The sequence below is a fragment of the Desulfosporomusa polytropa genome (assembly GCF_055380075.1).
This window is the reverse complement of sequence record NZ_AP042400.1, coordinates 1,099,302-1,825,000: the sequence shown is the minus strand read 5'-3', so window position 1 is coordinate 1,825,000 and position 725,699 is coordinate 1,099,302. Positions and strand designations below refer to the sequence as shown.

General features: G+C 43.3%; 666 protein-coding genes, 14 tRNA genes, 2 rRNA genes, 3 other RNA genes, 1 pseudogene, 19 riboswitches and 6 other annotated features (2 of these 711 cut by a window edge). Of the genes and pseudogenes, 201 read left to right on the top strand and 485 right to left on the bottom strand.

All coding sequences use genetic code 11. The features are described from left to right. The 5 genes from rrf to ACZ449_RS10385 form a co-directional block, all read left to right on the top strand. Nucleotides 1-60, top strand: a 5S ribosomal RNA gene (gene rrf / locus ACZ449_RS10405); it begins 57 nt to the left of the window's first position. Nucleotides 61-450: 390 nt separating this feature from the next. After that, nucleotides 451-780, top strand: an RNA gene (gene rnpB, locus ACZ449_RS10400) — RNase P RNA component class B. Between the two features lie 27 nt (nucleotides 781-807). Next, nucleotides 808-884, top strand: a tRNA-Arg gene (locus ACZ449_RS10395). Between the two features lie 356 nt (nucleotides 885-1,240). Then, the gene (locus ACZ449_RS10390; protein ID WP_464260953.1) at nucleotides 1,241-1,408 is read left to right on the top strand and encodes a hypothetical protein; all 168 of its coding nucleotides are present in this window, start codon (nucleotides 1,241-1,243) and stop codon (nucleotides 1,406-1,408) included. A gap of 57 nt (nucleotides 1,409-1,465) precedes the next feature. Next, nucleotides 1,466-1,993: a ClbS/DfsB family four-helix bundle protein gene (locus tag ACZ449_RS10385; RefSeq protein ID WP_464260952.1), complete on the top strand. Its 528-nt coding sequence runs from the start codon at nucleotides 1,466-1,468 to the stop codon at nucleotides 1,991-1,993. Nucleotides 1,994-2,535: 542 nt separating this feature from the next. Here the strand turns inward: ACZ449_RS10385 and ACZ449_RS10380 are convergent. From ACZ449_RS10380 to ACZ449_RS10360, 5 genes are all read right to left on the bottom strand, one after another. Next, on the bottom strand, nucleotides 2,536-2,712 hold the full coding sequence (locus ACZ449_RS10380) for a hypothetical protein (protein WP_464260951.1): 177 nt from the start codon (nucleotides 2,710-2,712) through the stop codon (nucleotides 2,536-2,538). 234 nt (nucleotides 2,713-2,946) lie between these two features. After that, nucleotides 2,947-6,039 carry an efflux RND transporter permease subunit gene (locus ACZ449_RS10375; RefSeq protein WP_464260950.1) on the bottom strand — a complete coding sequence of 1,031 codons (3,093 nt, stop codon included), beginning with the start codon at nucleotides 6,037-6,039 and terminating at the stop codon, nucleotides 2,947-2,949. Further along, a complete protein-coding gene (locus ACZ449_RS10370) occupies nucleotides 6,036-7,163 on the bottom strand; it encodes an efflux RND transporter periplasmic adaptor subunit (protein WP_464260949.1) in 1,128 nt (375 codons plus the stop codon). The genes ACZ449_RS10375 and ACZ449_RS10370 overlap by 4 nt, the downstream gene beginning before the upstream one ends. A 4-nt stretch (nucleotides 7,164-7,167) precedes the next feature. Next, nucleotides 7,168-7,389, bottom strand: coding sequence for a hypothetical protein (locus ACZ449_RS10365; protein WP_464260948.1), 222 nt, complete (start codon nucleotides 7,387-7,389; stop codon nucleotides 7,168-7,170). Nucleotides 7,390-7,568: 179 nt separating this feature from the next. After that, complete coding sequence (locus ACZ449_RS10360) at nucleotides 7,569-8,132, bottom strand: TetR/AcrR family transcriptional regulator (RefSeq protein WP_464260947.1); 564 nt, start codon at nucleotides 8,130-8,132, stop codon at nucleotides 7,569-7,571. A gap of 868 nt (nucleotides 8,133-9,000) precedes the next feature. On the opposite strand from ACZ449_RS10360, the gene ACZ449_RS10355 reads away from it, so the two are divergent. The 4 genes from ACZ449_RS10355 (at nucleotide 9,001) to ACZ449_RS10340 (ending at nucleotide 12,256) form a co-directional block, all read left to right on the top strand. Continuing rightward, the gene (locus ACZ449_RS10355; RefSeq protein ID WP_464261854.1) at nucleotides 9,001-9,075 is read left to right on the top strand and encodes a putative holin-like toxin; all 75 of its coding nucleotides are present in this window, start codon (nucleotides 9,001-9,003) and stop codon (nucleotides 9,073-9,075) included. A gap of 662 nt (nucleotides 9,076-9,737) precedes the next feature. Beyond that, a complete protein-coding gene (locus tag ACZ449_RS10350; RefSeq protein WP_464260946.1) occupies nucleotides 9,738-10,055 on the top strand; it encodes a hypothetical protein in 318 nt (105 codons plus the stop codon). Between the two features lie 1,098 nt (nucleotides 10,056-11,153). Further along, the gene (locus ACZ449_RS10345; protein WP_464260945.1) at nucleotides 11,154-11,471 is read left to right on the top strand and encodes a hypothetical protein; all 318 of its coding nucleotides are present in this window, start codon (nucleotides 11,154-11,156) and stop codon (nucleotides 11,469-11,471) included. A gap of 365 nt (nucleotides 11,472-11,836) precedes the next feature. Further along, nucleotides 11,837-12,256, top strand: coding sequence for a hypothetical protein (locus ACZ449_RS10340; protein WP_464260944.1), 420 nt, complete (start codon nucleotides 11,837-11,839; stop codon nucleotides 12,254-12,256). Nucleotides 12,257-12,416: 160 nt separating this feature from the next. Here the strand turns inward: ACZ449_RS10340 and ACZ449_RS10335 are convergent, their stop codons facing one another. The 6 genes from ACZ449_RS10335 to ACZ449_RS10310 form a co-directional block, all read right to left on the bottom strand. Further along, entirely contained in the window at nucleotides 12,417-13,733 is a 1,317-nt protein-coding gene (locus ACZ449_RS10335) for a lipase family protein (protein WP_464260943.1), read from the bottom strand. Between the two features lie 55 nt (nucleotides 13,734-13,788). Further along, on the bottom strand, nucleotides 13,789-14,271 hold the full coding sequence (locus ACZ449_RS10330; RefSeq protein WP_464260942.1) for an LptA/OstA family protein: 483 nt from the start codon (nucleotides 14,269-14,271) through the stop codon (nucleotides 13,789-13,791). Next, nucleotides 14,268-17,366 carry an efflux RND transporter permease subunit gene (locus ACZ449_RS10325; RefSeq protein ID WP_464260941.1) on the bottom strand — a complete coding sequence of 1,033 codons (3,099 nt, stop codon included), beginning with the start codon at nucleotides 17,364-17,366 and terminating at the stop codon, nucleotides 14,268-14,270. The genes ACZ449_RS10330 and ACZ449_RS10325 overlap by 4 nt, the downstream gene beginning before the upstream one ends. After that, nucleotides 17,363-18,496, bottom strand: a complete 1,134-nt coding sequence (locus ACZ449_RS10320; RefSeq protein ID WP_464260940.1) for an efflux RND transporter periplasmic adaptor subunit — start codon at nucleotides 18,494-18,496, stop codon at nucleotides 17,363-17,365. The genes ACZ449_RS10325 and ACZ449_RS10320 overlap by 4 nt, the downstream gene beginning before the upstream one ends. Nucleotides 18,497-18,655: 159 nt before the next feature. Further along, nucleotides 18,656-19,276 carry a TetR/AcrR family transcriptional regulator gene (locus tag ACZ449_RS10315; protein WP_464260939.1) on the bottom strand — a complete coding sequence of 207 codons (621 nt, stop codon included), beginning with the start codon at nucleotides 19,274-19,276 and terminating at the stop codon, nucleotides 18,656-18,658. Nucleotides 19,277-19,349: 73 nt separating this feature from the next. After that, nucleotides 19,350-20,180 carry a MerR family transcriptional regulator gene (locus ACZ449_RS10310; protein WP_464260938.1) on the bottom strand — a complete coding sequence of 277 codons (831 nt, stop codon included), beginning with the start codon at nucleotides 20,178-20,180 and terminating at the stop codon, nucleotides 19,350-19,352. A 165-nt stretch (nucleotides 20,181-20,345) separates the two neighbouring features. Between ACZ449_RS10310 and ACZ449_RS10305 the strand changes: the two genes are divergently transcribed. After that, nucleotides 20,346-21,506 (top strand): efflux RND transporter periplasmic adaptor subunit, encoded by a 1,161-nt coding sequence (locus ACZ449_RS10305; RefSeq protein WP_464260937.1) that lies wholly within the window; start codon nucleotides 20,346-20,348, stop codon nucleotides 21,504-21,506. 15 nt (nucleotides 21,507-21,521) lie between these two features. Then, nucleotides 21,522-24,665, top strand: a complete 3,144-nt coding sequence (locus tag ACZ449_RS10300) for an efflux RND transporter permease subunit (protein WP_464260936.1) — start codon at nucleotides 21,522-21,524, stop codon at nucleotides 24,663-24,665. Nucleotides 24,666-24,718: 53 nt separating this feature from the next. On the opposite strand, the gene ACZ449_RS10295 is transcribed toward ACZ449_RS10300, so the two are convergent. The 4 genes from ACZ449_RS10295 to ACZ449_RS10280 form a co-directional block, all read right to left on the bottom strand. Then, nucleotides 24,719-25,366, bottom strand: coding sequence for a flavin reductase family protein (locus ACZ449_RS10295; RefSeq protein WP_464260935.1), 648 nt, complete (start codon nucleotides 25,364-25,366; stop codon nucleotides 24,719-24,721). A 73-nt stretch (nucleotides 25,367-25,439) separates the two neighbouring features. After that, the gene (locus tag ACZ449_RS10290; protein ID WP_464260934.1) at nucleotides 25,440-26,279 is read right to left on the bottom strand and encodes a DUF6597 domain-containing transcriptional factor; all 840 of its coding nucleotides are present in this window, start codon (nucleotides 26,277-26,279) and stop codon (nucleotides 25,440-25,442) included. 120 nt (nucleotides 26,280-26,399) lie between these two features. Further along, on the bottom strand, nucleotides 26,400-26,585 hold the full coding sequence (locus ACZ449_RS10285; protein ID WP_464260933.1) for a capping complex subunit for YIEGIA: 186 nt from the start codon (nucleotides 26,583-26,585) through the stop codon (nucleotides 26,400-26,402). Between the two features lie 6 nt (nucleotides 26,586-26,591). Next, nucleotides 26,592-27,509 (bottom strand): YIEGIA domain-containing protein, encoded by a 918-nt coding sequence (locus tag ACZ449_RS10280; RefSeq protein ID WP_464260932.1) that lies wholly within the window; start codon nucleotides 27,507-27,509, stop codon nucleotides 26,592-26,594. A 396-nt stretch (nucleotides 27,510-27,905) separates the two neighbouring features. Between ACZ449_RS10280 and ACZ449_RS10275 the strand changes: the two genes are divergently transcribed. Together ACZ449_RS10275 and ACZ449_RS10270 are read left to right on the top strand one after the other, a co-directional pair. Continuing rightward, nucleotides 27,906-27,982: transfer RNA gene (locus ACZ449_RS10275), tRNA-Pro, on the top strand. Between the two features lie 77 nt (nucleotides 27,983-28,059). Continuing rightward, nucleotides 28,060-29,127, top strand: a complete 1,068-nt coding sequence (locus tag ACZ449_RS10270) for an SIR2 family protein (protein ID WP_464260931.1) — start codon at nucleotides 28,060-28,062, stop codon at nucleotides 29,125-29,127. Nucleotides 29,128-29,188: 61 nt separating this feature from the next. Here the strand turns inward: ACZ449_RS10270 and ACZ449_RS10265 are convergent, their stop codons facing one another. The 5 genes from ACZ449_RS10265 to ACZ449_RS10245 form a co-directional block, all read right to left on the bottom strand. Next, a complete protein-coding gene (locus ACZ449_RS10265) occupies nucleotides 29,189-29,317 on the bottom strand; it encodes a hypothetical protein (protein ID WP_464260930.1) in 129 nt (42 codons plus the stop codon). A 70-nt stretch (nucleotides 29,318-29,387) separates the two neighbouring features. Next, nucleotides 29,388-30,317 (bottom strand): class II fructose-1,6-bisphosphate aldolase, encoded by a 930-nt coding sequence (gene fba, locus ACZ449_RS10260; RefSeq protein ID WP_464260929.1) that lies wholly within the window; start codon nucleotides 30,315-30,317, stop codon nucleotides 29,388-29,390. A 73-nt stretch (nucleotides 30,318-30,390) separates the two neighbouring features. Beyond that, nucleotides 30,391-31,263 carry an RluA family pseudouridine synthase gene (locus ACZ449_RS10255; protein WP_464260928.1) on the bottom strand — a complete coding sequence of 291 codons (873 nt, stop codon included), beginning with the start codon at nucleotides 31,261-31,263 and terminating at the stop codon, nucleotides 30,391-30,393. 105 nt (nucleotides 31,264-31,368) lie between these two features. Continuing rightward, nucleotides 31,369-31,839, bottom strand: coding sequence for a hypothetical protein (locus ACZ449_RS10250; protein ID WP_464260927.1), 471 nt, complete (start codon nucleotides 31,837-31,839; stop codon nucleotides 31,369-31,371). A 34-nt stretch (nucleotides 31,840-31,873) separates the two neighbouring features. Then, nucleotides 31,874-32,218, bottom strand: a complete 345-nt coding sequence (locus ACZ449_RS10245; RefSeq protein ID WP_464260926.1) for a hypothetical protein — start codon at nucleotides 32,216-32,218, stop codon at nucleotides 31,874-31,876. Between the two features lie 223 nt (nucleotides 32,219-32,441). Here ACZ449_RS10245 and ACZ449_RS10240 point away from each other — a divergent pair, with 223 nt between their 5' ends. The 8 genes from ACZ449_RS10240 (at nucleotide 32,442) to ACZ449_RS10205 (ending at nucleotide 39,389) form a co-directional block, all read left to right on the top strand. Then, entirely contained in the window at nucleotides 32,442-32,693 is a 252-nt protein-coding gene (locus ACZ449_RS10240; RefSeq protein WP_464260925.1) for a hypothetical protein, read from the top strand. A 12-nt stretch (nucleotides 32,694-32,705) separates the two neighbouring features. After that, nucleotides 32,706-33,824: a hypothetical protein gene (locus ACZ449_RS10235; protein ID WP_464260924.1), complete on the top strand. Its 1,119-nt coding sequence runs from the start codon at nucleotides 32,706-32,708 to the stop codon at nucleotides 33,822-33,824. Between the two features lie 119 nt (nucleotides 33,825-33,943). Next, a complete protein-coding gene (locus ACZ449_RS10230; protein ID WP_464260923.1) occupies nucleotides 33,944-34,336 on the top strand; it encodes a class II SORL domain-containing protein in 393 nt (130 codons plus the stop codon). A gap of 213 nt (nucleotides 34,337-34,549) precedes the next feature. Then, entirely contained in the window at nucleotides 34,550-34,990 is a 441-nt protein-coding gene (locus ACZ449_RS10225; protein WP_464260922.1) for a hypothetical protein, read from the top strand. 101 nt (nucleotides 34,991-35,091) lie between these two features. Then, nucleotides 35,092-36,312: an aspartate kinase gene (locus tag ACZ449_RS10220; RefSeq protein WP_464260921.1), complete on the top strand. Its 1,221-nt coding sequence runs from the start codon at nucleotides 35,092-35,094 to the stop codon at nucleotides 36,310-36,312. 189 nt (nucleotides 36,313-36,501) lie between these two features. Then, nucleotides 36,502-37,794, top strand: a complete 1,293-nt coding sequence (gene asnS, locus ACZ449_RS10215) for an asparagine--tRNA ligase (protein ID WP_464260920.1) — start codon at nucleotides 36,502-36,504, stop codon at nucleotides 37,792-37,794. 28 nt (nucleotides 37,795-37,822) lie between these two features. Then, the gene (locus ACZ449_RS10210; RefSeq protein WP_464260919.1) at nucleotides 37,823-39,073 is read left to right on the top strand and encodes a pyridoxal phosphate-dependent aminotransferase; all 1,251 of its coding nucleotides are present in this window, start codon (nucleotides 37,823-37,825) and stop codon (nucleotides 39,071-39,073) included. A 139-nt stretch (nucleotides 39,074-39,212) separates the two neighbouring features. Continuing rightward, entirely contained in the window at nucleotides 39,213-39,389 is a 177-nt protein-coding gene (locus tag ACZ449_RS10205; RefSeq protein WP_464260918.1) for a hypothetical protein, read from the top strand. A gap of 86 nt (nucleotides 39,390-39,475) precedes the next feature. On the opposite strand, the gene ACZ449_RS10200 is transcribed toward ACZ449_RS10205, so the two are convergent. After that, on the bottom strand, nucleotides 39,476-40,411 hold the full coding sequence (locus ACZ449_RS10200; protein WP_464260917.1) for a substrate-binding domain-containing protein: 936 nt from the start codon (nucleotides 40,409-40,411) through the stop codon (nucleotides 39,476-39,478). Nucleotides 40,412-40,566: 155 nt separating this feature from the next. Here ACZ449_RS10200 and modA point away from each other — a divergent pair, with 155 nt between their 5' ends. The 4 genes from modA to ACZ449_RS10180 all read left to right on the top strand — a co-directional run bounded on the left by modA (nucleotide 40,567) and on the right by ACZ449_RS10180 (nucleotide 44,620). Next, nucleotides 40,567-41,379 (top strand): molybdate ABC transporter substrate-binding protein, encoded by an 813-nt coding sequence (modA, locus tag ACZ449_RS10195; protein WP_464260916.1) that lies wholly within the window; start codon nucleotides 40,567-40,569, stop codon nucleotides 41,377-41,379. A 31-nt stretch (nucleotides 41,380-41,410) separates the two neighbouring features. Continuing rightward, the gene (modB, locus tag ACZ449_RS10190; RefSeq protein WP_464261853.1) at nucleotides 41,411-42,094 is read left to right on the top strand and encodes a molybdate ABC transporter permease subunit; all 684 of its coding nucleotides are present in this window, start codon (nucleotides 41,411-41,413) and stop codon (nucleotides 42,092-42,094) included. Then, the gene (locus ACZ449_RS10185; RefSeq protein ID WP_464260915.1) at nucleotides 42,095-42,784 is read left to right on the top strand and encodes an ATP-binding cassette domain-containing protein; all 690 of its coding nucleotides are present in this window, start codon (nucleotides 42,095-42,097) and stop codon (nucleotides 42,782-42,784) included. Between the two features lie 174 nt (nucleotides 42,785-42,958). Further along, nucleotides 42,959-44,620 (top strand): uridine kinase family protein, encoded by a 1,662-nt coding sequence (locus ACZ449_RS10180; protein WP_464260914.1) that lies wholly within the window; start codon nucleotides 42,959-42,961, stop codon nucleotides 44,618-44,620. A 63-nt stretch (nucleotides 44,621-44,683) separates the two neighbouring features. Here ACZ449_RS10180 and ACZ449_RS10175 read toward each other — a convergent pair whose 3' ends face one another. Both ACZ449_RS10175 and ACZ449_RS10170 read right to left on the bottom strand, forming a co-directional pair. Then, entirely contained in the window at nucleotides 44,684-46,033 is a 1,350-nt protein-coding gene (locus ACZ449_RS10175; RefSeq protein WP_464260913.1) for a pyruvate carboxylase subunit B, read from the bottom strand. Nucleotides 46,034-46,168: 135 nt separating this feature from the next. After that, nucleotides 46,169-47,563, bottom strand: coding sequence for a [Fe-Fe] hydrogenase large subunit C-terminal domain-containing protein (locus ACZ449_RS10170; RefSeq protein ID WP_464260912.1), 1,395 nt, complete (start codon nucleotides 47,561-47,563; stop codon nucleotides 46,169-46,171). Between the two features lie 151 nt (nucleotides 47,564-47,714). On the opposite strand from ACZ449_RS10170, the gene ACZ449_RS10165 reads away from it, so the two are divergent. Both ACZ449_RS10165 and ACZ449_RS10160 read left to right on the top strand, forming a co-directional pair. Then, nucleotides 47,715-47,948: a hypothetical protein gene (locus ACZ449_RS10165; RefSeq protein ID WP_464260911.1), complete on the top strand. Its 234-nt coding sequence runs from the start codon at nucleotides 47,715-47,717 to the stop codon at nucleotides 47,946-47,948. A 57-nt stretch (nucleotides 47,949-48,005) separates the two neighbouring features. After that, nucleotides 48,006-48,392 carry a DUF1540 domain-containing protein gene (locus ACZ449_RS10160; protein WP_464260910.1) on the top strand — a complete coding sequence of 129 codons (387 nt, stop codon included), beginning with the start codon at nucleotides 48,006-48,008 and terminating at the stop codon, nucleotides 48,390-48,392. Nucleotides 48,393-48,437: 45 nt separating this feature from the next. Here ACZ449_RS10160 and ACZ449_RS10155 read toward each other — a convergent pair whose 3' ends face one another. Beyond that, nucleotides 48,438-48,647 (bottom strand): DUF896 domain-containing protein, encoded by a 210-nt coding sequence (locus ACZ449_RS10155; protein WP_464260909.1) that lies wholly within the window; start codon nucleotides 48,645-48,647, stop codon nucleotides 48,438-48,440. A 133-nt stretch (nucleotides 48,648-48,780) separates the two neighbouring features. Here ACZ449_RS10155 and ACZ449_RS10150 point away from each other — a divergent pair, with 133 nt between their 5' ends. From ACZ449_RS10150 to ACZ449_RS10135, 4 genes are all read left to right on the top strand, one after another. Then, nucleotides 48,781-49,539 (top strand): flavin reductase, encoded by a 759-nt coding sequence (locus ACZ449_RS10150; protein ID WP_464260908.1) that lies wholly within the window; start codon nucleotides 48,781-48,783, stop codon nucleotides 49,537-49,539. 57 nt (nucleotides 49,540-49,596) lie between these two features. Then, complete coding sequence (locus ACZ449_RS10145; RefSeq protein ID WP_464260907.1) at nucleotides 49,597-50,517, top strand: NAD(P)/FAD-dependent oxidoreductase; 921 nt, start codon at nucleotides 49,597-49,599, stop codon at nucleotides 50,515-50,517. Between the two features lie 146 nt (nucleotides 50,518-50,663). Then, nucleotides 50,664-50,933: an ACT domain-containing protein gene (locus tag ACZ449_RS10140; protein ID WP_021170211.1), complete on the top strand. Its 270-nt coding sequence runs from the start codon at nucleotides 50,664-50,666 to the stop codon at nucleotides 50,931-50,933. A gap of 37 nt (nucleotides 50,934-50,970) precedes the next feature. Then, nucleotides 50,971-52,329, top strand: a complete 1,359-nt coding sequence (locus ACZ449_RS10135; RefSeq protein ID WP_464260906.1) for a DUF711 family protein — start codon at nucleotides 50,971-50,973, stop codon at nucleotides 52,327-52,329. A gap of 129 nt (nucleotides 52,330-52,458) precedes the next feature. On the opposite strand, the gene ACZ449_RS10130 is transcribed toward ACZ449_RS10135, so the two are convergent. Further along, nucleotides 52,459-52,773 (bottom strand): hypothetical protein, encoded by a 315-nt coding sequence (locus ACZ449_RS10130; RefSeq protein WP_464260905.1) that lies wholly within the window; start codon nucleotides 52,771-52,773, stop codon nucleotides 52,459-52,461. Nucleotides 52,774-52,897: 124 nt separating this feature from the next. Between ACZ449_RS10130 and ACZ449_RS10125 the strand changes: the two genes are divergently transcribed. From ACZ449_RS10125 to ACZ449_RS10115, 3 genes are all read left to right on the top strand, one after another. Next, nucleotides 52,898-54,076, top strand: coding sequence for a DEAD/DEAH box helicase (locus ACZ449_RS10125; protein WP_464260904.1), 1,179 nt, complete (start codon nucleotides 52,898-52,900; stop codon nucleotides 54,074-54,076). A gap of 130 nt (nucleotides 54,077-54,206) precedes the next feature. After that, entirely contained in the window at nucleotides 54,207-54,590 is a 384-nt protein-coding gene (locus ACZ449_RS10120; protein ID WP_464261852.1) for a rhodanese-like domain-containing protein, read from the top strand. Further along, the gene (locus ACZ449_RS10115) at nucleotides 54,587-56,599 is read left to right on the top strand and encodes a DNA topoisomerase III (RefSeq protein WP_464260903.1); all 2,013 of its coding nucleotides are present in this window, start codon (nucleotides 54,587-54,589) and stop codon (nucleotides 56,597-56,599) included. The genes ACZ449_RS10120 and ACZ449_RS10115 overlap by 4 nt, the downstream gene beginning before the upstream one ends. Here ACZ449_RS10115 and ACZ449_RS10110 read toward each other — a convergent pair whose 3' ends face one another. Then, a complete protein-coding gene (locus tag ACZ449_RS10110) occupies nucleotides 56,600-57,916 on the bottom strand; it encodes a DEAD/DEAH box helicase (protein WP_464261851.1) in 1,317 nt (438 codons plus the stop codon). It lies immediately after the preceding gene. 183 nt (nucleotides 57,917-58,099) lie between these two features. Between ACZ449_RS10110 and ACZ449_RS10105 the strand changes: the two genes are divergently transcribed. The 7 genes from ACZ449_RS10105 to ACZ449_RS10075 are packed head-to-tail and all read left to right on the top strand — an operon-like array spanning nucleotide 58,100 to nucleotide 64,941. Further along, nucleotides 58,100-60,004, top strand: coding sequence for an ABC-F family ATP-binding cassette domain-containing protein (locus ACZ449_RS10105; protein WP_464260902.1), 1,905 nt, complete (start codon nucleotides 58,100-58,102; stop codon nucleotides 60,002-60,004). Nucleotides 60,005-60,030: 26 nt separating this feature from the next. Further along, on the top strand, nucleotides 60,031-60,366 hold the full coding sequence (locus ACZ449_RS10100) for an arsenate reductase family protein (RefSeq protein ID WP_464260901.1): 336 nt from the start codon (nucleotides 60,031-60,033) through the stop codon (nucleotides 60,364-60,366). 33 nt (nucleotides 60,367-60,399) lie between these two features. Next, entirely contained in the window at nucleotides 60,400-62,565 is a 2,166-nt protein-coding gene (gene recQ / locus ACZ449_RS10095; protein ID WP_464260900.1) for a DNA helicase RecQ, read from the top strand. A gap of 49 nt (nucleotides 62,566-62,614) precedes the next feature. Further along, nucleotides 62,615-63,910 carry a DUF2157 domain-containing protein gene (locus tag ACZ449_RS10090; RefSeq protein ID WP_464260899.1) on the top strand — a complete coding sequence of 432 codons (1,296 nt, stop codon included), beginning with the start codon at nucleotides 62,615-62,617 and terminating at the stop codon, nucleotides 63,908-63,910. After that, nucleotides 63,900-64,469, top strand: a complete 570-nt coding sequence (locus ACZ449_RS10085; protein ID WP_464260898.1) for a GDYXXLXY domain-containing protein — start codon at nucleotides 63,900-63,902, stop codon at nucleotides 64,467-64,469. Before ACZ449_RS10090 ends, ACZ449_RS10085 begins: the two co-directional genes overlap by 11 nt. Nucleotides 64,470-64,475: 6 nt before the next feature. After that, nucleotides 64,476-64,733 (top strand): GIY-YIG nuclease family protein, encoded by a 258-nt coding sequence (locus ACZ449_RS10080; RefSeq protein ID WP_464260897.1) that lies wholly within the window; start codon nucleotides 64,476-64,478, stop codon nucleotides 64,731-64,733. Between the two features lie 13 nt (nucleotides 64,734-64,746). Then, complete coding sequence (locus ACZ449_RS10075) at nucleotides 64,747-64,941, top strand: YwbE family protein (protein WP_464260896.1); 195 nt, start codon at nucleotides 64,747-64,749, stop codon at nucleotides 64,939-64,941. 77 nt (nucleotides 64,942-65,018) lie between these two features. On the opposite strand, the gene aroF (ACZ449_RS10070) is transcribed toward ACZ449_RS10075, so the two are convergent. Then, complete coding sequence (aroF, locus tag ACZ449_RS10070) at nucleotides 65,019-66,032, bottom strand: 3-deoxy-7-phosphoheptulonate synthase (protein ID WP_464260895.1); 1,014 nt, start codon at nucleotides 66,030-66,032, stop codon at nucleotides 65,019-65,021. A gap of 583 nt (nucleotides 66,033-66,615) precedes the next feature. Here aroF (ACZ449_RS10070) and nth point away from each other — a divergent pair. Both nth and ACZ449_RS10060 read left to right on the top strand, forming a co-directional pair. Further along, nucleotides 66,616-67,254, top strand: coding sequence for an endonuclease III (nth, locus tag ACZ449_RS10065; protein ID WP_464260894.1), 639 nt, complete (start codon nucleotides 66,616-66,618; stop codon nucleotides 67,252-67,254). 60 nt (nucleotides 67,255-67,314) lie between these two features. Then, on the top strand, nucleotides 67,315-67,770 hold the full coding sequence (locus tag ACZ449_RS10060; protein WP_464260893.1) for an N-acetyltransferase: 456 nt from the start codon (nucleotides 67,315-67,317) through the stop codon (nucleotides 67,768-67,770). 144 nt (nucleotides 67,771-67,914) lie between these two features. On the opposite strand, the gene ACZ449_RS10055 is transcribed toward ACZ449_RS10060, so the two are convergent. Next, on the bottom strand, nucleotides 67,915-68,580 hold the full coding sequence (locus ACZ449_RS10055) for a metal-dependent hydrolase (protein ID WP_464260892.1): 666 nt from the start codon (nucleotides 68,578-68,580) through the stop codon (nucleotides 67,915-67,917). A 150-nt stretch (nucleotides 68,581-68,730) separates the two neighbouring features. On the opposite strand from ACZ449_RS10055, the gene moaA reads away from it, so the two are divergent. The 6 genes from moaA (at nucleotide 68,731) to ACZ449_RS10025 (ending at nucleotide 73,575) form a co-directional block, all read left to right on the top strand. Continuing rightward, nucleotides 68,731-69,711 carry a GTP 3',8-cyclase MoaA gene (gene moaA / locus ACZ449_RS10050; protein ID WP_464260891.1) on the top strand — a complete coding sequence of 327 codons (981 nt, stop codon included), beginning with the start codon at nucleotides 68,731-68,733 and terminating at the stop codon, nucleotides 69,709-69,711. A gap of 265 nt (nucleotides 69,712-69,976) precedes the next feature. Continuing rightward, nucleotides 69,977-70,387 carry a hypothetical protein gene (locus ACZ449_RS10045; RefSeq protein WP_464260890.1) on the top strand — a complete coding sequence of 137 codons (411 nt, stop codon included), beginning with the start codon at nucleotides 69,977-69,979 and terminating at the stop codon, nucleotides 70,385-70,387. 438 nt (nucleotides 70,388-70,825) lie between these two features. Continuing rightward, a complete protein-coding gene (locus tag ACZ449_RS10040; RefSeq protein WP_464260889.1) occupies nucleotides 70,826-71,986 on the top strand; it encodes an iron-containing alcohol dehydrogenase in 1,161 nt (386 codons plus the stop codon). A gap of 187 nt (nucleotides 71,987-72,173) precedes the next feature. Then, nucleotides 72,174-72,653, top strand: coding sequence for a cyclic pyranopterin monophosphate synthase MoaC (moaC, locus tag ACZ449_RS10035; RefSeq protein ID WP_464260888.1), 480 nt, complete (start codon nucleotides 72,174-72,176; stop codon nucleotides 72,651-72,653). 3 nt (nucleotides 72,654-72,656) lie between these two features. Then, nucleotides 72,657-73,097, top strand: coding sequence for an MOSC domain-containing protein (locus ACZ449_RS10030; protein WP_464260887.1), 441 nt, complete (start codon nucleotides 72,657-72,659; stop codon nucleotides 73,095-73,097). Next, a complete protein-coding gene (locus ACZ449_RS10025) occupies nucleotides 73,090-73,575 on the top strand; it encodes a MogA/MoaB family molybdenum cofactor biosynthesis protein (protein WP_464260886.1) in 486 nt (161 codons plus the stop codon). The genes ACZ449_RS10030 and ACZ449_RS10025 overlap by 8 nt, the downstream gene beginning before the upstream one ends. Before the next feature lie 26 nt (nucleotides 73,576-73,601). Here the strand turns inward: ACZ449_RS10025 and uvsE are convergent, their stop codons facing one another. Beyond that, complete coding sequence (uvsE, locus tag ACZ449_RS10020) at nucleotides 73,602-74,555, bottom strand: UV DNA damage repair endonuclease UvsE (protein ID WP_464260885.1); 954 nt, start codon at nucleotides 74,553-74,555, stop codon at nucleotides 73,602-73,604. A 152-nt stretch (nucleotides 74,556-74,707) separates the two neighbouring features. On the opposite strand from uvsE, the gene ACZ449_RS10015 reads away from it, so the two are divergent. The 4 genes from ACZ449_RS10015 (at nucleotide 74,708) to ACZ449_RS10000 (ending at nucleotide 78,983) form a co-directional block, all read left to right on the top strand. Beyond that, on the top strand, nucleotides 74,708-76,384 hold the full coding sequence (locus ACZ449_RS10015; RefSeq protein WP_464260884.1) for a putative manganese-dependent inorganic diphosphatase: 1,677 nt from the start codon (nucleotides 74,708-74,710) through the stop codon (nucleotides 76,382-76,384). Nucleotides 76,385-76,460: 76 nt separating this feature from the next. Further along, nucleotides 76,461-76,745 (top strand): TIGR03905 family TSCPD domain-containing protein, encoded by a 285-nt coding sequence (locus ACZ449_RS10010; protein WP_464260883.1) that lies wholly within the window; start codon nucleotides 76,461-76,463, stop codon nucleotides 76,743-76,745. A 23-nt stretch (nucleotides 76,746-76,768) separates the two neighbouring features. Then, nucleotides 76,769-77,013: a binding site (T-box leader), on the top strand. Nucleotides 77,014-77,061: 48 nt separating this feature from the next. After that, a complete protein-coding gene (gene aroF / locus ACZ449_RS10005; RefSeq protein WP_464260882.1) occupies nucleotides 77,062-78,078 on the top strand; it encodes a 3-deoxy-7-phosphoheptulonate synthase in 1,017 nt (338 codons plus the stop codon). Continuing rightward, nucleotides 78,075-78,983, top strand: a complete 909-nt coding sequence (locus ACZ449_RS10000; protein WP_464260881.1) for a prephenate dehydrogenase — start codon at nucleotides 78,075-78,077, stop codon at nucleotides 78,981-78,983. The genes aroF (ACZ449_RS10005) and ACZ449_RS10000 overlap by 4 nt, the downstream gene beginning before the upstream one ends. On the opposite strand, the gene ACZ449_RS09995 is transcribed toward ACZ449_RS10000, so the two are convergent. Then, entirely contained in the window at nucleotides 78,952-80,568 is a 1,617-nt protein-coding gene (locus ACZ449_RS09995) for an SGNH/GDSL hydrolase family protein (protein ID WP_464260880.1), read from the bottom strand. The genes ACZ449_RS10000 and ACZ449_RS09995 overlap by 32 nt on opposite strands. A 124-nt stretch (nucleotides 80,569-80,692) precedes the next feature. On the opposite strand from ACZ449_RS09995, the gene ACZ449_RS09990 reads away from it, so the two are divergent. Next, nucleotides 80,693-81,331 (top strand): DedA family protein, encoded by a 639-nt coding sequence (locus tag ACZ449_RS09990; RefSeq protein ID WP_464260879.1) that lies wholly within the window; start codon nucleotides 80,693-80,695, stop codon nucleotides 81,329-81,331. 49 nt (nucleotides 81,332-81,380) lie between these two features. Further along, nucleotides 81,381-83,024 (top strand): putative polysaccharide biosynthesis protein, encoded by a 1,644-nt coding sequence (locus ACZ449_RS09985; protein ID WP_464260878.1) that lies wholly within the window; start codon nucleotides 81,381-81,383, stop codon nucleotides 83,022-83,024. A gap of 167 nt (nucleotides 83,025-83,191) precedes the next feature. On the opposite strand, the gene ACZ449_RS09980 is transcribed toward ACZ449_RS09985, so the two are convergent. After that, nucleotides 83,192-84,289 carry a PRK06851 family protein gene (locus ACZ449_RS09980; RefSeq protein WP_464260877.1) on the bottom strand — a complete coding sequence of 366 codons (1,098 nt, stop codon included), beginning with the start codon at nucleotides 84,287-84,289 and terminating at the stop codon, nucleotides 83,192-83,194. A 158-nt stretch (nucleotides 84,290-84,447) separates the two neighbouring features. Here ACZ449_RS09980 and ACZ449_RS09975 point away from each other — a divergent pair, with 158 nt between their 5' ends. The 10 genes from ACZ449_RS09975 (at nucleotide 84,448) to ACZ449_RS09930 (ending at nucleotide 93,736) form a co-directional block, all read left to right on the top strand. Beyond that, nucleotides 84,448-85,362 (top strand): DMT family transporter, encoded by a 915-nt coding sequence (locus tag ACZ449_RS09975; RefSeq protein ID WP_464260876.1) that lies wholly within the window; start codon nucleotides 84,448-84,450, stop codon nucleotides 85,360-85,362. A 14-nt stretch (nucleotides 85,363-85,376) separates the two neighbouring features. Next, the gene (trmL, locus tag ACZ449_RS09970; protein ID WP_464260875.1) at nucleotides 85,377-85,835 is read left to right on the top strand and encodes a tRNA (uridine(34)/cytosine(34)/5-carboxymethylaminomethyluridine(34)-2'-O)-methyltransferase TrmL; all 459 of its coding nucleotides are present in this window, start codon (nucleotides 85,377-85,379) and stop codon (nucleotides 85,833-85,835) included. A 114-nt stretch (nucleotides 85,836-85,949) separates the two neighbouring features. Beyond that, nucleotides 85,950-86,813 (top strand): TIM barrel protein, encoded by an 864-nt coding sequence (locus ACZ449_RS09965; RefSeq protein ID WP_464260874.1) that lies wholly within the window; start codon nucleotides 85,950-85,952, stop codon nucleotides 86,811-86,813. 54 nt (nucleotides 86,814-86,867) lie between these two features. Continuing rightward, nucleotides 86,868-87,218 carry a YlbF/YmcA family competence regulator gene (locus tag ACZ449_RS09960; RefSeq protein ID WP_464260873.1) on the top strand — a complete coding sequence of 117 codons (351 nt, stop codon included), beginning with the start codon at nucleotides 86,868-86,870 and terminating at the stop codon, nucleotides 87,216-87,218. 1 nt (nucleotide 87,219) lies between these two features. Continuing rightward, nucleotides 87,220-88,143, top strand: coding sequence for a UDP-N-acetylmuramate dehydrogenase (gene murB, locus ACZ449_RS09955; RefSeq protein ID WP_464261850.1), 924 nt, complete (start codon nucleotides 87,220-87,222; stop codon nucleotides 88,141-88,143). Between the two features lie 155 nt (nucleotides 88,144-88,298). After that, the gene (locus ACZ449_RS09950; RefSeq protein WP_464260872.1) at nucleotides 88,299-89,912 is read left to right on the top strand and encodes an MBL fold metallo-hydrolase RNA specificity domain-containing protein; all 1,614 of its coding nucleotides are present in this window, start codon (nucleotides 88,299-88,301) and stop codon (nucleotides 89,910-89,912) included. A 391-nt stretch (nucleotides 89,913-90,303) separates the two neighbouring features. Continuing rightward, a complete protein-coding gene (locus tag ACZ449_RS09945) occupies nucleotides 90,304-90,990 on the top strand; it encodes a GTP-binding protein (protein WP_464260871.1) in 687 nt (228 codons plus the stop codon). A 4-nt stretch (nucleotides 90,991-90,994) separates the two neighbouring features. Next, nucleotides 90,995-92,020 carry an ATP-binding cassette domain-containing protein gene (locus ACZ449_RS09940; RefSeq protein ID WP_464260870.1) on the top strand — a complete coding sequence of 342 codons (1,026 nt, stop codon included), beginning with the start codon at nucleotides 90,995-90,997 and terminating at the stop codon, nucleotides 92,018-92,020. 64 nt (nucleotides 92,021-92,084) lie between these two features. Continuing rightward, entirely contained in the window at nucleotides 92,085-92,837 is a 753-nt protein-coding gene (locus tag ACZ449_RS09935) for a Rossmann-like domain-containing protein (RefSeq protein WP_464260869.1), read from the top strand. Between the two features lie 140 nt (nucleotides 92,838-92,977). Beyond that, the gene (locus ACZ449_RS09930) at nucleotides 92,978-93,736 is read left to right on the top strand and encodes a Rossmann-like domain-containing protein (RefSeq protein ID WP_464260868.1); all 759 of its coding nucleotides are present in this window, start codon (nucleotides 92,978-92,980) and stop codon (nucleotides 93,734-93,736) included. Between the two features lie 663 nt (nucleotides 93,737-94,399). Here ACZ449_RS09930 and ACZ449_RS09925 read toward each other — a convergent pair. Then, the gene (locus ACZ449_RS09925) at nucleotides 94,400-94,522 is read right to left on the bottom strand and encodes a hypothetical protein (protein WP_464260867.1); all 123 of its coding nucleotides are present in this window, start codon (nucleotides 94,520-94,522) and stop codon (nucleotides 94,400-94,402) included. A 241-nt stretch (nucleotides 94,523-94,763) separates the two neighbouring features. On the opposite strand from ACZ449_RS09925, the gene typA reads away from it, so the two are divergent. From typA to ACZ449_RS09910, 3 genes are all read left to right on the top strand, one after another. Next, nucleotides 94,764-96,569 carry a translational GTPase TypA gene (gene typA, locus ACZ449_RS09920; RefSeq protein ID WP_464260866.1) on the top strand — a complete coding sequence of 602 codons (1,806 nt, stop codon included), beginning with the start codon at nucleotides 94,764-94,766 and terminating at the stop codon, nucleotides 96,567-96,569. Between the two features lie 322 nt (nucleotides 96,570-96,891). Next, entirely contained in the window at nucleotides 96,892-97,347 is a 456-nt protein-coding gene (locus tag ACZ449_RS09915) for a cell division protein SepF (RefSeq protein ID WP_464260865.1), read from the top strand. Nucleotides 97,348-97,517: 170 nt separating this feature from the next. Then, the gene (locus tag ACZ449_RS09910) at nucleotides 97,518-97,802 is read left to right on the top strand and encodes a hypothetical protein (RefSeq protein ID WP_464260864.1); all 285 of its coding nucleotides are present in this window, start codon (nucleotides 97,518-97,520) and stop codon (nucleotides 97,800-97,802) included. A gap of 55 nt (nucleotides 97,803-97,857) precedes the next feature. On the opposite strand, the gene ACZ449_RS09905 is transcribed toward ACZ449_RS09910, so the two are convergent. The 3 genes from ACZ449_RS09905 to ACZ449_RS09895 are packed head-to-tail and all read right to left on the bottom strand — an operon-like array spanning nucleotide 97,858 to nucleotide 102,046. Continuing rightward, the gene (locus tag ACZ449_RS09905; RefSeq protein ID WP_464260863.1) at nucleotides 97,858-99,162 is read right to left on the bottom strand and encodes an aspartate aminotransferase family protein; all 1,305 of its coding nucleotides are present in this window, start codon (nucleotides 99,160-99,162) and stop codon (nucleotides 97,858-97,860) included. A gap of 23 nt (nucleotides 99,163-99,185) precedes the next feature. Beyond that, nucleotides 99,186-101,150: a peptidase U32 family protein gene (locus ACZ449_RS09900; RefSeq protein ID WP_464260862.1), complete on the bottom strand. Its 1,965-nt coding sequence runs from the start codon at nucleotides 101,148-101,150 to the stop codon at nucleotides 99,186-99,188. Between the two features lie 26 nt (nucleotides 101,151-101,176). Next, nucleotides 101,177-102,046, bottom strand: coding sequence for an ABC transporter substrate-binding protein (locus ACZ449_RS09895; protein ID WP_464260861.1), 870 nt, complete (start codon nucleotides 102,044-102,046; stop codon nucleotides 101,177-101,179). 268 nt (nucleotides 102,047-102,314) lie between these two features. On the opposite strand from ACZ449_RS09895, the gene ACZ449_RS09890 reads away from it, so the two are divergent. Further along, complete coding sequence (locus ACZ449_RS09890) at nucleotides 102,315-102,908, top strand: DUF1638 domain-containing protein (protein ID WP_464260860.1); 594 nt, start codon at nucleotides 102,315-102,317, stop codon at nucleotides 102,906-102,908. Between the two features lie 40 nt (nucleotides 102,909-102,948). Next, complete coding sequence (locus ACZ449_RS09885; protein WP_464260859.1) at nucleotides 102,949-106,374, top strand: DNA polymerase III subunit alpha; 3,426 nt, start codon at nucleotides 102,949-102,951, stop codon at nucleotides 106,372-106,374. Here the strand turns inward: ACZ449_RS09885 and ACZ449_RS09880 are convergent. Beyond that, nucleotides 106,364-106,948 carry a YdcF family protein gene (locus ACZ449_RS09880; protein ID WP_464260858.1) on the bottom strand — a complete coding sequence of 195 codons (585 nt, stop codon included), beginning with the start codon at nucleotides 106,946-106,948 and terminating at the stop codon, nucleotides 106,364-106,366. The genes ACZ449_RS09885 and ACZ449_RS09880 overlap by 11 nt on opposite strands. Before the next feature lie 166 nt (nucleotides 106,949-107,114). On the opposite strand from ACZ449_RS09880, the gene ACZ449_RS09875 reads away from it, so the two are divergent. The 3 genes from ACZ449_RS09875 to ACZ449_RS09865 all read left to right on the top strand — a co-directional run bounded on the left by ACZ449_RS09875 (nucleotide 107,115) and on the right by ACZ449_RS09865 (nucleotide 110,616). Further along, nucleotides 107,115-107,900, top strand: a complete 786-nt coding sequence (locus ACZ449_RS09875; RefSeq protein ID WP_464260857.1) for an electron transfer flavoprotein subunit beta/FixA family protein — start codon at nucleotides 107,115-107,117, stop codon at nucleotides 107,898-107,900. Between the two features lie 19 nt (nucleotides 107,901-107,919). After that, nucleotides 107,920-109,119, top strand: coding sequence for an FAD-binding protein (locus ACZ449_RS09870; protein WP_464260856.1), 1,200 nt, complete (start codon nucleotides 107,920-107,922; stop codon nucleotides 109,117-109,119). A gap of 237 nt (nucleotides 109,120-109,356) precedes the next feature. Beyond that, nucleotides 109,357-110,616, top strand: a complete 1,260-nt coding sequence (locus ACZ449_RS09865; protein WP_464260855.1) for a glutamate carboxypeptidase — start codon at nucleotides 109,357-109,359, stop codon at nucleotides 110,614-110,616. 64 nt (nucleotides 110,617-110,680) lie between these two features. Here the strand turns inward: ACZ449_RS09865 and ACZ449_RS09860 are convergent, their stop codons facing one another. After that, nucleotides 110,681-111,574, bottom strand: coding sequence for a DMT family transporter (locus ACZ449_RS09860; RefSeq protein WP_464260854.1), 894 nt, complete (start codon nucleotides 111,572-111,574; stop codon nucleotides 110,681-110,683). Nucleotides 111,575-111,703: 129 nt separating this feature from the next. After that, nucleotides 111,704-111,964: a binding site (T-box leader), on the top strand. A gap of 124 nt (nucleotides 111,965-112,088) precedes the next feature. On the opposite strand from ACZ449_RS09860, the gene trpD reads away from it, so the two are divergent. The 25 genes from trpD (at nucleotide 112,089) to ACZ449_RS09735 (ending at nucleotide 136,079) form a co-directional block, all read left to right on the top strand. Continuing rightward, complete coding sequence (gene trpD / locus ACZ449_RS09855) at nucleotides 112,089-113,129, top strand: anthranilate phosphoribosyltransferase (protein ID WP_464260853.1); 1,041 nt, start codon at nucleotides 112,089-112,091, stop codon at nucleotides 113,127-113,129. Between the two features lie 20 nt (nucleotides 113,130-113,149). After that, a complete protein-coding gene (locus tag ACZ449_RS09850) occupies nucleotides 113,150-113,743 on the top strand; it encodes a phosphoribosylanthranilate isomerase (RefSeq protein WP_464260852.1) in 594 nt (197 codons plus the stop codon). Continuing rightward, complete coding sequence (gene trpC / locus ACZ449_RS09845) at nucleotides 113,733-114,503, top strand: indole-3-glycerol phosphate synthase TrpC (RefSeq protein WP_464260851.1); 771 nt, start codon at nucleotides 113,733-113,735, stop codon at nucleotides 114,501-114,503. Before ACZ449_RS09850 ends, trpC begins: the two co-directional genes overlap by 11 nt. Nucleotides 114,504-114,519: 16 nt before the next feature. Continuing rightward, nucleotides 114,520-115,701: a tryptophan synthase subunit beta gene (gene trpB, locus ACZ449_RS09840; RefSeq protein WP_464260850.1), complete on the top strand. Its 1,182-nt coding sequence runs from the start codon at nucleotides 114,520-114,522 to the stop codon at nucleotides 115,699-115,701. Further along, entirely contained in the window at nucleotides 115,698-116,489 is a 792-nt protein-coding gene (trpA, locus tag ACZ449_RS09835) for a tryptophan synthase subunit alpha (protein ID WP_464260849.1), read from the top strand. The genes trpB and trpA overlap by 4 nt, the downstream gene beginning before the upstream one ends. Continuing rightward, a complete protein-coding gene (trpE, locus tag ACZ449_RS09830) occupies nucleotides 116,486-117,982 on the top strand; it encodes an anthranilate synthase component I (RefSeq protein ID WP_464260848.1) in 1,497 nt (498 codons plus the stop codon). Before trpA ends, trpE begins: the two co-directional genes overlap by 4 nt. Before the next feature lies 1 nt (nucleotide 117,983). Further along, nucleotides 117,984-118,553 (top strand): anthranilate synthase component II, encoded by a 570-nt coding sequence (locus ACZ449_RS09825; protein WP_464260847.1) that lies wholly within the window; start codon nucleotides 117,984-117,986, stop codon nucleotides 118,551-118,553. A 54-nt stretch (nucleotides 118,554-118,607) separates the two neighbouring features. Continuing rightward, nucleotides 118,608-118,876 (top strand) — a binding site (T-box leader). A 33-nt stretch (nucleotides 118,877-118,909) separates the two neighbouring features. Next, nucleotides 118,910-119,746: a prephenate dehydratase gene (gene pheA / locus ACZ449_RS09820; RefSeq protein WP_464260846.1), complete on the top strand. Its 837-nt coding sequence runs from the start codon at nucleotides 118,910-118,912 to the stop codon at nucleotides 119,744-119,746. 55 nt (nucleotides 119,747-119,801) lie between these two features. Beyond that, the gene (locus tag ACZ449_RS09815; protein WP_464260845.1) at nucleotides 119,802-120,038 is read left to right on the top strand and encodes a YkuS family protein; all 237 of its coding nucleotides are present in this window, start codon (nucleotides 119,802-119,804) and stop codon (nucleotides 120,036-120,038) included. Between the two features lie 385 nt (nucleotides 120,039-120,423). Further along, on the top strand, nucleotides 120,424-120,864 hold the full coding sequence (locus ACZ449_RS09810; protein ID WP_464260844.1) for a MarR family winged helix-turn-helix transcriptional regulator: 441 nt from the start codon (nucleotides 120,424-120,426) through the stop codon (nucleotides 120,862-120,864). Between the two features lie 225 nt (nucleotides 120,865-121,089). Further along, nucleotides 121,090-121,701: a DUF1638 domain-containing protein gene (locus tag ACZ449_RS09805; RefSeq protein WP_464260843.1), complete on the top strand. Its 612-nt coding sequence runs from the start codon at nucleotides 121,090-121,092 to the stop codon at nucleotides 121,699-121,701. Beyond that, entirely contained in the window at nucleotides 121,698-122,174 is a 477-nt protein-coding gene (locus tag ACZ449_RS09800) for a DUF2115 family protein (RefSeq protein WP_464260842.1), read from the top strand. Before ACZ449_RS09805 ends, ACZ449_RS09800 begins: the two co-directional genes overlap by 4 nt. Next, entirely contained in the window at nucleotides 122,171-122,824 is a 654-nt protein-coding gene (locus ACZ449_RS09795; protein ID WP_464260841.1) for a DUF1638 domain-containing protein, read from the top strand. Before ACZ449_RS09800 ends, ACZ449_RS09795 begins: the two co-directional genes overlap by 4 nt. Nucleotides 122,825-122,869: 45 nt before the next feature. Then, on the top strand, nucleotides 122,870-123,496 hold the full coding sequence (locus tag ACZ449_RS09790; protein WP_464260840.1) for a DUF3786 domain-containing protein: 627 nt from the start codon (nucleotides 122,870-122,872) through the stop codon (nucleotides 123,494-123,496). A gap of 278 nt (nucleotides 123,497-123,774) precedes the next feature. Further along, nucleotides 123,775-124,857: an NADH:flavin oxidoreductase gene (locus ACZ449_RS09785; protein WP_464260839.1), complete on the top strand. Its 1,083-nt coding sequence runs from the start codon at nucleotides 123,775-123,777 to the stop codon at nucleotides 124,855-124,857. Between the two features lie 228 nt (nucleotides 124,858-125,085). Beyond that, complete coding sequence (locus ACZ449_RS09780) at nucleotides 125,086-126,123, top strand: epoxyqueuosine reductase (RefSeq protein ID WP_464260838.1); 1,038 nt, start codon at nucleotides 125,086-125,088, stop codon at nucleotides 126,121-126,123. A 345-nt stretch (nucleotides 126,124-126,468) separates the two neighbouring features. Further along, nucleotides 126,469-127,440, top strand: a complete 972-nt coding sequence (locus tag ACZ449_RS09775; protein ID WP_464260837.1) for a 2-hydroxyacid dehydrogenase — start codon at nucleotides 126,469-126,471, stop codon at nucleotides 127,438-127,440. 275 nt (nucleotides 127,441-127,715) lie between these two features. Further along, entirely contained in the window at nucleotides 127,716-129,071 is a 1,356-nt protein-coding gene (locus ACZ449_RS09770) for an MATE family efflux transporter (RefSeq protein WP_464260836.1), read from the top strand. A gap of 82 nt (nucleotides 129,072-129,153) precedes the next feature. Continuing rightward, nucleotides 129,154-129,345: a hypothetical protein gene (locus tag ACZ449_RS09765; protein ID WP_464260835.1), complete on the top strand. Its 192-nt coding sequence runs from the start codon at nucleotides 129,154-129,156 to the stop codon at nucleotides 129,343-129,345. Nucleotides 129,346-129,546: 201 nt separating this feature from the next. Further along, on the top strand, nucleotides 129,547-130,719 hold the full coding sequence (locus ACZ449_RS09760) for a M20 metallopeptidase family protein (protein ID WP_464260834.1): 1,173 nt from the start codon (nucleotides 129,547-129,549) through the stop codon (nucleotides 130,717-130,719). 25 nt (nucleotides 130,720-130,744) lie between these two features. Beyond that, nucleotides 130,745-130,945: a DUF3311 domain-containing protein gene (locus ACZ449_RS09755; protein WP_464260833.1), complete on the top strand. Its 201-nt coding sequence runs from the start codon at nucleotides 130,745-130,747 to the stop codon at nucleotides 130,943-130,945. 27 nt (nucleotides 130,946-130,972) lie between these two features. After that, nucleotides 130,973-132,448 carry a sodium:solute symporter family protein gene (locus tag ACZ449_RS09750; RefSeq protein WP_464260832.1) on the top strand — a complete coding sequence of 492 codons (1,476 nt, stop codon included), beginning with the start codon at nucleotides 130,973-130,975 and terminating at the stop codon, nucleotides 132,446-132,448. A 265-nt stretch (nucleotides 132,449-132,713) separates the two neighbouring features. Beyond that, nucleotides 132,714-132,914, top strand: a complete 201-nt coding sequence (locus ACZ449_RS09745; RefSeq protein WP_464260831.1) for a putative signal transducing protein — start codon at nucleotides 132,714-132,716, stop codon at nucleotides 132,912-132,914. Between the two features lie 28 nt (nucleotides 132,915-132,942). Then, complete coding sequence (pyk, locus tag ACZ449_RS09740; protein ID WP_464260830.1) at nucleotides 132,943-134,697, top strand: pyruvate kinase; 1,755 nt, start codon at nucleotides 132,943-132,945, stop codon at nucleotides 134,695-134,697. 11 nt (nucleotides 134,698-134,708) lie between these two features. Then, nucleotides 134,709-136,079, top strand: a complete 1,371-nt coding sequence (locus tag ACZ449_RS09735; protein ID WP_464260829.1) for a hypothetical protein — start codon at nucleotides 134,709-134,711, stop codon at nucleotides 136,077-136,079. 144 nt (nucleotides 136,080-136,223) lie between these two features. On the opposite strand, the gene ACZ449_RS09730 is transcribed toward ACZ449_RS09735, so the two are convergent. Next, on the bottom strand, nucleotides 136,224-137,363 hold the full coding sequence (locus tag ACZ449_RS09730) for an acyltransferase (RefSeq protein ID WP_464260828.1): 1,140 nt from the start codon (nucleotides 137,361-137,363) through the stop codon (nucleotides 136,224-136,226). A 340-nt stretch (nucleotides 137,364-137,703) separates the two neighbouring features. On the opposite strand from ACZ449_RS09730, the gene ACZ449_RS09725 reads away from it, so the two are divergent. After that, on the top strand, nucleotides 137,704-138,042 hold the full coding sequence (locus tag ACZ449_RS09725; protein WP_464260827.1) for a CC/Se motif family (seleno)protein: 339 nt from the start codon (nucleotides 137,704-137,706) through the stop codon (nucleotides 138,040-138,042). A 48-nt stretch (nucleotides 138,043-138,090) separates the two neighbouring features. Here the strand turns inward: ACZ449_RS09725 and ACZ449_RS09720 are convergent, their stop codons facing one another. The 4 genes from ACZ449_RS09720 to ACZ449_RS09705 form a co-directional block, all read right to left on the bottom strand. After that, a complete protein-coding gene (locus ACZ449_RS09720; RefSeq protein ID WP_464260826.1) occupies nucleotides 138,091-138,351 on the bottom strand; it encodes a hypothetical protein in 261 nt (86 codons plus the stop codon). A 30-nt stretch (nucleotides 138,352-138,381) separates the two neighbouring features. Beyond that, entirely contained in the window at nucleotides 138,382-139,731 is a 1,350-nt protein-coding gene (locus tag ACZ449_RS09715) for a vWA domain-containing protein (protein WP_464260825.1), read from the bottom strand. A gap of 6 nt (nucleotides 139,732-139,737) precedes the next feature. Beyond that, a complete protein-coding gene (locus ACZ449_RS09710; RefSeq protein ID WP_464260824.1) occupies nucleotides 139,738-140,691 on the bottom strand; it encodes an AAA family ATPase in 954 nt (317 codons plus the stop codon). A 148-nt stretch (nucleotides 140,692-140,839) separates the two neighbouring features. Then, nucleotides 140,840-141,196 carry a hypothetical protein gene (locus tag ACZ449_RS09705; protein ID WP_464260823.1) on the bottom strand — a complete coding sequence of 119 codons (357 nt, stop codon included), beginning with the start codon at nucleotides 141,194-141,196 and terminating at the stop codon, nucleotides 140,840-140,842. Between the two features lie 224 nt (nucleotides 141,197-141,420). Between ACZ449_RS09705 and ACZ449_RS09700 the strand changes: the two genes are divergently transcribed. The 4 genes from ACZ449_RS09700 to ACZ449_RS09685 all read left to right on the top strand — a co-directional run bounded on the left by ACZ449_RS09700 (nucleotide 141,421) and on the right by ACZ449_RS09685 (nucleotide 144,122). Then, entirely contained in the window at nucleotides 141,421-141,726 is a 306-nt protein-coding gene (locus ACZ449_RS09700; protein WP_464260822.1) for a hypothetical protein, read from the top strand. A gap of 11 nt (nucleotides 141,727-141,737) precedes the next feature. Next, on the top strand, nucleotides 141,738-142,238 hold the full coding sequence (locus ACZ449_RS09695) for a hypothetical protein (RefSeq protein WP_464260821.1): 501 nt from the start codon (nucleotides 141,738-141,740) through the stop codon (nucleotides 142,236-142,238). Nucleotides 142,239-142,395: 157 nt separating this feature from the next. Beyond that, nucleotides 142,396-143,634, top strand: a complete 1,239-nt coding sequence (locus tag ACZ449_RS09690) for a sensor histidine kinase (protein ID WP_464260820.1) — start codon at nucleotides 142,396-142,398, stop codon at nucleotides 143,632-143,634. A 26-nt stretch (nucleotides 143,635-143,660) separates the two neighbouring features. Beyond that, a complete protein-coding gene (locus tag ACZ449_RS09685; RefSeq protein ID WP_464260819.1) occupies nucleotides 143,661-144,122 on the top strand; it encodes a C-GCAxxG-C-C family (seleno)protein in 462 nt (153 codons plus the stop codon). On the opposite strand, the gene ACZ449_RS09680 is transcribed toward ACZ449_RS09685, so the two are convergent. Next, nucleotides 144,114-144,845, bottom strand: coding sequence for a M48 family metallopeptidase (locus tag ACZ449_RS09680; protein ID WP_464260818.1), 732 nt, complete (start codon nucleotides 144,843-144,845; stop codon nucleotides 144,114-144,116). The genes ACZ449_RS09685 and ACZ449_RS09680 overlap by 9 nt on opposite strands. A 205-nt stretch (nucleotides 144,846-145,050) precedes the next feature. Here ACZ449_RS09680 and ACZ449_RS09675 point away from each other — a divergent pair. Together ACZ449_RS09675 and ACZ449_RS09670 are read left to right on the top strand one after the other, a co-directional pair. Next, a tRNA-Leu gene (locus ACZ449_RS09675) sits at nucleotides 145,051-145,136 on the top strand. Nucleotides 145,137-145,299: 163 nt separating this feature from the next. Further along, entirely contained in the window at nucleotides 145,300-145,890 is a 591-nt protein-coding gene (locus ACZ449_RS09670) for a MerR family transcriptional regulator (protein ID WP_464260817.1), read from the top strand. A 558-nt stretch (nucleotides 145,891-146,448) separates the two neighbouring features. Here the strand turns inward: ACZ449_RS09670 and ACZ449_RS09665 are convergent. Then, nucleotides 146,449-147,123 (bottom strand): TetR/AcrR family transcriptional regulator, encoded by a 675-nt coding sequence (locus ACZ449_RS09665; protein ID WP_464260816.1) that lies wholly within the window; start codon nucleotides 147,121-147,123, stop codon nucleotides 146,449-146,451. Nucleotides 147,124-147,270: 147 nt separating this feature from the next. On the opposite strand from ACZ449_RS09665, the gene ACZ449_RS09660 reads away from it, so the two are divergent. The 20 genes from ACZ449_RS09660 to ACZ449_RS09565 all read left to right on the top strand — a co-directional run bounded on the left by ACZ449_RS09660 (nucleotide 147,271) and on the right by ACZ449_RS09565 (nucleotide 172,753). After that, a complete protein-coding gene (locus tag ACZ449_RS09660) occupies nucleotides 147,271-147,498 on the top strand; it encodes a hypothetical protein (RefSeq protein WP_093796931.1) in 228 nt (75 codons plus the stop codon). A 135-nt stretch (nucleotides 147,499-147,633) separates the two neighbouring features. Next, entirely contained in the window at nucleotides 147,634-148,212 is a 579-nt protein-coding gene (locus tag ACZ449_RS09655; RefSeq protein ID WP_464260815.1) for a TetR/AcrR family transcriptional regulator, read from the top strand. A 759-nt stretch (nucleotides 148,213-148,971) separates the two neighbouring features. Next, a complete protein-coding gene (locus ACZ449_RS09650) occupies nucleotides 148,972-150,168 on the top strand; it encodes an efflux RND transporter periplasmic adaptor subunit (RefSeq protein WP_464260814.1) in 1,197 nt (398 codons plus the stop codon). Further along, nucleotides 150,165-153,242 carry an efflux RND transporter permease subunit gene (locus ACZ449_RS09645; protein ID WP_464260813.1) on the top strand — a complete coding sequence of 1,026 codons (3,078 nt, stop codon included), beginning with the start codon at nucleotides 150,165-150,167 and terminating at the stop codon, nucleotides 153,240-153,242. Before ACZ449_RS09650 ends, ACZ449_RS09645 begins: the two co-directional genes overlap by 4 nt. A gap of 604 nt (nucleotides 153,243-153,846) precedes the next feature. Continuing rightward, a complete protein-coding gene (locus tag ACZ449_RS09640; RefSeq protein ID WP_464260812.1) occupies nucleotides 153,847-154,989 on the top strand; it encodes a two-component system sensor histidine kinase NtrB in 1,143 nt (380 codons plus the stop codon). A 107-nt stretch (nucleotides 154,990-155,096) separates the two neighbouring features. Continuing rightward, nucleotides 155,097-156,308 carry a L,D-transpeptidase family protein gene (locus ACZ449_RS09635; RefSeq protein WP_464260811.1) on the top strand — a complete coding sequence of 404 codons (1,212 nt, stop codon included), beginning with the start codon at nucleotides 155,097-155,099 and terminating at the stop codon, nucleotides 156,306-156,308. Nucleotides 156,309-156,482: 174 nt separating this feature from the next. Continuing rightward, on the top strand, nucleotides 156,483-159,125 hold the full coding sequence (gene polA / locus ACZ449_RS09630; protein WP_464260810.1) for a DNA polymerase I: 2,643 nt from the start codon (nucleotides 156,483-156,485) through the stop codon (nucleotides 159,123-159,125). A gap of 18 nt (nucleotides 159,126-159,143) precedes the next feature. After that, the gene (gene mutM, locus ACZ449_RS09625; RefSeq protein WP_464260809.1) at nucleotides 159,144-159,968 is read left to right on the top strand and encodes a DNA-formamidopyrimidine glycosylase; all 825 of its coding nucleotides are present in this window, start codon (nucleotides 159,144-159,146) and stop codon (nucleotides 159,966-159,968) included. A gap of 16 nt (nucleotides 159,969-159,984) precedes the next feature. Next, nucleotides 159,985-160,584: a dephospho-CoA kinase gene (coaE, locus tag ACZ449_RS09620; RefSeq protein ID WP_464260808.1), complete on the top strand. Its 600-nt coding sequence runs from the start codon at nucleotides 159,985-159,987 to the stop codon at nucleotides 160,582-160,584. 72 nt (nucleotides 160,585-160,656) lie between these two features. Further along, nucleotides 160,657-161,226: a lytic transglycosylase domain-containing protein gene (locus ACZ449_RS09615; RefSeq protein ID WP_464260807.1), complete on the top strand. Its 570-nt coding sequence runs from the start codon at nucleotides 160,657-160,659 to the stop codon at nucleotides 161,224-161,226. A gap of 36 nt (nucleotides 161,227-161,262) precedes the next feature. After that, nucleotides 161,263-162,897, top strand: coding sequence for a peptide ABC transporter substrate-binding protein (locus ACZ449_RS09610; protein ID WP_464260806.1), 1,635 nt, complete (start codon nucleotides 161,263-161,265; stop codon nucleotides 162,895-162,897). A gap of 133 nt (nucleotides 162,898-163,030) precedes the next feature. Then, nucleotides 163,031-164,002, top strand: a complete 972-nt coding sequence (gene spoVK, locus ACZ449_RS09605; RefSeq protein ID WP_464260805.1) for a stage V sporulation protein K — start codon at nucleotides 163,031-163,033, stop codon at nucleotides 164,000-164,002. Then, nucleotides 163,987-164,589: a GTPase gene (locus ACZ449_RS09600; RefSeq protein ID WP_464260804.1), complete on the top strand. Its 603-nt coding sequence runs from the start codon at nucleotides 163,987-163,989 to the stop codon at nucleotides 164,587-164,589. The genes spoVK and ACZ449_RS09600 overlap by 16 nt, the downstream gene beginning before the upstream one ends. Continuing rightward, nucleotides 164,570-165,157 (top strand): hypothetical protein, encoded by a 588-nt coding sequence (locus tag ACZ449_RS09595; protein WP_464260803.1) that lies wholly within the window; start codon nucleotides 164,570-164,572, stop codon nucleotides 165,155-165,157. Before ACZ449_RS09600 ends, ACZ449_RS09595 begins: the two co-directional genes overlap by 20 nt. After that, nucleotides 165,154-165,375 (top strand): hypothetical protein, encoded by a 222-nt coding sequence (locus tag ACZ449_RS09590; protein WP_464260802.1) that lies wholly within the window; start codon nucleotides 165,154-165,156, stop codon nucleotides 165,373-165,375. Before ACZ449_RS09595 ends, ACZ449_RS09590 begins: the two co-directional genes overlap by 4 nt. Before the next feature lie 52 nt (nucleotides 165,376-165,427). Beyond that, nucleotides 165,428-167,221 carry a GTPase HflX gene (hflX, locus tag ACZ449_RS09585; protein WP_464260801.1) on the top strand — a complete coding sequence of 598 codons (1,794 nt, stop codon included), beginning with the start codon at nucleotides 165,428-165,430 and terminating at the stop codon, nucleotides 167,219-167,221. Nucleotides 167,222-167,224: 3 nt separating this feature from the next. After that, a complete protein-coding gene (locus ACZ449_RS09580) occupies nucleotides 167,225-168,466 on the top strand; it encodes a methionine gamma-lyase family protein (RefSeq protein ID WP_464260800.1) in 1,242 nt (413 codons plus the stop codon). A 116-nt stretch (nucleotides 168,467-168,582) separates the two neighbouring features. Further along, nucleotides 168,583-170,340 (top strand): tetratricopeptide repeat protein, encoded by a 1,758-nt coding sequence (locus ACZ449_RS09575; RefSeq protein WP_464260799.1) that lies wholly within the window; start codon nucleotides 168,583-168,585, stop codon nucleotides 170,338-170,340. 25 nt (nucleotides 170,341-170,365) lie between these two features. Continuing rightward, nucleotides 170,366-171,190: a PRC-barrel domain-containing protein gene (locus tag ACZ449_RS09570; protein WP_464260798.1), complete on the top strand. Its 825-nt coding sequence runs from the start codon at nucleotides 170,366-170,368 to the stop codon at nucleotides 171,188-171,190. 183 nt (nucleotides 171,191-171,373) lie between these two features. Next, complete coding sequence (locus ACZ449_RS09565) at nucleotides 171,374-172,753, top strand: VanW family protein (RefSeq protein ID WP_464260797.1); 1,380 nt, start codon at nucleotides 171,374-171,376, stop codon at nucleotides 172,751-172,753. Between the two features lie 657 nt (nucleotides 172,754-173,410). Here the strand turns inward: ACZ449_RS09565 and ACZ449_RS09560 are convergent. The 19 genes from ACZ449_RS09560 to ACZ449_RS09470 form a co-directional block, all read right to left on the bottom strand. After that, nucleotides 173,411-174,424, bottom strand: a complete 1,014-nt coding sequence (locus tag ACZ449_RS09560) for a chymotrypsin family serine protease (protein ID WP_464260796.1) — start codon at nucleotides 174,422-174,424, stop codon at nucleotides 173,411-173,413. A 57-nt stretch (nucleotides 174,425-174,481) separates the two neighbouring features. Next, complete coding sequence (locus ACZ449_RS09555) at nucleotides 174,482-175,399, bottom strand: patatin-like phospholipase family protein (RefSeq protein WP_464260795.1); 918 nt, start codon at nucleotides 175,397-175,399, stop codon at nucleotides 174,482-174,484. Between the two features lie 108 nt (nucleotides 175,400-175,507). After that, nucleotides 175,508-176,224 carry an SAM-dependent methyltransferase gene (locus ACZ449_RS09550; protein ID WP_464260794.1) on the bottom strand — a complete coding sequence of 239 codons (717 nt, stop codon included), beginning with the start codon at nucleotides 176,222-176,224 and terminating at the stop codon, nucleotides 175,508-175,510. A 388-nt stretch (nucleotides 176,225-176,612) separates the two neighbouring features. Further along, entirely contained in the window at nucleotides 176,613-177,185 is a 573-nt protein-coding gene (gene pduL, locus ACZ449_RS09545) for a phosphate propanoyltransferase (RefSeq protein ID WP_464260793.1), read from the bottom strand. A 39-nt stretch (nucleotides 177,186-177,224) separates the two neighbouring features. Next, nucleotides 177,225-177,572, bottom strand: coding sequence for an ASCH domain-containing protein (locus tag ACZ449_RS09540; protein ID WP_464260792.1), 348 nt, complete (start codon nucleotides 177,570-177,572; stop codon nucleotides 177,225-177,227). A gap of 19 nt (nucleotides 177,573-177,591) precedes the next feature. Further along, the gene (locus ACZ449_RS09535) at nucleotides 177,592-178,755 is read right to left on the bottom strand and encodes an aminotransferase class I/II-fold pyridoxal phosphate-dependent enzyme (protein ID WP_464260791.1); all 1,164 of its coding nucleotides are present in this window, start codon (nucleotides 178,753-178,755) and stop codon (nucleotides 177,592-177,594) included. Between the two features lie 111 nt (nucleotides 178,756-178,866). Further along, on the bottom strand, nucleotides 178,867-180,156 hold the full coding sequence (locus ACZ449_RS09530; protein WP_464260790.1) for an amidohydrolase: 1,290 nt from the start codon (nucleotides 180,154-180,156) through the stop codon (nucleotides 178,867-178,869). A gap of 31 nt (nucleotides 180,157-180,187) precedes the next feature. Then, nucleotides 180,188-181,429, bottom strand: coding sequence for an adenosylhomocysteinase (locus ACZ449_RS09525; RefSeq protein ID WP_464260789.1), 1,242 nt, complete (start codon nucleotides 181,427-181,429; stop codon nucleotides 180,188-180,190). Between the two features lie 17 nt (nucleotides 181,430-181,446). Next, nucleotides 181,447-182,490 carry an S-methyl-5-thioribose-1-phosphate isomerase gene (gene mtnA / locus ACZ449_RS09520; RefSeq protein WP_464260788.1) on the bottom strand — a complete coding sequence of 348 codons (1,044 nt, stop codon included), beginning with the start codon at nucleotides 182,488-182,490 and terminating at the stop codon, nucleotides 181,447-181,449. 15 nt (nucleotides 182,491-182,505) lie between these two features. Beyond that, entirely contained in the window at nucleotides 182,506-183,297 is a 792-nt protein-coding gene (mtnP, locus tag ACZ449_RS09515) for an S-methyl-5'-thioadenosine phosphorylase (protein ID WP_464260787.1), read from the bottom strand. Nucleotides 183,298-183,449: 152 nt separating this feature from the next. Beyond that, nucleotides 183,450-183,866: a TIGR04086 family membrane protein gene (locus ACZ449_RS09510; protein ID WP_464260786.1), complete on the bottom strand. Its 417-nt coding sequence runs from the start codon at nucleotides 183,864-183,866 to the stop codon at nucleotides 183,450-183,452. Nucleotides 183,867-183,940: 74 nt separating this feature from the next. Then, complete coding sequence (gene surE / locus ACZ449_RS09505) at nucleotides 183,941-184,699, bottom strand: 5'/3'-nucleotidase SurE (RefSeq protein ID WP_464260785.1); 759 nt, start codon at nucleotides 184,697-184,699, stop codon at nucleotides 183,941-183,943. 18 nt (nucleotides 184,700-184,717) lie between these two features. Further along, complete coding sequence (locus ACZ449_RS09500; RefSeq protein ID WP_464260784.1) at nucleotides 184,718-185,443, bottom strand: 7-carboxy-7-deazaguanine synthase QueE; 726 nt, start codon at nucleotides 185,441-185,443, stop codon at nucleotides 184,718-184,720. Nucleotides 185,444-185,446: 3 nt separating this feature from the next. Continuing rightward, nucleotides 185,447-185,824, bottom strand: coding sequence for a 6-carboxytetrahydropterin synthase QueD (queD, locus tag ACZ449_RS09495; RefSeq protein ID WP_464260783.1), 378 nt, complete (start codon nucleotides 185,822-185,824; stop codon nucleotides 185,447-185,449). A 183-nt stretch (nucleotides 185,825-186,007) separates the two neighbouring features. Beyond that, nucleotides 186,008-187,291 (bottom strand): glycosyltransferase family 2 protein, encoded by a 1,284-nt coding sequence (locus tag ACZ449_RS09490; protein ID WP_464260782.1) that lies wholly within the window; start codon nucleotides 187,289-187,291, stop codon nucleotides 186,008-186,010. Nucleotides 187,292-187,451: 160 nt separating this feature from the next. Further along, a complete protein-coding gene (gene pssA / locus ACZ449_RS09485; RefSeq protein ID WP_464260781.1) occupies nucleotides 187,452-188,120 on the bottom strand; it encodes a CDP-diacylglycerol--serine O-phosphatidyltransferase in 669 nt (222 codons plus the stop codon). Next, nucleotides 188,117-188,758, bottom strand: coding sequence for a phosphatidylserine decarboxylase family protein (locus ACZ449_RS09480; protein ID WP_464260780.1), 642 nt, complete (start codon nucleotides 188,756-188,758; stop codon nucleotides 188,117-188,119). The genes pssA and ACZ449_RS09480 overlap by 4 nt, the downstream gene beginning before the upstream one ends. Before the next feature lie 90 nt (nucleotides 188,759-188,848). Continuing rightward, on the bottom strand, nucleotides 188,849-189,529 hold the full coding sequence (locus ACZ449_RS09475; RefSeq protein ID WP_464261849.1) for a WecB/TagA/CpsF family glycosyltransferase: 681 nt from the start codon (nucleotides 189,527-189,529) through the stop codon (nucleotides 188,849-188,851). A 106-nt stretch (nucleotides 189,530-189,635) separates the two neighbouring features. Then, nucleotides 189,636-191,606, bottom strand: a complete 1,971-nt coding sequence (locus ACZ449_RS09470; RefSeq protein ID WP_464260779.1) for a transglycosylase domain-containing protein — start codon at nucleotides 191,604-191,606, stop codon at nucleotides 189,636-189,638. A 125-nt stretch (nucleotides 191,607-191,731) separates the two neighbouring features. Between ACZ449_RS09470 and ACZ449_RS09465 the strand changes: the two genes are divergently transcribed. After that, nucleotides 191,732-192,667 (top strand): polysaccharide deacetylase family protein, encoded by a 936-nt coding sequence (locus ACZ449_RS09465; protein ID WP_464260778.1) that lies wholly within the window; start codon nucleotides 191,732-191,734, stop codon nucleotides 192,665-192,667. A 146-nt stretch (nucleotides 192,668-192,813) separates the two neighbouring features. On the opposite strand, the gene guaB is transcribed toward ACZ449_RS09465, so the two are convergent. Both guaB and ACZ449_RS09455 read right to left on the bottom strand, forming a co-directional pair. Continuing rightward, entirely contained in the window at nucleotides 192,814-194,268 is a 1,455-nt protein-coding gene (guaB, locus tag ACZ449_RS09460) for an IMP dehydrogenase (protein ID WP_464260777.1), read from the bottom strand. Nucleotides 194,269-194,410: 142 nt separating this feature from the next. After that, entirely contained in the window at nucleotides 194,411-195,049 is a 639-nt protein-coding gene (locus tag ACZ449_RS09455) for a 3D domain-containing protein (RefSeq protein ID WP_464260776.1), read from the bottom strand. A gap of 4 nt (nucleotides 195,050-195,053) precedes the next feature. After that, nucleotides 195,054-195,190, bottom strand: a riboswitch (cyclic di-AMP (ydaO/yuaA leader). 150 nt (nucleotides 195,191-195,340) lie between these two features. Here ACZ449_RS09455 and ACZ449_RS09450 point away from each other — a divergent pair. Both ACZ449_RS09450 and ACZ449_RS09445 read left to right on the top strand, forming a co-directional pair. Next, on the top strand, nucleotides 195,341-196,720 hold the full coding sequence (locus tag ACZ449_RS09450; protein ID WP_464260775.1) for an FAD-dependent oxidoreductase: 1,380 nt from the start codon (nucleotides 195,341-195,343) through the stop codon (nucleotides 196,718-196,720). After that, nucleotides 196,720-197,004, top strand: a complete 285-nt coding sequence (locus tag ACZ449_RS09445) for a ferredoxin family protein (protein WP_464260774.1) — start codon at nucleotides 196,720-196,722, stop codon at nucleotides 197,002-197,004. The genes ACZ449_RS09450 and ACZ449_RS09445 overlap by 1 nt, the downstream gene beginning before the upstream one ends. On the opposite strand, the gene ACZ449_RS09440 is transcribed toward ACZ449_RS09445, so the two are convergent. Together ACZ449_RS09440 and ACZ449_RS09435 are read right to left on the bottom strand one after the other, a co-directional pair. After that, nucleotides 197,001-197,489: a hypothetical protein gene (locus ACZ449_RS09440; RefSeq protein WP_464260773.1), complete on the bottom strand. Its 489-nt coding sequence runs from the start codon at nucleotides 197,487-197,489 to the stop codon at nucleotides 197,001-197,003. The genes ACZ449_RS09445 and ACZ449_RS09440 overlap by 4 nt on opposite strands. Before the next feature lie 59 nt (nucleotides 197,490-197,548). After that, a complete protein-coding gene (locus ACZ449_RS09435; protein WP_464260772.1) occupies nucleotides 197,549-197,734 on the bottom strand; it encodes a 2-hydroxymuconate tautomerase in 186 nt (61 codons plus the stop codon). A 188-nt stretch (nucleotides 197,735-197,922) separates the two neighbouring features. On the opposite strand from ACZ449_RS09435, the gene ACZ449_RS09430 reads away from it, so the two are divergent. Both ACZ449_RS09430 and ACZ449_RS09425 read left to right on the top strand, forming a co-directional pair. After that, nucleotides 197,923-198,510: a hypothetical protein gene (locus ACZ449_RS09430; RefSeq protein WP_464260771.1), complete on the top strand. Its 588-nt coding sequence runs from the start codon at nucleotides 197,923-197,925 to the stop codon at nucleotides 198,508-198,510. A gap of 123 nt (nucleotides 198,511-198,633) precedes the next feature. After that, complete coding sequence (locus ACZ449_RS09425) at nucleotides 198,634-199,488, top strand: HipA family kinase (RefSeq protein WP_464260770.1); 855 nt, start codon at nucleotides 198,634-198,636, stop codon at nucleotides 199,486-199,488. Here ACZ449_RS09425 and ACZ449_RS09420 read toward each other — a convergent pair. The 4 genes from ACZ449_RS09420 to ACZ449_RS09405 form a co-directional block, all read right to left on the bottom strand. Beyond that, the gene (locus ACZ449_RS09420) at nucleotides 199,420-200,079 is read right to left on the bottom strand and encodes a TVP38/TMEM64 family protein (RefSeq protein ID WP_464260769.1); all 660 of its coding nucleotides are present in this window, start codon (nucleotides 200,077-200,079) and stop codon (nucleotides 199,420-199,422) included. The genes ACZ449_RS09425 and ACZ449_RS09420 overlap by 69 nt on opposite strands. Before the next feature lie 64 nt (nucleotides 200,080-200,143). Continuing rightward, complete coding sequence (locus ACZ449_RS09415; protein ID WP_464260768.1) at nucleotides 200,144-200,344, bottom strand: hypothetical protein; 201 nt, start codon at nucleotides 200,342-200,344, stop codon at nucleotides 200,144-200,146. Nucleotides 200,345-200,624: 280 nt separating this feature from the next. Next, entirely contained in the window at nucleotides 200,625-202,688 is a 2,064-nt protein-coding gene (gene recG / locus ACZ449_RS09410) for an ATP-dependent DNA helicase RecG (protein WP_464261848.1), read from the bottom strand. A gap of 18 nt (nucleotides 202,689-202,706) precedes the next feature. Further along, nucleotides 202,707-202,907: a DUF1858 domain-containing protein gene (locus ACZ449_RS09405; protein WP_464260767.1), complete on the bottom strand. Its 201-nt coding sequence runs from the start codon at nucleotides 202,905-202,907 to the stop codon at nucleotides 202,707-202,709. Nucleotides 202,908-203,101: 194 nt separating this feature from the next. Here ACZ449_RS09405 and rpmB point away from each other — a divergent pair, with 194 nt between their 5' ends. Next, nucleotides 203,102-203,293 carry a 50S ribosomal protein L28 gene (gene rpmB / locus ACZ449_RS09400; protein WP_464260766.1) on the top strand — a complete coding sequence of 64 codons (192 nt, stop codon included), beginning with the start codon at nucleotides 203,102-203,104 and terminating at the stop codon, nucleotides 203,291-203,293. A 91-nt stretch (nucleotides 203,294-203,384) separates the two neighbouring features. On the opposite strand, the gene hslO is transcribed toward rpmB, so the two are convergent. The 31 genes from hslO to ACZ449_RS09245 all read right to left on the bottom strand — a co-directional run bounded on the left by hslO (nucleotide 203,385) and on the right by ACZ449_RS09245 (nucleotide 234,037). Further along, nucleotides 203,385-204,263, bottom strand: coding sequence for an Hsp33 family molecular chaperone HslO (hslO, locus tag ACZ449_RS09395; RefSeq protein WP_464260765.1), 879 nt, complete (start codon nucleotides 204,261-204,263; stop codon nucleotides 203,385-203,387). A gap of 22 nt (nucleotides 204,264-204,285) precedes the next feature. Then, the gene (gene yfcE, locus ACZ449_RS09390) at nucleotides 204,286-204,843 is read right to left on the bottom strand and encodes a phosphodiesterase (protein WP_464260764.1); all 558 of its coding nucleotides are present in this window, start codon (nucleotides 204,841-204,843) and stop codon (nucleotides 204,286-204,288) included. Nucleotides 204,844-204,860: 17 nt separating this feature from the next. Further along, the gene (ribH, locus tag ACZ449_RS09385) at nucleotides 204,861-205,331 is read right to left on the bottom strand and encodes a 6,7-dimethyl-8-ribityllumazine synthase (RefSeq protein WP_464260763.1); all 471 of its coding nucleotides are present in this window, start codon (nucleotides 205,329-205,331) and stop codon (nucleotides 204,861-204,863) included. Then, nucleotides 205,331-206,545: a bifunctional 3,4-dihydroxy-2-butanone-4-phosphate synthase/GTP cyclohydrolase II gene (locus tag ACZ449_RS09380; RefSeq protein WP_464260762.1), complete on the bottom strand. Its 1,215-nt coding sequence runs from the start codon at nucleotides 206,543-206,545 to the stop codon at nucleotides 205,331-205,333. Before ACZ449_RS09380 ends, ribH begins: the two co-directional genes overlap by 1 nt. A 45-nt stretch (nucleotides 206,546-206,590) precedes the next feature. Next, complete coding sequence (gene ribE / locus ACZ449_RS09375; RefSeq protein ID WP_464260761.1) at nucleotides 206,591-207,244, bottom strand: riboflavin synthase; 654 nt, start codon at nucleotides 207,242-207,244, stop codon at nucleotides 206,591-206,593. Beyond that, nucleotides 207,213-208,343 (bottom strand): bifunctional diaminohydroxyphosphoribosylaminopyrimidine deaminase/5-amino-6-(5-phosphoribosylamino)uracil reductase RibD, encoded by a 1,131-nt coding sequence (ribD, locus tag ACZ449_RS09370; RefSeq protein WP_464260760.1) that lies wholly within the window; start codon nucleotides 208,341-208,343, stop codon nucleotides 207,213-207,215. The genes ribE and ribD overlap by 32 nt, the downstream gene beginning before the upstream one ends. A gap of 276 nt (nucleotides 208,344-208,619) precedes the next feature. Continuing rightward, a riboswitch (FMN riboswitch) is annotated at nucleotides 208,620-208,755 on the bottom strand. A gap of 60 nt (nucleotides 208,756-208,815) precedes the next feature. Then, nucleotides 208,816-209,466, bottom strand: coding sequence for a ribulose-phosphate 3-epimerase (gene rpe, locus ACZ449_RS09365; protein WP_464261847.1), 651 nt, complete (start codon nucleotides 209,464-209,466; stop codon nucleotides 208,816-208,818). A gap of 9 nt (nucleotides 209,467-209,475) precedes the next feature. Beyond that, entirely contained in the window at nucleotides 209,476-210,366 is an 891-nt protein-coding gene (rsgA, locus tag ACZ449_RS09360) for a ribosome small subunit-dependent GTPase A (RefSeq protein ID WP_464260759.1), read from the bottom strand. A gap of 135 nt (nucleotides 210,367-210,501) precedes the next feature. Continuing rightward, nucleotides 210,502-212,397 (bottom strand): Stk1 family PASTA domain-containing Ser/Thr kinase, encoded by a 1,896-nt coding sequence (pknB, locus tag ACZ449_RS09355; protein ID WP_464260758.1) that lies wholly within the window; start codon nucleotides 212,395-212,397, stop codon nucleotides 210,502-210,504. A 12-nt stretch (nucleotides 212,398-212,409) separates the two neighbouring features. After that, nucleotides 212,410-213,831 (bottom strand): peptidoglycan D,D-transpeptidase FtsI family protein, encoded by a 1,422-nt coding sequence (locus tag ACZ449_RS09350; protein ID WP_464260757.1) that lies wholly within the window; start codon nucleotides 213,829-213,831, stop codon nucleotides 212,410-212,412. After that, the gene (locus ACZ449_RS09345; RefSeq protein ID WP_464260756.1) at nucleotides 213,828-215,087 is read right to left on the bottom strand and encodes an FtsW/RodA/SpoVE family cell cycle protein; all 1,260 of its coding nucleotides are present in this window, start codon (nucleotides 215,085-215,087) and stop codon (nucleotides 213,828-213,830) included. Before ACZ449_RS09345 ends, ACZ449_RS09350 begins: the two co-directional genes overlap by 4 nt. Before the next feature lie 2 nt (nucleotides 215,088-215,089). Next, nucleotides 215,090-215,803, bottom strand: a complete 714-nt coding sequence (locus ACZ449_RS09340; RefSeq protein ID WP_464260755.1) for a Stp1/IreP family PP2C-type Ser/Thr phosphatase — start codon at nucleotides 215,801-215,803, stop codon at nucleotides 215,090-215,092. A gap of 5 nt (nucleotides 215,804-215,808) precedes the next feature. Beyond that, nucleotides 215,809-216,264 (bottom strand): FHA domain-containing protein, encoded by a 456-nt coding sequence (locus tag ACZ449_RS09335; RefSeq protein ID WP_464260754.1) that lies wholly within the window; start codon nucleotides 216,262-216,264, stop codon nucleotides 215,809-215,811. A 29-nt stretch (nucleotides 216,265-216,293) separates the two neighbouring features. Beyond that, the gene (locus ACZ449_RS09330) at nucleotides 216,294-217,061 is read right to left on the bottom strand and encodes an FhaA domain-containing protein (protein ID WP_464260753.1); all 768 of its coding nucleotides are present in this window, start codon (nucleotides 217,059-217,061) and stop codon (nucleotides 216,294-216,296) included. 90 nt (nucleotides 217,062-217,151) lie between these two features. Then, nucleotides 217,152-218,210 carry a dual-specificity RNA methyltransferase RlmN gene (rlmN, locus tag ACZ449_RS09325; RefSeq protein ID WP_464260752.1) on the bottom strand — a complete coding sequence of 353 codons (1,059 nt, stop codon included), beginning with the start codon at nucleotides 218,208-218,210 and terminating at the stop codon, nucleotides 217,152-217,154. A 13-nt stretch (nucleotides 218,211-218,223) separates the two neighbouring features. Beyond that, nucleotides 218,224-219,579, bottom strand: a complete 1,356-nt coding sequence (gene rsmB, locus ACZ449_RS09320) for a 16S rRNA (cytosine(967)-C(5))-methyltransferase RsmB (RefSeq protein WP_464260751.1) — start codon at nucleotides 219,577-219,579, stop codon at nucleotides 218,224-218,226. Beyond that, nucleotides 219,576-220,376 carry a DUF116 domain-containing protein gene (locus ACZ449_RS09315; protein WP_464260750.1) on the bottom strand — a complete coding sequence of 267 codons (801 nt, stop codon included), beginning with the start codon at nucleotides 220,374-220,376 and terminating at the stop codon, nucleotides 219,576-219,578. The genes rsmB and ACZ449_RS09315 overlap by 4 nt, the downstream gene beginning before the upstream one ends. A 13-nt stretch (nucleotides 220,377-220,389) precedes the next feature. After that, nucleotides 220,390-221,331: a methionyl-tRNA formyltransferase gene (gene fmt / locus ACZ449_RS09310; protein ID WP_464260749.1), complete on the bottom strand. Its 942-nt coding sequence runs from the start codon at nucleotides 221,329-221,331 to the stop codon at nucleotides 220,390-220,392. Nucleotides 221,332-221,336: 5 nt separating this feature from the next. Then, complete coding sequence (def, locus tag ACZ449_RS09305) at nucleotides 221,337-221,789, bottom strand: peptide deformylase (RefSeq protein ID WP_464260748.1); 453 nt, start codon at nucleotides 221,787-221,789, stop codon at nucleotides 221,337-221,339. A gap of 78 nt (nucleotides 221,790-221,867) precedes the next feature. Continuing rightward, a complete protein-coding gene (gene priA, locus ACZ449_RS09300; protein WP_464260747.1) occupies nucleotides 221,868-224,288 on the bottom strand; it encodes a primosomal protein N' in 2,421 nt (806 codons plus the stop codon). A 93-nt stretch (nucleotides 224,289-224,381) separates the two neighbouring features. Further along, nucleotides 224,382-224,510, bottom strand: a complete 129-nt coding sequence (locus tag ACZ449_RS09295; RefSeq protein ID WP_464260746.1) for a hypothetical protein — start codon at nucleotides 224,508-224,510, stop codon at nucleotides 224,382-224,384. 14 nt (nucleotides 224,511-224,524) lie between these two features. Then, nucleotides 224,525-224,752: a heavy-metal-associated domain-containing protein gene (locus tag ACZ449_RS09290; RefSeq protein WP_464260745.1), complete on the bottom strand. Its 228-nt coding sequence runs from the start codon at nucleotides 224,750-224,752 to the stop codon at nucleotides 224,525-224,527. Nucleotides 224,753-224,824: 72 nt separating this feature from the next. Further along, on the bottom strand, nucleotides 224,825-226,015 hold the full coding sequence (gene metK, locus ACZ449_RS09285) for a methionine adenosyltransferase (protein ID WP_464260744.1): 1,191 nt from the start codon (nucleotides 226,013-226,015) through the stop codon (nucleotides 224,825-224,827). Nucleotides 226,016-226,081: 66 nt separating this feature from the next. Then, nucleotides 226,082-226,190: riboswitch (SAM riboswitch) on the bottom strand. Nucleotides 226,191-226,243: 53 nt separating this feature from the next. Continuing rightward, complete coding sequence (coaBC, locus tag ACZ449_RS09280; protein ID WP_464261846.1) at nucleotides 226,244-227,446, bottom strand: bifunctional phosphopantothenoylcysteine decarboxylase/phosphopantothenate--cysteine ligase CoaBC; 1,203 nt, start codon at nucleotides 227,444-227,446, stop codon at nucleotides 226,244-226,246. 9 nt (nucleotides 227,447-227,455) lie between these two features. Beyond that, entirely contained in the window at nucleotides 227,456-227,662 is a 207-nt protein-coding gene (gene rpoZ / locus ACZ449_RS09275) for a DNA-directed RNA polymerase subunit omega (RefSeq protein ID WP_464260743.1), read from the bottom strand. A 24-nt stretch (nucleotides 227,663-227,686) separates the two neighbouring features. Further along, the gene (gene gmk / locus ACZ449_RS09270; protein WP_464260742.1) at nucleotides 227,687-228,325 is read right to left on the bottom strand and encodes a guanylate kinase; all 639 of its coding nucleotides are present in this window, start codon (nucleotides 228,323-228,325) and stop codon (nucleotides 227,687-227,689) included. Between the two features lie 20 nt (nucleotides 228,326-228,345). Beyond that, a complete protein-coding gene (gene remA / locus ACZ449_RS09265) occupies nucleotides 228,346-228,612 on the bottom strand; it encodes an extracellular matrix/biofilm regulator RemA (RefSeq protein WP_464260741.1) in 267 nt (88 codons plus the stop codon). A gap of 53 nt (nucleotides 228,613-228,665) precedes the next feature. After that, nucleotides 228,666-229,550: a YicC/YloC family endoribonuclease gene (locus ACZ449_RS09260; RefSeq protein ID WP_464260740.1), complete on the bottom strand. Its 885-nt coding sequence runs from the start codon at nucleotides 229,548-229,550 to the stop codon at nucleotides 228,666-228,668. A gap of 145 nt (nucleotides 229,551-229,695) precedes the next feature. After that, nucleotides 229,696-230,298, bottom strand: a complete 603-nt coding sequence (locus ACZ449_RS09255) for a hypothetical protein (RefSeq protein WP_464260739.1) — start codon at nucleotides 230,296-230,298, stop codon at nucleotides 229,696-229,698. A 123-nt stretch (nucleotides 230,299-230,421) separates the two neighbouring features. Further along, nucleotides 230,422-231,255, bottom strand: a complete 834-nt coding sequence (dapF, locus tag ACZ449_RS09250) for a diaminopimelate epimerase (RefSeq protein ID WP_464260738.1) — start codon at nucleotides 231,253-231,255, stop codon at nucleotides 230,422-230,424. Between the two features lie 25 nt (nucleotides 231,256-231,280). After that, entirely contained in the window at nucleotides 231,281-234,037 is a 2,757-nt protein-coding gene (locus ACZ449_RS09245; protein ID WP_464260737.1) for a calcium-translocating P-type ATPase, SERCA-type, read from the bottom strand. Nucleotides 234,038-234,182: 145 nt separating this feature from the next. On the opposite strand from ACZ449_RS09245, the gene ACZ449_RS09240 reads away from it, so the two are divergent. Beyond that, nucleotides 234,183-235,937: an Rqc2 family fibronectin-binding protein gene (locus tag ACZ449_RS09240; RefSeq protein WP_464260736.1), complete on the top strand. Its 1,755-nt coding sequence runs from the start codon at nucleotides 234,183-234,185 to the stop codon at nucleotides 235,935-235,937. Here the strand turns inward: ACZ449_RS09240 and pyrR are convergent. From pyrR to ACZ449_RS09075, 33 genes are all read right to left on the bottom strand, one after another. Beyond that, nucleotides 235,924-236,487 carry a bifunctional pyr operon transcriptional regulator/uracil phosphoribosyltransferase PyrR gene (pyrR, locus tag ACZ449_RS09235; RefSeq protein ID WP_464260735.1) on the bottom strand — a complete coding sequence of 188 codons (564 nt, stop codon included), beginning with the start codon at nucleotides 236,485-236,487 and terminating at the stop codon, nucleotides 235,924-235,926. The genes ACZ449_RS09240 and pyrR overlap by 14 nt on opposite strands. Nucleotides 236,488-236,491: 4 nt before the next feature. Beyond that, nucleotides 236,492-237,415 (bottom strand): RluA family pseudouridine synthase, encoded by a 924-nt coding sequence (locus tag ACZ449_RS09230; protein WP_464261845.1) that lies wholly within the window; start codon nucleotides 237,413-237,415, stop codon nucleotides 236,492-236,494. A gap of 36 nt (nucleotides 237,416-237,451) precedes the next feature. After that, a complete protein-coding gene (lspA, locus tag ACZ449_RS09225) occupies nucleotides 237,452-237,922 on the bottom strand; it encodes a signal peptidase II (RefSeq protein ID WP_464260734.1) in 471 nt (156 codons plus the stop codon). 103 nt (nucleotides 237,923-238,025) lie between these two features. Further along, nucleotides 238,026-238,730, bottom strand: coding sequence for a TVP38/TMEM64 family protein (locus tag ACZ449_RS09220; RefSeq protein ID WP_464260733.1), 705 nt, complete (start codon nucleotides 238,728-238,730; stop codon nucleotides 238,026-238,028). Nucleotides 238,731-239,344: 614 nt separating this feature from the next. Beyond that, the gene (locus ACZ449_RS09215) at nucleotides 239,345-240,019 is read right to left on the bottom strand and encodes a TraR/DksA C4-type zinc finger protein (RefSeq protein ID WP_464260732.1); all 675 of its coding nucleotides are present in this window, start codon (nucleotides 240,017-240,019) and stop codon (nucleotides 239,345-239,347) included. Nucleotides 240,020-240,037: 18 nt separating this feature from the next. Then, complete coding sequence (locus ACZ449_RS09210; RefSeq protein ID WP_464260731.1) at nucleotides 240,038-240,565, bottom strand: nitroreductase family protein; 528 nt, start codon at nucleotides 240,563-240,565, stop codon at nucleotides 240,038-240,040. A gap of 23 nt (nucleotides 240,566-240,588) precedes the next feature. Continuing rightward, a complete protein-coding gene (locus ACZ449_RS09205; RefSeq protein ID WP_464260730.1) occupies nucleotides 240,589-240,915 on the bottom strand; it encodes a DUF5665 domain-containing protein in 327 nt (108 codons plus the stop codon). Nucleotides 240,916-240,991: 76 nt separating this feature from the next. After that, a complete protein-coding gene (gene ileS, locus ACZ449_RS09200) occupies nucleotides 240,992-243,787 on the bottom strand; it encodes an isoleucine--tRNA ligase (protein ID WP_464260729.1) in 2,796 nt (931 codons plus the stop codon). A gap of 132 nt (nucleotides 243,788-243,919) precedes the next feature. After that, nucleotides 243,920-244,135 (bottom strand) — a binding site (T-box leader). 45 nt (nucleotides 244,136-244,180) lie between these two features. Continuing rightward, nucleotides 244,181-244,486 carry a DUF167 domain-containing protein gene (locus tag ACZ449_RS09195; protein WP_464260728.1) on the bottom strand — a complete coding sequence of 102 codons (306 nt, stop codon included), beginning with the start codon at nucleotides 244,484-244,486 and terminating at the stop codon, nucleotides 244,181-244,183. Between the two features lie 2 nt (nucleotides 244,487-244,488). Continuing rightward, nucleotides 244,489-244,941, bottom strand: coding sequence for a DivIVA domain-containing protein (locus tag ACZ449_RS09190; RefSeq protein WP_464260727.1), 453 nt, complete (start codon nucleotides 244,939-244,941; stop codon nucleotides 244,489-244,491). Between the two features lie 21 nt (nucleotides 244,942-244,962). Further along, the gene (locus tag ACZ449_RS09185) at nucleotides 244,963-245,757 is read right to left on the bottom strand and encodes a YlmH family RNA-binding protein (RefSeq protein WP_464260726.1); all 795 of its coding nucleotides are present in this window, start codon (nucleotides 245,755-245,757) and stop codon (nucleotides 244,963-244,965) included. Next, nucleotides 245,757-246,569, bottom strand: a complete 813-nt coding sequence (gene proC, locus ACZ449_RS09180) for a pyrroline-5-carboxylate reductase (protein ID WP_464260725.1) — start codon at nucleotides 246,567-246,569, stop codon at nucleotides 245,757-245,759. Before proC ends, ACZ449_RS09185 begins: the two co-directional genes overlap by 1 nt. Before the next feature lie 23 nt (nucleotides 246,570-246,592). Further along, entirely contained in the window at nucleotides 246,593-247,048 is a 456-nt protein-coding gene (locus ACZ449_RS09175) for a cell division protein SepF (protein WP_464260724.1), read from the bottom strand. A gap of 20 nt (nucleotides 247,049-247,068) precedes the next feature. Next, on the bottom strand, nucleotides 247,069-247,737 hold the full coding sequence (locus tag ACZ449_RS09170; protein WP_464260723.1) for a YggS family pyridoxal phosphate-dependent enzyme: 669 nt from the start codon (nucleotides 247,735-247,737) through the stop codon (nucleotides 247,069-247,071). A 229-nt stretch (nucleotides 247,738-247,966) separates the two neighbouring features. Then, nucleotides 247,967-249,133, bottom strand: a complete 1,167-nt coding sequence (locus ACZ449_RS09165; RefSeq protein WP_464260722.1) for an ABC transporter substrate-binding protein — start codon at nucleotides 249,131-249,133, stop codon at nucleotides 247,967-247,969. Nucleotides 249,134-249,406: 273 nt separating this feature from the next. Then, nucleotides 249,407-250,555 carry an NAD(P)/FAD-dependent oxidoreductase gene (locus ACZ449_RS09160; RefSeq protein WP_464260721.1) on the bottom strand — a complete coding sequence of 383 codons (1,149 nt, stop codon included), beginning with the start codon at nucleotides 250,553-250,555 and terminating at the stop codon, nucleotides 249,407-249,409. Next, nucleotides 250,548-250,823: a (2Fe-2S)-binding protein gene (locus ACZ449_RS09155; RefSeq protein ID WP_464260720.1), complete on the bottom strand. Its 276-nt coding sequence runs from the start codon at nucleotides 250,821-250,823 to the stop codon at nucleotides 250,548-250,550. The genes ACZ449_RS09160 and ACZ449_RS09155 overlap by 8 nt, the downstream gene beginning before the upstream one ends. After that, nucleotides 250,792-251,316, bottom strand: a complete 525-nt coding sequence (locus ACZ449_RS09150; protein ID WP_464260719.1) for an NADH-quinone oxidoreductase subunit I — start codon at nucleotides 251,314-251,316, stop codon at nucleotides 250,792-250,794. The genes ACZ449_RS09155 and ACZ449_RS09150 overlap by 32 nt, the downstream gene beginning before the upstream one ends. Nucleotide 251,317: 1 nt before the next feature. After that, the gene (locus ACZ449_RS09145) at nucleotides 251,318-252,427 is read right to left on the bottom strand and encodes an NAD(P)/FAD-dependent oxidoreductase (RefSeq protein ID WP_464260718.1); all 1,110 of its coding nucleotides are present in this window, start codon (nucleotides 252,425-252,427) and stop codon (nucleotides 251,318-251,320) included. Continuing rightward, entirely contained in the window at nucleotides 252,424-252,729 is a 306-nt protein-coding gene (locus ACZ449_RS09140) for a (2Fe-2S)-binding protein (RefSeq protein ID WP_464260717.1), read from the bottom strand. The genes ACZ449_RS09145 and ACZ449_RS09140 overlap by 4 nt, the downstream gene beginning before the upstream one ends. A 214-nt stretch (nucleotides 252,730-252,943) precedes the next feature. Beyond that, complete coding sequence (locus ACZ449_RS09135; RefSeq protein ID WP_464260716.1) at nucleotides 252,944-254,698, bottom strand: sigma-54 interaction domain-containing protein; 1,755 nt, start codon at nucleotides 254,696-254,698, stop codon at nucleotides 252,944-252,946. Between the two features lie 168 nt (nucleotides 254,699-254,866). Next, nucleotides 254,867-255,679 carry a peptidoglycan editing factor PgeF gene (gene pgeF / locus ACZ449_RS09130; protein WP_464260715.1) on the bottom strand — a complete coding sequence of 271 codons (813 nt, stop codon included), beginning with the start codon at nucleotides 255,677-255,679 and terminating at the stop codon, nucleotides 254,867-254,869. Between the two features lie 28 nt (nucleotides 255,680-255,707). Then, the gene (locus tag ACZ449_RS09125; protein WP_464260714.1) at nucleotides 255,708-256,646 is read right to left on the bottom strand and encodes a DUF1848 domain-containing protein; all 939 of its coding nucleotides are present in this window, start codon (nucleotides 256,644-256,646) and stop codon (nucleotides 255,708-255,710) included. Nucleotides 256,647-256,703: 57 nt separating this feature from the next. Continuing rightward, nucleotides 256,704-257,321: a glucosaminidase domain-containing protein gene (locus ACZ449_RS09120; protein WP_464260713.1), complete on the bottom strand. Its 618-nt coding sequence runs from the start codon at nucleotides 257,319-257,321 to the stop codon at nucleotides 256,704-256,706. Between the two features lie 288 nt (nucleotides 257,322-257,609). After that, nucleotides 257,610-257,861 (bottom strand): hypothetical protein, encoded by a 252-nt coding sequence (locus ACZ449_RS09115; protein ID WP_464260712.1) that lies wholly within the window; start codon nucleotides 257,859-257,861, stop codon nucleotides 257,610-257,612. A gap of 91 nt (nucleotides 257,862-257,952) precedes the next feature. After that, nucleotides 257,953-258,246 (bottom strand): hypothetical protein, encoded by a 294-nt coding sequence (locus ACZ449_RS09110; RefSeq protein ID WP_464260711.1) that lies wholly within the window; start codon nucleotides 258,244-258,246, stop codon nucleotides 257,953-257,955. Next, on the bottom strand, nucleotides 258,240-258,593 hold the full coding sequence (locus ACZ449_RS09105; protein WP_464260710.1) for an arsenate reductase family protein: 354 nt from the start codon (nucleotides 258,591-258,593) through the stop codon (nucleotides 258,240-258,242). The genes ACZ449_RS09110 and ACZ449_RS09105 overlap by 7 nt, the downstream gene beginning before the upstream one ends. Nucleotides 258,594-258,626: 33 nt before the next feature. Then, nucleotides 258,627-259,280: a M23 family metallopeptidase gene (locus tag ACZ449_RS09100; RefSeq protein WP_464260709.1), complete on the bottom strand. Its 654-nt coding sequence runs from the start codon at nucleotides 259,278-259,280 to the stop codon at nucleotides 258,627-258,629. 575 nt (nucleotides 259,281-259,855) lie between these two features. Beyond that, nucleotides 259,856-260,299 carry an OmpH/Skp family outer membrane protein gene (locus ACZ449_RS09095; RefSeq protein WP_464260708.1) on the bottom strand — a complete coding sequence of 148 codons (444 nt, stop codon included), beginning with the start codon at nucleotides 260,297-260,299 and terminating at the stop codon, nucleotides 259,856-259,858. A gap of 35 nt (nucleotides 260,300-260,334) precedes the next feature. Beyond that, nucleotides 260,335-260,631: a hypothetical protein gene (locus ACZ449_RS09090; protein ID WP_464260707.1), complete on the bottom strand. Its 297-nt coding sequence runs from the start codon at nucleotides 260,629-260,631 to the stop codon at nucleotides 260,335-260,337. Continuing rightward, nucleotides 260,628-264,713, bottom strand: a complete 4,086-nt coding sequence (locus tag ACZ449_RS09085) for a two-partner secretion domain-containing protein (RefSeq protein ID WP_464260706.1) — start codon at nucleotides 264,711-264,713, stop codon at nucleotides 260,628-260,630. Before ACZ449_RS09085 ends, ACZ449_RS09090 begins: the two co-directional genes overlap by 4 nt. A 21-nt stretch (nucleotides 264,714-264,734) precedes the next feature. Further along, nucleotides 264,735-266,444, bottom strand: a complete 1,710-nt coding sequence (locus ACZ449_RS09080) for a ShlB/FhaC/HecB family hemolysin secretion/activation protein (protein WP_464260705.1) — start codon at nucleotides 266,442-266,444, stop codon at nucleotides 264,735-264,737. Between the two features lie 293 nt (nucleotides 266,445-266,737). Beyond that, nucleotides 266,738-268,768, bottom strand: coding sequence for a sensor histidine kinase (locus ACZ449_RS09075; protein ID WP_464260704.1), 2,031 nt, complete (start codon nucleotides 268,766-268,768; stop codon nucleotides 266,738-266,740). Between the two features lie 325 nt (nucleotides 268,769-269,093). On the opposite strand from ACZ449_RS09075, the gene ACZ449_RS09070 reads away from it, so the two are divergent. The 9 genes from ACZ449_RS09070 (at nucleotide 269,094) to ACZ449_RS09030 (ending at nucleotide 278,426) form a co-directional block, all read left to right on the top strand. Then, nucleotides 269,094-269,789, top strand: a complete 696-nt coding sequence (locus ACZ449_RS09070; protein ID WP_464260703.1) for a response regulator transcription factor — start codon at nucleotides 269,094-269,096, stop codon at nucleotides 269,787-269,789. Nucleotides 269,790-269,862: 73 nt separating this feature from the next. Next, on the top strand, nucleotides 269,863-270,525 hold the full coding sequence (locus ACZ449_RS09065; protein WP_464260702.1) for a hypothetical protein: 663 nt from the start codon (nucleotides 269,863-269,865) through the stop codon (nucleotides 270,523-270,525). 915 nt (nucleotides 270,526-271,440) lie between these two features. Then, nucleotides 271,441-271,899 (top strand): MarR family winged helix-turn-helix transcriptional regulator, encoded by a 459-nt coding sequence (locus ACZ449_RS09060; RefSeq protein ID WP_464260701.1) that lies wholly within the window; start codon nucleotides 271,441-271,443, stop codon nucleotides 271,897-271,899. A gap of 589 nt (nucleotides 271,900-272,488) precedes the next feature. Next, complete coding sequence (locus ACZ449_RS09055; protein WP_464260700.1) at nucleotides 272,489-272,920, top strand: TetR family transcriptional regulator; 432 nt, start codon at nucleotides 272,489-272,491, stop codon at nucleotides 272,918-272,920. 153 nt (nucleotides 272,921-273,073) lie between these two features. After that, the gene (locus ACZ449_RS09050) at nucleotides 273,074-274,192 is read left to right on the top strand and encodes an efflux RND transporter periplasmic adaptor subunit (protein WP_464260699.1); all 1,119 of its coding nucleotides are present in this window, start codon (nucleotides 273,074-273,076) and stop codon (nucleotides 274,190-274,192) included. Continuing rightward, nucleotides 274,189-277,308 (top strand): efflux RND transporter permease subunit, encoded by a 3,120-nt coding sequence (locus ACZ449_RS09045; RefSeq protein WP_464260698.1) that lies wholly within the window; start codon nucleotides 274,189-274,191, stop codon nucleotides 277,306-277,308. Before ACZ449_RS09050 ends, ACZ449_RS09045 begins: the two co-directional genes overlap by 4 nt. Nucleotides 277,309-277,396: 88 nt before the next feature. After that, on the top strand, nucleotides 277,397-277,612 hold the full coding sequence (locus ACZ449_RS09040; RefSeq protein ID WP_464260697.1) for a universal stress protein: 216 nt from the start codon (nucleotides 277,397-277,399) through the stop codon (nucleotides 277,610-277,612). Nucleotides 277,613-277,616: 4 nt separating this feature from the next. Continuing rightward, a complete protein-coding gene (locus ACZ449_RS09035; protein WP_464261844.1) occupies nucleotides 277,617-277,841 on the top strand; it encodes a universal stress protein in 225 nt (74 codons plus the stop codon). A gap of 285 nt (nucleotides 277,842-278,126) precedes the next feature. Further along, nucleotides 278,127-278,426: a hypothetical protein gene (locus ACZ449_RS09030; protein WP_464260696.1), complete on the top strand. Its 300-nt coding sequence runs from the start codon at nucleotides 278,127-278,129 to the stop codon at nucleotides 278,424-278,426. Nucleotides 278,427-278,807: 381 nt separating this feature from the next. Here ACZ449_RS09030 and ACZ449_RS09025 read toward each other — a convergent pair whose 3' ends face one another. The 7 genes from ACZ449_RS09025 to ACZ449_RS08995 form a co-directional block, all read right to left on the bottom strand. After that, the gene (locus ACZ449_RS09025; RefSeq protein WP_464260695.1) at nucleotides 278,808-278,978 is read right to left on the bottom strand and encodes a hypothetical protein; all 171 of its coding nucleotides are present in this window, start codon (nucleotides 278,976-278,978) and stop codon (nucleotides 278,808-278,810) included. 252 nt (nucleotides 278,979-279,230) lie between these two features. After that, nucleotides 279,231-279,307: transfer RNA gene (locus ACZ449_RS09020), tRNA-Arg, on the bottom strand. A 310-nt stretch (nucleotides 279,308-279,617) separates the two neighbouring features. Then, nucleotides 279,618-281,303: a carbon starvation CstA family protein gene (locus ACZ449_RS09015; protein WP_464260694.1), complete on the bottom strand. Its 1,686-nt coding sequence runs from the start codon at nucleotides 281,301-281,303 to the stop codon at nucleotides 279,618-279,620. A 488-nt stretch (nucleotides 281,304-281,791) separates the two neighbouring features. Further along, nucleotides 281,792-283,873: an elongation factor G gene (fusA, locus tag ACZ449_RS09010; RefSeq protein WP_464260693.1), complete on the bottom strand. Its 2,082-nt coding sequence runs from the start codon at nucleotides 283,871-283,873 to the stop codon at nucleotides 281,792-281,794. Between the two features lie 441 nt (nucleotides 283,874-284,314). Then, nucleotides 284,315-284,833: a cob(I)yrinic acid a,c-diamide adenosyltransferase gene (locus tag ACZ449_RS09005; RefSeq protein ID WP_464260692.1), complete on the bottom strand. Its 519-nt coding sequence runs from the start codon at nucleotides 284,831-284,833 to the stop codon at nucleotides 284,315-284,317. After that, complete coding sequence (gene ndk / locus ACZ449_RS09000) at nucleotides 284,826-285,278, bottom strand: nucleoside-diphosphate kinase (RefSeq protein ID WP_464260691.1); 453 nt, start codon at nucleotides 285,276-285,278, stop codon at nucleotides 284,826-284,828. The genes ACZ449_RS09005 and ndk overlap by 8 nt, the downstream gene beginning before the upstream one ends. A gap of 24 nt (nucleotides 285,279-285,302) precedes the next feature. Further along, entirely contained in the window at nucleotides 285,303-286,067 is a 765-nt protein-coding gene (locus ACZ449_RS08995; protein ID WP_464260690.1) for a fumarylacetoacetate hydrolase family protein, read from the bottom strand. 230 nt (nucleotides 286,068-286,297) lie between these two features. Between ACZ449_RS08995 and ACZ449_RS08990 the strand changes: the two genes are divergently transcribed. Continuing rightward, entirely contained in the window at nucleotides 286,298-287,008 is a 711-nt protein-coding gene (locus ACZ449_RS08990; RefSeq protein WP_464260689.1) for an FHA domain-containing protein, read from the top strand. A gap of 136 nt (nucleotides 287,009-287,144) precedes the next feature. Further along, nucleotides 287,145-287,945 (top strand): penicillin-binding transpeptidase domain-containing protein, encoded by an 801-nt coding sequence (locus ACZ449_RS08985; protein WP_464260688.1) that lies wholly within the window; start codon nucleotides 287,145-287,147, stop codon nucleotides 287,943-287,945. An 80-nt stretch (nucleotides 287,946-288,025) separates the two neighbouring features. Here ACZ449_RS08985 and htpX read toward each other — a convergent pair whose 3' ends face one another. The 3 genes from htpX to ACZ449_RS08970 all read right to left on the bottom strand — a co-directional run bounded on the left by htpX (nucleotide 288,026) and on the right by ACZ449_RS08970 (nucleotide 290,780). Then, entirely contained in the window at nucleotides 288,026-288,895 is an 870-nt protein-coding gene (htpX, locus tag ACZ449_RS08980; RefSeq protein WP_464260687.1) for a zinc metalloprotease HtpX, read from the bottom strand. A 147-nt stretch (nucleotides 288,896-289,042) separates the two neighbouring features. Next, nucleotides 289,043-289,483: a type II toxin-antitoxin system RatA family toxin gene (locus tag ACZ449_RS08975; RefSeq protein WP_464260686.1), complete on the bottom strand. Its 441-nt coding sequence runs from the start codon at nucleotides 289,481-289,483 to the stop codon at nucleotides 289,043-289,045. Between the two features lie 40 nt (nucleotides 289,484-289,523). Continuing rightward, the gene (locus tag ACZ449_RS08970; RefSeq protein WP_464260685.1) at nucleotides 289,524-290,780 is read right to left on the bottom strand and encodes an acetylornithine/succinylornithine family transaminase; all 1,257 of its coding nucleotides are present in this window, start codon (nucleotides 290,778-290,780) and stop codon (nucleotides 289,524-289,526) included. Between the two features lie 193 nt (nucleotides 290,781-290,973). Between ACZ449_RS08970 and ACZ449_RS08965 the strand changes: the two genes are divergently transcribed. From ACZ449_RS08965 to ACZ449_RS08890, 16 genes are all read left to right on the top strand, one after another. Continuing rightward, nucleotides 290,974-292,242 carry a DNA recombination protein RmuC gene (locus ACZ449_RS08965; protein ID WP_464260684.1) on the top strand — a complete coding sequence of 423 codons (1,269 nt, stop codon included), beginning with the start codon at nucleotides 290,974-290,976 and terminating at the stop codon, nucleotides 292,240-292,242. A 214-nt stretch (nucleotides 292,243-292,456) separates the two neighbouring features. Next, entirely contained in the window at nucleotides 292,457-294,337 is a 1,881-nt protein-coding gene (locus tag ACZ449_RS08960) for a spore germination protein (protein ID WP_464260683.1), read from the top strand. Further along, complete coding sequence (locus ACZ449_RS08955) at nucleotides 294,334-295,443, top strand: GerAB/ArcD/ProY family transporter (RefSeq protein ID WP_464260682.1); 1,110 nt, start codon at nucleotides 294,334-294,336, stop codon at nucleotides 295,441-295,443. The genes ACZ449_RS08960 and ACZ449_RS08955 overlap by 4 nt, the downstream gene beginning before the upstream one ends. After that, complete coding sequence (locus tag ACZ449_RS08950; protein WP_464260681.1) at nucleotides 295,428-296,681, top strand: Ger(x)C family spore germination protein; 1,254 nt, start codon at nucleotides 295,428-295,430, stop codon at nucleotides 296,679-296,681. The genes ACZ449_RS08955 and ACZ449_RS08950 overlap by 16 nt, the downstream gene beginning before the upstream one ends. After that, the gene (locus ACZ449_RS08945; RefSeq protein ID WP_464260680.1) at nucleotides 296,681-296,845 is read left to right on the top strand and encodes a hypothetical protein; all 165 of its coding nucleotides are present in this window, start codon (nucleotides 296,681-296,683) and stop codon (nucleotides 296,843-296,845) included. Before ACZ449_RS08950 ends, ACZ449_RS08945 begins: the two co-directional genes overlap by 1 nt. Nucleotides 296,846-297,046: 201 nt before the next feature. Beyond that, on the top strand, nucleotides 297,047-299,005 hold the full coding sequence (gene htpG, locus ACZ449_RS08940) for a molecular chaperone HtpG (RefSeq protein WP_464260679.1): 1,959 nt from the start codon (nucleotides 297,047-297,049) through the stop codon (nucleotides 299,003-299,005). Between the two features lie 518 nt (nucleotides 299,006-299,523). Then, nucleotides 299,524-300,384 carry a hypothetical protein gene (locus ACZ449_RS08935; RefSeq protein ID WP_464260678.1) on the top strand — a complete coding sequence of 287 codons (861 nt, stop codon included), beginning with the start codon at nucleotides 299,524-299,526 and terminating at the stop codon, nucleotides 300,382-300,384. A 162-nt stretch (nucleotides 300,385-300,546) separates the two neighbouring features. Continuing rightward, on the top strand, nucleotides 300,547-300,669 hold the full coding sequence (locus tag ACZ449_RS08930; RefSeq protein WP_464260677.1) for a hypothetical protein: 123 nt from the start codon (nucleotides 300,547-300,549) through the stop codon (nucleotides 300,667-300,669). Nucleotides 300,670-300,822: 153 nt separating this feature from the next. After that, on the top strand, nucleotides 300,823-301,245 hold the full coding sequence (locus tag ACZ449_RS08925) for a DUF6917 domain-containing protein (RefSeq protein WP_464260676.1): 423 nt from the start codon (nucleotides 300,823-300,825) through the stop codon (nucleotides 301,243-301,245). Between the two features lie 15 nt (nucleotides 301,246-301,260). After that, on the top strand, nucleotides 301,261-301,722 hold the full coding sequence (locus ACZ449_RS08920) for a RidA family protein (RefSeq protein ID WP_464260675.1): 462 nt from the start codon (nucleotides 301,261-301,263) through the stop codon (nucleotides 301,720-301,722). 75 nt (nucleotides 301,723-301,797) lie between these two features. Further along, the gene (locus ACZ449_RS08915) at nucleotides 301,798-303,258 is read left to right on the top strand and encodes a hypothetical protein (protein ID WP_464260674.1); all 1,461 of its coding nucleotides are present in this window, start codon (nucleotides 301,798-301,800) and stop codon (nucleotides 303,256-303,258) included. Nucleotides 303,259-303,342: 84 nt separating this feature from the next. Continuing rightward, complete coding sequence (locus ACZ449_RS08910; RefSeq protein WP_464260673.1) at nucleotides 303,343-304,644, top strand: FAD-dependent oxidoreductase; 1,302 nt, start codon at nucleotides 303,343-303,345, stop codon at nucleotides 304,642-304,644. Nucleotides 304,645-304,737: 93 nt separating this feature from the next. Continuing rightward, entirely contained in the window at nucleotides 304,738-305,844 is a 1,107-nt protein-coding gene (locus ACZ449_RS08905) for a KamB family protein (protein WP_464261843.1), read from the top strand. Nucleotides 305,845-305,860: 16 nt separating this feature from the next. Next, nucleotides 305,861-306,109, top strand: coding sequence for a hypothetical protein (locus ACZ449_RS08900; protein WP_464260672.1), 249 nt, complete (start codon nucleotides 305,861-305,863; stop codon nucleotides 306,107-306,109). Continuing rightward, nucleotides 306,106-307,926, top strand: coding sequence for a cobalamin B12-binding domain-containing protein (locus ACZ449_RS08895; RefSeq protein ID WP_464260671.1), 1,821 nt, complete (start codon nucleotides 306,106-306,108; stop codon nucleotides 307,924-307,926). Before ACZ449_RS08900 ends, ACZ449_RS08895 begins: the two co-directional genes overlap by 4 nt. Before the next feature lie 99 nt (nucleotides 307,927-308,025). Further along, entirely contained in the window at nucleotides 308,026-309,405 is a 1,380-nt protein-coding gene (locus tag ACZ449_RS08890; protein ID WP_464260670.1) for a hypothetical protein, read from the top strand. A 116-nt stretch (nucleotides 309,406-309,521) separates the two neighbouring features. Here the strand turns inward: ACZ449_RS08890 and ACZ449_RS08885 are convergent, their stop codons facing one another. Continuing rightward, nucleotides 309,522-309,854: a hypothetical protein gene (locus ACZ449_RS08885; protein WP_464260669.1), complete on the bottom strand. Its 333-nt coding sequence runs from the start codon at nucleotides 309,852-309,854 to the stop codon at nucleotides 309,522-309,524. Between the two features lie 224 nt (nucleotides 309,855-310,078). On the opposite strand from ACZ449_RS08885, the gene ACZ449_RS08880 reads away from it, so the two are divergent. After that, nucleotides 310,079-311,008, top strand: a complete 930-nt coding sequence (locus tag ACZ449_RS08880) for a LysR family transcriptional regulator (protein ID WP_464260668.1) — start codon at nucleotides 310,079-310,081, stop codon at nucleotides 311,006-311,008. A 113-nt stretch (nucleotides 311,009-311,121) separates the two neighbouring features. Here the strand turns inward: ACZ449_RS08880 and ACZ449_RS08875 are convergent, their stop codons facing one another. The 6 genes from ACZ449_RS08875 to ACZ449_RS08850 form a co-directional block, all read right to left on the bottom strand. Beyond that, nucleotides 311,122-311,637, bottom strand: a complete 516-nt coding sequence (locus ACZ449_RS08875; protein WP_464260667.1) for a hypothetical protein — start codon at nucleotides 311,635-311,637, stop codon at nucleotides 311,122-311,124. A 339-nt stretch (nucleotides 311,638-311,976) separates the two neighbouring features. After that, nucleotides 311,977-313,284, bottom strand: coding sequence for an MFS transporter (locus ACZ449_RS08870; protein WP_464260666.1), 1,308 nt, complete (start codon nucleotides 313,282-313,284; stop codon nucleotides 311,977-311,979). Between the two features lie 31 nt (nucleotides 313,285-313,315). Continuing rightward, entirely contained in the window at nucleotides 313,316-314,617 is a 1,302-nt protein-coding gene (locus ACZ449_RS08865) for a dihydroorotase (protein ID WP_464260665.1), read from the bottom strand. Nucleotides 314,618-314,658: 41 nt separating this feature from the next. Beyond that, nucleotides 314,659-315,384 carry an orotidine-5'-phosphate decarboxylase gene (gene pyrF, locus ACZ449_RS08860; protein WP_464260664.1) on the bottom strand — a complete coding sequence of 242 codons (726 nt, stop codon included), beginning with the start codon at nucleotides 315,382-315,384 and terminating at the stop codon, nucleotides 314,659-314,661. Nucleotides 315,385-315,597: 213 nt separating this feature from the next. Then, entirely contained in the window at nucleotides 315,598-315,804 is a 207-nt protein-coding gene (locus tag ACZ449_RS08855) for a CooT family nickel-binding protein (RefSeq protein WP_464260663.1), read from the bottom strand. Between the two features lie 5 nt (nucleotides 315,805-315,809). Next, nucleotides 315,810-316,235: a DUF3842 family protein gene (locus ACZ449_RS08850; RefSeq protein ID WP_464260662.1), complete on the bottom strand. Its 426-nt coding sequence runs from the start codon at nucleotides 316,233-316,235 to the stop codon at nucleotides 315,810-315,812. Between the two features lie 511 nt (nucleotides 316,236-316,746). On the opposite strand from ACZ449_RS08850, the gene ACZ449_RS08845 reads away from it, so the two are divergent. The 8 genes from ACZ449_RS08845 (at nucleotide 316,747) to ACZ449_RS08810 (ending at nucleotide 324,707) form a co-directional block, all read left to right on the top strand. Beyond that, a complete protein-coding gene (locus ACZ449_RS08845) occupies nucleotides 316,747-317,355 on the top strand; it encodes an FmdE family protein (protein WP_464260661.1) in 609 nt (202 codons plus the stop codon). Between the two features lie 2 nt (nucleotides 317,356-317,357). After that, the gene (locus ACZ449_RS08840; RefSeq protein WP_464260660.1) at nucleotides 317,358-318,953 is read left to right on the top strand and encodes an ABC transporter substrate-binding protein; all 1,596 of its coding nucleotides are present in this window, start codon (nucleotides 317,358-317,360) and stop codon (nucleotides 318,951-318,953) included. Nucleotides 318,954-318,963: 10 nt separating this feature from the next. Then, nucleotides 318,964-319,971, top strand: coding sequence for an ABC transporter permease (locus ACZ449_RS08835; protein WP_464260659.1), 1,008 nt, complete (start codon nucleotides 318,964-318,966; stop codon nucleotides 319,969-319,971). Then, nucleotides 319,955-320,797 carry an ABC transporter permease gene (locus ACZ449_RS08830; RefSeq protein WP_464260658.1) on the top strand — a complete coding sequence of 281 codons (843 nt, stop codon included), beginning with the start codon at nucleotides 319,955-319,957 and terminating at the stop codon, nucleotides 320,795-320,797. The genes ACZ449_RS08835 and ACZ449_RS08830 overlap by 17 nt, the downstream gene beginning before the upstream one ends. A gap of 2 nt (nucleotides 320,798-320,799) precedes the next feature. After that, entirely contained in the window at nucleotides 320,800-322,476 is a 1,677-nt protein-coding gene (locus ACZ449_RS08825) for an ABC transporter ATP-binding protein (protein ID WP_464260657.1), read from the top strand. A gap of 90 nt (nucleotides 322,477-322,566) precedes the next feature. After that, nucleotides 322,567-323,499, top strand: a complete 933-nt coding sequence (locus tag ACZ449_RS08820; protein WP_464260656.1) for a permease — start codon at nucleotides 322,567-322,569, stop codon at nucleotides 323,497-323,499. Further along, on the top strand, nucleotides 323,489-324,244 hold the full coding sequence (locus ACZ449_RS08815; RefSeq protein ID WP_464260655.1) for a TIGR03943 family putative permease subunit: 756 nt from the start codon (nucleotides 323,489-323,491) through the stop codon (nucleotides 324,242-324,244). Before ACZ449_RS08820 ends, ACZ449_RS08815 begins: the two co-directional genes overlap by 11 nt. Before the next feature lie 112 nt (nucleotides 324,245-324,356). Further along, nucleotides 324,357-324,707, top strand: coding sequence for an SDR family NAD(P)-dependent oxidoreductase (locus ACZ449_RS08810; RefSeq protein ID WP_464260654.1), 351 nt, complete (start codon nucleotides 324,357-324,359; stop codon nucleotides 324,705-324,707). 315 nt (nucleotides 324,708-325,022) lie between these two features. On the opposite strand, the gene ACZ449_RS08805 is transcribed toward ACZ449_RS08810, so the two are convergent. The 25 genes from ACZ449_RS08805 to fabD form a co-directional block, all read right to left on the bottom strand. Continuing rightward, a complete protein-coding gene (locus tag ACZ449_RS08805; RefSeq protein ID WP_464260653.1) occupies nucleotides 325,023-325,541 on the bottom strand; it encodes a GNAT family N-acetyltransferase in 519 nt (172 codons plus the stop codon). Between the two features lie 103 nt (nucleotides 325,542-325,644). Beyond that, nucleotides 325,645-326,340, bottom strand: coding sequence for a class I SAM-dependent methyltransferase (locus ACZ449_RS08800; RefSeq protein WP_464260652.1), 696 nt, complete (start codon nucleotides 326,338-326,340; stop codon nucleotides 325,645-325,647). 279 nt (nucleotides 326,341-326,619) lie between these two features. Beyond that, nucleotides 326,620-327,552 (bottom strand): ABC transporter ATP-binding protein, encoded by a 933-nt coding sequence (locus ACZ449_RS08795; protein WP_464260651.1) that lies wholly within the window; start codon nucleotides 327,550-327,552, stop codon nucleotides 326,620-326,622. Beyond that, on the bottom strand, nucleotides 327,553-328,335 hold the full coding sequence (locus ACZ449_RS08790; protein WP_464260650.1) for an ABC transporter ATP-binding protein: 783 nt from the start codon (nucleotides 328,333-328,335) through the stop codon (nucleotides 327,553-327,555). It abuts the gene before it with no gap. Between the two features lie 33 nt (nucleotides 328,336-328,368). Continuing rightward, nucleotides 328,369-329,931 (bottom strand): ABC transporter substrate-binding protein, encoded by a 1,563-nt coding sequence (locus ACZ449_RS08785; protein ID WP_464260649.1) that lies wholly within the window; start codon nucleotides 329,929-329,931, stop codon nucleotides 328,369-328,371. A 20-nt stretch (nucleotides 329,932-329,951) separates the two neighbouring features. After that, a complete protein-coding gene (nikC, locus tag ACZ449_RS08780) occupies nucleotides 329,952-330,818 on the bottom strand; it encodes a nickel transporter permease (protein ID WP_464260648.1) in 867 nt (288 codons plus the stop codon). Next, nucleotides 330,815-331,759 carry an ABC transporter permease gene (locus ACZ449_RS08775; protein WP_464260647.1) on the bottom strand — a complete coding sequence of 315 codons (945 nt, stop codon included), beginning with the start codon at nucleotides 331,757-331,759 and terminating at the stop codon, nucleotides 330,815-330,817. Before ACZ449_RS08775 ends, nikC (ACZ449_RS08780) begins: the two co-directional genes overlap by 4 nt. A gap of 34 nt (nucleotides 331,760-331,793) precedes the next feature. Then, nucleotides 331,794-332,336: a GNAT family N-acetyltransferase gene (locus ACZ449_RS08770; protein ID WP_464260646.1), complete on the bottom strand. Its 543-nt coding sequence runs from the start codon at nucleotides 332,334-332,336 to the stop codon at nucleotides 331,794-331,796. Nucleotides 332,337-333,113: 777 nt separating this feature from the next. Then, the gene (locus ACZ449_RS08765; RefSeq protein WP_464260645.1) at nucleotides 333,114-333,944 is read right to left on the bottom strand and encodes a DMT family transporter; all 831 of its coding nucleotides are present in this window, start codon (nucleotides 333,942-333,944) and stop codon (nucleotides 333,114-333,116) included. Between the two features lie 58 nt (nucleotides 333,945-334,002). After that, nucleotides 334,003-334,545 carry a methyltransferase family protein gene (locus tag ACZ449_RS08760; RefSeq protein WP_464260644.1) on the bottom strand — a complete coding sequence of 181 codons (543 nt, stop codon included), beginning with the start codon at nucleotides 334,543-334,545 and terminating at the stop codon, nucleotides 334,003-334,005. 60 nt (nucleotides 334,546-334,605) lie between these two features. Then, nucleotides 334,606-336,525, bottom strand: coding sequence for a TonB-dependent receptor plug domain-containing protein (locus ACZ449_RS08755; RefSeq protein WP_464260643.1), 1,920 nt, complete (start codon nucleotides 336,523-336,525; stop codon nucleotides 334,606-334,608). Nucleotides 336,526-336,529: 4 nt separating this feature from the next. Beyond that, nucleotides 336,530-337,303: an ABC transporter ATP-binding protein gene (locus tag ACZ449_RS08750; RefSeq protein ID WP_464260642.1), complete on the bottom strand. Its 774-nt coding sequence runs from the start codon at nucleotides 337,301-337,303 to the stop codon at nucleotides 336,530-336,532. Nucleotides 337,304-337,313: 10 nt separating this feature from the next. Continuing rightward, complete coding sequence (locus ACZ449_RS08745) at nucleotides 337,314-338,246, bottom strand: ABC transporter ATP-binding protein (protein ID WP_464260641.1); 933 nt, start codon at nucleotides 338,244-338,246, stop codon at nucleotides 337,314-337,316. Continuing rightward, nucleotides 338,236-339,783: an ABC transporter substrate-binding protein gene (locus ACZ449_RS08740; RefSeq protein ID WP_464260640.1), complete on the bottom strand. Its 1,548-nt coding sequence runs from the start codon at nucleotides 339,781-339,783 to the stop codon at nucleotides 338,236-338,238. Before ACZ449_RS08740 ends, ACZ449_RS08745 begins: the two co-directional genes overlap by 11 nt. Nucleotides 339,784-339,803: 20 nt before the next feature. After that, a complete protein-coding gene (nikC, locus tag ACZ449_RS08735; RefSeq protein ID WP_464260639.1) occupies nucleotides 339,804-340,658 on the bottom strand; it encodes a nickel transporter permease in 855 nt (284 codons plus the stop codon). Further along, nucleotides 340,655-341,599: a nickel ABC transporter permease gene (gene nikB, locus ACZ449_RS08730; protein WP_464260638.1), complete on the bottom strand. Its 945-nt coding sequence runs from the start codon at nucleotides 341,597-341,599 to the stop codon at nucleotides 340,655-340,657. Before nikB ends, nikC (ACZ449_RS08735) begins: the two co-directional genes overlap by 4 nt. A 77-nt stretch (nucleotides 341,600-341,676) precedes the next feature. Beyond that, nucleotides 341,677-342,231, bottom strand: a complete 555-nt coding sequence (locus ACZ449_RS08725; RefSeq protein WP_464260637.1) for a methyltransferase family protein — start codon at nucleotides 342,229-342,231, stop codon at nucleotides 341,677-341,679. A gap of 37 nt (nucleotides 342,232-342,268) precedes the next feature. Next, nucleotides 342,269-342,811 carry a methyltransferase family protein gene (locus ACZ449_RS08720; protein ID WP_464260636.1) on the bottom strand — a complete coding sequence of 181 codons (543 nt, stop codon included), beginning with the start codon at nucleotides 342,809-342,811 and terminating at the stop codon, nucleotides 342,269-342,271. A gap of 47 nt (nucleotides 342,812-342,858) precedes the next feature. Beyond that, nucleotides 342,859-344,787, bottom strand: a complete 1,929-nt coding sequence (locus tag ACZ449_RS08715; protein WP_464260635.1) for a TonB-dependent receptor plug domain-containing protein — start codon at nucleotides 344,785-344,787, stop codon at nucleotides 342,859-342,861. A 44-nt stretch (nucleotides 344,788-344,831) separates the two neighbouring features. Continuing rightward, nucleotides 344,832-345,881 carry an adenine nucleotide alpha hydrolase family protein gene (locus ACZ449_RS08710; RefSeq protein WP_464260634.1) on the bottom strand — a complete coding sequence of 350 codons (1,050 nt, stop codon included), beginning with the start codon at nucleotides 345,879-345,881 and terminating at the stop codon, nucleotides 344,832-344,834. Beyond that, nucleotides 345,851-346,633 (bottom strand): thioesterase II family protein, encoded by a 783-nt coding sequence (locus ACZ449_RS08705; RefSeq protein WP_464260633.1) that lies wholly within the window; start codon nucleotides 346,631-346,633, stop codon nucleotides 345,851-345,853. The genes ACZ449_RS08710 and ACZ449_RS08705 overlap by 31 nt, the downstream gene beginning before the upstream one ends. Further along, the gene (locus ACZ449_RS08700; protein WP_464260632.1) at nucleotides 346,599-356,387 is read right to left on the bottom strand and encodes an amino acid adenylation domain-containing protein; all 9,789 of its coding nucleotides are present in this window, start codon (nucleotides 356,385-356,387) and stop codon (nucleotides 346,599-346,601) included. The genes ACZ449_RS08705 and ACZ449_RS08700 overlap by 35 nt, the downstream gene beginning before the upstream one ends. Before the next feature lie 53 nt (nucleotides 356,388-356,440). After that, the gene (gene epsC / locus ACZ449_RS08695) at nucleotides 356,441-357,055 is read right to left on the bottom strand and encodes a serine O-acetyltransferase EpsC (protein ID WP_464260631.1); all 615 of its coding nucleotides are present in this window, start codon (nucleotides 357,053-357,055) and stop codon (nucleotides 356,441-356,443) included. A gap of 124 nt (nucleotides 357,056-357,179) precedes the next feature. Then, a complete protein-coding gene (locus ACZ449_RS08690) occupies nucleotides 357,180-357,938 on the bottom strand; it encodes a 4'-phosphopantetheinyl transferase family protein (protein ID WP_464261842.1) in 759 nt (252 codons plus the stop codon). A 45-nt stretch (nucleotides 357,939-357,983) separates the two neighbouring features. Beyond that, nucleotides 357,984-358,844 carry an ACP S-malonyltransferase gene (gene fabD / locus ACZ449_RS08685; protein ID WP_464260630.1) on the bottom strand — a complete coding sequence of 287 codons (861 nt, stop codon included), beginning with the start codon at nucleotides 358,842-358,844 and terminating at the stop codon, nucleotides 357,984-357,986. A gap of 750 nt (nucleotides 358,845-359,594) precedes the next feature. Between fabD and ACZ449_RS08680 the strand changes: the two genes are divergently transcribed. Beyond that, nucleotides 359,595-360,605, top strand: a complete 1,011-nt coding sequence (locus tag ACZ449_RS08680) for a helix-turn-helix transcriptional regulator (RefSeq protein ID WP_464260629.1) — start codon at nucleotides 359,595-359,597, stop codon at nucleotides 360,603-360,605. 167 nt (nucleotides 360,606-360,772) lie between these two features. On the opposite strand, the gene ACZ449_RS08675 is transcribed toward ACZ449_RS08680, so the two are convergent. The 4 genes from ACZ449_RS08675 to ACZ449_RS08660 form a co-directional block, all read right to left on the bottom strand. Next, nucleotides 360,773-361,558: a TonB-dependent receptor domain-containing protein gene (locus tag ACZ449_RS08675; protein WP_464260628.1), complete on the bottom strand. Its 786-nt coding sequence runs from the start codon at nucleotides 361,556-361,558 to the stop codon at nucleotides 360,773-360,775. A 37-nt stretch (nucleotides 361,559-361,595) separates the two neighbouring features. Next, nucleotides 361,596-362,213 (bottom strand): flavin reductase family protein, encoded by a 618-nt coding sequence (locus tag ACZ449_RS08670; protein ID WP_464260627.1) that lies wholly within the window; start codon nucleotides 362,211-362,213, stop codon nucleotides 361,596-361,598. 101 nt (nucleotides 362,214-362,314) lie between these two features. Beyond that, complete coding sequence (locus tag ACZ449_RS08665) at nucleotides 362,315-362,476, bottom strand: hypothetical protein (protein WP_464260626.1); 162 nt, start codon at nucleotides 362,474-362,476, stop codon at nucleotides 362,315-362,317. A gap of 136 nt (nucleotides 362,477-362,612) precedes the next feature. Continuing rightward, complete coding sequence (locus ACZ449_RS08660) at nucleotides 362,613-363,431, bottom strand: TrmB family transcriptional regulator (protein ID WP_464260625.1); 819 nt, start codon at nucleotides 363,429-363,431, stop codon at nucleotides 362,613-362,615. A 543-nt stretch (nucleotides 363,432-363,974) separates the two neighbouring features. Between ACZ449_RS08660 and ACZ449_RS08655 the strand changes: the two genes are divergently transcribed. The 11 genes from ACZ449_RS08655 (at nucleotide 363,975) to ACZ449_RS08605 (ending at nucleotide 376,893) form a co-directional block, all read left to right on the top strand. Beyond that, entirely contained in the window at nucleotides 363,975-364,949 is a 975-nt protein-coding gene (locus tag ACZ449_RS08655; RefSeq protein WP_464260624.1) for an ABC transporter permease, read from the top strand. Between the two features lie 18 nt (nucleotides 364,950-364,967). Further along, on the top strand, nucleotides 364,968-365,816 hold the full coding sequence (locus ACZ449_RS08650) for an ABC transporter permease (protein ID WP_464260623.1): 849 nt from the start codon (nucleotides 364,968-364,970) through the stop codon (nucleotides 365,814-365,816). After that, on the top strand, nucleotides 365,806-366,747 hold the full coding sequence (locus ACZ449_RS08645) for an ABC transporter ATP-binding protein (protein ID WP_464260622.1): 942 nt from the start codon (nucleotides 365,806-365,808) through the stop codon (nucleotides 366,745-366,747). Before ACZ449_RS08650 ends, ACZ449_RS08645 begins: the two co-directional genes overlap by 11 nt. After that, nucleotides 366,740-367,516, top strand: a complete 777-nt coding sequence (locus ACZ449_RS08640; RefSeq protein ID WP_464260621.1) for an ABC transporter ATP-binding protein — start codon at nucleotides 366,740-366,742, stop codon at nucleotides 367,514-367,516. Before ACZ449_RS08645 ends, ACZ449_RS08640 begins: the two co-directional genes overlap by 8 nt. Continuing rightward, nucleotides 367,516-369,117 carry an ABC transporter substrate-binding protein gene (locus ACZ449_RS08635; RefSeq protein ID WP_464260620.1) on the top strand — a complete coding sequence of 534 codons (1,602 nt, stop codon included), beginning with the start codon at nucleotides 367,516-367,518 and terminating at the stop codon, nucleotides 369,115-369,117. Before ACZ449_RS08640 ends, ACZ449_RS08635 begins: the two co-directional genes overlap by 1 nt. A 21-nt stretch (nucleotides 369,118-369,138) precedes the next feature. Beyond that, nucleotides 369,139-371,058, top strand: a complete 1,920-nt coding sequence (locus ACZ449_RS08630) for a TonB-dependent receptor (RefSeq protein WP_464260619.1) — start codon at nucleotides 369,139-369,141, stop codon at nucleotides 371,056-371,058. Between the two features lie 336 nt (nucleotides 371,059-371,394). Next, complete coding sequence (locus ACZ449_RS08625) at nucleotides 371,395-372,414, top strand: ABC transporter permease (RefSeq protein ID WP_464260618.1); 1,020 nt, start codon at nucleotides 371,395-371,397, stop codon at nucleotides 372,412-372,414. Further along, complete coding sequence (locus tag ACZ449_RS08620) at nucleotides 372,381-373,286, top strand: ABC transporter permease (RefSeq protein ID WP_464260617.1); 906 nt, start codon at nucleotides 372,381-372,383, stop codon at nucleotides 373,284-373,286. The genes ACZ449_RS08625 and ACZ449_RS08620 overlap by 34 nt, the downstream gene beginning before the upstream one ends. Before the next feature lie 16 nt (nucleotides 373,287-373,302). Further along, entirely contained in the window at nucleotides 373,303-374,892 is a 1,590-nt protein-coding gene (locus tag ACZ449_RS08615; protein WP_464260616.1) for an ABC transporter substrate-binding protein, read from the top strand. A 100-nt stretch (nucleotides 374,893-374,992) separates the two neighbouring features. Further along, complete coding sequence (locus ACZ449_RS08610) at nucleotides 374,993-376,009, top strand: ABC transporter ATP-binding protein (RefSeq protein WP_464260615.1); 1,017 nt, start codon at nucleotides 374,993-374,995, stop codon at nucleotides 376,007-376,009. Then, nucleotides 376,006-376,893: an ATP-binding cassette domain-containing protein gene (locus ACZ449_RS08605; RefSeq protein ID WP_464260614.1), complete on the top strand. Its 888-nt coding sequence runs from the start codon at nucleotides 376,006-376,008 to the stop codon at nucleotides 376,891-376,893. Before ACZ449_RS08610 ends, ACZ449_RS08605 begins: the two co-directional genes overlap by 4 nt. 51 nt (nucleotides 376,894-376,944) lie before the next feature. On the opposite strand, the gene ACZ449_RS08600 is transcribed toward ACZ449_RS08605, so the two are convergent. Further along, nucleotides 376,945-377,610 carry an HD-GYP domain-containing protein gene (locus ACZ449_RS08600; protein ID WP_464260613.1) on the bottom strand — a complete coding sequence of 222 codons (666 nt, stop codon included), beginning with the start codon at nucleotides 377,608-377,610 and terminating at the stop codon, nucleotides 376,945-376,947. Between the two features lie 204 nt (nucleotides 377,611-377,814). Beyond that, complete coding sequence (locus ACZ449_RS08595) at nucleotides 377,815-377,952, bottom strand: hypothetical protein (RefSeq protein WP_464260612.1); 138 nt, start codon at nucleotides 377,950-377,952, stop codon at nucleotides 377,815-377,817. A gap of 472 nt (nucleotides 377,953-378,424) precedes the next feature. On the opposite strand from ACZ449_RS08595, the gene ACZ449_RS08590 reads away from it, so the two are divergent. Continuing rightward, nucleotides 378,425-380,173 (top strand): IS1634 family transposase, encoded by a 1,749-nt coding sequence (locus tag ACZ449_RS08590; RefSeq protein ID WP_464258205.1) that lies wholly within the window; start codon nucleotides 378,425-378,427, stop codon nucleotides 380,171-380,173. Nucleotides 380,174-380,311: 138 nt separating this feature from the next. Here ACZ449_RS08590 and ACZ449_RS08585 read toward each other — a convergent pair whose 3' ends face one another. The 21 genes and pseudogenes from ACZ449_RS08585 to ACZ449_RS08485 form a co-directional block, all read right to left on the bottom strand. Beyond that, on the bottom strand, nucleotides 380,312-380,926 hold the full coding sequence (locus tag ACZ449_RS08585; protein ID WP_464260611.1) for a tetratricopeptide repeat protein: 615 nt from the start codon (nucleotides 380,924-380,926) through the stop codon (nucleotides 380,312-380,314). 127 nt (nucleotides 380,927-381,053) lie between these two features. Next, nucleotides 381,054-383,081, bottom strand: coding sequence for a TonB-dependent receptor plug domain-containing protein (locus ACZ449_RS08580; protein WP_464260610.1), 2,028 nt, complete (start codon nucleotides 383,079-383,081; stop codon nucleotides 381,054-381,056). 49 nt (nucleotides 383,082-383,130) lie between these two features. Continuing rightward, entirely contained in the window at nucleotides 383,131-384,207 is a 1,077-nt protein-coding gene (locus ACZ449_RS08575) for an ATP-binding protein (RefSeq protein WP_464260609.1), read from the bottom strand. Nucleotides 384,208-384,238: 31 nt separating this feature from the next. Next, complete coding sequence (locus ACZ449_RS08570; RefSeq protein WP_464260608.1) at nucleotides 384,239-386,224, bottom strand: putative cobaltochelatase; 1,986 nt, start codon at nucleotides 386,222-386,224, stop codon at nucleotides 384,239-384,241. Nucleotides 386,225-386,275: 51 nt separating this feature from the next. Further along, a pseudogene (gene cobN / locus ACZ449_RS08565) lies at nucleotides 386,276-390,076 on the bottom strand (cobaltochelatase subunit CobN). 130 nt (nucleotides 390,077-390,206) lie between these two features. Further along, nucleotides 390,207-391,070 (bottom strand): energy-coupling factor transporter transmembrane component T family protein, encoded by an 864-nt coding sequence (locus ACZ449_RS08560; protein ID WP_464260607.1) that lies wholly within the window; start codon nucleotides 391,068-391,070, stop codon nucleotides 390,207-390,209. Beyond that, nucleotides 391,064-392,722 carry an ABC transporter ATP-binding protein gene (locus ACZ449_RS08555; protein ID WP_464260606.1) on the bottom strand — a complete coding sequence of 553 codons (1,659 nt, stop codon included), beginning with the start codon at nucleotides 392,720-392,722 and terminating at the stop codon, nucleotides 391,064-391,066. The genes ACZ449_RS08560 and ACZ449_RS08555 overlap by 7 nt, the downstream gene beginning before the upstream one ends. Before the next feature lie 11 nt (nucleotides 392,723-392,733). Next, entirely contained in the window at nucleotides 392,734-394,608 is a 1,875-nt protein-coding gene (locus tag ACZ449_RS08550; RefSeq protein ID WP_464260605.1) for a hypothetical protein, read from the bottom strand. A 20-nt stretch (nucleotides 394,609-394,628) separates the two neighbouring features. Further along, nucleotides 394,629-396,323, bottom strand: coding sequence for a WD40 repeat domain-containing protein (locus ACZ449_RS08545; protein ID WP_464260604.1), 1,695 nt, complete (start codon nucleotides 396,321-396,323; stop codon nucleotides 394,629-394,631). 342 nt (nucleotides 396,324-396,665) lie between these two features. Next, nucleotides 396,666-397,805, bottom strand: coding sequence for an ISAs1 family transposase (locus ACZ449_RS08540; protein ID WP_464260603.1), 1,140 nt, complete (start codon nucleotides 397,803-397,805; stop codon nucleotides 396,666-396,668). Nucleotides 397,806-397,931: 126 nt separating this feature from the next. Next, on the bottom strand, nucleotides 397,932-398,594 hold the full coding sequence (locus ACZ449_RS08535) for a redox-sensing transcriptional repressor Rex (protein WP_464260602.1): 663 nt from the start codon (nucleotides 398,592-398,594) through the stop codon (nucleotides 397,932-397,934). Nucleotides 398,595-398,705: 111 nt separating this feature from the next. Further along, nucleotides 398,706-399,299, bottom strand: a complete 594-nt coding sequence (locus ACZ449_RS08530; RefSeq protein ID WP_464260601.1) for a methyltransferase domain-containing protein — start codon at nucleotides 399,297-399,299, stop codon at nucleotides 398,706-398,708. Then, complete coding sequence (locus ACZ449_RS08525; protein ID WP_464260600.1) at nucleotides 399,292-399,825, bottom strand: ECF transporter S component; 534 nt, start codon at nucleotides 399,823-399,825, stop codon at nucleotides 399,292-399,294. The genes ACZ449_RS08530 and ACZ449_RS08525 overlap by 8 nt, the downstream gene beginning before the upstream one ends. Nucleotides 399,826-399,855: 30 nt before the next feature. Further along, complete coding sequence (locus tag ACZ449_RS08520) at nucleotides 399,856-401,889, bottom strand: TonB-dependent receptor (RefSeq protein ID WP_464260599.1); 2,034 nt, start codon at nucleotides 401,887-401,889, stop codon at nucleotides 399,856-399,858. A 124-nt stretch (nucleotides 401,890-402,013) separates the two neighbouring features. After that, nucleotides 402,014-402,709 carry an energy transducer TonB gene (locus ACZ449_RS08515; protein WP_464260598.1) on the bottom strand — a complete coding sequence of 232 codons (696 nt, stop codon included), beginning with the start codon at nucleotides 402,707-402,709 and terminating at the stop codon, nucleotides 402,014-402,016. Nucleotides 402,710-402,713: 4 nt separating this feature from the next. Continuing rightward, nucleotides 402,714-403,127, bottom strand: a complete 414-nt coding sequence (locus ACZ449_RS08510) for an ExbD/TolR family protein (RefSeq protein ID WP_464260597.1) — start codon at nucleotides 403,125-403,127, stop codon at nucleotides 402,714-402,716. Next, nucleotides 403,114-403,749, bottom strand: a complete 636-nt coding sequence (locus ACZ449_RS08505; RefSeq protein WP_464260596.1) for a MotA/TolQ/ExbB proton channel family protein — start codon at nucleotides 403,747-403,749, stop codon at nucleotides 403,114-403,116. Before ACZ449_RS08505 ends, ACZ449_RS08510 begins: the two co-directional genes overlap by 14 nt. Nucleotides 403,750-404,024: 275 nt before the next feature. Further along, the gene (locus ACZ449_RS08500; protein ID WP_464260595.1) at nucleotides 404,025-405,758 is read right to left on the bottom strand and encodes a methyl-accepting chemotaxis protein; all 1,734 of its coding nucleotides are present in this window, start codon (nucleotides 405,756-405,758) and stop codon (nucleotides 404,025-404,027) included. Nucleotides 405,759-405,797: 39 nt separating this feature from the next. After that, nucleotides 405,798-406,859: a SpoIIE family protein phosphatase gene (locus ACZ449_RS08495; protein ID WP_464260594.1), complete on the bottom strand. Its 1,062-nt coding sequence runs from the start codon at nucleotides 406,857-406,859 to the stop codon at nucleotides 405,798-405,800. A 25-nt stretch (nucleotides 406,860-406,884) separates the two neighbouring features. After that, nucleotides 406,885-407,187 carry an STAS domain-containing protein gene (locus ACZ449_RS08490; protein ID WP_464260593.1) on the bottom strand — a complete coding sequence of 101 codons (303 nt, stop codon included), beginning with the start codon at nucleotides 407,185-407,187 and terminating at the stop codon, nucleotides 406,885-406,887. After that, a complete protein-coding gene (locus ACZ449_RS08485) occupies nucleotides 407,159-407,605 on the bottom strand; it encodes an ATP-binding protein (protein WP_464260592.1) in 447 nt (148 codons plus the stop codon). The genes ACZ449_RS08490 and ACZ449_RS08485 overlap by 29 nt, the downstream gene beginning before the upstream one ends. A 296-nt stretch (nucleotides 407,606-407,901) precedes the next feature. On the opposite strand from ACZ449_RS08485, the gene ACZ449_RS08480 reads away from it, so the two are divergent. After that, the gene (locus ACZ449_RS08480) at nucleotides 407,902-409,584 is read left to right on the top strand and encodes an ABC transporter ATP-binding protein/permease (protein WP_464261841.1); all 1,683 of its coding nucleotides are present in this window, start codon (nucleotides 407,902-407,904) and stop codon (nucleotides 409,582-409,584) included. A gap of 5 nt (nucleotides 409,585-409,589) precedes the next feature. Here ACZ449_RS08480 and cobO read toward each other — a convergent pair whose 3' ends face one another. The 15 genes from cobO to ACZ449_RS08405 form a co-directional block, all read right to left on the bottom strand. Then, a complete protein-coding gene (gene cobO / locus ACZ449_RS08475; RefSeq protein WP_464260591.1) occupies nucleotides 409,590-410,123 on the bottom strand; it encodes a cob(I)yrinic acid a,c-diamide adenosyltransferase in 534 nt (177 codons plus the stop codon). Between the two features lie 56 nt (nucleotides 410,124-410,179). Beyond that, nucleotides 410,180-410,362 carry a hypothetical protein gene (locus ACZ449_RS08470; RefSeq protein WP_464260590.1) on the bottom strand — a complete coding sequence of 61 codons (183 nt, stop codon included), beginning with the start codon at nucleotides 410,360-410,362 and terminating at the stop codon, nucleotides 410,180-410,182. Nucleotides 410,363-410,401: 39 nt separating this feature from the next. Next, on the bottom strand, nucleotides 410,402-411,655 hold the full coding sequence (locus tag ACZ449_RS08465; protein WP_464260589.1) for an ABC transporter ATP-binding protein: 1,254 nt from the start codon (nucleotides 411,653-411,655) through the stop codon (nucleotides 410,402-410,404). After that, nucleotides 411,652-412,695, bottom strand: coding sequence for a FecCD family ABC transporter permease (locus tag ACZ449_RS08460; protein ID WP_464260588.1), 1,044 nt, complete (start codon nucleotides 412,693-412,695; stop codon nucleotides 411,652-411,654). The genes ACZ449_RS08465 and ACZ449_RS08460 overlap by 4 nt, the downstream gene beginning before the upstream one ends. Nucleotides 412,696-412,731: 36 nt before the next feature. Further along, nucleotides 412,732-413,547 carry a nucleotide-binding protein gene (locus ACZ449_RS08455; RefSeq protein WP_464260587.1) on the bottom strand — a complete coding sequence of 272 codons (816 nt, stop codon included), beginning with the start codon at nucleotides 413,545-413,547 and terminating at the stop codon, nucleotides 412,732-412,734. Between the two features lie 58 nt (nucleotides 413,548-413,605). After that, complete coding sequence (locus tag ACZ449_RS08450) at nucleotides 413,606-414,220, bottom strand: tetratricopeptide repeat protein (RefSeq protein WP_464260586.1); 615 nt, start codon at nucleotides 414,218-414,220, stop codon at nucleotides 413,606-413,608. Between the two features lie 332 nt (nucleotides 414,221-414,552). Continuing rightward, nucleotides 414,553-414,735: riboswitch (cobalamin riboswitch) on the bottom strand. Between the two features lie 60 nt (nucleotides 414,736-414,795). Then, entirely contained in the window at nucleotides 414,796-416,745 is a 1,950-nt protein-coding gene (locus tag ACZ449_RS08445) for a TonB-dependent receptor plug domain-containing protein (protein WP_464260585.1), read from the bottom strand. 57 nt (nucleotides 416,746-416,802) lie between these two features. Then, the gene (locus ACZ449_RS08440) at nucleotides 416,803-417,834 is read right to left on the bottom strand and encodes a FecCD family ABC transporter permease (RefSeq protein WP_464260584.1); all 1,032 of its coding nucleotides are present in this window, start codon (nucleotides 417,832-417,834) and stop codon (nucleotides 416,803-416,805) included. A gap of 21 nt (nucleotides 417,835-417,855) precedes the next feature. Next, entirely contained in the window at nucleotides 417,856-418,839 is a 984-nt protein-coding gene (locus tag ACZ449_RS08435; protein WP_464260583.1) for an ABC transporter substrate-binding protein, read from the bottom strand. Nucleotides 418,840-419,114: 275 nt separating this feature from the next. Then, nucleotides 419,115-419,296: riboswitch (cobalamin riboswitch) on the bottom strand. 181 nt (nucleotides 419,297-419,477) lie between these two features. After that, nucleotides 419,478-421,358: a TonB-dependent receptor plug domain-containing protein gene (locus ACZ449_RS08430; protein WP_464260582.1), complete on the bottom strand. Its 1,881-nt coding sequence runs from the start codon at nucleotides 421,356-421,358 to the stop codon at nucleotides 419,478-419,480. 176 nt (nucleotides 421,359-421,534) lie between these two features. Then, nucleotides 421,535-421,714: riboswitch (cobalamin riboswitch) on the bottom strand. Between the two features lie 109 nt (nucleotides 421,715-421,823). After that, complete coding sequence (locus ACZ449_RS08425) at nucleotides 421,824-423,110, bottom strand: nitrogenase component 1 (RefSeq protein WP_464260581.1); 1,287 nt, start codon at nucleotides 423,108-423,110, stop codon at nucleotides 421,824-421,826. Continuing rightward, nucleotides 423,100-424,383 carry a nitrogenase component 1 gene (locus ACZ449_RS08420; protein ID WP_464260580.1) on the bottom strand — a complete coding sequence of 428 codons (1,284 nt, stop codon included), beginning with the start codon at nucleotides 424,381-424,383 and terminating at the stop codon, nucleotides 423,100-423,102. Before ACZ449_RS08420 ends, ACZ449_RS08425 begins: the two co-directional genes overlap by 11 nt. Nucleotides 424,384-424,407: 24 nt before the next feature. Then, nucleotides 424,408-425,394 carry an ABC transporter substrate-binding protein gene (locus ACZ449_RS08415; protein WP_464260579.1) on the bottom strand — a complete coding sequence of 329 codons (987 nt, stop codon included), beginning with the start codon at nucleotides 425,392-425,394 and terminating at the stop codon, nucleotides 424,408-424,410. 26 nt (nucleotides 425,395-425,420) lie between these two features. After that, complete coding sequence (gene cobN / locus ACZ449_RS08410) at nucleotides 425,421-429,140, bottom strand: cobaltochelatase subunit CobN (RefSeq protein ID WP_464260578.1); 3,720 nt, start codon at nucleotides 429,138-429,140, stop codon at nucleotides 425,421-425,423. A 166-nt stretch (nucleotides 429,141-429,306) separates the two neighbouring features. Then, nucleotides 429,307-429,636, bottom strand: a complete 330-nt coding sequence (locus ACZ449_RS08405) for a hypothetical protein (RefSeq protein WP_464260577.1) — start codon at nucleotides 429,634-429,636, stop codon at nucleotides 429,307-429,309. Between the two features lie 168 nt (nucleotides 429,637-429,804). Here ACZ449_RS08405 and ACZ449_RS08400 point away from each other — a divergent pair, with 168 nt between their 5' ends. Genes ACZ449_RS08400 through ACZ449_RS08390 form a run of 3 tightly spaced genes read left to right on the top strand, consistent with a single transcriptional unit; the run spans nucleotide 429,805 to nucleotide 431,718 of the window. Next, the gene (locus ACZ449_RS08400; protein WP_464260576.1) at nucleotides 429,805-430,641 is read left to right on the top strand and encodes a MerR family transcriptional regulator; all 837 of its coding nucleotides are present in this window, start codon (nucleotides 429,805-429,807) and stop codon (nucleotides 430,639-430,641) included. Between the two features lie 47 nt (nucleotides 430,642-430,688). Further along, nucleotides 430,689-431,273: a flavodoxin family protein gene (locus ACZ449_RS08395; RefSeq protein WP_464260575.1), complete on the top strand. Its 585-nt coding sequence runs from the start codon at nucleotides 430,689-430,691 to the stop codon at nucleotides 431,271-431,273. Nucleotides 431,274-431,316: 43 nt separating this feature from the next. Continuing rightward, entirely contained in the window at nucleotides 431,317-431,718 is a 402-nt protein-coding gene (locus ACZ449_RS08390) for a GNAT family N-acetyltransferase (RefSeq protein WP_464260574.1), read from the top strand. Between the two features lie 48 nt (nucleotides 431,719-431,766). Here ACZ449_RS08390 and ACZ449_RS08385 read toward each other — a convergent pair whose 3' ends face one another. The 15 genes from ACZ449_RS08385 to ACZ449_RS08315 form a co-directional block, all read right to left on the bottom strand. Next, a complete protein-coding gene (locus tag ACZ449_RS08385) occupies nucleotides 431,767-432,768 on the bottom strand; it encodes an ABC transporter substrate-binding protein (protein ID WP_464260573.1) in 1,002 nt (333 codons plus the stop codon). A gap of 130 nt (nucleotides 432,769-432,898) precedes the next feature. Further along, nucleotides 432,899-436,615, bottom strand: coding sequence for a cobaltochelatase subunit CobN (gene cobN / locus ACZ449_RS08380; protein WP_464260572.1), 3,717 nt, complete (start codon nucleotides 436,613-436,615; stop codon nucleotides 432,899-432,901). Between the two features lie 18 nt (nucleotides 436,616-436,633). Continuing rightward, nucleotides 436,634-439,753 carry an efflux RND transporter permease subunit gene (locus tag ACZ449_RS08375; RefSeq protein ID WP_464260571.1) on the bottom strand — a complete coding sequence of 1,040 codons (3,120 nt, stop codon included), beginning with the start codon at nucleotides 439,751-439,753 and terminating at the stop codon, nucleotides 436,634-436,636. After that, nucleotides 439,750-441,003 (bottom strand): efflux RND transporter periplasmic adaptor subunit, encoded by a 1,254-nt coding sequence (locus tag ACZ449_RS08370; protein ID WP_464261840.1) that lies wholly within the window; start codon nucleotides 441,001-441,003, stop codon nucleotides 439,750-439,752. Before ACZ449_RS08370 ends, ACZ449_RS08375 begins: the two co-directional genes overlap by 4 nt. Nucleotides 441,004-441,079: 76 nt before the next feature. After that, the gene (locus tag ACZ449_RS08365; protein ID WP_464260570.1) at nucleotides 441,080-441,370 is read right to left on the bottom strand and encodes a 4Fe-4S dicluster domain-containing protein; all 291 of its coding nucleotides are present in this window, start codon (nucleotides 441,368-441,370) and stop codon (nucleotides 441,080-441,082) included. A 79-nt stretch (nucleotides 441,371-441,449) separates the two neighbouring features. After that, a complete protein-coding gene (locus ACZ449_RS08360; protein ID WP_464260569.1) occupies nucleotides 441,450-443,339 on the bottom strand; it encodes a TonB-dependent receptor plug domain-containing protein in 1,890 nt (629 codons plus the stop codon). Nucleotides 443,340-443,502: 163 nt separating this feature from the next. Then, nucleotides 443,503-443,684, bottom strand: a riboswitch (cobalamin riboswitch). A gap of 20 nt (nucleotides 443,685-443,704) precedes the next feature. Next, on the bottom strand, nucleotides 443,705-444,625 hold the full coding sequence (locus tag ACZ449_RS08355; protein WP_464260568.1) for a sirohydrochlorin cobaltochelatase: 921 nt from the start codon (nucleotides 444,623-444,625) through the stop codon (nucleotides 443,705-443,707). 166 nt (nucleotides 444,626-444,791) lie between these two features. Next, nucleotides 444,792-444,973: riboswitch (cobalamin riboswitch) on the bottom strand. A 122-nt stretch (nucleotides 444,974-445,095) separates the two neighbouring features. Next, a complete protein-coding gene (locus ACZ449_RS08350) occupies nucleotides 445,096-445,866 on the bottom strand; it encodes an acyl-CoA dehydratase activase (RefSeq protein WP_464260567.1) in 771 nt (256 codons plus the stop codon). Between the two features lie 12 nt (nucleotides 445,867-445,878). Then, nucleotides 445,879-447,123 (bottom strand): 2-hydroxyacyl-CoA dehydratase subunit D, encoded by a 1,245-nt coding sequence (locus ACZ449_RS08345; RefSeq protein ID WP_464260566.1) that lies wholly within the window; start codon nucleotides 447,121-447,123, stop codon nucleotides 445,879-445,881. Then, nucleotides 447,116-448,063, bottom strand: a complete 948-nt coding sequence (locus ACZ449_RS08340) for a 4Fe-4S binding protein (protein WP_464260565.1) — start codon at nucleotides 448,061-448,063, stop codon at nucleotides 447,116-447,118. Before ACZ449_RS08340 ends, ACZ449_RS08345 begins: the two co-directional genes overlap by 8 nt. Beyond that, complete coding sequence (locus ACZ449_RS08335) at nucleotides 448,053-448,934, bottom strand: hypothetical protein (RefSeq protein WP_464260564.1); 882 nt, start codon at nucleotides 448,932-448,934, stop codon at nucleotides 448,053-448,055. The genes ACZ449_RS08340 and ACZ449_RS08335 overlap by 11 nt, the downstream gene beginning before the upstream one ends. Before the next feature lie 354 nt (nucleotides 448,935-449,288). Then, nucleotides 449,289-450,815, bottom strand: coding sequence for an adenosylcobinamide amidohydrolase (locus ACZ449_RS08330; protein WP_464260563.1), 1,527 nt, complete (start codon nucleotides 450,813-450,815; stop codon nucleotides 449,289-449,291). A gap of 165 nt (nucleotides 450,816-450,980) precedes the next feature. Then, nucleotides 450,981-451,166, bottom strand: a riboswitch (cobalamin riboswitch). A 112-nt stretch (nucleotides 451,167-451,278) separates the two neighbouring features. Beyond that, complete coding sequence (locus ACZ449_RS08325; RefSeq protein ID WP_464260562.1) at nucleotides 451,279-452,304, bottom strand: ATP-binding cassette domain-containing protein; 1,026 nt, start codon at nucleotides 452,302-452,304, stop codon at nucleotides 451,279-451,281. Between the two features lie 29 nt (nucleotides 452,305-452,333). Next, nucleotides 452,334-453,023 (bottom strand): GTP-binding protein, encoded by a 690-nt coding sequence (locus ACZ449_RS08320; RefSeq protein WP_464260561.1) that lies wholly within the window; start codon nucleotides 453,021-453,023, stop codon nucleotides 452,334-452,336. Continuing rightward, nucleotides 453,014-454,246: an ABC transporter substrate-binding protein gene (locus tag ACZ449_RS08315; RefSeq protein WP_464260560.1), complete on the bottom strand. Its 1,233-nt coding sequence runs from the start codon at nucleotides 454,244-454,246 to the stop codon at nucleotides 453,014-453,016. The genes ACZ449_RS08320 and ACZ449_RS08315 overlap by 10 nt, the downstream gene beginning before the upstream one ends. Before the next feature lie 378 nt (nucleotides 454,247-454,624). Between ACZ449_RS08315 and ACZ449_RS08310 the strand changes: the two genes are divergently transcribed. Together ACZ449_RS08310 and ACZ449_RS08305 are read left to right on the top strand one after the other, a co-directional pair. Beyond that, nucleotides 454,625-455,629, top strand: coding sequence for a hypothetical protein (locus ACZ449_RS08310; protein WP_464260559.1), 1,005 nt, complete (start codon nucleotides 454,625-454,627; stop codon nucleotides 455,627-455,629). Nucleotides 455,630-455,859: 230 nt separating this feature from the next. After that, entirely contained in the window at nucleotides 455,860-456,696 is an 837-nt protein-coding gene (locus ACZ449_RS08305) for a MerR family transcriptional regulator (protein ID WP_464260558.1), read from the top strand. Between the two features lie 116 nt (nucleotides 456,697-456,812). Here the strand turns inward: ACZ449_RS08305 and ACZ449_RS08300 are convergent, their stop codons facing one another. From ACZ449_RS08300 to ACZ449_RS07945, 72 genes are all read right to left on the bottom strand, one after another. After that, nucleotides 456,813-457,784 (bottom strand): hypothetical protein, encoded by a 972-nt coding sequence (locus tag ACZ449_RS08300; RefSeq protein WP_464260557.1) that lies wholly within the window; start codon nucleotides 457,782-457,784, stop codon nucleotides 456,813-456,815. A 69-nt stretch (nucleotides 457,785-457,853) separates the two neighbouring features. Next, the gene (locus tag ACZ449_RS08295; RefSeq protein ID WP_464260556.1) at nucleotides 457,854-458,249 is read right to left on the bottom strand and encodes a sirohydrochlorin cobaltochelatase; all 396 of its coding nucleotides are present in this window, start codon (nucleotides 458,247-458,249) and stop codon (nucleotides 457,854-457,856) included. Between the two features lie 461 nt (nucleotides 458,250-458,710). Then, nucleotides 458,711-458,892: riboswitch (cobalamin riboswitch) on the bottom strand. 651 nt (nucleotides 458,893-459,543) lie between these two features. After that, the gene (locus ACZ449_RS08290) at nucleotides 459,544-459,846 is read right to left on the bottom strand and encodes a hypothetical protein (protein ID WP_464260555.1); all 303 of its coding nucleotides are present in this window, start codon (nucleotides 459,844-459,846) and stop codon (nucleotides 459,544-459,546) included. A 166-nt stretch (nucleotides 459,847-460,012) separates the two neighbouring features. After that, the gene (locus ACZ449_RS08285; RefSeq protein ID WP_464260554.1) at nucleotides 460,013-461,383 is read right to left on the bottom strand and encodes an MATE family efflux transporter; all 1,371 of its coding nucleotides are present in this window, start codon (nucleotides 461,381-461,383) and stop codon (nucleotides 460,013-460,015) included. An 86-nt stretch (nucleotides 461,384-461,469) separates the two neighbouring features. Beyond that, a complete protein-coding gene (locus ACZ449_RS08280; protein ID WP_464260553.1) occupies nucleotides 461,470-462,399 on the bottom strand; it encodes an aminoglycoside phosphotransferase family protein in 930 nt (309 codons plus the stop codon). A 210-nt stretch (nucleotides 462,400-462,609) separates the two neighbouring features. Continuing rightward, on the bottom strand, nucleotides 462,610-463,647 hold the full coding sequence (locus ACZ449_RS08275) for an ABC transporter substrate-binding protein (RefSeq protein WP_464260552.1): 1,038 nt from the start codon (nucleotides 463,645-463,647) through the stop codon (nucleotides 462,610-462,612). Beyond that, nucleotides 463,637-467,350 carry a cobaltochelatase subunit CobN gene (gene cobN, locus ACZ449_RS08270; protein WP_464260551.1) on the bottom strand — a complete coding sequence of 1,238 codons (3,714 nt, stop codon included), beginning with the start codon at nucleotides 467,348-467,350 and terminating at the stop codon, nucleotides 463,637-463,639. The genes ACZ449_RS08275 and cobN (ACZ449_RS08270) overlap by 11 nt, the downstream gene beginning before the upstream one ends. Nucleotides 467,351-467,385: 35 nt before the next feature. After that, nucleotides 467,386-468,480 (bottom strand): adenosylcobinamide amidohydrolase, encoded by a 1,095-nt coding sequence (locus ACZ449_RS08265; protein WP_464260550.1) that lies wholly within the window; start codon nucleotides 468,478-468,480, stop codon nucleotides 467,386-467,388. Between the two features lie 89 nt (nucleotides 468,481-468,569). Further along, nucleotides 468,570-469,340, bottom strand: coding sequence for a carbon-nitrogen hydrolase family protein (locus tag ACZ449_RS08260; protein WP_464260549.1), 771 nt, complete (start codon nucleotides 469,338-469,340; stop codon nucleotides 468,570-468,572). 40 nt (nucleotides 469,341-469,380) lie between these two features. Continuing rightward, the gene (locus ACZ449_RS08255; RefSeq protein ID WP_464260548.1) at nucleotides 469,381-471,330 is read right to left on the bottom strand and encodes a TonB-dependent receptor plug domain-containing protein; all 1,950 of its coding nucleotides are present in this window, start codon (nucleotides 471,328-471,330) and stop codon (nucleotides 469,381-469,383) included. An 81-nt stretch (nucleotides 471,331-471,411) separates the two neighbouring features. Beyond that, a complete protein-coding gene (locus ACZ449_RS08250) occupies nucleotides 471,412-472,710 on the bottom strand; it encodes a nitrogenase component 1 (protein WP_464260547.1) in 1,299 nt (432 codons plus the stop codon). Next, nucleotides 472,703-473,998, bottom strand: a complete 1,296-nt coding sequence (locus ACZ449_RS08245) for a nitrogenase component 1 (protein ID WP_464260546.1) — start codon at nucleotides 473,996-473,998, stop codon at nucleotides 472,703-472,705. The genes ACZ449_RS08250 and ACZ449_RS08245 overlap by 8 nt, the downstream gene beginning before the upstream one ends. Then, complete coding sequence (gene cobN / locus ACZ449_RS08240) at nucleotides 473,985-477,710, bottom strand: cobaltochelatase subunit CobN (RefSeq protein ID WP_464260545.1); 3,726 nt, start codon at nucleotides 477,708-477,710, stop codon at nucleotides 473,985-473,987. Before cobN (ACZ449_RS08240) ends, ACZ449_RS08245 begins: the two co-directional genes overlap by 14 nt. A 171-nt stretch (nucleotides 477,711-477,881) precedes the next feature. Further along, nucleotides 477,882-478,065: riboswitch (cobalamin riboswitch) on the bottom strand. A 64-nt stretch (nucleotides 478,066-478,129) separates the two neighbouring features. Continuing rightward, complete coding sequence (locus ACZ449_RS08235; protein ID WP_464260544.1) at nucleotides 478,130-480,145, bottom strand: TonB-dependent receptor plug domain-containing protein; 2,016 nt, start codon at nucleotides 480,143-480,145, stop codon at nucleotides 478,130-478,132. Nucleotides 480,146-480,304: 159 nt separating this feature from the next. Next, nucleotides 480,305-481,045 carry an ABC transporter permease gene (locus ACZ449_RS08230; RefSeq protein WP_464260543.1) on the bottom strand — a complete coding sequence of 247 codons (741 nt, stop codon included), beginning with the start codon at nucleotides 481,043-481,045 and terminating at the stop codon, nucleotides 480,305-480,307. After that, nucleotides 481,045-481,884 carry an ABC transporter ATP-binding protein gene (locus tag ACZ449_RS08225; RefSeq protein WP_464260542.1) on the bottom strand — a complete coding sequence of 280 codons (840 nt, stop codon included), beginning with the start codon at nucleotides 481,882-481,884 and terminating at the stop codon, nucleotides 481,045-481,047. Before ACZ449_RS08225 ends, ACZ449_RS08230 begins: the two co-directional genes overlap by 1 nt. Before the next feature lie 104 nt (nucleotides 481,885-481,988). Next, nucleotides 481,989-483,944, bottom strand: a complete 1,956-nt coding sequence (locus tag ACZ449_RS08220) for a TonB-dependent receptor plug domain-containing protein (RefSeq protein ID WP_464260541.1) — start codon at nucleotides 483,942-483,944, stop codon at nucleotides 481,989-481,991. Between the two features lie 137 nt (nucleotides 483,945-484,081). Beyond that, nucleotides 484,082-484,825 (bottom strand): energy transducer TonB, encoded by a 744-nt coding sequence (locus tag ACZ449_RS08215; RefSeq protein ID WP_464260540.1) that lies wholly within the window; start codon nucleotides 484,823-484,825, stop codon nucleotides 484,082-484,084. Continuing rightward, complete coding sequence (locus tag ACZ449_RS08210) at nucleotides 484,825-485,235, bottom strand: ExbD/TolR family protein (protein ID WP_464260539.1); 411 nt, start codon at nucleotides 485,233-485,235, stop codon at nucleotides 484,825-484,827. The genes ACZ449_RS08215 and ACZ449_RS08210 overlap by 1 nt, the downstream gene beginning before the upstream one ends. Next, on the bottom strand, nucleotides 485,222-485,857 hold the full coding sequence (locus tag ACZ449_RS08205; RefSeq protein WP_464260538.1) for a MotA/TolQ/ExbB proton channel family protein: 636 nt from the start codon (nucleotides 485,855-485,857) through the stop codon (nucleotides 485,222-485,224). The genes ACZ449_RS08210 and ACZ449_RS08205 overlap by 14 nt, the downstream gene beginning before the upstream one ends. Before the next feature lie 33 nt (nucleotides 485,858-485,890). Then, nucleotides 485,891-487,777 (bottom strand): VWA domain-containing protein, encoded by a 1,887-nt coding sequence (locus ACZ449_RS08200; protein ID WP_464260537.1) that lies wholly within the window; start codon nucleotides 487,775-487,777, stop codon nucleotides 485,891-485,893. A gap of 22 nt (nucleotides 487,778-487,799) precedes the next feature. Next, nucleotides 487,800-488,828, bottom strand: a complete 1,029-nt coding sequence (locus ACZ449_RS08195) for an ATP-binding protein (protein WP_464260536.1) — start codon at nucleotides 488,826-488,828, stop codon at nucleotides 487,800-487,802. Nucleotides 488,829-488,986: 158 nt separating this feature from the next. Next, a riboswitch (cobalamin riboswitch) is annotated at nucleotides 488,987-489,170 on the bottom strand. A gap of 177 nt (nucleotides 489,171-489,347) precedes the next feature. After that, nucleotides 489,348-489,529: riboswitch (cobalamin riboswitch) on the bottom strand. Between the two features lie 162 nt (nucleotides 489,530-489,691). Then, complete coding sequence (locus tag ACZ449_RS08190; RefSeq protein ID WP_464260535.1) at nucleotides 489,692-490,825, bottom strand: FmdE family protein; 1,134 nt, start codon at nucleotides 490,823-490,825, stop codon at nucleotides 489,692-489,694. 27 nt (nucleotides 490,826-490,852) lie between these two features. Further along, entirely contained in the window at nucleotides 490,853-492,895 is a 2,043-nt protein-coding gene (locus ACZ449_RS08185; RefSeq protein ID WP_464260534.1) for a TonB-dependent receptor, read from the bottom strand. A gap of 51 nt (nucleotides 492,896-492,946) precedes the next feature. Continuing rightward, nucleotides 492,947-493,777 (bottom strand): methyltransferase domain-containing protein, encoded by an 831-nt coding sequence (locus ACZ449_RS08180; RefSeq protein WP_464260533.1) that lies wholly within the window; start codon nucleotides 493,775-493,777, stop codon nucleotides 492,947-492,949. A 3-nt stretch (nucleotides 493,778-493,780) separates the two neighbouring features. Next, nucleotides 493,781-494,305: an FmdE family protein gene (locus tag ACZ449_RS08175; protein ID WP_464260532.1), complete on the bottom strand. Its 525-nt coding sequence runs from the start codon at nucleotides 494,303-494,305 to the stop codon at nucleotides 493,781-493,783. A 455-nt stretch (nucleotides 494,306-494,760) separates the two neighbouring features. Beyond that, the gene (locus ACZ449_RS08170) at nucleotides 494,761-495,525 is read right to left on the bottom strand and encodes an ABC transporter ATP-binding protein (protein WP_464260531.1); all 765 of its coding nucleotides are present in this window, start codon (nucleotides 495,523-495,525) and stop codon (nucleotides 494,761-494,763) included. After that, nucleotides 495,518-496,456 (bottom strand): ABC transporter ATP-binding protein, encoded by a 939-nt coding sequence (locus ACZ449_RS08165; protein WP_464260530.1) that lies wholly within the window; start codon nucleotides 496,454-496,456, stop codon nucleotides 495,518-495,520. The genes ACZ449_RS08170 and ACZ449_RS08165 overlap by 8 nt, the downstream gene beginning before the upstream one ends. Nucleotides 496,457-496,471: 15 nt before the next feature. Beyond that, nucleotides 496,472-497,308: an ABC transporter permease gene (locus ACZ449_RS08160; protein ID WP_464260529.1), complete on the bottom strand. Its 837-nt coding sequence runs from the start codon at nucleotides 497,306-497,308 to the stop codon at nucleotides 496,472-496,474. Next, nucleotides 497,308-498,267 (bottom strand): ABC transporter permease, encoded by a 960-nt coding sequence (locus tag ACZ449_RS08155; RefSeq protein WP_464260528.1) that lies wholly within the window; start codon nucleotides 498,265-498,267, stop codon nucleotides 497,308-497,310. Before ACZ449_RS08155 ends, ACZ449_RS08160 begins: the two co-directional genes overlap by 1 nt. Continuing rightward, complete coding sequence (locus ACZ449_RS08150) at nucleotides 498,255-499,844, bottom strand: ABC transporter substrate-binding protein (RefSeq protein ID WP_464260527.1); 1,590 nt, start codon at nucleotides 499,842-499,844, stop codon at nucleotides 498,255-498,257. The genes ACZ449_RS08155 and ACZ449_RS08150 overlap by 13 nt, the downstream gene beginning before the upstream one ends. A gap of 12 nt (nucleotides 499,845-499,856) precedes the next feature. Next, on the bottom strand, nucleotides 499,857-502,073 hold the full coding sequence (locus tag ACZ449_RS08145; protein ID WP_464260526.1) for a TonB-dependent receptor: 2,217 nt from the start codon (nucleotides 502,071-502,073) through the stop codon (nucleotides 499,857-499,859). Nucleotides 502,074-502,341: 268 nt separating this feature from the next. Beyond that, a riboswitch (cobalamin riboswitch) is annotated at nucleotides 502,342-502,524 on the bottom strand. A gap of 417 nt (nucleotides 502,525-502,941) precedes the next feature. After that, the gene (locus ACZ449_RS08140; RefSeq protein ID WP_464260525.1) at nucleotides 502,942-503,754 is read right to left on the bottom strand and encodes a hypothetical protein; all 813 of its coding nucleotides are present in this window, start codon (nucleotides 503,752-503,754) and stop codon (nucleotides 502,942-502,944) included. A gap of 104 nt (nucleotides 503,755-503,858) precedes the next feature. Next, nucleotides 503,859-504,959: an adenosylcobinamide amidohydrolase gene (locus ACZ449_RS08135; protein ID WP_464260524.1), complete on the bottom strand. Its 1,101-nt coding sequence runs from the start codon at nucleotides 504,957-504,959 to the stop codon at nucleotides 503,859-503,861. 46 nt (nucleotides 504,960-505,005) lie between these two features. After that, complete coding sequence (locus ACZ449_RS08130; protein ID WP_464260523.1) at nucleotides 505,006-505,779, bottom strand: carbon-nitrogen hydrolase family protein; 774 nt, start codon at nucleotides 505,777-505,779, stop codon at nucleotides 505,006-505,008. Further along, a complete protein-coding gene (locus ACZ449_RS08125) occupies nucleotides 505,748-506,827 on the bottom strand; it encodes a radical SAM protein (protein WP_464260522.1) in 1,080 nt (359 codons plus the stop codon). Before ACZ449_RS08125 ends, ACZ449_RS08130 begins: the two co-directional genes overlap by 32 nt. Before the next feature lie 5 nt (nucleotides 506,828-506,832). Further along, complete coding sequence (gene cobN / locus ACZ449_RS08120; protein WP_464260521.1) at nucleotides 506,833-510,549, bottom strand: cobaltochelatase subunit CobN; 3,717 nt, start codon at nucleotides 510,547-510,549, stop codon at nucleotides 506,833-506,835. Nucleotides 510,550-510,625: 76 nt separating this feature from the next. Then, entirely contained in the window at nucleotides 510,626-511,624 is a 999-nt protein-coding gene (locus ACZ449_RS08115) for a sugar phosphate isomerase/epimerase family protein (protein WP_464260520.1), read from the bottom strand. Between the two features lie 88 nt (nucleotides 511,625-511,712). Next, complete coding sequence (locus ACZ449_RS08110; protein WP_464260519.1) at nucleotides 511,713-513,146, bottom strand: hypothetical protein; 1,434 nt, start codon at nucleotides 513,144-513,146, stop codon at nucleotides 511,713-511,715. Next, a complete protein-coding gene (locus ACZ449_RS08105) occupies nucleotides 513,143-514,030 on the bottom strand; it encodes an energy-coupling factor transporter transmembrane component T family protein (protein ID WP_464260518.1) in 888 nt (295 codons plus the stop codon). Before ACZ449_RS08105 ends, ACZ449_RS08110 begins: the two co-directional genes overlap by 4 nt. Next, nucleotides 513,978-515,687: an ABC transporter ATP-binding protein gene (locus ACZ449_RS08100; protein ID WP_464260517.1), complete on the bottom strand. Its 1,710-nt coding sequence runs from the start codon at nucleotides 515,685-515,687 to the stop codon at nucleotides 513,978-513,980. Before ACZ449_RS08100 ends, ACZ449_RS08105 begins: the two co-directional genes overlap by 53 nt. Before the next feature lie 4 nt (nucleotides 515,688-515,691). Then, a complete protein-coding gene (locus ACZ449_RS08095; protein ID WP_464260516.1) occupies nucleotides 515,692-517,335 on the bottom strand; it encodes a hypothetical protein in 1,644 nt (547 codons plus the stop codon). Between the two features lie 161 nt (nucleotides 517,336-517,496). Continuing rightward, nucleotides 517,497-517,796: riboswitch (cobalamin riboswitch) on the bottom strand. Nucleotides 517,797-517,992: 196 nt separating this feature from the next. After that, nucleotides 517,993-518,943 (bottom strand): sirohydrochlorin cobaltochelatase, encoded by a 951-nt coding sequence (locus tag ACZ449_RS08090; RefSeq protein ID WP_464260515.1) that lies wholly within the window; start codon nucleotides 518,941-518,943, stop codon nucleotides 517,993-517,995. A gap of 468 nt (nucleotides 518,944-519,411) precedes the next feature. Next, nucleotides 519,412-519,592: riboswitch (cobalamin riboswitch) on the bottom strand. A 604-nt stretch (nucleotides 519,593-520,196) separates the two neighbouring features. Continuing rightward, nucleotides 520,197-520,377: riboswitch (cobalamin riboswitch) on the bottom strand. A 41-nt stretch (nucleotides 520,378-520,418) separates the two neighbouring features. Further along, a complete protein-coding gene (locus tag ACZ449_RS08085) occupies nucleotides 520,419-522,392 on the bottom strand; it encodes a diguanylate cyclase (RefSeq protein ID WP_464260514.1) in 1,974 nt (657 codons plus the stop codon). Nucleotides 522,393-522,606: 214 nt separating this feature from the next. Beyond that, a riboswitch (cobalamin riboswitch) is annotated at nucleotides 522,607-522,789 on the bottom strand. A 543-nt stretch (nucleotides 522,790-523,332) separates the two neighbouring features. Next, nucleotides 523,333-523,409, bottom strand: a tRNA-Pro gene (locus ACZ449_RS08080). Nucleotides 523,410-523,583: 174 nt separating this feature from the next. Further along, nucleotides 523,584-524,492: a homoserine kinase gene (thrB, locus tag ACZ449_RS08075; protein WP_464260513.1), complete on the bottom strand. Its 909-nt coding sequence runs from the start codon at nucleotides 524,490-524,492 to the stop codon at nucleotides 523,584-523,586. A gap of 20 nt (nucleotides 524,493-524,512) precedes the next feature. Continuing rightward, nucleotides 524,513-525,805, bottom strand: a complete 1,293-nt coding sequence (locus ACZ449_RS08070) for a homoserine dehydrogenase (RefSeq protein ID WP_464260512.1) — start codon at nucleotides 525,803-525,805, stop codon at nucleotides 524,513-524,515. A gap of 10 nt (nucleotides 525,806-525,815) precedes the next feature. Then, on the bottom strand, nucleotides 525,816-526,265 hold the full coding sequence (locus ACZ449_RS08065; RefSeq protein ID WP_464260511.1) for an ACT domain-containing protein: 450 nt from the start codon (nucleotides 526,263-526,265) through the stop codon (nucleotides 525,816-525,818). Nucleotides 526,266-526,417: 152 nt separating this feature from the next. Next, nucleotides 526,418-527,896, bottom strand: a complete 1,479-nt coding sequence (gene spoIVA / locus ACZ449_RS08060) for a stage IV sporulation protein A (RefSeq protein ID WP_464260510.1) — start codon at nucleotides 527,894-527,896, stop codon at nucleotides 526,418-526,420. A gap of 146 nt (nucleotides 527,897-528,042) precedes the next feature. Next, a complete protein-coding gene (locus ACZ449_RS08055) occupies nucleotides 528,043-529,146 on the bottom strand; it encodes an NAD(P)H-dependent glycerol-3-phosphate dehydrogenase (protein ID WP_464260509.1) in 1,104 nt (367 codons plus the stop codon). After that, on the bottom strand, nucleotides 529,082-529,702 hold the full coding sequence (plsY, locus tag ACZ449_RS08050; protein ID WP_464260508.1) for a glycerol-3-phosphate 1-O-acyltransferase PlsY: 621 nt from the start codon (nucleotides 529,700-529,702) through the stop codon (nucleotides 529,082-529,084). Before plsY ends, ACZ449_RS08055 begins: the two co-directional genes overlap by 65 nt. A 21-nt stretch (nucleotides 529,703-529,723) precedes the next feature. Then, a complete protein-coding gene (gene der / locus ACZ449_RS08045) occupies nucleotides 529,724-531,049 on the bottom strand; it encodes a ribosome biogenesis GTPase Der (RefSeq protein ID WP_464260507.1) in 1,326 nt (441 codons plus the stop codon). Nucleotides 531,050-531,151: 102 nt separating this feature from the next. After that, nucleotides 531,152-532,459, bottom strand: coding sequence for a DUF512 domain-containing protein (locus ACZ449_RS08040; RefSeq protein ID WP_464260506.1), 1,308 nt, complete (start codon nucleotides 532,457-532,459; stop codon nucleotides 531,152-531,154). Between the two features lie 134 nt (nucleotides 532,460-532,593). After that, nucleotides 532,594-533,805 carry a stage II sporulation protein P gene (gene spoIIP / locus ACZ449_RS08035; protein WP_464260505.1) on the bottom strand — a complete coding sequence of 404 codons (1,212 nt, stop codon included), beginning with the start codon at nucleotides 533,803-533,805 and terminating at the stop codon, nucleotides 532,594-532,596. Continuing rightward, complete coding sequence (locus tag ACZ449_RS08030) at nucleotides 533,795-534,559, bottom strand: DUF1614 domain-containing protein (protein WP_464260504.1); 765 nt, start codon at nucleotides 534,557-534,559, stop codon at nucleotides 533,795-533,797. The genes spoIIP and ACZ449_RS08030 overlap by 11 nt, the downstream gene beginning before the upstream one ends. A gap of 104 nt (nucleotides 534,560-534,663) precedes the next feature. Continuing rightward, nucleotides 534,664-535,725 (bottom strand): type 2 isopentenyl-diphosphate Delta-isomerase, encoded by a 1,062-nt coding sequence (fni, locus tag ACZ449_RS08025; RefSeq protein ID WP_464260503.1) that lies wholly within the window; start codon nucleotides 535,723-535,725, stop codon nucleotides 534,664-534,666. A gap of 8 nt (nucleotides 535,726-535,733) precedes the next feature. After that, entirely contained in the window at nucleotides 535,734-537,695 is a 1,962-nt protein-coding gene (locus ACZ449_RS08020) for a bifunctional 4-hydroxy-3-methylbut-2-enyl diphosphate reductase/30S ribosomal protein S1 (RefSeq protein WP_464260502.1), read from the bottom strand. 140 nt (nucleotides 537,696-537,835) lie between these two features. Beyond that, on the bottom strand, nucleotides 537,836-539,695 hold the full coding sequence (locus ACZ449_RS08015; RefSeq protein WP_464260501.1) for a carbon starvation CstA family protein: 1,860 nt from the start codon (nucleotides 539,693-539,695) through the stop codon (nucleotides 537,836-537,838). A 217-nt stretch (nucleotides 539,696-539,912) separates the two neighbouring features. After that, a complete protein-coding gene (locus ACZ449_RS08010; protein WP_464260500.1) occupies nucleotides 539,913-540,680 on the bottom strand; it encodes a LytR/AlgR family response regulator transcription factor in 768 nt (255 codons plus the stop codon). Continuing rightward, complete coding sequence (locus tag ACZ449_RS08005; RefSeq protein ID WP_464260499.1) at nucleotides 540,673-542,397, bottom strand: LytS/YhcK type 5TM receptor domain-containing protein; 1,725 nt, start codon at nucleotides 542,395-542,397, stop codon at nucleotides 540,673-540,675. Before ACZ449_RS08005 ends, ACZ449_RS08010 begins: the two co-directional genes overlap by 8 nt. Before the next feature lie 19 nt (nucleotides 542,398-542,416). Next, nucleotides 542,417-543,010, bottom strand: a complete 594-nt coding sequence (locus ACZ449_RS08000) for a lysophospholipid acyltransferase family protein (protein ID WP_464260498.1) — start codon at nucleotides 543,008-543,010, stop codon at nucleotides 542,417-542,419. After that, complete coding sequence (gene cmk / locus ACZ449_RS07995) at nucleotides 543,003-543,677, bottom strand: (d)CMP kinase (protein ID WP_464260497.1); 675 nt, start codon at nucleotides 543,675-543,677, stop codon at nucleotides 543,003-543,005. Before cmk ends, ACZ449_RS08000 begins: the two co-directional genes overlap by 8 nt. A 14-nt stretch (nucleotides 543,678-543,691) precedes the next feature. Then, a complete protein-coding gene (gene aroA / locus ACZ449_RS07990) occupies nucleotides 543,692-544,990 on the bottom strand; it encodes a 3-phosphoshikimate 1-carboxyvinyltransferase (protein ID WP_464260496.1) in 1,299 nt (432 codons plus the stop codon). Between the two features lie 21 nt (nucleotides 544,991-545,011). Then, nucleotides 545,012-546,037 carry a 3-deoxy-7-phosphoheptulonate synthase gene (gene aroF / locus ACZ449_RS07985; protein WP_464260495.1) on the bottom strand — a complete coding sequence of 342 codons (1,026 nt, stop codon included), beginning with the start codon at nucleotides 546,035-546,037 and terminating at the stop codon, nucleotides 545,012-545,014. Nucleotides 546,038-546,161: 124 nt separating this feature from the next. Next, entirely contained in the window at nucleotides 546,162-546,719 is a 558-nt protein-coding gene (locus ACZ449_RS07980) for a hypothetical protein (protein ID WP_464260494.1), read from the bottom strand. A 27-nt stretch (nucleotides 546,720-546,746) separates the two neighbouring features. Then, nucleotides 546,747-547,991: a BaiN/RdsA family NAD(P)/FAD-dependent oxidoreductase gene (locus tag ACZ449_RS07975; RefSeq protein ID WP_464260493.1), complete on the bottom strand. Its 1,245-nt coding sequence runs from the start codon at nucleotides 547,989-547,991 to the stop codon at nucleotides 546,747-546,749. A gap of 79 nt (nucleotides 547,992-548,070) precedes the next feature. Continuing rightward, nucleotides 548,071-548,805: a pseudouridine synthase gene (locus tag ACZ449_RS07970; protein WP_464260492.1), complete on the bottom strand. Its 735-nt coding sequence runs from the start codon at nucleotides 548,803-548,805 to the stop codon at nucleotides 548,071-548,073. Nucleotides 548,806-548,835: 30 nt separating this feature from the next. Next, the gene (locus tag ACZ449_RS07965) at nucleotides 548,836-549,819 is read right to left on the bottom strand and encodes a hypothetical protein (RefSeq protein WP_464260491.1); all 984 of its coding nucleotides are present in this window, start codon (nucleotides 549,817-549,819) and stop codon (nucleotides 548,836-548,838) included. Between the two features lie 15 nt (nucleotides 549,820-549,834). Beyond that, the gene (locus tag ACZ449_RS07960) at nucleotides 549,835-551,115 is read right to left on the bottom strand and encodes an FAD-dependent oxidoreductase (protein ID WP_464260490.1); all 1,281 of its coding nucleotides are present in this window, start codon (nucleotides 551,113-551,115) and stop codon (nucleotides 549,835-549,837) included. Nucleotides 551,116-551,224: 109 nt separating this feature from the next. Next, nucleotides 551,225-551,764 (bottom strand): spore maturation protein, encoded by a 540-nt coding sequence (locus ACZ449_RS07955; protein WP_464260489.1) that lies wholly within the window; start codon nucleotides 551,762-551,764, stop codon nucleotides 551,225-551,227. A gap of 19 nt (nucleotides 551,765-551,783) precedes the next feature. Continuing rightward, nucleotides 551,784-552,365, bottom strand: coding sequence for a nucleoside recognition domain-containing protein (locus tag ACZ449_RS07950; protein WP_464260488.1), 582 nt, complete (start codon nucleotides 552,363-552,365; stop codon nucleotides 551,784-551,786). A 75-nt stretch (nucleotides 552,366-552,440) separates the two neighbouring features. Beyond that, nucleotides 552,441-553,589: a D-alanyl-D-alanine carboxypeptidase family protein gene (locus tag ACZ449_RS07945; RefSeq protein ID WP_464260487.1), complete on the bottom strand. Its 1,149-nt coding sequence runs from the start codon at nucleotides 553,587-553,589 to the stop codon at nucleotides 552,441-552,443. A gap of 227 nt (nucleotides 553,590-553,816) precedes the next feature. On the opposite strand from ACZ449_RS07945, the gene ACZ449_RS07940 reads away from it, so the two are divergent. After that, nucleotides 553,817-554,005 carry a rubrerythrin family protein gene (locus ACZ449_RS07940; protein ID WP_464260486.1) on the top strand — a complete coding sequence of 63 codons (189 nt, stop codon included), beginning with the start codon at nucleotides 553,817-553,819 and terminating at the stop codon, nucleotides 554,003-554,005. A gap of 64 nt (nucleotides 554,006-554,069) precedes the next feature. Here the strand turns inward: ACZ449_RS07940 and ytfJ are convergent, their stop codons facing one another. From ytfJ to ACZ449_RS07910, 6 genes are all read right to left on the bottom strand, one after another. Continuing rightward, entirely contained in the window at nucleotides 554,070-554,519 is a 450-nt protein-coding gene (gene ytfJ, locus ACZ449_RS07935; protein WP_464260485.1) for a GerW family sporulation protein, read from the bottom strand. Beyond that, complete coding sequence (locus ACZ449_RS07930) at nucleotides 554,512-555,192, bottom strand: DUF2953 domain-containing protein (protein WP_464260484.1); 681 nt, start codon at nucleotides 555,190-555,192, stop codon at nucleotides 554,512-554,514. Before ACZ449_RS07930 ends, ytfJ begins: the two co-directional genes overlap by 8 nt. A gap of 452 nt (nucleotides 555,193-555,644) precedes the next feature. Next, complete coding sequence (scpB, locus tag ACZ449_RS07925) at nucleotides 555,645-556,175, bottom strand: SMC-Scp complex subunit ScpB (RefSeq protein ID WP_464260483.1); 531 nt, start codon at nucleotides 556,173-556,175, stop codon at nucleotides 555,645-555,647. A gap of 9 nt (nucleotides 556,176-556,184) precedes the next feature. Then, a complete protein-coding gene (locus tag ACZ449_RS07920; RefSeq protein ID WP_464261839.1) occupies nucleotides 556,185-556,838 on the bottom strand; it encodes a segregation and condensation protein A in 654 nt (217 codons plus the stop codon). A gap of 63 nt (nucleotides 556,839-556,901) precedes the next feature. Next, entirely contained in the window at nucleotides 556,902-557,879 is a 978-nt protein-coding gene (gene trpS, locus ACZ449_RS07915) for a tryptophan--tRNA ligase (RefSeq protein ID WP_464260482.1), read from the bottom strand. A gap of 15 nt (nucleotides 557,880-557,894) precedes the next feature. Further along, nucleotides 557,895-558,515, bottom strand: a complete 621-nt coding sequence (locus ACZ449_RS07910) for a site-2 protease family protein (protein ID WP_464260481.1) — start codon at nucleotides 558,513-558,515, stop codon at nucleotides 557,895-557,897. 178 nt (nucleotides 558,516-558,693) lie between these two features. On the opposite strand from ACZ449_RS07910, the gene ACZ449_RS07905 reads away from it, so the two are divergent. Continuing rightward, a complete protein-coding gene (locus ACZ449_RS07905; protein WP_464260480.1) occupies nucleotides 558,694-559,452 on the top strand; it encodes a hypothetical protein in 759 nt (252 codons plus the stop codon). 43 nt (nucleotides 559,453-559,495) lie between these two features. On the opposite strand, the gene ACZ449_RS07900 is transcribed toward ACZ449_RS07905, so the two are convergent. From ACZ449_RS07900 to ACZ449_RS07810, 19 genes are all read right to left on the bottom strand, one after another. Beyond that, nucleotides 559,496-561,016: a spore germination protein gene (locus tag ACZ449_RS07900; protein ID WP_464260479.1), complete on the bottom strand. Its 1,521-nt coding sequence runs from the start codon at nucleotides 561,014-561,016 to the stop codon at nucleotides 559,496-559,498. Then, entirely contained in the window at nucleotides 561,009-561,614 is a 606-nt protein-coding gene (gene spoVAEA / locus ACZ449_RS07895; protein ID WP_464260478.1) for a stage V sporulation protein SpoVABEA, read from the bottom strand. Before spoVAEA ends, ACZ449_RS07900 begins: the two co-directional genes overlap by 8 nt. Before the next feature lie 9 nt (nucleotides 561,615-561,623). Further along, complete coding sequence (locus ACZ449_RS07890) at nucleotides 561,624-562,304, bottom strand: hypothetical protein (protein WP_464260477.1); 681 nt, start codon at nucleotides 562,302-562,304, stop codon at nucleotides 561,624-561,626. 18 nt (nucleotides 562,305-562,322) lie between these two features. Then, on the bottom strand, nucleotides 562,323-562,679 hold the full coding sequence (gene spoVAE / locus ACZ449_RS07885) for a stage V sporulation protein AE (RefSeq protein ID WP_464260476.1): 357 nt from the start codon (nucleotides 562,677-562,679) through the stop codon (nucleotides 562,323-562,325). An 18-nt stretch (nucleotides 562,680-562,697) separates the two neighbouring features. Then, entirely contained in the window at nucleotides 562,698-563,702 is a 1,005-nt protein-coding gene (gene spoVAD, locus ACZ449_RS07880) for a stage V sporulation protein AD (RefSeq protein ID WP_464260475.1), read from the bottom strand. Between the two features lie 19 nt (nucleotides 563,703-563,721). Next, nucleotides 563,722-564,177, bottom strand: coding sequence for a stage V sporulation protein AC (gene spoVAC / locus ACZ449_RS07875; RefSeq protein ID WP_464260474.1), 456 nt, complete (start codon nucleotides 564,175-564,177; stop codon nucleotides 563,722-563,724). Between the two features lie 80 nt (nucleotides 564,178-564,257). Beyond that, entirely contained in the window at nucleotides 564,258-564,458 is a 201-nt protein-coding gene (locus ACZ449_RS07870; protein ID WP_464260473.1) for a dodecin family protein, read from the bottom strand. 20 nt (nucleotides 564,459-564,478) lie between these two features. After that, nucleotides 564,479-564,679: a hypothetical protein gene (locus tag ACZ449_RS07865; RefSeq protein ID WP_464260472.1), complete on the bottom strand. Its 201-nt coding sequence runs from the start codon at nucleotides 564,677-564,679 to the stop codon at nucleotides 564,479-564,481. 65 nt (nucleotides 564,680-564,744) lie between these two features. Beyond that, on the bottom strand, nucleotides 564,745-565,494 hold the full coding sequence (locus ACZ449_RS07860) for a SigF/SigG family RNA polymerase sporulation sigma factor (protein WP_464260471.1): 750 nt from the start codon (nucleotides 565,492-565,494) through the stop codon (nucleotides 564,745-564,747). Nucleotides 565,495-565,503: 9 nt separating this feature from the next. Beyond that, nucleotides 565,504-565,950 (bottom strand): anti-sigma F factor, encoded by a 447-nt coding sequence (gene spoIIAB / locus ACZ449_RS07855; protein WP_464260470.1) that lies wholly within the window; start codon nucleotides 565,948-565,950, stop codon nucleotides 565,504-565,506. Between the two features lie 13 nt (nucleotides 565,951-565,963). After that, entirely contained in the window at nucleotides 565,964-566,299 is a 336-nt protein-coding gene (gene spoIIAA / locus ACZ449_RS07850; RefSeq protein WP_464260469.1) for an anti-sigma F factor antagonist, read from the bottom strand. A 124-nt stretch (nucleotides 566,300-566,423) separates the two neighbouring features. Further along, complete coding sequence (locus ACZ449_RS07845) at nucleotides 566,424-567,590, bottom strand: D-alanyl-D-alanine carboxypeptidase family protein (RefSeq protein ID WP_464260468.1); 1,167 nt, start codon at nucleotides 567,588-567,590, stop codon at nucleotides 566,424-566,426. A 93-nt stretch (nucleotides 567,591-567,683) separates the two neighbouring features. After that, the gene (locus tag ACZ449_RS07840) at nucleotides 567,684-569,006 is read right to left on the bottom strand and encodes a pyrimidine-nucleoside phosphorylase (RefSeq protein WP_464260467.1); all 1,323 of its coding nucleotides are present in this window, start codon (nucleotides 569,004-569,006) and stop codon (nucleotides 567,684-567,686) included. Further along, nucleotides 569,006-570,193 carry a phosphopentomutase gene (locus tag ACZ449_RS07835; protein ID WP_464260466.1) on the bottom strand — a complete coding sequence of 396 codons (1,188 nt, stop codon included), beginning with the start codon at nucleotides 570,191-570,193 and terminating at the stop codon, nucleotides 569,006-569,008. Before ACZ449_RS07835 ends, ACZ449_RS07840 begins: the two co-directional genes overlap by 1 nt. 36 nt (nucleotides 570,194-570,229) lie before the next feature. Continuing rightward, nucleotides 570,230-571,117 (bottom strand): site-specific tyrosine recombinase XerD, encoded by an 888-nt coding sequence (gene xerD / locus ACZ449_RS07830; RefSeq protein ID WP_464260465.1) that lies wholly within the window; start codon nucleotides 571,115-571,117, stop codon nucleotides 570,230-570,232. A 153-nt stretch (nucleotides 571,118-571,270) separates the two neighbouring features. Next, entirely contained in the window at nucleotides 571,271-571,492 is a 222-nt protein-coding gene (locus ACZ449_RS07825; RefSeq protein ID WP_464260464.1) for a hypothetical protein, read from the bottom strand. Nucleotides 571,493-571,657: 165 nt separating this feature from the next. Then, nucleotides 571,658-572,296: a stage II sporulation protein M gene (gene spoIIM / locus ACZ449_RS07820; protein ID WP_464260463.1), complete on the bottom strand. Its 639-nt coding sequence runs from the start codon at nucleotides 572,294-572,296 to the stop codon at nucleotides 571,658-571,660. A gap of 136 nt (nucleotides 572,297-572,432) precedes the next feature. Further along, nucleotides 572,433-573,617 (bottom strand): endonuclease Q family protein, encoded by a 1,185-nt coding sequence (locus tag ACZ449_RS07815; protein ID WP_464260462.1) that lies wholly within the window; start codon nucleotides 573,615-573,617, stop codon nucleotides 572,433-572,435. Between the two features lie 2 nt (nucleotides 573,618-573,619). Then, on the bottom strand, nucleotides 573,620-574,156 hold the full coding sequence (locus tag ACZ449_RS07810; protein ID WP_464260461.1) for an NUDIX domain-containing protein: 537 nt from the start codon (nucleotides 574,154-574,156) through the stop codon (nucleotides 573,620-573,622). Between the two features lie 73 nt (nucleotides 574,157-574,229). Here ACZ449_RS07810 and ACZ449_RS07805 point away from each other — a divergent pair, with 73 nt between their 5' ends. Continuing rightward, nucleotides 574,230-574,355 (top strand): hypothetical protein, encoded by a 126-nt coding sequence (locus ACZ449_RS07805; RefSeq protein ID WP_464260460.1) that lies wholly within the window; start codon nucleotides 574,230-574,232, stop codon nucleotides 574,353-574,355. A 41-nt stretch (nucleotides 574,356-574,396) separates the two neighbouring features. On the opposite strand, the gene buk is transcribed toward ACZ449_RS07805, so the two are convergent. From buk to ACZ449_RS07570, 47 genes are all read right to left on the bottom strand, one after another. Further along, nucleotides 574,397-575,467, bottom strand: a complete 1,071-nt coding sequence (gene buk, locus ACZ449_RS07800) for a butyrate kinase (RefSeq protein WP_464260459.1) — start codon at nucleotides 575,465-575,467, stop codon at nucleotides 574,397-574,399. Nucleotides 575,468-575,590: 123 nt separating this feature from the next. Continuing rightward, the gene (gene spo0A / locus ACZ449_RS07795; RefSeq protein WP_464260458.1) at nucleotides 575,591-576,376 is read right to left on the bottom strand and encodes a sporulation transcription factor Spo0A; all 786 of its coding nucleotides are present in this window, start codon (nucleotides 576,374-576,376) and stop codon (nucleotides 575,591-575,593) included. Between the two features lie 184 nt (nucleotides 576,377-576,560). Beyond that, nucleotides 576,561-577,916 carry a SpoIVB peptidase gene (gene spoIVB, locus ACZ449_RS07790; RefSeq protein WP_464260457.1) on the bottom strand — a complete coding sequence of 452 codons (1,356 nt, stop codon included), beginning with the start codon at nucleotides 577,914-577,916 and terminating at the stop codon, nucleotides 576,561-576,563. Between the two features lie 192 nt (nucleotides 577,917-578,108). Beyond that, the gene (gene recN / locus ACZ449_RS07785) at nucleotides 578,109-579,824 is read right to left on the bottom strand and encodes a DNA repair protein RecN (protein WP_464260456.1); all 1,716 of its coding nucleotides are present in this window, start codon (nucleotides 579,822-579,824) and stop codon (nucleotides 578,109-578,111) included. Between the two features lie 21 nt (nucleotides 579,825-579,845). After that, the gene (argR, locus tag ACZ449_RS07780) at nucleotides 579,846-580,307 is read right to left on the bottom strand and encodes an arginine repressor (RefSeq protein WP_464260455.1); all 462 of its coding nucleotides are present in this window, start codon (nucleotides 580,305-580,307) and stop codon (nucleotides 579,846-579,848) included. Then, a complete protein-coding gene (gene mnmM / locus ACZ449_RS07775; RefSeq protein WP_464260454.1) occupies nucleotides 580,279-580,878 on the bottom strand; it encodes a tRNA 5-(aminomethyl)-2-thiouridylate-methyltransferase MnmM in 600 nt (199 codons plus the stop codon). Before mnmM ends, argR begins: the two co-directional genes overlap by 29 nt. Next, a complete protein-coding gene (locus ACZ449_RS07770; RefSeq protein WP_464260453.1) occupies nucleotides 580,865-581,734 on the bottom strand; it encodes an NAD(+)/NADH kinase in 870 nt (289 codons plus the stop codon). The genes mnmM and ACZ449_RS07770 overlap by 14 nt, the downstream gene beginning before the upstream one ends. Before the next feature lie 15 nt (nucleotides 581,735-581,749). Beyond that, nucleotides 581,750-582,568, bottom strand: coding sequence for a TlyA family RNA methyltransferase (locus ACZ449_RS07765; RefSeq protein WP_464260452.1), 819 nt, complete (start codon nucleotides 582,566-582,568; stop codon nucleotides 581,750-581,752). Continuing rightward, nucleotides 582,565-584,457 (bottom strand): 1-deoxy-D-xylulose-5-phosphate synthase, encoded by a 1,893-nt coding sequence (dxs, locus tag ACZ449_RS07760; protein ID WP_464260451.1) that lies wholly within the window; start codon nucleotides 584,455-584,457, stop codon nucleotides 582,565-582,567. The genes ACZ449_RS07765 and dxs overlap by 4 nt, the downstream gene beginning before the upstream one ends. A 111-nt stretch (nucleotides 584,458-584,568) precedes the next feature. Next, a complete protein-coding gene (locus tag ACZ449_RS07755) occupies nucleotides 584,569-585,027 on the bottom strand; it encodes a divergent PAP2 family protein (protein WP_464260450.1) in 459 nt (152 codons plus the stop codon). A 10-nt stretch (nucleotides 585,028-585,037) separates the two neighbouring features. Further along, nucleotides 585,038-585,925, bottom strand: a complete 888-nt coding sequence (locus ACZ449_RS07750) for a polyprenyl synthetase family protein (protein WP_464260449.1) — start codon at nucleotides 585,923-585,925, stop codon at nucleotides 585,038-585,040. A gap of 2 nt (nucleotides 585,926-585,927) precedes the next feature. Then, nucleotides 585,928-586,185, bottom strand: coding sequence for an exodeoxyribonuclease VII small subunit (xseB, locus tag ACZ449_RS07745; protein ID WP_464260448.1), 258 nt, complete (start codon nucleotides 586,183-586,185; stop codon nucleotides 585,928-585,930). Continuing rightward, on the bottom strand, nucleotides 586,178-587,389 hold the full coding sequence (gene xseA, locus ACZ449_RS07740) for an exodeoxyribonuclease VII large subunit (RefSeq protein WP_464260447.1): 1,212 nt from the start codon (nucleotides 587,387-587,389) through the stop codon (nucleotides 586,178-586,180). The genes xseB and xseA overlap by 8 nt, the downstream gene beginning before the upstream one ends. A gap of 334 nt (nucleotides 587,390-587,723) precedes the next feature. After that, complete coding sequence (locus tag ACZ449_RS07735) at nucleotides 587,724-588,692, bottom strand: Kae1-like domain-containing protein (RefSeq protein WP_464260446.1); 969 nt, start codon at nucleotides 588,690-588,692, stop codon at nucleotides 587,724-587,726. Then, a complete protein-coding gene (gene nusB, locus ACZ449_RS07730; RefSeq protein WP_464260445.1) occupies nucleotides 588,689-589,102 on the bottom strand; it encodes a transcription antitermination factor NusB in 414 nt (137 codons plus the stop codon). The genes ACZ449_RS07735 and nusB overlap by 4 nt, the downstream gene beginning before the upstream one ends. Before the next feature lie 22 nt (nucleotides 589,103-589,124). After that, nucleotides 589,125-589,361, bottom strand: coding sequence for a DUF2273 domain-containing protein (locus ACZ449_RS07725; protein WP_464260444.1), 237 nt, complete (start codon nucleotides 589,359-589,361; stop codon nucleotides 589,125-589,127). Nucleotides 589,362-589,363: 2 nt separating this feature from the next. Further along, on the bottom strand, nucleotides 589,364-589,903 hold the full coding sequence (amaP, locus tag ACZ449_RS07720; RefSeq protein WP_464260443.1) for an alkaline shock response membrane anchor protein AmaP: 540 nt from the start codon (nucleotides 589,901-589,903) through the stop codon (nucleotides 589,364-589,366). 31 nt (nucleotides 589,904-589,934) lie between these two features. Beyond that, nucleotides 589,935-590,336 carry an Asp23/Gls24 family envelope stress response protein gene (locus ACZ449_RS07715; protein ID WP_464260442.1) on the bottom strand — a complete coding sequence of 134 codons (402 nt, stop codon included), beginning with the start codon at nucleotides 590,334-590,336 and terminating at the stop codon, nucleotides 589,935-589,937. 104 nt (nucleotides 590,337-590,440) lie between these two features. Then, nucleotides 590,441-590,983: a SpoIIIAH-like family protein gene (locus tag ACZ449_RS07710; protein WP_464260441.1), complete on the bottom strand. Its 543-nt coding sequence runs from the start codon at nucleotides 590,981-590,983 to the stop codon at nucleotides 590,441-590,443. Between the two features lie 11 nt (nucleotides 590,984-590,994). Continuing rightward, on the bottom strand, nucleotides 590,995-591,603 hold the full coding sequence (locus ACZ449_RS07705) for a hypothetical protein (RefSeq protein WP_464260440.1): 609 nt from the start codon (nucleotides 591,601-591,603) through the stop codon (nucleotides 590,995-590,997). A gap of 14 nt (nucleotides 591,604-591,617) precedes the next feature. Continuing rightward, entirely contained in the window at nucleotides 591,618-592,238 is a 621-nt protein-coding gene (gene spoIIIAF / locus ACZ449_RS07700; protein ID WP_464260439.1) for a stage III sporulation protein AF, read from the bottom strand. Nucleotides 592,239-592,256: 18 nt separating this feature from the next. Continuing rightward, a complete protein-coding gene (gene spoIIIAE, locus ACZ449_RS07695) occupies nucleotides 592,257-593,417 on the bottom strand; it encodes a stage III sporulation protein AE (protein ID WP_464260438.1) in 1,161 nt (386 codons plus the stop codon). A gap of 12 nt (nucleotides 593,418-593,429) precedes the next feature. After that, nucleotides 593,430-593,816: a stage III sporulation protein AD gene (gene spoIIIAD, locus ACZ449_RS07690; protein ID WP_464260437.1), complete on the bottom strand. Its 387-nt coding sequence runs from the start codon at nucleotides 593,814-593,816 to the stop codon at nucleotides 593,430-593,432. A gap of 14 nt (nucleotides 593,817-593,830) precedes the next feature. Beyond that, a complete protein-coding gene (gene spoIIIAC, locus ACZ449_RS07685; RefSeq protein WP_464260436.1) occupies nucleotides 593,831-594,028 on the bottom strand; it encodes a stage III sporulation protein AC in 198 nt (65 codons plus the stop codon). A 111-nt stretch (nucleotides 594,029-594,139) separates the two neighbouring features. Further along, nucleotides 594,140-594,658: a stage III sporulation protein SpoIIIAB gene (gene spoIIIAB / locus ACZ449_RS07680; RefSeq protein ID WP_464260435.1), complete on the bottom strand. Its 519-nt coding sequence runs from the start codon at nucleotides 594,656-594,658 to the stop codon at nucleotides 594,140-594,142. Beyond that, nucleotides 594,649-595,653, bottom strand: a complete 1,005-nt coding sequence (gene spoIIIAA, locus ACZ449_RS07675) for a stage III sporulation protein AA (protein ID WP_464260434.1) — start codon at nucleotides 595,651-595,653, stop codon at nucleotides 594,649-594,651. Before spoIIIAA ends, spoIIIAB begins: the two co-directional genes overlap by 10 nt. A 165-nt stretch (nucleotides 595,654-595,818) precedes the next feature. Continuing rightward, on the bottom strand, nucleotides 595,819-596,295 hold the full coding sequence (locus ACZ449_RS07670) for a CD1247 N-terminal domain-containing protein (RefSeq protein WP_464260433.1): 477 nt from the start codon (nucleotides 596,293-596,295) through the stop codon (nucleotides 595,819-595,821). A gap of 239 nt (nucleotides 596,296-596,534) precedes the next feature. Next, nucleotides 596,535-597,092, bottom strand: a complete 558-nt coding sequence (efp, locus tag ACZ449_RS07665; protein ID WP_464260432.1) for an elongation factor P — start codon at nucleotides 597,090-597,092, stop codon at nucleotides 596,535-596,537. A gap of 28 nt (nucleotides 597,093-597,120) precedes the next feature. Continuing rightward, nucleotides 597,121-598,188, bottom strand: a complete 1,068-nt coding sequence (locus ACZ449_RS07660; protein ID WP_464260431.1) for a M24 family metallopeptidase — start codon at nucleotides 598,186-598,188, stop codon at nucleotides 597,121-597,123. Then, on the bottom strand, nucleotides 598,185-598,643 hold the full coding sequence (gene aroQ / locus ACZ449_RS07655) for a type II 3-dehydroquinate dehydratase (protein WP_464260430.1): 459 nt from the start codon (nucleotides 598,641-598,643) through the stop codon (nucleotides 598,185-598,187). The genes ACZ449_RS07660 and aroQ overlap by 4 nt, the downstream gene beginning before the upstream one ends. A gap of 148 nt (nucleotides 598,644-598,791) precedes the next feature. Further along, complete coding sequence (locus ACZ449_RS07650; RefSeq protein ID WP_464260429.1) at nucleotides 598,792-600,462, bottom strand: peptidoglycan D,D-transpeptidase FtsI family protein; 1,671 nt, start codon at nucleotides 600,460-600,462, stop codon at nucleotides 598,792-598,794. Between the two features lie 59 nt (nucleotides 600,463-600,521). Beyond that, nucleotides 600,522-600,740 (bottom strand): DUF4911 domain-containing protein, encoded by a 219-nt coding sequence (locus ACZ449_RS07645; RefSeq protein ID WP_464260428.1) that lies wholly within the window; start codon nucleotides 600,738-600,740, stop codon nucleotides 600,522-600,524. Beyond that, entirely contained in the window at nucleotides 600,721-601,974 is a 1,254-nt protein-coding gene (locus tag ACZ449_RS07640) for a peptidase U32 family protein (protein ID WP_464260427.1), read from the bottom strand. Before ACZ449_RS07640 ends, ACZ449_RS07645 begins: the two co-directional genes overlap by 20 nt. Next, nucleotides 601,971-602,588 carry an O-methyltransferase gene (locus ACZ449_RS07635; RefSeq protein ID WP_464260426.1) on the bottom strand — a complete coding sequence of 206 codons (618 nt, stop codon included), beginning with the start codon at nucleotides 602,586-602,588 and terminating at the stop codon, nucleotides 601,971-601,973. Before ACZ449_RS07635 ends, ACZ449_RS07640 begins: the two co-directional genes overlap by 4 nt. After that, nucleotides 602,585-603,598 (bottom strand): endolytic transglycosylase MltG, encoded by a 1,014-nt coding sequence (gene mltG / locus ACZ449_RS07630; RefSeq protein WP_464260425.1) that lies wholly within the window; start codon nucleotides 603,596-603,598, stop codon nucleotides 602,585-602,587. The genes ACZ449_RS07635 and mltG overlap by 4 nt, the downstream gene beginning before the upstream one ends. 307 nt (nucleotides 603,599-603,905) lie before the next feature. Continuing rightward, nucleotides 603,906-604,259, bottom strand: coding sequence for a DUF1292 domain-containing protein (locus ACZ449_RS07625; RefSeq protein WP_464260424.1), 354 nt, complete (start codon nucleotides 604,257-604,259; stop codon nucleotides 603,906-603,908). Nucleotides 604,260-604,341: 82 nt separating this feature from the next. After that, a complete protein-coding gene (gene ruvX, locus ACZ449_RS07620) occupies nucleotides 604,342-604,761 on the bottom strand; it encodes a Holliday junction resolvase RuvX (RefSeq protein WP_464260423.1) in 420 nt (139 codons plus the stop codon). Between the two features lie 247 nt (nucleotides 604,762-605,008). Further along, on the bottom strand, nucleotides 605,009-605,266 hold the full coding sequence (locus ACZ449_RS07615) for an IreB family regulatory phosphoprotein (RefSeq protein ID WP_464260422.1): 258 nt from the start codon (nucleotides 605,264-605,266) through the stop codon (nucleotides 605,009-605,011). Between the two features lie 125 nt (nucleotides 605,267-605,391). Continuing rightward, the gene (gene alaS, locus ACZ449_RS07610; protein WP_464260421.1) at nucleotides 605,392-608,010 is read right to left on the bottom strand and encodes an alanine--tRNA ligase; all 2,619 of its coding nucleotides are present in this window, start codon (nucleotides 608,008-608,010) and stop codon (nucleotides 605,392-605,394) included. Nucleotides 608,011-608,105: 95 nt separating this feature from the next. Continuing rightward, entirely contained in the window at nucleotides 608,106-609,131 is a 1,026-nt protein-coding gene (locus ACZ449_RS07605) for an AI-2E family transporter (protein ID WP_464260420.1), read from the bottom strand. A gap of 56 nt (nucleotides 609,132-609,187) precedes the next feature. Then, nucleotides 609,188-609,388: a hypothetical protein gene (locus ACZ449_RS07600; protein ID WP_464260419.1), complete on the bottom strand. Its 201-nt coding sequence runs from the start codon at nucleotides 609,386-609,388 to the stop codon at nucleotides 609,188-609,190. 1 nt (nucleotide 609,389) lies between these two features. Then, nucleotides 609,390-609,587 carry a hypothetical protein gene (locus ACZ449_RS07595; RefSeq protein WP_464260418.1) on the bottom strand — a complete coding sequence of 66 codons (198 nt, stop codon included), beginning with the start codon at nucleotides 609,585-609,587 and terminating at the stop codon, nucleotides 609,390-609,392. 10 nt (nucleotides 609,588-609,597) lie between these two features. Then, the gene (locus ACZ449_RS07590) at nucleotides 609,598-610,110 is read right to left on the bottom strand and encodes a PRC-barrel domain-containing protein (protein ID WP_464260417.1); all 513 of its coding nucleotides are present in this window, start codon (nucleotides 610,108-610,110) and stop codon (nucleotides 609,598-609,600) included. 93 nt (nucleotides 610,111-610,203) lie between these two features. Beyond that, nucleotides 610,204-611,301 carry a tRNA 2-thiouridine(34) synthase MnmA gene (gene mnmA / locus ACZ449_RS07585; RefSeq protein WP_464261838.1) on the bottom strand — a complete coding sequence of 366 codons (1,098 nt, stop codon included), beginning with the start codon at nucleotides 611,299-611,301 and terminating at the stop codon, nucleotides 610,204-610,206. A gap of 7 nt (nucleotides 611,302-611,308) precedes the next feature. Continuing rightward, nucleotides 611,309-611,680, bottom strand: coding sequence for a Fe-S cluster assembly scaffold protein NifU (gene nifU / locus ACZ449_RS07580; RefSeq protein WP_464260416.1), 372 nt, complete (start codon nucleotides 611,678-611,680; stop codon nucleotides 611,309-611,311). Between the two features lie 24 nt (nucleotides 611,681-611,704). Beyond that, nucleotides 611,705-612,913, bottom strand: coding sequence for a cysteine desulfurase NifS (gene nifS / locus ACZ449_RS07575; RefSeq protein ID WP_464260415.1), 1,209 nt, complete (start codon nucleotides 612,911-612,913; stop codon nucleotides 611,705-611,707). Between the two features lies 1 nt (nucleotide 612,914). After that, a complete protein-coding gene (locus tag ACZ449_RS07570; protein WP_464260414.1) occupies nucleotides 612,915-613,355 on the bottom strand; it encodes an RrF2 family transcriptional regulator in 441 nt (146 codons plus the stop codon). A gap of 240 nt (nucleotides 613,356-613,595) precedes the next feature. On the opposite strand from ACZ449_RS07570, the gene ACZ449_RS07565 reads away from it, so the two are divergent. Continuing rightward, nucleotides 613,596-614,213 carry an acetate uptake transporter gene (locus tag ACZ449_RS07565; RefSeq protein WP_464260413.1) on the top strand — a complete coding sequence of 206 codons (618 nt, stop codon included), beginning with the start codon at nucleotides 613,596-613,598 and terminating at the stop codon, nucleotides 614,211-614,213. Between the two features lie 118 nt (nucleotides 614,214-614,331). Here ACZ449_RS07565 and ACZ449_RS07560 read toward each other — a convergent pair whose 3' ends face one another. From ACZ449_RS07560 to yunB, 46 genes are all read right to left on the bottom strand, one after another. Continuing rightward, nucleotides 614,332-615,201: an IS3 family transposase gene (locus tag ACZ449_RS07560; RefSeq protein WP_464260351.1), complete on the bottom strand. Its 870-nt coding sequence runs from the start codon at nucleotides 615,199-615,201 to the stop codon at nucleotides 614,332-614,334. Next, nucleotides 615,198-615,917: a transposase gene (locus ACZ449_RS07555; protein WP_464260350.1), complete on the bottom strand. Its 720-nt coding sequence runs from the start codon at nucleotides 615,915-615,917 to the stop codon at nucleotides 615,198-615,200. The genes ACZ449_RS07560 and ACZ449_RS07555 overlap by 4 nt, the downstream gene beginning before the upstream one ends. 80 nt (nucleotides 615,918-615,997) lie before the next feature. Then, a complete protein-coding gene (locus ACZ449_RS07550; protein ID WP_464260412.1) occupies nucleotides 615,998-617,329 on the bottom strand; it encodes a replication-associated recombination protein A in 1,332 nt (443 codons plus the stop codon). A 156-nt stretch (nucleotides 617,330-617,485) separates the two neighbouring features. After that, nucleotides 617,486-617,663, bottom strand: a non-coding RNA gene (gene ssrS, locus ACZ449_RS07545) — 6S RNA. 72 nt (nucleotides 617,664-617,735) lie between these two features. After that, nucleotides 617,736-619,544: an aspartate--tRNA ligase gene (gene aspS / locus ACZ449_RS07540; RefSeq protein WP_464261837.1), complete on the bottom strand. Its 1,809-nt coding sequence runs from the start codon at nucleotides 619,542-619,544 to the stop codon at nucleotides 617,736-617,738. A gap of 41 nt (nucleotides 619,545-619,585) precedes the next feature. Continuing rightward, nucleotides 619,586-620,851 carry a histidine--tRNA ligase gene (gene hisS, locus ACZ449_RS07535; RefSeq protein ID WP_464260411.1) on the bottom strand — a complete coding sequence of 422 codons (1,266 nt, stop codon included), beginning with the start codon at nucleotides 620,849-620,851 and terminating at the stop codon, nucleotides 619,586-619,588. Further along, on the bottom strand, nucleotides 620,845-622,443 hold the full coding sequence (gene hemZ / locus ACZ449_RS07530) for a coproporphyrinogen dehydrogenase HemZ (protein ID WP_464260410.1): 1,599 nt from the start codon (nucleotides 622,441-622,443) through the stop codon (nucleotides 620,845-620,847). Before hemZ ends, hisS begins: the two co-directional genes overlap by 7 nt. Beyond that, entirely contained in the window at nucleotides 622,433-622,882 is a 450-nt protein-coding gene (locus ACZ449_RS07525; RefSeq protein WP_464260409.1) for a Fur family transcriptional regulator, read from the bottom strand. The genes hemZ and ACZ449_RS07525 overlap by 11 nt, the downstream gene beginning before the upstream one ends. 5 nt (nucleotides 622,883-622,887) lie before the next feature. After that, entirely contained in the window at nucleotides 622,888-623,940 is a 1,053-nt protein-coding gene (locus ACZ449_RS07520) for an AI-2E family transporter (RefSeq protein WP_464260408.1), read from the bottom strand. A gap of 13 nt (nucleotides 623,941-623,953) precedes the next feature. Then, entirely contained in the window at nucleotides 623,954-624,574 is a 621-nt protein-coding gene (locus ACZ449_RS07515; protein WP_464260407.1) for an MBL fold metallo-hydrolase, read from the bottom strand. A 15-nt stretch (nucleotides 624,575-624,589) separates the two neighbouring features. Next, on the bottom strand, nucleotides 624,590-625,039 hold the full coding sequence (gene dtd, locus ACZ449_RS07510; RefSeq protein WP_464260406.1) for a D-aminoacyl-tRNA deacylase: 450 nt from the start codon (nucleotides 625,037-625,039) through the stop codon (nucleotides 624,590-624,592). Continuing rightward, entirely contained in the window at nucleotides 625,039-627,267 is a 2,229-nt protein-coding gene (locus ACZ449_RS07505; protein WP_464260405.1) for a RelA/SpoT family protein, read from the bottom strand. The genes dtd and ACZ449_RS07505 overlap by 1 nt, the downstream gene beginning before the upstream one ends. Before the next feature lie 60 nt (nucleotides 627,268-627,327). Continuing rightward, entirely contained in the window at nucleotides 627,328-627,840 is a 513-nt protein-coding gene (locus tag ACZ449_RS07500; protein ID WP_464260404.1) for an adenine phosphoribosyltransferase, read from the bottom strand. Between the two features lie 15 nt (nucleotides 627,841-627,855). Then, on the bottom strand, nucleotides 627,856-629,907 hold the full coding sequence (recJ, locus tag ACZ449_RS07495; RefSeq protein WP_464260403.1) for a single-stranded-DNA-specific exonuclease RecJ: 2,052 nt from the start codon (nucleotides 629,905-629,907) through the stop codon (nucleotides 627,856-627,858). An 83-nt stretch (nucleotides 629,908-629,990) separates the two neighbouring features. After that, entirely contained in the window at nucleotides 629,991-630,287 is a 297-nt protein-coding gene (locus ACZ449_RS07490; RefSeq protein WP_464260402.1) for a LapA family protein, read from the bottom strand. Nucleotides 630,288-630,430: 143 nt separating this feature from the next. Continuing rightward, on the bottom strand, nucleotides 630,431-630,898 hold the full coding sequence (locus ACZ449_RS07485; protein WP_464260401.1) for a hypothetical protein: 468 nt from the start codon (nucleotides 630,896-630,898) through the stop codon (nucleotides 630,431-630,433). 42 nt (nucleotides 630,899-630,940) lie between these two features. Further along, a complete protein-coding gene (locus ACZ449_RS07480; RefSeq protein WP_464260400.1) occupies nucleotides 630,941-631,966 on the bottom strand; it encodes a hypothetical protein in 1,026 nt (341 codons plus the stop codon). A 90-nt stretch (nucleotides 631,967-632,056) separates the two neighbouring features. Next, nucleotides 632,057-632,965 carry a protein translocase subunit SecF gene (gene secF, locus ACZ449_RS07475; protein WP_464260399.1) on the bottom strand — a complete coding sequence of 303 codons (909 nt, stop codon included), beginning with the start codon at nucleotides 632,963-632,965 and terminating at the stop codon, nucleotides 632,057-632,059. A 14-nt stretch (nucleotides 632,966-632,979) separates the two neighbouring features. Beyond that, nucleotides 632,980-634,185, bottom strand: a complete 1,206-nt coding sequence (secD, locus tag ACZ449_RS07470; protein ID WP_464260398.1) for a protein translocase subunit SecD — start codon at nucleotides 634,183-634,185, stop codon at nucleotides 632,980-632,982. A gap of 49 nt (nucleotides 634,186-634,234) precedes the next feature. Beyond that, entirely contained in the window at nucleotides 634,235-634,918 is a 684-nt protein-coding gene (locus ACZ449_RS07465) for an HD domain-containing protein (RefSeq protein ID WP_464260397.1), read from the bottom strand. A gap of 102 nt (nucleotides 634,919-635,020) precedes the next feature. After that, entirely contained in the window at nucleotides 635,021-635,602 is a 582-nt protein-coding gene (locus ACZ449_RS07460; RefSeq protein WP_464260396.1) for a 5-formyltetrahydrofolate cyclo-ligase, read from the bottom strand. 123 nt (nucleotides 635,603-635,725) lie between these two features. After that, nucleotides 635,726-636,022, bottom strand: coding sequence for a preprotein translocase subunit YajC (gene yajC, locus ACZ449_RS07455; protein ID WP_464260395.1), 297 nt, complete (start codon nucleotides 636,020-636,022; stop codon nucleotides 635,726-635,728). A 61-nt stretch (nucleotides 636,023-636,083) separates the two neighbouring features. Then, nucleotides 636,084-637,193, bottom strand: a complete 1,110-nt coding sequence (gene tgt / locus ACZ449_RS07450) for a tRNA guanosine(34) transglycosylase Tgt (RefSeq protein ID WP_464260394.1) — start codon at nucleotides 637,191-637,193, stop codon at nucleotides 636,084-636,086. Nucleotides 637,194-637,223: 30 nt separating this feature from the next. Then, nucleotides 637,224-638,243 (bottom strand): tRNA preQ1(34) S-adenosylmethionine ribosyltransferase-isomerase QueA, encoded by a 1,020-nt coding sequence (gene queA, locus ACZ449_RS07445; protein ID WP_464260393.1) that lies wholly within the window; start codon nucleotides 638,241-638,243, stop codon nucleotides 637,224-637,226. A gap of 22 nt (nucleotides 638,244-638,265) precedes the next feature. Continuing rightward, nucleotides 638,266-639,585: a SpoIID/LytB domain-containing protein gene (locus tag ACZ449_RS07440; protein WP_464260392.1), complete on the bottom strand. Its 1,320-nt coding sequence runs from the start codon at nucleotides 639,583-639,585 to the stop codon at nucleotides 638,266-638,268. Nucleotides 639,586-639,613: 28 nt separating this feature from the next. Continuing rightward, nucleotides 639,614-639,805 (bottom strand): DUF2905 domain-containing protein, encoded by a 192-nt coding sequence (locus ACZ449_RS07435; protein WP_464261836.1) that lies wholly within the window; start codon nucleotides 639,803-639,805, stop codon nucleotides 639,614-639,616. A 35-nt stretch (nucleotides 639,806-639,840) separates the two neighbouring features. Continuing rightward, a complete protein-coding gene (locus ACZ449_RS07430) occupies nucleotides 639,841-640,395 on the bottom strand; it encodes an epoxyqueuosine reductase QueH (protein WP_464260391.1) in 555 nt (184 codons plus the stop codon). 12 nt (nucleotides 640,396-640,407) lie between these two features. After that, nucleotides 640,408-641,430 carry a Holliday junction branch migration DNA helicase RuvB gene (ruvB, locus tag ACZ449_RS07425; RefSeq protein ID WP_464260390.1) on the bottom strand — a complete coding sequence of 341 codons (1,023 nt, stop codon included), beginning with the start codon at nucleotides 641,428-641,430 and terminating at the stop codon, nucleotides 640,408-640,410. Between the two features lie 18 nt (nucleotides 641,431-641,448). Next, nucleotides 641,449-642,069: a Holliday junction branch migration protein RuvA gene (ruvA, locus tag ACZ449_RS07420; RefSeq protein WP_464260389.1), complete on the bottom strand. Its 621-nt coding sequence runs from the start codon at nucleotides 642,067-642,069 to the stop codon at nucleotides 641,449-641,451. After that, complete coding sequence (gene ruvC / locus ACZ449_RS07415; RefSeq protein ID WP_464260388.1) at nucleotides 642,053-642,559, bottom strand: crossover junction endodeoxyribonuclease RuvC; 507 nt, start codon at nucleotides 642,557-642,559, stop codon at nucleotides 642,053-642,055. The genes ruvA and ruvC overlap by 17 nt, the downstream gene beginning before the upstream one ends. 88 nt (nucleotides 642,560-642,647) lie before the next feature. Continuing rightward, entirely contained in the window at nucleotides 642,648-643,262 is a 615-nt protein-coding gene (locus tag ACZ449_RS07410) for a BofC C-terminal domain-containing protein (RefSeq protein WP_464260387.1), read from the bottom strand. A 69-nt stretch (nucleotides 643,263-643,331) separates the two neighbouring features. Continuing rightward, complete coding sequence (locus tag ACZ449_RS07405) at nucleotides 643,332-643,484, bottom strand: hypothetical protein (protein WP_464260386.1); 153 nt, start codon at nucleotides 643,482-643,484, stop codon at nucleotides 643,332-643,334. Continuing rightward, nucleotides 643,471-644,601 (bottom strand): GerAB/ArcD/ProY family transporter, encoded by a 1,131-nt coding sequence (locus ACZ449_RS07400; RefSeq protein ID WP_464260385.1) that lies wholly within the window; start codon nucleotides 644,599-644,601, stop codon nucleotides 643,471-643,473. Before ACZ449_RS07400 ends, ACZ449_RS07405 begins: the two co-directional genes overlap by 14 nt. Nucleotides 644,602-644,628: 27 nt before the next feature. Further along, the gene (locus tag ACZ449_RS07395) at nucleotides 644,629-644,841 is read right to left on the bottom strand and encodes a hypothetical protein (RefSeq protein WP_464260384.1); all 213 of its coding nucleotides are present in this window, start codon (nucleotides 644,839-644,841) and stop codon (nucleotides 644,629-644,631) included. Between the two features lie 3 nt (nucleotides 644,842-644,844). Then, nucleotides 644,845-646,089: a Ger(x)C family spore germination protein gene (locus ACZ449_RS07390; RefSeq protein WP_464260383.1), complete on the bottom strand. Its 1,245-nt coding sequence runs from the start codon at nucleotides 646,087-646,089 to the stop codon at nucleotides 644,845-644,847. A 10-nt stretch (nucleotides 646,090-646,099) separates the two neighbouring features. Next, nucleotides 646,100-647,806: a spore germination protein gene (locus ACZ449_RS07385; protein ID WP_464260382.1), complete on the bottom strand. Its 1,707-nt coding sequence runs from the start codon at nucleotides 647,804-647,806 to the stop codon at nucleotides 646,100-646,102. A gap of 169 nt (nucleotides 647,807-647,975) precedes the next feature. Continuing rightward, complete coding sequence (locus ACZ449_RS07380) at nucleotides 647,976-648,716, bottom strand: YebC/PmpR family DNA-binding transcriptional regulator (RefSeq protein ID WP_464260381.1); 741 nt, start codon at nucleotides 648,714-648,716, stop codon at nucleotides 647,976-647,978. A gap of 74 nt (nucleotides 648,717-648,790) precedes the next feature. Beyond that, nucleotides 648,791-649,942 (bottom strand): SpoIIE family protein phosphatase, encoded by a 1,152-nt coding sequence (locus ACZ449_RS07375; protein WP_464260380.1) that lies wholly within the window; start codon nucleotides 649,940-649,942, stop codon nucleotides 648,791-648,793. Next, complete coding sequence (locus ACZ449_RS07370; protein ID WP_464261835.1) at nucleotides 649,942-651,654, bottom strand: [Fe-Fe] hydrogenase large subunit C-terminal domain-containing protein; 1,713 nt, start codon at nucleotides 651,652-651,654, stop codon at nucleotides 649,942-649,944. Before ACZ449_RS07370 ends, ACZ449_RS07375 begins: the two co-directional genes overlap by 1 nt. 7 nt (nucleotides 651,655-651,661) lie before the next feature. Beyond that, a complete protein-coding gene (locus ACZ449_RS07365; protein ID WP_464260379.1) occupies nucleotides 651,662-651,913 on the bottom strand; it encodes a (2Fe-2S) ferredoxin domain-containing protein in 252 nt (83 codons plus the stop codon). Between the two features lie 323 nt (nucleotides 651,914-652,236). After that, a complete protein-coding gene (locus ACZ449_RS07360; protein WP_464260378.1) occupies nucleotides 652,237-652,728 on the bottom strand; it encodes an N-acetyltransferase family protein in 492 nt (163 codons plus the stop codon). A 58-nt stretch (nucleotides 652,729-652,786) separates the two neighbouring features. Beyond that, nucleotides 652,787-652,981 carry a hypothetical protein gene (locus ACZ449_RS07355; RefSeq protein WP_464260377.1) on the bottom strand — a complete coding sequence of 65 codons (195 nt, stop codon included), beginning with the start codon at nucleotides 652,979-652,981 and terminating at the stop codon, nucleotides 652,787-652,789. Between the two features lie 755 nt (nucleotides 652,982-653,736). Next, on the bottom strand, nucleotides 653,737-654,279 hold the full coding sequence (locus ACZ449_RS07350) for a hypothetical protein (protein WP_464260376.1): 543 nt from the start codon (nucleotides 654,277-654,279) through the stop codon (nucleotides 653,737-653,739). A gap of 272 nt (nucleotides 654,280-654,551) precedes the next feature. Then, nucleotides 654,552-654,627, bottom strand: a tRNA-Ala gene (locus ACZ449_RS07345). 165 nt (nucleotides 654,628-654,792) lie between these two features. Continuing rightward, nucleotides 654,793-656,348 (bottom strand): 16S ribosomal RNA (locus tag ACZ449_RS07340). Between the two features lie 374 nt (nucleotides 656,349-656,722). Further along, nucleotides 656,723-657,424: a sporulation protein YunB gene (gene yunB / locus ACZ449_RS07335; RefSeq protein ID WP_464260375.1), complete on the bottom strand. Its 702-nt coding sequence runs from the start codon at nucleotides 657,422-657,424 to the stop codon at nucleotides 656,723-656,725. A 139-nt stretch (nucleotides 657,425-657,563) separates the two neighbouring features. Here yunB and ACZ449_RS07330 point away from each other — a divergent pair, with 139 nt between their 5' ends. Continuing rightward, entirely contained in the window at nucleotides 657,564-657,893 is a 330-nt protein-coding gene (locus ACZ449_RS07330) for a small, acid-soluble spore protein, alpha/beta type (protein ID WP_464260374.1), read from the top strand. Between the two features lie 35 nt (nucleotides 657,894-657,928). On the opposite strand, the gene tyrS is transcribed toward ACZ449_RS07330, so the two are convergent. Further along, nucleotides 657,929-659,146 (bottom strand): tyrosine--tRNA ligase, encoded by a 1,218-nt coding sequence (gene tyrS, locus ACZ449_RS07325; RefSeq protein WP_464260373.1) that lies wholly within the window; start codon nucleotides 659,144-659,146, stop codon nucleotides 657,929-657,931. A gap of 385 nt (nucleotides 659,147-659,531) precedes the next feature. On the opposite strand from tyrS, the gene ACZ449_RS07320 reads away from it, so the two are divergent. Further along, complete coding sequence (locus ACZ449_RS07320; RefSeq protein WP_464260372.1) at nucleotides 659,532-661,703, top strand: transglycosylase domain-containing protein; 2,172 nt, start codon at nucleotides 659,532-659,534, stop codon at nucleotides 661,701-661,703. 576 nt (nucleotides 661,704-662,279) lie between these two features. On the opposite strand, the gene ACZ449_RS07315 is transcribed toward ACZ449_RS07320, so the two are convergent. Further along, nucleotides 662,280-662,693, bottom strand: coding sequence for a hypothetical protein (locus ACZ449_RS07315; RefSeq protein WP_464260371.1), 414 nt, complete (start codon nucleotides 662,691-662,693; stop codon nucleotides 662,280-662,282). Nucleotides 662,694-662,816: 123 nt separating this feature from the next. On the opposite strand from ACZ449_RS07315, the gene ACZ449_RS07310 reads away from it, so the two are divergent. Together ACZ449_RS07310 and ACZ449_RS07305 are read left to right on the top strand one after the other, a co-directional pair. After that, entirely contained in the window at nucleotides 662,817-663,137 is a 321-nt protein-coding gene (locus ACZ449_RS07310) for a YbaB/EbfC family nucleoid-associated protein (protein ID WP_464260370.1), read from the top strand. A 12-nt stretch (nucleotides 663,138-663,149) separates the two neighbouring features. Then, nucleotides 663,150-663,740, top strand: coding sequence for a hypothetical protein (locus ACZ449_RS07305; RefSeq protein ID WP_464260369.1), 591 nt, complete (start codon nucleotides 663,150-663,152; stop codon nucleotides 663,738-663,740). 89 nt (nucleotides 663,741-663,829) lie between these two features. On the opposite strand, the gene ACZ449_RS07300 is transcribed toward ACZ449_RS07305, so the two are convergent. The 18 genes from ACZ449_RS07300 to ACZ449_RS07215 all read right to left on the bottom strand — a co-directional run bounded on the left by ACZ449_RS07300 (nucleotide 663,830) and on the right by ACZ449_RS07215 (nucleotide 685,457). Then, entirely contained in the window at nucleotides 663,830-666,190 is a 2,361-nt protein-coding gene (locus tag ACZ449_RS07300; protein WP_464260368.1) for an endonuclease MutS2, read from the bottom strand. A 20-nt stretch (nucleotides 666,191-666,210) separates the two neighbouring features. Then, entirely contained in the window at nucleotides 666,211-668,709 is a 2,499-nt protein-coding gene (locus ACZ449_RS07295; protein WP_464260367.1) for a U32 family peptidase, read from the bottom strand. Further along, nucleotides 668,702-669,619, bottom strand: a complete 918-nt coding sequence (locus ACZ449_RS07290) for a metalloenzyme (protein WP_464260366.1) — start codon at nucleotides 669,617-669,619, stop codon at nucleotides 668,702-668,704. The genes ACZ449_RS07295 and ACZ449_RS07290 overlap by 8 nt, the downstream gene beginning before the upstream one ends. A 60-nt stretch (nucleotides 669,620-669,679) precedes the next feature. Continuing rightward, nucleotides 669,680-670,351: a DUF421 domain-containing protein gene (locus ACZ449_RS07285; RefSeq protein WP_464260365.1), complete on the bottom strand. Its 672-nt coding sequence runs from the start codon at nucleotides 670,349-670,351 to the stop codon at nucleotides 669,680-669,682. A 73-nt stretch (nucleotides 670,352-670,424) separates the two neighbouring features. Beyond that, the gene (locus tag ACZ449_RS07280) at nucleotides 670,425-670,679 is read right to left on the bottom strand and encodes a cell division protein ZapA (RefSeq protein WP_464260364.1); all 255 of its coding nucleotides are present in this window, start codon (nucleotides 670,677-670,679) and stop codon (nucleotides 670,425-670,427) included. A gap of 130 nt (nucleotides 670,680-670,809) precedes the next feature. Next, the gene (gene pheT, locus ACZ449_RS07275) at nucleotides 670,810-673,239 is read right to left on the bottom strand and encodes a phenylalanine--tRNA ligase subunit beta (RefSeq protein ID WP_464260363.1); all 2,430 of its coding nucleotides are present in this window, start codon (nucleotides 673,237-673,239) and stop codon (nucleotides 670,810-670,812) included. Between the two features lie 21 nt (nucleotides 673,240-673,260). Next, nucleotides 673,261-674,283, bottom strand: coding sequence for a phenylalanine--tRNA ligase subunit alpha (gene pheS / locus ACZ449_RS07270; protein WP_464260362.1), 1,023 nt, complete (start codon nucleotides 674,281-674,283; stop codon nucleotides 673,261-673,263). A 448-nt stretch (nucleotides 674,284-674,731) separates the two neighbouring features. Next, nucleotides 674,732-675,544, bottom strand: coding sequence for a TrmH family RNA methyltransferase (locus ACZ449_RS07265; protein ID WP_464260361.1), 813 nt, complete (start codon nucleotides 675,542-675,544; stop codon nucleotides 674,732-674,734). Beyond that, a complete protein-coding gene (locus tag ACZ449_RS07260) occupies nucleotides 675,541-676,209 on the bottom strand; it encodes a potassium channel family protein (RefSeq protein ID WP_464260360.1) in 669 nt (222 codons plus the stop codon). Before ACZ449_RS07260 ends, ACZ449_RS07265 begins: the two co-directional genes overlap by 4 nt. Nucleotides 676,210-676,222: 13 nt before the next feature. Further along, nucleotides 676,223-677,590 (bottom strand): TrkH family potassium uptake protein, encoded by a 1,368-nt coding sequence (locus ACZ449_RS07255; RefSeq protein ID WP_464260359.1) that lies wholly within the window; start codon nucleotides 677,588-677,590, stop codon nucleotides 676,223-676,225. 147 nt (nucleotides 677,591-677,737) lie between these two features. Further along, complete coding sequence (locus ACZ449_RS07250) at nucleotides 677,738-678,577, bottom strand: class II fructose-bisphosphate aldolase (protein WP_464261834.1); 840 nt, start codon at nucleotides 678,575-678,577, stop codon at nucleotides 677,738-677,740. 294 nt (nucleotides 678,578-678,871) lie between these two features. After that, nucleotides 678,872-679,228, bottom strand: coding sequence for a 50S ribosomal protein L20 (rplT, locus tag ACZ449_RS07245; RefSeq protein ID WP_464260358.1), 357 nt, complete (start codon nucleotides 679,226-679,228; stop codon nucleotides 678,872-678,874). Between the two features lie 41 nt (nucleotides 679,229-679,269). Beyond that, nucleotides 679,270-679,467, bottom strand: a complete 198-nt coding sequence (gene rpmI / locus ACZ449_RS07240) for a 50S ribosomal protein L35 (protein ID WP_464260357.1) — start codon at nucleotides 679,465-679,467, stop codon at nucleotides 679,270-679,272. 21 nt (nucleotides 679,468-679,488) lie between these two features. After that, the gene (gene infC, locus ACZ449_RS07235) at nucleotides 679,489-680,022 is read right to left on the bottom strand and encodes a translation initiation factor IF-3 (protein ID WP_464261833.1); all 534 of its coding nucleotides are present in this window, start codon (nucleotides 680,020-680,022) and stop codon (nucleotides 679,489-679,491) included. Nucleotides 680,023-680,052: 30 nt separating this feature from the next. Then, nucleotides 680,053-680,181: a sequence feature (ribosomal protein L20 leader region), on the bottom strand. A gap of 67 nt (nucleotides 680,182-680,248) precedes the next feature. Beyond that, entirely contained in the window at nucleotides 680,249-682,159 is a 1,911-nt protein-coding gene (gene thrS, locus ACZ449_RS07230) for a threonine--tRNA ligase (protein ID WP_464260356.1), read from the bottom strand. A gap of 43 nt (nucleotides 682,160-682,202) precedes the next feature. Then, nucleotides 682,203-682,430 (bottom strand) — a binding site (T-box leader). A 102-nt stretch (nucleotides 682,431-682,532) separates the two neighbouring features. Beyond that, nucleotides 682,533-683,435, bottom strand: coding sequence for a sporulation protein YtxC (gene ytxC / locus ACZ449_RS07225; protein WP_464260355.1), 903 nt, complete (start codon nucleotides 683,433-683,435; stop codon nucleotides 682,533-682,535). Between the two features lie 77 nt (nucleotides 683,436-683,512). After that, nucleotides 683,513-683,839 (bottom strand): PH domain-containing protein, encoded by a 327-nt coding sequence (locus tag ACZ449_RS07220; protein WP_464260354.1) that lies wholly within the window; start codon nucleotides 683,837-683,839, stop codon nucleotides 683,513-683,515. A gap of 13 nt (nucleotides 683,840-683,852) precedes the next feature. Further along, nucleotides 683,853-685,457: a peptide chain release factor 3 gene (locus ACZ449_RS07215; protein WP_464260353.1), complete on the bottom strand. Its 1,605-nt coding sequence runs from the start codon at nucleotides 685,455-685,457 to the stop codon at nucleotides 683,853-683,855. Between the two features lie 354 nt (nucleotides 685,458-685,811). Between ACZ449_RS07215 and ACZ449_RS07210 the strand changes: the two genes are divergently transcribed. The 3 genes from ACZ449_RS07210 (at nucleotide 685,812) to ACZ449_RS07200 (ending at nucleotide 686,051) form a co-directional block, all read left to right on the top strand. Beyond that, nucleotides 685,812-685,887: transfer RNA gene (locus ACZ449_RS07210), tRNA-Met, on the top strand. A 2-nt stretch (nucleotides 685,888-685,889) separates the two neighbouring features. After that, a tRNA-Thr gene (locus ACZ449_RS07205) sits at nucleotides 685,890-685,965 on the top strand. Nucleotides 685,966-685,974: 9 nt separating this feature from the next. Further along, nucleotides 685,975-686,051, top strand: a tRNA-Met gene (locus tag ACZ449_RS07200). A gap of 64 nt (nucleotides 686,052-686,115) precedes the next feature. Here ACZ449_RS07200 and ACZ449_RS07195 read toward each other — a convergent pair. The 15 genes from ACZ449_RS07195 to ACZ449_RS07125 all read right to left on the bottom strand — a co-directional run bounded on the left by ACZ449_RS07195 (nucleotide 686,116) and on the right by ACZ449_RS07125 (nucleotide 701,749). Beyond that, nucleotides 686,116-686,967, bottom strand: a complete 852-nt coding sequence (locus ACZ449_RS07195) for a DUF2971 domain-containing protein (RefSeq protein WP_464260352.1) — start codon at nucleotides 686,965-686,967, stop codon at nucleotides 686,116-686,118. A 253-nt stretch (nucleotides 686,968-687,220) separates the two neighbouring features. Next, complete coding sequence (locus tag ACZ449_RS07190; protein ID WP_464260351.1) at nucleotides 687,221-688,090, bottom strand: IS3 family transposase; 870 nt, start codon at nucleotides 688,088-688,090, stop codon at nucleotides 687,221-687,223. Next, nucleotides 688,087-688,806, bottom strand: coding sequence for a transposase (locus tag ACZ449_RS07185; RefSeq protein ID WP_464260350.1), 720 nt, complete (start codon nucleotides 688,804-688,806; stop codon nucleotides 688,087-688,089). The genes ACZ449_RS07190 and ACZ449_RS07185 overlap by 4 nt, the downstream gene beginning before the upstream one ends. 65 nt (nucleotides 688,807-688,871) lie before the next feature. Next, a complete protein-coding gene (locus tag ACZ449_RS07180) occupies nucleotides 688,872-689,450 on the bottom strand; it encodes a hypothetical protein (RefSeq protein WP_464260349.1) in 579 nt (192 codons plus the stop codon). A 398-nt stretch (nucleotides 689,451-689,848) separates the two neighbouring features. Next, nucleotides 689,849-690,862, bottom strand: a complete 1,014-nt coding sequence (locus tag ACZ449_RS07175) for a reverse transcriptase domain-containing protein (RefSeq protein WP_464260348.1) — start codon at nucleotides 690,860-690,862, stop codon at nucleotides 689,849-689,851. 1,126 nt (nucleotides 690,863-691,988) lie between these two features. Next, nucleotides 691,989-692,065: transfer RNA gene (locus tag ACZ449_RS07170), tRNA-Val, on the bottom strand. A 58-nt stretch (nucleotides 692,066-692,123) separates the two neighbouring features. Then, nucleotides 692,124-693,257 carry an acyl-CoA dehydrogenase family protein gene (locus ACZ449_RS07165; RefSeq protein ID WP_464260347.1) on the bottom strand — a complete coding sequence of 378 codons (1,134 nt, stop codon included), beginning with the start codon at nucleotides 693,255-693,257 and terminating at the stop codon, nucleotides 692,124-692,126. Between the two features lie 106 nt (nucleotides 693,258-693,363). Beyond that, nucleotides 693,364-693,816: a DMT family transporter gene (locus tag ACZ449_RS07160; protein ID WP_464260346.1), complete on the bottom strand. Its 453-nt coding sequence runs from the start codon at nucleotides 693,814-693,816 to the stop codon at nucleotides 693,364-693,366. A gap of 130 nt (nucleotides 693,817-693,946) precedes the next feature. After that, complete coding sequence (locus tag ACZ449_RS07155; protein WP_464260345.1) at nucleotides 693,947-694,552, bottom strand: peptidoglycan-binding protein; 606 nt, start codon at nucleotides 694,550-694,552, stop codon at nucleotides 693,947-693,949. A 62-nt stretch (nucleotides 694,553-694,614) separates the two neighbouring features. Further along, nucleotides 694,615-694,758, bottom strand: a riboswitch (cyclic di-AMP (ydaO/yuaA leader). A gap of 443 nt (nucleotides 694,759-695,201) precedes the next feature. Next, complete coding sequence (locus ACZ449_RS07150) at nucleotides 695,202-695,921, bottom strand: L,D-transpeptidase family protein (RefSeq protein WP_464260344.1); 720 nt, start codon at nucleotides 695,919-695,921, stop codon at nucleotides 695,202-695,204. Between the two features lie 96 nt (nucleotides 695,922-696,017). Next, entirely contained in the window at nucleotides 696,018-696,806 is a 789-nt protein-coding gene (locus ACZ449_RS07145; protein WP_464260343.1) for a 3D domain-containing protein, read from the bottom strand. A gap of 145 nt (nucleotides 696,807-696,951) precedes the next feature. Next, nucleotides 696,952-698,220: an allantoate amidohydrolase gene (locus tag ACZ449_RS07140; protein WP_464260342.1), complete on the bottom strand. Its 1,269-nt coding sequence runs from the start codon at nucleotides 698,218-698,220 to the stop codon at nucleotides 696,952-696,954. Between the two features lie 114 nt (nucleotides 698,221-698,334). Then, nucleotides 698,335-699,009 carry an NAD(P)/FAD-dependent oxidoreductase gene (locus tag ACZ449_RS07135; protein WP_464260341.1) on the bottom strand — a complete coding sequence of 225 codons (675 nt, stop codon included), beginning with the start codon at nucleotides 699,007-699,009 and terminating at the stop codon, nucleotides 698,335-698,337. A gap of 148 nt (nucleotides 699,010-699,157) precedes the next feature. After that, nucleotides 699,158-699,670, bottom strand: coding sequence for a ferritin family protein (locus ACZ449_RS07130; protein WP_464260340.1), 513 nt, complete (start codon nucleotides 699,668-699,670; stop codon nucleotides 699,158-699,160). A 165-nt stretch (nucleotides 699,671-699,835) separates the two neighbouring features. After that, nucleotides 699,836-701,749: a glutamine synthetase gene (locus tag ACZ449_RS07125; RefSeq protein WP_464260339.1), complete on the bottom strand. Its 1,914-nt coding sequence runs from the start codon at nucleotides 701,747-701,749 to the stop codon at nucleotides 699,836-699,838. A gap of 283 nt (nucleotides 701,750-702,032) precedes the next feature. Between ACZ449_RS07125 and ACZ449_RS07120 the strand changes: the two genes are divergently transcribed. After that, nucleotides 702,033-702,545: an N-acetyltransferase family protein gene (locus ACZ449_RS07120; protein ID WP_464260338.1), complete on the top strand. Its 513-nt coding sequence runs from the start codon at nucleotides 702,033-702,035 to the stop codon at nucleotides 702,543-702,545. 114 nt (nucleotides 702,546-702,659) lie between these two features. On the opposite strand, the gene ACZ449_RS07115 is transcribed toward ACZ449_RS07120, so the two are convergent. The 11 genes from ACZ449_RS07115 to ACZ449_RS07065 form a co-directional block, all read right to left on the bottom strand. Beyond that, a complete protein-coding gene (locus tag ACZ449_RS07115; protein ID WP_464260337.1) occupies nucleotides 702,660-704,753 on the bottom strand; it encodes a glutamine synthetase III family protein in 2,094 nt (697 codons plus the stop codon). 424 nt (nucleotides 704,754-705,177) lie between these two features. Then, nucleotides 705,178-705,532: RNase P RNA component class A (gene rnpB / locus ACZ449_RS07110), an RNA gene on the bottom strand. A 48-nt stretch (nucleotides 705,533-705,580) separates the two neighbouring features. Next, complete coding sequence (locus ACZ449_RS07105; protein ID WP_464260336.1) at nucleotides 705,581-706,699, bottom strand: Nif3-like dinuclear metal center hexameric protein; 1,119 nt, start codon at nucleotides 706,697-706,699, stop codon at nucleotides 705,581-705,583. Then, a complete protein-coding gene (locus tag ACZ449_RS07100; RefSeq protein ID WP_464260335.1) occupies nucleotides 706,690-707,379 on the bottom strand; it encodes a tRNA (adenine(22)-N(1))-methyltransferase in 690 nt (229 codons plus the stop codon). Before ACZ449_RS07100 ends, ACZ449_RS07105 begins: the two co-directional genes overlap by 10 nt. Nucleotides 707,380-707,491: 112 nt before the next feature. Then, nucleotides 707,492-707,567: transfer RNA gene (locus tag ACZ449_RS07095), tRNA-Val, on the bottom strand. A 79-nt stretch (nucleotides 707,568-707,646) separates the two neighbouring features. After that, nucleotides 707,647-707,721, bottom strand: a tRNA-Glu gene (locus ACZ449_RS07090). 93 nt (nucleotides 707,722-707,814) lie between these two features. After that, nucleotides 707,815-707,889: transfer RNA gene (locus ACZ449_RS07085), tRNA-Ile, on the bottom strand. A gap of 135 nt (nucleotides 707,890-708,024) precedes the next feature. After that, a tRNA-Asn gene (locus ACZ449_RS07080) sits at nucleotides 708,025-708,100 on the bottom strand. A 63-nt stretch (nucleotides 708,101-708,163) separates the two neighbouring features. Beyond that, nucleotides 708,164-709,261, bottom strand: a complete 1,098-nt coding sequence (rpoD, locus tag ACZ449_RS07075; protein ID WP_464260334.1) for an RNA polymerase sigma factor RpoD — start codon at nucleotides 709,259-709,261, stop codon at nucleotides 708,164-708,166. 56 nt (nucleotides 709,262-709,317) lie between these two features. Further along, nucleotides 709,318-711,129, bottom strand: a complete 1,812-nt coding sequence (dnaG, locus tag ACZ449_RS07070) for a DNA primase (RefSeq protein WP_464260333.1) — start codon at nucleotides 711,127-711,129, stop codon at nucleotides 709,318-709,320. A 272-nt stretch (nucleotides 711,130-711,401) separates the two neighbouring features. Next, nucleotides 711,402-712,403: a deoxyguanosinetriphosphate triphosphohydrolase gene (locus ACZ449_RS07065; protein WP_464260332.1), complete on the bottom strand. Its 1,002-nt coding sequence runs from the start codon at nucleotides 712,401-712,403 to the stop codon at nucleotides 711,402-711,404. Nucleotides 712,404-712,534: 131 nt separating this feature from the next. On the opposite strand from ACZ449_RS07065, the gene ACZ449_RS07060 reads away from it, so the two are divergent. Beyond that, on the top strand, nucleotides 712,535-713,014 hold the full coding sequence (locus tag ACZ449_RS07060) for an LptA/OstA family protein (protein WP_464260331.1): 480 nt from the start codon (nucleotides 712,535-712,537) through the stop codon (nucleotides 713,012-713,014). 53 nt (nucleotides 713,015-713,067) lie between these two features. Here the strand turns inward: ACZ449_RS07060 and ACZ449_RS07055 are convergent, their stop codons facing one another. The 5 genes from ACZ449_RS07055 to ACZ449_RS07035 all read right to left on the bottom strand — a co-directional run bounded on the left by ACZ449_RS07055 (nucleotide 713,068) and on the right by ACZ449_RS07035 (nucleotide 718,181). Next, nucleotides 713,068-713,889, bottom strand: coding sequence for a pyruvate, water dikinase regulatory protein (locus ACZ449_RS07055; RefSeq protein ID WP_464261832.1), 822 nt, complete (start codon nucleotides 713,887-713,889; stop codon nucleotides 713,068-713,070). Then, nucleotides 713,886-714,536, bottom strand: a complete 651-nt coding sequence (locus tag ACZ449_RS07050) for a helix-turn-helix transcriptional regulator (RefSeq protein ID WP_464260330.1) — start codon at nucleotides 714,534-714,536, stop codon at nucleotides 713,886-713,888. The genes ACZ449_RS07055 and ACZ449_RS07050 overlap by 4 nt, the downstream gene beginning before the upstream one ends. Before the next feature lie 32 nt (nucleotides 714,537-714,568). After that, entirely contained in the window at nucleotides 714,569-716,632 is a 2,064-nt protein-coding gene (gene glyS, locus ACZ449_RS07045; RefSeq protein WP_464260329.1) for a glycine--tRNA ligase subunit beta, read from the bottom strand. A gap of 2 nt (nucleotides 716,633-716,634) precedes the next feature. Next, nucleotides 716,635-717,510 carry a glycine--tRNA ligase subunit alpha gene (glyQ, locus tag ACZ449_RS07040; protein ID WP_464260328.1) on the bottom strand — a complete coding sequence of 292 codons (876 nt, stop codon included), beginning with the start codon at nucleotides 717,508-717,510 and terminating at the stop codon, nucleotides 716,635-716,637. A 518-nt stretch (nucleotides 717,511-718,028) separates the two neighbouring features. Beyond that, nucleotides 718,029-718,181: a hypothetical protein gene (locus ACZ449_RS07035; RefSeq protein ID WP_464260327.1), complete on the bottom strand. Its 153-nt coding sequence runs from the start codon at nucleotides 718,179-718,181 to the stop codon at nucleotides 718,029-718,031. 172 nt (nucleotides 718,182-718,353) lie between these two features. On the opposite strand from ACZ449_RS07035, the gene ACZ449_RS07030 reads away from it, so the two are divergent. Next, a complete protein-coding gene (locus ACZ449_RS07030) occupies nucleotides 718,354-718,539 on the top strand; it encodes a hypothetical protein (protein ID WP_464260326.1) in 186 nt (61 codons plus the stop codon). Between the two features lie 313 nt (nucleotides 718,540-718,852). Here the strand turns inward: ACZ449_RS07030 and ACZ449_RS07025 are convergent, their stop codons facing one another. From ACZ449_RS07025 to ACZ449_RS06980, 10 genes are all read right to left on the bottom strand, one after another. Further along, nucleotides 718,853-719,284 carry a DUF4342 domain-containing protein gene (locus ACZ449_RS07025; protein WP_464260325.1) on the bottom strand — a complete coding sequence of 144 codons (432 nt, stop codon included), beginning with the start codon at nucleotides 719,282-719,284 and terminating at the stop codon, nucleotides 718,853-718,855. Nucleotides 719,285-719,343: 59 nt separating this feature from the next. Beyond that, on the bottom strand, nucleotides 719,344-720,084 hold the full coding sequence (gene recO, locus ACZ449_RS07020; protein WP_464260324.1) for a DNA repair protein RecO: 741 nt from the start codon (nucleotides 720,082-720,084) through the stop codon (nucleotides 719,344-719,346). After that, nucleotides 720,075-720,260 (bottom strand): YqzL family protein, encoded by a 186-nt coding sequence (locus ACZ449_RS07015; protein WP_464260323.1) that lies wholly within the window; start codon nucleotides 720,258-720,260, stop codon nucleotides 720,075-720,077. The genes recO and ACZ449_RS07015 overlap by 10 nt, the downstream gene beginning before the upstream one ends. A 60-nt stretch (nucleotides 720,261-720,320) precedes the next feature. Beyond that, a complete protein-coding gene (locus ACZ449_RS07010; RefSeq protein ID WP_464260322.1) occupies nucleotides 720,321-721,691 on the bottom strand; it encodes a hemolysin family protein in 1,371 nt (456 codons plus the stop codon). Next, nucleotides 721,675-722,259 (bottom strand): DUF502 domain-containing protein, encoded by a 585-nt coding sequence (locus ACZ449_RS07005; RefSeq protein WP_464260321.1) that lies wholly within the window; start codon nucleotides 722,257-722,259, stop codon nucleotides 721,675-721,677. Before ACZ449_RS07005 ends, ACZ449_RS07010 begins: the two co-directional genes overlap by 17 nt. 100 nt (nucleotides 722,260-722,359) lie before the next feature. Further along, the gene (gene era / locus ACZ449_RS07000) at nucleotides 722,360-723,253 is read right to left on the bottom strand and encodes a GTPase Era (protein WP_464260320.1); all 894 of its coding nucleotides are present in this window, start codon (nucleotides 723,251-723,253) and stop codon (nucleotides 722,360-722,362) included. Beyond that, nucleotides 723,246-723,653 (bottom strand): cytidine deaminase, encoded by a 408-nt coding sequence (locus ACZ449_RS06995; RefSeq protein WP_464261831.1) that lies wholly within the window; start codon nucleotides 723,651-723,653, stop codon nucleotides 723,246-723,248. Before ACZ449_RS06995 ends, era begins: the two co-directional genes overlap by 8 nt. A 12-nt stretch (nucleotides 723,654-723,665) precedes the next feature. Next, the gene (locus tag ACZ449_RS06990; protein WP_464260319.1) at nucleotides 723,666-724,013 is read right to left on the bottom strand and encodes a diacylglycerol kinase family protein; all 348 of its coding nucleotides are present in this window, start codon (nucleotides 724,011-724,013) and stop codon (nucleotides 723,666-723,668) included. 8 nt (nucleotides 724,014-724,021) lie between these two features. Next, complete coding sequence (gene ybeY, locus ACZ449_RS06985; RefSeq protein ID WP_464261830.1) at nucleotides 724,022-724,477, bottom strand: rRNA maturation RNase YbeY; 456 nt, start codon at nucleotides 724,475-724,477, stop codon at nucleotides 724,022-724,024. Next, a protein-coding gene (locus tag ACZ449_RS06980) for an HD family phosphohydrolase (RefSeq protein ID WP_464260318.1) crosses the window boundary here: on the bottom strand, nucleotides 724,428-725,699 show its 3' portion. 909 nt of this gene lie beyond the right edge of the window; the window shows 1,272 of its 2,181 coding nt (coding positions 910-2,181); its start codon lies beyond the right edge, outside the window; it ends in the stop codon at nucleotides 724,428-724,430. Before ACZ449_RS06980 ends, ybeY begins: the two co-directional genes overlap by 50 nt.

Here is a 725,699-nt window from a genome sequence, read left to right as displayed (position 1 = left end):
CCCACAAACGCCGAAGGTACTTGGTTGGAAACGGCCTGGAAGATTAGGAAGTTGCTGGTTGATAAAACACTTACCATAGCGTAGGTGTTTTTTATTGCCTTAAAGTTTAGAACGTTCAGAGTGCCCCAGGTGCAAGGCGGAGCGAGGACGTCGCCGTAGTCGTACTGGGAAGTACGTCGGAGGGGACGCCCGCAGTGACAACGAAGCAGATGGGGTGCTCTGGACGTTCGTAGTAGCCGAAGGTACTCGGTTGGATTGGCCTGGGAGATTAGGAAGTTGCTGGTTGATCAAAACACCTACTATATGCGTAGGTGTCTTTTATTTGAGATAGGGAACCTGGAAAATGGCAAAATATTATATTGACAGGTTGTTCGACATATGATAATATATATAAATGTCGCCACTAGTTGCGATTTGAGATGCTGCTCTAAAAAAATTCCAGCCTTTTTTAAAAACGGGAAATTGCGGTACTGCATATTGCAGTATTGAGGAAAGTCCAGACTGCCACGACCTGAGATGGTCGTAATGATCGTGCCCATCGCAAGGTGGGGCAGAGCAAATGCTCTGACGACGGCAAAATCGACTCATGTAGCCGAAACTAGCCATAAAGTGCACAGAGAATGAGTAGGCTGGCGACAGTCTAGTGAAAAGTGGTAAACTCCACGAGGCAGAAACCCGAATTTTGGTAGGGGAACTTCCTGTAGGGAATCAAACCGAAGGGGAGAACGCAGTTCATGCGTTAGATAAATAATTTCCTAAAACAGAAACTGGCTTACGGTTTTTAAATGAAGGCTGTAATAATAAAAAGACTCCGTAGCTCAGCTGGATAGAGCGTTTGACTACGAATCAAAAGGTCGCAGGTTCGAATCCTGCCGGGGTCGCCATTGATATTTCAAGGGTTTTACGAGGTTTTCGTAAAGCTCTTTTTTTCGTTTTCATAACAGTTTTACAACAACGCGGCGGAAACTGCATTTCCTAAACGGTCAGTTAAGTGGTGTTTCATAATTGATCGGTGCGACAGGAAAGGCAGAATTGAGCCATGAGACGATTTTTTCCCGGCCGCCGGATATCCTGTGGGTGTAGACATTGAGAAGCATTTGCATGGTACTGTTGCCTGCAAGGCGATGGCCGGCCGACCAGGATTTGTTCGACGACGTGGCTCAGGCTTAATGGTGTAAATATTGTTGTAGCCAGTTATTTTACAGCCATTGGCAGCCCGAAGAAAGCGGTATTTATTGCATTGAGCAAAGGTATTGTATGGATCGCGGCCGGCATTGCCGTGTTGCCGGTTTTGCTTGGTATTCAGGGAATCTGGCTGACGGTTCCGATCGCAGAATTTGTTACGGTTGTATTGTCTGGGTTCTTACTGTATCGGCACCTTAAACATCAAATTCGTTTATGTCAATGAAGTAGAACAGACTTAGATTGATTGCGTAAATAATTGACGATGAGAAGAGGGTTTGTGATGCAAGAATACGATAGTAAAGAAGCGTTGATTGCTGCCGTTCAAAAAACGTACCTGCTTTTTGATAGAGAGTTTGACGATGTTTCGGAACAAAAAATAAATATGCGTATCAAAGAAGTGGAAAAAACGCCACACGAAATGATTGCCTACCAGCTTGGGTGGCTGCATCTTATTATGGGATGGGAGAAGGATGAATTGGCCGGTAAAAAGGTTGTCACACCTTCTTCTGACTATAAGTGGAACCAGTTGGGGGCGCTTTATCAACATTTTTACGATGAATATAGCGGATACTCGTTAAAAGAATTACGTACATTGTTTAAAGGAAGTGTTGGAAAATGGTGCAACTGGATTAATCAATTAAGTGATGAGGATCTTTTTATACCGAATGCACGCAAATGGACAGTAACAAATGCAAATTGGCCGATGTGGAAGTGGTTACATATCAATTCGGTTGCTCCATTTAAGAGTTTTAGAACTAAGATTAGAAAATGGAAAAAGCACGTATGTAGCATTGATTCGGAAGCTTGAAACCAAAAGCCCGGCCCGCTCCGCATCCCTGCGGGCGGCGCTGCAGCCGCTAACGCGTCTTTCGCCTGTGTCAGCTCTGCGTAATTCGGCTAGCGAAAAAGAAAAACCGCTTTTTCGAGCCTCATTGATCGGGCTGCTCCGCTCAGTGCCAAATACGACGGATACCGCTCTAGCCGGCCGTCCTTTCCTTGCGGCGTTTCGCTGTCGCTGCACTCTCCTCATCCGCTCCCGTCCGGCCACCTCTGCATATCCTGCCAGGCGGCTGTTCATAGTCTGGGCAGGGGATGCAGACCGGAGCACTCCCTGTCGCTCGCGCCCGGACTGCCAAGGGAACGAGGGTATGTCGGCCCAACTCGCGCTGCCGCGTCCTGTGCGAGCAGGCCTACAGGCAGCAAGGGAGCCGCGAACTGCGCGGCGGGGAAAAATAAAAAAACCGCCTCATTTGAAGGCGGCACGGTATCGGAGTAAGGCAGGGAACAAGAAAAATTCTTTTTTCCCTGGAAGAATATGCCATACTATGCGTACAGGCTGCTCGGGGACGGTTAGCCCACCCATTTTGGAAAGGGGGTGGTGCCATCGGAGACAATGGCCCACCGGCAGCCAGCTGCATTGGCTGGTTCCTGCCAGTCTGCCTGAGTATCAGCTGTGACATGGTCTGGGAATGCCTGTTGGTATTCATCCTGCAATGCTTCCTGCATGTATAAAAAGTCTTCTGTCAAACCAGCAGGAAGGTTACTGACGAGCGGGGTCGGTTGTAAGCCATAATACGGTTATTAAGCTTTCAAGGCAAATGTATAGTAGCCATGAGTCATATAACAAGGTATACATGGTTCATCCCATCCTTATGGCATCTCTCTTTCTATTGGTTGCTTTTTTATCCTAAATATCCAGCAAGCAATAATCTTATAGCAAGGAACTTTTAGCCGCTATTTTTAAATAGAAGTGACAGGCGGTTAGGTTAACGGAGTGCCGGAGTGTTCGTTCGCTACCGCCGGAGTATGCGGCCGATGGCTGGGCTGGGCTTTATACCAAGAGGCATACATAACCGGCAATACGATCAGCGTCAATATCGTAGCACCAAACAGGCCGCTGGCAATGGCTACGGCCATTGGTCCCCAAAAGACGCTGGACACAAGCGGAAGCATTCCTAAAATTGCTGCTGCTGCCGTCAGCATGATCGGGCGGAACCGGATAATGGCGGAGTCAATGATGGCATCCCATAAAGGCTCGCCGGCCACTTGATGCTGATCAATCTGGTCCATCAGGATAACCGAGTTACGCATAATGATGCCGGATAACGCCAGCACGCCTAACTGCGCAACAAAGCCCATCGGGCTGCCGGTAAAAAAGAGTCCTAGTGATACGCCAATAATGCCAAGCGGCGCGGTCAGCATAGTCATGATCATTTTAACGATATTCTGCAACTGGATCATCAACAGAATCATAATGGCAATCACCATGGCCGGTACAGTTTGAATGATAAAGCCAGAACTTTCGACACTGCTTTCTTTCGGACCGTCGTATTCTATACTGTAGCCAAACGGCAGACTGGCTCGCAGATCGGCAATGTTGCTGTAAACTTGTTCGGTTACACTATCCCCCTTGAAGCCGGGCTTGGTTTCGGCCTGTACGAATATCATGGGTTTTAGGTCACGACGGTAAATCAAGCCGTCTTCTGTTTCGAACCTGATGTTAGCAATTTGGTCCAGCGGAACATACTTACCATTGCCGATATGAATATTGAGGTCTTTCATACGGGAAGGGTCATTCCGGTCCTGGGCATCAAAGCGGAAGACCATACTGACGGTTTTATCGTTTTCCCGGAATTCGGCAATGTTGGAACCGGACAGCTGAGTCTGGAGCGAGGTCGCTAGGGCCTGGGAGGTAATGCCTAATTTGCGGGCTTTGTCCTGGTCAATTTCTAAATGCATGCTTTTACTTTTCTCCGACCAGTTTAGATTAACACCTTCCGTCCCGGGATGGGCTTCCATGACTGCCGCGACTTTATGGGCTATTTCCCGTACCTGATCATGATCATAGCCTTTTACGCGCAGCATCACCGGATAATCGGACGAAGGACCCAGGTTGATAAGTTTGGCATGTATCTGAACATTGGGAAATTCTTTATTTGCCAAATCATTGACTGTGGTACGCAATTCATTCCGAGCCTGCGAATCTTTGGCGACAATAACGAATTCAGCAAAGTTTGATTTATTAAATGTAGGATTAAAACTTAAAACAAAACGGGGCGCTCCCTCGCCTACATGGTAAGTATAATAGGCAATGCGTGGGTCGTCCTGTATTTTAGCGGCGAACTGCTGTGCCACTTCTTCCGTGTTTTTTAGGGAAGCGCCTTCCTGCAATTCAAGCTGGACGATAAGTTCCGGGCGGGTGGAAGCGGGGAAGAATTCTTGTTTTACATAGCCTAATAAGCCAATGGCGCCGACAAAGGAAGCCACGGTAGCGATTAATACAACTTTACGATGCAGCAGGCACCAGGTTAATATTCTTCTAAACCAGCGATAAAACTTCGTATCATGGACATTGTGTGCTGCTTTGCTTTGTACTTTTATAAACTGGTAGCCCATCAAAGGCGTGGCTGTGGCGGCAACAAGCCAGGAGAGCAACAGGGAGATGGCAATTACCCAGAAAAGGGAAACAACATATTCCGATGCGCTGCCCGGGGCAAAGCCAACCGGAATAAAGCCTGCGCAAGTAATCAACGTGCCGGTCAGCATGGGAAGAGCAGTAACTTGAAAGGCATAACAAGCTGCTTTCGTTCGATCAAAGCCTTGCTCTAATTTTAAAACCATCATTTCTGTGACAATGATGGCGTCATCCACCAGCAGTCCCAGAGAAATGATGAGCGCACCGAGGGAAACTCTATGCAAGGGAATATTCAGTAAATACATGAAGGTAAATGTTGCCGCGATAACGAGCGGAATACAAACCGCAGCTACGGCACCCGGACGAACCCCCAAACTGACAAAACTGACGATTAATACAATTATGATTGCCTCCAACAGCGATTCGCTGAATTCATCAATCGAAGTCGTTACTATTTGTGGTTGATTGACGGTCTGATGGATTTCCAGCCCGGCCGGCAATTCCTTTTTGATCTGTTCTATCGTTTTCGCCAGGCTTTCACCCAGGGTGAGGATATTGCCGCCAGATTCCATGGCCAGTGCAATCCCAAGTGCGGGCTCACCATTATAATAAAATTGGGGGTCAGTCGGTTCGGTATAGGTACGGGTGACTTTGGCAATATCTCCTAAACGGAAAGTGCGTCCACCAGCCTGAATGGGGATGTTTCGGATATCATCCAGGTTTTCGAACATACCGGTAACCCGTAAATATACATTGTCAGACGAGGTTTCCAGCATACCGGATGCCGTCATGGCATTTTGCGCCTGCAGGGTGGAAGTGATGAGACTGGGGTCAATGCCCAGTTGCGCCAGTTTGTTATTTTCTACTTCAATATAGATTTTTTCGGTTTGCACACCGAGTAACTGCACCTTTTTGATGCTGGGAACACCAAGCAGGTGCCGGCGGACTTTTTCGGCCTTTTCTCGCATTTCTTCATACGTATAGCCATCGCCGGTCAGGGCGTAGACGATACCGTATACCTCGTCAAACCGGTCATTAAAGGTTGGGTCCGTTACCCCGGAGGGCAGCGTGCTTTTCATGTCATTGACCATATTGCGGGTTTCCAGCCAGCGGGTGCGAATATCTTTTTGCGGTACGGTATCGTTTAAGTTAACGAAAATGACGGTATGTCCCGGCGTGGAATAACTCTTCAGAAACTTAAGCCCTGGCAGATCCTGCAATTTTTTTTCTATCTTGTCAGTAACCTGTTCTTCCATTTGGCGGGCAGTGGCCCCCGGCCAAGCGGCAGTGACCACCATTTGTTTTATGGTAAAGTTCGGGTCTTCCATGCGTCCTAAGTTTTTATACGAAAAGACGCCGGCAACAAAAAAGAGAAAAAGGAAAAAATAAATAAATTGTTTGTGATTAAGCGACCATTCGGCCAGGTTGAAATTTTTCACAACGAATCACCGCCCAAGTTTATTTTTTGGCCTTCTTTCAGTTTATGGACGCCGGCGGTGACAATGCGGTCGCCCGGTTGCAGGCCGCTAAGCACTGCAATGGTTCCGTTGCCAAAGCTGCCGACGGTAACCGGCCGCAGCGTTAACGTATCGTCTTTGACCACCCAAACAGCGGGGGTATTGCCGGATTCCTGGTAAACCGCCGCCAGGGGAATATTGACGGCTTGCTGTACACTGCTGTCAACGACGGTCACGGCGGCGGTCATGCCTAATTTAATTTCCGGCGGAAGGTTTAATAGGGTAATACGGACTTTGAAAGTCCGGGTAGTTGCATCGGCCATGGGAGCGATTTCTCTTGCCTTACCGTCCACTGTCAAATTGGGCAAGGCCCAAAAAGTTACTGTAAGCTTAGCGGCATGACGCAGTTCTTCAATGCGATTTTCCGGCACACTTATTTCGACTTCCCGTTCGCCGTCCTGCACTATGGTTACAATGGGTTGCCCAGCAGTGACCACTTGGCCCGTTTCTGCCGAGATGCTGGATATCACTCCCGGTTTATCGGCTTTCAGTAGGGTATAATCCAACTGATTAGATCCTTGCGTATACTGGGCCTGAGCCTGCCGTACCCCGGCAACGGCTACGCTGTAAGCGTTAGCATACTGATCGTATTGCGACTGGCTGATGGCGCCGGCATTTAATAATTCCCGGTAGCGTTTAAGATTGCTTTCCGCCAATTGCAACTGGGATTCAGATGAATCCACCTGCGCGGAATAACTATTTACCGTTTGGGCCACATCTTTGGCATCGATTTGCAGGAGCACATCACCGGCGCTCACGGTGCTGCCTAGCTCTACATTTCGTTTTATTATTTTTCCATTGACCTGAAAGGCCAGCTGGCTTTCATAGCGGCCGCGTACTTCGCCGGCGTAGGTATAACTTTGCGCGTTGGCTGCTGTACCGATTACTGTAGTACGTACGATAGGAATAGCTTCAACTACCGCCTGCGGGTGGCTGCTATATTTCCAAATGACACCGCCTATGATACAGATTCCGATAATGCCCGCTGTTAATGCATAATACAATTTATTTTTGGGTAACCGGGCTAGCGAATTTGTTAATTTCATTGTCTCACTCCTCGTTAATGCAGTTTTTCCAGGGAATTACCTTGGTGGATGGTTTCTCATACGTGACGATATGAATCCGCTTTCTATCATAAATTATCTCGATTCTTCCAAGAGTTCTACCTTCCCAGGCCCAGGATTGGATTAGATCCATGGCAATTTTGTTAGTGTCTTCCGGTGAGAGGGCCGGATCGGCATGAACGGGTATACCCTGGATGATAGTATGCATATATGTACCTTCTTTCTGTACAGTAGATAAAATTCGCTACCGAGTGGTTTTTGCCAACCACTCATGAGTATAATCTTAGGGAAGTACCGAAAATACTTTTTTGGTACTTTAAGCCTGAGGGGGCATTTTAAAATCGCGCATATACGCGATTTTAAAATGCCCGAACCGATGGAATAGGCTTATGATTTTTTAGAAAGTAATCCATTGACGATAATATCTGTCATGGCCGCCAAGGCATCCGGGAATGTCATGTTGCTTTTAGAGAGAAAACGGTAAGAAAATAGATTATTTATAGTACTGGATAAAAGATGGTGGAGTACTTTCATATTGACAGGCCGGATCTCGTTACGTTCGATACCTTGAGCAATGAGGGATAACAAGCGTTGTAAATGTTCCTCCCTGAATTTCTCAAATATCAGGTATTCTTCAGGATAGTGGTTCTGAAGCTCATCAGGCAGTCGATCATTATTGATAGGCCCTAATGCAGTTGGCTCTACTTTAAGTAAGGCGGGGACTTTTTCTGCAAAGGATAATTCAGAATTGTTGTAGATGGCTTCTCTCTGGCTTTGAATATCTTGAAACATTGCAACTAAAATGTTATGAAGCAGTTCGTTTTTTGAGGAAAAGTGTCCATATAATGATGTTTTACTGACACTAAGACGTTTTGCCAGGTCACTCATTGTAAATTTGATGCCCCGTATATTCATTTCCTCGAGTGCCGCCATCATAATGCGGTTGCGCAAAAATTAGTCACCTCAATTTCCTGAGTACCAATTAGACGAAACAGGTACTCTTATTCTGATGCTATATTATCCCATTTTTTTCAGTATGTCAATGATAAATTACTACAGATAGTGGGGGCCCGCTCCGCATCTCTGAGGGTGGCGATACAGCCGCTGACGCTTAGGCTGTATCCTGCCGGGCGGCTGTTTATAGTCTGGGCAGGGGACGCAGACCGGAGCACTCCCTGTCGCTCGCGCCCGGACTGCCGGGAGAAACCAGGGAACGTCGGCTGGCCCCGCACGCTGCACGGGACCCCGTAGGAGACTCCGGCCGGCCCGGCCCACCTAATTGGTTTTGCCTCCAAGCGTTGGGCCGCGATTGAAATTCGGGGGGAAGGGAGGACTTCGGTGCCCTATCGGGAAGGACTCCCCAAACCCCCCGCTAAGGAACGGCCAAACAATTTTGGGGGTACGCGGGCGCGGCAGGGCCCTTCACTTACTGGGAGGCAATCAGACGGCCCGGTTACGCTCACCCCCTGACCCCCTCCCGGCGAATAAACGGGAGGGGGAAGCGGCAGCCCGGTGTCTACAGCCTATAAGACGGCTTACGATGAGCAGCCACGAAACCCCATGTGTCTGCACATCGTAAGCCTGTTTTGTATGCAATAGTAAGCCGGGCAGGGAAGCGCACCGGCCACGGCGGCCAAACCCGCGGCGGCAGGAGAAAATAAAATAAAAATGCCGCCCTCATTTGAAGGCGGCACGGCGTTGACCAAAGCCAGGAACAAGAATTTTCTTCTTTTCAGTCTGGCAAAATATGCTATAATAATAATCGTACAGGCTGTCGAGGAGCGGTTAGCCACTTCCTTTTTAGGAAGGAGGTGGTAGGATGACAATGTTTGAGGCAATGTATCTCATGATTGCATTTGCAACACTCGTTGTTTTGATTATAAAGCAGAAATAACCGCCTCCTAGCCAAGGTTTGCGGTTATTTCTAATAACTCAACTAAGGCTAACCGTTTCCGGTTAGACAGCCTGTGGGGCTGGCGTGTTAGTGCACGTCAGTCCTTTTCTTATATTATACCCATTGGAATAAAAATATGCAACCGGTCGAGAAAAAATCCTGCCTGCGCGGCTTTAGTTTACTTGCAATTCATTTAAAATGAGCTATAATTAGGATTAGGTGGAAATTAAAAGGTCGCCGCGACCCGAAAGTGGTGGAACACTTCCAGGCCCGCGCAGGTAAACACACTACCTACACGTAGCAGCTAAGCTGCCCGCGACGACATTTCTATTATACAATGCTCTCTGCTTGAACACAAGCGAGGCGCAGGTATAACGGGAGTGTCGGTCAGGTGCGCAGGCTGTGCGACTTCATGCAGCAGATGATTGAGCCTATCCCAAACCATCAACGGAAAGGCAAGCCTTCGCTTACATATTTTATGACCGCTTTTCTGTTGAAGCCGGCTATGTTCCGGTTTATTGGTATTGGGATTTAGCAAACGACGAAGCAAAGCGCATGTGTAGGGTTAAAAACCTCGCATGCGCTTTTTAATTTCCCCCTATAAAAAAAGCTGGCGGCAGCGCTGAAGTGTATGCCGCAGCCTAAGTATAGGGGGCTTTGTTGTGTTTAACAGTATTTTAAACCAAGCGTTTGAGCAGTACGTCTTTGACAGAGTGGATAATATTCTTATTACAGCCGGTGTTACTGATGCAAAATACAGGAAAGTAGTGAAAGAGGCCGATTCTGTACTAACACAGCTTATGGAAAGTGCCCGCGAACTGGAAGCACAGCACCCGGAATTGCGTCGGCTGGTTATGGAGTATGAGGCCGCCACTGCCATTGAATCCGGCCTAGCGGCTGAAATTGTTTATCGGGAAGGTATTCGGGATAGTTGTAGCATACGTCAAGAATTTACCACTTTTATGCAGAAGCAAATTTAAGGTTATCATTATTCCTGCACTTACTAAGCTCTATCTTACTCGTTGTCTACATTTTCACACACCTCTTACTAGGAATAGAAAAATCAAATTATTTTGGGCCACCAAACCGCGCCCCAGGGTCACCTGCCGCCACTCGCCTAGCCGGGTGTTCATAACCGTTCGTTCTTTGCCCTGGCCGTGGCCGGGAAAATAAAAAGCCGCCCCATTCAGTGAAGGCGACACAGTTTTACAACAAAGCAAGGACTAAGAATTTTCTTTTTTACCTTTGGGAAAATATGCTATACTAAATGTACAGGCTGCTCGGGGGACGGTTAGCCCCTTCCTTTTTAGGAAGGGGGTGGTAGGATGACTATTTACGAAGCATTGACATTTGCGGTTGCATTTGCCACGCTCATGGTATTGGTCACGACCAAAAAGAAATAACCGCCCCTGTGCTCAAATAGCGGCGGTTATTTCAATAACTTACGATTTGGTCTAACCGTTTTCCGGTTAGACAGCCTGTGGGGCTGGCGTGCTTGCTACACGTCAGTCCTTTTCTTATATTATACCCATTGGAATAAAAATATGCAACCGGTCGAGAAAAAATCCTGCCTGCGCGGCTTTGGTTTACTTGCAATTCATTTAAAATGAGCTATAATTAGGATTAGGTGGAAATTAAAAAGTCGCCGTGACCCGGAAGTGTTACGAGCACTCCCAGGCACGCGCAGGTAAATACACTACCTACACGTAACAGTCAAGCTGTCCACGACGACATTTCTATTATACAATGCCGCCCGCTTGAACACAAGCGAGGCGCAGAGTGTAACGGAGATGCCGGCAGAGTAGAAGCAGACTGTGCGACTTCATGCAGCAGAAGACTAAGCCTATTCCCGATATACTGTCAACGGAAGGGCAAGCATTCGCTTACATATTTTATTAACCGCTTTTCTGTTGAGACTAGGCGTGACCTGGCTTGTTAGTATTGGGATTTAGCAAACGACGAAGCAAAGCGCATGTGTAGGGTTAAAAACCTCGCATGCGCTTTTTAATTTCCCTTATAAAAAAAGCTGACGGCAACGCTAACGTGTATGCCGCAGCCTAAGTATAGGGGGCTTTGTTGTGTTTAACAGTATTTTAAACCAAGCGTTTGAGCAGTACGTCTTTGACAGAGTGGATAATATCCTTAGTATAGCCGGTGTTACTGATGCAAAATACAGGAAAGTAGTGAAAGAGGCCGATTCTGTACTAACACAGCTTATGAAAATTGCCCGCGAACTGGAAGCACAGCACCCGGAATTGCGTCGGCTGGTTATGGAGTATGAGGCTGCCACTATCCTTGAATCCGGACTAGCGGCTGAAATTGTTTATCGGGAAGGTATTCGGGATAGTTGTAGCATACGTCAAGAATTTGCCGCTTTTATGCAGAAGCAAATTTAAGGTTATTATTATTCCTCCTTCACTAGCCGCTAACAAACAAGGCGATACCGCGAAGATAGGGAGAGATGTGTTTTGTAACCACTATATCCTTTTATAAGATTGCCGGGTTATCCATTAAAAGATAATCCGGCTGTTGTTTCACATTTTATTGATACTTCTTACCTTCTAATTACCTAGTTGTTTTCTTTATTGAGACCGAAGGTATTGGTCACGACCAAAAAGAAATAGCCGCCCCCTGCTCAAGTGTGCGGCTATTTCAATAAGCTAAAACATTGGGCTAACCGTTTTCCGGTTAGACAGCCTGTGGGCTGACGTGTTAGCGCACGTCAGTCCTTTTCTTATATTATACCCATAGATTGTAAAATATGCAATCGGCCAGAAAAAATCCTGTTGGGGTGTTTCGAACCTACTATATAAATCTATGTTGGGCCGAATACCTGGATTATATTACCTGCGAGCGTGAAAGCATACATCTGGTGATTATTGGCAAGAAAGACCCGCTTACCGAGTTCCACCGAATTGCCATTGCAGCATTTGATGAGCTGATGGACAAAATTGATACTGAAATTAGTAGGGCGTTTATTACTGCTGTGCTTGGTAAAGATGGGATTGATATGGTGAAATCCGGGCTTAAGAGCCCTTCATCTACTTGGACCTATCTTATAAACGACAGTCCAAATCAGTTTAGTAGAATGCCTGGCTTGCTCAAAACCGCTTCTGTGATGATAAATAGACCATTTTTTTCAATACAGGCGCTTTATAAAAGGCTTTTTGATAAAGCGTGAGACTAGTTTTTCTCAATATACGTATTAAAGAATCGATTCCAACTGTTAGAGGTAACAGGTGGAATCGATTCACAATAAGTATCTGCTGCTCGCGAAGCTCTATAGCGGAATATTTCCGCTGTAGAGCTTTTTTGCAAGTATGCACAACAGCTAATAAAGATCATTTTGTTTTTGCAAACTGATCGACCAAATGAGCCTTCATACCTTTAAATGTATGAATGAAGGCTTCCAGGGGAGTCAGGTTATAGGTTGCAGTCGAAAAAGTGGCAGTGGTGGCGACGGTACCGGTTGTGACATCATAGACAGTTTGCGTTAGTGTAATGCGGTAGGTGTTCTCTTCTTGTTTTATCCGCATGGCACTTACATCGGAGACAATGGCCCACCGGCAGCCAGCGGCACTGGCTGGCTCCTGCCAGTCTGCCTGAGTATCAGCTGTGACATGGTCTGGGAATGCCTGCTGGTATTCATCCTGCAATGCTTCCTGCATGTATAAAAAGTCTTCTGTCAAGCAAGCAGGAAGGTTACTGACGAGTGGGGCGATATAGACGCGTCCGGGATTTATTTGTTTGTCAGCGGGCGGGATAGGCAGCTGTATTCCGGCTGCAATAGCCAGGCGGCGTTTGTCATAATAGTTTTTTATTGCAGAATCTATGTAGCCGATCAATTGATGACCATCTCCCACTGTATCGGGCGGGGACCATTTAATTTCCCGGCCAAACTGCTGATAGTCGCCGACCATGGTTTGCAAGACTCCGGGTACCACGTCGCCGGAATTCACGATTCGTACCAGATGGAGGTTTGGGTCGAACTTAGCGGCAAACGCAGCATTGCCTACAGCAGGTGCACCGAAGGTAATGACTTTCAATTGCTCCGGGTTGACGCCTGCGCTAAGCAGTCTGGCCCCAGCCAAAGTGGCGGCTGCGCCGCCGAGACTGTGACCGGTTAAGTACAATTTGTGGGTTGGTTCAGATAAGAGTAAGTCCGGAAGCGAGAGACTAACCTGCCGGGGATTGCGTAAGACAGCTGATAGGCCGGCTTGTACAAATTGATTAAATCCTTTGTGAACCTTAGGTTCGGTGCCGGGTACATCTTTCTTAGAGGCATTGACAGCGCATTCTTCCTCATTGCTGCCGGCAAAATATACTTTATCAAACTTGAGATCGGTTTTAATATCCCTATCGTTTTCCGTGCCGACAATGGCTGCAAGATAGTAGGGGACACCTTCTTTTTGAGCAATCAGGTAGCGGGCGCCGGTATGGCCCTGGGACTGAATGTAATGATCAATTTGCCAGCCGTCCTGTTCCAGATAGCGATTGACCAGCTCGCCAATCCGGCCGCTATAGGCCGCCGCGCTGGCAGCGGCGGTAAGGTAGAGCGTATAGGCTTCTTCATAATCTTCTTTCGCCCCAGCCGAGGCTGTGATCGGAAGGTATGCCAGCAGGCACGTAATAAGGCCTAGCAGTAAGAAACGTTTCAATTCTTATCACCCCTCGCAGTTCCCGTTTGTCTTTAGGCGGATAGCCCTAATAGGACTACTCCAGCGTTCCGGTTTTAGTATTGTAGGTTACAGAATTCGCGGACCATGTGTTAGTTCCTTGAGTGACCTGCACATTGCCGGTAAATGTTCCAAGTTTGGTGCGCCAGTTGTAGTCTGCTGTATCAGCGGTGATGGTGATATCGGGCTGCGATAAGGTCACGTCGCCGCTAAGTACCGCTTTGTGCTGGGTACCGTAGGCGTAAACGCTGTCGGCGGTAAGATAAATGGTATCCTGGGTAAGGGTGATGCCGTCTGAGCCCCAGACCTCCATCGAACTGAGGCTGACTTTGGCCTGACCGGCTGTTATTACGCGGTTGCCAACTTCAACGCGTACATTGCCCTTTAATAGATAGAGCCCGGTATTTATATCGTAATGGGTGGTATCGGCAGTGATGATAGGTTTGGCAGCAACTGGGCCTGTTGAGCAGGCTAAAAAAAAGGAAAATAAAATAAAGAGTGTTAGCGCGTTACGTTTCATAGTGTATGACCTCCAGATTGATGAGTGATAGCGGGATGAGTTTCGTACGATGGTCTGGCCTTATACCAGGCCGCATACATGGTCGGTAAAATGATGAGTGTCAAAATGGTAGCGACAAAGAGCCCGCCGGCGATAGCAACAGCCATCGGTCCCCAGAAAATGCTGGAAACCAAAGGCAGCATGCCTAGAATTGCTGCAGCGGCCGTGAGCATGATGGGGCGAAAACGGCTGACAGTCGCATTGATTATCGCATCCCATAATGGTTCACCAGCGTTGATATGCCGGTCAATTTGATCAATAAGTATAACCGAATTTCTGATGATAATTCCGGCGAGCGCCAGAATGCCCAATTGTACGACAAAACCCAGAGGACGTCCGGTCATCAGCAATGCTGTGCTGACGCCGATCATTCCCAGTGGCGCCGTTAGCAGTGTTATGAGCATCTTGGGGATATTGTGCAGTTGAAACATGAGCAGGGTTATAATGATGATCATCATTGCCGGTACGGGCTGGAGCAGCCAGAGTATCGATTTCTCACTTGACTCTGTGGAACCGCCGATTTTAATACTGTAGCCTAATGGCAGCGAGGCACGGAGTTCTTTTATGTTTTCATAGGCGTTATTAGTTGCATCGTCCCCCAATACGCCTTCCGCAGTATTGGCTTGGACCGTAATCGTTGGTGTTAAATCACGTCGCCAGATTATACCTTCTTCAGCATTATAACAGATTTTAGCGATTTGATCCAAAGGAACAAACCGGCCGCCGCCAATGTGAATGGTAAGATCTTTAAGGTGGGAAAGATCCTGGCGGCTGTTTGAATCGACACGGAAAACAATGCCGACAGTTTTATCCTTTTCACGAAATTCCCCAACCTCTGTTCCTGATAACAAAGCCTGGAGGCTGGCTGCCAATGTCTGGCTGTCAACGCCCAGCGCACGGGCTTTGGCCTGATCAATGTCCAGCCGCAGGACTTTGTTTTTTTCATTCCAGTCCAGGCTGATATCGGTAAGATGAGGATCGGCGGCCATGATGTCCTGCACTTGTCCGGCGATGTCCCGGACTTTATCGTGATCAGCACCGCTGATTCTGAGCATAACCGGATACGGGTCGGATGTGCCGGTTTGGATGATTTTGGTGTGGCCACGTACGTTGGTAAATTCAGTGGCAAACAGCTGTTGGACTTTTTTCTGCAGTTCGATGCGGGATGGTAAATCTTTCGCTACAAAAATAAACTGGGCAAAATTCGAATCCTCTATCGGCGGGTCTGCGGTAAGAACAAAGCGTGGCGCTCCTCCTCCCAGATAATACGTATAGTTGATAATCGTATCATCCGCTGCAAACTGATTTGCGAATTTCGCGGCTTCCCGTTCGGTTGCCTGCCGGGAGGCTCCTTCCGGCAGTTGCATTTCCACGATGAGTTCGGGACGGGTCGAGGCTGGGAAGAATTCTTGCTTGAGCAGTCCCAGGAGGAGAAGTGAGCCGGCAAAACAGAGTACGGTACCTGCCAACACCTGACGGCGATGGGACAGGCACCAGGTCAACAGGCGCTTAAACAGGCGATAAAATGGTTTATTGTATGCATCATGCTCTGCCATATTGTCGACGGGAGTGACTTTCAGCAAATGATACCCGAACAGGGGGGCTGCCATAACGGAGATCACCCAGGAAATCAGGAGGGCAATGGTGATTACCGAGAAAATGCTGCCGACAAATTCGGAAGCGCTTCCTTTGGAAAAACCGACCGGAATGAAACCAGCGCAGGTGATGAGTGTGCCGGTCAGCATAGGAAAGGCAGTAGCGGTATAGGCGTGGCAGGCGGCGTCAAAACGGCTCCAGCCCTGCTCAAGTTTTACGATCATCATTTCAATGGCAATAATGGCGTCGTCCACTAAGAGTCCCAAAGCAATGATAAGAGCTCCCAAGGAAACTTTATGCAAGGCAATTCCCAGCATGTGCATGGTAATGAATACACCGGCAATTACCAGCGGAATGCAGAGCGCCACAATGACACCCGAGCGAAGGCCCAGACTGGTAAAACTGACTAAGAGAACAATGCCTACCGCTTCTGCCAGCGTTTTGACGAATTCATTAATGGATTCTTTGACCACGGTGGGCTGATTGGTAACTGTATGGAGCTCCAGCCCGAGGGGTAGTTCCTGTTTGATCTGGGCCACCGTTTGTTCCAGAGATTTGCCCAAGGCAAGAATATTACCGCCTTTTTCCATTGCTAGCGCCAGTCCGATTGCCGGCTGACCGTTATAAACCATTTTCGGCTCCGGGGGGTCGATATAACTGCGTTTAATTTTGGCGATATCACCAAGGTGGAAGGTACGGCCACCAGAGCGTATCGAGAGATTTTTCAGGTCATTGATATTTTCAAACATGCCGGATACGCGCAGATAGATATTATCTGAAGCTGTTTCGATCATGCCGGACGCCGTCATGGCATTTTGTGCCTGTACGGCATCGGTAATGTCTGATGGAGCAAGACCCAGCTGCGCCAGTTTGGCAGCTTCGATTTCAATATAAATTTTCTCCGCCTGTACGCCAACCAAATCGACTTTCTTAACGCTGGGCACAGCCAGCAGCAGGCGGCGGATAGTTTCCGCCCGTTCCCGCAAATCTTCATAGCTGTAGCCATCACCGGTTAAGGCGTAAATGCAGCCAAATACATCGTCAAACCGGTCATTGAAATAAGGACCGTCAACACCTTGCGGCAAGGTGGCTTTGATGTCATTGACCATATTGCGTACTTCCACCCAGGTTGGATGCACCTTGTCGGCAACAACAACGTCTTCTTTCAATGACACGTAAATTACGGATTGTCCAGGCACAGAATAGCTTTTCAGATAATCCAGTCCCGGCGTATCCTGTAATTTTTTTTCGATTTTATCGGTTACCTGTTCTTCTACCTGGCGGGCGGTCGCGCCAGGCCAGTTTACCGATACGATCATTTGGCGGATAGTAAAGTCAGGGTCTTCCATCCGGCCGAGATTCTGATAGGAAATAATTCCGCCCAGGAAAATGACGGTAATGAAGTAGTAGATTAGCTGTTTGTGTTTGAGGCTCCACCTTGTTAAATTAAATGTTTTCACAGCCTGTCACCATCCGATACTCGAACCTTCTGCCCTTCGCGGAGTTTGTGTACGCCTGATGTGATGATAGTTTCACCCGGAAGGAGGCCGGTTACCTGCACCTGGTTATTGCCGAGGCCACCGATTTGGACAGTACGCAAATGGGCGGCGTGATCGTTTACCACCCAAACGCCAGGCAGGTCATTGGTCTGATAGATGGCCGATAACGGAATGGAAATAAGGTTGACTTTTTGATCGCCGGCACTGGTCAAAGATACGGCAGCCGTCATGCCGAGCTTGATTTCCGGCGGTGGATTCAGTAAACTGATGCGCACTTGGTAGGTGCGGGTGGTCGAAGCGGCCATCGGGGCGATTTCCCGCACTTTGCCGTTGACTTTTAGGTCAGGGAGAGCCCAAAAAGATATAGTGAGTTGCGAAGCTGTGCGTAATTCCTCGATGCGGTTTTCCGGCACACTGATTTCCACTTCGCGTTCGCCGTTTTGGACAATGGTTACTACCGTTTGACCGGCGCTGACTACTTGTCCGGCCTCTGCATTGATGCTGGAAATGACACCAGATGTATCTGCATAGAGCCGACTGTAATCCAACTGATTGGAACTTTGCCCATATTGGGCAGCTGCTTGCTGTACGGCCGCCTGGGCCACTTCATACGCATTTTCATACTGGTCCAGCTGGGCCTGACTGATGGCGTTTTGTGAGTATAATTGCCGGTAGCGCTGCAGGTTGCTTTCTGTCAGCTTTAGCTGTGATTCGGCGGAGCGGACCTGAGCCGAACTGCTGTTAACTGTCTGCTTAAGATCTTTGGGATCAATTTCCAGCAATACATCACCGGCATTGACGACACTGCCGAGCTGCACATTACGTTTGATGATTTTACCGGCCACCTGAAAGGCAAGCTGGCTTTCGTAGCGGCCGCGCACTTCCCCGGCATATGTATAGCTTTTTAATTCCCCGGCGGCGTCAACTACGGCAGTGCGTACCAGGGGGATCGTTTCAACTGTGGCGGCGGGCTGGCTCTGCGCTTTCCAGAAAAAAATACCGGCAATGCATAAGGCGGCTGCCGCCAAAACATAAGATAATTTCTGTTTTGATATTGTTTTTAAGTAACTAACTAGCTTTGCTGATTGCATGAGTGATGTGCTCCTTTACTGTTAAATTTACGCTGTTGATTAGTTGAGCATTGATCTAAAACAGAAAGTTAATTGAACATCGTTCAATTAACTTTCTAAAAAAAACGCTCATCCCAATATTGGGTATGGCGGAATTTTTCCCTTGATTACTGTTTTGATTTATCTGGTTAGCATGATATGAATTGTTTTTTCCTGTGCGCCTAATGCTTTTTCAATAAGAGCTTCTGCCATTGTTAAACGAAAAGTCAAAATCTCGTCAGAAGTTTTTTGATAGAGTGCTTCACTTAAAAAATCTACAATAACCAAAATATAATCTACGGCGGTCGGAGGGTAAGACACAAAAAAATCCTGATTGGCTATTCCTGCTTCTATGATTTTTAACAACCAGGGAGAGAGCGCCAGTTCTAATTGGTGAAACAATTCCTCTTTAAGTTGCAAATTCTGAGCATCATATAGCATATTGAGAAGCAATCCGTCTTTATAATTGGCTCTATGTAATGCGGCAGATACTAGTAAGGCTATTTTTTCGGAAGGAGTGGTGGTAAGAGAATATATATTTTTGATTTCTGAGATCAGGGAAGCAGCGTGTCGATCCAGAAGCGTTTCCAATATTTCTTCTTTTGATTTAAAATAATAATAAAGCATTCCTTGTGCAACCCCCATTTTTTTGGTGATGTCGCTGATGGTGGTTGCATGGTAGCCTTTTGTGAAAAATAGCTGATCGGCAGCATCTAAGATTTCATTGATGCGAATTTGAGGATCTTGCGGTGGTCTGGCCATAGTACACCTCGATAATTTGAATTATGTTCAAATTATAAACATAGTTGAAAATAATGTCAAGGATAAATATGAGTTATTTCAATAAAATTGAAATTTTAGCTTCGCAATAGTAGGGATCTTCAACGACTGCCATAGTATCATCCAGGATACTTTCCAGATAGGCATGTCCAATGAATGTAAGGTTGTGATTATTTGCATAGTCCGTAAGTTGTTGAAAGGTTGGGTCCACCTCCGTCCAAGGCCCTCTGTAATAACCAACAAGGTACCGACCAGCAGGCTTATACGTCCAATTCATAGCTTCGCTGTTTTTCTCATCAATATGGTAAAAGCAATTGGTCAATTGGCTGAAATTTCCCTGTTGCACTTTTTCTGCATCCATCATATAGCCAAGAGGGTATCCACTATAGGTCCGGGTATGATAGCAGTCATGCATAAATTTCAGTATAACTTTCATTGATTGTTCCAAGGATACGTCGGAAGTCGGTTCACTGACTACTATTGTTTGCGCATTTGATTCAATAATTTCGATTTTAGAACAATCGATTTCCAAGTTTGCTTCCATGTTTCGAATCTTATTCTGTACAATCTTTTGCAGCCACATGAGCTCGGCAATTTCTTGCTCCAACATTTGACTTTGGTTATCCAGCAATGTTCGTGTCTTTTGTGGAGTGCAATGTGTCAAATGTTTTTTGATCTCTTCCAATGGAAGCCGGAGTTTGCGAAGCAGTTGAATTACGTCGAAAAAACAGCTTTGTCCATAGGTATAATAGCGATATCCGTTTTTTTTCACGATAGCCGGTTTAAATAAATCAATACTGTCATAATACATTAAGGTGCGTTTGTTAATGCCGTATAGAGCGGCAAATTGCCCAGTAGTAAACTCTTTTTGTAAAAAATTATACATGATATAAAATCTCCTCTTGACTATACAGTTACTGTATAGTCTATTATAGTTTAATAGCTCCAAAATTGTCAATTTTAGGAGTCCATTAACCAGCGGGGCCGATATACTATATTGCACAGTAAAGCAATGTGCAATATCAGTAACAAATAGGGAGGTTGGGAAATTGTGAGTTTAGCAAAATTCAGGAAAAGTTACTGTGTAGGATTGAGTGCTATATTGATTTGTTTGATCATTACAGGATGTGGTGGCACGAAGACGACGATGCAGGAAAGAGCAGTGCCAGTTAAAGCCGTAAAGGTTATCCAGCAGGATGTAACGAGAGTCAGTGAATATGCAGGACAGGTACAGGGAAAAAATGAAGTAAAAATTCAGGCTCGTGTGTCAGGCAATATTGTCGAAAAAATGGTTTCCGGCGGTGATATCGTTAAAAAGGGGCAACCATTATTTCGCATCGACAGCATTCAATATGAAAGCACATTGCTTTCTGTTCAAGCGCAACTGGTACAAGCTGAGGCTACTTGGGAAAATTCACGGATTGATACAGAACGATATCAAGACCTGCTGAATGCGGCAGCCATTCCGGAACAGCGTCTGACTACTCAGAAAGCAACCGAACGCCAGAATGAAGCTATTGTGGCTTCTTACCAGGCACTAGTAAAAAAGGCTCAGGATGATGTAAACAGTACCTTGGTTGTTTCGCCAGTAGACGGACGCATTGATGTAAATGATGTCGGCGTGGGAACTTATGTGCAGGCAGGAAGTACCACGTTAGTCACGTTAGGCGCTCTTGATCCGGTGTTTGTACAATTTAGTATGAGCGAAAATGAATACCTTAGCTTGCGGCAGGTTTCGCAAAATAATCTTGCCAACAGTGGCTGGGGCGAAGATGTCATGATTACATTAAGTAATGGTGAAGTGTATCCGTTAAAGGGAAAAGTAACGCAGGCGGACAGAAGCTTGGCTAATAATAGCGGAACCCTGACGTTAAAAGCTTCTTTTGCCAATCCGAATGAGATTTTAATCCCGGGCATGTTCGCTAGAGTTAAAATCGCCGGCGTGCCAATAAAGGATGCGTTGTTGGTTCCACAGCGGGCTGTACAGCAGGTTTTGGATAAATCCCTTGTCATGATTGTCAATGCCGAAAATCAAGCGGAGCCCCGTCCGGTGAATTTAGGGGAAAAGGTGGGCAGTTATTACCTTGTAAAAGAAGGGCTGACAGTAAATGACACAGTGATTGTAGAAGGACTGACAAAGGTTCAAGAAGGAGTGGCGCTTGATGTGACAATCGTTACTCCGAAAGAGTTGGAGTTATCGATTAACTCATAGGAGGTGTGAACAATTGTGGCAAGATTTTTTATAGAGCGTCCAATTTTTGCAATTGTTATTGCTATTATGATTGTAATAGCGGGAACGATTGCCGGACTGAGTCTTCCCATTGCCCAGTATCCGCAGATCCAGCCGCCAACGGTATCAGTATCGGCAACCTATACTGGGGCGAACGCCGAAGTGGTCAATCAGACGGTAGCCCAGGTTTTGGAAGAGCAGATTAACGGTGTACAGGGTATGAACTATATGAGCTCAAATTCCGATGATTCGGGTACTTACAGTTTGGAAGTTGTCTTTGATCTCGGAGTCGATGGTGATATCGCTTCCGTTAAGGTACAGAACAGTGTCGCGCAGGCTAATGCTACTTTGCCAGCAGAAGTAATCGCAGCCGGTATTACCACTAAAAAAGCATCGTCTGACATGGCTACAATGCTGAGCTTCTTTTCACCCAAAGGTACCTATGATAATACATTTTTAACTAATTACTTCAATGTGTATTTAAAGGATGCTATTAAACGGGTCAATGGCGTTGGCGATGTCATGGTCTTTGGGTCGGAGTTTTCCCGGCGCATCTGGATCAATCCGGATCGCATGGCGGAACTGGGATTAACGGTTGCTGACGTAATTGAGGCCGTCAAGGAACAGAATGTTCAGGCGCCGGCCGGTACAATCGGCGCTATGCCTGTACCCCAAAAACAGGAATTTCAATATACTGCTAAAGTGCGTGGTCGTTTAACGAGTATCGCCGACTTTGAAAATATCATCGTGAAGGCCCAGCCAAATGGCTCCTTTATTTATATGAAAGATATTGCACGAATCGAGAATGCCGGGAAAGAATTGAATTATATAACAAAACAGAATGGAGCCAATGCGGTTGCGGTTGGTATTCAACTGACCAGCGATGCCAACGCAATGAATACCATCCAAGGTGTAAAACAGGCCGTGGCAGCGGCGGCAGTGAATTTTCCACCGGATATGAAATACATATCTGTTTTTGATAATACGGATTATATTTCAGAATCTGTTACAGAGGTAGTTAAAACCTTCCTTGAAGCTATGGCTCTTGTTATGATTATTGTATTTATTTTTCTGCAAAGCTGGCGGGCGACTCTGATCCCGATGCTGGCCGTTCCCGTATCGTTAATTGGTACGTTTGGTGCCTTTATTGTTCTTGGTTTTTCAATCAACACATTAACGCTGTTTGCAATGGTGTTGGCAATCGGCTTGGTTGTCGATGATGCTATCGTCGTTATTGAAGCGGTCGAACATCACATTCGCTATAGTAAATTGACACCTGTAGAGGCCACGAAACGAGCAATGGACGAAGTATCGGGGCCGGTTATTGCCATTGCTTTTGTATTGGCCGCCGTATTTATTCCGGTTGCTTTCATCGGTGGCATGGTGGGCGTTCTCTACCGCCAGTTTGCCTTGACGATTGCGGTGTCGATGGCTTTATCTGCTGTAGTCGCCTTGTCGCTGACACCGGCACTGTGTGCCTTGTTATTAGAACCACATAAAGAACAGGTAAAGAGCAGTGTTTTAGGTCGGCTCTTTGGCAATTTTAATGACTGGTTTGACCGAACCACCAGCGCTTATAGTGAAACAGTGAAAACATTAATCTCCAAAGCAAAATATTGTTGTATTTTCTTATTAATCATCTTAGTGGGAACAGTGTACTTATACAAAGTTGTCCCGACGACGTTTGTACCAGATGAAGATCAAGGGTTCTTCGCGACGGTTGTTAATCTGCCGGAAGGTGCAAGTATGAACAGAACACAGGCAGTGACCGGACGGCTGTTAGAAGAAATCAAAGTACTGCCAGGTGTCAATCAGGTTATTTCAGTTGATGGTTATGATATGTTATCAAATGGTGTCAAACCCAACGCTTCAGTCTTCTTTGTTGGACTCGAACCGTGGAGTAAGCGAAAGGATCCCGCTACCCAGATTGATTCCCTCATTACTCAGGTTTATAGCAAAGCAGGCCTGTTTCCGGAAGCATCTATTATGGCCTTTAACATTCCGTCTTTGCCAGGTCTGGGCATGGTCGGCGGTTTTACTATGGTGTTGCAGGATATGTCCGGCCATAGCAAGGAAGAACTGGATGCGATTACGAAGAAATTTGTGCGTGCTGCCAATCAACTTCCAGAAGTGACTGCGGTATACTCTACGTATAAAAGTGATTCTCCCGGCTATGAGTTTGAAGTTGACCGGGAAAAGGTAAAAAATCTTGGTATTGCGTTAAACGATGTATTCACGGCGCTGCAAGTCAATTTCGGCGGTTCCCAGGTGAATGATTTCAACATGTTTAACCGTACTTATAAAGTGGTTATGCAAGCAGATACAATGTTTCGCAATGAAGCTGATATGACGCGTTTTATCTATGTCCGCTCCTCAAATGGCTCTATGATTCCGTTAGATACCTTGTTAAAACCGAAGCTAACCACAGGGCCGTCCATTATTTCTCGATTCAATGCGGCGCGCAGCATTCAGATCAACGGCTCTGTAGGGGCAGGCTATAGTTCCGGGCAGGCTCTCGCTGCTATGGAAAAATTGGCTAAAGAAACTCTGCCTTCCGGTTTTAGCGTGGAATGGTCAGGGCAAAGCCGGGAGGAAAAAAAGGCAGGCAGTACTACCATGCAGATTTTGGCAATGGCCTTGGTATTTGTCTTTTTATGTCTGGCGGCGCTGTATGAGAGTTGGAGCGTTCCTTATGCTGTCTTGCTTTCCGTACCAACCGGCATTTTCGGGGCATTATTGTCTCAATTCGCTATGAATCTGCAAAACAGTGTTTATATGCAGATTGGAGTGATTATGCTAATTGGTTTAGCCGCAAAAAATGCAATCTTAATCGTCGAATTTGCTAAAGTAAGGGTAGATAAGGGGATGGACCCGGTTAAAGCTGCTATCGAAGCTGCGGCATTACGTCTTCGCCCGATTCTGATGACTTCTTTCGCCTTTATTATCGGGTGCCTGCCGCTGGCGATGGCCAGCGGTGCTGGTGCTGGCGCGAGGAAGGCGATGGGTACTGCGGTTGTAGGCGGTATGACGATCGCTACGGCCTTGGGCATTTTTCTCATCCCGGTATTATTTGTAGTTGTGGAATGGGTTGTGGCTAAATTACATTGGAAGAAAAAGAAAAAAGAAGTCGGTTCAGAATAATAAAAGCAGGTAAAACTCATATTCACACTGAGTTTTACCTGCTTTTGCAAGTTTTAATATTTCTTTATTACATCAATAACTCCTATTCCCGATAGGTTCCCTTCTGCATTTAACGGGTTTTTCGGCTGGTGTATATTGAACATAAAGCCGTCCGATCCATAGCGTTTATATACATTTTCGGCAAATCCTCCATCAAGCGCTATGGCCTGTACCTTCCCGATGATCAGAGCGGACATCCCTTTTTGCGATAAATCTTTCTCCATTTCCAGGCTGCATTCCAAGGATAAAAAGCTCTCTTTTATACGCGGAGCATTAATGGTTTTGGCTGTTTCAAGCGTAAAACCGCCTGCTGAAAATTCATCGGTTTCAGCTTCGTTGTTACTAATGGTTTTTTGACACATCTCAAGATAATCAGAACTAAGGAAATTGACACAAAATACTTTAGTTCGCAAGATGTTTTGATAGGTATGTGACCGTTGTAATATGCCAGGCATTACAGCATAAAATCCATCACCATCGCCGGAAAATGAACTCCAGGAATGTAAGCAGGCATTTGGCTGACCATTGTCTTTATAAGTTGAAAGCATAAATAACGGGTGGGGAATACCGCACACAAATTCAAACCAATGAAATACATCGTAGTGTCCAGGCCATTCCTCTTGAAAGGAATCTGGCTTTTGTGTAAGAACTTCAAGTTTCATGGGCGACCTCCTTTGTTTATTTTTTCTACTTTACCATAGGGGACTATTCGATGTATTGCAAAAAAACGACAAGTTAACTTTTGGCATAACGCAAAGCTTCCAAAGGGGTTCGGCCTGCATACTTTTTAAAACTGTTGATAAAATGAGATTGGTGGGTGAATTGGTAGTGATACGCAAGATCACAGAAATTTCGTCTGTGGGAATAATACATGTCTTGCCAGAGCATTTGAAACCTTACTATATCAGAAATTTTTTTCGGCGAAGCACCTATAGAGTCTGCAAATAGGCGTTCAAGGTGCCTTTGACTGATATTTATGTTTGTGCATAAGGCTGGTATTGGGATTAGACCTTTTGTTTTTAAAATAAAATACAAAGCATTCAAGATAGTAGGATCTAGGGGACGCGATACCTGAAGGCGCTTTAACAAATATTTTTCTGTCGCAGCTATCAGGTCAATAATGGATGTCCTTTCTAATAGAACATCTTGCAGATCTTTTCTAAAATCATAAAAGTAATTATCGACAGTTACAAATGCATTTAAAGCTTCTCTCATGTTGGTATCAGCAAAAAGAGGAACAGCCCAAAAATAAAAGCGGATGCCAAAAGTAGAACTAATTGTTGTTTTATTAGTAATTGTAGCATGAAAAGGGGTATCATTAATGCCACAAAAAGAGGCGCTTATTTTGTTGGAGCTATGATTGATGTCAACGACAATATCCATACAGGCGTCAGGGATAATGATTGTAGAATGGGATTGATGCTCATCCTTACCGGATGTTAGAATTGGGTGTAATGATCCCCAGAAGCATCTGATATAAGGCTTAAGCAAATTGCTTGGCGGAATTTCAACATAGTGCGGCGTGTTTTTTGGTTTTGCAATGATGGGGTTGAATAGGTTGGACAGAGTATGCATTGGCCACCTCCTGCGCTGAGGTCCTGTTTATTTCATCCTTATCAGTATATCACTGAAAATGGTGAAGCGGGCTTCAAGTTTTACAAGAAGCCCGCTTCACCATTCTGCCAGCTATTACAACTATCCTATCAGGATAAAGATGCCATTACTTAATTTAACCACATCTGCTTTAAGTGCTTTGGCAATATCTTGCATAAGTGTATATTGTTCTTCCTCGTTACTGGCTTCAATTATAAAGGCTTCGCCCGAGTGTGGTACTTTATGATGGGAAAGGGTGATGGCAGCTATGATAGAGTTTTGCTTCATTTTATCTCAATCTCCTAGGATATTTGATTTCATTACCGAATGACTCTTCTTTACCGACTCTAGTAATGGCGTATGGCGTACGATATTTATCAGTTTCTCTGCATCTTGTAGCAGTGGTACAAGAACAATGATTGTTTTACCGCTTTCGTAATCTTTCCGGGTGTAGTGATACCTTTTTACGCCTACACTACGAGTAGCTTCAAATAACATAGCTTTGCGCTGGCCGAAGTTATCTAATGTCACTCTGTAGTTATCTTTCAATGGTTCAATTACTACAGCTAAACCCTCTGCTTGTACCATCTTTTGTGCGTTCTTTGTACCGATGGTATTGCTGACAAAAACTCCGTCAACATACAATTCGGAGTCTCTAACTTCGATTACCCCAGGTTTAACTGAAGCAATGTCACCTACTGTTTTACCTTGAGAAAAGCGGCTTATGCCAATAAATACCACATAGCCGACAATAATGCCAATGGCAGTTTGAAAGGGGAGCGCTAGGCCCAAATACCGTACCAACTCTATAGTTGCTGCTGTACTTAGAGCCACAATAAGTGAAAAATAGTTTCTCGATTCAAAGGTCTTGGCAATGCCGTCAATATAAGCTTCGCCGCGGGGGGTGAATTCGGTGCACTCGAGGTCTTTCAGGCTTTCACGTTCTGTTTTCCGGACGTCGCGGAAATGTTGGATGGCAATTGCTAAAAAGGTTACCGCTGTATAATTATTACTTTTTATTGCCGGTATGGCTACAGCGCCGATTGCAGCGGCGATAAAGGCAATCACTAGGTGAATGAGGGAACCGTTGGGATGAGTGGGGTATTGTCGGTAGTCAATTTTTAGAGTAAGATAACGTGCTAATGTTCCCATCGCCGTTGCCAATAGAATTAACATAAGATCATCAGGAGATATAGCGTTTTTACTCTCCATGTTTTCCTCCGTTTTATATTATTTACATTGGATTCTGGGGCGATTTTTCTTCAAGTCGTTAGAAGTGTCGGTGAACTATGATGTTGATTCACTGGATACATAAATTTATATGTAAGGCTAATTGGTATTGCTTATATAGTAGCCTATACCTTATTTTTTATGTAATGAGGGTAGTGTACAATCGTGTTATATATGGAAAGCAAAGCAGTTTTTCGTTTTATATTAGATAAAAAGACACTATGTTTTTGATGGTAACCAGTATTTTTTTGTTTTTAGACAAAAGGTATTGCAAAACAAGACGTGACAGGTTATAATAATTTTCGCGGTAAGATACCATTTTGTGATTGAAATGCTATTTTAAGCATTCATGACGTTTTGGATTACCCATTACAAAATCGGGGCGTGGCTCAGTTTGGTAGAGTACCTGGCTTGGGACCAGGGGGCCGCAGGTTCGAATCCTGCCGCTCCGACCATTATAAAAAGAATCGCATGCTGTGCGATTCTTTTTTTTTGCATACTTCGATGCAGAACGGACAGAATAAAATTTTGTATGAGAAAGACGGCGATTTTTTTAGGCGGCGGTGCTTCAGCAGCGGAGGGAGCACCAGTACAAAGTATGATTTTTAAGAAATATTTTAAAGCACTCCGTGCAGAAAACAACTATAGCGACCGTACACTGGTACGTGAACTGCAGGCGTACTTTAAACAAATGTTTTATATTGATGTGTTACAGGATGATTTAGATAAGATTAGTTTTCCTACATTTGAGGAGGCAATTGGTCTTTTAGATTTGGCAGTACGCAAGCGCCAGTCTTTTAAAGCTTTTGATCTGGAGAGCCTTGCCCCAAATTCTAATCGAATAGGTTATATTAGGCAGTATCTGGTACTATTAATGGCTGAAGTACTTGAAGATAAAACTGCAGTTGTCCGAGGATTTCACTGTGATTTGGTTGATCACTTGATTGAATTTGGGTGTCTAACAGACACGATTTTTATATCAACTAATTATGACCTCCTGATTGACCGGGCGTTATCTTGTAGAGACGGTATTGCAATAGACTATGGGATTGAATTTACTAAGGGTATGCCTGATGACGGATTGTTACCAAACGCAAAAGGTATGTCACTTGTAACACTTTATAAAGTGCATGGCTCACTGAACTGGTCTTATTGTCCTACTTGCAATACATTACTAGTAATTGATGATCAACAGGGTATTCTTACGTTGTTAACAGATCCTTCTCAGGCACGATGCGCCAAGTGTCAATCGGTGCGAGCTCCCGTGATTGTGCCGCCAACATTTTTTAAGGATATGTCGAATAGTTTTATAAATACCGTTTGGCACAAAACTGAAAAAAGCCTAAACGATGTTGGTCATCTCATATTTTGTGGTTATTCGTTTCCTGATGCTGATATGCACATTAAGTATCTAATAAAGCGAATTCAGACTAACAGGAGTGATAAGTTAAAGATAACGGTGATTAATAACTATCCTGGCAAAAATCCAGAAAAGATGGACGAAGAAAAGGAACGGTATCAGCGTTTTCTAGGGACAGATATCTGTTTTACAAATAATACTTTCGAAGATTTCTGTAATCAAACGGAAAATTTTTTATGAAAAATAAGCCACCAAATTTTTTGGTGGCTTATTTTAGTCAGCTATGCTGAAACCAGTTCATTTATTTTTGATTGAATGCTAGCAGTAAAATATTATTACCATATTTAGTGGCAAATTCTTTTTCAAACTTTTTAATGGTATCAAGTTCATCAGTAGATAATGTGGCAAAATTAATATTGTCAGCTTGCATGAGAACCCCCCTTTTCTATAATCGGCGTACTATTACTTTTTCCGATTATAGAAATTCTATGCAGGGATTTTTACAGGCGGCCGCTGCAGTTTAAGACATTATGGATTTTGTGTTGAACCATACCTTTGATGGCTGCGCGGGCTGGTTTGAGGTATTGACGCGGGTCAAAGTCGGAGGGGTTCTTCGCAAAATGTTCTCTGATGGAAGCGGTCATAGCTAAACGGAGGTCGGTATCAATGTTGATTTTGCACACTCCCAGTTTTCCGGCTCTGAGCAGCATATCCTCAGGTACACCTTGCGCACCTTTAATTTGTCCACCGAAGTCATTGCATTTTCCGACAAATTCAGGCAGTACAGTAGACGCGCCATGCAGTACCAGCGGGAAGTCGGGCAGAAGTTTAGAAATGGTTTCAAGGCGGTCAAAGTCAAGGTTGCACTCGCCTTTGAATTTATAAGCGCCGTGACTTGTACCAATAGCAATGGCTAATGAGTCGACCCCGGTGCGTTTGACAAACTCTACGGCCTGAGCAGGATCGGTATATGTAGCATCTTTGGTGTTGACGTTAATCGCATCTTCGACACCAGCCAGGCGGCCAAGTTCTGCTTCGACGACAACACCGCGTTCATGGGCGTAGTCTACTACTTTTTTAGTAAGTGCAATATTTTCTTCAAACGGCAGTTTAGAGCCATCAATCATTACTGAAGAAAATCCGCCGTCAATGCAGGATTTGCAAATTTCAAAGTCTTCACCATGATCCAGATGTAAGCAAATGGGTAAGCCGGTGTCTTCTAAGGCAGCTTCCACCAATTTTACAAGGTAGATATGCTTGGCGTATTTACGAGCGCCAGCCGAAACCTGGAGAATGAGCGGAGCTTGTTCTTCCTTGGCGGCGTCAACAATGCCCTGGATAATTTCCATATTGTTGACGTTAAACGCACCTACAGCATATTGACCCTCGTAGGCTTTTTTAAACATCTCTTTCGAAGTGACTAATGGCATTGAAATCCCTCCTCTATTTTTTGAAAACCATATAGTATAGCATATTTCGTATACATTATAGCACATTTATAAATTACCCGCCAAGCTGGGTTAGCAAATTTGTGAGATCGGCAGGCAAGGGACTTACAATAGTAAGTTGTTGTTTGGTGACCGGATGTGGCAAACTGAGTTTTGCTGCATGTAGAGCTTGACGGTCAAGCTGGTTGATAGGACCGCCATATAAATCATCGCCTAATAAGGGACAGCCAATATAACTTAAATGGACCCTTATTTGATGAGTACGTCCGGTTTCTAATGTGATATTGAGTAAACAAGCAGTGCTGAAGGTGGTAAGGATGGAATAATGGGTAATTGCCTGCTGCCCGTCAGCGCGAACCTCACGTTCAATAATACTTCCTGGTTTCCGACCGATAGGGGCGTCAATTATACCCTGGTGCAGGTTAGGGATTGCTGATGTTATAGCCAGGTACTGCTTCGTTATATGTTGAAAGTTCTGATTCAGCATATGCTGGATATCCGGGCGTTTGGCGATCAATACCAGACCGGAAGTATTGCGGTCTAGACGATTGACGGGGTGAAAGCCGTACAGGTAGTTTTGTGTGCTGTAATAATGCAGGACAGCATTGCCAAGTGTGCCTGAATGCTGTCCTGATGTTGGGTGAACAAGCATACCAGCAGGTTTGTCGAGGGCCAACAGCCACTCATCTTCATATAAAATAGTAAGCGGCAGATTTTCCGGAGTAAGGGAGGAGTTATTCGGCCAGGAAACCGTAATGATGTCTCCAGGATAGATTAGGTCGTTAACAGCTGCCAGGCGGGCATTAATGAGAATGCTGCCGCTATTCTTAATTTTTCGCAATAGGGTTAACGATAACCCCGCCTGTCGGCGCAAAAAGTCTTTTACTGGCAGGACAGGGCAGGATGAAGGTACTTTGAAATCAGGCATAGTGACTCCTTGCTAACTGGTTATATTCTAGTATTCGTATTGCCAAAATAAAAATCCTTTAAAAAAATACAGGAGGCAAACTGCCTCCGTGTAGATGGGGGATTATTACATCATGTTTTGTACCATACCAATCATTGCTGCTGTATGTTCACGTTCCATAGCTACAGATTCTTTGATATAGTCGCCCATGGGGTTTGCCCGTAAGCTGTAGAAGTAGGAAAAACGACGGTGTCGGCGGATAAGCCCTACAAGAAGTGCTAGAATCAGTAAGCGGTTGGCATAGAATTGTCGCTGCTCGGTGTCGGCAGATTCATTGTCATGTACTTCAAAGCCGTGTTTTTTCATGACGGCAGCAAAACTTTCATCATGTAGGCAAACCATGTGAAGGATATCCAAATAGGCTTCCCAGTGGTTTTCGGCCATACGGGTAAGGGTATCACGCATAATGTCACTAGCGTGCTCTGACGCATCTACGGCTGTACGCATAAGCTCAAGCTGTTCAATGGCTTCTTGATGCAGAGTAATCATGTGCGCAGGGTCAACGGTTAATGGTCGGCGGCTAAATATTTTTTTCATGGTATATCATCTCCCATTGCAAGGCTTGCGAATATTACCGACGACCCTTAAACGGAGCGATAAAACGAATCATTTTAATAGGTACATGTAGTGAAATGCAACGATGACAATGGGTACTATTAACAATAATGTAGTCGCAGCCGACATAACAGACAGTACCGCAAAATGTGGAACCTTTGCGGTCAATCATAGCGTCAGTACCAAGGAGGACTTCGTCGCCTAAAAAACAAAGCAGGCGGTCTTTAAAGTTATCACGCTGCATTTTGTAAGACATGGATTCTTCCATCAATTGGTCATCGCAGCACATCATTTCTTTGTCGGGATAGTCGCAGCACATTGTATCTTCCGGTCCATACCAATGAGGATATTTAGTTTCCATAAATATTAATGACCTCCTTTATTTACTTTAAGAGAAGTTATAATTCTTTTATACCTGTTTCTACTTCAATATATGAAGTTCAAAAACATAATGTTACAACCGTTAACAATTTCAACGATGAATTCAACTAAAATAAAGGGAAATAGTTGTTAAGCAGGGAAAAAGTAATATGCAACGAATTATAAAAACTAATATTGAAATTAGGTAGGTGAACCTTTAGGCAATGGAGTTTATGAAAAACAGTAATATAATTCTCATAGGCTTTTTAGTGTGGTTAATTATTGCGCCACGCGTAAATAGTCCGCGTTATGGGGAACTATTTTTGGCCTATATGACGGCGCTTTTATTCAGCCTTATTGCTAGCTCAGAAATTATGATGATAAAGCCAGTCGCTTTCTTTTTTACATTAGGTGGGGTACTGGCTTTTTGTTACGTTATAATGCGCAAAACTATTAGGATTACAATTCGTAAATAAGGAGGCCACCCGATGTTGGCACGTTCTGATGAGACAACTTCCACGCGAGAAAAGGATAAAAATAAGAATAATGAACGCTCCGAAGTTCGGTATTTTAAAGGCGAGGAGCAATTTGAGCGATGGCGTAAGGAATTTATTCAGCATCAAGACAATGAGCTTAAATTGGCTGCTGTCAGCAAATTGAGTTACGAGCCGGCAAACTATGACTCGCTGCTTGTGCAAGAACCGTTTCCAGAGCTCGTTTTAACAGACCATAGTTATCTTATTGGCAAAGCGGTGACTAAAGCACAAGATAGCTATAATTATCCCATTGGAGCCAGAATTGCAATAATCGTTTCGTTAGTGGTCATATTAGTTATTTTCTTCAGCCCGATTGTTCTTTTGATTTCGGCAGCACTGGCAGTGGCGGCAGCTGTATCACTGTACTTTACCAAAAAAGACAGAGAGAATGCCATCATTGGGGCTGAGCAGGAAGCCAGGGAAGAAATGGCGCGGCGTAACGAGCAGGAACAGTTGGTTTATCAAGAAAAGAAACGCCAGCATGAAGTAAAAGAAACCTCGCGGATAGCACTTATTCAACAATTGCTGACAGGAGAACCGGGGGCAGTCAGGGCTAGACTCGACGAAGCCTTAAGTCATTTAAAACTTCCGGTAGTTGTTGAAGTTGATATTGATTTTTATGCAGATATTCCCTTTATTAAAGTGTGGTTGCCAACCAAAGCGGTTATTCCCAAACAAACTTGCGAAATGCTGCCCTCCGGTCGTCTCCAATTCCAAGATAAAGATACCCGGGTGTTTAATAAACAGTATTTTGAGCTATGTGGAGCGGTTATTTTGCAGATAGTGTCCATTGTTCTGGCTAATATACCGGCTTTTCAGGACGCTTATGCGGCTGGCATTATAAAAAATGAGCTAACTGACGATTGTATTTTATCTGTAAAGGTTCCCAAAGAAGAAGTGGCTAGTATTAATCGGGCTAGCAGTGCTATTGCTGCATTACAGACATTTTCAGGCATATACGAGTGTGATACCGCCTTGACACTTTATCCGGTAGAAATGTTGTATCCGCCTGAGTGGGAAGATGTAGATAAGCAACAAGTAAGAAGTTTGAAGTTGCGAATATTTAAATAAAGTCTGGATAATAATAAAATTTTGTAAAGCAAGAGGAATTTCAATTTTCATAGAGAATTATTGTCCTTAGAAATGAATAGTTGGTAATGAATACTAAAAAATTCAAGGGGGAATATTCAATGAAACTGGCTGATTTAGTACAAAGTGCTGATTGGAAAGCAGAGAAGCATGTACCGGTAATAGAGGCACCAGATAAAGTAAAAGCCGGGGAAAAGGTTAGTGTTGAGATTTGTGTCGGTAAAGAAATTGCTCATCCGAATACAACAGAGCACCATATTCGCTGGATAAAACTCTATTTTAAGCCTGATAATGCAAAATTTCCCTATGAGGTTGCTAACTTTGAATTTGCAGCTCACGGTGAATCCACCGAAGGTGCTAATAAAGGGCCGGTCTATACCGAACCAGTTGGCAAAGCAGTAATTAAACTTAGTAGTGCAGGTACATTAGTTGCTGAAGCGTATTGCAATATTCATGGTTTGTGGGAAGGTTCTAAAGCTATTTCTGTAGAATAATTACATAAGATGCTCTTGCGGCCAGGAAACTATATCTTGGCCGTTTTTTGTATTCAAGCCACTAAGGCAAGAATGACGCGATAGGTGGATAAAAATAAGGCTGTGGAATTAACGAATTGACAAATGTCTGATTGTTCAATTAATTAAGCAATGGTATAATATAGATGAGAACATCAGGAGAACTGCATTATAATATGCCGGGAGGTTGATTGTATGCAGAAACTACTATTAGTTGTGGCTTGCTGTTCAATTGTTTGGAATTATGACATTCCCCAGCGTTACAGTCGTTATGAAAAAGGCCAGGTGCTATGCGGACGTCGCTTAATTAGACTGGCTTTATTAAAGGTGGCAAGACGTGTTGGTTCTAATGTTGCTAGACGATTAACACTTATGCTGCTATTTTTGACCTGGATGATCCTCTCGTGTTATTTTATTGCTATCAGTGCTGCTTTTCCAACAATTGGCCTTAAGGTGGTGGCAGTACTTGCTGCTATTTTGGGAACCATTACTTTATGGCAGGATATGGCAGGTGCTTATCGTAATTTTACCGAATGGTGTTACAATCAGGAAGATAGTATTATTTTGGTTACTAAAGGCTGTTGGGAAATTATCCTTGCAGGCTTAATTTTTATCAATGTGTATGTAGGAAAGTAAAAAAATTCATAATTTGTCCACTTGTAGAAGGATATTGTATTCATATGGAGAATATAAACTGCCATGCTAAATTATATGCTGCATAATAAAGGGGGATAGGCATGGCACTAATTGTAAAAAAATTTGGCGGAAGCTCAGTAGCTACACCAGAAAAAATTATGGCGGTTGCCAGGCGGGTTTTACAGGAAAAAAAATCGGATGATCAAATTGTCGTTGTAGTTTCAGCAATGGGTGATACTACCGATGATTTAATAAGTTTGGCGAAAGCGATTACAGACCAGACTTCTGGACGAGAGATGGACATGCTTTTGGCAACTGGCGAACAAGTGTCGATTGCACTGTTGGCGATGGCGTTTGCCAAACTAGGGCATGAGGCCGTGTCGATGACTGGTTTTCAAGCTGGTTTTACCACCAATGAGATGTTTAATAAAGCAAAGATAACTGGTATTAATGCGGGCCGAGTCCGGCAAGAGCTTAATGCAGGTAAGATTGTTGTGGTCGCAGGTTTTCAGGGATTGACGAAAAAAGGTGATATCACTACATTAGGACGAGGCGGTTCTGATACTACGGCAGTGGCAGTAGCAGCTGGCCTTAAGGCTGACCATTGCGAAATTTACACTGATGTGGATGGAATCTATTCTTCAGATCCTAGAATTGTGCCAACAGCAAGGCGTATGAAAGAAATTACGTATAATGAAATGCTTGAAATGGCGCGGCTCGGTGCCGGCGTAATGCATCCACGTTCTGTAGAACTAGGAATGCATTATGATATGCCCATTCATGTCCGATCCACGTTTACACAGGAGACAGGTACTTTTATCAGGGAGGAATATACGATGGAAGAAAAAGAGTTTGTCATTCGTGGTGTAACACATGATACTAATGTTGCTAAAATAGCCGTGCTGGGAGTAGCAGATCAGCCTGGGATTGCGTATAAGATATTTTCTACCCTGGCGGAGGCCAATATTGATGTAGACATGATTGTTCAGAGTGTTCGCGCTATGGATAAGCATATTATTGACATGGTATTTACTATCGCACAAGGCGATGTTCCCCAGGCCAAGAAAATTTTGGAGAGCTTAAAAATGCAAATGGATTTTAGTGGTTTGATGATTGAGGAGAGTGTAGCCAAAGTCTCGGTGGTTGGTGCCGGTATGTTAGGAAACCCTGGTATTGCTGCAGCCACCTTTGGTGCGCTGGCTGATGCCAATATTAATATCGCGGTTATTAGTACCTCTGAAATCAGTATTTCATGCCTGATTGAATCAGATAAAGTCAAAGAAGCCGTAAACGTTATTCATGCTCGCTTTTTTCCCAATTAAAGCTACTTAATCAAGCAAGACAGTCCTGACAAAGCGGGACTGCCTTTTTTATTGAGAACTAGTTTTTTACAATTTTCAAAAGGGAAAATAATGATATATACAGAATAAGTACATAATAGCCATATCACTCTATCAATTTCTAGCACATAAACTATAGCTACACTAGCGTATTAGAAAGGAGGACTTTGGGTGGAAATAGCACTTATAAAAAACTTATCTTGCCATGTTGGCAAGCAAGTGACGATACAAGGCTGGATTTATAATCAGCGCTCTTCCGGAAAAATAACTTTTCTCATTATCCGGGATGGCTCAGGGTTGATGCAAGGGGTAGTGGTTAAACAAGAAGTAGGCGAAGCCTTATTTGCTGAGGCCAAGAAGCTAACTCAGGAAAGTGCTGTTAAAGTAACAGGCTTGGTGCGTGAGGAGCCACGATCAGTTGGTGGCTGCGAAATGCAAATTACAGCATTAGAGGTTGTTAGTGTTGCTGAAGATTATCCCATCACCCATAAAGAGCATGGTGTTGATTTTCTGGCTGAACGCCGTCATCTCTGGATTCGCACGCCGCGCCAGGCGGCTGTGCTGCGCATCCGTTCTGAGATTGAACATGCGCTTAGAAACTTTTTTTATGAGCGTGATTTTGTTTTAGCCGATGCACCAATTATTACACCAGCAGCTTGTGAGGGTACAACCAACTTATTTGAGCTTGACTATCATGGTGAAAAGGGATATTTATCCCAAAGTGGCCAGTTATATAACGAAGCTAATGCTATGGCTTTAGGACGCATATACTGTTTTGGTCCTACCTTCCGGGCCGAGAAATCTAAGACCCGTAGGCACTTGCTGGAATTTTGGATGATTGAAGCCGAAATGGCCTATTTTGCTCTTGATGATACTATGAAGCTTCAAGAGGAAATGATAAGCTACGTTATTCAGCGTGTTCTGGAGAAATGCCCCAATGATCTTAAAACGCTGGAACGGGATGTTGAAAAGCTGAAAGCTATTAAGCTGCCGTTTCCGCGTATTAGCTATACAGAGGCTGTTGAAATATTGAAACAAGCAGGTGAAGACTTTGCATGGGGCGATGATTTTGGCGCGCCCCATGAAACTATTATTTCCAGCCACTTTAATGCACCGGTATTTGTTCACCGTTATCCAACTGCAATCAAAGCTTTTTATATGAAACCTGATCCAGATAATCCCAAGGTAGTCTTAGGTGCCGATCTGCTGGCTCCTGAAGGCTATGGCGAGATTATCGGTGGTGGCCAGCGTATTGATGACTTGGCATTGTTACAGCAGCGACTTGCTGAGCATAAGTTACCACAAGAAGCTTTTGAGTGGTATATTGATTTAAGACGGTTTGGTACAGTACCGCATTCCGGTTTTGGCTTGGGCCTTGAACGGACTGTTGCCTGGTTATGCGGTCTTGAGCACATACGCGAAACTATTCCATTTCCACGTATGCTGCATAAAATGTATCCTTGAATTTAAGCGAAACAGGGGGAGATTAAGTATGACATTAAGTCTTGCAGCAACACACGCAAAGGGTAAATTTGCTACTGACAAAATCTTTGGAGCGGCAGGTGCAGCCAATAAGGATGCTGCCCAATTTGGAAAAGATAAGGTTGTCAACGCTACTATTGGCGCAATTTTGGATGACAAGGAAACGCTTGTATGCTTGCCTACTGTTGAAAAGGTGTATCGCAACCTACCGATTAATGAAGTCATTAACTACGCACCTATTTCTGGTTTACCAGAGTTCTTGGAAGCTGCTACAGCGTTATCTTTTGGTGATAACCGGCCTGAAGCTTACACTAGTGCAATCGCTACTTCTGGCGGTTCAGGGGTAATCCATCATACGATCGCGAATTATACTGAGATTGGTGATACACTGCTAACCTCTGACTGGTACTGGGGACCATATAAGGTGTTGTGCCAAGACGCCCTTCGCAAGTTGGATACCTATACTTTATTTGATGAAAAACAGAACTTCAATATTAAATCATTTGAAAGCAAGGTCAATGAACTTTTAACTAAACAAAATAATTTGGTAACTATAATTAATACTCCGGCCCATAATCCTACCGGTTATAGCTTAAGCGACAGCGACTGGGACAAAGTGCTGGAGGTTCTTAAAACTGCAGCTAAAGACCAATCTAAACGAGTGATTCTGCTGGTAGACATTGCATACATTGATTATGCAGGCGAGAAGAATGCTTGTCGCAGCTTTATGAAGAAATTTGGTAATCTTCCGGAGAATGTACTTATCATCCTGGGCTTCAGTATGTCCAAAGGCCATACCATGTATGGACAGCGTACTGGTGCTATGATTGGTATTTCCCAAAGCAAAGATGTTGTACAGGAATTTGCCGACATTAACCAGTTTACCAGTCGGGCTACCTGGTCTAATATCAACCGTGCTTGTATGCGGCTTTTAGCGACCATCTATAACGATAAAAACATACTGGCACAAGTGGAAAAAGAACGTAATGAATACTACAACCTTATCCGTGACCGTGCGAACATCTTTGTTAGTGAGGCCAAAGCGGCTAATCTTCAAATGTTGCCATACATTGCAGGGTTCTTCCTATCCGTCCCGGCTAAAGATCCTGATGCTGTGTGCAATATGCTGCATGAAGACCATATCTTTGCTGTACCACTTGCTAAAGGTATTCGTATTGCTGTATGTGCGGTGCCGTCATTTAAAATTAAGGGTATGGCTGCTAAGATGGCTCAGGCCATGGCTGTTGTGGATAAAAAGTAATTTTAATCAAGTAAGAAAGCGAGATGGCTCCATCTCGCTTTTCATTTTCTGTCATTTCGAATACTTCATAAAATTAAATTTTACCATTGTTTGATCACTAAGGTGCGGGAAATACTATTTTAAAAGGAGGTCGATGCTCATGAATTACTTTCACCGCAACTTATTTGATGACACTACACTTGAATTTCCTCGCATTGGTTTTTGGCTTGTGCATGTTTTGGGAGGAATGTTCCTTATTTTAATCGGCATGCGGATGGCGGTAAGAAGAGCGCCAATCCCGTTAATTGCTTACCGACTATTCAAGATGTTACGGTAAGAATATAAAGTGGATATAAAACTGGAGAAAATTTTATGCGGGCATCTTTTCCCGGTATGAAGGGGAGAAAGATGCCCGCAATTTTTCTAGCTATTTCCCATAAGTTGACCAGTCTTGGATAGATCATAACCGCCCATGCCGCCCACTTCATTACGAAATATATCAGAACGAATAACATTTAACAAAGCTTCGAAATGTGGCTTTTCGGCATCTTCCTTGCGGAAAACAATGTCATAACGCTCTTTTTTTTGAAAAATAAAATCAATATCACTTACTTGCAGGGCGGCTTTCTCAATGCCGATACCTACATCGGCTTCGCCTCTGGCAACACAACTTGCGACTGCCAAATGGCTCATTTCTTCGCGGGAGTAGCCCTTGATCTGACGATAATCAGTGTCAAGAACGTGAAGCATTTCGTCGAGTAACACCCTTGCACCAGAGCCTCGTTCCCGGTTGATAAGTGTTATGTCAGGCCGGGTTAAGTCCTGCCAAGTGCTAATATTTTTGGGATTGCCTTTAGCAACATAGAAACCAGTGTTACGATAGGCAAGGTTGTAGACCAGCGTTCGATGGCCTGGTAAAAACCGGCGTATATAAGGAGTATTGTATGTGTCGGTATCGCTATCCCATAAATGGGCAGTAGCGACATTAGCAGTCCCGCGGTAAAGAGCTAACAAGCCATCAATGCTGCCTGCGTAATTACGCAAACAGCGGATGTTGGGAAGAATTTTTTCAAGGTGCCGTGTCAGAATATCAAGCATAATATCTTGCCCGCAGATGATTAAACTGTCTGGTTCAGCAGCGGGGACATCTATTGATGGTTGTGCAGAGGTTTGCTTGGTAAGGTTATTTTTCTTTGATCTTTGGATATAGACTTCTAAATCTGGTGCTTCAACGCGGACTTTGCGGCCAATGTGATAGGCTGCAAGATCACCGCGCTTAATCATTTCGTAAACAGTGAAGCGGGATATTTTCAGGATTTTGGCGACCTCGGTGGGGGTGTAGGACGTTGTGTCATTCATAGTATGCACCTCTATAAAAAAGTTGTAATAAATTATTGGCAAGCTCTTGCCAATATCATACAACAAATATTATAATAACACCATAGAGATTATGTTTGTTTTTGTTAGTTTATATTTGCTTGGTTAAGCTTATATTAAAAAAGGGGGAAGAAAATATGAAAAAGATGAACACCAGAGTATTTGTTATTTTGGCCCTGTTAGTAGCTGCTGTTTTTAGTTTGGTTGGTTGCAGTGGCGAAAAGAAAGCTCCGCCAGCGGCGCAGCAAGCGCAGACGGTAGAAATTAATGTCTCGGCTGCGGTGAGTCTAAAGGATGCACTTGCAGAAATTCAAAAGGATTATCAGGCGAAAAACCCCAATATTAAACTTGTCTATAATCTTGGGGCTTCTGGCGCTTTGCAGAAACAAATCGAGCAGGGTGCACCTGCAGATATTTTTATTTCGGCCGCTCCTAAGCAGATGAACGAACTGGAAGCTAAAAACCTAATAAACAAAGGTACCCGTAAAAACTTGGTCGAGAATAAGTTAGTTGTAGTTGTACCCAAGGAAACAAAACTGAACATAACCAAATATGAAGACTTAACTCAGGATTCTGTGCAAAAAATTGCGCTTGGCGAGACCGCCACGGTGCCTGCCGGGCAATATGCGGAGCAGGTGTTACAGAAACTCGGACTTTGGGATAAACTAAAAGAGCGAGCCGTATATGCCAAAGATGTACGCACTGTGTTGGCATATACAGAAACAGGTAATGTCGAGGCTGGGATTGTGTATAAAACCGATGCTATTTCCAGTGACAAAGTAAAAATTGCTGCTGTTGCTCCAGAAGGCAGTCATCAGCCTATCGTTTATCCAATTGCCTTGACCACCGGTACCAAACAGCAAAAAGCTGCCGAAGCTTTTGTTGAGTATCTCTTTAGTGCCGACAGCAAAGCTATATTTGAAAAACATGGCTTTGTCATGGGGAAATAGGTGTTAAACCAATAAAGCAGGTGATATCGTGATGGAATGGCAGCCAGTCTTACTATCGCTCAAGGTTGCACTTATCTCACTAATTTTTGTATTTATCTTTGGCGTTGCTGCCGCTTATAGCATGCGAAGCTTTGAATTTCCTGGCAAGAGTGCTCTGGAGGCGTTATTTGCATTACCATTAGTATTACCGCCTGTCGTAACTGGTTTTGTATTGCTGGTTTTAATTGGAAAGCAAGGGCCGATAGGGCAGTTTTTGTCGGAAAATTTACATACTCAAATTATTTTTACGCCTTATGCGGCGGTGCTCGCTGCTACGGTAGTTGCATTTCCGTTAATGTATCATAGTGCCAAAGCAGCTTTCGAAGGGGTAGACAGTAACCTTGAGGATGCCGCTAGAACGCTAGGATCTGGCTCTTGGCGAGTTTTTTGGACAATAACCATGCCGTTATCCTGGTCAGGTTTGGTAGCAGGTTTGGTATTGTCCTTTGCCCGGGCACTAGGGGAGTTTGGCGCCACTATTATGGTGGCCGGTAATATCCCTGGTAAGACACAAACGATTCCACTAGCTATCTATTTCGCGGCAGAAGCGAATGATTTAACATTGGCTGGTGCTTATGTCCTAATGATCAGTGGCATAACCTTTTTCCTCATTTTTGGGCTTAATATTTGGTCTAAAAAACGCTGCGGGAAATCATCAGTAAAAGGAGTGTTCTAGATGCTGCAAGTAATGATGAAGAAAAAATTAGCAGATTTTACGATAGACATTCAGTTTACTGTTGAAAATAATATTTTGGTTTTGTTGGGCCCTTCGGGGGCAGGTAAGACAACTATTTTGCGTGCAATTGCTGGTCTTTTACGGCCAGATACAGGAACCATTATTCATAATGAACGCGTTTTGTTTTCTTCCACAGCAAGAACATTTGTGCCACCGCAATTTCGGCATGTGGGATATATGTTTCAGGAATTTGCCTTGTTCCCCCATATGGATGTAAGAAAAAACATATGGTATGGTGTTAAACAAAATGATAATAAGGCAAAAGAGCTCTATGAGAGATTGCTGGGGCTATTGCATATTGAACATCTGACAACGCGGTTTATTAATAGGTTATCAGGAGGCGAGAAGCAGCGTGTGGCTCTTGCGCGCGCATTGATGGCAGAGCCGGCTATTTTATTGCTGGATGAGCCTTTATCGGCTCTTGATAGTGATACCCGGCTGGAATTGCAGGCAGAATTAAAGAAGATTCAAGGAATCTGGAAGATTCCATTTGTTCTTGTAACCCATGATATTGCAGAAGCAAAAGCGTTAGGCGATCAATTCCTTTTTTTAGAGAAAGGCAGACAAGTAGCCAGACCTGCTTTTCGTCCAAGTGAGTTTTGTCAGTGCCAAAGTATTGAGTTAGCATGAACTTTATGAAATCATGAACTAGGCGTATATTCGAATCCTTATCCGCAAGGATTCGAATATACGCCTTTGTTATCGTTCACCGTAGAAAGAATGTATATAGCAGGAAATTAGGGGAATATCGTTGAAGTAATTAATATAGTGGTAAAGAAAGTACACTGATGGGGGGCCTTTTGGGTGTCAGAGCAAATTTGCATTACATTTTCTAATGGCCGTACTGGTGAGTATGCCAAAGGCGTCACGCTGCTGGAACTTAGTCGGGATGCTGCACACAGGTACACAACACCGGTCGTGGCTGCTAAAGTGAACAATGAAATTAAAGATTTGCAAATTGTGTTAGAACAGGATAGTATGATAGACTTTATCGATCTTCGTACCAGTACCGGGATGAAGGTTTATCAGCGTAGTATGACGCTGGTTATGATTGCTGCTGCGCAGGAATTGTTTCCAGGTTGTGAGGTAACAGTCGAACATTCTTTGAGCAAAGGCTTATACTGTGAGCTGCATCATGGACGGGATGTAACACCTGAGGATATTGCTCAACTTGAAAAGCAGATGAGGCAAATTATTGTTGAAGATCGTCCGATTGTCCGTAAAACACTGCTTAAAACTGAGGCAATAGAACTATTTAAGGCAGCTGGACGCAAAGAGAAGGTCAGTCTGCTAGAACAGCTTGATAGAGAAAAGGTGAATATTTACTATTGTGGACAAATTTATGACTATTTATATGGGACAATGACGCCATCTACCGGCTATTTGAAGGTGTTTGAGCTCAAAAATTATCCTCCGGGAATTATTTTGCGGCTACCCGAGAAAGAAAATCCTGATAAATTGTCCCCGTTTAATGAGAATCCCAAATTATTTAAGGTATTCAAAGAAGCTGCGGAGTGGGGCAATATTTTGCGATGCGGATATGTCGCTACCCTTAATGAGTGCACGAAAACGGGGAAGATTCATGATATTATCCGGGTAGCTGAAGCATTGCATGAGAAAAAACTTGCCCAGATGGCCGATTTTGTAGCTTCCCATCGTAATGAGGTGCGAGTAATATTAGTGGCAGGACCGTCCTCCTCTGGCAAAACAACCTTTGCTCAACGGCTTAATATTCAGTTGCGGGTTAACGGTGTGTGGCCTGTACCTATTTCCTTGGATGATTATTTTGTCGATCGAGAGAAGACGCCGCTTGATGAAAACGGGGATTTTGATTTTGAGGCTATTGAAGCTATTGACTTGGAATTATTTAACTCCCATTTGGCCCGGATTTTAGCCGGCGAAGAAGTGGAGATGCCGACCTTCAACTTTAAGACCGGTAAGCGGGAGTACCGGGGACACCAGATTAAAGTGGATAAAGGTCAGCCGCTAATTATCGAAGGTATTCATGGCTTAAATGAACGCTTAACAAGCGCTGTTCCCCGCCACTGTAAAATAAAGATATATATCAGTGCGTTAACGCAATTATCCATTGACAGTCATAACCGTATCCCGACAACCGATGCCCGTCTTATTCGTAGAATTGTTCGTGACAGTGAATTTCGCTCACATGACGCGCTGATGACGCTTAATATGTGGAATTCGGTGCGCCGTGGTGAGGAACGTAATATTTTTCCTTTTCAGGAACAAGCTGATCTTATGTTTAATTCAGCTCTTATTTATGAGCTGGCGGTACTTAAAAAATATGCTGAGCCTCTGTTGCAAAAGATTACCAGCCAAGAACCGGAGTATTCTGAAGCCCGGAGGTTGCTGAATTTTCTGGAGTACTTTGATTCGGTGGAAGATGATGAAATTCCACATAATTCTATACTGCGCGAGTTTATCGGTAAATCTTGTTTTGAAAAATAGTAAAATGGAAAAGACCCTGTCCGTACATTTTTTGAACGGCAGGGTCTTTTTCTATGAGCATTATTATCTGTTGGTTTCAAAGAATTTAAGTGCTACATCAGGGAAAACGGCATAAGACAGTACATCTTCGGTGGAAGCATTCGGGTAGCCTTTTTCAGCTAATTCCTGGCGAAGAGCAGTCATTTGCGGCTGAATGTCATCGGCCGGGCGGTGGGTAATAAGCTCATCATCACCAATAAGCGAGCGTAAAAATTCAGGATCAATGGGGGCCGGGGTGCGGCCATATTTGCCACGGGCCAGGTCTTTGACTTCTCGCGGCACAACCTTATAGCGACCTAGCATAACGTTAAAAGCGGCCATCGAACCAACAATTTGGCTTGTCGGCGTAACCAGCGGTGGATACCCTAACTCGGCCCGTACTTTAGGCATTTCTTCGATGAGTTCAGGGAATTTATCAGCCATGCCTTGTTCTTTCATCTGGTTCAAGAGATTAGACAGCATGCCGCCGGGGATTTGGAAGGATAACACCTTGGTGTCAATTTCAATATTTGTGTTAAGATGGAAGGTTTCAGCAAGTTGTTTTTTTATACCTCTAAAATGGTCAGCAATCGGGTAAAGCTTTTCTTTGCTTAGACCGGTATCGCGCTCATTGCCCTCTAATGTGGCAATCATGGCTTCAGTAGCCGGTTGGGAGGAGGCAAGGGCAAATGGTGACAGTGCACAGTCAATAATGTCAACACCGGCCTCAATAGCTTTTAAATATGTCATGGAAGCCATGCCACTGGTATAGTGAGTGTGAAGTTGAATTGGCACATTAATTTCTGCTTTAAGAGTCTTGATGAGCTCATACGCTTTGTAGGGAGCGAGTAAACCGGCCATATCCTTGATACAGATAGAATCAGTGCCTATGCTAACAAGGTCTTTAGCTACCTTGAGGAAAGACTCATTATTATGATAAGGGCTGATAGTGTAGACAAGAGCGCCTTGTACGTGCGCACCAGCTGCTTTGGCAGCTCGCATAGAAACTTCCATATTGCGGACATCATTAAGTGCATCAAAAATGCGAATTACGCCTACACCATTGGCAACAGCACGATTAACAAACTCGCGCACAACATCGTCGGCATAGTGATTATAGCCAAGCACATTTTGGCCGCGTAAAAGCATTTGAATGGGGGTTTTTTTCAAATACTTTTTAAGCGTACGTAGACGCTCCCATGGATCTTCATTTAAGAAGCGGAGACAGCTGTCAAAGGTAGCGCCGCCCCAAGCCTCAATCGAGAAATAGCCAATTTCGTCAAGCTGCTCCAAAACAGGCAGCATGTCTGAAGTGCGCATCCGTGTAGCCGTCAATGACTGATGCCCGTCGCGCAGGACAGTTTCTGTTATTTTTACAGGATTACTTGTAGTCATGCAAATCCCCCTTATTTTATTAAAATACATGGTAATGAATGCGTGAATACTTAAATTTTAGTCGGTTATTAACATTTTTACCAGTGTTATTTCAAAAAAAATATTGTATACATGACACAAAAGTCACAAAATGACTTATTTTTGGGGGTTAGAGCCGAGTTTTCGGGCAAGAATGGAGGACATTTTACCGGTGCCAGTCATTGTAGGCATACCATTATAATGACCAAGCTTGGTCAGAATAGAGTATATCTGGGGATTTTCGACTGGGGTATGGGCAGGTGCCGCATTGCCATAGTCATTTACATGTTTGGTTCCTTCTTCAGGGGGAAGAAGCCGTCCTGGTCCGCCTACGCAACCACCTTTACAAGCCATACCTTCAATAAAGTTGAATTCTCGTTTACCTGCTCTGATTTCTTCCAATAGTTTTGTGCAGTCAGGAATACCGTCCACCTTAATTGGTTTAAACATTTCGGCCCGGCGGGGAATTAATTTCTCCAGCGTAGTGTCTACCGCGGCGCTGACGCCGCCTGTACGGGCATAGATTCGACCACCCCAGGAGGCTAATGGATTTTCTTCATCTGGCTCTTCTTCCAGATTGATAGCTGCTGCTTCAAAGATGGTTTTAAGCTCCTGAAAGGTCAAAACAAAGTCGATAGCGCCTTTGAGCTCAGGTAATTGTGCCTCAGACTTTTTAGCAACACAAGGTCCAATGAAAACTACTTTAGCATCAGGCTCAAGCTCTTTAATTACCCGTCCTGAAGCGACCATTGGCGATACCGAGGGTGATATGTTGCCCATTAAATCAGGAAATTTATTTTCGATTAGTTTAATCCAGATAGGGCAGCAGCAACTGGTAATCAAAAAGTCATGTTCGTCTTTGACGTGTTCATCATACTCAAAGGCTTCTTTTATGGTAATAAGGTCAGCATATAATGCTGTTTCTACCATCTCATGAAAGCCTAATTTTAATAAAGCACTGCGCAGTTTACCTGCGGTTACTTCAGCACCAAACTGACCGGCAAAAGCGGGAGCCACTGAGGCATACACTTTATGCGTGTTTTGACGAAGTAGATTAATGAGTGGGACAAATTGGGATTTGTCGGCCAAGGCGCCAAATTCACAAGCACTAATACAATAACCGTCATTCGCACATTTGGTTCTGTCAATAGAGGGTCGTCCCAGTTCGTCGCGGGTAATAGCGCCAAGCGGGCAGGCTTTTTCACAGGTGGAACCTTGACAATTTTCGCAAGCTTCTGGATTAGCAATAACCACAGGCTCGCTGCCCATACCCATGAGCGCCTCTTCATCATATTCATTGATGACTTCTTCAGAATTAGTAGGCTCCAATCCCATTGCAATACGAATCTGATTGGCAACAAGGCGGCGGGTAGCTTTATCTTCAAATTCTCGCTGTAATAAATGGCATATTTCTTCTTTACGTTCGAACAATTCTCCTTCCCAGGCAGCTTTGGCAACTTGGTATAGAATTCTTGGACGAATATTAAGGTCAGGAGGGTTATTGGGGGACATATGTATCACCTATCCAATATAATTATTTTTTGTTGCTATATATTTTGACGTTATATATTAATAGTGTGTGTAATTCTTTACAGGTAGTATTCATAAATCATAATCGGCAGGCACAAACTAACCAAGATTTTAATGCAATGAGGTGGAACAGATGGAAAAAGTTTGTCCGCTGTGTAATGTCTTGCAGCTAATTACAGAAAAGTGTCCCCAATGTGGTGCCTCGCTGGTTGATGTTGGTGCTGTCAGCGCATATATAGGACCTTACAGTCCGTATATGGATACGCAAGATTTACCTTTTCAATCAGAAAACTATTGTTTACACCTACTATACTGTCCGGTGTGTCAATATGATACTAGGTCAGCCGTAGCATTTGTGACAATGTAATGAGCATAAAAGATGAAAAACAGATTAATACTATAAAAAAATAAAGGAGTGAACTATATGTCAAATCCTATGGTTAAATGTAGTGTTGATCAATGTACCCACTATATGCCTGGCGAGCAGTGTATGGCCGCAAAAATTAGTGTCTATAATGATGAAGGCAAAGGAGTTTCAGGTAAGCCACAGGATACCTTGTGCAAGGCTTTTCATCACCGGAAAACAATGGGTGACATGGTTGGAGCTTTCCATAATGCCAATATTGGTGGTACTATGTCTGCCGCCTTTATGGAAGGTACACAAATCACGCCAGCTGTAGAATGTTTTGTTAATAACTGTAAGTTCTGGGATAATGGCAATTATTGCAACGCCGAACACATTCATGTAGCCGGCCCTAATGCTTCCAAAACAGCAGATACGGACTGTGAAACTTTTCAAGATATAAAATAATATTTTAATAGATAACGCCGGAGGCAATAGCTCCGGCGTTATCTATTAATGCTGTTTATGACAGCCACAATTACAGTTTTCATCATGATCGACAATTTCGATACAGTCAAGCTGCGCTTTTACCTGTGTTCTTATATTGTCAAGATAACGGCGGCGAAGCTCAGCTTGTTCAGAGCGTTCGTTGTCAGTAAGACCTGTTTCACGGCTTTTTTTGGCCAAAGCATTTATTCTGGCGAGTAGCTCAGGCGTTATCATAGTTTATTTCCCCACTTTCTTGAATTGCTTTAAAAAAATACTAACAAATTATTGACAAATACGCAAGATGGAATGAAAATAACAAGCAAAGGATAATTATTTTCGCAATTTTTAGATAGGGGTGGAAAAACCAATGAATAAATGGCGTTGTAATGTGTGCGGATACATACATGAGGGGAAAGAGCCGCCAACTGAATGCCCGGTATGTGGCGTTGGTCAGATGGAATTTACTATCTACACAGACAAGGCTGAGTCAAAGCAGACAGGTAAGCGCTGGAAATGTACAGTATGTGATTATATTCATACCGGAGATACACCGCCTGATAAGTGTCCCCTCTGCGGCGTTGGCGCTGAACAATTTGTTTTATTGCTAGATGAAGTTATAGAACTGACAGCAGAGGCTGTGCAGACGGCAGGACTTGATACGACTAACGCGGCTGTAGATAAAATAAGCTACGGCCTATATGTTGTTACTTCTATTAAAAATAATAATAGTAATGGGCAATGCTGTAATACTCTGTTTCAATTAACAAGCAGTCCTTTGCGTGTATCAATATGTCTTAATAAAAATAATCTCACGCATGAGTATCTTATGGATAGCGGTGTATTTGCAGTATCGATACTAGCCACCAGTCAAGTGGAAGCCGTCCGGAGGTTTGGCTATCAATCGGGACGTACTACAGATAAATTTGCGGGTGTGGAGTATGTTTCCGGGAAAAATGGCTGTGCTATTTTAAAAAATTGTCTTGCATATATTGAAGCAAGTATATTGCCGGACAAAACGCTGGATGTTGGTACTCATACGCTGTTTGTCGCCGATGTCACTGCCGGGAGAATGGTAGCAAACCAGGAAGCTCTCACATATAATTTTTATAGGAACAATAAACGGTGACTATACATTATATAGTCCTCACTAATACAGTTAAATACTAGTGTGAGGGTGATAGCTTTGTATGATTTGATTATTATTGGTGGAGGCCCCGCTGGCATGACAGCAGCCGTGTACACGGCGCGTAAAAGATTGAAGGCAATCATGCTGACTAAAGAATTTGGCGGTCAGCCGATGTGGACTATGGACATTGAGAATTATATGGGTTATCAATTTATTTCCGGGCCCGAGCTTATGGAAAAATTTGATGAGCAGGTAAGACAGTTTCCTATCGAAATAAAATATGAGGAGGTTACTAGTTTAGCTCATAATACAGATGGAACCTTTAGCGTAATAAGTGATGGCGGCGAGTATCAGGCTCAAGCCGTTATTATTGCTTCAGGCAAACGGCCACGTTGCTTGGAAGTGCCAGGGGAGGCGGAATTTACCGGCAGAGGCGTCAGTTATTGTGCTACCTGTGATGGGCCGCTGTTTGCGGATAAAAATGTAGCTATTATTGGCGGCGGCAATTCGGCCTTACAAGCGGCTATCGAAGTCAGTGGTGTGGCTGCCAAGGTTTATCTTATATCCTTAACTGACTATACTGCCGAGCCTATTGTTATTGAAAAGCTCAAAGAACTTGCGCAGCCGGTTATTGAATTCATCGGTTATACGACAACTGAAGTCAAGGGAGCGCAGGCAGTAGAAACGCTGATTATCATCAACAATGAAACAAAAGAACAAACTGAGTTAGCTGTACAAGGGGTTTTTGTCGAAATTGGTTTATTGCCTAACTCGGAATTCTGTAAGGGAATACTTACTTTTAATAAATACCGGGAAGTGGTTACCGACTGTCGTACCCGTACCCATATTCCGGGTTTGTTTGCTGCTGGTGATGTGACCAACGGTCCTGATAAGCAGATTGTCATCGCAGCCGGCGACGGCGCTAAGGCCGCGATGGTAGCATACGAATATTTGCTACACAAACGCGGTGCTAGATGAAAATTTTATAAGTAAAGTACGAACAATTTGATACCTGTCATGGGCGACAGGTGTTTTTTCTGTACATATACTTGGCTTTTTCCTAAAAATGAGTATAATATTATCATACCATTAAGTAGATAATACAAAATTTGGAGTGTGATACTATGAAAACTGTCATAACAATTGTTGGACAAGATAGGGTCGGTATTATTGCCATGATCAGTAACATTTTAGCAGAGAATAATATTAATATTCTTAATATTAACCAGAATATCCTGGAAGGCTTCTTTAACATGGTCATGCTGGTTAATATGTCGCAAGCTATTATCAGTCTGAAGGATTTAGGCCAACTGCTAGGCGAAAAGGGCACTGCCATGGGCCTTGATATTAAAGTGCAGCATGAGGATATATTCAATGTAATGCACCGCGTATAACCACGCTACTCAGTCTTAAGCTTGGAGGAATATACACATGTTCACAATGAAGGACGTCAATGAAACCAACCGTATGATTGAAGAAAATAAGCTTGATATCCGGACAATCACTATGGGGATCAGTCTGCGTGATTGCGGGCACCCGGATACTAAAATATTTTGTCAGAATATCTATGACAAGATTACCCGTACTGCTGAGAAATTAGTTAAAACAGGGGAAGATATCGAAGCTGAATACGGCATACCGATTATTAACAAACGTATTTCGGTAACGCCGATTGCGATTGCTGCCGAAAGCTGCCATACAGATAGCTATGTTGCAGTGGCACAGGCACTGGATGCTGCGGCCAAGGAAGTGGGAGTAAACTTTATTGGCGGTTTCACGGCGCTTGTTCAAAAAGGCTATACCAACGGGGACCGCATACTGATTAGCTCTATTCCCGAGGCGTTGGCGGTAACAGAACGGGTATGTTCATCAGTCAATTTGGCCTCAACCAAAGCTGGTATTAATATGGACTGTGTCCGGGAAATGGGCGAGATTATCAAGCTTACCGCTGAACGGACCAAAGACCGGGATGCACTCGGTTGTGCTAAACTGGTGGTATTTGCTAACGTGCCTGAGGACAACCCCTTTATGGCTGGCGCTTTCCACGGAGTTGGTGAGCCTGAGGTTACTATCCATGTAGGCGTAAGTGGCCCTGGTGTTGTTAAACGGGCACTGGAAGATGTACGCGGACGGGATTTTAGCACTGTGGCCGAAACGATAAAACGCACGGCATTTAAAATTACCCGTGTTGGTCAATTGGTGGCCCAGGAAGCCTCACGGCGGCTTGGTTATCCTTTTGGCATTATCGATTTATCGCTGGCGCCGACACCGGCGGTTGGGGACAGCGTAGCGCATATCCTGGAAGAAATGGGCCTGGAAAGTTGTGGTGCCCCAGGTACAACGGCAGCCCTAGCACTTTTAAATGATGCTGTTAAAAAAGGCGGCCTGATGGCTTCTTCCCATGTAGGTGGTCTTAGCGGAGCCTTTATCCCAGTCAGCGAAGACGCTGGCATGATTGCCGCTATCGAGTGTGGCAGCTTGTCTTTGGAGAAATTAGAGGCGATGACCTGTGTATGCTCTGTTGGTCTTGATATGATTGCTATTCCTGGAGATACTTCGGCAGCGACCATATCAGCCATTATTGCCGACGAGGCGGCCATTGGCATGATTAATAACAAGACAACGGCTGTACGGATTATTCCCGTACCAGGCAAAGCTGTCGGAGATACTGTTGAATTCGGTGGATTGTTGGGCTACAGCCCGATTTTGCCTGTCAGCAAGTTTAAATCAGACGATTTTATTGCCCGGGGCGGAAGAATCCCAGCTCCTGTACGCAGCCTGACTAATTAGCGTTAGCGGGAACAATAAGAGGCGAGATTGCCGCGCTGTCGCTCGCAATGACTGGGAACAGGAAGCGCCTGTTGGTCATTACGGACATCGTGAAGCAATCTCGCCTTTTTGGGCCTATTTTATCGTTTACTAAAACCTTTGATTTGTCTCTCGATGATTAATGATGGCTGTCAGTTTAGTTTCAGGAGTTGCTGACTCTGACCAAAGCTTTTCAAACACAGTGGAATTTTTGAAGCTGGCGCTCCAGAGATAGGAATCTTCTGGAGTATAGTAGGCAAAGATGACTTCCTGGTTTGGGTTTTTCGGCATAAGGCCTTCCGCGTCGGTGAGTAAGGCGTAAGCCCCCTCTGGTGTAAGCTCAATACCGAGTACCATTTGTCCATCTTCAAATTCGATTTCTTCAAAGCCTAGTGATTGGTAAAATTTTAAAAGATTGTCACTCATACATGCTCATCTCCTCTGGATTCTTTAATGGTTGTAATCGTTAGAAAAGGGATTACACTAGTTGGTGTTGAATTAGGGCATGATACTAACAGATTTAAGTAGCGGGAGGTCGAATACATACTATATGAAGAAAGATTTTGCACAATTAGGTCTGATAGCACCGCTGGCGCAAGGGCTTACTAAGGCGGGTATCACTGAACCTACAACAATACAGGCTGAAGTTATACCGCCAGCATTGGCCGGCAAAGATATTATCGGCCAATCGCCAACAGGCACAGGGAAAACACTGGCCTATCTTCTACCCATTTTTCAAAAGATTGACACAGCCAAACGTGAGACACAAGCGTTTATTTTGGCACCAACCCATGAATTGGCCATACAGATTCAGCGGCAGATTGAATTGTTGGCAAATAACACAGGTTTGCCGATAACGGCTGCCCCCATCATCGGTGATGTGAATATTATGCGGCAAATTGATAAATTAAAGGAAAAGCCTCATATCATTACTGGTTCGAGTGGGCGTATTCTCGAATTGGTACAGAAAAAAAAGATAAACACCCAGACTGTCAAGACCATTGTGCTTGATGAGGTCGATAGACTGCTTGATGATAACAATACCGACAGTGTTAAAGCTGTCATCAAGACTACGCAAAAGGACAGGCAGCTTTTGGCATTTTCAGCGACTGTTCCACAGGTCGCGCTTGAGCGTGTGCAAGAACTTATGAATAACCCTATTGCAATATTGGCGGCGCAAGATCAGATTGATAATAAGCCAGATATTGAACATATCTATTTTGTAGTTGAGCGGCGGGATAAGTTCGAGCTACTACGCAAAATTGTGCGGGCTATTCCCATCGACAGAGCGCTGGTCTTTATTAATCGCAGTGATGATGTTGAACTAACGGTGGACAAGCTCAATTATAATGGCTTAACTGCAGCTGGTATTCATGGCCGTTTTCTTAAAGAAGATCGCAAAAGAGCAATGGAGGCGTTTCGCAGCGGCAAACTACAATTGTTGATAGCTTCTGATTTGGCAGCCCGGGGGCTTGATATCCCAGGAGTAGATTTTGTAATTAATTTAGACTTACCGGAAGATCCGGCCATCTATTTGCATCGGACGGGACGTACCGGAAGGGCAGGAAAAAGTGGTATTGCTATTTCCATAGTATCACCACGGGAGGCTGCATTAATTGCTCACTACGAAAAACAGCTAAAGATAGAAATGTTGCCAAAACAATTAGACCATGGTAAAATTTTGGCTAAAAAAGCAGGCAATAAGCTAAGCATTAAGGTGAAGCGGTAAAACCTCATCTGAAGCTAAGACTTACTTTATCTGATATTCTACATTTTTCGTACTATTCCTCTTGCACTTATTGGTGGCAGAGTTGCCAATAGCTATGTTAAAATGTCACGAGGAGAAAACAGTGAAAAAGATGAATAAACTAATGTTGATAGTATTGCTGATAGTAATTATGACTATCAGTGCTGGCTGCAATCATGTCAATGCCAGTCAAGGAGGAGTTAGTATGAGTGCTGAGGAAGCACTTTCCTTATGGCAGGCCCAAGAAGCTGTCATTATTGACGTGCGTACTCTAAAGGAATATCAGGAAGGTCACATTCCTGATGCGCCTCTTATCCCGCTCGACCAACTGGAAAGCCGTTTAGATGAAATACCTAAAGAGCAGAAGGTGCTACTTATTTGCCGTAGTGGCAGAAGAAGTGCTCAGGGAACAAGCCTGCTGCGGAGCAAGGGATTTGAACAGGTACTAAATATTGAGGGTGGCATGCTCGCCTGGCGCGGACCGGTGATTAAGTGAAGTTATATATTGCCGAAAAACCCAGCATGGCAGCGGAAATTGCCAAATATTTGCCAGGTCCGGTAAGTCGTAAAGATGGTTATATTACTACTGGCGATGGTGTAATTACTTGGGGTTATGGCCACATTCTGCGTCAGGCCGAACCGGACGAATATGATCCTAAGTACGGAAAATGGCGGGTAGAGGATTTGCCGATTATTCCGCAAAGCTGGAAGCTGTTGGTGGCCGATTCCTGCAAAAAGCAATTTGAAATTGTTAAAAGCTTGATCGACCAGGCAACAGAAATTGTTCACGCCGGTGACCCTGACCGGGAAGGACAGTTACTGATTGATGAAGTATTGGACTATGTTAATAATCAAAAGCCGGTACGCCGGATTTTGTTAAATGCACTTGACGAGCATAGTATAAAAAAAGCCATTGTTAGCCTGCGTGATAACCAGGATTTTCATGACCTGAAGCAGTCAGCTTTAGCCAGATCCCGTGCTGACTGGCTGATTGGAATGAATCTGTCCCGAGCGTACACGCTAGCAGCTCAGCAGGCAGGGCATCGGACAACCTTGCCTGTAGGGCGGGTTAAGACCCCAACTTTGGCCCTTGTTGTTCGTCGAGAGCGAGAAATAGAAGGCTTCAACCAAGTGGAATATTTTACTGTTAAAGCTGATTTCGAGCATGATACCACGGTTTTTACCGCCTATTGGAAACCGCATGAGGAACAACCAGGTCTTGATACGGAAGGCCGGCTGGCTGATAAAACTATTGCCAAAGACTTGCTGGCAAGTCTGAAGTCGGCTAAGGAGCCAGCGACGGTAATTTCCTGCGAAACAACGGAAAAAAAGGAGCAGCAGCGCCTGCCGCTAGCACTTTCAACTCTGCAGGTTATGGCTGGTAAAAAGTTTGGTTATGATCCGCAGGTGGTATTAGATACGGCCCAAAAGCTATATGAGCGCAAGCTGACTACCTACCCGCGTTCTGACTGCGAATTTTTGCCTGAGTCTCAGCACGAAGATGCTGGTGCAATTATTGGCAATTTAGGCCGGATTGCCAATAGCGAACTGGCAGGCTGGGCGGCGAAAGCCGATATCACTATTAACAGTCGTGCCTGGAATGACAAGAAAATCACCGCTCACCATGCCATCATACCTACTGTGGAACGATGCAATTTTGCCAGTTTGAACGAAACCGAAAGAAATATTTACTTCCTTATTGCTCAGACCTATATTGCGCAATTTTATCCGGTGCATGTTTATGACCAGACGCGGGCTGAACTGGAACATGCCGGTGAAACCTTCATTGCCAATGGACGCATTGTTAAGGAATTGGGCTGGAAAGAAATTTATAGCGCCGATACCGAAGAAAAAAAAGAGGATGACAGTACAATGCTGCCATCCATGACAAAAGGCGACCAGCCTTTATTTATTCGGGCTTCAGCTGAGAAAAAATCAACAAAACCACCAGGTCGGTTTACGGCAGCTACGCTGTTGGCTGCCATGAAAGAAATACATAAATATGTAAAAAATCCTGACTTGAAAAAGCAGCTCAAAGATGTGGCCGGCATTGGCACCGAGGCTACCCGCGCTACTATTATTAAAGAACTGATTGACCGCGGCTTTTTGCAGGAAGAAACGAAAAGAAAATATCTTAAACCCACAGAACCGGCGTATTTGCTTGTTGATATCCTGCCGGAAGAAATTACCTACCCTGACTTTACTGCTTTATGGGAGGATATTTTGCATCAAATGGCTGAAGGCAATGCCAGCCTGGATACTTTTCTGCTGCAGCAAACGCGATTTACGGCCAGCCTTTGTACAAAGGCCAAGGGGGCCAATATTCCACTCAAGGGCGAACACCATTGTCCGCGCTGCCGCAAGGGCGTGCTTCAACTCAAAAATGGCAAGCATGGCAAGTTTTGGGGCTGTTCCCGCTATCCGGCCTGCCGGGCTTCATATAATGACAAAGATGATAAACCGGATATGCCGGTACCGCCAGCAAAAAAACAAGGGCAAGGCTAATTACGCCTTGCCCTTGGATATTTTTCGTTTGGCACCATAGGTTTTTGTGCTGGCAACTTTCGGTTTGCGGCGGCTTCTTAAATTATTGCCGCCATGACTGTCTGCTTTTTTATCAGCAGTCTTTTTATCAGTTGCAGGTTTGTCTGCAAATTTTCTAGGCGCAGAAGGGCTTGTTTTTTTAGTGGCCTGTTTAATTACTTTTTGCCCATTGGCCTTATATTTCTCAATCGTTGAACCAATACCTTGTTCAATTAAACGCAAATACATATGTTCACCAGGTACAATGAAGGTGATGGCTGTTCCGGTTTCACCAGCCCGGCCGGTTCGGCCAATGCGGTGGATATAACTTTCCGTGTCATGTGGTATATCATAACTGAATATGTGAGTAACACCTTCAATATCCAGGCCGCGGGCGGCAATATCAGTGGCAACCAAGAGTTGAAGCTTGGCCTCACTAAAGCGTTTCATAACCTGAGCGCGTTTGGCTTGGGACAAGTCGCCATGCAGTTCGTCTACTTTGTAACCACGTTGAATAAGAGCGACATTGAGGGCTTTGGCCCGTTCCTTGGTATGGCAGAAGATAATGGCCAGATAGGGCTGGTATTCGTCAATCATGCTGCAGAGCTTGTCAAGCTTACCGGCTTCAGGTAATTCAATCATAACTTGCTTGATTTCATCTAAGGTTATATTCTGAGTCTGGATGCGGATATCAGCCGGTTTGGTCATATACCGCGCCGCTAACGAACGCACTTTTGGCGGCATGGTGGCCGAAAACAGCAGGGTTTGCCGTTTCGCTGAAGTCAACTGAACAACCTCTTCAACTTCATCTAAAAATCCCATATGGAGCATTTGATCAGCTTCATCTAGTACCAGTTTGGAGACTCCTGAAAGCACTAGCGTCTTGCGGCGTACATGGTCGAGCAAGCGGCCGGGAGTACCGATAACAAGATGTGGTTGGCCACGTAATTTGCGTATTTGTTCATCTACATCTTGACCGCCATATACGGCTAACACGTTAATATTTAGCACATTTGCCAGTTTTACGGCTTCATCCCTGATTTGCATTGTTAATTCCCTAGTAGGGGTGACAATTAAGGCTTGTACATGCGGGGCCGAGTTTCTTATTTTTTCTAAAATAGGCAGTAAAAACGCCAGCGTCTTGCCGGTGCCTGTCTGCGACTGAGCAATGACATCTTTGCCTGCCAGTACCGCCGGAATGGTCTGTATCTGAACCGGGGTAGGCTGGGTAATGCCAGATTGTTTTAAAAATTGAGTCAGCTCAGGGCGAATACCTAAAGCTGAGAAATTAGTTGCCATCATTAAAACACCTTTCTTTTTCTATGAATATCTGTAAATTCAGTTTGCGCAAGCTAAACTAAGGGTATACGGTATGGATAAAAATCTAATATACTACTATTTTCCATGAAAGTAAAGAGTATTTCTTCAATAAATCGGATATTTGTGTTAAAATGAAGAAAAATGGATGAAAAGGACTAGAACATGAACTTACTATCTCTAGAAAATGTAACAAAAAGTTACGGCGAGAAAATCTTATTTAGGCAGGTTACCTTTGGCGTTGACGAAAGCGATAAAATTGGTTTGATTGGCGTCAATGGCACAGGTAAATCAACCTTTTTGAAGGTTATTGCCGGCGTGGATACAGCCGATTCTGGTAAAATAACGACAGGTAATAGCGTACAAATCGAATATTTACCGCAAAATCCCGAATTTGATGCTAACGCTACTGTGCTGGAACAGGTTTTCAAAGGCCATTCGCCAGTGATGCAGGTGTTAAGAGAATACGAACAGGTTTTACTGCAAGCACAGCAGCATCCAACGGATGAGGCGTGTCAAAAGCGGCTCATTATATTGACCCAACAAATGGACGCACAAAATGCCTGGCAATTGGAAAGTGATGCTAAAATAATTCTTACTAAACTTGGAATTGTTGATTTTTTGGCGATTATCAGCACCTTATCCGGTGGACAACGCAAACGAATCGCGTTAGCAAGTGCGCTTATTAACCCTGCTGACCTCTTAATCCTTGATGAACCTACTAACCATATTGATAATCAGACGGTAGCGTGGTTGGAACAATACCTGGCAAAACGCAAGGGTGCACTGCTGATGATTACTCATGACAGATACTTTCTGGACAGAGTGACAAACCGTATCATCGAACTGGATAAAGGTAACCTGTATACTTATATTGGGAATTACAGCCAGTTTCTAGAGTCCAAGGCTGAACGGGAAGAGCAACAGGAAGCCAGTGAATGTAAACGCCAGAATATCCTAAGAAATGAGCTGGCCTGGATACGGCGAGGTGCACAAGCCCGCAGTACCAAGCAAAAAGCTAGAATTGAGCGGTTTGAGGAGCTCAGTGCTCAGACACCTGAAGCAGCAAGCGGCCAATTGGATATTGCTGTGGGTGCCAGTCGGCTGGGCCGAAAAATTATTGAACTAGAGCATGTTACCCGAGCGTTTGATGGAAAAATGCTAATTCAGGATTTTAATTATATTGTACTCAAAAATGACCGAGTAGGCATTATCGGTCCAAATGGCAGCGGAAAATCGACTTTGCTCAACTTGATTACCGGGAAGCTGACTGCTGACAGCGGACAGGTTGCGGTTGGTCAGACTGTGAAAATCGGTTATTTTTCTCAGGAAAGCAGTGAAATGAACCAAGATTTGCGGGTTATTGAATATATTAAAGAAGAAGCTCATTTTTTACCGACTGCTGATGGCGGTACGATTAGTGCCGGACAGCTTTTAGAACGCTTTCTTTTTCCGCCTAGCTTGCAATGGACACCGATTGCCAAGCTGTCAGGCGGGGAAAAGCGCCGTTTGTTTTTGCTCAGGATTCTCATGAGTGCTCCCAATGTTCTCTTATTAGACGAACCCACCAATGATTTGGATGTACAGACCTTAGGCATTTTGGAAGACTACCTTGAAGACTTCCCCGGTGCAGTCATTGTAGTGTCGCATGACAGGTATTTTCTTGACAGGCTTGTTGAAAAACTATTTGTTTTTGAGGGAGACGGCAAAATTACGCAATATCCTGGCAATTACTCTGATTATCAGAACAAAGTCAGTGTGCAGGAAACAGAAACTGTTGACAAAAGTAAAGGTGTAGCAGATAAGAAACCAACAGTGCAGGATAAGCCAAAAGAACGGCCTCGTAAGCTGTCTTTTAAAGAGCAGCGGGAATATGACCAGATTGAAGAGGTAATCGCTAGCGTTGAACAGGAGCTTGCCCAGGTTGCGGCAGCCATTAATACTGCAGGCAGCGACTTTACCCTGCTGCAAGAACTTACTAATAGGCAGCAGCAGTTGGAAAGTAGGCTTGATGAATTGCTTGACCGCTGGACCTATCTTAATGAATTGGTGGCAGAATTTAGTAATTAAGGATCAAAGGAGCTAGTCTATAGGCTATGAACATACAGATAGTGGGTACGAAAAAATGCCAGGATACAAAAAAAGCCGAAAGATATTTTAAAGAACGCAAGATAGCGTTTCAGTTTATTGATTTAACGATCCGGGGCTTAAGCAAGGGCGAACTGGATAAAGTTCGGGCGGCAGTTGGCGGGCTGGAAAATCTGATTGATAAAACAGGTAAGGAATATGCTAAACGCAATTTAAAATACCTGGTCCATAACGTGGAAGAGGTACTGCTAGAGCATCCGCTGCTATTGCGGACGCCGATAGTACGCAATGGCGCCAAGTCCACAGTGGGGTATTGTCCAGAAGTATGGGGTAGTTGGAGTTAAGAGCTAGCAATTTAGAAATTGGAGATAGATATAATGTTGACAAAGGCGCGGGAAATATTAAAAAAATATTATGGTTATGACGAATTCCGGCCAGGACAGGCTAAGGTCATTGGTAGTCTGCTTGGCGGCAAGGATACAGTAGCCATTATGCCGACAGGGGCAGGTAAATCGTTGTGTTTTCAGATTCCGGCGATGCTGTTGCCTGGTGTTACCATCGTGGTTTCACCGCTTATTTCGCTCATGAAGGATCAGGTGGACGCGCTAGCTGGGCAGGGGATACCGGCTACTTTTATTAATAGTTCCCTTACAGGCCAAGAAGCTGGTCGGCGGCTGCAACATATGCGCGCCGGTCATTACAAACTAGTCTATGTGGCACCTGAACGCCTGATAGCCGATTGGTTTCAGGCGGTGGTGGGCGAACTTAAAATAAGCATGTTGGCTGTTGATGAAGCCCATTGTGTTTCGCAATGGGGTCATGATTTTCGTCCAAGCTATCGAAATGTGGGTACGTTTATTGCTAGTTTGCCTGAACGGCCAGTTATTGGCGCGTTTACTGCCACTGCTACTCCTGAGGTTAAGAATGATATTGAGAACCTGCTTGCATTGCAGTGGCCGCAAGTCCATATAACTGGCTTTGATCGTCCTAATCTCTCATTTTCTGTCCTACGCGGCGAAAACAAGCAGCAGTTTGTTTTAAAATATATTAAGACAAATGCTAATCAAGCCGGTATTATTTATGCGGCTACCCGCAAAGAAGTGGACAGTCTTTATGAATTACTTAGAAAAAAGGGATGTGCTGCCGGGCGGTATCATGCCGGGTTAAGTGATCAAGAACGTATGTCCCAGCAGGAACAATTCCTGTATGATGACATTCGGGTTATGGTGGCTACCAACGCCTTCGGCATGGGGATTGATAAATCCAATGTGCGGTATGTGGTGCATTATAATATGCCCAAGAATATGGAGTCTTACTATCAAGAGGCGGGCCGCAGCGGCCGGGATGGTGCACCAGGAGAATGTATCTTGTTGTTTGGGCCACAAGATCCCCTGTTGCAGCGTTTTTTGATTGATAAATCTGTTGAGCATCCGGAGCGCAAACAGCATGAACTTAAGAAATTGCAGGAGATGGTGGATTATTGTCACACTCCTGACTGCTTGCGGCAATATATATTAAATTATTTTGGTGAACCGGCAACAAACTCAGGTTGTGGCAATTGTGGTAACTGCATGGCTGATGGCGAACAGGTGGATATCACGATAGATGCACAGAAGGTTTTTTCCTGCATCTATCGTATGAAGGAGCGGTTCGGTATTACAGTTATTGCTGATGTGCTAAAAGGCTCAAAAAATAAAAAAGTCCAGCAACTGGGCTTTGACCAGTTGCCGACCTATGGTTTGATGGCGCAGCGTACTGTGCAGGATATTAAAACCATGGTGCAGCGATTGCTTGCCACCGGATATTTGCGCTTGACTGAGAGTGAATATCCAGTAGTAAAATTAGCACCAGAAGCATTTTCTGTGCTACGCAGTGAGGCTAGAGTCTGGCAAAAAGTATTTACTGAACGACAGCCTGTTCAGGATGATTCTCTGTTTGAACTGCTGCGCCAGTGTCGTAAACGCATTTCTGAGCGGGAAAATATACCGCCCTTTGTTGTGTTTGCTGACACGACTTTGCGGGAGATGAGCCAGCAGCGACCAACCGAACTTACTGTTATGCGCCAAATCAAGGGGGTCGGCGAGCTTAAGCTGCAAAAATATGGCGGCGAGTTTCTGGAGGTTATCACTACCTATTTAGCAGAAAACCCAGCTGCAGCAAGCAGCACAGATATGGCTGCCGTTCCAGCACCGACTAAAAAGACGGCAGGTAAAAAGAGCAGCAGCAAAGCCGATTCTGAGCCTAGTCATGTACTAACCTTAACTATGTACCGGCAAGGCATTACCCTGGAAGATATTGCTGCGACACGTGAATTAACGGTTAACACGGTGCAAAATCATCTGGTACGTTGTGCGCAGGAGGGGCATGCTATTGATTGGGACCGGCTTATCCCCAGCCAGTATGAAGAGCTTATTATTACAACGATAAAACAAATTGGCGCAGGCCAATTACGGCCACTCAAAGAGGCCTTGCCTGATGCTGTAAGCTATGCCGCTATTAAGGCAGTATTATGTAAGCATTTTGGCGAGACAGGCAAAGCGTAGAAGTACCCTATCGCGAAAGCTTTAATTCTATTAATTAGGAGAACTGCCGATGAACAAAAAAGCAGTAATATGGCTATACCAGCAATTGCCGGAACTTGTTGCTAAAGGCGTTATTCCGCCAGAAAGCGCGGATAAATTAAAAGAACATTATGGGGCTGCAACTGACAACACCGGTACCAGAACCGTTCTATTGATCTTTGGCGTAATTGGTGCTCTCTTGATAGGTCTTGGGATTGTTCTGATTTTAGCCCATAATTGGGCGCAACTAACTAGGCTGCACCGTCTTATGATCGCGGTCGGGCTACTTGTAACTGCGCAAATTATTGCAGGCAGTGTGCTGTGGTTTAGACAAAGCAGTTTGGTATGGCGCGAGGCGGCGGCAACTTTGCTTATGTTGATGGTCGGCGCCTCTCTGACATTGGTGGGGCAGACCTACCACCTAGTGGAAGATACGGATGCTTTTCTGCTCAGCTGGATGTTATTATCATTGCCTTTGCTGTATCTGATGAATTCCGCAGCAGTAGCAGTACTGTATTTTGTAGGAATAACTGTTTGGAGTGGCGGCCATTATGGTCTAAGCAAGCAATTTATTTGGGTATTATTCGGTTTGGCATTGCCCTATTATCGAGACCTGCTTGCGAATAGCCGTCAAACCAATACTACAGGCATTTTATCCTGGGTTATAACTATCTGTTTTTATTTTGCTTTTGGAACAGCATTCTCGAATTATCTGGACCGACTAGGGCTGCTCATATATAGTGCGCTATTTGCCATAACCTATCTGATTGGTGTATTATGGTTTAATCAGGAAGAATCGAGCTGGCGCCTGCCGTTTAAAACGGTAGGCCTAACAGGGAGTATCGGATTAACCTTTATCCTAACCTTTAAGGATGTCTGGAGCCATTTGGCGTCAGGCTGGCGCGCCGAACCTCTGCTGGCTTATGGGCTGACAGCTGTGCTATTGAGCTTGGTGATTGTTGGTAATATGTTGTTACGCAACCGAAGCGCGCAGGGTATCAGGCCTTTTTTGCTGATACCTGGTGTAATCAGTGCCTCCTATTTAGTTCTGTTTTATGATATCAGTGGTACTGGCGCAACTATTATTTTAAATGGTTACATGCTATGGCTAAGTGTTAGTATTATAACCAACGGAGTGCGTAACCAACGCATTGGCGTTGTAAATCTGGGTATGATGACGATTGTAGCGCTAATTGTTGCCCGTTTTTTTGATATTGATGTAAGCTTTGTCGTGCGCGGCATAGTATTTGTCTTAGTAGGTCTAGGTTTTCTTGCGGCTAATATCGTTTTACTGCGCCGCAAAGCGGGGTGGCAGAATGAAAAATAAAAAATGGCTGTTTGGCTTATTTATTACTGTCGCTGTGCTTCAGGTAGCTATGCCGCTCTATATGGCCTGGCGCTGGGAGGACGTATTGCAGACCGGTCGTCAGTTTTACTGGCAAACGGCTCCGGTCGATCCTTATGATGCCTTTAAGGGCCGGTATGTTGAACTGCGGTTTAAGGAAAATAGCGCTCCGATTAACGATAATACCGACTTGAATGCAGGACAGATGGTATATGCTAGTATTGATGAGAATATGGAGGGTAAAGCCTATATCAGCGGAGTGAGTACAACTTGTCCGGAAACAGGTTACTATGTGAAAGCTAAAGCTTATGGCAATGGGCAAAATATGGTACATGTCAGCTTGCCATTTACGCGTTATTATTTACCTGAAGAACTGGCACCTGCGGCTGAAGCTGCTTATCGCGAAAGTGCAGGTAAACAAACAAGCGTAGCAGTTGTTCGTATTAAGGACGGTTATGGAGTTATTGAGCAGTTGTATATCGGTGATAAGACATTACTAGAATTTTTGCAGCAATCGCCGCAGGGGTTAGTGGGAAGGTAGTTATGCATGCCATATACATATATTGTTCAATGTGCTGACAGTACGTATTACACCGGTTGGACGACCAATCTGGAAACAAGGCTGGCAGCTCATAATAGTGGCAGCGGTGCCCGCTATACCCGCGGCCGTCTGCCTGTTGCGCTGGTATACTATGAGTACTACGCTACAGAGAGCTTGGCCCGTAAACGCGAATATGCGATAAAACGCCTTAGCCGCCAAAACAAGGAAGAAATGGTAAAAGCCTTTACTAATAAACAAGAATGAGGAGAATACAGTAATGGACGGAACACAACGGAAAAATATTACCCCAGGTGCGAAAGTGAAAATTGTGCAAAAACCGCACCAGCGGACAGGACAGTTAACTGAAGGGATAGTCAAAGATATTTTGACAAGCAGCGCTGTACATCATCGGGGCATCAAAGTTCGGTTAACCGATGGCACGGTTGGACGGGTTCAAGAAGTTATTAAATAGTGACTTATAGGTCACTAACTTTACGGCATATACAAAAAACGAGCTAAGTCCTATAGGGTGGGACTTAGCTCGTTTTTCTAAACAGTGCGATTATCAATGCGGGCAATTTCCCGCAGGGAGTTCATAAGTGCGGCAAACCGCTCTGGTTTTATAGACTGCTGGCCGTCGCATTTGGCATTGCTTGGATCTTGGTGAACTTCGATGATGACCCCATCAGCGCCTACAGCTACAGCGGCCTTGGACAAAGCTTCCACCATCCACCACAGTCCAGCTGCGTGGCTGGGGTCAACAATGACTGGCAAGTGACTGAGTTTTTTGATGGCCAGTACTGCGCTGAGGTCAAGAGTATTACGGGTATAGGTTTCAAAGGTTCGGATGCCGCGTTCGCATAAGATTACATTTTCGTTACCACCAGCCATAATATACTCGGCAGACATTAAAAGTTCTTCGATGGTGGCGCTTAGTCCTCGTTTGAGCAGGATGGGTTTAGTAAGCTGCCCAGCTGCTTTCAAAAGATCAAAATTTTGCATATTACGTGCACCGATTTGAATTACATCAATATCTTCGTGATATTGTTCTAATTGAGTTATCGACATAATTTCGGTGACAATTGGTAGACCAGTCGCTTGCTTGGCCTGTTTTAACAGCTCAAGTCCTTCTTCCTGCATACCCTGAAAGCTATACGGTGAAGAACGGGGTTTGAAAGCACCGCCGCGCAGAAAGCCAGCTCCAGCAGCTTTAACATCATGTGCGATACCGACAATCTGTTCGCGACTTTCAACAGAGCAGGGGCCGGCAATAATGGCTAGTTGGTTGCCGCCAATTGTTTGCGAACCAACGTTAATCACGGTATTTTCGGGATGAAAGGTACGATTGGCCTTTTTGTAAGGCTCTTGAACAGAAAGTACTTTTTCAACATACGGTTTACTTAGCAAATAGTCGCGGTCAAGCTTACCCGTATCGCCTACAATACCCAAAATCGTCTGGAATTGGCCATAAGTAGGCCAAACACTGCAACCGTAATTTTCTAACTCCTGCTTTAGCTTTTCGATTTGCTCGGCTGCAGCCGAAGCGTTTAGTACAATAATCATAAATAGCGCCTCCTGTAATTTTGTAGTTTATAAGAAAAGACTTGGCTTGTGCCAAGTCCGTTAGGACGCTGGCAGAAGTCTTAGTCGTTCAATCCAGGGAAAGGTTAACCTCTCCCTCTGGAAAATAAAAAAACCTAAGACTCAATGAGCCTTAGGTTTTGCTTTCGCAGCTTTAGATTGTTGTTAAGGACTCATAGGCAAATTGCCGTATTAAGTTGTTCCATCGAAAAAGGCCTGCGCCAAAGAAGTTGGCCCAAGCAAAAAAGAAAAAGTATTGTTTTGTATATAAATTAATATTGTTTTTCATAATAAAATCACCTAATATCTAATTTTTTTAAATTATGTATTCATTATAGCAGATGATAAAGCGATGTCAAGTTGTTTTGCAATATGAAGAGAAATTAATGTTGTTGTAATTAGTATAGTATAAAAACGATACAAGTGCGTACTGGTAATGAACTCGACAAGAAAGCTAGCGCCTTTCAGTGTTGGGTAAGGTGATACCGGAAACAAATTGACGCAGCTGTTATTTACTTATATACTTTACATTAACGCAATAATTTTTCAGAATTGAGGTGTAGCTGTGCGTATTACTAAGGCCATTAAGCAGCAAATGCTAGAATTATTGGAACAACATTATAAAAATGCTACCACCGCACTGCAATATTCAACGCCATTCGAACTTTTGATTGCTGTAATTCTATCCGCACAATGCACTGATACTAGAGTGAACATCATAACCGCGCGAATGTTTCCCCATCACAATACGCCAGAAAAAATTCTGGAACTTGGCCAGACCAACTTGGAGAAAGAAATTCGGGATTGTGGTCTTTTTCGCAGTAAAGCGAAAAATATTCTAGCTACTTGTGAAGTTTTGTGCCGGGAATATGATGGACAAATTCCGGATACGTTTGATGAACTAATTAAATTACCAGGGGTTGGCCGCAAAACGGCTAATGTCGTAGTAAGTCAATTATTTGGCGTTCCGGCAATTGCTGTCGATACCCATGTATTTCGCGTGGCCAATCGTCTGAAACTGGCAATTGGTGAGACGCCGCTTGCGGTAGAACAGGGACTAATGCGGACGATACCCAAGGAAAATTGGAGCGATGCCCATCATTGGTTAATCTGGCATGGTCGCAAGGTTTGTAAAGCAACTAACCCGACCTGTAGTGTTTGTCCACTTAGTCATCTATGCCCGAGTAGTAAAATTTTAATCTAATATAATATTGTATAAATATTATATTAGATGTATAATAATACAGATGTTGGGGGAATGAATATGATTTTTCGAAAAGCTAAATTTAGTGATGTGGAAGATATTCTTAAATTAATTAATGACTATGCCGAACAGGGACTTATGCTGGCACGGGCGCGCAATACTTTGTATGAAGGTCTGCGGGAATTTATTTTGGCTGTAGAAGACGACGGACAAATTGTTGGTATTGCCGCATTGCATTTGGTATGGGATGAACTGGGCGAGATTCGGGCATTGGCTGTTCATCCTAGTAAGATAAAGACCGGTGTGGGGAGTAAAATTGTAGAGATATTGACAGACGAAGCAAGAGAACTTGGTGTCCAAACCTTGTTTGCGTTAACCTACCAGCCCGGTTTTTTTGCCAAATTGGATTTCGAAGAAGTACCAAAAGAGAGCGTACCCCATAAGATGTGGAAAGAATGTATTAATTGTCCTAAGTTTCCTAATTGTGATGAGATTGCCATGGTTAAAAAATTATAAAGAAAACACGGCTTGCGCCGAGCCTTTGGCGAAAGCGGAAGCCGATGTTGCCCTTATCCTGTTCTTAAGAAAGTTATACTTTCTGTTAGGGTAAAATAAAAGCGTCCTTGTCAGGGAATTTTTTTTTTGACAAGGACGCTTTTTTCACAATGTAATACTTTGCCCGGGGTTCATAATGTGTACAGGTATATGAAGTGCCTCCACTTTTTTCTTGAAAGCTTCTGGGGATTGGGCGATAAGCGGCCAGGTGTTATAGTGCATTGGGATTACCGCTGCCGGGTTGAGCATTTTTACTGCTTCAACGGCATCCTCTGGCCCCATGGTGTAATTATCACCAATTGGCAAAAGGGCATAGTCGATTTTTTCCAGACGGCCTAAGAGCGCCATATCGCCAAAGAGAGCGGTATCACCGGCAAAGTAGATATTCTTACCAAAAAAGTTAACAATAAATCCAGCTGCATGCCCTCCCGGAATGCCAGCGCCATGAAAAGCAGGAGTGACTCGGACATAGCCAAAATCAAAGCTGCGTTTACCGCCTAAATGCATGCTTATATTGACACAGTCCTGCTGGCCAACTAGTGCAGCAATCTCGGATGTGGTAATTACAGTGGCACTGCTATGTTTGGCGATTGCAATTGTGTCGCCCAAATGGTCGCTATGCCCATGACTGACAAGTATGTAGTTACAGCGAATTTCCGACGCTTTAGCTGGATTAACGGGATTACCAGTGAAATAGGGGTCAAACAGTAATATTATATTTTTATGGGTTAAACTAAAACAAGAATGGCCATAAAATGTTAGCGTATTCACAACACACCTCCCTAATATAGTATTTTTCCATTTTAACTATAAAAAACCTGCTGTTACAAGAAAAATTTGAAAATATTGATTTCAGCGGAAGGTTAATTGAGTATAATGAAGAATTTTGTTAGATAAGTAACTAGTAAAGGCGTGATTGCTATGAATGATAGTTATAACCGACAAATCCAATATTTGCGGGTTTCTGTGACTGATCGTTGTAATTTTCGCTGCGTTTATTGTATGCCGACACAGGGCGTAAAACACCTTAGCCATAACGAAATTTTATCATATGAAGAATTTCTACGAATTATAAAAATTCTTAGCAAGCATGGAGTTAATAAAATCCGTTTGACTGGTGGCGAACCGCTTGTTCGCAAAGGTATTGTCCAATTTATCCGTGACATTACCGCATTACAATCTATCACCGATTTGTCAATGACGACGAACGGCAGTCTGTTGGCAGCTATGGCTGAGCAGTTAAAAGCTGCTGGTTTGACCCGCGTCAATATTAGCCTTGATACTATTAATCCAAAACGATTTCGCCAAATTACTCGCAGAGGTGAGCTTGCCCAGACACTACAAGGGATTGACGCCGCTTTGGCGGTGGGGCTGACGCCGGTAAAGCTGAATATCGTACTTACTAATATGATTACCGAACAGGATATTGCTTATTTTGTTGATTTTGTGCACCATAAACCGGTATCTATCAGATTTATCGAGTACATGCCAATAGGCGAAAGCCAAACTACCCCAGGGCCTAGTATTGAAGAGATTAAGACCATGATTAATGGTTTCGGACGAGGAATATTAACGCCAACTTTGGATATTTTCGGCAATGGTCCAGCAAAATACTATGATTTGCCACAGGCCAAAGGAACATTTGGGTTCATTACCCCAATCTCTGACCATTTTTGTGGTGTATGCAACCGGATCCGCTTAACGGCTGACGGAAAGTTTAAGCCGTGTCTATTGTCTAATCAGGAGATTGATGTTAAGACTGCTCTGCGTAATGGTGCCAGTGATGATGAAATTTCCAAGCTGTTTTATCATACGATTGCCAAAAAGCCACAAAGTCACACCCTGACAAACACCGATGAACCTACTGAGTTTTTTCGAAGAATGTCACAAATTGGTGGATGAATTTAAAAATGGTTATACCAATAAGAAAAGACTTGGCTTGTGCCAAGTCCCTCAGGACGCGGGAAGAAGCCTTAGTCGTTCTTATGTCACCAGAATTTAATTATAAATTCTGGTAGACTAAAAAAATGGTGATAAAATAGCTCAGCAAAGGCTTAACTTCTCCGAAAATAAGAAGTTAAGTCTTTGCTATTTTGATTTTAGTAATTTTTTCTGATATTATGATAGTCGACTGCTACAATTATTAATAAATAGAGGTGCAAATGTTTTGAAAGAATCCGTTTCCCGTATCCCTACGCTGCATACTTTTGAAAATCCAATTCGTTCTGTTGCCTGGGCTAACCATTGTATCTGGGTAGAACAAGTAAACAAGAAGTTGGAAGATGATTTTGAATGTGCGATGTATTATGAGCCATATTCAAATCTTGTATATCCAGACACGGTTGACGCCATTTTTGTGGAAATTAGTGTCAACCAAAAAAAATATCATGTTTCAGGATTTGCAGTAGTTCCCGATGAAGAACGTGAAGAAATTAAAATTAATGAAGGGTATACAGAGTATAATACTGCTAAACAGGTGGCAGTTCATTGGTTGCTGGAAGCCCGTAAGTTTATTAATTCACAATATAAGCATACAAAGTTGTCATATTTGTGTAATGAGCATGTAACGCCAAGATGACATCTTTGTTACACATTGTATTCTCATCTAGTCTGTATTGTCGTTGCGATTATGCGGACTAGATTTTTTTTTGCATGGAAAAAGGTCCCAAAACAAGCCATTATCAGTATTGTTATAATTTTCTCATAAAAAAGGACTAAACTTGGAATGAAAGTTGCAATACAATAGTTCGTGATTGGTTATAGGAATAAATTTTGCGTTTTACCACTGGTTGCCGTTCACTTCAACACGGTTTAGCATGGACCGGGAACTTGCCGGAAAATTCGTAGTAGAAGGAGCGTAGCGATCTTGGAGCAAAAGGAAAACCTAGCACAATATAGCTGAATATTTAAAAAACAGGGGGTGGATTTGCTAGTATACTCTTGAATGTTCATGATGGCCCCGGTTTCGTGAATTAATTTTACAAAAATAAATTAATGAACAAGGAGGCAATTTATTATGACAAAAAAATCTTATGGGTATTTTATGCCACCAGTAACTATTATGGGTGTTGAGTGTCTTGAGGACATAGCTGATTATATAAAACCTATGGGCTTTAAAAAGGCACTGATAGTTAGTGATAAGGTTCTTGTACAAATCAAACTTATCAAAAAACTAACTGATGTACTTGATAAAATTAACGTAGGGTATGCTATTTTTGATGGTGCTCAGCCTAACCCAACCGTTGGTAATGTCAATGATGGCTTGAAAATTCTTAAAGAGAATCAATGTGATTTCGTGGTATCTTTCGGTGGTGGTTCGCCACATGACTGCGCGAAAGGAATTGCTCTTGTTGCCGCTAACGGTGGCAAGATTGAAGACTACGAGGGTCTAAATAAATCTGCTAAACCTCAATTGCCGCTAATTGCTGTTAATACGACTTCAGGCACTGCTAGCCAAATGACCCGGTTCTGCATTATTACTGATGAAACCCGCCACGTTAAAATGGCGATTGTTGACTGGCACACCACTGCTGTTATCGCAGTTGATGATGCTGATCTGATGGTTGCTATGCCACCTTCGCTTACTGCCGCTACCGGTATGGACGCATTGACTCATGCGGTAGAAGCTTATGTTTCCACAATTGCTACCCCTGTTACCGACTGTGCTGCTCTCAAAGCGATTGAATTGGTAGCTGGTTACTTAAAGAAAGCTGTTGACAACGGTAATGACATGGAAGCCAGAGAGATGATGACCTATGCCGAGTATCTTGCCGGCATTGCCTTTAATAATGCCAGCCTAGGCTATGTACATGCAATGGCTCATCAACTTGGTGGATTCTATGATTTGCCTCATGGTGTTTGTAATGCTGTCCTCCTGCCCTGTGTTTCAGATTATAATGCGAAAGTTGTTCCTGAAAGATTTGCTGAAATCGCCAAAGTCATGGGTAAAGATGTTGCTGGGTTATCTGCCGAAAAAGCAGCAGCAGTGGCAATTGCCGCTATTCGGGAACTTTCTGCCAGCATCGGAATTCCTGCTGGTCTAAAAGAACTTAGGGGATTTAAAGAAAGTGATATCCCGACTCTTGCTACCAATGCGCTGAAAGATGTTTGCGGCCTTAGTAATCCGAAACAAGCCAGCCAAGAAGAAATTGAAGGTATCTATAAAGCAGCTATTTAATAAAATAATACTAAGTAATAGAAGAGGTACTAAAGCACTTTTAGTACCTCTTCTTTATGTGTTCGCAGCAGACTAACTCTTTTGAGTTCACTAAAATTCAAACAAGTTATCATAAGTATTGCAGGAAATAGTAAAGAATGGACAGAATATAGAAATAATATATACTATTTGAATGGTGGAGGCAGTCATGGAGGAATTAACGCATTTTAATCACGCTGGGAAGGCACGCATGGTTGATGTAACTGTCAAAGATGAGACTAAACGGGAAGCGGTGGCTGAAGGCCGGATTACTATGAAACCAGCTACTCTTGCACTGGTCAAACAAGGTGCTATGGGTAAAGGTGATGTTTTAGGAGTAGCTCAAGTAGCTGGGATAATGGGTGCAAAGCAGACTTGGAATTTAATTCCCATGTGTCACCCGCTGTTACTTACAGGTGTTAACCTTGAATTTACCATTGAAGACGCAGTGAATGCTATCGATATCAAGGCAGTAGTTAAAACTACCGGTAAGACCGGCGTGGAAATGGAAGCATTGACTGCCGTGTCAGTTGCAGCCTTGACCATCTATGATATGTGCAAAGCGGTAGATAAGGCGATGACTATAGAATATGTCCAACTACGATCCAAGTCAGGCGGTAAAAGCGGTAATTTTGTCAGGGAGGGTTAACTAATGCAAGGGAAAATTATAGCTGTTTGTACTAGTAAAAACAAAGGCGAGCGCAAAAAAAATGTTGGTGAGGCCAACCTTTTAGTAGGACTTGGTTTGGAAGGCGATGGCCATGCTGGGTTTAAACATCGTCAGGTCAGTCTATTAGCATTAGAGAGCATTGAAAAGATGCGCCAGAAAGGTCTTGATGTTCATCCTGGGGACTTTGCTGAAAACTTAACTACTGAGGGACTTAATCTGCCTTCTTTGCCTATTGGCACGAAATTAAAGATTGGTGAGGTACTAATGGAAGTCAGTCAAATCGGTAAAGAATGTCATAAACCCTGCAGTATCTATTATCAGGCTGGTGACTGCGTTATGCCTAAGGAAGGCATATTTGCTATCGTAGTCACTGGTGGACGGGTGGCTAATGGCGATACCCTTGAGGTGATCGAAAATGTATAGTATTGGTATTATCACAGCCAGTGATAAGGGCTCACGCGGTGAACGCGAGGATTTGAGCGGCAAGGCTATTGCGGAGATGCTGGCAGAACTCGGCGAGGTCAAGCATTATGTAATTGTTCCGGATGAGCGTGAGGCGCTCAGTCAAGCTATGCTTAACATGGCTGACAATTTAAAGATAGATATCATACTCACAACCGGCGGCACCGGGCTCGGTCCACGGGATGTAACACCGGAAGCTACCTTAGCGGTAATTGACAGACAAGTTCCTGGTATTCCGGAAGTTATGCGGGCTAAATCGTTGGAAAAAACTTCACGGGCCATGTTGTCGCGGGCAGTAGCAGGGTTACGTGGCAAAACACTCATTATCAATCTTCCCGGCAGTCCTAAAGGCGTGCGTGAGTGCTTGGAAGCTATTTTGCCAGCTTTGGACCACGGCTTAGCCATTATGAAGGGGGAAGCTGGCGAATGTGCCAGATAACAATAGTAATAGATAGCTTACATGAATCATAGTTCAATTACTGCTTGTTCTATTCGCTTAATGCCAGGTATCTTTTCGAGATCATTCATGAGCTTGAAGAGTGCCTGGTCTTTATTTTTTGCTTCGATCATGACATCAAAGTCTTGTCGTTGCTCTTTGGCCGCGGTGAGAAAAGGAAGAAAGTCAGGCAGCGCGATAATATCGGCATGACTGCGAAACTCTGTGACACTTTTGGGACTGGACAAATGAATCTTCGGAACAGAGTTTTTCCATGTCTTGATAATAGCGGGCCATAAGTCAGCTAAGTTTTCGCCAGTATTGTTACAAGCGTGATGGTGAACATCAAGCACCATGGGGCAGCCAACTGTTTGGCATAGCTTGAGAACATCGACAGCAGTGTAGATTTTATCGTCGTTTTCCAGCATAAGTCTAAAGCGTATACGTTCAGGCAATTGGTTAAATTGGGTGATAAATCGAGCGATTGCGGTTGGTTTTTCCTTATATAGTCCGCCGACATGGATAACTAGTTGTGGTTCAGCAGGCAAAGTCATAGCTTCCAGCATAGTAACATGGTAATTAAGGTCATGGATGGCGGCTGTCAGCACTTCGGTTTTGGGACTGTTTAGCAAGGTATAGTGGTCAGGATGCGCACTTACTCGCAGCTTGTAGTTTTTAATGTAGCGGCCAATTTCCTGCCATTCAGCCGCGAATTCATCAGGATAGCTCCAACCAGCAGCAATAGGATGGGTAGCCAGTGGTACTAGTTTTGAGGTGAAACGATAAAGGTAAATATCATGAGCAACATTATAACGGAGAATGCGCAGGGTAGTAGTGATGTTTTGGTGAGTTAAGCGGCGTAATCGGTTAATGCGTTCTTGGGGAGCGGCGATTTTCTCCAGGTTTTTTACTGTAACGGTTTTATTAGGTGAACCTTCGGCAAGGTTCAGGGCAATGGCAACATAACCAAACCTTACGCGCATGATGATTACCTCTTTTTATAAAATTTGTATATAGAAACACAAAGTTCATAATTATATTATAATGCAAATGGTTATAGGTTACTCGAAAAAAGGGGTACAGATAGTTAGCTGTTTAAAGCAGGGGTTAATAAATAGGTTAGCGAATAAACTATATGAAAAAAATTCAAAAGATTATAGGGCGAGGAGTTGAGATAAGTTTGTCCAAACCTATTTACATAATTGGGCATCGTAATCCTGATACGGATTCCATTTGCTCAGCTATTGCCTATGCACATTTAAAAACGGCCTTGGGTGCGCATGTAGTTCCGGCGCGTGCGGGGAAGATCAATGCAGAAACAAAATATGTGTTAGACGTTTTTGACGTGCAAGCGCCACAACTTATTCTAGATGTATATCCCCGGGCTAAAGATGTAATGCATGAAAGTATCATTACTATTCATCCCTGGAATACCTTGAGGAAGCTTGGTCAGCTTATTCAAGTTCATAATGTGAAGTCCATTCCTGTTGTAGAGAATGATGGCACGTTAGTAGGAATAGTCACCGTTAGTGATTTAGCCGAACGCTATGTCAGTGAATTGGGTATGCAGGATTTACGGGAAACGGGTGTTAACTATGCGGGAATTTTACGCTGCCTTAATGGCACACTTGTATGTGGTGGGGAATTATCGCGCAGAATTGAAGGCAGTGTAAAAATTGCCGCTTCCCGTACCGAGACAATGGCTAAAGTTATTAAACCTGGTGATATCGTTTTAGTAGGCAATCGTACCAAGATTCAACTGGCATGCATTGAGGTTGGTGTTTCCTGTCTGATAGTCACAGGTGATTTCGAGGTGGCGCCTGAGGTGGAAACTGCAGCCCAGGTGGCAGGCACCTACATCATCAGAGCACCGCAGGATACCTATACCTGTGGACGATTAATCAACCAGAGCATTCCGGTGTGGAATGTCATGAAAACTGATGTTGCTTCCTTTAAACCTGATGATATGGTATCAGATATAAAAAATAGTATTATTCGTACAGGTTATCGTAATTACCCCGTTGTCCAGGCAGGCAAGCTAGTTGGGCTTATTAACAGGGACAGACTGATTATGCCTGAGCGTGATCAGATTATTTTGGTTGACCATAATGAACGATCACAAGCAGTAAATGGCATAGAAGAAGCTAAAATTGTTGAAATCGTTGATCATCACCGGCTGGGCGGATTAGAGACCAGTGAACCGATCTTTATTAGGCATGAGCCAGTTGGTTCGACAGCCACTATTGTGGCCAATATGTACTGGCATCGTAATGTAGCAATACCTAAGCCGATTGCCGGCCTATTGCTAGCTGCCATTATCTCTGATACTGTTCTCTTTAAATCACCTACAGCAACCGAAAAAGACTGTGATACGGCCAATAAACTAGCCCAAATGGTGGGAATTACTATTCAAGATTTTGGTATGTCTATGCTAAAAGCTGGTTCAGTTATTGATAAGCTGACACCAGGTGATATTGTTGCTACCGATCTAAAGGAATTTCAGATCGGCGAATATTATGTTGCTATTAGTCAAATCTCTGTCATGGACCCGAAAGGTGTGCTATTGCAACAAAATCAACTAGAAACGGCTTTACAGGCTATTTGCAATAAAGAGCAATATAATATGGCAATATTGCTAATTACAGGCATAGTAGATGAGGCAACATACCTATTGCACTACGGGCAGCCAGCAGGACTGATAGCTGCTGCATTTGGTAAAGGCCAGCCAGATGGTACCTGGTATTTGCCAGGAGTTATGTCACGTAAAAAACAAGTTGTACCACCATTGATTGACGCTGTTCGCCGGTTGTAAAAATAGTACTGTCACGCCAACTGTTGTATGTTATAATGTTTCCATAATACATATACAGGAAGGAATGTGGCTCAATATGACTACTTATGTGCCTAGCGGTGTGTGTGCAACCAAGATTGAGTTTTTGGTCGAAGACAATATCGTCAAGAAAATCCAGTTTCAATCAGGCTGCTCTGGGAACCTGCAGGGCGTAAGCCGATTGGCAGAAGGAATGAAGGTTGAAGAGGTTATTAGTAAATTAAAAGGGATAAAATGTGGTGATAAAGCGACCTCTTGTCCTGACCAATTAGCTCAAGCATTAACGCAGTTACCGAAAAATCAATTATATAATGAGGCTGTTGACAGAGTTTTTGTTGTGTGATATAGTCATTCTCAACAGCATATATAAATGCAATGAACAGGATAAGTAAATTGGCAACGCTATTATCAGAGAGCCGGGGGTTGGTGTGACCCGGTAGGCGTGCTTATTGAAATACACCTGTGAGCAGCAGGTCGAACGGATTCCAAGTAGACCTTGCCGGATGCCACCGTTATCAGAGGCTAGGGTATCGGAATGATCCTGTACCTAAAAAAAGTGGCTTGCTATATAGCAAGCAGGGTGGTACCGCGAGTAAAGTCTCGTCCCTGTCAGGGGATGAGGCTTTTTTATTTTTCGAAAATTTTAGGAGGCGATAGCTATGATTATTGTAATGAGTCCAACAGCTACTCAAAAAGAGATTGACAATGTGATTGCCCGGGTAACGGGTGCGGGACTAAGAGTTCATTTGTCAGAAGGAAAACTACGCACAATTATTGGTTTGATTGGTGAGAAAAAACTTATGGCCCAGCTGCCCTTAGAGGCTATGTCTGGTGTGGAGAAAGCGATATCTGTTACTGCTGGTTATAAGCTGGTTAGCCGGGAAGTTAAGAGCGAAGATACGGTGATAGACATTGGCGGTGTACTAGTTGGCGGTACTAATCTGGTAGTGATGGCAGGTCCTTGTGCAGTGGAGAGTAGAGAGCAACTGTTGGAATCAGCTAAGATTGTCAAAGAAGCTGGCGCTCAGTTTTTACGTGGGGGCGCCTATAAGCCACGGACGTCACCTTATTCTTTTCAGGGGCTTGAAGAAAAAGGGTTGGAAATGCTGGCAGAGGCCCGGGATGTGACTGGACTAAAGATAGTTACAGAGGTTGTTGATATCCAATCTGTATCAGTGGTAAGTGCTTATGCCGATGTATTGCAAATCGGGGCACGCAATATGCAAAACTTTCAACTGCTAAAGGCGGTAGGGAAAAGCGGCATGCCAGTACTGTTAAAGCGTGGTATGTCGGCAACCATCAATGAATGGTTACATGCGGCCGAGTATATATTGAGCGAAGGCAATTTTAATGTTATGTTTTGCGAACGCGGTATCCGGACTTTTGAGAATTATACCCGTAACACATTGGATTTGAGTGCGGTAGCAGCACTTAAAGAGTTAAGCCATTTGCCGGTGATTGTTGATCCCAGTCATGGTACTGGCGTGTGGAAATTGGTTAAACCCATGGCAAAGGCCGCGGTGGCGGGCGGAGCTGACGGTTTGATGATTGAGGTTCATCCTAACCCGGCAGAAGCATTGTCTGATGGCAGTCAGTCGCTGACTCCTGCTAACTTCCAGACCCTGATGAGTGAAGTGGGCGCCATTGCTGCAGCTGTTGGCAGGAAGATGGCATGAAGCCAGCTATCAAGCGGATTGCCATCGTCGGTATGGGTTTAATTGGTGGTTCGCTCGGTTTAGCGATCAAAGCATCCCAAGGCTCCAGCGTTGAGGTTACTGGTATTGACACAAACGAGCTCTCACTATTGAAAGCCAAACAACGCGGCGCTGCTGACCTTATTACTGGTGATTATCAAAGCGGTCTAGGTAATGCTGATATGGTTTTTTTGTGTACGCCAGTGTTACAAATAGCAGCACTAATAAAAAAAATAGCACCCCATTTAAAACAAGGCGCTATTTTGACAGACACAGGTAGTACTAAAACCTATCTTATGGAACAAATAATGGCAGTATTACCGCATGGTGTTTATTATGTTCCCGGTCACCCTATGGCAGGACGTGAACAAAGCGGCATCGAAGCCGCTGCGGATACACTTTTTTTTGATAAGTGGTATATACTTATTCCTGGCAGGGAGGCGGATTCCCCAGCGGTGGAAGCAGTACGTCAAGTAATTAACTGGACCGGGGCCAGAGTCACTGAAATGAAGGCTGACGAGCATGATTGGTGTACGGCCTTAATCAGTCACGTACCGCATATTGGCGCAGCCGCGCTAGTAAACCTACTCACATATTCGCAAGACCAGGAAAATAGTATAAAGCTGGCAGGTGGTGGGTTTCGGGATACAACGAGAATTGCCTCTTCCAATGCTGATATGTGGGCTGATATTTGTATGACAAATGCTGGACCGATTGCCGACAGTTTGGATAAATTCAGTCAAATTATCAGCCAAGTAGCTGATGCGGTTCGCCAAGGAGACAGAGGCAGTATTCATGCATTCTTTACTAGTGCCAAACAGCGGCGGGATGAGTTATTACTGTTGGAACAGGCTGCTAGCGAACAACCCTTGTCCAATGAGCATTGATAATTTGTGCGATAAGTTTCTTGCCCTCAATATCAGGGTGTAAGCCATCTATAGCCAAATGATCCGGAAGCTCCCGGGTACTGCCAAGCAGGTGAGGTTCAAGGTCAATAAAGTAACGCTGTTGACGGATGAATTGGTTGACTGTATCAAACTCTTCCCGCCAATTGTCTACTGTTTCTTCATTAAAAACATCATTAATTGCGTCTGGGTTCACTGGTGGTAAAGTTAAAAAAATGGGACGGATGCCTTTTGTCAGACATTTGTCGCGAATACCAGTAAGTTCAGTTATGACTTGGGTGGCAGGAACACCGCCGCGCAAACTGTTGGTACCGCCCAGAATAAGTAGATATTTTGGCTTGAACGGCAACACATCTTGATCAAATCTAGCTAACATAGTTGCCGTAGTATCACCACTTTTGCCAAGATTGACGACTGGAAAATTAAGATAGGTCTGATAATTGTAATCAAAATCAGCAGGAGAGTAGGAGATTCCGCCGCCACCATGGGTAATACTATCACCAAAGGTGGCGGCGTAGTTGCCACGGCTCAAGTCAACACTAAACTCAACGGCGTCCGAATAGCCACCGACTGGATTGCCGATAGCGTCAATGCCGCGTACCCGCCAATAGTATTTTCCGGGAGTAATACGAGGCTCCTCGTCATAACAGTCATTTAAGCCTGTTATTATTTTGCTCCAAATACGGTAACTGGAGGGTTCAACACCACCCGGGTTCTCTGGTGGTTGACTGGTAAGCTCGATCTCATGGCTTGAAGCGCCGAGTACTGGTATCCAAGCATAAGCTGGGTAAAGCGGTGTTGGCAAGTTAGTAGGTTTATGATCATTAGTCAGCGGTTTGGTTACGGGAATAATATCGCGATCAATCCAGACCTCTGTGGCATCAGAAAAAACGCCTAAGGGGTTACCACGGTTATTTAGTGCGCGGACCCGCCAGAAGATGTGATTGCTTTCATACCAGGATAGATCAACATTATAGCCATTGGTAAACACTTCGCGGGTTAAGCGCACCTGCTTGTCAGACGAAAAAATATCGTTAGGGTTTTCAGGTTGTTCTGTTAATAATTCAAGCTCATAGTATACCGCGCCTGGTACTACTGTCCAGGTGAGCATTGGCCGGATAGATGCGGGAGCGCTGGTTGGGTAGAAAGAGGTAGGTTCCGGCTTAACCTTGCCAAAATCAGCGACCGTTCCACTAATGGTTTGTGTTAAGTTGATATAATCAGAGTATTTACCCAAGGGTTGATGAAATATAGTTTGGGCAGATACCCGCCAGTAGGTGCGAAACGGGAAATTTTCATCAATAGGCAGTTGATTTTTCCAAGTGCGATAACTAGCAATCCGCTCTGTATCAGTCGCTCGCTTAGCGTCGTCGGCAGGAGGAATACTCAAAGCTTCTACCTCATAATAAGCAAGATAAGGTACACGTTGCCATTGTAAAATATACTCGTTGGACATATGGTTAATCTCTAACTGTGGTTTGAAACTAGTGAGACCGACAGCTTCAGAGACCTCTAAGACATAAAGCATGGAAATCGTTAGGAACATAATAATAAATATTCTTTTCAAGTTTACACCTGCCGAATCCTAGTAAAATCATATTTATATATTACCACATTTTATTAGTAATACAAACTTTGCGTAAAGCCGCTATTTTTTTTGAATAGCGGCTTTTGCAGTTTGCTAGTAAAGCATGGTAGAATATGAAGCGAAGGAGGCGATTGTCGCGGAACAATTTTTTCAAATTGTAGTAGATTATATTGCACTTTGGGGTTATACCGGGATTGCTATCGGTATGGCGCTAGAAAGTGCGTGCATACCTGTACCTAGTGAACTCATTTTTGGTTTTGCAGGATATCTGGTCTATCTTGGCAGGCTGGATTTTACCATGAGTGTTGTTGCTGGGGTGACAGGCGGACTGATAGGCTCGATTGCTGCCTATCTGGTAGGGTTTTATGGTGGACAACCTTTTGTTACAAAGTATGGGAAATACCTGTTCTTATCTAAAAAACATGTTGACACTGCTCAAAAGTGGTTTGACCGCTATGGACTGAAGGCAACTTTTTTTAGCCGACTGTTACCTGTTGTCCGTACGTTTATTTCGCTCCCTGCTGGGTTTGCCAAAGTGAATTTGGGTAAATTTATACTCTACACCTTGTTAGGTTCCATTCCTTGGACAGTAACTTTAATTTATGCGGGCCAAGTGCTGGGCGAAAATTGGCGAAAGTTGAATTCTATGGGCCATGAGGCTAGTCTGGTAGTTGTTGCTATGCTTGTAGCTGCTGCGGGATATTACTTCTGGAAGAACCGGACACAGTCTGACCAAAATTAGCATAATAGGCTGAATGCTGATTTTGAGGAAGGGATGAATAGCTCAGGATATGAAGCAACAAGACGAAACGAAACGTAAACCTAACCGTCTTCTTCAAGGTACGCTTGTGTTGACAGTTGCAGGCATTGTTGTGAAAGTTATTGGTTCGCTCAACTGGATTATTCTGTCACGCGTGTTGGGTGGGGAGGGAATCGGCCTCTATCAAATGGCCTTTCCTATCTATTTGTTAGCTCTTAGTCTGTCAACTGCCGGTATTCCGGTGGCAATTTCTATTATTACTGCCGAAAAGATAGCTTATCAAGATTATCGGGGAGCTAACCGGGTTTTTTACCTATCTTTGGCTATGCTCACAGTGACCGGAATTGCTCTAAGCACGCTAGTTTACTTTGGTGCCGGTTGGCTGATTGAATATCGGGTTATTCGTGATCCCAGAGCATATTATGCATTACTGGCATTATCACCGGCTATTTTTTTAGTTACGTTACTCTCTAGTTTTCGTGGTTATCTTCAGGGATGGCAAAATATGACTCCCACTGCTGTGTCCCAAATTGTGGAACAGTTATTTCGCGTGGGAACCATGTTACTATTTGCAATTTGGCTGCTACCCCGAGGTATTGAATATGCTGCCGGTGGTGCAAGTATGGGCGCGGGTGCCGGAGCGGCAGCTGGACTCTGTGTGTTACTTTATTACTACTGGCGGTTGCGGATTAAATGCAAGCAAGGATGCCAGTCAGAACCAATAAAGCAGAAACCGGAAGCTCCAGGCAGTATTGTGCGGCGGATTGCAGTGTTGGCATTGCCAGTCTCATTAGCTAGTATTATGCTGCCGCTGGTGGCTAATTTAGATCTTTTGATTGTGCCTGTCCGGCTGGAAGCAGCCGGGTATACTGTTGAGCGTGCTACCGAGTTATTTGGTTATTTGACAGGTATGGGGGTGCCGTTAGTTAATCTTGCTACAATTATTACAGCGGCGTTGGCAACCAGCATTGTACCTGCTGTGTCTGAAGCTAAGGCGCTGGGAAATATGGGGCAAATTCGTGAACGAGCGGCCTCAGCTATGCGACTTACCAATATTGTGACAATTCCCGCTGTTGCCGGACTGTGGGTACTGGGAACACCGATTGCTGCCTTTATATATCATGCACCCCAGGCTGGGGAGGTAGTGAAGGTACTTTCTTTTGGTGTGTACCTGTTAGGTATTCATCAGGTAACAACCGGGGTTTTACAGGGAATGGGTTATACCGTTTTGCCGGTAATCAACATGGGCATTGCGGCTGCAGTTAAAGTCTTGTTAAATTGGAATCTAACGGCTATACCGAGTCTAGGGATACAGGGGGCTGGTTGGGCGACTAATGCCGATATTGGTGTTGCAGCGTTGCTAAATTTATATTTTGTAATTAAATACACAGGCTTTTGCATGGATTGGCAGGGGCTGTGGAAAAGTGTCTTTGCTGCCATTATTATGGGAGCAAGTATTGATGTTATCTATCAATTTACGGTCAAAGGCGGGGTTAGTGATGCTGTCGCAACATTTGGGGTTATGTGCTTAGCGGCTATTATTTATGGTGCTGTTTTGCTTTTGCTTGGTGGAGTTACCGAGCGCGATATCAGCAGAATGCCGTTTTTTGGATCCTGGTTATCCCGCCTTTTAACGCGGTTAGGACTGCTAAGAGATTCCAGTGTGATAAGATAAGACTTGTCTTGTGCCAAGTCCTTTAGGACGGCCGAATTGCTGTGCCATCCATGGCGCAATCGGCACTAGCGCCATCCGGGCGCGTCGCTGGCAGAAGCCTTAGTCGTTCAATCCAGGGAAAGTTATACTTTCCATCTGGATAAAATAGCCACGAGATTTTAAGCAGTTTATTGTTTTGACGTATAGCCGACTATTCGTGCCAAAGTTCTTACTCTGAGCGTATCGACACCGGCAAAATTAATATTGGGTATATAGTACGTCTCAAGTTCATCATGGAGTTTCTTAGCTTCATGGATATAAGCACCTGCTTTACCAAAAAGTTCCCAGAACGTGCTGCGATCATAATTGGTTACAGGCTCTAGTCGGAAGACAATGTCTGTATCAAGACAATCATTCATATCAATAACCGCCGTAGCGTTGTTAAAGCTTTGGTTGTGCGGCGGAGTTGAAGTTATGATGGCTGTGTCCAAGGCAGGAATAAGGATATGTTCTAGTTTAAGCGGGTCAAGAGGGCAATAAAAGGTTTCAATATCTAGCCCCTTGGCTATGGCTGTATCAGCAACCTTGGCTAGCAAGGTTGCTTTGCCTGTACCCGGTAAACCTGTTATAATATAATGTTTGGCGAGACCAGCACTAAGAGAGTCAATATAATTTACCGGGCCAAGCGGTGTAATGGCAGAGGCAAACAGTTTCCGGTTTTTTCCGTACCCGACAGTGGTTATGCCACTAAAAATTGATTCTATAATACTTGCGGCTTTTTGGTTGGCTAGGTTGTAATTCATGGCTTCACAACTGGCGGCTTCCCAATCGTCATAGATGGCTTTGGCAGCTTTGAGCATCCGATAAGCGCGTTGAAAGCGCGTACTGATTTCTTTGGTATAGGCTACTATTTCGGTTTTCTTATGGACCATCTTGGCCTCGTTCCAATATTCGCCAAGATTGAGGATTTCATCAACACAGCCAGGGTGTTTAGGGTCGACAATATGGGGAGAGGTGCCGTCAATCAAGGCAACCCCGAGCACAGGTATGACCAATCCGTCTAGGGAATGTGGGTCACTTGAGCAATGGTGGTGTTCGACGTCATAACCATGTTCGATAAGAGTTTGCCCAATTTTTTTCATGAAAGTGGATTTGCCGACACCCGGGCCACCTTTTAGCAAGAAAATTCTTGTTGCATCAAGGGGTATTACATAATCATAATAAGAGAAAAAGCCTTGGGGGGTATTGCCGCCAGGGAACATGTGTCTGATTTTTCCTTCAGCCATTTTTTATCCTCCCTTTTGTTTGTAGTGTTACCATTGGCATTCCTCTACAATGTATGAGTTGCGCTGCGTGAGTATATCAAAAATTAGCAGCCAGGGGTAGGACTTTTGCTTTTGGTGTAGAATAAATTTTACTTTGAACTTTTTACCAAGGAGCTGTCATGCGCACAGAAGTATATGGATATGTTGCCGTTATTGCCGCGGCCTGTATGTGGGGAATTGGTGGCTCGGCGGCAAAAGCACTGTTTAACCAAAATATTACCCCCTTTCTACTGGTAAAGATTCGTTTGACTTTGGCATTTTTATTAATGCTAATAGGACTCTTCTGCTACAATAGACGTCTGCTTGTTATCCCTCGCCGGGAGATTGCTTATTTCGCTCTGCTGGGTACCGGAGGTATGGCACTGCTGCAATTTTTATATTTTTATACTATTAGCCTTACGAATGTAGCTACCGCTGTTTTTTTGCAGTATTTAGCGCCTGTATTTATGGCTCTCTATTCCGTTATTTTCGAAAAAGAACGATTAGGTGTCAGGCGTGGTGTGGCCATTGCTTTGGCAACGTTAGGCGGGCTATTAATTATGCTTAATGCTGGCGGCGAGGTTTCGATTAGTGCGTTAGGGCTTACGAGCGGATTATTAGCGGCGGTGGCTATGGCATTTAACACAATATACAGCCGGCGGGCGGTACGCAAGTACCATCCACTGACTGCTATAACCTATTCTTTTGGTTTTGCTGGCTTATTTTGGTGGCTGGTATCTCCGGAAACCTGGGTACAGGGGACAATTAATGCTGAAAACTGGTGGCTTTTTGCTTATATTGCCATATGTTCGACGGTGCTTCCTTTTCTGTTATATTTTTATGGCATACGCTTCTTATCGCCGACCAATGTAGGAATTACCGCTTGTTTGGAACCAGTAATTGCTGCTATTACTGCTTATTTGGTTTTGGATGAAGTCATGGGCTTGCTGCAAATGCTGGGAGGGTTGCTTGTGGTTCTGGCTGTTATTGTGCTGCAAACTAGTAACGAGCAAGAAACCCGGCCGGTAACTGCGAAAGAGGCAGATATTGTATAATTGGAGTGATTTTGATGCATATTGTACTGGTAGAACCGGAGATTCCCGGCAATACAGGTAACATTGCAAGACTATGTGCAGCCACTGGCTGTGAACTACATTTGGTAAAACCATTAGGATTTTCCATTGAAGACCGCTATTTAAAACGTGCCGGGCTTGACTATTGGCATTTAGTCAAAGTGCATGTGCACGAAAATTTTGCTGAAGTAGTGCGGCTATATCAAGGTCACAATTTTTATTTTAACACTACCAAGGCTAGTAAACGCCATAGTGATATCACCTATCAACATGATGATATGCTGGTATTTGGCAAAGAAACTGCAGGGTTACCACAGGAACTGCTTACTGCCAATCCGGACAACTGTATTCGCATCCCCATGATTGAAGATGCCAGATCACTTAATCTGTCAAATGCAGTAGCTGTCGTAGTGTATGAAGCATTTAGGCAACAGGAGTTTCCAGGACTGAGATAAGATAAGACTAGCTTGTGCCAAGTCCCTTAGGACGACGGCAGAAGCCTTAGTCGTTCAATCCAGGGAAAGTTATACTTTCCATCTGGATAGCAAAATCTTTAGGATGGTGATACAGTGTTTGCACAATTTGGACCGGCAGGAAATCCAGATGCATTTTATGAAACAGGCCGCAAGGCTTCGGCTGACATGCCAGAATGGTTAGCAGGACAAGAACTTAGGGCCTATGAGTATCAATGCAGCCGCGGGGTTACGATTAAGCAGCCGACAGCTGAATTGATAGGACAGAAGGCCGCTCAATTTGACATTAAGCTTAGTATCCATGCGCCATATTATATTAGTCTGGCTACCGAAGATGAGACCACTGCCGCGAACACCGAGCGGCACTTTTTACGATCCCTGGAAGTAGCCAAATGGATGGGGGCTGACCGAATTGTGTTTCATATTGGCGGTCCTGGCAAAGGTGTTGACCGGCAACAGGCTATGGAGCGGGCTAAGCACCTATTTGCCAAGGTTCTAGAACAAGCCGAAGGGCAGGGCTTGACAGGACCGCAGCTTCTGGCAGAAACTATGGGTAAACGAAATCAGCTGGGATCGCTTGACGAGGTGCTAGAACTATGTAAGTTGTCTGAGCGAGTCCGGCCAGCAGTTGATTTTGGTCATATGCATGCTGTGACAGGCGGCATGTATACGACAAGTGCAGAATTTGCCGCTGTATTTGATAAAATAGGTGAAGCACTTGGGGCAGAGGCAGCAAAAAATCTGCATATTCATTTTAGCCCTATTGAGTTTACTAAGGCAGGCGAGAAACGGCATTGGAGTTTTGGTGATCCTTTTGGGCCGCCGCATGAGCCGTTGTTAGCTGTCATCGCCGATCGGGGGTATACCCCGCGAATTATCTGCGAGTCAGCAGGTACCCAGGCTAAAGATGCCAAAACGATGCAGGATTATTATCTTGGAATGGTGAAAAAGGATTTTTAGCGTATACATACTAATTATAATGCATAAATTAGATGGTGAAATGGAGGAAGTTTCATGACTGTACATGATAAAGCCCATGACTTAGGGCGAACGCTGAGAAATTCTGAGGAATATCAGTTTTTTTTAGTTGCCAAACAAAATCTTGATAGTGATACAACAAGTAAAACTCTGGTGAACGATTTTCTAAAGAAAAAGCTGGCAGCCGAATATGATCTGATGACTGGAAAGCCGGAAGATAAAGATAAGATGCAGGAGCTCCAGAAAATGTATGACCTTATTATTCTAAATCCTAAAGCCCGAGACTTTATCAACGCCCATATGCGTTTTCAGCAGCTTGCTGCTGATATCTATAAAATAATTGGCGATGCGGTCGCTGAAGGAATGGATTTATTTGGCAAAAAATGAGATGCTAGTTACAACAACTGTGGATTTTGCTGCCGAATTAAAAAAAGCTATTCCCCCGGAAAGACTGCTAGTTAATGAAGCTATGTCCAAACATACTACCTTTCGAATCGGTGGTCCGGCTGATTATCTTGCATTGCCTGCTTCGGTTCAGGAGGTAGCCGCTATTTTACATATTTCTAAACAGTTTGCCATACCGGTTACTGTGTTGGGTAATGGCTCGAATGTATTGGTATTAGACCGGGGAATCCGTGGTTTGGTATTGAAATTTGGTCCCGAGATGGGCGGTATTCGCCACAACGGTTATACTGTCGTTGCTGGTGCCGGTGCGCTTTTAGCTGAGGTTTCCAAGTATGCTGCCCAACATGATTTGACAGGGTTTGAATTTGCTATTGGCATTCCTGGCAGTATTGGCGGTGCTGTTTTTATGAATGCCGGTGCCTATGAAGGTGAGATGAGCCAAGTGGTGCAAGCTGTAACGGCGGTATGCGAGGGCGGCGCATTAAAGCGGTTTGTACGCGAAGAGCTAGAGTTTGGTTACCGTCATAGCGTATTTCAGGAGAATGGCTGTCTTGTCTGTGAAGTAGAACTGGCGCTCGCGGATGGCGTGAATAGTTCGATCCGCGTACGACTTGACGACTACACGAATAAGCGTCAAACCAAACAACCAATTGAGATGCCGAGTGCTGGCAGTACCTTTAAGCGCCCTAATGGTCATTTTGCCGGTACGTTGATTGAACAGGCCGGCCTAAAGGGTACAAGTGTCGGCGGTGCACAAGTATCTAGCAAACATGCAGGTTTCATTATTAATGCTGGTGGTGCGACAGCCCAGGATGTGCTGGCTTTAATCAGCAAAGTACAGGATAGTGTATATAAGCAGTTTGGTGTTTCTCTTCATCCCGAAGTACGGATAGTGGGTGAAGCGTAACAACTATATAGTCAATACCAAGAAGCCGGGAGCAATTATGCCCCGGTTTTTATTAATTGCAGCAGGGAAAAGCGACATAATGTAGAATTTAGAAAATTAAGAGGGTTTTGCCAATATGTAGTTAGTATAATAATTGAAAAAAAGGAGTCAATCCAATGCATTTAACATTTTTGGGGGCCGCTGGCATGGTAACTGGGTCCTCTTACTTACTCGAAATTGGTCAAAAAAAGTTTTTAGTTGATTGTGGTATGTTTCAGGGATCAAAGGCCATTGTTGCTCTTAACAGACGGCCATTTCTCTATAATCCTGCAGATATTGAGGCTGTGTTTTTAACCCATGCGCATATCGATCATAGCGGTTTGTTGCCTCGCCTATGCAAGTCGGGCTTTAAAGGAACCATCTATGCTACCAAAGCAACTGCCGAATTATCCAGTATTATGCTGCCTGATAGCGGGCATATTCAAGAGTTTGAGGCCGAGCTTGCTAACCGGAAGGGGCAGCGGGCTGGACGTAAGCCTATTGAGCCGCTGTATACGGTAGATGAGGCATATACCTGCTTGCAACAGTTTTCACCTATGGCTTATGATACAGCGATAAAAATAACCGAAGAGGTAACTCTTACTTTTAGGGAAGCTGGCCATATATTGGGTTCGTCCATGGTAGAGATAGTAGGAACAGAAAATGGTGAAACAGCAAAAATTTTATTTTCTGGTGATTTAGGTCAACCTGACCAACCGATTATTCGTAATCCGGCTGTTATTGAGCAGGCCGACTATCTCATTCTTGAATCAACCTATGGGGATCGGATTCATGATCCGAGTGACCCGATAGAAAAATTAGCGCAATATATTAATGAAACTGTAGAGCAAGGCGGTAACGTCATAATCCCATCGTTTGCTGTCGGGCGTACGCAAACCCTTCTCTACAACTTGCATGCTTTGTTTAAAGGTGGTCTGATTCCCAAAATTCCAGTAATTATCGACAGTCCGCTGGCTATTTCGGCTACAGAGATATTCTTAAAGAACTCACAGGAATATGATCGCGAAGCCTATGATCTGCTGTATAAAGACCAGGACCATCCTTTACAATTTCCGCAATTGTCTGTTGCCAAAACAGCCGAGGAATCCAAAGCCATTAATAATTTAGACCATCCTGCCATTATTATCTCAGCAAGCGGCATGGCCGATGCAGGGCGTATCCTTCATCACCTGAAGCATAACTTGTGGCGGCCGGAGAGCACTGTACTGTTTGTTGGCTACCAGGCCCAAGGCAGCTTGGGGCGGCGATTGTTAGAAGGTATTAAAAAAGTCAGGATTATGGGTGAAGAAATCAGTGTCAGGGCCAGAATTGCTAACCTGGAAGGCTTTTCTGCCCATGCTGACAAAGATCAGCTGACAGACTGGCTTAGTAACTTTACGAGCAAACCGGCTAATATCTTTATTGTTCATGGTGAACAAGAAATGTCTGAGCCATTTGCTGCTCTTATTGCTGACAAATTTAATATACCAACATATATTCCCAAGTACGGCGATGCTGTTAGGTTGACTGGACGCAACTGGCAGGTTGAGCCTTCAGCTATTATCGAGTTTGAGCCGGCTGTTCAGCAGCTTAGAGAGGTTCTTGACGAAATGGAAAAGGAACAGGATCAATTCCGGAGCAAAATGGAAGATTTGGTTCTTATCAACGGTAACAAGCTGCAAGATGTGCTTAAACGTGTTGAAAAAATTCAAAAATTCATTAAAAAAACACTTAGTGATTTATGGACTTAAAGGTAAAGGAAGCTACATGATATGCTCCCCTTAAAGGAGACAGTTGAAATAATAAAAACTGTCACTTTAGGGGGCGTTTTTATTATGCCACAAAGAAACAAATATTCTGTAGAGAAGAAGCTGAAAATTCCAGAAGAATACCAATAGGAGGAATTTTTGAATTTATGAATTTTTTTACCAAAGCCTAAAATAAAAACAATCATAACCAATCGTAAGTAAACATAAACAAATTAAAACTATCACATATATTGATTTATATCAGTTTTAATAGTATCATATCTCGTAAGGAAGAAATTCCCTTGTTGCGTCTAAATCACGATATGAAAATATTCAGGATCTTGCATGGTCTTGATTTAGAAAGCTGCCAGTAACCGATTTTGGGAGGATATTTATGAAACTTATTACGGTATCGGGGGCGCCTTCGTCCGGTAAGACTTCAGTAATTCTCAGATTGATTGATTGTCTTAGAGACAACAATCAAGAGGTTGGGGTTATTAAATTCGACTGTCTGACTTCCTTTGACCAAGAGCGCTATAAAGAGTATGGCGTAAAAGTTCAAGTGGGATTTTCAGGAAAATTTTGCCCTGATCATTTCTTTATCAGCAATATTGAAGATGCAGTTGAATGGGGGAATCGCGCTGGTTTTGATATACTGATCAGCGAAAGTGCCGGTCTATGCAATCGTTGTTCTCCGCATATTCAGGGAGTTCTTGCTATTTGTGTTATTGATAATCTATCTGGAGTTAATACTCCGCGAAAAATAGGTCCCATGCTGAAACTGGCCGATATTGTTTTGATTACCAAAGGAGATATTGTTTCGCAGGCTGAACGGGAAGTGTTTATGTTTAATGTACGGCAAGTCAATCCTGGTGCCAGAATACTGTTTGTTAACGGCATTACTGGTCAAGGGGCATTCATGTTGAGCAAACATGTCATGAATGCTGCCGATATCACTACGCTTAGAAGTCGCCGTTTGCGCTTTTCAATGCCTGCTTCTGTATGCGCCTACTGCACCGGGGAAATGCGAATCGGTGAAACCTACCAAATGGGAATGCTGAAAAAGATGGAATTCAGGTGAAAATATGACGCAAAATGCAGGAATAAGAGAGAGCGTTACAACTAAGACAATTGCAGAAATCATCAGCGATTATCCGATCGTACAGGATTTTTTCAGTAATTATAATTTGCAGGATCTGCAGAAAAATCTCACAGTGGCCTGTGCGTTGGAAAAAATATTGCCGGAGCAACTAAATGAGTTCGGACTCGATGTATTCAGCCTAACTGAAGAATTGATAAAATTCATGGCGACATTGGAGAATAACCGGGAAGAACGGGAAAGGGTACAAACTATTACAATCATAGGCGGTAGAAATAAACAGGGGGAACCGGAGAACGTGACCCTTACGATGACGGTCGGTGAGGTCATTAGTATTGTAGGTCCTACGGGTTCGGGGAAAAGTCGTTTACTGGGTGATATCGAGTGTTTAGCTCAGTGCGATACACCGACCAGACGCCAAATATTGATTAATGATCACTCGTTAAGTGACGAAGAACGGTTTGATATCGGCAATAAAATGGTAGCACAGTTGTCGCAAAATATGAATTTTGTTATGGACCTGAATGTCGCAGACTTTTTGGCAATGCATGCTAAAAGTCGTCTTTGTGAGAATGCTGAACAAGTGATCAACCAATGTTTTACCTGCGCCAATGAGCTCGCTGGTGAAAAATTCACTATGGATACAAAAGTGACTCAGCTCTCGGGAGGGCAATCTCGTGCATTGATGATTGCCGATACAGTATATATGTGTCCTTCACCGGTTGTTTTGATTGACGAAATTGAAAACGCGGGGATTGACCGAAAGCAAGCTATCAGCTTATTAACAGAAAATGAAAAAATTGTATTGATTTCTACTCATGATCCATTGCTTGCTTTGAGTGCCGATAAACGTATTGTAATAAAAAACGGCGGCATCCATAAAATCCTGGAAACTTCGGATGAAGAAATAAAAAGCTTGAATGACATTGAAAAACTGGATGCGATCATGCAAGGAATTCGACAGCAGTTGAGGTATGGCGAAAGAGTTCATCCATTGAAGGTTGTTTTATAGTGATTGAGTGTATGGTGAATATAAGAGGTTGAATTCCCTTAATATGGGATAAGGAGAAGAATATATGTGGGAATTATATGACGCCTTAATCGAAGGAATACCAGAGGAGTGCCTTGTCGATGAATTTATTTGCGGCACTTATGCGGTACTCATACGAAGTGGCAATGGATGCGGTTTTAGCCATATTTTGCCGGGAGATAGCCTGCCGGAAATGATGAAAAAGTCACTCAATATGCCACTAAAAAAATTGGCGGAATGCATTAAATCCTGGAATTTTATCGAAGCTTCCGTTGGTATGGCGGCGATAAACGCCTGGTATAATTCACCGGAAATAGCGAGTAGCAACGGAATTGCTCTTGCAAACAGTCTGTATAGTGAGGATCGCCTGAATGATCCGTTTATTGCCTATCAAAATGTGATAAAAAACAAGAAAGTTGCCGTTTTGGGGCATTTTCCTTATATTGAGCAACTGTTTCAACCGGTATGTGATCTTGCTATCATTGAACGTGAACCGTTGGAAGGCGATTATCCGGAAGCAGCTGCTGAATATATTCTGCCGGAAAGTGATTTTGTTATTCTCAGTTGTGTTAGTTTGATTAATAAAACACTACCACGTATGCTGCAACTGGCCCAAAATGCATATGTAATAATTGTCGGACCGTTTACCCCGTTGGCGCCAAAATTATTTTCCTTTGGTGTCAATGATTTATCAAGTTTTGTTGTAAAAGATAATGTTGGTGCGTCGCGTATCGTGTCAGGATTAGAAAGAAAGAAAATATATAAAACCGGACAAAAAGTGTCTATTAAATTAGGATAATCCTTTAGCGAAATGGTCGGAAACCTTTGATTCAACAGAATTAGCTGATAATAACATATGGTTCTGTACTGTCCAGAACCATATGTTATTATCAACCTTAATCCCTATTCTATTAACATAAAGGAGGAAATAATATAGTAATGACCATACAAAAACATCTGATCAATTTCTTGCTGCCCCATACGGAGCATATAGCAATTAGCGATGTACGTATCGGACTGGGGTACACTGCCGTAAAAATTGAAAGTGGCCATGGAGGAGTGGCCGGGACTCCGGATTTGTCGGCGCCCAGTTGTACTTATTTCGCAAGCGCAGGGTCCCTCGTCGGACGTCCTGCAAAAGAGTTACTAATCATGCTCGGTGACGAGGTGTCTGTCTTGGCGCGGGCGCTTGGTCTAGCGACGGCAAATGCTTTACTTGCCTCTCTGCCAAATTTCCCGACACTGAAGGAAGAAGTCATCTCATCGCTTCATATTACTCATAATGACAGAGTAGCTATGGTTGGATATTTCGGCCCGATTGTGGCCCAATTGCGCAAAACAGGATGTCAACTCGACATCCTGGAATTGAATGATAAGCACAGCGACACACTTCCACCTGAAAAAGCTGGCGACGTACTGAGCGCTTGTACAGTAGCTATCATTACTGGCACGTCGCTTATCAATGGGACATTTGACGAATTGAATGCCGGACTGGGGGAGCCTCGCGCAGCGGTACTGTTAGGGCCATCTTCACCCTTGTGTGGTGGCGTCTTCAAGGATACAAAAATCACTCACGTCGCCGGATCGCGGGTACGTGATACGGACGCTGTGCTACGCGTCGTTTCGGAAGGTGGCGGTACTATGCTCATGAAAAAATATCTGGATTTTGAGACAGTATTGACTGGACGGAACGTATAAGATATAAAACACCACCGCCTGTCTGGAGTCCGGGGTCAGGTCCACATCAATGGCGTCCACTCTCACCGGATCCGCGTGGGTTGCCTCCAACAAGTCATAATGGAATGGGCTTGGCTTTTGGCTAGTTCTTTGGATTTGCACACATCAGATATTTAGTCAATCGAATACAAGGTGAGGGGCTTTTACTTTTGGCATTGCCCCAAAAGTAACAAAAGGTCTAGGCCCCAAGCCTCCAAAAGCTGAAAAGCCGGACGATATTCCTAAAATCCGTAAACTCGCTACGCTCAGACAGTACGGATTTCTTAACGGAATACCGCCCGGCTTTTCTCCTGCGGAACGCTTTTTCCGGCAAAGGCCGAGGGGTTACGGGAGTTACGAGGGTTACTGGCCGCAAACAGTACAGCCACCTGTGCCGAGTTTCGTATTTGACACACCTTGTTTTATAAGACCTCCACGACTCTCAAAAACTTATACTTTCTTATCTTATAAGATAAGACTTGGCTTGTGCCAAGTCCCTCAGAACGGCCGATTGCTATGCCATCTATGGCGCAATCGGCACTAGCACCATCCGGGTGCGTCGCCGGCAGAAGCCTTAGTCATTCTTATGTCAACAGAATTTAGTTATAAATTCTGTTAGACAAAAAAGAGCAGCCGATGCTGCCCTCATGTATTGGGATGGTTGGTATTTTTGGTACCGAAATAGCTGTCATTTTTCTTATTGCTGTATCCTTTGGCCTTTTTTAGCTTATGAGCATCATTAGCCTTGTTTACTTTCTTCTGGCCCAAGAAATATCACCTCCCAACATTATTGTTTGCGGAAGCAATGGTTTAAATTCGAAAAGGAGGATCTAGGAATGAGTGTAATTGATCGGATTAAGCAGGGAGAAGTTAACCGTGATTGCATTCGAAAATAAATTTAATTTGACATATGATAGCTGGTATAATATAGTGAAGAGTGCATGACACTACAAAAGGGTGCAAAATACGAGCATCCTTTTGCTCATTATAGGGGAGGCTATCATTTTATATGGAACGCAATGACTTACGTAATATCGCTATTATTGCCCACGTTGACCATGGCAAGACTACTTTAGTTGATGCTATGCTCAAACAAAGCGGTGTTTTCCGCGCAAATGAACATGTTGCTGAACGCGTTATGGATTCAAACGACCTGGAACGGGAACGCGGCATTACCATCTTATCTAAAAATACGGCGGTAATGTATCATAATATCAAAATTAACATTGTTGATACCCCGGGTCACGCCGATTTTGGCGGTGAGGTTGAACGGGTGCTTAATATGGTTGACGGTGTATTACTCTTGGTGGATGCGTTCGAAGGACCTATGCCTCAGACCAAGTATGTACTGCGCAAAGCCTTAGAGCAAAAAATCAAACCAATTGTTGTTATCAACAAAATTGACCGCCCAGATCAGCGGGTAGAAGATGTGCTTGACGAGGTATTGGAACTATTTATCGAGCTTGATGCCAACGATGAACAGCTTGATTTTCCAGTAGTATATGCAACAGCACGCGCCGGTATTGCCAAAATGGCCATGGATGATGACAGCGACAATTTGAAACCGTTGTTTGAGTGTATTGAAAAAACCATACCTGCACCGCGGGGTGATATTGACGGACCGCTGCAGGTTATGATTACTACGCTAGATTATGACGATTATGTTGGCCGGATTGCGATTGGCCGGGTTGTACGGGGACGCATTAAAAATGGCCAAAATGTTACACTGTTGAATGGTGAGGCCGAAAGCAAGGGCAAAATCGGCAAATTATACATATATGAGGGGTTAAAGCGTACTGAAGTCCAAGAGGCTGCGCTAGGCGACATTGTTGCTATGATTGGTCTTGAATCAATCAATATTGGCGATACTGTAGCCGATACCGAGAATCCGGAAGCTTTGCCTGCTATCCGGATTGATGAGCCAACACTTGCCATGACCTTTTCGGTAAACACCAGCCCATTTGCTGGCCGGGAGGGCCAGTATGTTACGTCCCGTCATATTCGTGACCGCTTGTTTAGGGAAGCAGAAACCAATGTTAGTTTGCGGGTAACTGAAACCGACAGTCCGGATTCTTTCGTGGTGGCAGGCCGGGGTGAACTGCATTTGTCGATTCTTATTGAGACAATGCGACGTGAAGGCTATGAGCTGCAGATTGGCAAGCCGCAGGTAATCTATAAAGAAATTAACGGCAAGCGCTGCGAGCCGATGGAATTTTTGACAATTGATGTACCACAGGAATTTATGGGACCAGTTATGGAAGGCTTAGGTACCCGTCGCGCCGAGCTTGTCAATATGATTGAACTGGCTGGCTACTTACGGATGGAATTCATTGTTCCGGCTCGTGGTTTGATTGGTTTTAGATCAGGCTTTTTGACCAATACCAAGGGCAATGGCATTATGCACCATGTTTTCCATGGTTATGTGCCATATAAAGGCGATATTCCTGGCCGTACCCGAGGCGCATTGGTAGCGTTTGAACAAGGCGAAACTACTGGTTATGGTATTAATAGTATTCAAGACAGGGGTATTATGTTTGTTGTTCCCGTACAACCTGTATATGAAGGTATGATTATCGGAGAAAATGCGCGGGATATGGACATGGATGTTAATCCCTGCAAGAAAAAGCATGTTACTAATATGCGTGCCAGTGGTACTGATGATGGTATTCGCCTGACTCCACCACGGATTTTAAGCCTGGAGCAGGCGCTTGAATATATTAATGATGACGAGGCTGTGGAGGTTACACCACAAAGTATTCGTTTGCGCAAGACTACGTTAGATCGACATATTCGTGGTCGTGAACGCAAACAATAATTACAGTGACTGTTAAATAAGAAAAGGTATTGAAAACGGGATTGCTACATCATGCTTTCTTGTAATGACTGAATAATTTGGTCATTACGAACGGCTAAGTGGCAATCTCGTTTTTACAATTTTGAACAGGCTACTGCTTACTCCCGGTACTGGTTGTCAAAAATGTCAGTTATAGTGCTAAAGTCCTAAATTACTAGGAAATCTTTCCTTGTTTTGCTAGTAATGTGAAAATTCATTGTTGTAAGGCAGGAATTGCCATAAATGGTGTCGAAAATATCAAATAATATAATACTGTAGGAATTTTTTGAGGAGGCGTTTGCCAGTGGCGCTTGGATTAATGGATAAAATAGCAAATTTTTTAATACCGATGGAAGAAGATATGTCAGCGCCAGAAAAAGCGGATATGCCTGTTGCCAAAGAAGCAGCTGTACAAGAAACTGTACAGGAGCTTGAGCGTCGTCCCAAATTAAAGGTACACAGTCAGCAAGCAGGGAAGTTCAAACTAGTGGTTGATTTGCCAACCTCTTTTGACGATGTACAAAATTATGCTGATTATCTCAAAAGCAATGTTGCTGTTATTGTTAATTACCAGCAGGTAGATACCGATACCCAGCAGCGGATGTGCGACTTTTTAAATGGTGTATGTTATGTTTTGGGCGGCAGCGTTCAACGGGTTTCGGAAAAGGTAATGCTGTATGCTTATGCCAGTATTGAAGTGGATAAAAAGATATTTGCTTACTCAGTGCCTACTTATGTGCGGGTAAAGAATGAAATGTAAGTGATTAGGTCTGGTGTTAGTAAAGAATAAACGCTATTTACCTGGAGCAGGTAAGTAGCGTTTTTCTTATTCCCCCCAAAAGCCATGAGTTTGGATATTGCAATTTTAATTAATAAACCCAATTTCAGTGTCATATACTTCATTAAGCCTTAAAGAAGGGATGGGGTTTGATGAGAGGATTTAAGAATCGAACCAGCAAGTTTGGTTCGCTGGTCAGTTTACTTGCGCTTAGTACAATGCTAGTAATTTTTGCTGGTAATTTTCCAGTATTTATGAAATCTGTTTCCGGACAGGTTTTTGCTGGTATTTGGGCCAGTTTTTCAGTTCTTATGATTGTGACCCATGCTATTCGCTTAACGACTGAGCGCCAGCGGGCGGCAGTAATACTGTTACCAGGAAAAAAAGATGCCCGCACCCAGAAAAATATTCGCAGGGTGCAGACTATGCGTGGTTAACAGCAACAATTGAATCACAAGCTTTTAAGAACGTTGTATAGTAGTATTTTGTTTGTTAAGCTATATGGGCTAACACATCTGCCAGATTGTTTAGCAGGTTATTCAAATCCTCGCGGGTAATTACCAGTGGCGGTTGGAAAGCCATAACATTGCGGTCAGGGCCATTTTTACCAAATAAGAAGCCACGGTCTTTCATTTGTTCCAAAATCGTATCAAGCTGCTGGGCGGCCGGAGATTTATCAGGGTTAACCAACTCAGCACCTAGCATTAGACCATGACCGCGAATATCGCCGATGAGAGAGTGCTTTTTTTGTAGCTCGGTCAGACCGTTCCGTAGATATTCTCCAAGCTCGGCAGCACGGGTCGGTAAGTTGTTTTTAGCGATTACGTTTAGGGTAGCCAATGCGGCAGCCGAGGTTACCGGGTTTCCGCCTAGTGTTGAAGCTCCTGGACGAGTATAGGTATTGGCGATTTCGGGCCGGGCGGTAAAAGCGCCGACCGGGACGCCGTTACCGAGTGCCTTAGCCATGGTCATAATGTCAGGTTCAACGCCATAGTGCTCAATGGCGAACATTTTACCAGTACGGCCAAAGCCTGTCTGAACTTCATCAATAATGAGCAAAATATTGTATTTGTCAAGAATTTCTTTCACACGTTTGAAATAACCGAGTGGTGGGGTAATAATACCGCCATTACCCTGAATAGGCTCAGCAATGAAGGCAGCTACCTGGCCAGAGGTGGCTGTTTTTATTATTGCTTCAATTTCGTTAGCGCAGGCTAAATCACATTCGGGATGACGCTTGCCATAGGGGCAGCGGTAACAGTAGGCATTAGGGGCGAAACTGATGCCGCCGACCGGACTGGTATCTGTACGCCACAGCGACAGGCCTGTCAAACTCATTGTCAGCTTTGTACGTCCGTGAAGCCCCTGACGCAAGCTGATAAATTCCTGTTTTCCAGTATAGATCGAGGCTAACAGGGCTGCTCCTTCGTTAGCTTCTGTGCCGCTGGAACAAAAAAAGGTCTTTTGTAGACGACCTGGTGTGATTTGCGCCAGACGTTCAGCCAGGTTGACGATGTTTTCGGTAAGATAGATGGTACAGGTATGCTGCAGCGTTTGGACTTGGTCACAGATTGCTTTGGTAATCTCCGGATTGCAGTGCCCGCAGTTGACAACCGACACACCGGCAAAACAGTCAAGATACTGTTTGCCGTTATGGTCATATAGGTACTGCATTTCTCCTTTAACTAACTGCATGGGCTCATTATAAAAATGATACACGCAGGGGATGATATAGTCTTGTTTTTTTTGAAGGATTTCTTTAGGGCCAATATATTGGCTGGTGTTTATGTCACTCATAATTTCACCTCTAAAATTGCAAATTACCGTGATATCCGGTAGCGGAAGGTACCGATGCCCAGCGCGCGCGGACTGATGGCAGTCAGTTTATCAATGCAGGTCTTGTCAAATGTATAGTTACCGCCGGCAGCCAGTTTGTCAAGCTCTGTTCGGTATAGTGCTGTGATTAAGCCGACAAGTTCTGGTGGATAATGTTGGCCTTCAATCCGGTAATGATTGATGCCGGCACTCATAAGTGCCGGCAGATGGGGGAGCAGGCACAAATCTTTAGCAAACAGAATATGGTTGCGACAGTATTGATCAATTTTAAGGTCATGCCGTTCGCCAGCGCTGTCTAAGAGGGAGTAGTGCTGTTCTGTGCACAAATCGCGGCAGAAATGAACGGCTGTGCCTTCTAGAACTGCGGAAGGCACGCAATGGTCAAGCACCATTGCCTCAATAGCACCATGGACAATCATTTCCAGCGGCAAGGGACTATTTTGGGCCAACTCGGCGATTTGTTCATAGGTGGCTTCCAGAGAAATGGTAGCTTTACTGGCGCCATTGGCTTTTAACCAGGCAGCGGTAAGGTGGTTAAATAGGTTAATAGAGAAGTCAGCCTGAATTGGCAGGTCCGCAGTTTGTTGGGCTAAGCGCAGCATACCGCTATTAGAAACCATCAGGCCATGCGGTTTTATAGTTTCCAGGCTCTTGAATAATTGTTCATATTCACTGATTTCACGTTCCATAGTAATGCGTGGGGTAGTAACGATGACCTGAGCCTTATAGTTGGCAGCCTCGCTGATGGCAGCTTCTACGTCTTTTAACGTCCAGGGCTTATTCGGTTTAAAGGCCTCACCGCCAATATAGACAACAGTCGCGCCGTTTTGCAAAGCACTGGACAATGAGTCAAGACAGGCTACCCGGACGGCCAACTGTGGCCGAGGACGGTTGACTGAAGCAGCGAACTCTTTGGGGATGACTGTTGGCAGGAACGTATTGGCCGTAACGTCGGCTTCTTTGACGGCCTGACTGAAAAAGCGCGGTTCGCGTTCGCCGGTGTAGCCGATAGAGCTGGCGCCAGGATTGCCAAGCGCATAGCAAGTGGAGAAGTCTCGGGTGCGATAGTCGGAGAGCTCTTGCCAGTCAGCCATATCCAAGGTATAACCTGCAGGATCAGCAATATAGCGGTCAATGGCCTGGCGATAAACTTTTACAACTCGGCTGACAAAATCAGCAGTACGCATACGACCTTCAATTTTAAAAGAGCAGACACCTGCTTGAATTAGCTGAGGTAAAGCAGTGTACAGGCACATATCCTTCATAGCTAATTTATAAAGGCCTGGATCATTGGCGGACACTGTTTTTCCAGTAGCGGTGTCAACCAATTGATACGGCCAGCGGCAAGGCTTTAAACAACGGCCACGGTTAGAACTCTGCCCGAAAACGATTCCGGAATGATAACATTGGCCACTATGAGCCACACACATATCGCCATGGACAAAGTATTCCAGCTCAATGCCGGTGCGTTCTTTAAGCAGTGTAAGTTGAGTCAGGGTTAACTCACGATTGGCGACTATCCGGGTAATTCCATAATCCATCAGGGTTTTAATAGAATGTTCATTATGGGTATTCATCATAACCGAGGCATGCAGTGGAACGGTAATATTCATGTCCCGGGCCAGTTGTAAAATAGCTAAGTCCTGTACAATTAATGAATCTGGCTGAATTTGATTTAACAGTTTGAGATATTCGCGCATACCGGGGATTTCTCGTTCGCTAATCAGGTTATTAACAGTGACATAAAGGCGGACATTATGGGCATGGGCATATTTTACCGCTCGGGCCAATTTTTCATCATCAAAATTGGTATCAGTACGGTGAAGTCGCATATTAAAGCGTTTACCGCCAAGGTATACAGCATCAGCACCGGCGGTAACGGCAGCTTCAAGCACGTCCCATGTGCCGACAGGGGCTAAAAGTTCAACAGATTGAGGGGTTAACAGCATGTATTTCACTCCATATTTCTAGATTGTTACTCAAAAACAGCTGTAGCCTTTGTCAGTAATGCTTGTGGCAGTTTAATGCCTAAATTGTCAGCGACAAACGCATTAAGCTGAATTTCAGGACTATCCACAATGCCGACAGGTATACTACCAGGCTGAGTACCGGCAAGAATTTGAGACGCTTTCACGGCACAGGCAATTCCAAGTTCATAGTGGTTGGCTACCAGCGCACCTAACGCACCTGACGGAACATTGGGTGCATGAGAAGTAATAATCGGCAGGTTAGCTGCTTCGGCGTAATAGGCTACACTGGCAAAGTTCTCCTCAACAACTCGGCCAATAGGCAGAAACAGAGCATCAAGAGCGGGAGGGAGCCTATCAGGTAAGGTAGACAAATCTTCAGGCATAACTATTGGCAGGTCAATGAGTGTAAAGGTAGAGCTAGCTGCCTGTTTAAAATTTCTTACCTCCAGCAGGGCATTACTGTCTCCACTATGATATAAAATACCAATACTGTGGGCGGCAGGTAAAAGCTCACGGATAAAAGCTGCTTTAGCCGCAGCTGGAACCATGCCAGCCACGCCTGTAGCTTTCCCACCAGGCCTATCCATGCTTTGCGTTAAACCAACGCCTACCGGATCAAACACAGGTGTAAATACTACCGGGATAGTGCCTGCTAACTGGACAGCCGCTTGTGCGGCAGGAGTAGAACAGGCAAAAATGAGATCTACCTTTTGCTCAGCCAGTTTTTCGGCAAGCTTCGGCAAATCGCTTAGAGTGCCATCTGCATTCAAATAATGAAATTCAGCAATCAAACCCGCGTCAGTCAGTCCGGCTTTAAAGCCGCGTACTGCATCATCCAAATTCTGTGTTAGTTGTAATATACCGATATGATGCAATTGTACAACACCTCTAGCTTTATTTTTTATTACAGTTTCCACATGGGGTGGATTAATACCTGCCATAATACTGCAAAATTCTTTACTAGTTCCTATATTGACGCAGTCATGGTAAACTAAAAAGAGATTAGTTAGGTGGGCTTGTCTTGAAAAAACAGTCATACTGTAGACGAAAGCTTGTCAGATGTATGCTGGCGGCAGGCAAGCCAATAGGCAGGAGGTTAGTGTTTAAATGAAAATATGTTTTCTTGGCTGTGGAATTTTTCAATTGGAACTGGAAAAGATCATCGCGGAATTTGAGCAGGAAAAGCTCTTTGATTGTGAGTTTTCCGTGGTGTATCTTCCGCTGCGTGTGCATGTGGACTTGAAAAAATTACAGGAAAAGGTAGTGCAGGCCTTGGACACAGTGCAGGCAGATAGAGTGATTTTTATGTTTGGCGAGAAATGTCATTCACTGTTTGATGAATTTTTGCGCGGTTATGATTTGATTCGTTTGAAGGGCTCAAGTTGTTGGGAAATTTTTCTGGGAGAGTTGTTGCCGGATGGGCAGAAGCGCGATCCCAAAACTTTCTATATGACACCCAGCTGGCTAAAGAAGTGGCGTGAATTTTTTGATCCGGGCTGGGGTGTGGATGAAGTGGGTATGAGACAGGCTTTTGCATTTTATGATAATATTGTGCTTGTTGATACCGGCATTTGCGAATATACGGATGAGGACATACTGGAGTTTTTTGAACATACGCAGGTACCGATTGAAATTGAAACAGGAGATTTGACGTTTTTTAAAAATAGTATGATTGAAGCGGTGCGGGAGGCCTTGGCAACTGAAACAAAATTTGTAGGAAAAAGACCAGCTGATTAAATAACATATAATGAATATATAGGAAGGATAATCAGTCCTTATGAATACTGAAAAATATGCTGACAACAATGTAGGATTTGTCCATTTACATAACCACACTGAATATAGTCTATTAGACGGAGCCGGGCGAATAAAAGACCTGGTATCCCGGGCCAAGGAACTGGGAATGCCTGCTGTTGCGGTGACTGACCATGGCACGATGTATGGTATCATCGATTTTTATAAACAAGCTAAAAAACAGGGAATTAAGCCCATTATTGGTTGTGAGGTATATGTTGCGCCCCGTTCGCGGTTTGATAAAGTAGCTGTCGAAGGGGAGTCCTATTACCACTTGGTTTTACTTGCTGCTAATGACCAGGGATATCGTAATCTGATCGAGCTGGTATCACGCGGTTATAGTGAAGGGTTTTACTATAAACCCCGTATTGACAGGGAGATACTGCGCAGCTATAGTGAAGGCCTTATTGGATTAAGCGCCTGTATTGCCGGTGAAATCCCTGCAGCCATCCTGCGGGGGAATATTGACGGAGCTGAGGCGCTGGCTAGCGAATACAAGGAGATTTTTGGGGAAGATAACTTCTTTATTGAGCTTCAGGATCATGGAATGCCTGAGGAAAAACAAGCCAATCAGCAGCTGGTCAAAATAGCACGGAAGTTAGGACTAGGTCTTGTTGCCACCAATGATGCTCATTACATTCATAAACAGGACGCCGAATGCCATGATGTATTGCTTTGCATTCAAACAGGAAAAACGGTGGATGAGCCAGGCAGGATGAGGTTTCCCAGTGATGATTTTTACTTGAAAACCCCAGCTGAAATGGCTGAATTATTTGCTGAATATCCGGAAGCGCTGGCTAATACTGGCAAAATTGCTGAACGATGTGAGGTTACCTTTAATTTTGATATACTCTATCTGCCTGATTTCCCGACACCGGATGGAACAAGTGATGTTGAATACCTAACCCAGCTATGCCACCAGGCCATCCCCTGGAGATATTCGGAGGCAACACCTGAGGTAACAGACAGGCTTGACTATGAGCTTGGTGTAATAAAGAAAATGGGGTATCCCAGCTACTTTCTGATCGTTTGGGATTTTGTCAACTATGCCCGGACAAAGTCTATTCCGGTAGGTCCGGGAAGGGGTTCGGCGGCAGGCAGTATTGTTGCTTATTTATTAGGCATTACTAGTATTGATCCTCTTAAATACGGCTTGCTATTTGAACGGTTCTTAAATCCGGAACGGGTGTCAATGCCTGATATTGATATTGATTTTTGCTATGAACGCCGTAGCGAAATTATTGAATATGTTGTAACCCGTTATGGAAGCGACCGCGTGGCGCAAATTATCACCTTTGGTACTATGGCGGCGCGAGCGGCGATTCGTGATGTCGGCCGGGCGCTAAATATGCCGTATGGTGATGTTGACCGTATTGCCAAACTGGTGCCAGCTGAACTGGGAATTACTTTGACAAAAGCCTTATCGGCTAATCAGGAATTAAAAGGCTTGTATGATGCGGAAGATACAGTAAAAAAACTGGTTGACCTGGCCATGGCGGTGGAGGGGTTGCCACGCCATGCCTCAACGCATGCTGCCGGCGTGGTTATTGCTAAAGAGCCATTAACGCATTTTGCGCCATTGCAGCTGTCAAGTGAGGGTTTTCTCGTCACTCAATATGATAAAGACAAGATTGAGGAAATTGGTCTGTTAAAGATGGACCTTTTGGGACTTAGAACGCTGACTGTCATCGGCGATGCCATTGCACTCATTAAGGATAACCGGGGCGAAGAACTGAACATAGAGCAAATTCCGCTTGAGGATACTAAAACATGTGTTATGCTGTCTAGCGGCGATACTTCAGGTGTATTTCAGATGGAGTCCAGCGGTATGACCAATCTGGTGAAAGAACTAAAACCTGAACGGTTTGATGATTTGATTCCATTGGTGGCACTGTATCGGCCAGGGCCGTTGGGCAGTGGCATGGTGTCAGACTTTATTGATGGCCGTCATGAGAAAAAACCAGTTACCTATTTGCACCCACTGCTTGAGCCAATATTGAAAGATACCTTTGGGGTTATTTTGTATCAGGAACAGGTTATGCAGATTGCTTCGGCATTGGCTGGCTTTACACTGGGACAGGCTGACCTTTTGCGCCGGGCTATGGGGAAAAAGAAACATGAGGTATTGGCGGCGCAGCGCGAGAATTTCCTTAAAGGAGCATCTGAGCGGGGGATTGATGCCAAACTAGCCCATGAGGTGTTTGATCTCATGACCCATTTTGCTGACTATGGTTTTAATAAATCCCATAGTGCCGCCTATGCGTTAGTCGCATACCAAACGGCATATCTCAAGGCCCATTATCCCCAGGAATTTTACGCAGCTTTGTTGACAAGTGTAATGGGGACAAATGATAAGATCGGCTATTATATTGAAGAATGCCGCCGCCGGGGTATCGCTGTTTTGCCCCCAGATATTAACGCGAGCGGTCGGGCTTTTTCTGTGGATCATGCCGCCATCCGGTTTGGGTTGGCCGGAGTTAAAAATGCGGGCGACAATGCGCTGGAAAGCATTATTGCAGCCCGGAAAAAGGGAGGTAATTTTACTTCGCTTGTTGATTTTTGCTCCCGCGTGGATATGCGGCTGGTTAACAAGCGCGTAATTGAGAGTTTGATCAAATGCGGGGCGTTTGACTCGCTCAAGGCTCGTCGCGCTCAGTTTTTGGAGGTATTGGAACAAGCAGTGGAGGTGGCTGCCTGTCGGCAAAAGGATGCGGCAAGTGGTCAATTAGGGCTGTTTGGTGAGGATACTTTAGAATGTGTGAATGATGTTGTTTTACCTAATATACCTGAATTGCCTCAAGAACAACTGTTGGCGCTAGAAAAAGAAATAACCGGTTTTTATATAACCGGTCATCCATTAGATAAATATCGGGCTAAGCTTGAGACCTTGCCGTCACTGGGAAGTTTGACAGAAGGCCAGTATACTGATGGGCAGCTCATCCGGGTGGGCGGACTGATTGCCAGTGCTAAACGCATTAATACCAAAAATGGCAGTATGATGTGTTTTGTTGCTCTCGAAGATTTCACCGGACAGGTAGAGGTTATTGTATTTCCCCGGGTTTTTGAAAAAACAGGTCGTTTGCTGGCGCCTGATCTGTCAGTTATGGTTTACGGACGGCTTAATATCCACGAAGAAGGAGCCAAGATTATGGCTGATGACATTCTTCCCCTGGGCAGTGCTGGCGCAGAGGTTAGAATCACCTTACGAAAAGACCAGGAAACGCCTGATACTTTAGCAGGGCTGAAACAGCTGCTCAATAAATATACTGGTTCGTCTGCCGTTTATCTGCATCTTATTGATAGCCGCCGCGTAATCAAAACAGAACGGGATTTTTGGATTGAGCCGTCACCAGCGGCACTTGCCGCCATTGAAAGCCTTTTGGGAAAAGGGACAATTACTACTTGTTAAACACCAACAGCGACAACATCGCCGCTCCTTCGCGGGCATATTGTTTAGTTGTTAGGTAGGCATTATCTGCCATAGGGGCTGGCGAACCGCTGGCCTCAATGTCTAGTTGCTGTGCAAGTACTAAAGAACGTCTGATATGGGAAGCATTGGAAACGATGATGGCGTGACGAAATCCTTGCGTACGCATGATAGTTTTAGAGTTAAGCAGGTTTTGGTGCGTATTGTAGGATTTTTCTTCTAGATAAATTTTTTCAGATGGAATACCATGAGCGACAAGATACTGGTGCATGATGCTGGCTTCGCTGGCTATTTCATCCAGGCCTTGGGCGCCACTGACGATAATGGTTGGTGCAAAGCCCTGGTTATACAACTGGATGGCTTCGTCGAGACGTAACCTGAGCATGGTACTAGGCTGGTTGCCAATAAGTTTGGCCCCCAACACAATGATAGTATCACTGGGAACCGGTTTGGTTAAATGGCCAACCGCAATAATGGGAATTTCAACAACGGCTACAGTAATTATGATCAGCAATAATAGATAATGCCGTAGTCTTTGATGTAAGAGTAGCTTCATACTTTGTCGCCTCCGGGATGTTACGAAGTTTTACTTTATTATAGCACTACGAATTATTTTATGTTATAACAACAAAATAAGTTGCAGTTTGCCAGTAAATAATATTAGAATAAGAGATGGTATAATTTGTTACTCTTATTCTATTTTTACAACAGGAGGATATTACATGGAAATAATAGTCTGTGTCAAGCAGGTGCCTGACACCACTGAAGTTAAAATTGATCCGCAGACAAATACACTGATTCGCCAGGGCGTACCAAGCATTGTAAATCCTTTTGACAAAAATGCGGTAGAAGAAGCTTTGCAGCTTAAAGCAAAGCATGGTGGAAAAGTCACTGTAATCTCGATGGGGCCGCCGCAGGCCAAAGATGCATTGAAAGAGTGTATTGCCCTTGGGGCTGATGAAGCCATTTTATTAAGTGACCGCGCTTTTGGTGGAGCTGATACGCTGGCTACCAGCCGTACGTTAGCTGCTGGAATTAAAAAAATCGGTAACTTTGACGTAATTATCTGTGGCAAGCAGGCCATTGACGGTGATACTGCCCAGGTAGGGCCAGAGATTGCCGAGCATTTGGATATTTCCCAAATTACCTATGTTTCCAAACTGGAAATTACGGATGGTGTTGTTCGCGCTGAACGTGAACATGAAGAAGGCTATGAAGTTATTGAGACTACGTTGCCTGTGCTCTTAAGTGTGGTGAAATCGATCAATGAACCACGCTATCCCAGTATCAAAGGCACCATGAAAGCCAACCGTAAAGAGATTCCTGTCTGGACTGCTGCTGATGTTGACGTAAATCCTGAGCATATTGGACTTAAAGGCTCGCCAACCCAAGTGCGCCGTATCTTTACCCCTGAGCAGCGGGTACAAGGTGAGATTATTCAGGAAGAGAACGCTCGTACTGCTGTAAATCGCCTGTTAACGAAACTAAACCAGGCGAAAATTATCTGATAACAGGGGGTATTTAAAAATGGCTGTAATTTTAGACAAAGAGCAGTGCATTGGCTGCAGTGCCTGCGTCAATGCCTGTCCGTTCGGCGCTATTGTTATGGAAGATGATAAAGCCGTAGTTACCGATGCTTGTACAGTATGTGGCGCTTGTGTTGATGTGTGTGCTGTAACGGCCATCACTCGTCCTGCTGCTGCAGAATCGACAGTAGATACTAGTGCATATAAAGGTGTTTGGGTATATATCGAGCAGTTTCAAGGCAAAGCCCGGAATGTCGGGCTTGAACTCTTAGGCCAAGGTCGCAAGTTGGCTGACGCTATGCAGCAGGAATTGGCCGCCGTTCTTATCGGTGATGGTGTGGAACCATTAGCAAAGGATTTGTTTGCTAGCGGAGCTGATAAAGTATATTTACTAGAAGGAACAGAATATAAGCACTATAGCACAGATGGTTATACCATTGCTATTACGGATTTGGTTCATACCTACAAGCCTGCGGTTATTCTCATGGGGGCAACCAATGACGGGCGCGATCTTGGTCCTCGGGTAGCTTGTCGGGTAGGGACTGGTCTAACAGCTGATTGTACTAATCTGGGCATCGATGAAGAAACAGGGCTTGTTGCCTGGACTCGTCCAGCCTTTGGCGGCAATATTATGGCCACCATTCTCTGTCCTAACCATCGTCCGCAGATGGGAACCGTCAGGCCCAATGTCTTCAAACGCCCAGAACTGGATATGTCCCGTACCGGTGAGCTAGTTCAAGTTGCCAGCAAAGTTACGTCTACTGACATTCGCACCAAGCTGATTGAAATTCTGTCACTTGCGGATACGGCTTCCTGCAATCTGGAAGAGGCTGAGTTTATTGTTGCCGGTGGCCGGGGTATGGGAAAACCTGAGAATTTTACACTTATTGAAGAATTGGCTGCTGTATTAGGTGGTGCTGTCGGAGCCTCGCGTGCAGCGGTTGACGCTGGTTGGAAACCGGCCATTCACCAGGTTGGACAAACCGGCAAAACAGTAGCCCCCAAAGTCTACATTGCCTGCGGAATCAGCGGTGCTATCCAGCACTTGGCAGGTATGTCGACTTCAGACATCATTATTGCCATCAACAAAGACGACGCTGCGCCCATATTTAAATCTGCCGATTTTGGTATTGTTGGTGATGTTTTGGAAGTATTGCCTATATTGATTGAGGAGATTAAGAAGCTTAAACAGGCTTGTTAGTAATAATGTAATAAAGTCCCGCATGCTGGAAATACTGGCATGCGGGACTTATTAGTTTATGACATGAAAACGTTGTTATCTGAAGCTTTAGAATATTAAAAGGATTTAAAATACCAATAGCGAATAACATATTAGGCATTTAATGGAAACAAGGATGTGGGGTGATAGGTATATAAATAAGTTGCATCAAATAGTTTAAACCGTTCCTGCATGATACTAATAGGGGGTATGCTAAAAATGAGTAGGCTACTAAAAAAGGTTATTCCCGCAGTCATAATTGGTTTAATAGTCCTTTTTTCAGTTTCGACTGTTGCAATGGCGGCAGTAAAAGATGAGATCGTGTATCAAAAATGTGAGGAGCATAAAACGACACTACTTGCCGATCTTGAAAACTACGTTAACATTGATAGTGGCAGTACCTATGAGCCGGGTCTTAAAAAATATCAGGGGTTGCTTATTGATCGACTTAAGGAATTGGGTGCCGAAGTTACTTATACTGAAGTAAACAAACCGCAGGCAGGCTACAATATCCAAGCGGTATTTCGTGGAACAGGTAAAGGAACGGCGCTAATTTTGGCCCATGCTGATACGGTCTATGTAGCCGGTACTGCGGAAAAACGTCCATTTACCACTGATGGGATAAAGGCTTATGGACCAGGCGTTTCCGATGAAAAAGGCGGATTAACACTGGCCTTGCATGCGCTGGCCATTTTAAAAGAAACTGGATTTCAAGATTACGATCGTATCACATTTTTGATTAATCCTGATGAAGAAAAAAGTTCGCTTGAATCCCGGGAAGTGATTATGCAAGCCGCAAAAGAACATAAGTATGCACTTTGCGTGGAGCCAGGAATTCCTGGCGATTATGTAATGAATTGGCGCAAAGGTATTGGCCGTTTAACAATGCAGGTAGCAGGACGTAACGCCCATGCGGGCATTGAACCAGAAAAAGGACGTAATGCTACTGTGGAATTAGCTCACCAAATCGTTCAACTTTCTAAACTGAGCGATCCAGCCAAAATGACAACCGTAAACTGGACATTGTTGGATAAGACGAAGACACCTGTTAACGTAATACCTGATGCCGCTTGGGCACAGGCTGATGTGCGCGTATTATATCCAGAAGAATATGACAGGATAGTGAATGATGCAAAGAGAATTTCACAGAAACAGTTAGTGCCTGACACAAAAGTGACATTCGACCTATTCCGTGGTCGACCGCCTTTTGCGAAAAATGATAAAACCGAGAAGTTGGTGACACATCTTCAAAATATCTATAGCAAAGAACTTGGTATTACTTTGGGTGTTCAAGGCTCTGGCGGTGGTTCAGATGCGAATTATGCCGCGATTGTCGGCGCTATAGCCGTAGATGGACTAGGAATTGTTGGCGGTAACGACCATACACCAGAAGAATTTATTGAGGTTTCGAGTATTACACCACGCCTATATCTGTTAACACGTACTCTGATGGATATTGGCAGCGGTGCTGTAGAGTAGTACTGAATTAAAATGTCCCGTATTCCAATTTAAAATGGAATGCGGGACTTATTCTATAACTGAGTCACCTGGATTTTTCTGTTGTAGTTTTCGAATTATTACCTTTAGAAACATACAAGCCAACCAAGATGATAACGGCTCCAGTGAATTGCAACCAACCAAAGGTTTCGCCGAGGAAAAAGTAGCCGCCGCCAACGGCGAAAACAGGTGCTAGGTTGTTATACAGGGAGGCTGTGGTACTACCTGCCTTGGCTGTTGCCCATATCCAAAGACAGTTGGCTAAACAAAGCGGAAAGATTCCTGAGTAAAGAATACTGGCCCAACCTGGCCAGGGCACGGTCTGCCAGTCTACGGCTAGGACGGACGGCAAAGATATAACCGTAAATAGTCCAGTGGAAATCAGCAAAATATAAGCGGTAACTTGGTAGGCTGAGTAAGTGACTGACAATGGCCGAGAAAAAACCGTGTAGTAACCATAACTCAATTGGGCAAATAAAAGTAGTATGGCACCGATACTATGATCTCCGGCGAGACTAAGTTCTTTGCCTGTACCTGCTACCATTAGAGATACACCAACCAGAGAGAGTATGATACCCTTGATGACTTGTGACTTAATGGTTTCAATTCGGTGAAAGTGGTTGATAATAGCAATACTGACAGGCAGACAGCCCAAAATAAGTGATGCATTGCCAGCTGTAGTTAACTGTACCCCAAATGTAAAAAAGAGTTGAAAAAAGAAAAAACCGATACTTGATATGGTGAGGGCTTTCCAATCTTCGTGTCTCAGGGGTATCCAGATACACATACGCCGTAAGACAAGCCAACCAATAGCTAAGGCCGCAAACAAGCGGACTGCATTGTACGGCATGGGCGGAATATGGATAAGTCCAATCTTCATGATCGGCGCATTTATTCCCCAGAGAAAAGCAACAAGGACTAAGAGTAAATGTACACGCATCTCAACACCTCAATAGTACTATACAATGCAGTATAGAAATAAAGCAACCATAAATTTAACGACTCTTTTGAAAAATACTATTGACAAGATGATAATTGTACTTTATACTGACGATAATCTTACATATTGTAAATAGCTGTGAGCAGGACGAGTACATGTGTACACTTTAGTTCAGCGAGCTGGTGACCGGATTTTCCGGAGGTGTGATGACCAGCCTTGAGAACATATGGAATGGACCTGTGAGCTGCCCACCAAACGCAAATGCAAGTAGGCTGGGCCGGATGCCACCGTTAGCAGGCTAGGGTATCGGATGTATTATTCCCGTATCTGAACAAGGGAAAGTGTTAGGCTTTTCAAATAGGGTGGTATCGCGACCATTTCGCCCCTGGGGTGAAATGGTCTTTTTATTTTCCGCCTGCCTATACATTTTCCAATTTAGGGTGGTACCGCGAACCATTTCGCCCCTTTCGGCGAAATGGTTCTTTTTATTTTCTATCTAAAGGAGGCAACAGTTATGTTGAAACACTATCTTTCTCAAACAATTGCTGGCCAAGACCTCTCACGCGAGGAAGCCAAAGCTGCTATGCAAGTAATCATGTCAGGACAGGCAAGTGATGCGCAAATCGGCGCTTTTTTGACAGCTATGCGGATGAAAGGGGAAACCAGTTTGGAGGTTGCTGGTTTTGCTGAAACCATGCGTAATCAGGCAGTTAGGGTAGAATGCAGTTCAAAAAAACTAATTGATACCTGCGGGACTGGTGGCGATCAGCGGGGGACTTTCAATATTTCAACAGCAGCAGCCTTTGTTTTGGCTGGCGCCGGGCTTAATGTGGCTAAACATGGTAATAGGGGCGTGTCCAGCACCTGCGGCAGTGCTGATGTCCTGAACGCATTAGGGATAAAGCTGGAATTGCCGTCTGGGGTCGTGTCAGAGGCCATTGACACGATTGGCGTTGGTTTTATCTTTGCTCCTAGTTTTCATCAGGCCATGAAGTATGCCGTTAAACCACGCAAAGAACTTGGTTTTCGCACTGTATTTAATCTGCTTGGTCCGCTGACTAATCCTGCAGGAGCACAGTGCCAGCTTATTGGCGTATATGATCCAGCGCTGACTATCAAGGTAGCTCATGCGCTTGCTGAACTGGGCGTAACTAGTGCGATGGTTGTGCACAGCTTAGATGGGCTTGATGAAATATCAACAGCTTCGCCAACCCAAGTTGCCGAAGTACGCGGTGAGGAAATTCGTTCTTATGTAATTGAACCAGAAGTCTACGGCTTTATGCGGTGCACTTTGGCTGATTATCAAGGTGGCACTATCGAAGAAAATGCGCAGATTATCATCAGGCTGCTTAAGGGTGAGCAGGGCTTCAAACGGGACATTGTACTGCTGAATGCCGCCGCCGCGCTGGTCATAGCTGATGCAGCAGGCGATATTGAGGAAGGGATTGCGCTAGCAGCCAAAAGTATTGATAGTGGTAGTGCATATACCAAACTAGAAGCGCTAAAAACCTTCACACAAAACTACCAGGATAGGGGGGGATTGCCATTATCATAAAAATTTGTGGCATCAGCACAGTGGAAGCGGCGCTGGCCGCCAAAGAGTTTGGTGCTGATTTACTGGGTTTTGTGTTTGCTAGCAGCAAACGGCAGATTACGCTAGCGCAGGCACAGAAAATTTCCCGTCAGGTGTCAGGCATTGCTAAGGCAGGGGTATTTGTCAATGCGCCATTACATGAGGTGCAGGCGGTAGCGCGGGAGTGCCGGCTGGACTATGTTCAACTCCATGGCGACGAGTCACCGGAATATTGCTCACAGGTTGGTTACCCGGTTATAAAAGCTTTCCGCATCGGCCCTGAATTTAGGGTAACGGCTTTTGCTGGTTATCAGTCGGCCTGGACGCTGTTTGACAGCTTTAGCGTCGGACAGCAGGGCGGAACAGGGATGGCTTTTGACTGGCAGCAAGCCCAGGTACTTGTGCAGCAAGCGCCGAAACCGCTAATGGCAGCTGGCGGTTTAACACCAGACAATGTGGCCGAAGCCATTCAGGTTCTTAAGCCGGACGGGGTTGATATATCTGGCGGTGTTGAAACCAATGGGGTTAAAGATATAGAAAAAATAGAGCGGTTCATTGCCGCTGTCAGACGAACCGAGGTGCAGCATGTTAGATAAAATTATAATGCAGACAAGACTGGCGGTTGCGGCAGCCAAAATGGATGAACCGCTTGCCGTAATAGATAGTCAGGTAGTATCAGGCAGCTTTGCTTTTAGCGGGGCAATCAAAGAAGCTGAATGGTCATTAATTGCCGAGTGCAAGCTGGCTTCGCCAGCCAAAGGAACATTATGCAATAAGTACACAGTGCTTGAATTGGCGCAGATTTATGCTGGTAATGGAGCTACCGCCTTATCGGTGCATACCAATGCTGCATTTCGCGGCAATATCGACGATATTGTCAAAGTAAAAGCAGCAGTGAAGCTGCCGGTACTCTGCAAGGAATTTATCATTGACGAATATCAGTTGTATGCAGCCAGAGCAGCCGGAGCCGACGCTGTACTGCTAATTGCCGCAATATTATCAGATGCTGAGTTGGTGCGCTTTTTGCAAATTGCCAGGGATTTAGGAATGGATTGTTTGGTGGAAGTGCATACCTTGGCAGAACTTATCCGGGTGCAGCAAACGGAGGCTAAATTGATAGGCATCAACAACAGGGATTTGCAGACTTTTACAACTACTATTGCCCAGACCTTCACGTTGTTGAATCATTGTGAGCCAGACCGCGTGATTATCAGTGAAAGCGGTATTAAAAACGGGGAAGATGCCCAAAAGTTAAAAACGGCCGGTGTAAAGGGTATTCTGGTTGGTGAAAGTTTGGTTATAGCCAGTGATGTGGCGGCGATGACACGTGAACTGGCGTTAAGCGGTTCAAAATAAGAGAGGAGAGGTTACAATGCCTAATGAAAAGGGAAGGTTTGGACAATATGGAGGTCAGTTTGTTCCGGAAACAGTTATGCCGGCGCTGATTGAGCTTGATGATAATTACCGCAGATTAAAAGACGATCCTGGATTTAAAGCTGAGGTAGATTTTTATTTTAAGGAATATGCCGGCAGACCGACCAAACTCTATTTTGCCGATAATTTAACCAAGCATTATGGGAAGGGGAAAATTTATTTAAAACGGGAAGATTTGCTGCACACTGGTGCTCACAAGATTAATAATGCGATCGGTCAGGCGCTGTTGGCGCGGCGCATGGGGAAAAAACGCATTGTGGCTGAGACCGGAGCCGGGCAGCATGGGGTGGCTTGTGCTACGGTGGCCGCACTGTTTGGAATGGAATGCTGCGTGTTCATGGGCGAGGAAGACATGGAACGGCAGGCTCTGAATGTTTTTCGGATGAGGCTGCTCGGAACCAAGGTTATACCTGTCACCAGCGGTACCGGTACTTTAAAGGACGCAACCACGGAAGCTATCAGATACTGGGTTACTAATATTCGGGATACGCATTATATTATTGGTACTGTAGCCGGGCCACATCCGTATCCGATGATTGTCAGGGATTTTCAGGCGATCATCGGTCAGGAACTGGCAGCGCAGATTGCTGAAAAAGGGGAAAATCTAAAATATATAGTAGCCTGCGTTGGCGGCGGCAGTAATGCCATGGGAATCTTTTATCAGTTCCGGGATACTGCCTCAGTCACCAAAATTGGTGTCGAAGCTGCCGGCAAAGGGTTAACTACCAACGAACACGCGGCATCGCTGACTCATGGCAAACCAGGAGTACTTCACGGCGCTTTAAGCTATTTGCGCCAAGATAGTGATGGTCAGGTAATTCCAGCTTATTCGATCTCAGCTGGCCTGGATTACCCTGGTGTCGGGCCGGAACATTCTTTCTTCAAGGATGCCGGTAAGGTACAATATACGGCAGTTACAGACAAAGAAGCGTTAGCCGCCTTTCAACGGCTGTCACAGGTGGAAGGCATTATTCCGGCAATGGAAAGCTCCCATGCGCTCGCTTATTTAGAGCACTTGATGCCCAAGACCGAAATAACCGATGCGGTTGTTGTCTGTTTGTCTGGACGCGGGGATAAAGATGTACAGATGGTATCAAATGTATTGGGGGGATTAGCATGAAGCTAGCAGAAAAAATGCAGGATTGCAAGTCATCTGGCCGCAAGGGGCTGATTATCTATATAACAGCCGGCTATCCTGACTATAATGCGACATTACAAGCCGTCAAGGCAGTAGAAGCAGCCGGTGCCGATTTGGTGGAGATAGGGTTACCATTTTCTGACCCAATGGCTGACGGTCCCATCATCCAGAAGGCGGCTGCGCAGGCATTAGCCGCCGGGGCTACTGTTGATAAAACGCTCAAGCTGGTAGAACAGCTTACTAAGGAAACGAAAATTCCCCTGGCGATTATGACCTACTATAATATCGTATTACAGTATGGGATTGACAAATTTGCCGCCGACTTTGCCAAGGCTGGTATCAGCGGCCTGATTCTTCCTGATTTGCCAATAGAAGAATCTGCTGTTGTTGAACCTGCGTGTCAGCAGTCGGGAATTGATCTAATCAGATTTATTGCGCCGACTACGACACCAGAACGGTTAAAACCCATTTGCAGTCAGGCGTCTGGCTTTATATATTGCATATCAAATACGGGTGTTACCGGTGTGCGCCAGATTGACTATAGTCAGCTTGCGCCGCTGTTGGCTGATGTTCGCAAGGAAACCACAGTACCGCTGGCGATTGGGTTTGGTATCGGCACTCCGGAAGCTGCGTGTCAGGCAGCCAACTATGCAGATGCGGTTATTGTTGGCAGCGCGGTTGTGGATCGTTTGGCAAAACAAGGTGTTGCAGCTGTGCAGGAGTTTACCAGTACGCTTAGGCAGGCACTTGATAAGGGGGTACAAGGATGAAAGCATTTCCCGAAAAAGAGGAATTTTGCCAGTTAGCGGGAACCTACTCCGTGATGCCGGTAAGTGTTGAGTTACCAACCGATATGGAAACTCCGGTTTCTCTGTATTATAAACTGGTAGGCGATGAGCCAGGGTTTATCTTAGAAAGTGCCCAGACTGGCAAAAACTTTGGCCGCTATTCCTTCATTGGAACAAGGCCGTTGGCTACATTTACTGCCTATAATAACAAGGCCGAACTCAGTTTTGGTGACTGTATTTTTAAAGAGCAAGGGCAACCGCACCTATTGCTTGCTGATTTTTTGAAGCAGTTTTCCATGCCGGAAATGCCGGAATTGCCGTCATTTGCCGGTGGTGCGGTGGGCTATGCCGCTTATGAATCAGTGGCTTCCTGGGAACGGGTATGTGGCCTAACAATTCCAGATGATTTGCCACTTATTGAATTATTGGTTTGTAAATATATTATTGTTATGGATCATCTTACTCATTGCACGCAACTGATCAATTTGGTACACCTTACCCCCGAGGTTCAGGATGCGGCGGCGGAATATGAGCAGGCACTGCTGGAACTGGAAGAACTTGTTGCTAAACTCAGTCAGCCTGTCATTTTGCCTGACGATCAGTCCACTCAGGACAGCCAATCCAATGCAAATAACCCGATTGAACTAACCGGTGAGGAGGACGAAACTCTCCGTAAGCAGCAGTATATCAACATGGTAGAGCAGGCTAAAGAATATATCGCAGCCGGCGATATATTTCAGGTTGTGTTATCGCGTCCCTTCCATTACAAGTTGACCCAGCATCCATTTGCGCTATATCGCCGGTTACGACAGGCTAATCCGTCGCCGTATATGTTTTATATTAATTTTGGCGATAAGCAGCTTGTTGGCGCATCCCCGGAACGGCTAGTCAAGCTGGAAGATGGTAAGGTGCTAACTTGTCCGATTGCCGGTACACGCCGCCGGGGCGAGACTCCGGCAGAGGATGAAGCATTGGCTGCTGAATTATTAGCTGATACTAAGGAATGTGCAGAACATGCGATGTTGGTAGACTTGGGTCGCAATGATATTGGCAGGGTCAGCCTGCCAGGAACTGTTACGATTGACCGGATGATGGAAGTGGAAAAGTACTCCCATGTCATGCATATTGTATCAGAGGTATCAGGTCAGGTTGATCCTAAGTTTTCTGCGGTTGATGTGCTGACCGCCTGCTTTCCGGCAGGTACGGTAAGCGGCGCACCAAAGGTACGGGCAATGGAAATCATTTATGAGTTGGAAGGCGACAGCCGCGGCCCTTATGCCGGTGCGGTAGGATATTTTGACTTTCGGGGCAATATGGATACCTGCATTACTATCCGCACATTAATTATTGATGGTCAGCAGGTTACTGTACGAACAGGGGCCGGGATTGTTGCCGATTCTGTGCCAGAGATGGAATATAAGGAAATCATGCAGAAAGGCAGAGTTTTAATGCAACTCATTGAGGAGGCTGAGTGACATGATTTTGCTAATTGATAATTACGATTCATTTACCTATAATGTGTACCAGTATGTAGCCAATCTGGGCTATCCAGTGTCTGTCATCCGCAATGACAGGATAACGCCTGAGGAAATAGAGCGTACAGATTATAGCGGGATCATCATCTCGCCAGGACCGGGAACACCCGCTAAGGCCGGGATATGCAAAGCAGTTATTGCCCGGTTTGCAGGTAAAATTCCGATACTGGGAATCTGCCTTGGTCATCAGGCTATTGGTGAGGTGTTTGGCGGCAGGGTTATTCGCGCGCCACAGCCGGTACATGGCAAGGCTGAGTATATTATTCACCGGGGAAAGGGAATTTACAAGGATTTGCCCAAACCTTTTACGGCTGGTAGATATCATTCGCTCATTGTTGAGAAAACCGGATTGCCTGACTGCCTGGAAATTACGGCTACTTCACAGGATGGTTTAATTATGGGGCTTAGACACAGAGAATTCGAGGTAGAAGGGGTACAGTTTCATCCTGAGTCAATTCTCACACCCCAGGGTAGTAAAATATTGGAGAACTTTCTTGTGAAGACAAGATAAAGTAGATTGTACTTGAATAAATACCAATAGCATGCTATAGTAGAAAAAATAGCAGTAAAGACTAAGAAGAGGAAAAGTAGGTATACTGATTTCTTCACAGAGAGCCGGGAGGCTGAGAACCGGCATGGATTGGTCTACTGAAGTTCGCCTTGGAGTTGCTTGCTGAAATCTGGTCTGACAGGAGTCGCAGATGGTAGGTGTAGCCGGAGACCTTCCCCGTTATCAATGAAGGAGAGTATCGGCGTTAGCCCGTACTTTACAAGGTGATTCGTCGCAAGGCGGATAACAAAGGTGGTATCGCGAGAGTTGCTCTCGTCCTTTTCAGGGACGGGAGTTTTTTATTTGGAGGGATGATTATGGCGAGGACAGTTGGTTATCTTGGCCCACAGGGAACATATTGTGAAGAAGCCGTTTTACACTTATATGGTATAAACGATGTTTGTCTAAAACCGTTTACTGGGATTGATGACGCCATTCGGGCAGTTGGATCAGGTGAAGTAGATGAAAGTATTGTACCTGTGGAAAACTCACTAGAGGGTTCTGTCAATATTACATTAGACACTATGGCTCATGACGTTAATCTATATATTACAAAAGAGATTGTTTTGCCTGTTAAACATAATTTGTTAACGAAAAAAGGCAGTGATGAAATTGCCGTCATTGTGTCTCATCCCCAGGCCCTGGCTCAATGCCGCAAAACACTGGGAAAACTGTATCCGAAAGCCAAACTGAAACCAGTTGAAAGCACTGCCGCCGCGGCCAGAATAGTGGCAATAAGTGATGGGTTATGTGCGGCTGTAGGTAGTTTACGGGCCGGTGAATTTAATGGATTAACAGTTGCTGCAAGCAATATCCAGGATATTGCTTCTAATTCCACCCGCTTCATCGGTTTGCAGCGGCAGCCGATTGTCTTTGCACCGGGAAACTGTAAAACGACACTAGTCTGTCAAATTCATGGCGAGCAGCCAGGCAGCTTGTATAATCTACTGGGGGAATTTGCCCAAAGACAGGTGAATCTAATGCGGATTGAGTCCCGCCCTGCCCGTACTGGACTGGGAATGTACATCTTCTTTCTCGATATCGAAGGCAGTGCAATAGAAAGCAATATTGCAGCCGCAGTTAGTGCGATTGAGGAAAAATGCTTGTGGTATAAAAACCTTGGTTCCTATCCGGTCTATCATGTTGAGAAATGATAACGTAATGGAAGACTTATATTTGGGCAATAATAAGCTCGAAGGAGGTGTTCTTGTGGCAAAAAAGGTAGCTGTAGAAAATAATTTATCAACAATTAAGCAAGCACTAGAAAAGAGTGGTTACACGGTTGTAAGTCCTACAAGCAAAGATGGTGGTATAATGGCGTGCGTAGTAATGGGTATGGATAACAACCTAATGAATATTCAAAATACTATCACTAAAGCCCCTGTTATTGATGCGACAGGTATGACGCCTGAGCAGGTAATTTCCCGCATTGAATCGCTTCAATAGTAAAGAAAACACGGCTTGCGCTGAGCCTTTGGCGAAAGCGGAAGCCGATGTTGCCCTTATCCTGCTTTTAAGAAAGTTTTATACTTTCTGTTAGGGTAAGTAAGGCCCTGTCGCTCATGCGATAGGGTTTTTTATTAGCAATTTGCCAAGCAACATCTCCTGGTTTTACGTAGACCGTCGCACATGGAGTGGTATTAGAAAACGCAAGTGAAATAGCCAAATGGGTAGGGTAATAGCTAAAAAAACAAGAACTAAAGATAATATTCAATACTGTGTTTTATACATAATTTTGTTTTAGTATTGACAAGCGTTGTTATAGACTATATTATATTTTATAACAACATGAGTGTATATACACACTAGTAAATAATATAGGAGTGCAATAGTGAAACATGCCGATGGATACTACCCCAAAGCCCCTAGTCTATGCTTGTGTCTTAACATACGTAGGGCTTCACGGGCAGTAACTGAATTTTATGAGAAGATTTTGGAGCCAAGCGGGCTTAAAGTTACACAATATTCATTATTGCGTCATCTTGAGCAGGTAGAGCCGGTCAAAATTACCGAACTTGCCAAAATCATGCGCATTGATCGTACTACTTTGAACCGGAATATGAAACCGCTTACTGAAGCTGGCCTGATTGAGGTTAATTCGGGTCAAGATCCCCGTTCGAGGGAAGTTACTCTTACCAAGGCAGGCAAGATGGCGTTGACAAATGCAACAGTATTATGGGATCAAGCGCAGGCCTCGCTACAGGAATATTTGGGAGACGACAGCAGGCACTTTCATCATTTAATTTCTAAACTGGAAGCGCTGGTGCCGTAACTTTTTCGTCCTGAAAGAAGATATAACGTTAGTTTTGATAAGGACAACATCGGCTTGCGATTTCTCCTAATGCTCGGCGCGAGCCGTATTTTCTTTTTTTAAAAATAGTGCATATACACGCAAAAAAACTATATAAGGGGTGCTATATGTGTTTCAACTGCTTGAAAAGCTGTCCCATTGGATTATCTTAGTGGATAATCCAATGGGACAGGAGGCCATCCTCTCATGAAAATATGTCTTCTGGGTTGCGGGATTTACCAGCCGGAACTGGAACAGGTTTTAGCTCAGATTAAAGCGGAAAAGCTGTTTGATTGTGAATTTACGGTAACCTATCTGCCGATCAATCTGCATATCGATTTAAAAAAACTGAAAACGGCTGTCCTGGAGGCCTTGGATGCTGCAGACGCAGACCGAATTATTCTGCTCTATGGTTCGAAATGTCATCCTGAGTTTGATTTGTTCCTGCAGGATTATCCAATCGTTAGGTTTGACCAGTCCAACTGTGTTGAACTGGTTATGGGCGAAGGCCTGCCGGAGAGTGGGATGGATTCCCGGACTTTTTACCTGACTTCCGGGTGGATGCTTAAATGGCGGGAGCTTTTTGATCCGGGCTGGGGTGTGGATGAGGTTGCCATAAGACAGAGTTTTGCCTGTTATGACCGAATATTGTTTACCGATACCGGTATCGGTGAGATCAGTGATGAACAGCTACTGGAATTTTTTGAATACACCAGGGTGCCTATTGAAGTTCAGCAGGGAAGCTTGGACGAATTTAAGAAAAATATTGTGGCAGCAATCCGACAGGCTATAGCAGCGGCAGAGCAGAGACCAGCATGACAAATCAGGAGTTGCTCCATGTGTTAAAAAAAGAAGCTGGTACTTTGGTTATGGCAGAAGTTGCCCCGGGAGTTTCGGACAACGGACCAGCGTCGCAACCTGACAAACGGCACCGGTATCTTGCCAACCAGGTGGCTGAGTACAATCGGCAGACACTGCAGGAGATTAAGAGCAGAGACAGTGTCGATGTGATAGCCGACATTGATCTGGAAGTCTTTAATGAGTTTACGTTGCTGCTTACCCAATACCTGGCAGACAATGCCCCCGGTCAGGAAAATTTACAGAGATATGTCCGGCTTACTGCCACCTATCTTACCTTTATCGCCCGGAAGCCTTTGCACCCGCCGGGCCTGCTTTTTGCAGACGGGCAACGATTGACTGCCCATGGCAATACGTTTTACTGTCCGGTCAAAAACAAGCAATTGCCTGGCGTGCCATCGTTGTGTCAGTACTGTGGCGCGGAGGCTATATGACAATTAAAATAATTGCCTGTGAGGTCATGCGGGAAGAACTTCTTACTGTAAAAACAAAGCAAGATATCGAAATTGAAGTCGTTCCGATGGGGCTTCATTCGCATCCTAAGAAACTGCATTGTGAGTTGCAAAGGCTGCTTAATGATTCGGTGGGATACGAAAAAATCATTCTGACGTTTGGTCTCTGCGGCGGGGCTGCCAAGGGTTTACAAGCAGGGGCTAGTCCATTAATTATACCGCGGGTTCACGATTGTATATCCCTATTTCTAGGATCGCGAGAGCGATATGAATGCCTACGCAAGGAAGAGCCAGGCACTTTATATTTTACTTGTGGCTGGATGACTGCCGGGGATGATATCCTTTCAGAGCATCAGCGGACTGTAGAAAAATATGGTGAGAAAAAAGCGCTGCGCATTCTTTCTAGAATATACAACGGTTACCGGCGTATTTTTTTTGTTCATACAGGCTGTCAAGAAGAGGAAAGTAGTCTGAGAAAGTCGTACGAGAAAGCCGAATTATTGAACTTACGGCATGAGATAATACCTGGTGATCTTTCGTATATTTGCAAATTAGTCAATGGTCCTTGGTGCCAGGACCTATTTATTCACATTGCGCCGTATGAAACGGTTCGGGAAGAAGAATTTTTCTAGTTATTGTTGGTGTATATACACTAACAATTAATGAAAGGAGAGCTTATGAGTAGTGGTTACGAGCAAATTTATGAAAACCTTATACCAAAACTGAGCAAATGCGATTTTTCAGAGGTTGCCGAACGGCTTGGTCTATCACTTCAGCCAAACGGTGCTTTATCTGTCAATTTTCTTGGCCGGGAATATGAGGTTAGCTCGTGCGGTGTTAATCCGACGGACGGTAAACCGGTTAATGTTAACAACAGCAGTGTGCTGGCTTACTATACCTTATCCAAAGGCGCGGGTGAACCTGAATGTTCATATGTGCCGATTTCTTATCATGCCGGCCCGGGAATAATATTTACAAATACAAACTGGATGACTGATCCGCTAGGTAAAGCCTTCAATGGAAATTATGAATCATTCAGCGAAACCATGTACAGATTAGGTGGGATTTTTAATGGCAAGCTGAAATCGGAGGCCTATTCATGGTCGCTGCAAATATTGCCGAAAATCCCCCTGCAAATTATTTATCATGATGGTGATGATGAATTTCCCTGTGAAGTTCGGATTTTGTTTGATAAAAATGCTTCGCTCTTTTTGGAGTTTGAATGTCTGGCTTTTTTAGAGGGATGCCTTGTAAGATCTATGATTATGACTGCTCAAACGGGAGACACGACCGGATGGGTATAATACGGTTGCATATATAATGTTAACAAAACAGAATCGTCTAATGATACAATAACACTTATCAATTCTCGCGGCTAATTAGTGTATATACACGTAAAATAGACGCTATTGATGACTGCCGAGTGCTGGGGGAGGTGAAAATCACGTTTACCGTAAAAAAGCTATTTTGCTGAGCCTACTATAAACCCAGATATGGCTGTGGCAACTGTCAAACCACAGTGTTTTGCCAAGACAAGAATCATAAGGTGTATAACGAGTTTAAAAGAGGAGCGTGTAGTTAAATGAAATCATTATTTGACCAAACCCAATTGGCGGGGATGAAACTGAAAAACAGGTTTGTCCGTTCAGCAACTTATGATGGATTAGCGGACGAACGCGGCCACATGACAGAAGCGTTATTTCAGGTTTATGAGAATCTGGCGAAAGGCGGGGTTGGCACCATCATCACCGGACTTGCGTGCGTTAGTGCTGTGGAAGAACCAATTCCGCAACAGATGGGCATCTATGACGATTCTTTTATAGAAGAATATAAAAAGCTCACAGAGATGAGTCATCACTATGATGCAAAGATTATTCTGCAAATCGCTTCCCCTAGCGCGCAAACCGCTCCCAGTAACAGCGGCAAGGTCATGTGGGGGCCAAGCGCGGTTGAGGATTTGAGTTACAAAACGACCCCGGCGGAAATGACTATACAAGATATTCATCTTGTACAAGGAGCGTTTGCCAATGCAGCCCTCCGGGCAAAAATGTCGGGGTTTGACGGCGTTCAGATGCATGTAGCGCACGGATATCTGTTAAGTAAATTCCTGACCCCTTATTATAACCGCAGAAACGATGGCTATGGCGGCAACATTGAAAATAGGATAAGAATGGTTCTCGAAACATATAAGGCAATCAGGGACAAGGTTGGTCCGGATTATCCGGTTCTTATCAAAATCAACTGTGAAGATTTTATGGATCAGGGGATGACTTTTGCGGAATGCAAATATGTTTGCGAAAAGTTGGCCGAACTCGGGATAAATGCGGTTGAAGTCAGCGGGGGTATCCCCTCATCGCGGCCTAAGGAGGGGACAATAAGAGTAATATCGACAGAGCAGGAGTCCTACTTCAAGCCGTATGCCGAGGAGCTGGCTCGGGACATCAACGTGCCGGTCATTTTAGTGGGCGGCAATCGACAGGTTGCCCCGCTGACGGAAATTTTGAATCAGACTTCGATTGAATATATTGCGCTTTGTCGTCCACTGATCCGTGAAAGTGATCTAATTAACCGCTGGCAGGCTGGTGAACTAAGTTCTGCAAAATGCGTTTCGTGTAACAAGTGTTTCCGTCTTGGAGGAACGCGGTGCGTTTTTGATCAACAATAATTTCGGTCAAAATCGCAGGGCTTTTAGAAAACGGCATCTGAAGTTATTATTTATTTAGCGCCATCTATCCTAATTTGACTTTAAGAAGGGATATAAAAAATGGAACAATGTTGTTGTTGGACAAGAGCGGTTGATGCTCTGAATAAGTCCAATTTCAGCGTACGTTACTTTAGTAATCGGCAGGAAGCGCTAGACTATATTCCTAAATACATTGCATAAGGATGATTGATGATGGATAAAAAGGAACTGACAAAGAAAATCAAAATGAAAGCTTTGGAGCTAGGATTTTCCAAAATTGGCACCACTACCGCAAATGATTTTATTGAGTACGAACAGGAACTGAACTCCCGCCCCGACTACACTCCCTGGATTAACACTCCGGGAACAGGCTATTTGATTGATGGATGTCGCCCCAGAGCATTCTATCCAGAAGGGAAATCTATCATTTGCACTGTCTACGGTTTTAGCGATATCCTATTCCCCGACGAACTGACGCCCTATGTGGGTCGGGCCTATTTAAGCCGCTCCTATCGAGCTCTAGAGAAGTCCTCCTGTGGTATGCGCGTCAATGCGTTTAAGGATTTTATCAAGTCTTTGGGCATCTCCATGTATGAGGGGGGGATCACTGTTCCTGAACGCATGGCATGTGCGAGAGCCGGAGTTATTACCTATGGTAAGAACAACTTCGCTTACACCGAGGAAGATGGCTCTTTCATCATTTTGTATACATTCGTAGTCGATACGGAATTGGAATACGACGAACCTACAATAATCTGCAAATGTCCGTCAGATTGCCAGCAATGTATAAAGGCCTGTCCTACTCACGCAATAGCGCAGGCAAGAAGACTGCTTCCGTTGAATTGCGTAATGTTGAATAATCTAAGTAACATGGTTATCCCCTATGAGTTACGTGAAGGCCTTGGTACAAAGATCCATGGCTGCGATGCTTGCCAGCTCGCTTGCCCTCGAAATAAGAAGGTATTGGCAAATGCATCGAGAAAAGATTTATTCCTGGAAGAACTGAAAAAAGACTTTGATTTAGAGCGAATTTTGCTCCTAGATGAAAAGTATTATCAGGATGTGGTCTATCCCATCATGTATAACTACATCCGGGATATGGATCTGTTCCGACGAAACGCAGCTATCGCCCTTGGTAATACGGGTGATCCGGCGCATATCCCAGCACTAAAAAAGGCACTGGAGAATGCAAACCCCCTAGTTCGGGACGCTGCTCAATGGGCGATTGGTAAACTGAGTGTGAAATGAACTTTCAACCAATTTAATTCCTCATTTCTGACCGAGGGTGATTCCAACCACATAACACCTTTTTAGGCAGGGGCTGTCGCACTAAGAAATTAGTGTGGCGGCCCTTTTGCGCAAAAAAAAATCTCCGGACTTCGAAAAGTCTGGGGAAAGGTGTAAAATTTATTTATGCTCGTAAACAAATTGGCACAAAAGAAGGATACAACTTTCGGAAACGTAATAAGTACATAAGCAATCCCGTGTGTATAATCAGAATTGATGCGAAGTTTGTGAGCAGGAGGAAGAGAAACAACGGCGAAGTAAATGAGATGGCAAATAACATTCTATGAAATAAGGGCGGTGGACTTTATGACCAAATATAAAGTTGTAATTACCGGAAAAATATTACCTTCAGCACTAGCGGCCATTGGGGATCAGTGTGAGGTTCGCCAATGGCAGAAGTCAACGCCTCCGCGCGTTGAAGAATTAGCAAAGTGGCTGGAGGATGCGGAAGGATTGTTTGTTACTGGCAATATTACAGTAAATGAAACATTATTAACGGCTGCGCCCAAAGTAAGAGTAATTGCGCAATCGTCAGTAGGTTATGATAATATTGATATTAAGGCCTGTACCAGCCGCAAGATTCCTTTTGGCAATACGCCAGGTGTGCTTGTTGAGGCAACGGCAGATTTGGCTTTCGGACTACTTTTGACAGCAGCCCGGCGTATTCATGAAGGCTGGGATTGGGTACGGGCCGGGAAATGGCAAGCGGGACAACTGCCACTAGGCGTAGATTTGTATAATAAGACAGTTGGTATTGTCGGTATGGGGGCGATTGGTTCAGCTGTTGCCAGACGGGCTCAGGCCAGTGGAATGAAAGTCATTTATAATAATCGCCATCCCCGTCCTGACCAGGAGCAGCTCAAAGCCGAGTATCGTACCTTCTCTGAGCTTTTAACAGCAGCAGATTTTATTGTTGTGCTTACCCCACTGACTCCTGAAAGCCGGGGAATGTTCGGGGCAAAAGAGTTTGCACAAATGAAACCAACAGCCTATTTCATTAATGCGGCTAGAGGCGGGGTTGTAGATACGCAAGCTTTATACAAGGCGCTATCTGACAAACAGATTGCCTATGCGGCGCTGGATGTCACTGATCCTGAACCGCTGCCGGCAGATCATCCCTTATTAAAACTGCCGAATATCCTTGTTGTTCCTCATATTGGCAGTGCCACAACCGAAACCCGTAACCAGATGGCCTTATTAGCAGCCGAAAATCTTTTACTTGGTTTGGCAGGTAAACCTCTGGTAACTTGCGTAAATTCGGAAGTAAATTATCGCTGATAATGGTGCTTTGTTTTGCACTGTATGGAAGGGATAGCCGCAAATTCAAGAGCAAATCAAAAAGCGAGAGTGCTTCGCCATACCTTTTGGCAACGATGAGTCAAACTCATTGCCAAAAGGCAGCGCGGCAATCTCGCTTTTGCTTCCTACTCACCTACAATTTATATAGTTGTAGGTTTAATATAATGCTAACTGATTGTAAAAGCTATTGCTATGTATTTGAAAGGGCATTATTATATTATAATGGATATAGATTCTATTTAACGGAGGAAAATATGGAACAATCCGAAGCCTTAGGGCAGGAAAAAATAAGTAAGTTATTATGGCAGTTTTCGTTGCCAGCTATTATCGGGATGGTAGTGAATGCGCTATATAATATTGTTGACAGTATCTTTGTTGGTAACTGGGTTGGTGATATTGGCCTTACCGCTGTAACGATCGCATTTCCCATTATGATTATTTTAATGGCAATTGGAATGTTGATTGGCATCGGTGCTTCGACGCTGGTGTCAATTCGTTTAGGGGAACAAAACCGTCAGGAAGCCGAGATTATTCTTGGCAATGCGTTTAGCTTGATGGTAGTGGCTGTTGTAGTGACAACAGTGGTTGCGCTTACCTTTTTAGACGAGATTTTGGTGCTGTTAGGCGCCGAACCGCATGTATTGCCATATGCCCGCGAATTTACCCGCATCATTCTTTTAGGCAGTGTCTTTATGCATATTGGTTTTGGCCTCAATAATATTATCAGAGCAGAAGGCAATCCGCGGATGGCAATGTCAACCATGTTAATCGCATCTATACTGAATGTTATATTAAATCCATTGTTCATTTTTGTTTTCAAGTGGGGTATAGCGGGCTCAGCCCTAGCTACAGTAGTTGCACAAGCAGTTGCCGCAGTATGGGTACTTCGGTATCTTATCAGTGATCAAGGTGTTCTTAAGCTGCGCTGGTCTAATTTGCGGCTTGATAAAAATATTGTTTTCGACATTTGCAAAATCGGTTTATCGCCGTTTTTAATGCAGATTGCTGCTAGTATGGTAACCATATTATCTAATTACAGCCTGCTCAGTTATGGAGGAGAGCTGGCTGTAGCGGCATATGGGGTGATTAACAGAGTGGCAATGTTAATACTAATGCCTATATTTGGCATCAGCCAGGGTGTTCAGCCAATTCTTGGATATAACTATGGTGCTAAAAATTATGCGCGTGTAATTGAAGTCGTGAAGCTTGGCACATATGCGGCTACTTTGGTATCAGTAATTGGTTTTGCGGTAACACAACTTTTTTCCATCCAGATTATCCGATTATTTAATGACAATCCAGAGCTCATTGCATTAGGCGCAAAGGGAATTGAAATTTCTTTGATAATGTTGCCGATCATCGGGTTTCAAATCATCGGAGCTAGTTATTTCCAAGCAGCCGGCAAGGCCGGATATGCCATTTTCCTTAGTATGTCACGGCAGGTGATTATCTTAATACCGGCACTTATTATTTTACCTCGTTTTTGGGGTTTAGAGGGAATATGGTTGGCAATGCCGGTAGCGGATGTCGTTTCATCACTCTTTACTGGGAGTTTTTTATGGTTGGAACTTCGCAGATTAGCTCCTAAACTATTGGGAAATAATTCTTAAATAAGAACAGCAATTAGCTGCAGGAACTGACCTATAGGGAACGAATACTACCAATAGCAGTAATAAAGAAAGGCTGGTAGAAATGAAAAGCAGGCTACTTGTTGCCGTACTTTCCATGGCTGTTTTAATTATGGCGGCTGCGCCGGTTGAGGCGGTCAAACAGAGTGACCAGGAGACAAACCTAACCCAAATGAAAGCAGATGCTACGAGGGTGGAAAAGCTTCGTCACGGCTATATTACATACGATAAAAACAAAATGTATTATTATTGGTAACGCAGAGTAGTAGAAGGCTGGACCGTAAAGGTCTTAGCCTTTTGTTTTTTTTACTCGACAGTGTTAGTAGGGCTAGCTAGCTAGTATACAAAATATATTAACAAATTGAACTGGAATAGGCAGGATTTTTAGTGGCGTTTGTGTAAAAAAGAATATGGATTAATTTTACAAACAAAAATTAAAAAGGAAAGGGCGACACTTATGAACAAATCTATCCATGAGTTAGTAATTGATGGCAGCGACTATGTCGTTAAGCTGCGACGGCATTTTCGGGCCTTTCCAGAGCTTGGTGGCGAAGAGTATGAAACCCAAAAAAAAATTATCGCCGAACTTACAGCAATGGGGTTACAGCCTCGCTTAGCTGCTGGTACAGGGGTTATTGCTGAGATTAAAGGAGGCCAGCAGGGAAAAACGGTTGCCATACGCGCTGATATTGATGCTTTGCCTATTCAAGATGAAATTGAGCAGCCTTACCATTCACAGCATGTCGGACGTTGCCATGCTTGCGGCCATGACGGCCATACAGCTATGCTGTTGGGGATTGCGAAGGTATTTAATACAATTAAGGAAGAGTTGCCAGGTACTATCAGGCTGCTGTTTCAGCCAAGTGAGGAAAAATTTCCAGGTGGCGCCTTGGCGATGATTGCTGATGGCGCTGTAGAAGGTGTGGATGCTGTAATTGGAGCGCATTTGTGGCAACCGCTCGCAATCGGAACTATGGGGCTGACTTATGGGCCGATGATGGCTTCTCCTGATGAATTTACTATTACGATAAAGGGCTCTGGTGGCCATGGTTCTATGCCGCATCAGACAATAGACCCTTTGTATGTTGGTGCGCAGATTGTATTGGCATTAAAGACGATTACTGGTAATAATGTGAGTACTAATGAACTTGCAGTATTATCACTAGGGGTATTTAAATCTGGTGACGCTTTTAATATTATACCTGACTCGGCTACTCTCAAGGGAACAGTACGGACATTTTCGCAAAGCACAAGGGAGACAATCTTTGCCGCTATTGATAGAATTTGCAGCGGTATTTGTGCGGCAGCAGGGGCTACCTATAACTTAGACAGTTGTTATGGCTTTCCTCCTGTCGTTAATAATCCTGAAGTGGCTAAGGTTGTTGCCCTAGCCGGTGAAACCGTATTGGGTAAGGTGGCTGTAATTGAAATGAGCCCAGCAATGGTGGGTGAAGATTTTTCGTATTATCAGCAACAGGTGCCAAGCTGTTTTATGTGTATTGGTGTCGGTAATAAAGACAAAGGGATTGTCTATCCTCATCACCACCCTAAGTTTGACATGGATGAAAGGGCCTTAAGCAATGGGGTGGAGATTATGGTAGTTTCCGCCTTGAATTTGTTAAAGGCGTAATATTACAAAAAAGGAGGTGTTCACATTGAGTCTGGTTAAAATCATTTTAACGCTTATCCCGTTTATTTGGACAATTGGCATGATTCCCTTTGTCAACCGTGTTAAACCTTTTGTGTTGGGGCTGCCGTTCTTGGCATTTTGGCTAGTTGCTGGAATTATTGTAGCTTTTTTGTGCATCAAAGCTCTTTATACTATTGATTCAAAAAATAATAAAGAGGCGGATTAGCGCCATTAATGAAAGAGGGTACGTAAAATGAGTAACGAGGTAATGGCGCTTATCATTATCTTTGTCTTTGTTGTTGGCGCTACTGTTGTTGGTATGATTCCTGGTATGAAACAAAAAATGAGCTTAGAAGAGTGGGCCGTTGGCGGCCGAAGCTTTGGTCGGTGGTTAAACTGGTTTATTATGGCTGGTGAAATCTATACGGCCTTTGCCTTCCTCGGAGCAAGTGGCTGGGCGTATGCCCGCGGTGGCCCAACCTTTTACATTCTGGGTTATGGTGCATTAGCGTATCTGATAGGGTATTATCTTTTGCCGGGCATTGCAACTGTCGGCAGAAAACATAATCTCTTAACACAACCGGATTTGATTGAAAAGCTGTATGGCAGCAAAGCACTAGGAATATTTACAGCGTGTATTGGTATTGCCTTCTTACTACCTTATCTGCAACTGCAGCTAACTGGTCTAGGTCTTATTATTGAAACTTGTTCTTATGGGCAAATTACTAGAGTACCAGCTATGCTGATTGCTTTTACTATGGTTGCCTTATTCGTATATATTAGTGGTTTAAAGGGAGTTGCAACCACCGCTGCTATCAAAGATGTGATTATGATGGTTGCAGTCGTGTTTTTTGGCTTATATCTGCCGTTTCATTTTTTTGGAAGCCTAGGTGGGATGTTTGAAGCGTTAGAGGCAGCCAAGCCTGGTTTTCTGGCACTGCCTGGCGGTACGAAAAACCTTGATGTAAGTTGGGTTATGTCTACTTTAGTGGTAACAAGTTTGGGTTTTTACATGTGGCCACATTTTTCGGCCAACAGCTTTAGTGCTAAAAATAATGATGTATTGCGTCATAATGCCGTATATTTGCCTTTATATCAATTTACTTTGATTTTTCCGATGTTCATTGGTTTTACGGCATTGCTTATACTGGTCCCTGCGTTGAAGACACCTGATATGGCATTTATGATTGTTGTGCAACAGGTTTTCCCTGGATGGGCGCTTGGCTTAGTCGGCGGCGCAGGTGCATTGGCGTGTATGATTCCGGCAGCAGACTTACTATTATCGACTTCAATGTTATTTTCCCGTAATGTTTATGGACGTACTATCGGACAAAATACCAGTCCGGAAACGATGGGACAAATAGCCAGAGTTGTTGTGCTTGTTCTTACTGCCATAGCATTGGCGTTGGCGATATTCTTACCTAATATGCTTGTTAACCTGCTCTTAACCGGTTACTCGGGTGTTACTCAGTTCTTCCCCATGCTCGTGCTTGGTCTGTGGTGGAAGAAAGCCAGTAAGCTGGGTGCTTTTGCAGGCCTGATAGTAGGTGAGTTGCTTGTTTTCGGTTTGATTCTGGGTAAAATGGACCCAATGCCTTTTGCTGGTTTAAACCTGAATGCCGGCTTTGTGGCATTGCTGGCTAATACGGTTGTCTTTGTGGTCGTGAGTATGTTGACTTGCAATGCGAAAGCCGATCAGTCCAGTTCTGCTGTTATTAAGAATTCTTAATTGGGAACAACTGATAGTAGCCCGTCCTTGTGTACGGGCTGCTATTTTTTTAATAAAACAGGCTAGTTAGAGGAAAAATGACAAAGATGGTGAATATACTTTGCAAGCATTTGAACAAGAGGAACGATAAAAACAGTTTATCAGAAAAACCATTTTTTTTAGCAGGAATACAGCCAGCTTTGGAGAACAAAGTTTAATGATTAGCTTTGTAGTATTTCCAGTTCAAGTGTTTTATTATTAAAAAGAAGCTAATAGGAGGATACTTATGTGGACTGTAGTATACATAGCTTCTAATCGGGCACAGGCCGAAAAATTTAAAAACGTACTGTGTAATGAAGGGGTGCTCGCCGATATACGCCCGGCGGGACTTGTTTCTGCCTTAGGCGATGGCTTGTATGAAATTTTGGTTTTAGAATCAGAAGCCGATGAAGCACATGCTATTTTATGTCAACACGTAATTCGCTAAGCAATAATCGATTGAAGGAGTGATAGTTTTGTTGAAAAAAACCAAGATTGTTTGTACGGTAGGTCCGAGCACTGATAAACCAGGTGTTTTAGAGTCAATGATGGAAACAGGTATGAATGTTGCACGCTTTAATTTTTCTCACGGTTCACATGAAGATCATGCCAAGCGAATTGCCAGAGTAAGAGAAGCTGCTAACAACGTCAATAAACCAATTGCTTTGATGCTTGATACCAAGGGTCCAGAAATGCGGTTAGGTTTGTTTGCAGAAGGCAAAGTGTATTTAGATAAAGGGCAAAAGTTTGTGTTGACAGGCCGTGAGGTGGTCGGTACCAAAGAAAAGGCCTCTGTTAATCATAAGTATCTCCCACAGGAGGTTGCGGCAGGGCAGACCATCCTTATCTCTGATGGTCTGGTAAGTCTGCATATCGATGCCGTTGAAGGCGATGACATTATTACTACTGTCAATAACAGTGGCCCAATTAGTGATCGTAAGCGGGTTGCTGCACCAGGAGTTGCTGTTAATTTACCGCCTCTGTCTGGGCAGGATGTGGCAGATATTCAGTTTGGGATTGCAAATCAAATGGATTTTATTGCGGCTTCCTTCATCCAGCGGGCAGCCGATGTATTAGCTATTCGCAAGATATTGGAAGATGGCAATTATTCGATGGATATTATACCGAAGATTGAAAATGCTGAGGGTGTCAAAAATATTGATGAAATTATCAAAGTAGCAGATGGACTTATGGTGGCCCGAGGGGATCTCGGAGTGGAAATTCCGGCTGAGGAAGTGCCACTTGTCCAGAAAATGCTGATACAAAAATGTAATAAGGCAGGCAAGCCTGTTATTACCGCGACGCAAATGCTGGAGTCGATGATGTCCAATCCTCGTCCTACCAGGGCGGAAGCCAGCGATATTGCTAATGCCATTTTTGATGGCTCTGATGCGATTATGCTTAGCGGTGAAACAGCTTCAGGTCAATACCCGCTGGAAGCCGTGCAAACTATGGCTCGTATTGCTGTTCGTACGGAAACTTCCCTGCAGCTTAGCGAGATTTTAATCGGCAAAGGGATTCAACTGCAGCGGACTACGACAGATGCGATCAGCCATGCTACAGCGCAAATATCACATGAACTGGGCGCGGCGGCGATTTTGACTTCAACCCAGTCGGGCTATACGGCACGAATGGTATCCAAATATCGTCCGCAGTCTACGATTGTAGCTGTTACACCCAGCGCTAAAACAGTACGAAGAATGTTGCTGTTATGGGGCGTTTACCCCATTCTGGGACCTAGCTTCAATAATACAGATGAAATGGTGCAAAGCGCAGTATCAACTTCACTACAAGCTGGGGTTGTTAAAGATGGCGATTTAGTTGTCGTTACGGCTGGTGTGCCTGCCGGACTGTCAGGCACAACCAATATGATCAGGGTTCATATTGTTGGTAATATTCTGATGCGTGGTACCGGAATTGGTCAACGAGCAGTTACTGGTCAAATCGTTGTGGTTACCTCAATTAAAGACATTACAACTAAGTTTAAAGCAGGAGATATCTTAGTTGTAAATAGTGTTGATGAAGAAATTGCCCCTTATGCTGCCAAAGCGGCCGCTATCATTGCAGAAGAGGGTGGTTTGACGTCGCACGCTGCTATCGTTGGAGTAAGCTTTGGTATGCCGGTGCTTGTCGGTGTGGACGGTGCTACTGAGTGTTTGCAGGATGGTGCAATAGTTACTGTGGACGCTTCCCGCGGTATTGTATATCAGGGAGAAATTAATGCTAGATAGGGGAACCCTTTATGGCAGTATGGTTGATAGTGCTTACCGGGATACTATGCGCAGTCGCTTGGTGGTTGTACACTAGGCGGCTTGTTCGGCAATTTACGCATATTGAATCGCAATTGAGTAAACTTACGCAACAGCAGCAAATTGATAGAGTGACTGGCAAAGCCGTTATGCGCCAACTTTATAAAATTTTGCATACCAGTTTGACTGACGGTCAAGCAGCTGACACTTATCGGGCGCTGGACTTATTAAAGTTAGCATTAGGTCATGGTCTAGGCAGGGATGGAGAACCAGCACGACTGACTTCGGTTGTTTATTTAGCCCTGCGCACAAACAGGCTTGATGCGGCTGGTCATTGCATTGATGCATTTCGGCCATTACTAAAAAGCATGACAGAAATGGAGCTGCCGACTGCTATTGAACAGCTGGCCCTGATTGCAGTTATGAGCCTGAAACAACGCCAGAACTTTTTGGCAGCGAGGGCAGTGGAACTTATTTTTTTCGGCATTGGGATTTCTGATGATGCCGTTCGCACGGCTGTTAGCAGGGCTATACGGCTAGCAGGGTTAACTGCTTTACGCCGGCAAGACACCGGCCTTGTTCGTGAAATGCAGGCAAAGATAGTCAGTTGGCTGGCAGCTGAACCAATAGACAGTCCCATACACGAGCAAGTAGCCTGGGTATTAACCGCGTGGCTTCACCAGGTAGTTAAAGCCGGTAATATTCCTATGTTTGAGCTAGTAACGCAATATATTGACCAACTGGCTGAAAAGAAAATTTTGTCAGAGAAAGCATTGGCAAGTATTATTGTTGAATGTGCTCATTTATCAGGGATGGATAGTCTCAATCCCTGTAGTCAATTAAGTGGGCAGATAGCCATGTTCAGCCTAGAATTAGCAGTGGAGATTCGAAGTATTAGCATTTGGCGGCAATCACTTGACGGGGTAATGCAAGCAGCCAGGTTGACTGTAAACCAGCGGAGTTTGACGGAAAGTTTTACTGTTATTTATCCGCTTTTCGAGATAGGACGCCGATTGTTAGCGGCTGAACTCACTGCTGCTCCTAGACAGGATTTATTTCGTCAAAAGGCGCTCTATATACTGATACGTGAATGCCTGCAATTGGTAGAATTTGTGGCAAGACAAAATTTTACTACAACCATAGCAGATATTATTGAGCAGATATATCAGGAATGGATTAAGCGCCAAGCCTATGCAGGTCAACACAAATCCATAAAGCGGTTTTGCCAACTGTTATTTCTCTATTGCACACGGATTAAACGCCGTCAAAAGGGTATAATAGCTGAAGCAGGAGGCTTTAATGATAAGAGTGTCATTAGCGCAGTTAATCACGAGCATTTGAAACAACTCGGTTATTTATACTAAACTCAAAAGGGCTGTGAAAACGTAGTGCTACGTTTTTCACAGCCCTTTAAACAATAGGTGCAATAAAATATATACAACGTGTTAAAAGCTTTTGCATCACCTACCTGCGCCTGCAAACCTCTTTACCACGGAATATATAGTAAATTATATCTTCGCACGCAATCTCTTCTTATTGGGAAATGAACCAGTAAGTAATAACCCGAGCAAGGGGATGTGGCTGCCTAATTTAGTGATGCTCCAAGCTAAAGCAGTACTAAAAACAAGTGTTATTAAATAAAAAGCGACAGTAATCAGCGGCGTTAATGCTTGGGATAGGTGATTCAATTCAGTAATTAAATAGTACATTACCAGTGGATGGACAAGATAAATCAGATAAGAATATGTACCTAGCTGCTGTAACCCAGCGCTAAGCCATTTAGGTAATGGGTTAGTAAAGGCTTTAAACCAGAATAAAGTTGCACTAACAGTATAGAGCACACCTAGTGGGCTGAGCTGGTGAACGATATTAACTGCCTCTTCCAGTGTGTAGTGATTATGATAGACAAGGTAGTAATACTGGGACAGCATTCCGGCTAAGGTAAGGATAAAACCGGCAGTAATTCGTCTGGTGTTTTGTTCAAGGATTGTGAGAAACTGTGAATAGCGTTCAGCACAAATGCCACCAAGTAGGAAGATAAATAGATAATGTAAGACCCAATAGCTCATGCGATGCTGAATGGCTACGTTAAGATAGTGATTAGCATAGGTTGCGGTAAGTAGATAACTGGAATAATAATTAAAAGCAATTTGCCCTAATAACAGGCTGAGCAGTCCAACCATCGGGGCTTTAAGAAGCCAGCGAACAAGCTGGCGCCATAAGGGCATAAGCGCATAAAACCAAATTAAAATTACTAAAAAATATAACTGGTACGAAGCCAACCCAAAGAAAAAGTATTTATATATAAGTGGACTGTTCCAGAGGTCAGTGTTGCCGCTTATCCAGGTATAATGAAGCATATACAGGAGAGACCAAGCTAAATAGGGCAACAATACAGCTCTAATGCGTCTGTATATAAAGGTTGGGTAGCTGAAATCTTTTTGGAGCGGCTGGCTGATAAATAAGCCAAAAGCCGATACAAAGAAAAATATTGGTACACTAAATCGGGTAACTATTTCATAGAAAGCAAATAAATGCGGATTTACAGCCGGGTATGTCAGCGAAAAAGCACCTGTATGAATGCCCAGTACGCCGAGCATAGATATACCGCGGATATAATCCAAAGCAATGATGTGTTGGTTGGCCATAGTAGTTTCTTGCTCCTTTGCTGCATATAAATAATAAGAACCATCATTAATTATAGGATGATTCTAGTCTGGCTGCAATAATCTTTTAGATAAAAGGTTTGAACACAAATAAAGCTGGTCTTACTAAAAAAGAATAAAAAAATTTAAAGCAGCAGGAAATCGGTAAATATTGCATAATTTGTATAAATAATAGTCTAACTATAATAATAGTTTATAAGGGAGATTTTTGTATAGTAGACAAAGAGTGTCAGCGGAAATAAATTAGTCCGCATTAAAATGCAGAGGCGCAGGCGGTTGTGTTAGCTGCAAAGTTTTCGTTATGAATAAAAGGGGGAAAAACATGAACTTGACAGTTACAGAGAGAGCGCAGAAATATATTGCCCTAGAAGGCGGCGTAATCTCGGTTAGGGTTGCCAAACAGCTAATACCTAGCTGCACCGCGCTGAAGACAGCCGACCTCCCGACCGTACAACTAGGAAAACCCGAGGATTTTGAAAAAGCGGATTATGAAACAGTTACAATTGATGGTGTCGAAGTCTATGCCCATAGTTCGATTATCAATTATAATGACCAAATTCCCTTACATGTAGATACCGAAACCACGTTGTTTGGCAAACGGCTGGCCATGTATGGTATGCCGCTTCCTACCCAAAGCTGTGGTGACTGCTCGTCATGTTAATTAAAAAAGCTGCTGGAGGCCAAAGGCTTCCAGCAGCTTTTTTCTACTTTACTTTAAATTAGTTGCACAGCTTGAACAACCACCGTCTTTTTCTTGCATTGCCTCTTCCAGCCGTCCGTTGTTAAACAAAATCATTTCGGCTATGGCCATCGGCATAACCTCAGTTAAGAGCACTTCCATTGCGTTGTGCATGGCTTGCTTTTGATCTCTGTGACTTAGCGCGGTGGTGAGCTTTTCTTCAATTGGCTCACGATAGGTAGTTAGCCAGCGTTGGTAGTGGGCAAGCAATGAAGGTCCATCAAAGTACATAAGAACACATCCTTTGTTTTTATAAATTGATTAGGATTGACGAGTTAGATTGAGCGATAATATTTTGGTCAGGTGTGCCAGCGAATAGCATTCAAACATGGCACAATATTTGGCAAACAGCGGTAACGCACTGTTTTGAGGCCAGCGTTCTTTAGGTTGGGTATTGAGCCACAAAACACGTTTCACCTTTTTGCTGATTATAGATAATTGACTTGCCGTTTCTAGCGGTGCTAAGGTGTTAGCATCACTAATAATAAACAGTAGTGTCGAAGGAGTAAGTAATTGCTTATGCTTTTCCTCTAGGCTTGACAAGGCAACAAATAAATTGGTGCCTTGTCCCATTTGCGAAGAATTGGCTATCAATTTTTCGGTAACCTGAGCAAAGTCAGCACCATAGCGAAAATAGTCGGTTACCTTCTCCAGATCAGTGGCAAAGATAAAGCTTTCAATATTTTTTACAACACTAGATAAACCAAACAGCAGCGGGAGGGTAAACCGAACATATTTTGTCATCGAAGCTGATACATCGCAAACAACAACAATATTAGGTTTATGAATTTTTTTTGTTTTATACTTTAAGGAAATCATTATGCCGCCATAACGCATATTACGGCGGATGCTTTTGCGAATGTCAATAAGCTTGCGCCGACCGGTCATACGAAAGCGACGGGAGATACGGGTTGTTAATCGGCTGGCCAACCGTTTGATTAGAGCTGTAACTTGCGGGATTTCGTGTTCGGCAATATCCTGCATGTTTTTATAGAGAAGTGGGTTACCGCCGGTACCGCCAAGCCCTGCCGCTGAGTCTACGACATGGTCAAGCTCATCATGTCCTAGCAATTGACGGCGGGCAGCAGCTAGCTGAGCTAAATCTTCTGGCGATAACTGCCGTTGCCAGAAGGAAAGTGAACTCTTAAGCAGGTTTTCGACCACTGGCTGGAAGGATTCTTTGACATTATTCCCTGTCGATGTTTTTTCTAAGAAATCCTGCAGCCGCTGCTTTTCTTGTTCAGGCAATTGCTTATAGACATCTTTAAGGTCATCAGGGATTTCCAGAGGACGTCCCTGGAAAACAAGTTCTTCTTCGGCCTGTTTGGTTTGTTCCAGGTCAAGCTGCTGTTTGGAATCCCAGGCAGTTTGCTGCTCTTGTTTGGCTTCAGGCGGCACAAAGAACAGGTTGAAAGCCTGATTAAAGGCGGTTTGGTCTTCTGCATGTTTTACTAGAGTGCTTTTTAAGGCTGCTCGGAATTCATCTTGATCAAAATTATCAATGATTGTTAGGCTATCGACAGCATCAATGGTTTCAGCAGTGCTGATTCGGACTCCTAGCTGGCGCAAGATTTGAATAAACCCGACAATGTTATCAGCAAGCGAATTCAAGATAAATCAGCCCTCACAGCTTGCCGTGCTATGGCAAAGACAAGCTTGGTTTTTAGTGGCGGTTGCTTGCTTGACTGCCGCGCAGAGTCCGTCTACGCCCAAATCTTTTTGAAATGCCAGCATATCATCGCGGTTTTTTAATAGCAAGCCCATCGTTTGTTTTACTAATGTAGAGTCCAGATAATCAGCATGCATAGCAATAAGTGATCTTGTCCAATCCAGCGTTTCGGCAATAGAGGGCTGCTTATTGAGTGTCAGACTATGCCTTAGGTGATTGACAGCAGTTGCAATTTGCAAGGCCAGCTTTTCTGTCGCTTCAGGGATTTTAGTGCGAATAATATTGATTTCTTTGTCAATTGAGGGATAATCAATATAAAGATAAACACAACGACGGCGTAAGCCTTCGGAAAGCTCACGATCATGATTACTTGTCAATATTACGATAGGAATATGTTTAGCTTTGACGGTACCGAGCTCAGGAATGGATATTTGAAAGTCTGATAGAATTTCAAAAAGAAAGGCTTCAAACTCTTCGTCGGTTTTATCAATTTCATCAATGAGCAATACTGCGCGTTTTTCAGCCCGAATGGCTTTAAGCAGGGGACGTTCCAATAGGTATTCTGGAGAAAAAACATCATGTTCAGAAATATCTTGGGAAACGGTATCGCGGCTCATTTGAATTTTAATTAATTGGCGCTGATAATTCCATTCATATAAGGCTTTGTTTTCATCCAAGCCTTCATAGCATTGCAGCCGGATGAGCTCAGTGTTAAATGCGTTACTTAGGACTTTGGCTATTTCAGTTTTACCAACACCAGGCGCTCCTTCAATTAATAGTGGTTTTTCCAGTTTTAGGGCTAGATAAATAGTGGTTAATAGTTCTTTATCGCTGATATACCCTTGCGCTTCAAAAGCAATTTTTAATTCTGCAGTGGTAAGCGTTTTCAATTGATCGTCCATAAGGTATTCTCCTATCTTATTAAAAGCTATTGCTTTAATTTTACAGCATGTTGATAATAATTGACAAGAGAAAACAGTTCTTTTTTAAAAAACAAAAGTTACTCAGTGGGAGTAACTTTTGTTTACGTCTGATAATAAAATATAGAAGTTATAAGGGTATGCCAATAAAAGAGCCACTTCTGAACGGCGTATTTTCAACTAACTGGCTTGGTAAGATATCAAAATGCTTAAAAAACTTCTTTGCACCGATGTAGGCGCCTTTGGATGCATAACGTACGGGAAAGGTATTAGGCTTTAAGTCTTCTGTTGGCAAGATGCCGAGTGCCCGATTTTCCGCATCATAGCCCAGCATGCAAAAGTTGTTGTTTTCTAAGAGCTGGGTGGCATTTTTGTTAAAAACAATGCGGCCATTAGGACGCACTTCCACGGCAGGGTGGTCATTTTTAGGCAAGCGGGTGCGATGCGGTTCAAACAAAGTAAAAGAACAATCTTTTTCTTCACTCATGATGCTCACTCCTTAGAAAGTTAGTATTTAATAAAAAGTATGCTCAAATTAACAAAACTATAAACATTATTTTGAAAAAAAATATACTGTTTTTAATAAATTTTATTGTTAATCAGAGGAAAGCAGGAATTTTATAAACTTGGGCATAATTTATGTTAGTGAGGCTTTAGTTAATGGTAGTCAGGTACTATTACCGAAAGTCGAGAAAGCAGAGGAGGATTATAATGAATCAAACATGGTTTAAGATACTAGCAGTTATGATTGCTGGCAGTATGTTTAAGTATGTTGTTTTCAGTACGTTAGCCTGGGTGGTTATTGATTTGGCCGTGCTAGGAGTGTCTTATTTGTTCTTACGGCGCGATCCTTTTACAGATATGAAATATTCTATGCTATTTCTTGGCGGGTTAACGGTCGTCAATGTATTGGTTGACTTAGGGATAATTGGTGGTATGATAGGCAATCTTGTTCTGTTGGCACTATTAGCCTATATGATGTTTGGACGTGGCTACAATCACCGTCGGCGTAGATAATAGAAAAAGTCATGTCAAATAATCGGATGATTACAAGAGCGGCACTATTGTTGGCGCTTACCTTGCTTTTTCAGTCACTACGACTACTCATTCCTTTACCACCATTTTTATCTACCTTTATTATTGGAAGCTTGGTAAACGCTTCTTTGCTTATTACTGCGGAAAAGGCAGGATTATGGCCAGCACTTATTATTGCCGCAGTTGCACCCGTGGTAGCCTATTTTCAATTATTGCTGCCATTACCGGTGTTTATTATTCCTGTTGCCTTAGGCAATGCCGCTTATATTTGTTTGTTTTTGGTTGCGAGTAAGTGGGGGCATACTTCGGGTACTGTTTTAGCAACGCTGGGTAAAACGGGATTTTTGTATGTAGGCTTTAGCTGGCTGCTGAGCTTTATTGCCATTCCTCCCAAATTGGCTGCAGGGATAATGCTTGCTATGAGTTGGCCGCAATTAATCACTGGTGTTCTGGGCGGTTTGTTGGCCTCACTGATAGTTAAACGCATTCGCTAAGCACTCCATCGTCGGAGTGCTCTTTTTTCTTAAAAAGATTGTTTTGTTTTAAGCAGGATTTTTATGCTAAGATGGCAAAACATTTATAACTGAAGGACAATATTTTATATATTGCTATTTTTCCAAATTCAAGGCCTGTTGCAAGGGAGGATTTCGTATGCCTGTTTATCATGGCTTAACCTTGGCCGACATTGTTAATGTTAAAGTCTTGCAGGAAATTCAGGACAAATTTTCTGACGCTACTGGTCTGGCGGCTGTAATTGTGGATAGTGCCGGGCAGCCAGTTACGACCCCAAGCAATTTTACCAGGCTTTGTGATTTAATTCGCTCAACGCCGCAGGGACTGTCCCGGTGTATGGGCTCTGATGATTGCGGGGGGAGAATGGCAGCTAGTCAGTTATGCCCATCGGTGTATCGATGTCATGCTGGGCTTATCGATTTAGGGGCACCTATTAGTATCAATCAGCAACACTTAGGGGGGTTCTTGGCAGGCCAAGTGATATTGCCTGAAGATGGTGGAAATATCGCGAATGAAGTGTTAAACGGAGTAGCTGATTTAAACCTTGATCAAGTAGCGATACTGGACATGTTGGCAGAGATCCGGGTGGTTCCCGAAGAAAGGGCTAAAGCAGCAGCTGATTTGCTCTATATCATGACAAATTACATTGTGGAAATTGCGATGGCTAATATTGCACAAAAGCAGCTAATGGATGAATTGAAGGCAAAGGCTGATCTGGAAAAGGTGTTGCGGGAAACGGAATTAAAGGCCTTACAGTCGCAAGTCAATCCGCATTTTTTGTTTAATACCTTAAATACCATTGCCCGCCTTGCCTTATTGGAGGAAGCGCCTCGTACGCAAGAAGTGGTCTATGCCTTGTCAGATTTATTACGTAACAACCTGCGCAATATTGACGAAATGGTAACTGTTGACGAAGAAGTTCAATATATAAAAAACTACTTGCTTATTCAAAAAATGCGCTTCGGTGATCGAATTCAAGCCACAATTAAGATTCCAGAGCTGTTGCTGGAACAGAAAATCCCAGTTATGACCTTACAGCCTTTAGTAGAAAATGCTATCATTCATGGCCTAGAACCTAAACGGGGCGGTGGCAATATTCATATTTCAGGCGGTATCCATGGAAATCAATATGAACTAAGCATAACCGATACAGGCGTTGGTGTTACCAATAGCCAAATTGAGCGGATTTTCCGTAATGAAAAGCGGGTTGTAGGTAAGGGGCAAACTACCGGTTTGGGAATTATTAATGTTCACAAACGTATTCAACACTATTTTGGATCACAATGTGGACTTGCTATTAGTGGGGAACAAGACCGGGGAACGACCGTGAAAATTGCCCTACCTTATGAATTTATCACCCAAGAAACTAGAATCTAAAAAACAGTAACTATATGGAGGATTATATGAGCGAACACAATCAAGTACAGGGTACTGCTAATGATTTGGCAGCACAACATTTTAAAGCAGGCTATAATTGTGCCGAATCGGTTGTTAGAGCTTTTCGGGACTTCTATAACTTAGATATTTCTGATGAAGCACTAAAAATGGCATCAGGCTTTGGTGGCGGTCTAGGGCATGCTGGTTGCATGTGTGGAGCACTTTCAGGAGCCACGATGGTACTAGGAATGCTGCAAGGACGGGCTAATAAAGAACAGAGCCGCGGACCTATTTATGGTAGTGCTCAGGAGTTTCATGACATTTTTACTAAGCAATTTGGCGCTACCTGTTGCCGGGTACTTAACCCTCATGAATTTGGCAGTCAAGAACAGCGGCGTACTTGTTTTAAACTAACTAGTACTACTGCTGAGATATTGCTAAAATATCTTCAGGACAAACAATTGGTACCAGCAAATAGACTAAAATAGCCGAGACAGTAGCTTGCCATTATCTGTTAACCATTTACGGCACTCGCGGTAGTTAGGAGAAAACCGGCTGACTTGTCCCCAAAATTTGGCAGAGTGATTAGGAACAAGCATATGGCATAGTTCATGAATTACCAGGTAATCAGCGACCCAGAGGGGAGCCATAATAATCCGCCAGTTATAATTGATATTGCCAAGGCTTGAGCAACTACCCCAACGGGTTTTTTGGTCTCTAATGGTTATCTTGGCAGGACGGACACCAATAACCGTGGCCCAATGATTAGTTTTATCAAGAAATAGGGTACCAGCCTGGTCAACAAGCCAGGCTTTTACTATTTTTTCTATGATAATTGCACTCTGTTGGTAGTCAGCGTATTTTGGCGGAATTTTTACCTGTAGTTCATCAGAGGTCAAGATTACTTCGACGTTGTTACTTCCAGGTAAAATTGTCAGAGTATGGGGCGCTCCTTTATATAGCAGCTGCGACCCGGATACCAACCGTTGATTAACGGGATTTTCCGCCAGTGAAGATAATTGCTCCAAGCGTTTTCTAAGCCATTTGTTTTTGGCGGTAAAAATATGCTCAAGCTCAGCCGGAGTCAGTTTCCCTGGGGTAACAACCTCCACGACAGCAGTGGGGAGTAGCTGCAGCTGAATAGTCTTTCGACGCTTATCCAGGCGGAGGGTATAAGTAATGTTTTGTCCATTAACTGTAATTATCGGCATAAGTTCAATCCTTTCTGGTTAGTGCGGGCGTAGTAGTCAGTTACATTTCTTCTGAGTTATCATGTTTCAGCCAAGATATATATTTTGTCAGCAAGCTGTATTCTCCTTTTTTCATAAATAAAAAAACTATGTAAAATCTACTTGACAATAATAAACCTAAATGGTATCATAACAAATGTCCGATGCAGGATGTAATAAAATAAATGCGGGTGTGGCGGAATGGCAGACGCGGCAGACTCAAAATCTGCTCTGGGTAACTAGGTGGGGGTTCAAGTCCCTTCACCCGCACCATTTACAATTAAGTTCTAAGTTTACTTAGAACTTAATTGTTTTTTAGTTTGTCAAACGGGAATGAAATTTTGTAAATATTTTACAAAATTTCATAAAAATAGCAGGAATATCACCTTGTGTTAGCGAATACAATCGCAACAATAAAATCGTAGAGGTGATTTATATGACAGAATTACTAAGTATTAAAGAGATATCGCAAGAATTGGGTATTCCTCAAAGCACTTTGCGGTATTATCGTGATTTATTTATGGATTATTTGCCAGCAGTCGGTGAAGGGAAAAAGAAACGGTTTTACCCTGAAGCGGTTGAGGTGTTTCAAGCTATCGCCCAAGGGATGCATAAAAACAAGAGTAATGAAGATATTACCAGTGACCTCGATCAGCGGTTTACCCGTTTTATTGATGTTAATGAAGGCGATGACCAAGCGCAGGATAGCAGCGCAACATATTCGCAAAAGGCTGAAATCAGTCAAGTACAAGCATTATCGCCACTAACCCAGCTTGACGGTTCGGCGATAATGGCTGTTGTTGCTTCGCAAAACCAAGCCTTACAGCAAATTGCAGCAACTATTAGTATTGTCAATGAGCAGCAGGGAGAACTGCATAATTTGAAGCAAGAGGTAACCAAATTAGAGGAACGACTGGAAACAGAATTGACTGATCATTTCCAGTTGGTAGATACTCAGTTGCGCCAGGTTATAGAGCAACGAGAAACTAAAAAAAATAAGTCATTTTGGCAGCGGTTATTTGCTTGAATTAAAACGTGCAATTAGTGATAAAAAGGCAAATTTCGCACGCTAAGAAAGTTTCAGATGAAATAGAGTCGTTTTCCCATACGCTAAGGGAAAACGACTCTATTATTGCTTCGCTAATCTACTGGAACTTTTTGTAATGTAGCGGTATTTTTGACTTTCCAAATGGTATTTATGGATTTAAAAAGTTAAATTTTATACATAAGCAAAGTGATGGACGGTAGAATACCATAGAGTACAAAATAGCTGATAAGGATAAAATTATTCAGGGTATGTTCATGAAAAAAGCTTAGGATTAAAAACAACAGTTCGCTGTTGCACTTGGGCAGATTATATTCTTTTCATGTACTTTTTTCTTGCCAATTTCGCATAAAGCCCTACTCATCACGTGCAAGGCGGGTACCCCCAACAAGTATTCGCTTCGTTTAAAACGTTTATTAGAACATAAAAACTGTGCAATTATATCACGGGTCTACTTTTTTCCACCGGAACACATTAGTACACTCAAAACCAGTCAAAAGTCCTTCTTTTAACACTAAGTCAACTACAAATTATATTTTTCTATTCACCGTCTGGAGTTTTTTGACTTTTCCGGGATGCCGCTATGACCCCGTCAATCAGCAACTCTATTGATTTATCCTGCATTGCTCCTTTTATAGGAATTAAATGCGGCGGAATAACAGCCTGATTGACAATTAGGCTAGCGATCCCCTGTGTGTGTGCCCAAATGCTGAAAGCAAGCAAATCAGGCTCGCAATTTGTTATCCCCTGATCTTTCATAACCGATGTAACAAGCTGAACCACCGTATTCCAGCACTCTATACCTGCCTCGTAGAGTTCCGGATATTCCCTGTAATCGGGTGCTGAAGGGCCAAAAATCAGGCGAAACAGTTCAACTTCCCGTTGAGCAAAACCCACATAGGTTCTCACTAACCGAATCAGTTGTTCTTTGGAGTTCTGGTGAATTTTGACTACGTCAAGCAATTCTTTTGACAAGATACGGAATCCTTCTGCCGCAACCGAGGCAACGAGGGCGGTCTTATCTTTAAAATGATGGGCAGGCGCGGCATGAGATACGCCTGCTGCCTTGGCTACTTTTCTCAGGGTCAAACCGACAACTCCGTCAACAGCAAGAATTTGCAAAGCGGTTTGAATGAGTGCCTCCCGCAAATTCCCATGATGATAATGTGACTGGTCTCTTGGTGTCACCCTAATTCCTGGATGCTTACTGTCCATTGTATCTCCTTTCAATATTTCAGGCAACGACCATCTTGACACTGTCAAGATGGTCGTTGTATTATATAGGCATATATTGTATTGTATCACGCTTAGTTAAAACTAGGAAAAAAGCTACAAAAAAATCACTATGTGGGAGGTGGAAAAATGCTTACTACTATTATTCAAGGAATCCCAGTCGCGACAGATCCATCGCTGCTACCGGAACAAATTAATCTAATTATAGCAGAGCTGAAGCAGGACTGGGCTTGGGAAGGCCGGCAGGTCGGAAGAGTAGAGGTCGTTTGTTCTGGACAAATGATTCATATTGTGTCATACGAAAAACCGGTTTTTCAGTGCATACCTTTAGACTTTTACGAAACAAAAGGAGCATGATTGACGTTTCAGCTTTAGGTTAGCCAAGGTCGCCTCTCTTTGTTAGGCATAACCGTCTTTATGATGCGAATACAAAATAATACTTTTCCTATCGTTCTCGATATATTACAATTACTATTAGCGGGAGGGAAAGTAATGGGACGAAGCAAAGAATTTGAGGAAAGTATAGTTCTCCAGAAAGCTATGGAATTATTTTGGAAACAAGGCTATGTAAATACATCTTTGAGCGACCTAGTAGAGCATATGGGAATCCATCGTAGGAGTTTATATGATACCTTCGGTGATAAGCATACATTGTTTCTAAAAGCAATAGATTGTTTCGGCGAATTTATAAAAGCCAGACTAAAATCTAAAATTTCACGCGCAGAAACGGCAAAACAAGCTATACAGTGCATCTTTGATTTTATGATTGAAGAAAGCGGGGATAGAGCATTGGGTTGCCTATTTGTAAACTCAGCAACTGAGATGGCACCCAGAGATAAAGAGGTAGAAGAAAAGGCGAAAGAAGCATTTATGCAATTAGAGCATCTTCTTGCGGATCTTATTCGCAAAGGACAGCAAAAAGGCGAATTCCCCTGTGAATATGATGCTGAAGTTTTAGCAGAAAACTTGCATAATACTTTGATTGGGATTCGGGTACTTGCAAGAACCTCAGCTAGTAAAGAAAAATTACGTCGTATAGCGGAGTTTTCCTTAGCAATTTTGAACGAATGAATTTTTTTATTCAAATTAGAATGAACGTTCTCAAAAGCATGCTTACACTCTTTGAAAATCTTGTTGCACAATAAGCAAGCCACATTCTAGTAACGGGAGGACATCTAGGATTGGATTCGAGCTTGCTACTCAGCTCCCTCAGCTTGGGAACATGATAATTATTACTGGGCGGGATCAATCCAAACTGGCCGCAGCCAAAAAGAAACTGCCGAATGCTCACACGTTTTAAAGATGGTATAAGCGACTGCCTCACTCATAACTATCGTGAGCTGATAGGCGGATTCTCAGACTGGGTTGAAAATATCGTCGACAGTAAGAACTCTATCGAATACCGGTCCAGAATAAGCGATACTGAAACCGTTTCACTGTGGCAGAGCTTGGCGTACGGACCATGCTACAAATTAGTGTAGTGTATAGCAGTCTGCCCGGCGGGCGACGAAGTGATCCCGCAGTATCTTTGCGCTTACGCCGGAGAACATTCTGGAAATAGGGGAAGTATTTTACCGGGAGAAGATTCATCCGAAGCATTTATTTATATCCAGATAAACTTGGAAATGGAAAGTTAATGCATTGAATTTTATGCACATTACTATCAGGAGAAGTATAAGCCTTATATTTTGGCTGCTTGTGAGAGTGAAAATGAGAAGATCCGTGCGCTGGGTGCAATTGATTGCGCCAATTACTAATAATCCGGTTGATGATGTGATTTACTCAATTGCGCACATATATATGGAATTTTGATTTGGGAGAGGATAAGGAATGAGTAATGATTCTAGTGTAGGTTTTAGACAATGGAAGCGATTTAGTCCAGTACGTCTGGGCTGCTGCCCAAATGAAACCGGCCGCCGCTTTGCTTTGTTTGCCGTTATTGGTCTGTTGTCGTTTATATTGACTGCATGCAGCGGGACGGTACAGACGGATCCGCGTACACAGGCACCGTTGGTCAGGGTCGCAACTGTTCAAAACGCCGTATCGGCGCCCCGGTCTTTTACAGGAATTGTCGCTGCCCGGGTGCAGAGCGACTTGGGTTTTCGCGTCTCGGGCAAAGTGTTAGAGCGTCTTGTTGATACAGGTCAGACGGTCAGGCGCGGGCAACCGCTTATGCGAATCGATCCGACTGATCTGGGGCTGGCGGTGCAGGCGCAGGAAGAGGGGGCCGCGGCCATACGGGCGCGGGCGCGGCAGACGGCCGAAGATGAAGTCCGGTATCGCGCTTTACTGGCAACCGGAGCGGTGCCGGCCTCGACCTACGATCAGATGAAAGCGGCGGCGGATGAGGCTAAGGCGCAGCTCAGTGCTGCCACGGCTCAGGCTGAGTTAGCAAGAAACGCATCCGGCTACGCTATATTGTCCGCCGATGCGGATGGCGTCGTGGTGGAAACACTGGCCGAGCCCGGTCAAGTGGTGAGTGCCGGCCAGGTGGTGGTGCGCGTGGCGCATGCTGGACAAAGGGAAGCCGTCATTCGGCTGCCGGAAACACTGCGTCCCGCAGTGGGCTCCGTAGGCCGTGCAGTGCTCTATGGTAAGGAAGAACTGATTGTCCCGGTAAGACTCAGGCAGCTTTCGAACGCGGCGGATCAACTGACCCGTACGTTCGAGGCGCGGTATGTTCTGGAAGACGCGCTGGCTGATGCTCCTCTTGGCGCGACTGTTACCATTCAAATTGCTCAAGATCATGCGTTGCCACAAACCGACCTGCAGGTGCCAGCGGGCGCGCTGTTTGATCCGGGCGAAGGCCCGGGTGTCTGGGTGCTTGACGGCGATCCTGCCCGCGTCAACTGGCGCCCGGTGAAGATTCGGAGTTTAGATAATGAGGCCGTGCGTGTTACGGGTGATCTCAATGCTGGTGATCGCGTCGTCGCACTCGGTGCTCATCTCCTGCGTGAAGGCGACTTGGTGCGGGTGGCGGACGAAAAGGGGACTAATCCGGCTCCCAGAAGTGGGGGTCAGCTATGAGCGGCTTGAATTTGTCGGCGCTTGCCGTCCGTGAACGCTCGGTGACGCTGTTTTTGATCATCCTCATTTCCCTGGCCGGTATTATTGCTTTTTTCGAGCTGGGGCGTGCAGAAGATCCTGCCTTTACGATCAAGTCGATGACCGTTATCACAGCTTGGCCGGGAGCTACTGCCCAGGAAATGCAGGATCAGGTGGCGGAAAAACTGGAAAAACGTATGCAGGAACTGCGTTGGTACAATCGGACCGAGACCTATACCCGGCCCGGACTGGCGTTCACTACGGTGCACCTGCTTGACAGCACGCCGCCTTCCGAGGTACAGGAAGAGTTTTACCAGGCGCGCAAAAAGATAAGCGATGAGGTAAGCAATCTTCCTGCCGGCATCATTGGTCCTCTGGTGAATGACGAGTACTCGGACGTGACCTTCGCGCTGTTCGCCCTGAAGGCTAAAGGGGAACCCCAGCGTCTGCTCGTGCGGGAAGCCGAAACGTTGCGTCAGCGTCTGCTGCACGTAGCGGGAGTAAAGAAAGTGAATATCGTTGGCGAGCAGAACGAACGCATCTTTGTGTCATTTTCCCATGAGCGGCTGGCGACATTGGGGATTTCTCCGCAAGATATCTTTACCGCCCTCAACAATCAGAACGCCATCACGCCCGCCGGCTCCATTGAGACGGCCGGGTCGCAGGTTTTTATCCGCCTCGACGGGGCCTTCGACGAATTGCAGAAGATCCGCGATACGCCGGTGGTGGCTCAGGACCGGACTATAAAGCTGTCAGATATCGCCTCGGTCGAACGCGGCTACGAGGACCCGGCGACCTTCCTTATCCGCAGCAACGGCGAGCCGGCACTATTGCTGGGCATCGTGATGCGCGAGGGCTGGAACGGTCTTGACCTGGGCAAGTCACTGGATGAGGAGGTTGCGTCGGTCAATACCGGGCTGCCGCTGGGGATGAGCCTGACCAAGGTGACGGATCAGGCCGTCAACATTCGTTCGGCAGTTGACGAATTCATGATCAAGTTCTTTGTCGCTCTCGGTGTTGTGATGCTGGTGTGTTTTTTGAGCATGGGCTGGCGTGTGGGCATTGTGGTCGCAGCGGCAGTGCCGCTGACGCTGGCCACTGTATTCATCGTCATGGCTGCCACCGGCAAAAATTTCGACCGCATCACGCTCGGATCGCTAATTTTGGCACTGGGGCTTTTGGTGGATGATGCCATCATTGCCATTGAGATGATGGTGGTGAAGATGGAGCAAGGCTATGACCGCATCACCGCATCTGCCTATGCCTGGAGCCATACCGCTGCCCCCATGCTGTCCGGTACCCTGGTGACCGCAATCGGTTTCATGCCGAATGGCTTTGCCCGGTCTACAGCTGGTGAATACACTAGCAACATGTTTTGGATTGTGGGCACTGCGCTGATCGCGTCCTGGGTTGTTGCCGTCGCGTTCACCCCTTACCTGGGCGTCAAGCTGCTGCCGAAGATTAAGAAGATTGAAGGCGGCCATGCCGCCATCTACGACACTCCAAAATACAACCGTTTCCGCCGCCTGCTGGGGAGTGTCATCCGGCGCAAGTGGCTTGTTGCCGGGGCCGTGGTTGTTGCCTTTGTGTTCGCTATACTTGGCATGGGTCCAGTGAAGAAGCAATTCTTCCCGACCTCCGACCGTCCCGAGGTTCTGGTTGAGGTGCAGATGCCCTATGGCAGTTCCATTGAACGGACCAGCACCGCTGCGGCCAAAATTGAAGCCTGGCTGGCCCAGCAAGCTGAGGCGAAGATCGTGACTGCTTACGTGGGTCAGGGAGCGCCGCGTTTCTACCTGGCCATGGCGCCCGAGATGCCCGACCCCTCCTTTGCCAAAATCGTGGTGCGTACGGATAACCAGGATGAGCGCGAGGCACTGAAATTCAGGCTGCGCCAGGCCGTCGCTGACGGGTTGGCGCCGGAGGCGCGCGTCCGTGTTACCCAACTCGTTTTTGGTCCGTACTCGCCCTTCCCGGTAGCCTTTCGCGTTATGGGGCCGGACGCGGATACGCTGCGCGCCATTGCAGCCGAGATGCGGCAGGTGATGGATGCCAGCCCGCTGATGCGTACAGTCAACACCGACTGGGGATCGCGCACGCCTGTCCTGCACTTTACGCTTCAGCAGGACAGGCTGCAGGGTGTCGGCCTGACATCGAGCGGGGTCGCCCAGCAGCTCCAGTTCCTAATCAGCGGCGTACAGGTTACTCCAGTGCGTGAGGACATTCGCACGGTGCAGGTCGTTGCCCGCGCGGCGGGCGATATACGATTTGATCCGGAAAAAATCGCTGGCTTCACGCTGGCCGGGGCCGGCGGGCAGCGCATTTCGCTGCAGCAGGTGGGGAGCAGCGACGTGCGTATGGAAGATCCGATCCTACGCCGACGTGACCGCACACCGACGATTACCGTGAGCGGTGATGTTGCTGAGGGGCTGCAGCCACCAGATGTATCTACCGCCGTAATGAAGGATTTGCAACCGATCATCGAGAATCTGCCGCCCGGCTACCGGATTGAGCAGGCGGGCTCCATCGAAGAGTCGGGCAAAGCCACCAAGGCGATGTTCCCGCTGTTCCCGATTATGATGATGTTGACGCTGCTGACTATTATCCTGCAGGTGCGCTCTATATCGGCCATGATCATGGTATTTGCGACTAGTCCGCTGGGACTGATCGGCGTGGTGCCGACCCTGCTGCTGTTTCAGCAGCCGTTTGGCATCAATGCTCTGGTGGGACTGATTGCGTTGTCGGGAATCCTAATGCGCAACACGCTGATCCTGATCGGACAGATCCACACGAACGAAAAGGAAGGACTGGAGCTTTTCGAAGCCGTGGTCGAGGCGACGGTGCAGCGTTCCCGTCCGGTAATCCTGACGGCCCTGGCCGCGATTCTGGCCTTCATTCCGCTCACCCATTCGGTATTCTGGGGGACACTGGCCTACACTCTGATTGGCGGAACCTTTGCCGGCACGGTGCTGACGTTGATCTTCCTGCCTGCGATGTACGCCATCTGGTTTAGGATCAAGCCGAACATTGCAACGGATTCCAGAAAATTTCACTAGACAAACGATTGTCCTGTCAATGGGACTCAAAAAAAGGAGGAAAAAGCAATAGGTGCAACCTTTATAATTATCAATAAATTACATGATTAAAATCAGAAATAATAATTAAAAACGTTAAAATCTAAGAAATAGGATAATAATAGAGCCGTTACCCCTTAGCGTATGGGGAAACGGCTTTCCTCCTATAAAAAATTGCTTAGCATACGACTTCCGCGTTTTACTGGCGAGACTCCTAATATAAAGTATAACATTCCTGAATAGAACGACTTAGGGTGTTCTTATTGTATTGAATTTTTAATGGTATAAAATGGAAATAAAGCAAGTGATATTACAAATAATGGAAATTGATAAAACATATTACCTAACTGTGTTACGAATATCGTAGACAGTAATCGGGAAAAGAAGCAACATGTCGAATTAGGTAACTGAGAAAAGAGTAGGCAACCAAAGGGCTGGCTAGTGGTCTATGGGTAATTCGACAATTAATATTTGAAAAGTGTCGGTTTTTTACGAAAAGTAATTCGGTTAATTTGGCAGGAATTACAAAAATTTACAAGAATGTTTACCAGCATAAAGGAGTATGGTCAGTAGGAGGCGGTCAACAATGTCTGCAGCAGAAGCGCTCAACCGTAAAGTAGTGTATTTGCACGGAGAAGATGACGATCAAGATTCCATGGATACTACGACGGGGATTATTTTCCTTGATAACGAGCTTAGGGTAAAAAATTTAAACCATGAAGCTGAAAAGATTTGTGGAGTAGAGCGATCTCGGTCAATCGGCAGACGAGCAGATGATGTTTTTAAGCAACATGGCGATAAATTTTTACAAGCATTTCATTTAGAAGAGCAGGAAGATTTAAATACGATTCATTTAAAACTCAAAGTACAGGAGCAGTTTATCTATGCCCATATAGATACGCTCAAACTTCGGGGCGCTGCCGGACAAGCAAATGGCTTGATTGTTATTATCCAGGATTTATCAGCAGTCCGGGCGGCTATAAAACAAATACAAGTAACGCAAATGCTAATGTCGCTAGGAGAATTAGCGGCAGGGGTGGCGCATCATGTCAGGACACCACTTACTACCATCGGTGGTTATTTACAGGTAATGCTGGGCCGTTTGGAAGATGATCGTTATACAGTAGGACGTGATGTGCTAGAAATGATGCTAGACGAAGTATCTTCTATTAACAGCGTAGTAACAGAACTAATTTTGTTTGCCAAGCCGCCGATTAACAAAGAGGATAATGTTGATATAAACCGAATAATAGAAGAAGCATTGCTGTTGACCTTTAAACAGCTGGGTGGTGAAAAAATCGAAATAGATAAACAACTAGCTCCTAACTTGCCAGTGCTCAATGTGGATAGTAATTTAATTAAACAAGCCGTTGTGAATGTAATGGAAAACGCGATGGAAGCAATGCCAGACGAAGGTGTGTTGTCAGTAAAGTCTTGGATCAATTCTGAGCTTAATATGGTGGTTATTGCTATCGCCGATAGCGGCCCGGGGGTAAATCCCGAAATTCTGCCCCGGGTATTTGAACCATTTTATACTACAAAACTTGAGCATATGGGACTTGGGTTGCCTGTCGCTCATCGGATTATTGGCGAGCACGGTGGATTTATCAATATCAGCCCCGTTAATCTAATGAACACAGGTGCTTGTATCCATATGTATCTTCCCATAATTGATGAGCGCCATCGGCATTTACGGGTGGTACAGCAGCAGATACTTAATCTACAGTAAGGAGCATGAGACAATTATTATAAATATTACAAATAGGTGTAATACTGGGCCCCATATTCTTCATATTATGTTATTGCTACAAAAAATAATGTGAAGAAGGGATGCACGTGTTACTTCGGTTTCGTTCTTGGTTTACTATAGTTTTTTTCTTAGCGATCTTTAGTAGTTATTCCACAACAATAGCGCTGGCAGGACCAAGCATTACCGTGAATTTACCTAGCCGAACACTGGAACTATTGGTGGATGATACAGTAATAAAGGAATTCCCGATAGCCATTGGCAAGGCGTCGACCCCGACTCCTCTTGGTACGTTTTCTATTGTCTATAAGGATATAAATCCTGCATGGTATCCTCCAGATCAGCCAGGGAAGATAGTACCATCAGGACCAGATAACCCCTTGGGTTATCGCTGGCTGGGTATCTGGAATAATTATGGAATCCACGGTACCAATGCGCCTGATTCTATTGGCTATGCAGTCTCTAATGGCTGTATTCGCATGCAGGAAGCGGATGTGGAAGAACTTTTTGATTTAGTTAATTATGGCACACCGGTAAAAATAACCTATGACAGGATTAAGATTCGAACAAATGCCAAGGGTCAGGTATTGTTGGCTGTTTATCCTGATATTTATGGGTATAGCAGTATTGCAGTGCAGGATGTCAGAACGAAACTGAATCCGTACCGCCTAAACACATTGGTTACTGACAATTTATTACGAACAATGATTACTGATCCAAGTGATAATCAAGTAGTTATTGCTAATCAGTTTAAGCTCCAAGTTGGCGGCATATTACTTAAAGAGCATGGGTTAGCGGTGCAGAATGAGCAGTATGTTCCCATCTATGCGATTGCCGGAATGCTCAACAGACAAATAAACTGGGATGAGAAAAATAACGTTGTTCAATATGGATCAAATACTGTACCAGGTATTGTATTTGATGATGTGGTCTATGTATCTACAGGCAATCTAACAGTCTTATTTTCTTATAAGCCAACCTGGAAACTCGAAGAAAATACCTTGGTTTTTGCGAAACCGGGAGTTTTCTTAAATGATAAACCAATAAACCTTGAAGTACATAAGCTGCAGGGAATGGCAGCAGTACCAGTATTGCCGTTAGCCGAAGCCATCGGACGTAAAGTTAACTGGAATAAAGAGAAACAAATTGTAACGATAACAGATAGAGGGAACAGTGTAATCGTGCCGATTATTATGCTTGATAATGTGCCTTTCATCAAAATCACAAATATTAATCATTATTTTGCTGCCTATGTGTATTGGAATCAAAATGCTGATACAATAGAATTGAACTATCCTTAAAGAGAAAGTTAGTTAGAACCGAAATTGCCTTGTTGTGTAAGGAGGCAATTTCGGTTTTTCTACTTATAAATACATAAGACTGTACTATATTTAAGAAAATAGAGAAGGGATTTTAGACTTAATAGCCAATAAAAATAGATTGGACACAAAACTGGTGCATAAGGTGGTGGGCATATGTCTCAAAAATTCATTATCATTGACGGGAGCAGTTTGGTGCACCGTGCATTTCATGCTTTACCCATGCTGCGTACGGCCGACGGGCTGTATACCAATGCGGTGTATGGATTTACTACGATGCTTGTCAAATTGTTGACAGAGTATAAACCGGATTTAGTCGCTGTGGCATTAGATAAAAGCCGGGTTACCTTTCGGACAGAGGCCTACCAACAATATAAGGGTCACAGGCAAGCCACCCCTAGCGAGTTATCTGAACAGTTTCCACTGGTACGTGAACTACTTCAGGCACTGGGCATAGCTACTCTGGAGGAACAAGGCTACGAGGCTGACGATATTATCGGGACCTTATCGGAAAAGGCAGCCAAGCTGGGGTATGAGGTTCTGATTGTGACAGGTGACCGTGATGCGTTGCAATTGATAGGACCAGCAACCAAGGTGTTGCTTACTAAAAAGGGCATATCAGACACGGAAACCGTCGATGTGCCAGCGCTTAAAGAAAAATACGGTTTAACTCCGAGTCAGATGATTGATATGAAAGGCTTAATGGGAGATACTTCTGACAATATACCAGGCGTTCCAGGCATTGGTGAAAAAACGGCGCTCAAGCTATTGGGCGAATTCGGTTCAATGGAAAATGTCCTGGCTAATATTGATAATATCTCTGGGAAAAAGCTACAGGAGAATCTCCGGCAATATACCGAACAAGCCGTTTTATCCAAACAGTTGGCAACCATTGTTCGCGATATGAATATCAACTTTATTCCCGAAACCTTTGGCGTTACTCCAGCAAAACAAATTGTCAAAGAATTGTTTATCAAATTTGAATTTAAAAGCCTAATTAACAAAGTGGACACACTGTTTCCGGGAAACCAAGCACAAGATATTGCAACCGAGCCTTTGAACACGATTGCTTTTTTGTCGCCGGTTGTGCTTACTAGCCGCGTTGAGGTAAAGGAGCTGTATGCAAAAGCAAAAGAGCTGGAGAGAATCAGCTGCTATCCGCTCTCAGCAGGGAATTCGCCTTTAGCAGGACTGCTCGGTCTGGCGGTTACTTGTGCTGACAAAACAGTATTTATTCCCGCTGATTCCGAGGGCTGGGAGGTTGTTTTTGACCTGTTAGCTGATAGCAGTTTAATAATAGCTACCTATGACGTGAAGAAGATGTATCATATCTGCCAGTTACGAGGAGCTGTACTACAGGCGCAGATATTTGATGTTTTGATTGCTGCCTACCTGCTTGAGCCTACAGCCGCAACTTACCCGCTTGATGTTTTAGCGGAGAGATATCTAGGACAGCCTACTGCTTTGCCTACAGGGGATAAGCAGATGACGCAACGACCGGAATTTGCCAACTGGGCCAGCAAGGTTGTGGGGCAATTGCAGGCAAGTCTCGCCGTGGCACTGGCTGATAATGGTCTGGACAAGTTGTTCGAACAAGTTGAATTGCCACTTGTTGAGACATTATCAGCCATGGAGGTTACGGGAATCCGGGTTGATAGAGACTACTTGCGAGAGATGGCAGCAAGCATCGCCGCTAAAATTGAGCTGCTTATTAGTGAAATCTATCTGCTTGCTGGTGAGAATTTCAATATAAATTCTACGAAGCAATTGGGTGTGATTCTTTTTGAAAAATTGCAGCTTCCCATTATTAAAAAGACGAAAACTGGTTACTCTACTGACGCAGAGGTATTGGAAAAACTTGCAGGACGGCATCCACTTATTGACAAGCTGTTGGAATACCGAATGCTGACAAAACTTAAATCAACATATCTTGATGGCTTAGAGGTATTAATTCAGCCGGATACAGACAGAATCCACACTAGCTTTAACCAGATGGTTACGGCTACTGGCAGGCTGAGCAGCTCTGAACCTAACCTGCAGAATATTCCGGTTCGCTCTGATATGGGCCGTAAAATCAGGGAGTTGTTCATTCCTGGTGAAGGCTATCAATATATTATGTCTGCTGACTATTCACAGATTGAACTGCGTATCCTGGCCCACATGGCTGGAGATGCCAGTTTGTTGGAGGCATTCCGTTATAATCAGGATATCCATACTCGAACGGCATCCGAAGTTTTTGGTGTAGCGATGTCTGAGGTTACGCCAGAGCTACGTTCAAGAGCGAAAGCCGTCAATTTTGGTATTGTGTATGGTATCAGTGATTATGGTTTGTCGCGGGATATCGGTGTTAGCCGGAAAGAAGCTGCTCAGTATATTGACAGCTATTTTGCCAAATACCAGGGAGTAAAACGCTATATTGACGAAAGCGTTGCCAGTGCTCACCGGGATGGCCATGTAACTACGCTGTTTGGGCGTCGCCGTCAGCTGCCTGATATCAATAGCAGTAACTTTAATCAGCGCTCCTTTGCTGAACGTACAGCAATGAACACTCCTATCCAGGGGGCAGCGGCTGATATCATTAAAATAGCTATGAATAAGGTTTACTTTGCTCTTAATGCCGCAAAGCTGAAGAGTCGGCTGTTATTACAGGTACATGACGAATTATTATTGGAAGTACCGGCAAAGGAACTCGATCAGGTTGCTTCACTTGTAAAACAAGCTATGGAGCAAGCGGTAGAACTGACGGTACCGCTGGTGGCCGATGTTAAAACCGGCCGTAATTGGGCCGAAGCTAAGTAAAAAAAGGGGGGATGCACTATGCCGGAAATGCCGGAAGTCGAAACAATCCGCCGGACGCTTGCGGACAAGGTCGAGGGGCGCAAGATTATTCGCGTGGATATTGGGTTGCCCCGCCTGGTAAAATGGCCGACAGCACCTGAATTTCAGGCTGTCCTTACAGATAGAACTATTCGGAATTTGGCGCGACGCGGCAAGTACCTACTTTTTTATCTTGATAACAATTTTGTGCTTGTTGTTCATTTACGGATGACTGGACGTTTATGTTATATAACACCAGAAACCAAACAGGATAAGTTTACTCATATCTTATTTAACCTTGATAATGGGGATACTTTGCTATATGCGGATACACGTACGCTAGGAACTCTCTATCTGATGCCAGAAGAGGAACTGTGGCGCATTGCCGGTCTGTCCTCAATGGGGCCTGAGCCATTGTCAGCCGAATTCACAGTGGAATATTTTACGGATATGCTAAGTAAACGCCAGGCTAAAATAAAGTCGGTGCTGCTTAATCAGAAGCTAGTTGGCGGCCTTGGCAATATTTATGTGGATGAAGCCTTAGCAATTGCCTGCATTGATCCGGAACGGATAGCCAGCAGTCTTACCACGCAAGAGGCACGCTACCTTCACCAGGCAGTTAACCAGGTTATTGCTGACGCCATAGCACATGGCGGCACTACCTTTCGTGACTATCGTGATGGAGTCGGCCAGAGTGGCAGCCATCAGCGGTATCTGCAGGTTTATGGACGAACCAACGAGCCTTGTCAGCGCTGCGGCGGGCTTATTGCCCGTAAGGAAGTAGCTGGGCGCGGTACACACTACTGTCCTAACTGCCAGAAGTAGCTGAAAGGATAAAGCTATGTATTTAATTGGATTAACTGGCGGGATTGCCAGTGGTAAAAGTACAGTAAGTCAAATGCTTAGAGAGTCAGGGGCGTTTATTGTTGATGCAGATAAGCTTTCCCGGGATATTACACAGCCTGGAAAACCAGCCTGGCGGGAAATTATAGAAAAATTTGGCCAAGATCTTGTTCAGGATAATGGCCAAATTGACCGCAAACGACTGGGACAATTAGTATTTGCCAACAAACAGGCCCGGGCTGAATTGGAACAAATTACGCATCCGCGTATTGAAGCAGCAGCAATCGCTGCTGTCAATGCCGCCACTGCGGGCGGTTTTGATGTGATTGTGCTTGATGCCCCCCTTTTGATTGAAGCAGGGTGGCATACTAAGGTCGACGCTGTATGGATAGTTTATGTTGATGAACAGACGCAGCTCACTCGCTTAATGTCGCGTGACAATAGCAGTGAGCAGGCTGCGCTCGCTCGCATAAATGCCCAACTGGCGCTTACGGAAAAGCTGAAATACGCCGATGTTGTTATTGATAACAATAACACTATCGAAACTACCAAAAAAAATGTGCTAAAATTTTGGAATGAGATGACGAGAAAGCAGTAAGATAAGTGGTATTTTTTTTAGATAGTACATATAGTTGTATACAGTGATTATTCTTATTACGGAGTGATTTTATTGCGTATCTGGACTTGGCTGAAAGTCCTGATGATTGGTCTGTTATTAACTGCCACAGGAATATATGCTGTATTCACCAGTGATTGGTTTCAGAAGAAGTATATGTATCCGTTATTATATCAGGAAGCCGTCTATACCTATGCACTGGAACGAGATATTGATCCCTTTCTAATCGCCGGTGTTATTCGAACAGAAAGCAAATTTAGTAGTCAAGCCCGTTCGCCCAAAGGGGCCTTAGGATTGATGCAGATTATGCCGGAAACCGGCCGGTGGATTGCCGAACAGCTTGGTGAACAGGAGTACAGGACCGCTGATTTAACAGATCCGGATATAAACATTCGGTTTGGCAGCTGGTATTTGTCTTCTTTAAAAAAAGAGTTTGGTGGCAATGAGGTATTGGTTCTTGCCGCTTATAATGGCGGTCGCGGGAATGTAAAACAATGGATTGTACGCTATGGCTGGAACGAGGATTTTGACGATATTCAGCAAATTCCTTTTAAAGAGACTAGAGAGTATGTAGAAAAAGTACTGTACAGTAAGAAAAAATATATAGAATTGTACAGTAGATAAATTTTGGGGAAATTGAACGAGGAGAATTTATCATAAATGCGTAAGCTAATGATCCTAGCGTTGGCACTATTCATTGTTGTAAGTGCAGGATGTAGTTCCAAGGAAAATGTTTTGACTCCAGAAAAGAAAAAGACTGCTATCCAGCAGGGCGGTCAGCTCAAGTATGGTAGTTTGAATGAACCTAACACGCTTAACCCACTGATTTCTGATCTTTTGGCTACAGCCGAAGTAGGTAAACTGGTATTTAGCGGTTTGGTGGTTGCTGGGGAAAATGGAGAGTGGATTCCTGATTTAGCGGCTGATGTGCCAACAACTGCCAATGGGGGCATTACTGCTGATGGTCGTATAGTAACGTATCACCTGCGACAAGGGGTAACCTGGCATGACGGCGTAGCTTTTACTGCCGAAGATGTTAAGTTTACCTGGCAGCTTATTATGAATCAAAAAGCAAATATTGTGTCAAGAGAAGGTTACGATCGGATTAGTTCGATTGAGACTCCAGACAAATATACTGTTGTAGTTAAGTTTCGAGAGTACTACGCACCCTACATGATGTTGTTTGGTACAATATTACCAAAACATAAGTTGGAAAATGCCGGCGACCTCAACAAAGCACCTTTTAACAGGGCACCGATCGGTACAGGTCCGTTTAAATTTAAGGAATGGCAGGTAGCAGAGGCTCTTATTTTTGATGCCAACCCTAATTATTACCGTGGCAAACCCGTTCTAGACAGTATTGTTTATAAAATTGTTCCCGAACAAAGCCTCTTGCTTACGCAACTGAAAAATGGGGAATTGGATATTGCCAGTAATATTGCTTTTTCTAATTTGGAGCAAGTCCAGTCCATAGAGGGGATGCGGGCAGTTATCAGGCCAACTAATGTTTGGGAGCATATGGATTTTAATCTTGATAATGTCTTATTCCAAGATCCGCTGGTGCGAAAAGCCATTGCGACTGCTATTGACCGCCAAGCTATTGTTAATGATGTACTTAAAGGGGTTGCTGCTCCAGCCTATGGTGACCAGTCGCCCTTATCCTGGGCATACAAGCCGCTGCAGCAGCCATCGAATCGAGATGTGAATGCCGCCCGTGAATTATTGGCGCAAGCTGGCTGGACTCCCGGGCCTGATGGGATTATGGTCAAAGCTACGAAAAAACTGGCATTCACTCTTGCTGCGCCTAATGGTAACAGACAACGAGAACAAACGGCGCAAAAAATTGCTGAACAACTTAAAGAAGTTGGAATTGCCGTTACAGTGCAACCGATAGATACACAACTGTTTTTTAGTGACGTGTTAAAGAACCGCCGTTTTGAAACAGCCATTTATGCCTGGGTTGCCAGTAGTGATCCAGACAACCTCAACCTCTGGCACTCGCGAAAAATCCCCAGTCGTGCGAATGGGGCTGAAGGCCAGAACTATCCTGGTTGGCGTAATCCGGAAATCGATAAGTTGACAGAACTTGGGATAAAAACAGTAGATATGAATGCCAGAAAAGAAATTTATTTTCGTATCCAGGATATCCTTAGGGAAGACTGTCCTGTTGTGCCGCTATATTTTAGAGGCAATATTGATGCAGCAAAAGTATCAGTAGCTAACTATCAACCAAACCCTACCCCGGCAGGTAATTTTGGGAATGTATGGCAGTGGGGGTTTGCTACTGCCAAGTGAATAAATTGAAGCTAAGCAGCAGGTGGGAATATTCCCACCTGCTGCTTAGTTAGTAACAGCACAAGAGTAATCACCAATTATGCACTGTTGGCGTATACTATATATCACAAAGCCTGCTGTGGGGGTGATAACTATGACTTATCAGTGGCCAGATGATATAATAACTGCTGTTGAATCCGGGCAAATATCTCCGCTCGACGCGTTTAAGAAATTACGTGAATTAGATAGTACTGCTTTTGCTAGCGATTATGCTAAAGATATTCAGTTTAATGTTGAGCAGCGTATTGAAAACATATTGCGCGAACTAGACAGCTTAATTGGCCTTAGTGAAGTAAAAAAGTTAGTACGCGAAATATATGCTTTTATCGAAATACAAAAACGTCGAGAAAAAGAACGATTAAATACTGAGCCGATGGTATTGCACATGATTTTTAAAGGTAATCCTGGTACTGGAAAAACCACGGTAGCCAGAATTATGGGCAAAGTATTTCGTGAAATGGGAGTATTGTCGCGGGGCCATCTTATCGAGGTAGAGCGGGCAGATTTAGTAGGTGAGTATATAGGTCACACAGCACAAAAGATGCGTGACCAATTAAAAAAAGCATATGGAGGCATATTGTTTATCGATGAAGCTTATTCATTGGCCAGAGGCGGTGAAAAAGATTTCGGTAAAGAGGCCATTGATTGTATGGTGAAATCCATGGAAGATCATAAAAATGAGTTTATCTTAATTTTGGCTGGATACCAAAAGGAAATGGAAATTTTTTTACAAACAAATCCCGGTTTGCATTCACGCTTTCCTATACATATTAACTTCCCGGATTATAATAAACAGGAATTACTACAAATTGCTGAGCAACTGTGTGTAAAGCGTCAATATCAGCTTACTAGCCAAGCCAAATTTGCATTGCTGAATTTGCTTAACCCCCCAGAAACTAATAGTGACGATAAATTTGGCAACGCCCGTACTGTACGGAATATTATTGAGAAAGCGATTCGGAGGCAAGCTGTTCGATTAATAAGCAAACCTTCTACCACCAGGGAAGAATTGATGGTTATTGAACCATGTGATTTAATGGGGGTGGGTATATGCGGGAATGTATGATAATCGGTCGGCCTAATTCAGGAAAAACCTTGTTTGCTCTTAATTTTGCTGGATATCTCGGAATAAGAAATATTGATGTAACTTTCCGAACTTATGAGGGGTTACTCAATTGTCGCCATTTTTCTCTTGACGAAGCCAAACGAGAATTATGTGGAAACTCGTTACATAAAACTCGGTCGTTGCAGTCCATGGTCTTAAACATGAAAGTTGGAAAAGCAACAGTGAATTTTAAGCTTACAGATACCTGTGGTGTCAGCGAACAAATTCACACTGATGAAAAAATCCGCAAAGGTATGGCTCAGACTATTGGTATGCTGCGTTCGGTTGACCTTATTTTACATGTAGTAGACTTAACGCTTATCCCTAACGATTTTAGTAGTCAATCCTCGATTGACTATGAATTTTATAACTATGGTATGATTTGCAAAGCCTATATCCTGCTTGGAAATAAATATGATTTAAGTTCTGCTAAAAGTAATCTCCCTCATCTAACAGCTGCTTTTCCTAAAACAAGCATAGTACCTATTTCGGCTTTATATAGTCAGGGATTTCGGGAGGTGAAAGCTTGTGTGGCCAGAAATATTTGATTTTTTTTCTACCACAATAGCAGTTGCCTGTTGTTCAGCTGCTATAAAACTAGCCGATGACTACCTAGATAAGGATTATGATGCTATCGCAGGGAAAGCTAATTGGGCTGATATTTTTGACAAAGGGACTATGCTTTATGCTATGTTTTTATTAGCCTTGTCGGCAGGCATCAACGCGTCCTTGGCATTGTCTTTGTTTTTGGGCAGTTATATTGTAGGAATGTTTAGTACTATGCATGATAAGTTTCCCAGTCGCTTAAATGGATTTCAAGAATCACTTGTTGCTTTTACTGTTGGCATAGTATTATTGGGTTGGAGCAAAATGCTATTTGCACTTAGCTTTGTATGTGCTATACAATTATTTGATGATTACATTGATGCCCACAGTGACTGTTTATCTGGACAACGTAATCTAGTGAATCGCTATGGTAAAATGGAATGTTTACTTGTAGGGTCAGTTTGTACGCTGGTAGCTTTTGGGCAGAATGAGCAGTTGTTTATTCCAACACTAGTCGGAACAGCTATCGTTTATTTATTGTCACTTGGCCTCAACAAGGTGCGACTATGATACTATATATCATAGTCGGCATATTAACTGCTTTTTTATTAGGGTACATTGTGGGGAAACATTATGGATGGGAAAAAGGTTATATTGAAGCAGAAGCCATAGTGCCATTAGAACTACGCCAACAGTCTTTAGAGAAAGGGAAATGCCTTATTTGTGCTGGAAGCTGGGGAAAAGAAAGAAATTATGAAAATTTTAGCAGGGATTTGGATACTTTATAACAAAAGTACAATAGTAAGTAAAATTAAGGCTACGGTTAGGAGTGTTTTATAATTGCCTGAAGTATATGGAGAAAAAAACGGTTTAAAAAAAGTAATCATCGAAAATTTAGAACAGTTATATGAATACACAGTTCCATTCGGTCAGACAATTACAAATGAATTAGCACAAGCTATGGCCGCTATTGCCGAACAATTAAACAAGGAAATTGCTGTATATATTAATAGACGGGGAAACGTTGTGCAAGTAGCTGTTGGTGATACTAAAACAGTACCCCTGCCAGAAACAGATGGAAGGCGTGCTTTAAATCGGCTAAGCGGTATTCGCTGTATCCATACTCATCCGGGAGGAGATAGTCAATTAAGCAGTGTCGATTTGGCCTCACTTAAAAAAATGCGATTTGATATAATGACCGCATTAGCTATTAGAGAAGGTATTCTTGAATTTAGTCTTGGCTTCATTTCAGGACATAGTCCTGATAGTTATGAGGTACAGACAGTGGGGCCCTTGTCGTTACCAGAGTTTGTACAGATCGATTTAAACTATCTCACTAACCAAATTGAACATTTGTTGTTGAGTAAAGATGTTAGCTCAACAATAGTGCAAACAGAAAAGGCCCTATTAGTGGGGATTGAGCGGCAAGGCGAATGGGATGTTAGTGATTCGCTTAATGAGCTTGCACAATTGGCTCAGACGGCAGGTGCTGAAGTTGCAGGTTCAGTTTGGCAGAAGCGTAGTCGTGCTGATGCTGCTTTATATATTGGCCGCGGCAAGGTGCAGGAGATCAGCCTTATCCGCCAAGAGCTGGGTGTCAATATTATTATTTTTGACGATGAACTTTCACCAGCCCAACAACGTAATTTAGAACAAATACTTGGTGTTAAAGTGATTGACCGATCAGCCTTAATATTAGATATATTTGCTCAGCGTGCACGATCTCATGAAGGTAAATTACAGGTTGAACTGGCTCAATTAAAATATAATCTACCACGTCTAGGCGGCCAAGGGTTGGTACTCTCACGCTTAGGTGGTGGTATTGGTACCAGAGGACCGGGAGAAACGAAACTTGAAGTTGATCGGCGACGGATAAGAGCAAGAATTAGTGATATTGAAAGAGAAATTGAAAACCTGAAAACCCATCGATCTTTGCATCGTGAGCGACGTCAGGCTTCTAAGATTCCAACAATAGCATTGGTGGGCTATACCAATGCCGGAAAATCAAGCTTACTTAATAAACTTACCGATTCCGAAGTGTTAGCAGAGGACAAGCTGTTTGCTACATTAGATCCAACAACAAGGCGCGCTAAATTACCAAGTGGGCAAGAGATATTGCTGACAGATACTGTCGGATTCATTCAAAAACTACCCCATCAATTGATAGCAGCATTTCGTGGTACGCTTGAAGAGGTAGTTCAAGCTGATTTGCTGCTTCATGTTATTGATGCTAGTCATCCGCAGTTTGAAAAACAAAGTATTGCTGTATACCAAGTGCTTAAAGAACTTGGAGCTGATAGTAAACCGGTAATCACTGTCTTTAATAAAATAGATAAAATCGACAGTGAATATGTAACTGAACGTATGCTCAGGCAAGCCGACAGTATAGCTATATCGGCTATTGCGGGAACCCATGTTGATAAGTTGCTTGCTATGGTCGAAGGCAGTATTAAGGCAACTAGTGTTGACGTAAACTTAATTATACCCTACGATGATAGTGGTTTTATGGCGAAATTATATGCCGTTGCGACTGTAAATTCAGTGCAATACCAGGCAAAAGGCATTTATGTTTCTGCTTCTTTGTCACCAGAGTATTTGGAACGGTATAAGAAATATGTAGTAGGAGATGCGTAACGAATGAATTTATTTTCAGATCAAATTATGGCGTTAAAAGCAAAAGCAATGGAACAGGCACAGCCGTTATTTGCGCAAATTGATGAGATATCAGAAACTAACACGGCCAAGGTACTTGCGGCTTTTCGCAACCATCAAATTTCTGAGTATCTTTTTCGTACAACAACCGGCTATGGCTATGGTGATAATGGACGTGATCGTCTTGAAGCTGTATGGGCAGAATTATGCGGCGCTGAAAAGGCTTTGGTGCGTACTCAATTTGTATCAGGGACACATGCATTAGCCTGTGTCTTATTTGGCCTGTTGCGTCCTGGGGACGAGTTATTGTCCATTACAGGTGCGCCGTATGACACTATGCAGACAGTCATCGGACAGGCCGTTCATACCCCCGGCTCACTGATTGAGTGTGGCATTAGCTATCAAGAACTGCCGATGAATCAGGCGGGAATAGATCTTGAGGCAATTGCTGGACATCTTAAAAATAATACTAAAATGGTGCTGATACAACGTTCACGCGGTTATAGTTTGCGAAAACCATTATCCACTAGTGAAATTAGTGCCGCTTGTGCTGAAATAAAGCGCCATAAGCCAGACTGCATCTGCTTTGTGGATAACTGTTATGGTGAATTTGTAGATACCATTGAACCAACTGCGGTAGGTGCTGATATAATGGCAGGCTCTCTAATTAAAAACCCTGGTGGTGGATTAGCACCATCAGGAGGGTATATTGCAGGCAAAGCAGAATTAGTAGATATGGCTTCCTATCGTTTAACAGCACCCGGCTTGGGTGGACATTTAGGGGCTAGCCTTGCCGACAGCCGATTACTATATCAAGGTTTGTTTTTAGCACCCCATGTTGTGGCTCAGTCGTTAAAAGGAGCGATATTTGCTGCCATATTGTTTGATTTGTTAGGCTATAGAACATTACCTCGCTTTAATGAACTACGAAGTGATATTATCCAAGCTATAGAACTTGGGTCACCAGAGAAGATGATTGCATTTTGCCAAGGACTACAACAATATTCTCCTGTGGATGCGCATGTACGGCCGATACCCGGAGATATGCCAGGATATGCGGATCAGGTAATTATGGCCGGGGGGACGTTTATTCAAGGTTCATCAATTGAACTTAGTGCAGACGGCCCGCTGCGTCCACCTTATATCATTTATCTCCAAGGCGGATTGACCTTTGAACATGCTGCACTTGGTATCTTAGGCGCAGCAAATGCTATTATCAATATATAATTTAGACATTTCTTAAATAGAACGAATTCTGTAACAGGAAAAAGGAGAGAAGCGTCGAATAGAGCAAAAGTGTGACTTATTATGGCTTGAAAAATATATTTTTTTGGTGGTTTAACGTGGAATATATAATTGCTAGTTTGGTTGCTATTTTTATTGCAACATTGATTGTATACAAGGTAGCAAACAACCTATTTGGGCTTGGCTTACGATTAAAGCCGCTCTTGTTATGTGCAGTATGCGCCATGTTTATCAGCCTGGTTTTACCAAAAATTGTTGTGGGATTTGCCGGATTACCTGGCACTTTAGCTGTATTGGCAATTTTTGCAGTTGTATTTGCGTATTTTGTTGCTAGATGTGATGATGAACCTTTTCAGCAGCAAAAAACTGACGGTGAAGCAGAAAGTGCGTGTTGTCTTACTGCGGAGCCGGTAATCCAACCTGAGATGTCAGAACAGATGACGACGACTCAAGAAAATGAACCTATTCATTCTTTGGAAACGCCAGTAGTTGAAACAGTACTAACTGAAGAAGTTACTGTTGCTAAACCTGAATTCGAACAATCTGTTCAACTAGAGGATTCTAGTGTTGTAGAAGAACTATCTGCTGATATGAAGGAGTTAGAAGAATTCAGTCAAATACCTGCTGAAGTATCGCAACAAATGCCTGATGAGACAGATGGTGAAGATGTACTAATGCAGGAACCGTTAGAGCAGTCCTTTGTCCAGGAGGCTGATGAGTCAGATGCTCTTGCTGTTTCGCCGGTCTTCGAAGCTGAATTTTTAGAGGAAATAATTACTTCTTCTGAAGAACCTATATTAGAACAACAACTCACAGATAGTCAAAATGACGTCGACGATAATCAAGTGTCAACAGAGGAATTTATAGAAAATGCTGTTGCTGAACCTGAATTCGAACAGTCTGCCCAACCAGAGGATACTAGTGTTGTAGAAGAATTATCTGGTGAAATGAAGGAGTTAGAAGAATTCAATCAAATATCTGCCGAAGTATCGCAACAACTACCTGATGAGACAGATGGTGAAAATGTACTAATGCAGGAACCGTCAGAGCAATCCTTCGTGCAGGAAGCTGATGAGTCAGATGCTCTTGTTGTTTCGCCAGTTATCGACGCTGGTTTAAAGGAAATAATTACTTCTTCTGAAGACTCTTTACAAGAGCACCAACTCGCAAATAGTCAAATAACAACAGAGGAATTTACAGAAAGTGCTGTTGCTGAACCTGAATTCGAACAGTCTGTCAAACTAGAGGATGTTAGTGTTATAGAAGAATTATCTGGTGAAATGAAGGAGTTCGAAGAATTCAGTCAAACACCTGCCGAAGTATCGCAGCAAATGCCTGATGAGACAGATGGTGAAGATGTACTAATGCAGGAACCGTCAGAGCAGTCCTTTGCGCAGGAGGCTGATGATTTAATTATGGAAGGCACTAAATCAACCGTAGAACGTGTGCAGTTTGTATCTGAGCAATTAGATGATTTGATAGATTTTGCTTTCCTGAGTAAAGAAAGTCAAGACTATGACACTGCACTTAATGCTTTTAAAAAAGCATTAACATTGTATCCGGCTAGCGAGGCAGCTCCATTTATGATGGTTGAAATTGGTAACATTTTAAAAAATAAAGGCAACTATGATGAAGCCATCAAAGTATTTTCTGAAGGTCGTAACTTATCCCAAACCAAGCAAGACGAAATGATGGAACAGGAATTTATTAGCACGATTGCCTATTTGCGTATTACCAAAAATATGTTACTACAAAATCGTCTTGGAAGCATTCCGTTTTCAGCAATTCCGCCGCAAGTAATAGAACAAATCAATGAAGAATTTCGCGAGTGGCGTAGTGTAGGTAAATCTAATTAATAAAGAGATATATGGAGGTCATAATATGAAAAAAAGTGTGGAAATTATTGGATTACCAATAATTAGTATTACCGAAGGCAAGGAGCTAGGTAATGTTAAAGAGCTTCTTATTAATTATTCTAATGGCACAATAGCTGCCTTGGTTATTGATGATGGTAAATGGTATTTAGGTGCTAAGCTGTTACCATTTGCTACAATATCTGGTCTTGGCGAGTCTGCAGTAACTATCAATAATAGTAGTGATATTACAACTATTACTAACCAACCTGAATTCGAGAAACTACTTGAAGCTGATATTAAAATTATTGGTACTAAAGTTCTTACTAAAGGTGGTAAAATTCAGGGCAAGATTAATGAATTTAGCATTGATATCTCAGGTAAAATCACTACTTGTGAAATGGAAAAAGCAGATGGTGAAGTTATCGAACTCCCGTCACAAAATATTGTTACATTTGGTAAAGCGGTATTAATTGTCGCTGATAGTGATGAAGTAAGTACTATTTCAACAACCAACAGTCCTGAGGTTATTGAACCTGCTCCTATTCAGCCTGAACCAGTAGTTGAACCTATTATTACTGTTGAAGTAGATATTCCGGCTCTACAGACAGAAACTGCCGCCCCAATAACTGTCGAAATTCCCGCAGAAAAAGAGCAACCGCCAGTTGATGATTCAGCAAAGAAATTTGATGACAAACATCGTAAGTTCTTACTTGGAAAAAAAGCTGCTAGACGTATTGAGACTGATAATGGCATGTTAATTGTTGACCAAGGTGACGAAATTACCGAAGAAGTTTTACAAAAAGCAAAACTTGCCGGCAAATTTGTTGAACTGTCAATGAACATTCAATAATATCAATATCTAAAATATCTAAAATTCCCCCGCATTTTAGCGGGGGTTTGTTAGTCTACCAGAATTTATAACGCAATTCTGTTGACATAAGAACGACTAAGGCTTCTGCCGGCGTCCTGAGGGACTTGGCACAAGCCAAGTCTTTTCTTAACATATGAACAAGGAAAGGATTGATTGTGCTTTGTGCAGAAAGTAACATCTAAACATACAAACATACTATTGTTTTTAATTATTATAATGCTATTTAGTTCAATAAGTATGATTGCAGCTAATACAGCTTTTTTAGTCAAAAATGAAATTTACCATGGAGTCACTGTTGGCAATATTCATGTTGGTGGCTTATCAATACTACAAGCGCAGCAAAAGATTGCGACTACATTTAAAGAACAAACTGCAAAAGCACCAGTGATTACAGTAGTATATCAAGGCCAAAAATGGACAATTTCTGCACAAGACATTGATCTGAGTATTCAAACAAATCAATTGGCCCAACAAGCATACGATGTTGGACGAACTGGAAATATTATTTATCGTTTAAAGGAAAGATATCTAGCGGTAAACCAAGGACATAGATTGCCATTAACTGTCCAATATAATCAAGATAAAATTCATGGTATTTTATCTAATATTGCGGATAGCATTGACCAAGAACCCCAGAATGCCAGATTGAAATTTATCAAAAATTTTAAGGTTGAGATAGTTCCTGAGATAATAGGGCATAAGGTTGATTTACCAAAAGCATTGGCAATTACTTTTGATAATCTTAATACTACTATTCCTTTTACGTTTACTATACCTGTCAATGACTTTACACCATCAATATCAGCTCATGATCTTACAAGCATTGATGGTGTAATTGCGTCCTATATTACGTATTTTGATCCTGAAGACCAAAACCGCGTGCAAAATGTGATAGTAGCAGCTAGAAGTGTTAATGGTATACTTGTTAGAACAGGCGAAATTTTTTCTTTTAATAATGTTGTAGGCTTACGTCTACCCCAATTCGGCTATAAAAAAGCGCCTGGCTACATTGATGGAGTTTTAGTTCCTGATTGGGGTGGGGGAGTATGCCAGGTTAGCAGTACCCTGTATAATGCCGTTTTATTAGCAGACTTGAGCATTGAGGAACGAACAGCTCATTTTTATCCACCTGGCTATGTACCTTTAGGACAGGATGCGACAGTTGCTGATAATCAGCTGGATTTTAAGTTTAAAAACACGCTGCCCCATAATATTTATATTACTAGTGAAGTATTTGGCAATCGCTTGATTGTAAATATTTGGGGTACTCAAGTAGGAAATCTGCCCGAAATTTATGTAACCTCTGCAGATAAAAGGGTACTAGCACCTAACACCATCATCAAGCAAGATCAACAGCTAGAGTTAGGAAAAGAAATTGTAGAAGATGAAGGGCAAATAGGTTTTCAGGTATCTACCTATCGTATTAAAAAAATTGACGGGAAGATTATTCAAGAGGAATTATTATCATCTGATGAGTTTAAACCAGTTGACCGATTAATACGCGTTGGAACTAAGATTCCAACACAGCAATCTAAGAAATAGCACTAATTATTAATTGAAATTTAATATTTATAGCAGATAATAAAAAAGCGGCTCACGTAAGCTGCTTTTTATTATCTGCTTATTTTCTTATTGAAGCTGACGAAATACCCCTTAAAATTGGGTAGAACGCAATTTCAGAAAAAGCTTGACTTAATATAAAATGAATACTAAATGACGCATTATCATCCCAGCTTAAACAATAGATATCGCACAACATGAATATTCAATTATAAAGTCCAGGTTAGAGAATATTTTGGTTTTCGTGAACCGGTATCAGAAGACATGAATAGTTCGTTCTTTGTTATTAAATTTTATGTCCGATAATATCTATTATGTTAAGTTAACGAGAGGGGCCACAAAAATCGTGTGTATTTGAAGACGCAAACGCTACAGAAACTTGTCATTAACTTTTATTTTTAATTATCATTTACCGATACCGAATTTTTTAGCCAATATAATATATACTTAAACCTAAGCCAACAAAAATAATTATTAAATTAAGTATAAGAATTAATCCTATTGGCTTACCTAGTGTAGTCCAGCCAACAAGCATATAAATTAAGTAATTGTATGTCAAACGTAAAAAAACTGTCATGATAATTGCAAATTACAAAACACAATCATCACGCCAGTTAATCCTTCTCTCTTTATTCGGCCTTAAAAGCTAACATCAAGTTTATCCAAAACATAGTCGATTTTATTGAATATAGTAGCTTGTTCTGAGCCGGCAAATAATAGCCCGACAGCATAGTTATCATTGGTTAGAACCAATGAACCGCTGTCGCCCGGCATACTCATAGGACCGGCTAATATTTGGTCAGTAAATATACCATAATTTTGACTATGCATACTAATTTTGATGGTTATATTTGTTGCCAATACTTGGTTAGAGGTAATCCCTGTGGTCCGTCCGCTTTTTTTTATCGGCAAGCCTAATGCTGCTTCTTTTACGCCAGCTACTACGCCAATTTCTAATATTTCAGCACTAATATCTTCTGGATTTACTGGCTTTGCTACTGCACAGTCTACAAGATTAAACTTTTCGCTTTCCCGCAATACCTGTACTTGATATTTGGGCTGAAAAATGCGAATGCACTTGTTAAGCAACATTTCAAAGGTCTGGGCAATTTTACATCGTGAAGAACCCCTTTCACTATAAAGTGGCACAAATCTCACTAGATGAGCAAGTGTACTATTCTCTAAGTTCCCTCCATCATATAGCCCTGGTTGAATAATAGGATCGCCAATCTGGGCACGAGCGTCATTTCCATTAGTTATATTTGCTAATACGTGATTGTTAGATAATAGCAAGAGTTCTCCGGTGCTTTTATCTTTAACAACTGCGCCAAAGGTTCCCGCTGAAATCTTATAATGTCCAAGACTCATTCCCGGTTGAGCCGGGCGATTAAAGGTCACTCTGTCCTGTAGCAGTGTAATCTCTCCTACTTCGATTATATCGGTTGCGATACTGTCCATTGTTTTAGGCACTATCGTGTTACGTTGTAGGTCTGATATACAATATTTTTTTTTGACAAGTATTGTTAACACTTTTTTGCCAGTATTTTCACCGCGAACATATTTGTGACCTTGACCTACCCCCACTATATTATTGTTAAGGTTATCTATTTTTAATAGCTCACGAAAAATACTTGGTATATCCACTTTACTCATGGACCTTCTCTCCTCCCTTATGCTGTTTAGGACAAATGAACAGGATAAATAAGCACCTTATAGTAATTGTTTAATTTCACTAATTTTTTCAACGGCGGCTTGATAACCGCGGCTTATAAATTCATTGGCCTGTTGAAAATCTTTATGATTTAAATCAGCTACTTGCGGTCTAATGATGATATCTGCGTACTGTTCGGATTTCATTAAAGTGACTTCTCTGCCCATAATCTCTATACATTGCATCAGTATTTCACCAACAGAGTCAATTTCATAGTTGGGTTGACCAGTATAACCTAAGTCAACTGCGATAATTTTTTCAGCACCCATATGTTTTAAAATGTCGGTAGGCAAATTATTTTTGACTGCACCATCCACTAATGTCATTCCACGATACTTTTTCGGGAAAAACACTCCGGGTATAGAGATACTGGCTCTAACAGCCTCATAAAGCAGAGCATTATGGTAATAGCGGGCGTTAAGGATACTACGCGTGCGAGGCACCGGCGATGTGAAAAATACAGTATCTGCCGAATTTAAGTCAACAGCAGTTATCGCTACTGGAATTTTAGTATCGCGAACAGTTCGTTGTTGCCATAATTTTACCAGGACAGCCTCAATCTTTTCCCCTTTAAGTAGTCCTGTTGGGATTACTGACCAAAAGCGAAATTTACCACTTAGCATCCATTTAAATCCATGTTTAAATAAATCTGAAGTAGTTACCTTTAAGTCTATTAAATCCGGAATATGGATACTTTGAATGATAGCTTGCATTTGCTGTGGTGAATAACCGCAAGCATACATGGTTGCTACTATTGCTCCGGCGCTAGTTCCTGAGATATAGTCAATTGGTATATTATGATCAGTGAAGGCTTTGAGCACGCCAATATGTGATGTTCCCTTTAGGCCGCCACCACTTAAGGCAATTCCTAGTTTAGGATGAGAGCCACGCGAACGATTGTTAATGGTAACAAGCATTATCATTCACCTCGCCATTCCTCTTTCGTATTATGTTATGAAAGAACAGCGAGCTATGATATAATTTAGCACAAAAAAAATCAGAGGCTTGGCAAGTCTCTGATTGAATTAGTTATTTTTTTTTGCGAGAATGATCATACGCGGAGTTTCAGAACTATATAGTCGTCCATCAAAACCACCATATGTTGCTATAATAGAAAGACCGCTGTTACTAAATATGTTAGACATTTCCGGGAGTGAGTAGGCTCTTAAAACAAATTCATACTGAGTTTTAATGCCGGTAACCTGATTAATTAATTGACGTTTCATGGTAGCAATACCATTTTCGAGCTCCACTTTATAGGAAAGTACGCATTCACCGCTAGGATGCCGCCAATAGCGGTTTAAGTTGTTACGAACCATCCAATCTCTATTTAATAAATCAATGAGAAATAGACCATTTGGTTGTAAGGCTTTAGCAACTAATTTTATTATGTTAGCGTTTTCATCATCAGTAAAATAACCAAATGCCGCAAACATATTAATAACGGCAGCAAATTGTTCGCTATAATCAAGTTCCCGCATATCTTTTTTTGTAAAGGTAATACTGACATTTGCTTTTTGAGCCTTTTGAACGGCGATATCTAAAAAATCCTGGGTTCCATCTACGCCAGTTATATTAAATCCCTGTTTAGCAAGTTCTATCGCATGTCGACCATAACCACAATATAAATCTAAGATAGCTTCTCCGGGGCTTAGGTTTAAAACTTGGGTAATAAACCGCACCTCCTGGTCTGTGCCAGCCAAGGAGTACGTTTTGTAATCACCTACTGTTTCATGAGTCACGTTTGACACCACCAGTACATACTTTTCATTTATAAATATTGCTGTTTTATTTAAACATAAGAGTTAGTAATTCTGCTGTATAAACACCTACTGTTTCCAGTGGAGCATATGATGCAGCAATAGCCTTCCTTATTCGTTCCGTAATTATGTGGGCTTTCGCTTTGTAGTTCCTGGAATATAACGTGGTTCAAGATTTATATCAGGAATATAGACAAGCTTTCGCTGTAATGCAGCATAACCGATAATTAATAAAATTCGCGATTTGTGGCCAAAATCCTTCCCAACTTTCTAGACTGAAAAATATTGTATCCAGCAGCAACACACTATATAAAAAAATCCCCCCCCATATCGTATCACAAGACACGACATGGGGGGGGATTCCATTTTTCTATTTTAGAAGTTCTACTGTATTGCCAGTACTAACTTTTGCTGCATTACCTTCATCGGTGTCAAGGTGGCACTCAAGTTTATAACTATCGCTTACTCTAGCTAAAACATTGTCAAATATGAGACCCCGTTCACCACCAAAGGCAACTTTTACGATATCTTTATCTTTTAAGCCTAGTTCGGCAGCATCAGCAATAGTCATATGAATATGACGACATGCTGCAACAACGCCTTCTTCTATTTTTACTTCACCTTTAGGACCAACAATGGTAAGTCCAGGTGTACCTTTTAAGTCGCCGGAATCACGAACAGGAGGCTTAATACCAAGTTTTAAAGAATCAGTAAGGGAAATCTCTACTTGCGTTTGTTTGCGCTCAGGTCCAAGAATACGAACTTTTTTGAAAGAACCTTTTTCGGTAACCAAATCAACCTGTTCTTCACAAGCAAATTGACCCGGCTGTGACAAATCTTTTTTTACAGTAAGCTGATATCCTTTACCAAACAGGATCTCAAGATGTTCACGGGTTACATGCACGTGACGAGCTGAAATACCTACGGGAATTGCTTTAGACATAAAAAAATGCACTCCTTTTAATAATATATATTCTTCCTGCTATTCGATGATTTCAGAAAAATACACTACAGTAACAAGATCACTGCAGGTTAAGGTCTTATCGTAAATAGATTGCAAAAAGACCATTAAATCATCGATGCTGGTAAGATCCGAATTTTCACCTTGTAAATCATCTATGGTTAATTGCGCTATAGGCTTAACTAAAACACGGTCAATAGCCGCTGTAAATATTCTTTTCTTTTGGGAAAAGCGCTTGCCAACAGTTACCCATACAATATCGCCTTCCGTATACTTATTAGTTTTGTCACCAAGCCGTATAGTGCAAATTTTACGGCGACAAACCAATTGACTGTGATAATTAGATGAATAAAAATTCAATGCTTTCATCCCAAAATCCTCCTATTCGCTACAAACTTAGCCATTTATTTATTCGAACTACAGCTTCTTTTAGGCGACTCTCAGACTGAACCAATGCTATGCGTACATAACCTTCGCCGCAGGTTCCAAAGGCACTGCCCGGGATAACCGCAACTCCCGTATGTTGTAGTAATGATACGGTAAACTCAAACGATGATTGCTTAGTCGGTACAGGAGCCCAAACATACATCGAAGCTTTGGGACGATCTACCTTCCAACCAAGTTCATTAAAACCGTCAACAATAATATCGCGACGTTTTTGATAGGTAGCAGCTGTTTTTATAACGCAATCCTGCGGACCAGTAAGCGCGGCTATGGCGGCCTGCTGAATTGGATAGAAAATTCCGTAGTCAAAATTGGATTTCAGACGACCTAAGAGTGAGATTACGTTGGCATTACCTACAACATAGCCAATCCTACATCCTGCCATATTATAGGTCTTTGACAGAGAATTAAACTCTATACCGATATCTTTAGCCCCAGGGATTGATAGAAAACTATCAGGTTGGTAGCCGTCAAATACCAAATCACTGTAAGCAAAATCGTAGCAAACCAGAATGTTATAGCGCTTAGCAAAAGCAACAACTTCTTCTAAAAAGCTACGTGGCGCTGTAGCAGCTAGCGGATTATTAGGATAATTTAAAATCATAATTTTTGCTCGTTTTAGAACAGCTTCATCTATTGCTGTCAAGTCAGGCAAATAGTTATTGGCAGCGGTAAGCGGCATATGGTAGAGTTCAGCACCAGCGACAAGCGGTCCAGCGCTAAATATAGGATAGCCGGGATCAGGTATAAGCACAATATCTCCAGGATTAACAAGACACAAAGCGATATGCGCTAATCCTTCCTGTGATCCAATGAGCGAATGAATTTCAGTTTCCGGATCTAGTTCAACGCCAAATTTACTATACCAATTGGAAATGGCGTCTAAGAGCTCGGGAACTCCTTTCGATAATGTGTAACCGTAATTAAAACAGCAATCGGTAGAATTCTTTAATGCTTCCACAATATGTGGTGCAGGTGCCATATCCGGACTACCGATACTTAAAGTAATAACATCTTTGCCTGCAGCAACTTCGGCTTTACGCAGATCATCTACTTGCGTAAAAATAGCAGAAGTTAGCGCTTGCATGCGGTTAGCTTGCTCAAACATGGTTGCCGCCCCTCCATTTAGCTACAGATAATAGGTGTAATCTAATACTAGTATTGTATTAATTCAATATTAGAAAAGCAAATCCTGTTGAGTAACAGAAAAAAACAAATTTTATTTAGTTATTGATGGATTAACTAAACGCATACCGCGGCGATCCACCTCAGCTATCAGACGTTCCTGGTCGATAGTGGTAAGTTGGCGATTATCAAGCAATATTTTACCGTCAACAATTACAGTGTGAACATCGCGGGCGCTCGCGGCATAAGTCAAAAGCGAAAGGCGATCATGGCGCGGATGCCAATGAGGTTCCTGCATATCAAAGATCGTTATATCTGCTTTGTGAGCACCTTGAATTTTTCCAGTAATATTGCCTAATCCTAGTGCCTCAGCCCCTTTGGCAGTTACCATGTCTACGGCTGTTTTGGCAGGGATAGCCACTGGGTCTAACCGATGAACTTTATGGAGCATTGCTGCCAGACGCAATTCTTCAACCATATCAAGATTGTTATTACTGGCTGCACCATCAGTTCCTAAGCCGACACAAATTCCAGCTTGGAGCATATCAGGAACAGGTGCCACCCCACTGGCTAATTTCATATTGCTGCCTGGATTGTGGGCCACTCTTACGTTTTTATTCTTCATAATGGCAATATCCTCAGGCGATACATGCACACAGTGAGCAGCTAATACTCCATGGTCAAAAACACCTAACTCCTGCATAAGAGCAATCGGCGATTTACCATATTGCTTTTGGCAATCAACCACTTCTCCAGCTGTTTCTGATAGATGGATATGGATTTGAGCTCCCAGTTTAGCCGCCAAATCGGTTACTTTGTTCAAGTATTCGGGCGGGCAAGTGTACGGTGCATGTGGCCCCAGCATAACGGTAATGCGACCGTCAGCCGCATTATGCCATTCTTTATAGAAGTTTTCACTTTCAGCCAATGCTTGATTGGCTGTAGGGGCCACTCCGGCCATCCCTCTGGCTAATACTGCACGAATACCGCTTTCGGTTACTGCCTTGGCGACATCAGGCATAAAAAAGTACATATCTGCAAAGCAAGTAGTACCAGATTTAATCATTTCAGCTATGGCTAACATTGTTCCCCAATAGACATCATCTGCTGTTAGGTTTTCTTCAGCTGGCCAAATCTTTGTTTGAAGCCAGTCCATGAGCATCATATCGTCAGCATAGCTTCTAAACAAAGTCATTGCTGCATGAGTATGGGTATTAACAAAACCAGGAACGATTAATTTGTTTTGGCAGTTAATTATTCTGTCAGCTTGAGGAGTGACAGAGCCAATTTGAGTAATAAGCGAACCGCTGATGGCAATATCCAATTGGCGTACTTGCCCATCCGGGCAGAGGACGTCACCGTCTTTAAGCAGTAAACTCGTCATTTGTATGCCCCCCTATACATGTCGGTCGGAATTAGGCTTTATGCAAATAGTCTTCCTGTTCAGAGCTAAGCCGATCAATGCTAAAGCCCATCGCCTTCAATTTAAGTGCGGCAACACGATTATCCATTTCTGTTGTCACTGTGTATACCTTATTATCTAATTTTGCATGATTTTCGGCAATATGCAGCACAGCTAGTGTCTGCATAGCAAAAGATAAATCCATAATTTCTGTCGGATGACCATCGCCAGCAGCCAGATTGACTAGACGACCCTCAGCCAAAAGATATAGTTTCCGTCCATCTGCCATAGCAAATTCTTCAATATTTTTACGTACTGTTTTACGGCTTTGGGCTAAGTCCATCAAGTGCTCTTTATTAATTTCAACATCAAAGTGACCAGCATTCGCCATAATCGCACCTGGTTTCATGACTTCCATATGCTCACGACGAATAACATCCTTGCAGCCTGTTAGGGTAACAAAGATATCGCCCTGTGAGGCAGCTTCCTGCATAGGCAGCACTCTAAAACCGTCAAATACAGCTTCAATAGCTTTAATCGGATTAATTTCGGTAATAATAACGTTGGCCCCCAGACCTTTCGCCCGCATAGCCACGCCTTTACCACACCAGCCATAGCCAGCAACAACTACAGTCTTGCCTGTCACAGTAAGGTTTGTTGTGCGCATGATACCATCCCACGTGGATTGACCGGTACCATAGCGGTTGTCAAATAAGTATTTGCAATAGGCGTCATTTACCGCAATCATCGGGAATTTTAGGCGGCCTGTATCAGCTAATGCCCGCAATCTGAGTACACCAGTTGTTGTCTCCTCAGAACCTCCTAAAATATTTCCCAGCATATCACTACGTTCGCCATGAAGTAATGACACCAAATCACCGCCATCATCAACAATGATATCAGGTTTAGTATCAAGGGCTTTATGTAAAAATGTTTCATATTCTGCGGCTGTAGTATTATACCAAGCAAAAACCTTGACACCTTGTGAAGCCAAAGCTGCTGCGACATCGTCTTGCGTAGAAAGCGGGTTACTGCCAGTTACAACCACATTAGCCCCAGCATTTTTGAGTACAAGTGCCAGATAGGCTGTTTTAGCTTCCAGGTGCATAGTAATTACTAAATTTTTGCCAGCTAGTGGCTTTGTCTGAGATAGTTCGTCATTTAGGACATTAAGAACAGGCATAAATTCTTTAACCCAATTAATTTTATCCATACCTTGCGGGGCTAATTTAATATCTCGAATCATTGATTCCATAATGAAATCTCCTTCCGTTACTTGCATTTTTGGACTAATTGACTAATGGCTTGGTTATAGGGCGCACGTAGTATACCATATTCAGTAATAATGGCCGTTATTAGGCTATTGGGGGTTACATCAAAGGCTGGATTAAATACGTTTACGCCCTGTGGTGCTACACAATTGCCACCTAAAGAAGTAATCTCTGTTGAACACCGCTCTTCTATGGGAATGTCAGCACCAGAATGTATAGTAAAGTCAAACGTAGATGACGGTGCAGCGACATAAAATGGAATACCATGCTCTTTAGCCAGTACTGCTACACTGTAGGTGCCAATCTTATTGGCAACATCACCATTTAAAGCAATCCGATCAGCTCCGACGATAACAGCCTGAACCATATTGTTTTTCATAACCCAGCCAGCCATATTGTCAGTAATCAAAGTTACTGGAATACCATTTTGCATTAGTTCCCAGGCGGTGAGCCTAGCCCCCTGTAATAGTGGTCGGGTTTCATCGGCAAAAACCTTGGTAATATTGCCTTGTTCCCATGCCTTACAGATAACACCCAGGGCTGTTCCAATAGCTACTGTAGCCAAGGCACCGGCGTTACAATGAGTTAGTACGGCTGTGGGCTTAGTAAACAAGCTTGCGCCATGAACTGCCATTTTTCCGTTTACTGCTTCGTCTTGTTCAGCAATTGCGATGGCTGCTTGTTCCAATGTCGTGACAGCTGTTATGGTATCCGTATTTCCAGGCAGTTGATCAAAAACAGCAAGCATGCGGTCAATCGCCCAAAACAAGTTTACTGCTGTTGGTCTGGTTTGGCGCAACGCACTCGCCGTTTGCATTAATTTTTCCTTGAACTCAGGCATAGTAAGTGCAGTAAGCTCGCGAGCCCCCAGAACCAAAGCAAAAGCGGCGGCGGCTCCAATCGCCGGAGCACCACGCACCTCTAGCCGTCTTATGGCTTCTGCTACCCGCTGCCAATCATGACACTCAATATATTCAAGCCTGTTCGGCAAGAGGGTCTGATTTAATAACGTAAGACAGTTATTTGACCAAGCAATAGAACGCATGGGTAAGTATCCCCCTTATAGTTTAAAACCTCCGTATTCGGCTAACGCGTGCTTACAGGTACACTCTGTTTCCGGATTCAGACGTTCTATAGTAGCTAGAATCAATTGCTTAATATTTTCGGTATTAGCCTGCATAGTTTCCAAGACTTCATGATGGGTTAACGGCTGTGGCGAAATGCCAGCGGCAAAGTTGGTAACCATCGAAACAGTGGCATAGCACATTTCAGCCTCTCTGGCTAAAACTACTTCCGGTACATTGGTCATACCAACAACATCACCGCCGAATTTAGCAAACATTTTAATTTCAGCCGGTGTCTCAAAGCGAGGGCCATCAGTGCAAACATACGTCCCCTGCTGATGAAAGGGAATGTTAAGCTTTTGGGCAGCTTCAAATAATACCTTGCGAATTGACGGGCAATATGGTGTTGTTACATCAACATGAACGACACCACGTTCCCCACCTTCATAAAAGGTGGTTGTTCGATTTTTTACAAAATCAAGAAATTGATCAATAACTACAAAATCGCCTGGTTTCATGTCCATATTAAGTGAGCCTACAGCCGTTGTCGCAATGATATTTTGTACACCTAATTTTTTTATGGCCCAGATATTTGCCCGGTAATTAATTAAGTGTGGCGGAATAGAATGATTACTGCCATGACGGGGAATGAATGCAACTTCTTTACCGGCATATTCACCACTTTTAAAGTGTACAACACCGTAAGGAGTCGGAACCCACTGTTCACGAACATTATTTAAAATTTTCGGATCATATACACCTGTTCCACCAATGATGGCAATTTCCATAGTTTATCACCCTGCCTATTTATTTTATGGAGAACTAATCAGCTTGTCCACTGTGTAGTAATGCTAAAATAATGTTTGATTTATAAAGCAAGCAATATTGCATACTATTCAAGATTTTTTCAAAAAATTCCTGCTTGCCCAGTAAATGCAAATTACAAATTTACGCCAATAAAGCCGCCTAATGCTCCGGCTAAGCTACCCGCAGCAAGCTTATTACCCAGCATAAGCCAAGATACTTGCTCATGACCTAGTTCAATGCCTACTCCTATTGAGAAGAGTACATATACGAGACCAACAGCACAACCTACAAGTAGGCCCTTCGCGGCTGTTTGTTTTGTTGCATATACACTGCCAGCGAAAATGCTGACCATAGTTACTGCTACCATTATGTATTCAAGATGGTTATCGATAAATCCGCTATCAGATAGTAAACTAACTATTGACAAACCTACAGCGAGAATGAGCGAAATAGCAATACTAACAGCCACTCCTTTAAATATTGCCATAGTAATATTGATGTTTTGTGGAGCTTGGGGGTGTTTTTTTGTCCGATGGGAAGCTTTGGCCATAATACTCCCTCCTGTAAATCTTTTACTGTAAATTTATGCAAATAACGGCCAAATATACCGGACCCCTGATAAGTTTATAACCCCCATGTCCCTAATGCATTCATTATTCCATAGTTGGTTAAATCAAAGTGAATCGGTGTAATTGAAATTTTGCCATTCTGGACGGCAATTATGTCGCTGTCTGGAGCGTTTTCAGTATCTGAAATATGACCGCTCATCCAATAGTAGGTACGACCACGGGGATCTTGACGACGTTCAAACGTATTTTCATAGTTGCGAACGCCGAGCTTGGTAATGGCAATGCCCTTTAATTGGTTTTCCGGTAATGCCGGAACATTAATATTAAGCAGGGTATTGGGTGGTAAACTCCTGCTAATCATAGCGTCAATCACTTTTCTTGCCGTTTTGGCAGCTGGTTCGAAATCAAATGATTCCCAACTGTCTAACGACATCGCGATTGCCGGCAAACCATGCAGTGCTCCTTCAATAGCGGCGCTGACAGTTCCTGAATATAAGACATCAGTGCCTAGATTTGAGCCTTGATTAATTCCAGAAACAATAATGTCTGGTAAATCATTTGCCAGCAGAGATTCTAATGCGACTTTAACACAATCAGTAGGTGTACCGCCGACCCGCCAAGCGCAAATATCATCGACGCCTATAGGATACTCGTCTACCCAGATGGGATTATGTACGGTAATTGCCTGACTTGAGGCACTTTTTTCACTATCTGGCGCTACTACAGTAATCCTGGCGAGTTGAGATAATTCTTGCCATAATGCTTTAATTCCAGGTGCAAGTATGCCATCGTCATTTGTCAATAATATATGCACAACCACAACCCCCCGACATTATAATTGGCCCATATATTTATGGGTTTGCGGAATTACTCGGACATCGTTAAGTAAGGTTAACGCAGTTTCTTGATAAGATAACATGGCGTCAGGCGAGACGGGTTCACAACCATTTAAAGGAGTAACTGGTTGAAGAATTACTGGAATATTGGTATCTACAGATGCTACTAAGTCAAACGCCTGCTGCAGCTCAGCGTGGTTGCTCTGCCCTGTGATCACAATTTTTACAAAAACCTCTTTGCTTGCTGCTAGGCGCAAGAATTCTCTGTGTTCGCGCCAACAAGTCTTACCCGTAGTACTTGGTAATTTTATATCCATGCTGATAATATCAATATGGGGTAATACCAGCGCTAACTGCTCAACCAAAGTGCCGTTTGTTTCAAGATATATCGGTGCATTAAGCTGCGGTGCTAATTCGGCAATCATCGTGGCCTGACATAGTGGTTCACCACCTGTGAGACTGATCGAGTGATGTCGAATTGTCAATAATGAATTGATAATTTTTGCAAGGTTATTAATAGGCAAGGGATTAGCTAGTTGGGAAAAATCTCGTTTTCCAGGAGTTCGTTCTACCAAAGCATTTTTGCAGAAGTCACGGGATCCAGGAGTGTCACAGTAAGCACAACTCAAATTACAGCCTGCCAGGCGAACAAATACCTGTCTTGTGCCGACATACAAGCCTTCTCCTTGAACCGAAGAAAATAGTTCAATAATATCTATCATTCTCTACCCCTGCGGACAATATTTGACAGCTGAGCGAGGAGATTCCCACACCTGGACCCAGCGAATTTTAATAGCTTGCTGAAAGGTAGAATGTTCAGCAAGTGAGTCATATATGTATTTTGCTATATTTTCTGCAGTCGGATTAATCGTCTTAAATGCTGGCAAATCGTTTAGATAATAATGATCAAGTTTGTCAATTATGCTACCAACCTCGGCCTTAAGGTCTTTAAAATCCATGACCATCCCTAAATGATTAAGTTCATGACCAGTAACCGTAACTTCTACTTTCCAATTGTGCCCGTGTAGACGACAACATTTACCTGGATAGTCAGGCAATTGATGAGCAGCCTCAAATTCGGCAACAATGGTTAAATCATACATAGTAAAGCCTCCTCGAACAATAAATTTTATTAGGATATAAGAATATACTTTGGAACAATTTATCAAAGTGTTCAAGTGTATATAGAAAACACGGCTTGCACCGAGCCCTTGGCGACAGTGGAAGCCGATGTTGCACTTATCCTGCTCTGTTAGGATAAAAAAAGATGAGTGTTAACTCACCTTTTATTTGATAGCTTGCTTGCTTACAAGAGTTTCCTTGGAAAACTCAGTCGAATTACTTAAAAGAACATCACGATAACTAAGACTGCGGGTGTGTTCTGTGTGACTCCAGTTGCGCTCATGACGATGTAAATAACCGACGAAGGTTATTGGTATCCAACTGTATATGAAAAGTGGATAGAAAATAGAATAAACCCATGTTTTCCAGTTAGCTCGAATTTTGAACAGAATAATTGCGGGGAAAATGTATTGGCCAACACCAATAATTGTCCACACTTCAATAGGCAAAACCATATAGAGAATATTGGTATAAAATGGAGTAATATAACCAATATAACTTAACAAGACAAATAGCGTTGATAAGATTAAGAAATACGGTTGAACTAAATGAAGTATACCATCCAAAATTCTAATATCGCGCCGTTTTATTCCTTCTGCTAAAAGTTTGGGGATGAAACGTCCAGCAACATCAAAGTGGCCTTGAGCCCAACGTTTGCGTTGCTTCCAGGATTGCTTAAACGTGAGCGGTTTTTCATCATAAACTATAGCATCATGCGCCCATGTGGTACGAATACCAATCAGAAGGACTTTCATCGTAAATTCCATATCTTCGGTAAGACAGGTGGCACCCCAACCAAATTTTTTGAGGATATCTGTTGAAATACACATGCCAGTGCCGCCTAAAACACTTGATAAACCTACGTTATATTTAGCCAAGTGCCAAATGTGGTTTACCACCCAGAAAGAAATGGCAAAGGTAGCAGAAATCCAAGTATCATTAGGATTTTTGGCATCAAGATATCCTTGAATAACCTTTTCGCCTTTACATAGGCGATTATTCATTTCCAGAAGAAAATTCGTATCTACTAGATTATCAGCATCAAATACCACTACCGCATCATATTGCTTCTTCTGTGCAAATAGTTTTTCAAACATCCACTCCATAGCATAGCCTTTGCCCTTTTGCTCAAGACTAAACCGTTCATTCACGATAGCACCAGCATTTTTTGCAATCTGGGCTGTTTTATCTTTGCAATTATCAGCTATTACATAAATATCATACAGATCGCGGGGATAATTAAGCACATGCAAATTTTCTACTAATTGGCCAATAACCTGTTCTTCATTATGGGCAGCCACTATAATGGCAAATGTATTTTTTGGAGTAGTAATTTTTTCTTCATGTTTTTTCACAATCCCAAAAAATGCAAGGAAAAAGTAGTACAACGTAAAAAATACGATAATGAGTTGCATGGGAATCATTATGTAATCAAAAATATAATTCATGGATTATTCTCCTTACAAAATCCTGTGTTAATGAATACCCTGGTAAACAGGATTTATAAACGGTTTTCCTAAAACTTTTAATAATAAATCATATGCTTTTTTTTGAGGTAAATGATTTATTTTTGCTGATGGTAACGCTGACAAACTCGTCTTACATGACCTAACGATGGTCAAATAAGCCAAAAGTTGTATTTAAGATACCAAACAGCGCATAAACAAAAAACGGAACAAATAAAATAGACTTGAATGTCAAAAACAATATATATGCACCTATAGCGACAGTAATAATTGCTGGAATCGTGCGAATCGGTTCGCCATCTTTACCTTTAAAATCAGGATACCGAATGGTACTGACCATTAAGTAGGCAAATATAGCTACCATTAACGGGAAAATCCATCCCGATGGTTTTACATCAAGCATGACAAAGGTCGCTATAACACACCCAGCGGCCGGTATTGGCAGGCCCATAAAGTAGCCCTTAACGGTACTGGCATTAACATTAAATCTTGCTAATCGTAAAGCACCACAGGTCGCAAATGCAGCAGCTATGAATGCGCCGCCAGAAAAATCTTTGAGCATATAAGCATATGCCATAACGGCTGGAGCTACTCCAAAAGATACTAAGTCACATAAAGAATCAAGTTCTTTGCCGAAATCACTGCTTACACCAAAATATCGGGCTACCCGCCCGTCCAGACCATCTGCCACCATAGCAGACACAACAAACAACGCTGCATAAGTAAATTCGCCTTGAAGTGTAAATACAATAGCAAACATACCCAAAACCAAATTAACTGCCGTTACTATATTAGGAATAGCATTTTTCACTCTTCCATTACCCTCCCTATAACTGTTTTTCCTCCTTTTACTCGATCCCCCTTTTTTACTAAAATTTCTACAGTTGGTGGTACAATAATTTCAGTACAAGAGCCAAATTTGATAAGTCCGTAGCGTTCGCCCTGTTTCAGGACAGTTCCTAACGTGACCCAAGATACTATGCGCCGAGCTAAAATTCCGGCAATTTGTGTAACTAATACACGCATTTTATCATTTTCTAATCCGATAGCATGACGTTCATTTTCACAAGATGCTGATTCTTTATAGGCAGGCTTAAATCTACCGCAAGTATATTGTTGAAATTTAATTTCACCTCGGACAGGACTACGATTAACATGAACGTCAAATACTGACAAAAAAATAGTAACCTTTATACCTTTATCGTTTAAAAACTGGTCATCATATACTTCTGTAATGCCCATGACTTTACCGTCTGCAGGTGATAATATCAAATTATCATTATCAGGCACATTACGTGTAGGATTACGAAAAAAGAAGGTAACAAAAGCTGTCATTACTCCAGGAATAATAGCCCAAGGGATACCTAGGTTTGTAGCAGCAATAATTGTAATCAGTCCAAGTATAATGATATATATATAGCCTTCTTTAACTATAGGAGTTCTTACCATTGATCCACCTCCCTGCAAAAAACCTCCTCGTAGTATCCAAACTAAAAAGCAAGTTCAGTATATCAGTATAATATACTTAGTTTACTTTGTCTAATCTTTTTTCCCTAACATGACTTTAAGAGCAAACCTTGGTAAAGCCAGCATCCTGATGGCGCGTTTAGGCTGACATAGCAAACGGAACAGCCACTCCAAGCTAGTACGCTGCATCCATAGCGGTGCACGCTTAACAGCACCGGCCATCACATCAAAGGTGCCGCCTACCCCCATACTCACTGGGACGTTGAGTTTTGTCAAATTCCTAGCCAGCCACTTTTCCTGTCTGGGAACCCCTAAAGCTGCCAATAAAATGTCAGGTTTTGTAGCCGTAATGGCTTGAATAATAGCAGGTTCATCCTGTGTAGTAAAAAATCCATGTCTTGTCCCGACTATACATAATCCGGGATAACGCGCCAACGCTACAGTTTTGGCTTTAGCAACAATATCCGGTTGGCTGCCGAACATAAATACACGATACCCTTTTTTTGAAGCTTCTAATAACAGGTTTTGCGCCAAATCATAGCCAGCTACCCGCTCTACCTTAGTATATCCTTGATGTCTGGCCGCCCATACTACACCAGCGCCATCTGGTACTACCAAGTGAGACTTAGCAAGGATAGCGGCCAATTCGTTGTCTTCTTGTGCCAGCATAACCATTTCGGCATTGGCAGTGGCCACTAAATGTGGCGTTTTTTCTGAAATAAACTGCTCAAGCTGGGCGGTTGCTTCCGCCATGGTTATGGCATCAATCAAAACGTCTAAAACGGTTACTTTTATACCCACTGAAAAATATTTTCTCCTTACAGTTTGTTTTACTACCTTAGCACATTGTACCACAAGTTTAAAATGACGGCAATCTCGACCAAGGCCATTTCCAGAAAGGCTGTTTTTTTTGTTCCTGGTGTTCAGGCGACTGCGGCTGAATTTCATTAATACGGTTGTTTACACGCGGAGCTATCGGCTGGGTACCTTGGATAAAGGCACTATACTCCGTCTCTTTACAACCACTATCGGCTAGCTTGCCTGTGCTTGTACAAATAGGGATACCAACAACTACATTGGGAGGAATGGTAAAATCAGTAGGCGGTGTATTGGCTACTATTTTAGAAAGCATTCCCCCCCATAATGCTGACACTTCAGTACCAGAAATTCCAACAGGTTTGCGGTTGTCATTCCCAACATAAATGCCAACTACAATGTCTGGAGTATAGCCGATAAACCAGGCAGTCTCATAATTATCTGTAGTGCCTGTTTTGCCGGCAGCCGGACGGCCAAGATTAGCCGGAGTGGCAGTACCATCTTGCAGTACGCCGCTGAGCATATCTGTTAAAATGTAGGCTGTTTCTGGCTTAAGTACTGACTGCTGCTCGATTCTGTTTTCCTCAAGAACCTGATTATTTTCATCAAGTACCTTTACTATTGCTAGAGGTTTAGATAATACACCGCTATTGGCAAAGGCAGTATATGCGGTTGTTAATTCCCATAAATTAGTTCCTTGGGTTAAACCGCCTAACGCTGCGGCCAGATTATTATCTTCAGGTGTCAAGGTGGTAATGCCCATAGTTTTCGCAAGGTTTAGCACCTGATCCATGCCGACCTGCTGCCCAAGCTTAACGGCAGCTATATTGACTGACCAGCGCAGTGCTTTTTTCATAGTTATCGGCCCGCGATTTTTTTTATCATAGTTAAGCGGCGAATAGCCGTTTATATTAATAGGTTGATCGATGATAATAGCGTTGGCAGTAAGTCCTTGATTAAGCGCAGCTGCATATAAAAATGGTTTAAAAGCCGAGCCCGGCTGCCGAACTTCAGCAAATACCCGATTAATCTGACTTTCTTCATAGTTGCGCCCGCCGACCATAGCTTTAACATAGCCTGTTTTGGGGTCAAGCGCCAGTACAGCTCCCTGCCTTTGTCCTAATACAGCTTCAGCTGCTTGTTGCTGCATAATGTCGAGCGTTGTATAAACTTTGAGTCCACCTTTATATACCCGGTTTTCACCATAGCGGTCACCTAATTCCTTAGCTACGTAGTCAAGAAAGTAAGATGCTTGTACTACCCGCTTTTTTTTACCGGCAAGCTTAATAGGCTCAACTTTGGCGCGCTCGGCTTCTTGTTTCGTAATATAACCTTCTTTAGCCATACTACCCAGTACTACTGCCCGACGTTCTATAGCAGCCTTCATATCATTATAGGGCGAATAGATATTTGGCCCGCGCGGTAGTCCTGCTAGTATAGCACTTTCGGCTAAAGTCAACTCGTTAGCATGTTTGCCAAAATACATTTGAGCAGCAGCCTCTACACCATAAGTGCCTTCGCCAAAATATACCTGATTTAAGTATGCCTGCAAAATCTCTTGCTTAGAAAACTTATAATCAAGAATCAAAGCCAGTACCGCTTCTTTCACTTTCCGCATAAATGTTCGTTCTTGTGTAAGAAACATGTTTTTTGCTAATTGCTGAGTTATAGTACTACCACCCTCCACCAAACCGCCCTGGCGGATATTGACCACGATAGCACGAATAATCCCAATAGGATCTATACCGAAATGATTGTAGAAGCGAGTGTCTTCATTGGCTATAATGGCTTGCTGAACATAAGGTGACATGCTATTAATATTTACTACTATTCGGTTTTCCTCAAATAATTTAGAAATTAGCTGACCATTGATATCAAATACCTGAGTGGCAGATACTAGATTTAAGTCATTCAAACTATCAGTTCCCGGCAATCCTAAAAAAGCAAAACATGTATTAACTGACATTGCAAATAAGAGAGTCAAAACGGTAACTCTAATGCTGTTTTTTTTCATAGGTATACACTCCTCTTAGCAATAGTATCTCCAAGCTTCCTTACTTTACATGCAGGAATAGTTTGTCTAATAGAGAATAAACAAAGTTAGATATTGTTATTAAACTATTTAATCAGGAGTGCCAAATGAAGCCTACATCGAGATTCTTTCAAACAGTGTGCGCTTTGAGTATCGTATGTCTTACAATATTAGTATCATCACCATTAGTTTTGCTTGCTTTTTCTGATTCTACCTCATCTGTATCTGTGCCAGCAGCTGATTCACCAATATATCAGGAAGAGCCATTACCTGAAAGTAAGTATACCATACCCAGCAATGCGCTAGATGCCTATTATATGAATGAAAATCCAGATAATCCCCCACTCCCGGCAAAACCGGTTTATGATGTGTTTACCGTGGGAGAACGCCAGTCACAGGGATTGGTGTTGGAAGTTCCTAAAACCAAGCCGTATTATGGAGAAAAAGTAGTTTATCTTACTTTCGATGATGGTCCTGAACCAGAAAATACGCCGGCTGTCCTTGCTATTTTAAAAAGTCATGGCATAAAGGCAACCTTTTTTGTAGTAGGTAATCAGATTGAAAAGCATCCTGATATTTTACGCCAGATTTATCAGGAAGGTCATGCTATTGGCAATCATTCTTATAACCATGTTTACCGTGAGCTGTATCAATCACCTAACACTTACTTTTCCCAACTTCGTCGTACTGATGAAATTATTAAAAATATACTTGGAGTACGACCGCGCATATCCCGTGCACCTGGTGGTTCAGCTGGTAGCTTTACTAAAGAATACTGGGATAACTTAAAAAAGCTGGGCTACACGGAGGTTGGTTGGAATATAAGTTCTGGCGATGCCTCCAGCGCAAAGGCCGGCCAACTAGTAGATAATATAGCTGCACAAATGGACAACAAGAATTTATGGAGCCATGCCACTTTGCTTATGCATGATGGCCGGGGCCATGCCGAAACAGTAAAAGCCCTGCCAGCTATTATTAAATTTTATAAAGACCGCCAATTTGAATTTAGAGTTGTTAATTTCGAAACACCGTCACCTTGGTAAAGAAAACACGGCTTACGCCGAGCCTTAGGCGAAAGTGTAAGCCGCTGTTGCCCTTATCCTGTTCTTAAGAAAGTTTTACTTTCTGTTGGGGTAAATAAAAATGCTTTGGACAAAATGTCCAAAGCATTTTTTATTTACTTTTTTTATCAGCCACTATAGTTTGGTGCTTCTTTGGTTATGCTGATATCATGCGGATGGCTTTCGCGCAAACCAGCACCGGTAATCCGAATAAATTGCGTTTTGCTGATAAGTTCTTGGATGTTACGTACGCCACAATACCCCATACCGGCGCGAAGACCGCCAATTAGCTGGAATACTGTATCGGCTACTGAACCCTTATATGGAACTCTTCCTTCAATTCCTTCGGGTACCAGCTTGTCCATGTTTTCCTGGAAGTAACGATCCTTACTACCTTCGGCCATAGCTCCCAGCGAGCCCATACCCCGGTATACTTTATAGCTACGTCCTTGATAAATAATGGTTTCTCCTGGACTTTCTTCTGTGCCGGCAAGTAGGTTGCCAACCATTACAATCTGAGCACCAGCGGCAATGGCCTTAGCTACATCACCTGAGTATTTTATCCCACCATCGGCAATAATCGGCACATTGTACTCGCGTGCGGCTTTAGCGCAATTATAGATTGCCGTAATCTGAGGTACACCAATACCGGCAATTACCCTGGTTGTACAAATCGAACCTGGTCCAATGCCAACTTTAACAGCATCTGCACCTGATTCGATTAAAGCACGAGTAGCCTCGGCTGTGGCAACATTACCAGCAATAAGCTCCACATGCGGAAAAGCATTTTTAATTTTCCGTACAGAATCAAGCACACCTGTTGAATGACCATGCGCAGTATCAACGACAATAACGTCAACCTTCGCGCCAACAACGGCCTCAACACGCTCCATCATATCTGCGCCTACACCAATAGCGGCAGCTACCAACAAACGTCCCTTCGCATCTTTGGCAGAGTTGGGATATTTCTGTGCTTTTTCGATATCTTTAATGGTAATAAGCCCTTTTAAGTTACCATCATTATCAAGTAATGGCAATTTCTCAATTCTGTGTTCACGCAAAATTTCCTTAGCTTCTGTTAGTGATGTGCCAACAGGTGCAGTAATAAGGTGCTCTCTCGTCATACAGTCAACTATTCTGCGACTCAAATCAGTTTCAAAACGGAGGTCACGATTAGTTAAGATACCTACTAATTTACCATTATCTGTTACCGGTACACCTGATATATGGTATTTCTCCATAAGATCATGGGCATCTTGAAGTAAGTTGGTAGGCGATAAAAATATGGGATCCACAATGATACCATGTTCCGAACGCTTGACTTTATCAATCTCGTTAGCCTGGGCAGCAATCGGCATGTTTTTATGGATTACTCCTACCCCTCCCTCACGCGCCATGGCGATTGCCATTCGAGCCTCGGTAACCGTGTCCATACCGGAGCTAATGATAGGAATGTTAAGCTTAATGTTTTTTGTTAAATAGGTAGATACTTCAACTTCTCTGGGCAAAACGTCTGATTTGGCAGGTACAAGTAATACATCGTCAAAAGTTAAGCCTTCTGGGCCAAATTTGTTGTCAAACATTAACAGAACTCCTTTCGTACAACATGATCATAAATAGGTATTTCTCAATATAATAACATAAATAAACTTGCCAAATCTACCACTTTATATGTAATTATAAAAAAAATAATACAATGCCTGACGAAAATGCCAGGCATTGTTACTAGTTGAGGACATATAATTTTACATTTTGAACACCAAAGTCATACGCTTTGTCGACAGAATGCATAGCAATATCGATGCGATTTCCTTTAATTGCGCCACCTGTATCTTCGGCAACCGCATACATGCTATTGCCATCAGCAAACTCAATATATACCCTTGAACCAAGCGGAATAACACGGGGATCAACGGCAATTACACCTGGTCGTACCTGGGTTCCCATATAGGTTAAACTGCCCCATTGGGCATTATCGTGCGGACCGGCAGCGTAGGCGGTAGCTTTTATGTCCAGGACGGTCTTATAACGTCCTGGTGCAGTGCCGCGCGATGCTTCCGGCATACGACCACCGTATAGGCTTTGTAAGGTTTCTTGACCGACAACACCATCGGCGGTAAGATTTTTTGCCTGTTGAAAGTTAATTACCGCCTGTTCGGTCGTTTCACCAAAAACACCGTCAACCGTAAGATTGCTATCACCCCAATCACTAAGCTTAGTTTGCAGTTCAATTACATCTTGGCCTGTCATACCTATGCTAAGTGTCTGGTCGCCAAGCGCAGCAAAAGCCATCGGTGTCCAGATGGCAGCTGCTAAAACTGCCATCGCAATGGTACTTGTAACGATTTTTTTGATGTTTTTCATATAAAACACCCCTTTCTAAATGCCTACGAGGTTAGCTGACGGGTTCGGGACAAAGGGAAATCCCTACCGCAATCGCGGATTCACCCCAAAAATGGTTCCCCCATTTTCCTTTTTCATTAGGAAATTCGGCATGCTGTTATGATACAGGATAGTTTGGAATGATGCAATTCTTGTTTCGATAAATTATCTGAGAATATTGATTATTAACAGCTATTCTCTCTATAATGCTTTGGTATGCGTGCCCCTAAATATAAATTTATGATTACGCGTAAACTAAAACTGGGTGAGTATATGTTAAAACATTGGTATGAGGCTAAAAGATCGCACAAAATACCAGATAAAATCAGTAGTTTAAAAGCAGAAAATCAGGATAGTACCATCGCTGAAAAAAAATATGATGTTATTGTAGCCGGAGCCGGTCCAGCCGGATTAACAGCGGCCTATTTTCTGGCTCGCGACAGCCTTAACGTGCTTGTCCTAGAACGCGGCCCTTATGCCGGGGCCAAAACCTGCGGCGGCGCCAGTATTATGGCTGAGCATACCCATAAACTTTTCCCTAACTTTTGGGAAGAGTGTCATTGCGAACGAATTATCACTGATCAATCCTATTGGTTGATGACTGAGGATTCTGTTCTTTCTTCAAGGTTTCAGAGCGACCGACTTGCCGCCGCACCTTACAACAGATTTTCTGTTAAGCGTGTTAATCTCTATAAGTGGCTGGCCGACAAAGCAACGGAAGCTGGCGCGCAAGTACTCTTCAACCATACGGTAAAGCAAGTCATATTTAACGAGGATGGTCTGGCTGCAGGTGTACTAACGCAAAATGATGGTAAGTTTTTGGCCGATATCATTATTCTGGCAGATGGCGCTAATTCTCTATTGGCTGAACGTTCAGGACTGGCGCCCCGGGTAACACCGGAAAACATGTCTCTATATGTAAAAGAGACTATTGCCCTGCCTGCAAGTCTGATTGAAGAAAGATTTAATTTGCTGCCAGGTCAAGGTACAATAATCGGGTTGCTTGGTTATCCTACTGCTGGATTTAACGGCACTGGTTCCATACATACCTTTAGAGACAGTATAAATATCAGTGTAGGTATGGCGGTAGCCAGTTTTGCCCAAGCAGGCTTCTACCCCAATGACCTCTTAGAACGAGTAAAAAAACACCCCCACATCAAACGATTGATTGCTGGGGGCCAGACTATTGAATATGGCGGCTCATTAATTCCCGAGGGGGGTTATAACGCTATTCCTCCATTGGTACATCCCGGCCTGGTGATTATTGGTGACGCTGGTTCGTTGGTCAATGGTACGCATGGCATAAACCTTGCGATGTGGTCTGGTTTTTATGCGGCCAAAGCCGTCTATGCGGCAAAGATTAGCCGGGATTATTCGGTCGGTAAGCTGTCTTTATATACAAAGCTCTTACAAGAAAGCTTCATTATACAAGATTTACAAGCTAACGCCGGTGCTGCCGCGCTAATGCGCAATATCCCTTATGCGTTTGATCTTTATTCCCACATGGCAAATGAAGCGGCTTATCAGGTTTCGCGGGTATATACAATGCCCAAACGGGCCAAGCGGCTTATGGTGTACAAAAAAATAACAAGCATGCAGCCAGTCTTGAAGATATTGTCCGATATTTGGAAAACGTGGAAGGTGATTCGTTAATGCAACTACAGGATAAAATTATGCTCATACATTTTAATCCAGATAACAGCATTCAGCATGTTGCTGTACAAAATCAGGAACACTGCAGTACCTGTGAAGAGAAGCAATGCCTAACCATCTGTCCTACCGGCGTATTTAAATGGGACTGCCAATCAGGCAGTCCCATACTAGTACATTATAAGCAATGCGTTGAATGCGGTGCCTGCCGGCTAATTTGCCGGTTTGACAACATTCTGTTTGATTATCCGCCAGGAGGCATGGGGGTGGCTTACTGGGAAGGTTAATTCTTTCCCAGTACAAACGGTGCAAACCCGATCTCACCCCAATAGTGGTTATAGTATATCTGGATAATACCATCCAGTCTTCTGCACAAAATCTTCTTTACATGGCTAAGGGAACTAAAGAACAGTCGAGTCTGCGGTTGGGCGCTGTTCGCAGCTGCCTGTTGGTAAAATTGGACTGTCTTATCGGTTGCCATGTAGATAGGCCACAGGGTTGTAAATACCTGCAAACTGGCGTTAGTGGCATCAGTATGTAAAGTAAGTTGCTGCCAGGAGGTATCTGGACCAAGTAATTGGTCCTCTGTCACCAGCGGATACGAAGCGATGTCGATATTTACTGTGTTGGCTGCTGATAACAGCTCCAAAAAATTCATTTGGCAGTTATGGATAAGCGTGATTAGCGGTACAATATCAGCTGGAGCAGCGGGCTTTATTAACTGACTGCTTATCGCTGTTTCAAGTTCAATCGCAAAATGTATCGGCAACATACTGGGACACCACCTTTTTTAGAGAGTAAGCCAATTGATTTACGAAATGGCTTACTCTCTTATCTGTCAGATGCTAATACACCTGCTTTACCAATATGTTGGGCAGGAGCTTCGCGAAGCACAATAGTTACAGCTTCCGGTGGACATTTGGCGGTATCAACAATGGCTTCAGTTACTTTCTTAACCATCTCCCGCTTTTGTTCTAAGGAACGGCCTTCAATCAAATCGATTTGTACGATTGGCATATAATTAACCTCCTCATGATGATTTACTTAACAAATAGTATTTTCTTTATTGAAAGTAAAAATCCCTGCAATAGTAAACTTTTTATTCACTAGCCTGACATAAAACCATTCGCGAGTAACACTTTGCTGCTACTGCTCATACAGTATAGTAACATACCTGTTTATTAGATATTGAAGGGGGTCTACTTATGAGCATATTTAGAGAGCTCCGCAACGAGTGCTTAATTAAGGAACTCGAACATGAGTTAAACACTGACGTATTATTGTTTGGTTTTGACGGTATAGTTTATTTTGGCAATCTGCAAAAAATTGATGACTGCCGTGTAGCCTTTTTATCGCCAGCCATTGAAGCGGATTCGAACGTAGAGATTCTTTCTCCTGGCGGCGAGGTTGTGGATGTAAGATTCCTTAATCTTGATCTATGGCAAATCGTTGCCAAAGCTACGGGAGTAAAAACAAGTCCATTTGACAATGGCCCTGGACTGGGCGACTCGGCTGAAGAAAAACAAAGAACCGAAGCCAGTGAGCGTCAAGAGAGCCGCGAATTGATCTGCCTTCTAAGGCGCATGATCGGTGATCTTGTAGTAATTACAACCCTTGGTGGTTTCGTATTTCAAGGAACACTGGGTAATGTCGATGATGAACTGGCATTTATATCGGTTGATGAGATATTTGGTCCGGCAACCTCATCAGGAATCTCTGACGATGTGGTAAGTACAGCCGTAATTAATCTTGAAGCGATAACATCAGTATCCCGCTCAGCGGAATGCTGTTAACTTCTGCAACATCGGTATGATGTAAAGCTTGGCAAATTTAATGCTGCTATTAGGGTAAAAGACTCGGTGAAATTTTTACCGGGTCCTTCTTTCTTATAACTATATTGTGGGAGGCTGAGCAGTATGCTCGTGGCGATAGAGTATTTGGGCAAAGTAGGCGTTGGGGTCACTTTGCCTCAGTTTTTTCGCGCTCATGATGGAAATATCTATGTAGTAAAATTCCAAAATAACCGGCTTGGCTCCCGGGTATTAGTAAGCGAATTATTGGCAGCTAAGATTGGTGCACTCATGGGTTTGTGCTTTCCGCCCAGCGATATTATTGAAATTAGTGAACAGCTATTACAGGAAAATCCTGCTTTGCTTGATATCGGCTTAGAACCAGGACGGGATTTCGCCTCTCTCTATCTTACTCACGCGGAATATGTTGGGAAAAATCGATTATGTAAAGCAATTAATGTATCAGAAATGGCTGGAGTTATATTATTTGACCATATGTTTCATAATGCAGATCGCGCTAAAAATCAAAAAAACTTGTTACTTAGACTTGAAAATGAGCAATATAGAATCTATGCGATAGATAATTCACATTTGTTTAGATCCAGTCGCTGGACTATTGAATCCTTTCAAAAGTTGGGAACAAAAATAAAGACATATTATTATCAGCATTATCGAAATTTACTTAAAGACCTTCTTACTCCACAAGATTTTGTTCCCTACATTGAGTTAGTAACAAAGATTAGTAATGAACAGATTGACTGCATCGTGGAAGAAATTCCTCATGAATGGCTGCCTGATGAAACAGAGCGTCTGGCTTTGGCCGAGTATACCAAGATGCGACGGGATATGGCCGGTGAAATCTGGGAAAAACTCTGCCGGTTTATTCCTCGCAGCCGTGGTGGCCGAAGATGGTTATTTTCTTCTTTTCCGCCACCAAAGGATGGCGTAAACAATAACAACAATGGCAATAATGAATATTAGCCTTCCCATGTTTTCGCCTGCAAAAACAATATCATGACCAAGCAGAACTTTAATAATAACTGGCGGCAATTTTCCTATTACAGTCGCCCACCAAAAATCTTTAAACGACATTCGGCTAATGGCCGCTATGGCAGTAATAATCCCTGAGGGAGCCAGTGGTAATAGCCTGGCAAATAATAGGGCCTTAAACCCATTTTCAGCACTATAATCGTCCACCTGTTTTAAATAGCGGCTTTTAGTAATCCAACCTTCAACCGTATGCCTAAAGAAATACCGAGCAAATACAAACATAACTAACGCACCGATGACTTCACCAGCCCAGGAAATGATTGTGCCCCAGAAAAGGCCAAAGACAATACCGGCTGCTCCTGATAAAATCATAAACGGAAAAACAATAGTAAAAGTCATAACTACAAATAAAATAATTGTGATAAGAACAGAGCTAGCGCCAAAAGAGCGAAGATATTCGGCTAAAGCTGCAATGTCACCTTTCTCAATAATTCCATATGCATGGTGAAAAAATTCTGGCTGCCACATGTAGGTTAATCCAATCATTGCTGCAATAGCCAGCCAACCCAATAGTTTATTCATTAATACCATCCTGTTCTCTAAAAACAGCGCTGTATGCAGCGCTGTATGCAGCGCTGTTTAAGGTCTATTTCCACTGAGAGATTTCTTTCTGGAAGATCGCGCAAGAGCCGTCTAGCCAATTGGTGCAGTCAGTACAGCGCCGGTTATAATCTTCAGGTGAGACGTTAAGAAGCGAATATCCATATCCCATAGCATTAATAATATGTTCAAACTCCTGACATTCTTCGGCAATACTGCTAAGCTGGTTTTGTGTATACTTTTCCATTTTGTCACCACTCCTCACTATCATTTATAGTAGTGTGTGCGAGGTGGTAAAAAAAATAAGAAATTATTTTTTAAAAATTTAATTTATATATGTATAAACCTTGCCTAAAATGTCAATATTATGAATGTAAATTTTCTCCTCTCCCATAATTGACGGCCTTCGGGCCGTCCCTTTTTTTGTCCTAACAGAAAGTATACAACTTTCTAAAAAGCAGGATAAGGGCAACAGCGGCTTCCGCTTTCACCAAAGGCTTGGCGCAAGCCGTGTTTTCTTTATTTCCTTATCTGCAAAATATCATATCGAATTTTTCTCCGAACCATTCTTGTAATGTTTTCCATACACTCTCTAAATACTCAGATGAGCAAACCGTCTGTTGTGCAGCGCGTCTGGCTTCCAGTAAAATAGCGGTATCTCTCACGATATCAGCAATCTTTAAATCAGGTAAGCCATGTTGATTAGTGCCAAAAAACTGACCAGGCCCTCTTAACAAGAGATCTTTTTCAGCAAGCACAAATCCATCATGTACCTGGGTCATAATTTTGATTCGCTCCACCGTCTCTGCATTAGTGCTGTCAGATAACAAAATACAATAGGATTTATGCTGCCCCCGGCCAACGCGACCGCGCAACTGGTGCAGTTGTGCCAGACCAAAACGTTCCGCGCCTTCGATAATCATGACAGTTGCATTAGGCACATTAACACCTACTTCAATCACTGTTGTAGCAATTAATGCTTTAATCTCGCCACAGGAAAAGGATGCCATCACAGCATCCTTTTCCTGTGGTTTCATTTTACCATGCAAGAGGGCGCAGGCAATGTTTTTGAAAAAAGTAGCTGAAAGTTCTTCATGTATTTTTACAGCCGATTGGGCTTCCACTTTATCTGATTCATCAACTAGCGGGCATACGATATATACCTGTCGTCCAGCCTTGATTTGTTCGACAGCAAACAGGTACACTTTATTCCGCTGGCTTTTGCTGCGGGAATACGTAGCAATTGGCTGCCGTCCGGGCGGAAGTTCACGAATAACAGATACATCAAGGTCCCCATAGACAGTAAGCGCCATTGTTCGGGGAATAGGCGTTGCCGTCATGATAAGCACGTCTGGTTGATTGCCTTTAGCTTCCAGGCATGCACGCTGACACACACCAAATCGATGCTGCTCATCAGTGATTACCAGGCCAAGCTGCGCAAATTCAACATCCTCCTGAATAAGCGCGTGAGTACCGACAACTACATCAATTACCCCTTCCTTGAAGTGGCGTAAAATTTCATCTCTAGCCCGTCTAGTCAATTTGCCTGTTAGTACTGCCAATCTGATACCTTGCGGAGCTAATAATTGAGTAAGTGTATGATAATGCTGTTCAGCTAATATCTCAGTTGGCGCCATCATTGCGCCTTGATAGCCGCTTTCCACTGTTTTAGTAAGGGCGATAGCAGCAATAACTGTTTTGCCTGAACCTACATCACCTTGAACTAACCGTTGCATGGGAGTAATATCTTCCATATCAGCTTTAATTTCATGTAACGTTTTTAATTGGTCGGTAGTTAGGGTAAATGGTAGATTTTTTTCCACTTTAGACACTAACACTCCGTCAGAAGCGTGCTTAACACCTTGCGAATTATATTTATTTTTTTGTTTTAAATATGCCAAACCACATTGTAATAAATATAATTCTTCAAATACTAAGCGCCGCCGTGCTTCAACTAATATCTCCATATTCGACGGAAAGTGGATACTAGCTAATGCCTGTTGACGATTCATAAGATTGTGCTTAACAAGTATATTCTCAGGTAGCGATTCAATCTCCATAGGAGTAACTGAATTTTTCAAAAGTTCCAATGTTTGAAGTGTAAGCGCGCGCAAGCGCCATTGAGGCAGATCTTCTGTAGTTGGATAGACAGGAATAATATGCCCGGAGCTAGCATTAAATTCAGAGGCTAGTTCAATATCCGGTTTATTTACCTCAATGATAGTCAGGCGCCGCTGAATTTTACCTGATATAATAAGTTCCATACCAGGTTTGTATTTATTTCTGATATAGGCCTGGTTAAACCAGGTAAGCTGAGCTATACCTGTTCGATCCCGGACAGTAATTTTGATTATTTTAAGGCCACGATACGATTTAAGTTCACTAACGTTAATGACTACTGCCCGAAAGCTTTCATACAATCCATCAGTCAATTCGGCAATTAGTTTAAGTGTACTTCGGTCTTCATACCGGCGTGGATAATGTTGCAGAAGTTGGCCAATGGTATAAATCCCCAGCCTGCTGAATTTAGCCGCATTGGCTGGACCTATACCTTTTAAAAATTGGATTTTAGTAGATAAAAAGTTTTGAATAAGAATCACCTTGCGATTTTATTGGTTCTGCACCAGCAGGTTATTTAATTCTGTAAGTAGAGCTTCAATATCAATATCATGCATGTTGGCACCATTTTCGATGGTTTCCGTCATTGATCCCATACAGCCGATGCAGCCCATACCGTGTTTACTGAAAATTTCGCGAGCCTGAGGATGTGAGCGTAATGCATCAATTATCGGAGTGCTTTTGGTAATCATAGGTAAGCCCCCCTTCATTTACTTATTTCTAATTTCAATATAATACGCATAATTCCTGCTGATGCACACTAAATGCGAGATATTTATGAAAATATCGGATGAAAATTTTATTTACCCTTGCATAGTATAAGTAAATTGTGCTAAAATAGTCACGTTGAGTACATGAGGATAGATCCTACAGGAGGTGTAAATAGATGGCAAATTTATGTGAAATTTGCGGTAAGGGTGAACGTTCCGGCTTCAATGTCAGCCATTCTCACCTTAAAACCAAGCGCACTTGGAAACCTAATATTCAAAGAGTTAAAGCATTAGTTAAGGGTGAAATTAAACGGGTTAATATCTGCACTCGTTGCCTGCGTTCTGGCAAAATCCAACGCGCAGTATAATCTCTATATGATACTAGAGGACTTGAGTAACCAAGTCCTTTTTTATTATGCCAAAAAACCAGCGGTATTTACACCGCTGGTTTTCGTTTGCTTATTTTTCGTGATTTGACTCAATTTCTTGCAAAACATCAGCAAGTTCCTGGGCGGAAAATAAATACTTTTCACTGCAAAAATGACAGCATACCTCAGCTTGGCCTTCAATAATCATTTCGTTGATTTCATTCGCCCCAAGGCTAATGAGCATGTTCTCTACTCTTTCCCGGGAACATTGACAGTTAAACGTAAGTTCCAGGGAGTCATAAAAGGTGATTGGTAGTCCTGCAAATAGCATTTCTAAGATCCCTTTAGCATCTTTTCCACTACTAATCATTTGGGAAATTGGCGGCAACTGCCGGAGATTGTCTTCAAGTTGAGTGAGTGCATCTTCCTGTGCACCTGGTAATGCTTGAACAAAGAATCCTCCTGCCGCAGCTACTGTTGTATCAGGTGCAATTAAAACACCTAACGCAACGCTTGACGGCGTCTGTTCTGATACGGCAAGATACTGGGTTATATCTTCCGCTATTTCGCCTGAGACTAGTTCTGAACTGCCTGTAAAGGGTTGTTTGAGACCAACAAAGCGAGTGACATATATATGCCCCTTCCCTACTGCCTGTCCGACATCCCATTTACCATTCTTAAGTGGTAAATCGACAAACGGATTTCTGACATAACCGCGTACTGAACCATCAGGATAGGCATCAGCCACGATCTCTTTCAGCGGCCCATCACCAGATATTCTTACAGTTATACTTTCGGCTGTTTTTAAATTAGCAGCCAATAATAATGCCCCTGTCATGGTACGCCCAAGCGCAGCTGTAGCTAGCGGAAAGCAATTATGCCGCTCGCGCGCTTCTTCCACTAGATTAGTGGTAACAGCCGCAAAGGCACGAATTCCGGGCGCTGTCGCCCGGATAAGATGATCGTGCATAGTTTTTTTAAACCTCCGAATACTAGGCCAAAACCTCGGAAATAAGAGGTTGACCTGTTGCTATCTCTAGTATTTCAACCTTGCTGTCATTTATCCAGGCAATAGTACCACGACCATCCGGTCGTTTGGTCATGCCAGGTGAGCCTGGATTCAAATAAATAATTCCATCAAGCTTTTCCATTGTGGCAATATGGGTATGACCAGTAATGAAGATATTGGCCTTCAGGCGCTTTGCCAATTCCCGTTTAGCTTCATCAGTAAGATTGTGGCCATGAGTGACAACAATTCGTAAGCCATTTAGCAGTAGATAAGAATAGGGTGATTGAATAGGCAGTTTAAGCACCATACTGTCAACTTCGGCATCACAGTTACCACAGGCTGTTACAATCGGAACCGGGCAGTTGTTAAGAACCTCAGCCAGCTGCTTTGGATTATATTCAGCAGGAATAGCATTACGAGGACCGTGATAAAGGACATCACCGGCATGGATGATTAGGTCGGCATCCTGAAAATATGCGTCAAATACTTTTTCCCAGGTTTCCAGGCAACCGTGAGTATCGCTGATTATGCCTATTTTCATAGTTACCTTCCCTCCAATTATAATCCTTTAAGCAGATTTGCCATTTCAATGGCTGAAACAGCGGCGTCAAAACCTTTATTGCCTGCTTTGGTACCAGCGCGTTCAATGGCTTGCTCAATGGTATCGGTGGTAAGTACGCCAAAGAGTGTGGGAACGCCACTCTCTAAACCGACGTGGGCTACGCCTTTGGAAACTTCAGCGCATACATAGTCATAATGACTGGTGCTGCCTCTAATAACTGTACCTAAACAAATAACGGCATCATATTTTTTACTTAAGGCCATTTTTTTGGCGGCAAGGGGAATTTCAAAAGCACCTGGTACCCAGGCAATCTCCACATTGTCTGTGCTAGCGCCATGACGTTTTAGTGCATCTAAGGTGCCACCCAGCAATTTACTGGTAATAAACTCATTAAATCTGGCAATAACAATGCCAAATTTTAATCCCTCGGCAACTAAGTTTCCCTCATAGGTTTTAATTGTGTCCATTATTTTTGTGCCCCCTCGTACTGTTTTAATAGATGACCAAGTTTGGATTTTTTTGCAGACAAATACCGATTATTAAATTTGTTAGCAAGGATTTCAAGCGGCACTCGTTCGCTGATAGTTAAGCCGTAGCCCTCAAGACCTACCCGCTTACGAGGATTATTCGTTAGCAGTCTAATACTGGTTAAACCTAAGTCTGCCAATATTTGTGCACCAATACCATAATCTCTAAGATCTGGGGCAAAGCCTAATAATTCATTAGCTTCAACAGTGTCTTTACCTTTGTCCTGGAGCGCATAAGCCCTGATTTTATTTGCGAGTCCAATTCCCCTGCCTTCCTGACGCATATAGAGCAATACGCCACAGCCTTCTTTTTCAATGCACTTTAAGGCATGGGCCAACTGATCACCACAATCGCAGCGTAGTGAGCCTAAAACGTCGCCTGTCAGGCATTCTGAATGAACCCTGACCAACACATTCTGTTTGTTAGTTATATCGCCTTTAATCAGTGCAATATGGCATTGGTTATCCAACTGGCTTTCATAAGCAATCAATTTGAATTCACCATATTTTGTTGGCAGCTTCGTTTCGGCCGCTCTGGTGATAAATTTTTCGTGCTTTTTGCGATATTTTATCAGGTCGGCAATGGTGATAATTTTTAAATTATGTTTTTGTACAAACTCCATTAACTCTGGTGTCCGGGCCATAGTGCCATTTTCATTCATGATTTCGCAAATTACACCTGCCGGATATAAATCGGCTAGCTTAGCTAAATCGACGGCAGCTTCGGTATGTCCAGTACGCCGCAATACACCGCCTTCACAGTATCTGAGCGGAAAAATATGGCCAGGTCGTCTAAGATCACTGGCAATTGTTTTTTTGTCTAACACGGCCTGTACTGTCATTGAACGTTCGTAAGCTGATATGCCTGTAGTTGTGTCTTTTGCATCAATAGATACTGTGAATGCCGTGCAATGATTATCTGTATTTACTGTCACCATCTGACCTATATCAAGTTCATCTAGTCTGCTGCCAATGACTGGCATGCAAATAAGACCGCGTGCATGTGTTGCCATAAAATTGATGACTTCAGGTGTTGCTTTTTCAGCCGCCACTAGTAGATCGCCTTCATTTTCCCTGTCTTCATCATCAATTACGACAACCATTTTACCATTTTTCACATCTTCAATAGCTTCTTCAATCGTATTGAATTTCATGTAAACTCCTCCGTTTCGTATGCTAATCACGCTATGGTTAAAGACTTATAAAGTAAATCCATGCTGCTCAAGAAACCCCATCGTTATCTTTTCGACTGGTTTAGTGGTTTGTTGTAATCCTAGCAGCTTCTCCACATACTTGCCAATCATATCTGCTTCCAGATTAACTGGCTCACCTACTATCTTCAGACCTACTGTGGTCCTAGCAGCTGTATGGGGAATGAGCGACACGGTAAACCAGTCGGCGCCAAAGTCAATAATGGTAAGACTTGTCCCATCAATAGCAACTGAACCTTTTGTAATAATGTAGCGCATAACTTCTGGACCAGCTCCAATCCGGACAATTATCGCGTTATCATTTTGTTCTTTGGTCAAAATTGTTCCTATTCCATCAATATGACCGCTGACAATGTGACCACCTAGTCGATCTCCTACTCGGAGAGTACGTTCGAGATTAACAGTGTCACCTGCTTTGAGAGCAGCTAGCGCCGTACGGTCAACTGTCTCTGGCATAACATCAGCAGTAAACCAATCGCGGCTAAAATCAACAACTGTTAGACAGGTACCATTTACGGCAATGCTGTCCCCCAGTTTAACGCCATCTACTATTTTACTGCCAAAAACCGAAAGCCGAACAGATTTAGTGCCGCGTACAATCTGTTTGACTTTACCTAATTCTTCCACAAGTCCGGTAAACATCTCGCCCCTCCCGTCCGGTTACGTAACCATTTACTAAGATATCGGTACCGATGGTTTGTGTGGTAATATCTTCAAGCAGTATGGCTTGATCTACCCGTTCTACTCCTGTACCACCAACCGGGCTTAACGCTGTTTGTCCACCAATGATTTTGGGTGCTATGAAACAATATACCTTATCAATTAGATTAGCAGCTAAGAGTGATGCGTTGATGGTTGCTCCGCCTTCAACAAAGATGCTGGTAATATGGCGTTCGCCTAAAATTTTAAATAGTTGGCGAAGGTTGAGGCCCTGTGGTGTTTGCTCAAGCACCAGTACCTCTACACCGTGGCCGCGCAGTGCAGCTACTTTCTCCAGTGGCGCCGCCTGGCTTACCGCGATGAGGGTTGGAGCCTGTTTGTCTGTAATTACGTTAGCAGTCAATGGTGTTCTGGCCATACTGTCTACAATAATTCGGACCGGATTTTGGCCACCTTCCGGCAAACGAGAGGTTAACAAGGGGTCATCCGCAAGTACGGTACCACTGCCTACAAGTATGCCATCATATATATCGCGTAGTTTATGTACATACGCTCTGGCGGAAGAGCCTGTTATCCATTGGGAATGGCCGGTATAGGCGGCTATTTTGCCGTCCAACGACATCGCTGTTTTAAGAACGCCAAATGGCGTACCAGTAGTGATCCACTTTATAAATACTTCATTGAGCTTGGCAGCTTCAGCTGCTAGTATTCCCTCTACTACTTCAATACCAGCTGACCGGAGTCGGGTCAGGCCATTGCCAGACACCTCAGGATTGGGATCAGTCATGGCTACAACTGCTTTTTTTATACCTGCCTCAATCAGAGCATCCGTACAAGGTCCGGTTCGACCATAATGAGAACATGGTTCAAGGGTGACATATATGGTTGCTCCTTTAGCGAGCTCGCCAGCTTGGGCCAAAGCATGAATTTCCGCATGGGGCGTACCGGCCTGACGATGCCAACCTTGCCCTACTATGTGTCCATCTTTTACAATAACGGCACCCACCAGCGGATTAGGGCTAGTACGTCCTGTTGCATACTGCGCAATGCCAAGTGCCTGACGCATATAATAATTGTCCATAGAAGTCCTCCAGTGCAAAACGTAGTAAGAAAGTTTTACCCTTCTGTTAAGGCAAGTGAACTCGCTAACCTTTGAGTACTTTGGAAACTTTGCGTACTTTGCGGTAACAATTCTTAAAACAGGCTTGGTTTGGGCTATGCGGTTAGGTTTGTTAAACCACAAAGGACACAAAGAGCGCAAAGGAATACGAAGGGCAAACAAAAAACTGTTGAATAGCTTTGGGGCTATCAACAGTTTAATAGGCAATGTGGTTGGGAAATGCCAATATGGCAGAACTTACGCCTTTTACCATCCAGACTATACTGTCGGCTCTGGAATTGAACCAGATCAACCGTAAAAACGGCTCGCGGGCTATACCGCCGGTCAGGAATTAAAAGATTTTACTCTTTTTCACCTTGCCCCAAAGGCTATAATATGTAATTTTCATCCATAATGTAACTATCTACTACATATGTTACCACTAAGAAGCAATTTAATCAAGCCCTCGGATATTTTTAATTGCTTGCGTCATATCTGGCGCTCCATATACTGCTGATCCAGCTACTAATATCGTTGCACCAGCGGCGATTACTTGACGCGCAGTACTGGCATTAATGCCCCCGTCAACTTCAATATCAACACTAAGCTTTCGTTGGTCAAGTTTTGTCTTCAAGCGAGTAATCTTTTCAATTGCCCCTGGAATAAACTTTTGGCCGCCATAACCAGGATTTACACTCATGATAAGAATCATATCGAGATCGTCAAGTACTTCTTCAACTACAGCCAGTGGAGTTGATGGATTCAATGATACTCCCGCCTTCAAACCATACTCTTTGATGGTTTGAAGCAAACGGTGCAGATGGGGGGCGGTTTCGGCATGAACCGTAATAATATCGGCACCAGCTTTTGCGAAGGGTTCGATTAAATCTTGGGGATTAGTTACCATTAAATGAACATCAAAAGGTAGTTTGGTTACTTTGCGAATAGCAGCTACAACCGGTGGACCAAATGTAAGGTTAGGGACAAAATGACCATCCATAACATCAATATGAACCCAATCAGCGCCTGCTTTTTCTATCTTATTTATTTCATTAGCTAGCTGGGAAAAATCGGCAGATAAGATAGATGGAGCAACTTTAATCATAGTACTCATCTAGTATCCTTTCTTGTTCTCTCTAATTTCGGTCAATATTTCAAGATAAGATTGATATCTTTCAGCATGAATAAGCCCTTCAGCTACCGCCTGTTTAACCGCACACTGTGGCTCTTTATAATGAATACAAGTACTGAATTTGCATTTAGGAGCTATTGGGGAAATTTCAGGGAAGTAGTCCATTAGATGGGCTTCTTCCATATCATTGAATTCAGTAAAGCTGAAACCCGGCGTATCGACGACAAAGCCACCGCCCTCAAATGGCAAAAGTTCGGCAAATCGAGTCGTATGTTTACCGCGGCCAATTTTATGACTAACTTCGCCAGTAGTAAGTTCAAGACCGGGTTGGATTGCATTAAGGATGGTAGACTTTCCCGCACCTGATGGACCAGCAAAAACCGTAATTTTATCATGAAGCTGTGTGTGCAATTGCTCTATACCTGTACCTAACTTAGCAGCTATAGTGAGTACCTTATACCCAATTTGCTTATAGCGTTCAACTAATTTAGCTAACACCTCCGTGTCCGCTAAATCGATTTTATTAATACATAGTATTATCTCCAGTTCTGAAAACTCAGCAATTACTAAAAATCTGTCAACCAGAGATGGGTTAATATCAGGATTAACAGCGGCAAAAGTCACAACAACCTGGTCTATATTGGCAACCATTGGACGCTTTAACATGCTGCGTCTCGGCAGTATTTCTTCAATGATACCTTTTTCCGGGCCAGTTAGAGTATAAGTCACTTCATCACCTACAATAAGAGAAAAGCGTCCTTTCTTAAATCGGCCGCGCAAATTGCAAGTGACAATTTTGCTGCCTGACTGTATATAGTAGTAACTATTATAGGCTTTTACTACAATACCATTTAGCACACATGACCTCCTCATTGAATAAATTTCGCAGTAAAGAAGTTCGCAGGTGCAGGTAGGTGCTACATTGACAACGCTTCACCACTAGCGTTGTCAATGTGACTTTTGTCACTGCACCACCTACCTGCAAAATCTTTAACACGTTTTATATAGCTAAATTGTTTGTTCTTGAAGCAATTTTTCATTGATATACACTTGAATTCGTACTTGTCCAGTGCCCTCGACTGTTTTTTCAATATGTTCACCCGGTTTATGTGAACCTTCATAAATAACCCGGCGGCCATTGGTATCGGTAACTACTATTTGCAAGGCTTGCGGAGTTTGGCGAGCTGATCCGTCTGGTACGGTTACTTGAACAACGGCCCGTTTGACAGCTCCAGGCACACCTTTGGCAATAGAGAAGTCAATCGTCGTGCCTTCTGTTACTTCAGTAGCTGGTGGTGGATTTTGACTAATAATGGTGCCTGGTGGATATTTATCATTAGGTGCTTCTGTTATTTTTCCTTGCTTAAGCTTCAAGCTATCAAGCTGAGTTGCCACCGTAGTTAAGAGCGATCCTTGAAAATCCGGTAATGAAACTTTCTTCGGACTAGTACCTTTGCTGATAACAATATCAATGGCCGTCCCTTTGGTTACTTGCGCTGGTGGACGGGGATTTTGATTAATGACTGTATCTGCTGGTGCTGCATCAGTAAATTGTTCGTCAACCCGACCTAGTTTCAGACCAGAGTTTTTAATCTGCAGTTCGGCATCCCGGCGGCTAAGACCGCGCAAATCCGGAACAACAGTAACTTCACCGCCTTTGCTGACAATGATCGTTATTGTCCGCTGTTCTTTGACAGTTGTTCCTGCTTCTGGTTGCTGGGATATAACCTGACCTGCCGGAACTTTGTCGCTAAAAGCATCAGAGACAGACACTCTAAGATTATTACTAATAATAATGTTACGTGCTGTATCTACCTGCTTGCCCACAACATCTGGCACGGCAATTTCATTAAGACTCCAAAACTTACCAAATCCCAGAAAGGCCGCCAATGCTGAGCCCAGCAACACAAACAATAATATCCCCCACAGCCAAGGTTTAGAAAGTTTAGCTTCGTTTAACAAAGAAGCAGGAGTATTAGATGGTACTGTATGTCTTGCATTATTCTGTTCCGCTGGCGGTGTAACTGTTGGTAATACTTGTGTAGGAAAATCCGTATGAGATAGTCGCCTAGTATGATCATCCCTTAAATAATTTTGGGCTAATTTAAAATCAGCAATCATTTCACCAATATCAGTGAATCTAGCAACTGGATCTTTATGCATAGCCTTTACTACAATAGCTTCAATCAGCGGCGGTATGGAAGCGTTTAGTTCTCGCGGTAACCTTGGTTCTTCCTGTATGTGCTTAAGGGCAATACTAATTGGTGATTCACCAGTAAATGGCACATGACCTGTAAGCATTTCGTAAAGAACAACACCAAGAGAATAGATGTCAGATTTAGCACCAACCGAAACACCTTTAGCCTGTTCAGGTGAAAAATAATGTACCGAACCAATAATTGTGCCCGAATTAGTCATTGTTGATGAAGTAACAGCTCGGGCAATACCAAAATCAGTTACTTTAACTCGTCCTGAACGAGTAATAAGAATATTATGTGGCTTGATATCGCAATGAACTAAATTATTTTGGTGAGCATGTTCGAGCGCTTCTGCTATTTCCATAGCAATTCGCACTGCAGTTTCGACAGGTAACGGGGCTTCACGGTCAATTTTATCTTTAAGCGTTTCGCCTGAAATGTATTCCATAATTATATAGTATGCTTGTTCATCAAAACCAACATCGTAGATATTAACAATGTTAGGATGCGAAAGCTTAGCCGCCGCCTGGGCTTCCTGCCGGAAACGACCAATAAACTCTTCATCATCAGTGAACTGGGAACGCAGTACCTTAACAGCTACTGAACGGTCTAATAGTTTATCATGTGCGCGGTATACATCGGCCATGCCTCCGCCGCCAATTCGTTCCAATATTGTATAACGATCATCAAGTGTGCGATTAAGCATTAATTCACCCCCTTATCGTAATGCTTGCAATAAAATCTGTCGGGCGAGTGGTGCGGCTACCGTACCACCAGAACCCGCATTTTCAACAATTACCGCTACTGCAACTTGTGGATTGTCTGCTGGTGCAAAGCCGATAAACCAAGAATGCGAAGCACCATGCGGATTTTCTGCAGTACCTGTTTTGCCAGCAACCTGTATATCGCGCAGTGCGGCCGCGCTGCCAGTACCTTCTTTTACTACACTTACCATCATATCGGCTACCTGACTGGCCAATTTGCTATCTGCAGGTGATAGCCAGGCAACTGGACTGGTTTGATTCAATATAGTACCATCAGGGGTCATAATTTTTTGTACTAAATAAGGCTTCATCATAATTCCTTTATTAGCGAATGTTGATGCTAGCATAGCCATTCGGAGCGGTGTAACCAGAAGGCTTCCCTGTCCAATGCCGGTTTGTGCCAAATCGCCGTCATTTAGCTTTGCAAAATCAGGGAGCTGATTAGCACTTTCCTGAATATCGCTGCTAATCAGCTGGGTAAAACCATAGCGTTCAAAGTACTTGGCCATTCTTGTGCGGCCGAGATCAAGTGCTAGCTGACCAAAAGTAACGTTACAAGACACGGCTAACGCTTCTCGCAGATTCAATTTGCCATGAGCTATATTATTAGATTCTGTCAATGTATAATCAGAACCAATTTTGAGAGATCCGCTGCAGGTAAATTGGTGGTTTTTATCAGCCAATTGTTCGGCTAATGCGGCTTCAGCTATCATAACTTTAATGATGGAACCTGGTGGATATAATCCTTGTGCAGCCCGGTTAAGGAGCGGACTACTTGCAGCTTGTGAGATACTATTCCAAGTTGTGTCAAGCGTGTTTGGATCAAAGCTTGGGCGGCTAACCATAGCCAATATCGCACCTGTTTTAGGTGACATGACAACAATTGCGCCACGATGATTGCCAAGAGCCTGATAAGCAGCTTGCTGAAGCTGTGCATCAACGGTAAGTACAACCGTATTGCCAGCACCGTTTGCAAATAATTGACTAATTGCACCCAGGCGTTTTTCAGGATTTATTTGTCCTGATAAATAGCCATCATAAATGCCTTCAATGCCTGTTTTTCCATACTTAGGACTATCATAACCAACAACATGGGAAAATACGGTATCATAAGGATATTCTCGCTGATATTCTTGTTGTGAGAGCTTACTTAGAGCCAGAACTTTTCCATGAATGTCAGTAATTTGACCTCGTTCCACTTTGCGTGACGCTTCTGCTGTTCGGCGGTTAAGCGGATGAAAAGCCAGAGTATTACTTTCAATAACTTGAATATATACTACATAACTGAGCAGTAACACCAACAGTGCAATAGAAAATAGCGCTGCTTTATGGATACTCCTGCGTATGGCCTTATGGGGAATGTCATGTATGTTCATGGGGTGGCTGTCGCCTCCGATATAGCAAATAACATACCCAGCAGGATAAAGCTTGCGACCATAGAGCTACCACCATAACTTATCAGCGGCAGCGTTATACCTGTTAGTGGCAAAAATTTGGTAACACCGCCGATAATAATAAAAACCTGCAATGCAGTAAGTACTCCTAAGCCGCCAGCTAGTAGCATGGTAAACGGTATTTGCGAAGCAAGTGCTGCACGAAATGCGCGGTAGACAATAAGGATATAGGCAATGATTACTGCAGCAGTACCTGCTAGTCCTAATTCTTCGCCAATAGCAGCAAAAATGAAGTCGGTATGTACTTCCGGGATAATGCTTGGATAACCGAAAGTTAAGCCGCTGCCTAACAGTCCGCCTGAACCTAAAGCAAATAGTGACTGGACAATCTGGTACGAACGTCCAGTCGGATCCGCCCAAGGATTTAACCAGATATCAATTCTAACTTGAACGTGAGGAAATATAAGATAACATATGGCGGAGCCTGTAAAAAACATACAAAGCGCTAAAGCTACATAACTCCATCTACCACTTGCCATATAAGCCATTGTTACGGTTGTGCCAAAATACAGTAAAGCAGAACCTAAATCGCGCTGGACGATGAGCATAGCCATAGTTAACGCCCACAGCACCATAAGCGGTGCAATAAAGCGCGGATGCGGCAAAGTTAGCGGGCCATAATGTCTGGTAGCGTAAGTTAGTAATTGACGCCGCTCGCTCAAATAAGCAGCCAAAAAAATTATAATTAACAGTTTGGCGAACTCTGCAGGTTGAAACCTTACCGGACCTAGGATAATCCAGTTTTTATTACCGCCGATATCAACGCCAAATGCAATTGTAAACACCAATAATATAATGCCTGTTATGCCGCAAAGGTATTTGTATTGGGAAATAGCTTCCGGCTGGCGAAAAATAATGACTGTAATAATAAAAGCAATCAGTCCTGCCGATAACCACATAGCCTGTGGAATAAATAAATCAGGACGCAGCCTTAGAATAAGTGTTAACCCAATGGAAGCTAAAAATACAGCCAAAGGCAACAGTAACGGGTCTGCTGAGGAAAAGTAGCGGCGAATTGTCAGTGAAATAAGTGTCCAGAAAACAAATAAAGCACTAATAATACTAAGACCCTGATAGGAAAACTGATGATTAGCCAGTGTTACTGCAAGGTAGCCATTTAGTAAAACGAGACCGGAAATGAGTAGCAGGCTAAGCTCAGTTCTTTTTTCATGTTTCATGGTCAATTCCTATTTTGCAGAAAAATAGAGGTAATATTATCATACCCACCTGCTTGCCTAGCTTGGTCGACAAGAGTATTACAAATTGTTTGTGAACTGATAGGCTGGATGCAAATATTGAGTATGGTTTCTTCACTGAGCATATTGGTTAAACCATCAGTACATAATAACAAATTATCGCCTGGTTGCCATAAAAACTTACCTGAGTCTACACAAAGCGTTTCACTAGTCCCTACAGCTCTTGTTAATATGTTGCGATGGGGATGAACTTGCGCTTCCTCGCTAGTGATACTACCATTTTGCATTAGTTCCCAAACCAGCGAATGATCATTAGTTATCTGGTGTAGCTTATTTTCTCTGATTAGGTAAAGTCTGCTGTCACCTACATGGCTCCAATAGATTTGCGCATTATCAATATATACAGCGGTAACTGTAGTTCCCATCCCCTGGCACTCACTTTTATCTTGAGACATTTGATAGATGCTGGTATTCGCTTGAACAATTGCTTCTTCTAAAGACTGGTCCCACTCTGCTGGGATTGGGATTTTTTCTATGTATTCCCGAATGGTATTGGCTCCAAGGTTGCTGGCGATTTCTCCGGCAACATGCCCACCCATGCCATCAGCAACTACAAACAAGTGTGGTGGCAAAAAAACATAACTATCTTCATTGGTTTTACGTACCATACCAATGTCTGACTGTGCAAATGCCCGCATGGAAGTCACCTCTCAAACTTAAGCGTAACTGCCCCAATTTGAATTATATCACCATCTACGAGGGCAGTTTCTCCTTCTAACTGTTGACCATTAACAATTATACCATTTGTACTGTTTAAATCAGCCAGCATATAATTGTGTTTCAGCCTGGATATACAAGCATGTTCATGTGAAACAAAACTATTATCAATAACTACATTATTGTGTTGACTGCGTCCAATGGTTAAGCTGTCGACTATCGTATAAAGCGTCTGTGATAGCAGTTCCTGACGATCATCAATTACAACTAATCTAGCAGGCGAAGAAAAACCAGCGGCGTTTTCCCCTTTGTCCCAAACAACCCCTTCTGTTAGATCAGCAATGGCCAAACTAGCCAAGTCGCGGGCTGCTAACTTTACTACGCGGTACAAAAAGTAATAGAGCAGTACTACCAGGCTATACTGCAAAGCTATTACAACCATATTAAAAACCTGCAATTTACCGGGCAATTTTACTTCACCTCATATAAAATAACGGTGTTACCTACTTTTATTCTATCACCGTTTTTTAGATGCTTATGAGTAATACGGTTTCCATCGACATAAGTCCCGTTAAGGCTTTTAGCATCATGAATGACATGGCTATTGTCTTCACAAACAATATATGCGTGCAAGCGTGAAGTGTTCATGTCTGTAAGTGGCAGTTCGTTTGTGTTGCGACGGCCAATGTTTATTCTGTTGGTCGTGCAACTCACTTTTAAACCGGCATCTAACCCTTCAATCACTGTTACGAAACCATGAAAATGTTGCTGCACAGGACATAGCAAGTGCATAGGTTCTAGTTTATCAAATACTTTGGTGTCACTGGCTGTTGACGTGTTTTCAGACCTGTTGACACTTTCATCGCAGGAAGTGTCAATAAAACTTGACGTAATCCTAAACGCTTGCTTAACTAACTTTTCATCAGCAAAAAGTTCAATTTGAGGTCCGCCTGCCATAGTATAGCCTTTGCGTCGGCTCTCCTCAATCAAGTAAGCTGCCAATTCACTGCATACAGATTCAGCATATGATTCTAGCTTTCCATAGTCTTCATGATTTACATATATCGCATAGTGATTAGGCACATAGACGTGGGAAACACCAACTGTACGCTCGTCTTCCATCTCCCTTGCTAATTGTTTGGCAATTTCAATAGGCTGCAAACTACTAGAAAACTGTTTGTTAAAAAAACCTTCAATATATCTTTCAAAAAAGTTTTCAATATTGCGGACAAACTTCACTTAAAACACTCCCGCTAAACTGCATAATAAATTCAGAGCTAAGAAATCAATTCTTTTTTATTATACGCGATATTGGTAGTCTAGTCAAAATCAACCATCATTGCGACATACTTTATGTCGTAGTTGTCCACAAGCAGCAGAAATATCAGTACCCATCTCTCGCCTGACAGTGACATTAAGGCGTCCTCTTTGCAATAGTTGTTCAAATTGAATAATATCACTTACTGAAGGACGTAGCAAGCCGCGTTCAGGTACCGGATTTATGGGAATTAGATTGATGTTTGCCAGTCGTCCTCTAAGAAGTGTTATTAGTTCTTTGGCATGTGACGGTTGATCATTAATGCCAGCAATTAAGGTATATTCATAGGTAACCCGTCTGCCGGTTGCAGCGGCGTAACGATCGCTAGCTGCCAAAACCTGTTCTAGAGGATAACGTTTATTAACAGGCATAAGACTGCTTCTAAGTGAATTATTAGGTGCATGTAATGAGATTGATAAGGTGATCGGTAATTTCTCACCAGTAAGCTTGTCAATTTCAGAGACAAGTCCGCAAGTCGATAGAGTAATATTACGATAACTCAAGTTTAGACAATAATCTTCATGAATAAGCCGGATAAAGCGCAAAACGTTGTCAAAGTTGGCGAACGGTTCCCCTGAACCCATAAGAACAATCGAGTCTACTTTTTGTTCTTGCTGTTGTAATAACTCAGTAATATACAATATTTGCGCCAGTATTTCACCACCGGTAAGGTTCCGCACCAAACCATTAAGTGTCGAAGCACAGAAAGTACAACCCATCGCGCAACCTACCTGGGTAGATACGCAAACACTATTACCGTAGGTGTGACGCATAAGAACAGTCTCTACGGCCATATCATCAGAAAAAGACAGTAAAAATTTGCTTGTTTTCCCATCAGCCGAATGCTGTTCTGCCTTGAGGCTAACTTGCGTAATAGTAAAACTATTATCCAAGCTAGCGCGTTGGTCTTTGGCTATGTTGGTCATAGACGCAAACTGACGTATATTATGCTTATATAACCATTCGGCAATCTGTTTGCCCCGGTAGGATTGTAACCCTAACGGTTTTATTAGTTCAGCAATCTCAGAAGCAAATAAACCGAATAAGTCTGTTTTTACGTTGGTTGTCATAGTTGTTACCGCCTTATTTTTGCCGTATCATACGGGCAATGAAGAACCCGTCTACCCCGTCGGTGTGTGGCCACAGTTGAATCATAGGTTCAGACCTTTTAGCTACAGGCAGATATTGGCCGGTAGTTTCCAGTATGAATGCAGGATTGGCCTGCAAAAAGGCATTAACAATATCCTGGTTTTCTGCAGGTTCAGTTGTGCAGGTGCTATAAACTAATACCCCACCAGGTTTTACACACTGAGCAGCACTTGCTAAGATAGCTGCCTGTAAGGTAGGCAGATCTCGCAAAATGTCCTCAGATTTGCGCCAACGGGCATCTGGTTTGCGCCGTAGTACTCCAAGACCTGAACACGGGGCATCTACAAGTACTCTATCAGCCTTGTGTGGATATATAGTACCTAGATTAACAGCATCTAGAGCCTTAGTTTCAATGTTTGTTAATGCCAAGCGCTCAGCGTTTGCGCGGGTAAGTGCTAATTTATGTTCGTAAATATCAGTAGACAAAACCTGACCGGTATTATTCATCAAGGCCGCGATATGGGTAGTTTTGCCACCGGGAGCACCACAGGCATCAATTATGAATTCGCCTGGTTGAGGATCAAGAATGTGTGCTACCAACATAGAACTTTCATCTTGTACCTGAAATAATCCTTCTTGCAGAGACTTAAGCGTACCAAGACTTGGATGTTCATGACAGACAATACCTTCCGGCGTCCAGTTTGACACTTGGCATTGTACGCCCTCTCCTGCCAAACGTTGCAGGAGTGCATCACGGTTTATTCTGATGGTATTAGTGCGAATTGAGAGCGGCGGCACTGTATTATTGGTTTGACACAATTCTTCACAAGCCGACACACCTAAACGTTTAACCCAGCGCTCGATAAGCCACTCAGGATGAAAGTATGTGAGGGCAAGATATGTAACAGGGTGTTTGTCCTTGTTTGGATAAACGATTTTTTCCGGACTGCGGGCAGCATTACGCAAAACGCCATTAACAAATTTAACTGTACCAGCATGACCATATTTTTTTGCCAATTCAACAGCCTGATTGCAGGCTGCCGATGCGGGTACTTTTTCAAGATAAAAGAGCTGGTACATTCCTAGCCGTAAAATATTTTTAATAATAGGCGCTACTTTGGCAAGTGAACGGCTCAAATAGCAACTGAGCATCCAATCCAAAGTAGCGCCAGTTTTAACAGTACCATATACGAGCTCAGTAATAAACCGCCGGTCCTGATCGGTAAGTCCTCCATTAATTGCTCGACGGTTTATCTCTTGTGCCAAGGCGATATTAGCATAGGCACCATTATTTTCGACATCATTAAGTATTTTTAGAGCAATTTCTCGAGCATTTACTTTATTAGTCATGTTAATACACCATCTTTATTTTTTCTCGAAATATCTTTGGGTAAAAAGTTTTGGATAGCTTCTTCCACTTTAGCAAGATTAACACGCGTGTTGCAACAAGGACCAAATGGCCGTTGATTGAGAACGCCAATTACCGGTAACGGAAAAACGTCCTGAATACCACTCGTAAGATCGCGTTCACAGGCAATCGCCAGCACAGCTTGTGGACGGATGGTCTTTATTACCTTGCGGGCTAGAGTACCGCCAGTTACTACTGCCAAATGAACACCATAGCTTTCGGCAAGTGTCACTAAATCACCAATCTGGCATTTGCCACAGTGGTGACAATTCGATACATTACGCGTAATTTTATACGGGCAGCTTTCCTGTTGCAAGCAGTGTGGAGTCATAATCAGCAGTTTGTCTGGTTGTACCATTATCCCTTTTTGCTTGATTAAATGGTTGCTTACTTCAATAAAGGAACGTTCAATCCGTTCCTTGCCCACATCAAACAACTTGCCAATAGAGATCGCCACTGGAAACAGCAGATTGATGGCCGACCATGCTAGACCTTGGAAAATTCCTAATGTCCTAAATCCTAAAATAGCCAGTATAATACCAATAACACCACAGGCGATCGCTAAAATAACGGTTGCTAAAAGCGTACCTAGTATCATCGGTAAATAGGTGCTGATATTACTTAAGCCTGGCATACTAACGACCCATATACCGTAACTCGAAACAGTCGCCAAGACTAAACTAATAAGAATTAGTGTTAAAAACAAACGTTTACGAGGTCTATTCATTATTTCAATCATAACTGTTACCTTCTCATTCAAACATATTGCCTGTTGTAAGGGAGTAACCACAAACAAAGTTGCTTGCCTGCATACGCCGTTTCGATTCAGGCTGTACTTCTAGCAACTCAATTGTTCCTTTGCCAGTTTCAACAACCAGCCCTTCTTGGGTTAACTGGACAACTTGTCCCGGTTGAGAGCAGGATGCTACTTCATTATATATTCTAGTCTGCCATATCTTTAGTGATTTATTTTGGTATTTGCAGTAGGCTCCCGGCCAGGGATTGAGTCCGCGTATTAAGTTATGAATAGCCACTGCCGGTTGGTGCCAGTCAATGCGTTCGGTATTGCGGCAAAGCAATTGAGCGTAAGTTGCCTCAGCGTCATTTTGCGGCTCACGCGGTGCAGTGCCATCTGCTATTTGTTGCAAGGTGCCTGCCAGTACCTCGGCACCCAGGTTTTGTAATTTATCATGAAGGCTGCCGGTGGTATCAGCTGGCAGGATTGGTATTTCGGCTTTTATGATCATATCACCTGTATCCATACCGACATCCATATACATGGTAGTAATGCCACTCATTAGTTCTCCGTTGATTATAGCCCAGTGAATGGGGGCTGAGCCGCGATATTTAGGTAAAAGTGAAGCATGCACGTTAATACAGCCATAACGTGGCAAATCTAAGAGCCTTTTGGGCAAAAACTGACCAAAAGCGATAACAATTATAACATCAGGTGTAAGGGCCGCAATCTGGTTATAAAAATCATCATTTTTAATATTGTCAGGCTGTATTATAGAAAGATTATAGTTTAAAGCCGCAACTTTAACAGGGGAATACGTCAGTTTCTGTCCGCGTCCCTTAGGTCGGTCAGGTTGAGTGATAACTGCGTCTATGGGATAACCCTCCCTAACCAACATATCTAAACAAGGTACAGCAAAATCAGGTGTTCCCATAAATACCGTACGTAATTTTTTCATGTAACCTACCCCTTGTGTATGGTTTTCGCCAGTTCAATAAACAAAATACCCTTAAGATGGTCTATTTCATGCTGAAATGCCCGTGCTAACAGACCTGAACCGTTAATCCGAATGGTTTTACCAGCTCTGTTTAGTGCTTCCACTGTTACCGTGGCATATCGTTCCACTTCACCATACATGCCAGGAACACTTAAACAGCCTTCAGTCCCCTCTTCACTGCCTTCGCAGGCAATAATTTCAGGATTAATAAGCTCGATAATACCTTCGCCAACATCAATGACGACTAGCCTTAAAGAAACACCAACCTGCGGTGCAGCTAGCCCTACGCCATCGGCAGAGTACATGGTTTCAGCCATATCATCAAGTAAGTGTTTTATTTTTCGGTCAATCTTTTCTACAGGTGCAGCAATTTCTTTCAAAACCCTGTCGCCTGCTTTTCTTATTTCCATTACTGGCATTGCGTACCTCCTTACCTTATCAGACTATCAAAAAAATTTTACCATAGATTAGCGCAGCACGAAAGTAGTTCTTCTAAACTAAAGAACATTAACAGGGTCAATATCAACAATAATATTTTTTTGGTTAGCTATGCTCATCGTGCCAATTTGTTTAGTTATTGTGGGTAAATCTTGGGTTTTAATAAGAATATTTATTCGAAAAATATCTTTAACCTTATTTACCGCAGCTGGAAACGGCCCAATAATGGAAGCATCCAGCTTTGCCAATGCCTGCGTGAGTTCGGCGGCTAACTGGTTAGCATGACGATGGACGATGGTTTCGTCACTAGCTTGTACTGTTATTTTTATCAGATTCGCAAATGGCGGGTAACCTAATTGCTGGCGAAAGACCAGCTCTTGTTGATAAAATCCCAGATAATTATGCTCTGCGCCGGCAGTAATCGCATAATGTTCTGGATTATAAGTTTGCATAACTACTCTTCCAGCTTTGCTACCACGTCCGGCTCTCCCTGCTGCTTGGGTTAACAGAGCAAAGGTTTTTTCAGCTGCCCGAAAGTCTGGTAAGTTGAGCGCTGTATCTGCTGAAATAATACCAACTGCCGTTACATTGGGGATATCATGGCCTTTAGCCACCATTTGCGTACCTAGCAGAATGTCATAGCTACCTGCAGCAAACGCAGAGAGAATCTTGTCATGAGCCAGTTTGCGACTGGTAGTATCTTGATCCATCCGGACAATTTTAGCTAAGGGGAATAACTCGTTCAGAGCCTCTTCCACCTTCTGGGTGCCAGTACCAAAATAACGGATATATCGGCTGCCGCATTCAGGACAAACATCTGGTACTTCATGCCGTTCTTGACAATAATGGCAGCGTAAAATACGGGTAGGCGCATGGTAAACAAGCGAAATATCACAATGGTTGCATTTAAGAACATAACCGCACTCACGACATAGAACAAATGTGGAATAGCCGCGACGGTTAAGCAGAATGATAGCCTGTTCCTTTTTCGCTAGGATTTCAGTCAACATGACCTGTAAAGGCAGCGAGATGACACTGCGGCGCCCCTGTGCTAGCTCTTGGCGCATATCAACAAGAGTAACTGGCGGCATTGGCGTATCATCCACCCGTTTGTTCATCGGCAGTAAGCTATGTTTTCCCTGTAATGCATCGTAATAGGTTTCAATAGCCGGTGTAGCACTACCAAGGATAACAGTAGCTCCAGCAAACCTAGCTCTAGCTGCCGCCACCTCCCGGGCATGGTAACGGGGTGTTTCCTCCTGCTTATAGGTAAACTCATGTTCTTCATCAATAATAATCAGGCCTAAATGACTAACTGGTGCAAATAATGCTGAGCGAGCGCCAATTACAATTCCGGCTTGCCCGGCCTGTAGTCGTCGCCAGGCATCATACCGCTCGCCTACCGAAAGTTTACTATGCATAACTACTACATCATCACCAAACGCCGCCTTGAAACGAGCGACAATCTGGCTTGTTAAAGCTATTTCAGGTACCAAGACGATAGCTTGACGGTCGAGACGCCGTGCTTCGGCTACTGCTTTGATATAGACCTGGGTTTTACCACTGCCGGTAACACCGTGAATCAAAAAAGATGTATAAACACCGGCATTTATAGCTGGAATAATTTGCTGTAAAGCCAGTAACTGCTCTTGGGTTAATTTCAATTCCTTAGCTGTTTGGTGACTTCCAGCATAGCTATTACGAAATATGGGCACATTGCGGGTAGTAACAAGACCTTGCTCAGCAAGTTTTTTCACAGTGGCCTGGGTAATAGAAAGACTGCGTAACTGAACTGAAGTAAGTTCTTGCGTAGCTAATAACGCCTTGAGTAAGCGGTGTTGGGCAGTTTTGCTTTTGGGCAGCGTTTCTTCCATTTGAGCAGCAAGCTCCCTGCTTACGGCCAACTTAATAATCATTGTTGAAGTGGCCCTACCACGCTTGCTGACAGTATCAGCAGCTACAATTAGCTTATGCTGTAAAAAGAATTTTATCATATCATCTATACAGGTGAATCGTCTAGTAAGGTCGTTCAGCGTGACCGGACCATGTTCATAGATATAAGTGAGCATCAAGTGGTATTCTTTTGGTTTATTGCATAGTAAAGCTGCGGGATACTCCCCATCAAGCACAAGCGGTGCCTGATAAGCTTTTTGAGTTTTAATGCCTGATTGACCAGGAATAAACAGCCGCATTGCTTCAGCTAAAGAGCATAGGTAATAGTTACTTAGCCATTTGGCAGTTTCTAACATATTATTATCAAACCATGGATAATCATCTAGAACATCAAGAATGGACTTTAAGTCTGGGATATTTTCCTCCTCTAAGCCGACAATAAAGCCCTCTATCTTCCTATTACCAAATGGCACAAGCACACGCCAGCCTATAGCCACAAATGATAAATGGGCGGGAATAAGATAAGAAAAGGGTTTATTAATGCTGCGGGTGGGAATATTTACAATTATTTGAGCGGTATTTGACATTTTTTCACCTAAAGTTCATTTCTTATTTAGATAAAGAGAAGAGGACTTGTTCAGTCCCCTTTTTAACTAAAAGTATATATTCGCTTTTAACTATCAAATACCTGCTACCGGTTTTTCCTGGTAATGAGCGGCCATTTCCCAATCAAGCCCGGTGTCCATCGGCAAACGTTTAAAAAAACGTTTAATCCGGCGTCTTCTTAGCGGAGAAAAATGAAGTTTCATTTGGTTACTTACTCCTATTCTTGAACTGAATAGCCAAGTGATTGTAATGTCTCTTCAATATATCCGCTAGAATTTACAGTTTCATCGTGGCTAACCACAACTTGCTGGGAAGCCATGTCCACCTTAACTGAGGAAACACCATAAAGGTGGGATAACGTATGTTCAATACGATCCCGGCAGTGGTCACCTTTAAGACCGCCAACGTGGTAAACAGATTCTGTAATATTTTTTTGAGCAGCCAATGAAATACCTCCTTTAAACTGAATTGAATGTCCAGCAATATTAGTATTACCATTGACCATTAATTAATAAGTTTAGATATTGGCCTCTTTGCGAAGAAGTTCGGCTTTATCAATGTGTTCCCAAGGCAAATCTACATCAGTACGACCAAAGTGGCCATAGGCAGCAGTCTGACGATAAAGAGGACGTCTAAGATCAAGCGACTTAATTATACCCGCAGGTCGTAAGTCAAAATGCTTGTTGATAAGTGCAACAATTTTATCTTCTGGAATTTTACCAGTCCCAAAAGTTTCCACCATAACAGATACTGGACGAGCGATGCCAATGGCATAGGCCAATTGAATTTCGCATTTGTCGGCTAGTCCTGCAGCAACTACATTTTTAGCAACATAGCGGGCCGCATAAGCACCAGACCGGTCAACTTTTGTGGGATCTTTACCGGAAAAAGCACCGCCGCCATGCCGAGCCATACCGCCATAGGTATCAACTATTATTTTACGTCCGGTTAAGCCTGAATCGCCTTGCGGGCCACCCACGACAAATCGACCGGTTGGGTTAATATAGTATTTGGTTTTGGCATCTAATAGCTCTTGGGGAACTATGGGATTTATTACGTTAGCTATAAGGTCTTTTTCAATAGTTTCCCGATCAACGTCAGGACTATGCTGAGTTGAAATTACGATGGTATCAACCCGTACCGGTTTGCCATCTTCATATTCAACAGTGACCTGAGTTTTACCATCTGGGCGCAGATAACTCAGATCGCCATTTTTACGAACTTCGGACAATCGACGTGCCATTTTATGTGCTAAGGCGATTGGCAACGGCATAAATTCCGGGGTTTCGTTAGTAGCGTAACCGAACATCATGCCTTGGTCACCGGCGCCAATAGCATCAATGGCATCCATGTCACCCTGCTTGGCTTCAAGCGCCTTGTCTACACCCAAAGCAATATCAACCGATTGTTCGTCAATAGATAGTAAGACACCGCAGGTTTCGCCATCAAAACCATACTTGGCACGCGTGTAACCAATACTTTTAATAGTTTCACGCACAATTTTGGGAATGTCAACATAGCACTTAGTGCTGATCTCACCTACTACATGTACAATACCAGTAGTAACTAATGTTTCACAGGCTACTCGGGCCTCAGGATCTTGAGCTATAATAGCGTCAAGCACACTGTCGGAAATTTGGTCAGCAATCTTATCCGGATGGCCTTCAGTTACAGACTCTGATGTAAACAGCACACGTTTTGTTGCCATAAATATAATCCCTCCTAACTAGTTACTAAAAAAAGAAACTCCCACAAAGGGAGGTGTGATTTTTCACTCCCATCTCGCGGTTTACCGCCGGAATTGGCACCGTTTTTAGCATAAATATGCTAAATGGTTGCCGCGGTTTCATCGGGCCAGTCCCTCCACCAACTCTTGATGAGTATAGTATATGCAATTGTCACATCAAAGAAATTTTAAACTAAATATAAAAAAAAATCAAGTAGATTTTGTCAGCATTTTGTCAATTTTGTCTATAAGAATTTCTGCTATTTGCTGTTTGCTAAGCTGCGGTAGTTCTTCTATATCACCGTTTTTATGTATAATTTTTACAATGTTGGTATCAATATTGAAACCAGCTCCAGGGAGGGTCACATCATTAGCAACAATCATGTCAAGATTTTTCTTGGTTAATTTCTCCTGGGCGTGAGTCATAAGGTCTTCGGTTTCAGCAGCAAAGCCAATTAATAATTGCTGTTTTTTCTTTTGCCCCAACTCAAATAAAATATCTGGATTTCTAACGAGATTAATGGTTAAGGTATCCCCTGTCTTCTTGATTTTTTGTTCAGCTACCATTTCAGGTCGGTAATCTGCAACAGCTGCAGCTTTGATTACAATATCGACAGTATCAAATTCGTCAAGAACAGCAGCCTGCATTTGAGCCGCTGTTTCTACTCGTTTAATAGTTACCCCCAGTGGAGTTGGTAGGCTTGATGGACCAGAAACAAGTATGACTTCAGCGCCCCGTCTAGCTGCTACCCCGGCAAGAGCGTATCCCATCTTACCGCTCGAACGGTTACCAATATATCTGACAGGGTCAATGGCCTCACGCGTACCGGCCGCTGTAATCAATATACGTTTGCCTTGCAAATCTCGGCAGTTTTGCAACAAAGCAATAACTTTATCGACGATTACTAACGGTTCTGGTAAACGGCCTGGTCCCTCAACACCACATGCCAATAAGCCGACAGCAGGTTCTATAATATGATAACCTAACCCTGCCAATTTGGTTAAGTTCTGCTGAGTAACCGGGTTGAGATACATATTGGTATTCATAGCCGGTGCTACTATTATTGGGGCTTTTGTAGCCATAATGGTAGTGGTAAGCATATCATCAGCAATACCATTGGCTATTTTCCCAATAATATTGGCGGTAGCAGGTACAACAAGAAACACATCCGCCCAGTTAGCTAAGGCAATGTGCTGCACGTTCCAAGTTTTGGGCTCTTCCCACATATCAGTTACTACCGGATTACCGCTAAGTTCACGAAAAGTTAACGGTGTGACAAACTCTGTGGCCGCTTTGGTCATGATAACGTTGACGTTACAACCCGCTCTTTTCAAACGGCTGACAACCTCAACTGCCTTGTAGGCTGCGATTCCACCACTAACTCCCATAACAATGTTTTGACCTAAAGACATCATTGACTCCTATTTAATACCAGTTTTAGTGCGTTCATAGGTGATTTTCCCTCGAGCAACTTCTTCTAGCGCAATTGTCACTGGTTTGTTGGATTTGCATTCAATAAGCGGCTGCTGTCCATCCATAATTTCACGCGCCCGTTTAGCGGCTAATACTACCAATGTGTATTTACTGTCAACCTTTTTTACCAAAGAATCTAGCGACGGATTTATCATAGCGTTTCCCCTAACTTATTATTATTATAGTGTTGAGACCTCATTGCCAACACAACCAGCACTATAGAGATTATCAATTAATGCGGTGTTGCGTTCTGCCCTTAGTTTTTCAGCGGCAATAATGATCTCCACTTTTTGGACAGCTGCCGCTACTTGATCATTCATTACAATATAGTGATAGTTCTGTGCCAAAGAGAGCTCACCACTAGCACATTGTAGGCGTTTTTTGATGACATCAATGCTATCAGTACCACGTTTGTAAATCCTGTTAGCAAGTTCATCCAGTGAAGGTGGAATAATATATATATATACACCTTCCGGAAATTTTTCTTTTACTTTCATGGCACCTTGTGTATCTATTTCTAATACAACATCATATCCCTTATGTAACTGCTCAAGAACATAGTGACGTGGTGTCCCATAAAAATTACCGTAGACTTCGGCCCATTCCAAGAGGTCATCATTGTCAATCATATTTTTAAACTGATCTTTGGCAACAAATAGATAATTTATTCCATCCACTTCTCCTGCTCGGGGCGACCGGGTTGTAGCTGATATAGAATATTTCAAATGAGAATTGCTACGCAGCAGTTCGCGACAAACTGTGCCTTTACCAGTGCCAGAAGGGCCGGAAACAACTATTAATATTCCTTGTTGAGGCATAGGCTGTCTCCTTTCCGATCTTATTCAGCAGGTTCATCAGTAGTATCTTTGCTAGTCAAGCGATGAGCTACTGTTTCAGGTTGTACTGCTGATAAAATAACATGATCACTGTCGGTAATAATTACAGCGCGGGTGCGGCGGCCATATGTAGCATCAATAAGCATACCCCGATCACGTGCTTCCTGAATAATTCGTTTTATGGGGGCTGATTCCGGGCTGACAATAGAGATAATCCGATTAGCCGAAACAATATTGCCAAAGCCAATATTTATTAATTTTATATCCATTATAACTCCTCCTATAATTTTATAGGCTATTTTTTGATGTAATGGTTTTTATATTACTCTATGTTTTGGATTTGCTCTCTGACCTTCTCTATTTCACTTTTAATTTCAACAACAACATTAGCAATGTTAGAATCGTTGGCTTTGGAAGCAATGGTATTCGTCTCCCGGTTTATTTCTTGTACAATAAAATCAAGTTTGCGCCCCACCGCCTCAGAAGATTTAACTGTTGTGTGAAATTGTGCCAAATGGCTTTTAAGCCGAACAATTTCTTCGGTAAAATTAGTCCTGTCAGCAAATATGGCTGTTTCCTGGAGTAATCTGGTCTCATCAGGCTCAGCCCCTACAGCGCCTAGTAATTCTCGCATGCGGGATAATAATTTTTCCCGATATTCGACAAGAATTTGCGGTGCCCTTTCTTCTACTGTTGCAACATATGTCTGGAGCTTATCAACCCGTGCTAATAGATCCTGCTCAATATTGGTGCCTTCAGCTTCGCGCATTTTCATAAGATTGCCAAGTGCACTTTCAATAGCTGCAAGAAGTTTGGGCCATAAACACTCTACATCTTCTGTAACTTCCTCCAGTTTAAGGACCTCGGGATATTTTGATAAATGGTATATATTATCAGCAACCGTCATTTCTAATATGCCCGCTAATTCTCTCATTGCATTATGGTAAGCCATTGCCAATTCTTTGTCAACCCTTACTGCCTTTTTCTTCTCTCCATATTCGTCGACTGTAATAAAAGCGTCTACTCGGCCACGTAAAATGGTATTGGCAATAGTGCGGCGAATCCTATCCTCTAAACTGCCTAAAGTTTTGGGCATGCGAATAACAATTTCATTGTAACGATGATTTACGGCTTTAATTTCAACCACAATACGGTAATTGGAATCAATATATTCTCCCCGGCCAAAGCCGGTCATACTTTTGAGCACGAACTTGCACCTTCCTTTGCGTATGTTATTATTCACGGATAACACGATTTTAACCGTAGTTTTTTACATTTACTTCGCTTTGCTCGTTATAAATCCCTTTTTCACAAAAAAATATAAATGGAGATCATCTCCATTTATTAAAAAATTATTTAAATTTAGGTAACTCAAAATAAAAACGATGTTCCTGCTTGTCTTGGGTAGTCACCATCAGAGTAATGGGTTTGCCCAAAACTACCTCTCGCTCATGGAAGTAAAAATAGGAATGAGCAGTAAATTGTGGTCCATTAGAGGACCAAGGGTTTTTTACTGGGGGGTTGGTTACGGCATGATAGGGGTTAATTATTTTTTTATCTTGCTTAATAGTAACTTGAAGATTATCACTAAAGTTTTCAGTATTGCCATTGACAATTATACTGAAAACAAGACACCCGGCATAGTCAGCTAGAATCTGTTCACTGTTGGCAAGCTCAACAGGTTGCTTGCTTCTTGCTTTATCACGGGCGTCGTAAGCTAAAAGCAAAAATGGTGTATATAGATAAGATCTTTCCGTTGTTTCATTAATAATGGTGGCTTGTTCTTCATAAGCAAGCCAGGGATGAAGAAACTCCGTAAGAGGCAGTTGGTTGCGTTTTACGCCATACTCTTGTGCTTCTAAGATAATATCTTTGTTTACCAAAGCGATTGCACTAGCAGACAGCGAAACAGACAGTAAGATGATCAAGCTGAGAATACCAGTAACAAACTTCACCTCAACACCTCCGCTGACAAATGTCTTGTTGTATAACTGTTTATTATACTTCAAGGCAAAAAAAACCTTTTTTTCTGAATTTTTAAATTAAGAAAACCAGTCGACTCTGTATGAGGCAGTTAGTTATAAGAGATAGTTACCCTGGAATACCTCTACGGCCGGACCTGATTTATAGATATGATTGTTTTCAGCCCACTCAAGAAAAAGATCACCACCATCTAATTTGACTGTAACTTGCCGCTCAGTATAGCCATTTAAAACAGCGGCAACCAGAGCAGCACTGGCACCTGTACCGCAGGCCTTGGTTATGCCGGCACCACGTTCCCAAACACGCATTCTTATTGTTTTCCTGTCAATAATCTGCAGAAACTCAACATTGGTTTTTTTGGGGAATAGAGTATGTGTTTCGATTTTGGGCCCAATGAGTGCCAGATCAACTTTGGTGACATCGTTGACAAAGATTAGGCAATGGGGATTACCCATAGAGACACAGGTGATATGATAAGTTTCTCCATCTATTGCAAGCGGCATGTTTATTACTTGTTCTTCAGCATCACCAATAATAGGGATTTCGTTTCGTTTGAGTCTGGGGAGTCCCATATCAACCTTAACAGTCGCTAGGGTGCCATTTTTAAAGATAAGTTCAGGCGTAATAATTCCCGCCAAGGTGTCTAGCGTAATAACTGTTTTAGCAGTCAATTTGTTTTCGTAGAGATAGCGTGCGACGCAGCGAGTAGCATTACCGCACATATCAGCTTCGCTGCCGTCTGAATTAAAGATTCGCATTTTAAAATCAGCAATATCTGATGGTAGCAGCACAACAAGTCCGTCGGCTCCAATACCAAAGTTTCGGTCACAGACGGCAATCGCTTGTTGCTGGTAATCAGCAATATGTTCTTCCCTGCCATTGACAATTACAAAATCATTACCTAATCCATGCCATTTAGTAAACTGCATGCTATTTCCTCCTATGATAGTATCGCTATCGACTTTGTGGTATAGTGGCTCGGCGTGCGGGACGACGTTTGAATATATGTTTGCAGGCATTTACTAGTAGTGTCCAGCCTGATACAATCAAGACAAGCACCCAATGGCCCACAGATAAAGGTACCGTCGAAAAGATGGCGCTTAAGAAAGGTATGTACATTACAGAAAGTTGCATGATACTCGAAAAGGCAACGGCTGCCAGCAAGTATCTGTTGGTCATGAACTTAAGTTCGAAGATAGTAACCATTTCCGACCGGCAATCAAATACATGAAACATCTGACAATATACTAATGTAGCAAATGCCGCTGTACGAGCTACAGCTAAATCATTCTGCATATAGTATATCACACTAAAGACAAAAAGTGTGCTTAAACCAATTTGGATGCCACGACCAATTATTTTCCGACTTAATCCACGGGAAAAAACGCTTTCTCCTGGATGTCGTGGTGGCCGCTGCATAACGTTGGGGCTGCTGGGGTCAACTCCTAGTGCCATGGCAGGCAACCCATCAGTGACAAGGTTGACCCAAAGTATTTGTACAGGTAAAAGTGGCATAGGCAACCCAAAAAGTGCAGCTAAAAACATAGTAAGGACTTCGCCGATATTACAAGCTAGCAGGTAACGAATGAATTTTCGGATATTCTCATAGATACCGCGGCCTTCTTTCACGGCTGCCACAATTGTTGCAAAGTTATCATCAGCTAAAACCATAGCTGATGCTTCTTTAGTTACATCGGTGCCGGTAATTCCCATGGCAACACCGATATCAGCTTCTTTAATGGCTGGAGCGTCGTTAATGCCGTCACCAGTCATGGCCACAATATGACCTTGCCGTTTAAGCGCCCGAACGATTCTTAATTTATGGGCTGGTGAAACACGGGCATAAACGGTAACACGATTGACAATTGCATCAAGTTCAGGCTCGGACAATACATCAAGTTCTTTACCAGTCAGTGTCTTATGCTGGTTTTCTTTATAAATATTAAGCTCTTGGGCAATAGCAATCGCTGTATTCTTATGATCGCCAGTAATCATGACTGTTTTTATACCAGCTTCACGACACAAGGCAATAGAGGTTTTAACCTCTTCCCGCGGGGGATCAATCATACCGATAATGCCGGCAAATACCAAATCACTTTCGATGGATTCGTCAGGATTTTGGGCTTGTGCAGGGGTTAGGCGGCGGTAAGCGACAGCCAACACTCTAAGGGCTTCTGATGTCATTTGCTCGTTAATGCTATTAATCTGGGCAATATGCTCCTTGGTTATAGAAGTAGGCCCTGCATCTGTGTGATAATACCGGCATAATTCCAAAATGACATCAGGGGCACCTTTAACGTAGAGAATATTGTTGCTGTTGTTATCACGGTACACAACCGACATCCGGCGACGTTCAGATTCAAAAGGAATTTCAGTGACCCGTTTCTGGATTTTCTCAATTTCGCTCTGCCAAATATCTGCTTTGGCGGCTGCTACAATGATAGCCCCTTCTGTTGGGTCACCTTCTATAGACCAGCCAGTTTCAGTTTTATTACGCCATACACCAGTAATAGCAATCGTATTCTGTTTTAAGATGCTGTTGTTACAAAGCACGCCGATTGTTAGGCATTGTTGTAAAGCTTTATTTTTATTTATATCAAGGGGTTGCTGGTTGAGTAGTATGTTACCTTTAATATCATACCCCGAACCGGTAACTTCATAATGATTCCCATCAGTAAATATTTGGCGTACCGTCATGGCATTTTGTGTTAGTGTACCAGTTTTATCTGAACATATAACTGTTGTACAACCTAATGTTTCAACTGCTGGTAATTTTCGAATAATGGCATGTTGTTTAATCATTCGTTGAACACCAAGTGCCAAAGCGACTGTAACAATAGCGGGCAGCCCCTCCGGAATAGCAGCAACTGCTAGGCTAATACCAGCCATACACATAAGAAATACCGATTCGCCTCTAGTTACCCCGGTAATAACAACAATTAAACAAATAGCCAGACAGGCCCAAACTAACCATTTACCCAAATGTTCAAGGCGTCGTTCCAGCGGAGTAGTTTCTTCTGTTGTAGCCTGGATCATATCTGCTATATGACCGACTTCGGTAGCCATTCCAGTTGCACAAACAACTGCTTTACCACGTCCCCTGACTACATTAGTACCGGAGAAAACCATGTTTTTTCTGTCGCCTAAGGGGACATCCTCGCCAAATTTACGATCAGCTGTTTTACGGACAGACATAGATTCACCGGTTAACGCCGCTTCCTCTACCTCCATATTATGTACATCAATGAGTCGGCCATCGGCCGAAAGCTTGTCACCAGCTTCAAGTACTAAGATATCACCAGGCACAAGTTCTCTGGCTGGAACTTGTTGGACCATACTGTTTCTCACTACTCTAGCAGTAAGCGAAGCCAATTTCTTTAATGCAGCCAGCGACTGTTCAGCTCGATATTCCTGAATAAAACCTAATACAGCATTCATCAGGACAATGACTAAAATGGTAATGGCATCAGCATATTCACCTAAAAATGCTGATATCAGTGTAGCTCCTAACAAAACTAAAACCATAAAGTCTTGAAATTGTGCTAAAAACCGTTTCCACCAAGCTGGTTTTTCCTTTTCAGCCAGTTCGTTGCAACCGAATTTTTCAAGTCTTCGCTTAACTTCTTGAGAGGATAATCCCTCAGTAAAACTAGTCTGCCAGAACTGAACGACTTCCTCTGCCGTACGCATATACCATTTTTCCCTATCCATGCAGCCACCTCGCTACCATGTGTATGTTTTTGCTATATTAACGATTTTATTCTGTAGGCGGCAGAATTAGACCGGGTTTGACCGCTAAATAGCGTGAGTGTTATACTATTGGAATATTGTCTTATGTTTTTGCGGAGGTTATGTTATGAATATTGATGGATTCTCGCTTGCACCGCTTGTAGGTGAGCTTAATGCAGCGCTCACTGGCGGACGTGTTGATAAAGTGTTTCAACCAGACCCTTACTCACTCTTACTATGGGTGCGTCAGCCAGGAGAAAACCTGCGTTGCTTCCTATCGGCAAACCCCGAGCGCCCAAAGTTACTGATTACAACAGCTGTGCCAGAAAATCCGGCTGTGGCTCCTACTTTTTGTATGTTACTCAGAAAACACCTGGAAGATGGGCGCATTGCAAGTATCGAACAGCATAGTCTTGACCGTATTGTCAATATCAATATTGATGTACGTGGCGAAGGCGGACGAATTTTCACCAAATGTTTAGTCGTTGAAATTATGGGGAAATATAGCAATATTATTTTACTGCAAGACAATATTATTATTGATGCCATAAAAAGAGTTAGTTCTCATGTAAGTCGCCATCGTCAGGTTTTGCCTGGAAAAGAGTATATTTACCCGCCCGGCCAAGATCGACTGAACATCCTAGATATTGATTCTGCTCAATTCATCCGGCAGGTATTGGCTGCGCCTGCCACTTCACTAAGTAAAGCTATTATTGCTACAGGCATTGGTCTTGGTCCGCTTACAGCAAGAGAAATTGCCTGGCGTGGTGGTTTTTCCCCAGACATTCACATGAACGAACTTGATCCTGCCGATGAAAATGCACTAAGTGAAGCAGTCGAAAGTATTGCCAGCCCGGTCAAGAATGGTTTAGTAACACCGACGGTTGTAGTTGAGGGACAGAACAAGCCGCTGGCTATTGCCGCATTTGTTCCCGAACATCTTCGTCAGTATAACCTGCATGATTTTTCTACGATGAGTGCGGCTGTCGATTTTTTTGATAAATTCAAAGGGCGTCCAGCCTTACCTGCAAAAGAAGTATTGACTAAGCTGATAACGTCAGAAATAGCAAAGTTAAATCGTAAACAAACTGTTTTAGCAGAAGAATTGTCTCAGGCTGAAAACGCTGATGAGCTCAGAAAGTGCGGAGATATTCTTATGGCCAATCTGTATATTGTCATTCCCGGAGCTAACCAACAGGCTTTATTAGATATATATAGCGAGACAAGCGAAACACAGGAGATCATTATTAACCTCAATCCGACGCTGTCAGCCATCGAAAATGCGCAGCAATATTACACTAAGTATAATAAAGCTAAACGATCTGAAGAGCATTTGATCGGGCAGCTTCGAGAATGTCAGGCAGATATTACCTATCTAGAGAGCATTGCCGTAGCCCTTTCCCATGCCGATGCTAGTATCGAGATAAGTGAAATCCGTCAGGAATTAGTCAATGCCGGCTACATAAAAGCAGCTGACAAACGACGTTTGTCAGCTGCTTTATCATCACCGCTTTCTGCGATAACTACCGATGGTTTTACTCTTATTATTGGTAAAAATAATCGTCAAAATGATTTAGTGACCTTCAAACAGGCTCGTCCAGATGACATCTGGCTGCACACAAAAGATATTCCAGGTTCACATGTTATTATTCGCAGTGAAAACCGAGAAGTCTCACAACAAGCAATCAATGAGGCCGCACAATTAGCCGCTTATTACAGCAAAAGCCGTCAGTCGGCCAGTGTTCCTGTCGATTATACAAAACGCCGTTATGTACGCAAACCTTCAGGTGCAAAACCAGGATTTGTTATTTATGACCATCAAAACACTACTTATGTAACTCCAGAGGAGACGCTTATTTGTAAATTACTTAATCCTCAATGATTTCTTTAATAACAACCTGCTCACTGCTATCTATTGAAGTCAGCTGCACGCTGACTATTTCTTTGCTTGAGGTTGGCACATTTTTACCAACGTAATCAGCTCTAATTGGAAGTTCACGATGGCCGCGGTCAATTAGTACAGCCAATTGAATAGCAGATGGCCGACCAATGTCCATAATGGCATCAAGTGCTGCCCGTACTGTTCGTCCAGTAAATAAAACATCGTCAATAAGTACAACTTTTTTATCATTAATGGAAAACGGAATTAGCGTCTCGTGAACGATGGGCTGATAAGCCAATGTGGATAAGTCGTCTCGATATAAGGTAATGTCCAGTACCCCAACAGGTAGGTCAACTCCTTCGATTCGTTTGATTTCTTCAGCTATTCGCTGGGCTATTGGAACACCACGTGTTCTAATACCAACTAGTGTTACATCACTAACTCCTTTATTGTGTTCGACAATCTCATGGGCAACCCGGGTCAAGGCTCGCTTGATAGCTTGGGAATCCATGATGATGGCTTTATCTAGCATAATAACCTGCTTTGCCATATTATTATGTCTCCTCTCTTTTATCTTGTAATTGTTTAAGTATAATAGCCATATCTGGCGGCAGCGGCGTAGTAAATAGCATGTCCTCCCCGGAAACGGGATGTTTTAGTGACAGTTCCGCCGAATGCAACGCCTGGCCCTCTATCGCAAATCGTTTTTTATCAGGACCATATTTGGGATCGCCCACAACAGGGTGACCGATATACTGCATATGCACTCTAATTTGGTGAGTGCGTCCTGTCTGTAATTTGCATTCAACTAATGTAAAGTTAACAAACCTTTCAATAACGCGAAAACGCGTTATTGCTTCTTTGCTGTTACTAAATGTGACGGCCATTTTTTTTCGGTCAGAAGAATGTCGTCCAAGAGGAGCATTGATAATCCCCTGTTCTTCGGCAATGTTCCCATGAACAATAGCCAAATATTTGCGGCTGGCCGTGCGGTTTTTAATTTGTTCAGCAAGAGCAAGATGGGCGCGATCATTCTTAGCAGCTACCATAACACCAGAAGTGTCTTTGTCTAAACGATGCACGATACCTGGACGGATTTCACCATTGATACCTGATAAGTCCTGACAGTGATCAAGCAATGCATTAACTAAAGTACCTTGGTAATTTCCGACTGCCGGATGAACAACCATACCGCGAGATTTGTTGACAACAATAATATCGGCATCCTCGTAAATGATGTCAAGCGGAATCTTTTCCGCGACAATCTCCACTGGTTTAGCTTCAGGAAAACTAACACTTATGGTATCATCCGCCTGCGCTTTATAGTTAGCTTTCGATGTTTTACCATTCACCATTACCAAACCATCAGAAATAAGTTTTTGCAAATGCGAACGGGACAGTTCCCCAAAACGGTCTGCTAATAGAACATCTAGGCGAACTCCCTGTTCTTCGGCTGTAGCTTTAAAGTTAGACGTAATGTTGCTAGCTTTTTCATTTTGTTCCACAATATCATCCTATCTTGAGTTTTCATGGTTTTCTGTTGGAAAAGGCATAAACACAAGGGCATAAATAACACAACCAACGCCTGTTACAATGGCAATATCGGCCAAATTAAAAACCGGCCAAATACGGAAATCAAAAAAATCTACCACATACCCGGTTTGCACTCGGTCAATAACATTGCCAATAGCCCCACCTGAGAGCAGACTTAGACCTAGACGCATAAGCCGGAAGGGTTCCGGAATATGTTTTAAGAAATAAACGGTAAGTCCCAGCATTACGAGTGCAATCGCAATAAAAAGCATTCTTTGATTTTCTAAAATACCAAAAGCCGCACCAGGATTTAATACATAGGTAATATGAAATATACCATCCACCACAGGTATAGACATTCCTGGCAGCATCTGGCCCTGAATATACTGCTTTGAGCACTGGTCAATAAGTATTATTGTTGTTGCAATGGCTGCTACTAGTGATATTGGCACCAATCTTCTCTCCTATTCTTACACCAATTGTATAAACTATGATAACATGATACCTGAAAATTTCCAAACATAAAAAGCACAGCAATAATTGCCGCGCTGTGGTTTACCTATCTTTTGGGAAAGTGAAATAACGCTCAATAGTACTACGGTAGTAGTAGACTAGTAGGCCTGCCACTATTAAAAATGAGGTAATAGCGGCTACTGCTTTAATATTATGGGAAAGGTTTTGTCCAAGTATTGAATAAAGCACAATGGCTGGTGTTTGACCGATAGCTGTCGCGGTAGCGAACTCACCTAATGTAAGTCTACTAAGGCCGGATCCATAACTAATAACTTTAAAAGGTACTATTGGAACTAGTCTGGTGATAAATACAGCTATGATACCATGGCGTTTAAAAAAGGTATCTGTAAAATTTATGTACTTATGGCTGACAAATCGTTCGATTACCGGACGTCCATACCAGCGGGCAATTCCAAAGTCAAGGACTGCTCCGAAGAGTGCTCCTGTCCAGGAATACAGGGCGCCGTATTGCCATCCGAATATCCAGGCATTGGTGATAGTAATGATAATTCCAGGAACTAGTGGAACCATTGACTGAAGCGTCATTAGCATAATACTAGTTGCAGGGGCCCATATACCGTAGGATAAAATAAACTGGCGTAAGCCTTCAAAATTACGGCATCTTAGATAGGAAATGCCTTCAGCAGCAAATTCACGTATTCCGGGAAAGAAAAAATAAGCAGCTATAGCAAGTCCTAAAATACCAATTTTGGTCATCATTATGCATTTGGATTCAGGACTAGTCATTTAGCAACCTCCTAGGTGTTAGGCTTTTGCTATACCTACTATTCGTTTGCGCAGCTCAGAAGGTGAATAAGATATCAACCCAAATAGTATACCCTATTGCATAGTTTATAATTATACACACGCAACCAAAATCCTGCATTCATAAGAAAAACCGCTAACGCGGCCTTTTAATCTTCAGCTATAGTCCACGATACCGTTATTTTTTTGCGTACTTTGAGTACTTTGCGGTAACAATCCTTAAAATGGGATGGGCTTGGCTTTTGGCTAGTTCTTTAGATTTGCACATATCAGATAGTTTGTTAATCGAATACAAGGTGAGGTCCTTTTACTTTTGGCATTGCCCCAAAAGTAACAAAAGGTCTAGGCCCCAAGCCTCCAAAAGCTGAAAAGCCGGACGATATTCCTAAAATCCGTAAACTCGCTACGCTCAGACAGTACGGATTTCTTAACGGAATACCGCCCGGCTTTTCTCCTGCGGAACGCTTTTTCCGGCAAAGGCCAAGGGGTTACGGAATTACGAGGGTTCCTGGACGCAAACACAGTACAGCCACCTGTTCCGGGTTTCGTATTTGGAAAGTTACTTTCTATCCGGACAAGTAAAGAAACCGAGCTGGTCATTGCCCGGTTTCTTTTTCTTCTATCCGTCGTTTTTTAGCGTGTTGACTATTACTTCCAGGTTCATTAGGGATAGCATCAGTTAATTCAACAATACCTTGGTGTTCATTACTATTGGCAAATAGAGATTTATAATTATATGAGCCGGGGATGTCCTGCGGTGTATCGGAACTACCATAGCGTGCGACATCCTGCCAAGCGTCCTCCCCATCATAGCCGACAGAATCAACGCTGTCAGAGTCAAGAAAACTACGATGAAATGGTGGCGCAAGTGACTCTTCTTCCAGCGGGCGGGGTGTAACGTCCGTCTGTTCTGCATCCTCTTGGCATTTCCTGCACTGAGTGGCCCAAGGAAGCGCTTCAAGCCGCTCTGTTGCTATTTCAGCGCCGCAATTGTCACAACGTCCGTAAGTTCCTTGATGAATTTTATCTAGAGTTCGCTCGACACTGCGTAAGAGCACGCGCTCATTGTCTCTTAGTCCCAAATCCTTACCACGCTCAAAGGTTTCACTACCTAAGTCAGCCGGGTGATTATCATAAGCCGACAATTCACCAGTTGTATTAGATAATGCAGCACGCAGGCCATTATCTTCTAACTGCAAAATGGTATGAACTAAATCTCGTCTTTTTGCTTCCAGCTGTAGTTTGAATTTTGTTACTTGTTCAGGGCGCAAGATAAAAAGGCCCCCTTATCAATGAATAAACTTAACGACTTCATTCAATCGCAGCCGTTCTTTATATTCTTTTGGTTGTTCACCACTATAACCTAAACAGACCATAGCTACAGCTCGAAGGCGAGGCGGAGCTTCTACGGCCTCTTGGACTGTTCTTTCATCAAAAGCACCGACCCAACAGGCAGCAATACCCAAACCTTCCGCTGCTAGGAGAAGGTTTTGTGTAGCAGCCGCTGAATCTTGTAGACAATTTAACTGGGCACCACGTTCGCCATATCTTTCGTTGGAACGGGCGGGGTCAGCTAAAATGACAACAACGGTGGGTGCGTCGCTAATTTGTTCTTGATCAAAGGACGCCGTAGCCAGTTTTTCTTTTACCGAAGAGTCTTGTACTACATAAAAATACCAGGGCTGTAGGTTACCGGCACTAGGTGCCATATTACCTGCTTCTAAAATTCTTGTTAGTGTTGGCTCAGGAATTTGTTCAGACTTGAAATTTCGAACACTGTGACTTTCACGGATGCAGTCAAAAATGTCTTTTGTCACGCGCCATCCTCCTTGGATTGGAATTAGAATGTTCCGTTTTTAGTTTCAACAAACCGGAGAATATCGGCAATGAAACCACCGATACCCGGTATATTGAGCATAATCAGCTGCTTGAGAAAAGCAAGTAATAAGGCAAACACCAAGCTGGCTCCAATGGCAATACCTAAGCCACGGGCAATACCGGCCACAAAATTAGTGAAAATCAGCTTAGCCGGACGTTCCAGCATCTCCATATAAGCAGCAATTCTCATAGCCTCTAACCGATTGACCAGCCGTTCTAGCTGTTTGGCCATAAATTCGGGCTGATCTTTAGCAGTCTTCGTAGTATTTACCGGATGTTTATTGTCCATTCAATAGTCCCCCACCTATATTATTATTACCCGGTGAACAAAAAAAAACCGGGATTAGGCTCCCGGTTTATCCTGCTTACATGTTTTTTACTACAGCAGCGCACCGATGACAAAGAGAAGGATGCTCTTTGTCCTGGTTCACTGTCGGGCTATAAATCCAACAACGTTCGCATTTGACGCCTTGGGCCGGAGCCACAGCAACTGCAAGTTGCATGTCGGCGACCCGGTAGGCTTCACCCGGAGCTTGTTCAAGTTTATCAGATAAAGTTACTTCAGACACAATGAGGAGCGTAGCTAAATCATTCTTGATGGCTGAAAGTGCAGTCAATTCCTCATCTTTAGCGTAAAGATTGACGGCTGCATCCAAGGAGTGCCCAATAACCTTGTTACGGCGGGCTGTTTCAAGTGCCTTGGTAATTTCACCACGTATTTCAAGTATTTTTTCCCATTTAGTTGCGAGCGCAGTATCCAGATATTCAGGGTGAGCTGCAGGCCAACTAGTTAACTGCACACTTTCCGCGCGGTTTGCTTCTTTGGGCATGTATTGCCACACTTCTTCAGCAGTAAAGGTTAATACTGGAGCTACCACAGCAACCAGGGTGTTAAGAATTTCATACATAGCCGTTTGCGCAGCGCGGCGTTCAATTGAAGTCGGTAGCGCAGTATACACACGGTCTTTTAAAATATCAAGATAAAAAGCGCTTAGGTCTACCGTACAGAAGTTATGAACCGTGTGATATAGTAGATGGAATTCGTAATCTTCATAGGCTTGAGTGACTTTAGTCCGAACTTGTTCTAAACGCATCAACGCCCAACGGTCAATCTCCAGTAACTGATTATAGGAGACTTTGTCAGTATCAGGGTTAAAGTCATGTAAGCTACCTAGAATATAGCGGAAAGTATTACGAATTTTACGGTATACTTCAGACAATTGCTTAAGGATTTCGTTTGAAATCCGGATATCGGCTGTATAATCGGCTGATGCTACCCAAAGGCGCAGAACGTCAGCACCATATTTTTTGATAACTTCCTGCGGGTAAATAACATTGCCAATCGATTTAGACATTTTACGGCCATCACCATCAACCACAAAACCATGGGTTAACACTGCTTTGTAGGGTGCTTTTCCCTGGGTGGCTACTGCGGTTAAAAGAGAAGATTGGAACCAGCCGCGATGCTGGTCACTGCCTTCCAGATATAAATCGGCCGGCCACTGAAGCTCTTCGCGTTGTTTAAGTACAGCAGCATGACTGGAACCACTGTCAAACCACACATCCATAATGTCAGTTTCTTTCCGGAATTCGCCATGCCCACAATGCGGACAGGTAAAGCCTTGCGGTAAAATTTCCTCGGCTTTTTTGGCCCACCAGGCATCAGAACCTTCGCGACGGAAAAGTTCTTTGACTGCATCAATTGTTTCATCATTAATTATATGTTCGTTACACTTGGTACAGTAGAAGATCGGAATAGGAACGCCCCATACCCGCTGACGTGAAATGCACCAGTCATGCCGGTCTGCTACCATATTGTGGATACGATCTTTTCCCCAACTAGGAATCCACTTAACTTCCTCATCAATGATTTTAAGCGTTTGGTTCCTAAATCCATCAATCGAAGCAAACCATTGCTCAGTAGCGCGATAAATAATCGGGTTCTTGCAACGCCAGCAATGAGCATATTGATGTCTAATGGAACCTTTGCCTAATAATAAGCCGCGCCCAGCTAGTTCTTTTATTACAGGTACATTCGCATCAAACACATCCATACCGGCAAATTGACCTGCTTCAGCAGTGAACTTACCAGTAGCATCAACAGGACTGATGATTGGCAGTCCGTATTTCATACCTACTTCAAAGTCTTCTTGGCCATGGCCAGGAGCAGTATGCACACAGCCAGTACCTGTTTCCAGGGTAACATGCTCCCCTACAATAATAGGCGCCTCACGTTCTAAGAAAGGGTGGTTGAATCTCATACCTTCAATGGTAGCACCTTTCATGGTAGACAGGATAGTGTATTCCCCTAAATTATTATTCTTAACAACTGTTTCTACCAACTCAGTGGCTAAAAGATAAATTTCATTATTAATTTCTACCCAGGCATATTCAATCTCCGGATGAATACAAATAGCAACATTTGCAGGAATTGTCCAAGGGGTTGTTGTCCAGATAACAGCATACACGTTTTCGCGGTCAACACCAACAGGCAAATTGCCTTTGTCATCAATAAGCGGAAATTTAACATAAAGAGAGTGTGATTTTTTCTCGGCATATTCAATTTCAGCTTCTGCCAATGCCGTTTCACATGAGGTGCACCAGTAAACAGTCTTTAGTCCTTTGTAAATATGACCTTTTTTTGCCATCTCACCAAAAACTTCAATTTGTTTGGCTTCATATTCAGGATAGAGTGTTATATATGGATTTTCCCAGTCACCGGCAACCCCTAGACGTTTAAAATCTTCCCGCTGCATATCAAGACATTCGAGCAAGGCATAGTCCTTACATTCGCGGCGCAAATCAAGTGGATCAAGTTCATGCCGGTTTAAACCGAGAATTTTGATTGCGGCATGTTCAATGGGCAATCCATGTGTGTCCCAGCCAGGAACATAGGGAGCATCAAATCCCTGTAGTGATTTATATTTGATAATAATATCTTTTAGAATTTTGTTTAAAGCAGTACCGATATGAATATTACCATTAGCATATGGCGGGCCGTCATGCAAGATAAATTTAGTTTTACCTTTGCTTTGAGCCAATTTTTTTTCATAAATCTGTTTCTCATACCAGTATTCCAACATTTTTGGTTCCCGTTCGGGAAGATTAGCGCGCATTGGAAAATCTGTTTGTGGCAAGTTAAGTGATTTGCTATAATCCAAAATTAGCACCTCCATAAAAATAAGAAAAGACTTGGCTTGTGCCAAGTCCGTTAGGACGCCGACAGAAGCTTTAGTCGTTCAATCCAGGAAAAAGTTAACCTTTCCCTCTGGATAAAAAAACTCTCATCCCTGAAAAGGGACGAGAGATAAGTTCCCGTGGTACCACCCTACTGGCTAATATAGCCACTTTACAACGCAATAACGGGCGTTAGACGGCGGAGCCTACTTGAAAATTTTCAGTCCGCAGTTCGAGAGCGATGTTAAGCTATGATCTTGATTACCAGGCTTGCACCATGCCCCGGTTCGCTGTAAATCGCCATCAAAGCGTGTCTCTGTCATTACTGATAAAATATTATTATGTACGCATATATTATACATGATTGACGAGCAAAGTCAAATATGTAGCAAGATGATAGCAAAAAAATCGGTCTTGGTAACGCCTGTCACCTTAATTACTTTGGAACGGTTACTTTGTCCATTCGTAATCGCGACCGCACTTTTTGCTACATCCAGGAGACTAGCAATAAAGGTAATACAAGCAGTATTGGCTTCGCCATCAACTGGTGGTGCAGTTAGATTAATTTTAAGACAATTCCCCATAATACCAGCAATCTTATTTTTACTTGATCGCGGCTGTACGCGGACTCTAAAAGCAATACCATCTGGCAGCTCTTTAATATCAAGTGGACTATCAGACAAGGCTAGTTTTCATCCTCATCAACATTATTAAGCATTTCCATTTGGGCTTGTAACAGGGTACGCAGACGAGTTCGGAAGACCTGCGATTGTTTTTGCAATTCTTCATATTCCCCAGTCATTCTGCGAACTTTAGACAAGGCCTCATCCACCAGTTTTTGTGCACTAATTTCGGCTTCCTTAATTATGAGTTCTGTTTCTTTTTTGGCATTAAGTTTGACTTCTTCGGCTGTTTCTTGCGCAATAACCAGCGTGCTATGGAGTGTGTTTTCCATATGTTGGTAATGCTCAAGTTTGCTATTAAGGCGCTCAATGGTTTCTTTCAGTTCAATATTTTCGCGATATAGAGTTTCATAATCTTTAATAACCCCATCAAGAAATTCATCAACTTCTTCTTCATTGTAACCGCGAAAACTGCGCTTAAATTCTTTATTATGGATGTCTAATGGTGTTAGCATAACTCCCCACCCCTATTCTAATTACATAAATCGTCTAAGTAAAAGGCTGTATCTGCCCTTTTTCGTTTGCCCAGGAACTTCAATAATTTCTACCCGTCCACGGCCACGCATAGAGATAATATCCCCCACCTTTACAACTTGTGACGAGCTTTTGGCTTCTTGCCAGTTGACTTTCAGTTTGGCTGCTACGATATCTTCTGCCATCCGGGTGCGTGAGGTTCCAAAACCAGCGGCGGCTACCGCGTCTAACCGCAAAGAAGCCACAGTCGCCCGAATTTCCTTGACTTTTTCCTCTTTAACCGGAATATCATCAAGTGATACTGGTGAAACAGAAACCACAGCTTGTCCTACTTCAGTTAAGTTTTTTTCAATAAAGGCGGCCATAGTTGCATCAGCTAAGACATAGCATTGGTCCCCAGCCACAATAATATCACCCAGGATTTCACGTTTAATGCCTAGACCCATAAGTGCTCCAAGCACGTCCCGATGTGACAGATGATAGTACCGACTATCCCAGTTTACCAAAATGGCTTTTAACCCAAAATCAAATGAATCAGCATATTCAAGAAAATCAGTGTCAACAAAGGCAACTTTAACCCGTTCTGCGCTAGAATAGCCACCATTTGTCTCCAGTGATAGCCTATCATAATGGGCAACAATAGTTTCAGCAATGCTTAAACCATAAGGATCGAGAAATTCGCTGACCTTGTATTTGCGGCTTTTGAGCGCAATCTCTGCCAAATCCAAAAGTTTCGCTGCTAGCTCTGCATCGCCTGAAGCTCGGTAGTACCGTAAAATCTTGTCCCGTTCACTCATTACCGTTTTCCCATCTCACGGGATCTTTTGGTGGCAGCAACAACAGCATCAATAAGTGCAGCCCTCACACCCTTTTGTTCCAATATATGGACACCAGCAATAGCCGTACCGCCTGGTGATGTTACCATATCTCTCAGCTTGGCAGGATGTTCATTTGTTTCGAGTATCATTTTAGCAGCTCCCATTAATGTTTGGGCTGCCAACAATATTGATGTCTGTCGAGATAAGCCAACTCTGACGCCAGCATCAGCAAGTGCATCAATTACGACAAACGCATAAGCTGGACCGCTGCCAGATAGGCCGGTAACGGCATCCATAGAATCTTCACTAACAGTAACAACTTGACCAACAGAAGCAAATACTTCGGCTATAGGGTCACTAACTGCTTTTGTTGCATACTTTCCTAATGCCATAGCGGACATACCTTCACCAACAGCAACCGGTGTATTAGGCATAACGCGGATGATTGGTACCCCAGACATTTTACTTTGCAACATATCAATTGGTACTCCTGCTGCCACTGATACCACTATAGTAGTTTTCGTTACAATGGGTGCAATTGTATCAATAACACCAGAAATAACCTGTGGCTTTACTGTTAGAAATAAAATATCAGATTGTTTGACAATTTCCTGACTGTCAAGTGTTGTTGCGATTGCAAAAGAACTGCTCAAGTGCGCCAGACGTTCACTAGAAATATCATTAACCATAATTTGGGACGGCATTACCAGTTCAGCACTTAAAATGCCGCGAATAATTGATTCGGCCATAGCGCCACCGCCGATAAAACCGATCTGTTTATTTATTAACATAACTCCTCCATTTGGCATTCAAACTATTTATTAGCCCAAGGCAAAAATGTCTTATCACTAACATCTTCCCGCGGACTATACGCAACATCAACATTATTGGGGGCACATAGAAAAATATTATTCCCAACTTTTTGAATTTGACCATTTAACGCATAGGTCGTACCACTAATAAAATCAATCATACGTTTGGCAATCTCGGGGTCAGAGCTTTCAAGGTTGACAACTACTGGTTTACGGCTTTTTAGATAATCAGCAATATGTTGAGCGTCATCAAATGAAAAAGGTTCAACAACCATAACCTTAATTTGTTTAGATTGCTGCTGGTTATTATTGCTGCTTTGGGCCATGGGTAGTGAGACCACATTACTGTTTTTGGGTTTGTTTTTTGTTTCGGTCTCCTCTAGTTTCGAACGATCTTCCTCTTGTTCTGATGATTCAAACAGACCAAGACTGCCCCAAACTTTCTCCATAAACTTCATAACTTTCTTTCTCCTCCTTACTATTGACGCGAACCAAATATTCCAGTACCAATGCGAACCAAGTTTGCTCCCTCTTCGATCGCTACCATATAATCATTTGTCATTCCCATAGATAACCATCTAATATCAGTATGTGCCAGATTCAATCCTTTTAATTCGGAATACAACTGATAAAGCTCCTTAAATACCGGACGTACTGTTTCCGGGTTTTCACTATAAGGTGCAATCGTCATAAGACCGCATAACCTGACATGTTCGAGCTGGCTAATACATTTAGCTAATGGTAAGGCTTGACCAATTTCAGTGCCAAACTTGCTTTCTTCATCGGCGATATTAACTTGAATAAGTACATCCTGGCATTTGCCTAGTTTAGCAGCAACCTTATCAATCTCAACAGCTAGATGTTCACTATCGATAGAATGAATGAGATCTGCTAGCGGTACTGCCTGACGAACTTTATTTGTCTGTAGGTGACCAATAAGATGCCACTCAGTTGTTAGACCAGCAGCTTGTATATCAGGATGCTTAGACAGCATTTCCTGAACCCGGTTTTCTCCCACAGCTGTTATTCCAGCAGCAATAGCTTCTATCATAGACGAAACGCTGTTATTTTTGGTAACGGCTACCAGTTTTACTTTGCTTGTATCTATTTTAGTTGCTATTTCCGCAATATTTTGCGCTATAGACATGGCAAACCCTCCATTCAAATAGTTTATTCGCCCACAAACAAAATTTTCCTCTATCAATCACATTATTATTCTATCTTTTTGACGTAAAATATTTTAATAGATATCTAACTGTGTGGGTGAAGCCACTATCGGTGATGGAAAAAAGATCGCCACCTGACTTGAACTAGTCAGATGGTGATCTTTTTTTGCCTTAACAGAAATTATAACGCTCTTAATAGCAGAGTATCTGTTATGGTTTTACAGTCTCTTTATACATTTGCTTGCCATCTTTCAATTCAATAATGACTGCGCTTCTAATTGCGTCGTGAGTCGAAGTCAAACTCATATCACCGCTTACGCTTTTGAAACTTTGAGTTGCTGCTAGAGCTTCCCTAATTTTGGCTGGTTCGGCGCTGTTAGCCCGTTTAATGGCATCTACCAGTAAGTAAGCTGCATCGTAACCCATAGCAGCCATAGAATCAGGAACTTGACCATATTCTTTCTTAAAAGCATCGACAAATGCCTTGGAGGATGGATTAGTATCTTCTATTGAATAGAAGTTAGTGAAATGAGTATTATTTAAAGGTTGGGCACCACCAATTTCTAGCAACTTGGGAGAATCCCAGGCATCACCGCCCAAAAACGGTACAGTAATCCCCATTTCGCGGGCTTGCTTAATAATTTTACCTACCTCTTCGTAGTAGCCCGGAAGATATATAAGTTCTGGATTGAGGGCCTTAATTTTAGTCAGAATAGCCTTAAAGTCTTGATCTTTTTGCAGGTACGCTTCCTCAGCGACAATCTGGCCACCGTTTTTAGTGTAGGAGTCCTTGAAAAACTGAGATAACCCTTTACTGTAATCGCTGGAGTTATCAATCAAGACAACGGCTGTTTTCACTTTAAGACTGTTGATGGCGAAGTTTGCTGCTACTGTACCTTGAAACGGATCTATGAAACAAGCGCGAAATACATAGTCTTTTGCTTTGCCTGATTTTTCGTCAAGGGTAACTTTCGGATTAGTAGTTGCTGCGGCTACAAGCGGGATTTTGTTTACTTCAGCAACTGTTGAACCGGCAATGCCGCAGGAACTAACAGTAAAGCCGGTTATAGCTACTACTTTATCCTGATTAATGACCTTTGTTACAGCATTGGTAGATTCGGCCGGTTCACCCTTATTATCGGCAATTATCGGTTGGATTTGTTTACCGAGAACACCGCCTTTTGCATTGATTTCTTTAAATGCCAATTTTGCACCGTTAGCTGCCGCAGTACCGAATGACGCAGTATTGCCGGTAAGTTCGTACACTACACCGATTTTGAGATCTTTGCTAGCGGTATCGCTGCAACCAGAGACCAAGCCGACCAGCATTACCAGCATGGTTAACAAACAGGACATTTTTAAGCCTAATTTTCTCATAGCTATTTCGTTCCTCCCCTATTATCCCAAATTTCTAAGGATACCATATATCTACCTATATCACCTCCGCAGCGATTATTTATAAAATGGTAGTTGATATAAAAAAAGCTTTTTAGGGAGAAGGAATAAGTATCTCCCCAAAAAGCGCCTTTGCTTATCTTGTATCTAATTTTACTTGGACTTTTGTACATTGTCAATATACATTAAATTATGTTTAGTTGTATATTTGTATATAACAACCTCCCCCATTTTGTAATTAATATTTCGATTTGGTTAGACGACAGAGGGCTCAACAAAAAGTTGGCCACGGGTAAATCTATCGGCGCTGAACATATTTATGGGAATTAATAGTGGCTGCCCCATAACCATCTGGGCCATGAGTTGACCAACAACCGGGGAAATCATAAAGCCGTGGCCGCTGAACCCGGCGGCAGTATAAAAACCTTTGACTGCTGGGTCCTGACCTAGAATTGGTGTGCGATCAGGGCACATGTCATACAGTCCCGCCCACTGACGAATGACGTTAAGGTTAGCCAGCGGCGGCAGTATTTTGGTAATACGAGCAGCCATTTCACTTAAAAACTGCCAACTGGATTTAATATTAAAGGTTTCAGGTTCATCAGGATGCCCAATACCCATAATAAAGCTGCCGTGTGGTGTTTGTTGGCAATATAAGTTGTGGTAAAAACACATTACCATCGGTGTTTGCATAGGCTCAACCGGCTCGGTGACAAGTATTTCGTGCCGTTCGGGGAAGATGGGTAGTTCAACTCCAGCCATACAACCTACTGCCTTAGCGTAGCCACCTGCGGCGTTAATGATAGTGTTTGTTGCAATATCACCTTGTGATGTATGAACTGCAGCTACCTTTCCGGCTTTAACACTGAGGCCAGTTGCTTCGGTATAGGTGTAAAACTTGACTCCCAGTTTGGCGGCCGCTTTAGCATATAGGCTAGTTACTTTGAAAGGGTTAGCGTGGCCGTCTTTAGGGCAGAATGTGGCTCCAAGCAAGCCATCGGTATTTAAATGCGGCACAATTTCTTTGGCTTGGTCGGGTGTCACCCACTGGGCTGGGATGCTGAGCGAATTTTGTAAGATTAGATTCTGTTTAAACTGTGCGACCATTTTCTCAGAATAGGCCAGCAGCAAATATCCGCCTTGTTTAAACTCAATGTCGCCGTCAACTTCCAGAACCTCTGGCAAGTTTTCCAATAGTCGAACGCTTTCCCGGGAAAGCAGACAGTTTGTTTCTGTACCCCACTGCATCCGGACGCCAGCACCGCATCTGCCTGTCGCGCCACTGGCAAGGTAACCGCGCTCAATGACAACAACCTGCCCTGCTCCGGCCTTAGCTAGGTTATAGGCAATAGAACAACCGACTACGCCGCCACCGATTATGACAACATCAGCTTGTTTAATCATGGCTACTTCCTCTGGCTAAAGCCCCGAGGGAGATGGGTGCAGTCGGCGGGCGGAATGACGGCAAGATCACTTCACCAGTCGGTTTGGATAGTGATTTGGCTAATTCTTGCGCGATAAGAGGCATACATGTTCTGCCTTGGCAGGGGCCCATGCCACACCGACACTCGCGTTTTAGTTCTTCTAGCGAATGGTTACCCTGTTCGATACGTTCTTGAATATCAGCAAGCGTGACATCTTCACAGCGACAGATAATTACTGGTTCTGTCATAGTGTTTTCCCTCCTTTGGTGTGGCAATTCCCCGTATGTCCATGGCAAGGTTTTTGGGGACAACAAGCCACAGTACTGTTGTTTTGTTTTTATTTTGCTGCACTCGTTTAACTTGGGCGGTAGCTATTGCTTGGCCTTTTCGGTTTAGTGCGCTGACTTGTTGACCTGGCAGCGGCAAAGGCAAATATTCGTAAGGCAGCTTAAGCAGTGCTTCGTTAGGACTATAGGAATAGTCCACAACAAATATTGAAAGACCCGGACAATGTGCCAGACATATGCCGCAGCCGTTGCATTTGCCTTCGTCAAGTACCGGACGGTTATTAATATCGTCGCCAATGCTTATTGCGCCCTGGGGGCAGGCATCCACGCACGGATTGCAAGGGATATTTTGAAAGCACTCAAATATTGCTGCTGGCCCTTGCTCCAAACGTTCTGGCGAAGGTAGTGTTTCCTTGATCTCATCAGGCGAAGGAATTCCTGTTTGTATCAGCATGTTATATCACCTCAAGCAAGGGGGCCGACTGTTGGCTTAGTGTTACCTTAGCCAGTCCGGCTCGAATTTTGGCGCTGACGCTGCCAGCGCGTAAGGCAGAAAGTTGGTTGTGAGCGTCGGCATATTCTTGGTCAAGCTTGGCATGAGTCAGTCCCAGACTAGCAGCCGCTGCGAGTCCGGCTAACTTGCCTTCCACCATGGCCGCCGAGGCCTCTTCAACCCCAGCCACATCTCCTGCAATATAAATGCTAGGATTAGTGGTGAGTTGATTGGCATCACGCAAAGGGACATAGCCTCCTAATTCAGGTATATAAGACATATTACAGCCGGCTTGCCACAATAATTCAGCGAGTGGTGTCAAGCCAACGGCTAGACAAAGACCGTCTGCCACAATATCAAATTCAGTACCCGGTATTTGCTGCCAGTTTGTATCAAGCTGGCAGACGGTTGCACCGGCCAAAGTCGGTGATCCGTAGGCTTTTTTGATGGTATGTGAGATATAGACAGGAATGCCTGCCCGGCGGATTTTGGCGGCATGTACCAGGTAACCGCCAATTGTTGAAGCAGCTTCCACAATGCCAGCTACTTCAACCCCAGCTTGCAATAATTGATAAGCGACGATGAGACCAATATTACCAGCGCCAACTATTAGTAAACGTTTTCCCGGCATGACCCCGTGCACGTTCATTAGTGTCTGGACAGCACCAGCGCCAAAAATACCTGGTAGATCGTTTCCTGAAAATGCGAGTGTTTTTTCAGATGCGCCAGTTGCAATGATAATTTTCTCGGCTTTTATAGTGATAAATTCATTATGATGCTTGACGGTTAATACGCCGTCTTCCTGGTAGTAGCCAAGCACTGTCGCGTTGTTCCAGGTTGTGACGTTAGGATTAGCTTGAGCTTGTTTTACCAGCATTTCTGCGATATCTACGCCCCGTTCGCCGGCATATTCACTCTTGGAACCGAAAAATTTGTGAGTTTGTTTGACAAGTTGGCCACCCAAGTAGTTGGCTCGTTCCAGGACTAAAACTTTGCCACCTGCCTGACCGGACTTGATGGCCGCCATAAGCCCCGCTGGTCCGGCTCCTACAATAGCAATGTCTATGTTCATGGCAACTTCCCTCTTCCTATTTGAGTTTCGACTATCATACCGTCCTGAAGCGGTTCCACACACACCCTTACATTAGGCATGCCATCAACAACCATCAGGCAGGATGAACAGTTGCCGATTGCGCAAAATAGCCCGCGTGGTCGGTTGAGTTCGTGACTGTGCCTGAGCACGGTGATACCAGCGGCATGCAATGCGGCAGCGATAGGTTCGCCGGCATAGCCTTCAAGCTGCTGGCCGTTAAAGTTAAACTGCACCATTTTTTTTTCGGTAAAGTTTAGGATTGGATGACTAGTAATACGCATAGTAGCACCTCCTTGCCCGTATATATTGCAAGGAACGTGCCAACAACAATTGACGTGAAAGAAATAAGATTGCCACTCGGACGCTAGCTTCAGTTTGTGAAGGTAGAAGGGCTCTATCTTCAACTAACAAGCGCGTGTGTGGCAATCTCGGCTTTAAGTTTGTGTGGAGGTATGGTGGGAATTGTCTAGTGAAACACTGTCAGTTATCTGACAATCATGTCAAATGGTTGACACGAATTCTGCCAACTTCAAGATTAAGTTGACGCATTTTATAGTAGAGTGTACTACGGGGAATGCCTAGCTTTTTAGCTGCAATTACTTTGTTAAAGTTAGCATCCTGAAGGGCTTGTTCTATGAGCGCCCGCTCCAGAGTAGTCAGTTCAGAAATTGTTGTTACCCCGGTAATATCATTTGGTAATATAGCAACTTTTTCTGGGCAGCCTTTTTTAAAGTTGGCTGGTAGATTGGCAATAGTTAAAATATCACTATCGGCAAGAATAACTAGTCGTTCTAAAGCATTGTTAAGTTCGCGAACATTTCCTGGCCAATCGTATTCTAACAATGTCGCCATTAGAGACGGTTCTACTTTGCTTAGGGTTGTGCCTGGATTGTGAATTGACCTATAATGCTTTAGTCCTCGATATACAAGTTCTGGAATATCTTCTCGTCTGGTCCGTAAAGGAGGCAAATGCAGCGTGACTACATTGAGTCGATAGTACAAGTCATCCCGGAAACTGCCACCGGCAATCATGTCTTCTAGGTCGCGGTGTGTAGCTGAAATGATGCGGACATCTACCTGTATTGGTTTATCACCGCCTACCCGGTAGAACGTTTTCTCTTGCAGTACTCTAAGCAGTTTTACTTGCATTTCCTTGGGCATTTCTCCAATTTCATCAAGGAACAGTGTACCGCCGTCGGCGAGTTCTAACAATCCGGCTTTTCCCTTTCTATCGGCGCCGGTGAAGGCTCCTGAGTGGTAGCCGAATAATTCGCTTTCAAATAGGTTGCTTGGAATGGCACCGCAATTAATCTCAATAAACCTGCCTTTGCGGCCACTGGCAGTATGTACAGCGCGAGCGAATACTTCTTTGCCTGTACCGCTTTCGCCTCGAAGTAGTAGCGACGCATTTGTTGCAGCAACTCGTCTGGCCATACTGATGGCCGCCACTATTCCGGGACTATGACCGCAAATACTGCTGAAGGCGTCGGCAACTGCACTGATTTTATCAATTTGGTTCTCTAGGGACTGCACTTTACGGCTAGTGCGCGTGAGTTCTTCGTTAAGGTTTACGACCTCAGTGATGTCGCGCTCGGCAGACACGCCGCCAACCACTTTACCGCCCACCAAAATGGGAGCGGCATTAATAAGTACATGTGTATCTGAACAGGGTCTATGATACTGGTTTTTAACAGTAATTTGTTCAGCAACAGTTTTCTTTACCAGCAAATTTGTAAAAAAATCATCTATGTGATTGCCCAAAATTTCACCCGCGATAATACTATATAGCTTTTCCGCACGTTTGTTCCAGACCACGACTTTGCCAATTTTGTCAATCACACACACTGATTCACCGACAGTATCTAGGACAGCCGCCATTTGTGCCTGTTGCAGATACTGATTTGTAATCATCGAGCTAAAAAGGATTTCAGGAGTGCTGAGTGCCACGATTTTTCCGTCCGATTCAAACAACGTGTCATTTCTGACCAGGTCAATAGGTAAACTCTCAATACAGGCTGATAAATGTACTGCTGGCATTATAACGGCATCAAATACGGCAATGTCTTTGACATGTTTTCCTGAATTATCCAGTTGTTTAGCAGTAATATAGCCCCATTTATCATCTACTTGCACGAGGCCAGCAACACGATTGTTATCACTGAGATCGGCAGCAATATCGACAACTAATGCTAAAGGGTCGAGAAAAGTTAGTTTGTTGGCCACGATATCCTTTACGCGTAAAAACTGCATAGGGTATAACCTCCTGATAGGCAAAAAAGCGCCCTGTCTCCTAAAAAAGAGGAAACAGTAGCGCCTTTGCTGTGTCAAATATTTGACGTTTATTCTAGTATAACTGGCTATTGCAATATTTACAAGAACAAAGATGTTTTTAAAAAGATAAATAGTTACAAACCTGCATTATAAAGCTATAATGGCGCCAATACGTCCTGTTCGTCCGGCTTCAGCACGATGAGAAAAGAAAATTTCAGTGTTACAGGCAGTACATACGTCGCATACAGTGATATTATTGTCTGGTACCCCGATTTCTCTAAGTTGGTGGCGGTTGGCTTCCCATAAATTTAGTCGCCAATGGTTACTGCGCGGCTCCACAAGTTCTTCCCAGTTAGCAAAGTTAACTTTTAGCTTATTAATCACGACTTCATCTACTTCATAACAACAGGGGCCAATGGATGGTCCAATTCCTACAAGGCAGTCTGAAGGGTTAGTGGTATACTGCTGTTGCATAGCTAATAAGGTTTTTTGCGCGATTTTAGCAACCGTGCCTTTCCAGCCAGCATGGCTAATGCCAATTGCCTTGGCTACCGGGTCAACAATTAGCACCGGTACACAGTCAGCGAAAAATAACATAAGTGGCAGCCCTGGCACATTAGTGATAAGCGCATCTGTACCTTTGATAGCTTCACGATAGTGTTGAGCACCGCGACCGGCATCTGCTATAGTAACTTGTTGCACTACATCACCATGTATCTGTTCCGCAGTGACCACTTTGTCTGGTGGTAGACCTACCGCTTGACAAAAGAGCTGTCTGTTATGCCATACCACTTCAGCGTTATCGCCAGTATGTAATCCTAGATTTAGACTATTAAAAGGCGCAATGCTGTGACCGCCTAGCCGTGTAGATACACCATGCCTAATGCCTACTGCAGCAAAGCTGGTGAATATTCCATACCAAACTTTATTAACACTTTGTTTCAACATGAATTCACCCATATGGTAACCCTCCGTAAAATAATTTTATTTAAAATAGTATTATTTGTGAATTCTTCAAGGTTTTGGACGCTCGTTCTGTAATGTTATCGGTTATACAGGGTCTGCCAATAAGCAGGGGTGAGTTGATATCGTGCCGATTCTTATTTGCAAGCACCGCCTTTTCGCTGGAGGTTGCATAACAATAAACACAACCATGCAAACAGCAGTCGTAGGCACCAATGTCGATGCTATCAATGCACTGGCAAAGTTCGCGCTGTCCTTTTACCTTTTTCACATCAATAGCATTGCCAATAATCGTTTCAATGGTGTACTTATTAATGCAGGCGGAATGCCCTATACCAAATTGACCAAGTTCAATTTGCTCGGAGCAGGTTTCAAGGGCGATGTTGTTTAGTTTTGCAATCTTAGCAAATTCTTCGGCGATTTTGAGCATAGTCTGAGTATCACATTCTCTGTCAACAATACTCTTTGTACGTTTTTTGATTTTATCGTACACATCAACATAACTAAAAATACACTTGTTGGTATACCCTTTGAGCAAATGGCACATCTTTGTAAAGGCATCAACATGATACTCTACCGGAAACTGTTGACTGACAATAATAGGGTCATAGCGCCATACAACCCTATTATTACCTATTTTATCACTGAGTGCTTTAAAGCTATCAACAACCTTTGCTTTATCAGGCAGATTGTATTCGATACTTTTGCCGTATGGAGTCATCGTCCATTGAAAATAATACAGATAGCCCATCGCATCTATACTATCCAACTTATCCATCATAGGTGCTGCATTTTTTGTCCAAAATACAATACAATCTACTGTCTCATTGCCAAGGAGTATCTTACTGATTTGTCTAGAATTCATCGGATTTCTTACATATACATAACCGGCTTTCAATCGATTCACAAACCATTTCGAATAGAAGGCCGGTATATCGGTTCTTCTGCTCGCGCTGATTATCATTTTTTAAGACTCCTACCTCTATAAACGCACTAATTCAGTTATGAATATCTTGAATCGTCAACCAGTCTTTTCTCGCATAATATTCTCATGGATTTTCAGAATCTTTTGCCCATAGGTCGTACCCGGAACAGCCCATTTACCGTTGAGTTCAGTCCACGTTTTCGCTACACCAAAGTTCTTGCTGTTTTTTAGAAGATTGTATCGGGGATCGACAATTTCTTTCTTAGGCAGTTCTGTCGACGTATAGCCTAATAGATGTTGTATCTGAGCTCTAACACCGATTTGCGCTGAAAAAAACCATGCACCCCGTCCCCCATTGCCAATTGTCCCTAATCCACAATAATTGTTCTGCAATGGCACCACATCACCACCATATTTAAAATAGCCCGTTTCATGCAATGCCTGGGCAAATGCAACATCAGGCCGGATGCCTTCGTCCATAGCCTCAGTATAAAAATAGTTGACTAATTCTTCTGCAGAAACGGTAAGCGCCGGAAATGGGTTCTTGCTAAACAGGTGCTGCAGACATTGCTGCTTGGTTGCCAATGGTGGCCCCATGATTGATAAATCAAACACCGTGTCACTGTTAAGTTCGTCTCCCATTAGCAATGGCCCTGCAAGCGCCACTGGCATAAAAACAACTATAAAGATAACAACTAGCGCCATAATGCGCATTTCAATTCCTCCATAGCTCAAGCTCTCGTTTGAATACTTTTTCACATAAACATGCTTTCTCTAAAGAAAGCATGTTTTCCTCTAGTCTGTCCCGCCATCTTAAATAAAAAATTCGCCTAAACCAAAGTCTAGACGAATGCAAAGCGAACCATACTTGCTTTATTTTAATACATACTGAGCCAAAACATTTTATATTTTAATTCCGTCCTGATAAGCAGCGAGCTCCCATGATAAACTTAGCAAGTATTTTCATAGGGCTGAGTTGGCATGTCTATTACTTGCTGCTCCTCACGGATCAATTTGTATGCTGCCATTCAAATTCGCAATATTATTCGATACCAAGAGAATATTGGTCAAATTAGTGATCGGATCTAACGCAAGTTGTTTAAGAATCTCTTCTAATAATAGCATTGAAAAAACGACAACAGAGTTGCCGGTAGATACAGTCTCATTAGTCGAAGTTGCTATTCTTCTCGCTTTTCTTTCTAACTCTTCTAGGCACAAAACGTTAGAAGGATCTAGAACGTTGTGGGATTTCATGAAAGTACCCCTCCTTGATTTAGTATATTCACTAAATCTTCAATTGTCCCGTCACCTTAGCCAGTCTAGATTAGCGCGAAAAACTGTTTTGTTATCGGCGGTTTTTGCGATAAGAAATTTTCTCTTTGTCGCTAATTTTGCCGCCATTAAATAATTGTCGCAGGACATACAGCGTTTCCGCAGAATTCATCTCAGCTTCATAGCCTAATTGCGCAAATTCATACCAAACGCTCTCTTGTACATTTGGCGAAAGATCTGATAGCTTACCAAATTCGGAAAAAATATTTTTAATCTCAGCACTATCCATCAAATCCATGATTTTTCTACCTTTTTCCAAACCAATCATAAAAAGAAAAACCGCTACTTTTTGTAGTGGATTTAACATTTAATTATCTCCCATTCAACTTCCTTAAACCCTACAAAAACCCTGTCGCCTGTAATCAAAATAGGCCGTTTAACGAGCATCCCATCAGTTGCAAGCAGGGCCAGTTGCTCCAAATCAGACATGGTTGACAGCTTATCTTTAATCCCCTGAGACTTGTACAAAATCCCGCTTGTATTGAAGAATTTTCTAAGAGGAAGCCCGCTTCTTATTTGCCATTCTTCTAGCTCAGCTGCTGTCGGGTTTTGTTCCTTAATATGTCGCTGGTCATAAACAATACCATTATCGTCCAACCATTTTTTTGCCTTTTGGCAAGTAGTACATTTGGGGTAGCATACAAAAGTAGTCATATCCACGTCTCCTTCTGATTATTGATCTCATTACTATAAAACCAAAAAGCGAATAGGATCAATAGCAGTGCCATTTACTCTGACTTCATAATGAACATGTGGGCCTGTGCTTCTCCCAGTGCTCCCCATATAGGAAATTACTTGACCCTTTTTCACACTTTGACCAACGTTTACTACTATGCGGGAATTGTGTCCATAAATAGTTTCTATACCATTACCATGTTCAATTTGAACGATATTACCATAGCCGCCAGACCAACCACTTTGTACAACCACACCATCAGCAGTAGCAAAAATGGGTGTACCCATACTGTTGGCAATATCAATTCCCGGATGTAATTCACTACTACCACCCCAAGGCGAATTACGCCAGCCAAAACCAGAGGTAACCTCTCCGTTAGTCGGCCAAATGGAAGGGGTAATTGCCAGTTTATCAATCTTCTTCGCCATTTTTCCAATGTCTTGAACCGGTTGGTTTTCGCTATACTGAATAGGTCGCAATTCAATAGATTCCGGCTCAGTTGTTGGAATACTGCTCGCACTAATTGTCTGGTGATAATTTGCAAAAACCACTACTGAAAATATGATAATTAAGCACATTATTGACATCATCCATTTGACAGAAATAGCTGTCAAATACCTGCTGCCTACCTTTTGCTCACTATGTTCTTCGTTTGGTATATGCATTACGGTATCTCCTTTAAGTAAAATATTGTAGACACGACATTTCGCCAAAGTTGGGCAGTAAATATTACGCCCAACCACCAAGGGAACAACCTGTCCTTCTACATTATAACGGAATTTACTCCTTTTTACCATTTGCAAATTACATAAACATTATCGATCAAAAGACTATAATAAAGGAAACACCTATAACTTTTTAATAAGTCATAGGTGTTTCCTTGCTGCCGGCAAGCCCTGTATCGGCACTGAGCGGAGCAACCTGATCAATGAGGCTCGAAAAAGCGGTTTTTCTTTTTCGCTAGCCGAATTATGCAGAGCTGACGGGTGCGCAGTTCTTGGCACTTTAGGCCATTAGAACTGCGGCCTGCCCCTTGCGGGTACAGGCGAAAAACGCGCTAGCCGGCTGCAGCGCCGCCCGCAGGGATGCTGTGCGGGCCCTGCTTCTCCCCGCACAGTAATAAAAAGCAGGCTGCCTGCTCGACAACCTGCCGTCCTAAAAGTCCATTTTCTCAATCCCTGTGCATCCGCCGCGCTGCCGGGGTTCCACGCTTTGGCAGTATCCTGGCTGGTATTTCTCTTTACTTCCCGTTAATCTTCTTCAGCACATCCTCGGTGATATCCACGCCGCCGCAGACGACCTCCCGCTTGCCGATCACAATCGACAGCCCTTTTTCTTTGGCCACTTCATTGGCGGCCGCTACAACCTGATCGGAAATCGGTTTCAATAGCGCCAGGCGTTTCTGCTCGACCCGCTGACAAAGCTGCTGGTCGAGCTCCTGCTTTTCTTTGTCGCCCAGACCAGCGGACTTTTCGGCGAATTCTTTCTTCGCCGCTTCCTGCTCTGCTTTCAGGGCCTCGTTAGCCTTCGCCGTATCCGGGTGATGATCGACCAGGTAAATGAATTCGACATAGCTAACCGGCGAGGCGGCCGGCGCCGCCTGGGACGGCGACGCGCCGACCGCCAGGGTGATCAAGAATGCTATAAGTATGGCTGCAAAATAATTTCTTTTTGGTTTGAACACAACCATTCCCGCTTTCCCGCCGCTTGGGCGAAATATCATTCTTGTCCGGATTCTTTGTCCACCCGTTTCTCCGTCAGACTGACGACACCTGCCGGTTCCGGCGGGTTTTGTTTCAATACCCCGGCGTCAATAAGCTGCCTGACGATATCCTCTTGTACCGAGAGCGACTGGACGAAGCCCTCCAGCGGCATAATAATGCGTTTACTGATGTCATACACCGGCTGGCCGTTGTCGCTTTTCAAGTGGGGCTGCACGGTCATTAAATCAATTCTTACCACATTCCCGGTGACATGGACGGCGCTAATGCCGTCGGCAAAAATTTCCTGGTTCATTGGTTAAACACTCCTTTTGCTGGTTCATTATGAATTGGGCCGGAACTGCCTAACACGGTCCAGGGTACATAGCCGTCGGTGTTGATACCGAGTATGGTCAACGGTACATAGCTGCCGGCTGCGCCGGACATATAGCCGCTGACTGGGCTCCAGTAGGCGGAAAGAAGGCCTGGCCGGCCTATCTCGCCGGTGGGTTGCTGAACATAAACGATGGCTGCGTTATAAGCGGCATTCACGACCGGTCCGGTAACGCCGGGGGGAACGGTGGGTGTACTTGGTATGGTAGGTGTAGTAGGCGTGATAGGCGTGGTAGGCGTACTTGGCATGGTAGGCGTACTTGGCGTGGTGGGCGTACTTGGCTGGGCCGTAATGGCGAAAGTAACCGGAGTCGTGCTGTAGCTGATCGCGTAGTTGGAATTGTTGGCGGTGATCAGGGTGCCCTGTTCGATAAGGTAGTTGCCAACGCTGCTACCGGCTGCCCGGGTCAGGCTGCCGTTTAGGGTATCGCCGCTGACAATGGCGCTGCCGCTGGTGCCGGGGCCGCCGGCGGCGGTATAGGTCAGTGCAGCGGAGTCGGCTACGCCATACACCTTGCTCTGGCCGACATCCGGGGTGATGGTGATGGGCCGGGGGGTGATGACGCCGCCGGTATTGGTATTGACCGCCGTCACGTTATAGTTGTTGCCGCCGTTGCCGCCGTTGATGCTGTAGCTTGTCACCGTCAGCGTCTTGCCGGTTCCGGCGTTTTTGTCACTGTACTGCTGCATGCCGCTTAGCGTGTCGCCCGCTGCCAGCCAGCTTGCTGTCGGTGTCAGGCTGGACGCCGCAGTACCGTCGTAGGTCTTGGTATCAGCCACCGCGCTTACGGTAATATTCGCCTTATTAATCGTCAGAGTGCCTGGTGTATAGCTGATATCGTAGCCCTGCTGGCTGGAATAGAAGCCGGTGCCGGAAACGGTGTAGCTGCCGGCGTTTTTCGGAGCGGCTGCCGAACCGTTGTAGGTCTTGGACAGCGTCCCTTTAAGCAAAGTACAGTCAGGTATCCCCGGATAGCTGCTGGTTGCGCCGGTGTAGGCGCTGCCGTTATAGGTCATGCTGCCGCCGGTAATGGTGACGGTCAGCGGCATCAGAAAGCTCCTTAGCAGTGGATAGCTGTAGCCGTCGTACATGCGCCAAACTGAACTGCTGCCACCTGTCGCGCTGATGTCCCAACCGCTGTAGCTGGCGGCCTGCTTCATTTGCGCCGTGGTCAGTCCCGTTGCGCCAGTGGCGTTTCCGTATCCTACCCCTGCTGTTTGATTAGAAGTAGCTACATCCCAGTAGCTGTTCGTGATACCGCCGTTGTTGTTGAACCCCACCAGCCCGCCAAAATATTGGCTACCGGTCACCGTGCCCGTGCTGTAGCTATTCTGGATTGCGCCAAGGTTCTGCCCCACCAGTCCGCCGGTACAGTCGTTGCCACTGCCAGTCACCGCGCCCATGCTGTAACTGTTCGTGATTGTGCCGCTGTTGTCTCCTGCCAGCCCACCGACGTTGCCACTGCTGGTCACCGCGCCTGTGCTGTAGCTGTTCGTGATTGTACCGTTGTTGCCCCCTACCAGCCCGCCGCCGCTGCGATTGCTGGTCACTGCGCCTGTACTGTAGCTGTTCGTGATTGTGCTTTGGTTATGACCCACCAGCCCGCCGACAGTGTCACCGCCGGTCACTACACCCGTGCTGTAGCTGTTTGTAATTGTGCTTTGGTTATGACCCACCAGCCCGCCGACAGTGTCACCGCCGGTCACTACCCCCGTGCTGTAGCTGTTCTCGATACTGCTGCCAAAGGTGTTCCAACCCACCAGACCGCCGACATAGTAGCTGCTGCCGGTCACCGCGCCCGTGCTGTAGCTGTTCGTGATTGTGCCGCCAGCGTAATTGGCCCCCACTAGCCCGCCGACAGTGTCACTGCTGCCGCTTACCGCTCCCGTGCTGTAGCTGTTCGTGATTGTGCCGGCGTTCGCCCCGGACAGCCCGCCAACAACTCCGCTGCCGGTGACGCTGCCGCCTATCAAGCCCACATTGCTGATGGTACCGGTGGAATAGCCGAACAATCCTACATTATATGTAGACGGCCGGTAGATGGTCAAACCGCTGATGGTGTGGCCGCTGCCATCAAAGCTGCCGCTGAAGGTTCCGCCGGCGGCGCTACCGATGGGCACGAAACCGAGGTAAGCGCTAGTCCCGTTGTCGTAGTTCCAGTACTGGGTGCCACTGGCATCAATGTTATTGGCCAGCGTATAGTATTTGCCCATCATGCCGCTCGAGCCGACGCCCTGCAGGCCGTAGACGTCGGCGATTTGATAGGGACTGGCGCTGGTGCCGCTGCCGCCTTTGGCACGGATAAAGGTGCTGCCGGTCAGACGGAAATCTTTAGCATAGAAACCCGACAGGCTGGAGTTGACTTCCTGCCAGGTGCCGCTCTGCAGGGAAAATGTGCCGACGCTGATGCTGCTGGCGGAAGCTGGTTTAATAATGCCGGTCGTTGTGCCGGAGGTGTTGGCGGCCAGGGTCAGGCCGCCACTTGTAGCAGTGATGGAGGCGTTGAGGAAGATGCTGTTATAGGCCGACAGGGTCAGGGTGCTGCCGGAAGCCCATGTTAGCGCATCATCGACAGTTATATTGCCTTGGCCTGATCCTGTTGCGCCGTAGCACACGTCGCCATGGTTATCACTTATACTGCTGGCGCTCAATGTAGTTTTAATTGTCACATCAGAGGTACCCAGTAATACTTGTAACGTATATCCGTCGATATCGCCGGCTGCGCCAATCGTAAAATCATCCGGGTCTAACAGCCAGTTGCCTCTTTTGCCGTTGACGGCTGTAGTGATTACTTTGGCGCTGTCGGATACCTTCAGTGTCTTTTTGCCTGACGTCTCGACACTGCCGCCGTCTCCGCTTTGACTGCCGCCTCTCGCACTAATCGTTCCGGCGAACTGGGTAGTATCTTTGGCCCAGACGACGACTTGGCCGCCGTTGCCGCTAGCGATCGCGTCGGCAGTGATGACCGTTCCTTGTTCTACCGTCGTATTCGCAGCCTGGTATTCGCTGCCACTTCCCTGGTAGTTGCCGCCGATGAGGGCGGTGCCGCCGCCGGCGTCGCCGGATACGTCAATGCTTGAGCCGACTTTAACCGTGACAGTATCACCCAGCAGCTTGACGGTGCCGCCGGTCTGGCCGCGGGCTTTGCCGGAGGCGTCGAGGGTGCCGGAACTCACCACGGTATTGCCCTCCAGACGGATGACGCCGCCTGCATTATTGACGTTCTGTGCCCGGATGACGCCGCTGTTGTTGATGACAGTGCCCAGCAGGGCGTCCTTGGTGCCGGCGCTCATGACCACCAGACCGCCGGCAGCGGTGATCGTGCCGCAATTCGTGGCGCTGCCGTTCAGCGCACCGGTGTCGACGGCGACGTTGAGGAGACTGTCGCCGCTAAAGTCCAGACTTACTTTGTTGCCTGCCGCCAGACCCGTCACTTTAGCGGCAATGACGCCTTCATTGGCCACCTTGGGACCGATGAGCACCGCCTCATTCGCGGCGGTAATATGGCCCTGATTGACAACACTGCCGGCGCTGCCATCCTTTTGAAAAATATATTTGCAGCTTACGAAATCGCTGTCACTGATGTTCAAAGTCGAGGCCACCAGCCCGCCGACGTTGACCTGGGCGCCGGAACTGAATAGTATACCATTGGGGTTGATGAGGTAAACTTTGCCGTTGGCGTTCAGGCTGCCGTAGATGGCCGAGGCGTCGCTGCCGATGACGCGGTTTAAGGCCACCGAGCTGGCGCCTGGCTGGACGAAGTTCACCGTCTCGCCTTTACCAATGGAAAAGCTCTGCCAGTTAATGACGGCTTTATTGGTCGTTTGGTTGATGGTCGTAGTCGAGCCGCTGCTGGTGATGGCCGCACTGCCGCTGATGACCGTGCCACCGGCCGGGTTGGCCAATACCGGGCTATAGGCGGCCAAGAACAATAAACTTGCTGTAACCGGCGGCAGAATGGCTTTTGCCAGGCGCTGCCAGTGTCGTTTCCATTTGCGTTGCATATTGATTCCTCCTTGGATTGATTAGAAATATTTCACGCCCTGCAGCCAGAAACGACCGCTTTTATCGCTATCGGCTGTGGCCTGCTCGTTGCCGATTTTCCAGGCATAGTCCATACGGATGGCAAAATCTCGGTCCCTTGTCCATAAGAGTCCCAGACCTGCCGCCATCAAACTGCGCCGATTGTCGTCCGTGCTGTAGGGATGCTTGTTCACCATGACGTTGCCGTAATCGCAAAAGGTGTTCAGGTAGAGGTTATTCGGGCCGCTGGACAGACCCGGCAGCCGCCATCTGAGTTCTCCTGTCAGCTTATAGCCCTGATCGCCAGAGCCTTCTCCCTGCGGATAAGATCTCACGCCGTCAGCCCCGCCGAGATAGAGTTTTTCCGAAGAGTCGAGGTTTTTATCGGCCAGTTGGCCGGTGAAACTAAAATTGAAATTGAGGTTTTGGGCCACATATTGCTGGCGCTGGTAGGTGAGTATGGTTTTGTTGAAGTTGCCGCTCGTCTGGGCAGTGGAGGCATCGTTTGTCTGCGCCGAAGCGTCGTTGATGTCGAGTTTGCCCCGGTAGTGGATGAGGTCGAAGGCGTTATTGCCGCCTCCCAGCCAGGTGTCGGCGAAACTGCCGGACAGGCCCAAGTTCCACAGGCCGCTGCGGCGCGGCGCGTAGCTGCCGTAGCCGGCGATGTCGTCTTTCAGGTGTTTGACGTCGTAGCCGACGGTGCCGTAGAGATTAAAAGAACGGCTGCGGATGAAGGGGTAGCTTACGGAGTAGCTGGTGACGGCCGCCCGGCCGGTAGCCCCGAGGTCGGCGTATTCTTCGCCCAGTGTATAGCCGACATGGGAGTATTTGACTTCCGCTTTGGCGCCGTCATAGCCGAGGGGAGCGCTGTAGCCGAAGTTGTAGTTGTTGATGCCGTTGCTGGTCGTGAGGCCGCCGATAGTTAGCGCGTCGCCGTAATGATCGCTGAAGTTGTTGACGGTGATTTGGGTACCGTAACGGGTCCGGCCGGTGTAGCGATTGCCCCAGTTATCGGCATAAACTGCGCCGCTGGTTTTATCTGTGTCGGCGGTTTCGAGGATGAGATCGGCGGTGCCTGCTTCTTGGCCTGGCGATAGCGTAGCCTTGACAATAACGCCGGATAAATCATTGATTAAGAGCAGGGCCCGCTCTAGCGGAGCGCGGGTGATAAGCATGCCGGGCTTGGTACAAAACAGCATAGCTTTCAACCGCTCCTGGTCGATATGGCCGTCACCGCTAATTTTCACCTGACCGTATTTGCCGGGAACAACGGCGATTTCGACAATGCCGTCTTTTACGTCCTGAGCCGGTATGTAGGCGAAGGCGACCATGTAGCCTTGCTGACGAAGATACTTAGTTATGTGGGCGGCGAGTTTATCAAGGTCACTTAAGGTTATTGCCTTGTCGGCTTTATTTTTGATGAGGTTTAAGAGTTCGCCTTCCGGCAGCGGGGACTCGCCGCTAAAGCGAAAACCCTTGACCGGAATTTTCTGTTGGCCGTCAGCACTGACTACTGGCTCGCGCTCTTCGACGGTGATGCTAGGCGCCTTTTGTACCGGCGCTTGAACTGTCGGCGGCTTGACGCCTTCTAAGGCAGTACCGCTATTGGGCGTATTGGACGGTGCAGCCAAAGCGGGAAAGGTGGTCAAGAGACCCGCTGCTGTTAAGAGGGAAATGATCTGTTTGTTAGGCCGGTGAATGAGGTTCTTCATGGTTTCATCCTTTCATCCGATGTCTCATTGCACTATTAAGCAAATCGTTTTAACTTAACGTATAAATTCTCATATTGACATATAAAAATTATAGCAACAATATGGACCGGAAAAGTTAAACAAAGTTTAAACTTTTTTTTAGCCGGACAGTGAGCTGCGTTGGGAACCGTTCAGTTGCCGGGCACACACAAAAAAGGACCAGCCTCTGTGCCAAGTCCGCCAACGCAGCGGTAAAGATACCAGCAGCAAACAGAAAGGGAAGACCTCTTTATCCGAGGTCTTCCCTTTCTGTTTCACTCTATAGCCGGCAAAACAAAGTGGATGGTGCAGCCTTGCTCTACCGTGGTGTCCACCCAGATCCGGCCGCCATGGGCGAGGATAATTTCTTTGGCTATGGCCAGACCGAGGCCGCTGTGTTCGGAGGGGTTGTCCCTGGCGGCTTCATTACCGCGGCAAAACCGTTCAAAGATACGCGAAGCCTGCTCCGGCTCAATACCAATGCCGTTATCGGCCACCGTGAAGCAAATATGCTTAACACGGCCGGTGACAGTCCAATCATCAGGCAACTTGTCGGCCAGCCGGCAGCCGATGGCAATGCGGCCGCCCGGCGAGGTGTAGCGCAAGGAATTGCTGATGAGGTTGGCGAACACCTGGTCTAGCCGGTCTTCATCAGCCATTAGCCTGACAACAGGCGAAATGCTGCTATGGTTTTCAAAGGCAATTCCAGCATTTTGGACATCGTAGAGATATTTTTGATAGATATTTTCAACCAGGACCGCCGCCGCAACCGGCGCCAGGCGGAAGCGTTCCTGCTGGGATTCAATCTTGGCCAGTTCAAACAGGTCTTGAATCAGGCGGTTGAAGCCGAGCATTTTGTCATGAATCCGTTTGATGTACGCCCGCTGCTGGTCGGGCGATTCGACGACATCCTCTAAGAGAAGCTCGGCGTGGCCCAGCACCGAGCTGACCGGTGTTCTGAGGTCATGGGAAATGTTGGCCAGTAAGCGGCGGCGCGATTCTTCCATGACTTTGAGCTGCCTGGTCCTGATATCAACCAGTTTTTCCAGGCCGGCGGAGTATTCTTTCACTTTGTCCTGCAACCGGAAATACCGGTTGGACATCACCATGGTACTGATCAACACCAGGGACATCACACCCCACATGACGAAATTGCCGGGAAGATAGAGCTTGCCCCCGATACTTTGCATTAGGCCGCTGCCAAAGGCCACGCTGAACATAAACACCAGCAGTTTGTTGTCCTGCGGAACGACAGTGAACTGATAGAGCGAGTACAGGCAGGCGATACCGCATAAGAACAGGCGAAGATAGCCATTAATATATTCATTAAAATAATACCAAACGGCTGCGTTATCATAGACTAGCAGCAAAAAGTTCGCCACTCCGGCATACAGAAGCATGCCCCGGGTGCAATAATCAAACAGCGTGTCGGCAGCGGCTTTTTCTTTTTGGTGCAGGTCTTTTAAATACAGATAGGTAAAACGGGCAAAGGCCGGTGCGGTGATAACCCCGGCCGCATAGTAGAGGCGCGTGTCATAGACCGTTTCCAGACCCAAGTAATACCGCCACTGGGAGTTGTAAAAGGTATAGATACCCAGACTGACCACACCGAGGCCGAAATATAGGAGTCCTGGTTGTTGCCGCCGTTTGGCAAAAAAATATAATAAGGCCACGCCCAGCAGGAGAAATACACTGCTGAACACGAGTCTGGCGCTTTCGGCGCGGATGAGCTGATTGATCAGGTGGCTGTATTCGTCGATGGCAGCCGGTTCGCTGTACAGTCCGCCCAGGTTAGTGTAATAGCGGTTGACCCGAATTGCCACCAGATTGTGACCGTCTGCCGCCAAAACAGCAGCCGGTATCGGGTATATGCGGATTTTGAGATTGTCCAGCCCATATGGCTGGACCGAACCGCTGCTGCCGACGAGATAGCCATTCACATAGGTTTCATCGGCGGAGGCGATTTTCCCCAGCCGGATGCCCAAATCATACAACGGTGTGCCGGGCGGCAGGTCCACCCACTGCCGATACCAAAGATACCCGGACTGACTAGGAAATGATTCCTGAACATTGGCCGGCACACGGATGGTCTGCCAGGCAGCATCGTTATACAGCGGGCTGCTAAACTCTGGGCTGTCGGCCTGCTTGATTTTCCAGGAGCTGTCCAGGATAACAGGCGGATAGCCGCCCGCCCCCGTCGCCGGTTGGCAGTACCCGGTGGACGACCAAGCGGCATTCCCCAGGAAAAAAAGTATCGCCAGCAGGCTGGCTATTATCTGCCGATGTTTATCATCTTTGCTTATCATATGCACACACCTCCCCACAGCCGGCCAAATTGAGCCTGTTTTTTATACTACCATTATTTTCTCTATAACCGCTCTATTCTCCTGTTTGGCCGGACCCATCACCAGGAGGGCCGGATGCTGCGGTTTCGCTCTGACAGGAGACAGGCACGCCTCGCCGGGAAAAGTTAAACAAAGTTTAAACTTTTTGTTCGGCGGTTTTGTCCAAACAGGCGTCAGGCCAGTCAGCATGCGGTTTTTGTCTATAGCCGACCCGGATGCGACCGCGCTGCCGGGCGGCAGGAGTAAGCATCGTAGGCGCGAACATATAGAAGCGAGGTGGCTTGTGATGACAGAGCAAAAAATTCTCATTATTGAAGATGATAAAGATATCAGTGAAATCATAGCAGTGTATTTAAGCAAAAACGGCTTTGACTGCCAACAGGCGTTTGACGGCAATGAAGCGCTCCGTATGGCGCGGGAGGTGGAGCCGTCCCTTTTGATTCTGGATGTGCAGTTGCCGGGGCGGGACGGCGTCGACATCTGTCAGGTGCTGCGCCAGGAAACTGATATCCCGATTTTGTTTCTCAGTTGCCTGGGCGAAGAGCAGGACAAAATCCGCGGCCTGGACGCCGGCGGCGACGACTATATTACCAAACCGTTCAGCCTGGCCGAAATGTTGGCCCGCGTGAAAGCAGCGCTCAGGCGCAGCGGCCTGCCGGATACGTCCGTAACCCGCAAGCAAGTGTTGGAGTTCCCTGGACTGCGAATTGACCTGGCAGAGTCGCTGACCTTTCTCGACGGCAGGGTGCTGGACCTTACCCAACTGGAATTTCAGGTGCTGGTGCGCCTGGCCCGCAATCCCGGCTGGCCATTTACCAGTGAGCAGCTGTTTTCACTGGTCTGGGGCGAAAAATCCATCGATACCCGGACGGTGGCCGTGCATATCAACCGCCTGCGCAAAAAGCTGGAGCAAACGGAGGGCAAGCGGGAATATATCCTCACCGTTTGGGGCAAGGGATATAAATTTAATAATCAGTTGTAAGCCTGCTTCCCTGTAAACCTTAAAAGAGAGCTGCTGCTGCCGCTCCCCAGCCAGGCACTGCAGAGATAAACCAATGGAAGCACACCTTGCCGGCGTGCTTCCATTGGTTTATCCTGCAGCTAAGTCTACTTTATCCGATAGGCAGTTTGCGGACGGTAATCACCAGTCCGAGAAGATCGCGGACCAGTTGCAAGCGTTCCCTGTGCTCCTTTTGTCCATATCCTCCGGCAGAGCGAGCCGCCAGTACCGCATCCAGGGTGGTCAGCAGGACAGCCGGCGTCATGCGCACGCGCCTCCTTGCCCGGGTTGGCGTTTTTTCGTCGACGGTGCCGTTGCCGCCGGTACAGCCTCCTCGCGCACCAGCGCGCTGTCGGCCTCCTCTTCCGCCGCCTCAATCCGTTCGCTATCGGCCGGCGGCGGACCGCGTCTGGCCGGACTTACCTTTTCGGTGCTGCGCATTGCCTTAAACAAAGCCTTTAACGAGGAAATCCTGCACCGACTGTCCTTCAAAACCGTGTCTCTGCCCAAAAAGCGCCGCAATGAATTTACGCCGCTTAGCAGTGTGGAATGGGAGCGCCTCTTTACTACAGCCGAGACCGACGCCGAAATGTATACCGCCCTGTCGCTCGAATGGGGCACCGGCATCAGCCGCTCCGAATTGTTGGGATTGAAGTGGATAGACTTCAATTTCACCACACGGGTTTCGTGGCTGCTCATGGTAAGCCGTCTGACCTGACTGTCAGCAATACCGGTACAAGCTCTTTCTGCAATACTCACATTTTTTACTGCGGGTAATGATTTTTGCCTGATCGGTTGCATATTTTACATTCTATGGGTATAATATAAGAAAAGGACTGACGTGCTCGACACACGTCAGCCCCACAGGCTGTCTAACCGGAAAACGGTTAGCCCAAATTCGTGTTATTTAAGAAATAACCGCCGTCTTGAGCAGGGGCGGTTATTTCTTTTTGGTCGTGATCAATACCATGAGAGTGGCAAATGCAATCGCAAATGTCAATGCCTCGTAGATACTCATCCTACCACCCCCTTCCTGAAAAGGAAGGGGCTAACCGTCCCCCGAGCAGCCTGTACACTTAGTATAGCATATTCTACCAGAGCAAAAAAGAATTTTTATTGTCCCTAACCTTGCTCCGATACAGTGCCGCCTTCCAACCGTGGGCGGCTTTTTTCATTTCTCCCACCGCGCAGTTCGCGGCTCCCTTGCTGCCGGCAGGCCCGTTTGCACGGGGCGCGGCGGCGCGGGTTTGGCCGCCGTGGCCAGTGCGCTTCCCTGCCCAGGCAGACTATGGCAAACAAAGCAGGCTTACGATGTGCGGCCACGCGGGTTCCGTGGCTGCTCATGGTAAGCCGTTTATTGGGCTGTAGGCACCGGACTGCCGCTTCCCCCTCCCGTTTATTCGTCGGGAGGGGGAAGCAGCCTCTACTATTACATATTCACTGCAGTTATGATGGTACCAACTATGTACAGTCCCAAATCATAATCCCTCGTTACTTTTCCATTTCCCCCTCCACCTTCTCGTCGGTCCTTTACATTCTTTGTAGAAGCATCGCTTGACAAATTGTTAACCTAGTGTACAATATGATCGTAGAGGATCAAACATGATTTTACTAACGACATGAGGTTAAAACAATGACGGAACAAAGAAAAAAAATGCTGGAATCTTTTTTCAGATTGTCAAGGAAATTTTTTGAGGCAATGAAACAACCAAATAAGTTTGGCACAGACAGACTCTTATACTCATCAGAAATTCATACCCTTGAAATGATTGGCAAACATCCAGGCACAACCGTGACCGAACTGGCAGACCGACAGGGTATTTCCAAAAGCGCCCTGCCAAAGCTTATCCATAAACTCATCGAAAAAGATCTGGTCTACCGTTATCAGGAAACCGGCAATAAAAAAAATATTCTTTTGGAATTGACGGACAAAGGCCGGCTTGCCGTTCAACATCACTTCAAATTTCACGAAACCTTTGACAGCGGCATTATGAAAAAAATCAACTCATTAACGCCGGAAGAATATTTGTTTCTCAGCGATATCCTGCAAGAGCTGGAGCAGTATATTGACCACATGGAGCAGCAGGAATAAAAAATTCGCTTTATAGTTTACCCTGTTAGCCATATTAAACTAACGAGATGTTTAGCAACAAATGCCGGCGAAATAAGCCTTCTCCACCGGCATTCTTATTATTCCACATTATCGTTCACCTGGTTAACCTTTTTTAGAAAAATTAACTGTTTCGCATTAAAAGCCCTTCCTATCCGACTTCCCCAACGACTTATTATCGAAGCCAAGCATTCACTTCACTTTTTTCATTGCCTGTAGTAAAATCAATCGTTCACCTGGTGTACATTATGGTCACAAATAATCTACCCTTACATTTTATTAAGAATACGAAACTATCCATCGAGGTAACTTCCCTATAATAGCTAAAAATGTGATACTTCAGCAACAAGGATATCCTTTGCGAAAGTAGGCGATCGACATCCTTATCTTTTAAGTTATCATTCACCTGGTTAATCTTTTTTATAAATGCCTGCTGCTTCACCCAGGCTTCTCTGCCAATGATTTATCTTTATTTTGTTGCAGATCAATTGAGGATGTAAAGTAGCTTTCTGCTATTCTTGGCCTGCAATCAATCTTATTCTACTTACTTTACTAAAGGAGGAAGCTTCCTGTGCCACAGCATGAACCCATGCGTCAGCAAATCTTAACGATAGCCCTGACGGCTTTTAATCAGTATGGAAATACCCTGACGATGGACCAGTTGGCGGTTCGCCTGTCTGTCCCGCCCAGCAGCCTGTCCTCCCATTTCAGCAGTAAGGCGGAGTTAGTCAGACAGCTGGTCAGTTTCATACTGACCAGAATCAGGCAACCGCCTCTCTCATCCTCTTATCGTTCACTTACCGGCGATCTCCAGGATTTACTGGCTACATACCATGAATTATTCACCATTTTCAGCCAGAACGCTCTGTTTGATTTAAAACGGCATTACCCGGAGGAATGGGGCAGCATCATGGAGCTGCGCGAGAGTCAGTGGCAGAGAATTGCACCGCCATTAATTCGGGCATCGCCAGCGGCCAGCTGCGCCCTGTCGATACCAAGCTAGTGCAAATCATGGCTGACGGAATGCTTCTCGACCCCTTTCGTCAGGCTCCCCCCTCTCTAGCTGAGTTATTGGACATGCTGTTGTTTGCATCGCCCGGCGCGCACCGTAAATCTCTTCCGGAAAAACAGATTGTATACAATAAGGAGTGTTTCTATGTTCAACATGCGACTGAAGCTCAGCCGAAAAAAACGCTACTATGCCCTGGCCGCCTTAGCGGTAGGCTGCCTACTGGCCGGGGTCATGGCAAAAACACATTTCGCAAAAGCACCAATAAAACCAGAAAGCCTCCCCGTGGTCCGCACCCAGCTCATTCAGGCAGCTAATACCGGACAGGGTTACACCTATGCGGGGGAAGTGCGCGGCCGCTATGAAAGCCAGTTGGCTTTCCAGGTCACCGGCAAAATCATCAAACGCAATGTGCAGCTAGGCAGTATAGTCAATGCCGGTGATGTTCTGATGCAGATGGATGCGAAAGACATTCAACAGACGGTAAGCAGTAATTCTGCCCAGGCATATTCCGCCCAATCACAACTTAGACTGGCGGAAAGCAATTTGAGCCGCTACCGGCAATTACTGGACAGCGGCGCGATCAGCCATGCTCAGTATGACCAGTACGTCAATGCCTATGATGCCGCGGCGGCAGCGGTGCAGCAGGCGGCAGCCCAATATACTCAGGGCGCCAATCAGCTGGATTACACTTTATTGACAGCCGATCAGTCAGGAGTTGTGTCGGCGATCACCGCTGAGGCCGGTCAGGTTGTCAGCGCCGGTCAGGCAGTTATCACCGTTGTCCAGGACGGAGAGCGGGAAATTGAAATCAATATCCCCGAAAACCGGCTGGAAGAACTAAAAGCCACCGGCCAGCTCCACATTACCTTCTGGGCCTTGCCTAACATGACATTGGACGGCAAGGTGCGGGAAATCGCGCCCATGGCTGACCCGGCAACCCGTACCTTCAAAGTGCGCGTCAGCCTGCTCAATCCGCCGCCATCTGTCAAACTGGGTATGACGGCCACCGTGGCCTTAGCCGGCGGTGCTGCCCCACCTGCATTTTCCATTCCACTGTCTGCACTCTATCAGACTGGCGATACACCCGCCGTCTGGGTTGTGAACGACAATATCCTGACACTGCGCCCCATCCAAACCGGATCCTTCGGTAATGGCACTATCCAGGTGCTGGCCGGACTGCGGCCAGGCGACCAGATTGTCAGCGCCGGCGTTCATAAATTGAAAGAAGGACAGAGGGTAAAAACAACCGGTGATGCCCTGTGAGCCATTTTAACCTTACCGCCTGGTCATTAAACCACAAACAATTCATTTACTTCTTTGTCTTCCTCTTTTTTGTGGCCGGCCTCTTCTCCTATAAGAATGTGGGACGCATGGAAGACCCGGATTTCGCCATTAAACAAATGATTGTCAGCGTTGCCTGGTCAGGGGCCACCGCCAGCCAGATGGAAGAACAGGTTACGGATAAAATCGAAAAGAAACTGCAGGACCTGCCTGGGCTTGACTATCTGAAAAGTTACTCTACACCGGGACATACGGTGATTTACGTCAATCTCAAAGATCAGGTGCCCGCCAAGGAGCTTCGGGCCAGATGGGTGGAAGCCCGCAATATGGTGAATGATATCAAAGGAACCTTCCCGGAAGGCGTTTCACAACCCAGCTTCAATGACCGGTTCGATGAAGTATATGGCGTAATCTATACGCTGACCGGTGATGGGTTTACCTACGAGGAAATGCGGGAAAAAGCCGAAAAAATCCGCCGCATTCTCTTAAGCGTTCCCAGCGTGAGCAAAGTCCAGCTTCTGGGGGTGCAAACCGAAAAAATCTACATTGAAATCGAAAATAGCAAACTGGCCCGCTTAGGTCTTGATCCGTCCGTAATTACAGCCGCCTTAAAGGAGCAAAATGCCATGGCCGCCGCCGGCATGCTGGAAACGGTATCCGACAATGCTTACTTACGAATTACCGGGATGTTTGAAAATCTGAAAGACATCCGCACTACGCCCATTCAGGCGGGTGGCCGCACCTTCCGTCTGGGAGACATAGCCAAGGTGACTCGCGCCTATGCCGAACCATCGGACCCGAAAATGTTCTATAACGGTCAGCCGGCCGTCGGCATTTCGCTGGCGATGGAACCCGGCGGCAACATTCTGACACTGGGTAAAAATCTTGATAATACTCTCTCCCAAATAAAACAAGAACTGCCGGCCGGGCTGGAAATCAATCAAACTGTCAATCAGCCGAAAGTTGTGGAATCCTCCATCGACGAATTTGTTGAATCCCTGGTCGAAGCGATCGTCATCGTCTTAATCGTAAGCTTTGCCAGTCTGGGTATGCGGTCCGGCGTGGTCGTGGCCCTAACCATTCCTTTGGTCATTGCCATTACCTTTACCTTAATGTACCTGACAGGCATCGCCCTGCAGAGCATCTCGCTGGGGGCTCTCATCATTGCGCTAGGTTTGTTGGTCGATGATGCCATCATCGCCACTGAAATGACGAGTGTCAAGCTGGAGCAAGGCTGGAGCCGCTTCGACGCTGCTTGTTTTTCCTATACCTCTACCGCCTATCCCCGTTTGACCGGCGCGTTAATAACCTGCGCGGGCTTTATTCCCATCGGTTTCTCCAAAGGGCTTGCCGCCGAGTTTTGCGTCGATCTCTTTTGGGTTATATTCTTCGCCCTCATTGCTTCCTGGCTGGTTGCCGGAGCAGTCACGCCTTTGCTCGGTTACCAGTTTATTAAAATAAAACCGGCCCAGCAAACAACCAGTGAAAGCAATGCGCACCATGACCTTTATGACACCCCGTTTTATCGGCTATTTAAACGCTTGTTACTGTGGTGCATGCGTCACCGCAAAACCGTCCTAACAGCTACTGCCGCCGCATTTATCGGCTCTATCTTTCTCCTGGGATTGGTCAAACAGGAATTCTTTCCTGCTTCCAGCCGTCCGGAGCTCATCATCCAGCTCAAATTACAGGAAGGAGCTTCCCTAAACAACACCGCGGAAGTGGCCCGCCAGTTTGCTAAAGAATTGGACGGCGACCCGAATATTTCCTATTACACCTATCATGTAGGTGAAGGAGCTCCCCGCTTTGTGCTCAGTTTTGAACCAACCTTCAATAAATCGAATTTCGCTGAATTCATTGTAGTGGCCAAGGATGTTCAGGCCCGTAATACACTGGCCCAAAAAGCCGAGCAATTATTAAACACCGAATTTACAGGTGTTCGGGGACATATAAAGTTACTATTCACCGGAACGGGACCCGATTATCCGGTGATGCTGCGGGTAAAAGGCCCTGACCATGAAAAAGTGCGTGAAATCGCTGAACAAGTTCGCGCCGTCATGGCCGCCCATCCGGCTACACAAAACGTAAACCTCAACTGGAATGAGAAAAGCAAAGTAATGCACTTGGAGATTGACCAGGCAAAAGCAAAAGCCCTCGGACTCAGTTCCCATGAATTGGCCGCATCGCTCCAAACCCAGTTGTCTGGAGCACCTATTACCGAATTTCGTGAACATGATAAAACCGTCAGCATGGTTCTCCGGTTTGCAGAAGCGGATCGTAATAACCCGGAACGAATAAAAGACCTCAACATCCATATCGGCAACGGCAAATATGTCCCGCTTGACCAAATCGCCACCATCCGTTATGACGCCGAAGAAGGCTTAATTTACCGGCGCGACCTGCTACCCATGATTATGGTACAGGCGGAACTGAATCCCACGTCTAAACTTACCGGCTCGGACGTAACCAAGCAAGTTTACGGCAGCCTTCAGGAACTCAGAAATGATCTGCCAGCCGGCTATTTCATTGAATTTGACGGTGCAACGGAACGCAGCATTAAAAGCAGCAAGTTCCTGGCGGAACCCATCCCAGCCATGATGCTTATCATTATGATTCTGCTCATGATGCAGCTGCAAAGTATACCGAAAATGCTGTTAACCCTCTTAACAGCGCCGCTGGGTATTATCGGTGTATCCATCAGTCTCCTGCTCACCGGAAGTCCTATGGGATTTGTGGTCCAATTGGGAATTCTGGCCTTGTTCGGTATTATTATGCGCAATACCGTTATATTGATGGACCAGATTGAACAACATCTGGTGGCCGGCGACTCGCTATGGGACGCTATTGTGGCAGCGACAATCAGCCGCTTCCGCCCTATTATGCTAACAGCCGCAGCCGCTATCCTAGGCATGATTCCGCTGGTACCCAGTACTTTGTGGGGCTCCATGGCAATTGCCATCGCCGGCGGTTTACTGGGAGCAACTATACTGACTTTACTGGTGCTGCCGGTTATGTATGCTACCTGGTATAAGGCACAGCCAGCTGACGGTACCAAAAACAATTCTTTAAATGATGCCGAAAAATCATTGTCTCAGTAGCATGAAGCAAATTGCGCAATTGCTGGAAGCCAGCGAACTTCTTTAGTTTGTTAGATCACCGATACATTTTTATAAGGAGTTGCTTATCATGGAGGTTTTGTATAAAAAAATTTTAGTCCCCGTAGACGGTTCTGTCCATTCCCGCAAGGCATTGTCTCATGCAGTAGCGTTAGCCCGTTCCTTTGCTGCCGAAATCGGGATTCTTTACGTATCAGTTTTATCGCAGCAAGTCCCTTTATATGACCAAGTTAAGGGAGCTAAAATCCCGCCAAACGCATCTACAGATCCCGTAAAACTTTGCTAAAGCAATTCTGGCAGAAGCGATCAAACAAGTTCCGGAAGGCATACTCGTTCAAACACACAGCGAAGTTGGCGAACCGCGCCTTCTGATTACCGATTTTGCCGCACAACATGGCTATGATGTCATCGTCATTGGCAGCCGGGGATTAGGAACGATTTCCGGTTTGCTTCTGGGAAGTGTCAGCACATACGTCGTCCAGCATTCCTCATGTCCTGTTTTGATTATCAAATAATCTTTATCTCACTAAAACCGCGGCAGTCTTTTCCCCATATATTTATTGATCAGCTGACAGCGGCAATGCAGCGTAATGACAAATATTTGCTCAAAATCTTGTTACAAGTTTCAAATGTTTCCCGGCATCTTTGCCGTCTTATCCATAATGAACGCGTTACCCTATCAAGAAAATTATCATTTTGCCACGTTCTCTATCCCCGTCCACCCCCGTTTTAGTCTCAGCATCGGAAAATGTTTGTAATTAAAGTAAGTTGCCTCAATACATCAAAGGAGTTGAAATATAATGAAAAAAACCTTATTTGCGTTCCTAATGGCGACCATGATAGCAGGTTTAAGTTCTGGCATGTGCTTCGCCAAGGATGGCGACGGGCCTCGGGCCTATCCCGAAAAACAAGTTCCTGTCACCTATGACCGGGAATATCCAGAGTGGGGATTCCGCGCACACTCTTGGATTACCGGCACCGGAAAAGAAACGATTGCTCATACCCAACTAATTGATATAACCCATGGTATAGTAATCAAAGAAGTAAGCCACCGCTGCAGCTATACCGACCCGGTCTATAATCAATTCAGCACTAAGTAACGTAGCTTAGATTCGTTTCCGGGATCATTCCAAGTCAAACAGCGCGCCTGCAAGCGTGCTGTTTGACTTTAAACGCCGCATTGCCCTGTCACCGTGCTGCTTATCTAAAGATCGCGGGCAAAACAATATAAACTTAAAATAATCCAATCGAAAGGAGAAACCGTGAAATCACCATCTATTCTCGTTAATACATTCGTTGTGACGGCTACCGCTTTCGTTATATTTTGCCAAACCGCCCTGGCAGCGCCGCTGGAGCTCACTTGATGAGAGTATTGCTCTGACGTATAAGAATAATCCGGCATTGCAAATTGTAGAAGCACGCCAAGAACAGTCAGTTTGGGCACTGAAAGAGGCTCAGACCAATAAAAACGTATCCCTAGATTATACCCATACGGATATGCGTTCCAATTCCCCGCCCACCACGCCAGCCGCCTTTCGGCCAACGGCGTCAGTATCAAGGATGCCCAGTACCGCCTGGGCCACAGTACCACGCAAATGCTGCTCAATGTCTACACCCACAGGATATCCGGCGGCCAGGAAAAATTGCCTCATGGCTGAATTCTTCCTTTCCGGTCGCAACGATCACTCATGAGACACCACTACAGTAACCGTACAACAATGCAGTTTCTGCCGCATTGTTGTACGGTTGTTGTAAAACTGCTATGAAAACGAAAAAAGGCTTTACGAAAACCTCGTAAAACCCTTGAAATATTATAGGATGTTCCGCTCTATCGCTTGGAACTAAGCGATTCGCACCAATCAGTCTTCGCCTCTCGGCTCGCTTTCTTGGGCTCTCTGCTTATATGGCGACCCCGGCAGGATTCGAACCTGCGACCTTTTGATTCGTAGTCAAACGCTCTATCCAGCTGAGCTACGGAGTCACTAATTAGATTGATATATGATCATAAGATATATTCTCTGAAAATATCACAGAAGAAAGACTGCCAATTGATCGGCTTTACAGAGCTAAAACATACATTATTCGTGCCAATTACTTTTGACGTTTATAGCAACTTTTATATGTTATCATGTCTACTCAGTTATGTCAATTCTAATATTGAGTACCCTACTCACTCAATCTCATCAACAAAAAAGAAGCCATTCTTACGGCCCCTTTTATATTCTTGCTAATCACTATAATACTATCTAACTACCATAACAATAACCCAAAATTTATTTTTTCTTTTCGTCTTACCGAACAGATAGGTTGTTAGAAGAAGAATCAACTAATTTTCTAAAACTGTTAGATGCAATCAGAAGTGCCAATGTAATCAACGCAATGGCCACGATTAACTGCAGACCATCAGTCAGGAAAGAAAAACCGCCAGTATAGATAATTTTATGGACGATACCGTAAATTGACATAACCAATGAAATCAGCGTAACGACAAACATAAAGCACATTGGAATGTACAGCATTTTCCCTTGACGTCCAGTGACTTTCATAAATACAGCCAGCGCAATCAGTACCAACGCAGCACACAGTTGATTTGCTGCGCCGAATAATGGCCAAACATTCATATATCCGCCCAGGCAAAGCAAATAACCAAAAAATAGAGTGATAATGGTAGCAACATATTTATTGGTCATCACACGCTGCATTAGCGACATCTTTATTGGATCAGTCGTATCATCTGTGAATAATTCCTGGAAACACATCCGTCCGATACGCCCGACGGAATCTAACGTAGTCAGAGCTAATGCAGATACACACATCGTAACAACACAAGTTGCTACAAAGCTGGACAGACCGAACATGGACAGAAAATTGCCAACAGAAGCAGAGAATATCTGGAACGGTGTACCTTTAGGCATCACACCACCGGTGGCGGCCGCGCCAACAACGATCAAAGCAACGACAGCCAGAATGGTCTCAATCATCATGGAACCGTAACCGACAAACAGCATATCTTTTTCATTGGAAATTGTTTTGGAAGAAGTACCGGAAGAAACTAAGCTATGAAAGCCAGAAACGGCACCACATGCAATTGTAATAAAAAGAAGCGGAAACATCGGCTTGCCATTTACTTCAAAACCAACAAAGGCCGGCAATTCAATAACAGGATTGGTAAAAATAACACCAACAACACCGCTCGCAATCATACCGAGCAACAGGAATGAACTCAAATAGTCGCGCGGCTCCATCAGTAGCCACATCGGCATAACAGCAGCCATAAACATATAAGCAAAAACGACATAAATCCATGTTGTCTTATCCAAATAAAGCGGATAAGCAATACCGGCTGCCAGCATACCAAGAATCAAAAGAATACCGAGTGCCAGTTTTGGTTTTTCTGACAATGGATATTTTTTCAAAAAAAGTCCGAATAAAATAGCAACAATGATATACAACATCGAAATGGAGGCGGCAGCAGCATTTGGGGTAGCCAGTGCACCATTAGTGCCAAAACCATTGAAAGTGCTGGCAACAATATCTGCAAAGGCTGCTGTTACTAACAAAGTAAAAAGCCAGGAAAAGAGCAGGAACATTTGTTTTCCGGTTTTACCAATGTATTTTTCAATCAGCATCCCCATAGACTTGCCTTCATTTTTGACGGAAGCGTATAAAGCTGTAAAATCCTGAACAGCACCAAAGAAAATCCCGCCGATCATCAACCAGAGCATCACTGGCACCCAGCCAAACATCGCCGCGATAATCGGCCCGGTAACTGGACCTGCGCCTGTAATAGAAGAAAATTGATGAGCAAATACCGTGAATTTTGAAGAAGGAACATAGTCATTGCCGTCTTCAAAACGATAAGCCGGCGTTTTAGCACAAGGATCAATGCCCCAGATCTTTGTCAACCAGCGGCCATAGATGAAATAACCACTTGCACAGACAATTAATGCAATACCTAATAAAGTTAAACCAGTCATAATGTAATACAAGTCCTTTCCGTTTATGTGCATCTGCAATCCCATGTCGCGATCAGGCATCATGTCGACTGCAGGCTGGTAATTTTTTCAGAATATCCGGCAGTTCCTTTTGAAAAAATTGAAATGACATTCCGGATGCTTTTATCCAGTCTCAAAAATCGAATAAAAAATCCTTCGTCCCCAATACGTATTACCGTATCAAAGGCGAAAGATACCTGACGGCTCTTTGCAGAAATGACTTTCCATTTCAGGGTTCTGCTCATTACTTTTTGGATATTCTGTTGGGGTATAATATATCACTAAGCCCTTTTATTGTCAACAAGTTATTGCATCTTTTCATAAACAACGTGTGTTTGCAGAAAAAAAGCAATGGGCCATGGCGAAACATTATTTTCGCCATGGCCCATTGCTGCCAGTATTTTAGTACTACAAATTCAAAAGCCTTGGCAGCGTTTACTCATCTGCCAAGGCTTTCATCGTTTATTTTGTTAAGCTTCTTCTATTTTATCTTTCTTCGCATTTGCAATAATCGTTTCAGCAATACGTGCCGGGACATCTTCATAGTGGGAGAAATTCATATCAAATGAACCCCGCCCTTGAGTAATAGAACGCAAATCAATGCTGTAGCGAAACATTTCTGCCAATGGTACTTGGGCCTTGACCCGGCCCAAACCGTCCCCGATGGGCTCCATGCCTTGAATTCGCCCCCGTTTAGTATTAAGATCGCCAATAACATCACCCATATAAGATTCAGGCACAATAACCTCTATAGAATAAATTGGCTCAAGTAAAACAGGCTTGGCTTGTAGCACTCCTTTGCGCAATGCTATGGTACTGGCAATTTTGAAGGCCATCTCTGATGAATCAACCGTATGATACGAACCATCAGTTAAGGTTACCTTGACATCAACCATAGGATAACCAGCGAGTAGTCCGCCAGATAATGCCTCTCTTACCCCTTTTTCAACAGCGGGAATATACTGGCGAGGTACAGCTCCACCAAAAATAGAGTCAACAAACTCAAATTCAGCACCTGGAGCTAACGGGTCAAGCTGCAACCAGACATGACCATACTGACCGTGGCCACCACTTTGTTTTTTATGTTTGCCTTCCACTTTGGCTGAACCACGAATGGTTTCACGGTAAGGAATTTTTGGGGTAGCAAGCAGTGTTTCAACTCCGAATTTTCGTTTCATACGCTCAGACATAATATCCAAGTGCAGTTCGCCCATACCGGAAATGAGTAACTGATGGGTTTCCACGTTCTTACGTACTTTGAAAGTAGGATCCTCATCCATAAGGCGGGCCAACGCCTGACCAATCTTATCCTCGTCGCCTTTATTCTTGGCCTCAATAGTTCTGGTAAACATGGGTTTAGGATAAGCAATTGGTTCAAATAAAATAGGTTTATCTTTATCGCAGAGCGAATCACCAGTAGCGGTTTCCTGTAATTTCGCCACCACAACAATATCGCCAGCATGCATGGTGGTGACTGGTTCTTGATGCTTGCCACGCAAGGTAAAGATTGTACCTATACGCTCAGATTTTTCTTTGGTGGCATTATACAGCGTACTATCTGACTTCATACTTCCTGAGAACAGGCGAATATAGCTTAGGCGACCGACAAACGGGTCGGCAGTGGTTTTAAATACCATTGCGGAAAATGGATCGGCAGCGCTTCTTTCAATAAGATCTTTGCTTACCGGATGATAGCCGAGAATCGGCGTGGCATCTGGAGCTGGCAGACAGCTGATAATAGTGTCCAACGCTTGTCGCACACCAATATTTTTAAGAGCCGAACCGCAAAGTACTGGAAATACTTTGGCTTGAGCAATGCCAGCCAATAAACCGATTTTTACTTCTTCATTACTCAACTCTTCCCCTTCAAGGTATTTTGTTAAAAGTTCATCATTTCCTTCGGCAGCAACTTCAATAAGTGCTGCTCTTGCTTCCTGGGCTTGCTCCAGCATATCTGCCGGGATATCTGTCTCGGTACATTCCTTACTATTTTTCGCTGCTAAATAAGCCTTCATGGTAAGCACATTAACAACGCCGTTAAAACTATCCTGGGCACCAATAGGCAATTGAACCGGGATAACGCCATTGCCGAATTTCTCTTTCATCCTTTCGACAACACTATAAAAGTCAGCGTTTTCCCGGTCCATTTTGTTTATAAAGCCTATACGTGGCAAGGATAATTCAGTGGCATAATTCCATACTTTTTCGGTTTCCACTTCGACGCCGGCAGCGGCACACAGCACAATGAGCGCACTATCGACAGCACGTAGTGCGCCCTTAACTTCAGCTACAAAATCAGCATAGCCAGGAGTATCAACAAAATTTATCTTATGATCGCGCCACTCACAAGGCGCCAAAGCCGTACTAATTGTTACTTTACGTTTAACTTCTTCTGGTTCAAAGTCAGTTGTCGCCGAACCATCATCAACACGTCCCAAACGGTTAACCGCGCCAGAATTAAATAGCATGGCTTCTGTTAAGGATGTCTTACCGGCTCCACCGTGGGCTACAATTCCAACATTTCTCAACTTGTCGCTCTTGTACTCTTTCATGGCTAGTCCCCTCCTGTTGTGGTCTGCTTAAATTCATTACTGACATTATACTCAAACTAATTCTCTGTTTACTATAAATATTCCTTCTTTTCTGTCTATTTAGTTTGCATTAAAATAAAGAATTTATCTATTCTTTATTCCATATTTATAAATTTTTCCCAATAAATATGACAATTAGTATACCCGACAAAATTTGCAAAAAATACAAAAGAGCTACTGCAGTACAATAGCTCTTTTTGTATATATGGAATTGTTCTATCCTTTCAAGAACATACGCATCAATTTACGTAGCGGTCCTGGAAGTGACATTACATAAAAATGAAAATTCACAGTGCTCGCCCCCTTATATTAGCTATTAACTATAGCTCCTGCATCCTTATGCTATCGATATAGTTTATGCGGTTCAAGCAAAGTTGTGCTATATCTGTCAGGTTAGAAAAGTTATTTCGTACTTTCGGCCTCAAAACGCGATAATACAAAACAAAAATCTGACAACCGATTTAGGCTGATAAGTAAATGCTCTGTCACATTAGCGTCAGTCTCTTCTTCCTTAAACCGTAAGGTCTGGCGCTCGGCCCGCCTAGTTACAGTTCGTGCCAAATCCAGAGCCGCGGCTCCCGGAGTATCACCAGGAATAATAAAGCTTTTTAGCGGTGGTAGCTTGGCATCAAACGCATCAATCATTTGTTCAAGTGTGGTAACATGGTCGTTTGTTACATATTGCTCTTTAGCGTTGCCACTGGCTAAATCGGCCATAATTAACATCAACAGTTTTTGTAGTTTTAATACGGCTTCTTTGACTTCTGGGTTGGTGCAATTGGCGCGGGCCAAACCTAATGCTGAGTTGATTTCATCGACAGTACCATAGGATTCTACTCTGGCACTGGTTTTCTTGACTCGCTCACCGGTTAAAAGACCAGTTGTGCCTTTATCGCCGGTTTTAGTATAAACTTTACTCATGACAATCCTCCAAATGATACTGAACAAGCTCCTGTTCAGTAAAATAAATAGCTATTTCTCGTGCTGCGCTAATGGCGCTATCAGAACCATGTACAATGTTGTGCGACATAACCATAGCATAGTCACCGCGAATGGTTCCTGGCAGGGCCTCAGCAGGATTGGTCGGTCCCATCATGGTTCTGACAATTTTGATGGCATTGGGTCCGGTCAATACTAGGGCTACTACAGGACCGGAAGTAATAAAATCGACAAGAGCTGGGTAAAATGATTTACCTACATGCTCGGCATAATGACTAGCAGCCAATTCAGGCGTTAATTGAAGCAGTTTTAGAGCAGCAAGCAACAATCCTTTTCGTTCAAATCGATGGATAATTTCACCACAAAGTTTTCTTTGTACCGCATCAGGTTTTAAAAGCACCAAAGTTCTTTCGGCGGCATTATTCATACTTATAAATAATCACTCCTTTTCTCAGCCGGACACAATACTATTATTCAGACGACCAATACCATCAATCTCAACGGTAACGGTGTCTCCGACCTGCATCGGGCCTACGCCGGAAGGTGTACCGGTCAGGATGACATCACCGGGATACAGGGTCATGACCTGACTGATGAAAGCCACCATTTCAGGAACCTTAAATATCAGGTTGGCTGTAGTAGATGACTGTTTAATCTCCCCATTGAGCAAAAGTCTAATAGCAGCATTATGCGGGTCAAACTCGGTCTCAATGCAGGGACCTAACGGCAAAAAAGTATCAAATGACTTACCACGCGTCCATTGACTGTCCTTCATCTGAATATCGCGGGCAGTTACATCATTGGCACAAGTATAACCAAATACATACTCAAAGGCTGTTTCGACAGGAACTTTACGCGCTTCTTTCTTAATCACAATGGCTAGTTCACCTTCATAATGAAGGTTCTTAGATATGGCTGGATACTCGATAGTGCCGCCAGGATGATTTAATGCTGAGGATGGCTTGAGAAATAGTAATGGCTCTTCCGGCAGTGTAAGATTCATTTCCCGCGCATGATCATGATAATTAAGACCAATGCACACGGCTTTGCTGGGTACACAGGGTGCCAGCAATGTAACGTTGTCTAGAGATAGTCTTTTACCAGTTTCAGTGAAGGTATTGTTGAATACATCGCCACTTAGCACATGAATCTGGTTTTCTGCTGCTAAAACTCCGTAGCTAATCGTATTATCAATTTCAAATCGTACTATTTTCATTGGCCAACCTCCTTGTATTAAAAACTAGTATATTTTTCCCTACCTATTAGCCTATATCCTGCAAAAGGATTTGCTAACTACAAAATTTAACAGTTTTTTTTGAGTACTCCTCCCGAACTTGCTATTAGCCGCTACAATACAAGACATTCTAACAAAACAAATACTAATTGCATTCATGATTTATTGGGTATAACATTAAAGTACTATTGCAGTTTTAAGAAGGTGATCTTATGCTAGTACAAAGCAAATCCTCTTTGGCCCGATTAATAGTGGAAATTGGTGCCCCGCATGGAAAAGGGATGTACTTTTCATTGCCGCAAAGCGAAGTAATCTTAGGACGAGCCACCAGCTTGTTCAAACCTGATATATCATTTGGCAGTTTACTTATATCCCGTAAACATTGTTGCATTTCACAACTTAATGGGATATGGTCAATCTCTGAATTAGGCAGTAAACATGGCACATCGCTAAATGGTAAACAATTAGAACCTTACCTTCCGTATACCTTACATAATGGGGACAAAATCATTCTTGCTTCTGGTATTGTTTTGATTCGGTTTACAATCTCGCCGGAATTTGAAAAAACACTTGACTTTGATACTACGCAGTCACTGCAGACTGTGGGCAAATCCCAATCAATCTTACCTGTCGTTATCGACACAACGCGCAAAGCGCTTTATATTAACAACGTAGAAGTACCTTTGTCTGTCAAGGAATGGCGCTTATTGGATTTATTTAATAAAAACCGCAATAATCTTGTTAGCTATTCAGACATACGGATAGCCGTATGGACTGAACGTACTCATCTCGACGATGGCGTTCCTGATGTGGGAGTCGATGAGATAAACATTTTGCTTTACCGTCTTCGCCAAAAGCTCGGCCATTATCGCCGTATTGTAAAAACTCGCAGAGGCCAAGGTTGTATTTTGGAAATCGACTAAGATGCTGACATTAGGACTGTATCAGTTTGGTGCTAGCATCTTTTCTTGTAATGATTTTGTAAGCGTATCGTAATTTTTTTTTACACTGTTTAGAGTATACTTGATTATTGAAGGAACTATTAGGAGGAATGATTAAGTGAAAAAAATCCTTGTGCTCGTACTGTGCGTGGTGGCTCTCAACCTTACACTAAGTGGTGCGAGTGCGGCCGAAGTCACCGTAAGGAATGATTTTGAGAAATACTTTACCGGCTTTACCGGTACCTTCGTTATGTATGACCCGGCAAACGATCACTATGTGATTTACAACGAATTGCAAAGCAAAAAAAGGCTCTCCCCTTGTTCAACCTTTAAAATTTACAATTCCCTCATTGGACTAGAAACAGGTGTATTAGATCAGGAGGATGTATTCACCCTGTTTAAATGGAACGGAACAAAGTACGATTTCCCCTACTGGAACCATGACCACACGCTGGCATCTGCCACTCAAGAGTCAGTCGTTTGGTACTTCCAGGAGCTTGCATCGCGTATAGGGCAAGAACGCATGCAGGAGTACCTAAATAAAATTGATTACGGCAATCGAGATATGTCTGGCGGATTGACCACGTTCTGGCTACGATCCTCCTTACAAATCTCAGCTATAGAACAAGTAAACCTACTTAATAAACTATATTCCAAGCAATTGCCGTTTTCAGAAAGCACACTGGCAGTAGTAAAAAAGAACATCACGCTCTCAGACAGTAATGGCATCAAATTTATGGGCAAAACTGGCTCAGGGTTTGCGGATGGAAAGTGGATTTCAGGCTGGTTTGTCGGTTGTATAGAAAAACATGGCCAGCGATACATTGTCGCAACCAATATTGAAGCATTAGACGGAGCAACCGGCGGCAAAGCCAGAGAAATAACCAAGATGATTGCCAAAGAACTTAACCTCTTGTAATCCTGTCATTGCCGCCGATTTTTATAATGAAAAAAAACAATCCCCAGGCTTTGAAAAGTCTGGGGATTGTTTTACTCTATTTACCTTGTTTTCTTTGCCTGTTCTTCCAATTTAGCCACTCTATCAGCTGTTGCCGGGTGGGTGCTAAATAGACTAACCATCATGCCGCCAGCACCGCTAAACGGGTTAATAATAAAGAGATGCGAGGTAGCCGGAGTAGCTTCAGCCATTACACGGTGCTGGGCAAAGTATTCAATCTTCTTAAGGGCACTGGCTAGCGCTAATGGATTGCCCGATACAGTACCGCCTGTTTGATCAGCCAGATATTCGCGTGAACGAGAAACACCAAGCTGGATAAGCGTAGCAGCAAGCGGCGCCAGCACAACCAGGAAGACAAACTCAATAATGCCGCCGATACCGCCCCCCTCTTCATCATCGCCACGACCCAAACCGAAGATAGCCGTCCATTGTGCAATATTAGCAATCATGGTGATAACACCAGCGAGACTAGCAACAATGGTACTAATCAAAGTGTCGCGATTTTTGATATGAGACAATTCGTGAGCGACAACGCCTTCCAGTTCTTCGTAATTGAGTGCGCGCATAATACCTGTTGTCACAGCTACAGCAGCATGTTCAGGATCACGACCGGTGGCAAAGGCGTTAGGAACATCTGTATTGATAATATAAACCTTCGGCATCGGCAGTTTGGCCTTTTGCGCCAAATTACTCACCATGCGGATTAAATCTGGTGCATCTTGGGGCGTAACCGCTTGTGCACCATACATATTAAGTACAATTTTATCACTAAACCAGTAGCTGGCAAAGTTCATCAAAATCGAAATAACAAACATGAACGTCATGCCCTTAGTGCCACCAAAAAAGGCACCAACTGCAATTAGCAACCCCGTTAATGCAGCAAGTAAAACAGTAGTCTTAAGCGTGTTCATTAAGACACCTCCATAGCGTATTTTATTCTATAGTAAACTTTACCGTCTTAACTATTCCACGCTAGCTAAAGATGACATCGCTCCTCCATTCTTTTTCTGAATCTATTATTAATTATAAGTGATTAACTTATAATTAACAACAAGCGTTTAAGCTCGATTTTCCATGCGTTCCTTGATGGCGGTCAACATATTCATACTGTTGTCCCGTACCTTTCTCTTAAGAATCGGATTAAGCAATCCCGCAATCATCGGAATACCAAATTCAAAATCAACGGTTAGTTTGATCTCGGTGCCGCCCTCAATTGGTGTTAATATCCATTCGCCTTGAAACTTTTTTAAATCGCCTTCGGTTTGTTTATAGCTAATATGCATGTTAGTATCATCAAAATTATCAAGTTCAGTCCATTTGATAATTCGACCATCCACATTGGATACCCATTTAGTTATGGTTGTATCGTCTTTTCGTTCAATTACCTCAACGCTAACCAAATCAGCCATAAACTCGGGGTATTTTTCCATATCTTTCAAAATGGGATAAATTTGGCTGCGATCAGCATTAACAGGCAAAGTCACTTCTACATATGGCATATTTCATTTCCTCCTGTCCAATTATGCTATTCATGCAAAACTATAGGTCTTCCAGCATATCCTGAGCCTTTGCCAATGCGCTTGACAAAGCTGTAATGACGTAGTCAATCTGCTCTTGCTCAATAATCAGCGGCGGTTCGATTCGCATGACTTTAGGATTGTTAAGAGTGTACGCAATGAGAACACCTTTGTCAATCATTTCAGACATGATTAACCCACCAATACCTTCTTTAGTCAATTCTATGCCAATCATCAGACCCTTACCGCGTACTTGGGCTATTACCTCAGGGTACGCCTTGGCTAGCTCTGTTAGCTTACCCATAAAATAGTAACCGCTTTGTTCAGCTCGACTGAGTAGGCCCTCTTCCCGAATAACGCTGACAGCGGCGATAGCAGCGGCACAGGCCAGGGGGTTGCCGCCGAAGGTTGAGGTATGCAAAAATGGACTGGTGATGTACTTATCCCAGACTTTTGGGCGCGCTGTAAACGCACCAATCGGCATAACGCCGCCACCTAAGGCTTTAGCGGTAGTTATAATGTCAGGCACCACACCATAGTGCTCAACTGCAAACATTTTGCCAGTACGGCCTAACCCAGTTTGTACTTCATCACAAATTAACAGCGCTCCCGTTTTGTCACAAATCTCGCGTACTGCAGGCAGATAGGCATCAGGCGGGACAATGATTCCCCCTTCGCCCTGAATGGGTTCAATAATGACAGCTGCTGTCTCATTATCCACAACTTGGGCTAAAGCATCAATATCACCAAATGGCACATGACTAAAGCCGGCAAGCAGCGGTTGAAACGGGTCCCGGAACATCTCTCGTCCAGTAGCACTCAAGGAACCTAGTGTTTTGCCATGAAACGAATTGGTGGTAGCAACAAACTTACTCCGTCCGGTATGTACCCGCGCTAGCTTGAGGCTGCCTTCTACTGCTTCCGTTCCACTATTGACAATGAAACTATATTGAAGGTCACCAGGCGTTATTTCAGCCAGAAGTTCTGCTAAATCAGCCATTGGCTTATCAAATAACACCTTACTCGATAGCGGCATGAAATCGAGTTGGCGCTTAACAGCCTCAACCACTTTGGGGTGACGGTGCCCCAGACTAAATACCCCATAGCCGCCCAGACAATCAACATATTCTTTACCGTCAATGTCCTTGATAATAGTACCTTCGGCCTCCCATTCAATGGTAGACAGCCCCATAAATCGGAACAGTTTGGCCATGGCCGGGTTAATATATTGCTCATATTTGTTAATTGTTTGGTTTATCATTTGTTCTTTATTAGACATATAAACCCTCCTTGTAAAGTCAATGCCACTATTTGAAAAAATCTACTCATGGCATTATTTTCTATTAATATCAAAAGAACTCCTGCTTTATTCAAAAAATGCAACCAAAAGTAAAATTTCTATTGGCTAACAGGATTTACCCCCACTAGTCTTGAATAAGAAAAAGCTGACTATTCAAGGGATGGTGTAACTAATGAATGACATATTTTCTGCAATCACGCTGCTTTTACTCATCGGTAATGGCGGGTTACTCTTACTGCTGCTAGTAAAGGTTACTAAGTCTGGGAGTCCAGACTTAACGCCGTTCAAACAACTTGCCTATAATCAGGAACGCCTTGAGACAATGCTCCGCGATGAGCTGGGAAAAAATCGCCAAGAACTGACTTTCACTATAAAGATCCTGCGTGAAGAACTGGCAGGTCAACTGCATGAATTTACTAACAGTAATGACCAGAGATTTTCTCGTCTTGTTCAGCTTAATGAGCAAAAACTTGACAAGCTGCGTGAGACAATTGAGGGTAAACTCATGGATATTCAAACTGATAACAGCAAAAAACTCGAAGATATGCGAGCAACGGTGGATGAAAAGCTGCACGCAACTCTAGAAAAACGGTTGGGTGAGTCTTTTCAACTTGTGAGCGAGCGTCTGGAACAAGTGCACAAAGGGCTGGGTGAAATGCAGCAACTGGCGTCCGGGGTTGGCGATCTCAAGAAAGTCTTGTCCAATGTTAAAACCCGCGGCATCTGGGGTGAAATGCAGCTGGCCTCGCTATTAGAACAAGTGCTAACCCCTGAGCAGTATTCTGTCAATGTGGCAACAAAGCGTGGCAGCCAGGACCGGGTAGAATTTGCCGTACGTCTGCCAGGCAAAGATAGTAATGATACCCCTGTTTGGCTGCCCATTGATGCCAAGTTTCCCCAAGAAGATTATCAACGGCTTGTAGAAGCCCAGGATATGGCTAATGCCGAACTGGCCGCCGCTGCTGCAGCCAGTTTAGAAACCAGGATTCGCCAAGAAGCTAAGACCATCAGAGAAAAATATGTTGATCCTCCTAATACTACTGACTTTGCTATTATGTTTCTGCCTATTGAAGGATTATATGCCGAAGTATTACGACGTCCTGGGCTGTGTGACAGCCTACAGCGTCAATATCGTATTAGTATTACGGGTCCAACTACGTTGGCGGCATTATTGAATAGTCTGCAAATGGGATTTCGGACCTTGGCGATTGAAAAACGCTCAAGTGAAGTCTGGGGCCTTCTGGGCGCTGTAAAAACAGAGTTTGGCAAATTCGGAGATGTTCTCATCAAGACTAAGGAAAAACTAGATCAGGCCAGCAAACAAATTGACGCCGCCGCCGTACGCACCCGATCCATTGAACGCAAACTCAAAGACGTCGAACAACTGCCTGCAGCAGATGCTGTTCGTATCTTGGGACAATATGATAGTGACCATGAGTAAAGCAAAAACACATCCAAACATGTTTGGATGTGTTTTTGCTTTACTCCAGAACTACTCACATAATAATTAAACTGCTTTTTGGTAATAATAACCATAAGATAAGACTTGGCTTGTGCCAAGTCCTTTAGGACGCCAGTAGAAGCCTTAGTCGTTCAATCCAGGGAAAGTTAACCTTTCCATCTGGACAAATTACAACGAGAGGAGGAACACTGCTGTGGAAACTATCTTTTCTAAGACCTACAATTATTTGAAAAACATCCTTGTCTATAAGCCACCGCATACTCCTGCTCCCTTTGTATTAGATGATAAGTCAGATAAAACACAAGCCAAGAGCAGTATGCGCTTAGAGAACGGACTTGTGGGGCAGGCAGAGGAACTTCAGATCCTTTTGCGCCAAGCCAAACAGCTAAAAGAAGTCTTAGAAATGGCAGCTAAAAATCTTAAAGCAGGTCAGTTTACTCATCTAGCACAGATGAAAACGGTTGTTAAGAAACTGGCAGCGATTAAGGCCGAGCGCTCCCCGGTTAGACTAGCCTATGACGCCGTAAGTCAGCCGGATGACAGACAGGTTAGTGCTGTGCTGGCCGAAAATCGTGCACTGCTAGAAAAACTATACAAGCTGCCGCACAACAAGGATATTATTATTCGTAATCTTATTTTGCCTTTTGCCCCGCCAATTAAAGCTATACTGGTATTTTTAGATGGTATGGTTGATAGTAAAACACTCAATCTGGCAGTTTTACAGCCATTAATGTATTTTTCTCCTGATCATGTGCGAGATGGCGGTACCACCGGCAGTCTTACTGCCCAGATTATTGAGGAATGTTTACCTGCCAACCAGATCAACAAAGCCGTAGATTACCAATCTGTCCAGCATGGTATCAACAGTGGGGATACAGCACTCTTTATTGATGGTGTTCCTGAAGCTATCTTAATCAACACTAGAGGTATGGTGCAGCGCGGCGTAAATAAACCTACAACAGAGCAAACCGTGCGCGGATCACAGGCATCTTTTAGTGAAGGGTTGCGTATTAATACCGCCTTGATTCGCGGTACATTAAAGAGCAGCGAGCTTGTTACCGAGATCCTGTCTATCGGCAAAAAAACCAATACTAGCTGTGCCATTATGTATTTAGAGTCTGTGGCTAATCCCTTGCTCGTAGCTGAACTGAAGCGTCGGATCGAGGGAATTTCAACCGACTATATGGGCGATATCGGGGCGCTCCAGCAGTTCATTGAGGATCATCCTGGCAATCTGTTTCCCCAGGCACTTTCGACTGAACGGCCTGACCGGGTGTGTGTGCATCTGGCTGAAGGCCGGGTAGCCTTTATACTAGATGGTGTGCCACTTGCCCATATTGTTCCTGTCAGCTTTTTTACATTCTTTCATTCAGCAGAAGATTTCTCATTTAAAGCTATTGCCAGTACTGGACTACGCATATTACGTATTATCGCTGCCTTTATTACGCTATTGCTACCTTCTCTATATTTGGCAATTAATTACTTTCATCAGGAGGCACTCCCTACCGAGATTGCTCTGGCGATTGCTGGCGCCCGCGAGAGGGTTCCATTTCCGGCACTCATTGAGATTGTCCTCATGGAATTTTCATTTGAACTGATTCGGGAGGGTGGATTACGCATTCCCGGAGTGCTGGGTTCAACAATCGGAATTGTCGGTGCTCTTATTCTGGGACAAGCGGCGGTTAGTGCCAATATTGTCAGTCCAATTGTAGTTATTATTATTGCCTTGGCAGGTCTGGCTTCCTTCGCTATTCCTGATTTTCAGATGGCAATGGCTTTCCGCGTTATACGCTTTCTCATGCTTATGCTGGCAGCGACACTAGGTCTGGTCGGTGTTGCTTCCGGGTTACTACTGCTTACACTCCTATTGTGTAGTATGAAATCCTTTGGTTTGCCGTATATGCTGCCAATAGCTCCCCGGGTGGAAGGCAACCTGGATGTAGTAGTGCGAGGGCCAGTATTTCATCAAGAACAACGTCCAGACGGTTTGAATACCAAAGATAGCGACAGACAGCCAACTATAAGCCGTCAATGGCGGGAAGAAAAGCCACTGGGAGGACAAGATAAATTATGAGTTATCAACTTGGCCGCATGGGTATAGCCGAGGGAATGGCGTTAGTATTTATACTACTATTACCTCGTATTTTTCTGACAGCACCTGCCACTAACGCCGCGGCTGTCGCTACAGCCGGCTGGTGGATGATCATTGTATCTGGTTTTCCAGCGATCTTGAGCATTATCGCCTGGGTTTATATTTTGCAACAGACTCCTGGTGACTTTTTTAGTATTTCCGAAGAACTGTTAGGACGTGTTGGCGCATGGCTAGTAACAATCCTATTCATTATTGTTTCTTTTTTAAACGCGGCGCTTTTACTGCGTCAATTTGCCGAGAATACCTTACTGACAGCCTTACCGCAAATGGAGTTTAGTTTCATTGTCGGTTGGTATGTCTTTGTCGCTGCGCTAGGTGCACTCTTAGGCCTGGAAGCACTGGCGCGCGGAACCTATCTGTTATTACCATTAAGTGTTTTTAGTCTGCTGCTAGTCCTACTTCTATTAGCTCCCAATTATGACACCTATAATCTAGCTCCCTGGCAGGGTTACGGGCTTATACCTTCACTTAAATATGGAATGCAGACAGCTGGTATCAATATTGGCGCGCTGATTCTTGTAATGGTTGCACCGGCTATGCAAAATGTCAGGACTTTCAAATGGGCCAGTATTTTCGGAATAATGGGCAGTGTCCTTATCAAAGCAATATCTGTTATGGTATTCACTATGGTATTTGGAGTTGCCACAGCAAGTGAAAAAACACTACCTTTTTTTGATATGGCTCGCTTGGTATATTTGAGCCGCTACCTGCAACGGATTGAAGCGTTATTTATCATCCTTTGGGTTATTGTGGGATTACTTGGAATTGCTATCAGCCTTTATATAGGAACCTATTTAATTACCCGTTTATTGAAGTTGCCAGCTCTTGAACCACTCATTCCGCTCTCAGCTTATATCATTGCTCAATTAGCTATGATACCGCCTGACATTGCCACCGTTATTCGCCTAGATGGGCTTGTAATAACTAACTTCTTTACTGTGGGTCTAGTCGCTACCCCACTATTACTGCTAGTTGCGTCTATAGTGAAGGCTATAAAAAAGGGGGACGCGTCATGTCCTTCCGATTGATTATTATATCTTTAGGCTTAGCAATATGCCTTATAGTATCAGGTTGTTCAGGTGCTAAGGAAACTGACGAGGTAGCCTATGTTTTAGCCGTCGGTGTTGATTCATTGCCAAACAAACAGCTGAATATTACTTATATGATTGCTATTCCCAGGGCACTAGGCACTAGTGGCGGTAGCAGCGGTGACAGCAGTGACAAGAGCGTCGCTGTTGTTACCATCAAAGCCCCTTCCTTAGCAGAAGCCCGGTCTTTGCTTAGCGCCTCAGTTGGCAGATCCCCTGATTTATCCCATATTAAGGTCTGGATTATCAGTGAAGAACTAGCACGGCGAGGGGTGGGAGATTTAGTAGGACCATTCCTCCGGTTTCGTGAATTTCGTGGATCTATGTTTATGATGGTGGTTCGTGGTACGGCACAGGATTTTATCAAAGAAACTAGACCATCAATTGAAGTACTGCCTTCACGCTGGATTGAAGGCATCTTGTTATCGGGGACTGAAACCGGCTATTTATTGCCTACCCATGTTCATGAGTTTTATAATCGACTAAAGGATGCAAGCGGCGCTCCCTATACCGTGTTGGCAGGAATTAGTCCCCTATCGGGAACAGACAGGCCTAGTGCTAAACCAACTCCACCAGAACGAACTAATGAATATCTTCCTGGCGATATAGCGCGTGAAGGCGGAAACCCGGCTTCGGTTCTTGGTACGGCTGTGTTTAAGGGGGACAAATTGGCAGGAATGTTGACTAACGAAGAAACGCGCATGGTTGCAATCCTTATGGGAAAATTTCCAAAAGGATTTTTAACTATAGCTGATCCCAAAATGTCTGAGAAGAATGTGCATCTTCTTTTGCGGTTAGGCAAAAATCCACAAATTAACGTTGATTTCGTAAATAACCGCCCTGTCATATTTATTGATGTGCTGTTAGAGGGTGAAATCACCAGCATTGCCAGCGGTATCAACTATGAATCCGAGGACAGCAGGAAAAGTTTAGAAACCCAGGTGTCGGAAGCCATCAAACTACAAATGGAAGATATGCTTAAACATACACAAGAATTAGAAACTGATGTTGTTAATTTCGGCCGCTACTTCAGACCTAAGTTCAAAACCTATGATGAAGTTGTCAGTTTTAACTGGAATGACCGTTATTCTGAGGCTGAAATTCATGTCCAAATCAATACTAAAATCCGTCGTACCGGGCTAATGTTTAAGAGCATGCCGATAAGGGGTAATGACTAATGGATTATATATATCTCGGCATAGGTGCTGTTATTGGCTTTCATGCCTTAACATATGCCAGGTGGCTAAAAAATAATGGCAATATAGCGGGAGCAATCGGAATCTTTATCTTGACTATAACTAGTCTGGCCCTGCCAGTGCTGCGTATAATTAAGGGAAATTAGAACGCGTTTTGAGAAAAAACATGCTATATCACAAAAGCAGGAGATATTTTGCATATTTGGTAGGAATACGCCGGTATCTGTCATTTTTATGTTATCGGATATTTGATTTTATGAATTATTTTCGTTATTATTTAAATAGTGTTAGCACTCAACACCCAAGAGTGCTAACAAAAGAATTTTTGATGATATTGGAGGTTCGTAATGTCTCAAGAAACAATCAACAAACAAACAAAAGAATTCCAGGCTGAAACTAAGCAGCTACTGGATCTAATGATTCACTCAATTTATACTAACCGGGAGATCTTTTTACGGGAACTTATCTCTAACGCCTCAGATGCTATTGATAAAATCCGGTTTGAATCATTAACTAATCCTAACTTGCTTGAGAACAACGCTGATTTTGAAATTTTTATCCTTCCTGATGAAGCAACCAACACTCTCACCATTTCTGACAATGGCATGGGTATGACCTATGACGAAGTTGTGGAAAATATCGGCACAATTGCTAAATCTGGCACGAAAGCCTTCCTTGATAAGATACAAACTAGTGGTTCAGCGGCTGACACTGAACTAATTGGCCAATTTGGTGTTGGTTTCTATTCGGCCTTCATGGTGGCTGAAAAAGTCACCTTACTTACTCGTGCTCCCGGTCAGTCTATCGGGATTCGCTGGGAATCAAACGGTGATGGCACCTATACAATTGAAGAATGTGCCAAAGACACCCGCGGTACAACCATCATCTTGACCCTTAAGGAAGAGTATCGCTCTGCTGAGCATTCTGAGGAAAACTTCCTCAACAACTACCTCCTGCAAAATTTAATCAAGAAATATTCGGACTATATCCGTTATCCTATTAAAATGAATTTTGTTAATGAGGAAAAACCGCTTGATGCGGACGGCAAAGTAATAGAAGATGCCCAGCCCACTAAGACCGTAGAAGTTCGTACGCTTAACTCTATGGCCCCCCTCTGGACCAAAAATAAAAACGATATCACTCCAGAGGAGTATCATCAGCTGTACAAAAATCTATTCCATGATTGGGAAGACCCCCTGGAAATTATCCACTCCAAAGTCGAAGGTGCTGTAGAATATACCAGTCTGCTATTTCTTCCTTCCCATGCACCTTTTGACTTCTACCAGCGCGAGTCTACGACAGGCATCCGTTTATACTCAAAAAATGTTTTTATCATGGATGATTGTCAAGACCTGTTGCCTGATTACTTACGTTTTGTTCGCGGTTTAGTTGACTCCCCCGACTTTTCCCTCAATATATCTCGTGAACTTCTCCAACAGAGTCAACAATTAAAACGGGTTGGCAAAAATTTGGAAAAAAGCGTACTAAAAACACTGGAAACCATGCTAACAAAAGACCGCCCCAAATACGAAAAGTTTTGGCAAGAGTACGGCAAAGCCATCAAAACTGGCATCTATTCTGAGTTCCAGAGCCGGGACAAGCTAAAGAATCTCCTGCTCTTTGCCACCTCGCACGCAACCGATGAGCTGACTACGCTGGAAGACTACACCAAACGCATGCCGGAAAACCAAAAGGTTATCTACTATGCAACAGGCAAAGACCGCTCCGCCGTGGAGCGCTTACCCCAAATGGAATTACTGCGCGAAAAGAACATTGAAGTACTCTATCTTTTTGATCGGGTAGATGAATTTGCTATTGATGCCTTACAAGAATATGAAGAGAAAAAGTTTCAGTCAGTCAGCCGCGGCAACCTAGAACTGGACGACGTTGACTCCCCTGAAACTAAAAAAGATGTTGAGGCATTAGCAAAAGAAAATGAGCCGCTGATTAAAGCCATTAAGGAACGTCTAACTGGCAAAGTAGCTGACGTTAAAATCAGTAATCGCCTAAAAACCAGTGCCGTATGCCTGGTTAGCGATGATAGCGGCATTAGCCTATCTATGGAACAAATTTTATCGGAAATGAACAAAACTATGTATAAAGCTAACCGGATTCTTGAAATTAATCCTGAACACGAGCTATTTGGGATACTGAAGAATCTGTATCAGACGGCCCCTGACTCTGACCCATTTAAAGATTATTGTGATTTACTGTATGGACAAGCATTACTCATGGAAGGGATTACCCCGGATGATCCCATCAGTTTTGCTAATAAAGTGGCCCATCTAATGGCCCATCGCGCATAATAGCACCAAGCGCCTACCAGACTTATTCTGGGCGGCGCTTTTCTTCTGCTCTATATAAAAAACAATACTGCCTATTCCGTTTTTGCAAGCGGATGGTCGCATACTTTATTAAACGTATGTTCGTAATTATTACGAACATACGTTTTTTTATATGATAATAACTTTATTTTTACTAAGTAGTATGCAACCTGTTTGTTAGTATACATAATTAATAACGCAAAAGATTATTCCATTAATTACACAGGCTTTTTTATAAAAAGATAGAAGGTTTTATGTTAACTTTATAGAACTATCCTAGCATAAAGAAAAATTACTTATTACATGCTGAACCAGCAAAATAGAGCGCTGGGGAACGCTCTTATGAGCAGTTCAGTAATGTTATAGGATAACCTGTACCCTACCTAAGTCTACTAAGAGGAAACATGGAAACTCTTACGAACACTGCCGGATAGAATATGGGTTATTAGTTACAAATCATTTGAAATTCCCCCCCGAAAAAAATTTTAGGAGGAACAATTATGAAAAAGAAATTATTAACTGCTGCCGTACTAACTGCCCTAACTCTATCCGCTACTTCAGTTTTCGCTTCCCCTATTACGTTTTCCGGTGATGGCTATATTCAATACAATAATACCACCCAAGCTCCCAGTGCCTTTAACTGGGATAACTGGAACGGAATCGACACCCGCTTTCGTCTGAATGTTGATGGCCAGATTACGGATAACCTTCGTGCACATGTTCGGTTTGTACAAGAACAAGACGTCTCAACCGAATATGCATCAAATCAGGCCAGAATGGATATGGCCTATATCGCAGGAAAGTTTGATAATTTTGATATCCAGGTCGGTAAAGATGATCTTTTCACAGGTAAAGGGCTTTTAATTGATGACCATCAATTTACCGGTGTCAAAGCGAGCACCACTCTGGATGTATTAGAATTAAGCGGTTTCTACGGCAAAGATAATGACCGTACAAGGACTGGCACTTTGGATTTAAAAACCTCATTAAATGGCGTAAACCTTGGCGCTAACTATGTTTTATTTGATACTACCCATTACTATGGCGTAAATGCCGATACTAAAATTGGTGATGCCGTGCTGAATGCCGAATATGTTAAAAATTCCGAGACTTCTGCTGATGGCTATATGGCCGGCATAACTCAAGGTGCCTACACTGTTTCTTACCGTGATATCGAAGATGGTGCAGTACCAACTTTCCACACTACTAATCTTAACTATGATAATTCCAAAGGCTTCAAAGTAAGTGCCAAATACGATGTAACTAAGAATTCCAGCATTACCCTTTACCAAGATTTTGCAAAAGATCAGGCTGGGGATAGCAAACATCGTACAAACGTTGAATATGATTTCAATTTCTAACGTAAAGTAACCACTGCCGGCAGTCTTTAACAGACTGCCGTTTTTCTTATTCTTAGGCTAAAAATTAATTTTCATCGACAACAAAACATCTCTGCATACTTCAGGAAAATTTGTGAGACTCTATATTCAGTCACTCAAAAAATATATAAAGAGGTGTTATACATGGAATCTGAAAAAAATGAAGATAAAGGGAAAAATACTAAACCCGATAATCGCCCCGCACAACAGCAACAAGAACCAACACAAGCAGTAGAAATCCAAAATATAATCAGTAGCTTACCATAATTTAAAGAGGGGCAGTAGAATAAAAAATTTAGCAAAAAGTTATTCTCTGCCCCTCTTTGATTTAGCTTTGCTTAGTTTCTATTTTTTCGAAAAATAAATACATAATTAGCAAAAAACCGCGCAAAACTATGTGCTAAAGAAGGAGGGAAATTAATGAGTGATCCCTATTCCCGCAATATGTTTGGGCAATTTAATCCCTATTTTGCCAAACGACAGACAACAGGGACTTTGGCAGTAGTGCTTGACGGCATTTTTGATGATCGTGGTCTAGAGCTAATCTCTCCCTCGTCACGCGCTGTTAAAACATCCGAAATCCATGAGCTTATTCTCTCTGATGAAGATATCGGACCAGGGAAAAGGGTAAATCGCATTGCTTATGTCGGTTTTGTCGAAATAAACCGTGGCGGAGTTATTATCGTAGGAGATTCGGTGCGTGCAGACGAGACCGTCATCGGTACAGTTGCCGGTTTTGACGAAACACATATGCCAAACCATCTAAATATAGTTTTGGCTGGCAATAGAAAAACCGGTCGGGAACTACAACTTTCTGTGGAAAACGCTATCACGATAGGATAAAAAGGAGGAATTATTTTGAGTTTTGAGGCCAAAGTAAAAGAGATGGGCTTAACCGTTCCAGAAGTAGCGAAACCTGTAGCAGCATATGTTCCTTCGATTAAGGTTGGGGATTATGTATACACTTCTGGTCAAATTCCTTTTGTTGAAGGTAAGCTGGCGTATGCTGGTAAAATAGGCAAAGACCTTTCGTTAGAACAAGGCTATGAAGCAGCCAAAGTTTGCGCTTTAAACTGCCTGGCTGCAGCAAAAAGTGTAATTGGCAGCTTAGATAATATTGAGCAGATAGTAAAAGTCGTAGGTTTTGTAAACAGCGCACCCGGCTTTGTCGATCAACCAAAAGTAATAAACGGCGCATCCGAATTAATCGGAACTGTTTTTGGCAAACAGGGCGAACACACTCGTTCAGCCGTTGGTGTACCGGAACTGCCGATTAACGCTGCTGTTGAAGTGGAAATGATTATCAAGGTAAAGTCATAATATAACAACTATGCACATTATTTGGGTAGCTAAAAAGCGATAAAATAGAAATTGGCATAATGGAGGAATTTCAGCATGGCTTTTAAATATAAATTCCAAATGTACAAACACCTTCAGGCAAATATCGCAAACATTTATGCAGATGCCCGCAAGGCGGCTGAAGAACTAAATATTCCTGCAGATATCCGTGGTAAATTTGGGATGACAGGTGGTATTTCAGGTTGTCCGGCACCACTTCGTGACGATATCATGCACGCCGGAGAAGAAGCAGGTAAAAAAGTAATTCCCTTAGCTGGCATGGTTGACCAAATTCGCGAATTGGTTAAAGATATTTACGGCGACGAATACGACGCTGCTCCGACTAGCACCTGCGAAGCCGGTCTGTGGGTAGCCTTTGATTCCTTGTTCACCCCTCCCAATTTAGGTCGCGGTGACAACTATCGCGCTCGCTATTTTGCTCCGCTTGAGAAACATTTTCATCATCAAGGCGGCTACGGTCGGCCGTTTCCCGGACGATATAAAGATATTATTGCTGACCGCGGAACCACTCCTGGTGAACTTGGTTTCTATGGTAAGCGTCAAAACAATTTAGATACCGTTATTATTCCATTGGCTGGTGCCAATTATGATGTTCATGGTATCAAATATCATCCTTGTCCTTTGTTAACTACAGTTGACTCTAAGCAAGTGTATGAGGATATGAAAAAATTCGCTCAGATTCATGCCAGCATGTTTACCGGTATCACATCGCTAGGTTATGAGACCCCAGGCTACGGCTACGGCGAAAAAGACGCAGATGGCACTCCGATACTGCAAAAAATGTATGCTAAACTGGCTAATGAATATGGGGTTCCTTATGTTATTGATAATGCTTGGGGGGTACCAGGCATTGGCCACAATATTCGCAAATCTGGTGCTGATGTCGTCATCTACAGCATGGATAAAGCTAGTGGTGCTGCTACAAGCGGCCTGATTATCGGTAAAGAAGATATTATGGTTCCCATTCGTCGTGCGATGGGTCTACATGGGGATAGATGGGGTACTGGTTCATCCTACGGTAAAGCTGCATACGTAACATTTGATCCCGGCAAAGAAGCTCTCGCAACGCAAATTCAAGCCTTAAAAGTTCTTCGCGATAACCCCGAAGTATATACCAAATCAGTGGATGATCTCTATGATGTAGTCGTCGAAGAATTTGCTAATATCCATCCCAAACTAAAGGCGGGCATCATCATTAGCAAGTCGTACAATTCCCGCGCAGTTGAGGTTAACTACGAAGGAACTTGGGGTAAAGGCGAAATGGGTCTCCCCATCTTCTCCATTGAAGATATGTATTCCGGTACTAACCTGCTACAATCTGGGATGGCTCAAATGGGTGTAATTCCGACAGTTGCTTATGATGGAAATATCTATATTTCCCCTGACCTTGCTACTACCGACAGTAAAGGAAATCTTTTGAAAGATGTCATGCGGTATGGTGTTAAGGCCCAAGTTATGTTAATGGAAATAATCGCCAAATATGCAGAGATCCTCTAAGCACTAGCTGCAAAGTAAAAGACGGAGGCATTGGGGACAATCCTTGATGCCTTCTTTCTGTAAAAAACTCACAAGGAGGATATCATGGCTAAAAAAGTAGTAATTGTCGGTGGCGGATGGGCAGGTACTGCTGCCGCGTTAGCAGCAAAAAAAGCTGGTTGTGAAGTAGAACTGTTTGAGCGGACAGACATGCTATTGGGTACTGGTTTGGTTGGCGGCATCATGCGTAATAACGGGCGATTCACGGTTACAGAAGAAATGATTGCCATGGGCGGCGGTGACCTGTTTGAAATTACCGATGCCAATTCTCGTCATAAGAATATTGAGTTTCCAGGACACAAGCATGCTAATTTATATGATGTGTCAACAATTGAACCTGCTGTTCGTAAAGCACTTTTAGATGCAAACATAAGAATCAATCTTAAATCCCGGGTTAAAGACATTGTTATGGAAAATGGAAAAATAGTCCGCGTAATCGCTGATGTATTCCATGAAGATCAAAGCATTGAAGCTGCCGGTGATGCATTTGTCGATGTTTCCGGTACAGCCGGACCTCAATCTAACTGCAGCAAGTATGGTAATGGTTGTGCAATGTGTATTTACCGCTGTCCTACCTTCGGACCGCGCTTCAGTATTGCCGCAAAAGCCGGTATAAAAGAGATGATTGGTGAAAAAGCGGACGGAACTTTGGGAGCAATGAGCGGTTCCTGTAAATTACACAAAGATTCTTTAGCACCCGACATTAGAAAAACCTTAGACCGCACTGGCGTCTGCGTAATACCCATCCCCTCTCATCTGCAAAAAAGTATTTCCTCTCTTGGACAAAAAGCTTGCCAACAATATGCACTTAAAGAATTTGCGGAAAATATCGTTCTATTAGACACTGGACATGCTAAATTAATGACTGCCTATTATCCGCTTGACGTACTCCGGCAAATTCCCGGTTGTGAAAATGCACGATTCGAAGATCCTTATGCAGGTGGTATAGGCAACTCTATGCGTTATTTTGGAATGTTACCCCGTGACAATGCTTTGAAAGTAGAGGCACTAGAAAATGTCTTCTGTGGCGGCGAAAAGGCTGGTTTGTTAGTAGGACATACCGAGGCAATTATAACGGGAACGTTAGCTGGCCACAATGCGGCCAGACACGCACTGGGTCTGGAGAGCATTGAGATCCCCAAAACCTTAGCCTGCGGCGAAGGTATCGCTCATGTAAAGGAACAGATGCATACAAAAGAAGGTTTAACGAAAAAGTATACCTTCTCAGGGTCGGTATTGTTTGAGCATATAAAAAGCAAAAATCTCTACATTACCGACATTGAGAAAATTAAAGAAAATGTCCAGCAGGCTGATATGACTGGCATCTTCGCTCAATCGTTAACGTAATACTCGTCAAATTAGTACTACCGCCTTTTGCTGTTTCTATTTAATCAAAATAGTATTTCCCTTGAGGCAGGGAGATGATGAGTTTTGCTTGAGGTGGTTATTGGTATTGCCGGCACGGCAAAAAATACGGGAAAAACGACGACAAGCGCAGCCATTCTTGATGAACTAAGGTATCGCGACATTCCTATTTTTTTAACCAGTATTGGTTATGATGGTGAAAACCTAGACAATATTACCGGACTACCCAAACCAAAATTAAAAGTAATGACAAAAGACATCATTGCTACTGCAGAAAAATGTGTAGCAACCAGCACCGCTCAATTAAAGATACTTGATATAACAAATATCCATACACCACTAGGAAAAGTAGTAATCACACAAGTACTTTCGCCAGGACTTATAGTTACAGCCGGTCCCAACAAAAGCACTGAAGTACGCTTACTCCGGGATTTGCTACACCAAATCGGCCCAGGAGTAACTATTTTTGATGGTGCACTCAACCGTATTGCACCAATGGCCGAGACAGATGGTATCATCCTGACTACAGGTGCAGCCCGTACAACTAATATTCCAGTTCTATCACTAGAAACGGAAATGTTGTGGCGATTGTCCAATCTACCGTATGCTGAGCAGATATCCAAACTAACTGAAAAAAAGGTAACTTGTGTCACTTTACTTAATTCAAATCTACAAGAAATAACCAGTAGTCAGCACCCTTCCCTCTTGACTGTGCAAGAAACAGCGCGATTGTTTCAAGGCTTTGACGATAGCGAGGGCCACCTGATTATTCCAGGAGTCACCACCGAAAAAGTACTGCAAACTCTTTATGAGTTTTTTATCAATAGTGAACAGCGACTGTTCTTAACTTTTGCCGATCCGATTAAGCTCCTTACTGCTGACAATCTGGTAACCTTTTACCAAAAACTAGACAAGCTCTATGAAGCTGGCGTTTTTGCTGTCGTACTGCGTCGAGTACCCTTGTTCGCCGTTACGGTAAATCCCTTTTACCCTGAATATCGTTTCGAATCAAAAACTTATGTCCCCAACCATATTGATTTTCACACTCTAGAAGTATCGGTAAGACGTAAAATTGCAATTCCTGTATACAATGTCGCACGGCATGGAGCCAAACACCTTGTAGATATCATCCTGACCCATGCCCACCGTTGGGAAGCTCCCGAAACGGTATATTTTGACTAACGAGGTGAAATGGCATATGACCAATCCGCAACATCAGATTATGGATGCACTCGATGTAGAAACCTTCTTTGTGTGTGATACTGAGCAACAGGGCCGCAATCTTATGCTAAGTATGTTAAAAAACTGGGGCTTTACTGATGTAGACATCGTATTTGCCCAACATATCGGTCCTGGAACGCGAATCCGGGGGCGTGCCTATGCGTACCGCCCATCAGATAAATATACCTGGCTGCTAAGAGAAGCTGCAAAGGGGGAACAGGCTTGAAAAAAGTAGTGATTTTAGCACCCCTTGATCCTGTACACGATATTGGGTTAAAAATGATTGGACGAGGTTTAAATCAAGCTGGTCATGAAATTTTTTTGCTACCACCGGATCTCACTCCAGATGAAATTGTTGAAATGATTTTCAGCAAAGGAAAAGTCGACATTCTCTTAGTAAGCCGTACCCTTGGCTATGGCGTAGGTGAAATTTTAGCACGTTTCATCGATTTGGCCGATGCCGCCGGTCTCCGTACCAACACCAAGATTGGTATCGGCGGTATGGCGATTCGTCCCGAACTAGCTGCAGAGCTGGGCTTCGATGCCGGATTTGGTCCAGGAACGACAGTCGAAGAAGTAGTTTGTTTCGTCGAGGGACGCGAATACCACCCTGACCCCTTCCGCAGCAAAAAAGGCAAGACAGATATGACGGCAAATTATGATTACCAGTACCGCCATAGTGCTATTGGAGAAAAACTTGGCCGTATTTCGGAAATGATTGTAGATTGGGTAAAAAACAAGACCTCGCCTGCCGTAAAACGAGCCAAGCTCAGAGATGAACTGTGGGATGTAGAACGCTGGCGTAAGCGCCAAGGTAATGGTGATTTATATAACCATTATCCCCAGTTATGCAGTGAAATCCCCCAAAAATACTATACTACCGGCGAGCTGCACCCCAAAACCCGCCGGTTTACTATTGAAGAAGTACGAGGTCTTGAAAAATATTTAGAAGAAACCAAAGCACGTATGTCAGTATTAAAGTTACAACATACGCGCAAAAAACCACTGGTCTTCAACCAATATGGCACAGGCTGTCCGTTTATGGATGTCGGTCATATTCTCGCCAGCGAAGCTTGGGGCGCAGATGGCGTAGTACATTTTGACCCTTCCTGGGGTGCACGTACCGAAGGCTTTTTGGATGGTTTCCTGACCCACCAAGAGGATGGAACGGTGATAACACCGGCTAATCTGAATCGCATTCATGGCTCGTTAGAAAAATCCACGTTGTGGCAAGTACGTGCCCATCGAGGACTCAATACACCGGAAACGGTAGTGCTATCCGGAAAAATCGGGGCTGATTTAACCAAAATTAATATTTGCTATGGAGCGTTAGGCGCGGGGACTGACCCGGAACGTATGACAGTCGACGGCTATCACTCCATCTTGTTTGCCAAGAAATACAACATGCCATTTGATGTAGTGACCAATGAAGAATTAGCGGGTGTACCTGCCTACAAGGCCTTCGCTGGTATGCTCATCGTAAGTGATTTGGCTGTTCGTTTAGGTGCACGTCCCATTTTGCAACCACTCTTTGCCTATTCACCCGAAGTAATGATTCATGAATATATGGAAGATAACTATATTGATTTCAATGCTGGTAAAATTTTTGCACTGCGCAATATCATCAATGCTCCTATTTGGCCAGGCGCCCCCATTGGCTTTCTAACCCATACGGAAGATCGTGTCCAATCCGCTACAACTACTGCCCTACATGCTTGTCTGGCTATGACACTCGAAGTAGACGCTATTTCTATTGCTTCCACAGACGAAGCCTACTCGGGTGGCCCTATTTCGGTTCCAGCCAAAATCGACACCCTCCGAGCTGTACAAGACAGTTTTCGTTTCTTTGGCAAAGCGGGTATCCAACCTACTCATCAGGCAGATAAATATGCAGAACAGATCACCATAGGCATTGAAAAAGTTCTCGACGACGTCTTAGCTACTGGTGATTTTGTCACCGCTATTCACAAAGGTGTGCTAGGCAGTCGCGAGGAAGGTGCCTATCCTGGCCGGACTGGCAAGGATACGGTTACGACTATATAATCGTCCATAATTACCTGCTTACTACTAGCAAAATATCAAATAAAAATATGTCTTGTCCCATTTCACATAAAAATAACATGAATAGAAGGGGGATTAACATTGGTAGCATTGACTTCAGCTCATTGGTTGTTTTTATTTTGGGTATTTGTTGTAATTGTTGTTATGGCACTACGTAAAGATCCTCTTATTCCCTGCATTCTCGGGCTGTTAACGGTGGGATGGGTAGTCAAGCAATCTGTGGTGGGTGCTGTTTCTACGATTTTCAACGCCCTTATTGTCGCTGGCAATGAGTTTTGGGGTATTATCGTAGTAATTTCACTGATTGTTGCTTTATCAAAACTGCTAAGCGACACCGGGGCTGATTATCTTGTTATGAGTCCTGCTGCAAAATTAATGGTCAACCCTGATATTGCATTCTGGGTCTTGGGCTTATCTATGTTGCTTGCCTCCTGGTTTTTTTGGCCGTCACCGGCAGTTGCATTAATTGGCGCGACTATGGTACCTGTTGCGGTTAGAGCAGGACTCCCAGTAATGGGCGCAGCTATAGCCATGAATTTATTCGGTCATGGAATTGCTTTATCAACCGATTATGTAATTCAAGGCGCGCCTACAATTACTGCCAAAGCAGCCGGATTCACCGACCCCGGGCCAATCATATCGGCTAGTATACCTTTGGCTATTACGATGGGTTTGGTGACAACGGTTACAGCCTATTTTCTGATAAAAAAAGATATGAGAAAGAATCCCGAGGCTTTAAAAAATGAACAAACTGCGTTTCTTGCCAAGGAAGTACGAAAAGATGTCACCACGATTTCCTACATTCTTGCGTGGGCTACGCCATTGGCTTTTCTTGCTGATGTAGCTGCAATGTGGATTCTAAAATTGAAAGGTGGCGACGCCACGGCCCTCCTAGGGGCTACAGCATTGATAATCTTAGCCGTTGGTACTATGTTAAAAGATGGCTGGGAAGGATTAGAGAAAATTACTGACTACATTAGGGATGGGTTTATGTTTGGTATTAAGGTTTTCGCGCCAGTACTCATCATTGGAGGCTTCTTTTTTCTCGGAAAGGGTGATTTAGCTAAATCTATATTAGGTGTAAACACAGCCACAGGATTTCTAGAGGACTTTGGTATTGTTCTGTCGCAAGTAATTCCCTTGAATAAATTCTTTGTAGCGATTGTCAGTTTAGCTACAGGTATTATCGTCGGACTAGACGGATCAGGGTTTTCTCCGCTGCCTCTCGTTGGGAGTGTTGCAGCTACCTTCGGTTCAGCAATGGATGTAGACAAAGCTACGTTGGCGGCATTGGGACAAATTGCCGGGGTATGGACAGGCGGGGGGACAATTATCCCCTGGGGACTTATTCCGGTGGCTGCTATAACAGGTGTGAACCCCATTGAATTAGCTAGGAGGAATTTTGTACCAGTTGTTTTAGGATTCATTGCGACAACTATTGTGGCTATTTTTTTACTGTAGCACCCCATAGCGATAGTACATGCTGATCCTAGTAACATAACAAGAGTAACTCCAAGGTTTTAATAAAACTCTGGAGTTACTCTTGTTACTATCTGCATGTATAAAACATTATGTATTTATATGCATTGGGCGGCATTTACCATCACTATAACCTCATTAAGCTTACTGGGAAATAACGGCACCCTTGTTGCTTGGCCGCAATGGTTTAGTATCATTGACAGATCCTTACCTCCACGCAAAAACCGATTAGCTATAAGAATAACGCTACCTTTCTCAGCAGTGAGGCACTGGGCAGCCTCATAATTAACCAGATGTTTAGAACGTTTAACCTTAAATCCGTTTTTCTCAAGGATACTCTGACATTCATCCAATTCTATATTAATGGAGTCGCGGATGTCGATGTTTTTTTCTGCATAAAGGAAATCTAATATATTTTTCATAATAGACATAAAAATCACTCCTATTTTACGTAGCCACAGACCAAACCTAGGTCTTTCATCAGCTCTTTCTGATATCATTATAGCCTTAGGCAAACTATTAGTAAAATAGATACTAATGATAAGTACTATACACAAAATAGATAGTAAAATATACTTGTTTAATTTTTGTAAGACAAACGATATGGCATACCATACTCACTTGTATCGAAGTTATTTATATAGGGAGATTTATCATGGAAATAATCCATCTTCAATATTTTATAGCAGTCGCTCGCTATAAAAGCTTCAGCAAAGCAGCCGCTGCATCTCACGTCTCCCAGTCAGTCATAAGTAAATTGGTAAAAAATCTAGAACAGGAACTAGGCATCACGTTGCTAAATCGCAATTCTAAGAAAGTAGCATTAACCGACGCGGGTGCAATCTTCCTTGCTGATGCTGAAAATGTCGTTACTCTTTTCAGAAATCTTATCAGCGACTTTGAAAAAAAATGTAAACTTCCTAAAGGAAAAGTCAGCATTGGTTTGCCACTAATGACTGAAGCAGTATCATTTGCTCAACTATTGGGGGAATTTCGAAAAAACTACCCGGAAATTGAAACAGACTTATATGAATACGGATCAAAAAAAATTGAGCTTGCTATCCATGATGAGCTTCTCGATGTCGGTATTATATGCTGCCTGCCAAGCAATCCAGAAAAATATGCTTCATTCTCATTCTCACACGCCCCACTTAACGTAGTGGTCCACCCCCAGCATATCTTAGCAAAATTAAAAGAGGTTAGTCTTTCAGATTTAGCACAAGAGTCGTTTATTCTCTCGAATAGTGATTTTACCTTACATGATGAGATCATCAAAAAGTGCAACCAAGCTGGATTTCATCCGAAAGTTGTCTTAGAGACATCACAGCGGGAGCTTATGGTGCAAACAGTTGCTGTCAACCTTGGCATAGCCCTTATGCCCAAAAATATTTGCGAAAAACTTAACAACGAGCTTGTCCAGACAATTCCTCTAGTAAACCCTGTAATTGTTCATAGCATGTCAGTCATTTGGAAGAAAAGTCATCCTCTATCCTATCCAGCTAAACTATTTCTAGAGTTCACCCAAACATATTTGCATAACGACAACCTTGAGACAATGAAGATAGATCACATAAAGTGCAACTAAAATCAATTGTCTTGATATTCTGTTGTGAACATCCGGAACTTGTTGACAACTACAAAAGCAGTTATTTACAGAGAAACGCTAACAATTATTTCCTGGAAATAATTGTAATCAGCTTAGCGAAAATCACGTGGCAGCTTAATTGAACCATGCGGCAATTTTATTTGCCCTACTTCATTGGCCGGACAACGTATCGGTTTACCCTCTTTATACCTACCATTTCCAATCATAAATTTTTGTTTAAAATGGTCGCAATAGTTTGCGGCTTTAAAGCGGCAAACCGGACAATCCGCAGTAGGAGCAACACTTCCTTTCTGCGCTTTACTTATGAACTGTTGAGCGTTTACGAGTTCATTTAAATAATCGTTAATAAGTCTCGTTATCCATTCGGTCCGCAAGTCATTCAATTTTTGCAGGGTCTTGATTGCTTTGTTAAGTTCAATCTCATATGGCAAAGCATCAGGTATTTGATCAAGCAGGTTCAGATCATCTGTAAGCGTTTTAAGTTTTGCTTTTGCTTGCAAGGGATTTGAACCAAGATAAGTAGATGTATTTTTAGGCAGCTTGGTTTCTGGATTGTAGACACTATCTTTCAGATAAAACGTCCCGTTTTTGCGTATTTCAATGTTCATTTTTTAGTCGCCTTTCAAAGCCAAGAGTTATATACTCACAATTAATTCGTGAGTATATAATCTAAGAACAATCAATATACTCACAAATATGACATGAGTATATTGTAGCATATAACAAATAAACTCACAAGTTCGTTATGAGTTTATTTGTTATAGAAAAAACCGCAGTACACGCTATCATAGAAAGCGTTATCCCTCGAACGAGTTTATATAACCAGGCCGCAGTAGTTGTCCCCAGATCAATGTTCAACTTAAGTTATAAGATAATTCTACAAGCGAAAAAAGTAAGAGGCCCTACCTTGCCTCGGCAAGGTAGGGCCTCTTACTTTAAACATTATTCTAATCCAAGGTAACATCCTTTGTTTCTGGTACCAGGAAAAACACATTTATTGCAGCTATCAGATACATAAAGGCAAGTATTACCAGGGCACCGTTGAGGGTGTACTTGGCTGCCAGCATCCCGATAATAACTGGAGCAAAACCACCGACAGCCCGACCTGAATTGAAGATAAAGTTTTGCGCTGTAGAGCGGGCATCTGTAGTATAATGCTCTGATAACAGCGCGCCGTAACCGGCCATCATTCCATTGCAGAAGAAGCCGAGAATAGCGCCGCCGATGAGTAAGAAAATCGGATCATTTAAAATCGAATATATCCAAACAGCAGCTGCTGAGCAAATATAAAAGGTAATATAGGCTGGTCTTCTCCCCACCCGGTCAGCGAATTGTCCGAAAAGATAAATACCAATAACCATTCCAATTACCGTAACAACCATCCAGGTTGTCGTCTTATTAAGCGAAAGATTATGTTTTTGCATCAAGATAGTTGGCAGCCAAATCATAATACCATAATAACCGAAATTTTGCACACTGGTCATTACTGTGAGCGCAAAAGTGGTTATGGATTTTCTTTTGCCGGCAAAAAGATGAGCAAGCGGGAACTTATTAGCATTATTCCAAAATTCTTTTTCAGTATCAGAAAGTTCTTCCCCGTTAGATAACTTTTTAGCGACCGTTTCTTTCAGTATCTTACGATTGACCCAAATATCAGGCTCTGGAAGGCCACGTCGTGCCCAAGCAGCAAATAAGGCTGGCAATACTCCAATGGCAAAAAGACCTCTCCAGCCAAAATGCGGTACTACCATAGCCGCGAGAACAGCAGCCAATACGGCGCCTAATTGCCAGCCAATAGCTACACCAGCAGTCGCCCGTGCCCGTTTCGCAGCAGGCCAGGTTTCTGCAACAAGAGTCATACCGATACCGAATTCTCCTCCAAGACCTAACCCGGATAGAAAACGGTAAATATTCAGTTCGGTAAGGGAACTGGCTACTGCGCACAGTCCCGTAAAAATTGAAAAAAGAATAATAGTTAGTGCGAATACTTTTACCCGGCCTACGTAATCGGCCATAATGCCAAAAATATAACCGCCTAGGACTGCCCCTATCAAAGTATATGTGGCGATTAAACCGGCATCCACAAAAGACAATCCGAATTCCTTTATAATGGCAGTCATAACGAAGGACAGGATCAGCATATCCAATCCATCCATGGCATATCCCGCTATCGAGGCATACATAACCTTCCAGCGGCGTTTCCAGGTAGCTTCATCCTCACCTGAAAACAGATTTTGTTTGTTTTGCAATTCCACTTGTTCTCCTCCTCGTTTCATAATGATAATCTTATTTAACAAAATGGTAATCCTCAGCAGGTTGCCTGCCATCAAAGATTACATTTCCGTTAACTAAAGTAAGCCATACACAGCCTTTTACGCTGGTTCCGTGGTAAGGTGTATTCCGGCTCTTTGAAAAAAAGTTGTTTTTATCGATTGTCCATTCCCGAAGCGGATCAATAACACAGACATCTGCAACTGACCCCGTGGCCAACGTTCCCCCGGGAAGTCCAAAAACTTGCGCCGGATTACTACTCATGCGCTTAATCAGCCAAGCTGGTGCTATTCCTTGCTCATGCACAAGTTTAGTGAGCAAAGTTGGCAGTGCTGTTTCAAAGCCAATGATACCATTGGCTGCCAAGTCAAAAGTCACATTCTTGTCGTCTATAGCATGTGGTGCGTGATCGGTAGCAATCATATCCACCGTCCCATCATCCAAGCCGCGGATTAATTCAGCAATATCTTCGTGAGTGCGTACTGGCGGAGCCATTTTGGCATTGGTTCCTTGACGAGCAACATCAGCCAAAGAAAGAGTTAAGTGATGCGGACATACTTCTGCCGTCACGGCAAGTCCTTCTTTTTTTGCCCGACGAATTAACTCAATACTGTTTGCTGTACTCAAATGCTGAAAGTGTACTTGTCCGCCGGTAACACGCAAAATCTCGAGATCGCGCGCAATGGCGGCAATCTCATTAACCGGCTCATAGGCAGTAGGCCAATAAGACTTTAATGTTGCATCTTCTTCATGCAGTGAAATTATTACATTTAATTTCTTTGCTAGTTTTAAAGCTTGGTATAATACCGAAGCGCGATCAATATACAGACCATCGTCGGAGAATATCCGAACTCCTGCTGCTGTCAAAGTGGCCATATCACAAAGATCACGACCTTTTAAATCTTTGGTGACACTGGCTGCCTGCAGAACATGCACGACTGCTTTCTCTGCAATTAGTTGCTGAATTTTGTTATAAACACTTAGCTTATCTGGTACCGGATTGAGATTAGCCATGGCTACAATTGTTGTAAAGCCACCGTGAGCTGCAGCTTTTGTACCTGTTTCAATTGTTTCTTTATGTTCAAAACCCGGTTCACGTAAGTGGCAATGAACATCAATCAAGCCTGGCACCACCCATTTACCACTGCAATCAAATACACTAGCTCCTTCACAAGATAAATCAGGGGCCAGAGCAGCTATCTTACCTGAGGTAATTAAAACATCTACAGGACCATCGATGTCGTGAGCAGGATCAATGACCCGGCCATTTTTCAGGAGTATCGACTGCGTCGATGTTGCGATTTTTTCCCCTTCCATATGACACCACCTTATAACCGTGATTTTTACTAACTAGTGTCCTACTGCTCTTTAAAATTCATATCATTTATGATACCTGCGGCAACTTCACGGGGATTATCTGCTGCTAAGATTGGCCGGCCCACAACCAAATAGTTAGCACCCACCTTCAGCGCCTGAGCTGGCGTGGCAGTTCTCATTTGATCACCATGTTCCTCAGGGAGAAGACGTATGCCTGGTGTAACAATCAAGAAGTCCGGTCCGCATAATGCCCGAATAGCGCCAGCCTCGCGGGGAGAGGCAACAACACCGTCCAAGCCTTCTTCCTTACACATAACTGACATCCGCAGTACTGACTCACGTATAGGACTTTGGTAGCCGATCTCAACCCAATCACGTTCACCAATACTTGTCAAAACAGTGATGGCCAAAAGTTTAGGACGCGGTTGATTCGTTTTGCCAGCCCATTCATCGGCTGCTTCAATAGCTGCCTTAATCATCTTAGAACCGCCAGCTGCATGTAACGTGAGAAACGCTGGCGAAAACTGACAAAGTGTCGTTACCGTCCTGGCCACAGTAGTGGGTATGTCGTGCAGCTTAAGATCGAGAAATGTTTTCTTGCCCCGCCCGGCGATTTGTGCCAATACAGCATGGCCCATTCCATAGAATGCTTCCATCCCAACCTTGTAATATTGCACAAGCTCGCCCAAGGAATCGACCATACTAATGGCTTGTTCTGTTGTCGGAACATCAAGTGCCACAATCAGTCGATCTGTATTATTTTCCATAATATCCTTTCACTCCTTATGTATTTGAGTTTGTATTATTTTCACTCCATCCTTGGTAGTCAGCTATCTTGCCAAATCAAAAAAGACACTATATGGCCTAATTAACTAATAAAGCAAGGTAACAACATAATACCAGAGAAGCCTAGTATTGTACAGGTTGTACAATACTAGGCTTCAGTCTAATACCAAAATTTTTAAGAAGCGATTACGACTTCAATCTACTTTTTCTTCCTCAATCATCTCCAGAATAATACGATGATCAACCAAGTTCAGTTCTTTAATTCTAGCAGCAATAGTTTTTCTCTGTCCCCAAATACTTTCCAAATAGATTTCACCACTCTGAGGCACTACTCTGTCAACACGTTCCATCAACAGTTCTTCTTGGTCGTTCCTGAAAAGATACGCATTAGCCTCGCACATATGACTTATTCCCTCCCTCTGCATTGTATGTATTGTTTCATTTGTATAACCAACTCCTCCACCATGTGAGGTAATGGCTCTGTACGCATACCAACTAGATCGATATTATTTCGATGTATTGGCAGCAGAATTTTTCTTGCCTTGCTGGCAACCACTCGTTTAGCCATTTTGGCTGTTAGTTCACCCTTCATTGCATTAGGTAAAATTATACTGAGTGGGCCAAGTATTAAATCCACCTCATCAATGTTACAAATAACTGCATTCTCGCCAGTTGCACCTTCATTTGCCCCAGCCCGTAACATAACAGAAGTAGCCAAAGAATTTGTCCCAATAGCCAAAATTTCAACGCTATTACGAAATTCGTTTCGAATTCTATCAATTATGACCCTGCCAATTCCGCCTCCCTGACCATCTATAACAGCAATGTACACAAAATCCCTCCAAGTATTACAAAATCATATGTTATACGATCACCCGCTATCGCGCTGCACCTATTTTATATCAGCATTATTGTACATTACTATCTTATCCCTTTCCACAGTAGCCAAAAACGTGAGCAGAAGCACATAAAAATGAAAAAAACCATAAAAATATCGCTTCACACGAAACCTTCATGGTTATATCTTCAATATAAGAGTTATTCCAAGTCGTTCAAAAAAACCAACCGTACTTCATACGGCATTTGGCAGCTTCAGCTACCTTCATTACTCTGATTGTACCAAAATTCACTTTTAAATGTCAATACATTGTATGAATTATCTACAATAACATCTTTACTCAGAAATATTCATTGACAAGTTTGCTACAATTACGAGATAATATGTTTATAAAATTACACATATTTTGAAATTAAGGTATGAAGCCTTGTTGGAGACGCAGTCCCCTTCAATTTTTCATACCTTTTTTTAATTTGTAAAACAAAAAGTTATTGGAGGTATTATCATGAACAATTGTTCTGCTGACTATCAAAAGGCTATTGATTTTCACGGACACTGCTGTCCGGGGCTGACTATTGGCTACCTTGCTGCCAAAGCTGCCTTGGCCCACCTCAAAGTAGAACGCGCCGCCGATGAAGAACTTGTCACTATTGTTGAGTCTGACGGCTGCGGCATTGATGCTGTGCAAGTGCTATTAGGGTGCACCATTGGTAAAGGCAATCTGATCTACAAAGACTATGGCAAACAAGCCTATACCATTGGCAACCGTAGCACAGGCCAAGCCGTGCGAATTGTTATGACTGGTGATATAGTGCCGCTGACACCAGAACAGGAAACCATCAAGACGGCCGTATTTAGCGGACAAGCCACGGCGGAACAAGAAGAAGCCTGGCATAAGCTTCAGTCTGAACGCACTGCCCGTCTGCTAGCTACTCCGTTTGAAGAAATATTCAAAATTCAGGATGTTGAACTTAAACTTCCCTCAGAAGCCAAAATCTTTAACTCGGTCGTCTGTGAGTACTGCGGCGAAAAAGTCATGGAAGCCCGTGCCCGTTTGAAAAACGGCAAAATTGCCTGCCTGGCCTGTACCGAAGAATATAGCCGGGGATGGTAAACTTGGCCAGACATAAACATATTCTGACGACTATGCTGGCTGTGTTCCTTACTCTGCTGGTGCTCGGCTGCGGTGGATCGCCAGCAGGGCCGAACTCCCTAGCCCCAGATCAAGTCTATACCATTGCTGATGCCACCGGCGATTACGGCTTTCCCTCACCTTTTGCTCATTATTCCCGCGGCCCCGGCTATATCCGCATGAGTATGATTTTTGATACTTTAGTATGGAAAGACGCTGACGGCTATGTTCCGGCATTGGCAGCTAAGTGGGAATATCTCGCAAACGAAAACGCTTACCTTTTCCATCTGAACAATACAGCTACTTGGCATGATGGCAAAAAAGTGACTGTAGATGATGTCTTATTTACGTTTGATTATCTAAAAAAATATCCCTATCAAACAACCAATATTAGTATGATTAACACCGTTGAAGCCATCGACAGCGCTACTGTGAAAATTACATTATCCCGCCCGCACGCGCCATTTTTAGAGCAAGTTGCTGGCACCATCCCGATTCTGCCCAAACATATCTGGCAAAATATTACCAATCCTACTCAATTCCAACAACCGGAGGCACTCATTGGCTCCGGTCCGTTTAAACTTGTTGACTATAACAAAGAACAGGGTTCATACTTATATGAGGCCTATGAAGGCTATTATCAGGGAAACCCCAAATTTAAGCAACTCAAATTTATAAAAATGAGTGTTGAAATGTCAACAGCTGCTTTGAAGCAGCACCAGATTGACATCGCCCAGATTCCGCCGGAGTTAGTCAAGCCTCTCGAACAGACAGGTCTTACAATTTTAGCCATGCCACACGACTGGATTGCCAAACTAGTTATCAACCACCAAAAAGAACCGTTTAATAACACCGAATTTCGGCAGGCGTTAGCGTACGCGATTGACCGCCAAGCACTAATTGACACCACACTGCGAGGTCAGGCACTTCCTGGTAACCCTGGCCTTATACCACCTGACAGCCGGTGGTATAACCCTACAGTAGCGGCAGCTTACTGCTATAGTCCTGACAATGCCGCCAAACTGCTTACTCAACTTGGCTATAACAAAACTGGCAGCTACTGGGAACAAAATGGACAACCACTGGAAGTGGAACTCCTTGTTAGTGCAAGCGCCGGTTCTCCCGGTTCCCCTGGTGAACGTCAAGGTGAATTTATTAAAACTCAACTGGAACAGTTTGGTATCAGGGTAAAACTGAAAGCCTTGGAAGGTAAAACACTGGACAGCCTCATTAATGATGGAAAGTTTGAATTGGCCTTAAATGGAAACGGTGGTTTGGGAGCTGACCCGGATTACTTAACAAACATGATTGCAGGCAAAAGTTTTAATAGCGCTCGTTACCACAAAAATGACACTCTCAACACCTTACTTGCCCAGCAAACTACACTGATGGATACCCCGGCCCGCAAACAAATTTTTGCCGAAATCCAGACTGCCTTGGCCGCCGATGTACCCACATTGGCCTTATATTACCCTAATTGGTACTATGCTTACAATAATCGCGCCAACCTGTACTTTACTACGCAAGGCGTCGGTTCCGGCGTTCCTATACCACTTAATAAAATGTCATTTGTCAAATAGAGGTTACTATATGCCTACCACCAAAACAGCCGTTGACTACGCTATCGCGTTAACAGCTATTCTCGTTCTTAACTTCATATTACCCCGACTGCTGCCAGGCGACCCGCTACAAGCCATTTATGGCGATGAAGCATTAATGGTCATGACACCGGCAATGCAAGCCGAGCTTATTCATCGTTTTGCCCTTGACCAGACCTGGTCAGAACAATTTGTTGCCTACATACAGGCACTCTTACGCGCCGACTTAGGGTATTCTTACTTTTACCACACTTCTGTCGTCAGTGTAATTGCCGGGGTACTGCCCTGGACACTACTGTTGACTGGTTTAGCTTTTGTCCTTTCCACCCTGTTTGGCAGCTTGCTGGGAATAGAATCTGGCTACCAGCGGGGTAGTAAGCAAGATGGTCATTTGCTGGGAATCATGATGTTTATCAGCGGTTTTCCCGACTTTTTTGCCGGAATAGTGCTGCTGCTGATTTTTGGTGTCTGGCTGGCCTGGCTGCCTTTGTCTGGTGCGCTTACTCCTTATAGCGGGTTCACAAGTTTAAAGCTAGTTGCTGATATTGCGCAGCATCTAACGCTGCCATTGGCGGCACTAGTGCTTGTCCGGATGACTGCCGCCTACTTATTTTCCCGTGGAGCTATGGTTGGCGTTATGGGAGAATCTTTTATCCGGACAGCACGCGCTAAGGGCTGTCCGGACATAGCCATTCGCTATCGTCATGCGGCGCACTCAGCGCTGCTGCCAATGGTTACCGCCGCCGGTCTCAGCTTCACTCATGTGGTAAGCAACGTTTTATTTATCGAGACCGTATTTGCCTACCCTGGACTTGGCTCTTTACTTTATAAGGCTGTCCTTACCCGCGACTACCCGCTATTACAAGGAATTTTGCTGCTGGCCGCTGTACTGGTGCTGGTCGTTAACTTTGTCACAGACCTGCTCTGCGCCCGACTTGACCCTCGCTTATCAGCACCATCGCCAAAAGTAAGGAGAGATAATCGTGCATATCCGGTATGATATTGAGCTGACAGACAGTAACTTTGGCCGTTTAGGTTTGTCACTGCTGTTTACGGCGTTCTTCGCCGCCCTGCTAGCCCCGGTTCTTACCAACTCTAGTCCTACCGCTTATACAGGCGATATTTTTCACCCGCCCTGTATCAAATACTGGCTGGGAACCAATGAGGTCGGACAGGATATCTGGACTCAACTCATTTATGGTGCCCGTACCTCACTTACTATTGCCGGAGGTACGGCATTTGTGGCGGTCGCCTTAAGCTTGCTGGCTGGCGGCCTGGCTGCTCTCTACGGTGGTCTTTGTGACCGAACCATTATGCGCATTGTTGATATATGGCTAGTTATTCCACCTATTATTGTCATTATTTTGTTTGCCGCTTATCTACACCCAAGCCTAGTTTTACTAATAACGCTATTAGCTGCCTTTATGTGGCCTGACGGAACTCGGATTGTGCGGGCTCAAACACTGGCCCTAAAGACCAAAGCCAGTTATGCTGCCGCCACTACTTTTGGCGCTACTAAGCAATATCTGCTCAGAAAACACGTACTCCCCGATCTTGGGCCTACGCTCATAGCACTGTTTATTCATTATGCTCGCCGCGCCATCTTTATGGAAGCCGGGTTGTCTTTCCTGGGTATCAGTGATCCCAGTCTTATCAGTTGGGGCAAAATGATGCAGCAGGCCCTGGCATTCACCTACCTGGACGTGTGGCAGTGGTGGCTGATACCACCTGGTTTGGCAGTATCACTCACCATTGCCGGGCTGGCTTTTACCGGTCTGGCACTTGAAACCGCCCTTGATCCCCGGCTGCGTCCAGAAAAGAGGTAATCATGGAACAAGCACAGACCATACTTGACATTCAAAGTCTCCATGTCAGCTATGACGGCACAGACATACTCAAAGATATTAATCTAACTCTGAAGACCAACCAAACACTGGCTATCATTGGTGAATCCGGTGCTGGCAAAAGTTCACTGGCACTTGCCATTTCCGGACTTTGCGCTGGTAACACCACAGGCACAGTGCTGTTTCAAAATAAGAACTTGCTCGCAGCCTCAGAGGCTGAGTTGCGTCACATAAGAGGTAAAGACATTTCCCTGGTTTTCCAAAATACCGACAATGCCTTACACCCTTTATACACGGCAGCCGAACAAATAACAGAAGCCATTATTCTGCACAGGGATATCGCAAAACCGTCCGCCTACCAGTTAGCCTTACAAGCTCTGGCCGAAATCGGACTGACCGGCAAGCTGGCCACTGCGTATCCACATGAATTAAGCGGTGGGCAGCAGCAGCGAGCACTTATTGCGATGGCTCTTGTCAACAACCCTGAGCTATTGCTGCTGGATGAACCTACGGCGTCCCTTGACCCGCTTACCAAACAAGAGATTACCACTCTCCTACAACAGTCAGCCACCGGACGCGCAGTAATCCTTATTACCCATGACATTGCCACCGCCGCTGAACTGGCTGATACTGTTGCCGTGCTGTATGGCGGACGGATTATTGAACTAGGCCCGGCCAGAACAATATTGGAAAATCCCCGCCACCCATATACACGCGGTCTTCTCCGAGCCTACCCCAACATGACGACAGTCAAAGACTTCCAGGGCATTCCCGGCACCATGCAACATAATCTCCCTGGTTGCCCTTTCCAACCGCGCTGTACCCAACGGCTGAATAGCTGTAACGACAGCATGCCAGAACTAGCGGTGACTGACGGGCGCAGGCTCGCCTGTCACCGTGGCGGCATTGTACCTGTGCTTCAGGTAACAGACCTCACCAAAACATGGGATGAACACCAGGCTGTACAAGATCTAACACTTACTTTGTATGAGGGTGAAACACTGGCCATTGTCGGCGAAAGCGGTTCAGGAAAAACTACACTGGCGAAAACCATTATGGGACTTACACCCCCGACTGCAGGTGATATCCATCTCAACGGAGTCAAAATCACGGAACGCAACCCAGATTTTTATAAACAAATCCAACTGGTCTTCCAGAATCCCAAAGAGGCGCTCAGTCACCGCCTGACTGTCTGCCAGCTAATCAAAGAACCTCTTGACATTCAAAAAATCGGTTCTGAAACAGACAGACAAACTGCTGTCAAAAAATTGCTTACTGAAGTTGAACTGCCAACAAATGATGCCTTTCTCCATAAATACCCGCACCAGCTAAGTGGCGGGGAAGCGCAACGGGTAGTCATTGCCCGTGCCCTAGCCTTAAACCCGAAAATACTTATTGCTGATGAACCGACCTCAGCACTGGATGCCAGCATTCAAGCCAAAGTAATCAAGTTATTGCTCAATCTCCAGGAAAACCGCGGCCTGGCCATGCTGTTTATTACCCACGACATTGCGCTGGCCAGAAAAATCAGTGACCGTATCGCTGTTATGAAAAATGGCAAAATCGTCGAAGAAGGATTGACCCATCTACTAATTGCCGCCCCGACGCATCAATATACCCAAAAACTGCTGGCTGTGGCGGCCCGCATCAACTGGCGGTAAGACTATGAACTTTGAATATATTTAAGAATATTCTTGTTTACCGGCCATATACTATTACCAATTGATTACCAATGCACAGGAGGGTCCGGCATGCAGGATTTTAATACAATTTTCCTTAGTATTATTATTGAAGCACTCCCGCTGGTACTTGTGGGAGTGTTTGTTTCTGCCTTTATTCACTTGTTTGTTCCGGCAGAATGGATTCAACGGATATTACCCCGCAAACGCCTAACAGGCATTATCGCCGCCTGTTTTCTTGGTTTATTCTTACCGCTCTGCGAATGCGGAATGGTACCTATCATACGCCGGTTAATTCACAAAGGGATACCGCCTTATATCGCCATAGCCTTTATGCTATCTGCCCCCATCATCAACCCGCTTGTCGCCTGGTCTACTTACCTGGCTTTTTCTGCATTTCCGTCTATGGTCCTCTATCGGCTAATTGGAGCTTTTATCGCTGTTGTTATTATTGCATTCATCATTAGCACCAGCCGTGACCGCCTGGTGCTTTCCAGCGGCGAAGCGGCAGCTACCTCCGACTGCTGCGGGCATCATACTCACCGGCCTCCCGACTCAAATTCCAGCTTTCAAAGTACCCTACGTGCTATGCTCTATCATGCCTGTGACGATTTTTTTGACATGGGCCGGTTTCTGCTCATAGGTTCTTTTCTAGCTGCTTTAATTCAGACAACTGTACCGCGCCTGACTCTCTTGTCGTTTGGTCAAGATCCTGTTTATTCGGTCGGCGGCATGATGCTTTTTGCCTTTTTAATCTCAGTATGTTCCCAAGCCGATGCTTTTATTGTTGCCCCCTTCCTGGAGCATTTTAGTACCGGATCACTGGCAGCCTTTCTGATCTTCGGGCCAATGCTTGATATCAAAAACACCGCTATGTTGCTTACTATTTTCAAGCCGCTATTTACCCTTAAGCTTGTCTTGCTCATTACAGCAACTGTATTTGGCATAAGCTTAACTATGGTTTACTTTCCTCAACTATGGGAGGTGATTTGTTTTGTTCATTAAACTATCAGGACAAAATCTGTTAAAGCTCCTTGTACTCATGGGGTTTAGCCTGCTATTTTACAATACGCTAACAACACCGGGCTTATCGCAAGTAATCCATCCGCAATTCATCTGGAATGCTAAACTAGGATTTACGTTGCTTTTGGTACTAACAATAATTCAGATGTTTAAAACACTCGACCGGCGTCATAACATCGCCTGCGGTTGTCACCATAAAACCGGTCAGCTTTCTTATATTGTATTTATTGGTACACTGATTCTAGGCCTAATTGTTCCCATCAGCCCACTTGGCTCAGCAACCGCCTCACAAAAAGGTGTAAAGTTCATGCAGGCTGGCACCATCGTACCGGTGAGCTTCCCCGTATTACCAACAGATGAGCAGCCTGAATTGGTAATAACTGCTGAAAATCATGTCAAATATGTAACTGCTTTCTATGAAAACAACGCGGCATTTATTGGGAAAAACATCAGCCTAAAAGGCTTTGTTTACCGGCCAGACCAATTACCAGCCCGGCATTTTTTCGTCGCTCGGTTTGAAATATCCTGCTGCGCCGCCGATGCTGTTCCCAGTGGATTTTTTATTGAATGGGATGACAGTCAGACCATAAAAAACGACAGTTGGGTAGAGATCCATGGTAAGTTAGCTACCTTTGATTATCTGGGAAATAAACTACCAGTAGTTAAAGCCACACAAGTTATCCCTATCAAACCATTGGCAACTCCCTATGTGTATGTCAACAACTAATTTTTAGATGCCAATTTGATACGGTGAACTATACAAGTAGCATGAAAAGTAAATCATAAACCAGAAATATTCTCTCTAGCCTAAACAATATTTTTAGATAGGAGCTCATATCATGCAGTATGACCTACTCAACAAAGTGGCCGTTATTACCAGTGGAACCTCTGGTATTGGTTTATCTACTGCCAACCTTTTTTTAGCTAATGGTGCAAAGGTTGTTATCGTCGGTCGTGATTCTACAAAGGGTCATGCAGCAAAGCAATCTCTTGTGTACCGCCTACTGTGCTTCCAAAGGAGCGGTCATTGCACTTACCAAAGCGTTAGCGCCCCTTATAACATCCGCGCCAATTGTGTATGCCCTGGCGATGTGGCTACACCGTTGCTGGACCGTCAACTTACCGCTCCCAATAACATCTGTACTCTATCAGAAAACGCTAGTCTCTTAAAAAATAATAAACCACGATAAGCTCAGCCATTTTTAGCTGTACTAACCGTGGTTTCAAACCAACAAATAACAGTTTTTAATTTTTATAATGTAAAAATTACGTACAGCATTCATTGCTGTATTGTTCATATTATAACGTACTTTTTTTAGTTTACAATACGAGTTTTGTTAGAATTTTATTTAGTTATGTATTTTACCTGTTTACACCTCGCCGTCAAATAAGGCAACGATTTCATCCGACAGTTCTCAGTTTTCTGGGTATTGTCATTTGCCTGAGAATTTTCAAAACATAAATTTCACACCATATCGCTCGATATCTCAAACAAATTAAATAAATTACTTTAAAATTGTCTTTTTAAGTTCTATACAACCATAGTTTTCCTCAGAAAAATCTCCTTCTATATCAACTATAGTCAAATGATTGAATCCACATTTATGCCAAAATCTTATACCATTCCAATTTTTTAATGATACGGAAATTCTAATACTCTCAAATTTATTCTTTTTAAAATATGCAGAAATCACATCAATAATTTTTTTGCCATGTCCTTTATAACGGCTTTTATTGGATATATAAATAAAACAAATATATATTTCTTTTTCAAAAGGAAATCCTATGTACATAGTTATAAATCCAATTAGATTGTCTCTTTCATATATTGATAAAATCTCATAGTTGTCTTTTGTCCCATTGGGTGGCAAGTCTCCTTTTGTTAAACAATCCTTTGGTTTTGTTATTGTATGATTTTTATCAAAACTAAAATAGTCACATGCTTCACTATGGATATTATTTAGTCTTTCCAATTCATTGAAAATAGATGATTTTAATGTTATATTTCCATTAACAATTTTCATTAATGACTCTCCAAAGTTATGTCTTGTTTTCCTGGCAAGCCATTTCCTTTCGCACATTTTCATTGATACTGTCAGCCCGCTTATTCCTCTGGCAAATTCATATTTATTTTTTCTCCACCAGAACAAACCGGAATATATACGCCTGTTCATAAGTAGCCTTCATTATGTCGTCGATGCACAAAAAACCGTTTTCTTCACGGGACAGGTCAATAAAACCCATGCGGCGGCGGCGCTGGATCTCGACCTTAAACCCCTCAGCCGCAAAAGTTTCGGCAATGAAATCCAACGTATGGGCATTGGACTCCACCAGACTGTTCTGGTTAATCCATGCGGTATAATGCGCCAGACTGGGATTGTCGTTCATGTCGGTATATGTGGCATAATACACTCCGCCCGGTTTTAGCAGCTGTTTTACTTTCCAGGCGTGGGTTTTCAGGTCTTTAATCAAATATATGACGGCCTGGCTGATGACCAGATCAAACCGGTTGGCAAACTGCTCCGGAGTAGTTGTCGCCACATAAGTAAGCGGCAAATTGCCTTTGCGAGAATTGGCCACCTCAATCGATTGCTGAGCCAGATCAATGCCAAAGCCTTCTTTAAACGGCTTGGTTTGATGCAAATGCCGTAAAAAACCGCCTTGATTGCAGCCAAAATCAAGGACAGACATGTTGGAGAGATCCTGTTCCTGGATTAGCTGGATAACCTCCTGCCATCCCCTTTTATGACATTCTTCCATTTGCTGCTCGCCTTCCACTTTGTTTTGCCACCAAACGTCATAAAGCTTGTCTTCTTGTTTCATAAACTCTCCTCCAGTTAATTATATTACACTACTGAGATTGGAACTCACCTTTCAACATGTGAGTCTCTGTCAGATGAGTTACTTGCCATTTTAAATCATAAAGACAATCCATGAATTGCTTTTAATCTCCTCCACCCGTATACACAATCCCTTTTATCTGCAGTTCCTGTACCCGATCCTGTCTATGAAAGGAATAAGAAGCTTTTAGAGTATGATGCAAAAAGTGCAAAAACAGACCCGAAAGTAATTAATCCTTCATGAGCCTGTTTTATACAGACCCTAAGTATGTAAATGACAAGCTACTCCGCTTCCATCCCTTTGAATCAGTTCCGGCTTTATACTTTTGCACATATCCTTACGGACGGGACATGACATATAAAATTTGCAGCCGTTATTATGATATTCAAGATCCTCCTGCAGATTTGACACATTGTCCTCTACTTCTAATGAATCGGTTAAATGACACGATAACAACATTTTCGTATAGGGATGCCTAGGTGCATTTATAACTTTCGCTATTTTTCCGATTTCCATAATACTGCCTTTATACATAACGATCACTCGGTCGCAAAAAAGCTGGACAAGCGCTAAATTATGGCAAATAAACAAGTATGACATACCATGTTCTTTTTGGAGTGTCTGCAAAAGAGTTATAATTTGCGCCTGAACAGTTACATCAAGCGAGCTTGTGGCTTCATCACAGATTAGAAGCTTGGGTTGTATGGCAAGCGCGCGGGCTATTGCCGCTCTTTGGCATTGACCGCCGCTGACCTCGTGCGGATATCGCTTGGCATAATCTGCCGGCAGACCGTATTGCGTAAGCAGCGTTTCCACTCTTGCTTCTGTTTCCTTACGAGATAGCCCCCTGTTGCGCAGACTCTCGCCAATGCCATCCCCCAACGTACGGCGCGGATCAAAAGAGCCGGTGGGAGATTGGAATACCATTTGAAGATCGCGATAAGCGTCCCGCAGTTCTCGCCCCTTTATACGGGTAATATCTTTGCCATTGAGATAAATTTGCCCACTGGTAGCGTCAAGCAGTCTGCTAATCATTGCCACCGTTGTGGTTTTACCTGAGCCGGACTCCCCAACAATTCCCAGGGTTTCTCCTGCATACAAGCTAAAACTGATTTTGTCAACCGCAGTGAAATTGGTCTGATCCTGTCGACAAAATATCTTTGTAATATCTCTTACTTCTAATAACGTTCCCATTCAATTCCTCCGCAATTTTGGTACGGCGGCCAGCAACGCCTTGGTATATTCGTTCTGAGATTCATTCAGTACTTGCCGGGCTGTTCCGTATTCCAGGATGTGACCATTTTTCAACACAATAACGGAATCTGCCATAGCCGAAATCACTTCAATATTATGTGTCACCAGAATAATTGCAGTGTTGTACAGCTTGCGCAAAAACCGCATTTCCTGTACAACCTGTTTTTGCACAGATACATCGAGCGCACTGGTTGGTTCATCTGCCAAGAGGACCGCCGGGTTTAAGAGCATTGCCATTGCAATTCCGACCCGTTGGTTCATACCGCCTGACAGTTCAAAGGAATAGGAATTTAATATTCGTTGGCCGTCCTTGAAGTTGAGTTTATGGAATAACTCTAACGCTCTTTCGTTTGCTTCTTGCCTGGTTAGCCGCATATGAGCGTTCATGCTTTCGTAAATTTGGCTGCCGATTGTACGCACAGGGCACAAGGAAGCACCGGCATCCTGAAAAATCATGCCTATCTTTGAACCGCATATTTCCCGCATTTCCTTCGTTCCCAAATCCGGCAGATTCTTTCCTTGAAACCAAATATCGCCTCTTGTCACCATGCCGCTTTGTCCCAAAAGCCCCATAGCGGCTTTTATGATCGTGCTTTTGCCGCTTCCCGACTCGCCAACTATGCCTAAAATCTCACCTGGTTGCAAAGTAAAGCTGACACTCTGCACAACGGGTTTCTCATTATAGCAAATATCCACTGAATTATACGTCAAAAGTGCGTCCATGCTTATCTCCTTTGCAACAGGCGAGAAATTGTTTTAGTTGATTTCCAAGTCTGCTGTAATTTCATAAAAATCGCAGGGATGTGCGACAAGTCCGGTAACTTTCGATTTTGCAATCATGCTCATGCGCAAATGAGAAGCGAATACATAGGCATTGTCGTCCAAAATGGTTTGCTGCATTTCAATCGCAAGCTGTTGGCGTTTTTCTTTGTCAAAGGTTTGTGCCATTTCTTGCGCGAGCTGCTCAAGCTTATCGCTATGGTATTTTCCGTTATTAGTTGGAGATTTGTCAAGGCTGCAGTAGGCAAAGAAATACTCCGGGTCACCGGTAGGCGCTGTGACCATAGCGCTTGCATAAACATCCCAGGCCGCCGGGTTGACTTTTATGCTGTTTACGTCTGCCGTACTATTGATTTCCACAGACATTCCGATTTTTTTCAGCGTTGCCTGTACAGATTCGGCAAGCAGCGGCAGCTCCTGACGGCTGGGGTAGGTGAGCCAACGAATCACCAGTTTCTTCCCGTCTTTTTCACGGATGCCATCACCGTCTGTATCAATCCAGCCGGCATCCTCCAGAATCTTTTTGGCACCCTCAAGATCATAGGTTTCGGTATGGACAGCTTCATTACCGAAGGTAAAGCTGCTTGGAAAAACGCCTGCTGCCGGATAACCATTTCCATTTAACAGAGTATCAACAAAGCCTTTTTTGTCAATGCCCATGGCAATGGCTTTACGAACAGCCGGGTCTTTTGTAATTTCGCTTGTAAAATTCATCCAAGCAAAGAACGCTCTACTTGTTGCCGTGCTGGTAAATACGTACTTGTCGTTTTGGAAAATAGGATAGCTTGCGTACGGCATGCCATAAGCAGCATCAATCTCACCTGACTGGAGCGCCATGGTCAACGTATCGCCATCTGAGATAGTCCTTACGGTAATTTCATCAATTTTCGGCGTACCGTTCCAATATTTTTCATTTTTAACCAAGTTGACACGTTGGCCGGTTACGAGAGATACGGCCTTGTAGGGGCCTGTAGCAGCTACGATGCCCTCTTTAGTGACGCCGGCTTGAATGTCATAAATACAGCCGTAAGGGTCGGCGAGATAGTTGATCAGTGCCGGAACCGGAACGCTGGTAACGATGGTTATGGTCTGACCATCAGCCGTAATTTTATCAATATTCAGGTTTCCGGCCGCACGCTTATGCACCTTAACCAAATTCTCCAAGCATTCCTTTACTGCCGCGCCGTCCATATGACGTCCGCTTGTAAAATACACATTATCCTGCAGCGTAATCTTCCAGGTAAGCTTATCAACAAGCTCATAGCTTTTTGCGAGCCAAGGCTCAACTTCCATAGAATCGGAATAGCGAAACAGCGTTTCACCTACTCCGTATCGGAGGCAGGCCCAACCGCCGCAGTCGTTGTGGGGATTCACATCCGACTCGCTATTTTCCGGATTGAACGTTGTGTCGCCAAATACAAAAGTCTTTTTTGCCTGTGCCCCGGAAGCCTTTCCTTTGTCCGGGCTATTGCTGCAGCCTGCTATTATACTGGCTACCATACACAGCGCTAGTAAAATGGGAATAAATTTGTTCTTCATAACATAAATCTCCTCTTATTTTATTTTATACGGCTGTTGCGGGGATCTACATAGTCCCTGATAGTGTCTCCCAAGAGATTGAACAGCACAACAGAAACAAAAATGGCAACCCCGGGGGATAATACCACCCAAGGATAGGTTTGCAGCATGCTCCTGCCGCCGCTCATCATGCTGCCCCATTCGGCTATCGGCGGCTTGGCGCCCAGCCCCAAAAAGGAAAGCGCCGCTATTTCCATCAGCATGGTTCCTATATCAAGCATTGCGGTTACTAATATCGGCCCGACAATATTGGGTAAAATATGCTTTGTGATTATTTTAAATGAAGTGCTGCCTGCTAGCCGGGCAGCAGCAATAAAATTTGTGTGTTTTACTGCCAACGTCTGGCTTCTGGCAATTCTCGAATACTTAGGCCAGCTGATAACTGCCAAGGCAATAACTGCATTTTGAACGCCGCCATTTAGCACCGCCGCAATGGCCAAGGCAAACACCAAGCCGGGAAAAGCCAGACAAATATCTGATATCCGCATTACAATGGAATCAAGCGCCCCGCTAAAATAGCCGCAATTCACGCCAACAACCGTCCCGACAATTGAGATTATCGCTACCAGTGACAACGTTGAAAAAATGCTTGTTTGTGAGCCGATAATCACCCTGGACAACATATCCCGCCCGTAGCGATCGGTTCCAAACGGATGTTCCACGCTTGGGGGATTGAGCGCAATGCTGTTGTCTTGCATATCGGGATCATAGGGACAGATAACATCTGCAAATATTGTCATCATCAGCAAGGCCATCACCAGCGAAAAAAAAACCAGCAGCTTGACTTTTGTGTAATCTTTCTTAAGTCTCTGACTGCGAACAGTAACACATGCCACGTTGGCACTCATATCTCATCCCCCCCCAAACGAATGCGGGGATCAAGAATGCGATAAGAAAGGTCTGCCAGCAAGTTCACACAGACGTAGATAATCGACATCCAGACAACATAGGCTTGAATCATTGGATAATCCCGCATATTGATGGCATCGACCGCAAGCTTGCCAACACCATCCCACATAAATATGGACTCGACAATCGCCGTACCGCCGAGAAGACTTCCGATTGAAAGCGCCAAGAGAGTAATAATCGTAACAAGCGCTGATCGTAAGACACTCTTCCAAAGCGTTATCGAAAAACGAATTCCGCGCGATTTTGCTCCGGCTATGTATTCCTTACTCAGCTCATCCAACACAGTAGCCCGTACTTGCCGGAGATATTTTGCCGACATGGCTATAGTCAATGTAAACGCAGGCAGTGCAACACTTTTCAGACTAATGCCGGTAGTGATGACAGGGAAGATTCCAAGCTTAATAGCAAGTAAATACATAAGTACCAGAGCGACAAAAAAATTAGGCATACTATTGCCCACAAAGCTAAGACTCCGAATCATATAATCGGTGAATTTGTTTTGCTTAACAGCGGCCAAGACTCCTAAAGGAATCGCAATCACAACTGTGAGCAAAATTGAGGTCGCCGTCAAAAGTAAGGTCGCCGGCAGCTTTGAAATAAAGGTAGAGAATACATCTGCACCGGATACATGACTAATTCCCATATTTCCTGCCAACAAACCGCCGAGCCAGGTAAAATACTGTGTCAAAAAGGGCTTGTCCAAGCCTAAGCGTATTCTTTCGGCATCAATTACATCCTGTGAAACCGCTATTCCCGAGTTATCAAATTTTTGAATAACGGCATCGCTTCCCGCAATCCTCATCATAGCAAATGAGAGTAATGTAATTCCCAACAATATAGGAATCAAATAAAGCAATCGTTTTGCTACATAGCTTTTCATTTTTCCCCACCTTTTCAAAACAGGTCTATGAGACTCAACCAGAGCAAAGCATCCTCTGCTCATTTATTACCAGACTCTTATCCATATAGATAGTCTCATCCCTGTCATTGCCAAGTACCCGGACAGCAAACTCTCTACTCAGCCAGAAAGGATACCCTCCCGGCAAAAAACGGTGGGTATGCAGGCAGATGTCACTATAGCCCACACTCCGGCAATAATCCTCCATGACAGCCAATAATTTTCCGGCAATGCCTTGTCGCCGTAGCGAGCTGTCAACATAACAGCGGGATAACTCTGCCGTCTTAGTGACATCATAGTAGCCTTTTACTTTATCAAGCCTGTCATCATATGGGCGTATGGCAATAGTGGCCACTACTTTGCCGGCTTGGTCAAAAGCGGCAAACATGGCGGTTTTAGGGTCGACAGTATATGTTTCTTCCATATTGGCGAGATCCCAGCGTACCACTACATCAGACATGTTGGGGTAAATTTCACGCAGCATGGGAATGATGAAATCAAGCGCAGGCTTAGTATCACTTGCGGTAATTTTACGGATAGTCCATTCTTTATACTCCATGTCCAGCCTCTCCTTACTTAAAATATACAGCAAAAAATGACTTCTTTCGACAAATAAAAAAGCATGAAAACCAGAGAAGACTTTACGTCCTCTTGAGGCTTCATGCCTATTCATAACTATTGGAGTTGTCTATTATGTATCGTGGTTTACGTTGTACTTACTTTCGAAAGAGTCTTCATTACTCTTATTTCAAAGTAATTCTACAATATTTTCGTCTTTTTGTAAATAGTGAAAAAATTATTTTTCTCTAAAAGGGTCGCATTTCTCCTGGATTTTCTTGATTAGCACTTTGCCCTTTGCCATTATTTTTCTAATGACATCCGACTTAATCTTTAAGTTAGCTACTCGTTTCCCACACTTTACAAGCTGAATTTGAGACAACAGTATTTGCAGTGACTATATATAACGAGTGTAGTGATTAGGTTTTAAAGGCGATAAAAATGTTTATTCGAGTAATCAAACGCGAGCTTAAAACAGATACAGCATAGGATTTCGAGTTATTGGAATCGTACCGTTTAGAAGGACTATCTCCAAAGCACCGATTCATAAAAGGCTGGACGATAAAGAAATCGGATATTTGGAGCATGGGAGATATCTTCTTGGATGATGTCGAATTTGACCTTGACTTAGCTGGAATTGATCGTAAAGAAATAAAGAAAATCATCGCATCGATTCGAAAAGAGTTGAGAAAATAGTCGACCCATAGCCAAAACAACGCTCTCTGTCCACTCAAAGCAATTAAATTCTATTTTGAGTTGAGGCCAGCAATCTTATATCTTATTTTTTCCATGACATTGCTACGCAGGCAACAATAATTAACGTGCCACCTAATACAGTAGACGCGTCAGGTACTTCTACCCAGAATATGAATCCCCACAGTGCATTAAAGACAATGCCGATATAACGAACAAATTCTACCACAATAGCATTTTCGTAGGTATAGGCTTTTGTCTGAAATACTTGTCCGAATAGTGCAACAACTCCAATACAGACCAGATAAACTAGTTCTATTGTTGTTGGAGTAACAAAGTTATACCACATAAATGGTATGGATACTAGTGTTGTCGCAGCCAAAAGATAGAAAATAATTTCGAAGGCATGGTGTTTCTTGCTCAAATAACGAATGGAAATGGCAGCACCAGCTGCAAATACGGCACTTAATACCCCAACTAACGCGTCTACTGAATATACTGAATAGTTGAAAGGTTTTATTGTAAGAATTGCGCCTACAAACACAATTGGCAATATATAAAACGTTTTTCGAGAAAACTTCTCCTTCAAAAATACGGCGGCAAGAAGTATAACAAAGACAGGTGATAGATTTGTCAAGATAATTACATCAACTAATGATATTTTTGATATTGTGTAAAAATAAGTAATAATACATAATGCGCCAAGTACTCCCCGTAAGATGAGGATATGAATTTCATCCGTAGAAAAAGCAACTTTATTTTTCAACATCAAAAAATAGATTCCACCTGTTCCTATAATACTAGTAAAAAAAACAACTTCGGCTACTGGCATTGACAAGCTAACTGCTTTTACTAATGCATTCATTACGCTAAATACAAACGCAGATATCATCGCAAGAATTACACCGTTTTTCATCTCTCCCCATCTCGCCTTCCCTTATATGATTAAGTTTGTTCATCCTAAAAATTACTTCCTAGAAATACCGTGGCACTTTAGCCAAATAATTTTGATAGTCTTTCCCGTATTTTTGCAGACAGTACCCTTCCTCTTCCAATATTAAGAAATGGCAGATAATCACTTTAATCGTATTGATGATAATCAGCAGCCATGAGCCAAGAGCCAGTCCTACACCGTACCAGGTAAGAGTATAGGCAATATAAATTGGATTTCTGCTACACCGGTATAATCCTTTGATAACCGGCTGATCAAAAGGAGTTGTAATATAATTCCATAGTGCTATGACATTTAAAGTCATACCCACAAAATACATAAAAATCCCACTATAAAAAATAGCACTGTCGAATTTAACAGACGCAAAAACAGGAAAAATAATTGTAATGACCCAAAGAAGACAATTTACCTTTTTCCAAAAATAATTTTGCGAATTAGCGGCTGTAAGCAAACGCTTGACTGAACCTTTCTTCGAAAGTGGAATGCCTTGATTAACAATAAAATAAATTAATGAAAACCCCCAACCATTCCAAAAATCAATAGAAAATTCCGGTATCAAACTCATTATTTTCCCTCCTTACACTTTGACACCAGACATACCAATGGAACTAGTGCCTAACCGATTCTAAATACGCTGTTCCAAACCAAAGGTAAAACGACGCGCCGCCATGGGAAATGATCCTGCATAACCCTCCAATCCATTTAATTCATAGGCTCTGTTGGTGAGATTATATCCCTTAAAATATGCATGGAGATTAGAACTGACTTTATAGTCGGCCGCCACATCAACTACCCAGTATGAACTAGACGTAAAGGCTGCCAGACTGCGTCCGGTCGCGCCACGCACTGCAATTTGTCCATTCCATTTATCCTGACTGTATTCCAAATTCAAACGATACCCGTTGGGCTGGTTATTGGTAGGATAATTACGATAGCTATCAGCCCCCTGACCTTTCTCCCTAACCTGAACATAAGCATAGCCAGCTGAAACATTCCATGCCGGTGACAATTGGTGATTTAAATGAATATCAAAGCCATGCCGTTTTTGTTTGCTGACATTTTTGTAAGTTTGCAAAAATCCGTCAGAATATCGTACAATGGCGTCATCAATACGGCTGCTAAAAACACTTGTCTGTATTTTGGTCTTGTCATTCAATTTGGTATTCATACCGAGCGTAACCGTATCCCCTGTTTCTGGACGTAAATTGGGATTGCCCTGCGGTACACTTAGACTATAAAGTTCTTGGATAATTGGCGCACGGAAAAATTGCCCCCAGGAAGCAAAAAGGTTGGTATCTTTATTGATTTTATGGTTCACAGCCAGACGGGCAGTATTTTTACTGCCAAACGAATTATACTGGTCACAGCGCATTCCCGCATTCAAGTTCCAAGCATCGGATAATCGCCAGTGATTTTCAAAAAATATGGCTTTATCTGTCATTTCTTTGTTATAAATACCGGTACAGGGAATATCCATATTTACTTTTCGCCAACTGGCCCCGCCAACTACATCGTAATTATCTGTGATTTTCCAATTGTTCTGCCATTCCATACCGTTAGTCCGGCTGGTCATTGAATACTTATCGACTTCATAAGGTGTATTTTCATAATAGTGATAATCGTCACGCAGGTCAGCACTATGATATACTTTGAAGAAACCATCTGTTCCCGTTTTATTTTTCCAGCGATATGTCAGGTCAACATCATTACTTTGGTTAATTTCATAGGCAGTTGGAAAGTGCCACTTATAACCCGGTGGTGTCAAAAAGTAACCGATATTGCTATTCATGTAGTTCCAATAGAGTGTAAGCGAACGCCCTTCACTTAAGTCCTTATCCAATTTTACACTAACCGCGTTCTGTTCAACTTTACTATTAGGCATATGCTTGACTGTACCCGTCTTTGGGTCTTTGTATTCAAAATAATCCTGCCGTTTGCGCTCAGCAGTAATAAAATACCCAAAACCGTTTTCACGGCCTTCTGTAGTGAGCGTTTGATTAAATATTCCCCAACTGCCGCCCTGCACTAAATAGCTTGTTTCTTGTTTGGCCGCTTTGCGGGTAATGATATTGATAACGCCGCCGGCAGCATCACTGCCATACAGCGAGGAAGCCGGCCCGCGTACAATTTCAATTCGCTCAATGTTTTTTACGCTTGGCAAAAAGTTTAAATTAAATTTTGTCTTGCCGCCCCCGACGTCATTCTCTTTGTTAATCTTACGTCCATCGATCATGATCAACACGCGGTCATCACCATTAATAAATACGGCACTATCAAAATAACCGGCTGAACCGCAATCGAGAATACTTACGTTAGCCTTATCCAATATTTCAAGGACACGGGTATACCCGCCCTTCTCAATGTCAGCGCGGGTAATCACAGTTACACTGGCCGCCGTATCTGCTTTTTTTACCGGAATACGGTTGGCAGTTACCACATAGTCATCCAAATTATACTCCTGCTCTGCCGCAGCTGCCGCCATTGTACCCAGCGTTAATGTACAACCAACAAGAGCACTTACTAGCTTTTGGGACCGTTTAGTCATGCTACTATCCCCTTTCAGTCAATCTGGCAGCTTCCACAAGATCTTTAGCCACATAATGTTTGACTTGACGCAGCCGTTTTGTTGCCACATTTTCAACAACCCGCCCGTCATGCATGAATACGATGCGCTCGGCAACTTGTTTGATAGCACCTAAATCATGCGATATCATCAAAAAAGATATCCCGCTTTCCTGGTGCAGCTTTCGCAGCAATTGTAAAATTTGATACTGTATCACTACGTCAAGACTGGACGTAGGTTCATCCAGAATAATTAATTTTGGCTTCAGAATTATTGCCCTGGCCAGACATATCCGTTGAGCCTGACCGCCGCTAAGCGTTCCCGGTTTTGCAGCAAGAAGGCTGGCCGGCAGCGAAACGGCGGCCATGATCTCCCGAATTTGTTTCTGGCGCTTTTCCAGCGACATATCTGTTAGATAGCGGAGCGGTTCTTCTACTATTTGCTCCAGCCGCCAACGCGGATTTAACGCTTCTGTGGCATGTTGAAACATTATTTGTATGTTGCGGTAAAATTCCCGTTTATCCCGATAATCCGCATAGCTGCGGCCTGCCAAATACATGTTACCGCTTTCCGCTCGTTCCAACCTGAGCGCCAGCCGGGCTAATGTCGTTTTTCCACAGCCGCTTTCCCCCACCAGGCCAACAAACTCTTTTTCACCTACCTGCAATGATACATCGGATAAAACCGTATGGCGCAGACTGTTAAACATCCCTGCTCGGGAACTGTATGATTTATCTACGTTTTCCGCTCGCCAAATCAAAAGTTTCACCTCATTTTAGGATACAAGCCCAGCCGGCTTGCTCATCTCCCTGCCAAGCCGGTTTTTCATAACGACATCTTGGCTGAGCATATATACAACGCGGTTGAAATGCGCAACCTGTTTGATTTTTCAGTTCTTCATCAAAAAAACTACTATCTTTGTCAAATCCTAATAATAACCGGGTATACGGATGCCGCGGCTGTGAAAGCACGACATGAGCTTCGCCGGCTTCGACAATACTGCCCCCATACATGACAACCAGCCGGTCTGCATATCGCGCTACCAGTGGCAAGTCATGAGCAATCAAAAGAACTGCCATGGCTCTGTCCTTTTGCTGACGTTTGATTTCATCCAGTAACGCCATACGCATTCCGGCATCCACCGCCGTAGTCGGCTCATCGGCTACCAGCAAGGATGGCTCCAAGGCAATCGCCATCCCCAGCAAAACACGCTGGCACATGCCGCCGCTTAACTCATGCGGATAAGCATGTAAAACGCGATCAGTATCATCCAATCCCACTTTTGGGAGAATTTTAACGCTCATTTTACGCGCCTGCTGAAAATTAAATCCTAAACGTAACCGGAAAATTTCTCCCAACTGGGACGCGATAGACCGGACAGGGTTTAACGCCGCAATAGGCTGTTGGGGCATAAAACCGATATGCCTTCCATACAAAGTTGTCATAGCAGCATCATCTAACTCTTCCAGCCGCTGCCCCTGAAACCGAATGCTGCCACTTGTTTGTAGGCCATTTGCCGGCAGCAACCGTAAAATCGCCCTGGCAAAACTACTCTTGCCGCTGCCGCTTTCGCCGATTACCCCCACAAACTCACCTGCACGAACCGTAAGATTTACCCGGTTTACAGCAATTACATTTCTGGTAGCCGTATGATAACAGACGCTCAGATCATTAATATTGAGCAAGTCAACTTTACTGGACATAAGCTTTCTCTAGCCCCCGGTACACTTGCCATGTGCCTACTGAATTCTCATAGTCCATAATGTTTTTCTTCATGGCCACGATACTGTACCGGTGAAATAATACAACTACAGGCACTTGTTCGCTAATCAAGCCTTGTATTTTGTGATGAAGAGCCACTCGTTCCTTGTTATCGGCAGTAATAACCAACTGATCAATTGCTTTCGTTAGTTCCGGCGTTGTTAATAACCCATACATAGCCTGGGGATGATAATGACCGCTCAGATAATGCGGCGACGGCTCGTTATGAGGAATATAAAATTGTCCAAACATCAGCAGATCATAACTTTTATTCTTCAGTGCATCCATCAAAGCAGCATCTTCCAGTGGTACAAGCTCGGCAACAATCCCCACTTCTTTGAGACTGTTCTGTATCGCACCGGCCAAGAGGCTATCCTCGGCATTTTTCGCGCCAAACGTGATGCGCAGCCTAAGAAATACTCCGTCCTGCCTCCGAATTCCGTCCGGGCCAACTTGCCATTTTGCTGCTGTCAGATATTCTTGGGCTTGATTTAAATCATAGGGAAGTACCACATCCTTGGGCATGACATATTCGCCAAAAGCAGGAGAAAAGAAAGCATGTCCGGGATCTGCACTATCCCCCAGCAGCCCCGGTATCATTTCTTTTATATTCAGACTGTGCGCTACCGCTTTTCTTACCTGCAAATCCTTCAAGATTGGATTGTTTATGTTAAAATATAACATTTCAGACGTTTGCCCCAGGCGTTTTTCAAGCTTTAACTTGTTATTTTGAGATAAACGGTTTGCGGCAGTCAAAGACTGCCGCAAACTGATAAAATCGACCATACCCGCTTCCAGAGCCATCGCTCTGGCATCCGGGTCGGAAATAACTTTAAATATCAGTTTTTCATTTTTTGGTGCCTGACCCCAATAGTTTTCATTCCGTTTCAGCACAAAATCCTGGTCTTTTTGCCAAGATTCCAATCCATAAGGGCCTGTCCCAATCGCCTTTACTACTTTTCCGTTTACATCCAACGCATTGGGGCTAACAATTGCATAACTTGGAACCGTTAAGTCTGACGCGAAGATAAAGGACGGACTTTTTAAATGGAAAACGACGGTTACGTCATCTGTAGCCTGTACATCGGCAATGTCTGGCAGAAAAGATTTCCACAACCCGTTTCGCAGCCTGTCCATATTCTGTTTTACAATTTGTGCGTTAAGAGGCGTACCGTCATGAAAGGTAACTCCTTTGCGCAGATAAAATGTCCATGTCTTACCGTCAGGTGTCATTTCCCATCGCTCAGCTAAGGCCGGCTTCAATTTAAAATCAGCATCCAATTCGACTAAAGTGTTATAAATGAGTGCACGGATATAATACGACATGTCTGTTTCAGGGTCATAGCCGCCCAAATCGGTACTTTCTCCGACTACAATCTGCTGAACCGCTTGTGGTTTGGCACTGCCACATCCCGTAAAAACTATACTCACAAGCAACAAAACTAAACTTAGAAAAAAGCAGATCCATTTTTTCATCATCTGTTGACTCCTTTCTTGCTTTAGCCGCCCTGCTTGACCTGCTGGCGCAGCATCTCACCAAATACCTGCAGATTTAATACAATGCCCATTATGGCGAGTCCAGGCCATAGCATTAAATCGGGGGCAGCCTGCATATAAGCTTTGCCGTCGCTGAGCATGGCTCCCCATTCCGGCACAGGCGGTTGGGCGCCTAAGCCCAGAAAAGACAGTCCGGCTATACTTAGGATAATCCGGCCAAAGTCGAGTAATGCTAAAACTGCAAGTGTTGGCATTACCGCTGGCAAAATATGCCGCCGCAAAATAGCCCCCTGCTTTGCTCCCGCCGTATGTGCCGCTGCAATATATGTACGTTCACGCAGACTAAAGGTCATATTCCGGACAATACGGGCATAACCTACCCAGTGCACTAGTGCTAAGGCAATTACTGCATTTTTCAAACCAGGACCAAGCAAACCCGTTATTACCAATGCCAGTATCAATCCGGGGAAAGCCATAACCCCATCCATTATTCGCTGAACGATGCGATCATGCCAGCCTCCGGCAAAACCGGCCAGCAACCCAATGAAAGTACCGGCAGCAACAGTACAGGCCAAAACACCTCCTGCCGCAGCCAGCGTATTTCCTGTTCCAAATAACAGCCGCGACAGCAGACAGCGTCCTAACTGGTCGGTTCCTAACAGATATTCACTTGAAGGTGGCTGCAATCTCAACCTAATATCAACATGCAGCGGGTCATGCGGAGCAATATAAGGAGCAAACAGGGCAACCAGCAAATATAAAGCCAGCAACACCAGATTGAGTGACAGAATAAGATGATGTTTCCGGTTTCCGGTATTTTTCAAAACTGTTACTATTCCGTTCGTCTGACATCTCATGTCCGTAGTTCACTTCCTAAACGCATCCGGGGATCAAGCCACATGCAAAGCAAATCAATGCCTACATTCACAAAGGTATATGCCACCGCCATCACCAGGATATACCCTTGAATAACAGGATAATCCCGATAGAAAATAGCATCCATAATCATTTTGCCAAGCCCGGGCCAGGCAAAAACACTCTCGATAATGACCGTACCGCCCAGCATATACCCAAACGTTGTTCCCAATGAAGTCACTACCGGCACCAAACTAGGCAAAACAGCATGATACAGCAGCGTTTGCCATGGCGTTAAGCCTTTGGCTCTGGCATAAACCATAAAGTCCTGCGACAATACTTCCAGCAGACTGTTGCGCAACAGGCGGGCATGAATAGCTGCTGTTGAAAAGCCCAACGTTACCGTCGGCATAATGAGATTCAAAAAACCGCCTCGGCCAACGGCAGGAAATATTTGCAGTTGTACCGCAAAAAAATAGATGAATAGCAGCCCCAGCCAATAGGAAGGTACCGAAATAGCCAGTAATGCGTAAATTCTGCTAAAATAATCCGGTAATCTGTTTTCATATTTAGCCGATAAAATGCCCAGGCCAAAGGCAACAGTCAACGAGAACACCATGGCCGCAATCGTTAATTCCAGGGTTGCCGGCATACGCTGCAGAATCTCTGTTGTTACCGGCTGCCGGGTATAGAAAGAGACCCCCAGGTCCCCCTGACATATCTGCCACAGCCACAGAAAGTATCTTTCCACAAAGGGTCTGTCCAGGCGAAGCTCATCCCTGATGGCTGAAACTGCTTCCTGTGTAGGATCAATGCCCCGCTGCTGCAGCAACAGTACCGCCGGATCACCGGGAGTTAGTTGAATAATAGCAAAACAAGCAAAGGTAACAAAAATAGCCGTTGGAATAAGTCCGGCCAACCGAGCGAAGATATATCGGCTCATGCTGCTTTCACACACTGCATAAAGTAATCAATCAAATCTTTCATACTCCACCTTCTTACATTTAAATTTACGAAAGCTTAAAAATAGCGAGGCACTTTTGCCATATATTCTTGATAATCGGTTCCATATTTGTGTAAACAATATTGCTCTTCCTCTACTGTTAATATATGGCAAGTAATTACTTCAATCGTGTGGATGATCATCAACAACCAAGAACCAAGCGCCAACCCCACGCCATACCAAGTTATGATGTATGCAGCATAAATCGGATTGCGGCTAAACCGGTATAGCCCCTTGACAATCGGCTGCTCAAGAGGGGTAGTTATATAATTCAGCAATGCTGTAATGTTTAAAGCCATGCCAACCAAAAACATAAAGATTCCGGCATAAAAATATCCTGTACCTGTTTTGACACTCGCAAAAACAGGAAAAATAACCGACCCGATCCAGGAAAACCAGGAAATATAATAATTAACTGCCTCCCAAAATTTTTCATGAGATTTAGGAGACTTAAATAAACGTTTAAAAGCATCTTTTTTGACAGATGGAATGCCCAGATTAACAATAAGATAAATTAATGAAAACCACCAGCCACTCCACAAACCAATTGTAAAATCCGGCATAAATTCCATAAAAAATTCCCCCTCCACAGTTAACTAAAACAATCTTCTAGTAATAGCGCGGCACTTTATTTATGTAGTCTTGAAAGTCTTTCCCGTACTTTTGCAGGCAGTAATTTTCTTCTTCAAGTATTCCAAAATGACATGTAATCACTTTAAGCGTATTAATGATAATCAGGAACCATGAACCAAGAGACAGCCCTACACCGTACCACGTTAAGCTATAGGCAACATAAATTGGATTTCTGCTCCACCGGTATAATCCTTTGTTAACCAGCTTATCAAAAGGCGTTGTAACATAATTCCATAGTGCTATAACATTTAAAATCATGCCAATAGAATACATAAGCAATCCGCTATAAGAAGCAACACTGCCGGATTTAATGGGCACAAAAACAGGAATAATAACTGTAATGATCCAGAGAAGAATATTTACAGTTTTCCAAAAATATTTATCCGAATTGGCGGCTGTAAGTAAGCGCTTGGCTGAACCTTTTTTTGAAAGGGGAATGCCTTGATTAACAATAAAATAAATTAATGAAAACCACCACCCGTTCCAAAAGCTACTAGAGAATTCCGGTAGTAAACTCATTATTTCCCCTCCTTGCACTTTGCCCTCGGACATTCCGTACCTAATATTTAGATGCGTTGTTCCAAACCAAAGACGAAATGACGCGCCGCCATGGGGAATTCTCCTGCATACCCCGTATCCCCTTTCATCTCATACGCTCGGTTATTGAGATTATAGGCTTTAAGGTATGTCTTAAGATTGGCATTGATTTTATAGTTAGCTACTAAATCAACTACCCAATAAGCACTGGATGTATAGGATGCCAAATCACGCCCAGTCGCACCACGCAACATAAGTTGTCCATCCCATTTATCATAAGCATAGCCAACACCCAGACGATAACCATTAGGCTGAGTATTGTTAGGGTCATTACTGTAATCGGCAGCACCCTGTATTTTGGACCTGACCTGCGCATAGGCATAGCCTGCCGAAATATTCCACATCGGCGACAATTGGTGTGTCAAACTAATATCCATCCCCTGCCGTTTTTGTTTACTAACATTTTTATACTTAAGTATGACGCCATCCGAGTATTGTTCGATAGCATCATCAATACGGCTGCTAAAAATACTGGCCTGCAAATTGGTATTACGATTTAGTTTCGTATTCATGCCAATTGTTACCGCCTCTCCATTTTCCGGCTGTAAGTCCGGGTTACCTCGCGGGTTATTCTGGTTATATAATTCACCGATAATTGGTGCCCGGAAAAATTGTCCCCAGGAAGCAAAGATATTCGTGTCTTTATTAATTTTCCGGTTCACAGCTAAACGAACCGTATTTTTATTGCCAAACGAATTATACTGATCATGACGCATGCCGGCAGTCAAGTTCCAATCATCGGATAACCGCCAGCGATTTTCCAGAAATATGGCTTTATTCGTCAATTCTTTGTTATAAACGCTGCCGGCGGGAATATCCACATTTACCTTTCGCCAACTTGCGCCGCCAACCAAATCATATTTGTCAGTTATTCGCCAATTATCCTGCCATTCCGCACCGATAGTCCGGCTAGTTACTTGATAGTTATCCACTTCATAAGGCGTTCCTTGCATGTAATGATGATATTCAAGACGGTTATCGCTGCGGTAAACCTTAAATGAACCATCTGTCCCTGCTTTGTTTTTCCAAAGATATGTCAAGTCAACATCATTCTTGCGATCATTCTCATAGGCAGTTGGATGATGCCACTTATAACCTGGCGGCGTCAAAAAATAGCCTTTATCGCTGTCCACGTATCTCCAGTTCAGCGTAAGCGACCGACCATCGCCTAATTCTTTATCCAATCTCATAGTAAACGCATCCTGATCAAGCGCACTATTGGGCATACGCTTGACTGAACCTGTTTTGGAATCTTTGTATTCAAAATAGTCCTGCTGCTTACGTTCAGCAGTAATCAAATAGCCAAAACCTTTATCACGTCCTTCTGTCGTAAGCGTATAATCACGCATTCCCCCACTGCCGCCTTCTACCAGATAGCTTGTTTCTTGTTTGGCCGCTTTGCGGGTGATGATATTAATAACACCGCCGGCGGCATCGCTGCCATACAGCGAAGATGCCGGACCACGCACAATCTCGATCCGCTCGATATTTTTCAAGCTTGGCAGTAGATTTAGATTGAGTTTCATCTTACCTCCTGCTACCATCATATCTTCTCCGTTAATCTTGCGTCCATCAACCATTACCAGTACGCGGTCATCGCCATTAATAAAAACAGAACTTATGCTATAACCTGAACCGGAATCAAAAATACCGACATTCGCCTTTTCTAATACATCCAGAATACGGGTATACCTGCCCTTTTCAATGTCATCATGCGTAATCACGGTTACACTTGCCGCTGTTTCCACCTGTTTTACCGGAACACGGTTGGCAGTTACAACATAATCATCCAGGTTATACTCCTGTTCTGCTGCTGCCGCTTCGCTTGTGCCTAACATTAATGCGCAACTGATAATCAGACCTAATGTTCTTTTTTGTCGCTTATTCATTCTTATCATTGTAAAATTTCTCCTCGCATTTAAAGTTATCTACGGAATACGGATTAGCGTATTGACTCAATACCACCAGTAATATTCAGTTCCCGCAGCAAGATGTCAATCTCTTCTGTCGAATTCATTGCTTCTTTGTAATATTTTTCCACCAGTTCTTTACTAATCACCCCATTTCTGATTTGATGACTTAACTCAAAATCCATATAATTAGAAGTTTTATTGAGATAGGTCAGATGCATCCACAGTTTGGCAAGACGGCAGCCGGAGGCAATATATGTTTTTGAAAACTTATCTATGGGCTGCCAACCTAATTCTTTTTTAATGATTTCCATCATTGCCACAGGCTCATAGGGAAAGTGCTGATACATAAATAAACCGGTAACATCTTCCGGATATAATTCATTCGGAAATAGCGGCAATAAATGGGTTTTATTCTTGAGCCGCAATTGCGTCCGTGCTTTGTCCATTGCCTCTTTGGTCATATTGATGGTTAACATCTTGCGCATTTTTCGTTTTTCATCAATCTCATAGCTTTCACCCATGCCAAATACTTGCTCCGGGTTATGACCGGAAAAAACAAGCGGAATTCCCTTGGCACGGGCATATTCACCCGCCGCCCGGATCATAAGCCGCCCGCAATAAAGACAAATATGCCCGTGTCCTCTATCACTCAGTTCTTTTTCCGTAAACAAAAAATTAAAAAACTCTGTCATCATATCCTGAGGCAATACATTTTTCACAAGAGGAATACCAAGCGCCGTACAGATTTTTTGGGCATTATCAAAGGTTTCCTGATACTCAAAGTGAATATCATTAATTAGCCCTAATACCTTAAGCTTGTATTTACGGGTCAGAGTATATGCCAGATAAGCACTGTCTTTTCCGCCACTCATCATGATAAGACCGTCATAAGAACCCTTACCACGGTACCTCTCAACCGTATTTTCAAATATTTCCCGTAACTCTTCCCATCCCATCCGCACCTCTTCAGCCTCCTGGGCGCAGATATTGCATATCATTTTTTCGTCTAAGCGAATATCATGATATGGGTCTTCTTGCAAAAGACATTTTACACAACATCTTGATGTAAATTTTTCCATTCTGATCTCCCTGCTCTATCCTGCTTATTATTTAACTGCCCTTCAATAAATTGGTTTACCGCTTCGGCCAGCGTCTGAGGATATGATTTAATAAGGGTATGCCCACCGTGAAGCGTGGCATACTTAACCGGCGTAAGATACTGGCTCCACCGCTTAATATTTTGAGCCATTTCCACATCCTCTTCTTGTTCTCCCAATAAAACTAATGTATTTATTTTTAATATACCGTTAGGGAATGCATAAGTTCGCATGGCCCGTGTATCATTCCTAAGCAGAGCAAAATAATTTTGCTTTTCCGCAGAGGTTAGTAAGCCGAGATTAAATTTGTAACAATTAACCGTATACGAATGCAGTTCATCATTACTGGCGCTAAGTATATAATCCATATCTTTCGTAATACCCGGCGGGGGGGAACCGACCAATATAAGGCCGGCAACCCCTTTGCTACCCAGGATTTTGCGTACAAGATCAAAGGCAATAAAACCACCGAATGAATATCCCAGAACAAACACGGGTTTTTGTTGTGCCTCAGTTAACCGAACAAATGGTGCTGCAAATTGTTCAATAGAAGCTGGTATCTCACCGCCGCCACCATGACCCGGCATCACTGCCCCCAGGACATCAATATCGCTATTAAGCGCCTGCGAAAAATGGTAAAACATAGATACATTACCACAGGCGTAAGGAAAACAAATAAGCGTTCCCCTGCTTGCAGGATTAGATTTTAAGGAGATCAGCGAGTGATTTTGCATTTTGCACCTCCTTTCTAAATACTATGCTTAATAATCTATCGGCTACAGCTTGCGTATGCGGCTCTAGAAATTCATGCTCAGCTTCCGGTATAACTATATAGTTAACCTGTTGAGCATATTTTTGCCAATTTGGCAGGTATTGTGTAGATTCGGTAAATTGATCCAATTCACCCTGAAACAAATACAGAGGAGTACATATCTTATATTGGGGATATCGATATGCCATCATCGCCTTAAGGTCATTACGCACAATTTCACAATTTAAAGTTATTTCGTCATCAGACATATTTTCAAACATCGTAACCACTTTGGGACCACCCCGCTTCAAATTTTCCACCATTTCCGCCTGGGATAATTCAGGAAAATAATATTTACCAGAAGCATCAGGCGTCTCTGGCGAAAGCAAGACTAACCCATCAATTACGCAATTACGAGCTTCGAGTTCCCTAACAAGTTCAAACGCCGGTAAACTTCCGAAACAATATCCCAAAATATATAAAGGTTTATCACTTTTTGGGGCAATAAATTCAATAAATTGCGCTACCACTTCCTGAATCGTTGCTAAAAGAGGCTTTTGGTTTCCGTGTCCTGGAATAGTAGCTGCCATTACCTCTACAAACTCAGGCAGAGAAGAACCTAATGGTGCAAATATTTCTCCGGTAGAATAGAGCGAAGCATTGGGAAAACAAAACAGTCGTAAACTTGGGTTATCCGGAGTTTTTAAAAAAGAAATATTCTCCTGCGGTGAATGTTTACCCTTATTGCTTTCAGTGGCTTCCATCGCTAAATACTTACTTATTTTCTCGATAGTTGGTTCTTTTAACAAAAATTGCAGTGATAACTCTAGTCCATTAAATTCTTTCTTTATTTCTGTCAGCAATTGAATAACTTTCAGCGAATTACCACCAATGTTAAAGAAATTATCTTTAATCCCAATATCAGCTATATCTAATACACTCTGCCATACTTTTACAAGCCGTTCTTCCATTTCATTTGTAGGTGCTGCATAATCGGTACTGTCAGTATTGTTCAAATCCGGCTCCGGCAGACGCTGCCTGTCCACTTTTCCATTGGCGGTCAGCGGCAGATCTTTCAATAGCACATAAGATCCCGGAATCATATAGTCAGGCAGTTTTGTACGCAAGTACGCATTGATGCCGACATAATAGGCTTCTTTGTCATTCACTGCCTGGTCATAATCACACGCCACGATATACCCGACCAGTCTTTTTGGCGTTTTGTCACCTAACGCCGCCACAACTACTGTTTTTACCGTTTCATGCTTTTCCAGTGCCGCTTCAATTTCCCCCAACTCAATCCGGTACCCGTTGATTTTTACCTGGAAGTCTTCACGGCCAAGAAACTCAATCGTACCGTCAGCCAGATAACGGCCAAGGTCGCCGGTCCGGTATAACCGTTCTCCTGTCACCGGATGGGTAATAAAGCTTGCCTTGGTCTTTTCTTCATCTTTCCAGTAGCCTTTGGCTAGGCCTATCCCGCCGATATGCAATTGTCCGGGTACCCATACCGGTACCGGTTCCATTTTTTCATTGTAAATCTGAAAACTTTGGTTTTTTAGCGGCGTTCCGTAAGGAATACTTGTCCATTCAGCATTGACCTTCTTAATCGGATAATGAATCGACCAGATAGAAGCCTCTGTTGCTCCGCCCAGGCTGTATAGAGCGGCTTCCGGCAGCAGCTGCCATATTTGTTCCGGTAGGCTCACCGAGATCCAGTCCCCGCTCATCATAATCAGCCGCAATGCCGCCGGTATTTTCTTGCCGCTGCCTGCAGCATATTCCACCAGCATCTGAACAATGGCCGGGACTGAGTTCCACAAAGTAATACGGTTTGCTGCCAGCAGTTCCAGCCAGCGAGCCGGGTCTTTAGCGTCTGCTGCCGCCGGCAGGACAATACTGCCACCGGCTCCGTGCAAGCCGAAGATATCATAGACCGACAGGTCAAAGTTAAGATTGGAAATCGCCAAAGCACAGTCGTCACCGGTAACGCCAAAGTGCTCATTGATGTCCAGTATGGTATTGACTGCGCCGCGGTGGTCAATAACGACGCCCTTGGGATTGCCGGTAGAACCTGAAGTAAAAATAACATAGGCAATATCTGACGGTGTCTGCAGACTGTCCAGCGGTGAATCATCCAGTGAGTCCAACTGGGTGTCGGTTACAATGACCTTTTGAATGCCAGCAGGCCAATCCAGCGTAGCCGCATATTTATCTTGAGTTATCGCTATCTTGCACTCACCTGTAGTCAAAAGATACTGCAGTCTTTCGGGTGGAACATCAGCATCTATTGGCAAATAGGCTGCCCCGGCAAAAAGAATGCCATAGACTGCAACGATCTGCTCCCAGCCTTTTTCCATGACGACCGCGACCAATGTGTTAGGGCTGGCCCCCAGTTCCCTCAGGTATCTGGCAAGTTGATTGCTGCGTTTAAAGAGTTGGGCATAACTGAGTTTATAATTGGCCGTAATTACTGCATCCTTATCAGGAACTAATTTTACCTGTTCAGCCAGAAAATCCTGTAGCAGTTTCTCACTTACAGGCCCGGCGGTCGCATTCACCTGATGGCGCTGCGCCAGTTGTGCCGGGGGAGCCGGGTGAATTTCCTGATTCCAGTCAAATTCAGGTTCTGCCAGGTTCGCAAGCAGTTCACAGTAACATTGGAACATATCATCAATCATCCCGTCCGGAAACAATTCATCCACAACATCCCAATTGAAGACAAGTTCACTTTTAATTTCAAATACCTGCTGATCGAGCCAGACCTGTGAAGTTTCCGATAAGCTGCTAAACTCTCCCTTTTGTCTTGCGAACAAATCAGGAAATTCATTGTTTAGTCCTAAGCCGCTCGTAAAAACTACCGGCATAATAGCTTCTCTCATGCCACCCCGTCGCGTCACAAGTTCGCGGATTACTTCAACGCCACTAAAGTAGGGATAGTCAAGCGTCTCCAGCATTGCTTTCTGGACGTGCTGCGCCCAGGAGAGAAATTTTTCCGGTCGGGAATAGTCCAGTTCCACAAGCGCTACCGATGTAAAGTCGCCTATAATCTCATCAATTTGGGGATGTAAAGGCAGACGGTTAGCCAAGGTAAGATTGAGTGTAAACCGGCTTTCTTTACTCCAGGCGGCAATAATCGCCGCATAGGCAGCAAATAAAATGCCTGAGGGGGTAATCCCCTGCTGCTTGGCCCGTTCTTTTAATGTATTCCATTGGCCTGGTGAAAGTGTGGATGATTTACGTCTAAACCGTGGGTTTGCTATAGTCTGAGGATTAGTTTTTAACGGCAATTCCGGTGCCGGAGCCAGGCTATCTATTTTAGACAACCAATAGTCTCTTGACTTCTGGTACAGAGTGGTATCCTTTATCTTTCTTTCCGTTAAAACATAATCACGGTAATGTATATCGATATCATTCAAAGATACGTTCGGTTTTTGATAAAGCATCATCCATTCATTGAAGAAGGTCATAACACTGGTAAAATCCATAATCAACATATCCAAGTGGACATGCAGCCTGGTTGTATCTTCAGTCACCACACTTGCCCTGATATCAAAAAGCGGCCATTTGCCGGCAGGCAACATTTCATGCGCCATACACTCATGTATTTCCCGAAGCTTGGCTTCTCTAGTTTTCTTGTCCAAATTACGGAAGTGATATACTTCAATGACATAAGGCTCAACCGTTTCCAAAATCTTTTGTTCGCTGCTGTTAACGATAACCGCCCGCAACATATCATGTCTGGCAATAAGGGTATGTAATGCCGCATTGAGCTTTTGTATATTGACATTTTTCATTTCGAATTCCTGATAAATATGTGTCGCTACATTGCCAAGCTCAAAAAATGTATTGCGCCCTAACAGATATGCCTGCTGCAGGTCGGTCAGCGGAAATACCTGATACCAGTTATCAGGATCGTCTATAATCGCCGGAAGTTCTGCCATCATCGAGTTGTTGCTGCCTTGCTGCAGAATTGCCTCTATTACAAGTGCAAGCGCTGCTATTGTCTGTGTTTCAAAAAGCGTTGCCAGGAATAGGTCAACAGAAAATTCTTGACAAATACGGTTATTAATGCGGACACCTGTCAGGGAGTCACCGCCGATACCGAAGAAATTGTCATGAATCCCGATCTCCGGCAATTTCAATTCTGCTTTCCAAATGTCAGCAATTTTCTTTTCCAGTTCTGTACGAGGTTCTATTTGCATGTCAACCACATTATCTGCCAATAAATCCGGTTCCGGCAGGCGCTGTCTGTCCACTTTGCCGTTGGTGGTCAGCGGCAGTTCCGGCAATAGCACATAAGCTCCCGGAATCATATAGTCAGGCAGTTTTGTGCGCAAGTACGCATTGATGACGGCATAATAGGCTTCTTTGTCATGCACTGCCTGGTCATAATCACACGGAACGATATACCCGACCAGCCTTTTTTGCGTTCTGTCACCTAACGCTGCCACAACTGCCGTTTTTACCGTTTCATGCTTTTCCAGTGCTGCTTCAATTTCCCCTAACTCAATCCGATACCCGTTTATTTTTACCTGGAAGTCTTCACGGCCAAGAAACTCAATCGTACCATCGGCCAAATAGCGGCCAAGGTCGCCAGTCCGGTATAACCGCTCCCCGGTCACCGGGTGGGTAATAAAACTAGTATTGGTCTTTTCTTCATCTTTCCAGTAACCTTTGGCTAATCCTATCCCGCCAATATACAACTGCCCGGGTACCCCTACCGGTACCGGTTCCATTTTCTCATTGTAAATTTCAAAGCTCTGGTTCTTAAGCGGCGTTCCGTAAGGAATGCTTGTCCATTCAGCGTTGACCTGTTTAATAGGATAGTGAATCGACCAAATAGATGCCTCTGTTGCTCCACCCAGACTGTATAAAGTGGCCTCGGGCAACTGCTGCCATATTTGTTCTGGTAAATTTAACGGTATCCAGTCCCCGCTCATCATAATCAGTCGCAATGCCGCCGGTATTTGCTTGCCGCTGCCTGCGGCATATTCCACCAGCATCTGGACAATGGCCGGGACTGAGTTCCACAGGGTAATTCGGTTTGCTGCCAACAGGTTCAGCCAACGAGCCGGATCTTTGGCGTCCGCTGCCGCCGGCAGGACAATACTGCCACCGACTCCGTGCAAGCCGAAGATATCATAGACCGACAAGTCAAAGTTAAGATTGGAAATCGCCAAAGCACAGTCGTTACCGGTAACGCCAAAGCGCTGATTGATGTCCAGTATGGTATTGACTGCGCCGCGGTGGTCGATTACGACACCCTTGGGATTGCCGGTAGAGCCTGAGGTAAAAATAACATAGGCAATATCTGTTGGTGCTTGCAGGTTATCTAGCGGGGAATCATCCAGCAAATCCAACTGATTGTCGGTTAAGCTGACCGTTTGAATTTCTTCAGGCCAGTCCATTGTAGCCTTATATTTGTCCTGCGTTACCGCTATCTTGCACTCACCTGTAGTTAAAAGATAATGCAATCTTTCGGGTGGAATATCAGCATCAACAGGCAAATAGGCTGCTCCGGCAAAAAGAATGCCGTAGACTGCAACAATCTGCTCCCAGCCTTTTTCCATGACAACCGCGACCAGGGTGTTGGGGCTGGCCCCCAGTTTTCTTAGGTGTCTGGCAAGCTGGGTGCTGCGTTTAAAAAGTTGGGCATAACTGAGTTTATCGTTAGGCGTAATGACAGCATCTTTGTCAGGAACAATTTTTACCTGTTCCGCCAGAAAATCCTGAAGCAGCTTTCCACTTACAGGCCCGGCGGTTGCATTCACCTGCCGACGTTGTGCCAATTGTGCCTGAGGAACCGGATAAATTTCCCGATTCCAGTCAAATTCAGGCTCTGCCAGGTTCTTAAGTATTTCACAGTAGCACTGGAACATATCATCAATCATACCGTCCGGAAACAATTCATCCACAACATCCCAATTGAAGACAAGCTCACCTTTAATTTCAAATACCTGCTGGTCGAGCCAGACCTGCGAGGTCTGACTGACTCCATAGCTGTTTTGTGAAAAAGAATCCAGGATATTGGCGACATCCTGTGGTAGCTCAGCAGCATTCAATCCGCCGCACAAATCAAGCCCCAAACCACTGGTGAAAACCACCGGCATTAAGATGCGATGTTTCCCCTTCTGTCTCGCCGCCAATTCTCGCAAAAATTCAATGCCGCTAAAATAGGTATTATCTAAATTCTGATACATTTTTCTCTGTACTTGTTTTGCATAACCCATAAATGTACAGCGACTACTATAATCCATCTCCATTAATACCACGGACGTAAAGTCACCGACTATTTCATTCACCTGTGGATGCAGTGGCAGTCTGCGGAAAAGAGTCATATCAATTGTGAACCGGGGATTTTTTACCCAGGATGCAATTACTAAGGCATATGCTGTTAACAAAACCACAGAAGGAGTAAGGCCGTTCTTTTTCGCAGTTGATTTAACGGTTTCCCATTGCGTGTTCGCTAATGTTGCCTGTCTCCTGCGGAAAAAAGCTTTTTGAATAGAACTTAATGGTTTTACATAAGGTATTTCAGGCCCGGCCGGCAACGTGTCAATTTGTTCCAGCCAAAAGTCTTTGGCTCTTTTGTAAGATTCCGTTTCCACAAGCTGCTTTTCGGCCAATACATAATCCCGGAAAGAAAGCTCCAACGGCGGCAGCTGCAACTCCGGCTTGCTATAATAAAGGATTAATTCTCTTATTAACACACTCATACTAAACAGATCAACAATAAGCATATCCAGACTGATGTGAAGTCTGACTACATCATCATTAAAGATCGTGGCGCGCACCTCAAACAATGGCCACTTATGGGCAGGTAACACCTGATGGGACATTTCATCCCGGATTTCCTGCAATTTTTGTCTGGTTATTTCTTCCGTCTTTCCTCTCAAATCGATTATTTGCAGTTCATAAATCGGAACCTCTGGCAATATTATTTGTTCACCGGATCCGAGAATAATTGCCCTAAGCATTTCATGTCTCTGAATTAATTTATTGATCGCATTTTGCAAACGTACAAGATCAAGATTTTTACTTTCAAATTCCTCATAAACATGGGTAGCGATACTTCCCAGTTCAAAAGCATTCGTTCTCCCAACCCAGTATGCTTGTTGCACATCATTTAGCGGAAAAGGCAGAAAACGGCTATCAGGATTATTTACTATCTCAGGCAATGCCTGGAATACCGACTGCGTTAGCTGGGATTGTAATACTGCAGCAATTGACATTAAATCACTATTTTCAGCAAACGTTTGTATTGAAAAATCCGTTTTTAACTCCGCGTTAATTTTATTTCTCAATTCCAGCATCAATATTGAATCAAAACCAAGTTCTGCAATCGGACTGTTATCATTTATAGCTGATTCATCAATTTTTAACAAACCGGCAATTTGTTTTTTAAAAAATTGTAATAACTCACTGCCTGTAGTAATAAATGAAACAGGTTCTAGCCTATTTCCCATTTCTGCCCGGATTTCTTTAACCGGCTCTGTAACAGCATGTGCTTCCATATCCTTCATCCCAATATCAACATTCCCTTGCCCATCGTCTGTTACTCTTTGCGGTAACCAGTAATCTTCTCCACCAAATGGATATGCCGGCATCGGAATACGGTAGTATTTACCTCTTTTAAATAAGTTTTCCCAATTCAGGTTGTAGCCTTTAACATATAAAGCTGCTAACTGTAATAGTTTTTCTTTATATATCTCTCCGGTTAAATCCCGAACTTCCTGTAATTCTTCAATGAGTCCTTCACCCTGTTTCGTCAATTCTTGTATTAGGGTTTCTTTGGAAAAAAAATCATGTTTTTCACTTCTGAAATAATCCCCCGTTGTTTCTCGCTCACTAATTTCTATTATTTTGTTTTTAAGTTCATCCATATTTTTAGCAATTAAAACACACCGAACCGAAAAATGACTTCTCCCGGTCAATAATGTATAGGACATATCTTCAATCGAATAGTTTTCTGCTTCTTTTTCTATCCATTTACCCATATCAGCAATTTTTTTGTTTAATGCCGTTTCTGTCTTTGCGGAAAATGGAAAGAAATAATACGGATTAATTTGATTATTGGCCTTACTCTTTTGAACCGGCGGTTCTTCAATAATTAAATGACAATTTGTACCACTAAACCCGAACGCGCTTACCCCGGCTCTTAAAGGCCCTCCATCGTTGCTTTTCCATGCTTGAAGTGTTGTGTTTACATAGAATGGGCTATCATTAAAATTTATATGTTCATTTACTTCTTTTAAGCTGATTGTTGGCGGAATCATCCTGTATTTCAACGCCATTAAAATTTTAAAAACACCCGCTATTCCAGCCGCCATAATGGTATGTCCGAAATTGGGTTTTTGTGACCCGATAGCGCAAAATTGCTTTTTATCAGTAAACATACGAAATGCTTCTGTTAAAGCCTTAACTTCAATTGGATCACCTAATTTAGTTCCAGTGCCGTGCGCTTCCACATAGCTGACTGTTTCCGGATGAACAGCGGCATTTTTATATGTTTCGTATAGTAACTCTTTCTGTGAAAGCATATTAGGTGCGGTAATGCCTTTTGTTCTACCGTCCTGATTCATTACAGAACCTTTAATTACACCATAAATATGGTTGCCATCCTCTATTGCCGCTGTCAATGGTTTTAACACCATAGCCCCGACACCTTCACCAATCACAATCCCGTTTGCTGAATTATCAAAGGTTTTACATCTGCCATCAGGTGATAACATATTCGTTTTTGATGCCATAACATAATATTCCGGTGAACTAAGCACAAAAACAGAACCCGCCAAAGCAATTTTCGATTCTCCCCGCCGAATACTATCACAAGCTAAGTGGATTGCTACTAAAGAAGATGAACAAGCAGTATTCACCGTAAGACTCGGTCCCTTTAAATTTAAATAATAGGCAATTCTAGCAGCTAATATGGCCATATCATTGCCTAGAAATGTTTGTGAATTAATATCCTCTGCTAATAAATTTTTTTCCTTATATTCTCCTGTCCGCCCCCCCACAAAAACTCCTACCTTTTTTCCTGATAATTGCTCAGCAGAATATCCTCCATCCTCAAAAGCTTTAAACGCTTCTTCCAGAAACAACCTTTGTTGAGGATCCATTCTTTCCGCTTCACGGGGCGAAATATTAAAAAATAAAGCATCAAATCTAGCATTATTTTTTAATAATCCCCCCCACTTACTGATAGATTTGTTTGCCACATTAGGATCAGGATCATAATATTTTCTTTCTTCCCAGCCTTTACGGTTGATTTCCTCTATACAACAATCCCCCATTTGTAGATGTTCCCAAAACTCTTGAATGGTATCTGACCCGGCAAATTTACCTGAAATACCTATGATTGCTATATCTGCGTCTTTTCCTGTCATCACAGCCTGATGGCAATTATTACTTCCTTCATTATTACAAGTAATTTGTTTTTCTTGGCCAAAATCATGTGTATTCAGTAATGGCCGTTCTTCCCCATACTGCTCCAATATATATTCGGCTAACTCCTTAATTCCTCTATAAATAAAGATTACTTCAATTCCCAATGCAATTCCTAATTTTCGATTAACCTCTCGCACAAAATCTGTAGCAAATACTGAGTCAATGCCTAACTCTGAAAAACTTGCATCCATATCAAAGGAATTAGCTGTATCTTTAAGCAAGTCAGCAACTACTTTCTTAACTTTGGTTTCAATCTCCGCTAAACGAGTTTGGAAATGTTCATTCATACTCTATCCCTCCCATTTCGGTAGTTAATTTATCTCCAACAGCCAACCGTTTTCTATCCCACGACTTCTTCATGCATATTAAAATTCTCCTTTTTCTCCCGCTCCTGATCCAACTGCCTATAATGAGACACAGGCAAAGGCAAATTCACTTTCCCGCCATTAAGTTTAACAATTCTTGGCGGTGAGCCAACTACTGTGCAATTTCCCGGGATATCCCGATTCACAATCACGGTTTGAGCACCGATTTTACTGTTGCTGCCGACAGTCACAGGTCCAATGATTGTTGCACCATGCCCGATAAATACATCATCTCCAATAGTAGGATGCCGCTTTCTTTGTTGTTTCCCTGTGCCGCCCAGTGTAACGGCATGAAACATAGTACAGTTCCGGCCAATCTCTGTAGTTTCTCCGATTACCACTCCGCAACCGTGATCGCAAAAAAATCCTGGTCCGATTTTAGCTCCCGGATGAATTTCAATTCCAGTAAGAACTCGCATCAACTGAGAAAATAACCGAGGTAAAAATGGTACTCCCAGACGATAAAGAGGGTGAATAACATACCGGTGGACGATGATAACATGCAGGGAAGGATAGAGAAAAACCTCTATATTCCTGCAGGCAGGATCTTGTCTGTAAATAGCCTGAATGTCCTCTAACATTGCTATCATATGTGTCTATTGCCATCTCCTTTCTTTACACAATTTTTGTCCAACCGAAACATCCTTTTGTACAATAGTTTAAGGAACATTTAGTTTAGAGTCACACTGGCGACTTTGTTTCGAATTTTTTGTTTTAAATTGTCGCATAACCTATATCTTTATAGTGATTTTTTAAAGACTGAATATCTATACCTAGATCCGTTTTTAAAGGATGCACAATTGAACACATGTAATTACCAATGCTAAACGAAATAGCTTTATATTGAGGAAAATTTTTATAATAACATATGATAAAATTTTCACAAAACTTGATCTTTGCTACCTCAAAAAGTTCAAACGGAGTCATCAAGCCGGTTTTCAGCACCTTTGACAGTGCTTCTTTGGCCGTCCATAAAAGAGCTAACCCGACATCATATTGAATTACCGCTGGAACAATTAATGTGTTTTCAAATGCGGTGATTTGCCCAGCTAAAACATCTCTTTTTAAGGGGTCAATCTTTTCCAGGTCAATTCCCATGGGATGAACTTCCGGAAAAGCAATTGCCATTCCATAATCCTCACAGTGAGTAATACTTACTTGAGTATTACGTTTTTCACATACAACAATCGGTTGAGAAAAAACTCCTGATTCAATAAAAATACTTGTTAACTTTTTTTCGCCATTTAAAGCGGCAACAGCTTGTTTAGCAGCAAGGCGCCCCACAAGAAAGCTCCTGATACGCTTGTTAAACTTTAACGCATTGTAGTCCTTACGTTCTCGACTATGCAAATGCTGAATTAACTCATCATAATTGGTTGTACAAACAAGATAATAATGGCATAAAGTCGCTCTAAAAGTATTTTCCGGCCTAACTAGGCTTAGTTCATCAATATAGACAATCCCGCTTTTCATTAGCAACACCAATATTCTCCAAAAATTAATCACACACCATTTAAGTTACACCGCCCCAGTTTCTCTTTTGATCCGCTGGACTAGCCCGGTTAAAACCTTGCCAGGTCCAACTTCTTCAAATTCCATTTCTCCAATTCCCATTAAGTATTGAATACTTTCCGCCCACTTGACAGGATTCGTAATTTGTTCAACTAGGTTCTGCTTTATATTGGCTTGATTATATGGTCTGGCATGCACATTAGAGATTACAGGGATAGCTAATGATGAAAATGTAAAGGCCTCCAAAAACATTTCAAATTCTTTTTTTGCATCTGTCATATACCGGGAATGAAAAGCACCGCTTGTTTTCAATGGGATAAACATAGTAACTCCCTTGACTTCCTCAAAAATCGCTTTTGCATAATTAATCTCGGTTTTCAGACCAGAAATTACAATTTGTGTTGGCGAGTTATAATTAGCCATATCTATGTTTTTTAAATTATTTTTTTGTAGAATATCGGTTATTTGTTCTTTGTTCAGCCCAATAACTGCAGCCATACCACCTCCAGCAGCGTAACTCATCAATTCCCCTCTTTTTTTTACCAATTGTAAACCTGTCGCAAAATCAAAGGCTCCTGCCGCAAATAAAGCATCATATTCTCCCAGACTGTGACCAGCAACGAAATCGGGTTTGTTACCGGTCTCTTTGATTTTCTTTAGATAACTTAGTGCATTCACTATGTATAAAGCAGGCTGGGTATATTGGGTCTGGCTTAAGGTTGCGTCTGGGTCTTGCATACAGAGTCTCTCAATTGAATATCCTAGAATATCATCTGCCTGCGTCGTTTCATCCTTAAACTCAGCAAAAAATGCGCCACCCATCCCCTTATTCTGCGAACCTTGACCAGGAAAAATATACGTAAGCATTTTTTTCATCTCCCTTACACTATATTTACTAATAATCCAGTACTCAAAAAAGGTCATTAATTTTTAATTTGTCATTTGAAAAACAAATTAAAAATTAATGACCTTCAAGTCACATGTCCAAATTAGTTTGCCTTGCACTGTCAACTTACGTCAATTGATCTTCTGATCAATATTTTCATAGTATCCAAAAAATACACAGATATCAATCAAAACTTACGTGCCTTGTGTTGATTATAATAACGGGAAAAAAATTAATCAATACATGCTATCTCAATAATACCTTATAAATAAAAAATGCTACTTCCTTGCGAAAAAATTAGATATTATTTGTATTTTTTACATCTACTTACATTATTCAAGATACAGTAAATGCGGAATTTATAATTTTTCATAATGACATTTGACAAAAAAATCCGGTATTAGTTAAGAACATTGCTTTAACAGTCTCAAAAAACATTTATTTACAAAATTATTAAATTAATGTAAAATACAAATAAATAGAGTTATGAAAACTCATTGCTAAGTTATTCGAAAAATGTAAATACTGATATACAGAACTCAAGGTATGAAGCCGATAGAGGATATATAATAAATTCTCTGTTTGTCCATACCTCTTTTTATTTGTATTTGCATGGCATAAATTTTTGATAAGTGATTTAAAAAACAACAAAAATTACAAGATATGAAGCCTTGCAATTATAAATAGTTTTAGTTTTCCAAAGTTTACTTTATTGAAATGGAGACACGAAAATGAATAATATGTTACACATTTCTTGTCCGGATGATTACTATACACAAATGGAAAAAATCGGTTTTATAAGTCAAAGTTCCAATGCTATTTGCGAATTTGAAATTCTAAAAGAACATGGCACCGGCCAGATCACACGATTTTCTTATGAAAGCGGACTTGATGTTTCCTGGGCGACATTATATCTAAAAGAAGAATTTACTTTTGCGGTTCAAATAGAAAAAAAGCTTTTTTTTGAAATAACCTATATCACATCTGGTTATATTGAAATTTATGATTCTTATAAAAATAAGTCTTACCAAGTTAAGGAAGGAGAATATTATATTAATTTAGCAGAAGAATGCAGAAATCACTCAATATATCCCGATAATGTTAATATAAGTTATATTAACATTATTGTTTCCGAAGCATTTCTTCGTTCACAAGCCGAAAAAACTCTCATTTCTGAAATAAACAGCTTAGGCATATTTTATCGTACTTTTATTTGTCCAGTAGAAACAGACACAGACATTAAAGCTATTATGAAAAAGGCTATTAATTGCTATTATGCTGATGGACTTGCCCGTAGATTATTTTTCCAGGCAATTGCACTTGAGATTATATCCGAATGGATGACACACGTATATTTTATTCAATCTGCGCAAAAATTATCAACCATTAATTTAACCAGTGATGATATTGGGTTACTATACCGGGCTAGACAAGAACTTTTTGAAAAAATGTCTCAACCTCCTTCCATTGAAATACTTGCCAAAAATCTATGTTTAAACACATATAAGCTAAAATTAGGGTTTAAAGCTCTGTTTGCAAACACACCTTATGGATATTTGCGAGATATACGACTGGAAAAAGCAAGACTATTGCTGAAAAATACTGATTGCAGCATCGGCAATGTGGCATCCCAAATTGGGTATAATATTAGCAGTTTTGTAACGGTATTTAAGAAAGAACATGGAATTACGCCTAAGCAATACCGCAAACAGTCCAAAACAGTGTTATTGTCACCACCATAACTTTAACTGAATAATACGGTCGACAATGATTAAACACCATTTGTTCAGGGTTAACTATGCAGCTATAAAAAAAGTCATGATGACAATGCTAATATTTAAATTCGCGTTGCCATCATAGCTTTTTACCATAGTTATACTGTTACCATTTCCTTTACATCTGAATCTAATTAAAATTGATGTTTACAGGAAATACCATACGTTCTTCCTTCCATCGGATAGCCGAACATTTCACTATATCCCTTATTAAAAATGTTATCAATAAAAAGACTAACCTCCGTATTTTTATTTAGCATCCGGCTGGAACTAACGTTAACTGTTGTATATTCAGGTAATGATACCAATTTGTTGGCTACACTGCCATTTTTCGAGTAACGGTAAATAGTCTGTTGTTCTCCTACATAGCGGGCACTCATTGCAATTTGCGTATTATCCGGCATTGTATAACGGAAACCAACATTTACCTTATCGCGGGGATGATAATCCAATTCATCGCTTAAATGAAAAATATCATAGCTGTCACCCTGCTTTTTGGTTTTTTGGTAAGTATAATTGGCAAAAACACTTAAATTATCCTGCAGTTTATGCTCCCCAGCCGCTTCAAACCCCCAGATTTTAGCTTTGTCAATATTATATACCATGTATTGGTTGGTACTGCTGGAGCTTTGGAAATTGTTGTAAATGTAATCTCCAATTTCGCTATAATAGCCAGAAATTCGGTAATTGGTCTTGTTACTGATTTTTTTCTTAAGACCAATTTCGTAAAATCTGCCGTCTTCAGCTTTTAGTTTTATATCAGGATAGTTTTTCAAATATCCCTCTGACCACCAATAAAATTCAGGCAAAGTTGGCACACGGTATCCTCTGTTCACAGATAGGTAGCCCACTGTTTTGGGATTGAACTGATAACTAGCCTCAAACTTCGGACTGAAGGCACTGCCGTCAATGGGTCTCATTTTGACGTTGGGGTCTCTGTCTGACCGGCCTTCATATTTATTTTGTAGCCGCAGCTACTCCTTTACCTGTAAACATCTCGCGATATTCTGCATACCTTCCGCCAAAAACAGGCCGGGTAAACCACATACCCTTGTCTCCCAGCATGGTAGATAAGGGCTGGGCCTTCTCGTAATCCATTTCACCGGCTTCATTGAAATATTGCTGATCAACTGCCAAATTAACAACTTTGCCAATAACCAGAGAGTATTTTTCTCTTTTTATTTCCTCTACCAACGTACATTCCAGCCAAGCAAGGCAACCTTCTACACCCGGAACTTGAATTTTTTGTGACGAATGTGGCTGTAAATGGGCTTCAGCAAATTCATTCACCTCCGGTGGATAATCTTTTGAACAAATCATAACCTGATCTGTCATACTGACTGGTGGAATATTGACGACAAACTCACCTATATCCCTGATATTGTTAAGTGTATCCCGCTTGATCCAGGATGCCAGGATAATTTCATCCAACGGACGTAGGATAGGCGTAATATTGGACCAAGGCGCTACGTTAAGAACTCCGTCTTTCCCTTGGGTAGAAATCAAAACAACCGGTAAAGGGAAAACCCGTTCCCGTTTATTCGGTTCCAGGCATCTGACAGTGTTACTCATCATAATTTTTCACCCTTTACAATTTATTTTTCCATAACCCCAATTTTTCCCATGGATTTATCAACGGCCCCATATAATCGCGAGGGGCACTCCCCTGATCCATATCAAACTCTATAACTACGGTTAAACTCAGCTTTATCCACCAATACAGCTAACTTTTGGGCCATGTTACTTTCTGTATTTAGCTGGCTGGCCATAGTAACCTGCGTTGAAACAAAGAGCAATGACATACTAAAAATGATCAGCAAAATAGCTCTTATTATCATTTTTCCACCTCCTTCCTTGCCTAATTCTAAAGAAAAAAGGTCACTTTCTTTTGGCTTATTGTTTCAACAATAAACCAAAAGAATAATGACCTTTTGTTGCTTCAGCAACAAATCCGGATTTGCCGATTTTCAAATCTTATAAATCTAACAGTCCTTCTAAATCTCTGCCGTATTTTCTTAATACCGGTTCTTTTAAATCTGAAATCAATTTATTAATGTATATATCATGTCGTATATAAGTATCGAGTATTCTAATAACACCTTGGTTAGAAGTATTATAGCCCTCAATTTTTTGATCCTGATTCTTAAAAGCAAACATTCCATATAAATCGTCAACTACCATGATAAACTCGGAAGAATGCAGGTTTTCTACTATTTGTGACGGGTCATGTGTAAATACATGTCCTAGCGGTATTATTCTTTCACTCATTTGATTGCTTATTATTTTAACATCACGTTTGATTGCATCTTCCAATTGTTTCTGGACATGAACACCATCGTCGTACCAGAAACTAATCATAATAGTTTTTTCCGCTTCTTTTATTAATTCTCTGGCCTTGTCCATAAGGTTATCATGACCTTGAATCTGCCAGAGCCAATTAGGATATTTATTTTGACTTATGGAGTCTTTATGATCAAGTAGATAATTACTGATTTTTTTATACTTTTTCACATTATTACTTACGAAATCTTCCAGCGGTAATGGTTGATACCGAACAGGATTATCCCCGGAAGGATATATCAGTCCTTTATCAATTAATGCGCTTAGTGTTTCATATACTTTAGGACCGGGAACACCCGAAAGTTTCTGAATCTCACTGCCATAACTAAGGTTATTGCGCAGTACTGCTAAATAAACTTTTCCCTCATATTTTGGCAATCCTAGTTCATTAAAACAATTAATTACTTCATCGTCCGAAAAAAAACTCTGTTTTTTTATTATAACCGCCCTCACTATCTATTACTACCAAAGTAGTAAGCCTGTATATGTATAATATACTACTTTTTTCATTTATGCAATATGTTACTTTAATTTCTTCACATTTTACCTGCTGTATATAAAAACCACCAGGTAACACTAAGCTATGGAGGTGGATTAAATGCGTTTCCGAAGCCATGACCAATGAACACACACACCGTGAAGCATTTCGAAGAGTTTCTTAAAGATATGGCAGAATGATTAAAATCCAGTGCCTTTGGGTATAATTTTACTAGAGTGCGCAACTCCTTGGGCCGAAATGTCTGCATGAAGCAGCGTTCCGGCTTTTAAGATTACTTTCGCCTTCCAACAAGCGCTGTTCCCCTTGTTGAAACAAAAAAAATACAAAATGTACTTATTTTTGAGATATTTTTCACTTATAATATTGACATTGTTTTACAAAAAATAGTATGATTAACACGAATATAAGAATCATGAAGATTCTAAAATCGAGGTATGAAGCCTGGGGAAATTTCCCGTTGGTTTCATACCTTTTTTTATTTCTGATGGCGGTGTAGCATGTATAGTAACTTATTATTGGGTAAAGTTGTCCGTCTACTAATTACGCTATTTATTATTCTAACTATCAATTTTGCCCTGCCCCGGCTAATGCCTGGCGATCCGGCGGTCATGTTGCTGGGACAGGATGCGGCAGTGATAACAGGCTCTGATTTTACTGAGTTAAAAAATAAATATGGTCTTAACAAGACTCTCGGACAGCAATATCTGAATTATTGGCAAGCTTTAGCCCAGGGTGATCTTGGCTACTCCTATCATTACCGTCAGGCTGTTACACAAACACTTAAACAGCACTTAGGATGGACACTGGCCTTGCTCATTCCCGTGGTAGTGCTTTCGTCATTATTGGCAATTGTTTTCGGTACAATCGCTGGCTGGAAAGCCGGTTCCAGACTTGACAGCACCATAACCTGCAGTTCGCTGCTCATGTATTCACTACCCCAATTTCTCATTGCCATGCTGCTGCTCAAGGTTTTCGCCTTTGAACTGCGGCTCTTTCCGCTGGGCGGCCTGGCCTCAGGCAACACTGATTCAGCCGTATCTTATTTCCTGGATACTGCGTGGCATTTAGTACTACCGGTACTGGCCTTGACAGTGTCAGCTACCGCGTCCAAGCTGTTGGTTCTGCGGAGCAGTACCGTCAAAGAGCGACATCAAGACTATATTACTTACGCAACAGCCAAAGGACTATCCACCTGCCGCATACTTGCTGTACATTTACTGCGTAACGCCTGTCTGCCCTTACTGAGTCTGATTGCCTTAAACATCGGCTTTATTGTATCTGGAGCGTTAGTGGTTGAACTTGTGTTTTCTATCAGCGGCATGGGCACGCTGATTTACGAAGCCGCTATTTATCGCGATTATCCCTTACTGCAAGGCTGTTTTTTGATTCTGACGGTGTTCGTAGTTTTGACCAACACACTGGCCGACTTAGTCTATGGCATTGTTGACCCGCGCATTTCCCTTTCACACTAACCTCATGGAGGCTTTACTATGTCCTCATTCCGTCTGTCGGCTCCGGCATACTGTGGCCTGTTCCTGCTGCTGACACTGCTACTGATCGCGCTATTGGCCCCAGTTTTAGTCCCTTATTCACAGTCTGAGCGTTTTACGCCTTTCGCTCTACCCTCATCTGCCCATCTTTTGGGCTGTGATGATATCGGTCATGATATTTTAACTCAACTAATCCTTGCCAGTCGTGTCTCTCTGCTTGTTGGGATCACAGCTGCAATAGCTTCGGCCGGCTTAGGTGCGACTATCGGTATTCTGGCTGGTTACTGTCGGGGATATACTGCGCACTTTTTAAACAGTTTGATTGATATTGTCCTGCTTATTCCGATGCTGCCGCTCATGATTACCTTAGCGGCTTATCTTGGGCCAAGCCTTGGCAATATCATTGCAATTATCGGCCTGCTCAGTTGGTGTTCGACAGCTAGAGTGGTTAAGGCCCGAGTATTGCAGCTTCGATACCTTCCTTTTGTGGAAGCCCTGCAGGGTCTGGGCATCCCTGAATATCAAATAATCCTAAAACATATTGTTCCCAACGTGGCTGAGGTCATTGCCGCCAAATTTATTCTCTCTGTGGCACACGCTATGCTGAGTGAGTCGGCACTTAGTTTTCTCGGGCTTGGTGACCCTTTGACGATAAGCTGGGGGAATATACTTTATTACGCCTTTCATCGCGGCGGCTTTGTCAATGACCTTTGGCACTGGTATCTGCCGCCCGGCCTGTGTATTGCAACTGCCACACTGGGCTTTACACTACTCGGCTTTTATCTGGAGCAACTATCCAGAGACAACAAGTTGCAGACATTGACGGAGGATTCAGCCCATGTTGCTTAGCATTGAGCATTTGCGCATCTCTTTTACGGTTGGCACATCAGTCCTGCAAGCGGTAAATGAAGTCAGTCTTGCTCTTGAAGAAAAAACCACAACAGCTATTATCGGTGAAACAGGCTGCGGCAAATCCGTATTAGCGGCAGCTATCACTGGTATCTTACCAGATAATGCCCAGATGAGCGGAGTTATCACCTGGAAAAACGCACTTCTATCTGAGCAATTATTAAAAACCATTCGCGGCAAAGAGTTATCCCTTATTCCGCAAAATCCGCTGGGCAGTCTCAATCCGGTACTAACAGCCGGCTTCCAGGTGAGCGAAGCCCTGGCAAGAGTCAGTTCTACTTTAGGGAAACGCGCTATTTACAATACTACTCTTGAACTGTTTCATGCTGCCGGACTTGTCCAGCCTGAGACAGTCTACCATTCCTATCCCCATCAGTTGTCTGGCGGTATGGCGCAACGGGTGCTGCTGGCTGCCGCCATGGCTGGCACGCCCAAACTGGTTATTGCTGACGAACCCACAAAAGGACTTGACCTTGACACCCGCAATCAAAATGTCCTGCTCATGCACCAAGTATTTGAGAACAGTGCTCTTCTCATCATTACTCATGACATTGAAGTGGCAGCCACTTGCCAGTATCTCATCGTCATGTATGCCGGTGAGATTGTGGAAACAGGCCAGGCCGAAGATGTATTAACTAAACCATTGCATCCTTATACCTGCCAATTATTATCCGCCCACCCGTCACAAGGCCTTGTCCCTATTCCCGGCCTGCCGCCCACTATGACCAGTCTGCCTGCTGGCTGCCGTTTCGCCAAGCGGTGCACTTTTTACGATAAGCAGAGCACCCCCAAGAGGCAGCTTTGCCTTGCTGGTCACCCCGCCCTGATACAATGTGGAACAACAGCTGCAGTGAGGTGCTGGCATGCTTGAAGTTATCCAGCTAACCAAACATTTTACCCAAGGCTTACTAAAAAAGAAAACCACTTATGCCGTACAAGATGTTTCCTTCCAGGTGCCTCCAGGAAAAACCTTGGGAATTATGGGGACAAGCGGCAGCGGTAAATCCACAGTGGCCCGACTAATTGCCGGTCTCATTCGGCCTACGGCTGGCGAGATTCTATACCAGGAAACTTCCCTAACCAACCTGTCAACTGCACAACGACAGCCCTTTCGCCGTAAATTGCAAATGGTTTTTCAACACCCTAGCCTGGCTCTTGACCCCCGGCAAACAATTGCCGCTGCGCTGCTTGAACCACTCTATGTCCATAAGTTAATCCACTCCCGCCACCAATCCTTGAGCAAGCTGGAGCGTCTTTTACATATCACCCAGCTATCGCCTGATGTGCTCCAAAAATACCCCTGGCAAATATCCGGCGGGCAAGCACAGCGCATTGTAATCGCCAGAGCATTAGGACTTGAGCCTGAAGTGCTCATCGCCGATGAGCCCACTGCCATGTTGGATATATCTGTACAAGCCCAAATCCTCACCCTGCTTAAAACGATTCAGCAGCAAACAGGCCTCAGCCTGATCTTAATTTCTCATGACCCTGACGTTATCAAAGCCTGTGCAGACCACATGGTATGCATGGTGAACGGTAAAATTACTGCAGCCGGTGTCCCTTCAGAGATTCTTCCCCAATCAGGCAGTCTATTTTCCTTGAGCCAGTCATTGCTAAACCAACGTAATGGAGGAATTTAATGAGGCGTTTTACTACTCTCGGACTCCTACTAATCCTGATTTTTACTTACTTACTCGTAGGCTGCGGCAATAATAAGCAAGCCGCTGCCGACAGTTCTCAGACAATACCTTCCCTGACAATTGGCACAACCATGAAGATGGAAGGCATCAATATTGAGGACTACTACTTTGGAATACTGCGCGCCATTTTTACCCACAAAGGACTTGTCAAGCTAGATGAGAACGGTAATTTTGCCGGTGATTTGGCTAAATCCTGGAGTACCACTGACGGCCAAACCTGGACATTTCTCCTGCAGGACGGCGTCACTTGGCATGACGGTGCCAAGGTCACAGCTGCTGATGTGAAATTTACTATCGAATACAACCTCAAGCACAGTATCGAATATAAAAGTCACTTTGCCTTGGTAGAGTCAATTGCAACCCCTGATGATACGACAGTCATTATCACTCTTACCAAACCTAATCCCCGTTTTCTTGTTAATTTGCTGGTACTTAGAACCCTGCCGCAGCATATTTTTGCTTTAGTGGACAACCCTGCTGTTTATAATGACCCTAAAGCAGCCATTGGCTGCGGGCCCTATAAATTCGAAAAATTAGATACCCATGCTGGTATTGTCACCTTTAAAGCCAACAGTACCTACTATCGCGGCACACCGCCAATTCCTGAAATAAAAGTGCGGCTGTTTAAAAATTCGGATGCCCTTTACATGGCCTTGCAAAATGGTGAGGTGGATTTGCCCTATACCTATTCGGCAGGAACTGACCCCATCTATGCCACTAATCTGGCTAAGAACTCCCGGATAAAACTTATGAATATTCCCAATCTCGGTGTCGGCAAAGCGCTGATATTCAATGTCACTAAGCCCTTCGTCAATGACCCCCAGGTTCGTACCGCGTTATCCTATGCCATTGATTATAACGAGCTTGTCCGTTTGTTTGCCGCCAATAATGGCGTTGTACCCACTGCTGGTTTTGCGCCTCGTGGCACACCCGGATTTATTGAGACCCGCCCACTGGAATTTAGTCCTGACAAAGCCAGACTGTTGTTGGACCAAGCAGGCTATCACCTTACCGGAAGCGATAGCCGGGCAAAGGATGGCCAAGCACTTACCTTTGAACTGCTCCTTAGAAACGACATCCCCGAAAATATCAGGCTGGCCGAACTTCTCCAGAAATACTTTGCCAACATTGGCGTCAAACTTACCCTGAAAACAGTAGATGCCACACTCTACCGGACAATCTGCGACAAGGATAAATCCCATACCAGCCTTTTATCCCGCACCACTCCCTGGGGCATGATGATGTGGGCCGGAATGGGGACAGGCTATATGGATATCCGCAATATTGGCTGGGCCATGGTAAGCGACACCAAATTTAAAGACCTTGTAGACAATATGAACAGCACCCTTGATCCTGAGCTGTACAAAAAACACAGTTCTGCATTGCAGCAATATTATGCAGAAAACCTCCCCGCCATCCCCCTCTACTGGGATAGTTTCATCCAGCCGTATAACGCTGCTTTGACAGGCTGGAAGGTAAATCCCATGTACGGCATTCTTAATGAAGAAACATGGTACAACCTCAAAAAAATCGTACCATAATGAGAGGAGATAACATACATTATGAAAAGAAAACGTCACAAATTAGCTCTTATGTCAGCTTTGGCAGGTGTATTGCTGACAGCTTCACCAATCTATGCCGCAACACCGGAAGACAACAGTCAACAGTTTGATTTAGACACCATTGTTGTCACCGCCACCAAAACCGCCAAAAACATTAAGGATGTTCCTGCCAGCATATCAGTCATTACTGCCGACGATTTAGCCAAAGCCAATATTAAAACCCTTGATCAGGCACTACAGTACGTACCAGGTATGTATGTAAAAGAATCACAAGGCATGATGGGAACTAAAATTTCGCTCCGTGGCATGACGCAAAGCCAGGTATTGGTACTGATGGATGGCATTCCCTTAAATAACGGCTATGCAGGCGGTGCTAATTGGGGCAATATTCCAATAGCAATGATTGAGCGCGTTGAAGTTCTCAAGGGTTCATTTTCCTCCCTATATGGGTCAAATGCCATGGGAGGTGTCATTAATATTATTACGAAAACAGACGCAAAACCACAGACAATTGTCACAGGCGGGTTTGGTGAGAACGGTACAACCACTAGTTCCTTCTTCACCAGCGGTCAAAGCGATAATAAAAAATTTCAGTATGTAATAAGTTATGATAAACGGGATGTTGATGGTTATGTAAATCAGCCGGAACAACTGCCAGGCGGAAACCGTTACGGCAAATTTGCTACCAAGAATGAAAATACCGGTATAAAATTAATGTATGATTTCAGCGAAGGCGAGCGCCTGTCCATATTGCGGACAGAAAGCAATTATACCTATGGCTATTACGACGGCGGCAAAGATAAAGGTCAGCGCAAATTGGAACTCACCGGCATTAATTATGAAAAAAAGCTGAATGATACCACAGAACTCAAAGTACATCTGGGCGAACAAAACTATAAAAAATACTGGCAAATTACCAATGGCAGTGCTTTCTCTTCCACTCCGGTCAAAACCAAAGAAGCAGATATTAGTTTAAACTGGGCCGTTGATAAGAAGAACCTGCTTACCTTTGGCGTTGCCACCAGAGAAGACGAGGGTTCCCAGTACAGTAAAGCCGGCAAACTGACAGCAACAGCTACCGCCAAAACCAATGCCGTCTATCTGCAGGACGAAATCACCATGAATCCGAAAAGCACCCTCTACTTGGGCGCGCGGTATGATGAATGGAAAACCAGCGACACGATAAAAAACGGCAAGACTCTTGCCGATAGAAACATCAGCAATGTATCGCCCAAAGCTTCCTTTCATTACAAAGCCGATGACAAAGTAACCCTGTATGCTTCTGCTGGCAAAGCTTTTAACAGCCCGACAATCAATAAAGTGGTATTTGATTATAATGATATCCAGGCTAACTCAGACTTAGAGCCAGAAGAAATGACATCCTATGAAATTGGTGTCTCTTGGTCTGCCAGCCCCAAAACTACCACTAAACTTGCATTATTTAGAAATGATGTAAATTTAATTTATCAGGGTACTAACCGCTGGCAGCAGGGAGATGCCGAAATAAAAGGTTTTGAAGTGGAAGTCAATCACAAGTTTAGCCCTGAATTGACTGGCTTTATCAATTACTCTTATAATGATGCCAAATTCACCGATAACCCCAATGGCTATACCGGCAATCGTGTTCCCACAGTCCCTAAGAATACTGTGGCCTTTGGTTGTACCTATGCCAAAGATAAATGGACAACGAATTTACTTGGTCGCTATATCGGCACCGCTTATGAAGATGAAGAAAATACCTATGGGTTCATGAGTCATTTTGTCGCTGATGCCAAATTTAACTATGCCATGTCGAAAAACACCAGTTTAGCCTTATCGATTGATAATATTTTTGACAGAAACTATTATCAACGTGTTGGTACTTTGGATATTTATGCACCAGGACGTGTTGTCTCTATTGAACTAACGCAAAAATTCTAAGGCCTTTATTAGACTTCCTCGTATAATAGTAGTTAGATTATTTGAAGGGTACTTCTTGACAACACTTGCGTGTTATAGTAACATTTATTGCAACGGGGTTATGAAAACCTCAGATAATTACTGGAAATGTGATTTGATATACATATATGTAAAGTACAATAAATTATATTAATTAAACCACGAAGGTTTAGTTCGTTGACGAACTGGCTTTCGTGGTTTTTTATGTTTACAAGAAGGGTGATGCAGTAAATTGAATTAACCTGTTAATAATCTTCCTATTATATTGTCCCTAATTGCCATTTGCAAGCTAATGTTAATGAAGGCGAGGGTTGTTGTTTGGTCAAAAAATCGATAGTTGTTGAAAAGATAATAAGAAGAACAATATGGTTTGTTCTTTTGATGCTTATTTTATCCCTGGGAGTTTTCTATTTATCGCGACTTGCGCCCGGCGATCCGCTGCAATCATTTTATGGTGATGCAATTGAATCAATGTCCACACAGGAGCTTGATGCGGCCAGAGAACGACTGGGTCTGGGCAGCCCAATATATGTTCAATACTCTAGATGGATCATTAACGCATTTCAGGGTGATTTTGGACTATCACTAAAATACAAGATGCCCGCAATGGAGGTTATTGCTCCCGTGATTGGCAACACTTTGATTTTAGGAGGCGTAGCGTATATCCTTGTTTTCGTTTTGGCCACCCTGCTTGCTTTGTTTTGTGCGATGTATGAAGATACCCTGATTGACCGAATCATCTGCAAAGTAGGAACGGCTGCCTATTATATACCGCCGTTTTGGCTAGGCGTTGTTTTGGTATTAATTTTCAGTGTTAACCTCAACCTGCTACCAAGCAGCGGTGCCTATAGCATAGGTAAATCGGGTGATATTCTGGATCGGATTTTGCATATGATTTTGCCACTGACAGTCATGATCCTCAGCCATTTATGGTATTACGCTTATATGATAAGGAACAAGCTTCTGGACGAAGTGCGAAAGGACTATGTTCTTTTGGCCAAATCCAAGGGTTGTACTAAAGCCGAAATTGTACTAAAACATTGTTTTCGCAATGTAGCACCAACTATCGTAAATATTATGGCGATTTCTATTCCTCATGTTTTGAGCGGAACCTATATTGCCGAGGCGGTATTTAATTATCCTGGTATTGGTGCCCTTTCCGTCCAAAGCGCAAAATATCATGATTACAATTTGTTGATGCTTACTGTGCTTATTACCGGCGTGTTGGTTATTTCCAGCAGCATCATTGCTCAATCGATAAATGAAGTAATTGATCCAAGAATGAAATTGACGGAGGCGTCCGAATGGTGGGAGAAAACAGAAAACAGTTCAACATAGTTGGTGCTAATTACAAAATACACACCCCCCAGAGGAAAAAACCGTCTTTTAGGCAGCAGTTGCAGAATAAGCCAATTATTTCGATTGCCATCCTTGCCATAATCCTACTGGGATGCATTTTGACTGAGTATGTACGCAATAATGACCCAAATAATTTCTACCTTGCTAATCTGAATCAAGCACCTGATGCGGCTTTCTATTTTGGAACAGATTCGTTAGGGCGCGATATTTTCTCTATGATATGGTATGGCGGCAGAGTTTCCATTATTATCGGGCTACTGAGCACGGCGATTATTACCGTGATAGGTGTCGTATATGGTTGTATCAGCGGCAATGCCAGTTCAAAAATTGACGCAGTCATGATGCGTATCCCGGAGCTTATAAACAGTATTCCCATATTGTTGCTGATACTATTGCTTACTTCGCTCATGGGAACACCGAATATTATTACAATCTCCTTTATTATCGGGATAACCGGTTGGTGCGCCCTGGCAAGGATTGTCCGGAGTGAAGTACGGCAAATGCGCAGCAGTGAATACGTGCTTGCTTCACAATGTATGGGGGGAAGTTTCTTCCATGTGATGACGAAACATTTAATACCCAATTTTTTTTCAACAATTATGTTTGTTGTTGTATCAAGTATAAGTTTAAGCATGTCCATGGAATCTACGCTGAGCTTTCTCGGTCTGGGACTACCTGTAAATGTAATTTCCTGGGGCAGCATGCTATCGCTTGCTAACAAAGCGCTGCTTTTAAAGACCTGGTGGGTTATCATATTCCCGGGTGTATTTTTGGTAATAACCATGATGTGTATCACTAACATCGCCTATTACTTTAGGAGAGAAACAAACAAACGTGAAAACATTTTATAATACGAGGAGGATTAACATGAATTTCAGGGGGAAAATCATCCAGCTATTAACAACAGTAGTATGTATTATAGCCGTCAGTTTGAGTATTATCGGGTGTAGTTCAAACAGCAAAACCCCAGTGACAAAAACATCCAATTTGGCAAATACGTTAGTATACGCTGGTGAGAATACAGATACCATTAACCCGATACTTAATGATCATGACGAGTTAGCCAGCATTGTTTTTTCCGGCTTGATGAAGTATGATGCTACCGGCAAGCCTGTTGTGGATCTGGCAGAGAGCTATACATATGACGATAGTTCCCTGACTTATACCTTTAAGTTAAGAAAGGGCATCTTATGGCATGACAATAAACCCTTTACCGCCGAGGACGTTGTTTTCACTTATAAAAAACTGACAACAGATAAAACCTTATCTGCAAGTATTCTTAGTCAATATTTGGATATCGCCAATGTTCAGGCTCAGGATGAAAACACGGTTATAATTACACTTTCTCAATACAATGCTGCCATGCTTGATTATTTTACTGTTGGTATTCTGCCAAAGCATCTGCTTGAAGGTCAGGACATCACCACCACCGCCTTTAACCAAAAGCCTGTAGGCACTGGTCGCTATAAATTTGTTGAGTGGGACAAAGCCGGGGGAACCATAACACTGATAAGAAACGACAAATACTATGATAAAGTTCCTAATATTGAAAAATTAGTTTACAAGACTGTTTCTGTGGAAAGCACCAAGGCTCTGATGCTCGAATCAGGTGAGGCAGACCTGGCATGGCTTAATGCAAACTATGCAAAAAAATTCCGTGGTAATAATAGCTACAAAAACTTCGACTTTAAAACCGCTGACTACCGTGCAGTTTCGCCGAATTTCAAATCTGCGTTCTGGGCTAACAACAAAGATTCACTAGGCATCCTTAACTATGCAATTGATAAAGATGTGGTTGTAAAAAGCGTGCTTAACAGTCAGGGAAATACTGCATATAGTCCTATCCAGTTGAACGCTTTGGGCGGCAATAAAGCTGCCGACATTTACAACTATGATCTGAACAAATTCGCGGCAGAAATGCAAAGGCTCGGCTGGGTTAAAGGCAGCGACGGCATCTACGAGCGCAACGGAACCAAATTCCATTTTACAATCCAGGTTCGTGATTATGAAGAAGAACGAATAGATATCGCAAAAATTGTTTCAAAACAACTGAAAGATGTAGGCGTTGACATGGAAATTGTTCTGGTTACCAAGTTTGACTGGAAAGCTGGTTATGACGGTTTCTTGTCCGGCTATGCTGCTGAGTTTGACCCGGATGCTACCTATCAGCAGTTTCTTTCCAGCGGTAGTGCAAATAACATGAAATACGCCAATCCGGTAGTGGACGATATCATTACCAAGGCACGACATACAAAAAATCTTAACGAAAGAAAAGCCTTGTATAGCGAGTTTGAAGTTGCCTTTGCCAAAGAACCAGCTTCTTTACTGATCGCCTATCTTGACGGTAATTATGTCGGCATAAGCAGCCTTACTGGTCTTGATACAACAAGAGTTCTCGGACACCATGCAGTTGGTGTTATGTGGAATATAGAAAACTGGACGCTTTCCAAAAAGTGATATTACCAATAAGTATCTAATTATAGTAACGTCTAACATACTGGGTGTTCTTTGAACACCCAGCATTCACTTCTAATGAACTATGGAGGCACTACAAACTATGAAATCCGTTTTGCAACTTAAAAACTTGTCCGTTAGCTTCGATACTCCAAGCGGTGAGGTCGAAGCTGTCAGAAATGTTAGTCTGGCGCTCAACAAAGGCGAAATTCTGGCGCTTGTAGGAGAATCCGGCTGCGGAAAAACCGTTATGAGTCAATCAATTATGAAGCTATTGCCAAAAACCTCAAGAATTAAGCAGGGACGTATTATTTTTGATGGCAATGATATAACAGAATATAAAGAAAAACAAATGTGTTCCTTGCGCGGCAGCGGTTTATCCATGGTATTTCAGGATCCTATGACCACACTGAACCCGACCATTCCGATTGGTAAGCAAATTACTGAATCCATCTTGAAACATAATAAGGTCTCGAAGGAGCAGGCAAAAAAAAGAGCATTCGAAATGCTGGACTTGGTTGGCATACCTAATCCTGAACAGATGTATTCACTGCAGCCACACTTTTTTTCCGGGGGAATGCGCCAACGATGCGTATTAGCAATAGCTCTGGCCTCCAATCCTAAAGTATTATTTGCAGATGAACCCACTACCGCACTTGACGTAACCGTACAAGCTAAAATACTTAATCTTCTTTTGGATATTCGCGACAAGACAGGCATCTCCATTGTCTTTATTTCTCATGACCTGGGTGTAGTTGCCCGCATTGCAGACCGCATCGCCGTCATGTACGCCGGAAAAATCGTAGAAATTGGCACAGCAGAAGAAATTTTTTATGACCCCCGCCACCCTTATGTATGGGGCTTGATGTCAGCTTTACCATCACTGGCTAAGGATGGAGAAAACCTTACTAGCATTCCCGGCATGCCGCCAGTTATGCTAGATCCCCCGAAGGGTGACGCATTTGCGGTACGTAATCAATTCGCCCTGGCAATTGATTACGAAAAAATGCCGCCAATGTTCGAAATTTCTCCGACACATAGCGCCGCTACATGGTTGCTTGATAAAAGAGCTCCGAAAATTGAACCTCCATTTTCGCTGAAAAGAAAGACTGTATCATGAACGCAAGAGAAATTTTAAGTGTCTGTAATTTAAAACAATATTTTCATATAAACAAAAGCTTAACCATCAAGGCTATTGATGGTATTACTTTTGAGATTAACAAGGGAGAGGTTTTTGGGCTTGTTGGTGAAACCGGCTCAGGAAAATCAACTGTTGCGCGTACAATTATGGGAATATATCCACCTACAGACGGCGAAGTGTTTTTTAAGGGCAATATGATATCCAAAAAAGAGATTTATGCGCAGAATAAAAAGGATATTCATAAAAACATGCAGATTATATTTCAAGATTCAGCTGCTGCGCTAAATCCAAGAATGACGATCGAGCAGATAATTGCCGAGCCTTTGACGGTTAACCGCATTATGAGGAAGAAAAATGAACTACGCGACAAATTAGCATCCTTACTACAGGAAGTAGGCCTTGATAATACATATAAAACTAAATATCCTGCCGAAATTTCAGGTGGTCAGCGGCAACGAGTTGCCATTGCAAGATGCGTAAGTACAAGTCCTGATTTGATTATTGCCGATGAGCCAATTGCATCCCTGGATGTTTCAATTCAGGCACAGATCATTAACCTGTTTCAACGGTTGCAGCGCGAGCATGGGTTTTCATTTCTCTTTATTGCCCATGATCTTGCTATCATAAAATTTATCTGTGACAAAGTTGCGGTAATGCTTAATGGTAAGATTATGGAAATTGCCGCCACAAAAGAATTGTTTAATAATCCGCTCCACCCGTATACACAATCCCTTTTATCAGCAGTTCCGGTACCTGACCCTGTCTATGAAAGGAATAAGAAACTTTTGGATTATGATGCAAACAGTGCAAAAACAGACGGTATAATGGTTGAAGTAACACCTGGACATTATGTTATGCAATAGTCATAAGCAAAGCCCCGCGGACTTATCCGTGGGGCTTTGCTTATCAGGAGTTTATCTGAAACTGCCTGTTGCTGTATGATATACAGGTAAGCTGCCGCTCGCAAGAAGTGAGGACTCCAGATTAATAAAAGCATCCACCAGTGTCCGGTCAAATTGACTACCCGCGAAGCGCTTCAATTCATCAAAAGCCTCTTCTGGACTCTTTAGACTTTGGTAATTCTGGATGGTCGTCATTACATCAAATGCTTCCGCAATGTGAATAATTCTGGCAACCAGCGGTATTTCTTGCCCACGCAACTGTTCAGGGTAGCCAGTCCCGTCCCAACGTTCATGGTGAGACAATACTGGTAGGGCAAGTTCAGATAGCTGTTTTGAACACAACAGCATTTGACTTCCATACACCGAATGGCGCTCCACTGTAGCTCGTTCAGCCTGATTGTAAATGCCCTGCTTATACAAAATAGTACTAGGAACATTCATCTTACCTATATCATGCAGCAAAGCCACCGCTCCAATTTTGGCAACATCCCTACTGTTACATCCGACATAATCGCCCAGCATAACAGCATAATAGGCAACACGTCGCGAGTGATGGAATTCAAAAGCAAATTGGCGTGACATAAGCGCTATATAGAAATTAAAATCTTCCTGACGGTCCCACAAACGCAAGATGCTATTGAGTATCTTTTCATAGCTTTTTTCATTAGTAAAACTCATTGCCACCACTTCCCCTATCTATAAGCTATTATCTTAGCTATAACCTCGACAATAAAAAAAGGTATGAGCAAACAAGGACTTCACGTCCTCTGTCGGCTTCATACCATAGCTTTAGCGAAATATACTTATTTGTAGCAGGAATTCTTTTGTCATCCATCCGCCTAGCGAATAAACAGCAAAAGAATTTTGCTTTATCTGTTTGAATTAATCACGCCGCTGGTTAAACAATTTCCATATTGCATCAGTAAAGCACCACGCCCGCAATAGGGATAAACTAACAAATAAAAAGGCTATTAGAACCATACCGAGAAATCCACCACTTGAACTTGCATGTTCAAGCAAAGTTATCACCTCCTTTCTTTTAAAGTGATTTTTTTCACTTGTTGTACATAAAACACCCCCTTTATTAGAGCAACATTCCAACTTTTCGAGTAAAATAAAAAGGCATGAAGCTAAAAAGAACGCTTAGTCCCTTTTAAGGCTTCATGCCTTACTCACAATCAATATTAACATGATATAATTTTCTAAATTATATTTCTTTCTTTATTATAGTACACTCGCTGCTATAAATCAATATGAAATAATTTATTGTTTTTGTAAAAAATCTTAATGCTCCGCATTGAGATTTTTTAGGAGTTTTTTCGCCAGATCAATTGAATTTTTCTCGGTTTTGGGCACGGGAGTTTGACACTTGTATAAACAAAAAATGCCCTTGAAGCCTTGAAATAGGCTTATTTTTTTGTCAAATTTTTCTTTTGATTATCGAGTAATATCTAATAATGTGTTATAATATAGGTGACAGGAGGTATTCGTTATGCATTTGAGTATTGTTCAGTCCAAAAATTCTAAATCTCTATATGTCATTCGTTCTACTTATAAAAACGGTCGCAATTCTTCTGAACGAGTGGAAAAGCTCGGCACCTATACTGAATTATTAGAAAAACTAAACGGCCAAGATCCTATCGCGTGGGCCAAAACCTATATTGATGAGCTCAACAAAAAGGAAAAAGCCGGCAAACGCGAAGTAAGTATCTCATTTTCTCCAGCAAAACACATCGGGAAAAATCAGCAAGTCCTTTTTAACGGCGGATATCTTTTTTTGCAAGTTATCTACTATGCTTTAGGTCTTGATTCGATCTCGAAAGCCATTTCGAAAAAACATAAATTTGCCTTTGATCTTAATTCCATTCTTTCTAATTTGCTATATGCCCGAATTCTTTTTCCCGCCTCCAAACTTGCCACCATGCAAATTGCACAAAAATTCCTTGAACCTCCTTCCTTTGAAATTCAACATATTTATAGGGCTCTTGGCATTATTTCCGAAGAAAGCGATTTCATTCAATCCCAACTATATAAAAATAGCCGCCGCACCCTCGATAGAAATACTCACATCCTCTACTATGATTGCACAAATTATTTCTTTGAAATCGAACAGGAGTCCGGTCTTAGACAATATGGTATGTCTAAAGAACACCGACCGAACCCGATTGTTCAAATGGGCCTCTTTATGGATGGTGACGGCATCCCGCTGGCATTCAATATTTCCAAAGGCAACACCAATGAACAAGTGACTCTGACTCCGTTAGAGCAAAAACTTCTGAAAGACTTTGAACTATCTAAGCTTGTTGTTTGCACCGATGCCGGTCTTGCTTCCAACGCAAACAGAAGATTTAACGATAAAAAAAATCGAGCCTTCATTACCACTCAGTCGATAAAAAAGTTAAAGAAACCTTTACTGCAGTGGGCTCTTGCAAAATCAGGATGGTTTATTCCAGGCACTGACGGTACTTTTGATCTCACAAAACTCGATACAGACGATACCCTTTATAAGGCCTATAAAAATACCACTTTTTTCAAAGAACGCTGGATAAAAGAAAATGACTTAGAACAACGCCTGATTGTTACTTTTTCTTTGAAATACAGGGATTATCAAAGAAAAATACGCAGCTCCCAGTTAGAACGTGCCATGAAGCTTGTTCAAAAAAATCCGCAGAAAATCGGTAAATGCCATTCAAATGACTTCAAACGCTTTATCGCGAAAAAAAGTATCACTCCCGATGGTGAAATCGCTGCAAAAAACTTGTATAGCATCGACGCAGAACTCATCCTAAAAGAAGAAATGTTTGATGGATATTATGGTATCTGTACTAATCTGGAAGATGATGCACAATCCATCATACATACAAATCATCAACGTTGGGAAATTGAAGAAAGCTTTCGCATTATGAAAACAGAATTTCAGGCACGCCCCGTTTATTTGAGCCGCGATGACCGCATTCACGCTCATTTTACAACATGCTTTTTAGCACTGACTCTGTATCGCCTTTTAGAGAAGATCCTCGACGAACGCTTCTCTTGCCACAGAATTATAGATGGCCTGCGCAATTTCAATTTTTATAAAGTCGCTTCCGAAGGCTATATGCCTACCTATGTCAGCGATGACTTTACAGATCTACTTCATGAAAAATTTCAATTCCATACAGACCGACAAATTATTCCAACTCAAGAAATGAAAAAAATTTTTAAAGCCACTAAAAACGAAAAAACATTACTCAAAAAGTAAGAAAATACGAAGTGCCTAGAACCCTTTATTTTCAAGGGTTCTAGGCACTTTTTTCTCTTGCAAGTGTCAAACTCGGGATTATAGTACACTCGCTGCTATAAATCAATATGAAATAATTTATTGTTTTTGTAAAAAATCTTAATGCTCCGCATTGAGATTTTTTAGGAGTTTTTTCGCCAGATCAATTGAATTTTTCTCGGTTTTGGGCACATTGCTCAGCAAGCTTTTGTAGGTTGCAATCGCTTCTTGACGACGATTCAGCTTTTGATAACATACCCCCTTGACCAAGTATACGCCTGCATGCTTGGGCGCCAATTCAATAGCCTTGTTTAACTCCCCGATTGCTGTCTCATATTCTCCCTTGTAGTAATAGCACACCCCCCGCCGGAAGTACGCCTCTTCATATTGAGAATCAAGGACAAGGATACTGGTATAGTCAGCCAGTGCAGCATCATACTGCTTGCCATCCAGATAAAGTAACCCTCGCTGCGCATAGGCTTCCACATATTTTGGATCAAGTTCTATGACCCGTCCGTAATCGGCTATGGCTAAGTCACTCTCACCGCTCGCCTGATAGGCATTGCCCCGATTAAAATAGGCCACTGTGTGCTTGGGATTATCAGTAAGCACGCGCGTACAATCCTGGATAATCTGCTGGTTGATTTCAGGCGCTGTTTTTTCTTCAGCGGCAAAGCCAACACCCATCCCTGTCAAGGTAAGAATTAAAATCAGGAAAAAAAGACATCTTTTCAAACTACACACCTCTCTCATGATTGCTTTGTATAGCCTCAAGGATAAATTATAATTCCCGCTGCATCAATATTAAAAAATCTTCTTTCTATATTCATAAAACTCTAAAAAAGGTGTGAGCGGAGTTATTTTAAAACTTATGCGTCAATTCCAAATAAGTTGTCCGTGAGGGTGCTAAATAATAGCTATAGTATTCTCTATCCAATAAGTTGTCTACACTAAGAGAAATCATTGTATCTTTCGTCATTTTATAAGATACTTTAGTATCGACCGTAAAATAAGATCCATAGTACCCGTATCCACTTTTACCTAGGTCAGAAGGATTATTGGCCTCGCTCACATAATTTCCAGTTAGACTGCCCTGCCACCGGTCTTTTGCATAATCAACACCAACTTTAAATAACTGTTTCGGAACACCGTCCACTTGTTTTCCTTCATTTTCAGGTGCTATATCACTACTTACTACTTTCGCATCAGTATACGTGTAATTAACGAAACTACTCCATGTATTGCTCAAACGCTTAGTCAAGCCAATCTCCACGCCATTAACTCTTACCTTGTCCGAATTAATGTATTGCTTCACCAATCCAGTCGTTTTCATATCAATTGCATTGGTAACATTGGTGTGAAAAATATTGACTTTCGCTAACAAGGTTTTATCCGCCTGATAATCAAAGCCTATTTCATAGTTAGTAGATTCTTCCGGTTGCAAATCAGGATTGCCTTTATAAATATATTTAGAAGACGTGCTTTCCCAATCTTTGGCCAATTCATACACATTGGGCGCCCGGAATGCCTTGCCGATAGAAGACCGCAGGGTCAGCTTGTCATTCATCTTATGAACTACCCCGGCTTTAGGATTAAAACTATTTGCCTTGCTTTCTGGCGTACTAGTAGTTACATAACTACCATTTTTATATCCGTAAGTATACCCGTCATCAAAGTGCCAATCATCATACCTCCCACCTAAATACAGCGTAGTTTTCTCGCTCAACTTGTGTTCATCCTGGAGATAGAATGAGTTGGTTTCCGTTTTTCCCCCAATATCAGAATTAGCAGTAGACGTAGTCGAAATAGACGCTCGATTCCACGCATTAGTTAGTGTTTTACTAAAAGAATTTGCTTGCTCAGTTCTGCGTGAATAGCCAACAGTAAATGAATCCTTATCCCCCAATTTGAAATTATACTGCAATTCTGCCTGTGTAGATTTAGACGGAGTAACTGTATATGTTTTGCCAGATACATACCAACTATCTAGCTTCGTTTCTCCATAACTTACTTTTAAAAAACTGGTACTATTTAGTTGATTCTCATAGTTTAACTTCCAGCTATCTTCATCTGTCTCCCCGCGATCAGCAACGAGATCATAGAAATATTTATAATTGTTACTTCCTCCAGACAGACTCAGCTTACTAGTATCATCCAAATGATACACCAATTTACCATCATACAGTTCTCTCTTCATTCCACTATTGCCTTGCCTAGTTTTACTACTATCTGTTTTATATTGATCATTGGATTCATAGCCATCGACAGAGGTTCTTTGAGCTGTAATAAAATAGTCAATTTTACCGGTACTGCCACTAGTGTAAACAGATTGGCTATTCGTCCCCTGTCCTCCGATACCGCTGCGAATTATAGTTTCTTGTTTGGTTTTATCTTTTGTAATGATATTAATAACACCACCCATAGCGTTAGAACCATATAGCGCAGATGCCGGACCTTTGATTACTTCAATTCTGTCAATATTTTCTGTAGGAATATTAGCTAATTTAAACCCACCACTATAGCCGTCATTAATAGGCTGACCATCTATCATGACAAGCACTTGTTTTTGCTTGCCAAATCCTCGCATGGTAATCATATCCGTAGTACCCATGATACCTTTGTTTTGCCGGACATAGACACCTGTAATACTTTTCAGTGCATCGTCTACTCTTTTAATATTTTTCTTATCCATGTCCTCTTTGGTAATGACTTCTACCGCTACTGGTACTTCCTTAAGCTTCTTTTCCGTTTTAGTAGCCGTAACTACCACTTGATCCAAATCAAAAACCTGTTCCTCATCTGCTGCCACAGAAGCAAAATTCAGTGAAGATAGTGCCAGTCCTACAGTTAGGGCCAAGGCTACGTTTTTTTGTTTCCATTTTTTCTTCATTGTGGTTCCCTCCATGCATTTTCAATGTTCTATTTTAACTGGCCCCGGACTATTGATGATTATGCTCATGCTTGTGTGGATGTTGGTGAAACTGTGAGTGGGACATAACTTCCTCTAGTTTTTTCTGGCCTGAACCTATTTCCTGGAAAGGTTTTTTCCGCATGCGGTGCATAAGAGCCAGCTCAACAACCTCTGCTACATCTGCTTGCTCAACTTTATCCCGGCCATTAAGCGCCGCCAGCGCCTTAGCTGCTTTCAACATAACTAAGTCAGCCCGGTGACCATCGACCCCCATTTGAATGGCAATGTCGGCAATGTTATATAATACTTCATCATCATAGCTAACCTTCGGTAAAACTTGCTGCGCTGCTACCATTTTTTCCCTCAGCTTGCCTTGCTCGCTTTCCCACGTTACGGCAAACTCCTCCTGATTATCTTCAAAAGCAGTGCGGCGTTTGATAACAGCTACCCGTTTTTCGGGGTCAGCAATCCCTTCAATGGTGACACATAAACCGAACCGATCTAAAAGCTGCGGCCTAAGCTCGCCTTCTTCCGGATTCATGGTCCCGACAAGAATAAACTGAGCCGGATGGGAGAACGATACGCCTTCCCGCTCTACAGTATTAATCCCCATGGCGGCAGCATCTAAAAGCACATCAACAATATGGTCATCCAACAGATTAACTTCATCGACATACAGAATACTGCGATTGGCCTCAGCCAAAACTCCTGGCTCAAACCTCTTTTCGCCAAATTTGATGGCATGTTCAATATCTAGCGTACCAACAACCCGGTCTTCGGTTGCCGATACTGGCAAATTAACCACCTTCATCGGCCGTTTGGCCCGCGGCAGCGTTTCCCCATTTTCATAGCGTTCATGGCATTGTGGACAATGTAACATCGGTTGGTCTGGATCACAGTGATAAGGGCAATCGGCAACTACCTCAATATCAGGTAAGAGTTCGGCTAACGCCCGGACAGCCGTTGATTTTGCTGTGCCTTTTTCACCACGGATAAGTATCCCGGATAGGCGAGGATTGATAACATTGAGCATCAGCCCTTTTTTCATACTTTCCTGACCCACAATGGCTGAAAATGGGTAATTTCTTGGTTTGTGATTATGCATATTCTTTGTCTCCTCTACCTAATAATCCATTCTAAGCTAAAGCTCCGCGAACGATATCTACTAGGCTATCCACCTTCAATTGTTCGATGGTATAGCACTCACCACCTAGATGGACGGCAAGCTCTTGTGCTTTACCGAAAGATAACAGCCCTTTTTGCTCGGTGTCTACGACTATATATTTAATATTGAACTCTTCCCTCATGTTGTCTGCTACTCGATGAGCTTCGGCCATGGGTTTGTCGTCTGCCATTGCCACATTGGCTTTGCCGTCTGACATTATCACAACAATAGGACGCATATGCGGACTGCGCTTCAATTGTTGTCTAACCACTTCCTGGGCTTTGCTCAACCCGGAAGCAAGCGGTGTTTTACCACCTACCGGCATTTCTATCAAACACTTTTGCGCCAATTCTACACTATTTGTTGGTGGTAATAATACTTCAGCATGGTCACCCTTAAAAGCCACCATGCCTACCTTATCTCGTTTTTGATACGCGTCTTGCAGCAAAGACAAAATAGCCCCTTTGGTTTCAATCATCCGCTGCTTAGCCCCCATAGAACCGCTGGCATCGACAACAAACAACATAAAGTTGCCAATACGTTTTTCCCGGACTTTCTCGCGAATATCACTTGTTTCAATAACAAGGGCCATACCATTCTTCTTACGGCTCTGTTGAAACGGGGCCGCGGCGCGAATGGTAGCGTCAATAGCCAGATCGTCCCTGTCCCGGTGGCTGGTACTCTTTACATAACGTCCTACACTGGAATCAGTCTTGGTGCGCGAGCGGCGGCCTGAGCCCCGGCGTGCCTGTCGATCCTTATCCATCGTGATGCGCTTGATGGCAAAGGGTTTGCCGATTGCAAAAACAACCTCAGTGGATGGATTCACATTGCTGTTATTATCTTTGTCCTCTTCCTTATCCTCTTGCTGCTCAGGTGGCGGCACCTGTTTATCCTGCTCATCTGACGGTTCGTCATTTTGCTCATCTGGTGGATCAGGTTGCTCTTGTTCTTGCTGCTGTGGTGTTTCGGATTCTTCCGGCGGTTCACGGCGGCGGTGTGCCAACACCATGGACGCAATATCCAGCACGTCCTCTTCGGTTACCTCCTGATGGCCACGCCAGGCAGCCAGAGTAACCGAAGCCCGTACCAGCATGATATCAGCTCGATGGCCAGCAGCATAGGCCTCAGCACATAGCTGGCTGATCTGTTCGTACCGCGCATCAGATAAAACAACATCTGGCAAAAATCGTCTGGCAGCAGCTACCTTCTTCCGCAACCTAGCTTGCTCCTCTTGCCAGATTGAGCGAAAAACAGCAGGATCTGTTTCAAAAGCTTCCCGGCGTTTAATAATCTCCACCCGCGCCTCACGGTCTGTCAAGCCGGCAACCTCTACACATAAGGCAAAACGATCCAATAGCTGCGGCCTAAGGTCGCCTTCTTCAGGATTCATGGTACCCACCAGGATAAATTCAGCGGGATGGGTGATACTAATGCCTTCGCGTTCCACAATGTTGATACCGCTGCCAGCTGCGTCTAGCAGTACGTCAACAATATGATCATCAAGCAGATTGATCTCATCAATATAGATAATGCCCCGGTTGGCTTCTCCCATCAATCCTGGCATAAAAGCCCTGTGACCGGCCTTAATGGCTTGTTCAAAATCCAGGCTGCCGACAACCCTGTCTTCGGTGGCCGATACCGGAATATCAATAACAGGCACAGTCATGGTAACCGTCCGGGTTTCGTCCTCCCGATTGCGGCAGTCATCACAAACCTTACTGGGCTCCTGAGGATCGCAATGATAGGGGCAGCCTGCCACAGCTTCCATATCAGGCAGCATTTCTACCAAACCCCTTACAGCTGTCGACTTGGCAGTACCTTTTTCGCCTCGAATAAGTATCCCCCCCATTCGGGGGTTTACCGCATGGAGCAAAAGTCCCAGCTGGAGATCTTCCTGTCCGGCTAAGGCCGCAAACGGATATATTATCCGGCGTTGTTTGCTTACTTTTTTCATATTTTCGCCTCAACTTTACCATCGGCACATCGGCGTACCAGTATTTTTAACTTATTTATACAACCTGGTCTTCCAGGCCGGCACATCCTCAGCCGTAATGATATCAATGGTGCCGCCCTGATATTCGCCCTCTACATCACCCATGCGCTCTTCCATCCAGCCCTCAATCTCCATATATGTCTCTTTCAAATTATCAAGCACTTCCGGGTCGGCTTCCCACAACCCCCGTTCGGCGGCCTCCAATAAGCGCCGGTTGATTTCTTCCATAGCCCAGGGGTTATTCTCTTCAAACCATTCCCGCATTTCCTGATCTAGCACATATGTTTTGGCCAAGTCATCAAATACCCAGTCAGCAACCTCGCCGGTGGTGGCCTCCCAGCCATACACATGGGTAACGCGTTTAGCCATATCGCCAGCGCCTTTATAGCCGTGGCGCTTCATACCGTTAATCCAATCCGGATTCAGTATCTTTGTCCGGATAATGCCGTTAATTTCCTCTGATAAAGTCGTAACCGCTGGCCTCTCCGGGTCACGGGTATCGCCAAAGTAGGTCTTCACCTCACCGCCACTCTGGGTCCGGGCGGCAGCTGTTAAACCGCCATAGTAGGAAAAGTGACAGCAGCAGCCAAAGATGTCATACTCGTCGGTAGCTGCCTTGTTGTAGGTTAAATCCACTGTTGTGAGCTGACGTTTGAATTGTTCTGCCACCTCCTGCCCACCGCGGTTTTTGCCATAGGCGTAACCACTCCAGGCAATAAAGATATCAGCTAAGTCCTTTTCGGTTTTCCAAGCTGAGGCATGGATCGCCAGACTTACTCCCGCACCATAGGTGTTGGGCCTGCTGCCAAAAATACGGGCTGTGGCCTGTTCCCAGGCTTCAGGAGTATTTTCCGCCTGTTGCTCTAGCGCATGCTTACGTACGAAGTTTTGCTCAGAGGGTTCGTCGAGTTCAGCCACCGCCCTGATAGCTTCATCCAAGTACTCAATAATGCCGGGGAAACAGTCTCTGGTAACGCCGCCGATACGTAAGGTCACATCAATCCGTGGCCTCCCCAGTTCATCGAGCGGAATAACCCGGAAACCTTTTACCCGCCCACCGGCAATCCACTGGGGTTCCACCCCTAGCAGTGACAATATTTGCGCCACCTGTTCGCCATCTGTCCACATGCAGTCGGTGGCAAACAGCACCATGCCGCAGTTTTCCGGTACCCGCCCGGTATCTTGTTCATGCAGGACAATCAGCGCGTCAGCCAGCTTCTGCCCTATCTTCCAGGCCGCTTTGGTCGGAATACGCGCAGGGTCGGCACTATAAAAGTTCCGGCCTGTCGGCAAAATGTCGGCCCGCCCCCTGGTAATCAGTCCTGACGGTCCGGCAGGAATATAACCGCCGTCAAAACCATGTAGCAAACTATCAATTTCCTTTGAAGCTGTTAGATTAGCATCTATATTTTTCACCTTGTCCCGCCAGTAGCCTAACTCCTCGACTTTTGGCAGATTGACCAAATGTGTTCCCATTACTTCTTGGGCTAACGCCAGTAACTTAATGTCTAAACCACTTATCGCCATATTGTCACCTCTCTCCAATATCAATCAACAGATCATCATTTTCCGGACAAACTCTTTTACATAGCTATTAGCATTGTCCAACAATCCGCCATAATTCTGACCAAAGCCTTCATGCCACTCATGAGGATTATCTCTTACCTGATCATAATCAAGCCCCATGAGTTCTATCACTAAGCGGGTCAAAGTACCATAATCGCCAGTATCATGTTTGAGTACAGCCTGGATGAAGTTAACCCGGCGTTCACCCTCAGGAATATCACCAAAAATGTGCATGCCATCCTGATGCATCCGATTTTTTAAGCTGGTTATCAGTCCATGTAACGTTTCTACAACACCATCAAAATCATCATGATTTTGACCAATATCGTCCATTAGCTTAGCTTCTATTGCTTTATCCATGATCAAATGTTCCAATTCATGACTGCGGGACGGGTCGGTATGTTTGGCTTGTATGTATTGATCCAAAAAAGTCTCCAGTTCTTCGAGGTGACCATATGTTGAGGCTTCCACCATCACAGTCTGCATATGACCGATAAGTGTCGCATAACTCCGCCGTTTGGCAATGGTTCCTTCCGGCGGATTATCGGTATTATAAATATATAGATGAGGCATTGTCCCTAACGTCAGTTCAGAGAAACAATCCTCAGAAAGCCCGACTGATTTGCCTGGTAAAAATTCCAGATTACCATGGGTACCGACATGTACCAAGACATCAGCGCCCCACAGCTCTTCCAAATAACGATAGGTGGCCACATATTGATGGGTAGGCGGACATTCGGGGTCATGCAACAGCTTGCAGACTTGACCGTCACAGCGCGGCCCGGCGCAACCTCGTTTGGGCTGGCAGCAGATAACCACATTGCCGTACTCAACACCAGTAATCAATATCTGCCCTTGATAAACCATGGCTGCAGGCACGCCGTCTTTTTCTTCCCCTGGCGGCTTGCCCCAGGTTTCGACCATCGCTGCTTGTGCTTTGGCGGGAAAACTGTCAAACCAGCGCCGGTATTCGACCTCACTTAGGTATTTGAGTACACCGCCCTTATTTACAATTTCTTCGATGGGCGTCCAGCGGAAATCGGATATGGCCTTTGTTTCCATGATGCGATCGATAATTTCCGTGCCTGACTCTGGCAAATTTTCTATGGAATAACCTGCCTGCCGCATGGCTGACATAATTCGGGCCACACTTTCCAGTGAATCTAAGTTGGCAGCACCGCCTACGGCTAATTCCACTCCATGACAGGGACTGTTATGCAAAATAATGGCTACCTTACGCTCTGATGGCAATTTCGCCTTAAGTTCCAGCCATTTTTTTACCCGGCGGCACAAATAGGTAATCCGCGCCGGGATAGGCAGATAAAAATCCAGGGTTCCGCCAATACTTTGCTCCTCAACCCGACTCAAGCTTCCGATTACGATAGGTTCAATGACGCCGTTACACTCTGGCATGGCTACCGACATCACCATGGTTGGACCGGAAATTCCATAAGGATCAGCTCGCCATTCCTCTTCTGTTTTGCTGTAGGTCAACAGGCCTTTGATAATTGGTACATCCAAATATCGGAGCAAATCATCACCGGCAGGCCTGGCTGTTCGCTCTGTTTCTCCTTGTTTGACCAGCAAAAAGGACTGAAGATTAATTAAACAATCAATAACCGGCTTGTGATTAATCATAAAATAGTTATTTATTGCAAAAATATTATCTTCCGAACCTGTCTCAATATCTTGTCGACCGGTGCTGAATGCAGGCAGCGAGTTGTAGCCTCTTTCATCAAATTCCCGCACAAGCGCTTCAATAACTTCGGTGTTATGATTAACCCACAAATGCCGATAAAAAAGGATTCCCACTATCGGCCTGCCTGGACGATAGGCCGGACAGTTCTTCATAAAATCTACTGCATCTTCATATAACCGATCACTGCCAGGGTAAAAAATCCCCTGCCAGGCAATTTCTTCTGGCGCTAAAACAGCAACATTAGCACCTAGTACTTCTTTCATAATATACAAAAGCGCATTTTTGGCATTTTCCACTCCGCCTAAGGTTAGATAGTACTGTACGGTTAAAGCCACATTGGCCCCCACTGTGTTATAAGCAAGGAGGCCTGGGTCATAGCCAAAGGCGATTGTCGGCTTTTGTTTTGTTATATCACCAACTTCCTTAGATATTTCCTCCCACACACCACTAGTAGCGGGAAAAAGAAAAAATGCCTCTGCTTCCAAGCGCAGATATTTAAAAAATTCTTGCCGATAACTAAGGTCTTCTAGCTCACGAATACTGCACATTCGTAGTTCAAGACCGGGAATGTCTCTCACTGCCGCCGCTAATGCCGGCATGTAACTTGTCCACATAATAGCTCCGATTTTCACTACACCATCTCCCCCTAAATTCAGCATTTATCCTGTGTATGGCTGTCTATAAATATGACCGAGCAATTTCATACACTGGTCGCAAACCTGAAGCGTAATATAATCCATATTGATAGCAAATATAACTAGTTTTACTAAGAGCAACTGCTGCTGCGCCTACGCTATAGCTGGCAAGAAACAGTTTTTCGCCAAGGGTAAAGCGCAGTTCTTCCAAGTAGGTACGTCGATCTTGCGAACGAAAAGCTCTGCTTTCCACTGCAACTGCCAGCGTTCCTGCCCGTCTGAGAGAGTTAGCCAGGATAGGTGACAGCAGTTGAATACTAAACTGACTGCCGCCGCGCATTTTGGACGCGGTGATAACCTGCATGGTTTCCTGCATCAATACCGGAATAAACCGTACAGCCGTCACAGCCATAAATGCCAGACTATATGGCAGACGCATCCGCACCAATCCTAAAAGCAATAAGCGGGTATCTGTCGTCCAACACACTAACAAACCAAGGGTTGTCATGGCTGCCATCCTCAGGCCTTGCCTGAGACCGTAGATAACCCCCTCCTGGTATACATACAAGCCTTTCGTCATTGCTCCCAAAACCGGTAAATCAGCGGGAATCAATGTGAAGATTGTTGTTCGCGGTACTTGTTCATAAAATAGCGCCTGACTAAATACAGCTCCCCATAAACCGAGCACCACAACTACAGCAGCGACTTTTAGCTTCATGAGAGCCAGCCTGGCAGTTATCATCCCCACCACGCCAAACGCCAGCAAGGCAGCCAGCAATACCGGATTATCCAAAAAGATAATAACAAAGCCGGTAATCATCAGCATGGCTATTTTCACCCGGGGGTCAAGACGGTGAATGATGGTTGTTTCTGCCCCACTCTGCGTAAGCTCCTGCCAATTCAACATATCCACCTTCCCTCCAGTTCAAGCGGCGTAAACACATCAGCAATACCTAAGTCCTGGCCTACCAGCCAGGACTGGGTAGGGCGAAGGCCGCTGCTCTTCAGCAAAGGCGCATTGGCAAACACCTTGCGCGGGGCATCGTCAGCAGCAACCTGTCCCTCATCAATAACAATAACCCTGGTCGCATACCGGATAACGGTCTCAACATCATGAGTACAAAACACCAATGTTTTCACTTGTTTCATTAAGGCTGACATCATGCTTTCAATATTTCGTTTGTCCTGTCCAGTTGTCGGCTCATCTAAGAATACAATTTCTGGCTGCATTGCCACAATGGCCGCTATCGCTGTTCTGAGACGCTGTCCCCGGCTTAACGCCAGTGGCGGGTCGTCCTGTAAATCAGTCAAAGCCAGCCCTTGGATTGCTTGGTTATAGCGTTCGGACAGTACGGCTGACACCATTTTCAGGTTGCGCAGGCCAAATTCCACCTCTTGGCGGACGCTACTGTGAAACAACATCAAATCAGGGTTCTGCATAACCATGCCAACAGTTCCGAGGGGCAGCTTTTGTTTGCCGGTTATCAGACATCCTGTCACCTTGACTGATCCCTGCTGGGGAGTTGTCAAGGCTGCCATATGAGCCATTAGCGTCGACTTACCTGCACCATTACGGCCCATTATCGCCACCTTTTCTCCTTGGAAAATAGTTACATTAATACCATTTAAGACCATTTTGTCATTTTTGGTATACTGGTAAAATAAATCATTAATTTCTAGAATCGGCACTCCGTCCGCAGCTAGTTGACAACAAGCTGCCGGTAACTCAAGCTTTCTTATACTGCCAGGTTTCAACATGTCGACAGTTTCCCTGACCGTCATGGCGATGCGGCCGTTTTTCAACCGCCGGCTTATTTCTACTGTTTCTGGCAAGCGTAAGCCCATCGCAACAAACAATTCCGCTTTGCACATCGCCTGGCGCGCTGGCGCATCAAACGCCACTTGCCCGTCCTTCATCACAATAATACGGTCAACATACTGCGCCACTTCATGGATACGATGCTCCACCATAACTACCGTAACCCCATATTCCCGGTTGAGCTTTTGGATTACTGCCATGACCTCGCTGGCTCCCTGGGGGTCAAGCTGGCTGATTGGTTCATCGAGTGCCAGTATCCTGGGTTCCAGCGCCAACATGGCGGCAATAGCCAACCGCTGTTTCTGACCACCTGATAAAGCGGACGTGCTCCGCAGCCGGTAACCGTCTAAATCTACCGCCTTAAGTGCCCATTCCAGCCTTTCTTCTATTTTTGCTGGTGGCATGCAAAGATTTTCCGGTCCAAAAGCCACCTCATCCTGAATCACAGTCGCAAAAATCTGATCATCCGGGTTTTGTTGCACCAATCCAACCGCAGCTGACAGTTCTGCCATGGTCATTGTTCGGGTGTCCTGTCCATTAATAGTAACTTTCCCCTGTGACTTGCCACCAGACAAATGGGGAATAATACCGTTAAAACATTTTAACAGGGTGCTTTTGCCACAACCGGTAGGCCCGGTTAAGAGAACAAACTCACCAGCGGCAATTGTCAGGCTTACTTGTTGTAGACTTGCTGCCTCCCGGCCCGGATACCAAAAACTAAAATCACTAACTTCAATCATGCTCTGCACCTCTAATCCATTGATGTTCGCCGTAATGTACTACCCAGCCGGCAGCCAATAAGCGCCCCACTGGCAGTATAGACAAAACCGGCTATAATAGCGGCATTAATATACCAATCGGCATAAAACAACCGGTATAAGGTCATATAAGCCATAAAATTCATATAGGTTGTAGCCACATCAACAAGGCCGCAGGCCAAGGCAATCACAACTGCCCTGCCGATAGTACAAGTACCAGCTTGTTTACGGGTAGCACCGGATGCATAGAGAGCTCCTTCCAGACATACAGCCAAAGCCGCATAGCTCATAACCTGTAAAGGCGTGAAGTGACCAAAAATAAACCCATTTAGAATAAACCGTACAATGATCATCAAGGTGATGGCTCCTGGCCGTGGTAACACCATCACCAGCGCCGTAATCAAGGCAAATAACATGGTTTGACTAAAAAATCCGGTAACCAAAAAACTAAACGGTCCAAAAATAACATGAGCAATATCCCACAAAACAGTCTGCGGCAGATTTACTGTTACAAAGGTAACTGTCCCAAACAACGAAATAACCACTAATTCTTTGGTTGTAAACCGTGCTAAGGCAGCCTCCTGGCGCCATAGCAGCCAGCCGATACTCAGCACGGCGATCAGCGACATGCCTAAGGTGATGATAACCGGACAGTCATTACGGGTAATGAGCTGTACCGGGGTTTCGGAACTGGCAATTACCTGTTTAGCCCCAAAAACTGAAGCCTCTGTTCGTAGCAGATAGCTGCCGGCGACTGCGCTATTTTCGTTTAAGTACACAGGCAATACCACCTGGCTGCTGGAATGCGGTGGTATGGCGGCAACACCATAGCTGTAGCCCAGCCCGGAATTTTTATGAGGCGGTGACGTAAACGCTGGCGCCAACACGTCACTTGCCGGCTCGATGATCTTACCAGATACCAGCGTCAATACCTGCTCGTCGCCATCATTACTAACCATAATACTGGCATAAGCAAACGGCTCGTCATCAAGCCGCCTGTTATCAGATTCCCCGCCTGCCAGCGCAGCCAGCCTGCTGGGCGGCGCATAAACAAGGCTGCCAGAACTGGCTTTCTGATCAAACCGCCCGGTGAAATCTACTGGCAGCTCTACTGTCTGGATGCGAATTCTACTGCTGATATCAGCCACTGAGGCCACTAGCACCGCCGCCTGTCCAGTCAGTTGCCACTGTTCGCGCCCACTATCCAGTTTCACCGTTACCTGCAGCACCGGTTTAGCGCCAGCCTGAATCGCTTTCAGTTGCACTTGTTCATTCCAATACTCATTTTTTGCTGCTATCCGGCGCTGCCCAATGATGTGCCAAGTACTGCCAACTTGCTCAATATGCATTCCCTGCGGTGTTTTTTGTACTTCTACACCAAGAGGAATTTCTATATCTAATAATGCATCGACAGGCTGTTTTGTATGGTTTGTCAGCAAAATATTGGCAATAAATGAACTATCTGCTGGCACCACTCCAATACTTCCTGCATGATTCAAGCCATAAGGAGCCTGAATCATGCAGGATACTTTTTCCAGGCCGACTGCCGGACTTTGCGCCGTCAGTACAGCACTGCGTCCACCCGAAAGTGTCAGATCAAACAAATATTTTTTATCAGGTTCCCACTTGATAAAGATGGGTAGCTTTTGTCTTTCCCCTGGCCCGATTGTAGCAACTGACAAAAGCTGGCCAGCCTCATTTTTCACAGTTACCTTAGTAACCGCTTGGGGAAGATCGAATGAAATATCTACACCCTGCCTAGTAAAGGCAACCTGTCCTGCTACCACCTGTTCCGGGGTAAAAAAAATATATCCACTTACAATAACTACGGCTATAACTGCCAGCAGCATCCATCTAATTCTCGTCATTGCCTGTCTCCGTTCATAGCCTATCGCAAGATATGTAGGCGGTGTTTACCAACCGCTCTGTCATCAAGCTGGCGAATCGGCGCTTCTACGCCGCTTATTACACTGCCGTCAGCTGCAATTCCGGCAGCTACAGACACGCCCTCCACGGGATAAAACCATACCAACGGCTCTCCACTTGTCTGGGATAAATCCAGGCAATATATGCCAGATTTATCCTTTTCGTTTGTCACATAATTATGGTAGATAGGGATGAGTACATACCGTCTGTCCTGGGAAAACTTAAGTTTGCTAATGCCGCCCTCAGACTGCCATTTCCATACAAGTTCACCGCCAGTACTGTAGGAAAACAAGGTAGTCGCGTCCGGGTGCATAAAAGGCGGCGCTCCTGCTGTGGTTGTTTTGTCAGCCAGAAAGGTGGCACCAGTCATAAAAAAAGCTTTTCCCTCATCAGTGACTTGCGCTGTATTACCATAAGCATATAGTGGCACACCGCCAATCTGTTGAATCTGGCTGATTTGCCTAAGCCATAGCAGGCGAAATTCCTGACTTGCCCCAGCCTCGGACGCCATACTTGTAATACCGCTGATATCAAACAGCATACCGCGATTGTCAGCAGTGACCACGGTAAGATACTTACCGTTAGGGGAAATGCTGATCCCGTCAAAAATCCCCACATAGTTAAATTGCTTATCCTTGGGAGTTAATTGCTGCAACCCCATCAACTTGCCTGTTGTACCTTCGAGAATACGAATACTGCCATCAAGATAGGTTTGCCCCTTGCTCCAGGAGTGATTGGCAAATACAAGCTTACTACCATCAGCCGCATAGGCCAGACGTGACACGCCGGTATCCATGACCCCAGCTTCCGGATAACGCCATAGGGACTGGCCGGTAGTACTGTCAAACGTCCTGACAACACAGCTGGTAACATACCTCACATTGGCTTTTTCACCGGCTTGTTCAGCGACTCGCTCTGTATATTCAGCACTTGCCGTAACCTTATCACCGATAACAACTATGTTGGTAATTTTAGGCCGGTTGTTCCATCTTTGCATATTACCATTACCAATATCAGCAGCCATGCTGTACTGCCACAGAATCTTACCGCTAGCGCTGTCGAAGGCGTATAGATTACCATCCATGCTGGATTCACCGACATATAGCTTAGAACCATCAGCAGCAAACGCTACCGCCATACCTACACCGCCTGGTATCCGGTACTCCCAGATTTTTTGGCCGGTATTATCATACAAATATATATTGTGATCAAACGACGCCACCCCAATATATTTGCCGTCAGCCGACACAGCAACATCCTCATAAACCGCTGGCGACCAGTCCTTGATCGACGGGGTCTGTTCCAGCGCACCAAGCTCGCCGCTATATACTAGTAATGGCGTAGGGTTCATTGGAGCCCCACCACTCCAGGTTTTACCATCTATCTGCACCTCGTAGTTCGCCCCAGGCTGCCAGGCTTCCGGAATAAGCAGGCTGCCATTGCCAATTATCTGCCAATCGGCCGCTTTGCTTTGATTATTACTAGTAATAGTAACATCTTGCGGAGTGCTACCTGCTGCCACAGCATTCACAATTACCAAACCATCCTTTGTAAATACTCCCTGCAAAGCGGTTGCGGTATTACTTTTATAATCTAAACCAACAGCACTGGCAATTAGTAATATAACTACAACTGTGCTTTTAAATAATTTCATCATTTATCAGCCTTGCGGCAAACGCCTCCTTGACACAAAAATAGCCATGAGAAATAAACATACATGCCCGCTTGCTGCGAACGCTGTTCACCTTCATGGCTAATAATTCAATTATTGATCTTTAGTACTACAGCACATACGAAAAGACCATGAAAAATTACAGTCTTATTTTAAGACTATAACCTTCATGGTCAAATCACTCTAAATTAACAGCATTGCCGCTGTTATCACCAAAATGGCATATGCCATCTCTAACCTAATAGCAGCTTCAGCTACTAACTATGTTATATTTTACACTTACTCATTTTTTATGTCAATGAAAACTTTGTCAATTCCAGGGCATGTTCATGAAAAAAGCTGAGGATTAAAAACAACGGATTCCATAAAATTCATATCCAAAGAACAACGATATCGTTTTCTTTGAATAGACATCTTGGATTCTGTTTCCATTTTTAATAAATTGGCAGACAACCTTCGAAGTTGTGACAAGTTTGCTGCCTCAATCTGTAGTCGTGTCAGCCATTGATCTTCGCGAAAACCAACGTCTAACACCCAGTGCAAGTTGTTTTCGATTCCCCAGTGAGACCTGGAAGCTTGGGCAATTTCTTCTACTCCACCTTGTGCACTCGTGATATAGAGACGAATTTCTGACTGTGCTTCAGTAGCGGTTTTGATATCGGTACGACGACTCTCCGTCAGTAGCAGCCCTGACAACCCAGTCCATTGCTTCTTATCTTTAAACCAGTCTAAGTCACGAAACAAATAGTAACGGCGTTCTTCTATCCTGCCATGTCCCTTTTCAATGGTGCGGTACATTTCATATTGATCTTTTTCATGTGGGTCTTGAATCATGGATTGCGCATATTCAAGAAACTCTCGGTACATGGTCCCTTGATTGCCTTTGAGCCCGATGAGATAGTCAGCCTTCTTTTCTTTAACAATCTTTTTTACCAGTTCTTTCTGGCATCCCATTGCATCCATTGTAACGATAGCACCTTTTAGGTCCAACAGATCTAGTAATTCTGGGATGGCGGTAATTTCATTGCTTTTGGCCTGCGTGTTTATCTGAGCCAAAGAAATTTTGTTTTCACTACACCACGCACCAACCATATAGATTAATCCTTTTCTACCTTCATTGTGGTAGGTGCTGGCAAGGGCCTTTCCATCTAGAGCAACCACACGTCTTTTACTAATCACTTCGACATTAGCCATGATTTGGGAAAACAGAACGGCAAAGGCTTTGGGTTGGATGATTTGTAAAACCCTAGCAAAGGTCAGACGGCTTGGGATACCATTCTCCATCGTGAGAATGGTTTGCAGCCATTGTTTCCTTGATACAGCAAAATCATGAATTTCCGAAGCACTGTTGGCGTTGCAGGTTACTGCAAGTAGACAAATGAACAAAATGTCCGATATTTTATGCTTGATTTTCCAGGATTGCCTAGGATCTGGCATCTTTTCCAATATAGCAATAAGATTTTCCATCTTCTTCACCTCATTGCTATAATTTTCTTTTTCTTCCTTTTTTCCTTCTTTTTATTTTCATGAACATGCCCTGTGTCAATTCAAATAAAGCTTGCACAACTGCATTATCTAAATTATGCTTTGTGCCTAACAAAGATACTCTTCCGATAATCCGCCGCTATTCAAATTATACGACAATTGACTAAGGCAAGAAGTCATATTCATCTGGCTAAGCGAAACATCACTCGGAACACATACAGGTACAGCTGAAAGATTCGCCACTCCTTTTATCCCGGCCTTAACCATCATATTAACCACTTTTTGCGCATGTTTTGGCAGCACATTAATCAGTCCGATGGATATCCCCTGCTCTTTTATTACGCTTGCCAAATTCCCCATTGGCTGAACTATCAAGTTAAGTCCGGGAATTTTATAACCATGGTTATTTTTATCCAAATCAGCAACAGCAGTAATTGTAAAGCCAGGCGGCAGCAAGCCGTTATAGTTGCCAACCCCTGTCAGCGGACTGCCAATACCGGCAAGCAGCACCTTCCATTCTGTATTGTAACCAAGAATTTCACCAATCCAAGATAAGAGAAAGCTCACTTCATAGCCGACTCCTTTTGTACCAAATCCGCCAAAACAGGCCAAATCCCGGCGAATAACCGACGAAGAAATACCTGTACGCTGGCCCAATTGGTTAGATGCACAAACCACTTCCCCCTCTTCCTGCATTTTCTTTAAGGTGTTATAGTACACCGCCATTCTTGCAATAGTGAGCTTAGATACGTCTTCTCGTGCTTTAATCACTCTCGTCATCTCCTTAGTAGATTTTTAAATTTCTTTAAAAGAAAAAGGCATGAAGCTACGGCAAATTACCGTTGGCTTCATACCTACGTTTGTACACATATGAGTTTCTAACTAGTTCTTTACAGCTTTAATAAAATAGCGATCCTCGGCATCAATTATCTGGGTCACTTGATATCCGGCAGTTGTCAGCCACTCGCTTACTGTTTCTCCAGGCGCCAGGCGGTCATTCTTGACAACCTCACTGTCCTGATGGATGGCATTGACTTGTTGCCTGGAAATGTCATGCATAATGACCAGCAATCCCCCTTCACGCAGCAGACTTCGCATGTGGGTCATAAACCCTTGTTTGTCCTTAATATGCGGAAAAAAATTAAAACATAACACGGCATCAAATACACCTTCTTCAGGTACAAACTTCATAATATCGGCAACAGTAAATGAAATACCACCAAGACTGCCGTATTTCTCCTCAGCCTTAGCCAGCATATTGGCTGAAAAATCTACTGCCGTAATTTTGCCTGCTGAATCAACTGCTTTTTTAATGAAAGGCAGCAACACGCCTGTGCCACTGCCAGCATCCAGCACTTTAAAGCCAGGATCTAAACCAACCAGTTCTACAAGCTCGGCTATTTTTTCTGCATCAAGCGAACGAGTACTATCCCATTGACCGGCAATTTTGTCAAAAAATTCGCGTCCATTATCCATGTGCTTTCACCTGCTTACATATCCCGCTAACAGCCTCAAGTTTTTTCACAAGCAGCGGAATAAATAGTAATTGTATAACAATCCCTGGCAAACCTATAGAAATAGCACCAATAATATATGTCAGTGGCTCCAACTTGACTGCCAACAGCATAACCATACCGGCCACTACCAGTGTAGCGGCCAAACGACCTGCCAGCATGGCACCGATCAGTGACCAAACTAGTGGGAGCTTACATTGCCGATATAAATATCCGGTCATGATCCCATATACCCCCAATTCCACTGCCATAATCGGCAGCATAGGCATTATTGGCGGCATTCCGGTTGTTAAACTGCTGACAATTGGTGTCAGCATACCTGTCGCCAAACCACCTTTTATTCCAAGCATCAGGCCAGCCATAAGTACCGGAATGTGCATCGGTAAAAAAACAGAACCAACCCCACCAAGCAGATGGAAGGCTATTGGCAATAGCACCCCCAGTGCAGTAAACATGGCTACATGAATTAGTTTCCGAGTATAACTCATAAACACACCTTCTAACCTATAAAATCGCGGTTATATTTTTTGTGTAAAATTGACATAATAGGAGCGTCCAGGCATCGGGTACCCAATTTGTTCAACATACTGTTTATCAAAAATATTATCTACATAGAGACTGATGCTTTTCGTCTTGTCAAGTTCTCTTACTATACCCAAATTATGTATGGTATAACTGCCAATGTTGTTAACCGTATTGTTATATAGCGCTTTTTGGTCACCAATGAAATTAATGCTATACCGCACCTGCCAGGGCTTAGCATCATACTGATAGGCAAGCGATGCTTTATGTAACGGACGATAATCAAGTGCATCTGTCATCCCTGCGTCAGTACGGGTTGCCCCCACTTTCTTAGTATGTTGATTGGTATAGTTAAGGATTAGGCTATTCGATTCGTTCATTTTAAAGACGTTTTCCCACTCAGCGCCCCATACCTTGACTTTATCAACATTGTAGCAGAAGAATGGGAATTCATGTTGGAAATTAATATAATCAGAAATATCCTGGTAGAACAACGTAACTTTGGTGTTATATTTATCACTGATCTTTTGCTCAAACCCGGTCTCATAGCTATATCCTTTTTCCGGTTTTACCTGCTGCTGATAGCCAGGGTTCGTGGAGCCGGCCTTCATTTTTGAATTATAATTTTGTGACCACCAATAGTACTCAGCCATAGACGGCGCGCGCCACAACCGGTTTACCGAAACAAATGTGTTAGTTGTTGCATTATTGCGGAAAGATAAGCTCAATTTCGGCGACAAGGAATCTGTGTCATAGTCCCGCATCGTTGTAGCCCTGCTATCATCGCGTGTAGCCGAAAAATGATCATACCGTAAGCCTAGATAAGCAGACCATCTCTCTGCCAGTTTCCAGCTGTCGTCAACATAGGTTCCCCATAAATCGATCTTTTGCGAAGGATATATCTGGTCAGTACCGCCAGCCGGTCGAATATCGTAATACCCATATCCGTAACGCAGCCGCTTATATTCACCACCATACCCAATTGTATGACCATTAATTTTCGACTGACCTGATATGCCAATATTATCCGATTTATCACTTACTATGGTACGATCAAGTTCAACTGCCGTGCCTGCGGCGTTATAGTTGACTTCGCGGCGTTTTTCGTCATTCTTCCAGTAATCTACCTGCCAAAAACCGCTCTCTGTCTTATGTCTGTAGGCAAAATCATAGTACGTGTTGGTTTTTTCCCAATAGGCACCTGGATTTAGGGCAGAACTGACAGAGGGTGCTGGCGACAGACTCTCACCATCACTGATTGGATAGCTGGAATCATAATTTGCTCCCGGCTTATTTGCAATAATGTAGCCCCGTTTGGTTTCGGTGCGGTTGACTCCGGCAGAAACAGTGTCCTCATCAGTTATGTCATAGTTTAGCCGCAAACCGTATTGTTTCGCTTCATAGTCATTGTTGCGCAGATAGGCGTCTGTTTCGGTCTTGTTAGCAATAACATTAAAATCCAGCTTACCTGCTGAGCCACTATAGTTAAATAAATAATCATGCCGGCCATTACTACCTGATAGAATATTAATTTCCCCGCCATTTACACCTTTGTCACGGGTAATAATGTTAATAACCCCGCCCAGGGTATTGCCATGAGCAGCTGATTTTCCCCCTTTGATAATTTGAATTTTTTCCACTGTATTAAGCGGGATAGTTGTCCAATCCACGTACTGTCCGCCCATAACCCCGGCAGAATTAATTTGGCGGCCATTTAAGAGCACAGTATAACGCCGCGCATCAAAACCCCGCAGCTTAACTGTGCCGTCCTGGTTGTCACCGGCACTGGCCCGTTGCTGAATATCAATACCGGCACAACTGCGTAAAAGTTCGGGAATGGTAGATGCCTTACCAGGGCTTACTGTTTTTACATTAACTGTGGTATCTGCGTTGCTCTTGGTGACACCCTCGGCCTGAATCACAATTTCCTCAAGATTGTAGCTAGGAACATCTTCAGCCATAACCGGCATTCCGGCCAGTAGTATTCCGGCCGCAACTGCAGTAGCAAGTGTTCTTTTATTTAATTTCATTCTTCTTGCCTCCATCAATTACAATAAAAGGCACGCAAACCAACAGGAACTTCACGTTCCCGCAAGGCTTCCTGCCTTAGTCAACTATTTTCAATTACTACTTGTGCCAGTACTTTGCAAACATTTAGGTTAAATCAAATACAACTGCCAGTGTAGTAAAACACCGGATAGCCTGTCCATCTTCCTCAGCCGGTACAAACCGCCATCGGCGGACAGCCTGCAGAGCCGCTTCATCAAGCGAACTCCGACCAGAAGAGCGTACAATCCGCACTTCGCCAGTGCGACCATTTTCTAATACTTCAATTTTTACACCCACCGTACCAGCAATCCCATCTTGCCTGGCATCTTCCGGGTAATCAGGCTCAACCTTACTTAAAATACGCGGCGCCGATACGCTTTTACGTGCGGCTGGCGGCGCGGCTGATTCTCCCCCAGCTGTGCCACCTATTGCTGCAGCAGGCGGCGCAGCATCAGTTGCACCACTGCCAGATGATGATGCTGGTTCGGCTGGCTGACTAAAACGATCGGCTACTGCAGCGCTTGCTTGCGCATTTACGATTGGGTTTGGATTAGAGGGAGTTGGGGTAACAGGCGGTGTCATAGGTTGCGCGATTGAACTGGCAGCCTGTGGCATGGTTATCGGTACTGCTGCAACCTGTTCTGGTAGAGCTACACTGCTGATAAGCTCCATCTCGATGGTTTCCGGTTCGGCTGCTTTACTAAATATACCGCCACCTAACCAGCCTGCGCCGACAAATAGCAGACAATGAATACAGCACGAAACTATTGTAGCGCACCGCCAATAGGATTGTTTAGACATGACCTCACCTCTGCGCTTGTTGTTCAGTAGCTACAGCTACCTTTTTTACACCGACTGCTTTAAGCTCATCCAATATCATGACAACCCTGCCATATTCAGCCTGCTTGTCTGCCCGCAGGATAAACGCAGTATCAGTCTGGCGGGCAAGCTGGGCCTGAATGCGGGCTTTAAATAGTTCGGCGGGAATCTGTTCCTGATCAACATATATAGCACCGTCCTTAGCTACCGTAATAGCTACATTCTTAGCCATATCTGATTGGGCGGCGCTGGCCTGCGGCAAATTAACCGGCAATGTGCGTTGTTCCACCATGTACAAGGTACTCATCATGAAAAATACCAGCAAAAAAAAGATAATATCAATCATGGGAATAATCATAATCTTAGGCTGGCTCTCTACCCGTAAACTACGCAGTTTCACGTCTGTCACTCCGTCTCTTGGCTTCCGCTAATAATGCGCCGGACTCTTCCATTCCAGTAATAATCGTATCAAGCCAATGGCTATAATAGGTATGGACAATAAGTGCAGTAACCGCTACACAAAGTCCGGTAGCTGTTGCCACAAGTGCCTCGCCTACCCCCCCGGTAATAGCCTGGGGCTGTCCTGTCTTAATACTCATAACGCTAAACGATGAAATCATGCCAACAACTGTGCCCAATAGTCCCAGCAGCGGCGACAAGGTGACAATGGTATCAAGATAACCGAGCTTCTCCCGTAGTTTCGCGGCTGACTGTGCTGCGGCGTTAGACATAGCACTTTCCAGATCACAGGCATCAAACTGAATATTAGCTAATCCCCGCGACAACATCATACCCTCAGCACCACCAGTACTGTCACACACCCGCTGTGCCCCGGCCCAATCACAATTATTAAACCGAGTAATCAATTCAGGCAATAGTTTAGTATGATCAGTAGCGGCTTTACGATAATGCAAATACCGTTCAACGGCAATCGTTATTACCATAAATGAGCATAAGAGCAACGGATACATCACCAGACCGCCTTTTCTAAACAGTTCAACACTGCTACCAATAAGCTCCATTTAATTTCTCCCCCATATCTTATCAGGCTATATTTTTAAACGAATTAACATGCCACCTCCAAAAATAAAAAACCACAAAGATCTACGGTCATTCTTAACCGTAATACCTTCGTGGTTGTTTGCTCATAGTATATAATTATCTTTTACTACTATACCGAACAGCCTTCTTGACTGTATTTGTTAAAATAATAACATAATTATAGTAGGTTTGGCAATAGGAGATTTTTCAGTCGATAAATAACTTCTATTGGTTTTTCATTTAGCAAGGTTCTTCTTTAAACCAAGAATTTTTCCACCGATTTTTCTAATTCATTTGCCATTGCACTTGTTTCTTCTGCACTAGCGGCCACTGTCTGCAATGCTGCGGATTGCTGCTCATCAGAAGCCATTACCTCTTCACTGTGTGCGGCCACTGTTTCAATAACACTAGAAAGATCGTTGATTAGTTTCACAATTTGGTCTGAGTTAGCAACCTGTTCAGAGGTAATATTCCCAATTTCCCTGGTTTCTCCAGCCATGAGTGTTACCGCCTGCAAGATTGTATCAAGTGCCAAACCTGCCGCATTTACAGTAGTAACACCGCCTTCTACTTCTATAACATTTTGTGTCATGGCTGATACAGCTAGTTGTGTTTTTTCGGTAACCTTCTGAACCAAGGAAGTAATCTCTTGTGCTCCTTGATTAGACTGTTCAGCCAACCGCCGGACTTCTTCCGCCACCACCGCAAATCCGCGTCCGTGTTCTCCGGCCCGGGCAGCTTCAATAGCGGCATTAAGTGCCAGCAGATTAGTCTGTTTGGCAATTGCAGTAATGGTGTCAGTGATCTGCGAAATTTGCTGAGAGTAATCATTTAATTCACCGATAATCTGGCTGGAGCGTTTGGTCTGCTCCGTAATGTTATCCATCTTACTAACCGATTCAGTAACTTTAGCCCGCCCGTTTTCAGCTGCTGCCAAAGTCTCTGTTGAATTTTTGCCAGTATCATTGGCTTTTTTCTTAGCAATTTGAATAAGACTGGACAACTCTACTAAGGCCTGTGACGCTTCTAGCATAGACCGATTACCGCTATCTGCCTCATTAGACAAATGTTCCATACTTTTTGTAACTGTTTCACTTGTGGCTGTAACCTCTTCAATAGATGCCGCCGTTTGCTCTGATGCGGCAGCCAGCTGTTCTGAAGCTGAACGGATATTGGCAATCATACTAATAAAATGATTATGCATAATGCTTAGGGAGTGTCCCAATTCACCGATTTCATCAGTGGAATTTAGCTCCACAACATCACGCAAATCTCCTGCAGCATATTGCTTAGTAATAGTAGTTAGAGCAAGTATGGGTTTTCTGATCATATTCGTTAACACCACAGCAATAACTATCCCCAATACTAGCACAATCAGACTGATTACAATAGAAAACAGGTTAACCTTGTCAGCCCGAGCCTTACTATCATCAATCAATGTTTTCGCAAGATGTACATTATTTTCAGCAATACCATCAGCCTTAGCTGCTATCGCTTGAGACAAGGGTGCCAGCCGCTTAGTAATTCCGCTCAGCTTTATCTCGCACTCTCGTTCTAAAGCAGCATTGCCTGCCACCTTGGCAGCATGATAGGCCTTGGCCAATGGCATATAATCCTTTACAATAATCTCTCGATACTGAGTTGTTTCATCAATTAGTGTCTGAACCTCCTGGTGTTTGTCCGCTCTAGCTATAGCCAACAGTTCTTTTTCCGATGTCAGCAGTTTCTCAAAACCACTATCGGTTTGCCCCAGGTATACGGTTTCACCATAAGCGGCATACCCGCGAATAGCGGCTATGGTGTTCTTATACTGCACAGCAATCTGATCGGCTAACGCCATCCGCTCATTGGCCTCATCAATTTTCACTAATTCCACTTTCGCACTTTGCAAGTTGGTAAAAGAAATAATTGTCATACTAATCATCAGTAGTAAGATGATGCCAAAACTTACTGCAAATTTGAAACTTAATTTTGTTTTCAACAATATCACTCCCCTAATTCACTAAACCACCTGCCATTATTATATAAATTAACGTATAAATATCCCGATGCCTGAAGCATCATCCTTAATTGTTTTGTTAAACGGCAGGGTTTTGCAAAGTTCATACAGCGACCAAAAATTATGTGAATTATCGATAGGTTGCTGCAGCATTTCAAAAAGACCGTCTGTCAAAAAGAAAAAACTATCGCCTGACTGAAAGGTCAGTACACCCTCATCATAGGCTTCATTTTCATTAATGCCTAAAAACAGGCCCGGACTCTTTATCACTGTTGCTCCCTTGCTATTTAAACAAACAAAATGGCTTATCCCGGCAGAAGAATATGTCAATGTCTTATTGTTAAAATCAATTGCAAACAGCAAAGCCGCAGCAAAACCACCGCAACTAAAAAACGGCATAACTTCGTTATTAATCCATACTAGTTTGTCACTGACAGCTATATGTTTCTCAACCGCCTGTCGAAAGAGATAGCGCAAAATCCCTCCCTGACTAGTTGCAGCAATCCCATGCCCCATCACATCCAGAATAGTTCCAAACAGAATTTGATTATCATTATTATACTGAACATCATACAAATCACCGCTCAAGCCGTGTAACGGCTGATAAACAGTTCTCATACAAAATAATTCGTTTTCTAACTCTGCCGGCAATAGTAATCGCTGGATCTTGCCGGCAATTTCCACTTCCTGCCGCATTTTTCCGTCAGCAGTTACATCCCTTACTAAAGCTGCAATAACAGACTTGCCATGCATAATCAAGCAGCGAGCACTAATCTCCACCTTAAATTGTGTCCCGTCTTTCTTTACATGATTTGCTGTAAAAATATAGCCTCGTTTTGCTTGGTCAATCACCCTATCCATTTTTTCACATACGGTTTCCCTCGACTCATGACTTAAATCCACAATTGACAGACTGTCAAATTCCTGTTGCTCATACCGATACATATTCAATGCCTTTTGGTTCATAAATAAAACAGCATTGGTTTTGGAATCCACCAAAAGCACGGCGTCATTGATCATATCCAATAAATCAAACCGTTGGCAATACTCGCACATCTCCGGTCTAATTCCATTTTTCATAATAACACTCAATTCTTACATCCCCTTGCTGGTTCAGTTACTGCATGTCAAATACCTTGTTCAAGCGAGTTAATTCAAATAATTCTTTTACAAAGCCAGTTGCACCGCTAATAACCAAGCTGCCACTACATTGTCGTGTCCGCTTGTGGATAGAAACCAAGACACCTAGACCAGAACTGTCGATATAGTCAACCTTATTCATTTTTATGAGAAAATGTTTTTGTCCTTCTTCCATGTGTTTAATGAGTTTTTCCCTCAGAACCTCTGCTCCTTCAACATACAACCCACCAGACAAATCAACGATAACTTGGTTATTGACAATATTGGTATTGATTTGCATTTAATAACTTCCCCCTTTTTACAACTTTATGTTCAGATGCAATTGACGAAATGTCTACTTTTTTCACCAACACTATTTCGCTAGGTTCTGATGTAAAATAATACTGATCCACGCAATGTCTGATAATTTCCATGCCTCGTCCACTTTCACGTAAACCGTCTTCCTTATTTACTTTAGCTGGCACAAAACCTTGTCCTTCATCACGGATAATGACTCTAACTTCCCCATGCAAGTTTTTTATGGTTAACTGTACTTTTTTGGTCTGATCTTGCCCATTGCCATGAAAAATAGCATTATTCACAGCCTCGTTGATCGCGACAAAGAAGAGTTCAATTCCTGTAACCCGCATTTCGGTCAATTGTTCGCGCACCGCTTCACGCAATTTTGAAAATTCTTCCACTGTGGAAAAGCAATACATACCACTCACCTCTTACATGCTATTTTCATGAAGCATATAAAAATAGCATGAATCAACAAAAGAACTTCTCTTGTAGCCTCATGCCACCGTTATACATAACTATAACCTCGAATATTGTCAAAATGTCTTCCTTTAACTACTAATTATTAGTATATCTTTGTTAACAGAACACTGTCAAGCACATAAAACCTTAAAATGTGTTTTTGTATATCTCTCATAATAGTCGCATATACATACCCTACCTGCCTTTTATGGAATGGTAACTTATGACGAGAGGAGCAACTATATTGATAAGAATGGCCCTTACCTATTGGTTATCAGCAGCGGGTGGAAAGGCATGGATAGTGACACTTTTTCTAATTGCTTGTACAGTACTCATCGTGCTGCTCAACATGCAGATCAACAACTGGCAAGTAGAATTTTACAGTCACTTACAGCGGCACAGCTTGTCCGGTTTTTATGATGCTTTAGTCCAATTTGTCCTGCTGTCTGCAATAACAGCAGGCACTTCAGGTTGGCAAACTCACTTTAAATTGCTGCTTCAAATACGCTGGCGCCAATGGCTAACGGATAAATATATTACACTATGGCTAAACAATCAAACTTATTTTCGTATGAATTTCATCGCAAATGCTGTAGACAATCCCGACCAGCGAATCAGCGAGGATATCAATCTATTTGTCACTCATTCTTTGGACTTGGCTACCGGATTGTTGCGCCATATAGTAACCCTTATCGTGTTTTCTAGCGTTCTTTGGCAACTATCAGGGGAACTACATTTCTCTTTGTTTGATACCAGTGTTGTTTTACACGGATATTTAGTTTTGTCTGCCCTGTTCTATTCGGCTTTGGGAACTTGGTTAACACTGGGAGTAGGGCGTCCACTCATGTTTCAAAATAATATTCAACAAAGTAACGAAGCAGATTTCCGGTACTCTTTAGTACGGTTAAAAGAGCATGGGGAATCTGTTGCGTTATATAAAGGTGACAAACAGGAAAAGGTAAATTTACTACTGCGTTTTGCCACAATCGTTACTACTTATCTTTCCATAATAAGAACGACCCGAGCCATTACCTGGCTAACTTCCGCTTACTCGCAATTTTCAATTGTCTTTGCATTTTTGATTGCAGCTCCCCGATATTTTAATGAAGAATTGCAGCTTGGCCAATTATTCGAAATATCGGGGGCTTATTGGTATGTACATTCGGCTCTATCTTATATCATTGAGAGTTTTGGAAAAATTGCTCAGTGGCAGGCTGTAACAGACCGATTAAATGAATTTTATAACCAACTCATCAAAACAGTCTCATATTCTAAGAAAAAACCAGTACCGCAAGCATTCTGCAAGCACAATGCTTTGATTATTAAAAATCTTTCAATATTCACTCCTGGCGGTCACATTCTCCTTAACAAGCTTACACTAGAAATTTATGCTGGCAACAGTCTGCTCATTACCGGTCCATCGGGCTGCGGCAAAACGACAATACTCCGAACGTTATCAGGCCTCTGGCCTTATTTCGACGGACTAATATCTTTCCCGCAAAACCATGCCATGCTGTTTCTTCCGCAAAAGCCCTATCTTCCAGTCGGTTCATTGCGCAGTGCTATTTTATACCCGCATATGCTTGACACCTCTGATGCAGTGCTCAACGAATGCCTAACATTATGCCAACTAAGTGAATGTGTTCCTCATTTAGATATCCAAGCAGACTGGTCAAAAGTTCTTTCATTGGGTGAGCTCCAGCGCCTTTCCTTGGTCCGAGCGATCTTGCATCAACCTGAATGGCTTTTCCTGGATGAAACCACCTCGTGCATTGATAGTCAAATGGAACAAGTTATGTATCAGGTACTGAAAGAAAAACTGCCTGCTTCAACAATTATTAGCATTGGGCACAGGGATACACTAAAAGCGTATCACCGACAAATCGTCGAGCTAAATGGCACCGGCATCTGGCATTCTACGCACAGCAACCTGTAATTACTTTAGAATTCTATCCCCTTTTGCGCCGTTATACCCTTTTTATAAGGATGCTTAATTTCTTTTATTTCGCTGACCAAATCTGCCCTGTCAATGATTTCCCGCCGCGCTTCGCGCCCGGTAAGCACCAAGTGCAAGGACTGTGGCTTGTTTTCCAGCAACTGAATTACTTCGCCCACAGGAACCAGTCCGAACATAATGGCATAGTTGATTTCATCCAGGATAATCATGTCCCATTTACCGGACATGCTTTCCGTTCTCGCTGCATGGAACGCTTGAGCGGCAGCTTCTTGGTGATTAGCTTCGGCATCACTGGTAGTATTTCTCACAAAACCTTCACCTAGTTGCCTGATAACAAAATCTTCCCCCATTCTCTCAGCAGCCTGTAATTCACCATATTTCCAGTTGCCTTTGATAAATTGTAATATTAATACCTTAAGTCCCTGCCCCCAGGCTCTCATTCCCAGCCCCAGTGCTGCTGTTGTTTTCCCCTTGCCATTCCCTGTGTTTACAATAATTAAACCTTTGGTTTCTGACATAATAATAGTCCTTCTTTACTTATTTTTTTTGCAATCACTGATTGCAGGAACTGAATTCATATCCAGCATTTTTCCTGGAGATAAGCCATCTGCCTGGCCTTAAAACACCCCTCCAAATACTGTGGAGCAGTTACCTGTAAGGCATTCTTTTTCAGGTAACTTATCTTAGCAGATTTATTTACTTGCTCTGAATGGTCAGTGTCATCTACCGGCCAATTCTTGGGAATATATTGACGCATATCATTTTGCCCTCCTGCTAATTATTGTCCACGCATCTGCTAAAATTCTCCGTCAGCTATCTGTGCGGCAAACTGCATAGAGTTTAGAACAGTCACCTGCGGCAATGTAAGCAAATCACGGTACAATTTGGTTGCTTTACCACCGGTAAAATCGCGTTCTTCGATAGCTGTATCTTCAATAATAATAAGTTTTGGGGCAGCAAATGCCGCCTCAAGATTAGCTAAATTTTGTTGACCATAATACAGATTGCTTAGCACTGTAAAATCAGCAGCAAGCATTTTTTCTCTGTTTTCTCTTCCTTGTATTTTATCAATAACGCAAAAAGGCTGGCCGACTATTGCCTGTATGCCAAAAGCCAAAGCTACATCAGTATCAGTATCGCCTTGTTGAAAAACGCCGCCGCTTAAGGTATATGCTTTTTCATGCAGCAACCGCATAATAGTCCCGGCAGAACCGCCGCCACCAATCACGTGGACAGACGGTTGCCGTGTAGTAGTTCCGGCAGCTTCATAGGTATGAATATCTAGATTGCCTGTTACTTTATTAACAAAAACAGCTGAATGCAAGCCATAAGCTTTTTCCAGGTTCTCGGTAGTGATGACTTCTTCCGGTTTACCGTCAGCAAGTATAGTACCACCAGCCAATAAAATTAGACGCGTACAAAACTTAGCAGCCAGTTTGATATCATGGGCAATAATAAACACCATTTTGCCCTCTTGGCACATAAGCTGACAATAGCGGAAGATTTCTTCCTGATACACCAAATCCAAACTGGCAGTCGGTTCATCCAGGAAGATTAGCGGTGTCTCCTGCGCCAATACTTTTGCTAGCAGAATCCGTTGTCTTTCTCCACCAGATACTTGTCGCACCGATTTATCAGCTAAATTCTCGACGCCGGTAAACGCCATATACTTTTTAGCAATTTCATAATCCTCATTTTCCTCATTCTGCCACCACTTCAAATAAGGGTAACGTCCTGCCAATACGATTTCTAGCGCAGTAAATCCAAAACCAATATTTACTTCCTGCTGCATATAGGCAATAGTACGTGCCAGTTGTTTATCGCCCATAGTATGTATTGACTGTCCAAAAACCTGGACAGTTCCGGCGCTAATGGCTCCCAGGCCACGTAATCCACGGAGCAACGTACTTTTCCCCGCACCATTAGGACCGATAATAGCAACAAATTCGCCAGGCTTAACTGCCAAAGAAATATCCCGCAAAATAACATTATCACCAATAGTAACACCTACGTTAGCGGCTGCTAACGCTGGTTGACTACTTGCATTCATGACAGTCCCCCTCCTTTCTGGGCTTTGCGTAGCAAATACAAAAAGTAGGGCGCACCTAGTAGTGCGGTCATAATACCAACCCGAACCTCAGATGGTGGAATCACCAGTCGCCCCAGTGTATCACAGGCCACCAGAAATAGCCCGCCCGCCAAGGCACAGGCAGGTAATAGCGTCCGATGCTCTGGCCCAAGCAAAAGACGCATAATATGGGGAACCACTAAGCCCACAAAGCCGATTGTACCACTAACACATACAGCTGTTGCGGTTGTCAATGCTGAGATAACTAAGAGTATTAACCGAAAAACTGCTACCGGAACCCCTACAGAACGTGCTTCTTGGTCCCCTAAAACCATAATGTTGAGATGTCTGGCCAATAAAAACAAAATAAGAATACCGATAATAATTGGACCAGCGGCCAGATAAACATGTTCCCAGCGGCGGTAATCCAAGCCCCCTACTACCCAGAATAAAAACTCCCGTAGCCGATTCTCGTTCATGAAGGTAAGTATGCCTGAAGTCAGAGCTCCCATTAGCATGCTTACGGCAACACCAGCCAATAGGAGCACCATCACCGGTATTTTGCCATCCCGCATGGCTAACGCAACTGTCAACCCGACTGCTAGTAATGCACCTGTCAAGGCAAATACGGGCATGTAAAAAATTCCATTAGCTGTCACCCCTAAAGCAATCGCAATAACAGCCCCAAGCGCCGCGCCGCTTGATACCCCGATAATTCCCGGGTCAGCCAGCGAGTTACCAAATACTCCTTGCATTACGGCTCCTGCTACCGCTAGGGCTGCTCCTACCAGTAGTCCTACCAAGGTACGCGGCATACGAATATGCCAAATAACGGAAGTCTGTTCAGGAGTAACACCAGTCCCGTCTAGGCCTGGCAAGTGTAATTGCTTCCCGATAACTGTCATTGCCGCATCAATCGGTACACTAACCTGACCCCAGGCCAGCGAAAACAAAATGACTATCAGTAATAGTACAGTCATCCCTGCAAAAAACGCAGCTTTATTTTTAACCCTGCCTGTCATAATGCAGATCCCCGCTTGCTGACTGTTGTCGCCTGTTTAGTCATCACCATAAGCAAGCACCAACTCCTCTAATTCGGTAAAGGCCATCGGGGTTGGCACACTTAGCGCTGTATTCTCACAAATGAAATCGGCTAATTGCCGATAAATAGCCGCCTGCGGCGAAGCTGCCGCGAATTCTATTACTGTCTTACGATGAATCTCGGCTTTATTAACCGTGCGTTCCCTGGGAATATAGGCTACTAGGCTAGTATTTAACCTTTTCGCAAATTCCTGAAGTAATGCTTGTTCATTAACAATACCCCGGCTGTTGCCAATAATACCACCAAGCCGCACTGGCCCCCGGGAGGCATAACGAGCTACCCCTTTGGCAATATTATTGGCCGCATACAGCGACATAAGTTCACCAGAAGAAACAATATAGATATCGGTTGCATAGCCTTCCCGTATGGGTACAGCAAAGCCGCCGCACACCACATCGCCCAGTACATCATAGAGAATAATGGCATCCTCAGGTAAAGCTTGCAAGTCTTTCAGCTTTTCCAATGCCACGATGATACCGCGTCCGGCACAACCTACCCCCGGTTCAGGCCCGCCTGCTTCCACACAATGTACGCCGCCAAAACCAGTATGCACAAGTTGTTCCTTCTTTACCTCTTCTCCGTATTTCTTAACCATATCGAGGACAGTCTGAGAACAGACCCGCCCTAATAAGAGCCGTGTCGAATCATTTTTGGGATCACAACCAATTTGGCAGACCTTGTACCCACGTTCAGCCCAAGCCGCAGATACATTGGCCGCTGTCGTAGATTTCCCAATACCACCTTTACCATAAAAAGCAATTTTTTTCTGCATATTCTTTACCCTCTCCTATCATACTACTATTGAAATTAGCATCTATTTCCTGTTAGCATTATGGCTCTACCCCAAGCGTTTTTAGCATTTTTTTTGCTACCGCAATGGCTTCTTGCGTTTGTTTATCTGCCGGCACATTGGCCAGTAAACTTTTATAGGCTGCAATAGCCTCGACATTTCGTTCCAACTTTTGATAACAGACTCCTTTAATCAAATAGGCTCCTGCATGCTGAGGTTGAACGGCAAGAACTTGCTCTACGTCGCCGATACCAAGCTCATACTGGCCTGTATAGTAATAACATATCCCGCGCCGGAAGTGAGCCTCAATATCATAGGGAGATATGTCAATAATACTGCTATAATCAGCCAGTGCTGCTTCATACTGCTTGGCTTCAGAATAGCTCAGTCCCCGTGCTGCATAGGCCTGCACATTTTTCGGATCTAGTTTGAGCGCCTGCGTATAATCAGCTATTGCTAGCGTAAGCTGATTATTACTCGTATAGGCTTTTCCCCGTTTCACATAGGCTGCCACATCATTCGGATTAGCCGTAATAGCCTTGGTGCAAGTGGCAATTTGCTTGGCATCAGCATCTTTTTGTTTATCGGCAGCAAAACCAAGCGATACATTGGTCATAATGAAAGCAAAAACAAGCAATAGAATAATTTTTTTCAACAAAAACACCTCTTTCAGAAATTTGTATACAAGGGGGTTAATTTTTTACAAAAACCTTTAATCCCGAATATATAGTAACGCTGCTCAGCGCTCTAAGAAAAAAAACTGCGGGTCATAATAGACCCGCAAACATGAAGGAGTTTAGAAGAATGGAACTAATAAGAAACTCCCGGCTACCGTGGGCAGCCGGGAGGATTTCTACAGCATAAAACCAAATAAAAACTCCTGGTCTATGACCAGGAGTAAATTCAGCAAGGCAACATAACTTACTTGGAATAACTCCAAGATAAGCAGATGCAACTGTAATCTCCTCCCCATCACTCGTGGGTAAAACGGCGATCTTTAGACAGGCAGTTCTCCTGGCTCTGGATCATAGCTCGTCCAAACCTTCCCAAGACTCTCGTCCCAGTGGTATATTCTTGGATTCACTCCCCATTACAGTGGCGGGACCGCGCCGGTGTTACACCGGTCTTCCCTATTAAGCCCCTAAGGGCACCTGACTCAACTATATTCATTTATTTCTAATTTTAGCACTCTTTGGCAGGTATTGTCAAATACATTCTTACAGGACTTGTTTAGAAGGTATACTTGTAGCTTACTGTCCAGTTAAACGGCAAATCCAAATTCTCATATTTATTTACAGAATTATCACGGTCAAGTATATTATATAAATTCAAAATAACTGATTGGTTATGTTCCGGCTGATAGTTAATTGTGGCATTTAGCTGGATGCGATCTGGAACATCACTAATGTCTCCATTGATTCTGTAGTAACTTTCTTCACGATCACCTAAGAATAAGAAATTAAGATTAGTCAGCCATTTGTCTTTATTGTAAGTTACGCCGGCGGTTGTTTGTATTCTGCTGTTACTTTGTTCCCAAGAGCCACTTTCATTATTTTCCGGGTTAGAATAACTAAACCCGATATTATATTTCCAGTTATCATTAAGAATTTTTACATATTCTGCTTCAATACCGGTGTTACGAAAATCTCCCGCGTTAGTCATATAGTCAGTATTGTCTTCATTCTTTTTCCAAACAAACTGATCTTTTATATCCATATGATAGACTGCTAATTTCAAAGACTGATTTTTATCAATTATCTTTTTTAGCCCCATTTCATAATTCCAACCTTGTTGGGGTTTTAAGCTGTTGAAATCAGCATCTTGTTTTGAAAAATATTGGTTTAGCGCTGGCATTTGAAAGGACTTGCCGATATTAGTATACCAGGAAGTATTGTCATTTATTTTATAAAGTGTCTGGATTTGTGGCAAAAAGACATTTTCGGTTGTCGCATAATCATCAATAAAATGCCCCCGCAAGCCTAGTGTTGTACTAAACTTAGGATTAACAGCATAGGTATAGGACCCATATACAGCGAGACTATTGCGTAAAGCATTTTTACGAATAGCCGCAGCGTCAGTAGAAGGGTCATTATAATGCTCTTGCGCTAACGTAACTCCGGCAATCAAAGTGTCAAGGTCATTTCTCAACTGCCATGTTTTTTGAGTATCCCAATTTAGACCATACATGTTATATCGTTCACTAATAGCCCACTTTCCGGTTGAATAGGTATATTTATCACCAAATGAATATCTTTTGTTAAAAGATAGAACAGACTTAACATTATTGTTTTTATTATCATAGATTAGATTTAGATTATTACGTATATCATCATATTTATACAACATGTAGCTCGAACCGTTCACATTGAACCGCGGACGATTGGTTTGCAGATTGGTATAAGACCAGTTAAAGGTCAAGTCATCATTTAGCTGGGTTGTATAATAAAAACTGTCCTTAGTGCCTTTATATAAGCCATAAGGCTGAATTGCAGCATTAGTTGATTTATTAGTGATATTATCTCTTGAAGTCCTGTCAACCGCAGCAATATATTCTCGTTTGAGATAAATAGCGCTGTTACCAAGTTCTGAGCTTACAGACCAGTTTTTATTATAGTTGCCACCTGAGATACCCACAGTACTTTGCTGCTTGCTCCCCGGTTTTTTGGTGATAATGTTTACTACACCGGCTAACGCTTCCGATCCATATAGTGTAGAACCTGCGCCCTTAATAATTTCAATTTTCTCGACCGCTTCCAGTGGAATTCCACCAGACCCGTTATAATTCAATAAATTGATCGGGGCACCGTTGACCAAAACCAATGTTCCCTTATCAAGACCACGGACCATCGTTCTGCTGGGAGACATACCATAGTCAGTACCTGTCGGTCCATAGGACATGCTGTTAAAGCCAATGGTATGTTCTAACGCGTCAAAAACATTTACAGCGCCAGTTTCTTTTAGTTCTTGAGCAGTAATTACTGTTACTGACGCTGGTGTATCCAGATCTCTGGTTTCACTGCGTTGGGCCGTAACAACCACCGAATCTAATGTAAATTTATCTGTATCATCGGTTGTTGCCGCCCAAACACTACTTGCAGGAAAGTATACGCTGTTAGCAAGTAACATTCCTAAGCAAACCTTTTTCCATAAATTTGACTTGGCAAGATTTTTTTTCTTCAATGGAAAAACTCCTCTCAAAAATTTAATAAATTACCCTTTATCACTAACCTAACTTAACTATTGGTTGTGCATTCTTCGTAACAAATACAAAAAGTATGGAACTCCTAAAATTGCCGTCATAATGCCTACGCGTATTTCGGATGGACACAGCAATATCCGTCCCAGTGTATCGCAAATCAGTAAAAACATGCCGCCGGCCAATGCGCTAAAGGGTAACAGGATACGGTGATCCGGCCCCACAAGCATGCGAGCGATATGTGGAATTACCAAGCCAACAAACCCGATATTGCCACTGACACATACCGCCGTAGCCGTGGTCATGGAAGCAACTAGCAATAAAAGTACTCTAATGGGAACAATCGCCATCCCAACAGCTCTAGCCTCTGTTTCACCAAGGACGAGAGTGTTAAGCTGGCGTGCTAACAATAACAGCACGCTAATACCTATGCTAATAGGCCAAAAAGCTAGGTAAACATGCTCCCAACGCCTAAAGTCAAGACCACCAACCATCCAGAATAGATATTGCTGCATTTTTTGTTCGTTGATATAGGTTAAGATACCAGAATTTATTGCTCCTAAAATCATACTTACGGCAACGCCTGCCAACAAAAGTGCCATCACCGGAATCTTTCCTTGCCGTATTACCAGAAACACAGTAATACTGACAGCCACTATCGCACCGATAAAAGCGCAAAGCGGCATGTAAAAAAGATTCAAAAAGCCACTTCCTGAAGCAATGGCAATCATAGCACCGGTAGCCGCGCCACTTGATACACCGATAATACCCGGATCTGCTAAATAGTTTCCAAAAACACCTTGCATGACTGCACCAGAAACAGCCAGCGCCGCACCTACCAGGAGACCCACCAACGTTCGTGGCATACGTATTTGCCAAAGAATAGCTTGTTGCTCTAATGTAAAATCGTCCGCGCTGAATCCAGGCAGATACAGTTGGTAACCTACTACAGCAATAGTTCCAGTTAAGGAAATATCCACCTGTCCAAGAGTAAGAGATAAAATTATTACAAGAAAAAAGTATACCAACAATACAATAATTTTTCTCTGATTCCGTCTATATAGATTCCGCATGATGACCTTCTTTATGTAAAATTAAAAAAGCTCCGGATAGGCTGTTTTGGCAAACACCTCAATACTTTCAACAACATGCTGTGAGGCTACATAGCGATACCGGTCAGAAACAAGTTTTACTTGATTATTGCGGACTGCGGCAACATTCTCCAAAGCCGGGTCAGTAATAATTTGCTGCCGGTAGGTATCAACATCACTTCGTCTGTCATAATTCCATGTTGGTAACATAAATATATCAGGATTTACGGCAATAATTTGCTCTTTGGAAAGACGATTTTCTCCTTGATCTATCCCTTCCTGGAGAGCACCGTTACGCAAATGGGCATATCTAAATATATCTGCTAACAGATTATTTTTACTGCCGATAACACCGATAAAGTCAAAGGCCATACAACATTTGTTTTTATCTGGTGTAACTGGGGCTAGTTTTTTTTCAAGCTGTCGCAAGCGTTCCTCCATTTGGTCAATGATAATTTGACCTTTGGTCTCTTCGCCCACCACTTGAGCAATATTCCTTACTTTTTGTTTTACTTCTGCCACAGTTTTGGGGCTTTTGGAAATATATACAGGAATTCCAACTTCGCGCAGTGTTTGTACCGCTTCCGGGCGCAGGTTGGAGGCCGCTGCTATAATCAGATCTGGTTTGAGTGCAATGAGCGCTTCGGCATAGGGTACGGCCCTTTGGGTCACTTTGGCAGCTTGTTCAGAGGTAATAAAAGTTATTCCCGGGTCATCGGCCCAGCGGCTAAAAGCAAGGATTCTTTCCATTGTAACAAGCTCCACCAACATCTCATCTGAACTATACGCAAGCGACACGATACGTTTTGGCTTGTCTGCCAGCAGCATGGTATATCCACTATCATCTGTTACAACATAACCACCTTGGTAGTTTAACGGTTTGTCGCTAGCCTGTCTGACCGGGCAACCGGAAAGTAATAAACACAGCACACTAATACTGAACAAACACACTAACTTCTTCCTGCTTAGGCTGCTTGTTAGCCTCATTTATTCACCTAACACCTCCTTTCAGTAAATGATCTGTCTAAGTAAAAGACGCCGATCATAATCGACTCACAACTATTAAGGTGTTTATAAGAATGTTACTAAATAAGAAACTCCCGGCTACCATGGCAGCCGGGAGAATTTCTACAGCATAAAACCAAATAAAAGCTCCTGGTCTATGACCAGGAGTAAATTCAGCAAAGCAACATAGCTTACTTGGATTAACTCCAAGCAAAGCAGACGCAACTGTAATCTCCTCCCCATCACGCGTGGGTAAAACGGCGATCTTTAGACAGGCAGTTCTCCTGGCTCTGGATCATAGCTCGCCCAAACCTTCCCAAGATTTTCATCCCAGTGGTATTCCTCGGGTTTACTCCCCATTACAGTGGCGGGACCGCGCCGGTGTTACACCGGTCTTCCCTATTAAGCCCCTAAGGGCACCTGACTCAACTATATTCATCTGCAGCTAATTTTATCACTTTTTGCCAGGTAGTGTCAAATAACTTGTTGTAGGACTCACTTCCATTACAGCGGCTGAACTACGCCACCTTTCATAATCTGGTGCAACTTTCGCTGCTCAGAGCCCACTTCTTGAAATAGTTATTATGTAATTTTGGATAAAATTCCTTATTTCCCAGTATTTAGAAGAAATATTCCATACCGATGCGAATATTTCTTCCTGGGGAACTCCACCATTGTTCATTTGGGGTCGTACTCCAATTGTACCGAGCATTAGAATGCTCCGCATAGAATTTATCAAAGATATTATTCACTTTCACAAATGCTTTAATATCTTTGTTTACTTGATAATTCAAACCAATATCCCATAACCAGTAGGTAGTTGCCGGAAAGAAATTATCCACAGCATCAGCCGTTTGGGGGCCAAGTCTATCTATTATGCCTTTTCCTACAAGAGAAACATCCCATTTACCGGCAGTGTAATCAGCGCCAATATTCCATGCACCTTTCGGAACATATCCATCCACATTTGCCGCTCTTTGTGCTGTTGCATCTACATTTGTATGCACATACCCAACATAAGCACTCAGTGCCTTGGAAAATTGCTTCCGCAATTGAATATCCCAGCCATCTGACTTTTCGTCTCCAACATTTGTATACTTAGGCGCAACATAGCCGATCCTATCTTTAGAGTCCCGTTTAAAAACATGCGCTGAAGCAACAAAAGTATCATCAATTCTATGGTTAATACCAATTTCAGAAGTATGTCCGGTTTCCGGCTTAATATTAGGATTACCATATTTTACACTATATAAATTGGTTGGGGAAGGCGGAATAAAATACTCGCTATACCCTACATACATATTGGTTTTATTGTTAAATTTATATCCTAAGTTAACACTTGGAGTAGTGTGATTACCAAAGCCGGAGTTATCATCATAACGTACGCCGCCAGTTAATTTCCATTGATTGGTAATATTCCATTGATCTTGCAGATAAAGTGCGCGATTCGTTAATTTTTTGTCATTAAAAGAAATTACTTTGTCTTCAGTGAATTCAAATCCAGTTGTTAAGACATGAATATTTTTAAAGCTTTTTGTAAACTGATCAGAAATTCTTGTTGTTTTAACTTTTGTTGCATATAGGCTACCACTATCTTGCTGATATAAATCATCATACATATTAGTGCTAATTGAAAATTGATTGGTGGTACTGTCGTCAAAGCGAGTATTATAAATCAATTTTCCATTATAATTATCTGTTCTACCAGATTTAAATCGTTTATCCCACAAAGACATAAATTTATAATCAGCTTTATAAGTATCATATGTTAAGGTCAAATCTGATTTATCGCCAAACTCTTTTGTAAGTTTAAAGCTTGTCGTATCGGCATTCAAAGCTGTCGGTGTCGTAACTCCTTTGCCATCTTTAAAGTCGCCCAGCAAATTCTTTTGTGCAAAAACCCGCCAGGACCAGTCATCTTGACGGCCTTCATTCATAAATGAATAAGTTTCGGCACTGTAGCTTCCACCTTCCACCTTTAATTTAGATTTGTTTCCATCTACTTTTTTGGTAATAATATTGATAACCCCGCCTTTGGCGTCAGATCCGTACAAGGTAGAAGCAGAACCTTTCAACACTTCAATTCGTTCAATATTATCTAAGTTGTTAAACATGGTTGCAGAGAACTTTGCACCTGCGGAATTAACTTTTACACCATCAACTAAAACAACAACTTCTTCCGCACCATTAATTCTTAGTCCATTACTGCTATTATACCCAGCCAAACTGTAGTTGCTAATACTAACACCTGGCACTTCTCTCAATGCATCTGATAAATTTGTATAATGCTTTTTTTCTATGTCTTTACTTGTAATAACAGTAATATTGGCATTCGCATCAAATTCTTTTACTGGTGTTTTCGTTGCTGTTACGACCACTTCATCAAAAAAGTATTCTTTTGATTCTTCCGCGTGCACTGTACCACTCCAAACGAAACTTGCAGAAAGTGTAATTGCAGAAACCATTGCCAATGTCGCTTTTTTCTTTGAAATTTTTTTCATCAACATAACTCCCTTATTTTTATTTTCACTCTTTGCATTAATAAATATTAAAAAGCCTTTCTCAACGCTCGAGAAAGGCTTTTTAGTATTACCAATATGTTAAACTTGCCACTGATTCCATGACAAAATAAACATTGTTAATGTCCTAAATTACCATCCCATCGCTCGTAGGATTTTTGGCAAATGAAAAATAGGCAGTTCTCCTGGCTCTGGATCATTGCTCGTCCACGCCTTCCCAAGATATCTCTCAGTGACATTTTGTGGATTTGCTTCCCCATTACAGTGGCGGGACCGCATCGGCACTTCACCGATTTCCCTATTAAGCCCTTTCGGGCACCTATTTTCTCTTAAATATTCAATTAAAACATATAATCATTCAGAATAAAAATTTCACTTTACTTAATAAGATAAACTATATACTGCTCATACAGTCAAGCCTTTTTATAAAATAGACTTTATTCCTGTTTATCTGGAGACTGGGTTTAAATAGACCATTGTCTGAAAGTTTTCTATGATCTCTGCCAACAAATACTTCCAGCCTAAGATTCCGGCATAAGGTCTTTCATATACAGTGACCCCCTGCATTGGTAATAATAAGTTCTTAAAAATAACTTGCTGGTAATGTCCTATTTCAAGTCTGCTCTGGACATTACCAAAAACCAAATCAATACTTTGCTCATCATCAATCTCTAATTTATCAAAATGCAACCATTTTTTTACTCCTTCAATCTTTGGATAACTCTGCTCCGCCGGTCCTTGTATGCGCAAAAAAATTTGTGCTAAGTCGGGAAACTCTTTTTGCAACGCTTTTGCTATTCCATAGGCATGGCCATAAGTAAGTTCCATGTAGACATTTCCAAAAGTTATGTTTTTATTATTTCCCTTCATTTGAAAAATTGCCTCATCAATTTTTTCTTGATTAATTGCAACTTCTGCTTCTAATTGTTGCAAATCAACATTTATCCCCAATTTTGATGCGATTCCCTTCAGCCATGCAAGTGAACATTGCATGCCATAGGGAATTGGCGCAATAAAAAATTCCTGTCCAAGTTGTTCCTGCAATAATTCTGCTAAAGAAACTCCTAATTCCGGATGTAAAACCAGATTAAAGGCTGCTAACGGTATTTTTTTTATTTCCTCTATTGGCACTCCGTCAGCGCCTAAGCAAACTCCTACCTCAATGCCTGCAATGCGGAGCATTCTTTTCACTTCTTCCAAATCACCTTTCCAATTTGGATAACTAGTACACCAGCCAATAATATTAACCAGATTTGTTTGACAATATTCTGTCCTAGTAAGTTTGAATTCTCCTAATAATTTCTTTGCCGCTTCTTGATAGCCTGTCCAAAACTCCCCATGTAACCCCCCAGCATCCATAAAAATTACCGGACAATTCATTTTTGCTCGTTTGCAAATCCCCCCAATATCATCACCAATCAAACTAACCGAACAGCTATTTAAGACTGTAATCACTTCAGGCTGGCATTCATTCTTCACCTCATCAAGCGCATTCAACATTGCATCATCTGCACCATACAAAAGATCAAACTCTTTTACTTCCGAACAAAACATTTGTTTTTCATATTTTTTCTCAACACTGGCCATTTCACGTTCTGCAATCATCGCACACCAGCGAGGCCCATTAATTAAAACTGCACTATTTTCTATACTGAGAAAAAACGCGGCTGCACCTGCTAGCTCACAACGGCTTTGACAAGGAAGCCATTTCTCCATACTTTGCTCAGTACTCATACAGTATTCTCCTTCCTTTATCTGCTACTGTTGCAATTACTTTTTTATATAAATTTTCTACGCCCCAAGTCCCCACTTGTTGCACTGCAAGGCATAATTGATGTGGAATATCAATTAAAGTAGTCGTCGTAAGCGTAAAATCAACTTTGTTTATCCATTCTTTTAAATTATTTTCCTCAAAACAAGGCACATCTGTAAATTCCGCCAAACGTTTTCTATGGTCTTCTTTTTCTTTACTTGTTAAATCGTTATGAAAAACGACTGCTTCTAACTTAACGCCAGCGACAGCTAACGTTTTAATATGCTGCTCGGCATCAAAATACCGCCGAGGATGTCCAATGACAAATATATATTTTTTCTTTACTAATAAATGACCTTTTTCTTCTAGAAAATCAGCTATTTTTCTCTTTTCTTTTTCCCAGGCAGTTTGGGCTGTCTTTTCGCACTGCAACAGTTTCCCTAATGCTAATAGCCACTGCTTTGTGCCTTCGATTCCGCTAGGATAATTATTAGGATAGAACTTTGCATCATAGCGTATCGCCAAACCTTGCGCATAATTTTGCAATTTTTCAAAATGATCTCTCGAAATACCAACAGGAATAATTAATTCCACTTCCGTTATAAGAGAAAACTCTGCTTTCGTCGTTGCATTAGGCGGAAACAATATTTTTTGAAAGCCAAAATAACCCAGCAATCGTTTAACTTCTTGAATATTATGTTCATTTCCCGTTGCTGCATTTTCTCCAATAATCATGGCAATTTTCGCTGGCGTTTTTTCCTGTTTTGGTATGGCAAACCGTTCCAGCAGATATTCTAGCATTCTAATATTGTTATCAATATAATGTTTACTCATAAAGCCAGCTCCAGGAACAACAATCACCGGAATATTGGAAATTTCTTCAATTTCTTTTCCTATGGCAATAACATCATCGCCAATAACCCCGGCCGTACACCCTGGAACAACAATGACATACTCAACATCCGGCATTTTTATAACATCACGTAAACATTGACGCAAAATTTCTTCACCGCCAAAAATGGCTTCTTTATCCGATATTCCCGTTACAAACAAATTGTTTTTTTTAGGTACTAGCATCCCCGGATCTCTCAAAAATTCTCTCCGTTTAATATTCCAGTAACTTCCCAAAGCTAAATGCGAACATGCTTTGGGTGTATGAAAAATGACAACCGCCCCTGGGTTACAGGCAACAGCTAAATACGCACTGCCTAAATTACAGTACACCGGGCTTTTTCGTTCAGACTGTCTAATCATAATAATCGCTTCACTCTCATTTCACTATTCTCCTGATATCGAAATATGACAATCAGCTGGTTGAGAAAAATCATTTCCATATGCAGCAAACGCAATTTCCTGTATTCCATAAACAACATCTTGTGAACAGTTATAAATATAACCTTCTCTCGGCATATAAAGTCTTTTTTCTTTGATTGCAGTTAATGTTTGCAACGCTGGATCATCTAAAAATTCTTTGCGAAAAGCCTCCACATCAAAAGTTCCATGATCATTATATACAGGCAAGATCAGAATATCTGGATTTATTTTTACTAACAATTCCTTACCCACAATCTGTCCATTTTTAATACCTGCTGCTGACACTCCATTTACAACACCTGCATAGTTACACATATCATCAAAAATACAGCCTGTTCCGCCATAAGAAGGCATCAAAGAAATTAAAATAATCGTTTTCCTTTTTTCCGTTGGGATTTTATCAACTTTATTCTTAATTTCTTTTAATTTTTCATCCATTTTAGCAATTAATTGAATTCCCTTGCTTTCTTCACCAATTGCCTTCGCTAACAGCATTGTTGTTTCACGAACATCTTCAACACTCTGCGGTCCTTTACACACAACAACATTCAAGCCAACATCTCGCAAGCCATCAACAATTTCCGCATTTCCCCAGTGAGGGACAATCACTAAGTCTGGTTGAAGGCTAATAATTTGTTCTAAAGATGGATTTTTTATCTTATTTCGTATTTTTTGAGCTTTTTTTACAATGCTAGAGCTTACGGGATCATCCAGAAGTGCATTAATCGCTACTACATTTTCCGTTAGCAGCATACCCAAAATAATTTCATCCGTACTTGCCGAGAGCGTTACAATACGTTTGGGCTTGGCGGGCATCGCTACAACAGTTCCCCTGATATCAACCACCTGGTAAGCAGATTCCCCAACAGAAGTGGTTTTATCATTAGTTATGCCGCACCCTAAAAGCATGAATAAAATCATTAGCATAAAAATAGCAAGAATTTTTTTCATTCAATTCCTCCATGGCACAGTCGTTTTTAAGAATTTGCATCACTATTCTCTTCTAATTCACCTTCTAATGACAGATATAATTTCTGCAATTCCTGTTTTGTCTCTAGTTTTGCATTCCATAATCCCCGTTGTTCTGCTTCCAATAAAACTTCGGTCAGACGTTGCAATGCCCATGGATTCACGTCTTTCATCCATGCTTGAATTTCAGGATCAAATGCATACTTTTCTGCATACTTTTCGTACATCCAATCCTCAAGTACCGCGCTGGTTGCATCCCATTGATAACTGTGTGCCACCAAGTTTGCCAAGTCTTGTGCACCCTTATATCCATGTTCTTTCATGCCTTGAATAAATTTAGGATTGATGGCCTCACCGCGAAACAATCGCTTTACTTCTTCCTGCAAACTACGCATCTGCACCTTTTGGCGATCACTGCTGTCACCGCAATAAGAACGCGGGGCTTTACCACTCAAAGAACGTACTGTGGCAATCATTCCACCATGATAGGCGTTAAAATCGTCTGAGCTTAACATATGACATTCCCGGTTGTCTTCATTTTTGATGGTTATTTCCAAACCAGCCATTCTTTTCTTAAATAACTCCGGCTGATACGCTCCTTTTCCTTTTGCGCCATAAGCATGTCCAGAAAATCGAATATAAACATTTGCCAAATCATCAATTGTTTCCCAATTTTTAGATTCCAGCATATTACCGACTCCTGCACCATATGCACCCGGAGGATCACCAAAAATACGGTAAGCCGCCTGCTCCCATGCTGTTTCTTTATCTACGCCTGTTGCTTCTAATTCTGCTGCATCTGCTAAAACATGTTTGCGGATATAGTTCATATCTAAGCTTTCATCCAAGCCAGCTACCATGTCTACTGCTTTATCCAACCAAGTAATTGCTCCCGGCAAACTATCACGAAACATGCCACTAATCCGGCCTGTTACATCAATTCTCGGACGTTTCAATTCATCAATAGGAATAACTTCCACATCAATCACTCGCATGCTGCCTCGCTGCCAAACCGGTCTTAAACCCATCAGATATAAAAATTCAGCAACACATTGTCCGTGGCTGCGCATATTAGCGCCTGCCCATAATACAATCCCCACACATTCAGGGTAATGCCCCTCTTCGGCAATATAACGGGAGATTACTTCATCACCCATTTTAACCCCAATTTCCCATGCAGCAGGAGTCGGTAAGACCCTGGGATCAATTCCATAAAAATTACGTCCTGTCGGAAGCAAGTCAGCTCCGCCGCTGGTAGGCGCGCCAGCGGCGCTTGGCTCTACATACTCTCCTTGTAAGGCTGCCATTAAATTCGTAATTTCCTGTGTTGTATTCAATAAATTCGGCACAATCTTATTACAAATATATTCTGCTACAATACGTACTTTGTCTAAATGTTCCTGCGATAAATTGCGAACCCAAGATAATTGATCAATTTTATGCACTGACTCTGCCTTAAACTGCTCTTTAGCCAAAATCAAAATAATTTCTTTACTTTTTTCTTGTATTTCATCAATAAAAGCACCATACGTTTTTGTACCATCGTTCATCATTTTACTGCTGTTTTCAAGCAACTCATAATATTCAAATCCATCTATAGCTGCTAAAGTTTGTCTTAACGAAGGAATTTCTCCATTTTCTAAACGTGTCAATGCTAACAAATACTCAATCATCGCCTCATCTTGCGGCGGGCATCCCAAGATATGAAGTCCGGTCCGAATTTGCATGTTCTTAATATCAGTAACATAGGCATGTACTTTTCCGACATATTCGTCAAAGCTTTCTTCCTGATTCTCTGGAATGTCCTCTGCCAAGTTAGCAGCCGCTACTTTCTCTCTGATCAATTCTTGTACTGTTGCGATATTGTCTGGCTGAGTTGTTTTAAAATGACAATATTCATCCACTATCTTTTCTAATTCTTCTAGTTCATCATAGGTTCCCGATTGGCTCATGGGTGGCGTCAAGTAGCTGATTAAGCAAGCGGCGCTGCGCCGTTTTGCCTGAACACCTTCCCCGACAATTGTAATCCAATAAGGATAAATATTCGGCATATCATCAATAGAAATATCTGGATAGCATTTTCTAGACATTCCCGCACCTTTTCCTGGCAGCCATTCTAAAGATCCATGTGTACCTACATGAATCAGAACATCAGCCTGCCATATATCCCGCAGCCAATGATAAAATCCAATATAATGATGTGTTGGTGCACAATCCGGAGAATGCAGCAGTTTAGATGGATCTTCTCCAAAGCCTCTTGGTGGTTGGACGGTAATAAAAACATTTCCTTTTAATGTTCCTGGTATCAATAACTGCCCATCATAGTTGAATACATCACCAGGTGCCTTTCCCCAGTCACGTTCCAGTTGTTCCTTTGTCGTTTCTGCCAGCGGTTTGAAAAAATTCAAATATTGCTCAGTGGTTAACTGTCCTTCGGCTTCTCTAATCTGCTTTTCTGTAATAAACCGGCGATCATTTGTAGCATGGGAGATTAACTCTTCCATAAAACTTTTACTGTCTTGGGGGATATGATCGATAACATAGCCCTGCCTTGCCATTTCCGCCAATAAAAGGCGCACACTTTCCGGCGAATCCAAGCCAGCGGCAGAACCAATATTCGAGTTTACGGCTGGATAATTGTGAAATACAATTCCCACCTTTTTTTCCGCACTGGGTTTCGAGCGTAATCGCGCCCATTTTTCTGCCTTTCGTATCAAAAGCGAAATTCTTTCGGGAATCGGTACATAAGAAATAAGTCCCCGCTCATTTTCTTCTTTTGTTGCAATGGGTATAGAATGAATAATTCCGTCAAATTCTGGCAAACTTACGCTTACAGAAATCTCCATTGGCGTCATACCTACCGTACTTTGCTCCCATTCCTGATAAGAACTCCTCAAAGTATAGGCCTGTAACAGCGGTACATTTAATTCTTGAATAGCCGATAATTCTAATGCTCTTGTTGTTATTAAAGAAAATTTCATACAATTTAGTAATACATCAATAGCAACCTGTCCATCTTCATAAAAATATTTTTCGAAAGCCGCTTGGATACCCGGTGCATTAACGTCCGGATTAGGCTGCCCATTCGTAAACACAATGACTGCATTCATATTTCTTTTTTCTATTTCACGAATAATGGCAGTTTGATAACCTAAATCACCTAAAATCCACTCATCCCGATAAAAAACCAAGCCAATTGTAGATTGCCCCTCTTGATAAAAATCACGTTTGTATTGCTTCAAATCTTGATAGATTGTTTCAGCATCCGGATGATATATACCATTCCAGGGCAACAGATGGGGTTCTTTAAAATCACACTTTTCTCCACAAAATTCACAACTCAGCCATAAAATACAATTATAAAAATTATCAATTCCTCCATAAGTAAAATACTGTCGAATTAAAATTTCTTGTTTCCGCTGAACGTCATACTGCACTAAATCGTCGCCAACATCTTCCACCAAAAAAAGATGACGAATTTTATTTTGCTGCATAAACTTTGAAGCATTTCGCAAAAATCGACAATCCAATCCTGTTCCCATCCAGCGAAAAATAATTATATCTGCAGAAGCTAGTTTTCCTTTCCATTCTTCCCCCCAAGGTGTCGATTCCTGAATCATTTTACTGCTGCATACGGTCTCTAATTTTTGTTTTTCTATCATTTCACTTGCTTGGTTCCATAAATAAAATTGACGCTCAATATTTGTAAAAAACAGGATCTTTCCCACTTTTTCACTCCCATTCCTAAATTTTAGAGTTTGTGTTTCTATACGATATTCTTCAATATTAATAGAAAAAGCCACCCGTTACGGGTGGTTTTTCAAGCCCTATACAAAGAATATACCTGCTTCAAGAACCTAGCCGTACACGTTCTCCGTTAAGCTTGCTATACTATCATTTTGAATGATGACCATGTCCTTCGGTATTTCCAGAGGTAATAGTATGGAATATTTTATGCGCTTCTTCCGGAGTTTTACCGTTTTCTATTGCTTTTTGGGCATGAATTACTGCATAACGATATTTTTTGTGGGCCTCATCTTGCGGAATTTTTTCTGTATTTCTAGGGTCAAAATTCATTACTTTATGAAAAATCTCATGAATCTCTTCCGAAGATTTTCCTGCTTCTTTAGCAAATTGAACATGTTTCATTGCACTTTCATGACGATGCTTCGCATGTGGATCATTGGGAAGTTCATATTCAGGATGTTTTTTTTCAGTAATCATTTTTCCACCTCATTAAAATTTATCTTTTTGTTTATTCTACGCTATATAGTAGTCATACAGTCAATAGCAATCTGCTCTTAAATATAATATAATCTAATCATCTCAGATATTATGCTTGTCAACTTATCCATGTATGCCTAATACATATATATAGGAGAAATATGACATATGGCGAATGAAAAAGAAAACTACATTACTGCGGGAGAACTGGCTTCTCTCTATGGTATTCCCAAGCAAACATTACTTTACTATGACAAAAACGAATTATTGATCCCTGCATTTGTAAATGAACACGGCTATCGCTTTTATTCTGTTTCTCAATATCTCGTACTGGAAATTATTCTCAATATGCGAAAATTAAATATTTCCATTCAAGATATAAAAAATTATCTCCATAATCGCAGTCTTGAAAATTTTGAGCAGATTCTCCAAGAAAAAGAAAGAGAATGCAATAAAATTATCGAAGAAACAATAAAACTTAAAACTAGTTTGCAATCCTCGTTAAAAATGATAGAAAAAATCCGCAAAACCCGCTTAAATCAAATTCAATTAAATTTTCAGCAAGAAAAAATTTTATTTGTCAGTGAATTTTTGACTGAAGACACATCACTAAGAGAGCGAATCAAGATTCTATCCAGACATAATCAAACAGCATTTTCAAAAAATCATTTTAAAGAATTTACTACTGGTTGGATTGTCGGTAAAGATGATTTTTTTGCAGAAAAATTTAATAAAACACTGCAATATTTCACACCGGTTTCTCATCCTTTTTCCAAGAAGTACTGCTTCGTTCGGCCCGAAGGATTGTACTTAACAATCCGCTTTGAAGGAACTTATTATCAAAAAGCAACATCTATATATAAAGAAATTCTGGACTTTATTCAGCGCAATCGTCTAATAATTATCAGTAATGTCTATGTTTTGCCGCTAAAAAACCATTGGATCACTGAGGACACAAAAACATATATCAACCAAATTTCTTTTCAAGTTGAATACGCTTCCTAATACATATATCTTCTCCCTTTTAACTAATACTTTATGACAAGGAGTATATGATGAAAACACTAGTTATTAATGGTTCGCCAAGAAAAAACGGACATGCAATGACTTTAGTGAACGAAATGATAAAATATCTTAACGGAGAAGTAAGGATTATTCATACTTATCACGATAATATAAGTCCCTGCATGGATTGTAGATATTGCTGGAATCACGCTGAGTGTTGTACAGATGATGGTATGCAGGAGGTGTATAAGCTTCTGCATGAAGTTGACAATATAATATTAGCATCGCCGATATATTTCTCTGAACTTACAGGTCAACTTCTAAACTTTGCCAGCAGATTACAGCTATTTTACGTTTCAAGATGTATACGTAAAAACAAAGAATTTAAACTCAAAGAGAAAAAAGGTGTGTTAGTACTTTCAGCAGGTGGCGATACAAAAAATTTAGAACGTGCAACAGAAAGTGCAAACATTATTTTTAGACATACAAATACAAAGTTAATTGGTAGTACGTACACTCTTCGCACAAATGATATATCTGCAGAGGAAGATGCTTTGGCTTTAAGTAAAGCTCATAAATTAGCATTGAAATTAAATGACTTACACGGATACAACTTGCTCATTAATCCTTAGCGTACGAAATCTAAATTTTTGGGCGGCATTTAGAGGTGAATTTATGATTCGAAAGATGAAAAAAGAAGATTTATTGTCTACAAAAATTTTAATGCAATCAATACTTAATTTTTGGCATGAAAGTTGGACCGAAGATACAATAGAAAAAGCGCTTACTGCTTCAGCAGGACTTTCTTTTGTATATGAGTTAAACTCGCAAATTGTCGGAGTTATCTTTGCATTTGATTTTGGATTTAGAGCATATATTGCAGAACTTGCCGTGTCTGAGCAGTCGCGAAATTTAGGAATTGCTAGGAATCTTATCGAGCATGTTGAATTTATATTGAAAAAAAGGAAATGTGAGTTAGTTATTGCGGATGTATGGAAAACCGCAGAACCTTTTTACAAAAAGCTAGGATGGGAACATCCTAATGCTATTCTTGTACGAAAAAGTTTAATTGACTAACAAGCGTAATGGCAAATCTAAACTTGTAGAAACACTCGCAGCAAATAATTATAAATACCCCTTAATGAGTCCTTCATTTTTCATATCAAATAAATCTCCGTAAGCTGCATTAGCAATTCCTTTAATTGCCCAAACACAATTTTGATTTGATACATAAATATATCTGTCCGGAATATACATAATACTGTCATTCTGAAAAGCTTTTAGATGTTGTAATGCCAAATCATTCAAAAATTCTTTCCGATATTCTTTTGCATTATCACTCAACATCTCACGGTTTCCGGAAAGAATAAAAAAATCCGGATTTGATTTTACCATCAACTCCTTGCTAATGAGCTGGCCATTGGGAATACCCATATCGGCAATCGCATTGATTATGTCGGCATGGGTACAAATATCATCAAACATACAGCCTTTACCGCCATAAGTATTCATTTGTGAAACAAGAAAACCTCGTTTCTTTTCTTGTTTCAGCTTCGATAAGATAGTTTCGATTTCTAGCAAATCCGCATCAATCTGTTGTACAATACGTTCTCCGGCTTTCTGTTCGCCAACAACTAAGGATAACGACACCATTCTCTTCTTCATCTCCTCTATGCTTAACGGCATTTTAGAAATAAATACTTTAATTCCTAAATCCCGGTATCCCTGAAGTCGTTCTTCACTGGTACCATCACGGGTAATGATTAAATCCGGTTTGAGCATGATTATTGCTTCAAGGGATGGATTATCTATTTTATACGTAATCTTTTCTGCTTCTTCAACCATATAGGAAATTCCAGGATCTGAAGCAAGCGGGGTAATAGCAACCAATCGTTCCGGCGGGACGAGTCCAAGCAGCATTGTATCCAAGTGAAAGTGTGTTGTTAAAATACGTTGCGGCTTAGCCTGCATTTGAATGATGTTACCAGCATCATCAACTACTTCATAGGCGGTTGATACAGCAGCAGACCGGGACGCAGGCTTTTCCTGCTGCAACATACATCCGCAAGAAATCACACAGAATACAAGAATAACTAAATTGATGAACCATTTAATCTTATAGGGCATATCCCTCTTCTCCTTAATATAATTTAATATTTTTCTGCAATGTATGTTTTTTTACATATTAAATTAGGCATGGCAATAGCCCATGCCTAAAAATATTTACTCAAAATTAGAACTCTCACAATAAAATTGCTTAACCGTCGCTGCGTTCTTCAAGCTCTCCTTCAATAGAAAGATAAATATTCTGTAGCTCCTTGACCATTTCAGCTGTCGTGTTCCACATACCGCGTTGCTGTGCTTCCAGCAATGATTCGGCAATTCTTTGCAGCGCCCACGGATTAACATCTCGCATCCATTCCTGCATGTTCGGATCAAGCGCATATTTTTTGGCATATTGATCATACATCCAGTCTTCCATGACTTCACTGGTCGCATCCCACTGATAACTATGGGCTACATAGTTCGCCAAATCTGATGCACCCTTATAGCCATGCTTCTTCATGCCTTCGGTAAACTTCGGATTCATCGCTTCACCACGGAAAATCCGTTTAATTTCATCCTGCAAACTGCGCATCACGACATGACTCTTATCTGTACTGTCGCCACAATAGGAACGCGGCGCTTTTCCCCGGAGACTGCGTACCGAAGCAATCATGCCCCCATGATACGAGTTGAAGTCATCCGAATTCAGTATGCTGATCTCCCGGTTATCTTCATTATGAATTGTCGCATCAATTGTGCTTAGCCGCCGTTTGAACAACTCCGGCAGATATTCACCGTTTTCCTTTTCTCCATAAACATGCGCACCCCAGCGTACATAGACCTTCGCCAGATCATCAACCGTTTCCCAGTTTTTCTCTTCTAATACATTGGCGACACCGGCACCATAACCCCCTGGCGGGCAGCCGAACAAGCGGTACTCTGCCTGCTTCCTGGCCTCTGCGGCGCTAAGCCCCTGTTCCTCAAGATAGAGAGAATCCTCTATTACATGCTTACGCACATAGTTCATCTCCGGGTTTTCCTCAAGCTCTGCCGCCATCTGTGCCGCTTTATCCATCCATGCAACCGCGCAAGGCATACTGTCTCTAAGCAGACCACTTAGCCGCCCGGTAACGTCAATTCTTGGCCGTTGAAGCTCATCAATCGACATTACCTCCAAGCCAATAACCCTGCCACTGCCTCTCTGCCAGATGGGACGGATACCCATCAAATACAAGAATTGTCCGATACATTCGCCATGGGTACGCATATTAGCGCCAGCCCAGAGGATAATTCCAATCGACTCAGGATAGTGGCCTTCTGCCGAAATATAATCGTGGATCACCGCATCGGCCATCTTTTTACCTGTTTCCCAAGCAAGCTTCGTCGGCAGCAGACGAGGATCAATCCCGTAAAAATTTCGTCCTGTCGGCAAAACATCCGCCCTGCCGCTCGTCGGCGCACCAGCCGGTGCAGGCTCGATAAACTCACCGTCCAGCGCCCGCAGCGTATTCGTCATTTCCTGTACTGTCTTACCCAGATTCGGCGCAATATCAGTGCAGACATACCGGCAGACAGCACGCAGATCTTCCTGCAAAGCTGTCACCATTTGTCCGTAATCACGCAGCTTAAACAAATCTTCTACTGCCTCTTCCTCAAAATCCCGCTCCATTAACGCTTCCATAATTTCTGCACTTGCCTCACGAATACGGTCTGCCATACAGCCGTAGGTGATACTTTTGCCTGCCACCATTTGCGCACTGTTTTCTAAAAGCTCGTAATAATCATAGCCGTCTTTTTTTGCCAGCGTCTGTGCCAGTGAAGGCACCTGCCCATTCTCGATTTTCGTTAATGCCAACAGATATTCCCGCAAAACCTCGCCCTGCGGCGGATTGCCAAGAATATGCAGACCAACGCGTATCTGCATATTCTTGATATCAGTCACATACTCATGAATTCTGCCGACATACGCGTCGAAATCTTCCTCCGCACCCTGGGCAATATCCTGTTCCAAATGCGCTTCCACGATTTTTTCCCGAATCAATGGAATCGCGCTTTCGGCTTTTTCCGGCTGATTGATTTGGAAATGGCAATAATCATCAACCAGCTTTTCTAATTCCTCTAGCTCATCATAGGTACCGGCATTGCTCATCGGTGGCGTCAGATAGTCAATCAGACAGGCCGCACCACGACGTTTTGCCTGTACCCCTTCGCCTACAATTGTGACAATATACGGATAAATATCCGGCAGGTCGCCAATTGAAATATCTGGGTAACAATCATAGGATAAGCCTGTCCCTTTACCTGGCAACCATTCCAAAGAACCATGTGTCCCCACATGAACAACTGCATCAGCCTGCCAAATATTCCGCAGCCAATAATAATAGGCCAAATAATGATGGGTCGGCGATGAATCAGGCGAATGATAAATTTTGCCTGGGTCTTCACCAAAACCACGCGGTGGCTGGACAGTAATCAGAATATTGCCGTTTTTTATCCCTGGAATCAGCAAATGATCATCATAATTGAATACCTTGCCGATTGGCTCACCCCAGCAATCAATCATCTGTGTTTTTACCTTAGCCGAAAATGTATCAAAAAGCAGTTGATATTCGTCCTTACTTACTTTGCCAATCGCTTGTTGAACCTGTTCATCAGTCATAAACCGGCGATCATTTGTCGCACAGCGAATAACTTCTTCCATAAAGCTTTTGCTATCCTCTGGAATATGGTCAATCGTATATCCCTGCTCCTGCATAGCTGCCAACAGCAGGCGTACGCTTTCCGGCGAATCCATGCCAAATGCTGTACCAATATTCGAATTTTTCGGCGGATAATTATGAAAAATAATCGCAATTTTTTTCTTGGCATTCGGTTTATGCCGCAAAGCCGCCCACTTACCCGCCCGTCGCACCAGGAGATTAATCCGTTCCGAAATCGGCACATAGCTGACCATACCATCGTCATCCTTATGCTTACCAGAAATAGGAATGGCATGAATCATCCCATCGAATTCCGGCAGGGTAATGCTGATGGAAACCTCCATTGCCGACAGGCCTTCGATGCTTTCCCGCCATTCCTCGGTCGGACTCAAGAGTGTATATGCCTGTAGCTGCGGAATGTTCAATTCTTCTAATACAGAATAAGCAAGCGCGCCGGAAGCCGTCAAGGAGAACTTCATCGTATTAATCATGACATCAATCCATGTCTTGCCATCTTTCATAAAATAATTACGGATTGCTTCTTCCAAGCCTGGCGCACCCAGCTCAGGCTTAGCAACACCATGACTAAACACAGCAACAACATTAAAGCCCTGCCGCTCACATTCCTCAATTACCGCACTTTGATAAGCAAGATTATCCATCAACCACTCATTGCGATAAAATAAAAGTCCGATTGTTGGACGACCCGACTGACAGAAATCCTGCTCATATTCCGCCAAATCAGTATATACCTTTTGCGCCCGCAGATGATAAATCCCGTTCCAAAGCAGCGGCCTTGGCGGCTCAACCTGACAAGAAGCCTGCGCAAAACGTTGGAACAGCCACAGCCATAAATTTTTGTAATTTTCTATGCCGCCATAGGTTTCATATGCTTCGATCAGTTGATGATCCTCAGCAGTAAACCCAACCGAATCCTTTTCCTCAGACTCATCACCGGCTGTGATTTTATAGAGTATGTTATGCTGCCGAAAAAAGCGGCGAGCACCCTTGAAAAACGGCACATCGATTCCCAGCCCCATCCAGTTCATAATGACAACTGTTGCGCCAGTCAGCTTCTGCTCCCATTCCGCGTCCCAGACAGCCTCCTTCTCAACAATATAAATTTCCCCTTCGCCCGGAAAACGGCCTTCATTTTCAGCCATTATTTTCCCTCTGGCAAACAAAGTATACCGAATATCTGAATTAACGACAAAAATCATTTTCCCCATCACATTCACTCCCCTTCTTCATTTAGAACTTGTCCAGCTTTTCACACAGCTACACGCACCTGAAAACCAAGTCTGTATAGGATAACGATCATAAAACAGGAAAACAATCGGAATAATAAACAAAGTAAATACCGTAGATGACAGCAATCCCCCAATGATTACCCAGGCCATACTTACCCGCGTCTCGGCCCCTTCACTTAAGGACAAGGCAGTGGGCAGCATCCCAACCACCATGGTAATGGTGGTCATAAAGATAGGTCTCAGGCGGGTCTTACCGGCTTCCAGCAATGCCTCATAAGCACTCATCTCCCGCCCCATTAGTGTCAGCGTATAATCAAGCAGCAACGTGCCGTTTTTAGCCACCAGTCCATCCATGACTAAAAAACCAATAAGCGAATAGACATTAATAGTATTATTGGTAAATAGGAGCAATAGCAAGCTTCCTATTAAGCCTAACGGTAATGATAACATCCGGATCATGGGGGTGAAGGCCGATTCATACAGTACAGCCAGCAGCATATATACCAACAGCAGGGATAAGAGTAATGCCTGGATAATTTCACCATAGCTGCTCCCCATATTAGCCGCCTGACCACCCAAACGGTAGGTCACGCCCTCAGGCAACCCTTCTTGCTTAATTAAACTTTCCAATTCTTGCACCACTTCATTTAACGGACGATCAGTTACATTGGCTTGTACAATAACAGTGCGCTGCTTATTAATTCGGGTAACACCTGTAGGTCCAACGCTTTCTTCAATATGGGCTATATCCCCCAAAAATACCGTTTTATTATCAGCCTTAACTGGAATGGTTATCAGGTCAGAGGGTCTAAAATTATCACTGCCCTTGAGCCGAACAACAATATCTGTATCCCGCCCGTTATTTTGGCTGTCATTTGGCAGTACGCCAGCCTTTTTCCCACTAATAGCGCCAGAAAATGCTTCCTTAACATCCTGCACCGAGGTATTGAAAAATTTCATCCGGTCTCTGTCCACTGTTAGTTTGAATTCAGGAACCCCTACCCGGTAGTTACTCCGGATATCTTTAGTGCCTGTAACCTTAGTCAGTATTTTTTGCATTTTATAGGAATATTTAACCAAACTATCCATATCTGACCCCAGCAAATAAATCAATAGCGAGGAATGCTCTTCGCCGCCACCTGTCGAAATACCAGCCACCGATGACTTTGCTTCAGAAATTCGTACCGCTGCTTGAGGAAGATTATTTTTGGCAAAACTTCGGGTTGCATCAGTAATTTGCCAAACGCTGCGACTGCGTTCTCTTTTACCAACAAGCTGCACAGTCAGCTTGGCTTTGTTGCTGCTGACCAAACCTATATCACTTAAACAATAAGTCACTTCCGGGATTGTCAGTATATACTGTTCCAACTCATTCACTACCGCATCTGTCATCTCTAGATTTTGACCTATTGGTAATTCAACAGAGATCTGGAAGCTGCTTTCATCTGTCAGTGGCATATACTCGGCGCCAATAATCCCTGTTGGCAGCAACAAAATAGTAGCAATAAACAAAACAAGGACAGCAGCAACTACCCGCTTACCATGATCTAGGCTCCAACACAACAGCTTCTCGTAGTTTTTAACTGCTGCTGTTTCTAGCCTGTCCATAAACGCCCATATTTTTCCTGAAGTCAGCGCAGGCGCAGCCCCGGCGACAAATAAACGTGAGGCCAGCATAGGCGTCAGCGTAAATGATATGAACAACGAAAACAACGTGGCAAATACAATCGTTAAACCAAATTGGCGAAAATACTGACCAGTCATATCGGTCATAAAGGCAATCGGCAAAAATACGACCACATCGCACAAGGTCATCGCAATCGCGGCCATACCAATTTCATTGCGTCCTTCTTCAGCAGCTACTGCCGGCATTTTTCCCATCTGCCGATGCCGGTGAATATTTTCCAGCACAACAATCGCATCATCAACTAATATCCCAATACATAACGCCATACCCATTAAAGACATCATATTAAAGGTAAATCCTACCGCATACATAACCAAAAAAGTTGAGATTAACGAAGTAGGTATCGCAATCATGACCGCAACTGTTGAACGCCAGCCGCGCAGGAACAAAAACAGTACTAAACCAGTAGTAATTATGCCCTCGACCAACGCAGTCAGTGTATTTTTCAAGGATTTATCAATATAAGTAGCGTCATTAGCCACCACTATAAACTGATATTCTGGATATTCGCTGCGCAGCGCTGCCAGTTGCACTTGTACAGCCTTCACAGTATTGACAATATTGGCCTCACTGTTTTTATACACCTTCAAAGAAACCGTATCATCCCCGTTTACCCTGGCATAACGGCTTACACGACTGTCTTGCTCAATTACCTCCGCGATCTCAGTTAACGGCACAGCTGCACCGTTCGCATTAGGAAGATATACTCGCTTAATTTCATCTGGTGAATTGTAACGGGCGACCAAACGCACATCACTTTCCATCATATCTGTGTGTACCGAACCAGCAGGCAGCAACAGATTATTTTCTTCAATGCGGTTTGCAATCTGATCTAGCGACAAATTGTACAATGCTAATTTATCGCGGTCAACTAAAACGGCCACTTCCCGGTCACGGCCGCCGCCAACTGTAATATCAGAAACACCATCAGCCCGCTGCAACCGTTCTTTAAAAATCTGATCAGCCTTGCCATAGATATCAGACAACGTATATTTGGCTTTTACCGCAATTTCCATAATTGGCTCAGCGTTGGCGTCCCGCCTGATTATCACAGGCTCATCGACCTCATCTGGCAGATTTTTGCGTACCCGGTTGATCGCCTTAGACGCATCAATGGACGCAATATCGGCATTGGCCGTATAGTCAAATTCTAATACAATCGTAGCTTTTTCCGGCTTAGCTATTGCAAGAATTTTCTGTAGATGAGTCAGTGAAGCCAGTTCCTTCTCCAAAGGTTTAATAACACTTTCTTCAACTTCCTCCACACTGGCGCCGGGATATTCAACTGATATGGAGAAATAGGGATTATTTAGTGCCGGCAATAACTCAACCCCGATGTGAAAGAAGCTATATAAACCAAGCACCACAAATAACATAACAATCATTGTTATGCCCACAGGACGTTGAATGGAAAAGCGAGTAATATTCATAAGGATTTTCCTCGTTCTTCCGTTTCAACCACCGTATCCTGTTTAAGGCGGGCTATATTACTGACCGCCACGCGCTCCCCATCGTTAATGCCTGTAAGAATCTCCACAGAATCATCATTGCGTTGTCCGGTTGTCACCAGGCGTTGTTCAGCTTGATTATTATCATTAATTACAAACACATATTTCTTGCCGTTTTTTTCTAAAATAGCCGTTTTGGCAACAAATAAAGTCTGCGGTCTAAGTAATCCTGTAATATCAGCATGAGCAAACATACCGCTTCTAATCGCCGATTCTCCCTGCGTAAGCGCCAGCCTGACAGTAAAAGCCTGCGTCTTGGCATCACTTGCCGGACTCACATAAATAATCGTGCCAGGATAGTCCTGCCCCAACGAATCAATAGTCACCTTCACCTGCATACCTGTACGGATTTGGGCGGCATTCTGTTCAGAGACCTGACATTCAATGTAGTTACTGCCATTATCGACAACAGTCAGTAGTTTTTGACCTGCCTTGACAAAGGCCCCCGCTTCTGCCTGCCGGTAACCGATAATACCGTCCCGTGGTGCGCGCAATATCCGATCTTCATACTGTTTTTCTAAAGCTTCCAGATTGTATCTGACCTTAGCCAGTGCAGCCTGCTTACTTGCCAATACGGCGGGAATCCCGCTGTCCATCGCCTGTTCCTGCAAAGCCGCCAAAACAGCCTTGGTATTAATCATTTGTTGTTTCGCGATATCAAGTGCCTCACGGGAAACAGCGCCACTATTATGTAAGGATTCATAACGCTGATAATTAGCAAAATTTCGCTCATAATTAGCCTCAGCTTTTTGATAGTCAGCTTCATAAGCGGCTTTTGTTTCAATGGTTTCGGCACTAGCCTGCTGGATAGCTGCTGTTGTCTGCGCAATAGATAGTTCGATATCCAGAGTATCCTGCACAACCAGCACTTGCCCGGCAGTTACTAACTGCCCCAACTCAACGGCAACCTTTGTAATATATCCCTTATACTTGGGCGCAATATCGATCTGTGCTGCCGCTACTGTCTGGCCGCTTAATACAATCCTTGACAACATATCCTGCCGCAAAACAGTCTCTACTGTAACCAATGGTTTTACTGCACTAGTCTTAGCCATATTCCCTGCACCAGTATTATGGGTTTTCCAAAACAGCATAGCTCCGAAACAAACTACAGCAACCACCACAACTCCGAACATCAGCCAGCGTTTTCTGCTGTTAAGAATTTTTCTCATTTTCAAAGTTGTTCACTCCATTCATTCAAACTGCCAGCTATGACGGTAGTCAGCTTGGAAAACTGTTAAATCCGGCTCAGAGAAGATAATGGACAAAATGCTCAAAGTCTGCTCTTTTAGGAAAAGAAATTGCCTGCTGCGGACATTTTGGCAGACAACCGCTGCATAATACAACACACTCGTAAGGATTGACAACCACTGCCTTTTGCTTTGCTTCGTCAAATTCGTATACCTTTTTAGGACAAAAATCAAAACAAATTTTGCATCCCTGGCAGCGTGACTCGTCAACCGTCGGATACCAGTCAATCAGTTCCCTGGCAGTTGTAAGCTCCCGCTTTTTGTGGAGTTTTATTTCCTTGTTATTCATACATATATCCCTTTCATCGCAAATTACCAATAACCGCCAACTAATATGCCTAATTAACGATTTTGGCAAAGTTTGTCCATTAAAATACAGCTTTTACCCCTAGTACATAATTACGCCCACCACGCGGATAACTGGCATAACCGTCATAATACTTATCAAAAATATTATTAATAGTAAGAAAGGTCGTATATTCCTTACTTAATTTCCAATTGACATCAGCATCCCATACCCAATAACTTTTCTCGATATAATTGTAGTATTTAGGGTCTGTTCTATCAAATGCCGCTGTGCCTTTAACATCAACACTTACTTTTTCATCCGCGTAGGATACACCAATATTCCAGGTCTTTTTAGGAATATTGGTGTCTTGAGTATAGGCCGCGCTGCCGCTTTTATTTTGGGCATCCACATAGTTAAATCCGATAAATCCTTTTAGTACAGGAGTCAACTGTTTACTTACCTGAAGTTCAATGCCATCGGCTTTTTGTTTATCGACATTTGACGGTATCCAATGTTGGTTGTTTACATTTGTGCCAATATCCTTCCAGGTAATGGCATCTGACAATTTACGTTTAAAATATGCGATCTTCCCTTCGGTAGTATCATCAAATTTGTGGTTCATACCTACTTCCATACTCCAGCCGGTTTCCGGCTTTAAATCAGGATTGCCATCATAGGTATAGGTCTTCGAACCATAGGTGCTTACCTGATGCGGCCAGTACAAATCATCAAACCGCGGAGCGTGAAATACCTCTCCCCATGATGCGTAATAAGTAGTTCTCTCACTGGCTTTATAATTTGCCGCAACATGTGGAGTCGAACTCTTGCCATATACACCATTATCATCGTAACGAAAGCCCGGAGTTACACTAAATTTTTCAGCTATATCCCATCTATCTTGAAGGTAAAGCCCCTTTACGGTATTATCCTTATTGCCATAAGATGAACTTTGGATTTCATCCTTACGCCAGTCAATTCCTGAGGACAACGTATGCTTATCACCAAGTTTTGAATTAATTTGGTAATTAAATCCTTTAATTCTTACATCATTATCAGAGCTTTCACTAAACCGGTGAGAAGCATTCTGGTAGACCTTTACTTGGTAATCGGTAGTGGCTGAGGTGCTTTCTCTGTAAGTAATATCCCAATTGTGCTGCCTGATCTTGTCATACTCATCCGCAGCTTCACTTTCATTTTCGTCATTAAAATATTCATAGGATACTGTCAAATCACCGTTGCCCACCTTGTTATCCAGCCTCAGGGTATACGCATTTTGATCAACACCTGTATAATCGACAGTCTTACCACTGCCATCGGTATAATTGCCTAAATGTTTTTTATCAGCACTAAAATACCAACTAAAGTCACCATCTTTTCCCTGATTTGTCATTGAAAAATTGCGACTATCCCAATTACCGCCAGAAACCTTGACAGTGGTCTGGTTTTTTTCACCCTTTTTGGTAATGATATTAATTACGCCGCCAACAGCATCCGCACCATATAAGGCTGATCTCCCACCTTTTACAATTTCAATACGTTCAATATTTTCAGTACCTACAAGACCTGTCAAGTTAGTAGTTGCCGAGCCAAAGCCGCCAATGCCATTCGGCATGTTCATTCGCCGGCCATCAATCAAAACAATAACCTGTTCACTGCCATTGATAAAAGGAGCGCTAATACTGCCTGGATTACCATATGACCCGATATTCACCCCGGGAGTATGCTTTAATATATCTCCTAAATTGTGATAATTTCCTTTCTCAATTTCTTCACTGGTGATTACTGTCACATTCGCTGCCGTTTCCGATATTTTTGTTGGCACGCGATTAGCCGTAATCACCACCTGATCAAAAGAAAACTGGTCTTGCTCCTCAGCCTGAGCACCCCCCGGAAGCTGGCATAACAACGCGCTTGTCACCATAGCATACAGCAAAGCATTGCTTTTTTTAGTCGTTTTCATTTTTTTCATCAATTCTTTCTCTCCTTAATATAATTATCCTTAGATAGCTGTCAAACATAAAAAAATACACTTCCAGGACTGACCCAGAAATGTATCGGCGGTACTTTTGATAGCTTGTTAATAGAATAACAAACTATCGCTAAAAATCCCCTTCCCATCACTCGCGGGTTAATCGGTGATTGTCAGACAGGCAGTTCTCCTGGCTCTGGATCGTAGTTCACCCAAACCTTCCCAAGACTATCATCTCAGTGGCATACCTTGGGTTTGCTCCCCATTACAGTGGCGGGACCGCGCCGGTTTTTCACCGATCTTCCCTATTAAGCCTTTTCAGGCACCTGTCTCATCAGTATTCAATTTTTCGATTCAACTAACTATTAGTAGCTATGTCCATGATCCTTGCTATGACCAGCATTGCCATGACTATGGCAATGTCCCTTGCCGCATCTATGAGCATGTCCGTGCGGTTGGTGGACAATAGCTGACCGGAGATGGGATATATAGATATCTTGAATGTCGACATTTCCACCCAACCCGTGGAAATATATATCCACTTCAAAACCGGCTGCTGCTAACTGTGACTTAGCAGAGTCCTCTTCATCACCAGCCATGTCATTAGTGGCATGATCACCAGTTACCAACATAAACGGCATCAGCGTAACTTTTTTCACCTGGTTCTGTTTTAGTTTGTCGATAATCCGGCTCAACGAAGGGAAGCCATCTACTGTATAGACAAAGACATTAGTAAGGCCAGCATCTTCGAGCTTTAACTGTAGAGCTGCATAAGCCGCATTAGCCGGGTGCATTCCACCATGGCCCATAAGCACAACGGCTCTGTCTGGCTCAGAGTTAGGCAGTTGAGTCGCCAGGGCTTTAATGGCAATTGCATAGTCATCTGGATGATTGTCCTGTCCCATATAATAAAGGAGCGGACGACCTAATCGGATTTTTTCAAAAGCCTTTTCCTTGGCATGAGCGTAATGGCTAACAAGTCCCTTTACTTTGTCATATTCAGCACCAGGCACAATATGCAGCGGTTGAATATATACTTCCTGAAACCCTTCGGCCTGAAGACGTTCTAAGGCTTGTCGCTCATTATCAATCTGAACTCCGTCCCGCTCGGCTATCCGTTTAATGACAGTACGAGAAGTAAATGCCCGACGCACCTCATAGTCAGGAAAAGTTTTACTGAATAGATTCTCAATGCATTCAATATTCAGCTTTAAGGTTTCCGGATAGGAAGTGCCAAAACTAACAACCACGATGGCCTTGTTTTTTGCAGTTTGTTCTTGATTCATAGGTTATTTCCCCCTCATTTTCGCATAATAATAAGTAAGCCCCTCCCTGATATTCAGGAAGGGGCTGTAAGTAAAAAGCGTACGTTCATATTCTATTCCGGCCTTGATAATAACCGTAAAAGATTGCGCTCTCCATAATCCCCTCCTCATCGCTCGTGAGTAAAAAACGGTGATTGACAGACAGGCAGTTCTCCTGGCTTTGGATCATAGTTTACCCAAACCTTCCCAAGACAATAGTCTCAGTGGCATACCTTGAGTTAACTCCCCATTACAGTGGCGGGACCGCGCCGGCATTTAACCGGTCTTCCCTATTAAGCCCCGTAGGGCACCTGGCTCAACAGTATTCAGTTGTTATTAGTTATATTATATCTAATAATATAACTTCTTGGTAGCTATTGTCAATCATCTTTAGCATTGAGTATTGCTATACCATCTGTCAGTATAAAATTCATTACAAAAGATTACGCCAATTATCTTTTTAGTAAACATGCCGCTCCATAGGCAACTGTGAACTGCGGATAGTCTAGAACATTAACATCTCGGAAAATTTCATCTTCAATTGCCGCAGCAAGTCCGCCGTTATTGGCAGAGCCGCCATCAAGATACAGATCATCTTCAATGTCTTGGTTTCCCAGCATCCCATTTATGCGCCTGGCAATGGATTCATGCAAACCCTTAATGATATTTTCTTTTTTTGTTCCCTTGGCTAACAGAGATACGATCTCGCTTTCCGCAAAAACCGCACAGGTACTGTTGAGGTTGACAGAAGCGTCAGCCTTGTCTGCTAAGGCCGCAAAATCATAGATGGGAGTGTCCAAAATACGCCCTGCCATTTCAAAAAATCTCCCCGTTCCAGCCGCACATTTATCATTCATTTTAAATTCACTAAGTTTTCCGGCAGCGGAAATGCGGATAATTTTTATATCCTGGCCGCCAATATTAATTACCGTGCGTGCCTTTTTATCGCTTAATAAGTACACCCCCCATGCGTTAGCGGAAACCTCATCGACAACCGTATGTGCCTGGGTCATCAAATTTTTGCCATAACCAGTGACAGAAATACCGACAATATCTTGTCTTCTTATCGAACTATCAGCAAGACCTTCGGCAATTAATTGGAGTGCCAATGCTTCCTGTCCTGGTGCTGTGGGGACCGTTTTTTTCCAAATAAGTTCTGGCTCTTTAACAATCACCGCCTTTATGGCGGTGCTGCCAAGATCAATACCAATTTTGAATTCCATAGCTATCTCCTTTTAGGCTAACGTTTGTGCAAAAGCTTCCAGACGGGTCAGGATGTTCTGACTGTCTTCTTTCACATAATCAGTTTCAATCTTGAGAAACTTACGTCCGCTTGCTCTTAATTTAGCTTCTATAGTAAGACTCTCAATATCATAAGGATGACATCCTTTTAAGACATGAAAGATAACGCCTGTTATATTGTTGCTTTCCGTCATCCGTAAAATAGTATTAATACGTCGCTCGTTATCCGCAAAGGTTGGGCAGATACAAGCCTGATGATATCTTTCGGCAAGCGCTTTTAACAGGCCATGTTCTGAAGGCTCATCATAAACAGTTGCTCCGGGAAATATTCTTTCCGACGAACAAAGATCATCAGCACAAACTGTCATGCCTGCCTGTTCAATAAGCTGTAGCAGTTTAAGATTAGGAAAGATGATAGGCGAACCGGCAAGAAATATCTTCCGAGGATTTGCTGCCGGTTGTTTCGACTGCAATTTTTCCACTACAAGTTCAATTTTTTTTGCCCAGCTAGTAATATCATCAAGCATAAAGGTATTGGCAATGACTGTAACCCAGACCCCGGAAATTATATTTTTTCTTTTTAATTCAATCAGTTTCTGGAAGATTTTCCAGCCTCGCATAAATGTATTCATAGAATTCATGAGATCCTGGCGTTTTAGTTTAGTGCCTGTTGTTTGCTCTAAAAACAGTTTTAATGCATAAATTTCTTCCAGCCAGCGCCTTACTCCCTTTTCGTTCTGTTTCACATGAGGAAGTTCGAGATAATGTAAGTTTGTAATTGTTTCTTTTGCTATTTCTGGCATTTTTACAACCCAATCGCAGGTTGTAGGTACAATTGTGGCATCATAACACGTTGAGGTTGACGCTGCAAATTCACTACTGCCAATATACGATTTAAGCATGGGACACATAAGTGCTGGCAGGTAAGCTGCAGAAAGTCGCTGCGCTGCATAGGAACCGCTGCACAGTTTTACCGGGTGAACCCCCAAAGCATGAAACAACTCCAATGGCGCTTGAATGCAAAATAGCCCGATTAGTGGACGGCCGACTTTTTCCTTTAATTTAGCAGGGTGCATAAGCAGTGTTAATAAATCCAGGAAATAATCAAATTCTGAGATATAGTCAGTTCTTGCTTGCAATACACTAATTTCATAAGAATATTCTTCACAAGTTTTTTCATACGCTTTTGCTCTCTGTCGTAGGCGGCGTTCTTCATCCTTTTGTACAATTTTATTCATTTAATGATTTCCCCTGTTGATAGTTTTCTGCAACATATTTTCTTGAAGAAGAAAATAGCTTGTATTTAAGAAAATTTACAGTTACTGTATTGTCTTCCGGGCAAGCCTCAATACATCTCATACAAAGCATACAGTCTTCACTCATTACGTCTTTTTCCGTCTTTTCAAGATGCACGTCCTTGATATCCACAGGACACATTCTTTGGCAATTGCCACAGCCGGAACAGGTGTGAACCGATTTTTCAAACCGGATAAAGCTGATTTTTTTAGACATTTGAATCAAGGGCAGCATCGGGCAAAACATGCAAAAAAATCGGTCTTTAAAAAAGCTTCCTAGCAGGGTACCTGCTGCAATAATTATGGATAATACGGAGAAAGTCAGGGTGATCGTGTTCGTAAAATCCAGCGCGAAATTTCGGGTTTGCCCAGCAAATAACGGCATGATCGGTTTGCCCGGGCAAATCTGACAGAAGAACAGGTAAAAGTCCCGGTGCAATCCGCCAAAGGTAATCAACAACGGCGTAATAATCAGCAGCGCCAGCAATATATATTTAACTGGTTTCAATCGTTCCCGGGTTTTCCAAGAAAATTCTGTTTCCCTAATGCCCAACTTCTTTCTAAGTTTAGCCAACCATTCCTGCAAGGTTCCAAATGGGCATATCCAGCCACACCATAGTTTTGACAGTAGCATGGTTAACAAAACAAAGATCAAAAAATACAACACTACCTTAAATCCTTTGTAGGAAAGCAATTCTGGAAAATAAAATGCAAATCCCCATTGCCCCTGCAATGTCATGAGATAACAATGGCCTGCGCAGCCGGGAACATAAGGGCAGGAAAAACAAGGTATTGAATAGCCAAAGTTAAGTCCGATCCGGCCGCCATAGGTCCATAAAACAAACATAAAATTTTGAATCAGTAAACGTAAATTATCTACCATTATACCTAAAGCTCCTTCTACGAAATAATACAATGGCGATACTAACGGCCATAACAGAAAAAAAGAGCAGCACTCCCTGGGCAAGGTTGTTGTGGGCGGTCAATGAACGGCGCATGAGAAGGTTCATTGAGGTTTTATAGATTTCATTACCGATGACTTCTTCTGCATAAACGATGATCTCCTTATATTCGTTATAGCCGCCATTATCCAGGCGTTTATCATGGGACGGGGTAAAAGAAAATCCACCGGCAGCATCCGGCAAAATTATTGCCGAAGTCTTATTTCGCAAATCCATGATTTGCATTTCCCGTACAGCCTGACCAGACTTATACCGTAATTGAATCATCTGGCCTGTTGTCAGCGTCCTGTACGGATTGCCGGCTAAGTTCAATTCAATGGCCGGGAGATCTTTGGGATTTTCCAGCAGGTCTTGGTCCCTCTTCCTGTCGATTCCATCCGCATATAGGGGAAAGATTGTTTGCGCCACAAAATGTTCTCCCTGACAGCTGCCTGTGACAAACACGTGATACAGAAACTGGGAAGCAGCATTGACCCGCAGGAAATAACGGCCATCACGCTGTTCTATAGGAATCCGGTAATATTGTTTTTCACCAGTTTGCCGCCCGTCACAATAATAGGCGGATAAATCTTTCATTTCCGCAAGGTTGATTACAGCTGCAGTAGTTGTAATATATATGGTTTGTGTTATCGATCCATCGGTCTCATCTTTTTTCGTGCCATACTCCAGCCAAAGAAAAGCCCTATCCTCCGGACTGCAGCATTCTGCGCTGGCCTGGAAAAACAGCAGGATTAGTAAAGTAACACATGCTAGAGTAAGCCCGGATATGCAATATTTTTTGTAAAATAACAAGTTTTACCCCTCTCCCCTCCAAGGGGTAAAACTTATCCCCTAGGATACATACAGATAAAGTGAGACTTAGCTTCAGGTGGGTTTTTAACCCCATCTGAAGTTTAGTCGAACTAATCCAGGGACTTAGTTGCTCTTAACTCCCGCTTGTAGAAGCGGGAGTCTTAGAGCAACTTGGTCATCGGATAAAATAAAAATCTCCTAAACAGAGTTCAGGAGACAGGGAATAACCAAATGTAACACCCATGGATATAAAAAATCCCCTTCCCATCGCTCGCGGATTATATAATCTGTTACACTCCGTCTATCCACCTCAAATTTTGCTTATACAGAAACCGTCCTTTTGCTTTCCTGCTTTCACATCGGAGAATCCAGCCAAAAACCTACAACCAAAAGTCTAGCATCCTCTTCCGTCAAAACGGTGCGCACGGTAATAGCAGATGCTTCTTTCACAAACTTCACTTTGTAAGTAAAAATGGTGAACGGTTCTCTAGTTTCGGTAGTAACCAGCTCTTTAGAAACATAATTGCCAAGTTTTTGTTTAACCGACTGGCTAAGCAGCCGGAACTGAGATTCCGGCAAACTACTTTTCATTTTCTGATCGAAGTTTGCCGAAAAGCTTGTGTAATCACTCTCGTTAATGCCAGTAAGCATGGATTCGGTGAATTGATCGGCTGAACGTTGTATATCCTGCGGTGAAACAACGGGCGGCAACGCTTCACCGCTACGCACCTGTCCGATCCGGTCCGCCACAATCTTCACAACCAGCGCCGACCATGCCCGGACATCAGCCGTCATTTCGCCGGTAGCTACTGCGGGGGATAAAACCTGATACTTTCCCGCGGTTAGTAAGAGCAGATCATTGCCGGCCCTAGCCAGTTCATCTGTACTCAGCAATTGCCACTGATTTTGATCCAGCAGGTGAACATATAGCGACGTACCGGTCACCAGAGCCGGCTCTTTTTCCAGTTGGCGCAGGGATGCTAAGAAACGCTGTTTGTCAATTGTCCCGTACTCTTCCTGATACTGTTGGTACAGGCTGTTCTCGGTTACGCCGAAGCGGTTCATGCGCCGCAGCATACTATGCTGTTTTTGCGGGGATAAACCGCTCTGCCGCAGCAAGGCGTCCTTGACAGCTTGTTTGACAGTGCGGCCGATTAGTTCACCCAGTTTGGCATGTTTGCCTGCGTCTTCCAGATAGAGAGGCGAACCGGGGTTAGTAATCACCATAGTCTGATCCGTCCCTGAGCCGGTGGCCAATCCGGTCGAAAACCGGCTGCCGGCTACCAGTTCCTGCAAGGCAGCTGTTTTAGCCTCGGTGCAAGTCACGAGCGCTCTGGCCATAGTACCGGCGGGAAGGTCGGCGTCAATGACCAACATAATATTAATAGTCCCTGGTTTATATGCTGCCGGCTTTTTGCCAGGAGTAAAATACGCGGCCGGGTCGCCTACCCGCCCGCCGTTACCTTCCACACCGCCTGTAGCAATGGCGGTTACGGTAAGCGATTGATAGTTTTCAGACTGTATAGCAACATTCTCCATAGAAGCAGCCGTGCCCATGCTGGTCACCCTGCCGGGATTCAATCCCAGCTGCCCGGCCACTTGCTGCATATATTGGGGGTAGTTTGCGCCCGTTACACCAATAGCACTTTTCATGTCATGGTTAAACACTGCCTTAAGATCATGCCGGAAACCGCCATTTACCTGTGAAGTGCTCAATACATCCCGTGGAGCGCTGAAAGCCACAATAAGACTGGTACCCTGCCTATACACCTTATCCCCGGTTGATAAGGTAGAAACAGGTATCTGTTCACTGCCAAAACAGGGAATAGCACCACTCCAAAAAATAATAACCACCAACAGCCCTTGTAACCATTTTTTCATTGTCTTCCTCCCCTCACAAACAATAGTAGCAAAACCTAATAAAGCCCTTTCCGGCATACGGAAAGGGCTTTGAATCTAAATAGAGCTATCGATGCCAGTAACCAGCTTACTATAGCGGCCAAAAGCGTTCTCTATAATCCCCTCCTCATCGCTCGTGAGTAAATAACGGTGATTGACAGACAGGCAGTTCTCCTGGCTCTGGATCGTAGTTCACCCAAACCTTCCCAAGACACCTTTGCATCTCAGTGGTATACCTTGGGTTTACTCCCCATTACAGTGGCGGGACCGCGCCGGCATTCAACCGGTCTTCCCTATTAAGCCCCTCAGGGCACCTGGCTCAACAGTATGTAGTTATTATATCAGTATAATAATATAACTTCGTGTCAAGTATTGTCAAGAATATTTCATAAATGTTGGTAACAATTAGGGCGACCTTCCTATAGGGTACGCATATCCTTTTTAATCACTTTCTCTCCCCAAGACCGATAAGAGTCTCGGGCAGCCTATCAATACTTTCACCGTAACGGAGTGCATTTCTGACATTGGTTAACTGTTGGTCAAGTTTTTCTAAAATTGTAAGATTGCGCCGTTCGCTCTCCGTAGTAGTTAGTATCTTACTAATTTTGCCGTTATTGATAACCAAGCGCCTATTACCCATCAGCGCTAAAATGGGATCATGAGTAGCCATGAGAACAATTTTTTGCTTGTCCACTAAAAGTTTTAGTGCGCTTTGACGATCAATACCAGCGTTTTCGATCTCATCAATTAGTACAACCGGTGAAGCACTTAAATAGGCAGTATCGGCGATCATTAGTGCTCGTGATTGTCCGCCGCTCAAGGAGGTAACTGGAGTATCTGTGGAAAATTGCTCTCCCGCAAAACGATTCGCATGGTTGATTACATTGGAGATAACGGTGTCAATATCCTGCACCATTCTACTTTCGGCATGCATCTGCAAAAACTCACTCACTGTAAGATCCATAACAAAATTCATATTTTGTGAGAGTTGAGCAACCAATTTATGTTGCGTGGAATAACGCCACTCCGCATCCGGTATACGGTCATTTACTAAAATATTGCGACCTGTCGGTGTATCCCGCTGTGCTAACCATTCTATATCAGCAAGCAACCTGCTTTTCCCCGACCCGGTAGGACCAACAATACAAATAATTTCACCTGCACGTATCGTTAGGCAGACATCTTCCGCATTACCACACTTATCCTGCCCGCCGATAATTGTAATCGACCTAATTGGATCAACGACCTTTTTTACTTGTTCCATTTGCCGCATAAACTCGTTAAAGCGTTTGATCAAATCTTCTGGACCCTGACCTAAATCCTGTAACACCTCGTCCTCTATTCCCAATAAAAACTCAGTCACAGTAACTTTCGGATTTGGTGTGACCGGTAAAACTGAAAAAAAATCTTCGGCATAGGGATATAGTTTTAGAATTTGACCTACCCTCATTTCTCCAAATTGCTCCTTCATAACAAATCCCTTCCAACTACAGTCTTTAATTAAGTCAAATCCATCTTTTTTACATTACCCATTTGAAAATCTACACCAATTCGTGTTTGCCCCAAACAGTAAGAACAGGTGGCGGCCGGCATAGTAAATCTAAGAGAACAGCCTTGTAGACTATCGAATGTTGCAGCTTCCCGAAATAAACGACTCGCTTCCAACGCACCTTGACCAGTAATGCCGTTGACATGGGTAATCACTGCTCCCGTATTAGCTTGACGCACCTTAAAAGCAAACACCTCCCGTTCTGCCTGTGAAACGATATCACTTTTTGTGATTATAACCACATCGGCGAATTTCAGCATAGGCCCGATCTTCTGGGGAGTGTGTATGCCGCTTAGATTATCTATAATACAAACGGCCAGCGCCCCCTTGATATGAGGTGAGCAACGATTACACAAACCGGCACTCTCGGTTATTAACATATCAAGTTCCCTGTTGATTCCCCATGTAAGGCAATCCTCTACATTACTGATGAAAAAATGATCCGGACATAAGTTACCAGATAATCCAACTCGCGTAAGAATCCCTTTATTTTGGTATAACTCCTGATCCCTGGTAGAAAGACAGTCAAATTTAACTACACCCAAATGTAGTTTGTCTTGTTTTTGCAACGTCTCGGCTATTCTGAGTAAAACAGATGTCTTTCCGGCTGAAGGTGGTCCGGCAACAGTAACTAACTGCATGCTGAAGACCCTCCACGCCACGCGTCCAGAAAACGATCATTTAACTCTTGCTGTAGCCTTTCAATTCCACAGTTTCTGATATAATCCCAACCTACCCATTTAAAACTAGCGCTTTCCGCCAAACTTCTACCGCCTTGCAAATGAGATGAAGGAAAGAATGCCTCGTCGAAAACGCGGGCCGCTTGCGCTCCAGTCAGATAGTCAACCAACTTTTTCAGTTCTACTGCTTTACTAGCTTTGACTAAAAGTGATACTGGATAAACAAGCGCTCCATCTGACGGCCAGATAATTTCAATATCCTTGTGTCCGTTAAGTGTTTCAGCAAAAAAACGCGGCATAATATATATCGGTGGCAATCCATTGCGGGAACCGTTTAGTTCTTTCACCATCTGGGCTGGGTGTAACCCATAGCGTACCGCTCGTGCCAGTCCTGTAATACCATCATTGCCATAGTCCTTGTAATAATAAAGCTGCAAAGCATCGCAGAAAATATCCCCATGACCACGCATCACAACTTGATTTTCAAATACAGGATTAAGTAAATCACTCCAAGTGCGCGGAACCGGTAAACTGCCCAACCGTTTTTTTTCGACGACCATTACCAATGCATTCACTGCTAATACAAAGAAATGGCCTTGTGGGTCAAGCAACTGAGCCGAAGTAAAGCGCGAATTGACCTGTTGCCCGGTTGCCTGTAGAAAAATCCCATTCTTAACAAATCGCTCAACAAACTTTTCATGCAAAAATTCATAACCTGTTGTTAAAATAATATCCGGAACTTCATCTGGATCTTCAAAATAAGGAATGTACTCTTCATAGTGAACATATTTGTTGGCCGAAGTATCAATAGTATAATGTAGGTCTAAGCTTTTCTCGATCCGCATTTGATTCAGCACTAGTTGAAGTTCACCCTGCAAAGGAACCTTCAGCGGACAAGGCAAAAGCGCAAGTAAATCAAGGCATTTCCCTTTAGTTACTACAGATGACGACAGTTTAGAATATTGCCTGACTTCATGAATTTTCCCTTCAAGTAGTTTTATGAATGCATCAACATTTAGATTTTTGCTTTTTAGTGCAGTTTTCAATTTCAGTACCGTTCCCAAATCCCTCTGAATTTCCTTATCAGCAAACTGAGGAAATCCGTTCGTGATAAAAACTTCGCGAGTTTCGGGATACATCTCAAGAATTTGAGAAATTGTCAAGTCTAGCTCAATCAACATCATCACTCACCCTTCAGACTGTTATTAAATACTTGCCAGCTAACAAATAAAAAAAATCAACTGAAAAAAGCATTTGCTTTCACCAGTTGATACTGCGTTGTACCAGCGTATTTTTTTTTTGAAATTCACCTATGGAATATCCTTGCATTCATCTTACAACCAAACCGAAGTCACGTCAATGCCAACATCATTTTACCTTTTTGTTTGCTTTTATTTGTTTATGTTTGTATTATCTATTGATGATAGTAACTTATTAATATATAATTATTACCATAGACAAATATAGTTTGGTTTTGTTAGTTTTAGCTTGGTGTCACAATGAAGTGCCGGCCGGATGGGTTATACCTCCGCGCCGGCACTTCTATTAGGAGGCGATTATTCATGACGATCAGTGGTTCGGCAATATCATTATTTAATTACAAAAAAGCAGAAAGTGGGTTTCAAGTTCTTTTGGTCGATGCTTGTTCGCAGTCACATTTAGTTCAAAAAAACAACATAGCTAACCTACAGACAAATACTTTAAATGACAAAAGAACGGTGACTTTAAACAGAGAAGTACGTTCTTTCCCTGCCAAACCCAAACACGAACTTACAGATATGCACCACCAACTAATTAATATTTGCCTTCGTAATCCAAATTTAAATGACTTTCATCTTCATGACAAACTTCGTAAACTTATCCCCACTATGACAATGGATACTTTGTGTCGGCTAAAACAAGAGTGTGGTTTTACTAATCGTGAAGTGATCTGCAATATTTTGTTAAATCGGCTATTTTTAAGTTGTAATTCCGAACTAAATGCTACCCAACTAAAATTCATCTATAAGATGCACCCTGAATTACATGATCGTGCCGTGCGCCCGAACCGGCCTGGTGAACTTATTGTTTATAAATGCCTTTTCGGAAAAAGGTTGGAGAAAAAAGGAAGCTTATATGTCCATGTATTTATAGACATGTTTAATGGATGGAGCTTTGCCAGAATTAACTCAGACCGTTCATTAAAAGAAGGAATAAGGATACTTCAAAAACATATCGAGCCAATATATAAAAAAAATGGTTTTCACATTATAAGGGTTCTTCAAACATTGCCAGATAATCGTAACAAACAAAATATCACGAGGTTGCTGGCAGACCAAAATGCTATAACCTCTAAAACTCAATGGGAAATATGCACTCGTCAATTCGGATTAATCAAACATTTTCAGCGTCAACTTATAACGAGCAATTTTTTTGAAAATTATAGGGAAGAACTATCTTCTTTTCGTATGCTCGCTGCTTTTTCAGACTTAATCAAACGATATAACGCAGAATTTAATTTTCACCAACAACGTCCTATATTGCGATCTACTACAATAAAACCATGTAGTTTTACCGCTTACCGATAAAATCACCCCTTGGATCAGATGGATTGTACTATTAAGTGTGACGCCAAAAAAGAATGACTCATGATTGATTTGTTTCGTTGCGTCCTGCTCTGCCTTGAGGGCGACATTGGCCTGCGCCGTTTATAGATTTATTCCTTATTTATTCATACCGCATCATAAGCTTGACACCTTCCTATAGGAAGGTAATAATAAACTATATGCTTGTAGTAGAGTCAAGGAGAATTTTTATCATGTCTGATAAATCTAAATCATATTTTACAATTGGAGAATTTGCGCAGCTATTCGGAATATCCAAGCAAACCTTGTTCTATTATGAAAAAAACAAGATATTTTCTCCTTCTTCTATTGAAGATAATGGTTATCGTTATTATTCTCTTGATCAATATTTTATATTTGAAATCATCATTACCTTACGCAAACTGGGAGTATCTTTAAAAGAAATAAGCAATTATGTCAATAATCGCAATATCGACTCTCTCCAAAGGCTCTTTTCCAACAAAGCATTGGAATACGAGTTACAGATTGAATTGTTGCAACGCAACCAGCACAATCTTCGTGTTAATGTGGAACGCTTAAAACAAGCAAAAGAAATCAGAAGCAACCGTATTACCTTAGAAAATTGTGAAGAAGAATATTTTGTGGCAGACAATTTTTCCGCATTGAAGGGCTCAATGAAAGATCAGATTAAGCTTATTGCTGAGCACAATCTTCCCTTCGCAAAAAATGAAATTTTTAACGAATACTTTATGGGCTATATCTTGACACCAGAAGATTTGCTGGCAGAAAACTATCTAGCAATAACACAGATCTTCACTCGGGTCTCACATCCTGACGAATACGCAAAGGCTTTAATCAAACCGAAAGGACTCTATGCTAAAATTGCCACTCCTGACGGTTACCACGTCAACTACAAAAGTGCAATCAAAAAGTTGCTTGACTTTATTAAGTTGAATAATCTGAAAATTATTGGCAATGCCTACATTATCCAGCTAAGTAACTATTGGTCTACCGCTAACCCCAAAGAATATGTCACACAAATTGCTATCCAAGTTGACTATAAAAATTAAAAAGTCGAAATACATTTTTAAGGGGCTGTCACATGACAGCCCCTTACTTATTTTATCTTAGTACGCGAGTCAAGACTCTCCGCCTGAATCCCCAATGTTTTAGCTATAGGATTTTGTCAATTACATTCCCTGTCACGTTCATACAGATCACGAATCACTGTACGCCTCAGCTTTGTGAAAAATTTATTGGTTGCATCAATATTCCGCAAATAATCTACAGAAACCGATAACCAGCATATCTGGTGATACAGCTTATAAAATAGCAGCTTATTTCGGTCATATCTTTTAGGCTTACTGGTAGATAAAAAATTATACAACATATCCAGGAGAGCATATTCAAATTCAATGTCGAAATATTTGATGCCTTCGATGTCAATAAACCCAATTGTGCCGTCAGTCAATAACCAGACATGCGGCGGTGTTGGTTCTCCATGTATAAGTGCATAACTGATCGGCTTTAATTGACCGACAAAGATAGTCATGTAGCTGTCCAACTGCTGCAAAACCGAATGCTTCATTCTTTTTACAGTGCTGTCAAAACTACACGCTATTTCCAGTTCCTCAACAGCATGTTCATAACATAAACGCTGACAAGATTTAGCATATCTGTTGGTGAGTACAGGAGATCCAAAGTAATCCCGGCTGCAGGTATAAAATCTATTAAGTTCTGCATTCAACGTATCACTAATTTCTGCAATATTGCCGTGCTGCAGATACTCCTGTAAACTAACCCCGTCAAAGCACTCCACATAGGCATAATCAAAGGCCTCTTCTGCGGAAAAATGCCCTGTTTTTATTATCCGGGGAACTCTGATGCCCAGATCAGTCAACAACCTGGTGTTATGGCAAAAATATTCAAAGCCTTCTGCATACAAATAATGTAAACCGTCAGTATGCGCTTCTGTTAGTCCTAGAACAGGTTTTTTCCAGATATAAAGGATGGTTTTGTGGTTATTGCCATCGGTCACTAAGTACACTTTTTTTGAAATACCATTGACAATTCCAACCAGGGTGAATTGACTTAGATTCAGATCAGCTTGAATAATATGGTATGGTAGTTCACACAAATTCATCAACTTCGTTATCACTTTAAGCACCTCAGCTCTAGGAGATATATCCGGAAACTAGCTGGTTAGCCGTATATAATTTGCTGATGATCAGTGAATAGCAAATCTTATCGGTTTGGCCCAGACGGTCACACACGGAAGGGTCACAATCTTGTCAAACTCGTTCCGCTCGGCATAGTCCTGAACAACATCTCTGACTTTTTCGTACTCTTCCCCTGCAGCGATCTGAAAGGGCTGCACGACAATCTCGGTAAACCCTTCTTCTTGTAGGCGCTCTAATGCCTGTCTCTCATCATCGGCCTGAATACCGTCGCGTTTCGCCAGTTTTTCTATCAGGGTATGAGATGCAAAGGCCCGGCGCACTTCATATTGTGGGAAATCTGCCCAAAGTTTGATATCAATACTTTCGCTGGCCAATTGGCGGGCCTCCGGATAGGCAGTGCCTAAACCCACCATTAAAAAGGCTTTTTTCTCTATTTTCTTCAAAGTTACTCAACTCCTATCAACCAATGTCAATATCCGTACACATGGTTTCTTTCCGCAAGGTTAACGCAAACCGACTCAGGTCATCCCGGTTGTCTTGGAAATTAGCAGCAGTTATAGTTAACTGCACCCAACGGCATAACGGGTTAAGCGGATTCGCTCAACTGATACTGTAACTCCTATGGGGAGAAATGTTACGGAATGTGTATCCATTATGTTTAACCCCCTTTGCACAATATGACCAAGAAAAAGATAAAAAACATAAAAAGTAATAAAAAGAAGGACATATTAGAAAACTCCCGGCTGCCATCGCAACCGGGAGATATTCTACAGCACACTAAATAGAAACTCCTGATTAATAATAACCAGGAGTGAATTCAGTAATACCACACGACTTACTTAGAACAGTTCTAAGTAAGCAGATGAACAACTGTAATCCCCTCCCCATCGCTCGTGGGTGAAAAACGGTGATTGACAGATAGGCAGTTCTCCTGGCTCTAGATCATCGCTCATCCAAACCTTCCCAAGACTTCTCGTCTCAGTGGCATATCTTGGATTCGCTCCCTATTACAGTGGCGGGACCGCGCCGGCATAAACCGGACTTCCCTATTAAGCCCCTTAGGGCACCTACCTCAATACTATTTAATTGTCAGTCAAAATACACTATTATACATTTAATATTAATTATATCATCTTTTATCGTGAAATGTCAATCACTTCTTGGCTAAATTATCCAGTCTGACCAAATAGTCCATCCCTCCTCACTGATGGTTTCAGACAGGGCTTGCGGCAGTTTCCCCGGCCCGGATGGTACATCAGAGCGGGGTACTCTTCCGTCAGGTGTCGCAGGATGGTAACTAAGCCCTACCAGCAGGATTTTTTTCTGACCAGTTACATATTATTATACCAATGTGGGTATAAAGAAATTTTTTCCGTTGGCTCTGTTGCGATACCATGCCGCCTTTTTTATGGGTTCCTATCCCGGTTTATAAACTAAAATATGGGAAGGATACTGACAGTTTTGGTTGAAAATGATACTATAATAAAGTATATACCTATAGTAGAGTTTAGGGGAATGCTACCATGGCTGCATGTTGTTTCTATCAAAGTCGGGAGACATTTTTAAGCGGTCTCATTAAACAAATGAGACCGCTTATGGTATTTTATTCGTGTTTATCCGATGACCAAGCCGCTCTAAGACGCTCGTCTTCTATAAGCGGGAGTTAAGAGCGACTAAGTCCCTGGATAATTCCGACTAGGATTCAGAGGGTGTAAAAACACCCTCTGAATCAAGTCTTCATTTATGGCAATGGCCTTCGCCTTTTGACTCTAACACCTGTTGGAAAATCTTATGTGCCTCTTCCGATGTTTTGCCGTTTTCAAGTGCTTTTTTTGCATGTTCAACAGCCATACGATATTTTTTGTGGGCTTCGTCATTAGTCATATTATTAATATCGTAATTCATAATTTTGTTAAAGATTTCATGGATTTCTTCAGAAGATTTCCCAGCAGCTTTCGCAGCTTCAACATGTTTCATCGCCATTTTATAACGATATTCCGCATGAGGAGTTTTGGGCAATTCATACTTTGGATGTGTCATGTAAATCACCTCGTTATATATTTAGGTTAAAGCTTTTAACCTGCCTTAATAATAAGGTATCTTCCCAGGATAGAGTCAATAAAAATATTATTTTATTTGCGCAAATTAGTGGAGTCTAACCAAATATTACAATAATAGTATATTTTTTCAATCCTAACGACAAGTATCAGATAATGCTAATATCTTTCCATTTACCGCCAAGAAATCGATTCGTTACTAAAATCGCCATAATTATGCTATATCCCGTCAGTGCAATCCACAGCCAAATCATGGAAAGCTCTGCCCAAACGCAGAGCATATATGGCAGAACCACATAAAATAGAAACGGAACAACTACATAGATTACCATCATAAACTTAGTATCGCCCACTGATTGCAATACACTGCCAATCGTTAAATAAATCGTATCAAACACAAGCCATATTGATGTAAGTCTCACCAATGGAATAGTCGCATTGTTTAGGTACCGAATTTTTTCTTGTTGCTGTTCATTGGTGAAAATCGAAATCAAAAGGTCAGGACATAAATTATATAAACCAATAATTAAGAAATTAAAACAAATCCCGATTACCATTCCTTTTTTGATCACCACTGTAATGTTATTCAGCCTATTGGCCCCCCTCTCCTGACCGGCAATAATACCTGCCGCAGTGGTAATACCGATAATTGGCAATATAGAAATTGCTTCAATTGAAAAAGCGATATTCGCACATGTCAAGGCAAACTCACCTGTTTTTCCGATAATAAGCAGGAGAAAACTGAAATACCCTGTTTCAACAAAAGCCTGTATTCCGGCAAACAACCCGAATTTTAACAATTTATAAAGCAAAATTCTATTAAAACTGTACGTGCTTAATGTTCTGTACTTATGTTTAAACGTTTTCTTGTTTAAGAGAAAAATATACAGGATAAGGCCAATTATGCAGCTTATAATCGTTGCCACTCCCGCCCCGGCCATTCCCATCGCAGGTAAGCCACATTTTCCGAATATTAACAGCCAGTCCAACACAATGTTTACCAAGTTTGTGGCAATACTTACATACATAATGATTTTGGTATCGCCAACACCACGATAAAAACTGGAAAACGCAGTAGAAAAAAGTTGGATACAATTAGCCAATATAATAAGATAAAAATATTCGACTTCGTACTTTAATAATTCACCGCCATGCCCCATTATCTGAAACAAATTGACTGAAACCAAGGATAGTAGGATTAGCAGCACACACAAAAACATACCCAGATATACGCCTTGCCACATGGCTGCTGAACAATCGTCATATCTGTCGGCACCGTAGTATTGTGCTGCAAGTACTGAAACATAACCTATAATTCCCGTAAAAATACAGGCTATTGCCGTAGCAAAAAAACTAGCCGGCATCATGGCTGCGAATTGAGTAAGATCATAATGTGCTACAAAGGTTCGATCGGCAAAAATCATTATATTCATCGAAAGCATGGACAGTACAACTGGATATGTAATTTTAAGAATATACCTAAATGAAACCACAGGTATCTCTTTAACTACTTCGTCCACTATATCCCCCCACTTTCGCCGTAACCAACTGCCGGATCTCTCCGATGAATACCTCATTTGAAGCAAGTATGCTTTTTGTAATAATACTACCCTTGTTTGCGAACAATCGTACCGTAAGGCAAATACCAATTAGGAACCACTGTTTGAAATTGATCATACCATTCCAATACATCGCGCGCCTGATTACACATGATGTCAACCTGTTCTTGCCCAAACGGAATAGCCCAAGGAACTGAAGATAAAAGATTTGATGCAATATAAAGTCCCATTAATCTAAAAAATATTTCCGGCACATTATTCTCAAAGTATCCATTTATACGTCCTGTCGCAAATGCGCTGCTTACATTGGCACACCAGAAAATACGATTAAACTCTTCCCAAGGATCACCATAGTCCAGTCTGTCAAAATCTATAATACCTAATTCGCCATCTTTAGTGATTATCATATTTCCAATATGGTAATCACCGTGCTGAAATGTTTGCGGACGATTATCCAAAAGATATCTGTTTTTCTCAATATACTCCATGATTTTGTCAGCACCAGTAATCTTAATGCCACAGGCTTGATACTTATTAATATTCCGGTCAATTTTCCGGTTAAAGCGATTTGCCCATAGAATGTGATTTTCCGGTGCAGGAATTGAATGTAGCTTTCTAAGTGCTTCACCTGCTTTCACTCCAAGGTTGTACTGTTCTTTATTGCTCAATGAATAAAGAACTTCTTCAAGATCTACACCTTCAATCCAAGTGAGCAAAATGTAGACATTTTTTCCGTTATTGCAAACGCCAAAATCAATCGGTCTTGAGATTAATACGTCCACTTCATCAAGCTGTTTCAATGTCTCATAATCTTTGTTTCTAATTTTATATTTGGAGATATCAGAAACACGCAATAGCAATTGTTTTCCTTCATCAGTTACTATATGATATTTTTTATCATCCGACCAGCCTTTATTAATGAGTTCAACTGTTTTCCATCTGCAGGCGCCGGATATGTCATGAAACATTTCTTTCATTGTCGAACCCCTCTCCAACCTTCTTCACCCATCTGTCAATAATTAGTGGCCCCCCATTCTTGTGTCCCAGCACCAAAAGCAACTATATGCTTATCTTAAAACCAAGAACTAATTTATTAAGAATTACTCTTTCAAAAATTCCTTGCTTTCAATAAAAAACCTGCTAAACTGTTAACATTTAGCAAGTTTTTCTTATTGGAAAATTATATATCAGTTCCCTGACTCCTGATAGGCTGCATTCAAGATATCTCGAATAGCCTGTACAATATCCTGCGAAGCGCAGTACAAATACATGTCAGGCAGCTGCACCAGGCGCTTGTTGCGAATGGCTTTTACTGACTGCAGCGCCGGATCATTTTCCAGGTCTGCCTTGATTTTATTAGCATCCAGTTTACCGTTACCCCAGGTTGGCACCAGTATGAAATCCGGATTAATACTGATAATGCCTTCCTTGGTCAAAACATCATTTTTCCCCAAGCCGGCAGCGGCTGCGCCGTTAATGACCCCTGCGTAACCGCACATATCGTCAAACAAACTACCTTTGCCGCCATAGGCAGCCATATGAGAAATCAGCACCAGCGTCTGGCGGCGTTCCGGCGGTATGTTCTTGACTTTAGCCGCAATATCAGCCAGTTCCGTGTCCACACGGCTTAGCATGGCAGCACCGGCCTCTTCTTCACCAATTGCCTGCGCAATTTCACGGATGGCTTGCTTGACTTCCACGACACTGGACGGTCCCTTGCTGACAAACACCGGCATGCCCATGTCGCGCAGGGTTTGAATAAGATCAGCCCGATTCCATTCCGGCGCGATGATTAGGTCAGGCTTCAGTTCCAGAATCTGTTCGGCATTGTAGTCCTTCATCCGTTCCTTTATCTTGCCGGCTTTATCGGCAATCGTCGATATGCCGGGGTCATCTGCCAGATAGTGCAAAGCGACTACCCGCTCCGGCTGCACCATGGCTAAAACCATTTCATCACTGGATAAAGCTAAGGTCACAATCCGCTGCGGTTTTTGCGGCAGCGTGAGTACATTTCCCTGCGTGTCGGTTACCTGATAACCTGTTGCTCCGATAGCACTGACAGTGCTTGCTGTCGTCTGCCCACCAGCACAGCCTGCTGCCAATAGCATACTCAAAACACTGAAAAGCACAACTGCCATTGCAGTTATTCCGCCATACTGCCGCATTCCCCCGGCTTCTCTTGTTGTTGCTACTCCAAACAGGAAGCCTTTGCGGCTACGCATCATTGCGCTCCTCTAACTCGCCCTCAATTGACAAGTACAACTGTTCCAATTCGCGTTTGGTCTCTTCCTTGGCATTCCACAAACCGCGCTGCGCCGCTTCGAGCAAGGTTTCCGCAATCTGCTGCAGCGCCCAGGGATTAACTTCTTTCATCCATTCCTGCATCTCGGCATCAAAGGCATATTTTTCTGCATACTTCTCGTACATCCAATCTTCCATAATATCACTGGTCGCGTCCCACTGGTAACTGTGAGCTACGTAATTGGATAGATCAGCAGCGCCTTTATAGCCGTGTTTTTTCATGCCTTCGATGAATTTAGGATTAATCGCTTCGCCCCGGAACATACGTTTGAGTTCTTCCTGCACACTGCGCATCATAACCTTCTTTCGGTCTGAACTGTCACCGCAATACGAACGGGGCGCTTCGCCCTTGATGCTGCGAACAGCAGCAATCATGCCACCGTGGTACGCATTATAGTCATCCGAATTGAGCATGCTGATTTCGCGGTTATCCTGGTTTTGAATCGTAACATCCAGACTACCCATGCGGCGGCTGAACAATTCCGGTACATAAGCACCTTTTCCGTTGCCACTGTAGGCGTGTCCGCCCCAACGGACATAGACTTTTGCCAACTCATCAATAGTTTCCCAATTTTTTGCTTCCAACACAGCGCCGACACCGGCCCCATAGGTTCCGGGCGGATCACCGAAAATCCGCCAACTTGCCTGCTCCCAGGCTTCCGCACTGTCCATCCCCTGTTCTTCCATGACTTTGGCATCTTCTGTTACGTGTTTTTTTACATAGTTCAAGTCTGGTCCTTCCTCTAGCTGCAAGACCAGTTCCACTGCTTTATCCAGCCACGCCGATGCCATCGGCATACTATCGCGGAACAAACCGCTGATCCGACCGATCACGTCAATACGCGGACGTTTCAGTTCCTCTATGGGGATAACTTCCAGGTCTATTACCCGCATACTGCCTTTTTGCCATACCGGCTTGACGCCCATCAAATATAAAAATTGCGCAATGCACTGTCCATGACTACGCATGTTGCTTGTCGCCCACAGGACAATACCGACATTTTCAGGGTACCGCCCTTCTTCAGCGATATAACGCTCAATCACATCATCCCCCATGGTCTTGCCAATCTCCCAGGCCGCAGGCGTAGGCAATGTACGAGGGTCTACACCGTAGAAGTTCCGGCCTGTCGGTAGAATATCGGCTCCACCGCTAGTTGGCGCCCCGCCCGGCCCTGGCTCCACATAACAACCATCCATCGCCGCCATCAGGTTGGTGATTTCCTGCGTCGTTTTCGCCAAACTAGGAGCTATCGTCCGACAAACATAAGAAACTGCCGCTAATAGCCGCTCCCGCAAATCGACAGAAAGCGCAGCCGCCCAGGAAAATTGCAGGACCTCTACCGCCTGATCCGGATCAAATTCATGCTCAGCCAACATAACCAGGATATCGCGGCAGCGTTCCCGGACATTATCAGCCAAAACACCATACGTCTTGCTCCCGTCTGGCAGCAACTTGGCGCTTTCCTCTAAAAGCTGGTAATAGTCATAACCATATACAGCAGCAATGGTCTGTGTAAGCGACGGAATATCGCCATTATCCACCTTCGTAAGTGCCAGCAGGTACTCGATCAAGGTTTCCCCGGCCGGCGGACAGCCCAAGGTATGCAACCCTGTCCGGATCTGCATGTTTTTGATATCGGTAACATACGCATGCAGGCGTCCGACAAAATCATCAAAAGGTTGCTCGGGATCTTCCGGTACGTCTTCCTGCAAATTGGCTTCCGCTGCTTTGGTGCGAATGAGTTCCATAACAGTATCCAGTTGCTCTGGCTGGGTCTGCTTAAAATGACAGTACTCATCCAAGATTTTATCCAGTTCTTCCAATTCATCGTAAGTGCCGGCATGACTCATGGGCGGCGTCAGATAACTAATCAGGCAGGCTGCGCCGCGTCGTTTGGCCTGGACGCCTTCGCCAACAACCGTAATCCAGTACGGATATATATTAGGCAAATCGTCAATAGACAGGTCAGGATAGCATTCCCGCGACAGTCCCGCACCCTTGCCTGGCAGCCATTCCAGCGAGCCATGAGTGCCGACATGCACAACAGCATCAGCCTGCCAGATATCGCGCAGCCAGTAATAATAACCGAGATAATGATGGGTCGGAGCACAATCAGGCGAATGATAGATTTTTGACGGATCTTCGCCAAAACCGCGCGGCGGCTGCACAGTAATAAAGATATTGCCATTTAACATACCGGGAACTAAAACTTTTCCGTCATAATGGAACACATCCCCCGGCGGTTCACCCCAGTCTTTTACTAATTGTTCCTGAGTCGCTTGCTCTACTCCATCAAACCAAGCCTGGTACTGCACTTTGGTCAATTGTCCGTCTGTTTCCGCTATCTGCTTTTCCGTCAAACACCGCCGGTCATTCGTAGCATGGGCAATGAGTTCATTCATGAAAGACTGGCTATCTTCAGGAATACTGTCAAGCTTATACCCCAGTTCACGCATCTTCGCCAGCAAAAGACGAACGCTTTCCGGCGAGTCCATTCCGGCGGCACTACCAATATTCGAGTTGGTTGGCGGATAGTTGTGAAAAATAATGCCGATTTTCTTTTCGCTGTTTGGCTTATAGCGTAAAGCGGCCCACTTCCGGGCTTTTCGCACCATCGAATTGATGCGCTCGGTCAACGGCAAATAAATGGCGTTGCCGTCATCCTGATATTCCCGCCCGGCTACCGGCACACCATGCAGTGCCCCGTCAAACTCAGGCATGGCAATGCTGACTGCCATCTCCATCGCGGTCATGCCTTCGATGGATTGTTTCCATTCGTCGCGAGATTGATATAGCGTATAGGCCTGCAGGATAGGCACACCCAAATGATTCAACGCTTCCTGGTCAATGGCTTTCATCGATGTCATCGAAAATTTAAATGTATTTAACAAAACATCAATGCCTGCTTTTTCCTCCCGGCAGAAATAGTCAGCCATTGTTTCCTTAAGTCCCGGCGTACCCAGTTCCGGATTACCGACATACTGGCAAAACACCGCCAACGCATTCATGTCCTGCCGTTCAATCTCCTCCACCAGCGCCGCCTGATAGGTCAAATCACCCCAGACCCATTCATCACGGTAGAACAAAAGGCCGATTGTCGGCCTGTCAGCTTGGCAAAAGACTGCGCGGTATTCTGCCAAATCGGTGAACGGGCGCTCTGCCCGCGGATGGTAAATGCCCTGCCACAGTAATGTTTCCGGTTCTTTTACAGCAATAGCTTCCTGACAATACGTTTTGGCCAGCCAACACCAAAATTGGCGAAAGTTTTCCAGGCCACCATATGACAGGTATTTTTGCATTTGTTCCTTTTCTTCAGCAGAAATGCCATATGACAGCTCGCCTGCGCTCGGGTCGGAGATTAACATGGCATAAGTAATCTTATGTTTACGCAGAAATTCTGCTGATTTTTTTAGGAAGGCAGTATCAAGTCCACTGCCCATCCATGTAAAAATAACAATATCGCTGGCCTTGAAGGTCTGCTGCCATTCTGCGCCCCAGGGAACAGCCTCAGTTAAGAGTACCGTCCTGTCCTCTGCTTTCAGCCCTTCTTGAACAAGACTCTCCCGGGCTCTTTCCAGCATAAGACATTGTCGTTCCATATTGGTCAAAAAAATAATGCGTCCCATAGTATGCCCTCACTTTCTAAAAACTGCCTGGCGTTTCATCTTACCACACAAGCCAACATCATCTGCTCCCAGGTTTTTATCAACATCGATATTTCGGCTTGCTGAATTACCGGAGCGTTAACGCCAAATTTTTTTCCGGCACTCTGCAAAAGCTCATTGCTGCATTCACAAACTTCTTCAGCCGCTAATAAATTCCATTGCAGCTGATCGATCAGATGAACATACAAGGAGGTATAGGTAACAGCCTGCGGCTCTCGTTCCCACTGCCGCAGTGACTGGAGGAATACTTCCTTTTCTTTTGGCTGTACCATAATTAACAGATACTTCTGCCATAACGTTTCCTCAGTTACGCCAAAGCGTTTCAGCCGACGCAGCACACTATGCTGCTTTGCCGGCGTTAATCCGTTCTGCTTTAGCAAAGCTTCTGTCACAGCTTGTTTTACAGCAAGTCCAATCAACTCGCCAAGCTTGTTGTGTTTACCTGCTCCTTCAAAATAAAGCGGCGATTGTGGGTTAGCTACCGCAATACTCTGGTCTGTGCCGGAGCCGGTTGCCAAGCCAGTTGAATAGAGACTCCCCACCATCAGTTCCTGCAAAGCCACCGTCTTGGCTTCTGTGCAGGTTACCAACGCCCGTGCCAACGTGCCAGGCGGCATATCGGCGTCTATAATCAACATAACATTAATTGTTCCCGGCTTATGAACCGCTGTTTTTTCGACAGGTGCATAATGCTGAGCCGGATCACCAACCCGTCCGCCATTGCCTTCAACCCCTGCGGTTGCAATTGCTGTCACAACAAGTTCCTGATATGATCTGACAACGATAGCCACATTTTCCATTCGCGCCGCCGTTCCCATGCCTGTTGTCCGATCAGGGTCAAGACCGGCATCAACAGCCAGTATGCGCATGTGTTCCTGATAAGTGGCCGCCCGCAATTTGGCATGACTGCCGTCATCTGGTCCACAGTTATGATTGAATACCCCTGTTAGGTCTTCTCGATAACCCCCGTTTAGCAATGAGGTGCTCAGCACTTTTCGCGGCGCTGTAAAGGCAACAGAAATGCTGCAGTTTTCCGGCTTCCAAATGACTTCATCCCCCATAGATAACGTATGCAGTAAAATAGCTTCCATAATATATCCGCCCCCATTTATCCGACGACCAAGCCGCTCTAAGACTCACATTTTCTACAAATGCGAGTTAAGAGCGGCTAAGTCTCACTTTATAACTCAAGCACTTTAAATTCTGTAGACAACAGCTGCTGCCTTTCTTCGTCCCAGTCAAATAAAAGTGCCGCCTGCTGCAGACCGTGATAGGCAATTTGCAGTTTCCCGTTAACCACGACGGCGCTTTCCGCCTTGCTCAAATCCATTCTCTCCTGATTGCCGGTCTGATTGCAAATCCAAACCGGCAGACCGCTCTCCCGCGAACACCGCTCCCAGGCATTGACCGGCGGCCCGCCGCAGCCTCCCGGCGGCCAGGCTGCAGGTACAATGATGACTTGCGCCTGCTTGGCTTTTAGTGCCTGTGCGTTTTCTTCAAAATAGGAATCGGCGCAGACCAGCACGCCGGCGGTCATCTCCTTACAAGCAAAGGGATCCCGGCATGTTCCTTTACTTGCCCAGCCTTCCGCGCCTGTACCATGTGAGCGCATTTTCCGGTGGCGGCCGATGATCTCGCCGTCATTACCAATAACCAGACAGCTATTATAGTACAGGCCACTTGTTTCATCCTGTTCGGCACAGCATAAAAACAGGGTCAGGCCATAGGCGCCTGCCAGCTGTCTGATGGGCTGCAATTCCGGCGCAGGCTGTACCGGTATGGAATAGGGGCGGTCTTTCTGGGTAAAAAAATAACCCTGCAGTGCAGTCTCCGGCGTGACTATCCAATTGGCCCCCTCTTTGGCGGCAAGAGTTATCGCCTTTTCCAGCAACGCCTGATTCCGCTTTTCCGGCCCGCCACTTAGCTCAAGATGCAATAAAGCAATGCGCATACTCATTCTCCTCAATTCAATCCTATAAAAATTGTACCAATTAGAAACTATACTCTATGCCCATTTGAACATTGCGTCCGGGTGACGAATACCAATACGTTTTGCTGGGATTACCGTCTGAACCCTGCTCCGCATAGAATTTATCAAAAATATTGTTCACTTTTGCATACACTTTCGTAGTAGCTGAAGCCTTGTAATTAACAGCTAAGTCCCACACCCAGAAGTTTTTAAATTCATCGACTGTATTTTTGCCATATCCCCCTTCTCGGTCAACAATCCCCCGCCCATTAAGAACGGTATTGAACTTGTCCTTGTCATAATCAAACCCAATATTCCAGGTACCGCGAGGCAAGAAACCGTTTCGATTCGGATTGGATGTTGCCGATGTCGGATCTACATAAATATAGGTATAACCAATATTGGCTCTGAAGTTTTTGTTAAAGTCTTTTGTCAACCGTACTCCCCAGCCACGAGAGTCTTCTTTTCCTGTATTGTAATATTGATACCATGGAGCACTGGTCAAGTATTTATAGCCAATCATATTCTCAGCCTTCTGCTTATAAATATTGAAGCTGCCAACAAAACTATCGTCAAATTTGTGATTCACACCGAATTCGACGGTTTTTCCTTCCTCCGGTTTTAAATCTTTGCTGCCAATTTTCGAAAATACTTGGTATTGGTTAGGAGCGACAAAAAATTCCTTGTAGCTGACATAATAATTTGTTTTATCATCCTGCTTATACCCCACTACAACACTTGGCGTAGTGTGGTTACCGTATTCAGAGTGATGATCAAACCGAATCCCTGAGGTAAGATTCCAGTTTTTATCAATGTTCCATTCGTCTTGTATAAATAATGCCTGGTTAGAAAGTTCTTTATCTTGGTAGGTTTCTGCATTAAGCATCGATCCGGCATAGTATGCCGAATAGTAATTCTTTACTTTGTCCTTATAATAATCAAACCCGCCAATCAAGGTATGCTGCTTACTTGCTTTATAAGTGAGCTGATCGGTAAAGCCTGCAGTTTCTAAATCCATGTACCATATATCCGCTCTATCATATTTGTCCTTTAAAACATTTTGGTTTCTAAATAGCGAAAACTTATTTGTCAATTGTTCAGAAATTTTTCTATCATAGACAAGACTAAATTTATTATTGTCCTTTTTACCATAATCTCTAGTAGTATCAAATGAACCTACATCAGGTCTTTGATAATCGGATTTATAGGTTTGATAATTTAAGGTAAGACTGGAATTTTCATCAAAATCTTTGCCGATTTTAAAATTTAACGCCGTAGAGTTAATATCGTTAATGACAGAGTTGCCGTTTCCATCTTTAAAATCACCCATAAGCCGCTTTTGAGCGTCAATACTCCAGAACAGCCCATTCTTGCTGCCGCTATGCGTAAAATTATACTGTTCTTTATCATAGCTGCCATATTCAATCCCAAGTTTAGATTCCGATTCACCATTTTTCAGCTTCCGGGTAATAATATTAATGACACCGCCCTGTGCGTCAGAACCGTACAAAGTGGAAGCAGAGCCTTTTAGCACCTCTATGCGCTCAATCATATTCATATTGACAAATTCTCCTATCGGAGCTTTGCTGTATATACTGCCATTCGTATTGGCCCGCATGCCATCAACCAAAAAGACTACATTAGCAGACCCATTGATATATAAGCCATTCGAACTAAAGTTTTCGCCGCCGGCACTATAATTCATAATTGTGACACCTTGCACATGCCGTAAAGCATCACTAACATCCGCATAATGATTTTTTTCAATTTCTTCCCTGCTAACCACACTAATATTGGCATTTGCCTCAAATTCCTTAACCGGTGTCTTTGTAGCGGTTACTACCACCTGATCAAACGCGTAGTCATCTCGTTCCTCCGCATAGGAAATCCCCGTCATGCCCAGCACCAGCGCACTGCTCACCATAGCGCACAGCAAGGCTTTTCTTTTGTTTGTCAATTTTGACTGTTTCATTAATGTTTCTCCCCCTCAAATTATAAATTTTTTTCATCGGATAAAATCAGGGCAATATTCCGGCATGGTTTTTTTCCCCTTTCACCTCTTCCACTGACAAAAGTGCATATATTGATTCCAAAGCCGCTCAACCATATGGACTGAGCCGCGGAAACCCATAAATGGCCTGTCGTGCAAAATGATCTCATCGTACACTGGCAGGGAGATATTCTGGCACACCACCTCTGTCACTGCCTGTTGCTGCAATATAGCTTTTTCCTGGCCGCTTGCCAGTAGCAATCCTGCTGAAATGTTTGCCAAATGACTTTCGATCACCTGACTGTCACTCTGTCCGTCGAGGATGGTATCAATGCAATTAGGCACCGTATATGAAGGAACGCCGTCATGCAATATAACGGTTAATGTTCCGGTAGACATCCACTCCGAACGCAGCACCTGTGCCATCGAGAGAGCAACCGAAGAAGGTGCCGCAACAAGTGTATGTTCAAACCATGGTTCACCCCACAACCGCTGCAGTTCCCGCGTGGCTGTACGCAGCCGGCGATTTAGACTGTCAGCTTCCTGCTGCACAGCCTGCAGATTTTGAGCGTCTCCTGGCATGGCCTGCGCTATTGCTTTCAGCCAGCTTAGCGAACCTTCCAGACCGTAAGGCGGCAGCAGCGACAGATAAGGCATGCCGTATTCCTTCTGCAGATACTGCGCTAGATTAAGTCCCAGTTCGGCATGAATGACTAGGTTTAATTCTGCCTGAGTCATTGCTGCCATTTCTTCAGTACTGCTGCCTGCGCCCGGATAGGCCCATACTTTGTATCCGGCCAGTGACAGCATGCGTTTCAACTCTTGCAAATCGTTTTCCGCATTGTAATAGCCGACCGAGCAGCCCAACAAGTTCACCGTACGAGGCTGTACCAGAGTACGCCGCTGCAGCGGCATAACAGAAAAATAGGCTGCTGCTGCTGCCTGGTAGCCTTCCCAAAAGCCGCCTGTCAAACCGCCGCTGTCAATACATACCACCGGACAGGGCATATCAGCCTGCGCGGCAATTCCGGCAATATCATCGCCAATCAGACTGACAGAACAGCTATTTTCTATTAAGAGAACCGATGGACGGGACGACTGCCGAATGGAGTGTAATAATTCCAGCAGGCATTCTTCTGTACCATAAACAACGGCATTATTATCCGGCTGTGTGCCAAAGAAACGCTTGCCCATAGTAGGACATTGTTTGTCAAAGAACTTAAGCGCATAAAAATAACACCAGAGCGGTCCATTTGCCACAATAGCGGCATCAGGAATACCGGCAAAAAAAGCTGCCGCGCCGGTTAAAGCACAAGTATTCACCTGGGTGCAAACATTACCCCACTGCAGCTTATCAACCATACAGCACCCCTCCCCGCCGCCCAGTCTGCCTTGCCAGCCGCGCTAATTTATTCAACAAGTCAATTAAGCCGCCAACGCCTAACGGCGGTAGGATCGGCAGAAAAAACTGCCGATTTTCTTCATCCTCCAGTTCGTGGGTTGTAATCAGAAGGTCTGCAGCTTTTATCATGGCTTCTCCCTCTTTTTCGTCCAAAATAGACGCTACCGTATATTTTTTTAGTTCTTGCCGCATGGCCTCTTTCTGCTCCCCGGTAAGTCCGTTAAACAAAACAATTCCCTCAGGCTTTACTCCAGCCAAGGTAAGTAATTCAATCACCATATCTGGCTGAAAATGGATGAGTGGCCGGCCAATGCCCACTACTACCCTTATTGTCTGCATGGCAGTACGGCACTGGGATAGCGGCAATTCCAGCCTTTTTTCCTGCACTGTTTCTGCCTGCAAGGTTTCTCGTTCCCGGTCCAAAATTCTGCCCAGTTGCCTGATCCAGGTTTTCGTTCCCTGCCAGCCTACCGGATATTCATGATCAAGAAAGGGAATCCCAAACTTTTCTTGTAAATCAACAGCAAGTCGGCGCATCCAGGTATAGGATTGCGGTCTTCCCCCCAACGGAATACAAAGCGCCGAAGCTGGAACACGTTTCAGCTCTTCCAGCGTAGCATATCCCGGAAAACGGCATTGTACCTGCAGACCAAAAAAACTAAGCAGTTCACCGATTTCTTTTGCGTCGGTTCCGTTCGGGCCGCCGCGGTCGCCCAGCAAGGTTACTGTATTAACGTTTTTAGGCTGCGGCTCCATAAACCGGTCTGTCAGAATTTTAGCTGTATAATAAAACCCGGCATGATACTCCCCGTCTAAAAAACCGCAGCAGGGCACGGTCATAATCGGTATACCCCACTCTGTCTCAGCCTCCCGGGCAATTGCCTGGGTATCATCGCCGATGACACCGGCGACACACGAATTAGCAACCATAATATACTGGGGGTTGTACCGCTTTACGACATAGTCAATACATTGTCGCAATTGATCGGCACCGCCAAAAATGGAGTGCTCTTCCTGCAAATTACTTGTTACTAACGGTGCCGTATATTGCTTCGGCACAAATGTCTGGCGGGCTACTGCATGATAGTGACCGCCCAAGTCCATATCACGAGTTACATGTCCGCAGGCCTTGGGACTGTGATAAATCACGACAGCCCCTTCGTTATGCGCCACGGCACGCCACACACCTGGCATACTGCAACTGCAGCTTCGTTTCATTGTTACCATATGCCGTTTATTCATTGTCATCGCTGCGTCCTTCCAATTCTCCCTCAATCTCCATATACAGCTTCTGCAGTTCTTCTTTGGTTTCCGGCTTGGCCTCCCATAAACCGCGTTGTTCTGCCTCTAGCAACACCTCGGTAATGCGGTGCAAGGCCCAGGGATTCACGTTTTTCATCCATTCCTGTACATCCGGGTCAAACGCATATTTTTCGGCAAATTTTTCATACATCCAGTCTTCCAGAACTGCGCTGGTCGCATCCCATTGATAACTGACCGCCACATAGCTGGACATATCTGCCGCGCCTTTATAACCATGTTCTTTCATCCCATTGATATACTTCGGATTCATGGCCTCACCCCGAAACCAGCGTTTCAGTTCTTCACTCAGACTGCGGATCTGCACCTTGCTACGATCCGAACTGTCACCCACATAATTGCGCGGCATTTCCCCTTTTATGCTGCGAACTGCGGCCACCATGCCACCACGATATGAATTATAATCATCGCCGCTCAGCATAGAAGACTCCCGGTGATCGACATTTTGTACCGTAATATCAAGGCTGCCCATACGCTTGCTGAATACGTCAGGCATGTATGTGCCATTGGAACCGACTCCATAAGCATGCCCGCCCCAGCGTACATACACCTTGGCAATATCATCAATGTTTTCCCAGTTTTTTGCCTCCAGCAAGCCCCCCACCCCTGCGCCATGAGCGCCCGGTGGGTCACCAAAGATGCGATACGAGGCCTGCCGCCAGGCTGTAGCCGGGTCAACACCCTGCTCTGTTAATTCCTGCGACTCCTGTAAAACATGTTTGCGGATATAGTTTTCTTCGATGCTTTCATCTAAAGACGCCACCATATCCACCGCTTTATCCATCCATGTAACCGAACTTGGCATACTATCCCGGAATAAGCCGCTGATACGTCCGGTGACATCTACTCTGGGACGCTTAAGCTCTGATAAAGGAATAACTTCAATATCACTAACGCGCAAACTGCCTTTTTGCCAAACCGGCCTTAGACCCATCAAATATAAAAACTCAGCTACACATTGCCCGTGATTGCGCAGATTGCTTGTCGCCCACAAAATAATGCCAACGCTTTCCGGATAGTGCCCTTCCTCCGTAACATACCGAGCGATAATGTCTTCTGCCATTTGTTTGCCGATTTCCCAGGCAACCGGTGTTGGCAGTGTCCGTGGATCAACACTGTAAAAATTGCGTCCTGTCGGCAATAAGTCTGCGCCGCCGCTGGTTGGCGCTCCTGAGGGACTTGGTTCAACATATTCCCCCTCCATTGCCGCCAGGAGATTCGTGATCTCCTGCGTTGTCTTCAACAGGCTTGGAGCAATGTGCGTACAAATATAACGGCTTACACACAGAAACTGTTCCCGCAATCCAGCCTCTAACTGACTTGTCCAGGGTAAAGCAAGCACAGCCTCCGCTTTTTCGACAGCAAAGTCATTTTCTGTTAAGACCAGAATGGCTTCCCGGCTTTTTTCCCGGATCTCATCAATCAACATGCCATAGGTCTTGCTGCCGTCAGCCAGCATTTTGCCGCTGTTTTCCAACAGCTCGTAAAAATCAAAACCAAACATCCCTGCCAGTGTTTGAATGAGTGAAGGAATATCACCATTATTCACACGCGTTAACGCCAATAAATATTCGGTGAGATGTTCACCTGTTGGCGGACATCCCAAGGTATGCAGTCCTATTTTCATTTGCATGTTTTTTATATCGGTTATAAACACATGCAAATGGCCCACATATTCGTCGAAATCAGTTGCTTCGGCTTCCGGCACATCTTCGTTTAGGTTAGCCTCTTTTACTTTATCCCTGATCATTTCCTTAATCGGTTCCATATCGGTATTGGCCGTATCTTGTTTGAAATGACAATATTCTTCTAGCAATGTTTCCAGTTCGGCCAATTCTTCATAGGTACCGGAGACGCTCATCGGTGCCGACAAATAGCTAATCAGACAGGCTGCGCTGCGCCGCTTGGCTTGGATTCCTTCCCCCACGCAAGTGATCCAATAGGGATAAATATTCGGCATATCATCAATCGCAATGTCCGGATAGCAGGCGTCGGACATGGCTGTCCCTTTGCCTGGCAGCCATTCCAGTGAGCCGTGTGTTCCAACATGAATCAATACATCAGCCTGCCATACATTACGCAGCCAATAATAAAAACCAAGATAATGATGGGTTGGCGCACAGTCTGGCGAATGATAAATTTTACCAGGGTCTTCCCCGAATCCTCGCGGCGGCTGAACAGTAATAAACACATTGCCGTTCAGCATACCGGGGACTAATAAAAAATCGTCATACTTAAACACTTGCCCTGGTGCTTCGCCCCAGTCGCTAAGTAGCTGTTCCTGGGTTTTTTCCTCCAAACCGGCAAAAAACCGGCCATATTGCTCAGCCGTCAATTTGCCGTCAGCTTCGCTGATTTGTTTATCGGTAATAAACCGCCGGTCATTTGTTGCGTGGGCAATTAACTCCTCCATAAACACCTGGCTATTTTCCGGTAGATGATCGACATTATAGCCGCGCTCCATCATTTCAGCCAACAACAGTCGGATACTCTCAGGAGAATCAATGCAGGAAGCGCTGCCAATATTGGAATTAGTTGGAGGGTAATTATGAAAAACAATGCCCACTTTCTTTTCCCGGTTAGGTTTATGCCGCAATCTTGCCCACTTGCCGGCTTTACGCACCAACATAGCAATCCGTTCAATGATGGGTTTCTTTTCATGTGTGCCATCAGGCAATTCTTCTCTTGTTGACACAGGCACTGAATGGATAATACCGTCAAACTCAGGCATAGCAATCGCATACGATATTTCTGAAGGACTCATGCCTGCAAAGCTCTCGTTCCACCACGCATATGAATTGTACAAATTATAAGCCTGCAATACCGGCACGCCTAAGTCTTGAATTACTTTTAACTCCAGGAACCGAGTCACCGTAAGCGAAAAAACAAAGTTATTAATTAGAACATCAATGATTACCTTACCCTGATCATAAAAGTAGGTTTCAAACGTTTTAGCCAAATCAGGCGAGCCCTCTGCCGTGTTCGCCATGTTATTCGTAAACACAACTAACGCATTATATCCTTGCCGTTCTATTTCACGGATCATTTCGGTTTGATAGCTTACATTGCCCCAAACCCATTCTTCGCGGGAAAAAATCATGGCAATGGTTGGGCGGTCTGGTAAACAAAACTGCTGACGGTAGAGCCTTACATCAGTAAATGCTTCCTCGGCACCAGGATGATAAATACCGTTCCACGGCAGTTGCTCTGGATCAGCATAGTTACAATCTGCCTGACTAAACTGACAACTCATCCATAACCACAAATTGCGATAATTTATTAGTCCGCTAAAGGATATATATCGCTGAATCAACCCTTTCTCTACCAGAGTAATTCCATATTCCAATACATCATTGCCAGGGTCAGCAATCAAATAAAGATGTTTAATTTTATGTTTCTGCAAAAATTCGAACGACTTCTTCAGAAACTTTGTATTTAAGCCGGTTCCCATCCAGGTAAACAGAATCATATCACTGGATAAAAACTCCTTCTCCCATCTATCGCTCCACTTTTCCGCATCTGTTAAAAGCGCAGAACTGGCAGACACCTGAAGCAGCCCTTCTTCACAAAGGGTCTTTTTCGCTTGGCTCATCATGGTATGCTGTTGTTCCATATTAGTTAGAAACATTATTTTTCCCATTAGCCTATCACCTCACTTATTACATAAATCAAAAAAGCTCTCCCAACAAAGTTGGGAGAGTTCAAAACACCTATTATATCCGATAAAAATCCCGGCATTAAAAACGCCGGGATGAGATAACGGTACAACAGTCTGACTGTAAATCCCCTCCCCATCACTCGTGGGTAAAAAACGGTGATTGACAGATAGGCAGTTCTCCTGGCTCTAGATCATCGCTTGTCCAAACCTTCCCAAGACTTTTTCATCTCAGTGGCATACCTTAGACTAACTCCCTATTACAGTGGCGGGACCGCGCCGGCATTACACCGGACTTCCCTATTAAGTCCTTACGGACACCTATCTCAATAATATGAAATTATAAAGCTACTATACAATCGCTAACAGATTCTTTTCCCTTGTAGGTAAATAATAAATTCAGCCTAGAAGCTTCTTTTATAACCTAACTGGAAGGTTCTTCCCAAGGTATAGTACTCTGACGTGGAATGGGAAGTAATATCCTTGCGATCAAACAGATTGTCTACTGTTAAAAAGATCTCGCTATCAGCTGCCGCTTTATAGCTGATATTGGCACCTGTCAGTAACATCGGCTTAATGCTGCCGCCGTCATCGGTATCGCGTTCACGGTCCGCTAAATAGGTAGCCGTAAGTGCTGCCTTCCATTTTTCATTGGTATAGTTTATTCCTCCGTTTAGCTGCAGCTTACCATAGTAGCGGTGCCAGCCTTCGCTATCGCCATTTTTGTCTGTTTCATATTTTTGCGGATTACTATAAGAAATGCCCCAGTTGGTATGCCAGCCACCGCCATTATTAATCGTGCAGGATAATTCAATTCCGGTATTTTTAATGTCTTCGTTGGTAGTGTTAAAGGTATCTGTACTTTCGACATACGTAGTTGAAATACTGTCATCTATCGCATAGTTAAACAGAGCTAACCGCCAAGCATGGGTATCAGTGTTCCGTTTTAATCCAATTTCATAATGTTCGCCTTGTTGTGGCTTTACACTGGGATTGCCTTTTACCCTGCCAGCTGAACCGTATATTTGGGTAAAGGTAGGCATCATGAAGGACATCCCGGCATTAGCATATAAGCTGGTATTATCGTTTAGTTTCTTCAGATATTGCAACTGGGGTGTAAACTTATTATAGTTTCTATCATCTACAGCACCCTCTGTCCAAGTTTCGCGGGCACTCAGGATGATATTGGACGAAGGATTCAGCCGATGATCATATTGCCCGTAAATAGAATATACGTTACGGTCAAAGGAACGGCTATCCCAGTCACCACTATCCACTTTTTCTTTCGCATCATAACTTTCTCTTTGGGCGTTAATACCAATAAGTAAAGTATCATCTTTTAATTTCCAGCTGTTTTGCACATCCAACCCAATTGTTCGATCTTTGTCAGTACCCTTGGTTACACTCGGCGTAGCCAGTTGTTGATATTTTTTACTTACCGTAGCCCAATACTCGTTTTTATGGCTATCCATTTCCTTTTGATTGAAATACAAAGTACCTTTTACATTATCTTTTTTATAGTTTAATTGCATTCGATTATAGGTTGTATCAAAATTACTGCTTGAGCTCAGGCTGCCAACAGTCGCTTTATTCGCCGCTTCATCATGGCGATAGAAATAGGTCGAATCACTTGTACCATAGGAATGGCTGAAATCCCAATTGTCATCAAATGTATAGCGCCAGGATAAATTTTTTCGGTCATTGCCGGAAAAATCATAATAACGTTTAGGCACATAGCTGGCACTAGTGGACGCAGTTGTACTTCTGGTATAACCACCAGATATGTGGTCAATTTCATCTGTTTTATTAATAGAATAATTCATCCCAAATTTACCAGCCTGAAAACTGACATTATTATTTTTTGTGCCATTATTGCCAGCAGAAGCTGAGATACTATTGCTTTTTTTACTCTTGGAAATAATATTGATAACCCCGCCAGTTGCTTCACTACCATATAATACCGAACCGCCGCCACGAATTACTTCGATCTTTTCAATATCATCTAGCGGAATGTCTTCTAAATTATAGCGTCCATGCAGGTTTAATGGTACACCATCGATTAATACTAATGTCCCTTTTTCTACACCGCGGATAATAATTTTACTGGTCATTGTACCCTGGGCATTTCCCATCGGCCCCTGGGCATGATAAATAATGCCTTCACTATACTTTAGTGCCTCAATTACACTGGTGGCCCCGGTGGCCTTTAACTCTTCCTGAGTATATACACTGATTGCCGCCGGTGTATCCAGGTCTTTAGTGGCATACCGCTGCGCCGTTACTACAATAGGATCTAAATTAAAGGCTTCTGCCTCTTCTGTCGCACTTACAGTTCCTGCTGACAGCATAACTGTGGCTGGTACTAACATGCCAATTGCGATTTTCCGTGCTAATTTTCCTCTAGCTTCTAAGCTTGCCATAATCTACACTCCTTGTATCTTTTATAAACATCCTTGTTTATTTTGGTACTTTGTTTCCACTTTAGAACTACTCTTCTTTTCGATCTTATCGCGTGTTTGATAGCATATATAACATAGCGTTAATGAATGATTTTCCAACATATTTCTCATCACTTCCTCTTACTCGCGCACTTTCTCCATTGTCCAGACGCTAATGCCTAGCAGTACCACAATATATACCAGCATAATTAGCCAAGACAGACCTGCCGCCTCGCCACCACTACCGATAGCCCTGAGTGCATGGCTGGCATGAGTCAGCGGCAAGAACTCCAGTACCCACCGGACAATGGCTGGTAATTTGTCAATGCTGAAAAAGGTAGCACATAAAAATGACATTGGCAGCAACACATATGTGCTAAAATTCCCCATTTCCTCATGGGACGGAATGAGCATAGCCGCCACAAAGCCTAAGCTTGAAAAGACGAGACAATTTAAGATAATAACAAGCCAAAATAATAGCGTCATCTGAAATTTGGCACCAAATACATAGGCCAACAGAATAATAATTACTGATGAAATTATGCCGCGTAAAGTTCCAGCTAATACCTTGCCAATGATAAACGATAACGAACTAATCGGAGCAACCAAATATTCTTCCAGTGTTTTGTGGTATAACCGGCTCATATTAAGCGGCGATGCTACTGAGTTAAAGCTAATATTCATAGAGTTAAGAGCAAGAATGCCTGGCACAATATAATCCAGATAATTGCCCTGACTCACCTGTACACTCCGCCCCACGCCCCAGCCAAAAGCCACCAAGTACAAAATTGGCGTAATCATCCGCGAAAGAATAAAGGTTCCCAGCCGTCTGTGAAGTACAACCCAATCCCGCCAAAATACAGTTGCAATATCTGTTAGCATTAGTCCACCACCTTTCTACCTGTTAGCTCAACAAAAACATCTTCCAAATTGGAGCGCCTGGTGGTGGTTGTCATGGTCAATGTCCCGGCAAACGCAGCCGCTTCTTCCCGGCTGTGAAAGAACTTAGTCTGACGGCCTTCATCCACATTCCACTCCACAACATACACGCCTAGGCGCTGACACAATTCTGCAGGACTATTCAGGGCAATCAATTTGCCCTTTTCCAAAATGGCTACCCGCCCGCACAAAAACTCGGCCTCTTCAATGTAATGGGTTGTCAGCATAACTGTCAGCTTATCAGTTGCCATGTGTCTGATTAAATCCCACAGACGCCGCCGTACCTGAGGGTCAAGGCCGACTGTCGGTTCATCCAGAAATAAAACCTGCGGTTCATGCAAGAGCGCTCTGGCAATCATCAACCGCCGTTTCATGCCGCCGGAAAGGTTCTGCACCTTATCATCGGCGCGTTCGGAAAGTTCGACATATTCCAGGAGTTCCAGAATACGCTTAGTACGTTTCTCACCAGGAATATGCTGCAGCCTGCCGTGCAACTCCAGATTTTCCTGGGCTGTCAAGTCTGCGTCCAGATTAAAATGCTGAGGTACAATGCCCAGTATTTGCTTGACTTTTTGTTCATCCTGCGGCAGCTGCCAGCCATTAATGCTTAGCATACCAGCTGTGGGCCGGGTTAGCATGGTCAACATTCTGATCATTGTCGTTTTACCTGCTCCGTTCGGCCCCAGCAAACCGAAAATCTCTCCTTGTTTTATATTCAACGAGATTCCGTCAACAGCAGTACGATCACCAAATTTTTTATCCAAATTTGCTATCTGAATCATGTTTGTAAACCTCTTTACCCAATAATATGTGCTCTGGTTTTGGCCCAGATTGAATATCCCCGGCGCATCAGCAGCAGAGAGGATTTAGCCTTGCCGGAATTTTGTTAGAAACGGGCAGTAACTCCCAGTTTATATGAACGCGGCAATGTATAGTAAGCCGATGTTGAGCTGTTATTGCTGACATCTTTGCGATCCAGTAGATTTTCAACGTCAAATGTCAATGTATACATTTTGCTCAAATCATGTGTAACATGCAAAGACACTGGGAAAAACGGCTTGATATCTTGCCCTTCATCACTGCGGTCAGCAAAATAGGTAGCACTTAAAGCAGCAGCTGTCGGACCGCATTTATAATTTAAAGCTCCGGTCAGTTGTACGCGCCCTAATGTTTTTTCCCAGGTATCGCTGCCACTGCTTTTGGATTCAGGATTTCCGTAGCTGCCGCCAACAGTATAGGAAAATTTGTCACTCAGCTTATTGTTGTAACTGGCTTCTATACCTGAATTACGGAACCCGGACAGGTTTTGGGCTTGTCTGGTAACACCGTCAGACAACGTTTTCCATTCGATCTTGTCATCAATATCTAATTTGAATAAGGCAACCTTCCAGCTATTGTTTCCTTGTTCCGCTTTATAGCCGATTTCGTAGTTCATACCTTTTTCCGGCTTCAAATCCGGATTGCCGACAAATGACCCCGAAGTGTAGTACAGTGATGTAAAGTTCGGCATATTAAACGATTTACCAATGTTGGTATACCAAGAACTATGCTCGTCAATCTTTGTTATTGTCTGAAACTGGGGACAAAATGCGGTGAACCGCTCATCGTCAGTATCTACGACATCTTCACGGGCACTAAGGATCATCCGTGTCTTATCATTCAGCGGCATGTCCCATTGACTATACACGGCATAATGATCCCGGTTAATTGATCCGGTTGCTTTAACTGCCGCCAATTTCCGGCTTGACGCGGAACCGGTAAAGGCCTGCTGGGTTTGCTCAAAACCCTCATCCTGATAAGTAAATCCGGCTAATAATTTTCCTTTACCTACTTCCCAGGCTTTTTGTGTATCCAAACCCAATACTGTATTTTCGGCTTTTGTCCAGGCCCGAATAGACGGACGAGCGGTTTCCAAGGTAGTATAGTCCAAATTTTGCTTATTGAAATATAGTTTACTGGTCAAACCGTCTTTTTTGTACTCCAATTGTGCCATATGCTTGTCATTTTCATAATGTGAATCCTGTAGGATGTTATTGGTACTATTTTGCCGGTACAGGATATGGTAATCATCAGCTCCATACATATAACTAAAATTCAAATTATCATTAAACTTATAATTCCAGATGAAGCTATTCCGGTTACTGTCACCAAAAGCAATTTTATAGTATACGGGCTTTTTTGTTGTCCCCAGTGTTGTGCTAGACTTGGTGTCAGTCACCGTACCGCCTTCTGTAGTCTTGCCATAATTATAGTTAAAACTTGCCTTTCCCGCCTGGAAGGATAATGCATGATTCTGTTGGTTGGTGCCACCTGATACAGTTACCGTGTTGTCTACTTTTGTTTTGGTAATAATATTGATCACTCCGCCAAAGGCCTCACTGCCATATAGCACCGAGCCGCCGCCTTTAACAATCTCCACCCGGTCCACTGAATCTACGGGAATCTGCTCTAAATTATATTTGCCATTCAAATTGGCGGGAACGCCATTGATCATTACCAACGTACCGTTGTCCACGCCGCGAATGATTATCTGGCTGGTCATATTACCCCAGGACTGCCCTTGTGATCCCATAGAGTGATAGATAATGCCTTCCTTATATTTTAAGGCTTCAACTATATTAGCTGCCCCGGTAGCTTTCAGTTGCTCATTGGTGTATACAGCGACATCTGCCGGCGTATCCAAATCTTTCGTTGCATAGCGCATGGCAGTGACAGTTACTTCATCAAACGAATACTCCGGATTAGCTGCTTCGGCCCCCGCCTGTAACGGCCACGCCAAACAACATAAAGCTACAGGTACTACTAATTTTTTCTGCCATTTTCTTTTCCTGCTTTTTTTCATGGTTTCTTCTCCTCATACTTTCCTTCATCCGCCAAGAAGCGTTCTACTAATGCACATCCCCAATTGTCTGCCGATTTTCCTGGATTGCCATCACTAACGAAATAATTCCGGGTCGCGGTATTAATATAATTAGAAAATCATGCTCGTAGTTTAAACACTACCGGCATGGTAGTTTGACAGGCAATCCTTTGCCCTGTTCCTCTCACCTTAGCCGGAACAAAACGCCAGCGCTGAACGGCGTCCACAGCAGCAGCGTCTAAAAGCTCAGAGCCGCTGGACTCAGCAATACTCACCTCACCGGCATGACCATTCTCCAAAATTTCAATTCTGAGCACTACTGTGCCCTCAACACCTCCCTGACGTGCTTGTTCCGGATAGGCCGGTTCCCGGCGTGACAATATACCAGGCGGAGTGACCTCGCGTGAGTTGCCTGCACTGCCACCTGAATTTCCTCCTGCACTTTGCCCTTCGCCTGGCCCAACTGCCGCTGCTGACTCGCCGCCGCCACTGGCTGCACCGGCACTTACTGGGGCAATAGCACTAGTGTCAACAGACTCGACAGCCATGGAACTAACCGCTACTACCGGCTCTGCTATCACTGGTTCTGCTACCGATTCTGCCACAGCTGCTGGCTGATGAACGGGCGGTTGTGGCAAATTACGCACTGGCTCAGCACTGGCTGGACGCTGTTCAGGTATAGCAGTTGCTACCTGCGGACTGTCCGGTTCATTGGTTAACTCCAGCTCAATCAAGGTTTCCGGTAGTTTCTCAGGCAGTAAAGCCTTACCCGCCATCCAGCCTACACTGGTTAATACAAGACTGTGAAACAGGAATGAAATAACCAAGGCTTTTCGCCAGCGTGAGCTTGCCGCCCAATCCATTATTTATCCTTCCTTTCTGTCGCGATAGCCACCCGGTGGACTCCCGCCAGTTTCATTTCGTCAAGAACCGCTACCACTCTACCATATTCTGCCTGTTTATCAGAACGAAGTACGAACACGATATCACTTTGCTTATTCATTTCCAGTTGCACTCGTTTTTTTATTAATTCTAGGGGAATATCTTCCTGATCAAATAAAACCCGTCCATCTTGGGTAACATTAACTGCTACACTATGTGGTTTATCATTTTGTGCCGAGGCCGCCTGCGGCAAATTAACAGGAATAATCTGCTGATCAACCATGTAGAGGGTGCTCATAATAAAAAACACCAACAAAAAGAAGATAATATCAATCATCGGAATAATCATCAGCTTGGGCTGATGCTCTGAACGCAGATTACGCAACTTCATGATGTTTCTCCTGTTTGATGTGCCCGAGCAAGAGCAGGCAAGTTTGCTCAATATTGGTGATCAGCTGATCTAAACGATGGTTAAAATAACTGTATATAATCATGGCCAAGGTGGCTACACACAAGCCGGAGGCGGTAGCAATGAGCGCTTCCCCGACACCGCCGGTAATGGCCTGCGGTTGACCAGCTTTGATATTCATGACACTGAAAGAGCCAATCATGCCAACAACGGTTCCCAAGAGCCCAAGTAGCGGTGCAATGGTTACAATGGTATCCAGATGACTTAGATTAGTCCGTAGACTGGCAACAGCCAAAGCCGCTTCCCCCTCAAGCACACTTTCCATATTCAGGCAACCTACCTGCATATAGCGCATTCCTTTGGCTGCCACTATAGCAGCAATACCTTGGGTTTGCTGACATAATTCACCAGCTGCTGCCCAGTCAGCACGCTCCAGTAATGGAGTAAGCTGACTGATAAACTTATGCATATCGGTGTTCATTTTTCGGTAATACAAAAAACGCTCCACACCAATCGTTGCCACTAGTATGGAACAGGCCAAAATCATATACATAACCGGGCCACCTTTATGGAATATACTAAAGCATTCAGCTATAAAGCTCATTTTTACTCCTCCGTTTTGCTTGCTGCACCTTGTTTACGATAAGTTCTTAACAATGTGCATAATATTGTTTTCTGACAAATCGCGCAGGCTATAATAGGTAGATCCCATCTCCCTGGCAACCGCCCGGGCCAGACCCAGCTTAACAAAATCATTCTCGGTATCAATAACCACACTATGTACGCCTGCCAGATTTATCTTGCCGGCCATTTTCAGGGCATCAGCCATACCGTCACCGCCTGCGGCGGCGGTATTGGCCCGCCCATCGGTAACAAGTACCAGCACCGACTTCATTTCCTGTTCTTTTTGCTGGCGGGATGCCAGCAAATTCAATGCTGCTCTCAGTCCTTCTGCCAGTGGCGTTTTACCACCTGTCGGCAAATGGCGCAAACATTTTTGCGCCAAATCTACGCTGCGGGTAATGGGTAAAAGCACCTCGGCAGTCTGCCGCCGAAAGGCAATCAATCCCACTTGATCCCGCTTTTGATACGCATCCTGCAGCATAGCACATACCGCCCCTTTGACAGCCCGCATCCGTTCCCGCGCCCCCATGGAGCCACTGGCATCCACTACGAATAAGAAGGTGCTGCCAATACGCTTTTCCCGAATTTTTTGCCGCAAATCTTCGCGTTCAATGGCAATGGCGCATTTGTTTCTGGCACGGAACTTTTGATAAGGTGCCGCCGCCCGTAAGGTCGCATCAAAGGCCAAATCTGTCACCGGCCCATTCGGGATGCCAGAACGGACATAGCGTCCCTGCTTAGTATCGGTGCGCGTCAAACTGCGTTTGCCACTGCCACGACGTTCCTGCCGATCCTGGGGCAAAGATAGTTCCATATGGACAAAAGGAAAAGTTGTATCAATATCTGCCACTTTTTCCTGGTCGTTGCCTTCGCTTTCTGGCTGTTCAGACGGCGGGTCTGTCTGTTCTTCCGTTTCCTGCTGCTCTGAGAGCGAATCTGACGGAGGCGGCGGTGGCTGATTTTCCGGTTGGTCATCAGAAGTTTCATCAGGCGGCTGATCCTGATCCTGGTCTTGGTCTTGCTCAGGTGGTTCGGGCGGCAGCGGTTGTTCTTCCTGACGCATACGCTGCGGCAGGACATAACAAGCAGCTTCGTCCAGATCACCAGGCAGTAGATAAGTACGCCCGGCAATCGCCGCAATTGCTCGAGCGGCTTCTAATAAGAATAGTTCAGCCCGATGGCCTGCCGAATGTGCCTTGGTACACATCTGCGCAGCAAGCAGCATCATGGGTTCCGCAATAGTAATAGTAAGGAGCAGGCTTTTAGCAGCAGCCACCTGCTGTTTGATTGCTGCGGTTTCAGTCGCATAATGCTGACAAAATTCTGCCGGCTGGGCTTCATACGCCAAAATCCGTCGTACGATTTCAGCCCGTTCCACCTCATTTTGTTCCCGGCTGACGGCAGCATATAGCCCAAACCGGTCGAGAATCTGGGGGGATAAGGTTCCCTCCTCCGGATTCATGGTACCTATAAGAGTACAAACGGCTTCATGCACGCAGGAAATCCCTTCGCGTTCCACTCGGTGCACTCCAGTCGTAGCTGCATCTAAAAGACTGCCCAAAAAGTCATGGCGCAACAAATTAACTTCATCAATATAAAGAATATGGTTATGGGCTCTGGCCAGTATGCCAGGCAAAAAGCGACGTTCACCACATTCTACAGCGTATTGCATATCCAGACCACCAAACACCATATCCTCAGTGGCATTAAGTGGTAGTTCAATCAATTTGGTTTCGCCAATAACTTCTGCTATAGAACGTACCAGTGTCGACTTGGCTGTACCCTTTTCCCCTGCCACCAAAACTCCGCCGGCCTTGGGGTTGACAATTGCAATCAATAGCGCTCGCTTGACAGCTTCCTGCCCGACAATGGCCGCCAAAGGAAATATCATGCGCTGCATTATATCATTCCTCCCGCTTGGCTTATTGCTGCGCAAACACAGCTTCTACTTTATCCCAGTCCAACGTGCCATCCTCAAAGGGCCGCCGCCGCATTCGGTGAGGCAGTGCCAGACGGGCGGCTTTTTTTACGTCCTCCGCCTCTACTTCCGTCCGTCCGTCAAAAGCAGTCAGCGTCATGGCGGCCTTAATAACGGTAATATCGGCCCTGTGACCATCAACATCAAGAGCAATGGCCAGCTTGGCGACAAGCATGAGCAGCTCATCCTTAATAGTTACCCGGGACAGCAAACGTTGGGCCTGTATAATGCTTTTGGCCAGATTTTCCTGTTCTTCCTGGTATTGTTGGGCAAAGCTGTCTGTATCCTGTTCATAGGCCAAACGCCGTTTAATAACCTCCACCCGCCACTCGGGTTGGTTTTCCCCGATCACAACCACTGACAACCCGAAGCGGTCTAATAACTGTGGCCGGATATCACCTTCTTCCGGGTTCATCGTGCCGACCAGCACAAATCGGGCCGGGTGGGAATAAGATACACCCTCACGTTCCACAGTATTAACTCCCATGGCGGCGGCATCTAACAGCACATCAACAACATGATCATCTAAAAGATTAATTTCATCCACATACAAAATATTGCGATTGGCCTGAGCTAAAATACCGGGATCAAATTTCTTTTCGCCATGTTTGATAGCATGTTCAATGTCTAGTGTGCCAACAACCCGATCCTCAGTCGCACTAACAGGCAGTTCGACCACCCGCATTTTGACTGACTGAACAGCTATACCCTGTTCCTGTCCCTCTTTTTCCCGGCAGACATCACACAAATGACTGTTATCTTTCGGGTCACAGTGGAACGGGCAGCTTTTACTAACCTCCATGGCAGGCAATAAATCGGCCAGCGCTCTGACAGCAGTGGATTTGGCTGTGCCTTTTTCCCCTTTGATCAAGACCCCGCCCAGCAGCGGATTAATTACGTTTAAGATAAGTGCCAGTTTCATGTCCGTTTGGCCAACAATAGCGGTAAATGGATATACAGCAGTATGTTGCACTATCAATTCATCTCCTTGTTAATTCTCTAATTTTATTTCTTATAGTCGCTTTGGCCTGAATAAAAAAAGAAACCTCCCTTATATAAGTAAGGAGGTTTCTTTAAAATTTGGTAAATACCAGCCTGAATATAATCCCCTCCCCATACCTCGTGGGTAAAACGGTGACTGTTCATCAGGCAGTTCTCCTGGCTCTGGATCATGGCTTGCTTAAACCTTCCCAAGATGGTTTCATCCCAGTGGCATATCTTAAGCTTACTCCCCATTACAGTGGCGGGACCGCGCCGGCGTTTCACCGGTCTTCCCTATTAAGCCCTTACGGGCACCTGACTCTGTCAATATTCTGTTAGCACGACAGTTAATGTATGATTTTACTTTTCTTGAAAGGAATTTTCTACAGTAGCGAATAAAAAACTCCTGGTTTTTATACCAGGAGTGAATTCAGCCAAATCGCAAACTTCTTGAGAATATCCCCAAAGAATTGCTTAACTGTAATCCCCTCCCCATACCCGTGGGTGATAAACGGTGATTGTCAGCTAGGCAGTTCTCCTGGCTCCGGATCATGGCTTGCCTAAACCTTCCCAAGACGATTGTCCCAGTGGCATATCTTAAGCTTGCTCCCCGTTACAGTGGCGGGACCGCGCCGGTTTTTAACCGGACTTCCCTATTAAGCCCTAATTGGCACCTAACTCGATACTATTCAATTACCAGTACTTGCATATAATACTACAGAGATTCAACTATTTTGTCAATACTTTAACTTGTTTCTTTACATATTGTGCTAAATCACAGCATCAGGTAAATCCCCAGCAACCGGGCTGCATACAGACATGCATATTATGCATGTCTGCCCTTTATAAAAACTACTAAGGTTGTTTTACTAAACCAAACTGCACTAACGGATTAACGCCTGGCTGAACATAGCTCATCGGAGTTTCTCCTTCTTTCAATTCAAAGCGTTTGAGTACCGTAATAAACAGCTCCGGCTTGTCCAGGTTATCCAGCTCCCACAGCACTGTTTTTACTTTTTTCTCCCAATCGAATAGATTTGGTTGTTTATCTAAACCGCTCAAAACAGCCCCTTTCGCAAAATCAAAAGTTAAAACCATCGCCTCACTCTTTTTGGTCTTTCTGTCGGTGCGAAAGTAAATCCCCGCCAGGTTCTTGGCTTCCGGCAGCAATTTTTCTTTTGACTTTTCATCCATTGGCAAAATCGCCATACCGGATTTACCTGGTGTGGTATTCAGCACGGTTTGCAACGCATCTTCTTTGCACCAAACAGGAGCCGAAATGATGAAATAAGAATCACTGGCCGAGCGCAGCGGCATTTCCCTTTCTAAAAAGTTTGCCAGCAAATAGCCGCTGGTAACTCCCGGGCAAAAATGGTCATGGTAAAGAATGCCTTTCATAAAATCGACCGGGGCGCCTTTGGCGGCGGCATTGACAATAGTTACTATTCTAAATTCATTGCCGTCAAATACTTTTTCTTTTGTTTTATTATCCCAATCCTGCGCATGGGCAAACAAATAGTTGGCTTTGATATTTTCACAGACTATTTTGCTAAACAAATCCTGGGAAGATACGCCTTTCAGGTCTGTTACCCCTTTATCCAGTAATTCTATCGCTTTTTCTTTATTGACAACACAATACACAGCTTTACCGGATTCTTTATCATATAAAACAAACCATAAAGGGTTAGTACGGGCGGCATGAACTTCTAACAAGGTTCCTTTGCCTACTGTGCAGCCTGTTTCTTTGCTCAAGCCGTCTAAAGCTGCTTGGGGGGAATATTGTCCAAATTTTACATAACTTCCATTTGTCAGTGCAATCATATTGTCAGGCTTAGTCCCCATCAGCTTCCAGGCTTCTTGACTCATTTTTTTGGATACGGCGTTCCAGAAAAGATAGCCTTTGTCTGCAGGCTGACTGGCCCAGGCTGCATTGGCAGACAACAAGAGACACGACAGTACCAGGAGTACACTGAAAAACTTCTTGCACATGGTAACAACTCCTTTTATATATTTTTTTTAGAAGCCAATTTGGTATGACAAGCTGTAGTTTCTGCCTATCATCGGGATATCTGCTGTTTGCTCATAGTCAGTATCAAACAGGTTGTTGACTGCCAGCGCAATAGTCTGATCATTCTTGGTGGTATATGACATCCCTACATTAAATAAGGTATAACCTGCTGTGGTTGCTGCATCTACTGTTTTGATTCGCTGCCCATCCAGGGAAGCACGGAAACCCTGATGATTATTATAACGCAACCCCAGATTAATGGTTTCTCTCGGTATTGTGGTAACTTCTGTACCAGTAGTATCTAACGGATCACCACTTTTGCTGGAATGTTGATTCGTGTAGTTGAGCACCATTCCCAGCGTTTTGGAAAATTGATAGTCGGTCGCTACCTCTAACCCTTTAATTTTAGCATTGTCGATATTGTAGGTCGGAGGACCCGAATTAATGCCGGAACCCATGTAAGTAATTACATAATTGTCAATATCATTGAAGAATCCGGTTATCTTAGCACCAAATTTATCATTGAATTGTTTTTTCCAGCCTAATTCATAGGCCATACCATTTTCGGTATCTAATTGCCCGATTGTCTTTTGCCAATCGGCCAGTGTCCAGTTCAAGCTATTATAGGTTATATACTTCGTGTAGTTTGAATTGCTTATTTTACTAGGAGTGTAATTACTTTGCCACCGTACATAGTCGGACACCGTTGGCGGTCTAAATACCCTGCTGGCACTGGCATATACGGCTTCCTGAGGAGTAAGCTGATAGGTCACGTTTAGTTTAGGGCTTACTTGCGATTTATCCGAATATTCTTTGGAAGTCAACAGATTATTTGATTGATACTGGTCATAACGCAAGCCCAAGCCAAGCAGTGTTTTTTTGTTTAGCTGCCAGTTGTCCTGAACGAAGTAACCGTTCATTTCTGCTTCCAAAGAACTTGGGCTGCTAGTGTTTACCTTAAATTTCAATTTACGATAGTCAAAACCGGTGGTCAGCATGTGATTGCCCAACTGCCTGGTTTGCTGCCAGTTGTAGCCGCTGTTATCGGTTTTCAATTCAACATTTTCGCTTGATTTTAAATATCGCAGCCAATCATTCCGGTCTTGCTTATTCTTGTATAAACCTAACTTCCAATTGTCATCTGTGTAGTTCAAGGAATAATTTTTGGTATTAAACTCACGATAGCTGCCATCCAAATATTGACTGTTTGCGGTAGTATTTGGCTGAGGCAAAATAATCGGATAACCGGAATCCCAACCATTCTCATTATTGGCATTTTGATTATTACCGACAATAATCCCTTCTTTGCGGTAACTGTCGGTAATAGCGACAGACAGCTTCTGCTTATCAGAAAACTTATACGTTAAATTTAGATTGGTATCATGGCTGTCTTTAAAGTTATTACGATAAAAGCCGTCACTCTCTTTTTTATCGGCGCTAACCGACCAGGAAATTTTTCCATCATTAGTAGTTCCCTGGTTGCTTATGCTGTTCTTGCGGTCGCCATAACTACCAAAGCTGGATTTAAGATAGGTCTTAACTTCTCCCGGGGTATCTGTTGTCACAATATTAATAACCCCGCCCCAGGTTCCGCCGTATTGTGCCGAACTGGCTCCACGGATGATCTCGATTTTCTTGACATTACTTACAGGCAGCGAATCCCATTCCAATGCACGTCCCCGATATAGCCCTCCTTGGTTTTCAATGATATTGCCGTTAATCGCCACCACCAGGCGTTCATTGGTCATACCGCGCATAGTAACCGTTGTCCCTGCTTGTGGATCTGTAGAAACAACTATACCTGAAACATCTTTTAATAAATCGGTAACACTATTGATCTGTCCGGCATCAATTTTATCTTTGACATTAAGTGAGGTAACTTTGGTTGTCTCACCTTCACCTACAATTTTACTGTCTGTAACCACAATAGTTTCCAAAGCAAAATCAGGAATGGTTTCATCGGCGTAAACCATTGGAGAAACTTGCAACAATACCGCCAATGTTAGCAACAGCGACTTCTTTTTTTTAATTGTCTTTATTTTTTTTATCATTCTCTCATCCTCATAATAATTGATTTACCATAAGTCCTTCTTTAACAAAACTTATACCTTCCAGCATAACCAGGCAACCTTGGACTGCACTTTTTCGGATACAGTGCCCTCAACCGCTACGCTGCCCAGGTAACCGGCAATCTTTTCATCAATAGTCCCGGTTACTTGGTTTATTTTTGTCATGCGCTTTAATTGATGGCTGTACAATTCGATAGCCTTATCCAACGGCCAGACATGATCAAATTCATTGTCATAATATGTAATTTCCGGATAGTAGCCTGACAACCACAGTAAATTAATAGCATAGTAAATGTTCTTTCCCCAACGGTGATCGGGCTCTTTGCCATATACCTCTTGATGCAGCTTGTCCCGCAAGTTATCTTTCCGCTCTACAAAGCCACTGAGAAAACAAGCGCCTTTGCTGGCCCGGCACATTTTTAACAGGCTGTCGCTGCTGCTAATCCCAGGGCACATGGAAGCAAATACCAGGTCATATTTTTTCTGCCAGCCGCACTCCTCCAGACTGAGTGTTTCCCATGGTGACAATTCAAACAATACATTATCCAGCTTGTGCTGCCAGGCATTCTCACGAGCATATTCAAGCATTTTAGGTGAAATATCAATTCCTGTTACCCGTTTGGCTCTTTGGGCAAATTCAACAGAATACCTGCCCGGGCCACAGCCAATATCAAGAATTTCTGCGTCAACAGGCAGCATGTCCCGGCTTGTTAAGAATTCGATAACCTGCTGCCGCCGTTTTTCACCCTGTTTATTGCCATGCTGGTTATTAAATTCATCGGCTCGCATATTCCAGAATTGTTGTGTTTCTTCTAATTCAGACAGATCTTTTTTCCATGCTTCTGTGAAATAATCAATGTTCATACGTCACCAGCCCCGGCTATATTCTTCAAAACAATCCTGACAAACTTTTTTGCCGTCCTGAAGCCTGATTTTGTGTTCAGGAGAGCCTTCGCCGCATTTTTCACAAAAGATAGTGGAAAATAAACGTGCTTCTTCCGGGACAGCATACTTTGGTTTTTTAAATTCAAAAATTTCGCTAGCAGGTGTATTCAGTAAATACTCCTGACGCTCTTTCCTGTCCAGTTCGCCTTTAAACGGCTTGAGCACTAACCGGATACTGTCGCCGGTAGTTCTGTTAAAGAAACTATACGCCTGTTTACCGGTGCTCCTGTATAAGAGGTTGCCCTTACCCATACTGCAACCAGTGATTACCTGAATCGCATCTACCCCGCAAGCATCGTTTTCGGTAACACATACTACTTCTTCATCTTCAGAAAATTTTATCCCCAGTTTTTCAATGGCCGCTTCACAGGCTTTAAAACCAATAGCCAGTCCCGGACACTCATGTCCATGAAATTCCACACACTTGTCCCATTGTTGTTTATCCATAGTAACCTCCCCAAAAATTAGTTTGCTAACAGTCTATTGGACAACAAAAAAGTATGAAACCACGGGAGCAGTCTTTTGCCCCCCATGGTTTCATACCACATTTTTATCATCTATGCTGTTATGCTTTTCGTTTAAAACGCTAATATGACATCGGTCACATCTGCGAATTTTCAAAATTCGCTTTCCTATGTTAAATCTTAGCATTTTCAGGGTGTTTTGTAAATATAATTACTTGTTTCACTCAAGTTAAATTCAGGCGCAAATTCAGCTTTAAGTTTTTCAATAATGACTTGGGCTGCCGCATCAGCGTTAGCTGATTTTGCCATGGCTTTTGCTATGCAGTATTCCATACGCTGATTGCATTAATGACAATATTTAATGCGCTGGCTCGCTGCAATTGATCTTGCAACGACCGCTCCCGCAGTTCTCTCATAATCAAAACAGAAACAGGCTCTTCAAAAATTCACAAAGGCATCCAAAAGTTTTTTTGTGTATTCTTCTCTGGGCCGTCGATATAAATCCTCAGTGGGCTGCTGTTCAATAATTCTGCCTTGATACATTATGGCAATCTCATCGCTGCAAGCCTTAATTAAATCAAGATCATGCGATATGAACAAATACGCTATCCCAGCTTTTTTTTGCGCCTGCCTCAGCACCTCAATGATCTGCGCCTGCACCGACACATCCAGCATGGAGGTAGGTTCGTCCAGCACCAGGAATTTAGGCTGTAACGATAACGCGCGGGCGATGCAAACCCGCTGCAGTTGACCGCCGCTTAACTGATGCGGTCGCCGGGCCAATAGCTCTGTGCTTAACCCGACAAATTGAAACCACAGATCGATCTGTTCCGCTATGTCCTTTTGCCTGCGCTGTCCATGCAGCCGATAAGGTTCCGCCATGCTTTCAGCAATGGTAAACCGGGGATTTAGCGAAGTTTCCGGATTCTGAAACAGGATCTGCATCTCTGTACGCAGTCTTTTCATCTGCCGTGCCGTAAAATTGCTTATATCTCTGCCATCAAACACAATTCTGCCTGTATCGCAGGGTATAAGCTTCAAAGCAAGGCGTCCCAAGGTTGATTTGCCTGATCCGCTCATCCCGATCAAACCCAGCGTTTTTCCGGATTTCACCGAGAAGGAAGCGTTATCCACCGCCAGTGTCCGGGTCTGCCGCCACAAGCCGGTTCCGAAAGTCTTTGTTATGTTGAAAACTTCAATCATACTGCCAACACCTCACCTGCCGTCCATGGACATTCCGCAAAGCCGGTTCCTGTGAGCAAAGCTTTGTTCGCTGCCGGCAGCGGGGCCGGAATTTACAGCCCGCCGGCAGGTCAATCAGGCTGGGGGGCATACCCGGCAGTGGCGTTAACGCCTTGTGCGGCTGCGCGTTGATCAAGCCTTGGGTATAAGGATGCAAAGGCCCGGCGAACATTTCCCCCGCCGGCCCCTGTTCCACCACCGTGCCCGCGTACAGGACGAATACGGTATCACACAAGCGCTCCGCCAGCCGCAAGTCATGGGTAATCAGGAGAATACCGAGGTTTGAGGTCTCCCTCAACGCCTGGAACAGTTGAAACACCTGCCGTCGCAGCACGGCGTCCAGCCCTTTGGTCGGTTCATCGGCAATCAACCACTCCGGCGCCAGCGCGCTGCCCATAGCGCAAAGCAGGCGCTGACGCTGCCCGCCGCTTAATTGAAAGGAATAGCGGTCAAAAACGGTTTGTGGCTCGGGTAAAGCATAGCGGCGTAATTGTTCGATGGCTCGCAGGCGGGCCTCAACTGGGTTTGCCTTGCCATGACAGGTGAACATTTCGCTAAGCTGTTCGCCAACCGTCATGACCGGATTTAAAGCTGTATCCGGGTTTTGCGGCACAAACGCGATCGTTTTTCCGCGCAGAGCATTCATTTCCGGCTCCGGCAACTGCAATAAATCCCGGTTTTTATATAGAATACTGCCCGACACAACGCGATTCTCCGGCAACAGTCCTAAAACAGACAGACCCAGGACAGATTTGCCGCTGCCGGTTTCGCCGACGATCCCGCTGATTTGTCCGCCAGGGAAAATCGCGTCAATCTGGTTCGCCGCCTTTACTGTCCCGGCCTTTGTAGTAAAAGAAACCGTAAGTTGTCTTAAAGCGATATGGTTATCCACTCTGGCCCGTCCTTTCTACCAGTCTTGTTTCTGGGTGCTCTGCCGGATACTGAACCGGTCGCGCAGCGCATCGCCGACCAGTTGGATACTGCCGCATAACGCCAATATACATAGCCCGGGAGCGATCAAAAGCTGGGGATAGCTGCGGAAATAGACTTTGGCATCCTGAATCATCACGCCCCAGTCTGCTTGCGGCGGCTGCATGCCGAGCCCCAGGAAGCTCAGCGAAGCCACAGACAACACTACTGTGCCGACCCGGATGGTAAACAGAATGATTAAGGAGTTAAATAAATTAGGCAGGATATACCGCCGCAAAATATACGCGTCACTGCCACCCAGGCTGCGGATTCCTTCAATATAGCTTTCTTCCTTGAGTTTCAAAACTTCGCCACGCACAATCCGGGAAAAACCGGCCCATGAGGTCAGCGTAACCGCTAGCAGCAGACTGGCGCTGCCCGGTCCCAGGCTACCGGCAATTGCGATCATCAGGCTCATGCCCGGCAGTCCCTGAAAGATATTAACCAACAGTTGCAGCAGCAGGTCGGTGACTCCGCCAAAATAACCGCCGATAATGCCAAGCGAAACACCCAGCAAAGTCGTGCACAAGGCTGCCAGCACAGCAAAGCCGATCGAAACCTGCGCTCCATACAAGAGGCGGCTAAGCACATCCCGTCCCAATGCGTCCGTACCCAGCCAATGCCTGATCGAGCAGAGCTGCAGCGTCTCGTCCGGCATAACCCGGTTCGGATCATACGGCGCGATGACCGGCGCCAACACGGCTGAGGCCACCAGCAGCAGCAAAATAACTGCCGCTAACCTATATACAATAGAAGCTTTATTTATGGCAGCCACTATTTTCCTCCCAGCCGGATTCGCGGATTCAGTCCCAGATAAACCAGGTCTACCAACAGATTAAACACGACAAAAACGCAGCCGGTAAATAAAACATAACCCTGGATGACCGGATAATCCCGCCCCCGGATTGCTTCCAGCACATAACTGCCCAAGCCCGGCAACGAATAAATGGACTCAATGACGGCAGAACCGCCAAGAACGCCCCCGAAATAATTTCCCAGCAAGGTGACAACCGGGATCAGCGCGTTTGGCAACCCGTGCCGCCAGATGATCCGGGAACCCGGTAAGCCCTTTGCTTTTGCGGCAAAGATAAAATTCTGCTCCAGTACTTCCAGCAGGGTGGCCCGCTGCAAACGCATCAGAGCGCCGGTCGTTCCCGCCGCCAGGGTAATGGCCGGCAGGATAAGCTGGGAAACGCTGCCATAGCCGCTGGTGGGCAGCAACTGCAGGGTTTCCGCAAAAAGCCAGATCATCAAGATCGACAGCCAAAAAGACGGCAGCGAGGTCCCTGCTAAAGCCGCCGCCCGCAGTACGAAATCGCTGCCGGTATTTTTTCCCCACGCCATAAGAACCCCCAGCGGGATGCCTACAAGCATGACCAGCAGCAGTGAAATTCCAGCCAGCGTGACGGTTACCGGCAAACGCAGCAGTAATTCATCCAGAACCGGCTGCTGCGTTATATAGGATATCCCCAGGTTTCCCTGCAGCACTTGCCCCAGCCAGGCCAAATACTGCAAGATATACGGACGGTCCAGGCCCAGTTCATGGCGTTTGGCGGCGATTTCCTGCGCGCCAGGAGTGGAAATGCCGTCCATACTGAGCAGCAGGACGGCAGGATCGCTGGGCGAAATAACCCCCAGCAGAAACGCCGCCGCCGATATTCCCAGCCAGACCGGAATCACCAGGGCCAGCTTCTTCACAATATAAAACCAAATACCGCTTTTTATTGTCTCCACCCCACTTTATCCAGCGTCACGCCATATAGGAGTGGCTGATAGTTTTCCAGCTTCTTATTGTATACGGCCAGATTCAGATCATCAAACAGCGGAATGCAGGGCGGATCTTTTCTGGCTATAGCCTGCAGACGATCATAAATTTTTTCCCGCTCCTCCGTCCCGGTTGCCGTGTCCAGTTCAGCGAGCAGCCGGTCGGCCTCCTCGTTTTTATACCCAAGCCTGTATTGAACATTCGCACTGCCTGTGCTTTTCATATAATTTTGAAACAGGCTGGCGGGTTCAAGGTTAGGTAGTCCCTGCGTGCCAAGAATAATATCAAACCTGCCGTTCGCTCGTGCATCCTGGATTGCCGCCCAATCCATAACGACGATACGGGCATTGAGTCCGAGTTCTTTCAGTTCGGCCTGGATAAATTCGGCGATCTCTTTATAGGGGTACCGGTCAATTCCATATTGCGGCACCAAAAAAATAATATCGGCGGTTTTATCCTGCAAAACCGTCCTTGCCACTTCTTTCGCCTTTACCGTATTCCGTCCCGGTATTCCCACATTGCTGAACGGCGAAGCTCCATTAATAAAATTATTAGTGGGTATGGCGTATCCATGAAAGAAATTCTTAACCAGCACCTCCCGGTTTACCATAAGACTGATCGCCTGCCGCAAACGCGGATCATTTAACGGTGCTTTTTCACCATTGCAGAACAAGTAATGCGTAATGGAGGATCGTTTCGTCGCCACGGCAAACTGCTGATCTTTCAGCAGTTCGCTGGTCAACGCCGGCGTCAGTGAGCCAATATCTAAAACCCCCATAATTTCTCCTGCCTTTAAGGCCGAATAGCGGGTTTCAGCGACCGGTATATTCCTGACTCGAATTGTTTTTGCTTTGGCTTTGCTGCCGTAATACGTCTCATTGCGCTCCAGCAGGGTATATTGTTTGTTAAAATGTCCGATCATCTTAAACGGGCCGGTACCGGCAACCGCGGTAACGAAGTCGCCGGTACGAGCGTCGAAGCAGGCCGGACTGAACATAGCGCTGCCAAAATTCGTCATACTGTATAATAAGGTCGGAAACGGTCGGTCAAAGGTCAGTTGGACGGTATATTCGCCCGTCGCTTCCGCCCGCCGTAAATGAGGATAAATTTTGTGGATATCAAACAAGTAGAAGCTGGACGTCCGGGGCGATATCACGCGGTAGCGTTCGAAATTTTGTACTACGGCCGCCGCGTTAAACGGTGTGCCGTCATGAAACGTTACGCCTTCCGTCAGCTTAAACGTCCACTCTTTATAATCGTCGGAATGCTCCCATCGCCTTGCCAGCTTGGGAGCGGGCTGACCGTCCTCGCCAACTCCCACCAGCGGTTCCCATACCTCCAGGATGAGACTGGTATAATAAGGATCTTTACTGCCCGGTGTCAGATCTCTGGCCGCTGCCAGCACAATTTCCCGGTCAGGGCCGGGTGGTTGTGCTGGCTGGTCGGAATACCTGAAAAATAAACCCAGTCCGAATAATGCCAGAAGACAGGCCGCCTTTACAAGGAGGCGGCCTTTTTCCATATAGCTTTCCCTGCTTCTCGCCATTCCGCTTACCCCTTACAGGTCGAACTGCGCCGACAAGACAAGGGTGCGGGGTGTTGATACGTACAACTGGTCACCGCGCGCCACCTGCCAATAATCTTTATCGGTCAGATTGTAGCACATCAAACTGAACACAGTTGGTACGCTGTCAATTTTCGTTTTGTATTTCAGACCAAAATCAAAGGTCGTATAGCCGGGAACCGCAAGCTTTTGATAATTAATTGTCGATTCGCCGGTATACCGGACCCGTCCGATAAGGCTAAGCCGGCTGTCGGCCTGATATTCCAAAGCGGCGACTGCGTTCCATTTGGCCCGGCCGCTGACGTCATAACCATCATACTGGCCGCCTTTGGTTTTTTCCTGGGTGGCAATCAGCCGCGTAATGCCTCCCATTAGCGTCCATTTGTCGCCCAAGCTGCCGCTGGCCGCCAACTCTATGCCCTTATGCCGTTCACGGCCGTCCTGGATCAAATAGTATTTAGAGCTGCTTGTACCAGCAACTTCAATATTATTGGCCTGTTCAATATCAAAGAAACTGAGTGTCGTAAGAATACCGGCCTGTTCATATTTGACCCCTATTTCATCCTGCTTGCTCTTAGCAGGCGCTAAAATATCGCCGGCATTTAAATAGCTGCTGCCTACGACAGTGCCTTTATTAAAGTTTTCCGAGTGGCTGGCATACAAGGAAATATTGGTTGCCGGTTTATATACAATTCCATAGGTCGGACAAAAGGCATCGCTGTCAACACTGGCCGTTTTTGTTCCGGTTTTCGCCGTATAAGAATCCACTGTGGCAAAATGCTTGTGCACCCCCAGCAGGAACTCCCATTTCTGATATTCGATATTGTCGACCAACGACCAGCCCCAGAAACGCTGCTTTTCTGTCAACCCTGTCGAGTAACCGGTGTTCGGCAGAAGCGTCTGCGTTATGCCGCTATAAAGCTTGCCTGTGCCGATGAGGTCATTTACCGTAACTTTGGCGGATTCGCGGTTACGCCAGGATTTGTCGACAGCCAGCGTCACATTGTGCGTGACCGCGCCACCGTCAATTTTCCCCTGAGTCCCCAGTTGGGCATAATAGGTATTCATCGGCGTGCCGCCGTTGGTAACGTACAGATCATAATCGCCTGCGTTGTTCTTAACCGTAAAAGCGCTGTTGGTGGCGCTCACATTTTTCGTCAGGGTATTGCGGTTGAGACCGCCGTTAAAGAACACTTTCCAGTCTTTACTGACCTTCTGTTCGTGGTTCAGCGCGAAAATCCAGCCACGGGACGCTTTGACCATGCCGTCAAAGCCGTAATCACCGCTGGCATCGGGCACACTCGGCAGACTGGTAACAGCACTGCCAAATTTGAACCAGCGCTGTCCGCCTTGAATCTCAAGCTCCCGGTAGCCGGTCAATATATTAGTCGTACTGTTGGCATCCCGGTGGTCAATATTGGCGAAAATTCCCCGCGCCTTCATCTTTTCTCCATGGATTGAGGTTTCGCCGTTTACCATTTCAGTGTTAATACGTACGCCCCAGGCGTTATTCCGGCCAAACCGGCGGGCGATGTCCATATATTCACCGAACGAGCCATAACCGGAAAAAGTTTGCGTATAGCGCGTCAGCGGCTGTTCCGGTGCTTTTTTGGATACAAAATTGACCAGCCCGCCGGCGGTATCTGATTCATATTGTGCCCCCGTGCCGCTTATTCCGCTGTTCGGTCCGGAAATTAAATCAATATGGTCGATCATAAAGGTAGGAGCACTGAATTGCGTAAACATACCCGGTATGCCGTTCACATAGGAACTCGTTCCGTTGGCGCGAAATCCCCGGAAAGTAAAATCATTGTGCAGCGCACTGCCCGACGCCTGAATCGAGGGACTGTTGGACAGGATGCTATCCAGCGGCTGGCTGGCCGCGCCGAAGGTTTCGATGGTTTTACTGGTCAGCGTAGTTTGCGTAAACGGCGTATCCATAACATTTTTCTCGCCTAAAAAACCCACGCTGCCATTTGGGTCGACAAAGCCGGTATCGGAATCCTCTTTCTTATCTTTCTTGCCTTCAACGACAACTTTCTCCAGTTTGTATGCGGAAGAATCTGATTTTGCCGCCGGTGCTGAAGTTTCCGCCGCATCCGCCTCTTCTTCCGCATATGCGTAGGTGGAATTAAAGCCCAAGGCGACCGCACACGCGATTGCTGCCGCCAGCAAATGTCTTTTGTTTTTTCTGGTAAATTTTCTCTCCATAGTGCCACCTCAACATAGTAATAAATTTATCATTGCTCATGACCGATAAAAAGCTCCGGAAAAACCATTCATATCTTTCCAGTTCAGCCCAGCCTTCCCTCCCACCCTGTTAATTTGGTAAATAGCAAAACAAAATCTCCCGTCCGGCGGACAGGAGATTTTGAAAGCGGTAAAGTTATTCTTATCAAAAATCCGGCACTATCTACGCCGGGAAAAACAAGACACAACTCAGGTGCGCAAATCTCCTCCCCATCGCTCGTGGGTAAAAACGGTGATTGATAGACAGGCAGTTCTCCTGGCTCTAGTTCATTGCTCATCCAAGCCTTCCCAAGAATACATATCTCAGTGGCATACCTCGGATTCGCTCCCTATTACAGTGGCGGGACCGCGCCGGCATCACACCGGTCTTCCCTATTAAGCCCTTGCGGGCACCCATCTCAACAAGATTCAATTGTTTTCAGTTGATTTTTTAATAATATCATTTTTGCCATAACATGTCAATTTTTGCCCGGATGTTTTAAAACTAGCATTCATTTAACTTTTTTCCCAAGTGTATTTCAAGCAGGAAAAAACTAAGGGTAAGGTGCGTTAATTACAAATCACGTTAGTTTCTGTTAAATATTTTGCAGAATAGGGGTAATACCAGCGTCGCTGTCATCAAGTGCCACATCTGAAGATTATTAGATCGGGAATTTGTTAATAGCCTCGGTATAGGCCCAGTACCAGCAAAGATGCTGTTTGTTGGCGATACCCCCTAGAACACGGCATCCTCCAGGTTTTAAAACGGGACTGGGGGACAGGTTCCTGTTCCTTGTCCCCCAGTCCATACAAACTCAAGAGCAGCACTCCCCAGCTTCTCCTCAGTTATTTAGTGCATACCCTGTTCAAAATTAACCTTTATCTTAGCTACCCCTATTTCATTAAACTCAACAGCTGATCCTGCAGAAAAACCTTTGTGCGTTCCATCTTCAGCTAACAGCACTACATCTTCTTTTATTGTTCCGTAAGTCAGTTCTCCTTTTTCATTGAACGTAACGGTTTTTCCCTTACTAAATTTAATAAATCCTGCAGAATTATCTCCTTTGAGAAGCTTTTGCCAGCCAACTGGGCGCAAATATGTATCCTCATCCAAAGTACCGGATATAACCGCACCCGAGTTGAAAAACATCAGAATTGTATCACTCTTGAAAGTCACAAAACCATATTTTTCGTCTACCAAACGAACCGTAGCCTTATTCGCTATTGTCCCAGAAATAACATCCCCCTGTTCACTAAAAATCACCTCTGTTCCACCTTTATAAAGCAAGTGTCCGTAACCCGGAATGCTCACAGCATAATCGTTGTTGAAAAACGGATGGTAATAAAAATGGTGGTAATAAGGTCCAAAATCGGTATGGACAGTTGTATAGTAATAATCATTAATCACCCGATTCCAGCCACGCGGCGACAGCAAAGTGTCCTTGTCAATTGTCCCAGAAACAACTTCCTCTTGTTCATTCAAACTGATGCTAGTATTTTTTTTGAATTGAATAGAATCACCAACACCCCATCCCTGCGGATGAAGTTTAGTATCTTTCGATAAAATTCTGGTTTCAGCACAAACATCAGGCATTGTCACAGCAAGAGATACCACACACACAATTATGCATACTAATAAACGAGCAACAAAGTGAACAATCATAGCTCATCATCCCCCTTGTAATCCTTTCCTTTATTATAGCAAATTGTTAGCTAAATCAATGCTTTTAAACGAATTAAAACAATAATATATACAAGGTTTTAACATCACCTTATTAATTCTCTGCACTTTCTCTTAATAATTGCCAGCAGCGCAGACTGCCAGGCTTTTAAGCAAGAATCAATACAAGTCCCAATAACCACCGGCGCTTCCACACCGTATTTGGTGACGGCTGCCGTAAGCAGTTCATTAGCAGCCTGCCGCACTTCGATGCCCGACAATAGTCCCCACTGGAGTTCATCCAAAAGGTGCACATATAAAGCAGCATAGGTCACTAGGTAATTATCATCGTCTACTTGGTAGAGTGCATCCATAAATTTAGGTTTAATCACAACCTTGTCGGAATTGCCTGCATAAGCCTGCCACAGTGTCTCTTCCTTGATTCCATACCGTTTGAATCGGCGCAGCATACTATGCTGCTGCTGTGGCGACAGCCCTGTCTGCTTACATAAAGCCTCTTTAACTGCTGGCAATACCGCCCTGCCAATTAACTCTCCCAGCTTAGAATGCTTGCCAGCGCTTTCCAAATATAGTGGCGAAATGGGATTAGCTATGACAATGGTCTGATCGGTGCCTGAACCGGTAGCCAACCCTGCCGAGTAATTACTGCCTGCCATAAGCTCTTGCAAAGCAGCCGTTTTGGCCTCAGTACAAGTGACCATAGCCCGATTCAGAATACCTGGTGGCAAATCAGCGTCAATAACCAGGATAATATTGATGGTACCTGGTTTTTCCATTGTACTTTTATCAATAGGTTTAAAATAAGTAGCCGGATCGCCCACACGACCGCCATTAACCTCAATCCCGCCAGTGACAATGGCTGTTACTGTCAGGTTTTGATAACACTCCGTATGTATTGCCACATTCTCCATCGAAGCCGCCGTCCCCATCCCAGCGGTTGTCGCCGGGTCAAGGCCGATTTCCTCGGCAATGATCCGCATGTGCTCCTGATAGGTGGGTGCCCGCATGGTGCACGCCATCCCCGCCCCAGGATTGCAGTCATTATTAAACACGGCTGTCAGGTCTTCCCGGTAGCCGCCATTGACAATAGCGGTACTACTCACTTTGCGCGGCTGCTCAAACGGGATAACAATGCTTTTATAATACCTATAGACAGAATCACCGGTAGCTAAAACGCAAAGTTTCAAAGCCTGTTCCCTCCCATGTATCCAAAAGCTCATATTTCCACCCTCTTTACAGTGTTAAGACCGCAAATTCATTTACCCAGGCGCATTGTTTATTAAAATCCCATTCAAATAAGAGTACGGCAGGATCACCACTATATTCCAGTTGCATTTCGCCGTCGACAACGACAGCGCTCTGGGCGTGAGTAAAGTCCAACCGTTCCTGTTTTCCTGTCTGATTGCACACCCACAATGCCCGTTTGCTGACAGCTGAAGCCTTTTTCCAGGCGTTTTCCGGCGGACCGCCGCAGCTATTGGGCGGCCAGGCAGCAGGCACGACAATGATATCGGCACCTTTGTCGGCCAGCGCAACGGCATTCTCTTCATACCAGGAATCAGCACAGATTAAGATGCCTGCCTTTCTGTCACCGCACATAATTGGCTCCAGCTGCTCGCCTTTATCTGCCCAGCCTTCTGATACACCACCATGAGCCTGTTTTTTCCGGTGACGACCCAATACTTTGCCGTCAGGACCGATAACCAGGCAACTATTATAATACTTACTACTTTTTTCGTCCTGCTCGGCGCAACCGAGAAATACAGTTACCTGTTTCTCGGTTGCCAGCTTTAGAATCGGTTCCACCGCTATTGATGGCTGAATAGGTATCTCAATAGGTTTGGTCTCTCGTTCACATGCAAAGAAATATCCTTGCACAGCTGTCTCTGGCGTAACAATCCACCTGGCGCCCACTCCCGCCGCTAACTGGATGCCCTGACCTAATATTTCCAGGTTGCGGCTCTCCGGTCCGCCGCTAACATCTACATGTAGTAACGCAACTTTCATGCTCTATTCTCTCCTGTCCCTGATGTTCTAAATACCATTCTATCGCTACCTGTTTTAACGCACATTCAGCGGCATACCCCTGCTTGCCGCAATTGGCTCCATACCAGCGGGCAAAGCATGCACCACCGCACAAAGAAAATGAGGGGCATGTTTTGCAAAAACTCATGCCATCTCGAATCAAAGCTGCCACTTTGCGCTGTTTGACTGTATCCAGTCCTGTTGTCACATGCCCCAAATAGAAATCCGGATTGCCTGCCAGCGAAGCGCAGGCATATAAGCTACCCTGAGCATCAACAAAGGCCGCTTCGCCGTTCATGGCATGACAATGAGCAAAGCCCTGTATTTGGCTATTAGCCAGTGTAGCTACTCGCTCAACCTGGGAAAATAGCATAGATTTTCCTGTCTGCTTAGCCAATTGTTCAGCCGTCTGAAATGCTTCCTTTATCCCCTGCCACACGGCCTCCGACGAAGGCGCCGCTATCTCGCCACCTCGCCCTTGGGCGCGTAACAGGTCAAAACCAATCCGCCGGACATTGCCCAAGTAATAGGCCATTTCAACAACGCCACTCAGCTTGGTTACATTTTCATTAGTGACAACAGCGGTTATTCCGGTAGCAATTCTTTGCGTAGCTAACTGTCCAGCACCGTTTAATATCTGACGACAAGTCCCCTGACCATCAGGCAAAAGGCGCTGCCTGTCATTAATGTCTGGTCGCCCGTCAAGACTAATCCCAATTCCCACCTGACCAGCTTTCAGAACAGCCGCTCTTTCTTGGGTCATGAGTGAGGCATTAGTCTGCAGTTGCATAATTGCCGGCAGCCCCTGCTCGCGTACATAACAGATAACCTCCTGCATTACAGGAAAGTTTAGCAGCGGTTCGCCACCGCTAAACTGCAGTACAAAGGCCTGCCCATCTACTGCCGCCATTTCTACAGCAGCAATGGCCGTAGCAGTGTCCATGATTTCTGCCGGATGCTCATGGGCATAACAATATTTACAAGCAAAATTACATTGTCCGGTCAGACTCAATATCAACATTTTTATCATAACGCTTACCCATCACTCCTTTCTTCCAGCTCACCGTCAATATCCAGATAGATTTGTTGTAATTCTTGTTTGGTCTTGTCATCAGCCTGCCACAAGCCGCGTTGTTCGGCCTCTAAGAGCTTTTCGGCAATCCGCTGCAAAGCCCAGGGATTAATATCCTGCATCCACTCCCGCATGTCCTGATCAATGGCATATTTTTCTGCCAAGCCCTGGTACATCCAGTCTTCCATCACAGCACTGGTGGCATCCCATTCATAGCAATGTGCCACCACCCCAGCCAAGTCGGACGCGCCTTTGTAGCCATGTTGTTTCATCCCTTCAATATATTTAGGATTCATGGCTTCACCCCGGAACAGCCGTTTAAATTCTTCATCCAAGCTCCGTACTTTGACTTGCTGGCGATTGGAGCTGTCACCACAGTAGGAGCGTGGTGCCTCGCCTTTCAGACTGCGGACAGCCGCAATCATGCCGCCATGGTAGGAGTTAAAATCATCTGAGTTAAGCATATGTACTTCCCGATTATCTTCATTTTTTACAGTAACATCTAGACTTGCCAGGCGGCGGCTAAACAGCTCTGGCACAAAAGTGCCGCTACTCTTAGCGCCATAGGCATGAGCACCCCAGCGTACATATACTTTGGCCAAGTCGTCGATGGTCTCCCAATTCTTTTCTTCCAGCAGATGGCTAACACCAGCACCATAGCTGCCTGGAGGACAGCCAAACACTCGGTAACAAGCCTGTTCCCAGGCAGCCGGCTTCTCTATGCCCTCTTCTGTTAACAGTTCTGAGTCTGCCAGTACATGCTTGCGAATATAGTTAACTTCACTGCTTTCTTCCAGATTAGCCACAAGATTGACAGCTTTATCCAACCATTTCACCGGCATTGGCATGGTGTCACGAAACAAGCCGCCAATCCGGGCAGTTACGTCAATCCGTGGTCGTTTGAGTTCTGACAGGGGAATTACCTCTAAATCAACCACCCGCTGACTGCCACGTTGCCATACCGGACGCACGCCTAAAAAATACAGAAATTCAGCAATACATTGCCCATGACTGCGCATATTGGAGCCACTCCAAAAAATCATGCCAATATTTTCTGGATAATGTCCCTCGTCGGCAATATAGCGCTCAATCACACTATCCCCCAAGGTCTGACCCAGTTTCCAGGCAGCCGGAGTTGGTAAAGTCCGGGGATCAATGCTATAGAAATTACGGCCTGTTGGTAAAATATCAGCCCTGCCGCTGGTGGGCGCACCTGCCGGACCGGGTTCAACAAACCGGTCTTCTAAGGCGGCCAGTAGATTGGTAATTTCCTGTTCGGTTTTAAGTAAATTAGGTAGTAGTGTCTGACAGATATATCGCGCCGTTTGCCGAAGCTGCTCTTTAAGCTCAGGGCTGGCCCCTGATGCCCAGGGCAGCTCGGCCACCAACTCAGCCTCTGCCAGTGCAAAGTCATGATCATACAGCCAGGCAACTGCTTCCCGGCATTGCTGGTTAATTTCGTCAATCAAGGCCCCGCCGGTTTTGCTGCCATCAGGCAAGAGTTTACCACTCTGCGCCAACAGTTCATAGTAATCATAGCCCTGTATATCGGCAACTGTTTCGGTGAGGGACGGTGCTCCCTCGTTAGCCAGCCTGGTGAAGGCCAACAGGTATTCAACCAAAATATCGCCTGTTGGCATACAGCCAAGAACATGCAGACCTACCCGGATTTGCATATTTTTGATATCGGTAATATAGCCGTGCAGCCGCTGAATATAATTGGCAAAGGCTTCGCCCTCTGCCTGACCCATATCATCTTGCAGCTTGGCTTCCACAACCTTTTCTTTAATCAGGTTAGCCACTACTTCTATATTCTCCGGTTGATTTTGGGCAAAATGACAGTATTCGTCAAGCAACTTTTCCAACTCTGATAATTCATCATACGTTCCGGCTTGACTCATGGGCGGTGGTAAATGCCCAATCATACAAGCTGCACCGCGCCGTTTGGCCTGGGTTCCCTCACCGACTATTGTAATAAGATAAGGATATATATTGGGTAAATCACCAATCGCCAAATCCGGATAGCAGATGTTTGATAGTCCGGCACCTTTGCCTGGCAGCCATTCCAAGCTGCCATGGGTGCCAACATGGACAACCGCATCAGCCTGCCAGATATCGCGAATCCAGTGATAATAGGCCAGATAATGATGGGTAGGTGCGCAGTCAGGGGAGTGATAGATCTTGCCAGGGTCCTCGCCAAAGCCGCGTGGCGGTTGCACGGTAATAAAAATATTTCCATTTAACATACCAGGAATTAATAATTTACCATCATAGTTAAATACATCCCCAGGCGGTTCGCCCCAGTCCTTACTGAGCTGCGCTTGCGTCTTCGTCTCAAGTAAATCAAACCATTGACAATACTGCGCAGTTGTCACCTTACCTACGGCTTGTTCTACGATCGTTTCTGACAAAAAGCGGCGGTCGTTAGTGGCAGTAGCCAGCAAACTGTCCATAAGTTCACGGCTATCAGCTGGAATGGTAGCCACTTGATAGCCCCGCTCTACCATGCGTTCCAATAGCAAGCGAATACTGGCTGGTGAATCCATGCCCTGAGCACTGCCAATATGTGAGTTCGTAGGCGGATAATTATGAAAAATAATAGCAATCTTCTTCTCACTATTGGCTTTTCGCCGCAAGTTGGCCCATTTGGCAGCTTTAGCAACCACACGGTTGATTCGCTCAGGCATTGTCTGGTATTTTGTTGTACCGTCAGGCATTTGCTCTTTCCCGGCTATGGGTACCGCGTGAATCGCCCCGTCAAATTCGGGCATCGCCACACTACAGGAAATTTCGACTGGCGTTAATCCTTCGATGCTCTCCTGCCACGCTTCTCGTGACCGGAGCAGTACATATGCCTGTAGTACTGGTACACCCAGTTTATGCAGAAATTTAGGATCAACCGGCCGGCCTACCGTAAGGGAAAACTTAAAAGTATTAATTAAGACATCAATGGCCGGAATATCTTGATTATAAAAAAAGTTAGTTACTGCAACATCAACGCCGGGAGCATTAAGCTCGGTATTACGTGCCCAATGACTAAAGACGGCAATGACGTTAAGCCCCTGGGCTTCGATGGCTGCAACAAGCTCGCGCTGATAGGTCAAATCTGACCATACCCATTCATCCCGGGGAAAAATGATACCAATAGTAGCCTGCTCCGGTTTACAAAATTGCTGCCGATATTCTTTTGCATCTGTAAAAATTTTGTCAGAGCGTGGATGAAAAATACCATTCCACGCAAGCTCACGCGGTGGTTGGTAGTCACAGTCTTGCTGACAATAGCGGTTAGCGAGATATAGCCACAAATTGCGGTAGTTGTCCAGTCCACTGTAGGATAAATACCTGCGGATTGTACTGCGTTCCTCTACTGTTACCCCGCTAAGCGCATCCTCTGGTTGTATTTCAGTTGCCAGCATCGCATGTGTAATCTTACTTTTTCTTAAAAAAGCAACCGCTTCTTTAAGAAAGTGAGTATCTCTGCCCATTCCCATCCACGAAAACAACACCAAGTCACTATCAGCAAACTTTTTTTGCCACTCTGGTCCCCATACCAGGTTGTCATTCAGAAAAAAAGCACTACCCGTAGCTGGAAGATACTGCTCTGCGATTAATTGCTGTCTGGCTTGTTCCAGCATGACAAATTGACGGTCAATATTGGACATAAACAATATGCGTCCCATGCTTGTCACTCCTCCCGATTTTTTCACCCTCAAGTCGCTCGCTTTATAACCTTACGCACAACAGCTACAGGCAAGTTTACTTATGTCCAATGCTGATTCCCAGCCGCCGCCGCTCCGCCGGACTGAGCAATGCCTCCTGCTGGCGCCGGATTTTCCGCTCCCAATCACTAATCGGCTCCATCCGGAAGTGATGCACCAAGACTTCTGGTCTCACGGCATAAACAATACTCTTGACTGCCGGCACCCGGAATGGCCGCTGTTCGTCAATACGTAGTCGATGCGCCAGTCGTTCTGCCGCTCCATTAATGATCCCGGCTCCCTGTTTTTGCTTGTGCTGTACATATTCCCCTGATAACGAACAACTTACGTGCAAGCCTCTGATATACCTCTGGTAGTGCCCCAGTTTTTTCAATACCGCCAGGATATATTCCACGCCCTCGACCTCATTCTTTAATTGCTGATTGGTATTCATTAGATGTCCTGTGTCCAACATAAATCCAATATTAGGATGTTTTACCCCATGAATCAGTTTGGCCACTTTTTTTTTATCCAGTAACCTCAAACCCGGCCACCAGTGATTTACAAACAACAGTGCTATATTGTCCGGAATAGTAGGTGCCAGTTCATTGATGACTTCAATAGCAGCACTGAGGACTTCGTCGTCAGTGCTGCTAAACTGCCAGGTGTAAATTTCCCAGGGCTTAACCTCGCTGATAGGAAAGACGACATAGTTGGCTCCTGCTGCCCGGGCCGTGTCGATCTGCTGCCGACAGCGTTCCAGCCATTCGTCCCGTGTTAAACCGCCATAGGAAGCTTTGATTTCCGCTTCACTACCGAACTGGGCCAGTAATGCTTGCCGATCCTGTCGCCAAAAATCCAGCCAGGAATCTCCCCAAGAGAGATAAGCGCCTTGAACCCATTGTGATGGCAATACCTTGGAACCATAAGGACTGTTAATGTACATTTCTATGCCAGCGAGATGGCGACGCACAAGTAAGGGTTCCAACCAGTCCAAATCCCCATGGCCGAATTCCTGGCCGCTAGTGCAGTCAGACAGGCTAATTAATTGTCGCATAGGATTCTTCTCCTTTCGCCATACTTGTCAGACAGTATTATGTGCTGATTCATGTGGCTCCCTCAATCTAAATTTACTGAGCACGAATTTACCTTTTCGTTTTTGCCAACAAGGTTAACTTATATTCCCCGATAACCTGACCATCATCAAGTTGCAGCGGCGCTTCAATCCCAGCTACATACTGTCCATCAGCGCTGATCGCAGCAGCAATACATGGACCACCGCTAGTAGCGGCCAAATCAACCAAGTTTGTTTCCGGAACTGTGATAATATATATGCCATGCACTGACGGGTCTTTAGAGCGAACATTTCGGCCTACCGCTAGTGCTGCCAGCTTACTGTTGACAGCCATTTCCTCAATCGTGCCGCCAAATTTATAGCTATTCACCAACTTGCCTTGTAAGTCAAACACAAACAAACTATTGGAATTAGGATTTTCCACCGGGGTTGGCAGTTGCCAATTGGCCCGATTATAGGTATTGCCTGTTGTAAACACGGCATATTCACCCATAGTTCGGGCGGTACTACCAGTAGCATTTATTGAGACACCACCAATTTTTTGCGGTTGACTAATATAGCGCTTCCATAATTCTTTTCCCTGGCCGACATCTAATAAAAAGCAGCGCCCGTCGCTGGCCATACAGGCAGCATACCTCCCGTCTGGAGTAACATCAGGGCTTGTGCGCATCGTAACATTCTGATAAGGCGGCACTATATCTATATAATTACTCCATAATATGGTCTTTAGCTTGCCGTCCAGACAATAGACATTGCGGTCATATTGGTATTTCGCCACATCATAATTAGCGGTACAGAAGGCAACCTTTTCACTAGTTGCATCTACACTAAGCCAGCTGATATTGGCGTCCATATTGTGGTCGCTAGGAAACATTCCCACCCTTTCTCCTGCAGGCGTAAATTTATAAATACGAGTAATGTACTCGTTACGACCATCAGAATGTCTGATATACCGCTGACCAACAGTATAAATCATACCAGACGGATCTGTCCGAATGACGACCATACCAGGATAGGTTTTTTCCTTAATATTGACACCAAGTTCATTGACAGTGGTTTGCCGCCATAGCTCACTACCATCCTTAACACTCAGACTAAATAACCAGCCCTGTTGGCTGGTTTCGCCAACAAGTACCGACTGCCCATCTTGCGAAAATTCCAGCGCCGCCAGCTTGCCTAAACCCATGTTTTTACGCCAGACAAGACTTCCCTTGGTAGTATAGAGCAGTACTTCTCCGGTTTCCGAACCAACTGCCAAAAAGTTGCTGTCAGGCGAAAAACGAACAAAGCCTTTATTAAAACCCATCCGCTGGTAGTTATAGACCTCAATTTGACCTAAAACAGTTTCCAATACTTTGCTATAAGCGCCAGTCTGCGTACCATTAGCTTTGTTGGAAAAGTTGAGTTGGCTGTTAATGCCAAAAATATGGGTAGCTAATAATCCCAGAGTACAAATAAATAAGAGGGTAATCCCAGTTTTAATCAGCTTTTGCATATCTTTCACAGCCACACTTTCATCAAATCATATAAACCCCGCCAGGACGGCACATATAACAGACCGTTAAACTGCAGCGCATCCATGCCTTTTAAAAGTACAAGAGCACATAAGACCAGCAGCATACCATGGCAGAAAAAACGTTCATAATGTGACCATACCGGTAGTGCCACCTGGGGTGTTTCCCGGCCAAATCCTCGGCTTTCGACAGACGAAGCTAAGGTTGCTGCCCGGCGCAGGGTCCGTGCCAAAATAGGAAACAGAGTTTGAAAAGCTGTTTGAATAAGCCGCCAGGGTGATAGTGATCTAAAGGGATTAAATCCTCTGAGGCGTTGAGCTGTTAGCACAACCCCGGTCTCTTGAAAGATGACTGGTAAAAACCTGAGCCCGGTTATCAGCATAAAGCACAATTCACAAGGCAGCTTCCAGGACAGCAAACTCCGCAGCAATTGCCGCGGATCAGAAGTCCAGTTAATCAGCAAACCCAAACTTAGCATCGTGCCTGAACGCAGCGCCTGCACAGCGCCGTATTCCAACCCTTCGCGGTATATGTATACCCCACCAGTCACTGCGCCAATACCTGGTATAGTCGGCGCAAGCAGGCAAGCAATAACAGTTCGTGGCTCTCTGGTATAAAATAGCGCCTGACTTGTCATCGAGCCCCAAATACCAAGCAAGATAAAAACCATAAGTATACGCCATCTGCCAGCAGATGACTGGGCAATAACATGCAGGCTCAGAGCCAAACAAAATAGCAGAAATAGCGAACGTGGGCTGTCGACAATCAGCACCACCGCTGCCAACAGGATTAATAATACCATTTTAGTACGGACATCAATCTTATGAAGCAGGGTTTTCCCCGGTGTAGCTTCCCATACCTGTCTGTCGTACATACCCTACCACCTCCTCTACGGTAAGTGCTGTGCCACCATATAAGGCCTGGGCGGTAAGCAGCACTGCCGGCGGTTTGAGTCCGCTGGTGTCAAGCATAATCTGGTCCTGAAAAACAGCAGCAGGCACATCATCTGCCACGATTTTTCCCTGCCGCATAACAACAATGCGATCAGCAAACCGAGCGGCCACCTCAGTATCATGGGTACAAAAAACAATACTGCCACCTTGTCTTGTATATTCTTTGAGCAATAAAACAATATCTTCAATATGACCAATATCCTGGCCGGTTGTCGGTTCATCCAACAGCAGCACCGCCGGCTTACAGGATAGTACAGCGGCAATAGCTACGCGAAGCCGCTGGCCCCGGCTTAAAGACAACGGAAACTCCTCTAGCAAATCACTTAGTCCCAACGTATCGACCAATAATTGGCAATACCCTGTCCAGTCACTGCCTTCCCCTTGGTGCTGTTGCAGACTAAACACAATTTCCTCCCGGACGGTGCTGTTAAACAGCATAAAATCCGGGTTTTGTAAAACCATGCCAACTTCTGGAGAAATGTTGGTAAGTTCTTGACCCATTATTGTTATTGCCCCTGTGACCGGTCTGATTAAACCGCCCATTAAGTGCAACAAGGTTGATTTACCAGCGCCATTACTTCCCATAAGTGCAATAAATTGTCCAGAAAACACAGTAAAATCGACATCTCGAATCACTAATTTCGCGGGATTATCATAATAAAAGGATAACCCCTTGGCCGTAACAGCTGGCAACTTTGGCAGTAGCTCCTTGGGTCTGACTGGAGCTACCAGCTCATAGTGAGGAACAGCATAGCTTTGGCGAATGGCTGCCACAGCATCACTGACCTTAGCGGAACACGCCGCAAGTCCTAGCTGATGACAGATAGTAACAGGCTGCGGCAACCGAAGTCCATAGGCTGCGAACAGTTCCTGACGGCCATAGGCTTCCTTACAGTCGCCCTGCCAAATAAGCTCGCCGGCATCCATAATGGCTACCTTGTGACATAAGGGCAATACCTCATGCAGCCGGTGCTCGACCAGGATAATGGTAATTCCCAGCCTAGCATTCAGTTCTTTTAAAACTGACAATAATTCCACCGCTCCCTGCGGATCAAGCTGGCTAATGGGTTCATCAAGCGCCAGTACCTGTGGTCTAGCGGCCAATACAGCCGCTACAGCCAAGCGTTGTTTTTGTCCGCCTGACAGAGCATGGACGCTAGCTTCAGCCTTAGCTAACAGGCCTACCAACTGCAGCGTCTCTTTGACCTGAGGCTCAATTTGGGCTGCAGTCATTCCCATATTTTCCAGTACAAAAGCTACTTCATCAAAGACTGTTGTTGAAAAAATCTGATCATCCGGATTTTGAAATACCATACCCACCGTGCGGCTCATCTCGGCTACCGCAAAGTCACGCGTAGACTGGCGATTGACAAAGATTTCGCCGACAATTTTACCGCCACTTTCATGGGGAATCAAACCATTGAGCATCTTCAACAACGTACTTTTACCACAGCCGGTTGCGCCTGTCAGCAATAAGAATTCTCCTGGCGAAACCTGGAGGCTAACATTTTTTACACTGGGAATACTGCGATGCCGATAGGTAAAAGAAACATTGCAAAACTGTACCATACTGTCCATCCTGTCAATCCCCCCCTACTCTGGCTAATCGTTTGCCTAAGGCTGTACCGCAGACAGCGCCAATCGCTGTATAGATAAATCCGTTAAAAATCAAAACTAAAGCAATATACCAGGCAGCATAATACATGCGATACAAAAACGCCATAGCCTGTAACCCTACATAAGTTGAAATCGTATCAGCCACACCGCAGCTAATGGCAAAAAGCGCGATCTTGCTACAGGGTATACTTTCATCTTCCCGTTTTTGTAGCCAGCCATATATTCCGCTACCATAAATCAATAGCTCCAGCAATAGAGCATGCATCCCATAGGTCAACAAACTAATTGGTGAAATTTGTCCAAAAGCCAGCATCCCTAAGAGCATGCGGACAACAGTCATAAGTGCTACTACCCCCGGCCGGGGAATTAATATGACCAACGCCACCACCATCATATAAAGAAATACACCACTAAAGAGACCTGTAACCAAAAATCCGAACGGCCCTAGCAAAATATGGAAAAAGTCATTTAATAAGGTAGACGGTACATTAACTACCGCAAAAGCCGCTGCACCAAATAAGGCGATCGTTACCAGCCAGCGTGTTTTTAACACCTTCAGTACCTGTCGCAAACGTCTAAGGGCTACAACTATACCTGCTACTACCATCAGTGTTGCTATACTGACCACTACCAGTGCCTTATTATCTTTTTTTACAACAGTAAGCGGCACTTCACACACCAGCGGCGGCTTAACTCCATCCTTTAGTTCTGCCTGGAGAATATAATTACCGCCAGTCAAATCACGCTCATCCGCATATACCGGTATCTGCATTCGTTGCCAAGCATCCCCGTTTAGAGCTGTAAAAGCTTCTAAATATTTTTTTTGTCCATCCATTGCACCGCCATTTACATCTTCATTGGTCGAACCTGGAGTAAACAAACCGTTTATCGGTTGATGACTGGCAGCATCTAACAACTGGACAGTAACAACAACCAGCTTCTGTACCCCAGACGGATTTGCAATATCCACTCCCAAATGGGTCACCGGATGAATAGCTTCCACTTCCTGATTAGAAGCGCCTTTACCGATCAATAGATTTTTGTAATAGTCCCATTGCCTGTCACGCAGCACTAAAACATTGCGGCCCATACGGTCATCGTTTTTGCCGTCCTTATCTAAAGGTAGCACAATGCCTGCTATAGTTACTGCCGCAGTAGTATCATTTGTTCCCGCGCCTACGCTAATTGGTATCTGCTGCGCAACTTCTCCTGCTGTAACAGTAGCTGTATAGCTGCCAAGCGGCAATTCTGTTGCCACCTGAAAAGATAACAAGTCATACCACTGACTGTAACCGCCTGCCAGCAAAGCTTGTCTTGTTAGAACATAATGATTTGCTTCCTCTTTTATCTCCCAATTTTCCTGATAACCAACAGGCCTAAACCCTGGCGGCAGGCTAATTGTCAGTTCTACCGCCTTATCGGCTAAGTCACGGTTTTCGATAGTAAACAGCGCTGCTGTTTGGGTACCAGGAGTCACAGAGTCTCTGGCTTTTCCGAGATAATATGGAAATTGGCAGGAAAAAGACAGGCCATCTTGGGCCTGACCGGTAATTGTTAACAATACAAACAGCACCGCCACCAACCCGGTTAGTGCTTTTTTGATAGTCAAATTCTTTCCTCCTTTCCAACGACAAAAATGCATCCCCTGTGTTTACCAGGGAATGCATTTTTATCGTTGCTATATAGTGCCCCCAAAAACCTTGCCAAACGGCCATGATTTTTTGGCATATAACATCATACAATAATCCCTCCCCATACCTCGTGGGTTAAACGGTGACTGTCAGCTAGGCAGTTCTCCTGACTTTGGTTCATCGCTCATCCAAACCTTCCCAGGACTTTTCATCCAGACGGAAAGTCTAACTTTCCCTGGATTGAACGCCTACCTATACCCCCTAAAGGAGTACTGGCGGCTCCTGCCGGCGTCCTAAAGGACTTGGCACAAGCCAAGTCTTATCTTATCCCAGTGGTCTACTCTTGGATTTGCTCCCCATTACAGTGGCGGGACCGTGCCGGTTTTTCACCAGACTTCCCTATTAAGCCCCGTAGGGCACCTAACTCTTTCGTTATTTAGTTTTTACTTATATTCTAGTGCTTTTTGCCTTTAGGATTGTCAAAAAGAAGTATTTGAGAAAATGCCTTAAACTATTAAAACTCCCAACCGTTTAAAGTTGGGAGTTTTAAACAGTAAATGAACCGTTCTTCCCTATTAAGCCCTTACGTCACCTATCTCAAATATATTTAATTTTCTTCTATAAAAAAATTGTGTCTAATTAATAACCGGAATGGCCGGACGCTCTTTGCTTCTTTCGATATAAGCCCCTGCAATAGCATCTTTTACATGTTGTACATAGATATCTTGAATGCCAACATTTTCACCGAGTCCATGAATATAAGTTTCTACCTTGAATCCAGCGGCGATCAACTGCGATTTAAAGGATTCCTTATCGTCACCAGCCATATCGTTGTTTGCATGATCACCTGCAACCAACATAATTGGCATTAAAGTAACTTTTTTAATTTTATTGTCTTTTAATTCCTTAATCACATTTTCAATGGTAGGATAACCCTCTACTGTAAATACAAAAACATTTTTTAAACCCGCATCCTGAATTTTCATTTGAAGGGCTGCATAGGCTGTATTAGAGGGATTTACGCCACCATGACCCATCAGGGCAATTGCTTCACCTTTTCCTAATTTAGGAAATTGAGTTTGCATTGCTTTAATGGCAATCAAATAATCATCCGGTTTTTCCCCCTCTTGTCCCGTATAGTACAGGACCGGGCGACCAACGGAAATTTTATCAAAGGATTTCTTATAATTGTCAACTACATGCATGAGCTTTGCATATTCATCCCCTGCTTCCATATGCAGCGGTTGAATAATAATTTCTTTATAGCCATCAGCTTTCAATTTATCAAGTGCCTGTTTTTCTGTATCGAAGTGCAATCCATCACGATCAGCTAATCGTTTAATAATAATACGAGAGGTAAAAGCGTGGCGAACTTCATAATCGGGGAAAGCAGCTTTAATTTTATCTTCAACCGCTTCTGTTGTAATTTTACGTGTATCTGCAAAAGTAGTGCCAAAACTTACAACCAAAATTGCTTTTTTCCCTGCTGCGGCTTCGGCAGCATAGGTTGTTTGTCCAATAGTAAGGACACCAAAACATACTGTCATCAAGAATAAAGTCATCATAAACCAAATGCTTCTTTTCAAAATTCTTCACTCCTTATTTAGTACAAGTTATTTAGTAGAAATTTACAGAGAACTTAATTCACCTCCCTATTTTCGTGAAATAATAAGTGAACTCGTTTCAGCAGAGCTGAAACATCGGGGGTTCAGGTGGAGAGTCTACTCCATCTGAACTGACGCCGCCTGTAGAGGCGGGAGTCTTGACTCAGCGATTAAGATAAACCTAACTCTTTCGTTATTTGATTTTATTTATATCATAATAGAATTGTAAAAAGTAAGGGCCAAAAATGACCCGCGCAAAAAAGCGCAATGTTCAAAAGGAATGTGGTTAAGAAAAATGGCATTAAATATTAAAACTCTCAACCGGTAAAAGTTGAGAGTTTTAAGCAGTAGAGTAAATACAAAACTCCTGGTGTACAAACCAGGAGTGAATTAGCTCAGAACGCCAAAAGCGCCTACTGTAATCCCCTCCCCATACCTCGTGGGTAACAAACGGTGATTGTCAAATAGGCAGTTCTCCTGACTCCGGATCTTTGCTTGCTTAAACCTTCCCAAGACTATCATCCCAGTGGTATATCTTAAGCTTGCTCCCCGTTACAGTGGCGGGACCGCGCCGGCATTTAACCGGTCTTCCCTATTAAGCCCTTAAGGCACCTATCTCGTACATATTCAGTTTTCTTCGATAAAATTAGCATAACACCGTAGGAAGCGATTGTCAATCCATAATATGCTTTCAATTTGAAACATTAGCAATATGTAAAACCATGGTACACATCCCCCTATTTTTACTTTTACCTGGGTCTGCAATCATTTAGGTCATAATAGAATTAAAAAAATAAGGGCCAAAAATGGCCCGCGCCAACGGCGCAATGTTCGAAAAGAGCGTTTGAGAAAAATGGCATTAAATATTAAAACTCTCAACCAGTAAAAGTTGGAAGTAATAACCAATACGTAGAAGCTAATAGTAACTAAGTCCCTGGATAAGTTCGGCTAAACTTCAGATAGGGTTACCCCCTACCTGAAGCTAAGACTCACTTTATATCATAATAGAATTGTAAAAAGAAAGGGTCAAACTGACCCGCGCCAACGGCGCAATGTTCAAAAGGAGCGTTTGAGAAAAATGGTACTAAATATTAAAACTCTCAACCGGTAAAAGTTGAGAGTAATAAACAGTAAAGCAAATAGAAAACTCCTGGCGTATAAACCAGGAGAAAATTAATCAGCTACGCTTTAAAAGCATTTACTGTAATCCCCTCCCCATACCTCGTGGGTAACAAACGGTGATTGTCAAATAGGCAGTTCTCCTGACTTCGGATCTTGGCTTGCTTAAACCTTCCCAGGAAATACATCCCAGTGGTATATCTTAAGCTCGCTCCCCGTTACAGTGGCGGGACCGCGCCGGCTTTTAACCGGACTTCCCTATTAAGCCTTTAAGGCACCTATCTCATCGATATTTAATTTTTATTACATATATAGAATACCATTTTTAGTAACAGTTGTCAACTCTCAACCAGCTTATAATAAATTCTCTTATTTTCATACATTCGCTTATCGGCCTCCTTAAGTAGGCACTCTGCATCTATCTCACCACTATCTGCAGCACCAACACTAACACTCAGCACTAAATTTGCATACGTTGATTTAGGTTTCCACCACTTGGCATTACGTTGTATCCGCTTGATAATGCTGTGCGCTTGTCCTAAAGTCATGTCTGGCATAACTACGACGATTTCGTCACCACCATAACGAAAAGCCCTGTCAGCGGTACGAATGCTATTTTTTACAACCTGAGCTGCCGCACTGATTAACATATCGCCTGCCACATGCCCATACTGGTCATTGACTGGTTTCAATCCATCAATATCAATCATTACTACTGTAAATGGTATTAGCTGTATTTTGTTTCTTTGACAATAATCAGCAAAAAACCTGTCGAAAGAGTGGCGATTTAAGAGTCCTGTCAATTTGTCATGCTCTGCTAAATAAGTAACTTCTTCATACAACCTGGCGTTCCGGATAGCGATAGCCGTCTGGCTAGCCAGCGTTTCCAACAGTTCCACCCGTTCTAGGGAATCCTCGCCTTGGCTAATCCGTTCCACATATAAAATTCCAAGTAACTCGGTTCGGTAGATAATGGGAACATACCATTTTGTCAGATTATTTTTTTCGTCATCAACCATTACTGTCTGCAGTGTATTACGTAATTTTTCGGCTGCGTTGTGACAGTCTTGTCCGAATATAGACGCATTGCTTTTACTATTTTTTTCATATCCACCCGAGGTATCCTTGTCTTTTTCATGGAGCAAATATATAGTTGCCTGATTCACTACTATGCTCCTTTTTATTATTCTTAAAATGCCCTCTAGCACTTCATCAATACTGAGAGCAGATGTAATTATCTGGGCTGCTTGATACAAAGCAGCCTGCCTTTCCAGAGCCGCACTTAAACTACGGGAAACTACTTCCCGTTCAGTGACATCAATAGTAACCAACACTGTGCCCACGAAATTACCCTGCTCATCAATGACCCGTGAGTACCTATTTTCGATAAATTTACTGCCACGCCCCATAAGGCGATACCACTCATTTTTTTCACCCGTCCGCAGTTGAGTCAGCTTGCCCTCTAAAATTTTGTGCCGATGCCGCGGATAGCAATCCAAAAAATTCTTACCTAACAGTGACCCTACTGGTAATTGGCGCATCTCTTCTGCATAAGAATTACAAAAAACCACTGTATTATATTTATCCAAACAGATAATCCCTAAATTCGCTATATTCTGCATATAACACATAATACCATTGGTGGATAACACCGGCTGCCGCTCTTCTTGGCTAGTTGTCACTGTTATTTCCGTCTTAATTTCAGCAATAATCTCAGTCTTCGCACCAATAAAGGCTTTTACCAATGTTTCATCAAACTGACTACCTGCCAGATGCTCTAATTCAGCCAACGCTTGCTCTCCCTTTTTTAGTTGCTGATAATTTTGAATTGTTGTCATAACATCAAATGCCTCAGCAATATGAATGATTCGCGCTGCTAACGGTATCTCCAGCTTTTGTAATCCTTTTGGGTAGCCGCTACCATCGTAGCGCTCATGATGGCAAAGCACGATCGTAGCAAGTTCGCGTAAATCTTTTGAGCGCAGCAACATTTGGTAGCCGTATACAGAATGACGTTCCATTTCAGCTCTGTCATTCTCGGTGTAAACCCCTTGCTTATATAACACTTTGATTGGTACATTGATTTTACCGATATCATGCAACATTGCCGCCGCCCCAATAGTGGATATTTCATCAGCACTACACCCAATCGCTTTTGCCAGCAAAACAGCATAGTGAGCCACTCTCTCTGAGTGTTGAAATATATGATTGAATTGATGGGATAAAATAGCCAGATAAAGGGTACAGTCCTCTCGCTTTGTCCATGGTGACAAAACCGTTTGTAAATTTTTTTTAGCTTGCGATAGAGTCACAACAAGACACCTCTCCTCATTTACTCAGTTAGGGATACTAGTACTTTCTTGCCGTTAAACAAAAACTCCCAACCTTTGCTAGATCGGGAGCAAGAATACAGTATGGCACATAAAAACTCCTGGCATCAATATACCAGGAGTGAATCACAAAGCCGACGCAGGAATAACCCCAAAACGCCTACTGTAATCCCCTCCCCATACCGCGTGGGTAAAAACGGTGATTGTCAGCTAGGCAGTTCTCCTGGCTTCGGATCATAGCTTGCTTAACCCTTCCCAGAACTAATCGTTCCAGTGGCACATCTTAAGCTTGCTCCCCGTTACAGTGGCGGGACCGCGCCGGCATTTAACCGGACTTCCCTATTAAGCCCCGTAGGGCACCTAACTCATATATATTAAATTTTATAAAATCAGTATAAACTCTTTGAGTCTTGTTTGTCAATCGATGGCAATTTGTATAACTATAAAGACTCGATTTCTTTTAGTCCCCCGAACCTCGCTTCAGATATAAGAAAACCGCTAGCGCGGCCTTTTAATTTAGATAGTTGGTCAATCGAATACAAGGTGAGGGCCTTTTACTTTTGGCATTGCCCCAAAAGTAACAAAAGGTCTAGGCCCCAAGCCTCCAAAAGCTGAAAAGCCAGGCGGTATTCCTAAAATCCGTAAACTCGTTACGCTCAGACAGTACGGATTTTTTTACGGAATACCGCCCGGCTTTTCTCCTGCGGAACGCTTTTTCCGGCAAAGGCCGGGGAGTTGCGGGAGTAAGCGCTAGCGGCAAAACGTCGTATGACGACCACCTGTACCGGGTTTTGTACTTAGCACCCCTTGTTTTATAATGCCTCCGCCACTCCCAAAAATTATAAATTTTGATACATAAAAAAAGATTCGCATAATTTGCGAACCCCCTGATTTTGTTGGGATTATTCGATATATTATATATTGGTCGGAGCGACAGGATTTGAACCTGCGACCCTTAGTCCCCCAGACTAATGCGCTACCAAACTGCGCTACGCCCCGATATTTTATCTGTCAGCCATAGGCAGTTGATACCGTATGTCTGACTGACAAAATTTATTGTACCCAATTTAGCGGGATATGTCAACCCTGAATGCTGCTTTTTTTGGGGAAACCCTGCTTACGCCATTACGGAGCAGGGTTTCCTGGAACTTTTATCCCTAATTCATATGACAACTATATAACGACAGCACCTTGTTGGTCAATTTGCAAGAGGTGATATCTTGCTTGCACTTTGTAGTTACTAAAAGCTTTAACCATAGCCTTCCCGATCATCTCAGTGTTGCCTGCTTCAGTAAAGGCTAACAGGCAGGGACCAGCACCGCTTAGAGCCGCCCCGAGCGCCCCTGTTTGGCGGGCAGCTGCCAAGACTTGCGTCATCCCCGGGATAAGTTTCTCCCGGTATGGTTGGTGCAGTCGATCTTCCAGCGCATGAGACAGTAGCTTTAATTCGCCGGTACACAGTGCACCAATTAAGAGTGCTGTACGGCTGACATTAAATACCGCATCAGCAAACGGCACTGTTTCCGGCAAAACCTTGCGGGCAGCTTTCGTAGATAGGTTAAATTCGGGAATTACTGCGATCATCGAAAATGCTGCTGGTGGTAAAAACCGAAGATATTTAACGCTGGCATTATCCATAATACTAACCGTAATCCCACCAAAAATGGCCGGAGCAACATTATCAGGATGGCCTTCAATGGTTGTCGCCATAGTTAAAAGATCTTCTTTGGTAAAGTGTCTGCCTGTAAGTTCATTGGCACCAACAAGGCCACCAACAATAGCAGCAGCACTGCTGCCGAGACCGCGGGCCAGGGGAATATTATTAAGCATAGTAAGCTTTATACCTTGCTCTTGATGGCCGGTTTTGTTTAGAATCATTCTAATGGCCTTAACAACAACGTTAGACTCGTCAGCGGGAATGAACCCGGCCCCTTCGCCAGTTACCGCCAAAGATATACCGCCCTCGTCATGTAAGGTAAGCTCAAGATCGTTGTATATTGTACATGCAATGCCGACCGCATCAAATCCTGGACCACAATTTGCGGTTGTTCCCGGCACGCGGATTTTTACAGTGTTTACCATAGTATCGCCACCCTTTGACCTTATGAAATTTGTTCAGCTTCTACACGAATAACACTACCTACTTTACTTACTACTGACATACCCAGCAAGGTGTTCATGGCTAGCCGAATATATTCATCAGATACCCGATAGGTAATAAGGACAAGTTCGGTAGAACCTTCAACTTTTCGTTTTTGAATGACAGAATGTAAGCTGACCTGCTGCGCGCCAAATGCTCCGGCAATGGCAGCTAGTACGCCCGGTTTGTCTTCAACAAGCAGCCTAATGTAATAAGGGGATTCTGTCTTGCTGACCGGGTAAATAGGTTTTTGGCTAAAGCAGGTACATAAAATCCGACTGCTGACATTATGTCGAATGTCGCGCGCGGCATCAATTATATCAGCAACAATGGCACTAGCTGTTGGTAATTCACCGGCGCCACGTCCGTAAAACATGGTTTCGCCGACAGCATCGCCTTTGACAAATATGGCATTAAATACATCGTTTACTGCAGCTAACGGGTGACTAACTGGTAAAAATGCCGGATGCACACGGACAGTAATACCATGTTCATCTTGTTTGGCAATGGCTAGTAGCTTGATAATAAAACCGAGTTCTTTCGCATATTCAATATCTTGAATCGAAATGTTGGTGATGCCTTCGATCGAAACATCATCAAGTGTAACACGAGAATTGAAAGCAATTGATGCTAAAATAGCAATCTTGCGGGCAGCGTCAAAGCCGCCGACATCGGCTGTTGGATCAGCTTCAGCATAGCCTTTGGCCTGTGCTTCAGCAAGTACGTCGGCATAATCCATTTTCTCATTTGACATTTTTGTAAGCATATAGTTTGTCGTTCCATTAACTATGCCCATAATTTCAGTAATCTGATTGGCAGCTAAACATTGTTTCAGAGGGCGGATAATGGGAATGCCACCGCCCACACTGGCCTCAAATAGAAAATCAACCTGGCCAGCTTCCGCTGCTTCAAAAAGTTCACGACCATATTGGGCGACAACATCTTTGTTAGCAGTGACAACATGTTTGCCGGCTTTAAGTGCAGCCAACATATATTCTTTAGCTGGACTTTCTCCACCCATCACCTCAACGACAATCGAAATATCCGGATCGTTTAGGATTTCTGCAAAATCAGTTATGAGTTTAGCGGCTGGTATTACATTTCTAACTTTGTTAGGTTCCCTAACCAGTATTTTCTTAATTACAACTGGTTTCCCTACCTTTTGGGCAATATCCTGGGCATTATTTGTTAAAATTTTAACAACGCCGGTACCTACAGTTCCCATTCCCAGCAAAGCAATTGTAATTGCACTCATAGTCTGCCTCCTAAGCTTGACCTAAAACTTCTAGTCTTTTTACTCCATCGACCATTCTCAACTTGTCAAGCAGGGCCTCTAAGTCGATAACTAACTCAGCCGTTTCAATAGAGATTGTTGCATTGGCCACTCCTTGCAGTGGAATACCTTGATTAATAGTTAGCACGCTGCCATGATCGTTGGCAACGGTGTTTAAAACCCGTGACAGAACGCCTGATTTGTGTTCTAGCAGTAAAGCGATTGTTACAATCTTTTCTTTGCTTGCTTCGTAGAACGGAAATACATAATCCTTATATTTATAGTAGGCGCTGCGGCTTAACTCCATTTTTTCCACTGCTTCGTTGATTGTTCGGGCTTCGCCGCGTTTTAACAGCTCTTTTACTTTAATTGTTTTTTTAATGGCTTCGGGTAAAATTTCCTCCCGAACTAGATAGAAAATAGCTTTTTGTCCTGTAACCATAGTTCTCCTCCTTGGTACTGCTGTTGCGGATGGTTATCTTTATATGGTAGACATTATATCATCAAAATAACAGATTATACAAGCAAAAATACAAAAAAATTAGTCAGTCCGTTACAGACTGACCGGTAATTCAAGATAAAGTATTAGTTTATTTAAAATATGATACATATTAATCCACCACTACCGTCATTAACAATTTTCTGAAGCGTATCTTTTAGTTTCATTTGTGCATTTTCCGGCATACTTGTTAATTTATTTTGAATGCCTTCGCGCACTAGCTCATTTAACGATTTACCAAACAGGTTAGTACGCCAGATTTTTTCCGGCTCACCTTCAAATTCACGCATGAGGTACTGAATAAGTTCTTCGCTTTGTTTTTCGGTGCCAATAATAGGTGATATTTCAGCTTGCACATCAGTGCGGATAATATGTAAAGAAGGTGCTGAAGCTTTGAGCTTTACACCAAAGCGATTGCCTGTACGAATAATCTCTGGTTCTTCCAGGACCATTTCATCAAGTTGCGGTGGCACGATACCATACCCGGTTTGCTCAACATCTTCAAGCGCAGCTGATATTTTATCATACTGCCGTTTGGCAATTGACAGGTCTTTCATAAGCCGCAGCAAGTGATGTTCTCCTGTTATGGTAAAGCCGGTGAGTTCTTCAAGCACATTATAGAACAGGTCGGCACGCGCGGTCATTTCGATAACTGCAATGCCATTGCCAAGATCCATATCATGCAGAATTACATCGGCAACAAAATCGCAGCCTGACAAATCGTCAATTGCCCGGTCAATATCACGGAGGCGGCGAATATATTGAACTACATTACTAACAGCACCTTCAAATTTCAGGCGCAGCCAGTGGTCTTTATCAAGTTCTTCGACCCACTTGGGCAGGGTAATATTGACTTCTCTAACCGGAAACTCATAGAGTACCTCTTGCAAAATACCATAGATATCATCATGAGATAATTGAGCGCAATCGACCGGAATTACCGGTACATCATAAGCGCCTTCTAATTTTGCTACAAGTTCCCGTGTTTCTTTGGAATTGGGCTTACCAGTGTTTAGAATTACCAAGAAAGGTTTTTGTAGTTCTTTAAGTTCACTAATGACCCGCTCTTCCGCCGAGATATATTTATCTCGTGGCAGATCGGTAACAGTCCCATCAGTAGTAACCACTAAACCAATTGTAGAGTGTTCAGTAATTACTTTGCGAGTCCCTACTTCGGCTGCTTCCTGGAAGGGAATTTCGTTCTCGAACCAGGGCGTGAGCACCATACGAGGCCCGTCTGCTTCTTCATAACCTAACGCACCTTCAACCGTGTAGCCAACACAATCGACCACCCGCACTCTGACATTCACATTATCTTTCACATTAATTTCTACTGCCTCATTAGGAATAAACTTAGGTTCAGTTGTCATGATAGTTTTACCGCCGGCACTTTGCGGCAACTCATCTTTAGCACGTTCTTTATCATAGGGATTAGTGATATTAGGCAGTACCATAGTCTCCATAAAGCGCTTGATAAAGGTTGATTTACCCGTGCGGACCGGGCCGACTACACCAATATAAATATCTCCACCAGTGCGTTCGGCGATATCTCTAAACAGGTCGAATTTTTCCATCTGGCATATCCCTCCCTGATTACGGTAATTGTCATTATAAATATATGACAGGCCCCTTAAAATATTACAAAATAAAAAAAGTATGGTAACTAAAAAGTAACTTACCATACTTTATTAGCCACCATACTTTTTTATGCCAAGTTTATTTAATTCCAGTTTAAATTCGCAAGAGCAACTTCTTCGACCTCATGGGTACGGCCACGGGTCATTAACTCGAGAACGGCGTCTTTAGGAGACTTATTTTGATAGAGTACTTGGTAGAGTTGATCTGATATCGGCATCGCAACTTCATAGCGTATTGCTAGTTGGTAAGCGGCTTTAGCAGCTCTGACTCCCTCGACCACCATTGCTGTTTCGGCTTGGATTTCATCTATAGTTTTACCTGCTGCCAACATAAGTCCGGCGCGCCGATTGCGGCTGTGTACGCTGGTGCAGGTAGCAATGAGGTCACCAATACCTGCGAGTCCCGCAAAGGTCAGAGGATTTGCCCCCATGGCTATACCCAGCCGAGCAATTTCCGCCAGACCACGGGTCATAAGCGCAGATTTAGCATTATCGCCAAAGCCTAAGCCGTCAGAAAGGCCAGCCCCTAGTGCGATAACATTTTTTAGGGCGCCAGCTAACTCGACGCCAATTATATCAGGATTGGTATAAACACGGAAATAAGGCAGCATAAAAGCATCTTGAATATACTCAGCAACTTTGCGCGATTTAGCTGCAACCACAGTGGCGGCAGGATAGCGCAAAGCCACTTCTTCCGCATGGTTAGGGCCTGACAAGACAGCGATTTGTTCGGAAATCACCGGCAATTCTTCCGCAATAATCGCCGATAGCCGCTTCATGCTGGTTAACTCTAGACCTTTAGCTGCCGTAACAAGCATAGTCTCAGTTTTGATATAAGGAGCCAACTTTACCGCTGTTTGCCGAATCGCATGCGATGGGGTCACCAGTACAATCAGCGAAGCTCCTGTGGCGGCTTCTTCAAGTTTATGGGTAATAGTAACAGACTGAGGTAGTTTACAGCCAGGCAGGTATGTTGCATTTTCGCGGGTTACCTGGATCTGCTCAGATAGCTCAGGAGATCGTACCCATAGTCGAACAGCTGCATGCTTTTGCCCTAAGACTGAGGCCAAAGCTGTGCCCCAGCTGCCTGCACCAATAACGGCTATGTGCATTTTGGTATTGTCACTTCTCTTTCGCAGCGCCGGATTCAGTTTTACGACCGGCTTTAATTTTCGATTCTGTTCCATTTAATAATCGCTCAATGTTCGGTCGATGTCTGATAATGACAAATAAGGCAGCCACTATGCCAAAGTAAAAAAATTCCTGTCTAGCATTCAATAGCCACATGGTAACTGGAACTAAGGCAGCTGCGATAATAGATGCTAGAGAAACATAACGAGTAAGATATACAATAATTGCCCAGATAGTAAAGACAACCAGCGTAACCTTCGGCGAGAGCATGGCAATTACGCCCAGACCGGTAGCTACACCGCGTCCGCCTTTAAATCCGAGGAGTACTGACCAATTATGGCCAGCGATGGCCCCTATTCCACCAGCCAGCTCAGCTGCCGCCGTTCCCCCAATATAGTGGCCGAGAAGGACGCCAGCTATTCCCTTTACTGCATCTGTGAAAAATACCCAGAAGGCTGGCCAGGGACCCAGTGTTCGATAGGCGTTAGTTGCGCCAATATTTTTACTGCCAAACTGCCTTAGATCAACGTTATAGAACTTTTGGCCGATAATCAACCCATTGGGGATTGAACCAATCAAATAGCTGGCGACAATAACCAGCAAATATTCCATTTCTCCACTCCTTCAATTTGTTTACTCATCTTTCTCTTTACGTCCGCGAACAACCAGTTTGAGTGGAGTTCCTTCAAATCCAAAGGCTTCCCGCAATTTGTTTTCTAAAAAACGCAAATAGGAAAAATGCATGATCTCCGGGTCATTAACAAAGAAAATAAACGTAGGTGGCTTAACTTGCGGCTGGGTAGTAAAATAGATTTTTAGCCGTCGTCCATGCTCAGATGGCGGTGGATTGATGGCGGTTGCATCCTCAATTACTTGGTTAAGGACACTTGTTGCCACCCGCATCGCATGTTGATCAGCTACAAATTTAACAAGTTCGGTTACCCGCTGCACCCGTTGCCTGGTAAGGGCTGAAGTAAATAACACGGGTGAATACTGCATAAAACCGAATTCTTCACGAACAGTTTCGGTAAATTTCATTGAAGTCTTACTGTCTTTTTCAACGAGATCCCATTTATTGACGACAATAATACTAGCTTTACCTGCTTCATGAGCATAGCCAGCGATTTTTTTATCTTGCTCTGTTATACCCTCTTCGGCGTTAATAACCATGAGAACTACATCACAGCGGTCCACTGCCCGCAGCGAACGAATCACACTATAGCGCTCAACCGGCATATCAACCTTGGCTTTACGGCGCATTCCGGCGGTATCAATCATTACATAGGACTGCCCATCTTTAGTGAAATGAGTATCAATGGCATCTCTGGTTGTTCCGGGAATATCGCTGACAATAACTCGATCTTCGCCAATGATCGCATTAACTAAAGAAGATTTACCGACATTAGGACGGCCGATTACCGCCACCTTGATCTGATCTTTTTCTTCAGGTTCAATATGTTCTTCAGGCATGTTTTCAATCAGTTGGTCCAGCATGTCACCAAAATTAAGGGCATTAGTGGCTGATAGAGCAATCGGATCGCCTAATCCTAGATTGTAGAATTCATAAATGTCAGTCTCATTCTTCATATTGTCAACTTTGTTAACTACTAGTAAAACTGGTTTTCTAGTGTTGCGTAAAAGCACTGCCACTTCATTATCGGCAGTAGTCATACCTACCTTTCCGTCCACAACAAACATGATAACGTCAGCCTCGTCAATGGCCAGTTTAGCTTGATTGCGTATAGCGTTAAGCATTTTGTCACTAGTCTCAAATTCAATACCACCAGTATCAATCATGGTAAAATTACGACCCAGCCATTCAGAATCCATGTAAATGCGGTCACGGGTAACGCCCGGGGTATCTTCGACAATAGATAACCGGTTTCTACCGATATAATTAAATATAGTTGATTTGCCGACATTTGGTCGGCCAACGATTGCAACAATTGGTTTACTCATCAAATATCACCTTGTATCTTTCTAATAATCAACGATTGCTGTGCACAACAATCAAGGTCCGGTTAGCAATAGTTTTTCCGATACCTGTTGCGCTATACTGTATTACCGCCAGGCGGCAAGCAGTTGTTTTAAATCCTGAGCAAAGTAGGCCGCACGTACCGGAACATTTAATTTGGCAGCAATATGATCAAGTGTCATGTTATCCAGAAAAACAGATTCGCCTTTTCTAAGCGCCACTCCGGGAATAATAACAGCACTGCGAGGACCAGGAATTTTTTGTAAGGTTTCAAGAATATCGCCGCCTGTCAAAAGTCCAGTGACCGTTACGTTCCTGCCAAAAAACGTATTTTCTACGGGAATTATTCTGATTGTTAGGTTTGGAATACGAAACTCAGCCAAAAGCGGTGAGAAAATTTTCTCTGCAGAAACGCCACAAACAATATCAATATAGTGGGGTTCACAATACCCTGCCAGCGATACCGCTTCCTGCTCCCAATCAGCCAGGAAACTACGGACAAGACCAATTCCATTTTCAAGCTGTGGAAAGCCATCATACAATTCATAACTGGGAATTTCTTGACCAGCTGCGAGATAAAACTCATCAGCCAAATATACAAAGGATAGCTGGCTTTCTTGCCGGCATTTTTGCTGCCACTTATGTACTAGCTTAATTACGTCGACTGCGGCTGCAGGCGAAAATGGAGTCAATGGGTGACAGTTGTCACGATACCGAGTAAGGCCGACAGGCACAATGGCCAGTGACACCACCGCCGGGTGCATCGCATATAAATCACTGATGGTTTTCTCTAGTTCGCTGCCGTCATTAAACCCTGGGCACAAAACGACCTGAGTATGAAGCTCGATATCTTTTTTTACAAGCTCATTCAGCTGTTCCATAATGTTGCCAGCCTGCTTACTGCCAAGCATTTGCTTTCTAAGTTCACCATTTGTGGTATGTACTGAGACATACAGTGGTGACAAGTGAAGTTGGGAGATTCGCCGCAGGTCACGCGCAATCAGATTTGTCAAGGTAATAAAATTCCCATACAAAAAAGACAGTCGGTAATCATCATCTTTGATATAGAGACTATCACGCAGGCCTGCAGGCATTTGGTCAACAAAACAAAAAATACAATGGTTTGCACAGTGGCGTACATTGTCGAATACGGCACTTTCGAACTCTAGGCCTAGATCCTCATCATATTCTTTTTCAAAGACAATGAGTTCCTGTTCGCCTGAAGATCGTTCAATCAACAATTTAATTTCTTCCTCTGCCAGTGCAAAGCTAAGATCAATAATATCTTGAACAGCCTCTCCATTGACCTCAAGCAGACGATCTCCAGGCACAAGGCCGATTTCAGCACCGATACTATCTGGTATAACATTTGAGATAATGCCTTTATATGTCAAAGTATTCCCCCCTTCCTTTAATATTCCGTTAGTAGCTATAATTTCCTGCAACCTGTTTATTAAACGGAAAAATAAAGTGAGACTTCGCTTCAGTTAAATAAGAAAAGGCAGGACCTAAGCCTGCCGAGAAAGAGCTATTTTTTCGTATCGTCCTGTTGTTGTTTCGTCTCCTCTGACTTTGTGGGATTGTTACCCCGCTTGCCTTTCTTGGTTCCGATAAAGTTAGCAAACTCGGTGGAAGTGAAATTTTTAAGTTTGGCACCAGCTTCTTTTAGACTACCTGTGCTTAGCAGCAAAAAGACTGCGCCGCCGACAAGTAATAATCCTAAAATCCATCCCATCGATTTAGTCGCACCTGAAGCGCCACCAGCTGCCGAACCTAAACCGGTATTACCCGTTGCGCCAGTCGTCCCGGCAGCATTAGGTCCTGTGGGAGTGCTGGATTTCCCTAGCACAGTAGGCACAACATCAGAAAACAAAGCAATCCCTTTTTCGGCTGATTCACGATCATTAGTGTGAGCACCTACTTCCAGCAGCATAGAGCGCGGGTGCAGATCCTGATTGTAATCACCGCCTTTGGCAAAGAATATTCCTTTTACCAAGCCGGGATGTTGTTTGTCAGACGCTGCCTTTATCTGGAGTGCATAGTCTTCAATTTGTTTTCCTGTAGGTCCGTATTTACCGACAACAAGTTGGACTTTACTCACTTCTTGTCCATCAATGTTGCCTTTATATACCTGCGGTGGTACTGCATCACGATGAATATCAAAAACAGCATCAGGCTGTTCTTTTTTTATCAAATCCAGTGCTGTACGACGAGAACGCTCATAAGCCATATCGTCATGCGGATCATGCTTTGCCTGTGAGTGGACGACAGTAACTCCTTTTTTCTCTAATGATGCGGTAAAGGCATCGCCAACTTTGTAAATGCCGCCAGCTCCCAAGATGCTTTCTTCACCATCTGTAGGCACATAGGATTCGTCAGAGTGGGTGTGGTAAACAGCAACTTTACCGCCACCTTCTGCTTCGGCAATGGCCGGCTTAAGATAGGCTTTTAAGCGACCAAGTATACTTGTATCTTCATTATAGTAGGCAGATAAGTTAACATCCCCGAGAAATTTAGCATAGGCAATGTTTCCCTCAACGCGAATAACTTCATAGCGCCGGTTATTTTCAGTAAGTACCTGATCGCCAGCTTGCATTTTCCAACCGGTCATATACACAGAATTACCAGCTTCATCAACAACTGTCGAATAATTTCCATTGCTGCTTTCAGTAGCGTAGCATAAAGCACTTGTTGTAATAAATAACAGCGCCAGTAATGTAGTAAGAAACTTATTTATCACAGTTGTTTCCCTCCTTGTCAGAGGTATCGCTGTCTTCCATCTTCTTAGTCACTTCGTGATCCGCTATTTGTTTTTCTTTGGGATGTAATTCTTTACTAAATTCATATAATCCTTCAGGCCGGTTGGGGCCGAGTACTGGACCGCCTTGGATCTTTTCCCGGGTTTCGCCCACAAGTTCGGCAATCATTACTGCGACAATACCAGCGATAATGGTAACATCAAATGCTCCGGCCCCGCCAAGTGAAGTAGTGCCAGGAATGCCCAGACCTGAAAGTGTAATAATGTGGACAATATCACTGAGCACGACGCCTAGAACACCGCCGACAAAAGCGCTGCGACGAGAACGACCAGCTATATAGGCGATAAGGCCAGCTGCTAATCCATAGATTAGTTTGGGATCAAGAAACATGTTTTCCGGCTCATATGGCAGATAGCGCGAGCCTAATGATATGGTCGCAGCAACAAGCACTGCGGCTACAATTGCCCGTACTCTTTCGGCTGTTTCATCTGCTTTGGTAATTAAGTAGATGCTCAGTATAATGGGTAGCACTGCCCCGCCGACATTGATCGTAATCTCCATCGGAGAACGCATAATGGGAATGTCAATGAAACTGCCGACAACAATACCGGCAATAAATAGTAATGCTTGTTTATCCGTCATGCGCATGCGATCTAAGATTCGTTGAGCTAATCCAAAGTAAACCAGCACACTGACAACTAACAGTAAAATCATCCCAAGCGGCATATTCATCATGTTATCTCACCTCATAGCCCTGTAATGTTGATTTATCAAGGCTAGTTTGTGCTGTTACCGCTTAATTAATGCAAAAAGCATGGCTTTAAGCCATGCTTTTTTGCCTATTTTTTTCGCTCCGCAAATTGCGCTGTAGTAATTCCTCTGGCTGATAGCCATTCTCGACTGAAACCGGTAATTACCATCGGGACTGACCGTAGATCAGTGATAGTATGAGCACCGATCAAGAGCATGAAGCGTTTTATATCAATAATGAAATTTTCATACCAGCTGATAGCCGCTTCTAGTCCCTGGCAAGTAATTACTTTTAATACAGGACCGGCAATGCCTACTGCCATACCGCCAAGAGCAAGAGCTTTTACGACGTCAAGTGGTGTCCGCACGCCGCCTGATACAACCACATTCACGTCTGGTGTGACTGCCGACATTACTTCGACGGCTGCAATAGCAGTGGGAATCCCCCAGGACATCAGCTCAGCATCTAGAGTTAGCTGTCCGCGGGCAGCTTCAATGGCGAGAAAGTTGGTGCCGCCACTGCCGCCTACATCTATGACCTTAACGCCAATATCGGCAAGTGCTTGCGCTTGTTCACGGGCAATACCGCAGCCCACTTCTTTAACAATAACAGGCACGTTCACTTTTTTGACAATAGCTTCAATATGAGATAGATAGCCGCTAAAATTGCGGTCGCCTTCACTCATAATGATTTCTTGGCCGGCATTAAGATGAATCTGGATAGCCTGTGCACCAATCATGTCAACAGCACAAAGAGCAGCCTCAGGGGAAGCATGGGCGCCCAGATTAGCAAATATCACGCCATTTGGATTAAGCTTTCTTACCACTTTATAGGACTCAGCCGCCGCCGGGTCTTCAATAGCGGAATATTGTGATCCTACCGCCATCGCCACTCCTGTCAACCGGGCAAACTCGGCTAACTCACAGTTAATAGGCATGACATCGGCTGCGCCGCCGGTAATTGCATTAATAATAATGGGTTGTGACAAAGGGATGTCAGCAATAGCTGTATTGATAGTAATATCCTGCCACGCCAAATCAGGAAGGCAGTTATGCACCAAATGAAAATCAGTAAATCCGGCAGCCGCCGGGCCATCATCTAAGAGCAGAGAATACTTCAAGTGTTCCAATTTGCGTGACTGCCGTATCATGTGTTTTTTTAGTCCTCCCGCTTGAATAAATGACCAAACTTATCGCCAAGTGTAACTCCCGTTGAAGGAGCTTGAGTTGAAAGATAATCGCTGAATTCGGCTCGCTCTTTATCTTGTTCGGCTTGGGCGATACTAAGAGCAATCCGCTTGTTTTCTTTGTCGATAGCAAGGATCTTAACCGCTACTTGTTGACCGACGCTGACTATTTCTTCCGGACTTGTTACCCGGCGCTCAGCCATCTCGGAGATATGTACAAGTCCTTCAACCCCTTTTTGCAGCTCAACAAATGCACCAAACTTAGCCAATTTGCTAACTGTGCCAGTCAGGACAGTGCCTATTGCCAAAGTTTCAACTGTGGCATACCAGGGATCGCGTTCTAAATCTTTTAAGCTGAGTGAAAGTTTTTTTGCTTCAGGATCAACTTTAAGAACAACAACAGTTACTTCATCGCCAACATTGACAACCTCTTGCGGGGTTTTTACCCGCTGCCAGGACAAATCGGAAATATGGATAAGACCATCAATACCACCGACATCGACAAAAGCGCCAAAGTTAGCCAAGCGGCTGACTTTACCAGTAATGTTTTGCCCGACTGTCAATTTGGCAAACAATTCTTTTTCTTTTGCCGCTCGTTCTTGCGCTAACAACTGTTTTCGAGACAAAACTGCTTTTTGTTTTTCTCGATCAATCTCAATAGGAATTACTTGGACTGTCTGTCCGACAAATGGTTGCAGCTCTTCAACAAATCTAAGGTCAACCTGGGAAGCGGGAATAAAGCCGCGGATACCGAAAATACTTGAAACCAACCCGCCTTTAACAACTTCAGTAATAATAGTCTCCAGCGGTAGTTGAGCAGTAAAGGCTTGCTCTAATTTATCCCAGGCAGTAATTCGATCGGCCTGGACCTTAGACAGCTTGACTTGACCATCAGCACTGTCGGCGTCAAGCACCAATACCTCAATGACCTGCCCTACGCTTACAATATCAGCCGCCGTTTGCGGTGATGGATAGGCTAGTTCTGATAAGGGTATAACTCCTTCGGCCTTATAGCCAATGTCAACAAATACCTCATCATGCCGAACACCAACCACAGTGCCTTCTATAATACTACCATTCTCTACTTTAATAATATCAGTCATATGTAGTGATTCCATTTTTTCATATACCTCCTTAATTACCCAATCGGGCGTTGACGCTCCAGCTGTAATCCCGGCAGTTTGTACACCTGTAAACCACTCAGGCTGTAGTTCGTTAGCTGATTCGATGTGATAAGCAGCTGTGCAGATATCCTGGCAGACGTTGGCCAAACGAGCTGTATTGGCACTATTTTTGCCTCCTACAACAATCATAATGTCTACTTTTTTTGCCAAATTGATGGCTGACTGCTGCCTTAGATCGGTTGCCGTACAAATGGTTCGTTCAATCTTGAGTTCTTGGCATTTAGCTTGTAAAATCGTGACAATAGCTTGAAATTTATCGACCGCAAATGTAGTTTGGGCTACTACCCCCAGTTGGGAATAATATGGTAACGCTTCGGCCTCGGTAGGTGTTTCTACTACTGAAGCGGCTTGGTTTGTCCAGGCAAGAATGCTTTGAACTTCGGGATGGTGAGGTTCGCCAACAATAACTACCTTGTAGCCTGCTAGTAAGAGATCATGGGCCGCTTGTTGAGCCTTCTTTACATGCGGACAGGTGGCATCTACTACCTGCAATTGCTTGATTTCAGCCTGGTCGTATATGTCTGGGCCAACGCCGTGTGACCGGATAATGACTTTGCCTGCTGTTATTTCCTCCAGTTTATCAACCGTACTAATGCCTAATTCTTTGAGGTGGCTTATCATCTGCGGATTATGGATAATAGGTCCTAATGTATGTACCGGACAGTTTACTTCAAGCGAGCTTATGGCCATCTCGACAGCCCGTTTGACGCCGTAACAAAAACCTCGGTGTTCGGCCAATAAAATTTTCACGTTAGCCTCCTGCATGGTAGTCTTTGGTATAATCAAATCATCTTATTATTATAACCCCTTTATCCCTGTGTTTCAAATAAAAACCGCCACTATTCAGCCAAAGCTAAAATAGTGGCGGTTTTATTTCCCTAATCTAATTATTAGCTTGGAATGTTGGGCGGAGGATTGGGATTAACAGGACAAGACTGAAATGTGATCTCGGTGTTCATACCAACCGGCTTATTAGTTTTTAAGAGTTTTAACCACAGTCTGATCGAGTCAGCCAAGGTAATAACTGTGAGAATAATAAGGATAACACTAACAGTACCATTTGTAGTACCAAGAGTATCGCCACGCTTAAAGAACATTTGAACGTTCATTATGCCAGCGAGAATAACAGTTACTGATAAGAAGGCAAGCGGTGCAAAAGTTACCAAAGCATACCATTTCTTAGGGGCAATTTTAAGAATAATGGTTGTACCAAGAGCCAAAGCAATAACTGCCAAAAGTTGGTTGGCAACACCAAATAGTGGCCAGATAGTGGCTACGTCGCCGCTATAAAGCAAATAGCCCCAGCAGAAGGTTACGATACCACTAGTAAAGAGAATACCTGGCCACCAACTGCTTTCTTTAAGTGGAGAATACACGTAGGTACCGAGAATGTCTTGGAGAATATAACGGGCTACACGAGTACCAGCATCAATGGTAGTTAAAATGAAGAGCGCCTCGAACATTATGGCGAATTGATACCAGTAGCTCATTAGGTGCTTCATACCGCCGATATTGGAGAAGATATGAGCCATACCAACTGCCAGTGATACTGCACCACCAGGACGATGGGCAACGTCCATTTCTACCAAACGAGATAACTCTTTAATTTCAACAGTAGGAATCCCCAGTTTAGCAAATACAGCAGCCGGGCTGTTAATTGCAAAATAATCACCAGGCATAAGTACAACTGCCGAAATAATAGCCATTACAGCAACAAAACCTTCAGTGATCATGCCACCATAGGCAATCATGCGGGCTTGCGATTCAAGTTCAATCATCTTACAAGTAGTACCTGAACTAATCAGGGCGTGGAAACCGGAAATAGCCCCACAGGCAATAGTAATAAACAGGTACGGCCACCATGGTCCAGGAATAATCGGTCCGCCGCCATCCATAAATCTAGTGGTAAACGGCATATTGATCGCAGGCTGTACAATGAGAATGCCAAGGGCCAGAGCCAATATTGTACCAATTTTCATATACGAGCTTAAATAATCGCGGGGAGCTAACAAGAGCCATACCGGCAAAACAGCCGCAAAGAAGCCATAAAGCGGCAATGCGACTGATAACTGTGGTTTGGTAAGATTAAAGATATCGGCAATACCAGCCCAAGGCTGACCAGGGCTCAGCCAGTGACCGGTAAATACTGCAGCCAGTACTAAGAAGAAACCTACAATTGAACCAGAACGAATGGCGCCTGGGCGAATTTTAAACATATAAAGGCCAACAAGGATAGCAATCGGGATGGTCATCGATAACGTGTATAAGCCCCAAGGATTTTTAAAGAGAGCGTTTACAACAACGATAGCCAAACCGGCAAGAGCAACAATAATAATGAAAAGAATAGCAAGGGACGTTGTTACACCACTTACCGGACCAACCTCACGCCGGGCAATAACGGCCAGCGATTGACCATTATGGCGTATTGAGGCAAATAGAATAATGAAATCGTGAACTGCACCAGCAAATACAGAACCTAGCAAAATCCACATAAAACCAGGGCCCCAGCCATACTGGGCAGCCAGTACCGGACCAACAAGCGGACCCGCACCAGCGATGGCAGCAAAGTGATGACCAAATAATACCCATTTGTTAGTGGGAACAAATTCACGGCCATCATTGCAGCGATAGGCAGGAGTTACGTTAGCATCATTTAATACAAGAACTTTTGCGGAAATAAAAGCTGAATAATACCTATATGCCAGAACATAAACACAGACAGCAATTACTAATAGACTAACAGAATTCATTAAATAAGTCCTCCTTTCAAAATAAGAAATAGAACACAAAGAAGAGCCTACATAGTAGCCACTAGCCTCCTTTCGTTAAAATTTTCTTTATATTTCAAATAATACAGCATATCGTAGCTGCAAGCAATATGTATGTGGTGAAATGACAAAAAACCAGGATGAAATACATTATCATCCTGGTTAATTGCAGAATTTTTTTACATAGTTACATGACAAATTATAAGCCAAACATTTTTTTAAGTTTTGAAACTTGTTGGCGGCTTACGGGGACTTCTTCAGCTAATCCCTCTAATATTAGATTATAAGTACCATTAAACCATGGAATTATCTCTCGGATTTTTTCAATATTAACCAGATAAGCACGATGTGTGCGGAAAAACAAATGTTCATCAAGGCGAGACTGCAAATCTTGGAGAGGCATATTAGAGTAGTAGCATTTATGAGAAGTATGAATGGATAATTGGCCCTCCGCACAACATACAGCGATAATGTCTTTTGTGTCAATTACGGAAGCTTTACCATTGTGCTCTATCGCCAGTTTTTGTAGGCTATAGGGTACAAACAAGTCATTGTCTTGCTTCTTGGAATTTGCTGGCACAGATTCAGAGAGTAATGTACGAACTTTTTCAATACATTTAGCCAGCCTTTTTTCAGAGAAAGGCTTTAGTAAATAATCGACGGCATTAAGCTCAAAAGCCTTTACGGCAAATTCTTCATGAGCAGTCGCAAATACAACCAGTGGTACTACGTTAGCAATACTTAATTTTTCAGTAGTCTGCAGGCCGTTTAAACCTGCCATTTCAATATCCATGAAAACTAAATGTGGATTGAGTGATGCTGCGGCATTAATCGCTGCTTCACCGCTTGAAAACTCGCCAACAATAGTAACTTCCTTGAATTGTTCTAATAGATATTTTAACTCACTACGTGCTGGTTCTTCATCATCAATAATCATAACCCTAATTGTCTGTAATTGATTAGCCATTAACAACCACCTCGACATCAATAGGAATATGAAGTAATACGGTTGTCCCCTGTCCTTCTACACTGTGAATGGTGAGAGCATGTTTGATTCCATAGATGGCTTTAAGGCGTTCGTTCACATTGGTCAGTCCCACTCCTGCCCCTTTGCCAAAGCCAGCTTCCAACACTTGTTCCTGGATATCGGGGGGAATGCCTTGGCCATTGTCAGTTATGGAAATTTCAACTTGCCGTCCGATTGTTTTAGCTTCAATATGAATGGTACCACCATTAGCTTTAGCTAAAAGGCCATGTTTGACAGCGTTTTCCACCAAGGGCTGAAGTGTGAAAGTAGGAATTAATATATCCATGGTATCTGGTGAAACAACTTGTTCAATAATTAGCCGATCCCCAAACCGAGCCTGTTCCAGGGTTAGATATGAGTCTACATGCTCCAATTCTTCTTTGAGGGTTACAAAATCACGGGCCGATTTTAGACTGCGGCGGAAGAATTCGCTCAATTCTATTAAAAGTTTACGTGCTTTATCTGGATTGGTACGACAGAAAGAAACAATAGTATTTAACGAATTAAATAAAAAATGCGGATTAATCTGGGCTCTGAGCGCTTTGAGCTCAGCCTTTGCTGCTAATTCGGCCTTATGCTGGAGAGCTGATAATTCAAGCTGTGTGCCAAATACCTGCCCAAGACCTTGGGCAAATTCAATATCAAGTGCTGTAGGCTCCTCTTCATGGGCATAATACATTTTCAACGTGCCGACTATCTCGTCCCGACAATATAGCGGTACTACTATGGCTGACTTTAAGGGACAAGCGGGTACATTACAGCCAATGTCTTTCTGGGTATGTGCAACAGTAATCTGTTCTTGAGCCAGACAGGCTTTGGTTAGCTTAGTAACTATCTGCATTCCTTTGGCATGGTGATCACTGCCTAACCCAATATGGGCTAAGACCCGTTCCAAATCAGTAATTGCTACTGCTGCAGCTGATGTCATGCTTAATATGTTAGCAGCTACTTTTTCTGCCGATAACGAATTTAATCCCTGCCGAAAATGGGGTAAGGTAACATTGGCTATCCGAAGTGCTCTGTGTGTTTGCAGAGCAGCAATTTTGGTCTGATGTTCTCGAGCATTATGAATAATAATCATAAAGATGGCAATTCCAAGCGAGTTGGCCATTGCCATAGGAATAGTAATTTGTTTAACCAGCGATAAGGCTGTTTCATAAGGTTTAGCAAATAATATAATTAACCCCATGCTGAGTAAAATAACGCAAATACCAGTAATTATACCAGTAATCCATTCGGGAGCTTTAGGTTTTGTGCGCATGTGAATGTAACCTGCAAGGATACCGCCAAGCAAAGTAGCAATGCTGCATTGCAGAGCCGTGTAGCCCCCCAAACAAAGGCGCTGAATACCGCTAATGAGGCCGACTGCGGTGCCTACTACCGGTCCGGCTAGGAGGCCCGCAACAATGGTTCCCGTATCTCGGACATTAGCAAGTGCTCCTTCAATCGGAATACCAAAATAGGTACCGGCAATGGAGATTAGTGAAAAGATAAAGATTAATACTAGTTTCTCACGGATAGTAGTATTTTCTTTGAAAATTAGGCGAAATGCTTGTGTATGCGATAAAACATAGGCGAAAACAGCGATTATGGCAATCCGCTGCACTAAGATTATGGATAAGTTTGTATCCAATACTTCAATTGTAGTGTTCTCCATGCTTATACCTGCTTACTTACTAATTATCTGCTTTTTGTAAGAGCTGACTAATTTCAGCCATAACCTGGGTACTCATTATTTCCATACTCTCTTTGCCGGCAATATCGCGGTTAAGCAGAATCGGTTTGCCAAAAATTACTCGAAACTTAGGCAGCACTTGGTTATCACGAAATATTTTATTTGTGCCAATAATTGCAGCCGGTACAATCGGAACGCCGGACTTAAGCGCCAACAGAGCCAATCCTGCTTCTGGAGATCCTAATTTTCCATCTTTACTACGGGTTCCTTCCGGAAATATTGCAAGAATAGACCCATTTTCAAGGAGTCTCAACGCAGTGCGAATGGCAGTTCTGTCGGCTGCACCGCGCTTTACGGGAAAAGCTCCTAATTTGCTTATGATCCAGCCAAATACAGGATTTGCAAACAACTCTTCCTTAGCCATAAAGTGAACCTTACGCGGTAGGGCAGTGCCAATTACCGGTGGATCCCAAAGACTTATATGATTGGCGGCAATGATAACGCCGCCTGCAGGAACATTCTCAATCCCGGAAGTTCTCCAGCGAAATAAGGATGAAAAAAGAATGGTAAAGAAAAATCGCAATAACTCATACACCAGTCAATTTCTCCCTGCACAATTCTACTATTTTTGTGACCGCAGCATCAATAGATAATTCGGTAGTATCAATGGTGACAGCATCAGCTGCGGCAATTAAAGGTGCGAGTTCCCGCTCTCGGTCTTCCTTATCCCTAGAAGCAATCTCAGCTTCCAGTTCAGTTAGCTTAATAGTATACCCTTTCTGCGTTAACTCCTGCCAGCGACGTTTCGCCCGTTCGGCAATAGAGGCTGTCAAAAAAACTTTTATATCAGCATGTGGTAAAACATGAGTACCAATATCCCGACCGTCCATAATAACGCCACCCAGCCGGGCCATGTCTTGCTGTAATTTCAACATAACCGCTCTAAGTTCGGCTACTTGGGCTGCTTTGGGTACAAGCCGACTAACTTCTGGGGTGCGGATCGCTTCAGTAATGTCTTGGCCAGCAATAGTTACATTGGTTTTACCATTTATATATTCCAGCTTCAAATCTAGGTTACGCGCTAATTCAGCAATTGCTTGATTCGTAGGTTCGCCGCCTTGTTGGAGTGCCTGCCAGGCAACGGCCCGATACATAGCTCCGGTATCTATATAGTTATAGTCCATTTTTTGGGCAGTAAGCTTAGCTACAGTACTTTTCCCTGCACCAGCCGGCCCATCAATGGCAATAATTAAGCGCTTCATGAGTTGCCTCCCTGTTAGTCCTGTCTTAATTTCGATAAAACTTCAAAAAAGTCAGGATAAGAAATTTTCACACAATCAGATTCTTTAATTTCAACACCTTGCGCAGCTAACCCAGCAACCGCCAGTGCCATGGCCATACGATGATCATGGTGGGAATCGCAGCTGGCAGAGTTTAATATTTGCGGTCCGTCGATAACAAGGCCATCTGGATTTTCAGTAATTCTAGCTCCCATTTTCCCCAGTTCTAAAGCAACTGCCCGTAAACGATCAGTTTCTTTTACACGGAGTTCTTCTGCCCCTTTGACAACCGTTTGCCCTTGGGCGAATAAAGCAGCTACGGCAAGTATGGGAATTTCATCAATAAGACGTGGGATAATCTCTGCTTCAATTGTCACGCCTTTGAGAGTTGCTGTACGAACAACAATATCAGCTACCGGTTCCCGACCACTCCACCGCTCATTGGTAATGGTTATATCTGCGCCCATTTGCTGTAAAATATCAAGAATACCAGTACGTGTCGGATTGATACCCACATTGATTAATACCAATTGACTATTAGGAATTATCGAAGCAGCTATCAGCCAGAAAGCCGCTGAGCTGATATCACCAGGAACATCAAGCTGCTTGGGAGCTGCAATTTTTTGTACTGGTTCAAGGATAATGGCTTTACCTGTCCGTTTGACAGGTATCCCAAATGTTTCAAACATGCGCTCAGTATGATCGCGTGAGGGCATGGGTTCAGTAAGGGTGGTGGGCGTATTGGCGTAAAGTGCTGCCAGTAATATAGCTGATTTTACCTGGGCGCTGGCAACAGGCATATCGTATTCAATCCCCTGCACTTGTTCAGCCTTGCTGATGGCCAGTGGTGCATAGCGTGATTGACCACGTCCTGCTATTTTTAAGCCCATTTGGGCTAACGGTGTGATTACTCGAGCCATCGGACGTTTTCTAAGCGAAGCATCACCTGTCATTACACTAAAAAACGACTGCGCACCCAATAAGCCAGTTAACAGCCGCATGGTAGTTCCCGAATTACCAGCATCAAGTACATCATTAGGCTCACTCAGTCCATAGAAACCATTACCTTTGACAGTAAGTACACCGTCCTCATCTTGTTCAACAATTACCCCCAAGGCTCGCATACAGTGGATTGTTGACCAGCAGTCAGCTGCATGCAAAAAGTTTGTTATTGTCACAGGTGTATCAGCAAGCCCAGCCAGCATGATGCTGCGATGCGATATTGACTTATCTCCGGGAATAGTGATTGATCCGGTTAAACCAACGGTTTTTTGTATTTTCATGGTTTCACCCATAATCGTAATCGACCCTCTTTGCTATTTAATTTTGTTAGTTAATGTTCGACCGAGTACGGCAGTTAAACTACTCAATTCAACCATAAGCTGAGTAAAATTTCCAGGAGTTAGTGACTGTGGTCCATCAGACAAGGCTTCCTCCGGGTTTTGATGCATTTCGATTAGCAGTCCATCAGCCCCAGCAGCGATAGCAGCCTTAGACATGGGACTAACCCAGCGCCAACTGCCTGTACCATGGCTGGGATCAACAATAATAGGCAAGTGGCTTAGATGTTTAATTACCGGTATAGCGGTCAAATCCAAGGTATTTCGTGTATAGGTTTCATACGTACGAATACCCCGTTCACACAGTACTATTTGATTATTGCCACTTGACAGGATGTATTCAGCAGCCATTAGCCATTCTTCCATGGTTGCCGCCAGACCTCGTTTAAGCAAAATCGGCTTTTGGCTCAAGGCTACTTCCTTGAGTAATACGAAGTTTTGCATATTACGTGTACCAATTTGCAGCATATCTACATGTTCTGCCATTAGCTCTACACTACGCGGATCAGTTATTTCCGAGATAACCGGCAAAGCTAGTTCACGTCCTACCGATTTGATTATTTCGAGTCCCTTTTTTTCAAGTCCTTGAAAACTATAAGGTGAAGTACGTGGTTTATAAGCGCCACCGCGCAGCATAGCTGCCCCAGCTGCCTTGGCACTTACGCCTGCTTGATAAAGCTGTTCATAACTTTCAATCGCACATGGTCCAGCAATAATTGGGATCGATTTCCCACCAAAACTAACCTTGTCAACTGTAACAACCGTATTTTTTTGTTGAAATTCTCTGCTGGCCAATTTGTAAGGGGTTTCGACAATCAGAACTTTATCGACACCCGGCATTCTTTCGTATAACTCGGGGTTACAGGCAGATAGGTCACCGTTGGCTGTAATAATTTTATTATTCAAGCCCGTTATCAAGTGACCATCTAATCCTAATTGACGAAGCTTATCTAATACCCGGTTTACTTGCTCGGTAGTAGCTGCATTCATCAGAATAATCATAATAGGCCTCCACAAATATACAAAAATGTATTATTTATAATTCCCTGCCTAATAAAAATATCCTCTAATCTTTAGCAGTTGTTGGCAAATTTCCGTAAACTCATCCTGGGAAAGACAAAGTACGCTAATGTTTATAAACAACCTTGCCAACAACAACAATAGCACTCTGGCTTTCGAGCAACGTCCCATCTATCGGCAATATCATGTCACTTTTATGGGTATCAATAATAAACTGAGCAGGCTTCGTCAGCTTGGCAGTGTCAATTTCAATATAATCACCATCATATACAGTAACTTCGACTTCTCCCCTGGAGAAATTACCGACCGCTTGACCATTTACTGTAAGCATAGCATCTCCCCTATTAGCCAACGGAGTAATCATGCGGATGGTAATACCTTGACCAAAACGTAAGGAACGTATGGATTTAGCGATAACTTGATCAATTGTGGTCAGTTTCATAGAAGCAACCCGGGAAATATCAGCAGCATACATAGTCGTAGGCGCCGTTATCTGTTCACCCTCCAGATTATCTACTAGGGATAAGTATTTCCGGGTTTCAGCGTGTAAGAGGAGAGCCTGCACAACGAATAACAGGATAACAGCAGTTGCTGCCAGTCTGATAAGCAGGCGATCAATAGCAGCAAAGTATTTACGGCGAAACCTGTTATTCCGGTGTTCCATAAGACTTCCCCCTAGCGAAGTTTGATGTTAGTATTCAGTTGCAGCATACTTGCCAGCCACATAACCGGTAGAAAAGGCTGCTTGCAAATTAAAACCACCGGTGTAACCGTCTACGTCGATGACCTCTCCTGCAAAAAAAAGTTCTTTGACCAGTTTAGACTCCATAGTACGGGCATCTATTTCTTTGGTGCTGACACCACCTGCGGTTACGATAGCTTCCGCGACCGGCCTGGTTTGGGAAATTGTAAATGTTAGATGCTGTAAAATTTCCAATAAACGAGCGCGTTCTTCTTTAGTAATCTGATGGACAAATTTATCTTGGTCAATAAATGACAAATCAATAACGACAGGAATTAGTTTAGATGGCAACAATTCATGCAAGGAATTTTTAAGTTGTTTTTTGGCAAATTTAGTAAAATCTCGCTGCAACCGCTTGTCCAAAATCTCAGTGCTAAGTGCAGGTTTAAGATTAATTTCTATTGTTACTTCTTTTTCAGGAGCAGAAATAAATAGTTCTGCGACCTTTTTGCTCAAGGACAAAATTATTGGTCCAGACAAGCCGTAGTGGGTAAATAACAACTCGCCAAATTCATCAGCTGCCTTTTTTTCGTTACATATAACAGTTGCCGTAACATTTTTAAGTGATAGTCCCTGCAGATCGGTTATCCATTCTTCCGCGACTTCCAATGGTACCAAGGATGGTTTGAGCGGTACAATGCTATGCCCGATAGCCTGAGCCAAGCGATAGCCATCACCAGAAGAACCTGTGCCTGGATAGGACGCGCCGCCTGTTGTGACAATTACAGCATCAGCGCGATATTCTGCATCACACGTAACAGCGCCAACAGCTTGGTCACTCTCTATAATTAGTTTTTTCACAGGCTGCCCTACTTTAACCACAACATTGAGCTTGGCCAATTCCTGAGCAAATATTCTAATGACATCTTTGGCTTGATCACTGACTGGGAAAACACGCCCGCCGCGTTCGACCTTTGTGGGCAAGCCGGCCTGATTGAAAAACTCAATACTATCAAGATTACTAAAGGCATGAAAGGCACTGTACAAAAAAGAACCATTTCCTGGCATATTTTTTACTAGATCAGAAACATCACAGTTATTTGTAATATTACAGCGACCTTTTCCCGTAATGAGTATTTTTCGACCAATATCTTTCATTTTTTCCAATATGGTTACCTTGGCACCGTGTTGCGCAGCACTGACTGCGGCCATAAGGCCAGCGGCACCGCCGCCGATGATAAGAACATGCTTCATATTTTCACACTCACTTTAAAATTAGTATTGTACTGCATTTAGCAAAAAACCCTTATTCTCCAAAATAAGGGTTGAAAAATTAGTCGTTTTGCTTCTTACCCAGTTTCTTTAATTCCTCCACCTCCGCAGAGAGCAGTTGGCGGTACTGCCCCCTGCGAAGTCCTTCTAATGTTAAGAAGGCAATTTTGATCCGTTTGAGATTTTTCACCGGATAACCGATGGCTTCACACATGCGGCGTATTTCCCGGTTTTTCCCTTCATGGATAACTAACTCCAGTGTAGTCAACTCTTTTTCCCGGTCTATAGCAATAACATTAATTTTAGCCGGGGCAGTCATGCCATCTTCTAGTTTAATACCTACCCGCAGCTTATCAAGCTTCTCCTCAGGCGGATACCCCTGAACCTTGGCTAGATACGTTTTCTCAATTTCATGACTTGGATGGGTTAACGTATTTGTCAAATCACCGTCATTGGTCATAATAAGTAATCCTTCAGTGTTATAATCTAGTCTCCCCACCGGATAAATTCTCTCCGGGATATCGGCAACAAGATCGGCCACTGTTTTGCGTCCTTGAGGATCTTCTAAGGCGGTTATTATACCTTTGGGTTTGTTAAGTAAAATATAGAGATACTTTTCGGCTTTTATCGGCTTATTATCAACGGCGATCCGAGCCTGTTTAGGCTCAACCTTGGTGCCAAGTTCAGTAACTACTTTGCCATTAACTGTTACTCGTCCTGCTTTAATGAGTTCTTCGGCATCCCGTCGTGAAGCAACTCCAGCTTGAGCAATTACTTTCTGCAAACGTTCTAACATGTACTTTCGACTCCCACTTTCAAAATATATTTACTCTTGAATGAATTGGTTAAAATCAATTTGGACTTTACAGGTACGCACACGTTTATTGTCCTTGATTACGCGTTGACAACTACCACAAATACCTTCGCCGCAACACATCGTAGTATTATTAGTCGCTGCCATCGGCAAATTAACCCCGGCTGCGTGCAGCGCAGCTATAATTCCATAATGTTGGTCATCAGGACCAGCGCTCACGATTAGTTCAGGACATTTTTGACTATCGATCAAATACTCGGATAAAGTGCGCATTCCCAGCTGACGCATAGAGGCTACTTCCTGAACATTAATACCAAGCTCGGTAAGTTCACCGGAAATAAATACTGTACCCATTTTTCCTGGAGCTACAATAGCCTGAATACTATTGTTCTTTTTTACCAGCTGCCGGGCTACTGCTATAGCTGGCGACTGTCCTATACCTCCAACTATTAATAATATTTTACCAGCCTCTATATTGTCAATCCATGGCTGACCAAAAATACCATTATAATATGGTCCACGCACTAACACTTGGTTATTGTCATTCTCTAGCAGACGTGCAGACTTGGGACCAATCGTTTCGATAACTACTTGAATAGTGTTCCCTATTACCTTCATTACACCTACAGGAAAGTGATAAAATTGTGGATCTATTGGCCGGCGCAAAAAAACAAAAGAGCCACATTTGTCAAGTGACTGGGCAAGTTCAGGAGTGACTTTAATTGTTAATAAGTACGTATGCTCAGAAATTTTTTGTTTTACGCCAAACTCAGTATCGGCTTCCAAACGCACTGGAGCGTCAGTGTCACTGGCCCATTTATTTTTTTTCAATTGCCACTGTTTTTCATATAGTATGCACATTCCACTCCAGTTGCAATCACATACCTCTTCCCCTTTCAAATGACTACAAAAGGTGCAATGATTAGTTTCCGATAGCAGGCAGGGACAATAGGGTGTGTTGATATCAATACATCTTCCAGCCAATTTTTTTAGCATATTGTTCCCTCCTTGTTATACCAAACAGGTATTATAAATATCTGCAAGGCCGGCCCTACTTATGCGTTCAATAATTTCGCCGCGTTGTGCTGAATAAAGCCCCAAATTTTTCATGCGTTCGAAATATATTGAACCAGAGAAGGTATATCTTAGTCTAATCCCCTCCTCTGTGGTCATTTGTTCATGAATAAACCGAATAAAATCACCGGAGGCCAATTCGGGCGGTAATTCAAGATACTGCATATCCAAACAACAGCGTACAGCATTATGACCACATAATAGACCAGTTACCACCGCTTCAGTGTGACCAACTAATATGCCGGATTTTTCTCCTGCACAAAATAAATTATCTATTCCGTCCACCTTTAGTGAATTATTACAGGGGGCAATCCCCAGATAACGAATAGAGTTGCCTACTCCACCAGAGTACGGATCTTCATAGCGAGCACGTTCAAGTCCGGGTATTGTTCGCAGCAAGTCGAGCGGAAAGAAAGGGGTCATAAGTTTAGCATGACCAGTATCAATAAGTACAACATTTTCGGCATAATCAGCGATGGCATATTGTGAGCAAGCCTTTTTACCCAACATACCTGACTTTTTAAGGTTTTCAGGCAAGGGGATTACGACCATCCCTTCTTTTTCCAACTGATTTTTGAGTTCAGAACTAAGCGAATCTTTATTAATCTTACAGGAACCGCTCATTGCACCATAGGTTCCATCTGCCCTTTTACCCATTACTTCTTTAACTTCAGCTTTGGCAGTTAGGCTTACTCGTGGCCCAAAAGTTGGGCAACGGAGAATACACATGGCACAACCGTTCCCATACTTTAAGCAATTTCCCATTGGTCCGGTAGTTCCTGTAGTATCAACAAAGGCATCCCCGTTAATAATCTCTTCGTTGTCATCGGTGAGGTATTGGATTTTCTTGCCATGTTTAACAACCCCAGATACTCTGGCGCGTGTTTTAATATCAATTCCATAGTTTTGGAGAATCTTTTTTACTAGCGGTTCCATGGTAGTTACATCATAAAATGATGCATGGCTGTGTCCAGGAAAATGTATGCCCCGGTGTCTAGAATTAGCATCCATAGCTACAAATAAATCTCCACCGCCCATAGCCATAGCTTCTTCAGCTGCCGTGAATCTGCCATTATTCCGAAATATACCGCCAACTAAACCAGTTCCCAGCAATAAGTCAGTGCGCTCAAGCAAAACTACCTGAGCACCCGCTTTCGACGCTGCTAACGCTGCGGCACAACCAGCCCAGCCACCGCCGACCACGATTACTTTAATCATGGACTTCCCCTCCATTTTACGCTTTGAAATCACACTACAGTGTATTCCTTGCGTGTTGAAGTGCCACAAGTACAGGTATAGAAAAAACTGGCAACAAAATTGTTACCAGTTAGGTACTGAATAGATATTGGCATATGTAAACCGAAGCCAGGAAACTGGCAATATCACCAGATAATCCAACTAACGGTGCATAGCGAGGATTATTGATAGCGACTGCACCAAAATATACTGTCAATACATAAAAGGTTGTGTCAGTACTGGCTAATACGGTTGAGGCAATTCGTCCGACCAAGGAATCCGGACCATAGGTATTGAGGAGTTCTGTCGCTATTCCCAGCGAGCCGCTTCCTGACAGTGGCCGCATGATTGCCAGCGGCACTAAGTCAGGTGGTACACCAAACATATTTAACATCGGAGCCATAAATAGTATACAAGCGTCCAGGGCACCTGATGCTCGAAAGATACTGATAGCTACGAGCATCGCCACTAGACATGGCAGGATGCGAATGGCTGTCTGAAATCCCTCAGCAGCACCTTCCACAAAGGCTTCATATACTTTTACTTTTTTCAAATACCCAATTACCGGAACCAGGAACAGTACGGCAGGAATTACCCAGACTGATAACTGCTCACACAGTTCAATCACCACAAGGCCAGCCCTCCCTTGCTTACCGTTTAAATATCACTTGACACAGCCGATCAATAATCAGTACAAAAATAGTAGCAAACAAACTAACAATAAGCGTTGACCCTACTATCTCAGTAGGATTGACTGAACCTGCTGCTGAACGCAAAGCAATAATAGTGGCTGGAACTAGTGTAAATCCAGTAGTACAGAGAGCTAATAAGGTGCACATAGCGGCAGTAGCCGTATCTTTTTTGGGATTAAGGGTTTGTAACTCTTGCATAGCCTTAATCCCTAGTGGGGTTACGGCATTACCCAACCCTAACATGTTAGCACTGAGTGTCATAATGATGGCACCCATGGCTGGATGATTTTTAGGTACACTCGGAAACAGTAAACCTATAATAGGCTGCAAAAGATAAGAAATAACCTTGACTAGGCCTGATACCTCAGCAATTCTCATAATCCCCAACCATAAACACATGATTCCAATTAAATTTATTGATAATTCTACGGCTCCTTTGGCCGCACTGATTGCACTTGCTGTAACAACTTCAATACGTCCATGTATACCAGCATAAAGTATGCCGCTGGCTATAAGTACCAGCCAAATTAAATTAATCATAGTCATATCACCCATTATGATGGTATGACGAATGCTAGCAAGCTAGAACATAAGAAGGACGCTCACCGGCGTCCTTTAAGCAAAGTTATGAAATACGAAGGTCACGAAGCCAACTACTGAACCCCAAAGTTTTCCGAAAAACGATTTTCTTTCTACCGGCTGGTCTGCAATTAAATCTGTTTTTGCTACCTCTACGTTATTGTAAATAACTTTAGCAGTACCAATCTTCTGACCAACTGCAAGAGGGGCGTTGATTTTGTCGGGAGCATCGATAACCGTAGTAAATTTGTCGAGTTCATTGTCAGCCATAGGTACGATGATGTCATTGGCTGCTAGTAACTTAACATTGCTTGTTGTGCCTGCTTTAATTTTAACAGTTTTTAAGATATCACCTTTATGAATTACCGGTACTTGTTTAAGCTGGGCAAGACCATAATCCAAAAGCTTGATAGAATCATCCCACATGCGTTCACTATCAAGTACGACCACAATTATTTGTATACCATTGCGATTGGCAGCTGAAACTAGACAACGTCCAGCGGCGTCAGTATAGCCGGTTTTGACCCCATTTGCCCCATCATATAACCATAACATTCTATTTTCGTTGTATAAATCTCGATCATGGTCTTTGCCAGGCCAAGGAATAATTTTATTCTTGGTAGAAACAATTTGAGAAAATAGCGGATTCTTATAACCATATGCCGTAATTTTAGCTAAATCATAGGCAGTGGTATAATGTCTTTCATCAGGTAGCCCGCTGGTATTTACAAAGTTGCTGTTGACTGCACCAATCGCATGCGCTTTTTCAGTCATTAGTTTTGCGAAGCCTGTGACCGATCCGGAAATGTGTTCAGCTACAGCTACGGTAGCATCGTTACCAGAAACAAGCATTATACCATATAACATGTCACGTAGTTTAAGTTGTTCTCCAGGTGAAAGCCACAGTGACGAACCTTCGGTGGTAGCGGCATTGGGGCTGGCAATTACATTATCATCAAGATTACCATACTCCAGCGCGGTAATTAATGTAATAATCTTGGTAGTACTGGCCGGATAACGTCGTTCGTTGGCATTTCTACTATATAGCACTTTTCCTGTTGACGCTTCCATGACGATAGCTGCTTTAGCCGTAAGTTCTGGTACAAAATCTCCTGCGAACACTGTCGTTGGCAAAAACACCAGGCATATGACTAACAGCATTCCAAGATTAGCTAGTTTTCGCATGAGTCCAATCCCTTCGTTTAAGATAAAGTGAGCCTTAGCTTCAGGTGGGATTTTAACCTCACCTGAAATTTATTCGAATAAACCAAATCTTATTATATAATGTATTTGGCTCAAGGTCAAAATTAACTTGTTGCCGGGTTTGTCTAATTTTGGTATGTAATAATATCCGGGGATTATTTACAGTGTAGACGGAGATAATAGTAACAAATTCAAGGAGGTGAATCAATATGGAAATGCTTGACCTCAAAACAGCTTTACGTACCACACTTACGCAAAAACAGGAACTTGTGCGTGATTATCAATCTTTCGCGGATCGTATTGGCGACCAAGAAGCCGCTAAAATGTTCAAACATTTTGCTGAAGCAGAGGCTTTGCATGCTACTCAAATTAAAGACAAACTTGATAACTTAACTTAATAGTCAATTGATTGTATGTAAAAACCCACACAATTATGTGTGGGTTTACATATAAATCATCAAGTTATTGATGCACTGAATGCTGGTGGGAAGATTCAGTTTCGGCATTGTGAGCAAACTGTTCAGACTCAGCCTCATCATCGTTATTACTTTTTAGCATACTTTCAATTTTATTTATTACTTGTGGCACCATGTCGATAAGCCTGTCATAAAAAAGATTATTTTCTACCGACATAAATCGTACACCGCTAACCGGAGAGCATACTAAAAATCCTACTGGCTTAACGCTAATACCAGCGCCGCTAGCGCCACCAAAAGGGTGGTCGGTTTTTATTTCCTCCGCTTCATAGTCACCACCGCCAGCTGCAAATCCAAATGCTACCCGCGAAATAGGAACAATTACTGTGCCATCAGCAGTTTCCACTGCATCGCCAACAATGGTATTGACATCTATCATGCCTTTGATGCTTTCCATAGCTGTTTTCATTAGACCCTGTATTGGATGTTCAGCCACTGCGAGCCGCCTCCTTGCGCAATGAATTTCTTAAAATCGCCATAGTTGCAGTAATAACATTACCCAATCGTATTCGGAATATACACTTGAGCTCAATCTCCAACTGTTTTTTTCCATAAATTGGCATTACTTTGATATCCGGCTTGACATCTACTACCAGCCGATTATGCATAGATGTCAGCATAATTTCAACTATTGAACCCACTACACCCATCATAATGCCAGTAAAAGCGGCATCTTCAAAACCATATATGGTTGTTAACTCAAGCTTTTCACAATGAATTCCTTTAGATAGTCGGCTTACATAGCGACGATAGCCACGAATAAATTGTTTGACTGCTCTGATCAGCTGCAGGAACCGTTCAGGATTATGGAATAATAGTTTGATACTTTTTCTTACAAAGCGTTGTTCACGACCTACCTGTGTATTTGCTGCTTCTCCAAAAGGAGATTCTATTTCAGAAGCAATCCATGGTAAATCGTCATATTGAATAAGCTTAATTGCTGGGATTTTTATAGTATACAAAAATATTTTCTGTAAGGCATGTACAGTAACAGCAAGATAATCATCATCTTTACGGCGACAAAAGTGTACATCAATATATAAATTGACACGAAAAAGCAATCCTAGCAAAATGGCTACTGCCATCACAACTACTAGCCAACTGTTCATGTATAGTACCTCTTTATCTTTGCTATATTAAATGTTTTACACAACTGTCAAAAACTATGCACCTGCAAACAAGGCTCCTGCTGGATAAGAAAACCGCTAGCGCGGTCCTTTGGCTTAAGTTGAGTCAATAGAATACAAGGAGGGGGTTTTACTTTTGGCATTGCCCCAAAAGTAACAAAAGGTCTAGGCCCTAAGCCTCCAAAAGCTGAAAAGCCGGGCGATATTCCTAAAATCCGTAAACTCGCTACGCTCAGACAGTACGGATTTTTTTACGGAATACCGCCCGGCTTTTCTCCTGTGGAACGCTTTTTCCGGCAAAGGCCGAGGAGTTACGGGGGTACGCCCGCCTCCGCCACTCCTAAAACTTTGATACATTAAAACAGACTTGGCTTATGCCAAGTCTGTTAGGACACAAATCAGGACTCTTAGTCGTTCAATCCAACTTATACTTTTTATCCAGCAGGGCTGATAGGCAATAAACTGGCAATAGTCGGCAAATCATCGAGGCTTTTTAACCCGAAACATTGCAAGAATTCATTAGTAGTACCATATAAAATCGGGCGTCCTACTGCTTCTTTGCGTCCCATTTCCTTAATCAATAGACGATCAAGCAAGGTTGCAATTACTCTGTCGGCATTAACGCCACGAATGCTTTCAATCTCCTGTCTGGTTACAGGTTGCTTAAAGGCCACAATGGCCAGTGTTTCCAAAGCCGCTGTCGACAACCGGTTGTCTTGTATCTCAGCCAATTTACTAACAATGGGAAACAGCAGCGGTTTAGTGCAAAGTTGATACCCACCAGCTACCTCAACAATTGTTAGTCCCCGTTTTTCATCAGCCATTGAGGTTATCATATCGTTAATCATCGTCTGGACATGATCATTATGAATGTTGAGTATCCCGGCAATTCTTTCTGGTAAAAGCGGTTGCCCGCTAGCAAACAACAGAGCCTCAATGGCTCCACACAAATGCCGGTTAAACATACTCTCCTGTCACTCCTTTAACATAAGGCTAATAGGTGCAAACGGCTTATCCTGGGAAATTACTATCTGTTTTAATCTGATTAGTTCCAGTAGCGCTAAAAAGGCAGCAATAAATTCCGAGCGGGAGCCTGTCCGGATAATAGTCCTGCTAAAATCCAGACTCCCATTGTTATTTCTTAAGAGGGTAATAATATCGTACATTTTATCTTTAACACTAATTTGTTCAGGGGTAATAACGGCAAATTCCGGAATAGAACTTTCCCATAGTGCGGCAAACGCCTTCAGCAGATCGTCAAGACAAAGCCCTTCTGGCAGCGGGAACTGCTTGGCAAATTCCTGAGGAAAGCGGGTAACAAAATGCTCCCGCTCCTGGCTTAATGTATTGAGCATCAGGGAAATTTCTTTGAATTTACGGTATTCAAGCAATCGTTCTACTAGTTCTTGACGGGGATCAATACCTTCTTCTATCTCTTCCAAAACAACTGGCCGTGGCAATAACATACGTGATTTTATTTGTAGCAGAGTAGCTGCCATAACTAAAAATTCGCTGGCCACATCCATGTTAAATTGTTCCATAGTCGTAAGATAATCCAAGTATTGCTCAGTTATTGCGGCTATGGGAATATTATAAATATCAACCTGATTTTTTTCTATCAGATGCATCAAGAGGGCTAAGGGCCCCTCAAAGGCTTCTAGTTTAATAGTATAACCGGCACTAGACATAAATTAGCCTAAATTCATAACTGACCGGACTTCTTCCATGGTTACTGCTGCTATTTTGCGGGCGCGTTCGGCACCATAGGCTAGTATTTCTTTTATCTTGTCAGGTTTTCCAGCTAGTTCTTTACGACGGCCGTGAACATCGGCAAGCGTAGTGATCATTTTTTGGGCTAGCCGTTTTTTGCAGTCTACACAGCCAATGCCAGCGTTGCGACAATGTCCGGCAATCTCACTATGTTCTGGACTGAAAATTTTATGAAACGTATAGACTGTACAAATATCCGGATCACCAGGATCGGTTTTCTTGACACGTTGTGGATCGGTAATCATGAGTCTTACCCGGGCCTGTAGCTCATCCGGTTCAGCGGCATAAGGAATTTCGTTGCCATAGGACTTGCTCATCTTGCGTCCATCAATACCTGGCAGCAGCGGACTTAAGATCGCCTGAGGTTCAGGGAATATAGGCTTGTACAAATGAGCGAAACGGCGAATAATCTCTCTTGTCAGTTCAAGGTGCGGTATTTGATCTTCAGCTACTGGCACAGCCGCAGCTTTATAGAGGATGATATCGGCAGTCATTAGCTCAGGATAGCCTAGAAATCCGTATGTATTGATTTCTTTACCCATTTCACCTAATTGCTGTAATTTATCTTTATAAGTGGGAACCCGTTCTAGCCAGGATAAGGGGGTCATCATCGATAATAACAAATGCAATTCGGCATGCTCTTTTACATGTGACTGAATAAAGATAATGTTTTTTTCTGGATCAAGACCAGCACTTAACCAGTCAAGGGCCATATTTTCAATACGTTCAGGCAGTTTGCTGGTATCTTCATAGGAAGACGTAAGCGCATGCCAGTCGACTATCGCATATAAGCAATCATATTCTTCTTGCATTTTAATCCAATTGGCAAGCACCTGATAGTTCCCCATATGAAAGTTTCCTGACGGCTGCATACCACTAAAAATGCGTTTTTTAGTCAAGTGTATCTCCTCCTATTACAAAATTGTCATAACTATTGCATTAATTACATAAGCCAAGCCTCTTTCAAGTGGATAAGTAATCATGCCAATAACACCGATATAGACAAGCCCCATTAATATAAATGGCCCATACTGTTCCAATTGATCAAAGATACGTCCCTGTTGACCTGGAAGTATGCTTGCCAGTACCTTGGCGCCGTCTAACGGTGGAATCGGCACTAAATTAAAAATAGCCAAGATGATGTTATAAGTATAGGTCATCCACAACACCTTAACCCAGCCTCCACTCAAAAGCTGCATTTTAGCCAAAATGCCAATAAGGAAAGCGGTTAAAAGCGCAAGTACCATATTTGACACCGGACCAGCTAAGGAAACAACTAACATATCTTGGCGATAATTCTTAAAGTAGCTGGGGTTGATGGGTACCGGCTTAGCCCAGCCAAATTTGAACAGCCATAACATTATCAACCCGATCGGATCAAGGTGTGCGACTGGATTCAGCGTTAACCGCCCCATAAGCCTTGGTGTCGGATCACCTAAAATCACAGCAGCCCTCGCATGCGCGTATTCGTGTACAGTCAGTGCAATTAATAGCGCCGGAATCCGAAATATCATATCGGCATCAAAACCAAACAATAGACAGCCTCCTTATTACCTTCGCTTAACGTACTACTAAATTATACTAAAAAAGCAGTAAAAAGCAAAATGAAATAGCCGATTATTTCTATACTAAAATCAGTAATAACTGTTCAGACTAAGTCTATGTGGCACAATTGCTGACTTTTGTCCGAAAATGAAGGAGGTATTTACTTTTATGCGGCTATCATTTCCCGTAAAAATCAGTATAATTTCGGTACTGTTTATGCTCATATTGCTAACAGGCTGTGGTTTTTTATCTGGATTACTGTCTGAACCTGCTCCTAAACCTGAAATAGGTCCGGCAGGCAAACCAGCAGAGTCAAAAGCAAACCCACCTTTTATGGAACGTTTTTTTTCAGCACCTGCAGAATTGTATGACCTAGAAGCAACAGCTGGAGTTGTATTCGAAGGAATTAACAAAGAAAACTGGTCACAGGCTCAGGCAGGCCTTACTAATCTACAGACTTTGTGGCAGCAGGTCAAAGCCGCAGTCGGCGATAAAAAAGGGGTAAAAGAAGGCGATGCAGCCATTGAAAAATTAACAGCAGCCATCAATGCTAAAAAGGTAACCGACTCTTACGAAAGTCTAATTAAGTTTATGGGAAGCGTAAGTGATATTGGCAAATCATACAAACTATCCCCTATTGCCGATATTATTGCCGTCAGCAATGGGATTCGCAATGTCAGCTTCTTTGTCGAGGATAAGAATTGGGGGAAAGCTGCCGCCAAGGTAAAAGAATTACAGGGAACCTGGGAAAAAGTAAAGCCAAGTATGGAACAAGTCGGCATTTTAGGTGAAATCACCAGAACGCATGCAACAGTAAATCAAATGAAAGACGCCATAACTGCTGAAAACAATGGGGCATTCCAAGAACAGCAGGCTACTATCAATGAAAGCATGGCACGCATACGTGAATTTTTCAGAGGTAAATAAACAAACGGTAACTTAAATGCCGCCCGTAGTGGGCGGCATTAAGTTATTTTTTTGTATTACTGTTACCCTCTTTGGTATCTTCATCTTCTTGTACACCGGCAGTGTTAAGTCGATCCTTATCTTGCGGTTTGAGCACTGCGGGCCGCAAGATCTTGTTTGGTATGGGGAGACGAAATAATACATCTTTCATCGCATTAAAATTGAAAGGCAGAGCCGGCCATAAGTAAGGAATATTAAAGGATTTTGTTGTTAGCATTAATAGAAATACTGCAAATAACCCTCCAAGTAAGCCTGGCAGTTTAAACAGCATGACTAAAGTAATAATGATAACCCGAAAGAGTCGTATTGCCATAGCAAATTCCATACTGGGAGTAGCAAAAGCACCGACTGCAGCTACTGCAGTATAAAAAATAGTCTCATTGCCAAATAGCCCAACCTTGGTGGCAATATCGCCCAGCATGAAGGCCCCAATAAAACCGAGAGCAGTAGACTGCGCCGTTGGAACATGCACTGTTGCCATTCTGACTAACTCAACGCCAAATTCTGCTAATAGAAATTGGATACCAATAGGTATAATCCCTGACTCCTGTGGACCAAGGAACGCAAGCGACTCAGGTAATAATTGACGATTCAATACTAGTGCTAACCATAAAGGCGGCAGAATTAAAGATAGTAACACACCAGCCAACCTAATGAGTCGCAGATAGGAGCCAATAACCACATTCTGATGAAATTCTTCGACGTGTTGTACATGATGCCACAGTGTTGTTGGCAAAATCATGATATTAGGTGAAGTATCCACAATTATGCATACATGACCTTCTAGCAAGTGGACTGCTGCTACATCAGGACGTTCCGTGTACCGTACTTTAGGTAAAGGATTCCACTTATTGCCGCCGACAATGTATTCTTCAATAGCCTTTTCTGCCATAGGTACGCCATCAATATTGATATTGTTAATCCTGTCTTTAACGGTAGTAACTAACTCTGTATTGGTGATATCTTTAATGTAGCAAACAGCAATGTCGCATTGAGACCGTGTACCAACCTTAACTATTTCAAATCTCAAATTAGGATCGCGTAACCGCCTGCGGATTAATGCAGTGTTAAATACGATGGTTTCGACAAAAGAATCACGCGAGCCTCTTGTAACTTTTTCAATGTTAGATTCGGCAGGTGCACGGGCGGGATAGGAGCGGGCATCTATTACAATCACTTGTTCGGCACCATCCACAAAAAAGAGCATCTCGCCTGATAAAAGACTAGTTATTGCATCATTCATATTTGCTACTAATTTGGTTTGTGAATGGGTTGCTCGTGAATAAAATAATTTGTCCAGCGTATTAATTGTCAATTCTTCCTGGTTATAGGCAGTCAATTCTTCCAGTACATTTGATAACACAACATCATTAGTCATACCATTTATCGAAAAAGAAGCCGCACGTTTTCGCCCTGCTTTGTATTCACGAAAAACTATATCAAATGTTTCGCCAACCCCAAGTTTGTCTTTTATATAATTTATATTGCTGTCAATTTCTTTGGCAATTGTTTTTTCCTCAGCCATGACTAATGTCACTCCGTTTCAGTATCTCTTCAATTGCTCTCCTGGTGATAGGAGCACCCCGACTAAGATCGTCATGTTTATCCATTTTCCCGATATCGCCAACACCGATAATAACCGGTATTTCAACATCATTAAGCACATCCACAGTATCACCAGTAATCACCGGTTGGCAGGTACAATCCTTTTTGGTTTTTATCTCTCCTTTCTTATCAACTGAAAGATCAATTACATGGCCTTGGCAGTCAATACAGGCATCAGCATGGACTCCATCAATCCCAGTAGTATTAGAAGCTACGGCTACTGCTCCAAGGACTTCAATGTCAGGATGATTGGCAACATACTCAAGCGCCTGTTCTCCTTCAGCTTTTTCGCTGTGACCTTTATCATCAAACATAACTAACACCGGATCATAGGGGACGGTTTTCAAAAGCTCTACGATTTTTTTGCCACTGATGGGTGTTGGATTACCTGCTGAAGCTGAAATGCAGCGTAATCCCAAAGAGGACCCTATTGTTTCAACGGCTTGTTGAGCAACCTTGTCTCCATCAGTAACAAGAATAACCCGGATCTTTTTATCAAATTCAGTTACCTTGTCCAATTCAACACCTCATTGCTGTTGATTATTTTCTTCACCTAATAAATTGCTGATTTTATTAGCGATTTTTTCACTTTCACTGATTACTTGTTTGAGACTTTGCAGGCTTGCTTCTAACTCATTGGAAAGTTCATACTGTGCTTGGGAAAGTACTTGTGCGGCTGTTTGTACGGCAATTGAGGAATTCTGTTTGCTATTTTGCTGATTGTTCTTGCCTTGTTGCTGCTGCATTTGCTGTTGGGCGCTTGCACTTTGCTTCTGATTGCCGCCTGATGTGGTGTTTGCTTGCCCGCCTGTTGCAAGTAACGTGCTGAATAATTTTTTTAATTCTTGGGATACATCTGATTCAGATGTTGTTGCTTGTGCATTTTTTTGAGTTTGTGGCTGTTGGTTTATATTATTTTGTCCAGCTTGTTGAGTATTTTGTTGAGACTGATCAGCTGACGTACTACTATCAGACGAACCTTGTAAGCTTTCTAGTTTACTATTAATTTGGTTTAATAATTCTAGTACTTCCTGCGAATTATTTGTTGGCTGATTATTGCTAGTTACCATATTGGCTTGTGTTTGCATAAAAATTCTTGCCATATCTTCGATAGCACTTTCATCTATCTGTGAATATTCAGGACGTTGCGACCGTAACGGGCTAGGCTTAATGCAACTTGCTATCTTACTGGAAACTCGCTTTGGCACATATATCACCTCAAAAATTCATTTACCTTTTGGATTAAACACAATTGCTATGGCCAGGCCGAAAACGACGGCAGCAGTTATGCCGGCTGCTGTCGCTTTAACAGCTCCGGTAAATATTCCCCAAAACCCTGCTTTGTTTACTTCTTCGATAGTGCCGGAGACTAGGGAGTGACCAAACCCAGGTAAGGGAACCGTTGCTCCTGCACCACCAATATCAATCAACGGCTGATATAGACCTAAACTGCTGAGCACACAGCCTAAGACGACAAATAGTACTAAGACATGAGCAGGTGTAAGCGGGGTGAGATCCATGAGCAACTGCCCAAGTACACAAATCAAACCGCCGATGACAAAGGCCATAAGATATGTTTGCAATGAATAATGTTACCTCCTTCACATTTCAATCGCTACAGCATGCGCAATACAGGGTATAGATTCTTTTTGTTGATATGATGTTGTACTATGCAAACTACCTGTACCGACAAGTAGTACCCTATGCAGCTTTTGTTGCATAAGCAATCGGTAAATATAGCCGGTAAATACTATCGCTGAACTGGCACAACCACTGGCACCGGCATGGGCATCCTGATCTTTACTGAAAATCATGCAGCCACAATCTTCATAATTTGTCGATAAATCTACACCTTTTGCTTTAAACAGCTCGATAACCAACGCTTTACCGACACTGCCAAGATCACCAGTATAAATCATGTCATAATAATTTGGCTGGCGGCCAGAGTCGTCAAAATGATGCCATAACGTATCAGCAGCTGCGGGGGCCATTGCCGGTCCCATTGCGTTAGGATCCTTGATCCCCATGTCTACTATTTTACCCACTGTTGCTGCTGTAATCCGCGGTCCATTGCCAATAGCAGAAATAACTACAGCACCTGATCCTGTCACTGTCCACTGCGATACCATTGGCCGTTGTACACCCTGTTCTGTGGGAAAACGGTACTGCCGTTCGGCTGCATCATGGTGGCTAGAAGCAGCGGCAACAATCTTGTTGGCAAATCCTCCATCAATAAGAGTAGACCCTACCAGCATACTTTCTGCCAAAGTTGAGCAGGCACCATACATACCTAAAAAAGGGCGTCCAATACCTCTAATCGCAAAATGGGTACTCATTAACTGATTAAGCAAGTCGCCGGCAAGTACATAATCAATATCATCAATAGCACTAGTTTCTTTAAGTACGGCTGTTTTTATTGCCCATTCCATCATGGTGGATTCGCATTTTTCCCAGCTGGAATTATTATCAAGAGTATCTTTGAGTATTCGGTCATAGAACTCAGCTAAGAGGCCTTCCCCTTCCATCGGCCCCACGATATTGGCTGTACTTGTTATAACTGGTGGCGAGGCAAAAACAATACTTTGTTGTCCCCGTTTTTTATTCATACTGGATCTCCTTGCTTTTCTATAAACTTAGCCAATATATAAAACCAATAACTATTGCTGTTGAGATACCATATACGAGTACTGGTCCAGCAATGATAAACATCTTTGCTCCTATGCCAAATACATAACCCTCGCGCTTAAACTCCATAGCGGGAGCTACAATTGAATTGGCAAAACCAGTAATCGGTACAATGGAACCAGCTCCTGCAAGGCGGCCTAGTTCATCATAAACTCCTAATCCAGTAAACAAAGCACTCAAGAATATTAGTACAACCGAAGTCGGCCCAGCAGCTTCTTTGTTACTAAATCCCAAACTCATAAAATAATTCATAAAAAATTGGCCTAACATACATATTAAACCACCAACAATAAATGCCCATATTACATTTTTCATAATAGGGGTTTTGGGTTTTAGTTGTTCAAATTTTTCCTGATATTCCTGTTGCTCAGTCTGACTGACTTTACTGTCAAACATGGGTATGTCACCTCCACACGAGTACTTTCTAACAAGAAAAGACACCAAAAGAGGTGTCTTCCCTGTATTTTCAAAGAATTTTAGTGGTGGACCTGGAAAGCAATCTTTACATCTGCTTTGTATTCTTCAATATGTCCTTTGCCAACTTTCGCGGTAAAATTGGTGACTTCTACTCCCATAATGTCGTCTACAGTTTTAGATGCTTCTAAAACTGCATTATCTACTGCATCAGTCCAATTATGGTGGGAAGTTCCTACTAGCTCAATGACTTTTACAACCATTATATTACCCCCTGTAATGATTATATTGGCTTGACACTTTTAGTTTGTACCGTATTTTGATTGTTATGCCAAAGTAAAACTTGTTTCGCTCTTAGCGGAGTTTTCTTGGGAATGTCTGAGCTAAAATAAAGCCAGGCGGCTGTACTGCTGACCATTAACAAAAATACTATAGCTAGGTAAAGGATACCTTTGGTTTTTAAAATATCAAGGATATGATTCACGCTGATCACCTCCTATTTATTATGTCCGTAAATTCATTTATTAGTAAAATATAAACAGACCTCAGTTATGAGGTCTGTAATAGTTCTCTAATTATTTTGAGTGCTTGTTTTTCTATTCGTGATACCTGTACCTGAGATAACCCAATTGTCGTTGCAATTTCAGCTTGGGTTTTATCTGCAAAAAAACGCAAATAGATCACAGTACGTTCCTTTACAGGCAAACGGGTTAATACCTCTCTCAAAGCTAACTTATCAAAGTAGCCATTGTCCTGACCATCAGAAAGTATAAGCTGATCTAACAGGTGGATAGCATCGCCGCCATCACTACTTTGAAATGTTTGTTCATACAAGGATACTTGGGGCTGAACGGCTTCTAGGGCTGAAACAATTTCCTGGGGGGCGAGCGATAGTTCTTTGGCAATTTCAGTAATTGTTGGCTCACGACCCAAGTTTCCCTGCAGCTTTTCTTGCGTTTTATGGACTCGAAAGGCAAGCTCTTTTAACGGCCGGCTCACCTTAACCGGATTATCATCTCTAATAAATCGTCGGATTTCACCAATGATCATCGGAACAGCATAGGTGGAAAATTTGACATTAAAATTTTGATCAAACCGCTCAATCGCTTTTAAAAGGCCAATACAGCCGATTTGGAACAAATCATCCCATTCATAGCCGCGATTGGTAAAGCGGTGAACAATGCTGCGTACTAAATTCAGGTTGGCTTCCAAAATACGTTCTTTCGCTTGTTCACTTACCGATAAGTCAGCAGCTTGTGCCTTAGTTAACAGTTCTTTAAATTCTTCTTCTTTGAGCATACTCTTCACCTAATGTTCGGTACGTGGTACAAGCAGTTTAACCATTCTTACGGTTGTACCTTGCCCAAGTTTAGATAAAACCTCCAACTCATCCATAAATGAGTCCATAAAGACAAAACCCAGCCCCATCCGTTCTGGATCACTTGAAAATGAAGGCTGCCGCGCTTCTTCCACATTGGCAATTCCCCGACCATAATCAGTTATGATAAATTCCAGTTTATCTTGATATAAGTTCATTACTAATTCAACATAATTTTGCTTATGAGGATCGCTGCCATAACCATGAATAACGGCATTAGAGACCGCTTCGGAAACAGCGACTTTAATTTCATCAATTTCCGTGAGTGTCAAATCTACTTGTGCTGAAAAGGCGGCGGTAGAGGCTCTAGCAAATGCCACATTTTCATTGATACTTAAGATCGCGAGCTTTATCTGATTTTTTACTTGAATTTCCACTGGCCAAGCCTCCTTATAAAAAGTCGAGCGCTTGCTCTTCATTTTGATAGATTGTCAATATTTTCAGTAATCCAGCCAATTCAAAAATCCGCTTTATTTGTGGTTCAAGGTAAACGACAAGTATTTTCCCTCCCAACTGCGTAATCCGTTTGTACCGCCCTAGAACAACACCCAACCCTGAACTATCAATAAAACTAACGCCTTGCATATTAAGCAAGATATGTTTGGCACCAGTTGCAGTCAGTGCCTCGTCAACTGCAGTACGAAATTCATTAGCCCCACAAACATCTAACTCACCCTCAAGTCTTACAACCAGGATGCCTTGCTTCATAAATGTAACGACTTTCAACAATATAACCTCCTATGTAACAGTATTTATAAATAGTTCATTCGGTAAAAGGAAAAAATTTCCTGCTAAATTAAAATAAAACTGCAGAAATTTTCCTGCAGTTTATAAACACCAGGCTTGTAAGTTAGTTAAAAATAGTAAACAGGTTAGTAATCATCGTTTGAAAAATTCGTACTAAACCCGCTTTAGGAATGGATTTTTCAGCAAGTAAATCAACTTTACCTACTTCTTTACCATCCTTGAGTACAATCAGTTCACCGCACTTTTGCCCCTCGACGATCGGCGCGTTAACACTGGAATCGGCTGCAATCTTTTTCTGTAAGTTTTTGCTTTGTCCTTTGGTGATAAGTAGATTTAAGTCTTGAGCGGCTATCAATTGGATGTCTGGTTCAATGCCTTTATTTACTTTTAGCCGTTCTACCACTGTTCCCTGATTTACAATTGGTACAGCACTAAAATTAGCAAAACCCCAATCAAGTAATTTCATACTTTCCCGAAGATGTGAGCGTGGTTCAGGCGTGGCAAATACTGACGAAATAAGTCGGAGGCCATCACGTTTGGCAGTTCCAACAAAACAATACTTTGCTTCTTCCGTCCAGCCGGTTTTTAAACCATCACCGCCTTTATACCACCATAATAGCTTATTGGTATTAACAAGCCAATTCTTACCATCACGCAGCCACGCTTCCTTGATACCGCACATATCCATATATAGTGGGTGGGTGACCGCTTCTCTAGCAATGAGCGCAGCATCATAGGCGCTCATATAATGATCAGTTGTTGGCAGCCCATTTACATTGTTAAAATGGGTATCAGTAAGGCCAAGTGATTCAGCCCGCTTATTCATCGCTTCAACAGCTGATGTTTCACTTCCATAGATATGCTCCATCAGCGCTACGGCAGCGTCATTAGCACTAACAATGGCTACAGCTGAAAGCATATCCTTAACTGTCATTTTTTCTCCAGGCTCCAACCAAATCTGTGACCCCCCCTGGTGCCAGGCAGTTTCACTGGTATACACTTCGTCAACGAGATTAATTCGGCCTTGTTCAATGGCTTCAACAGCTAAGAGCAACGTCATAATCTTAGTTACACTGGCAGGTGGCAGCCGCCGATGAGCATCCTTTTCAAAAAGCAATGTGCCATTTTCATCCATGAGCACAGCTGATACAGCACTTGTCTGCAGCTTTGAGTCAGATAGTGTTTTTGCTGGTGCGGCCGGAGCACCAAAGACTGTTGTAACAGCTAATGCAAACAATACTAATGTTACCAGCGCAGTTTTTCGAATCAATTATAACACTCCTTTCCTTTATATCTATAGTTTCCCGGATTAAAACGGATTAAACAGGAATTTAAAGCAAAAAAATGACTGGCATTATACCAGTCATTTGCGAAATCCGTTTTTATCAACAAATCCTAATAATAGTGGTAATGGCACAACAGGCTGAGTATCAATCCGAACGGCCTGTTGTATTGTTACACTGGCTTCTGCAAGCCTTGACTTGTCATTTGTATAGATGGTTGCCATTGGCTGGCCGCAGTGGAGAACCTGACCTATCCGGCACTGCATGACTACACCAGCAGACAAGTCAATTGCTTGTCCTTTATATTCCCGGCCTGCTCCCAGCCGCATGGCGGCATACCCAATCTGAGCAGCACTAATAGCTGTAACATAACCTTGACTCAAACTGCTAACTTCTTGAATAAAGCAGGCCTGCGGCAGTTTAGTATCATCTTGCACAATAGCAGCATCACCACCCTGAGCAGTAATGAATTCACCAAACTTGGCTAAAGCCTGTTTGTTATCGATCAGGGCGGTTAGCTGGCAATAACCAGCTTCCGGGGTTGACGCTTTCCCGCCTAGTACCAGCATATGTGAGCCAAGTATTAGGCAAACCTCTTTGAGCGCTCGTTCTCCCTGTCCTGACAGTATTTTAATAGCCTCCTTAATCTCGAGGCTATTACCAACAGACCTACCTAAGGGCTGTTCCATACTTGTTAATACTGCCACCGTTTCTCGGCCAACAAGTTGTCCAATACCAACCATGGTTTCAGCCAAACGCAAGGCATCTGTTTGATTTTTCATAAAAGCACCGTTGCCAACTTTGACATCTAACACAATTTTATCGGCACCAGAAGCAATTTTTTTACTCATTATGGATGAGGCAATAAGCGGTATACTTTCCACAGTGGCCGTAACATCTCGAAGTGAGTAAAGTTTACCATCTGCAGGAGCAATGGCAGCTGACTGACCAGTTATTGCAATAGTACATGCTTGCAGATTGGCAATAAATTCGTGACGCTCCAAGGTGGTCTTAAAACCGGGAATAGCCTCCAATTTATCAATAGTACCGCCAGTAAAACCCAACCCCCGCCCAGACATCTTAGCCACAGGTACCCCGGCAGCAGCCACCAGCGGCGCAAGTACCAATGTAGTAGTATCACCTACCCCGCCGGTGCTATGTTTGTCCACCTTGATCCCCGGTATTTGACTTAGATCAACCATATCTCCAGAAACAGCCATAGCCATGGTAAGAGCAGCTGTTTCTTTATCTGTCATTCCCTGAAAGAAGACTGCCATAAGCCATGCAGCCATTTGATAGTCTGTTATCTCATTGTTCGTATATGATTTTATCAACCATTCAATTTCATGATCTGAAAGTTCTATCCCATCGCGTTTTTTTGTAATTATATCAGTAGCCCGCATTAGGTATTCACCACTAGGTCTTTTAGAAAACTTTGTCCATACGCCAATGGCGGCAAACCGAAATTGGCAGCTATTGTTGCTCCCAGGTCGGAAAAAGTTGACCGTATTCCTAGATTTATCACCTGTCCCGTCAGGCGTGGGTGGTAAGCTAACAGCGGCACATATTCTCGTGTATGATCGGTGCCTGCGGTTGTAGGATCACAGCCATGGTCAGCTGTGATCAATAATAGATCATTCTCGGTGAGTTTAGATTTGAAATTTGCTAACGCAACGTCAAACTCTTCAAGTGCCTGAGCATAGCCGATTATATCGTTGCGATGTCCGTAAGCACTATCAAATTCAACAAGGTTGGCCATTATTAGTCCATCTGCCGAGTCTTTTTCAGCTAGGTCTGTGATGATTTCCATTCCCTGCTTATTAGACCTTGTAGGATAAGATTGAGTTAAGCCCCTGTTGGCATAAATGTCGGAAATTTTACCAATGCCAGTCACTGTTAATCCAGATTCTTTCAACATATCAAGCACTGTTGGTGCCGGCGGCTGCAAACTATAGTCATGGCGGTTAGCCGTCCGGGTAAAGCTTCCCGGTTTACCTACAAAAGGCCTGGCAATAATCCGACCGACAGCATGGTCACCTATGCAAACCTTCTCTCTGACAATTTTACATAATTCATATAAACGTTCCAGCGAGATTACCTCTTCATGGGCCGCAATTTGAAAAACACTATCCGCAGAAGTATATACAATGGGTTGGCCTGTACGCAAATGTTCTTCGCCTAATTCCACGATAATTTCTGTACCTGATGCCGCTTTATTACCTAAAACCTGGAGTCCGGTATAAGCGGTAAACTTTTCGATAACTTCAGGTGGAAAACCCTTTGGGTACACGGGAAATGCGGCAAAAAGTGGACAGCCCGCTAATTCCCAATGGCCACTTGTCGTGTCTTTACCCTTAGAAAGTTCAGCCATCTTCCCAAAAGCAGCAATAGGACGGGAAACTTCCGGAATACCAGCAATGGGTTCAATTAAACCTAACCCCATGCTGGCTAATACCGGCAAAGTAAGCCCGCCCTTATATTCAGCAATATGTACCAGCGTATTGGCTCCGGTATCGCCATATTGAAAGGCGTCAGGCATAGCTCCAATCCCTACACTGTCAAGTACAATCACAAATATTCGTTTAAACAAATTTTTATAGCTCCTCTGTAAAGTAGTATAGTACTATTATGCGCGAGGATGTGTTTTATCATATACTTCTTTTAGATGATTTTTAGTTACATGAGTATAAATCTGTGTTGTTGATATATCAGCATGACCAAGCATTTCCTGGACAGAACGTAAATCGGCGCCGTTTTCCAATAAGTGAGTAGCAAAGGAATGCCTCAGAGTATGAGGGGTAATGTCTTTGGTGATATTGGCTTCCAACGCATATTTTTTAATAATTTTCCAAAATCCTTGACGAGTAAGCCGATTACCATGATGGTTGACAAATAGGGAGGATTCTTCATAAGTACGTACTAATTTAGGACGGCCTTTACTTATATATTCCTGCACACATTTGGCAGCAATAGAGCCTAGTGGTACAATTCGTTCTTTAGCACCTTTGCCATAACATTTGATATATCCCATATCAAGATTTACATCAGATATATTGAGATTGATTAACTCGGAGACTCTGATACCAGTAGCATATAACAATTCCAGCATAGCTTTATCCCTAAGGCCTGTAGACTGAAAACTATTAGGTTGCTTTAATAACTCTTCCACTTCTGCAATACTAAGAATCTTGGGTAGTTTCTTTTCTAATTTTGGTGATTCCAAGTTGACTGCCGGGTCTTTTTCAAGATGACGTTCCCGAACAAGATATTGATAAAATGACTTTATCGCAGCAAGATTGCGTGATATTGTTGAAACAGCCCGTCCCTTGCCTTGGAGATTATTAAGATAACTTAGGATGGTATCACGGTTTGAGTTCCGTAAAAAATCTAATTGACTATTTTGCAAAAACGTCTGAAACTGTCTTAGATCCCGCCCGTAAGATTCTAGCGTGTTTTGAGCTAATCCCCGCTCAACTGCAAGATAGTTAATAAATTCATTAACATACGATTCCATTTTATACTACCACCCTTTTTTCTCCACAGATTTCCGGCCAACACATTTTTCAGTATCTTGTCTACGTACCTTATTCAACATTAAGTTTACTTTTCCTTTATTTGTCTACTGTGTTTTGTAAAGTTTTAGCACTTTTTTGTAAGAACTGCTAATCTATGTCATGCTATAACGATCAATTACATCGTAAGTCACCATAACCCGTAAAGGCTTTTCCAGTAGATGCTGGTCGCGTATCTTCAGACCTGGATTACTGCCTTCCCACAGTATGGTCATCAACTTTGGTAGAATATAGAAGATAATAAGCGTTAATAAGATAATCTTTATATATAATTTAGATTTTTTAAAGATACTTCGCCAAGAAAATGTTATTATCATACGCCTCTACTTCCCTCCCACCGCACCACGTTTTATGGTTTCTGACTTAACTTAATAGTATTCCTTATAACTACTATTTATCTATGCCTAACAATGCTTGATTATGCAGGCTTATTAACTTTTTAGCTTTTAAATTAACAAGGTCGATCACAGTTTTCAACCTTGTTAGCAAATAAAATGTGCTGCCACTTTCATAAATACCGGCGAAATATATACTTCTATTAGTGCCGCGCCCAACATAAGCACCAGCATAGCTAAACAAAATACCGAGTAGGCGATGGAGTTGTAAAATAGATTATCTTTGTTATTATGCTTACGCCGCACTAACATTAAGGAGAAAGTTGTTGCTGCCACTCCTGTTGCTAAAATAGCGGGTACCGCCAAAAAATTGTGCGGCAAAACTGCAGCAATAGCAAATAACAGCCCTTTCATTACATATTCATGGACTAAAAAACCAACAGTAAACCCAATGATAAAGCCTCGCAAGCATACCATAAACAGGACAAACGGTATACCCACAATAGTAAAGCCAAGCAGCCACATAATACCAATAATTCTAATATTATTACCCATCACACTCGCTAGCAGAGTATGGGTATTACTGATTCCGTCTGGTTGTTCAGTCAGGCCTTGAAAAAACACTCGTAAATAGCCGACAAGCTCTATCTTTTGTTCTTCAGGTAGTGTTTTTACAGCCATAGCTCCAATAACTATTCCGATAACAAAAATAAGAATCATAAAAAAATAAGCCACAATATTCGCACGAATATAATCGGCGGCATTCCGGCGAAGAAGTTTCAGCATGCATGTACCTCCCTGTCAGTACCTGCTACAATATATGTCTTGCTAAAACTGTTTAGACCTATTTGTCCATTATATTTATCCTGGGATATGTAAAGTTTATTTCAGATGAGATTATACTCCCACCGAAGCTAAGGCCTCACTGCAGCATCCGTCCATAAATTCCGCCGCCGCCAGCACTAATCGCAGCAGTTCCATTACGTGCCGTCATAATAAAGTGAGCAATTTTATTACCAACGATGTTGGACAAAGCCTCATATGTCGCAAAATGCAAAATATTCATTTCGGTTTCAAATGCTGTCAGCAGTTTAGCCATGCATTTTTTACCTAGTCCAGGGATAAATTCTAGCGGTATTTGATAACAATACTGGGGCCGGAAGGCAGGATGATGAGGTTCAGCGTAATCGGCTATTTGATTAATACGCTCAAATACCCCTGCAGTCAAAGTACTGCTGCTGCATTGTGGGCAGTACTTATCAGTCAGACCCTCGGCAGCAGTAAAACCGCACTGGCGACAGAAAGTACGATGATACTTTCCCAACCGGGGATCAAGTCCATAGTTGGCGATAACCTGACGCCCGTCTGTACGGGATAAGGCTTTACTTAATTCGAGAAATGACAATGTTTCCATAGAAAATACATTGTATTCACGAGCAATTTTGTCAAGTGAGTGAGCATCGGAATTGGTTATAAATGTGTAACCAGCTAACTCACTGATTCTGTCTGCTAAGTTGCTGTCCGCACTTAAGCCAAGTTCAATTGCTGCTAGTTTAACCATATCCTGATCAGATAGAATATGTGATAATCTTTGACAGCATACGCCATAAAGGCTTTTATGGGGGGTAAAAACATGAGCGGGAATGATAAGTGAATCAAAACTGCTGGCAATTTGAATAAGCTGTGTTAGGGGCATATGGGCATTTTGTGAGCTAAGATTAATATTACGGATAAATTGGCTCATATAGGTAGAGAAAGTAGTCATTGTTTTAATATCAGGCACAAATATCAATGTATGTGCCAAACCGCCGTTGACTTCCCTGGTTTCAATCTCCGCACCAAGTATAAGCAACGTATTATTCTGGTAAAGATATCCACCACTACTAACCGGCACAAGAATTTCTTCTGCGATAAGCGCTTTTAAATCTGCAAGAACTAATGGCGACAAGGCATCTATGATGCCGATGATATTCATACCCTTGCGCTCAGCGGCCTCCGCTAAGATGCCATGAACGGTCAACCGGCGTGACGTAGGAATTTTTACCCATTTACCGCTGTGACTCATGCCTACATGAATGTGCAGGTCAGTAAAATACTGATTTAGCATACTTATATTCCCGCCAAACATAGCGCCACTAAACTCTTGGCATCACATAGTTCACCGCTAGTAATCATTTGGTGAATTTGTTCAGGAGTAAAGACTTCGGTATTAATAAATTCGTCTTCATCAGGATGCTTATCTGATTCAATAAGATCTTCTGCCAGATATACATGAATAATCTCATTGGAAAATCCAGGGGTAGTATACATAGATGTCAACTTGCGCAGCATATTCGCCGTAAAGCCAGTTTCCTCTGCCAATTCACGCACTGCACAGGCTGCGGGATCTTCACCAGAATCAAGTTTGCCAGCAGGTACTTCGAGTATAACCTGGCCAATCGGATGACGGAATTGCCGCACGAGGATAACATTGCCTTCCGTTGTTAGCGGCACAATAGCAACTGCCCCCGGGTGTTCTACCACTTCCCTCATCCCAGTTCGTCCATTAGGGAGAATTACCTCATCACGCCGCAGGTTAATAATTTTACCTTCAAATAAACGTTCCGAGTTTGTTAGTTTTTCATAAAGATCTGTATCGTTTGGCATATGACCCTCCTATTATTTAAACATATATTACCAAAACGCTTCATATATTACCTCCATAAGGAGGAATGTCTGCGTGAAAATGATTGCTAAACATGGCTTTTATTTTAGTGGTACAATCAAGGAGTTACTTAAAGAATTACATACCATGAGTAAAAAGTATAAAACTTTGCGCGAACTGCTTAATAATAATCGACAGTAGCAGTAGAAGTAGAAGTATGCCTACCATTGCCCTGCCCTCTTCTATTCATATACCTTAGGCTGCTCTTCACCACGTAATACCCGTAAGGCGCCTTCAACTAAAGCCTGCAGTTCATCTTCCCCAGGATGCACAATAACCGGACCGATAAATTTCACGCGGTCGGTAATCATTTTCACAAGTCTTTGTGAATAAGCCAACCCGCCGGTGAGAACAATAGCGTCCAATTGTCCATATACGACAGTAGCCATTGCACCAATCTCTTTTGCAACTTGATAAGCCATGGCCTCATAAATGAGAGCAGCGCTAGTATCACCACTCGCAATGCGGCTTTCCACTTCTCGTCCATCACTTGTACCCAGATGAGCCATTAAACCCGCATTACCAATAAGCTTCTTCTTGATTTGATCAAGGGTATATTTGCCAGAATAGCATAGGTTAATTAAACCATAAGACGGTACAGCACCAGCGCGTTCTGGAGAAAATGGACCTAGGTCATTCGGATTGGTTACATCAATCATTTTGCCATTTTGCTGCACTCCAACTGAAATACCACCACCAAGATGGATGAGAATTAGGGTAAGAGTGTTGTATTCTTTATTTAAATCGTTGGCAACTCTATGGGCAACAGCTTTTAAATTGAGGGCATGAAACAAGCTGCGACGAGGCACTTCTGGTAAACCGGAAATTCTGGCTAATGGTTCGAGCTCATCTACGCTTACCGGATCTACAATAAAAGCCGGAACATTGACTTGGTTAGCGATTCCCCTTGCCAAAATACCCCCTAGATTAGAGGCATGTTCAGTTTGCACTTCTCTTTTTAAATCGCAGATCATACTATCATTTACTGCATATGTGCCACTACCTAGCGGTTTCAACGGCCCGCCCCGCCCAACAACAGCGGCTAAACTGCTAATGTTGATATGGTGGTCTGAAAGTGCTTTTCTCACTAACTGCAGACGATAATCATACTGGTCATAAATTTTTGCGAAAGGCTTAAGTTCGTTAATACTATGACGGATAACTTGTTCAAAATCAATTACATCATTAGTATATACAGCTATTTTGGTTGAAGTTGAACCAGGATTAATGGCAAGAATTTTATACTGCAGCATTGTGAACCTCCGTATCAAATAAGATGATATGTTATGTTATTTTATTCATTATTAGGTTGAAAAATCCTGCAATAAAAAAAACAAACCCCCAAGACAATCGTCAAGAGGGTTTATAATTTAATCTTAGCTAGCCCGCATTTCCATTCGCAATTTATCGGCAATCATCGCCATAAATTCCGAATTAGTGGGTTTACCTTTATCAAGCTTGATCGTATAACCAAAGAGTCTATTGATCATCTCAATGTTACCGCGGTTCCAGGCGACCTCAATCGCATGGCGAATAGCTCGTTCTACCCGGCTGGGGGTAGTCGAGTATTTTTCAGCAATCATTGGATAAAGAACTTTGGTTACAGCGCCTAATAACTCCACTTCTGCTACAATCATCATAATTGCATCGCGAAGATATTGATAGCCTTTAATGTGTGCAGGAATGCCAATTTCTCTAATAATATTAGTAACTTCCACATCTATGGGGCGGGATTTGACAACAGGCATAGTGGCCGCAGCAGTAACTGGGTGTGAAAGAGTAACAGTACCAGCTAATTGTCTGATTCTATTAATAAGTACATCCATGTTAAACGGTTTTAAAACATAATAGTCGGCACCTAACTCTACTACTCGTTGCGTGATAGTCTCCTGACCAAACGCAGTCAGCATAATAATTTTGGGGCGTTTAACATTAGAGACATTAAGTCTCTCCAAAACGCCAAGTCCATCCAAATGTGGCATGATGATATCGAGAACGATAACATCTGGCGACTTTTCCTCGATAATGGATAATATTTGCTCTCCATTATAAGCTACACCGACTAATTTAATATCGGGTTCTCGGTTAAGGCACTCTTGCAAAATATCCGAAAACTCTTTGTTGTCGTCAGCAATAGCTACTGTAATTGTTTCGCTCACCATTACTTCCCCATCCTCTCAGCACATCTTATATATGTATTATATGTATAATAACCCATTCGACAAACGCACGCCAATTCCTTCCTCGTATGGAAAAAAAAACCATATTTAATTGATTATTTTCATAATATATATTTAATTATATATTATGAAGATTGTTTATGACAAGTAACAACTAATTCTTTACTTAAAATCTGCCAGAAAAACTAAATAGTTTTCTGGCAGATTGACGGTCTTTTTTGGGAATTATACCGCTTTCCATTAACATCCAATCGACAAAACAGCCATAACCGCTTGTTGGATCATGGACAAATACATGAGTTACCACACCGACAAGTTTACCATTTTGAATAATCGGACTGCCACTCATACCTTGAACAATTCCACCTGTCTTTTCTATGAGTCGTTGATCAGTAACCTTAATAACCAATCCCTTGCTTTCAGGAAATTCCTGGAGATTTATCTTTTGAATTTCTATACTAAACTGATCAATGGTTTGACCATCCACTACTGTTAACATCTGCGCTGGCCCTACTTGAACCTGACTCATAGAAGCTACAGGAATTGATTCTGGATATTGTTCATTTACTAACTTTCCATTCAATTCTCCATAAATACCAAATGAAGTATTTTTTCGGATGTTGCCTAATAATTGATCTTCTTCAATAAAAATACCAATTTTCTCACCGGGCTGTCCTCTTTTGCCATGTTGAATACCTGATACTGTTGCCAATACGATTTTCCCTTGGTCACAGTCGATAGGCTGATTGGTGTCACTATCAGTAATGACGTGACCTAAGGCTCCATACAGTTTGGAGTCTGGTTCGTAAAATGACAAGGTTCCAACTCCCGCTGCACTATCACGCACAAATAAGCCAATACGATAGCGTTTAGTATCTGTACATAGAATGGGAGCTATCGTGACATGTTGTTGTCCTTCGGTGCGTTTAAGCAAAACATCAATAGTATGGTTATTTTTACCACTTTCATCAATTACCTCGGCCACCTGGGCATCACTTTGCACAGGTATGCCATTAATGCTGAGGATTACATCCCCTACCACTATGCCCGCATCCTTAGCCGGCGTAGTATATTGTCCCTGCATATTTAATACTGGCGAATTACCAACAACGATGACACCCTGAGACCGGAGAACAACCCCAATTGAGTGTCCGCCGGGAATTAAGCGGATAGGTGGTAATACATCGACTTGAACACTGCGAAACGGTATAATACCAAATAGTTTAAACTCTACGGTGGATTGTCCTAGCTTCACTGGTTGCAGTGATACCGACCGCGACAGTGCCATAGTTGGTAAAAATTCCGGAGTTTGTACATGAATACTTTCGCTATCATGTCTTAAAGTAACCGTAAGTGGAAAATTTACATCAAATAGCGCTGTCTCTCCTTCAATAATTCTGATATGCAGGGGAAGACCGTAAATATTTCGGAATTGGGGAGAAACACAAAATGCAAAGATTGCGCTGATAATCAACATTGCCCAAATTAGCTTGCTGTTGAATAACCGATTAAATCTTGTCATGTTTTCTTCCATCACTCCCTATTACATTCTTCCCCAAATTTCTGCTGAGCCTTTCACCTCTTGATTTTTTAAGTTTTAATCTGTTGTAAAATTAGAGTTTCCCTAATTCAGAGGGGATTATTCCGGAAATATTAGCATTTATTGTCTTGGAAGCTGAAAAACAAGCTTTTTTTCAATAAAAATAGCGCAAGCTCACGCTTGCGCTTTATTTTTCCAATTTGCTTTTTTTATCGTAGCCATTTCTAGCATTTGAGCTGCATTATCCCTTGAAAGTTGTGTTATTTCACCAGAAGCCATCCTAGCCAATTCGGTTCGTTGAGAGTCTGGGGTAAGGATAGTAACTCTGGTCATTGTTCGTTCCTCTTCGATAACTTTCGCAATATAAATATGGCAATCGGCCATTGCTGCAATTTGCGGCAGGTGAGTTATACATAATACTTGCTTATCAGCAATAGCAATTCCAGCAATTTTTTCTGCTATTTTTTGAGCTGTTTGTCCACCAATGCCGGCATCAACTTCATCAAATACCATCGTAGGTGTTTCCTCGCGCTCTGAGCATACTGTTTTGATAGCAAGTGCTATCCGCGATAATTCACCGCCTGATGCAATTTTTTGTAATAACTTAGGTTCCTCGCCTAGGTTTGCTGAAAACAAAAAAACAACGTCATTAGCACCATTCGCTGTGTAGTGTTGACTCTGGTTAACATCCACTAAAAATTTGGCCTTAGGCATACCTAAATCAGCCAAATGAGCTGATATTTGCCATGCCATTTCCTGACCTGCTGTCTGCCGCAGGCTGGTAAGAACCTCAGCTAATTTTGCTACTTCACTTGCAAGGCTAGCTTCTGCTTGTTCAAGCTGGCTTAGTCGTTCATCAAAATTTGTGATAGTAGCCAGTTCAGCAGTAGCTTGTTCGTAATAAGCAAGGATGTCTTCGACTGTAGCACCATACTTTTTTTTGAGTTTGTGGATTACATCAAGCCGTTCTTCCAGTTTAGCTAATCTAGCTGGATTAAAATCAATATTCTCTCGATAATCCCTGAGTTCACCCATAGTTTCTTCCAACTGGTATAAAGCCTCAGTCACGACAGCTAATTGTGCATTAATAGCCGTATCATAACGCACTGCCATTTCAAGATCACGTTTAATATCAGCAAGACAAGATACGACACCGCTAAATCCCTTATTTCCTTGACTTAAAAGCATATAAGAACGCGATACGGCATTAGTGATTTTTTCGGCATTAGCCAGAATCGTAATTTGACTTTCAAGCTTTGCCTCTTCATCTACTGTCAAATTAGCTGTGGCAATTTCCTGTGTTTGCCAGGAAAGCATCTCTTCGCGCTGCAGTCGTTCCCGCGAATCTTGTGTAAGAGAAGCTAGTTCAGCCTTAGTTTTATGCCATTTTCGATATGCGTGCTGGTATTCTTCAAGTTTGGGGCTGATTTCCGGTGCAAACGTATCAGTAAGCGCCAGATGTACCTCAGGTCTTAATAATGCCTGGTTTTCATGCTGGCCATGCATATCAACCAACTTTTCGCCAATTTTTCGCAAAGTGGTTACTGTTGTTTGACAGCCATTGATATGAATAGAATTTTTGCTGTGCTTGGTTAAACGTCTGGTAAGGATTAACGTACCATCCTCTTCCAAGGTAATGCCTTGTTCTTCTACAATGTCTTTTATCGAAGTAAGGTTAGCTATATCAAAAACGGCTTCGATACGGAAGTGGTCCGCTCCGGAACGAATGGAATCTGCGGAAGCTCTGCCGCCAACAATGATAGACAAGGCATCAATTAGAATCGATTTACCAGCTCCTGTTTCTCCAGTCAAGATATTAAGGCCTGGCACAAATTCGATATAGGCTTTATCAATAAGTGCAAAATTGGTGACCGTCAGCGATTTTAGCATCTCTTATCTCTCCTCAAAACGCTACATTCCACTGCCCATGAGGGAACGAAATTTTGCAATGACTGGCAAAACAGCTTCAAGCGGTTTAACCAAAACAAAAATAGTATCATCACCAGCCACTGTGCCGATAATTTCCGGCCATTTCACATAATCGATAGTATAGGCGACTGCCTGAGCAGTACCTGGCAATGTACGCAATACGACGATGTTCTGGCTATAATCGATAGTTACGATAGAATCTCGAAACGTACGTTCTAAACGGGCTTGGGTGAAAACAATATTTTGCTCTGGTGGAAAAGCATAACGATATCGTCCATCGCCTGTAGGAACTTTAATGAGCATAAGTTCTTTAATGTCTCTAGAAACAGTAGCCTGAGTAATGTCAATACCATGTTTACTTAGCGCATCTGCCAATTCTTCTTGGGTTTCAATGATATAGCGATCAATAATTTCTTTAATCTTTGAGTGACGTAGAGCTTTCAAGGCTATTCACTCCTTTTTTTTCAATTATATAGAGAACTGGCGGACTATTTGTCTGATTTACCATGGCCCAGCTGGCAACCGTAAATATTTGCTGCCTTAGACCTGCTAGATATTGGTGCACGGCATGACATTCTTGCTTTCCATGCTCATAACCGGGATAAGCAGCAACAGTCAGTAAGCCACCAACAGTTAGCAGTTGCAGGGTTTGGCTTATGGCTTGTTTCGTGATTTCCGAACAAGTACTTAGCGTGTGATCCCCACCTGGTAAATAGCCAAGGTTAAACATAGCAACATCAATTGGCTGATCAACATAATTAGCGATATTAGCATGACTATCTAAGATAAGTTGAGCTTTCGGAAGTAAATGATGTTGGTTTAACAGTAACTCAGTGTTAGCAATCGCTTGCGGTTGAATATCGAAAGCGAAAACTGTAGCAGTCGGGGGAGTATGCTTTGCCAAAAATAGTGTATCTTTACCATTGCCGGCAGTAGCATCAATCACGAGCTTAGCCGCTGTTAACCGGGAAATTATCAACTTGTGAGCCATTTCAACGGCATTAACAACTACCATCCCGATCGCCTCGTCGTAGTTTAGTCCGCAGGGTTTCATAATAGCTTTTACCAATAAATTTAATAAACCGTGCTCTAAAGGGGGAACGCCGCACAACAACGATATCATCAGGCAACAAATTATATACTGTCTGGCCATCTACCGTAAGCACAATATCATCATGAGTAGCCTGCATCCGTACTTTTATTTCCTCCCGTTCGGAAATAACCAATGCGCGAGAATGCAACGTATGCGGACAAATGGGGGTAATAACAATTACCTTTAATTTCGGGTTGATAATCGGTCCGCCTGAGGATAATGAATAGCCAGTCGAGCCAGTTGACGTAGCAATAATAAGTCCATCTGCAGGATATTCCGCAGTAAGCTCCTCATCAATAAATAATTTTAATTTTATCATGCGGGAAAAACCGCCTTTGGCAACAACCACATCATTAAGTGCAGGCGAAATATAGATGGGACTTCCATTACGGATAACAACAGCATCCAACATGAGCCGTTCTTCGATATAGTAATCGCCTTTAACCAACCGGTCTAAGGCGGCGCTCAAATCAGGCAACTCAATCTCTGTCAAAAAACCTAGATTTCCCATGTTTATTCCACAAACAGGAATGCCAAAAGGAGCAATCTCCCTGGCCGTATTAAGCAGTGTCCCATCACCGCCCAAGGTGATGCCAAATGTAACATCGTTTCGCATGTTTTCTAGCTTTCCGGCTAGGTTTTTATAGTTAAGTTCTAGTGCTGCATCTTCTGGCAAAACCACTTTTACATTTTGTTCTTTAAAATACTGCACAATCCAACCAAGTACAGTACCAATACTATGCTTTTTCGTATTAGGAAACAGTCCTACAGTCAACACACCAGTGTTCCTCCGTCATCCCGTTAAGTTGGCATGAGCTTCTGCTACGACCGTCGCAACATATAACTCATCCACTATTTCTATGGCAGAATAATTAGCCATATATAGTAGGTATTCAATATTACCTTCTGGGCCTTTTACTGGCGAATAAGTCAGCCCTAAAGGTGTAAGCAGTTTCAAATTAGCATCATGTATGACATTGTTAATAACTTCACGATGAATGGCCGGATCACGGACTACTCCTTTTTTCCCCACTTTATCTCGGCCTGCTTCAAATTGTGGTTTGATAAGTGCCACTACTATCCCCTGTGGGCTGAGTAATGTTTTTACTACAGGCAGTACTTTCGTAAGGGAGATAAAAGCCACATCAATGGAAACAAAATCTAATAATTCAGCTAGATTTTCTGGGCGAACATTACGAATATTTGTACGTTCCATATTGATTACTCGCTCATCTGTTCGTAGCGACCAAGCAAGTTGTCCATAACCCACATCAATTGCATATACTTTACGGGCACCATTTTTTAAAGCACAATCAGTAAAGCCGCCTGTTGAAGCACCTATATCAGCCATAACTTTACCTGTTAAGTTAAGACCAAAATATTCTAGGGCTTTAGCTAGCTTGAGGCCTCCCCTGCTAACATAACCAATATTGTCACCATGAACAACAATATTGGCTTTAGTAGGAACTACGGTACCGGCTTTATCAATTTTTTGTCCATTAACAGTAACAAGGCCAGCCATAATATAGGCTTTGGCTCGTTCCCGGCTAGCTGCTAACCCTTTTTCCACTACTAAGATATCAAGCCGTTCTTTCGTACGTTCTCCTGTCATTTTCGTGCTCCAAACTGCCGCAGAAAAATTTCAATACTATCGGCAATACCTTGGTCATTCAAGCTATATTTATTCAATAAGTAACTCCGCGGTCCATGTTCAATAAACTTGTCTGGCAGTCCGAGTCGTAATACCTTTACCCAATTAAGGTTTTGTGAGTTAATATATTCTAGTACGGCTGAGCCAAAACCTCCTGTAATAACATTATCTTCCACCGTAACAATAATACCAGTATTGCGAGCTATTTGTCGAATCAATTCTCCATCCAGCGGTTTGACAAATCTACTATTTACTACGCCTGCCACAATTCCCTTATCAGCTAAAAATGCGGCCGCTTTTTGGCAAGGATTGACCATTGCGCCAACTGCCAGCAAAACCACATCTTTTCCGGAACTCAAATTTTCTGCTTTGCCTATTTCGAGTTTAGTATATTCAGGCTGTAACTCTACCCCAACACCGCTTCCGCGCGGATAGCGAATAGCTACCGGTGAATTAAGTTCAGTTGCCGTATATAACATATTTTGCAATTCATTCTCATCTTTAGGCGCCATAATTACAATATTAGGAATATGCCGTAAGAAAGAATAATCAAACACACCATGATGGGTTGCCCCATCTTCACCAACAATACCAGCCCGGTCCAGCATAAAAGTTACAGGTAGGTTTTGCAGGCATACATCATGAAGAATCTGATCATAAGCACGTTGCATAAAGGTTGAATATATAGAAATTACTGGGCGTTTCCCCTGGGTAGCCAGGCCAGCGGCCATGGTAACAGCATGTTGCTCCGCAATACCAACATCGAAAAACCGTTTAGGGAATTTGTTGGCGAAGTTTCTCAAACCTGTACCATCAGGCATAGCAGCCGTTATTGCTACAATATTAGGATTCCGTTCTGCCAGCTTGACAAGCGTATTACCAAAGACTTGCGTATAGGAAGGTGGTGCTCCACTTGGTTTTATTATTTCACCTGTTTCCACACAAAAGGGGCCTACCCCATGAAACTTATCAGGATTAGTTTCTGCAGGCAAATAGCCTTTGCCTTTGTGAGTCAACGTGTGAATAAGTATCGGCCCATTAATGCTCTTGGTTTTATTAAGTACATCCAAAATTAACGGGATATTATGTCCGTCAATGGGACCAAAATAAGTAAAACCCAGCTCTTCAAATAATATTCCGGGAACCAAAAGATATTTAAGGCTACCTTTAAGGCGATCAACCGCTTTGGCAACACTCTCACCGATTGCTGGAATACTACGCAGCAAAAAATCAATATCTCGTTTGACTTTTGAATAGGTTGGTGCTGTACGCATTTTGGCTAGGTATTCTGAAATAGCACCTACATTTTTGGCAATAGACATCTCGTTATCATTCAAGATTACCGTAAGATTGGTACCAAGATGTCCAGCATGATTAAGTGCTTCATACGCTTCACCGCCTGTTAATGAACCATCACCGATTATAGCAACAACATTGTATTTTTCACCTGATAGATCCCGCGCTAAAGCTATTCCTAAGGCTGAAGATATTGAGGTACTTGAATGTCCAGCACCAAAAGCATCATGCGGACTTTCGCAGCGTCTAGGAAAACCACTGATGCCATTCACAGTACGAAGTGTAGAAAAATTTGTGCAGCGCCCTGTCAAAATTTTATGTACATAGGCTTGATGTCCAACATCCCAAATAAATTTGTCTTGGGGACTATCAAACATTTTATGTAAGGCCAGCGTCAGTTCTACAACCCCTAAATTAGGTGCCAGATGGCCGCCAGTAGCAGCTACTGTATGTATAAGAAGCTCGCGGATTTCCTCAGCGAGCTTTTCCAATTGGGATAAGGAAAAATGTTTAATATCCTGTGGTCCATCAATACTGTCAAGCAATCTACTCAAACTAGTTCCCCGCTTTCTCTGACTGGGGTCAGGTAAGTTACTATTCATGCATGACATTTCTTAGAAATGTCTATTTAACACACATATTATAGCATATCTAAAGATTAACATTCATCTATAAAATACATAAAATGCGTAGGCCACAAGTGTACCTTGAATAGCACCACCCAGTACCTCGATCGGTGTATGGCCTAAAAGTTCTTTAAGACGGGTCTCCCGGACCTTATGTTCAACCCGCATCTCACGCACCAATTTGTTTATGACCTTAGCCTGTCGGCCTGCCGCCCGGCGTACTCCTGCAGCATCATACATAACTATACCCGCCAATATTACAGCTAACGCAAACAAGTCTGATTCAATTCCGTCTCTAAGCGCGATACTAACAGCAAGGCTTACTACTAATGCTGTATGTGAGCTGGGCATACCTCCAGCACCAACAAGCCGTTCGGCGTTAAAGGCGCCATGCCGCCAATAGGATGTCATGGTTTTTAACACTTGTGCCGTAAACCAAGCGGTCAAAGCTGTCATTAAGATAATATTCTGTCCTATTCCAACCAGGAACTCGGCCATAGATTACACCTCAGGTTTCACGATTTATTAGGTGTTCGACAAGTTCACGCAGTATGTTAGCTTCAGGTCCAAAGCCTAACAGGCTGTTGCATGCCTTGTCCACAGCTTGCTGCGCTAATTGTTTAGCTCCATCAAGCGTATGTAGTGTTACGTAGGTTACTTTATGATTTTTTACGTCACTGCCAATCGGCTTGCCGATTTTTTCCTGAGTACCAATCACATCAAGAATATCATCGGTAATTTGAAATGCTAAACCAAATTGGCAAGCATATGTAGTCAAAGCATCAATTTGCTGTTGGCTGCCGCCAGCTAACGAAGCCCCTGAACGCAAAGCCGCTTTGAATAAGGCTCCCGTTTTTGCCTGGTGGATATATTGCAAAGTTTTGGCATCAATGATTTGCCCTTCAGAAATAAGATCAATCGCCTGACCGCCAACCATTCCGGCCGGTCCGGCTGCGGCAGCTATTTCTTTTACCACGTTAATCAATACTAGCGGTTCCACCTTGCTCTGGGATAGCATTGTGCTAAAGGCAGCTGTCAACAGACCATCACCAGCTAAAACTGCCATCCCATCGCCATATACCTTATGGTTAGTAAGTTTTCCACGCCGATAGTCATCATTATCCATGGCCGGTAGATCATCATGAATAAGTGAATAGGTATGAATCATTTCCAGGCCGCAAGCTACAGGCAAATAATCACTGCCGTTGCCACCAACGGCCTCTGCAGCTGCCATAAGCATAATTGGCCGAAGTCGTTTTCCACCAGCAAACAGACTGTAACGCATAGCTTCATACATAATGGGTGGATAGGTATCACTGGGAATATATTGCGACAGCGCAGTCTCAATCAACCGCATTTTCTCCTGACAGTACTGTCCAAATGTAACTGTTGTCATAGTTATTTACCCTCCACTAGGTTAAGTGGCTGTTCGACTAACTGGCCTTGTTCTTGCTGAAGAATTTTATCCACTTGTGTTTCTGCAATGTTCAGTTGCTCAAAACATAATTTAGCATGGGAAATACCTTCACCAAATTTATCTAACGCTTCTTCCAGCGGTAATTCACCTGTTTCTAATTGTTTTACAATTACCTCTAATTTGCCAAGAGCCTCCTCAAAACATACATTTTTTTGCTTGCTGCTTGTTTTATTAGCCATGTATATCCTCCTTTTCCTTACTAACAACAACAGTAAGGCGCCCTTGATGCAAAATAATTTCTAATGGCTGCTGGGGTTCTACCTGACTAGTATTTTTTACAACTTGCCCATCAAGAGTACGAACAAGACTGTAGCCTCTAGACAGGACAGCCAACGGGTTTAATACTGTCAGTTTTTCCGCATTAATTTTTAAGATATGCTGTTTAGCTACTATTATTTTTCGTACCGACTGTCCCAATCGTTCCATATAAGAATCAAGTAGTTGTCTTTTATCAGCAAACAGTTTTTCTGGCTGATTAAATACTCTGTTAGCTCGCAATTGGCCGACAGCTTGGCGGCGTTGCTTGATATATAACCGCATATTGCTTTCTAGCATGGTTTGAAGTGTAGTAATATGCCGTTTAAGCTCATAAACATCGGGCACGACAATCTCTGCTGCCTGCGAGGGCGTTGCCGCCCGGCAATCAGCGGCGAAATCTACTAAAGTATAATCGGTCTGATGCCCAACGGCCGATACAATTGGGATGTGAGAAGCTGCTATTGCCCGTACTACTTTCTCATCATTAAAGGCCCACAATTCCTCGATAGAACCGCCACCACGACCGACAATAATTACATCTACACTTTTTAAACGGTTAAATCCGTGGATTGCCTGTACAATCTGACCTGGCGCATCTACTCCCTGAACTTGAACTGGATATAAGGTGAGTGGTATACCCGGGTGACGGCGTTTGGCAACGGTAATAATATCACGCAGAGCAGCGCCGGTAGGTGAAGTAACGATACCTATTGCTTTAGGTAACAGCGACAACTTTTTTTTGCGGCAGTCATCAAACAGACCTTCTGCCGCCAACTTCTCTTTTAACTGATTAAATGCAATACTTAGTTCGCCTACACCGTCAGGTATTAATTGCTCAGCATAAAGCTGGTACAGCCCGTCTCTTTCAAACACGGTAATCTGACCGCAAGCTACAACCTTCATCCCATCACGCGGCTCAAATTTTAAAAATTGTGCCCGGCTTTTGAACATGACTCCTTTAATCTGTGAACCAGAATCTTTGAGAGTAAAATAACAGTGACCAGAATAATGACTTTTGAAGTTAGATATTTCCCCTTTTACAAAAATTGAAATTAGGTTGGCATCTCGGTCAAATACATTTTTGATATATTTAGTTAACTCACTAACGGTATAGATGTTATTCATAACAATACTCCATATTTCAAATACACTGTTAATAATAATAACCTAAAAATGCAAAAAAAACCAGACATAAGTCTGGCTAAAGAATTTTTGAAGCCTTCTGCCCGGCTTGAGGTTTTGCTTATAATTAAAAGCGGGCACCAAAAAAGCGTTGCGCTACGTATCCGCCTACACTTCCCACCACGAACCAGAAAAGATACCCCGGGGGAATTAGATGTCCAACAATTGAACCAATTACTGCACCTGCCAAAATATAAGGTACCATGGTGTCACCTCCAGGCATATAACCTTTTTGTATTCTATGCAAAAAAGGCGACACTGGTGAGGCATAAGAAAATTATTGGCTGGTAGCTGCAAAATAAGCAGCACCTGTTGCATTGTCAGGACTATAACTAGGTTTAGGAAAGTATAATTTTGCAAGCCCAATATCTTCAAGCTGCTTGAAAAGGTAGTTTCTGAGAAATTGATTCGCAGTTACGCCACCAACCAGTAATACATTAGTAAGACCAGTGCTGGCAATCGCCTGTTTTATCATAGCAGTCACAGCTTTGGCAATACATAACTCAACGCCAGCGGCAATTGTGGCTGGCGCAATACCTTGTGCCACTAGCTTGCGAATATGGGTCTCCGGGCCGGCAAAACTTACAGATGCGTCACGCACTGTTACAGGCACGTGAAGCGCCGGTTCACATGCCTGCAGCGCCAACGCTTCCAGATGAACTCCTGCCGGAAAGTTTAGACCTAAAAGAACGCCGATGCGATCCACTAATTGTCCGGCATGAATGTCTTTTGTACCGCCCAGAATATCAATAGACAGACGCTTTATATCAGGTGTGGTTGTATCTTTTTTAGTTGCTCGGACAATCTCAGTTGTACCACCAGATAAATGCACAGCTAAAAAACTGGAAGCGGTAGGGCCACCAGCAGACCAAATTCCGGCTAATATGTGATTTTCCTGATGGCTTATACGATAAAGCGGGATATCCTGGCTAAGCGCGAGCACCTTAGCATAGCCTTCGCCTACCAAAAAAGCTGGCATATAGGAATCAGGCAAAGGCCTCGGAAAAGCTGATACCCCTATAGCATTAAAGCATAGGGGCTTATCAAGCTGCTGGCATGCCTGGGTAAATAACTCAGGCAGGTTGCGCATGTGTTGAAATACCATCTCTGATTGCTGCAGACCGCGCTTACCTGCTTTTACTGTTAAAATTCGGCGGCAATCGGCAACTAGTTGAGCATGCTCATCAAGTATAGCCACCGAAGTAGTATAACAGCTGGTATCTATCCCTAATGAAACCTTCATCATAATTCTTTGTTTTTTACGATTGACCCTAAAATTCCGTTAATAAAGCGGCTTGAATCCTCGGTGCCAAAAGTTTTAGCAAGTTCAACTGCTTCATTAATAGCAACACCGGGCTGCATACGTTCCTGGCTGTATCTCATTTCATAAATAGCCATTCTGGCAATATTGCGGTCAACACCAGCCATCCGGTCAATTTTCCATTCCCGTGACAGTTCAGATATATATTCGTCAATTGCTGCAAGGTTTTGCTTAGTACCTTCTACTAATGATTGGGCATACAGTCGAGTACTCTCATTCGTATCTTCCCGCTCACTCAGTACTGAATTAAGTGCCTCTTCACTGGTAGCACCTGAGTTAAAATCTAATTGAAATAATGCTTGGACAGCCATCTCACGGGCCTTTCTACGACTCATAATTTCCCTCTTTCCAAAGCAGCTACCGATTATAACCTGGCGGCAGCAGCTTGTCCAGTATTTCCATAATATCTTCTTTTTGATCAATGCGTTTACCAACAATATAACCAGCAGTAACGCAGAGTGCAATAAATAGTGTGCTGAAAAAACCAAAAGTAAGGACGAGAATACCAAAGACAAAGCCGAATACTCCCCCTAGAAGTTTACCACTATGTTGTTGCCAGATTTCCTCCAAGAGTTTGGAATTCAATGCTGTCACCCCTATTCAACACGTTGCTTAGTTTTAAAGTCATTGCTAATGTTTTCTACCGTAACTTGCACATCGGCTAATTCAATACCAACCGTATTCTTTATGTATTCATGAACACGACTTTGAATATCACCGGCAACTGTTGGAACATGACTTTCCGGACTGACTACTGCGGTCAACCTCACAGTTATTCCCGCCCCAACTAGTGAAACTTTGACCTTAATGCCACGAACACCACGAATATGTCTTGCCACCTTCTCTACCAAATTTTCCACAGCAGTAAGAGAAATATGCACATCTCCCATATCATTATGGTGAACAATGGTATCCTTCACTTTGCGAGAACGAAGTCCGGCCAAAAGCAGTCTGATACTTACCAGAAAAAAAACGGCTCCAACCAGCGAAGCTTCCCATTGACCATACACGTAAGCAAGACTTGTCCCAGCCAATTCCAAAGGAATAAGGCGTAAAGACAGGAGAATAACGGCGATTGACAAGAACGCCAATAAAAATGTGTAAATAGACAAAATGATGCGGTCAATGATCCTCATAGCGTCTCCTTTCTTTGGCCTTTCCCAATTATTATCTTACCCTAATATCTTCTTCTTTACCTTCGATGGCAAAACCTACGCCTTGAACATGAATATTAACCTCAACAACATCAAGACCAGTCATAGACTCAATGCCACGTTTAACATTTTCCTGGACTCGTAAGGCTACATCTGGTATACGGACACCATATTCAACAATGATATATAGATCGACAGCTGCTTCCCTTTCACCGACCTCAACCTTAACCCCTTTTGAAAGGTTTTTCTTGCCCAGCATCTCAGCAATACCGCCAACTAAGCCAGCGCTCATGCCAGCAACACCGGCCACCTCAGTTGCTGCAAGTCCAGCAATTATACCCACTACTTCATCAGCTATCCGAATCGAACCAACATCATTATGCTCAGTCTTTTCTATGTGTTCTCTCTTTTCCACTCCAACCCCCCTAACGCTCAGCTACCTTATAACTATATTATTATACCAAGCTTTTTCCACTTTTACAATTTTGGTCAGAAAAATATACTATAGCCGTATGCATTTTATGGTTTTGCACTAACCGTTATATCACCTGGCTTAATCCCGGAAATCCGACTGATTACTTCAGCCACCTGAATAACCTCTTCTCGGGTAAGGGCTGTTGTCTTTACGACTGCACTTACTGAATTGTCACGAACAAAGACCAGCGCATCGGCAAATCCTTTTGCTTTAATTAAGTTTTCCATTTCCACTTCTCGCTGTTTTTCTAAAGTCATTTTGAGAATTGTTTCTTGCGCTTGTTGTTTAGTATCTTGGGTGGGAGCGTTCTGGATGATTTCCCGCAAAAGGTCGGACCGTTCACTGCGTATTTTATCTCGTTCTAGACGATATTCAGTAAAAAAATCAGGCGCCATAACCGGAACAACTTGTTCAGTAAATATCGGTTTTGTAACCTGCATCGCATTAGAACGATTTGCCCTAACTTGGATCATATCCTGGTAATAGTTCCATACACCGCTAATTATCAGTAAAAGTAACCCTACTGCGACTAGCAATGAGGCAAGTTTCCCTAGTTTATTTATAGAAAAAACGGATATTATTTTCATCACTTGTTACCTCACTTTCTTTGGGGTAAAACAGTTATTTTATAGGAGGGAATTCCGAGTCCTGCTTCAATGGCTCTAGTTAGACTGGCTTTAACAGTTGAGTCATGGGCACCCTCAGCCACTACCAGTACTCCTTTAATAATTGGCTTATACTCTTGCACCATTACTGGTCTATCAGCCCCATTTTCTTTGCTTAACAACACCTGCTGTGATTCTTTGGTTTCGGTTGTAGTACGAATACCGCCGGTATTATCTTTTTCTTGTATTGTTTTTGTTTCTTTGATGGTGTTTCTAGCATGCTCCTGCTTACTGCTTCTTTCTAGTGTTATGCTTACAGATACCGCCCCTGCACCTTTAATTTGTGCTAACAAGTTGCCGACCTTGCTCTCTAGAGCGTCTTCATAAGTACGGTTCACTGCCGGAGTGCTTTTGACTGTTTCGGCAGGAATAATTGATTTAGTGGCAGTAAAAGGTTCATAGAAGCTACCAACTACCAACAGAATAATTCCAAGTAGTCCCAGCCATACTAGCCTAGCGTTAACCACCCCAGCTTTTAACAATTGACTGGGCATAATTTTTTTTACTCCAACTAGCCATTCTTTCAGGGATGTTCCTTGCATAATCAGCAACCTCCTTAATTCATCCGCCTAACTTCAACCTGGCTGGATTTAATCTGATACAATTCTGTTACCACCCGCGTAACTTTATCTACCACCACTGTAGACAGCAGCTTTGATTCTTGGGCCGTTTCAGGGATAGTAATACCAACTGTTACTTTAGCAATTTTTCGTTCGTTAGCAGTAATTCCTGGTTCAATATATATCACTACATTTTTAATTTTACCCATTTCTTTATTTGGTTGAGGTGTATCAGTTTCAATATTCACTGTCACTTTAGCATCAGCAACGCCACTAATGGCCATAACCGTTGCCCTAATTTGTTTGGATAAATCTCTTACATATAAATCACGGGCTAGCTGATCCCGTTTGCCTGCAACCTCGTTAGCAGCATTTAACACATTGGCATTAGCTAAGCTGCTGTCTACGCGTGCTGCCAGTACAGGTACTTGATCGACGGTTAGTTGGCGCTCCATAACACCAATGATCGGATTTAAAATGGCCAGCATTATGAATAAACCCATAATAACCCTAACAAATCGTTGCATACTATTGTTAGGCAGCAAAAGTTCAAGAAAAGAGGCGAATAAGACCACAAAGATAATGCCTTTTATCCAAACGGTAATGTAAGCTATCATATGTTCCTTTACCAACCCCTATCGAAGCATCATGGCAACACTACCAGCAGCGATAATCATGGTAACTACCAAAAAAAACATTAAGGCCACCGTGAGTACTGCACCAAACACTAATAGCAGATTGTTTCCCATGGCATCAAGGCACTTTGCCATTTTTTCATCGCCCATAGGCTGAATTAACGCCCCTGCGATCTTCATAACTATTACCAGCGAAATAAGCTTTATAAGTGGTAGCGCACAAAGTAAAGCAATAGCTACCACCCCAAAGACACCTACGGCATTTTTTAACAATAGCGATGCTCCCATAACCAGTTCAACGGTATCAGCAAACATTTTACCAACAACCGGTATAAATGTGGCTGTAGCATACTTGGCTGTTCGCAAAGTCAGTCCATCAGCGATACTGCCGGCAACACCCTGAATACTAATAATTCCAATAAATACTACCAACACGAATCCGAGAATCATCATGCCAGCCTGTTTGAGTACACCAGTCAAATTGCTAAGCCCATATTTTCCTGAAAGATAATTAACACATTCTAAAACAGCGGTTAAGAATAATAATGGCAAAATAACGTCTTTCACTATGACACTTGTTACACTAATAACCAGCAGCATCAGTGGAGTTAAGAGCGCCGCCGACGTTAATGCCCCAACCCCAGCTAACAAAGATAATAATAGCGGCAGCAATGCTTCCATAAATCCGACCATATTGCCTACCGTTTCTCTAGCTAGTGTTAGACCATTATAAAAAGCATTCAAAGAAATTACACATAAAAAGATAAAACATACACTATATGCTAATAATGAGATTGATGACTGCTCAAATGAATTCTGCAGATTTTGCAAAAGTGCGCATAATACCGCTAAAAATAATAACTTACCCATAAGATGAGCATTTGTTGCCAATTCTTTAAACAAACAGGAAAGAAACTTAGTGCTAATGGTTTGCCAATTAAAATCCAGACCTTTGGTGGCAATGTCTTTAATTGTTGAGCCAGTTAAGAACGGGATATCTTCATTCAGTTCTTTATTAATTACCTGAATAAAATGGTTAATACTGCTAACCGATGATCCATCTAGTAGCTCCATGGGCAATTCTGGACTGATATCAGGTGCCGCCGCCCAGACAGTACTACTACATAAGATAAACAGTAGTGCTATTATTACTTTTCTCATATGCCTTCCACCTTAAGGAATGAGTCTTACGATAGTATCCAACACTAATGCAATGATTGGTACTGCTAGGACCATTACAAGAATTTTACCAGCAAATTCTATTTTTCCAGCCACTGCACCTTCACCAGCATCTCGACAAACTTGAGCGCCAAATTCAGTTACATAGGCAATACCGATAATTTTGAGAATCGTATTTAAGTACATCTGACTGATATTGGCTTTTTCCGCTAAATCACGAAATAAATCAAGCACAACAGTAAGTTTACTTAGTACCATCAAAAAAATAATCGCTGACAATGTGAGCCCGAGCTGTATAGCCAGTTCGGGACGCTGTTGTTTAATAATTAAAATCAACAAGGTAACAACAAAGCCTAACCCGATAATTTGGAGGATTTCCATGGTGTTTACACCCCTTAGAACAACTTAAATACATCCTGTACGGTGTTAAACAGTCGACCCAATAATTGCACAACCCATAATAATACCAATGCAAAACCAGCAAGTGTGCATAAGTGAGCCATATCTTCCTTTCCGGCTTGTTTTAACGCTGTGTGGAACACAGAAATTAAGATACCTACCCCGGCAATTTTAAACAAAATGTCTAGCCCCATTTCCAAGTCCCCTCCTTTGCTCTATATACAACGTGTTAAAAACTTTTTGCAGGTGGGTGGTGTGTTGGCAATACACCACCCACCTGCGCCTGCAAACTTCTAGATATTTAGCTACACTAAAATTATGACTATTGCTAAGCTGCTACAGATACCCAAGTATCTATACATTTTGACGTTCTGTTCACAAAGCTTTTCTGCTTCAAATTGAATTCTGGATAATTGCTCATGAATTAACTCCAGCGACTTATGCTGTTCCTCACGGTCCATACTACCAAGGTTAGCGCTAAACACAGCAAGAATTTCTCGTTCAGGTTGATTTAAAACAAGTTGCTTTGATTCATCAAGGGCCTGTTCCATGGCTGCTTGCGGCGTTAACCAACCATTAGTCAACAACAATGATGACATCGTGTGAAAAAACTCCGCTACTGGTCCAGCAACCCCGCAAGTGCATTGCGCCAATGCTTCTGGCAACGGTACTGCTACATAATTAATCTGTGATTTTAGGGCCGATAAACAACTAATTACTTGGCGGATTTGGTGTGGACGCTCGGCAAAGCGTGCAGCTACATTAAAGCCAATACATGTTCCTGCGACAACAATCAATAAACTTCCCAAAATTTTCAACCACATATTCTCACCTCATTTGTACCAGCATATACTACCTTCTCCTGGCAGGAATCATATATTTCTTCAATTGTTCCCGGTCCTAAGCGGTTACTCAAAATAACATAACGCTCAAACATTTTTTGTTGTACTAATTCCCCAACATGGGGACGTTCACGTAGTTCGCTTATTGTCCGGCTATGAACAGTGGCAATTACACTTACGCCAGCATGAATAGCCTCCCGTACGGCAGCAACATCTTCTAGCCGTCCCAATTCGTCGGTTGCGACTACTTCTGGTGCCATTGAGCGGATAAGCATCAATAATCCGCTAGCCTTAGGACAGGCATCTAGCACGTCAACCCGGGGTCCTAGATCAATACTGGGAATACCATTTTCGCAGGCAGCAATTTCTGAGCGTTCATCAACTAGCCCAATTTGTACACCCGCAATACCTAACGTTGCTTTACCAGTGCTCAACTGCCGAATTAGATCCCGCAAAATTGTTGTTTTGCCACAACGTGGTGGCGAAATAAGTAGGGTATTATATATTCTGTGGCTAACATCATCTATGATGAAGGGCAAAATAGGATCAGCGCAACCGGGTATAGCTCTAGCTAAACGAATATTGAGTGAACTAATATGGGTAAGTGTTTTAACCGCTCCATTAAAAGCCGTTGCCTGTCCTGCCAATCCAACTCGATGTCCGCCGGTAATAGTTAGGTAGCCTTGCCGTAATTCTGGCTCAAAGGCATATACCGAGTTTTTACATATTAGTTGAAAGGTTCTAAGCAAATCTTGAATGGTACAATGATACGCCTGAGCTTGGCTGCTTGCCTGTCCAGAGACATCTATCATAATGTCATGATTCCCTAATACCAATAGTAGCGGCTGATTTACTCTAATGCGAATTTCGGTAACTTTCGCTTGCAATCTAGGCGGGATTGCCTTTAATAATTGGGATAGGTGGAGCGGCAGAATCGGATAAATATGTTGGGTTAAAATATTTTCTGTATTTGTCATGCACTTATCATCCTTATTTAATTTGTCTGCGAAATTGTCTTTGATCTGCATAATACCTTTTCTTTACATAGATATGTGTTCTCAAAATAATTTATGACAAAAAGAAAGACCTGGCATTAACGCCAAGTCTGTAAAACAAATTAAATTAAGCACTCTATTATCCTATCATATACCAGGATGCATAATATGGTTAGATTGCTGGACAGCTGGAAGGTTATCGGCAACAATATCCATGGTGTTATCATAGACAATACTGCCACAGTAAGGGCAAGTTACCTCAATATCTTCATTGTCATTCAAAATATCAGCTTCAAAGGTAACTCGTTCATGACAATCCGGACAAGCTACTTCAACCATATCATCCTCAAAGTCCTCGTCATAGCCGTCGTTGTCATCATCCTCATCATCGCTATCAAAGTCTTCATAAATTTGCTCTTCCAGATCTGTTAAATCTTCGTCAATTGATTCCACATAATCCTCAAGCTCTACCTGTGCCACATTGACGTTCTGAACCTCATCAGCAAAAGAATCAAGTACATCAATAATATTGATTAAAATTTTCCCCTCAGATGAATGGTCGCTGACATTAAGTCCTTGTGTTAATCCATGTAAATAGGCCACTTTTTCTTTGAGATTCCTCACAAAAAAACCCCCTTTAGCTATGTTCTGTTTTAAGCATTAGACACTATTTGTAGTATATCCAATGCTTAATAAAACATAACTCTTGGAGGTTTCTTGCATTTGGGTTTTATCCGATGACTAAGTTTCTCTAAGACTCCCTCTTTGACAAGCGGGAGTTAAGAGCAACTAAGTCCCTGGATAGGTTCGACTAAACTTCAGATGGGGTTAAAAAATCCCACCTGAAGCTAAGGCTCACTTTATTAGGCCCGCTCGATATAATCACCAGTGCGAGTGTCAATTCGAAGTACTTCGCCAATATTGATAAAGAGTGGTACACGCACAACATGCCCAGTCTCTAATTTTGCTGTTTTAGTACCGCCAGTAGCAGTATCACCCCTGACACCAGGATCGGTTTCTGCAACTGTCAATTCAACCGACATCGGCAGATCAATACCGATAACAGTTCCTTGGAAAAACATTACCGCAATATTCATATTTTCTTTTAAGAATTTGGTTGCATCACCCATTTGCTCAGCTGACAGCTCAATCTGTTCATAATTTTCATTATCCATCAAATTGTACATGCCATCACTCTCATAGAGATACTGCATTTCGCGGCGTTCAACATGCGCTTTAGGCAATTTTTCACCAGCGTTGAAAGTACGTTCAACGACAGCTCCTGTACGACCATTTTTCAGCTTGGCCCTAACAAAAGCAGCGCCTTTACCTGGTTTTACGTGCTGGAAGTCAACTACTTGCCACACATCGCCATCAATCTCAACTGTTACCCCTGTACGGAAATCATTACTTGAAATCATTAATAAATCCTCCCCATTGTTCGGTCAATTAAGTTAATTCTATTAAGTTCTTATTGCTGGTAGTAAGAACTGTGCAGCCAGCAGCAGAAACCACAACCAAATCTTCGATACGCACGCCACCCCATTCGGGAAGATAAATTCCCGGTTCAACAGATACTACCATCCCTGATGCCAGTTCACTATCGTTTGTCGTTGATAATCGGGGCTCTTCATGGATAGCAAGGCCAACCCCATGCCCGAGAGCATGACCAAAGTATTCACCATAGCCAGCATCTGCGATTATTTTTCGCGCAACCTGATCGATTTCTTTACCTGTCTTACCAGCCGCTACAGCCTTAATCCCTGCCAACTGAGCAGCTTGCACAATATTATATATTTCATGCTGTTTACTGGTAGCTTTTCCTGCCACAACTGTTCGCGTCATGTCAGAATGATAGCCCTGATAAACAGCGCCGAAATCCATTGTTATAAAATCCCCAACTTCAATGATTTTAGCAGAAGCTTGACCATGCGGTAAAGCCCCGCGATAACCGGAGGCTACGATAGTATCAAAAGCTGGTTTTTCTGAGCCAAGCTTACGCATTTGGTACTCAAGTTCCAGCGCAATCTCCAGCTCAGTTATTCCTGGTCTAATTATCGTTACTACATGGTTAAATGCTACATCGGCAATCTCGACAGCCTGGTGTAATAATGAAAGCTCAGCCTGATCTTTGATCACTCGCAGCGCATCCAGATTGACTGGTCGCAATTCTACCATACTTAAACATGTAGCCAACTTATGATATGTGTCCCAAGTTATGAAGTCACTTTCAAAACCGATGCGGACAGCTTCCAGTTTTTTAACTGTATCTGCCAGTATATCAAACATAGACGTTCCGTGACGAACAATTTGATACTCGGGTGATTGCTTGGTAGCTTGCTCAATATATCTAAAATCGGTAAATAGTGTTTGAATTTGTTCACCAATTAAAAGCAACCCTGATGAACCAGTAAAACCACTAAAATATCTCCGATTCTCCGGTTTAGTAACGACAACAGCATCAAGGCTATGTGTGGCCATAAGCTTGCGCAAACTAGCTAACCGCTGCTGTATCATAGATTTGTACTCCTTATCAAATAAGAGGCTGCCTCTAATGCCAATATATAACTATTTGCCCCAAAGCCTGCTATTTGACCAATGGCTATCGGTGCAATTACGGAATGGTGACGAAATTCTTCTCGCCGATAAATATTGGATAAATGTACCTCAATTGCCGGCACTCTGACGGCTGACAGCGCATCGCGTACCGCAATACTGTAATGGGTAAAAGCAGCTGGATTAATGATAATACACGCATAGTTATCCTGTGCTTGCTGGATGGCATCAACCAGCTTACCTTCATAGTTTGTCTGGATAATGACTACTTCTAAGCCCAAAGCTGCTGCTCGTGCATTTAACATATCATTAATGTTCTCAAGCGTAGTCGCACCATATATTTCCGGCTCACGCTTGCCAAGTAAATTTAGGTTAGGTCCATGAAGAACCAAAACTCGCTCTTTGACAGCTTTCATTCCATCATCTCCAGGTCTGCTACTTAATAAATAGAGCACATGTTGGTAGTAGCAATTTATATCCTTTGTGTACTAACTTTAACATTTTAGCATATATTTTGTATTTTGACTACAGAAAAACTATTTCCTCATAAAGACGTTGGTACAACTAGTTTTTAAGAATCTCGGTTGCTATTTCACGAAAAATGGGGGCGGCAACATTACTACCTGACATGCCTTCCTCCACAAAAATTACAATGACATACTTCGGGCGTTCAAGCGGCGTAAACCCGGCAAACCAAGCATGATTTATACCCTTCCCGGTAGTAGTTGTACGTCCTGTTTCAGCCGAACCAGTCTTACCAGCTGAACCAAAGACTTCCACATATGCAGCTTGACCTGTGCCATATTGTGTAACAGCCATCATCATGTTTCGTAATTTTTTAGCTGTTTGACTAGATATTACCCGAATACCGGGCCGTGCTTGAAACGTCTTTACAATAGTGCCATCTTGCGTTGTAAGGAGACTAACAATATAGGGATCGACCTTGATGCCATCGTTTACGATTGTGGCTACTGTTTGAGCTACCTGCACCGGCGTAGCTTCACAAAAACCCTGCCCGATAGCTAAATTAGCCAGATCACCGGGATACAATTGACTACTATCTGGTAAGTTACCATCACTCTCACCTAAAAATCCAAGATTTGTTCTGGAACCATATCCAAACTTCGCAGCCATATTGATGAGTTTTTCGGCTCCTAATTTCAAAGCCACCTCGATAAACACCGGATTACTGGAGTGAGCCATGGCTTCTGTGATAGTAAGGCGCCCTTTTGGACCTTGGTCATAATCCCAACCTTGAAAACGAACATTGTTGACATCAATATAGCCGGAGTCAAAAAATACATCATTCATGCCTACTGTCTTATTTTCAAGCGCTGCAGCAGCTACTACTAACTTAAATACTGAACCAGGCTGATAGGCTGAAATTGCGCGGTTTAACAAAGGGGCACTGCTTTGCTCCAAATAACGACTAAGATTATTGGCATCAAATCCCGGACGGGAAGCCATGGCAAGTATTTCTCCTGTACTCGGACGCATAACTACCACGGCGCCTTTCACAATCGTGCGATCCATTGTCTTTTCGACCTTTTGTTGAATCTGTTTGTCAATAGTTAATACAATATTATTTTCGCTATTACTAGCTGTTAGTTTCATACGTTTATAACCTAAGCCGGGTATGATTTGCTGACTTGCATCAACAATGGCAGCTACATATTCAGGCTGATTACCGCGTAGTAGCTCGTCATACATGCCTTCAATCCCGCTTACTCCCTTGTTATCAGCTGAATTAATATAGCCAAGTATGTGCGAAGCAAGCATGCCCTGCCCATACCGCGTTTTTTCTGGGATTGCTACAATGCCTGGTATTTGTAAATCATTAATTTTTTTGGCAGCATCACTGCCGATGTCTTTAGCTAGTCGAAAGGGGTATTCACTGTTATGTCCTCCCTGAGCAAGATATTCAAATTGTTCACTGGGTACGCTTACAACAGTATTAATTTTTCGTAATATTTGCATAGGGGTATGTTCAACTTGCCCTGGGAAAACAATAAGACTATATTGTTGAGCAGTATTGGTTAATAGCTGACGGTTACAGTCTAATATCTCACCCCTGGCAACCTCTACCGGCAATCCCTGAACACGAATATTGAGTCCTTCCAATGCCAATTGCTGTCCCTGGATGGCTTGAAGATAAAATAATCGCATTACCATTAGACTAGACATGACCAAAAAAAATAAAACCAGTCGAACCATACGTGTACTGGAATAAGCCATACGCCACCTTCTATTGTTGTTAGATAGGTATAGTATGGCTTACCAAGGTAATCAGTTATTCAATATTCAACATATTGGAGCGCAATCGGAATATGATCCAATATTTCGCGAACTTCGTTAACAGTATCCGGTGTTGCTCGAATTTGCAATATTCCCGCACGCCGATCTAGCGTGCTGACAACTCCCAAATATTCATACCCTTCCATAATTCGATTAACATAATTTACATATTTGGGTTCAATCTGGATATAGATCGGTTTATCTATTGTAGCTGTCATTATTATCACTCCTGCCTTGCGGCCGTCTGAGCATAGAGTAGGGTACTACCGGTTGCGACACCGGCAGTGTCACAATTTGCTGTGGATGCGGCGCTACATTGATCGAATTACCTTCTGAATCAAATAGTTGGCTAATTGTTTGTACGAAATTTTCGGCACCTGGCTGCATAATTTCAATTTCTTCGCCAACCTTCATATTATTGCGTTGTTCTACTGTTGCCATGCCAGTTGCCAAATCATACGCCTTAACAAGGCCGACAAAATTATGAGTTTGAATATAACTGGATGAAGTATAAATTTGATCTTGCGGTGTTGTTTTATTAAAATAAAAACCAGTTGTATATTCTCGATGCGATACTTTTTGTAGTTCATCAAGCCATTCCTGTTTGACAATAAAGGGTGCTGCCCCACTACTATAACTGTCAATCGCTTCTCGGTAAACCTTAACAACAGTAGCAACATAGTGAACGCTTTTCATACGACCTTCAATTTTAAAACTATGTAAGCCACTATCCATCAGTTCTGGTATATGGTTGATGAGACATAAATCCTTGGAGTTAAAAATATATGTACCCCGTTCATCTTCTTGCACTGGTAAATATACTCCCGGACGACTTTCTTCCATTACATGGTACTTCCAGCGGCAAGGCTGGGCACATTCCCCGCGATTGGCATCGCGGCCTGTTAGATAATTACTTATTAGGCAGCGACCTGAATAGGACATACACATTGCCCCATGGACAAAGGCTTCCAGTTCAATAGAAACCTTGTGCCGAATAAGCTGTATATCAGCAAGGGAAAGTTCCCTGGCTAACACTACCCGCGTTGCTCCTAGTTCTTGCCAAAATTGAACAGTGGACCAATTGGTGCTATTGGCCTGCGTGCTAATATGTATAGGCAGTGCAGGCGCTACTTGCCTGGCAATGCGAAATACACCAAGATCAGAAACTAAGATTGCGTCAGCACCGATGGCAGCAATACGCTCAATATACTCTGGCAAACCAAGCAAATCATCATTGTGCGGAAAAATATTAATAGTTATATATGCTTTTTTACCAAGACTGTGGGCAAAATCAATCCCTTGCTCAAGTTCAACATCATCAAAATTATCACCAAAAGCTCGTAAGCCAAACGCCTTTCCACCCATATACACAGCGTCGGCACCATAAATAAGTGCCATCTTCAGTTTTTCTAAATTTCCAGCAGGAGCCAGAAGTTCTGGTTTAGTTTTCATAATATATTCGCCTCTCCCTGGTAACGTGATACAGCCATTCCATCGCCAATCTGATGGATTACCGTGTCAAACCGCGCATCATTAGTAACAAAATCAAGATAAGCTTTAAGCCGCTTAACAATTGTCCGAAAACGTCGAGGTGTCGCTTGGTGATCAAGCACCCAGCCTCTGAATAAGACATTATCAGCAATGACAATGGCTCCTGGAGAAAGTTTATCCATAACCTTCTCCAAATAATCAAGATATTGACCTTTCGCAGCGTCAATAAATACTAAATCAAAACTGCCATTCAATCTAGATATAACTTCGCCAGCATTGCCAGCAATAATTTCTATTTGGTTTAGAACACCAGCTTGTGCCAAAAATTGTTTGGCAACCAGTATCCGTTGGTCATCTTGTTCAATCGTTGTTATTTGCCCACCTGGTACCATGTTAGCGGCTAGAAGTAGTGTCGAATAACCAATTGCTGTCCCAATCTCTAGGATTGAGCTAGGGTTAGCAGCGGCGGTCACAGCTTGCAACAACTGACCGCTTTCCCGGTTGATGATTGGCACGTTATGTATAATCGCATAACTTTCCATTTCGGCTAATAGCGGCATAAAGTTGTTCTTCATAGCTGCACCTGATTGATTGCTACCAAATGTTCTTCATAAGTATTACTAAAATGGTGTTTGCCTTGTTTATCGGCCACAAAATACAAATAATCTGTCTTGTCCGCAAAAAGCACGGCTTTAATAGCAGCAGTACCCGGATTGGCAATTGGGCCTGGTGGCAACCCCATAATCTGATAAGTATTATAGGGTGAAGAGATCTGGGTATCCTGAATGGTAAGTTCGGCCTTAGGGTATCCAAGAATATATTGGATAGTAGCGCAGGACTGCAAAGGCATTTTTTTTTGTACCCTATTGGCAAAAACTCCAGCAATAATTGGCTGTTCTTCACTCAGCTTAGCTTCTTTTTCAACAAGAGAAGCCATTACGACAACCTCACGGATAGAAAGACCTAGTTCAGCGGCCCGCTGTCTACTCTCTGGAGTCAAATTAGTATCAAATTGCTTGACCATCATTGTAAGTAGTTCTTCTTCCGCTGTACCTCTAGCCAAGCGATAGGTATCGGGAAACAAAAATCCTTCCACACTGTATTTTGTATTAGGGTTAGCTGTCATATAAGAAAAAGGTGCAAAATTTTTAGCTAACGCTTTGAATTTCACGGGATTTGCTAATTGTTTTTCAGCCAGCAGTTCGGCTATTTGATCAACCGTATACCCTTCTGGAACCGTAAATTGTTGATAAGCAGTTTGACCCTGAGACATCATAAGCAGCATTTGCTCGATTGGCATAGTTGGACTAATAGAATATTCTCCGGCCTGGAGTGAATTTTCCAGACCCTGCAGTTTGGCTGCAAACCGAAAAACAATAGCATTTTTAATTAATTGCTGTTTTTCTAAATCTTCGGCTATAACTTTAGCCGGAGTACCTGTTTTGATGCGTACAAGTACTGGTTCGCCTTTGCTGCTAACCGGCTGCGTAAGCATCCAGCCAATTATAGCGCCAAAACTGAGAATAGTGGCTGCCAGTATCCCAATTGAAATTTTCTTGGCAACAGGGCTATTTAATAGTAACATGCACTATCCCCTTTTCGCATTTATTCTATATACATATGTTAAAGACTTTTGCAGATAGATGGTGTGTTAGCAATGCATCACCTATCTGTGCCTGCAAACTTCTTTATATATAGGCTAGTATTATTATAATCGATAATGTCCTATGAAGACAAACACCGATAAAGAAAATACGGCCTACTTTATATTAGGACTAAGAAAAGACTTGGCTTGTGCCAAGTCCGTTAAGACGCCGACAGAAACCGCCTGTACCCTTTAAGGGTATAGTTATCTTTCCATCAGGAAAAAAAAGAAGCCTGTCGGCTTCTTTTTACTCTTCCTCTTCGTCCTCAACCAGCTCTTCGTAGGCTTTACGAACCTCTTCAAATTCTTCATCAGTAGGATCTACGTAAATTTCTTCGCCGCTTTCGTCAACATCAATACGAGCGATAAATACGTCAGTTTCTTCAGTACAGCCACAACCGCAACTACAGCTATCATCGCTGCATTCGCAATCCTCTTCTTCGTCAACTTCAAACGGTACCAGTATCGCGAAGCGCTTGTCGCCAACAGGAACAATCATGTCTTCACGATAATAGTATTCATTACCTTCTTCGTCAGTCATGACAACTACTGGCTCATCAAACTCCATCATTTCATCGTTTTCATTTTCGTTTTCAGCCATATTTTTCACCTCTTTTTACACATACGCAATATAATTTTATCTTAGAAAACATATCCTGTCAAGGGACTCCCTGGAAAGTTGATTACCCTCGCGGCAAACTGTCAAGATATCCTTGTAAAATAAAAACTGCAGCCATTTTATCAATAACCTGCCGTCGCTTGGCGCGGCTAACATCAGCTGCTATCAGTGATTTTTGCGCTGCGACCGTGGACAAACGCTCATCCCAAAATGTAATCTCAACACCAGAAATCATTTGCACCAAAGCCGCACCAAATTTTTTGACAAGTTCTGCCCTTGGCCCAACAGTGCCATTCATGTTTTTGGGTAATCCAATAACAACAAGTCCTATCTGATAAAGGGCTATCAGTTCACTAAGCCTAGCAAAATCCTTCGTTGGCGATGTCCTACGAATGACTTCGACTCCTTGCGCTGTTAACTTCAGTTCATCGCAAACCGCTATTCCTATGGTTTTATCCCCGACATCAAGTGCTAGTATGCGCATTTATCCTCCCAATTATCACAAAAATATTCTATATATACACCACCCGCAAGCCTGCCTCTTTCATTCATAGCAGCAAGCGAACCGCAGTAAATAGTATGAATAAAATTGACCCTTGCGTCAAGTGCCGCGAATAATGGCAGCACCTTCGGCCAACGGCCGGTTTGACTACAAAGGGCCAATCGTAAGTCCAGCAAAACATACTCTTGATACGGCAAGACCTGTTTTTCCCAGTATATGGTAGTCCATCTTATTTATCTTTAAGATAGGCCTGCACCAATTCCTCAATAATCTCATCACGTTCTAACTTGCGAATCAGGCTACGGGCATTATTATGGCTGGTTATATATGTTGGATCTCCAGATATAAGGTACCCAACCAACTGATTTATTGGATTATACCCTTTTTCCTTTAAGGATTGGTAAACAGTAGTCAGGATTACTTCAGCCGCGTTAGTATCATCATTATTTACCTTAAACATCATTGTTTCTTGCGATATATTGGTCATGAAGCCTCCTCCTCCCTTATATTATCTACAAAATATATAGATATATATTCTACCTATCACTATATTTTCCTGTTAGGCTATTCAAATTTTTACAGGCAGACGTAAAGCCTGCCTGTAAAAATCACTTACTTAATTTGTGATTGAATGATTTGCTGAGCCATTTGCAGTGCCTCGGACAATTTTTCCGGTTGTTTGCCGCCAGCTTGTGCCATATCTGGTCGTCCGCCACCGCCGCCGCCAGCTACCTTTGCAGTTTCTTTAATAATTTTGCCAGCATGAATGCCTTTAGCGACACAATCAGCAGTAGCCATAGCAACAAAGTTGACCTTTTCACCGCTAACAGCACCAAGTACCACAACTCCAGATTGCAAACGGTCACGTACCATATCGCCAGTTGCCCGCAGGTTATCCATGTCAGCAGCAGCTACTTGGCCAACCACTACCTGAACACCATTGATGGTACTAGCAGCAGTTAAGAGCTCCTGTACTTCATTTTTAGCAAGTTTGGTAGTTAAGGTACCGACTTCTTTTTCAAGGTCCCTGACACGCCCGTTGAGCGTATCAATCCGGGTGACAATTTCTTCAGGCCTAGTCTTTAAAGCAGCAGAAGCTTCTTTAAGAAGTTCATTTTGCAGATTTAAATACTCATGGGCGCCATACCCAGTAACAGCCTCAATCCGGCGCATACCAGCACCGATACCGGCTTCGCTCACAATTTTAAACAGACCTATTTCAGCAGTTGATCCAACATGGGTACCGCCACATAGTTCTTTACTAAAACCATCTACTACGACTACCCGCACTCGTTCACCATACTTTTCGCCAAAAAGAGCCATGGCCCCCATTTCTTTGGCGACATCTTGTGTTGTCTCGATAATGGCTAACGTTGTATTACCTAAAATAACACCATTTACAATTTTCTCAGCCTCGGCTAACTGTTCATCTGTAACAGGCGCAAAATGCGTAAAGTCAAAACGCAGTCTGCTACTATCAACCGAAGATCCCGCCTGATTAACATGTCCACCCAAAACCTGTTTTAAGGCAGCTTGCAATAAATGTGTAGCCGTATGATTACGGGCAATATGACAGCGTCTGGTTACATCAACAGACAATTGGACAACTTCGCCAGTTTTTAAAGCACCCTCACTAATATGACCAATATGATAGATGGTTCCATCTGGTAATTTGCGGGTATTATTGACTTCAATTTTACCAAGAGAACTGGCTATTATACCAGTATCACCTACTTGCCCACCACCTTCGGCATAGAATGGTGTAACATCTAAAATTACAGCAATCTCGTCGCCGTCGAAAGCTTCCTCAACCACTTTACCATCTTTCAAGATCACAACTACCTTGGCACTTTCCGCTTCAAGGTTATAGCTAAAGGCTTCCGTCATTAAACCGGATAAATCAGGCATAACCACACTTTCTTCGCTATCTTGGCGGGCGGCGCGAGCCCGCTCGCGCTGCTCAGTCATTGCTTGATCAAAGCCTTGTTTATCAAAGGTCATGTTATGCTCACTTAAAATTTCTTCAGTAAGCTCCCAAGGGAAACCAAAGGTATCATAAAGTTTAAAAGCCAGAGAACCATCAAGTACAGTTTGGCCCGCCAGGGTAAGTTCTTGAACGTGCTTACTTAATAATTCAATTCCTTGTACCAAGGTAGTATGGAAACGTTCTTCTTCTAATTGAATTACTTTCTTTATGTAGTCCTTTTTATCAGCAATATCTGGATACGCCTGGGAAAATATAGTAGCTGCAATGTCAACAATATCAGTTAAAAACGGTTTTTCAATTCCCATTAAACGACCATGTCTAACAGCCCGCCGGAGAATTCGGCGTAAAACATAACCACGCCCCTCGTTAGAGGGTAACACACCGTCGCCAATCATAATGGTCATGCTGCGACCATGGTCGGCAATTACCTTTAACGAAACGTCGTTTTTCACTGACTGTCCATAGGTAACACCAGCTACTTTAGCAGCATAGTCAATGATTGGGTACAGTAAATCGGTTTCAAAATTCGAAGACTTGTTTTGCAAAACAGAAGCAATACGTTCAAGACCGGCACCAGTATCAATATTTTTCTTGGCAAGCGGAGTATAATTTCCAGCCTCGTCTCGGTCAAATTGAGTGAATACCAAGTTCCAAATCTCTAAATACCGGTCACAGTTACAGCCTACGGCACAATCGGGCTTACCGCAACCGCGTTCTTCCCCTAAATCGATATGGATTTCTGAGCAGGGGCCACAGGGTCCGGGACCAATTTCCCAGAAGTTTTCTTCCATTCTAATAATCCGGTCAGCTGGAACTTTGATATCGTTATGCCAGATATCAAAAGCTTCGTCATCATTCGTATAGATAGTAATCCAGAGTTTATCCTTCGGCAGCTCCAGATACTCGGTCAAAAATTCCCAAGCCCAGGCAATAGCATCTTTCTTGAAATAATCACCAAAGGAGAAATTGCCCAGCATTTCAAAAAAAGTATGATGGCGTGCTGTCCGACCAACATTCTCAATATCACCAGTGCGAACACATTTTTGACTGGTAGTAATACGCGGATGAGGCGGTTTCATTTTGCCGGTAAAAAAGGGTTTAAACGGAGCCATCCCAGCGCCAATGAGCAGCAAGGTCGGATCGTTCTCAGGAATAAGCGAAGAACTTGGTTGAATTAAATGATCTTTACTCGCAAAAAAATCCAGAAACAGTTTTCTTAATTCGTTTCCGGTCAATTGTTTCAAATTAATCAGCTCCAATGTATAAAAGTAATCCATTATTCTGGTGGAATTATACTACAATTTAAGATTTAGTGTCAATATTTGGTGTGAAGAGATTACTATAATAAAAGTCTAATACTGTGTTTTACTACTACTTTTCCCACTGCCGCCACTGGTACACCTAGCAGCATACCAATAATTCCAAATAATTCGCCACCAGCAAACAAACAGAAAATAACAGTAAGCGGGTGAAGTCCTACGTTCTCGCCGAGAATTTTGGGACCAATTATGCTTCCTTCCAACTGATGAATTACAAAAAATAGCAACGCCACTTTCACAGCAAGTAATGGTGACTCCAAAAGTGCTAAAGTTATCGCCGGAGCAGCGCCAATAAATGCACCAAAGTAGGGAATAATGTCAAGCAAGCCTGCAGTAATACCTATCAATAAGGCAAACGGGACATTAAAAAAATATAAGCCTGAACTGACCAACACACCGACAATGATAGCAACCGTAATTTGACCTCTAATTACTCCACTAAACACTTTATCAATATCTTTAATCGTCAAGGTGAACTCCTGTCGTAATCGGCCTGGAACCAACAAGAGCAAGCCTTCTTTGATAGCTTGCCAGTCATGCAAAAAATAAAAGGCCAATATCGGAGTAATGGCAAAGCCAATAAAATGGGTAATAAGCCCCATTATGCCGTCTGCTAAGTCAGTGGCAAAAGACTGCCCGGCTTGTTGCAAAGATACTACTGTATTATCAATAGCTACCCGAATTGAGTAAGGTAAAACTGAATTTTGATAGTGGCTTTGAATAAGATAAAATAATTCTTCACCTTTTCCTAAAATATGTGGCAGTTCCTTGGCAAAACTCTCTAAATCTCTAACAAAAATAGGCACAAGACGAGTTCCGCCAATAATAATAATAGTAAATAAAATTACATATAACAGTAGAATAGCTACAGCTCTTCCTAATCCTTTTTTTTCAAGATAACATACTGCCGGATTAAGCAAATAAGCTAGTAGCAAAGCAATAATGAATGGGTACAAGCCACTACGGACAAGCCAGAGAAAATAAAGCGTTATAAATGCAAATAGAAAAATAATTGTAAACCTACCATGTCTTTTCGTAAAATGCATACTTTCTCCTTGTCAATAAGAAAAGGGAGACCAGTGGCCCCCCCTAGTACCGGACACTAATCCAGTTTTTTCATCAACCTCTTGCGCGCTCGACGTGCGCCCCGCATTAAATCTCGGGTGGTATCGGCAACTGTGTCAGCACTACATTCAAACAGTGGCTTTTTTTGTGGTTTAGCCATGGGAACTATGATGGCGCCTAGTGCTGTTCCTACAAGGCCACCAAAAAACAATCCTTGCCAAAACTTATTGCGCATCATATCACCCCTTTTGTACCTCTAAATTAACAGTACCCTGCGCCATGTCATCATATAGAGTCAAAGTACCATCAGCCTCAACATTAAAGACTTTTAAATCCTGATTCCGTACCATAAACTCTACACAACAATCCCAGCAGTAGTACTGATCGGCACCGACTTTACCTATAGCCCGTTGCCCGCATATAGGACAAGTTGTCATAAACTACACCTCACACCTCTTTTGATTCAGGTATAAGAAGATTGGTCATAGTATCTGGAATTATTAATCGCTCCTGACCAACAACTTGCGCTTGCGGCAGCGGCATAATTTTGCGGCCATACAGCAAATCAGTAATAAGACCGTCAGAAATCTCATAAGCCTTTATCTCACCGGTAGTACTATCATAAAGAGCGTCAACTAGTATGCCAAAGCTCACCCCTGTATCAGTATAAATCTGCTTGTCGAGCAAATCACACAGATAATAAACAGTCCCCGGCATCATAGCCGGTGTTAACTCTTGCACAGCATATGTGGCTCGAAGCATTAGGGCATCTCTGCCAATCCTAAATACATCTTCAAACACAACGCCTTGATCATTTGTAAACCAATTAGCACCGGCGAGAACAATACCACGAACAGCAGCCTGCCCTAAGTCAAGAATTACTTCTTTTACCTCACCAATCTGCGCACCAGTTCCGGTAATGAGCACCGGCAGGCCAAACAAATTACGCAGTTTTTGCATCAGAAGGCCTCCATAACAGATTGTATTATTAGTATGGCCAAAAATGAGACTGTTTATAGCAAGTATTGTCCTCTATAAAAATATACGGCACAATTATTTTACTGTCTTTGTTATAATTCCCCCGCCGACAACAATATCATCATGATAAAATACAACAGATTGTCCAGGCGTAATGGCCCGCTGCGGCATGGCAAATTTTACATGAACCTGTCCATTACCACGGGGGGTTACCATAGCCTGTGCCGGAGATCCACTATAGCGAATTTTAGCTTCTACGGCAAGCGGCTCTTCCAGCGTATCCATTGTTATAAAATTGAGGTCACCGGCAATAAGCTCTGAGGCAAAAACATCCGGGTCTGAGCCGACAACCACTTCATTACGTTCCGCATCAAGTGCTATTACGTACAAGGGTTTGCCGACCGCTAACCCAAGCCCTTTACGCTGCCCTACCGTATACAGCTGTACCCCTTGATGTTGCCCTAGAATTTGACCAGTGAGATCTACAATATTTCCCGGTTTCAGTGATTCTGGAATACGATTTTTTAAAAAAGCTTTATAATCATCATTAGGAACAAAGCAGATCTCCTGGCTGTCAGGCTTATCAGCAACCGATAATCCTAATTCTCTGGCCATTTTTCTGGTTTCAGTCTTAGCAAATTTACCCAGCGGCATCAAAAAATGTCGGAGAGTATGTTGATTTAAGTGGTATAAAGCATAGGACTGATCTTTGGTGAGATCAACCCCTTTACGCAACAGGTAGCGCTGGCGGTCGTCATCATACATAATCTGCGCATAATGACCAGTAGCTACATATTGTGCGCCTAGTGCTAACGCTTTGGTCAGCAGACCCTCAAATTTTACATAGCGATTGCAGGCAATACAGGGATTTGGTGTCCGTCCAGCCGAATATTCTGCCATGAAATACTTAACCACTGTGTCTTGGAACATGTCGCGGAAGTTAAGTACATAGTAGGGAATTCCTATTTTATTAGCAACTCGACGTGCATCGTCAACGGCGGATAGTGAACAGCAGCCTCTACTGTCAGGGTCATCATTATTTGCCTGATCTTTTTCCCATATTTGCATTGTTGCGCCAATTACATCATAGCCTTGATGAACAAGAAGGGCGGCAGTTAAAGAACTGTCCACCCCTCCGCTCATGGCTACAACCACTCTGGGCTTATCAGCCATTAATGAATCACTTTCCTTTTTTAGCAATGTAGTCTTTAATCGCTTCATGCAGCGCATCGGCTGCCAGATTAGAACAGTGCATTTTAGCAGGCGGTAAGCCACCTAACGCTTCGGCAACTGCTTGATTAGAAATTTCCAAGGCTTCATCCAGGTTTTTACCTTTAACCATCTCAGTTACCATACTGCTAGTTGCAATGGCAGCGCCACAACCAAAGGTTTTAAACTTTACGTCAGTAATTATATCATTTTCTACTTGCAGATAAATTCGCATAATATCGCCACATTTTGCATTACCCACTTCACCAACACCATCGGCATCTTTTATTTCACCGACATTGCGGGGATTGGAGAAATGATCCATAACCTTATCATTATACATAGTTATTCTCTCCTCTACATTTAATTAATGGTGATGACAACTAGAGCAGGGATTGGACGGCTTGAATTCAGCCGCACTTCCATATAACGGGGACATACTGCGCAGTTTTTCTACAATCTCTGGTACGACTTCCAAAAAGTAATTAATATCTTCTTCTGTATTGCCGCGTCCCAGTGTGACTCGTAGCGACCCATGAGCCACTTCGTGAGTTAAGCCCATAGCTAAAAGTACATGCGATGGGTCTAGCGAGCCTGAAGTGCAAGCAGAACCGCTCGAAGCTGCAATTCCTTTCATATCAAGATTCAGGAGTAACGATTCACCTTCAATATATAGAAAACTAAAGTTGACATTACCTGGCATTCTATTTTGTGGATGACCATTCAGTTTTACATGCGGAATCTTCTCCAGAATGGTAGTTATCAATTTATCGCGCAAGCCCGTAATATAAGGAATTTTATTAGCCATACCCTTGCTAGCGATTTCGGCAGCTTTTCCTAAACCAACAATCCCTGGCACATTTTCAGTACCAGCCCGTAGGTTACGTTCATGAGCGCCACCATGCTGAATTTCCTCAATTCGTACACCACGACGGATATATAGAGCACCAATTCCTTTACTAGCATTGAATTTATGGCCTGACATTGTGAGTAAATCTATATTAAGATCTTTAACGTCAATAGGATAATTACCAACAGCCTGTACTGCATCAGTGTGGAAATAAATCCCTTTCTCTTTGGCAAGTTGTCCAATTTCTTTTATCGGTTGGATTGTTCCTACTTCATTATTTGCAAACATAATACTGATAAGTATTGTTTTGTCGGTAATAGCATTTTTCAAATCTTCCATTCGTATCATAGCATTTTCGTCAACTGGCAGATAGGTAACAGTAAACCCTTGCTTTTCAAGATATTCGCAAGTATGCAATATAGCGTGGTGTTCAATGGCTGTTGTTATAATATGATTGCCTTTCTTACGATTAGCATAAGCCACACCTTTAAGTGCTAAGTTGTCACCTTCAGTACCACCGCTAGTAAAGAATATTTCATTAGGAGTGGCATTAATCAAAGCTGCTACTTTTTCGCGGGCTTCTTCGATTGCTTTGCGAGTTTCCCGTCCAAAAGCATGGACGCTGGATGGATTGCCGAATTTATCGGTCATATATTCCAGCATCAGTTCAGCAACTTCCCGGTCAACCGGGGTAGTAGCCGAATGGTCAAAATAAATACGTTTCATGCTACTCATCTCCTTGTCTCTTTTCCTCTTCTTCCTTGCATAAATCGTCAAGCGAAATTGAATCCAATACAGAGGTAATACTATCTCTTACCTTTGCCCAGACACCGCGAGTCACACATATATCAACCCGTGAACAGAATGTTCTGCTTGCATCATCAGCCAGCAGGCAATCTACTGGGGCAATCGGACCTTCCATAACTCGGATAATGTCACCAACCGAAATTTGCGCCGGTTCTTTAGTTAATGCATAACCACCTTGAGCACCACGTACGCTTTTCACGTAGCCTGCCTTTCGTAGTGTACCCATTAACTGTTCAAGATAATGTTCAGATATTCCTTGGCGCTGGGCAACACTTTTCAGTGAAATGGCACCTTGCCCATAATGGAGTGCCAAATCATACATCGCCGCTACACCATATCGACCTTTCGTTGATAGTTTCACAGCAACCTCCCGCTCCGGCTTTCCTTTTCCGACTATTATGATAGGTTTTCTTTAAATAAATATATCAGAATTTAAAACCGTTGTCAAAGGATAATATGCTAATTATTTCCCTGTAAAATTCCCCCTAACTATACGTATATTTGCATAGTTAAATCACCGATGTATTTATTTTATTTATATGATTGACACTATATGTAGACTATGCTATTTTAAATAGATTATATAGTAAGGAGGTCGTATATGAGTAGTAATACAGGCAATATACAAACGGTAAAAATCGTTACAGCTGATCCAAGTGGTTTGGGCCTATTTGGCCTAGCAATGGTTACATTGGTGGCTTCTTCACAAAAACTTGGTTGGACTACTGGTCTTGCTTTTGTCATTCCCTGGGCTGTCTTTTTAGGTGCTTTTGCCCAATTAATTGCAAGCTTCCATGATTTTAAACACAATAATACCTTTGGCGCAACAGCATTTGCCGCTTATGGCCTATTCTGGCTTGGGGTAGCCACTTCCTGGCTGATTAAACTGGGGGCTTTTGGTCCAGCCTTAGCTGCTGATGCTAATGGTACACAGCTAGGAATTGCTTTTATCGGTTATTTCATTTTTACTGTTTTTATGACTATTGGAGCTATGGAAACGAATAAAGTTCTTTTTATTATTTTTTTCTTGATAGATATACTATTTCTCGGTTTGGCGGCAGATTCGCTTGGCTTAGGCCATAGCTGGCATACGATTGCCGCTTGGGCTGAATTTGCTATTGCGATTGTTAGCTTTTATGGCAGTGCCGCCGCTACCCTGAATACACATTTCGGCAAGCAATTTTTACCCACAGGTAAGCCTTTTGGTATTTTTAAATAACTGTAGTAATAATAAAATAAACCAATGCCCTCGCATTTTGGTGTGCTCCCCGTCAATAGGACAATCAAAAAATATAAAGATTTTTTTACAGCTCATCCGTTTAGATGGGCTATTTTTCTTATGCAGCCCTGTAATGTTCGTGGTATTCATAAGGTGTCATAACGTCCAGCTTTCGTTGTAACCGGTCAAAGTTGTAGTAGTGAATATAACTACGGATTGCATGCATTAATTCCGTTCTACTGGTGAATTTCCGAGTATAGTACATCTCGCGTTTCAGTATTCCCCAGAACCCCTCCATTGGCCCATTGTCAATGCAGTGGGCCACACGGGACATGCTTTGTGTCATTTCCTTTTTAATGAGTCTTTTGTGAAATCCGCGGCTCGTATACTGGAATCCGCGATCGCTGTGAAACAGTGGATGTGCTGCAGGTTCTGCTTTTGCTGCTGCATCGAACGTATCAAACGCCAGCCGGTTATCGTTGTGGTCGCTTAATACAAATGACACAATCCTGCGATCGTAGAGATCCAATATGGCGCTCAGATAAAGCTTGTGCACAACCGGACCTTCAAAGTATTTAAATTCACTTACATCCGTCAGCCATTTTTCATTAGGGCAATCTGCATGGAACTTGCGGTTCAGGATATTATCTGCTATATAATCCGGATTTGATGCACGACGGGTGCAACAGTTATGGGGGTTCTTTATCGTAGAATGGATATGGAGTTTCCGAGCAATCCGCAGGATACGTTTGTCATTTACCTGTTCATTGTATTTGCGATTTAGATCATCCCGAATCCGGCGGTACCCTTTATCCGGATGCTGCTCATGGATTTCTATAACTTCTTTGGCTAGCCGTTCATTTTCTTGTTCATGCAGGCTTTTGCCGTCATTACGCCAATGGTAATAGGCCGACCGGCTGACATGCAGGATTTTACACAATATCTCAACCGGATAATGCTGTTGACTATCTTCAGCTAAGGCTTTCACGGCTTCATATTCTCGTTCTTGGCGCGTGAAGCCAAGACATCCCTTCTTTCCAGTTCCTTCAGTTTTTTTAGCACGTCAACTTCCATCTGCAGCCTCCAGTTCTTGTGTTTCAACTGGGCAACTTCAGCCTGTAGTTCTTCTTGCGAGGTACGGCCAGGCAATGTTCCAGCCCGATGCCCACGCCGATCTTCCAGACCTGCATTTCCCATTTCTAGGTATTTTTTTGTCCACTGGTATACCTGTTGGTACGATACCTGGTATTTCAGGGCTGCTTCGCCATAATTCGTATCATGGGCAAGACAGTATTCGGCGATTTCCACACGCTCATTCAGTGTCATCTTTCTAGCTTTTGACATGATTCGGCTTCCTCCTGACCGGAGCTTGAACTCCTCATGTCCATTATACTGCGTTAGCCAATGACGCAATTGGGAATCAGAGTGAATCTGGTATTTTTTGCAAATACCCAATAGGGAATCATCACCTTGCAGATAATCGGTCACAGCTGCAAGCTTCAGTTCCGGCGGATATACTCGATTGTTCTTCTGCGATTGTAAGCCAGCTTCACCTTCTGACTGGTACTGGCAAATCCAGACCCTCACTGTTTTGTGGTCAACTTCCAAGGTATTTGCTATATCGGCTATGCTTATGCTTTTTGCCAAATACTTCTTGCAAGCATCTATCTTTAAAGCGATCGATACTTTTTCTTTATGTGGCATAAAATTACCCCCAGACAAGACAATTTGTTTTTTCATTGTCCTATCTAGGGGTAGCATATCAGTTTTGCGAGGGCATTGGTTTATTTATTATTAGATTTATTTTTTGTAAGCTGCTCCAGTCTTTGCGCAAAACCAACTTCAAAACCATGTTGTTTAGGTTGATAGTAATTCCGGTCACTCAACTTGTCAGGCAGGTACTGCTGCTCAACAAAGCCTTCTTCATAGTTATGGGGATAAAGATACCCCTTACCACTGTCAAGTGACTGAGCGCCCGCATAATGGGCATCACGAAGGTGCGGCGGTACACTTCCACAATCTAAGCGGCGAATATCCTCAAGGGCTTTGTCAACAGCTACGTAGGCTGCATTGCTTTTGGGCGCGCAAGCTAAGTAAGTTACAGCCTGGGCTAAGGGAATCCTGCCTTCAGGCATACCGATAAATTGAACAGCCTGAGCGGCTGCCATTGCCACTACCAGCGCCTGCGGATCGGCATTGCCAATATCTTCTGCGGCACAAATAACTAGCCTCCGCGCAATAAACTTGACATCTTCGCCTGCTGCCAACATTCGCGCCAGATAATGTAAAGCAGCGTTAGGGTCCGAGCCCCGCATGCTTTTGATAAATGCCGATACTACGTCATAGTGATTATCACCTTTTTTATCATAAGCCTGCAGTTTTTCTCCAGCAACTGCTTCGATAATCGCTGCGGTTATCTCCTTGGGTTGCCCCGGATCAAGCATGGCTGACGCTTGTTCCAGAATGTTAATTGCTGTTCGTGCATCACCACCAGCAATTGCTGTAATCGTAAGCAAGCTATCTTTGCTACAGGTAATTTCCTCTTGTCCCAAGCCACGCTCTTTGTCAGTTAGCGTCTGCTGCAAAATGCCGATAATTCCTTGCTCATCCAGACGCTTTAATCGTACTACCCGCATCCTTGAAAGTAACGGAGAATTCACCTCAAAATAAGGATTCTCTGTGGTTGCCCCAATCAAGATGACAGTGCCGTTCTCAACATAGGGCAGTAATACATCTTGCTGTCCCTTATTAAATCTATGAATTTCGTCTACAAATAAAATAGTTCGTCGTTGCTGAGCCCGCAGACGTTCTTTGGCACTTTCGACCACTTTTCGAATGTCTGCCGTACCAGCAGCTACCGCATTCAATTTTTCAAAATGGCTACCTGTTGTTTGGGCAATAATATGAGCTAGTGTTGTTTTCCCTGTTCCTGGCGGGCCATAAAGAATAATTGACGGTATATTATCAGCTTCAATCATTCGTCGTAAAAATTTTCCCGGACCAAGAATTTCTTCCTGGCCTTTGTATTCCTCAAGTGTTCTAGGCCGCATGCGAACGGCTAGCGGCCTTGTATCCCTCACTTGGGGTTCAAACAGATTCTGCGAAAATAAGTCCACATTATCACCCTTTTATTGCATATGTTCTCCTATAGTATTCTATGTAAAAACTAAAAACTCCTTGATGTAAAATGAATAACTATAAATAGACCATCACTGCTGGTTAGCTACCAGGAGTGATGGTCTATTCTGCAAATACTTGATTTTAGAACGCGCTCAATCCCCACTATGCCGTATCGCCTTTGTTTTGAACCTGCCCTCGGCAGGTGGGTGCTCGCCTGCTTATTTTGTGTGTCCCTAAACGTTAGGGCATACACGCCATAACCAGAGACAGGCTCCCGCAGTAAAAGTGTTGGCTCAAAACATTGACATTACACGCACACAGTAGGGGGTGAGCACAATTCATTAACCTGCTTTTATATTATCAAATAAATCATGCAATTGCAAGAGATTCAATAATGGGATATTATTCCACCGAAGGCTTCTCTTGCTTTTTTGCAACAACATCAGACTTGATAAATAGTTCCTTAAGCTGTTTTAGACCAACTTCTGACGGCGCTTGCATCATCATATCGGAAGCACTTTGTGTTTTGGGGAAGGCAATAACGTCGCGGATGGAAGAACGTTTAGCCATTAACATAACCAAACGATCTAAACCAAAGGCGATGCCGCCATGGGGTGGAGTACCATACTCAAAAGCTTCTAGTAAGTAGCCAAATTTGTCCATGGCTTCTTCAGGAGTTAAACCAATAGCTGTAAATACTTTTTCTTGAACGCTACGATTATAAATACGTAGACTGCCACCACCCAGTTCAATGCCGTTAAGAACCATGTCATAGGCTTTGGCTTTAATCCTGCCTGGATCGTTGCCTAAGAATTCTATGTCTTCATCACGTGGTGAGGTAAACGGATGATGCATAGCTACCCACCGTTTGTCTTCTTCATCATATTCAAACATAGGGAAATCGATAACCCACAAGAAAGAAAGTTTATCAGGGTCGATTAAGTTAAGACGACGACCCATTTCTAAGCGGAGCTGTCCTAGTGCGGCGGCTACAACTTTAGGCTTATCGGCGACAAACAAGATTAAGTCACCCGATTCAGCTTGCGTGGCAGCTGTCATTTTATCAATAGTATCTTGGCTGAAGAATTTAGTGATCGGTGATTTTAGACCCTCGTCAGTATAGCATATCCAAGCCAGGCCTTTAGCACCATAGGTAGCAACAAAATTGACCAGACCATCAAGTTCTCGGCGCGGGGCATTGGCGTAGCCTTTGACATTAATGGCTTTTACTTGACCACCATTAGCTAATACAGTATCAAATACTTTGAAACCAGACTCCTTAAAAACACCTGATAAGTCAATTAGTTCCATGCCGAAACGAAGATCTGGTTTATCAGAACCGTAGCGAGCCATAGCCTCGTCATAGCTTAAGCGAACAAATGGTTCAGGTACGTCTGCTCCAATGCCTTCTTTAAAGATGTAAGAAACCATTTCTTCTGTGAGGGATAAGATATCTTCCCGATCAATAAAGGACATTTCAATATCAAGCTGAGTAAACTCAGGCTGCCGGTCAGCACGGAGATCCTCATCGCGGAAACAACGGGCAATTTGGAAATAACGCTCCATACCGCCAACCATTAGTAATTGCTTATAAATTTGCGGTGACTGAGGTAAAGCATAAAACTTGCCAGGATTTACCCTGCTGGGGACTAGATAGTCTCTAGCGCCTTCCGGCGAACTTTTAGTAAGTATTGGGGTTTCCACTTCAACAAAACAATGCTTGTCTAAAAAGTCCCGCATCGATTTGGTTACCCGGTGTCTAAGCATAAGATCCTGCTGCATCTCTGGACGCCGCAAATCAAGATAACGATATTTCAATCGTAAAATTTCATCAACATCAATGTTGTCTTGAATATAAAAAGGAGGTGTTTTAGCTGTATTCAATATTTTCAACTCATTGCCAAAAACTTCAATTGTACCTGTAGCCATATTAGGATTAATTGTACTTTCAGAACGAACCTTTACAACGCCGCGTACAGCTAATACGTATTCATTACGAACTGCCTCAGCCTTACTAAAGGCGTCTTTATTAACATCAGGTGAAAATACAACCTGAACAATACCGGAACGGTCACGCAAATCAATAAAAATAAGTCCGCCATGGTCACGCCGTCTTGAAACCCACCCACACAGGGTAACTTCCTGTCCGGTATGATCCTGATTCAGGATATTGCAGGCATGGGTGCGTTTTACCCCCTGCATTGTATCAATTTTACTAGTAATTTCATGATCAATTATTTCCATTTGTGACATTACTTCTCCATCCCCTCTGAAATCATAGGTACCAGTGCAGATCTATCCATTAATTCCTGACTGCCTGTTTCCATATTTTTTAACATTACTTTCTGCTCTGCTAATTCATCCTCACCAATAAGGGCCACATATTTAGCGGGATATTTGTTAGCATACTTCATCTGTGCTTTCAAGCTGCGGTTCATAAAATCCATATCGGCAGCAATACCAGCGCGGCGCATTTCTGTTAGCAACTGAAATGCTGCGGCCCGGGTTTCAGTTCCCAATGGGGCAACAAAAACGTCAATCGCGTTAGTAAATTTCGGCAGTAATTCTTGCTTTTCCAAAGCTAACAACACTCGCTCAACACCAATCGCAAAACCGATACCAGGTGTTGGCTGCCCGCCACATTCAGCAATGAGGCCGTCATAACGTCCACCACCACATACTGCGCTTTGTGCTCCTAAGGGTGAATACTGAATTTCAAAAGCAGTTTTTGTATAATAATCAAGTCCACGCACTAAGCGGGGATTTATCATAAAATGAATTCCCGCTGCTGTTAGTAACTCTTGTAAGCCAGCAAAGTGACTGCTGCACTCTTCACACAGGCAATCCAGCATGTGAGGGGCTCCCTGGGAATATTCAGCGCAGGTTTCATTTTTACAATCCAAGATACGCATCGGATTACGGTCATACCGCGACTGGCAATCTGAACATAAGTGAGGAAGTTTTTCACGGAAAAACTCCTGCAATTTAGTTCGATACACCGGACGACAATTCGGACACCCAACAGAGTTTATAAGTAATTTTAACTCACTTAATCCTAGCTTATTGAGGAATCCTACAGCCAAACTGATAACCTCAGCGTCGATAGCCGGCCCTTGCGCACCAATTGCTTCAACACCAAACTGGTGAAATTGGCGGTAGCGTCCAGCCTGCGGACGGTCATACCTAAACATAGGGCCAATATAAAATAGCTTTGTGGGTTGAGGTCCGCTATAAAGTTTGTTCTCAAGATACGACCTAACAACAGAGGCCGTATTTTCAGGTCGTAAAGTAATACTGCGTTTGGCTCTATCAGTAAAAGTGTACATTTCTTTTTCAACAATATCGGTAGTGTCTCCGATGCCGCGCAGAAAAAGTTCAGTATGTTCAAAGACTGGAGTACGAATCTCCTGATAAGCAAAATTGTGGCATACTTCACGTATTATTTTTTCAACATACTGCCAATGTCCACTATTGTCAGGCAATATATCTTTGGTCCCCCTGGGGCCAGTTGTCAACATAGTAAATCCTCCTCATGGGCGCCATACAATCTTGAAAGCAAGGTATGTCTTTCGCTCAGATATATATCTAAATTTTTTATATAGGAACCAATATCTTTAGCGTTATAAGAGCTTTGTAACCGCCAGTTCTTAGGGTTTACCGCCTTTGTGCCAGCAGCTGGCCCAATGCCGATGATAGTCTGTCTTTCCTCCATAATTTGCATATTATACAAGCAATCCGTATCCGGTTTGGCATAGCCGACATTTTCAAGATTACCTGTCATATACTTCTGACGGTATAGATAATAAGGATGCATGTTCATATTAGCAGTATAAGTGGCGGCAGTTTTGAGCATTGATTGAGTTATTTCTTCGTTAGGCAATGCTTGTCCTGTTATTACGCCAGAACTTAATGATTCTTTGAGAATAGAACCACGCTTTAATGCCAAGGTATGGACAGTAATATTCTCAGGATTAAGTAGTGCAATTTGCCGCATGGTATCTTCCATGTCAGCCTGGCTCTCTCCTGGCAGTCCGGCAATGACATCCATATTTACTACAGGTATTTTTGCATGGCGAATTTTAGCGAATACATCTATTATATCCTGAACAGTGTGTCGCCGTCCAATCTGTTTTAACGTTTTATCTTGCATTGTTTGTGGATTTATACTAACTCTGTTTATTCCATAGTGACGTAATACATCAATTTTTTCATCGTTAATACTGTCAGGCCGACCGGCCTCAACAGTAAACTCGCTTGTATAAGGCCCATAAAAATTTTGTTTTACCAATGCTACCAGTTTGGACAAATCATCTGCTGCCAGACTGGTCGGCGTTCCGCCCCCCACATAAATATTCTCTACCGATAAATTAAACTTTGCTAGTAAACTAGCGACACCTTCAATGTCTTTAGTAATTGCCCGGAGAAAAGCATCAAGTTGTTCACGTCGCTCTGGCAGCACGTAAGAAGGAAATGAGCAATACAAACATCGGGACGGACAATACGGTACGCCTACATAAATACTTACTTTTTTTCCTCCTGCAAGTTTATCAGGAGTCGCAATAAACGGACGTTGATAAACAGCTATGCCTGTAACAAGTTCAGCTTTAGCAGACGCTAACGCATACTCTCTGATAAGCCTTGTTACAATTTCAGAATGATCAACATTTTGATCAAGCAATTTATGAACAATTTTGGTCGGACGAACGCCGCGTAGTATCCCCCAAGGTCCAGGATTATGTCCAGCTATTTGCCGCATCAGCTTCAGCATATTAAGTCGTACTAGTCGTCTTATAAGCCCGGTTATGTCTTCAACTTCTTTATTTCGTATATTTTCCTGTAATAGTGGACGACGTTCATACTCTGTCAACTGATTTAGCACGGCTGAGGAATTATAAAAATCAATAGTTACTTTGACCTCTATTGTATCCTCATCAGACTTAACTGCACATTTTACCAACAAACTATCAGGCCGCAGTTGGTTTAACTGGGCTTCTTCCTGCCAAATTCCGGCATCATTAACATCAAATAGTGCCATTGTGTCACGGATTGCAGCTAAAACATCCACATGGGTACCAGTAACGGGAGTAATAAAAAAATCCTTAATCTTCACAGTGCTTTTGACACTCCTGACAATATCCATAAAACTTTACTTGATGATCTACGATAGTAAAATTGCTGTTTTTAGCAATGATGGTTTCCAGGTCTTCCAGTAGATCATCAGCAAATTCAATGACTCGGCCACAGGTAAGACAAATAAGATGGTGATGATGGTGGGGACTACTGGTTTCATTAATTTCATAGCGGCTGCGACCATCACCAAAATTAATTTTTTGCAGAATCTCAAGTTCACTAAATAATTCAAGGGTACGATAGACTGTTGCCAAACCAATATCATTTGATTGCTGACGCACAATATTGTGAACGTCTTCTGCACTTAAGTGTTTATCGCGATTATTGATAAACACCTGCAAAATGATCTGACGTTGTGGCGTAAGCTTATAATCGCGTTCTCTAAACTTCTGGCGTAAGTTAGATAAGTCAACATTCATACATTTCACCTGTCTTTTTTATCATCATCAAGATACCAAAGGTGGCGAAGCAACACTTTCAAAAGCGCCGCAACAGGTACAGCTAAAATCATGCCTGTAATACCATAGAATTGGCCGCCAATTAACAAGCTTATGATTATCAGTGCAGGGTGCAAATCAATAGTATGGCCCATAATATTAGGAACTATTATGTTATTTTCAATTTGATGAATAATTATGTAAAAAGCAGCTACTTTAATTGCCAGCATTGGTGATGCCAACGAAGCCAGCAATAAGGCTGGAATCGAGCCAATGATTGGGCCAATGATCGGAATAGCTTCCGTCAGCGTGGCCAAGAGTCCTAACACTAAGGGATAGTCTACTTTTAAAAAGTACATACCGCAAAATACCAAAAGACCAATAATTACACTGATAACTACTTGTCCCCTAATATAGTTACTAACAACAGTAGCCATTTCCTCAATTATGCTAATAGTTCGCAATTGCATGGACGCAGGGAAAAGAGTAACGACACCTTCCTTAAGACTTCGCCAATCTTTTAGAAAGTAGTACGCAAGCACAGGGACAATTACTAGTTCGATGATTTGTGTTGCAAAAACAAATATTGTATTAAAGGCATTACGTGTCAAACTTACAGCATACGAAGCTGCTCCGCCCAGTCCATTCTCAATAATTTGACGGAAATTATCAGGTATTTGTGCCAAATTTGCCTGCTGCTGTATTAGTATAGCTAAATTTTGAATTTTGGCCATAAGACGGGGTAAATCGCCAACAAACTTATTAAATTCATTGATAAACGGAAACAACACAAACGTTGTAACAAGTGCCAGCAATAGACCTGCTAAGAGAAATACTAACAAGATGGCAATGCCACGAGGTAGATGATACTGCTTTGTCCCAAAGGGTATAGCAGCTACGGCATTAACAATAGGATTAAGTACAAAAGCAACAATAATTGCTAGAATGATGGGAAGATAAATGGATGTTATTTGGCTAAAAATATAGAAACCGATTACCAAAATAGCAATTTTAATTAAAACTGAAGGTGATTTAATCATAGTATTAATCCCATTACTGAATAAAAGGATTATGGTTACGTTCCCAGCCAATGCTGGTTTCTGGTCCATGACCTGGCAAAACTCTAACCGTATCCTCAAGATTCAGTAACTGGTCTTTTATACTATTGATAAGCTGAGTACAAGAACCGCCAGGAAAATCAGTTCGGCCAACTGACTCGGCAAACAGGGTATCACCCGCAATAAGCACCTTATCAGCCAAAAGACATATCCCCCCCGGCGTATGCCCTGGGGTATGTAATGTTTTAAATTCAATACTGCCAATAGTAATCGTATCGCCATTATCAAGCAAGCGATCAGCTGGCCGACAAACAATACTATTACCAATATACATCGATAGGTTAAGCTGGGCATTTGTTAACATACCGGCATCTTCATAATGAATTAAAACCTTAGCCCCTGTTGCTTGTTGAATTGCATCATTCGCGGCAATATGATCAGCATGGCCATGAGTATTGATGATATACACAACATTAAGATTGGCCTTGTTAATTTCAGCAAGTATGGCCTCCTCACTTCCACCAGGATCAATTACACCTGCTTGTAAGGTTTGTTCACAGTACACGATGTAACAATTCGTCCCAAGCTGACCTACTCCCAATTGAATTATTTTCATGTAATCACTCTCCTATTAAAACAGCCGCTTACTGTCTAGCAGCATTGTCACTGGTCCATGATTCGTCAAACGCACGATCATTTCAGCCTGGAATTGTCCACAAGATACCGTTATCCCCATGTTACGGCACAATTGTACAAAAGTTTCATAAAGTACAATTGCTACTTTGGGCGGAGCGGCAGCATCAAAGCTAGGTCGACGTCCTTTACGGCAATCGCCGTACAAAGTAAATTGAGAAACCACCAGCAAATCCCCCTGTATATCTTTAAGAGATAGATTCATTTTTCCCTCATTATCTGGAAAAATTCGCAAATTAACAATCTTTTCCGCAAGATAATTGGCATCTGCTTCGTTATCTTCTTGACCTATCCCTAAAAAAACAGTTAACCCGGTCCGAATCGCAGCAATTTCTTGCTCAGCTACTGTTACGCTGGCACAATCGGTTAATTGGACAACAGCCCTCATTAGACTCCTCCTAAGGATTGCGTCGTGCGATGCACATTATAAACATCTGGAATCCTACGCATCTTATTCATTATATTTTCCAACTGGCTTAGGTTACCAATATCAATATCCATATTAATGTTAGCAGTCTTATTTTTTTGTACCCGGGCATTTAGAGAACCTACATTAATTTTGGCATCCGCCGCCACCATCATGACGTCAGATAGTAGATTGTGGCGATCTAGACCGATGATCTCAATCGATACTCGATAAAGCGTATCACCTGGAATATCCCAGTTAACTTCAATCATCCGTTCATATTCTTCTGAATTATTCAGGATGTTGAGGCAGTCAGCACGGTGTACCGATACCCCACGGCCCCTGGTAATATAACCTACGATAATATCACCAGGCAATGGATTACAGCAACGGGCTAATCTGACCATAAGGCCTGCTTCGCCTTTAACCAAGATACCATGACTAACTTTATTCTTGAGACGTTTAGGTTTAAGTTCAGCCAGCATAGCCGAAACGTCAGGCGTCGTCGAGCTTTTTAATTCTTTTTTATACAATTCAATCAGCTTAGCTATAACTCCATGTAAGGTAACTCCGCCATAACCTAAGCCTTCAAATAAGTCATCTTCACTTGAAATACTTAATTTTTTGGCAATCTCATTTAGGCGATCACCTTTTACAAGATCACGCCATTCATAGCCGAGCTTTTTACTCTCGCGTTCGATCATTTCTCGGCCTTTGGCAATATTTTCTTCACGTTTTTCTTTCTTAAACCATTGACGAATTTTATTTCTAGTTTCCGATGAACCAACAATATTCAACCAATCACGACTAGGGCCATTACCTTGCTTGGCGGTAATGATATCAACGATATCACCATTGGTAAGCTTATATTCTAAGGGCACAATTTTACCATTAATTTTTGCACCAACACAACGATGACCTACATCAGTATGAATGCGGTAGGCAAAATCAATGGGAATCGATCCAGCAGGTAAATCCAGGACATCACCGCGAGGTGTAAAAACAAACACCTCATCAGCAAAAACATCCATTTTTACCGTCTCAATGAATTCGCGCGGATCTCTTAAATCGCGATGCCATTCCAAAAGTTGCCTAAGCCAAGCCAACTTCTGATCAGTATCTTTGTGGGCAACTTTAGTTCCTTCCTTGTAACGCCAGTGAGCAGCAATACCATATTCAGAAATTCGGTGCATATCTAATGTACGAATTTGAATCTCCAGTGGCTGGCCTGAGTGTCCAATAACAGTAGTATGTAACGACTGATAGCCGTTGGATTTGGGCATCGCAATATAATCCTTGAATCTGCCAGGCAAAGGCTTCCATAAGGTGTGAACAATGCCTAACGCTCCATAACAGTCTTTTAATGAATCAACAACAATGCGGATGGCTGACAAATCATAAATCTCACTGACATCCTGTTTGTGGTTTTTTTTCATTTTTTTGTAGATACTGTAAAAGTGCTTTGGCCGTCCCTGGATTTCAGCAGTGATCCCAACAGAACCAAGACGTTCTTCCATCAGCGCGATGGCGTCGGTAATAATCTTCTCACGTTCTTTACGCTTTTGTTTTACCTGTTCTACCAGACGATAGTATTTTTCTGGCTCTAAAAAGCGAAAAGCAAGATCTTCTAATTCCCACTTTACGTTGGAAATACCTAAGCGATGCGCTAAGGGCGCAAATATTTCCAATGTTTCACGAGATATTTCCACTTGCTTATGCGGTGCCATATATTTAAGAGTACGCATGTTATGCAATCTGTCTGCAAGTTTTATCAATACGACTCTAATATCTTTAGCCATAGCTAGAAACATCTTCCGATAATTCTCTAACTGTTGTTCTTCTTTCGATTTATACTCAATTCGGTTTAATTTAGTGACTCCATCGACAAGCATGGCAATTTCTTTACCAAAATCTTTTTCCAACAATTCTAGAGTAATTGGCGTATCCTCTACTACATCGTGCAGCAAGCTGGCGCTAATTGTGACAGCGTCAATCTGCAAATCAGCCAATATAGTAGCAACCCCGATCGGGTGACAGATATACTCATCTCCTGAGACTCTAAGTTGACCGTCATGAGCACTATGTGCTAGTTCATATGCTTTATTAACCAATTGTAATGGCGCGTCAGGCTGGTAGGTTTTAATTTTGGCTATTATATTTTCAATATTTGGTTTATTTCTTTTTTTGACCTGAACTTCATCGTCGCCCATGACTCACCTCTTACTATCACTGCTATAACGTAGGTTGCGTTCTGTACTTTGGCTAATTAACTAATATTGAATAAGTGCGGTGATATCATAACTAGCTAAGCCCTGACGTCCATTTAAACAAGCTAATTCAATTAAGAAAGCCAGACCAACCACTTTACCACCTAACTGCTCAACCATTTTGACTGTTGCCATTGTAGTACCACCTGTTGCTAACAAATCATCAACAATCAAGACTCGGCTTCCTGGCTCAATTGCATCTTTATGAATTTCCAAAGCATCCTGGCCATATTCCAGGGAATATTTATAACTAATTGTCGCCGCAGGTAATTTACCGGGTTTGCGTATTGGCACAAACCCGGCGTCCAAAACATACGCAACAGGAGCACCTACAGCAAATCCCCGTGCTTCTGGACCGACAACAATATCGATGTTTTGCTCTTTGTAAGGCGTTGCCAGCAAATCAATAGCCATACGAAAGGCTTTCCCGTCTTTTAACAGTGTTGTAATATCTTTAAATTGGATGCCTTGCTGCGGAAAATTGGGTACATTTCTGATTTTTTCCCGTAAATCCATAGTTACCTCCTTAGACTAACCAAACTGATTCAAGCACTCCTCACGCATTTTGATACTTTCCCGAAAAGTAGGTGAGTCTGTTAACTCAAGCTTTTTAAGTGGCGCTAGCGTAAGTTGAATAGTAAAAGTGCCTTGTTCTTTCGACTCTTTTGTAAGTAAGTGTAATTCAGCTAAGATAGTTAAAGCCATATCCAGAACATTCTCTGGTAAAGCAGCATTATAGTTGTTCAAAATCTTATTTGCGATAGTTTGCAAAGATAAATTATATTGTCCTAAATTATTATATTCTTTTAACGTTAAATATACTTGCGCAATACAGGTACGATCAGGAGCAATTGTATTCAGAGTGACTGGTGTTTGCATATCTGGCGATTGTCGTACGTCATGAGCGGTCAATTGTACGTTTTTTTGTCCCTGCCACTCATTGTATTTTGGAACAAATACTAAATCTATCGTTTTATCACAGGTAAGGCTTGTCGATAATTCTGCCATATTCCAGGCAATCACATCCTTAACTGCAGCATTTTTCAATTTGAGTTTCAAATGGCGACTTTGCTGTCCTATAAGCCGCTTCTCTTTCATTTCGATATTATGACAGGCAAATACCGGACTGGGATTGCCAAACCCATAGGGTTCAAGACAAGCCAATTGTTCAAGAAACGTAGCATTGATTTCTTCTAATGGCAACATAGAATCAATCGTAAGAACAGGCACATAATCGGCTGCTGATAGTGTCTTGGCTGCCAAGGAATCTAATCGTTCGCGCAACAGCGGTATGTTTGACACGGGTACTGACAGACCTGCTGCCTGGCGATGCCCCCCAAACTGCGCTAATAGATCAGAACAATGAGTTAACGCAGTATAAATGTCAAAGGCCGGTATGCTGCGGCAAGAACCTTTACCCATCCCGTCGCGAATACTAATCATAATTACTGGCTTATAATATTTGTCCACTAACCGAGAAGCTACAATGCCAATTACTCCTGAATGCCATTCCTCGCCAGCTAGTACCAGCACCTTAGCTGCATTTATATCTACTGTTTCAAGTTGTTCTTCCGCTTTTTCCAAAATTAGCTTTTCTATATTTTGGCGAGCTACATTTTCCATATCTAGTAGGTTTGCCAGTTCTCGTGCCTGCTTAGCATCGTTAGTAATCAGCAGTTCCACTCCGGCAGCAGCCTTACTAACACGTCCTACAGCATTAAGACGCGGCGCAATGACAAAACCGATACTGCCACTATCAATAACCTTGCCACCTAATCCACATATTTCAAGTAAAGCTTTAATTCCCAAATTATCAGTAGTTTGTAACTGTTTTAGACCTAGTTTCACCAAGACCCGATTTTCTCCGGTAAGTGGTACTATATCAGCAACTGTGCCAATAGCCACAATATCAAGGTAATCAAAAAACTTGGTTTCAAGTCCATAATAATGTTGCCATAACCCCTGACATAACTTAAAGGCAACACCAACACCAGCCAAATTTTTTTCTGGATACAAACATCCCGGTTGCTTGGGATTAATGATGGCCACAGCTACTGGGAGTTCAGGCGGCGGTTGATGGTGGTCGGTTACAATAATGTCAAGCTGATTATTGACAGCCGCAATCTCCTTACAGGCACTAATCCCACAGTCAACGGTAACAATTAATTTTGTTCCAGCATCTATTAGTTTATGCAAAGCCGCAGGATTAAGTCCATACCCCTCGCTTTGCCTGTCTGGGATATAAAACTCGACATTAGCACCAAGTCTGGTTAACGTCTTATAAAGAGTAGCACAGGCAGTGATGCCATCAACATCATAATCACCATAAATAGTGATTTTTTCTTGTATTTCAATTGCTTGAGTAATTCTATCAACCGCAGCTTTCATACCTTTTAGTGCATATGGATCTGCAAAATTTTCAGCACCAGCGTGGAGAAATTTTGCTGCTGCTTGTTCATTAGTAAGACCACGGTTTATCATTGCTTGTGTAATATACTCAGATATGTTAAGTTTCTGGCTGAGCTCGTTTGCTAATTGACGCCTAGCTGGAAACAATCTCCATTTTTTTTTAAGCCTAGCCATAATAAAGTTTATAGCCCTCCGTAACAATATACTAGATAATTGTAGTATACAGTGTAATTTTTTGCAACTTTACTTGGATTTCCTTAGTCTTTCTGACTCTCTGCCTGCGTTTCCTTGGTGGCTCTTAATGCAAGGTTTTCCGCTTCTAATTGTTGCTTAGACTGGTTTAACTTATTCAGACTTCGCTTCAGCTTGAATTGAACTAGCATGGAAAGGGACAAAATAGTCAGAGCACCAAAAGTAGCAGCCCCCAGGATAATGATAACTAGTGAGGTTTGAAAACTCCACATTAAGAAACTTACCGTAACAGCCAATGCATTCTGCACAGCAAAGATGGCAACAAGTAATGCAAAGACAAAGGCAAACAATAAATTCATCATTTTTATCACATCCATAAATAATTACATATCGAATTAGTATTCTCGCAAAAAGTGCAATATTCCTTTAATATTAGCCTATATAAAATAAAACTTACAATAAACAACAGAAACAGGCGTACTACCTGTTACCATTCAAACATTTATTACAGAAATATGTACAGCTGCATAGTGACGATCATAGTTATTCCACAAACAAATCGAAGGCAAGCCACTCCGAGTAGTCGGAGCAGCACTTGGAAAACCATATCACCATGAGGCATAAGTGTTTTACCGGCTACTAATTCCCATAGTAAAAAACCAAAAGCCGAACCGAGCAAAGCATTACTTGCCAGTAACCCGCCCAAATAACATACTGTACCATTAACGCTAAAATCGCGTGAAATCGGTAAATTCTCCGTCAAATAGCTTTGTAATAGCCGCCCGCCTAGTTCGCTTAGTAGGGAAATTAGTATCAATGACCCCATTGTTCCTAGAGTAAAAGTCACGAAATCAGTAAAAATTCCATAAAGAACAGCCCCCAGCAAGATGATCAGCGTTCCCGATAGTTTTACTGACATCGTACAAAAAAGGCCTGCCATCATAATCAATGTTACTACAAATTCGACCCACAAAAGGCAATTACCCCGTTTCCCTGAATATAACTGTTGATACCATTATTGTGACTTGTTATCTCCTTGTTTATGTAGAAAGTAAGCTACCCAACCGATGAAAACAATCATCAGCAAACCAGTTGCACTCATCAGCTTGAGAATTAATTCTAAGCTGATAAAACTTCCACACCACACTACTATTCCTGCCAAAATCAGTGCTAATTTAAACGGTAATCTTGTGATTATAGTTAGTTGCTTGGCATTGACCAACATTGCCGGAACCATTGTATTGAGCAATATGCATACCAATATACTATTAAAACCAACTGCAAGCCAGGAACCAAAAACCTGTTGGGCAACAGTTGTCAACGGCATAAATCCGTAGCCGCCTAGTAAGGCTATATGCGCTAGTAGCAAAGTAAAAATCCCCTCGAAAGATTTAGCTAGTACTGCAAAATATATCCCTGCATAGTTTTTATGAGCAAAATAAGTCCCCACTTCTACTACCAGCACCGAACGCATACCACCAGCATTATAGCCAATAAGTGCTAGTACCAGTGGCCAATTGATATTGTCTAGTGATAGTACATTAATAAATGATATTGTGGTGATACCATCAGGCAACCTAACTACCATAATACCTATTGCCGGGATAAGCAAAAGGGCTGCATAGTTAGAAATCCGCAGTAGTTCCTGACCATAATCAGCAGCCAGCACGCAGCATACAAATATACAGAGCGGAACAGCCCAGACATACGGGATGCCTGTTAGCTGTTGTATCAGATGTCCGGCAAAATACCCGCCTGTTAAGGCACTAGCTGGCAATGATACAGCTGCTACTGCTAACGCCAGCAGCACTTTACCGCGAACACCGAATAGTCGCTTAACAGCCGGCGTCAATTCGCGGCCGCTTTTTGCCCCTATCCAGGCTGACGTACCGGCTACTATCGAGCCGAATACCATATATGCTAAAAATACAGTAGAATAAATCCCATTGCCGATTAGCGAAGCCATGGCCGGAACAACAGCGACATTATCGCCAGCAATATGAACAAGTGCCAACGATAGCGCCGATAGGATAACTCCCATATGTATCGCCCCCTGCCTGCTTATATGATATTGCAGGAAAGCCTTAATGGTGCAAAAAAGCCTGAAGCAAATTGCTTCAGGCTAAAGAACTCATTTTGCACCTTTGATTCGTTGTTCCGTACGACGTTTCTCGTCATACTCTCTCCATGTCACCCAAATTTGGCTGGCATTAAATATTGATGAATAGGCACCACTGGCAAAACCAATCAACAACGCCAGCGAGAAGTTCTTGGTAGTCTCGCCGCCAAACACATAAAGCGCGCCAGTTGCAAAGACTACGGTAAGAACAGTGTAAATCGAGCGGGTCATTGTCTGCCAGATGCTGCGATTAACAAGTTCTGCAAGACCATCGCTTTTCTTATATGTTCTCAGATTTTCTCTGATCCGGTCAAAAATAACGATAGTATCATTAATTGAATAACCGACAATTGTCAAAATTGCTGCCACAAAAGTAGCGTCAATCTCTTTCTGTAAAATGGAAAATATGCCCATGACAATCAATATATCGTGCACAAGGGCAGCAATCCCGGCAACGGCGAATCTAAATTCAAACCGGTAGGTAATATAGACAATCATAAGTGCCCAGGATATCAAAAGGGCGAGAATAGCCTGTTGTGTTAGTTCTGCGCCAATTACGGCACCGACCTTTTCGACCCGCAAAACCTCAAAGGCTCCCAGTTTTGTCTCTAAGCCTGTAAGGGTGTTGCGGCGTTCCTCTTCATTGAGCACATGGGACCGAATTAATACATTATTTGACTTATCTTCCTGACTTGTTAAAGCCAGTTGAATAGTACTACCTTCTAATTGATAATCTTTAAGTACTTCTCTTATTTCGCTTACTGCCACCGGACGGGCAAATTTTAGATCAAGCAACGTGCCGCCGGTAAAGTCAATGCCCAAATTAAAACCTTGCGTTGCCATTGATATTAGGCCAGGGATTAGGATGAGCGCAGAGAGCAGAAACCACCAATAGCGTTTAGCGACGATATCAAATTTCATGTTTTTCTCCCCCCCTAAGCCCCGTAAAACTTGCTATTTTTAATTATATTAGCGTTAATCAACATTTTGAGTACATATCTGGTAATAGTGATGGCGGTAAACATACTTAAAATTATCCCTAATCCTAACGTAACGGCAAAACCTTTAATCGGACCAGTTCCCAGGAAAAACAGTACAGCAGCAGCAATTAAGGTTGTTACGTTGGAATCCAGAATCGTAGTAAAGGCCCGGCTAAAGCCAGCATCCATAGCCGCCCTGAGCGTTTTTCCGTTCCGGTATTCTTCTTTAAAGCGTTCAAAGATCAGCACGTTGGCATCAACAGCCATACCCATTGATAGAATAATACCGGCAATACCCGGCAAGGTCAACGTAGCGTTAAGCATTTTTAAGCTAAATAACAACAGCATTACATATAAAATAAGTGTTATATTAGCTACAAAGCCGGAGACCCGATAGAATAGCAGCATAAAGACAACAATGGCAGCAATACCGATCGTAAACGCTTGTATGCTTTTGGCTTTTGAATCTTCTCCCAAAGTAGGTCCAACAGTTCTTGTCTCCAAAACTTCAACTTTAACTGGCAAAGCACCTGAGCGAAGCAGTATTGCCAGCCGTTCGGCTTCTGCCATGTCTCGGTTGCCGGAGATTACGGCTTTGCCATTGGGAATGACTTCATTGACTACCGGATTTGTTAATATCTGTTTGTCTAAGAGAATTGCAATATGTTTGCCGACACTCTTAGCAGTCAGCGCGGCAAACTTTTTAGCACCTTCATCGGTAAATTCTATGGCTACCAACTTTTGCCCGCCTTGGTCGATTTGGGCTTTAGCATCTTTTAAATCTTTACCGGTTAATACCACAGCACCACTCTCATCCTGGAATTCCATTAATGCCGTTCTACCAAGCATTTCAATGGCTTTTTCCGGATCTTTTACACCTGGAAGTTCGACAATAACCCGACGCTCTCCCTGGCGTTGGACAATGGGCTCAGTCAGACCTAGTTCGTTAATGCGGCGTTCCAAAATATGAACCACTCGCTGCATTGCATCGTCATTTACTGCTGCTTCGGGAGTATCTGAAGCTTCCAGCACAACATGGGTTCCCCCCTGTAGATCAAGCCCCTGTTTAATTGATAGAGATAGTGGCAACATATAAAAGCCTGCAGCAACGAGAACTGCTAAAACAACCACTAAAAATTTGGCGAAATTATCCCACCTCAAGAAATTATCCCCCAATCTTGCATAATACAATTTTTACATGTTAAGACAACTACAATAATTCATAATCATTAATTACCAACTTAAATTGGCAATCTAAAAATTCGGCTGCGCGCCGACACATAACCATACGCAATAAAAATATTTCAAAGTACTCCATGACAGGACAAATTGTCGTATCAATTACAACAGAAAGCATTATCTTACGAGTTGCCCTGTCAATCAATAGCTTGCTGCTCTCGGCGGCATAGTTCACCCTGTCATGGATTTCAAATTTGGCAAAGTCGCGATTAGTAACCCGTGAGCGGTGTACATCTGATTTATCAGCCAGGATGAGTGCGGACGCTACATGATTAACTGCATTACCACGTTCTTCCTCATGGTTACCAATGGCAGATATCACTAGCGCCACCTCTTCCGGGGGCATCCCCATCCGGGTCAAGATGGAAAATACCATTATTGCACCAGAGACACCGTGATTATACCGATTAATCATATTGGCGATATCGTGCAGATATCCAGCTATCGCCGCAAGCTCACAATCCCGTGTGGGGTAAGATAGTTCCTGTAAAACCTTATAGGCCAGGGCCGAAACAATTCCAGCATGTCTGAGACCATGTTCAGTAAAACCAAGGCGACTGAGATATTTGGTACTACGGGTAAGGTAAACGTATACTTCATGATCTGCTTTTACTTGCGCAATGGTGAGCGGTTGCTCAATAGTAGCTACTGACATTGACTAAACCTCCAGTGATCAAAAGTTAGCCTTTACTGTCAAATTCGTAGCACTATTACTAAGTGACAGCATAAAGGCAAATGTAACTACTTACATTTTCCCTTACCTGCGTGTAAATATGCCATCTTCAGTAATTAAATAATTTACTGGCCGATCATGGTCGTCAGTCGGTACTTTTTCAAGTATTTGTGCCGCCCAAGCCGCGCCGATAAGTTCAGCCTTATTTGCTTTCAGTAAAAACCGGTCATAATAACCAGCACCCATCCCTAATCGCCGTCCGTCTTTGTCAAAAGCCACCCCAGGAACGATAATGAGATCCAGTTCGCTTGGGTCCAAGAGTTTTAAGGTTGCTGGATTGGGAGTTAAGAGATTGAACTGCCCTACCACCAGATCGTCAAGATTGGTAATAATAGCAGCATCCATTAACCCGCGTGTCTCACTCATATGCGGCACACAGAGGGTTTTGCCGGCAGCCAGCGCATGAGCGATAACCCTATCCAGATGAGGTTCATCAGGCATTGCCAGATAGAGCATAATATTATTAGCAGCTTGATATATGGGCCAAGAACATAGATGCTCAGCAAGCCGGACACTGCCAGCAGCTACTTCCTCCGGGCTCATTCCCCGTCTAACCGCTAAGATATTCTTACGCAATTCCTGTTTGGCATTTTTATTAGGTTCCATAATGAATTCCCTCCCTATAAATACTCTTTATAATGGCAATTTTAACCAATGACGGCAGAAGCCGCCTGTACCTCATGAGGTATAGGCGGTTTACCTGTATCGCTATAGTTATCTTAGGAAAAGTTATTGTGGTTTCTGTTGATTTTGATTGTGGCTTACAGCGGTACGGGCTATATCGACTTCTACTTTATCAGCAATTTTGATGGTAACGGTTTTTTCACTTAATGCTGTAATCGTACCGTACAATCCGCCAATAGTAACAATTCGCTCTCCCTTTTTGAGACTATCCAACAATTCCTTGCGGCGCTGCTGTTCCTTTTTCTGTGGACGGTATAACAAAAAATAAAAGATTACGCCCATTAATACTATCGGCCATGAAGCCTGAATGGCTTGCATTATTTCTGGTGAAATTCCTGGCATATATTTATCACCTCCTGTTTCTGTTACATTATATTCCACACGTTTATCATAAATCCTCTTATTATTTGCGGTAATGAGTCCAAAACTCTTCTCTGAAGGCTAAAAAGCGGTCTTCAAGAATAGCTTTGCGCATCTCTTTCATAAAGTTTAATAAGAAATATAAATTATGGGTAGTCGTCAGACGCAATCCGAAAATTTCATCTGTTTTAAGCAAATGCCTGATGTAAGCACGGGAAAAATTCCGACAGGTATAACAGCCGCATTCCGGATCAATAGGCCGAAAATCGCGAGCAAATTCGGCATTCTTAACAACAAGCCGACCACGATTGGTCATTACAGTACCATTACGTGCCACTCTTGTCGGGAAAACACAGTCAAACATGTCAATACCGTACATTACACCTTCCAACAAGCAATCTGGCGTACCGACACCCATCAAATAACGCGGTTTGTTTGATGGCAATAAGGGCACTGTATGGTCAAGCATCTCATACATCAGTGGCTTAGGTTCGCCTACACTAAGACCGCCAATCGCGTAACCGGAAAAGTCTAACGAAATAAGATCTTGGGCACTCATCGTTCGAAGTTCTTTATACATCCCCCCTTGAACAATACCAAACAGAGCTTGATCCTTACGGGTATGGGCTTTTTTACAGCGTTCAGCCCAGCGAGTAGTTCGCTGCGTTGATTGACGGGCATATTCATAATCTGCAGGATAAGGAACGCACTCGTCAAAAGCCATGATGATGTCAGCACCTAATGCCATTTGTACTTCAGTGGCTTTTTCTGGTGATAAAAAGTGTTTTGAACCGTCAAGGTGGGAGCGAAAAGTAACGCCTTCTTCCGTTATTTTACGAAGCGGTCCCAGACTAAATACCTGAAAACCACCACTGTCTGTTAAGATACCGCGATCCCACTGCATAAATTTATGCAGTCCGCCTGCTTCAGCCACCAGATCATGACCTGGGCGCAAGTACAAGTGGTAGGTATTACTTAATATTATGCCTGCCCCCATATCTTTAAGCTCATCAGGCGACATGGCCTTAACGGTAGCCTGTGTGCCTACAGGCATAAAAATAGGCGTATCAAATACACCATGAGGCGTATATAATCGCCCCACTCGCGCTCCTGTTTTTGAGCATTGTTTAATAAGTTCGTATGTAACGGCCAATAACTACACCTCCTATAATAAAAATCAGAGTCAACGAATAAACATAGCATCACCAAAGCTAAAAAAGCGGTAGCGCTTATCTATTGCTTCCTGGTAGGCGTTAAAAATATATTCTCGGCGAGACAAAGCACTAACCAGCATTAGCAATGTGGATTTAGGAAGATGAAAATTAGTAATAAGCGCTTTGACAATTTTGAATTCATAGCCAGGATAGATAAATATCTCTGTCCAGCCACTTTTAGCTTCTAATTGACCACTAGTGCCTGCAGTCTCCATGGTTCGTACTGCGGTAGTCCCTACCGCAATAACCCGGTTGCCGGCTGCTAGTGTCTTATTGACAAGTACCGCTGTTTCCTCCGGTACTGAATAATACTCACGATGCATGACATGATCTGTTAGATTATCTACTGCTACAGGCCGAAAGGTCCCTAACCCGACATGAAGAGTAACAAAAGCCAGATTAACTCCCATACTTTTACAACTTTCCATAAGCTGACGGGTAAAGTGGAGTCCTGCAGTAGGGGCCGCGGCTGAGCCGCGTTCCCGGGCATACACCGTCTGATAGCGTTCCTTATCTGCTAACTTGGCTTTGATATAGGGAGGCAAGGGTGTATCACCTAACGAATCAAGAATTTCCTCAAAAATGCCTTGATAATAAAACCGTACTATCCTGCCACCAAAATCAGTACTTTGCAAAACTTCACAACGCAGCGTATCTCCAAACTCGATCATGGTTCCCGGCTTAGCTTTTTTACCAGGCTTAACCAGCACTTCCCAGTCATCCTTAGTTGTACGGTTTAGCAAAAGAACTTCTACTTTGCCCCCAGTTTCCTGCTTAGTACCAAATAGTCTGGCAGGTATTACGCGGGTATCATTAAAAACCAGGGTATCCCCTGGTTTTAAATAGTGCAGCAGATTATGAAACTCATTATGCTCAATGCATCCAGTTTCCCGGTCAAGAACAAGCAGTCGCGACTTATCGCGTGGTTCTACCGGCTGTTGTGCTATTAACTCTTCAGGTAAATAATAATCAAAATCAGAAACCAGCATGGTACTCCCTCATTATGACCTATTAATAGGCTTTTTTTATTTCTACCCCTTGGTAGTAGTGTTTCAAGATATCTTTGAAATATTCCGTATTTCCGATAGGTCCCTGTTCTGCCATAGCCTTTGCTCCCCATTGGGAAAGTCCTAAGCCGTGTCCCCAGCCAAAGCCGGTGATAACAACAACATCATTTGTTTCAACGGCAATAGGTGGACGATTGGGGTTCTTTTTCCCGCTTAGTGTTACCCTACCGATTTCTCTATCCTTACCTGCATAAACCGGCATAACTAACTCATGGCGTCTTTTAATGATACTAATATCAAACAATGTACTTTTCAAGTCTAACAGGTTTCTTAATTTTGTTCCTGCTATCTGTATATTCCCAGTAGTTCCCCTAATGTACACGTTTTTTACTCGCCCAGACACCCCTCGGTCATAGCTGACAACTGGCGGGGTAGCAAGCGGTGATAATTGAACAGCTTGTATGTTACCAATGTTGTAACCAGCATCACTAATCACTTGATTTAATTCAGCTAATGTCAACTGCTTTTCCCACTTATAATAAGGGCTGTTTTGGTCAAAATCAGCCACACCGCGAAGATAAGGCTGCTCTGATGACCAAACATTTTCGCTATTTTCTGTATACCCACCCGAACTACTATGAAAATAGGCGGCAATCAGTTTATCTTTATAAGTAATTACCAGACCACGTGTTGTATCTACTGCTTCGATTGCTTTGGGTGCTTCACTCTCCCGCCCGCCATATACTTGGCAATCGGTAGTTGCACATAGTTCAAAACCATCATCTTTATGTTTATTGTTACTAGCCAAAGCATACGTGCGTGCTGCTACTGCCTGGGCTTTAACTGCCTCCAAAGACCATTCAGGCGATATTTCATTTTTAATGACTCCATATAGATATTGTTCCATTGGCAGGGTATTTACCACTGTCATCCCCTGTTTACCGCTTGTGCGATGAATACTTAGCTCTCCCCGATACCGCCGTTTGTTGGCATACATATATGGTTTGCTATAAACTAAGGAATGCTCTTTGTTTATAACAACAGCCATGCCTGTAGCCGCTACGGGTACATCATTAACGGTAAAACCACTTTCTCTTACAGCGATTGTCACTGTATCTTTTGCGCCAAAATTTCCCAACACTTTAGCGGTGCTGGTACTGACAATAGCAAATTTAGCATCAGCGGAAATCTCAATACTGTGCTGGTTAGTTAAAATTCCTACACGTAGGTTCGGTTCATAACCAGGCAATGTCCCACTGCCTGCGTGGGCATATGCTGCTAACGGAAAAACAAAAAGAAATGTTAGCATTAACCATTTTACCATATGTTTATATACTCGCCTACCTCTGGTATTATTTTCTTGAAAATAGGTTTAGAATTACCGTTAGAATAATACTTAGAATAATTGATGTCACAATAGGAAAATGAAAGCTGAAGTTTCCCCGTTCCATATGTATATCACCTGGCAATCGACCCAAACTTAAGAATTTACCCCCAAAATGGAATATGGCTCCGGCAACCAGCAGGATTAGGCCAACTAACATCAACGTTTTGCCTAGTGAATCAAAGCCCCCAGGCATTAACCTTGGCCCTTTCTTGGTTTGTAATAACGGTCTCGCTCACTAAATACACAGCCGCAGTAAGGTTGCCGATACATTTCAAGTTCCCTGCTTATCTTGACACCTTCCTGCCAACCTGGCCGGAAGTCTATATAACGAAATTGAACCTCCGCAGCAGTGGCGGCTTTATCAGCGGCAGCCTTTATCAAATCATGCTGCTGATAAGGACTGACTAGAAGTGTGGTACTAAAACAGTCAAAGCCCTGTTCTTTGGCATAGCGTGCCGTTTGGCCCATTCGCAGGTCGTAGCAGTGAGTGCAGCGCCCACCCGGAGCCTGTAACGCTTCCCGCAAAAACTCTTCCAGGGTATAGCTTTCATCAATGATTAGGTTGGCAAGACCAATCTTTTCCGCAAACGATTTGAGAGTATCCAACCGTTTGGTAAACTCTTTATATGGGTGTATGTTTGGATTATAAAAATAGCCGGTAATCTCATACTCCGGATATTCTTCCTGCAGATGTTTCAGGGGAAATACAGAACACGGACCGCAACATACATGCAGCAACATACGCATAAATACAGTCACCTACCATAATTTTTCTTGATTCTTCGTTTTGTCTTCATAAGAAATATTGAGATGGGCATAGGCGGCTGGGGTAGCCACCCTCCCGCGTGGTGTTCTGGCAATAAAACCCATCTGCAAGAGAAAAGGTTCATATACATCTTCAATTGTTTCAGTCTCTTCACTGATTGATGCAGCCAATGTATCTAACCCTACCGGTCCACCGTTAAACTTTTTAATAATCGCAGTCAGCATACTCCGGTCGGTTTTATCCAGCCCGCGTTTGTCTACTTCTAAAAGGTCCAGTGCTTTATCGGCGATGGCATCTGTAATTACACCATCGGCTGTCACCTGTGCAAAATCCCGTACCCTCTTTAGTAGACGGTTAGCAATACGTGGCGTCCCCCGTGAACGTTTGGCAATTTCCTGGGCACCGCGGGGTTCAATATCTACTTGCAAAATTTCAGCAGCTCGATTTACAATACATTCCAAATGCTCTGTTTCGTAATATTCCAAACGGCAAATAACTCCAAAGCGATCTCTAAGCGGTGCGGCTAAGGCACCGGCTTTAGTTGTTGCCCCTATCAGCGTAAACTTGGGTAAATCAAGACGAATAGAACGGGCAGACGGTCCTTTACCGATGATAATATCAAGGGCATAGTCTTCCATTGCCGAATACAAGACTTCCTCTACTGCTCGCGACAAACGGTGAATTTCATCAATAAACAGCACGTCTTTTTCACCCAAATTAGTCAAGAGTGAGGCCAAATCACCTGGTCGCTCAATGGCCGGACCTGATGTAATCCGAAAATTAGCACCAAGCTCGTTGGCAACAATGCCAGCTAATGTAGTTTTACCCAATCCAGGCGGGCCATATAATAAGACATGATCCAGCGCTTCCTCTCTGGCCATCGCTGCCTGAATAAATATAGAAAGATTATTTTTTACTTGATCTTGTCCAATATATTGAGCAAGACGGCGCGGCCGCAGACTATATTGCCAGGAATCAACATCCTGTGCATCTGGTTCCACAATACGTTCTTCCACCAGTTAGTTACCTCCCAATTACCTCCGGCCAAACTCCTTTAATGTAAATCGAATTAACTGTTCTAATGATATTTCGGTATGAGTTGCACCTTCGCGTTGATAAATTTTCTTAATGACCGGCGTTATCTCGGCATGATTATAACCTAGTGCAATTAGCGCCTGGATGGCCTCTTGCTGGATATCTCCCGGCAAATTACTATCTGCTGACTGGCCTGAAGTACTTACATCAGATTCTGCACCAATACCCACTTTATCTTTTAGCTCAAGAATAATTCTTTCCGCCGTTTTTTTGCCAATACCTGGCAGTTTTGTCAATATAGCTGCATTATTAGCACTAATTGCTGAGCGGAAATTTTGAGGTGTGATGGTAGACAAAATGCCGGCAGCCACTTTGGGGCCAATCCCTGATACCGAAATAAGACTTAGAAAAAGTTCATACTCTTCCTGCGTATAAAAACCGTGCAGCGTGAGTGCATCCTCGCGCACATTCAAATAGGTAAACAAAGTGTCTTTCTGTCCAATTGCCAGCTTTTGCCTGGTAGAGTTAGGTATAAATATCCGATAGCCGATTCCTTGTACATCCACAAAACAAGAATCGGTAAATAGATGTGTAACTACACCTTTAACATAGCCTATCATTGGTTATCCTCATTCGATTTATATTTCCACAATGTATGGTAGCAATAGCCACAGCCAACGCATCGGCCGCATCGTCAGGATGTGGTTTCTTCGGCAGGCTTAATAAGCGTTGCGTCATATAGATAACTTGCTCTTTGGTTGCTTTACCATACCCGGTTACCGCCTGTTTCACCTGCAGCGGCGTAAATTCATCAATGCTAAGTTCATTTTGAGCTGCCGCCAATAGTATTACACCTCTGGCTTGTCCAACAGCCATGACAGTACGAACATTTTTATTCATGAACAACATCTCAACACCCATAATATCTGGCTGATACTGCTTAATCAAACCATCAATTTCCTGATGAACTTTTCTAAGCCGCATGGCTGCCTCCATGTCAGGTGTTGTCTCAATAACCCCATAAATAATGGGCTTTAATCTACTTCCTTGTGCTTCGACCAAACCATAACCGCATATTGCTGTGCCGGGGTCGATTCCTAATGCAATCATCTGATGCCCCCTTTTTACTCCCTACTACTTTCGACAACTTAACTATATATTCCTGTTACACAAAGCAAAAAGAGAGGTTTCCCTCTCTTTAACGTGCCTGCATTCCCTCTAGTGTTCGTAATAATTCCTCTTTAGACTGCACAATCAACCCTTGATGTAACTCTTGCACATCCTGGGGCATTAAGCTACTCACAGGTATGTTAGTTACTTCTTTTACAATGGCTTTGGGACCAGGTACTCCATAAAATACAGTGACATAATCGTTCTTGATACCAATAAACATATTATTAGAGTGCTCGCGGCATAAGCTATCCACCGTTAATGTCATTTCTACTTCTTTGGTGTCAAATTTTTCAATACTCCACCCTGAATATATCTGCTGTACCTGATTAAAAGTAAGCCCAACTAAATTATCAGGTGGTTTAGTCCTGAATATCTCCTGGTCTTTGCATTTGGTATAGTTGATTTTTTGTACCAAATCGGTATCTGCAGAAATCTTAATTTTGCTATCTTGTTTAACAACCTCACTGCCTTGATGCGGAAGCGGCAGTTTTACTTGCGGGTCTATTAGCAAAGAATAAACACCGATACCAACCAGTAATAGAATTAGTCCACAAATAAGTACAGGCTTCGTAAATATAGATTTATTACAGACTTTTACCTGATGCATTGAAGACAATTTAGCAATAAGTTTGGAAAACATAGTGACAACACGCCTTTCTCTAGTGTTGTCACTATGTTTTCCAAATAATACAAATTTTATTCGTGCAGTTTAAGGATATTCTTTATCCATAGCATTTTTTGCCTTTCCCCGGTATTTACTAAACAAGTACTTTTGAGAAAGATACGCTATCAAACAACCGATTACAAGCATAAATAATCCGGTAATAATAGCAAATAAGTTATGATAGCTAATCTTTTCCATGTTTAACACTCCTGTAATTATCATATCGTTGGCCACGTTTGTTTAAAACTAAAGCTGCAATAAACAAAAAAATTTCCAATCCTGCCTCCACGAATGCAGCAAAGATGGGAAAGGTGTATTCGGCAAAACGTATTTGTTCCATGGTACTATTAAACGACGTTAAAGCCAACATCCCGGTCAGCAAGGCAGCAGGGTATATCAAAGGCTTATAAGTGCTTAGATCCAAGATCTGCGACATTCCTAAACTAAAAGCCCAGAGCAAATTGGCTGAAGCAATTATTCCGGCACCAGTGACAAGCAGCATCCAAATTATTTCCAGCCTGTCCAAATAATTGCCGTAAGATATCATTCTGGATAGCTCAAGGCCAGGAGCATGAATATTGGCAGCCTGTTCATAACCAAAGACTGCCACACTTAAAACCACAATAATAGTTACAAACACGGCTCCTAGACTGACCGCAATGAACTTGGCCAGAAATCCATTTTCCGTGCGATTGCATAGTGGGATGAACATTGCCATCATAATACAAATTCCGTAAAAAGTCAGGAGTAAGGGTGAGCCGATAAGAAAAGAATACACTCCGTCATCAAACTGCGGCTTAAGTCGGCCAAATTCTGCGCTAGGACTGACCAACAGGCCTATAGCAACAATGCTCAGCAAGTATAACGGGCCAAGCACTTCGGTAACCCGGCCAATTACCTCAATTCCTTGACGAGCTGCATAGCCAGCGACAAATAATCCGGGAATCATGATTGCCATTATAGAAGTCGTGGGAAAAAAGTAAGAGTTAACGAGTTGACTGAAGCCGTGAATTAAAAACATGCAAGCCAATAAAAAGAAGATCGGGAACAGAATTCCCACTATTCTCCCCGCATTTCTTCCCAGAATGGTAATACTGTATTGTACAAAATTCTGGCCTGGAAAGCGCAGCCCCATATAAGCATAAACCACAGCTAGCGATACATCCAAAATCCAGCCGCCAATTACTGCTAACCAAGCATCCCGTCCTGCCTGGGTTATTAACAATGCGGGCACTTGGATCGCGGTAAATGAGGTGATAATAATAAACAACATCCAGACAAACTGGTTTGTGCTGATGATTCCTTTTTCTTGCATAGCTGCACCGCCTTTTTCCGGGAAATGTTATTTAAAAATAGTCTGTCCAATCGGACCAAGCAGTTGTTCCAACCAATTAATCGGCGTTGGCATACCCCACATATCTGCAATTCCTAGGAAAGCGGCTAGCCCGATGAGCATACCCAAAGCGCCTAGTTCTCGCCAAAGCTTGTTTTTAAACAGCGGTAATCCTTCATATAGGACAATAAGGATTACCGCAAGTAGAAACGGAGTTATCATGAGTTATTCCTCGTTATTTCTAAAAGTCGCTGAACCCTTGATGATTCCGGCTTTGCGCATTGTTACGTGGAAGGTAATAGCATATTGTATTTCTGGGAAACGTTGATCCCAGTCTGCTTTGATTAGGCGCCATTCAGTTGGATTATAATTGTGGATTTGGTTGCCAAAACCAATGAAATCGGCTTTTAAGTCGTGTTGCGCCCGGACAATTGTTTGTTCTACCTGCGCTTTTAATATTTTTTCCGTTTCTTGCTCCAGTTGCCTGTACATCTGCAAATCTTTTAGCTGAGCGCTTAGGTTGCCCGCTTCGCGCAGTTCAGCTTCACCTGTACAAACTATTTCCATGGTAATGCCCTTGTCGGTTATATGGGGGATGATTTTGCTGCTTCCTTTAAAAATTTCTACGGAAATTTCCTTATCTTCTTCAGCTAGTGGGAAAGGAATTACTACTGTATCTCTTTTCAGCTTATTATTTAACCAGAGAAAGCCTATCGACTCCTGTTCATTGAGTGTGCCGACCAAACGATTATTCTTGAAAATCGCCATTTTATCCAGATGTAGTTTGGCGGAACCTTTTGCTCCCGAACTTTCTCCCTGTTTTCCTACAGCTTGTTCCTGCTTTACGTTACTTCCCTGGGTCACATCCTGCAAACTGACTACTGGAGCATAACTTACTCCTATGTCAGTTTTTAAATTCAGCAAAAACTCATTGATATTAACCGGATAAATAAATGGTTGATTTTTGGAAACAAGCATGTCGTGCAGACCTAGCGCCGGAAGTTTCTCCATATCCAACTTGGTTTCTAAAACTTCTTTGGCCGTTTGCTCTGCGACCACTATCAGGTTGGTTCGGCGGAATTCCCGATTACGTTGAATATAATCCATTGCTTCAGATATGTCTGAAGCGGTAAAATTTTTGCCTAGCACAACTATTTTATTGTGGGAAAAAAATAGTTTACGAGAAGAAGTCTTAGCTAAATTACGCTCCGCGTCTAATAAAGATTTCCCTTGGCTTGTTAGTGTGATAAACGGTGTATCTTGACCGCCGCCTCCTTCACCGCCAGGACCTTTAGCTGAAGTATTAACAATCTGGACGGTTAAGAGGATGGGTTCTGTTCCACGTACACGATCAAGGCCTACACTCAGGACAATTGCCAGATCATCCACGTTATGCATATCCCGGCAGCCACCGATAAATACATTCAATAGCACAAACACACTGAATACTATTGTTAAATTACTCTTCATAATTAAACATCTACTTATCGTTGGCGTTGGGTATACGGGGTTTTAGAAAAAACTTCTGTCTTTGCCGGTTACTAGTTGGAATGGAATAGGGTCTTTCGTTCATCGCCCACCAGGGAAGCCTGAACATTACATCTTTCATGTCCTGCAGTTTAAAGGGAGCAAAAGGAGAAAAATATGGCACGCCAAAAGAGCGTAAGGAGATGATATGTATAAGCAGTATGAGCATTCCCAGCATTATTCCGTATAATCCGGATATAAATCCCAGAAAACCAAAGACGAAACGTAAGATGCGCAGGCTCCAGGAAAGGTTATAGGACGGCAAGGCAAAGGATGAAATACCGGTAAGTGCTACAACAATGACTGTCGCAGGCGAGATGATCCCGGCCTGCACAGCGGCCTCCCCGATGACCAAACCGCCGACGATACTGACAGCCTGGCCTACTGGCTGCGGTAAGCGTACACCTGCTTCCCGCAAAGTTTCGAAGGTAAGTTCCATCAGTAATGCCTCAACATAAATTGGAAAGGGAACTCCTTCATGGGCGCCGGCGATACTGATCAGCAAGGCTGTAGGAAACATTTCCTGATGATACATAGCAATAGCTACATAAACACCTGGTAACAATAAGGCTATGGTACTAAAGGCAAAACGGATTAGACGAACTAACCAAGTGACAGGATATCGCTCATAGTAATCTTCGCTGGATTGCCAAAACTGAACCATAATGGTGGGAACAATTAAAGCAAAAGGGGTGCCGTCAACTAAAATTGCTACCCGGCCTTCTAGGACTGCGGCTGCCACTTTGTCAGGCCGTTCACTGTGCTCGATTTGGGGAAATACCGTATAGGGGGTATCCTCAATTAATTCTTCGATATAGGCGCTTTCGAGAATTGAGTCAACATCAATCCTTTTGATTCTTTTGCGCACTTCTGCCACAATTTTAGCATCAGCTGTTCCTAATAAATATGCGAGATTGATTTCGGTTTTGGTTATTCTCCCCACAATATGTTTTTCCAGCCTAAGCTCTGTCGACTTGATTTTACGCCGCAGCAGGGCGGTATTAGTACGAATGGTTTCGGTAAAACCCTCCCGGGGACCTCTGACTACACTCTCGGTAACTGGTTCGCCCACATCCCGGCCTCGCCAACCCTTGGTAATGATTCTTAAAGCCTGATCCGCTCCGTCTACCAGCAAAATGGTATCGCCAGTCAATACAGCATCGGTAATTTCTCCGACTGTCGTGAGCTCACTTACCTCAACCGCTTCAAGAAAAACTTTGTTTATCAACTTGATAAGAAGCTCTGGGCTTGCGGCTTGCGCCGGTGCATACTGGATCTTCATCAGCGATCTCATGATCTGCCCGTTAATGATATCTTTACTCCCAAGACCATCTATAAAAATAAGAATAGCGGAAATTTGTTCTTTGCCAATAACAAATTCGCGGAAGCTTACATCAACGCAGTCACCAAATAAATGTTTCAGCACCTGCCGGTTATTGAAAAGAGACCGGCTTACAGGTAGTGTTTCCGTTTTTTCAGAGGAGTTTGGCGTCATAAGTTTTTGAGCAATTTGATTGATTTCTTCAGCAATTGTGTTGCTTTCGACGGTTAACTGCTTGAGCGCGTCCAAGTTCTCCTGGGTATCGGCGATTAAAGCCTTCGGCATATGTACTGAAAGTTTTTTTATATTACCTACACAAGGGTACTTTCTCCTTTTCATAATTGCCTTCCCATCTTTGGGTTATTATTCCTTTAGTATGGTATACGGTATTAGTATTTATGTATCATAAACAAAACCTCCCTGCAGTTATCACAGGAAGGTTTTAGTTGATATATCGTTTTATTTTATTTGTACATGATATTTAAATGCCTATAAACCCTTGTTTTTTCTAATCTTCTTCATCTTCATCAGGCATATCGAAGTTGGTGTAGACTTCCTGAACGTCATCGAGATCTTCTAAGGCCTCTAAAAGCTTCATCATTTTTACTGATTCATCGCCAGGCAGACTAGCGGTAGTCTCTGGTACCATCGTAATCCGGGAAACCACTGTTTTTATATTGTTTTTATCTAACGCTTCCTGGACCTGTTCAAAATCTTCTGGCAGACAAGTTATTTCATACTCGCCTTCTGTTACTTCAACATCTTCAGCGCCAGCATCGAGTGTCATAAGCATAAGTTCTTCTTCGTCAATTTCCTCTTGTTCAACAACAAATACACCCTTTTGCTTAAACATCCAGGAAACACAGCCTGTTTCTCCCAAATTGCCGCCATATTTAGAAAACAAATGCCGTACATCAGCAGCCGTCCGGTTACGATTGTCAGTCATGGCTTCAACCATAATAGCAACACCACCCGGTCCATACCCTTCGTAATTTATTTCTTCATAGTTATGGCCCTCAAGCGCACCTGCACCCTTTTGAATAGCTCGCTGGATATTTTCTTTAGGTATGTTATTTTCTCTGGCTTTTTGCAAGGCCAATTTTAAACGCATGTTACCGGTTAGATCGGCGCCACCCATTCTTACTGCTATGGTAATCTCCCGACTGATTTTGGTAGTAACTTTGCCACGTATGGCATCTACCTTACCTTTTTTATGTTTGATATTCGCCCATTTTGAATGTCCTGACATGTAAAATACTCCTCTCAGCTAAGTGAATCGCCAATATTGTAACATAATAGCAAGTAATTGGCAAAGTACAATTTTTAAATCCACTCAATAATGACTTCTTTTCCTTTAGAATGCAATACCGTTTTCAATTTATTTAACACCTGAGCTTTAATATTCATCTGCATTGGAAAACTGGGATTTTGGTGGGCAGGATTAACCGCAAGTCCCGCAAAAACTTTAATTGTATCAGCCTTATTCAATAGTTTAGCTAATAAAGTAGCACCATCTTGCTTTCTGGAATTACGCAGTTTTGTTGTATCCATTAATCGGTCAACAGCAGCATTTAAGGTCAGTACCCCCTCAGTAACCAAATCAACTCCGTCCAGATAAGCAATCGGTGGTATTTGCGAATCATGACAGGTTAAATCCACTTTAAGCGGACAACCAATTACCCGGCTGACTATTTGGGCAGTAGTTCCTCCGGAAACCACCTTTTTGCCTGGCTCCGCAAATAGCCGCCAGACAAGCTCTCCATCATGCTCCACCTTGGCAGGAGGTCCGGTAAGTAAGGTTAATTGTTGCGGATAACGCATCTTAACAACTAAAGCGGTGGAATCATCGCCAGGCTTTCCAAGATAGTACCCTTCACAGCAATCTATTAAATGTTGCCCGATAACTTCTGTATCACCATCTTCTTTCGTATCTATTTCGATCTGTTTGGCTACGCCGTTCCAACCCCAGCCCAGTTTAAGTAAACCGCCAATACCGGCATGAATTACACCATCAGTCACTGCTACTAATACATCATCTTCCTGGAGCCAAAGCTCTCCCTCGCGAATGGTTTTGCCACTGATTACTTTCTCGTGGGTAGGAAACTGAATTACCTTGCCTTTACGCACCAGGAAAGTAGCCGGACAATCAAACTCAACAACAGTTGTTTGACCATCAGGAGCAATCTTAATAATATGCAGCGTCGAATACGCGATCTTTCGCTGGCGACAAACCGGCAATGTTTCGGCAATGGTATTAACTACATCTTCCAGCGGTATGCCGCGTTTAAGCATGACGGTAGCGATTTTAGTCGTTAAAGTCGCTAATATATTCGCTTTAACACCACTACCTAGCCCATCAGACAGTACAATGATTGTTGCTTGCGGTGTTCTGGCAATACCAACATTGTCGCCACACAATTCTTCACCAACTTTAGACAATTGAGCTACACCAACTTCGGCATGAAGACGCTGCATTAGGCTTTCCCCCTGCCTTTTATCAGCATAATCAGCTCTAACAGGGTTGATTTGGTTTCGGCTGTAGTCTCACCTAATAACCCAGCGATTTCTTGCGCAACATGCATTTGCTTATTGATGATTTCAGTGGCTTTTTCTACCGTGTCTAGTTTCATTTGCTGCAGTTCCTGATGTTTTTTTTCAAGAGCAGTCACATCAGTAATAATCGCGATTACTAGACCATGTTCAGGTACGGGAATAATCATCTGCTCAGTAATAATACCATAGCTAGCATAATCAACCCGTTTACCGACAATCTTATGCCCAAATTTTGCGACTGCAATAAAATCTGTACAATCAAAGAGTTCAGTTAAGCTCATACCTTTGTATATTTCTTGGGTTGCACCAAACATTCGTTTAACAGCCGGATTGAATTCCTTAATAATCATTTTTTCATTAACAGCAATTATGGCATTTAAGGAGTTTTCTACGATGATATTTGCAAATGATTCTGCCTTAGAGCGCATATAAGGTACGCACATATCAATCTCGGCAATCCCCTGAAATACAGCAATTGCCTTGTCGCGGCAAGTATCATACCCGCAGGCACCACAATTTTTTTCGTCCTTGAGGGCAAATTTTCCTGTCTGTTTAAGAATCTCCAACACTTCATCTTCTGTAGGTATAATCGCTTTTATTGGTTTAGGAACATAAGATTTAGATAGCTCATGGTTACTTTTAGTGGAAATACCTTGCCATTGAGTTTCGCTATGTAGAGCACTCTTAGCATAACTCAATACCCTATTTCTTTTGGTTTGCAACAATTGACGTGTTCCCATAGCAGGGCCATTGATACAACCGCCAGCGCAAGCCATGGCCTCAATAAATTTCGGAGAAAATTCCCGGATACTTAAGCCTTCAAATACTTCAAGGCAATTTTCTATGCCATCAACTGCAATAACTTCTTCATCCGCAATTTGCGATAAAAATGGCAGCAAGACCCCGCCTGCTACAGGAAAACAACGACCAGCATATGCAGATTCAGGCAACGGCTTAGTTGCTTTTATTGGAACTTGTTCAGTAATAATAGCAGTATGCTGCTGCAGCCATTCCTTAAGCTGTTCAAAAGTAATAATAGCATCTACTTGCGAACCGAGTGAGCCGCCCTCGGAAATTTTCGCGATACATGGCCCGGCAAATACGACAAAACTATCTTGTCCAAACGCCTGCTTAATAAGCTTAGCATGTGTCAGCATCGGCGATAAAACCGGCGCAAGATTATTGATTAACTTAGGATAGTATCTTTCGATAATATTTACAATAACCGGACAACAGGAGGAAATAACCGGTTGATTCTCCCTGTTATTATCTTTTATATAGGTTGCATAGAGTTGCGAGACCAGATCAGCAGCAGCGGCAGTTTCTACAACAGCACTAATCCCAGCATTTTGCAATCTCCATGTCAAGTTTTTCCAGGAAAATTCAGGAAAAGCCGCTACATATGAGGGGGCTAAACTCACAATTACTTGCTTACCGTTTGCAATAGCCGTGGTTAGCTTTTGTATTTGCCTGTCTATTTCTTTCGCTTGTTGCGGACATTCGGCAACACACCGGCCACAAAGAATACATTTTTCCTCAATAACACGGGCATGGCCCTTATCTATTCCAATTGCTTTAACAGGACATGCACGCACACAGCGAAAGCAATCCTGGCAATTTACCTTACGAGTTATGATGGTATTAATATTGCTTCCCTCCCAACACTTTCTCTATAAATATTTCATAGACTTTCTCTTGAGCTACATTCGTAATAATTTCGTCATTTATTTTGATAACTACGCCTTCTGTGCACTGCCCCTGGCAAAAGTTTCCCTCAATATCAATTTCGCTTTGGACTTCATATTTAGTAATTAGTGCCTTAAAAGCATTCAGTACACCATAAGCTCCCCGCAAATGGCAGGCACTCCCGAAACAAATGGACAACCGTAGCATAATTGCACCTCATATTATCGTGAATCATTTCACTTTATTGTATTTCATAATTACTCTAGATACAACAGGGTTCTGCTGTGCGGGCGGGTAATATGCAAGTAATATACTATCCTGCGAAAATAGTAAAAAACCTGCAAACAAATAACCTTGCAGGCTTTGGTACCTGTGAACCATATATCAATAACCATTGCTAATTATAGCATATTTGTCCAGGAGAAAAATTCAGAAAATAAATTTACTTTAGGCACACAACGGGTATTTAATATTTGTCGCATTGTTTATTTTTTCAATCTCCGCGATAATATTAGACAGTTCATCCATTTTTATCGACCGAGCCATTGATACATCACATAAACATCTACGAAACCTTTGTCCTTGTAATTAAAAGCATTTTGCAACGTACCAACTATATTAAAACCACACTTTTCCCAAAGTTTAACGGCAACTCGATTAGTTGATACTACAAAATTATATTGCATTCCTTTAAATCCAAATTTAACTGCTTCTTGAAGGGAATGTTCACATAGTGCTCTGCCTATACCTTCTCCACGAAATTTTGAGTTAATGACATATCCTGCATTGCAAATATGAGAACCTAATCCTGGTTGGTTTGGTTTTATGAAATATGTACCCACAATCTGCTGATTTTTTATTGCTACATACGTTGCCAAAGGGATCTCCATCCATATGTGAAAGCCTTCTTCTTTAGAAGTATCAGGTAAAAAAGAATACGTATCTCCCTTAGAAAAGACATCGTGTAGGATAGGCCAAATTTCATCAAAATCCAAATTCGTTGCACGCCTTATTTCAACCACTCAACTTCCCCCCTTTAGGAAATACATTTTTCGTTAAATTGCCATCCCGAAGGAAGGCTTACCCGTTATAATCATTCATAAAATCAGGGAAATCTTCATCCTTGCCAAAATCTGTTAATCTTTTTCTTGCTTCATCGACAGTAGTCCCGATTCTTGTTGATTCTCCATTTTTATTGATCAACAAAATTTCTCCATTTCCAATTACTACTTGCTCTAAATCATCTAGACTCATCCAAAAATATTGAGACTCCATATCATTATCTCCTTTACTATTTTTTAAGTTATTAGGCAAAAGGGGATTAAATTCCTGCAATATATTTTAGGTGACACCACCGAAGTGCTGTCACCTGTTCACACGTTATTAAATCCGGCGTCGACTAGCAGCAATATCACAAAGTTAGGACAATCCAATAAATTTTTTACCGCTAACACATATATTCACGCCTTAGAATCAACAGAAAAACAATCAGCTAACGTCATGCAGGGACTATTGGCCTCCGGCACGCCAGGGGCTTATTATCTACTAATTCGAATCTGAGCTACTTCATATCTTGTAACTTCAATTTCCTTATATCTATAAACAGCGTTATAGATATGGCGAAGGTATGCTGAAATATTTATCACATGCCGTATGGGCTTCATAACATTTCCCTTTCTAGTAATAGTCAATACAACTATTATATAAGAGATAAGCCAAATAGTCGAATGGAATGTGTAGGTAAAGCCGCACCTATCATCGAAGCTCAATAAACCGCTTACCGTCCAGATCATCATTGAACAGATAAACTTCCTTATTCCATATACGGCAAATATACCTCATACCATGCCCGCCACCCGATTAGTAGCAGCGCCCATGGGAACGTCCAGTACCTTATCGACTTCGAACTTGCCAAATATTCTAGTAGAATGTTGTGTTCAAAATACTTTCACCATAAACAAAAAAGCTACCTTTCGGCAGCTCTCTTAACAATCTCTTGTATCATCATCATCTTATTATTGTATTTACCATTAAATCCCTTTTATGTTGGTTACGAAAAAGTCAGTAGCCTTTCCAAATGCTCCGCTTTTTGCTCGTAACTGACTCGTCTTCGAATCATCTTCTTGTGTAGTCATAACATTAGAAACTACTGTTTTTTGTTTTGCATCAATATAAATAGCGCAAACATCTAACGATACACGGGTACTATCTCGACGAAGAATTACTTTATGAGTATCAACTATTGGTTGTGAAAGGATAAGAAAAAGCACATTATCATAATTACTTTGGTTAGCAAAATCCAATAAATCAGCTTTGGTTGCTGTTTGTTCGGTTAAAAAGCCCTTATTATTCCAATATGCTTGATAACGGTTTTGAGATTCAGTGCCAATACTTAAACTGTAGTTACTAGGTGTAAACAATTTGGGCAACTTATCCGTTAGAATATTATAGTAGTCAGGTGTACGAAAGTCCGATGTTCCAATAATAACAACGCCTACACTTTTTGGTGCTGCTTGAATTGAAACAATTCCAAACAACAACAGGCAAAACAACAACAAACTAATCTTTTTCATTTGTCGATCCCCCTTATAATATGATACCTCTCAATATTTCGACTATATACAACGTGTTAAAGATTTTTGCATCACCTACCTGCGCCTGCAAACTTCTTTACTGCGGAATATACAGTTAAGTAATTATACCATATTAATCCATGTAATAACTTAAAGATTGCTTAAAGAAAAATAGCTCATTCTTTGCTACTGTTTGTGTATCATTAGGCCCAAAGCAAGGCTCAAGCATGAAAAAGGGTCCATAGCAAAGTGCCATGAACCCTTGAATTTACTGGTGGAGATAAGCGGGATCGAACCGCTGACCTCTTGAATGCGAGCCAAGCGCTCTCCCAGCTGAGCTATATCCCCACGATTTTTCAGGAACCGTTATATTATCATAGTCACTCGTGTTTGGCAACAAGTAACTTATGGTAACTTGCATTCCCTCAAAACTAAACAATGTAAGAGTATCATCTGCCAAGATATACCGACCTAGAAGTTAGTTCAGTTGTTACGCCGAACGGTTCTCCCTAGAAAGGAGGTGATCCAGCCGCACCTTCCGATACGGCTACCTTGTTACGACTTCACCCCAATCATCGGCCCCACCTTAGACGGCTAGTTCCATTGCTGGTTACCCCACCGGCTTCGGGTGTTGTCAACTTTCGTGGTGTGACGGGCGGTGTGTACAAGGCCCGGGAACGTATTCACCGCAGTATGCTGACCTGCGATTACTAGCGATTCCGACTTCACGGAGGCGAGTTGCAGCCTCCGATCCGAACTGAGAGCTTGTTTATGCGTTTTGCTTGACCTCGCGGTCTTGCTTCGCTTTGTTTAAGCCCATTGTAGTACGTGTGTAGCCCAGGACATAAGGGGCATGATGACTTGACGTCATCCCCGCCTTCCTCCGTCTTGTCGACGGCAGTCTCCCTTGAGTTCCCACCATTATGTGCTGGCAACAAAGGATAAGGGTTGCGCTCGTTGCGGGACTTAACCCAACATCTCACGACACGAGCTGACGACAGCCATGCACCACCTGTTTTCGTGTATCCGAAGATAGGAACTAATCTCTTAGTCTTTCACTCAATGTCAAGCCCTGGTAAGGTTCTTCGCGTTGCGTCGAATTAAACCACATACTCCACCGCTTGTGCGGGCCCCCGTCAATTCCTTTGAGTTTCAACCTTGCGGCCGTACTCCCCAGGCGGGGTACTTATTGCGTTAGCTTGCGGCACAGAAGGGGTCGATACCCTCTACACCTAGTACCCATCGTTTACGGCTAGGACTACCGGGGTATCTAATCCCGTTCGCTCCCCTAGCTTTCGCGCCTCAGTGTCAGACACAGTCCAGAAAGTCGCCTTCGCCACTGGTGTTCCTCCCAATATCTACGCATTTCACCGCTACACTGGGAATTCCACTTTCCTCTCCTGCACTCAAGATTCCCAGTTTCCTGCGCCTATACGGGGTTGAGCCCCGCACTTAGACACACGACTTAAAAATCCACCTACACGCCCTTTACGCCCAATAATTCCGGACAACGCTTGCCACCTACGTATTACCGCGGCTGCTGGCACGTAGTTAGCCGTGGCTTCCTCCTTTGGTACCGTCATTAGAATGCATTATTCACACATCCCACGTTCGTCCCAAACGACAGAGCTTTACAATCCGAAGACCTTCTTCACTCACGCGGCGTTGCTCCGTCAGACTTTCGTCCATTGCGGAAGATTCCCCACTGCTGCCTCCCGTAGGAGTCTGGGCCGTGTCTCAGTCCCAGTGTGGCCGTTCATCCTCTCAGACCGGCTACTGATCGTTGCCTTGGTGAGCCATTACCTCACCAACTAGCTAATCAGACGCAGACCCATCTCTAATCGGTAGCTTATAAATAGAGGCCACCTTTCTTATCCTAGTCATGCGACCAAGATACCACATTCGGTATTAGCACCACTTTCGCGGTGTTGTCCCCAATTTAGAGGCAGGTTGTCTACGCGTTACTCACCCGTTCGCCACTAGGAGTTATTACTAACTCCCCGTTCGACTTGCATGTGTTAGGCACGCCGCCAGCGTTCGTCCTGAGCCAGGATCAAACTCTCCAATAAAGTTTGCCGTCTATGAGCTTATAAACTTAAATACCATTGCTATCTTAATTAAAGTAGACAAACTACATTAATAGACGCACCAGGCACAAATTCAAAGTCACAGAGTGACTACATTATATGAAGCCATTTGTTGGCTCTATAAATCAATTTAGAATTGTTTTTGGTTTTATATGTCGCAAGCGACATACAATCGCACATCTGGCTTTTATGATGCATTACTTACATTGTTCAGTTTTCAGGGAACGTCGTGCACGGCTGCACTATTGTCGGCCACTTTTTATTACTTGCATCACAGCGGCAACATTTATATATGATATCACGTTGCACCTACGATGTCAACAGGTTCTATGCAATGCTGTTCTGACAGAACAACATTAATTTTTAGGACTGCCATTACTGCTACCAGCACTATTTCCATTTAACAAGTCACTATCAAGTGGGAATGGAAATTGAACATACGTATTAGGCACTTCACCAACTACAACGTATTCTGCGATAGGAACCTGCGTATTGACGCTAACACTTTGACTTACTAACGGGACTACAATCCGAATTTGTGTAGTAGCAGCCAAGTAAACCATATGCCTTGTCTGATTGATACCAGCTTGTTCAAACTTATCAACTACTTTAACCTGGACTGTACCTACAGGGATAATAGTAACTGTGATTTTAGGACCCATACTGGCTAACATCTGACTGCCTAATACTTGACCAATAGGAATATTGATTTTTTCTTCAGTTATCTCTTCCAATGCATCCTGTACCTTCATAGTAGTATCTGCAGCTAATCGGTTAAATTCCATAGTATTAGGTTGAATAAGCACCACTCGACCATGTTCATCTAATGTAACATTCACCAATGTTTTAGGGTCCACAGTAAGACTTACTCTATTATTAATAACATTGTTAATGGCTTGGGTTGCAATACGAGTTGCTCTTGTTTCCGCAATGGCCATGAGAGTTGGTTTTAAATGGGTTTCCACCCTCCAAAAAAAGAACACCATTAAAATTATCAAAATAGCTGCTACTAATGGAAAGAGTGGTATTACGCGTCTGCGTCGTACAGAAAACCGCATTTCTCCCCCTCCTCCTGACTACTCTTTCTCTAGTTGATTATATATATGGCGAAAGATGGGTATTGGTTACTAAATATATACATTCATTATAATTTAAATTGGTGGGAATGCTACAAAAAAAAGGTGAGGTGATTCGTATATGGATGGCTTAGAAAAACTGAAATTACGTGTTGCCAATGAGACTCTTGGTCAGGAAATGAACACAGAAATAACCGAAGATAATTATGAACGTATTCTTGACGAAAAGAAACTGGAAGTTGCTGAAGAATTGGGTCTCAAAGAAAAAATTGAGAATGTCGGTTGGGAAAACATGACAACCAAAGAAGTCGGTAAAATCGGCGGGCGAATGGGCGGTCAGATTGGTGGACAAATGGTCAAAAAATTAGTAGCCATGGCCGAATCTCAGATGGTTCCTGTCGATGACGTCACTATTCAAGATACTAAAGAGCATTTGGAAGAAAATCAGTAAAAATAAAAAATTGGGTCGCAGATGCGACCCAATTTTTATTTTAGGATAATACGGTGATAATTCTTTTTACCCTTACGAATAAGGAGATTATTATTTTCGAATAGATTAGCTGTTAAGAGAAAGTCTGGATCAGATACCGTGGTATCACCAATATAGAGACCACCTTGCTGAATTAGTCGTCGTCCTTCGCCTTTGGACGAAAAAATCCCTGTGCTCGCAAGAACATCCAGCAGTTTTGTGTCCAGCATATCAGTAGTTATCGATATCGTTGGAACATTATCCAAATTCCCAGTTCCGCCAAACAATGCTTTTGCAGCCTGGTCGGCCTTCTCGGCGTCATCCTGACCATGAATTAATTTAGTCACCTCAAACGCCAGTGTCTTCTTCGCGATATTAATTTCTTTATCTTTAAGAGCACCTAGTCGCCGAACTTCTTCCATCGGTAAAAAAGTTAGCAGAGCCAAACATTTTTCTACATCAGCATCATCAATATTGCGCCAGTATTGGTAAAAATCATAGGGGGACGTCTTTTCAGCATCTAACCACAAGGCTCCCTTTTCGGTCTTACCCATTTTTCGCCCATCACTGGTGGTCAATAAAGTAAAGGTCAGCCCATAGGCTGGTTTGGCTTCCTTACGTCTGATAAGGTCTGCACCGTACAAGATGTTGGACCACTGATCGTCACCGCCCATCTGCATAATACAGTTACATTGACGATTAAGTTCCAGAAAATCATAGCTTTGCATCAGCATATAGTTAAATTCTAGGAATGACAAGCCCTTTTCCAGCCGCTGTTTGAAGCATTCGGCAGTTAACATTCGATTAACGGAGAAGTGCACGCCGATATCTCGCAGAAACTCTACATAATTAAGTCTTAATAGCCAGTCAGCATTATTCATCATCAATGCTTTGCCATCGGAAAAGTCAATAAACCGCTGCATTTGCCTTTTAAATCGCTCACCGTTATGGTTGATAATTTCTGCGGTCAACATTTTCCGCATGTCCGCTTTACCTGAGGGATCTCCTACCATGGCTGTCCCACCACCTATCAGGCAAATAGGACGGTGTCCGGCCTGCTGCATATGAGCCATTACCATCATGCCTAAGAAATGCCCGACATGCAGGCTATCAGCAGTAGGGTCAAAACCGATGTAAAACGTAATTTTTTCCTTATCAAGCAGCTCCGCAATTTCTTCTTCATGCGTTAATTGTTGAATAAATCCTCGTTCTTTGAGAACATCTAATACAGACATTGTTAAATCCTCCTCATTGACCGGGTTCAAGCACTGGTACATAGAGATAATAAAACCGTCCCTAGTCTGGGGACGGGAGTAAACCCGCAATACTCTTCCCATTCATACAAATTCGTATATAATGTATTATTTTAATATATATATGTCTACATTGTCAATTTCAGCCATGCTATGTCACTAAATAAAAGTATAACTCAAGATCATTAGAAAACATTACCATTTTTGGCTGCATTATAACATACCAAATTTAATATTGCAAACTGTTGACAAAGAAATACCTATCCTTAGTTTTTTTATGATATAATGGTTAGCGAATCAAATCCTTTAAACCTGATCAAAAAAATTATGAGTGTCATTATGATTGAATCTGTAAGGGGATGAAAGTATGCAAGATAAAAATAATGAAAACAAAGAGAGTAATCGACAACGTCCCAAGAAAACTTCACGAAGATTTACGATTATTGTTACTCTCGTGTTCATGGTTATGTTGCTGGGAGCCGGATTGGGGTTTTTAACCGCCAGTATTCATACCATGCCCAGCTTAAGTGGCGACATACGCCCTGCTGTTTCTTCCCAAATTTTTGACGCTAATGGGAAATTGATTACCACCATTCACTCTGTTGAAAATCGTTTACCGGCATCTATCAATAAAGTACCAAAAAACCTTCAACATGCTTTTATTGCTGCTGAAGATGCCCGTTTCTATCAACATAGTGGTATTGATCCTCGTGGTATTTTGCGTGCGGTCTGGTCTAATGTGACAGACAGGGGCATCTCTGAAGGTGGCAGTACTATAACACAGCAATTAGCTAGAAATGCTTTACTTTCCCAGGACCAAACGATTAAGCGTAAAATTCAGGAAGCTTTTTTATCTTTGCAAATTGAACGGCAATATAGCAAAGACGAAATACTTGAAATGTATATGAACCACATTTATTTTGGGCAAGGCGCATATGGGGTTCAGACAGCAGCACAAATATACTTTGGAAAAAATGTCGAAGATTTAAACTTAGCCGAATGTGCCATGATTGCTGGTATACCAAAAAGTCCAAACTATTATTCTCCTTCAAGCAACTTAAAAGCGGCTAAAGAACGTCAAGTTATTGTGCTGGAACAAATGGTTAAATATGGCTATATTGATTCACTTTCGGCTGCTAAGGCACGAACTACTGAAATTAAACTAGCCCCCCGTGTAGCAGCATCTGCTGCTACACCTGCTTCTTATTTTACTGATTATGTAATACAACTTCTTATCGACAAATATGGTGCTGATGCCGTATATAAAGATGGTCTTAAAGTATATACAACATTAGATCTTGACATGCAAAGCAAAGCAGAACAGGCCATGAATAAGCTCCCAACGCTTCACACCGATGATAATGGTATTAAACAACCGCAAGGAGCTCTTGTCGCCATTGAGCCACATACTGGTCATATAAAAGCAATGGTCGGTGGCCGCGGGAATGACCAGTTTAATCGGGCCGTTTTGGCAGAGCGCCAACCAGGATCGGCGTTTAAACCATTTGTCTATTTAGCAGCTATCGAGAGTGGGTTTACGCCAGCCAGTGTTGTTGAAGATAGCCCTGTTAGCTTTGGCAGCTGGTCGCCTGTGAATTATGATCGGAGTTTTCGGGGTTCGGTAACACTGCGAACTGCGCTTGAACAGTCGTTGAATGTAGTTACTGTCAAACTGGCACAACAAGCCGGTATTGATAAAACGTTATATTATGCTCAGCAGATGGGCATTTCTACGCTGGTACTTACTGGTGATACGAATGATCGCAATTTAGCCATGTCATTAGGTGGTCTTACCAGAGGAGTTACCCCTATGGAGATTGCCAGCGCCTATGGAGTACTGGCAAATAATGGTATTCGCGTTGAGCCTACAGCCATTGTTAAAGTTGTTGATCGCAATGGTAAAGTAATCGAGGAATATATTCCTAAGGAAAAAGTAGTTGTCAATGAACGTAGTGCATTCCTGCTTACAGATATGATGAAGGGGGTTATTAACAACGGTACAGGTACCGGCGCGTACTTTGGACGCCCAGCTGCTGGGAAAACAGGTACTACCAGTGATTATAAAGATGCCTGGTTTGTTGGCTTTACTCCTGATTTAGTGGCCGCTGTCTGGATGGGTTGCGATAATCCGGAATATCTAAACGGCGTTACTGGCGCTACAGTTCCTGCTAGTATATGGAAGAGCTTTATGAGTGGCGTTGCTGACAAATATGTAGCTCGTGATTTTGTTAGGCCGTCTGGTATTGTCGGTGCCAGAGTCTCCGATAAAGACGGTCTGCTTGTAAATGATCCGAATAACAAGGATGGCCGCAGTGAGATTTTCGTTGAAGGCACTCAGCCCACTAAAGTGTCAACAGTTCCTGCGACAAAAGATAGTAAGGATACTAAAGATGGCAAAGGTAAAGATGGTAAAAATACTAATACTGATAGCACGGCTGCAGGTGAGCAAACTTTGCCACCACCGCCCGCAAGAGGCGATAATACTACAATAGCACCCCCACCTCCACCTAAACCTAATGATGCTACGAAAAAGAATTAAAAAAAACACGCGTAATTTACGCGTGTTTTTTTCTATTTACGCATATACATTATCATAGTTTTATTAACCACTAAGCCCAGTATCTTCTTCACCTAACCAGAATAGTAAAATGATGATAATAATTATAATTATCCAACTGCTACCAAATCCACCACAACCGCCAAATCCTCGAGGCATTTGTATTCCTCCTTTCATCCTAGTTAAAGAGACTCTTCTCTTTACTGCAATATATGAACTTTGTGTTTTATTGGTCACTCGCCTTGGGAGTCAACAATAATGCCTTAATTCTTACCTTAAATAGCAGTATCCAGTAGCTAGAAACACACCTCGCAGCGTGTCCCTAGAAGATGTAAGTAGAAAAATTATAGAGTAGTGTCATCACCTTCGAAGAAGAACAGTAGCAGAATAATGATGATAATCCAAATACCACCAAATCCATGACCGCCAAATCCACAACGAGACATTTTAACTACCTCCTTACTTATCATTAATGAGGGCGAAGTACGGCCGCCCTTCTACTACAATATATACATTTTATAAGGAAAATGTTACTGGCCTAAACGGACATTTTACTTGCTACGATTCTCTTGTTTCAAATAGCCTTCTAATTTGTTTGGGCGCATCAGTCGCTACTTTGACCGACTGCATAGTATTATTTATGACGTCGGTAACATTGCGAATTTTATCGACAGTTGATGACATCGAAGTAATTCCTCTGTCCATTGGAAAGTTATCTGATGCTAATGTTAAAACGATTACCATAAGCTGAACATTTAGATTAGGATTTTTCATTATTTTTCTTAATAATGCACCAGGCCCTCGTGAGCTCATTTTCTGCGAATCATTTGTAGACAGAGCTGCAGGTGTTTTTTCGATTATAGGTTCTTCCACTTCCATGTCTTGATTCACAACAGGTACTGGTTTTTCTATAAAAGATTTCCTGATGTTTTGGTGATATTTCCGCGCACGCATATGTTCATCACCTTTCAAAAAAACATTTTTCTACTCCAATATATGAAATACATCGAGATTTGCTCTCTAATGCCTGTTTGGACACTCACAAATTTTGTGCAATTGAATAACTTAGTAAAGAAATATAGGAGGTGCATAACAGTGTTTGAACAGTTTGGTAATATTATGGAAATGGTAAAGAAGGTTCAACAAAATGTTGATTCTGTACAGGAACAACTCAAACGAGAAAGAATCGAGGTGTCCAGTGGCGATGTTATTAAGATAATCGCTAATGGACAACAAGAACTTATTGCTATTCAACTAAATAGCAAATATCTAACTGCAGATAATGCCGCTCTACTACAAGACTTATTACTAGCTACCATAAATAATGCTTTGGCAAAATCTCGTGATTTAAATCAAGGCGCAATGGGCAAACTTGCCACTGATTTAAATCTGCCTAAAATTCCTGGCGTTTTTTAAGGAGGAGGTTTTATGTCGAATGACACCGATAATACCGGGTCTTCGTCACTACTGAGTTCAATAACCCGAATGCTTGACACTAGTATTACTACTGGTGCCGGACTGGACAACATCATAACTATGGTATCACTGTTATGCCTATTTTCGATAATGAACCGTAATCACGTTAGCAGAGAAACACAACAAGCCAAGCTGGTAACAAACAGTAATCCTCTACATAAACTTCTAGGTGACTTAACCAAAGGCGGTGATGGTAGCAGTTTCTCTCCTGATACCTTGATGTCTCTGCTACCGCTCTTAAATAATCCTCAACTTAAATCAAAGCTTAATCCCAGCACTATCGGAACTGTGATGGGATTACTAAACAATCTCGGTGGTCTTGGTGGTGGTAGTCCGCCGCCTGAAAAAGGGGAATCTGAAACTAAAACCGAACCCCACACGAAAACTCCCACGAAGCCACCAGAACCCGAACCTCCCCCACCAGCAACTGTTGTACCACAACCGCCATTAAAGAAACAACCGCCATCACAGCCAAGTGAAGACAGCGAAGAATCGGAAGAAAAAAACTATGGACGATATTTAAATTGGAAAAATAATTTTTAAACAAAAAACAAGGATTCACTGTGGAATCCTTGTTTTTTGTTTAAAATCTTGTAAGCATAATAAAAAGCAACTTACCTGTCATTTCGCTACTAAGCCAATCTAGCTAACGTAGCGCCTGTGCCTCCTTCATTAAGATCGGCGATACGAATTCCTTTAATATGCGAATGATTTTCAAGATAGTGTGTTACCCCTTTACGCAAAGCACCTGTGCCTTTACCGTGAATGATAAGTACCTCATTTAACCCTGATAATATTGCATCGTCAATGTACTTATCTAGTATTGTTTCTGCTTCCTCAATTGTCATGCCGCGAATATCAATTTGTCTTGCTGCCGAATTTCCCATAGTTATGTTGATGTGTTTAGTTGTTGGCTGTTCTTTAAGTTTACCTGATTCAGACAGTAATCGGCAGGCAGCAGCTGCTACTGTCATTTTCAAAATTCCCAGTTGTACTGTTACGGTTGTGCCATTTACGGCTAGCACTTCGCCTTTTTGTTTTACTGTCGCAACATAAACATTCATTCCCGGCTGAATTGCTTCTGCTGACAATTCAGCTGCCTGTTCTTGGCCTTCGATAGTAAATCCATCAACTTCCGTACTGCTTAACCGCAGCTTCCGGCGAGCATTCTCAATCGCATGCTGCCTATCCCGGCCGCTGTGCTCCGAAAATTGTGCTTTTAATTCGCCAATTATTTCTTCGGCACTACGCCTGGCCTGGCGAATGACGGCAGCAGCTTCTTCTTGCGCCTTACCTAATATGGTATTCTTTTTTTCAGCAATAGCCCGTTCCCCGGCTGCTACTTTCTCTTTCACTTTACCCATTTCCTGTTCCAAACGGGTTAATTCATCCATTCTTGCGTTATATGACTTTTTCTGTTCTTCCAGAGCCTGGAGAACGGTTTCAAAATCAGTATGTTCTTTATGAATTAACTCTTTAGCGCGAGCGATAACTTTGTCTGACAACCCCAGACGTTGACTAATGGCAAAGGCATTGCTGCTGCCAGGTATGCCAATCAGCAGTCGATATGTTGGCCGCAAGGTTTGTATATCAAACTCTACACTGGCATTTTCTATTCCCTGTCTGGTATAGGCAAATGTTTTTAACTCGCTATAATGGGTAGTTGCAATGGTTTTAGCACCAATCTTATGGATATACTCCAAAATGGACATAGCCAGAGCCGCACCCTCACTTGGATCAGTTCCGGCACCAATTTCATCAATCAGTACTAAATCATCAGCGCTTATTTTATTTAGTATCCCCACCAAATTGGTCATATGGCCGGAAAATGTGCTCAAACTTTGCTCAATACTCTGTTCATCACCAATATCGGCAAAAATATTCCCGATAATCGGCATCTCAGAATCAGGTGCAGCCGGAACAAACAAGCCAGCTTGCGTCATCAACGCGAATAAACCTACTGTTTTAAGTGTTACTGTTTTACCACCAGTGTTAGGGCCGGTAATAAGTAATGTAGTAAAATGTCGTCCAAGCTGTACGTCAATGGGAACCACATGCTCAGCCGCTATCAAAGGATGTCTAGCCTGTATGAGATTAACATAGCCCTGCTGATTAATTATTGGTTGAATGGCTCGCATGTCAATACTCAGCTTAGCTTTAGCAAAAACAAAGTCCATGTGAGCTAAAATCGCAAGATTTTCTTCCAGGCTGTCGGCAACTTTGGCTATTTGCCCAGTTACTACCGTTAAAATTCGTTCAATTTCATTCTTTTCGGCCGCTAGCAGTTGTTTTATATCATTGTTTAAATTAACGATAGCAATAGGCTCAATAAACAAGGTAGCGCCGCTGGATGATTGATCATGGACAATACCAGGAAAATTATTGCGGAATTCGTGTTTAATAGGAATAACGTACCTGTCACCACGCATGGTGACTAACGCATCCTGAAAATACTTCTGATACTCACTTGACCGCAAAATACTATCTAATTTCTCTTTTACCCGGCTTTGTGCTTGCTTAACTTCTCGTCGCAACTTCAGAAGTTCACTGCTGGCATCATCGCGAATCAAACCTTGTTCGGTAACCGTAGCCTCAATTATGGTTTCAATGTTTCGTAAAACAATGATTTGATTGGCCTGCAAACTCAAAAGTAGCGTTTCCACAGGCAGGTCGGCAAAAAAACCTTTTATCCGTCTGGCGGCATACAGCGTACTGCCTATAGCTAACAGTTCATGCGGCTCTAAAATAGCACCAAGCTCCGCTCTTTTTATAGTCGCCCGCACATCACGAATACCGCCTAGTGGTATTGTGGGAACATTGTTCATAATCTCGCGTGCTTCGGCTGTTTCGGCAAGACGCTCTTGCACTTGCACTGCATCTTTCACTGGCACCAGTTCTTGAGCAAGTTCCCGTGCCATGATCGAACCTGCACGTTCAGCAAGCATGTCACGGATTTTATTATATTCTAATGTTGACAATACGGCTGCTTCCATATAAATTCTCCTCTAACCAACTATAATATCCCTCGGAAATAATGTCCCCGGGTGATATTGTCATGCTCGGCACTAGCAATTTTATCTTCCATAAGCAGCGGATGATTTTCGCCCATGTCAATTAGCGCACGATATAGGCCTGTAATCCTGGCAACTTCTTTAAGCGAACTATATTTAGCCTCAAACCGGAGTCGGCTAATACCGGTGCGCATGAGTCTAGGCACATGCGGCAGCATAGACAATTCCTTACCATTTAAAACATGCATACGGCAAAATTGATCGGTAGCTATCGGAAATAGCTCATCCTTTCTATCTTTTAGCCAGTACTGATTACGCTGACAGGCGTGATTACACTTCCTACTATCAGGCCCTCCCAAAAAACTGCCAAGCATACAATATTCGGAAATCATCAGTGTTAAATGACCATGTACTAAACATTCCAATTGCGCCAGTTTTTTACCAGCCAAGTCTTCGACTTGTCCGAAGGTAAGCTCTGGTGAAAGTGTCATGCTGGTTAACCCTATATTCGTTAAATAATTAGCCGTAATGCTATTGTAGATATTTAACGGATAATCGCCGTGTAAGGGTACATTCGAAAGCTCTTGCAGCAGTTGAATGGTACCTATATTACCTACACTTATGGCCTCAGGGTTAAGCTCATTAAATAGCCTGATATTCTCTTTCACTTCAGCTAGCTGGCCTTGCTGCACCAAACGTGGCATATTAAAGATAATCTTGCGGCCATGCTGCCGAGCATACGCTGCTGCCTGGCGATAATCTTCGTCAGATAATGAGCGTTTCCCGAAACATTCGCCACCAAACATAACAATATCAGCCCCGTTATCTACGGCTGCCTTGACTTTATCAATGCTATCAATATTTACCACAAGTTTCGGTTTGCTGCTACTTGGTACGGTTCGTACTTGCGGTACTAACTCACTAATCGATTTAGTTTTAGGGAGTGATGCTCTGACAAACCTAGCTAGCCGGGCTGTTTCCACTTTTTCGATTGCCCGGCGTCTGGCGTCATTAATTTCACTGACCGGCACCATTACTTCACCCTCAATTTGACAGTCCAATGCATTAAGGGAAAAAATAGTAGTTCCTAGTCGTTCAATTTGTTTAGCCACCGATTCGGATGTAAGCGGTCGTTTCAGTGCCTTTTCTGCAATGAACGTGGTTTCAGCTTGACCAGTGAAGCCCTCACTATCTTTTATGCTAATTACTAGCGGCTTGCCTTCTGCAACCGTTACAGCAATATCGACAGGTATCCGCCGCACGGCTTCCGCTCTGCTAAAGTAAGCTCTGGCCCGCTCCATCAGCTTGGCATCAAACACTTTAAATACCCGGTCATTCACCCGAACTGGTGAACCGATAGGAATAGCCACTGCAGTGTGAGCCTGTGCTTCGGTAACTGTAATACCGTCAACAGTCATCGTGTGAACAGTGACATTTACCCGACCGCCTACCTTAACCCAAAATTCAATAATATCGCCTACAACAAGTGGTTCATCCAGTTTTATGACAGCTATTTTACCGTTATGCTGATAATCAAGCACCCGTCCAACCCGCACACCGCGGTTATTGGGACGCCGGTCGCTCATCATCATCCGCCCGTTCTTACCATATAGGTGTGCGGTAGTAAAATCGCGGTTAAAAATTTGTGCTAAATCCTTTTGATCTTGCTCTCTAACATCATATTGGTCACAATTAATCAGATAACTGTCAAGCGCTCGCCGGTACGCATCCACAACAACGGCCACATATTCCGGACGTTTCATCCGGCCCTCAATTTTAAAAGAGGAAACACCGGCTTTAATCAGTTCAGGCAGTACTTTTATAGTGTTAAAATCTCTGGGACTGAGCAAATATTCGCCGGCATCGGCTTCCCGTAATAGATCATTACCAGCAGCATCAACCAAGGTATACGGCAAGCGACAAGGCTGGGCACAACGCCCACGATTGCCGCTGCGGCCACCAATCATGCTGCTCATTAAACATTGGCCTGAATATGAAATGCATAATGCACCATGAATAAATGTTTCTATTTCTACGGGGGAATTTTTACATATGTACTCAATATCTGTGAGCGGTAACTCACGTGCCAGCACCACGCGCTTAAAGCCCATTCTGGCTAAAAAGGTAACCCCTTCTAAATTATGAGCCGTCATCTGCGTACTGGCATGCAGAGGTAAGTCGGGCACTATCTTTTTCGCAATGGCAGCAACTGCCAAATCTTGCACAATAATAGCGTCTACACCTATCTCATATAAATGTCGCAAATAATCAATCAACGTAGGCAATTCATTATCATCTACAAGGGTATTCACGGTAACCAATACCAATACGCCACGCAAATGGGCAAACCGTACAGCCTCTGTTAATTCCTCATCATTAAAATTCGGGGCGTAATGTCTGGCACCAAACATTCTTCCACCAAGATAAATGGCATTTGCGCCACTTTCTACCGCTGCAACCAAAGCCTCTTTACTGCCAACAGGCGCGAGTAATTCAATCACATACTTCATCCTTTCCCAAAGCCTCTACTATTGCAGGTGTAATACCCGTCAAGTCAGTAATACCGCTTATCGTTTCCTGCGCTCTTTGACCAAGCGCAATCAGCGGAACCTTATTTACCGTATGAGTCTTAACACTCAGATCTTCAAAATTACCATGATCACTTGTTATCAGTAGCAAAGTATCAGTAGGCAATAATGTATAAACTGTTCCAATAAATTCATCAAGTGTCTTTATAATCCTATGAGCATACTGCCAATCTTGCTTATGCCCTGCACGATCTGTCTGAAAATATTCAAAGATTGTAAAAGAATATTTCCTGGAAATATTAACCAAGTTGTTAGCAGCTTGTCTTGGTGAAACTTGCGGAACATGCTCTATTCCTAAGCTTGGTAACATTTCATTGGTAATATCCTGGTACACAGCTTGACCATTATGCATTTCCGCTAGTGACCGCAGTGACATCCCGGTGCTTAAGGCTGCTAAGGTAATCGCTGAATGACGGCGTTTACGTTTAGCCACCAGTTCAAAGTAATCTGGTGAATACATGTTAGCTGAGGTTACTGCCATTTTATATGAAAACAGCTGTTTCATAATATTATTTTCTATAATAATCTTCGATAGCTCCGGGCCAGGAAATGCCTGAATATGCCGTCCCATTATCTTGGCAGTATTTACGCCAGTAAGAAGTGCCGCCTGGCCTGTAGCGCTTTGTGGCAGGCCGTCTATCCCTAACGTAGCATCAATCGGCACAATACAACTTTCCGGGTGTAAAATGGACCCAATATCTTGGCTGAAGGGGCAATCAAACAACTCTTGGAAAACAGGTAATCCGAAGCGGATAAACGGATTACGTTCAAGGTTATTGCTTCCCAACCCAATACCATCAATAAATATCATTAGTACCCGCATCTGTTAAAACCGTCCTCATATATAGCGTAAAGAAAGAAGAAGGGGCATCCCTTCCTCTCGTTAATGGAACTCTTTTTCTTTAGTATTCACTGTTTGCTCGTCAGTTAGATTTAAACCCTGCTGCTGGCGCAAGTGAGTAGCTAAAAACTGAACATCATCCATAAATTTTTCAAACTTTGTCCATTTTTCACCAGCCAGACTTAGCGGGTTATCATAAATACCCTTAATATAACTTTCAAACTCATTTTTAGTCAAAGGCTCATTCTCCGAGGTACGAACCATCGTAAACTCACCACAACTTTCCAAACGTGCAGTCTCAATCATATTTAAGTCAGACATATCAAGGCCTTTTTTATGAAGTTCCTGGCGCAAGTCATCATAGTTAAAATGGGTTTTAGCAAAATTTTCTTTAATAAGGCGGCCTTTTTCTACCAGGGTCACCGGTGTACCTTCAAACCATGTGCGTAATGTCTTATTCTTCAAGGCTAAATATCCAATCAACTGCTGCAGAGCAAGCAATATGAGTAAACTCTCAATGCCTGACTGTAAGGTAGGATTTTGATCCATAGTACCTGCAACAATAATATCTCCAATACCAACCATGATAACAAAGTCAAATGGCGATAGTTGACCGACCGTACGATTACCCATTAATCTGACAACAAGTAAAGCGACGGTACATAATATCAGCAAGCGTAATAAAACCTGGCCTAGCAAGGCATTGTCAAACACGGTACCACTCCTTTTCTGTCAGTATTATTAACCCGACTTCCAAGTGTTATACCGTGATAAGACTACAAAAACATTATTTATCTTCTTTTATCAGCTCAATAAGCTCCAGGTAATCTTGCTCTAATCGCAAAAACTCATCCGCGATATTTAATGCTGTCAATACAGCTATCTTGTTTGGCGATAACCTAAGATTGGCTTTAGCCGTCTTTTTCATGCGCTCATCCAGCATAGCAGCTAAGCGCATAATACGTTCTGGTTCAATATTACCTTTTAGTGCATAGCTATCGCCATATATCTGAACAGTTACCTTGTTTTTTTTCTCTGACATAGTCCACCTAAAATGATATATTTACTGTGAGTATTCTACCAGTCAAAAAGTAATTCCTGCATAAAAAAAGAAAAAGCGGAATAAACCGCCTGAAAGTGCAAATTTAGAAGATAATGTTTTTACTATATAGCTAGTCTCGAAGCTTAGCTGCAAACGTTTTTTCTAAATAGACAACCATATTTTTGTAGTGTTCATCAATTTCAATATCAGTTAGAGTCCGGTCACTAGCTTGGAAAGTCAGTGAAAAAGCCAGACTGCGAGACCCCTTTTCCACCTGCTGCCCAGTATAAACATCGAACAATTGAACATTGGTAAGTAGTGGCCCTGCATTGGCAATGATGGCCTCAGTTACAGTGGTGGCCGCAATATTCTCAGGCAAAAGGACAGCTAAGTCACGCGTAATTGCCGGAAATTTAGGTAGTGCACGATAGCTGGGATTAATGGCCGCATACTTAACCAATGCTCCTACCGCTAATTCAAACACATAGACCTTCTTGGTAATGCCATACGCATCAAGCACTTGCGGGTGTACTTCGCCAATACTGCCTAATGACTCTCCATCTTTTTTAATCACCGCAGTTTTGCCAGGATGCAAGGATGAATTTTCGCCTGCTTCCACTACATAACCGGTAATTCCCAGCCCTCCCAGTATGGCTTCAACGGCTCCTTTGGCATCATAAAAATCCACTAGATCCTTTGATTGATTCCAAGCAAGCGTATGGCGCTTGCCAATCATAGCACCACATAACATAATCGGTTCTTGGGGCAAATCTTTGAGCGGCAGTTCTTCTGGCAAATAGACTGCGCCAATCTCAAATATCTTTAAATCCTCATTTTTGCGGGAAAGATTGCGGACAATCGTATCCATTATTCCCCCTAGTAAGGTAGTACGTAAATGAGGAAAGTCATCAGTAATTGGGTTTAAAACTTCAATAGCATGACGTAACGAACTGTCAGACGGAATATTAAGTTTATCCAACGAATCTGGATGGAAAAAACTCAAAGAAAGAATTTCCGAAAAGCCGCTGCTTGCCAACAGATTTTTAATTTCATCGATAGTATTCTGGGTATTGCTTTGTTTGCCCTGGGCCATGCTGCCGCCGGGCGTAGTCGAAGGAACCTTGTCATACCCATAAACCCTGGCAATTTCCTCACAAATATCGGCTGGCAGGGTTACATCGCCCCGCCAAGTAGGTACTGTCACAGTAATACTTTCCGGACCTGCTTCCACAGCAAATTCAAGACGTTTTAATATATCGGTCATAGTTTTTGCGGGGATATCGGTGCCTAGATAATTATTTATTTGTTTTGGTGTAAATACCACTTGGTTCGGCAAATGCATATCAGGGTAAACATCAACAATACCAGAGCAAACTTCGCAGGCTCCCATATTTTCAAGCAGACTGGCAGCTCTATCAAGAGCTTTAATAATATTCACAGTATCTACCCCACGCTCAAACCGTCCTGAGGCCTCTGAACGAAGTCCTAGGGCACGCGACGTCCGGCGAATACTTGCACCTTTAAAGGCGGCTGCCTCCAGTAATACATTTTGGGTATTAGCGGTAACTTCAGTGGCAAGTCCACCCATGACGCCGGCAATACCAACAGCCTGTACCGCATCAGCAATAACCAGCATATCTGGTGCCAACTCCCGTTTAACGCCATCAAGAGTAGTCAGTTTTTCGCCTGGATTAGGTTTGCGTACAACCAAACTGTGGCGCGCAAGCAGGTTATAGTCATAGGCATGCATAGGCTGGCCAAACTCTAGCATGACAAAATTAGTAACATCAACAATATTGTTAATAGGGCGCATTCCGGCAGCTTGAATACGCTGTTGCATCCAAACCGGCGATGGTCCAACTTTGATATTTTTTAAAATTCTCGCAGCAAATCTTGAGCAAAGCTCAGAGTCCACAATCTGGATATTTGTCAGAGAGCTAGCTTTCTCTGCACAGGTTTCTTTTAAAGTAAGCATCGGTTTCTTTAAAGAAGCACCTGTTAGCACGGCAATCTCGCGGGCAATACCAATCATGCTAAAGCAGTCGGCCCTGTTGGCAGTAAGTTCGAATGCAAGCACAACATCATCAAGCCCCAGTGCCACGCGAATGTCAAGCCCCACAGCTGTATCAGCAGGCAAAATATAAATACCATTTCTTGCTTCAGGCGCAACTAGTTTACTATCAATAGCCAGCTCCTCTGTCGAACATAACATGCCGCTTGATAGCAAGCCCCGTAGTTTTGTCGGCTTAATACTCATTCCATTAGGAAGCTCTGCCCCAACGGTAGCTACAGGCACAATATTACCCTGACGGACATTGGTTGCCCCTGTAACAATTGTTAGGATTTCGGTAGCAATATCAATTTTACATACCGACAATTTATCGGCATTCGGATGTGGGACAATCTCTACTACCTTACCAGTGACAACACCAGAAATATTCTGCCCTAACTTTTCCACCGCTTCTACCGGAATACCAGCCATTGTTAGCATATCTGCCAGCTTTTCTGGTGTTTCATTTATATCAACATAATCTTTAAGCCATTTAATTGACGCTCTCATAACCTTCCCCTTTCACCAGCTTTAGAATTGACGCAAAAACCGCATATCATTATCAAAAAACAGTCGGAGGTCATCAATACCATAAGTCAGCATAGCAATCCGCTCTACACCCATCCCAAAAGCAAACCCACTGACTTTATCCGGATCAAAATTACTCATTTCAAGTACACGCGGATGAACCATGCCAGAACCTAGAATCTCCAACCAGCCTGTTCCTGAACATACACGACACCCTTTACCTTCACACATTACACAGGAAATATCCACTTCAGCGCTTGGTTCAGTAAACGGAAAAAAACTAGGACGAAACCGTACATTAACTCTGTTGCCAAACGTTTCCTTTAAGAATAACTCAAGTGTCCCTTTTAAATCGGCAAAACTAATATTTTCATCAACTACCAAGCCTTCCACCTGTTGGAACATGGGGGAATGGGTGGCATCATAATCCCGTCGATATACTTTTCCTGGAGCAATAATCCGAATTGGTTGGTTAGGTTCTGCCGACTGCAATGTCCGGACCTGTACAGGTGAAGTATGCGTTCTAAGTAAGAATTCCTTAGTGATGTAAAAAGAATCTTGCATATCACGCGCAGGGTGATCTTGCGGCAGATTTAGTGCTTCAAAGTTATAGTAGTCTTTTTCCACTTCCGGACCCTCAGCAATTTCAAAGCCCAATCGCATAAAGGTGTCTTTGATGCGGTTTAAAGTCAGTGTCAGTGGATGCAAATGACCAAGCTCAGTTGAGCGGCCTGGCAAGGTTACATCAATGGTTTCTGATGCCAGTTTCCGGGAAAGTTCAGCTTGTTTCATAGCCTCCAACTTAGTAGCTATGATATCTTCAATCTCATTTCTAATTTCGTTGACCACTTGTCCTATCCGTGGCCGTTCGTCTGGGCTTAATGCCCCAAGCCCACGCAGCATACCAGTTAGTAGGCCTTTTTTACCTAAATACTTAATTTTTAGATCATTAAGCGCTTCTTTACTGGTTATTTCGGACAACTCATTAAGAGCTGTGTCCCGTAATGAATTAAGTTCTTGTTCCATACATACCTCCTAAAGAATAAGAATAAGAATAAAAATAAAAAGACTTCCAGCCCCAAGGGGCGAAAGTCTTGATTTCGCGGTACCACCCTAATTACACTCTATTTCCTATAACGCGGAAAACGCCAGACCTACACAAGTATTCCTCTTCAGCCCAGGTACTCAGAAGTGAACTTCTGTTAACTGTTTCAGTGCCGCTCTCAATCCCTGGCAGCATCCTCCCTGTAGAAAACGGGGCTAACATACTCTCTTCCTCATCGCATACAAAAAAACTTATTATTAAATTATTGCAACATTAACCGTTTATACCACAAATACGCAGCAATGGAACCTGTAGCTTCAAACATTCTCCAGAAGAATTCGGCGGTCAACATTGTAAGACCACACCCTCTCTGCCTGTAATGGCAATTTCCGTCATTGCTAAACGTATTATATCATAGCATTTTAGAAATTACAAGGTTGCCCGCTGCCTTACTGCTTCATACAGTATTACACCAGCAGCTACGGAAACATTAAGCGACTCAGCATGGCCAATAAGTGGTATATTTAAACAAGCATCTGCGGCCTTGATAAGTTCAGGACTGATTCCTTGACCTTCGTTACCTAAAATAATGGCTGCTGGACAGTTAAAATTAGCCTGGTAATAAACGTCTGATTGCTGTAAACATGTTGCTAACAGCTTTATCTTAGCCTGCTTAAGATTCTGTAGTAACTCAACAGCAGACAAACCTTCCATTACCGGCAGGTGAAATAATGAACCCATTGTTGCCCTTACTGTTTTACCCGCATATATATCAGCTGATCCTTTCAGTGCAATGACTCCAGCACTGCCGGCAGCGTCTGCTGTACGAATGATAGTTCCTACATTACCCGGGTCTTGAATCCCATCCAAAACAACAAGTAATGGCAGTTTATCTGTGCTAAGGAGCATCTGTTCAATAGAAAACTGACGTTTTTTTAAGATAACCATAATTCCTTGTGGCTGCTCCGTATCGGAAATCTTATTATAGATCTCCTCTGACACCACTACCATTCGGCAATCTGCAGCTGATAATCGCTCAATGACAGCTTGTGCCCGTTCACGCCGAGCGGCTTCTTCGGTATAAATGCACATCTTCACAGGCCAACCGGCGTTAGCACATTCCTCTACCAGACGCACACCCTCTGCCAGAAACAGCCCCTGCCTATCTCGATACTTTCGTTGTTTAAGTGAAGCGATTTCCTTAATCAGCTTGTTTGCTACGCTGGAAATATACTCGCTCACTCTAATTCCTCCATCTTTTGAATCCCCTTAGTTTGCCCTACTAAAATCAGGATGTCCCCTGTTCTAATTTGCTCGTCCGAAGGGGGTGGTACAAGGAGTGCTTCATCCCTTTTTATAGCGACAACGTTTATTTCGTATTTTACCCGCAGGTTGGTCTCTGCCAAGCTGCGGCCTACTAATATTTTCGGTGCGGTAATTTCGGCAACACCCAGATCTGGCGACAATTCAATATATTCTAACACGTTAGTTGATACTAAGTTATGTGCAACTCGTAGCCCCATATCACGCTCTGGATACACAATACGGTCTGCGCCGATTTTGGCTAACATTTTACCATGAAGTTCATTACGGGCTTTGGCAACAATGTAATTTACACCAAGCTCCTTTAAAAGTAATGTCGTTAAAACATTAGCCTGGATGTCTTCCCCAATAGCAACAACAACAACATCAAAATTGCGAATACCTAGTGCCTTAAGTGTATTCTCATCAGTGGTGTCTGCCTGAACAACATGGGTCACCGTTTCGCTAATTTTCTGGACTTGCTCTTCATTCACATCAATCGCCAATACTTCATGGCCAAGCTTAAATAATGTGGTGGCAATACTTGTACCAAACCGTCCTAAGCCAATTACCGCAAATTGCTTATTCTTATTATTATTGTTCATTCAGTTTCTCCCTTTAACCAATGAGTAATTTCCCTTCCGGATACTGTAAATTCCCCTTACGGCTTTTTAAAGCCAATGCTAACACTAAGGTAACTGGCCCAACCCTCCCGGCAAACATAGTTATGATGATCCAGATTTTACCTGGTGCTGTCAGCGTCGGTGTAATACCTGTTGTTAGACCTACTGTACCAAATGCCGATGTTGTCTCAAATAACAAATTAATAAAGGGCTGGTTTTCTGTAATGCTCAACATCATGGTTACAAAAATAACCAAAACAGCTGAGATTAACATTACCGAGAATGCCTTATAAATAATGGACTGAGGAATTCGCCGCTCAAACAGTTCCGCATCCTGCCGGCCTCTAATTAAGGCCCAGATGGCTACTGCCAAAACACCGGCTGTCGATGTCTTAATACCACCGCCGGTGGAAGTCGGCGATGCACCAATAAACATGAGTATTACCATAAAAAACAAGGTCGCATCGGTAAATTTGCTTAGATCTACGGTATTAAAGCCAGCCGTACGTGCTGTCACTGACTGGAAGTAGCTGGCCAAAATTTTACCTTGTCCGGATAAACTTCCTAATGTATTAATGTTATTATATTCAAGTAAAAAAATTACAATTGCACCAAAGACAATCAGCACTAAGCTTGTTATTAAAACCACCTTAGAATGAAGCGATAACCTATCAAACCGGCGGTTTGTCCACACATCAGCAATAACGGTAAAACCAATACCACCTAAAATTATAAGTAGTGAGATAACTACATTGACGACAATATCATCGACATAGCCAGTTGCGCTGGAAAACTTGCCGGTGACACTCCCCAACAAATCAAACCCAGCATTACAAAAGGAGGAAACCGCGTGCCAGTAGCCAAAATAAATACCTTTAAGACCGAAATCCTGATACCAGCGGATTGCAAGGATGGTACCACCAATAAATTCGATCAGTAACGTCACTTTAATGATATATTGGGTTAATCGTACAACTCCAGCTATCGTGAACTGATTCAATGCCTCTTGCATGACCAGACGCTGCTTCAAATTAATCTTTTTGCCAATAAGTATGGCCATTAGGGTAGACATGGCCATTATACCCAGACCACCAGCCTGAATTAAACTTATTATTACAAGCTGGCCAAACAGCGAAAAATATGTGCCAGTATCAACCACTACTAGTCCTGTCACACAAACCGCTGATGTCGCTGTAAATAAGGCATCAATAAAGCTCAAGCCTGGCCCCGTTGCCGCCGCTATTGGCAACATTAATAAGAGCGCCCCTCCCAATATTAACCCGGCAAACCCCAAAACCAATATCTGGTATGGCGTAAGCTTCCATTGTGTAATATCGAGTAGGTTAGCAAATTTTGCTTCCAAAGTGTTCCACCTCTAAATCTATAATACCTAACGATTATACTCAAATTAAGAAAACTAAGCAAGCGTATGGTTAATTTTTCTTGTAAACGCATATAAACCCCCCGTTCGCCAGGCGCCGGGAGGTTTATATGCGTCTTTTATTATCAGCTATATTGCTTTTGAGATGCAGTCAAAAGATAACATATATCTACGGACTGAATCTTTGACACCGTTTTTAACAACCGACATTAGGTAAATATAATTGGCCGACTGATTTTTGGCCAATTCAGCTTTTACTGTTTCGGCGGCAGCCAGCGACATATCTGTAGCAACATTAATTTTGCTTATCCCAGACTGAATTGAACTAGAGTACTCTTCTTTAGTAAGTTTTGATCCACCATGCATAACAAGAGGTACCGTGACTGTACTATTAAGTTCAGATAGTCTCGAAAAATTAAGTTTAGGACCACCGCGATACACCCCATGATTTGTTCCTACAGCTACTGCGAGTGCATCCACTTTGGTTTTCTCTACAAAAGTATGGGCCATCTCTGGCTTAACTAAATTTTCATCATTTATATCTTGGATATTGCCATAACAACCAACATAGCCCAATTCACCCTCGACTGATACACCGAGAGAATGGGCTATGCGAGTGATTTCCTTAGTACGTTTTAAGTTTTCCTCGAAAGGCAATGCTGAACCATCAAACATAACAGACGTAAATCCCCAGCGAATGGCTTTCATCACCCCTTCATACGTATGTCCATGGTCCAGATGGAGAGCCACAGGCACAGAACTTTTTTGGGCAGCTCTGCTCATTGCCGCGCTCAAGATGTCAACATCGACAAATTTAAACAACCGCTCAGGAATACCAAGCACCAGGGGCGTCTTTAGTTCTTCTGCCACCTCAATAACAGCGCCTAACGTCTCAAAGTTAAATACATTAAAACCACCGACTGCATATTTTCTTTTTCTTGCATCCTGGAGTAATTCTTTCATTGTCACTAGGGCCAAAGTGAACTCCTCCTTTTTTTGTGTTTTATTAAATAAACTTTAAATGCCAGTTGCTTGCTATATTTTATTCGCCATCAGCCTAAAAAAACCTGCCCATTATACTAAAATTTTAAAAAATCAAATTTTTCAGCCTATATCACATTTGCCTGGATTTAATTACTAGTAATACCAATATTTATAAATATTATACATCAAAAAAACTCCCGAAATATTTCGGGAGTTTTTTAGTCTACCAGAATTTATAGCAAAATTCTGTTGACATAAGAACGACTAAGGCTTTTCTTATTATTTCAATTGATCTTTAGCAGCGTTTACCAACTTGCCAAACGCAGCCATATCGTTAACTGCCAGGTCGGCCAACATTTTACGGTTAACTTCTATACCAGCTTTTTTGAGTCCGTTAATAAGCTGACTATAAGAAATACCACTAATACGGGCAGCAGCATTAATACGGGTAATCCACAGTTTGCGGAAGTCGCCTTTTTTGGTACGGCGGTCAGCACGTGCATAATACAGTGCTTTCATCACGGTTTCGTTAGCTTTTTTGAAGAGCTTGCTCTTCGAACCACGATAACCTTTGGCTAGTTTAAGTATTTTTTTATGACGTTTATGTGCAGTAACGCCTTTTTTAACTCTTGGCATGTCAGATACCTCCTGATGTACTTATAAATTGTTTATAGTTTTTAGGCGTAAGGAAGCATTTTCACTACGCGATCATGGTCAGATTTGCTAACCATAGCTGCTTTACGTAGGTTACGCTTACGCGACGGAGATTTTTTCTCAAGAATGTGACTTTTAAAAGCTTTGGAACGTTTGAATTCACCGCTGCCGGTTACTCTGAAACGTTTAGCAGCGCTTCTGCGTGTTTTCATTTTTGGCATAGTAGGATATCCCCTTTCTATTTATGTGCTAGATTGTGTAGTGTTGGGCTTAGGAGCTACAATCATAATCATATTTTTACCTTCAAGCTTAGCATCACGTTCAATGTTAGCCATATCCTTAAGTAAGGTAGCCATTCGCACCAGCACTTGTCTGCCAAGTTCAGGATGAGAAAGTTCCCTTCCTCTGAACATAATTGTTACTTTGACTTTGTCGCCATCTTCTAAAAAGCGTTGGGCATTCTTTAGCTTAACATTAAAATCATGATCCTCAATGTTGGGCCGAAGTTTAACTTCTTTAAGAGACACTACCTTTTGCTTTTTCTTGACTTCTTTATCGCGTTTTTGTTGCTCATACCGGAATTTGCCAAAATCCATGATCCGGCATACCGGCGGTTTAGCAGTTGGTGCTACTTCTACTAAATCAAGGTTTTGCTCTCCCGCTAAACGTAATGCGTCCCTTAGCGACATAATCCCCAATTGCTCATTCGTGCTACTGGTTACCCGAACGTCTTTAGCCCGAATCTCTTCATTAATTTTTAAAGTCTCTTTGCTAATTGCCGCTCACCTCCTAATATAATTTGTTTCGATTAAAATAAAAAACGGGTGGCATAGACCACCCGCGCAATAGCATAACTACATCGTTTTGCTTAATGAACCTTACCAGCAGCATTTATGCGCTGTAAGGTGAGAAGTGGATGGCTTCTGCTTAATGCAATATTTGAATCACTTGATTATAGTAACACCTTATTTCTGGTAAGTCAAGCTATTTTTCTGCGCTGCATTAGCTTTTGGCAATAATTTCAGCAAGTACCGTTGTAATAAAACCATCAATAGGCATGGCACCAAGATCTCCCTGCCCCCGTTTACGAATAGCTACTGTACGAGTCTCTGCTTCCTTGTCGCCTACCACCAGCATGTACGGCAACTTTTGCAACTGACTTTCGCGAATTTTGTAGCCGATTTTTTCGTTGCGATCATCGACTTCTACACGAATATCCTGATCTCGCATCATTTGCGCAAGCTCTTGGGCATACTCGGCATGACGTTCGCTTATTGGTAATATTTTAACCTGCACAGGTGCTAACCATAGCGGAAATGCTCCCGCAAAATGTTCGATCAAAATACCGATAAAGCGTTCTAAACTACCATAAGCGACCCGGTGAATCATTACCGGACGATGTTTAAGTCCATCTTCCCCGATATAATTCAGGTCAAATTTTTCTGGCATCAGCATGTCAAGCTGAATGGTACCACATTGCCAGGTACGACCAATGGAATCTTGGAGGTGGAAGTCAATTTTCGGACCATAGAAAGCGCCATCTCCAGGATTAATTTTAAAAGGCATATTCAGCTCTTCTAGCGCCTCTTTAAGCGCCGTTGTCGCAGTTTCCCACACTTCATCAGAACCCATGGCTTTTGCTGGTTTAGTACTCAATTCTGCATGGTAGGATAATCCAAAAACGCTGTACACTGTATTGAAAAGTTCAATAACCTTTTTGATCTCAGACTTAATTTGTGATGGCAGCATAAAAATATGGGCATCATCCTGAGTAAAACTACGCACTCGCATTAGTCCATGAAGTGCTCCCGAAAGTTCATGACGGTGAACAAGCCCTAGTTCGCAAGTACGAAGCGGCAAATCTCGGTAACTGTGGTGCTGAGTGCGATATACTAAAATCCCACCCGGACAATTCATAGGTTTAACCGCATATCCTTCTTCGTCTATCTGGGTGAAATACATATTATCCCGATAATGATCCCAATGGCCTGATTGTTGCCATAGTTTTTGGTGAAGGATAATTGGAGTTTTAATTTCCTGATAGCCGTATTTTACATGAATCTTGCGCCAAAAACTCTCAAGCTCATTTCGAACAACCATACCTTTCGGATGGAAAAAAGGAAATCCTGGGCCTTCATCCTGGATACTGAACAAATCAAGTTCGCGGCCTAGTTTACGGTGGTCACGTTTAGCCGCCTCTTCCATCATGGTAATATACGCATCTAAATCAGCTTTCTTTTCAAAGGAAGTTCCATAGATACGTTGCAGCATCTTGCGTTTTTCGTCCCCGCGCCAGTAAGCACCTGCAATGCTCTGCAGCTTAATGGCTTTAACCCGACCGGTAGATATAAGATGAGGTCCGGCACATAAATCAACAAATTCACCTTGCTTATAAAGTGATATCGCCACATCTTCCGGTAAATCTCGGATAAGCTCCTGTTTATATACCTCGCCTTGTGTGGCAAATAGCTGGAGGGCTTCCTCGCGGCTAACTATTTTGCGCTCAAGCGGCAAATTTTCTTTTACTATTTTCTCCATTTCAGCCTGGATCGTTACTAAATCCTCAGGGGTAAAGGTATGAGTAGTATCAAAGTCATAGTAAAAACCATTGGCAATTGACGGACCAATACCTAATTTTACATCACCGTACAGACGTTTAACGGCTTGAGCCAGAATATGTGAGGAGGTATGGCGTAAGGCAGCCTTGCCCTCATCATCTGCAAATGTTAAAAATTCAACGTTTGAGTCCTTGTCTAATGTAGTAGTCAAATCTGTCACTTGATCATTTACCTTAGCAACCAATGCTGCTTTTTCTAAGTTACGACTAATAGCTTTTGCGGCTTCAGCCAAGGTATTTCCCTGTTCAACCTCACGCACTGCTCCGTCTTTTAGTATCATCCTAATGGTACTCATGTTTTGTTAGCCTCCTTAACCAAATAAAAAAACTCTCAGTCCCTATAGGGACGAGAGTTTATACCCGTGGTTCCACCCTGTTTGGCTAAATAGCCATCTCAGACTTTGATAACGGGGTAATATCCCCGGCTAAGCTTACTTTACTTTGATTCAGCGAAGCAGTTTCGAGGTGGTAATACTAGTTGGGTTACGTAAAGATGCTCACAGCCTATGGCATCTTTTCTCTGAAACGTCTTTCAAACTACTATCTTGTCCTCGGCATTACTGTTAATAACAATGTTTGATTACCAAAAATTATATATAATTTTACTAAGAATGTCAAGTTATCTGCTGACCAAGTTTTAGATCAACTTATCAGCGGATAAGTCTCACTTTATAACTCAGTAGGATTTGATTTGCCGGCATAATCAGTTGAACACATCTCGCATCCCTTACAGACTACTACCCGGTTATCAAATACCGTTTTGATTGTATCTAAAAGATCTTTATCTTTGATTCGATTGGCACTATGTACCATGATATTTCGTGGTGCAATCGTTATTAAAGTACTTATTAACATATCTTCATAATTAAGATTATCAAAACTATCGGCAGTACTCCTCGGCAGCAACATGTCTTCCATCAATTCAGTATTAATTACTTGACCATGTGAATCAAGCAGCGTAAACATATTGTTCTCCTTGATAACTACATGGGCCTCCTCTTCGCGTGGCTCCTGAACATCGACAAAATAACGCAAAAGTCGAATAAACTCTTTATATTCAAGTTCCATCATAAAGTCATCAACAACAGTATCAATAACCTCTGATAACTGCAAGCGGTAATCTTTTAGCCGAAAATTCAAAAAGCCATCAAGGACTAGTTCATGGTGATTCTCAAGATAATCTAAAATTCGAGTTATTATTAGCTTATAACGCCCCGAACTGCCAGCAAGCACTCGCAGCGCATTCGATTCCACGGTAGCACGTTCGTCATGATTAAAATAAAAATAGTTATCACTAACAATTTTGTTAATAAGCCGATGTTCTTCATTAGAAATAATCCAATCTGCAAGTATCTGAGACACACTGGTTTTTAAAACCGTTTTTATCCGCTCATAATTACGAAAAGACAATTCGCCATCAATGATATTTACGCCCAAGAACTTGTAACTGCCTCGATCTAGTTCTTCGATAACTACCCGGAAGCCTTCTTGGGTCAACATTTTACAATCATGCTCCAACTTCTCCCTGATGTTCCCGGTTGTTCCGTTCAGGCCGATGGAAAGCAAATTCACCACCATCACTCCCTTCTCATATAGTATATGTTCCACAGCGTATTTGCATACAACGAAGAGAGTGGTGTGGTTTTCATTTAGTTAACAATTGTCATTTGTCTGTTAATGGCCTCAAGCCATTCATTACGGCCCTCGACAACAAATTTGAGTACTTTATCTTTAATAGTAACTACCTTCAGTACATTGGGAATAACAAAAAAAGTCTTTTCCGGCAGTAATTCTTTAATGTGAGTCAGTGGCACTTCATCCATATATTTGTTGGTAATACTAAGGGCATAGCCAACAAATACCAACCGCTGATCTGTCAGATAGAGTGCCCCATTTAAAACTTCTCTATTACTAGCATAACTGGCAAGACATTTTTTTTTGATAAGTTCATCAGACTCTAACGGAAAGGTATACATAGTCTATTCCCCCTTAAGCCTGCCGCGCGTCTTCTGGCACGACCAGAAATTTCATTTCTGGATTCCGTTCTACTACCCATCTAAGCTGCCACTCATTACTAATTAAGGCGACAGGTCTGTCTTTGATATCTTGTACCAAAAGACCGCTATCCATATTTTTCATGGCCTTTACATCAAGATTTTCGCCAATAAGCCACCGCGCTATCGAATAGGGTAATTTATTCATTAAAATATCTACACCATATTCGTGTTTCAAACGGTATTCAAGTACCTCAAATTGCAATGAACCAACAACGCCAACAACAAAAGATTCTACAGGATAGTCAGGCTGACGAAATACCTGTACAGCGCCCTCTTGTGTCAGTTGAGTCATGCCCTTAACAAATTGTTTACGTTTCATGGTATCTTTGGCTTGAATGCGAGCAAACTGTTCCGGGGGGAAAACTGGAAAGTCCCGGAAGGTAAAAGTCGAACCTTCTTGACACAAGGTATCACCAATGCCAAAAATTCCTGGATCAAATAGCCCAATGATATCTCCCGGATAGGCTTCATCGATAATTGTTCGTTCCTGCGCCAAAAACTGCTGCGGTTGTGCCAACTTTACTGGTTTATTAGACTGGGAATGATACACCGTCATCCCCCGTTCAAATTTACCTGAGCATATGCGCATAAAAGCCAATCGATCCCGGTGAGCCGGATTCATATTAGCCTGAATCTTAAACACAAAAGCCGAGAACTCATCATTATCAGGTGTAATCAAACCTTCCGAGGACATCCTTGACATCGGAGGCGGTGCCATTTTTAAGAAATCTTCCAAAAATAGACGAACCCCAAAATTAGTCATTGCACTACCAAAGAACATAGGCGTAAGTTCCCCGCGGGTCACTTTATCAAAATCGAATTCCTCGCCGGCTACGTCTAAAAGTGCAATATCATCACATAATGCCTGATGAATACCTTCACCAAGAATTTCTTTAAATGCCGGATCATCTACGCTGCCCTGCGTTGAGGGCAGGGCCCATTTTCCATGCTCACCGCTGCGTTCGAACAATTCGATCTTAGCTTGGTTACGCACATAAATGCCGTTATATTTACCATCAATTCCAATTGGCCAATTCATTGGATAGGCACGGATACCGAGAACCTGCTCTATTTCTTCCATCAGTTCAAATGGGTTACGACCATAACGGTCAAGCTTATTCACAAAGGTAAATACCGGTATTCCCCGCTGTTTACACACTTGAAATAACTTTTTCGTCTGATCTTCTACACCTTTGGCTACATCGATCAGCATGACCGCACTATCTGCAGCCATCAAGGTGCGATAGGTATCTTCACTAAAGTCTTGGTGACCAGGAGTATCTAATATATTAACACGATAGCCATCATAATCGAACTGCAAAACACTGGATGTTACCGAGATACCACGCTGCTTTTCAATCTCCATCCAGTCAGATACAGCGTGTTTTTGTGCTTTTCTCGCCTTGACCGAACCAGCCAGGCGAATAGCTCCACCATATAGTAATAGTTTTTCTGTTAATGTTGTTTTACCAGCATCCGGATGGGAAATAATGGCAAAAGTACGACGTTTGCTAATTTCGGGAGCAAGATTTGACATTGTTGCCTCCTAAAGTTAATTCTATTACTTTTACAGCATAACTATTGCATTAGCGGGAATAATCTTCTTAAGACTATTTTACCCTAACAGAAAGTATAACTTTCTTAAGAACAGGATAAGGGCAACATCGGCTTCCGCTTTCGCCAAAGGCTCGGCGCAAGCCGTGTTTTCTTTATCAGTGTTTAGCATCATTAATAAAGTAAACAGTACAACAATTTAATATACACCATTAAATAGCAGTAGTCAACGCTACCGATCTGTCTTCTAGGTAATCGTCATACTTTCTTACCCAAAAAGAGATTGACATCTTATCTGCACTGCTATATAATCTACTTTGTGGCAAAAAATCAATATCGCGGGATGGAGCAGTTGGTAGCTCGTCGGGCTCATAACCCGAAGGCCGCAGGTTCAAGTCCTGCTCCCGCAACCAATGCTGGTGTAGCTCAGTCGGTAGAGCGTATCCTTGGTAAGGATAAGGTCACCGGTTCAATCCCGGTCACTAGCTCCATCTTAATACGGCGGCGTAGCTCAGTTGGCTAGAGCATGCGGTTCATACCCGCAGTGTCCGGGGTTCAAATCCCTGTGCCGCCACCAAAAAAACTTGTCTATGTAGGCAAGTTTTTTTCTTTGTACGCCTTTATCACGAAGCCATAATACACTACCGCGTTAAACTCAATAACTTCAATTTGAATTCAGTTTCATCCGGCTCGGCCTGCCATACTTGTACATGTTGAAAAGAACCTGACGATAAAATTGCTATTATATCCTGCTTTTTATTTTCAGTCATTTTACAACCTAAAATAACTTCTTTGATTGCAGTTGCGGGAAATTGAAAAAGATAAATTGGATAAGGCTGATTCTGAACAATTTTATTATTATCTTGCAGGGGGCGTATAATTCTCCATTCCTGCTCATAACTCCATTGGGTACTCTTTACCAGAAAAACGTCTATACCTGACAGTTCGGTCATAGCGGACATAGGGCGGTTTTCGCGATATTCAACTTTACATAGGTGACGCAACTCATCTTCGTGTCCTACCGTATCATGAAAATAAGGATGACTCGAATCAAAGCCTACTACAAATCCTTCATGACTTGCTGCATAATGAGCCCACATTAGAAGATTATCCGGTTTTTCAGTTAAAGAAAAAATTCCTAGCATGTCACTAAACTTATCAGGCCACATTCTTCGAATAATCGGGGTAACCCCATCTTCCATTTGGTAAAATGTTTCTTTTAAAGCTCTCCCCAACTCTTCCCGAAACTTTTTATAAAACACAGGAAAGGGGATTCTATCTTGCACCTGTATCGGTTGTAGATCATAATACTCATGTAGCGCTTTAGAAATAAGTTCCTCAAATTGACTAAAGGCTTCGTGCTCTTTTGCGGTAAGTTTGGTTATGTACGGTTTAACCTCAAATGGATCATTAAATGCCTCAGGCTGAGTGTATCTAACCATACAATCTTGCAAAACGTCTATCCGGTCTGGAACAAGATATTTATATAGCATTTTAGACGCCCCCCTACTATTAGACATCCGAAAGCATAACTAGTACATATATTTACATATGGACCGGCAAATTCCTGCCGCATAACAAAATAAAAGCAACTTTAAAACGATATTGCCTTACCCAAAGAAAGTTATACTTTCTGCCAAACAAAAAGCCCCTACCCGTTATAACCTGGTGTGCTCCCCGTCAATAGGACAATCAAAAAATATAAAGATTTTTTTACAGCTCATCCGTTTAGATGGGCTATTTTTCTTATGCAGCCCTGTAATGTTCGTGGTATTCATAAGGTGTCATAACGTCCAGCTTTCGTTGTAACCGGTCAAAGTTGTAGTAGTGAATATAACTACGGATTGCATGCATTAATTCCGTTCTACTGGTGAATTTCCGAGTATAGTACATCTCGCGTTTCAGTATTCCCCAGAACCCCTCCATTGGCCCATTGTCAATGCAGTGGGCCACACGGGACATGCTTTGTGTCATTTCCTTTTTAATGAGTCTTTTGTGAAATCCGCGGCTCGTATACTGGAATCCGCGATCGCTGTGAAACAGTGGATGTGCTGCAGGTTCTGCTTTTGCTGCTGCATCGAACGTATCAAACGCCAGCCGGTTATCGTTGTGGTCGCTTAATACAAATGACACAATCCTGCGATCGTAGAGATCCAATATGGCGCTCAGATAAAGCTTGTGCACAACCGGACCTTCAAAGTATTTAAATTCACTTACATCCGTCAGCCATTTTTCATTAGGGCAATCTGCATGGAACTTGCGGTTCAGGATATTATCTGCTATATAATCCGGATTTGATGCACGACGGGTGCAACAGTTATGGGGGTTCTTTATCGTAGAATGGATATGGAGTTTCCGAGCAATCCGCAGGATACGTTTGTCATTTACCTGTTCATTGTATTTGCGATTTAGATCATCCCGAATCCGGCGGTACCCTTTATCCGGATGCTGCTCATGGATTTCTATAACTTCTTTGGCTAGCCGTTCATTTTCTTGTTCATGCAGGCTTTTGCCGTCATTACGCCAATGGTAATAGGCCGACCGGCTGACATGCAGGATTTTACACAATATCTCAACCGGATAATGCTGTTGACTATCTTCAGCTAAGGCTTTCACGGCTTCATATTCTCGTTCTTGGCGCGTGAAGCCAAGACATCCCTTCTTTCCAGTTCCTTCAGTTTTTTTAGCACGTCAACTTCCATCTGCAGCCTCCAGTTCTTGTGTTTCAACTGGGCAACTTCAGCCTGTAGTTCTTCTTGCGAGGTACGGCCAGGCAATGTTCCAGCCCGATGCCCACGCCGATCTTCCAGACCTGCATTTCCCATTTCTAGGTATTTTTTTGTCCACTGGTATACCTGTTGGTACGATACCTGGTATTTCAGGGCTGCTTCGCCATAATTCGTATCATGGGCAAGACAGTATTCGGCGATTTCCACACGCTCATTCAGTGTCATCTTTCTAGCTTTTGACATGATTCGGCTTCCTCCTGACCGGAGCTTGAACTCCTCATGTCCATTATACTGCGTTAGCCAATGACGCAATTGGGAATCAGAGTGAATCTGGTATTTTTTGCAAATACCCAATAGGGAATCATCACCTTGCAGATAATCGGTCACAGCTGCAAGCTTCAGTTCCGGCGGATATACTCGATTGTTCTTCTGCGATTGTAAGCCAGCTTCACCTTCTGACTGGTACTGGCAAATCCAGACCCTCACTGTTTTGTGGTCAACTTCCAAGGTATTTGCTATATCGGCTATGCTTATGCTTTTTGCCAAATACTTCTTGCAAGCATCTATCTTTAAAGCGATCGATACTTTTTCTTTATGTGGCATAAAATTACCCCCAGACAAGACAATTTGTTTTTTCATTGTCCTATCTAGGGGTAGCATATCAACCATCACACTCCAAGAGCAGACACATATTGATACGTGTTTTCTGCCCTATTTGAGTACCCTTCTGCATACTCCTCGCCTACATCTGCGGCGATGTAATATTGATCACGGAATAACTCTCGCAAAATATCTAAGTTGTTTAAATCATAATTTTCAGCACAATGTTGTAAAAACCTCCTTACAACATTGTGAGAAGTAGGACACCATATCCCGGTATAGATAATGCAAGCAGGATTCGTAAAATTTGGAACTTTTTTTAATTCCGGAATGTACATTTCTAGACAATCATTCGCCAAAATCAGATTTTGTGCTTCTTTCCCTTGGGGAGAATCAAGCAAAGTGGATAAAGCGTCTAATTCTCGGCTGCTTTCAATGTCGGAGTAGGTGCGTCCTGCAAATTGGCTTCCACCGTCAATATAACTTAACAAAGTATCACCCCTACCGCCATCAAGCCCTTCCCATTGCGAAATACCCATGGAAGGATAATCGCCAGCAGTAGAACATGTTACACTGTCATAACCGCCTTCTACGCCAGTTTCACCAATCCCTTTTGCTATTTGATAAGCTAATTGTTCATCTGTCACTATTTATTACCTCCCATCTTTTGAACGCTAGTATCATTCCTAGCCTGTTCATTGACATTGTTGTGATAGTCTCTACTAATACCAGCATATTCCTGATACCATCAATATTGACAATCGGCTAAGTTACCATTTTCTGGCTGTAGCCCTATAAAGCTTTGAGTCCACACCCCACCATCTAGCCAAGTAAATAAAAAAACCGCCCACCAAGACGAATCTTGTAGGCGGAAGATAAGAAAAGACTTGGCTTGTGCCAAGTCCCTCAGGACGCCGGCAGAAGCCTTAGTCGTTCTTATATCAACAGAATTTAGTGTCGAGTAGAAAATAGGCTTCTCAGCCTATAACCCCTCTCCGAACCGGACGAGCGCTATTAACGCATCCGGCTCTGCAAAGTAAGTTCACTAGATATAGCCAATGTGTGGACGGCGCTTGAATATACTCACACGGATGCGCGGTTTAGGGAGAGCGCATTTATCGAGAAATTTGTTGAACTTCTCCCAGGTAAAACTGCGCTTCTGGCTCCTCCGATTCATCCACTTGAATAGAAGCATCCTGACTTTGTAAGCGTATCGGTCTAGCGAAAAAATGTTGTCCGTTATCCCGTAGTATTGGTAGTACCCTCGCATTTTGCTTCTTAGTTTATCTACCAAGTCCCATATGGGTATTACACGGTTCGCCTTCAGCCATTCCTTCATTCGCGCTAGGCTTGCCTTTATTTTCTTACGGCTTGTTTTGCGCTTTACTCGGAATTTGCCTGTTTGACTTTGCCCGCAGTAGTGCGTGAAGCCTAGGAAGTCGAACGTGTCCGGTTTTCCGCCAGTTTCCTCTTTTGCATTGGATTCTGCATATCGCCCGAATTGGATGATCTTCGTCTTTTCTTCTGCTACTTCCAAGTTGAATTTGCCCAGGCGCATTTTCAGTTCCTCATAGAACCATTTCGCCTCGGTTTCGTACTGGAAGCAGAAGACAATATCATCTGCGTATCTTACCATGTAGGCTTCTCCTTTGAGTCTGCGTCTCACGACTTTCTCGAACCAGAGGTCTACGCTGTAGTGGAGATACACGTTTGCCAGTAGCGGCGATATGACCCCGCCTTGCGGGGTTCCCTCTTCGACTTCTTGCCACCTTCCCTGCTCCATGCATCCTGCCTTCAGCAGTCTTCTGATGATATGGTGTATGCTTGGGTCTGCTATCCGCTGGCCGAGGAACTTCATCATCCACTCATGGTCTACATGGTCAAAGAATCCTTTGATGTCTGCATCCACTATGTAGTTAACTTGTTTCGTCGTCAGTATTTCGTTTAGCAGTTGCAGGGCATCGTGACAGCCTCGTTGGGGACGAAACCCGCAGGAGCAGTCTAAAAAGTCTGCTTCATATACTCTGCTCAGTATTTCTTTAAGGGCATACTGGATCAACCTCTGCGTGTTGTATATGTTTCTCTAACAAGAGCCTTCCTTTGTTGCCGCCTTCCCTCCGCCCGCATTACCAGGCTTCTTCGGTACTATTCGACAATCCGACTCCCCTACGCCATTTGGCTTCCTTGCTTTGTATCGCTTGTTACGCCATACTCTGTCGAGGGCTTCGGGGCCTCCCGGGTTCCCATAATTCCATTGTGTGTAGCATGCCAAGGTCTCAGACTCCGGAGAAGTCTCACAGTCCTTCACCATTTCGGCCTGCGAGATATTGCCTTCTGCCTTTATAAAAGCATCGGCCTTCTCATTACAGATTTCGCAGCTCAATCCCTTCAGCTCATCGCTTTCGGCCTGCTACCTCCCTGTCCTACGCTTAATTCGACGCGTTACCGCATCGAATCCAAAGACTCAGTACTGGTTGCTGGTTAGGCTTTACCAGGCAGGATTCCCACCCGCTTGGAACTACGACCTTGCCCGGTCGCACTATAAATTCTGGTAGATTAAGAAAATCGCTAGCGCGGCCTTTTAATCTTCAGCAAAAAAATAGTAATGCTCTAGTCCACGATACCGTTATTCTTTTCGTACTTTGAATACTTTGCGGTAACAATCCTTAAAATGGGATGGGCTTGGCTTTTGGCTAGTTCTTTGAATTTGCACACATCAGATATTTGGTCAATCGAATACAAGGTGAGGGCCTTTTACTTTTGGCATTGCCTCAAAAGTAACAAAAGGTCTAGGCCCCAAGCCTCCAAAAGCTGAAAAGCCAGGCGGTATTCCTAAAATCCGTAAACTCGCTACGCTCAGACAGTACGGATTTTTTTACGGAATACCGCCCGGCTTTTCTCCTGCGGAACGCTTTTTCCGGCAAAGGCCGAGGGGTTACGGGAGTTACGATGGTTACTGGACGCAAACAGTACAGCCACCTGTTCCGGTTTTCGTATTTGACACCCCTTGTTTTATAAGACCTCCACGACTCTCAAAAACTTATACTTTCTTATCTTATGAGAAAAAGCAGACTAAATAGCCTGCTTTCTTTTTATCCTTTTGTTATTCTTTGGTACAATTTCCTGAACAAACGGAAACTTTACATAACAAAAGGCTCCCGAAATCTCGGAAGCCTTGAATTTACTGGTGGGACTAGCAGAACTCGAATCTGCGACCCCTACGATGTCAACGTAGTACTCTAACCAACTGAGCTATAGTCCCTAAATACATATGTATTATATTACGGTTAACTATGAAAGTCAAGCATCAAAATTATGAATTAGTACAGAATATTATTGGCAATTACCAATCGCTGTATTTGGTTGGTACCTTCATAAATCTGCATAATTTTAGCATCACGCATGTACTTTTCTGCCGGGTATTCTTTTGAATAGCCATAACCACCCAGTACTTGGACAGCATCAGTCGTAACTTTCATGGCAGTATCAGCGGCAAAGCACTTGGCAATGGCTGATTCTTTAGAATAGGGAACCCCCTGGTCTTTCATCCAGCAGGCTTTGTACACCAGCAGCCGGGCAGCTTCAACCTGCATAGCCATATCGGCCAGCATAGCTTGTACAAGTTGGAATGAGGCAATCGGCTTATCGAACTGTACACGCTCTTTTGAATATTTGACAGCCAGTTCAAACGCAGCTTGAGCCAAACCTACAGATACAGCACCAACAAACGGCCGAGCAGCATCTAGTGTTTTCATCGCAATTTTAAAGCCTTCACCCTCGCGGCCAATTCTATTGGTAGCAGGAATACGTACATTTTCCAAAATCAATTCGCAAGTATTCGAAGCCCTGATTCCCATCTTTTCTTCTTCTTTACCAACTGAGAATCCTGGTGTGCCACGATCAATAATAAAGGCTGTCAAGCCACGAATACCAGCTGTTTTGCGCGTATTTGCAAAAATAATATATATTTCAGCAATACCACCATTGGTAATAAAACATTTTGTACCATTAAGGATATAATCGGTACCATCTTTAACAGCGGTTGTTGCAACTGCCCCAGCATCTGAGCCAGCACCTGGTTCGGTTAGTGCAAATGCAGCCAACTTGCCATTATTTATGACATCAAACATTTTACGTTTTTGTTCTTCATTCCCTAAGAGTACTACTGGATAAGATGCTAAGGCATTTGCAGCTGTTGTTGTAGCTACACCAGCGCACCCTTTACCCAATTCCTCATAGATTAGAGCAATTGAGAGTGCGTCAAGACCTGGCCCATCATATTCTTCAGGTACAGTTAAATTAAGCAAACCTGCCTCATCAAGCTTCTTCCATAAATCAGAAGGAACTACACCTTCTTTATCCATTTCCAAAGCATGTGGCGTAATTTCTTTAGCAACAAAATCTTTCACCATCTTATGCATATCAAGTTGATCGGGAGTAAAGTTAAAATCCATGCCTTGCCTCCTTATGGTAGTCACATTACCAAAAAATCCTAATGATAAGTATACCGCATAATTTTTTCTTTGTTAACACCTTTATAAGAAATAAATAAAAAAAACACTATTTTAACAATAATCTAGCGCCAACTGCAAGTAATACCAATCCTAATACCTGTTTGGGGCTATATGCCATCCGTTCAAGACCAAATCCCCCTAAGTAGTCAATGATAATTGCAGTCAGTACTTGTCCAACAATAATAGCCGTAGTGGCATTGGCAACACCGACACTGGGAATGCTGGCAGCTACTAGATAGATTATAGCTACACCAAGTATCCCCCCCAACCAGGAATACCACGGAGCCTCTTGCCATGCAGACAGATTACCCTTGCCTAGATTACCTATGAATAGTAGTAGCATGACTAAGATAGTTCCTGTAAGGTGAACGACAAAAGTAGCTTCTAACAGGCCTATGACCTTACTCAAACCAGTATTAATCGAACCTTGTACTGCCATTAACACCCCAGAAACAAAAGCCAGCACCAATGGCAGCATTTCACTTGATATAAAATTCAAGCCTAACCAACCCCCGTAAAATACTAAAATTCTATCTGTAGTATAATACTTGGGGCTTTTTAATATTCGGGGGATATTAGTAACAGCTACCTATGGCAAATAAAAAAAGCAGGCCGAAACCTGCCAAATCTCAGTCAACTACATACACGGTTACTCTTTGTACACCAAAATTCAAGGCCTCACGGCGACTATCAAAAGCTAAATCAATACAACTGCCTTTAATTGCGCCACCGATATCATCAGCTACTGCATAGCCATATCCTTGAATATATAACCGGGTTCCTAAAGGAATAACCGTCGGATCGACAGCAACTAAACCCTTACGTAAAAGGTTTCCGCCATATGTATAACTACCATTACCTGGATCATGCGCAGAGTAAGCCGATGCTCTCATAACCAAGGAGCGGCTATACCTGCTTGGCTCACCAGCCAAACGTCCAAGATAGGCAAAGGTTTCTTTATCAACAATACCATTTACTGTAAGATAGGCACTGCGTTGAAATTCTTGTACAGCTTTGGCAGTAATTGGACCAAATACACCGTCAATGTCTCCAGCATAAAATCCACCATCTGCCAAATGTTTTTGCACAATCCGCACTTGCTCGCCGCGCGCCCCGAGCATTATAGCAGGATACTCTTGTGATGATCCTGCACCTGCTGCTAAGCCTCCCATTGGAACGCTGACTGCTAACAAGAGATAAACTATACAAACCACTTTAAATAATGCTTTTCCCAATCAATCACCTCTCTTTATATTGCGCCTCCGAGGTTAGCTGTTTCGCAACGCAAAACACAAAAACCTTCATGGCTTTTAGCCTCCGGGGTTAGCTGTCGGATTCGGGCATAAGAAAAGAGGTCGAGAACGCCCTACCGCTTAACACGGATTCACCCCTATATGTTTATTGGGTCCCCCGTACCTAATGGATTCGGCTAATTTTAATATTACACTATTTTTACGTTGTGGTCAATTTTATGATTATTTAAACTTGACGTTGGACTCCAAGGACTGCAATCGTCATTAAAACACCATACTAGTAAAAAAACACCGCCCACCCGCAGGCAGACGGCTTAACTGAAAGGGTGGTAATAGTGGCAAACTATCATCACCTCTTTTAGACTACATCATGTTTTTTAGAATTTCTTTAGACAACTCCCCCGTCCACGGGCTGATAGATGGTCTTAAACCTACAGTTAACATCTCACAGTAAATCAGCCAGCCACTATCAGCAATAAAACAACGCCAAGCAGTATAGCCGCCTGGCGCTTGGTTAAACTAAGCATAATTTCCTCTCCCCTTCATTAAGCGTCGCTTTCCTAGCGGCGCTATTTTATTGCCATTTCAATCAGACCAACTTGTTCATTAACGCTATTATGATAATCAATTTCTATAGCCCTAAAGCAGCGCAAAGCTCTTTAGTAGCTGCACCAGTTGTAGTTATTCCTTTATCTGTCTGATAAGCCTTAACAGCTTCCTCAGTCATAACACCAAACAAGCCATCTGCTCTACCCGCAAAGTAGCCTAGTTCTTTAAGTTTCATTTGTAAAGCAACAACATCAGGCCCTGAAGTTTTATATTTAAGCGTTCTTTTAACTTTAACCCTTTGGCCTTCGATACGCACAGGAGTCCCAATTGGGATCCATTCAAACAATTCTTCAACATCTTTATTACGCAGCCTGATACAACCATGACTGGCAAATTGACCTATCGACCATGGTTTATTTGTCCCATGTATACCGTAAGTTCCCCAAGGAACATTTAGCCCCATCCAGCGTGTTCCAAATCCGGTTCCCCAATCATAGTCTTTCCATACCACATTCCACTCGCCAATCGGTGTCGGAGTTTTACTTTTGCCTACTGCAATCCGGTATTTTTTATATACCTGTTCATCATTGTAAACTTCAAGTACTTTAGATTGAGTATTTATTACCACACTCACTTTGCCTGTAGGTGTCTGGTTGGGCTGATTGGTATCTAGCGACGCTAATTCTTGTTCATCCATATATTCAAAGCCAGCTATACTAAAGACAATACTTACAATTGCCAAAACCGCTATACCACAAATTATCTGCTTGTGCTTAAATCTAAATAACAAAGCAGCTTTCATTCCAATCCCTCCTTGTAGACAGCACTCTTCTTTCCAAATATATGCCTCCATAAAAAGGGATATGAACTGCAAAAAAGAAAAACCGGCCGAAGCCGGTTATTTGAGAACATATACTTTCACATTTTGAATCCCATAATCCAGCGCTTCTTGTCTGGAATTAAACGCTAAATCAATACGATTGCCTTTAATAGCACTGCCTTGATCGTCAGCTATAGCTTGGCCATAACCTTCAACCCAAAGTTTGGTTCCCATAGGGATAACAGCAGGATCTACGGCTACTATCCCCTTTTTAACCTTGCCGCCTACATAAGTCAGGTCATTCCATTTACCATTATCAATTGGACCCGGACCGTAAGCTGTCGCAGTCATGTTAATCAGCTTACTATAGTTTTGCGGCGCACCGGCAAGAGAGTTGTTATTCTGGACGGCTGCAGGTGTCAGGGTACTACTACTGTTGAGCAAGGTCGAAAGCAGATCAAATTCATCTTGATAGCCTGCCAGTCGACCAGTTACCACTTCTTTAACTTTCTCATCTACTTTGCTGCGCACGGCAGTTTCTACTGCTTTAACAATAGTTACTTTAGCAGCTGCTTGATCTTGTGCTGACAGCTGCTGTGATAACGCAGTAAGATTATTCACCATATCAGCTTTTCCGGTACGCTCAATCGCTGTCTTAGCAAGAGCTCCCCATAAAACCTGCTTATCCTTTGGATTTAGAGTCTCCCGCATTTTTAATAACTCTTCCAGCTGAGCAGCAGTTGCGTTTTCCGTAACAACTTCAGCCAGTTTAGTCTCCCAACCCGCAGCCTCAGCCTGAGGCAATGCTGAGGAAAACAGCGGCATTGCGAAAACCATCAACATGATAATGACTAGCTTTTTTTTCAATAGGAATACTCCTTTCATTTGATGGTTGGGATTCGAAGATATTCTATCATATACTTTACATAATTCCTAGCGGTAAAATTAGCAAAAGCCCAATTGCTCTAGCAATTAGGCTTTTGCTACTATGATTTTATATAATTATTTTCAACTACTTGGCCAATTCATATAGGGTTTCTGTTAATACAGCAATACCAGCCGCTATATCCTCAGGTGCTACATCTTCGTAAGCATTATGACTGATACCATTCTTGCAGGGAATCAATAGTAAGGCTGCAGGCGCTATATGCGCTATATTCATGGCGTCATGTCCAACGCGGCTATCAAGACGTACACTGGTCTGATTTAACTTACAACAAACCTCTTCCATAATTTGATTTATAGTATCGTCAAGTATTATCGGCTTTTCAGATGACAACACGTCAATAGCAATCGGCGTGTTATAATCATCGGCGATAGAACTGACAGCATCTTTAATTTCCTGCAAAATTTCAATTATACTTTCATGCTCTGTCCCCCGAATATCTACCCACATTTCAACCTGACCCGGAATTACATTAATAGTTCCTGGATAGGTTTTCAAAATTGTTACGGTAGCCACCGCACCTTGGTACTCATACTCAGCGGCAATGTTTCTAACAGCCAATATAATCATGGCCGCACTTACAAGTGCATCCTGACGCTCCTCTATAGGGGCAGCACCAGAATGACCTGCTGTTCCTACTACCATTATCTTCAATCTAGTAGGTGCTGCGACTTTATTAACAATACCAATACTACTTCTTTCTTGTTCTAAACCCTGTCCTTGTTCAATATGCAGTTCAACAAAGCCTTTTATACTGTTTTGGCAGCGAGGCACAGTGGACATCTGGTTAGTCGGAAACCCACTAGCCGCCAGCTCCTCTGCTAACGCAATGCCGTCTTGGTCCTTAATCCTTTTCAGGGTGGCAGCAGTAACCAAACCAGCCATAGCTTTACTTCCTATAGTCGGCATGTTGAAACGGCTAGATTCTTCAGCAGCAAAAACAATTACTTCCAGTGGATGTTTAATACCACTACGCTCCTTTAAACGGTTAATAGCTGCTAAACCACAGACGATGCCAAGAACACCGTCATATTTACCACCTGAAGGCACTGTATCTAAGTGAGAACCTGTTGCTACAGCCGGAACAGCAGGTTCAATACCTGCTGGTTGAAAGCGGCCAATGATATTACCAATGGCATCAATCTGTACGGTAAGTCCGTTATATTGCATAAGTTTAATGATATAATTCCGTGCTTGATGATCGGCAGAAGTAAATGCAAGGCGGGTAATGCCAGATTTATCTTGACCAAAGTGAGCTACTTGCTCTATTTGTTCAAGAACCCCTTCTATATCATGCAAATTGTCAGTTTGAATAGCAATCGCCCCCTTAAGCAACTCTTTACAAACAGTATACCTCTATTTTGTAAAAAATTCTATAAACCTTACCAATAAAAAGATAAAGCGCTTGACGAGCAAGCGCTTTATCTGATAACCAAGTCAAATTATCTTTTAACCTAAAATACCTTGTTTTACCGTTTCCAGACCCAGTCGATCTATCAACATACCAAGTCGTTCATGTTTACGGGCATTTTCTTTGTAGTACGCAATTATTTTATCAATAATCGGCTGTACTTCTTCTTGCGGTACTGCTTCAATTAATAGATCGCCAATTCTGGGTTTAGCGCCAGCACAGCCGCCAATTACAATTTTCCAGCCTTTAGTCGTACCAACAAGACCAATATCTTTAACCCAACTTTCTGCACAGGAGTTTGTACAGCCGCTAACGCCAAATTTCATTTTACCAGGCAATTCCATACCATGAAAAGCCTTGTCTAAGGTAAGCCCCAAGGTGAGACCATCTTGCTGTGCTCGCTTGCAGAAGTGAGTTGCCGGACAAATTTTCACACTCCGGACGCAAAGGCCAACCGCAGCACCCTTATCCATTCCTAATTCGTCCCAAACAGCATCAATTTTATCTTCAGGAATACCAACAATTGCAATCCGCTGCGCCGAAGTTAGTTTAAGCGCTTTGGCACCATACTTTTCAGAAACATCTGCAATTTTTCTGAGTACATTAATATCAAGAATAACACCACCGGGAATATGTGGAGCAATTGCATAAGTTTCTCTGTCCCGCTGAACAATTGCACCTTTTTCAAGTAAATCTGCTTTCACTTCTGACATTAGTAAAACCTCCCATTAAATAATCATATGTTGTGGAATATAATTATAGATTAGCTATGGAATCACAAAAATCCTGCTAAAATATAAACTTTTTATCAAAAAATAAAAAATAGCGCCTAAAAGACGCTATTTTTGCTGCTATTTGAGATTACACCCAACTGTCTAGCATTTGGCGAAGTTTTACTACATGAGTCTGTTCTTCTGCTTTTAGAAGGTTAAATATAGTGCGGGTTTCTTCAAATTTAGCACATTTAGCCAATGCATCATAAAACAGAATAGCATCTTTTTCATCCTGGATAGCAGCCTTCAAAATATCGGCAATGTTCTTTAGTTCAGGAAGTGTTTTTTCGGCTTTGTCTTTTGGAAAAATATGAGGCTCGGCAAGAACTGTCAAATATTTGGAAGTTTCTTGGTCAAATAAATAATCAGCAGAATCAGAAAGCTTACTTTCTTTGATTTTATTGTACAGCTTAGTAAATTGATCAAAATGACTCGCTTCCTCGTTCATGAGCAACATGAACAAAGCTTTATGTTCTTTATTATCTGCTTTCTCATATGCTTTTTTGTAAAAATCGCGACCACGAGCCTCCATATCAACAGCTATCCGCAATCCTTCCAGATCGCTAAACAAGTTACCCATATCACAGGCATTTTTTCCCATAGTCAGACCCTCCTTCAGTTAACTTAATATACTGGTATATTCAATATTTTCACGAAAAATCCTTTTACCTTTGTGACTTTTTTAACTATTTTATTCTATGTAGTACAACAAACAAAAAATCCCAGTATAGCCACTGGGATTTTTTTGCATTTTACCTCAAGGGTTTTATTGACAAATATGAATCATATTTTTCTTATATTCGCGATAAATTGCTTGTAGTTCTTCTACTTTATTTGACATTTCAATTTGCATTTCTGATGCGGCATCAAAATCGCCAGTTTGAATCGCCTCTTTAATACGGGTAAACAAGCTTTTTTGTAACATATAGTCTTTTGCCAAATACACTCGGATAGTATTAATTTTATCCCAATTAGTCAAATCAAGGTCACTAGCTGAATCGGCTTCATGCAACGCCTTAGTCTCTTTAACAATGCTGAGGTTTTCTGGAATAATACGGTTTAATATTTCAGCTTTCCAACGAACCAATGCCCCTGCGACAAAAGCTCCAATGAGTTCTTGCCGGAAAACATTGCCAGCAGTAAGTGTTTTAACTTTTTCTGGATACTTTTTAATGTTTTGCATGTTTTCCCAAACGGTTGCTGGTGGTTTAGAAAACAAACGATCACGTTCTTCGGCAGAATAATCGTCAAAGACATCGTGTTCGCTACGATATGCACGGTCTGTTTCAAGATAGAACCCTTGTTTGCCGGCGTCTTTGGATAATTCGGCATCAAGTTCTTCTACAGTTTTACCAGAGTTGACTGCTGCTTTGATACCATCAAGCATGCTCATATAGAAGGCTGTCAAGGCCGTGTAGGTATTTGTATATGGATTAGGAGAGCGAACTTCAAATCTAGTAGCCATCGGACTATTAACATCACGTACAAGGCCAGCTAAAATAGTTCTGTTACGGGATGGTACTGCTGGCGTATGTCCTAAGGAGGTTACAATACATACAGGCGCTTCAAAGCCTGGTTTTAAACGGTTAAGTGAATCATTTGTAGAAGAAATGAACGGATTTATTACCTCATAATGCTTTAAAAGACCCATGATAGCACCATAACCAATGGCACTTAAAAAATATTGTCTCATATCAGTTGGTGAGAATAGATTAACAATTTTTCCAGATTTAAGTTTGGCAGCAATACCAACATGCGTATGCTCGCCGCTACCGGCAACACCAATGATTGGTTTGGCCTTAAAGGTTACTTCAAGACCATTGGCCCGAAAGGCTTCTTTAACTAAAATTCTAGCTTGCAGTTCATTATCGGCACATTGTAATGCATTAGAGAATTTCCAGTCAATTTCCAGTTGTTCCATGACATGATTCAAATGGCCAGTTTCGTCAATTTGGGCTTTAATGCCGCCAACCTCTTTATGGCCCATCTCAGGTTCAAGACCATATTTTTCCATCGTCATCAGCGCTTGTTCCATCGCAGTGCGGACATTGCCGCGAGTACGCTGCCAATATTGCTCTTGCATTTGTTGTGAAGCAGAAAGGTCTTCGACGTCCGCCTTATTAGCAGGGGTTTTTACCCAAAATTCAAGTTCAGTAGCAGAGGTAAAAATAATATCTTCTACATCAGCCCCATTAATATGTTCCAGGCCAGCAATCTTGGCATTCTTTTTAAAAAGGTCTTGTAGCTCACCTTTCATATATTCCAAGCTTTGTGCCAAAATGGAACGTGAGTCAACTCTGAGGCCATTATGTACCAGAAAAGCAGGAATACGCAGTGTACCAATAGGCTTGCCTGTTTCTTCATCAATATGTTCAAAGTTATAGTCTACAAACCAATTTACACCAGTATCTGCAAGCATATCTACTTTAGCATTGTTTAGTACGGCAATACCAGTAAGAACAACAGACGAGCCATCTGTTTGCACCACATTGCCATTAATGAAACCTTCCATGTCATCAATAAATATTTCGATTGGGATTTTCTCATCAGTATCATTGCCTGCCAAATCAATACCAACAAGTGAGGCAAACTTAATCTCAGGATGGTTAGTGAGCAGGCTTGCAATTTCTTCTTTACCATACTTACCGGCAGGAATTAGATACACTAAATCTTTTACCATTTTCCTTCACCTCGTACACAAAATGTCTTACAATATAGTTTTTCTCATTTTTCCTGGTCAATATAACTAAAAACCAAACTCTTCCTACTTTTTTAGGAAACCTAATTGACTCAGGTTAAAATATGTTTTTATTATAGCATAAAAATACATTTTGTCTAGGAGACTGTAACCAGTATTCAAAGCTGTAGAAAACAAAGCAGGAAGCATCAATGTCTGCGTCGAACTTAATCTCAAACAATCAGGCCTTTAGTTTTAAAATAGAACTTATGTGGAGGTTATGCCTATGATTCGCCACCTAGAACACAGTGATTTAACTGCTATCCTTGAAATATATAATGAAGCAATACTCAATACCACAGCAGTCTATGATTATAAACCCCACACCCTTGAAGATAGGGCATCATGGTATGAGAAGAAAGTAATCGATGGATTCCCTATTCTGGTGTTCGAAGAAAACAATACCGTCGTCGGATTTGCAACATTTGGCTCCTTCAGGGCGTGGCCTGCGTATAAGTATACAATAGAGCATTCAGTCTACGTCCACAAAAACCATCGAGGAAAACATATCGGGACCGCTCTACTGAAAGAGTTAATAAAGATTGCTAACACAAAAGGCTATGCTACGATGGTAGCTGGTATAGACGCGAGTAATGAAGGCAGTCGATTAATGCACGATAAATTAGGTTTTAGTCAGTCTGGTACAATTCGGAAAGCTGGTTACAAATTTGGTAAATGGCTTGATCTGATTTTTTATCAGTACCAACTCCAAGGGCCTGAAATACCAATAGAGGAATGACAAAAACCTACATTTGAATAGTTCGCAAAAAGCACTGGTTTAAATGCCAGTGCTTTTGCATACCTATACTGTATTTTATATGGGTTCTAATCAAACTAGACTTTCCTATATTTATTACAAATTAAATAATAGGTCTCCATAAGTTGGCATTGGCCAAACATCTTTATCTACCAGAGTTTCAAGTGTATCTGCAACTGTTCTTAACTCTGCCATCTTTTCAAATACATCAAATCTGAATAAGGAAGCTTGCTCGTAAGTATCCCCATGAGCATTTGAAGCTTTGTCTACAGATTCTTCAAGAACAGCAATATTTTTCTTTAATGATGCAGTTAATGAAGATACTTCTGTTAGCAATTCCGTTTGAGCAGTTAGATCGGCTGCTACACCTGTAGCTTTGATTGTATTAATGGAAGCAGCAACGGTGGTCGCAAATTTGATAACTGCAGGAAGTATCTGTCTCTTAGCCATTTCGATCATTGTTAAAGCTTCGATGTTAATAGTCTTGACATAAGTTTCAAGAGCTATTTCATAGCGGGATTCCATTTCTACTCTGCTTAATACTGCATGTTTTTCCATTACGGCTAGGTTTTTTTCCTCAATTAATGCTTTAGTAGCTTCTACGGTAGTTTTAATATTGGGAAGTCCTCTCTTTTCAGCTTCAACTACCCATTCATCTGAGTATCCATTTCCGTTAAACACTACATTCTTATGTTTAGTTACATATTCAGTAAGAATTGCTTTAACTTCAGCACATACGTCTTTAGCATTTTCTAATCTGCTAGCAACTTCGCTTAATACTTCAGCTACTATAGTATTTAAAATAAAGTTTGGTTCAGCGATGGAGGCAGAAGAAGGACACATTCTAAATTCAAACTTATTACCGGTAAATGCGAATGGAGATGTTCTGTTTCTGTCAGTTGCATCTTTAGGTAACGACGGAAGTGTAGTAACACCTATTTCCATATGACCGCCGGTTTTAGAACTTGTCGCTCCACCATTTTCAATTTGTTCTAATATGTCTTGTAATTGCTCTCCTAAGAATATTGATATTATAGCTGGAGGAGCTTCGTTAGCACCTAGTCTATGATCATTCCCAGGATTTGATGCTGATACTCGTAATAAACCTGCATATTCATCTACTGCTTTTATAACAGAACACAAGAATACCAGGAACTGTTTATTATCATGGGGAGTACGACCTGGCTCAAGTAGGTTCATTCCATCATCTGTTGCCATTGACCAGTTATTATGTTTACCAGAGCCGTTGATTCCAGCGAATGGTTTTTCATGTAATAAGCACACAAGATCCTGTCTTAACGCAACTTTCTTCATTATATCCATAGTAAGCTGGTTATGATCTGTTGCAATATTTGTAGTACAAAATATGGGAGCTAACTCATGCTGTGCCGGAGCAACTTCGTTATGCTTAGTCTTTGCAGCAATTCCAAGCTTCCAAAGTTCTTCATCCAGTTCCTTCATGTATGCAGAAATTCTTTCTTTGATTGATCCAAAGTAGTGATCTTCTAATTCCTGCCCCTTGGGAGGCTTAGCGCCAAAAAGTGTTCTTCCGGTAAATATTAAGTCTTTTCGTTGTTCAAATGTTTTCTTATCAACAATAAAGTATTCTTGTTCTGGTCCAACAGTTGTAATAACTTTGCTTGTTGTTGTATTACCAAGAGCTTTTAATACACGTAACGCTTGTTTGGATAAAGCCTCCATTGAACGTAACAATGGTGTCTTCTTGTCCAAAGCTTCCCCTGTATATGAACAAAAAGCAGTTGGTATGCATAATGAATCATCTTTTAGAAATGCTGGTGATGTACAATCCCAGGCAGTATAGCCTCTGGCTTCAAATGTTGCTCTAATACCACCAGAGGGGAAGGAAGAAGCATCTGGTTCTCCTTTAATTAATTCTTTACCTGAAAATTCCATTATAGCCTTACCATCGGCAGTTGGTGCGATAAATGCGTCATGTTTTTCAGCAGTTATGCCTGTCATTGGTTGGAACCAATGAGTAAAATGGGTTGCGCCTTTTTCAAGTGCCCAATCTTTCATTATGCTTGCTACTACGTCTGCGACTGCTGGGTCTAAAGGAAGACCATCTGCAATTGTCTTCTGTAAAGCTTTGTAAGTAGCTTTAGGAAGGCGCTCTTTCATAACAGCATCATTAAATACATTTGAACCAAAAATTTCACCCAGGTTGCTCATCAAAAAAACCCCTCTCAATTTTTCATCTTACTATTAATTTTGAATAATTTATGCTGTAAATTTTTCAAAATATTATAACGTGCCTTCTTTATATCCTAGTAGAATATAAGAAATGAAGAAAAAAATAGACTCCTTCACATAACATTGTTACGTGAAGGAGTCATCATTGACTCCAGAATTTAATTATGCTTTTATTATAGCATAAAAATAGTATTTGTCTAGAGCGTAAAAAACTTTTTTGAAAAATAGGATGGTAGCCAGCTACTTATTCCTACTCCACGAAAGTTTGTCACTACTAAGCCACCCATCATGAATGGCATCAAAACGGTACTCCGCCTGCTATTCCTAAAAGGGCTCCCGAAATTCTGTTTTGGAAAACACAAACCCCGCAGTCACTATAGGGCTGCGGGTTTTATTATGCTCACATCTGAGTAGTCATTAAGCCGAGTTCTGTTCCGCTTTTGGCGGCGATGATCATTTATCTGGGCTGACAGTTACCTGGCAGCTCTAGCGACACACCCGGAAGGTTCAGCGGGCCGCGTCAACTCTTCCCTATTTGGTCTTGCTCCAGGTGGGGTTTACCTAGCCAGTCAGTCACCTGACTGCTGGTGCGCTCTTACCGCACCGTTCCATCCTTACCTGACAGAATGTCAGGCGGTCTACATTTCTGTGGCACTATCCCTAAGGTCGCCCTCGCTGGACGTTATCCAGCACCCTGCCCTATGGAGCTCGGACTTTCCTCAGATGCATCAAACATCTGCGATCATCTTTCATACTCAGAAACTAATTATTTTGAGTTTTTATCATAACATCAATGACGAAACAAGTCAATATGTTGAAAATACATCCTCGCTTACATTATTGTCAATAATTTCTATATTCCAACCATTCTTTCTGGCTTGTTCCTTTAAATAGGCAGTCAAACATTGAACCACCGGTTGTTCGGTAGCAAAGTGACCAGCGTCAATAATTGCCAAGCCTTGCGCAAGAGCTTGTTGCGCTTCATGGTATTTTACATCTCCTGTTACCAGAACATCTGCCCCTGCTTGAATAGCATCTTTAATGAGGCCTGCCCCGCTGCCGCCGCATACCGCTACTTGACTTATTACTGCATTAACCGAACCTGCCACTTTTACTGAATTGATTAGTAAGGTATGCTTAACTTGATTAATAAAGTCTCCTAAAGACACGGCTTCACCAAGCCGTCCGATCCTCCCTAAACCACAGCTAGACCCTTTATTGAGTAACAAATACTCATCATAAGCAACCTCTTCATAGGGATGAGCTGCCAACATAGCATTAATTACGCGGGACCGCAGGTGTGCCGGTAGAATTGTTTCGATTCGACTTTCCTCAACAAATTCAAGCCTACCCTCTTCACCAATAAAGGGGGTGGTCGACAATAATGGCAAAAATGTTCCGACACCCTTGGTCTGAAAAGTACAATGACTATAGTTACCGATATGACCTGCGCCAGCCTCAGTCATAGCTATTCGTACAATTTCTGTATGGGATTCGGGAACAAAGACTACTACTTTATAGAACTTCTCTTGATATACTGTTGTTAACGGCCTACTATCTTTAAGTTGAAATTTTTGTGCCAAAATATCATTTACGCCACCAAGCGCACTATCTAAATTGGTATGGGCCGCATACACGGCTATCCCACTTTTTATCAAATCAGCTAGCATACTGCCTAACGGTAAATCAGTGCGAATATTCGTAATACCTTTAAATATCACAGGATGGTGGGCAACAATCATGTCAGCACCTAGGGCAATAGCCTGATTAACAACCGCTTGATCTACATCTAAAGTAATAATAATTTTATGGATAGTTTGCTCTGGACTGCCAACTAAGAGACCAATATTATCCCAGTCCTCAGCCAATTGTTTTGGTGCTAATTGTTCAAGTTTGGTAATAAGTTCATGACATTTTACAGACATGTACGCTTATCCTCCAAATCCTTAAGCTTATCAGTAAATTCTCTGTATTTCGTCGAATGTATGGCTTCGGCACTTCCTGCCATGGACGCGAGCACACCACGTAAATGCTCAATTAATTCCTCAATATGCAGCCGCAGCAAGGGATGTCTTCCCTGCCATAGCAGCGGACCTATTTCATAGAGTATGGGCTCAAATGGCGGACTTTCGCCAGGCTTTGCCGCAATAATCTGATATAGCTTACCATCTTCTTGAACAAGCTGTTCATTGACGATCTGCCAGCCATTGCTCTGCAGCCACATTCTGACTGACGCCGCCGCGATCATGGGTTGTACAATAAGATACTTAAGTGCCGCCGTTACTGCCGGACACGAGCGTAAGATATCGATAATATTCAAACCGCCCATACCGGCAATAACCACAACTTCCGCTTCTCCCGGGCTTACTACCTCAAGCCCGTTACCTCGCCTGACTGAGATAACCTGTTCTAACTGTGCGGTAGCCACAGCATTTTTAGCTGATAAATAGGGACCCTGGTGAATATCTCCAGCAATTGCTTGGGTAACAATGTCATTTGTAATAAGATATATTGGTAAATAAGCATGATCTGTGCCAATATCAGCCATCGCCATTCCGACAGGAACCATATCGGCAATAGCTTGTAAACGTTCTCCTATTTTCACTTACACAATCCTCCAGTGAATTTCCTTGTTAGTATTTCGCCGAATGACTAAATAATCCTGCAAATGTATATACATAGCAAAAACCTGCGAATTGCTTCGCAGGTTTTTTAGGTGGTGGGCGATGACGGGATCGAACCGCCGACATCCTGCTTGTAAGGCAGGCGCTCTCCCAGCTGAGCTAATCGCCCAAATCAATATTCGATGTTAGATTTTCGACTTTCGTAGTGTTTTATCGAATATCGTATATCGAACATCTAATGTCGAGAATGGTGACCCGTGGGGGAATCGAACCCCCGTTATCGCCGTGAAAGGGCGGTGTCTTAACCGCTTGACCAACGGGCCATTTGAGAGGTGGGATGCGGGAAGTTAGAGGTGAGATATGGAATAGTATGTCACTTTTCCAACCTCTAACCTCTCGCATCCCACATCCCAATTTGGTGGGCCCACCTGGGATCGAACCAGGGACCAGCCGGTTATGAGCCGGCTGCTCTACCGCTGAGCTATAGGCCCTAGAGATATTAAAACAGGTTTTCCGCAGAAAGCCTGTTTTAAAAAACAAAGGATGTTCTTCGCTACCGCTCAGAACTAAGCGATTCACTCAGGTTTTGCGTCGCTTTCGCTCCTGAAAACCTGGTTCTCTGCTTATGGCTCCTCGAGTAGGACTCGAACCTACGACAAATCGGTTAACAGCCGATTGCTCTACCAACTGAGCTATCGAGGAATATCGCCAACGTTGATTATTATAAAACAATGTCCGTAGTACGTCAAGTGATTATTGCATTTTTTACTCAAGAAAATCTTTTAATTTTTTACTGCGACTAGGATGGCGCAGTTTCCTGAGTGCTTTAGCTTCTATTTGACGAATGCGTTCACGGGTAACACCAAAGAACTGCCCCACTTCCTCTAAGGTGCGAGCCCGCCCGTCATCTAAACCAAACCGCAAACGCAATACTTTTTCTTCCCTGGGAGTAAGCGTTTCCAGAACGTCTTCTAACTGCTCTTTAAGCAACATAAAAGAAGCAGCGTCTGCCGGAGCAGGAGCGTCTTGATCTTCTATAAAGTCACCAAGGTGAGAATCTTCTTCTTCACCAATTGGCGTTTCTAAGGATACTGGTTCTTGAGCAATTTTCATGATTTCCCGGACCCGTTCAACAGTGACTTCCATAGCTTGAGCCACTTCTTCTGGTGATGGCTCGCGTCCTAATTCCTGGAGGAGCTGCCGTGATACTCGAATCAACTTATTAATGGTTTCAACCATGTGAACCGGAATCCGAATAGTACGGGCTTGATCAGCAATAGCTCTGGTTATTGCCTGACGTATCCACCAGGTGGCATAGGTACTGAATTTATAACCTTTATTATAGTCAAATTTTTCTACAGCCTTGATTAAGCCCAGGTTGCCTTCCTGAATAAGATCCAGGAACAACATGCCGCGTCCAACATAACGCTTAGCAATACTAACAACTAGCCGCAAATTTGCCTCGGCCAGCCGCCGTTTGGCTTCTTCGTCCCCTTGTTCCATGCGCTTGGCCAGTATAACTTCCTCATCAGCAGTCAAAAGCGGTACACGGCCAATTTCCTTAAGATACATTCTAACAGGATCATCAATACTAATGCCTTCAGGAATGGTAAGATCAATATCTACTTCTTCGGCCGCTGTTTCCATCTCTGGGTTCTCAATAAGTTCAGCATCAGGAGCTTCATCAACAATTTCAATACCTTTATTACTGAAGATTTCATACATATCTTCGATTTCTTCAGGACTCATGTCTTCCGTCTGCATAGTATCCATAATTTCAGTATACGTTAGCACACCGCGTTTTTTACCCTTGTGCAAAAGCTCATTTACATGCTCGACCGGCGGAGTTTTCTTATCGGCCATAATTCTCCCCCCTTCCTTTGGCAATTAACGATAGTAGATTTATCCAACCTTGTTTATTAATGATGTAATTTGCTAATTTCATGTTTAATTCGCTGACTTTCCGCTAATTCCTGCAGAAAGTTACTATCCCCCATGCGTTCTAATTCATCGGCCAGTAGCCGGTGTTGTTCATATAATACAGTCAAATGTGCTAATCGAATTGTTTTTATACAGTCATCCACCAATTGAACTACATCATCAAATTGGTTCTCCATCAACATAATATGCGAAAACTCGTTGCTTGCCTTTTCACTTAAGTTATTTACACCAGCAGTAAACGCTGCCTGCGTTATATTGTTTTCCATATTATACGCGTCAACTATGAAATTAATTATCTCTTGCTGCAGAGTTCCTTGTATTTCTTGTGGTGAAAGTTTGGCTAAAACATAAGGGATTAGTGATAAATCATCGCACATTAAGCGAATCAGCTGGCGCTCTGCCTGAATTACTGCCGAAGCTGGCTGCTTATATAAGAGTGCCATATTCATAGTTTTCCCTGGCTTTACATTTTTATCCTTTTTAACTTGAACAATATACTTTCTAATCTCGCTTCGTAAAGCGCTTTCATCAACAGCAAGTACTTGCGACAAACGGGTAATATGGGCGTTAACTATTACGGCGTTATCCGTCTCGGCAAGAATTGGTATTAACTTACCGACAACGGCAATTTTACCTTGAACGGTAGAGTAATCATCCGATTTTAACGCTTGTTCGAGTTGGTAGTCTAATAGTGGCTGCGCCGACTTTAACAGTTCCTGAAAGGCTTGACTACCATGCTTGCGAACAAATTCATCTGGATCTTTGCCATCAGGAATCGTTACTACTTTAATAGTGGCTCCTAAGGAACGAACGGTATCTAATGCCCGAACGGTGGCATTTTGTCCAGCAGCATCGCTATCATAAGAAAATAATAACTCTGCATTAAGTTTAGTCAAATGTCTGGCCTGTTCCGGCGTAAAAGCCGTTCCTAACGAGGCTACCACATTTTTGATACCCTGCGTATAGAGAGTAATAACATCCATATACCCTTCGACAATAACCACTTGGTTTAAATCTCGAATATGTTTATAGGCATTATCAAATCCATATAAAACATGCCGTTTATTAAAAACCTCAGTTTCTGGCGAATTGAGATATTTCGGTTGACTGTTATCCAAAACTCTACCGCCAAAACCAACAATCCGCCCTCGTACATCACTAATGGGAAACATAATGCGATTACGAAATCGGTCATACACACCCTCACCAGAATTACGCGCAGCAGACAAACCCGATTTCAACAGTATATCAAGAGCAATACCACGATCACTCAAGGTTAACGATAGTTTATCCCATAACGGCGGAGCAAAACCCAATTTCAAAAAATCTATGGCTTCAGCAGATATACCTCGGTTAGACAAATACTCACGGGCAGGTATTCCATAATTAGTTTTAGTCAAGCAAGCATGGAAAAAATCTCTAGCTAATTCATTTACCTGATAAATTTTAGCAAGTTCCTGCTCCTTGGCTTGTTCACGCGGTGTTTTTTCTCTTTCCGGCAAAGAAATATTTAGCTTTTTAGCCAGCAGTGTTACTGCCTCAAAAAAAGTAATGTTTTCTACTCGCATCAGGAAATTAAAAACATTGCCGCCAGTCTGACATCCAAAACAATAAAAAAAACCTTTGTCCGGAGTTACCGAAAACGATGGCGTCTTCTCACTGTGAAAGGGGCAGCAACCCCAAAAATTCTTTCCTTTCTTTTTTAACGATACATAATCGGAAACGATACTGACAATGTCGCTCTCTGACCGCAATCTATCGATAAAATCATCGAAAACTGCATCTTTCATATAATTCACCTTATCCAGGCAATGACAAATTACCAGCTGTGTTTTAGATTTACGGAATATGCAAATAGTTCCAAGCTTTGACTTAATTCTACATTCAGGCTAATATTCCTGCCAAAACCAGGTAGCTCCCTGCAAAGTTGTTTACACAGTCTTTATCATCTTTTATTTTATAATTATTATTCAATATAAATAACAAAAGTCCTCTTTTACATCTTGACAAAGCTAATAATATTTGTTCGGAAACACAAAAGCAGAGCTTGTGTGAGCTCTGCCTATAATGGAGATATCCCCCAGGTAGCTGGGATGAAGAGTCTTTGAAATTGTTTAATTGCGTACAAATCAGTTAGACCGGCAATGTAATCAATAACGATTGTTTGCAATCCCCAGCGATCTTCCCGCTCCAAAAATTCCTGTGGCAAACTGCCGGGATTATCCATATAATATTTAAAAAGTTTACTAACAACATATTTGGATTTTTTCCGATCAGGCTCAAGTTCAGCTGAATGATAGATTTTTTCAAACATAAATTCTCGAAATTCATCCATAGCCGCTTTAACCCTGCTGGACATAATAATTTCGTTTTTGCCCTCTGATTCAGTAATAATATCAGAAACCATTACGGTTATCATACTAGATGGATTGGTACCTAATATTTTACTTACATTTTGCGGCAAATCAGCAGGCTGTAGCATACCGGCACGAATACCATCATCATAGTCATGACACAGATAGGCAATACGGTCGCTTCTGCGAACGATGTTTCCTTCCAAGGTAAACGGCTTGTTTTCACCAGTATGGTTTAGAATGCCATCTCTAACTTCTGCCGTCAGATTAAGCCCCTGCCCACCCCGTTCAAGATGTTCTACTACTCGCAGACTTTGCTCATTATGATTGTAGTGACCAATAAGCTCACGTAATGCATATTCGCCCGCGTGGCCAAAGGGCGTATGCCCAACATCGTGGCCTACTGCGATTGCTTCAGTCAAGTCTTCATTAAGCATTAGGCCACGGGCTATGGTGCGAGATATCTGCGCAACCTCTAGGCTATGGGTCATACGCATCCGATAATGATCGCCTGGAGCTATATACACCTGTGTTTTATGTTTAAGACGTCGAAACGACTTACTGTGAATAATGCGATCTCTGTCGCGTTGAAAGGCGGTACGGAAATCACACAAATCCTCTTCCCTGTCCCTGACGGCATCACGGCTTTTCGCCGCATAGGCTGATAAGATTTTAAATTCCTGCTCTTCAATTCGTTCACGAACTTTCATGCTGTAGCGCCTCCTTCGTTATGTATATTATAGCATTATTTCCCTGCAGCAACCACACTACTGATTTTAGATTACACTAAGCACAATTGCAAATTATTTGCTATAATAATAGTAAGAAAGGGGGCCACAGGATGAAGTATAATCGAATATTTTTTTCCGCGTTATTGGTGTTGCTTCTCATAACAGGCACTGCATTCGCGGCCAAACCAGTCGTAACTGCTGACCATACATACTTTGATGTTAATACAGGACTATATGTTCTGAAAGGCAATGTCTACATTGAAGTTAGAAACAGAGTCATCACCGCCGGTCAAGCCAAAGTAAATTTAGCCACTCTGGAAGTATGGGGGGCTGGCGGCATAACGGTAAATCAGGATGATATCTACTTTACTGGTGACAGCGTGTATGTTTATGGCACTAAAAATCGAGCAAAAATTGATGGCGGTGTAAATTTCTCCCGTACCGGCCTAGCAATTACCGCTGATAAGGTAGACTTCAGCTGGGATACTCGAGTCGCTTCTTTTACTGGTAATGTACACGTGTCTCAAGGCGCAAACGAATGGACGGCTGATTCTGTAAGTTATAATGTTGGTTCCAATAGTTTTATGTAAGCGCTAAAAAAAAATTCCTGGCATGCAACACTACGCTGCGCCAGGAATTTTTTTTAGCTATTTGCCAGCTTATTTTTCTGTACAACTTCCAAGATTCGATTGGCCGTTTCTTCTATTGCCTTATTTGACACATCAATAACCGGACATTCCAACCGCCGCATAATAGTACGGGCATAATCTAATTCTTCATTGATCCGGGTAATATTAGCGTAACTGGCATCTGGTGCTAAACCCATAGTTTTAAGACGTTCACAACGGATTTCATTAAGCTTAAATTTATCGATAATCAAGCCGACAATACGATGGGACGGTACTTGGAATAGTTCCTGAGGCAGTGGTGCTTCAGGAACAAGCGGCACATTCGCTACTTTCACTTTTTTATGCGCCAAATACATGCTAAGAGGCGTTTTAGAAGTTCGTGATACGCCAATAATAACAATATCGGCTTTTAACAGACCTAATGGGTTTTTTCCATCATCATATTTTACAGCAAATTCCACAGCCTCTACCCGTTTAAAATATTCCTGATCAAGTTTATGAACAAGTCCCGGCTTCAAGCGCGGTATCATTTCTGTAATATTTTGGACAGCATGAATCATTGGCCCCATAATATCAATTGTCTGAATATTATGTTCTTGTGCTTGTTCCAACAATGCGTCCCGCAAATCAGGTGACACCAATGTATGACAAATAACGCACGTATGTTTTGTGGCTTCCTGCACGGTTTCGGCAATTTGTTCCACCGAGTTGATATATGGGATTCTAATAATATCAAATTCTCCAGAACTAAACTGACTGGCAGTGGCCCGAGCCACCTGCTCAGCCGTTTCACCAATCGAATCAGATAATGCGTAAATAATCGGTAGGTTAGCTATAGCTGTTCTCCTCCTCGTCCCTCGCTCAGTTCAACAAACAATCTGGCGATATTGGTTTTGGTTAATCGTCCGATTACTTCATAAGATTTTGTTTCCTGATGATTAGCAATCGCTACCACCGGCAGGCTGTCTACTTCGTTATCAATGATCTTTTTTGCCGCTATTAATACAGACTCATCAGGAGTAGTTACCACAATTTTCGGCATAGGTGTCATCAGTACTTTTACTGGCATCTTATGCAGCTCACTGCCACCTAGAGCAACTTTTAGCACATCTTTGCGGGATACCACTCCGGTGAGAATACCTGCTGGCTCAACAATAAAGACTGAGCCAACATCCTCGAGAAACATGGTAACAACAGCGTCGTAAACACTTGTACTTGCAGTAACAACAACAGGAAGTGACTGGACATCCCGGACTTTGATCTTGCTTATTTGTTCGGTAAGCATACTCATTATATTTTTTCCAGTATAATAGTAACCTACTTTAGGACGGGCTTCTACCATACCAGACATCACCAGTATAGCCAAATCAGGTCTGAGCGCAGCTCTGGTTACATTAAGACGTTCAGCAATTTGTTCCCCAGTAATCGGTCCTAAGCTTCTGACCATACCCGCAATTTTCTCTTGTCGCAGCGTTAAGCCCAATCACGGTTCCCCCTTTGCTCCATATTATTCAACTACATAACCACAATTTTAGTCAAATCAGCAGTCTGAGCAGCCAGAGTTGCTATAGATTTTAATAAAGCTAACCGATTATTTTTAACCGCCTCATCTTCAACCATAACCATAACAGCGCCAAAAAAGGCATCAATCGGTGCCGCCATAGCCGCTAGTACAGTAAGTACTCCCTGATAATTTTTCTCGTCTTGATGTTTGGTTATGATCGCCTGGGCCTCAACATACGCTTTGTACAAAGCATGTTCAGCCTCAGCCGCGAACAAGCTGGTATCAATAGTATCAGAAGCAGCATTTTTTGCAAGGTTCCCCACCCGTACAAGGGCTTGAACGGCTTTTTGCATTGCCATTGTGTTACCCTCAACAGCCATGGCCTTAGCACGCAGCCAAGTGTCATATATATCGTCGTTACCGGCAGCTAATACAGCGTCAATCATATCATACCGCAAATTTTCTTCGGTGAAAATATTTTTAATCCGCAAGCGGAAAAATTCCTGAATTTCTGTCACTAATTTGGTCCTGTTCTCATTATCCGCAATACCAAGCAAATCCATAGCCTGACCGGCGATGGTCTTTAAAGAAACATGATACTTAGCATCAATTAAAATATTAACCATTCCTAAGGCCTGGCGTCTCAGTGCATATGGGTCCTGAGATCCTGTAGGAACAAGTCCGCGGCTGAAGGTGGCAACAATATTATCCATTTTATCTGCTAGACTAATACATCGGCCAGCAGTAGTCTGTGGTAAGCTATCACCGGCAAACCGCGGCAGATAATGTTCATATACAGCTTCGGCCACTTCAGGACGTTCATTGTTAAGCTTTGCATATTCCCGGCCCATAACACCCTGTAATTCGGTGAATTCACACACCATTCCTGTTACCAGATCGGCTTTCGCTAAATGAGCGCCGCGATTTACAATACTAAGCTCATCCTGACTCGTTCCCAGTATTTGGCCAACTCCAGTTGCTAAGCGTTCTAAGCGCAGCACTTTATCATAAAGTGTACCTAAGCCCTCTTGGAACACAATTGTCTTAAGTTTTTCTACCCGATCGGCTAGTGGTATCTTCCGATCTTCTTCAAAAAAGAACTGGGCATCAGCGAGTCGCGCCTTGAGCACTCGTTCATTACCATGGCGGACAATATCAATGTGTTCAGCGCCGCCATTTCTTACAGTGATAAACAATGGCAATAATTTTCCATCTTTTCCGGTTACCGGGAAATACCGTTGATGCTCACGCATGGGAGTAATAATGGCCTCTGGCGGCAGGCTCAGATATTTTTCTTCAAACTCGCCGCACAAGGCTGTCGGATATTCCACCAAATAGATTACTTCTTCCAAAAGTTCTTGGTCAATAGTTGCCGTTCCGCCCCGGCTGACAGCCAATTTCTCGATTTGTTCCTTGATGATCTGGCGGCGCATGTCTTGATCTACCATAACAAAGTTTTCGCTAAGACAGGTAAAATAATTTTCTACAGAATGTACCGTTACCTCAGCCTGACCCAAGAATCGATGGCCACGCGTAACCCTGCCGGAAGTTACTCCTGTTACGCTAAAGGGCACAACTTCACTGCCAAATATTGCTACCAGCCAACGAATAGGGCGGACAAAGCGCATATCTAAATCGCCCCAACGCATGTTCTTGGGAAATGATAAACTGTTTATAATATCAGTTAACAGGGATGGTAAAAGCTCAATAACCGGGCGGCCCTGCTCTTGGACAATAGCATATACATACTCATCTTTAACCACCAATGCCGCAGGATCAACACCCTGTCCCCGGGCAAAGCCTAAGGCAGCTTTGGTGGGCGCACCATCTTGACCAAAAGCAATCTTTACTGAGGGCCCCTTGTTTTCACTATGTTTATCGGTTTGAGCGCTAGCCACATCTTTTACAATAACAGCTAAACGGCGCGGTGTGCCAACAGCCCTAACCTCACCATAGCTGATTCTAAGTTCTGTTAATTTAGCTTTTGCCGTATTTTCCAATTGCGCTAATGCCGCAGGCATAAACTTGGCTGGTATTTCTTCTGTGCCAATTTCTAATAGTACATCTTTGGTCATGATTACTTACCTCCCTTTAGGAGTGGATAACCCAGTTTCTCACGTTGCTCCAGATAGCCCTGTGCGCACAGTCGTGCTAAGTTGCGTACTCGACCAATAAATCCAGTACGTTCACTGACACTGATAGCACCACGAGCGTCTAGGAGATTAAAACTGTGAGAACATTTTAAAACATAATCATAAGCAGGCAGCACATAACCTAGTTCAATAATCCGAATAGCTTCTTTTTCGTACATATCAAACAGGGTAAATAACATCTTTGTATCGGCAATTTCAAAATTATAATGAGAATGTTCTACTTCATTACGATGGAAGACATCACCATAGGTAATGCCTGCTATCCATTCAATATCAAAAACATTTTCTTTGCCTTGAATATACATAGCTAAACGTTCCAGGCCATAGGTAATTTCTACAGCTACTGGTTTAACATCAATACTTCCCACTTGCTGGAAATAAGTAAACTGAGTAATTTCCATACCATCCAGCCATACTTCCCAGCCTAGGCCCCAAGCGCCCAAGGTCGGCGATTCCCAGTTATCTTCAACAAAACGAATGTCATGTTTAGCTGGATCAATTCCCAGTTTGGCCAAACTAGCCAAATACAATTCTTGAATATTGGCTGGTGACGGCTTCATAATGACTTGATACTGGTGATGCTGATACAGACGGTTAGGGTTATCGCCATAACGCCCGTCAGCCGGACGGCGTGACGGCTCAACATACGATACATTCCATGGTTCGGGCCCTAACGCCCGGAGGAATGTTGCCGGATTCATGGTTCCTGCCCCTTTTTCCACATCATAAGGTTGTTGAATAATACAATGTTGCTCAGCCCAGAAATTTTGTAGAGTCAGGATTATCTCCTGAAATGTCATAATTTTACCTCCTAGCAATAAATAAAAACATCTCGTCCCTGTAACTTGTATTTAAGTTACAGGGACGAGATGTTTTTCCCGCGGTTCCACCCTGATTGGGCGCGAAAAACGCCCCACCTCAAAGTATAGCAAGCTTTACTTTCTCACGAAATTAATTTCCAATGCAGAACATGTATCTGAACATTTTCGAATCAACCTGGAGATTTCCTCTTGCAGCTTGGGAAGGCCTTTCACCTTTTGTAATACCAGGCTTTCACTCTCCCTGGTTCGCTGCCATATAAAAAGTTACTTATTTCCCGCATTGCCGTAATTTTCATTGATGTTTAAAAAACAAAATACTTCTTGAATATATACTTTTGACCCTCGTAGGGCCTTCTTAATGCAATTAGTATATCACAATAAATATATATAATACAAGCCTTTCCCGGATTTTTGAGGGACTTACCATGATAATTATTTAACAAAAATATAAGAGAAAAGGCACAAAAAATCCCCCGGTTTCCCGAGGGCTAAGTAAGCTACTCCTGCTTTCTTTCCAAAGTGCTTGCAATACGCTGCAGCGCTTTATTTATGCCGGTCAACTGCATTAGTGTATAGATAACTACGACACCATATAAAATCATAAATATCATCCCAAACGGGAAGAAACCGCTGTAACCATAGCCCATCAATTTCTATCACTCCTTTTTATTTAGGTAGGATGAGCAGAAACCACGGATTTATACTATTGAGTATAAAAAGTTGACCACCGCTGAAAGGCACGCGGCTAAAACAACTATTTAAACTCTCCATTATTTCGTAACTGCATATTATGTAATATCAGAGTAATGGAGGTTTATCTTTATGAAGAATATCCTACTCAAAGAATATCCTGAGATAACCGAATGGGACGAACAACCAGACAGGCGCCAGTGCTGTATCCCGTTCAATTGCCGTCCGTATCATTGCAAACCATATTATTGCAGACCGTATCGACTATGCCGACCGTTTGACTGCTGTAATCCACATGTAATTTTATGGCCTACTTAGGAAAAAAACCGCACCCCGTCAGATATCACTACCAGAGGAATGTGATCCGGGAAAATAACGCCAATCAGTATAACGGCCTGGCGTTTGGTTAAACTAAGTATATATTCTTTTCCTCTCTCTCTTGTTGCGCCGCCACCCTGCGGCGTTATTTTTTTACTTCTGAAGTTTAGCAAATGTTACCCTTATACACAATTGTCCATTAGTTACTTTAGACTCTTTATTCGTCCATAAAAAACACTCCTCAGATATTTATCCAAGAAGTGTTCTAATTATGTCTCGCCATTGCCGTGATTAATTTAAAATATAGCAACTATCACGAGGACTTGTCCACCTCTTCTTGCGGCTCTTTCTTATCAGCGTCAACCAGCTCCTCGTCACGTACCACCTCAATAGTACACCGCTTAAACACAGCCACTAAGACGCCCACTGCGGCCAGCTGCGGCAGAACCACAGCACCAATAGCGCCAAGAGCTACCGGTATCTCTGCCAGCACCCGTCCCTCGTGCTTAATGCGGATCTTGTTAACATTGCCTTCGCGAATAAGTTCTTTCACCTTGTCCATGACTTCGGTAGAGCGCAGTGAAAATTCTTCTGTCCAATTAGTGCTGCTTTTATTTTTATCTTCAAGTTCAATCAGGGTATCAATGACATTGCCTTCATTACGTTCTAACGCCGCTTTAGCCTCCCGGTATGAAACCCCGGTACGTTCACGAATCAAATCAATATTTTCCAAAGTAATACTCATATGTCTACCCTCCACTCGTTTAAAAATAGTCTTCCCTGGCGGCAAGCTTGTTATGCTGCCTATAGAGTAGTAATCTTGTTAATAAAATCCAATGACTTAAGCGGTCGCTCTAACTGTTGTCGTACAAAGCCATACAATAGAGACTCCGCAGCTGTCAAAGTCTTAGCGTTCACAACAAACTGACCAGGTTGTCTTAAATCCAATGCTAATAGCTTATCTAAAAAATTCTTGTCAGTCTCCTCGAAACTACTTGTACCAAATGGGCTGCAATCAGCACAAGTACCGCCGCCTTCAACAAAACTAAAATATGCTGGCAGACTTAGTTTACAACCGCACTGCACGCAACATTCATATTCAGGGCGAAAGCCAGCTAAAACCAACAAATGCCATGCACTTGCCAAGGCAGCAATCCGCGGGTTGCGCTTTGTCAAGAGAGCCAGCACAGCTAATAACAGCTCAAATGCCGCTGGCTCAGACTGATGCTGTGGCCATAGCCCTAACGTTAATTCCGCAATGAAATTAGCATAAGCTAATCTGGTCAAATCTTCCCGCAGTTCCCGAAACGAAGTTTGCACTTCGCATTGCTTTACTATATCCATGCCCTTACCGCCAGCCAATAACAAATTTAAATGAGTAAACGGTTGGAGACCACCGCTGAGCTTACTCTTGGGCTTGCGGGCATTATACGCCATTACTGTAATAATACCATTTTCTCGTGAAAACAAAGTGACCATTCTGTCAGCGGCACTCCAGTCGCGTGCTGCCAACAGAATGGCTTCCGTCTGATACTCTACTGCCATCTAACCTCACTTAATAAATGATTTACAAAATATTCTGGTTTAACGGGTGTTTCTGTGGCTTCATCCGCTAGCTGCTGGTTGTTGCTTTGACAATCTGAACAAGCACGATAGGCAAGGTAAGCATCGATATTACCGGTACTTAAAAAAAGCTCCCACATTGTTTCCCGTAATAACACTCGACATCATCCCCTTAACTTATAGTTTGACAAACTGGACTAGCCACATAAGCTATTAACTTATTCTACACCCTCTTCTGCTATTGATTCCGGAAAAAGCGGCACTGCGTTAACCTTAACAATTCGGAAACCAGTAACATGAAGTACCTCAAAAGAATAATCACCAATATTTACTTTATCACCAGTTTCCGGGCGGCGTCCGAGCATTCCAAATATATAACCACCTAACGTATCTTCTTCATGCTCTTCTAAACGAATATTCAAGAGATCTGTTACATCATCCAAGAGAACTCCGCCGTCAAATTCATAACTGCCGTCTGACAGTCGCTGAATTTCAACATCGGCTACCTCATCATGTTCATCCTGGATATCACCAACGATCTCTTCAATCACATCCTCAAGCGCTACCAGTCCGGCCGTACCACCGTACTCATCCGCAACAACTGCCAAATGCGTACATTTACGGCGCATAACTTGCAATAAATGAGCCACTGACATTCCTTCTGGTACTACTAATATCTCACGAACGATGGAGGTTAAATCACGTACCGCAGGTGAACACATATCAAAATCCATTAAATCACGAACATGAATCATACCAATAATATGGTCTTTATCTTCCACGCACAGTGGATAGCGCGTATGAACGGTTTCTCGTACCACTCGCATATTTTCCTCAAAGGGGTCATCTGCAAACAAACAAACGATATCCTGGCGTGGAACCATAATTTCCCTTGCCAAACGATCCGCAAAATCGAAAACATTGTCAATTAGTTCGCTTTCCATCTGATTAAGTACACCACCACGATGGCTGGCACTAACAATCATCCGTAATTCTTCTTCCGAATGAGCCAAATCAGCTTCACTAGCTGCTTTCATTCCGATCACACCCAAAAACAATTTAGCTGTACGGTTAAATAGCACACTAATCGGATAGCTAACTTTGTGGAAAATATAAAGTGCCCATATACAAGCAAGTGCCATGCTTTCTGAGCGTTGAACCGCCATTGACTTGGGGATAAGATCGCCCAAAACAACATAAAAAAACGTAATGATACTAAATCCCAAGACAATACTAATTATTGTACTCAGCCCATCTAGAACCGGAAAATAATCCATTACTATCGGTTTTATTAAGGAGGAAATAGCCGGTGCTCCTAACCATCCGAGTGCCAATGACGATAAAGCAATACCAAGTTGCGTGGCACCAAGGTAACTATCAAGCGAAGATACTACTTTTAAAGCCAGCTTAGCCCGGGCATTGCCCTGCTGAGCCAATTCTTCCAACCGTATTTTACGAATTTTGACTAATGAAAACTCAGTCAATACAAAAAAGCCATTAATTAAGACCAGTAACAGAGCGGCCGCCAATTTAACCGAACTGAATAGTGGCGAATCTATAAAGCATCTCTCCCTAATTATTGGAATCATTACTGCGCGGCATGATAGCACCGGCGGTAATAACATATTGCAGTGCGCTTTCGCTTGTTACGTCTAAAGGTATTATGTCCCGTTTGGGCAAAATAATATTGAAGCCTGATGTCAGATTAAGGCTCATCGGGACAAAAACGCACACATGCTCTTCCGTAAATTTATCAGCCAATGGCGCTGATAATTCAGGCATAACAAAGCCCAGAGATTTGGTTCCAGAATGTGGATAAGGTACTAATACTGCATGTTTCAGTAACTCCTGGGACTCAAATACGGCCGTTGATATTTGCTTAACACTGTTATAAATAAACTTTACTATCGGTATCGAACCTAGCATTCGTTCCCCATACCCGATTACACTTTTCAAAAACCAGTGTGAGGATAACCACCCAACAAGAAAAATCAAAAATAACACGACAATCAGTGACAATCCAGGGAAATGAATCGGCAAATATTCACCTAGTAACCGCTCAGTAAATGAAAAGATAGTAATAATTACAAAGGTCGTAATCGCGATAGGTACGATGACAATCAAGCCATTAATAAAATACTTAGAAGTCCACTTCATTAATTCACCTCTCTTACAAATGATACCATTAAGCGCCGTATTGGTCAATAAATGAAATAAGCTGCCGCAAAAGCGGCAGCTTCAAATCGTATTGCTAAACTTATTCAAAACCAAAACTTTTTAACACATTAGCGCGATTACGCCAGTCTTTTTTTACTTTGACCCATAAATCGAGATATACCTTAGAACCTAAAAGATTTTCAATATCAGCTCTGGCGAAACGGCCAATATCTTTAAGCAGACGGCCACCAGCACCAATAACAATCCCCTTTTGCGAATCACGTTCTACATAAATAACAGCTCTAACATACAAATCATCATTTGGTCTGGTAACAATTTCCTCAATATCAACAAGTATGGCGTGGGGAATTTCTTCTTTGGTTAAATGTAGCACTTTTTCTCTGATAAGCTCGGCAATGACAAGACGTTCGGGCTGGTCGGTAATCATATCTTCGGGATAATATTGGGGACCCGGTTCAAGATGTGATTTGATCTCACTAACCAACCCTTCAAAATTGGTGTGATCAAGTGCCGAAATCGGTACTACTGCGGCAAAATTAAATTGTGCCGTATATTTTTCAATAATAGCAAATAATTTTGGTTTTTCAATTCGGTCTATTTTATTAACTGTGAGAATAACCGGTGTACGAACATTTGCCAAGTTGTCGAGTATGTAGCGTTCCCCTGCTCCCATTTCGGCAGTAACATCGACCACAAATAAAATGACATCTACGTCCCGCATAGATCCTTCAGCTTCCTTGAGCATGTATTCGCCTAATTTGTGTTTAGGTTTATGCATACCAGGAGTATCAATAAATAAGATTTGTGCATCTTTTTGCGTAAGGACACCCATAATTTTATTTCTGGTTGTTTGGGGTTTATCAGACATAATCGCCACTTTTTGACCAATCAAATTATTCATCAAGGTAGATTTGCCAACATTAGGCCTGCCAATAACCGCCACAAACCCTGATTTATAGTTTTCGTTATTCATTATTTTTCCCACCATCTTTTACAAAATCACCTTTGGCAAAACTAAAGGGCAATAGTTGTTCAAGAGTAACCACCCGTTGTTCGCCGTGTAGGTTTGTTAATATAATTTTTTCAATACCAAATTCAGCCATAACCTGGCGACAAGCGCCACAGGGCGATACCGGTCCAGGAGTATCAGCAACTACAGCTATGGCGATAAGCTCCTGTTCGCCTTCTGATACTGCCTTAAAAATCGCAGTACGTTCGGCACAGTTAGCTAATCCGTAGGAAGCATTCTCAATATTGCAGCCACTATATATGCGGCCGCTTTTTCCCTGTACTGCCGCCCCTACTTTAAATCCTGAATAAGGCACATACGCTTGTTCTCTAGCCCTGACAGCATACTTTATCAGTTCATCCATCATCTTCCTCACCTACTTTAGCATCTTGTCCCCCAAAAGAACATAACCAACACCTAAGGCAGCCACAACCTGAATAAGAACAGCTCCCGCAGCAGCATCCTTGGCCGCCTTGGCTAGCGGATGAAACTCTGGTGAAACTTTATCAACAAGCGTTTCGAGCGCCGTATTAAATAGTTCGGCAGTAATAACGCTGGCAATCGTCAAAAATAAAATACCCAGTTCAATACTGCTCAGCTCATAGCGCCACGCTAACCCTAAAGCCCCAAGGGCTGCCACCACATGAACCTTCATATGGATTTCCTTATGTACACAATAAATAATACCTGCTATGGCATAACGAAACGCAGCAAGTCTCTGCATAGCTGCCCCTATTGCTCCCTGGTAATACCAAGCAGTGATAAAACATACTCTTCTTCTTGGCGCATTTCAGTTCGCTCAGCCTCATCCTCATGGTCGTAGCCCAATAGATGTAACATCCCATGAATGGTTAGATAGGCGAGTTCGCGTTCTAAACTATGATTGAATTCTTCAGCCTGTCTGGCCGTAGTTTCCAGTGATATTATGATATCTCCTAACAAAATTTCAATATCTTCCGGAGTATCGGTAATAGCAGGTTCATGTTCACCTGCGCACTGGTCATTCATCGCAAAGGATAATACATCGGTAGGTGCATCTTTATTGCGATACTGGCGGTTTAACTGATGAATGTATTGGTCATCAGCCAAAACCACACTAACCTCCGTCTGTGGCTTAAGGCCATAAACCTCAGCCGCTTTATTTAACACTTGCATCAACATTTGTTCCATGGCAGGAGTTACTATCATCATTTCCTGCAGGTTGTTTATTATTATTTCCATTTTTAGTTTTTCTCCTCTCAAACTCTTTAAGAGCTTCAGGATATTCAATGCGGCTATGGAACATACTCGACAATAAGCGAATGTACACATCGCCAATCGCTTTAAGATCGCGCAACGTTAGGTTACAATCATCAAGCTGCCCATCTTGCAACCGTTCCCTAATGATTTTGCGGACAGTAGCTTCAATGCGGTTAATGTTAGGCTTACTAATAGAACGCACAGCCGCTTCACAGGAATCGGCCAGCATAATAAGGGCTGTCTCCTTGGTTTGCGGCGTGGGCCCCTCATAGCGGAAATCAGATTCAATAACGCATTCACCATGTTCCGTTTCCGTCGCGCGTTTATAAAAATACGACGCTAAGGTAGTACCGTGGTGCTGCTGAACAATATCTACTATTACCTGTGGTAATTTGTATTCCTTACACAAGTCCAAGCCATCTTTAATGTGGGATGTAACAATAAGTGTACTCAGTGATGGTGAAATTTTATCATGAGGGTTATCACAGCCTGCCTGATTTTCGATAAAAAAATACGGCCTTTTAATTTTACCAATATCATGATAATAAGCGCCAACCCGTACGACCACGGGATCTGCTCCCACACTGACAGCAGCCGTTTCCGCCAAATTGCCGACAAGTACACTGTGATGATACGTTCCTGGAGCATCTAATAATAGGCGCTGCAGTAGCGGATGGTTAGGCTTAGCCAAGTCCAGCAGCTTGATTGGGGTAGTAATATTAAAAGCATGCTCTAGGTAAGGTAAAAGACCTGTAGTAATTACGGCGGAAGCAATCCCGCTAATGGCGCCAAGCATCCCTTGAAATAGTACTTCTCTACCATTAAACTGCTGGATGAGACCTGTTGAACCAATTACTAAAAAATTAATTAGTGCAATCCAGATTCCAGCGCGAGCAAGACTATAACCGTGAGACATTTTGGTTACACTATAAACCCCAACCATACCACCAATAAGCGCAGCAGTCACTGCTCGCAGGTCATGGTCCACAATCATACCAAAAAACATAGACATAATTACACTGATTAAGAGCCCGACCCGTGGATCAATCAAAATGGCTGTTAACAGTGCTCCTGCCGCAATAGGCGCGGCAAAATCCGAATAATAGTGAGCAACCTTAGTAATTAGTAAGGTAACTAAAACAATTAAACCCAATAAAATCAAGTACATATT

Bases quoted from the DNA above. Each gene is read 5' to 3' on its own strand.
- ACZ449_RS09885 (WP_464260859.1), top strand. From the start codon at position 102,949: ATGAATACTGAAAAATATGCTGACAACAATGTAGGATTTGTCCATTTA.
- ACZ449_RS08065 (WP_464260511.1), bottom strand. From the start codon at position 526,265: ATGGTTACAGGACAAAAAGCTATTTTCTATCTAGTTCGGGAGGAAATT.
- coaBC (WP_464261846.1), bottom strand. From the start codon at position 227,446: ATGTCTTTAGGTCAAAACATTGTTATGGGAGTTAGTGGTGGAATCGCA.
- ACZ449_RS10270 (WP_464260931.1), top strand. From the start codon at position 28,060: ATGAGAAAGACGGCGATTTTTTTAGGCGGCGGTGCTTCAGCAGCGGAG.
- cobO (WP_464260591.1), bottom strand. From the start codon at position 410,123: ATGTCAGAAACCAAAGGTTTAATTATTGTAAACACAGGGAATGGCAAG.
- ACZ449_RS10135 (WP_464260906.1), top strand. From the start codon at position 50,971: ATGTTCACAATGAAGGACGTCAATGAAACCAACCGTATGATTGAAGAA.
- xerD (WP_464260465.1), bottom strand. From the start codon at position 571,117: ATGGAATCGTATGTTAATGAATTTATTAACTATCTTGCAGTTGAGCGG.
- ACZ449_RS09710 (WP_464260824.1), bottom strand. From the start codon at position 140,691: ATGGACGATCAATTGAAAACGCTTACCACTGCAGAATTAAAAATTGCT.
- ACZ449_RS07320 (WP_464260372.1), top strand. From the start codon at position 659,532: ATGCAAGATAAAAATAATGAAAACAAAGAGAGTAATCGACAACGTCCC.
- ACZ449_RS08545 (WP_464260604.1), bottom strand. From the start codon at position 396,323: ATGATGAAATTATTTAAAAGCACAGTTGTAGTTATATTACTAATTGCC.
- ACZ449_RS07480 (WP_464260400.1), bottom strand. From the start codon at position 631,966: ATGGGAGTTATCCTATCGGCGCTATCGTTGGCACTTGTTCATATTGCT.
- ACZ449_RS07520 (WP_464260408.1), bottom strand. From the start codon at position 623,940: ATGATTAAATCACCTTCAGTTTTAATTAAAATTGCTATTTTGGTAATC.
- ACZ449_RS08720 (WP_464260636.1), bottom strand. From the start codon at position 342,811: ATGAGTTTACTACCGGAATTCTCTAGTAGCTTTTGGAACGGGTGGTGG.
- ACZ449_RS09990 (WP_464260879.1), top strand. From the start codon at position 80,693: ATGGTAGAATATGAAGCGAAGGAGGCGATTGTCGCGGAACAATTTTTT.
- ACZ449_RS08420 (WP_464260580.1), bottom strand. From the start codon at position 424,383: ATGATTAGACAGTCTGAACGAAAAAGCCCGGTGTACTGTAATTTAGGC.
- queA (WP_464260393.1), bottom strand. From the start codon at position 638,243: ATGCTGGTTTCTGATTTTGATTATTATTTACCTGAAGAGTTAATAGCA.
- trmL (WP_464260875.1), top strand. From the start codon at position 85,377: ATGCATATTGTACTGGTAGAACCGGAGATTCCCGGCAATACAGGTAAC.
- ACZ449_RS08490 (WP_464260593.1), bottom strand. From the start codon at position 407,187: ATGCAAATCAATACCAATATTGTCAATAACCAAGTTATCGTTGATTTG.
- ACZ449_RS07185 (WP_464260350.1), bottom strand. From the start codon at position 688,806: ATGCCACATAAAGAAAAAGTATCGATCGCTTTAAAGATAGATGCTTGC.
- ACZ449_RS10025 (WP_464260886.1), top strand. From the start codon at position 73,090: ATGTATAGTATTGGTATTATCACAGCCAGTGATAAGGGCTCACGCGGT.
- ACZ449_RS08670 (WP_464260627.1), bottom strand. From the start codon at position 362,213: ATGATGAGTAACACTGTCAGATGCCTGGAACCGAATAAACGGGAACGG.
- ACZ449_RS08390 (WP_464260574.1), top strand. From the start codon at position 431,317: ATGATTCGAAAGATGAAAAAAGAAGATTTATTGTCTACAAAAATTTTA.
- ACZ449_RS10340 (WP_464260944.1), top strand. From the start codon at position 11,837: ATGCAATCGGCCAGAAAAAATCCTGTTGGGGTGTTTCGAACCTACTAT.
- ACZ449_RS09580 (WP_464260800.1), top strand. From the start codon at position 167,225: ATGAATTTATTTTCAGATCAAATTATGGCGTTAAAAGCAAAAGCAATG.
- spo0A (WP_464260458.1), bottom strand. From the start codon at position 576,376: ATGGTGAGCGAAACAATTACAGTAGCTATTGCTGACGACAACAAAGAG.
- ACZ449_RS09725 (WP_464260827.1), top strand. From the start codon at position 137,704: ATGAACTTGACAGTTACAGAGAGAGCGCAGAAATATATTGCCCTAGAA.
- ACZ449_RS08340 (WP_464260565.1), bottom strand. From the start codon at position 448,063: ATGGTAGATAATTTACGTTTACTGATTCAAAATTTTATGTTTGTTTTA.
- ACZ449_RS09765 (WP_464260835.1), top strand. From the start codon at position 129,154: ATGAAAAGCAGGCTACTTGTTGCCGTACTTTCCATGGCTGTTTTAATT.
- ACZ449_RS08555 (WP_464260606.1), bottom strand. From the start codon at position 392,722: ATGATTGAAGTTAGTGATTTTAGTTTTTGGTATCCGGGCCGGGAGGCA.
- ACZ449_RS10210 (WP_464260919.1), top strand. From the start codon at position 37,823: ATGACATTAAGTCTTGCAGCAACACACGCAAAGGGTAAATTTGCTACT.
- ACZ449_RS09800 (WP_464260842.1), top strand. From the start codon at position 121,698: ATGACAAATCAGGAGTTGCTCCATGTGTTAAAAAAAGAAGCTGGTACT.
- ACZ449_RS08315 (WP_464260560.1), bottom strand. From the start codon at position 454,246: ATGATGTTGATTGAGCTAGACTTGACAATTTCTCAAATTCTTGAGATG.
- ACZ449_RS09645 (WP_464260813.1), top strand. From the start codon at position 150,165: ATGAGCGGCTTGAATTTGTCGGCGCTTGCCGTCCGTGAACGCTCGGTG.
- ACZ449_RS06995 (WP_464261831.1), bottom strand. From the start codon at position 723,653: ATGGATGAACTGATAAAGTATGCTGTCAGGGCTAGAGAACAAGCGTAT.
- ACZ449_RS08350 (WP_464260567.1), bottom strand. From the start codon at position 445,866: ATGGAATTCAAAATTGGTATTGATCTTGGCAGCACCGCCATAAAGGCG.
- uvsE (WP_464260885.1), bottom strand. From the start codon at position 74,555: ATGCGCGTAAGGTTTGGTTATGTTGCCATTGCCCTGAACCTTGCCGAA.
- pyrF (WP_464260664.1), bottom strand. From the start codon at position 315,384: ATGGAAAATAATACAGATCGACTGATTGTGGCACTTGATGTTCCGACA.
- ACZ449_RS09600 (WP_464260804.1), top strand. From the start codon at position 163,987: ATGCGGGAATGTATGATAATCGGTCGGCCTAATTCAGGAAAAACCTTG.
- ACZ449_RS09040 (WP_464260697.1), top strand. From the start codon at position 277,397: ATGGAGGTTTTGTATAAAAAAATTTTAGTCCCCGTAGACGGTTCTGTC.
- moaA (WP_464260891.1), top strand. From the start codon at position 68,731: ATGAATGATAGTTATAACCGACAAATCCAATATTTGCGGGTTTCTGTG.
- ACZ449_RS08740 (WP_464260640.1), bottom strand. From the start codon at position 339,783: ATGATGAAAAAATGGATCTGCTTTTTTCTAAGTTTAGTTTTGTTGCTT.
- ACZ449_RS07555 (WP_464260350.1), bottom strand. From the start codon at position 615,917: ATGCCACATAAAGAAAAAGTATCGATCGCTTTAAAGATAGATGCTTGC.
- ACZ449_RS08105 (WP_464260518.1), bottom strand. From the start codon at position 514,030: ATGTACGACAGACAGGTATGGGAAGCTACACCGGGGAAAACCCTGCTT.
- gmk (WP_464260742.1), bottom strand. From the start codon at position 228,325: ATGCCTCAACAAGGAATATTAATAGTTGTTTCCGGCCCTTCTGGCACT.
- ACZ449_RS09005 (WP_464260692.1), bottom strand. From the start codon at position 284,833: ATGAGTAAAGTTTATACTAAAACCGGCGATAAAGGCACAACTGGTCTT.
- ACZ449_RS09455 (WP_464260776.1), bottom strand. From the start codon at position 195,049: ATGAAAAACATCAAAAAAATCGTTACAAGTACCATTGCGATGGCAGTT.
- ACZ449_RS07465 (WP_464260397.1), bottom strand. From the start codon at position 634,918: ATGTCAGTAGCTACTATTGAGCAACCGCTCACCATTGCGCAAGTAAAA.
- ACZ449_RS08310 (WP_464260559.1), top strand. From the start codon at position 454,625: ATGACGATCAGTGGTTCGGCAATATCATTATTTAATTACAAAAAAGCA.
- ACZ449_RS08825 (WP_464260657.1), top strand. From the start codon at position 320,800: ATGGAACAAGCACAGACCATACTTGACATTCAAAGTCTCCATGTCAGC.
- ACZ449_RS10125 (WP_464260904.1), top strand. From the start codon at position 52,898: ATGAAGAAAGATTTTGCACAATTAGGTCTGATAGCACCGCTGGCGCAA.
- ACZ449_RS08610 (WP_464260615.1), top strand. From the start codon at position 374,993: ATGAAATCCGTTTTGCAACTTAAAAACTTGTCCGTTAGCTTCGATACT.
- ACZ449_RS09435 (WP_464260772.1), bottom strand. From the start codon at position 197,734: ATGCCAATCGTACAAATCGATTTGATTGAAGGCCGTTCCTTAGAACAA.
- ACZ449_RS09900 (WP_464260862.1), bottom strand. From the start codon at position 101,150: ATGCTGTTAACCCCTCAATCTGTTGAACTTTTAGCCCCTGTCGGCACA.
- ACZ449_RS08070 (WP_464260512.1), bottom strand. From the start codon at position 525,805: ATGAGTGCAATTACAATTGCTTTGCTGGGAATGGGAACTGTAGGTACC.
- fba (WP_464260929.1), bottom strand. From the start codon at position 30,317: ATGCCATTAGTCACTTCGAAAGAGATGTTTAAAAAAGCCTACGAGGGT.
- ACZ449_RS09655 (WP_464260815.1), top strand. From the start codon at position 147,634: ATGGGACGAAGCAAAGAATTTGAGGAAAGTATAGTTCTCCAGAAAGCT.
- ACZ449_RS08770 (WP_464260646.1), bottom strand. From the start codon at position 332,336: ATGGAGTATAAAGAATGGACTATCCGTAAAATTACCGCAAGTGATACT.
- ACZ449_RS08185 (WP_464260534.1), bottom strand. From the start codon at position 492,895: ATGATAAAAAAAATAAAGACAATTAAAAAAAAGAAGTCGCTGTTGCTA.
- ACZ449_RS07640 (WP_464260427.1), bottom strand. From the start codon at position 601,974: ATGAAAACTAAACCAGAACTTCTGGCTCCTGCTGGAAATTTAGAAAAA.
- ACZ449_RS07490 (WP_464260402.1), bottom strand. From the start codon at position 630,287: ATGATGAATTTATTGTTTGCCTTTGTCTTTGCATTACTTGTTGCCATC.
- ACZ449_RS08150 (WP_464260527.1), bottom strand. From the start codon at position 499,844: ATGGCGAGAAGCAGGGAAAGCTATATGGAAAAAGGCCGCCTCCTTGTA.
- ACZ449_RS10130 (WP_464260905.1), bottom strand. From the start codon at position 52,773: ATGAGTGACAATCTTTTAAAATTTTACCAATCACTAGGCTTTGAAGAA.
- ACZ449_RS08575 (WP_464260609.1), bottom strand. From the start codon at position 384,207: ATGCATAATCACAAACCAAGAAATTACCCATTTTCAGCCATTGTGGGT.
- ACZ449_RS08725 (WP_464260637.1), bottom strand. From the start codon at position 342,231: ATGGAATTTATGCCGGATTTTACAATTGGTTTGTGGAGTGGCTGGTGG.
- ACZ449_RS10320 (WP_464260940.1), bottom strand. From the start codon at position 18,496: ATGCAATCAGCAAAGCTAGTTAGTTACTTAAAAACAATATCAAAACAG.
- fusA (WP_464260693.1), bottom strand. From the start codon at position 283,873: ATGAAAGAGTACAAGAGCGACAAGTTGAGAAATGTTGGAATTGTAGCC.
- efp (WP_464260432.1), bottom strand. From the start codon at position 597,092: ATGATTTCAAGTAATGATTTCCGTACAGGGGTAACAGTTGAGATTGAT.
- ACZ449_RS08935 (WP_464260678.1), top strand. From the start codon at position 299,524: ATGAAAAAGAAATTATTAACTGCTGCCGTACTAACTGCCCTAACTCTA.
- ACZ449_RS10090 (WP_464260899.1), top strand. From the start codon at position 62,615: ATGAACAAAAAAGCAGTAATATGGCTATACCAGCAATTGCCGGAACTT.
- ACZ449_RS09140 (WP_464260717.1), bottom strand. From the start codon at position 252,729: ATGCGTATTACTAGTCATCCAATCCTAAACTTTACCGAAAAAAAAATG.
- spoVAC (WP_464260474.1), bottom strand. From the start codon at position 564,177: ATGTTTGACAGTAAAGTCAGTCAGACTGAGCAACAGGAATATCAGGAA.
- ACZ449_RS09640 (WP_464260812.1), top strand. From the start codon at position 153,847: ATGTCTGCAGCAGAAGCGCTCAACCGTAAAGTAGTGTATTTGCACGGA.
- ACZ449_RS07380 (WP_464260381.1), bottom strand. From the start codon at position 648,716: ATGTCAGGACATTCAAAATGGGCGAATATCAAACATAAAAAAGGTAAG.
- ACZ449_RS09705 (WP_464260823.1), bottom strand. From the start codon at position 141,196: ATGAGTGAAGAAAAAGATTGTTCTTTTACTTTGTTTGAACCGCATCGC.
- ACZ449_RS08140 (WP_464260525.1), bottom strand. From the start codon at position 503,754: ATGATTGTTCACTTTGTTGCTCGTTTATTAGTATGCATAATTGTGTGT.
- ACZ449_RS09540 (WP_464260792.1), bottom strand. From the start codon at position 177,572: ATGAAAGCATTGAATTTTTATTCATCTAATTATCACAGTCAATTGGTT.
- ACZ449_RS07960 (WP_464260490.1), bottom strand. From the start codon at position 551,115: ATGATTAAAGTAATCGTGGTCGGCGGTGGCTGGGCTGGTTGTGCCGCA.
- ACZ449_RS07395 (WP_464260384.1), bottom strand. From the start codon at position 644,841: ATGATAACTCCGTTTCTACTTGCGGTAATCCTTATTGTCCTATATGAA.
- rpmB (WP_464260766.1), top strand. From the start codon at position 203,102: ATGGCAAATTTATGTGAAATTTGCGGTAAGGGTGAACGTTCCGGCTTC.
- ACZ449_RS09730 (WP_464260828.1), bottom strand. From the start codon at position 137,363: ATGGCCAACCAACACATCATTGCTTTGGATTATATCCGCGGTATATCT.
- pheS (WP_464260362.1), bottom strand. From the start codon at position 674,283: ATGGAACAAGAACTTAATTCATTACGGGACACAGCTCTTAATGAGTTG.
- ACZ449_RS08205 (WP_464260538.1), bottom strand. From the start codon at position 485,857: ATGAGCTTTATAGCTGAATGCTTTAGTATATTCCATAAAGGTGGCCCG.
- ACZ449_RS10120 (WP_464261852.1), top strand. From the start codon at position 54,207: ATGAATAAACTAATGTTGATAGTATTGCTGATAGTAATTATGACTATC.
- glyS (WP_464260329.1), bottom strand. From the start codon at position 716,632: ATGACCAAAGATGTACTATTAGAAATTGGCACAGAAGAAATACCAGCC.
- ACZ449_RS08755 (WP_464260643.1), bottom strand. From the start codon at position 336,525: ATGACTAAACGGTCCCAAAAGCTAGTAAGTGCTCTTGTTGGTTGTACA.
- ACZ449_RS09910 (WP_464260864.1), top strand. From the start codon at position 97,518: ATGAGAGGATTTAAGAATCGAACCAGCAAGTTTGGTTCGCTGGTCAGT.
- trpD (WP_464260853.1), top strand. From the start codon at position 112,089: ATGTTGAAACACTATCTTTCTCAAACAATTGCTGGCCAAGACCTCTCA.
- nikC (WP_464260639.1), bottom strand. From the start codon at position 340,658: ATGAGATGTCAGACGAACGGAATAGTAACAGTTTTGAAAAATACCGGA.
- ACZ449_RS08235 (WP_464260544.1), bottom strand. From the start codon at position 480,145: ATGGCAAGCTTAGAAGCTAGAGGAAAATTAGCACGGAAAATCGCAATT.
- ACZ449_RS09350 (WP_464260757.1), bottom strand. From the start codon at position 213,831: ATGAACATACATGACATTCCCCATAAGGCCATACGCAGGAGTATCCAT.
- ACZ449_RS07600 (WP_464260419.1), bottom strand. From the start codon at position 609,388: ATGATGCGCAATAAGTTTTGGCAAGGATTGTTTTTTGGTGGCCTTGTA.
- ACZ449_RS07280 (WP_464260364.1), bottom strand. From the start codon at position 670,679: ATGTCAGAGAAAAAAAACAAGGTAACTGTTCAGATATATGGCGATAGC.
- ACZ449_RS08655 (WP_464260624.1), top strand. From the start codon at position 363,975: ATGTATAGTAACTTATTATTGGGTAAAGTTGTCCGTCTACTAATTACG.
- ACZ449_RS09065 (WP_464260702.1), top strand. From the start codon at position 269,863: ATGGAAGCACACCTTGCCGGCGTGCTTCCATTGGTTTATCCTGCAGCT.
- ACZ449_RS09170 (WP_464260723.1), bottom strand. From the start codon at position 247,737: ATGTCTATAGCGCAAAATATTGCGGAAATAGCAACTAAAATAGATACA.
- rpoZ (WP_464260743.1), bottom strand. From the start codon at position 227,662: ATGATAAATCCGTCGCTAGATTCTTTGGTAAAAAAGGTTGACAGTAAA.
- ACZ449_RS08370 (WP_464261840.1), bottom strand. From the start codon at position 441,003: ATGAGAAAAATTCTTAACAGCAGAAAACGCTGGCTGATGTTCGGAGTT.
- ACZ449_RS10175 (WP_464260913.1), bottom strand. From the start codon at position 46,033: ATGACTACAAGTAATCCTGTAAAAATAACAGAAACTGTCCTGCGCGAC.
- ACZ449_RS07065 (WP_464260332.1), bottom strand. From the start codon at position 712,403: ATGAAAGTTCGTGAACGAATTGAAGAGCAGGAATTTAAAATCTTATCA.
- ACZ449_RS07400 (WP_464260385.1), bottom strand. From the start codon at position 644,601: ATGCAAGAAAAAGGAATCATCAGCACAAACCAGTTTGTCTGGATGTTG.
- ACZ449_RS07660 (WP_464260431.1), bottom strand. From the start codon at position 598,188: ATGATACAGCAGCGGTTAGCTAGTTTGCGCAAGCTTATGGCCACACAT.
- rpoD (WP_464260334.1), bottom strand. From the start codon at position 709,261: ATGGCCGATAAGAAAACTCCGCCGGTCGAGCATGTAAATGAGCTTTTG.
- ACZ449_RS07920 (WP_464261839.1), bottom strand. From the start codon at position 556,838: ATGCATCTGATAGAAAAAAATCAGGTTGATATTTATAATATTCCCATA.
- rpe (WP_464261847.1), bottom strand. From the start codon at position 209,466: ATGATTAAAGTTGCTCCATCTATCTTATCTGCCGATTTTTCCCAGCTA.
- yunB (WP_464260375.1), bottom strand. From the start codon at position 657,424: ATGCGGTTTTCTGTACGACGCAGACGCGTAATACCACTCTTTCCATTA.
- ACZ449_RS08175 (WP_464260532.1), bottom strand. From the start codon at position 494,305: ATGGATAAACAACAATGGGACAAGTGTGTGGAATTTCATGGACATGAG.
- ACZ449_RS08170 (WP_464260531.1), bottom strand. From the start codon at position 495,525: ATGATTGAAGTTTTCAACATAACAAAGACTTTCGGAACCGGCTTGTGG.
- ACZ449_RS08190 (WP_464260535.1), bottom strand. From the start codon at position 490,825: ATGTGCAAGAAGTTTTTCAGTGTACTCCTGGTACTGTCGTGTCTCTTG.
- ACZ449_RS08845 (WP_464260661.1), top strand. From the start codon at position 316,747: ATGAACAATTGTTCTGCTGACTATCAAAAGGCTATTGATTTTCACGGA.
- mtnP (WP_464260787.1), bottom strand. From the start codon at position 183,297: ATGGAAATTGCCATCATTGGTGGAACAGGTGTATATGATCCGAAAATT.
- ACZ449_RS09510 (WP_464260786.1), bottom strand. From the start codon at position 183,866: ATGGCCAAAGCTTCCCATCGGACAAAAAAACACCCCCAAGCTCCACAA.
- ACZ449_RS08290 (WP_464260555.1), bottom strand. From the start codon at position 459,846: ATGACACATCCAAAGTATGAATTGCCCAAAACTCCTCATGCGGAATAT.
- ACZ449_RS08415 (WP_464260579.1), bottom strand. From the start codon at position 425,394: ATGAAAAAAATTCTTGCTATTTTTATGCTAATGATTTTATTCATGCTT.
- metK (WP_464260744.1), bottom strand. From the start codon at position 226,015: ATGGCAACAAAACGTGTGCTGTTTACATCAGAGTCTGTAACTGAAGGC.
- ACZ449_RS08145 (WP_464260526.1), bottom strand. From the start codon at position 502,073: ATGGAGAGAAAATTTACCAGAAAAAACAAAAGACATTTGCTGGCGGCA.
- ACZ449_RS08010 (WP_464260500.1), bottom strand. From the start codon at position 540,680: ATGGCTAATCAATTACAGACAATTAGGGTTATGATTATTGATGATGAA.
- thrB (WP_464260513.1), bottom strand. From the start codon at position 524,492: ATGGTAAACACTGTAAAAATCCGCGTGCCGGGAACAACCGCAAATTGT.
- ACZ449_RS08855 (WP_464260663.1), bottom strand. From the start codon at position 315,804: ATGTGCGAGGCTAATGCGTATCTTTTCAGGAACGACCAAGAAGAACTG.
- ACZ449_RS08690 (WP_464261842.1), bottom strand. From the start codon at position 357,938: ATGAAAAGCGGGATTGTCTATATTGATGAACTAAGCCTAGTTAGGCCG.
- ACZ449_RS09315 (WP_464260750.1), bottom strand. From the start codon at position 220,376: ATGATTGAAATAATGAATAGACCTCGTAAACGTTTGTTTTTAACACTA.
- ACZ449_RS07060 (WP_464260331.1), top strand. From the start codon at position 712,535: ATGAAGTATAATCGAATATTTTTTTCCGCGTTATTGGTGTTGCTTCTC.
- yfcE (WP_464260764.1), bottom strand. From the start codon at position 204,843: ATGAAAATAGGCATAATCAGCGATACTCACGGTTGCCTGGAAACCTGG.
- ACZ449_RS09590 (WP_464260802.1), top strand. From the start codon at position 165,154: ATGATACTATATATCATAGTCGGCATATTAACTGCTTTTTTATTAGGG.
- ACZ449_RS10290 (WP_464260934.1), bottom strand. From the start codon at position 26,279: ATGCATACTCTGTCCAACCTATTCAACCCCATCATTGCAAAACCAAAA.
- ACZ449_RS08955 (WP_464260682.1), top strand. From the start codon at position 294,334: ATGAGTTATCAACTTGGCCGCATGGGTATAGCCGAGGGAATGGCGTTA.
- ACZ449_RS08975 (WP_464260686.1), bottom strand. From the start codon at position 289,483: ATGCCATATGTAGAAGTGACTTTGCCTGTTAATGCTGATCGCAGCCAA.
- ACZ449_RS08645 (WP_464260622.1), top strand. From the start codon at position 365,806: ATGTTGCTTAGCATTGAGCATTTGCGCATCTCTTTTACGGTTGGCACA.
- pduL (WP_464260793.1), bottom strand. From the start codon at position 177,185: ATGTCTAAAGCAATTCCCGTAGGTATTTCAGCTCGTCACGTGCATGTA.
- ACZ449_RS07220 (WP_464260354.1), bottom strand. From the start codon at position 683,839: ATGTATACCTTTCCGTTAGAGTCTGATGAACTTATCAAAAAAAAATGT.
- ACZ449_RS09190 (WP_464260727.1), bottom strand. From the start codon at position 244,941: ATGCTAACACCATTAGACATCCATAATAAAGAATTTAAGCGCAGTTTT.
- ACZ449_RS08265 (WP_464260550.1), bottom strand. From the start codon at position 468,480: ATGGAAGCTATTTTACTGCATACGTTATCTATGGGGGATGAAGTCATT.
- ACZ449_RS07860 (WP_464260471.1), bottom strand. From the start codon at position 565,494: ATGCTCAAAGAAGAAGAATTTAAAGAACTGTTAACTAAGGCACAAGCT.
- ACZ449_RS08620 (WP_464260617.1), top strand. From the start codon at position 372,381: ATGGTGGGAGAAAACAGAAAACAGTTCAACATAGTTGGTGCTAATTAC.
- ACZ449_RS08795 (WP_464260651.1), bottom strand. From the start codon at position 327,552: ATGGGAACGTTATTAGAAGTAAGAGATATTACAAAGATATTTTGTCGA.
- ACZ449_RS08650 (WP_464260623.1), top strand. From the start codon at position 364,968: ATGTCCTCATTCCGTCTGTCGGCTCCGGCATACTGTGGCCTGTTCCTG.
- ACZ449_RS09205 (WP_464260730.1), bottom strand. From the start codon at position 240,915: ATGGACAATAAACATCCGGTAAATACTACGAAGACTGCTAAAGATCAG.
- ACZ449_RS08715 (WP_464260635.1), bottom strand. From the start codon at position 344,787: ATGATAAGAATGAATAAGCGACAAAAAAGAACATTAGGTCTGATTATC.
- ACZ449_RS10105 (WP_464260902.1), top strand. From the start codon at position 58,100: ATGAACTTACTATCTCTAGAAAATGTAACAAAAAGTTACGGCGAGAAA.
- ACZ449_RS08805 (WP_464260653.1), bottom strand. From the start codon at position 325,541: ATGAAAATTGTTAATGGAAATATAACATTAAAATCATCTATTTTCAAT.
- ACZ449_RS10155 (WP_464260909.1), bottom strand. From the start codon at position 48,647: ATGATAACGCCTGAGCTACTCGCCAGAATAAATGCTTTGGCCAAAAAA.
- ACZ449_RS10370 (WP_464260949.1), bottom strand. From the start codon at position 7,163: ATGAAATTAACAAATTCGCTAGCCCGGTTACCCAAAAATAAATTGTAT.
- ACZ449_RS07410 (WP_464260387.1), bottom strand. From the start codon at position 643,262: ATGTTTTCCAAACTTATTGCTAAATTGTCTTCAATGCATCAGGTAAAA.
- ACZ449_RS09935 (WP_464260869.1), top strand. From the start codon at position 92,085: ATGTGGGAATTATATGACGCCTTAATCGAAGGAATACCAGAGGAGTGC.
- ACZ449_RS08550 (WP_464260605.1), bottom strand. From the start codon at position 394,608: ATGACGAGAATTAGATGGATGCTGCTGGCAGTTATAGCCGTAGTTATT.
- ACZ449_RS09985 (WP_464260878.1), top strand. From the start codon at position 81,381: ATGAAGCAACAAGACGAAACGAAACGTAAACCTAACCGTCTTCTTCAA.
- ribH (WP_464260763.1), bottom strand. From the start codon at position 205,331: ATGGACACAATTAAAACCTATGAGGGAAACTTAGTTGCCGAGGGATTA.
- ACZ449_RS08760 (WP_464260644.1), bottom strand. From the start codon at position 334,545: ATGAGTTTGATACCGGAATTTTCTATTGATTTTTGGAATGGTTGGGGG.
- ACZ449_RS08250 (WP_464260547.1), bottom strand. From the start codon at position 472,710: ATGGTTGATAAGCTGCAGTGGGGTAATGTTTGCACCCAGGTGAATACT.
- ruvA (WP_464260389.1), bottom strand. From the start codon at position 642,069: ATGATAGGCTATGTTAAAGGTGTAGTTACACATCTATTTACCGATTCT.
- ACZ449_RS08700 (WP_464260632.1), bottom strand. From the start codon at position 356,387: ATGAATGAACATTTCCAAACTCGTTTAGCGGAGATTGAAACCAAAGTT.
- def (WP_464260748.1), bottom strand. From the start codon at position 221,789: ATGCCAGTAATGGAAATAAGAAAAGCAGGCGACAGGGTTTTGAAAGAA.
- ACZ449_RS09480 (WP_464260780.1), bottom strand. From the start codon at position 188,758: ATGGTAAGAACTCCTATAGTTAAAGAAGGCTATATATATATCATTATA.
- ACZ449_RS09930 (WP_464260868.1), top strand. From the start codon at position 92,978: ATGACCATACAAAAACATCTGATCAATTTCTTGCTGCCCCATACGGAG.
- ACZ449_RS08930 (WP_464260677.1), top strand. From the start codon at position 300,547: ATGGAATCTGAAAAAAATGAAGATAAAGGGAAAAATACTAAACCCGAT.
- ACZ449_RS08365 (WP_464260570.1), bottom strand. From the start codon at position 441,370: ATGAATAACAAGGAAATAAAACTCCACAAAAAGCGGGAGCTTACAACT.
- ACZ449_RS07950 (WP_464260488.1), bottom strand. From the start codon at position 552,365: ATGATTAATTTAATTTGGCTGGTACTTATAGCCAGCGGCATACTTTAT.
- ACZ449_RS09175 (WP_464260724.1), bottom strand. From the start codon at position 247,048: ATGAAGTTTATGGAGAAAGTTTGGGGCAGTCTTGGTCTGTTTGAATCA.
- plsY (WP_464260508.1), bottom strand. From the start codon at position 529,702: ATGGAATATTTGCTGGTTATTGTCGCCAGCTATTTGATTGGTTCAATC.
- ACZ449_RS07010 (WP_464260322.1), bottom strand. From the start codon at position 721,691: ATGATTCCAATAATTAGGGAGAGATGCTTTATAGATTCGCCACTATTC.
- dnaG (WP_464260333.1), bottom strand. From the start codon at position 711,129: ATGAAAGATGCAGTTTTCGATGATTTTATCGATAGATTGCGGTCAGAG.
- ACZ449_RS09695 (WP_464260821.1), top strand. From the start codon at position 141,738: ATGTCAAATAATCGGATGATTACAAGAGCGGCACTATTGTTGGCGCTT.
- ACZ449_RS09135 (WP_464260716.1), bottom strand. From the start codon at position 254,698: ATGCAGTTTTTACGCGTAAAGGATATCGTGGCCAACAAACTAACTTTT.
- recO (WP_464260324.1), bottom strand. From the start codon at position 720,084: ATGGCAGTAGAGTATCAGACGGAAGCCATTCTGTTGGCAGCACGCGAC.
- ACZ449_RS10170 (WP_464260912.1), bottom strand. From the start codon at position 47,563: ATGTCCCCCAATAACCCTCCTGACCTTAATATTCGTCCAAGAATTCTA.
- priA (WP_464260747.1), bottom strand. From the start codon at position 224,288: ATGTCAAATACCGCTCAAATAATTGTAAATATTCCCACCCGCAGCATT.
- moaC (WP_464260888.1), top strand. From the start codon at position 72,174: ATGGAGGAATTAACGCATTTTAATCACGCTGGGAAGGCACGCATGGTT.
- ACZ449_RS10315 (WP_464260939.1), bottom strand. From the start codon at position 19,276: ATGGCCAGACCACCGCAAGATCCTCAAATTCGCATCAATGAAATCTTA.
- ACZ449_RS09870 (WP_464260856.1), top strand. From the start codon at position 107,920: ATGGCTGTAATTTTAGACAAAGAGCAGTGCATTGGCTGCAGTGCCTGC.
- recQ (WP_464260900.1), top strand. From the start codon at position 60,400: ATGTTGACAAAGGCGCGGGAAATATTAAAAAAATATTATGGTTATGAC.
- ACZ449_RS08305 (WP_464260558.1), top strand. From the start codon at position 455,860: ATGTCTGATAAATCTAAATCATATTTTACAATTGGAGAATTTGCGCAG.
- ACZ449_RS09650 (WP_464260814.1), top strand. From the start codon at position 148,972: ATGAGTAATGATTCTAGTGTAGGTTTTAGACAATGGAAGCGATTTAGT.
- trpB (WP_464260850.1), top strand. From the start codon at position 114,520: ATGCCTAATGAAAAGGGAAGGTTTGGACAATATGGAGGTCAGTTTGTT.
- ACZ449_RS09950 (WP_464260872.1), top strand. From the start codon at position 88,299: ATGCATTTAACATTTTTGGGGGCCGCTGGCATGGTAACTGGGTCCTCT.
- ybeY (WP_464261830.1), bottom strand. From the start codon at position 724,477: ATGATAGTAACTCCTGCCATGGAACAAATGTTGATGCAAGTGTTAAAT.
- ACZ449_RS08820 (WP_464260656.1), top strand. From the start codon at position 322,567: ATGCAGGATTTTAATACAATTTTCCTTAGTATTATTATTGAAGCACTC.
- dtd (WP_464260406.1), bottom strand. From the start codon at position 625,039: ATGAGGGCTGTTGTCCAATTAACCGATTGTGCCAGCGTAACAGTAGCT.
- nifS (WP_464260415.1), bottom strand. From the start codon at position 612,913: ATGAAACGTATTTATTTTGACCATTCGGCTACTACCCCGGTTGACCGG.
- ACZ449_RS07260 (WP_464260360.1), bottom strand. From the start codon at position 676,209: ATGAACAATAATAATAAGAATAAGCAATTTGCGGTAATTGGCTTAGGA.
- ACZ449_RS07435 (WP_464261836.1), bottom strand. From the start codon at position 639,805: ATGTTAGTTGGCCTAATCCTGCTGGTTGCCGGAGCCATATTCCATTTT.
- ACZ449_RS07355 (WP_464260377.1), bottom strand. From the start codon at position 652,981: ATGGAGTCTCAATATTTTTGGATGAGTCTAGATGATTTAGAGCAAGTA.
- ACZ449_RS07430 (WP_464260391.1), bottom strand. From the start codon at position 640,395: ATGCGTATGTTGCTGCATGTATGTTGCGGTCCGTGTTCTGTATTTCCC.
- mltG (WP_464260425.1), bottom strand. From the start codon at position 603,598: ATGTTACTATTAAATAGCCCTGTTGCCAAGAAAATTTCAATTGGGATA.
- ACZ449_RS10205 (WP_464260918.1), top strand. From the start codon at position 39,213: ATGAATTACTTTCACCGCAACTTATTTGATGACACTACACTTGAATTT.
- ACZ449_RS08260 (WP_464260549.1), bottom strand. From the start codon at position 469,340: ATGCGCATTGCTTTATTGCATCTTGAGCTAAGTGGCGGGCCGGAAAAG.
- trpC (WP_464260851.1), top strand. From the start codon at position 113,733: ATGTTAGATAAAATTATAATGCAGACAAGACTGGCGGTTGCGGCAGCC.
- spoIIIAB (WP_464260435.1), bottom strand. From the start codon at position 594,658: ATGTGGTTGAAAATTTTGGGAAGTTTATTGATTGTTGTCGCAGGAACA.
- ACZ449_RS07650 (WP_464260429.1), bottom strand. From the start codon at position 600,462: ATGGCTTATTCCAGTACACGTATGGTTCGACTGGTTTTATTTTTTTTG.
- ACZ449_RS09125 (WP_464260714.1), bottom strand. From the start codon at position 256,646: ATGATAATCAGCGCGAGCAGAAGAACCGATATACCGGCCTTCTATTCG.
- ACZ449_RS09785 (WP_464260839.1), top strand. From the start codon at position 123,775: ATGAAATCATTATTTGACCAAACCCAATTGGCGGGGATGAAACTGAAA.
- ACZ449_RS08015 (WP_464260501.1), bottom strand. From the start codon at position 539,695: ATGAATTCTGTTAGTCTATTAGTAATTGCTGTCTGTGTTTATGTTCTG.
- ACZ449_RS07005 (WP_464260321.1), bottom strand. From the start codon at position 722,259: ATGAAGTGGACTTCTAAGTATTTTATTAATGGCTTGATTGTCATCGTA.
- ACZ449_RS09960 (WP_464260873.1), top strand. From the start codon at position 86,868: ATGACTGTACATGATAAAGCCCATGACTTAGGGCGAACGCTGAGAAAT.
- ACZ449_RS09405 (WP_464260767.1), bottom strand. From the start codon at position 202,907: ATGATTACCAAAAGCACTCCGATAATTGATGCATTACGCTCACATCCT.
- mutM (WP_464260809.1), top strand. From the start codon at position 159,144: ATGCCGGAAATGCCGGAAGTCGAAACAATCCGCCGGACGCTTGCGGAC.
- ACZ449_RS08640 (WP_464260621.1), top strand. From the start codon at position 366,740: ATGCTTGAAGTTATCCAGCTAACCAAACATTTTACCCAAGGCTTACTA.
- ACZ449_RS10075 (WP_464260896.1), top strand. From the start codon at position 64,747: ATGGACGGAACACAACGGAAAAATATTACCCCAGGTGCGAAAGTGAAA.
- ACZ449_RS10255 (WP_464260928.1), bottom strand. From the start codon at position 31,263: ATGCCTGATTTCAAAGTACCTTCATCCTGCCCTGTCCTGCCAGTAAAA.
- spoIIM (WP_464260463.1), bottom strand. From the start codon at position 572,296: ATGCTGAAACTTCTTCGCCGGAATGCCGCCGATTATATTCGTGCGAAT.
- nifU (WP_464260416.1), bottom strand. From the start codon at position 611,680: ATGTATAATGATAAGGTTATGGATCATTTCTCCAATCCCCGCAATGTC.
- ACZ449_RS10060 (WP_464260893.1), top strand. From the start codon at position 67,315: ATGATTTTTCGAAAAGCTAAATTTAGTGATGTGGAAGATATTCTTAAA.
- ACZ449_RS09775 (WP_464260837.1), top strand. From the start codon at position 126,469: ATGACCAAATATAAAGTTGTAATTACCGGAAAAATATTACCTTCAGCA.
- ACZ449_RS07460 (WP_464260396.1), bottom strand. From the start codon at position 635,602: ATGGAACCTAATAAAAATGCCAAACAGGAATTGCGTAAGAATATCTTA.
- ACZ449_RS08100 (WP_464260517.1), bottom strand. From the start codon at position 515,687: ATGGACAGTATGGTACAGTTTTGCAATGTTTCTTTTACCTATCGGCAT.
- ACZ449_RS09555 (WP_464260795.1), bottom strand. From the start codon at position 175,399: ATGCTTGTTACCATTAACAATCGTTCGCGTGGCTCTCATCCTAAACTA.
- spoIVA (WP_464260510.1), bottom strand. From the start codon at position 527,896: ATGGAAAAATTCGACCTGTTTAGAGATATCGCCGAACGCACTGGTGGA.
- ACZ449_RS07350 (WP_464260376.1), bottom strand. From the start codon at position 654,279: ATGAAAAAGATTAGTTTGTTGTTGTTTTGCCTGTTGTTGTTTGGAATT.
- ACZ449_RS09080 (WP_464260705.1), bottom strand. From the start codon at position 266,444: ATGAAGAACCTCATTCACCGGCCTAACAAACAGATCATTTCCCTCTTA.
- trpA (WP_464260849.1), top strand. From the start codon at position 115,698: ATGAAGCTAGCAGAAAAAATGCAGGATTGCAAGTCATCTGGCCGCAAG.
- ACZ449_RS09680 (WP_464260818.1), bottom strand. From the start codon at position 144,845: ATGCCGATAATTACAGTTAATGGACAAAACATTACTTATACCCTCCGC.
- ACZ449_RS09980 (WP_464260877.1), bottom strand. From the start codon at position 84,289: ATGGCTGAAGGAAAAATCAGACACATGTTCCCTGGCGGCAATACCCCC.
- ACZ449_RS10240 (WP_464260925.1), top strand. From the start codon at position 32,442: ATGGAGTTTATGAAAAACAGTAATATAATTCTCATAGGCTTTTTAGTG.
- ACZ449_RS08990 (WP_464260689.1), top strand. From the start codon at position 286,298: ATGCTAGTACAAAGCAAATCCTCTTTGGCCCGATTAATAGTGGAAATT.
- polA (WP_464260810.1), top strand. From the start codon at position 156,483: ATGTCTCAAAAATTCATTATCATTGACGGGAGCAGTTTGGTGCACCGT.
- ACZ449_RS09865 (WP_464260855.1), top strand. From the start codon at position 109,357: ATGAGTAGGCTACTAAAAAAGGTTATTCCCGCAGTCATAATTGGTTTA.
- ACZ449_RS08865 (WP_464260665.1), bottom strand. From the start codon at position 314,617: ATGGAAGGGGAAAAAATCGCAACATCGACGCAGTCGATACTCCTGAAA.
- ACZ449_RS09440 (WP_464260773.1), bottom strand. From the start codon at position 197,489: ATGTTGCCGATACATTTTGCGATTGAACTTGAAACAGCGATAAGCAGT.
- rlmN (WP_464260752.1), bottom strand. From the start codon at position 218,210: ATGACAACCAACGTAAAAACAGACTTATTCGGTTTATTTGCTTCTGAG.
- ACZ449_RS07165 (WP_464260347.1), bottom strand. From the start codon at position 693,257: ATGGATTTTAACTTTACTCCCGATCAACTTGATATGCATAAGATGGTG.
- secF (WP_464260399.1), bottom strand. From the start codon at position 632,965: ATGAAATTTGATATCGTCGCTAAACGCTATTGGTGGTTTCTGCTCTCT.
- modB (WP_464261853.1), top strand. From the start codon at position 41,411: ATGGAATGGCAGCCAGTCTTACTATCGCTCAAGGTTGCACTTATCTCA.
- ACZ449_RS08945 (WP_464260680.1), top strand. From the start codon at position 296,681: ATGGATTATATATATCTCGGCATAGGTGCTGTTATTGGCTTTCATGCC.
- ACZ449_RS08970 (WP_464260685.1), bottom strand. From the start codon at position 290,780: ATGTCTAATAAAGAACAAATGATAAACCAAACAATTAACAAATATGAG.
- ACZ449_RS09790 (WP_464260840.1), top strand. From the start codon at position 122,870: ATGAGTAGTGGTTACGAGCAAATTTATGAAAACCTTATACCAAAACTG.
- ACZ449_RS08570 (WP_464260608.1), bottom strand. From the start codon at position 386,224: ATGAAAAAAGTAAGCAAACAACGCCGGATAATATATCCGTTTGCGGCC.
- htpG (WP_464260679.1), top strand. From the start codon at position 297,047: ATGTCTCAAGAAACAATCAACAAACAAACAAAAGAATTCCAGGCTGAA.
- ACZ449_RS08665 (WP_464260626.1), bottom strand. From the start codon at position 362,476: ATGATAATAAGAGCTATTTTGCTGATCATTTTTAGTATGTCATTGCTC.
- amaP (WP_464260443.1), bottom strand. From the start codon at position 589,903: ATGAGGATCATTGACCGCATCATTTTGTCTATTTACACATTTTTATTG.
- spoIIIAE (WP_464260438.1), bottom strand. From the start codon at position 593,417: ATGAGAAAAGTAATAATAGCACTACTGTTTATCTTATGTAGTAGTACT.
- ACZ449_RS09770 (WP_464260836.1), top strand. From the start codon at position 127,716: ATGGAACAATCCGAAGCCTTAGGGCAGGAAAAAATAAGTAAGTTATTA.
- ACZ449_RS09340 (WP_464260755.1), bottom strand. From the start codon at position 215,803: ATGCGGGCATTTGCACAGTCAGACATTGGTATGGTACGTAAAACCAAT.
- ACZ449_RS09030 (WP_464260696.1), top strand. From the start codon at position 278,127: ATGAAAAAAACCTTATTTGCGTTCCTAATGGCGACCATGATAGCAGGT.
- ACZ449_RS08965 (WP_464260684.1), top strand. From the start codon at position 290,974: ATGAATGACATATTTTCTGCAATCACGCTGCTTTTACTCATCGGTAAT.
- spoIIIAD (WP_464260437.1), bottom strand. From the start codon at position 593,816: ATGGAAATCCTCCAAATTATCGGGTTAGGCTTTGTTGTTACCTTGTTG.
- ACZ449_RS07505 (WP_464260405.1), bottom strand. From the start codon at position 627,267: ATGGGCGACGATGAAGTTCAGGTCAAAAAAAGAAATAAACCAAATATT.
- buk (WP_464260459.1), bottom strand. From the start codon at position 575,467: ATGCTGCAGTATAAAATTCTTGCCATTAATCCTGGTTCAACTTCAACC.
- ACZ449_RS09905 (WP_464260863.1), bottom strand. From the start codon at position 99,162: ATGAGTGACATAAACACCAGCCAATATATTGGCCCTAAAGAAATCCTT.
- ACZ449_RS09075 (WP_464260704.1), bottom strand. From the start codon at position 268,768: ATGATAAGCAAAGATGATAAACATCGGCAGATAATAGCCAGCCTGCTG.
- ACZ449_RS08030 (WP_464260504.1), bottom strand. From the start codon at position 534,559: ATGATGAATATGCCGCTTGGGATGATTTTACTGTTAGTTGTCAGTGTG.
- xseB (WP_464260448.1), bottom strand. From the start codon at position 586,185: ATGGCTAATAAAACAAGCAGCAAGCAAAAAAATGTATGTTTTGAGGAG.
- ACZ449_RS06990 (WP_464260319.1), bottom strand. From the start codon at position 724,013: ATGCAGAGACTTGCTGCGTTTCGTTATGCCATAGCAGGTATTATTTAT.
- ACZ449_RS08605 (WP_464260614.1), top strand. From the start codon at position 376,006: ATGAACGCAAGAGAAATTTTAAGTGTCTGTAATTTAAAACAATATTTT.
- ACZ449_RS09875 (WP_464260857.1), top strand. From the start codon at position 107,115: ATGGAAATAATAGTCTGTGTCAAGCAGGTGCCTGACACCACTGAAGTT.
- ACZ449_RS08215 (WP_464260540.1), bottom strand. From the start codon at position 484,825: ATGGATTGGGCGGCAAGCTCACGCTGGCGAAAAGCCTTGGTTATTTCA.
- ACZ449_RS09050 (WP_464260699.1), top strand. From the start codon at position 273,074: ATGTTCAACATGCGACTGAAGCTCAGCCGAAAAAAACGCTACTATGCC.
- ACZ449_RS09345 (WP_464260756.1), bottom strand. From the start codon at position 215,087: ATGAAACATGAAAAAAGAACTGAGCTTAGCCTGCTACTCATTTCCGGT.
- ACZ449_RS09610 (WP_464260806.1), top strand. From the start codon at position 161,263: ATGCGTAAGCTAATGATCCTAGCGTTGGCACTATTCATTGTTGTAAGT.
- rplT (WP_464260358.1), bottom strand. From the start codon at position 679,228: ATGCCAAGAGTTAAAAAAGGCGTTACTGCACATAAACGTCATAAAAAA.
- ACZ449_RS08225 (WP_464260542.1), bottom strand. From the start codon at position 481,884: ATGATTCAGATAGCAAATTTGGATAAAAAATTTGGTGATCGTACTGCT.
- ACZ449_RS08430 (WP_464260582.1), bottom strand. From the start codon at position 421,358: ATGAAAAAAATTTCAAAGAAAAAAGCGACATTGGCAATGGTTTCTGCA.
- ACZ449_RS09525 (WP_464260789.1), bottom strand. From the start codon at position 181,429: ATGGAATCAATGATTCGAGATATTAAATTAGCCCCGCAAGGTATGGAT.
- ACZ449_RS07965 (WP_464260491.1), bottom strand. From the start codon at position 549,819: ATGCTAAAAAAATTGGCTGGAAGATGTATTGATATCAACACACCCTAT.
- pgeF (WP_464260715.1), bottom strand. From the start codon at position 255,679: ATGGGTGAATTCATGTTGAAACAAAGTGTTAATAAAGTTTGGTATGGA.
- ACZ449_RS07150 (WP_464260344.1), bottom strand. From the start codon at position 695,921: ATGAAAGCTGCTTTGTTATTTAGATTTAAGCACAAGCAGATAATTTGT.
- ACZ449_RS08435 (WP_464260583.1), bottom strand. From the start codon at position 418,839: ATGAGGCTAACAAGCAGCCTAAGCAGGAAGAAGTTAGTGTGTTTGTTC.
- ACZ449_RS08005 (WP_464260499.1), bottom strand. From the start codon at position 542,397: ATGGAGAACACTACAATTGAAGTATTGGATACAAACTTATCCATAATC.
- ribD (WP_464260760.1), bottom strand. From the start codon at position 208,343: ATGGACAATTATTATATGCGTCAGGCACTTGGCATTGCGCAGTATGCA.
- ACZ449_RS09670 (WP_464260817.1), top strand. From the start codon at position 145,300: ATGACAGAATTACTAAGTATTAAAGAGATATCGCAAGAATTGGGTATT.
- ACZ449_RS08230 (WP_464260543.1), bottom strand. From the start codon at position 481,045: ATGCTAACAGATATTGCAACTGTATTTTGGCGGGATTGGGTTGTACTT.
- pheA (WP_464260846.1), top strand. From the start codon at position 118,910: ATGGCGAGGACAGTTGGTTATCTTGGCCCACAGGGAACATATTGTGAA.
- recN (WP_464260456.1), bottom strand. From the start codon at position 579,824: ATGCTAAAATCGCTGACGGTCACCAATTTTGCACTTATTGATAAAGCC.
- ACZ449_RS07030 (WP_464260326.1), top strand. From the start codon at position 718,354: ATGAAGAATATCCTACTCAAAGAATATCCTGAGATAACCGAATGGGAC.
- spoIVB (WP_464260457.1), bottom strand. From the start codon at position 577,916: ATGACAAGATTTAATCGGTTATTCAACAGCAAGCTAATTTGGGCAATG.
- ACZ449_RS08220 (WP_464260541.1), bottom strand. From the start codon at position 483,944: ATGAAAAAAAGCAGGAAAAGAAAATGGCAGAAAAAATTAGTAGTACCT.
- ACZ449_RS08710 (WP_464260634.1), bottom strand. From the start codon at position 345,881: ATGGAAAAATTTACATCAAGATGTTGTGTAAAATGTCTTTTGCAAGAA.
- aroF (WP_464260895.1), bottom strand. From the start codon at position 66,032: ATGATTATTGTACTAAACGCTTCGGCTGCAGCCGAGCAAATCGAAAAG.
- ACZ449_RS09335 (WP_464260754.1), bottom strand. From the start codon at position 216,264: ATGGTTGTAATAGCTTTGCAGTATAGCCTGGTAGTACTGCTCTATTAC.
- ACZ449_RS09240 (WP_464260736.1), top strand. From the start codon at position 234,183: ATGAATATTGATGGATTCTCGCTTGCACCGCTTGTAGGTGAGCTTAAT.
- fni (WP_464260503.1), bottom strand. From the start codon at position 535,725: ATGATACGGCAGTCACGCAAATTGGAACACTTGAAGTATTCTCTGCTC.
- ACZ449_RS07765 (WP_464260452.1), bottom strand. From the start codon at position 582,568: ATGACAGGAGAACGTACGAAAGAACGGCTTGATATCTTAGTAGTGGAA.
- ACZ449_RS09085 (WP_464260706.1), bottom strand. From the start codon at position 264,713: ATGCAACGCAAATGGAAACGACACTGGCAGCGCCTGGCAAAAGCCATT.
- ACZ449_RS10285 (WP_464260933.1), bottom strand. From the start codon at position 26,585: ATGAAGCAAAACTCTATCATAGCTGCCATCACCCTTTCCCATCATAAA.
- ACZ449_RS10250 (WP_464260927.1), bottom strand. From the start codon at position 31,839: ATGAAAAAAATATTTAGCCGCCGACCATTAACCGTTGACCCTGCGCAC.
- ACZ449_RS09295 (WP_464260746.1), bottom strand. From the start codon at position 224,510: ATGAAACTTCATTTTTCTCCGCTAAGAAGACGCCGGATTAAACGTTTT.
- queD (WP_464260783.1), bottom strand. From the start codon at position 185,824: ATGTATGATTTAACCATTGTTGCCGAATTTGAGGCTGCTCATCAATTG.
- ACZ449_RS10295 (WP_464260935.1), bottom strand. From the start codon at position 25,366: ATGAAACTTGAAGTTCTTACACAAAAGCCAGATTCCTTTCAAGAGGAA.
- ACZ449_RS08505 (WP_464260596.1), bottom strand. From the start codon at position 403,749: ATGGAGCTTATTGGTAGCAGTGTTGAACTGTTTAGAAAAGGCGGTCTG.
- ACZ449_RS09535 (WP_464260791.1), bottom strand. From the start codon at position 178,755: ATGTTTGAGCAAGCTAACCGCATGCAAGCGCTAACTTCTGCTATTTTT.
- aroA (WP_464260496.1), bottom strand. From the start codon at position 544,990: ATGGGTGAAACCATGAAAATACAAAAAACCGTTGGTTTAACCGGATCA.
- ACZ449_RS08275 (WP_464260552.1), bottom strand. From the start codon at position 463,647: ATGATGCGTAGCCGCAAAGGCTTCCTGTTTGGAGTAGCAACAACAAGA.
- ACZ449_RS09185 (WP_464260726.1), bottom strand. From the start codon at position 245,757: ATGAGTGAACGGGACAAGATTTTACGGTACTACCGAGCTTCAGGCGAT.
- ACZ449_RS07120 (WP_464260338.1), top strand. From the start codon at position 702,033: ATGATTCGCCACCTAGAACACAGTGATTTAACTGCTATCCTTGAAATA.
- thrS (WP_464260356.1), bottom strand. From the start codon at position 682,159: ATGAGTACCATTAGGATGATACTAAAAGACGGAGCAGTGCGTGAGGTT.
- ACZ449_RS07625 (WP_464260424.1), bottom strand. From the start codon at position 604,259: ATGGCTGAAAACGAAAATGAAAACGATGAAATGATGGAGTTTGATGAG.
- ACZ449_RS07375 (WP_464260380.1), bottom strand. From the start codon at position 649,942: ATGCAGCGTCTTCATGCCGAAGTTGGTGTAGCTCAATTGTCTAAAGTT.
- ACZ449_RS08395 (WP_464260575.1), top strand. From the start codon at position 430,689: ATGATGAAAACACTAGTTATTAATGGTTCGCCAAGAAAAAACGGACAT.
- ACZ449_RS09760 (WP_464260834.1), top strand. From the start codon at position 129,547: ATGAACAAATCTATCCATGAGTTAGTAATTGATGGCAGCGACTATGTC.
- ACZ449_RS09940 (WP_464260870.1), top strand. From the start codon at position 90,995: ATGACGCAAAATGCAGGAATAAGAGAGAGCGTTACAACTAAGACAATT.
- aroQ (WP_464260430.1), bottom strand. From the start codon at position 598,643: ATGAAAGCTGTCAAAGAGCGAGTTTTGGTTCTTCATGGACCTAACCTA.
- ACZ449_RS10230 (WP_464260923.1), top strand. From the start codon at position 33,944: ATGAAACTGGCTGATTTAGTACAAAGTGCTGATTGGAAAGCAGAGAAG.
- ACZ449_RS10330 (WP_464260942.1), bottom strand. From the start codon at position 14,271: ATGAAACGTAACGCGCTAACACTCTTTATTTTATTTTCCTTTTTTTTA.
- ACZ449_RS09105 (WP_464260710.1), bottom strand. From the start codon at position 258,593: ATGACTACTTTTGTATGCTACCCCAAATGTACTACTTGCCAAAAGGCA.
- guaB (WP_464260777.1), bottom strand. From the start codon at position 194,268: ATGTTTGACAACAAATTTGGCCCAGAAGGCTTAACTTTTGACGATGTA.
- ACZ449_RS07605 (WP_464260420.1), bottom strand. From the start codon at position 609,131: ATGCATTTTACGAAAAGACATGGTAGGTTTACAATTATTTTTCTATTT.
- ACZ449_RS08325 (WP_464260562.1), bottom strand. From the start codon at position 452,304: ATGAAGGAGCAATTTGGAGAAATGAGGGTAGGTCAAATTCTAAAACTA.
- nikB (WP_464260638.1), bottom strand. From the start codon at position 341,599: ATGAGCCGATATATCTTCGCTCGGTTGGCCGGACTTATTCCAACGGCT.
- ACZ449_RS10030 (WP_464260887.1), top strand. From the start codon at position 72,657: ATGCAAGGGAAAATTATAGCTGTTTGTACTAGTAAAAACAAAGGCGAG.
- ACZ449_RS09120 (WP_464260713.1), bottom strand. From the start codon at position 257,321: ATGCGCATTATGGCGCTAGTTGTTATCTTTATAGTTGTTTTTATGCCA.
- ACZ449_RS08330 (WP_464260563.1), bottom strand. From the start codon at position 450,815: ATGAAAAAATGGTTACAAGGGCTGTTGGTGGTTATTATTTTTTGGAGT.
- ACZ449_RS08400 (WP_464260576.1), top strand. From the start codon at position 429,805: ATGGCGAATGAAAAAGAAAACTACATTACTGCGGGAGAACTGGCTTCT.
- ACZ449_RS07130 (WP_464260340.1), bottom strand. From the start codon at position 699,670: ATGGGAAAAAATGCCTGTGATATGGGTAACTTGTTTAGCGATCTGGAA.
- ACZ449_RS09100 (WP_464260709.1), bottom strand. From the start codon at position 259,280: ATGCATATACCAAACGAAGAACATAGTGAGCAAAAGGTAGGCAGCAGG.
- ACZ449_RS09750 (WP_464260832.1), top strand. From the start codon at position 130,973: ATGAGTAACGAGGTAATGGCGCTTATCATTATCTTTGTCTTTGTTGTT.
- ACZ449_RS09690 (WP_464260820.1), top strand. From the start codon at position 142,396: ATGCCTGTTTATCATGGCTTAACCTTGGCCGACATTGTTAATGTTAAA.
- ACZ449_RS08675 (WP_464260628.1), bottom strand. From the start codon at position 361,558: ATGAGACCCATTGACGGCAGTGCCTTCAGTCCGAAGTTTGAGGCTAGT.
- ACZ449_RS09425 (WP_464260770.1), top strand. From the start codon at position 198,634: ATGCTCGTGGCGATAGAGTATTTGGGCAAAGTAGGCGTTGGGGTCACT.
- ACZ449_RS08210 (WP_464260539.1), bottom strand. From the start codon at position 485,235: ATGAAGTTGCGTAATCTGCGTTCAGAGCATCAGCCCAAGCTGATGATT.
- ACZ449_RS07390 (WP_464260383.1), bottom strand. From the start codon at position 646,089: ATGAAGAGTAATTTAACAATAGTATTCAGTGTGTTTGTGCTATTGAAT.
- ACZ449_RS09465 (WP_464260778.1), top strand. From the start codon at position 191,732: ATGAAGCCTACATCGAGATTCTTTCAAACAGTGTGCGCTTTGAGTATC.
- ACZ449_RS10265 (WP_464260930.1), bottom strand. From the start codon at position 29,317: ATGCAAGCTGACAATATTAATTTTGCCACATTATCTACTGATGAACTT.
- ACZ449_RS07755 (WP_464260450.1), bottom strand. From the start codon at position 585,027: ATGGCCGAGTTCCTGGTTGGAATAGGACAGAATATTATCTTAATGACA.
- ACZ449_RS07945 (WP_464260487.1), bottom strand. From the start codon at position 553,589: ATGCGAAAACTAGCTAATCTTGGAATGCTGTTAGTCATATGCCTGGTG.
- ACZ449_RS09660 (WP_093796931.1), top strand. From the start codon at position 147,271: ATGCTTACTACTATTATTCAAGGAATCCCAGTCGCGACAGATCCATCG.
- ACZ449_RS08425 (WP_464260581.1), bottom strand. From the start codon at position 423,110: ATGAGTACTGAGCAAAGTATGGAGAAATGGCTTCCTTGTCAAAGCCGT.
- ACZ449_RS10165 (WP_464260911.1), top strand. From the start codon at position 47,715: ATGGAAAAAGTTTGTCCGCTGTGTAATGTCTTGCAGCTAATTACAGAA.
- ACZ449_RS10015 (WP_464260884.1), top strand. From the start codon at position 74,708: ATGAAAAAAATTCAAAAGATTATAGGGCGAGGAGTTGAGATAAGTTTG.
- ACZ449_RS08785 (WP_464260649.1), bottom strand. From the start codon at position 329,931: ATGAAGAACAAATTTATTCCCATTTTACTAGCGCTGTGTATGGTAGCC.
- ACZ449_RS09145 (WP_464260718.1), bottom strand. From the start codon at position 252,427: ATGAACATAGACATTGCTATTGTAGGAGCCGGACCAGCGGGGCTTATG.
- ACZ449_RS08515 (WP_464260598.1), bottom strand. From the start codon at position 402,709: ATGTCTAAACAATCCTATTGGCGGTGCGCTACAATAGTTTCGTGCTGT.
- ACZ449_RS07735 (WP_464260446.1), bottom strand. From the start codon at position 588,692: ATGATGAAGGTTTCATTAGGGATAGATACCAGCTGTTATACTACTTCG.
- spoIIIAF (WP_464260439.1), bottom strand. From the start codon at position 592,238: ATGATAGCTTACATTACCGTTTGGATAAAAGGCATTATCTTTGTGGTC.
- rpmI (WP_464260357.1), bottom strand. From the start codon at position 679,467: ATGCCAAAAATGAAAACACGCAGAAGCGCTGCTAAACGTTTCAGAGTA.
- ACZ449_RS09805 (WP_464260843.1), top strand. From the start codon at position 121,090: ATGAAAATATGTCTTCTGGGTTGCGGGATTTACCAGCCGGAACTGGAA.
- ACZ449_RS08875 (WP_464260667.1), bottom strand. From the start codon at position 311,637: ATGAACATTGAAATACGCAAAAACGGGACGTTTTATCTGAAAGATAGT.
- cobN (WP_464260521.1), bottom strand. From the start codon at position 510,549: ATGGGACGCATATTGTTTATGTCCAATATTGACCGTCAATTTGTCATG.
- ACZ449_RS07705 (WP_464260440.1), bottom strand. From the start codon at position 591,603: ATGCAAGGAACATCCCTGAAAGAATGGCTAGTTGGAGTAAAAAAAATT.
- ACZ449_RS07900 (WP_464260479.1), bottom strand. From the start codon at position 561,016: ATGGCTGAGGAAAAAACAATTGCCAAAGAAATTGACAGCAATATAAAT.
- aroF (WP_464260495.1), bottom strand. From the start codon at position 546,037: ATGATTATTCTGATGAATGCAGCTACTACCGAGCAAGTAAACCGGGTA.
- ACZ449_RS07125 (WP_464260339.1), bottom strand. From the start codon at position 701,749: ATGGTAAAAGATTTAGTGTATCTAATTCCTGCCGGTAAGTATGGTAAA.
- ACZ449_RS07565 (WP_464260413.1), top strand. From the start codon at position 613,596: ATGAGTAGTAATACAGGCAATATACAAACGGTAAAAATCGTTACAGCT.
- ACZ449_RS10080 (WP_464260897.1), top strand. From the start codon at position 64,476: ATGCCATATACATATATTGTTCAATGTGCTGACAGTACGTATTACACC.
- ACZ449_RS10000 (WP_464260881.1), top strand. From the start codon at position 78,075: ATGAAGCCAGCTATCAAGCGGATTGCCATCGTCGGTATGGGTTTAATT.
- ACZ449_RS07405 (WP_464260386.1), bottom strand. From the start codon at position 643,484: ATGGAAAAGATTAGCTATCATAACTTATTTGCTATTATTACCGGATTA.
- ndk (WP_464260691.1), bottom strand. From the start codon at position 285,278: ATGAATAATGCCGCCGAAAGAACTTTGGTGCTTTTAAAACCTGATGCG.
- ACZ449_RS07825 (WP_464260464.1), bottom strand. From the start codon at position 571,492: ATGATAATAACATTTTCTTGGCGAAGTATCTTTAAAAAATCTAAATTA.
- ACZ449_RS09115 (WP_464260712.1), bottom strand. From the start codon at position 257,861: ATGAAATCCCACAACGTTCTAGATCCTTCTAACGTTTTGTGCCTAGAA.
- ACZ449_RS09445 (WP_464260774.1), top strand. From the start codon at position 196,720: ATGCAACTACAGGATAAAATTATGCTCATACATTTTAATCCAGATAAC.
- ACZ449_RS08485 (WP_464260592.1), bottom strand. From the start codon at position 407,605: ATGTATTGCTTTTCCACAGTGGAAGAATTTTCAAAATTGCGTGAAGCG.
- ACZ449_RS08925 (WP_464260676.1), top strand. From the start codon at position 300,823: ATGAGTGATCCCTATTCCCGCAATATGTTTGGGCAATTTAATCCCTAT.
- ACZ449_RS07135 (WP_464260341.1), bottom strand. From the start codon at position 699,009: ATGTCAGAAGTGAAAGCAGATTTACTTGAAAAAGGTGCAATTGTTCAG.
- trpE (WP_464260848.1), top strand. From the start codon at position 116,486: ATGAAAGCATTTCCCGAAAAAGAGGAATTTTGCCAGTTAGCGGGAACC.
- dapF (WP_464260738.1), bottom strand. From the start codon at position 231,255: ATGCAGTTTACTAAATGGCATGGATTAGGTAATGATTTTGTAATTGTC.
- ACZ449_RS10160 (WP_464260910.1), top strand. From the start codon at position 48,006: ATGTCAAATCCTATGGTTAAATGTAGTGTTGATCAATGTACCCACTAT.
- ACZ449_RS07105 (WP_464260336.1), bottom strand. From the start codon at position 706,699: ATGTCTGTAAAATGTCATGAACTTATTACCAAACTTGAACAATTAGCA.
- ACZ449_RS07870 (WP_464260473.1), bottom strand. From the start codon at position 564,458: ATGGTTGTAAAAGTCATTGAGCTAGTAGGAACTTCCCACCATAATTGG.
- typA (WP_464260866.1), top strand. From the start codon at position 94,764: ATGGAACGCAATGACTTACGTAATATCGCTATTATTGCCCACGTTGAC.
- ACZ449_RS07305 (WP_464260369.1), top strand. From the start codon at position 663,150: ATGTCGAATGACACCGATAATACCGGGTCTTCGTCACTACTGAGTTCA.
- ACZ449_RS07290 (WP_464260366.1), bottom strand. From the start codon at position 669,619: ATGCGGGTACTAATGATATTTATTGATGGTATTGGGTTGGGAAGCAAT.
- ACZ449_RS09470 (WP_464260779.1), bottom strand. From the start codon at position 191,606: ATGAAAAAAAACAGCATTAGAGTTACCGTTTTGACTCTCTTATTTGCA.
- epsC (WP_464260631.1), bottom strand. From the start codon at position 357,055: ATGATAGCAATGTTAGAGGACATTCAGGCTATTTACAGACAAGATCCT.
- pyrR (WP_464260735.1), bottom strand. From the start codon at position 236,487: ATGGCAAAGCAGGTTATTATGCTAGATAAAGCCATCATCATGGATTCC.
- ACZ449_RS09530 (WP_464260790.1), bottom strand. From the start codon at position 180,156: ATGACGAGTTTACTGCTTAAAGACGGTGACGTCCTCTGCCCGGATGGG.
- ACZ449_RS09735 (WP_464260829.1), top strand. From the start codon at position 134,709: ATGGCAGTATGGTTGATAGTGCTTACCGGGATACTATGCGCAGTCGCT.
- ACZ449_RS08885 (WP_464260669.1), bottom strand. From the start codon at position 309,854: ATGTCTATTATGAAAAATATATTAGATTTCCTTTATGCAGAAAAAAAC.
- cmk (WP_464260497.1), bottom strand. From the start codon at position 543,677: ATGAAGCGCTTAATTATTGCCATTGATGGGCCGGCTGGTGCAGGGAAA.
- ACZ449_RS09560 (WP_464260796.1), bottom strand. From the start codon at position 174,424: ATGAGTAAAGTGGATATACCAAGTATTTTTCGTGAGCTATTAAAAATA.
- coaE (WP_464260808.1), top strand. From the start codon at position 159,985: ATGTATTTAATTGGATTAACTGGCGGGATTGCCAGTGGTAAAAGTACA.
- ACZ449_RS10200 (WP_464260917.1), bottom strand. From the start codon at position 40,411: ATGAATGACACAACGTCCTACACCCCCACCGAGGTCGCCAAAATCCTG.
- ACZ449_RS10140 (WP_021170211.1), top strand. From the start codon at position 50,664: ATGAAAACTGTCATAACAATTGTTGGACAAGATAGGGTCGGTATTATT.
- ACZ449_RS08320 (WP_464260561.1), bottom strand. From the start codon at position 453,023: ATGCAGTTAGTTACTGTTGCCGGACCACCTTCAGCCGGAAAGACATCT.
- ACZ449_RS09155 (WP_464260720.1), bottom strand. From the start codon at position 250,823: ATGACAGAACCAGTAATTATCTGTCGCTGTGAAGATGTCACGCTTGCT.
- ACZ449_RS10100 (WP_464260901.1), top strand. From the start codon at position 60,031: ATGAACATACAGATAGTGGGTACGAAAAAATGCCAGGATACAAAAAAA.
- ACZ449_RS08615 (WP_464260616.1), top strand. From the start codon at position 373,303: ATGAATTTCAGGGGGAAAATCATCCAGCTATTAACAACAGTAGTATGT.
- ACZ449_RS08280 (WP_464260553.1), bottom strand. From the start codon at position 462,399: ATGAAAGAAATGTTTCATGACATATCCGGCGCCTGCAGATGGAAAACA.
- ACZ449_RS10010 (WP_464260883.1), top strand. From the start codon at position 76,461: ATGACTACTTATGTGCCTAGCGGTGTGTGTGCAACCAAGATTGAGTTT.
- ACZ449_RS09945 (WP_464260871.1), top strand. From the start codon at position 90,304: ATGAAACTTATTACGGTATCGGGGGCGCCTTCGTCCGGTAAGACTTCA.
- ACZ449_RS10235 (WP_464260924.1), top strand. From the start codon at position 32,706: ATGTTGGCACGTTCTGATGAGACAACTTCCACGCGAGAAAAGGATAAA.
- ACZ449_RS10245 (WP_464260926.1), bottom strand. From the start codon at position 32,218: ATGGAAACTAAATATCCTCATTGGTATGGACCGGAAGATACAATGTGC.
- ACZ449_RS08705 (WP_464260633.1), bottom strand. From the start codon at position 346,633: ATGCAAAATCACTCGCTGATCTCCTTAAAATCTAATCCTGCAAGCAGG.
- spoVK (WP_464260805.1), top strand. From the start codon at position 163,031: ATGACTTATCAGTGGCCAGATGATATAATAACTGCTGTTGAATCCGGG.
- nikC (WP_464260648.1), bottom strand. From the start codon at position 330,818: ATGAGTGCCAACGTGGCATGTGTTACTGTTCGCAGTCAGAGACTTAAG.
- ACZ449_RS08590 (WP_464258205.1), top strand. From the start codon at position 378,425: ATGCATTTGAGTATTGTTCAGTCCAAAAATTCTAAATCTCTATATGTC.
- ACZ449_RS08200 (WP_464260537.1), bottom strand. From the start codon at position 487,777: ATGCAGCGCATGATATTTCCTTTGGCGGCCATTGTCGGGCAGGAAGCT.
- cobN (WP_464260572.1), bottom strand. From the start codon at position 436,615: ATGGGGAAAATGATTTTTGTCGTTAATTCAGATATTCGGTATACTTTG.
- ruvC (WP_464260388.1), bottom strand. From the start codon at position 642,559: ATGATTGCATTAGGAATCGACCCCGGCACAGCAATATGCGGTTATGGT.
- murB (WP_464261850.1), top strand. From the start codon at position 87,220: ATGCTAGTTACAACAACTGTGGATTTTGCTGCCGAATTAAAAAAAGCT.
- ACZ449_RS10225 (WP_464260922.1), top strand. From the start codon at position 34,550: ATGCAGAAACTACTATTAGTTGTGGCTTGCTGTTCAATTGTTTGGAAT.
- xseA (WP_464260447.1), bottom strand. From the start codon at position 587,389: ATGAATAACATCTATACCGTTAGTGAGTTAACTAAATATATCAAAAAT.
- ACZ449_RS09745 (WP_464260831.1), top strand. From the start codon at position 132,714: ATGTGGACTGTAGTATACATAGCTTCTAATCGGGCACAGGCCGAAAAA.
- ACZ449_RS09975 (WP_464260876.1), top strand. From the start codon at position 84,448: ATGCGCACAGAAGTATATGGATATGTTGCCGTTATTGCCGCGGCCTGT.
- ACZ449_RS10040 (WP_464260889.1), top strand. From the start codon at position 70,826: ATGACAAAAAAATCTTATGGGTATTTTATGCCACCAGTAACTATTATG.
- ACZ449_RS07840 (WP_464260467.1), bottom strand. From the start codon at position 569,006: ATGCGGGCTACTGATATAATTACAAAAAAACGCGATGGGATAGAACTT.
- mnmA (WP_464261838.1), bottom strand. From the start codon at position 611,301: ATGGCTGATAAGCCCAGAGTGGTTGTAGCCATGAGCGGAGGGGTGGAC.
- ACZ449_RS09685 (WP_464260819.1), top strand. From the start codon at position 143,661: ATGAGCGAACACAATCAAGTACAGGGTACTGCTAATGATTTGGCAGCA.
- glyQ (WP_464260328.1), bottom strand. From the start codon at position 717,510: ATGACATTTCAGGAGATAATCCTGACTCTACAAAATTTCTGGGCTGAG.
- ACZ449_RS08520 (WP_464260599.1), bottom strand. From the start codon at position 401,889: ATGAAATTAAATAAAAGAACACTTGCTACTGCAGTTGCGGCCGGAATA.
- ACZ449_RS07330 (WP_464260374.1), top strand. From the start codon at position 657,564: ATGGATGGCTTAGAAAAACTGAAATTACGTGTTGCCAATGAGACTCTT.
- ACZ449_RS07440 (WP_464260392.1), bottom strand. From the start codon at position 639,585: ATGGTAAAATGGTTAATGCTAACATTTCTTTTTGTTTTTCCGTTAGCA.
- ACZ449_RS09070 (WP_464260703.1), top strand. From the start codon at position 269,094: ATGACAGAGCAAAAAATTCTCATTATTGAAGATGATAAAGATATCAGT.
- ACZ449_RS10085 (WP_464260898.1), top strand. From the start codon at position 63,900: ATGAAAAATAAAAAATGGCTGTTTGGCTTATTTATTACTGTCGCTGTG.
- ACZ449_RS09015 (WP_464260694.1), bottom strand. From the start codon at position 281,303: ATGACTGGTTTAACTTTATTAGGTATTGCATTAATTGTCTGTGCAAGT.
- ACZ449_RS08465 (WP_464260589.1), bottom strand. From the start codon at position 411,655: ATGAATGCAAGTAGTCAACCAGCGTTAGCAGCCGCTAACGTAGGTGTT.
- ACZ449_RS09160 (WP_464260721.1), bottom strand. From the start codon at position 250,555: ATGATTAAACAAGCTGATGTTGTCATAATCGGTGGCGGCGTAGTCGGT.
- ACZ449_RS09700 (WP_464260822.1), top strand. From the start codon at position 141,421: ATGAATCAAACATGGTTTAAGATACTAGCAGTTATGATTGCTGGCAGT.
- ACZ449_RS07590 (WP_464260417.1), bottom strand. From the start codon at position 610,110: ATGCAAAAACTGCGTAATTTGTTTGGCCTGCCGGTGCTCATTACCGGA.
- hisS (WP_464260411.1), bottom strand. From the start codon at position 620,851: ATGTTGACAACTGGCCCCAGGGGGACCAAAGATATATTGCCTGACAAT.
- ACZ449_RS08440 (WP_464260584.1), bottom strand. From the start codon at position 417,834: ATGCGGAATCTATATAGACGGAATCAGAGAAAAATTATTGTATTGTTG.
- ACZ449_RS08835 (WP_464260659.1), top strand. From the start codon at position 318,964: ATGCCTACCACCAAAACAGCCGTTGACTACGCTATCGCGTTAACAGCT.
- ACZ449_RS07940 (WP_464260486.1), top strand. From the start codon at position 553,817: ATGGAAATGCTTGACCTCAAAACAGCTTTACGTACCACACTTACGCAA.
- ACZ449_RS08385 (WP_464260573.1), bottom strand. From the start codon at position 432,768: ATGCCCTATAAGATTAAATGGTTCATCAATTTAGTTATTCTTGTATTC.
- ACZ449_RS08345 (WP_464260566.1), bottom strand. From the start codon at position 447,123: ATGAATAAAATTGTACAAAAGGATGAAGAACGCCGCCTACGACAGAGA.
- ACZ449_RS08995 (WP_464260690.1), bottom strand. From the start codon at position 286,067: ATGAAAATAGTACGATTTGAAATTGATAATACGATTAGCTACGGAGTT.
- ACZ449_RS07980 (WP_464260494.1), bottom strand. From the start codon at position 546,719: ATGGAACACCGGAATAACAGGTTTCGCCGTAAATACTTTGCTGCTATT.
- ACZ449_RS09060 (WP_464260701.1), top strand. From the start codon at position 271,441: ATGACGGAACAAAGAAAAAAAATGCTGGAATCTTTTTTCAGATTGTCA.
- ACZ449_RS09415 (WP_464260768.1), bottom strand. From the start codon at position 200,344: ATGGAAAAGTATACACAAAACCAGCTTAGCAGTATTGCCGAAGAATGT.
- mtnA (WP_464260788.1), bottom strand. From the start codon at position 182,490: ATGCGTTCTATTGCTTGGTCAAATAACTGTCTTACGTTATTAAATCAG.
- ACZ449_RS09490 (WP_464260782.1), bottom strand. From the start codon at position 187,291: ATGAATTATATTTTTGATTACATAATGATTCCCATGCAACTCATTATC.
- ACZ449_RS08790 (WP_464260650.1), bottom strand. From the start codon at position 328,335: ATGGACGCACTTTTGACGTATAATTCAGTGGATATTTGCTATAATGAG.
- ACZ449_RS07025 (WP_464260325.1), bottom strand. From the start codon at position 719,284: ATGAGTATTACTTTGGAAAATATTGATTTGATTCGTGAACGTACCGGG.
- ACZ449_RS07635 (WP_464260426.1), bottom strand. From the start codon at position 602,588: ATGAAGAACAACTTTATGCCGCTATTAGCCGAAATGGAAAGTTATGCG.
- ruvX (WP_464260423.1), bottom strand. From the start codon at position 604,761: ATGCGCATACTAGCACTTGATGTCGGGGATAAAACCATAGGAATAGCG.
- ACZ449_RS07115 (WP_464260337.1), bottom strand. From the start codon at position 704,753: ATGAGCAACCTGGGTGAAATTTTTGGTTCAAATGTATTTAATGATGCT.
- ACZ449_RS07525 (WP_464260409.1), bottom strand. From the start codon at position 622,882: ATGAATGTTGACTTATCTAACTTACGCCAGAAGTTTAGAGAACGCGAT.
- ACZ449_RS08775 (WP_464260647.1), bottom strand. From the start codon at position 331,759: ATGAAAAGCTATGTAGCAAAACGATTGCTTTATTTGATTCCTATATTG.
- ACZ449_RS09500 (WP_464260784.1), bottom strand. From the start codon at position 185,443: ATGATAGATATTATTGAACTATTTTCTTCGGTTCAAGGAGAAGGCTTG.
- ACZ449_RS08915 (WP_464260674.1), top strand. From the start codon at position 301,798: ATGGCTTTTAAATATAAATTCCAAATGTACAAACACCTTCAGGCAAAT.
- ACZ449_RS10185 (WP_464260915.1), top strand. From the start codon at position 42,095: ATGCTGCAAGTAATGATGAAGAAAAAATTAGCAGATTTTACGATAGAC.
- ACZ449_RS08130 (WP_464260523.1), bottom strand. From the start codon at position 505,779: ATGAAAGTTGCGTTACTACATGTAGATGTTAGCGGCGGACCGGAGAGC.
- pknB (WP_464260758.1), bottom strand. From the start codon at position 212,397: ATGCTTAATCGCACACTTGATGATCGTTATACAATATTGGAACGAATT.
- fabD (WP_464260630.1), bottom strand. From the start codon at position 358,844: ATGCTTACGTATATTTTTCCTGGTCAAGGTTCGCAGAATAAGGGGATG.
- ACZ449_RS09880 (WP_464260858.1), bottom strand. From the start codon at position 106,948: ATGAAGCTACTCTTACATCAAAGACTACGGCATTATCTATTATTGCTG.
- rsmB (WP_464260751.1), bottom strand. From the start codon at position 219,579: ATGACTAATAAAGTAAATGCTCGAGAAATTGCTCTAAAAATACTTAAT.
- ACZ449_RS07750 (WP_464260449.1), bottom strand. From the start codon at position 585,925: ATGACAACAGTTACATTTGGACAGTACTGTCAGGAGAAAATGCGGTTG.
- nusB (WP_464260445.1), bottom strand. From the start codon at position 589,102: ATGAGTCGTAGAAAGGCCCGTGAGATGGCTGTCCAAGCATTATTTCAA.
- ACZ449_RS08630 (WP_464260619.1), top strand. From the start codon at position 369,139: ATGAAAAGAAAACGTCACAAATTAGCTCTTATGTCAGCTTTGGCAGGT.
- htpX (WP_464260687.1), bottom strand. From the start codon at position 288,895: ATGAACACGCTTAAGACTACTGTTTTACTTGCTGCATTAACGGGGTTG.
- ACZ449_RS09165 (WP_464260722.1), bottom strand. From the start codon at position 249,133: ATGAGAAAATTAGGCTTAAAAATGTCCTGTTTGTTAACCATGCTGGTA.
- ACZ449_RS08480 (WP_464261841.1), top strand. From the start codon at position 407,902: ATGGCCCTTACCTATTGGTTATCAGCAGCGGGTGGAAAGGCATGGATA.
- ACZ449_RS08470 (WP_464260590.1), bottom strand. From the start codon at position 410,362: ATGCGTCAATATATTCCCAAGAATTGGCCGGTAGATGACACTGACCAT.
- ACZ449_RS08580 (WP_464260610.1), bottom strand. From the start codon at position 383,081: ATGAAGAAAAAATGGAAACAAAAAAACGTAGCCTTGGCCCTAACTGTA.
- ACZ449_RS09570 (WP_464260798.1), top strand. From the start codon at position 170,366: ATGAAAAAAAGTGTGGAAATTATTGGATTACCAATAATTAGTATTACC.
- ACZ449_RS08460 (WP_464260588.1), bottom strand. From the start codon at position 412,695: ATGACAGGCAGGGTTAAAAATAAAGCTGCGTTTTTTGCAGGGATGACT.
- ACZ449_RS08800 (WP_464260652.1), bottom strand. From the start codon at position 326,340: ATGAAACAAGAAGACAAGCTTTATGACGTTTGGTGGCAAAACAAAGTG.
- ACZ449_RS07810 (WP_464260461.1), bottom strand. From the start codon at position 574,156: ATGCCAAACGATACAGATCTTTATGAAAAACTAACAAACTCGGAACGT.
- ACZ449_RS08180 (WP_464260533.1), bottom strand. From the start codon at position 493,777: ATGAACATTGATTATTTCACAGAAGCATGGAAAAAAGATCTGTCTGAA.
- ACZ449_RS07970 (WP_464260492.1), bottom strand. From the start codon at position 548,805: ATGTTAGAACGTTTGCAGAAAGTAATTGCTCAAGCTGGAGTTGCTTCA.
- ACZ449_RS07515 (WP_464260407.1), bottom strand. From the start codon at position 624,574: ATGAAAATAATTCAATTGGGAGTAGGTCAGCTTGGGACGAATTGTTAC.
- ACZ449_RS08880 (WP_464260668.1), top strand. From the start codon at position 310,079: ATGGAAATAATCCATCTTCAATATTTTATAGCAGTCGCTCGCTATAAA.
- ACZ449_RS07645 (WP_464260428.1), bottom strand. From the start codon at position 600,740: ATGACAGCTACAATAGATAAACCGATCTATATCCAGATTGAACCCAAA.
- ACZ449_RS09110 (WP_464260711.1), bottom strand. From the start codon at position 258,246: ATGTTAAATCCACTACAAAAAGTAGCGGTTTTTCTTTTTATGATTGGT.
- ACZ449_RS09150 (WP_464260719.1), bottom strand. From the start codon at position 251,316: ATGCTGATACAAACAGGAATTCCTTCGCCTGATGAGATCAAGGAAACA.
- ACZ449_RS08810 (WP_464260654.1), top strand. From the start codon at position 324,357: ATGCAGTATGACCTACTCAACAAAGTGGCCGTTATTACCAGTGGAACC.
- ACZ449_RS08115 (WP_464260520.1), bottom strand. From the start codon at position 511,624: ATGCGACAATTAATTAGCCTGTCTGACTGCACTAGCGGCCAGGAATTC.
- ACZ449_RS09450 (WP_464260775.1), top strand. From the start codon at position 195,341: ATGTTAAAACATTGGTATGAGGCTAAAAGATCGCACAAAATACCAGAT.
- tyrS (WP_464260373.1), bottom strand. From the start codon at position 659,146: ATGTCTGTATTAGATGTTCTCAAAGAACGAGGATTTATTCAACAATTA.
- ACZ449_RS10110 (WP_464261851.1), bottom strand. From the start codon at position 57,916: ATGGCAACTAATTTCTCAGCTTTAGGTATTCGCCCTGAGCTGACTCAA.
- remA (WP_464260741.1), bottom strand. From the start codon at position 228,612: ATGGATATAAAATTAATAAATATTGGCTTTGGCAATATTGTTTCGGCT.
- ACZ449_RS08600 (WP_464260613.1), bottom strand. From the start codon at position 377,610: ATGAGTTTTACTAATGAAAAAAGCTATGAAAAGATACTCAATAGCATC.
- ACZ449_RS09720 (WP_464260826.1), bottom strand. From the start codon at position 138,351: ATGTACTTTGATGGACCTTCATTGCTTGCCCACTACCAACGCTGGCTA.
- aroF (WP_464260882.1), top strand. From the start codon at position 77,062: ATGATTATTGTAATGAGTCCAACAGCTACTCAAAAAGAGATTGACAAT.
- modA (WP_464260916.1), top strand. From the start codon at position 40,567: ATGAAAAAGATGAACACCAGAGTATTTGTTATTTTGGCCCTGTTAGTA.
- ACZ449_RS08680 (WP_464260629.1), top strand. From the start codon at position 359,595: ATGAATAATATGTTACACATTTCTTGTCCGGATGATTACTATACACAA.
- ACZ449_RS09025 (WP_464260695.1), bottom strand. From the start codon at position 278,978: ATGAGGCAATTTTTCCTGGCCGCCGGATATCCTGTGGGTGTAGACATT.
- ACZ449_RS08950 (WP_464260681.1), top strand. From the start codon at position 295,428: ATGTCCTTCCGATTGATTATTATATCTTTAGGCTTAGCAATATGCCTT.
- ACZ449_RS09420 (WP_464260769.1), bottom strand. From the start codon at position 200,079: ATGAATAAACTATTGGGTTGGCTGGCTATTGCAGCAATGATTGGATTA.
- ACZ449_RS08765 (WP_464260645.1), bottom strand. From the start codon at position 333,944: ATGAAAAACGGTGTAATTCTTGCGATGATATCTGCGTTTGTATTTAGC.
- ACZ449_RS07215 (WP_464260353.1), bottom strand. From the start codon at position 685,457: ATGTCAAATCTTGCTCCCGAAATTAGCAAACGTCGTACTTTTGCCATT.
- ACZ449_RS07615 (WP_464260422.1), bottom strand. From the start codon at position 605,266: ATGACCAATATATCGCAAGAAACAATGATGTTTAAGGTAAATAATGAT.
- ACZ449_RS10220 (WP_464260921.1), top strand. From the start codon at position 35,092: ATGGCACTAATTGTAAAAAAATTTGGCGGAAGCTCAGTAGCTACACCA.
- pheT (WP_464260363.1), bottom strand. From the start codon at position 673,239: ATGAGAGCGTCAATTAAATGGCTTAAAGATTATGTTGATATAAATGAA.
- ACZ449_RS08530 (WP_464260601.1), bottom strand. From the start codon at position 399,299: ATGGATAATGGACGCGAATTTTTTGACAAAATTGCCGGTCAATGGGAT.
- ACZ449_RS09090 (WP_464260707.1), bottom strand. From the start codon at position 260,631: ATGAACCAGGAAATTTTTGCCGACGGCATTAGCGCCGTCCATGTCACC.
- ribE (WP_464260761.1), bottom strand. From the start codon at position 207,244: ATGTTTACCGGACTTGTGGAAGAATTAGGTAAAGTCAAACAGATTGTA.
- ACZ449_RS07365 (WP_464260379.1), bottom strand. From the start codon at position 651,913: ATGCTACGGTTGTCCATTTGTTTCGGGAGTGCCTGCCATTTGCGGGGA.
- ACZ449_RS09430 (WP_464260771.1), top strand. From the start codon at position 197,923: ATGAGCATATTTAGAGAGCTCCGCAACGAGTGCTTAATTAAGGAACTC.
- cobN (WP_464260545.1), bottom strand. From the start codon at position 477,710: ATGGGAAAAATAATGTTTCTAACTAATATGGAACAACAGCATACCATG.
- era (WP_464260320.1), bottom strand. From the start codon at position 723,253: ATGAATAACGAAAACTATAAATCAGGGTTTGTGGCGGTTATTGGCAGG.
- spoVAD (WP_464260475.1), bottom strand. From the start codon at position 563,702: ATGAATAAAAAACGGGGACAACAAAGTATTGTTTTTGCCTCGCCACCA.
- ACZ449_RS10365 (WP_464260948.1), bottom strand. From the start codon at position 7,389: ATGCATACTATCATCCAGGGTATACCCGTTCATGCCGATCCGGCCCTC.
- ACZ449_RS07300 (WP_464260368.1), bottom strand. From the start codon at position 666,190: ATGGAAGCAGCCGTATTGTCAACATTAGAATATAATAAAATCCGTGAC.
- ACZ449_RS09220 (WP_464260733.1), bottom strand. From the start codon at position 238,730: ATGACTAGTCCTGAATCCAAATGCATAATGATGACCAAAATTGGTATT.
- ACZ449_RS08745 (WP_464260641.1), bottom strand. From the start codon at position 338,246: ATGTCCAGTAAAGTTGACTTGCTCAATATTAATGATCTGAGCGTCTGT.
- ACZ449_RS07975 (WP_464260493.1), bottom strand. From the start codon at position 547,991: ATGAAGCATGTTCTTATCATCGGCGGCGGTGCCGCTGGCCTTATGGCC.
- cobN (WP_464260551.1), bottom strand. From the start codon at position 467,350: ATGGGACGCATTATTTTTTTGACCAATATGGAACGACAATGTCTTATG.
- ACZ449_RS08900 (WP_464260672.1), top strand. From the start codon at position 305,861: ATGACCAATCCGCAACATCAGATTATGGATGCACTCGATGTAGAAACC.
- ACZ449_RS08525 (WP_464260600.1), bottom strand. From the start codon at position 399,825: ATGAGTTATACTCGGAAACTAATTCATGTAGCCATGTTTACTGCACTG.
- ACZ449_RS07930 (WP_464260484.1), bottom strand. From the start codon at position 555,192: ATGAACAGTTGGCTAGTAGTTGTGATGGCAGTAGCCATTTTGCTAGGA.
- rsgA (WP_464260759.1), bottom strand. From the start codon at position 210,366: ATGAGGAGGTCATGTGTGCTAAATGGTATTGTAGTAAAAGCCTATAAT.
- ACZ449_RS08355 (WP_464260568.1), bottom strand. From the start codon at position 444,625: ATGAATCAAGAACAAACTGCAAAAAACAAGGCCATCGTGGTTGTTAGT.
- ACZ449_RS08910 (WP_464260673.1), top strand. From the start codon at position 303,343: ATGGCTAAAAAAGTAGTAATTGTCGGTGGCGGATGGGCAGGTACTGCT.
- ACZ449_RS07815 (WP_464260462.1), bottom strand. From the start codon at position 573,617: ATGCTAAATCAGTATTTTACTGACCTGCACATTCATGTAGGCATGAGT.
- ACZ449_RS09780 (WP_464260838.1), top strand. From the start codon at position 125,086: ATGATGGATAAAAAGGAACTGACAAAGAAAATCAAAATGAAAGCTTTG.
- ACZ449_RS08540 (WP_464260603.1), bottom strand. From the start codon at position 397,805: ATGGAAAATCTTATTGCTATATTGGAAAAGATGCCAGATCCTAGGCAA.
- fmt (WP_464260749.1), bottom strand. From the start codon at position 221,331: ATGAAAAAATTACGTACGGTATTTATGGGAACACCTGATTTTGCTGTA.
- ACZ449_RS08125 (WP_464260522.1), bottom strand. From the start codon at position 506,827: ATGATAAAAATGTTGATATTGAGTCTGACCGGACAATGTAATTTTGCT.
- ACZ449_RS09380 (WP_464260762.1), bottom strand. From the start codon at position 206,545: ATGAAATTCAATACGATTGAAGAAGCTATTGAAGATGTGAAAAATGGT.
- yajC (WP_464260395.1), bottom strand. From the start codon at position 636,022: ATGCCAGGAATTTCACCAGAAATAATGCAAGCCATTCAGGCTTCATGG.
- der (WP_464260507.1), bottom strand. From the start codon at position 531,049: ATGAGTAAACCAATTGTTGCAATCGTTGGCCGACCAAATGTCGGCAAA.
- ACZ449_RS08055 (WP_464260509.1), bottom strand. From the start codon at position 529,146: ATGGAACAGAATCGAAAATTAAAGCCGGTCGTAAAACTGAATCCGGCG.
- ACZ449_RS09795 (WP_464260841.1), top strand. From the start codon at position 122,171: ATGACAATTAAAATAATTGCCTGTGAGGTCATGCGGGAAGAACTTCTT.
- ACZ449_RS07195 (WP_464260352.1), bottom strand. From the start codon at position 686,967: ATGCTATATAAATATCTTGTTCCAGACCGGATAGACGTTTTGCAAGAT.
- ACZ449_RS08245 (WP_464260546.1), bottom strand. From the start codon at position 473,998: ATGACAATGAATAAACGGCATATGGTAACAATGAAACGAAGCTGCAGT.
- ACZ449_RS09860 (WP_464260854.1), bottom strand. From the start codon at position 111,574: ATGCGTGTACATTTACTCTTAGTCCTTGTTGCTTTTCTCTGGGGAATA.
- ACZ449_RS09475 (WP_464261849.1), bottom strand. From the start codon at position 189,529: ATGGCGGAAGCAACCGCCCAGCTTGAGCAGTTTATTTCAGAAAAAACG.
- ACZ449_RS09665 (WP_464260816.1), bottom strand. From the start codon at position 147,123: ATGGACAGTAAGCATCCAGGAATTAGGGTGACACCAAGAGACCAGTCA.
- ACZ449_RS08635 (WP_464260620.1), top strand. From the start codon at position 367,516: ATGAGGCGTTTTACTACTCTCGGACTCCTACTAATCCTGATTTTTACT.
- ACZ449_RS07595 (WP_464260418.1), bottom strand. From the start codon at position 609,587: ATGACAACTTGTCCTATATGCGGGCAACGGGCTATAGGTAAAGTCGGT.
- ACZ449_RS10385 (WP_464260952.1), top strand. From the start codon at position 1,466: ATGCAAGAATACGATAGTAAAGAAGCGTTGATTGCTGCCGTTCAAAAA.
- ACZ449_RS10280 (WP_464260932.1), bottom strand. From the start codon at position 27,509: ATGGAGAGTAAAAACGCTATATCTCCTGATGATCTTATGTTAATTCTA.
- ACZ449_RS07500 (WP_464260404.1), bottom strand. From the start codon at position 627,840: ATGGATTTACGGGAAAAAATCAGAAATGTACCCAATTTTCCGCAGCAA.
- hslO (WP_464260765.1), bottom strand. From the start codon at position 204,263: ATGCACGATCATCTTATCCGGGCGACAGCGCCCGGAATTCGTGCCTTT.
- ACZ449_RS07710 (WP_464260441.1), bottom strand. From the start codon at position 590,983: ATGAAAATAATATCCGTTTTTTCTATAAATAAACTAGGGAAACTTGCC.
- ACZ449_RS08455 (WP_464260587.1), bottom strand. From the start codon at position 413,547: ATGCAGAAAAAAATTGCTTTTTATGGTAAAGGTGGTATTGGGAAATCT.
- ACZ449_RS08255 (WP_464260548.1), bottom strand. From the start codon at position 471,330: ATGAAACAGTCAAAATTGACAAACAAAAGAAAAGCCTTGCTGTGCGCT.
- ACZ449_RS10310 (WP_464260938.1), bottom strand. From the start codon at position 20,180: ATGTATAATTTTTTACAAAAAGAGTTTACTACTGGGCAATTTGCCGCT.
- ACZ449_RS10150 (WP_464260908.1), top strand. From the start codon at position 48,781: ATGAATAAATGGCGTTGTAATGTGTGCGGATACATACATGAGGGGAAA.
- ACZ449_RS08360 (WP_464260569.1), bottom strand. From the start codon at position 443,339: ATGAAAAAAATGAAAACGACTAAAAAAAGCAATGCTTTGCTGTATGCT.
- ACZ449_RS08375 (WP_464260571.1), bottom strand. From the start codon at position 439,753: ATGAATATTACTCGCTTTTCCATTCAACGTCCTGTGGGCATAACAATG.
- spoIIIAA (WP_464260434.1), bottom strand. From the start codon at position 595,653: ATGACAAATACAGAAAATATTTTAACCCAACATATTTATCCGATTCTG.
- scpB (WP_464260483.1), bottom strand. From the start codon at position 556,175: ATGTTTAACCGGCATTTGTGTGGAGCCATTGAGGCTCTGTTGTTTGCT.
- ACZ449_RS07905 (WP_464260480.1), top strand. From the start codon at position 558,694: ATGCGGCTATCATTTCCCGTAAAAATCAGTATAATTTCGGTACTGTTT.
- spoIIIAC (WP_464260436.1), bottom strand. From the start codon at position 594,028: ATGGGGCTAGACATTTTGTTTAAAATTGCCGGGGTAGGTATCTTAATT.
- recJ (WP_464260403.1), bottom strand. From the start codon at position 629,907: ATGGCTAGGCTTAAAAAAAAATGGAGATTGTTTCCAGCTAGGCGTCAA.
- ACZ449_RS09245 (WP_464260737.1), bottom strand. From the start codon at position 234,037: ATGGATAGGGAAAAATGGTATATGCGTACGGCAGAGGAAGTCGTTCAG.
- ACZ449_RS07385 (WP_464260382.1), bottom strand. From the start codon at position 647,806: ATGAAAAGGAGAAAGTACCCTTGTGTAGGTAATATAAAAAAACTTTCA.
- proC (WP_464260725.1), bottom strand. From the start codon at position 246,569: ATGTTAATAAATAAACAGATCGGTTTTATCGGCGGTGGCGCTATGGCC.
- ACZ449_RS08560 (WP_464260607.1), bottom strand. From the start codon at position 391,070: ATGTTGAATTGGCAGGAGCTTACGCAGAGTGGGGCAGAAACAACCATC.
- ACZ449_RS08405 (WP_464260577.1), bottom strand. From the start codon at position 429,636: ATGATTACTGAAAAAAAACATCCTGAATATGAACTTCCCAATGATCCA.
- ACZ449_RS09825 (WP_464260847.1), top strand. From the start codon at position 117,984: ATGATTTTGCTAATTGATAATTACGATTCATTTACCTATAATGTGTAC.
- mnmM (WP_464260454.1), bottom strand. From the start codon at position 580,878: ATGGTAGTTGTTAATGCCGTTGAAATGGCTCACAAGTTGATAATTTCC.